This is a genomic window from Pseudomonas sp. MC6, assembly GCF_054790575.1.
This window is the reverse complement of sequence record NZ_CP186504.1, coordinates 572,501-1,495,246: the sequence shown is the minus strand read 5'-3', so window position 1 is coordinate 1,495,246 and position 922,746 is coordinate 572,501. Positions and strand designations below refer to the sequence as shown.

796 protein-coding genes, 7 tRNA genes, 2 rRNA genes, 14 pseudogenes and 2 riboswitches (2 of these 821 only partly in view) are annotated in these 922,746 nt (G+C 59.2%); of the genes and pseudogenes, 412 read left to right on the top strand and 407 right to left on the bottom strand.

Annotated features, from left to right (window positions below; translation table 11 throughout):
• The 4 genes in view from ACOYXE_RS06800 to ACOYXE_RS06785 are tightly spaced (at most 58 nt apart) and all read right to left on the bottom strand, a layout consistent with a single transcriptional unit that may run on beyond the window.
• Positions 1 to 732, bottom strand: the 5' portion of a protein-coding gene (locus tag ACOYXE_RS06800) for a polyamine ABC transporter substrate-binding protein (RefSeq protein WP_007914896.1). 354 nt of this gene lie to the left of the window's left edge; the window shows 732 of its 1,086 coding nt (coding positions 1-732); its start codon is at positions 730 to 732; the stop codon falls past the left edge of the window.
• A gap of 58 nt (positions 733 to 790) precedes the next feature.
• Entirely contained in the window at positions 791 to 1,135 is a 345-nt protein-coding gene (locus tag ACOYXE_RS06795; protein WP_160058010.1) for a cupin domain-containing protein, read from the bottom strand.
• 42 nt (positions 1,136 to 1,177) lie between these two features.
• Complete coding sequence (locus ACOYXE_RS06790; RefSeq protein WP_460928317.1) at positions 1,178 to 2,584, bottom strand: NAD(P)/FAD-dependent oxidoreductase; 1,407 nt, start codon at positions 2,582 to 2,584, stop codon at positions 1,178 to 1,180.
• Between the two features lie 52 nt (positions 2,585 to 2,636).
• Positions 2,637 to 3,452, bottom strand: coding sequence for a helix-turn-helix domain-containing protein (locus ACOYXE_RS06785; RefSeq protein ID WP_160058014.1), 816 nt, complete (start codon positions 3,450 to 3,452; stop codon positions 2,637 to 2,639).
• Positions 3,453 to 3,715: 263 nt separating this feature from the next.
• Between ACOYXE_RS06785 and ACOYXE_RS06780 the strand changes: the two genes are divergently transcribed.
• Positions 3,716 to 3,988 (top strand): DUF1652 domain-containing protein, encoded by a 273-nt coding sequence (locus ACOYXE_RS06780; RefSeq protein ID WP_038367758.1) that lies wholly within the window; start codon positions 3,716 to 3,718, stop codon positions 3,986 to 3,988.
• A 50-nt stretch (positions 3,989 to 4,038) separates the two neighbouring features.
• On the opposite strand, the gene ACOYXE_RS06775 is transcribed toward ACOYXE_RS06780, so the two are convergent.
• Entirely contained in the window at positions 4,039 to 6,513 is a 2,475-nt protein-coding gene (locus tag ACOYXE_RS06775; RefSeq protein WP_460928315.1) for a UvrD-helicase domain-containing protein, read from the bottom strand.
• 279 nt (positions 6,514 to 6,792) lie between these two features.
• On the opposite strand from ACOYXE_RS06775, the gene ACOYXE_RS06770 reads away from it, so the two are divergent.
• Positions 6,793 to 7,488 (top strand): pirin family protein, encoded by a 696-nt coding sequence (locus tag ACOYXE_RS06770; protein ID WP_160058018.1) that lies wholly within the window; start codon positions 6,793 to 6,795, stop codon positions 7,486 to 7,488.
• 70 nt (positions 7,489 to 7,558) lie between these two features.
• On the opposite strand, the gene pgm is transcribed toward ACOYXE_RS06770, so the two are convergent.
• From pgm to ACOYXE_RS06750, 4 genes are all read right to left on the bottom strand, one after another.
• Positions 7,559 to 9,205: a phosphoglucomutase (alpha-D-glucose-1,6-bisphosphate-dependent) gene (gene pgm, locus ACOYXE_RS06765; protein WP_160058020.1), complete on the bottom strand. Its 1,647-nt coding sequence runs from the start codon at positions 9,203 to 9,205 to the stop codon at positions 7,559 to 7,561.
• Between the two features lie 105 nt (positions 9,206 to 9,310).
• Positions 9,311 to 10,708, bottom strand: coding sequence for an aminotransferase-like domain-containing protein (locus tag ACOYXE_RS06760; RefSeq protein ID WP_460928312.1), 1,398 nt, complete (start codon positions 10,706 to 10,708; stop codon positions 9,311 to 9,313).
• 49 nt (positions 10,709 to 10,757) lie between these two features.
• Entirely contained in the window at positions 10,758 to 12,209 is a 1,452-nt protein-coding gene (locus tag ACOYXE_RS06755) for a hypothetical protein (protein ID WP_160058024.1), read from the bottom strand.
• A gap of 549 nt (positions 12,210 to 12,758) precedes the next feature.
• Positions 12,759 to 13,781: a zinc-dependent alcohol dehydrogenase family protein gene (locus ACOYXE_RS06750; RefSeq protein WP_016983050.1), complete on the bottom strand. Its 1,023-nt coding sequence runs from the start codon at positions 13,779 to 13,781 to the stop codon at positions 12,759 to 12,761.
• A 270-nt stretch (positions 13,782 to 14,051) separates the two neighbouring features.
• On the opposite strand from ACOYXE_RS06750, the gene ACOYXE_RS06745 reads away from it, so the two are divergent.
• The 3 genes from ACOYXE_RS06745 (at position 14,052) to ACOYXE_RS06735 (ending at position 17,256) form a co-directional block, all read left to right on the top strand.
• Positions 14,052 to 14,966 (top strand): LysR family transcriptional regulator, encoded by a 915-nt coding sequence (locus ACOYXE_RS06745; protein WP_016983049.1) that lies wholly within the window; start codon positions 14,052 to 14,054, stop codon positions 14,964 to 14,966.
• A gap of 488 nt (positions 14,967 to 15,454) precedes the next feature.
• Entirely contained in the window at positions 15,455 to 16,288 is an 834-nt protein-coding gene (locus tag ACOYXE_RS06740; RefSeq protein ID WP_058426034.1) for an oxidoreductase, read from the top strand.
• 26 nt (positions 16,289 to 16,314) lie between these two features.
• Positions 16,315 to 17,256, top strand: a complete 942-nt coding sequence (locus ACOYXE_RS06735; RefSeq protein ID WP_056859947.1) for an AraC family transcriptional regulator — start codon at positions 16,315 to 16,317, stop codon at positions 17,254 to 17,256.
• 154 nt (positions 17,257 to 17,410) lie between these two features.
• Here the strand turns inward: ACOYXE_RS06735 and ACOYXE_RS06730 are convergent, their stop codons facing one another.
• The 4 genes from ACOYXE_RS06730 to ACOYXE_RS06715 all read right to left on the bottom strand — a co-directional run bounded on the left by ACOYXE_RS06730 (position 17,411) and on the right by ACOYXE_RS06715 (position 20,824).
• The gene (locus ACOYXE_RS06730; protein WP_056860328.1) at positions 17,411 to 17,803 is read right to left on the bottom strand and encodes a RidA family protein; all 393 of its coding nucleotides are present in this window, start codon (positions 17,801 to 17,803) and stop codon (positions 17,411 to 17,413) included.
• A 951-nt stretch (positions 17,804 to 18,754) separates the two neighbouring features.
• Entirely contained in the window at positions 18,755 to 19,525 is a 771-nt protein-coding gene (locus ACOYXE_RS06725) for a molybdopterin-dependent oxidoreductase (protein ID WP_056859946.1), read from the bottom strand.
• Positions 19,518 to 20,078, bottom strand: coding sequence for a cytochrome b/b6 domain-containing protein (locus ACOYXE_RS06720; protein WP_460929787.1), 561 nt, complete (start codon positions 20,076 to 20,078; stop codon positions 19,518 to 19,520). The genes ACOYXE_RS06725 and ACOYXE_RS06720 overlap by 8 nt, the downstream gene beginning before the upstream one ends.
• 134 nt (positions 20,079 to 20,212) lie before the next feature.
• Complete coding sequence (locus ACOYXE_RS06715) at positions 20,213 to 20,824, bottom strand: hypothetical protein (protein ID WP_056859944.1); 612 nt, start codon at positions 20,822 to 20,824, stop codon at positions 20,213 to 20,215.
• A gap of 215 nt (positions 20,825 to 21,039) precedes the next feature.
• Here ACOYXE_RS06715 and ACOYXE_RS06710 point away from each other — a divergent pair, with 215 nt between their 5' ends.
• Together ACOYXE_RS06710 and ACOYXE_RS06705 are read left to right on the top strand one after the other, a co-directional pair.
• Positions 21,040 to 21,735 carry a heavy metal response regulator transcription factor gene (locus ACOYXE_RS06710; RefSeq protein WP_056859943.1) on the top strand — a complete coding sequence of 232 codons (696 nt, stop codon included), beginning with the start codon at positions 21,040 to 21,042 and terminating at the stop codon, positions 21,733 to 21,735.
• Complete coding sequence (locus tag ACOYXE_RS06705) at positions 21,708 to 23,102, top strand: heavy metal sensor histidine kinase (protein ID WP_056859942.1); 1,395 nt, start codon at positions 21,708 to 21,710, stop codon at positions 23,100 to 23,102. Before ACOYXE_RS06710 ends, ACOYXE_RS06705 begins: the two co-directional genes overlap by 28 nt.
• Before the next feature lie 60 nt (positions 23,103 to 23,162).
• On the opposite strand, the gene ACOYXE_RS06700 is transcribed toward ACOYXE_RS06705, so the two are convergent.
• Complete coding sequence (locus ACOYXE_RS06700) at positions 23,163 to 23,663, bottom strand: nuclear transport factor 2 family protein (protein WP_056860327.1); 501 nt, start codon at positions 23,661 to 23,663, stop codon at positions 23,163 to 23,165.
• An 85-nt stretch (positions 23,664 to 23,748) separates the two neighbouring features.
• Positions 23,749 to 24,606 carry an SDR family oxidoreductase gene (locus ACOYXE_RS06695; RefSeq protein ID WP_460928306.1) on the bottom strand — a complete coding sequence of 286 codons (858 nt, stop codon included), beginning with the start codon at positions 24,604 to 24,606 and terminating at the stop codon, positions 23,749 to 23,751.
• 123 nt (positions 24,607 to 24,729) lie between these two features.
• On the opposite strand from ACOYXE_RS06695, the gene ACOYXE_RS06690 reads away from it, so the two are divergent.
• Complete coding sequence (locus ACOYXE_RS06690; RefSeq protein ID WP_056859941.1) at positions 24,730 to 26,187, top strand: MFS transporter; 1,458 nt, start codon at positions 24,730 to 24,732, stop codon at positions 26,185 to 26,187.
• Position 26,188: 1 nt separating this feature from the next.
• Here ACOYXE_RS06690 and ACOYXE_RS06685 read toward each other — a convergent pair whose 3' ends face one another.
• A complete protein-coding gene (locus tag ACOYXE_RS06685; RefSeq protein WP_056859940.1) occupies positions 26,189 to 27,049 on the bottom strand; it encodes a LysR family transcriptional regulator in 861 nt (286 codons plus the stop codon).
• 119 nt (positions 27,050 to 27,168) lie between these two features.
• Between ACOYXE_RS06685 and ACOYXE_RS06680 the strand changes: the two genes are divergently transcribed.
• From ACOYXE_RS06680 to ACOYXE_RS06670, 3 genes are all read left to right on the top strand, one after another.
• Positions 27,169 to 29,031: an NAD(P)-binding domain-containing protein gene (locus tag ACOYXE_RS06680; RefSeq protein ID WP_223271419.1), complete on the top strand. Its 1,863-nt coding sequence runs from the start codon at positions 27,169 to 27,171 to the stop codon at positions 29,029 to 29,031.
• An 88-nt stretch (positions 29,032 to 29,119) separates the two neighbouring features.
• Entirely contained in the window at positions 29,120 to 29,467 is a 348-nt protein-coding gene (locus ACOYXE_RS06675) for a chorismate mutase (protein ID WP_058426038.1), read from the top strand.
• A 136-nt stretch (positions 29,468 to 29,603) separates the two neighbouring features.
• Positions 29,604 to 30,257, top strand: coding sequence for a hypothetical protein (locus tag ACOYXE_RS06670; RefSeq protein ID WP_127927330.1), 654 nt, complete (start codon positions 29,604 to 29,606; stop codon positions 30,255 to 30,257).
• A 390-nt stretch (positions 30,258 to 30,647) separates the two neighbouring features.
• On the opposite strand, the pseudogene ACOYXE_RS06665 reads toward ACOYXE_RS06670, so the two are convergent.
• The 4 genes and pseudogenes from ACOYXE_RS06665 to ACOYXE_RS06650 form a co-directional block, all read right to left on the bottom strand.
• A pseudogene (locus tag ACOYXE_RS06665) lies at positions 30,648 to 31,184 on the bottom strand (methyl-accepting chemotaxis protein); the annotation flags it as partial.
• A 372-nt stretch (positions 31,185 to 31,556) separates the two neighbouring features.
• A pseudogene (locus ACOYXE_RS06660) lies at positions 31,557 to 32,435 on the bottom strand (cache domain-containing protein); the annotation flags it as partial.
• A gap of 324 nt (positions 32,436 to 32,759) precedes the next feature.
• Positions 32,760 to 32,969: pseudogene (locus ACOYXE_RS06655) on the bottom strand (hypothetical protein); the annotation flags it as partial.
• Positions 32,970 to 33,008: 39 nt separating this feature from the next.
• Positions 33,009 to 34,259, bottom strand: a complete 1,251-nt coding sequence (locus ACOYXE_RS06650; RefSeq protein ID WP_460928302.1) for an MFS transporter — start codon at positions 34,257 to 34,259, stop codon at positions 33,009 to 33,011.
• 102 nt (positions 34,260 to 34,361) lie between these two features.
• Between ACOYXE_RS06650 and ACOYXE_RS06645 the strand changes: the two genes are divergently transcribed.
• Positions 34,362 to 35,330 carry an AraC family transcriptional regulator gene (locus ACOYXE_RS06645; RefSeq protein ID WP_460928300.1) on the top strand — a complete coding sequence of 323 codons (969 nt, stop codon included), beginning with the start codon at positions 34,362 to 34,364 and terminating at the stop codon, positions 35,328 to 35,330.
• Between the two features lie 21 nt (positions 35,331 to 35,351).
• Here ACOYXE_RS06645 and ACOYXE_RS06640 read toward each other — a convergent pair whose 3' ends face one another.
• From ACOYXE_RS06640 to gcvA, 3 genes are all read right to left on the bottom strand, one after another.
• Positions 35,352 to 36,113, bottom strand: coding sequence for an SDR family oxidoreductase (locus tag ACOYXE_RS06640; protein WP_460928298.1), 762 nt, complete (start codon positions 36,111 to 36,113; stop codon positions 35,352 to 35,354).
• 29 nt (positions 36,114 to 36,142) lie between these two features.
• On the bottom strand, positions 36,143 to 36,970 hold the full coding sequence (locus ACOYXE_RS06635) for an EamA family transporter (protein WP_460928296.1): 828 nt from the start codon (positions 36,968 to 36,970) through the stop codon (positions 36,143 to 36,145).
• A gap of 67 nt (positions 36,971 to 37,037) precedes the next feature.
• Positions 37,038 to 37,949 carry a transcriptional regulator GcvA gene (gene gcvA, locus ACOYXE_RS06630; protein WP_460929785.1) on the bottom strand — a complete coding sequence of 304 codons (912 nt, stop codon included), beginning with the start codon at positions 37,947 to 37,949 and terminating at the stop codon, positions 37,038 to 37,040.
• 227 nt (positions 37,950 to 38,176) lie between these two features.
• On the opposite strand from gcvA, the gene ACOYXE_RS06625 reads away from it, so the two are divergent.
• The 5 genes from ACOYXE_RS06625 (at position 38,177) to ACOYXE_RS06605 (ending at position 46,813) form a co-directional block, all read left to right on the top strand.
• Entirely contained in the window at positions 38,177 to 38,692 is a 516-nt protein-coding gene (locus ACOYXE_RS06625; RefSeq protein ID WP_460928294.1) for a hypothetical protein, read from the top strand.
• Between the two features lie 242 nt (positions 38,693 to 38,934).
• Complete coding sequence (locus ACOYXE_RS06620) at positions 38,935 to 40,674, top strand: dipeptidase (protein WP_460928292.1); 1,740 nt, start codon at positions 38,935 to 38,937, stop codon at positions 40,672 to 40,674.
• A gap of 272 nt (positions 40,675 to 40,946) precedes the next feature.
• Entirely contained in the window at positions 40,947 to 42,200 is a 1,254-nt protein-coding gene (gene mexE, locus ACOYXE_RS06615; RefSeq protein WP_077573018.1) for a multidrug efflux RND transporter periplasmic adaptor subunit MexE, read from the top strand.
• 15 nt (positions 42,201 to 42,215) lie between these two features.
• Positions 42,216 to 45,395, top strand: a complete 3,180-nt coding sequence (locus ACOYXE_RS06610; protein ID WP_160058041.1) for an efflux RND transporter permease subunit — start codon at positions 42,216 to 42,218, stop codon at positions 45,393 to 45,395.
• Positions 45,392 to 46,813 (top strand): efflux transporter outer membrane subunit, encoded by a 1,422-nt coding sequence (locus ACOYXE_RS06605; protein WP_123449714.1) that lies wholly within the window; start codon positions 45,392 to 45,394, stop codon positions 46,811 to 46,813. Before ACOYXE_RS06610 ends, ACOYXE_RS06605 begins: the two co-directional genes overlap by 4 nt.
• Positions 46,814 to 47,008: 195 nt before the next feature.
• Here ACOYXE_RS06605 and ACOYXE_RS06600 read toward each other — a convergent pair whose 3' ends face one another.
• The 3 genes from ACOYXE_RS06600 to ACOYXE_RS06590 are packed head-to-tail and all read right to left on the bottom strand — an operon-like array spanning position 47,009 to position 50,283.
• Positions 47,009 to 47,953 carry an HlyD family efflux transporter periplasmic adaptor subunit gene (locus ACOYXE_RS06600; RefSeq protein WP_460928290.1) on the bottom strand — a complete coding sequence of 315 codons (945 nt, stop codon included), beginning with the start codon at positions 47,951 to 47,953 and terminating at the stop codon, positions 47,009 to 47,011.
• 4 nt (positions 47,954 to 47,957) lie between these two features.
• A complete protein-coding gene (locus ACOYXE_RS06595) occupies positions 47,958 to 48,158 on the bottom strand; it encodes a DUF1656 domain-containing protein (protein WP_007914938.1) in 201 nt (66 codons plus the stop codon).
• Entirely contained in the window at positions 48,148 to 50,283 is a 2,136-nt protein-coding gene (locus ACOYXE_RS06590; protein WP_460928287.1) for an FUSC family protein, read from the bottom strand. Before ACOYXE_RS06590 ends, ACOYXE_RS06595 begins: the two co-directional genes overlap by 11 nt.
• 171 nt (positions 50,284 to 50,454) lie before the next feature.
• On the opposite strand from ACOYXE_RS06590, the gene ACOYXE_RS06585 reads away from it, so the two are divergent.
• From ACOYXE_RS06585 to ACOYXE_RS06575, 3 genes are all read left to right on the top strand, one after another.
• On the top strand, positions 50,455 to 51,510 hold the full coding sequence (locus ACOYXE_RS06585) for a tetratricopeptide repeat protein (RefSeq protein ID WP_160058045.1): 1,056 nt from the start codon (positions 50,455 to 50,457) through the stop codon (positions 51,508 to 51,510).
• A gap of 132 nt (positions 51,511 to 51,642) precedes the next feature.
• The gene (locus ACOYXE_RS06580; protein WP_405123582.1) at positions 51,643 to 53,145 is read left to right on the top strand and encodes an ATPase domain-containing protein; all 1,503 of its coding nucleotides are present in this window, start codon (positions 51,643 to 51,645) and stop codon (positions 53,143 to 53,145) included.
• A complete protein-coding gene (locus tag ACOYXE_RS06575) occupies positions 53,142 to 54,812 on the top strand; it encodes an ATP-binding protein (RefSeq protein ID WP_405123581.1) in 1,671 nt (556 codons plus the stop codon). The genes ACOYXE_RS06580 and ACOYXE_RS06575 overlap by 4 nt, the downstream gene beginning before the upstream one ends.
• A gap of 101 nt (positions 54,813 to 54,913) precedes the next feature.
• Here ACOYXE_RS06575 and ACOYXE_RS06570 read toward each other — a convergent pair whose 3' ends face one another.
• Genes ACOYXE_RS06570 through ACOYXE_RS06550 form a run of 5 tightly spaced genes read right to left on the bottom strand, consistent with a single transcriptional unit; the run spans position 54,914 to position 61,464 of the window.
• Positions 54,914 to 55,291, bottom strand: coding sequence for a response regulator (locus ACOYXE_RS06570; RefSeq protein WP_003225116.1), 378 nt, complete (start codon positions 55,289 to 55,291; stop codon positions 54,914 to 54,916).
• Between the two features lie 44 nt (positions 55,292 to 55,335).
• Positions 55,336 to 56,550, bottom strand: coding sequence for a hybrid sensor histidine kinase/response regulator (locus ACOYXE_RS06565; RefSeq protein ID WP_160058047.1), 1,215 nt, complete (start codon positions 56,548 to 56,550; stop codon positions 55,336 to 55,338).
• On the bottom strand, positions 56,544 to 57,137 hold the full coding sequence (locus tag ACOYXE_RS06560; RefSeq protein WP_160058048.1) for a chemotaxis protein CheB: 594 nt from the start codon (positions 57,135 to 57,137) through the stop codon (positions 56,544 to 56,546). The genes ACOYXE_RS06565 and ACOYXE_RS06560 overlap by 7 nt, the downstream gene beginning before the upstream one ends.
• Entirely contained in the window at positions 57,134 to 57,967 is an 834-nt protein-coding gene (locus tag ACOYXE_RS06555; protein ID WP_122600440.1) for a CheR family methyltransferase, read from the bottom strand. Before ACOYXE_RS06555 ends, ACOYXE_RS06560 begins: the two co-directional genes overlap by 4 nt.
• Positions 57,967 to 61,464 carry a response regulator gene (locus ACOYXE_RS06550; RefSeq protein ID WP_160058051.1) on the bottom strand — a complete coding sequence of 1,166 codons (3,498 nt, stop codon included), beginning with the start codon at positions 61,462 to 61,464 and terminating at the stop codon, positions 57,967 to 57,969. Before ACOYXE_RS06550 ends, ACOYXE_RS06555 begins: the two co-directional genes overlap by 1 nt.
• 263 nt (positions 61,465 to 61,727) lie before the next feature.
• On the opposite strand from ACOYXE_RS06550, the gene ACOYXE_RS06545 reads away from it, so the two are divergent.
• The 13 genes from ACOYXE_RS06545 (at position 61,728) to ACOYXE_RS06485 (ending at position 79,293) form a co-directional block, all read left to right on the top strand.
• The gene (locus ACOYXE_RS06545) at positions 61,728 to 62,087 is read left to right on the top strand and encodes a response regulator (RefSeq protein WP_460928281.1); all 360 of its coding nucleotides are present in this window, start codon (positions 61,728 to 61,730) and stop codon (positions 62,085 to 62,087) included.
• 158 nt (positions 62,088 to 62,245) lie between these two features.
• Positions 62,246 to 66,079: a M35 family metalloendopeptidase gene (locus ACOYXE_RS06540; RefSeq protein ID WP_460928280.1), complete on the top strand. Its 3,834-nt coding sequence runs from the start codon at positions 62,246 to 62,248 to the stop codon at positions 66,077 to 66,079.
• Between the two features lie 201 nt (positions 66,080 to 66,280).
• The gene (locus ACOYXE_RS06535) at positions 66,281 to 67,591 is read left to right on the top strand and encodes a glycosyltransferase (RefSeq protein ID WP_460928278.1); all 1,311 of its coding nucleotides are present in this window, start codon (positions 66,281 to 66,283) and stop codon (positions 67,589 to 67,591) included.
• A 169-nt stretch (positions 67,592 to 67,760) separates the two neighbouring features.
• On the top strand, positions 67,761 to 68,618 hold the full coding sequence (locus ACOYXE_RS06530) for a phosphatidylinositol-specific phospholipase C domain-containing protein (protein ID WP_460928276.1): 858 nt from the start codon (positions 67,761 to 67,763) through the stop codon (positions 68,616 to 68,618).
• A 78-nt stretch (positions 68,619 to 68,696) separates the two neighbouring features.
• On the top strand, positions 68,697 to 69,602 hold the full coding sequence (locus ACOYXE_RS06525) for a helix-turn-helix domain-containing protein (protein WP_460928275.1): 906 nt from the start codon (positions 68,697 to 68,699) through the stop codon (positions 69,600 to 69,602).
• A gap of 343 nt (positions 69,603 to 69,945) precedes the next feature.
• Positions 69,946 to 71,256 (top strand): ABC transporter substrate-binding protein, encoded by a 1,311-nt coding sequence (locus ACOYXE_RS06520; RefSeq protein ID WP_160058060.1) that lies wholly within the window; start codon positions 69,946 to 69,948, stop codon positions 71,254 to 71,256.
• A 154-nt stretch (positions 71,257 to 71,410) separates the two neighbouring features.
• Positions 71,411 to 72,337 carry a carbohydrate ABC transporter permease gene (locus ACOYXE_RS06515; RefSeq protein WP_160058062.1) on the top strand — a complete coding sequence of 309 codons (927 nt, stop codon included), beginning with the start codon at positions 71,411 to 71,413 and terminating at the stop codon, positions 72,335 to 72,337.
• Positions 72,338 to 72,345: 8 nt separating this feature from the next.
• Complete coding sequence (locus tag ACOYXE_RS06510; RefSeq protein ID WP_095120887.1) at positions 72,346 to 73,176, top strand: carbohydrate ABC transporter permease; 831 nt, start codon at positions 72,346 to 72,348, stop codon at positions 73,174 to 73,176.
• 163 nt (positions 73,177 to 73,339) lie between these two features.
• A complete protein-coding gene (locus tag ACOYXE_RS06505; protein ID WP_331695689.1) occupies positions 73,340 to 74,443 on the top strand; it encodes an ABC transporter ATP-binding protein in 1,104 nt (367 codons plus the stop codon).
• A gap of 15 nt (positions 74,444 to 74,458) precedes the next feature.
• On the top strand, positions 74,459 to 75,931 hold the full coding sequence (locus tag ACOYXE_RS06500) for a mannitol dehydrogenase family protein (protein ID WP_460928271.1): 1,473 nt from the start codon (positions 74,459 to 74,461) through the stop codon (positions 75,929 to 75,931).
• Between the two features lie 247 nt (positions 75,932 to 76,178).
• Positions 76,179 to 77,675, top strand: a complete 1,497-nt coding sequence (gene xylB, locus ACOYXE_RS06495) for a xylulokinase (protein ID WP_160058087.1) — start codon at positions 76,179 to 76,181, stop codon at positions 77,673 to 77,675.
• A 13-nt stretch (positions 77,676 to 77,688) separates the two neighbouring features.
• Positions 77,689 to 78,627 carry a carbohydrate kinase family protein gene (locus ACOYXE_RS06490; RefSeq protein ID WP_160058089.1) on the top strand — a complete coding sequence of 313 codons (939 nt, stop codon included), beginning with the start codon at positions 77,689 to 77,691 and terminating at the stop codon, positions 78,625 to 78,627.
• Positions 78,628 to 78,672: 45 nt separating this feature from the next.
• Positions 78,673 to 79,293 (top strand): transglycosylase SLT domain-containing protein, encoded by a 621-nt coding sequence (locus ACOYXE_RS06485; protein WP_007912129.1) that lies wholly within the window; start codon positions 78,673 to 78,675, stop codon positions 79,291 to 79,293.
• Between the two features lie 131 nt (positions 79,294 to 79,424).
• Here ACOYXE_RS06485 and ACOYXE_RS06480 read toward each other — a convergent pair whose 3' ends face one another.
• Positions 79,425 to 80,726, bottom strand: a complete 1,302-nt coding sequence (locus tag ACOYXE_RS06480; protein WP_460928268.1) for an OprD family porin — start codon at positions 80,724 to 80,726, stop codon at positions 79,425 to 79,427.
• A gap of 374 nt (positions 80,727 to 81,100) precedes the next feature.
• On the opposite strand from ACOYXE_RS06480, the gene ACOYXE_RS06475 reads away from it, so the two are divergent.
• The 4 genes from ACOYXE_RS06475 to ACOYXE_RS06460 are packed head-to-tail and all read left to right on the top strand — an operon-like array spanning position 81,101 to position 87,016.
• Positions 81,101 to 83,173, top strand: a complete 2,073-nt coding sequence (locus ACOYXE_RS06475; protein WP_460928266.1) for a type VI secretion system Vgr family protein — start codon at positions 81,101 to 81,103, stop codon at positions 83,171 to 83,173.
• Positions 83,170 to 84,021 carry a DUF4123 domain-containing protein gene (locus ACOYXE_RS06470; RefSeq protein ID WP_160058095.1) on the top strand — a complete coding sequence of 284 codons (852 nt, stop codon included), beginning with the start codon at positions 83,170 to 83,172 and terminating at the stop codon, positions 84,019 to 84,021. The genes ACOYXE_RS06475 and ACOYXE_RS06470 overlap by 4 nt, the downstream gene beginning before the upstream one ends.
• Positions 84,022 to 84,079: 58 nt before the next feature.
• Complete coding sequence (locus ACOYXE_RS06465) at positions 84,080 to 84,874, top strand: hypothetical protein (protein ID WP_160058097.1); 795 nt, start codon at positions 84,080 to 84,082, stop codon at positions 84,872 to 84,874.
• Positions 84,875 to 84,886: 12 nt separating this feature from the next.
• On the top strand, positions 84,887 to 87,016 hold the full coding sequence (locus ACOYXE_RS06460) for a lipase family protein (RefSeq protein ID WP_160058099.1): 2,130 nt from the start codon (positions 84,887 to 84,889) through the stop codon (positions 87,014 to 87,016).
• 243 nt (positions 87,017 to 87,259) lie between these two features.
• On the opposite strand, the gene ACOYXE_RS06455 is transcribed toward ACOYXE_RS06460, so the two are convergent.
• Positions 87,260 to 87,556 (bottom strand): hypothetical protein, encoded by a 297-nt coding sequence (locus tag ACOYXE_RS06455; protein ID WP_007912147.1) that lies wholly within the window; start codon positions 87,554 to 87,556, stop codon positions 87,260 to 87,262.
• 78 nt (positions 87,557 to 87,634) lie between these two features.
• A complete protein-coding gene (locus ACOYXE_RS06450) occupies positions 87,635 to 88,033 on the bottom strand; it encodes a hypothetical protein (RefSeq protein WP_460928263.1) in 399 nt (132 codons plus the stop codon).
• 14 nt (positions 88,034 to 88,047) lie between these two features.
• On the opposite strand from ACOYXE_RS06450, the gene ACOYXE_RS06445 reads away from it, so the two are divergent.
• Together ACOYXE_RS06445 and ACOYXE_RS06440 are read left to right on the top strand one after the other, a co-directional pair.
• The gene (locus tag ACOYXE_RS06445) at positions 88,048 to 88,317 is read left to right on the top strand and encodes a DUF2790 domain-containing protein (protein ID WP_460928261.1); all 270 of its coding nucleotides are present in this window, start codon (positions 88,048 to 88,050) and stop codon (positions 88,315 to 88,317) included.
• A gap of 89 nt (positions 88,318 to 88,406) precedes the next feature.
• Positions 88,407 to 88,805 carry a hypothetical protein gene (locus ACOYXE_RS06440; protein WP_460928259.1) on the top strand — a complete coding sequence of 133 codons (399 nt, stop codon included), beginning with the start codon at positions 88,407 to 88,409 and terminating at the stop codon, positions 88,803 to 88,805.
• Here the strand turns inward: ACOYXE_RS06440 and ACOYXE_RS06435 are convergent.
• Positions 88,802 to 89,071, bottom strand: a complete 270-nt coding sequence (locus tag ACOYXE_RS06435) for a DUF1652 domain-containing protein (RefSeq protein WP_007912157.1) — start codon at positions 89,069 to 89,071, stop codon at positions 88,802 to 88,804. The genes ACOYXE_RS06440 and ACOYXE_RS06435 overlap by 4 nt on opposite strands.
• A gap of 367 nt (positions 89,072 to 89,438) precedes the next feature.
• On the opposite strand from ACOYXE_RS06435, the gene eco reads away from it, so the two are divergent.
• Together eco and ACOYXE_RS06425 are read left to right on the top strand one after the other, a co-directional pair.
• Complete coding sequence (eco, locus tag ACOYXE_RS06430) at positions 89,439 to 89,924, top strand: serine protease inhibitor ecotin (RefSeq protein ID WP_460928257.1); 486 nt, start codon at positions 89,439 to 89,441, stop codon at positions 89,922 to 89,924.
• A 21-nt stretch (positions 89,925 to 89,945) separates the two neighbouring features.
• On the top strand, positions 89,946 to 90,251 hold the full coding sequence (locus tag ACOYXE_RS06425) for an NIPSNAP family protein (RefSeq protein ID WP_064362707.1): 306 nt from the start codon (positions 89,946 to 89,948) through the stop codon (positions 90,249 to 90,251).
• 30 nt (positions 90,252 to 90,281) lie between these two features.
• Here the strand turns inward: ACOYXE_RS06425 and ilvA are convergent.
• Positions 90,282 to 91,271: pseudogene (ilvA, locus tag ACOYXE_RS06420) on the bottom strand (threonine ammonia-lyase, biosynthetic); the annotation flags it as partial.
• 250 nt (positions 91,272 to 91,521) lie between these two features.
• On the opposite strand from ilvA, the gene ACOYXE_RS06415 reads away from it, so the two are divergent.
• Positions 91,522 to 91,860 (top strand): DUF2834 domain-containing protein, encoded by a 339-nt coding sequence (locus tag ACOYXE_RS06415; RefSeq protein ID WP_160058109.1) that lies wholly within the window; start codon positions 91,522 to 91,524, stop codon positions 91,858 to 91,860.
• Positions 91,861 to 91,916: 56 nt separating this feature from the next.
• Here the strand turns inward: ACOYXE_RS06415 and ACOYXE_RS06410 are convergent, their stop codons facing one another.
• Positions 91,917 to 92,690: a class I SAM-dependent methyltransferase gene (locus ACOYXE_RS06410; RefSeq protein ID WP_160058111.1), complete on the bottom strand. Its 774-nt coding sequence runs from the start codon at positions 92,688 to 92,690 to the stop codon at positions 91,917 to 91,919.
• Between the two features lie 159 nt (positions 92,691 to 92,849).
• Here ACOYXE_RS06410 and ACOYXE_RS06405 point away from each other — a divergent pair, with 159 nt between their 5' ends.
• The 3 genes from ACOYXE_RS06405 (at position 92,850) to ACOYXE_RS06395 (ending at position 94,690) form a co-directional block, all read left to right on the top strand.
• Positions 92,850 to 93,383 (top strand): tetratricopeptide repeat protein, encoded by a 534-nt coding sequence (locus ACOYXE_RS06405; RefSeq protein ID WP_160058113.1) that lies wholly within the window; start codon positions 92,850 to 92,852, stop codon positions 93,381 to 93,383.
• Positions 93,384 to 93,446: 63 nt separating this feature from the next.
• Entirely contained in the window at positions 93,447 to 93,929 is a 483-nt protein-coding gene (locus tag ACOYXE_RS06400; RefSeq protein WP_405124204.1) for a sigma-70 family RNA polymerase sigma factor, read from the top strand.
• Positions 93,929 to 94,690, top strand: a complete 762-nt coding sequence (locus ACOYXE_RS06395) for an anti-sigma factor (RefSeq protein WP_460928254.1) — start codon at positions 93,929 to 93,931, stop codon at positions 94,688 to 94,690. Before ACOYXE_RS06400 ends, ACOYXE_RS06395 begins: the two co-directional genes overlap by 1 nt.
• Before the next feature lie 118 nt (positions 94,691 to 94,808).
• Here the strand turns inward: ACOYXE_RS06395 and ACOYXE_RS06390 are convergent, their stop codons facing one another.
• Together ACOYXE_RS06390 and ACOYXE_RS06385 are read right to left on the bottom strand one after the other, a co-directional pair.
• The gene (locus ACOYXE_RS06390; RefSeq protein ID WP_460928252.1) at positions 94,809 to 96,110 is read right to left on the bottom strand and encodes an ATP-binding protein; all 1,302 of its coding nucleotides are present in this window, start codon (positions 96,108 to 96,110) and stop codon (positions 94,809 to 94,811) included.
• 4 nt (positions 96,111 to 96,114) lie between these two features.
• A complete protein-coding gene (locus tag ACOYXE_RS06385) occupies positions 96,115 to 96,816 on the bottom strand; it encodes a response regulator (protein ID WP_007912171.1) in 702 nt (233 codons plus the stop codon).
• Positions 96,817 to 97,082: 266 nt separating this feature from the next.
• Here ACOYXE_RS06385 and ACOYXE_RS06380 point away from each other — a divergent pair, with 266 nt between their 5' ends.
• The 3 genes from ACOYXE_RS06380 (at position 97,083) to ACOYXE_RS06370 (ending at position 102,137) form a co-directional block, all read left to right on the top strand.
• Positions 97,083 to 98,240, top strand: a complete 1,158-nt coding sequence (locus tag ACOYXE_RS06380; RefSeq protein WP_460928250.1) for an efflux RND transporter periplasmic adaptor subunit — start codon at positions 97,083 to 97,085, stop codon at positions 98,238 to 98,240.
• Positions 98,241 to 98,255: 15 nt separating this feature from the next.
• Positions 98,256 to 101,354 (top strand): efflux RND transporter permease subunit, encoded by a 3,099-nt coding sequence (locus tag ACOYXE_RS06375; protein ID WP_160058120.1) that lies wholly within the window; start codon positions 98,256 to 98,258, stop codon positions 101,352 to 101,354.
• Positions 101,355 to 101,495: 141 nt separating this feature from the next.
• On the top strand, positions 101,496 to 102,137 hold the full coding sequence (locus ACOYXE_RS06370) for a DUF1345 domain-containing protein (protein WP_016984456.1): 642 nt from the start codon (positions 101,496 to 101,498) through the stop codon (positions 102,135 to 102,137).
• 63 nt (positions 102,138 to 102,200) lie between these two features.
• On the opposite strand, the gene ACOYXE_RS06365 is transcribed toward ACOYXE_RS06370, so the two are convergent.
• Together ACOYXE_RS06365 and ACOYXE_RS06360 are read right to left on the bottom strand one after the other, a co-directional pair.
• On the bottom strand, positions 102,201 to 104,741 hold the full coding sequence (locus tag ACOYXE_RS06365; RefSeq protein WP_460928247.1) for an autotransporter outer membrane beta-barrel domain-containing protein: 2,541 nt from the start codon (positions 104,739 to 104,741) through the stop codon (positions 102,201 to 102,203).
• A 182-nt stretch (positions 104,742 to 104,923) separates the two neighbouring features.
• Entirely contained in the window at positions 104,924 to 107,773 is a 2,850-nt protein-coding gene (locus tag ACOYXE_RS06360; protein ID WP_460928245.1) for an Ig-like domain repeat protein, read from the bottom strand.
• A gap of 230 nt (positions 107,774 to 108,003) precedes the next feature.
• Here ACOYXE_RS06360 and ACOYXE_RS06355 point away from each other — a divergent pair, with 230 nt between their 5' ends.
• The 5 genes from ACOYXE_RS06355 (at position 108,004) to ACOYXE_RS06335 (ending at position 113,325) form a co-directional block, all read left to right on the top strand.
• Complete coding sequence (locus ACOYXE_RS06355) at positions 108,004 to 109,032, top strand: LacI family DNA-binding transcriptional regulator (protein ID WP_460928243.1); 1,029 nt, start codon at positions 108,004 to 108,006, stop codon at positions 109,030 to 109,032.
• A gap of 151 nt (positions 109,033 to 109,183) precedes the next feature.
• A complete protein-coding gene (locus ACOYXE_RS06350) occupies positions 109,184 to 109,966 on the top strand; it encodes a sugar phosphate isomerase/epimerase family protein (RefSeq protein WP_160058126.1) in 783 nt (260 codons plus the stop codon).
• On the top strand, positions 109,959 to 110,978 hold the full coding sequence (locus ACOYXE_RS06345) for a sugar kinase (RefSeq protein ID WP_160058128.1): 1,020 nt from the start codon (positions 109,959 to 109,961) through the stop codon (positions 110,976 to 110,978). The genes ACOYXE_RS06350 and ACOYXE_RS06345 overlap by 8 nt, the downstream gene beginning before the upstream one ends.
• A 57-nt stretch (positions 110,979 to 111,035) precedes the next feature.
• Positions 111,036 to 112,334 carry an MFS transporter gene (locus ACOYXE_RS06340; protein ID WP_405123569.1) on the top strand — a complete coding sequence of 433 codons (1,299 nt, stop codon included), beginning with the start codon at positions 111,036 to 111,038 and terminating at the stop codon, positions 112,332 to 112,334.
• Positions 112,335 to 112,347: 13 nt separating this feature from the next.
• A complete protein-coding gene (locus ACOYXE_RS06335; RefSeq protein ID WP_160058131.1) occupies positions 112,348 to 113,325 on the top strand; it encodes a 2-hydroxyacid dehydrogenase in 978 nt (325 codons plus the stop codon).
• Positions 113,326 to 113,442: 117 nt separating this feature from the next.
• Here ACOYXE_RS06335 and ACOYXE_RS06330 read toward each other — a convergent pair whose 3' ends face one another.
• From ACOYXE_RS06330 to ACOYXE_RS06315, 4 genes are all read right to left on the bottom strand, one after another.
• Positions 113,443 to 114,630, bottom strand: a complete 1,188-nt coding sequence (locus ACOYXE_RS06330; RefSeq protein ID WP_160058133.1) for a pyridoxal phosphate-dependent aminotransferase — start codon at positions 114,628 to 114,630, stop codon at positions 113,443 to 113,445.
• 41 nt (positions 114,631 to 114,671) lie between these two features.
• Positions 114,672 to 116,297: a methyl-accepting chemotaxis protein gene (locus tag ACOYXE_RS06325; RefSeq protein ID WP_405123567.1), complete on the bottom strand. Its 1,626-nt coding sequence runs from the start codon at positions 116,295 to 116,297 to the stop codon at positions 114,672 to 114,674.
• A 200-nt stretch (positions 116,298 to 116,497) separates the two neighbouring features.
• Positions 116,498 to 117,640, bottom strand: a complete 1,143-nt coding sequence (locus ACOYXE_RS06320) for a glycerate kinase (protein WP_460928239.1) — start codon at positions 117,638 to 117,640, stop codon at positions 116,498 to 116,500.
• Between the two features lie 217 nt (positions 117,641 to 117,857).
• Positions 117,858 to 118,976, bottom strand: coding sequence for a sugar diacid recognition domain-containing protein (locus ACOYXE_RS06315; RefSeq protein WP_160058139.1), 1,119 nt, complete (start codon positions 118,974 to 118,976; stop codon positions 117,858 to 117,860).
• A gap of 171 nt (positions 118,977 to 119,147) precedes the next feature.
• Between ACOYXE_RS06315 and ACOYXE_RS06310 the strand changes: the two genes are divergently transcribed.
• The 5 genes and pseudogenes from ACOYXE_RS06310 to rarD all read left to right on the top strand — a co-directional run bounded on the left by ACOYXE_RS06310 (position 119,148) and on the right by rarD (position 124,922).
• Positions 119,148 to 120,458, top strand: a complete 1,311-nt coding sequence (locus tag ACOYXE_RS06310; RefSeq protein WP_160058141.1) for an MFS transporter — start codon at positions 119,148 to 119,150, stop codon at positions 120,456 to 120,458.
• Positions 120,459 to 120,656: 198 nt separating this feature from the next.
• Complete coding sequence (locus ACOYXE_RS06305) at positions 120,657 to 121,670, top strand: aldo/keto reductase (RefSeq protein WP_160058142.1); 1,014 nt, start codon at positions 120,657 to 120,659, stop codon at positions 121,668 to 121,670.
• Positions 121,671 to 121,782: 112 nt separating this feature from the next.
• Positions 121,783 to 122,829 (top strand): annotated as a pseudogene (locus ACOYXE_RS06300) (acyltransferase family protein); the annotation flags it as partial.
• A 337-nt stretch (positions 122,830 to 123,166) separates the two neighbouring features.
• Positions 123,167 to 123,889, top strand: coding sequence for an SGNH hydrolase domain-containing protein (locus ACOYXE_RS06295; protein WP_460928236.1), 723 nt, complete (start codon positions 123,167 to 123,169; stop codon positions 123,887 to 123,889).
• 151 nt (positions 123,890 to 124,040) lie between these two features.
• Complete coding sequence (rarD, locus tag ACOYXE_RS06290; protein WP_405123565.1) at positions 124,041 to 124,922, top strand: EamA family transporter RarD; 882 nt, start codon at positions 124,041 to 124,043, stop codon at positions 124,920 to 124,922.
• A gap of 144 nt (positions 124,923 to 125,066) precedes the next feature.
• On the opposite strand, the gene hppD is transcribed toward rarD, so the two are convergent.
• The gene (gene hppD, locus ACOYXE_RS06285) at positions 125,067 to 126,143 is read right to left on the bottom strand and encodes a 4-hydroxyphenylpyruvate dioxygenase (protein ID WP_007912211.1); all 1,077 of its coding nucleotides are present in this window, start codon (positions 126,141 to 126,143) and stop codon (positions 125,067 to 125,069) included.
• Between the two features lie 245 nt (positions 126,144 to 126,388).
• Entirely contained in the window at positions 126,389 to 127,336 is a 948-nt protein-coding gene (locus ACOYXE_RS06280) for a DMT family transporter (RefSeq protein ID WP_460928234.1), read from the bottom strand.
• A gap of 78 nt (positions 127,337 to 127,414) precedes the next feature.
• Between ACOYXE_RS06280 and ACOYXE_RS06275 the strand changes: the two genes are divergently transcribed.
• The 3 genes from ACOYXE_RS06275 (at position 127,415) to ACOYXE_RS06265 (ending at position 130,533) form a co-directional block, all read left to right on the top strand.
• The gene (locus tag ACOYXE_RS06275; RefSeq protein WP_460928232.1) at positions 127,415 to 128,284 is read left to right on the top strand and encodes a LysR family transcriptional regulator; all 870 of its coding nucleotides are present in this window, start codon (positions 127,415 to 127,417) and stop codon (positions 128,282 to 128,284) included.
• Between the two features lie 112 nt (positions 128,285 to 128,396).
• Positions 128,397 to 129,932, top strand: coding sequence for an EAL domain-containing protein (locus ACOYXE_RS06270; RefSeq protein ID WP_460928231.1), 1,536 nt, complete (start codon positions 128,397 to 128,399; stop codon positions 129,930 to 129,932).
• Between the two features lie 235 nt (positions 129,933 to 130,167).
• Positions 130,168 to 130,533, top strand: a complete 366-nt coding sequence (locus ACOYXE_RS06265) for a histone-like nucleoid-structuring protein, MvaT/MvaU family (protein ID WP_160058154.1) — start codon at positions 130,168 to 130,170, stop codon at positions 130,531 to 130,533.
• Positions 130,534 to 130,751: 218 nt separating this feature from the next.
• Here the strand turns inward: ACOYXE_RS06265 and ACOYXE_RS06260 are convergent, their stop codons facing one another.
• A complete protein-coding gene (locus ACOYXE_RS06260; protein WP_160058156.1) occupies positions 130,752 to 131,270 on the bottom strand; it encodes a DUF4946 domain-containing protein in 519 nt (172 codons plus the stop codon).
• Positions 131,271 to 131,409: 139 nt separating this feature from the next.
• Here ACOYXE_RS06260 and gloA point away from each other — a divergent pair, with 139 nt between their 5' ends.
• Positions 131,410 to 131,931, top strand: a complete 522-nt coding sequence (gene gloA / locus ACOYXE_RS06255; protein ID WP_160058158.1) for a lactoylglutathione lyase — start codon at positions 131,410 to 131,412, stop codon at positions 131,929 to 131,931.
• 251 nt (positions 131,932 to 132,182) lie between these two features.
• Here the strand turns inward: gloA and ahpF are convergent, their stop codons facing one another.
• From ahpF to ACOYXE_RS06240, 3 genes are all read right to left on the bottom strand, one after another.
• Positions 132,183 to 133,745 (bottom strand): alkyl hydroperoxide reductase subunit F, encoded by a 1,563-nt coding sequence (gene ahpF / locus ACOYXE_RS06250; RefSeq protein ID WP_460928230.1) that lies wholly within the window; start codon positions 133,743 to 133,745, stop codon positions 132,183 to 132,185.
• A 124-nt stretch (positions 133,746 to 133,869) separates the two neighbouring features.
• Positions 133,870 to 134,433: an alkyl hydroperoxide reductase subunit C gene (gene ahpC, locus ACOYXE_RS06245; protein WP_007912224.1), complete on the bottom strand. Its 564-nt coding sequence runs from the start codon at positions 134,431 to 134,433 to the stop codon at positions 133,870 to 133,872.
• A 137-nt stretch (positions 134,434 to 134,570) separates the two neighbouring features.
• Positions 134,571 to 135,509, bottom strand: a complete 939-nt coding sequence (locus ACOYXE_RS06240; protein ID WP_460928229.1) for a site-specific integrase — start codon at positions 135,507 to 135,509, stop codon at positions 134,571 to 134,573.
• 177 nt (positions 135,510 to 135,686) lie between these two features.
• Here ACOYXE_RS06240 and ACOYXE_RS06235 point away from each other — a divergent pair, with 177 nt between their 5' ends.
• Positions 135,687 to 136,703: a DNA-binding protein gene (locus tag ACOYXE_RS06235; RefSeq protein ID WP_160058164.1), complete on the top strand. Its 1,017-nt coding sequence runs from the start codon at positions 135,687 to 135,689 to the stop codon at positions 136,701 to 136,703.
• Here ACOYXE_RS06235 and gorA read toward each other — a convergent pair.
• Positions 136,700 to 138,058 carry a glutathione-disulfide reductase gene (gene gorA / locus ACOYXE_RS06230; RefSeq protein ID WP_460928227.1) on the bottom strand — a complete coding sequence of 453 codons (1,359 nt, stop codon included), beginning with the start codon at positions 138,056 to 138,058 and terminating at the stop codon, positions 136,700 to 136,702. The two genes, ACOYXE_RS06235 and gorA, sit on opposite strands and share 4 nt — an antisense overlap.
• Before the next feature lie 128 nt (positions 138,059 to 138,186).
• Positions 138,187 to 139,026: a UTP--glucose-1-phosphate uridylyltransferase GalU gene (gene galU / locus ACOYXE_RS06225; protein ID WP_053120371.1), complete on the bottom strand. Its 840-nt coding sequence runs from the start codon at positions 139,024 to 139,026 to the stop codon at positions 138,187 to 138,189.
• Positions 139,027 to 139,284: 258 nt separating this feature from the next.
• Between galU (ACOYXE_RS06225) and ACOYXE_RS06220 the strand changes: the two genes are divergently transcribed.
• Together ACOYXE_RS06220 and ACOYXE_RS06215 are read left to right on the top strand one after the other, a co-directional pair.
• Positions 139,285 to 139,470, top strand: a complete 186-nt coding sequence (locus tag ACOYXE_RS06220; protein WP_160058168.1) for a hypothetical protein — start codon at positions 139,285 to 139,287, stop codon at positions 139,468 to 139,470.
• A gap of 130 nt (positions 139,471 to 139,600) precedes the next feature.
• Positions 139,601 to 139,894 carry a hypothetical protein gene (locus ACOYXE_RS06215; RefSeq protein WP_405123556.1) on the top strand — a complete coding sequence of 98 codons (294 nt, stop codon included), beginning with the start codon at positions 139,601 to 139,603 and terminating at the stop codon, positions 139,892 to 139,894.
• Positions 139,895 to 139,897: 3 nt separating this feature from the next.
• Here the strand turns inward: ACOYXE_RS06215 and ACOYXE_RS06210 are convergent, their stop codons facing one another.
• Together ACOYXE_RS06210 and ACOYXE_RS06205 are read right to left on the bottom strand one after the other, a co-directional pair.
• Positions 139,898 to 140,128 (bottom strand): hypothetical protein, encoded by a 231-nt coding sequence (locus tag ACOYXE_RS06210; RefSeq protein ID WP_007912247.1) that lies wholly within the window; start codon positions 140,126 to 140,128, stop codon positions 139,898 to 139,900.
• 71 nt (positions 140,129 to 140,199) lie between these two features.
• A complete protein-coding gene (locus ACOYXE_RS06205; protein ID WP_095120936.1) occupies positions 140,200 to 140,556 on the bottom strand; it encodes a hypothetical protein in 357 nt (118 codons plus the stop codon).
• Between the two features lie 210 nt (positions 140,557 to 140,766).
• Between ACOYXE_RS06205 and ACOYXE_RS06200 the strand changes: the two genes are divergently transcribed.
• The 5 genes from ACOYXE_RS06200 to ada all read left to right on the top strand — a co-directional run bounded on the left by ACOYXE_RS06200 (position 140,767) and on the right by ada (position 143,905).
• The gene (locus ACOYXE_RS06200) at positions 140,767 to 141,069 is read left to right on the top strand and encodes a DUF1883 domain-containing protein (protein WP_016984992.1); all 303 of its coding nucleotides are present in this window, start codon (positions 140,767 to 140,769) and stop codon (positions 141,067 to 141,069) included.
• Positions 141,070 to 141,097: 28 nt separating this feature from the next.
• Positions 141,098 to 141,274, top strand: a complete 177-nt coding sequence (locus tag ACOYXE_RS06195) for a hypothetical protein (RefSeq protein WP_160058170.1) — start codon at positions 141,098 to 141,100, stop codon at positions 141,272 to 141,274.
• A gap of 94 nt (positions 141,275 to 141,368) precedes the next feature.
• On the top strand, positions 141,369 to 142,079 hold the full coding sequence (locus ACOYXE_RS06190) for a 2OG-Fe(II) oxygenase (RefSeq protein WP_460928224.1): 711 nt from the start codon (positions 141,369 to 141,371) through the stop codon (positions 142,077 to 142,079).
• Between the two features lie 5 nt (positions 142,080 to 142,084).
• Complete coding sequence (gene alkB, locus ACOYXE_RS06185; protein WP_460928222.1) at positions 142,085 to 142,750, top strand: DNA oxidative demethylase AlkB; 666 nt, start codon at positions 142,085 to 142,087, stop codon at positions 142,748 to 142,750.
• Between the two features lie 87 nt (positions 142,751 to 142,837).
• The gene (ada, locus tag ACOYXE_RS06180) at positions 142,838 to 143,905 is read left to right on the top strand and encodes a bifunctional DNA-binding transcriptional regulator/O6-methylguanine-DNA methyltransferase Ada (protein ID WP_160058176.1); all 1,068 of its coding nucleotides are present in this window, start codon (positions 142,838 to 142,840) and stop codon (positions 143,903 to 143,905) included.
• 27 nt (positions 143,906 to 143,932) lie between these two features.
• Here the strand turns inward: ada and acuI are convergent, their stop codons facing one another.
• The gene (gene acuI, locus ACOYXE_RS06175; RefSeq protein ID WP_160058178.1) at positions 143,933 to 144,916 is read right to left on the bottom strand and encodes an acrylyl-CoA reductase (NADPH); all 984 of its coding nucleotides are present in this window, start codon (positions 144,914 to 144,916) and stop codon (positions 143,933 to 143,935) included.
• 187 nt (positions 144,917 to 145,103) lie between these two features.
• Here acuI and ACOYXE_RS06170 point away from each other — a divergent pair, with 187 nt between their 5' ends.
• From ACOYXE_RS06170 to ACOYXE_RS06120, 11 genes are all read left to right on the top strand, one after another.
• Positions 145,104 to 147,542 (top strand): autotransporter, encoded by a 2,439-nt coding sequence (locus ACOYXE_RS06170; protein WP_460928219.1) that lies wholly within the window; start codon positions 145,104 to 145,106, stop codon positions 147,540 to 147,542.
• 98 nt (positions 147,543 to 147,640) lie between these two features.
• Positions 147,641 to 148,705 carry an NAD(P)H-dependent flavin oxidoreductase gene (locus ACOYXE_RS06165; RefSeq protein WP_160058182.1) on the top strand — a complete coding sequence of 355 codons (1,065 nt, stop codon included), beginning with the start codon at positions 147,641 to 147,643 and terminating at the stop codon, positions 148,703 to 148,705.
• A 175-nt stretch (positions 148,706 to 148,880) separates the two neighbouring features.
• Entirely contained in the window at positions 148,881 to 149,648 is a 768-nt protein-coding gene (gene modA / locus ACOYXE_RS06160; protein ID WP_160058184.1) for a molybdate ABC transporter substrate-binding protein, read from the top strand.
• Position 149,649: 1 nt separating this feature from the next.
• Positions 149,650 to 150,330, top strand: coding sequence for a molybdate ABC transporter permease subunit (gene modB, locus ACOYXE_RS06155; protein ID WP_160058195.1), 681 nt, complete (start codon positions 149,650 to 149,652; stop codon positions 150,328 to 150,330).
• A 3-nt stretch (positions 150,331 to 150,333) separates the two neighbouring features.
• Positions 150,334 to 151,413 (top strand): molybdenum ABC transporter ATP-binding protein, encoded by a 1,080-nt coding sequence (gene modC / locus ACOYXE_RS06150; RefSeq protein WP_460928217.1) that lies wholly within the window; start codon positions 150,334 to 150,336, stop codon positions 151,411 to 151,413.
• A 72-nt stretch (positions 151,414 to 151,485) separates the two neighbouring features.
• Complete coding sequence (locus tag ACOYXE_RS06145; RefSeq protein WP_160058199.1) at positions 151,486 to 152,523, top strand: DNA topoisomerase IB; 1,038 nt, start codon at positions 151,486 to 151,488, stop codon at positions 152,521 to 152,523.
• Between the two features lie 144 nt (positions 152,524 to 152,667).
• Positions 152,668 to 154,305, top strand: coding sequence for an ATP-binding cassette domain-containing protein (locus tag ACOYXE_RS06140; protein ID WP_460928214.1), 1,638 nt, complete (start codon positions 152,668 to 152,670; stop codon positions 154,303 to 154,305).
• Between the two features lie 71 nt (positions 154,306 to 154,376).
• A complete protein-coding gene (locus tag ACOYXE_RS06135; RefSeq protein ID WP_160058203.1) occupies positions 154,377 to 154,607 on the top strand; it encodes a hypothetical protein in 231 nt (76 codons plus the stop codon).
• Positions 154,608 to 154,725: 118 nt separating this feature from the next.
• A complete protein-coding gene (locus tag ACOYXE_RS06130) occupies positions 154,726 to 154,956 on the top strand; it encodes a hypothetical protein (protein ID WP_007912278.1) in 231 nt (76 codons plus the stop codon).
• Between the two features lie 264 nt (positions 154,957 to 155,220).
• Positions 155,221 to 155,505: a hypothetical protein gene (locus tag ACOYXE_RS06125; protein ID WP_160058205.1), complete on the top strand. Its 285-nt coding sequence runs from the start codon at positions 155,221 to 155,223 to the stop codon at positions 155,503 to 155,505.
• A gap of 237 nt (positions 155,506 to 155,742) precedes the next feature.
• Positions 155,743 to 155,904, top strand: a complete 162-nt coding sequence (locus ACOYXE_RS06120) for a hypothetical protein (protein WP_174244458.1) — start codon at positions 155,743 to 155,745, stop codon at positions 155,902 to 155,904.
• A gap of 206 nt (positions 155,905 to 156,110) precedes the next feature.
• Here the strand turns inward: ACOYXE_RS06120 and ACOYXE_RS06115 are convergent.
• The 8 genes from ACOYXE_RS06115 to ACOYXE_RS06080 form a co-directional block, all read right to left on the bottom strand.
• Positions 156,111 to 156,197, bottom strand: a tRNA-Leu gene (locus tag ACOYXE_RS06115).
• A gap of 196 nt (positions 156,198 to 156,393) precedes the next feature.
• Positions 156,394 to 156,467, bottom strand: a tRNA-Cys gene (locus tag ACOYXE_RS06110).
• Positions 156,468 to 156,513: 46 nt separating this feature from the next.
• Positions 156,514 to 156,589 (bottom strand) — tRNA-Gly (locus tag ACOYXE_RS06105).
• 60 nt (positions 156,590 to 156,649) lie between these two features.
• Positions 156,650 to 157,210: a CDP-diacylglycerol--glycerol-3-phosphate 3-phosphatidyltransferase gene (gene pgsA, locus ACOYXE_RS06100; protein WP_007950102.1), complete on the bottom strand. Its 561-nt coding sequence runs from the start codon at positions 157,208 to 157,210 to the stop codon at positions 156,650 to 156,652.
• 32 nt (positions 157,211 to 157,242) lie between these two features.
• Complete coding sequence (gene uvrC, locus ACOYXE_RS06095) at positions 157,243 to 159,066, bottom strand: excinuclease ABC subunit UvrC (RefSeq protein ID WP_460928211.1); 1,824 nt, start codon at positions 159,064 to 159,066, stop codon at positions 157,243 to 157,245.
• A 2-nt stretch (positions 159,067 to 159,068) separates the two neighbouring features.
• On the bottom strand, positions 159,069 to 159,710 hold the full coding sequence (gacA, locus tag ACOYXE_RS06090; protein ID WP_016984198.1) for a response regulator transcription factor GacA: 642 nt from the start codon (positions 159,708 to 159,710) through the stop codon (positions 159,069 to 159,071).
• A gap of 127 nt (positions 159,711 to 159,837) precedes the next feature.
• A complete protein-coding gene (locus ACOYXE_RS06085; protein ID WP_460928208.1) occupies positions 159,838 to 160,281 on the bottom strand; it encodes a GNAT family N-acetyltransferase in 444 nt (147 codons plus the stop codon).
• Positions 160,278 to 161,039, bottom strand: coding sequence for a carbon-nitrogen hydrolase family protein (locus ACOYXE_RS06080; protein ID WP_460928206.1), 762 nt, complete (start codon positions 161,037 to 161,039; stop codon positions 160,278 to 160,280). The genes ACOYXE_RS06085 and ACOYXE_RS06080 overlap by 4 nt, the downstream gene beginning before the upstream one ends.
• A 615-nt stretch (positions 161,040 to 161,654) precedes the next feature.
• Here ACOYXE_RS06080 and ACOYXE_RS06075 point away from each other — a divergent pair.
• On the top strand, positions 161,655 to 162,731 hold the full coding sequence (locus ACOYXE_RS06075; protein ID WP_460928204.1) for a 3-deoxy-7-phosphoheptulonate synthase: 1,077 nt from the start codon (positions 161,655 to 161,657) through the stop codon (positions 162,729 to 162,731).
• Positions 162,732 to 162,784: 53 nt separating this feature from the next.
• Here the strand turns inward: ACOYXE_RS06075 and ACOYXE_RS06070 are convergent, their stop codons facing one another.
• On the bottom strand, positions 162,785 to 163,864 hold the full coding sequence (locus tag ACOYXE_RS06070) for a hypothetical protein (RefSeq protein ID WP_460928202.1): 1,080 nt from the start codon (positions 163,862 to 163,864) through the stop codon (positions 162,785 to 162,787).
• Positions 163,865 to 164,199: 335 nt separating this feature from the next.
• Between ACOYXE_RS06070 and ACOYXE_RS06065 the strand changes: the two genes are divergently transcribed.
• The 10 genes from ACOYXE_RS06065 to ACOYXE_RS06020 all read left to right on the top strand — a co-directional run bounded on the left by ACOYXE_RS06065 (position 164,200) and on the right by ACOYXE_RS06020 (position 177,267).
• Positions 164,200 to 165,069, top strand: coding sequence for a lipase family alpha/beta hydrolase (locus ACOYXE_RS06065; protein WP_160060105.1), 870 nt, complete (start codon positions 164,200 to 164,202; stop codon positions 165,067 to 165,069).
• A gap of 97 nt (positions 165,070 to 165,166) precedes the next feature.
• A complete protein-coding gene (locus ACOYXE_RS06060; protein ID WP_160058220.1) occupies positions 165,167 to 165,448 on the top strand; it encodes a peptidylprolyl isomerase in 282 nt (93 codons plus the stop codon).
• A gap of 133 nt (positions 165,449 to 165,581) precedes the next feature.
• Positions 165,582 to 167,450 carry an extracellular solute-binding protein gene (locus ACOYXE_RS06055; RefSeq protein WP_460928200.1) on the top strand — a complete coding sequence of 623 codons (1,869 nt, stop codon included), beginning with the start codon at positions 165,582 to 165,584 and terminating at the stop codon, positions 167,448 to 167,450.
• Positions 167,450 to 168,511: a microcin C ABC transporter permease YejB gene (locus ACOYXE_RS06050; RefSeq protein ID WP_160058224.1), complete on the top strand. Its 1,062-nt coding sequence runs from the start codon at positions 167,450 to 167,452 to the stop codon at positions 168,509 to 168,511. Before ACOYXE_RS06055 ends, ACOYXE_RS06050 begins: the two co-directional genes overlap by 1 nt.
• Positions 168,511 to 169,533 (top strand): ABC transporter permease, encoded by a 1,023-nt coding sequence (locus ACOYXE_RS06045; RefSeq protein WP_160058226.1) that lies wholly within the window; start codon positions 168,511 to 168,513, stop codon positions 169,531 to 169,533. Before ACOYXE_RS06050 ends, ACOYXE_RS06045 begins: the two co-directional genes overlap by 1 nt.
• 9 nt (positions 169,534 to 169,542) lie before the next feature.
• On the top strand, positions 169,543 to 171,117 hold the full coding sequence (locus ACOYXE_RS06040; RefSeq protein ID WP_460928198.1) for an ABC transporter ATP-binding protein: 1,575 nt from the start codon (positions 169,543 to 169,545) through the stop codon (positions 171,115 to 171,117).
• Between the two features lie 166 nt (positions 171,118 to 171,283).
• On the top strand, positions 171,284 to 172,690 hold the full coding sequence (locus ACOYXE_RS06035) for a sigma-54 interaction domain-containing protein (RefSeq protein WP_405123544.1): 1,407 nt from the start codon (positions 171,284 to 171,286) through the stop codon (positions 172,688 to 172,690).
• 294 nt (positions 172,691 to 172,984) lie between these two features.
• Entirely contained in the window at positions 172,985 to 174,376 is a 1,392-nt protein-coding gene (locus tag ACOYXE_RS06030) for a GntP family permease (protein WP_160058230.1), read from the top strand.
• Between the two features lie 7 nt (positions 174,377 to 174,383).
• On the top strand, positions 174,384 to 175,157 hold the full coding sequence (hbdH, locus tag ACOYXE_RS06025) for a 3-hydroxybutyrate dehydrogenase (protein WP_160058232.1): 774 nt from the start codon (positions 174,384 to 174,386) through the stop codon (positions 175,155 to 175,157).
• Positions 175,158 to 175,314: 157 nt separating this feature from the next.
• Complete coding sequence (locus ACOYXE_RS06020) at positions 175,315 to 177,267, top strand: acetoacetate--CoA ligase (RefSeq protein WP_460928195.1); 1,953 nt, start codon at positions 175,315 to 175,317, stop codon at positions 177,265 to 177,267.
• Between the two features lie 47 nt (positions 177,268 to 177,314).
• Here the strand turns inward: ACOYXE_RS06020 and ACOYXE_RS06015 are convergent, their stop codons facing one another.
• Together ACOYXE_RS06015 and ACOYXE_RS06010 are read right to left on the bottom strand one after the other, a co-directional pair.
• Positions 177,315 to 181,088, bottom strand: coding sequence for a hypothetical protein (locus tag ACOYXE_RS06015; protein WP_460928193.1), 3,774 nt, complete (start codon positions 181,086 to 181,088; stop codon positions 177,315 to 177,317).
• A 136-nt stretch (positions 181,089 to 181,224) separates the two neighbouring features.
• Complete coding sequence (locus ACOYXE_RS06010) at positions 181,225 to 182,334, bottom strand: PilT/PilU family type 4a pilus ATPase (RefSeq protein WP_460928191.1); 1,110 nt, start codon at positions 182,332 to 182,334, stop codon at positions 181,225 to 181,227.
• A gap of 113 nt (positions 182,335 to 182,447) precedes the next feature.
• Between ACOYXE_RS06010 and ACOYXE_RS06005 the strand changes: the two genes are divergently transcribed.
• Together ACOYXE_RS06005 and ACOYXE_RS06000 are read left to right on the top strand one after the other, a co-directional pair.
• The gene (locus tag ACOYXE_RS06005; protein WP_460928189.1) at positions 182,448 to 184,985 is read left to right on the top strand and encodes a hybrid sensor histidine kinase/response regulator; all 2,538 of its coding nucleotides are present in this window, start codon (positions 182,448 to 182,450) and stop codon (positions 184,983 to 184,985) included.
• A gap of 51 nt (positions 184,986 to 185,036) precedes the next feature.
• Positions 185,037 to 185,312: a peptidylprolyl isomerase gene (locus tag ACOYXE_RS06000; protein ID WP_007912322.1), complete on the top strand. Its 276-nt coding sequence runs from the start codon at positions 185,037 to 185,039 to the stop codon at positions 185,310 to 185,312.
• Between the two features lie 113 nt (positions 185,313 to 185,425).
• On the opposite strand, the gene kdgK is transcribed toward ACOYXE_RS06000, so the two are convergent.
• The 8 genes from kdgK to ACOYXE_RS05960 form a co-directional block, all read right to left on the bottom strand.
• Positions 185,426 to 186,358 (bottom strand): 2-dehydro-3-deoxygluconokinase, encoded by a 933-nt coding sequence (gene kdgK, locus ACOYXE_RS05995; protein WP_460928187.1) that lies wholly within the window; start codon positions 186,356 to 186,358, stop codon positions 185,426 to 185,428.
• Between the two features lie 131 nt (positions 186,359 to 186,489).
• Entirely contained in the window at positions 186,490 to 187,704 is a 1,215-nt protein-coding gene (locus ACOYXE_RS05990) for an amino acid deaminase (RefSeq protein WP_405123541.1), read from the bottom strand.
• 39 nt (positions 187,705 to 187,743) lie between these two features.
• Positions 187,744 to 188,508: an IclR family transcriptional regulator gene (locus ACOYXE_RS05985; RefSeq protein ID WP_007912327.1), complete on the bottom strand. Its 765-nt coding sequence runs from the start codon at positions 188,506 to 188,508 to the stop codon at positions 187,744 to 187,746.
• A gap of 164 nt (positions 188,509 to 188,672) precedes the next feature.
• Positions 188,673 to 189,062: a RidA family protein gene (locus tag ACOYXE_RS05980; protein WP_460928184.1), complete on the bottom strand. Its 390-nt coding sequence runs from the start codon at positions 189,060 to 189,062 to the stop codon at positions 188,673 to 188,675.
• 31 nt (positions 189,063 to 189,093) lie between these two features.
• On the bottom strand, positions 189,094 to 189,885 hold the full coding sequence (locus ACOYXE_RS05975) for an amino acid ABC transporter ATP-binding protein (RefSeq protein WP_160058250.1): 792 nt from the start codon (positions 189,883 to 189,885) through the stop codon (positions 189,094 to 189,096).
• Entirely contained in the window at positions 189,882 to 190,544 is a 663-nt protein-coding gene (locus tag ACOYXE_RS05970; protein WP_095047813.1) for an amino acid ABC transporter permease, read from the bottom strand. Before ACOYXE_RS05970 ends, ACOYXE_RS05975 begins: the two co-directional genes overlap by 4 nt.
• A gap of 9 nt (positions 190,545 to 190,553) precedes the next feature.
• Positions 190,554 to 191,216 (bottom strand): amino acid ABC transporter permease, encoded by a 663-nt coding sequence (locus ACOYXE_RS05965; RefSeq protein ID WP_003225455.1) that lies wholly within the window; start codon positions 191,214 to 191,216, stop codon positions 190,554 to 190,556.
• A gap of 52 nt (positions 191,217 to 191,268) precedes the next feature.
• Positions 191,269 to 192,117, bottom strand: coding sequence for a transporter substrate-binding domain-containing protein (locus tag ACOYXE_RS05960; protein WP_160058252.1), 849 nt, complete (start codon positions 192,115 to 192,117; stop codon positions 191,269 to 191,271).
• 337 nt (positions 192,118 to 192,454) lie between these two features.
• On the opposite strand from ACOYXE_RS05960, the gene ACOYXE_RS05955 reads away from it, so the two are divergent.
• Positions 192,455 to 192,892 (top strand): thioredoxin family protein, encoded by a 438-nt coding sequence (locus ACOYXE_RS05955; protein WP_160058254.1) that lies wholly within the window; start codon positions 192,455 to 192,457, stop codon positions 192,890 to 192,892.
• Positions 192,893 to 193,137: 245 nt separating this feature from the next.
• Here the strand turns inward: ACOYXE_RS05955 and ACOYXE_RS05950 are convergent, their stop codons facing one another.
• From ACOYXE_RS05950 to cobW, 6 genes are all read right to left on the bottom strand, one after another.
• A complete protein-coding gene (locus ACOYXE_RS05950) occupies positions 193,138 to 194,697 on the bottom strand; it encodes a TerC family protein (RefSeq protein WP_160058256.1) in 1,560 nt (519 codons plus the stop codon).
• Between the two features lie 346 nt (positions 194,698 to 195,043).
• Positions 195,044 to 196,690 carry a phospholipase D-like domain-containing protein gene (locus ACOYXE_RS05945; protein ID WP_405123496.1) on the bottom strand — a complete coding sequence of 549 codons (1,647 nt, stop codon included), beginning with the start codon at positions 196,688 to 196,690 and terminating at the stop codon, positions 195,044 to 195,046.
• Positions 196,691 to 196,865: 175 nt separating this feature from the next.
• Entirely contained in the window at positions 196,866 to 197,528 is a 663-nt protein-coding gene (locus tag ACOYXE_RS05940) for a vWA domain-containing protein (RefSeq protein ID WP_460929782.1), read from the bottom strand.
• A 2-nt stretch (positions 197,529 to 197,530) separates the two neighbouring features.
• Positions 197,531 to 198,532 (bottom strand): ATP-binding protein, encoded by a 1,002-nt coding sequence (locus ACOYXE_RS05935; protein ID WP_460928179.1) that lies wholly within the window; start codon positions 198,530 to 198,532, stop codon positions 197,531 to 197,533.
• 238 nt (positions 198,533 to 198,770) lie between these two features.
• Positions 198,771 to 202,619 (bottom strand): cobaltochelatase subunit CobN, encoded by a 3,849-nt coding sequence (cobN, locus tag ACOYXE_RS05930; protein WP_405123495.1) that lies wholly within the window; start codon positions 202,617 to 202,619, stop codon positions 198,771 to 198,773.
• 3 nt (positions 202,620 to 202,622) lie between these two features.
• Positions 202,623 to 203,696 carry a cobalamin biosynthesis protein CobW gene (gene cobW, locus ACOYXE_RS05925; protein WP_034154301.1) on the bottom strand — a complete coding sequence of 358 codons (1,074 nt, stop codon included), beginning with the start codon at positions 203,694 to 203,696 and terminating at the stop codon, positions 202,623 to 202,625.
• 99 nt (positions 203,697 to 203,795) lie between these two features.
• A riboswitch (cobalamin riboswitch) is annotated at positions 203,796 to 204,007 on the bottom strand.
• A gap of 1,005 nt (positions 204,008 to 205,012) precedes the next feature.
• Positions 205,013 to 205,234, top strand: a riboswitch (cobalamin riboswitch).
• Between the two features lie 124 nt (positions 205,235 to 205,358).
• On the opposite strand from cobW, the gene ACOYXE_RS05920 reads away from it, so the two are divergent.
• The 4 genes from ACOYXE_RS05920 to cobM all read left to right on the top strand — a co-directional run bounded on the left by ACOYXE_RS05920 (position 205,359) and on the right by cobM (position 207,507).
• The gene (locus tag ACOYXE_RS05920) at positions 205,359 to 205,556 is read left to right on the top strand and encodes a CbtB domain-containing protein (protein ID WP_160058263.1); all 198 of its coding nucleotides are present in this window, start codon (positions 205,359 to 205,361) and stop codon (positions 205,554 to 205,556) included.
• Positions 205,557 to 205,567: 11 nt separating this feature from the next.
• Positions 205,568 to 206,269 carry a CbtA family protein gene (locus ACOYXE_RS05915; RefSeq protein WP_460928174.1) on the top strand — a complete coding sequence of 234 codons (702 nt, stop codon included), beginning with the start codon at positions 205,568 to 205,570 and terminating at the stop codon, positions 206,267 to 206,269.
• Positions 206,266 to 206,679: a cobalamin biosynthesis protein gene (locus ACOYXE_RS05910; protein ID WP_137219332.1), complete on the top strand. Its 414-nt coding sequence runs from the start codon at positions 206,266 to 206,268 to the stop codon at positions 206,677 to 206,679. Before ACOYXE_RS05915 ends, ACOYXE_RS05910 begins: the two co-directional genes overlap by 4 nt.
• Before the next feature lie 81 nt (positions 206,680 to 206,760).
• Positions 206,761 to 207,507 carry a precorrin-4 C(11)-methyltransferase gene (gene cobM / locus ACOYXE_RS05905; RefSeq protein ID WP_460928172.1) on the top strand — a complete coding sequence of 249 codons (747 nt, stop codon included), beginning with the start codon at positions 206,761 to 206,763 and terminating at the stop codon, positions 207,505 to 207,507.
• 119 nt (positions 207,508 to 207,626) lie between these two features.
• Here cobM and nfuA read toward each other — a convergent pair whose 3' ends face one another.
• The 3 genes from nfuA to ACOYXE_RS05890 all read right to left on the bottom strand — a co-directional run bounded on the left by nfuA (position 207,627) and on the right by ACOYXE_RS05890 (position 211,783).
• Positions 207,627 to 208,211 carry a Fe-S biogenesis protein NfuA gene (nfuA, locus tag ACOYXE_RS05900; RefSeq protein ID WP_007912592.1) on the bottom strand — a complete coding sequence of 195 codons (585 nt, stop codon included), beginning with the start codon at positions 208,209 to 208,211 and terminating at the stop codon, positions 207,627 to 207,629.
• Between the two features lie 57 nt (positions 208,212 to 208,268).
• A complete protein-coding gene (locus ACOYXE_RS05895; RefSeq protein WP_460928170.1) occupies positions 208,269 to 209,291 on the bottom strand; it encodes an acyltransferase family protein in 1,023 nt (340 codons plus the stop codon).
• A gap of 185 nt (positions 209,292 to 209,476) precedes the next feature.
• A complete protein-coding gene (locus ACOYXE_RS05890) occupies positions 209,477 to 211,783 on the bottom strand; it encodes a fatty acid cis/trans isomerase (RefSeq protein ID WP_460928168.1) in 2,307 nt (768 codons plus the stop codon).
• 154 nt (positions 211,784 to 211,937) lie between these two features.
• Here ACOYXE_RS05890 and metH point away from each other — a divergent pair, with 154 nt between their 5' ends.
• Positions 211,938 to 215,648, top strand: coding sequence for a methionine synthase (gene metH, locus ACOYXE_RS05885; protein ID WP_460928166.1), 3,711 nt, complete (start codon positions 211,938 to 211,940; stop codon positions 215,646 to 215,648).
• A gap of 53 nt (positions 215,649 to 215,701) precedes the next feature.
• Here the strand turns inward: metH and ACOYXE_RS05880 are convergent, their stop codons facing one another.
• The 3 genes from ACOYXE_RS05880 to ACOYXE_RS05870 form a co-directional block, all read right to left on the bottom strand.
• On the bottom strand, positions 215,702 to 223,078 hold the full coding sequence (locus ACOYXE_RS05880; protein WP_460928164.1) for an NEL-type E3 ubiquitin ligase domain-containing protein: 7,377 nt from the start codon (positions 223,076 to 223,078) through the stop codon (positions 215,702 to 215,704).
• A 145-nt stretch (positions 223,079 to 223,223) separates the two neighbouring features.
• A complete protein-coding gene (locus tag ACOYXE_RS05875) occupies positions 223,224 to 226,367 on the bottom strand; it encodes an NEL-type E3 ubiquitin ligase domain-containing protein (RefSeq protein WP_460928162.1) in 3,144 nt (1,047 codons plus the stop codon).
• Between the two features lie 81 nt (positions 226,368 to 226,448).
• A complete protein-coding gene (locus ACOYXE_RS05870) occupies positions 226,449 to 230,462 on the bottom strand; it encodes a dermonecrotic toxin domain-containing protein (RefSeq protein ID WP_460928160.1) in 4,014 nt (1,337 codons plus the stop codon).
• Positions 230,463 to 230,630: 168 nt separating this feature from the next.
• Between ACOYXE_RS05870 and ACOYXE_RS05865 the strand changes: the two genes are divergently transcribed.
• Positions 230,631 to 230,849: a DUF2970 domain-containing protein gene (locus tag ACOYXE_RS05865; protein WP_016983294.1), complete on the top strand. Its 219-nt coding sequence runs from the start codon at positions 230,631 to 230,633 to the stop codon at positions 230,847 to 230,849.
• Between the two features lie 5 nt (positions 230,850 to 230,854).
• On the opposite strand, the gene ACOYXE_RS05860 is transcribed toward ACOYXE_RS05865, so the two are convergent.
• Positions 230,855 to 231,928 carry an ABC transporter substrate-binding protein gene (locus tag ACOYXE_RS05860; RefSeq protein WP_460928159.1) on the bottom strand — a complete coding sequence of 358 codons (1,074 nt, stop codon included), beginning with the start codon at positions 231,926 to 231,928 and terminating at the stop codon, positions 230,855 to 230,857.
• 524 nt (positions 231,929 to 232,452) lie between these two features.
• On the opposite strand from ACOYXE_RS05860, the gene ACOYXE_RS05855 reads away from it, so the two are divergent.
• Together ACOYXE_RS05855 and ACOYXE_RS05850 are read left to right on the top strand one after the other, a co-directional pair.
• On the top strand, positions 232,453 to 234,111 hold the full coding sequence (locus ACOYXE_RS05855) for a nitrite/sulfite reductase (protein WP_034152311.1): 1,659 nt from the start codon (positions 232,453 to 232,455) through the stop codon (positions 234,109 to 234,111).
• Complete coding sequence (locus ACOYXE_RS05850; protein ID WP_160058279.1) at positions 234,095 to 234,589, top strand: DUF934 domain-containing protein; 495 nt, start codon at positions 234,095 to 234,097, stop codon at positions 234,587 to 234,589. The genes ACOYXE_RS05855 and ACOYXE_RS05850 overlap by 17 nt, the downstream gene beginning before the upstream one ends.
• A 68-nt stretch (positions 234,590 to 234,657) precedes the next feature.
• On the opposite strand, the gene sohB is transcribed toward ACOYXE_RS05850, so the two are convergent.
• Positions 234,658 to 235,689, bottom strand: a complete 1,032-nt coding sequence (sohB, locus tag ACOYXE_RS05845; RefSeq protein WP_160058281.1) for a protease SohB — start codon at positions 235,687 to 235,689, stop codon at positions 234,658 to 234,660.
• Positions 235,690 to 235,893: 204 nt separating this feature from the next.
• Here sohB and ACOYXE_RS05840 point away from each other — a divergent pair, with 204 nt between their 5' ends.
• Together ACOYXE_RS05840 and ACOYXE_RS05835 are read left to right on the top strand one after the other, a co-directional pair.
• Positions 235,894 to 236,604: a histidine phosphatase family protein gene (locus tag ACOYXE_RS05840; RefSeq protein ID WP_160058282.1), complete on the top strand. Its 711-nt coding sequence runs from the start codon at positions 235,894 to 235,896 to the stop codon at positions 236,602 to 236,604.
• Positions 236,605 to 236,654: 50 nt separating this feature from the next.
• On the top strand, positions 236,655 to 236,972 hold the full coding sequence (locus tag ACOYXE_RS05835; protein ID WP_053120860.1) for an SCP2 sterol-binding domain-containing protein: 318 nt from the start codon (positions 236,655 to 236,657) through the stop codon (positions 236,970 to 236,972).
• An 81-nt stretch (positions 236,973 to 237,053) separates the two neighbouring features.
• On the opposite strand, the gene ACOYXE_RS05830 is transcribed toward ACOYXE_RS05835, so the two are convergent.
• From ACOYXE_RS05830 to ACOYXE_RS05780, 11 genes and pseudogenes are all read right to left on the bottom strand, one after another.
• Positions 237,054 to 238,049: an IS110 family RNA-guided transposase gene (locus ACOYXE_RS05830; RefSeq protein ID WP_460926376.1), complete on the bottom strand. Its 996-nt coding sequence runs from the start codon at positions 238,047 to 238,049 to the stop codon at positions 237,054 to 237,056.
• A gap of 364 nt (positions 238,050 to 238,413) precedes the next feature.
• On the bottom strand, positions 238,414 to 239,988 hold the full coding sequence (locus ACOYXE_RS05825) for an ABC transporter ATP-binding protein (protein WP_460928155.1): 1,575 nt from the start codon (positions 239,986 to 239,988) through the stop codon (positions 238,414 to 238,416).
• A gap of 1 nt (position 239,989) precedes the next feature.
• Positions 239,990 to 241,012, bottom strand: a complete 1,023-nt coding sequence (locus tag ACOYXE_RS05820; RefSeq protein WP_160058286.1) for an ABC transporter permease — start codon at positions 241,010 to 241,012, stop codon at positions 239,990 to 239,992.
• Positions 241,012 to 242,076, bottom strand: coding sequence for a microcin C ABC transporter permease YejB (locus ACOYXE_RS05815; RefSeq protein WP_160058288.1), 1,065 nt, complete (start codon positions 242,074 to 242,076; stop codon positions 241,012 to 241,014). The genes ACOYXE_RS05820 and ACOYXE_RS05815 overlap by 1 nt, the downstream gene beginning before the upstream one ends.
• A complete protein-coding gene (locus ACOYXE_RS05810) occupies positions 242,063 to 243,904 on the bottom strand; it encodes an extracellular solute-binding protein (RefSeq protein WP_460928152.1) in 1,842 nt (613 codons plus the stop codon). The genes ACOYXE_RS05815 and ACOYXE_RS05810 overlap by 14 nt, the downstream gene beginning before the upstream one ends.
• 225 nt (positions 243,905 to 244,129) lie before the next feature.
• Positions 244,130 to 246,786: pseudogene (locus ACOYXE_RS05805) on the bottom strand (TonB-dependent receptor).
• Positions 246,787 to 246,904: 118 nt separating this feature from the next.
• Positions 246,905 to 247,408 carry an RES family NAD+ phosphorylase gene (locus ACOYXE_RS05800; protein ID WP_160058294.1) on the bottom strand — a complete coding sequence of 168 codons (504 nt, stop codon included), beginning with the start codon at positions 247,406 to 247,408 and terminating at the stop codon, positions 246,905 to 246,907.
• Positions 247,405 to 247,881, bottom strand: coding sequence for an antitoxin Xre/MbcA/ParS toxin-binding domain-containing protein (locus ACOYXE_RS05795; RefSeq protein ID WP_174244514.1), 477 nt, complete (start codon positions 247,879 to 247,881; stop codon positions 247,405 to 247,407). Before ACOYXE_RS05795 ends, ACOYXE_RS05800 begins: the two co-directional genes overlap by 4 nt.
• A gap of 270 nt (positions 247,882 to 248,151) precedes the next feature.
• A complete protein-coding gene (locus ACOYXE_RS05790) occupies positions 248,152 to 251,061 on the bottom strand; it encodes a TonB-dependent receptor domain-containing protein (protein WP_405123481.1) in 2,910 nt (969 codons plus the stop codon).
• Between the two features lie 91 nt (positions 251,062 to 251,152).
• Positions 251,153 to 252,100 (bottom strand): FecR domain-containing protein, encoded by a 948-nt coding sequence (locus ACOYXE_RS05785; protein WP_160058298.1) that lies wholly within the window; start codon positions 252,098 to 252,100, stop codon positions 251,153 to 251,155.
• On the bottom strand, positions 252,097 to 252,603 hold the full coding sequence (locus tag ACOYXE_RS05780; RefSeq protein WP_034152323.1) for a sigma-70 family RNA polymerase sigma factor: 507 nt from the start codon (positions 252,601 to 252,603) through the stop codon (positions 252,097 to 252,099). Before ACOYXE_RS05780 ends, ACOYXE_RS05785 begins: the two co-directional genes overlap by 4 nt.
• A 297-nt stretch (positions 252,604 to 252,900) precedes the next feature.
• On the opposite strand from ACOYXE_RS05780, the gene ACOYXE_RS05775 reads away from it, so the two are divergent.
• From ACOYXE_RS05775 to ACOYXE_RS05760, 4 genes are all read left to right on the top strand, one after another.
• Positions 252,901 to 254,619, top strand: coding sequence for a hydrogenase maturation protein (locus ACOYXE_RS05775; protein WP_460928149.1), 1,719 nt, complete (start codon positions 252,901 to 252,903; stop codon positions 254,617 to 254,619).
• A 239-nt stretch (positions 254,620 to 254,858) separates the two neighbouring features.
• Positions 254,859 to 255,722, top strand: coding sequence for a LysR family transcriptional regulator (locus ACOYXE_RS05770; protein ID WP_077573167.1), 864 nt, complete (start codon positions 254,859 to 254,861; stop codon positions 255,720 to 255,722).
• Between the two features lie 111 nt (positions 255,723 to 255,833).
• Entirely contained in the window at positions 255,834 to 256,979 is a 1,146-nt protein-coding gene (locus ACOYXE_RS05765) for a sterol desaturase/SRPBCC family protein (RefSeq protein ID WP_160058301.1), read from the top strand.
• Entirely contained in the window at positions 256,976 to 258,052 is a 1,077-nt protein-coding gene (locus ACOYXE_RS05760; RefSeq protein WP_160058303.1) for an SMP-30/gluconolactonase/LRE family protein, read from the top strand. The genes ACOYXE_RS05765 and ACOYXE_RS05760 overlap by 4 nt, the downstream gene beginning before the upstream one ends.
• Before the next feature lie 149 nt (positions 258,053 to 258,201).
• On the opposite strand, the gene ACOYXE_RS05755 is transcribed toward ACOYXE_RS05760, so the two are convergent.
• Positions 258,202 to 258,366, bottom strand: coding sequence for a hypothetical protein (locus tag ACOYXE_RS05755; RefSeq protein WP_007912545.1), 165 nt, complete (start codon positions 258,364 to 258,366; stop codon positions 258,202 to 258,204).
• Positions 258,367 to 258,475: 109 nt separating this feature from the next.
• Complete coding sequence (locus ACOYXE_RS05750; protein WP_038368920.1) at positions 258,476 to 258,718, bottom strand: DUF465 domain-containing protein; 243 nt, start codon at positions 258,716 to 258,718, stop codon at positions 258,476 to 258,478.
• A gap of 205 nt (positions 258,719 to 258,923) precedes the next feature.
• Between ACOYXE_RS05750 and ACOYXE_RS05745 the strand changes: the two genes are divergently transcribed.
• A complete protein-coding gene (locus tag ACOYXE_RS05745) occupies positions 258,924 to 259,445 on the top strand; it encodes a DUF4142 domain-containing protein (RefSeq protein WP_460928145.1) in 522 nt (173 codons plus the stop codon).
• 265 nt (positions 259,446 to 259,710) lie between these two features.
• On the opposite strand, the gene ACOYXE_RS05740 is transcribed toward ACOYXE_RS05745, so the two are convergent.
• On the bottom strand, positions 259,711 to 259,974 hold the full coding sequence (locus ACOYXE_RS05740; RefSeq protein WP_160058305.1) for a hypothetical protein: 264 nt from the start codon (positions 259,972 to 259,974) through the stop codon (positions 259,711 to 259,713).
• 249 nt (positions 259,975 to 260,223) lie between these two features.
• Here ACOYXE_RS05740 and ACOYXE_RS05735 point away from each other — a divergent pair, with 249 nt between their 5' ends.
• The 6 genes from ACOYXE_RS05735 to ACOYXE_RS05710 are packed head-to-tail and all read left to right on the top strand — an operon-like array spanning position 260,224 to position 265,649.
• Entirely contained in the window at positions 260,224 to 261,075 is an 852-nt protein-coding gene (locus ACOYXE_RS05735) for an STAS domain-containing protein (RefSeq protein WP_160058307.1), read from the top strand.
• A gap of 2 nt (positions 261,076 to 261,077) precedes the next feature.
• On the top strand, positions 261,078 to 261,440 hold the full coding sequence (locus tag ACOYXE_RS05730; RefSeq protein WP_160058309.1) for an STAS domain-containing protein: 363 nt from the start codon (positions 261,078 to 261,080) through the stop codon (positions 261,438 to 261,440).
• Entirely contained in the window at positions 261,437 to 261,841 is a 405-nt protein-coding gene (locus ACOYXE_RS05725) for an anti-sigma regulatory factor (protein ID WP_008084828.1), read from the top strand. The genes ACOYXE_RS05730 and ACOYXE_RS05725 overlap by 4 nt, the downstream gene beginning before the upstream one ends.
• On the top strand, positions 261,838 to 262,848 hold the full coding sequence (locus ACOYXE_RS05720) for an ATP-binding protein (protein ID WP_160060108.1): 1,011 nt from the start codon (positions 261,838 to 261,840) through the stop codon (positions 262,846 to 262,848). Before ACOYXE_RS05725 ends, ACOYXE_RS05720 begins: the two co-directional genes overlap by 4 nt.
• A complete protein-coding gene (locus ACOYXE_RS05715; RefSeq protein ID WP_160058311.1) occupies positions 262,841 to 263,716 on the top strand; it encodes a sensor histidine kinase in 876 nt (291 codons plus the stop codon). The genes ACOYXE_RS05720 and ACOYXE_RS05715 overlap by 8 nt, the downstream gene beginning before the upstream one ends.
• Entirely contained in the window at positions 263,706 to 265,649 is a 1,944-nt protein-coding gene (locus ACOYXE_RS05710) for a response regulator (protein WP_460928142.1), read from the top strand. Before ACOYXE_RS05715 ends, ACOYXE_RS05710 begins: the two co-directional genes overlap by 11 nt.
• 229 nt (positions 265,650 to 265,878) lie before the next feature.
• Here the strand turns inward: ACOYXE_RS05710 and ACOYXE_RS05705 are convergent, their stop codons facing one another.
• The 3 genes from ACOYXE_RS05705 to ACOYXE_RS05695 all read right to left on the bottom strand — a co-directional run bounded on the left by ACOYXE_RS05705 (position 265,879) and on the right by ACOYXE_RS05695 (position 271,479).
• Complete coding sequence (locus tag ACOYXE_RS05705; RefSeq protein ID WP_160058315.1) at positions 265,879 to 268,512, bottom strand: excinuclease ABC subunit UvrA; 2,634 nt, start codon at positions 268,510 to 268,512, stop codon at positions 265,879 to 265,881.
• Between the two features lie 31 nt (positions 268,513 to 268,543).
• Positions 268,544 to 270,655, bottom strand: coding sequence for a hybrid sensor histidine kinase/response regulator (locus ACOYXE_RS05700; protein ID WP_160058317.1), 2,112 nt, complete (start codon positions 270,653 to 270,655; stop codon positions 268,544 to 268,546).
• A gap of 134 nt (positions 270,656 to 270,789) precedes the next feature.
• A complete protein-coding gene (locus ACOYXE_RS05695; RefSeq protein ID WP_160058319.1) occupies positions 270,790 to 271,479 on the bottom strand; it encodes a GntR family transcriptional regulator in 690 nt (229 codons plus the stop codon).
• A gap of 129 nt (positions 271,480 to 271,608) precedes the next feature.
• On the opposite strand from ACOYXE_RS05695, the pseudogene ACOYXE_RS05690 reads away from it, so the two are divergent.
• A pseudogene (locus ACOYXE_RS05690) lies at positions 271,609 to 271,764 on the top strand (flavin reductase family protein); the annotation flags it as partial.
• A 94-nt stretch (positions 271,765 to 271,858) separates the two neighbouring features.
• On the opposite strand, the gene ACOYXE_RS05685 reads toward ACOYXE_RS05690, so the two are convergent.
• From ACOYXE_RS05685 to ACOYXE_RS05650, 8 genes are all read right to left on the bottom strand, one after another.
• On the bottom strand, positions 271,859 to 272,518 hold the full coding sequence (locus ACOYXE_RS05685) for a DUF799 domain-containing protein (protein WP_160058321.1): 660 nt from the start codon (positions 272,516 to 272,518) through the stop codon (positions 271,859 to 271,861).
• Entirely contained in the window at positions 272,515 to 272,883 is a 369-nt protein-coding gene (locus tag ACOYXE_RS05680) for a DUF4810 domain-containing protein (protein ID WP_160058323.1), read from the bottom strand. Before ACOYXE_RS05680 ends, ACOYXE_RS05685 begins: the two co-directional genes overlap by 4 nt.
• Positions 272,884 to 272,911: 28 nt before the next feature.
• The gene (locus ACOYXE_RS05675; RefSeq protein WP_161986630.1) at positions 272,912 to 273,598 is read right to left on the bottom strand and encodes a CsgG/HfaB family protein; all 687 of its coding nucleotides are present in this window, start codon (positions 273,596 to 273,598) and stop codon (positions 272,912 to 272,914) included.
• A 268-nt stretch (positions 273,599 to 273,866) separates the two neighbouring features.
• On the bottom strand, positions 273,867 to 276,965 hold the full coding sequence (locus ACOYXE_RS05670; protein ID WP_460928138.1) for an error-prone DNA polymerase: 3,099 nt from the start codon (positions 276,963 to 276,965) through the stop codon (positions 273,867 to 273,869).
• Complete coding sequence (locus ACOYXE_RS05665; protein WP_460928136.1) at positions 276,941 to 278,356, bottom strand: Y-family DNA polymerase; 1,416 nt, start codon at positions 278,354 to 278,356, stop codon at positions 276,941 to 276,943. The genes ACOYXE_RS05670 and ACOYXE_RS05665 overlap by 25 nt, the downstream gene beginning before the upstream one ends.
• 7 nt (positions 278,357 to 278,363) lie before the next feature.
• Positions 278,364 to 278,981, bottom strand: coding sequence for a translesion DNA synthesis-associated protein ImuA (imuA, locus tag ACOYXE_RS05660; protein WP_160058329.1), 618 nt, complete (start codon positions 278,979 to 278,981; stop codon positions 278,364 to 278,366).
• Positions 278,981 to 279,598, bottom strand: a complete 618-nt coding sequence (lexA, locus tag ACOYXE_RS05655; RefSeq protein WP_064120653.1) for a transcriptional repressor LexA — start codon at positions 279,596 to 279,598, stop codon at positions 278,981 to 278,983. The genes imuA and lexA (ACOYXE_RS05655) overlap by 1 nt, the downstream gene beginning before the upstream one ends.
• Positions 279,599 to 279,761: 163 nt before the next feature.
• Positions 279,762 to 280,679, bottom strand: a complete 918-nt coding sequence (locus ACOYXE_RS05650; RefSeq protein ID WP_460928133.1) for a LysR family transcriptional regulator — start codon at positions 280,677 to 280,679, stop codon at positions 279,762 to 279,764.
• Positions 280,680 to 280,782: 103 nt separating this feature from the next.
• Between ACOYXE_RS05650 and ACOYXE_RS05645 the strand changes: the two genes are divergently transcribed.
• From ACOYXE_RS05645 to ACOYXE_RS05635, 3 genes are all read left to right on the top strand, one after another.
• Positions 280,783 to 282,525, top strand: a complete 1,743-nt coding sequence (locus ACOYXE_RS05645; protein ID WP_160058332.1) for an amidohydrolase — start codon at positions 280,783 to 280,785, stop codon at positions 282,523 to 282,525.
• A gap of 151 nt (positions 282,526 to 282,676) precedes the next feature.
• Positions 282,677 to 283,414 carry a TorF family putative porin gene (locus tag ACOYXE_RS05640; protein WP_460928131.1) on the top strand — a complete coding sequence of 246 codons (738 nt, stop codon included), beginning with the start codon at positions 282,677 to 282,679 and terminating at the stop codon, positions 283,412 to 283,414.
• Positions 283,415 to 283,625: 211 nt separating this feature from the next.
• Positions 283,626 to 285,284 (top strand): phosphoethanolamine transferase, encoded by a 1,659-nt coding sequence (locus ACOYXE_RS05635; protein WP_460928129.1) that lies wholly within the window; start codon positions 283,626 to 283,628, stop codon positions 285,282 to 285,284.
• Between the two features lie 129 nt (positions 285,285 to 285,413).
• On the opposite strand, the gene ACOYXE_RS05630 is transcribed toward ACOYXE_RS05635, so the two are convergent.
• The 11 genes and pseudogenes from ACOYXE_RS05630 to ACOYXE_RS05580 all read right to left on the bottom strand — a co-directional run bounded on the left by ACOYXE_RS05630 (position 285,414) and on the right by ACOYXE_RS05580 (position 296,188).
• Complete coding sequence (locus tag ACOYXE_RS05630; RefSeq protein ID WP_160058338.1) at positions 285,414 to 285,692, bottom strand: DUF971 domain-containing protein; 279 nt, start codon at positions 285,690 to 285,692, stop codon at positions 285,414 to 285,416.
• Entirely contained in the window at positions 285,689 to 286,651 is a 963-nt protein-coding gene (locus ACOYXE_RS05625) for a HEAT repeat domain-containing protein (protein ID WP_160058340.1), read from the bottom strand. Before ACOYXE_RS05625 ends, ACOYXE_RS05630 begins: the two co-directional genes overlap by 4 nt.
• Positions 286,648 to 287,496, bottom strand: coding sequence for an ABC transporter ATP-binding protein (locus tag ACOYXE_RS05620; protein ID WP_160058342.1), 849 nt, complete (start codon positions 287,494 to 287,496; stop codon positions 286,648 to 286,650). The genes ACOYXE_RS05625 and ACOYXE_RS05620 overlap by 4 nt, the downstream gene beginning before the upstream one ends.
• Positions 287,496 to 288,275, bottom strand: coding sequence for an ABC transporter permease (locus tag ACOYXE_RS05615; protein ID WP_160058344.1), 780 nt, complete (start codon positions 288,273 to 288,275; stop codon positions 287,496 to 287,498). The genes ACOYXE_RS05620 and ACOYXE_RS05615 overlap by 1 nt, the downstream gene beginning before the upstream one ends.
• A 266-nt stretch (positions 288,276 to 288,541) precedes the next feature.
• Positions 288,542 to 289,954 (bottom strand): ABC transporter substrate-binding protein, encoded by a 1,413-nt coding sequence (locus ACOYXE_RS05610; protein WP_460928126.1) that lies wholly within the window; start codon positions 289,952 to 289,954, stop codon positions 288,542 to 288,544.
• Between the two features lie 209 nt (positions 289,955 to 290,163).
• Positions 290,164 to 290,409 carry a 4Fe-4S dicluster domain-containing protein gene (locus ACOYXE_RS05605; RefSeq protein ID WP_003225615.1) on the bottom strand — a complete coding sequence of 82 codons (246 nt, stop codon included), beginning with the start codon at positions 290,407 to 290,409 and terminating at the stop codon, positions 290,164 to 290,166.
• 27 nt (positions 290,410 to 290,436) lie between these two features.
• Positions 290,437 to 292,168, bottom strand: a pseudogene (locus ACOYXE_RS05600) (fumarate reductase/succinate dehydrogenase flavoprotein subunit).
• On the bottom strand, positions 292,165 to 292,917 hold the full coding sequence (locus ACOYXE_RS05595; protein WP_405123466.1) for a GntR family transcriptional regulator: 753 nt from the start codon (positions 292,915 to 292,917) through the stop codon (positions 292,165 to 292,167). Before ACOYXE_RS05595 ends, ACOYXE_RS05600 begins: the two are co-directional and overlap by 4 nt.
• 221 nt (positions 292,918 to 293,138) lie before the next feature.
• Positions 293,139 to 294,107, bottom strand: a complete 969-nt coding sequence (locus tag ACOYXE_RS05590) for a Gfo/Idh/MocA family protein (RefSeq protein ID WP_405123465.1) — start codon at positions 294,105 to 294,107, stop codon at positions 293,139 to 293,141.
• 10 nt (positions 294,108 to 294,117) lie between these two features.
• Positions 294,118 to 295,005, bottom strand: a complete 888-nt coding sequence (locus ACOYXE_RS05585; RefSeq protein ID WP_160058352.1) for a Dyp-type peroxidase — start codon at positions 295,003 to 295,005, stop codon at positions 294,118 to 294,120.
• A 142-nt stretch (positions 295,006 to 295,147) separates the two neighbouring features.
• Complete coding sequence (locus ACOYXE_RS05580) at positions 295,148 to 296,188, bottom strand: AraC family transcriptional regulator (RefSeq protein ID WP_160058354.1); 1,041 nt, start codon at positions 296,186 to 296,188, stop codon at positions 295,148 to 295,150.
• Between the two features lie 211 nt (positions 296,189 to 296,399).
• Between ACOYXE_RS05580 and ACOYXE_RS05575 the strand changes: the two genes are divergently transcribed.
• From ACOYXE_RS05575 to ACOYXE_RS05565, 3 genes are all read left to right on the top strand, one after another.
• A complete protein-coding gene (locus ACOYXE_RS05575; protein WP_160058356.1) occupies positions 296,400 to 297,347 on the top strand; it encodes a SphA family protein in 948 nt (315 codons plus the stop codon).
• Positions 297,348 to 297,601: 254 nt separating this feature from the next.
• Complete coding sequence (relB, locus tag ACOYXE_RS05570; RefSeq protein ID WP_160058358.1) at positions 297,602 to 297,796, top strand: type II toxin-antitoxin system RelB family antitoxin; 195 nt, start codon at positions 297,602 to 297,604, stop codon at positions 297,794 to 297,796.
• On the top strand, positions 297,777 to 298,070 hold the full coding sequence (locus ACOYXE_RS05565; RefSeq protein WP_405124203.1) for a type II toxin-antitoxin system RelE/ParE family toxin: 294 nt from the start codon (positions 297,777 to 297,779) through the stop codon (positions 298,068 to 298,070). Before relB ends, ACOYXE_RS05565 begins: the two co-directional genes overlap by 20 nt.
• Positions 298,071 to 298,117: 47 nt before the next feature.
• Here ACOYXE_RS05565 and ACOYXE_RS05560 read toward each other — a convergent pair whose 3' ends face one another.
• From ACOYXE_RS05560 to gspG, 9 genes are all read right to left on the bottom strand, one after another.
• Positions 298,118 to 310,630 carry a filamentous haemagglutinin family protein gene (locus ACOYXE_RS05560; protein WP_460928121.1) on the bottom strand — a complete coding sequence of 4,171 codons (12,513 nt, stop codon included), beginning with the start codon at positions 310,628 to 310,630 and terminating at the stop codon, positions 298,118 to 298,120.
• Between the two features lie 189 nt (positions 310,631 to 310,819).
• On the bottom strand, positions 310,820 to 311,929 hold the full coding sequence (locus tag ACOYXE_RS05555) for a substrate-binding domain-containing protein (RefSeq protein WP_460928119.1): 1,110 nt from the start codon (positions 311,927 to 311,929) through the stop codon (positions 310,820 to 310,822).
• Positions 311,930 to 312,382: 453 nt separating this feature from the next.
• Positions 312,383 to 313,594, bottom strand: coding sequence for a type II secretion system inner membrane protein GspF (gene gspF, locus ACOYXE_RS05550; protein ID WP_160057184.1), 1,212 nt, complete (start codon positions 313,592 to 313,594; stop codon positions 312,383 to 312,385).
• A complete protein-coding gene (gene gspE, locus ACOYXE_RS05545; protein WP_460928117.1) occupies positions 313,594 to 315,000 on the bottom strand; it encodes a type II secretion system ATPase GspE in 1,407 nt (468 codons plus the stop codon). Before gspE ends, gspF begins: the two co-directional genes overlap by 1 nt.
• Positions 314,997 to 317,366 carry a type II secretion system secretin GspD gene (gspD, locus tag ACOYXE_RS05540; protein WP_460928115.1) on the bottom strand — a complete coding sequence of 790 codons (2,370 nt, stop codon included), beginning with the start codon at positions 317,364 to 317,366 and terminating at the stop codon, positions 314,997 to 314,999. Before gspD ends, gspE begins: the two co-directional genes overlap by 4 nt.
• Positions 317,363 to 317,908 carry a type II secretion system protein GspM gene (gspM, locus tag ACOYXE_RS05535; RefSeq protein WP_460928113.1) on the bottom strand — a complete coding sequence of 182 codons (546 nt, stop codon included), beginning with the start codon at positions 317,906 to 317,908 and terminating at the stop codon, positions 317,363 to 317,365. Before gspM ends, gspD begins: the two co-directional genes overlap by 4 nt.
• On the bottom strand, positions 317,901 to 319,079 hold the full coding sequence (gspL, locus tag ACOYXE_RS05530) for a type II secretion system protein GspL (protein WP_460928111.1): 1,179 nt from the start codon (positions 319,077 to 319,079) through the stop codon (positions 317,901 to 317,903). Before gspL ends, gspM begins: the two co-directional genes overlap by 8 nt.
• Entirely contained in the window at positions 319,076 to 320,035 is a 960-nt protein-coding gene (gene gspK, locus ACOYXE_RS05525) for a type II secretion system minor pseudopilin GspK (protein ID WP_460928109.1), read from the bottom strand. Before gspK ends, gspL begins: the two co-directional genes overlap by 4 nt.
• 8 nt (positions 320,036 to 320,043) lie before the next feature.
• Positions 320,044 to 320,502: a type II secretion system major pseudopilin GspG gene (gspG, locus tag ACOYXE_RS05520; RefSeq protein WP_150602716.1), complete on the bottom strand. Its 459-nt coding sequence runs from the start codon at positions 320,500 to 320,502 to the stop codon at positions 320,044 to 320,046.
• 147 nt (positions 320,503 to 320,649) lie between these two features.
• Between gspG and gspI the strand changes: the two genes are divergently transcribed.
• The 3 genes from gspI to ACOYXE_RS05505 all read left to right on the top strand — a co-directional run bounded on the left by gspI (position 320,650) and on the right by ACOYXE_RS05505 (position 323,355).
• Entirely contained in the window at positions 320,650 to 321,036 is a 387-nt protein-coding gene (gene gspI / locus ACOYXE_RS05515) for a type II secretion system minor pseudopilin GspI (protein ID WP_460928107.1), read from the top strand.
• Positions 321,037 to 321,717: 681 nt separating this feature from the next.
• A complete protein-coding gene (locus ACOYXE_RS05510) occupies positions 321,718 to 322,782 on the top strand; it encodes a hypothetical protein (protein ID WP_405123454.1) in 1,065 nt (354 codons plus the stop codon).
• A gap of 3 nt (positions 322,783 to 322,785) precedes the next feature.
• A complete protein-coding gene (locus ACOYXE_RS05505; protein WP_160058373.1) occupies positions 322,786 to 323,355 on the top strand; it encodes a LemA family protein in 570 nt (189 codons plus the stop codon).
• A gap of 111 nt (positions 323,356 to 323,466) precedes the next feature.
• On the opposite strand, the gene ACOYXE_RS05500 is transcribed toward ACOYXE_RS05505, so the two are convergent.
• Positions 323,467 to 323,925, bottom strand: a complete 459-nt coding sequence (locus ACOYXE_RS05500) for a winged helix-turn-helix transcriptional regulator (protein ID WP_095122810.1) — start codon at positions 323,923 to 323,925, stop codon at positions 323,467 to 323,469.
• Between the two features lie 96 nt (positions 323,926 to 324,021).
• On the opposite strand from ACOYXE_RS05500, the gene ACOYXE_RS05495 reads away from it, so the two are divergent.
• Positions 324,022 to 324,963, top strand: coding sequence for an aromatic alcohol reductase (locus tag ACOYXE_RS05495; RefSeq protein WP_460928104.1), 942 nt, complete (start codon positions 324,022 to 324,024; stop codon positions 324,961 to 324,963).
• A 176-nt stretch (positions 324,964 to 325,139) separates the two neighbouring features.
• Here the strand turns inward: ACOYXE_RS05495 and ACOYXE_RS05490 are convergent, their stop codons facing one another.
• Positions 325,140 to 325,499 (bottom strand): DUF6124 family protein, encoded by a 360-nt coding sequence (locus ACOYXE_RS05490; protein ID WP_460928102.1) that lies wholly within the window; start codon positions 325,497 to 325,499, stop codon positions 325,140 to 325,142.
• A 593-nt stretch (positions 325,500 to 326,092) separates the two neighbouring features.
• Between ACOYXE_RS05490 and ACOYXE_RS05485 the strand changes: the two genes are divergently transcribed.
• Positions 326,093 to 326,434, top strand: a complete 342-nt coding sequence (locus ACOYXE_RS05485; protein WP_460928100.1) for a hypothetical protein — start codon at positions 326,093 to 326,095, stop codon at positions 326,432 to 326,434.
• Positions 326,435 to 326,562: 128 nt separating this feature from the next.
• Here ACOYXE_RS05485 and ACOYXE_RS05480 read toward each other — a convergent pair whose 3' ends face one another.
• Both ACOYXE_RS05480 and ACOYXE_RS05475 read right to left on the bottom strand, forming a co-directional pair.
• A complete protein-coding gene (locus ACOYXE_RS05480; RefSeq protein ID WP_460928098.1) occupies positions 326,563 to 326,949 on the bottom strand; it encodes a hypothetical protein in 387 nt (128 codons plus the stop codon).
• Positions 326,946 to 328,094 carry a hypothetical protein gene (locus tag ACOYXE_RS05475; RefSeq protein ID WP_460928096.1) on the bottom strand — a complete coding sequence of 383 codons (1,149 nt, stop codon included), beginning with the start codon at positions 328,092 to 328,094 and terminating at the stop codon, positions 326,946 to 326,948. The genes ACOYXE_RS05480 and ACOYXE_RS05475 overlap by 4 nt, the downstream gene beginning before the upstream one ends.
• A gap of 283 nt (positions 328,095 to 328,377) precedes the next feature.
• Here ACOYXE_RS05475 and ACOYXE_RS05470 point away from each other — a divergent pair, with 283 nt between their 5' ends.
• The gene (locus ACOYXE_RS05470) at positions 328,378 to 328,767 is read left to right on the top strand and encodes a hypothetical protein (protein WP_460928095.1); all 390 of its coding nucleotides are present in this window, start codon (positions 328,378 to 328,380) and stop codon (positions 328,765 to 328,767) included.
• A 157-nt stretch (positions 328,768 to 328,924) separates the two neighbouring features.
• Here ACOYXE_RS05470 and ACOYXE_RS05465 read toward each other — a convergent pair whose 3' ends face one another.
• A complete protein-coding gene (locus tag ACOYXE_RS05465) occupies positions 328,925 to 329,284 on the bottom strand; it encodes a DUF6124 family protein (RefSeq protein WP_460928094.1) in 360 nt (119 codons plus the stop codon).
• A gap of 745 nt (positions 329,285 to 330,029) precedes the next feature.
• Between ACOYXE_RS05465 and ACOYXE_RS05460 the strand changes: the two genes are divergently transcribed.
• The gene (locus ACOYXE_RS05460; RefSeq protein WP_457464399.1) at positions 330,030 to 330,965 is read left to right on the top strand and encodes a hypothetical protein; all 936 of its coding nucleotides are present in this window, start codon (positions 330,030 to 330,032) and stop codon (positions 330,963 to 330,965) included.
• A 69-nt stretch (positions 330,966 to 331,034) separates the two neighbouring features.
• Complete coding sequence (locus ACOYXE_RS05455; protein ID WP_460928091.1) at positions 331,035 to 332,207, top strand: DUF1508 domain-containing protein; 1,173 nt, start codon at positions 331,035 to 331,037, stop codon at positions 332,205 to 332,207.
• A 314-nt stretch (positions 332,208 to 332,521) separates the two neighbouring features.
• Here the strand turns inward: ACOYXE_RS05455 and ACOYXE_RS05450 are convergent, their stop codons facing one another.
• Complete coding sequence (locus ACOYXE_RS05450) at positions 332,522 to 333,505, bottom strand: DUF4062 domain-containing protein (protein ID WP_460928089.1); 984 nt, start codon at positions 333,503 to 333,505, stop codon at positions 332,522 to 332,524.
• 317 nt (positions 333,506 to 333,822) lie between these two features.
• Positions 333,823 to 334,254, bottom strand: a complete 432-nt coding sequence (locus tag ACOYXE_RS05445; protein ID WP_460928088.1) for a type II secretion system protein N — start codon at positions 334,252 to 334,254, stop codon at positions 333,823 to 333,825.
• 120 nt (positions 334,255 to 334,374) lie between these two features.
• On the opposite strand from ACOYXE_RS05445, the gene gspH reads away from it, so the two are divergent.
• Together gspH and ACOYXE_RS05435 are read left to right on the top strand one after the other, a co-directional pair.
• Positions 334,375 to 334,821 (top strand): type II secretion system minor pseudopilin GspH, encoded by a 447-nt coding sequence (gene gspH, locus ACOYXE_RS05440; RefSeq protein WP_460928086.1) that lies wholly within the window; start codon positions 334,375 to 334,377, stop codon positions 334,819 to 334,821.
• Positions 334,818 to 335,426: a prepilin-type N-terminal cleavage/methylation domain-containing protein gene (locus tag ACOYXE_RS05435; protein WP_460928084.1), complete on the top strand. Its 609-nt coding sequence runs from the start codon at positions 334,818 to 334,820 to the stop codon at positions 335,424 to 335,426. The genes gspH and ACOYXE_RS05435 overlap by 4 nt, the downstream gene beginning before the upstream one ends.
• Positions 335,427 to 336,196: 770 nt before the next feature.
• Here ACOYXE_RS05435 and ACOYXE_RS05430 read toward each other — a convergent pair.
• Genes ACOYXE_RS05430 through ACOYXE_RS05420 form a run of 3 tightly spaced genes read right to left on the bottom strand, consistent with a single transcriptional unit; the run spans position 336,197 to position 338,380 of the window.
• Positions 336,197 to 337,135, bottom strand: a complete 939-nt coding sequence (locus ACOYXE_RS05430) for a FecR family protein (protein WP_460928082.1) — start codon at positions 337,133 to 337,135, stop codon at positions 336,197 to 336,199.
• Positions 337,136 to 337,166: 31 nt separating this feature from the next.
• Positions 337,167 to 337,718, bottom strand: coding sequence for an RNA polymerase sigma factor (locus tag ACOYXE_RS05425; protein WP_007913935.1), 552 nt, complete (start codon positions 337,716 to 337,718; stop codon positions 337,167 to 337,169).
• Positions 337,715 to 338,380 (bottom strand): secretin and TonB N-terminal domain-containing protein, encoded by a 666-nt coding sequence (locus ACOYXE_RS05420; RefSeq protein WP_095122850.1) that lies wholly within the window; start codon positions 338,378 to 338,380, stop codon positions 337,715 to 337,717. The genes ACOYXE_RS05425 and ACOYXE_RS05420 overlap by 4 nt, the downstream gene beginning before the upstream one ends.
• Before the next feature lie 207 nt (positions 338,381 to 338,587).
• Between ACOYXE_RS05420 and ACOYXE_RS05415 the strand changes: the two genes are divergently transcribed.
• Positions 338,588 to 338,902 carry a hypothetical protein gene (locus ACOYXE_RS05415; RefSeq protein ID WP_460928080.1) on the top strand — a complete coding sequence of 105 codons (315 nt, stop codon included), beginning with the start codon at positions 338,588 to 338,590 and terminating at the stop codon, positions 338,900 to 338,902.
• A 100-nt stretch (positions 338,903 to 339,002) separates the two neighbouring features.
• On the opposite strand, the gene ACOYXE_RS05410 is transcribed toward ACOYXE_RS05415, so the two are convergent.
• On the bottom strand, positions 339,003 to 339,443 hold the full coding sequence (locus ACOYXE_RS05410) for a carboxymuconolactone decarboxylase family protein (RefSeq protein ID WP_460928078.1): 441 nt from the start codon (positions 339,441 to 339,443) through the stop codon (positions 339,003 to 339,005).
• 312 nt (positions 339,444 to 339,755) lie between these two features.
• Between ACOYXE_RS05410 and pdxR the strand changes: the two genes are divergently transcribed.
• Together pdxR and ACOYXE_RS05400 are read left to right on the top strand one after the other, a co-directional pair.
• Positions 339,756 to 341,189 carry a MocR-like pyridoxine biosynthesis transcription factor PdxR gene (pdxR, locus tag ACOYXE_RS05405; protein ID WP_460928076.1) on the top strand — a complete coding sequence of 478 codons (1,434 nt, stop codon included), beginning with the start codon at positions 339,756 to 339,758 and terminating at the stop codon, positions 341,187 to 341,189.
• 123 nt (positions 341,190 to 341,312) lie between these two features.
• Positions 341,313 to 341,606 carry a putative quinol monooxygenase gene (locus ACOYXE_RS05400; RefSeq protein WP_160058411.1) on the top strand — a complete coding sequence of 98 codons (294 nt, stop codon included), beginning with the start codon at positions 341,313 to 341,315 and terminating at the stop codon, positions 341,604 to 341,606.
• 52 nt (positions 341,607 to 341,658) lie between these two features.
• On the opposite strand, the gene ACOYXE_RS05395 is transcribed toward ACOYXE_RS05400, so the two are convergent.
• Genes ACOYXE_RS05395 through ACOYXE_RS05380 form a run of 4 tightly spaced genes read right to left on the bottom strand, consistent with a single transcriptional unit; the run spans position 341,659 to position 345,897 of the window.
• Complete coding sequence (locus ACOYXE_RS05395; RefSeq protein WP_160058413.1) at positions 341,659 to 342,624, bottom strand: sensor domain-containing diguanylate cyclase; 966 nt, start codon at positions 342,622 to 342,624, stop codon at positions 341,659 to 341,661.
• Between the two features lie 55 nt (positions 342,625 to 342,679).
• A complete protein-coding gene (locus ACOYXE_RS05390; protein ID WP_160058415.1) occupies positions 342,680 to 343,258 on the bottom strand; it encodes a hypothetical protein in 579 nt (192 codons plus the stop codon).
• A 1-nt stretch (position 343,259) separates the two neighbouring features.
• A complete protein-coding gene (locus ACOYXE_RS05385; protein ID WP_460928073.1) occupies positions 343,260 to 345,422 on the bottom strand; it encodes a xanthine dehydrogenase family protein molybdopterin-binding subunit in 2,163 nt (720 codons plus the stop codon).
• Positions 345,423 to 345,441: 19 nt separating this feature from the next.
• A complete protein-coding gene (locus ACOYXE_RS05380) occupies positions 345,442 to 345,897 on the bottom strand; it encodes a (2Fe-2S)-binding protein (RefSeq protein WP_003224136.1) in 456 nt (151 codons plus the stop codon).
• 266 nt (positions 345,898 to 346,163) lie between these two features.
• Here ACOYXE_RS05380 and ACOYXE_RS05375 point away from each other — a divergent pair, with 266 nt between their 5' ends.
• A complete protein-coding gene (locus ACOYXE_RS05375; RefSeq protein WP_160058421.1) occupies positions 346,164 to 346,994 on the top strand; it encodes an alpha/beta fold hydrolase in 831 nt (276 codons plus the stop codon).
• Positions 346,995 to 347,137: 143 nt separating this feature from the next.
• Here ACOYXE_RS05375 and ACOYXE_RS05370 read toward each other — a convergent pair whose 3' ends face one another.
• Complete coding sequence (locus ACOYXE_RS05370; RefSeq protein WP_460928071.1) at positions 347,138 to 347,530, bottom strand: GFA family protein; 393 nt, start codon at positions 347,528 to 347,530, stop codon at positions 347,138 to 347,140.
• A 620-nt stretch (positions 347,531 to 348,150) separates the two neighbouring features.
• Here ACOYXE_RS05370 and ACOYXE_RS05365 point away from each other — a divergent pair.
• Positions 348,151 to 348,516 (top strand): DUF6124 family protein, encoded by a 366-nt coding sequence (locus tag ACOYXE_RS05365; RefSeq protein ID WP_405123440.1) that lies wholly within the window; start codon positions 348,151 to 348,153, stop codon positions 348,514 to 348,516.
• A 228-nt stretch (positions 348,517 to 348,744) separates the two neighbouring features.
• Entirely contained in the window at positions 348,745 to 349,413 is a 669-nt protein-coding gene (locus ACOYXE_RS05360) for a class I SAM-dependent methyltransferase (protein ID WP_405123439.1), read from the top strand.
• A 153-nt stretch (positions 349,414 to 349,566) separates the two neighbouring features.
• Here ACOYXE_RS05360 and ACOYXE_RS05355 read toward each other — a convergent pair whose 3' ends face one another.
• The gene (locus tag ACOYXE_RS05355; RefSeq protein ID WP_405123438.1) at positions 349,567 to 349,818 is read right to left on the bottom strand and encodes a transmembrane sensor/regulator PpyR; all 252 of its coding nucleotides are present in this window, start codon (positions 349,816 to 349,818) and stop codon (positions 349,567 to 349,569) included.
• 313 nt (positions 349,819 to 350,131) lie between these two features.
• On the opposite strand from ACOYXE_RS05355, the gene ACOYXE_RS05350 reads away from it, so the two are divergent.
• The 5 genes from ACOYXE_RS05350 to ACOYXE_RS05330 all read left to right on the top strand — a co-directional run bounded on the left by ACOYXE_RS05350 (position 350,132) and on the right by ACOYXE_RS05330 (position 353,381).
• Entirely contained in the window at positions 350,132 to 350,635 is a 504-nt protein-coding gene (locus tag ACOYXE_RS05350; RefSeq protein WP_095047919.1) for a VOC family protein, read from the top strand.
• A gap of 35 nt (positions 350,636 to 350,670) precedes the next feature.
• Positions 350,671 to 351,504 carry a helix-turn-helix domain-containing protein gene (locus ACOYXE_RS05345; RefSeq protein ID WP_405123437.1) on the top strand — a complete coding sequence of 278 codons (834 nt, stop codon included), beginning with the start codon at positions 350,671 to 350,673 and terminating at the stop codon, positions 351,502 to 351,504.
• A 198-nt stretch (positions 351,505 to 351,702) separates the two neighbouring features.
• Positions 351,703 to 352,005 (top strand): ArsR/SmtB family transcription factor, encoded by a 303-nt coding sequence (locus ACOYXE_RS05340; RefSeq protein WP_007910618.1) that lies wholly within the window; start codon positions 351,703 to 351,705, stop codon positions 352,003 to 352,005.
• 61 nt (positions 352,006 to 352,066) lie between these two features.
• The gene (locus ACOYXE_RS05335) at positions 352,067 to 353,050 is read left to right on the top strand and encodes a zinc-dependent alcohol dehydrogenase family protein (protein WP_405123436.1); all 984 of its coding nucleotides are present in this window, start codon (positions 352,067 to 352,069) and stop codon (positions 353,048 to 353,050) included.
• 22 nt (positions 353,051 to 353,072) lie between these two features.
• Positions 353,073 to 353,381, top strand: coding sequence for an antibiotic biosynthesis monooxygenase family protein (locus tag ACOYXE_RS05330; protein ID WP_405123435.1), 309 nt, complete (start codon positions 353,073 to 353,075; stop codon positions 353,379 to 353,381).
• 116 nt (positions 353,382 to 353,497) lie between these two features.
• Here the strand turns inward: ACOYXE_RS05330 and ACOYXE_RS05325 are convergent, their stop codons facing one another.
• From ACOYXE_RS05325 to ACOYXE_RS05315, 3 genes are all read right to left on the bottom strand, one after another.
• On the bottom strand, positions 353,498 to 354,085 hold the full coding sequence (locus tag ACOYXE_RS05325) for a LysE family translocator (RefSeq protein WP_405123434.1): 588 nt from the start codon (positions 354,083 to 354,085) through the stop codon (positions 353,498 to 353,500).
• A gap of 197 nt (positions 354,086 to 354,282) precedes the next feature.
• Positions 354,283 to 356,520: an ATP-binding protein gene (locus ACOYXE_RS05320; protein ID WP_405123433.1), complete on the bottom strand. Its 2,238-nt coding sequence runs from the start codon at positions 356,518 to 356,520 to the stop codon at positions 354,283 to 354,285.
• Positions 356,517 to 357,131, bottom strand: a complete 615-nt coding sequence (locus ACOYXE_RS05315) for a biliverdin-producing heme oxygenase (RefSeq protein ID WP_460928065.1) — start codon at positions 357,129 to 357,131, stop codon at positions 356,517 to 356,519. The genes ACOYXE_RS05320 and ACOYXE_RS05315 overlap by 4 nt, the downstream gene beginning before the upstream one ends.
• Before the next feature lie 275 nt (positions 357,132 to 357,406).
• On the opposite strand from ACOYXE_RS05315, the gene ACOYXE_RS05310 reads away from it, so the two are divergent.
• Complete coding sequence (locus ACOYXE_RS05310; RefSeq protein WP_460928063.1) at positions 357,407 to 358,027, top strand: LysE family translocator; 621 nt, start codon at positions 357,407 to 357,409, stop codon at positions 358,025 to 358,027.
• Here ACOYXE_RS05310 and ACOYXE_RS05305 read toward each other — a convergent pair.
• A complete protein-coding gene (locus ACOYXE_RS05305; protein ID WP_160058450.1) occupies positions 358,024 to 358,437 on the bottom strand; it encodes a VOC family protein in 414 nt (137 codons plus the stop codon). The genes ACOYXE_RS05310 and ACOYXE_RS05305 overlap by 4 nt on opposite strands.
• A 181-nt stretch (positions 358,438 to 358,618) precedes the next feature.
• Between ACOYXE_RS05305 and ACOYXE_RS05300 the strand changes: the two genes are divergently transcribed.
• The 4 genes from ACOYXE_RS05300 (at position 358,619) to ACOYXE_RS05285 (ending at position 362,152) form a co-directional block, all read left to right on the top strand.
• Positions 358,619 to 359,701 carry a bifunctional transcriptional activator/DNA repair enzyme AdaA gene (locus tag ACOYXE_RS05300; protein ID WP_460928061.1) on the top strand — a complete coding sequence of 361 codons (1,083 nt, stop codon included), beginning with the start codon at positions 358,619 to 358,621 and terminating at the stop codon, positions 359,699 to 359,701.
• A 32-nt stretch (positions 359,702 to 359,733) separates the two neighbouring features.
• Positions 359,734 to 360,531 (top strand): isocitrate lyase/PEP mutase family protein, encoded by a 798-nt coding sequence (locus ACOYXE_RS05295; protein ID WP_405123429.1) that lies wholly within the window; start codon positions 359,734 to 359,736, stop codon positions 360,529 to 360,531.
• 1 nt (position 360,532) lies between these two features.
• A complete protein-coding gene (locus ACOYXE_RS05290) occupies positions 360,533 to 361,162 on the top strand; it encodes a DNA-3-methyladenine glycosylase family protein (protein WP_405123428.1) in 630 nt (209 codons plus the stop codon).
• A gap of 474 nt (positions 361,163 to 361,636) precedes the next feature.
• Complete coding sequence (locus ACOYXE_RS05285; protein WP_160058458.1) at positions 361,637 to 362,152, top strand: HvfX family Cu-binding RiPP maturation protein; 516 nt, start codon at positions 361,637 to 361,639, stop codon at positions 362,150 to 362,152.
• A gap of 3 nt (positions 362,153 to 362,155) precedes the next feature.
• Here the strand turns inward: ACOYXE_RS05285 and ACOYXE_RS05280 are convergent, their stop codons facing one another.
• Positions 362,156 to 363,772 (bottom strand): L,D-transpeptidase family protein, encoded by a 1,617-nt coding sequence (locus ACOYXE_RS05280; protein WP_405123427.1) that lies wholly within the window; start codon positions 363,770 to 363,772, stop codon positions 362,156 to 362,158.
• A 151-nt stretch (positions 363,773 to 363,923) separates the two neighbouring features.
• On the opposite strand from ACOYXE_RS05280, the gene ACOYXE_RS05275 reads away from it, so the two are divergent.
• The 4 genes from ACOYXE_RS05275 to ACOYXE_RS05260 all read left to right on the top strand — a co-directional run bounded on the left by ACOYXE_RS05275 (position 363,924) and on the right by ACOYXE_RS05260 (position 367,217).
• Entirely contained in the window at positions 363,924 to 364,637 is a 714-nt protein-coding gene (locus ACOYXE_RS05275) for a murein L,D-transpeptidase catalytic domain family protein (RefSeq protein ID WP_160058461.1), read from the top strand.
• Positions 364,638 to 364,878: 241 nt separating this feature from the next.
• Positions 364,879 to 365,136 carry a DUF2790 domain-containing protein gene (locus ACOYXE_RS05270; protein WP_160058463.1) on the top strand — a complete coding sequence of 86 codons (258 nt, stop codon included), beginning with the start codon at positions 364,879 to 364,881 and terminating at the stop codon, positions 365,134 to 365,136.
• A 9-nt stretch (positions 365,137 to 365,145) separates the two neighbouring features.
• Positions 365,146 to 365,817 carry a heavy metal response regulator transcription factor gene (locus ACOYXE_RS05265; protein WP_150750873.1) on the top strand — a complete coding sequence of 224 codons (672 nt, stop codon included), beginning with the start codon at positions 365,146 to 365,148 and terminating at the stop codon, positions 365,815 to 365,817.
• A complete protein-coding gene (locus tag ACOYXE_RS05260; protein WP_460928056.1) occupies positions 365,814 to 367,217 on the top strand; it encodes a heavy metal sensor histidine kinase in 1,404 nt (467 codons plus the stop codon). The genes ACOYXE_RS05265 and ACOYXE_RS05260 overlap by 4 nt, the downstream gene beginning before the upstream one ends.
• A gap of 56 nt (positions 367,218 to 367,273) precedes the next feature.
• On the opposite strand, the gene ACOYXE_RS05255 is transcribed toward ACOYXE_RS05260, so the two are convergent.
• A complete protein-coding gene (locus ACOYXE_RS05255; protein ID WP_460928055.1) occupies positions 367,274 to 368,686 on the bottom strand; it encodes an MFS transporter in 1,413 nt (470 codons plus the stop codon).
• A 103-nt stretch (positions 368,687 to 368,789) separates the two neighbouring features.
• Between ACOYXE_RS05255 and ACOYXE_RS05250 the strand changes: the two genes are divergently transcribed.
• Complete coding sequence (locus ACOYXE_RS05250) at positions 368,790 to 369,677, top strand: LysR family transcriptional regulator (RefSeq protein ID WP_160058469.1); 888 nt, start codon at positions 368,790 to 368,792, stop codon at positions 369,675 to 369,677.
• On the opposite strand, the gene ACOYXE_RS05245 is transcribed toward ACOYXE_RS05250, so the two are convergent.
• Positions 369,674 to 370,294 carry a cell wall hydrolase gene (locus ACOYXE_RS05245; RefSeq protein ID WP_460928052.1) on the bottom strand — a complete coding sequence of 207 codons (621 nt, stop codon included), beginning with the start codon at positions 370,292 to 370,294 and terminating at the stop codon, positions 369,674 to 369,676. The two genes, ACOYXE_RS05250 and ACOYXE_RS05245, sit on opposite strands and share 4 nt — an antisense overlap.
• Positions 370,295 to 370,493: 199 nt before the next feature.
• On the opposite strand from ACOYXE_RS05245, the gene ACOYXE_RS05240 reads away from it, so the two are divergent.
• Positions 370,494 to 371,345 carry a CAP domain-containing protein gene (locus ACOYXE_RS05240; RefSeq protein WP_160058473.1) on the top strand — a complete coding sequence of 284 codons (852 nt, stop codon included), beginning with the start codon at positions 370,494 to 370,496 and terminating at the stop codon, positions 371,343 to 371,345.
• Between the two features lie 184 nt (positions 371,346 to 371,529).
• Here ACOYXE_RS05240 and ACOYXE_RS05235 read toward each other — a convergent pair whose 3' ends face one another.
• From ACOYXE_RS05235 to ACOYXE_RS05220, 4 genes are all read right to left on the bottom strand, one after another.
• Positions 371,530 to 371,685 carry a DUF2474 domain-containing protein gene (locus ACOYXE_RS05235; RefSeq protein ID WP_081265204.1) on the bottom strand — a complete coding sequence of 52 codons (156 nt, stop codon included), beginning with the start codon at positions 371,683 to 371,685 and terminating at the stop codon, positions 371,530 to 371,532.
• Positions 371,672 to 372,688 (bottom strand): cytochrome d ubiquinol oxidase subunit II, encoded by a 1,017-nt coding sequence (gene cydB, locus ACOYXE_RS05230; protein ID WP_460928050.1) that lies wholly within the window; start codon positions 372,686 to 372,688, stop codon positions 371,672 to 371,674. The genes ACOYXE_RS05235 and cydB overlap by 14 nt, the downstream gene beginning before the upstream one ends.
• A gap of 3 nt (positions 372,689 to 372,691) precedes the next feature.
• Positions 372,692 to 374,095 carry a cytochrome ubiquinol oxidase subunit I gene (locus ACOYXE_RS05225; protein WP_405123421.1) on the bottom strand — a complete coding sequence of 468 codons (1,404 nt, stop codon included), beginning with the start codon at positions 374,093 to 374,095 and terminating at the stop codon, positions 372,692 to 372,694.
• Positions 374,096 to 374,201: 106 nt separating this feature from the next.
• Positions 374,202 to 376,526 (bottom strand): FdhF/YdeP family oxidoreductase, encoded by a 2,325-nt coding sequence (locus ACOYXE_RS05220; protein ID WP_460928048.1) that lies wholly within the window; start codon positions 376,524 to 376,526, stop codon positions 374,202 to 374,204.
• 355 nt (positions 376,527 to 376,881) lie between these two features.
• Here ACOYXE_RS05220 and moaA point away from each other — a divergent pair, with 355 nt between their 5' ends.
• Positions 376,882 to 377,880, top strand: a complete 999-nt coding sequence (moaA, locus tag ACOYXE_RS05215; RefSeq protein WP_460928046.1) for a GTP 3',8-cyclase MoaA — start codon at positions 376,882 to 376,884, stop codon at positions 377,878 to 377,880.
• A 35-nt stretch (positions 377,881 to 377,915) separates the two neighbouring features.
• Positions 377,916 to 378,812 carry a bestrophin family protein gene (locus ACOYXE_RS05210; protein ID WP_460928044.1) on the top strand — a complete coding sequence of 299 codons (897 nt, stop codon included), beginning with the start codon at positions 377,916 to 377,918 and terminating at the stop codon, positions 378,810 to 378,812.
• A 407-nt stretch (positions 378,813 to 379,219) separates the two neighbouring features.
• Here ACOYXE_RS05210 and ACOYXE_RS05205 read toward each other — a convergent pair whose 3' ends face one another.
• A complete protein-coding gene (locus tag ACOYXE_RS05205) occupies positions 379,220 to 380,425 on the bottom strand; it encodes a molybdopterin molybdotransferase MoeA (RefSeq protein WP_460928042.1) in 1,206 nt (401 codons plus the stop codon).
• Positions 380,422 to 380,961, bottom strand: coding sequence for a molybdenum cofactor biosynthesis protein B (gene moaB / locus ACOYXE_RS05200; protein ID WP_405123416.1), 540 nt, complete (start codon positions 380,959 to 380,961; stop codon positions 380,422 to 380,424). Before moaB ends, ACOYXE_RS05205 begins: the two co-directional genes overlap by 4 nt.
• Before the next feature lie 289 nt (positions 380,962 to 381,250).
• Here moaB and ACOYXE_RS05195 point away from each other — a divergent pair, with 289 nt between their 5' ends.
• From ACOYXE_RS05195 to ACOYXE_RS05160, 8 genes are all read left to right on the top strand, one after another.
• Positions 381,251 to 382,150 carry a LysR family transcriptional regulator gene (locus ACOYXE_RS05195; protein ID WP_405123415.1) on the top strand — a complete coding sequence of 300 codons (900 nt, stop codon included), beginning with the start codon at positions 381,251 to 381,253 and terminating at the stop codon, positions 382,148 to 382,150.
• A gap of 216 nt (positions 382,151 to 382,366) precedes the next feature.
• A complete protein-coding gene (fdhD, locus tag ACOYXE_RS05190) occupies positions 382,367 to 383,212 on the top strand; it encodes a formate dehydrogenase accessory sulfurtransferase FdhD (RefSeq protein WP_460928039.1) in 846 nt (281 codons plus the stop codon).
• Positions 383,209 to 383,694 carry a cyclic pyranopterin monophosphate synthase MoaC gene (gene moaC, locus ACOYXE_RS05185; RefSeq protein ID WP_160058492.1) on the top strand — a complete coding sequence of 162 codons (486 nt, stop codon included), beginning with the start codon at positions 383,209 to 383,211 and terminating at the stop codon, positions 383,692 to 383,694. Before fdhD ends, moaC begins: the two co-directional genes overlap by 4 nt.
• The gene (locus tag ACOYXE_RS05180; RefSeq protein WP_160058493.1) at positions 383,691 to 383,942 is read left to right on the top strand and encodes a MoaD/ThiS family protein; all 252 of its coding nucleotides are present in this window, start codon (positions 383,691 to 383,693) and stop codon (positions 383,940 to 383,942) included. Before moaC ends, ACOYXE_RS05180 begins: the two co-directional genes overlap by 4 nt.
• A 3-nt stretch (positions 383,943 to 383,945) precedes the next feature.
• Entirely contained in the window at positions 383,946 to 384,407 is a 462-nt protein-coding gene (moaE, locus tag ACOYXE_RS05175; protein WP_160058494.1) for a molybdopterin synthase catalytic subunit MoaE, read from the top strand.
• A gap of 240 nt (positions 384,408 to 384,647) precedes the next feature.
• Positions 384,648 to 385,991, top strand: coding sequence for a chromate efflux transporter (chrA, locus tag ACOYXE_RS05170; protein WP_160058495.1), 1,344 nt, complete (start codon positions 384,648 to 384,650; stop codon positions 385,989 to 385,991).
• A gap of 408 nt (positions 385,992 to 386,399) precedes the next feature.
• Entirely contained in the window at positions 386,400 to 387,764 is a 1,365-nt protein-coding gene (locus ACOYXE_RS05165) for a glutamine synthetase family protein (RefSeq protein WP_160058496.1), read from the top strand.
• Between the two features lie 147 nt (positions 387,765 to 387,911).
• Positions 387,912 to 389,195: an NAD(P)/FAD-dependent oxidoreductase gene (locus tag ACOYXE_RS05160; RefSeq protein ID WP_460928035.1), complete on the top strand. Its 1,284-nt coding sequence runs from the start codon at positions 387,912 to 387,914 to the stop codon at positions 389,193 to 389,195.
• A gap of 131 nt (positions 389,196 to 389,326) precedes the next feature.
• Here the strand turns inward: ACOYXE_RS05160 and ACOYXE_RS05155 are convergent, their stop codons facing one another.
• Positions 389,327 to 390,112, bottom strand: a complete 786-nt coding sequence (locus ACOYXE_RS05155) for a DeoR/GlpR family DNA-binding transcription regulator (protein WP_460928033.1) — start codon at positions 390,110 to 390,112, stop codon at positions 389,327 to 389,329.
• A gap of 255 nt (positions 390,113 to 390,367) precedes the next feature.
• A complete protein-coding gene (locus ACOYXE_RS05150; protein WP_460928030.1) occupies positions 390,368 to 391,261 on the bottom strand; it encodes a LysR family transcriptional regulator in 894 nt (297 codons plus the stop codon).
• Positions 391,262 to 391,346: 85 nt separating this feature from the next.
• Between ACOYXE_RS05150 and ACOYXE_RS05145 the strand changes: the two genes are divergently transcribed.
• Positions 391,347 to 392,123 (top strand): NAD(P)H-dependent oxidoreductase, encoded by a 777-nt coding sequence (locus tag ACOYXE_RS05145; protein WP_460928028.1) that lies wholly within the window; start codon positions 391,347 to 391,349, stop codon positions 392,121 to 392,123.
• Positions 392,124 to 392,338: 215 nt separating this feature from the next.
• Here the strand turns inward: ACOYXE_RS05145 and ACOYXE_RS05140 are convergent, their stop codons facing one another.
• The 3 genes from ACOYXE_RS05140 to ACOYXE_RS05130 form a co-directional block, all read right to left on the bottom strand.
• Positions 392,339 to 393,361, bottom strand: a complete 1,023-nt coding sequence (locus ACOYXE_RS05140) for an AbrB family transcriptional regulator (RefSeq protein WP_460928026.1) — start codon at positions 393,359 to 393,361, stop codon at positions 392,339 to 392,341.
• A 142-nt stretch (positions 393,362 to 393,503) separates the two neighbouring features.
• Positions 393,504 to 393,926, bottom strand: coding sequence for an HD domain-containing protein (locus ACOYXE_RS05135; protein ID WP_460928024.1), 423 nt, complete (start codon positions 393,924 to 393,926; stop codon positions 393,504 to 393,506).
• Positions 393,927 to 393,941: 15 nt separating this feature from the next.
• Positions 393,942 to 394,331 (bottom strand): hypothetical protein, encoded by a 390-nt coding sequence (locus tag ACOYXE_RS05130; RefSeq protein WP_007919303.1) that lies wholly within the window; start codon positions 394,329 to 394,331, stop codon positions 393,942 to 393,944.
• A gap of 166 nt (positions 394,332 to 394,497) precedes the next feature.
• Here ACOYXE_RS05130 and ACOYXE_RS05125 point away from each other — a divergent pair, with 166 nt between their 5' ends.
• Positions 394,498 to 394,929 (top strand): hypothetical protein, encoded by a 432-nt coding sequence (locus ACOYXE_RS05125; RefSeq protein WP_405123403.1) that lies wholly within the window; start codon positions 394,498 to 394,500, stop codon positions 394,927 to 394,929.
• Between the two features lie 78 nt (positions 394,930 to 395,007).
• On the opposite strand, the gene ACOYXE_RS05120 is transcribed toward ACOYXE_RS05125, so the two are convergent.
• Positions 395,008 to 395,292 carry a hypothetical protein gene (locus ACOYXE_RS05120; RefSeq protein ID WP_160058505.1) on the bottom strand — a complete coding sequence of 95 codons (285 nt, stop codon included), beginning with the start codon at positions 395,290 to 395,292 and terminating at the stop codon, positions 395,008 to 395,010.
• Between the two features lie 385 nt (positions 395,293 to 395,677).
• On the opposite strand from ACOYXE_RS05120, the pseudogene ACOYXE_RS05115 reads away from it, so the two are divergent.
• The 3 genes and pseudogenes from ACOYXE_RS05115 to ACOYXE_RS05105 all read left to right on the top strand — a co-directional run.
• Positions 395,678 to 395,868 (top strand): annotated as a pseudogene (locus tag ACOYXE_RS05115) (fructose-bisphosphate aldolase); the annotation flags it as partial.
• A gap of 187 nt (positions 395,869 to 396,055) precedes the next feature.
• Complete coding sequence (locus ACOYXE_RS05110; protein ID WP_460928021.1) at positions 396,056 to 396,496, top strand: pyruvate kinase; 441 nt, start codon at positions 396,056 to 396,058, stop codon at positions 396,494 to 396,496.
• A 438-nt stretch (positions 396,497 to 396,934) separates the two neighbouring features.
• The gene (locus ACOYXE_RS05105; RefSeq protein WP_160058507.1) at positions 396,935 to 397,615 is read left to right on the top strand and encodes a hypothetical protein; all 681 of its coding nucleotides are present in this window, start codon (positions 396,935 to 396,937) and stop codon (positions 397,613 to 397,615) included.
• Between the two features lie 89 nt (positions 397,616 to 397,704).
• Here ACOYXE_RS05105 and ACOYXE_RS05100 read toward each other — a convergent pair whose 3' ends face one another.
• The 4 genes from ACOYXE_RS05100 to ACOYXE_RS05085 form a co-directional block, all read right to left on the bottom strand.
• Positions 397,705 to 398,253, bottom strand: coding sequence for a cupin domain-containing protein (locus ACOYXE_RS05100; RefSeq protein ID WP_007950154.1), 549 nt, complete (start codon positions 398,251 to 398,253; stop codon positions 397,705 to 397,707).
• A gap of 581 nt (positions 398,254 to 398,834) precedes the next feature.
• A complete protein-coding gene (locus ACOYXE_RS05095) occupies positions 398,835 to 400,118 on the bottom strand; it encodes an NAD(P)/FAD-dependent oxidoreductase (RefSeq protein ID WP_460928020.1) in 1,284 nt (427 codons plus the stop codon).
• Positions 400,119 to 400,167: 49 nt separating this feature from the next.
• On the bottom strand, positions 400,168 to 401,658 hold the full coding sequence (locus ACOYXE_RS05090; protein ID WP_034155535.1) for an aldehyde dehydrogenase: 1,491 nt from the start codon (positions 401,656 to 401,658) through the stop codon (positions 400,168 to 400,170).
• Positions 401,659 to 401,925: 267 nt separating this feature from the next.
• A complete protein-coding gene (locus ACOYXE_RS05085) occupies positions 401,926 to 403,302 on the bottom strand; it encodes a glutamine synthetase family protein (protein ID WP_007918694.1) in 1,377 nt (458 codons plus the stop codon).
• Between the two features lie 282 nt (positions 403,303 to 403,584).
• Between ACOYXE_RS05085 and ACOYXE_RS05080 the strand changes: the two genes are divergently transcribed.
• The 5 genes from ACOYXE_RS05080 (at position 403,585) to ACOYXE_RS05060 (ending at position 408,918) form a co-directional block, all read left to right on the top strand.
• Positions 403,585 to 404,346, top strand: coding sequence for a gamma-glutamyl-gamma-aminobutyrate hydrolase family protein (locus tag ACOYXE_RS05080; RefSeq protein WP_236431759.1), 762 nt, complete (start codon positions 403,585 to 403,587; stop codon positions 404,344 to 404,346).
• 365 nt (positions 404,347 to 404,711) lie between these two features.
• Positions 404,712 to 405,854: an ABC transporter ATP-binding protein gene (locus tag ACOYXE_RS05075; protein ID WP_160058510.1), complete on the top strand. Its 1,143-nt coding sequence runs from the start codon at positions 404,712 to 404,714 to the stop codon at positions 405,852 to 405,854.
• Complete coding sequence (locus ACOYXE_RS05070; protein ID WP_034155532.1) at positions 405,851 to 406,765, top strand: ABC transporter permease subunit; 915 nt, start codon at positions 405,851 to 405,853, stop codon at positions 406,763 to 406,765. The genes ACOYXE_RS05075 and ACOYXE_RS05070 overlap by 4 nt, the downstream gene beginning before the upstream one ends.
• Positions 406,762 to 407,637, top strand: a complete 876-nt coding sequence (locus ACOYXE_RS05065) for an ABC transporter permease subunit (RefSeq protein WP_034155531.1) — start codon at positions 406,762 to 406,764, stop codon at positions 407,635 to 407,637. Before ACOYXE_RS05070 ends, ACOYXE_RS05065 begins: the two co-directional genes overlap by 4 nt.
• A 183-nt stretch (positions 407,638 to 407,820) precedes the next feature.
• Positions 407,821 to 408,918, top strand: a complete 1,098-nt coding sequence (locus tag ACOYXE_RS05060) for a polyamine ABC transporter substrate-binding protein (protein WP_460928016.1) — start codon at positions 407,821 to 407,823, stop codon at positions 408,916 to 408,918.
• A 253-nt stretch (positions 408,919 to 409,171) separates the two neighbouring features.
• Here ACOYXE_RS05060 and thpR read toward each other — a convergent pair whose 3' ends face one another.
• Positions 409,172 to 409,693 (bottom strand): RNA 2',3'-cyclic phosphodiesterase, encoded by a 522-nt coding sequence (gene thpR / locus ACOYXE_RS05055; RefSeq protein ID WP_160058511.1) that lies wholly within the window; start codon positions 409,691 to 409,693, stop codon positions 409,172 to 409,174.
• 107 nt (positions 409,694 to 409,800) lie between these two features.
• On the opposite strand from thpR, the gene ACOYXE_RS05050 reads away from it, so the two are divergent.
• Positions 409,801 to 409,995, top strand: a complete 195-nt coding sequence (locus tag ACOYXE_RS05050) for a hypothetical protein (RefSeq protein ID WP_160058512.1) — start codon at positions 409,801 to 409,803, stop codon at positions 409,993 to 409,995.
• A 116-nt stretch (positions 409,996 to 410,111) separates the two neighbouring features.
• Here ACOYXE_RS05050 and ACOYXE_RS05045 read toward each other — a convergent pair whose 3' ends face one another.
• On the bottom strand, positions 410,112 to 410,465 hold the full coding sequence (locus ACOYXE_RS05045) for a DUF1428 domain-containing protein (RefSeq protein WP_095118352.1): 354 nt from the start codon (positions 410,463 to 410,465) through the stop codon (positions 410,112 to 410,114).
• 2 nt (positions 410,466 to 410,467) lie between these two features.
• Entirely contained in the window at positions 410,468 to 411,550 is a 1,083-nt protein-coding gene (locus ACOYXE_RS05040; protein ID WP_460928013.1) for a hypothetical protein, read from the bottom strand.
• A 285-nt stretch (positions 411,551 to 411,835) separates the two neighbouring features.
• Here ACOYXE_RS05040 and ACOYXE_RS05035 point away from each other — a divergent pair, with 285 nt between their 5' ends.
• The gene (locus ACOYXE_RS05035; protein ID WP_150750841.1) at positions 411,836 to 412,111 is read left to right on the top strand and encodes a hypothetical protein; all 276 of its coding nucleotides are present in this window, start codon (positions 411,836 to 411,838) and stop codon (positions 412,109 to 412,111) included.
• A 56-nt stretch (positions 412,112 to 412,167) separates the two neighbouring features.
• Here ACOYXE_RS05035 and ACOYXE_RS05030 read toward each other — a convergent pair whose 3' ends face one another.
• On the bottom strand, positions 412,168 to 412,371 hold the full coding sequence (locus ACOYXE_RS05030) for a hypothetical protein (protein ID WP_007918829.1): 204 nt from the start codon (positions 412,369 to 412,371) through the stop codon (positions 412,168 to 412,170).
• Between the two features lie 243 nt (positions 412,372 to 412,614).
• Between ACOYXE_RS05030 and ACOYXE_RS05025 the strand changes: the two genes are divergently transcribed.
• The 4 genes from ACOYXE_RS05025 to paoC all read left to right on the top strand — a co-directional run bounded on the left by ACOYXE_RS05025 (position 412,615) and on the right by paoC (position 418,501).
• Complete coding sequence (locus ACOYXE_RS05025) at positions 412,615 to 414,369, top strand: L-lactate permease (protein WP_007950206.1); 1,755 nt, start codon at positions 412,615 to 412,617, stop codon at positions 414,367 to 414,369.
• A gap of 360 nt (positions 414,370 to 414,729) precedes the next feature.
• On the top strand, positions 414,730 to 415,353 hold the full coding sequence (gene paoA, locus ACOYXE_RS05020; protein ID WP_160058515.1) for an aldehyde dehydrogenase iron-sulfur subunit PaoA: 624 nt from the start codon (positions 414,730 to 414,732) through the stop codon (positions 415,351 to 415,353).
• Positions 415,350 to 416,306, top strand: a complete 957-nt coding sequence (locus ACOYXE_RS05015) for an FAD binding domain-containing protein (RefSeq protein WP_460928009.1) — start codon at positions 415,350 to 415,352, stop codon at positions 416,304 to 416,306. The genes paoA and ACOYXE_RS05015 overlap by 4 nt, the downstream gene beginning before the upstream one ends.
• Positions 416,303 to 418,501: an aldehyde oxidoreductase molybdenum-binding subunit PaoC gene (paoC, locus tag ACOYXE_RS05010; RefSeq protein WP_460928007.1), complete on the top strand. Its 2,199-nt coding sequence runs from the start codon at positions 416,303 to 416,305 to the stop codon at positions 418,499 to 418,501. The genes ACOYXE_RS05015 and paoC overlap by 4 nt, the downstream gene beginning before the upstream one ends.
• A gap of 345 nt (positions 418,502 to 418,846) precedes the next feature.
• On the opposite strand, the gene ACOYXE_RS05005 is transcribed toward paoC, so the two are convergent.
• Entirely contained in the window at positions 418,847 to 419,323 is a 477-nt protein-coding gene (locus tag ACOYXE_RS05005) for a (R)-mandelonitrile lyase (RefSeq protein ID WP_460928005.1), read from the bottom strand.
• Between the two features lie 97 nt (positions 419,324 to 419,420).
• On the opposite strand from ACOYXE_RS05005, the gene ACOYXE_RS05000 reads away from it, so the two are divergent.
• Positions 419,421 to 420,314 carry a LysR family transcriptional regulator gene (locus ACOYXE_RS05000; protein WP_405123394.1) on the top strand — a complete coding sequence of 298 codons (894 nt, stop codon included), beginning with the start codon at positions 419,421 to 419,423 and terminating at the stop codon, positions 420,312 to 420,314.
• 19 nt (positions 420,315 to 420,333) lie between these two features.
• Here the strand turns inward: ACOYXE_RS05000 and ACOYXE_RS04995 are convergent, their stop codons facing one another.
• The gene (locus ACOYXE_RS04995) at positions 420,334 to 421,278 is read right to left on the bottom strand and encodes an aldo/keto reductase (protein WP_460928003.1); all 945 of its coding nucleotides are present in this window, start codon (positions 421,276 to 421,278) and stop codon (positions 420,334 to 420,336) included.
• Positions 421,279 to 421,389: 111 nt separating this feature from the next.
• Here ACOYXE_RS04995 and ACOYXE_RS04990 point away from each other — a divergent pair, with 111 nt between their 5' ends.
• Together ACOYXE_RS04990 and ACOYXE_RS04985 are read left to right on the top strand one after the other, a co-directional pair.
• Positions 421,390 to 422,160, top strand: a complete 771-nt coding sequence (locus ACOYXE_RS04990; RefSeq protein ID WP_405123392.1) for an alpha/beta hydrolase — start codon at positions 421,390 to 421,392, stop codon at positions 422,158 to 422,160.
• An 88-nt stretch (positions 422,161 to 422,248) separates the two neighbouring features.
• The gene (locus ACOYXE_RS04985) at positions 422,249 to 423,115 is read left to right on the top strand and encodes a CAP domain-containing protein (protein ID WP_460928001.1); all 867 of its coding nucleotides are present in this window, start codon (positions 422,249 to 422,251) and stop codon (positions 423,113 to 423,115) included.
• A gap of 179 nt (positions 423,116 to 423,294) precedes the next feature.
• Here the strand turns inward: ACOYXE_RS04985 and ACOYXE_RS04980 are convergent, their stop codons facing one another.
• Both ACOYXE_RS04980 and ACOYXE_RS04975 read right to left on the bottom strand, forming a co-directional pair.
• Positions 423,295 to 424,578 carry a Zn-dependent hydrolase gene (locus tag ACOYXE_RS04980; protein WP_460927999.1) on the bottom strand — a complete coding sequence of 428 codons (1,284 nt, stop codon included), beginning with the start codon at positions 424,576 to 424,578 and terminating at the stop codon, positions 423,295 to 423,297.
• A 136-nt stretch (positions 424,579 to 424,714) separates the two neighbouring features.
• On the bottom strand, positions 424,715 to 426,199 hold the full coding sequence (locus ACOYXE_RS04975; protein ID WP_460927997.1) for an NCS1 family nucleobase:cation symporter-1: 1,485 nt from the start codon (positions 426,197 to 426,199) through the stop codon (positions 424,715 to 424,717).
• A 625-nt stretch (positions 426,200 to 426,824) separates the two neighbouring features.
• On the opposite strand from ACOYXE_RS04975, the gene hydA reads away from it, so the two are divergent.
• From hydA to preA, 3 genes are all read left to right on the top strand, one after another.
• The gene (gene hydA, locus ACOYXE_RS04970) at positions 426,825 to 428,264 is read left to right on the top strand and encodes a dihydropyrimidinase (protein WP_460927995.1); all 1,440 of its coding nucleotides are present in this window, start codon (positions 426,825 to 426,827) and stop codon (positions 428,262 to 428,264) included.
• Positions 428,265 to 428,422: 158 nt separating this feature from the next.
• Complete coding sequence (locus ACOYXE_RS04965) at positions 428,423 to 429,790, top strand: NAD(P)-dependent oxidoreductase (protein WP_460927993.1); 1,368 nt, start codon at positions 428,423 to 428,425, stop codon at positions 429,788 to 429,790.
• Entirely contained in the window at positions 429,791 to 431,065 is a 1,275-nt protein-coding gene (gene preA / locus ACOYXE_RS04960) for an NAD-dependent dihydropyrimidine dehydrogenase subunit PreA (RefSeq protein WP_077573438.1), read from the top strand.
• A gap of 211 nt (positions 431,066 to 431,276) precedes the next feature.
• Here the strand turns inward: preA and ACOYXE_RS04955 are convergent, their stop codons facing one another.
• Positions 431,277 to 431,897 (bottom strand): TetR/AcrR family transcriptional regulator, encoded by a 621-nt coding sequence (locus tag ACOYXE_RS04955; RefSeq protein WP_038365564.1) that lies wholly within the window; start codon positions 431,895 to 431,897, stop codon positions 431,277 to 431,279.
• Between the two features lie 139 nt (positions 431,898 to 432,036).
• Between ACOYXE_RS04955 and copC the strand changes: the two genes are divergently transcribed.
• Positions 432,037 to 432,399, top strand: a complete 363-nt coding sequence (gene copC, locus ACOYXE_RS04950) for a copper homeostasis periplasmic binding protein CopC (protein ID WP_160058524.1) — start codon at positions 432,037 to 432,039, stop codon at positions 432,397 to 432,399.
• Between the two features lie 3 nt (positions 432,400 to 432,402).
• Positions 432,403 to 433,260 carry a copper homeostasis membrane protein CopD gene (gene copD / locus ACOYXE_RS04945; RefSeq protein ID WP_460927990.1) on the top strand — a complete coding sequence of 286 codons (858 nt, stop codon included), beginning with the start codon at positions 432,403 to 432,405 and terminating at the stop codon, positions 433,258 to 433,260.
• Between the two features lie 116 nt (positions 433,261 to 433,376).
• On the opposite strand, the gene ACOYXE_RS04940 is transcribed toward copD, so the two are convergent.
• Both ACOYXE_RS04940 and ACOYXE_RS04935 read right to left on the bottom strand, forming a co-directional pair.
• A complete protein-coding gene (locus ACOYXE_RS04940) occupies positions 433,377 to 434,519 on the bottom strand; it encodes an HlyD family secretion protein (RefSeq protein WP_123594265.1) in 1,143 nt (380 codons plus the stop codon).
• A complete protein-coding gene (locus ACOYXE_RS04935; RefSeq protein ID WP_460927988.1) occupies positions 434,516 to 436,171 on the bottom strand; it encodes an MFS transporter in 1,656 nt (551 codons plus the stop codon). The genes ACOYXE_RS04940 and ACOYXE_RS04935 overlap by 4 nt, the downstream gene beginning before the upstream one ends.
• 308 nt (positions 436,172 to 436,479) lie before the next feature.
• On the opposite strand from ACOYXE_RS04935, the gene ACOYXE_RS04930 reads away from it, so the two are divergent.
• The 6 genes from ACOYXE_RS04930 (at position 436,480) to ACOYXE_RS04905 (ending at position 442,720) form a co-directional block, all read left to right on the top strand.
• Positions 436,480 to 437,775 (top strand): OprD family porin, encoded by a 1,296-nt coding sequence (locus ACOYXE_RS04930; RefSeq protein WP_160058528.1) that lies wholly within the window; start codon positions 436,480 to 436,482, stop codon positions 437,773 to 437,775.
• Positions 437,776 to 438,051: 276 nt separating this feature from the next.
• Entirely contained in the window at positions 438,052 to 438,876 is an 825-nt protein-coding gene (locus ACOYXE_RS04925) for an NAD-dependent epimerase/dehydratase family protein (RefSeq protein WP_212621615.1), read from the top strand.
• Positions 438,877 to 438,906: 30 nt separating this feature from the next.
• On the top strand, positions 438,907 to 439,800 hold the full coding sequence (locus tag ACOYXE_RS04920; RefSeq protein ID WP_460927985.1) for an SMP-30/gluconolactonase/LRE family protein: 894 nt from the start codon (positions 438,907 to 438,909) through the stop codon (positions 439,798 to 439,800).
• A 64-nt stretch (positions 439,801 to 439,864) separates the two neighbouring features.
• Entirely contained in the window at positions 439,865 to 440,836 is a 972-nt protein-coding gene (locus ACOYXE_RS04915) for a TRAP transporter substrate-binding protein (RefSeq protein WP_460927983.1), read from the top strand.
• Positions 440,837 to 440,912: 76 nt separating this feature from the next.
• The gene (locus ACOYXE_RS04910; protein WP_102899272.1) at positions 440,913 to 441,440 is read left to right on the top strand and encodes a TRAP transporter small permease; all 528 of its coding nucleotides are present in this window, start codon (positions 440,913 to 440,915) and stop codon (positions 441,438 to 441,440) included.
• Positions 441,440 to 442,720 carry a TRAP transporter large permease gene (locus ACOYXE_RS04905; protein ID WP_141127172.1) on the top strand — a complete coding sequence of 427 codons (1,281 nt, stop codon included), beginning with the start codon at positions 441,440 to 441,442 and terminating at the stop codon, positions 442,718 to 442,720. Before ACOYXE_RS04910 ends, ACOYXE_RS04905 begins: the two co-directional genes overlap by 1 nt.
• 49 nt (positions 442,721 to 442,769) lie before the next feature.
• On the opposite strand, the gene ACOYXE_RS04900 is transcribed toward ACOYXE_RS04905, so the two are convergent.
• The 3 genes from ACOYXE_RS04900 to ACOYXE_RS04890 form a co-directional block, all read right to left on the bottom strand.
• Entirely contained in the window at positions 442,770 to 443,570 is an 801-nt protein-coding gene (locus ACOYXE_RS04900) for a sulfite exporter TauE/SafE family protein (protein ID WP_460927980.1), read from the bottom strand.
• Between the two features lie 9 nt (positions 443,571 to 443,579).
• Positions 443,580 to 444,824 carry an NAD(P)/FAD-dependent oxidoreductase gene (locus tag ACOYXE_RS04895; protein ID WP_460927978.1) on the bottom strand — a complete coding sequence of 415 codons (1,245 nt, stop codon included), beginning with the start codon at positions 444,822 to 444,824 and terminating at the stop codon, positions 443,580 to 443,582.
• Between the two features lie 165 nt (positions 444,825 to 444,989).
• Complete coding sequence (locus ACOYXE_RS04890) at positions 444,990 to 445,331, bottom strand: ArsR/SmtB family transcription factor (protein WP_007915092.1); 342 nt, start codon at positions 445,329 to 445,331, stop codon at positions 444,990 to 444,992.
• Between the two features lie 91 nt (positions 445,332 to 445,422).
• Here ACOYXE_RS04890 and ACOYXE_RS04885 point away from each other — a divergent pair, with 91 nt between their 5' ends.
• On the top strand, positions 445,423 to 446,286 hold the full coding sequence (locus ACOYXE_RS04885; RefSeq protein WP_460927976.1) for an MBL fold metallo-hydrolase: 864 nt from the start codon (positions 445,423 to 445,425) through the stop codon (positions 446,284 to 446,286).
• Positions 446,287 to 446,411: 125 nt separating this feature from the next.
• The gene (locus ACOYXE_RS04880) at positions 446,412 to 447,311 is read left to right on the top strand and encodes a tyrosinase family protein (protein WP_460927974.1); all 900 of its coding nucleotides are present in this window, start codon (positions 446,412 to 446,414) and stop codon (positions 447,309 to 447,311) included.
• Here the strand turns inward: ACOYXE_RS04880 and bkdR are convergent.
• Entirely contained in the window at positions 447,286 to 447,774 is a 489-nt protein-coding gene (gene bkdR / locus ACOYXE_RS04875; RefSeq protein ID WP_160058536.1) for a Bkd operon transcriptional regulator BkdR, read from the bottom strand. The two genes, ACOYXE_RS04880 and bkdR, sit on opposite strands and share 26 nt — an antisense overlap.
• A 185-nt stretch (positions 447,775 to 447,959) precedes the next feature.
• Between bkdR and ACOYXE_RS04870 the strand changes: the two genes are divergently transcribed.
• From ACOYXE_RS04870 to ACOYXE_RS04850, 5 genes are all read left to right on the top strand, one after another.
• The gene (locus ACOYXE_RS04870; protein WP_160058537.1) at positions 447,960 to 449,195 is read left to right on the top strand and encodes a 3-methyl-2-oxobutanoate dehydrogenase (2-methylpropanoyl-transferring) subunit alpha; all 1,236 of its coding nucleotides are present in this window, start codon (positions 447,960 to 447,962) and stop codon (positions 449,193 to 449,195) included.
• A gap of 1 nt (position 449,196) precedes the next feature.
• Entirely contained in the window at positions 449,197 to 450,255 is a 1,059-nt protein-coding gene (locus ACOYXE_RS04865; protein ID WP_003224000.1) for an alpha-ketoacid dehydrogenase subunit beta, read from the top strand.
• Positions 450,256 to 451,527: a dihydrolipoamide acetyltransferase family protein gene (locus ACOYXE_RS04860; RefSeq protein WP_160058538.1), complete on the top strand. Its 1,272-nt coding sequence runs from the start codon at positions 450,256 to 450,258 to the stop codon at positions 451,525 to 451,527.
• A gap of 7 nt (positions 451,528 to 451,534) precedes the next feature.
• Positions 451,535 to 452,908 (top strand): dihydrolipoyl dehydrogenase, encoded by a 1,374-nt coding sequence (gene lpdA / locus ACOYXE_RS04855; protein ID WP_460927970.1) that lies wholly within the window; start codon positions 451,535 to 451,537, stop codon positions 452,906 to 452,908.
• A 241-nt stretch (positions 452,909 to 453,149) separates the two neighbouring features.
• The gene (locus ACOYXE_RS04850) at positions 453,150 to 454,169 is read left to right on the top strand and encodes a branched-chain amino acid aminotransferase (RefSeq protein WP_053121443.1); all 1,020 of its coding nucleotides are present in this window, start codon (positions 453,150 to 453,152) and stop codon (positions 454,167 to 454,169) included.
• 189 nt (positions 454,170 to 454,358) lie between these two features.
• On the opposite strand, the gene ACOYXE_RS04845 is transcribed toward ACOYXE_RS04850, so the two are convergent.
• The 3 genes from ACOYXE_RS04845 to ACOYXE_RS04835 all read right to left on the bottom strand — a co-directional run bounded on the left by ACOYXE_RS04845 (position 454,359) and on the right by ACOYXE_RS04835 (position 457,399).
• Positions 454,359 to 455,276 (bottom strand): TIGR03915 family putative DNA repair protein, encoded by a 918-nt coding sequence (locus ACOYXE_RS04845; RefSeq protein ID WP_405123376.1) that lies wholly within the window; start codon positions 455,274 to 455,276, stop codon positions 454,359 to 454,361.
• Positions 455,273 to 456,493 carry a putative DNA modification/repair radical SAM protein gene (locus tag ACOYXE_RS04840; RefSeq protein ID WP_160058540.1) on the bottom strand — a complete coding sequence of 407 codons (1,221 nt, stop codon included), beginning with the start codon at positions 456,491 to 456,493 and terminating at the stop codon, positions 455,273 to 455,275. The genes ACOYXE_RS04845 and ACOYXE_RS04840 overlap by 4 nt, the downstream gene beginning before the upstream one ends.
• A 147-nt stretch (positions 456,494 to 456,640) precedes the next feature.
• Positions 456,641 to 457,399 carry an ArsR/SmtB family transcription factor gene (locus tag ACOYXE_RS04835; protein WP_405123375.1) on the bottom strand — a complete coding sequence of 253 codons (759 nt, stop codon included), beginning with the start codon at positions 457,397 to 457,399 and terminating at the stop codon, positions 456,641 to 456,643.
• Between the two features lie 79 nt (positions 457,400 to 457,478).
• On the opposite strand from ACOYXE_RS04835, the gene ACOYXE_RS04830 reads away from it, so the two are divergent.
• Positions 457,479 to 458,582: a cytochrome P450 gene (locus ACOYXE_RS04830; RefSeq protein ID WP_460927967.1), complete on the top strand. Its 1,104-nt coding sequence runs from the start codon at positions 457,479 to 457,481 to the stop codon at positions 458,580 to 458,582.
• 130 nt (positions 458,583 to 458,712) lie between these two features.
• On the opposite strand, the gene ACOYXE_RS04825 is transcribed toward ACOYXE_RS04830, so the two are convergent.
• Both ACOYXE_RS04825 and ACOYXE_RS04820 read right to left on the bottom strand, forming a co-directional pair.
• Entirely contained in the window at positions 458,713 to 459,981 is a 1,269-nt protein-coding gene (locus tag ACOYXE_RS04825; protein WP_460929777.1) for an Nramp family divalent metal transporter, read from the bottom strand.
• 123 nt (positions 459,982 to 460,104) lie between these two features.
• On the bottom strand, positions 460,105 to 460,641 hold the full coding sequence (locus ACOYXE_RS04820; protein ID WP_123594251.1) for a chalcone isomerase family protein: 537 nt from the start codon (positions 460,639 to 460,641) through the stop codon (positions 460,105 to 460,107).
• A gap of 147 nt (positions 460,642 to 460,788) precedes the next feature.
• On the opposite strand from ACOYXE_RS04820, the gene ACOYXE_RS04815 reads away from it, so the two are divergent.
• Positions 460,789 to 461,562 carry a hypothetical protein gene (locus ACOYXE_RS04815; RefSeq protein ID WP_460927964.1) on the top strand — a complete coding sequence of 258 codons (774 nt, stop codon included), beginning with the start codon at positions 460,789 to 460,791 and terminating at the stop codon, positions 461,560 to 461,562.
• Positions 461,563 to 461,646: 84 nt separating this feature from the next.
• Positions 461,647 to 462,204: a DcrB/PsbP domain-containing protein gene (locus ACOYXE_RS04810; RefSeq protein ID WP_160058545.1), complete on the top strand. Its 558-nt coding sequence runs from the start codon at positions 461,647 to 461,649 to the stop codon at positions 462,202 to 462,204.
• Here the strand turns inward: ACOYXE_RS04810 and ACOYXE_RS04805 are convergent.
• The 4 genes from ACOYXE_RS04805 to ACOYXE_RS04790 all read right to left on the bottom strand — a co-directional run bounded on the left by ACOYXE_RS04805 (position 462,194) and on the right by ACOYXE_RS04790 (position 465,858).
• A complete protein-coding gene (locus ACOYXE_RS04805) occupies positions 462,194 to 462,910 on the bottom strand; it encodes an alpha/beta hydrolase (RefSeq protein ID WP_460927963.1) in 717 nt (238 codons plus the stop codon). The genes ACOYXE_RS04810 and ACOYXE_RS04805 overlap by 11 nt on opposite strands.
• Before the next feature lie 181 nt (positions 462,911 to 463,091).
• The gene (locus ACOYXE_RS04800) at positions 463,092 to 464,204 is read right to left on the bottom strand and encodes a M14 family metallopeptidase (RefSeq protein ID WP_160058547.1); all 1,113 of its coding nucleotides are present in this window, start codon (positions 464,202 to 464,204) and stop codon (positions 463,092 to 463,094) included.
• Between the two features lie 198 nt (positions 464,205 to 464,402).
• Complete coding sequence (locus ACOYXE_RS04795; RefSeq protein ID WP_016775210.1) at positions 464,403 to 465,182, bottom strand: ABC transporter substrate-binding protein; 780 nt, start codon at positions 465,180 to 465,182, stop codon at positions 464,403 to 464,405.
• Between the two features lie 247 nt (positions 465,183 to 465,429).
• A complete protein-coding gene (locus ACOYXE_RS04790) occupies positions 465,430 to 465,858 on the bottom strand; it encodes a rhodanese-like domain-containing protein (RefSeq protein ID WP_460927960.1) in 429 nt (142 codons plus the stop codon).
• Between the two features lie 101 nt (positions 465,859 to 465,959).
• Here ACOYXE_RS04790 and ftrA point away from each other — a divergent pair, with 101 nt between their 5' ends.
• From ftrA to ACOYXE_RS04765, 5 genes are all read left to right on the top strand, one after another.
• Positions 465,960 to 466,934, top strand: a complete 975-nt coding sequence (ftrA, locus tag ACOYXE_RS04785) for a transcriptional regulator FtrA (protein WP_160058549.1) — start codon at positions 465,960 to 465,962, stop codon at positions 466,932 to 466,934.
• Positions 466,935 to 467,368: 434 nt separating this feature from the next.
• On the top strand, positions 467,369 to 467,749 hold the full coding sequence (locus tag ACOYXE_RS04780) for a DUF6124 family protein (RefSeq protein WP_460927957.1): 381 nt from the start codon (positions 467,369 to 467,371) through the stop codon (positions 467,747 to 467,749).
• A 2-nt stretch (positions 467,750 to 467,751) separates the two neighbouring features.
• The gene (locus ACOYXE_RS04775) at positions 467,752 to 468,021 is read left to right on the top strand and encodes a hypothetical protein (RefSeq protein ID WP_160058551.1); all 270 of its coding nucleotides are present in this window, start codon (positions 467,752 to 467,754) and stop codon (positions 468,019 to 468,021) included.
• A gap of 278 nt (positions 468,022 to 468,299) precedes the next feature.
• Complete coding sequence (locus ACOYXE_RS04770; RefSeq protein ID WP_160058552.1) at positions 468,300 to 468,623, top strand: type II toxin-antitoxin system RelE/ParE family toxin; 324 nt, start codon at positions 468,300 to 468,302, stop codon at positions 468,621 to 468,623.
• 3 nt (positions 468,624 to 468,626) lie between these two features.
• Entirely contained in the window at positions 468,627 to 468,938 is a 312-nt protein-coding gene (locus ACOYXE_RS04765) for a helix-turn-helix domain-containing protein (RefSeq protein ID WP_405123365.1), read from the top strand.
• 88 nt (positions 468,939 to 469,026) lie between these two features.
• Here the strand turns inward: ACOYXE_RS04765 and ACOYXE_RS04760 are convergent, their stop codons facing one another.
• The gene (locus ACOYXE_RS04760) at positions 469,027 to 469,365 is read right to left on the bottom strand and encodes an FKBP-type peptidyl-prolyl cis-trans isomerase (RefSeq protein ID WP_160058554.1); all 339 of its coding nucleotides are present in this window, start codon (positions 469,363 to 469,365) and stop codon (positions 469,027 to 469,029) included.
• Between the two features lie 142 nt (positions 469,366 to 469,507).
• On the opposite strand from ACOYXE_RS04760, the gene ACOYXE_RS04755 reads away from it, so the two are divergent.
• Together ACOYXE_RS04755 and ACOYXE_RS04750 are read left to right on the top strand one after the other, a co-directional pair.
• Positions 469,508 to 470,569: a M4 family metallopeptidase gene (locus tag ACOYXE_RS04755; protein ID WP_160058555.1), complete on the top strand. Its 1,062-nt coding sequence runs from the start codon at positions 469,508 to 469,510 to the stop codon at positions 470,567 to 470,569.
• Positions 470,566 to 470,877, top strand: coding sequence for a protealysin inhibitor emfourin (locus ACOYXE_RS04750; RefSeq protein ID WP_160058556.1), 312 nt, complete (start codon positions 470,566 to 470,568; stop codon positions 470,875 to 470,877). Before ACOYXE_RS04755 ends, ACOYXE_RS04750 begins: the two co-directional genes overlap by 4 nt.
• Before the next feature lie 49 nt (positions 470,878 to 470,926).
• On the opposite strand, the gene ACOYXE_RS04745 is transcribed toward ACOYXE_RS04750, so the two are convergent.
• Complete coding sequence (locus ACOYXE_RS04745; RefSeq protein ID WP_160058557.1) at positions 470,927 to 471,235, bottom strand: RcnB family protein; 309 nt, start codon at positions 471,233 to 471,235, stop codon at positions 470,927 to 470,929.
• 429 nt (positions 471,236 to 471,664) lie between these two features.
• On the opposite strand from ACOYXE_RS04745, the gene tcuC (ACOYXE_RS04740) reads away from it, so the two are divergent.
• Both tcuC (ACOYXE_RS04740) and ACOYXE_RS04735 read left to right on the top strand, forming a co-directional pair.
• Complete coding sequence (gene tcuC, locus ACOYXE_RS04740) at positions 471,665 to 472,957, top strand: MFS transporter (RefSeq protein ID WP_160058558.1); 1,293 nt, start codon at positions 471,665 to 471,667, stop codon at positions 472,955 to 472,957.
• A gap of 12 nt (positions 472,958 to 472,969) precedes the next feature.
• A complete protein-coding gene (locus tag ACOYXE_RS04735; RefSeq protein WP_160058559.1) occupies positions 472,970 to 473,740 on the top strand; it encodes a substrate-binding domain-containing protein in 771 nt (256 codons plus the stop codon).
• On the opposite strand, the gene ACOYXE_RS04730 is transcribed toward ACOYXE_RS04735, so the two are convergent.
• The gene (locus ACOYXE_RS04730) at positions 473,730 to 474,644 is read right to left on the bottom strand and encodes a LysR family transcriptional regulator (RefSeq protein ID WP_160058560.1); all 915 of its coding nucleotides are present in this window, start codon (positions 474,642 to 474,644) and stop codon (positions 473,730 to 473,732) included. The genes ACOYXE_RS04735 and ACOYXE_RS04730 overlap by 11 nt on opposite strands.
• A gap of 250 nt (positions 474,645 to 474,894) precedes the next feature.
• On the opposite strand from ACOYXE_RS04730, the gene ACOYXE_RS04725 reads away from it, so the two are divergent.
• Complete coding sequence (locus ACOYXE_RS04725; RefSeq protein ID WP_160058561.1) at positions 474,895 to 476,703, top strand: monovalent cation:proton antiporter-2 (CPA2) family protein; 1,809 nt, start codon at positions 474,895 to 474,897, stop codon at positions 476,701 to 476,703.
• Positions 476,704 to 476,818: 115 nt separating this feature from the next.
• Here ACOYXE_RS04725 and hcnC read toward each other — a convergent pair whose 3' ends face one another.
• The 5 genes from hcnC to ACOYXE_RS04700 form a co-directional block, all read right to left on the bottom strand.
• Positions 476,819 to 478,078 carry a cyanide-forming glycine dehydrogenase subunit HcnC gene (gene hcnC / locus ACOYXE_RS04720; protein ID WP_160058562.1) on the bottom strand — a complete coding sequence of 420 codons (1,260 nt, stop codon included), beginning with the start codon at positions 478,076 to 478,078 and terminating at the stop codon, positions 476,819 to 476,821.
• Entirely contained in the window at positions 478,071 to 479,480 is a 1,410-nt protein-coding gene (gene hcnB / locus ACOYXE_RS04715; RefSeq protein WP_460927951.1) for a cyanide-forming glycine dehydrogenase subunit HcnB, read from the bottom strand. Before hcnB ends, hcnC begins: the two co-directional genes overlap by 8 nt.
• On the bottom strand, positions 479,477 to 479,794 hold the full coding sequence (hcnA, locus tag ACOYXE_RS04710; RefSeq protein ID WP_405123359.1) for a cyanide-forming glycine dehydrogenase subunit HcnA: 318 nt from the start codon (positions 479,792 to 479,794) through the stop codon (positions 479,477 to 479,479). The genes hcnB and hcnA overlap by 4 nt, the downstream gene beginning before the upstream one ends.
• Positions 479,795 to 480,035: 241 nt before the next feature.
• Positions 480,036 to 480,575 (bottom strand): hypothetical protein, encoded by a 540-nt coding sequence (locus tag ACOYXE_RS04705; protein WP_405123358.1) that lies wholly within the window; start codon positions 480,573 to 480,575, stop codon positions 480,036 to 480,038.
• 226 nt (positions 480,576 to 480,801) lie between these two features.
• Positions 480,802 to 481,731 carry a membrane protein gene (locus ACOYXE_RS04700; protein WP_007914999.1) on the bottom strand — a complete coding sequence of 310 codons (930 nt, stop codon included), beginning with the start codon at positions 481,729 to 481,731 and terminating at the stop codon, positions 480,802 to 480,804.
• Between the two features lie 307 nt (positions 481,732 to 482,038).
• Between ACOYXE_RS04700 and ACOYXE_RS04695 the strand changes: the two genes are divergently transcribed.
• Positions 482,039 to 482,722: a response regulator transcription factor gene (locus ACOYXE_RS04695; RefSeq protein ID WP_123594222.1), complete on the top strand. Its 684-nt coding sequence runs from the start codon at positions 482,039 to 482,041 to the stop codon at positions 482,720 to 482,722.
• On the top strand, positions 482,700 to 484,094 hold the full coding sequence (locus ACOYXE_RS04690) for a sensor histidine kinase (protein WP_160058565.1): 1,395 nt from the start codon (positions 482,700 to 482,702) through the stop codon (positions 484,092 to 484,094). The genes ACOYXE_RS04695 and ACOYXE_RS04690 overlap by 23 nt, the downstream gene beginning before the upstream one ends.
• Positions 484,095 to 484,223: 129 nt before the next feature.
• On the opposite strand, the gene ACOYXE_RS04685 is transcribed toward ACOYXE_RS04690, so the two are convergent.
• From ACOYXE_RS04685 to ACOYXE_RS04675, 3 genes are read right to left on the bottom strand one after another with little or no spacing between them, the layout of a single operon-like run.
• Complete coding sequence (locus ACOYXE_RS04685) at positions 484,224 to 484,634, bottom strand: SRPBCC family protein (protein WP_460927947.1); 411 nt, start codon at positions 484,632 to 484,634, stop codon at positions 484,224 to 484,226.
• Between the two features lie 23 nt (positions 484,635 to 484,657).
• Positions 484,658 to 485,455, bottom strand: a complete 798-nt coding sequence (locus ACOYXE_RS04680; protein ID WP_460927945.1) for an SDR family NAD(P)-dependent oxidoreductase — start codon at positions 485,453 to 485,455, stop codon at positions 484,658 to 484,660.
• Entirely contained in the window at positions 485,452 to 486,474 is a 1,023-nt protein-coding gene (locus ACOYXE_RS04675) for an aldo/keto reductase (RefSeq protein WP_160058568.1), read from the bottom strand. The genes ACOYXE_RS04680 and ACOYXE_RS04675 overlap by 4 nt, the downstream gene beginning before the upstream one ends.
• A gap of 113 nt (positions 486,475 to 486,587) precedes the next feature.
• Here ACOYXE_RS04675 and ACOYXE_RS04670 point away from each other — a divergent pair, with 113 nt between their 5' ends.
• The gene (locus ACOYXE_RS04670; RefSeq protein WP_160058569.1) at positions 486,588 to 487,484 is read left to right on the top strand and encodes a LysR substrate-binding domain-containing protein; all 897 of its coding nucleotides are present in this window, start codon (positions 486,588 to 486,590) and stop codon (positions 487,482 to 487,484) included.
• 85 nt (positions 487,485 to 487,569) lie between these two features.
• Complete coding sequence (locus ACOYXE_RS04665) at positions 487,570 to 488,229, top strand: methyltransferase family protein (RefSeq protein ID WP_460927942.1); 660 nt, start codon at positions 487,570 to 487,572, stop codon at positions 488,227 to 488,229.
• Positions 488,230 to 488,352: 123 nt separating this feature from the next.
• On the opposite strand, the gene ACOYXE_RS04660 is transcribed toward ACOYXE_RS04665, so the two are convergent.
• Entirely contained in the window at positions 488,353 to 489,018 is a 666-nt protein-coding gene (locus ACOYXE_RS04660) for an HAD family hydrolase (protein ID WP_460927940.1), read from the bottom strand.
• Positions 489,019 to 489,085: 67 nt separating this feature from the next.
• Complete coding sequence (locus ACOYXE_RS04655; protein ID WP_160058572.1) at positions 489,086 to 489,499, bottom strand: response regulator; 414 nt, start codon at positions 489,497 to 489,499, stop codon at positions 489,086 to 489,088.
• A 199-nt stretch (positions 489,500 to 489,698) separates the two neighbouring features.
• Here ACOYXE_RS04655 and ACOYXE_RS04650 point away from each other — a divergent pair, with 199 nt between their 5' ends.
• Positions 489,699 to 490,640: a class I SAM-dependent methyltransferase gene (locus tag ACOYXE_RS04650; protein WP_405123354.1), complete on the top strand. Its 942-nt coding sequence runs from the start codon at positions 489,699 to 489,701 to the stop codon at positions 490,638 to 490,640.
• Positions 490,641 to 490,763: 123 nt separating this feature from the next.
• Here ACOYXE_RS04650 and ACOYXE_RS04645 read toward each other — a convergent pair whose 3' ends face one another.
• Positions 490,764 to 491,543, bottom strand: coding sequence for a helix-turn-helix transcriptional regulator (locus tag ACOYXE_RS04645; RefSeq protein WP_160058574.1), 780 nt, complete (start codon positions 491,541 to 491,543; stop codon positions 490,764 to 490,766).
• Between the two features lie 110 nt (positions 491,544 to 491,653).
• Between ACOYXE_RS04645 and ACOYXE_RS04640 the strand changes: the two genes are divergently transcribed.
• Together ACOYXE_RS04640 and ACOYXE_RS04635 are read left to right on the top strand one after the other, a co-directional pair.
• Positions 491,654 to 492,769 carry a polyamine ABC transporter substrate-binding protein gene (locus ACOYXE_RS04640; RefSeq protein WP_460927937.1) on the top strand — a complete coding sequence of 372 codons (1,116 nt, stop codon included), beginning with the start codon at positions 491,654 to 491,656 and terminating at the stop codon, positions 492,767 to 492,769.
• Between the two features lie 159 nt (positions 492,770 to 492,928).
• Entirely contained in the window at positions 492,929 to 494,047 is a 1,119-nt protein-coding gene (locus tag ACOYXE_RS04635; protein WP_405123352.1) for a DmpA family aminopeptidase, read from the top strand.
• 349 nt (positions 494,048 to 494,396) lie between these two features.
• Here ACOYXE_RS04635 and ACOYXE_RS04630 read toward each other — a convergent pair whose 3' ends face one another.
• Positions 494,397 to 495,029: a TetR/AcrR family transcriptional regulator gene (locus ACOYXE_RS04630; RefSeq protein ID WP_460927934.1), complete on the bottom strand. Its 633-nt coding sequence runs from the start codon at positions 495,027 to 495,029 to the stop codon at positions 494,397 to 494,399.
• A gap of 165 nt (positions 495,030 to 495,194) precedes the next feature.
• On the opposite strand from ACOYXE_RS04630, the gene ACOYXE_RS04625 reads away from it, so the two are divergent.
• On the top strand, positions 495,195 to 495,635 hold the full coding sequence (locus ACOYXE_RS04625) for a hotdog fold domain-containing protein (RefSeq protein ID WP_160058577.1): 441 nt from the start codon (positions 495,195 to 495,197) through the stop codon (positions 495,633 to 495,635).
• Between the two features lie 64 nt (positions 495,636 to 495,699).
• On the opposite strand, the gene ACOYXE_RS04620 is transcribed toward ACOYXE_RS04625, so the two are convergent.
• Positions 495,700 to 496,386, bottom strand: a complete 687-nt coding sequence (locus ACOYXE_RS04620; RefSeq protein WP_405123351.1) for a GNAT family N-acetyltransferase — start codon at positions 496,384 to 496,386, stop codon at positions 495,700 to 495,702.
• Between the two features lie 151 nt (positions 496,387 to 496,537).
• Here ACOYXE_RS04620 and ACOYXE_RS04615 point away from each other — a divergent pair, with 151 nt between their 5' ends.
• Entirely contained in the window at positions 496,538 to 497,023 is a 486-nt protein-coding gene (locus tag ACOYXE_RS04615; protein WP_160058579.1) for a DUF3592 domain-containing protein, read from the top strand.
• A gap of 9 nt (positions 497,024 to 497,032) precedes the next feature.
• Here the strand turns inward: ACOYXE_RS04615 and ACOYXE_RS04610 are convergent, their stop codons facing one another.
• Together ACOYXE_RS04610 and ACOYXE_RS04605 are read right to left on the bottom strand one after the other, a co-directional pair.
• Complete coding sequence (locus ACOYXE_RS04610; protein WP_160058580.1) at positions 497,033 to 497,590, bottom strand: YceI family protein; 558 nt, start codon at positions 497,588 to 497,590, stop codon at positions 497,033 to 497,035.
• Between the two features lie 74 nt (positions 497,591 to 497,664).
• Entirely contained in the window at positions 497,665 to 499,020 is a 1,356-nt protein-coding gene (locus ACOYXE_RS04605) for an MATE family efflux transporter (protein WP_160058581.1), read from the bottom strand.
• Between the two features lie 200 nt (positions 499,021 to 499,220).
• On the opposite strand from ACOYXE_RS04605, the gene ACOYXE_RS04600 reads away from it, so the two are divergent.
• The 3 genes from ACOYXE_RS04600 to ACOYXE_RS04590 all read left to right on the top strand — a co-directional run bounded on the left by ACOYXE_RS04600 (position 499,221) and on the right by ACOYXE_RS04590 (position 502,143).
• Positions 499,221 to 499,796 carry a chorismate mutase gene (locus ACOYXE_RS04600; protein ID WP_460927931.1) on the top strand — a complete coding sequence of 192 codons (576 nt, stop codon included), beginning with the start codon at positions 499,221 to 499,223 and terminating at the stop codon, positions 499,794 to 499,796.
• A 157-nt stretch (positions 499,797 to 499,953) separates the two neighbouring features.
• Positions 499,954 to 500,355, top strand: a complete 402-nt coding sequence (locus ACOYXE_RS04595; protein WP_460927929.1) for a hypothetical protein — start codon at positions 499,954 to 499,956, stop codon at positions 500,353 to 500,355.
• A gap of 144 nt (positions 500,356 to 500,499) precedes the next feature.
• Positions 500,500 to 502,143, top strand: coding sequence for a sensor domain-containing diguanylate cyclase (locus ACOYXE_RS04590; protein ID WP_160058584.1), 1,644 nt, complete (start codon positions 500,500 to 500,502; stop codon positions 502,141 to 502,143).
• On the opposite strand, the gene ACOYXE_RS04585 is transcribed toward ACOYXE_RS04590, so the two are convergent.
• The 3 genes from ACOYXE_RS04585 to ACOYXE_RS04575 all read right to left on the bottom strand — a co-directional run bounded on the left by ACOYXE_RS04585 (position 502,144) and on the right by ACOYXE_RS04575 (position 504,289).
• Complete coding sequence (locus ACOYXE_RS04585) at positions 502,144 to 502,437, bottom strand: hypothetical protein (protein ID WP_160058585.1); 294 nt, start codon at positions 502,435 to 502,437, stop codon at positions 502,144 to 502,146. It abuts the gene before it with no gap.
• An 81-nt stretch (positions 502,438 to 502,518) separates the two neighbouring features.
• Positions 502,519 to 502,905: a c-type cytochrome gene (locus tag ACOYXE_RS04580; RefSeq protein ID WP_460927927.1), complete on the bottom strand. Its 387-nt coding sequence runs from the start codon at positions 502,903 to 502,905 to the stop codon at positions 502,519 to 502,521.
• A 52-nt stretch (positions 502,906 to 502,957) separates the two neighbouring features.
• Positions 502,958 to 504,289: an aminotransferase-like domain-containing protein gene (locus tag ACOYXE_RS04575; RefSeq protein WP_460927925.1), complete on the bottom strand. Its 1,332-nt coding sequence runs from the start codon at positions 504,287 to 504,289 to the stop codon at positions 502,958 to 502,960.
• A 90-nt stretch (positions 504,290 to 504,379) separates the two neighbouring features.
• On the opposite strand from ACOYXE_RS04575, the gene ACOYXE_RS04570 reads away from it, so the two are divergent.
• Positions 504,380 to 505,273, top strand: a complete 894-nt coding sequence (locus tag ACOYXE_RS04570) for a DMT family transporter (protein ID WP_460927923.1) — start codon at positions 504,380 to 504,382, stop codon at positions 505,271 to 505,273.
• Between the two features lie 3 nt (positions 505,274 to 505,276).
• On the opposite strand, the gene ACOYXE_RS04565 is transcribed toward ACOYXE_RS04570, so the two are convergent.
• Complete coding sequence (locus ACOYXE_RS04565; protein WP_460927921.1) at positions 505,277 to 506,092, bottom strand: cupin domain-containing protein; 816 nt, start codon at positions 506,090 to 506,092, stop codon at positions 505,277 to 505,279.
• Positions 506,093 to 506,223: 131 nt separating this feature from the next.
• Here ACOYXE_RS04565 and ACOYXE_RS04560 point away from each other — a divergent pair, with 131 nt between their 5' ends.
• A complete protein-coding gene (locus ACOYXE_RS04560) occupies positions 506,224 to 506,736 on the top strand; it encodes a carboxymuconolactone decarboxylase family protein (RefSeq protein WP_405123343.1) in 513 nt (170 codons plus the stop codon).
• A 980-nt stretch (positions 506,737 to 507,716) separates the two neighbouring features.
• Here ACOYXE_RS04560 and ACOYXE_RS04555 read toward each other — a convergent pair.
• A complete protein-coding gene (locus ACOYXE_RS04555) occupies positions 507,717 to 509,162 on the bottom strand; it encodes a SulP family inorganic anion transporter (protein WP_405123342.1) in 1,446 nt (481 codons plus the stop codon).
• A gap of 156 nt (positions 509,163 to 509,318) precedes the next feature.
• On the opposite strand from ACOYXE_RS04555, the gene ACOYXE_RS04550 reads away from it, so the two are divergent.
• Complete coding sequence (locus ACOYXE_RS04550) at positions 509,319 to 509,627, top strand: DUF7693 family protein (protein ID WP_460927919.1); 309 nt, start codon at positions 509,319 to 509,321, stop codon at positions 509,625 to 509,627.
• Here the strand turns inward: ACOYXE_RS04550 and ACOYXE_RS04545 are convergent.
• Positions 509,618 to 510,076, bottom strand: coding sequence for a GNAT family N-acetyltransferase (locus ACOYXE_RS04545; protein WP_460927917.1), 459 nt, complete (start codon positions 510,074 to 510,076; stop codon positions 509,618 to 509,620). The genes ACOYXE_RS04550 and ACOYXE_RS04545 overlap by 10 nt on opposite strands.
• A gap of 143 nt (positions 510,077 to 510,219) precedes the next feature.
• On the opposite strand from ACOYXE_RS04545, the gene ACOYXE_RS04540 reads away from it, so the two are divergent.
• Complete coding sequence (locus tag ACOYXE_RS04540) at positions 510,220 to 510,864, top strand: TetR/AcrR family transcriptional regulator (protein WP_405123341.1); 645 nt, start codon at positions 510,220 to 510,222, stop codon at positions 510,862 to 510,864.
• Between the two features lie 48 nt (positions 510,865 to 510,912).
• On the opposite strand, the gene ACOYXE_RS04535 is transcribed toward ACOYXE_RS04540, so the two are convergent.
• The 3 genes from ACOYXE_RS04535 to ggt all read right to left on the bottom strand — a co-directional run bounded on the left by ACOYXE_RS04535 (position 510,913) and on the right by ggt (position 514,458).
• Positions 510,913 to 511,932: a lysozyme inhibitor LprI family protein gene (locus ACOYXE_RS04535; RefSeq protein WP_460927914.1), complete on the bottom strand. Its 1,020-nt coding sequence runs from the start codon at positions 511,930 to 511,932 to the stop codon at positions 510,913 to 510,915.
• Between the two features lie 198 nt (positions 511,933 to 512,130).
• Positions 512,131 to 512,664, bottom strand: coding sequence for a cysteine hydrolase family protein (locus ACOYXE_RS04530; protein ID WP_460927913.1), 534 nt, complete (start codon positions 512,662 to 512,664; stop codon positions 512,131 to 512,133).
• 66 nt (positions 512,665 to 512,730) lie between these two features.
• The gene (ggt, locus tag ACOYXE_RS04525) at positions 512,731 to 514,458 is read right to left on the bottom strand and encodes a gamma-glutamyltransferase (protein ID WP_405123340.1); all 1,728 of its coding nucleotides are present in this window, start codon (positions 514,456 to 514,458) and stop codon (positions 512,731 to 512,733) included.
• Positions 514,459 to 514,613: 155 nt separating this feature from the next.
• Here ggt and ACOYXE_RS04520 point away from each other — a divergent pair, with 155 nt between their 5' ends.
• Complete coding sequence (locus ACOYXE_RS04520) at positions 514,614 to 515,129, top strand: methylated-DNA--[protein]-cysteine S-methyltransferase (protein ID WP_405123339.1); 516 nt, start codon at positions 514,614 to 514,616, stop codon at positions 515,127 to 515,129.
• 94 nt (positions 515,130 to 515,223) lie between these two features.
• Here the strand turns inward: ACOYXE_RS04520 and ACOYXE_RS04515 are convergent, their stop codons facing one another.
• From ACOYXE_RS04515 to ACOYXE_RS04500, 4 genes are all read right to left on the bottom strand, one after another.
• A complete protein-coding gene (locus ACOYXE_RS04515; RefSeq protein ID WP_397481357.1) occupies positions 515,224 to 515,814 on the bottom strand; it encodes an NUDIX domain-containing protein in 591 nt (196 codons plus the stop codon).
• A gap of 95 nt (positions 515,815 to 515,909) precedes the next feature.
• Positions 515,910 to 516,968 carry a chitinase gene (locus ACOYXE_RS04510; RefSeq protein ID WP_460927910.1) on the bottom strand — a complete coding sequence of 353 codons (1,059 nt, stop codon included), beginning with the start codon at positions 516,966 to 516,968 and terminating at the stop codon, positions 515,910 to 515,912.
• A 43-nt stretch (positions 516,969 to 517,011) separates the two neighbouring features.
• Positions 517,012 to 517,647 (bottom strand): lytic polysaccharide monooxygenase auxiliary activity family 9 protein, encoded by a 636-nt coding sequence (locus ACOYXE_RS04505; protein WP_405123335.1) that lies wholly within the window; start codon positions 517,645 to 517,647, stop codon positions 517,012 to 517,014.
• 221 nt (positions 517,648 to 517,868) lie between these two features.
• On the bottom strand, positions 517,869 to 518,306 hold the full coding sequence (locus ACOYXE_RS04500; protein WP_160058602.1) for a hemerythrin domain-containing protein: 438 nt from the start codon (positions 518,304 to 518,306) through the stop codon (positions 517,869 to 517,871).
• Positions 518,307 to 518,454: 148 nt separating this feature from the next.
• Between ACOYXE_RS04500 and ACOYXE_RS04495 the strand changes: the two genes are divergently transcribed.
• Entirely contained in the window at positions 518,455 to 518,880 is a 426-nt protein-coding gene (locus tag ACOYXE_RS04495; RefSeq protein WP_160058603.1) for a GNAT family N-acetyltransferase, read from the top strand.
• Between the two features lie 116 nt (positions 518,881 to 518,996).
• Here the strand turns inward: ACOYXE_RS04495 and ACOYXE_RS04490 are convergent, their stop codons facing one another.
• On the bottom strand, positions 518,997 to 519,347 hold the full coding sequence (locus ACOYXE_RS04490) for a hypothetical protein (protein ID WP_160058604.1): 351 nt from the start codon (positions 519,345 to 519,347) through the stop codon (positions 518,997 to 518,999).
• A 134-nt stretch (positions 519,348 to 519,481) separates the two neighbouring features.
• Between ACOYXE_RS04490 and ACOYXE_RS04485 the strand changes: the two genes are divergently transcribed.
• The 8 genes from ACOYXE_RS04485 to ACOYXE_RS04450 all read left to right on the top strand — a co-directional run bounded on the left by ACOYXE_RS04485 (position 519,482) and on the right by ACOYXE_RS04450 (position 524,180).
• Positions 519,482 to 519,811 carry a DUF6388 family protein gene (locus ACOYXE_RS04485; protein ID WP_460927906.1) on the top strand — a complete coding sequence of 110 codons (330 nt, stop codon included), beginning with the start codon at positions 519,482 to 519,484 and terminating at the stop codon, positions 519,809 to 519,811.
• A 25-nt stretch (positions 519,812 to 519,836) separates the two neighbouring features.
• Positions 519,837 to 520,541, top strand: coding sequence for a YoaK family protein (locus tag ACOYXE_RS04480; protein ID WP_160058606.1), 705 nt, complete (start codon positions 519,837 to 519,839; stop codon positions 520,539 to 520,541).
• Positions 520,542 to 520,713: 172 nt separating this feature from the next.
• Positions 520,714 to 521,106, top strand: coding sequence for a sulfurtransferase complex subunit TusD (gene tusD / locus ACOYXE_RS04475; protein ID WP_460927904.1), 393 nt, complete (start codon positions 520,714 to 520,716; stop codon positions 521,104 to 521,106).
• A gap of 1 nt (position 521,107) precedes the next feature.
• Positions 521,108 to 521,464, top strand: a complete 357-nt coding sequence (gene tusC, locus ACOYXE_RS04470; protein ID WP_160058608.1) for a sulfurtransferase complex subunit TusC — start codon at positions 521,108 to 521,110, stop codon at positions 521,462 to 521,464.
• The gene (gene tusB / locus ACOYXE_RS04465) at positions 521,464 to 521,757 is read left to right on the top strand and encodes a sulfurtransferase complex subunit TusB (protein ID WP_160058609.1); all 294 of its coding nucleotides are present in this window, start codon (positions 521,464 to 521,466) and stop codon (positions 521,755 to 521,757) included. The genes tusC and tusB overlap by 1 nt, the downstream gene beginning before the upstream one ends.
• Positions 521,754 to 522,089 (top strand): TusE/DsrC/DsvC family sulfur relay protein, encoded by a 336-nt coding sequence (locus tag ACOYXE_RS04460; protein WP_160058610.1) that lies wholly within the window; start codon positions 521,754 to 521,756, stop codon positions 522,087 to 522,089. The genes tusB and ACOYXE_RS04460 overlap by 4 nt, the downstream gene beginning before the upstream one ends.
• Complete coding sequence (locus ACOYXE_RS04455; protein WP_460927901.1) at positions 522,086 to 523,087, top strand: glycosyl transferase family protein; 1,002 nt, start codon at positions 522,086 to 522,088, stop codon at positions 523,085 to 523,087. Before ACOYXE_RS04460 ends, ACOYXE_RS04455 begins: the two co-directional genes overlap by 4 nt.
• Positions 523,088 to 523,178: 91 nt before the next feature.
• Entirely contained in the window at positions 523,179 to 524,180 is a 1,002-nt protein-coding gene (locus ACOYXE_RS04450) for a glutathione S-transferase family protein (RefSeq protein WP_460927899.1), read from the top strand.
• A gap of 117 nt (positions 524,181 to 524,297) precedes the next feature.
• Here ACOYXE_RS04450 and cysG read toward each other — a convergent pair whose 3' ends face one another.
• From cysG to ACOYXE_RS04420, 6 genes are all read right to left on the bottom strand, one after another.
• On the bottom strand, positions 524,298 to 525,692 hold the full coding sequence (gene cysG / locus ACOYXE_RS04445; RefSeq protein ID WP_160058613.1) for a siroheme synthase CysG: 1,395 nt from the start codon (positions 525,690 to 525,692) through the stop codon (positions 524,298 to 524,300).
• Positions 525,693 to 526,973 (bottom strand): serine--tRNA ligase, encoded by a 1,281-nt coding sequence (gene serS / locus ACOYXE_RS04440; RefSeq protein ID WP_007908080.1) that lies wholly within the window; start codon positions 526,971 to 526,973, stop codon positions 525,693 to 525,695.
• A gap of 15 nt (positions 526,974 to 526,988) precedes the next feature.
• Positions 526,989 to 527,363 (bottom strand): fluoride efflux transporter CrcB, encoded by a 375-nt coding sequence (crcB, locus tag ACOYXE_RS04435; RefSeq protein ID WP_160058614.1) that lies wholly within the window; start codon positions 527,361 to 527,363, stop codon positions 526,989 to 526,991.
• On the bottom strand, positions 527,363 to 528,685 hold the full coding sequence (locus ACOYXE_RS04430; RefSeq protein ID WP_034155144.1) for a replication-associated recombination protein A: 1,323 nt from the start codon (positions 528,683 to 528,685) through the stop codon (positions 527,363 to 527,365). Before ACOYXE_RS04430 ends, crcB begins: the two co-directional genes overlap by 1 nt.
• Before the next feature lie 137 nt (positions 528,686 to 528,822).
• Positions 528,823 to 529,443: an outer membrane lipoprotein chaperone LolA gene (lolA, locus tag ACOYXE_RS04425; protein WP_405123331.1), complete on the bottom strand. Its 621-nt coding sequence runs from the start codon at positions 529,441 to 529,443 to the stop codon at positions 528,823 to 528,825.
• Between the two features lie 67 nt (positions 529,444 to 529,510).
• Complete coding sequence (locus ACOYXE_RS04420) at positions 529,511 to 531,919, bottom strand: DNA translocase FtsK (RefSeq protein ID WP_123594191.1); 2,409 nt, start codon at positions 531,917 to 531,919, stop codon at positions 529,511 to 529,513.
• Positions 531,920 to 532,216: 297 nt separating this feature from the next.
• On the opposite strand from ACOYXE_RS04420, the gene trxB reads away from it, so the two are divergent.
• From trxB to infA, 4 genes are all read left to right on the top strand, one after another.
• Positions 532,217 to 533,176: a thioredoxin-disulfide reductase gene (gene trxB, locus ACOYXE_RS04415; RefSeq protein ID WP_460927895.1), complete on the top strand. Its 960-nt coding sequence runs from the start codon at positions 532,217 to 532,219 to the stop codon at positions 533,174 to 533,176.
• Between the two features lie 63 nt (positions 533,177 to 533,239).
• Positions 533,240 to 533,920 carry a leucyl/phenylalanyl-tRNA--protein transferase gene (gene aat, locus ACOYXE_RS04410; RefSeq protein ID WP_160058617.1) on the top strand — a complete coding sequence of 227 codons (681 nt, stop codon included), beginning with the start codon at positions 533,240 to 533,242 and terminating at the stop codon, positions 533,918 to 533,920.
• A 57-nt stretch (positions 533,921 to 533,977) separates the two neighbouring features.
• Positions 533,978 to 534,685, top strand: a complete 708-nt coding sequence (locus tag ACOYXE_RS04405) for an arginyltransferase (protein WP_016987044.1) — start codon at positions 533,978 to 533,980, stop codon at positions 534,683 to 534,685.
• 112 nt (positions 534,686 to 534,797) lie between these two features.
• Complete coding sequence (gene infA / locus ACOYXE_RS04400) at positions 534,798 to 535,016, top strand: translation initiation factor IF-1 (protein ID WP_002553999.1); 219 nt, start codon at positions 534,798 to 534,800, stop codon at positions 535,014 to 535,016.
• Between the two features lie 978 nt (positions 535,017 to 535,994).
• Here the strand turns inward: infA and clpA are convergent.
• The gene (gene clpA, locus ACOYXE_RS04395; protein WP_007920210.1) at positions 535,995 to 538,265 is read right to left on the bottom strand and encodes an ATP-dependent Clp protease ATP-binding subunit ClpA; all 2,271 of its coding nucleotides are present in this window, start codon (positions 538,263 to 538,265) and stop codon (positions 535,995 to 535,997) included.
• A gap of 30 nt (positions 538,266 to 538,295) precedes the next feature.
• Entirely contained in the window at positions 538,296 to 538,679 is a 384-nt protein-coding gene (gene clpS / locus ACOYXE_RS04390; RefSeq protein ID WP_016987405.1) for an ATP-dependent Clp protease adapter ClpS, read from the bottom strand.
• Positions 538,680 to 538,903: 224 nt separating this feature from the next.
• Here clpS and ACOYXE_RS04385 point away from each other — a divergent pair, with 224 nt between their 5' ends.
• Entirely contained in the window at positions 538,904 to 539,209 is a 306-nt protein-coding gene (locus ACOYXE_RS04385; protein WP_460927891.1) for a cold shock domain-containing protein, read from the top strand.
• A gap of 87 nt (positions 539,210 to 539,296) precedes the next feature.
• On the opposite strand, the gene icd is transcribed toward ACOYXE_RS04385, so the two are convergent.
• Positions 539,297 to 540,553 carry an NADP-dependent isocitrate dehydrogenase gene (gene icd, locus ACOYXE_RS04380; RefSeq protein ID WP_460927889.1) on the bottom strand — a complete coding sequence of 419 codons (1,257 nt, stop codon included), beginning with the start codon at positions 540,551 to 540,553 and terminating at the stop codon, positions 539,297 to 539,299.
• Between the two features lie 481 nt (positions 540,554 to 541,034).
• Here icd and ACOYXE_RS04375 point away from each other — a divergent pair, with 481 nt between their 5' ends.
• The 25 genes from ACOYXE_RS04375 to ACOYXE_RS04255 all read left to right on the top strand — a co-directional run bounded on the left by ACOYXE_RS04375 (position 541,035) and on the right by ACOYXE_RS04255 (position 569,771).
• On the top strand, positions 541,035 to 543,260 hold the full coding sequence (locus ACOYXE_RS04375) for an NADP-dependent isocitrate dehydrogenase (protein WP_460927887.1): 2,226 nt from the start codon (positions 541,035 to 541,037) through the stop codon (positions 543,258 to 543,260).
• A 137-nt stretch (positions 543,261 to 543,397) separates the two neighbouring features.
• A complete protein-coding gene (locus tag ACOYXE_RS04370; RefSeq protein WP_160058620.1) occupies positions 543,398 to 543,844 on the top strand; it encodes an NUDIX hydrolase in 447 nt (148 codons plus the stop codon).
• Between the two features lie 59 nt (positions 543,845 to 543,903).
• Positions 543,904 to 545,028 carry a tRNA 2-thiouridine(34) synthase MnmA gene (gene mnmA, locus ACOYXE_RS04365; protein WP_405123327.1) on the top strand — a complete coding sequence of 375 codons (1,125 nt, stop codon included), beginning with the start codon at positions 543,904 to 543,906 and terminating at the stop codon, positions 545,026 to 545,028.
• Entirely contained in the window at positions 545,025 to 545,648 is a 624-nt protein-coding gene (gene hflD, locus ACOYXE_RS04360) for a high frequency lysogenization protein HflD (protein WP_038362633.1), read from the top strand. Before mnmA ends, hflD begins: the two co-directional genes overlap by 4 nt.
• 127 nt (positions 545,649 to 545,775) lie before the next feature.
• Positions 545,776 to 547,146, top strand: coding sequence for an adenylosuccinate lyase (gene purB / locus ACOYXE_RS04355; RefSeq protein WP_016987412.1), 1,371 nt, complete (start codon positions 545,776 to 545,778; stop codon positions 547,144 to 547,146).
• 86 nt (positions 547,147 to 547,232) lie between these two features.
• Complete coding sequence (locus ACOYXE_RS04350; protein ID WP_160058623.1) at positions 547,233 to 548,402, top strand: ribosomal protein uL16 3-hydroxylase; 1,170 nt, start codon at positions 547,233 to 547,235, stop codon at positions 548,400 to 548,402.
• Positions 548,395 to 548,820, top strand: coding sequence for a GNAT family N-acetyltransferase (locus ACOYXE_RS04345; protein WP_034155132.1), 426 nt, complete (start codon positions 548,395 to 548,397; stop codon positions 548,818 to 548,820). The genes ACOYXE_RS04350 and ACOYXE_RS04345 overlap by 8 nt, the downstream gene beginning before the upstream one ends.
• 243 nt (positions 548,821 to 549,063) lie before the next feature.
• Positions 549,064 to 549,825: a secretin N-terminal domain-containing protein gene (locus tag ACOYXE_RS04340; protein WP_460927883.1), complete on the top strand. Its 762-nt coding sequence runs from the start codon at positions 549,064 to 549,066 to the stop codon at positions 549,823 to 549,825.
• Positions 549,826 to 550,299: 474 nt separating this feature from the next.
• Complete coding sequence (gene aceA / locus ACOYXE_RS04335; protein WP_007920195.1) at positions 550,300 to 551,625, top strand: isocitrate lyase; 1,326 nt, start codon at positions 550,300 to 550,302, stop codon at positions 551,623 to 551,625.
• Positions 551,626 to 552,262: 637 nt separating this feature from the next.
• Positions 552,263 to 552,676 carry an NADH-quinone oxidoreductase subunit A gene (locus tag ACOYXE_RS04330; RefSeq protein ID WP_003223812.1) on the top strand — a complete coding sequence of 138 codons (414 nt, stop codon included), beginning with the start codon at positions 552,263 to 552,265 and terminating at the stop codon, positions 552,674 to 552,676.
• 10 nt (positions 552,677 to 552,686) lie between these two features.
• Positions 552,687 to 553,361, top strand: coding sequence for a NuoB/complex I 20 kDa subunit family protein (locus ACOYXE_RS04325; protein WP_053121628.1), 675 nt, complete (start codon positions 552,687 to 552,689; stop codon positions 553,359 to 553,361).
• A 73-nt stretch (positions 553,362 to 553,434) separates the two neighbouring features.
• Positions 553,435 to 555,219, top strand: coding sequence for an NADH-quinone oxidoreductase subunit C/D (nuoC, locus tag ACOYXE_RS04320; RefSeq protein WP_160058625.1), 1,785 nt, complete (start codon positions 553,435 to 553,437; stop codon positions 555,217 to 555,219).
• Positions 555,220 to 555,221: 2 nt separating this feature from the next.
• Entirely contained in the window at positions 555,222 to 555,719 is a 498-nt protein-coding gene (gene nuoE / locus ACOYXE_RS04315; RefSeq protein WP_007920186.1) for an NADH-quinone oxidoreductase subunit NuoE, read from the top strand.
• Positions 555,716 to 557,071, top strand: coding sequence for an NADH-quinone oxidoreductase subunit NuoF (gene nuoF, locus ACOYXE_RS04310; protein ID WP_007920184.1), 1,356 nt, complete (start codon positions 555,716 to 555,718; stop codon positions 557,069 to 557,071). The genes nuoE and nuoF overlap by 4 nt, the downstream gene beginning before the upstream one ends.
• Before the next feature lie 136 nt (positions 557,072 to 557,207).
• Complete coding sequence (gene nuoG / locus ACOYXE_RS04305) at positions 557,208 to 559,922, top strand: NADH-quinone oxidoreductase subunit NuoG (RefSeq protein WP_160058626.1); 2,715 nt, start codon at positions 557,208 to 557,210, stop codon at positions 559,920 to 559,922.
• Positions 559,919 to 560,926, top strand: a complete 1,008-nt coding sequence (nuoH, locus tag ACOYXE_RS04300) for an NADH-quinone oxidoreductase subunit NuoH (RefSeq protein ID WP_007920179.1) — start codon at positions 559,919 to 559,921, stop codon at positions 560,924 to 560,926. The genes nuoG and nuoH overlap by 4 nt, the downstream gene beginning before the upstream one ends.
• Positions 560,927 to 560,937: 11 nt before the next feature.
• Complete coding sequence (gene nuoI, locus ACOYXE_RS04295) at positions 560,938 to 561,486, top strand: NADH-quinone oxidoreductase subunit NuoI (RefSeq protein WP_007920177.1); 549 nt, start codon at positions 560,938 to 560,940, stop codon at positions 561,484 to 561,486.
• 9 nt (positions 561,487 to 561,495) lie between these two features.
• Positions 561,496 to 561,996, top strand: a complete 501-nt coding sequence (gene nuoJ / locus ACOYXE_RS04290) for an NADH-quinone oxidoreductase subunit J (RefSeq protein WP_007920176.1) — start codon at positions 561,496 to 561,498, stop codon at positions 561,994 to 561,996.
• A gap of 3 nt (positions 561,997 to 561,999) precedes the next feature.
• Entirely contained in the window at positions 562,000 to 562,308 is a 309-nt protein-coding gene (nuoK, locus tag ACOYXE_RS04285) for an NADH-quinone oxidoreductase subunit NuoK (RefSeq protein ID WP_003223790.1), read from the top strand.
• A complete protein-coding gene (gene nuoL / locus ACOYXE_RS04280) occupies positions 562,305 to 564,158 on the top strand; it encodes an NADH-quinone oxidoreductase subunit L (RefSeq protein ID WP_038362640.1) in 1,854 nt (617 codons plus the stop codon). Before nuoK ends, nuoL begins: the two co-directional genes overlap by 4 nt.
• Positions 564,159 to 564,197: 39 nt before the next feature.
• Complete coding sequence (gene nuoM / locus ACOYXE_RS04275) at positions 564,198 to 565,730, top strand: NADH-quinone oxidoreductase subunit M (protein WP_160058627.1); 1,533 nt, start codon at positions 564,198 to 564,200, stop codon at positions 565,728 to 565,730.
• Between the two features lie 7 nt (positions 565,731 to 565,737).
• On the top strand, positions 565,738 to 567,201 hold the full coding sequence (gene nuoN, locus ACOYXE_RS04270) for an NADH-quinone oxidoreductase subunit NuoN (protein ID WP_007920173.1): 1,464 nt from the start codon (positions 565,738 to 565,740) through the stop codon (positions 567,199 to 567,201).
• Positions 567,202 to 567,617: 416 nt separating this feature from the next.
• Complete coding sequence (locus ACOYXE_RS04265) at positions 567,618 to 567,968, top strand: type II toxin-antitoxin system RelE/ParE family toxin (RefSeq protein ID WP_093434372.1); 351 nt, start codon at positions 567,618 to 567,620, stop codon at positions 567,966 to 567,968.
• Positions 567,958 to 568,272: a helix-turn-helix domain-containing protein gene (locus ACOYXE_RS04260; RefSeq protein WP_027614657.1), complete on the top strand. Its 315-nt coding sequence runs from the start codon at positions 567,958 to 567,960 to the stop codon at positions 568,270 to 568,272. The genes ACOYXE_RS04265 and ACOYXE_RS04260 overlap by 11 nt, the downstream gene beginning before the upstream one ends.
• Before the next feature lie 173 nt (positions 568,273 to 568,445).
• Positions 568,446 to 569,771 (top strand): OprD family porin, encoded by a 1,326-nt coding sequence (locus tag ACOYXE_RS04255; RefSeq protein ID WP_460927875.1) that lies wholly within the window; start codon positions 568,446 to 568,448, stop codon positions 569,769 to 569,771.
• Positions 569,772 to 569,927: 156 nt separating this feature from the next.
• On the opposite strand, the gene ACOYXE_RS04250 is transcribed toward ACOYXE_RS04255, so the two are convergent.
• The 8 genes from ACOYXE_RS04250 to ACOYXE_RS04215 form a co-directional block, all read right to left on the bottom strand.
• Positions 569,928 to 570,449, bottom strand: coding sequence for a hypothetical protein (locus ACOYXE_RS04250; protein WP_460927873.1), 522 nt, complete (start codon positions 570,447 to 570,449; stop codon positions 569,928 to 569,930).
• Positions 570,407 to 570,697 (bottom strand): type II toxin-antitoxin system TacA family antitoxin, encoded by a 291-nt coding sequence (locus ACOYXE_RS04245; RefSeq protein WP_041073246.1) that lies wholly within the window; start codon positions 570,695 to 570,697, stop codon positions 570,407 to 570,409. The genes ACOYXE_RS04250 and ACOYXE_RS04245 overlap by 43 nt, the downstream gene beginning before the upstream one ends.
• Positions 570,698 to 570,986: 289 nt before the next feature.
• Complete coding sequence (locus tag ACOYXE_RS04240) at positions 570,987 to 571,367, bottom strand: DUF6124 family protein (protein ID WP_160058630.1); 381 nt, start codon at positions 571,365 to 571,367, stop codon at positions 570,987 to 570,989.
• Between the two features lie 475 nt (positions 571,368 to 571,842).
• Complete coding sequence (locus tag ACOYXE_RS04235; protein WP_160058631.1) at positions 571,843 to 572,175, bottom strand: DUF2790 domain-containing protein; 333 nt, start codon at positions 572,173 to 572,175, stop codon at positions 571,843 to 571,845.
• 80 nt (positions 572,176 to 572,255) lie between these two features.
• Positions 572,256 to 572,459 carry a co-regulatory protein PtrA N-terminal domain-containing protein gene (locus tag ACOYXE_RS04230; protein ID WP_160058632.1) on the bottom strand — a complete coding sequence of 68 codons (204 nt, stop codon included), beginning with the start codon at positions 572,457 to 572,459 and terminating at the stop codon, positions 572,256 to 572,258.
• Between the two features lie 223 nt (positions 572,460 to 572,682).
• The gene (locus tag ACOYXE_RS04225) at positions 572,683 to 575,832 is read right to left on the bottom strand and encodes a CusA/CzcA family heavy metal efflux RND transporter (RefSeq protein WP_460927870.1); all 3,150 of its coding nucleotides are present in this window, start codon (positions 575,830 to 575,832) and stop codon (positions 572,683 to 572,685) included.
• A gap of 14 nt (positions 575,833 to 575,846) precedes the next feature.
• Positions 575,847 to 577,034 (bottom strand): efflux RND transporter periplasmic adaptor subunit, encoded by a 1,188-nt coding sequence (locus ACOYXE_RS04220; protein ID WP_460927868.1) that lies wholly within the window; start codon positions 577,032 to 577,034, stop codon positions 575,847 to 575,849.
• Between the two features lie 49 nt (positions 577,035 to 577,083).
• A complete protein-coding gene (locus ACOYXE_RS04215; protein ID WP_460927866.1) occupies positions 577,084 to 578,331 on the bottom strand; it encodes a TolC family protein in 1,248 nt (415 codons plus the stop codon).
• A gap of 535 nt (positions 578,332 to 578,866) precedes the next feature.
• Here ACOYXE_RS04215 and ACOYXE_RS04210 point away from each other — a divergent pair.
• The 4 genes from ACOYXE_RS04210 (at position 578,867) to ACOYXE_RS04195 (ending at position 581,916) form a co-directional block, all read left to right on the top strand.
• Positions 578,867 to 579,541, top strand: coding sequence for a heavy metal response regulator transcription factor (locus tag ACOYXE_RS04210; protein ID WP_460927864.1), 675 nt, complete (start codon positions 578,867 to 578,869; stop codon positions 579,539 to 579,541).
• Positions 579,538 to 580,971: a heavy metal sensor histidine kinase gene (locus ACOYXE_RS04205; protein WP_460927862.1), complete on the top strand. Its 1,434-nt coding sequence runs from the start codon at positions 579,538 to 579,540 to the stop codon at positions 580,969 to 580,971. The genes ACOYXE_RS04210 and ACOYXE_RS04205 overlap by 4 nt, the downstream gene beginning before the upstream one ends.
• Before the next feature lie 232 nt (positions 580,972 to 581,203).
• The gene (locus ACOYXE_RS04200) at positions 581,204 to 581,542 is read left to right on the top strand and encodes a type II toxin-antitoxin system Phd/YefM family antitoxin (RefSeq protein ID WP_224790125.1); all 339 of its coding nucleotides are present in this window, start codon (positions 581,204 to 581,206) and stop codon (positions 581,540 to 581,542) included.
• Positions 581,539 to 581,916, top strand: coding sequence for a type II toxin-antitoxin system VapC family toxin (locus tag ACOYXE_RS04195; RefSeq protein ID WP_102901289.1), 378 nt, complete (start codon positions 581,539 to 581,541; stop codon positions 581,914 to 581,916). Before ACOYXE_RS04200 ends, ACOYXE_RS04195 begins: the two co-directional genes overlap by 4 nt.
• A 234-nt stretch (positions 581,917 to 582,150) precedes the next feature.
• Here the strand turns inward: ACOYXE_RS04195 and ACOYXE_RS04190 are convergent, their stop codons facing one another.
• Genes ACOYXE_RS04190 through ACOYXE_RS04165 form a run of 6 tightly spaced genes read right to left on the bottom strand, consistent with a single transcriptional unit; the run spans position 582,151 to position 588,100 of the window.
• Positions 582,151 to 583,893 (bottom strand): ABC transporter substrate-binding protein, encoded by a 1,743-nt coding sequence (locus tag ACOYXE_RS04190; protein WP_110719365.1) that lies wholly within the window; start codon positions 583,891 to 583,893, stop codon positions 582,151 to 582,153.
• Positions 583,894 to 583,940: 47 nt separating this feature from the next.
• Positions 583,941 to 584,213 carry a DUF2160 domain-containing protein gene (locus tag ACOYXE_RS04185; RefSeq protein WP_007912485.1) on the bottom strand — a complete coding sequence of 91 codons (273 nt, stop codon included), beginning with the start codon at positions 584,211 to 584,213 and terminating at the stop codon, positions 583,941 to 583,943.
• Positions 584,214 to 584,223: 10 nt separating this feature from the next.
• Positions 584,224 to 585,024, bottom strand: a complete 801-nt coding sequence (locus tag ACOYXE_RS04180; RefSeq protein WP_090284391.1) for a carbohydrate ABC transporter permease — start codon at positions 585,022 to 585,024, stop codon at positions 584,224 to 584,226.
• A 9-nt stretch (positions 585,025 to 585,033) separates the two neighbouring features.
• Positions 585,034 to 585,900, bottom strand: coding sequence for a carbohydrate ABC transporter permease (locus tag ACOYXE_RS04175; protein ID WP_007912484.1), 867 nt, complete (start codon positions 585,898 to 585,900; stop codon positions 585,034 to 585,036).
• A complete protein-coding gene (locus ACOYXE_RS04170; protein WP_137219214.1) occupies positions 585,897 to 587,006 on the bottom strand; it encodes an ABC transporter ATP-binding protein in 1,110 nt (369 codons plus the stop codon). Before ACOYXE_RS04170 ends, ACOYXE_RS04175 begins: the two co-directional genes overlap by 4 nt.
• Positions 587,006 to 588,100, bottom strand: coding sequence for an ABC transporter ATP-binding protein (locus ACOYXE_RS04165; protein WP_007912480.1), 1,095 nt, complete (start codon positions 588,098 to 588,100; stop codon positions 587,006 to 587,008). The genes ACOYXE_RS04170 and ACOYXE_RS04165 overlap by 1 nt, the downstream gene beginning before the upstream one ends.
• A 381-nt stretch (positions 588,101 to 588,481) precedes the next feature.
• On the opposite strand from ACOYXE_RS04165, the gene ACOYXE_RS04160 reads away from it, so the two are divergent.
• Positions 588,482 to 590,320 (top strand): sigma-54-dependent Fis family transcriptional regulator, encoded by a 1,839-nt coding sequence (locus tag ACOYXE_RS04160; protein WP_460927855.1) that lies wholly within the window; start codon positions 588,482 to 588,484, stop codon positions 590,318 to 590,320.
• Positions 590,321 to 590,495: 175 nt separating this feature from the next.
• On the opposite strand, the gene ACOYXE_RS04155 is transcribed toward ACOYXE_RS04160, so the two are convergent.
• From ACOYXE_RS04155 to ACOYXE_RS04145, 3 genes are all read right to left on the bottom strand, one after another.
• Entirely contained in the window at positions 590,496 to 591,713 is a 1,218-nt protein-coding gene (locus ACOYXE_RS04155) for an MFS transporter (protein WP_460927853.1), read from the bottom strand.
• Between the two features lie 495 nt (positions 591,714 to 592,208).
• Positions 592,209 to 593,591, bottom strand: coding sequence for a cysteine--tRNA ligase (gene cysS, locus ACOYXE_RS04150; RefSeq protein WP_405123317.1), 1,383 nt, complete (start codon positions 593,589 to 593,591; stop codon positions 592,209 to 592,211).
• 21 nt (positions 593,592 to 593,612) lie between these two features.
• Positions 593,613 to 595,310, bottom strand: a complete 1,698-nt coding sequence (locus tag ACOYXE_RS04145; RefSeq protein ID WP_122590321.1) for a glutamine--tRNA ligase/YqeY domain fusion protein — start codon at positions 595,308 to 595,310, stop codon at positions 593,613 to 593,615.
• Between the two features lie 250 nt (positions 595,311 to 595,560).
• On the opposite strand from ACOYXE_RS04145, the gene ACOYXE_RS04140 reads away from it, so the two are divergent.
• On the top strand, positions 595,561 to 596,067 hold the full coding sequence (locus ACOYXE_RS04140; RefSeq protein ID WP_095118204.1) for a peptidylprolyl isomerase: 507 nt from the start codon (positions 595,561 to 595,563) through the stop codon (positions 596,065 to 596,067).
• Positions 596,064 to 596,810 carry a UDP-2,3-diacylglucosamine diphosphatase gene (gene lpxH, locus ACOYXE_RS04135; RefSeq protein WP_460927851.1) on the top strand — a complete coding sequence of 249 codons (747 nt, stop codon included), beginning with the start codon at positions 596,064 to 596,066 and terminating at the stop codon, positions 596,808 to 596,810. Before ACOYXE_RS04140 ends, lpxH begins: the two co-directional genes overlap by 4 nt.
• 179 nt (positions 596,811 to 596,989) lie before the next feature.
• Here lpxH and ACOYXE_RS04130 read toward each other — a convergent pair whose 3' ends face one another.
• The 5 genes from ACOYXE_RS04130 to ACOYXE_RS04110 all read right to left on the bottom strand — a co-directional run bounded on the left by ACOYXE_RS04130 (position 596,990) and on the right by ACOYXE_RS04110 (position 603,367).
• Positions 596,990 to 598,519, bottom strand: coding sequence for a DHA2 family efflux MFS transporter permease subunit (locus ACOYXE_RS04130; RefSeq protein ID WP_016986555.1), 1,530 nt, complete (start codon positions 598,517 to 598,519; stop codon positions 596,990 to 596,992).
• Positions 598,520 to 598,658: 139 nt separating this feature from the next.
• Positions 598,659 to 599,861 (bottom strand): HlyD family secretion protein, encoded by a 1,203-nt coding sequence (locus ACOYXE_RS04125; protein WP_095118202.1) that lies wholly within the window; start codon positions 599,859 to 599,861, stop codon positions 598,659 to 598,661.
• Between the two features lie 15 nt (positions 599,862 to 599,876).
• Positions 599,877 to 601,346: an efflux transporter outer membrane subunit gene (locus tag ACOYXE_RS04120; protein WP_460927848.1), complete on the bottom strand. Its 1,470-nt coding sequence runs from the start codon at positions 601,344 to 601,346 to the stop codon at positions 599,877 to 599,879.
• Complete coding sequence (locus tag ACOYXE_RS04115) at positions 601,336 to 601,818, bottom strand: MarR family winged helix-turn-helix transcriptional regulator (protein ID WP_095189882.1); 483 nt, start codon at positions 601,816 to 601,818, stop codon at positions 601,336 to 601,338. The genes ACOYXE_RS04120 and ACOYXE_RS04115 overlap by 11 nt, the downstream gene beginning before the upstream one ends.
• A 229-nt stretch (positions 601,819 to 602,047) precedes the next feature.
• Entirely contained in the window at positions 602,048 to 603,367 is a 1,320-nt protein-coding gene (locus ACOYXE_RS04110; RefSeq protein ID WP_460927846.1) for a hypothetical protein, read from the bottom strand.
• A gap of 178 nt (positions 603,368 to 603,545) precedes the next feature.
• On the opposite strand from ACOYXE_RS04110, the gene ACOYXE_RS04105 reads away from it, so the two are divergent.
• From ACOYXE_RS04105 to ACOYXE_RS04070, 8 genes are all read left to right on the top strand, one after another.
• Positions 603,546 to 604,517 (top strand): fimbrial protein, encoded by a 972-nt coding sequence (locus tag ACOYXE_RS04105; RefSeq protein WP_405123312.1) that lies wholly within the window; start codon positions 603,546 to 603,548, stop codon positions 604,515 to 604,517.
• A gap of 54 nt (positions 604,518 to 604,571) precedes the next feature.
• Positions 604,572 to 607,373 carry an ATP-binding protein gene (locus ACOYXE_RS04100; RefSeq protein ID WP_460927844.1) on the top strand — a complete coding sequence of 934 codons (2,802 nt, stop codon included), beginning with the start codon at positions 604,572 to 604,574 and terminating at the stop codon, positions 607,371 to 607,373.
• On the top strand, positions 607,360 to 608,547 hold the full coding sequence (pvrR, locus tag ACOYXE_RS04095; protein WP_405123310.1) for a response regulator cyclic di-GMP phosphodiesterase PvrR: 1,188 nt from the start codon (positions 607,360 to 607,362) through the stop codon (positions 608,545 to 608,547). The genes ACOYXE_RS04100 and pvrR overlap by 14 nt, the downstream gene beginning before the upstream one ends.
• A gap of 86 nt (positions 608,548 to 608,633) precedes the next feature.
• Positions 608,634 to 611,798, top strand: coding sequence for a hybrid sensor histidine kinase/response regulator (locus tag ACOYXE_RS04090; protein WP_460927841.1), 3,165 nt, complete (start codon positions 608,634 to 608,636; stop codon positions 611,796 to 611,798).
• Positions 611,799 to 611,820: 22 nt separating this feature from the next.
• Positions 611,821 to 612,468, top strand: coding sequence for a response regulator (locus ACOYXE_RS04085; protein WP_405123308.1), 648 nt, complete (start codon positions 611,821 to 611,823; stop codon positions 612,466 to 612,468).
• Positions 612,469 to 612,578: 110 nt separating this feature from the next.
• On the top strand, positions 612,579 to 613,172 hold the full coding sequence (locus ACOYXE_RS04080) for a fimbrial protein (RefSeq protein WP_095189889.1): 594 nt from the start codon (positions 612,579 to 612,581) through the stop codon (positions 613,170 to 613,172).
• A 72-nt stretch (positions 613,173 to 613,244) separates the two neighbouring features.
• Positions 613,245 to 613,994 (top strand): fimbrial biogenesis chaperone, encoded by a 750-nt coding sequence (locus tag ACOYXE_RS04075; RefSeq protein WP_405123307.1) that lies wholly within the window; start codon positions 613,245 to 613,247, stop codon positions 613,992 to 613,994.
• Positions 613,995 to 614,078: 84 nt separating this feature from the next.
• A complete protein-coding gene (locus ACOYXE_RS04070; protein WP_460927838.1) occupies positions 614,079 to 616,571 on the top strand; it encodes a fimbria/pilus outer membrane usher protein in 2,493 nt (830 codons plus the stop codon).
• A 130-nt stretch (positions 616,572 to 616,701) separates the two neighbouring features.
• Here the strand turns inward: ACOYXE_RS04070 and ACOYXE_RS04065 are convergent, their stop codons facing one another.
• The 3 genes from ACOYXE_RS04065 to ACOYXE_RS04055 all read right to left on the bottom strand — a co-directional run bounded on the left by ACOYXE_RS04065 (position 616,702) and on the right by ACOYXE_RS04055 (position 622,817).
• A complete protein-coding gene (locus ACOYXE_RS04065) occupies positions 616,702 to 620,376 on the bottom strand; it encodes a translocation/assembly module TamB domain-containing protein (protein ID WP_460927836.1) in 3,675 nt (1,224 codons plus the stop codon).
• Entirely contained in the window at positions 620,373 to 622,100 is a 1,728-nt protein-coding gene (locus ACOYXE_RS04060) for an autotransporter assembly complex protein TamA (protein ID WP_460927834.1), read from the bottom strand. Before ACOYXE_RS04060 ends, ACOYXE_RS04065 begins: the two co-directional genes overlap by 4 nt.
• A gap of 66 nt (positions 622,101 to 622,166) precedes the next feature.
• Entirely contained in the window at positions 622,167 to 622,817 is a 651-nt protein-coding gene (locus ACOYXE_RS04055) for a GNAT family N-acetyltransferase (protein ID WP_460927832.1), read from the bottom strand.
• 296 nt (positions 622,818 to 623,113) lie between these two features.
• Here ACOYXE_RS04055 and xthA point away from each other — a divergent pair, with 296 nt between their 5' ends.
• A complete protein-coding gene (gene xthA / locus ACOYXE_RS04050) occupies positions 623,114 to 623,926 on the top strand; it encodes an exodeoxyribonuclease III (protein ID WP_160058649.1) in 813 nt (270 codons plus the stop codon).
• 187 nt (positions 623,927 to 624,113) lie between these two features.
• The gene (locus ACOYXE_RS04045) at positions 624,114 to 625,448 is read left to right on the top strand and encodes a substrate-binding domain-containing protein (RefSeq protein WP_405123302.1); all 1,335 of its coding nucleotides are present in this window, start codon (positions 624,114 to 624,116) and stop codon (positions 625,446 to 625,448) included.
• A 130-nt stretch (positions 625,449 to 625,578) separates the two neighbouring features.
• On the opposite strand, the gene ACOYXE_RS04040 is transcribed toward ACOYXE_RS04045, so the two are convergent.
• The gene (locus ACOYXE_RS04040) at positions 625,579 to 626,808 is read right to left on the bottom strand and encodes an acyl-CoA dehydrogenase (RefSeq protein WP_405123301.1); all 1,230 of its coding nucleotides are present in this window, start codon (positions 626,806 to 626,808) and stop codon (positions 625,579 to 625,581) included.
• Positions 626,809 to 626,979: 171 nt separating this feature from the next.
• On the opposite strand from ACOYXE_RS04040, the gene ACOYXE_RS04035 reads away from it, so the two are divergent.
• From ACOYXE_RS04035 to ACOYXE_RS04025, 3 genes are all read left to right on the top strand, one after another.
• Positions 626,980 to 627,915 carry a LysR family transcriptional regulator gene (locus ACOYXE_RS04035; protein WP_405123300.1) on the top strand — a complete coding sequence of 312 codons (936 nt, stop codon included), beginning with the start codon at positions 626,980 to 626,982 and terminating at the stop codon, positions 627,913 to 627,915.
• A 142-nt stretch (positions 627,916 to 628,057) separates the two neighbouring features.
• Positions 628,058 to 628,459 carry a MerR family transcriptional regulator gene (locus tag ACOYXE_RS04030; protein WP_160058652.1) on the top strand — a complete coding sequence of 134 codons (402 nt, stop codon included), beginning with the start codon at positions 628,058 to 628,060 and terminating at the stop codon, positions 628,457 to 628,459.
• Positions 628,460 to 628,514: 55 nt separating this feature from the next.
• Positions 628,515 to 629,414, top strand: a complete 900-nt coding sequence (locus ACOYXE_RS04025) for a hydroxymethylglutaryl-CoA lyase (RefSeq protein ID WP_460927828.1) — start codon at positions 628,515 to 628,517, stop codon at positions 629,412 to 629,414.
• A 686-nt stretch (positions 629,415 to 630,100) separates the two neighbouring features.
• Here ACOYXE_RS04025 and ACOYXE_RS04020 read toward each other — a convergent pair.
• The gene (locus tag ACOYXE_RS04020) at positions 630,101 to 631,795 is read right to left on the bottom strand and encodes an AMP-binding protein (RefSeq protein WP_460927826.1); all 1,695 of its coding nucleotides are present in this window, start codon (positions 631,793 to 631,795) and stop codon (positions 630,101 to 630,103) included.
• Positions 631,796 to 632,091: 296 nt separating this feature from the next.
• On the opposite strand from ACOYXE_RS04020, the gene ACOYXE_RS04015 reads away from it, so the two are divergent.
• From ACOYXE_RS04015 to ACOYXE_RS04000, 4 genes are all read left to right on the top strand, one after another.
• Positions 632,092 to 633,255, top strand: coding sequence for an isovaleryl-CoA dehydrogenase (locus ACOYXE_RS04015; RefSeq protein ID WP_460927824.1), 1,164 nt, complete (start codon positions 632,092 to 632,094; stop codon positions 633,253 to 633,255).
• 97 nt (positions 633,256 to 633,352) lie between these two features.
• Positions 633,353 to 634,957, top strand: coding sequence for a carboxyl transferase domain-containing protein (locus ACOYXE_RS04010; RefSeq protein WP_160058656.1), 1,605 nt, complete (start codon positions 633,353 to 633,355; stop codon positions 634,955 to 634,957).
• Between the two features lie 13 nt (positions 634,958 to 634,970).
• Positions 634,971 to 635,786 carry a gamma-carboxygeranoyl-CoA hydratase gene (locus ACOYXE_RS04005; protein ID WP_160058657.1) on the top strand — a complete coding sequence of 272 codons (816 nt, stop codon included), beginning with the start codon at positions 634,971 to 634,973 and terminating at the stop codon, positions 635,784 to 635,786.
• Entirely contained in the window at positions 635,786 to 637,735 is a 1,950-nt protein-coding gene (locus ACOYXE_RS04000) for an acetyl/propionyl/methylcrotonyl-CoA carboxylase subunit alpha (RefSeq protein ID WP_160058658.1), read from the top strand. The genes ACOYXE_RS04005 and ACOYXE_RS04000 overlap by 1 nt, the downstream gene beginning before the upstream one ends.
• A gap of 39 nt (positions 637,736 to 637,774) precedes the next feature.
• Here ACOYXE_RS04000 and ACOYXE_RS03995 read toward each other — a convergent pair whose 3' ends face one another.
• Positions 637,775 to 638,434: a LexA family protein gene (locus tag ACOYXE_RS03995; protein WP_160058659.1), complete on the bottom strand. Its 660-nt coding sequence runs from the start codon at positions 638,432 to 638,434 to the stop codon at positions 637,775 to 637,777.
• Positions 638,435 to 638,564: 130 nt separating this feature from the next.
• Between ACOYXE_RS03995 and ACOYXE_RS03990 the strand changes: the two genes are divergently transcribed.
• The gene (locus ACOYXE_RS03990; protein WP_160058660.1) at positions 638,565 to 638,903 is read left to right on the top strand and encodes a DUF6124 family protein; all 339 of its coding nucleotides are present in this window, start codon (positions 638,565 to 638,567) and stop codon (positions 638,901 to 638,903) included.
• Positions 638,904 to 639,073: 170 nt separating this feature from the next.
• Here ACOYXE_RS03990 and ACOYXE_RS03985 read toward each other — a convergent pair whose 3' ends face one another.
• A complete protein-coding gene (locus ACOYXE_RS03985) occupies positions 639,074 to 639,292 on the bottom strand; it encodes a hypothetical protein (RefSeq protein WP_160058661.1) in 219 nt (72 codons plus the stop codon).
• Positions 639,293 to 639,388: 96 nt separating this feature from the next.
• Here ACOYXE_RS03985 and ACOYXE_RS03980 point away from each other — a divergent pair, with 96 nt between their 5' ends.
• Both ACOYXE_RS03980 and ACOYXE_RS03975 read left to right on the top strand, forming a co-directional pair.
• Positions 639,389 to 640,540 (top strand): M14 family metallopeptidase, encoded by a 1,152-nt coding sequence (locus tag ACOYXE_RS03980; protein WP_160058662.1) that lies wholly within the window; start codon positions 639,389 to 639,391, stop codon positions 640,538 to 640,540.
• A 148-nt stretch (positions 640,541 to 640,688) separates the two neighbouring features.
• Positions 640,689 to 641,882, top strand: a complete 1,194-nt coding sequence (locus ACOYXE_RS03975) for an MFS transporter (RefSeq protein ID WP_160058663.1) — start codon at positions 640,689 to 640,691, stop codon at positions 641,880 to 641,882.
• Here the strand turns inward: ACOYXE_RS03975 and ACOYXE_RS03970 are convergent.
• Together ACOYXE_RS03970 and ACOYXE_RS03965 are read right to left on the bottom strand one after the other, a co-directional pair.
• Positions 641,879 to 642,424 (bottom strand): cytochrome b, encoded by a 546-nt coding sequence (locus tag ACOYXE_RS03970; protein ID WP_160058664.1) that lies wholly within the window; start codon positions 642,422 to 642,424, stop codon positions 641,879 to 641,881. The genes ACOYXE_RS03975 and ACOYXE_RS03970 overlap by 4 nt on opposite strands.
• Positions 642,421 to 643,527, bottom strand: a complete 1,107-nt coding sequence (locus tag ACOYXE_RS03965) for a catalase family peroxidase (protein ID WP_160058665.1) — start codon at positions 643,525 to 643,527, stop codon at positions 642,421 to 642,423. Before ACOYXE_RS03965 ends, ACOYXE_RS03970 begins: the two co-directional genes overlap by 4 nt.
• A 157-nt stretch (positions 643,528 to 643,684) precedes the next feature.
• Here ACOYXE_RS03965 and ACOYXE_RS03960 point away from each other — a divergent pair, with 157 nt between their 5' ends.
• Positions 643,685 to 644,191 carry a sigma-70 family RNA polymerase sigma factor gene (locus tag ACOYXE_RS03960; protein WP_038362727.1) on the top strand — a complete coding sequence of 169 codons (507 nt, stop codon included), beginning with the start codon at positions 643,685 to 643,687 and terminating at the stop codon, positions 644,189 to 644,191.
• Positions 644,188 to 644,943 (top strand): anti-sigma factor family protein, encoded by a 756-nt coding sequence (locus ACOYXE_RS03955; protein WP_160058666.1) that lies wholly within the window; start codon positions 644,188 to 644,190, stop codon positions 644,941 to 644,943. The genes ACOYXE_RS03960 and ACOYXE_RS03955 overlap by 4 nt, the downstream gene beginning before the upstream one ends.
• A 123-nt stretch (positions 644,944 to 645,066) precedes the next feature.
• On the opposite strand, the gene ACOYXE_RS03950 is transcribed toward ACOYXE_RS03955, so the two are convergent.
• The 7 genes from ACOYXE_RS03950 to ACOYXE_RS03920 all read right to left on the bottom strand — a co-directional run bounded on the left by ACOYXE_RS03950 (position 645,067) and on the right by ACOYXE_RS03920 (position 651,492).
• A complete protein-coding gene (locus ACOYXE_RS03950) occupies positions 645,067 to 646,038 on the bottom strand; it encodes a Csu type fimbrial protein (RefSeq protein ID WP_460927818.1) in 972 nt (323 codons plus the stop codon).
• The gene (locus ACOYXE_RS03945; protein WP_460927816.1) at positions 646,035 to 648,392 is read right to left on the bottom strand and encodes a fimbria/pilus outer membrane usher protein; all 2,358 of its coding nucleotides are present in this window, start codon (positions 648,390 to 648,392) and stop codon (positions 646,035 to 646,037) included. The genes ACOYXE_RS03950 and ACOYXE_RS03945 overlap by 4 nt, the downstream gene beginning before the upstream one ends.
• A 79-nt stretch (positions 648,393 to 648,471) precedes the next feature.
• The gene (locus ACOYXE_RS03940; RefSeq protein ID WP_160058669.1) at positions 648,472 to 649,260 is read right to left on the bottom strand and encodes a fimbrial biogenesis chaperone; all 789 of its coding nucleotides are present in this window, start codon (positions 649,258 to 649,260) and stop codon (positions 648,472 to 648,474) included.
• Positions 649,261 to 649,293: 33 nt separating this feature from the next.
• Positions 649,294 to 649,794, bottom strand: coding sequence for a Csu type fimbrial protein (locus tag ACOYXE_RS03935; protein WP_160058670.1), 501 nt, complete (start codon positions 649,792 to 649,794; stop codon positions 649,294 to 649,296).
• 4 nt (positions 649,795 to 649,798) lie between these two features.
• A complete protein-coding gene (locus tag ACOYXE_RS03930) occupies positions 649,799 to 650,335 on the bottom strand; it encodes a Csu type fimbrial protein (RefSeq protein ID WP_160058671.1) in 537 nt (178 codons plus the stop codon).
• A gap of 20 nt (positions 650,336 to 650,355) precedes the next feature.
• Positions 650,356 to 650,889, bottom strand: a complete 534-nt coding sequence (locus ACOYXE_RS03925; RefSeq protein WP_160058672.1) for a Csu type fimbrial protein — start codon at positions 650,887 to 650,889, stop codon at positions 650,356 to 650,358.
• A gap of 99 nt (positions 650,890 to 650,988) precedes the next feature.
• Positions 650,989 to 651,492, bottom strand: a complete 504-nt coding sequence (locus tag ACOYXE_RS03920; RefSeq protein ID WP_405124202.1) for a Csu type fimbrial protein — start codon at positions 651,490 to 651,492, stop codon at positions 650,989 to 650,991.
• Positions 651,493 to 651,797: 305 nt separating this feature from the next.
• Between ACOYXE_RS03920 and zapE the strand changes: the two genes are divergently transcribed.
• Positions 651,798 to 652,928: a cell division protein ZapE gene (gene zapE / locus ACOYXE_RS03915; RefSeq protein ID WP_460927813.1), complete on the top strand. Its 1,131-nt coding sequence runs from the start codon at positions 651,798 to 651,800 to the stop codon at positions 652,926 to 652,928.
• Between the two features lie 125 nt (positions 652,929 to 653,053).
• Positions 653,054 to 654,368: pseudogene (locus tag ACOYXE_RS03910) on the top strand (leucine-rich repeat-containing protein kinase family protein).
• A gap of 112 nt (positions 654,369 to 654,480) precedes the next feature.
• On the opposite strand, the gene ACOYXE_RS03905 reads toward ACOYXE_RS03910, so the two are convergent.
• Positions 654,481 to 655,185 (bottom strand): YebC/PmpR family DNA-binding transcriptional regulator, encoded by a 705-nt coding sequence (locus ACOYXE_RS03905; protein WP_160058676.1) that lies wholly within the window; start codon positions 655,183 to 655,185, stop codon positions 654,481 to 654,483.
• Between the two features lie 221 nt (positions 655,186 to 655,406).
• Between ACOYXE_RS03905 and ACOYXE_RS03900 the strand changes: the two genes are divergently transcribed.
• Positions 655,407 to 656,804, top strand: a complete 1,398-nt coding sequence (locus tag ACOYXE_RS03900) for a type VI secretion system Vgr family protein (RefSeq protein WP_160058677.1) — start codon at positions 655,407 to 655,409, stop codon at positions 656,802 to 656,804.
• 26 nt (positions 656,805 to 656,830) lie between these two features.
• Here ACOYXE_RS03900 and ACOYXE_RS03895 read toward each other — a convergent pair whose 3' ends face one another.
• Both ACOYXE_RS03895 and ACOYXE_RS03890 read right to left on the bottom strand, forming a co-directional pair.
• The gene (locus ACOYXE_RS03895; RefSeq protein ID WP_160058678.1) at positions 656,831 to 658,222 is read right to left on the bottom strand and encodes an FAD-dependent oxidoreductase; all 1,392 of its coding nucleotides are present in this window, start codon (positions 658,220 to 658,222) and stop codon (positions 656,831 to 656,833) included.
• A gap of 73 nt (positions 658,223 to 658,295) precedes the next feature.
• Positions 658,296 to 659,621, bottom strand: coding sequence for an MFS transporter (locus ACOYXE_RS03890; protein ID WP_460927810.1), 1,326 nt, complete (start codon positions 659,619 to 659,621; stop codon positions 658,296 to 658,298).
• A 281-nt stretch (positions 659,622 to 659,902) separates the two neighbouring features.
• Between ACOYXE_RS03890 and ACOYXE_RS03885 the strand changes: the two genes are divergently transcribed.
• On the top strand, positions 659,903 to 660,775 hold the full coding sequence (locus ACOYXE_RS03885) for a LysR family transcriptional regulator (protein ID WP_160058679.1): 873 nt from the start codon (positions 659,903 to 659,905) through the stop codon (positions 660,773 to 660,775).
• Between the two features lie 97 nt (positions 660,776 to 660,872).
• Here the strand turns inward: ACOYXE_RS03885 and ACOYXE_RS03880 are convergent, their stop codons facing one another.
• Positions 660,873 to 661,733, bottom strand: a complete 861-nt coding sequence (locus ACOYXE_RS03880; protein WP_460927808.1) for a LysR substrate-binding domain-containing protein — start codon at positions 661,731 to 661,733, stop codon at positions 660,873 to 660,875.
• Positions 661,734 to 661,845: 112 nt separating this feature from the next.
• On the opposite strand from ACOYXE_RS03880, the gene ACOYXE_RS03875 reads away from it, so the two are divergent.
• From ACOYXE_RS03875 to ACOYXE_RS03865, 3 genes are all read left to right on the top strand, one after another.
• The gene (locus ACOYXE_RS03875) at positions 661,846 to 662,955 is read left to right on the top strand and encodes a 2-aminoethylphosphonate--pyruvate transaminase (protein WP_460927806.1); all 1,110 of its coding nucleotides are present in this window, start codon (positions 661,846 to 661,848) and stop codon (positions 662,953 to 662,955) included.
• Positions 662,956 to 663,099: 144 nt separating this feature from the next.
• A complete protein-coding gene (gene phnX / locus ACOYXE_RS03870) occupies positions 663,100 to 663,927 on the top strand; it encodes a phosphonoacetaldehyde hydrolase (protein WP_160058682.1) in 828 nt (275 codons plus the stop codon).
• A gap of 189 nt (positions 663,928 to 664,116) precedes the next feature.
• Entirely contained in the window at positions 664,117 to 664,665 is a 549-nt protein-coding gene (locus tag ACOYXE_RS03865) for a cytochrome b (protein WP_038362764.1), read from the top strand.
• Between the two features lie 3 nt (positions 664,666 to 664,668).
• Here ACOYXE_RS03865 and ACOYXE_RS03860 read toward each other — a convergent pair whose 3' ends face one another.
• Together ACOYXE_RS03860 and ACOYXE_RS03855 are read right to left on the bottom strand one after the other, a co-directional pair.
• Complete coding sequence (locus ACOYXE_RS03860) at positions 664,669 to 665,595, bottom strand: 1-aminocyclopropane-1-carboxylate deaminase/D-cysteine desulfhydrase (protein WP_160058683.1); 927 nt, start codon at positions 665,593 to 665,595, stop codon at positions 664,669 to 664,671.
• Between the two features lie 225 nt (positions 665,596 to 665,820).
• Positions 665,821 to 667,860 (bottom strand): oxidoreductase, encoded by a 2,040-nt coding sequence (locus tag ACOYXE_RS03855; protein WP_405123284.1) that lies wholly within the window; start codon positions 667,858 to 667,860, stop codon positions 665,821 to 665,823.
• A gap of 208 nt (positions 667,861 to 668,068) precedes the next feature.
• Here ACOYXE_RS03855 and ACOYXE_RS03850 point away from each other — a divergent pair, with 208 nt between their 5' ends.
• The gene (locus ACOYXE_RS03850; protein WP_160058685.1) at positions 668,069 to 669,199 is read left to right on the top strand and encodes a carbon-nitrogen hydrolase family protein; all 1,131 of its coding nucleotides are present in this window, start codon (positions 668,069 to 668,071) and stop codon (positions 669,197 to 669,199) included.
• A gap of 3 nt (positions 669,200 to 669,202) precedes the next feature.
• Entirely contained in the window at positions 669,203 to 670,243 is a 1,041-nt protein-coding gene (locus ACOYXE_RS03845) for an AraC family transcriptional regulator (RefSeq protein ID WP_160058686.1), read from the top strand.
• A 386-nt stretch (positions 670,244 to 670,629) separates the two neighbouring features.
• Here the strand turns inward: ACOYXE_RS03845 and ACOYXE_RS03840 are convergent, their stop codons facing one another.
• Both ACOYXE_RS03840 and ACOYXE_RS03835 read right to left on the bottom strand, forming a co-directional pair.
• A complete protein-coding gene (locus ACOYXE_RS03840; protein ID WP_016983898.1) occupies positions 670,630 to 671,484 on the bottom strand; it encodes a DUF2242 domain-containing protein in 855 nt (284 codons plus the stop codon).
• Between the two features lie 92 nt (positions 671,485 to 671,576).
• Positions 671,577 to 672,476 carry a LysR family transcriptional regulator gene (locus ACOYXE_RS03835; protein WP_160058687.1) on the bottom strand — a complete coding sequence of 300 codons (900 nt, stop codon included), beginning with the start codon at positions 672,474 to 672,476 and terminating at the stop codon, positions 671,577 to 671,579.
• A gap of 118 nt (positions 672,477 to 672,594) precedes the next feature.
• On the opposite strand from ACOYXE_RS03835, the gene ACOYXE_RS03830 reads away from it, so the two are divergent.
• Complete coding sequence (locus ACOYXE_RS03830) at positions 672,595 to 673,800, top strand: MFS transporter (protein WP_460927801.1); 1,206 nt, start codon at positions 672,595 to 672,597, stop codon at positions 673,798 to 673,800.
• 632 nt (positions 673,801 to 674,432) lie between these two features.
• Here ACOYXE_RS03830 and ACOYXE_RS03825 read toward each other — a convergent pair.
• The 10 genes from ACOYXE_RS03825 to ACOYXE_RS03780 form a co-directional block, all read right to left on the bottom strand.
• Positions 674,433 to 676,304, bottom strand: a complete 1,872-nt coding sequence (locus tag ACOYXE_RS03825; protein WP_160058689.1) for a SurA N-terminal domain-containing protein — start codon at positions 676,302 to 676,304, stop codon at positions 674,433 to 674,435.
• 228 nt (positions 676,305 to 676,532) lie between these two features.
• Positions 676,533 to 676,805, bottom strand: coding sequence for an HU family DNA-binding protein (locus ACOYXE_RS03820; RefSeq protein ID WP_003183171.1), 273 nt, complete (start codon positions 676,803 to 676,805; stop codon positions 676,533 to 676,535).
• Between the two features lie 148 nt (positions 676,806 to 676,953).
• Positions 676,954 to 679,350: an endopeptidase La gene (gene lon / locus ACOYXE_RS03815; RefSeq protein ID WP_460927798.1), complete on the bottom strand. Its 2,397-nt coding sequence runs from the start codon at positions 679,348 to 679,350 to the stop codon at positions 676,954 to 676,956.
• A 163-nt stretch (positions 679,351 to 679,513) separates the two neighbouring features.
• A complete protein-coding gene (clpX, locus tag ACOYXE_RS03810) occupies positions 679,514 to 680,797 on the bottom strand; it encodes an ATP-dependent Clp protease ATP-binding subunit ClpX (protein ID WP_003223632.1) in 1,284 nt (427 codons plus the stop codon).
• 112 nt (positions 680,798 to 680,909) lie between these two features.
• Positions 680,910 to 681,545, bottom strand: coding sequence for an ATP-dependent Clp endopeptidase proteolytic subunit ClpP (gene clpP, locus ACOYXE_RS03805; RefSeq protein WP_007951559.1), 636 nt, complete (start codon positions 681,543 to 681,545; stop codon positions 680,910 to 680,912).
• 93 nt (positions 681,546 to 681,638) lie between these two features.
• Positions 681,639 to 682,949 (bottom strand): trigger factor, encoded by a 1,311-nt coding sequence (tig, locus tag ACOYXE_RS03800; protein WP_460927796.1) that lies wholly within the window; start codon positions 682,947 to 682,949, stop codon positions 681,639 to 681,641.
• 400 nt (positions 682,950 to 683,349) lie between these two features.
• A tRNA-His gene (locus ACOYXE_RS03795) sits at positions 683,350 to 683,425 on the bottom strand.
• A gap of 77 nt (positions 683,426 to 683,502) precedes the next feature.
• Positions 683,503 to 683,587 (bottom strand) — tRNA-Leu (locus ACOYXE_RS03790).
• A 56-nt stretch (positions 683,588 to 683,643) separates the two neighbouring features.
• A tRNA-His gene (locus ACOYXE_RS03785) sits at positions 683,644 to 683,719 on the bottom strand.
• A 32-nt stretch (positions 683,720 to 683,751) separates the two neighbouring features.
• Positions 683,752 to 683,828, bottom strand: a tRNA-Arg gene (locus ACOYXE_RS03780).
• Positions 683,829 to 684,103: 275 nt separating this feature from the next.
• Here ACOYXE_RS03780 and folD point away from each other — a divergent pair.
• On the top strand, positions 684,104 to 684,958 hold the full coding sequence (gene folD, locus ACOYXE_RS03775; RefSeq protein ID WP_038362797.1) for a bifunctional methylenetetrahydrofolate dehydrogenase/methenyltetrahydrofolate cyclohydrolase FolD: 855 nt from the start codon (positions 684,104 to 684,106) through the stop codon (positions 684,956 to 684,958).
• Between the two features lie 230 nt (positions 684,959 to 685,188).
• Entirely contained in the window at positions 685,189 to 686,127 is a 939-nt protein-coding gene (pbpG, locus tag ACOYXE_RS03770; RefSeq protein ID WP_150693856.1) for a D-alanyl-D-alanine endopeptidase, read from the top strand.
• Positions 686,128 to 686,180: 53 nt separating this feature from the next.
• Here pbpG and ACOYXE_RS03765 read toward each other — a convergent pair whose 3' ends face one another.
• The 3 genes from ACOYXE_RS03765 to ACOYXE_RS03755 all read right to left on the bottom strand — a co-directional run bounded on the left by ACOYXE_RS03765 (position 686,181) and on the right by ACOYXE_RS03755 (position 687,368).
• A complete protein-coding gene (locus ACOYXE_RS03765) occupies positions 686,181 to 686,387 on the bottom strand; it encodes a hypothetical protein (protein ID WP_460927793.1) in 207 nt (68 codons plus the stop codon).
• Between the two features lie 12 nt (positions 686,388 to 686,399).
• On the bottom strand, positions 686,400 to 686,606 hold the full coding sequence (locus ACOYXE_RS03760) for a DUF6021 family protein (protein WP_077573693.1): 207 nt from the start codon (positions 686,604 to 686,606) through the stop codon (positions 686,400 to 686,402).
• Positions 686,607 to 686,696: 90 nt separating this feature from the next.
• Positions 686,697 to 687,368, bottom strand: a complete 672-nt coding sequence (locus tag ACOYXE_RS03755) for a peptidase C39 family protein (RefSeq protein ID WP_460927791.1) — start codon at positions 687,366 to 687,368, stop codon at positions 686,697 to 686,699.
• 234 nt (positions 687,369 to 687,602) lie between these two features.
• Between ACOYXE_RS03755 and ACOYXE_RS03750 the strand changes: the two genes are divergently transcribed.
• Positions 687,603 to 687,779 carry a hypothetical protein gene (locus ACOYXE_RS03750; protein ID WP_460927789.1) on the top strand — a complete coding sequence of 59 codons (177 nt, stop codon included), beginning with the start codon at positions 687,603 to 687,605 and terminating at the stop codon, positions 687,777 to 687,779.
• 254 nt (positions 687,780 to 688,033) lie between these two features.
• Here ACOYXE_RS03750 and ACOYXE_RS03745 read toward each other — a convergent pair whose 3' ends face one another.
• Together ACOYXE_RS03745 and ACOYXE_RS03740 are read right to left on the bottom strand one after the other, a co-directional pair.
• A complete protein-coding gene (locus ACOYXE_RS03745) occupies positions 688,034 to 688,783 on the bottom strand; it encodes a TerC family protein (protein ID WP_016986876.1) in 750 nt (249 codons plus the stop codon).
• Between the two features lie 29 nt (positions 688,784 to 688,812).
• Positions 688,813 to 689,055 carry a hypothetical protein gene (locus tag ACOYXE_RS03740; RefSeq protein ID WP_122597351.1) on the bottom strand — a complete coding sequence of 81 codons (243 nt, stop codon included), beginning with the start codon at positions 689,053 to 689,055 and terminating at the stop codon, positions 688,813 to 688,815.
• 133 nt (positions 689,056 to 689,188) lie between these two features.
• Here ACOYXE_RS03740 and nhaR point away from each other — a divergent pair, with 133 nt between their 5' ends.
• Complete coding sequence (nhaR, locus tag ACOYXE_RS03735) at positions 689,189 to 690,088, top strand: transcriptional activator NhaR (RefSeq protein WP_160058694.1); 900 nt, start codon at positions 689,189 to 689,191, stop codon at positions 690,086 to 690,088.
• On the opposite strand, the gene ACOYXE_RS03730 is transcribed toward nhaR, so the two are convergent.
• Positions 690,083 to 691,246 (bottom strand): MFS transporter, encoded by a 1,164-nt coding sequence (locus tag ACOYXE_RS03730; protein ID WP_460927786.1) that lies wholly within the window; start codon positions 691,244 to 691,246, stop codon positions 690,083 to 690,085. The two genes, nhaR and ACOYXE_RS03730, sit on opposite strands and share 6 nt — an antisense overlap.
• Positions 691,247 to 691,584: 338 nt before the next feature.
• On the opposite strand from ACOYXE_RS03730, the gene sstT reads away from it, so the two are divergent.
• Positions 691,585 to 692,817, top strand: coding sequence for a serine/threonine transporter SstT (gene sstT / locus ACOYXE_RS03725; protein ID WP_160058695.1), 1,233 nt, complete (start codon positions 691,585 to 691,587; stop codon positions 692,815 to 692,817).
• 241 nt (positions 692,818 to 693,058) lie between these two features.
• On the opposite strand, the gene ACOYXE_RS03720 is transcribed toward sstT, so the two are convergent.
• Positions 693,059 to 693,568 (bottom strand): DUF1993 domain-containing protein, encoded by a 510-nt coding sequence (locus ACOYXE_RS03720; protein ID WP_034154670.1) that lies wholly within the window; start codon positions 693,566 to 693,568, stop codon positions 693,059 to 693,061.
• Positions 693,569 to 693,693: 125 nt separating this feature from the next.
• On the opposite strand from ACOYXE_RS03720, the gene ACOYXE_RS03715 reads away from it, so the two are divergent.
• Positions 693,694 to 694,341 (top strand): YceH family protein, encoded by a 648-nt coding sequence (locus tag ACOYXE_RS03715; protein ID WP_160058696.1) that lies wholly within the window; start codon positions 693,694 to 693,696, stop codon positions 694,339 to 694,341.
• A 135-nt stretch (positions 694,342 to 694,476) separates the two neighbouring features.
• Here ACOYXE_RS03715 and ACOYXE_RS03710 read toward each other — a convergent pair whose 3' ends face one another.
• Entirely contained in the window at positions 694,477 to 694,995 is a 519-nt protein-coding gene (locus tag ACOYXE_RS03710; protein ID WP_460927783.1) for a cupin domain-containing protein, read from the bottom strand.
• A gap of 222 nt (positions 694,996 to 695,217) precedes the next feature.
• On the bottom strand, positions 695,218 to 696,036 hold the full coding sequence (locus ACOYXE_RS03705; RefSeq protein WP_405123279.1) for a shikimate 5-dehydrogenase: 819 nt from the start codon (positions 696,034 to 696,036) through the stop codon (positions 695,218 to 695,220).
• Positions 696,037 to 696,292: 256 nt separating this feature from the next.
• Here ACOYXE_RS03705 and ACOYXE_RS03700 point away from each other — a divergent pair, with 256 nt between their 5' ends.
• The 3 genes from ACOYXE_RS03700 (at position 696,293) to ACOYXE_RS03690 (ending at position 697,358) form a co-directional block, all read left to right on the top strand.
• Positions 696,293 to 696,652: a hypothetical protein gene (locus tag ACOYXE_RS03700; protein ID WP_007917357.1), complete on the top strand. Its 360-nt coding sequence runs from the start codon at positions 696,293 to 696,295 to the stop codon at positions 696,650 to 696,652.
• Positions 696,653 to 696,882: 230 nt separating this feature from the next.
• A complete protein-coding gene (locus ACOYXE_RS03695) occupies positions 696,883 to 697,077 on the top strand; it encodes a hypothetical protein (protein ID WP_016984641.1) in 195 nt (64 codons plus the stop codon).
• A gap of 98 nt (positions 697,078 to 697,175) precedes the next feature.
• Positions 697,176 to 697,358 (top strand): hypothetical protein, encoded by a 183-nt coding sequence (locus tag ACOYXE_RS03690; RefSeq protein ID WP_123450964.1) that lies wholly within the window; start codon positions 697,176 to 697,178, stop codon positions 697,356 to 697,358.
• Here the strand turns inward: ACOYXE_RS03690 and ACOYXE_RS03685 are convergent.
• Complete coding sequence (locus ACOYXE_RS03685) at positions 697,355 to 698,416, bottom strand: AI-2E family transporter (RefSeq protein WP_160058699.1); 1,062 nt, start codon at positions 698,414 to 698,416, stop codon at positions 697,355 to 697,357. The genes ACOYXE_RS03690 and ACOYXE_RS03685 overlap by 4 nt on opposite strands.
• Positions 698,417 to 698,571: 155 nt before the next feature.
• On the opposite strand from ACOYXE_RS03685, the gene trhP reads away from it, so the two are divergent.
• Entirely contained in the window at positions 698,572 to 699,903 is a 1,332-nt protein-coding gene (gene trhP / locus ACOYXE_RS03680; RefSeq protein ID WP_460927779.1) for a prephenate-dependent tRNA uridine(34) hydroxylase TrhP, read from the top strand.
• A gap of 282 nt (positions 699,904 to 700,185) precedes the next feature.
• Here the strand turns inward: trhP and ACOYXE_RS03675 are convergent, their stop codons facing one another.
• Positions 700,186 to 701,052 carry a LysR family transcriptional regulator gene (locus ACOYXE_RS03675; protein WP_460927777.1) on the bottom strand — a complete coding sequence of 289 codons (867 nt, stop codon included), beginning with the start codon at positions 701,050 to 701,052 and terminating at the stop codon, positions 700,186 to 700,188.
• Positions 701,053 to 701,153: 101 nt separating this feature from the next.
• Here ACOYXE_RS03675 and ACOYXE_RS03670 point away from each other — a divergent pair, with 101 nt between their 5' ends.
• Positions 701,154 to 702,050 (top strand): DMT family transporter, encoded by an 897-nt coding sequence (locus ACOYXE_RS03670; RefSeq protein ID WP_405123277.1) that lies wholly within the window; start codon positions 701,154 to 701,156, stop codon positions 702,048 to 702,050.
• Positions 702,051 to 702,175: 125 nt separating this feature from the next.
• Here the strand turns inward: ACOYXE_RS03670 and ACOYXE_RS03665 are convergent, their stop codons facing one another.
• Together ACOYXE_RS03665 and ACOYXE_RS03660 are read right to left on the bottom strand one after the other, a co-directional pair.
• Positions 702,176 to 702,406 carry a hypothetical protein gene (locus tag ACOYXE_RS03665; protein WP_160058703.1) on the bottom strand — a complete coding sequence of 77 codons (231 nt, stop codon included), beginning with the start codon at positions 702,404 to 702,406 and terminating at the stop codon, positions 702,176 to 702,178.
• A 92-nt stretch (positions 702,407 to 702,498) separates the two neighbouring features.
• A complete protein-coding gene (locus ACOYXE_RS03660; protein ID WP_460927774.1) occupies positions 702,499 to 703,212 on the bottom strand; it encodes a FadR/GntR family transcriptional regulator in 714 nt (237 codons plus the stop codon).
• 345 nt (positions 703,213 to 703,557) lie between these two features.
• Between ACOYXE_RS03660 and ACOYXE_RS03655 the strand changes: the two genes are divergently transcribed.
• Complete coding sequence (locus tag ACOYXE_RS03655) at positions 703,558 to 704,904, top strand: MFS transporter (RefSeq protein WP_160058705.1); 1,347 nt, start codon at positions 703,558 to 703,560, stop codon at positions 704,902 to 704,904.
• A 40-nt stretch (positions 704,905 to 704,944) separates the two neighbouring features.
• The gene (gudD, locus tag ACOYXE_RS03650; RefSeq protein WP_460927772.1) at positions 704,945 to 706,288 is read left to right on the top strand and encodes a glucarate dehydratase; all 1,344 of its coding nucleotides are present in this window, start codon (positions 704,945 to 704,947) and stop codon (positions 706,286 to 706,288) included.
• A 128-nt stretch (positions 706,289 to 706,416) separates the two neighbouring features.
• On the opposite strand, the gene ACOYXE_RS03645 is transcribed toward gudD, so the two are convergent.
• On the bottom strand, positions 706,417 to 707,289 hold the full coding sequence (locus tag ACOYXE_RS03645) for a LysR family transcriptional regulator (RefSeq protein WP_460927770.1): 873 nt from the start codon (positions 707,287 to 707,289) through the stop codon (positions 706,417 to 706,419).
• A gap of 160 nt (positions 707,290 to 707,449) precedes the next feature.
• On the opposite strand from ACOYXE_RS03645, the gene ampC reads away from it, so the two are divergent.
• Positions 707,450 to 708,616: a class C beta-lactamase gene (ampC, locus tag ACOYXE_RS03640; protein ID WP_160058708.1), complete on the top strand. Its 1,167-nt coding sequence runs from the start codon at positions 707,450 to 707,452 to the stop codon at positions 708,614 to 708,616.
• 92 nt (positions 708,617 to 708,708) lie between these two features.
• Here ampC and ACOYXE_RS03635 read toward each other — a convergent pair whose 3' ends face one another.
• On the bottom strand, positions 708,709 to 708,975 hold the full coding sequence (locus ACOYXE_RS03635; protein ID WP_160058709.1) for a hypothetical protein: 267 nt from the start codon (positions 708,973 to 708,975) through the stop codon (positions 708,709 to 708,711).
• Positions 708,976 to 708,991: 16 nt separating this feature from the next.
• Positions 708,992 to 709,282 (bottom strand): DUF6124 family protein, encoded by a 291-nt coding sequence (locus tag ACOYXE_RS03630; protein ID WP_460927767.1) that lies wholly within the window; start codon positions 709,280 to 709,282, stop codon positions 708,992 to 708,994.
• Positions 709,283 to 709,806: 524 nt separating this feature from the next.
• Here ACOYXE_RS03630 and ACOYXE_RS03625 point away from each other — a divergent pair.
• A complete protein-coding gene (locus tag ACOYXE_RS03625) occupies positions 709,807 to 711,168 on the top strand; it encodes an AAA family ATPase (RefSeq protein WP_460927765.1) in 1,362 nt (453 codons plus the stop codon).
• A complete protein-coding gene (locus ACOYXE_RS03620) occupies positions 711,161 to 711,790 on the top strand; it encodes a retron system putative HNH endonuclease (protein ID WP_460927763.1) in 630 nt (209 codons plus the stop codon). Before ACOYXE_RS03625 ends, ACOYXE_RS03620 begins: the two co-directional genes overlap by 8 nt.
• A 64-nt stretch (positions 711,791 to 711,854) precedes the next feature.
• Here ACOYXE_RS03620 and ACOYXE_RS03615 read toward each other — a convergent pair whose 3' ends face one another.
• Positions 711,855 to 712,418, bottom strand: a complete 564-nt coding sequence (locus ACOYXE_RS03615; RefSeq protein WP_460927760.1) for a DUF4174 domain-containing protein — start codon at positions 712,416 to 712,418, stop codon at positions 711,855 to 711,857.
• Positions 712,419 to 712,626: 208 nt separating this feature from the next.
• Here ACOYXE_RS03615 and ACOYXE_RS03610 point away from each other — a divergent pair, with 208 nt between their 5' ends.
• Entirely contained in the window at positions 712,627 to 713,091 is a 465-nt protein-coding gene (locus ACOYXE_RS03610; RefSeq protein ID WP_460927758.1) for a GNAT family N-acetyltransferase, read from the top strand.
• A gap of 67 nt (positions 713,092 to 713,158) precedes the next feature.
• Here the strand turns inward: ACOYXE_RS03610 and ACOYXE_RS03605 are convergent, their stop codons facing one another.
• The 3 genes from ACOYXE_RS03605 to ACOYXE_RS03595 form a co-directional block, all read right to left on the bottom strand.
• Positions 713,159 to 713,944, bottom strand: a complete 786-nt coding sequence (locus tag ACOYXE_RS03605; protein ID WP_077573721.1) for a sulfite exporter TauE/SafE family protein — start codon at positions 713,942 to 713,944, stop codon at positions 713,159 to 713,161.
• Between the two features lie 229 nt (positions 713,945 to 714,173).
• Positions 714,174 to 715,388 (bottom strand): MFS transporter, encoded by a 1,215-nt coding sequence (locus tag ACOYXE_RS03600; protein WP_160058712.1) that lies wholly within the window; start codon positions 715,386 to 715,388, stop codon positions 714,174 to 714,176.
• A 215-nt stretch (positions 715,389 to 715,603) separates the two neighbouring features.
• Positions 715,604 to 716,353 carry a hypothetical protein gene (locus ACOYXE_RS03595; RefSeq protein ID WP_460927755.1) on the bottom strand — a complete coding sequence of 250 codons (750 nt, stop codon included), beginning with the start codon at positions 716,351 to 716,353 and terminating at the stop codon, positions 715,604 to 715,606.
• A gap of 356 nt (positions 716,354 to 716,709) precedes the next feature.
• Between ACOYXE_RS03595 and ACOYXE_RS03590 the strand changes: the two genes are divergently transcribed.
• From ACOYXE_RS03590 to ACOYXE_RS03580, 3 genes are all read left to right on the top strand, one after another.
• On the top strand, positions 716,710 to 717,858 hold the full coding sequence (locus ACOYXE_RS03590; protein WP_460927753.1) for an aldose epimerase family protein: 1,149 nt from the start codon (positions 716,710 to 716,712) through the stop codon (positions 717,856 to 717,858).
• A gap of 152 nt (positions 717,859 to 718,010) precedes the next feature.
• Positions 718,011 to 718,832 carry an aldo/keto reductase gene (locus tag ACOYXE_RS03585; protein ID WP_460927751.1) on the top strand — a complete coding sequence of 274 codons (822 nt, stop codon included), beginning with the start codon at positions 718,011 to 718,013 and terminating at the stop codon, positions 718,830 to 718,832.
• 25 nt (positions 718,833 to 718,857) lie between these two features.
• Positions 718,858 to 719,328, top strand: a complete 471-nt coding sequence (locus tag ACOYXE_RS03580) for a DUF1810 domain-containing protein (protein ID WP_460927749.1) — start codon at positions 718,858 to 718,860, stop codon at positions 719,326 to 719,328.
• Here the strand turns inward: ACOYXE_RS03580 and ACOYXE_RS03575 are convergent.
• The gene (locus tag ACOYXE_RS03575) at positions 719,293 to 721,653 is read right to left on the bottom strand and encodes a DNA polymerase II (protein WP_460927747.1); all 2,361 of its coding nucleotides are present in this window, start codon (positions 721,651 to 721,653) and stop codon (positions 719,293 to 719,295) included. The two genes, ACOYXE_RS03580 and ACOYXE_RS03575, sit on opposite strands and share 36 nt — an antisense overlap.
• 198 nt (positions 721,654 to 721,851) lie before the next feature.
• Here ACOYXE_RS03575 and ACOYXE_RS03570 point away from each other — a divergent pair, with 198 nt between their 5' ends.
• Positions 721,852 to 722,292: a CBS domain-containing protein gene (locus ACOYXE_RS03570; protein ID WP_008084932.1), complete on the top strand. Its 441-nt coding sequence runs from the start codon at positions 721,852 to 721,854 to the stop codon at positions 722,290 to 722,292.
• Positions 722,293 to 722,424: 132 nt separating this feature from the next.
• On the opposite strand, the gene ACOYXE_RS03565 is transcribed toward ACOYXE_RS03570, so the two are convergent.
• A complete protein-coding gene (locus ACOYXE_RS03565) occupies positions 722,425 to 723,048 on the bottom strand; it encodes a glutathione S-transferase N-terminal domain-containing protein (RefSeq protein ID WP_160058718.1) in 624 nt (207 codons plus the stop codon).
• 1,111 nt (positions 723,049 to 724,159) lie between these two features.
• On the opposite strand from ACOYXE_RS03565, the gene ACOYXE_RS03560 reads away from it, so the two are divergent.
• The 12 genes from ACOYXE_RS03560 to ACOYXE_RS03505 all read left to right on the top strand — a co-directional run bounded on the left by ACOYXE_RS03560 (position 724,160) and on the right by ACOYXE_RS03505 (position 737,447).
• Positions 724,160 to 724,984 (top strand): energy transducer TonB, encoded by an 825-nt coding sequence (locus tag ACOYXE_RS03560; protein ID WP_160058719.1) that lies wholly within the window; start codon positions 724,160 to 724,162, stop codon positions 724,982 to 724,984.
• A 67-nt stretch (positions 724,985 to 725,051) separates the two neighbouring features.
• Positions 725,052 to 725,738, top strand: a complete 687-nt coding sequence (locus ACOYXE_RS03555) for a MotA/TolQ/ExbB proton channel family protein (protein ID WP_371857975.1) — start codon at positions 725,052 to 725,054, stop codon at positions 725,736 to 725,738.
• A complete protein-coding gene (locus ACOYXE_RS03550; RefSeq protein WP_007918272.1) occupies positions 725,738 to 726,139 on the top strand; it encodes an ExbD/TolR family protein in 402 nt (133 codons plus the stop codon). The genes ACOYXE_RS03555 and ACOYXE_RS03550 overlap by 1 nt, the downstream gene beginning before the upstream one ends.
• Before the next feature lie 207 nt (positions 726,140 to 726,346).
• Positions 726,347 to 729,058, top strand: coding sequence for a TonB-dependent receptor (locus ACOYXE_RS03545; protein ID WP_460927744.1), 2,712 nt, complete (start codon positions 726,347 to 726,349; stop codon positions 729,056 to 729,058).
• A 148-nt stretch (positions 729,059 to 729,206) separates the two neighbouring features.
• Positions 729,207 to 731,072, top strand: coding sequence for an extracellular solute-binding protein (locus ACOYXE_RS03540; protein WP_460927742.1), 1,866 nt, complete (start codon positions 729,207 to 729,209; stop codon positions 731,070 to 731,072).
• Position 731,073: 1 nt separating this feature from the next.
• Positions 731,074 to 732,138: a microcin C ABC transporter permease YejB gene (locus tag ACOYXE_RS03535; RefSeq protein ID WP_460927740.1), complete on the top strand. Its 1,065-nt coding sequence runs from the start codon at positions 731,074 to 731,076 to the stop codon at positions 732,136 to 732,138.
• Entirely contained in the window at positions 732,138 to 733,160 is a 1,023-nt protein-coding gene (locus tag ACOYXE_RS03530) for an ABC transporter permease (RefSeq protein ID WP_460927738.1), read from the top strand. Before ACOYXE_RS03535 ends, ACOYXE_RS03530 begins: the two co-directional genes overlap by 1 nt.
• A gap of 1 nt (position 733,161) precedes the next feature.
• Positions 733,162 to 734,796 (top strand): ABC transporter ATP-binding protein, encoded by a 1,635-nt coding sequence (locus tag ACOYXE_RS03525; RefSeq protein ID WP_460927736.1) that lies wholly within the window; start codon positions 733,162 to 733,164, stop codon positions 734,794 to 734,796.
• 170 nt (positions 734,797 to 734,966) lie between these two features.
• Positions 734,967 to 735,488 (top strand): DUF3455 domain-containing protein, encoded by a 522-nt coding sequence (locus tag ACOYXE_RS03520; RefSeq protein WP_160058724.1) that lies wholly within the window; start codon positions 734,967 to 734,969, stop codon positions 735,486 to 735,488.
• Between the two features lie 163 nt (positions 735,489 to 735,651).
• Positions 735,652 to 736,185 carry a sigma-70 family RNA polymerase sigma factor gene (locus tag ACOYXE_RS03515; RefSeq protein WP_160058725.1) on the top strand — a complete coding sequence of 178 codons (534 nt, stop codon included), beginning with the start codon at positions 735,652 to 735,654 and terminating at the stop codon, positions 736,183 to 736,185.
• Positions 736,182 to 736,874, top strand: coding sequence for an anti-sigma factor (locus ACOYXE_RS03510; RefSeq protein ID WP_460927733.1), 693 nt, complete (start codon positions 736,182 to 736,184; stop codon positions 736,872 to 736,874). Before ACOYXE_RS03515 ends, ACOYXE_RS03510 begins: the two co-directional genes overlap by 4 nt.
• Positions 736,875 to 737,006: 132 nt before the next feature.
• Entirely contained in the window at positions 737,007 to 737,447 is a 441-nt protein-coding gene (locus ACOYXE_RS03505; protein ID WP_160058727.1) for a phage infection protein, read from the top strand.
• Positions 737,448 to 737,517: 70 nt separating this feature from the next.
• Here the strand turns inward: ACOYXE_RS03505 and ACOYXE_RS03500 are convergent, their stop codons facing one another.
• On the bottom strand, positions 737,518 to 738,609 hold the full coding sequence (locus tag ACOYXE_RS03500; protein ID WP_405123257.1) for a DUF1615 domain-containing protein: 1,092 nt from the start codon (positions 738,607 to 738,609) through the stop codon (positions 737,518 to 737,520).
• A gap of 274 nt (positions 738,610 to 738,883) precedes the next feature.
• Between ACOYXE_RS03500 and ACOYXE_RS03495 the strand changes: the two genes are divergently transcribed.
• From ACOYXE_RS03495 to ACOYXE_RS03475, 5 genes are all read left to right on the top strand, one after another.
• Entirely contained in the window at positions 738,884 to 741,088 is a 2,205-nt protein-coding gene (locus ACOYXE_RS03495; protein ID WP_460927730.1) for a TonB-dependent receptor, read from the top strand.
• A 345-nt stretch (positions 741,089 to 741,433) separates the two neighbouring features.
• Positions 741,434 to 742,963: an FAD-dependent oxidoreductase gene (locus ACOYXE_RS03490; RefSeq protein WP_160058730.1), complete on the top strand. Its 1,530-nt coding sequence runs from the start codon at positions 741,434 to 741,436 to the stop codon at positions 742,961 to 742,963.
• 132 nt (positions 742,964 to 743,095) lie between these two features.
• Positions 743,096 to 744,826, top strand: coding sequence for an NUDIX hydrolase (locus tag ACOYXE_RS03485; RefSeq protein ID WP_460927728.1), 1,731 nt, complete (start codon positions 743,096 to 743,098; stop codon positions 744,824 to 744,826).
• Positions 744,823 to 745,542, top strand: a complete 720-nt coding sequence (locus tag ACOYXE_RS03480) for an amino acid kinase family protein (RefSeq protein WP_160058732.1) — start codon at positions 744,823 to 744,825, stop codon at positions 745,540 to 745,542. Before ACOYXE_RS03485 ends, ACOYXE_RS03480 begins: the two co-directional genes overlap by 4 nt.
• Positions 745,539 to 746,102: a dCTP deaminase gene (locus tag ACOYXE_RS03475; RefSeq protein WP_160058733.1), complete on the top strand. Its 564-nt coding sequence runs from the start codon at positions 745,539 to 745,541 to the stop codon at positions 746,100 to 746,102. The genes ACOYXE_RS03480 and ACOYXE_RS03475 overlap by 4 nt, the downstream gene beginning before the upstream one ends.
• Before the next feature lie 18 nt (positions 746,103 to 746,120).
• On the opposite strand, the gene hemB is transcribed toward ACOYXE_RS03475, so the two are convergent.
• Together hemB and ACOYXE_RS03465 are read right to left on the bottom strand one after the other, a co-directional pair.
• On the bottom strand, positions 746,121 to 747,095 hold the full coding sequence (hemB, locus tag ACOYXE_RS03470) for a porphobilinogen synthase (protein ID WP_160058734.1): 975 nt from the start codon (positions 747,093 to 747,095) through the stop codon (positions 746,121 to 746,123).
• A gap of 242 nt (positions 747,096 to 747,337) precedes the next feature.
• The gene (locus tag ACOYXE_RS03465; RefSeq protein WP_160058735.1) at positions 747,338 to 748,036 is read right to left on the bottom strand and encodes a glutathione binding-like protein; all 699 of its coding nucleotides are present in this window, start codon (positions 748,034 to 748,036) and stop codon (positions 747,338 to 747,340) included.
• A gap of 316 nt (positions 748,037 to 748,352) precedes the next feature.
• Here ACOYXE_RS03465 and ACOYXE_RS03460 point away from each other — a divergent pair, with 316 nt between their 5' ends.
• Positions 748,353 to 749,027 (top strand): hypothetical protein, encoded by a 675-nt coding sequence (locus tag ACOYXE_RS03460; protein WP_016985322.1) that lies wholly within the window; start codon positions 748,353 to 748,355, stop codon positions 749,025 to 749,027.
• A 119-nt stretch (positions 749,028 to 749,146) separates the two neighbouring features.
• On the opposite strand, the gene mnmH is transcribed toward ACOYXE_RS03460, so the two are convergent.
• Both mnmH and selD read right to left on the bottom strand, forming a co-directional pair.
• The gene (gene mnmH, locus ACOYXE_RS03455) at positions 749,147 to 750,250 is read right to left on the bottom strand and encodes a tRNA 2-selenouridine(34) synthase MnmH (protein WP_160058736.1); all 1,104 of its coding nucleotides are present in this window, start codon (positions 750,248 to 750,250) and stop codon (positions 749,147 to 749,149) included.
• Entirely contained in the window at positions 750,250 to 751,284 is a 1,035-nt protein-coding gene (selD, locus tag ACOYXE_RS03450) for a selenide, water dikinase SelD (RefSeq protein WP_150795782.1), read from the bottom strand. The genes mnmH and selD overlap by 1 nt, the downstream gene beginning before the upstream one ends.
• Before the next feature lie 305 nt (positions 751,285 to 751,589).
• Between selD and ACOYXE_RS03445 the strand changes: the two genes are divergently transcribed.
• Entirely contained in the window at positions 751,590 to 752,531 is a 942-nt protein-coding gene (locus ACOYXE_RS03445) for an IS110 family transposase (RefSeq protein WP_405124250.1), read from the top strand.
• Between the two features lie 166 nt (positions 752,532 to 752,697).
• Here ACOYXE_RS03445 and ACOYXE_RS03440 read toward each other — a convergent pair whose 3' ends face one another.
• A complete protein-coding gene (locus tag ACOYXE_RS03440) occupies positions 752,698 to 763,221 on the bottom strand; it encodes an autotransporter-associated beta strand repeat-containing protein (RefSeq protein WP_460927723.1) in 10,524 nt (3,507 codons plus the stop codon).
• Positions 763,222 to 763,734: 513 nt separating this feature from the next.
• Here ACOYXE_RS03440 and ACOYXE_RS03435 point away from each other — a divergent pair.
• Positions 763,735 to 764,694, top strand: coding sequence for a nucleoside-specific channel-forming protein Tsx (locus ACOYXE_RS03435; RefSeq protein WP_460927721.1), 960 nt, complete (start codon positions 763,735 to 763,737; stop codon positions 764,692 to 764,694).
• A gap of 15 nt (positions 764,695 to 764,709) precedes the next feature.
• A complete protein-coding gene (locus tag ACOYXE_RS03430; RefSeq protein ID WP_460927719.1) occupies positions 764,710 to 765,732 on the top strand; it encodes a purine-nucleoside phosphorylase in 1,023 nt (340 codons plus the stop codon).
• A gap of 121 nt (positions 765,733 to 765,853) precedes the next feature.
• Here the strand turns inward: ACOYXE_RS03430 and ACOYXE_RS03425 are convergent, their stop codons facing one another.
• The 3 genes from ACOYXE_RS03425 to ACOYXE_RS03415 form a co-directional block, all read right to left on the bottom strand.
• A complete protein-coding gene (locus tag ACOYXE_RS03425; RefSeq protein WP_460927717.1) occupies positions 765,854 to 766,810 on the bottom strand; it encodes a quinone oxidoreductase family protein in 957 nt (318 codons plus the stop codon).
• 30 nt (positions 766,811 to 766,840) lie between these two features.
• On the bottom strand, positions 766,841 to 767,014 hold the full coding sequence (locus ACOYXE_RS03420) for a DUF1427 family protein (RefSeq protein ID WP_007969534.1): 174 nt from the start codon (positions 767,012 to 767,014) through the stop codon (positions 766,841 to 766,843).
• A 221-nt stretch (positions 767,015 to 767,235) separates the two neighbouring features.
• Positions 767,236 to 768,018, bottom strand: coding sequence for an AraC family transcriptional regulator (locus ACOYXE_RS03415; RefSeq protein WP_405123250.1), 783 nt, complete (start codon positions 768,016 to 768,018; stop codon positions 767,236 to 767,238).
• A gap of 136 nt (positions 768,019 to 768,154) precedes the next feature.
• On the opposite strand from ACOYXE_RS03415, the gene ACOYXE_RS03410 reads away from it, so the two are divergent.
• Positions 768,155 to 768,382, top strand: coding sequence for a DUF6555 family protein (locus ACOYXE_RS03410; protein WP_034154602.1), 228 nt, complete (start codon positions 768,155 to 768,157; stop codon positions 768,380 to 768,382).
• 39 nt (positions 768,383 to 768,421) lie between these two features.
• The gene (locus ACOYXE_RS03405) at positions 768,422 to 768,694 is read left to right on the top strand and encodes a hypothetical protein (protein WP_460927714.1); all 273 of its coding nucleotides are present in this window, start codon (positions 768,422 to 768,424) and stop codon (positions 768,692 to 768,694) included.
• 25 nt (positions 768,695 to 768,719) lie between these two features.
• Here the strand turns inward: ACOYXE_RS03405 and ACOYXE_RS03400 are convergent, their stop codons facing one another.
• From ACOYXE_RS03400 to ACOYXE_RS03390, 3 genes are all read right to left on the bottom strand, one after another.
• Positions 768,720 to 768,878 carry a metallothionein gene (locus tag ACOYXE_RS03400; RefSeq protein ID WP_160058743.1) on the bottom strand — a complete coding sequence of 53 codons (159 nt, stop codon included), beginning with the start codon at positions 768,876 to 768,878 and terminating at the stop codon, positions 768,720 to 768,722.
• A 951-nt stretch (positions 768,879 to 769,829) separates the two neighbouring features.
• On the bottom strand, positions 769,830 to 770,282 hold the full coding sequence (locus ACOYXE_RS03395) for a DMT family transporter (RefSeq protein WP_095114263.1): 453 nt from the start codon (positions 770,280 to 770,282) through the stop codon (positions 769,830 to 769,832).
• 3 nt (positions 770,283 to 770,285) lie between these two features.
• The gene (locus tag ACOYXE_RS03390) at positions 770,286 to 770,771 is read right to left on the bottom strand and encodes a DMT family transporter (RefSeq protein WP_016987941.1); all 486 of its coding nucleotides are present in this window, start codon (positions 770,769 to 770,771) and stop codon (positions 770,286 to 770,288) included.
• 113 nt (positions 770,772 to 770,884) lie between these two features.
• Here ACOYXE_RS03390 and ACOYXE_RS03385 point away from each other — a divergent pair, with 113 nt between their 5' ends.
• Positions 770,885 to 771,820 (top strand): LysR family transcriptional regulator, encoded by a 936-nt coding sequence (locus ACOYXE_RS03385; protein ID WP_405123249.1) that lies wholly within the window; start codon positions 770,885 to 770,887, stop codon positions 771,818 to 771,820.
• A gap of 207 nt (positions 771,821 to 772,027) precedes the next feature.
• On the opposite strand, the pseudogene ACOYXE_RS03380 reads toward ACOYXE_RS03385, so the two are convergent.
• From ACOYXE_RS03380 to ACOYXE_RS03370, 3 genes and pseudogenes are all read right to left on the bottom strand, one after another.
• A pseudogene (locus ACOYXE_RS03380) lies at positions 772,028 to 772,621 on the bottom strand (methyl-accepting chemotaxis protein); the annotation flags it as partial.
• Positions 772,622 to 772,933: 312 nt separating this feature from the next.
• Positions 772,934 to 773,710: pseudogene (locus ACOYXE_RS03375) on the bottom strand (cache domain-containing protein); the annotation flags it as partial.
• Positions 773,711 to 773,907: 197 nt separating this feature from the next.
• Positions 773,908 to 775,224, bottom strand: coding sequence for a Na+/H+ antiporter family protein (locus tag ACOYXE_RS03370; protein WP_160058746.1), 1,317 nt, complete (start codon positions 775,222 to 775,224; stop codon positions 773,908 to 773,910).
• A 257-nt stretch (positions 775,225 to 775,481) separates the two neighbouring features.
• Here ACOYXE_RS03370 and ACOYXE_RS03365 point away from each other — a divergent pair.
• Positions 775,482 to 776,723, top strand: a pseudogene (locus ACOYXE_RS03365) (cache domain-containing protein); the annotation flags it as partial.
• Between the two features lie 150 nt (positions 776,724 to 776,873).
• Positions 776,874 to 777,629 (top strand): methyl-accepting chemotaxis protein, encoded by a 756-nt coding sequence (locus ACOYXE_RS03360; protein ID WP_405124201.1) that lies wholly within the window; start codon positions 776,874 to 776,876, stop codon positions 777,627 to 777,629.
• 251 nt (positions 777,630 to 777,880) lie between these two features.
• Here ACOYXE_RS03360 and ACOYXE_RS03355 read toward each other — a convergent pair whose 3' ends face one another.
• Genes ACOYXE_RS03355 through ACOYXE_RS03340 form a run of 4 tightly spaced genes read right to left on the bottom strand, consistent with a single transcriptional unit; the run spans position 777,881 to position 780,482 of the window.
• Positions 777,881 to 779,194, bottom strand: a complete 1,314-nt coding sequence (locus ACOYXE_RS03355; protein ID WP_460927711.1) for a sensor histidine kinase — start codon at positions 779,192 to 779,194, stop codon at positions 777,881 to 777,883.
• Positions 779,191 to 779,859, bottom strand: coding sequence for a response regulator transcription factor (locus ACOYXE_RS03350; RefSeq protein ID WP_160058750.1), 669 nt, complete (start codon positions 779,857 to 779,859; stop codon positions 779,191 to 779,193). The genes ACOYXE_RS03355 and ACOYXE_RS03350 overlap by 4 nt, the downstream gene beginning before the upstream one ends.
• A 3-nt stretch (positions 779,860 to 779,862) precedes the next feature.
• A complete protein-coding gene (locus ACOYXE_RS03345) occupies positions 779,863 to 780,174 on the bottom strand; it encodes a PepSY domain-containing protein (RefSeq protein WP_160058751.1) in 312 nt (103 codons plus the stop codon).
• The gene (locus tag ACOYXE_RS03340; RefSeq protein ID WP_160058752.1) at positions 780,174 to 780,482 is read right to left on the bottom strand and encodes a PepSY domain-containing protein; all 309 of its coding nucleotides are present in this window, start codon (positions 780,480 to 780,482) and stop codon (positions 780,174 to 780,176) included. The genes ACOYXE_RS03345 and ACOYXE_RS03340 overlap by 1 nt, the downstream gene beginning before the upstream one ends.
• A gap of 247 nt (positions 780,483 to 780,729) precedes the next feature.
• On the opposite strand from ACOYXE_RS03340, the gene ACOYXE_RS03335 reads away from it, so the two are divergent.
• The 7 genes from ACOYXE_RS03335 (at position 780,730) to ACOYXE_RS03305 (ending at position 788,064) form a co-directional block, all read left to right on the top strand.
• A complete protein-coding gene (locus ACOYXE_RS03335) occupies positions 780,730 to 781,809 on the top strand; it encodes a patatin-like phospholipase family protein (protein WP_460927707.1) in 1,080 nt (359 codons plus the stop codon).
• Between the two features lie 85 nt (positions 781,810 to 781,894).
• Positions 781,895 to 782,251, top strand: coding sequence for a 6-carboxytetrahydropterin synthase QueD (gene queD / locus ACOYXE_RS03330; protein WP_007915588.1), 357 nt, complete (start codon positions 781,895 to 781,897; stop codon positions 782,249 to 782,251).
• 158 nt (positions 782,252 to 782,409) lie between these two features.
• Entirely contained in the window at positions 782,410 to 783,222 is an 813-nt protein-coding gene (locus tag ACOYXE_RS03325) for an alpha/beta fold hydrolase (RefSeq protein WP_405123248.1), read from the top strand.
• A gap of 241 nt (positions 783,223 to 783,463) precedes the next feature.
• Positions 783,464 to 784,735 (top strand): cytosine permease, encoded by a 1,272-nt coding sequence (gene codB, locus ACOYXE_RS03320; RefSeq protein ID WP_160058754.1) that lies wholly within the window; start codon positions 783,464 to 783,466, stop codon positions 784,733 to 784,735.
• A gap of 15 nt (positions 784,736 to 784,750) precedes the next feature.
• Positions 784,751 to 785,986 carry a cytosine deaminase gene (gene codA, locus ACOYXE_RS03315; protein WP_460927704.1) on the top strand — a complete coding sequence of 412 codons (1,236 nt, stop codon included), beginning with the start codon at positions 784,751 to 784,753 and terminating at the stop codon, positions 785,984 to 785,986.
• 196 nt (positions 785,987 to 786,182) lie between these two features.
• Positions 786,183 to 787,754 (top strand): glucan 1,4-alpha-maltotetraohydrolase domain-containing protein, encoded by a 1,572-nt coding sequence (locus tag ACOYXE_RS03310; RefSeq protein ID WP_460927702.1) that lies wholly within the window; start codon positions 786,183 to 786,185, stop codon positions 787,752 to 787,754.
• Between the two features lie 157 nt (positions 787,755 to 787,911).
• Positions 787,912 to 788,064 carry a hypothetical protein gene (locus ACOYXE_RS03305; RefSeq protein WP_405123245.1) on the top strand — a complete coding sequence of 51 codons (153 nt, stop codon included), beginning with the start codon at positions 787,912 to 787,914 and terminating at the stop codon, positions 788,062 to 788,064.
• A 227-nt stretch (positions 788,065 to 788,291) separates the two neighbouring features.
• On the opposite strand, the gene ACOYXE_RS03300 is transcribed toward ACOYXE_RS03305, so the two are convergent.
• Positions 788,292 to 789,272 (bottom strand): diaminopimelate epimerase, encoded by a 981-nt coding sequence (locus ACOYXE_RS03300; RefSeq protein WP_460927699.1) that lies wholly within the window; start codon positions 789,270 to 789,272, stop codon positions 788,292 to 788,294.
• Between the two features lie 283 nt (positions 789,273 to 789,555).
• Between ACOYXE_RS03300 and ACOYXE_RS03295 the strand changes: the two genes are divergently transcribed.
• Positions 789,556 to 790,707: an MFS transporter gene (locus ACOYXE_RS03295; protein ID WP_160058760.1), complete on the top strand. Its 1,152-nt coding sequence runs from the start codon at positions 789,556 to 789,558 to the stop codon at positions 790,705 to 790,707.
• A gap of 85 nt (positions 790,708 to 790,792) precedes the next feature.
• On the opposite strand, the gene ACOYXE_RS03290 is transcribed toward ACOYXE_RS03295, so the two are convergent.
• The 7 genes from ACOYXE_RS03290 to ACOYXE_RS03260 form a co-directional block, all read right to left on the bottom strand.
• Positions 790,793 to 793,219, bottom strand: a complete 2,427-nt coding sequence (locus ACOYXE_RS03290; RefSeq protein ID WP_460927697.1) for a TonB-dependent siderophore receptor — start codon at positions 793,217 to 793,219, stop codon at positions 790,793 to 790,795.
• 98 nt (positions 793,220 to 793,317) lie between these two features.
• On the bottom strand, positions 793,318 to 794,301 hold the full coding sequence (locus ACOYXE_RS03285) for a FecR family protein (RefSeq protein ID WP_460927695.1): 984 nt from the start codon (positions 794,299 to 794,301) through the stop codon (positions 793,318 to 793,320).
• Between the two features lie 88 nt (positions 794,302 to 794,389).
• Positions 794,390 to 794,881, bottom strand: a complete 492-nt coding sequence (locus ACOYXE_RS03280; RefSeq protein ID WP_460927693.1) for a sigma-70 family RNA polymerase sigma factor — start codon at positions 794,879 to 794,881, stop codon at positions 794,390 to 794,392.
• Between the two features lie 104 nt (positions 794,882 to 794,985).
• The gene (locus ACOYXE_RS03275; protein WP_460927691.1) at positions 794,986 to 795,363 is read right to left on the bottom strand and encodes a c-type cytochrome; all 378 of its coding nucleotides are present in this window, start codon (positions 795,361 to 795,363) and stop codon (positions 794,986 to 794,988) included.
• A gap of 207 nt (positions 795,364 to 795,570) precedes the next feature.
• Positions 795,571 to 800,040, bottom strand: coding sequence for a hemagglutinin repeat-containing protein (locus tag ACOYXE_RS03270; RefSeq protein ID WP_460927689.1), 4,470 nt, complete (start codon positions 800,038 to 800,040; stop codon positions 795,571 to 795,573).
• Between the two features lie 97 nt (positions 800,041 to 800,137).
• The gene (locus ACOYXE_RS03265; RefSeq protein WP_460927687.1) at positions 800,138 to 801,865 is read right to left on the bottom strand and encodes a ShlB/FhaC/HecB family hemolysin secretion/activation protein; all 1,728 of its coding nucleotides are present in this window, start codon (positions 801,863 to 801,865) and stop codon (positions 800,138 to 800,140) included.
• 108 nt (positions 801,866 to 801,973) lie between these two features.
• Positions 801,974 to 803,107, bottom strand: coding sequence for an MFS transporter (locus ACOYXE_RS03260; protein WP_460927685.1), 1,134 nt, complete (start codon positions 803,105 to 803,107; stop codon positions 801,974 to 801,976).
• Positions 803,108 to 803,205: 98 nt separating this feature from the next.
• Here ACOYXE_RS03260 and ACOYXE_RS03255 point away from each other — a divergent pair, with 98 nt between their 5' ends.
• The 3 genes from ACOYXE_RS03255 to ACOYXE_RS03245 all read left to right on the top strand — a co-directional run bounded on the left by ACOYXE_RS03255 (position 803,206) and on the right by ACOYXE_RS03245 (position 806,765).
• On the top strand, positions 803,206 to 803,970 hold the full coding sequence (locus ACOYXE_RS03255) for an AraC family transcriptional regulator (RefSeq protein WP_460927683.1): 765 nt from the start codon (positions 803,206 to 803,208) through the stop codon (positions 803,968 to 803,970).
• 96 nt (positions 803,971 to 804,066) lie between these two features.
• Entirely contained in the window at positions 804,067 to 805,176 is a 1,110-nt protein-coding gene (locus tag ACOYXE_RS03250; RefSeq protein ID WP_460927681.1) for an HlyD family secretion protein, read from the top strand.
• Positions 805,173 to 806,765, top strand: coding sequence for a DHA2 family efflux MFS transporter permease subunit (locus tag ACOYXE_RS03245; protein ID WP_160058769.1), 1,593 nt, complete (start codon positions 805,173 to 805,175; stop codon positions 806,763 to 806,765). The genes ACOYXE_RS03250 and ACOYXE_RS03245 overlap by 4 nt, the downstream gene beginning before the upstream one ends.
• Positions 806,766 to 806,903: 138 nt before the next feature.
• Here ACOYXE_RS03245 and ACOYXE_RS03240 read toward each other — a convergent pair whose 3' ends face one another.
• On the bottom strand, positions 806,904 to 807,344 hold the full coding sequence (locus ACOYXE_RS03240) for a carboxymuconolactone decarboxylase family protein (RefSeq protein ID WP_160058770.1): 441 nt from the start codon (positions 807,342 to 807,344) through the stop codon (positions 806,904 to 806,906).
• 188 nt (positions 807,345 to 807,532) lie between these two features.
• Here ACOYXE_RS03240 and ACOYXE_RS03235 point away from each other — a divergent pair, with 188 nt between their 5' ends.
• The gene (locus ACOYXE_RS03235; protein ID WP_077573787.1) at positions 807,533 to 807,832 is read left to right on the top strand and encodes a hypothetical protein; all 300 of its coding nucleotides are present in this window, start codon (positions 807,533 to 807,535) and stop codon (positions 807,830 to 807,832) included.
• A 186-nt stretch (positions 807,833 to 808,018) separates the two neighbouring features.
• On the opposite strand, the gene ACOYXE_RS03230 is transcribed toward ACOYXE_RS03235, so the two are convergent.
• From ACOYXE_RS03230 to ACOYXE_RS03220, 3 genes are all read right to left on the bottom strand, one after another.
• Positions 808,019 to 809,590 carry a sensor domain-containing diguanylate cyclase gene (locus ACOYXE_RS03230; RefSeq protein WP_405123237.1) on the bottom strand — a complete coding sequence of 524 codons (1,572 nt, stop codon included), beginning with the start codon at positions 809,588 to 809,590 and terminating at the stop codon, positions 808,019 to 808,021.
• Between the two features lie 177 nt (positions 809,591 to 809,767).
• On the bottom strand, positions 809,768 to 810,541 hold the full coding sequence (locus ACOYXE_RS03225) for an aldolase (protein WP_460927677.1): 774 nt from the start codon (positions 810,539 to 810,541) through the stop codon (positions 809,768 to 809,770).
• Between the two features lie 12 nt (positions 810,542 to 810,553).
• On the bottom strand, positions 810,554 to 811,258 hold the full coding sequence (locus tag ACOYXE_RS03220; RefSeq protein ID WP_460927675.1) for a haloacid dehalogenase type II: 705 nt from the start codon (positions 811,256 to 811,258) through the stop codon (positions 810,554 to 810,556).
• A 109-nt stretch (positions 811,259 to 811,367) separates the two neighbouring features.
• On the opposite strand from ACOYXE_RS03220, the gene ACOYXE_RS03215 reads away from it, so the two are divergent.
• Entirely contained in the window at positions 811,368 to 812,225 is an 858-nt protein-coding gene (locus ACOYXE_RS03215) for a LysR substrate-binding domain-containing protein (protein ID WP_405123234.1), read from the top strand.
• 17 nt (positions 812,226 to 812,242) lie between these two features.
• Here ACOYXE_RS03215 and ACOYXE_RS03210 read toward each other — a convergent pair whose 3' ends face one another.
• The 4 genes from ACOYXE_RS03210 to ACOYXE_RS03195 form a co-directional block, all read right to left on the bottom strand.
• The gene (locus ACOYXE_RS03210; protein ID WP_160058775.1) at positions 812,243 to 812,767 is read right to left on the bottom strand and encodes a hypothetical protein; all 525 of its coding nucleotides are present in this window, start codon (positions 812,765 to 812,767) and stop codon (positions 812,243 to 812,245) included.
• On the bottom strand, positions 812,760 to 813,494 hold the full coding sequence (locus tag ACOYXE_RS03205; RefSeq protein ID WP_160058776.1) for an alpha/beta fold hydrolase: 735 nt from the start codon (positions 813,492 to 813,494) through the stop codon (positions 812,760 to 812,762). Before ACOYXE_RS03205 ends, ACOYXE_RS03210 begins: the two co-directional genes overlap by 8 nt.
• Positions 813,495 to 813,497: 3 nt before the next feature.
• The gene (locus ACOYXE_RS03200; protein ID WP_150811783.1) at positions 813,498 to 813,995 is read right to left on the bottom strand and encodes a PAAR domain-containing protein; all 498 of its coding nucleotides are present in this window, start codon (positions 813,993 to 813,995) and stop codon (positions 813,498 to 813,500) included.
• A gap of 135 nt (positions 813,996 to 814,130) precedes the next feature.
• Complete coding sequence (locus ACOYXE_RS03195) at positions 814,131 to 814,796, bottom strand: ribonuclease T2 (RefSeq protein ID WP_460927671.1); 666 nt, start codon at positions 814,794 to 814,796, stop codon at positions 814,131 to 814,133.
• Between the two features lie 165 nt (positions 814,797 to 814,961).
• Here ACOYXE_RS03195 and ACOYXE_RS03190 point away from each other — a divergent pair, with 165 nt between their 5' ends.
• Complete coding sequence (locus tag ACOYXE_RS03190) at positions 814,962 to 815,432, top strand: hypothetical protein (protein WP_160058778.1); 471 nt, start codon at positions 814,962 to 814,964, stop codon at positions 815,430 to 815,432.
• A 6-nt stretch (positions 815,433 to 815,438) separates the two neighbouring features.
• Here ACOYXE_RS03190 and ACOYXE_RS03185 read toward each other — a convergent pair whose 3' ends face one another.
• On the bottom strand, positions 815,439 to 816,293 hold the full coding sequence (locus ACOYXE_RS03185; protein WP_460927669.1) for a LysR family transcriptional regulator: 855 nt from the start codon (positions 816,291 to 816,293) through the stop codon (positions 815,439 to 815,441).
• Positions 816,294 to 816,392: 99 nt separating this feature from the next.
• On the opposite strand from ACOYXE_RS03185, the gene ACOYXE_RS03180 reads away from it, so the two are divergent.
• Positions 816,393 to 817,040, top strand: a complete 648-nt coding sequence (locus ACOYXE_RS03180; RefSeq protein WP_160058780.1) for an FMN-dependent NADH-azoreductase — start codon at positions 816,393 to 816,395, stop codon at positions 817,038 to 817,040.
• Positions 817,041 to 817,098: 58 nt separating this feature from the next.
• Complete coding sequence (locus ACOYXE_RS03175; protein WP_460927667.1) at positions 817,099 to 817,890, top strand: transporter substrate-binding domain-containing protein; 792 nt, start codon at positions 817,099 to 817,101, stop codon at positions 817,888 to 817,890.
• 3 nt (positions 817,891 to 817,893) lie between these two features.
• Here ACOYXE_RS03175 and ACOYXE_RS03170 read toward each other — a convergent pair whose 3' ends face one another.
• Positions 817,894 to 818,106, bottom strand: a complete 213-nt coding sequence (locus tag ACOYXE_RS03170) for a hypothetical protein (protein ID WP_460927665.1) — start codon at positions 818,104 to 818,106, stop codon at positions 817,894 to 817,896.
• A 134-nt stretch (positions 818,107 to 818,240) separates the two neighbouring features.
• On the opposite strand from ACOYXE_RS03170, the gene pseH reads away from it, so the two are divergent.
• Positions 818,241 to 818,792, top strand: a complete 552-nt coding sequence (gene pseH, locus ACOYXE_RS03165; RefSeq protein WP_460927663.1) for a UDP-4-amino-4,6-dideoxy-N-acetyl-beta-L-altrosamine N-acetyltransferase — start codon at positions 818,241 to 818,243, stop codon at positions 818,790 to 818,792.
• Between the two features lie 6 nt (positions 818,793 to 818,798).
• On the opposite strand, the gene rimA is transcribed toward pseH, so the two are convergent.
• The 4 genes and pseudogenes from rimA to ACOYXE_RS03145 all read right to left on the bottom strand — a co-directional run bounded on the left by rimA (position 818,799) and on the right by ACOYXE_RS03145 (position 822,571).
• Complete coding sequence (gene rimA / locus ACOYXE_RS03160; RefSeq protein WP_160058784.1) at positions 818,799 to 819,578, bottom strand: S6 modification regulatory phosphodiesterase RimA; 780 nt, start codon at positions 819,576 to 819,578, stop codon at positions 818,799 to 818,801.
• A gap of 144 nt (positions 819,579 to 819,722) precedes the next feature.
• On the bottom strand, positions 819,723 to 820,427 hold the full coding sequence (locus ACOYXE_RS03155; RefSeq protein WP_460929773.1) for a methyl-accepting chemotaxis protein: 705 nt from the start codon (positions 820,425 to 820,427) through the stop codon (positions 819,723 to 819,725).
• Positions 820,428 to 820,628: 201 nt separating this feature from the next.
• Positions 820,629 to 821,657: pseudogene (locus ACOYXE_RS03150) on the bottom strand (methyl-accepting chemotaxis protein); the annotation flags it as partial.
• Between the two features lie 413 nt (positions 821,658 to 822,070).
• The gene (locus ACOYXE_RS03145) at positions 822,071 to 822,571 is read right to left on the bottom strand and encodes an Lrp/AsnC family transcriptional regulator (RefSeq protein ID WP_460927660.1); all 501 of its coding nucleotides are present in this window, start codon (positions 822,569 to 822,571) and stop codon (positions 822,071 to 822,073) included.
• 119 nt (positions 822,572 to 822,690) lie between these two features.
• Between ACOYXE_RS03145 and ACOYXE_RS03140 the strand changes: the two genes are divergently transcribed.
• The 3 genes from ACOYXE_RS03140 (at position 822,691) to ACOYXE_RS03130 (ending at position 826,371) form a co-directional block, all read left to right on the top strand.
• Positions 822,691 to 823,725 carry a histone deacetylase family protein gene (locus ACOYXE_RS03140; RefSeq protein WP_460927658.1) on the top strand — a complete coding sequence of 345 codons (1,035 nt, stop codon included), beginning with the start codon at positions 822,691 to 822,693 and terminating at the stop codon, positions 823,723 to 823,725.
• Positions 823,726 to 823,775: 50 nt separating this feature from the next.
• Positions 823,776 to 824,828 carry an ornithine cyclodeaminase gene (locus ACOYXE_RS03135; protein ID WP_460927656.1) on the top strand — a complete coding sequence of 351 codons (1,053 nt, stop codon included), beginning with the start codon at positions 823,776 to 823,778 and terminating at the stop codon, positions 824,826 to 824,828.
• A 127-nt stretch (positions 824,829 to 824,955) separates the two neighbouring features.
• Positions 824,956 to 826,371 carry an amino acid permease gene (locus tag ACOYXE_RS03130; protein WP_460927654.1) on the top strand — a complete coding sequence of 472 codons (1,416 nt, stop codon included), beginning with the start codon at positions 824,956 to 824,958 and terminating at the stop codon, positions 826,369 to 826,371.
• Positions 826,372 to 826,457: 86 nt separating this feature from the next.
• Here the strand turns inward: ACOYXE_RS03130 and ACOYXE_RS03125 are convergent, their stop codons facing one another.
• Positions 826,458 to 826,820, bottom strand: coding sequence for a DUF6124 family protein (locus ACOYXE_RS03125; protein WP_186615807.1), 363 nt, complete (start codon positions 826,818 to 826,820; stop codon positions 826,458 to 826,460).
• 720 nt (positions 826,821 to 827,540) lie between these two features.
• Between ACOYXE_RS03125 and ACOYXE_RS03120 the strand changes: the two genes are divergently transcribed.
• The 4 genes from ACOYXE_RS03120 (at position 827,541) to ACOYXE_RS03105 (ending at position 831,971) form a co-directional block, all read left to right on the top strand.
• A complete protein-coding gene (locus ACOYXE_RS03120; protein ID WP_460927652.1) occupies positions 827,541 to 829,262 on the top strand; it encodes a DUF6119 family protein in 1,722 nt (573 codons plus the stop codon).
• A 158-nt stretch (positions 829,263 to 829,420) separates the two neighbouring features.
• Positions 829,421 to 830,095, top strand: coding sequence for a hypothetical protein (locus ACOYXE_RS03115; RefSeq protein ID WP_405123224.1), 675 nt, complete (start codon positions 829,421 to 829,423; stop codon positions 830,093 to 830,095).
• Between the two features lie 442 nt (positions 830,096 to 830,537).
• Positions 830,538 to 831,524: a tRNA dihydrouridine(20/20a) synthase DusA gene (gene dusA, locus ACOYXE_RS03110; RefSeq protein ID WP_122597000.1), complete on the top strand. Its 987-nt coding sequence runs from the start codon at positions 830,538 to 830,540 to the stop codon at positions 831,522 to 831,524.
• Between the two features lie 75 nt (positions 831,525 to 831,599).
• Entirely contained in the window at positions 831,600 to 831,971 is a 372-nt protein-coding gene (locus tag ACOYXE_RS03105) for a DUF2388 domain-containing protein (RefSeq protein WP_460927650.1), read from the top strand.
• Here ACOYXE_RS03105 and ACOYXE_RS03100 read toward each other — a convergent pair whose 3' ends face one another.
• Positions 831,972 to 832,805: an undecaprenyl-diphosphate phosphatase gene (locus tag ACOYXE_RS03100; RefSeq protein WP_110720582.1), complete on the bottom strand. Its 834-nt coding sequence runs from the start codon at positions 832,803 to 832,805 to the stop codon at positions 831,972 to 831,974. It lies immediately after the preceding gene.
• A gap of 505 nt (positions 832,806 to 833,310) precedes the next feature.
• Here ACOYXE_RS03100 and ACOYXE_RS03095 point away from each other — a divergent pair.
• The 3 genes from ACOYXE_RS03095 (at position 833,311) to ACOYXE_RS03085 (ending at position 836,748) form a co-directional block, all read left to right on the top strand.
• A complete protein-coding gene (locus tag ACOYXE_RS03095) occupies positions 833,311 to 834,051 on the top strand; it encodes a winged helix-turn-helix domain-containing protein (RefSeq protein WP_460927647.1) in 741 nt (246 codons plus the stop codon).
• A gap of 279 nt (positions 834,052 to 834,330) precedes the next feature.
• Positions 834,331 to 834,963, top strand: coding sequence for a winged helix-turn-helix domain-containing protein (locus ACOYXE_RS03090; protein ID WP_460927645.1), 633 nt, complete (start codon positions 834,331 to 834,333; stop codon positions 834,961 to 834,963).
• 390 nt (positions 834,964 to 835,353) lie between these two features.
• On the top strand, positions 835,354 to 836,748 hold the full coding sequence (locus tag ACOYXE_RS03085) for an undecaprenyl-phosphate glucose phosphotransferase (protein WP_160058795.1): 1,395 nt from the start codon (positions 835,354 to 835,356) through the stop codon (positions 836,746 to 836,748).
• A gap of 482 nt (positions 836,749 to 837,230) precedes the next feature.
• Here the strand turns inward: ACOYXE_RS03085 and ACOYXE_RS03080 are convergent, their stop codons facing one another.
• From ACOYXE_RS03080 to galE, 6 genes are all read right to left on the bottom strand, one after another.
• Positions 837,231 to 839,309 carry a YjbH domain-containing protein gene (locus ACOYXE_RS03080; RefSeq protein ID WP_460927643.1) on the bottom strand — a complete coding sequence of 693 codons (2,079 nt, stop codon included), beginning with the start codon at positions 839,307 to 839,309 and terminating at the stop codon, positions 837,231 to 837,233.
• On the bottom strand, positions 839,306 to 840,064 hold the full coding sequence (locus tag ACOYXE_RS03075) for a capsule biosynthesis GfcC family protein (protein WP_160060118.1): 759 nt from the start codon (positions 840,062 to 840,064) through the stop codon (positions 839,306 to 839,308). The genes ACOYXE_RS03080 and ACOYXE_RS03075 overlap by 4 nt, the downstream gene beginning before the upstream one ends.
• Positions 840,064 to 840,729, bottom strand: coding sequence for a YjbF family lipoprotein (locus ACOYXE_RS03070; protein WP_405123192.1), 666 nt, complete (start codon positions 840,727 to 840,729; stop codon positions 840,064 to 840,066). Before ACOYXE_RS03070 ends, ACOYXE_RS03075 begins: the two co-directional genes overlap by 1 nt.
• Positions 840,730 to 840,740: 11 nt before the next feature.
• Positions 840,741 to 841,856: a polysaccharide biosynthesis/export family protein gene (locus tag ACOYXE_RS03065; protein WP_174244467.1), complete on the bottom strand. Its 1,116-nt coding sequence runs from the start codon at positions 841,854 to 841,856 to the stop codon at positions 840,741 to 840,743.
• A 90-nt stretch (positions 841,857 to 841,946) separates the two neighbouring features.
• Entirely contained in the window at positions 841,947 to 842,183 is a 237-nt protein-coding gene (locus ACOYXE_RS03060) for a hypothetical protein (protein ID WP_007910552.1), read from the bottom strand.
• 230 nt (positions 842,184 to 842,413) lie between these two features.
• Positions 842,414 to 843,430 carry a UDP-glucose 4-epimerase GalE gene (galE, locus tag ACOYXE_RS03055; protein WP_160058798.1) on the bottom strand — a complete coding sequence of 339 codons (1,017 nt, stop codon included), beginning with the start codon at positions 843,428 to 843,430 and terminating at the stop codon, positions 842,414 to 842,416.
• Between the two features lie 391 nt (positions 843,431 to 843,821).
• On the opposite strand from galE, the gene galU (ACOYXE_RS03050) reads away from it, so the two are divergent.
• Positions 843,822 to 844,655 carry a UTP--glucose-1-phosphate uridylyltransferase GalU gene (gene galU, locus ACOYXE_RS03050; RefSeq protein ID WP_007910549.1) on the top strand — a complete coding sequence of 278 codons (834 nt, stop codon included), beginning with the start codon at positions 843,822 to 843,824 and terminating at the stop codon, positions 844,653 to 844,655.
• A gap of 29 nt (positions 844,656 to 844,684) precedes the next feature.
• The gene (locus ACOYXE_RS03045) at positions 844,685 to 845,089 is read left to right on the top strand and encodes a phosphohexomutase domain-containing protein (protein ID WP_405123191.1); all 405 of its coding nucleotides are present in this window, start codon (positions 844,685 to 844,687) and stop codon (positions 845,087 to 845,089) included.
• Between the two features lie 109 nt (positions 845,090 to 845,198).
• Here the strand turns inward: ACOYXE_RS03045 and ACOYXE_RS03040 are convergent, their stop codons facing one another.
• The 8 genes from ACOYXE_RS03040 to ACOYXE_RS03005 form a co-directional block, all read right to left on the bottom strand.
• Positions 845,199 to 846,329, bottom strand: coding sequence for an SGNH/GDSL hydrolase family protein (locus tag ACOYXE_RS03040; RefSeq protein ID WP_460927638.1), 1,131 nt, complete (start codon positions 846,327 to 846,329; stop codon positions 845,199 to 845,201).
• A gap of 219 nt (positions 846,330 to 846,548) precedes the next feature.
• Positions 846,549 to 847,595, bottom strand: a complete 1,047-nt coding sequence (locus ACOYXE_RS03035) for an acyltransferase family protein (protein ID WP_160058801.1) — start codon at positions 847,593 to 847,595, stop codon at positions 846,549 to 846,551.
• A 12-nt stretch (positions 847,596 to 847,607) separates the two neighbouring features.
• Positions 847,608 to 848,711: a hypothetical protein gene (locus ACOYXE_RS03030; protein ID WP_160058802.1), complete on the bottom strand. Its 1,104-nt coding sequence runs from the start codon at positions 848,709 to 848,711 to the stop codon at positions 847,608 to 847,610.
• A complete protein-coding gene (locus ACOYXE_RS03025; RefSeq protein WP_460927636.1) occupies positions 848,702 to 849,934 on the bottom strand; it encodes an MATE family efflux transporter in 1,233 nt (410 codons plus the stop codon). The genes ACOYXE_RS03030 and ACOYXE_RS03025 overlap by 10 nt, the downstream gene beginning before the upstream one ends.
• The gene (locus ACOYXE_RS03020; RefSeq protein ID WP_095121071.1) at positions 849,931 to 851,043 is read right to left on the bottom strand and encodes a polysaccharide pyruvyl transferase family protein; all 1,113 of its coding nucleotides are present in this window, start codon (positions 851,041 to 851,043) and stop codon (positions 849,931 to 849,933) included. Before ACOYXE_RS03020 ends, ACOYXE_RS03025 begins: the two co-directional genes overlap by 4 nt.
• A 15-nt stretch (positions 851,044 to 851,058) precedes the next feature.
• Positions 851,059 to 852,141 (bottom strand): glycosyltransferase, encoded by a 1,083-nt coding sequence (locus tag ACOYXE_RS03015; protein ID WP_405123187.1) that lies wholly within the window; start codon positions 852,139 to 852,141, stop codon positions 851,059 to 851,061.
• Between the two features lie 40 nt (positions 852,142 to 852,181).
• Positions 852,182 to 854,410, bottom strand: coding sequence for a polysaccharide biosynthesis tyrosine autokinase (locus tag ACOYXE_RS03010; protein WP_460927633.1), 2,229 nt, complete (start codon positions 854,408 to 854,410; stop codon positions 852,182 to 852,184).
• A gap of 39 nt (positions 854,411 to 854,449) precedes the next feature.
• Complete coding sequence (locus ACOYXE_RS03005) at positions 854,450 to 854,890, bottom strand: low molecular weight protein-tyrosine-phosphatase (RefSeq protein WP_064117874.1); 441 nt, start codon at positions 854,888 to 854,890, stop codon at positions 854,450 to 854,452.
• 293 nt (positions 854,891 to 855,183) lie between these two features.
• Between ACOYXE_RS03005 and ACOYXE_RS03000 the strand changes: the two genes are divergently transcribed.
• Positions 855,184 to 856,140 (top strand): cellulase family glycosylhydrolase, encoded by a 957-nt coding sequence (locus tag ACOYXE_RS03000; RefSeq protein ID WP_460927630.1) that lies wholly within the window; start codon positions 855,184 to 855,186, stop codon positions 856,138 to 856,140.
• A gap of 202 nt (positions 856,141 to 856,342) precedes the next feature.
• Positions 856,343 to 857,269: a transaldolase gene (gene tal / locus ACOYXE_RS02995; protein WP_160058807.1), complete on the top strand. Its 927-nt coding sequence runs from the start codon at positions 856,343 to 856,345 to the stop codon at positions 857,267 to 857,269.
• Between the two features lie 202 nt (positions 857,270 to 857,471).
• Here tal and rssC read toward each other — a convergent pair whose 3' ends face one another.
• Together rssC and rssB are read right to left on the bottom strand one after the other, a co-directional pair.
• Positions 857,472 to 857,954: an anti-sigma factor antagonist RssC gene (gene rssC / locus ACOYXE_RS02990; protein WP_003226553.1), complete on the bottom strand. Its 483-nt coding sequence runs from the start codon at positions 857,952 to 857,954 to the stop codon at positions 857,472 to 857,474.
• The gene (gene rssB / locus ACOYXE_RS02985) at positions 857,954 to 859,135 is read right to left on the bottom strand and encodes a two-component system response regulator RssB (RefSeq protein ID WP_150651528.1); all 1,182 of its coding nucleotides are present in this window, start codon (positions 859,133 to 859,135) and stop codon (positions 857,954 to 857,956) included. The genes rssC and rssB overlap by 1 nt, the downstream gene beginning before the upstream one ends.
• Before the next feature lie 275 nt (positions 859,136 to 859,410).
• On the opposite strand from rssB, the gene ACOYXE_RS02980 reads away from it, so the two are divergent.
• Positions 859,411 to 859,710 (top strand): PilZ domain-containing protein, encoded by a 300-nt coding sequence (locus ACOYXE_RS02980; RefSeq protein WP_160058808.1) that lies wholly within the window; start codon positions 859,411 to 859,413, stop codon positions 859,708 to 859,710.
• A gap of 54 nt (positions 859,711 to 859,764) precedes the next feature.
• Here the strand turns inward: ACOYXE_RS02980 and ACOYXE_RS02975 are convergent, their stop codons facing one another.
• Complete coding sequence (locus ACOYXE_RS02975) at positions 859,765 to 860,454, bottom strand: MlaA family lipoprotein (protein ID WP_038362262.1); 690 nt, start codon at positions 860,452 to 860,454, stop codon at positions 859,765 to 859,767.
• 198 nt (positions 860,455 to 860,652) lie between these two features.
• Here ACOYXE_RS02975 and ACOYXE_RS02970 point away from each other — a divergent pair, with 198 nt between their 5' ends.
• A complete protein-coding gene (locus ACOYXE_RS02970) occupies positions 860,653 to 861,273 on the top strand; it encodes an HAD family phosphatase (RefSeq protein ID WP_160058809.1) in 621 nt (206 codons plus the stop codon).
• 108 nt (positions 861,274 to 861,381) lie between these two features.
• On the top strand, positions 861,382 to 861,645 hold the full coding sequence (locus tag ACOYXE_RS02965) for a DUF4404 family protein (protein WP_122596978.1): 264 nt from the start codon (positions 861,382 to 861,384) through the stop codon (positions 861,643 to 861,645).
• Between the two features lie 189 nt (positions 861,646 to 861,834).
• Here ACOYXE_RS02965 and queF read toward each other — a convergent pair whose 3' ends face one another.
• Positions 861,835 to 862,665, bottom strand: a complete 831-nt coding sequence (gene queF, locus ACOYXE_RS02960; protein ID WP_460927626.1) for an NADPH-dependent 7-cyano-7-deazaguanine reductase QueF — start codon at positions 862,663 to 862,665, stop codon at positions 861,835 to 861,837.
• Between the two features lie 61 nt (positions 862,666 to 862,726).
• Complete coding sequence (gene copI / locus ACOYXE_RS02955) at positions 862,727 to 863,260, bottom strand: copper-resistant cuproprotein CopI (RefSeq protein WP_460927624.1); 534 nt, start codon at positions 863,258 to 863,260, stop codon at positions 862,727 to 862,729.
• 163 nt (positions 863,261 to 863,423) lie between these two features.
• Between copI and ACOYXE_RS02950 the strand changes: the two genes are divergently transcribed.
• Both ACOYXE_RS02950 and ACOYXE_RS02945 read left to right on the top strand, forming a co-directional pair.
• Positions 863,424 to 864,104, top strand: a complete 681-nt coding sequence (locus tag ACOYXE_RS02950; RefSeq protein ID WP_160058812.1) for a heavy metal response regulator transcription factor — start codon at positions 863,424 to 863,426, stop codon at positions 864,102 to 864,104.
• On the top strand, positions 864,104 to 865,453 hold the full coding sequence (locus ACOYXE_RS02945; RefSeq protein ID WP_460927622.1) for a heavy metal sensor histidine kinase: 1,350 nt from the start codon (positions 864,104 to 864,106) through the stop codon (positions 865,451 to 865,453). Before ACOYXE_RS02950 ends, ACOYXE_RS02945 begins: the two co-directional genes overlap by 1 nt.
• Positions 865,454 to 865,561: 108 nt before the next feature.
• Here the strand turns inward: ACOYXE_RS02945 and ACOYXE_RS02940 are convergent, their stop codons facing one another.
• The 3 genes from ACOYXE_RS02940 to ACOYXE_RS02930 all read right to left on the bottom strand — a co-directional run bounded on the left by ACOYXE_RS02940 (position 865,562) and on the right by ACOYXE_RS02930 (position 868,811).
• Positions 865,562 to 866,806 (bottom strand): lipoprotein-releasing ABC transporter permease subunit, encoded by a 1,245-nt coding sequence (locus ACOYXE_RS02940; protein ID WP_102902248.1) that lies wholly within the window; start codon positions 866,804 to 866,806, stop codon positions 865,562 to 865,564.
• Positions 866,807 to 866,869: 63 nt separating this feature from the next.
• Positions 866,870 to 867,553 carry a lipoprotein-releasing ABC transporter ATP-binding protein LolD gene (gene lolD / locus ACOYXE_RS02935; protein ID WP_405123178.1) on the bottom strand — a complete coding sequence of 228 codons (684 nt, stop codon included), beginning with the start codon at positions 867,551 to 867,553 and terminating at the stop codon, positions 866,870 to 866,872.
• Between the two features lie 7 nt (positions 867,554 to 867,560).
• Positions 867,561 to 868,811 (bottom strand): lipoprotein-releasing ABC transporter permease subunit, encoded by a 1,251-nt coding sequence (locus tag ACOYXE_RS02930; protein ID WP_460927620.1) that lies wholly within the window; start codon positions 868,809 to 868,811, stop codon positions 867,561 to 867,563.
• Positions 868,812 to 868,905: 94 nt separating this feature from the next.
• Between ACOYXE_RS02930 and ACOYXE_RS02925 the strand changes: the two genes are divergently transcribed.
• Together ACOYXE_RS02925 and ACOYXE_RS02920 are read left to right on the top strand one after the other, a co-directional pair.
• On the top strand, positions 868,906 to 869,487 hold the full coding sequence (locus tag ACOYXE_RS02925; RefSeq protein WP_016986736.1) for a PilZ domain-containing protein: 582 nt from the start codon (positions 868,906 to 868,908) through the stop codon (positions 869,485 to 869,487).
• A 14-nt stretch (positions 869,488 to 869,501) separates the two neighbouring features.
• Entirely contained in the window at positions 869,502 to 870,224 is a 723-nt protein-coding gene (locus ACOYXE_RS02920) for a glycerophosphodiester phosphodiesterase (RefSeq protein WP_016986737.1), read from the top strand.
• Positions 870,225 to 870,266: 42 nt separating this feature from the next.
• On the opposite strand, the gene sthA is transcribed toward ACOYXE_RS02920, so the two are convergent.
• Together sthA and ACOYXE_RS02910 are read right to left on the bottom strand one after the other, a co-directional pair.
• Complete coding sequence (gene sthA / locus ACOYXE_RS02915) at positions 870,267 to 871,661, bottom strand: Si-specific NAD(P)(+) transhydrogenase (RefSeq protein ID WP_007984277.1); 1,395 nt, start codon at positions 871,659 to 871,661, stop codon at positions 870,267 to 870,269.
• Positions 871,662 to 871,858: 197 nt separating this feature from the next.
• Positions 871,859 to 872,875, bottom strand: a complete 1,017-nt coding sequence (locus ACOYXE_RS02910) for an FAD:protein FMN transferase (RefSeq protein ID WP_405123177.1) — start codon at positions 872,873 to 872,875, stop codon at positions 871,859 to 871,861.
• 90 nt (positions 872,876 to 872,965) lie between these two features.
• On the opposite strand from ACOYXE_RS02910, the gene tcuC (ACOYXE_RS02905) reads away from it, so the two are divergent.
• Positions 872,966 to 874,267 carry an MFS transporter gene (gene tcuC, locus ACOYXE_RS02905; protein WP_102902244.1) on the top strand — a complete coding sequence of 434 codons (1,302 nt, stop codon included), beginning with the start codon at positions 872,966 to 872,968 and terminating at the stop codon, positions 874,265 to 874,267.
• A gap of 170 nt (positions 874,268 to 874,437) precedes the next feature.
• Here tcuC (ACOYXE_RS02905) and ACOYXE_RS02900 read toward each other — a convergent pair whose 3' ends face one another.
• Positions 874,438 to 875,901 (bottom strand): glyceraldehyde-3-phosphate dehydrogenase, encoded by a 1,464-nt coding sequence (locus tag ACOYXE_RS02900; protein ID WP_160041205.1) that lies wholly within the window; start codon positions 875,899 to 875,901, stop codon positions 874,438 to 874,440.
• 354 nt (positions 875,902 to 876,255) lie between these two features.
• Here ACOYXE_RS02900 and mfd point away from each other — a divergent pair, with 354 nt between their 5' ends.
• The 3 genes from mfd to ACOYXE_RS02885 are packed head-to-tail and all read left to right on the top strand — an operon-like array spanning position 876,256 to position 882,984.
• Entirely contained in the window at positions 876,256 to 879,705 is a 3,450-nt protein-coding gene (gene mfd / locus ACOYXE_RS02895; RefSeq protein WP_460927615.1) for a transcription-repair coupling factor, read from the top strand.
• Positions 879,706 to 879,715: 10 nt separating this feature from the next.
• On the top strand, positions 879,716 to 880,282 hold the full coding sequence (locus ACOYXE_RS02890) for a CsiV family protein (RefSeq protein WP_460927613.1): 567 nt from the start codon (positions 879,716 to 879,718) through the stop codon (positions 880,280 to 880,282).
• Between the two features lie 11 nt (positions 880,283 to 880,293).
• Complete coding sequence (locus ACOYXE_RS02885) at positions 880,294 to 882,984, top strand: DEAD/DEAH box helicase (RefSeq protein WP_405123175.1); 2,691 nt, start codon at positions 880,294 to 880,296, stop codon at positions 882,982 to 882,984.
• Positions 882,985 to 883,108: 124 nt separating this feature from the next.
• Here ACOYXE_RS02885 and ACOYXE_RS02880 read toward each other — a convergent pair whose 3' ends face one another.
• The 4 genes from ACOYXE_RS02880 to ACOYXE_RS02865 form a co-directional block, all read right to left on the bottom strand.
• Positions 883,109 to 886,402, bottom strand: a complete 3,294-nt coding sequence (locus ACOYXE_RS02880; RefSeq protein ID WP_460927611.1) for a DEAD/DEAH box helicase — start codon at positions 886,400 to 886,402, stop codon at positions 883,109 to 883,111.
• Between the two features lie 9 nt (positions 886,403 to 886,411).
• Complete coding sequence (locus ACOYXE_RS02875) at positions 886,412 to 887,149, bottom strand: S-methyl-5'-thioinosine phosphorylase (protein ID WP_460927609.1); 738 nt, start codon at positions 887,147 to 887,149, stop codon at positions 886,412 to 886,414.
• A gap of 12 nt (positions 887,150 to 887,161) precedes the next feature.
• A complete protein-coding gene (gene nagZ / locus ACOYXE_RS02870) occupies positions 887,162 to 888,172 on the bottom strand; it encodes a beta-N-acetylhexosaminidase (protein WP_460927607.1) in 1,011 nt (336 codons plus the stop codon).
• Positions 888,173 to 888,330: 158 nt separating this feature from the next.
• Positions 888,331 to 889,038, bottom strand: coding sequence for a TetR/AcrR family transcriptional regulator (locus ACOYXE_RS02865; protein WP_160058821.1), 708 nt, complete (start codon positions 889,036 to 889,038; stop codon positions 888,331 to 888,333).
• A gap of 229 nt (positions 889,039 to 889,267) precedes the next feature.
• Between ACOYXE_RS02865 and lexA (ACOYXE_RS02860) the strand changes: the two genes are divergently transcribed.
• On the top strand, positions 889,268 to 889,876 hold the full coding sequence (gene lexA / locus ACOYXE_RS02860; RefSeq protein ID WP_003226590.1) for a transcriptional repressor LexA: 609 nt from the start codon (positions 889,268 to 889,270) through the stop codon (positions 889,874 to 889,876).
• A gap of 10 nt (positions 889,877 to 889,886) precedes the next feature.
• Complete coding sequence (sulA, locus tag ACOYXE_RS02855) at positions 889,887 to 890,360, top strand: SOS-induced cell division inhibitor SulA (RefSeq protein WP_116030904.1); 474 nt, start codon at positions 889,887 to 889,889, stop codon at positions 890,358 to 890,360.
• 94 nt (positions 890,361 to 890,454) lie between these two features.
• Here the strand turns inward: sulA and ACOYXE_RS02850 are convergent, their stop codons facing one another.
• From ACOYXE_RS02850 to ACOYXE_RS02820, 7 genes are all read right to left on the bottom strand, one after another.
• Entirely contained in the window at positions 890,455 to 890,688 is a 234-nt protein-coding gene (locus tag ACOYXE_RS02850) for a hypothetical protein (protein WP_003226592.1), read from the bottom strand.
• Positions 890,689 to 890,794: 106 nt separating this feature from the next.
• Positions 890,795 to 891,319 carry a DUF6586 family protein gene (locus ACOYXE_RS02845; protein ID WP_007910470.1) on the bottom strand — a complete coding sequence of 175 codons (525 nt, stop codon included), beginning with the start codon at positions 891,317 to 891,319 and terminating at the stop codon, positions 890,795 to 890,797.
• Between the two features lie 143 nt (positions 891,320 to 891,462).
• Complete coding sequence (gene topA / locus ACOYXE_RS02840; RefSeq protein ID WP_460927603.1) at positions 891,463 to 894,093, bottom strand: type I DNA topoisomerase; 2,631 nt, start codon at positions 894,091 to 894,093, stop codon at positions 891,463 to 891,465.
• Positions 894,094 to 894,207: 114 nt separating this feature from the next.
• On the bottom strand, positions 894,208 to 894,444 hold the full coding sequence (locus ACOYXE_RS02835) for a DUF1653 domain-containing protein (RefSeq protein WP_150651510.1): 237 nt from the start codon (positions 894,442 to 894,444) through the stop codon (positions 894,208 to 894,210).
• Positions 894,445 to 894,542: 98 nt separating this feature from the next.
• Positions 894,543 to 895,718, bottom strand: coding sequence for an acetyl-CoA C-acyltransferase FadA (gene fadA, locus ACOYXE_RS02830; RefSeq protein WP_007910465.1), 1,176 nt, complete (start codon positions 895,716 to 895,718; stop codon positions 894,543 to 894,545).
• A gap of 32 nt (positions 895,719 to 895,750) precedes the next feature.
• Positions 895,751 to 897,898: a fatty acid oxidation complex subunit alpha FadB gene (gene fadB, locus ACOYXE_RS02825; protein WP_034156439.1), complete on the bottom strand. Its 2,148-nt coding sequence runs from the start codon at positions 897,896 to 897,898 to the stop codon at positions 895,751 to 895,753.
• A 518-nt stretch (positions 897,899 to 898,416) separates the two neighbouring features.
• Complete coding sequence (locus tag ACOYXE_RS02820) at positions 898,417 to 898,854, bottom strand: hypothetical protein (RefSeq protein WP_077573838.1); 438 nt, start codon at positions 898,852 to 898,854, stop codon at positions 898,417 to 898,419.
• A gap of 103 nt (positions 898,855 to 898,957) precedes the next feature.
• Between ACOYXE_RS02820 and ACOYXE_RS02815 the strand changes: the two genes are divergently transcribed.
• Entirely contained in the window at positions 898,958 to 899,395 is a 438-nt protein-coding gene (locus ACOYXE_RS02815; RefSeq protein WP_077573839.1) for a universal stress protein, read from the top strand.
• 172 nt (positions 899,396 to 899,567) lie between these two features.
• Here the strand turns inward: ACOYXE_RS02815 and ACOYXE_RS02810 are convergent, their stop codons facing one another.
• Positions 899,568 to 901,490, bottom strand: a complete 1,923-nt coding sequence (locus ACOYXE_RS02810; protein WP_160058823.1) for an ATP-binding cassette domain-containing protein — start codon at positions 901,488 to 901,490, stop codon at positions 899,568 to 899,570.
• Between the two features lie 214 nt (positions 901,491 to 901,704).
• On the opposite strand from ACOYXE_RS02810, the gene ACOYXE_RS02805 reads away from it, so the two are divergent.
• Complete coding sequence (locus ACOYXE_RS02805) at positions 901,705 to 903,633, top strand: transglycosylase SLT domain-containing protein (RefSeq protein WP_460927599.1); 1,929 nt, start codon at positions 901,705 to 901,707, stop codon at positions 903,631 to 903,633.
• A gap of 82 nt (positions 903,634 to 903,715) precedes the next feature.
• Here the strand turns inward: ACOYXE_RS02805 and ACOYXE_RS02800 are convergent, their stop codons facing one another.
• Positions 903,716 to 905,521, bottom strand: a complete 1,806-nt coding sequence (locus ACOYXE_RS02800) for an ABC transporter transmembrane domain-containing protein (RefSeq protein ID WP_405123172.1) — start codon at positions 905,519 to 905,521, stop codon at positions 903,716 to 903,718.
• A 254-nt stretch (positions 905,522 to 905,775) separates the two neighbouring features.
• Here ACOYXE_RS02800 and ACOYXE_RS02795 point away from each other — a divergent pair, with 254 nt between their 5' ends.
• Positions 905,776 to 905,955, top strand: coding sequence for a PA1571 family protein (locus ACOYXE_RS02795; RefSeq protein ID WP_093433652.1), 180 nt, complete (start codon positions 905,776 to 905,778; stop codon positions 905,953 to 905,955).
• A gap of 167 nt (positions 905,956 to 906,122) precedes the next feature.
• Here the strand turns inward: ACOYXE_RS02795 and pdxB are convergent, their stop codons facing one another.
• Positions 906,123 to 907,265: a 4-phosphoerythronate dehydrogenase PdxB gene (gene pdxB / locus ACOYXE_RS02790; protein ID WP_160058827.1), complete on the bottom strand. Its 1,143-nt coding sequence runs from the start codon at positions 907,263 to 907,265 to the stop codon at positions 906,123 to 906,125.
• Between the two features lie 159 nt (positions 907,266 to 907,424).
• On the opposite strand from pdxB, the gene ACOYXE_RS02785 reads away from it, so the two are divergent.
• The gene (locus ACOYXE_RS02785) at positions 907,425 to 908,834 is read left to right on the top strand and encodes an MATE family efflux transporter (RefSeq protein ID WP_108225807.1); all 1,410 of its coding nucleotides are present in this window, start codon (positions 907,425 to 907,427) and stop codon (positions 908,832 to 908,834) included.
• A 135-nt stretch (positions 908,835 to 908,969) separates the two neighbouring features.
• Here ACOYXE_RS02785 and tusA read toward each other — a convergent pair whose 3' ends face one another.
• Entirely contained in the window at positions 908,970 to 909,221 is a 252-nt protein-coding gene (tusA, locus tag ACOYXE_RS02780; RefSeq protein ID WP_460927596.1) for a sulfurtransferase TusA, read from the bottom strand.
• 165 nt (positions 909,222 to 909,386) lie between these two features.
• Complete coding sequence (gene rlmM, locus ACOYXE_RS02775; protein WP_160058829.1) at positions 909,387 to 910,460, bottom strand: 23S rRNA (cytidine(2498)-2'-O)-methyltransferase RlmM; 1,074 nt, start codon at positions 910,458 to 910,460, stop codon at positions 909,387 to 909,389.
• Between the two features lie 222 nt (positions 910,461 to 910,682).
• Between rlmM and acnA the strand changes: the two genes are divergently transcribed.
• On the top strand, positions 910,683 to 913,424 hold the full coding sequence (gene acnA / locus ACOYXE_RS02770; RefSeq protein ID WP_160058830.1) for an aconitate hydratase AcnA: 2,742 nt from the start codon (positions 910,683 to 910,685) through the stop codon (positions 913,422 to 913,424).
• 325 nt (positions 913,425 to 913,749) lie between these two features.
• Here acnA and ACOYXE_RS02765 read toward each other — a convergent pair whose 3' ends face one another.
• Positions 913,750 to 914,565, bottom strand: a complete 816-nt coding sequence (locus ACOYXE_RS02765; RefSeq protein WP_405123167.1) for an aminoglycoside phosphotransferase family protein — start codon at positions 914,563 to 914,565, stop codon at positions 913,750 to 913,752.
• Complete coding sequence (locus tag ACOYXE_RS02760; protein ID WP_160058831.1) at positions 914,552 to 915,040, bottom strand: SRPBCC family protein; 489 nt, start codon at positions 915,038 to 915,040, stop codon at positions 914,552 to 914,554. The genes ACOYXE_RS02765 and ACOYXE_RS02760 overlap by 14 nt, the downstream gene beginning before the upstream one ends.
• 195 nt (positions 915,041 to 915,235) lie before the next feature.
• On the opposite strand from ACOYXE_RS02760, the gene ACOYXE_RS02755 reads away from it, so the two are divergent.
• A complete protein-coding gene (locus tag ACOYXE_RS02755) occupies positions 915,236 to 916,156 on the top strand; it encodes an ADP-ribosylglycohydrolase family protein (RefSeq protein WP_160058832.1) in 921 nt (306 codons plus the stop codon).
• A 56-nt stretch (positions 916,157 to 916,212) separates the two neighbouring features.
• On the top strand, positions 916,213 to 916,617 hold the full coding sequence (locus ACOYXE_RS02750) for a lysozyme inhibitor LprI family protein (protein ID WP_160058833.1): 405 nt from the start codon (positions 916,213 to 916,215) through the stop codon (positions 916,615 to 916,617).
• A 63-nt stretch (positions 916,618 to 916,680) separates the two neighbouring features.
• On the opposite strand, the gene ACOYXE_RS02745 is transcribed toward ACOYXE_RS02750, so the two are convergent.
• Entirely contained in the window at positions 916,681 to 917,133 is a 453-nt protein-coding gene (locus tag ACOYXE_RS02745) for a MerR family transcriptional regulator (RefSeq protein WP_460927592.1), read from the bottom strand.
• A gap of 112 nt (positions 917,134 to 917,245) precedes the next feature.
• Here ACOYXE_RS02745 and ACOYXE_RS02740 point away from each other — a divergent pair, with 112 nt between their 5' ends.
• From ACOYXE_RS02740 to ACOYXE_RS02725, 4 genes are all read left to right on the top strand, one after another.
• On the top strand, positions 917,246 to 917,884 hold the full coding sequence (locus tag ACOYXE_RS02740) for an NAD(P)H-dependent oxidoreductase (protein WP_160058835.1): 639 nt from the start codon (positions 917,246 to 917,248) through the stop codon (positions 917,882 to 917,884).
• Positions 917,885 to 918,190: 306 nt separating this feature from the next.
• Positions 918,191 to 918,796, top strand: coding sequence for a hypothetical protein (locus ACOYXE_RS02735; protein ID WP_160058836.1), 606 nt, complete (start codon positions 918,191 to 918,193; stop codon positions 918,794 to 918,796).
• Positions 918,797 to 918,805: 9 nt separating this feature from the next.
• Positions 918,806 to 919,012, top strand: coding sequence for a helix-turn-helix domain-containing protein (locus ACOYXE_RS02730; RefSeq protein ID WP_007910409.1), 207 nt, complete (start codon positions 918,806 to 918,808; stop codon positions 919,010 to 919,012).
• An 85-nt stretch (positions 919,013 to 919,097) separates the two neighbouring features.
• Positions 919,098 to 919,769 carry a hypothetical protein gene (locus ACOYXE_RS02725; RefSeq protein ID WP_460927589.1) on the top strand — a complete coding sequence of 224 codons (672 nt, stop codon included), beginning with the start codon at positions 919,098 to 919,100 and terminating at the stop codon, positions 919,767 to 919,769.
• A gap of 66 nt (positions 919,770 to 919,835) precedes the next feature.
• Here ACOYXE_RS02725 and mrdA read toward each other — a convergent pair whose 3' ends face one another.
• From mrdA to ACOYXE_RS02710, 3 genes are all read right to left on the bottom strand, one after another.
• A complete protein-coding gene (mrdA, locus tag ACOYXE_RS02720) occupies positions 919,836 to 921,728 on the bottom strand; it encodes a penicillin-binding protein 2 (protein ID WP_460927587.1) in 1,893 nt (630 codons plus the stop codon).
• A gap of 222 nt (positions 921,729 to 921,950) precedes the next feature.
• Positions 921,951 to 922,066, bottom strand: a 5S ribosomal RNA gene (gene rrf / locus ACOYXE_RS02715).
• Positions 922,067 to 922,222: 156 nt separating this feature from the next.
• Positions 922,223 to 922,746: ribosomal RNA gene (locus tag ACOYXE_RS02710) — 23S ribosomal RNA — on the bottom strand; it runs 2,370 nt beyond the window's last position.

Below are 922,746 nucleotides of genomic sequence, written 5' to 3'. Positions count from 1 at the left end.
GTTCTCGGCCTGCAGGATGTCGCCGGAGAAACCGACTGCCACGCAGATGTCGCCGTTGGCCAGGTCGCTGGTGTATTTCGACGAGTGGAAGTAACTGACGTAAGGCCGCACTTTCATCAGCAGCGCTTCAGCCTTTTTATAGTCCTCGGGATTTTTGCTGTGGTGCGGCAGGCCCAGGTAGTTTAGCGCCGCGGGCAGTAATTCCGGGCCGTTGTCGAGGATCGCCACGCCGCACTTCTGCAGCTTTTCCATGTACTCGGGCTTGAAGATCAGGTCCCAGGAGTCCACCGGCGCGTTGTCGCCGAGCACGGCTTTGACTTTGGCGATGTTGTAGCCGATGCCGGTGCTGCCCCACAGATACGGAAAGCCGTGTTCGTTGTTCGGGTCGTTGGTCTGCAGGGCTTTGAGCAGCACCGGATTGAGGTTTTTCCAGTTCGGCAACTGACTCTTGTCGAGTTTCTTCAGAGCCCCGCCCTGAATCTGCCGGGCCATGAAGTGGTTGGACGGGAACACCACGTCGTAACCGGATTTGCCGGTCATCAACTTGCCGTCGAGGGTTTCGTTGCTGTCGTAGACGTCATAGGTGACACCGACGCCGGTCTCTTTCTCGAAGTTCTTGGTGGTGTCCGGCGCGATGTAGTCGGACCAGTTGTAAACCTTGACCGTTTCCGCTGCCTGAGCAAGGGAAACGGCGAGCATCAGCGGTGCCAGAGCGAGGGTCTTGCGGATCATGGATCGATTCCTGTGTGGGTTTTCTTTTTTGTTGGCAGGCAATCAAAGGATCAAACAATCAGAAAATCAGCACGTAGCTCTTGCGCACGGTTTCCTGGATATCCCAGACACCGAGCGTGTTGGCCGGCAACATCAGTGCGTCGCCACCTTGTATGTGCAGGGTTTCGCCGCCACCGTCGGGGGTGAACGTGCAGCGCCCGGAAATGAAATGGCAGAACTCCTGTGCGGTGATCTGCCGGCGCCAGCGCCCGGGCGTGCATTCCCAGACGCCGGTTTCGACGCCGTCGTCGCGCTCGACGCTGGTGGTCGAGGCAACCGCGATCGGCTCGCCGAGGGGCACGGCCACCGGGCTGGACTCATCCAGTTGCAGGGTTGCAGTGTTTTTAAACTGGGTAATGCTCATGGTCTGACCTGTCTTTTGGGCTTTCTTCAAGTAAATCGGCGCTTAGTGCATGAAACCTTCCATGAAACCGGCGACCTGGCTGGCAAGTTTGCGCCGCCATGGCGCAGTCGCCGGGTTGGCCAGGGTCTGGTCTTCGTGGACGAAACTTTTGATGATCGCGTTGTAACCGAGCCAGCGGCACGGCTCCGGTTCCCACGCACGCAGTGCATGAATGCCGCCGTCCGGCAGCACCCACGGCTGCTGAGTCAATTCGGTGTCGCGCTCAAGAATCAGATCGGCCAGCGTGCGCCCGCCGAGATTGCTGGCGCCGACGCCCTCCCCGCCATAACCGCCGGACAGCGCGACGCCATTGGCGCGATCACAGAGCATGTGCGGTTTGAAGTGCCGCGACATGCCGAGATTGCCGCCCCAGGCGTGGGTGATCTGCACGTTTTTCAGTTGCGGGAACAGTTCGCCGAACAGATAACGGCGCAGCTCGACTTCATCGCGGGTCAGATCGAAGTTGTGGCGCAACTTGCCGGCAAACTGATAACCGCCGCGTGCGCCGAAGATCAGGCGGTTGTCGGCGCTGCGCTGGCCATAAGTGACCTGACGACTGAATTCGCTGAACGCTTGGCCACGATTGAGGCCGATCTCATCCCAGGTCGCGGCAGACAAGGGTTCGGTGGCGACGATCAGACTCTGTACCGGCAATTGATAACGGCCCAGCGGCGGCAAGGTCACCGAATAGCCTTCGACGGCCGGCACGATCCAGCGACTGCGCACGCTGGCTTTCGCGGTGCGCAAACTGCCCGACTGCCAATGGATGACGGGGCTGTTTTCGTAGATCTTCACGCCCATGTTCTGCACGGTGCGCGCCAGACCGCGGACCAGTTTCGCCGGATGAATGGTCGCCACGTGCGGCGCGTAAATCCCACCATAAGGCTTGGCCACGCGGATCTGCTGCGCCAGTTGCTCGGGGCTGAGCCAGCGGTAATCGTCGTCGGTCAGGCCCTGGGCGTGCAGTTTGGCCAGATATTCACGCAGCGTGGCTTCCTGTTCTGGATAGCGAGCGGCGCAATACAGCACCCCGCCCTTGCGGTAATCACAGTCAATGCCTTCGCGTTCGAGGACAATCTCCACTTCATCGGGAATGCTGTGCAGCAGATCAAAAGAAGCGCGGCGCTGCTGCGGCGACAGCCCGGCCAGCAGACGGTCCTCGCCAAGCAGATTGCCCATCAACCAGCCGCCATTACGCCCAGAGGCGCCAAATCCGGCGGTCTGCGCTTCGACAATCGCAATGTCGAGGCCCGGCGCGAGTTTTTTCAGGTAGTACGCCGTCCACAGCCCGGTGTAACCGGCGCCGATGATCGCCACATCGACGTCCAGATCCCGCTCAAGCTCGGGCCGCGCGGTCAGCGGCTCATCGAGTTGATCCATCCACAAACTGATAGTGCGCCACGCCGGCATGCAAGACTCCGCCACTGAAATTCTTCGATGGCGTCGATCCTAGTGCTCGGGCTCAGGAGAAGTCTTGCGCGCGTGTCCGCAAAGAAATTTGTTTAACGTAAGCCTTCGGTGACTGGCCAGTGTGCTGTCGAAAACAGCTGTAGAACGCCGACAACGAGTTGAAACCGGCAGCGAACGCCAGTTCATCGATGCGCACCGGCGGCGTGGCGTTGTCGAGGGAGCGCAGCAGATGTTGCAGGCGTGCCTGATTGACATAGCGGTAGAAGCTTTGCCCGAGCACCTGATTGAGCAGATAGGAAATCTGATTGCGGCTGTAACCGCACTCCTTCGCCACTCGCTGCAAGTCGAGTTCGGGATCGAGGTACGGCTGCTGCTTTTCGAAGTACTGTTGCAGGTCTTCAGCCATGAAACTCAACTGGCGCGGCGACAGACCCAGGCGGCTGACCGCCGGGCGCTGACTTGACGAGGCCGTGCCGGCAGTTTGCGTGCGCACCAGCGAGGCATATTCGTTGACCCGCCAAATCAAGCCGTCCCTGACCGTGATCGCCTCGCTGGAGCGAAACGACACCAGCCCGTCGCCGCCGCGCAAGGTCACTTCGTATTGAATGAACGCGGTGTTGCCGTCGACGCGAATGCGGTCGCAATGCTCAAGCAGTTCGTCGGATTCGCGCGGCATGCTGACGCGCACGTATTCGCGTAACTCGTCGAGGCCGAGCACGCGGTTCTGGAAGAAATCGTTGTACTGGATGTCCGGGTGGTACAGCGCCATGACGCTGTCGAGGTCACGGTGCTTCCAGCTCAGGTGATAGCGCATGACCGTGGCGGCCGTGGCCTGGGTCTGTTCTGGGCCGTCGTCGTCGGCGTACATAAAGGGCTCGGCGCAAAAGAATCGAGCTTGCCGAAGTTCGGCGCGGGCTTCAATGACTAATCCGTAGTGGCCATTTGGCGACGATTGCGTAGGCCGTGACTTACATCAAAAAATGCGAAGCAATCGCAAAATGAACTGAAAAATCTCACAGGAATTTCACATCCGGATGCTACTTTTAATGTCAGTCACCGGTTGAGCCAATGAAGGCTCTTCCCACCTAACATGAGCAAACGGAAGCGCTCGATGAAGAAGGCGGGCAACACATGAATAAAGGGTCAAGCAAAGTCACGTTCCCCAATGCATGCCAACTGATGCGCTGGCATTTTCATCCCATGGGTTTCGAGGCGACGATGGACGCGCCGGGCAGCATGATCGCCCGTCTGTTTGATCGCGCCAGTGGCGAAACCATGATCGCCATCGCCGGCATCCCGTGCGCGACGGTGATGAATGCAGCGGATGTCGAGCGAATCATCGAGGCTGTGGAGGATGAGCTGGAAGCTTTCGTACCTCCGGAGTCTCTCAGGAGTTACGCTTAAACTTATGATTTAAAACAAAAAAGCCCACATTTCTGTGGGCTTTTTTGTGCCTATGCGGTTTGTTTGGTGATGCGGTGATCAACGAAGAACGGCTTACCCTTGGCCACCCGGTCAGACGCCCTGGGCATATTCACCGTTTGCGCTTCCTGCGGTTCGACATACCAGTAGCAATGGCTGACAGCCCGTGTAATACCGACGTAGGCCAGGCGCAGGATCTCGTCCTTTTGCGCACTGTCGTACGGTTCGCTGTCACCCGATTTACCCAAACCTGCCATGCGATAAACCTGGTTCTTGTAGGGCGAGCTGGTCAGGTGCTGACAGTCACCGAGCAAGAACACTGCATCTGCCTGCAGGCCTTTGGCGCTGTGGTAGGTCAGTTGTTTCAGGCGCCGCGCCGCGTATGGCAAGCTCGAATCTACATTAACTACGGACTGAATATGCTGTTCAATCAATAACTTATCGCTGCTTTTTCGATACAACATCAAGATTGAATGACCTTGACGATAGTGTTCGGCGAGGCGCTGACCCAAAGCCTGATCGTCGCGCTCCAGCACATTGACCGGCTGCAGCGGCTTGGGTGCGCCGCTGGCCTTGGCCTTTTTGCCGGGGATCGCTGGGGCGGCGCGGACGATATGTTCAGCGGCATCAATGATGTGCTGGTGGCTGCGGTAGTTATCGCTGAGCATCACCCGCGTGGTGCTCGGCGACGGGAATTCCTTGTCGAACGCCATGAAGTAGCTCGGCGAACTGCCGCGCCAGCCGTAAATCGACTGCCAGTCATCACCGACGCACAGCAACGACGAACGCTGCGCGCCCCGCCCGACGTGCATGGCCGGGCCACGACTGCGGATTTCCGTCAGACTTGCGCGAATCCACGAGACGATCTGTGGCGAAACGTCCTGAAATTCGTCGATCATCAAGTGCGACAACGGCCTGAGTAACTCGTCGCTCAACAGCTTGAGGTTCTCCGGCGAATGCTCGCTGAACAGCGCGAACATGCGGTTGTAAGTCATGACCGGCGGTTTCTGATCGAGCAGATGATCTTCAAAAGTCCGCCAGAACAGACTCAGGGCCTCAAAGAAAAACCGGTCCGGGTCATCCTTGGCAAAGCTCATGCGGCTGACGGCGTCAGGCACATCCAGGCCCAGGTTCTCGATGAAGCCTGCCGCTGCGACAAAACAGTCGAGCAAAGGAGCGGAAGCCAACTCGCCCTTGACCTTGTAATCGAAGCCCGGCCCGGCACTCGCATCGCCCGCCAAGGTTGCTAGAACACGCCTTGAAGACTCATAACTATCAAGCCAAATCAACGGCTTACGACAGAAAGCTTGGAACAGGGTGCGCTTCACCGCCCATTCTGCGCGTATGCCGAGCTTGGCATTTGGCCGGCTCACCTGCGGGTTTTCCCGCGGGTCGAAACCTAACACTACCCACGCATCCAGACTCGGAATGTAGCCGTGGCAATGGAATTTTGCGCCGTTGATGTCGAAACTCTGCCGGTTCGGCTCAATGCCCTTGATCGGCCAGGCACCGGCACGGAACCACAGATCTTCGATGGCATCGCACAGTTCTTCGTCGCGCTGGGAGGCCAGCTGCGTTACCGCTACGCGCTTCTGCACGTCCGGGTGATCACGCTCCAGCTCCTTGAGCTGCAAACCGGCGCGAGACAATGGCTGAATCAATTGGCGAAAACGCTCGTCCTGGTTGAACAAGCGGTGATAGCAGGCGTTGAGTTGCTGGCGTTGCGCATCGTTGATGCGCAGGTCGAATGGGTTACTGTCGACCTCCTCGTCAGCACCTTGCGCTCGATGACTGAGGTTTTCAAAGGCCTGCAAGCGCTCAAATCCCGGCAAGCTGCGCACCATCGGCAGAATGCGCGAGTGGAATGTACGCACCAGTTCGCGCGCCTGGCGCAGATTCAGCGCCTGGCCCCAGAGCGCGAACAGCTCAATCAATTTGTTGATGAAATCCTTGCGCGACTCGCGGGTGAAGGTCACCACGGTCATCGAATCCAGCTCAAAGCCCAGATAGTGGTTGAGCAGCAGGATGCGCAGCACCAGCGTGGTGGACTTGCCCGCGCCAGCGCCGGCGACCACGGATGTCGAGGGGGTTTCGCTGAAAATCATCTTCCATTGCGCGACGCTTGGCTGAGCATGCTCAGGCAATAAACGCGCGACATCGGCCTTCATGCGCTTTTTCAGCTCGGCCGTTAGCGGCAGGCGCCAATCGTCAAACAGATGATTATCAACGCTCGGCGGGCGATGCTCAGTGTTGCGGCTGTCACGGATCAGCAGTACCTGCCGGCCTTCTTCCAGCCCCTCCAGCTTGCCTTCCTTAAAGCCATATTCGACGCCAGCGGTGTGGCCGCTGCGGAAACCATCGGCCTGGCCGTGCAGCCACGATGCCCGGTGCTGCGCGCGCAGACGCGTCAAACCATGGCCGAAGAAGCGTGCAGCCAGGCGTTTGAACCAGGGCATCTCGGCCAAGGGGCGAAGTTCGGGAGGAAGATCGGGGGTGTGTTGCGTCACGCTGACGGGCTCCAGTGTGTGAGGCTGTTGCGGCTATGGTGTCTGTATTTGCCGTTCAGTTCTAGCGAAATGCTTACAGGTCATTGGTTTAGGCGATGAACTGAAGGTGAGATGAGACGCTTTCGAGCTGCTTTCTTATCTGGAATTTCGATCATAACGCCGCACTTTTTACGCTTTTTATCGATCATTAACTGATAGATGATGGCCGTCATAAACCACCGGTGTCGCGTCGGGTGTCAACCATTCACACCCCATGACGAACCTTTTGAGGAGACGATCATGCTTGAACTCAGACCTTTCAGCTCGCTAGGCGGCGCCCATCACGGCTGGTTGGATGCCCATCACCACTTTTCGTTCGCCGAGTACTACGACCCACAGCGCATGAACTGGGGCAACCTGCGGGTGTGGAACGATGACGTGATCGCTGCCGGCACTGGCTTCCCGCAGCATCCGCACCGCGACATGGAAATCATCACCTATGTCCGTGAAGGTGCGATTACTCACCAAGACAACCTGGGCAACAAGGGCCGCACCGAGGCTGGCGATGTGCAAGTGATGAGCGCCGGCACCGGCATCGCTCACAGCGAATACAACCTGGAAGCGAAAGACAGCAAGATCTTCCAGATCTGGATTCTGCCGACGGAAACCGGCGCCCCGCCATCTTGGGGTGCCAAACCCTTTCCGAAAGGCCAGCGTGAAGGCTTTGTCACACTGGCCAGCGGCAAGGATGGCGATGACCAAAGTCTGCGGATTCGCGCCGATGCCAGGTTGGTCGCGGCCAATCTCAAGGCGGGTGAAACCGCGGAATATCACCTGGACGAGGGCCGTCGCGCCTATCTGGTACCGGCCACAGGCGTGATTGAAGTCAACGGCTTGCGTGCACAAGCTCGAGACGGTGTGGCAGTGGCGCATGAGCAAGTGCTGAGCGTCACGGCCATTGAGGACAGTGAAATCGTCTTGGTGGATTTGGCTTGATCGCCTGAAGGGCAGACAAAAAAAAGGGGCAACCATCACGGTTGCCCCTTTTATCATGCGCTTGCGAGCATCACTTGCTGGAGATGGCGCCATCCACCAGCGTCTGCGCTTCAACGACCAATTGCTTGAGGTGGTCGTCACTGATGAAGCTTTCAGCGTAGATCTTGTAGATGTCTTCGGTGCCCGACGGACGCGCGGCGAACCAGCCGTTTTCAGTCATCACTTTCAGACCGCCGATCGCCTGATCGTTGCCCGGCGCATGGCTGAGAATGCTTTGAATTTTCTCACCGGCCAGTTCGGTCGAGGTGACCTGGTCAGGTGACAGCTTGCTTAGCAGTGCTTTCTGCTCCGGATTGGCCTTGGCGTCGACGCGCACCGAGAACGGTTCGCCCAGCTCATCGGTCAATGCCTTGTAGGCCTGGCTCGGATCGCGACCGGTGCGCGCGGTCATTTCGGCGGCGAGCAATGCCGGGATCAGACCGTCCTTGTCGGTGCTCCACACGCCGCCGTCCTTGCGCAGGAACGATGCACCCGCGCTCTCTTCGCCACCGAAACCCAACGAGCCATCGAACAAGCCGTCGGCGAACCACTTGAAACCGACCGGAACTTCGTACAAACGACGCCCCAGACGCTTGGCCACGCGATCGATCAGACCGCTGCTGACCACGGTTTTACCCACGCCAGCGTCCGCGCGCCATTGTGGGCGGTTCTGGAACAGGTAATCGATCGAGACGGCGAGATAGTTGTTCGGCGCGAGCAAACCACCGGACGGCGTCACGATTCCATGACGGTCGTGATCAGGGTCGCAAGCGAAGGCAACGTCGAAACGCTCTTTCAAGCCGATCAGGCCTTGCATCGCATGGCTGGACGACGGGTCCATACGAATCTGGCCATCCCAGTCGACGGTCATGAAACGGAACGTCGCGTCGACTTCCTTGTTAACCACTTGCAGATCGAGGCGGTAATGCTCGGCAATCGCCGACCAGTAGCGCACCCCTGCTCCGCCCAGCGGATCAACGCCCAGACGCAGTTTGGCGTCACGAATGGCGTCGAAGTCGATCACGTTGATCAGGTCGGCTACGTAGCTGTTCAGGTAATCGTGACGATGCGTGGTGCTGGCCTTGAGCGCCTGCTCGTAACTGATGCGCTTCACACCGGTCAGTTTGGCAGCCAGCAGTTCATTGGCCTTGGCTTCGATCCATTTGGTGATGTGGGTGTCAGCCGGCCCGCCGTTGGTTGGGTTGTATTTGTAACCACCGCTTTGTGGCGGGTTGTGCGACGGCGTGATGACGATGCCGTCCGCCAGGCCCGAGGTGCGGCCACGGTTGTAGCAGAGAATGGCGTGGGAAATGGCCGGTGTCGGCGTGTATTCATCACCTTCGGCGATCATCACCGTCACACCGTTGGCGGCCAGAACTTCCAGCGCACTGGCCCCGGCCGGGGTCGACAGTGCGTGAGTGTCGATGCCGACAAACAGCGGCCCGGTGATGCCCTGGGCTTCGCGGTACAGGCAGATCGCCTGGCTGATGGCCAGAACGTGCCATTCGTTGAAACTCAAGTCGAACGAGCTGCCCCGGTGTCCGGATGTACCGAACGCCACACGCTGGGTGGAAATCGAGGCGTCGGGCTGTCCGGTGTAGTAAGCCGTTACCAGTCGCGGGATATCGACCAACAATTCTGCCGGTGCCGGTTTGCCCGCAAAAGGACTGAGTGTCATGCAAAACCTCTGAAATAGAGTGGTTCAGGAATAGAGCGCAGTTTACTGGCAGTTTGACCGCAGTGCGATGGGATCTATCCGGGACGCTCTCGATGTTTTTTAACGTTATTCACCGGGTGCCAGGCGCAAGGCGTCACCGAGCAGGCCGACCACGCGGGTCAGGTCATGATCGCCGTGGCTCAGCGGACTCAACCGCACATGCTGCGCATGCAGGCCTTGCAGGCTGAACAGTTCGCCCGGCGCAATAATGATCTGCTGCCTCAACAGGCACTGGAACACCTGCGCCATGTTGACCGGCCGCAGAGAACGCACCCACACGGTCGCGCCACCTTGGGGCTCGACAACCTGCAACGCATCGCCGAGGCGTTCGCGCAGCAGCTCAATCAATTGCGTGCGACGCTCCTTGAGCATTCGTCTCAAGATCAACAAATGCTGATCCAGCCGACCACCCGCCAACAGCCTGGCAACGGCCTTCTGACGGATCGGCGACAAGCGAAACGCGCGCAACAGAAAATGCCGCTGCAACTCGTTGCGCCACTGCCGTGAGAGCAATATGCCGAAAGGTGCCTCGGCACCGATGAACTTCTCGAACGTGGAAAACACCAGCAGACGATCAGGGTCCAGCCAGTCGCGCAATCGTTGGGCGCTCCCTCCTTCGTGGAGTTCGCTGTAACAATCGTTTTCCAGCACCCAAGTGCCATGGCGCCCGAGCAAATGCGCGACTGCCTGTTGGTTGCTCAGCGGTATCAGGCTGCCCCGTGGCATGCTCAACGCCGAAGACAACAGGATCAAACGCACCGGCTCACTCTTGAGTACCGACTCCAGCCGCTGCAGATCAATCGCGCCAGCGGCAAACGGCAGTTCGATCACACGCACCTCGGCGGCTTCCAGCAGACGCAGGATCACCCAGTCACAGGGCGACTCGACGACCACGGTGGCGCGACGTAACTCAAGCACGGAAATCAGAATGTCCAGGACACCGCGCAGATCTGCGCCGATGTAGACGTCATCCGCACGCCAGTAATTGGCGGTGGACGAGGTATAACGCGCGGCCATTACCGTACGCAGTTCAAGTTCTCCGCAAGGTTGCACCAGCGCTTGCGGCTGCCGCGGATATTGACGCAGCAGTTCCCGCTCCAGCATCAATAATGGACTGTCCAGCGGTTGCAGAGAGGCCGGCTCATCGGCGCTCAGCACGCACATGCCCGGGCGCCTGGCATTGACGTAAACGGTTTCCAGCAAATCACTGCCGCTATCGGGTGAGTCCGTTACGTGTAGCGCTTGCGCGTAGTATCCGGATTTGGCGATTGAATAGACCCGGCCTTCCTTTTCCAGCAGCGAATATGCGTACTGGACCGTCGAGATCGACACATTGAGCCGATCCGCCAATTGTCGCAGTGATGGCAAACGCACCGCCGAGCCACTTCCCGCCTCGTCTATCAGCAGCGTGAGGTATCGATATACCGCCTGATAAACAAAGTCATTCTGCCTCGCCGCTTTCACAAGCTCGCATCCGTTGGCATGGCTCCATCTCCCTGCACGAAGCTCACGTTCACCCCTCCGCTGATCGATCATCTGCCGATTCAACGACCGGGTCCTGCGAGGCCGTTTCAGCGGCAGCAGGCATATGAACAGGTCCCATCGCATACAGCCGCACAATCAACCTGACCGGCAGTCCACTGACATCCGTCATCCATTTCATGACCTGTTCCGGCGCATGCAGGCCCTGCATCGCCCGGTGCAGATCCGGCAACGCCACCAACATGCCAGGGTGACAATTGCGCAAGAAGCGCTCGAGTCCGGCGCCAGCATTGATGAACGGTGAAAACAGCAGGCACGTCAGCTGGATTTCATTCAGTTCAAAATTGGCAAGCAAGGCGCTTTCTGCCTGCTTGCGCAGATACTCGGGCTCCTGCAGATTGCCGAAACTCGCCAGCAACTGTTCGCAAACAGGTTCGGGAACCTGTTTCTCTCGCATGGATATCAGGCAGTTTTTCAGGTAATCGGCGACGCCAGCCTCGTAGGTCTGTCCCTCGATGAAGTGCGCCTGCAAGCCTCGAAGATGCGCGGCTACCAGAGGCTCCACATGTTCGTTGTCAACTTGATAAAGCGTCAGTTCATCAGCCTGGAAACCGAGAAAATCGCTCAACAAAGGCCAGCGTTCTTCGAGCTTGCCGACAATCATGTCGTTGATACTGATGAAACTGGTGCGCCGACAGGCCTCGAATTGACCTTCGGGACGCCAGGCTACCCGCTCTTCTTCGGGATAAAACTCGCGGTAATAATCGCCGCCCAGTCCATCGAGAAGCGGGAACAGCATGTCAAAGCCGACAGGACTCACTTGCGGCCCGGCAATTGCGGCTTTCTGCGCGGCGCGCCCCAATCCCTCAAGGAAGTGCCCCTGACGGCGCACGGATTCACTGCCAATCATCGCATCGACGCCATTGTTCCAGCGGGCCACCTGACCGTAGAACTCGGCAGTGGCCAGATAAGCGTCATCCCATAGTTCGAGCGTTTCGTTCCAGGTTCGACGATGTCCGATCAGCAGCAAATTGATGCGGTTGGCCTCACGCCCCGCCTCGCCAATGGGTGCCTGATGGTCAAACGGCAGAACCTCGCGGTGATCCACCATCACCAGTTCGACTCGAGGATCGTCATACAGAAACAGCGCGCTGTAGCTGCGGTGCATGTTTTGCAGGGACGCCTGGCTGCTGCCGTTCCAGCGCAGGTTGGCGACCCGCAACTGAAAGGTCGCGGGCGAGCGGCCAGCGATGGTCAGTTGTGCGGCCCGTAACAGGGCCAGCGTATAACAACTGTCGCGCGACCCTGACTGGCTCACCAGAACCTTGAAATGACCGATGTTCTCCATACCGCCGGCAGCCACTGCCAGTCGCTGGATCAGCAACTGCAACGCCGTGCGTTCTGCGCGAGAAAAGAAACTCAGCAAACGCTGCAATACTTGCTGGTAGACATAGTTCATTGCCTGATCATGGATCGTGCTCATCGGTATTTACCCGGTATCGAAAGTTTCATGCCGCGCGGACTGAAAAATCAGTCAGGCGACAATTCATCAATAAGTAATAGACGTTCGAATGCTAACACTTACAAGTTTGTAGTTATTTGAAACACTTGAGCTGATTAAACCCCTGCCGTCGCCGAGACGCAGCCTCAAACCCCTGTAATTGTTGAGATATTTTTTTTGGGACGCGATCCTAGGAAACTTCCCACAATGTCCCACGACAAGTGAGTACAAGAAAAAGAGAAGCAGTTTCCGAATAGCCCTACAACAATTAAACAGAAGTTGGCGCAACCAACGGATTTAGCCGATTGATATAGCGCAGGACAAATTGAATGCACAGCCATGGCTCATTCCTTGAGATGAAAGTAATCATTCAATTATCAGGGCTTACATTGTGATTAGAAGATACAGATCGAGAGCAAAAACCAGTTCAGTTGCTGAACGGTCCCGGGCATAGCGCCAGGGAGCTCTGTTTTTCAGGAGGGAAGGTAAACGCACGAGAGTCCGTGGGGCCACGGACTCTGATGACAGGGCTTACGCCGGTTCGACCTGCAGCGCGACCCGTTCGCGGCATGGGCATTCGTCCATGTAGCGATGCGCTTCGACGAACTCGTTGAACGGGAATACACGCGTCTTCAGCGGCAGCAACACGCGGTCGGCGGTCAACTGGTTGATGTCACGCAAGGCACGTTGCAAGGCGACGTGATCCTGAGTGATGCCCAGTTCCGGCTTGCCGGTGAAGTTGCCGATGCAATGCACGAAAAACTGGATGTTCTTCTGGAACGCTGCACAGGCCGGGAACGGCGTCTGATTGCCGCCCTGCAAGCCATACAACACCAGGCTGCCACGCGGCGCCAGCACATCGCCAAGCAACGACATCTGCGGGCCGCCGAGGCCGTCGAACACCACGTCGACACCGCGGTTGTCGGTGATCTTGTTGATTCGCATCAACAGATCTTCCTCTTCGGTGACAATGACCTTTTCCGCACCAAGGGACAGCAGGTACTCGCGCTCTTCGGCTTCTTTGGTCGCGGCAATCACCCGCACACCCATTGCCTTGCCCAACTGGACAAACGAAGGACCGGCGCAATGGCTGGCGTCCGTGACCAGAGCGAACTGCCCTGGCTTGACCCGCGCCAGATCGGCGTAGGCAAAATAGGCGATCAGTAGCGGCGTGTAGTGCACGCTGGCTTCGATCGGGCTGAGCACATCCGGATAACGGGTCAGCGCAGTACGCGGCAGCACGATTGATTCGCCGTAGACCGGGTAGTCGTTCGCACTCTCGGCCGGAAAGCTGGCGACCTTGTCACCCACTGCCAGATCATCGACACCGTCGCCGACAGCGGTGATCACACCGGCCATCTCGTGACCAAGACCCGCAGGCAGTCGCGCCTGAGACGAGGCCAGGTTCTGACGCCAGAGGGTGTCGTACCAGCTGATGCCGATCGCCTCGACGCGCACCTGCACTTCGCCAGGACCTGGCTGAGCGGCCGCATGCTCTTCGCATTTGAGCACCTCGGCCGGACCAAACTTGTGAAAACGGATCGTGCGGGACATCGCAAACCTCGTCAAAGTAACCTCTAATGCCATGAACTCTATCTGGGCTTTTGACCCAAGACCATCAGTGGCTATTAATAGTCGACATGCCTGTCATTGATTCCGCAGCAGGGGCGGCATTGGCAAAATCCATGAAAAAACTGCTGCCACCGTCTCAGTTAAGCTGAATTTTCCGGTGCAGAGTACCAGCCTTTCCCCGTAAGATTCATGCCGGCCATTGTTCTCATATGGCCGCTCTCGTCAAGCTTGATGACTCTGCCAGGACTCCAGATGAATCGTAATGACCTGCGTCGTGTCGACCTGAACCTGTTGATCGTATTCGAAACATTGATGCACGAACGCAGTGTGACCCGGGCGGCAGAAAAACTGTTTCTCGGTCAACCGGCGATCAGTGCGGCGCTCTCGCGCCTGCGCAGCCTGTTCGATGACCCGCTATTCGTGCGCACCGGTCGCAGCATGGAACCGTCCGCCCGCGCGGTGGAAATCTTCGCCCTGCTCTCGCCGGCCCTCGATTCGATTTCAACCGCTGTCAGCCGCGCGGCCGAATTCGACCCGGCGACCAGCACCTCGGTTTTCCGTATTGGCTTGTCCGACGACGTTGAATTCGCCCTGCTGCCGATGCTGCTCAAACGCCTGCGCGCCGAATCCCCGGGGATCGTGCTGGTGATCCGTCGCGTCAACTACATATTGATGCCGGGCCTGTTGGCCTCCGGCGAGATATCCATTGGAGTCAGCTACACCACCGACCTGCCGGCCAACGCCAAGCGCAAGGTCCTGCGTCGCAGCGCACCAAAACTGCTGCGTGCCGACACCGTGCCGGGGCCGCTGAGCCTGGATGACTACTGCGCGCGTCCGCATGCACTGGTGTCGTTCGCCGGCGACCTCAGTGGTTTCATTGATGAAGAGCTTGAGAAACTCGGGCGCAAGCGGCACGTGGTGCTGGCCGTGCCGCAGTTCAATGGTTTGAGTACGTTGCTGGCGGGCACCGACATCGTGGCGACTGTACCGGATTACACGGCGGAGGCGCTGACGGCGGCTGGTGGCGTTCGGGCGGAAGATCCGCCGTTGCCGACGCGCACGTTTGAGCTGCATATGGCGTGGCGGGGGTCGCAGGATAATGACCCGGGTGAGCGGTGGTTACGGTCGCGGATTCAGATGTTTTTTGGCGACCCTGAGAGCCTTTAGGCTTCGTCTGGCAGGCTGTTTAGCTGAGCATTTCTGGCTTTTCATGGGCATGGAGATCCATTCATTTGCAAGCCCGCCAGTCCCGTTGCCTCACCGAAATCGCCATCAATTTATTCTGGCCCAGCAAATACAACCGCGCCCCGTCAATAAATGGTTCAGGCACCTGATGTTCGATCTGTTCGGCGATTAACTGCGCGCGCAGCCTTTACTGCCAATGCGAAAACCTTGGAGCGCAGGTGCGACACCTTCGGCCAGACCGCATGCACATCAGCGTTACCGAAAAACGACTTGCGACACGAAGCAGACATTAGAGCAGGTAAATAAGCCCGTCGTTTTTCTTCCTTTGGCCTCGTTTTTTGCCAGCAGATTTCAGGTTGCTCACCGAGCACTCCGATAGAATCAGGCAATACTAAAATCGAATCAGGCATAGTTCCCACCCACTCTCCGCCCTAGCATAGCCTGACCTTATATATTCAGGAGTGCGCCCCATGCGTGCAGAAAAAACCATTTTTATCACGGGCGTTAGTAGCGGCTTTGGCCAGGCCCTGGCTAAGGAAGCTCTCGCTCAGGGCCATCGAGTGATCGGCACTGTTCGCAGCGAATCCTCTCTGGCAACGTTCCAGGCGCTCTTGCCTGAGAGAGCCCATGGCGTGGTGCTGGACGTTACCCACTTTAATGCCATCGACGCCGTCGTCGCCGCTATTGAGGGTCAGTATGGCCCGGTGGACGTGCTGGTTAACAACGCGGGTTATGGCCACGAAGGGGTTTTCGAGGAGTCGTCGCTGGAGGAAATGCGCCGTCAGTTCGACGTCAATGTATTCGGCGCGGTGGCGATGACCAAGGCGTTTGTGCCATTTTTTCGCCAGCGGCGGGCGGGACGTATCCTTAATATCACGTCCATGGGTGGCTATATCACCATGCCAGGTATTGCTTACTACTGCGGCAGCAAATTTGCCCTGGAGGGCATCTCTGATACGTTGAACAAAGAGCTTGCGCCCTTCAATATTTTTGTAACGGCCGTGGCGCCGGGGTCTTTCCGAACGGACTGGGCAGGTCGTTCGATGCAGCGTACGCCGCGCAGCATCAGTGACTACGATGCGACTTTCGACCCGGTGCGAAAAGCCCGTGAGGAAAAAAGCGGCCTTCAACTGGGCGACCCGCAGAAAGCCGCACGCGCCATGATGACTATTATCACCAGCCCTAATCCGCCGGCTCAACTGCTGCTGGGCAGCGACGCCCTGGCTCTGGTGCGTGACAAGCTGCAGCGGACGGCGGAGAGTATTGAGCAATGGGAAGCGCTGAGCTGTTCCACGGACGGCTGAGCATAAAAGTGGAGAACGTACAATCGATGCCGAAATCCAAGGACCCGAGCACTGCGCGTATGGTGCAGTTGATGGGCCAGCTTGCACCGCTGGAGGGTTACAACCTGAGTCCGCTGGATGATGTGCGTTTTCTGCGTTCCAACCGGCCGCTGAAGCGCACCCCGGTTCTATATGAGCCGGGCATCGTCATCCTCTGTCAGGGGCAGAAACGCGGCTATCTGGGTGATGAAATTTACATCTATGACGCCCAGCATTATCTGGTGGTGTCAGTGCCAGTGCCTTTTACAATGGAGACCGACGCTAGCGAGGCGGAGCCAATGCTGGCGGTGTACATACGTCTGGATTTCAATCTGGCCGGCGAGCTGATTCAGCAGGTAGATGAGGTATGGAACATCCGCGTGGCTCAGCCTATGGGTATGTACGCCTCGCCCATGGACGAACCGCTGCGCCAGTCGACCCTGCGTTTTCTGGAAGTCATGGGCGACTGCACCGACGCGCAAATCCTCGGACCAGCGATGTTGCGCGAACTCTACTACCGCATTCTCACTGGCGAACAAGGCGGTACCCTACGCGCGGCTATCGCCCAGCAGGGTCAGTTCGGCAAGGTGACGCGCGCCATTCACAAAATCCACCGCTGTTACCACGAGCATCTGGATGTAGAAATCCTCGCCCAGGAAGCGCAGATGAGCGTGCCTAACTTTCATCTGCATTTTCGCAAGGTGACCGATTCCTCGCCTATGCAGTACCTCAAGTCGACGCGGTTGCATCAAGCGCGATTACTGATGCTGCGTAACGACCTGACAGCGGCCAAGTCGGCATTTCTGGTGGGTTATGAAAGTGCTTCGCAATTTAGCCGCGATTTCAAGCGCCTCTTCGGACGCACGCCAATAGCGGAGGTGGCGCGGATGAAGCAGGCTTATACGTTGCCGGCACCGACAACCCCGTCGCCCTTCGTGTCATCACACTGAGTTTCAAACAATCCTGTCTTGCCCGTCGCCAGTAGGCGTGGGAACGTGCGGATGGCGTGCCTGCCGACACAACGGGCGAGTGAAGTGTCACATCTGCTGCCGCATAGATAAACACCCATCCAGGATTTGTATATTCAGGGGCCTATCAGAAAAGCTATCGCTCTACGGCGATGCATTTGATCTCCACGAGAAGGCCGGGGCGAGCCAGTTCACCGACACCTATGCATGTCCATGCACAAGTACTCCGAGGAAAGACTTTATCCTTCACGCGTCTAAAAATTGGCATGTGGCGGTGCATATCGACGTGATAAGTTGTCATTTCGACGACATCTTCAAATTCGCACCCGCCGGCTTCCAAGACGAGCCGGAGATTGTCCCAAGCTGCCAAAAACTGCTGCTCTGGGTCTTCGATAACTGATAATTCCGGCGTCCGGCCTACCTGACCAGCGCAGTAAAGAGTCTTTCCTACCTTTACAGCTGGTGCATAACCAGCATGCTCGCAGAGCAATCTCATGCCATCTGGAACAATGATCTGACGATCAGTCATGGTTGTGGAGCCCAAAATATAAACGGATACGAAAGCTAACTCACGTGCCAGAACGGCGTCCAATCGGGTCACTGGGACTCAGCCTCATAAAACCGCATTCGCCACTCTAGAAACCCCGGCCAGTAAGCGAACGACAGACCACTAATAAATAAAGACGCGCATTGGCGTAGCTGCTTTCTCGATAGAAATACTAGCCCCGCGGCGAAAGAGCTATCGAGATCCGCCCGTTTAACGCCCTTACTCTGAAATTGACTTGTCGAGAAGGTGGCTCTCGACTGAAGAGGACTTGCGACGGCGAAAAATCCGTACGCCAGGCGACCGTAGCGGTGCTCTAACAATCTCAATCGGTAACCAGGTGAGGGTTATCGGGGAAAGAGCCACTGCGGTAGCGAACGCATTCAATCCCTCTTTGCAGATCACATCAGAAGAGAATTCGCTTTCCTCGCCATTGAAAGTACACACGATTCGCTCATCAAAGGACTTTGAGTAGGGCCGTCTACCCTCCTCATTTCCGCAGGTGTGTTTGATAATCTCACTGCTATCCAGAATGTTTCGATCAGGGAAGTTGAAGTCCGCAATATCCAAGCCACTGGCTCGCGTACCTGGCACTGATCGGCCCGGTCTGCTGAAAGAACCGTCGGCGTTCCTTCGCCATGGCAACAATTGAAGCAGCGCTCGCATCTCCGGCCGGCATGACAGGTTTGTGGTCGATTCCGATAACAGATGAGCGCGGGTTGTATCCGGCTCCTGCACAGGTGATCTGGACTGAGCCTGCAATTGGGATTGGAAATCTGCACTATGGGTCGTTGCCCGCTTCTTGTTTTCTGAAGTCGGTAACACTGATGAAGCTGGCGGTACCGCAGATATATAGGTCATGGGGACGCCTCATATCAGGTCTGGTGTCATGAGTCTCGCCAGCATTCCTGGCGTGGCTGTTCAGTTTTTGCGCCATCAGATCCCGCTGAACCAGTTGTATCCCTGGTCTTCCCAATACCCGCCCGGGTTGTCGTTGCTCACGAAAATCTCGACAACATGCTTGGGGTTTTTGAAGCCCAATTTGGTGGGTACTCGAACCCGCAGCGGATAGCCGTACTCGGGCGGCAACGCGACATCAGCGTAATCCAGCGCCAGCAGTGTCTGTGGGTGCAAGGCCGTCGGCATGTCCAGACTGGAGTAATAGCGATCAGCACATTTGAAACCGACGAATTTCGCTGTGGTATCGGCACCGATGTGTTCCAGAAAGGTTTTGAGCGGTACACCTCCCCATTGTCCTATGGCGCTCCAACCTTCAACACAGATCAAACGGGTGATATCGCTACGTTGCGGCAGTTTGCGCAAGCTTTCGAGTGTCCATGGAGCCTTGTCCCTGACCCGGCCGGAGACGGCGAGCGAGTAACTGGCGAGGTCCACTTCAGGGATATCGTCCTGGCCATAGAATGCGTTGAACGGAAATGGCGTAGTGATCTGCGCGCGGGTGAAGGTCGGCGCCAGTTTCTGTCCGCTGAACAGCCATGCCTGGACCCTATCGTTCCAGCGCGACATGGCCCAAAGGACCTTGTCAACCTGATCGCCGTCCTGCAGGTTGCAGCCGGTCAGCATCGACATCGCACCCACGGTCAAGCCGGCACGAAGGAAATGCCGGCGCTGGATATTCTCCAACTCAAGCTGTTGCGCAGGTTCAAGCCTGACGCGCTGAACAGTTCCTTTTCTGGATTCAGTCATGGCCATTTCTCCTGATATCAAGCGACCGCACCCCACCTGAAATCATTGGCAGCAGGGTTTTGGGTACCAGCATTACCAACCCAAGATGAATCACGACGAATGCAGCAATTACCGCCATCGCCGCAAAATGTACGTAGCGAGCGACGTCATAGCCGCCCAGTAGCGCGACCAGCTCTTGAAGTTGAATGGGTTTCCAGATCGCCACACCCGAAATGACGACGAGTGCGCCTGCTGCCAGCACCATCCAGTACATCAGGCGCTGCACAGCGTTATAGACACCCTTTTCATGCACGAGCCGGAAGCGCAAAGCGTCCGTAAAATCACGCTTCAATGCGACAAGCCCAATGGGCAGCAACTCACGTTTGAAATGGCGACTGACGACGCCATACAGCACATAGATTGCGCCGTTGATCAGCAGCAGCCACATGAATGCAAAGTGCCAGGCCAGCGCCCCACCCAACCACCCGCCCACGGTTACCGACACTGGAAACCTGAAGCCGAACAGTGGCGAGGCGTTGTAAATGGCCCAACCGCTCATGAACATGCAGACCATGCAGGCGGCGTTGAGCCAGTGGGTGAGGCGAACCGGCCAGGGATGAAGCTTTTTCTGTCTCACGTGTTTCCCCCTCGAAACCAGCCATGTAGCGGAGCGTTGCCAAGCGGCAGCGCCCCTGCCTTTTCAGGTGATTACATCGGTGGCTGGAAGCCATCCTTGCCAACTGCAATGCCGCGCGCGGTGGTTCCATCTGCGGCGGGGAACACGACAATTTTCGTACCTTTGACCAGTTCATCGGCTTTGCCTGGCTCGACGTAGGCAATTGGCACATCGTCCGGTACGACGATTTGTTTCTCGCCACCCTTGTAGTTGACGGTCAATGTGCGGCCGTCAGCTTTGGACAGTTTCCCCACTGTACCGTTGGTCATGGTGCCTGTGCTGCCATCCGCGTTCTGCCAGCCATAATGACCTTCGCCGCTGCCCTTCAGGCTGGCGTCAAAAACCGTCACCTCCAGCGCCTTCAATGTTCCGTTGGCCTGCGGGATGGCCGCCGAGCCAATGAAGCTGTCGGATTTGATCGATTCGATATTGGCCTTCGATACCCGGTTGATACCGGTCTTGTCAGTCAGTCCGATAGTCTGCTGGGCGCCGGAGCGGACAGTGAATGTCAGCGTATTGTTGCTGACGCTTTCCACCGTGCCACGCAGCGGTTTGATCACCGGCATGTCAGCCGCGGTAGCAATGACGGCAGCACTGAGCATCAACAAACCGAATGTGGTAGACAAGGCGTTTTTTAGTTGCATGGTGACGATTCCTCATGGGGTGATGTGCCGCCATCCTCGACCGCAGACCGGGACGTCACGATGACCGCCGAATGACATTTTTGTCATTCGTCAGCCCTGCCCATGAATGACAGAAATGTAACCGACTGCGCCCGCTCATCCCGTTACACTGCACAGCCGAGATACCGATGTCGCGGGCTGAATCCTGTCATGAAGAGACCCGAGCGCGCCTCACGATGCATATCCTGCTAATCGAAGATGACACCAAAACAGGTGAGTACCTCAAAAAGGGGCTCGGCGAGTCCGGTTACAACGTCGACTGGACCCAGCACGGCGCCGACGGCCTGCACATGGCCTTGCATACGACCTACGATCTGATCGTGCTGGACGTGATGTTGCCCGGGATTGACGGGTTTCAGATCATCGAGCTTTTGCGCGCCAGACAAGACGTCCCCGTGCTGTTCCTGACCGCGCGCGACCAGTTGCAGGACCGCATTCGCGGCCTGGAACTGGGCGCCGATGACTACTTGGTCAAACCTTTTTCGTTTACTGAACTGCTGTTACGCATCCGCACCATCTTGCGTCGTGGTGTCGTGCGCGAAGCCGACCATTTCCACCTCGCCGACCTCGAGCTGGATCTGGTCCGGCGCCGCGTTACACGCCAGCAGCAGGTGATCGTGCTGACCAACAAGGAGTTCGCCCTGCTGCATCTATTTCTGCGCCGGGCAGGCGATGTGCTGTCCAGGACACAGATCGCTTCGGAAGTCTGGGACATGAATTTTGACAGCGATACCAACGTGGTGGACGTAGCGGTCAAGCGCCTGCGCAGCAAGGTCGATCAGCCCTACCCTATCAAGCTGATCCATACCATTCGCGGTATCGGCTATGTCTGCGAGGTGAGGCCATGCGGTCCCGACGCCAACCCTCTCTGACCCTGCGATCGACCGTGGCGTTTTCCATGGTAGCGATGCTGGCCGTGGCCGGTGCAGGCGTTTATCTGTATCAGACGATGAAAGCCTCGGTATTGGTGTACAGCGATCATGCGGTCATGGGCCGCCTGGAACATTTTCGCAAGCTGCTGCACTACGAGCTCGCCATCGAAAAGCTGCGCGACAGCCCGCAGATTTTCAAGAACATGCTCGACAGCGAAGACGACATCTTCATCATTGAAGAGCCCGGACAGCAACCGGTAATCCAGGTAAATCCACTGAACGTCACGTTGCCTGAACTGCCCGTGATCGGCCAGGATACAAAGCTGAGCGTCAGTGACCTGCGTAGCGGCGTGACCGACTCGGGAACAATGCTGCGCGCCGCCTCCGTCGTCACGACGTCGGGGGGACGTGAAGTGCGCCTGACCGCCGCGCACCTCATGGGCAAGGAAATGGCTATGCTCGCGGCGTATCGCGAACGTATCTACCTGGCCGTTGCCCTTGCGTTTCTGGCCACCGCGTTGCTGGGTTACCTGGTACTGCGTCGAGGGCTGCGTCCGTTACGCAAGATGGCCGCGCATGCGGCAGCGATAACACCCGAGCGTCTGCACAGCCGTATGGACAGCTCCGATACGCCGGTTGAACTGCAACAGCTGAGTGACGCCTATAACGCGATGCTCGATCGTCTTGCCCGGGGTTATCAACGATTGACGCAATTTTCCGCTGACCTTGCCCATGAAATCCGCACGCCGGTGGGGTCGCTGATGGGGCATTGCCAGGTCGCCCTTCGCCAGCGCCGCAGCGAGGATGACTATCAGGCACTGATCGCTTCGAACCTTGAAGAGCTCGAACGGATCTCGCGCATCGTCGAAAGCATTCTGTTCCTTGCGCGCGCCGATGAAGCGCACGCACTGGTGGAGCGCCAGCAACTATCGCTGCATGACGAATCGCAGCGCATTGCCGACTATTTTGAAGGCTTGGCTGAAGAGCGGCGAATGACCGTACAGATAACAGGCGATGGAAACGTGCTCGCTGACCCTTTGCTGCTGCGCAGAGCCTTGAGCAACCTGGTGGCAAACGCCGTTCGCTATGCCTACGAGGGCACCGAGATTCAGATCCGGGTGATGGAAACCCCCGGCGGAGCCCGCATTGAAGTGAAGAACCAAGGGCCTGTGCTGAGTGATGAAACCGTGGGCAAACTCTTCGACCGCTTTTACCGCGGCGATGCGTCTCGCCACCAGAACTCTGACTCCTACGGCCTTGGCCTCGCCATCGTCGTGGCAATCATGCAACTGCATGAAGGTCACGTGCGTGTCGAACAGCCAAAGCCCGGGGTTATCTGTTTTTCGCTGTCATTCCCTGGAGCTTGAACGACGTCGGCGGACAGTGCTTGTCGTTCGCTGCCCCCAACTGAAACTCATGCGCGCAGGTCAACTGTCTGAGGGCTTGCCCAGGCTCTGGTGCTCGACCGGCGCATACTTTTCTTCGCCAGCAACGGGTACCCAGTCCTTCAAAGGTGTAAGAAAGTGCAGTTCAAAACGACGTGACAAGAACGCCCATCTTCCGTCCCGACGTTCAAACCTGTCGTGGTACAGCCCGCTGACTTGCACCGGGCCTTTTTCAATGTCGTGAAACAGGCAATCCGCAGCCACCGTACCCACCGCGCTGTCACCCTTAATATCGATCAGCGGGTTGGCCATCCAGTGATGCATATGTGGCATCTGGCGCCAGCTGTTTTGCGCCATCGCGAGGATTTCGTCACGGTTTCCGGCTTGGCCAAAACCCGGTAGATCCAGTGTTGATTCTTCGTGCCAGATACCGCTCAGGAGCGAGGCGTCGATGCGGTCGAAGGCATTGGCGTAGGCGTTTATCAGCGACTCGATGGCGGCGCGACTTTCCAGGGCGTCCAGTCGGGCGGTCAGTTGTTCCATGTTCATGATGGGGTTTCCTGCTGAGGCTTCGCATAAGCGACGAAGGCAGCCCTCCGCGAGGGCTGCGCTACGGTTGAGCACGTGTTCAGATCTGCGACAGGCCGCCGTCGACCATCAGCTCCACACCGTTGACATATTTCGCATCGGCAGATGCAAGGAACAGCGCCGACGAGGCGATTTCTTCAGGTTGGGCCATATACCCCAGCGGAGTGATCTGCTCGACGTGTTGGCGCAGCGCGGCAATGTCGCTTTCGCTCATCTTCAAGCCGTTATCCATCAGAGGCGTGCGGGTGAAGCCAGGGCTCAGGACATTCGCTCGAATCTTGCGACCTTTGAGTTCGTTGGCCCAAGTCCTGGCGAAGGACCTTACTGCGGCCTTGGATGCGTTGTAGAGGCTCAGTCCTTCCATCCCATTGCTGGAACAGATAGAGGCCGTCAACACGATCGACGCACCGTTTTTCAACAATGGCATCAACGTTTGAACGGTAAAAAAAACCCCCTTCACGTTAATGTCGAACATGTTGAAATAAGCCGCCTCGGTGGTCTCGCCCAGCGGGTTCTTTTCGCAAATACCCGCGTTGGCAAACACTGAGTCCAGCTGATCGTCGCGCGCCTCAATTGTAGCTTTGAGTTTATCGAGATCAGCCAGGCTGGCGACATCGGAAATGACCGCTACGACTCTGTCGCCTAGCTTCGCCACCGCCGCCTCCAGCGTGGCTGCAGAACGACCCGTGATGTAAACACGCTTGGCTCCCTCGGCAATCAAACCTTGCGCAATTGCAAACCCGATCCCTGTGGATGCCCCGGTGACGACTGCAACCTGATTAGCGAATTTGCCTGACATATCTGACTCCTCAGTCTCGATTGTGTGGCTCGACTGGAACCACAGTGCGGCCATTTTGAGAGGAGTCAGGGGCTGAGCGGCACTGCCATAAATGAACATTGGCCGTTCATTTATGTGAGGCGTAAGGGAAGGTTTGATCGTTTAGATTGGAGTCAGCTGATTCAGAGCATGACCTGCAATCGAGAATATTCTGGAACCGAAGGGTTCCAGGAAGGAGACCTTATGCCTAAGACAAAAGTCGCCCCCCCGGAACCGCGGCGTTGGTTGATGTTCACCATCTTGTTGGTCGGTGCATTTTTACCGCCGCTGGATTTTTTCATCGTCAACGTAGCGCTGCCTTCAATTCAGCAATCGCTAGGCACGGCCTCCTCCGCCGAACAGTTGATCATCTCCTCGTATGCGGCGCTTTATGCCGTGACACTGATTACCGGTGGACGGCTGGGTGACATCTATGGCCGCATGAGAATGTTCTTCGTTGGTCTGGTTGGCTTTGCCGTTGCCTCACTGATCTGCGGTGTAGCCGAGTCACCCTGGGTGTTGATCGCCGGACGTTCGCTGCAAGGCGTGACGGCAGCCATCATGGCACCTCAGGCACTCGCATCAGTGCAGGCGATATTCCCCGACTCCGAAAAGCCCTTGGCACTGAGCCTGTATGGCGCGGTCTTTGGTCTGGCTTCGGTAGTCGGCCAGGCACTTGGCGGAATATTGATATCGCTCAACCTGATGAACCTGGGCTGGCGGGCGATATTTCTGGTGAATTTACCGATTGCGTTACTGGTCATCCTTGTCGCCATTCCAGTGGTCAAGGAAACCCACGCACCACAGACAAGCAAGCTGGATCTGGGCGGAACGCTATTGTCGATGGTGACGCTTGCGGCTCTGATCATTCCTCTGATCGAGGGGCGTGAATCGGGTTGGCCTTTGTGGGCCTGGCTGTCGCTTGCAGCGGTGCCGCTGCTGGCCTGGCTGTTCTGGCGCTACGAAGCCCGCCTGCATCAAGCGCAAGGTGCTCCGTTGCTGAATCCTGCCGCACTGCGCGCGCCCGGTCTTGCCCGGGCACTGCTCGTCGCCCTCACCTTTTACGCGATCGGCGTGTTTTTCCTGCTGCTTTCCATTTATCTACAGGGAGCGCTGCACACGAGCCCACTCAATGCAGGCCTCGTCTTCCTTCCTTTCGGCGCGGGATTTTTGCTGGGACCGCTTTCCACCCCTCAGTTCAGGCGTTTTCTGGGGGCATACGTCAATCCCGTCGGAATGGGGCTTGAAGTGTTGGGATTTGTGCTCTTGGCCTGGCTCGTGGCGCACACGCCTATGTCCGCCAGCCCCGCTGCGCTGCCCCTTGCCGTCATTCTGTTTCTGATCGGTTTCGGACAAGGATTAGCCCTTCCGACATTGATGCGCATGATCACAGGACGTGTGGCACCCGCATACTCCGGCATGATTGCAGGCATTACCAGCTCCACCCTGCAAATCAGCACGTCACTGAGCGTGGCAATAATAGGCGGCATTTTCTACACCCTTCTAGGCACGGATACGGACGCGGCTGCCATCACCCACGCTTTCACCGTCTCCATACTCTGCATCGCAGCATGCCTGGCGGTAGGCGCGGGATTGAGCCTTACCCTGACGCGCCAACCTGCTACTGATCCGCAAACGGCGGCCATGCACCCAGCAGAGTGAGTCAACCGCATGCCTGATTGCCGATCATGATGGAAGCAAGATCGGCAAGAGCACGAAGGCTGTCCATCTGGCGCATGTCCTGGTGGTAGCCCATCCATATGTCGCGACCCGGTGGCGGCTCGTGCGGATCAATCAACCGCAGCGCCGTTAATTGGTCACCCAAGGCGCGGGGCAATACGGCAACGCCCTGCCCCTGCGTGCACATTTGCGCCTGGACTGTGCGGCTGCTACTGGTGAACAAGGTACGCGCCAGAGGGTAACGCTGCTGCAGCCACTGCACATCGGGATAATGAGACTGGGCAACACTCATGGTAATCAAACCAACCCCCTCGCCCTGTGGCTCGGGATCAGCAGATCCGACGGCCGTGTATAACCCATAGCTCAGGGAGATCAGCTTGCGGTGAACAATATCGGGTTCGGTGAAAGGGACGATTCGAAACGCGATATCGGCGTCGCGACGAGCCAGGTCAAACAATCGATGCCCGGCGATAACCTCAGGCACAATCAGAGGGTAACGTCGCCCCAGTTCACTGAGGACGGGGGCCAGCACATAACAGGCAAACCAGTCAGCGCAAGAAATGCGCAACACACCTTCTGGCTGGGCGCTGTCGCCCGCCAGGCGCCTTTCGATGGCCAACGCACTCTGCTCCATTTCCTGCGCTAGGCTGAGCAGCTTCTCTCCGCTGTCGGTCAGTACCAAACCTTGGGTGGTACGCAGGAAAATGGGCTGGCCACTGGACTGCTCAAGCACCTGCAAGCGCCGCCCCACGGTCGGATGGCTAACACCCAACAGCTTGGCAGCAGCGCCCAATGACCCACTGCGGGCAATCGCGAGAAAGATCCGCACATCACTCCAGTCCATACTCTACCCCGTACAAAAATGAACAGTGAGAGTGCAGTAATGGCAGTGCCGTAGCAATCCCAGGCTCGACATACTTCTCTGCATACACCTTCGTCGAAACACCAACCGAGGGACTGCAAATGAAGATTGGCTTTATCGGTGTGGGAAGCATGACCAGAGCGATCATTCCGTTGCTCATCCGGGCCGGCCATCACGTATCGGCATGGAACCGTAGTCACGCTGCGATTATGGATCTCGAAGGAGTAAGCGTTCTCGAATCCCCGTCCTCGGCCTTTCAGCAAGAGGTCGTCATCAGCCTGCTGGCCGATGATGCCGCCGTCAGGGAAGTGCTGCTGTCCAGCGCTGCTCTGGAAAATGCAGACAAGGCCTGCGTGCATGTCGTGATGTCGACTTTGTCGCCTTCACTCATGGTCGAGTTGCAGGGCATGCATGATGCAATCGGCATGGCATTGGTCGCGGCACCGGTTTTCGGCGTGCCCGCCGTGGCCGCGAGCGGCGAGTTGAACATCCTGGCGGCCGGATCGCAGCTAGCTGTCTCGACGGTTCAACCGCTGTTTGACCTGCTCGGGAAAAAAACCTGGTATCTGGGCGATCAGCCTGAACACGCGTGTATCGCGAAAATCGCCGGCAACATGATGATCACTCAAGCCATCCAGTCGCTGGGCGAAGCAAGCGGACTCGTTCAACGCCACGGACTGACACCTTCGATTTTCGTCAACCTCATGACCCAGACCCTGTTCGCCTGCCCCAGTTATCAACGGTATGGGCAGAACATCGCCAACAACAGCTTTGAACCGGGTTTCAAACTGTCTCTTGGCCTCAAGGATATAAATCTGGCTATTGATGCGGGCCGTCTCAAGGACCTGGAACTGCCTGCTGCGGATGCAGTGCGATCGAAAATGACGTCGGCAGTTGCCCGGGGAGACGGGCACAAGGACTGGTCGGTCTTCGCTACGCAGACACTTACCCAATCAGCCGATCATGCCCAGCAACCCTGGCGAAGCGCACCGATAAAACGTACGCGGCGTGGCAACTTCTGGGTGACCGGCGCCCGTGTTACCCAGAACGGTAAAAATTTCCAGAAGGGTCCGATGTACGTAGCCTGGGAATCCCCTGAGCACATCACTCAAGCCTATCCCGTGGTGCTGGTGCACGGCGGCACGCTGCAGGGCACCGAATGGCTGGATACACCCGATGGTCGCCCGGGATGGGCGCAGCGGTTCCTCGAAGCGGGCTTCGTAGTCTTTCGCGTCGACAGACCCGGCCACGGGCGATCGCCGTATCACCCCGACATCATGGGACCGATGGGGCCAGCGTTCTCCTATGAACGCGCCCGCGAAGTTTACTTTCCAGAGGGAGGTGGAGAAACGCAGTGGCCGTTTGAGTCGGATGACGAAGCAGCGTTTGACGCCTTCATTGCAGCTTACGGCCCCATGCCGGCTGACCTTGCGGCCTCGCAGACCCTGGACGCGGACCGACTGGCCGAACTGCTCGACAGAATCGGTAAGGCCATCATCGTTACGCATTCCGCTTCCGGGCCCAGTGGCTGGTTGGTCGCCGATCGTCGACCCGACCTGATCGCAGGGATTGTGGCAGTGGAGCCTATGGGGCCGGTATTTGGCCATACGCCGGGTATAGGCAGCCTCGAATGGGGACTGACCGCCGCCCCTTTGACCTTTGATCCGCCTCGCGAGACGGCGGAGCAAGTCCGCACAGCAGAACCATCAACCCTGAAAATTCCCGGATTGCAGGGCGTTCCGGTAGCGCTGATGACAGGTGAGACATCAGCGTTTGCTTCTTACGCATCCAGCATTGTCCCTTTCCTGCGAAATGCCGGTGCCAACATTCACCACCTTGATCTACCGGCACTGGGTATTCACGGCAACGGCCACGGATTGATCTATGAACGCAATTCAGACTCGGCTTTCAAGGTAGTCATGCAGTGGCTGGAGGAATCGTTGAACATGCCCGATCCCGCGTAAAGCGCCTGCTCAGGTTCTCCGTCCAATCATGGAAGGACCAAGGAAGGGTACAGACAAGCCCCTTAGAACAACTGCCACGAGGTTATCCATGGACAATTCCGACATCACGCGTCAACTCTCGGCATTCAGACAAACCATCGACAATATCGACGCCGCGCTCATCCACATGCTTGCTGAACGGTTCCGCTGTACTGATGAGGTCGGCTTGCTTAAAGCCCGACATCAATTGCCAGCGGTGGACAAGAAGAGAGAGCAGCATCAATACGAACGTCTGACAGCCCTCGCCCAGGAGGCCAACCTCGATACGGCCTTCGTCCAGAAGCTGATGCAGTTTGTCATCGGTGAAGTGGTCGACCGCCACAGACAATTTGCGGCCAGGCATAACCCAGGACTCTGCGAGGGCGCTGTCCTCAAACCTGAAAACACCGCCGTCTAACCCGCCGCCTCCCCTCACTAGACGCCCGGGAATTGCTGATAGATCGCAGACAACTCGATAGAGAAGCGACTGAATAAGCCCCTTTCTCCGACCGATTCCTGAAAGGCAATTAGACTATCAAGACGAGCAGAACCGCATGAAATGGCCAATGATCGATCAGATTCGCAGTTTCACTGTTTTACCCTCTGGCTACACATGGGATTACCTGAAACGCGAGGAGATCGATGTAGCGATAATTTTTTTCCAGACGTGGTTTCCCTCCATTACGGTGGGGTTAGGGAGCCCTTTTCTGAACCAGCAATTTTATGAAGACAACGTGGTGCTCGAAGACGATCTGGAGCGGGCGATGTTCGCTATAGTGGTCCGCCGAAATCATGAAATCGTCGCGATAGCAACGTGGGAAAAAATTGACGGCGCTGATGTCATCTTCGGGCGAGTGGGCGCGGTAGCCAAACATCATAGACAAACCAAACTGGCCGTAGCTGCCCAAGACCTCGGAGAAAAAATGGGAAGGTTCATGGGAGCGGGCTTGATCTATGGTATGGCGACAACCAGCGCTCCGTATATGCAACAAGCACTGGAGCATGCGGGTTACAAAGCCGTAGGAATAATGCCTGGCTTCGACCAAGAGGAAACAGAGCCAGGAATCGTTCGCAGGGTTTACGAAGTCATCTACGCAAAACGACTCGCCCCCAACTCAAATTTTCTGATTCCTTCAGTACACAACCTCACACCGACCGTCGCTCGGCTTTATGCAGAAATATTTCACGAAACAATCAGGGCTGAATGAGAGGCAAGCATAAAACCAGTGTGTTTCGGATCAAATAAAGATCCTCGCTCACGCTGATTGCGTTGCTCGGGAGCGCCGCTTTAGCTTGCGTGCACCGAATACCAGGTACTGCCATACTGGAGTCAGTCGCAGGTCACCATTCAAGATCACTCGCACACTCAATGCGATTGGGGGCAAAAGGGGGGGCAAATAACAGCATTATCGACCTGAAAACGCCTTCCTAGAGCCTAGTCAAAATGTTTTTTGGGGATCCGGATAGTCTCTAGGGGTATTCTCCGCTATTCGATAGACCGGCCTGAGGCTTTCAGCGGAACAGTGGAAGCAATAAAACTGCGTATGTCGGCCGAATGAAAACGGTGAGCGCTCACCGTTTTCATTCGGGTCGGGATACTAATATTTGAAACGACCCACCAGGCCTTTGAGCTGACCGGAAATGTCTATCAATCGACCCGAGCCAGCCTGTGACGACTGAGCAAAGCCTTCGACCAGTTGGGCATCGGCATGGATCTGCGCGATGTGGCGATTGATCTCTTCGGCCACTTGGTGCTGCTCCTCAGCGGCTGTGGCGATCTGGGTATTCTGGTCGCGGATCGAGTCCACCGAGCCACGGATCTTGTCGAAGCTGTCACGCGCCTGCTGAATGCGTTCCACACTGGCGTGGGACACTTGCAGGCTGCCTTGCATCTGCTGCGTGACCTCTTGGGTGCGGCGGGCGAGATTGCCCAGCAAGCTGTCGATTTCGCCGGTGGAGTCGGCTGTCCTGCGAGCCAGGGCGCGGACTTCGTCGGCGACTACGGCGAAACCTCGGCCTTGGTCACCGGCGCGCGCCGCTTCAATCGCCGCGTTGAGCGCCAGCAAGTTGGTCTGCTCGGCAATCGAGCGGATGGTGTCGAGAATGGTGTTGATGTTCTGGCTGTCCTGCTCCAGCATCTGCATGGTCTGGGTCGACTTCTGCAGGTCTTCGCTGAGCTTGAGCACGCTGCCGGTGGCTTCGCCGATGTGCTGCTGGCCGTCATGTACGTCGCGGTAGCCTTCGTCGGCACTCGTCGCGGCAGCACTGCACGAACGTGCGACTTCGTTGGCAGTAGCGACCATTTCGTTGAACGCAGTGCTCACCAGCTCCACGGCTTCACGCTGGCGACCTGCAGCCTGGTTCATATTGTTGGCCACGTCGCTAGTCTCGGCGGCGGCGGTCTGCAGGTCAGATGAGGCGTTGCCGATGCGCTGCACCAATTGTGCGATCATGCCCAGGAACTGGTTGAACCAGCCCGCCAGGCTGGCGGTTTCGTCCTTGCCCTGCACCTGGAGTTGGCGCGTCAGGTCGCCTTCTCCTTCGGCGATTTCTTGCAGGCCGTCGGCCACGCCGCGAATCGGACGCACGATGACGCTGGCAAAGCTGGCGCCTACTATCGCGAACACCAACGCCAATGCCGCGGCAATGGCGGCGATCAACCAGGTCAGGCGGGTGACGTCGGCCATCACTTCATCACGCTTGATCAGGCCGATAAAGCGCCAGCCCAGGCCTTTGGAGCTGACCACGTTGGCCATGTACGCCACGCCATCAATCTCGATTTGGGTCACGCCGTCGCCTCCTTTGGCTAGTTCGGCGTAGTTGGGCCCCAGGTCGGCCAGAGGTTTGAAGTTGTGCTTCGCGTCGCTGGCGTCTACCAGCACGTTACCGTTGTCTTCCACCAGCATCAGGTAGCCGCTATCGCCCAGCTTGATGTTGCGCACCAGCTCGGTGAGTTGCTTGAGCGACACGTCCAGACCAACCACTCCCAGGATATTCCCGACGGCGTCGGCGACAGTACGCACAGTGCCGATCAGCGTCACATCGTCCGGCGCCCAATAGTAGGCCCCCGTGCGCACAGTGGCGCCTGGAGTGGCGATGGCCGCTTTATACCAGGGACGGACGCGCGGATCGTAGTTGTTCAGCTTGGTGTCGTCCGGCCAACTGGCGTAGCCGCCGTCACTCAGACCCAGGGACAGGTAAGCAGTACTCGGATGACTTTTGGCGAACTGGTCAAATATCGCCAGCAGCTCTTTGTTGGCCTGAGTAAGTGGAATTTGCGCGGCTTCGGCACCCGCGTAGCTCTTGAGGTCTTTGGCCGCGACAACGCGCGGGTCCTTGGCTACATAGTCGACGTTTTGGCTTATGCCGTCGAAAAACTGCTTCATCCCATTGTCGATCTGGCGGATCTCACGACCGCTGCTGTCGAGAAAATTGGCCAGGGCCCCCTCTCGCAAATTCAGCACTACCAAAACGGCGACCAAGATGACCGGGACGCACGCGATAGCTGCGAACGCCCAGGTCAGCTTCTGCTTGATATTCATGACTTCACCTGCGGATATTTATAGTTTTGGCAAGGGGAAACGCTAGAAGTGAACGTCGCATGTGTTGTTATGAGGAGATAGAGCCCATGCGTACTCTGAGTTATCGACCGCGACGGTGCGCACTTTAGAACGGCGAACATCGGCAAACTCAGGGCAATCTATCTGCGATTAAAGAAAGGCTTCCCTGCCATTGAAAACCTTCCATAACGTCGCATCGATTTTCCTGGCCGCTGCTTCACTGACCCAACCCTGCCAGATTTCGGGATCCGGCTTCTGCGCCAGTTAGACCCAATCCAATTGGCCCATTAGCGGCGTGGGAGTTTAGTAGCAGAACAGGATCGGTTCGCCCCGCTTGCAGCTCGATAGCACGGCTGCGTCCCTGGTTACGGACGGATTTAGGCGGCTTGGCAAACCGGATCAAAGGTGCAGCGCGGGCTTGGACTGGCGAACGCCATGAACAGAAGGGACGCGGACACGCAGGGCAATCAGCAACGCGGCCAGCAGCATCAGCACGGCTGCCGCTACGAATACGCCTGCGCTGCCACTGAGGCTGAACATTGCACCGCCAGCGGCGGCGCCAGTGGCGATGGCTGACTGCACAGAGGCCACTACCATGCCTCCGGCGCTTTCCGCCTGATCAGGTACCGCGCTGGCGACCCAGTTCGACCACGCCACCGGCACACCACCAAAGGCCATGCCCCAGACCGCCAGCAGTAGCGCCTGTCCCGGCACCGAGGCCGGCAACAGCACCAACGCCAGTGCTGCAACGCCGACCAGCGCGGGCATCAGCACCAGAGTGGCCAGCGGGTGGCGCTCCAGCAGCCTACCGGCCAACAGCGTGCCGACGAAGTTCGCCACACCGAACCCCAGCAGCATCAGTGACAGCCCTTGCGGACCGATACCGGTAGTTCCTTCAAGGAAGGGTCGAACATAGGTAAACATCGCGAAGTGCCCACTGTGTACCAGCACACAACCGAACATTCCCATGGCGATGCCTGGGCGCTGCAACACCTCGAGCACAGTGCGCAAACGTGCCGGCCGGCGCGGCGCAAGACGCGGGAGAGTGAACGACTGGAAAGCCAGGGTCACCATGCCTACCGCCGCCGCTGCGAAGAACGCGCTGCGCCAGCCATACAGCCCGCCCAGATAGCTGCCCAGCGGCACTGCCACTACCGTGCCGATGGCGATGCCGCTGAAAATGATCGACAGCGCCCGGGGCAACAAGGCACTCGGCACCAAGCGCATCGCTACCGCCGCCGCCATGCTCCAGAACCCGCCAAGGGCAATGCCCAGCAAGATACGCATCAACAACAGCACCGCGAAGCTGGAGGAAACGGCGACCAACAGATTGGAGGCGACCATCAACGTCGAAAAACCCAACAACACCCAGCGTCGGTCGATACCACGGGTCAGACCTGGCACCAACAAGCCGGCGAACAGCGCCACCACGGCAGTTACCGTTACCGCCTGGCCAGCCAGCGCTTCGGACACTCCCAGGTCAGTAGCCATCAGCGTCAACAAACTGGCCGGAAGGTACTCAGCGGTCAGTAATCCGAACACACCCATTGCCAACGAAAATACTGCCATCCACGCCGGGGTTGCAGGTTCTACGTCCGCGCCGACGCCGCAATGGCGGTCGGATACGGTGTTACATACACAGTCAGTCATTGCACGGATCTCCCAATCTTCATTAAGAGCCGAAGTCTAGGCGCCGAAATCGGGATGATCTATGATCCAAAGTCTCTACTTTTTGACCAAAACACCTGAACGATGCCTGCAGATCAGTTTGCTCTTTCCTCGGACCTCATCAACGAGCTGTTGCGCGGCATGCGCCTGCGTGGTGTTGAATACCGGCGCATCCAGACGGGTCCAACTTTCGGTTTGGGCTTCGCGGAAAAACCTGGGCACGCCTGGTTCCACTTCATGGCCGTCGGCAATGCGGTGTTGCGGATGGAGGACGGGACCACGTACGCGCTGTCTGCCGGCAACGCCGTGTTTATTTCCCATGGCGCAGCCCATCAACTGTTTTCCCATCAGGGCGCGCCTGTTCAGGACATCGATCATCTAGACGGTGCGCCCTTGGGTGAAACCGTCAGCGCGGTGAATACCGGAACCGATGCCAGCGCCACTCCGAGCACTATTCTGTTCAGTGCTTGTATGGAGTTTGAACTGGGCAGTATCCATGGCCTTGGCCGGCTGATGCCGGGACTGATGCTGATTGATGCCGGCGGCCAGCGTTACCCCGGGCTGGTGCCGATCCTGACCACCATGGAACGCGAGGTCAGCGCCGCACGCGTCGGCTTCGCCGGTATCCTCGCGCGGTTGGCCGACGTGGTGGCGGCCATGGTCGTTCGCGGCTGGGTCGAGTGCGCCTGCGGCAATGCCTCTGGTCTGGTCGCCGCCTTGCGCGATCCCCGCTTGGCCAGTGCACTGCTTGCGCTCCATCAACAACCGGGCCGCGACTGGACTGTTGCGCAGTTGGCAGAGCACTGCAATACCTCACGCTCGGTCTTCGCGGACCGCTTTCAGGCTACGATTGGCATGGCCCCGCTACGCTATGTCACCGAACTGCGGATGCGGCTTGCAAGCCAGTGGCTGACCCTCGAAAGGCTACCGATTGAAGAGGTGGCGCAGCGTTTGGGCTATACCTCCCAGGCCGCTTTCAGTCGTGCATTCAAGCGCATTACGGGCAAGACGCCTGGGTTGAGTCGCAAGGTGAGGCAAGCCGAATGCGGCTAGTCGATGATCCCTGCCGCCGACTCATTTACCTCCCGTTACATCGAGGAATGTACCGGTAACGAATGATGCCTCCGCGCTCGCCAACCATAGAATTGCGCGTGCCACTTCCTCAGGCTGTCCGCCCCGCCCCATCGGGATCGAGTCCTTGACACGATCGACCCGCCCCGGCTCACCGCCACTGGCATGCATTTCGGTATAGATATGTCCGGGGCGAATACAGTTGACGCGTATACCTTCCCGTGCGACCTCCTTCGCAAAGCCAATGGTGAACGTCTCCAACGCGCCCTTTGACGCCGCATAGTCGACGTACTCGTTGGGGCTGCCAAGGCGCGCCGAGGCCGATGAGACATTGATCACCACACCGCCCGGGCCGTTGTGGCGGTAAGACATGCGCTTCACCGCCTGTTGGGCACAGAGAATTGGGCCAATGGCGTTGACCGCAAAGATGCGCTGCATCCGCTCGAAGCCGAGGTCCTCCAGGCGTGACTGCGGCGCCAGCATCCCGGCGTTATTGACCAGGACGTCGATGCGTCCGAACGAGTGGTCGATCGCCGCGAACAAATCGACCACCTGTTGCGGATCCGCACTGTCCGCGCGCACCGCCAACGCCCGCTGCCCCAATGCTTCCACATCCGCAGCCACAGCCAGCGCTGCGGGTTCGTTGGCAACGTAGCTGATCGCCACGTCATAACCTCTTGCGGCGGCCAGCCGGGCAGTTGCTGCCCCTACTCCACGACTTCCGCCCGTAATCAGAATCAGCGGTGCCTGCGATACGTTGACCATGAAACTTAACTCCTGAGCCGTTGGCTGTATCAGCCGATGATGAGAGTGCCGCTGGCGATCACTACGCATGCCAGTATCCGGCGCGCGGTGAGCTTCTCGCCGAGAAACACATAGCCGATCAACGCCGCAAACAGCACGCTGGTTTCGCGCAATGCGGATACCGCGCCCAGGGGCGCTTCGTTCATGGCGTAGATGACCATTGCATAGGCGAGCAAAGAGACCAGCCCGCCGACCAGCGCGGTCACTGTTCCGGGCCGGACGGAGAACAAGCTGCGGGTATCGCGCAGGCCGATATAGACCATTGGCATCAGTACGCCCCACAGGGCACACATCCACACCGTGTAGGCTAGCGGCGCGCCCGAGAGCCTGGCGCCGATGCCGTCAACCACGCTGTAGGCCGCGATAAAGCCGCCCGTTCCCAGCGCATAAGGCAGGCTGGGAACCGACAGACTGCGCCCTCTGAAAGCCAGCGACATAATCCCGCCTGACACCAGCGCAATACCGAGTAACACGTCAGGCGTGATGCTTTCTCCGGCAAACACGGCGGCCCCCAGAGTGATCAACACCGGCGATGATCCACGCGAAATCGGATAGATCTGCCCCAGGTCGCCGACCCGGTAACTGCGCACCAGAAACAGGTTGTAGCCGACATGCAGCAACCCTGAAAGCACCGCGTAGCCCCAGCTCTCAATCGCGGGGGGCACCATGAACGCTGCGGCGACGACACTGGTGATGGCGATGGCAATGCACATCACTGTCATCGACCACAGCCGATCGGCGCCGCTACGCAGCAGCGCATTCCAGCTGGCATGCAGGAGCGCGGCGAAAAGCACGAGGAAGATGATATGAATAGGCATGCGCCACTTTAGGCAATGCGGCAACGGGACTAAAGCGAAGCTTCCTCATCACAGCATGAACGTATACTCATGACTCACCCATCCGGTCGTTGGACTTCAGCGCCTCACTGACCAACCATTGGCGAAAGCTGGCGATATGCGGTTGCGCTTCGATGCCCTTGGGGCAGACGAAGTAGTACGCCAGCGGTGAAGGGAATGGCACATCAAACAACCGCACCAAACGGCCATCGCTGATTTCGTTCTCGACATGCCCGCTGCGCACCAATGCAACGCCCTGGCCGAGCAAGGCGGCCTCGACCGTCATGTTGGTATCGCCAAATCTGACACACTCCTTTAGCGGCAAATAGGCCAGCCCGACGGCTTGAAACCACACCTCCCATTTTGGCACCAATTCAGCACCATCGCGCGTGAGTAGCGGGAAATGCAACAGTTCTGCGGGGCTCAGCGGCGTACCGACGCGTCGCAACAGTTCGGGGCTGGCCACCGGAAATACCTGCTCCCCAAACAGGAACTCAGAATGCAGACCGGGGTAATCGCCCTTGCCCAGCCTGATCGCAACATCAGCCTGGCCGTGAGAGAAGTGGATGATTTTATCCGTGGTGTCCAGCGAGACCAGCAGCTCGGGGTGCTGACGAGCGAGACGCGGCAAGCGCGGCAGCAACCATTTGAGCGCGAAGGAATAGGTGGTGCTGACGCCGAGTCGAACTCTGCCTTTTTGCTCGCGCAAGTCCCCCAAAGTCGCCTCCAGGCTGATGAAAAACTCGCGTACGATGGGCGCCAGCGCAGCCCCCGCTGCCGTGAGACGTAACGCCTTGCCACGTTCAAACAACTGCACTCCCCAAAGGGCCTCAAGATGCTTGAGCTGATGACTGACCGCGCTTTGAGTTACATGCAGCTCTTGTGCGGCCGACGTAAAGGTCAAGTGCCGGGTGGCAGCTTCAAATGCGCGCAAGGTCGCGGTAGGCGGCAGGTCTCTCATTAGGACAGCATCCAGTGAGTTATCAGAAAAGTGCTTACATGAACGCCAGCTCATGATAGAACCAAACTCACTCGAAACGTCACTTCGAATATCGAGGCAGATCCGACCATCAACAAGACCATTGATAAGCACCATGCTTCTGCTGACTGGATGTTTATAGAACCCGTGCAAGGGACGAAGTCCACCTGCGATCTGATTTTTGACTCAATCAACGGTATTTTCGGCCAATGAACAGCTTCCGCGCGGTCATATACCTGGGCGTTCTACTCTGCACCGGCTGCGTAAAAACGGCCAGCATTCCGCCCGCCGACCTCACGCTATCATCGTTTGAGCTCGGCCCCGCCAATCTGTTCACGGCACACTTCAACTCCACTGTGGATTTGCAGAACGCATTCAATGATTACGAAAACTCCAACCAACTCAGCCCTACCCTGATCTGCTCTCTCAATCGCGACATGGAGTTCTCATCCGAGCATTCAATCGCGGTAAAAGCCGAAGGGCGAGTGAACGCAAGCGGTCAAGCCAGGCCCAATTACAAGTTTTCCTCCGACCTGATCTTCTACTACACCAATCCGGATGGTACGCAACGCGACTTGAATGACTACGACGCCATCAAACCGTTGCTGACGTCGCAAGCTTCAATCCCGTGCAAAGTTCGCATAACCGCCTATGGGTATGAGGCCTATTACACGAATACGTTATTCATCCCCTCCAGGATCATGATTGAACATATCTTCAGATAGCCGCGCTTTGCTGAACCTGGCGCAAGGATTTGGAGAAGCGCTGGTCGTCAGGTGAGCCCCCATAAAAAAGCCCGGAAACCTTCCCCGAGCTTTTTCATTTCTGCGCCTCTTTTGCATTTTTGTGCGACAGATCCCCTTTCAGGACTCCCGCAAGGCTCTGGCACGGTGTTAGTTTGTAAGTGTATATGTCTCAACCTTGAGACACGCCTAACTCACTGCCCTGCAAAGGAATGCCCTTCGTAATGAATGTCCCTTTCAAAAAACTGGCTGCCACCACCTTGATGCTGGCCGGTCTTGCCGTGTTCACGGCGCCCGCACAAGCCAATATCACTCCGCAGCAGAGCGCTGAAATCCTCAATACTTATAGCGCAGACAAAGCCACTGATTTCCGCCAATTCCTCGGTAATCTGGGGAAAAGCGATCTGGCGAAAACCGCCGACATCGACCCGGCCATTGGTGCTTACCTCGACAACAAGGCATTGAGCGCCGAGCAGCAGAACGAAATCTATCGTCTGCTGGGTCTCTACACGCGAGCGAAATACAGCGCCGCCGCTACCGAAACCCTGCGCGAACTGGTCGAGATCCCGACCTTTCGCAAGGATGGCGTCGAACAGCACGACAACCCGGAATTCACCAAGATCGCGGCGAAGATTCAGAGCCTTGCCGAGTCGTTCAATCTGAAATTCCGCAACATCGACAACCGCGTGTACGAGATCTCTCTCGACGGCAGCGGCGATGAAGTGGTTGGCATTCATGCGCATGCCGACGTGGTGCCGGTGACGCCGGAAAACTGGGTGCTCAAGGATGGCACCCGCCTCGACCCGTTCAAGATCACCTTGATCGGCGATCGCATGTATGGTCGCGGCACCGAGGATGACAAGAACGGCATCGTGGTTACGCTCTATGCCATGAAAGTCATCAAGGAAGAAAAACTGCCGCTGGTGCGCAACTTCAAGTTGCTGGTCGACACCACCGAAGAAACCACGGGCGACGCGATCCCTTACTACTTCGAACGCAATCCGACACCGAACTACAACCTCGCGCTGGATGGTGGCTACCCGGTGGTGATTGCCGAGAAAGGCTACGGCACCGTCATGGCCAACTTTGCCAAGCGCAAAGGCGAAGGCAAAGGTACCGAAATCGTCTCGATGACCGGTGGCCTGGCGACCAACCAGATTCCATCGGCGTCGGTCGCCACCCTGATCACCGACAAACCTGCTGAACTGGCTGCCAGTCTGCAAAAGGCCGGTGATGAGTTTGCCAAGCGCAATGGCGGCGATTTCCAGGTCAGCGCCAAGGTCGACGGCAAAGACGTCAAACTGACCGTGACTGGCGTATCTGCGCACTCCTCCGAGCCAGAATCCGGGGTCAACCCGGTCGCGCGGATGCTGGTCTTTATCAATAGCCTTGATGGCAAAGTCGCGTTCAAGCACAACCACATCACCGATGCCGCGCGTTATGCCGCCGACAACTGGGGGCTGGATTACCTGGGCAACAAGCTGAATGTCGGTTTCTCCGATGCCTTCATGGGGCCGCTGACAACGTCGCTGACCTACGTCGGCATGGATGACAAAGCCTTCAAACTCGCGGTCAACCTGCGCGTGCCGAAGGGCAAGTCGCCGGAGAAGCTCAAGGCTGAAATCGCCGATAAACTGGCGGCGTGGGACAAGAAAAGCCACGTAGCCGTAACCTTCGATTATTCGATCGCCGAGCCGATGTACCGTAATCCTGAGGGTGAGTGGGTCAAGGCGCTGCTGGCGGTATCGACTGAAAACCTCGGCATGAAACACGAGTTCGGCACCTCCGCCGGCGCTACCTCGGTGCATGAACTGCCGAATGGCGTGCAATTCGGTCTGGCCATGCCGAACGTGAAATACACCGGTCACACTGACGGCGAATTCAAGACTGTGGAGCAATTCCAGCTGGATCTGCAGATCGTGACTGAAATGATCGGACGCATCGGCCAGTTGCCGAAACTCTGACCGCATTGTCGAACCCGCCGCCATGGCGGGTTCGGCATTTTTAATCCCCGCATAATCCCCGCCGCGCAGCCTCGCTCCTGACTTTTACACGTCGGGCAACACTGAATTGTCCTGAGAGAGATTGATAGCCACCTAACGAAAGGTGCATGCTAGAGGGCTCGTTCGGGTCTTATATCATTCCGAATGATAGTTACCTTTGCTTCATTCGATTCGTGCCATCACACCCCGCCGAGCATCATCCGCCCATCTTCAATACATTGGCGGATGCATCCATGGAACAGTCACTCAAACATTTGCGCTTCCCGTTGGCCATGTTGGCCGTACTGGTGATGAGCGCCTGCGGCAAGACTCCCGAGACTGCCGCCACCATGCCTGCTGCGAAAGTCAGCGTTGCCAAGGTGCTGGAACAACCGGTCAACGAGTGGGACGAATTCACCGGGCGCCTCGAGGCGCCGGAAACCGTTGAAATCCGTCCACGGGTCTCCGGCCAGATCGACGACGTCGCTTTCACTGAAGGCGCACTCGTCAAGAAAGGCGACCTGCTGTTCCAGATCGACCCGCGTCCGTTCCAGGCTGAGGTGCGCCGCCTCGAAGCCTTGGTCGCCCAGTCCCGCGCCAACGCCACCCGCAGTGAAAACGAAGCCGGTCGTGGCGAACGTCTGCGTGCCAGCAACGCCATTTCCGCCGAACTGGCCGACTCGCGCACCAGCGCCGCTCAAGAAGCCCGCGCTGCCGTCGGTGCCCTGCAAGCGCAACTGGACCTGGCCAAACTGAACCTCAGCTTCACCCGCGTCACCGCACCGATCAGCGGCCGCGTCAGCCGTGCCGAAATCACCGCCGGCAACCTGGTGACCGCCGACACTACGCCGCTGACCAGCGTAGTTTCCACCGACCGCGTTTATGCCTACTTCGACGCCGATGAGCGTGTATTCCTCAAATACACCCAACTCGCTCGTAACGGTCAGCGCGGTGCCACCACTCCGGTGTACATGGGCCTGTCCAACGAAGACGGCAACCCACACCTCGGCCAGATGAACTTCGTCGACAACCAGGTCAACCCGAAAACCGGCACCATCCGTGGTCGCGCGGTGTTCGACAACAGCGACGGCACCTACACCCCGGGCCTCTACGCACGCTTGAAGCTGGTTGGCAGCGGCACCTACAACGCCATGTTGATCAACGACGAAGCGGTCGGTACCGACCTCGGCAAGAAGTTCGTACTGGTCATGGATGCGGACAACAAAACCGCGTACCGCGCCGTCGAACTGGGTCCGAAAATCGAAGGCCTGCGCATCGTCCGTAATGGCCTGAACAAGGACGACACGATCATCGTCAAGGGTCTGCAACGGGTTCGTCCTGGCTCACCGGTCACGCCTGAAGTGGTGCCAATGGCCAGCGAACAGACCATCGCGGCACTCGCTCAACAACGTCAAGCGCTGGAAGCCAGCAACCTGCCCAAAGTCGCCCCTGCCAAAGGTGCGTCCGGTTCGGTTGTGAAGCTGGCTGCTACGACCCCACGCGGTTAAGGGACGACAACTCCGATGAATTTTTCCCAATTCTTCATTTCACGGCCGATCTTCGCAGCAGTGCTCTCGCTGTTGATCCTGATCGCCGGTGCGATCTCGCTGTTCCAGCTGCCGATCAGCGAATACCCGGAAGTCGTGCCACCGACCGTGGTGGTACGTGCCAACTTCCCGGGCGCCAACCCTAAAGTCATCGGTGAAACCGTGGCGGCTCCGCTGGAGCAAGCCATCACCGGCGTCGAGAACATGCTGTACATGTCCTCGCAATCGACCGCCGACGGCAAGATCACCCTGACCATCACCTTCGCCCTGGGCACTGACCTGGACAACGCGCAAGTGCAGGTGCAAAACCGGGTAACCCGTACCGAGCCGAAACTTCCCGAGGAAGTGACGCGCATCGGTATCACCGTCGACAAGGCTTCGCCCGATCTGACCATGGTTGTGCACTTGACCTCGCCGGACAAGCGCTACGACATGCTCTACCTGTCCAACTACGCGATCCTCAACATCAAGGATGAGCTCGCTCGTCTGAACGGTGTCGGTGATGTGCAGTTGTTTGGTATGGGCGATTACTCGCTGCGGGTCTGGCTCGATCCGAACAAGACCGCTTCGCGCAATCTGACCGCGACCGATGTGGTCACTGCTATTCGTGAGCAGAACCGTCAGGTCGCGGCCGGTCAATTGGGCGCGCCCCCTGCCCCGAATGCCCAAAGCTTCCAGCTGTCGGTCAACACTCAGGGCCGACTGGTCAGCGAGGAAGAGTTCGAGAACATCATCATTCGCGCAGGCGACAATGGTGAAATCACTCGCCTCAAAGACATCGCTCGCGTTGAACTCGGTTCCAGCCAATACGCCCTGCGCTCGTTGCTGGACAACCAACCAGCCGTAGCCATCCCGATCTTTCAGCGTCCAGGCTCCAATGCCATCGACATCTCGAACGAAGTTCGCGGAAAGATGGACGAGCTGAAGAAAGGCTTCCCGCAAGGCATGGATTACAGCATCGTCTATGACCCGACAATCTTCGTGCGCGGTTCGATTGAAGCGGTGGTTCACACCCTCTTCGAAGCACTGATCCTCGTGGTACTGGTGGTGATCCTGTTCCTGCAAACCTGGCGCGCCTCGATCATTCCGTTGGTGGCGGTGCCGGTATCGTTGATCGGTACGTTTGCGGTGATGCACCTGTTCGGCTTCTCGCTGAACGCGCTCTCGCTATTCGGTCTGGTACTGGCCATCGGTATCGTGGTGGACGACGCCATCGTGGTGGTGGAAAACGTCGAGCGCAATATCGAGCTCGGATTGAATCCGGTCGAAGCCACCAAGCGGGCCATGCGTGAAGTGACCGGTCCGATCGTTGCCACGGCTCTGGTGCTGTGTGCGGTGTTCATTCCGGCGGCGTTCATCTCCGGCCTCACCGGGCAGTTCTACAAACAGTTTGCACTGACCATCGCGATCTCAACCGTGATCTCGGCGTTCAACTCGCTGACCTTGTCGCCAGCATTGGCCGCGGTATTGCTGAAGAGCCACGACGCGCCGAAAGACCGCTTCTCCAAAGTGCTCGACAAGATCTTCGGTGGCTGGCTGTTCCGTCCGTTCAACCGCTTCTTCGATCGTGCCAGCCATGGTTACGTCGGCACCGTGCGCCGGGTTATCCGGAGCAGCGGCATCGCCCTGCTGTTGTACGCAGGCCTGATGGTGCTGACCTTCTTCGGTTTCTCCAGCACGCCGACCGGCTTCGTACCGGGCCAGGACAAGCAATACCTGGTGGCCTTCGCGCAACTGCCGGACGCTTCGAGCCTGGATCGCACCGAAGAAGTCATCAAGCGCATGTCCGACATGGCGCTGAAACAGCCAGGCGTGGAAAGCGCCGTAGCGTTCCCGGGCCTGTCGATCAACGGCTTCACCAACAGTCCGAACGCCGGCATCGTCTTCGTGACCCTGAAACCGTTCGACGAACGTAAAGACCCGAGCATGTCCGCCGGTGCAATTGCCGGGGCCTTGAACGGCCAGTACGCGAACATTCAAGAGGCGTACATGGCGATCTTCCCGCCACCGCCGGTACAAGGTCTGGGCACCATTGGTGGTTTCCGTCTGCAAATCGAAGACCGGGGCAACCTGGGCTACGACGAGCTGTACAAAGAAACCATGAACATCATCAACAAGAGCCACAGCGTTCCGGAACTGGCGGGCCTGTTCACCAGCTACACAGTGAACGTGCCTCAGGTCGATGCCGCCATCGACCGTGAAAAAGCCAAGACCCACGGCGTGGCCGTCAGCGACATCTTCGACACCCTGCAGATCTACCTGGGGTCGCTGTATGCCAACGACTTCAACCGCTTCGGGCGCACCTATCAGGTCAACGTTCAGGCCGAACAACAGTTCCGCCTCGAATCCGACCAGATCGGCCAGCTGAAAGTACGTAACAACAAAGGCGAAATGATCCCGCTGGCGACCTTCATCAAGGTCAGCGACACCTCGGGCCCGGATCGCGTGATGCACTACAACGGCTTCATCACCGCAGAAATCAACGGTGCGGCTGCCCCGGGCTACAGCTCCGGCCAGGCGGAAAAAGCCATCGAGAAACTGCTGAAGGATGAACTGCCGAACGGCATGACCTACGAGTGGACCGACCTGACCTACCAGCAGATTCTGTCCGGCAACACCGCGCTGTTCGTATTCCCGCTCTGCGTATTGCTGGCGTTCCTGGTACTGGCCGCTCAATACGAAAGCTGGAGCCTGCCACTGGCGGTGATCCTGATCGTACCGATGACCCTGCTGTCGGCCATCACCGGTGTGATCATCTCGGGCGGTGACAACAACATCTTCACCCAGATCGGTCTGATCGTACTGGTGGGACTTGCCTGTAAGAACGCGATTCTGATCGTCGAGTTCGCCAAGGACAAACAGGAAGAAGGCCTCGACCCGCTCGCTGCGGTACTCGAAGCTTGCCGTCTGCGTCTGCGGCCGATCCTGATGACCTCCTTCGCGTTCATCATGGGTGTGGTGCCACTGGTGTTCTCCAGCGGTGCCGGTGCCGAGATGCGTCACGCCATGGGTGTGGCGGTGTTCTCCGGGATGCTCGGGGTGACCTTCTTCGGTCTGTTGCTGACCCCAGTGTTCTACGTACTGATCCGTAACTTTGTTGAACGCGGCGAAGCCCGCAAAGCGGCCAAAGCTCTGAAACTGGAGGCGCAACAATGAGTCTGAAAGTCTTCCTGCCGAGTCTGCTGGTGCTGGCTCTCAGCGCCTGCGCTGTCGGCCCCGACTACAAGACCCCAGCCACGGAGGCGGCCAATATCACGGCCGCCACCGACGGCGCCGCCGGGCAAAAGAACTTCGACCGTTCTAAATTCGAAGGCATCTGGTGGCAGCAATTCGACGATCCGACCCTCAACCAGTTGGTGACCCAATCGCTGCAAGGCAACCGTGAACTGCGCGTGGCGTTCGCGCGCTGGAAAGCCGCCCGGGCGATCCGCGACGACGCCAGCAACGATGCGATGCCGACCATCACCAGCCGCGCCAGCAGTGATCTGGCCAAGGGGCAAATCCCCGGCCAAACCACCAACCGGGTCAATAGCGAACGCTATGACCTCGGTCTGGACATGGCCTGGGAGCTAGACCTGTTCGGGCGCATCCAGCGCAATCTGGAAGCCAGCGACGCCGACCAGCAGGCAGCCGAAGCCGATCTGTACCAACTGCAAGTCACCATGATTGCCGAACTGGTCGACGCTTACGGTCAACTGCGCGGTGCACAACTGCGCGAAAAGATTGCCGTGGCCAACCTGAACAACCAGCAGGAGTCGCGCAAGATCACCATCAGCCTGCGTGACGCCGGCGTGGGCGATCAGCTCGACGTCGAACGTGCCGATGCACGTCTGGCTTCGGTCGAAGCCAGCGTGCCGCAATTGCAGGCAGAACAGGTTCGGCAGAAAAACCGTATTGCTACCCTCTTGGGCGAGCGTCCGGACAAGCTGACTGTCGATCTGAGTCCAAAAGACCTGCCAGCGATTGCCAAAGCCTTGCCGATCGGTGACCCGGGCGAACTGCTGCAGCGTCGTCCGGACATTCTCAGCGCCGAACGCCAACTGGCCTCGGCCACGGCACGTATCGGCGTGGCGAAAGCCGATCTGTTCCCACGGGTCAGCCTTAGCGGCTTCCTCGGCTGGACGGCCGGGCGTGGCTCGCAGATCGGTTCCTCGGCGGCCAACGCCTGGGCACTGGGCCCAAGCATTACTTGGGCGGCGTTCGACCTTGGCAGCGTGCGCGCCCGTTTGCGTGGCGCCGATGCTGATGCCGAAGGTGCACTGGCGACTTACGAGCAACAAGTGCTGCTGGCCCTGGAAGAGTCGGAAAACGCCTTCAGCGATTACGGCAAGCGTCAGCAACGCCTGATCTCGCTGATTCGTCAGAGCGAATCGAGCCGCAAGGCTGCCGACCTGGCTGAAATTCGCTATCGCGAAGGCACGACAGACTTCCTCGTGCTGCTCGACGCGCAGCGCGAACGGTTGAACGCCGAAGACAGTCAGGCCCAGGCTGAAGTCGACCTGTATCGCGGCATTGTCGCGATCTACAAGGCCCTTGGCGGCGGCTGGCAACCGGAGACTGTTGCCAGCAAGTAATCGATTGTTAAAGAGCTCCTTTGGTTGGCCGCAACCAACCAAATTTTTTGCCCCGCGTATCATTCGGTCGCGGGGTTTTTTTATGCCTCGAAAATCACACCCTCTTCTGTAGGAGCTGCCGCAGGCTGCGATCTTTTGACTTTGCTTTAAAAGAGCAGATCAAAAGATCGCAGCCTGCGGCAGCTCCTACAGGGATCAGTTTTCCAGCACGGTGACGGTCGCTGTGGTGCCAGCACGCAGGCGGTTCTTGCCGGCATAGTCGCCATCAATGTCGATCCGCACCGGTACCCGCTGTGCCAGTTTTACCCACGTGTAACTCGGGTTGATGTTGGCCAGTAACCGGCTGCCCGGCGCGTTCTCCCGGTCGGCGATGGCGAAGGCGATGCTTTGCACCCTGCCGCCGAAGGTCTCTCCGCTCATCAATTGCACCCGCACCCGATCGCCCTCTGTAATTCGCGGCAGTTTGGTTTCTTCGAAATAACCACTGATGTAGAACGAATCACTGTCGACCAGTGCCAATAAAGCGCCGCCGCTCACCGCGTAGTCACCTTCACGGGTCAGCAGGTTGGTGACATAACCGCTCGCCGGGGACTCGACGCGGGTGCGCTGCAAGTCCAGTTCGGCCTGGGTCAGCGCGGCAATCGCCAACTGCACGTTCGCCTCGGCCAGACCGAGATTGGCCTGATTGCGTAGAAGATCCGCTTGGGCCACCGCGACATCGGTACTGGATTTTTCCCACTCTTCTCCGGAAATCGCAAAACCCTGCTTGAGCGTACGCCGCCGGCGTTCTTCGCTTTGCCGCTGCTTGAGCAAGGCCTCACTGGCTACAATTGCCGCTTGCGACTGACCCAGCGTTGCCTTCGACACTTCCACCGAACGCCGCGAGTGTTCCACCGCGAGGCGGTAGCGCGCCGGGTCGATCTCCATCAACAATTGCCCCTTGTCGACATGCTGATTGTCCTGCACGGCCAGACTGACAATGCGCCCCGAGACATCCGCCGACAGCGTCACCACATCGGCTCTGACCCGGGCATCGCGAGTCCACGGCGCGCGGGTGTAATGCTCCCAGGCAAACCAGCCGAGCACGATCGCCAACAGCACCACTGCCAACGTGATCAATCGCGTGAATAACACTTTCAAGGCATCAGGCTCCCATCAGCAAAATCAGCGTGGCACAGACGCAGGCATACAAAGCGCCTTCGAACAGCGCCTCATGCCAGACCAGACGCAGTACGCCAAGTCGCCGCAAACCCCAGTCCAGCAACATGAAAATCGGTATGGCCAACAGTAACGCCTGGGCAATGGGCGGCAGGTAGACGCCGCCAATTTCGAAATCAATGGGCAAGGGCTGCTTCTCCTTCCGGAACAGAGTGCTGGATAGCGTCACCGTGGCGTTGCAGAAATGACACGACGATCAATAGGGCCACACGCATACGAAACAGCGACCAGACATGCTCATGACTGGCGACGTGCAGTTCATCCAGTTCATCGCCCAGTGTGTGCAGCGTGGTCAGCAGTGGCGCCAATTGCACATCCTGTCGCCCGGCGACATAGCGCCCGGTCTTGCGCACGGCCGATGCCAGACGCTGAGTAAAGACATCTGTCAGCAGCGCATTGTTGTGCGCTTGCTGCCGCAACTGGTGCATGGCCACACCCAGTGCCACGCACGCCAGGCTGATTTCATAGAGTTGCTGCATGGCCCGGTTGTTCACCGCTGGCAGCAGGCCGAGCATGCTGGTCAGGCGATCGACCATGCGGCTTTCAAAGGCAAACTGTTGTTCATCGGTCGCCGGGGTTTTGCTCAGTGCATACACCTGCTCGCGCGCTTCGTTATACAAACGGCGAAGGCGCCACGCCGGGCGAAACGGGAAAATCCACGCGTAAACGATCAGGGCAAGCATGGCCGCACTGACATAGGCGCCGGCAAATTCGAACCATTGAATCGCCGTGTTCTGTCCGGTACCGACATTCTGCGGGCCGAGCATCAGAAAACTCGACAACCCCAACCCCATACCGATACCCGCCGTCGCCGGACTGGCCAGACCGATTGCGATCACATACAGCAGCGGTGCCAGCAACAACGCCAACAGCTCGAAATCACTGATCGCCGGCACCAGCATGAATTGATAGAACGCCGAGACCACCAGCGCCAGCCCCAAGCCTCGCGCATAACTCTGCGCGGCTATCAGTGGACGCGGGAAAGTAGCCATCAGCGAGCAGAGGATTCCCACCAGAATCATTCCGCCTCGCGCACCGTCCCACGCGGTTTCGATCCAGATCAACCCGGCCACCAGCAACGCAGTGAAGGCGCGGATCGCATTCATCGACGCCAAAGTGAAGTCCAGATGCAGAGGGCTGACCTGGCCACGATAGAGACAACTGGCCTCGCGCCCTTCCTGAATGGCATCACTCAACTCGAGAATCTGCTCGAGTTGCTGCAACAGCCGCGCCTGCTCCCAGCGCAACGCCCAGGCCAGCGAGCGCAAGGTGGCGCTCATGTCTTCGGTCAACTGCTCGGCTTGATACGCCAACGCCTCGAACTGTTGCTGCAGCTTGATGAATTGCTGGCGTGTGGGCTCGGGCAGCGATCGCCCCTGCTCCGCCAACTGATCGAGAAGCGCCAGTTCGTCCGCACGCAGTCGCTGGATGTCCAGCGGCAGATCACCCTCCCAGCGCTCGGTGAGCAGTTCGCGCTGATGGCGTAGCGCGGTCAATCGCGAGGTCAACAACATCAGCTGGTTGCCCAACAGCAGTACCAGATGGTTGGCGCTGCGCAACCGTGGCGCATCGAAATACAAGTGCCGGCGCAGGCCTTCGAGGACACTGATCTCACCGAGCAATTGCATTTGCCGGCGCTGGAAATCGGCCTCGCTTTCTTCCGTGCGAAGCACCGCCGCAGCGTGACTGGCGGCCAGTTTGATGACCTGATCGACCTTGGCGAAATACCCCTTGGCCACCGCTTGCGGGCGTGCCGTCAACAGGCTGACCACACACACGCAGGCCACGGCCAGCAAGGTTTCGGTAACGCGGGTGACGGCCAATAAAAAGGTGCCGTCCTGATCCGGAATCGCCAGCAACGCCACCACCACGGCGGTGTAACCACTGAGCACAAAGGCTTGCGAACTGGTGTAGCGCAGCAACGTACCGCCCGCCGTGCACAGCGCCAGCCACAGGGCCAGAGTGGTAATGAATGGCAGCGGTGCCTGTGGAAAGATGGCCATGATCAATACCGCCACCGCCGCCCCGAGGGTCGTGCCGATCACCTGACCGAAGCTGCGTGCCAGCGCCATCCCGGCCAACGGCTGGCTGACAATGACCACTGCCATGATCGACCACTTCGGCTGATCGAGATCGAACAAGAACGCCAGGTACAGCGTCAGCAAGCCCGCCGCAATGGTTCGCAGGGCAAACAGCAGTGCAGCCTGACCGGGGTGGATCACGGCTCGGAAATAATTGAACAGGGCTTGCATGGGCACACTCATCGAAACGACTTCTGCAAGCGTAGACACTGCATCGAAAGCCTGACGGGTAACTGAGTCGACGCAGCTTGTAGGGCGATTCGCATGCACAGGGTTTGACTCGTGGCCCGCGCTGACCGAAGCTTGCCGCTCTGCTCAAGAACGCCTGTTTCGGAAACCTGCATGCCTCAGTCTCGCCGCTACCTGCTTATCAGCCTGGGCCTTGTGCTTATCGTCGTCGTAGCCTGGTTGTCGGTGCGCAGCACCGTCCCGGTCATACCCGATGCAATCAAGCACGGTTATAGCGAAGCGCTCGATGCTGCCCGTAAGGGTCAACCGGGCGCAGCGCGTCAGTTGTATCAGCAACTGGGCCGCCCGGACATATCGGTGAAACGTCGCGTGTGGCTGCACGGTGAGCTGGCCAATTACCCCAGCCCGCAAGCGTTGAAACTGGCCGACACCGACCTGCAGAACGAAGCCCCCGCCGTGCGGCTGGCGGCAATCAAAAGCGTGGTGGGACTGGTGCCGGGCGGGCAACGCAGCCTGTTGCTCGGGCCGATGCTCGAAGATGAAGATCAAACCGTGCGCTTTGCCGCGATCAACGCCCTCCTCGGTTTGACCCCCGATGAACTGGGCCTTTACTTCGCGCCACTACAACAAGCGATCGACGGCTGGGAACAAACGCTCAAGGCGCTGCCGGAAAGCGCTGCCAACTATGCGCAACTGGCCCGGCTGCATATCCACAACGCAGAACTCAAAGAGGCGCAGGTCGCGCTCGACAATACGCTGCGCCTGGAGCCCGGCAATCTGCAGGCGCTGGTGATGCAGATCGATGTCCTCGACCGCCAGGGCCAAACCGACGCCGCTCGGCAACTGCTGGTCAAACAGCTCAAAGCGCAACCTGATTCTGCCTACCTGCAACATGCCTTGGGTCTTTGGCTGTTGCACCACGATCAGCGCGAATACGCTCTGCTCGGTTTGTCCAAAGCCGTTGAGCTGGAACCCGATAACAAGGATTACCGCTACGACCTCGCGACCACCCTGCACAGCGCCGAAGAACTGGAAGCGGCGCAAAACCAGTTGCAGGAAATCGTTCAGCGTCACCCCGCTGACCGCAAGGCGCGGGTTTTGCTGATCAATTACTGGAAAGAAAGCGGGCAATTGCAGAACGTGCAGATTCTGTTGGCGCAGCTGGAACAGCTCAACCCGGATGATCCGGCCTTGCAGCAGGGTCTCTGAGCCACTTTCGACAGCTCGATCGACACATCTCGCAAGGAATTTCGGAACTGCCATCACGCCAAAGGGTCAAGTTAATCAGGCCGCTCGATTCTCCCGACGGCCTCGCTTCCCCTAGTCATGAGAGGGCATTTTTTGTCTACTTCTAACGAGTTGATCAGTGCGAAAGCCGCTACCGGCATTGTGGGTCTGGATGACATCCTCGCCGGTGGTCTGTCTCGCGGTCATGTTTTTTTGCTGGAGGGTGAACCCGGTACCGGCAAAACCACGGTCGCTTTGCATTTTCTCCTGGCCGGCGCGAAAGCCGGCGAACGCTCGTTGTACATCACGCTCTCGGAAACCGAGCGCGAACTAAGGCAAGGGGCGTTGTCCCATGGCTGGACGCTGGATGACAACATCAAGATCTTCGAGCTGACACCCCCGGAAAGCCTGCTCAATGCTGAACACCAGCAGAGCCTGCTGTATTCCTCCGACCTGGAACTGGGCGAAGCCACCAAGCAGATTTTCGAAGCAGTCGAACGCTTCAAACCTACGCGTTTGGTGCTCGACAGCCTGTCGGAGATCCGCTTGCTGGCGCAGAGCTCTTTGCGTTATCGCCGGCAGATTCTGGCGATCAAGCATTACTTCGTGCGCTACAACGCGACCGTGTTGCTGCTCGATGACCTGACCACCGAGTCCCTCGACAAAACCGTGCACAGCGTGGCCCACGGGGTGATTCGTCTTGAAGAACTGACACCCAACTACGGCGCCGAGCGGCGACGCGTGCGGGTGGTCAAGTACCGTGGCCAGAAGTATCGCGGTGGTTTTCACGACTTCACCATCATGGGCGATGGCGTGCATGTGTTCCCGCGGCTGGTGGCGGCTGAACACCGCGGCGAGTATGCGCGCTTGCAGTTGACCAGCGGCATTCCGGAAATGGACGCTCTGCTCGGCGGCGGCATCGAAACCGGCTCCAGTACGCTGATTCTCGGCCCTGCCGGTACCGGTAAGTCGCTGATTTCGATGATCTTCGCCGCCGCTGCCGTATTACGCGGGGAAAAAGCCGCGCTGTTTATCTTCGATGAAGAACTCGGCCTGCTGTTCGAACGGATGAAAAACATCGGCATCGACCTCAAGGCGCTGCAAGCCACCGGCAATTTGTTGATCGAACAGGTCGACGCCGCGGAACTGTCGCCGGGTGAGTTCTCTCATCGCGTACGCCGCTGCGTCGATGAAGGTCAAATCAAAACCGTGGTTATCGACAGCATCAACGGCTATCAGGCGGCAATGCCAGAAGAAAACGCGCTGGTGCTGCACATGCACGAGCTGCTGCTGTACCTCAACCGCAAAGGCGCGGCGACCTTCATGACAGTTGCCCAGCATGGTCTGGTCGGCGACATGCAAGCGCCGGTCGACATTACTTATCTGGCTGACACGGTGATTCTGTTGCGCTACTTCGAAGCACTGGGCAAAGTCCGCCGCGCGATCTCGATCATCAAGAAACGCACCGGCAGCCACGAATCGACCATTCGTGAATACCGCATTTCCACGCAAGGCATGACCATCGGTGAACCGCTGGAAGCCTTTCAGGGCGTACTACGCGGCGTCCCCACCTACCTCGGCGCGAGTAATCCGTTGCTGCAGGAAGAGCACTTGTGACGGTCCAGGTGCCGCTGGCCGAACGGGCGCTGATTCTGGCGCCCGTGGGTCGCGACAGCCAGATTGCGCTGATGATCCTCAAAGAGGCCGGCTACGGCGGAGTCGTCACACCCGGTCTGGGTTCGCTGTGCACGGAGCTCGAGCAGGGCGCCGGTTTGTTGCTGGTCGCCGCCGAAGCCTTGCGCGGGCCGGAACTGGAAGCTTTGTTCCTGCATCTGGAGCAGCAGCCGGCCTGGTCGGATCTGCCTATTGTGCTCTTGACCCATCACGGCGGCCAGGAACAAGGCCCCTCCTCACGCCTTAGCGATCTGCTGGGCAACGTGACATTTCTTGAGCGTCCGTTTCATCCGGCAACACTGGTCAGTATGGTTTCTGCCGCATTGCGCGGCCGACGACGACAGTACGAGGCCCGCGATCGGCTGATTGACCTGAGTGAAAGCGAACGGCGCCTGCAATCGACGCTGGAAACCCTTGAGCAACAGGTCGAGGAGCGCACCGCACAGCTGCGCCACAATGAAGAAGCGCTGCGCCAGTCACAGAAAATGGAAGCGGTCGGCCAACTCACCGGCGGCATCGCCCACGACTTCAACAACATGCTCACCGGTATTATCGGCAGCCTTGAGTTGCTGCGCCGGCGCTTGGCCCGTGGGCGTCTGGACGACCTCGACAGCCTGATCGATCTGGGCGTGACCTCGGCCAACCGTGCCGCCAGTCTGACCCACCGCCTGCTGGCGTTTTCACGCCGACAATCGCTCGATTCAAAAGCCGTGCAGATGAACACCCTGGTGCTGTCCATGGGTGAGCTGCTGCAACGCAGCCTCAACGAAAGCATTCAGCTGGACATGCGCCTCAACGACAAGCTGTGGGTGGCCGAGGCCGACCCCAATCAACTGGAAAGTGCCCTGCTCAACCTGGTGATCAATGCCCGCGACGCCATGCCCGACGGCGGAAAATTGGTGGTCGAGACCAGCAATCAGGTGCTCAAGCGCGAATTCACCGAGGCCTACAGCAACCTTGAACCCGGTGATTACGTGATGCTCAGTGTGACCGACAACGGCAGCGGCATGCCGCAAAGTGTCATCAACCGTGCATTCGATCCTTTTTTCACAACCAAGCCGATTGGCCAGGGCACCGGGCTGGGCCTGTCGATGATTTACGGGTTCAGCAAGCAGTCACGCGGACATGTCTCGATCGACAGCGAAATTGATGAAGGCACCACGGTCCGGCTTTATCTGCCGCGTTTTCGCGGCGAAGAACTGTCCAGTCCGGACTCCGCTATTCAACAAGCCCCGGATGCGCTGGATGGCGAAACCGTGCTGATCGTTGAAGACGACCCGGCCGTGCGCGTGTTGGTCTGCGCGGTACTTGGGGAGTTGGGTTATGCCTTCGTCGAAGCCTGGGATGCCGACAGCGCCGTGCCGATTCTGAACTCGACGCAACGCATCGACCTGCTGATCAGCGACGTCGGACTGCCGGGTATGAACGGCCGGCAACTGGCAGAAGTCGGCCGTCAGTATCGGCCGGGGCTGAAGGTTTTGTTCATCACCGGATACGCCGAGCACGCAGCGGTGCGTGGCGGGTTCCTCGATTCGGGAATGCAAATGATCACCAAACCGTTCACCTTCGATCTGCTGACCGCCAAGGTACGGGAGATGATCAAAAGCTGAAACGCTGAAACTGTAGGAGCTGCCGCAGGCTGCGATCTTTTGATCTTGTTCTTGATCATCAACATCAAAAGATCGCAGCCTTCGGCAGCTCCTACAGGGCTTCAGGCGAGCAATTCCTGAATTTTTTCCTGCAACACATCCAGGTCGAACGGCTTTTCCAGGATCGGCGCCTTGCGCGTGATCGGGCTGCCGGTTTCGCGGATTTCCTGCGGGTAACCGCTGATGAAAATTACCTTCAGGTCCGGGCGCAATTTGACCGCCGGTTCAGCGATCTGCACGCCGGAGATCCCGCCCGGCAAGCGGAAATCGGTGATCAACATGTCCAGATGCGGCTTGCTCGCAAGAATCTCGAACGCCTGCTCGCCGTTTTCCGCCTGCAACACGCGATACCCCTGCCCCGACAAGTAATCCGTCAGGACCATCAAGATAACCGGTTCGTCCTCGACGACGAGTACTACATCTTGTGCATCTACGCTCATGGGAAGCCTTTGTTCGGTCAATAGCTGCTGATACGACCGTACGGTCAATCAGAGGTTGCGTCGGATGTGCCGTTTTCCTGAATTGGCAGACAAACGCGAAACAGGGCGCCTTCGTTGATTTCACTCTCGACGACGATGGAGCCGCCATGGGCGGCGATGATCTGTTCGGAAATGAACAGACCCAGCCCGAGCCCGGCCACTACCGTCTTGGCGGAAACCCGTTCGAACTGTTGGAAAATACGCTTCTGGTTCTCCTGGCTGATGCCAATGCCGCGATCCTGCACCTCGACCCGCGCCTCATCGCCTTCACGGTAAACGCGCACCTGAATCGGGCTGCGACCGCCATAGCGCAGGGCATTGGTGAGCAAATTGGTCACCACCTGCTCGATACGGAACTCGTCCCAATTGCCTTCCACCGGCGCTGGCGCGGTAAACGACACTTCAGTTTCGGCAGCTTCAATCTGTTGCGCGAAGTTTTGCAGCAGGTTGCTGACCAATTGCACCAGATCGAAACGGCTCGGGCGGATCGACAGTTTGCCGGTGCGAATGCGCGACACGTCGAGCATGTCTTCGATCAGGCGGATCAGGCTTTTGATCTGCCGTTCATCGCGGTCGACCATGGCGTGCATCTTGTCCAGGGTGAATGCCGCTGCGTTGTCCCGAGCCAGGTGCATCTTGCGCAACTGGGTTTCGAGAATCAGGCCGTTTAGCGGCGTACGCACTTCGTGAGCGACGATGGACATGAAGTCATCACGCATACGCACCGCCTGCTCCAGCTCCAGCTGGGTGCTTTGCAGCTGTTGCAGCAGCGCTTCCTGCTCGCGTCGAGCCTGTTCCAGCGCTTCGAGCTGTTGCTTCATCGCCTTGCTCTGGCGGTACAGATCGACGAAGACATTGACCTTGCTCTTCACCGCATGGATATCCAGCGGTTTGTGCAGAAAGTCCACCGCCCCGCTCTCGTAACCCTTGAACGCATAATTGAGTTCACGGCCGGCGGCGCTGACGAAAATGATCGGGATGTTCTTGGTTTTCTCGGTGCCGCGCATCAACTCGGCGAGTTCGAAGCCGTTCATGCCCGGCATCTGCACGTCGAGGATGGCCATGGCGAACTCGTGTTGCAGCAGCAACGACAGCGCCTCATCCGCCGACAACGCTTTATAGACGGTACGGTCTTCACGCTTGATCAGCGCTTCGAGTGCCAGCAGGTTCTCCGGCAGATCGTCGACGATCAGCAGTTTGGCTTGGATATTACTCAGCATGCGATTCGTTCCAGCTCGACAAGCAGACGGCCGATGCCGTGAATGGGTAGGACATGATCCGGCTGCTGAATGTTCAGTGCAGCCTGGGGCATGGTGGCGACTTGCGCCTCTTCGGGATCCTGGACAATGGTCAATCCGCCACAGCGTTTGACCTGCGCCAGCCCGCGCGCGCCATCGTGATTGGCGCCGGTGAGCAGGACAGCGGCCAGTGATGAACCGTACGCGTCGGCGGCCGACTCAAACAGGTAGTCGATCGAAGGCCGGGAATAATGCACGCGGTCCTCAAGACTCAGCGACAGGCTGCGATCCTGCTCCACCGAAAGGTGATAACCCGGTGTGGCGAAATAAACCGTGCCGGGGGTGATGTCCTGCTTGTCCGTCGCCTCTTCGACCGGCAGCATCAGGCGCCGGGCGAACACCTCAGCCAACTGGCTGCGGCGCTCTTCAGGCAGGTGCAGCACAACAATGATCGGCAGCACGAAGCCTTGGCGCAGCGGCCCGAGCAGCGCGAGCAAGGCCTCAACGCCACCGGCGGAAGCACCGACCACTATCGCCTCGACGCGAGGTAAAGCCACGGCCTCGTTCATGTTTTGCGGTAGATCCGTTCTTGTTTCACCAATGCTTCGAACTGGTTGGCGTAACTGGAAAAATCCAGCGTCTCTTTGCTGCCGAGCACCAGAAAGCCGCGATGGCAAAGCGATTCATGGAACAAGCCAAACGCCCGATCCTGCAGCTTCTTGTTGAAGTAGATCAGCACGTTGCGGCAGGAAATCAATTGGGTTTCGGAGAACACGCTGTCCGTCGCCAGACTGTGGTCGGCGAAGGTCACGTTCTCGCACAGACTCTTGTCGAAAATCGCGTAACCGTACGCTGCCGTGTAGTAGTCGGCAAACGATCGCTGACCGCCGGCCTGCTGATAGTTGGCCGTGTACGCGCGAACATTCTCCATCGAGAAAATCCCCTGCTTGGCCTTGTCCAGCGAACGCGGGTTGATATCAGTGGCATAGATGATCGTGCGATCGAGCAGGCCTTCTTCGCGCAACAAAATCGCCATCGAATAGACCTCCTCGCCCGTGCTGCACCCGGCGATCCAGATCTTGATCGACGGATAGGTGCGCAGCAACGGCACCACTTCCCTGCGGATCGCGAGGAAGTGCGAAGGGTCGCGAAACATCTCGCTGACCGGGATCGTCAGCAATTGCAGCAGCTGCATGAAGGCCGTCGGATCGTGCAGAACCTTTTCCTGCAATGCCGAAATCGTCGCGCACTCGAACTGGCTCAGCGCGTGCTGTACCCGGCGCTTGATTGAAGCACCGGAATAATCGCGAAAATCGTAGCTGTACTTGAGATAAATCGCCTCAATCAACAAGCGCAGTTCGATTTCACTGTTTCGTTCGGCTGGTGTACTGCGTTCCACTAAATGCGTTCCATCTTCGGTAACCACACGCGAATCAACGAGAACAGCCGATCCAAATCGATGGGCTTGGCCAGGTAATCATTGGCGCCCGCCTGCAGGCAGCGCTCCTGATCGTCCTTCATGGCCTTGGCCGTTACCGCGATGATCGGCAGCTTGCGCCAGCGCGGATCCTTTCGGATTTCAATGGTGGCTTCGAAACCGTCCATTTCCGGCATCATCACGTCCATCAACACTAGATCGATGTCCTCGACTTCATTGAGTCTTTCAATCGCCTCACGGCCGTTCCGGCCGATCACCACGACTGCACCTTTGGTCTCCAGCGCGCTGGTCAGGGCGAAAATGTTGCGCACATCGTCGTCCACCAACAGCACTTTGCGACCCTCGAAGACCTTGTCGCGGCTGCGCGCAGTCTTGAGCATCTTCTGCCGTTCATGGGACAACTGCGATTCGACTTTGTGCAGAAAGAGTGTGACCTCGTCCAGCAGACGTTCTGGCGAACGTGCACCCTTGATGATGATCGAACGCGAATACTTGCGCAGTTCGGCTTCTTCATCGCGGGTCAGGTTGCGCCCGGTATAGACAATCACTGGCGGGAACGAGCATATGTCCTCGGTCGACATGCGCTTGAGCAGGTCATTGCCGAGCATGTCCGGCAGCTTCAAATCGATAACCATGCAGTCGTAGATCGTCGTGCGCAACAGCTCCAAAGCATCTTGCGCGAGGCCGACAGCGGTGATTTCGATGTCTTCGTCGCCGATTAGCCGCGCAATGCTTTCGCGCTGCAAATCGTCGTCCTCGACCAACAGCACACGTTTGACCTTCTGGGTCAGCTTGGCTTCGAGGCGGGCGAACACGTCCTTGAGCTCTTCGCGAGTGGTCGGCTTGACCGCGTAACCGATCGCGCCCATGTGCATGGCCGCTTCGACACGGTCTTCGACGGAAATCACATGCACTGGAATATGGCGGGTTTCGGCGTGTTCTTTCAGACGCTGCAACACGGTGAGGCCAGAGTGATCGGGCAGGCGCATATCAAGCAGGATCGCGTCAGGCACGAACTCTTTCGCCAGGTCGTAACCTTCGTCCGCACCGTGCGCTACCAGGCACTGATAACCGAGTTCATGCGCCAGATCGTAGAGGATGTGCGCAAAGTTCGGCTCGTCTTCCACCACCAGAATGCAGCGCGTGGCGAACGGTGCCTTGTCGCGGTCGTCGGCGAAGCGCGGAATGTGCACCGGCGCCAATGGCGAAACCGCGACGGCAGGCGCGATACTCGGTGTTATGGACTGCGTCGGCGGGGTGAAGGTCAACGGCGCGGACGAGACTTCACTGGATTCGTCGTACTGCTGCGGCAGCACCAACGTGAACACACTGCCCTGCCCCGGCGCGCTGCTGACGCTGATCGAACCGCCGAGCAGGGTCGCCAGATCTCGCGAAATCGACAGCCCCAGCCCCGTGCCGCCGTATTTGCGGTTGGTGGTGCCGTCAGCCTGGCGGAACGCTTCGAAAATGCTTTCCTGCTGATCGGCGGCAATGCCGATACCCGAATCGCGCACGATGAACGCAATCCGATCATCAGGCTGGCCAGCGATCGTCAAACTGACGGTGCCCTTTTCGGTGAACTTCACAGCGTTGGACAGCAGGTTCTTGATCACCTGTTCCAGACGCTGACGGTCGGTGAACAACATCGCCGGCGTGCCGGGTTGCAAATCGACACTGAAGGTCAGCTGTTTGTCTGCCGCCAAGGGCTCGAACACATTGCGCAGGCCTTCGGCCAGACGCGCGACGCTGGTGTTCTCGGGAATCACTTCGAGCTTGCCCGCCTCGACTTTGGAGATGTCCAGAATGTCGTTGATCAGGTTGAGCAGATCATTACCGGCCGAGTAAATCGACTCGGCAAACTTGACCTGCTCGGCGCTGAGGTTGTCCTGCGGATTCTCCGCCAGCAACTTGGCCAGAATCAGCGAACTGTTCAGCGGCGTGCGCAGTTCGTGGGACATGTTGGCGAGGAATTCGGACTTGTACTTGCTCGAGCGCTGCAACTCTTCGGCGCGTTCTTCGAGCTGGACCTGGGCCTGATTGAGTTCGGTGTTCTTCAGGTCCATGGCGTCGCGCTGCTCGGCCAGGGTCTGCGCCTGTTCGGCAAGTTGCTCGTTGGTCTGCTCCAGTTCGACTTGCTGGGTTTCCAGATGCGCCTGGGATTCCTTTAGAATCCGTGATTGTTCTTCCAGTTCTTCGTTGGCGGTTTTCAGCTCTTCCTGCTGCACCTGCAACTCTTCGTTGAGCTGTTGGGTTTCGGCCAGCACTTCCTGCAAGCGTTGACGGTAGCGCGCAGCTTCGATGGAGGTGCCGATGTTGCCGGCAATCAGCTCCAGCAGTTCGATATCGCGATCATTGAGCGGACGCAGGAAACCCAGTTCGATCACGCCATTGACCCGATCGTCATCACTGGTGGGCACCACCAGCACGCTGTGCGGCAAACCTTCGCCCAGCCCTGAGCTGACTTTGAAGTAGTCCGACGGCACGGAGTCCAGACGAATCAGCCGCGCCTGTTGCGCCACCTGACCGACGATGCCTTCGCCGCTGTAGATCGACTGGTCTTGCTCTTCCTGCTCGCGGGAGAACCCGTAAGTGGCCACACGCTTGAGGCCGCCATGTTCTTCACGCACATACAGCGCAGCGACGGCGGTGCCGAGGTATTGCGCGCAAAATTGCAAAATGTTGCGCCCCAACAGATTCAGCGTCAGTTGCCCCAGCACCTGCTCGGCCAGTTCGGTCTGACCATTGCGCAACCACGCCTGTTGCTCCAGACGCACGGCACTGGCTTGCTGTGCGGCCAGGTTGGCGCTGTAGTTGGTCGAAAGGTTGACCAGATCACGTCGGCCAATATAAGCCAGCAAACCACTGATACCCGCGATGAACACGAGGTAGAGGCTGATGCTCCAGATCGTGGTGCGGCGCACCTCTTCATTGCGCGTCGTGCGCAGGACCTGTTCGGTTTCGATGACGTCTTCGAATTGCTTGCGGATCTCGTCGGTCAGGCGCTTGCCGCGACCGGCCTTGACCGCGCCCCGGTAATCGCCGCTGGATCGCTGCAGATCGATCATCGATTGCGCGTAATTGGCCCACTCGGTCTGCAACGCCTGCAGGCGGCGCAGACGATCGGTTTGCACCGGGTTATCGGCCGTCAGTTCGAGCAACGTATCGAGCGCCACGGTAATGCGCGGCTTGGCCGTTTCGTACGGGTCGAGGAAGTGCTCATCACCGCTCAGCAGAAAACCACGCATGCCGGTTTCCAGGTCCACGGTGAGCTTCACCGCTTCATTGGCGTTATTGATCACCCGGTCGGTGTGCTCCACCCACTGGATCACCGACAGCAGGTAAGTAATCAGCGATACGAAAAACACGGCGCTGAGCACACCGACGCCCAAGGGCAGACTGATGTTGCGGCTCAGGAGTTTGCGAAACCGTTGCTCATCAACCGTAGACGGAGAGGACATGGGGCAGCCTTGTCGAACTGTTGAAAAACAGGGAGTTTGCCCCAAAACGGCGGTGTGGATCCATTTTTCTCACACCTTTCGCCGCAAATTCCTACACTCACCGGCATGTTCGCGCCTCTGAACAGTTATCCTTGCGCCCCCATCTGCGGCTATGCTTTTTTTGCGTCGGGCGGGGAACTTGTGGCACTGCGCCACTTACTCATGAAGAAGCCCGGCACTTTTGATCGACCGGCGACCCTGAACTGACTTTTGAGAGCCTTATTATGTCTACCCCCGCCTCCATCATCCTTGTCGTAGAAGACGACAACATCGTGCGCATGCTGATTGTCGATGTGCTGGAGGAGTTGGAGTTCGCGGTGCTCGAAGCGGATGGCAGCGAACAGGCACTGGAAAAGCTTAAAGACTCAACTCAGCAGATTGATCTGATGATGACCGATGTCGGCCTGCCGGGCATGGACGGCCGTGAGCTGGCGACCGAAGCACGCAAACTGCGCCCCACCCTGCCGATTCTGTTTGCCAGCGGTTATGCCGAATCCATTGAAGTGCCTAAAGATATGCATGTCATCGGCAAGCCGTTTTCGATTGATCAACTTCGCGACAAAGTCAGAAGCATCATTAATTAGATACAACTCTTCATTTGAATGATGGGATTGCTTTATGCAGCCCCATCAAAAAACTTGCTAAAAACATTAACTGAAAAAACAACTTACACACAAAACATTGATAGTCATCAACTAACAAAAGAGGATCAAGCAACACTAAAACCGAAAATGGATTGACCATGAAGTTTCAACACACCTGCTTTTCTCTACAGCGATATTCTTCCAAACCTGATTCTAGCAACGAATCCCAAGCTGATCGTGTTAATAGCGATCTCCGAGAGAAAATTGAAGTTATCCAAAAACTGAAAGACCGTACTCATAACCTTTCCTCATCTGAACCTATCATTCTTGAACGGGCAATGGTCTCTCTTGAGTCCGGCTCGACACTTGAAGATACTCTTGAACCCGGCAGAGACCTGTTGCGAAAAATTCAGGATGAAGTGTCCTTCAAAAAAATGCGTTTGACGCTCGGACTTCCCGATCACTCGAACTTTGAAATAACTTCCTCTGGAACGATTAATGCCTTTTACTCAGGAAAAACATTAAGTTTTTCTAACGCATTCAAACTCGCACCCAATCTCAAGGACGAATTTGATACGTTAACGCAAATAGCCCACTTGACCGGCGGCGCTGTGTCTCTCATGGATCAGATCGAGGTAAAGCAATGGTTGATGTTCCACCAGCACATCATTCCTCAGACAGTTGCTGAAGGGCGAAAACTCATTGCTTTTATGGAGCTTGCACAACCGGTCAGTCCGCTGCACGGTAGCTATTGGGAAATGATCAAAGACGAGAAAAACTCGCTCGTTCTATCCAATCTTCAACGCGCCCAATTACGCAGACTCACTCGCGAGTACATTCAGGACCAGTCGTTACTGGAACTCCTTTCTTACAGCATATTCGGCGCCAGCACAGCGCCATTCAAGCGCTCGGAAGCGGCCGATATACTTGAAAAGATGGTTGCCAGTCCCATCGCCTTGACCTGGGCCAACGCCTATGTCCGCGACTTGGGTTGGTATGGTGCTCAGGACAATGAACCGCAAACTGACGAGTCACTTCAACTGGTCATACTGACGTCGCTTCTGCTAAACCTGCATTCGAAGGCCGGTGAACAGGAAGCGCGTAATCATGTGGCTGGATTCAACTTGTATGCGCTTGAACACAGTGAAAAGACATTCGCCGAAGTTCATACGGCTTTTGAAAACCATTTGATCGAAAACACCCGGATCACTCAGCGAAATGCAGCACTGGCAGCGCACTTGTTGCTGGCAGAGGCGGCACCGGCATTTCTTGTCAGAGAGTTACCTCCCGCCCTGTTGCTGGGGACAGCGCAATGGGTCGAATTCTGCCGGATCGTGGCGGCGCAGGAAGTCATTGCGCCGGGATCCACGCGCACAATGACCTATGTGGAACTGCACCGCCGCTCAAGCTTTGACGCAATGACCGAACCGCAAAAGACACTCGATGCCCTCGCAGCTATGGACCCGGTACTGGACTGGGCACTGTTCAACAGAATTGTCACGCCGGACACCGTGGAAAATTCCCCCAAGGACGCGCTTGAAACCGCGATAAATGCGTACGCCCGATATGCTCGGACAGCGGCCGATACTGCCGAAACGTTGTCGCGCCCCTTGCCGACCCGAAAAAGCATCTCGCGGGATATTCTCAAGCAAGTTGCCAAAGGATGTACCTATCTCGACGACGAGGTCTTGCATCAGAAAACCAATAGGTCGCTGGAGGACGCTTACGCTGACTCGTTCCTCATTTCGCCTGTCGAACTGCATATGTCCAACGACTTGATAACCGGTGACTGGGATTTGAAGAAAGGCGAAAGTATCTATAGCGCTTTTCCACGCATGCAAGCCAACCTGATCTCGCCGGATGGCGAGTTTTACCGTCAGTTCAACCGCGAGTACGTCAGCCATTCGCGTGCACTGCACATGCACTTGAAATTGGCGCTCACCGCATTGCCACTGGCTGATCGGACGCGTTTGCTCAAAGGCCAGGTGACGTTGTTCAGCGTCCGGGCTTCGGTCGCAAAGCTACAATCGCTCCAGCCACTGCCCGCCAACGTATTGGCGCAAACCGTTGATCTTTTCCTGAAGGCGCCCAATCGAAAGCCGACTGAAAGTCACAAGGAGATAGAGGCAGCGATTGGCCGCTACGGCGTAGTCATCTGTTCACGCTTCGAAGGTAGCGTCACTTGCTACGAGTTATTCACTCTGCACGGTGTCTGTCGTGAGAACCCCGAACTGGCAGCGCTCATCCAACGCGAAAACCTGTTGGATACAAGTTTGCGCAGCAATCTGAAGGCATTCTCGCTGCCAGCGCCCATATTCCAATTACCCACTAACATCGAGGCTTATACCCACGGGGTTACACCTGGATTGGTCGACAGCAGTTTGGGGGTGATCGAGAAAGTGGGTGGGTTGCCGGCGCCGATATTGGCTCATGACGTCATGGTGAACGGTTACTACCAGAGTTTATATTCCACAGAGTTGGACCCTCTGGTGAACTATGTGCTCAAGCACTGCCCTATTGCCAGTTACGACGAACTGGTCAGGGAATGTTGGGGTCAGACCAGGCTCGAGGCCCTGCGCGCAAAGCGGGAAAAGGATCTGGACACGTTTCTGAACTTTGTCGTGCCTTTCAAATCATGTATCGAGGATCTGAACTCGGATGATCTGGATCGCCAGCTTCAAGGGGCGGCGACATGTGCGTTGGAAATCGCTATGACTGTCCTGTTGGTCGTCGGCGCCGTGGCCCAGATAGCGAGCATTGCTGCAAGAAATATCAGCGTGGCCACCAAAGCCAGCGCAATGGCTACAACCGGGCTGGGGCTGGTGAGTAATCTGCTCAACCCGCTCGACGGAGCAACGGACCTTCTTTTGCAGGGCGAAAAACTCTTGCGCAGAGGTTTGAGCAAAAGTTTTGTCTCCGTGGAAAACGCTATCTCCGACATGCGTAACTGGTCGGGAGTGACGCCCCGGGCGCAGCTGAAAAGTATTATCGACACTGATGCCATTCGACTTGGCACCTGGCGCCCTGCGCAATCATCCCAAGACCTCTTTCAAGTATGGGGCATACGCCATAGTGACGAATGGTACGCTTTGAACAGGCTGGGCGAGCCGTGGGGAGCAAAACTGCAAAATTTCGATTACAAGTTCAGACTACCGACCCTGAACTGGCGACGAATCATGCCCAAAGGCTACACCCACGGTTACATGAAAAAAGCCGTTCCAGCTGCGAAAACAAAACTCGATAACGCGCTTGGCTTATTGGTCGACCCAGATTGGAAAGAGGAAGTTCGCCAAGTGTTCAAATATTTGTTCGGAACTGACTCTGACGAAGCCATCCAACATATTGAACGCAAGTTGCGAGAAATGCGCAAGGATCTAGACTCTTTCACCTTGGCTAACGTGTCATTCAAAAAAGCCAATATCAAAGCCGTTGCGGCACTGAATGTCCCCGATTACAAACTCTGGAAACAGACGGTGAACAATAAGACGGTGAATAACGGTTCAATCAAGAGGTTCGTCAATATCTATTCTGATCACTTGGACGATTTTTATCGTACAACGAAATACGATGAATCCAGAGTCGCAGATGTTCTCATCCATGAGATGTCACACGGTGCACCTGGCACATTAGACCTTTACTACGGTAAGACTCTCGATCGTGTGGAGTACGACGCCGCACCATTGATTGATCTCGCGCGCAAGCCTGAAATGGTTGATCCTTCCTTTGCGAACCCCTACAGAACAGCAGACACGGACAGCTTTACTCATTTACATCAATTCCAGTCAATTCGAGCCAGCCTTCCGAACATGATCCAGCGTAATCCTGCCTTATACAACGCAGATTCTTATGAAGTAGCGGTTTCCTTGATGGATCAAATAAAATCGAATCCCGCCGGATTTGGTATCAACATGATCACCATCGATAGGGCATTAAACAATCTTGCCGCTGACAAATTCCTCGGGACGCTGGAGATCAATCTCGGTAAGTTTTAGGTCTGCCCGCCCCCTATGACTCGATTGTCGAACACGTCAATGCCAGTCCCGATCGGGGACTGGCATTTTTCCTCTGCAAACGCTTTGCCGATTTGCCAGAATGTTCCTGCAAAGTAAGTCTCCCGTCTCTCGCGATCTCCCACCATGGTTTAATCGCGCTTTTTACTGCGTCCACTCGTTTGCTGAATAGGAAAATTTTGCATGATTCTGCCTCTCGCTACCAAAGTCCTGGTCATCGGTTACGTCTGGCCAGAACCACGCTCCTCAGCGGCGAGCGGGCACGTCATGCAGATCCTCGAAACATTCCTGCAACAGGGTTGGGACATCACCTTCAGCAGCCCGGCCGGCCCAGGCGAGCACAAGGCGGATCTTGCCGCACTCGGCATCCGCGAAGTCGCCATCGAACTCAACAACAGCAGCTTTGATCACTTCATCAGCGAACTGGCGCCGGACATCGTTTTGTTTGACCAGTTCATGATGGAGGAGCAGTTCGGCTGGCGGGTGGAAAAATACTGCCCTCAGGCCCTGCGAGTGCTGGAAACGTCGGACCTGCAAAGCCTGCGACATGCGCGTCATCAGCGTCTGAAGTCTCGTCTCAAGGTCAATCCGGACCAGAATGATTTCAGTGATGTATTTGCTCCAGACCTGCGCGACGAATTCGGGCTGATGGCCGAGACCGATCTGGCCAAACGCGAAATCGCTGCGCTGTATCGCTGCGATCTGAACCTGATGATCTCCGAAGTGGAAATCCAGCTGTTGATCGAACAGTTCGGTTTGCCTCGACAGTTGCTGCACTGGTGCCCGTTAATGATCGACCCGCCTGCGGCCACCTCTGCAAACTTTGCAGATCGGGCGAACTTCCTGAGCATCGGCAACTTCCGTCATGCGCCCAACTGGGATGCCGTGCTATGGATGAAAACCACGATCTGGCCGCTGATTCGCCAGCAATTGCCCCAGGCACAACTGCACATCTACGGCGCTTATACGCCGCCAAAAGCCACCGCGCTGCATAACGCCAGCGACGGTTTCCACATCATGAACTGGGCCGAAGATGCATTGCAGGTCATGTCTGCCGCCCGCGTCTGTTTGGCGCCGCTGCGCTTTGGGGCCGGGATCAAGGGCAAACTGGTCGATGCCATGCTGTGCGGCACGCCTAGCGTCACCACACCGGTTGGCGCCGAGGGCATGCACGGCGATCAGACCTGGCCAGGCTGTGTCACGAGCAGTGCAATCGAATTCGCCAACAATGCCGTTGCGCTTTACCAGAACGAGGCGCGTTGGCAGGAAGCCCGTCTGGCAGGATATACGCTATTGAAACAACGCTACCCACAGTCAGTACATGGTTTGGCGCTGATAGAGAAACTGCGTTATTGCCAACTAAACTTGCAGGAACTCAGAGCCAAGAACTTTACGGGCAGCATGCTTCGCCATCACTCACATAAAAGCACTCAATATATGTCGCAATGGATCGAAGCAAAGAATCGTCATACCACAAAAGATAAACTTCTATAAAAAAACAACAGCCGAACCAACATTAAATCAATATCAAAACAACAAAAACAACCAGCATCAATTTTAATATTGCCAACATACAACTCCTGCCCTTATAAAAACCTGCAAGCGCTACTTATCTAAATCATGACGGTAGCGCGCCTCTAAACAAGTTAATGCAGGTAAAACAATGAACACTCAATACAGCAATAATCAATGGATGACGGCGACACCCGCTATCGACACCCTGTCGCTTTTCGAACTGACCTTGCCGGGCACACACAACGCTGGCACTGACTGGAAAGCCTCTTACCCTTTTTTCGGCCCGCCGCGCCACTGGCTGGCGTGTCAGCACGATACGTTCTACAGCCAGCTTCGAAACGGTTCCAGAGTTCTCGACATACGTTTGACCTACGATCAAAACGCCGAGGGTCTCGGTAAATTCCCCATGCATCACGGTGGACACCGCAACTCCCGGACGCTAGGACATCTGGTAACCGACATCAACGATTTTCTCGCTAAAAACCCTGACGAGTTCATCATTGTCGACTTCCATGATTTGGCAGGCAGCAACTTCGACTTCAAATACTTCAACGAAATAATCATTCGTTTTCTGGGTGAACGACTGATACCGAGAGGCAACCGCTCGCTTAGTCTGGAACAACTAAAACGCATCAGCCCCATGCAGCGGGTTTTGGTTGCGGCGCGCTCTCATCAGGCTCTTCACAGCGGTGTCTTTATCGATTCGATCAATCACCAATGGTCCGGAAAAGACATTACCACTGCGAAAGAGTTACAACAGTTCATCGGCAACGTACTGGAGAATTCTTTCAGCGTCTGGGCCCCTTGGTCTTTATCAGCAACCAGCTACAGTATCGCCGGCGGGCCGGTGGATATTCATAGCGATCTTGACGTCTGGTTTGACCCTGCGAAAAGTGACTGGGCGCAACAGTGCAATATCATCAATGTTGATTTCATCGAAGAATCGCGCATTGTCGAGTTTTGCCGCGCAGCCAACCTGAACAAGGTGCGTCAGCGTAACGCCTGATCGGCCAACTTTACCTACTGGCACAAACGGACCGGAAAGAGGCATGATCGGCGGCGAGAACAAAAAAAGCGCCCCGCCATGACCCGAACCGCCCGCGTGACCGACCCTTCATACGAGTTGATGGATGACCATAACGGGTTGTCCATCATCTACCGCCAGCACGGTTTTCCATGCCCGCTGGTGCGCTGGCATTTCCACAAGGAATACGAGCTGCACCTGATCGTCGCCAGCTCCGGCAAGGTGTTCATCGGCGACTACATCGGCAATTTTTACCCCGAAACCCTGTTTCTCACCGGCCCTAACTTGCCGCACAACTGGATCAGCCAGGTGGCCGAGGACGAGGTCGTTGAGAAGCGCGACATGCTGGTCAACTTCACCGACGAGCTGTTCGAGAGTGGCCATCAGGTGTTTGCCGAACTGAAAACCCTGGCGCCCCTGCTGGAACGTGCGCAGTACGGCATCGAGTTTCGCTGCAAGCGTACCATCCGCCAGGCCATGACGCTCATGCAGCGAATCGCCGACAGCAAGGGCATCACCCGCCTCGGGCACTTTTTCATCCTGATGGAGTTGCTTGCCGCCAGCGATGATTTCCAGTTGTTGTCCGGCGCCACCACCCCGCAACTCGCCGATGAGCACAACATCGATCGCACCAACCGGGCGGTCGATTACATCTTCAGCCACTACGCCCGGGATATTTCGCTGGAAGAAGTCGCCGACCATCTGGGCATGACGCCGACTTATTTCAGTCGTGTATTCAAGCAGACCACGGGGCGCAATTTCATCGAGTTCGTCAATCGCCTGCGCATCAGCAAATCCTGCGAGCTGCTGGCTGATGGTGACAAACCGGTGACCGAGGTGTGTTTCGAATCCGGCTTCAACAATATTTCCAATTTCAATCGGCGCTTTCAGCAGCTCAAAGGTATGACGCCGTCGCATTACCGCCGGCTCGCGGTGCAGCGCCTGACTGAACAGAACCACCACTGACAACCCGATTCCCCTGTAGGAGTGAGCCTGCTCGCGATAGCGGTGTGACAGCTTGCAGAAATGCTGGCTGACATTCCGCTATCGCGAGCAGGCTCACTCCTACAAGGGGCTGTGTCGGCATCAGAAACCTGTACGCATTCGATAACACCTCGACGCTGGAAAGCCCTGCCTTGCATTCACCACACCAAAGCCCAGTGCAAAAAAGTATCGACAAAAGTGCTAGGGATGATTTGTCAGTCCTGCAATTGAAGGCTGTAATCAGCGCACATTCTTCCTGCACAGGAAGACACAAAAACAATAACTGTCCTTCTGTAACCCGCTGGGTGCAGAAAAGGAGTGCACGATGCAACCGACTGCAAAAGCTCTGCTTGCCCTCACCTGCATGACCCTCAGCAGCGTCAGCCTTGGCGCCCAGACCCTGACCATCGCCACCGTCAACAACAGCGACATGATCCGCATGCAAAAGCTCTCGAAAACCTTCGAGACCGAGCATCCGGACATCAAACTCAATTGGGTCGTGCTGGAAGAAAACGTCCTGCGCCAACGCCTGACCACCGACATCGCCACTCAGGGCGGGCAGTTCGACGTGTTGACCATCGGCATGTACGAAGCGGCACTGTGGGGCGCCAAAGGCTGGCTGGAACCGATGAAGGATCTGCCGGCCAGTTACGCCCTCGACGACGTGTTCCCGTCGGTGCGTGAAGGCCTGTCAGTCAAGGGTTCGCTGTACGCCTTGCCGTTCTACGCGGAAAGCTCGATCACCTATTACCGCACCGACCTGTTCAAGGATGCCGGGCTGACCATGCCCGAGCGTCCGACCTGGGAACAGATCGCCGGCTTCGCCGAAAAACTCACCAATAAAGACAAAGAGCAGTACGGCATCTGCCTGCGCGGCAAGGCCGGTTGGGGCGAGAACATGGCGCTGATCACCACCGTCGCTAACGCCTATGGCGCGCGCTGGTTCGATGAGCAGTGGAAACCGGAATTCAGCGGCCCTGAGTGGAAAAACGCGCTGAACTTCTACGTCGACACCATGAAGAAATCTGGCCCGCCGGGCGCTTCCAGCAACGGTTTCAACGAAAACCTTGCACTGTTCAACAGCGGCAAATGCGCAATGTGGGTCGATGCCAGCGTCGCCGGTTCGTTCGTTACCGACAAAACTCAAAGCAAAGTCGCCGATCACGTCGGCTTCACCTTCGCCCCGCATCAAGTGACTGACAAAGGTTCGGCCTGGCTGTACTCCTGGGCGCTGGCGATTCCGACCAGTTCCAAAGCCAAGGATGCAGCGAAAGAGTTCAGCGCCTGGGCAACTTCCAAGGAATACGGTGAGTTGGTGGCCAAAACTGACGGCATCGCCAACGTTCCGCCGGGCACCCGCGCCTCGACCTACAGCGACGCTTACATGAGCGCCGCGCCGTTCGCCAAGGTCACGCTGGAATCGTTGAAAGCGGCTGACCCGAGCAAACCGACGCTGAAACCGGTGCCGTACATTGGCATTCAACTGGTGACCATTCCTGAGTTCCAGGCCGTGGGCACCCAGGTTGGCAAGCTGTTCTCGGCAGCGCTGATCGGCCAGACCACGGTGGATCAAGCTCTGACCGCCGCGCAGCAAACCACTGAACGCGAGATGAAGCGCGCCGGTTATCCCAAGTAACCGCAACAGCTCGCTCCTGCCTTTTGTAGGAGTGAGCCTGCTCGCGATAGCGGTGTATCAGTCACCGACGGTGTTGGATGGAAAACCGCTATCGCGAGCAGGCTCACTCCTACATTAGATCTTCATAGGTCTGTATGACTCGGTTGTGATCGCCATGAATACTTCAACTGCCAAAGCCCACCTCGACCTGTCGCCACCTGCGCGCAAGGTCCGCGTACGCAATCCCGGCTGGTTTCTGGTCAGCCCTTCGGTGGCCCTGTTGCTGCTGTGGATGATCGTGCCGCTGGGCATGACCATCTACTTCTCGATGATCCGCTACAACCTGCTCTACCCCGGCGAAAACGAGTTCGTCGGGCTTGAGAACTTCACCTACTTTCTGACCGACTCGGGCTTCATGCCCGGTGCCACCAACACGCTGTTGCTGGTCGGTAGCGTTTTGCTGATCAGTGTGGTGTTGGGCGTATTGATCAGTGCATTGCTGGAGGCCAGTGAATTCCTTGGTCGCGGCATCGTCCGGGTCATGCTGATCTCGCCGTTCTTCATCATGCCCACGGTCGGTGCGCTGATCTGGAAGAACCTGATCTTCCATCCGGTCTCGGGGATTCTCGCCTACGTCTGGAAACTGTTCGGCGCGCAACCGGTGGACTGGCTGGCGCACTACCCGCTGCTGTCGATCATCATCATTGTTTCGTGGCAGTGGCTGCCCTTCGCCATCCTGATCCTGATGACCGCGATGCAGTCCCTCGACCAGGAACAAAAAGAAGCCGCGCGCCTCGACGGTGCCGGGCCGATCGCGATCTTCTGGCACCTGACCCTGCCGCATCTGGCGCGGCCGATTGCTGTGGTGGTGATGATCGAAACGATCTTCCTGCTGTCGGTGTTCGCCGAGATTTTCACCACCACCAACGGCGGCCCCGGCTACGCCTCGACCAACCTCGCCTACCTGATCTACAACCAGGCGCTGGTGCAGTTCGACGTCGGCATGGCCTCGGCGGGCGGCTTGATTGCCGTGGTCATCGCCAACATCGCCGCGATCATTCTGGTGCGGATGATCGGCAAAAACCTGACTGACAAAGCCTGAGGCCTGCCATGACTCTTCAACAATCCCGCCGGCTGCAAAGCCTGCTGCTCGGCACCCTGGCCTGGGCCATCGCGATCGTGATTTTCTTCCCGATCTTGTGGATGGTGATGACCAGTTTCAAAACCGAAATCGACGCGTTCGCCACGCCGCCGCAGTTCATCTTCACGCCGACGCTGGAGAACTACCTGCACATCAATGAGCGCAGCGACTACTTCAGTTTCGCCTGGAACTCGGTGGTGATTTCCTTTAGCGCCACCGCGTTGTGCCTGCTGATCGCGGTGCCCGCCGCTTACTCGATGGCGTTCTACGAAACCCAGCGCACCAAAGGCACGCTGCTGTGGATGCTCTCGACCAAGATGCTGCCGCCGGTGGGCGTGCTGATGCCGATCTACCTGCTGGCGAAGAGTTTCGGCCTGCTCGATACACGCATCGCGCTGATCGTGATCTACACGCTGATCAACCTGCCGATCGTGGTCTGGATGGTTTACACCTACTTCAAGGACATCCCCAAAGACATCCTCGAAGCCGCCCGCCTCGACGGCGCCACGCTGTGGCAGGAAATGGTCCGCGTGCTGTTGCCGATTGCCAAGGGCGGCCTCGCCTCGACCGTGCTGCTTTCGCTGATTCTGTGCTGGAACGAGGCGTTCTGGTCGCTGAACCTGACCTCGTCGAAAGCCGCGCCACTGACCGCGTTGATCGCCTCGTATTCAAGTCCGGAAGGCTTGTTCTGGGCCAAGTTGTCGGCAGTCTCGACCCTGGCGTGTGCGCCGATCCTGATCTTCGGCTGGATCAGCCAGAAGCAACTGGTGCGCGGCCTCTCCTTCGGTGCCGTGAAATGAAGATCCCGAACCCGACACATCCCCCTGTAGGAGTGAGCCTGCTCGCGATGAGGCCGTGTCAGTCGCCATCATTGTTGAATGACACTCCGCTATCGCGAGCAGGCTCGCTCCTACAAAAACGCGTTCGATTCAACTGAATAATAAATTGCGGAGGCCCATCCTCATGGCCAACCTGAAAATCAAGAATCTGCAAAAAGGCTTCGAAGGTTTCTCCATCATCAAAGGCATCGACCTTGAGGTGAACGACAAGGAATTCGTGGTCTTCGTCGGCCCGTCGGGCTGCGGTAAATCCACCCTGCTGCGGCTGATCGCCGGTCTGGAAGAAGTCAGCGACGGCACCATCGAACTCGATGGCCGCGACATCACCGAAGTCAGCCCGGCCAAGCGCGATCTGGCGATGGTGTTCCAGACCTACGCGCTGTACCCGCACATGACCGTGAAAAAGAACATGTCGTTCGCTCTCGACCTCGCAGGCGTACCGAAAGCCGAAGTCGAGAAGAAAGTCGGTGAAGCGGCGCGCATTCTCGAACTCGGGCCGATGCTTGAGCGCAAGCCGAAACAGCTTTCCGGTGGCCAGCGCCAGCGCGTGGCGATTGGCCGTGCCATCGTACGCAATCCGAAAATCTTCCTCTTCGACGAACCGTTGTCCAACCTCGACGCCGCGCTGCGCGTGCAGATGCGCCTTGAGCTGCTGCGCCTGCACAAAGACCTGCAAGCGACGATGATCTACGTGACCCACGATCAGGTCGAAGCGATGACCATGGCCGATAAAGTCGTGGTACTCAATGGCGGCAAGATCGAACAGGTCGGCTCGCCGCTGGACCTGTATCACAACCCGGCGAACCTCTTCGTCGCCGGGTTCCTCGGCACGCCGAAAATGGGCTTCCTCAAAGGCAAGATTGCCCGCGTCGACGGCCAGAGCTGCGAAGTCTCGCTGGACGCTGGTACGCGCATCACCCTGCCCTTCAACACCGCCAATTTGAGTGTCGGCAGCGCCGTGACCCTCGGCATTCGCCCGGAACATCTGGAACTCGCACAACCGGGCGACTGCACCCTGCAAGTCACCGCTGACGTCAGCGAACGCCTGGGCAGCGACACCTTCTGCCACGTCACCACCAACGCCGGCGAAGCCCTGACCATGCGCGTGCGCGGTGATCTGGCCAGCCGTTACGGCGAACAATTGAGCCTGCACCTGGACGCGGCTCAGTGCCATTTATTCGATGCCGAAGGTATCGCGTTGACCCGTCCGCTGCGCGCTGCGGCCTGATTTCGAGAACTCCCGATGAAACTCAATCAACAAAATCTCCATCGTCTGGCCAGCGAAGTGCAACTGCCGGCCTACAGCCTCAACGACACGCGCCAAGGCATCGCCCACATCGGCGTCGGCGGCTTTCATCGCGCACATCAGGCGTATTACACCGATGCGCTAATGAACACCGGCGAAGCCCTCGACTGGGCGATTTGCGGCGTCGGCCTGCGCACTGAGGACCGCCGCGCCCGCGACGATCTCAAGGAGCAGGATTACCTGTTCACGCTGTTCGAACTCGGTGACAGCGACGACACCGAAGTCCGCGTGATCGGTGCGATTCGCGACATGCTGCTGGCCGAGGACGGCGCTCAGGCGTTGATCGACAAGCTCGCCGATCCGCAAATCCGCATCGTCTCGCTGACCATCACCGAGGGTGGTTATTGCATCGACGACAGCAACGGCGAGTTCATGGCGCACCTGCCGCAGATCCAACACGATCTGGCCCATCCCGAGTCACCGAAAACCGTGTTCGGTTTTTTATGTGCAGCCTTGGAAAAACGCCGCGCGGCGGGTATCCCGGCGTTTACCGTGATGTCTTGCGATAACCTGCCGCACAACGGCGCCGTGACGCGCAAGGCGTTGCTGGCGTTTGCCACACTGCGTAACAGCAATCTGTGCAGCTGGATCGACGCCAACGTCAGTTTCCCCAACGCCATGGTCGACCGCATCACACCGATGACCAGCACCGCGCATCGCCTGCAACTGGCCGACAAACACGGCGTCGACGATGCCTGGCCGGTGGTCTGCGAGCCGTTCGTGCAATGGGTGCTGGAAGACAAATTCGTCAATGGTCGCCCGGCCTGGGAAAAGGTTGGCGTGCAGTTCACCGACGATGTTTCGCCCTATGAAGAGATGAAAATCAAACTGCTCAACGGCAGCCACTTGGCGCTGACCTATCTGGGCTTTTTGAAGGGCTACCGGTTTGTGCACGAGACCATGAACGACCCGCTGTTCGTGCGTTACATGCGTGCTTACATGGATCTGGACGTGACCCCGCAACTGGCGCCGGTGCCGGGCATTGATCTGACGGATTACAAAAATACGCTGGTGGCGCGCTTTTCCAATCAAGCGATTGCCGATCAATTGGAGCGGGTGTGTTCGGACGGCTCGTCGAAGTTTCCCAAGTTCACTATTCCGACGATCAATCGCTTGATTGCCGATGGGCAGGAGACCAAGCGTGCGGCTCTGGTGGTCGCTGCGTGGGCGTTGTATTTGAAGGGGGTCGATGAGAATGGTGATACCTATTCGATCCCGGATCCGCGCGCGGCGTTTTGTCAGGCGTTGGTGGAGGATGATGCTTTAATCACGCAGCGGTTGTTGGCGGTTGAGGAGATTTTTGGCACGGTGATTCCGCGTTCGGCGGAGTTTGTCGCGGCGTTTGAGTGGTGCTGCAACAGTTTGCGCGAAGAAGGTGTGACGCGGACTTTGCAGCGGATTCTGGATTGAAAAGCCCCTCACCCTAGCCCTCTCCCGGAGGGAGAGGGGACTGACCGAGGCGTTCTTGCGGAATACATCGACCTGAAAGTCCGGAGTCGAACTCAGGTTTTGAACAGCCCCGGTTGAGAGAACCGGAGTCGAACTCAGCTTTTGAACAGCCCCCCGATCGGCTCCCTTTCCCCCTCGCCCCCTTGGGGGAGAGGGCTGGGGTGAGGGGGTAAGCTCTTGATCTTCACCACACCCGAGTGGTTCACACATGACAACACAACAACTGTTCCTAGGCATCGACTGCGGCACCCAAGGCACCAAAGCCATCATCCTCGACGCCATCAGCGGCCAAGTCCTCGGCCAAGGCGCCGCCGCACACACAATGATCAGCGGCGCCAACGGCCGCCGCGAGCAAGACACCCAGCAATGGCTCGAAGCCTTCGCCCTCGCTACCCGCCAGGCATTGCTGGCGGCGAATGTCGACGGCCAGGCGATCCTCGGCATCGGCGTCTCCGGCCAGCAACACGGTCTGGTCCTGCTCGATGATCAAGGCGAAGTCCTGCGCCCCGCCAAGCTCTGGTGCGACACCGAAACCAGCGCCGAAAACGACCGTCTGCTCACTCATCTGGGCGGTGAAAAAGGCTCGCTGGAACGCCTCGGCGTGGTCATCGCGCCGGGCTACACGGTGTCGAAACTGCTCTGGACCAAAGAACAGCACCCCGTGGTGTTCTCACGCATCGCACGCATTCTGCTGCCGCACGACTACCTGAACTTCTGGCTCACCGGCCGCGCCTGCAGCGAATACGGTGACGCTTCCGGCACCGGCTATTTCAACGTGCGCACTCGCCAATGGGACTTGCAACTGCTGCGCGACATCGACGCCAGCGGACGCCTGCAAGCGGCGCTACCTGAGCTGATCGATGCGCACCAAAGCGTCGGCACCCTCCTCCCGGCCATCGCCGAACACCTCGGCATCAACCCCGACGCATTGGTATCAAGCGGTGGCGGCGACAACATGATGGGCGCCATCGGCACCGGCAATATCCAGCCCGGCGCGATCACCATGAGCCTTGGTTCCTCTGGCACGGTGTACGCCTATTCCGAGGTGCCGAAAGTCAGCCCGGACGCCTCGGTCGCGACGTTCTGCTCGTCCAGTGGCGGTTGGTTGCCGCTGATCTGCACGATGAACCTGACCAACGCCACCGGCGCGATTCGCGAGTTGTTCGACCTCGATCTGCAGCAGTTCAACGACCTCGTCGCCCAGGCTCCCATCGGCGCCGACGGCGTGAGCATGCTGCCATTCCTCAACGGTGAACGGGTGCCCGCCCTGCCCCACGCCACCGGCAGCCTGCACGGCTTGACGCTGGATAACCTGACCCAGGCCAATCTGTGCCGCGCCGCCGTCGAAGGCACCACCTTCGGTCTACGTTACGGACTGGATTTGCTCCGCCAGAATGGTTTACAAAGCCGCAGCATTTGCCTGATCGGCGGCGGCTCGAAAAGCGCGGTGTGGCGGCAGATCGTCGCCGACATCATGAACACCCCGGTGATCTGCACCGAACAAAGCGAAGCCGCCGCCCTCGGCGCAGCGATTCAAGCGGCGTGGTGCAAATCCTGGTCGAACGGCCACGAAGACACCCTCGCCGATCTGTGCCAGCGCTGCGTGAAACTCGATTCAAGCAGTGAAACCCTGCCGATCGCCGCCAACGTCGCGGCGTTCCAGCATGCCTATGAACGCTATCAACAGCATGTCGCAACCCTATAAAGAGCAAACAATTATGTATTTGGTGTGTGGCGAAGCCCTGTTTGATTTTTTCAGTGAAGACGACGCCAGCGGTCTGGCCTCGAAAGTGAATTTCAACGCGATTGCCGGCGGTTCGCCGTTCAACGTCGCCGTCGGTTTGCGCCGTCTGGGCGTGGACTCGGCCTTGTTCGGCGGGCTGTCCACCGACTACCTCGGCCGCCGCTTGCAGCGAGTGCTGCAGGATGAAGGTGTGCGCCCGGACTATCTGGTGGATTTCGCCGCGCCGACCACGCTGGCCATGGTCGCCGTCGGTGCCAATGGCTCCCCGCATTACAGCTTTCGCGGTGAAGGCTGTGCCGATCGGCAACTGAGTCTTGCGCATCTGCCAGAGCTGAGCGCTGAGGTGCGCGGCTTGCACATTGGCTCATTCTCGCTGGTGGTGCAGCCGATCGGCGACACCTTGCTGACGCTGGTACAGCGCGAAAGCGGCAAACGCCTGATCACCCTCGACCCCAACGTGCGCCTTAATCCCGAGCCGAATATCGACCTGTGGCGCGAGCGCATCGCGACGCTGGTACCACTCGCCGACCTGATCAAGGTCAGCGACGAAGACCTGAGCCTGCTCTACCCCGAACAGGACCCGCAACGGGTGATCGAAGGCTGGCTCGAACATCGCTGCCAGATCGTTTTCCTCACCCGGGGCGGCGACGGCGCCAGTGTGTTCAGCCGCCAGCATGGCAACTGGTCGGTGCCGGCGGCCTCAGTGAAGATCGCCGATACCGTTGGCGCCGGTGACACCTTCCAGGCCGCGCTGATCACCTGGCTGACCGAGCACGGTCTGGATTCGGTCGAAGGCGTGCAGCAACTCGCTCGCGAGCAGATCGACGCCATGCTCAAGTTCGCCGTACAAGCCGCCGCACTGACCTGCAGCAAGACTGGCCCGGATCTGCCCTATCGTCATCAATTGAGCTGAGCGCGTAGACTGTCGGCCTTTTTGCGCACGACGGGATAACGGCTTTTGAATTACAGGCAGACGCTTGGACTACTGACACTGGCAACGCTACTGAGCGGGTGCGGCACCTCGCCGCCCCGCTCGCCGGAAGACATTTGCGAAATCTTCCGCGAAAAAAGCGACTGGTACGACGCTGCGCAAGTCACGCAAAAACGCTGGGGCGTGCCGATTCAGGTGCCCTTCGCGATCATGTATCAGGAATCCGGCTACCGCTACGACGCCAAGACTCCGCGCAAATACTTGCTCTGGGTGATCCCGTGGGGCCGCGTTTCGACCGCCTCGGGTTATGCGCAAGCCAAAGATGAAGTCTGGGCCGACTACCAGAAAAGCACCGGCCGCAGCGGCGCCGACCGCGAAGACTTCGACGACGCCATCGACTTTGTCGGCTGGTACATGGACAAGACCTATTCGATCAATGGCGTCTACAAGTACGACGCCTACAACCAATACCTCAACTACCACGAAGGCTGGGGCGGCTTCCGCAACAAGACTTACGCGAGCAAAGCCTGGCTGATGCCGACGGCGCGCAAAGTGCAGAACCGTTCGGACGTGTATGCGCGGCAATATGCCGGGTGCAAAGAGGATTTGAATCGGGGGTTCTGGAGCCGGTTCTGGCATTGGTTGTAAGGACGCCTTCGCGAGCAGGCTCGCTCCCACAATAGATCTTCAGTGAACACAGATGTTGTGTCCGGCATTGAACCCATGTGGGAGCGAGCCTGCTCGCGAAAGCAATCGATCAGACGCTACGCCGCCACGCCTTACAACACCGAAAAGCTATAACTCACAATCAACCGTGTCTCATCCACATCCCGGGCAAACTTCTCATAATTGGTGCGATACGTAGCATTCCTCAAACGCAGACTCACATCCTTGAACGTGCCCGTCTGAATCACATACTTCAACTCGCTATCGCGTTCCCACTCCTTGCCTTCCTGATCACTGCCCAACACCTTGATGTGATCACCGTTCACATAACGGGTCAGGAAGCTCAAACCATTAATGCCAATGGCCTTGAAGTCATAGTCATAACGCAACTGCCACGAGCGTTCCTGCGCGGCGGCGAAGTCGTTGACCTGCACATAGTTGACCAGATACGGGTTGCTGCCATCGAGGTACGGCATCGAGTTGTCGCCGTTCATGCGCTGCCAACCGGCGCTGAACGTGTGACCGCTGTGCGCGTACGACAGCATGCCGCTCAACGCACGGTTATCGATGGAACCGGCCTTGGCATCACCGCTGTCGGCACTTTTCAGCACGCGCAGATCCGCTTTAAGTACACCGCCACCTAACGGTTGATTACCCAACAGCCCGACAAAGTGCTGACGATAAATGTCTTCCAGTTCGGCGTAGTGATACTGCGCAGTCAGACGATCGCTGATCTTGTAGTCGAAGCCGTACATGTCGAAATGATCGGCAGTGGTGTTGCAGGCGTAGCGCTTGTTTTTGCAATGCACACGGATGTCTTGCGAATCGGTGGAATCGCGCGCGGTGTACTTGTCCAGGCGTGCGGCCATGAAGGTCAGGTCTTTCAGCTCTTTAGAGGTCAACATGGCGCCGTTGAACATGGTCGGCAGCAAACGGCCATCGTTGTATTTCAGCAACGGCAGATCCGGTAGCAGTGCGCCGTACTTCAGCACCGTGTCCGAGACCTTCACTTTGGCGGTCAGGCCCATTTTCGCGTACTGACCTTTCGAGCCGCGCGGGTCGTTGCCGCTCGATGGCAACAAGCCGCTGTTGCTGCGGTCCGGGCTGGAATCGAGTTGAAAGCCAAGCATGCCCAGCGCATCAATACCAAAACCCACGGTACCTTCGGTGTAGCCCGATTGCAGGTTGAGAATAAAGCCCTGTGCCGACTCTTCACGCTTGGAGGCGCCCTGATCGTTCGTGGTGTGCCCATCACGGAAATCGCGGTTGAAGTACACCGTGCGCGACTCGATTTTCGCCGTGGTGTCTTCAAAAAATCCGCTGGCCTGAACCTGTGCGGTAAAACCTGCGCACAGCACAAAGGCTCCGAAGCCAAACGACTGGCGCGGGGTGATGATGGAAAATGGGGGACGCATGAAAAACTCCAACAATGCAGCGTTTGCGCAAGCGCGCAACAAGCCAGAAAAATAGCTCCCGTCCCGGGTCAGATTGAACCAGGAGAAAGTGAACACGCAGGGGTGAGCGGCAATGATGGCAGATGGCTTTGACGTGCTACAGGCGACTTTAGTCTGAATCTGACTGAGGATTCTTCAACCCCGGGTCGTGGGAAAAGTTGCCGGCAATCAACGCCAATTCGCACGAAACGCCCGGTTTCACTGGGCGAAACACCTCATCTAAGGGTTTTCCCTATACCGCAAACCTGCCAGACCTACGGCTTTTGTGCCTTGAACGAGGCGGCTGAATCCTCCATCATCCGTCACCTGCTTATTCAACGGACGGAATTCAAGGCATGCTGGACGCCAACGCAACCCACATTACCCTCACGCTTGAAGGCGCCAACGCCGACCTGCAAGTCCTCAGCTTCACCGGTCGCGAAGCCCTCAACGAACCGTTCCGTTTCGACCTCGAACTCGTCAGCGCCCGCCCGGACCTCAAACTCGAAGAGCTGCTGCACAAGCCCGGCGTCCTGACTTTCGGCCCGACCGGCGAAGGCAAGATCCACGGTCTGGTCTATCGCATCGAGCAAGGCGACTCCGGCAAGACCCTGACCCGTTACAGCCTCAGCCTGGTGCCACAACTGGCCTACCTGCGGCACAACCACGATCAGCAGATCTTCCAGCAACTGACCGTGCCGAAAATCATCGCCCAGGTCCTGGAAGATCGCGGCATCCTCGCCGACGCCTACAGCTTCCAGCTCAACGCCGAATACCCGGAACGCGAGTACTGCGTGCAGTACGACGAATCCGACCTGCATTTCATCCAGCGCCTGTGCGAGGAAGAAGGCATTCACTTCCACTTCCAGCACAGCAGCAGCGGCCACAAACTGGTGTTCGGCGACGACCAGACCGTGTTCCGTAAGCTGAAACCGGTGAGCTACCAGCAAGACTCCGGCATGGCCGCCGACAAACCGGTGATCAAGCGTTTCAACCTGCGTCTGGAAACCCGCACCACCCGCGTCAGCCGCCGCGACTACGACTTCGAAAAACCGCAGATCCTCCCCGAAGGCACGGCGAAAAGCACCTTTGCCCCGGACCTCGAAGACTACGACTACCCCGGCCGCTTCACCACCCGCGAGCGCGGCAAGTTCCTTTCCACCCGCGCCCTCGAACGCCATCGCAGCGACTACAAACTCGCCGAAGGCAAAGGTGACGAACCGACGCTGACCAGCGGCCATTTCCTCACGCTCGCCGAACACCCGCGCGCCGAATGGAATGAGCTGTGGCTGCTGCTGGAAGTCTTCCACGAAGGCAAACAACCGCAAGTGCTCGGCGAAAACGTCACCAGCGACGTCACCGAGAACAAAAGCGATTTCCACCAGGGCTACCGCAACAGCTTCCTCGCCACCCCGTGGGATGCGCACTACCGCCCTGCCCTTGAACACCCGAAACCAAAAGTCCTCGGCAGCCAGACCGCGGTCGTCACCGGCCCGGCCGGCGAAGAAATCCACTGCGACCAGTACGGCCGCATCAAAGTGCAATTCCACTGGGACCGCGACGGTCAGTCCAACGACAAAACCACCTGCTGGATGCGCGTCGCCAGCGGCTGGGCCGGCGCAGCGTACGGCGGCATCGCCATCCCGCGCATCGGCATGGAAGTCCTCGTTACCTTCCTCGAAGGCGATCCCGACCAGCCGCTGGTCACCGGTTGCCTGTACCACAAGGAAAACGTCGTCCCCTACGACCTGCCGGCAAACAAGACCCGCAGCACCTTCAAAACCCTGAGCTCACCGGGCGGCAAGGGCTACAACGAGTTCCGTATCGAAGACAAGAAAGGCGTCGAGCAGATCTACATCCACGCCCAACGCGACTGGGACGAAAACATTGAGCACGATCAGAAGATTCGTGTCGGGAATGAACGGCACGACACCGTTGAAGCCAATACGCTGAGTGAGTTCAAGGTTGAAGAGCACCGGATTACGCATCTGGATCGTATCAGTGAGATGCGCGCGGATGATCACCTGACCGTGGGCGTGACTCAGCATGTGAAAGTAGGTACGGCGCAGTTTGTCGAGGCCGGGACAGAGATTCACTATCACGCGGGTGAGAAAGTGGTGATCGAGGGCGGCATGGAGCTGACCGCCAAGGCGGGCGGGAGCTTTGTGAAGGTGGATGCCGGTGGTGTGACCATCAGCGGGGCTGAGGTGAAGGTGAATACCGGTGGTGCGCCTGGGGTGGGAACCGGGATCGGGATTCTGGAACCTGTCATACCGTGGGCCGCAGCGAAAGACAAAGCAGGTGCCCTGCTCGTCCCGGTCGCCGCACAGATGGCCTTGGCCAAAGCCGCTCGCGCTGCCGGCGACATACGTTGCCCGATCTGCGAAGCCTGCCGCGAAGGCAAATGCGATCTGGGAGCTACAGCATGAGCGAAGCACTCAACAACTGGCTAGGCGAACAGGCCAGACTCAATCGCGTGCTGATTCTGGCACTGGACAGCCTCGCCGAACCCAATCCGGTCACCTCGCTGTATAGCGCCGGCGTCATGCAACGCTCGGTACAACTTTACCGCCGTACCGAATACGCGCAGTTCGCCGCCATCAGTCCATGGCTGACCGAATTACAGAACCCGGGCAACGATGCGTTCCGCAAACTACTCGATGACCCACAGCGCAACTGGGGCTGGATCGGCAGCATGGACAAGGCTGATCTCGACAGCCTGACCCAGCACTGGATCGCTCGCATGGTCATCGACGAAGACGGCGAGCGCTCGCTGTTCCGTTTTCAAGACAACCGGGTTCTGGCCCGCTGCCTGGGCAACATGAAGGAAATCGAATGGCCGCTGCTGCTGGGTCCGATCAGCAGTGTGCTGTATTGGGAGGAGAATCAGTGGAGAAGTGCGGATAACGGCAAACCAGGCATGTATGCCGTACCTAACCCGGCACCATGGCTTCAAGCCCCTACGCCGCCAGAGCGAACCCGCGAAATCTTGCGTGCGAACCTCAAGCGCTGGTTGCTGGTGTATCACGCCGAAACCGCCGCAAAACTCTCAGAAACCCGCCCGATCCTCGAATGGCTGGAAGAGCAGATGGACCTGCTCCAGGCCTGGCAATGGAACACGCCAGAGCAGCGGGAGTTCATGTTGACCCTGCGCCTCGACCCCAGGAATGCCGAGGACCTGGCTTGGCAGCCCTTACCTGGAGAAACGCCGGAGAAGCATTTTGAGCGGTGTGAACGGTTTTTTGCTAAACACAGCGACGACTACGCACTGAATTAATATCGAAACTTTGGGTGTCGCTCGCTCGAAACGATCGCCCGAGTCAAAGGACAATCAAATGCGTCATCGCAATATTTCCAATGGGTTTGTTCGCAGCATCATGATCGGGTTGGGTGCGATTGGGGCTACTGGCTGTTCGGTTGCTCAGCAAGACAGTTTTACTTTAGTGACTGAGCTTCCCCCCGGGTTTCAGATATTGGTTGAAGCGCAATATGTGCCTCGGATGGGTGAGACGTGTTCTGTTCCAGTGAAGAAAGGCCGTGAACATCCGGGTTTCAAGTTCTTCGAACAGAAACGCAGTGAGAAAGCTCAAACTGCGAACTTTCAGGTTGCCCTTACAAGTGTGGAGGGCGGATGTCCGCTGGTTTTGGATAATCTCGACTATGAGATTTACGCCAAATACGCTGCTGGTCCGGTAGACGTAGGCAAAGACTATTCGGGAATCCAGTTTGAGGACGGCCCGACTGATGGGACTCATCCACCGTCTCCACTTAAGTTGCAACGGGAGTGCGAGTGGCTATTCCGCACTGTCGGGTCCAATCGCGTTATCGCAAAAATCCTTAAATGCGCTCCGGTGGCGACGCAAGAAGAAAAAAATGGTGCTATCGCCGAAGGGCCCTTGAAGCGTCCGCAGTTAGTGGGGAAGACATTGAGAGTCACCTTCACTGTGTCCAATGATGAGAGGCCGGCCGTAGGTGACAATTGGGTGAAATTTCCGAAAGGATGGAAGCGTTGCATGGGCAAGAGTCTGGAAGATCCCTATGCGTTCTGTCGCGGTAACACTACCGATTTCAAACCTTTCAAAATGCCGGACGGGCGAGATTGCACGATCTACCCGACGTGTACGGAATAAGGACATTCATCAATGACGGTCAAAAAAGCAGCACAACCACTACTAAAAGATGCCAAAGAGCCCTGCCCACTCAGAGGCACCAAAGTTCGATTTCGGCTAGTTGACGAGTCCGGGAATGGCAAGCCCTATGCCGGGCTTAAATATGTGGTCACCGACAGCGTTGGACAGCGATATGAAGGTACGCTAGACGCCACCGGTTTTGGTGAAGTTCTAAACCACTACGAAGGGCCTGTCGTGCTGACCGTGGATCAGCCTTACACCGGTAGCGAAGAAGACTATAACTGGTTGATGAGCCGGCCAAACTACCCGCTGAAAGTCAGCGAGCTGCAGGTTCGAGCCGAAAAAACGCGATTCATCCGTAAAGATGGCCAAAGAGTTGACAACAACCCAGCAAAATCTGAAGCGGATCAATTTTTTCATGTCGAAGTACGCCACCTCGTTGAAAAAAGCTCGCATCTCCCTCCGGAGTCAAAAGCCAAATACCCTCCCAATCAGAATCTGCTAAAAGTACTGGGCGACATCGGTTTCGGTCCGGAGCAACCAGATCTTTGGGGTGTTGCCCTGGTACCGAACACACTCACAGTTCTGGAAGTGCGCCCGCTGCGGGCTTTCCGCCCAATGCTCTCGAGAGACAACAAGTTTAGTGCATTGAATTTGTATCAACTCTCATTGTTTGCGGCATTGAGCTATTGTGACTTCGGACAGTCACCGGCGGAGCAGCCTACTGATACGGTGAGTTTCCCCCTCGAGCCCAGCGTAGGAAATATGTTTGGAGAGGGTATGGCTTGTTATAAGGAGTCTTGGAAGATTAACGCGCAGCAGTCTGCTGCGTACTATCCGCTTTATGAAGACGTCCCATACTCCAAGCGTTTCGAAATTTTGCCATTCGATCCGACTTTGTATGAACAAAACAAACCGCAACAGGGGGGCAAGCAGGAACACCCTGCAAAGTGGCATTTCTTTGATGACAGTAAAGCTGATGGTGGAACTAACACCCAAGCGTTCATGACACATCATGACGAGGTTGTTCTTATTTCCATACGTGGAACATTAGAACTCGTCGACTTTGTTCGAGATACCGATGCGGAGCAAATTCCTGTAAATCCTGGCGTAGGCAAAGCTCACCAAGGCTTTTACCAGGCCTATCAAGCAATGAGGGAATTCGTCCAAGCTTACCTCGACAGTTTCCATGTTGATCAAAAAGTAATTATCTGTGGCCACAGCCTTGGAGGAGCCATTGCGACATTACTCGCAGAGGCGCTCAGGCAAAGCGCAAAAAATTACGACATTTTGCTTTATACATATGGTTCGCCCCGAGCAGGGGACGCAGATTTTGTTCAGGGTGCAACGGCCTTGGCGCACCACCGCATGGTCAACGACAACGACCCGATCCCAAGCGTACCGGCACCGTGGATGAACACTCGTAAGAGAATCTGGGTCCCAGGTGTGGTGCTCAGCTTTATCACGGCGCCACTGGGCGCGTTGATTTTTGCCTTGGGTTTAAGTCGAACAGGTGGTTCGGCTTACGAGCATCAGGGCGACCTGCATCACTTTATGCCTGTGCACTTCAAAGGCCGTGAGCAATCTTCGGTGCTGTGGAACCCGGGTTGCGAATCCATCGAGGAAGCCGCGTGCACCCGGGCAGTGAAAAAGTTCGGTGACTTGCCCGACCGGGCTCTATTCATCCAGCAACTATTCCAGATGCCTCACCACTACATGCTGCCATCCTACATTCCAAACGCATGGGCAACGTTGCGCCGCTGGCAGCAGACCCAGGAAGGCGGCGGAACGGTGGTAACAAAGACTGAATACGATCAGATCTACTTCCAACTGCAGGAAATGCAGGAACGCTTGAAAACCAAAGAGGCGGAGTTGAATAGCCCTTTCCAATCGGATCGCCGAGCCGCCATGCAGCAAGCAAGTGTGTTGCGGGCGGAAATCGGTCGATTGGACACCTCCCGCCAGCGCCTTCATACCCTGAGCTATCTCAAGCTCACACCTGAGGATATCTACGGTTCTGCCACTCAGGCGCCTGAACATGACCAGAACCTGCAACGCTGGCTAGCAAAGAAAGAGAACAATGTCGACGTTCAACTCGCGATGATTCCTCACGCGGGCAGCGCTCAACTAAGGACTGCATGATTTCGGTATGAACATGCTCCAAGCGAAAATTTCTTGCCGTGACGGCTCACGCACTTGCTATTGGAGTCGTCACATTGGGAATGGGTTGATGAACTTCAGCCTGTATAAGACACGAAGGATAATTCGCGTCTCCCGATTACCGACGACGTACAAAGAGAGTGAATGGTGATTCCGTACACTGAGACCTGAATGAATCACATGGCCAAGGGGAGTCCAGACAGACTCCCCTGCTTTCGCGTTTTGTTAAACCGGCGCCTTCCAACTCAACATCTGCTGCTGCGCGACCTGCAGCAAATCATTGCCATCCTGCGTCAGCAGGTAAAGCGCATGGGTGATGTGTGGAATGTCTTGCACGTCGGCGTGTTTGAAGCACAGGCAATGCAGGGTTTCGAGCAAGTCGGCGGCGGCGCGGATGCGCTGGACGGCGGCTTCGAGGATGTCTTTCGGGTTGGCTTGGGTGTCGATGAGCAGTGTCGGGGTTTCGGTGACATTGCTGCTGAGGGGGAGATAGCGGTTTTGTAGCAGTTTGATTATTGGCATATTGATTACTCGATTGTTTCAAAAGTAACCGCCGACACCGTGACCAAACGATGGGAGGCGGACCGTGTACAGGCTTGGTCAACCGAGAACAATCAACTCAGCTCGCCCGAAGGCGTCCTGCACACGGCCGCCACAGCTATGCACTTCACGGTCAAAGAACTCCGCGGTGCAAATGATGGCACATATGCAATCGATTATTCCCGGGTGACCAAACCCGAACCACTGATTTTGCAGCGGCAACCGACAATACCCGCCCCGCTCCAGCCGCCGAAAGCAGACAAGGCACCAGCCTTTGTAGGAATTCGCCAAACCTTCCTGAGAAAACCGCCCCACTCCCTGACAGCCGGCGTTCAGCTCGGTTAACCATCGCTTAACGCCGTGGTCAAAAACTCTACTGAACCGCACGCCCTCAGCCATTCTGGCTGTTGCCCAGTGCGGCAGGTTCGGGTGCATCACGCCGAACTCTAGAACCGTCACTCGGGAGTCCTTTCATGAACATTCGTCCTTTATTGCTCACTGCCGCCCTCGCCTGCACCGAGTTTGCCGGGCTGGCCCAGGCCAATGACACCTCTGCCACTTCCAAAGCCGTGCCGTATGAGTACGGCATGCCGCTGCATGTGGCCAAAGTGGTGTCGTTGACCGAGCCGCCAACGCAACTGTGCAAAGTGGTCACGGCCGATATGAAGTACATCGACAACGCCGGTAAGCCTGAGGAAATCAGCTATACGAAATTGTCTGACGCGTGCAACTTCCAGAACTGACAGAAACGTCTGATTTGCGGGTTTGCGGTAGGCGTGGGGAGTTTCGGCGGTTATGCTCGGAGCCCTCCTCACTGCCGCAAGGATTCGCCATGCAGTTGTCGTTTCGCACGTTGTCGGGCTTCACGTGTTCGTTGTGTTTTTTGCTGGCGCTGGCCTGGGGCGTTTTCCCGGAGAGGCTGCTGGCGATCTGGAGCATCGAGTATTCCGACGCTGCCGGGTTTGTCGCGCGGCGCAGTGCGGTGCTGTTTGCTGCGTTGGGGATGATGTTTTATCTGGTGCGCAATGCACCGCCGTCGCTGGGGCGCAATGCGCTGAGCAACGGGTTTATCGTCGGTTGTTTTGGTTTGGCGGTGTTGGGTTTTGCGGAATGGCTCAACGGTCACGCCGGCCCCGGGATTTTGCTCGCGGTGCTGGTCGAGTTCGCGCTGGGCCTTGGTTTTGTGCAGGCCCGGCGCGTGACGGTCGAACTGGGTGAAACGGTGCGTTAAACGACTCTGGAGCGTGGGCTGTAGTGATGTTGCACAGTTTGCTGGTTCAGATCCGAGCGCAGCCCGGCGATCAGTTCATTGATTTCACGACAGCCATTGAGGTGGCTGGCGTCGATGCCACTGACCAGCAGATCGACCTGATCGGTCTGGTGATCGCCGAAAACCTTGACGGTCATCGACAAGTCCGGCGACAGCGTGCACTGGCAGCGTTTCGGCAGAAAACTGCTTTCAATGATATTGCGTAGTTCCAAGGCAGACAGAAACATGGCGAAACCCTCTCCTTACTGTGAGATGCCAATCAAGTATTCACGCTGACCGTTGCTGCCCCTACACGGGTGTGTCCCCGCTGTTTCCCTGGTGCGACAAGCGGTGGTACTGCGAAATGCCCATTGGAGTGTAGGCGCCCAAGGCCGGTGCGCCGCACTGAAAAGACGCATAAAGCGTGCCTTTCATCGGTTCATTTTCACCCTCATGAAATCAAGCACTTGGCGGCGGTGCCAGTATTTGGCTACTTGCAATTTGCAAGAATGGCCTTGGCGGGTACTGCAATTTGCAACTCGACGCTGGTTTGCAATCACGGCCCATGACGGTAAGAATGCCCGTCATCCACCCTACACCCGCACGGAGGCTTCCATGGGTTCTTTACGCGTCTACGCGACCACCGGTTTGTTCATCGCCAGCCTGTCCACCCTCGCCCACGCCGCCAAGCTTGAAGACGTCGCGCCGTACCCGAAGGCAGAAGCCGGGTTCACCCGTCAGGTCATTCACTTGCCCAAACAGGAGCAGGAAGAGAGCTTTCAGGTGGAAATCCTCGCCGGCAAAACCCTGGAAGTGGACTGCAATCGCCAGCGTTTGGGCGGTGTTCTCGATGAGAAGAATCTTGAAGGTTGGGGTTATCCGTTCTATCGCCTGGAAAAAGTCATCGGCCCGATGAGCACGATGATGGCCTGCCCGCCCGGCAGCCAGAAGAAGCGCGCATTCGTGCCGGTCGTCGGTGACGGTTTCATGCTGCGGTACAACAGCAAGTTGCCAGTCGTGGTGTATGCGCCGTCAGACGTCGAAGTGCGTTATCGCATCTGGTCGGCGTCGGACAAAGTCGGTACAGCCCTGCAGGAATAACCCGAACAAGGAGTGCGTCGTTTGATTACCTGCCACGTCCGATATGTCATTGATCCGTACCAACTGCCTGAGTTCGAGGCCTACGCCAAGGCCTGGCTCGGCATCGTCGAGCGCTTGGGCGGCACGCATCACGGCTACTTTTTGCCGTCCGAAGGGGCGAGTAACATCGCTTATTGCCTGTTCAGTTTTCCGTCACTGGCGGATTACGAGAGCTATCGGCACATCGCGATGACTGATCCGGAAAGCACCGCACTGGTCGCCAGCCTGGTCGAGAAGAAGTTCATCGTCAGCTACGAGCGCAGCTTCCTGCGCCCTTTGCTGCCGTAAGCTTCATCACGCCGAGACGCTGCAGACTGCGGCGCGCTCGGCGACATGGCGCAGGCTGTCGAAGTTGATATTGGCGCCCGAGTCGATCGCTACAAATGTCTGCTCGCGCACCCCGGTTCGCGCTACGTATTGCTTGATCCCCGCAACGGCCAGTGCGCCGGACGGTTCGGTGATCGAGCGGGTATCGTCGTAGATATTCTTGATCGCTGCGCAGAGGTCGTCGTTGCTGACGGTGATTACCTCGTCGACGCAAAAGCGGCAGACCTCAAACCCGAACGCGCCGATCTGCGCTACCGCCACGCCATCGGCGAACGTCCCGACATTGGGCAGCACGACGCGCTGATCGGCTTCGAGAGCAGCCTTCAGGCACGCTGAATGTTCCGATTCGACGCCGATGATCCGTACTTCCGGGCGCAGGTATTTGACGTAGGCGGCGATGCCGGCGATCAGACCGCCACCACCTACCGGGATAAAAATCGCATCCAGCGAACCTTGATGTTGGCGGAGGATTTCCATCGCCACGGTGCCCTGCCCGGCGATTACCTCCGGGTCATCGAACGGTGACACGAAGGTGCGCCCGGTCTGTTCCGCCAGTTGCAGCGCATGGGCCAGCGCGAACGGGAAACTCTCGCCGTGCAGCAACGCTTCAGCGCCGCGACTGCGCACACCCAGCACTTTCAGTTCCGGCGTTGTCGCTGGCATGACGATGGTCGCCGCAATCCCGAGTTCGCGCGCTGCCAACGCCACGCCTTGCGCGTGATTGCCGGCCGAGGCGGTGATCACTCCGCGCGCCTTCTGTTCTTCACTGAGTTGTACCAGTTTGTTGTAAGCGCCACGGATCTTGAAGGAGAACGTCGGTTGCAGGTCTTCACGCTTGAGCAGAATCCGGTTGCCCAACGCCTCCGACAGCGCCGGCGCCGCTTGCAAAGGCGTGCGCACCGCAAGGTCGTACACCGGCGCGGCGAGGATCTTTTTCACATAGTGTTCAAGCAGGGTTTGCTGGTCGGGGCTGTGCGGCATGGTCGTCTCCTGACATTTTTTCAAAACCCCGGAGACAGAAAGTAAAAACCCGCCTCTAGGGCGGGTTGGGTGCTGCAGTCGTGAGCTAGCCCGCCAAATGAGGAATGGCGGTAATAATCATTGGCTGGCAGCGCGATACAGTCGAAGTCATGGGCTGGAAATTAGCCTGTGCGCTATTGGCGAGTCAATGGCCAATTTTGCGCGGCGGCGTTAGTCTGGCGACTCTCTCATCACACCACGGAAGGAATGCATGATGTCGATCGCCCTGCCCCTCACGGCTTTGCTCGCTTTTAGCGGTTACACCGTTTCGGTGATGCTCCAGGCTGAACAGTCGTTGATCGATTTTGGCATCAGCCTGATGTCGCGGCCCGATACGGCGCAGGTGGTGATTGATCTGTATCTGCTGGCCACGCTGGCGGGTATCTGGATGGTCAAGGATGCGCGGTCGCGTGGGCAGTCGGTTTGGTCGGTGCTGCCGTATTTGTTGTTGACGGCGGTTTTTGTCTCGGTTGGGCCGTTGTTGTATCTGGTGGTGCGTGGGGTTCGCGAACGACGCAAGGCGGTGGAAAAGTGCAGCCAGATACTATGAACACCTGAAACCCCTGTAGGAGTGAGCCTGCTCGCGATAGCGGAGTGTCGTGGGATTCAGCCCTTTTTCACGGCGACGAACGCGGCGGTTTCGTAAGGCACTGTCACCACGTCCCTGCCGCGTAACTCAGGCTCGGCGGCAATCAACGCGCGAATCTGCTCATCAACCTGCGCCCGCTGCGCCTCCGGCAGCGCGGCAATGAAACTGGTCGAGCGCACGCGGTTGAAGATCACATCTTCCGGTGAGCCGGTATGGCCATGGTGAAACCGTTCAACCTGCAGCGGCGCGAATGCCGGGTGCGGAAACGCTGTGCGCCACGCGCCGGTGTAATAGCGCGGCGTGTCCCCTTCCAGCGCATTGACGATGGCGTCCAGTTTCGGCACCCAACTGACCTGGGTGTCGCGCAGGTTCCAGATCAACCCCAACTTGCCACCGGGTTTAAGCACCCGGGCGATTTCGCTCAGTGCCTCGGTGCTGGCGAACCAGTGAAACGCTTGCGCGCAAATCACCACATCCACGGAAGCGTCGGGCAACGGCAAGTCAGTCGCCGTGCCGCTCACGGCCAGGACTTCAGGCCAGGCGTCCGAGAGCTTTTCCAGCATTTGCGCCACTGGCTCAACCGCGATCACTTGCGCACCGGTCGCTACCAGACGCCCGGTGAATTTTCCGGTGCCGGCGCCCAGATCGATCACGGTCTTGTGCCCATCCAGACCCAGCGTCGCGGCCAACCACTGACTAACCTGCGGCGGATAGTCCGGCCGCCCTTTGACGTAGCTGTCGGCAGCGGTTTTGTAGCCGGCAGCGGCTGAGTGATGGACGTGGTCGGTCATGGCAACGCTCCTTACGGCAAAACATCGGATCGACGGCAGACGCTCCCGAGCATAGCGCTTGAATTTACGCTGAACTTGAACAGTCACTGATAAAGCAATGAATAAAAATTCACGCTGTGGTGTTCAAAGTGAAACATAACCCCCTGTGGAGCCTTGCCCATGACTATCCGTTCCGTTATGTTCGCCGCCCCGTTGTTACTGGCCGCCGCGATGTCCAGCCAATTGGCCTTCGCCAACGGTGATGAAGAAGCTCCGGTACAGAAACCCGAATGCCCGAAAGGCCAGGTCTGGGACAGCAAAACGCAGAAGTGCGTGATGCAAGTCAGCAAAGCACTTTCAGATGCCGACCGTACCGATTATGCCTATCGCCTCGCCAAGGTCGGTCGCTACGAAGAAGCCCTGGCGCTGCTCGATACGCTCAAGCAACCGAAAACCGCCAAGGCCCTCAACTATCGCGGTTATGCCACGCGCAAACTGGGGCGCACTGATGAGGGCATCGGTTATTACCTGCAATCGGTGAAGCTTGATCCGCAGTATGCGCAAGTGCGCGAATACCTCGGCGAGGCCTATGTGATCAAGGGTCGCGTCGATCTGGCGCAGGAACAGTTGCAGCAGATCCAATCGATTTGCGGTACGTCCTGCGAGGAATACCAGGATCTGGCCGAAGCCATCAACGATTCATCGAAAACCTGAGCACTTATAAGGGCCGCCATCATCGTCAACGATCAGGCATTCAGAGCAGAACTCGGACAGCATCTGGCGCGATTGTGGCGCTACGGTTTGCTGCTGTCGCGCAATCGGCATTTGGCCGAGGATCTGGTGCAGGCCACGTGTGTGCGAGCGCTGGAGCGCGCCGGTCAATACGCCGCCGGCACGCGCATGGATCGCTGGTTATTGAGCATTCTGCATTCGATCTGGCTCAATGAAGTGCGCGCTCGACGCGTGCGTCAGGGTGCGGGTCAGGTCGATGCCGATGGGCAGCTGGCGTTCGATGGGGAGTATGCGGCGCAGACTCACGTGATGGCCGCGCAGGTGATTCGTCGCGTTGATGCCTTGCCGGAAACCCAGCGTGAAACCGTGTATCTGGCCTATGTCGAAGGCTTGTCTTACCGCGAAGTCGCCGAGATCCTGCAAGTGCCGATCGGCACGGTCATGAGTCGTCTGGCCACCGCACGGCTGAAACTCGCCGAATACCCGCCGTTGCAGGCTGTGCCGAAATCCACCGAAGGAGACCGTTGATGAACACACCTTCGGATGAGCAACTGGTCGCCTACCTCGACGGAGAACTTGAACGCGAATATCGCGATCAGCTCGACGATGCGATTGCCGAAGATTCGCTGCTGAGTCTGCGCGTGCAATGGCTCAGTCGCAGCAACCTGCCGTACAAGAACGCCTATGACGAACTGGCGCAACAGGCGCCGCTGGAACGCCTGCAAGCGCGGCTGGATGCGATTCCTTCACCGCAGCGTCCGGGCTTCAACCGACGCTGGTTTATCGGTGGCGCAGCCGCAGCGCTAGTGGCCGGTGGTGTGCTGGCTGACCGCTTGTTCCTCGGTTGGCATGCCGCGCAATCGAACAACTGGCGCGCACTGGTGGGCGATTACATGGCGCTGTACGTGCCGCAGACGCTTGATCATCTGGCCACGGACGACGCCTCCCAACGCGCGCAACTGCGCACGATTGACGCACGCCTTGGCCTGAGCCTTTCGCCAGCCACTTTGAAGCTACCGGGTGCCGAATTCAAACGGGCACAAATGCTTGAGTACGACGGCGTGCCGATTGCACAGATTGTTTATCTGGATGCGAAACACGGGCCACTGGCGCTGTGTGTGACCCGCTCGAACAGCGGAAGTCAGCCGCTGGCCCATGAGCGTCGGCATGAGATGAATGTGGTGTATTGGACTGAACGTGAGCATGCGTGGATGTTGATTGGCCGTAATTCGTCGGCGGAGCTGGAGCAGCATGCGGAACTGCTGCGCGCGCAACTGCTGAAAGTGTAAGAAAGCTGTAGGCCTGCGCCGTCTCTAAATCGCGGACAACCAGCGCTAAGATGGCGACTGATTCGGCGCCTTCGCGAGCAGGCTCGCTCCCACAGGTATATGTGTAGAGGCATGAAGCTCAGGCGGTAGTGGGCAGCCACAACCGGAAGCGCGCACCACCCAACGGCGAAGACTCAACCGTCAACGTCCCACCCTGCGCTTCCAGTGCCCGACGGCTGATCGCCAGACCAAGACCAAACCCGCCCGTAGCCCGATCCCGACTGCGATCAAGCCGATAAAACGGTTCGAAAATCCGCTCACGTTCGTCATCGGGAATGCCGATGCCGTCGTCATCGACCCAGATCTCGCAGCCCTCGGCATTGACCTGCACGCCAATCTGAATGCGCTTCTCGCAATAGCGCATGGCGTTGCGCAGCAGGTTCTGGATCGCGCGCGCGGTCAGGCGCGGATCGAGCGAGAAGCGTTCGAGCTGGCCGTGCAGCAAGACATCGATGACGATTTCCGGTGATTCCAGTTCTTCATCGACACTGCCCAGAATGCTGTCGATGAACTCGTCCAGCGACACCTCGACCTGTTCCGGCAGTTGCGCCGGATTCTGCAAACGGCTGTAAGAAAGCAACTCCAGCACCAGCTCATCCAGCTCGCGAATGTGCGCGACCAGCCCCAGCAAACGCTCGCGGCTGGCGGTCGGCAAGTCATCGGACAGCGCCAGCGCCAGGCCAAAGTCCAGACGCGTCAACGGCGTGCGCAGTTCATGGGACACGGCGTTAAGCAGATCACGTTGTTGGTTGAGCAGGTTTTCGATGTCGCCGGCCATGGTGTCGAAGACATTGGCAAGGCTGCCGATGTTAGAGCTTGGGGCGATTTCCGTACGCTCGCTCAAATGGCCCTTGCCGAAGCGTTCGGCGGTGCCTTTGAGGCGTTCCAGATCACGCCAGTGCGGGCGCAGCCACATCAGCAGACAGGCGAGCAGGCTCGCGCCGATCAGCACGTTGATGCTCCAGTACAACAGATTGACGTCCAGCGGATCCGGCGGCACAACCATTTGCACGGCGGTGGTGTCGTCCAGCGGCGTTACCGCCAGCGTGCGCCAGCCCCAATCGCCGATACGCACAACGTTTTCACCGCGACGCAGGCGCTCCTGCTCGATAGCGGTGAAATCGGCATCGTCGATGCGCGCCAGGACGATGTGCAGCGGCTGGAAATCCTTGTCCATCGACGCCGCCAGCGCCGGCCACTGCTCATGCGGCACCGCATGAAACTGGCGGGTGATCAACGATTGCAGTCCGCGCGAATAGTCGAGGTTATAAGTAACGAAGCGATCCCTGAACGCCATGACCACCAGATCTGGCACCAGGTAAATCGCCGCGCTATACGAGATGATCGTCACCAGATAAAGGCGAAACAGGATGCGAAACATCAGCTCAGCATTCCCACTCGGAACGGCTGAACAGATAGCCCTTGCCCCACACGGTCTTGATCTTGCGCGCCTCGCCGGCGTGGTCGTCGAACTTGCGGCGCAGCTTGGAAATCGCCACGTCCACCGAGCGGTCGGTGCCGTTGAATTCGATACCGCGCAGGCGCTGCAGAATCTGGTCGCGGCTCAACACTTCGCCGGCGTGTCGGGCCAGCACCACCAGCAGGTTGTATTCGCCGCTGGACAGTTCGACCGGTTGATCACGCCAGGTCACGGTGCGTTCAGACAGATCGATACACAGATTGCCCATGAGGATGCGGTCATTGGCGGTCAGCGGTTCGCCCAGGCTGCTGCGGCGCAACAGCGTGCGTACCCGCGCCAGCAACACCCGTGGCTCGCACGGTTTGGTGACGTAATCGTCGGCGCCCATTTCCAAGCCCAGCACTTGATCGTGGCTGTCATCGCGGGCGGTGAGCATCAGGATTGGCAGCGTCGCCGAATCGGCGCGCAATAAACGGCAGACTTGCAGGCCATCAAGGCCCGGCAGCATCAGGTCGAGGATCACCAGATCGGGCGGATTGACCCGCGCTCGTTCACGCACGTGGTCGCCACGGCCGATCACGCTGACGGAATAACCGTTGCGCTCCAGGTAGCTGGAGATCAGTTCGGCGAGGGCGGTGTCGTCTTCGACCAGGAGGATGTTGGGCATGGGGTGATCCAGAAAGTGCTGTGGCGACTGATAAGGCCCATTCGCGAGCAGGCTCCCTCCCACACTTGGAATGCGATTCCTTGTGGGAGCGAGCCTGCTCGCGAAAGCTATTTATCTGTCGCAATAAATTTCAAGACCTGAAGGATATACGCCCTCGCCCGTCCCTGAGCAAAACCCTTACACAATTTCACACAGCGCCTACAAAGCTTCACCGCTAATCTCGGCGTCTGCCCGTAGGATGCGGGCATCAATATTGGGGGTTGTACATGTCGAACAAACTGCTGGCCGGGCTCGGCCTGATCGCGATGGCGCTGACACTGAGCGCCTGTGATTCATCCTCGAAGGCAGAGGATCAGGCGCCACCGGCCACGGTGCGTATCGAGACGATCGAAGCGCATCCCCTGACGATCAGCAGCGAACTCAGCGGCCGCATCGCCGCGCCCCGCATCGCCGAAGTGCGCGCACGGGTGGCCGGTGTGGTCTTGCAGCGCACCTTCCGTGAAGGCAGCGACGTGAAAAAGGGCGACGTGCTGTTCCGCATCGACCCGGCGCCGTTCAAGGCTGACCTCGACAGCGCCGAAGCCGCGCTGCGCAAGGCCGAAGCCAATGCGTTCCAGGCAAAACTGCAAGAGCAGCGTTACGCCCAGTTGATCGACGACCAAGCCATCAGCGGCCAGGACTACGACAACGCCCGTGCGAACGCCCGGCAGACTGCCGCTGACGTTGCGGCCAACAAGGCTGCCGTCGAACGCGCCAAGCTCAACCTTGGTTACGCCACCGTCACCGCGCCGATTTCCGGCCGTATCGGTCGTGCACTGGTGACCGAAGGCGCACTGGTCGGCCAGAACGAAACCACGCCACTGGCACTGATCCAGCAGCTCAATCCGATTCACGCCGACCTCACCCAGTCGACCCGTGAACTCAACGAACTGCGCCGCGCGTTTCGCTCCGGGCAGTTGCAGGAAGTCGGCCAGGATCAGGTCAAAGCCACGCTGATTCAGGATGACGGCAGCCTGTATCCGTTGCCGGGCAAGCTGCTGTTCAGCGACATCACCGTCGACCCGGGCACCGGCCAGATCATCCTGCGCAGCGAATTCCCCAATCCGGACCTCGATTTGTTGCCGGGCAGTTTCATCCGCGTGCGTCTGGAGCAGGCAACCATCCAGAACGGCATCACCGTGCCGCAACGGGCCGTGCAGCGTGACAGCGCCGGTATTGCCCAGGTGCTGACCGTTGATGAGCAAATGCGCGTCGCCGAGCAACCGGTGCAACTCGGCGCGGTGCAGAACAATCGCTGGATCGTTACCGGCGGCCTCAAGCCCGGCGACCGTATCGTCATCGAAGGCCTGCAACACGCCCGTCCCGGCGAAAAAGTGCAGATCGACGACACCCCTCTTCCACTTGCCCAGACCTCTGGTCAGTAAGCAGGACGCTTTTCTATGCCGCAGTTCTTTATCGACCGTCCGGTGTTTGCCTGGGTCGTCGCGCTGTTCATCCTGTTGGCCGGTGCGCTGGCCATCCCGCAGTTGCCGGTGGCGCAATACCCCGATGTCGCCCCGCCGCAGATCGAAATCTACGCCGTGTATCCCGGCGCCTCGGCGCAGACCGTCGATGAAAGCGTGGTCAGCCTGATCGAGGAAGAGCTCAACGGCGCCGATCACCTGCTGTACTTCGAGTCGCAGAGCAGCCTCGGCAGCGCGACGATCAAAGCCACGTTCCAGCCGGGCACCAACCCGGAACTGGCGCAGGTTGACGTGCAAAACCGCCTTAAGGTGGTCGAGTCGCGCCTGCCGCAAGCAGTGAACCAGCAAGGTTTGCAGGTCGAAAAAGTCTCGTCCGGTTTCCTCTTGCTGATCACCCTGACGTCCAGTGACGGCAAGCTCGATGACGTGGCGCTCAGCGATTATCTGGCGCGTAACGTGATGAACGAGATAAAGCGTCTGGATGGCGTCGGCAAGGCACAGTTGTATGGCGCTGAGCGGGCCATGCGCATCTGGATCGATCCACAGAAACTGATCGCGTTCAACCTGACTCCGGCTGACGTCAATGAAGCCATTGTGGCGCAGAACGCCCAGGTGTCTGCCGGCAGCATCGGCGATCTGCCGAATCCGTCCAGTCAGGAAATCACCGCGACCATTCTGGTGAAGGGGCAGTTGTCGACGCCGCAAGAGTTCGCCGACATCGTGCTCAAGGCCAATCGCGACGGTTCAACTGTGCGCATCGGCGATGTCGCACGCGTGGAAATCGGCAGTCAGGAATACCAGTTCGGCACGCGTCTCAACGGCAAGCCGTCGACCGCTGTCGGCGTGCAACTGTCGCCGGGGGCCAACGCGCTGAACACCGCGACGCTGGTGCGGGCGAAGATGGATGAGCTGGCGCGCTACTTCCCGGCGGGCGTGGAATACAAGATCCCGTACGACACTTCGCCGTTCGTCAAAGTCTCGATCACCAAAGTGGTTTACACCTTGGGCGAAGCGATGCTGCTGGTGTTCGCGGTGATGTTCCTGTTTCTGCAGAACGTGCGTTACACGCTGATCCCGACACTGGTGGTGCCGGTGGCGTTGATGGGTACGTTCGCGACCATGCTCGCGCTGGGTTTCTCGATCAACGTGCTGACCATGTTCGGCATGGTGCTGGCCATCGGTATTCTGGTGGACGACGCCATCGTGGTGGTGGAGAACGTCGAACGGATCATGGCCACCGAAGGCCTGTCGCCCAAGGAAGCCACGCGCAAAGCCATGACGCAGATTACCGGTGCGATCATCGGCATCACGCTGGTGCTGGTGGCGGTGTTCATTCCGATGGCGTTCATGCAAGGTTCGGTCGGGGTGATTTACCAGCAGTTCTCGCTGTCGATGGCCACGTCCATTCTGTTTTCGGCGTTCCTCGCCCTGACCCTGACACCAGCACTTTGCGCGACGCTGCTCAAGCCGATTGCCAAAGGTGAGCATCATGAAAAGTCCGGGTTCTTCGGCTGGTTCAACCGCCGCTTCGAGCGCCTGACCGATCGTTATCAGGGCTGGGTCGGCTATGCGCTGAAACGCAGTGGCCGTTATCTGCTGATTTACGTCGTGTTGCTGGTCGGGCTGGGCCTGTGCTTCGCGCGCCTGCCCTCCTCGTTCCTCCCGGTGGAAGATCAGGGTTACACCATCACTGACATTCAGCTGCCGCCCGGCGCCACCAAGAATCGTACGGTGGCTGTGGCGGAACAGTTCGAAGCGCATAACGCCGGCGAGCCGGGGATCAGCGACAGTGTGGTGATTCTCGGTTTCAGCTTCTCCGGCAGCGGCCAGAACGCAGCGCTGGCGTTTTCTACGCTAAAGGACTGGTCGCAGCGCGGCAGTGATGACTCCGCCAGCTCGATTGCCGATCGCGCCAACATTGCGCTGAGCGAGATCAAGGACGCCATGGCATTCTCGGTACTGCCACCGCCCGTGGATGGCCTCGGCACGTCGAGCGGTTTCGAGTTCCGCTTGCAGGATCGCGGCGGCCTCGGCCATGCGATTTTGATGCAGGCGCGTACTGAGTTGCTGGCTGCCGCCGAAAAAAGCCCGGTGCTGATGAATGTGCGCGAAAGCGCGCTGGCCGAAGCGCCGCAAGTGCAATTGGTGGTCGACCGCAAGCAGGCGAATGCCTTGGGCGTCTCGTTTGCCGACATCGGCAATGTGCTGTCCACCGCCGTCGGTTCCAGCTACATCAACGATTTCCCCAATCAGGGGCGCATGCAGCGTGTTGTCGTGCAAGCCGAAGGCGATCAACGCAGCCAGGTCGCCGATCTGCTGAAAATGCATGTGCGTAACAACGCGGGGCATATGGTGCCGCTGTCGGCGTTCGTGCAGGCCAACTGGATTCAGGGCCCGGCGCAATTGACCCGTTACAACGGCTATCCGGCGATTGCGATTTCCGGCGAACCGTCACCGGGGCACAGTACCGGTGAGGCCATGGCGGAAATCGAACGTCTGGTGGCGCAGGGGCCGAAAGGTCTGGGCCAGGAATGGACAGGGCTGTCGTTGCAGGAACGCTTGTCCGGCAACCAGGCGCCGATCCTGCTTGGGCTGTCGTTGCTGGTGGTGTTCCTGTGTCTGGCGGCGCTGTACGAGAGCTGGTCGATTCCGACCTCGGTGTTGCTGGTAGTGCCGCTGGGTGTGCTCGGCGCGGTGTTGGCCGTGACGTTGCGCGGCATGCCCAACGACGTGTTCTTCAAGGTCGGGCTGATCACCATCATCGGTCTGTCGGCGAAGAATGCGATCCTGATCATCGAGTTCGCCAAGAGCCTGTATGACGAAGGTCACGACCTGATCGACGCGACGTTGCAGGCCGCGCGTTTGCGCCTGCGGCCGATCGTGATGACTTCTTTGGCGTTCATTCTCGGTGTGGTGCCGTTGGCCATCGCCACCGGTGCCAGTTCGGCGAGTCAACAGGCAATCGGCACCGGAGTGATCGGCGGGATGATCACTGCGACGCTGGCGGTGATCTTTGTGCCTGTCTTTTTCGTCGTCGTCATCAAACTCGTCCAACGATTCACCAAACCCCACTGACCCAAACTGTAGGAGCTGCCGAAGGCTGCGATCTTTTGATCTTCTAAAAGCAAAGTCAAAAGATCGCAGCCTTCGGCAGCTCCTACAAAAGCCAGGTGGCGTGCGCTATGGTGCAGAGACAATTCACCAACGTGAGTCCCCATGCGCTTCCTCGCCCGCACCCACCCTCGCCTGTCCGCCGCTGCCCTGTTCGGCCTCGCTACTGGCCTGTTAGCGCCCGCTGATTCCATCGTCAGCAAAATCCTCATCGGCTGGAACGCCGGTGTCTGGACCTACCTGATCCTGATGTTCTGGCTGACCGTGCGCGCCAAGGCCCCGGACGTCAAACGCATCGCTGAAGTCGAAGACGAAAATGCCGGGCTGGTGCTGTTTGTGGTGTGCATTGCCGCGCTGGCCAGTTTGGCAACCATCACCTTCGAACTGGCGGGCAGCAAAGATCTGGAAACCACGCGTAAGCTCATGCATTACGGGTTCACCGCGCTGACGGTGATCGGTTCGTGGCTGCTGATCGGGGTGATTTTCTGCGTGCACTATGCGAGGTTGTATTACACATGGGACGGCAAGGAACCGGCGTTGCGCTTTGCCGAAGGGCTGACCACGCCCAACTACTGGGACTTCTTGTACTTCTCGTTCACCATCGGTGTGGCAGTGCAGACTGCCGATGTCGGGGTGGCAACGCGGGATATCCGTAAAATCGTGCTGGCGCAGTCGTTGATCGGGTTTGTTTTCAACACAGCGATACTCGGATTTTCAATCAATATCGCCGCAGGACTGTTTGGCTGAACAAGCTCCGAACAAAAAAATGCCCTGACACTGTCAGGGCATTTTCAATTCACTGGTAACCGATCAGAAGAAGTAGCTGACTCGCAGGCTACCGCTCCAGTCCTGGCTCACGGTTGTCCCTTTGCTGCCACCGACCTGGCCGGAAACCTGCCATCTACGCTGAGCCGGTGTCCACTTGAGACCTGCGCCATACTCCACAGAGCTGCTGGCACGATCATCATCGAAGCTGTCGTCGTTGACTTTGACCTCGTTGGATTTGACGAACTCGTGATTGAACGCGGTCGACAGGCTTGGTTCCAGCAGACTGCCATTATCCAGCGTGATGACGCGCCCGCCGCGAACACCCACTTTGCCCTGAACAGACCGCATGGTATCGGCTTTGACTTGCAGGCCGTTGTCGAGCCTGTATTCATCGCTTTGCGCAACGCCCGTCGATATCTGCACCTGCGGCTCGACAAAATAATCATCCTTGAGACGCATATGTTTACCGATTGCTGCAGAACCACTTAATCCCAGAGACTTGTAGTCACCCTTCGTGCGGGTGCCGTCGCTCATGGTCACTTTGGCTTTGTTATCGAACTGATTGACTTTGGCCATGAGATTGACGAACACACCGCTGTCGACATCGAAGGTGCTGCCGTAAATACCCGCGTTCACACTGTCGACAATGGCGCTGGAACCGTATTTCAGATCGATGTCTGTTCGACTCGTGCCGACGAATCCACCGAGTACCCATGCACGCCCGGCAATATCGACGACCGTGTCGGCACCACCAGTAATACCGGTCTGATTCTGGGTGTAACCGTCGCCATACGCGTTGTCGACGTTGTACTGGTTACCGTAAGTGCGAACCCAAACGCTTTTGCTCAGTTTCACCGAGCTGTCATCCATGGCGCGCATCGAGGCCTCAGGGCGGATACTGAGACTGCGGTCACCCAACTGATCGCTGAGCATGGTGGCCTCGGCATTCAGGACACTGCGAGCACTGCCCGCCAAGGCCAGCGCGGTGTTACTCGAAGTACTCACGGTTTCCTTGTCCGGATTCAGGTACAGACCCTGACCTTCTTTGGCCAACCGATACACGAACGTACCCGCGTCAACCGTCTCACGTCCTCCCAGCGAAAAACTCGCATCGCCCGCAGCGATATTGCCGACCTTCACAGCTTCGGCCGTGACAGGCGTCGTGCCGGTAGCAGCGATTTGCAGTTGATGTTGCCCAGTGGCGTTGCCGGTGACATTCAGGAAATCGGTTTGCCCGGTAACCAGGTTAGTGCCCATTTCGACGGTGCCGTTACCGGACAGATTCACCACGTTCAATTGCAGGTATTGATCATGGGTGCCCATCCGCACCACACCATTGCTCAATTCCAGTTGCTGCACGGTGCTGTCAGCCGACATCGTCCATTGCGCGCCGCTATTAATGGCGACGCGTGCAGAATCAAAAATCCCACCTTGCAGAACAGCCTGATTGCTTAACTGGATGACGGCCCCTGCCCCAGGCAAAGCGTGCACATCACCGGTAAGGGTGCTGCCATCTACGCTGACATTCGCGACGTTTTGCAGATTGCCGTTCAGCGAAGAACCGTTTGCCAGTTGCACCGAAGCAGGGTTGCCAGTGTCTGCAAGGACATCGCCTGTCATTGACCCTGCGTTGAGATTGACCTGCGCGACGTTTTGCAAGTTACCGTTCAGCGTCGCGCCATTCTTCAAGGTAACGGCTGCCGAACTACCGGACTCGACGACGACATTACCCACAAGGTCGCTACGATCCGCCGAAAAGTTGGCCGCGGCACCGTCATTGACCTCAAGGCTCGTGCCGTTGGCCCCAATCAATCGGCTGCCATTGAGCAAATCGATATTTGCTGTAATCCCGCTCCGGTCCTGGAAGCCAACAACAATCGCGGAACCGGACTTGCCTTCAACGGTAGTGCTGTCCAGTGTCACCGTGGAGGTTCTGGCCCCGTTGATTTCCCGGCCTATCTGCAGACCGTTCAGCCCACCGGTAATCCGACTGTCCACTGCCTTGAGATCGGCATTGGAGATTCGGGCCCCGTAACTCGTTGCACTGGTGCCAGTGATCGATGAACTGGAAAGATTGATCTCGCTGAAGCCTGTCGCGAGAGCGCCGCCGTTTAGCGCGGAAACGGAGCTTGCATTCGTCAGAAAGACTTTCGAACCTATCTGCCCCGATACATTTCTGATCAGGTTCAGCCCGATATCGTCGCTGGTCACTTGAGTGTTCGAAAGGTTGGCAACGCTATCGCTTATCGAGATGGCACGGCCACCTCCAAGAAGGCTTATAGCTGCATTTGTGATATTGAACGTGGAGTTACGCTGGCCCTCGAGCCGCTCAATGTTTGCACCCGTAGCGTTGAACGTTGCCGTGTCGGCGACTACCGCCAGTGTATCTGCACCATTGGAAATGAGCGTGGAGCCTGGCTGTAACGTCCAGCTTTCAGAAGGCAAGGAGTTGTCAATTGTGTGAGTGCTACCACCTGGAACCACGGCACCGTAGACCGGAGCGCCGAAAAGCATCATTGAGGACAGTGCAGGCAAAGCACATCCTTTGACGAATCCATAGGAAAGATATGAGGTATTGGGCATAAATACGGCTCTTACATTGAGTTAAGGGCATTCTCGAGCTGCGGAAGACTACAGGGCCACTTACTCCCTTTATGTAGGATAAGTCTCTATTTGATGATGAAAATTGCTTCGTCACTGCAGGAACAACCACAACCTGACTCGCTAAACAAATAGAAAGCCAGGTTGGGTTATCAGGTCATCGGTTATGCCGGTTCATCACAGAACTTGCTGCTGGTGTTACGTACGTTGACTCTGTATTGACGCTTCGGTGAGTCATAAGTCGTTCCTGCAATCACCGTTGAGTACCATACCTGTATGTAGTTGTAGTCGGCAGGAGTGCCTGGCGGAGTAATCGGCCCTTGCAGGGTTTTCAGATACGTGAGAGTCACATCAAAAACGGTATCTGCCGTTGCGACCGCAGCCGGTTTGGTTTCCGTATGTGGCACACCAATCGGCGTGCTCAGACCTACATCTTCATAGCCGTGAACATGAACAGTTATATCCTGACCCGCAGGCAATGCTGCTTGCCCTTTCTCTACCGCCACTCGCCAGAGATGCGCACCTGCTACTACATCAAGCGCAGGGCAACTGACAACGGGATCTGTCGCATTAAACTCCCGAGCTATGTGCGGACGGAGATTAATCTCCGTTGCTTCAAACCTGACCGTAGTCGGAGTCTTCTGTTCTACGGTAGCGTCAACATCCGGATATTTGATATCACAGTAAGCCGGCCTTGTGCCGATACCATGAAATGCGACTCGGGCAAAAGGCACAGTAATGGAGGTAGAGAGATCTCCAACATCAATAAACTCATCCCCCATAAACTCATTATTGTAATAAAAACTCACGACTGCCTGGCGCTCCAGTGGCTCGCCCAGGTCCAACTCCCATAATTTGAAGGTAAATGTGACAAGCCCATTGAAATCCGCAGGCGTAATATGGTTCAGCTGATCAGTGACCCCCGTCACTTCGACCGGTGGCAAGTTATCATTGACAAGATCCGGAGCTGGAATTAACCCGATCGGCGGATAATCACCATTCAGGTATACCGTAGTCACCTGATTTGAATCTTCCGTGGGGGCACTTCCATCCTTATAGGTATACGTCAGCTTCGCAGGCAGTTCGCCCTTGGTCACACCGTAAACGGCATCGAACACATCATAGGTCAAGTCGAATTCCAGACCACCCGTAGCACCTAACTTCTTGCTGCCCAGGCTTTCGCCTTCCAACTTGACTTCGATGTCCGCGTTCGCCACTGCGTTGGTGGGCCGTCGCAAGATTACCCGGATATTCCGCACCACCGGATTGAAGTGCTTAAGTGTCAACGTAGTACTTAAATCAGTACCCGCGTCCGGCACTTCAAGAGGAAAGAACACCAAAGGCGGTGGCAAACTTACAGACAGCAAACGCCTCGCGGCCGAAAAAACACTAGGATATCCTGCCAGGTCAACAATGTTATTGGCATCCCAAAGTGCTGTAGTGCCAAACGCTCTTAGTTTGTCGGCCGGAATAATCAGTTCATCATTGGCATCCAGCTTACCCGAAATGATTGGGGTGTCTGAGGTAGTAATGGATCTCGGCCCCATATATATATTTTTAACATCATCCGCATGCTTGAAAGCATACGTATCGAGAAACTTGCAACGCAAACCACCCGGATTTGCATTGAACCACGCCGAATCCAGTACGTTACTGGCGGGAGCATTCGTAAAACTCACAGCGGGCACTGTACCCCTGCTATTAGGGGTTTTGGTCGCGTACGGCCCTCGAGTCCGTACTTGAATATCGGTCGGCGCACTCGAATGGTCATCGTTACCATCCGCGTCAAAAATCTTGAATTGAAACTTATAAGGAGTGGGATCCTCCGGAGTGGTGCGTTCAGCAATATTTGCGATAAGCACTCTGAACGTTAAAGGTTGATTGATACCGTCCAGTGATTTGGTTTCACCTGCAACCACCGAACCATCGGGCAGGATCACTTCTATTTGCGCTGTGCCACCGCCGCCTGCGTTCGTCAGACCATCAAGGTCAACTTCGATGTAACCTCTGTCGGCATCTTCCTTTTTAATTCGCGTATTCACCGTAAGATTCTTAACAACTGGCGGTAGAGAGAGAACACCACCTCCGAATTCCACACGTTCAGCATCACCCGTAACTTTTTCTTCGATAGTCATTTCATACACTCCATTATGAGACAAGAAACCGCTACTACTTATCACCCCGTCGTCCTGGGACGACTTTGACGCGCCCGGAATGAGCAGATCAATCTTGACCAAGGCTGGCGATGACTCTCCGACCAGCCGTCCGTTATTAAAAAAACGATATACAACCAAAGCCGAGCCCAGCCCCCCCAGCGGCTGTATATACCGGGCGAACGGGATCGGTGTTTCGAATCCAGTTTTAATATCATTGTCATTAAGAGTTTTTTCAAAGCGACCAAATGCAGCTGCCACTTCGGCACCACTAGCATTCAGACTATTATATACCCGCCATTCTAATTCACCCGCATCAACAGGACGGCTCACTGTCTGAGCGGGAACGAAAACAACACCACCATTATTTATTTGAGTTTTGGAAAGGTTCCAATACCCATTTAGCGTGGCATCTAGAAACTCCGCCTCGGCAAGTTCCTGAACCGGTACCTGGGTATGATCAATCGTCAGCTGTCTACGCGGTGCGCGATCCGGATTTCCATCAAAGTCAGTCAATTCATAGTAAATCTCGGCCACTCCATCCTTGCTCAGCAGTGCAGGGCTCAAGACAACTTCTATTTCTTCAATAGCAACGGGAACATAATAAGCGTCATGAATTTTCGTGGTAATACGATCCTGTTCAAAAAAAACAACTAAATGATCAGGCCTGGCTGGATCGATGGAATACTCTTTCCATCTTGGTATTCGAGCAATGGTGCCGTTGGTCAGTTTTTCAAGAGGGATATAGCCTGCTGGGTCAGCAGGATCCACACCATCGACTTCAATAATCACCGCCAGCACATTTTTATCCGCAGAGACGGTTGATTTTGCAGGCAATAAATTTGATTTGATGCTGCTCATGGCAAGTGCCCGCGTTGTTTTATGAACAGGCTTCAAAGATTTGAATTGTTACCCTTTGAGAAAATTAGACGCCTAATACAACTCCTTGCCTACTGTCAGATCTGACAGGTTAGGCGACCGCTGGTCGGAAAAGTCAGTATTTTCCGCGGTACCTAGCGCCTTACTACTTGACACGACCAAACAAATCACTATCGTCTGAAACCGGTTTCACACAATAAGAAGACGATGCCTTGAACACTTTTTCCATTGCCCAGCGCGCCCGTATCACCATGCTGGACGTCGCCAATCATGCCGGGGTCTCCAAGGCCAGTGTCTCGCGCTTTATCGGCGATGATCGCGCCCTGCTCTCCGACGCCATTGCCCTGCGCATCGAACAGGCCATCAGCGAACTTGGCTACCGCCCCAACCAAATGGCTCGCGGCCTGAAGCGCGGGCGCACACGCCTGATCGGCATGCTGGTGGCCGATATCCGTAACCCTTATTCGATTGCCGTGATGCACGGGGTGGAAACCGCCTGCCGTGCGCACGGCTACAGCCTGGTGGTGTGCAACACCGACCGCGATGACGAGCAGGAACGCCAGCACCTGGCGCTGCTGCGTTCGTACAACATCGAAGGGCTGATCGTGAACACCCTGGGCCATCACCGTGACGAATTGCACGAGTTGCGCCGCGAGATGCCGATGGTGCTGGTGGATCGCAAGGTCGACGGGCTAGACAGCGACATGGTCGGGCTCAACAACCCACTGGCTGTAGAGATGGCGCTCACGCATCTGGAGCAGCGTGGTTATCGGGATCTGGTACTGGTGACTGAACCCTATGACGGCACCAGTTCAAGGATCGAGCGGGTCAGCAGTTTTCAGGCGCGGATCGCGCAGTGCTCGGGATTGACCGGTGCGGTGCTGGAAACCGGCGATGATCTGAGCGCGCAACTTCAAACCTTTTTAAACACACCCGCTGCCGGGCCGAAGGCGTTGCTTTGCGCCAATGGTGTGGCAGCGCTGACGGCGACAACTGCGTTGCGCCAGATTGGCTGCCGGCTGTTTGAGGATGTCGGGCTGATTGCCCTGGATGATCTGGATTGGTATCCGTTGGTGGGCAGCGGGATTACCGCGCTGGCTCAGCCGACGCAGGAGATTGGTGCGCGGGCGTTTGAGTGTTTGCTCAAGCGCTTGCGTGGGGATGGCGAGGCGGCGCGGGTGGTGGATTTTGCGCCGATGCTGGTTGAGCGTGGGTCGACCATTGGGATTTCAGGTGTTTGAGCTGACGCCTTCGCGAGCAGGCTCGCTCCCGCAGGTTGATCGCATTCCATTGTGGGAGCGAGCCAGCTCGCGAAGGCGTCCGAAAGGACAACACAGAAACACCTGATATTTTTTTGAACAAAAATGAAACCGGTTTCAGAGGTCGATAACAATGAATAAACCCGACGTTTCCATCAGCCTGTCCAGCTACGGCGCCGAGCTTGTGCGTCAGCGCGGGCAGGATTCTTTTATCGATGTGCTGGCTGCGGCCGGGGCCAATCGCATCGAGTGGCGCGAAGAGTTGCTGACCCGCGAAGAACCGGCGCAACTGGCGCACGCCACCCAGGCGCTGGGCCTGCAAAGCATCTATTCGTCGCCGACCGAGCTGTGGCTCGCCGGTCAGGCACAACCCAATCCAGAACTGATCACCGCCCTGCAACAGGCCGAAGCCTTTGGGTCGAAATGGCTGAAAGTGTCGCTGGGCTATTTCACCGACACCAATGACCTGCAAGCCCTGGCCGAACGTTTGAAACACAGTCCGGTGCAGTTGCTGGTGGAAAACGACCAGACCTTGCACGGCGGCCGCATCGAGCCGTTTCAGCGCTTCTTCGCCGCTGTTGAACAGCACAATCTGCCGATCAAAATGACTTTCGACATCGGCAACTGGCAGTGGCAGGACCAGTCCGCCACCAGCGCTGCGCGCCTGCTTGGCCGCCATGTCGGTTATGTGCACTGCAAAGCCGTGGCCCGTCGCGCCGACGGCAAACTGGTGGCGGTGCCGCCGGCCGTCAGTGATCTGCATCTGTGGGAACAACTGTTGCGGCACATGGCCCAAGGCGTTATGCGCGCGGCCGAGTATCCGTTGCAGGGCGATGATCTGGTGCAACTGACCACCGAGCACGTCGCCGCCCTCGCCCGCCTCGGCCAATCCCGTCTGGAGCCTGCTCATGTCTGAGATCGATATTCTTTCGTTCGGCGAAACCATGGCGATGCTGGTCGCTGAGCAGACCGGTGATCTGGCGGCGGTCGAGCACTTCCACAAGCGCATTGCCGGGGCCGATAGCAACGTGGCGATCGGGCTATCGCGCCTGGGTTTCAACGTCGCCTGGCTGAGTCGGGTTGGCAATGATTCGCTTGGGCGCTTTGTGGTCGAGACCTTGATCAAGGAAGGTCTGGATTGCAGCCACGTCGATGTCGATAAACAGCACCCGACCGGTTTCCAGTTCAAATCGCGCAACGACGATGGCAGCGACCCGCAGGTCGAGTATTTCCGGCGCGGTTCGGCGGCCAGTCATCTGTCGCCGCAGTCGATCAACGCCAGCCTGCTAAGCGCCCGCCATTTGCACGCCACTGGGATTCCTCCGGCGTTGTCGGCCTCGGCGCGGGAGATGTCTTTCGAACTGATGACGCGTATGCGCAATGCCGGGCGCAGCGTGTCGTTCGACCCCAATCTGCGCCCGAGCCTGTGGGCCAGCGAGGGCGAAATGATCACCGAAATCAACCGCCTCGCCGCCCTTGCCCATTGGGTGCTGCCGGGGCTGAGTGAAGGTCGTTTGCTGACTGGTTTTGACGATCCGGCAGACATTGCCGCGTTTTATCTCGATCAGGGCGCTGAGGCGGTGGCGATCAAACTCGGGCCGGAGGGTGCTTATTACCGAACGCATCTGGCGTCGGGATTTGTTGCTGGTGTGCCGGTGGCCAATGTCGTCGATACGGTCGGTGCCGGTGACGGCTTTGCAGTGGGGATGATCAGTGCCCTGCTCGAACATCAGAGTATTGCCGAGGCGGTGCAGCGGGCGAACTGGATTGGCAGTCGCGCGGTGCAGAGTCGCGGGGATATGGAAGGGTTGCCGACCCGCCTGGAGTTATCGGTTGAATTTGAGGCCGCCTTCGCGAGCAGGCTCGCTCCCACATTTGGAATGCATTCCCCTGTGGGAGCGAGCCTGCTCGCGAAGAGGCCCGCCTAGTCACTGCAAATAATTGAACCTGCTGCGACAAAAACAACAAGCTCAGGAGCAAGACCCATGAAAACCGCAACCCTTGCCACCCGCCGCTGGTGGTACATCATGCCCATCGTGTTCATCACCTACAGCCTGGCGTATCTCGATCGCGCCAACTACGGCTTCGCCGCCGCGTCGGGCATGGCCGAAGACCTGATGATCACCCCGGGCCTGTCTTCGCTGCTCGGCGCGCTGTTCTTTCTCGGTTACTTTTTCTTCCAGGTGCCGGGTGCGATCTACGCGCAAAAGCACAGCGTGAAGAAACTGATTTTCGTCAGCCTGATTCTCTGGGGCGGTCTCGCGACGTTGACCGGCGTGGTTTCCAACGCCTATTGGCTGATCGTCATCCGCTTCATGCTCGGCGTGGTTGAAGCGGCGGTAATGCCGGCGATGCTGGTCTATCTGTGCCACTGGTTCACCCGTGCCGAACGCTCGCGGGCCAACACGTTTCTGATCCTCGGCAACCCGGTGACCATGCTGTGGATGTCGGTGGTTTCGGGGTATCTGGTGCAGCATTTCAGCTGGCGCTGGATGTTCATCATCGAAGGCCTGCCGGCGGTGCTCTGGGCATTTATCTGGTGGCGCCTGGCCGATGATCGTCCGTCCGAGGCCAAGTGGCTCAACGACCAGGAAAAGCAGGACCTGGAAAGTGCACTGGCCGCCGAACAGGTCGGTATCAAAGCGGTGAAGAACTACGCCGAGGCCTTCCGTTCGCCGAAGGTGATCATTCTCGCGCTGCAGTTTTTCTGCTGGAGCATCGGCGTTTACGGCTTTGTGCTGTGGCTGCCATCGATCCTCAAGGCTGGCGCGCAAATGGACATGATCGAGGCCGGCTGGCTGTCGGCGCTGCCGTATCTGGCGGCGGTGATCGGCATGCTTGTGGTGTCGTGGGGTTCGGACAAGTTGCAGAAGCGCAAACGCTTTGTCTGGCCGCCGCTGCTGATCGCATCCATTGCGTTCTACGGTTCTTACGCGTTGGGCGCGGAACATTTCTGGTGGTCGTACACGCTGCTGGTGATTGCCGGCGCCTGCATGTACGCGCCTTACGGACCGTTCTTTGCCATCGTTCCGGAGATTCTTCCGGCCAACGTTGCCGGCGGTGCGATGGCGCTGATCAACAGCATGGGCGCGCTCGGTTCGTTCGGCGGTTCGTATCTGGTCGGTTATCTGAACAGCTCCACCGGCTCGCCCGGCGCTTCCTACCTGCTGATGAGCGGCGCGTTGCTGCTGTCGGTGGTGCTGACGATTTTTCTCAAGCCCGGCGCCAGTGATCGCGTCGTTGCCAAAGTCGTCGCCACGCCTGCCGTGCCGGCGCATTCCTGAAGAGACTTCTGCCATGAAAAAACAGGTCGTGTTGTACAAGAAACTTTCGCCCGCGCTGATGGCGCGTCTGCAGGAACAGTGCGAAGTCACGCTGATCAACAGCCTCGACGCCGACGGTCTGATGCAACTGCGCGACGCCCTGCCCCGTGCCCACGGCTTGCTCGGCGCCAGCCTGAAACTCGATGCGGCGTTGCTTGATCTGGCACCGCAACTCGAAGCTATCGCTAGCGTTTCGGTAGGTGTCGACAACTACGACATCGCTTACCTGAGCCAACGCAAGATCCTGCTCAGCAACACCCCGGACGTACTCACCGAAACCACCGCCGACACTGGTTTCGCCTTGATCCTCGCCGCTGCCCGGCGCGTGGTTGAACTGGCGAACATGGTGCGCAGCGGCCAATGGAATCGCAACATCGGCCCGGCGCATTTCGGCACTGATGTGCATGGCAAGACGCTGGGAATTATTGGCATGGGTCGCATCGGCGAAGCATTGGCGCAGCGTGGGCATTTTGGTTTTGGCATGCCGGTGATCTATCACAGTCAGTCGCGTAAACCGGCAGTCGAAGCGCGATTCGATGCGCAATATCGTAGCCTTGAAGATCTGCTCCAGCAGGCTGATTTCATTTGCCTGACCTTGCCATTGACGGCGCAGACCGAAGGTTTGATCGGCGCTGAGCAGTTTGCGCTAATGCGCCCGGAAAGCATCTTCATCAATATCTCGCGGGGCAAAGTGGTGGATGAGGCGGCGATGATCGAGGCGCTGCGTCATCAGCGGATTCGTGCGGCGGGGCTAGATGTGTTTGAGCGCGAGCCGTTGCAGCATGATTCGCCGTTGTTGCAGCTTAGTAATGTGGTGGCGACGCCGCACATGGGTTCGGCGACGCATGAGACGCGCGAGGCGATGGCGCGGTGTGCGGTGGAGAATCTGTTGGCTGCGTTGAAGGGAGAGAGGCCGGAGAATCTGGTGAATCCATCGGCTTGGCAGGGCTGAATTAATCGGTGGCTGTAATGCCGCCTTCGCGAGCAGGCTCGCTCCCACAGGGGAATGCATATCCAATGTGGGAGCGAGCCTGCTCGCGAAGAGGCCGGGACAGGCAACCCAAAACCATCAGGCACTGCGCGCCTGTAACAACTGCGCCGCACAAAGCGCAATCCGCGCACAGGCATCCGCCAGTTTCACCCGATCCAACACCAAACCAATGCGGATATGCCCCGCCGCACTCGGCCCGAACGCTTCACCGGCGAGGACCGAAACCCCATAGCCTTCCAGCAATTGCTCGGCAAACGCCTGGGCTCCCAGCCCGGTCTGGCGAACATCGACCATCACGAACATGCCGCCATCCGGACGAATCGGGTACAGCCCGGGGCAGCCCTGCAAACGCTCACACACCAGATCCCGGCGCAGGCGATACTCCTCGCGCATCTGCGTCACTTCCGGCAGGTCTGAGTGCAACGCAATCTCTGCAGCCTTCTGCACAAAATCCGGCAGGCCAAACAACATGCTCAGCGACAAATTGACCAAGTGCTCGGCCAGCGATGTCGGCCCGATCATCCAGCCGATGCGCCAGCCGGTCATGGCGTGGGATTTCGACAGGCTGTTGATTGTCGCCGTGCGCTCAGCCATGCCCGGCAGACTCGCCGGACTGACGTGCTGCCCCTCGTACAGCAAATCGCTGTAGACCTCGTCGCTGATCAGCCACAAGTCATGCCGCACACACAGCGCCGCCAGCTCCTGCCAGATCAGCAGTGACAGACTCGCGCCGCTGGGGTTGTTCGGACTGTTCAACAGCATCGCGCGGGTTTTCGGCGTGATGCGCGCAGCGACATCAACCGGGTCGACACGAAAGCCGTTTTCCGGGCGCACCGGCACCGGCACTACCGTCGCGCCGCAAGCGCCAAACACGCCTTCGTAGGTGACATACATCGGTTCTGCAACAATTACTTCATCGCCCGGATCCAGCAAGCATTGCGCCACCGAATACACCGCACATTGCGCGCCGGGCATGACGATCACGTGGTCGGCATCCACCGCTTGCCCGCTGCGCTGACGATGGCGTTCGGCAATCAGCGTGCGCAGCGCCGAACGGCCACGCACATCGGAATAATGTGTATCGCCGGCCAACAAGCTGTCGATTGCGCCGTGGACAATTGGCAGAGGCGTGTCGAAATCCGGATCGCCGATGCTCAGCAGCAGGATATCGACACCCTCGGCGCGCAACTCCAGCGCTCGGTCGTGAATCTGCCAGGCCGCTGCTCCCTCGCCGGCGATTCGTTGGGTCAAGGCTGAATAGCGCATGTACGTCTCCTGATTGCGCGGTCTCCAGCCTTCACCGTATCTCAAATCACGAAACGCGCCACCATCGCATTCAAATCCACCGCCAGACGCGACAATTCGTGGGTCGCGGCGCTGGTCTGATTGGCCCCGGCAGCCGATTGCGTGGCCAGATCGCGGATGTTGACCAGGTTGCGGTCGACCTCGCGCGAGACTTGCGCCTGCTCTTCCGAGGCGCTGGCGATGACCAGGTTGCGCTCGTTGATCTGGTGAATCGACTGGGTGATCTGCTCCAGCGCCACGCCGGCCGCGCGAGCCATTTCCAGCGTTGACTGGGTGCGCTGGTTGCTTTGCTGCATCGACGAGACCGCTTCGCCGGTGCCGTTCTGAATGCCGGCGACCATTTTTTCGATTTCCTGAGTCGACTGCGCCGTGCGATGGGCCAATGCCCGCACTTCGTCCGCGACCACGGCAAAACCACGTCCGGCTTCCCCGGCGCGCGCCGCTTCGATGGCCGCGTTGAGTGCCAGCAAGTTGGTCTGTTCGGCAATGGCGCGGATCACGTCGAGCACTTTGCCGATGTCGCGGCCCTGCGCGGCGAGGCCTTCGATCATGTGCGCGGTGTTCTGCACGTCGTGGGTCATGGTCTGGATCGCGTCGACGGTTTTCACCACTTGATCGCGGCCTTCGCGGGCGGCGTGGGTCGACTGGTTCGAGGCTTCGGAGGTCGACACGGCGTTGCGCGCGACTTCTTCGACGGCGGCGGTCATCTCGTTGACGGCGGTGGCGGCCTGCTCGATTTCGTTGTTCTGCTGCTGCAGGCCACGGGACGCTTCTTCAGTCACCGCGCTGAGTTCTTCGGCAGCGGCGCCCAGTTGCGTGGCAGAACCGGCGATCTGCTCGATGGTTTTACGCAGGTTGGTTTGCATGGTGGCCAGCGCCTGCAACAACTGCGTCGCTTCATCCTTGCCGTCGATTTCGATGACTTTGGTGAGGTTGCCGTCAGCGATGGTTTGCGCGGCCTGCACGGCGCGGTTCAGCGGTGTGACGATGCTGCGGGTAAGCAACCAGGCCAGCAGCACAGTGGCAATAGCCGCGAACACGGCGACGATAATGATCCCCGTGATCGCGCTGTCATAGTATTGACCCGCCTGAACTGATGCTGCTTTGGCGTCGGAAGCATTCATGGCGATCAGTTTGTTGAGCTGCTCGCCCATCTGGTCGGTGCCGTCCTTGATCCGCGTGTTGATCAGGGCACGCATCTCGTCGACCTTGTCCTGACGCGACAGCTCCATCATCTGGTTCTGCGCTTGCAGGTAGTTGTCGAGCGTGGTCGCGAAGCTCTGGTACAACGCCCGTTCTTCCGGGCCAGCCGGCAGTGCCGCGTAACTGGCCTGCGCGGCGCGAACCTTGTCGACCAGGACGCCGATGCGGGTCTGCGCTTCCTGCAACCCGGCCGCTTCGCGGTTGACCAGCACGCGGAACGACAGAATGCGCAAACGCAGGACGTTTTCTGTCACTACGGCAAGTTGCGTCACGCTGGGCAGTTGCGTCGAATCCATCTCGACGGACGCCTGACGGATGATCGACATGCGGTTGACGGCGAACACGCCGAGCACGATCACCAACAGGGCGATAAAGGCAAAACCGAGGAAGGCACGGGGCGCGATGTTCAGGTTACGCAGGGACATAGTTGAGCTCTCGGAAGATAGAAACTACGAGCGTCCATGCGTCATCACTGGCCCGTGGGGGCGGGCTCAGTCCGGCGTCACTGTTTTAGGAAGTTATGTGCGCGCCTGATAGCTGTATCGGCCAGGCTTTAGGAAGATTGCGGGTCAGGGGTAACTATTTTTCAGGGTGTTACAAGATTGAAACACCCTGTGGACCTGTTTCACACGTTGTGTTTCGCCATCTGCCAGACGCGGGCAATATCGGTAGCGCGTTCGCGCAACAAACGCGGAGCCTCGGCGCAGGCCTGCTCCAGCGTCATCGGGCCACTGGTCACGGCGAAGGCCGCATCGATGCCGTGATCGTAAAGTTCTTGGTAACCCTCGCCCAAGGTGCCGGCGATGACGATCACCGGCACGGCGTGCTGTTTGGCAATCCGTGCGACACCGAACGGTGTCTTGCCGCGCAAGGTCTGGGCATCGAAGCGCCCTTCCCCGGTAATCACCAGGTCGGCGCCTTTAACGGCTTCGGCGAGGCCGACCAGTTCGGCAACCACTTCAACCCCGGCTTGAAATTGCGCGCCGAGAAAGGCCTTGGCGGCAAACCCCAAACCACCCGCCGCGCCGCTACCCGGTTCGTCACGTACGTCTTTGCCCAATGCTTGCGCGCACAGTTCGGCGAAGTGCCCCAACGCCTGATCGAGTTGCTGCACCTGCGCAGGTGACGCGCCTTTCTGCGGGCCGAAAATCGCCGAAGCACCGTGCGGGCCGCACAGCGGGTTGTTGACGTCTGCGGCGATATCGAAGCGCACCTGCGCCAGACGCGGGTCGAGTTCACTCAAGTCCAGCTGCGCCAGTTGCGCCAGTGCCAAGCCGCCGGGCACCAGCGACTGATGCTGCGCATCGAGCAACTTCACGCCCAGCGCCTGCATGGCCCCGGCGCCGCCATCGTTGGTCGCACTACCACCAATCGCCAGAATCACCCGTTGCGCGCCGGCATCCAGCGCGGCACGGATCAGTTCGCCGGTGCCGAAAGTGCTGCTGATGCAGGCATCGCGTTGGCCGAGCGGCACCAATTGCAGGCCGCTGGCCTCGGCCATTTCGATGATTGCGGTGTGATTGTGTGGCAACCAGCCCCACGCCGCGTCAACCGACGCGCCCAACGGGCCACGCACACGAGTGCGGCGCAGTTCGCCTTCGCAGGCAGCCAGAATCGATTCGACCGTGCCTTCGCCGCCATCGGCCATCGGGCATTTGACCAGTGTGGCCTGCGGCCAGACCTGGGCCAGGCCAAGGGCAATGGCTTCAGCGACGCCTTGGGCACTCAGGCTGTCCTTGAACGAGTCGGGGGCGATGACGATCTTCATGCGAATTCTCCGGTTGCAATGCCCCTCATGCTGCCAGTCGGCCCGCGCCTTGACGCCTGTCCGCTGCACAAGTGGCGGGGGCGTTTATTGTTCATTTTCACAAAAGGCTCTGCGGTGAATGTACCGCCGCCATCGCGAGCAGGCTCACTCCTACAGGGGAATGCATTCCAAATGTAGGAGTGAGCCTGCTCGCGATGGCGTCTTTGAAGGCGCCCAATCAGTTCGGATCAGTCTGCGGCAGCAACTGCACCCCAAGATACAGCGCCAACATCCCATCCAGCCTGAGCGGATCAACCCCGCTCAACTCGGCAATCCGCTCCATCCGATAACGCAGGCTGTTGCGATGAATCCCCAATGCATCGGCACACGCCTGACTCTGGCCATCGTGCTCACACCAACTGCGCAGCGTCGCCAGCAACTGCCCGTTGGCGTCCTTGGCGATCACTTTGCGCAAGGGTTTGAGCAGTTCGTCCAGCGCATCATCGTTACGATGCCGCCACAGCATTACCGGCAATCGATAGCGGTTCAGCGTCAGCAACCGCGAGTGCGGCAACACTTCCCGGCCATAGGCGAGCAAGTCGCCGACCCGTCGATAACAACGGCGCAATCCGGTGAGCCCATCAGCCTGTCCGCCCACGGCAATGCGCAGCACCTTCCAGCCCAGACCATCGAGTTTTTCCAGCAAGCGGTCATGCTCGACGTGCTGAGTCGCCGGGCGACACCACAGCAGCGATGACTTCGCCGAACTCACACACCAGCTATCGGGATAACGCGACATCAGCCAGGCACTCAGCGCCTCGACGGTTTGCCCCGGCCCATGTTCAAGGCCCAGCTCAAAAAGATACGGCACCCGCGTCAATTGCGGTTTGAGTCCAAGCTGTTGCGCTTCATCGACCAGACGCGGCGAGTCCCCCGCCTCGCTCAACAACAACGCCAGCAAGTCATCACAGCGCTGGCGCCGCCATTGCTGTTCGGCCTGTTGGTTGCGCTGGCCGACGAGCATCTCGGCGGTCATGCGCACCAGTTCTGCGTACGTACGCAGTTGCTCTGGTTCGCCGGTAATCCCGAGCACGCCGATCAAGCGTTGGTCGAGCAACAGCGGCAGATTGATACCCGGTTGCACGCCTTTGAGATGCACAGCGGTCTGCGCATCGATCTCCACCACGCGACCATTGGCCAGCACCAGTTGCGCGCCTTCGTGACGGGTATTGATGCGCTCCGGTTCGCCGCTGCCGAGGATCAGCCCCTGGCTGTCCATGACGTTGACGTTGTAGGGCAAAATGGCCATGGCCCGGTCGACGATGTCCTGGGCGAGGTCGTGATCGAGTTCAAACATGATGGGCAAGATCCTTGAAAAACGCGGCAGTCGGTTGTTCACCCGCACAGGGTCTGGCGGCAAACCCTGTGCTCAGGCACAAAGACAATCCGGCCAAAGGTGACCGAGACTCTCGGGGCGATCAACGTTACCCTTTGCATCGCAAAAAATCATAATAAAGAGAGAGCCGCTATGTCGCAGAGCGCCGCAGCTACCCAGACCATCGATGACGATAAAAACGCCGTCTACAAACGCATCACCCTGCGTTTGATCCCCTTCATTTTCATCTGCTACCTGTTCAACTACCTCGACCGGGTCAACGTTGGATTTGCCAAACTGCAGATGCTCGACGCACTGAAATTCAGCGAAACCGTGTACGGCCTCGGTGCCGGTATCTTCTTCATCGGCTACGTGCTCTGCGGCGTGCCGAGCAACCTGGCCCTGACCAGATTCGGCCCACGGCGCTGGATTGCCGTGATGATGATCACTTGGGGCACGCTGTCGACCTGCCTGCTGTTCGTCACCACCCCGACCGAGTTCTACACGCTGCGCCTGTTCACCGGTGCGGCCGAAGCCGGGTTCTTCCCGGGCGTCGTGTTGTACCTCTCGCAATGGTTCCCGACCTTCCGCCGTGGCCGGATCATGGCGCTGTTCATGTCGGCGATCCCGGTTTCCGGTCTGCTCGGCAGCCCGTTCTCTGGCTGGATTCTCAATCACTTCGCCGCAGGGCAAGGTGGTTTGGCCGGCTGGCAGTGGATGTTTCTGCTGCAAGGCATTCCTACCGTCATCCTCGGCGCCCTCGCCTATTTCCTCCTGAGCGACAGCTTCGCCAACGCCAAATGGCTGAGCCCGCATGAGCGTGCGGTGCTTGAGGCGGATCAAGCTGAAGACTTGGCGAACAAACCAAAAACCACCTCCGACTCGCTGTTGGCGGTGTTCAAGAACCCGGCGATCTGGGCGTTCGGCCTGATTTACTTCTGCATCCAGAGCGGCGTGTACGCGATCAACTTCTGGTTGCCGTCGATCATCAAGAACCTCGGTTTCAGCGATAACCTGGTGATCGGTTGGCTGAGTGCGATTCCGTATCTGCTGGCGGCGGTGTTCATGCTGGTGGTCGGGCGGTCGGCGGATTTGCGCAAGGAACGCCGCTGGCATTTGGTGGTGCCGATGCTGATGGGCGCGATCGGTCTGGTGATCGCGGTGAATTTCGCGGCCAATCCGGCGATTGCGATTCTCGGCCTGACCATTGCCACCATGGGCGCACTGACCGGCCTGCCGATGTTCTGGCCGGTGCCGACGGCGATGTTGAGCGCCGGTGCCGCGGCCGGTGGTCTGGCGTTGATCAACTCGATGGGGCAGATGGCTGGGTTCCTTAGCCCGTACCTGGTGGGTTGGGTCAAGGACAGCACGGGGTCGACCGATGCTGCGTTGTATCTGCTGGCGGCGGTGATTGTCGGCGGGAGTTTGCTGGCGTTGCGCATGACGCGGACGTTGCGGGCTTAAGGTTTTGATGAAAGAAAGAACGGCCCTTTTCAGGGTCGTTTTTCGTTGGGTATCTGGCTTGGTTTTTGTGGTGGTCTGTAGATCTTTTCCCCCTCACCCCAGCCCTCCCGAAACGTCGGATGAGCCAATATTCACTTTGCCGCATCGCACGCTTCTGGTATTTGATTAACCCTTTCCCACCGACAAAAGGATTTCGGCATGAGCTTTCGCATACTCGGGCACTCGGGGTTGCAGGTGTCCACCCTCACCCTCGGTACGATGATGTTTGGCGAGCAGACCAGCGCTGAGGATTCACTGCGTATCATCGATAAGGCCTGGGATCAGGGGATCAATTTCATCGACACCGCTGACGTCTACACCAACGGTCGCTCCGAAGAGATCGTCGGTGAAGCGATTGCCCGACATCGGCATGAGTGGGTGCTGGCAACCAAGGTCGGTTTCGGCCCGGTGGACGGTGTGCCGAATCGTAGCGGTTTGAGCCGCAAACACATTTTCAATGGCATCGATGCCAGCCTGACCCGGCTCGGCACGGACTATCTCGACATCTATTACCTGCACCGTGAAGACCACAACACGCCTCTGGAGGTCAGCGTTTCGGCGATTGGTGATCTGATTCGCCAGGGAAAAATTCGCTACTGGGGCCTGTCGAACTATCGCGGCTGGCGGATTGCCGAGGTGATTCGTATCGCCGACAAACTCGGCGTTGATCGCCCGGTGATCAGCCAGCCGTTGTACAACATCGTCAACCGTCAGGCCGAGACCGAGCAGATCACCGCGGCGCAAACCTATGGCCTGGGCGTGGTGCCTTACAGTCCGCTGGCCCGTGGCGTGCTCAGCGGCAAATACGCGCCGGACGCTACACCGGATGCCAACAGCCGTGCCGGGCGTCAGGACAAGCGCATTCTGGAAACCGAGTGGCGCGTGGAATCGCTGCGCATCGCCCAGCAGATTCAGCAGTACACCGAGCAGCGCGGCGTCGGCATGGTCGAGTTTGCGATTGCCTGGGTGTTGAACAACAGTGCGGTGACGTCGGCGATTGTCGGGCCGCGAACTGAAGCGCAATGGGATGCATACACCAAGGCGCAGACCGTGAAGATCACCGCAGCAGATGAGGCGTTTATCGATTCTCTGGTGACGCCGGGCCATGCATCGACGCCGGGATTCAACGATGTCAGTCATTTTGTGTCGGGGCGTAAACCGCAATTGGTTTAAGCATTTTCCCTTGTTCAGCAACAGCCGATACAATCGGCTGTTTTTCGTTGAAGCAAGCGCGATCAAACGGATGATTTGATTGAGCGTTCAGAAATAACCAAGGATTTAATACATGCTCAATCGCCCCGTTGAGGTATCCAGGAAGCCTTTGCGCGGGCTGCTGTTCAAACTGTTTGCCGATAAGTTTCCTGAGCCGGCAGCAACCGCAACTGTCGGGGATCGCAAACCCTCGATTGATTACCGTGCGGATATCGACGGCCTGCGCGCAATCGCGGTGTTGCTGGTGCTGATTTTCCACGGCGGCCTGACGTTCTTCCCGTCCGGGTTTATCGGCGTCGATATCTTCTTCGTGATCTCCGGTTATTTGACCACCGCAATCATCATGAAGTCGCTGAACAACGGCACGTTCACTTTCTCGGGGTTCTACACGCGGCGCATCTGGCGCCTGCAACCGGCCGTTATTGCGTTGCTGGGCGCAACGCTGATAGTCACAACGTTGCTTTACTTGCCCGATGACTATGTCGACTTTCTCAAAAGCGAGAAATACACCTCGTTAATCATCTCCAACCAGTACTTTTCCAAAGTAACCACGGGTTACGCCACGCCCGATGCGGCCAGTCTGCCGCTCTTGCACACCTGGTCGCTGGCCATTGAATGGCAGTGGTATCTGGCGCTGCCACTGGGCCTCTGGTTGCTCAACCGTTATCTGGCGAAAAGCCTGTTCAAAGCGGCGGTGCTCGGTTTGACCCTGGCGGCCATGGCGCTCGCGCTGTATCTGTCTTACTCGGCTCCTGAAAAGAACTACTACTTCTTCACTGCGCGAATCTTCGAATTGATGATTGGCTCCTGTGCGGTCATCTTCAGCACGCACACGTTCAGGCTCAATCGCCTGAGCGCCACGCTGGTCTGCGCGCTTTCGCTGGCGACAATCATCTACTGCGCCACCCTGGAAGATATCCTGCCGGGCTTTCCGCGATACCACGCCATTGCCGTGTGCCTCGCTACGGCGGCCTTACTGTTTAAGGGTGTTGGCGATGCGAGCGTCACCTCGAAACTGCTGGCGTTCAAACCCTTGGTGTTTATTGGCACGCTTTCGTACTCCTTGTACTTGTGGCACTGGCCGATCCTCGCAGTGATGAGTTACATGGGCATCGCGCTCACCCCGCCGATGACGATTGTTTACTTCGTCTGCACTTTCGCCACGGCCTGGCTCTGCTATGTGCTGATCGAAAACCGCTTTCGAAAGGCCCGGCTCGGCTTTACCAAAACCCTGGTCGTGCTGATGATCGTGCCGGCGATCGGCCTGTCTCTGCTCCACGCTGCCAGCGTCAGACAAGAAGGCTGGTCCGAACCGCTTCAACCAAGGCTACAACGACGTGTTCAACGGCTTGAAAGCGTCTGTTCCGGCCAGTCGCGAGGGATGCCTGGGGGTCAGCGATGGCGCCGACCCTGGCTGTATATCGGGCGCCACACAGGCTGCACCGCAAATATTGCTGATGGGCGATTCGTTTTCGAATCATTACTGGGGCTTTGTGGAAACACTGGCCAAAGACGCCAATCTTGCCGTGCTCACACAGGGCTACCCGGCGTGCCTGGCCTTGCCCGATATCTACCTCTATGACGTGAATAAATACACGAACGGGCTGTATCAAAAATGCCACAACGCCGCTCAACGCTATTACGACATGATCGCGAAGCGGCATTTCAGGTATGTGATCGTGGGTCAGTTCTGGGAGGCCTATCTCGACGATGACATCGTCACCCAACTCGATGACCCGCGCAGCCCGGAACTGTCAAGACAACGCCTCGGCACAGCGATCCGCAAGGCCCTCGATATCATTGTCGAATCCGGTGCGACGCCGGTTTTTCTGGAAAATACGTTGCCCATGCCTGCGGGGATCAACACCTGCCTGCTGCAACAGGTCAAGCTGCGCGGCTTGATGGGCAGTGCCGAGCAAAGCAGCCTCTGCGCTACGGCGCCATGGTCTGGCGCAAAAGAGCCGGTGCTGGAACAACTGTTCAATGACCTGAAGACCGAATATCCCGGTTTGATCGTCATTGACCCGAAAATCGTGCAATGCAAAGACGACGCGTGTATGACCACCGTCGACGGTTTGCCGGTCTATCGTGATATTGGTCATATCACCGATTACGCCTCCTACAAGTTCGGCGAGATGTACTTGATGCGCTTCGGCAATCCGTTGAAGGTTGCGCAGTGACGTCGACTTTTAAGTCAAGGTCAAAAGATCGCAGCCTGCGGCAGCTCCCACAAGGAATGCGTGTGAATAATATTGAGCATCCGGCCAATATTCAGCACAAAAACCACGTATCCTTCGCGCCCGTTTGACCATCAACTCCCGCGAGGACAGTTTGTCTAAAGGTATCGCTCTATCGGTTTCAGCCTCGGTGCTGTTTGCCGTCATGTATTACTACACTTCGCTGCTCACACCGTTGAGTGGCGTAGAGATTTTCGGCTGGCGGATGCTGCTGACCGTGCCATGCATGACCGTGTTCATGCTGGTGTCCGGGGAATGGCGGCGGGTGCTGGAACTGGTTCGTGTGGTCGCGGCAAAACCAAAACTGGTCGCCGGGTTGATCGTCTCGGCTGCCCTGCTCGGTGTGCAACTGTGGCTGTTCATGTGGGCGCCGCTCAACGGCTACAGTCTCGATGTTTCGCTGGGTTACTTCCTGCTGCCACTGGCGATGGTCCTGACCGGAAGGATTGCCTACGGCGAAAGCCTGTCGTACCTGCAAAAAGTCGCGGTGTTCTTCGCATCCCTGGGTGTTGTGAACGAGCTGTACCAGGTCGGCGGATTTTCCTGGGCGACACTGGTGGTCGTGGTTGGCTACCCGCTGTACTTCGTGCTGCGCAAATACCTGAAGACTGACAATCTTGGCGGCTTGTGGGTCGACATGACGCTGATGCTCCCCGTCGCCTGGTGGTTTGTGCACGGTGGCGAGCAAGGCTTTGGCGTGTTTGATCAGTACCCGGGGCTGATGTGGCTGATCCCCTTGCTCGGCCTGATCAGTGCGTCGGCGTTGGTGGTGTACATCATCGCCAGCCGCTTGCTGCCGTTCAGCCTGTTTGGCTTGTTGAGTTATGTTGAGCCGGTGTTGCTGCTCGGTGTGGCGTTGCTGCTCGGTGAGAGCATCAAGTCCGGTGAATGGCTGACGTATATTCCGATCTGGCTGGCGGTGATTGTGCTGGTGTTTGAAGGCTTTAAACACTTGATGCGCCAAAGCCGTCCTTAAAGCAAAAGATCGCAGCCTGCGGCAGCTCCTACATTTGGAATGCGTATTTCCTGTAGGAGCTGCCGCAGGCTGCGATCTTTTGATCTTGAAAGAAATCCCGGCCCTGCATCGCTGCAGGCCGGGATTTTTCATTTCAGTGGTCGATTACTCAGTGGCAAGCACACCACGTCGCACCTGATCACGCTCGATCGATTCGAACAGTGCCTTGAAGTTACCTTCACCGAAACCATCATCGCCCTTGCGCTGGATGAATTCGAAGAACACCGGGCCCATCAGGGTTTCCGAGAAGATCTGCAGCAGCAGACGCTTGTCGCCCTGTTCCGAGGCGCCGTCGAGCAGGATGCCGCGCGATTGCAGCTGATCAACCGGTTCGCCGTGGTTAGGCAGACGGCCTTCGAGCATTTCGTAGTAGGTGTCCGGCGGCGCGGTCATGAAGCGCATGCCGATCTTCTTCAACTGATCCCAGGTCTTGATCAGGTCGTCGGTGAGGAACGCCACGTGCTGAATGCCCTCGCCGTTGAACTGCATCAGGAACTCTTCGATCTGACCCGCGCCTTTGGACGATTCTTCGTTCAGCGGGATGCGGATCATGCCGTCCGGTGCGGTCATCGCTTTCGAAGTCAGGCCGGTGTATTCGCCCTTGATGTCGAAGTAACGGATCTCGCGGAAGTTGAACAGCTTCTCGTAGAAGTTCGCCCAGTAAGCCATGCGACCGCGATACACGTTGTGGGTCAGGTGGTCGATGATCTTCAGGCCAGCACCGACCGGGTTGCGGTCAACGCCTTCGATAAACACGAAGTCGATGTCATAGATCGAGCTGCCTTCGCCGAAACGGTCGATCAGGTACAGCGGCGCGCCGCCGATGCCTTTGATCGCCGGCAGGTTCAGCTCCATCGGGCCGGTTTCGATGTGGATCGGCTGAGCGCCGAGTTCGAGTGCGCGGTTGTAGGCTTTCTGCGAATCCTTGACGCGGAACGCCATGCCGCAAACGGACGGGCCGTGCTCGGCAGCGAAGTACGAAGCAACGCTGTTGGGTTCGTTGTTGAGGATCAGGTTGATCGCGCCCTGACGGTACAGGTGCACGTTCTTCGAGCGGTGGGTCGCGACTTTGGTGAAGCCCATGATCTCGAAGATCGGTTCCAGGGTGCCCGGCACCGGCGATGCGAGCTCGATGAATTCAAAGCCCATCAGGCCCATAGGGTTTTCGTATAAATCTGCCATGGTGGCACCTCATCATTTCTTATCAATTAACCAGGGTTATTTGTCAGTCATGTGAGGTCGGTGGGTGGCGCGCAGGAGATGCCACGCACACTGCGGGCGAGGAAGTCACCGTAGATCAGTTGAAACCCGAATATCTTCATTGTCGACCCAAGGCTCTTGCGGGCGAGGCTTCTGCTGCCAGAAGACGATTATTATTGTATGCGTAACCCGATTCTACACAGCGTAAATAGGCTTGTCTGCTCTCTCTATAAAATCCGCTTTCTGGCGCCCGGTGCAAGGGGTTTGTTGCAGAGGTAAATGCCCGTCAGGATCAGTACGCCACCCCCATACATGGCCAATGTCAGTTGCTCGCCCAGCAACACAGCGCCGAAGACTACGGCCGTCAACGGGTTCAGCGCGATAAACACCCCGCTGCGCGTCGCGCCGATTTTACGGATGCCGTCGTAGTAACCGATGTAGGCGAGCGCCGAGCCGAGGATGCCGAGGTACAGCAGGCTCAGCCATTGCGGCAGCCCCAGATCATCCAGCGCCTCCCAGCTCAGTTCGCCGCGCACAGCCGCCAGAACCCACAACATGAACGTGCCGATCAGGATCGAGTACGTCACGGTCTGCACCGGCCCCAGCGTCTGATTCAGCTCACGGGAAAACAACGAGTAAACACCCCAACCCAGCACGCAGCCAAGGATCAACAGATCACCGATCCATGCGTCAGGCGTTGCAGCCAGTAATTGTGGATTACGGCTGACGATCACCAGGCCGGCGCCAACAATACAGGTCGCGATGCCAGCAACTTTCACCCGGCCCAAGCGTTCTTTGAACAGCCACCACGAGGCAAGACCGATCACCGCCGGGTTCAACGCGACAATCAACGAGGTCCGCGACGCGTTGATGTATTGCAGGCCGTAAAAAAAGCACAGGTTATAGAAGAAGATCCCGAAGAACCCTAGCAACGCCAGTTGCAACCATTGCCTTGGCGCCGGACGCGCCAAGGGGATCCGCGCTAGCCACAAGAAGCCGAGCAGCGCCGCACTGGCGAGCAAGAAGCGCAGGCTGGCCGCGAGGATCGGACTCAGACCTCCGGCCAGAAAACGCCCGGCGACAAAGGTCCCGCCCCAGATCATGGTCACCGCCGCCAGTGTCAGATAAACCGCGATGTCGGACGATGTTATGTGCAGTTGCTCGACGTTGCGCATGAGGCTCCAGACCAAAGAACTTTAGGAATGCCGTATCATTCCCTTCATTTCTTGTCATCGTAAAATGAGCAAACACTCATGACCCTCACTCAACTGGAAATCTTCTCGCTGGTTGCCGAGTTGCGCGGGTTTACTCTCGCGGCCCATCGGCTGGGGATTTCGCAGTCGGCAGTATCCCACGCGATGAAGTCGTTGGAGCAGGAACTCGGCGTCGAGTTGCTGCGTCGGCACTCTTCTTCAGTGGAACTCAGTGACATCGGAGAACAATTACTGCTGCGCGCCCGCGCCATGCTCGGGCTGGCCAACACCTTGCGCCAGGAAGCCGCCGATGCTCGCGGCATGAAAACCGGCACCCTGCGCATCGGCTCGTTCGGGCCAACCTCGTCGATCAAACTGTTACCCAGGATTCTGCGGCAATATCGACAGGCGCATCCGGGCATCGAAGTGCACATCGATGAAGGGCCGGATCGACAAGTGATTCAATGGCTGGAAGAACGACGGATCGACATCGGTTTTGTGGTGCTGCCCGAGGAGCGCTTCGACACCTTTGCCTTGATCGAAGACCAACTGGTTGCCCTGCTTCCAGTCAGCCATCCGCTGGCAACACGCTCGGCGTTGAGCCTCAAGGAGTTGTGCGACGCGCCGTTTGTGCTGACCGAGGCTGGTTCTGCGGAACTGGTGTCGCGGCTGTTCATGGCCGCGCGTTTACAACCAAACATCCGCTATCGCTGCTCGCAACTGCTCAGCACCCTCGACACGGTCAGCCGTGGTGACGCCATTACGATTGTTGCCGAAGGCTCATTGCCGGAGGAGGCAACGCCTCGCTATGTGAAGAAGCCATTATTGCCGGCCGTACAGCGTCAGGTTGGCCTTGCTGTCCTTGATCAGCGCCAGGCGTCCCCCGCTACGCTGGCCTTTATCGAGCTGGCGACGCGAATGAAGCACTGATGAGCGGCGCAAGCGCCTTCGGCCATCTATCCTCCCCCATGGCTGATGTGATTTGCGCGCCGTTATCCGGCCTGCCTTCGCGAGCCTCAATTCATCGCGACAGGATGCGCCCATGCCGTTAACCCTCAGACCCCGCCGCATGCGCGGCACGCGCATCGTTGTGACACTGCTCAGCGGTCTGCTTCCAGTGCTGGTGGGCAGCGCGATCCTTTACATGCAGGCTGAACGCACGCTGGAACAAAGTTCACGAGAGACTGCAGAAGAGGCGTTGGGCCAGTTCGAGTTGATGCTCGATAACACCGCCCAGGCAGCCCGTGAATTGTTGCCATTGGCCGGCCAGACCTGCGAAAACGTCAAACTCGCCCTGCGCGAACAAGTGACCCGCCGTCCATTTGTACGCTCGACCAATCTGGTGTGGGACGACAACCTCTATTGCAGCTCGCTGTTTGGCGACTTCAAGGAAGCCGTCAACGCGGGTGACTACAACCAGGGCAAATTGTGGCTGATGAATGGCAACCCGGTGACACCCGACACCGCCCTGTTGGTCTATCGGCTCAGCGAAGGTCGCGGCGGCGCTCTGACGACACTGGATGGTTACCATCTAAGCAATATCTTGCGTCTGATCGGACGGCACATGCTGTTGGTGTTGCAAGTGGGCGATAACTGGCTGTCGGCTGACGGCAAAGTCCACACTGGCGCCCTGCCCGCGTTGCCGATAGCGCAAAACACCCTGGAATCTTCCCGCTATGCGTTCAGCGTTTCTGCCGGTTTTCCCGAGGGCGAAACCTGGCGCTACATGGCCGATGAATATCCGCCATTGTTTAGTTTGTTGATCTTTTTTGGCGTGGTATCGGGTGCCATCGGCCATGTTTTGCAGAAGCGCTCCACGTCACCCAGCCACGAAATGCTCCGCGCGCTTGAGGCCGGCGAGTTCATTCCTTACTTTCAGCCCGTGGTGCACGGCGACAGCAAGAAATGGTCGGGAGCCGAAGTCTTGATGCGCTGGACTCACCCCAAAGAAGGGCTGGTGCGCCCAGATCTGTTTATTCCATTCGCCGAACATTCGGGGTTGATCGTGCCGATGACTCGCGCCTTGATGCAACAGACCGCCGCAGTGCTGGGACCGCTATCATCAACGTTCGCCCCGCCATTTCACATCGGCATCAATATCACCGCTAGCCATTGCAAGGACCTGGAACTGGTGGAGGACTGCCGGGAGTTTCTCGCCGCGTTCGTGCCCGACAGCATCAGCCTGGTGCTGGAGTTGACCGAGCGTGAATTGATCGAGCCGACTGACATCACCCGGCAACTGTTCGAGCAACTGCATGCACTGGGCGTGAAAATCGCGATTGACGACTTCGGCACCGGTCACTCAAGCCTCGGCTACTTGCGCAAATTCAACGTCGACTTCCTGAAGATAGATCAGAGTTTCGTCGCCATGATCGGCATCGATGCGCTGTCCCGACACATTCTCGATACGATTATCGAACTGTCGGCCAAGCTTGATTTGGGTATTGTTGCCGAAGGTGTCGAAACTCAGGCGCAAGCCGATTATCTGACGGCACATCATGTCAACTTTCTGCAAGGCTACCTGTTCGGCAAACCGATGCCTGCTGCGGACTTCATCAGCGCATTAACTCACCATTAACTAAGCCGGATTAAGACGAGCGTCCCGATCAGACGCACCAAATTGATACAAAAGACCGCTGTTGTTACATGAAGACAACATCAGGATTTACTCTTGGCGCATTAACTACTACAATTTTTTCACCCTGAGCAAGATTGGCAGGTGAGCCATTTATCACCGAGTCGCTTCAAGGCTCTTGGCTTATTAGCTTTGTTTGCGGTTGGTATCAGCCAAACACACTATTGGAGTAAAGATATTGTCCAGACTCGCTGAATTTCGTGCAGCTGAAAAGGCCCTTCAGGAACAGCTCAAGCAGCTGGAATCGCTGAAGAACGATGCCGGGCTCAAGAAAGAAATCGAATTCGAAGAAAAGCTCCAGGGGCTGATGAAAACCTACGGCAAAGGCCTGAAAGAAATCATCGCCATCCTCGATCCGAACCCGGCAAAATCCGGTCTGCAGACCTCTGCAGCACCTAAAACCCGTCGCGCTCGCGTGATCAAGGTTTATCAGAACCCGCACACCGGTGAATTGATCGAAACCAAAGGCGGCAACCACCGCGGCCTGAAAGCCTGGAAAGAACAATACGGTGCTTCCACCGTTGATTCCTGGTTGCGCGGTTAATCCCTGCCAACAAAAAAGCCCTGCATCATGCAGGGCTTTTTTATTGACAATATCTAACAAATGAAATGAATTTCATCGAACAAGTTACGAGTTTTCTGTAACGTTGCTGAGTCAGACCGCTAAACATTTTGCTGCGCGATGTTACGATCAGGGTCAGCGTTAAACTTTGTGCTTAATCCGTTCGGGTATCTAACCTTCGCCGTGAAGAGTGCAGCGGATTAAAGTTTCAAGCTGTTTCTCACCGTCACTATCTCTTCTGCGCTCGCCTTATAAACCTCAGCTTGTCCGGCGTAGGAAAGAACATAAGCCTTGTCCGCCTCGACCGCCGCCACCAAGGTTTGCGACAACACATGTCGACCGTTTTCGGTGATCGTGCAAGTGGTTTCCAGTGCCGGCAAAGTACCCAGCTTGGCCGGATGCACTTTGTTGCAGACACTTTGATAGCCACCCTGGAAGAAGTCCTTCTGTATCGACTTGCGCATCTCCAGCAGCACGCCCTGCAAATTGACCTGATGGTCCTTCTCAACCTGAGTCATGGTCAATTCCATCACCATGACCTGATTGCCATCGGCGTCATTCTTCACCGCACGCTGACGGGAAACCTGTGCACTTGTCTCAGGCAGTGCCTCGACTTCCCAGCCGGCCGGCCAGGTAATGCGCGGTTCGTCCGCCGATGCGCAGACAGCCACAAGCGACAACACAGAAAAAACAAACAGGGATTTGAACAGTCGGATCATTTCCGGGCGCACTCGCAGATTGAGCGGTAAAGTCTGAGGCCCGTCTGCACGCAGGGCAAGTCTGCCCTTTCATTTGGCGATGCTGGCAGGCATGCGTATCATTGCGTCCATTCACTCGCCCATAGTTATTGGAGGGCCCATGAGCCTGCACGAACTCAACACTTTCCCAGGCGTCACCGCCACCCCAGACAGCGCAACCCGCAACTTCGTCTTCAACCACACCATGTTGCGCGTCAAAGACATCACCAAATCTCTGGACTTCTACACCCGCGTACTGGGTTTCTCGCTGGTCGAGAAGCGTGACTTCGCCGAGGCCGAGTTCAGCCTGTACTTCCTCGCACTGGTCGACAAAGCACAGATCCCGGCCGACGCCGCTTCTCGCACCGAGTGGATGAAGTCGATTCCGGGCATCCTCGAACTGACCCATAACCATGGCACCGAGAACGACGCGGATTTCGCTTACCACAACGGCAATACCGATCCGCGTGGTTTTGGCCATATCTGCATTTCGGTGCCGGATATTGTGGCGGCGTGTGCACGCTTCGAAGAGTTGGGCTGCGATTTCCAGAAGCGCTTGACCGATGGGCGCATGAAGAGCCTTGCGTTCATCAAGGATCCGGATGGTTACTGGGTTGAGATCATCCAGCCAGCGCCACTGTAAAAGCTGAAAAGCCCCTACCTAGCCCTCTCCCGGGGGGAGAGGGAAATGATTGGGGGATATTGGAGCATTACGTCGACTTGAACGATTGGCGCTGAATTCATAATCGACTGGATCGTTCAGGTCGACGGACAACGCCAGACACCTCGGTCGGCTCCCTCTCCCTCGGGAGAGGGCTGGGGTGAGGGGCCGCTTTTTACGCGCAATAAAAAACCCGTGATCGCTCACGGGTTTTTTCATTTCTGGCCTGGCCGTTATGCCGGGGCCGAAGTGCGGATCAGGTGATCAAAAGCACTCAGCGAAGCCTTGGCACCCTCGCCCACCGCAATCACGATCTGCTTGTACGGCACAGTCGTCACGTCGCCGGCAGCGAAGATGCCCGGAATCGACGTTTCACCACGGTTATCGACAATGATCTCGCCACGCGGCGACAGTTCGATGGTGCCCTTCAGCCAATCAGTGTTCGGCAGCAAACCGATCTGCACGAAGATCCCTTCCAGTTCCACAGTGCGCAACTCATCAGTGTTGCGATCTTTGTAACGCAGGCCGTTGACCTTCTCACCATTACCGGTGACTTCAGTGGTTTGCGCACTGGTGATCACGGTAACGTTCGGCAGGCTGTGCAGTTTGCGCTGCAGGACGGCGTCAGCGCGCAGTTGTACGTCGAACTCCAGCAGGGTTACGTGCGACACGATCCCGGCCAGGTCGATGGCTGCTTCAACGCCGGAGTTACCGCCGCCGATCACCGCCACGCGCTTGCCTTTGAACAGCGGACCGTCGCAGTGCGGGCAGTACGCCACGCCTTTGTTGCGGTATTCCTGCTCGCCCGGCACGTTCATTTCACGCCAGCGCGCACCGGTCGCCAGAATCACGCTTTTGGCTTTCAGGGTCGCGCCACTGGCGAAACGGACCTCATGCAGCTCGCCGTTTTTGCCCGGGATCAGCTTATCGGCGCGTTGCAGGTTCATGATGTCGACGTCGTACTGCTTGACGTGTTCTTCCAGCGCCGTGGCCAGTTTCGGCCCTTCGGTTTCCTGTACGGAAATGAAGTTCTCGATGGCCATGGTGTCGAGCACCTGTCCGCCAAAGCGTTCAGCGGCGACGCCAGTGCGAATGCCTTTACGTGCAGCGTAAATCGCTGCTGACGCACCGGCCGGGCCACCGCCGACAACGAGCACATCAAAGGCGTCCTTGGCGCTGATTTTCTCGGCCTGACGCTCGATGGCGCCGGTGTCGAGTTTGGCGAGAATCTCTTCCAGGCCCATGCGGCCCTGACCGAAGTTCTCACCGTTCAAGTAGATGCTCGGCACGGCCATGATCTTGCGATCGTTGACTTCGTCCTGGAACAACGCACCATCGATAGCGACGTGACGGATGTTCGGGTTAAGCACGGCCATCAGGTTCAGTGCCTGGACCACATCCGGGCAGTTCTGGCAGGACAGCGAGAAGTAAGTCTCGAAGCTGAACTGGCCTTTGAGCGAACGGATCTGCTCGATCACTTCAACACTGGCTTTCGATGGGTGGCCGCCGACTTGCAGCAAGGCCAACACCAGCGAAGTGAACTCGTGGTCCATCGGGATGCCGGCGAAACGCAGACTGATGTCAGCGCCCGGGCGGTTGATCGAGAACGATGGCTTGCGTGCATCGCTACCGCTGTCGATCAACGTAATTTGGCTCGAAAGACTGGCAACGTCTTTCAGCAGTTCCAGCATTTCACGGGATTTCGCACCGTCGTCGAGGGAGGCAACGATCTCGATCGGCTGGGTGACCCGTTCCAGGTACGATTTCAACTGGGCTTTAAGATTGGCGTCCAACATACGGGCGATTTCCTTTATTTGAGGCGAAAAAAAGCCCGAGCGAATCTCGCCCGGGCATTTTTATTGGGCGGTGCAGCGTACTTAAGAAGGTGCGGCGTACCGCCCTGAATTGCGTGTCACAGACTTAGATCTTGCCGACCAGGTCCAGGGACGGCGCCAGAGTGGCCTCGCCTTCTTTCCACTTGGCTGGGCAAACTTCGCCTGGGTGAGCAGCCACGTACTGAGCAGCCTTGATCTTGCGCAGCAGCTCGGAAGCGTCACGGCCAACGCCGCCATCGTTCAGTTCAACGATTTTGATCTGGCCTTCAGGGTTGATCACGAAGGTGCCACGGTCAGCCAGACCAACTTCTTCGATCAGCACGTCGAAGTTGCGGGAGATAGCGTGGGTCGGGTCGCCGATCATGGTGTATTCGATTTTGCCGATGGCTGGCGAAGTGTTGTGCCAGGCAGCGTGAGCAAAGTGGGTGTCGGTGGAAACGCTGTAGATCTCTACGCCCAGTTTCTGGAAGGCAGCGTAGTTGTCAGCCAGGTCTTCCAGCTCGGTTGGGCAAACGAAGGTGAAGTCGGCTGGGTAGAAGAACACGACCGACCACTTGCCTTTCAGGTCAGCGTCCGAGACTTGAACGAAGTCGCCGTTTTTGAACGCGGTAGCTTTGAACGGTTTTACTTGGCTGTTGATGATAGGCATTGATGACTCTCCGTCAGGGGTTATGAAGTTGATGGGTGAATCCTACCCACTCACTCGACGGATGGCTCATTGGCAAACCTGATGCTGCTGATTTGTTTTCGCTATTAGCTGACTGTATTAATAGAAGAAAACGATCTCTACGACGTAGCCGGTTTATCCGTAATCCGAGCCATCCCCTGGAATGGGCTGGCTTCAACATAGCGCATTGCGGACTTCATATCCTTCCAGCCAACGTAACTCATCAGGGATTTCAGATCCCAGCCGCTTTGATGGGCCCAGGTTGCGAAGCCTCGGCGCAGGGAGTGGCTGGTGTAGTTTTCGGCGGCAATGCCCGCGCGCTGCAACGCCTGGCGCAGCAGCGGGATGATGCTGTTGGCGTGCAGCCCCTCCTCGTTCAGATTGCCCCAGCGGTCGATGCTGCGGAAAACCGGGCCGCGCACCAAGGCTGCTTCGGTGATCCAGTCGATGTAGGCCTGCACCGGGCAGAGCTTGAGCAGCGCCGGGGCTTGATAGGTCTGGCCGAGGTTTTCCCGATCGCCCTTGCTGCGCGGCAAATACAAGGTGATGCCTTTGCCTGCGTGCGCCTGCACGTGTTCGATTTGCAAGCGACACAACTCATCACTGCGAAAGCCGCGCCAGAAGCCCAGCAGAATCAGTGCACGATCACGATAAGCCTTGAGGAGTAAGGGCCGATCCTGCTGTTCTCTCGCGGTTTGCACTTCATGTTCGAGCCAATCGATCACTCGCTGCAGATCCTGTAAGTGCAGCGGCTCGGCCTGTTTCTCCTGCGCCGGGTGCAACGCTCGAATCCCTTTGAAGACCTTGCGCACCACCGGCGCCTTGGTCGGATCGGCAAAACCCTGACTGTTGTGCCACTGCGCCAGCGCCGACAGACGCAGCTTCAGCGTATTAATCGACAGCTCTTCGGCGTGCGCCACCAGATAACGCGCGACGCTATCAGCCGTCGCTGGCAGAAACCCACCCCACTTCACTTCGAAATGCTCGATGGCCGCGCGATAGCTGCGGCGGGTGTTATCGCGGGTGGCGGCTTGCAGATAGCGATCCAGATCGCTCATGGGCTGTTTTCTCGCTGGCGTACTGAGACAGGAATGCAGAAACGCATTTTGCCGTCTGACACTGGGTAATACCAGTATATCCCGCGTCTTTATTATCAAAGGTTTACCTTTATTTTTCGGATGGTACACTGCGGACTTTAGTGGCATGTACCACAGTACGTAACCGTAGGAGTTCACATGGCCCGTGGCGGCATTACCAAAGCCCTGGTGCAGATCGCGCGCACCGCGATCCTCGCTCGTGGCGAACACCCGAGCATCGATGCAGTACGCATTGAAATGGGCAACACCGGCTCAAAAACCACGATCCATCGCTATCTGAAAGAGCTGGATGACGGCGCGCAGCCGGTTGAAGCCTCGGCAGAGCCGATCGATGATGAGCTGACTGCCCTCGTCTCGCGCCTCGCCCAACGCCTCAAAGAACAGGCGCAAGAGCCTATCGAGCAAGCCCGCGAGCAGTTCGAGGAACAGCGCGAAGCACTGGAGTCGGAGCTGAAACAAACGCGCCAGGCCCTGGAAAAGCTCGAACACGATCACGACATTCAAGGGGCTGCGCTAGAGCGTGAGTCTGAAGCGCTTGGCAACACCCGTTCGATGCTGCAAACCGAACAGACTCGTAATGCCGGACTGAATCAGGCATTGGCCGATTTTGAATTGCGTTTGCAGGACAAGGACGAGCAAATCCGCTCGCTGGAAGAAAAACACCTGCATGCCCGTGATGCGCTGGAGCATTACCGCAACGCCACCAAAGAGCAGCGCGAGCAGGAACAGAGCCGTCACGAAGCGCAAGTGCAGCAGATTCAGGCCGAGTTGCGTCAGGCGCAGCAAAGCGCGATGGTTCGTCAGGACGAGATCACGCAACTGCACCGCGACAACGAACGCCTGCTCACTGAAAACCGTGGCACGCAGCGCGAACTGAGCCTGATGCAGGATCAGCTCAAGCAAAGCAATCAGCGTCAGGATCAACTGCTCGAACAAGCGACCCGCGTCGACAGCGAGCGCACCCTCCTCCAGGAACGCTTGCGCGTAGCCACCCTGGAAAGCCAGACACTCAAACAGAGCATTGAGGAGCAGACGCTGCTCAACCAATCACTGGAAAAGGAATTGAACAAGGCTCAGGCAAGCCTGGAAGAAAGCCAGCGTCTGGCGGCTACCGTTGCGGCAGCGCCAGACTCTGCCAAACCGAAAGACGCTTAAGCGCCGACCGGCGTACGCATGGTGACAAACTCTTCGGCGGCCGTCGGGTGTACCCCGATCGTGTCGTCGAAGTCGCGCTTGGTTGCGCCAGCCTTCAACGCAATCGCCAAACCCTGAACGATCTCGCCAGCGTCCGGGCCGACCATGTGGCAGCCGAGGACTTTGTCGGTCTTGCCGTCGACTACCAGCTTCATCAGCGTCTTTTCCTGACACTCGGTCAAGGTCAGCTTCATCGGGCGGAAGCGGCTCTCGAAAATCACCACGTCGTGACCAGCCTCGCGTGCCTCTTCTTCGGTCAAACCGACTGTACCGATGTTCGGCAGGCTGAATACCGCCGTCGGGATCATCTTGTAATCCACTGGGCGGTATTGCTCAGGCTTGAACAGACGCCGCGCTACGGCCATACCTTCTGCCAGAGCCACAGGCGTCAGCTGCACGCGACCGATGACATCGCCCAGCGCCAGAATCGATGGCTCGCCGGTCTGGTACTGCTCGTCGACCTTGATGAAGCCTTTTTCGGTGAGCTGCACATCGGTGTTTTCCAGACCCAGATTGTCGAGCATCGGACGCCGGCCGGTTGCATAGAAAATGCAATCCGCTTCCAGCTCACGACCGTCCTTGAGGGTGGCTTTCAGGCTGCCGTCCGTCTGCTTATCGATGCGCGCAATATCGGCGTTGAATTGCAGATCCAGACCACGCTTGGTCAGCTCTTCCTGCAAATGCTTGCGCACCGAACCATCAAAGCCGCGCAGGAACAGATCACCGCGATACAGCAGCGTGGTGTTTGCACCGAGGCCGTGGAAAATTCCGGCGAATTCGACCGCGATGTAACCGCCGCCAACCACCAGCACACGCTTTGGCAGCTCTTTCAGGAAGAACGCCTCATTGGAACCGATCGCGTGCTCGCGCCCCGGAATCTCCGGAATCTGCGGCCAGCCACCGGTAGCAATCAGAATATTCTTCGCGGTAAAGCGCTCGCCATTCACCTCAACCTCATGCGGGCCGACAATCTTCGCGTGCGCTTCATGCAAGGTCACGCCGCTGTTGACCAGCAGATTGCGATAAATGCCGTTGAGGCGATTGATCTCGCGATCCTTGTTGGCAATCAGCGTCGCCCAATCGAAATTCGCTTCACCCAGACTCCAGCCAAAACCGGACGCCTGCTCGAAGTCTTCGGCGAAATGCGCGCCGTACACCAGCAACTTTTTCGGCACACAGCCAACGTTGACGCAGGTTCCACCCAGATAACGGCTCTCCGCCACCGCCACTTTCGCGCCGAACCCGGCCGCAAAACGCGCAGCGCGCACACCGCCGGAACCGGCACCAATCACATAAAGGTCAAAATCGTAGGCCATTTCTATCTCCTCGGCAGGGGATCAGCATACCTGCAGTCACCCATTGGGCAAGCGCTGCCAGTCATATGGGGGCGTAAAATGAAAAAACCCGCCGAAGCGGGTTTTTCTTGCAAACCAATCAAGCGCTCTTAGTAAGCCTTGCCAGTCTTGTAGAAGTTCTCGAAGCAGAAGTTGGTTGCTTCGATGTAGCCTTCAGCACCACCGCAGTCGAAACGCTTGCCTTTGAACTTGTAGGCCATGACGCAGCCGTTCTGGGCTTGTTTCATCAGGGCGTCGGTGATCTGGATTTCGCCGCCCTTGCCTGGCTCGGTCTGTTCGATCAGGTCGAAGATGTCCGGGGTCAGGATGTAACGGCCGATGATGGCCAGGTTCGACGGCGCGTCTTCCGGCTTTGGTTTCTCGACCATGCTGTGAACGCGGTAGATGTCGTCGCGGATCATCTCGCCGGCGATCACGCCGTACTTGCTGGTTTCCTGCGGGTCGACTTCCTGGATGGCGATAATCGAGCAGCGGAACTGCTTGTACAGTTTGACCATCTGGGTCAGTACGCCGTCGCCGTCGAGGTTAACGCACAGGTCGTCCGCCAGTACCACGGCGAATGGTTCGTCACCGATCAGCGGGCGACCGGTCAGGATCGCGTGGCCCAGACCTTTCATTTCAGTTTGACGGGTGTAGGAGAACGAGCACTCGTCGAGCAGTTTGCGGATACCGACCAGGTATTTCTCTTTGTCGGTGCCTTTGATCTGGTTTTCCAGCTCGTAGCTGATGTCGAAGTGGTCTTCCAGAGCGCGCTTGCCACGACCGGTGACGATGGAGATTTCCGTCAGGCCGGCATCCAGAGCTTCTTCAACGCCGTACTGGATCAGTGGCTTGTTTACCACCGGCAGCATTTCTTTAGGCATGGCTTTAGTCGCTGGCAGGAAGCGAGTACCGTAACCGGCTGCTGGGAACAAGCATTTCTTGATCATATAAGTCCTTGAAAGGGCTGTGTGTACGAGTTTCGGCGCAGTCTAATCAGGCGGCGTGCACCTTACAATGCCCCGCACTGGCTAACCGATGTCAACATAGAGAAATATTCTTGCCGATAGTTCCATCGGCATACGGACGCAGCCAGATGAGCGTAGCTCAAAGCTGCCGGCAAACTGAATCACCATACGCTCATCGCCCCCCAATGCGAGCATTTGCCGGTATCATGGCGCCTTTGAACCAGCGAACGAGACAGATAGATGGCCGCGGTAAAAATCATCAACGGGTATGTGATCGACAAGAAAGACGGCAAGTGGACCCTGACCACCACCAATGGCGAGCACATCGCCGGGCCTTTCGACAGCGAGCAAATGGCGACCGATGTAGCGGCAGTGTTCACCGACACTCCGGCATCGGCCAAGCGCCGTGGCAAAGATCAGGACTGATCAGCCCCGACACGCCCCAGCCCTGCCCTTGTGCAGGGCTTTTTTGTGCCAGCCTACAAACAAGTGGCCAAACGCTATAACCTTTTCACACCGGCGCTGTCAGAGCGTCTAGTCCCCCTCGCTGAAGACCATGCACATGACCTTGAAAAAATTCCTGCCACTGATTGCGGTATTGGCACTGGCCGGCTGTGCCACCTCTCAACCCACGTACCTGAACAACGGCGAACAGGGGCTGTCGATCGATTGCTCCGGCGAAGCCAACTCCTGGGCGACCTGCTATGAAAAAGCCGATGCATCCTGCGCAGGCACTGGTTACCGCATCGTTGGCACTGACGGCACGCCCCAGCCCAAAGAGAGCGACAAAACCCTGGGCGTCGATGTCGGCAACTACAAGAACCGCAGCGTCGTCGTGGTCTGCAAATAGACCTTACATATGAATTTCGGCGAATTTGATCCCGAGTCCGCGTACGACTTCGATCAGATCGTCGAGGCGGTTGAACGACTCGACTTCGTCGTTTTCGTCGACCAGGAAGTAACTGCGTCCGGCGCTCTTCTTGAAAAACACGATCCACTCCCCCGGATTCGCCGGGTTCTGGATGACATGGGTGGCAGAGATCAGGCCCTCTACGTGGCGCTCCCGTACTTGCTCTCGCTTCATCGCGACTCCAGAAATGAAAATGCCGTCACAGCATGACTGCGACGGCATCGGTGCTGATGACTATCAGTCTATCAGCCGGAAATACATGCATTGGCAGCGTTTCGCACGTCACGCGGACGCACTGGCACATTCGACATGCGCTCATGCAACTTGATGCTGCTGCCGCCGGAGCGATCTTCGATATCAAATACCGCTGCCGCGCCGGTGGAAAATTTCCCCGGGACGATGACCCGAACCCCGTCCTTGTGTGGCTGCATTTGCAGCGCGCCGCGGCTGTCCGCCAGCTTCTCGGCTAGGCATTGGGCATATTCATGGGGTTTCTTACCGGAGATTACGCTCACGGTCGGCAGCGTTTCATTGATTTCGGAAACACTCGCACAACCACCCACAGCCAGAACCAACGGCAGACACACCACACCCCACTTCATACAAAACCTCCGTTAAAGACCGTCCGACAGCACAAATGCCGTTTTTCTCCGGGGCCTTCTGCATTTAACCCGCATCCGATTGCGAATATCTGTTCAAAATTGTCAAACCAACGCCCGACGGCCAGATAATAACCCGTGCGGGCTGATAAACTGCGCGCAATTACAAGCTATCGTTTTGATTTTGTAGAAAAAGCCCTTCTGGAGGCGCCCATGAAATTCATTCACCAGCGCGAACACCTTAATGAAGACGACATCGTCGTCATCCAATGCTCGCAAATGTGCAACATCCGTCTGATGAACGACGCCAACTTCCGCAGCTTCAAGAACGGCGGCCGTCACACCTATCACGGCGGCGCCTTCGACACGTTCCCGGCCCGTATCACCGCGCCGAGCACCGGTTTCTGGAACATCACCATCGACACCGTCAACCGTCGGCCGATCAGCGTCACGCGCAAGCCGACCCTGACCCACTCGATCAAGATCATCCGTCGTTCCAGCACCAAACTCAGCTGAGACACGCCGTCCAACCAGAAAGGAATGCATGACCGTGGCCCAAACGACCAAATACGTCATCAAGTACAAACTCAACGGCGAGCGCCGCTTCGACTTTGCGCAACTGGAAAACGGCACTGAAGAAGAAGCCAAGGCTGCTCTGGATGCCCTTCACGGCCAGAGCGACGACGTGATCAGCGACATCGCCGTCAGCAAAGCGCTGTAAGCATCGTCAGCGAATTCGACCGCAAGCGGCGGAGTGTTCTGCCGCGAGGCCCTGCCTAGACTGACTTTCTTCGACCAAGCGTCAAGGAGTCAGCATGTCGATGTCACCTTCCCGGCTGGATTCGCTCGACTGGGCAAGTCTTGAGCAGCAACTGGATCAGCACGGCTACGCGATCATCCGTTCGCTGCTGCGGGCCGAAACCTGTGATCACTTGAGTGCGCTGTATCCGCAGACCGAACCGTTTCGCTCGCAGGTCATCATGGCCCGCCACGGTTTCGGTCGCGGCGAATACAAGTACTTTCGTTATCCCCTGCCGACAGCGGTAGAACGCCTTCGCGGCGCGCTGTACCCGCGCCTGGTTACGCTGGCCAATCGCTGGTACGAACGCATGAACCTGGCCGAGCGCTTTCCGGCGAGCCACGCCGAATTTCTTCAGCGCTGCCATGCCGCCGGTCAACTACGCCCTACCCCTCTCTTGTTGCAGTACGGTCCGCAGGACTACAACTGCCTGCATCAGGACCTGTACGGCGAAGCGGTTTTTCCGCTGCAAGTGGCGATTCTTCTGTCAGAACCCGGGCAAGACTTTATTGGAGGAGAATTCGTGCTCACCGAGCAGCGCCCGCGCATGCAATCTCGCCCGCACGTGCTGGACCTGACGAAAGGTGACGCAGTGATCTTTGCCGTCAACCAGCGCCCGGTCAAAGGTGTACGCGGTGATTATCGGGTGACCATGCGTCACGGCGTCAGTCGCCTGCACAGTGGAAAAAGGCATACCCTAGGCGTCATCTTTCACGACGCCACCTGACCGCCATGCCCCCGAACACTTTCGATCTGTTCGCCGATCATGAACCCGAGCAACGCCCCCGCACCGAACAGATTGGCGAGCAATCGTGGGTGCTGCACGGTTTTGCCCAGCCGCTGGTCGACCAGCTCCTCCCGGCGCTGGATGCGATTCTTTCCGCAGCGCCGTTGCGTCACATGGTCACACCGGGAGGTTTCAGCATGTCGGTCGGCACCAGCAGCTGCGGCGCCTTGGGCTGGATCACCGATCGCCACGGGTATCGTTACTCCAGCGTCGACCCGCTCAGTGATTTGCCATGGCCCGCGATGCCGGAAGTATTTTCGGCGCTGGCAAACTCGGCAGCTGCGCAAGCCGGATTTGCTGACTTCAACGCCGATTCCTGCCTGATCAACCGCTATGTCCCCGGTGCCAAGATGTCATTACACCAGGACAAAGACGAAAACGCCTACAGCGCACCGATCGTTTCGCTGTCACTGGGCTTGCCGGCAATGTTCCTGTTCGGCGGCTTCAATCGCAGCGACAAGAGCCAGCGCATTGCCTTGCTGCATGGCGACATGGTGATCTGGGGCGGCGTTGATCGCTTGCGCTATCACGGGGTGTTGCCGATCAAGCAGGGTCGGCATCCACGCCTGGGTGAACAGCGGATCAATCTGACCTTTCGCGTCGCCGGATAACCTGCAAAAGTTTGACCGCAAGGCCCGGAGTGTTGTGCCTTGCGACGCTGGTTAACCTGAATCAAACAGGTCAACGGATAACCCCTCATGAAAACGCTTTCGCCCCCCGTCAAGATTGAAAACGATCCACGCTGGGCCGCAGTGGTTGCGCGAGATTCACGGGCGGACGGGCAATTTGTCTACGCGGTGAAAACCACAGGCATTTACTGCCGCCCGAGCAGCCTCTCACGTTTGCCGAAACCACAGAACGTGGTGTTTTTCGATACGGCTGAACAGGCCGAAGCCGCAGGCTATCGCCCGAGCAAGCGTGCCAGCAAAGATCAGAGTGATGTGGCCGCGCAGCATGCCGCCACCGTCGCCATTGCCTGCCGCCAAATCGAATCCGCCGAGACGTTGCCGACGCTCAACGAACTGGCGCAAACCGCCGGCCTGAGTCCGTTTCATTTCCATCGCGTATTCAAAGCCGCGACGGGGTTGACGCCCAAGGGCTACGCGTCGGCCCATCGCTCGCGCAAAGTCCGTGAGCGCTTGGCGGTCGGAGGTTCGGTAACCGATGCGCTGTACGAAGCCGGTTTCAATTCCAATAGCCGTTTCTATGAATCAGCGGATCATTTGTTGGGGATGAAACCCGGCGACTATCGCGCGGCCGGGAAGAACAACGACATCCGCTTCGCCGTCGGCCAATGTTCGCTCGGAGCGATTCTGGTGGCGCAAAGCGAGCGTGGTGTGTGCGCGATTCTGTTGGGAGACGATCCGCATCAATTGGTGTGCGATCTGCAGGACCAGTTCCGCAAAGCCAACCTGATTGGCGCCGATACCGGATTCGAGCAACTGATCGCCAAGGTGGTGGGGTTTATCGAAGCTCCGGAGATTGGCCTGGATCTGCCGCTGGACGTGCGTGGCACGGCGTTTCAGGAACGCGTGTGGCAGGCGCTGCGGGAGATCCCGGCGGGCCAGACGGCCAGCTACGCCGAGATTGCCCAGCGCATCGGCGCACCGACATCCATGCGCGCGGTGGCCCAGGCTTGCGGGGCTAACCGTCTGGCGGTGGCGATTCCTTGCCACCGCGTGGTGCGCAGCGATGGCAATCTTTCGGGCTATCGCTGGGGCGTCGAGCGCAAGCGTCAGTTGCTGGAGCGCGAGACAACGTCTTGAGCGGACGTCCCTCCCCGTCGGCGGCAGTCAGCGATTGACGTCAACTACAACCCGTCCGCGAAGTTGCCCGGCGAGCAGTTTTGGCGCTGCATCGATGGCTTCAGTCAGGCCTATTTCATGGCTGATCAAGGCCAGCAAGGAGAAATCCAGATCCTTGGCCAGACGATCCCACGCCTTCAGACGGCGCGCCTTGGGCTGGGTGACGCTGTTGATACCGGCCAGGGTCACGCCGCGCAGAATGAACGGGGCGACCGAAGCCGGGAAATCCATACCTTGCGCCAGACCACATGCCGCGACCGTGCCTTCAGAGCGAGTACTGGCGCAGGCATTGGCCAAAGTATGACTACCGACCGAATCGATCACCGCCGCCCAGCGCTCTTTCGCCAACGGTTTGCCGGGCGCTGACAACGTTGCCCGGTCGATGATTTCGGCAGCGCCCAACTGCTTCAGATATTCATGTTCGGAGACCCGGCCAGTGGAGGCGACGACGCGATAGCCAAGCTTGCTCAGCAGCGCGATGGCAAAACTGCCGACGCCGCCATTGGCGCCCGTCACCAGCACTTCGCCCTGATCCGGCGTCACACCATTACGCTCAAGCGCCAGAATGCACAGCATCGCCGTATAGCCCGCCGTACCGATGGCCATGGCTTGCGCCGCGGTAAAGGCTTTGGGCAAAGGAATCAGCCAGTCGCCATTGAGCCGCGCCTTCTGCGCCAGACCGCCCCAATGATTCTCACCGACACCCCAGCCATTGAGCACCACCTGATCACCCACCTTATAGTCGGGGTGCGAACTGGCTTCTACGGTGCCCGCCAGGTCGATCCCCGGCACCATCGGAAACTTGCGCACCACCGGACTGCTGCCGGTAATCGCCAGACCATCCTTGAAGTTCAGCGTGCTGTACGCAACAGCCACGGTGACATCGCCTTCGGGCAATTGCTCTTCGTTGACTTGCTGCAGGTTGGCGCGGTAACCGCTGTCGTCTTTGTCGATCACAATGGCGTTGAACATGACTGCCTCGCAGAACTGTTTTCAGAATGTCGTGCCTTGAAATACCACATCGCAACACCCTGCCACATTCGACTTTGCGCCAATCGGCGAATCCACCGAGTATTTCCATGGCGGGCGACTATGCTTTTTCGACGGTCGTGGTTTCGCCGTTATTTCTTCAGAAACCGCTTTGTCGATGGAGCTGACAATGTCTTACCCGCGCTCGTTCTTCGCGATGTTGATGCTGTGCCTGCTGACATTCGGCAGTGCCTGGGCGGCGCCAGCCAGCGAGGCTCCGAGCGAGCCGGCCTGGCCGCAAGTCATCACTAGCGGCAAGGCGAAACTGACGGTGTACCAACCGCAACTCGACAGCTGGGACGGCTACACCCTCAATGCTCGCGCAGCCGTCGAAGCCACCGCTGCCGATGGCAAATCGACCTACGGGATCGTGCAATTCAGCGCGCATACGCTGGTCGACAAGACCACACGCTGGGTCGCGCTGGATCAGTACAAGATCATCAAAGCCGACTTCCCGGCCGATGCCAGTCAAGCCAACACATGGGTCGCGGCACTGCAAAAAGATGCCGGGAACCGCAAGAAAACCATCTCGCTGGATCAACTCGAAGCGGCCGTCGGTGTACTGTCCGCCGAGCAGAAAGCTGACAGCGCCCCCCTGGAAAACACACCGCCGACCATCATCAGTTCCGACGTGCCCGCCCTGCTCGTCTATATCGATGGCGATGCGGCCTACCGACCGGTAGAGGGTACTGCGCTGCAGCGGGTGATCAACACGCGACCGCTATTGTTGAAGGACGCGCAAGGCAAACATTATCTGCACGTCTTCGATGGCTGGATGGTCGCCGACCAGCTCGATGGTGCCTACACGCGCCTGGCCTCACCGCCGACAGAACTGGAGAAAGCCAAGCAGACCGCCATTCAGAGCCGGCAAGCGGATCTGCTGACCGGACAAAGCGACCCGAAAGACAAGGTCCCCAGCCTTGCCAAGCCACCACAGCCAAAGATTTTCGTCGCGACCACGCCGACTGAATTGCTGGTCACTGACGGCGCGGTGCAATGGTCGCCGATTCAGGGCACAGGCTTGTTGTATGTCAGCAATACCACCGGGCACATCTTCAAGGAAATCGGTGACCAGAACAGCTATGTGCTGATCTCCGGGCGCTGGTTTCGCGCCACCGATATGAATGGCCCGTGGACGTTCACCCCTGCAGACAAGCTTCCGGCAGATTTCGCCAAAATCCCCGACGACAGCCCGAAAGAAAACGTCAAAGCCTCGGTTGCCGGCACCCCGCAAGCCAAGGAAGCGGCGATTGCCGCGACCATTCCACAGACGTCGGCGATCAAAAAAAGCGCGGTGAAAATGACCACGCCACAATTCGATGGCGAACCGCAGCTCAAGGCTATCAACACGACAACCCTGCAATATGTGGTCAACAGCGCCACGCCCATCATCCGTGTCGACAACGACAGTTGGTACGCGGTGGAAAACGGTATCTGGTTCACTGCCACTACCGTGACCGGCCCCTGGGTTGTGGCCAGCTCGGTGCCGGCGGTGATCTATTCGATCCCACCGAGTTCGCCCATGCATTACCTCACCTACGTCAAAGTCTACGAGTCCAGCGGCGATACCGTGGTGGTCGGCTACACGCCGGGTTATCAGGGTTCAAATCTGGATCCGGCCACGGGCGTCGTGGTGTATGGCACCGGTTATCCCTACACGCCTTGGGTGGGCGGCGTCTGGTATGGCGCGCCGGTGACTTACGGTTTCGGCGTCGCCATTCGCTACACGCCGTGGACGGGCTGGACCTTCGGTTTCGGTTTCGGCTGGAGCTGGGGCGGCAGCACCGTGGCGATGGGCTGGGGTTGGGGCGCGTACCCGTGGTGGGGCAATTACGGTTGGGGTTACGCCTGGGGACCGCACCTGTATCCGGCGCCACTGGCCTGGGGTGGCGCCGCTTACGGTTATCGCGGTGGCGCGGTGGCCTGGGGTCCGGGTGGCTGGGCCGGTACCACCGGTAATATCTACCATCAGTGGGGTAATCTCGCGACGGTCAGTCGCTCGGGCGCTGGGTACAACGCCTGGACCGGGAATCGCTGGGCCGGTCAGGTGGGTTCTTCCTATAACTCACGCACTGGCGTCGCGGCTGCCGGTCAACGCGGTGCCGTGCATAACGTCTACACCGGCAACTACGCAGCAGGGCGCAGTGGCGTGGCAGTCGGGCCAAACGGCGACGCCATTGCCGGCGAACGCGTTACCGCCGGCAATGCGCGTAACGGCACGCAGGTCACCGCCAATCGTGGTGCCGTGTACAACCCCAACACCGGCAACACCACTCAATATGGCGGTGTTCGCGGGCGCAATGGCGGTGCGGCACGCGTGGGCGACAACGTCTACGCGGGACACGACGGCAACGTGTACAAGAAGACCGACAACGGCTGGCAATCGATGGTCGGGGGCGGCGCGACTCGCACGGCACCGGTCAATAACAATGCGCAGTTGCAGAACCTCAACCGTGAATCCGCCGCACGCAATTTCGGCAACCAGCGCACCAACAATTTTCACAACTCCTCGCAATTCATGAATCACTCGTTTGGCGGCGGAGGCGGTGGTGGATTTCATCGACGCTGAAAAACTGCACGGGTTGTTCTGAATTTCGAACTGGCTGCGGATCCGCTTTTACTGCTAAAAAACCGGCTTTGCCTTTCATAGTTTGGAGTACCGCCTTCATGAGCCAATGGCCAGACACGCGCATTCTTGACCTGCTCGGCATTGAACTGCCGATCATCCAGGGCCCGATGGCCGGCGCGACAAATTCGTCCATGGTAATCGCCGTGTGCAATGCCGGTGGCCTGGGCTCGATGCCGGCAGCGATGCTGAGCCTCGAGCAATTGCGCGAAGAGCTGAACACCATTCGCCAGCACACCGACAAGCCCTTCAACGTCAACTTCTTCTGCCATCAGCCACCGCCGGCCGATGAGCAACGTGCAAGTGACTGGAAGCATTTGCTGGAACCGTATTACCGCGAACTGGGCGTGGATTTCACTGCACCGACTCCGGTGTCCAATCGGGCACCGTTTGATGCGGCAGCCTGTGAAGTGCTGGAAGAGTTTCGACCTGAAGTCGTGAGCTTCCATTTCGGTCTGCCAGAGAAATCCTTGCTCGAGCGGGTCAAGGCAACCGGGGCGAAAATTCTCTCATCGGCCACGACGGTCGATGAAGCGATCTGGCTGGAACAGAACGGCTGCGACGCGATTATCGCCATGGGCTACGAGGCCGGCGGGCATCGCGGCATGTTTCTCAGTGATGATCTGAGCAGTCAGGTCGGCACGTTTGCCCTGGTGCCTCAGGTGGTTGATGCGGTGAAAGTGCCGGTGATCGCTGCCGGGGCGATTGCCGATGCTCGCGGTGTGGCGGCGGCGTTCTTGCTGGGCGCTTCGGCAGTACAGGTCGGCTCAGCCTATCTGTTCACGCCGGAAGCGAAAGTCAGCGCAGCTCACCACAAAGCGCTGCGCACCGCCAAAGAGAGCGAAACGGCGATCACCAATATTTTTACCGGGCGACCAGCGCGGGGTATTCTCAACCGCGTCATGCGTGAGCTGGGTCCGATGTCGCCGACGGCACCTGCATTTCCCTTGGCCGGTGGTGCACTGATGCCATTGCGAGCGATCAACGAAGCCGAATTTGCCAACCTCTGGGCGGGTCAGGCATTCACTCTCGGCCAAGACATCGGCAGCGCTGAACTGACCCGGCAATTGGCCGAAGGTGCATTGGCAAAACTCACTCGCCAGTGACGCTAAACGGAGTGAGGATTCAAGCATCCTCACTTTGGCTTTAACCAACACTTCCTGTTTGGCGGTATTTCGCTATATATTTCTCTATATAGCGAATACACCCTCGCATCGGCGCAGTCCACCTCCACCTCCAACAACAACTGCCCTCTGCACCCGCCAACAACGGAGCTGTTACATGACCACTCGCGCATCACGTTTTGCCCCTACCTGCCTGGCCTCATTGCTCGCCGTCTTCGCCATCGGCACTGTTCAGGCTGATGAAGTACAGGTGGCGGTGGCAGCCAACTTTACCGCGCCGATCCAGGCCATCGCCGCCGATTTCGAGAAAGACACCGGGCACAAACTGGTCGCCGCCTACGGCGCCACCGGCCAGTTCTACACCCAGATCAAGAACGGCGCGCCATTTGAAGTGTTCCTCTCCGCTGACGACACCACCCCGGAGAAACTGGAAAAAGAAGGCGACACCGTCAAAGGTTCGCGCTTCACCTACGCCATTGGCACCCTGGCGTTGTGGTCGGCGAAAGAAGGTTATGTCGATGCCAAAGGCGAGGTGCTGAAAAACAACGAGTATCAGCACCTGTCCATCGCCAACCCGAAAGCGGCGCCGTACGGCCTGGCCGCCACGCAAGTGCTGGAAAAACTCAAACTGGCCGAAGCCACCAAAGCCAAGATCGTTGAAGGCCAGAACATCACGCAGGCTTACCAGTTCGTCTCCACCGGCAACGCCGAACTGGGGTTTGTCGCCCTGTCGCAGATCTACAAGGACGGCAAAGTCAGCAGCGGTTCGGCATGGATCGTCCCTGCGAGCATGCACGACCCGATCAAACAGGACGCGGTCATTCTGAATAAAGGCAAAGACAACGCCGCTGCAAAGGCACTGGTTGAATACCTCAAAGGCCCGAAAGCCGCTGCGGTGATCAAGTCCTACGGTTACCAGCTCTAAAATGTCGCTGACGAGTGCCGATTTCGCGGCGATCTGGCTTACCCTGAAACTGGCGTCCCTGACCACCGCGATCCTGCTGGTTATCGGCACTCCGATTGCCCTGTGGTTGTCGCGTACCCGCTCGTGGTTGCGCGGCCCGATTGGGGCGATCGTCGCCCTGCCCCTCGTACTGCCACCGACCGTAATAGGTTTCTATCTGTTACTGATGATGGGGCCGCACGGTTTTCTCGGCCAGTTCACCCAATGGCTGGGCCTGGGCACCCTGACTTTCAGCTTTACCGGGCTAGTGATCGGCTCGGTGATCTATTCCATGCCGTTCGTGGTGCAACCGTTGCAAAACGCGTTCTCGGCGATCGGCACCCGTCCTCTGGAAGTGGCCGCGACCTTGCGCGCCAATCCCTGGGACACATTTTTCAGCGTGATTGTGCCACTGGCGCGCCCCGGATTTATCACCGCAGCTATTCTTGGCTTCGCACATACGGTTGGTGAATTTGGCGTGGTACTGATGATTGGCGGCAACATTCCCGACAAGACCCGCGTGGTTTCCGTACAGATCTACGACCACGTCGAAGCGATGGAATATGCCCAGGCGCACTGGTTGGCCGGGGCGATGCTGGTGTTCTCGTTTCTGGTGTTGCTGGCGTTGTACTCCAGCCGCAAGACCCGCGCAGGCTGGAGCTGATTGATGATTGATGTACGTCTGAACATTGCTTATTCGGGTTTCAACCTCGACGTCGACCTGAACTTGCCGGGACGCGGCGTGACCGCGCTTTATGGGCATTCCGGCTCAGGTAAAACCACCTGCCTGCGTTGCATCGCCGGGCTAGAACGCGCCGAACAGGGCTTTATCCAGATCAACGACGAAGTCTGGCAGGACAGCGGCAACGGCATTTTCGTCCCGCCACATAAACGCGCGCTCGGCTATGTATTTCAGGAAGCCAGCCTGTTTCCTCACCTGTCGGTGTTGGCCAATCTGCAATTCGGCCTCAAGCGCATCGCCAAGTCCCAGCGTCGGGTCGACATGGCGCAGGCCACCGAACTCTTGGGCATCGGTCATTTGCTAGAGCGCCATCCTCAGCATCTGTCAGGTGGCGAACGCCAGCGCGTCGGCATCGCCCGCGCGCTGCTGACCAGCCCGAAACTGCTGTTGATGGACGAACCATTGGCCGCTCTCGACAGCCAGCGCAAAAGTGAAATCCTGCCGTATCTGCAACGTCTGCATGACGAGTTGGAAATTCCGCTGTTGTACGTCAGCCATGCGCAGGACGAAGTTGCGCGGCTGGCGGACCATCTGGTGTTACTCAGCGAAGGTAAAGCGCTGGCCAGCGGCCCGATCGGTGAAACCCTCGCGCGCCTCGACCTGCCGATGGCGATGGGCGATGACGCGGGTGTGATCATTGAAGGCCAGGTCAGTGCTTACGATGCGCAATATCAGCTCCTGAGCCTGCAACTGCCGGCCACCGAGATGAGCATTCGCGTAACACATGCACCGATGAAGGTCGGCCAGACACTGCGTTGCAAAGTACACGCCCGGGATATCAGCCTGACCCTGCAGAACAGCGAGTTCAGCAGCATTCTTAATCGACTGCCGGTGACAGTGATCAGTGAACAATCAGCCGACAACGCCGCGCACGTGCTGATTCGTCTCGATGCGGGCGGCACCCCGCTGCTCGCGCGCATCACGCGTTATTCCAGAGATCAATTGTGCGTGCACGCGGGCCAGCGATTGTGGGCGCAGATCAAAGCGGTCGCGGTCCTCGCCTGAATCATTCGGCACGACGGCGATGGCGTGCGGTCAATCGTTTTACAGACCGCCGCGCCATCGAAGGAAACCGCCATGCCCGACACCGAGTTGATCGCCGAATTGCCATCCGACCTGCATTACGTCGATGACACCCAGCCCGGTATCACCCGCAAAAAATTGCGTGGCAAGTTCAGCTATTTCGAACCTTCGGGCCAACGCATCAACGATCCGGACGAAATCAAACGCATCAATGCCCTCGCGGTGCCGCCAGCCTATACCGACGTGTGGATCTGCCCCGACCCGCGCGGTCATCTGCAAGCCACCGGGCGTGATGCCCGTGGCCGCAAGCAATATCGCTATCACGCGCGCTGGCGCGAAGTGCGCGATGCCGACAAGTATTCGCGGCTACGCGAGTTCGGTCTGGCGTTACCTAAATTGCGCAAGCAACTGGAAGCGCTGCTGGCGGCGCCCGGCTTCAGTCGCGACAAGGTCATGGCTACGGTGATCACCCTGCTCGATGCCACGCTGATCCGCGTTGGCAACACGCAATACGCCCGCGACAACCGCTCCTACGGCCTGACCACCCTGCGTAGCCGACATGTCGAGGTCAACGGTAGCGCGATCCTGTTCCAGTTTCGCGGCAAGAGCGGCATTGAGCATCAGATCACCGTCAAGGATCGACGCCTGGCCCGGATTATCAAGCGTTGCCTGGAGATTCCGGGACAGAACCTGTTTCAGTACCTGGATGAAAACGGCGAGCGACACTCTGTCAGCTCCTCTGACGTCAACGCCTACCTGCAAACCCTGACCGGCGCCGATTTCACCGCCAAGGATTACCGCACCTGGGCCGGTAGCGCTTTGGCTCTGGCGGTGTTGCGCGAGTTGCAATGGGAGTCGGAGACCGAAGCCAAACGGCATGTGGTAGAGATGGTCAAAGGCGTCGCCAAGCAGTTGGGCAACACCCCGGCGGTCTGCCGAAAATGCTACATCCACCCCGCCGTGGTAGAAAAATTCATGCTCGGCGCCCTCGCTGAACTGCCACGTCCGCGCGTGCGCAAGGGCTTGCGTGCCGAGGAAGTGGCGTTGGCGATGTTTCTTGAGCGAATGAGCGAAATGACCGACGTGCCTTGATCTGCTGCGCCGCGCCATCTAGGCTAGCCACCTTCCCCTCTTTCGGACGACCGCAGAAGTGAACAACTCAGCCTTCTAAAAATGTAATCGCGACACGCCGCCTCAGGCGCTTGTCAGTTTTCACGACATTTTTTCGAGGTGCCGATGACTCACGTCTCGCGTACAACCACACTCGTTTCCCTGAATCAACTGGGTTTTCAGTTCGCCAACGGCGCAACACTGTTCGAAGCCCTGAACCTCAATTTCGATGGTCAACCGACCGCTATCGTCGGGCGCAATGGTGTTGGCAAAAGTGTGCTCGCACGCTTGATCGCCGGGCATTTGCAACCCACTTCCGGCAGCGTGATACGTTCGACTTCTGCACACTACGTTGCACAAACCTTCATCACCACATCTGGGCAAACCGTAGCCGACGCGACAGGGACGGCCACAGTTTTCAGCGCGCTGGAACGACTGAAACTCGGCTGTGCCATAACCGAAGATTTCGACTTGATCGGCGAACGCTGGGATCTGGCGGAGCGCTTGCGGCAGATGCTCGATGATGCCGGGTTGGCCGACATCAATGCTGCGGATCTGACGGAACACCTCAGCGGTGGTCAGCAAGCCAGAATTGCCCTGATCGGTGCGCTGTTGAGGCAGGCGCAATTGCTGGTGCTCGACGAGCCCACCAATCACCTCGACACCGCCGGTCGACAATGGCTGATGAGCTCGCTTGATCGCTGGCATGGCGGGCTGATTGTCGTCAGCCATGACCGGCAACTGCTGGAACACATGCAGCGAATCGTCGAACTTACGCCTCTGGGGGCAACCATTTTCAGCGGCAGGTTTTCGGAATTCGCCGAGCATCGCCGAGTACATCAACAAGCGGCGCAGGCGCAACTTGATCAGGCTCGCAGCGAGCGTCAGCGCGAACGTACGCGACTGCAGCGCGAGCACGATACGATTCAGCGCCACGCGGCTGGCAGCCGGCGCAATGCGCAAACTGCCAACGCTTCTGGCTTCGAACGGGCGACGATGAAAGCGGCCGCGCGGGACATCGTGGGACACGTAAAGGTCGGCCATCAGGCACGTAAATCCGATCTGGATGAGCGCGTTCGTGAGGCGTACGCCAATGTCCTGACGGACGACAGCGTGCTGATCAATCTACCGGGCAGTGTGGTTCCGAATAACCGCCGGGTGAGCACGCTGATCAACGCCTGCTTGCCATGGTTGCCGGCAGATGCGCTCAGCACTCGACTTGATCTCGCCATTCAAGGGCCGATGCGCATCGTTGTCAGCGGTCCTAACGGTTGCGGCAAATCAACGCTGTTGAGATTGCTGGCTGGCGAGTGGGCACCCATGAGCGGCGAGTGCATCACGCATGTGCCTTTTGCCTTTCTCGATCAACAGCTGAAACTGCTGGATCCCGATACATCCATTGTTGATCAATTGCTGGCACAGCAAACGCCTCTGAGCGAAGGCACGTTGCGCACCTTCCTCGCTCAACTGCAACTGGATGCGCAACGTGCCACCCGGCCTTGCGCTGCCCTCAGTGGTGGTGAACGACTGAAAGCTGCACTTGCGTTGGCGCTGTGGCGCCAGACGCCTGCGCAATTACTGCTGCTGGATGAACCCACCAATCATCTTGATCTGGCTTCAGTGGAAGCTTTCGAACAAGCCTTGCGGACATTTCCTGGAGCGATTGTCGTGGTTTCCCACGATCAGGCATTTCTACGGGCGTTAAACCCAAGCCATGATTTGACCTGGCACCGCGAAGGCTGGCGCTGGAAACCGATGAGCTGAGCTGTCTATTTTTTGCACGTTTGCCAAGGGCTTCTATAGTTGATCTGACACGAATCAGCTGCGGTGACGCCATGGAAGACATTTTCGTCGTGAAGCGTTGCAAGAAGATCACCATTTATGGTCGACGCGCCGGAGACAGTCGGCATGATCCAGCCGATGCGTGTAGCTGGTTTCGCATCTGCGATACACGCACTGGCGGTTTCATCGGCGATGGCTTTGACGCGGAAGAGGACGCTCGACGTGAATGCAAACGCCTCAACGCAGCCAGCTCCCCATCACCGGCCCGCCAGTCTTCCGTCTGATGCCGATCAGAAGCGGGTCTATACTGAAATCAGCTGAAGGAGCAGCGCCCCACGGCAGAAGGCTCGCAACACGCGGGCTGTTTGCTGCAGCTCAGGTTTCATAGAACGGAGGTGTTCCATGTCCGAAAAAGAGTCCATCACCACCCTCCTCACCTTGCTCGACGCTCGGCAAGCGCGCCTCGCGGCCGCCTGCAAAGAGATCGCCGACTGGGTCGATCACCAAGGCGGACACCCTACCGCCCTACGCATACGTGACCGGCTGAACGACATCGAAAAAGATGCTCCGCTGATTCGCAATACGCTATCTGCGCTCAAACCCCTTGATCGGCCACTGCCTAGGTTCAGATAACTTCTGACTTCGCCACGATCTCAGGAACTTGCCTCCAAGCGGTGACACGTCGGTCACCGCGCGCACGTGCGCCTGTTCTGGTTACTTCTCCAGCGATTGCATTTTTGACCTGACGACCGCATCTGCACGCCTACAGTGAAATCACTTCTATGGACAGCAATCCTCCCACCCGCCCGCATGCGGGTGTTTTTTGCCTGAGTCCAAGCGCCGAACGGCGCTGTGCATGAGTTGTCAAAACTCATACATGTCGCAAAGGAGACAGTGATGGTTATCCATTTCAACGTCGACGGGCATCTGGCCTGTGGGCACCAAGGCAAACAACTTTCGGCAAGCCGCGAACTCAATCGTGTGAAATGCCGCAGTTGCCGCAATACCGATGCCTACAAACAGGCACGAAAGGATCAGCGCAACGCCACTCGCCGAATGGCTCGTCAGGCCAAAGCCTCGCACGGCGCCGCGAACTGGCGCGCAGAATGGATCGACCGCCTGACAACAATGGCCGGTCTTCAGCGCTTGCCTCGTGGATTCAGCGGGCAAGCATTCGTCTAGCAGTGCGTATTTGCAAGGCACGAAAAAGGCCTGCATGAGAAAACTCATGCAGGCCTTTGATATTCATGGCGCAACGCGGCACTGTCCGAACATTCTCGTGGACTGAATCCCGCCGATCTGCTGAGCCTCGCTGTAGCACAGATGAGGCACGGAAGGATGAACATACGTTCATCGAAAACATGGCTCGATGCGTCTAGGCTGCGGGTTCCGACATAGTGACTACAGGAGTAACCCACCATGTTCTCGCACGAAAGCATCCCGCTTGTTGCCATCTTCATCATCATGCTCATCGGCGTGCTTGCCGCCTTCCTGCACCCGATGCACGCGTTCTTCAGCTGGCTTAAGAGACGAAGTGAACGATCTTCATCTCGCTCTTCGAAAGAAGTGGACTCGCGCTGAATTTTTCCATACAAGCCCGGCTACGTCCGGGCATCTTTTCGGAACGCCCTGCAACCTGCCGATTGTAGCCACCGGATTCCCTTTCCTTTACCTAAAGCCCAAGGAGTGTGGGTGCGCCAATTCCGGCGCGCTTATGACCTGGATTGCTAACCCAGAAACAAACAAGGGCTTGCATCAGCTTTCGCCCGCAAACCCTTGATTCAAGATGGTGCCCGAAGCCGGAATCGAACCGGCACGCCCTTACGAGCGGGGGATTTTAAGTCCCATGCGTCTACCAGTTTCGCCATTCGGGCGGTAGCGCGGTGTTGCTGTCTTCTGCTGCACGGTAGCGATCCTGAAAGGATCCAACCTTGAACAGCAGTGCGGGAAATATATACATCACTTCCCGGTGAAGCAAGTTCGCAATGGCCGTTTTTCAAGACTAAATCTTGCAGCGCAGTGCAAATAAAAAAGCTCCGTAAATCATGGATCTACGGAGCTTGTTTATAGTGGAGGCCGAGGTCGGAATCGAACCGGCGTAGGTGGATTTGCAATCCACTGCATAACCATTTTGCTACTCGGCCTCAAAGCATCTGCTGTCAGTAGCACAACAACAAACACTGTACAAATTGGAGCGGGAAACGAGACTCGAACTCGCGACCCCGACCTTGGCAAGGTCGTGCTCTACCAACTGAGCTATTCCCGCTTGGTGATGCGCATTCTATAGAATTAAGAAGCTCCGTCAACCCCTTGATTCAAAAAAGTTTTATTTCTTTTCAACATCGGTCTTCAGGTGCGGCCAAGCTGCGCGAAGGTATTGAACCATCGACCACAATGTCAGCCCAGCAGAGACCATCAGCAACGCGTAACCCAGGATAACCCAGAAACTGAAGTCCTTCGGATTGGCCAGCAGGATCACCAACGCGAGCATCTGCGCGGCGGTTTTCCATTTACCGAGATTCGAAACGGCTACGTGGGCACGGGCACCGAGTTCGGCCATCCATTCACGCAAGGCCGACACCACAATCTCGCGACCGATGATGACAGCAGCCGGCAGAGTGAGCCAGAGATTGCCGTGTTCCTGGACCAGAAGCACCAGTGCCACTGCGACCATGAGTTTGTCGGCGACCGGATCGAGAAACGCACCGAACGGCGTGCTTTGCTCCAGACGGCGGGCCAGATAACCGTCCAGCCAATCCGTCGCTGCCGCAAAGGCAAACACCGAGGCGGACGCCATGTAACTCCACTGGTAAGGCAGATAAAACAGCAAAATGAAGATCGGGATGAGCAGGACGCGTAGAACGGTAATCAGATTAGGGATATTCATCGGCACAACTGGCTACGAGGTGAAGGGGCATTCTACTCGCTATGCAGGTTTGCATAAATCGACTCTGCGAGCTTTTTACTGATCCCCGGGGCTTTGGCGATCTCTTCGATGCTTGCACGAGACAGCTCCTGCAATCCACCAAAATGTTTCAACAAATCACGACGCCGGGTCGGCCCGACGCCCGCAACGCCTTCCAGCGTTGACGTACGGCGGGTTTTGCCACGACGTGCGCGGTGTCCTGTAATAGCGAAGCGGTGCGCCTCATCGCGGATCTGTTGAATCAAGTGCAGCGCCGGCGAGTCGCCACGCAAGGTGAACTCGTGCGCCGCATCATTTAGATACAACGTTTCGAAGCCCGCCTTGCGAGTAGCGCCTTTGGCGACGCCGAGCAGAATCAGATCCGGCACGGCCAGCTCGTTGAGAACATCGCGAGCCATCGACAACTGACCCTTGCCACCGTCCACCAGCAAGATGTCCGGCAACTTGCCCTCGCCTTCCTTGAGTTTGCTGAAACGTCGCGTCAGGGCTTGGTGCATGGCGGCATAGTCGTCACCCGCCGTGACACCTTCGATGTTGTAGCGCCGATAGTCCGACTTGATCGCGCCTTCCGGGCCAAACACCACACAGGAAGCAACCGTGGCCTCACCACTGGAATGACTGATGTCGTAGCATTCCAGACGCTGCGGCGGCTCATCCAGGTTCAACACTTCGGCCAAGGCTTCAAACCGCGCGGCCGTGTGCTGACGATTGGCCAAACGTGCGCCCAACGCCTGTTCTGCGTTGGTCACCGCCAGTTGCTGCCAGCGCGCACGCGTACCACGCACGCGATGACTGATGGTCAATTCGCGGCCACGCAGTTCATGGATCGCTTCGATCAGCGTCGGAAAATCTTCATGCACAACGTTGACGATCAGTTCGCTGGGCAAATCGCGCTCAGGGCTGCTGATGAAATATTGGCCAAGAAACGCGGCCATGACTTCCGACACATCCTCTTCGATTCCAACTTGCGGGAAGAAATTCTTGCTGCCCAGCACGCGCCCGCCACGGACACTGATCAAATGCACGCAGGCGCCGCCCGGATTGACGAATGCCGCAATGACGTCGATGTCCCCCGTGCCGCCTTCCATGCTCTGCTGATCCTGAACCCGGCGCAGTAACGCTATCTGATCCCGCAACTCGGCGGCTCGCTCGAACTCCAGGTTGATCGCAGCCTCTTCCATCGCCGTCGACAGTTCGTTGGTCAGCGCGTGACTACGCCCCTCAAGAAACATGACCGAGTGGCGCACGTCTTCGGCGTAAATCTCGGGCTCGACCAGCCCGACGCAAGGCGCTTTACAGCGTTTGATCTGATATTGCAGACATGGACGGGTACGGTTCTTGTAGTAGCTGTCTTCACACTGGCGAACGAAGAAGGTCTTTTGCAGCAGACTCAAGCTTTCGCGTATGGCGCCGGCGCTCGGATAGGGGCCGAAATATTTGCCTTTGGCTTTTTTCGCCCCGCGATGAATGCTCAGGCGCGGGAATTGGCCGTCGGACAGAAACACATAGGGATAGGATTTGTCGTCGCGCAACAGAATGTTGTACGGCGGCCGCCACTCCTTGATCAGCGTTTGCTCAAGCAGCAGCGCTTCGGTTTCGTTGGCGGTGATGGTCGTTTCGACCTGCGCAATGCGCCCGACCAACGCGGCGGTCTTGGGTGCCAGACCGGTTTTGCGAAAGTAGCTGGCCAAGCGTTTTTTCAGGTTCTTGGCTTTGCCCACGTACAGCAGGCGCGCATCGCTGTCGAACATGCGATAGACGCCCGGGCGCCCACTGACTGTCGACAGAAAAGCGCCGGAATCGAATGTTTCAGTCATGGTCAGAGGCTGGCATCAACCATGCCGTGACGAACCGCCAACAGTGTCAACTCGACATCGCTGCTGATCGAAAGCTTCTCGAAAATACGGTAGCGATAGGTGTTCACGGTTTTCGGCGACAGACATAACTTGTCGGAAATGATCTGTACCTTCTGACAGCCGACAATCATCAAGGCGATTTGAATTTCCCGCTCGGACAAGGCATCGAAGGGAGAGTCGTTGGACGGCTGGAAGGACTTGATCGCCAATTGCTGGGCAATCTGCGGACTGATATAGCGTTGGCCGGCAAATACCAGGCGAATGGCCTGGACCATTTCCGGCAAGCCCGCGCCTTTGGTCAGATAACCCGCAGCACCAGCCTGCAGCAAGCGTGTCGGGAACGGGTCCTCTTCACACACCGTTACTGCGACCACCTTTATATCCGGATGACTGCGCAACAGTTTGCGCGTGGCTTCCAGGCCGCCGATGCCAGGCATCTTGACGTCCATCAGCACCACATCGGGCTTCAACTCTCGGGCCTTGATCAGGGACTCTTCCCCGGATTCGGCCTGGCCAACCACTTGCAAGCCATCGATATCGGCCAGCATACGTGTAATGCCTGTGCGAACGAGATCATGGTCATCGACCACTAGCACCCTAATCAAGCAGACACCTCGCGATATGGTCATATTGGGATGCCGGACACCTTAGCAAAAAGTCCCCCACAGACCTAGCGGAAAGCGTCATTTAAAAAGTTTCAATTCGTCATTGAGGGCTTGCCGGCCGTGGGTTTCAGAGCACACATGTACTTATATCAAGCTGCATTCGCAGAAAACACTCATCCGTGCCCCGAACCTGTAGGCCTTTTCTTTCATACAAGTTTCTCGCCGGATTATTGTCGAATACGGTCAGGCGTAAAGCGGGGCGTCTTTCTTTGCGGGCCATGCCGATAACCTGATCAATCGCCCAGGAACCCGCACCTCGCCCCTGAAACGCTTCAGCAATCTGCAATTCACGAATGTACAGCGCGCGCATGTCCCGGCTGAGGCTGAGAAAACCCACCGGCACATCACCTTGCACTATCAGCCAGTTCTGCCGCCCCGGCCACGCTACGTCAAACGCTTCGTCCTGCCATAACAAGTCATGGTGAATGTAATAGCGCAGCATGTTCTGACAGGTGAGATCGCGGGCAAAAGGCAGATCTTCCAGAACCGCAAGCCGTAACTGGAATGTCATTGGGCTTGCGCAACAGGAGCAACTCCCCCTTGCCAAACACCTTCGTTACGTCGGGCGACAACCAAAAGATCCCCAGCCCCCGTTGCTGCGACAATCAATGAACCATCCTCAGACCAGATGCAACTGCGCCCCGCAGATTGCCACCCGCCCGTCAGCCCACCGTGATTGGCCATCAGCACAGCCATCGAGTGTTGCCGAGCGTAGCCTTGAAGTATCGCCGTGTCGGCCGCATAGCCTTTCTCGCTGATCAAAACACCGGCGGCGTACAAGCCAGCGCCCTTATCTGCGGCCGTCGCAGCATGACTGGAATGCGTGAAATCCGCGCACACCGCCAACGCCACGACGCTCCCGGCGATATTCAGGGTCGGGCCACCGAAACCAGGTGCAAAAACAAGCTCCTCGCCCGTGTGCAAATGCTGCTTGCTGTAAACACCGAGAGAGCCGTCAGCGCCCAGCACCAGGGCACCGATCAGCACCGACAAACTGCCCTCCAACCGGATAGGCATACCGACAACGGCAGTCACCCCACGCTCTCGGGCCAAATCCCTCAGGCGACGCAGCACAGCATCTTGCGGGGCAATCGCCAATGCCGCCGCGTCCTGTCCTTCATAGCCTGTCAGCGACAATTCGGGAAAAACCAGCAACTCAACACCCTGCTCCGCTGCTGCCTCAATGAAGCGGCAATGTCGGACAATGTTCCCGGGAAGGTCACCGGCAATGGAAATCATCTGGGCAGCAGCAATGGTCAGTGTCGACACGGTTCATCCTTGGTAATCAGGCAAAACCCAGAGTGTCGCCACTCTTGCGTGCGCCTGGCAATAGGCGTTTTGTTGATTACGCGATAGCAATTTCTGATTGCTGAGGCGTATCGGCCTCTAGTAAGCTCGGCGCATTCATCGGAGACAGACCATGTTCAACGCCCTCTCACAGCTTCGTACCGCCAGCGCCCTGCGCTCGGTTGCGGCTGCCCGGGTGAATGGCGTTTGTGCTCCGGTCAGCTTTTATTTTGGGTATTGGTTTAGCCACTGGCGCGCCTGATACCCAAACGGCGCCCATAACAACGGGTCGCCTACCAGAGAATTCTCAACCCCCGGTCGGCCTCCCGACCGGGGGTTTTGTTTTTTCAGCCCCTGATTTTTCAGCAACACACCAGACACTTTGAGGATTCACGAAATGAACTACGCCACTTATTACCGTTACGACAGCTTTAGCGCCTGGCGATTTACCAGCTTCCGCTCGGGACAGCCTGCCGCCTCCGATCGGTCACCTACAGGTGGCAAGCACACACATATAGCCAATACGGCCAACTGTCGAACACCCCAATAGGGCCGAGCGCGCGGGACGAACCCGCCGCCAGCCCAGGAAGACCGAATATGAACTCGTCCGTTTCTGCTCTGCCACTGTCCACCCTGAACCCTGCCAACGAAGCATTGACTCTGCATCTACCCAGCTCGTTGCAACTCAAACAGCAATTGCCCCTGAGCAATGCCCTGAGCAAGCAAGTCGCCGCCCATCGCCAAGCGGTCCGCGCCATTCTCAATGGCCAGGATCAGCGTCTGCTGATCATCGTCGGTCCCTGCTCTATCCACGACCCCCAATCCGCACTTGAGTACGCCGGCAAGCTCGCTCGACTGGCTGAAGAAGTCAGCGGCGAAATGCTCTTGGTGATGCGCGCCTATGTCGAAAAACCGCGTACCACGGTCGGCTGGAAGGGCCTGGCCTACGATCCGCATCTGGACGGCAGTGATGACATGGCTGGCGGTCTCACCCTGTCGCGGGAACTCATGCTGGAAATGATCCGCCTCGGCTTGCCGGTGGCCACAGAACTGCTGCAACCGATGGCCGCCGGTTACTTCGATGACCTGTTGAGCTGGGTGGCCATTGGCGCGCGCACCACTGAATCGCAGATCCACCGTGAAATGGCCAGTGGACTGAGCATGCCGGTCGGCTTCAAGAACGGCACCGACGGCGGCGGCGCCATTGCGGTTGACGCCATGCGTTCGGCCGCCCATCCGCACCGGCATTTCGGCGTCGACAGCCAAGGTCATCCGGCCATCATTCAAACGTCAGGTAACCCCGATACTCATCTGGTACTGCGCGGGGGCCACAAAGGGCCGAACCATGATCGCGAGAGCGTGGCAAAAATCCACGCTGATCTGGACAGACTGAAGATTCCGAGCCGAATCATGGTCGACTGCAGCCACGCCAACAGTGGCAAGGATCCATTGCGTCAGCCAGGCGTCTTCAACGAAGTGCTTGAGCAGCGCTTGCAAGGTGACCGCGCGCTGATCGGCATGATGATTGAATCTCACCTGTTCGAAGGCTGCCAACCGCTGACCGAATCCTTGCGCTACGGGGTTTCAATCACCGATGGCTGCCTCGGTTTCAGCGCAACAGAACACTTGCTGCGTGCCGCCGCCCAGCGCCTCGCCGAACACGCCAAAGATTGACTTCCAGACCAACCCTCCGGACTCATGGCAAACCGGAGGGCTGGTCGATCCCGCTACGCCTCTACTCGCACCGGTGTGGCAGCCGAGTCCTGACTGACATCGTCCAGACGCTCAACTGTGTAGGCTACCCGCACGGTCGTGCCATCGTGCTCACGCCAGAATCGGTGCGGCACGATAAAGATCAGCGGCTTTCCCGCCGTTTCCCGTGTAATTTCACGGTCATCCCGATGATTGAAAAGATCGCCGTCGCACTTGAGATAAACCAGCTCACCTTCCTGCGTCCGGGCATTACCGATCACGACGGTGACACCATCGACTGAGTCTTCTTTCAGCAACACGCCATCTTCAGCCTCCAGCACGTCGGGAGTCTCCAGCTCACCACGAAGGAACGGAGTGACGAGGATTATTGCCGACTCGGATTCTCGAACCGCGCCATCGGACTGTTCCACTCGATAGCGCACCGACACCTCACCACCGAGATGTGCAGCGATATGCGCCCCGTCAACCCAGAATGACAGCACGTCAGCGACAGCAAAGGATTCGACTTTCAGGCTGTCGCTGAACGTCGCCGGCAATGCGTCGGCGCCCCACAGCAATGTGACACGATCCCCCACCGCCATGCGGGCGTAAGGCTGGAGCACGATAAGCGTGCCTTCTGTCACCCGCTGCGGATCCAGTGTTCCCGCTATCGCCCCCTCGACAATTGGCGCAAGCAGCTGCGGCCGTGTATCTCCCACAGACAATTGCACGCGTGCAGATGACGCTGGGACTGATGAGCTTGCACTGAGCAGTTTCCAGTGAACCTCCAGCGAACCGCCATCCAGTGCGGCGATGTGCATGCCTTTGATAACGAATACGACATCCTTGCCGACCTGGGCTTCGCTGACATAGCGCACCATTTCATGCTGATAAGCGAAGCCCTCTATATCCAGACCGTCCCAACTCAACAGCAACTGATCGCCACAGGCCATGTTTGCATAAGGGGCAATACGGGCAACGACTCTGCCAAGAGAAGGGTCAAGCACCGCCCCCTCCAGACAATCGAGGATCGCTGCTGGCAGCAGTTCGCTCGCCACACAGGGACTGACGGGGTGGCGCATCCGGTAGCAAAACTCGACTTCATGCGTGTGCATTAGTGGCTCCATTCCTTGGAAAAAACGCCGTATCGGTGGACGGCGTCGACAGCCAACATTTAACGCGCGCTCTCACATTTTCGATGTCAGCCCGATCCGCCGCAGGCCCCCGGCAAAAGCCTCCAGCTGGGTAGGCAAACTGCACAGAACTGCTATCAACCAGGTGAAAGACGGCCGCAACTTCCGATTCGGATTTCATAAGTATCTGAAAATTCTTACAACCCCTAGTCCATATTCAACGGCCAATAGAAGCCTCTTCTTACTTCGTCAACGGGATGAGTGTTTTAGAGTGGCCCCCGGACTCCCCGATGAACTTCTGCGAAAAAGGTAAGAACATGCAACGGAATGCTTCAACTCGTTATCCCGTCCTGTTGGTACACGGCCTGTTCGGATTTGAGCGCATCGGTCATTTCGAGCTGTTCCATGACGTAAAGAACGCGCTGAAAGCCGGCGGCAGCCGAGTGTTTGTTCCGCACCTCTCTGCCACCCATAAAAACGAAATACGAGGTGAACAACTGCTCGCACAGATTGATCGTGTCTTGCGGGGCACAGGTGCTGACAAAGTCAATCTCATTGGACACAGCCAGGGCGCATTGGCTGCTCGCTACGCTGCCGCGCTCGCACCACACGCCGTCGCCTCGGTGACCTCCGTCAGTGGCCCAAACCATGGCTCGGAGCTGGCTGACTTTCTGCGCAAGGCGCTAGTGCCTGGGCGACTGCCCGAGGCGGTCGCACAGAATGTGGCGACCCTGTTTGGCAACTTTCTTTCGTTGCTCAGCGGCAATGCGAGATTGCCGCAAAACGCACTGGCAGCACTCCATGCCCTGACGACAGAAGGAGTGGGCGATTTCAACGACAAGTTTCCTCAGGGGTTGCCCGGGAGCTGGGGCGGCCAAGGCGCGGCGCTAGTCAATGGTGTGCGTTATTACTCATGGAGCGGCGTGCTGCCGGCTCACAGTCCTTCAACACTCGATCCGACACGGAACATTTGCCATGCGCTATCGCAATACTTCATGACCGAGACGCAGCAGAATGACGGTTTCGTCGGCCGCTTCAGTTCTCATCTGGGGCAGGTTATCCGCTCCGACTATCCGCTGGACCATCTGGGCAGCCTGCGCCGCACAGACAGCACCATCACTACCCTGCCCGACCCGATTGAACTGTACGTTGAACACGCCGAACGTCTGCACGCCGCGAATCTCTGAGCAAAGCCACGGACAATCGAACGGAACTTTGCCGAGAATTCGCCCACTGAATCCGGTAGGCTCCACACTTTACTGAAATAGATTGGAGAGTTTCCCCATGGCTAAAGCCACTGCCCGCCACATCCTGGTTTCCAGCGAAGACAAGTGCAACGAACTCAAGGCCCAGATCGAAGGCGGCGCTGATTTCGCCGATGTCGCCAAAGCCAACTCCACCTGCCCGTCCAGCCGTCAGGGCGGTGATCTGGGTTCGTTCGGTCCTGGCCAGATGGTCAAGGAATTCGACACCGTGGTCTTCAGCGCGCCAATCAACGTCGTGCAAGGTCCGGTGAAAACCCAGTTCGGTTATCACCTGCTGGAAGTCACCAGCCGTCAGGACTGATCCGTCGCCTGATTGCCTACCAACGGCCCGCCTTCTGGTGGGCCGTTGTGTTTCAGTTACATATACGGCTGGCGACTGGCGCGCCTCTCGCGTACAACTTGCGCTTATCGATTTCCCGGTTCCAAGGCTGACAATGCGACTGGTTTTCCCCACATTGATGCTCACCGCCCTCGCCCTGCTGACGGGCGCCACCGGCGCGAACGCTGCACCGCAACACGCGCTGACTGTTTATGGCGAACCCGCCAAGTACCCTGCCGGCTTCAGTCACTTCGACTACACCAACCTGCAAGCGCCCAAGGGCGGAACTATGCGCCGCTCGGCCATCGAGATCGGCCACTTCGATCATGTTCTTCCTTATATAGACAAAGGCATCGGCGTCACGCAGATTGATGGTTTGCTCTATTCGCCGTTGGCTCAGCGTTCGCTGGACGAGCCTTACACGGTTTACGGACTGGTCGCGCAAAAGATGGAGCGCTCGGACGATGGTCTGTCACTGCGGTTCTTCATCAATCCCAAGGCACGTTTTGCTGATGGCAAGCCGATTACCGCCGAAGACGTACGCTACACCTACGATTTATTGATGACCCAGGGCAGCCTGCGTTATCGCACCCAGTTTGCTGACGTCAAAGGCGTCGAAGTGGAAGGCCCGTTGACCGTGCGTTTCGACTTCAAGAGCAATGAAAACCGCACCCTGCCACTGGATATCGCGACCTTGCCGGTGTTCCCCGAGCATTGGTGGAAGAGCCGCGATTTCGCCGGGGGTGGCGGCTATGAACCACCTCTGGGCAGCGGCCCCTATCGAGTCGGTAAAGTCGATTCAGGGCGCAGCATCACCTTTGAGCGCAACGCCGACTGGTGGGGCAAGGATTTGCCGGTCAGTCGTGGCCTGTACAACTTCGATCATTTCAGCATCGAGTACTTTGGTGATACCGACGTCGCCCGGCAAGTGCTGCGTGGCGGCGCCTATGACTACAACCGCGAGTTCTCGGCCACCGGCTACTCGATCGGCTACGACAGCCCCGCACTGAGTGACGGCCGCCTGCAAAAAGCGCATCTGGCCACCGAGGCGCCCCAGTCGGCCCAGGGATTTGTGTTCAATCTGCAGAAACCGATGTTCGCCGATCGCCGCGTGCGCCAGGCTCTGGCCATGCTCTGGGACTTCGAGTGGAGCAACCGGCAGATGATGCGCGGCATGTATATCCGCCAGCAGAGCTACTTCTCCAACACGCCACTGGCGGCGAGCGAGCTGCCCGATGCGCAGGAACTGAAAATCCTCGAACCGCTGCGCGGTCAGGTTCCCGACGAAGTCTTCAGCAAAGTCTTTGAAGCGCCGAAAACCGATGGCAGCGGCCTGATCCGCGACAAGCAGCTGCAAGCACTCGAATTGCTCGAACAGGCGGGCTGGAAACCGGATGGCGATCAGCTGGTGAATGCCCAGGGCGAACCGCTGAGCTTCACCTTCCTGGTCAGCCAGAACGGTATGGATCGCTTGCTGCTGCCGTACAAACGCACGCTGAAACAGATCGGCATCGACCTGAACATTCGCCGTATCGACTCCTCGCAATACGTCAATCGCCTGATGAGTCGTGACTACGACATGATCGTCACCGGCTACCCGGTCAGCACTTCGCCGGGGGGCGAGTTGCTCAATTACTTCGCCTCGGCGTCGGCCAACGACCCGGGCGCGAACAACTACATGGTGTTGAAAAACCCGGCAGTGGATACGCTCATCAACGGTCTGATCCGCGCGTCCACGCAGTCCGACATGCTGCACTACGCGCATGCTCTGGACCGTGTGCTGCAATGGAATTACTACTGGATTCCCAACTACTATCCGCCGGGCACGTCGACGGTGTGGTGGAATCGTTTCGGCATACCCTCAGTACAAGCCAGCAATGACGAAGCCATCGAGAGCTGGTGGGAAATCAGCAGCACGCCACTGACCAATCAACAGATGACGGCCGAGAAAATCGCTCGTGGCAGACCCGGAGGGCCGCACTGATGTGGGGTTACATACTGCGGCGCCTGCTGCTGATCATCCCGACGCTGGTGATCATTCTGCTGGTCAACTTCGTGATCATCCAGGCCGCGCCCGGCGGTCCGGTAGAACAGGCCATCGCCCACCTGCAAGGGATCGGCGGCGCCAGTGTTGGTGGCGGCGCCAGCGAAACCATGAGTGGCACATCACGTGCCAGTCGCGGTCTAGATCCGCAACTGATCAAGGACATCGAAAAACAGTACGGCTTCGACAAACCGGCCCATGAACGCTTGTGGCTGATGTTGAAGAACTACGCGCAACTGGATTTCGGCAAAAGCTTTTTCCGTGGCGCGACGGTCACCGACCTGATCCTGGAAAAAATGCCGGTGACCATTTCCCTCGGGTTGTGGGCGACGCTGATAACCTATCTGGTGTCGATCCCGTTGGGGATCCGCAAGGCTGTGCACCATGGCAGTCATTTCGATATCTGGAGCAGCACGGCGATTATCATCGGTTACGCGATGCCAGCGTTTCTCTTTGCGATGTTCCTGATCGTATTGTTTGCCGGCGGCACGTCGCTGAACTGGTTTCCGGTTCGCGGCCTGGTGTCGGACAACTTCGAATCGCTGTCGAACCTCGGCAAAATCGCCGATTATTTCTGGCACTTGGTGCTGCCAGTGACGGCGCTGGTGATTGGTGGTTTCGCCACGCTGACGATCCTGACCAAAAACTCGTTTCTCAATGAAATCACTCGCCAGTACGTGGTCACCGCGCGCGCCAAAGGCCTGAGCGAGCGCCGCGTGCTATATGGCCATGTGTTTCGCAATGCGATGTTGCTGGTGGTGTCGGGCATCCCGCAGGCATTCATCAGTGTGTTCTTCGCCGGTTCCTTGCTGATCGAAGTGATTTTCTCCCTCGACGGTCTCGGACGCATGAGCTACGAAGCCGCGGTTTCCCGGGATTACCCGGTGGTGTTTGGTTCATTGTTCATCTTTACCCTCTTCGGCCTGCTGATAAAACTGGTCGGTGACCTGTGTTACACGCTGGTCGATCCGCGTATTGACTTCGCCGCGAGGAACGCCTGATGTTCAAGCTCTCGCCTCTGGGTCGTCGGCGCTTCGAGCGCTTCAAGAAAAACCGCCGTGGCTGGTGGTCGCTGTGGCTGTTTATCGGTCTGTTTGTGGTCACACTGGGCGGTGAGTTGATCGCCAATGACAAGCCGCTGGTCGTCAGCTATCAGGACCAATGGTACTTTCCGGTATTCAAGCGCCACACCGAGCAGGAGTTCGGCGGACAACTGCCGTTTCAGGCCGATTACCGTAGCGATTATGTGCAGAACCTGATTCGCAAGGACGGTGGCTGGCTGCTGTTCCCGCCGATTCCGTTCAGTGACGATACGCCGAACTACGACCTCAACAAACCGGCTCCCAGCCCGCCGACATCGGTCAATTGGCTGGGCACGGACGATCAATCGCGAGATGTGTTGGCGCGGGTGATTTTCGGCGCGCGGGTGTCGATTCTGTTTGCCTTGATGCTGACCTTTGTCAGTGCCCTGATCGGCATCGCCGCCGGGGCATTGCAGGGTTACTACGGCGGCTGGGTCGATCTGCTCGGGCAACGTTTGCTGGAAGTCTGGTCGGGGCTGCCGGTGCTGTACCTGCTGATCATTCTCTCCGGTTTCGTCGAGCCGAATTTCTGGTGGCTGTTGGGGATCATGGCGCTGTTTTCATGGCTGGCACTGGTGGATGTCGTGCGCGCCGAGTTCCTGCGCGGACGCAATCTGGAGTACGTCAAAGCCGCCCGCGCGCTGGGCCTGAGCGACCGCAAGGTGATCTTCCGGCACATTCTGCCCAACGCCATGAATGCGACACTGAGCTACCTGCCGTTCATTCTGACCGGGGCGATTTCCACCCTTACTGCGCTGGATTTTCTCGGTTTCGGCATGCCTGCCGGCAGTGCCTCGCTGGGTGAGTTGATCGGTCAGGGCAAACAGAACCTGCAAGCACCGTGGCTTGGGTTGACAGCGTTTTTCACCTTGGCGCTGATCCTTTCTTTATTGGTGTTCATCGGCGAAGCGTTACGCGACGCGTTCGACCCTCGATCATGAAGCGTGGCCATGACTGACAACCTGATTGAAATCCGTAACCTCAACGTCGCCTTCCATGGCCAGAACGTGGTGCGCGACCTGTGTCTGGACATCCGCCCCGGCGAATGTCTGGCGCTGGTGGGCGAATCGGGCTCGGGCAAATCGGTGACCGCCCATTCGATTCTGCAATTGCTGCCCGAAAGCGAAGCGCAAACCACTGGCAGCATTCGCTATCGCGGACAGCAACTGATCGGCGCCGATCCCAAGGTCTTGCGCGAGTTGCGCGGCAACCGCATCGCGATGATCTTTCAGGAGCCGATGACCTCGCTGAATCCGCTGCACACCATTGAAAAGCAGATCGGCGAAACCTTACTGCTGCACCGTGGCCTCGGCGGCAAAGCGGCGCAGGCACGGATCCTCGAACTGCTCGGTCTGGTGGGCATCCAGAAACCCAAGGAACGCCTCAAGGCCTATCCACATCAACTCTCTGGCGGGCAACGGCAACGGGTGATGATCGCCATGGCGCTGGCCTGCGAACCGGAGCTGTTGATCGCCGACGAACCGACCACGGCGCTCGACGTGACGGTGCAGCGCAAGATCCTGCTGCTGCTCAAATCCCTGCAACAACGCTTGGGCATGTCGCTGCTGCTGATCAGCCACGACCTCAATCTGGTGCGCAGTATTGCCCAGCGCGTGTGCGTGATGAAAGCCGGGGAAATCGTCGAACAGGCGCCCTGCGAAACCCTGTTTACCGAACCGAAGCATCCTTACAGCTGCGTGCTGCTCAACGCCGAACCCGAAGGCGAAGCCCTGCCCCGGGATGAGCGCGAAAACGTGCTTGAGGTCGAGGATCTTAAGGTTGAGTTTGTCGTCGGTGGCGGGCTGTTCCAGCGCAAGCAATACCTGCGGGCGGTGGACGGCATCAGTCTGAGCATCCAGCGTGGCAAGACCCTCGGCATCGTCGGCGAATCCGGTTCCGGCAAGTCGACATTGGGCCAGGCGATCCTGCGTTTGCTCGACTCCGAGGGCGGTATCCGCTTTCAGGGCCAGGCGCTCGACGGCCTCAATCAGAAACAGATGCGGCCGTGGCGTCGACAGATGCAGGTGGTATTTCAGGATCCGTTCGGCAGCCTCAGCCCGCGCATGTCGGTGGCGCAAATCATCAGCGAGGGCCTCGAAGTGCACTGCGAGTCGACGGCCGATGAATGCGACGAGCAAGTCATCCGTGTGCTTAAAGAGGTCGGTCTCGATCCCGAGAGTCGCCATCGCTATCCCCACGAGTTCTCCGGTGGTCAGCGCCAGCGCATTGCCATCGCGCGGGCGCTGGTGCTGAAACCGGCGCTGATCCTGCTCGACGAGCCGACGTCGGCACTCGATCGCACGGTGCAGAAACAAGTGGTCGCCCTGCTCCGCCAGCTTCAGGAAAAACACGGCTTGACCTATCTGTTCATCAGCCACGACCTGGCGGTGGTGCGCGCCCTGGCCCACGACATGATCGTGATCAAGGACGGCAAAGTGGTCGAGCGTGGCGCCAGTCATGAGGTGTTTGATACGCCGCAGCATCCGTATACCAAAGAGCTGTTGGCGGCGGCGCATCCGGGGTAGGCGTCATATGTGTTCGGCGTGAAACCGGGTCGAGGCTTTCGCGAGCAGGCTCGCTCCCACAAGGTTCACGCCGGACACAAAATTTGGGAAAGACCCAATCTACTGTGGGAGCGAGCCCGCTCGCGAAGGGGCCGGCACAGGCCATACACAATCAGGATCAGCCTCCATGAACACCACCGAAAGCCTCAAGGACTACCAACGGGTTCGCTCCCTGGCGATCCGCTCGCTGTTCGAGATCATTGAGCAGTCCAGCGAAGGTACGGTGATCGTCGATCGCGATGCGAATATCGTCTGGATGAACGAACGTTACGCCCGACGTTTCGGTCTCGAATCGGCTGAAGGTGCCATCGGCAAGCCTTGTGAAAGTGTGATCCCGGGCAGTCTGTTGCGCGAAGTCGTGCGCACCGGGCGCCCTATCCTTCTGGACATGCAGGACACCCCGAAAGAGCCGTTGGTGGTCATGCGCCTGCCCATCCATGACGACGTCGGCACGGTGATCGGCGCGATCGGATTTGCCCTGTTCGACGAGTTACGCACCCTGTCGCCGATGCTCAAACGGTATTTGAGCATGCAGGAAGAACTGGCTTCGACCCGCTCCCTGCTGCGCGCCCGGCAGACCAAATACAACTTCGCCCACTTTATCGGCACCAGCGCCGCCAGCCTCGAAGTCAAACGCCGTGCCCGACGCAGTGCCAGCGCCGAGTCGCCGGTGTTGCTGCTCGGCGAAACCGGCACCGGCAAAGAGCTGCTGGCCCAAGCCATACACAGCGCATCACCACGAGCACACAAAGCCTTTGTCAGCATCAACAGCGCAGCAATTCCCGAGGCGTTGCTGGAAGCGGAGTTTTTCGGCACCGCGCCCGGCGCGTTCACCGGTGCCGACCGCAAGGGCCGCACCGGCAAGTTGCAGATCGCCCAGGGCGGCACGCTGTTTCTCGATGAGATTGGTGACATGCCGCTGCCCCTGCAAAGCAAACTGCTGCGCGTGTTGCAGGAAAAGGAATTCGAACCGGTCGGTTCCAACGACGTCATTCAGAGTGACGTGCGCGTGATTGCCGCCACCTCGACCGATCTGCAAGTGGCGATCAAACGCGGTGAATTCCGCGCCGATTTGTACTATCGCCTCAATGTGCTGCCAATCCAGGTACCGCCATTACGTGAACGTCTTGATGATCTGCCTGCACTCAGCGAAGCGATCCTTGAAGAGCTGCGCAGTCAGCACGAGTTGCATCGGGATGCATTGGAACTGCTCGGGCAACATGCCTGGCCGGGGAACATTCGCGAACTGCGTAATGTGCTGGAGCGGGCAGCATTGCTCAGTGATGACTTGATGCTGAGCGAGCAGGATATTCGTGCGGCGATTGGCACACTGACGCCGGTTGAGCGTGGTTCTGGCCCACTGGCTGAGGTGGTGCCAGAGGAAACATTCGCCCAGGCACGCGAGCGGTTTGATCGGCAGTTGATTCAGTCTGCCCTCGCGCAATGCAACGGAAATGTACCGGAAGCATCTGCTCGGCTGGGGCTTGGTCGGTCGACGCTGTACAAGAAGATGGTGGCGCTGGGGATTGCTTGAGTCTCTATAAAGAGACGCGGATCTCATTAATTAGAAACTTCGTCAAGATCGAAAGATCGCAGCCTTCGGCAGCTCCTACAGGGGAATATCGGGTCCGCACTGTAGGAGCTGCCGAAGGCTGCGATCTTTTCGACTTAATGCCGTCTCTATAGTGAGACAAAAACTTTGAAGCCTGCCCTACCCGCACGACAATATCTTTATATTTCAACGTGTTAGATAACTGGCACAGATCTCGCTAAAGCCTCTCCCACACCCGTTCCACCCACAAAAATAACAATTCTGGAGAGACACACCATGAGTGTGATCATTGCCTTGGCAGCCCTTACGCTGCTGATGCTGGCTGCCTACCGTGGCTACAGCGTTATCCTCTTCGCCCCGATTGCCGCCCTCGGCGCTGTCCTGCTCACCGATCCGTCTGCCGTTGCCCCTGCGTTCACCGGGGTGTTTATGGAGAAAATGGTCGGTTTCATCAAACTGTATTTCCCTGTGTTCCTGCTCGGTGCGGTGTTCGGCAAGTTGATCGAACTGTCGGGGTTCTCCCGCTCGATCGTTGCTGCCGCCATTCGCTTGCTCGGCACCAAACAGGCGATGCTGGTAATCGTTCTGGTCTGCGCCCTGCTCACTTACGGTGGCGTGTCGTTGTTCGTCGTGGTGTTTGCGGTGTATCCGTTTGCCGCCGAGATGTTTCGCCAGAGCAATATTCCCAAACGGCTGATCCCGGCGACCATCGCCCTCGGCGCGTTTTCGTTCACCATGGACGCCCTGCCCGGCACGCCGCAGATCCAGAACATCATCCCCAGCACGTTCTTCAATACCACCGCGTGGGCGGCGCCGTGGCTGGGCGTGATCGGCACGATTTTCGTGTTCTGCGCCGGCATGCTGTTTCTCCAGCGTCAACGCAACAAGGCGCAGCGCGCCGGTGAAGGCTACGGCACTGAACTGCGCAACGAGCCGGAAACCGCTGAAGACCTGAAACTGCCAAACCCATGGATTGCGCTGTCGCCGCTGCTGGCAGTGGGCATCATGAACCTGCTGTTCACCCAATGGATTCCGCAGTGGTACGGCAAGACCCACAGCCTCGCACTGCCGGGCATGGCCACGCCAGTCACCACCGAGATCGCCAAACTGACGGCAATCTGGGCGGTGCAGGCGGCGTTGCTGGTCGGCATTGTGATGGTGCTCGCGTTCGGCTTTCAGGCCATTCGCAGCAAGCTCGCCGAAGGCAGCAAAAGCGCGGTCAGCGGTGCCTTGCTGGCAGCGATGAACACCGCTTCCGAGTACGGTTTCGGCGCGGTGATCGCGTCGCTGCCGGGCTTCCTGGTATTGGCGGACTGGCTCAAGCAGATTCCCAATCCGCTGGTCAACGAAGCTATCACCGTGACGCTGCTGGCCGGCATCACCGGCTCCGCATCGGGTGGCATGAGCATTGCGTTGGCGGCGATGTCCGAGCAGTTCATCAGCGCTGCCCACGCCGCAAACATTCCGCTGGAAGTGCTGCACCGCGTCGCCGCGATGGCCAGCGGCGGCATGGACACACTGCCGCACAACGGCGCGGTCATCACCCTGTTGGCCGTCACTGGCCTGACCCACCGCGAAGCCTATAAAGACATTTTCTGTATTACGCTGATCAAGACCCTGGCGGTTTTCGTAGTGATCGGCACTTTCTACGCCACTGGCATTGTGTGAGGTATTCATGACCACTCTTTCCGGCAAGACTGCACTGGTAACCGGTTCCACCAGCGGCATCGGCCTGGGCATCGCGCTGAGCCTGGCCAAGGCTGGGGCGAATCTGATTCTCAACGGTTTTGGTGATGCATCGACAGTCATCGCCGAGGTCGCCCGGTTTGGCGGCAAGGTCGGTCATCATCCGGCCGATGTCAGTGACCCGGCGCAAATTGCCGACATGATTGCGTATGCCGAGCGTGAGTTCGGCGGTGTCGATATTCTGGTCAACAACGCGGGCATCCAGCATGTGGCGGCAGTGGAAGAATTCCCCGTCGAGCGCTGGGATTCGATCATCGCGATCAACCTGTCTTCGGTGTTTCACAGCACACGTTTGAGCCTGCCGGGGATGCGCGCCAAAGGTTGGGGGCGGATCATCAATATCGCCTCGGTGCATGGCCAGGTCGGTTCGACCGGCAAAGCGGCCTACGTAGCCGCCAAGCATGGTGTGATCGGTTTGACCAAAGTGGTCGGCCTGGAAACCGCCACCAGCAACGTCACTTGCAACGCGATCTGCCCGGGTTGGGTGCTGACGCCGCTGGTGCAGAAGCAGATCGATGACCGAGCGGCCAAGGGTGTCGATCCGCAGCAGGCGCAGCATGATCTGCTCGCCGAGAAACAGCCGTCGCTGGAGTTCGTCACACCGCAGCATCTGGGCGAACTTGTGCTGTTCCTGTGCAGCGAGGCTGGCAGCCAAGTGCGCGGGGCGGCGTGGAATATTGATGGTGGCTGGCTGGCCCAATAGCACGGCCATCCCCCTCTGTGGGAGCGAGCCTGCTCGCGAAAGCGCTGGGTCAGCCAAAGAAGTCGTTGAGTGCACGGACGTCTTCGCGAGCAGGCTCGCTCCCACAGGTGTCATGTGTGCGCTCGACCTTGTGCATGAATAAAACAAGAGGCAAACAATGTCCGACATCCTCTGGCAACCCGACGCCAACCGTATCGCCCAATCGCGCATGGACACCTTCCGCCGCGCGGTCAATCAACGTCATCATCTGAAACTCGACGACTACCCTGCCCTGCACCAATGGAGCGTCGATCAGCGCGCGGAGTTCTGGCAGGCAATCGTCGATACCTTCGATATCCGCTTTCACACCCAGCCCGACGCCGTACTGCGCGAAGGCTCACAAATGCCCGACGCTGAGTGGTTTCCAGGCGCCACGCTGAACTTCGCTGAACACCTGCTGCGTCGTCGCGACGATGCCGTGGCAGTAGTAAGCGTGGCGGAGAATGGCCAGCGCGAGCAGTTGACCTGGGCCGAACTCGCCGAACACGTCGCCGGGTTTCAAGCCAGCCTGCAAGCCGCCGGCGTTGGCCTCGGCGATCGCGTCGCGGCGTGCATGCCGAATACCTGGCAGACACTGGTGGCGATGCTCGCTACCACCAGCCTCGGTGCAATCTGGTCATGCTCCTCGCCGGACTTTGGCACCCACGGCGTAATCGACCGCTTCGGTCAGATCGAGCCGAAGGTGTTGATCACCTGCGCCGCTTATCGCTATGCCGGCAAGACCATCGACCAGACCGACAAGATCAACGGAATACTCAAACAACTGCCAACGTTAAGGCAGTTGATCATCGTGCCTTATGCCCACCACGCCCATGTCGAGGCTTACAAGACTCACGCCGAAGTGACTTTGTGGGATGACTTTTATCAAATCGGCGGCGAACCGGACTTTGTCGCGGTACCCTTCAACCATCCGCTTTACGTGCTGTATTCCAGCGGCACCACTGGCGTGCCGAAATGCATCATTCACAGCACCGGCGGCGTACTGCTGCAACACGTCAAGGAACACGGCCTGCATTGCGATCTTGGTCCTGGTGATCGACTGTTTTACTACACGACGTGCGGCTGGATGATGTGGAACTGGCTGGTCTCGGCGCTCGCGGTTGGCAGTGCCGTGGTGCTGTACGACGGCTCACCGTTCCACCCGGACAATCAGCGCTTGCTCGACTTGATCGACGATGAACGTATCAGCGTGTTCGGCACCAGCCCCAAGTTCCTCGCGACCCTGGAGAGCAGCGGTGCCAAACCCCGCGAAAGTCATGATCTGGGCACCCTGAAGACGCTGCTGTGCACCGGTTCGGCGCTGTCGCCGCAGAGCTACGATTTCGTCTATCGTGACGTCAAACCGGATGTGTGCCTGGCGTCGATGTCTGGCGGCACCGATATCGTCTCGTGTTTCGTCAATGGCAACCCGATGAACGCCGTGCGACGCGGTGAGAACATGGGCAAGAGTCTGGGCATGGCGGTTGAAGTCTGGAACGACGCCGGTCAGCCGGTGGTTGGCGGAAAAGGCGAACTGGTCTGCACCCGGCATTTTCCGGCGATGCCGATCGGTCTGTGGAATGATCCGGACGGAACAAAACTGCGGCAGTCGTATTTCAGTCTGTTTCCCGGTGTCTGGGCACAGGGTGATTACGCCGAACAACGGCCGCATGGGGGGATGCTGATACACGGGCGTTCGGACGCCGTGCTCAATCCCGGCGGCGTGCGCATTGGCACGGCAGAAATATATCGTCAGGTCGAGAAAGTCGCTGAAGTGCTGGACAGCGTCGCTATCGGCCAGCAGTGGCAGGACGATGTGCGGGTTGTGCTGTTTGTCAGATTGCGTGAAGGATTGGTGCTGGATGACCCGCTCGAGCAGCGTATCCGACAAGTGATCCGCGCCAATACCACCCCAAGGCATGTACCGGCGAGGATCGTGGCGGTGACGGACATTCCACGCACCATCAGCGGCAAGGTGGTGGAACTGGCCGTGCGCGATGTCGTGCACGGCCGGCCGGTGAAAAACACCGATGCGCTGGCCAATCCCGAAGCGTTGGAGCAGTTCCGGGATCGGCTGGAGCTGAGCATTTGAGCCCGACGCTGACGCTCTGATAACAAACGCAGGCGGCAGCGCCTGCGTTAGCGGGGCTTGTTTAGCGTAATGACGACCGGCTGAACAATCGCTTTACCGCCACTGGCGTCGAGTGCGCTGCGAATGATCGTCATGTTGCGATCGAAGGTGTCTTTGTCCGTCGCCCTCTGGCTCAGTAACGAGGTCGCCAGTGCAAGCGTGTCGGCATTCTCAAAGGCTTCGGATACCTCATGAAAACTGTAGCTTGAGACAGCGCCCGCCAAAGCCAGGGAACCAGATGCAAGATTCAACAACGGCGCCACATCCAGTCGCTGTCCAGTGGTGCTGGTGTACTCCGTATCGGTGGCGTAGCCGACATCCACGGTCTGCGCACTGCCGTGGAACAGTTCATGGATCAGGTCATCTGCCACCACATCATGGTTGAACCCCAGATTGACGAAATGCTTGTTCAGGTTTCGAGTATGGATTTCAACGAACGCAATATCTTTTGCGTCGCTGGAACTCGCGTTCTTCCAACGCTTGTAGCTGTTCACATCGAACGAGGCGATGGATTCATTATTTTTAAAAGCATCAAGAATGGTATTGCTCATCGAGAAGCCAGCGAAATCAAAGCGAATCAACCGTAGATAATTCACCAGTCGATCAGTAGCCACTTGGGAGGTGTTACCAAACAAGGCTTTCATCAGCAGATCGCCATCTCGCTTGAACTCATGGCGACTGATCACATCGATGGCGTTGTCGATCTTTTCCCGAGCGCGGGGCAGACTTTTCTCGATGAAATTGCGTGTGTAACTCACTGGTAGGGTCTTGGGTGAGTACGGTAACTGTAGGGGGGCTTGATACGTGAAGCCTTTCAACGGGTTGCCCCACAAATTGCCGCGGCGATTCAAGGCATACCATTTGTTGCCACTGCGTGCTGCCAGAACAGCAACGACGTTGCCAGTGGTGCCATGTGGCTTCCAGTTACCCAACCCCAAATGCACATTATCGGATGCACTGATCAGATCATAGGATTGACGGCGACCACTGAGTCTGTGCAACTGGCTGTTGGCCTTGGCAACGAGTTCATGGCTGTTTTTGTTAAAACGCAACAAGCCCTTATGCACCAGTTTGCCGCCTGCCTGTATCCCGGAAGGCACTCCGTCAAGCGGATTGAAAAGTGAAACGGCCGAGGTAAATGCCAACTTGGTAAAACGCGCAGCCTTGGATGTCGTTGAGATAGCCTTGGCAGAAATGCTCAGCACTTTTGAGCTGGCGCCCGCCACCGTTCCCACTAGACCGATACCATCCATCAAACACCCGTAAAACCCATCAACCATCTTGTCGTGCTCACCCGAGGCGATGTCCTCGATGCATTTTTTGAAAGGCACCAACAAGTCGATGAAATAAGTCAGCAATCGCTCGCCCTCCTCCTTGGAGAGCTCGAGTGGGGTGGGTAGACGAACTATTTCCCTCAATTCCCTTTTGTTCAGATAGGGCCGGTTTTCTACCAGAAACTCGGCAATACGTGCGATATCCGGATCGTTGAATTTTTGATAGAACCCTTGCTTTGGCGTCGAAGTGGTTTCTGGCTCTTTCAGCCTGCCAAAGTAATCGAGGATGGCCATACTGCTGGTAATCGAAGAATCTTCAGCAGACGCATGGGTATAGCGTTTTACATCGAGCGGAAGGCTTTGCGTCGCGGTGATGCTCAGTGGGAACGTTGCATCCCCGCTGGCACTCATTCTCGAACGTTGTTGCAGTTTTCGCTCGCGCTTGATGAAAGCGGCCAAGGCGTCATTTTTTCGAGACTCTGCGCGCGATGTGAACAGCTCGTAGCAGGTGACAGCATTCTCGTAAGTTGCATACATCACAATGCCAAAACGTCCCGTCGCCGCGTCTCTGCTTTGTCGTGTTTCTTGATCGAGATCGATTTTCAAGGGGCCACTCAGCCGACGCGACTTAGAATAGACTGCGGACTCGCGTACCGTGAAAAAATGGATATCGGCATTCATGAATACTTGCAGATCCGCCTCCGGCATCTGCGCCAGAGCCAGCTTCACGGTGGTCAACATGGCACTCTTCAGTTCATTGAAATGCACAGCCAGTTGACGATCCATCTCCACGTCACAGGAGCCCAGTTTCAACAAGTTCGGATAGCGCGTGTATAGGCTGACACCGGACGGATTGTAGTTGATGGCCGGCTTGGGCACCCCGTTAGTCACCAGGCGCACTGTACGCCTATCCCATTGGCCGGTGACCAGATCACCCGACTGATGCAGGTCGACCATGGACATGACCTGCTGCCCACCTTTCTCGGAAAGTGCTTTTTCGTCCAAAGTGTCACAACCCGGTGCGGCGATTTTCAACGCCGCACGGGCAATCTCTGCTCTGTCAGGTAACGGTGTCGAAAATGCCTTGGCGATTTGCGCGAATTGTTCCGAGTGCTGGTCAAATGCATCAATCGCACGTCGAGTGCAGGCTTCCTCCGTCTGTTCGAGCTCAGCGATCGTCACAATCTGATTGATCAGCGCCCAGTCGACAATCGGGTCGATCAAGGCTAGATCACGTTTATGCTTCTGCTCGTCACTGACCGGTTCAAGTTCGCCGTAAGCCATGATCTGCGCATAGGACATGACGCGCGTCGCGCCGTTTTTTACAGTCTCGATCAGCATCACGGCACGACACAAATTGATCCAGCCAATCGAGCCCAGGGTAATCGACGATGGAATCTCCCGGACCAGAAACTCGGGTGCATTACGTGCCAATAGCAGGTGAGCCGCCAACGGCTCCAAGCCAACGTCAACCCATTTTCTGGTTCGCAGAGAAGCCGTGACCTCCTCAAGCATCTGCGAGGGATGACGATCAACATTTTTTGGCGCATACAGATCAATCCCGGCGACGCAATTGCGCCGCACGCCATGACCTATGGACGGATCCAGATCAAGCAATATTGCCGTCATCAGCAATTGCCGGAGGATGTCATCGGAGACCTTCTGCCCTGTGTTCACACCGAACCAGCCGAGTTCCTTCAGATAGTCGCCTGCAAGAATCAGCGCAACCGGATAATTGACAAATTCGCTGATTCGTTGGGCCGCGCTTTCATGCGTGACAGCCGCACGACCGGTCACATTGTGTAGAGCCGTCAGGAGTTTTTTCCTTGGCATCAACTTGGCAGTGGCATTGCGGATGGCCGAAAACTGTTCCTCGGATAACGCTATTAATTCTTTATTATCGGTTTCAAAGTGTTCCCAGTAGCTGCCAGGCTCATAGGCTTGAGGATCAAACTTGAACAAGGCGATAAGTTCCCTGACCTTTAACGTGTTCTCGGGCAGGCTAATATCATGAAATCGAAACCATTGATCGAGTGTTATATCGTTATCAGGCCATATGTAACCACCGGCCACGCCTGCTATATCCGCAATCAACTTCAATGCTGACCGAGTGGGAACGCTGTGTTCAAAATGCCGCGCCGCCACTAGATCCACCCAGCCTCTGACGGCACGGACTTCCATCTTGCCTTCAGAGGTAACGCGTAACAGCCCATCATGTTCGCGCGCTTCTTCCCGGGCAAGCGCCCCCCTCACCGGGCCGGTATTCAGCAACTCATCGAGCAGAAGCCGGCCAGGGTTATATATCTCGTACAACGACGATCCCGCCTGCAACTCCAGCTCATGCGCATACCAATTGATCTTTTGATTCTCTGTGTATTTGATCAACGCATTCTCAAGATGGGCTAGAACCAATTCACGCTCGATGCCATCGGCTTCAGCCTTGTGTTTCCATTCAGAAAGAGCAACAGCCGAAGACCAGAATATTTTATTTTTAACTTTCCCACTCACAACCAGAACCTCATCAAATAAACCAACTGAAATTTTCAGCCCGATGACGTTCTACTTTCTTTGATACAGCCAAGCCACCTTAAAAACATTAGCCACTGTTTCCAACAATACAACGACATCCTTGATTAACCATCAATCAGTCCATTAATCCCCAGCCTTCTGGCGTTGAACCACGGCTACTACTTTCCTCTCCGGACAGTTTCATCCGCAACTTCAAGTTATTAACCGAATCTGCATTCTTCAAAGCTTCCTGCGCACTGATTACACCTTCAGCGACCAATGCGAACAGGGCTCCGTCAAACGTCTGCATACCCAGACCGGTGGATTTTTCCATTATTGGTTTCAGTTCCTCGAACTGACCGCGCCGAACCAGATCGGCGATGGTTGGCGTACCCAACAGCACCTCCACTGCGGCCCTTCGTTGCCCATCGACAGTGCGCACCAAGCGCTGCGAAATAAAGGCTCTCAGATTATTGCCCAGCTCCTGCAACAACTGCGGCCGCCGCTCTTCCGCAAACATATTGATAATCCGCTCCAACGCCTTGTTGGCATTCGTGGCATGCAACGTCGACAACACAAGATGCCCGGTATCGGCAAACGCCAAAGCATGTTCCATGGTTTCGCGATCACGGATTTCACCGATCAGCACCACATCCGGCGCCTGGCGCAAAGTGTTCTTCAACGCCGCATGAAAGCTGCGCGTATCGACCCCGACTTCACGTTGATTGATGATCGAACGCTGGTGCCGATGGATGTACTCGATCGGATCCTCGATGGTGATGATGTGCCCGCTGCTGTGGCGGTTGCGGTGATCGATCAGCGCGGCGAGCGAGGTTGATTTCCCCGAGTCGGTGGCGCCAACAAACAGAATCAACCCTTGCTTGAGCATGACAGTGTCGAGCAGTACCGCTGGCAGCTTCAGATCGGCGAAACGCGGGATGTCGAGTTTGACGTTACGAATGACGATCGATATATCGTTGCGCTGCTTGAAGATGTTTACGCGAAAGCGACCAATGCCCGCTCGCGAAATCGCCAGGTTCATTTCCAGATCCCGGTCGAACTCCCGCCGCTGCTCGGCGTCCATCAGGGAGGCGGCGATGGCGGCGGTCTCACCGTTCTTGAAAGGACGCTCGCTCAGCGCCGTGAGCACGCCGTCGAAACGCGCACTGGGCGGAGCACCCGTGGAAAGGAACAAGTCCGAACCATTTTTATTGGACAAAATTGACAACAGTGCATCGATTTCCATGGCAAAAAGCACCCGCGAAGCATTCAATGAACAGAAAATGGCCTGCGCCTGGCGCAGATCAACTGCAACAATGATAGACGTCGCCTCACCGAACCACGCTCAGGACTGATGTAATGAATGCTGTACCGAACACCGACGACGCTCAGTCACTGATCGCCCGCACCGACTGGAGTCGCGGACCGCTGGGTGCTGCCTGCAACTGGCCGCAGAGCCTGCGTACCGCGGTGGACATCGTGATTCACTCGCCCATGCCGATGCTGTTGCTGTGGGGGCCACAGCTCACGCAGATCTACAACAACGGTTTCGCTCTGCTCGCCGGCCACAAGCATCCGCACGCTTTCGGCCAGCCTGCACACCAGATCTGGCCGGAGCTGCGCGACTTTACCGACCCGATTTACAGCGCCGTCCTACAAGGCCAGGTACGTACCTACAGCGAAAGACGTTTCACCCTGCAACGGGACGGCAAAGAGTCCGACTTCTGGCTGGATCTGACCTACAGCCCGATCCGTGATGAAACCGCGCAAGTCGCCGGCATCCTCGTCACCGCCATCGAAACCAACGAGCGCCGGCGCATCGCCCTGGAGCTGCAACGACGCTCCGAAGAAAGCCTCAAGGCGCAACGCGAAACCGAGGAACGTCTGCAACTGGCCCTGGCCGCGACCGATGCCGTCGGCACCTGGGATTGGGACATCGGCGAAGATCGCTTTATCGCTGACGCGCATTTCGCCCAACTGCATGGCGTTGATCCCGGCCTGTCTGGCCGATTGCCGATCAGCGATTACCTGCAAGGCGTGCACCCTGAAGACCGCGCAATGGTCGCGCGCAGCATCAAACACTGCATCACCTACGGCACCGAATACGCTGAGGAATATCGCTTGCTGCAAGCCGATGGCGAGGTGCGCTGGGTGTTCGCTCGCGGGCGTTGCTACAAGGATCACCATGGCCGGCCCATGCGATTCCTCGGGGCGGCGCTGGATCTGACCGAGCGCAAACACACCGAACAGGCGTTGCGCCAGAGCCAGACCGAACTGCAGTTGATCATCAACGCCATGCCGATCCTGATCAGTTATGTCGACCGTGAAGAATGCTTCCGTCTGAACAACGCGGCTTATCTCGACTGGTATGGCCTCACGCCACAGGAACTCTACGGACGCACGATTCGCGACGTCATTGGCGAAGAAGCCTATTTCCTCCGTCTGCCTTACATTGCCGAGGCGCTGGCCGGCAGGCCGTGTTCGTTCAGCCTGTATACCCCGCATCGCGATGGCAGCAGTCGTCACGCGCTGATGAATTACCTGCCACGCTACGGGGCGGACGGCGCCGTCAACGGCTTCTATATCTTTGTGATCGACGAGACCGAGCGCAAGAAAACCGAAGAGGCCTTGCGCAATCTCAACGAAACCCTCGAAGAACGGGTCAGCGCCCGCACCGAACAATTGGCCCAGGCCAACCAGCGTTTGCAGAACGAGATGTTCGAACGCGAGCGCGCCGAAGATGCCTTGCGCCACGCGCAAAAAATGGAAGCTGTCGGTCAGCTCACCGGTGGTATCGCCCATGACTTCAACAACATGCTCACCGGGATCATCGGCAGCCTCGATTTGATGCAGCGCTACATTGCCAATGGCCGGGCGGACGAGATCGGTCGTTTTACCGAAGCAGCGGTATCATCGGCCAACCGTGCGGCAGCGTTGACCCATCGTCTGCTGGCGTTTTCGCGGCGACAGTCGCTGGATCGCAAAACCCTGAACGTCAATGAACTGGTGCATTCGCTGGAGGACCTGATCCGTCGGACCAAAGGCGATCCGATCGAGCTCACTCTGCGCCTGGCCGAGCATGTATGGCCGGTCAGCACCGACGTCAGCCAACTGGAAAACGCCCTGCTTAATCTGGTCATCAATGCCCGCGATGCCATGCCCGATGGCGGTGAATTGTTGATCGAGACGGCCAACGTCTATCTCGACGGCAGCGATATCACCACGCTCGAACCGGTCAAGGCCGGCGATTACCTGATGCTGGCGGTCAGCGACAACGGCACCGGCATGACGCCGTCCGTGCGTTCCAAGGCCTTCGATCCGTTCTTCACCACCAAGCCGATTGGCCAGGGCACCGGGTTGGGGCTGTCGATGATTTATGGTTTTGCCCAGCAGTCAGGTGGCCACGTCAGCCTCGACAGCCTGCCGGGCCAAGGCACTTGCGTGCGGTTGTACTTGCCGCGCTTGTACGGCGTCGAGGCGGAACGGCCGGCGATCGCGCCCATTGAACAAGCGCCGGCGACGGCGACTGGCGAAACCGTGATGGTCGTTGAAGATGATCCGGCGGTGCGCATGCTGGTACTCGATCTGCTCCGGGAGTTGGGTTACCAAGCCTACGAAGCCGAAGATGCCAAGACCGCCCTGCCGCTGCTGGAGTCCGATCTGCGGGTGGATCTGCTGGTCACCGACGTCGGGCTGCCCGGCATGAACGGCCGGCAACTGGCGGAAATCGCCCGTCAGCATCGGCCGGGTCTCAAGGTGCTGTTCATGACCGGTTATGCGCAGAAAGCCGCCGAGCGTCAGGGGTTTCTCGAGGATGGCATGGACATGGTCGCCAAACCGTTTGCCATTGAGCTGCTGGCCAGCAAGATCCGCACGATGATCAGCCAAACTCCGTGACTTGAGGCATAATCCGCGCCCCGCCGTCACCCCGTTATCAGGTACCGCACGATGAAAGCCCAAGCCCGCCACATTCTGGTGAAAACCGCCGAAGAGGCCGAACAGCTCAAACAACGCATCGCCAAGGGTGAAGCGTTCGATGTGCTGGCGAAGAAATTTTCGACCTGCCCGTCCGGCAAGCGCGGCGGCGATCTGGGTGAAGTGCGGCCGGGGCAGATGGTCGGCGCGATAGATGCGGTGATTTTCAAAAAGCCGTTGCGTACCGTGCATGGGCCGATCAAGAGCAAGTTCGGGTATCACCTGGTGCAGGTGTTTTATCGGGATTAGTGTTTGGCTTTAAGACCCTATCGCGAGCAGGCTCACTCCTACAGGGGAACGCATTTCAATTGTAGGAGTGAGCCTGCTCGCGATCGATTGCGCAGCAAGCGGCCACACAAAACCTATTTCGGAATCAATGCCCCCGGCACCTGAATCACCTTGCTGGCCAGCAAGTGCCCGGCCTGCGCAGCCTCTGCCGGACTACCACCCGATAGTCGACTGGCCAGATACGCCGCACTGAACGAATCCCCCGCCGCCGTGGTGTCCACCACCTTCTCGACCTTCTGCGCCGGCACTTCAAATGACTCGCCATCACAACGAATCAGACACGCCTCGGCGCCACGCTTGAGCACGACTTCCGGCGTGCCGAACTGCGCATAAGCGGCAAACATCTGCTCGCAATCGGCGAAACCGAACAGCGCCTGTTCGTCATCCACCGTCAATAACGCCAGATCAACGTAGGGCAATACGCTGCGATACGCCGCCCGCGCGTCTTCGACAGTGGCCCACAGGCGTGGCCGGTAATTGTTGTCGAAAACAATGCGCGCATCACGCTGCCGCGCCTCGATGAGGGTCTGGATCAGTTTTTCCCGGCCCGATGCGCCGAGCACAGCGAGGGTAATGCCGCTGAAATACAGCACATCGTAATCCGGCAAAGCCGCCAGAATCGGTTCGGCTGCCGGGGTGGTGAAACAGTCGCGAACCGCTGCTTCGTTGCGCCAATAGAGAAAACGCCGCTCGCCATTGGCATCGGTCTGAATGCAATACAGACCCGGCAGGCGACCCGGTAGACGTTGTACCAGATCGAGGCCAATGCCCTCGTCGGACCAGATCTGGCACATGGCATCGCTGAAGCTGTCGTCACCCAATGCGGTGACATAGTCGACCTGGGCCTTGTCACCCATCGCGCGGGACAGGTACACCGCGGTGTTCAGGGTGTCGCCGCCGAAGCTTTGCTGCAGACTGCCGTCGGCACGCTGCTGCAGTTCGATCATGCACTCGCCGATCAGGGCGATGCGCGGGGTGTTCGGGCCCAAGGGGCTAAGGGTGTTCATCTTGTGCTGTCTCTAGTTGATCGATGGTGTCTGGACTGGCGCCTTCGCGAGCAAGCTCGCTCCCACAGGGGAATGCATTCCAAGTGTGGGAGCGAGCCTGCTCGCGAATGGCCGCGACTCGGTCTCAAGCTTTAGAAACAAGTTTCCATGCTCTCGATCACCGACAACTGCTCATCCACCAACAACCCCACGCGCCACTTGTCGAACGTCAGGCACGGGTGCGACGTACCAAAGGAAATGATGTCGCCAACGCGTAATTCAACGTCCGGCGCCACCGTCATGAACGCGTGCTGATCCATCACTGCCGTGACCTTGCACGCACCGACGTCATCGCCCAGCGCCGGCACCACACCCGCCTTGTAGCGCAGCAACGGCACAGGCAACCCGGCATCGTACGCCACGTCGCGTTTGCCCAAGGCGATCACCGCAAAGCCTGGCTCGGGCAACGACTGCACGTGCGCCCAGACTTCCAGCGCAGGGCGCAATCCTTCGTGCAAATCGCTGCGACGGTCGAGCACGCAGCACTGCGCCTCTTTGTAGATACCGTGGTCATGCGCTACGTAACTGCCCGGACGCAACACGCTAAGGAAGCGCCCAGCCGCATTCTGCGCTTCGAACGATTCGGCAATCAGGTCGTACCACGCCGAACCCGAGGCGGTGATGATCGGCTTGGCGATCGCGAACGCGCCGCTGTTCTGCAACTGCACCGCCAGACGCACCAGCGACGCGGCGAATTCACGAATGCCGCTGACCGCGTGATCGCCGTGAATCACCCCTTCGTAGCCTTCGATACCGGTCAGGGCCAGCGCCGGTTGCGCGTTGATCGCCTTGGCCAGCTCGATGACTTCCTGCTCGCTGCGGCAACCGCAACGCCCGCCGATCACGCCGTATTCGATCATCACGTTCAGCTTCACCCCACGCGAGGCGAAGTAGGCGCCGAGGTCAGCGACGTTGTCCGGGTGATCGACCATGCAATAGAAATCGAACAACGGATCGGCCAGCAGATCGGCAATCAGTGCCATGTTCGGCGTCCCGACCAATTGGTTGGCCATCAGCACGCGGCGCACACCATGGGCGTAAGCGGCGCGGGTCTGGGTCGCGCTGGCGAGGGTGATGCCCCAGGCGCCAGCGTCGAGCTGGCGCTTGAACAGCGCCGGCGTCATGCTGGTTTTACCGTGAGGCGCGAGTTCCGCGCCGCTGTCGCTGACGAACTTCTGCATCCAGCGGATGTTGTGCTCCAGCGCTTCGCGATGCAGCACCAGCGCCGGCAGGCTGACGTCACGCGTCAGGTGCGCACCGATGGCGGCGTCGCCCTTGTCCCCGGCAGTATTGATGGCAGTGGTCATGGTCGAACTCCTCACTTTCGCGGCCGCAGGCAGCCGCGGTTATTCGTTGATGCGCCGGGCGAGGCTGTTGGCGCTCTCGATCAGCACCCGGCGATAGTCGTTGTAATTGTTCTTCGCATCGGCCCGAGGGGCGACGATGCACAAGGTGCAAATGGCCACGCCTTGCGGATCTTTTACCGGCGCGGCGAAGCAATGGGTAAAGGTGTCGGCAACGCTGTCGAAGGAGAAAAATCCATCGATGCCGGCCTGACGGATCTCCGCCAGAAAACGTTCCAGCGGCAGGCGTTCGCCATCGGGCAGGATGAAGTCGTCTTCGTCGATCAGGTCGATGATCTGTTGATCGCTCAAGTGCGCGAGCAGCAGGCGTCCGGAAGCCGTCCACGGGATTGGCGCGTTTTCGCCGATGTCGGAGGAAATACGGAAATGCCGCTCGCCCTCCTTCATCAATGCCACCGTGTATTTGCGCCCGTTGAGCAGGCACATCTGCGCGGTTTCATGGGTCTGGCTGACGATCTCCTGCAAGGCGTGATCGGCCTCGCGGCTGAGGTCGAAATGTCGCAGGTGCGCCTGACCGAGAAAGTACAACTGCCGGCCGAGATAGACGTGACCGTCCTTGCCCACCGGTTCCAGAATCCGTCGTTCCAGCAGCGAAGCGACCAGCTCGTAGACCGTGGATTTCGGGCTGCCGATGCCGTTGGCGATATCATTAGGGCGCAGCGGCTGGCCGATCTCCTTGAGGAAATCGAGGATATCGAACGCCCGGTCCAGACCGCGGGCCCGGCGTTTGATGGTGTCTTCGGTCATGTCATTACTCACTCAATATTCCCTGTAGGAGCTGCCGCAGGCTGCGATCTTTTGATCTTGCCTTTCTGGCGCTTCCAAAAATGCCAAAAGATCGCAGCCTTCGGCAGCTCCTACAAGGGTCATCGTCAGTCAGGTAACCGTTTACGCGCAAAACGCGCGAATGATCAGGGCTTTTTCTTGTAGGCGATGCAGTCGATCTCGACCTTGCAGTCGACCATCATGCTCGCCTGCACACAGGCCCGCGCCGGGGCGTACTCGGGTTTGAAGTACTCGCCGAAAACCTTGTTGAAACTGCTGAAATCCCGCGGATCGTCCAGCCACACGCCGGCACGCACCACATCTTCCAGGCCGTAACCGGCCTCTTCGAGAATCGCGATCAGGTTTTTCATGGTCTGGTGAGTCTGCTCGACGATGCCGCCGACAATGATCTCGCCATCCACCGCCGGCACCTGGCCGGACACATGCAGCCAGCCATCCGCTTCAACGGCGCGGGCGAATGGGCGTGGCTGACCGCCAGCGGCGGTGCTGCCGGTGCCGTAACGCGTAATGCTCATGGGTGTTTCTCCTGATTGAAAAAGTGAAAAATTAAAACCGCGTGCTTTTGAGGAACTCAGCCAGACGCGGCGATTGCGGGCGTTCGAACAGCTCCTTGGGAGCCCCCTGCTCTTCGATTCGCCCCTGATTCATGAAAACGATCTTGTCCGAGACCTCGAAGGCGAAACGCATTTCGTGGGTCACCAGCAACATGGTCATGCCGTCTTCGGCCAGGCCCTTGATGACGTTGAGCACTTCGCCGACCAGTTCCGGGTCGAGGGCTGAAGTGACTTCGTCGAACAGCATCAGACTCGGGTTCATCGCAATGGCCCGGGCGATCGCCACGCGCTGTTGCTGACCGCCGGACAACTGACCGGGAAAGTGATTGCGCCGCTCCAGCAGGCCGACGCGTTCCAGCCATTTTTCCGCGAGGACGACGGCTTCGTCCTTGTGCATTTTCTTCACTTTGAGCAAGCCCAGGGTGACGTTCTGCAAAGCGGTCAAATGCGGGAACAGGTTGAACTGCTGGAACGCCATGCCGGTCATTGCACGATGGCGGGCGATGACTTTTTCCGCATGCCGCACACGCTTGCCGTTGACCTCGTCATAGCCGATGGATTCACCGTCGAGCAGGATCTGCCCGCCCTGGAATTCTTCGAGCATGTTCACGCAACGCAGCAGCGTGGTTTTGCCTGAACCGCTGGAGCCGATCAGCGTCACGACGTTGCCGCGCTGCATGCTCAGGTCGACGCCCTTGAGCACTTCGACCGCGCCGTACTGTTTGTGCAGGCCACGGATGTCCAGCAACGCCTGATTCTGAGGGGAAACTTGAGCTTGAGTCATGGCAGGGCCACCCGCTTTTCAATGTGCCGGCCGAGTAATTCGATGCCGTAGTTGATGACGAAAAACAGAAAACCGGCGAACAGGTAGAACTCCAGGGTCATGAAGTTCCGGGCGATGATCTGTTGGGTGCTGAGGAGCAATTCGGCGACGCCGATCACCGACAACAAGGTCGAAGCCTTGACGATTTCGGTGGACGAATTGACCCAGGTCGGCAGGATCTGCCGCAATGCCTGAGGCAACAGCACGTAGCCGAGGGATTGGTAGAACGTCAGACCGATGGCTTTGCTCGCTTCCATTTGCCCGCGCGGCAACGCTTGCAGCGCACCGCGAACAATCTCGGCGACGTGAGAGCCGCAAAACAGCGTCAGGCCCAAGGCCCCGGCCTGAAATGCGCTGATCTGCCAACCGAGTGCCGGCGCCATATAGAAGCAGGCCAGCACCAATACAAACACCGGTGTGCCGCGAATCAGATCGACGTAAAAACGGAACGGCGCGCGCATCCAGAACTTGCCGTAGGTCAGCACCAGCCCGGTAACCACGCCGAGCATCGTGCCGAGCAGAATCGCCAGCGCCGACACTTGCACACTGGTCAAAAAACCCTGCCACAGCGGTTCGCGCGCGACCCACAATTCATGTAACCAACTTGGAGATTCGTACATCGCAGCCTCCTATCGGCGGATCGCCAGACGCTGCTCGAGGTAACGCAGCAGCATGGCAATGAGGTAACAGGCCGCGACATACAACGCCGTGGTCACCAGCCAGGTTTCAATCACCCGGTAGCTTTCGACGTTGATCTTGCGCGCGTAATAGGTCAGCTCCGGCACTGCAATTGCGGCGGCCAGCGAGGTGTCCTTGAACAGCGAGATGAAGTTGTTCGACAGTGCTGGCAAGACATTGCGCAGCATCACCGGAACGGTGACGTACGCCTTGACCTGCCACTCGCCGAGACCGATGGCCAACCCGGCTTCGCGCTGGCCCTTGGGGATGCTCAGCAAACCACCACGGAACACTTCGGTCAGGTACGCCCCGGCATACAACGAGAGCGTGATGATGAACGAGGGAATCTTGTCCAGACGAATGCCAAGACTCGGCAAGGCAAAGTAGATCAACAGAATCAACACCAGAATCGGCGTGTTACGCACCACCGTGACGTACACCGAAGCCAGCACCCGCAAGGCGCGATGCTTGGAGAGCAAGGCAAACGCCATCAGCAGGCCGATCACGCAGCCGATGGCGATCGACACCAAGGCCAGCTCAAGCCCCAGACCGAGCCCCGCCAGCAAGGTGTCGAAATCGCGCCACACGGCGGCAAAGTTCAACTGATAGTTCATGGTCAGCAGTACCTTGGGCGGGGCGATGTGAGGTCGCCCCACCCTCACGGGATCATTTGAATTCGACTGGGAAACCGATCGCTGGCGAAGGCAGATCTACACCGAACCATTGCTTGAACGACGCCGCGTAGGTCGGGAACTCAACGCCCGTCATGGCTTCATGCAATGCGGTGTTGACGAAGTTGAGCCAGTCCTGATCGCCGCGTTTCACCGCACACGCGTAGGTCTGCGGGCTCCACGCATAGCTTGGGCTGCGGTAGCGGCCGGGGTTCTGCACCATCAGGTATTTGACCGAAGACTGGTCGGTGGCGGCGGCATCGGCGCGGCCGGAGTTAACAGCCTGATACATCAGGTCGACGCTGTCGTACTGATCGACCTTGGCTTTTGGCAGTGCCTGATGCACCAGCTCTTCGGCATAGACGTTTTGCAGCACCGCCACGGTGACGCTGTCGCCGCCGGCTTGCAGGTCTTCGATTTCCTTGTACTTGCTGTTGTTCGGCAACAGCAGGCCAACGCCTTCGCGGTAGTACGGCAAGGTGAACGCGACTTGCTGCGCGCGGCTGGCGGTAACGGTGATGAACTGGCAGCTCATGTCGACTTTGTCGGTGAGCAGATTGGGAATCCGCGCATCGGACGACTGCACCACGAACTCGACCTTGCTCGGGTCGTTGAACAGACCCTTGGCGACGATTCTGGCGATGTCGATATCAAAGCCCTGCAACTTGCCGTCCGCGCCCTGAAAGTGCCACGGCGCATTGGTGCTGCCGGTGCCGACAATCAATTTGCCACGGGCCAGAACACTGTCGAGCTTGCTGTCGGCGGCCTGGGCCATACCCATGACAGCGGACGAAGCCGCAAGAACAAAAACACATGCTTTGAACAACGAAGGACGGCGATGCATGGCAAGCACTCCAGAATTGTGTTTATTCCGCTATACCGGAACACGGTTTGTTACTACGGAATAGACAGCAGAAAGTGTGCCACAGGATTGTTGGAGAATCTGTAGTGCAATGAAATGTTTTCGAAATCAAAGAGATGCAGAAACAGACAGCGCCGCTGCTTCCAGAGACGCCAAGTAGACTCGCTACCGTAGGCTACACACGCCGGGTATTCGCGCCACATTTCGAGGCGCCCTGCACAAAACAAGGCGCGTTGCACCTGTCAGGTCTGACAGTAGGCGGACGCCTCGCGCTGGATTACCGTCAAGAGATACAGCTACACCTGAAACGGAGATTCTGATGAGCGCGAATATCCCTCTCGCTACTTTGCCGCCCACCTACCGCAAAGCCCTGAAAACCTGGCGCCCGGTAATCCTGTATTTCGCCAACGAACATTGCCCCGCCTGCGAATGGGCCGGGCCGATTTTTCGCCAGACGGCCGAGCCATACCGGCATCGCGCCAATATCTACATGCTCAATACCAGCGAGTCCCCGCGCCATCCGCTGGTCACCGGCACGCCCACCGTGCTGTTTTACAAGAACGGTAGACTGGTGAAAAAACTCAAAGGCATCGGCACCGAAGAAACCCTCGCACGGGATTTCGCCGAGCATATCGGCAAGACCAAAGCGCCCGTTGCGCCTCGCAAACAGCTGCATGACCTGCCTTGGCTGCGTCAGACACTTCGTACTCTGCGCACTGTTGCACGTGCTCGCTTGCGGAAATTCCTCGACCGGTGACCACCAGTATCGGTGAGACCCGGGTCGAGGATTGCGATTCGCTGAATCAGGCGGCGCTCAAGGCGTAAGGGGCGTTGTTTGCGTCAAAGCATATCGGGAAGGATCGCTACACTTTTCATCAGTGAATACTGCGGTGCCTGAACCCAAGCATTCGCGAGCAGGCTCGCCCCCCTTTGAAACGCATTCCATTGTGGGAGCGAGCCTGCTCGCGAAGAGGCCGGGACAGTCAGTAGAGAACTCAAGTATTACGCGGCAGCACGCACCAACAACACCCGAGTCACCCGCCGCTCTTCCACGGCTTTGACCGTCATCTGCCAGCCCTCCAGCTCCAGACGGTCACCGATCACCGGCAATCGATCCAGCAGGCTCATCACCAACCCGGCCATGGTCTGATAGTCCTCGGTCGGCTGCGCACCAAACCCGGTGCGCTGGCGCACGCGCGACAGGTTCAATGCACCACTGACGATAAACCCGCCCTGCTCCTCGACCACGTCCGGGCCTTCGACTTCGCTGGCATCCGGCAACTCACCGGCAATCGATTCGAGGATGTCGGTCATGGTCAACACGCCGACAAAATCACCGAATTCGTTGACCACAAAGGCAATGTGCGTCGAGGCTGCGCGCATCTGCTCCAGTGCGTTGAGGATCGAATAACTGTCGAGCAGGTTGATGGTCTTGCGCGCCAGATGTTCCAGGTTCGGCTCGGTGCCGGCCAGGTATTCCTTGAGCAGTTCCTTCTTGTGCACGAAGCCCAACGGCTCATCCACCGCACCATTACGAATCAACGGCAGACGCGAGTAGGACGAGTGCATCAAGCGGGTACGAAGCGCCTCGCGGTCATCGGCCAGATCAAGCGTGTCGACATCGGCGCGCACGGTCATCAGCCCGCGAATCGGGCGCTCGGCCAGTTGCAGCACGCCGCTGATCATCACCCGTTCGCGACGGTCGAACAGTTCGGCACTTGGCGCGTCACCGTCGTCGAGCAGGTCGGAGATCTCCTCGCCCAACTCTTCCGCCGCCAGTTTGCGCCCGCCCAGCAAGCGCATGACCGCATGAGCCGTGCGCTCGCGTATCGGTCGCAAGCCTTGCATCGAACGCTTGCGTCGGGCCCGGGCGATCTGGTTGAACACCTCGATCAGGATCGAGAAACCAATGGCGGCGTACAGATAACCTTTCGGAATGTGGAAGCCCAGACCTTCGGCGGTCAGGGCAAAACCGATCATCATCAGGAAGCCCAGGCACAACATGATCACCGTCGGGTGCGCGTTGACGAAGCGCGTCAGCGGCTTGCTCGCGACGATCATCAAGCCAATCGAGATGATCACCGCGATCATCATCACTGCCAGTTCATCGACCATGCCCACGGCCGTGATCACCGCATCCAGCGAGAACACCGCGTCGAGTACCACGATCTGCGCAACGATCGGCCAGAACATCGCATAAGCGGCGTTGGTCGTGCGTTCGCCGACATGGCCTTCAAGGCGTTCGTGCAATTCCATGGTCGCCTTGAACAACAGGAACACACCACCGAACAGCATGATCAGGTCACGGCCGGAGAAGCTCTTGTCGAATACCTCGAACAACGGCTGCGTGAGGGTCACCAGCCAGGAAATACTCGCCAACAGGCCAAGGCGCATGATCAGCGCCAGCGACAGGCCGATAATCCGCGCGCGGTCACGCTGATGCGGCGGCAGTTTGTCCGCGAGGATTGCGATGAACACCAGGTTGTCGATACCCAGCACCAGTTCCAGCACGATCAAAGTCAACAAGCCTAACCAGGCCGTGGGATCCGCTAACCATTCCATAAAACGTCTCTATCTCTCTCGGTTGATTCAGGCTGCCGGACACGGCAAAGCGCAACGCGAAGGCTCTAGGGCCGCGTTAGCAACGATAGTCGGATGTCGGAAAACCGGATGCTGCGAGTGCGTCAAGACCGCGCCATGGCGCGAGGGGAAGGTGCGACTGGGAGGCTCCGAGAGGGTGTTCATGCAAATCCTGAATGAAAAATGGCCTTGGAGCGTACAGGCTTTGGGAACATTTCCTACAGCGGCAAATCATTTCAAAATCTGTACAGTCTGGAGAGATGTGTTGATTGTGCTGGCCTCATCGCGAGCAGGCTCACTCCTACGGGGGGCGTATTGCAACTTCGTGTCAACGGCCGGCAAAACGCAAACGCGACAACTGCCGTAAATCCCCTTCGACGTAGTAATCGTTAGTCCAACTGTCATCCACCGCCAATGGATTCACCTGCTTCAACGCCAGTTTTTTTGCGAAATAACGAAAGCGGTAATGCTCGTAAAATCGCAACAGCTCCAGGCCGTAACGATCCGCCAGATCGGTGTCGCCACGAATGATCAGGTAATTTTCGTCGTTGCCGTTGCTCGCTGAGGCACTGAGGTTGTGGCTGCCGCTGATGATCGTCGGCGTGTCGGTGGTGAAGTCGGTGACTACCGCTTTAGTGTGCACCAGCAGATTGCCTTTCTGGCCTTTCATGTTCTCGCGCAGCCAGCCTTCCAGACCGGTGTTGAGCAACGCGGTGGCAGCGAATTCGGCGCTGCGGTCGGCGTGGAACCCGGTGATGCGGCTGGCAGTGTTCTGCAGGCCATAACGCAAAATGTCGTCGTGGGGCTGGCCGAGTAACGCGTTAAGAATCGCGTCCGGCAGCGAGAACGCGGTGACGAACAGCACGTCCTTTTTCGCCGCGCTGATGATCTGCACGAACGCCTGCAGATCAGCCCCGCCGGTGCGCGGCGAGAACCCGGCAAACAAAGGTTGCTGCGGATTCATCGGGTTGTGTTCAGTAATCCAGTCACGGGTAACGCCGATATCATCCGGCTGCGCCCAGATCTGCTCGAACGTCTGCAGATAACTGGCGGCAATCGATGCATCGTCCAGCACATGCACCACGTTAGCCTGACGATAAACTCCGTTGGCGGTGAAATTGGTGCTGCCACATAAAACCGCTTCAGGCTGATGAGTGCCGCTGGCATCAACGCGGCTGAGGACCATGAATTTGTTGTGAAAGATATTGTGGGTCACTCGCCCGCGTTTGCTCGCGAGAGGCAGTGCCGCCAGGCTCGCTTCGTTGATCCTGGTGTCTTCATCATCGGGCCGGGCGTGATACAGCACCCGCACCTTTACGCCACGCATGAACGCCGCGTTCACCGCATCGACGATTGCCTGCAACTGATACTCGTAAATCGCGATATCCAGCGCCCACTGACCATCGACCGCACGCTCGATAAACCCGCGCAATCGTGCGAGCAAGCCGTTTTCCAACCATTGCCGCGGCGCATCGGGCCAGGCTTCGATGGGCATGTTTTTGTTGGCGCTGATCTGCGCGTCGAGATCGGGAAACTTGCGCTGGAACGCCTGACTGGCGGCGACCGCACGGTTGAATATCACGCTTTGATTGCTCGGGTGACCGTCATCGGGGGTGATCGTCAGTTCCAACGACTCTCCCAAGTACACGGCATCCGCGGTGCCGTAGGCCAGATGCACGCGATAGTGAAGGGTCATGCCCGGATTGACCGCATAATCGGCCCAGCGAAATTTCTGCAGCGGGGCTTTATCGCTTGGGGTGGCGTGGAACTGGGGGAAGGTATGCGCCTTGCCAGGGAAGGTGAGGCTGTTGAACAGGAACAACCAGGGTTTGCCGCCCTGCTGCTTTTCGATGGCGAAACCCAACAGGCCTTTGCGCCGGGATTCGGCCAGATCCATGGCCAGCAGCACGCCGTTGGTGCCGGCGTAGGCCTTTACACGGAAATCGTCCTGAGGGTTTTTGACCACAACGCGCATCGCTCACTCCTTGTGATTAGGGCTGGGTGCAGCATAGAGCAGTGATTCGGGTTTTGAGTGTTCGGCTCTAGACCGAGTCGATGCAATCGCGAGCAGGCTCACTCCTACATTTGGAATGCGTTCCCCTGTAGGAGTGAGCCTGCTCGCGATGAGGCCCGACCAGACACAGAAAGTATCAGAGGGAAATCAGTTCATCGATATGTCGATACTGCGCATCCAATGCCGTCGCCAGATCCTTGGTCCGGCCCAACCGGATCGGCCCACGCTCGATATCGATCAACAACCCCGGGCACGCCAGCGCCGGTAATCCCGCCCACTGTTTCAGACGCCCATCGGTCACCACCAGCAAGCGTTGCTGCTCGGCAGGAAAGCGCTTGCGCCGCACCGTCAGCCACTGCCCGGCCTGCTCCAGCGCCGCCAGCAACGGCGTGCCACCGCCTGCACCTAAAGCTTCCAGCCACACCCGCAAGCCGCTGGACGCCTTCAATCCCTGCACCTGCCATTTCGGCACCGAGCCACTGGCCGTCAACAATGCGAGTCGCGCCCGTTGCCGGTAAGCATCATCGAACAATTGCGCGAGCAAACCTTTGGCATCGCTCAAGGCCTGATGGCGGCGGGTCGAGGCGGAGGCATCGACGATCACCAGCCACAATTCATGCGGTGAGCGCGTGCGCAGTTGAAACAGCAGATCTTCGCGCGTTCGAGGCCGCCCGTTGAGTAACGAACCCGGCCAATTCACCGTACCGCTGCGCGCCTTATGGCGCTTGCCTTGGCGTCCGTTGTCCAGCTGTCCGGCGCGGGGTCTGGCATTCGCCCCCGCGTCGGATCGGGGGCGAATGCCTAAGGCTTTTTTGGCCAGCTCGGCACTTCACGGCGAGCGCCGGTGGCAAGAGCAGGCGCCGGCAGGTCGCCCCACTGGCCCTGCCCTTCGCTCGACGAGGCCTGGGTTTCGGCAGGCGACTGGGCAGGTTGTTGCGGACTCGATGGCGCTTGCTCACGCCGACGATGGCGCAGGGCAAACTCGGCCACAGCGTCGATATCCTCTTCGCCAATCACCTCAGCCCCGCGCCATGCCGCGTGGGCACGAGCGGCGCGTAACCAGACGAGGTCGGCACGCAAGCCATCGACGCCGGCAGCGAAGCAACGCTCGGTGATCTGCGCCAGTGCGGCATCGTCCAGCGCAATATTGGCCAAGATAGCGCGAGCATTTTCGCAACGCACACGCAGGGCTTGTTGCTCGGCTTCCCACTGTGCGCAGAACGCTTGCGGGTCGCTGTCGAAATCCAGTCGCCGACGGATGATCTGTCCGCGTTCGGTCGGTGCCGTGAGGCCACTGAGGGCGACGTTCAGGCCAAAGCGGTCGAGCAGTTGCGGACGCAACTCGCCCTCTTCCGGGTTCATCGTGCCGATCAGCACGAACCTCGCCGAATGCCGATGGGAAATGCCGTCGCGCTCGATCAGATTGGTGCCGCTGGCGGCAACGTCGAGCAGCAGATCAACGAGGTGATCGGGCAGCAGATTGACTTCATCGACGTAGAGTACGCCGCCGTCAGCCTTGGCCAGCACACCTGGTGAGAATTGTGCGCGGCCCTCGCTGAGGGCAGCGTCAAGGTCGAGGGTACCGACCAGACGTTCTTCGGTGGCGCCCAGCGGCAAGGTGACGAATTGACCACTGGCGAGCAGATCAGCCAGGCCACGGGCCAGGGTGGACTTGGCCATGCCGCGCGGGCCTTCGATCAGCACGCCGCCGATTTTTGGGTCGATGGCGGTGAGGCACAGGGCAAGCTTGAGGTCATCGGCGCCGACCACGGCGGAGAGCGGGAAATGTGGGGTGTCGGTCATTTGGGTTTTCTCTGTCGTGGTCGTGGGTGTGCTTGGCGTTGTGGTGTGTCAGTTGGGGTGGCCCTCACCCTAGCCCTCTCCCAGAGGGAGAGGGAACTGATCTGGGTGTTCTTGCAAGTTGCGCCGACCTGAATTATCGAGTTGACTTCGATTCTGAACAGCACACAAATCGGCTCCCTTTCCCCCTCGCCCCCTTGGGGGAGAGGGCTGGGGTGAGGGGGTGACTTTCCTGAGGACTCTACATATCTTCCTCAATATCCAGCAGCAGATTCTCCAGCGCCTCTTTATAAGCCCCCGGTTCCTGCCACATCCCCCGCTGCTGCGCCTCAAGCATCCGCTCGGTCATATCCCGCAGCGCGTGCGGATTATGCTCACGAACAAACTCCCGGGTCGCCGGATCCAGCAGATAAGCATCGGCCAGCAAAGCGTACTGGTGGTCATCGATCAACTGCGTGGTGGCGTCAAACGCAAACAGGTTATCAACCGTCGCCGCCATTTCGAACGCGCCTTTATAGCCGTGGCGCTTAACCCCGTCGATCCATTTCGGATTGGCCGCCCGCGAGCGGATCACCCGGTTCAGCTCTTCTTTGAGCGTGCGAATCTTCGGCAGATCCGGTTGGCTGTGATCGCCGTGATAACTGGCCGTTGCTTCACCGCGCAGGCTTTCCACGGCGGCGAGCATGCCGCCCTGGAACTGGTAATAGTCGTTGGAATCGAGCAGGTCGTGCTCGCGATTGTCCTGATTCTGCAGCACCGCTTGCACTTGACTCAGACGCTGAACGAATTGCTCGCGGGCGGCGGTGCCTTCGTCGGAACCGCCGTAAGCGTAGGCGCCCCAATTCAGATAAACCTCGGCCAGATCGTCGCGGCTCTGCCACAAACGCCCGTCGATAGCGCCCTGCACGCCCGCACCGTAGGCACCGGGCTTGGCCCCGAAGATTCGCCAACCGGCCTGACGCCGCGCCGTTTCTTCATCAAGACCCGATTGCAGCAGAGACTCACGCTCGGCGCGCACTTTTGCCGCCAGCGGATTGAGATCGTCCGGTTCATCCAGTGCCGCTACTGCCTGCACCGCCGCGTCGAACAGACGAATCAGGTTGGCAAACGCATCGCGGAAAAACCCGGAAACTCGCAGCGTGACATCGACGCGCGGGCGGTCGAGCAGACTCAGCGGCAGGATCTCGAAATCGTCGACACGCTGACTGCCGGTAGCCCACACCGGCCGCACGCCCATCAGCGCCATCGCCTGAGCGATATCGTCGCCACCGGTGCGCATGGTTGCCGTGCCCCAGACCGACAAACCGAGCTGGCGCAGGTGATCGCCGTGATCTTGCAGGTGTCGCTCAAGAATCAACGTGGCTGACTGGAAACCGATGCGCCATGCGGTGGTGGTCGGCAGGTTGCGCACGTCCACGGAATAGAAATTGCGGCCAGTCGGTAGCACGTCGAGGCGACCACGGCTGGGCGCACCGCTCGGGCCGGCGGGAACGAATCGGCCGCTGAGGGCGTCGAGCAGGCCGCGCATTTCGGCGGGGCCGCAGGCATCCAGGCGTGGGGCGACGACTTCGCGCAGGTGGTCGATGATTGCGCCGACTTCAGCCCAACGCGGTCCCTGTAGGAGTGAGCCTGCTCGCGATAGCGGTGTGTCAGGCAAATCTGTATCGCATGACACTCCGCTATCGCGAGCAGGCTCACTCCTACAAGGGGATTGCAGCGTCTGGAAAATCAGTTCAGTGGCAAACAGTTCGAGGCGTTCGCGGGTATCGCCAGCGGTGCGCCAGACTTCGTCGCTTTGCGATTGCAGGTGCTCGGGGCGTGGGCCTGCCCATGGATCGGCTAGTGCGCAATCGAGCGGATCGAATCCGAGTTCGAATGCTTTGGCCAGTGCGCGCAGCAGGCTCGATTGCGCGCCCTTCCCGTCTCCGCGTGGAATGCGCAGCAACGCCAGCAACGTATCAATCCGCAAACGCCCCGTCGGTGACTCACCGAAGACGTGCAAGCCATCGCGAATCTGCGATTCCTTCAAATCACACAAATACGTATCGAGACGCGGTAGCCAGATCGCCGCATCAGCATCGCTGTCCAGCCCGGCATCGAGTTGCAGTTCGCGGTCGATCTGCGTTTCGCGCACCAGTTGCAGAATGTCGCGTTGCAACTCGCGGGCACGGCGCGGATCAAGCAGTTGCGCTTCGTAATACTCGTCGGCCAGCAGCTCCAGATTGCGCAGCGGGCCGTAGGTTTCGGCGCGGGTCAGCGGCGGCATCAGGTGGTCGATGATCACCGCTTGCGTGCGCCGCTTGGCCTGGGCGCCCTCGCCCGGGTCGTTGACGATAAACGGATAGATGTTCGGCAGCGGCCCGAGCAACGCATCCGGCCAGCAGTTTTCCGAAAGCCCGACGCCTTTGCCCGGCAGCCATTCAAGGTTGCCGTGCTTGCCGACGTGGATCACGCCGTGCGCGCCGTAGGTATTGCGCAGCCAGAAATAGAACGCCAGATACGCGTGCGGCGGCACCAGATCCGGGTCGTGATAGACCGCACTCGGGTCAACCTGATAACCGCGCGCCGGTTGAATGCCGACGAAGGTCAGGCCGAAGCGCAGACCGGCAATCATCATCCGCCCGTCGCGGCACATTGGATCGTTTTGCGGCGCGCCCCAGCGCTCGATCACTGCGGTTCGATTGGCCTCGGGCAGCGCGTTGAACATCGTCAGGTAAGCGTCCATCGCCAAGCTTTGCTGGCAGGGCCGCAGGTCAATCGTGTCGAGATCGTTGCTGACGCCGCCGAGCAATTGCTGGATCAACTCGGTGCCGCTATTCGGCAGCTCTGCCGTGATCGGATAACCCTCAGCCTGCAACGCGCGAAGAATATTCAGCGCCGCCGCCGGCGTGTCGAGGCCGACGCCGTTGCCGATGCGTCCGTCACGGGTCGGGTAATTGGCGAGAATCAGCGCGATGCGTTTTTCGCCATTCGGCACCCGCGCCAGATCGATCCAGCGCCGCGCCAGTTCGGCGACAAAATCCATGCGTTCGGGTTGCGCACGATAGCAGACCACATCGGACTGACTGCGCTCACTGCGCCAGGCCAGATCCTTGAAGCTGATCGGCCGGCTGATGATGCGCCCGTCGAGTTCCGGCAAGGCAATGTGCATGGCCAGATCGCGCGGGCCGAGGCCTTGCTCGCTGTCGCGCCAGCCGGGCTCGTTGTCCTGCGCGCAGATCGCCTGGATCACCGGAATATTGCGGCGAAACGGCCGCAGATGCGGCGCTTCGGGGCTGGACTGAGCGAATCCGGTGGTGTTGAGAATCACCCCCGCCTCGACTTCATCCAGCCAATCCTCGACCACCGCCAGGCAGCCGGGTTCTTTCAGACTGGCCACGGCGATCGGCAGCGGATTCAACCCCGCTGCCTGCAAGCGCTGGCAGAACACATCGATGAACGCGGTGTTCGCCGCTTGCAAATGCGAGCGGTAAAACAGCACCGCCGCCACCGGGTTTTCCGGCAGCCATTCGGCTTGCCAGTCACTCAGTGCGGCGCTGGTTTTATTCGGGTGGTAAATCGCCGTGCGCGGCAGGGTCTGCGGTTCTTCCCAGGCGTAATCGCGGGAGAGCCAACGGCTGGCCAGACAGCGGAAGAAATCCAGCGCATTGCCCATGCCGCCCTGACGCAGGAATTGCCAGAGCCGGTCGCGTTCCTCGGCGTTGACGGTGCTCAAGTCGCTGAGTTCCGGATCGGGACGGTCATCGCCCGGTACCAGAATCAACTGCACACCACGCTCGGACAGCTCGACCAGCCGCTCGACACCATAGCGCCAATAGGCAATGCCGCCATGCAGCGAAATCAGAATCACCTTGGCGTGGCGCAGCACTTCATCGACGTACAGATCGACCGAGGCGTGATTCTGCACCTGCATCGGATTGGCCAGACGCAGGCTCGGATAATCTTCCGGCAACTGCTGCGCGGCTTCGGCGAGCAGCGCCAGGCTGGAGTCGCCGCTGCACAGGATCACCAGCTCGGCGGGGGTTTGTCCAAGGTCGGCAATGTTGTCATCCGAGACGAATCCGCCGGGCTGAGTCCTGAGCAGGTGCATGGTTTAAACGCTGAGCGCAGCGCGCAGTTGCGCTTCGAGTTGGGCGGCGTCGAGTTCCTGACCGATCAACACCAGACGCGTGACGCGCGCTTCATCGGCGCCCCACTGACGGTCGAAGTGCTTGTCGAAACGCGTGCCGACGCCTTGAATCAGCAAGCGCATTGGCTTGTTCGGGATGGCGGCGAAACCTTTGACACGGAGGATGCCGTGCTTGACCACCAGTTGCGTCAGGGCGTCGAGCAGCAGGCTTTCATCGGCTTGCGGCAGTTCGATGGAGATCGAATCGAAGGCGTCGTGATCGTGGTCATCGTGGTCGTCATCGCCTTCACCGTGGTGATGATCATGGTGGCTGTGGCGACTGTCGATGTGTTCTTCGGAACCGGCGCCAAGGCCGATCAGCACGTCCAGCGGCAGACGGCCGTTGCTGGCTTCGATGATTTTCACCGCCGGTGGCAGCTCTTCGGCGACTTCAGCGCGCACGCGAGCGAGATCTTCCGGACTGGTCTGGTCGGCCTTGTTGAGAATGACGAGGTCGGCGCTGGCCAGTTGGTCAGCGAACAGTTCGTGCAGCGGCGATTCGTGATCGAGATTCGGATCGAGTTTGCGCTGGGCGTCGACCTGATCCGGGAACGCGGCGAAGGTGCCAGCGGCTACGGCCGGGCTGTCGACCACGGTGATCACCGCGTCAACGGTGCAGGCGCTGCGGATTTCCGGCCACTGGAACGCTTGCACCAGTGGTTTTGGCAGGGCCAGGCCCGAGGTTTCGATGAGGATGTGGTCGAGGTCGCCGCGACGCGCGACCAGTTCGCGCATCACCGGGAAGAATTCTTCCTGAACGGTGCAGCACAGGCAGCCGTTGGCCAGTTCGTAAACGCGGCCGGTGGCTTCTTCTTCGGTGCAGCCGATGGTGCATTGCTTGAGGATTTCACCGTCGATGCCCAACTCGCCAAACTCATTGACGATCACCGCGATACGACGGCCCTGCGCGTTGTCGAGCATGTGCCGCAGCAATGTGGTCTTGCCCGAGCCGAGGAAGCCGGTGACGATGGTGACGGGAAGTTTGGCCAGTGTTTTCATCGGTATGCCCTTTGGCAAGCGGCGGGCATACGGGACGAGAACCGGCAACGCACGTGCGCGCCCGGAGAGTTCGCCACCGGATCACCCCGCCCGGTTGAATTGAGAATCTGTGACGAGGCAGGTCTCCTGGCTGACGGCGTTCAGGCGCTGGGCCTGGCGTTGGCTGCGCCTTCCCGCGGGCTCATCGATTGAGCTGGCAGTGGCGTGGCAGCGAACATCACCGTTCACAGTTGCGGGGGCAGCCGCGGCATTGACCGCGTTCCCTTCTTAGCTTCGGCAACGGCCGAAGAACCTCGAATGCGCAAGGCTACGCATGGCTTGCTTATGGGTCAATGTTTGGATTGGGGGCATATCCGTTGCTGCGGTTTTGGCTGCTGGCGGTTTCGCTCTTACAGCGAGTCCCTTTTTCAAACGCCAAAAAGGAACCAAAAGGCTTTGCCCCGGCGTACGGCACTTCGCTGAGGCTCAGTGTTCCCTCGCTACGGTGTCCATCCGGGGGCATCGCCTACGGTTTGCTTCGCTGCACCTCCTCTCGATGTGTTCGACTTCGTCGAACGGCGCTGCGCGCCTAACCCCGGATGAACACCTTCGCTCGGCCTTCCGAAGGGGTAAAAGATCAAAAACCAAAGCCAAAGCAAGATCACAAGCCAAATCAAAAGCCCCTCACCCTAGCCCTCTCCCAAAGGGAGAGGGGACTGATCGTGGTGTTTGGGAGAGATGCGCCGACTTGAAATACCGAGTCGAACTCAGATTCTGAAACAGATCAAAAGCCCCTCACCCTAGCCCTCTCCCGGAGGGAGAGGGGACTGATTGCGTGGAATGGAAGAGGTACACCGACGTGGAATACCGAGTGGAACGCACATTTTGAAGCACCTACCAATCGGCTCCCTCTCCCTCGGGAGAGGGCTGGGGTGAGGGGCAGCAACAACGCAAATCAAAAGCCGAACGCGCCCCGCTCCTCACCACTCAATAGGCCGAGTGTCAGCTCGCCTGCTCTTGATCTTGATCCACGGGCGACATCGGAAGGCTGAGTGGAGGGATTGATCCGGGCGTGGGAGCGCAGCGACCGTTTGGCGCAGCCAAACACAGCGAGAGGAGGTGCAGCGAAGCAAACCGTAGGCGCTGCGCCCGGATCGATCCCGGAGCGAAGGAACCCCGAGCCCCAGCGAGCGGGCCGAACGTCAGGGCAAGCCTTTTTGGTTACTTTTTCGGCGTCTGGAAAAAGTGACCCGCCGTAAGGGCGGAACCCTAATCAGCAACACCCGCAGCAACGGATATACACCCAAAAATTGACCAAAACCCCACCCCCATGCTCTCCTACACAACTTGTTACGGGTGCCCTTCACAGGGTGAAACGGGAAACCGGTGAATCATGTGCTTTACTCAAGCCCATGTCAGTCCGGTGCTGCCCCCGCAACGGTAAGCGAGCGAAGCGTCAAAACCACTGTGCCCGTGCGGCATGGGAAGGAGACGCTTGCAGGTCGGCCTGACACCAACCCCTCGTGAGCCCGGAGACCGGCCCGCAACACACAGCCCGCACCTTGTGCGTCGCTGAACATAACAAACCCGCGGTGGGCGGGCGCTGTTCGAACCTCTGCGAGCCCGACCCGCAGGGGTTTTCATGCGCTCGATTCACCCACTGACATTCCAGAGGGAAGCGCCATGTCGATCATCAGCAGCACCGGCAGCAACACGGACAAAATCACCAGCACCACGACTCTGAGCCAACGCCTGACCGCCGCCGTCTTCGCGTCGATCCTCGGCGCCTGCCTGGTTTATTTCGCCGGCTTCTCGCACATCGAAGCGGTGCACAACGCCGCCCACGATACCCGCCACAGCGCCGCGTTCCCGTGCCACTGAGACCTGCCGACATGATCAAGCGAATTGCGCAAACCGCAGGTTTCACCGGACTGCTGGCCGCTCTGCTCCTCACTCTGCTGCAAAGTTTCTGGGTATCGCCACTGATTCTTCAGGCCGAGACGTTCGAGAAAGCCGAACCGGTTGCCGAAGTTCACGAGCACGCCGCCGGCACCGCTGCGCACACCCACGACACTGAAGCCTGGGAGCCGGAAGACGGCTGGCAACGTGTGGTCTCGACCACGGGCGGCAATCTGGTGGTGGCTGTCGGCTTCGCCCTGATGCTCGCAGGTCTCTACACCCTGCGCGCGCCGACCAAAACCTCGCAAGGCCTGCTCTGGGGCCTGGCCGGTTACGCGACATTCGTACTGGCACCGACGATGGGCCTGCCACCTGAATTGCCGGGCACTGCCGCTGCTGATCTGGCCTCACGCCAGACGTGGTGGATCGGCACCGCCGCTTCGACCGCTGTCGGCCTGTCGTTGATCGCGTTCAGTCGTCACTGGCTGATGAAGATCCTCGGCGTGGCCATCCTCGCCGTGCCGCACGTGATCGGCGCGCCGCAACCGGAAGTGCATTCGATGCTCGCCCCCGAGGCATTGGAAGCTCAGTTCAAAATCGCTTCGCAGTTGACCAACGTGGCGTTCTGGCTGGCCTTGGGCCTGATCAGCGCCTGGTTGTTCCGCCGCAAAAGCGCTGGCCAATACCACGCATGACCGATGACAGCGCAGCGCCGACCTTTGTAGTCGGCCTGGGCTGCCAGCGCGGCTGCCCGGCCAGCACGCTGCGCGCGTTACTCGACCAAGCCTTACAGGCGCACCGCATAGAGCTTGAAACGGTCAAGGCGTTGGCCAGCATCGACCTGAAGCGCGACGAGCCGGGGCTGCAAGAACTTGCTACGCAACTCGCCCTGCCCTTGCTGTACTTCAGCAGCGAAGAACTGGCCAGTTATCAACAACGACTCAGCCACCATTCGCAAATTGCCTACGAACGCACCGGTTGCTACGGCGTGGCGGAAAGTGCAGCGTTGGCACTCGCCGAACAGCTGATTCAGGCCCCGGCAAAACTGCTGATTTCCCGGCAGAAATACGCTCAGGCCACGTTGGCATTGGCCGGCGCGGCGTAAATTCCCGATAATCCCCACCATTGATCATGAGCGTTGTTCATCTGCAACGCGGTCGTGCCCTCTTTTACTCAGGATTTAACGATGACCGTTTACTTCATCGGCGCCGGCCCCGGCGACCCGGAACTGATCACCGTCAAAGGCCAGCGGCTGATCCGCAGTTGCCCGGTGATTATCTACGCAGGTTCCCTGGTGCCCGCGGCGGTGCTCGCCGGCCATCAAGCCGAAACGGTGGTCAACAGCGCTGAATTGCATCTGGAACAGATCATCGAATTGATCAAAACCGCGCATGCCCAAGGTCAGGATGTGGCGCGGGTGCACTCCGGCGACCCGAGTCTGTACGGTGCGATTGGTGAGCAGATTCGTTACCTGCGTGAGCTGAATATTCCGTTCGAGATCATTCCCGGCGTGACCGCGACCGCCGCGTGTGCGGCGTTGCTGGGTGCGGAACTGACCCTGCCGGACGTGTCGCAAAGCGTGATTCTGACCCGTTACGCCGACAAGACCGCCATGCCGGCAGGCGAAGAACTCGGCAGTCTGGCGCAGCACGGCGCGACCATGGCGATTCATCTGGGGGTCAACCATCTGGAGAAGATTCTGGCGGAGCTGTTGCCGCATTACGGCGCGGATTGCCCGATCGCGGTGATTCACCGGGCGACGTGGCCGGATCAGGATTGGGTGGTCGGGACGCTGGCGGATATCGCCGGAAAGGTCGAGGCCAAAGGGTTTCGGCGTACGGCGTTGATTCTGGTTGGGCGCGTTTTGGGCAGTGAGGTGTTTAGCGAGTCATCGCTGTATCGCGCTGGGCATGCGCATTTGTACAGACCGTGAAATGGAACGCGGAGCGTCCCGGGCTGCATTCCCACGCAGAGCGTGGGAACGATCTTTTGCTTCACCCATAAAAAAACGGCGCTCACGGGGCGCCGTTTTTCATGTCCGCAGCGAACACCTTAGTAGTAGGCGTTTTCTTTCTGCGTGTGGTCGGTCACGTCGCGAACACCCTTCAGCTCAGGGATGCGCTCGAGCAAGGTGCGCTCGATGCCTTCCTTCAAGGTCACGTCCGCCTGGCCGCAGCCCTGGCAACCGCCACCGAACTGCAGAACGGCGATGCCGTCTTCAACCACATCGATCAGGCTGACCTGACCGCCGTGGCTGGCCAGCCCCGGGTTGATTTCGGTTTGCAGGTAGTAGTTGATGCGCTCGTTGACCGGGCTGTCGGCGTTGACCATCGGTACTTTGGCGTTTGGCGCCTTGATGGTCAGTTGGCCGCCCATGCGGTCGGTGGCGTAGTCGACAACGGCGTCGTCGAGAAACGCTTCGCTGAAGTGGTCGATATAGGCGGTGAAGCTTTTCAGCCCCAGCGCGGTGTCTTCAGGTTTTTCTTCGCCCGGCTTGCAGTAGGCAATGCAGGTTTCGGCGTACTGGGTGCCAGGCTGGGTGATGAAGACGCGGATGCCGATGCCCGGGGTGTTCTGCTTGGAGAGCAGATCAGCCAGGTAATCGTGGGCGGCGTCGGTAATGGTAATAGCGGTCATGGAAACTCCTCGCAGGCTTGGGCGCAGTTTACGCCAATCGTTGCGCCGGACAAAGTCCTAGTATTTTTGTCGGGAAAGATTTTCGTCCGCCCCGCCGTCGATCCGCGTCTTGAGCCAGCGATAGCTGCGTTTTTCCACCCATTCGTAGCTCAACCAGGAGCCGACAGCGATGGCCAGCGCGCACACGACAAACATCAAATACGGGTTGATGCCGTAGCGGCGGGCCAGATAACCGCCTGCCGACAACACCAGAACGTGCATCAGATACACCGAATACGAGCAATCGCCGAGCAGTTTGAGGACACGACTACGTTCGACATAACGCTCCAGTGAGATACACGCCATCACCAGCACCGCACTCGGCACCCCCCAGTTGAGCAGCCTCGGCGCCGGTGCCCAATGATAAATCGCCAGCAACGCCGCGACGATGGCCGCCAGCGGCAACCACAGTCCCGCACCGATCCAGCCCCGGCGATAAAGCATGCCGATGCCGATCCCCAGCAGAAACTCATAGACGATGTCCGACCGATAGAACTCGCTGATCCAGCCAAACCCGGTCCATGCCTGACTCACTGCAAACAGCAACGCCGCGACTACCAGCAGGCGCACCTGCAAGCGAAACAGCAGCGCCCAGGCGAACAGCACGTAAAAAAGGATTTCGTAATTAAGCGTCCAGCCGACATTCAGCGTCGGATAAATGCCGTAGCCGCCGGGGTTCTCAGTCGGAATGAACAGCAACGACAACAACACATGACCCCAATCCACGGTTTGGTCCGGCAGCAACGGCTGGGCAAACACCACCAGCAGCGCCATCAGCAGCGTATACAGCCAATACGCCGGGACGATGCGAAACAGCCGATACAACAGAAAGCGCGCGGGCGGCAGCGGTTTGTTTTCGGTCGAGAGGAAAATCACCAGACCGCTGATGACGAAGAAGATATCGACGCCTACCGCGCCCTTGTCGATGAACAGCTGCCCGATTGGCCCGCGTGCTTTGAAGTCAAAGAAAATCTGCATGAAGTGGTGGCAGACCACCGTCCACGCGGCCAGCGCACGCAGGGCTTGCACTGAAATCAACATCGGCCGCTCCCGATCACAATTCCTGAAACCACCGCAGACCCCTTGTAGGAGTGAGCCTGCTCGCGATGGCGGCGGCACATTCAACATCTCCAGTGCCTGATTCTCCGCTATCGCGAGCAGGCTCACTCCTACAAGGGGTTTTGCGGTGTCGCTTGAAGTTGGGACAGCAGCCTCGCTTCAAACGATCAAAGATTCTCGTAGCGGTTCATGTCCAGCACGCCCTCTTCCACCGGATCGGTTTCGTGAATGTACTGACTCAAATCGTGGAAATAGAACCAGAATTGCGGATGACTGCGGCGGATCCCCCAACGTTCGACGATTTTCTCGAAGCGGTTGGCATCCTTGGCGTTTTCCATTGCATCGACAAACGCCGGCACCTGATCGGCCGGGACATTAAAGATGAAGTTCGGATAGCTGCTGAGCACGCCCGGGTAAATGGTCAGCGTATCCAGCCCGGGCTGATAACGCCGTGACTCGCCGAGCAGGAACGCCACGTTACTGTGCGCGCGGTTGCGCAACAGGCTGTACACCTCGCGTTTGCCACCGGCGGTTTCGACACGCAGCATGGTCGCTTCCGGAAGTTGGTCGATGACCTGCAATCCGGCCGCCGGGCGCGATGTCAGGCGACTCAATGCCTGTTCGGCATTTTGCAGCGCCGGGTCGATATTTGGCCGTGAGCAGTAAGCGCCGGCGCAACGATTGATCGGATCCGGCCGCGCATTGAGATCACCGTAACGCGCGAGCAATTGCATGGCGAAATCGTATTTCGGGTCTTTCTCGTCGAGTTTCAGCGCAGTCGGCTTGTCATCGTCAATCGCCTCGTAATCGAGCCACATCTTGAACTGGCCGCCGCTCTGGTACCAATCGTCGAGGAAATCCTCACGAGAGTCGGCGGGCATCAGGCGCAAGAAATTCTGCTCAGCGCCGTTGCGGATCAGGTCAAAATACAGGCGGGTCTGCGCCTGATGCGAGACATTGCCGAACACATCGAAATTGACCGCCAACTGATAATAAGTGCGCTCGAGCAAGGGGTAGTCGAATAGCCACATTGTCTGCGGCACCTCGCCAATCAGGCCTTTGGTCACCGAGGCGCTGTCGAAGTGGCGAAAAATGCTCAGCAGCGCGTTGTCGTTGCCGGCCCACAGGGTCGACCAGCTCGGCGCGGGGAGATCGGCGTAGCTGTCGCGGCGCAGAGCCTCATATTCATTGCGCTTGTCGCGGTAGTTGCGCCACAGGCTCAACACGCTGCCGACATCGTCGTTCTGCCCGGGCATGGCCAACAGCGGCGTGGCCTGGCCGCGATAATTCGGGTCGGTGATATAGAGGTCGTGTTCCGGGGCCTGGAACAGCGCCCAGAAGTTGTCGCGGATCACGTCGGTCGCAATCTGCCCACGGCACACCGGGCCGCGAATAAAGGTGCGGACAAAGTACTCGGCGTTGTCGAGCATGAATTGGTAACGCGCCTGCGCCGGAATCGCCTCGAATGTCGCGAAGGGATTCGCGCGGCTCTGCGGGCCGTAACCCGGCAAGGCATTGACCTGCCAGTTGCCGCTGTAAAACAGGCTTTTCACCCGCGCCATCTTCGCCGCGCTCAGCAGATAGGTGATATGGGTTTTGTGCACGATCACCCCTTGCACCGGCCACAAGCGGTAATACACCTGGGTGCCCGGATCGTCGTTGGGACGACGGGTGGCGATCAGGTCGATCGGCTGCCCGCTCGGTGTGCGCGAACGCACCCACTGGAAGTAATGCCCCGGCTCGCCATCCTTGAAATAGATGTGCGCGAGGTACAAGTGCTCGTAAAGCCACCGTCCGACCAGACTCTGCCGGGCGCCGGGAGTATTAAGCAGATTTTCCCACTGGACGATTTGCAGCGCCTCTTTCGCGCTCGGCGCCAGGCCTTGTTCGTCAATCGGGGCACCCGAGGCCAGCCAGCGCTGCAGCGTCTGATATTGCTGATCGGTCAGCCCGGTCACCGCCAGCGGCATGCCTTCTTTCGGATGGGCGCCGGCGTAGCCCTCAAACTCGGCGGGCAGCGAGCACATGTTCTCGCGGTTCAGGCCCAGCACAATCTCTTCCGGGAGTTTGGCGTTGGGCGTCAGCGGCGTCTTGTGCCCGAGCTCGAGCATGCGCGCCATCAGCGCCGCCTGACTGCCCTGCGCATCGAGCACCGAATAGAAGTCTTTCTGCTGCCAGGCACGTTTACCGAAGGCGTCGTAAAACAGTCGCGTGGTCGGTGCCGCTTGTGTGCGCTCGCCGTCATAGACCGGCATTTTGCTCGCGCCACGGGCCGCACCCTCGCCACTGCCCAGATTCAACTGGCAGGCCGAGTCGTAGCAGGCATGGCAGGCCACGCACTTCTCGGTGAAGATTGGCTGGATGTCGCGGACGTACGAAATCGACTGAGAAATGGCCGGCACAGTCGCTGGCTCTTGCGCCACGGCGCCCCAGCTGAGAAACAGCAACACAAAACCAATGACGCGGTAAGACATGCTGCTGATCCCGATTGTTAAAAAACGCCGCGATTCTACAGTATGACGCCCGTACCAACATGAGCGATATTCATGCAAAAGCCCAACATGCTCTAAAAGCGCACAGGTTTGCTATGATCCCGCTCCTTCGTAATGGTCTTTCCGAGTAGTCCAAATGTCCGATCGCAGCGTCCGCCTTCAAGCTCTCAAGCAAGCTCTCAAAGAGCGCATCCTGATACTCGACGGCGGCATGGGCACGATGATCCAGAGCTACAAGCTCGAAGAACAGGACTATCGCGGCAAACGCTTCGCCGACTGGCCGAGTGACGTCAAGGGCAACAACGACCTGTTGGTGCTCACCCGTCCCGATGTGATCGGCGGCATCGAAAAAGCCTACCTGGATGCCGGCGCCGACATCCTCGAAACCAACACCTTCAACGCCACGCGCATTTCCATGGCCGACTACGGCATGGAAGAACTGGCCTACGAACTAAACGTAGAAGGCGCACGTCTGGCGCGCAAGGTCGCCGACGCCAAGACCGCCGAGAACCCGGGCAAGCCGCGTTTCGTCGCCGGCGTGCTGGGCCCGACCAGCCGCACCTGCTCGCTGTCACCGGACGTCAACAACCCGGGCTATCGCAACGTCACCTTTGATGAGCTGGTGGAAAACTACACCGAAGCCACCAAAGGCCTGATCGAGGGCGGCGCCGACCTGATCCTGATCGAAACCATTTTCGACACCCTCAACGCCAAAGCGGCGATCTTCGCCGTGCAAGGCGTGTTCGAAGAGCTGCACATCGAACTGCCGATCATGATTTCCGGGACCATCACCGACGCCTCCGGCCGTACCCTGTCGGGCCAGACCACCGAAGCGTTCTGGAACTCGGTGGCACACGCCAAGCCAATCTCGGTCGGCCTCAACTGCGCCCTCGGCGCCAGCGAGTTGCGTCCGTACCTGGAAGAGCTGTCGAACAAGGCCAGCACCCACGTTTCCGCGCACCCGAACGCCGGCCTGCCGAACGAATTCGGCGAGTACGACGAACTGCCGTCGGAAACCGCCAAGGTCATCGAAGAATTCGCCCAGAGCGGCTTCCTCAACATCGTCGGCGGCTGCTGCGGCACCACGCCGGGGCACATCGAAGCCATCGCCAAAGCTGTTGCCGGTTACGCGCCGCGTCAGATTCCGGACATTCCCAAGGCTTGCCGCCTCTCGGGTCTGGAACCCTTCACCATCGATCGCAGCTCGCTGTTCGTCAACGTCGGTGAGCGCACCAACATCACCGGCTCGGCGAAATTCGCCCGCCTGATCCGTGAAGACAACTACACCGAAGCGCTGGAAGTCGCCCTGCAGCAGGTCGAAGCCGGCGCGCAGGTGATCGACATCAACATGGACGAAGGCATGCTCGATTCGAAGAAGGCCATGGTGACCTTCCTCAATCTGATCGCCGGTGAACCGGACATCTCGCGCGTACCGATCATGATCGACTCCTCCAAATGGGAAGTGATCGAAGCCGGCCTCAAGTGCATTCAGGGCAAGGGCATCGTCAACTCGATCAGCATGAAAGAAGGCGTCGAGCAGTTCATCCATCACGCCAAACTGTGCAAGCGCTACGGCGCCGCGGTGGTGGTGATGGCCTTCGACGAAGCCGGCCAGGCCGACACCGAAGCGCGCAAGAAAGAAATCTGCAAACGCTCCTACGACATTCTGGTCAACGAAGTCGGCTTCCCGCCGGAAGACATCATTTTCGACCCGAACATCTTCGCCGTCGCCACCGGTATCGAAGAACACAACAACTACGCGGTCGACTTCATCAACGCCTGCGCCTACATCCGCGACGAACTGCCGTATGCGCTGACTTCGGGCGGCGTGTCCAACGTGTCGTTCTCGTTCCGGGGCAACAACCCGGTGCGCGAGGCGATTCACTCGGTGTTCTTGCTGTACGCGATCCGTGCGGGCCTGACCATGGGCATCGTCAACGCCGGTCAACTGGAGATCTACGACCAGATCCCGCAAGAACTGCGCGACGCCGTCGAAGACGTGGTACTCAACCGCACGCCAAACGGCACCGACGCCCTCCTCGCCATTGCCGACAAGTACAAGGGCGACGGCAGCGTCAAGGAAGCCGAGACCGAAGAGTGGCGTAGCTGGGAGGTCAACAAGCGTTTGGAACATGCGCTGGTCAAAGGCATCACCACGCACATCGTTGAAGACACCGAAGAATCCCGTCAGTCGTTCGCCCGCCCGATCGAAGTGATCGAAGGCCCGCTGATGTCCGGCATGAACATCGTTGGCGACCTGTTCGGTGCCGGCAAAATGTTCCTGCCGCAGGTGGTGAAATCCGCCCGCGTAATGAAGCAGGCCGTGGCGCACTTGATCCCGTTCATCGAACTGGAAAAGGGCGACAAGCCAGAAGCCAAGGGCAAGATCCTCATGGCTACGGTGAAAGGCGACGTCCACGACATCGGCAAGAACATCGTCGGCGTGGTGCTCGGTTGCAACGGCTATGACATCGTCGACCTCGGCGTGATGGTGCCGGCCGAGAAGATTCTGCAGGTGGCCAAAGAGCAGAAGTGCGACATCATCGGCCTCTCCGGCCTGATCACACCGTCGCTGGATGAAATGGTCCACGTTGCCCGTGAGATGCAGCGTCAGGATTTCCACCTGCCGCTGATGATCGGTGGCGCGACCACCTCCAAAGCGCACACCGCGGTGAAGATCGAGCCGAAGTACAGCAACGATGCCGTGGTTTACGTAACCGACGCCTCCCGCGCGGTCGGCGTGGCGACGCAGCTGCTGTCGAAAGAATTGAAAGCCGGTTTTGTTGAAAGAACCCGCGCCGAATACGTTGAAGTCCGTGAACGCACCGCCAACCGCAGCGCCCGCACCGAGCGCCTGAGCTACGCCGCCGCGATCGCCAAGAAGCCGCAGTTCGACTGGGCGAATTACCAGCCGGTCAAACCGAGCTTCACCGGCAGCAAGGTGCTGGACAACATCGACCTCAAGGTTCTGGCCGAATACATCGACTGGACGCCGTTCTTCATCTCTTGGGATCTGGCCGGCAAGTTCCCGCGCATCCTCGAAGATGAAGTAGTCGGTGAAGCCGCTACCGCGCTCTATAAGGACGCGCAGGAAATGCTCGCCAAGCTGATCGACGAGAAGTTGATCAGCGCCCGCGCAGTGTTCGGTTTCTGGCCGGCCAATCAGGTGCATGACGACGATATCGAGCTGTACGGCGATGACGGCCAGCCATTGGCCAAACTGCATCACTTGCGCCAGCAGATCATCAAGACCGACGGCAAGCCGAACTTTTCGCTGGCCGACTTCGTCGCACCGAAAGACAGCGAAGTGACCGACTACGTCGGGGGTTTCATCACCACCGCTGGCATCGGCGCCGAAGAAGTCGCCAAGGCTTATCAGGACGCGGGCGACGATTACAACTCGATCATGGTCAAAGCCTTGGCCGACCGTCTGGCCGAAGCTTGCGCCGAATGGCTGCACCAGCAGGTCCGTAAAGAACATTGGGGTTATGCCAAGGACGAAACCCTCGACAACGACGCGCTGATCAAAGAGCAATACAGCGGCATCCGCCCTGCCCCGGGTTACCCGGCGTGCCCGGATCACACCGAGAAGGCCGCGCTGTTTGCGCTGCTTGATCCGCAAGCCGAAGAGATGCGCGCAGGCCGCAGCGGCGTGTTCCTCACCGAGCACTACGCGATGTTCCCGGCCGCAGCGGTCAGCGGCTGGTACTTCGCCCATCCGCAGGCGCAGTACTTTGCCGTGGGCAAGGTCGACAAGGATCAGGTCGCCAGCTACACCTCGCGCAAAGGCCAGGAATTGAGCGTGACCGAGCGCTGGCTGGCGCCGAATCTGGGTTACGACAACTGAGTCTGGCCAAGGGCCTGGGAACCTTCTGCTCCCAGGCCCGCCCCATCACTGCGTCACGGCCGCCACGAGGGCCCCGGTTGCGGTGACGAAGGGCCCGGCTGCGGCCCCTCTTCATGCGCTCCTGCCAATTTCTGCATTTCCTGGCGGGTCAGCGCCTGCAGCGTCGCGGAACGCGCATCGGCCAGTTCGATCCTTAACGCTTGCATCGCATCGAGATACGTCTGGAGCGATTCTGCACTGTCGTTTCTGTCGGGATGTGCATCCTCAACCTCTTCCATGCGCCTTGCGGCGTTCTGTTCAAGCGCCTGGAACTCGGCGGGATATTGTTCTTGCAGATAGACACCCCAGTAATCACGCGCACTAAGATCCTCCACGAATATGTTCGACGCCTCATCCGCCAGTACAGAGGCGCGTGCGTTGATCAATCGCCGCCCCCGGATGGGCGTGCCGTACAGCATATGCTCCGGTTGTGCCGGTAATTCCAGCCCGTCCGGCCAACCGCGGATCATGCCGATGCGATACTGCAGTCGCACTTCCGCTCTGTCCTGGTTAACGGCAACGGCTTCAGCCAGCCTGTCGACCCTGTCAAGTCGAAACAGGCGTCGGGTCATATCCAACAGGGCTCTGCCTCGCAGATCCGCACGATGACGAGGTATATCGCGTAAAGCGGTGTACACATAAACCCGTGTTTCCAGTTCGCTGAAAGAAAGAATGCGGCCATCAGGACAGGTGCCATGGGTCTCGGCGTTGGCAAATAACAGCTCGCGCAATTCGGTATTTTCACTCGCTGCCTGAATGACTTGCCATACCCGGTGAGTCAGATCGCCACCCGCCAGCCTGAACTCGGCGGTATCGTGCAGCGTCGAGAGCAAATGAAAGAACGACTCATGATTGGCTTCTTGCGCCAATTGCTGCCACATCTTTTGCCGAGCGGAGCGCGCATCGACGGGTGTGTAAGTCAGCCAGGTTTCCATGGCCGGCGCAGCCACGTCGTGTTGCGGGTTGGCAATAACCTCAAGTGCCTCGACACCCGCATGCACATCTGCACCCGGCACAACCGCTGCGCCGCCACCGCCCCCCCCGCCATCACTGTCATCGCTGTCATCGCTGTCATCGCTCCCGGACCCCGATTCATAGTCAAAATCGGACTCGCTGTCGGCATGTAACTGGCGCTGCACGATTTCATGATCCAGAGTGGCTCGCGACAGTCCCATCACAGGGCGGCCATCGTTGGCCACGCTGTAATCCCTGAGCTGTTCCAGACTATTGAGAAGCAGTGGATTTTCGGACAGGTCAGTGCCGGCAACCAGTGGTTGATGCGCGCCGCCCAACAACCAGCCAGGTATGTTCATGATGCGGTTGAGCGTCAGGTTCAACGTTTGCAGATGTTCCAGCTCCATTATTCCGTCTGGCCAATGCTGCAGACCATTGTTGGCGAGATTGAGGGTTTCCAGTCGGCTGAACGCGCTGGCGTTGAAGTCGTCCAGACGGTTGTGACTGAGGTCCAGCCATCGCAGGCGATCCCCTCCGACCTGGGAATAAAGGCTTTGCGCATCCCCAAAGCGATTGCCGCTCAACTCCAGCCGCGACAACTGGCTCAGGTTGCCGACGCCCCCCGGCAGCACCTCCAGCGCATTGCCATTGAGCGTCAGCGTGGTCACCTCAGGGAAAGCGCGGCAAAACCCGCTGAAACTTTGCAACGTGAATCGGGTACCGGTCAGATTGAGCGTGCGGACATGGGAAAGCACTGTCGACAGTGGCGGTAAATCGCCTGTGTGCACCCCGGTAAGATTCAGTGTCTGCCCTGCGCCATCGGCATGACCGGTCACGCCATCCTGCCAGCATTCACGGATTTTCAGCGCAGCCATTTCTCGACTGTACGCCGAGACCAGACTGCCGTAGACATTGGCCTCACGGGCAAAGATCCAGCCATTCAATTCGCGGGTCATTGATACGGCGGTTTCTTGCCATTCGCGCAACCGGGCATCGATCCCTGCATCAGTCAGCCCCTCCAGACGTAATCGGGCCACGCATTGCTGCGCCTCTTCCGGAGAAATGATCGGGTTCAGATCCTGCACCCGCTGTGCAAAACCTGTGGGACCTTCAACCACGGTGGTCTCGAGAAGCGGCGGCAACAGGCGTTCAACGAGAGAAAACGCTGTCTCGGCCGGCATCTCGCCCGGAGGCATCAGCAGCGGTACAGGTTGCAAGTCAAATTGCCCCAAGGCACCGATGGGCAGACCTCTGGCGCTTTCGATACGCCCTTGCGCCGCCGTCAAGGCCGCCGCCCCTTCAACACTGAAAGGATTGTTGGTCATCAGGCTGGTGCGCAGCAGCATGTCTGCGTGGCCGAGCACGGATTTCGGCAGTGCAGCGATGTTGTTGTAGCGCAGGTCCAGCCATTTCAATTGTGGAAGGTTTTCAGCGCCCCTTGGCCACGCACCGAGTGCATTCGAGCTGAGGTTCAATGTCTTGAGGCGGGTCAGGCCCGACACATCCAGTTCGGTCAGCCGATTGAGGCGCATGCTCAGATGTTCAAGGTTTACCAGACCATTGATCCGGCTCTGCAGCGCAGGGGTGGATTCGATCTGGTTAAAGGAGAGGTCCAGTCGCGTCAGTTGCGCCAGGTCGCCCGGCCTGAACGGCACCTCAGTCAAAACGCTCGAAGTGATTTCCAGGTTACGCACGCCACTGAAGGCCATGAGAAAATCGCGAACCTGCTCGACCGGCGCAACCATACGGTCAAGGCGCACGGTCCGCACGTGGGAAAATGTGCCGGCCGGTAACCGGGGTAGCTCGCTGACGGTGATTTCGTTCTGCGTCCAGGTCGAGTCATACAGCTCGAATACGCCGGCATCGTCGCGGTTCACGGGAAGTTCCCGCTCCAGTGGGCCAGGCGGTTGCACATTGGAGTCCAGGCTATAGCGCTTGCGTATGGCAGCACGCCAGTTTTTTTCGAGTGCGCGCAGCACCCGGACATTGGGTTGCGTCTGCCAGCGCGGCAATAGCATGGTCGTTCTCAGTCCATCGGACGCCGTGGGGTGATAAAACTGCCGGAAGATCCCGGCGTGCTCTGCACGTAAAGCCTCGACGGCGTTGAGTCTGGTTTCGGGGGTGTTCCACAGGTTCATGATGCGCGCAGGCAACGGATTGATATGCCCGGCCTCCCCCGTGAGAAACTCCAGCTCGCCGGCACAGTAGCGGCGAACCATCAAGTCGAGATCAACCAGATGTCCGAATTCCCCCATGTACTTTTTGACGTACTCATAAGCGGGCTTGAACGCCTCATGGGAAAACCTCGACCAGTCCAGCGATAGCCCCGCCCAGAGTCGTTCATGTCCGGTGTAGAGCGAGTCAGGAATGGAACTGATGGCGGTGCGCGACAGGTCCAGACGCTGCAGTGCAGGAAGCCCTTGCACATAGGCAGGCCACTGCACCAGGCTCAAGCCTTCGATCTTGATTTTTTCCAGGTGTGTGAGTGGTGCCAGGTCAAGCACCGGGGCGGGAGTGAACAATCCCGCGTAGTTGAGGTGAAGCTCTTCAAGCCCGGTCAATGCTCGCAATCTGGCTGGAAAAGAGATCGCCAATGCAGGCGCCGCTGTTCTGAACTTCAGACTTTTCAGCGAGGCCATTCTGGTCACCGCCTCGGGCAAGGTGGTCAATGCCATTTGTTGCAGCGCATAGATGCCATAGTGATTGCTCCGCTGCCCCAGCGAAAATTTCTCGACATTGGGCAGCAGAGCCAGAAACGCTTCGGCATTGCCGTCGGTCATACCGTTGCCACCAATGGTCAGTTCGCGCACATGGGTAAAATCCGCCGCAAGTGCCGGCAAAGGATCGTAGGTGATGAACGCGAGCTGGTCTGCCCCGGGCATCTCGGCGGCTAACGGTGCCTTGCGCCAGCACGCCTTCAGCGCTTGCGCAGCCCGCAACCGGTGGCCCTGCTCGCCGCGCGCAGCCGTCGAATGCTCCACCCATTGATCAAGTGTCGTCTCAAGGTTGTTCCATTCAAGCAGGCGGTCCTGCAACATCTGAGCGATCTGGCTCTCGTTATCGCCCGCCCGCACTCGTCCCAGAATGAAGTCGTCAGCCTGCCTTTCGGTGAGATCGGGATAGATATCGCGCGCCCGTGCACTCAGCGCCGGATTGAGCCTGGGCCCCCTTCCGCTGGCGGCGTAACCGGTCAAGGTTTCGCTGACCCGCACAGGTGCCTTGAACCACTTGCCCTGCGGCTCCAGAAAGGCCAGCGTGGTGCTGTAATGCTGATCGGCGTATTCGATGATCTTTTTTTGCAGTTCGGGCCACTGACTGACCTCCGGCATGCCCAGGCTACGGCGCGCATCATCGGGCAAGGCGTGCATGATCGATGCGTAAAAGTTGCCTGCGCTTCGAGGCAGGCTATTGAGTTCTTCACCGCGATCATTGAATGCCTGGAATTGCGGGCCCTTTTTGATCAGGTATTTTTTTTCGCGGGCCGTCTCGCTGCCAATGCTGTCGAGCAACGTGCCACTGTCCTTGCCTTCGCGGACTTCCAGCCGCACGTTGTCTGGCCAGCCCGGCAGACGTTCCAGGGTGCGCAGCGCCAGGTGGCGGCTGTCCGCCGAGGCGATGTTTTCGCTGCGCAAGCCGGCATAGGCCGTGACTTGCCGACTTCGCCGCGCGTACCAACGAGCGTCCTCCAGCATCCGCAACGGGACTCGATGGGGAGAGCCCAGCCGCGCAAGATCATCGGTGTGACTGTGTGCAAGGATCTCTTGCGCAGCCGCGTCGCTGAGCCCCGGACAGGCGTTCTGCAAGAGCGTGACCCTGGCGTCGACGGGTTCGGTGCCCTTGTAAATACTGTCGTGAATCGCTGGTTGACGGGTTTGCGCGTGAGCGGCCATTTGCTTGCCAAATTCTGCCGGCCTCGCGTCATGCACGCGCGCGCCTTCCCCGCCTAGCAGTCGAGTGATTTCGGACTCGTCGAGCTGCGCCAGAATTCGCGCTGGCATATCCCCGCTCAGGATCTCGGGCCGGGTGACCTGGATCGGTACCTTGACGCTCACACCCCGAACCCGGCGTTCGGATCCGTACTTGACGGATTTACCGGACATCTGCGGCCCTTCGAAGACCTCCAGCACCCGGTTCGCCGGCCAGCGCGGCATTTCAGTCACCAGCGGTAACGCATAAAAGTACATTTCGTCGATCGGTTGCGTCCCCTGCAACTGCTCCATGACGCGCGCCGTATCCGCATCAGCCTTGAACAGTTGCATGGCCTGAGTCAGCTCTGGCGGCGGCGCGGCTTTATCCAGATGCATCTTGCGCAACGCATTGTCACTGACGCCGCTGATATCGCCAGCCTTGATCAGTTCGGCGTCGGAAAATACGTCGGTGACATGCCCCATGCGCCGTAACAGGGTGAGGCGATCCCACGCCAGAGGCCGTTCCAGTGAATGACGCCAGGCCCCCCGGCCATTGCTTTCGAGCACAGGCTGATAGGCGCTGGCGTCAGTGGGATGCCTGATGCGCCACTTGCTGATCGATTCGTCATAAAACTGCTCGTAAACCTTACCGTCCTGACGAATAAAGGTTTTGCCATCGATCACGTACTGTCCCTGCGTGTTCGGGCCAGGACTGGCCTCCAGCGTCACCGTGGATTCGTACGCGCCGAGATCGGGCTTCCACAGTCGCGTCTGGCCATTGGGCAGCTTCACCGGGCTGAGTTGTTCGATGACCGGAACCGCACTGGCGGCTGAGAATTTGCGCACACCCACGCCCACCCCCGCCATCACCACGATCTGGGCCAGGTTCTCGGCGACGTCGATCAGATGATCCTTGGCCGCCCTGCGATCGCCTTCACTCCACTCGATCGCGCCCTCCAGGGTCTCGTACAACAATTGCCCGGCCATCACCACCATCATGACTTCGCCCAACACCGGCACAAACATCGACACCATGTTCAATCCCAGCATGCCGATTTGCATCAAGTGCGCCAGCTTGGCCTCACGCGCTTTCACATCGACGTCAGCCGTCGGCACGGCGTGACTTCGGGCGTCGGCCAGGACCTTCTTGCAGTTCTGTTTATACAGGTACTCCCAAAGATCCTCGTTGGGCGCCCAGATACCCCGCCCCTCGCGACTTACCGTCGACGCGGCGATGTACGGATCAGGCTCAGGCACAAGCTTGACATTGCGCTCCGGCGGCAGCTCCCGGATTCGCGAAAACACCGAACCGGGGGTGATCGATTCAATAAATGCCAGCCATGGATTGCGCTTCAGGCGCCAGGCATCGTTCGGAGAGTCGTCGGCCTTCTTCGTGAACTGACTGAAATAGTATGGGCGCTGGTCATAGGGCAGGAACTGACTGAGGAAGCGCTGGTAGGACGTCGGCTGCGCACTCGAAGCCTGTGCAGCATCGCGCGCTGTGAGCAAGCGCTTGAACTCGTCGCGCATTTGCGCACTGCTGTAGCGCTTTAGCGGATGCTCCGGATCGTGGGGGATGTACACGATCACCTCATCGCTGTAGCGGTATTTTTCACAAATATCGAAAACCACACAGCCGGTCATTCTTTTTTTCATCACCCCCAGATCGGCAAACCAGACCGGTTTTTCGCCAATCCACGGATGCATCTGGCCATCGATCACTGACACAATCATGGCGTGATCCGCCGGTTCGATGTCCTTCTGCAACAGTGCCTGTTCGGCCGCGGCGCGCAGGGTCGCCTTCTGGCTGCTGATGAATCGCTCGCGCAGTTCGGCTTCAGCCGCCGCGTCCGTCGGATGAAAGAAGCCCTGCAGATAGGTCTGGTATTGCTTGCCGATATCCAGGCGGCGGCACAAGCCCAGAAACTGGCTGACGGTCAAGCCGGGGCTCACGGACTCGTAGGTGTCCGGCGTGGTCGTCGCGACAACGAAACCGGAGGTGCTGTGAAACGCGTCTGCCGCGCATTCGTAGGCTTCAAAGTTATGCAGCGCGGCGTCCAGCAGCGAAAGTTTGAAGAGCTCGAACGATGCCAGTTCAATCTTCAGAACACCCATTTCTACCGGACGTTTAAGGCACAAGAGTGTCTTTTCGACATCCACTTGCACCTGGTACTGGTCTTTCAAGGCCTTGATCAGCAGGGGTTTGGCGAACGCTTCAACCGGCTGGAACGTCGACATGCGCTTGTCCAGGCGGTTCTGCGCATCGACACTGGCCTTGAAGCTGTCACTCAACGCCGTTCGCTGAGCGGGCGTGGCGTCTTGATACCAGGACGGCAGCACCGTCGAGACGTTCTTGAGCGCATCGCGTCGTTGCGTCGTTGCGTCGGTCAACCATTGTGGTGCGTTTTTTTCGAGGAAGACGCCGTGAAGGCTGCGCGTCGCAGCCAGCTTCACGGGCCGGTTTTCGTTTGCGGGCGGAGTCGGCGAAACAGGCTGCGCCGATACCGGGTCGGGTGGGATAGCGATCATGATCACTCCTTGGTTGATGGAGTGAAAAGCAGACCACTCAGGAGCATCCCGACTGCGGTATCCCTGTATCGCCCGACCCGCAGTTGGTAACCGCGTATGTAAGTTGCAGCGGGGCCGGGTACGCTGCCCCGCTGCCAAAACGCGGTTACGGGCGCCGGGAAGGCCCGGGCATGGGTGGAAGAGTGCCCGGACGTTCCGACTCATCGGCCAGGCTGCGCAGATCGTTGATCTCTCGACGAGTCAACTCGACCACCTTCTGCACGCGCTGGGTATCAATCGCCTTGCTCACTTCAATCAGCTCCAGATTGTATTGATCGGTATCGATTTCCCCGGCTGACCGAAGATCCTCAAGTTCGCTCAAACGTTGATGGCGTTGCTCGGTGACGGCGGTGCTGATCGCGTTCATGTCTTGCGGGTGACGCGTTTGCAGATATTCGTTCCAGTAATCGCGCGACGCCATGCTCACCAGCAGTGCGTCGGTTTGCTCCGCCTCCAGAATCGACGCCCGGGCTTGCACCAGCATGTCATCACTGATCGGCGTGCCGTAAAGCATGTACGCCGGTTGGCCGGGCAGATCCAGACCATCGCCCCAGCCACTGGTCAGACCGATCCGGTAACGCAAGCGTATTTCCGCGCGATCATGGCCCTGCGCTGCGGCTTCGGCGAGAATCTCTACCCGTTCCAGACGAAACAACTGTCGGGACAACCTCAACAGCGCCCGTCCCCTGACCAACACTCGATTCGGTGGAATATCGCGCAGGGCCTGATACACCGCTACATGCACTTCGAGTTCACTGAACGTCAGAATGCGTCCATCAGTGCAGGTGCCGTGGGTTTCAGCGTTCTGGAACAGCAACTCCCGCAGTTCGGTGTTTTCGCTCGCGGCATCCATGACACCCCAAACCCTGCGCGTCAGATCGGCCTGCGCCAGTCGGTAATCGCGGGTATCGCGCAACAGTCGAATCAACTGGAAAAACCGTTCATGGTCCGGCTCGTGCGCCAATTGCGTCCAGCGCACTCTTCGCGCTTCGGCCAATGCCGGTGAAGCCCCTTCGAGCCAGGGATTCAGTGCCCTCGGCGAGACATCATTGGCCGGATCCAAAATGCTTTCGGCAGGCAGCACGGCTGCATGGGGGTCAAACCCAGTGGCATGGCCACCTTCACCGCCTGCGGCGCCTTCGTTTACTTCCCCGGCATGTTCGGCGACAGGGTTGACGTCGGCGCCAAAAAGCTGAGCGCGAATCATCTCGTCAATGTTTGCGCGTGAAATGCCTATAACGTGAGAGGCCGCATGCACGCGGCTGTAGTACCTGAGCCGCTGCAGTGCGGAGAGTGTCAGGTCATGGTTTGCGGACAAATCAGTGCCTGCAACCAGCCGCGCGTGATTGCCATCGAAAAGAGACTCGGGAAGTCGCGTGATGTTGTTGCTGCGCAAGTCGAGCCGGCGCAGGTATCGGCTCTGCAAAACGCCGGCGGGCCAATCGTTCAATGCGTTGTAGCGCAGGTCCAGGGTTTCGAGGGTGCCGAAATCTGGCGGGTTGAAGGACTGCAGCGTGTTGTAGCCCAGATCGAGTCTGCGCAGACGATTGCGGCCCAGCAAAGGGTAAACACTCGTGGCGCTGGAGAGGTTGCAGTGCTGCATTTCCAGTTGTTGCAATTCAGGCAGGTGCAGCACCGCGCCTGGAACGCTGGTCAGGTCATTGCCACTGATGATCAATGTACTGAGGTCGGGAAATGCCCGCAGAAAATCGTTCGAGCCTTGTGCGGTCATTCGCACACCGCGCAGATTCAATGTCGTCACCCTTGCCAGCGGCGCATTCAGGGGCGGCAGATCGCCGGTCTGCAACCCTTGCAACCTGAGCTCCAGGCCTTCGCCAGCGGGGCCTCGCGTCTGCCCCTCAAGCCAGGCTTCACAGATACGCAATGCTGCGAGCGAGCGACTTTGCGCCGATATGTGCGTCCTGACAATGCGTACTTCCCGGGTATACAGCCAGTCATTCAACGGGCGAATCAGTGCCTCACTGGTTTGATGCCATTGGCTTATTTGCGCGTCTATCTGCGCATCGCTTTGCCCCGCTGCACGCAGCCTGCGCAATGCCAGCCGGGCGCGCTCAGGGGTCATGCTGGGGGTCAGTCGCTGCAAGTGCGCCAGTCTCCCCGCCTCGTCCGGGATCAAGGCGCCCCGCTCAGGCAGGGGTAGCAACAGGTGCGCCAGGGACGTCCCCGTTTCCGTCGGCGGAAACTGCGCGGGCACCGGCTCAGCGGCGAATCGCGCCAGTGTGCCTTGCCCCAGCCCTTTGGCTGCTTCGATGCGGCGCAACGCCGTGTTCAGCGCGGTCTCACCTTCAGCGCTGAAAGCATTGCCTGTCAGATTGACTTTCAACAGCGCATCGGGATCGGACAGTACCTGGGGCGAGAGCGAGGCGATTTGATTGTCACGCAAGTCGAGCCAGGACAACTGCGGCAGGCTTTCGGCTCCGGCGGGCCAGGATTGCAGCTGCGTCGATCTGAGGTTCAGCGCCTGCAGCCCGGTCATCGCGCTGACATCCAGATGGTGCAACGGGTTCTGCCCCAGATTGAGCTTCTCGATGCGCTGCAACGCATTGAATTGCGCTTGCACTGGCGGTGTGACGACGAGCTGATTACTGGACACGTCGAGTTCGGTCAACGCCGGCAGCTCCTCGGCGGCAAACGGCAATTCGGAGAACGCATTGCCGCTGATATCGAGAACTTCGGCACCGCTGAAAGCCCTGATAAATCCGCGGGCCTGTGCGGCGGGAACATCCAGCAAGCTCAGACGCAACGTGTGAACGTGGGGAAAACTGCCCGCCGGCAATGGCGGCAGCGTAAGGATTTTCTCGACCGATGCCGATCCTCCGAGGTCGAGTCCCGACTCAGGCAGGGCAAGCGTGGAGAGGTCTGCCGCCACGCCGTAACGCTGACGAAGCGCGCCATTCCAGTTGTTCTTGAGGGCCCTCAAGATGCCGGCGCTGCGCCCCGTCGCCCATTGCCACCGGAGCGCGGGGTTGCGCGGTCCACCCTGCTGGGACGGGGCGTAGAACTGGGCAAAGATTTCATCGTGTTCGGCCCTGACCTGATCAATCGCCATCAGTCTCGCTTCGGGCGTTGTCCAGACCTCATTGAATCGCTGCGGCAGCGGATCGCTGAAGTTCGGCATCAGCGCCATGAAGTCCAGTTCTGCGTGGCAATACTCGCTCACCATTTGATTCAGATCGACCAGATGACCAAAGGCGCCTGAGGCGTTTTGGATGTATTCGAAGGTGCGCATGAACGCCGCCCGGTTCAGTTTCGACCAGTCCAGCGACAGCCCGGCCCAGAGCCGTTCGTGTCCGCTGTAGAGGGAATCGGGCTATGTGTCTATCGAAGTGTGTGTCAAATCCAGACGTTCAAGCTGTTCAAGCCGCTCGACGAACGCCGGCCATTGCCGCATAGCGTAGGGGGCGTTGATTCGCAGCGTGCGCAAACCACTCAACCCCGACAGGTCCAGCGCATGCAGGGTGGTCGAGTCGAATCCCGAATAGTCGATGCGCAGCGCCTGCAGAGACGTCAGCGCACCGAGCCTGCGCGCAAAACTCTCCGCCAGAGCAGGCGCATGGGTCGAGAACCGCAGATGGGTCAGCCCGGACAACCGGCTGACCGACTCTGGCAATGAGGTGAGTGGTTGAGGCCTGACGGACAGTTGGCCGTAGCTGTGCCCCCGATCTCCCAGGGTCAGCCAGGTGACATTGGGGAACAGTTCCAGGAGCGCATCAGCATCGGCGTCGGTGATGCCGTTGCCCATCACCGAAAGCTCGCGCACATGGGGAAAACGGCTGGTGATCACCGGTAAAGGCGTCTCACAAACCAGCGACAGCCGCGTCGCCTCGGCGTAGTGCTCCGCCAGCGGGCCATTGCGCCAAGCCTCCCTGAGCGCTTGGGAAAGTTGCCCGCGATGCTGTCCTTCCTGGCTGTTTGTCGGGCTGTCCTGCCATCGCTCCAGTGTGGCGTTGAGCACCTCCCAGTCCTGCCGACGCTTGCCCAGTTCGGTGAAAATCTGTCTGTCGGTCTGACCCCGCTGCTGACGCAGAAATGCCTCGGCCTGTTGCGGGTTTGGGTACAGCTCCGTGACGCTCGCTACGATGGAAGCATGCAGGTTCGTGCCACGCCCGCTCGCGTAGTAGCCCTTCAGCGTCGCGCTGATTCGTACCGGAGGCTTGTACCATTTGGGTTGCGGCGCCAACAGTTGTGCGGCCTCACGACGATGAATATGGGCGTATTCGATGATTTTCGCTTGTAGTTCACGGCTGCGACTGACGTCGGGCAAACCGATCGCCGAACGTGCGTCATCCGGCAGCGCATGCATGAGCGAGCGGTAGAAGTTGTCGCCCGGGCCGGAGGTAAAATTGAGCATTTCCCCGCGCTCATTGAATGCCCGATAAAAAGCCCCGTTCTTGACCAGGTAGCTTTTTTCGGGCGCGGTGTGTTCACCGATGCTGTCGAGCAGTGCGCCGCGGATGCTGCCTTCGCGAACTTCCAGACGCAGCGTAGACGGCCAGCCCGGCAGTTGCTGCAAGGCGTGCAAGGCCAGTCGTCGACTGTCCGCCGTGGCCAGGTTGGCACTGCGCAACCCGGCGAAGGCGCGTGTCTGGCGTCCCTGACGGGCATGCCAGCGAGCCTCTTCGAGCATCTTCAAGGGCGAACGCCGCGTATGATCGAGACGGGCCAGCTCAGCCGCTGTGGCATGATCCAGCACATCCTGCGCAGCCGCATCGCTGAGGTCGGGACACTCGCCCTGCAGAATGCGCACGCGCGCATTGGCCGGGTCAGTGCCCGCGTAGAGGCTGGCAAAGATCTCTGGCTGGCGCGTATCGGCAAACTCGGCCAGTTGCTGCCGGAATGCGTCAGTCCTCGCTGAAGCCGTTCGCGCGGCGTCCCTGCCGAGCAAATAGTTGATTTCGATTTCGTCCAGTGCCGCCAGAATCCGCGCCGGCATTTCCCCGTTCAACACCTGGGCCCGATTGAGCTGGATGACCGGTCTGGTGAGAGTGCCAGGCAGCTGTTTCCCGGCGCCATACTGGATGGACGGCCCCGACAGCTCGACACCTTCGAACACTTCCAGCACCCGCCCACGCGGCCAGCGTGGCATCTCGGTGACCAACGCAAGCGCGAACAGGTAGCGCTCATCAATTCGCGCCGTCCCCCGCAGTTGCTCGATTACCTGCCCTGCCGCCGCGTCCGCCTTGAACAGACGCAAGGCGTCGCGCCATTCGGGCGGTGGTGGCAAATGGTCCATGTGCATCTTGCGCAAGGTGCTGTCACTGAGGTCGCTGATCTCGGCCAGCATCAGCAACGTCTCATCCGAGAGGCCGTCGGTTGTATGGCCCATGCGCCGCAGGAGCGTCAGGGTGTCCCAGGACATGGGGCGTTCCAGCGTGTGGCGCCAGGCACCCTGACCGTTGTGTTCAAGCACAGGCTGGTAAGCATCGGGGTCAGTGGGATGCCGAAGGCGCCATTGCGACGTCGCTGGATCAAGAATCTGCTCGTAAACCTTGCCCCCGAGGCGGATGCAGGTTTTGCCATCGACCTGGTGCTGCCCCAGAGCATTCGGTCCGGTCGACTCGCTCAGCGTGACAGCCTGCTCATAGCCGCGCAGATCGGCATTCCACAAGCGTGTTTCGCCGTTGGGCAATGTCACTGGGTGCAGATTTTCGATCACCGGCTCCGGCTTGACGGCAGCAAGGCGGTTGAACACCGCGCCCGCACCGACCATCGCGCCGATCAGCGCAAGGTTTTCTGCCACATCCACCAGATGCGCCCTCGCCGCGTGCTTGTCCCCTTCGCTCCACTCCTTCACGCCCTCGAAGGTCTCGTATAACAGTTGCCCGGCCATGATCACCATCATGACCTCGCCCAGCACCGGAACGAACATCGACACCATATTCAGCGCCAGCAGCCCGACTTGCAGCAGGGCCGCCAGTTTGGCATCGCGGGTCTTGATGTTGACGTCGGCAGTCGGCACCGCATGGCTGCGGGCATCCGCCAGCACCCGGTCACGATGCTGTTCATAAAGATAGACCCACAGGTCGGTGTTGTCGGCCCAGGGGTCATTGCCCTCGTGAAGCATCAGCGAGGCGCCGAGGTAAGGGTCAGGGTCCGGCTGCATTTTCGTGCGCTTGGGTGGCAGTTCCCGAATCTCGATAAACGGAAAAGCCGGGGTGATGACCTCGATGATCCGGCGCCACGGCGACCACAGCACATCCGCAGGTGCGTCGTCTGCTTCCTTGACGAACTGGCTGAAGTAATAGGGCCGTTTGTCATAAGGCATGAACTGGCTGAAAAACCGTTGGTAAGGCGTCGGCTCGGCGCTCTGTGCCTGTCGTGCATCGCGGGCGGTAAACAGGCGCTTGAACGTGTCGTTGACTTGCTTGCCGGTGTAGCGCTTGAGCGGATGTTCAGGATCATTGGGCACATAGAGAATCACCGCCTCGAACGAACGACGCTTTTCAGCAATCGTGAAGACGACGCAGCCGACCAGTCTTTCCCGCATCAGCCCCAAGTCACGAAACCAGACCGGTTTCCCTTCCACTCTGGGACGTTTTTCACCCTTGATGACCGAGAGGATCATTGCGTGATCTTCCGGCTCGATATCCTTGGCCAGCAATGCTCGTTCGGCGGCGGCCCTCAGGGCGGCTTTCTGGCTGGCAATGAAATGCTCGCGCAAGGTCGTTTCAGTCGCCGTGTCCTCCGGGTGGAAAAACGACTTGAGATATGCCTGGTATTTCGCCCCGATGTCGAGATCTCTGCACAGGCTCAGAAAGCCTCTGACCGACACGTTAACGGGCACTGACGTGTAAGTGCCGGGGGTTGCGGTTTCCACGATAAACCCGGAACTGCGGTGAAAGGCACCGTACTCGCATTCCCGACTTTCGAAGTTGTGCAGCGCAGCCTGCAGCATCGGCAACTTCAAGACTTCGAAAGAACCGATTTCCACCGCAAGAACCCCCATGGACAAAGGGCGCTTCAGGCATATAAAGGTCTTGTCGACGTCGACATCGACCTGATGCCGGCTTTTCAACGCCTCAATCAGTAAAGGCCGGGCAAAGGCGTCGATGTCTTTGAACGTGGACATGGTTTTGTCCAGTTGAATCTGCGCCGTGACACTGTCCTTGAAACGGGCATCGAGATGCTGCCGTTGTTGCACCGACGCACTCGTGTACCAGCCCGGTCTGGTCGTCCCGGCGCGTTTGATCGCGGCTTTTCTCGGGCCGCTGGCATCGATCAGCCATTGCGGCACAGAGGCTTCAAGGAACTGCGCATGAAGACTGTCCGTGGCCAGAGGTTTGCTCGGCGCATCGACCTGGGAAGTAAGGGAATTGGGGGACATAGATCGCTCCTGTAAATGGAGCGACAGGACACCATCTCAGTCCCTCGGTACTGCGATACATAGTTATAGCGGCCACGGAACAGTTGTAACGACTCATCTGGTCGAGAAAAGTCAGGCACTGCCGGCCGCGTTGACTATGCTTTAAGGCACGATTTCGAAGGGGGATTTATGGACGATCCAGTCGACAACAAACCACCGACCTTCTGGCAGATGCTGCACAGCGTGATGGCAGCGGCGTTCGGAGTGCAGAGCGGCAAGAACCGGGCAAGGGACTTCACCCATGGCAAGCCCAGCCATTTCGTGATGCTGGGCATTCTGTTCACCGCGGTGTTTGCATTGACGCTGTTTGCCATCGTCAAACTGGTGCTGCATTTCGCCGGTGTCTGACGCGGTCAGCGCATCAGCGTTTGCAAGGTAAACGGATAGCGATAGGACTCCGGCTGCCCCTTGGCCGAGAGCTTGCGGAAATTCACCCCGTAGTCCGGCGACGCGCCCATGGCCAGCATTTGCCGGGCATGCGCTTTGTCGATCAATGGCAACAAGGGAATCTGCCGGTCACGGCCGCCGTAGCGATTCAAATCGACGCCCTGCTCAACGTCATGCAACTCGACCAGCGCCCAACCGCCCAGGGTGAAGTGTCCGCCGACCAATGCGCTCAGGCGCCCGTCAACCAACGCCTGCAAGGCCGCCGGTGAGGTATTGATCGCACTGAACAAGGCATCTTTGCCGGGGACTTTGCCCGTTTCGGCGTACGCGCGCATCGCGCCGAAGGCCATTTCATCATTGGCCGACCACACCAGCGACACCTTCGGGTAGCGGGCGAACAGCTGTTTGGCCTGTTCATAAGCGCGTTCCTGCATCCAGCCGCTGTACACCAGTTGCCGCAGGCGGATCTGTGGATGTTCGGCCAGCGCCCGCTGCATGCCGCGTTCGCGCAACTGCGCCGAGGGCGTGACCTTCAGGCCGGAGAACGCCAACACTTCAATCGGCTCAGCGTTTGTCGACGACGGATGCAGACGGATCAGTTCCTTCATCATCAAGTAACCGCCCTCCTCGTCGTTCGGCACCAGGCTGCCGATGCGGTCGTCACGCTCGCCGACCAACGCTTGCTGGTCAGGTGTCAGCGCCGCGTTGACCATAAACAGCTTCACGCCGCTGTTTTCAGCCAGGCGCAATATTTGCGGCGCGACATATTGTTCGTTGACGAACACCAGGTACTCAGGCCGATTCGGCCCCTGCAACGCGATGCGCGCCTGAGCCAGGGTCAGTTCGGGCTGGCGCTGGGAATAGAGAATCTGCAGGTCGATTCCCAGATCATGGGCGGCCGCCTGCATGAATTGCGAATAGCTGACCCAGAAGGCTTCCTGCGTCGAACCCGGATTCAAAAACAGCACAGACTCGGCCCGTGCGCCGCTCTGGAACAGCGCGCCGAACAACAGAAGACTGAGGTGGAAAAACTTGAACATGAAACATCCGGGCCCAAGGAAAAATGGCCGCGCATTATAGCCATCCATCCCCGGCTATTGATGCCTGATCCCGCTTTTTGTCCGACAATTCGTCGGGCGCGGGCCCGGACGGGTCGTTTACTGATGGCTGACCCAGAACACCGCTGTCCCTACTACGAGAATGATCAGGAACAGAATGGCCCACGCATCGACACTGCTGTCGCTTTTTCTTGCCTTGGTCGGGTTGCTCATTGCATCGCCTCTTGTCGGTTTTATCGGTGATTGCAGAAAGACTCGACCACAGTTAAGACGATGATTGTCCGCACGACAAATGTGGGTTAGTTGACAGCCATTCTCGTTAGGCGATTTGGTTCTTTACATATACTCAAACATCACTTTTGCGCATAACTGCAAACGGGTATATTGCCCCGGCTCCTCTAGGGAGTGCGCGGCCGTGCGCGCAGAATTGCAGAGGCAAAATCGGACTCCAGCACGCGAAAACGCAGCGTTTTCCGAGTAGCCCAAAGCCTGAGAACAGGACTTATATGTACGTATATGACGAGTACGATCAGCGGATCATCGAGGACCGCGTCAAGCAGTTCCGTGATCAGACCCGACGCTATCTGGCAGGTGAGCTGAGCGAAGAAGAATTCCGCCCCCTGCGCCTGCAAAATGGCCTGTACATCCAGCGCTTCGCGCCGATGTTGCGGGTGGCGGTGCCTTACGGCCAGCTGACTTCGCGTCAGACGCGCATGATGGCCAAGATTGCCCGCGACTACGACAAGGGCTACGCCCACATCAGTACGCGGCAGAACGTGCAGTTCAACTGGCCGGCGGTGGAAGACATCCCGGACATTCTGGCTGAACTGGCCACCGTGCAGATGCACGCGATCCAGACCAGCGGTAACTGCCTGCGCAACGTCACCACCGACCAGTTCGCCGGTGTCGCGGCCGACGAAGTGATCGATCCGCGCCCATGGTGCGAGATCGTCCGTCAGTGGACCACGTTCCACCCGGAATTCGCTTACCTGCCACGCAAGTTCAAAATCGCCGTCAACGGTTCGACCGCTGACCGCGCCGCCATTGAAGTCCACGACATCGGCCTTGAGCCGGTGCACAACGCCGCTGGCGAACTGGGTTTCCGTGTCTTGGTCGGCGGTGGCCTTGGCCGTACCCCGGTAGTCGGCGCGTTCATCAACGAGTTCCTGCCATGGCAGGACCTGTTGAGCTACCTCGACGCCATCCTGCGCGTATACAACCGCTACGGCCGTCGCGACAACAAATACAAGGCGCGGATCAAGATCCTCGTCAAAGCCCTCACGCCGGAAGTGTTCGCGCAGAAAGTCGATGCGGAAATGGAACACCTGCGCGGTGGCCAGACCACATTGACCGACGCTGAGCTGCAGCGTGTGGCCAAGCACTTCGTCGATCCGGACTACAAGGCGCTGGACAACCAGACCGCGCAATTGGCCGATCTCGACAAGGAACATCCGGGTTTCGCCCGCTGGCGCACCCGCAACACTCTGGCGCACAAGAAGCCGGGTTATGTGGCCGTGACCCTGTCGCTGAAGCCGACCGGCGTTGCCCCGGGCGACATCACCGACAAGCAGCTCGATGCCGTCGCCGATCTGGCCGACCGCTACAGCTTCGGCCAACTGCGCACCTCGCACGAACAGAACATCATTCTCGCCGACGTCGAGCAAAGCCAGCTGTTTACCCTGTGGGGCGAACTGCGTGAAGGCGGTTTCGCCACGCCGAACATCGGCTTGCTGACCGACATCATCTGCTGCCCTGGCGGTGACTTCTGCTCGCTGGCCAACGCCAAGTCGATCCCGATTGCCGAATCGATCCAGCGCCGCTTCGACGACCTCGATTACCTGTTCGACATCGGCGAGCTGGATCTGAATATCTCCGGTTGCATGAACGCCTGCGGTCACCACCATGTCGGCCACATCGGTATCCTTGGCGTCGACAAGAAAGGCGAAGAGTTCTATCAGGTCTCCCTCGGCGGCAGCGCCAGCCGTGATGCGAGCCTGGGCAAGATCCTCGGCCCATCCTTCGCTCAGGAAGCCATGCCTGACGTGATCTCGAAGCTGATCGACGTGTACGTTGAACAACGTACCGAAGACGAGCGCTTCATCGACACCTACCAGCGTATTGGCATCGACCTCTTCAAGGAACGCGTCTATGCAGCGAATCATTAAAAACAACGAGGTCGTCGACGAAACCTGGCACTTGCTGCCCAAGGATTTCAACATCGACGAGATCAGCAACTGCGACGATCTGATCGTGCCACTGCAACTGTGGCGCGAACACAGCCGCATGCTCAAGGCCCGCGACGGTGGTCTGGGCATCTGGCTGGATGCCGACGAAGAAGCCGAAGAAATCGGTGAAGACGTCGCCGAGTTTCAGGTGATTGCGCTGAATTTCCCGGCGTTCACCGACGGCCGCAACTATTCCAACGCCCGTCTGCTGCGTGACCGTTACGGTTTCAAAGGCGAACTGCGGGCGATTGGCGATGTACTGCGCGATCAGCTGTTTTATATGCATCGCTGCGGTTTCGACGCCTTTGCCATTCGCGCGGACAAAGACCCGTACGAAGCGCTGGAAGGCCTCAAGGACTTCTCGGTGACCTATCAGGCCGCCACTGACGAGCCGCTGCCGCTGTTCCGTCGCCGCTAAGCCTTCAGGTTTAGCGCGGACAAAAAAACGCCGGTCATGTGACCGGCGTTTTTTTATGCCTGCTCGAGTTACCAGAAGCGCTGCTGAGTCAGACGACTCCACCAGCTCAGCAGTACGCGGTCAACCGAACCGCTGGCGGCCATGCCAATGCGCTCCTGCAAGCTTTTGCGCTCGGCGTAGTGCAGGTGATAGACCTCGGCTTTTTTTGCCCGGTCCGCCAGGTATTCATCACTGGTCTTCAGTTCATCAACCAGTTGTTTATCCAGCGCCGCGACGCCGAGCCAGACTTCACCGGTGGCGACATCGTCAATCGCCAGTTGCGGGCGATAACGGGCGACGAAGTTCTTGAACAGTTGATGAGTGATGTCGAGGTCTTCCTGGAACTTCTCCCGGCCCTTTTCGGTGTTTTCGCCGAACACCGTCAGAGTGCGTTTGTATTCGCCAGCCGTCAGCACTTCGAAGTCGATATCGTGCTTCTTCAGCAAGCGATTGACGTTAGGCAACTGCGCCACAACACCGATCGAACCGAGGATCGCGAACGGCGCACTGATGATCTTCTCGCCGATGCACGCCATCATGTAGCCGCCGCTGGCCGCGACCTTGTCGATGCAAACGGTCAACGGCACACCGGCCTCGCGAATACGCGCCAGTTGCGACGACGCCAGGCCGTAGCTGTGGACCATGCCGCCGCCACTTTCCAGACGCAGGACCACTTCGTCCTTGGCTGTAGCGAGGGTCAGCAGCGCGGTGATTTCATGGCGCAGGCTTTCGGTGGCCGAGGCCTTGATGTCGCCGTCGAAATCCAGCACGAACACACGAGGTTTGGCCTCGGGCTTGTTCTTCTGCTTCTTCTCGCTTTTCTCGGACTTGGCTTCGCCCTTGCGCAAAGCCTTGAGCTGATCCTTGTCGAGCAAGGTCTGCTCCAGGCGCTCACGCAGGCCCTTGTAGAAATCATTGAGCTTGCTGACCTGCAACTGACCGGCCGACTTGCGCCGGCCCTTGCTGCGCAATGCGGCAAAACTGGCGAGCACCACCAGAATGGCGATCACCAGAGTGACGGTCTTGGCCAGGAAGCTGGCGTATTCGGTGAAAAACTCCACAGAGACTCCTTAGAACAGTGCGTGGATGTGAAACACACGCGGGATGGCTCCAGCATACCCATGCGCCGGCTCATCGGCCAGCCGTGAAACCTCTGGCAACACCCCTGTAACGGGCATTTCAAACAAGCGTATGTTTTTTCATTGACAGCTACCCGTCATCCTCATAACCTCGCCAAACCTTCAACGTACCGGGATGACGCGGACGTGGGCAGTATCTACTTGATTCGACATGGCCAGGCCTCCTTTGGTGCAGACGACTATGACGTCCTGTCGCCGACCGGTGTGCGCCAGGCAGAAATCCTCGGTCAGCACCTCGCTGAACTGGGTATCAGCTTCGATCGCTGCCTCGCCGGTGACCTGCGTCGCCAACAGCACACGGCCACCAGCGCGCTGGCGCAGTACGCCGCCAAAGGCCTGCCGGTGCCGACGCTGGAAACCGATTCTGCGTTCAACGAATTCGATGCCGACGCGGTCATTCGCGCGCTGCTCCCGGACATGCTGGCAGACGAGCCGGAAGCCCTCGACATCCTGCGCAACGCCGCGCAGAACCGTGGCGAATTCCAACGCATTTTCGCCCTGATCATCGAGCGCTGGCTGGCCGGCACTTACGACACACCGGGGCTGGAAAGCTGGCTGGGTTTCGTCGAACGCGTCCAGGCCGGGCTGCACCGCATTCTTGATCTGGCCGATAAAAACCAGAAAATCGCCGTGTTCACCTCCGGCGGCACCATCACCGCCCTGCTCCACCTCATTACGCAAATGCCTGCCAGACAGGCCTTTGAATTGAACTGGCAAATCGTTAACACCTCGCTCAACCAGCTGAAGTTCCGCGGTCGCGAGGTGGCTTTGGCCTCCTTCAACAGTCATGCACATTTGCAGTTGTTGAAGGCTCCGGAACTCATCACTTTCCGTTGAGTCCGGTTAACTGTGAACCTTGCTGTAATCAACCTCATAAGGATCGAACCATGACCTCCGTAGCCGATGCCGTAAAAGCAATGCAAGCCAAGTTCAACCCAGCCGCTGCTGCCGGTCTGGATCTGGTTTTCGGTTTCAACATCACCGACGAAGACAAGCAGTACTCGCTGATTGTCAAAGACGGCACCTGCGACATCCAGGAAGGCGAAAACCCGGACGCCAACTGCACGCTGGTACTGGATAGCGAAACCCTGAAAGGTATCGTCAGCGGCGAAACCGACGGCATGCAGGCTTTCATGGGCGGCAAGCTGCGCGTTGAAGGCGACATGATGCTGTCGATGAAACTGTCCGAGCTGTTCCCGGCGTAATAGCGACGTTCAGTGACACAAGAATCCCGCCCCCAGTGGCGGGATTTTTGCGTTTCGGCCCTGTAGATACTCTGTTCACGGTCAAGCTTTTGCGAGATCTTTTGCGCAAAAAAGCTTGGCCGTATTGAAATCTTCGCCGGCTCGCATGCAGGCCCACAAGCCGGTCAGGTATTTGCGCATGACGGCGACGATAGCCTGCATCTTTCTCTTCCCTCGCCCGATCAACGCTTCGTAAAAGGCTTTCACGTTGCTGTCGCAACGTATGGCAGTCAGCGCTGGCATGTACATCGCTGAACGTAGGTAGGCGTTTCCGCCCTTACTTATCCGCCCAGGTTTATCGATGCTGGTACCTGATTGCGTAAGCCGCACATCGAGTCCTGCATGTCGGCTGACCTGCGCGGACTTAAGTGTCACTGGCAAGGTCGTCAATTCAGCCAGTGCCGCAAATACTGAAATTTCGCCCATGCCCGGCGCTGCGATCATGTGCCCAAACTGGGCGCTTAGCGTCGGGCAGTTGTCGATCAGCGCCCGACCTGCGAGCCTGAAACGCTCGATTCGCTTGTCAAAAGCTTCAATGGCTTCTTCTTCGTCTTCAATCAGCATTTTCACGGTTGTTTGAGTAGCTTTCAGCGCATGCAGCTCGTTCTTGGCTCGGGTGCGATGACACGTCAAACGATTGATATGCCTTCCGATAGCCCGCAGTTCCAACTGTATGGTCGTGGGCGGCGTCCACAATTTTGGGCTCATGCGTTCGCCGTATTCGGCTAGCAACTGGGCATCGATCGCATCGGTTTTGCTGTTTTTCAGCATCAGCTTGGCAAAGTTATGAAAGCTCTTCGGGTTGATAACCGAAACGGGCAAACCCGCCGCGGTGAGCTCCATGGCCAAATCCAGGTAATAGATGCCGGTGGCCTCCATCACTACGGATAAAGGCTTGAGCTCGAGCAACCTGTTGACCGCTGCTTTGCGCCCGGCGGGTGTTTGGTCGATGTTGCAGGCCCCTGCAAAACGGCCGTCGTTGCGCCAGCCCATGGCGGTCGTGCGAGACCCCACATCCAAACCGACATGCATGCTCATGCTTTCAACTCCGAGTGAACTGGGTTAGAAATGCATCCTGGTTCCCCTGACCTCGAACTTCATGCCACTGCAACCTTGTAATGCGAAGTCCGACTTGTCGGCTTCTCGATACTCTTCGTGGTGGGCAATGAGGCGGGGGGACCTCTCTACAGACAAGGTCAGGAGCAAGTCCTGCCTTTAGGAGCGATCGGTCTCCCCCAGAAACACATCTTCGTATGTCCGCACCAGCGAGCTTAGATCTCAATTGACTGGTGTGAGGGCAACATACAAGGAGCTGCGGCACGCTGCGATCTTTTGATCTGTTTTTTTTAGAACGCAAAGTCAAAAGATCGCAGCCTCGTTTCACTCGACAGTTCCTACAGGGTTACCCAGTGAACGAAGCCGCCAGCAACTCTCGGGTATACGGATGCTGCGCCGCATCAAACAGCGCATTCGTCTCGCCACGCTCCACCACCTCGCCGTCCTTCATCACAATCAAGTCATGCGCCAACGCGCGCACCACCGCCAGATCGTGGCTGATAAACAGGTAAGTCAGGCCGTGTTCTGCCTGCAAACGCCGCAACAACGCGACGATCTGCTTTTGCACCGTGCGATCCAGCGCCGAGGTCGGCTCATCCAGCAGGATCAAGTCAGGCTTGAGCACCAGCGCCCGGGCAATGGCGATGCGTTGGCGCTGACCACCGGAAAACTCGTGGGGATAACGATGGCGAGTAGCCGGATCAAGACCGACTTCGCGCAGCACATCAATCACCGCCCTCTCGCGCTCGCTGGCGTTCAAATCGCTGTGCACCTGTAGACCTTCGGCGATGATCTGCTCCACGCACAGGCGCGGACTGAGGCTGCCGAACGGATCCTGAAACACCACTTGCAGGCGTTTTCGCAGCGGCCGGAGTTGTTTGCCGCTCAAGTGCTCCAGCGCCTCGCCTTGAAAGCGAATACTGCCTCGGGCATCGAGCAAACGCAGAATCGCCTGGCCCAGCGTCGATTTTCCGGAACCGGACTCGCCGACGATCCCCAGGGTTTTGCCGCGCTGGAGATTCAAGTCAATGCCGTTCACCGCGTGCAACCAGGATTTCGCGCGCAGCCATCCGCCGCCCAAACGGAAGCGCACATTGAGATCACGCACCTCCAGCAAATCCTCAGCGGGTTCCCGGCACAATGCCTCGCCACCCGGCTCGGCGTTGAGCAACTCGACGCTATAAGGATGCTGCGGCGCGCTGAACAACTGTTCGCACGACGCCTGTTCGACAATCACCCCGCCACGCATCACCGCCACCCGCTGAGCGATATTGCGCACCAGATTCAGGTCGTGGCTGATGATCAGCAACGCCATGCCCAGCCGCTCCTGCAGTTCTTTGAGCAGCAACAGAATCTTGCGTTGCACGGTTACGTCCAGCGCTGTAGTCGGTTCGTCGGCAATCAGTAACTGCGGCTCGCAGGCCAGCGCCATGGCGATCATCACCCGTTGCCGTTGTCCGCCCGACAGCTGATGTGGATAGGCCTTGAGCCGATCGCGCGGATGTTGAATGTCGACCAATTCCAGGAGCTCCAAAATCCGTTGGCGCGCCGCCGCCCCGGCCAGCCCCTTGTGCAGCGCAAGGCTTTCACCCAGTTGTCGCTCAATCGTGTGCAATGGATTCAGCGAACTCATCGGCTCCTGAAAAATCATCGCGATGCGGTTGCCGCGCAATTGCCGCAAGTAGCGTTCATGCACGCCGAGCAGCTCCTCGCCGGCATAACGGATGCTGCCGTCGATCCGCGCGATGGCCGGGTCCAGCAATTGCAGAATGCTGTGCGCCGTCACCGATTTGCCGGAGCCGGATTCCCCAACCAGCGCCACGCACTCCCCGGGACGAATATCGAGGTCGATGCCGTGCACCACAGATTGGCCATTGAAGGCGACACGCAGGTCGCGTATTTCGATCAGATGTTCAGGCATATCAAGTCCTCGGATCAAACGCATCGCGGCAGGCTTCGCCGATGAATACCAGCAGCGAAAGAATCAGCGCCAAAGCAAAGAACGCGGTCAAACCGAGCCACGGCGCTTGCAGGTTGCTCTTGCCCTGGCCGATCAACTCACCCAGCGAAGCGCTGCCGGCCGGCATGCCGAAACCGAGAAAATCCAGCGCCGACAAGGTCGCGATCGCTCCGGTGAGAATGAACGGCAGATAAGTCAGCGTCGCGCTCATGGCATTGGGCAGGATGTGCCGAAAGATCACTTGCGCATCGCCAACCCCCAGTGCCCGGGCGGCTTTCACGTACTCCAGACCGCGACTGCGCAGGAACTCGGCCCGCACCACATCGACCAGGCTCAACCAGGAAAACAGCGCCATGATCCCCAGCAACCACCAGAAATTCGGCTCGACAAACCCGGACAGAATGATCAGCAGGTACAACACCGGCAGTCCCGACCAGACCTCCAGCACGCGCTGACCGATCAGGTCGACCCAACCGCCGTAGTAACCCTGCAATGCGCCGGCGGCGATGCCGATCAGCGCACTCGCCGCCGTCAGCGCCAAGGCAAACAGCAGCGAAACGCGCGTGCCGAAAATCACCCGTGCCAGCACGTCGCGTGCCTGATCATCGGTGCCCAGCCAGTTGTCGCCACTGGGCGGACTCGGTGCCGGCTCCGTGAGGTCGTAATTGACCGTGTCGAAAGCGAACGGAATCGGCGCAAACCACAGCCGCCCGCCCTGCCCCTCGATCAACTGCCGCACCTGCGCGCTGCGATAGTCCGGTTGAAACGGCAACTCGCCGCCGAAGTCCTGCTCGGTGTAGCGCTTGAACGCCGGGAAATACCAGTCGCCCTGATACGTCACCAGCAGCGGTTTGTCATTGGCTACCAACTCACCGCCGAGGCTCGCGCCAAACAACAAGAGAAACAGCCACAGCGACCACCAGCCGCGCCGATGTGCCTTGAAGCGCGCCCAGCGGCGCTGGCCGATTGGAGATAACGTCAGCATCAGGCAGCCCTCGCGGTGAAGTCGATGCGCGGGTCGACCAGTGTGTAGCAAAGGTCGCCGAGCAGTTTTATCAGCAGGCCGAACAAGGTGAAGATGAACAGCGAACCGAACACCACCGGATAGTCGCGCGCCACCGCCGCTTCATAACTGAGGCGGCCGAGGCCATCCAGCGAGAAGATCACTTCGATCAGCAGCGAACCGCCGAAGAACACCGTCACCAATGCTTGCGGCAATCCGGCGACGACCAGCAGCATCGCATTGCGAAACACATGGCCGTACAACACCTGTTTTTCACTCAGGCCCTTGGCGCGCGCCGTCACCACATACAGGCGCGAGATCTCGTTGAGAAAGCTGTTCTTGGTCAGGATGGTCAATGTGGCAAAACCGCCAATGACCAAGGCGATCACCGGCAGCACCAAGTGCCAGAAATAGTCGGCCACCTTGCCCCATGGTGACAGTTCGGCGAAGTTGTCCGAGACCAGCCCGCGCACCGGAAACCAGTCCAGCGCCATGCCACCGGCAAACACCACGATCAGCAGCAGCGCAAAGAGAAATCCCGGCAGCGCATAACCGATGATGATCGCCACGCTGCTCCAGACATCGAACGCCGAGCCGTTGTGCACCGCTTTGCGAATGCCCAGCGGAATCGACACCAGATAGGTGATCAGTGTCGCCCACAGGCCCAGCGACAAGGTCACCGGCAGTTTCTGCCAGATCAATTCGGTGACGCTGGCACCGCGAAAGAAACTCTGGCCAAAGTCCAGTTGCGCATACCTTTTGAGCATCAGCCACAAGCGCTCGCTGGCCGGTTTATCGAAGCCGTACTGGCGCTCGATATCGGCCACCAGTTTCGGGTCCAGCCCTCGGGTCGCGCGGGACTCACCTCCAACGGTTTCGACATGGCTGGAACCCACCGCCGCGCCCACGCCAATCCCCTGCAAGCGCGCGATGGCCTGCTCGACCGGGCCACCGGGCGCGGCTTGCACGATAACGAAATTGACCAGCAGGATCGCCAGCAACGTCGGCACGATCAGCAGCAGGCGGCGCAGGCTATAACCCCACATGGCTGTAGTCCTTGGGCTTCTGAGTTGTGGTCAGTGCGGTCGGGCTGATTTCCCACCAGGTGTCGAGGCCAGCGTCGTATAACGGCGCAATCGCCGGTCGGCCGAAGCGGTTCCACCACACCGTGGAAATCCCCGGCGGGTAATAGTTGGGCACCCAGTAATAGCCCCACTGCAACACCCGATCCAACGCATGAGCATGACGCAGCAGACTCTGGCGATTGTCGGCCTGCACCAGCCCTTCGAGCAGTGCATCGACAGCCGGATCACGCAGGACCATGTAATTGTTCGAGCCGGGATCAGCGGCGCCGTCGGAGCCAAAGTAATTGAACATCTCGCGCCCCGGGGCCTGACTCACCGGGTAACCGGCGACGATCATGTCGTAGTCGCGATTGCGCACGCGGTTGGTGTATTGCGCGGTGTCGACCTGGCGAATATCGAAGCCGATGCCGATCTGCGCCAGGTTGCGTTTGAACGGTAACAACAGCCGTTCGAAACCTTTCTGGCCATTGAGAAACGTGAAGTGCAGCAGCTCGCCACCGGCATTCACCAACTGATCGCCCTGAGGTTTCCAGCCAGCGGCTTCGAGCAGTTTCAGTGCCTGCAATTGTTCGGCGCGGATGTTGCCACTGCCGTCGGTTTTCGGTGGTTCAAACACCGTAGTGAACACTTCCTCGGGAATCTGCCCGCGCAACGGCTCAAGAATCTTCAGCTCTTCGGCATCCGGCAACGCAGTGGCCGCCAGTGCGCTGTGGGAGAAGTAGCTGCGCTGACGCAGGTACATGCTGCGCATCATCTGCCGGTTGCTCCATTCGAAATCCCAAAGCATGGCGATCGCCTGACGCACGCGACGATCCTGAAACAGTGGTTTTTGCAGGTTGAACACAAAACCCTGCGCACCTTGCGCAGCACCGGGCGCGAGGTGCTCACGGAGCAATTTGCCTTGCTCGAGTGCAGCGCCCGCGTAGCCGATGGTGAAACTGGTGGCGGAGAACTCGCGGTTGTAATCGAAGCCGCCGGCCTTGAGCACCTGCCGCGACACGTCGGTGTCGGCGAAGAACTCCACGCTCAGTTGATCGAAGTTGTAGAGGCCGCGCGTGATCGGCAGGTCCTTGGCCCACCAGTCCTGCACCCGTTGAAATTGAACGCTACGCCCGGCATCCACCGCGCTGATGCGGTACGGGCCGCTGCCCGGCGGAATCTCGAAACCGCCGCCCTCGGCGAAGTCCCGCGTACGCCACCAATGTTCGGGCAGCACCGGCAGTGTCGCCAGGTCCAGCGGCAAGGTGCGGCTGTCGTTGTTCTTGAAGAGAAAGCGCACCTGCGTCGGCGACTCGACGACGACCTCGGCGACATCGCGAAACTGCTGGCGGTATTTGAGACTGCCCTGAGTGGTGAACAGGTTGAAGGTGTAGCGCACGTCTTCGGCGGTGATCGGCGTGCCATCGTCGAAACGCGCCTTCGGGTTCAGGTAGAAGCGTATCCAGCGACGATCCGGATCCAGCTCCATCTGCTGCGCCACCAGACCGTAGACGCTATAGGGTTCGTCCTTGCTGCGATAGGCCAGTGGCGCGTAGAGCCAGCCATCGATATCGGCCACGCCGGTGCCTTTGTCGGTGTAGGGAATCAGGTGGTCGAACGGGCCGCTTTCCAGCGAAGAACGGCGCAGGCTGCCGCCCTTCGGCGCGTCGGGGTTGGCGTAGGCCAGATGCTGGAAGTCGGGAGCGTATTTGGCGGGTTCGCCGTAAACCGTTAACGCCGGTTGCGGGGCGGCCCAACTGAGCGGTGTTAGAAGCGCGAAAGCGCTGAATAAAATGAGCCTTGAGAACATGGGCAGATCCTTTTACACGGTGCTGCTACTGGCCTCTTCGCGAGCAGGCTCACTCCTACCGGGACTGCGGTGAACACAAATCCAATGTAGGAGTGAGCCTGCTCGCGATAACGCCGGGCCAGTCACCACACATCCTGCCTACCTGTGATGTGCAACAGGCCGGCGATTTTTATAGGGCGTGCTTTAGATCAATAGGTGACTAAAACCCGCCATCTCTGAGCATTTTCAAAACTTGTAACTGACCCGCGTGTACAGCGTCCGCCCGAACGGATCGCCATATTTCGGGTCGTAGCCGCTCTGGAACGTGTAGGTCTGGTTGCTGAACGGCGGTTCGCGGTCGAACAGGTTTTTTGCGCCGAGGGTCACGCTCAGGGTCTTGCGCCAGGTGTAGGTGCCGGCCAGATCCCAGACGTTGTACGAGCCGACGTAATCGTGGGTGTCGCGATCGGAGTCGTGGTAACCGCTGGTGTAGCGGTTGGTGAGCGCGGCGCCGAACGGGCCGTAATTCCAGCTGCCAGTCAGGCTGTGGCGCCAGCGCGCCACGGCACCCGCCGACGCAAAATCACCGCCACGGAAATCGCCGAGCTTGTCGATGTAGTCGCCCTTGAGCTGTTGCTGGTAGTCATAACGAGTGACGTAGGTGCCTTGCAGGCCGATGCCGAAGTTGCCGTACGGTGTGCTCGGCAAACGGTAATCGAAGCTGACGTCGACGCCATTGGTCTTGATCTTGCCGAGGTTGGCGCCAACCCGGTGACGATGTGATCGATGGAGCCATCCGGCTTGCGGATCAGGCGATCCGGGTACAGCTCAGGATTCTCGAACACCGCCGATTCGGGGAACTCGGCAATCTGGTTGGCGATGTCGATCCACCAGAAATCCAGCCCGGCGCTCAGGCGCTCGAACGGCTGATAAACAAACCCGAGGGTGACGTTGCGCGCGGTTTCCGGGCTCAGGTCAGTATTGCCGCCGCTGGTGCGATTGAACTGCTGCGCGCAATCGCGGTTGGCGATGCCGCCATTGCTCGGATTACCGCCTGCGCACAAACGCGGGTCGTTGTAGTTGGCGTTGGTGAAACTGCTGAACGTCGGGTTGTACAACTCATACAACGACGGCGCACGGAATCCTTCGCTGTAGGCGCCGCGCACCACCAGTTCCTTGAATGGCTGGAAGCGGAACGAGTATTTCGGGTTAGTGGTGCTGCCGAAGTCGCTGTACTTGTCGTGGCGTACGGCGGCGGACAGTTCGAGGCTGTCGAGCACCGGCACATTGACCTCGGCGTATTCGGCCGAGACGCTGCGATCCCCGGCAACACTGCCGTTCGGATCAACACCGAGGCTTTGCACGTCTCCGGCAAATGCGGCGAAATCCTGATGGAAGTCTTCCTTGCGATACTCGCCGCCCAGTGCCAATGCTGAAGGGCCGGCGCCGAACCAGTCGCCGATTTCACGACTGATGCGCCCGTCGATGGCCTTCACCCGCCCGACCGCCGTGGCGTAATCACCGTCCACCGCGTTGGCCGCCAACAGCGCGGAACCGGCAGCCGTCTGCGGACCGAACGGGTTGATCACACCGTTGGCAATGCCGGCGCTGACCGCACGATCGTTGACGTAGCCGTCCTGAATGCTGTTGATCACTTTGTTCTGGTTGTACGAAGCGCCGAGGTTGTAATCCCAGCCGGCGAGCGTGCCATCGAAACTCAAGAGCAAGCGCTGACTGGTGTTGTCGTCCTCATGCTGCCGCGCACCGACGGCGGTTTCACGCCAGTTGACGTCAACCGCTTGCGTCGGGTCGAGGGCGAAGCCGTTCGGCCCTGGCGTGATGCCGTTACCCGGATAGAACGCCGTGCCGGGATTGACCTGATTGCCCATCAATGTGCCGGGGCCGATTTGCGTGCGGTTTTCGTTGCGTGCCCAAAAGTATTCGAGGCTGACGTTGTGCTCGTCCGACAGCTTGCCGGTGGCTTTGGCGAAGGCCGAGGTCTTTTCGGTTTCCGGCACCAGATCAAGGTAGTTCCACAGGCTCTGCCGGCAGATGCCGTTGCGTGCCAGCAAACCCGGTGCGTTGCAGCCGGAACCGGCCAAAGGGTTGGTGGCGTTGCTGCCCTGACTCCAGTTGGCCGGCGAGGCGGTGCCGGAGGTGTAATCGAGTCCGCGGTTCGGCTGATAGTTGTAGGTGTAGCCGCGATCTTCGGCGGCCAGGCGTTGCTGCTTGTCGTAGCTGACCACGCCGAACACGTTGAAGCGATCCTCCTGCAAATCACCGAAACCCCAACTGCCGCTGAAGTTACGGCTTTCACCGCCACCCGAATGCGTCGGCGTGTCGTAACTCGTGCTGATCTGCCCTTCGGTGAGACTGGTTTTGGTGATGAAGTTGATCACCCCGCCAATCGCATCGGTGCCGTACAGCGCCGAGGCGCCATCGCGCAGCACCTCCACACGATCGATGGCCGCGAACGGGATGGTGTTGAGGTCGACACCGGAGCCGTTGATCGCATTGGTGGCGTTGTTACTCAGGCGCCGACCATTGAGAAGCACCAAGGTTTTGTTGGCGCCGATGCCGCGCAGATCCGCATAAGACGCACCGCCACTGCTCGAGCCCACCGAACGCCCGGAGCCAACCGAAGACTGGTTAGCGGAAATACGGCTGACCAGCTCCTCGGTGGTAGTAACACCCTGCTCGCGCAGCTCTTCGACGCGCAGGATGGTGACCGGCACTGCGGTTTCCGCATCGACCCGGCGGATTGCCGTCCCCGTGACTTCGACACGCTGCAGTTGAGTGGTCGGTTCGGTTGCCGTGCTATCGGCGGCGATCGCCGGCAGTGTGTTGATTGCCAGCAGCAAGGCCAGGCTCAAAGGTGATTTGACGGGTGAAAACTGAATCATGAACAGCCATCCCTGCGTTTTGGTTTATGCAGGGATGTGCGATGACGAATCAGGATTTATAGAGGCCGATTTAGACTGTTGGGTGCTGAGGTTATGCAAAAAAATCCATGCCTCGATATCAACCCGATGCCATCTCCCTCAGCAACCTTGTATCCAGGCCAAAACGTTCTTGAGAAACCATTTTGAACTGCCCCTGTGCCAGGTCGCAGCTCACCAGCAGATTCCACGAGTGGCGGGTTGCCGCCGAGGGGATCAGGACAAACGGATGCTCATCCAGTAAAGCGTCGGCAAACCGCTGTTGATTGGGCGACGGCCAAGCGGGACTCAACCAGTAAGGATTCGGGACCTCTTCGGGCTGAACGACTTTGACCCGTGCATCGCCGATGACCTCAAAGCACGTCAGCACATAAGGTTCTCTGTCCAGTACATCGAAACTATTATTGGCGGCCACCTCCAGAATGGCCGAGGACGGGTCGACAGATGCATAGACGACTCGCCGGCCAGGCGCATTCCATCGACCGCCCTTCAGTTTTGGACCCATCCCGCTGTCCCACGTATCTCCGTAGGCCTCCTGATCCAGGCGCCAGCCATACCAGTGTCCTTCCCAGGGCAAGGGATTCATGGGTAACCCCCGTACAGGAGCCGACACAAGTATTGCTCGACCATCTGGAAGCCCAGTGGATGACGGGTCAATTCCAACGGTACGTAGCCGTTCAGGTAAGGGGTGGACTTCTGCATCCATATTTCCGCCTGTGGCAGCCCCCCGAACGCCCGAGTGGCCATCTCCAGCACCAGCGCATATTGGTAGGCGACGACACTCTGTTGCGAGTCAAGCCGCACCGATTTGCCTTCCTTCAACAGCCGCTGCACGGTTCTGACAGATTTGCCGGTGATGCGTTTGACCATGTCCTCGCACAGGTACATTTCGGAAGTTGAAAGCATGTTGACGACGTCGCTCAGCTCAAAGCCCTCCTCGGTAAGGCGGACAATCAGCATGGCGTCGTCACCGAGGTCCTGGCCATGCACGAGCAAATCGACAGGCTTGCCCGCGACCTTCTTCAGCCCCGTCAGCCGGGGCACTTTTGCTGTGGGCATCGCGACATCCTCCATGGGGCATCTGGCGCGATCGTCGATCCAGAAGTTGCGCAGGGAATAAACAGAGGTTTCATGCTCGATGTGTGGGGTACGCATAATCGATCCTTTATCTGGGAGCCTGAGCGTTCAAGCCACTCAGCGACTTCAATGTCAGGTCCGATGCTATAGATCGCGCTTCCGACGACCAACCTGAAAAAGTCGTCGGAAATATCCGCTGCTTGCCGCAAAACCTGCCATTTTCCGTAGGACGTAAACGCGAGATTCCTGCCCTCAGCCGCCGAAGTGATAACTCACATCCAGCCACCACTGCCGTCCGTACGGGTCATAGTTGCCGGTCGGGTAATACGGCCACCCCGCCGAGTCATCGTGTTTGACCTGATTGAGCACGTTGTTCACGGTCAGCCCGACACTCGCCCGGTCATTGAGCTTGTAACGCGCGCTGGCGTTGAACACCGTCCACGGTGACAGGCGACCGTCCCCCGCGCCGTTGGTGACCGAACCGTAACGAATGCCCACCAGAGTCGCCGTGGCTTTCTGGTAATCCCAGGTCAGGCTGGCGTTGACCTTGCTGCGCCAGTCGTAGTTGGTGCGTGAGGTGCGCCAGTCTTGCGTGGGTGCCTCTTCCGACTCCTTGTAGTAATGCGACAACACCAGGGTGTAACCCAGCGCAGAACTGAACGCGCCGTATTGCCCGGCGCCCCAGCGGATATTGCTCTTGAAATCCAGACCACTGACCCGCTCGCTGGCGGCGTTGATCGCATTGACCCGCACGCGCTGCAACTGGTTGGGGTCGACCGCGGCATTGCCGGCGTTGCGATCGATGCGTGCCAGGGTCGCTTGGCAGTTGGCCGAATTGATGTCCTGCGTGCCGTTGCGGCATTCGTTTTCCTGTTGCAGCAAACGGTTTTCATCGACAGTGGTCAGCAAATCATCGATCTCGACGCGCCAGAAATCCGTGGAGAAATCGAAGTTGCGCGACGGCGACCAGACAAACCCGTACGTCCACGATTTGCCACGTTCGGACTCCAGATTCGCTGTACCGCTCTGGGTGTAATCGACCCGCCCACGATCACAGGCACCCTCCACGCCCTGGCTGCAACCGTAGTAATCGATCTGCGCCGGGTAGTAGCCGTTGCTGTCGGACTGATAGATGTAATTCAGATCCGGCGCGCGGAAACTGGTGCCGTAACTGCCGCGCAGCAACAGGCTGGTGACCGGGCGCCATTCCAGTCCCAGGTTGTAGGTTTTCTGCTGTTCGGTGCGGCCGCTGAATTTGTATTGATCCCAGCGTCCGGCGGCGGTCGCCAGCAGCGTGTCAGTCAGCGGAATGCTGAACTCGCCACCCGCCGCGTAGCGTTTGCGCGAGCCACCGGAACTCTGCTGTGGGCTCACGCCGTAAAAAATGCCGTCATTGAGGCCATCGTCCGGGTCAACGCGGTATTCCTGCTTGCCCGCTTCCAGCACCCCGGCGAAGCCCACCGGACCCGCCGGCAAGTCGAACAGGTCACCATTGACCGAGGCGTTGTAACTGGTCGACACCGACTTGCTGCTCTGGGTGAGGTTGCCGCGAAACTGCTGCCACTCCTGCGGCGTCAGCGGCCGGTCGAGCCGTGAAGCATCCGGGGCGAATACTGGATAACCGCCGCTGACACCGAGTTGCGGGCCAAGGTAGAAATCCTGAATCGATGACAGTGGCGTGTAGCGCGTGGTCCTGACGCTGCGATATTCCGAGCGATTGGCTGCCAGATCGTAACTCCAGCCGGTGTCGGCGATCTTGTCCGAGAGCCCCAGGGTGCCGGTCCATGAGGTGTCGCGCCACTTGCTGTTGTTGCTGGTGCGACCACCGATTTCCTCTTCGCCGAAGCGTCGATACCAGCGCTCCAGATTGCCGCTGTTCTGGTTGATGAAATCCGGTGAGGTGAAGGTCGGCCCGCGCGTGTTGTTCTGGATATGGTCGAGGCCGTACATCAAATCGGCGAAGACCTGGCCGCTGTCGCTGAAATGCCAGGTGCCACGGGTATAGCCGTCGTAGTTTTCCTTCTGGGTCTGCACGGTCCAGTAATCGTTGTACATCTGATCGGTGCGGCAGCGCCCGCCGCTGTTGACCAGTTTGTTGTCGAAGGTGCCCTGATAAGCACCGCAACCCGGTCCCCGATAACGATTGTTGCTCAGGTCGCGGCGGTAACCGACATCTGCCAGCGGGCCGTTTTGCATAAAGCCACGGTCATCGGCCCAGATCGGATCGCGGTTAGTCAGCTCCAGACCGAACAAGCCGTCAAAATCCCCCCAACTGCCGCCGCCGCTGATCTGCAAGCGCTGGTTGTCACCGCCGCCGCGCTCGCTGGTGCCGCCCTTGAGATTGACGTCGACACCGTTGATCTTGTCCTTGAGGATGATGTTGACCACCCCGGCGATCGCGTCCGAGCCGTAAATCGCCGAGGCGCCGCTGCTGAGGATTTCGATGCGTTCGATGACCGCCGACGGAATGTTCGCCAGGTTGGTGAAATTGACCTTGCCGTCGTACGGCGTTGGGTAGTCGGCGACGCGACGGCCATTGATCAACACCAGCGTATGGTTCGGGCCGAGGCCGCGCAGGTTGAGTGCGCTGGCCGCCGGTTGCCAGGTGTTGCCGTAATCTTCGCCTTGGGTCATTCCGGTGTTTTGCGTCTGCGTCGCCAGGGCGTCGTAGACGTTTTTGTAGCCGCGCGCTTCCATTTCTTCGTGGGTAATGACGTTGACCGGTGTGGCGCCATCGCTCTGCGCGCGGGCAATGCGCGAACCGGTCACGGTGACTTTTTCCATACGGTAATCGGCGCTGGTGACCGGCGCCACAGCGGTGACTTTCGCCGGCACATCAGCCGCGCGAACCGTTAAACCCTGGGTGCTTTGTTCGACTTGCAGACCGCTGCCAAGCAAGGCCTTTTCCACCGCCTGACGACCGCCCAATGCCCCACGCACCGCCGCGCTGTGTTTGCCTTTCACCAGTTCTTGGCTGAAAGAAATCGGTACACCGCTCTGCCGCGAGATGTCCAGCAACACTTCGTCGAGCGGTCCGCTGGCGATGTCGAAGGTGAACACCGCCGCTGCCGATTCCTGGGCCACCGCCGCCCATGGACTGATGCCCATCGCCAATGCAGCAGCAAGAGTCAATCGAGGTAATTTTTGTTTGATTGAGAACATCGAAGGGTTTCCCTGTTGGAGGCATCTGCAGGGAATGAGCAGCGGGCCAGCGCTTTTTATAGGGCGGCGATTAGGCCAAGAAGTTATGGGTTTATAACCGCGCGTCGATGCTGACCCAGTACGGGTTGTGCCAGGTGATGCGGATCGGCAGCGAGCGTTCCAGCAGTTGCAACGTGCGATCGCTGTCGTCAAGCGGATAGAGGCCGCTGAGGCGCAGGTCGGCGACTTCCGGGCTTAGATGCAAGATGCCGCGACGGTAGCGGCGCAAGCTGTCGATGACTTCGTACAAAGGCCGGTCGCGGACTTCCAGGCGACCTTGCACCCATGCACTTTCCTGGCCGTTGCTACGTTCCAGCGACAGCACTCCAGCGCCGTTGAACAACAGACTTTCGCCGGCCTGCACCACTTGCCGCGCACCGCCGGCGGTGACCACTTCGACCTGCGAATGGAGCATCACCAAACGCGTCGCCTCCTCGCGGTACTGCACGAGAAACTTCGTCCCCAGCGCGCGCAGGCGACCGTGCTCGGTCTCGACCACAAAGGGCCGCGCCGGCTCTTTCGCCACATCCACCAACAACTCACCGCTGCGCAAGGCGAGCAGGCGCTGTTGGCTATCGAACAAAGGCACCACACGACTGCGCGCGTTGAGGGTCAGCGCACTGCCGTCGGCCAGGGTGAAGTCACGTCGCTCGCCGGTCCCGGTCGACAACTCCCCCGCCTCCGGCAGCCAGCCGTAACGCCGCCCGAGCAGCCCGGCCAACAGCCCGATGCCGAGCACACTCAGACTGCCGCTGATAAAGCGTCGCCGACTCGATGGCGCGTTAAGGCTGTGCAGCAGACTGCTGCGCGGCAAGGTGCGCAGGGTCGGGTTGCGTAGCAGATTGAGGCCGCCGCCCATTTGCTCGATGACCTGCTGATGCCGTGGGTCGGCAACGCGCCAAGCCTCGAATGCGGCCCGCTCAGCCATGCCCGCCTCGCCCGACTGCAACAACGCCAGCCATTGCGCGGCCTCATCGATCACCGCTTCGTCCGGCCTCATGCCTGCATCGCCTGATAGCAACGCTTGAACGCTTCGACCATGTATTGCTGCACGCGGCTGGTGGACACCCCGAGGCGCTCGCCGATCTCGCTGTAGGTCAAGCCGTCGAGCTGGTGGTAGAGAAACGCCGCTTTGGCTTTGGCCGACAACCCGTTGAGCAAACGATCGACCGCCAGCAGCGCTTCGATCACCAGCGCCCGCTCTTCCGGAGACGGATGCACCGGTTCTGGCGCCAGCGCCAGGCTTTCCAGATAGGCGCGTTCCAGGTCCTGGCGACGCCAGCCTTCATAGACCAGCCGCCGGGCGATGGTAGTGAGCAGCGCGCGTGGCTCGCGAATGGCCGTCGGGTCCGGCAATGCCAGCACCCGCAGAAAGGTTTCCGAGGCGATGTCCTGCGCACTGTGCGGGCAACCCAGCGTGCGGCCAACGGCAGCGCACAGCCAGCGATAGTCCTTTTGGAACATCTGCCCAATGATCTGGTAATGCGGGTTGTACCCACCCATGTCTTGCTCCCTGAAACGGGTCCCACCCGCTGCGAAAAACCATCGTTCTGCCGGGATCGTCCGGCTCTGATCAGGCGCGACTGTGCAATAGCCTCGAAGACATTTGAAGTAATAAAAAATCAGCATATGCAAACCATTGAGCATAAGCCGCTTCGTCGCCGCAGAAACATTGGCTGACAGAACGTTGACCTCGGTCACTGGCGCGTGGGCGGTCACTGATTAATCTCGCGGCTCCATCGAAGGCCAGGGACGGCTCACCGAGAGCCCACGGCTAAACCCACTCAAGGAAGAGCAAGCATGCGACCACTCAACATCATCCTGCTGTCGTCAGCGTTCAATGGCCTGACCCAACGCGCCTGGCTGGAACTGCGTGAGGCCGGGCACTCGCCGAGCGTCATGTTGTTTACCGATGAACAAGTGGTGTGCGAGCAGATCGAACACAGCGGCGCCGATCTGGTGATCTGCCCGTTCCTCAAGGACCGTGTGCCCGAAGCACTGTGGAGCAATACCCAGCGTCCGGTGGTGATCATTCATCCCGGCATCGTCGGCGATCGCGGCGCCAGTGCCCTCGACTGGGCGATTACCAATGAGTTGCCGAGTTGGGGCGTTACCGCGTTGCAGGCCGTTGAGGAGATGGACGCCGGCCCGGTGTGGGCCACCTGCGAATTCAACCTGCCGGCGGGCCTGCGCAAATCCGAGCTGTACAACGGCCGGGTCAGTGACGCGGCAATTCGTTGCATACGCGAAGTGGTAGAGAAATTCATCGAAGGTTTTGAGCCGGTTACCCTCGACTATGCCGATGCGAAAGTGCGCGGGCGCTTACAGCCGAACATGAAACAGGTCGACCGCAGTTTCAGCTGGCACGACTGCGCGCGCTTCATCAAACGCTGCATCGATGCCGCCGATGGCCAGCCCGGCGTGCTGGCGAGCCTGGCCGGCGGTCAGTATTACGTGTACGACGCGCACCTCGATTCGCGCAGCGGCATGCCCGGCGAGATTCTCGCGGTGCATGACGATGCGGTGCTGGTCGCGGCTGGTGATCAGAGTTTGTGGCTTGGTTCGTTGCGACGCAAACCGCAACCCGGCGAAGAAACCTTCAAGCAACCGGCGCGGCACCTGTTGGCCGAGCAATTGGCCGACGTGCCGGTGCTCGACTGGTCGATCGCTACACAGCCGTTCAGTGACGAAGCCTATCAACCGCTGCGTTATCGCGAATCCGGCATCGTCGGTGAGCTGACCTTTGAGTTTTACAACGGCGCCATGAGCACCGAGCAATGCCAGCGCATGGTCGCCGCGCTGCGCTGGGCCAAATCCCGTGATACGCAGGTGTTGCTGATCAAGGGCGGGCGCGGCAGCTTTTCCAACGGCGTGCATTTGAACGTGATTCAAGCCGCGCAGGATCCGGGCGCCGAAGCCTGGGCGAATATTCAGGCGATCGACGATGTCTGCGCAGAACTGCTGACCGCCCGGCAACTGGTGGTCAGCGGCGTTACTGGTAACGCCGGCGCCGGTGGCGTGATGCTCGCACTGGCGGCCGATATTGTGTTTGCCCGCGCCGATATCGTGCTCAACCCGCATTACAAGAGCATGGGTTTGTATGGTTCCGAATACTGGACCTACAGCCTGCCCCGCGCCGTCGGCCCGGCGATGGCCGAACAATTGACTCAGGCGTGTCTGCCGGTGAGCGCGGTGCAGGCGTGGCAACTGGGCATGGTCCAGGAAATCGGCCCGCGCTGCCCGGACGAGTTTTCGTTGTGGTTACTGCAACGGGCCAACGGTGCGGTGAGCGATCCGACCTATGCTGCGGTGCGCGAGCGCAAGGCGCGGGTTGATCAGGTGTTGATCCAGCAGTGCCGCGAAACCGAGCTGCAGGAGATGCAGGAGGACATGCTTTACAACCGCAATCAGTTTGCCGAGAAGTGCCGGAACTTTGTGTTCAAGCGCAAAGTGTGTGGCACGCCGGCGCGGTTGATCGAGGCGTGGGCGCGGGTATGTTTGACCGAGTTGGCCAGTTGATTTTGCGGTGACTGCTTTCCCCTCACCCTAGCCCTCTCCCCAAGGAGAGGGAACTGACCGAGGTGTCTGGCGCCCTGCATCGACCTGAAAAAACGTGTCGATTATGGATTCAACGCTGATCGTTCAAGTCAGTGCATTTCTTCAATATCCCCCAATCAGTCCCCTCTCCCTCCGGGAGAGGGTTAGGGTGAGGGGCTTTTGCCTTTACAATGCCCGACACCTCAAACACCGGCCCGCCCATGGACATCGATCTCGCTCGCACCTTTCTGGAAATCGTCCGTCACGGCAGCCTCGCCGCTGCCGCGCAGAAGTTGTTCGTCACACAAACGGCGATCACCGCCCGGGTGCAGAAGCTCGAAAGCCAACTGGGCAGCACACTGTTCGTGCGCAACCGTGCCGGGGCAAAGCTGACGCCCAATGGCGAGGCCTTTGTGATCTACGCCAATCAACTGGTGCAGACCTGGGAAGCCGCGCGCCGTGATCTGCCGCTGCCCGAGGGCTATCACAACGTGCTGCACATCGGCGGCGAAGTCAGCCTGTGCAACCCGTTGATGCTGAGTTGGGCGGCGGAGCTGCGCGAGAAGATTCCCGGGCACGCCCTGCGCATGGAAATCCGCGATGGCGAAAACCTGCTGCGCCAACTGGAACTCGGCGTGCTCGACGCGGCGCTGGTCTATCAGCCGGAATACTGGCCGGGCTTGCAGGTCGAGCAAGTGCTGGAAGAAAAACTGATTCTGGTGCGTGCGCCCGAGCGCCCCGATCCCTACGTCTACATCGACTGGGGCCCGGACTTTCGCCGCCAGCATGACGCCGCCCTGCCGGAAAAAGCCAAAGCGGCGCTGAGTTTCAACCTCGGCCCGCTAGCCCTGCAATACATCCTCGAACACGGCGGCAGCGGCTACTTCCGCACCCGTGTGGTACGCACGTATCTGGAAAGCGGCGCCCTGGAAGCAGTGACCAAAGCCCCGGAATTCGGCTACCCGACTTATCTTGTCTACTCACGCGACCGCGATTCGGCAACGCTGCAACAAGCCTTCCATCTGCTGCGCGAAGTGATCCGCACCGATGACGACTGGTCGCAACGCTGGAACCCGCTGAGCTGAAGCGGCGGCTTTGCACCGGAGCATGGCGCAAGTGACACCGAGGTCCGGCCTGCACAAACGGCCGGATCGGCTAATCTGCCGGGTATAACAACAATCCCCGCAGGTGATGCAGTGAGGCAGACCACCGAGGCATTCCGCAGTCGCTACCGTGCGGCCATTCACCCGTTGTACAACCCATGGCTGCACGGTGCCTTCGTGCTGCTGTTCGGTGTGCTGGCCATCGCTGCGTTCTCGGCCAGCGTGCAGCAGGTCAGTCTGCTGGAATGGCTGACGGTGCCGTTGACCCTGCTGTTGTTCAATTTCGGTGTGTACATGGTCCATCGCCATCTCGGCCACCACAAAAAAACCTTCGCGAAAATGTTCTACGCCCGGCACGCGGGCGATCATCACAGCTTCTTCACTCCCGGCCATATGACCTACGACAGTGCGCGTGACTGGCGGGTGATTCTGTTCCCCGCCTGGCTGATTGTGCTGCATACGCTGGTGATCACCGTACCGTTGTGGTGGCTGTTGGCACCCGTAAACGCCAACGTTGCCGGGTTGTTCGGCGGTTGCATGGTGCTGGGTTATCTGACTTACGAAGTGTTTCATGCCTGCGAGCATTTGCCGGCAGACAACCCTTTGGCACGCCTGCCATGGATCCGCCAGATGCGCCGTTTGCATGAGCTGCATCACCGCCGCGAACGCATGCAGGAGCGCAATTTCAACATCGTCCTGCCGCTGATGGACTACCTGTTCGGCACCCTGTACTGGGAGCCGGAAACCACCCCTTTGAGCTATTCGAAAATGCCCATGACCCGCATGCAGCACAGCATCGATATCGCTGGCGATCCCATTGCCGTACTGGCCTACGCCGCCAGTGTCGGTCGCTGGCCTGAGTGGCACCCCTCGTCGCTGAAAATCGACGGCCCACACGGCCCGCTGCATGCGGGCGCGCGCTTTGAAGAGGACATTCATGCCGGCGGCCGTGAAGGCCACTTGAGCTGGGAAGTCACCGAGTACTTGCCCGGCCGGCGCTGGTGCGCCCGGGCGCAAGGTGATCATGGATTGTCGTTGCTACTGACCTATGAATGCAGCGCCGAAGGCAGCGGCGCGCGATTTGTGCGCACACTGGATTATCGCTTCGCCGGTCTGGGCATGCGCATCGCCAATCACCTGCTGCTCAAGCGCCGCATCGAGCGCGAATCTGCCGCGTCGATGCTGGCGCTGCGCGACATGGCCGCCCAGTACCTGTCATCGGCGAGGGCCAGCGCGTGAAGCTACGGCATCTGTTGTTGCTGCTGATCCTTATCGTCATCGCGTTCTTATTGTTGATGCCAACCAAAGTCGAACCCGTGGCCTGGACGCCGTCGCCTGCGCCATCGCTGAAAGAAGGCATTTACGCCGAGAATCAGAAACTCAAAGGCGCAGCGCAGGTCGGGCCGAGCGACATCGAAGGGCCGGAAGCGTTGCTGCTGGAAAGTGACTTCTTGATCACCGGACTGCACGACGGCCGACTGATCCGTACCAGCCTCGACGGCCAGCAACGCAAAGTACTCGCCGACACCGGTGGCCGTCCGCTCGGATTGGCCCGACATCCGAACGGCATGCTGGTGATCGCTGATGGGGTCAAGGGCTTGCTGTCCCTTGATGCGCAAGGTCAGTTGATTCCTTTGACCACGGAGGCCAATGGTCTGGGCTTCGGTTTCACCGATGATGTGGCCATCGACAAGTCCGGGCATTACGCCTATTTCAGCGATGCATCCAGTCGCTGGGGTTATGGCCATGACGGCGAGGCAATCATCGAGCACGGCGGCGACGGACGTCTGCTGCGCTATGACTTCCAGAGCGGTAAAACCAGTGTGCTGCTGGACAGACTGGAGTTCGCCAACGGCGTGACCCTCGGCCCCGATGACGCCTATGTGCTGGTCAACGAAACCGGCGCTTATCGCATCAGCCGTTACTGGCTGACCGGTCCGAAAGCCGGCACTCACGACCTGTTCATCGACAATCTGCCTGGGCTGCCGGACAACCTGGCATTCAATGGCAGCAACCGGTTCTGGGTGGCGTTGTATGCGCCGCGCAATGCTCTGCTGGATGGCACTGCGGGGCATCCGTTCGTGCGCAAGATGATCGTGCGGGCGCTGAGGGTTTTACCGAAACCGGTGGAGAAACGCGGGTTTGTGCTGGGCCTGGACCTGGATGGCAAGGTGATTGCCAATCTGCAGGATGCGAGCAGTGGCAATTACTCGCCGATTACCACGGTGCGCGAGTATGGGCCGTGGTTGTATTTTGGCTCGTTGAAGGCCACACATATGGCGCGGATGCCGTTGGATGCGGCCCTGAAGTGAGCCTGATGTTTTTTGTGTTGCATGGACTTACGCCTTCGTCGGAACGCCGCCCGGAGCAGGCTCGCTCCCACAGGGGTTCTTTGCTGACCACAGCATTAGTGGTCAACACAATCCACTGTGGGAGCGAGCCTGCTCGCGAAGACGGTCTGTCAGTTGCTGGACTTGTCGAACTTGTCCGGATCTTCGTCTTCAGGCAGATCCTCATCCGGCTCTTCGGGGTTAGCGGTGGTATGCGCCGGGCTGTTGGGTTCAGGATGGGTGGGAACCGGGTCGAATGCGCCCTGCTCTTCACTGGGGAATTTCGGATCGTTCATAAGGCACCTCGCAAAGAGTCGCTGATGGAAGACTCTGTACATTCGAGGTGCCGGTCGTGGCTGTCGTTCCCGTCAATCCGCAACCGCAGGTCGGCGGATCATTGTCGAGTCAGGACGGGGCCTGCAAATGGCTGACGATTTCGTCTTTGACCTTCAAGCGCTTTTCTTTGAGCTTTTTCAATGCGTCGTCGGTGGGAGCATCTGAAGTGGCCGTTTCGGCCTTGACCACTTCGGCGTCGGCTTGGGAATACTTGTTGATCAGTGAATCCAGTCGTGGATCCTGGGTGCGTTTTTGCTGGATCTCTTCCTTCGTGCAACTCAAGTCCTGAAACAGGTCATGGGGAACCGGCATGGAACACCTCCGTCAGTTGATCGGCTGGCCAACGCGACCGATTGCGCTGGCCAGTTATCAGAATGGCCTTGGTTGCACGGTTCTGTCGACCACCTGTCAGACCAGCGGTGCCCGTTCGTCGCCCTGTCGCAAATGCGATAAAACCTTTACTCGCCGCGTTGCCTCCATTGGATAACCCCAACAAAAACTGCGTGGAGATACACCAATGGACGGATTCAACCTGCGTCATCTGGTTTTGGCTGTCGCTTTGAGCAGCGGCATGGGCAGTGCTTTCGCCGCGACGGACAATGACTTCGTCGATAACGCCGCAGCCGGTGGCATCGCCGAAATCGAAACCAGCCGTCTGGCCCTGGAAAAAAGCCAATCGGCAGACATCAAGGCATTTGCCAACATGATGATCACCGATCACGGCAAGGCCAATGACGAACTGGCGACTATTGCCAAAGCCAACGACATCGAAGTCCCGGACAACACGACCCTGGTCAAACAGGCCAAGGAAAAAATCCTCGAAGTGCGCGATGAGTCCTTTGATGCCGCTTACGCCAATAATCAGGTGAAGGCGCATGAAGAGACCATCGAGCTGTTCAAGAAACAAGCCAATACTGTGACGGATGACAAGGTCAAAGGCGCGACTGAACTGAAAGCGTTTGCGCAGAAAATGCTGCCGGGGCTGGAAAAACATTTGGCCGCCGCAAAAGAATTGCAGGCCAAGCATCCGAGCAAGTAAAAAGCCTTACCCTCACCCCAGCCCTCCCGAAACGTCGGACCGCCCCGAGGGAGTGGGAGCCGACCGAGGTGGATGTTCGAGTTACGCCGACCTGACAGTCTCGAGTTGAACGCAGGTTTTGAACATTCCCCAATCGGCTCCCTTTCCCCTCGCCCCCTTGGGGGAGAGGGCTGGGGTGAGGGGGATCGATATCAGCCACACCACCAGACTCAAGCGTAAAAAAGGCCGCATCCAAATAGATGCGGCCTTGTCATATCCGCCGAAATCAACCGCCATCGGTATCAATATCGGCATCCGTCTCCTCCCCCGGCTTCGCCCGATCCGGCTGCGGTTTGAAGCCCGGGCTGAACTCGTTGTCGTTGTCCGTATGCTGGTTCTTCTGATCCACCGCCGGATCGGCACTCTGCGCCTGATCATCCTCGCCCTGCTGCTGCGTCGGAGCCGGTTGCCCCGGCACCTGCGGGTCAATGGCCGGATCATTGCGATTGATCGGTTCGCCAGATTGGCTCTGCTTCGTTTGCTCGTTCATGGCCACCTCGTTGGTCAAACACCCCCGGCACACATCCGCCGGGTGTCAAAGATTCGAAGCCTGCCCTGCGTCAACGTTCAAAACTTCACCGCACCCGGCCACGCCGACTAGAGTTACCGGGACGTTCCTTGCGCCAGATCAAAAATATACGTGCGTGAACGAACAACTATTTCGAACGGCAAATGTCGATCATTCCGCGGCGTTCATTTATAGCGATCGCCCCCCAATTCGCGACGGAGCAACAGGCACATGGCAGCACTGCAGAACAGCACACTCGATGCGATGAAAAACAAACAAGCACAACTGCTGAGTGAATGGGTCAACGGACTGGAAACCAGCGGTGCCACGCGTAATCTGAAAGGCCACGACATACAGCAACAAACCGGCGAATTCCTGCAACTGGTGATCAATGGTCTGCAAAACGACAACGGCACCAATGTGGCCGCGCCGGGTTGGGAAACCACCCGCCAGTTCCTCGAAAAGCTCTCCCACAGCCGCGCCCTGCTCGGCCAGGACTCGCAGCAGACCGCGAGTTTCATCTTCGCCCTCAAAGGCCCGCTGTTTAACCTGCTCCAAAGTCATTACAAAGACCAACCGGCGCTGCTGGCCGAACAACTCTGGGAAGTGTCCGAGCTGCTCGACGCGTTCGGCATGCACACCATCCGCACCTTTCAGAAATCCCGCGAAGCGGTGATCAAGCGTCAACAGGAAGAACTGCTGGAGCTGTCGACCCCGGTGGTCAAGCTGTGGGACGGCGTGCTGGCGCTACCGATGATCGGCACCCTCGACTCGCAACGCACGCAAGTGGTGATGGAATCGCTGCTGCAACGCATCGTCGACACCGGTTCGGAAATCGCCATCATCGACATCACCGGCGTGCCGACCGTCGACACTCTGGTTGCCCAGCACCTGCTGAAGACTGTCACCGCGATCCGCCTGATGGGCGCCGACTGCATCATCAGCGGCGTACGTCCGCAAATCGCACAAACCATCGTCCACCTCGGCCTCGACCTGCAAGGCGTGGTGACCAAAGCCAATCTGGCCGATGCATTGAAACTGGCCCTGACCCGTCTGGGTGTCAGCCTCGTCAAGACGGTTTAAACATGGAACGTATCCCGATTCTGCAAATGGGCGAATTTCTGCTGGTGACCATTCAGGTCGACATGCATGACCAACTCGCCCTCACCCTGCAAGATGACTTGTCCGAGCGCATCAGCAAGACCTCGGCGCGGGGCGTGCTGATCGACATCTCCGCGCTGGACATGGTCGACTCGTTCATTGGCCGGATGATCGGCACGATTTCCGGCCTGTCGAAAATCATGGACGCCGAAACTGTACTGGTGGGCATGCAACCGGCAGTGGCGATTACTTTGGTGGAACTTGGCATGACGTTGCCCGGCGTCAGTACCGCACTGAATGTCGAGCGCGGGATGAAGCTGCTCCGGGAACGAGTAGCGCTGCAATGACCGTACGCAGCAGCGGTACTCAACCCATCCACATCGAGCAGGATGTCGTGCTCGCGCGCCAGACCGCGCGCAAGTTGGCGACGGAGTGCGGCATGCGTCTGATCGACCTGACCAAAATGGTCACGGCGGTCAGCGAACTGGCGCGCAACACCATGGTTTACGGTGGCGGCGGCGACATGGACTGGCAGATTCTCGATGAGGATCACAAAGTCGGTCTGCGCTTGACCTTTCGCGACGAAGGCCCGGGCATTCCCGACCTGAAACTGGCGATGACCGACGGCTGGACCTCGGGCAGCGGCATGGGCCTGGGCTTGACCGGCGCCAAACGTCTGGTCGAAGAGTTCGAACTGGACACCGAGCCCGGCAAAGGCACGCGCATAACGATTACCCGATGGACATGAATATCGTCGGGTCGCTGACCCAGGTTCTGTTGGTCGAGGACAGCAGTCAGATCGGTCATGCCCGGCGCACCGCGCAGCAACTCGCTGAACAGCATGGCTTTGATGAGCGCGATGCCGGGCGGGTCGCTCTGGTTGCCACGGAATTGGCCAGTAATGTGCTCAAGCACGCTACGCACGGCGAATTGCATCTGCGGGTATTACCTCGGCCTGCGGGTTTCGGTATTGAAATGCTCGCGGTGGATCGCGCTCAGGGTTTTGATCTGGAGGCCTGCGTGGCCGACGGATTCTCCACCGGTGGCACGCAAGGTATCGGCCTCGGCGCAGTTTCGCGGCAGACCGAGGTATTTGACGTCTATGCCGACGGCCGTGGCGCGGTACTGTTGGCGCGTCTTTACCCGCGTACCGACCGCGATCCGGATATCCGTTATGGCGTCAGCCAGCACTCGTTGCACAACGATCCGGCCTGCGGTGACGTTTGGCACCTGAAGTATGAAGGCGCCAGCATCAGCGCACTGGTGATCGATGGCCTCGGGCATGGCGAGGAAGCCGAACGCGCCGGGCGTGCGGGGGCTCAAGCCTTTGCCCTGACACCGTTTGCCGATCCGGTGATGCTGATGGAGGACATGCACCGCGACATGATCGGCACGCGTGGCGGCGCTGTCGCGTTTAGCCAGTTCGACGGCAGGCGCGACAACCTGACCTTCGCTGGCGTGGGCAATATTGGCGCCAGTCTGATCGCCGCAGACAAATCGCGAGGTCTGGCCTCGCACCCGGGTATCGTCGGCGTGCAATACCGAAAAGCCCGGCCTTTTGACTATGCTCACGTGAACGGACATCTATTGATCATGTACAGCGACGGCTTGCAGTCCCGTTGGAATCTACAAGACTACCCCGGCCTGGTGCATCGCCACCCCGCTGTGATAGCCAGCGTCCTGCACCGCGACTTCAGTCGCGGGCGTGACGATGCAACAGTATTGGTCGTTGCCCTGGAGGCCGCCCATGGCTGAGTCACCGATGTTGAGCAATGCCGAACAGGCCGCGCTCATCGCGCAGTTGCAGAGCGAAACAGTGGCTTTGCGCGAAGAGCTCGACGAAACCAATCAGGGCGTGCTGGCGCTGTATGCCGAACTCGACGAACAAGCTGAAGAATTACGCCAGGCCTCAGATCTGAAAAGTCGCTTTCTGTCATACATGAGCCATGAATTCCGCACGCCACTGGGCTCGATCCTCAGCATCAACAGCCTGCTCGCCGACGAACTCGACGGCCCGCTCAGCCCTGAACAACACAAGCAGGTCGCGTTCGTCAGCACCGCTGCCCGCGAGTTGAGCGACATGGTCGATGACCTGCTCGACCTGGCGAAGATCGAGGCCGGGCGCATCACGATTTCCCCGGCGTGGTTCGACATGTTCGACCTGTTCTCCGCGCTGCGCGGGATGTTCCGGCCGATTGTCGATGCCTCCGCCGTCGATCTGATCTTCGAAGAACCGGTCGGTTTGCCTCGCCTGTACACCGACGACAAGAAACTCGGGCAAATCCTGCGCAACTTCATTTCCAATTCGCTGAAGTTCACTACCCGTGGCGAAGTGCGGGTGTCCGCGCGCCTCGAAGGCGTGGACAAGGTGCGTTTTGCCGTCAGCGACACTGGAATCGGTATCGCTGCGGAGCTGCATGGTGCATTGTTCGAGGACTTTTCCCAGGTCGACTCGCCACTGCAGAAACGTCTGCGCGGCACCGGGCTAGGCCTGTCACTGTGCAAACGCTTCGCGGCCCTGCTCGGCGGTGAAGTCGGGCTGGAAAGCACGCCGGGGGTCGGTTCGACCTTCTTCGTGATCATCCCGTTGGCGATCGCTCTGGAGAATGTCGATGAAACGTGACATCCGTCTGTTGATCGTCGATGACAACGTCGCCACCCGCTACGCCCTGCGGCGACGGCTGGAGCGCCACGGTTACGAAGTCCTCGAGGCCGGTACCGGCGGCGACGGGCTGGCGCTGATCGACAGTGAAGCGCTCGATGCGTTGATTCTCGACGTCAATCTGCCGGACATGAGCGGTTTCGACATTGTGCGGATTCTGCGCGCCGACAGCCGCACTGCACTGCTGCCGGTGATCCATGTGTCCGCCGCGTCGATCCAGACCGGCGACATCATCACCGGCCTCGACGCTGGCGCCGATGCCTACCTGATTCACCCGGTCGATCCGGACGTGCTGCTGGCCACCCTGCGCACGCTGTTGCGGGTGCGCGACACGGAAAATGCCCTGCGCGAAAGTGAAGCGCGATTCCGCGAAATTTTTGCCAATGTGTCCGCACCGATTGCAGTGCTCGATGCCAGCCTCAAGGTGCATGAGTGCAACCAGGCCTTCGCGCAACTGATTCTCGACAATCGGGATCCGCAAGCGCTGCGTGAATGCTTTGCCGATGATCAGAGCGCCATCCTCAATGAGCTGCGCCTGCGCCTGATCGATGGCGAGCGCTGGAAAGGCACGCTGAACATGCGCGTGCAGGGCGAGATTCGCGAAACCGAATGGCAGATTTCGCCGTACCGCACGCCAGAGTTGAGCCTGGTGTTTGTCGAAGACGTCACCGAACATCGCCATCGCGAGCGCTCGCATCTGGCGCGCCTGGATGACACCACCACGCAACTGGCCAAGGAAGTCGCCGAACGTGCGCGCGCCGAGGCGCAGTTGCTGCAAGTGCAGAAGATGGATGCCCTGGGCAAGCTCACGGGCGGTATTGCTCACGACTTCAACAACCTGCTGACCGGGATCATCACTAGCCTGGAGTTGATCCAGAAGCGTGTCGCCGATGAGCGCCTGGACAAGGTGCAGTTCTATAGCGAAGCAGCGCTGAACTCGGCGATGAGCGCCGCGTCCCTGACCCATCGCTTGCTGGCCTTCGCACGGCAACAGCCGCTGGATACACGGCCGGTGGACATCAACGACCAAGTCCGCTCGCTGGAAGAACTGCTGATGCGCACCATCGGTGAGCGGATCAACCTCAAGCTGGAGCTGACCAGCAAACCGGCGATCGCGTTGGTTGATCCGGTACAACTGGAAAGCGCGGTGTTGAATCTGGTGATCAACGCCCGTGATGCCCTGCCGGCGGGCGGTAATATCTGGGTCAACACCTACGCCGCGTACTCCCACGGCGACCCGAATCTGGCCGATGGCGCTTACGTGGCGTTGTCGGTGCGTGACGATGGCACAGGGATCGAGCACAACGTCATCGACAAGGTCTTCGATCCGTTTTTCACCACCAAACCGTTGGGTCAGGGCACCGGGCTGGGGCTCTCGACCATCTACGGTTTTGCCCGTCAGTCAGGCGGCGATGCGCACATCCGCAGTGTCGCGCGGCGTGGCACCGAAGTGACCATCATGTTGCCGGCCACCACTGACCCGACAGGCGCCGACATCCCCGCGCCAGTGGTCGATCCGCAAGGCAGTGGTGAGCATGTACTGATTGTCGAAGACATGCCGTCGGTGCGCATGTTTGTCACTGAAGTGCTGGAGGACGCGGGTTATCGCTGCACCCAGGCGGCGGATATCGAAACGGCGCTGGAGCGGTTGCAAAATGATCCCTCGATCAACCTGCTGCTGACCGACGTCGGCCTGCCGCGCATGAGCGGTCGGGAATTGGCAGATGTTGCGCGAGGCTGGCGTGACGGATTGCCGATTCTGTTCATGACCGGGTATGCGGAAACGGCAATCAATCGTCAGGTGTTTCTCGGCAGTGGCATGGACATGCTGGTCAAGCCGTTTCAGATCAGTGAACTGCTCGACAAGGTCCGCCGAACCCTCGATGGTGCCTGACCACAGCTTCACAGGGATTAATGTCGAACATAGATCCAATGTAGGAGTGAGCCTGCTCGCGATAGCGGAGTGTCAGCCACAGATGAATTGACTGACCTGGCGCCATCGCGAGCAGGCTCACTCCTACAGGGGTTCTGTGTGGACAGATAACGTGTCACACCACAAAACCTGCGGGAGCGAGCCTGCTCCGGGCGGCGTTCCGACGAAGACGTCAGCCCTGCCAACACCCCTATCGGCTCAAAGCCCGAGCCAGAAACGGCGCAGTCTTGCTCTTCTTGCTCGCCGCCACTTTCTGCGGCGTGCCCGCGACGACAATCCTGCCGCCCTGATCTCCCGCCCCCGGCCCGATGTCGATCACCCAGTCACTCTGCGCCACCACGCGCATTTCGTGCTCGACCACAATCACCGTGTGCCCCGCCGTGACCAGCGTATCCAGCTGTTCCAGCAGCCGGTCGACATCACGCGGATGCAACCCGGTGGTCGGTTCATCGAGCACATACAAGGTCGCGCCGCGCTGGTTGCGCTGCAACTCGGTGGCCAGTTTGATCCGCTGTGCTTCGCCACCGGACAACTCCGTGGCCGGTTGCCCGAGGCGCAGATAACCCAGGCCAATATCACGCAGCACTTCCAGTGACCGACGAATCCCCGGTTGCCCGGCAAACACCGTCACTGCTTCCTCGACGGTCAATTGCAGCACCTGCGCAATGCTCAGACCCTCCCAGAGAATCGCCAGCGTCTGCGGGTTATAGCGTGCGCCATGGCAGGTCGGGCACGGCGCATACACACTGGGCATGAACAACAATTCAACACTGACAAACCCCTCACCTTCGCAGGTGGCGCAACGGCCCTTGGCGACGTTGAAGGAAAACTGCCCGGCGTCATAACCTGCGGCCCGAGCAGCATCTGTCGCGGCGTACAGCTTACGGACGTTATCGAACAACCCGGTGTAGGTCGCCAGATTTGAGCGTGGCGTGCGGCCAATGGGTTTCTGGTCGACCTGCACCAGGCGCTTGATCGACTCCAGCCCGGACGTGACCTGGCCGCTGCTGAGTGGCGGTGCGTCGTCTTCGAGGCTGAGTTCCTCTGGCTCGCTTTCCTGCGCGGGACGGCCCAACTGCGCGCCGACCAGTTCCAGCAACGCCTGACTGACCAGACTCGACTTGCCAGAGCCGGACACGCCCGTCACCGAGGTGAAGCAGCCCAAGGGAAATTCGGCACTCAGCTTGTTCAGGTTGTTGCGGGTAATGCCGTCGAGTTTCAGCCACGCCGTCGGTTTACGCGCGGCGCGTGTCTGACCCTGCGATTCGGCAAACAGATAAGCGCGCGTCTGCGATTGCTCGATCTCGGCCAGACCTGCCGGCGGGCCGCTGTACAGCACCTGACCACCCTGCTCGCCCGCCGCCGGACCGACGTCGATCAGCCAGTCGGCGCGACGCATGGTTTCCAGATCATGCTCGACCACAAACAGCGTGTTGCCGTCAGCTTTCAAGCGTTGCAAGGCCTCGAACAATGCCTCGCCATCGGCCGGGTGCAAACCGGCGGATGGCTCGTCGAGCACATAAATCACCCCAAACAATTGCGAGCCCAACTGCGTCGCCAAACGCAAGCGCTGCAACTCACCCGACGACAGCGTCGGTGTGCTGCGCTCCAGCGCCAGATAACCGAGGCCCAGATCGGTCAGCGTGCTGACCCGCTCCAGCAGATCCTCGGCAATGCGCTGCGCCGCCAGACGTTTCTCCAGCGACAGGTTTGGCGTGTGGCGCACGTCTGGCGCACTGCCGTGCCCGCTGGCGCCGTGGGCCACGCGCTGCTGGCGGGCCTCGCGGGTTTGCGCGTGGCTTAAGGTCTCGCCGGTTTCCTCTGCGTGTTCGAGGTAGCTGGCCGCCGCCACCGGCCGCAGCACCTCGGCCACTTGCAGCAATGGCATCTGCGATAGCTCACCGATGTCATACCCGGCAAACGTCACCGACAACGCCTCGCGCTTCAGGCGTTTGCCGTCGCATAACGGGCAAGGGCTGCCGAGCATGAACTGTGAAACGCGCTTCTTCATCAGCGCACTTTGCGAATGGGTGAAGGTGTGCAGGATGTAGCGCCGGGCGCCGGTGAAGGTGCCCTGATAACTCGGTTCCATCTTGCGTTTGAGGGCGACGCGGGTTTCTTCCGGGGTCAGCCCGGCGTACACCGGCACGGTCGGGGTTTCTTCGGTGAAGAGAATCCACTCGCGCTGCTTTTTCGGCAGTTTTTTCCATGGAATATCGACATCGATGCCCATGGTCACGAGGATGTCGCGCAGGTTCTGCCCCTGCCACGCCAGCGGCCAGGACGCCACCGCGCGCTGGCGGATGGTCAGGTTCGGATCGGGCACCATCAGCGCCTCGGTGACTTCATACACCCGCCCAAGACCATGGCACTCCGGACACGCGCCTTGCGGCGTGTTCGGCGAAAAGTCCTCGGCGTACAACATCGGCTGCCCCGGCGGATAACTGCCGGCGCGCGAATAGAGCATGCGGATCAAGCTCGACAGCGTAGTCACGCTGCCCACCGACGAACGCGTACTCGGCGTACCGCGCTGCTGTTGCAGAGCCACGGCCGGTGGCAAGCCTTCGATGGAGTCGACATCCGGCACGCCGACCTGATCGATCAGTCGTCGCGCATACGGCGCCACCGACTCAAAGTAACGGCGCTGGGCTTCGGCATACAAGGTCGAGAAGGCCAACGAGGATTTGCCCGAACCGGACACGCCGGTGAACACCACCAGTGCATCGCGGGGGATGTCGACGTCGACGTTTTTCAGGTTGTGTTCACGGGCGCCGCGCACCCGGACCATGCCGGCGGGCGCTTTGGAGGTGCGTTTGGAAGTCATCGACCTGCCTTGGTGAAGGAATGTTCAACGCTCAGCTACCGAGCACCACCCGAATCATCTGCAACATGGCTTCCGGGCTGTACGGTTTGCTCAGCAAATGGGTGTCGGGGCTTAACTGGTGATTGCGCGAAATGATGTCGCGGGTGTGCCCGGAGGTGAACAGCACCGCCACCGGCGGCGTCTGCACCTTGGCCCAGGCGAACAGGTCGGAGCTTTTGATCAGTCCCGGCATGACCACGTCGGTGAAGATCAGGTCGACCTCGACACCTTCGAGAAGCATTTGCATGGCCGCATCGCCGTGACCGGCGGTCAACACGCGATAGCCCTCCTCGCGCAACAGCTCGACCGCCGAAGTGCGTACGGCGTCGTTGTCCTCGACCACCAGAATCGTCTCGTGGCCGCCGCTCTGCTGCCTTTGCAGATTGGGCGCCTCATCAAGGATCGGGCGCAGGCTGCGCGGGAAGTACAACTGCACCCGCGTGCCCTCGCCCAAAGCGCTGGTGATCTCGACATGCCCGCCGCTCTGCTTGACGAAGCCGAACACCATGCTCAGGCCCAGCCCAGTGCCCTGACCATCAGCCTTGGTGGTGAAAAACGGCTCAAACACTTGCTCGAGAATCTCTGGCGGGATACCGGCGCCGGTGTCACTGACCGCGACGCGGACAAACTCGCCGGGGACGATGCCTTTACCGGCACAGGACTCGCGTTCGAGTCGCACATTGGCAGCGCTGAGCGCAATGGTGCCCTCGCCCTTCATCGCATCCCGGGCGTTGATCGCCAGATTGAGAATCGCGTTTTCCAGTTGATTGCGGTCGACGTTGATGTGCCACGGCGCGGTCGGCAACTGCACGTCGATCTGGATGGTTTCGCCCAGCGCCCGTTGCAGCAATTCGCCAACGCCTTCGAAAATCTGCTGCGGGTTACACACCGCCGGCGACAACGGCTGGCGCCGGGCAAACGCGAGCAACTGCGAGGACAGCTTGGCACCGCGCTCGACCGCCGCCAGCGACGCGCTGACCCGACGCTGCACGTTGGCGTTGTTCGGTTCGTGGCGGGCGAGCAGATGCAGATTGCCGGCGATCACTTGCAGCAGATTATTGAAGTCATGAGCCACGCCACCGGTCAAACCGCCAATGGCTTCGAGCTTCTGTGATTGGCGCAACTGCTCTTCAGCCGCCAGCCGCGCCTCGACTTCTTCGCCGACGCGCTGTTCGAGGTTGCGGGTAAATTTGAGCAGGGATTCTTCGGCAATCTTGCGTTCATGAATGTCGATCAGTACGCCGGGAAAGCGCAGCGGTTTACCGTGTTCGTCAAACTCGCAACCGCCACTGGCCAACACCCACAGATAACTGCCGTCACTACGCTGCACGCGATATTCGGCGTTATACGGCTCGCCGGTCTGCACGGAATGGGCGACGCGCTCTTGGACCCAAGCGTGGTCATCGGGATGGATACGCGACTCGGCAATGTCCTGGGCCAGATTGCTCAGGTCATGATCCGGCGGATAAGAAAACGTGCGGGCGAACCGTTCGTCTGCCGACAGCGTGTTGTTTTTCACGTCCCAGACAAACGAGCCAAGCAAAGCGCCGGCATTCAGCGCCAGACGTACCCGCTCGTTGTCGGCGCGGTAAGCCTTTTCAGCGGCCTGACGGCGGCGTTCGGAATGCATGAATTCGGTGGTTTCCACCACCATCGCCATCACCCCGGCCGGCTTGCCGTCATCATTGGCCACCGGGCTGTAATACAGGTCCATCCAGACGTCTTCGGGGACGCCATCGCGCAACAGCACCAACTCTTTATTGCGAAACGACAAGGTGCCGCCGGCCAGGCAGGTATCGACCACATGCCGGTTGAAATCGGCGACCTCCGGCCAGCCTAGCTCCACCGGTGCACCGAGTAGATACGGATGCCGACCACCGGCAAATTTCGAATAGGCATCGTTGTAGATCATGTACCCGGCGCGGCCCCAGAGCATGACCATCGGCAGTGGCGAGGCCAGCATCAATTGCACCGCGCTGCACAGGCTGGCAGGCCAGCTGTTCAGCGGGCCAAGTTCGGTGTGGCTCCAGTCGAACGCACTGATGCGCCCGGCCATTTCGCCTTTCCAGCCGTCACAACCATGGCTATCGGATAAAAACTGCATCGACTGACTCAGTGTCCTTAGGTGGTTGCCCGATAAATCGCGACGCCATAACGACGCGACGCCCGTCTGTTTCGAGCGTCTGCAGTCGTATTGGTTTCATATGAGGTATAGCCGATTTAATTCCCGCGCGGAGACTAGACCCCGATCAGGTGCTTGAGCGGATGGTAGCCAGTTTTCATCTTCGCGGCGACGTCGAGAATAGCCTTCTCGATACCGTTGAGATGCGTGCAGGTCAGCTCGATGGCAGCGCTTTGATTGCCGGCCTCGATGTATTCGAGCAAACGCAGGTGTTCGTCGTCACGGCAGACTTCGTGACTGTCATCGTCCAGTGCAGCGGCATACAGCGAAGCGCGGGAAATCAGTTTCTGGAACCAGTCGAGCAGCACCGGATTGTTCAGGCTGCGCGCCAGTTTGATGTGGAACTCGCCAAGCAGGTGAATCAAGCGTTCATGATCGCCCGCCGCATGGGCTTCATCTTCGAGCAGCAGGTGTTCGCGCAGATCCTGCATCGCTGCGCTGTCCTTGCGTCGGCACAGTTCGGTGACGATGCCGATCTCGATCAGCCGCCGGGTTTCGAACAGCGAACGGATCTCTTCATTGCTCGGCAACGACACCGATGCACCTTTATTGGGCTCGGTGGTGACCAGTCCATCGGCCTCCAGTTGCTTCAATGCGGCGCGCACCGACGTGCGGCTGACATTGAACAACTCGGCCAGCGAGGCCTCGCCCAGCTTCATCCCCGGGCGCAACGAACGCTTGCTGATCGCCTCGTAAACCCCTTGGTAGACGCGGTCGACCGTGGTTTCCGGTTTCTTTTCGGTCATTCGAACACTCCTTTAGCGTCAGGCAACCAGCCCCGGCGATGCCTGACCATGGAAGAAGGGCGGCAGACGCAGGTTAATCCGGGCCTTGGCAAATTGCATTCATATATTGCATACCGACGGAGGATGGCGCTGAACATCGGTCAATTGGGGCTGGATGCGATCGGGCGCATGGGTGGCCATGGCTATGCGCGAACCCGCGATTACTCCGATCTGCCGACCCGCTCGTTGCAAGCGTGGACGGAAGCACCGGGCGGTGGTGAGCGGTTTTGGCAGGCCGCGAAATAAGCGCCAACAGCAAAAGATCGCAGCCTTCGGCAGCTCCTACATTTGGGATGCATTCCCCTGTAGGAGCTGCCGAAGGCTGCGATCTTTTGATCTATCAGTCCGTGCCGTATTTCGGCGAGCGCGGGCCGTACAGCAGGCCTGCCGGGTGCCCGGCCGAGAGCAGGCGATTGCTTGCCACACCGGCAATCGGGTAGCCGGCATCGGTGGAGCTGTTGATGATCTGTTTCACTGCCGCCGTGATCAGCATGCCGATCAGACCGCCACCGCCGTTATTGCCGCCCTCTTCGCTCGACGCCCGCGCCGAACCGGTCCACAGCGTGGTGCCGCTTTTCAGGTCGACCAGTTTCGCCGTCGCGGTCACTGCCGTTTCGCTGCTGATCACCATGTAACGCGTACCGTATTCGGTCACGGTGATGTACAGCGCAGCGTCCGCACCGAAGATTTCCTTCAGTTTGCTCGGCGGTGCCTGATGGATGTCGTCCGGAGTGGTCAGGCCGTTCTGGCGGAACGTCTCGTCAACCAGCGTGATCGGCAGTACGTAATAACCGGCCTCGGCCAGCGGGAACGTCACCTGCGACAACAGGCTATACGACGCCTTCACATCCGGCGAGGTGTTCAGCGGAGGCAGCACCAGAATGGTTTTTGGCCGCGCCTGTTTGTAGGCCGAGTAATCCACGGTCTTGGGGGCAACGCAGCCACCCAGCACGGTCAGGGCCAGACCGGCGGCCAGCAGTTTCAAGGTGCGCGCGATCATTTCGCGTCTCCGCTCTTGGCGTTTTTGAGCAGGAAATCCATGTACGTCCCGGACTCAGGGAACAGGGTTTTCTCGGTTTTGAACTGCTGCACCATCTGGTCGTCCTTGCCCATGCTCAAATAGAGCAGGCCAAGGTGCGCGTGGTAACCCGGCGGTACAGCCTTGCCGGTGGAGCGGATTTTCTGCAGGTCACGTTCCAGCGCTTCGGCTTGGGCTTCCTTCGGCTCTTCGCCTTTGAAGTATTCGTAGACCTGGGGCTCGTAGCCTTCCCACTGATACAGGGTTTTCGGGCTGCTGCAACCGGTCAGCAAGGCGCTGGCGGCCAGCGTCAGCGCCATCAGCGAGCGCGACAAAGTCAGATTCATGGGTGTTGCTCCTTGCAATGGGCGTCGATCAGTTGCCCGGTTTCCAGGCACCGGCGTTCATGCCATCGACCAGACGATTGATCGCCTCGCGCATGGCCAGATCCAGTACTTTGCCGTTGAGGGTGGAGTCGTAGGCAGCGGTGCCACCGAAGCCGATGATTTCGCGGTTGGACAAGGCGTATTCGCCGGCGCCCTGGGTCGAATACACCACTTCGGAGGTGCTGATGTTGACGATGTTCAGGTTGACCTTGGCGTAGGCGACTTGAGTTTTGCCACGGCCAAGAATGCCGAACAGTTGATGATCGCCAGTCTCTTTGCGGCCGAACTCAGTGACGTCACCGGTGACCACGTAATCAGCACCTTTGAGACGCTGGGCCTGGCCCTTGATCGCGGCTTCCTGCTGGATTTCACCCATGTTGTCGCGATCCAGCACGCTGAAGCGATTGGTCTGCTGCAAGTGGGTGATGAGGATGGTCTTGGCCTGACCGCCGAGACGGTCGACGCCGTCGGAGAAGATTCCGCGCATGTAGCTGGAGCGGTTGTCGAACTTGCCCACGGCCATTGGCACGCGAACGCCGGTCCAGACTTGTGTGGCGCTTTCAACCTTGGCCACCGGCAGCGCGCGGGAGCTTTCGGTGGCGCAACCGGCGAGTGTGCCGGCAATCGTGCCGAGCACAGCAATCGCGACGCCTGAAACCAGCATCCGGGAGATCATTCTCACTGAGTATTCCTTTTGAAAAACGGGGATGTCCCGGCACGGCAATGCGCGGCGGGAGTTGAAAAGGGCCGGTATTATGACAAAGTGCCATCATTCGTGACAGATTTTTTTGACGCCAGTGAATTGGCCTTCTTGAGCACACACACAAAACCCTGTAGGAGTGAGCCTGCTCGCGATAGCGGTGTGTCATTCACGGTGATGTTGTCTGACACACCTCTATCGCGAGCAGGCTCACTCCTACAGGGGTTTTGTGTTTGGCTTGGGATCAGTGGAAATCGCGGCTCTGCACGCGGATGCCATTGAGCAGTGGGCTGAGATCGCTCAGGCGGCCGGCAATCAGATGGCGCACTTCGCCTTCGCGCTCCCAGCGGCCATCGACCTTGAGCAATTGCGAGCCAACCAGCACTTGCCGCTGACGCTCGGCCAGATCGCGCCAGACCACCACGTTGACGTTGCCGAATTCGTCTTCCAGGGTCACGAAGGTCACGCCACTGGCGGTGCCAGGTCGTTGCCGTCCCGTCACCAGCCCGGCGACGCTCACCTGCCGACCGTGCTCGACGTCGAGCAATTCCCGCGAACTGCGGCAACGCCGGGCTTTGAGTTCAGCGCGCAACAGCGCCAATGGATGCGGCCCCAACGTGGTGCCGACGGTGCTGTAATCGGCGTGAAGATCCTCGCCAACACTGGGTTTGGGCAGCACCACCTCGGCCTCCTCCTGACTCGGCAACCCGGCAAACAGGCCCAGCTGTTTCTGCACCCCAGCGACTTCCCAGCGCGCCCGATGCCGATGCCCGGCCAAGCCGCGCAACGCCCCGGCATCGGCGAGCAACGCCTGCGCCCGACTGTCGAGCGCCGCTCGCTCACCCAGGTCGGCAACATCGGCAAACGCCCCACGCGCACGCGCCGCTTCGATGCGCCGGGCATCCTCCTCGCGAAAGCCCTTGATCATGCGCAGGCCCATGCGGATCGCCGGTTGTGCCGTCGTGGTGGTTTCCAGGCTGCAATCCCAGTCACTGGCGCGCACGTCGACCGGGCGGATCTGCAACTGATGCCGACGCGCGTCCTGGAGAATCTGGTCCGGACTGTAGAAACCCATCGGCCAACTGTTGATCAACGCACAGGCGAAGGCCGCCGGTTCGTGGCACTTGAGCCAGCAACTGGCATAGGTCAGCAAAGCAAAACTGGCGGCGTGGGACTCGGGAAAACCGTAGCTGCCAAAGCCTTTGATCTGCTCGAAGATCTGCGCGGCGAACTCCGGCGTGTAGCCGTTCTTTTTCATGCCGGCGGCGAGACGCTCCTTGTGCGGCTCAAGTCCACCGTGACGTTTCCACGCGGCCATCGAGCGACGCAACTGATCAGCCTCACCGGGGCTGTAATCAGCAGCGACAATGGCGATCTGCATCACCTGCTCCTGAAACAGCGGCACGCCGAGGGTTCTTTCCAGGACGACCTTGAGTTCTGGCGACGGATAGGTTTCCTCTTCCTCTTTGTTCCGGCGACGCAGATACGGATGGACCATCCCGCCCTGAATCGGCCCCGGGCGGACGATGGCCACTTCGATCACCAAGTCATAGAACTTCGCCGGTTTCAGACGTGGCAGCATCGACATTTGTGCGCGGGACTCGATCTGGAACACGCCAATGGTGTCGGCGCGACTGATCATCTCGTAAGTCGGTTTGTCTTCAGGCGGAATCGTCGCCAGGCTCAGATCCAGATTGCGATGGTGGCGCAGCAGGTCGAAGCAGCGGCGAATCGCGCTGAGCATGCCGAGGGCGAGAATATCCACCTTGAGCAGGCCGACCGCATCGAGGTCGTCCTTGTCCCACTGAATGATCGTGCGCTCGGCCATCGCCGCGTTCTCCACCGGCACCAGCGTGTCCAGCGGTTGCTCGGAAATCACGAAACCGCCGGGATGCTGCGACAGGTGGCGGGGGAAACCGATCAGTTGCCCGGTCAGGCTCAGCACCCGGCGCAGTACCGGGCTTTCCGGGTCGAAACCACCTTCGAGCAAACGCGCGACCGGCGGGGTTTCATCGCTCCAGTGGCCGCAGCAATCGGCCAGTGCGTTGATCTGATCCGGCGGCAGACCCAAGGCCTTGGCCACATCACGCACCGCGCCGGCAGCGTGGTAAGTGCTGACCACTGCGGTCAGCGCCGCACGACCACGGCCGTAACGGCGGAACACGTATTGCAGGACTTCTTCGCGGCGCTCGTGTTCGAAGTCGACGTCGATGTCCGGCGGTTCATTGCGCTCCTTGGACATGAAACGCTCGAACAGCAGCGTGGTGCGATCCGGGTCGATCTCGGTGATGCCCAAGGCAAAACACACCGCCGAGTTGGCTGCCGAGCCACGGCCCTGACACAGAATCTTCTGCTCGCGGGCGAAGCGCACCACGTCATGCACGGTGAGGAAGTAGCTTTCATAGCCGAGTTCGGCGATCAGCTTCAGCTCCTTGTTGATCTGCCTCAGCACCTTGAAGGGCGCGCCCTTCTTCCAACGCCAGGCGATGCCTTCCTTGGTCAGTTGCCGTAGCCAGGAACTGGCGCTGTGCCCCTCGGGGACCAGCTCTTTCGGGTATTGATAACGCAACTCGCCCAGATCGAAGGTGCAACGCCGGGCCAGCTTCACCGACTCATCCAGCAAGGCCTGCGGATACAACTCGCGCAACACCTCGACGCTGCGCAAATGTCGCTCGCCATTGGGGTGCAAACGCAATCCAGCCTCGGCCACCGGCACGTGATGACGGATCGCCGTGATGGTGTCCTGCAAGGCGCGGCGGCCACGGGCGTGCATGTGCACATCGCCGCTGGCCACTGCCGGAATCTGCAACTCGGCGGCCAGACTCAACAAGCTCGCCAGCCGTTGCTGATCGTCTTGACCGCGATGCAACTGCACGGCCAGCCACAGGCGTTCGCCGAAGGTCTGCTGCAACCAACGGCCCTCTTCCATATCATCGAGTGAATCCGGCACCCACAACACTAGCAACCCCGGCAACGGCTCGGCGAAGTCCTCGCGCAGCATCTGATACTGGCCTTTTTGCGTGCGCCGCCGCGCGCGGGTGATCAAGCCGCACAGCGTTTGATAACCCGCCAGGTTCTCCACCAACAGGACCAGTTTCGGGCCGTTTTCAATACGTACTTCACTGCCGATGATCAGCGGTAGTTCAACCGATTTCGCCGCTTGCCAGGCGCGAACGATCCCGGCCAGCGTGCATTCATCGGTGATCGCCAGTGCCTGATAGCCGTGCTTTTTTGCGCGCTGAAACAGTTCCAGCGCACTGGACGCACCACGCTGAAAACTGAAGTTCGACAGACAGTGCAGTTCGGCATAACCGTCGTTCATGCAAACCAGCCCTGCAGCCACAACGGACCGCCCTCACCCACCGTGCGATAAGCCCAGCCCTGTTGACCGGCGCGGTTCTGGATCAGGTAATAATCGCGGCGCACATCGTCACCGTCCCACCAGCCGGATTCGATGCGCTCCGGGCCCATGAGAATCCGCGCCGAACCCTCCGCCACGCTTTGCGGCTCGCCGAGCAACCAGCCCGGACGGTGCACACTCGGCAAGCCTGCGCAGCGCTGTTTGTCGACGCCGTGCTGCCACGCGCACTCCGGCCGATGATCGGCCTGAAAGCGCAGCCCCTGCACGGCGTCATCGCCCAAGCGTGCACGCAGGCGTTCGCGCAACTGCTCCCAGGGCAAGGTCTGTTGCGGACGGTCATCGAACAGTTCCTGAAATTGCGGCACGAAGCTCGGCAGATCCTCGGCACGCAGACGAAAGCCGCGTACCGGTGCCTCGACCTGTACCTGCTCCAGCCGTCCGCGCGCCAGTTCGAAGAGCATCGCCGGATCGCGTTCGGCGCTGAGCAAACCGACCTTGATCACGCTGTCCGGCAGCCCGGCGTGCTCCAGATGCAGGTCGAAACGCTGCACGCCGCTGTCACGCCCACAGAGGAACGCCGACAGGTCACCGGTCAAACGGCGTAACGGGAACAGCAATGCCTGATGGGATTGCACGTCGAAATTCAGTTCGATGCGTACGTCGAAACGATCCGGCGGCAGGTAGAACGCCAGCGCCAAGGGTCGCGCACCGAACAAGGTGTCGAGATGCTTGAGCATCTGTGCTTCGAAGCGCCGCGCCAGTGCCTGACGCGGCAGGCTCTGCACCTGATTGAGGGTGCGCAGGCCCATGCGCGACAACGCCGTGGCCACACTTGGCTCCAGGCCGACACGGTCGACCGGTAACTGGCCGAGGTGGTGCTGCAAGGCTTCGCCGTCCGGCACCACCAAGCCGTCGTAAGCATTGGCCAGCACCCGCGCAGCCACCGGATTGGGCGCGGCAACGATGCGATGGCGGAAGCCCAGATCGGTCAGTTCCTGGCGCAGTCGTGCTTCGAACTGCGCCCACGAACCGAACAGACCCAGGCTCGATTCGATCTCGAACACCACGGTGCGCGGGTAATGCACGCTGACCTGCGAACTGAAACGGTAGGCCCACGCAGCGAGAAATTGCTGCCAGTGTTCGACCTCGGCGGCCTCGTAATCGGCTGTGGCGAAACCTTTGCTCATCGCCTGCGCAGCGGTCATCGACTGGCCGGCACGCAAACCGAGTTTGCGCGCCGCCGGGTTGACCGCTTGCAACACCCGACGCTGGGCCGGGCCGTTGAGCAGCACCAATGGCTCATCGGGGTCGGGACGCTGACGCAGCACGGCGTCGAGGGCCAATTGCGGAAACAGAATACACACCCAGCGCATGGCGACCTCAGTGACCCACGGCAAAGGCAATCGGCGCCGCACGCGCCAGTCCGCCACGGCACTTGAGCACGCGCAACTGCGCAGGTTTGGCATCGATGGCAATGCGCAACGCCGCCGGTGACGGGTTGACCGCTTCGCTCAACGGCCGCCAGGCAAACGCCAGGGTCTGGCCGGTTTCCGCCGCCACCTGCAAACGCCGCAACGCGCGGTCATCGGCCTTGTGCGGCCAGCACAGTACGGCGCCGCAACTGCCCGAACGCAAACACTGTTCCGCTGCCCACAAGGCATCGCGTTCACTGGCCTGAATCACCGACAACTGGCGCAGATCGACCCCGGCGTTTGCCCACGCCTGCGGGTACGGCACGAACGGCGGCGCCACCAGCACGATACGCTCGCCCGCCGCCGCCAACCGCGCCAGCGTCGGCCAGACCAGTTGCAACTCGCCGACACCGGGGCCGGCCAGAAGAATTTCACTCAGCGCCGCTTCCGGCCAGCCACCGCTGGGCAGTGCCGCGTCCAGCGCCGCATGCCCGGTCGGTTGCGGGCTGGCGGCCGGTGGCGCAGGCCGGCCTTTCCAGACCTGGCCGCCATTGAACAGCGTATCCAACGCAACGACGGCGCCCATCAGCCTTGCCTCACCAGACCGCAGAACACCCCTTCGATGGCCAGATCCTGATCGTCACGCACGACAATCGGCCGATACGCCGGGTTGCGCGGCAACAGGCGCACTTCATCGCCGAGCCGTTCGAAGCGTTTGATGGTGACTTCACCGTCGAGCCGCGCCACGACGATCTGGCCGTTGAGTGCCTCGGGATTGCGTCGAACGCCGACCAGATCGCCGTCGAGGATGCCGTCCTCGATCATCGAATCGCCTTGCACCCGCAGCATGTAATCGGGTGTGCGGGAGAACAGCGCCGGATCGAGCAGCAAGCGGCTATGAATGTCGGCATCGGCGCCAATCGGCGCACCGGCAGCGACGCGGCCGAGCACGGGGATGTCGAGCAGTTCCGGACGCGGCGGCTGCCCGAGCAGGCGAATGCCGCGGGCCTGATGCGGATTGACCTCGATAAAACCGGCTTCGGTCAGCGCGAGCACGTGCTTGCGCGCCACGCTGCGCGAGGCAAAACCAAAAGCCTCGCTGATTTCAGCGAGGCTTGGGGGCTGACCGTGTTCGGCGATTCGATCGCGGATAAAGGTCAGGATGGCGGTACGGCGGGGAGTCAGATTGGTCATGGAGTACATTTGTACTCCTGTAGGATTTTCCTGACAAGCGCCGCCAGTCGGCCTAGGCCGACGTAGGAGCTGCCGAAGGCTCGGGCCGCGATCGGACGATCTTTTGATGTTGTTTTTTAAGGGCAAGATCAAAAGATCGCAGCCTTCGGCAGCTCCTACAGGGGTTGTGGCGTTAGCTCAGGCCGCGTTCGGCGAGAAATGCCGAGATGTAATCGATGAAGGCGACAACCTTCGCCGTGGCCCGCCGATGGCTCGGATACACCGCCAGAATGTGCGGGCCGAAAGTATCCGGATCGATCTCGTAATCCGCCATGACCCGCACCAGTCGCCCGTCGGCAATGTACGGCGCGGCGCTCCACAGCGGCGTGTGCAGCAAACCACGCCCGGCCAAAGCACTGGCCAGCAACAAATCGTAATTATCACTGCGCAATCGCGGCGCCGTCGGTTGCGCCAGGCTCAGGCGCTGCCCGTCGCGCTCGGCCCACCAGAACTCGCGACTGAGCAGCGGATGCTGGTAAAGCAGCCATTCATGTTGTTCGAGGGTTTGCGGGTTCACCGGCAAATCCTTGCGCGCCAAGTACTCCGGGCTGCCGCACAACGCCAGGCGATTGCTGCCGACCACCCGCGCAATCAGCCCCGGCAAGTCATCGTGACCTTCGCGCAACGCTAGGTCATAACCACTTTCCAGCAGATTGACGAACGCATCGCACAGGTCCACTTGCAGGCTGATCTGCGGGTATTGCTGCAAAAAGCCGTCACACACCTGATCGAGAAACGCCCGCCCATACGCCAGCGGTGCGGTGATTTTCAGGCTGCCGCGCAAGCCGTGCTGCAACTGCTCGATTTCCTCGCTGGCCTCATCGAGCCGCTGCAACACCAGCCGCGCAGTTTCCAGGTACACCCGGCCAATTTCGGTGAGCAGAATCCGCCGCGTGCTGCGCTCGAACAGCCGTGCGCCCAGCTCCGACTCCAGGTGATTGACCGCTTTGGTCAGCGCCGACGGGGTTTTGCCCAACTGCTCGGCGGCACGGCTGAAACTGCCGAGCTGCGCAGTAACCACGAACATTTTCAATGCGCCCAACTTGTCCATACTTTTTCCATTCAGGCAAAAACGTTTTTCGTGAGGGAGGCGTTCTGTCCGCCGTTGCCAACCACTAATCTCGCCATCAGACGCAATAACAAGGAAATCTTCAATGAAAAGATTCATCCCGAGTCTGCTGGTAGCCGCTGTTAGTTTTGCCTCGATGGAAGCCATGGCCACCACCGATCTGGTGCTGCTCAACGGCAAGATTTTCACCGCCGACCGCACGCAACCCAAGGTGCAAGCCCTCGCCGTAGAAAACGGCAAAGTGCTGAAAGTCGGCACCGACGCACAGATCAAAGCCTTGATCGAACCCGGCACCCAAGTCATCGACCTCAAGGGCAAAGCGCTGATGCCCGGCCTGATCGACAGCCATTCCCACGCGATTTTCGGCGGACTGGAAATGGTCTCGGCGAACATGGAAGACGAAGTCGTCGCCCTCGACGAACTGCAAAAGCGTCTGCGCGACTGGCGTGCAGACGGCAAGGCCAAACACGGCGATGTGCTGAGCATTGCCGGCATGAGTTCGGTTTATTGGGCGCAAGCCGAGGCCTTGGGCGAAACCTTCAACAGCGGCGAATGGGCCAATGTGCCAGTGGTGTTTATCGGCAGCGACCACCACACCGCATGGGCCAACAACGTCATGCTCAAGCGCGCCGGGATTGATGCGACCCTGCTGAAAACCCTGCCCGACGCGGAAAAAGACACCATCGGTAAACTGGCGAGCGGAGAGCCCAACGGCTTTGTGGTCGACGCCGGTTGGGATCGAGTCGCCTCGAAAATGCCGGTGCCGAGCCCCGCCGACATGTTGAACGCCGCGAAATCCGCAGTGCGCTACAACAACAGCCTCGGCATCACCGCGTGGATGGACCCGGCCGCCAACGCCGCACCTGGCGAAGCAGTATTCGCGCTCAAACCGACCGAGAAAACCGTCGGCGTGCTACCGGCTTATAAAGCGCTGTCGGAAAGCGGCGACATGAGCGTCCACGTCGCCGCGCTGCTGGTGGCCAACCCGAAAAGTGTGCCCGCCGACCTTGATACGCTGGACAAGGTGCGTCAGCAATTTCAGGGCATCCCCAACCTGAGCCTGCCCGGCATCAAGATCTTCGCCGATGGCGTGATCGAGTTCCCGGCGCAGAGCGCGGCGATGATTGATCCGTACAGCAACTCGCACAAACAAGGCGAACTGCTGATCGATCCGCAGCATTTCGGCGAACTGGTCAGCGCCATTGATCAGCGCGGCTGGCTAGTGCATATCCATGCGATCGGAGACCGCGCCGTGCGTGAAGCGCTGAACGGCATCGCTCAGGCGCGCAAGGATCGCCAGAGTGGCGTGACCCATTCGATCACTCACCTGCAAATGGTCAATCCGAAAGAGTTCGCCCGTTTCAAACCGCTCAACGTCATCGCCTCGATGCAACTGCTGTGGGCCAGCGCCGACGACTACACCACCGACATGATCAAGCCCTACGTCAGCGCCCTCGCCTTTCGCTACCAGTACCCGGCGCATTCGCTGCTCAAACAAGGCGCGACGATTGCCGGCGCCAGTGACTGGCCGGTATCGACGCCAAATCCGTTCAACGCCATGGCCCAGGCGATTACTCGGGTCGGCCCGTTGGGTGTGCTCAACGCCGATGAGCGTCTGGACCGCGACACGATGTTCTATGCCTATACCGTCAACGCGGCGCGCACGATTGGCCTGGAGAAACAGATCGGCTCGCTGACGCCGGGCAAGCAGGCTGATTTTATCGTGCTCGATCGCGACGTGTTCAGCGTCGACAACAAAGCCCTGCATGACACCCAAGTCCTGCAAACCTGGTTCGGCGGCCGTCAGGTCTATACCGCCACCCAATAACAACACAATCTTTCCTTTGTAGGAGTGAGCCTGCTCGCGATAGCGGTGTGTCAGATAACACATCGACACCTGACACACCGCTATCGCGAGCAGGCTCACTCCTACAAGGTTTTCGTACCGCCCAAAAATAATCACAACATCGGGACTTCACATGAAAGCCTTGCCCCTGTTCGCCCTGAGTTTTTTCAGTCTGCTGCCGTTGAGCAGCCAAGCGATCCCCTTGAACGATGACTTTGCGCTGTTGGTCGACCTGACCCTGGCCAGCGACTACCGCACCCGGGGCATCTCGCAAACCCAGAATGACCCCGCCGTACAGGCCGGTCTGACCCTCGCCCACAGCAGCGGTCTGTACCTCGGCGCCTGGAGTTCCAACGTCGATTTCGGCGACGGCCTGAAAACCCGGCAGGAAGTCGATTACTACGGCGGCTGGTTATGGCAGGCGACCGACGAGGTCAGCCTCGATCTGGGCTACATCAAGTATGCCTACCCCAAGGAAAGCCAGTTCAACCAGAGCGAGGTCTACGGGATTCTCGTGGTTTATGGGGTGAAACTGGCGGCGTATTACTCCAGTGATGCGCCGGGGATCGATAGCAAGCAGAGTTCGCTGTACAGCTACATCGGTTATGAAACCGAGTTGCCTTACGACTCGGGGTTGAAATTGCGTTACGGCAATATGGATTTCAAGGATGCGCATTTGTACTCGGCGTCCGACAGCGCCGAAGAGTCGTACCGAGAATGGGAAGTCAAACTCACCCACAATCTGGCCGGCGTGGTGATGGGGTTGAGCTATATCGACACCGACCTGTCGCAGAGCCAGTGCCTGAGTAACTGGGGCTTCAAAGACGTCTGCACCGCCACCGTTGTCGCCAGCGTCAGCAAATCCTTCTGACCCACCGAAATCCCACTGTAGGAGCTGCCGAAGGCTGCGATCTTTTGATTTTGTTTTTTAAAGGCAAGATCAAAAGATCGCAGCCTGCGGCTGCTCCTACAGCAATGGCACTCGGTAGTTGTTACAGGATGTTTACGAATTTTTTACTAACGTTCTTCTACAGTTACCCGCGCAACAGCGTGGTTTTCATTCATGTAGAGGAATGTCTGACATGGCTTTGGGCAACGGACTGCGTTTACCGTCCATCACTCCTACCCGGCTGGTGCTGCTGTTTTCCCTGGCGCTGGTGGCGTTGTACAACCTGGCGACCTGGAAGGCGCTGGGCACACTGATCACCCTGCAAGGCGCGCACAAAGTGGCGTTTTTCGCCTCATTCGGGCTGTTTCTGTGGGCAGCGATCACCCTGCTGCTGACCCTGGTGTCGTTCCGCTGGACACTGAAACCGGTGCTCACCGTGATCGCCCTGCTCTCGGCGTGTGCCGCGTATTTCATGAACGAATACGGCATCGCCATCGACACGGTGATGATGCAGAACGTCTTCGAAACCAACCCCGCCGAAGCCACTGCGCTGTTCAACGGCAAGCTGCTGGCTTACCTGCTGGTGCTCGGTGTGTTGCCGGCCGCGTTGATCTGGCGTTGGCCGGTGAGTTATCGGCCGTTCTTTCGCGGCTTGCTCAACAAGATTCTGGTGATCATCGCCTGTGTGCTGGTGATCGCCGCGTCAGTGGGCGCGTTCTATTCGACCTACGCGCCGATCTTTCGCGAAGAAGACAAGCTCACCCACTTCATCAACCCGACCAACTACATTTACGCGATCAGCAAATACACCAAGCAACGCTTGGGCATCAAAAAGCACCTTGTCGTGCAGGCCATCGGCGAAGACGCGGTGATGAGCGCCAAGGCTGCGAGCCGCGAGAAGAAATCGCTGATGGTGTTTGTGGTCGGGGAAACCGCCCGCGCCGATCACTTTTCGCTGAACGGCTATGCGCGCGAGACCAATCCGGAACTGAGCAAACTCGACATCCTCAATTTCACCCAGGTGCACTCCTGCGGCACGTCGACGGCGGTGTCGGTGCCGTGCATGTTCTCGATGTTCCCGCGTAAGGATTACAGCGACAAGAAAGGCAAAACCTACGAGGGCCTGCTCGACATCCTCCAGCGTGCAGGCGTGCAAGTGCTGTGGCTGGACAACAACAGCGACTGCAAAGGCACCTGCCTGCGCGTACCGCATCGCGATATTTCGAAGAACCAGCCGGGGCCGTTCTGCGATGGCAACAACTGCCTCGACGAAGCGCTGCTGGCCGATCTGCAAAGCTACATCGACAGCCTCAAGGGCCACGCGATCATCGTCCTGCATGCGGATGGCAGCCACGGCCCGGAATACTACGAGCGCTACCCGAAAGACAGGGAGCACTTCAAACCGATCTGCCACACCAACCAGTTGGGCAGTTGCAGCCGTGATGAACTGGTGAACGTGTACGACAACACGATTCTGTACACCGACCATTTCCTCGCCAAGGTCATCGAGCTGCTCAAGCGTAATCAGGACTCGCTGGACACCTCGATGGTGTACGTCTCCGATCACGGTGAATCGCTGGGTGAGAACGGCTTGTATCTGCACGCTGCGCCGTATGCGCTGGCACCTGAAGCGCAGACCCATGTGCCAATGGTGATGTGGTTCGGCGACGGCACGCTCGCCAGTGAGGGGATTGATCGCGGCTGCCTGCAAGGCAAGACCGGGCAGGCGGATCTGAGCCACGACAACCTGTTTCATTCGGTGCTGGGGTTGTTTGAGGTGAAGACCTCGTTGTATCAGCCGGGGCTGGATATTTTTCATGGCTGCCGGCCTTCGATGACAGCTGCGCAATAACCCCAGGAACTGCACAAATCCCCTTGTAGGAGTGAGCCTGCTCGCGATAGCGGTGGATCAGCCAACATCATTGTTGAATGACATACCGCTATCGCGAGCAGGCTCACTCCTACAGGGGGAGGTGGTGGATCAGGGGTTGAGGTTTGCCAGATAGGCCCACGGGTAGATGCCGCGCTGGTGACCATCGCTGAACACCAGTTGCACGCCATAGCCCTGCGGGTTGAGTTCAATCAGGCGTATGCGGTCATCGACCAGCGGCGTCAGCCCTTTCAGGCGAAACGCGCGGCACTGCGAGCACGGGCACTGGCGGCGCAGTTCGGCGTGGTTGAGCTGTTGCTCGCGGCCGTCCGGCCAGCTCAATCGTAGCGTCCCTTCGCTCTGCGAATTCGCCACCGACAGCGGGTTCATTGCAACTGACTCAAGGCAATGCGCACGGCTTTGCGCACTTCCGGGTCGCCATCGTCCTGCGCGGCCTGCAACGCGGCCACGGCGCCGCGATCATTCAGTTCGCCCAAGGCCAGCGCGGCTTCTTTGCGCAGGTTGCTGATGCGATGGCCGAGGGTTTCAATCAGCGCGTCCAGTGCCGGGGCAAATTGCAAACGGCCGAGACTGCGGGTAGCGCGCAGGCGCACTTGCCAGTAGTCATCGCTCAGCGCTTCGACCAACGCCGGGCCGGCATCGCGGTGGCCAACTTTGCCCAACGTCGTGGCGGCTTCCTCGCGCACTTGCCAGGCGTTGTCCTGCAAGGCCTGGCGCAGGGCCGGGAGGACTTCGGCGCTGGAGGCCAGGCCCAAAGCGCCGGTGGCGGCGCGGCGCACTTCGGTGTCGGGGTCAGCGCTGGCCAACCGCGCCAATGCCGGTAATGCGTCGAGCTGCTTGAGCCAGCCGAGCACGCCCACGGCTTCACGACGAACACTGGCGTCGGCATCGTTCAGCGCGGAAAACGCAGCCGGTGCGGCGTCGGCGAAACGCAATTCGCGCAAGGCGCGGAACGCCGCGATGCGCACGCTGACGTCGGCATGATCGGTCCACGGCAGAATCACCCGCCCCGCTGCTTGCGTCTTGAGCAGACTCAAGCTCTGCGCAGCAGCGGATTGCACGGTGGGCGACGAGTCGGTCAGCGCCTCGCACAACGCTTGCACGACGTCCTCATCTTCCCAAGCCTCCAGCAACCGCGCGGCTTCGGCGCGGACGTCTTCAGCGGGATCCTGGCCGAGGCGATCGACCAGCCAGAGCAAGCCATCGGGCTCCTCCAGATCTGCCAGATCAATCAGCGCAATACGCCGCACGCCAGCATCTTCAGCAGTCAGGCGCGGTTGCAGATCGAGAATGTCTTGGTTATCGGTCACAGCAAAAATAGAGGTCATAGGGCAAATCGCGGCAAAGGGTTTTCGGGAGGCAGGCCGAGCGGATTGAGACGCGGCAGCGGTCGGTCGTTGTCGTGGCGCAGCAGGTCGAGGCAGTGGCGTTTGAGCCGGGAGAATTCAGGACTGGTGACCAGTTCGCTGGCGCGTGGCCGGGCGAAATCCAGGCGCAAGTCTTCGATGATTCGCCCCGGTCGTGCGCTCATCACCAGCAAGCGGTCGGCGAGGAACAGCGCCTCGTCGATGTCGTGGGTGACGAAGACCACGGTGGTGCGGATGCGCGTCCAGATGTCCAGCAGCAGTTCCTGCATGTTCAAACGGGTAAGCGCATCCAGTGCGCCGAACGGCTCGTCCATCAGCAACAGGCGCGGGCGATTGACCAGCACTCGGGCGATCTCGACGCGTTGCTGCATGCCGCCGGACAGCTGATCGGGCCAGCGTTCGGCGAAACCTTCGAGGCCGACCAGTTTGAGGATTTCGTCGGCGGCGCGATGACGTTCGGCCTTGCCGATGCCGCGCATCTTCAGGCCGAACGCAACGTTGTCACGCACCGTGCGCCACGGGAACAGCGTGTGATGCTGGAACACCATGCCGCGCTGCGGTGACGGGCCGGACACCGCAGCGCCATCGACTTTCAGACTCCCGGCATGCGCGTTCAGATGCCCGGCCAAGGCGCCGAGCAAGGTCGATTTACCGCAACCGGACGGGCCAAGAATGCACACGAACTGGCCCGGTTCAATCTGGCAATCGAGTTCCCGTACCGCCTCGAACGCCTCACGCCCAGCGCCGAGGACGATGGATAACTGGCGGATGTCGATCCGCCCTTCCGGGGTTTGCATCACGCTCATCAGGCTTTTCCTCGCGGTCGATGCCAGGGCGTGAACAACCCGCCCAGACGTTTGATCAGCAGACTGCTGCCCATGCCCAGCACGCCGATCAGCAACATGCCGACGACGATGTCGGCGTAGTTCTGGATCGTGTAGGACTCCCAGGTGTAGTAACCGATGCCGAACTGGCCGGAGATCATTTCCGCCGTGACCAGACAGAACCACGAAGTGCCCATGCCGATTGCCAGGCCGGTGATGATGCTTGGCGCTGCGCCGGGCAAGATCACTTCCAGCAGGATCGCGCGGCGCCCTGCCCCGAGGCTTTTCGCTGAGGCGATCAGCCGTGGATCGACACCTTCGACACCGTGCACGGTGTTGAGCAGGATCGGGAACAGCGCGCCGGTGAAGGTGATGAAGACCATCGACAGTTCCGAGGACGGGAACATCAGGATCGCCAGTGGGATCCATGCCACGGCGGGGATTGGGCGCAGGACTTCCAGTGGGGGCAGCAGCAGGTCTTCGGCCCATTTTGAACGGCCGATGGCCAGACCGAGGGCGATGCCGATGACTAGCGCAGCGAGGTAGCCGGCGAAGACGCGGCTGAGGCTGGCGGTCAGGTGTTGAAGGAGCTTGCCGGAATCGCCCAGGCCCAATGCTGCCTCGATAACCGCGACAGGTGTCGGCACGTTGGCGAAGGTGACCAGGCCGAGGTTCCAGTGGTGGCTGGCGGCGAGTTGCCAGAACAGCAGGCAGAGCAGCAAGGATGTGGCTCTTGATGTCCAGCGGATGGGTGTTTTCATCGAGCGGGTTTCCGGTTCTGGATCTGTGTGATGGCTGAGATTTACCCCCCTCACCCCAGCCCTCTCCCCCCAAGGGGGGCGAGGGGGAAAGGGAGCCGATCTTCATGCCTTTCAAACCTGAGTTCGGCTCAAGAAGGAGCCGATCTTCATGCTTTTCAGAACCTGAGTTCGGCTCGGTATTTCAGGTCGGCGTACCTTGCCAAAACACCGCGGTCAGTCCCCTCTCCCTCCGGGAGAGGGCTAGGGTGAGGGGCTTTTGATCTTCATCAGCGAGCAGCAACAGCCTGGGCAGTGGCATCGGTGAAATCGAAAACCTTGCCACCCTGTGCCGAGGCATATTGCTGAGCCTGCCCCTTAAGCAAAAACGCACTCAACCGTCCCTTCGCATCGCTGGCAAACCACGCCTGCTCCGCGAGCAACTTGATCCCGCTGTCACTGGCCTGCGCATACACCGCGCGAATGGTTTTGCCTTCCTGCTTCAATGCGGCGAGTGCAGCGAACGCCTCTTGCGCAGACGCGTACTGCCGCACCTTGCTCTCACCGCGCACCCAGATTTCGGCAACGTGGCTGAAGTCAGTGATCGCTTTACCGGTAGTCTTCAACGGCGTCTGCGCGTAATTGGCCAACTGCGCCGTGTAATCCAGGTTCGACGCCTTGAACGCCGCACGGATGTACTGATCGTCAATAAACGTATTCAGATCGAGCCCGCGATCAGCCTTCTTCAGCAGCTTCAACGTATCGATAGCCGTGCCGACCGCCTGGCGATATTCCGGCTTCCAGCTCAGGTCGCGGGTCTGCACGCCGAGCGGGCCGTGGAACAGGTAATTGACCTCGGCATCGACGCCGGTGACTTTGGCGATCAGCTCGCTGTACTTCTCAGGCTCGGCAGTGAGCAACTGATTGGCCTCGATACTCGCCCGCAGGTAAGCGACAACGATCTCCGGGTACTTCTTGGCGTAAGCCTGATCCACCAGCGCACCATGGAAAGTCGGCGCATTGGCCTGGGCGCCGTCATAAATCTTGCGCGCGAAACCTCGGCTCGGGAACAGTTCGGCGAACGGCACGAAATCGGCGTGGGCGTCGATCTTGCCGGCCTGCAACGCCGAGCCGGCGACTTCCGGCGGCTGGGCGATGATGTTGACATCCTTGAGCGGATCCCAGCCCTGTGCCGCCACCGCACGCAGCAACATGCCGTGGGCGGTGGAGGCGAACGGCACAGAAATCGTCTTGCCCTTGAGCTCGCTCAGCGACTGCACACCCGATGCGCTCGGCACGACAATGCCGTTGCCGCTGCCCTTGATGCTGCCCGACAACACGCTGATGAACAGGCTGTGTTTGCCGGCGGTTTCGAACGCGACGCCGTTGAATGCGCCGGGGAAATCAGCCATGGCGCCGAAGTCGAGTTTGCCGGCGACCATCTCGTTGGTCAGCGGTGCGCCGCTGGTGAAGTTCTTCCACTGCACGTCGTACTTGGCGTCTTTGTAGGCGCCGTCGTGGGGCAGGTACTTGTCGAGCAGACCGAGTTCACGAATCAACAAGCCGCCGGCGGCGCAGTTGATGGTGGTGTCCTGGGTGCCGATGGCGATGCGGATGGTTTCGGCCGAGGCCGACAAAGTGAACGAAGCCAGTACCAGACCGGCGATTGCTGCACGCAACATGGTTGTTTCCCCTCGAATCATTTATTTGAGTTCGTCTCCGCCGCGATCAGGGCGCGGTGGGAAACGAGGGGTGTTTTTCAATTCAGCGTCCGGGGTTTGCCGGATGGCTTTGGGTTGTCACAGTTCAAATGTAGGAGTGAGCCTGCTCGCGATAGCGGTTTTCCAGATGTTGATGTGCTGACTGACACACCGCTATCGCGAGCAGGCTCACTCCTACAGGGGATCGGGTTTCAACGCAGGAGATAGGGGATGTCGACTTTGACGGCACCCGTCGGGCAATCCTTTTCGCACGGCATGCAGTACCAGCATTCATCGAACGCCATATAAGCCTTCTGCGTCGCCGGGTTGATCGCCAGCAAATCCATCGGGCAAACGTCGACACACACGGTGCAGCCCTTTTCTGCAATGCATTTGTCCTCGTCCACGGTGACGGGGGCGTTGGAGCGGAAGAAGATTTCCTGAGCTTGATAGGCCATGGTCCGGACTCTCTTTTTAGGGGTGCATCAAGCGGCGAAAGCGCCGACCCGCAAACGGTCGTAAGCCTGCATTTCTTCAGCATCGAGCGGGATAATGTAAGGCTCGACGGCTTTCTTGAAACTGGTCATCTGGCCGTCCTCGCCCTTCTTCAAATGGCAATGACAGAACCACTCGCTGTCGTTGCGCTGTGGGTGATCGACGCGATAGTGGTACAGGCCCCAACGGCTTTCAGCGCGGAACAATGAAGCGCGGGCGGCCATTTCGGCACAGTCGCGAATCACGCTGGTTTCCATGGCGCGCATCAGTTCGTGGGCGTTGTTGGCCTTCATCTGCTCGAGATCACGTTCGATGTCGCTGAAGCGTTGCAGGCCGATCTGCATCTTCTTGGTGACTTTCGGCGGTTGCAGGTAATCGTTGACGAAGCGCCGCAGCTTGTACTCGACCTGCGCCGGCGGCAGGCCGTGTTCGCGATCCAGCGGTGCGTAGACCCGGGCTTTTTCCTTTTCGATCTGCTCGGCATCCAGCGCGGAAAACTCGCGGCCGGCGACAAAATCCGCCGCGTTGTGCCCGGCGAACCAGCCGTAGGTGAAGGCACCGAGCATGTAATTGTGCGGCACAGCGGCCATGTCGCCCGCCGAATACAAGCCTTTCACCGAAGTCTCGGCACGTTCGTTGACCCACACACCGGACGCCGAGTGGCCGCTGCAAAAACCGATTTCGGAAATGTGCATTTCGACCATTTGCGTGCGGTAATCGGTGCCGCGATTGGCGTGGAACTGGCCACGACTCGGGCGCTCGTTGCTGTGCAGGATTTCCTCGATGTTCTGGATGGTTTCCTCGGCGAGGTGATCGAGTTTGAGAAACACAGGACCGTTGCCGCTCTCCAGTTCCTGGTGGAATTCCCACATCATCTGCCCGCTCCAGTAGTCGCACTCGATGAAGCGTTCGCCCTTGTTGTTGGCGGTGTAGCCACCCAGCGGGCCGGTGACGTAGGCGCAGGACCGGGCCGTTATAGTCCTTGATCAGCGGGTTGATCTGGAAGCACTCGAGGTTAGCCAGTTCAGCGCCGGCGTGATAGGCCATCGCGTAACCGTCGCCAGCGTTGGTCGGGTTCTCGTAGGTGCCCATCAGATAACCGGAGGACGGCAAGCCGAGGCGCCCGGCAGCACCGCAGGCAAGAATCACCGCTTTGGCCTTGATCACATGGAAATCAGCGGTGCGGCAATCGAAGCCCATCACACCGTTGACGGTGCCCTCCTCGTCAGTCAGCAACCGCGTGCAGACAAGGCGATTGGTGATGCTCACCCGGGCGCGTTTCAACTGGCGATAAAGGACCTTTTTGATGTCGTGCCCTTCCGGCATCGGCAGCACGTAGGCGCCCATGTGGTGGACTTTTTTCACCGCGTAATCGCCGGTTTCGTCCTTTTCGAACTTCACGCCCCAGCGATCAAGCTGTTCGATGGTTTCGAAGCTGTGCGTCGCGTAGGCGTAAACGGCGGCCTGATTGACGATGCCGTCGTTGGCGATGGTGATTTCCTTGGTGTACTGCTCAGGCGTCGAGTGGCCGGGAATGATCGCGTTGTTCAGGCCGTCCATGCCCATGCTGATCGCGCCGCTGCGTTTGACATTGGCCTTGTCCACCAGCAACACGCGCAGATCGCGGTTCTTTTCTTTGGCCTTGATCGCGGCCATCGGGCCGGCAGTGCCGCCGCCAATGACGACGATGTCGTATTCCTGTTCGAGAACGTTGCGGGTCATGCCTGCTCCCCTTTTTGCCGGTCGATCCGCAGGCGGTACTGGAACGCATCGCCACGGTAGTAAAGGTGTTCGAAGTCCAGCGGCTGGCCTTGCGCGTCGTGGGTCAGCCGCTCGATACGCATGATCGGCGAGCCGGCTTCGACGTTCAGCGCCTGGGTCAGGTCGCTGTCGGCGAGCACCGCGTCGATGGCCAGATCAGCGTGACCGAGGGCGATGCCGCAGTCGTTTTCGAGGATCAGGAAGATGTCGCGGGTGACCAGATCGGCCTTCTCCAGTCGCTCGCCGACGGCTTTGGGCAGGTAGGTGATTTCCAGCGAGATCGGTTCACGATTGATCAGGCGCACGCGTTTGATCTGCGTAACGATCTCGCCCTCGGCGATTTGCAAACGCTCGGCGACGCGCTTGTCAGCCGGGATGAATTTGAAGCTGCGCAGGCGGTTGATCACCTCGTAGCCGCGTCCGGTCATGGACTCGGCGAGGCCTTGCAGGCTGCTGACGTTTTGAAAGGTTTTCGGTTTGGCGACGAAGGTGCCTTTGCCGTGGATCTTGAAGATCAGCCCTTCCTTTTGCAGATCGCCGAGCGCCTGGCGCACAGTGATGCGGCTGACTTTGAACAGCGCACCGAGCTCGCTTTCGGAGGGCATCTGGCTGTCTTGCGGGTATTCGCCGTCGAGAATGCGCGCACGGAGGACGTCGCGCAGTTGGGTGTGCAACGGGACGCTACTGAGGGAGAGAACGTTATCGGTCATCACGGGATCACTTGTTATAACGAGTTATGACGTGATCTTAGAGTTGTTATGACGAGGTTGAGAAATATTGTTTGGGCATAACCTTAGACGCGACGAGGCACTGCCCAATGTGGGAGCGAGCCTGCTCGCGAAAGCGGTGTTTCTTTCAGCAATGATGGTGACTGACACGCCGCCTTCGCGAGCAGGCTCGCTCCCACAGGGGATTTGTGTGGTCGGTAAGGTCAGTGGCGCTTGAGGATCTGGTCCATGACCCAGTCGGTTTTCAGGGCCTGTTCGGCGATTGCGGGATGTTGTGAATCGCCACGAATATGCGCATTCATGCCCAGCACGTGATGCCATTGAATGTGTTCGTGATGGGGAATCTCCAGGCTGATGTGTTCATCGGCATGCAATTGCACGGGATGCTCATCAAACACCGAAAAACCGATTCGCCCGACGCTGCCGATGATCTCGACCCGATCCTCGCGCCGATCCGCGACAAAACTCCAGCAGCCCATGCCTAGCGCACCTGAAGCGAACCGCCAACTGGCGCTGACGGCATCTTCGGCGGCATACAAACAGGCCTGACGTGCGGTGAATCCGGCCACTTCAACGATGTCGCCGAGCAGGTACTGGAACAGGTCAAAGCCATGACTGGCCAGATCAGCGAAATAACCGCCACCGGCCACCGCCGGATCGGTACGCCAGTTATCGCGCCCATCGAGATCCGCCGGCGACGGCGCCTTGGTCAGCGTCCAGCTCAGGTGCCGAACCTCACCAATGCGCCCCTCCTCCAACCATTGCCGCACCTGCGCAAAACGCGGCAACGATCGGCGGTAGTAGGAAACGAACAGGTGCAAACCAGCCTCGGCAAACACCTGCTGCATCTCGCGGCTTTGCCCGGCATTCAGCGCCATGGGTTTTTCCACGCAGCAATGTTTGCCGGCAGCAGCAACTTTGAGGCTGTAGGCGTGGTGGCTGTCGGGTGGCGTGGCGATGTACACCGCGTCGACCTCGGGATCGTTGATCAGCGCATCGATGTCGGTGTAAACCCGCTCGATGCCGTGGCGCGCGGCGTAGTCGGTCACGGCTTCCAGGCGTCGGCCCATCACCGCCACCAACGCCGAACCGGGCGCCTTGTAGAAGGCCGGCCCGCTCTTGCGTTCAGCGACGCTGCCACACCCAATCATGCCCCAGCGCACCACGTTCATTTCTCTTCCTTTAGCCGATGCGCAAGGCGCGCAGATCGAGGTGACCATCCTTCAGCGGCGGGCACCAGTAGTAGCCGCCAGTGATCGGCCGGCTGATGCGATAGAGGCCATCGGTGATGCCGTCTTCCAGGCCGCTCATACGGCGCAGTTGCGCTTCGAAAGCATCCAGCGAGAAGCCGAACGCGAGGAACATCAAACCAGCGCGATCACCTTCGATCCACGGCATCGAGCGGCGCACGACGAACGCTTCAGGGGCAAAGCTTTCCTGCGCGGTGCGTTTGACGTGGGCGGAGACCGGCGCGTCGTCGATCTCTTCGTTGTCGCTGAGGCGACGGCCCATGATGTTGTCTTTGTCGTCGGCGGACAGTTTGTGGAAACCCTTGAGGTCGTGCTGCCACTGCTGGATCGCGGCGAAGCTGCCGCCGACCATGCCGTCAGTGCCTGAGCTTTGCAGGGCGGCGGCGATGGCGGCTTCGTCGTGCGGGTTTTCGGTGCCGTCTTCGTAGCCGGTCAGGTCGTGGCCGTCCTTGTGGCGGAAGGCTTCCTGCATTTCTACCAGGCGCAGGGCCGGGGCCAATGCGGCTTCGAGGGCGTTGCAACGGTTGAGCAGTTCACCACGGTCGACGCCGTGCAGCCACACCCACAGCGCGTGTTGGGTCGACGGGTTTTCTACGCCAACGCCGGTCATGGCCGGGAAGCTGCGCAGGCCGTCAATCTGCACGTTGAGGGCCTTGACCAGGGATTCGCCGAAACCGACCACCGCCGACTTGCCGTCCACCTGGTTCAGCAGATTGTCGATCGCCTGCGGCAGGGCTTCAACCGACTCAAGGGCGAAAAACAGGTGACGTGCTTGCGCAGGAACTGGGGTGGCGAGAATGCCCGGCTGGTAGTAACTCATGTGAACTCCTTGAAAAAGTGCGCGGAGTTTACCTGTAGCCAGACAGTTTGTGGGGTTGAAGCAAGATCAAAAGATCGCAGCCTTCGGCAGCTCCTACAGGGATCAGGGTAGGAGCTGCCGAAGGCTGCGATCTTTTGATCTTTTAAATAGCTGTAACGCTTTCCTGGCGCCACGCACTCGGGCTCAACCCTGTCCAGCGCTTGAACGCCCGACGAAAACTGCGCACATCGCTGTACCCGACTTCCTCGGTAATCCGCTCGATCGGCATATCCGGATTAGCCAGCAGACTCAGGGTCCGCGCCTGCCGCACCTGCTCCAGCAACGCCTCAAACGTCAGCGCATGCTCAGTCAAACGCCGGCGCAACGTACGGCTGCTCATGTTCAAATCACCGGCAATCTTTTCGATGTGACTGCCGCTACTCAGATCCCGGGCAATCGCCCGCTCCACAGCCTGAATCAGATCAAGTTTCTGATGCACCTGCGCCGCTTCCAGCTCCAGCAATGCAACGGCCTGACGCAACGCCAGCGAATGATGATTGGGCAGATTCACATCCAGCCACTGCGCATCGATCAGCATGCGATTGTGCAGGCAGCCGAAGCGCACCTCCGGCCCGAGCAGGCGGTGGTATTCGCTCAGGTAATCCGGCGCGGCATGCACGAATTCCACGGCAATCGCCTTGAACTCCGCTCCGACCAGCGCGCGGCCATACACCAGCAAACTGGCGAAAAACTCCTCGACCGCGAACACCTGCACATCGGCGAACGGCAAGCGACATTCGGCATCGAGATGCACGCACCCGCCGACCACATCGACACTGGACACCACAATCCCGCCCGAGGTGTGTTGATGACGAATGCCCAGCGCAAAGGCATCACGCAAGGTCTTGCACAGCGACAACACATGCCCGAGCAAACCCAAAGTACCAAGCACGTTTTGCGCGCCGACCCACAGCCCCAGACCTTGATTGGGCAACACTTTGAGCGCGCGCTGAATCATCGCCACCGCCTGACGATAGGAAATCCGCTGCGCCGGATCCTGAAGATCCTCAAGGGTAAAACCCAGCCCACGGCACAGACTTTCAGGCTCGACGCCCTTGTTATGCGCGACTTCGGCGAGGGTTTGCAAAAGAAATGGCGAGACCAGCGCCAGTTCGAAGGTCGGGTCTTGGACTTTTACGTTCATGGGGGCTGACATTCCGGATCACGCTTGATTGTTATTTTTGTAACCGGTTATGTCGAAAGAAGTTAGCACAAGGTTTACGGACTGTCCGCAGATGCCCCCCTCGGTGTCCGCCAATACCCTGCCCCAACGTACGCCAAACGCTTATTTCTAGCGTACCGGCGCTCCGAGCGACCGGTACCAGGTCCCAATCACAATAATAATGAGGACAGTCATGAGCCAGAACCGTGCAACATCCTTCTTGCCGCTCGCCCTTTTCATCGCGGGTTGCACCCTGACGTTGCCCGCCCTCGCCACCGAAGCCGGCGTCGACAACATCGGCACAGGCACCGACGGTTTCTTCATGTTGCCGCTGGAAGTCGACAGCCTTCCGGAGAACATGGTCGCGTTCAACCTCTACTACAACCACTACAAGGCGCGAAAGCTCAACATCAGCTCGTTCGGCGGCAAGGTGCCGAATGTCGAAATCGAATCCACGGCCGTGATTCCGCGTCTCGATTATTTAAGCCCGGTGCGTGTGTTCGGCGGGCGTCTGGCCGGTTACATCGCCCAGCCGTGGTTGAAGCAGGAAGTCTCGGTGTTTGGCTTGAGCGACACCCGCGAAGGCATGGGCGATACAACGTTCGCACCGATCATTCTGTGGGACATGGGCAAAAAACTGACCCTCGGCGCCGCCGTAGAGGTCACTGTGCCCACCGGCGAATACAGCGTCGATCGGCTGGCCAACACCAGCAACAATTTCTACACCTACAAACCGCTGTTCTCGTTCACCTGGCTGCCGACTGAACGCACCGAAGTCTCGATGAAGACCACCTACAGCTTCAACGAGAAGAACAAAGACACCGACTACAAGTCCGGGCAGATCTTCCATTTCGATTATTCGGCCAGCTACAAGATCACCGACGACCTGATGCTCGGCGTCAACGGCTACTACCTCAAGCAAACCACCGACGACAAACAGTTCGGCCACACCGTGCAGTTTACCGGGCAGGACGTCGATGACGGCGTGCGTGGCAAGGTTTTCGCGATTGGCCCGGCGCTGCACTTCACCTTTCTCAAGTACGCCAGTGCAGAGATTCGCTGGGCCAAGGAATTTGATGTGGAGAACCGGCCCGAAGGTGAAATGCTTTGGGCGAAGGTGAGCATTCCGTACGCGTTCTGAGTGCATTTGTAGGAAAGCGCACCTGGATTTGTAGCCTGAAAACCTGAAAAACGCATGGGTGGAATACGCCTACAGCGGCGGTCGAGATTACCGGACAACGGGGGGAAACGTCTGGCAGATTTAAAGGGGGCACTTGCAGATACTGGGCTACGTTATCCCATGGTTGCTCAAGGGCTCATGGGGTGCATCGTCTGCCAGTGACGACAATGGCCTATTCCCCCCTTAGACTGCTTGAAATTGATCACGGAGGTCATATGAGCATATTGCTTTCCCCGTTTTATTCTGAGTTCGAATCCGAAGAAGAGGCAGAGAGCTACGATCGCTGGTTTCGTGCCAAGGTGCAGGCTGCACTGGATGATCCTCGCCCGGCCATTCCCCATGAGGAAGCCATGGTGCGGCTCGACCAATTATTAGAAGAGAAACGCAAGAATCGACGCACTGCCGCTTGAATGGAGCGATCAGGCTCTGGACGATCTGGCTGACATTATCGATTACATTGAACAACACAATTCCAACGCTTCAGCGGCTTTGCAGCGCAAGGTGGGTGCAGCAACGCAAAGGCTTTCATCAATTCCCTTTGGTTACAGATCCGGTCGAGTACCAGGCACTCGGGAAATGGTGGTCAATCCAAACTATCTACTGGTCTATCGAGTCAACGGGCGCATCAAAATCCTGACGTTAGTCCACACCCGACAACAATACCCACGAACGTCATCAACATAAAAAAAGGGCGACCAACCGGCCGCCCAAACGTACTGCACGAGAGTCTTTTACAGCGTCAGTTGCCCACGCTCCTCCTCGGTCAACTGCTGCTTCGCCTGTTCATCCAGCGCCCCGGCGCCCAACACCTGCACCGGGCTGTTCGGGTTGTAACCCGGGGCCGGCGCACGGCTGGCACCATCGCGGGACGGCGCGAGTTGTTCATTGCCGAAGCTCAACACCTGCACGGTAAACACCGAAGCCTGATTCTGTCGCGACGCCGCTTGCTGCTGGCGCGCCACGTCTTCCGCCGCTTGCGTGGCCGAGGATGCAGCGGAACTGGCCGACGTGATCGCACCAGTGTTCACTGCCGAGACCACCGGTACGCCGGTCGCCTTGCCCTGCACCGAAATGTTCGCGGCGTTGACCACCGTCAGCGCGGCGATGTTGACGTTGCCCGACACGCGAATCCCCGCCTCGCCGGCATCGATGGTGCCCAGCGGCGCGATCAGGTCGATGTCGCCCGGCGCCACTTCGGCGATCGGGTTGAGCGTGGCGATACCGGCACCGGTGCTCGGCACCGACGGCGACAGGGTCACATTGCCCCAAGTGTCGTAAACCCGTTTCGGCGGGGTGTAGACCACGGTGGTTTTCGAGCCGCGACCGGCGTTGATATCGCCCTCGGTCGACCAGCCGAGAATCGAGCCGCCGAACGTGGTCATGATCCGGCTCTGGCCGAGCAAAATGCTGCCCTGTGAATAGAGCTGAATGTTGCCCGAACCCTGGGTGATGATCCCCGCCGTCGACGGTGGCGCCGCGCCTTCGATGCCGAATACCTGACCGCCGCCCGGTGTGAGCATCTGGATATCGCCGCCGAACAGAGTCTTGACCCCGGCGCCGCCGTACAGCGTGATGTCGCCGTCGTAGCGGATCGGATTGCCGGCCACATCAGTGGTCGGGAACAACGCAGCGATAGCGCTGCGACCGCGCAGGTAACTGCCTTTGCGCGGGCCATCGACATCGTTGTATTCCAGACCACCGGCACGCAATTCAGCGAAGTACACCTGCCGCGCGAAGATCGCCTGCTCGGAACCTGGCAGCGCCGCGAAGAAGGCTTGCGCCTGCTCGGCATTGCCGCTGAAGCCATAGCCGAGGGTCAGCCAGCTCTGCAGTTCGTCGAGGTAGGTTTTGACTACTTTGCCCGGTTGCACGCTCAAGGCCTTATCCGGATCGGCGAGGTTCTGGCGATTCAGATAACGCGCGATGAAATCCGCATAACCTGGCCCCTGCGCGCCCACTCCCGCCTGCATCACGACACTCGCACCAGGGCGGTTGTCACCCGCGACCACCGGCCCGATGCTGGTAATACTGGCGCGGTCCTCCATCAGGATATTGCGCCCGGCATTGATGTCGAGAACGCCGGGACCGGCGATATCGAAGCTGCTGTAGAGGATGTCGCGGCCTGCGGATACCCGCGAAATATCTCGCGGATCGTTATGCACGAACAGGTTGCCGGTCGACGCAATGCTTTCGGTACTCGGGGAGCCCATTTCGGCGTTGGGCACGATCGTTGGCTGGCCCAGGAAGGTACCGGACGCAACGATGTCGCGGCCGGCCAGCATCCACACCGGAGCCGCCGCTTCGTACCAGGTGCGTCTGGACAGGTTGAACGTCAGCGTTTCACCGCTGCGCACGCCCACCAGATCACCGGTCAGGGCATAGAAGCGTGCCGGTGCCTGCACATCACTCAGCCCTGAGTAACTGTTGGCACCGAAGGCGAACAGCGGATATCGCAGGTTTTTATCCGGGGCGACACCATCGCTGCCACGGTTGGTCATGACCGGTCTCACCGAGGAGCTGCTGTCGTAGCCATTGAACGCCGGGGCGAAAGGTGTAGCGATGGCCAGCGGGCTGGCGCCCGACTGGTTGATCGCATAACCGCCGGCATAGATCGAATCCTGCGCCAGCAATTCCAGTTGCCCTGCATTCGACGGCGCCAGCAGCAATGAATAACTCGTTGCCGGCACTACGCCGCTGCCTTGGCTGTACACCGCTGACGGCCCGGCATAAATCGAGCCTTGCGCAGCCACTGCCCGCAAGATCGACGGATAGACAAAGCGCCCGTCGGTCGGCGAGGTATTACGCGCAGTAACGGGACCTTGCCCGGTGGTTTCGCCCAGTTGGGTGCTCGGCGTCAGATTGCCGCCCGCTGAAAACAGGTCGATCGCGGTGTGATCGGTCCACAACGAGAAACCGCTCAAGCCGCCGCCGTCGTGTACGACACCGTCCTCGGTGGTGAACGACGTCGAGTTCTGCAAGCGCACCCGGCCCGGATCCGCGGCCCCACCCAGCACCAGATCGCCACGGGTGTTCAGGCTCATGGCCGAATCGCCCGGGATCAACACCAGGCCGCCGGAAGCGCTGCCCAGCGTGGCCGTAAACGGATCATACGGGCGGATTTCACGCACGTCCTGAACGGGAGCGGCAGCGCCATATTGAAGATTGATACCACCCAGCGCCCCCCCCGTCAGTTGTGCGGCACCGCGCAGGTTGATCAACGCACCTTGCAGATCATGTTGCGCAATACCGATGCCATTTTGTCCCGCCCGGGCCTGCAGCGATGGGTTGACCGAGCCACCTACGTGGATGTCCATGTCGCCGCCGCCGGTCAATTGCAGAGTACCGTCGTTGCCCACACGTCCGGTGCTGCCGACTGCCACGATCAAGCCCTGCCCGCGAGGATAAAGGTTGCTGTTGCCGCTGCCGCCCATGGCCTTGAGCATGCCGGCGTCAGCACCGGCGCGCAGGCTGATGTTGCCGCCACCCAACGTCCCGAAGCCGGTGAACCCCACCAGGAAGGGGCCAGTGTCGACGCTTTGATCCGGCAACGGCTGAGTCGCATAGCTGCCGAAGTTGATCCACCACGCCGTCGGCACATCGCTGTTGCCGGTGCCCTGACGCCAGAGCCAATTGCCCACGGCCACACTCGGCACCTGTTCCGGGGTATCCATGTTTTGCGAGTACCCGCGACGACCCAGCACATCGCCGGAAATCGAACCGCCGGCATTGATCGTCAGGTTGCCACCCATTTGCGGGTACCAGGCCTGGTACAGGCTGTCGTTGCCGCTGACCCACTTCTCGTAATCGCTGCCGCCACTGCCCAGCACCGAGCCGTTATCCGACAGGCGTCCGCGCGGCTGGTTGTACAGCGGATCGACGTCCTGCGACTGCGTGCCGGCGGTGTAGACGCCGAACGGTGAGTCCATGCTCAGATCGCCCGCAGCGAGCACGTCCAGATCGCCGGTGCCGGTGCGCAACACACTGAACATTTGCGTGCGGGTTTTGACGGTGATGCCCGGTTTGTTTTCCACGCACAGTTCCGGGAAGGCACTGCACCAGGCCGCCACGTCATCGTCGCTCATCGGTGAGCCGGCAGGCATGCCCAGCCAGTTGTCCGGCGCCCACGCCCAACGCGGCGCCGGCACGCAAGAGTTCGGCGCCCAGTCACACCAGTCTTTCAGGTCGTCAGGCACTGGCTCACCGGGGGTAAAACCACCCAGGTTGCCGTCGCCCCAGACCAGCGTCGGCGGTTTTTCCGTCACCTTCAAGCCGTAGTGGGTGTCGGCCAGACGCAAGTGTCCGTCGCTGGAAAGCGGCTTGATCGCGCGGCTGTCCGCCGCACTCAGATCCGCACCCGCCACCACGCGCATCGACCACGACGCACTGCCGGCCGGCAACATGCTTGCGACTGCCCAGTTGCGCCCCTGTTGCGTGCCGTTCAACGGGCGCAACTCAATGAATGCGGTGCCGTCGGCCAACACGACATCCGTCATCGACGGGATCAGCGAGCCACGCAACAGGGCGAGCGAACCGCTCAGGCGCATGCCCTTGATCGCATTGGTGCCCGCCTCGACGTTGCCTGGCAACGGCACGCCTTTGGGCCAGCGCACGGCGCTGATCGCCGTTACCTTGTTCAAGCGGATGCCAGCGCCAAGGCGACTGCCCGCCGGCAAGGTCACGCTGTCGGCAAGCAGCGTACCGGCGGCGTACAGCAACTGGCCCGTCGCATCGCGTACGGCAGCGGCCAGCACTGTTCCTGCGCCCAAGGTATACGGTCCGGCCAGGGTCGCCTCGGTGGGCAACAGGGTCCCGGCGGGCAGCGTCGCGGCTTGCAGCGGCACGTCGTAGTTCAAGGTGACTCCGGCCGGGAACAGCGTGCCTTCGGCCAGGGTCACGCCCGCCGTCGGTACGATCAGGTCGCCACCAAACGGTTGAATGCCCGGCAAGAGTTTCCAGCCGGCATCGTCGACGGTTTCCGGCGGCGGCGCGAAACCGTCGTTGAGGCTGCCATGAATATCGAGGTTGCCGCCGGCACGCATCACCAGACTGCCCGCCTCGCCCGAGCCGTACACGGCGGTTTTCTGCGTATGCGGATTGAGGCTGGCATAGCGGTAGCCGGACAAGTCCACATCGCCCTGCACCACCAGATCGCCGTCGGCGGTTTTACTGGCGATTTCCACGCCCGGCCGCAAATGAAACGCATCGGCGTAAGTGGCATTGTTCAGCCCCGCCAGTTTGTTCTGCAGCAGGTTGCGGTTGGCCAGCGCCGCGTCGATAAACGCACTGCTGTCAGTATGGATGCGGTCGAAGTAAGCCTGATCGATCACCTGATACGGCCGTCCGCTGGCCGCCGGGTCGACGCCATCGGTGGCGTCGGTATAACGCCGCGTGGCGTTAAGGCCAATCGACCGCGCGCCCTGAATGCTTAGCGCACCGCTGGCATCAATGCCGATGTCATCGGCACCGAGGCGCGGCGCGTTCAACTCCAGCGTACCGCGCAACAGCCCGTCGGACTGCCCGGGCAACGTGCCGCTCACGGCGTCGGTGCCATGGCGCAGATCGATCCGCGCTCCGGCGCCAAGGGTCAACAGACCCGCAGCGGAATTGAGCTCAACCGTCGCCCGGTTGGGCGCGTCGATGATCTTGCCGTAGCTGTCGACCCGCAGCACACGACCATGGGCGTCGAGCACGGCGTTGCCGGCCAGGGTCAGGCCGTGTTGCGCCGACAGGCGAATGTTGCCGACCCGCTCGCCGCTGGCATCGATCAAACCCGCGACGGTCAGGCTGCCGTTGTCCACCGAGACGTTCACTTCGCCAGCCTTGAGTCCGTCGCCAATCAGCAGATCACCTTGCTTGAGTTGCAAACTGCGACTGCCGAAGACCTGACCGGCATTCAAGCGCTGGTTGAGGGCGGCAAACTGCTGACTGGCATCACCGTTCAGGTGCTGGGCGCGGATGTCCACGCCTGCGGATTTGTAAGGCACCCACGTGCCACCGGCATCGTAATGGCCGCTGCTGGTTCCGAGGATCTGGCCTTGCAGATCAACCATGCCCGCATCGCTGGCCAGCGCACCGGCACTGAGGGTGCCGGCCTGATTGTTCTGCGCCGAGAGGTCGATGCGCGAACCGGCGGCCTGACGAATATTGCCGTGGCTGCTGTACAGCGCCACATCGCCGCCCCAGCTGTACTTGCTGACATCATTGAACGGCAAGGTGCGCCCGGCCATGTCCACAGACGCGCCATTGGCGAGGGTCAGATCGCCTTCGGATTTCACCAGCAGTTTGCCGCTGGCCAGGGTGATACGGCTGTCCAGCACGACGCTGCGGGCATCGAGCGTCAGTTCCGCGCCCAAGGCATTGGCGGCCGCTGGCGTGCCGGCGCCGCTGAGCGTCAGGTTGTTGCCGGCCTTGAGCAGGTTGACCGACGCGGCCTCGCCCGTCAGCAGTGGCGTGCGCAGGTTGAGATTGCCGCCGCTGTAGGCGTAGCCCTTGACTGGATCGTAAGCGCCCTGTTCCTGATACACCGCCAGGCTGCCCTTGTGATTGGCGGTGATGCGCTCACTGGCGCTGAGGTTGACGTTGGCAAAACCCAGTGCCAGCCGATTGTTCTGCTCCAGACCGCTGGCCTGCGGATTGGGGCCGTAACCGAATTCGATACGCTGCGCCTGAATATCGAGGGTGCCGCGGCCCGTGCCGGCGCCGCCCGAGATGACGGCGCCGGGATCCTGGCTGGCGCCGTTCCAGATCAGATTGGCGGTGCGAATGGACGCCACGTCAGCGCTTTCACCTAAGCCGTAAATGCCTGGCGTGGTGATTATCAGGTTGTGCAATTGACTCACGCCCGTCTGCGCGTCCAGCGTATCGAGGCTGACGTTGCCGTAGAAGTTGAACGCATCGCGGCTGGTCAGGCTCAAGGTTTCCAGCGCGGGCGCAGCAAATTGCGTATCGCCGCGCAACAGGCGATCGAGCACGCTCTGGTTCAGGGTCAGACCGGTCGGCACGCGGTTGCCGGCAGCGCTCAAGGCTTCGGCGCTGCCAGCGTTGACAGCGCCGACAGCCAGGGCCAGATGGCGGGTGCCGAAGCGTACCGACTCATCGAGTTCAAACTGCTTGTCGGTGGCGGCGGTAATGCTGCCGTTGGAATAGAGCAGCGTCGGGTTGTTGCAGACGGTCGTCGGGCACTTGCCAATACGAATGTCGCCCGCACCGGAAGTACCTTCCGCTACTGCTGGCGCCAGGACGTTGGTCCAACCGTTCGACACCATCAGCAGCGCGGCAGCCCCCGGCTGGTAGATGAAACCACTGCTGGAGTCGTAAGGCGCGTTGCCACGGCCCAGGGTGTTGATCCCCGAGCCGGCTTCGAGCGTAATGCCGCCATCGCTGCGGGCAGTGCGCAGCAGCACTTCGGGCGCCGACAACATCGCCCCTTCGCGCAGGGTGATCGACGTCGTGTAGCCAGTGAACGAGATGATATTGCCCGCGCCGCTGTAATCGATCAGCGGTTGCGCGCCGAGGGTCAGGCGCCCGGCATTCAGACCGTTGAGACTGTCGGCATACAGCGACACGCCAGTGAAACCGTCGGTACGCGAATGCCCGGCGCCGAGAACTTCAAAGTCCATCGCCCCGCGTACCGTGGCCGTTCCGAGCACCCCGCCGGCGGCCGGTGCAAACACCGCGCGGCCGTTGAAATCCAGGGCAATGTCCTGCTCGGCGCCTGGCATCAAATACAGATTCAGCGATTTGCCATCCATCGGCGCCAATGCCCGAGGCACGCCACGCCGTGTCGCGTCACTCTGGATGAATTGGCTGAAACCGGTCTCGTTGTACTGCGAATAACGGCGCAGGACATCCGCAGACGTCAGAATGACCTGACTGGCCAGACTGTTACGCAACCCGGTGTTGGCAATCGACATCTGCCCCGAACCGGTCCACGAACCATTGCGCATCTGCAACGCGCCGTTGCTGACGCCCGGCGTGGCCTGACCATTGACTTCGACCCGGAACGCCCCGGGCAGCAAGGCAAAGGTCGAGGGCAGTAACGTGTAGGTGCCCGCCGCCAGACCCGGCACGCCGGCACCTAGGGTTATTTGTTGACCGATGCGCGGATCGACCGCCCCGGCCTCAGCGAGCATCGGCGCGTAGGCACTCTGATTGCCCGGCACGATGGCGTACACCGGATTGCTGGCAAGGCCCGGCAGGCTGAAGGTGCCGTCATTGGCATTGCGCACCAGCGGGTTGTAGCGGGCATCGGTGGAACCGCCGCGCCCGGAGACAAACCCGGCGCCGCGCAGATCACCGCCACCGGACAGGTCGATCAGCGCGCCGCTCTGCACGTCGACATAGCGCGAGGTCAACGTCACGCCGGCCGTGTCGGCGCTGATGCCCTTGAGCTGAACGGATTTGCCAGCGTAGCGATAGTCGATGCCGTCGGTGGTTCCGCCATAAGGCATGACCAACCCGGCGGCGCTGACCGAAGTCACGCTGCCCGGCAGCAGGTGCAGTTCGCGGGTATTGACCACCGTCTCGCCGCCAAGGCTGATCATGCCCAGCGGTGCGCGAATCACCCCGCCTTGTTCAATGCGCCCGGCCGCCAGTGTCAGGTTGCCAAACACCGAATACGGCAACGCCGCCGGTGCGGCCCCGCTGCTGCTGATGCGCAAGGTGCGAGCCGGATCGGCACCGGGGATCACGCTTTGGTAGCCCACCCGCACCTCGGCGGTGACATCACTGGCAGGATAGATCTGCGCGGCGCGCAGGTTGAGGTCGCCCGGTGTCCACAGTTCGGTTTTCTCGACATAACCGGTCGGCGCCAGAAAGCGCAGGTCACCACGGCTTTGCAGGGTGACCTGATCAAAGCCACGACGCGTCACCTGCACGTCCGGGCCCGTGAGCTGGACAATATTGCCCGCGGTACCGAACGACAGGCTGTTGCTCAGATCCAGTTGATCGGCACTGGCATTGAATTGCCCCGTCGACACACGCGTAGTCGGCGTGTTCATTACCCGAGGCCGAAGGTTGCCCGGCGCCTCGAAATACTTGCCCGTACCCGACAGGCGCAGGTAGGGCGCGGACAGGTCGATACGCGCATTGTCTTGCGCGCCTTCGGCCAGCGATATCGCGCCGGCATACAGGCTCAGGCTTTGCTGCATGTGCAGATTGACGTCGCCGTCGAACGACAGCAGGCCGTTGCTCAGCACACTCAGATTATCGAACCCGCCAGCCATCAACCGGTCGGCACTCAGGCGGGCACGCCCGTATTGCAACGCGGGCGCCGCTTCGCCCGGTTGCACATCAGCCGGCAACAGGGCGTCAGCGGTTTTCTGACTGATGATGATTTCGCGCGGCACGCGCACCTCATTGCTGGCGTCACTGCGCAGATAACTCGGCGTCTCAAGGGCGATCTCCAGGCGCCCACCCGCCGCACCGACGCCACCGGCCGCCGCACGCAGGTCGCCGTCAATGAACAGGCCGTTGTAGGAACTCAAGGAAATTCGCCCGCCGTCCGTAGCGACCGCAGTCGGCCCCTGCCCAGCGATATCCAGCAGCGCCTGCGCACCGGAAGCGTCAAGCCGCGCGCCATTACGCACGACGACGTAGGCATCGGCCGCCGTAGCGGTGGCCTTCTTCGCATCGGTTTCACCGCCAATGATGATGCTGCCGCCCTTGCCCACCAGCCCATACACCCGGCCCAGCGCATCCACGCCCGTGGCGGCGCGCCCGGCGACATCAAGCACTGCGTGGTCGCCAATCCAGATCGAGCGGTTGTGGGCATTTTTGTCGGCGACTTGCGAGGCCTCGGCGACATTCATCGAGCCGAACTGCTGCTGGCGAATGTCGATGATGCCGCCCCAGGCGTGCAACTCACCGTCGACAGTAATCTGTCCGGCGCCGCGCACGTTGATGCTTTGCCCCGGGTCGACACTGATGCGCGAGCCCTGGCCGAGAGTCAGCGCATTACGCGCAGGATCGCTCAACGCTACCTCGCTGGAGCCGGCCTGCAAGCTCAGGCTGGTACCCGCGCGTTGCGTCAGTTGCGCCTTGCCTGGATTTTCCTGATAGAGCGTCGGCGTCCACAGTTCCAGCGCCTGTTGCGGGGCCACACCGCTGCCCTGACTGGCTGCCGCGTCAGCAAACCGGTAAACCGGCATCAGCACGTCGATCAACGTGTTGTCCGCAACGTCCAGGCGGTTCAGCCCGATCAGGTTGTAGGCCGAAAAGCCCTTGTCGAACAGATCCGCTTGCAGCTGCAAGGTATTGTCGGCGAGGCCTTTGTCGGTCTGGCCGATCAGCACGTTGCCGGCCTGAATCAACAGGCTGCCGCCGCCCGTCACACCATAGCCACGCAACTGGCCAGCGAGGCGCAGATGACTGTCACCCGGCGCTGACAACGCACTGGACTCCAGCGTCATGTCACCGCCCTTGCCCCCCTGAGTCTTGCCGTTGGCCAGGATCGCGCCGCCGGAGGACACGTCGAGCAGGCTACCCGTGCCGATTTCGATGTCGCCGCTGCTGCGGATCGAAATCACGCCACCGTCCAGATACGCAAGACTGCTGGCGTCATCCGGGTCAGTGCGCAAGTTGCTCCACAGTCCCCGGGTGTCCAGTTGCACTTTTTCCGCCACGCGAACACCCGTGGTCGTGCCCGCAGGCGCAACAATGCGGGTATCGGTGACACGGTCGGTATTGAGCTGATTGAGTACGTTGCCCACCTGCAGGCTGCCGCCCCGCGCGATCAGGTCGGCATTGACCTGCACGTGCGGCGCGTAGAGGGTGATATCGCCACCGTTGCCGACCGTCACGGCGCCGTCCACGTCGATGCGCTCTGTGGCGGCGACTTTCAGTGCGCCCAGTTGCCAGTCACTCAGTTGTGCGGCATCGAGAAACAGCTTGCCATTGCGCGCCTCGGACACTACGCCGGTCAAGCCCGCGTCGTTGTCGCCGAGCGGACGCTCAATGCCGATCTGCACCTGATCGAGCAACGGATTGAGGCCATAGAGCACGCCACCCGCCGCCGCAACATAGGCGGCATCGTAACCACCGACGATCAACTGCCCGCGCCGCGCGAGTGCGGTCTGACGCTGCGCGTAGCCATCAAGCACGGCACGCGGCGCCTGAGTCTGGCGCTCGCCCTGATAAACCTCCCCCAGCAGTTGCCCGTCAAGCACCGCGTTACGGGTGCCGATCACCAATTGCCCGGCATCGCGACCCACGGTGTAGCCGGCCTCCAGGCGCTTGGTCGGTGCGATCAGCGGGTTGTAGTAATAGCTCGTCTGACCCCAGCGTTCGCTGCTGTCTTCATAACCGTTGTACAGACCGCTGTAGAGCAGATCGCCCGGTGCCTTGGACAATTCGTAGAGATGCCCGTCGGCACCGCGCAACCAACTCTGGCGAATCTCGCCACTTTGCACATCGAGCGTGCCGCCAGACAGGTTGATCAACGAGCCCTTTTCGGTCACCACGTCATTGCCGGCGAAGTTCACCGTCCCGCCCTGGGCCATCCATTCACCGATGCTGTGGCCCTGGGTGCCAAGGTAACCACCGACTTCGAGCAAACCACCTGCCGTGTACCAGCGATCCGTGGCGTAACCGTTGGTGCCGGCGGGCACGTAGACCAGTTCACGCACGTCAACCCAGACGTCGTTGCTGTTCAGCGCAGCTTTGTCGCGGTTGCCCGAAGCGTCGCGCTGTTCGTTGCCCTGCACGTTGATCTTGATGCTGTTGGATTCCATCGCGACTTTCACGCCGATGGCGCCGGAAACGTCGATCAGCGCACCGTCGCGCACCAGGCTGCGACGCTGCGCGGCCACCGCGATTTGTCCGCCCGTGGCCAGGGTAATCGAACCGTTCTGGAACTCGACGCTGCCACCACTCTGGATGTCGATGCGCGACTGGTCGCTGCGAATCGAATTGGTCGGGGTAACGGCGGTCAGTGCGGCCTGATGCTGGCTGTCGAGGGCCGTGAGGTCACTGCTGTCGAGCATGATCGCCGTGGCACTGCCCTGCCCCAGCGTCACGCTGCCTTGCGTGTCCGTCGCCGGGTTGAGCAGATGAATCGTGCCGCGCGTGGCGACCGATGTGCTGGCGAGTAATACGCCGTTTTGCACGACCTCATGGCCGGTCAGGGTGATGTCGCCGGTCGCGGCCTGAATCAGTCCGTTGTTGCTGACCTTGTCGGCAACGCTGGCGGCTTTGAAGCCCGGCGTGACTTCGTTGCCGAACGTCGTGGAGAAGCCGTTGCCTTCGGTGCCCGAACCCTTGCGAATGTAAAAGCGATCCCCCGCGCCCAGCACGGTCTGGCCCTTGGCGGTGTTGATGCTGCCGTCGTTCTGCACTTCGCTGCCCAACAACAAGGCATAACCGCCGGCGTCGGTGGACTTCGCCGGTCGCGCGGTTTCGATGGACGCACCGCGTTCCACCAGCACTTTGCCCGCCGCGTCGGTGAACGTCGGCTGGCTGGCGCTGCTGTCGAAATACAGGCCGCGATCGCGGAACTGGATATCGGTGATGTTGGCGGCGGCCGCCACCAGGTTGCGCACGTTGACCTGACTGGTGCCACTGAAGACGATGCCGTTGCGGTTGATCAGCATCACCGTGCCGTCGCCCTTGATCTGCCCCTGAATCTGACTGGCCCGTGCACTCGGATCGTTGACCCGATTGAGCACCGCCCAATTCGCTTGTTGGGCGAATTCAACGCTGGTGTTACGCCCGACGTTGAAGGTTTCCCAGTTGAGAATGGCTTTGTCGGCGGTCTGCTCGATCTTCACCGTGGTCTTGCCGTCGGCCTGAGTCTGTTGCGGGCCTTTCGCGTTCTGCCAGCCCTGGGTGAGGCTGTTGTCGACCTTCAGACCACCCTCAGCCAAACCGTCCGGAACAACCTGCACCGACCCCAATGCCGCCGCGCGTCCGGCAGCTTGCGCCGCTTGCTGTGCAGCAATCGCGGCGACGGTGTTGTTCAAGGTCTGAATCGAACGCTGCAGCTGTTGATTGGCCTTCTGCTGTTGCGCCAGCGGCGGCGTCATCCCCGGCAAACCGCCGGTACCGGGCCGTGCAGCGCTCGCCTGCTGCGCCGCGCCCTTGGCGGCAAACCATCCCGAACTGAAGGCGGTGGCCGCCTCGGCGCTGCCCGCCACCAGACACAAGGCAATCGCCTGCGCCAACGGCTTGAGCAACCACAGCGCCGGATCGACGGCGAGACGCTGTTGAGGCTGGACACGGGTACTGCGACGGGATGGGCGAGCGAGCATCACTACGAGATCCTTTTGGGTTGCCACACGAGGCCGCAGGTCGGGTCGACCCTGCTGTTATGACATAGGCGGTTGGCGAAGGCTGCGACCGAACGGATGTCACACAAACTTCATGATTGAGGAGTAGATCGGCAAAAAAAAAGCAGCAGCCCGAAGGCTGCTGCGATTGCATTGCGGCTGAAGCGAAGCTTACAAAGGACGACCGATAGCGTTGCAGACGCTGGCGTTGTTGATGTCCAGGTTGTTGCCCGAAGTGTTGGTGACGAAGTTGGCGGTCACAGCGGCTTTCCAGTTGGTTGGAACCGGAGTGAAGCTGTGCGCGATGGTGGCAGCGTTGTTGCCCGGGTTGCCGTAGTGAGTGGTCAGGAAGCTGCGCACATCGTTGGCCACGGCTGCATCCTTGTAGCACTGACCGAAGATGAAGTTGGTGTAAGCGACGATCGGGTAGCCGCTCGCCGGGTTAGGCACAACCGGTACCCACTGCGCCGGGTTGGCAGGCGCGGCTGGCAGAGCGGCCGAACCCAATGCCAGAGAAACGTTGGCAGTGGTTGGCTGCACGCCGTTGACACGGGCAACAACAGCGTTGCTCGCGGCGTTCACACCGTCCGGACCAACATAACCGATCGAACCGTCAACGGCGTTGACCTGGGTGGCGACGTCAGACGTACCGGCAACACCCACCCAGTTCGCTGGCAATGCGGAGCCGGCTGGCAGGCGAGCGTTGGTGAAGGTGGAGTTGGTGGCGAACTTGGTCGGGCAGATCGAGTTCAGGTGGCGAGTGAGGATTTCCGAGGTGCCGCTGGAAACGTTGCGATAAACAACGCGAATCGGCGTGGTGTCGGCAGTACCCAACAGTGCACCCCAAGTGGTTTTGGCGCCCGAGAAGGCATCACACAGCTGAGTGCTGGTCAGGTTCAGCGCGGTCTGGCCAGACTTTTTGTAAGGAATGGCAACCGAAGTGGCCACCGAAGGCAGTTGGATCAGCGGGCCGTACGAAGCGCCGTAGGTGCTGTTGTAGGTGCTGATTTCCGTAGCGCTGAGGATCGAGTCGCTACCGGCGAAGTGCACCGAACCGGTGGTGCTGAACAGCGCGGAGTTGTTGGTCAGGAAAGCCGTTTTGCCAGTACCGCTACCGGTGCCCAGGTAGCTGAAGTTGGCTGGCAGGATGCTGTTGGCAGAACCTTTGTACAGAGCGGCAGGCAGAGTCGCGCCACCACCGGTAACGTTGGCGGCCATGGCCTGGGCGGAAGCCAGAGCGGCGACAGTCAGTGAGGCGGCGATCAGAGTGCGCTTGAACATGAAGAATCTCCTTTTCAACTAGGTTTGGGAACACAGGTTTCGGAAAGCTTGCATGACACTGGGAGGACTCACCCAAGCCCTCGCTAGCGTTGGCCTTGGTTAAGTCGCACTGAGAAATTCGCAGTTTCCGGTGACAGATAAAGGAAAAAACCTCGGGAGGTGAGCGGTGTTTCTGAAGGGATTTTCTCGGGTGTTTGTCGGGTGTCGTGCAGCGTCTGGATCGGGGGTTTGGCGGAATCGGGCTGGAGGCGTTGGCGGGTGGTTGCAGATGACAGAAAGGAGAACCCGAGGATGGTTCTTTTGAGGGTCGGGTGATGCTGAAGTCCTGGGAAAAAGATTGGATTTTTTGTTGCCCTGATTGGCCCCTTCGCGAGCAAGCTCGCTCCCACATTTGAAATGCGTACCCCTGTAGGAGTGAGCCTGCTCGCGATGAGGCCCTGCGCAACAACACCACTACTGGACCAGTTGATTGATCTCAATGATCGGCAGCAACACCGCCATCACAATCACCAGCACTACCCCACCCATCACCACAATCATCAGCGGCTCCAGCAACGCGGTCATGCCCATCGCTCGCCGCTCGATATCGCGCGACAGGGTTTGTGCCGCACGCTCAAGCATCGGCGGCAGCGAGCCGGTTTTCTCGCCACTGGCGATCAGATGAATCAGCACTGGCGGGAATACGTTCTCCACGCGCAATGCAGCGGCGAGGTTGACCCCTTCGCGCACTTTGGCCGTTGCTTCAGTGACGCTCAAACTCAAGCGGTCGTTGGACAGGGTCTGCCGCGCCGCCTCCAGTGCGCGCAACAACGGCACCCCGGCGCCGCCGAGAATCGCCAGCGTCGAGGCGAAACGTGCGGTGTTCAGGCCCAAGATGAAGCGCCCGAACAGCGGCAACTTCAGCACCCGATGATGCCAACTCAAACGTGCCGCCGGATTGCGCAGGTACAAACGCCAGCTCCAGAAACTTGCGGCCATGATCCCAGCGCACAGCCAGCCCCAACTGCGGATGAAATCACTCGCGTTGAGCATCGCCAAGGTCAGCCCGGGCAAATCCTGCCGCGCCTGGGAAAACGCGCTGACCACCTGCGGCACCACGTAACTGAGCAGGAAAATCACGATGCCGATCGACACCAGACCGACCACGCCCGGATAGATAAACGCCGTGAGAATCTTGCCGCGCAGGTTGTTGCGTTCCTCGATGTAATCCGCGAGGCGTTCCATGACCTGCGCCAAATCACCGGACTCCTCACCCGCCGCAATCAGCGCACGGTAGATCTCAGGAAAGTCTCGCGGTCGCGCGGCGAGGGATTCCGCCAGACGCATGCCGCTGCGCACATCCGCACGAACAGCGCTGAGGGTGTGGGCGATGTGCTTTTTCTCGGCCTGCTCCACCGTGGCGCTCAACGCGGCCTCCAGCGGCAGACTGGCGCCGAGCAGACTCGCCAGCTGCCGCGTGGCCCAGGCCAGATCGTTATCGGAAAGTTTGGCGCGGAACAATCCACCGCCGCCGTGACTGGCGACGTTGCTTTCTTTGTGCACCGACAACGCGGTCAACCCGCGCGCGCGTAACGTTGTAAACGCGGCAGCCTGGCTGTCCGCCTCAAGGTGCCCGGATTCGATCTTGCCGGTCGCATCGGCAGCTTCAAAACGATAGCGATTCATCAGGCGTCCCGTGTCACACGGAGGATTTCTTCAGGGGCGGTGGCGCCGCTGCGGATCCATCGCTCACCGTCCTCGCGCAGGCTGAACATCCCGGCTTTCGCGGCTGATGCGCGCAAGGCCTGCTCCCCTGCCCCTTGGTGAATCAGGGTGCGAATGTCGTCGTCGATGCAGAACAACTCGTGGATGCCGGTGCGGCCGCTGTAGCCGGTCTGATTGCACGCCGGGCAGCCGACCGGTCGCCAAGTGCCCGGTGTCGCCGGGTCTTCCTGCTTGCACTGATTGCACAGCCGTCGCACCAGTCGTTGTGCGAGCACGCCGAGCATCGACGAGGCCAGCAGAAACGGTTCGACGCCCATGTCGATCAAGCGGTTGACCGCCGACACCGCGTCGTTGGTGTGCAATGTCGCCAGCACCAAGTGCCCGGTCAACGAAGCCTGCACGGCGATTTGTGCAGTTTCGAGATCGCGGATCTCGCCGATCATGATGATGTCCGGGTCTTGCCGCAGGATTGCTCGCAGCGCCAGGGCAAAAGTCATGTCGATCTTGGCATTGACCTGGATCTGGCTGATGCCCGGCAGGTCGTATTCCACCGGATCCTCGACGGTGAGAATGTTGCTGGTACTCGCATCCAGCCGTGCCAATGCGGCGTAGAGGCTGGTGGTTTTGCCGCTGCCGGTCGGCCCGGTGACCAAAACGATGCCGTGGGGCTGGCGGATCAGGTGATCGAGTTTGGCCAGCACCTGCGCGTCCATGCCCAGTGTTTCCAGATGCAGACGCCCGGCCTGTTTGTCGAGCAGACGCATCACCACCCTTTCGCCATGACCGGTGGGCACGGTTGAAACACGAATATCAATCGGCCGCCCGGCCACGCGCAAAGCGATGCGTCCATCTTGCGGCAGGCGTTTTTCGGCGATGTCGAGCTGGGCCATGATCTTGATCCGCGACACCAGCGCACCGTGCAAAGCCTTGCGCGGTGAGACCACGTCACGCAGCGTGCCGTCAACGCGATAGCGCACCACTGAATGGGTTTCGAACGGTTCGATATGAATGTCGCTGGCCTCGTCGCGCGCCGCTTGCGTGAGCAAGGCGTTGATCATGCGGATCACCGGCGCGCCGTCCTGGGTGTCGAGCAGGTCGGTGATTTCCGGCATGTCCTGCATCAGCCGATCCAGATCAACTTCGTTTTCCGCTGCCCCGACCACCGCCGCCGCACTGCCTGTATCCGCATAGGCACTGGCGAGCAAGCCATCCAGTTCATCATCGCGCACCCGCTGAATCGTGGTCGCGCCAAACTGCCGCCGCGCCTCGCTGATCGACCAGCCCGGCGTTGACGGGCACACCGTCAGCACGCCATCGCACAACAGAATGCGCTGCGCCTTGGCCCAGGCGTAAGGCAGCGAACTCATTGGATGGGCACCGCTTTGATCGTCGCTCGCGGCCCTGAGGCGGGCATAACCGCCGGAACCCCTTGCGCCGCCGTCGGCAACTGTGGTGCCTGCATGTCCGGCATCGCCCAGCTGCGTTCCGGCTGCAAACCACCTTGCGCCCGGCGCATGAAGTCGTAGCGGTTGAGGGTAATGCTGCGCCCCGCTTCGCTGTCGCGGATGATGTACGGACGCAGGAACACCATCAGGTTGGTCTTGGTAATCGCCCGGCGTTCATTGCGAAACAGCGCGCCGATTCCCGGCAGACTGCCCAGCCAAGGCACCGCCTCATTGCTCTGGCTGTAACCGTCCTGCAGCAACCCGCCAAGGACCATGATCTGCCCGTCGTCGAGCAAAATACTGGTGTCGATTGCACGTTTGTTGGTGACGATGCCCGTCGATGTCGCGCTGTTGGAAGCGCGTTCGTCGATGCTGCTGACCTCCTGATAGATATCGAGCTTGACCGTACCGCCCTCGGAAATCTGCGGACGCACGTTGAGCTTCAAACCGACCTCTTCCCGGGTCACGGTTTGGAACGGGTTGTTGCTGGTGCCGCCACCGCCAGTCACGTAACTGCCACTGACAAACGGAATAGTCTGGCCAACAAAAATACTCGCCGCTTCGTTGTCCAGCGTCAGCAGGTTCGGCGTCGACAGCACGTTGGTGCCGCCCTTGCTCTTCAACGCCCGGGCCAGCACTTTCAGGTCAAGAATCTTGCCGATCCCGGGGATATCGACGGTGCCGTTGACGTAGCCCAGATTCAACCCCTGAGGCAGCACATCGATGCTGGTTTTGCCGTTGGTGTTGAGCCCCGAACCACCGAGATTCGCGCCACCGATCACGCCGTTGCCACCGAGATTGCCGGTCTGCCACTGCACACCGAACTCACTGGCATCGTCCTCGCCGACTTCGACGATCAGGCTCTCGATCACCACTTGCGCGCGGCGCTGGTCAAGCAGATCGATCACCTCGCGCAAGTTGCGATACAAAGGCTCCGGCGCGGAAATCAGCAAGGTGTTGGTGGTGGCGTCCGCCTGAATGGTCACGCCGCCGGCACTGAAAGCGACGTTCTGCTCGCTGCTTTGCGCGCCGCCGCTACCAGTTGTGCCGCCACTGCTGCCCTGGGCGTAACTGCCGCCCGTGCTGACGCTGCTATTAGTCGATGTAGTGCCGCTGCTTTGCGTACTACTTTGGCCATTTTGCCCAGCGCTATCGCCAGTACTTGCGCCCATGGCACTGAGCACCGAACGCGCACTGTCGCTGCTGCCGCTGTCACTTTCACCCGTGAGCAACCCGCGCAAGGCCTGCGCCAGTTTCGCCGCCTGCGCGTTACGCAGATAAACCACATGCAGATTGCTCGGATTGCTCTGCGCGTTATCCAGTTTGTAAATCAGATTACGCGCCAGCTCCGTACGCTCCGGGCTGCCGGCGCGAATGATGATGGTGTTGGAACGCGGATCACCAATCACCGCGATTTTCTGCGTCGGATCATTGCCCGGCGCATCCAGCAGATCCGCGACCATCGGCGCAATGTCGGCAGCGATGCCGTTCTGGATCTGCACCACATCGGTGTCGATCGCACTCGGCGAATCAATGCTCGCGATCAACTGCGCAACGCGGGTCAGGTTCTCGGCGTAATCGGTGATGACGATGGTGTTATTGCCCGGATAGGCGTTGATCGGATTGTTCGGCGAAACGATCGGCCGCAGCACCGGAATCAGGTTCACCGCGTTCTCGTATTGCAAACGAAACGTGCGCGTGAGCATGCCGTTGCCGGCCGGTTTGTCGGCACTGTAAATCGGCCCGCCGAGCAACTTCGCATCCGCCTCCGGCACCACCTGCGCCACACCGCCCACATCAACCACGCTGAAACCCTGCATGCGCAGCGCCGCCAACAACATGTCGTAAGCCTGCCGCGCCGGCACCTGACCTTCCGAGACCAGCGTCAACGTGCCCTTGACCCGAGGGTCGACCAGAAACTGCTGCCCGGTCGAACGCGCCAACGCGCGCACCACCGCTTGAATATCCGCGTCGACAAAATTCAGCGTCACCGGTTGATCGCCCAAAGGATTACTCGGCAAGGCAATGCCCGAAGCCGCCGCCCCACTGCGCGCACTCTTGCTGATGTTGTGCAACTGCTTCGGCACAGGTCGCGCTTGGGCCTGCGCACGTTCGCGATCGAGCACCGCGTCGCCGCTGCGCTGGGTGTTGGCCAGCGGCCGGCCCAGCTCGCTGTCGACCAGCAACGGCGGCTGATTCTGCGGCGTGCTGGTGTTGCTGCACGCGCTCAACGCCATCAGCAGCATCGGCAACGCCAGACGTGCCGGTTTGGATCCTGACCCCTTCATGAAGCTTCCTTAGCGCCCAGCGCCTGATCCATGCGAACGGTGCCTGACAAAGTGCCGGCGGTGACTTCGGTCGAGGGGTTGTCTGCGCGTTGCAAACGGGCCTCGACCACTTGCAGAGAAAGTTGTGCCGGGTTGCTCAACAGCCAGTCGAGCACGGCGTCGGCCGGCGCCGCATCGAAGGTCAACTGCCAGGCGCCCTGTGCCTCCTGTAATTGGTAATGCCCCGCCAAGCCACTGGCCTGAAGGGTTTGCTCCAAAGACTGAGCGACGCTTTGCCCGTCCGGGCGCACGCTGACTTCGCGCAACAGCACTTCCAGCGCTTCGGTCTGGGCGCGCAGCTTTGGCGTTTCGGTTTGCCAATAGGCGATTTTCTTCAGCGGCGGCTGGATCAGCGCGACCCACAGCAGCAGGCCGATCAGCGCTATGGCCATGCCGCCGACCATGCGTTTTTCGCGCAACGCCAACGGCTGCCAACGCGCCTGCACCTGAGCGTTAAAGCGTTGCCACTTGGCGCGATAGAGCGCGAGCGAGGCCTTATTCATCTTCTTCTGCTCCGCCGCTGTCATCGCTGTCGCTTGGGCTGGCTTCAGTGGCCGGACGCAACGTCCAGCCCTCGTCATCTGCCGTCACGCTGATACCAGCCTGGGCCAAGGTGCTTTGCCACTCCTGATCATTGCCGCCGCGACGGGCTTCACTCAGCAGACTCAGTTGCAAGGTGCCCTCGACAAACGCCAGCCGCTCGACACTGCCAGCCATCGACGGCATGCCGCTGCCGGCCTGCAACACCAGACGATTGAAGGTCTGCGCCGGATCATCCGCCGCGCCCTTCTGCCGCGCCGCCAATTGCTGACGCGCCTGTTGCAACGGGTTGAGGATCACCGGCAACTCAGGGAAGGCCTGCTTTACCCGCAGGTTCATCTGGGTTTTCAGTTGCTGGCCCTGCCCGGCTTCGCGGGCGGCATACAGGTTCAAACCGATCACCCACACCGCCACGGCCAACGCCGACAGACCAATGGCTCGGCCCCAACCGCGATGCTCGGTTTGTTGCTGCTGGACCGCGCCATGCAGTCCCCAACCGGGCAACGGCCCAGTCCAGCGCTGCGCATCCGCCATCGGCAGTTCAGCGCCCGGCGGTGGTTGATCCCCGATCCAGTGCAACGTGCTGCCCGGTTCCCACATAACACAGTCGAAACCGTCATCGAACAACGGCTGCACCCGCGCCGCTTGTACGCTATCGCGCAGCAACAAATGCCCGTCCTGCACGCAAGCAACGGTCCCCGGCAACACCGGCAAACGATACGGCGCCGGGTAGAGACCACGCAGGTTCAGCCCAGCACTTTTCAGCAACTGGCCAAAACGCAACAAAAGCTGTCGAGGCGCCCAGGCGATCTGCACCTGCCCGGCCTCGTCCCGCGCGCTGTGCGCAATGTGCATCTCGCTGCTGTCGCCCAGCATCAAGGCCTGCGCCGCACACTGCACCGCCGCGACAATCTTGTTGGCGGGCAACGGCGGTAAATCGAGACTCGCCAACAGGCTGTCAGCCGGGTGCAGAAAACACACCAGCGGCGGCAGTTTCGACTGCTGGCTCAACTGGCGCAGACTGAGGCGTTCTTCCCGCGTGACCTGGCCCTGACGATCCAGCCAGGCGCAGTGCAATTCACTGTGCAGATCCAGCTCCGCCAAGGGCGGCAACGCCACTTTCAACTGGCTCATACGCCCACCCGCGACCAGATCACCTGCGGCAAGCGGTCCTGGCTGCGATGCAGCAACGCCTCCAGACTGACCCGCCGCTGATCACGCCGCGCCTCACCGCGCAGGCGAAACCAGTCACTGGTGATGCCGACCTTGACGCTGGTCAGCTCCAGTTGCGGCATGCGCAAACGGTTAACAAAATCGCCACGGTTGATAAACCAGCGCCCGGCATCGCGCTCGGCAATCAACGCATTCGCGCGCTCCAGCGACAGCCCCGGCACATACGCAGCCAAAACCGGCGCGGTGGCGGTGTTGCCGTTGAGCCAAGTGGTCGCGGGGATCACAGTCAGGTACGGCGCCAGTTTGCCGATCAGCGCCTCATTCACGCCGTCGACACTGCGCAAATCATCGATGCTGCGCAGCATCGGCAACGTCGGCTTCTGCGGTTTGTGTGACGCATTTGGCGAGGTCGCGCGGCCACTGTCGAAACCACTTTTCGGCGCCTCGGCCATCTGCGCATTCAGCAGTCGCGGGTACGAAGCGATCACCCGCTGACTGATGCGCTGACTCAACCCGGCACTGACCCCGATCAACTCACACAAGCGCTGAAACGCCGCGACCTGCGCCTCATCAACCCGCTCATTGGCCACCAGATTGCGCAGGTTGAACTTGCCCTGCTCATCCTCCAGTCGCCCTTCAAAACCTTGCGCGGAGAGACGCTGCGTCCACGGCTGATCGAGCCGGGTCAACGGATCGCGCTGACGTGCGTCCCACAACAATTGACGACTGATCTCCAACCCACCCAGCACCAGCCAACGCCCCTGCACACGCTGCTGATCCGCCTCCAGCGCCCGGGTCGAAACGCTCTGGCGCGTCAACATGCCCGCCGCAATCACCGCCACCACGGCCGCAATCAACAACGCGCTGATAATCGCCATGCCCTGTTGCTTCGCCCCCTCAGGCGAACGGCTGTTCATGGCCGGCCTTACAACTGCCAGGAACCGATATCGGCATTCACGCCGTCGCCGTCCGGCTGACCGTCGGCACCGAGGGAAAAAATGTCGATCTCGCCATTCGCGCCGGGGTTGAGGTACTGATAAGGCCGCCCCCACGGATCGTTCGGCAAGCGCTCCAGGTACGAGCGCCAATTGCTGTTCTTCGCATCCGCCGGCCGCTCCACCAACACCTTCAGCCCCTGATTCATGCTCGGGTAAGTGCCGTGATCGAGGCGATACAACTTCAACGCCTGCATCAACCCACCAATATCCTGCTTCGCCGCCGTCGCCCGCGCCTGATCCGGCCGGTCGAGCACCTTGGGCACCACCATCGCCGCCAAAATCCCCAGAATCACCACGACCACCATGATCTCGATCAGGGTAAAACCCTGCTGCCCACGCGGCTTGCGCAACGGTTGCTGAAGCGATTTGAAAGGTGCGATATCCATCTCGACATACCCTGGCTTGATTCGATTCGACGCGCAGTGTTGCAAGAAGATATGTCAGTGATGTTGAAAATCCTCGGGTGTTTTCGTCGTCAAGCCGTCAAGCACGCGGGTTAGCGTCGAGGGCTGGGTTTTGGCTTTGGGCGGTTTATGCGTGCGCGTTCGCGGGAAGAGGGTTTCACGTTGATTGAGGTGCTGGTGGCGCTGGCGATTATTGCCGTGGCGATGTCGGCGGCTGTGCGCGTGGCGGGGTTGTTGACGCAAAGTAGCGGGGTTTTAAGGGATCGGTCGGTGGCGATGATTGCAGCGCAGAGTCGGATGGCGGAGTTGCGGCTGGAAGGCAGGTTACCGATGGGTATGAAAGCGCTGGATTGTGATCAGGGGCGGTTGTTGCTGCGCTGTGAACAGGTGATCAGCGCAGCCGAGAACGGCCGCTTGCTCAAGGTTGGGATTCAGGTGTTTGACCGCAACCAGGACGCGCCACCGTTGGCCAGGCTTGAGACTTTAATGTCCCGAACCGAAAGCCCCTCACCCTAGCCCTCTCCCAGAGGTAGAGGGGACCGATTCGGGGATATTCGAGAGTTACACCGACTTGAACGTCTTTCGTTGAATCCAAAATCGCCAAGCTCACAAAGCCAAATCGAAGGCCCTTCACCAAAGCCATAATCGCTAAGTTCCTTCACCGAACCATAATCGCCAAAATCTTCCAGGTCGACGTACCCCGCAAGACACCTCGGTCGGCCCCCTCTCCCTCCGGGAGAGGGCTGGGGTGAGGGCTGCTTCTACTCGCAACCCCCAGAATCACCAAAGCCATAATCCCCACGATCTTTCAGGTCGACGTACCCCGCAAGACACCTCGATCGGCCCCCTCTCCCCCCGGGAGAGGGCTGGGGTGAGGGTAGCTTTTGCCCCCCATCCCGGAAGAATCATCTACAGAAACTGAGACCGGCCAGAAGCCATCATTGCCATGACAATGGTATCGTCCCCTCCTTTTCCAAATTTCTGACAGATTATGAATAGAACCAAATCCACAATCTGGGCCATTGCTCCCGCACCAGCCATCCCTGAATCACCCGCTCTTCCAATTGAGTCTGCAAACCTTCGACCCGCTTGCTTCGAGCCGCCCTATGCTGTCATGAGTATTCTCCCGTGCTCTCGTTGATGGATGTCTACAGGCCCAACACATCGCAGAACGCGCGACTGAATGAGTTGCTGACTGTGAGCGAAGCCAATATTGACAGTGCTGAATCCACAGCCGACCTATTGAAGGTGATCCACGAGTTCGCCTCCTACGATGGCCCGCTCAAATTCAATTGCACACGCGCATGGTGTTTTTTCGGTACTGGCCTGCTATTGATTGCGGGCGCTGTAGTCCTTTTTGGGTATATGAATACCTATTCCGTCGTTTCTTTCTTTCAACGTCTGCAAATTGAGCCTGGCTTGGTCGGCGCAGTCACTGGTGTGCTAGGCATCGGGTTCGCCGTTGGGAGCATGAAATGGATGACATCCAAAGCTGATCGCTTGCCATCGCTCAGCCGAAGAATTGCTGAACTGTCCTCCTACTTCCACAACGGGTTGATGTTCCTGGAAGAAGACTCGGACTGGACCCTCGACGAACTGGATGCGCAATTTGGTGACTACACTCGAGGCAACTACAGCCGAGAGTTTGTCGAATCGATAGAGGGAGTATTTACCGGCACACTGCGTGAGCTTCCTTACAATTACCGCCAACTGCACTACGTCAACAAACGAACGGTGCAAGTCACGGTGACCGACAAAGACGGCAAAACCAAAACGGAGACGCGAGTGGTGTATGACCACTACGACCGGTACAGTTTGGTCATCGACTTTCCCTGGGTCACCGGGATATCGGTCAGATCTGATGACCAATCAGAGAACGACTACTCATGGCCGATGGACACGGCATCTCCGGACTTTAATAAAGCGTTCTGTTTGACTGGGCAGAGCGAGATACTCTGCGCGAAATTCATCAAACCTTCGACAGTGCTGCACTTGTTGAAGCTATTCGACATCCTCCATCGTCCGAACCTGGAGTTCTCCGACAATGGCAAGCTGTGCCTCAGCTTCGCGAGCAGCGACCTGCTCGCGTTCGGCACTGAGCATACGCTGGCTTCACCCAACGAGTTTTACGCAGAAATTTCTGCGGGTGTCGCACTGCCCCGCCTGATGTCTGTGCTCCAATGGAGCCATGCACTCACTGAACTGCACGATGACAACTTTGCCTTGACCGCCACTCCCCCAAAAAAACGCAAAGAGAAGTAAGCCATGGACATTGCACTCATCCTCTCCGCTGTGATCGCCGTCATCATCATCTTAGTGGGCTTGGGCATCTACAACGACATCATCGGGGGACACAACGCAGTACAACGTGCCTGGTCGGACGTCCTCGTTTACGAACGCCAAAAGACCAAGGTGCTCGATCAGCTTCAAAAGGTGCTCGCCGACTTCATGGTCTTTGAGGCCAGCCTCCTCGAAAAAATCACCGGCCTGCGCAGCGCGGTCCACGCCCTGCCTGCTGGAGCGGACGGCCATGCCCTCACCAAAGTTGAAACCGCCTCGAGAGAGCTGATGGGTGGCTTGCGCATCGCTTTCGAGGCCTACCCTGACCTGAAAGCATCAGAAGCGGCGAACAACATGATGCGTGAAATTGCCGAACAACAAGAGAACGTCGGAGCGGCCATCACCATCTACAACCGCAACGTCGAACTGTTCAACAACACCATCGAGATGTTCCCGGGCTCGGTCGTCAATGGCCTGTTCAACAAGAAAACTCGCGTTACGCCATTCACCGATACCGAAGCTTCGCAGAGCTTCTCTTACACCCCGAATATCTAACCTGCGTTAAGCATCAAACCATCACCTGTGAGGGTGGTGGTCGATCACCTGTCCCCTTGAATAGATTCGCCGCTGATTTCTCGGGCGCGAACCATTCAATGACACGAGCGTTCAATCGGCCCCTTCTGAATCAACCAGCCCCACCACCGGAACCTGCCAAGCAGGCTTTTTCCCGCTCTGACCATCAAACACACGACGCGCCTCGCGAAAATCATCCACGTGCTCCACAACCCAAGTCCAAATCGGCGACATGCGAACCAACAACTCCATACCCAACGCCGTCAGCTCGTACTCAACATGGGGCGGCACTTGATCCAACTCCCGCCGTATCAGCAGACCATCACGTTCCAGCGCCCGCAGCGTCTTGGTCAACATGCGCTGAGTCACGCCCGTCATTTGCCGTTTGATCTCGGCATGACGCATCGTGCCGTACACACCCAGGGCATGCAGGATGCCCAGTGACCAGCGGCTGCCGGCGTGCGCCAGGACTTCGCGCCGCACGCCATCATCGTCTCGTCTTAGCGTCTGGCAGATCGCTTCTGCCTGGCTAAGGGTTTCCTCATCGGTCATGTGTCCCCCTGGTATCACGCGTGTGCCTTCTTCTGAGCGCTGCGCAATCGTGCCAGCATCGCCAAATCATACAGACGACGGATCTCAGGAGACATCATGACCGCAGCGACCCACCCTTCCCCCCAATCCATTCTCGTACTCGGCGCCGGCGAGCTAGGCCTGCCGGTGCTGCGCAATCTTGCGCGGGTAGCCAAGCGCTCGCCCGGCAGCACCATCAGCGTCCTGCTCAGGGATTCGACCATCAACACGCAAGTCCCTGAGAAAAAGCGGGAAGTCGATGAACTGCGCAGTCTGGGTATCGAGATGGTCGCTGCAGACCTGGTTAACGATTCCATCGATCAACTGGCCGAAGTGTTCGCAGCATTCGACACCGTCATAGGCTGCGCCGGCATGGTCGCCGGCCGCGAAACGCCGATGAAACTGGCGACAGCTGCGCTCAGGTCCGGCGTGAAGCGCTATTTCCCTTGGCAGTTTGGCGTAGATTTCGAAGTGATTGGTCGGGGCAGCCCACAGGATTTGTTCGATGCGCAACTCGACGTGCGCGAGTTGCTCCGCGCCCAGGATAAAACCGAGTGGGTGATCATCTCGACCGGCATGTTCACCAGTTTTCTGTTCGAGCCGGTATTTGAAGTCGTCGATTTTGAGAACGACACCGTCAACGCCTTGGGCAGCCTGGAAACCAGTGTGACGCTCACGACACCGGAGGACATCGGTAAGCTGACAGCGGACATCGTTTTCTACGAACCGCGCTTTCGCAATGAGATCGTGTACCTGTCTGGCGACACGGTGACGTACGGGCAGGTGGCGAGCCTGCTTGAACGGGTGCTGGGGCGGCCGTTCAAGCGTAACGTCTGGACGATTCCGTACCTGATGCAGGAACTGGAAAAAGACCCCACTCACCACATCAAAAAATACCGCGCCGTATTTGCCCAAGGCAGAGGCGTGTCGTGGCCTAAAGCGGGGACTTTCAACGAACAGCAGTCGATTCAGGTCACCACGGCTGAACAGTGGGCTCGGGATAACCTGACAGTCGATTGACGTAAAGAAAGCCCCCCAATCGCAGGTACAGAGACTAGTAGGTCTCTCGACATTTATCGCGGCTGAAGAGCCAGCACACTCCCACCTTGGAACACACTCAAAGGTGGGAGCGAGCCTGCTCGCGAAGGCGCCAGAATGAACACCCGATTAATCACCAAGTGATCCCGCCCCCCGCATCAGTCCGGCAATTGCAAATTATCCAACGCCCGATTCACCGCCAACTCCCCCAGCATGATCAACTGCGCAATCCCCGCCAGCGCCTGGCGCTGCGATGCCGGCAACAGGCTGGAGACGTTCTGGGCGATGGTTTTGGTCGAAGCGAGTGTTGCACTGGCATCGACCAGCAGTTCTTCGGTTTTGTTGTCCGCCGTCACGGCGTACATCCCACGGTTTTTACGTGGGGGCGGCGTGGAACCGGGCGGACAGAGGTAATGGTCGAGCGCGCGGTCGGCGGCTTCGTGGAGTTTTTTGGAATCGATGGATTCGTAGGGGGAAACCGAGACGGTTTCGGGCGGGTTGGGTGTTGGTTTGATCATGGTGAAGCTCCTTGATTGTTGGAGCCGCCACATTTCGCTGCGAAACGAAGGGAGGTGGCAGCTGTACGCAGGTTCGCAGACCGGGAATCAAGGAACCCGGCATACCCGAAGGTATCCCGCGCACAGCCGCCATAAAGCATCGCTACCAACATTTTTGATGGCAACGTTGCAGCGCTGTGCGCCTTGATTGATCCGGGCTGCGAAACCCGATCGCTGATTCGTCAGCGACCGCACCACAATAGAACCCGCCCCCTAGGCGCACAAGCCGGCGGATTCTGGCGTAGCTGTAGGCAAAGGCGCAAGGGTATGTAGCCTGAGAGAGTGTCTGGAGATGTCTTTTTAAACGTTGGTGTTTATCGAGACCTTACTGCGGCACCTTCCCACTCAAACAAATCTGCCCCATTACCGGCAATTTCCCTCGCGCTCAAAGCGTAAACCCAGTCGGGGCGTAAAGGCATTGCGAGCGACTCGACAGAAGCCACTCACCAACAGTCAATCAAAGGACTGTAAGAAATGTTGAGCGCAACTTTTGCCTCAGGCATTCTGAGCGACGCAAATGTACATGGACGGTAGATTTTTGGCGGTACTGTTAAATGAAACTAAAAATATTAGCCATCAAGCTTTTATGTTGCTTCAGTTTATTTTCTAGCGCAGCGGACCTTCCTATCAAAGAGGGAATGCCATTTTCGAATGCCCGAAAAGCTTTGATCAAAAATGGCTGGAAACCGAATCCGTCCTACTCAGGTGAGTTCGGGGTCGAGAACGTCATCCAAAGAAAAGGCTTCAATGAAATCGAGTCTTGCACGGAGGGCGTCCGTTTCTGCAGCTTCAACTACATCAAGAACGGAGATTGTTTAGGTGTAGGAACTGTCGGCGAAGAAGTCAAAGACATGAAAATTTATACCTGGAACTTCAAATGCCCTGAAAAGGATTGAAACCAGAAATCGACAACAAAGTGATAACAAAGGGACTGATTTACTTTATGGAAATAAATCAGTCCCTTTTTTTGGTGTCGGAGGTGGAAGCAGATTTTTTGGCTTTGATGACTCAGTGTTCAGCACCGCTAAACAAAACCTGACTTAACAGCGATCCCAAAGCTGATCATGACCAACAACAGAGAAATGACGCTCCATTGCAGCACCACTAGCTTCCGTTTGAGGGAGGCTGGGAAACTGGCCAAATCTTCAGAGCTCAGCTCACCCCTTTTCAAATAGAACTGAGGAAAGGTCACAATTCCCGAAATACCACCTACGAGCAAAAGCTTCCCCCAAGGCCCTCCATGCCGAAGCGGAGCCCGAGTCATGATCGCTGAGCAATTCTTCAGGTGCTCCAACATAAAATCCATCTTCGTATAGGCCAAGTGCAAACAGACGCCTATCCAAAGAATTAGCCCTGCCAGATCAACGATGGCAATGGACAGAAGTACCTTATCAACGACGTTCAAACTCATTTGCTTGCCTCATAGATCTTCTCACCGGCCCATTCGCCTGTAGCTCCACCAAGAGCTCCACCAGCGTATGAGCCCGCCGCTACGACGATGACACCACATGCCAAGGTTGCCATGCCGCCTGTGGGTACACCCAAGCCAACACAGATAATCCCCGCTGTGGAACCAGTCAAAAACGCACCGGTAGCAGCACCGCCGGCCACTCCTCCGACGAAGTTACCACCCTCGGTATATTTGATCTTTTCGCAGGCATCCTTATTACCTGCCGCACAGACTTCTTGAACCTTCATGTAAGACGCCCCTCCCCCGACCGCTGTACCAATCCAGCCACCGTACTTCACAACCTTGGCCGCTCTGGCGACACCTTCTGCGTGAGTGCCGTAACCGGGAATCTGTCCCGGAGCACCGGCCAGGGTCCAGTGGTGCACCAAGCTTTTGCTTGAGATGCCGAGGGCTGATTTCAGACTTGGGTGATCAGGGAAACCAATGCCCTTTCTGGTTAACCCGGTGAGCTGTCTATCAAGCTTGGCAAACAGTCGCGCGCGCTCATCAAAGAACTCCGAACTACGCAAGTGACCGTCACGCTGAAAACTTTTCTGGTGCAGCGTTTCGATTTCCTTCAGCGAGGTTGTCACGTCTCCCAGGTTCTTAGCGAAGATCGATTCACCCACACCGATTGATGTTGAGCCTTGCGAAAGAATGGACTCAATCTGGCTCTGATAGCGAACCATGAAGCTCGCCTCTTCGTCGCTCATGGGTTTGAGCGCCGCGTCCACTTTCTGCGCCGCTTCCATGAGCAACGCTTCTTCACGTGTGCACTGAGGATTGTTCGGATCACTCAACACGATGAGCTGCCCGGGCTTGGCGTACCCGGTGACGTGAGGGTTGAGGCGCGTGAATTTCTCAAGCGTTGCACCATCCGGCTTATCGAACAATGCTGCTTCCAGCGCAGAGCGCGGCATGACTTGCTGAACGATATAGAAACCGGGTTCCGCTGGCGGCTTCGCAGCAACCGGTTTCTCTGGTAGAGCCTCAGGGTATTCTGCCCAGTGCTTGGCGTGCAGATCAGTCGGTTCTACGCCACGGTAGACCTGTTTTCTTGGCGGGTTAGGTAGTGCGGGCCTTGGTACGTTTCCATATTCACTCATGCATCATCCTTGTTCACTTCAGGAATCCCGACTTGAGGTTCTGACAGCCCGACGCTATCGAAAAAACCAAGTGCTGGCTGTAGGACATAACCTAAAAAGCTGTGCCCAAACGGCTGATTCCTGTCATTCGCGGGGTGCGCAGGATAACTGGTGAGGGAAAATGGTTGTATGGCAGCAGATGGCCACACATAGAATAATCGCAGGATTTGCCTGACCACCCGCGAACTTGTGCCGAGTACTCGGAGTTTTTGTCGAGCTACAAATCGGCTGGAGGAACAACCAAATGAAGGCTTCACCCCTCGTACTCGTCGCACTTTATTGCATGGGTATCAGCTCAACGTTTGCCGATGCCTCACAGGCGCCAAACGACCAGCGAGGGCCAGCAGACATCGTCGTCGGTGAGCGTTTGGCAGCGGCCAAGTCCAAGCTACTCAAGCAAGGATGGAAGCCGACGCGGATGCATATCAACGACGGCTATGAGTACAGCGGCGTGGAGAAGGAGCTGGCTACACGCAAGTTCTTCGAACTGGACACCTGCTCGTTTGATAGCTCGCGCTGCATCTTGTACTACGCGAAGAAAGGAACTTGCCTACGCGTCGATACCATCGGTGAGCAATTCAATGACATGACCGTGACGCGATGGACCCGTGAATGTCCTGAAGCGCCTCAATAACCACACGAAGACGGCACGGTAATAATCAACTGCTCCCACAGGTTTCAGCGTCGTACGCAACATCTGCAATCAGCATAAAACCCTGTGGGAGCGAGCTTGCTCGCGAAAGCGCCAGAATGAACACCCGATCAATCACCAGGTGATCCCGACACCCGTATCACTCCGGCAATTGCAAATTATCCAACGCCCGATTCACCGCCAACTCACCGAGCATGATCAACTGCGCAATCCCCGACAGCGCATGGCGTTGCGATGCTGGCAACAGGCTGGAGACGTTCTGGGCGATGGTTTTGGTCGAAGCGAGTGTTGCACTGGCATCGACCAGCAGTTCTTCGGTTTTGTTGTCCGCCGTCACGGCGTACATCCCACGGTTTTTACGTGGGGGCGGCGTGGAACCGGGTGGACAGAGGTAATGGTCGAGCGCGCGGTCGGCGGCTTCGTGGAGTTTTTTGGAATCGATGGATTCATAGGGGGAAACCGAGACGGTTTCGGGCGGGTTGGGTGTTGGTTTGATCATGAGTGAATCTCCAAATCATAGAAAAGGAGCCATCATCTTTCGCTACCAAACGAAGGGGTGGTGGCCATACGAAGGTTGGTAGACCGGTGACTTGGAGAACCGGCGCGCCCGAAGACGCCCTGCGCATGGCCACCATAAATACACAGCCCCAAAAAGGCCTGTATCGGGTGACGCTATGCGCCAAGTCTAAGCCGGGATACCAAACCCGATCGCTGATTCGTCAGCGACTGGACCACAATAGAATCCGACCCAAAAGCGCACAAGCCGGCGGATTCTGGCGTAGCTGTAGGCAAAGGCGCAAGGATGTGTAGCCTGGGAGAGTGTTTGGAGATGTCTTTTTAAACGTTGGTGTTTATCGAGACCTCATTGCATCACATCTCATTGAATAGATCCGTCCCCTTATCCCTTTGACTTTTGTTCTACGACTACCCTTCTTCCCGTGCAATAGCTTTCAGGATGAGTACCCCACGGACGTTGTCATCACTGCACGAAACCTACCGATGATTACATTTCAGGTGCTTGATCGTTTTTAGCGCCTGGAATCGGCATTCGATAGATGTACGCCCAAGATGCCTCCACGAAAAGCAACCGGTAGACAAGATGATGGCAATTGGGTAGCTTCTTGCCATCCACATACAAAGTACAAGGCTGAAGTAAAAAGCGTGACCGTTGAAATTAATAAAATTAAAACTTGGCGCCTGAAGACATACCGCGCTAGTTCTTTTAACTTATAAGGATATATACCATGAAAAAGCGCCGTATCGATCAATTCAATTTGTGGCCACAGACATTGACGTCTGATGCTGAAGAAAAATTTAAGATCCGGCTCGGCAACACAGAGCTATCGGAGTTATTTTTCCCATATGAACTTCCCAACACGAGCGATAAACACCTACATATTTGTGTTTCCTACATGCTGGATGCTTTAGATAGTTTACCGCTCAGACCGGATCACGCATTCGATTGGATTTGGCGAAGCTTTGAATATTTGACGTCGCAGGCGATTGGAGGCCAAGGCAACATTACCAATGAGCTCAGAAATATTGTTTGCCCCGCTATCGACGGACTATTCTTATTGGAGAAAGATGTTTCAGATGCCTTTTTTGAATTGACTGAAAACATTCCTTTTCAAACATGCGAGTATCTACTGAAGAGAATATGTGAGTCTGGCCCATACAGCTACACGACCAGCAATCAAATTCAATTATCTAGCTACGCTAAACGTCTGCTTTTTTCGAATGGTAATCCACCAGTTATCAGCACCTCACTCCAGACCATTTTGGAGTTTTTATCGACGAATTATGATTACAAAAACATGAAAGACCGCCGTAATGGAGCATCCCTAATACGCAGAATCATCAGACTTGAGAGAGTGTCATTGCAATCCTCATTCGTTCAATTAACTAAATCCGAGGTTCTGTTTTTTTTAGTTAGCGGCCTCGGCTATGCGTTTCGAAACGATCGCGCCCATGCAAAATCCATCGCGCCTTTTCGAAGTAGTGCTGCGTCGATCACTACCTACGCGCACTGTTGGTTTATGTTTTTATTGTTCTATAAGATAACCTTTGCCCTGCTCCACACGCCGAACTCACCAATAGTTTTAACTGGCCCCCTAGCAGTCAACTTCAGAAAAAACAACACCGCCTACTCTCGCCTATTTGGCGACCACCTTAACAACTAAAACATGTAGCATTAATATCCCCCTCACAGACGACGCTTCACTAAAAAAATCAAAAATAAAGGAGAACACATGGGCAGGTACGAGATAAAAAAATCCAGCAACGGCAATTATTACTACACCTTGAAGGCGCCAAACCACGAAACAGTCGTAGTTGGCGAACAACTAACAAATTATAATGACGTAAAGTCAGCAATCAAACAATCCATGTCCAGTTCCAGCCGAGCGGATAAAATTATAAAAAGACTATCAAGTAGTGGTAAGCCATATTTTAATTTAGTGGCTGAAAATGGAGCCATTCTTGGTTCCAGCCAGTTATATTCAAGCGATGCTTCTTTAGAGCGTGGAATCGAATCTATTAGGAAGTACGGAACCTCCGATGCGCTTGTCGTAGATGTGTTGGGGGGTTCAAGAGTTGCACAGAAAATCGGTAGTGTAAGAACCTATATAACTGCTATCGAATCTCTACCTCAAGATTCAGGGGCAGTGATTTTTTTCAGAGGTCATGGTGATGCCTCGTACAAACTGCTACCAAGCTTATATAGAAATTCTGGATGGATTAGAAATGAGCATGTGATATTTCAGGAGCTAGTTTTACGCTGCCCGAGTGATTTTCAACTTTCCGGCCCGACATTCAACACTTTAGTAAAAATGCAACATTACGCACTCCCAACGCGATTACTGGACATTACAACAAACCCACTAATCGCGTTATATTTTTCATGCGTTGATGGCGGCTCCACTGATGCCGAGGTCGTCGTATTTAAAATTCCAAAAAAAGAGATAAGATATTATGACAGCGACCGAGTTAGTTTAATCTCGAACATTGGTCGCCTTCCGCAGCATACTCGTTTTCCTTTAGGTCTTAACCAAAATGATTTCAACTCTGACGACGACGTAATAAAGCTCGTTAGAGAAATACAAAGAGAGAAACCTTATTTTGTGGCAAGAGTCAACCCCATAGATATCTCTTCAGTAGTCTGCGTTAAACCAGTACTTGATAACCCCAGGATAATAAAACAGGATGGAGCCTTTCTTCTCTTTGGAGTTGATGGAGAGAAAAGCAAGCCCTCTGCAGTACCTGAGGAATATTTGCTAACAAGCGATGAGTTCAGAATAATTATTCGGGGAGGCGACAAAATTAAGATCCTAGAACAACTTGAATCCCTAGGAATAACCAGATCTACTATTTACCCAGAAATCGAACATGTAGCAGGATATCTAAAAGACAGATACAAAGATTAAATACGTCTTAAAAACCAACACTCTTCACTCTTATTATTGAAAAGAGTTATCATTCAGCCCATACCATCCAATACGAGATTTTTTGCTCCTAGAATTTTCCGAAAAGCATCTAACCTCATTCAGAAACACTTCAAACAGGCTGCACTCCCCATCAGCTACTGAGTATTTCTCCAACTCATACTTCTGTTTAAATTGTCCGCTTTGTACTTGTCTACCGGACGGAGAGGCAGCAGACACTCAGGACGATCTACTTCTAGCTGAAAGCAAACACAAACTCCAAAAAAAGGAGAAAGAATTATTTTTCAGAAAACAGATCAGCCCCCTTCATTCGTAACGCTCTTTAGTTTTGATTTTTCAAGATACGCCAAGAACTTTAACCCCAAGGGAGTTACGTAGCAACGGCGATACTGAACCCCTGCAACTTTCTCGTTATCAACCAGTCCGTGAATTTGCAGCTTCGGGCTTATATTGAAAAAAACAAAGCGATGATAGTCGGACATTCCCGCTCTATTAGTAACGCCTGTTATAAGAGCATCTTTCGCTACATCTAATGCTTTCAGCAAGGTAATTTCAACATCTTCACCTCCCTCCACAAGATCTTTTGGTAAATTGATATTTGTTTTTGACAAGGCATCTTTCAGCTCGTCAAATTTAGGGAAGTCTTCTTTGTTGGGGGCCGGAATGGTAGCCAAGCGATGTTCAAGCTGACTAATCTTCTCTTTTAGATCGGTATTCTCGCTAGATAGTTTGTTTATCTCTTCCATCAATGGCTTGGAATCCACTATTTCATTTCCAGACACCCAGCCTGATAGCTCTCTATTTGTTGAGTAATCCGCAAGTGTCTCATGCACACAAAGCTTAATATCTTTCACATCCTCAAAAAATGAAGAGATACGACTAAGAACCTTTGTACGAAAAAGCGTTAGCTCTTTTGGATTTACCTTCTCGGAAAACCCGGTACCATAAGCGCGTATTTTGGCCTCAAGAGCATCATCTTTAATGACAACCGCAAACATCGGTTTATTCTGAGATGCCGCGTAATCGAACTCAAGCTCTGTATAGCTAACATTTGATATAGGTTCTACGGCACCATATCTTCCCCCGAGAATGAGCATGTACACATCAGATTCATCAATCCATGAATTAATAGTATCTAGCTGTGATCGATCGCCCGCTGTAAAAAGCTCCATCCCTGCTGGGATATGCCCAGCTTTTAAAATAGCACTCACCGCCGCTTGACGCTCTTCAATTAAATCGAGATAAGTGCTAGATATAAAAACTTGTAATTTGCGTTTCATTCAGCCACCAAAAGGCATTTCCTTGAGCGCTGAAAATATCCAAACAGCACTCTAATGTCCATCAGTATTTACCTTTATAGACTGGTCTGAGAACAGGCCTTTGACTCGTTTTCACATTGAAATTAGTGGAGGACTTTGGCCAGGAGCACCCCTTAGGTAAACGTCAGCATCTGGCCCGATATCGGGCATTTACGCGATTACCTGCTTCGGGCCTTATGCAACAACGAGACCCCCTTGCTTGTCCGCTTCCTTTTTTGCAGCGGCGCTTGAACTGGTCTCGATTAAACAGCAGAAATAACCAATTTCGACCTTCCAAATCACGGCCTCACCAACCTAGGCAACTCCACCCCCTCCACCACCCTCTCCACCCCCAACCTTACCCGCTCCCCACCCTGCTCAATCACCACCCCATCCCCCTCCACCGCCACCAACTTCACCCCAGGCCCCACCTTCTCCCCCTGCAAAAAACTCCTCGGTGGCCCATCGTTCAGACTCAATATCGCCACTGCCCCCCGACTCCCCGCCATCACCCCGCTCACCTTGATATCCACCGGCGCCGTTTGATTGGAAAACCACTGCAACGCCGGGCTATCGCTGCGCGCTGCCAGCAACTGCGGGGCCGCTGCCGGGGTGTGGGATTCGGCGGAAGTCAGTAGCAGCGACGACCATGTCGCCACGCCGACCAGCGCGGCGAGCAGTGCGAGGGCCTGGACCATTTGTGGTGGGGAAACGCGTGCGGTGAAGGTCATGGGTTGAATCTCCTTTTTATCCCTGCTGTCAGCCTACGCGGCAATTCTCTCCGTTTTATTTCACATGCCTTACATGTTGGCCGTGCACGATGGCGCAGGACGCAAAGGAGCGCGCGCGCGATGAACAGGCAAGAGGGTTTTACGCTGATCGAGTTGATGGTGGTGCTGGTGATCATCGGCATCGCCAGTGCGGCGATCAGCCTGAGTATCAAGCCCGATCCGTTGCAGTTGCTGCGCAAGGATGCCGAGCGTGTGGCGCAGTTGCTGCAGGTGGCGCAGGCGGAGGCGCGCGCGGATGGTCGGCCGATTGTGTGGGTGAGTGATGCCAAGGGGTTTCGCTTTAGTCGGCGCAGTGACAGTGGCAAGTGGTTTGATCATTTCGCGCAGGATCCGCAGTTGCGGCCGCGTACCTGGCAGAGTCCGAAGATGGAGGTGCGGGTGGAGCCGAAACAGAGGGTTGTGCTGAACGCTGAGTGGATTAATCCGCCGCTGCAGTTGACGTTGTCGGATGGGGTGAATCGCTTGAGTGTGCTGCGTGATGGTAGCGGAAGGATCAGCCTGCAATGAAGCGCCAGCAAGGGTTTACGTTGATTGAGGTGATGGTCGCGATTTTGTTGATGGCGGTGGTGAGTCTGATTGCCTGGCGGGGGCTGGACAGTGTGACGCGGGCGGACAGTCATTTGCAGGCGAGCAGTGAGCAGAGTGACGGTTTGTTGCGGGCGCTGAATCAGTTGCAGCGGGATGTGGATATGCGGGCGGGGATTGAGTTGACCGAGCCGAAGAAGGTTGGAGTGGATGATGAGCCGCCGAGCGCCCCACCCGCTCTGACTGTGCGCAGTAGCGACAGTAAGGGTTTTCGGCTGGACATTATTCGCACGGCGGCGGATCAGCCGGGGGCGTTGCAGCGGGTGCGGTGGTGGGTCAAGGGCGACACTTTGTATCGGGCGGCGGCTGAGGCGCGGAGTCGGTATCCGTTGCCGGCGCCTGGGAATGGGGTTGCTGTTTTGAGTGCAGTCAGTGATGTGCAGGTGCGGGTTTGGGAGGTGGATAAGGGGTGGCGGCAGTTGAGCGGGAATCGGCGGGAGGATCCGTTGGGGTTGGAGATTCGGTTGAGTCGGGGGACGGCGCAGGGGGTGGAGAAGTATCGGCAGGTGATTGGGCCGTTGGAGTGACATATATCCCTTCTGATCGGATATTCCTGCAGGAGCTGCCGAAGGCTGCGATCTTTTGACTTTGATTTTGAAGATCAAAAGATCGCAGCCTTCGGCAGCTCCTACATTTGGATTGGGGGTAGTCAGTTGGGGGGTGGTTGGCTGTGAGGGCGTCATCGCGAGCAGGCTCACTCCTACAGTTGGATCGGGTCATCCGCAAGAGATTGGTTGGCTGGTGGGCCGTCTTCGCGAGCAGGCTCGCTCCCACAATTGGATTGGGGGCAGTCAGTTGGGATTGGTTGGCTGACAGGCCGTCTTCGCGAGCAGGCTCGCTCCTACAGTTGGATTGGGTGGAGTCAGTTGGGGATTGGTCGGCTGGCAGGCCGTCTTCGCGAGCAGGCTCGCTCCCACCGTTTTAATTTGCGTACAGCCCGAGCGGCAAAGCCGCCCCACTCAACAGGATGAGCGTTAGCTCGGCTGCAGCTTTTGATCTTGTTCCACGGGCGACGTCGGAAGGCTGAGTGGAGGGATTCATCCGGGGGTGGGAGCGCAGCGACCGTTTGGCGCAGCCAAATGCATCGAGAGGAGGTGCAGCGAAGCAAACCGTAGGCGATGCGCCCGGATGGATCCCGGAGCGAAGGAACCCCGAGCCCCAGCGAGCGGGCCGCACGTAGGAGCAAGCGTTTTTTTGCTTACTTTTTTTAGGCGTTTGTAAAAAAAGTGAGTCGCCGTCAGGGCGAAACCCTAAGCCGCCGTTACCGCAACAACGGATATGTACCCAATCAAACCCACTAACTCAAAACGACAACGCCACCCGGCAACTCAGTGCACTTGACGCCATAAGCATCGCGAATCAGCAATGCAACGCCAGCAAGTTGGTCAAGGCTAAAGCGCGCCTGCACCCGCCGCTGCCCAAGCTCACGATTAAGCAGCAACAACATCCCCGGCCGATACCGGTTGATCTCGTCGATCATCTGACTCAGCGTAGCGCCATTAAACACCAACACTTGCTGACGCCAATTCATCACCGCCGCCGTGTCGACACTCTGCACACTGCCAACCTGCCGCGCGTCATAGATCACCTGCTGCCCCGGTTCAAGACGCAGGCTACGCCCCTCAACATCCACTTCAACCGCACCATCAAGACAAGTCACACACACCTGCTGATCGGTATTACGCAAATTGAACCGCCCCTGACTCGCGCGCAACCACCCTCCCCCAGCCTGCATCGCCAACGGCAACCGCGCGGTCTGCACTTCAACCTCACCACTGACCAGTTCAAACCCCTGCACACCGTCAGACACTGCACGCTGATTGATCCGCGTCTGAGTATTCAGCTCCAGGCTCACACCCTGCACCGGTTCGAAACGACGCTGCTGGCCAACTTCAGTGATGTAGTCCGCGCCCAGCCCTTCAAAACCACCAGGAATCGTCCCGCGCACCAGCAAAAACGCCGCCGACGCAGCAATCGCCCCACCGAGAAAAGCACGTCGACCAAACCCGCGCGGTGCCTGCAAGCCTTGCGCGGCAGGTTGCAGGTTGTGCCACAACCGCTTGGCCTCTTCGAACGCGCGGGCATGTTCGGCACTCTGCGCGCACCATTCGCGCAGAGCGCGGGCGTCGGCCACGGTGGCGCGGCCGGAGGTCAGCAGGACCAGCCAGTCGCGGGCTTCGCTGTGCAGATGGTCGGCCGCCGATGGCTCGGCAGATGTCAGTCGAAAGATGTTCAAACGCGCAGATTCTCAACGAATTGATCGGGCACTATTCAGAAGACGGTTTTCCGGCCCCGCGACCGAACCGCTGAAACACTTTTCTTTCCAGTTTCGCCGCGCAAAAGCCCAACGCCGCTTTGATTTCCTTCTCGACCATGCGCGTGGAAATGCCGAAACGCTGGGAGATTTCCAGGTGCGGCGCCTCTTCCAGGCGCGCCGCGATGAAGATCTTCCGGCGCCGTGCGGGCAGCTCGTACAACGCACTGAGCAGCGACTGGATTTCCTTCTGCCCGCCCACCACCCGCGCCGGGTCCAGCGCTTCGTCGCCGATTTGCAGCAGCTCTTCGACTTCCTCGCCGGTGAGCAGGCGCGCGTCGGCCTGGCGGCGGTCGGCGGCGATGTTCAGGGCCATGCGATAGAGGTAGGCATTGGGCCGCAGGACGTTCGGCGGCGTCTCCATGCGGTCGACGCGCAGGTAGGTTTCGTGCAGCACGTCGTTGGCCAGATCTTCCGAACCGAGACGCCTGCGCAGGCGCACCCGAAAGTCCTCGTAGGACGTCAGGAACAGTTGGACCATCGAACCTTGTCCGGTGTCTTTCATCCCCCGGAAACTCCTTCCCATTTGGTGCATTCCATGCGTTTCCCTGACGACTCCGGTAACAACAGCAACGTGACCGGCTGACGCAAGGCGCTGGGCGTCGGCCGGTCGATCTTGAGATTGCGAAAACTTTCCACCAGCGCGTTGTCGCGCCGTACATCACCGGTCGAAGTGACCAACCGGTTGTGCTGCACCAAGCCGTCGCGGCCAACCCAGACCTGCAACACCGCGCGATAACTGCCCGGACGGGTCAGCGGCGAGCGGCACAGGTTGCGTTCGATCGCCGCCTGCACCGCCGTGGCGTAACTGCGGTTGACCGCGACGCTTTCCGGCGTCTGTTTTTGCGGCGGTGCCGGCACGTCTTCGACCTGCGCCACTTGCAAGGTAAACGCATCGTCGCGGGCATAGCGCGCCATCAAACCACTGCCGCCGAGCAATCGACGCAGGGCATCGGCGGCGGTGTATTCGCCGTCCACCGCGAGCGAACGTCGGCCGCGACTCAACTGACTGTCGACCAGCACCGCAACGCCAGTGGCGTGGCTGTACTGATCCAGCGCGTGCGCCAGATCCTGTGCCGGAATGTGCAGCGTCATTCGCAAGTCCGCCGGCACCGCGTCAGCCATGGCGTGGCCCGCCGCACAGCCAAGCAGCCACCCCAGACACATCCGGCGCACAAGCCTCGTTGAACGCTGAAAACCGTCCGTGGAATTGCCTCGCTGCACGGCTGACGAATCCTTGGAAATCGTCATCCTGAGGGCTGTTTATGAATCTGGTGTGACGGGCGGTGCAAAAAAACCATCACGGGAATTGCGCAAGGCTTGCACTAGACTCAAGCCATAGCGCGGCTCCTTCGGGCCGGCCAGGAGGCGAGCATGAAAACACTGTGGCGAATCAGCCTTGGCGGGCTGTTGTTGATGGCTCTGTCGAGCGCTTATGCGGAGCAGCCGTTGGGCTGTGTGGAAGTGACGGTCGGCGGTTACAAGGCGCCGAATTATGACTGTCTGAGCCAGCAGATGGGCAACAACCCGGAAGGCGCTGCGGCGGCGGAGAAGAATCAAGAGGCGCTGAATGTGCCGGTGAACAAGCGGCCGCCGAACCAAGTTGGGCTGGCGACCCCGGCGGCGACCAGTACGCGGATGGGCAACAGCTTCGGCACCTCGGTGAAACCGCAACGTCCGGCGAATTAGGGCAACGTCAAAATCAAAAGATCGCAGCCTTCGGCAGCTCCTACATGGGATTTTGATCGTTTCCCTGTAGGAGCTGCCGAAGGCTGCGATCGTTTGATCTTCAATCGCTAGGCGTTTGGCGGAAGCTCACCGCGAGGCGGTTCCAGCTGTTGATGGTGGTCACGGCCATGGTCAGGTCGACCAATTCCCCTTCGTTGAATTGCTCGCGCGCCTGCTGATACACCTCATCAGGCACACGGCTCTCCGCCAACAACGTCACCGCCTCGGCCCAGGCCAGCGCCGCACGCTCGCGCGGGTTGAAGAAGTTGCTGTCGCGCCACACCGCGATCGCATACAAACGCCGATCACTCTCCCCGGCCCGTCGCGCATCCACCGAGTGCATGTCGGTGCAGAATGCGCAGCCATTGAGTTGCGAGGCTCGGATGCGGATCAATTGCAGCAGCGGCTGTTCGATGCTGAGGTTGGCGGTCAGCGCCTCCATGGCAATCATCGCTTTCATCGCTTTGGGCGAAGCGTTGCAGTAATCCAGGCGCGGGGACATGGGCAGGTCTCGTTAGACGGAATAATGAGTTCACCGTAAACGCCGACAGCGATGCATTACAGCCCCAATTGCACGGAAAACCGCTACACCAATCACCATCAGCAGAGCACAAATCCCTGTAGGAGTGAGCCTGCTCGCGATAGCGGTGTGTCAGGCAACATTGATGTCGGATGTGCCACCGTCATCGCGAGCAGGCTCACTCCTACAGGGGATCTAGGCCAATTTCGGGTTTTTCGGGTAGGCAACTATTGCCGATCCCGCAGCAGCGGTAATCTGGCGGACACGCCAAATAGCCCCGGGAGCCTCGTCGGTATGGAACTTCACGTCGTGATCAACGGCCGCAAGGATCTCGCCGGTCAGTTGTATCAGCAGCTGCGCGGTGCAATCGAATCCGGGCGCTTGGCCGCTGGCACGCAGTTGCCGCCCAGCCGTCTGCTCGCCGAGCAACTGGGCATCTCACGCAAGACCATTTCCGACACCTATGCGCAGCTGACTTACGAAAACTTCCTCACTGGGGTGATCGGCAAAGGCACCTACGTCAACGCGCGCCCGGCGCAGATCCAGCGCAAGCAAAGCCACAGCGAACTGGCCAGTGCCGAAGTGATCGAGAGCTGGCGCAATCTGCCGGTGTTCTTGCGTCACCCAACGCTGGAAGGCTCGCTGCGTTACGACTTTATCGGCGGCGCCACCAGCAAGGGCCAGTTTCCGCAGGATGACTGGCGCCGCTGCGTCGCCCATGCGATGCGTCAGATGGGCCAGTCCAAGGGCTTCTACAGTGTCGCCGAGGGCTTGCCGGCGCTGCGCAATGCGATTGCCCGGCACATCGCGTTTTCCCGGGGGATCAACTGTCAGGATGAAGACATCGTCGTGTGCAACGGCGCGCAACAGGCGCTGGACCTGATCACCCGAGTGTTGATTCGCCCCGGCAGTCTGGTGGCAATGGAAGACCCCGGTTATCCGCCGGCACGCCTGTTGTTCGGCACCCATGGCGCCGAGGTGGTCGGGATTCCGGTGGATGCCGAGGGCATTCAGGTCGAGCACATTCCCGATGGCACGCGCCTCATCTATGTCACGCCGTCGCATCAGTTTCCGCTGGGCATGCCAATGAGTCAGGCGCGCCGCGAAGCTTTGCTGGCTCGCGCTCATGAGCTGGGCGCGATCATCATCGAGGACGACTATGACAGCGAGTTTCGCTACGAAGGTCGGCCGACCGATTCGCTGTACAACCTCGATCAGCGTGGCATCGTCGCTTACGTCGGCACCTTCTCGAAGACCCTGCTGCCGGAATTGCGCCTGGGTTATGCGATCCTGCCGCCGGCCATTCTCGAAGCGGTGATCCGCGCCAAGCAACTGACCGATCTGCATGCCTCGACCCTGCCGCAGTGGGCATTGGCCAAGTTCATCGCCGAAGGTTGCCTGCTCAAGCATATCCGCCGCTGTCATGCGATTTATGCGCAGCGCCGTGAGCGGATTCTGGCGCGCATGGCGGATGATTTGTCGCCATGGCTTGAGGCGGTGCCGGCCTGCGCCGGGTTTCATATGGCGGTGTTCTGCAAGGTGCCGATCAACTTGCCGCTGGTGATCGAACTGGCGAAAAAGGTCGAAGTCGGGCTGTACTCGATCAACGGTTTCTATCATCAGCAACCGGCGAAGAACGGCCTGTATTTCGGCTTCGGCGCCATCGAAACGCTGGACATCGATATCGCTCTGGATCGCCTGCGTGACATCCTCGAACAGCTGTCATGAGCCTTTGGTATAACGCATTTACTGCCGATTGGTTATTGGTGATTCACGACGGCAGGCCTATCCTGCACAGGCGTTATCCCTCAATGAGCAGGATTCGTCCGGCCTGATTCAGGAGTGTGAGCAATGTCCAATGAAGTGATCAACACGGTCCAAGTGCAGGCTGCCGCCGGCCGCTCGGATGAACTCGGCAAGCAACTGCAGAAGATCGTCGACACCCTGCGCGAAACGCCGGGCTGCGATTCCTACCTGGTCGACCGCTGCCCCGAGGACAGCCACCGCTGGACGGTCAGTGCTCGTTGGCAGTCAGAAGCGGCGATGCAGGCGCATTTCAACCGGCCCGAGGCGCAGGGGTTTATCGATTTGATCGATAGCCGGTTGGCCAATAGCGTGGATTTCAACAGCTTTCCCATCGTTTGACCTGACGCCTTCGCGAGCAGGCTCACTCCTACAGGGATCTGCGGTGCATTCCCTAGCAGCGCTTCAGGGCCTGCTTGTGCACATACATCGCGCTATCGGCATCCGCCAGCAACCGGTCCACGGTCTCATGGCGTTTGGCGTCGTATTCAATCTGGCCGACGCTGAAGCGAATCGCATACCCTCGATGCAGTGTGGCGTTGCGCTCTTCAAGGATGTCCTTGAGCCGCGCCATGATCGTCGTGGTTTCAACATGGCTGGAACCGGTCAGCAACGCTACAAACTCATCTCCGCCCAGCCGGCCGACCACATCGCTCTCGCGAAAGGCAATGCGCAGCACATCAGCAAAGGTCTTCAGCGCACTGTCACCCTCGGCATGGCCATACAGATCGTTGATCTGCTTGAAGTCATTGAGGTCGAAAAACAGCAACGTCGCCGGCCGCTCCAGCCGTGCGCAGGCATCCAGCGCATGCTGGGCCAGTTGCTTGAAGCCCCGTCGATTGGACAGCAGCGTCAGCTCGTCCATGCTCGCCATCTGCACGGCCGTCAGCTCTTGCTCGGCCATCTCGGCCAGATCGCGCAACAATGCGCGCTCTTCCTCGTCGAGGTCGCGGGGCTTGGTGTCGATCAAGCACAGCGTGCCCATTTTATTGCCGTTGGGCACAGTCAGCGGGTAGCCGGCGTAGAAGCGGATGTTCGGCGCGCCAGTCACCAGCGGATTGTCATGGAAGCGCACATCCTCGCGGGCGTCGGGCACCAACAGCAGATCGTTCTGCAAAATCGCGTGTCCGCAGAATGAAATATCCCTGGGCGTTTCAGTGGCATCCAGGCCCACACAGGACTTGAACCACTGCCGATTGGTGTCGACCAGCGTCACCAGTGCAATCGGCACATTGAACAGGCGTTTCGCCAGCCGTGTCAGTCGGTCGAAACGCTCTTCAGGGGCGGAATCGAGCAGTTCGAGACCGTGCAGCGCTTGAACTCGCGCCGTTTCATTCGCAGGTTTTCCTGGAACCAGCATCAGCACACTCCATTGGCAACAATGCTTTCAAGCGTAGCGCTAATTTGGCAATGGCTCACATTTGCGCCACCGGACAAGGCCCGCCCGCATCGGCCCAGAGCTTGAATTGCGTAACGAAAATATCGTGCGGCACTGGCACGGGCGCACGCCCTGCCCCAGGATTCCAGCCCCACAGCACCAGTTTGTCTTCGCTGACATGTTTGATCAGCGCGGCAAAGTCGCGATCGCCGTTGCTCGAACGATCCTTGATCATCGCGCAAAGCTTGTCCGGCGGCAGGCCGATCCAGGCCATTTTGTGCGCCGCCGGCGGCAGGCTCCAGTGCGGCGCGCCCGGTGGCGCATGGGGGCCGTAACTGGCCGGCGGATTGTTTTCCGCGTGGCAGGTCGCGCACGGCAAACCGGCGGCGCCCTTGCCGTCCATGCCGCGCACCACGTTCATCGCGTGGGGGATGCCAGCGTCGAACTGCAGCGGCGAATCACCGGGGATGTGGCAGTTCTGGCAACGCGGACTCTGGAAGACTTTCTGCACCGTGGTGAACGCCTTCAGCGCCTCTTGATCATCGGCAAACAAGTCCGATGCATAACCGCCAAGCCCCAGCAGGATCACCGTGCCCAACACTAGATGTCGTTTCATCTCACACCCCCGACAGTTGCAGCGGCAACTCGCGCAGGCGCTGCCCGGTCAGGGCGAACACCGCGTTGGCCACGGCTGGGGCGGTCGGCGGCACACCGGCCTCGCCGATGCCGCCGGGTTTGTCGCTGCTGGGCACGATGTGCACCTCGACCACCGGCATCTCGTTAAGCCGCAGCACCTGATAATCGTGATAGTTGGACTGTACGACCGCGCCGTCCTTGAGCGTCAGTTTGCTGTGCAACGCCATGCCCAGACCGAAAGTGATGCACGATTCCATTTGCGCCGCGATGCTCTGCGGATTCACCGCGATCCCGCAGTCCACCGCACAGACCACGCGATGCACGTGAATCGCCAGATTGTCCTGCGACACCTCCGCCACCTGCGCCACATAACTGCCGAACGACTCATGCACCGAAACCCCCAGCGCATGGCCGTCCGGCAACGGCGCTTTCCAGTTGGCCTTTTCCACCGCCAGATTGAGCACGCCGAGATGCCGAGGATGATCCTTGAGCAAGGTTCGTCGGTACTCTACCGGATCCTTGCCCGCCGCCGTCGCCATTTCATCGATCAGCGACTCCATGACAAACGCCGTGTGGCTGTGGCCAACGGAGCGCAACCACAGCACATTGATCCCGGTTTGCGGCGAATGCAGATCGACCTGATGATTGGCCAGGCCTTTGACGTAAGGGCTGTCGGCCACACCCTCGACCGAGGTCGGGTCGATACCGTTCTTGACCATCATCGCTTCCATCAGCGTGCCGGTCATGATCGACTGGCCGACCAACACGTGCTGCCAGCTCGACGGTAAACCATCGACGCCCAAACCGATCTTGGCTTGATGCAGGAACATCGAACGATAATAACCGCCACGAATGTCATCCTCGCGCGACCACACGGTTTTCACCGGCATGGCGGCGGCTTTCGCCACTTGCACCGCTTCGGCGACAAAGTCTGATGTTGGGTTGGCCCGGCGGCCAAAACCGCCACCGAGGAATTCGGTGTGGATTTCCACCTGCTCCGGTTTCAGCCCGGTGATCTTGCCGGCGACCATTTGATCGAGCGTCTGAAACTGCGTACCGGTCCAGATCTCGCATTTCTCGGCGCTGATCTTCACCGTGCAATTGAGCGGTTCCATCGGCGCATGGGCCAGATACGGCACGCTGTATTCGACGTCGATTTTCTTCGCCGCCTTGCCGAAACTGCCCTTGGCATCCCCAGCCTGACTGGCTGACGTGCCTTGCGTGGCGGCCAATTTGCGGAAACTTTCCAGCAATTTTTCGCTGCTCAGGTCTGCATTCGGCCCCAGATCCCAATCGACCTTCAGCGCATCCCGTCCCAGCTTCGCCGCCCAATAATGCTCGGCAATCACCGCGACACCGGTCGGCACTTGCAGCACTTTGTGCACGCCCGGCACCGCCAGCGCTTCAGCACCTTCGAAGGATTTAACGCTGGCTCCGAATACCGGTGGGCGCGCGACCATTGCTGTCATCAAGCCTTCAAACTGCACGTCCATGCCGAACTTGGCGCGGCCGGTGATTTTCTCCGGCGTATCGAGGCGCTTGGTCGGTTTGCCAATGACTTTCCAGTCCTTGGCTTCCTTGAACGTAATCGACTTCGGATCCGGTACCGGCAGTTGTCCGGCGGCATCCGCCAACTCGCCGTAGGTGGCGCGTTTATCGCCAGCGATGACCACGCCCGATTCGGTGCGAATCGCCGATGGCGCCACTTCAAAGCGCTTCGCCGCCGCCTCGACCAACATCTGCCGCGCGGTCGCGCCGGCCAGGCGATAACGGTCAAACTCCATCCACGTCGACGTCGAGCCGCCGGTAATCTGCATGCCGCCAAACCCCGGCATGCCGTAATCCGCCGCTGACGCCGGCGAGTGTTCGACGCGGATCTTCGACCAATCGGCATCCAGCTCCTCGGCAATCAACATCGTCAGGCCGGTCCAGATGCCCTGGCCCATCTCTGAATGCCCGAGCAACACGGTGACGCTGTTGTCCGCCGCGATCCGCAAAAACGCATTGGGCGCGAACACCTTGCCTTCATTTTCGGCTGCATAGGCAAACTTGTGGCCGCCGGGGACGACAAACGCCACCACCAGCCCGCCGCCCAACACGGCGCTGCCTTTGAGAAAACCCCGACGCGATACAGGACTGTTCATCGTCTATCTCCCCACAAAATCAGCCGATTTCCGAAGCACGCTTCACCGCTGCGCGAATGCGCGGATAGGTGCCGCAACGGCAAATATTGCCGGAGAGCGCCTGATCGATATCGCTGTCGGTGGGCTTGGGGATCTTCGCCAGCAGTGCCGCCGCAGACATGATCTGCCCCGATTGGCAATAACCACACTGCACCACGTCGAGTTCGGCCCAGGCTTGCTGCACCGGGTGCGAGCCGTCGGTGGACAGGCCTTCGATGGTGAGGATTTTCTGGCCGTGGGCCACAGCTGTTGCGGGGGTGATGCAGGCGCGCAATGGCGCGCCGTCAACGTGCACGGTGCAGGCCCCGCACTGGGCCATGCCACAGCCGAATTTGGTACCGGTCAGGTGCGCGACATCGCGCAGGACCCAGAGCAACGGCATGTCCGCAGGGACATCGAGCTCCTGATCCTTGCCATTGATATTCAAGGTCAGCATCGGGGAAATTCCTCAGACTCACGGTGTTCTGAAGGGGCGTCGCTACGGCCATCAATGCCTGTGCGCGCCTCGGCTTATCCCTTTCAGCAAAGCCTAATTTGCGCGTGAAGCCAGACGTTGCGACCACCGGTCATGCAGATGTCGACTTTAATCCTACAGTTGATAACGGCTCGCACTGAGCCTGCACTGTAGAAAACTCGTCATGAGCGAAACCGGTCCGCGATCACCGCGCGGGTTATCCATCAGATTGGTCTGGAGTTGCGAACATGGGATTTGTCACCACAAAAGACGGCGTCGAGATTTTCTACAAAGACTGGGGCCCGAAAGACGCGCCAGTGATCCACTTCCACCACGGCTGGCCGCTCAGCTCGGACGATTGGGATGCGCAGATGCTTTTTTTCCTCGGCAAAGGCTTCCGGGTGGTTGCCCATGATCGGCGTGGGCATGGGCGTTCGAGCCAGGTCTGGGATGGCCACGATATGGATCATTACGCCGACGACACGCTGGCAGTGGTCAATCATCTGGGTCTGAAGAACGTCGTACATGTCGGTCACTCGACCGGTGGTGGTGAGGTGATTCATTACATCGCCCGGCATGGTCAGGCCAACGTCGCCAAAGGCGTCCTGATCAGTGCGGTGCCGCCGTTGATGGTGCAGACCGAAAGCAATCCGGGTGGGCTGCCGAAAGCGGTGTTCGATGATTTTCAGGCGCAGTTGGCGGCGAATCGCGCGCAGTTTTATCGCGATATCCCGACCGGGCCGTTTTATGGCTACAACCGGCCGGGCGCCACGCCTTCGGAGGGGATTATTGCCAACTGGTGGCGGCAAGGGATGATTGGCGGAGCGAAGGCGCATTACGACGGGATCGTCGCGTTTTCGCAGACGGATTTTACTGAGGATTTGAAGAAGGTCACCGTGCCGGTGCTGGTGATGCATGGTGAGGATGATCAGATTGTGCCGTATGCGGATTCTGGGCCGTTGTCGGCGAAGTTGCTGCCCAATGGCACGCTGAAGTCGTATCCGGGGTTTCCGCACGGGATGCCGACGACGGAGGCCGAAACGATCAACGCGGATCTGCTGGCGTTTATTCGCAGCTGAGATCATTGGCAGCCATACACTTCCTCCCTGTGGGAGCGAGCCTGCTCGCGAATGCGATCTGTCAGTTGAACTTGAGCTGAATGACCCACCGCTTTCGCGAGCAGGCTCGCTCCCACAAGGGGATGTGATTGGGCTCACGTCCATTATTCCTCTGTGCGACTTGTACTCTCGCGATCACGCTCGTAGTGGTGAGCCAGTGGAAGCGCCGGTAGCCATGACTCGCGGCGAATGGTCCAGAGTTCGTAGGTGGGTTTGAACTGATTTGGCTCATCCAGCGATCCGACGTTGACCTCTACTTCATCTTCGGAACGCGTAAATACCGGTGAGCCGCAGCGCGGGCAGAAAAAGCGCCCGTTGTAGTCGCGGGTTTCGCCGGTGACTTTCAGCGCATCCTCGGGAAATATGGCCGAGGTGTGAAAGAGCGTGCCGTGGCGTTTGCGGCAGTCGAGGCAGTGGCAGATGCCGACGCGATAGGGCTGACCCGTCACTTCGAAACGAACATCGCCGCATAGGCAGCCGCCGGTCAATAGATTCATGTCGCACCTCCTCTTCAGAATTTGAAATTACCAACAGCCCTCACCCTAACCCTCTCCCAGAGGTAGAGGGAACTGACCGCGCTGAATGTGCAAGTTGCACCGACTTGAGATACCGAGTCGAACGCAGGTTTGAAGAGCACAAAGATCGGCTCCCTTTCCCCCTCGCCCCCTTGGGGGAGAGGGCTGGGGTGAGGGGGAAAAATCTCACAGACTCACGCAAAACCGAAAGCCGCCACCAACCGGCAATTCCCATGCGTAAACGTCATCCGGTTATCGCGTTTAAAGCACACAAACCGTTACGCCATCCTCCCTACAACACCTTGCGTCGTTACCTACGCGTACGCCAGAATCCGCCGGCTTACACGGCTATGGGCCGGGCTATATCGTTTGCCTGTCACTGCAAAACAGTGATCGGGTTTGGTAGCCCGTCTGTAATAGCCGTGTGACAACACCCAGTGCTGTGTCTTTGTGGAGGCTCAGTTCAATGGTAGTCATGCGTGGGGCTCACTCGTGAGCGCCGGGTTCCTATTGCAGCCGGTCTACCAACCCGCGTATGGCCACCACCCACTCGTTTGGTAGCGAGAGTGATGGCTCCTTAAACTGCGATAGGAGTTTCATCCATGTTCAAGATCACGCCAAATCCACCGCCCACCGATCCAATCCCTCACGACCCCGCGCTTGACCCGCAAAAGGTCAAAGAGGCAACCGACCGCGCCCTCGACTACTACCTGCGACCCGAAGCACTGGGCGCTCCACCAGGTTCGCCACCGTTTCGCCCGGTCTATCTGGTCGACCCCACACTGGATGAAGAAACCCTTTTGGTCGAAGCTTGCGAATCACTTTCCTACGCCCACTCCATGGCCGGTAACATCGCCAACTCAATAGGCGGCGCGGAGCGCAAACCGCTGCTGGCGCTGCAACAGGTCATCATGCTGAACGAACTGTTGGTCAATCGACTGCTGGACAAGCTGCGCGTACCGCTGTAGTCAGCAGAGCGAATGAGTGAGGGGTTCCCTGCCCCTCACTTTCGCTTCGCTCCTGCGTCGATTGATGAGCAAAAACCATGAAGCCATCGCGCTTATCCGCCCAGCCACCTTTTTTACTATCCAAATCGCCGTGAGCATTCGTCAGCGTTTGAGGATGTGGTTGGTGCGCGTAAGGCTCGCATGGCGATCAGCGTCCATACTGTGGTTTTTGATACTGCGGACGCCGTCATGCCCTCCCCCGAATCGCCCCTTTTGCAAAGCTGGCACAACAACGCTGAAGCGTGGATCGAAGTGATCCGCAGCGGCGCCATCGAAAGCCGTCGGCAGGTCACCGATCAGGCAATTCTGTTGGCGATCATGGGCCGCCAGCCTGTGCGCGTGCTCGATCTTGGTTGCGGCGAAGGCTGGTTGTTGCGGGCGCTGGCGGATCGGGGGATTGAAGCTGTCGGGGTGGATGGCGATGCGCGGCTGGTCGAAGCGGCGCGTTTGGCGGGGGTGGCGCAGGTGCATGTCGCCAGTTATGACGCGTTGGTCGATGGGACGGTCGACATCGGTCGCGACTACGATCTGGTTTGCGCCAACTTCTCGCTGCTGCATCAGGACATTATTCCGCTGCTTGCGGCGATGCATACATTGCTGGTTCCCGGCGGCGCGCTGGTCATTCAGACCTTGCATCCGTGGGCCGTGGCGGCAGGCGATTATCAGGATGGCTGGCGCGAAGAATCCTTCGCCGGGTTCAAAGGCCAGTGGCAGCCGATGCCGTGGTATTTCCGCACGTTGTCGAGCTGGTTGAATGCGCTCGATATGGCCGGGTTCCAACTGGCCAGCCTGCAAGAGCCACAACACCCGCAAAGTCCGCTGCCGCAGTCGTTGCTGATGGTTGCCGAGCGCCGCTGAGCCCCAGAACACCGCTGATCATTGTAGGAGTGAGCCTGCTCGCGATAGCGGTATTTCAGGCAATACAAGTGCAGACTGTGCCGACGCCATCGCGAGCAGGCTCACTCCTACAGGGTTTTGCGTTGACAACATATCCAAGTAATCCCACAGGAATTATGCGGTTTGCGGGATCATCCGCGGAGCACGGATGCGGTACTGCGCCAACAGGCGCATGACGTAGCCAATCTTGATCAGAGTCGGGCCGAGGATGGTCAGCGAATGCATCGCCACCAGCAGCGCAATCGGCATGTGGCCGTTGTAGAGATACGCGCCGTAGATGCCGGCCAGCAGCATGAGCAGACCAGCGACGAGGATTTTGCTCGACAGGTGCAGAACGTTCAGCGGGCTTTCGAAGAAAGTGAGCATGGTGGCGTACTCCTGAGCGGTTCGTTTAGGTCAGTTGAGTACATCAAGTCTCGTGCCAGATTATCAATTCAATAGAATCAGTTAGTTGCACGATAACAAGTCAATTTGACACAACGCGGCCTTAGTCAATTCGACCTGAAACCTTGTCATTACGACTACAGAAAGACACGCTAAGAAAATCCGGTCTGCGGCTCGGTGTCTCCGTCGTCAGAATTTCCAATGCTCGGCAATTGTCGATCTACGGCACCGGCAATCGACCAGGGACTGACTACGCTGTAAATCCTGCGCGTCTAACCTGCCGAGGATGACTGCCATGCAACGCTTTCAAAAGCTCACGCCCTGCCTGTGGTTCGACGATCAGGCCGAAGCCGCCGCGAAGTTCTACTGCTCGATCTTCGATCACTCGAAAATCACCGGCCTGACCCACTACAGCAAGGTCGGCCAGGAATTTCACGGCAAGCCGGAAGGTGCGGTGATGACCGTCAGTTTCGAACTCGACGGTCAGACTTTCACCGGGCTCAACGGTGGGCCGATGTTCAAATTCAGCGAGGCGATTTCGTTTCAGGTCAATTGTCAGAATCAGGAAGAAGTCGACCATTTCTGGGGCCATCTGTCCGAGGGCGGCCCCGTCGAGGCCCAGCAATGCGGCTGGCTCAAGGACAAGTTCGGCGTGTCGTGGCAGATCGTGCCAGTGGCCTTTATGCACATGATGCTGGACCCGGACACCGCCAAGTCGCAGCGAGCGATGCAGGCCATGTTCACAATGAAAAAACTCGACATTGCCGAACTCGAACGGGCCTTTGCCGGCCAGAGCTAATACACTGGCGCACTGGCCTGCCGGGAATAACAACGATGAAACACGCTGCCGCCAAAAACCCTGAAAAAGCCCCGCGCTTCTGGCGCGACGCGGCGCTGCCATTCATTGAAGCACGGGCCATCGCCGATGGCCGCGAGGTCTGCTACGCACGACATTCCCACGCGCACTTTTCCATTGGCGCAATCACTGCCGGGCGCAGCACCTATGTGCATGAGCAGGCACGGTTCGAGGTCGCGGCGGGCACCGTGGTGCTGATGAACCCCGGCGATGTGCATGCGTGCAATCCGATTGATGACCAGCCGTGGTCGTATGTGATGCTGTATGTCGAGACGCCATGGCTGACGGATTTGCAGCATCAGTTGGGCTTCGCCAGTGATCTTGAGTTTCGGCGTTTTTCCACCACACACCTTGATGACTCTGCGCTGTTCAACGAACTGAACGGGCTGTATCAAACGTTAGTCGATCCGCAACAGGATGTGCTGCGCAAACAGAGCGCGGCGGTGGAGTTTTTCAGCGACCTGCAACTGCGTTTGAACCCCGCTGGCCCCTCTCTGCGCGAGCCGAATTTCAAACTGGAACGCGCTGCCGATTTCATCCGCGAGCACTGCACCGAAGTGCTCAACCTCGACGACATCTGCGCAGCGGCACAACTGTCACCGTCATACCTGATCCGCGCCTTCAAACAGCATTACGGCATGACGCCCCACGCGTTTGTGGTCAACCAGCGCATCCAGTTCGCCCGCGAGCGTTTGCGCGGCGGGCAGTTGATTGCGGATGTGGCGCTTGAGGCCGGGTTTGCCGATCAGGCGCATTTTCAGCGAGCGTTCAAGCAGCATCTGGCGGCGACGCCTGGCCAATATCGCGGTTGACACTTCATCTGAAACTCAACACTGCCCCCTGTGGGAGCGAGCCTGCTCGCGAAAGCGGTGTATCAGTCACGGGGATATTGACTGTGCCATCGCTTTCGCGAGCAGGCTCGCTCCCACAAGGTGAAGTGCCAGCATCATCGGCTGATGACCTTCGAATTGAGATATTGACATATCGGTAAATTCCGATATCTTCACGGCATGGACCTACTCGAAATCTTCAAAGCTCTCTCGAATCGCACACGCTTGGAAATCCTCAAAGGCTTGAAGGATCCCGAGAAACACTTTCCTCCCCAGGATGAAGGTGACGTGCACACGGTGGGCGTTTGCGTCAGCAGTATTCAGGAAGGCGTCGGGCTGTCGCAGTCGACGGTGTCTGATTATCTGGCGACCCTGCAACGCGCGGGCCTGGTTGAAGTCAGGCGCATCGGCCAGTGGACTTATTACAAACGCAACGAAGCAGCGATCAGTGCGCTGGCCGAGATCATCGGCAGCGAGCTGTAATTTTTTGCCACATGATATCGAGAATTCCCGATATCCCTTTTTACCGAAACGAGGAAATGCAATGAAAGCGATGATCCTTACTTCATTTGGCGGCGCGCAATCGTTCGAACTGTGCGACGTACCCAAGCCAGTGCCACAAGCGGGCGAAGTGCTGGTGCGGGTGCACGCCACCTCCATCAACCCGCTGGACTATCAGGTGCGTCGTGGCGACTATGCCGATCTGGTGCCCCTTCCCGCCATCACCGGTCACGACGTGTCTGGCGTCGTCGAAGCCATCGGTTCCGGGGTGACAGCTTTCGGGCCGGGTGACGAAGTCTGGTACACCCCGCAGATTTTCGACGGGCCGGGCAGTTATGCCGAGTACCACGTTGCGGCGCAAAGCATTGTCGGCAAAAAGCCGCCCGCGCTGAGTCACCTCGAAGCGGCCAGCCTGAGCCTGGTCGGCGGAACCGCGTGGGAAGCATTGGTCGTGCGAGCCGCGCTCAGAGTCGGCGAAAGCATCCTGATCCACGGCGGCGCAGGCGGCGTCGGCCATGTGGCGATCCAACTGGCCAAAGCCATCGGCGCGAAGGTCTTCACCACCGTGCGTGAAGGCAATTTCGAGTTCGCCCAGCGCATGGGCGCCGATGTGCTGATCGACTACGAAAAGGAAGATTACGTCGATGCGATCCTGCGCGAAACCGAGGGACGCGGCGTCGATGTGGTGTTCGACACCATTGGCGGCAATACGCTGACACGCAGCCCGGACGCCCTCGCACAGCTTGGCCGCGTGGTATCGATCGTCGACCTTGCCCAGCCACAGAACCTGATTCAGGCCTGGGGCAAGAACGCCAGTTACCACTTCGTTTTCACCCGACAGAACCGCGGCAAGCTCGATGAGCTAAACACATTGATCGCCAACGGTCAGTTGCGTCCACACGTTGGCGCGGTCTATCCGCTGGCCGACGTCGGTCTCGCCCATGCCTTGCTGGAAACGCCCAACAACGGCGTTCAAGGGAAGATCGCGATTGCTGTTGCGCCATCGTCCGAACTCGCCAATCGCTGAACTCAGTCCCGAGGAGAACATCATGGTTTACGAGATCGCTCTGCTACCCGTTCACAAAGCACAAACTGCAGCGTTTCGGAGTGCGTTTGCCGAGGTCGAGCCGTTGCTCAAACGGGCAAAGGGTTACAGCGGACATCTGCTCGCACAAGGCATCGAAACGCCCGAAGTCTTCAACCTGATCGTGCACTGGCAATCCCTCGAGGACCACTCGCCCGGGTTTGAAGCGAGTGAGGACCATCGGTTATTCATGCTGGGTCTGGAGGAATATTTTTCGGACGAGCCGACGGTCTGGCACATTGAGGGGGGCGATTTTGCGCAGCCGTTCAACTAGTCTCTGGCAGTGACGCCGATCAATGTGGGAGCGAGCCTGCTCGCGAAAGCGGTGGTTCAGCCGGCATATTCAGTGACTGACAAACAGCATTCGCGAGCAGGCTCGCTCCCACAGGGTCAAGTGAACAACAAGTAGATAGCGCTCAGTGCCAACAACCCTGCCATGCTCCGATTGAACCAGCGCATCCCCGCCGCATTGCTCAGGTACCCACGCAAAAACGTCCCGGCATACGCCCAGCAGCCCACCGACAGATAACAGATCACCAGATACACCGCTGCAAACTGCCAGACCAGCCGCGCCTCGCCATCGGCGACAAACGCGCCCATACCGGCCACACACGCCAGCCAGGCTTTCGGGTTGAGCCATTGCATCACCGCGCCGTACAGCATCGATGGCGCCCGCCCTGACTCACCGGCATTCAACTGCCCGTCATCCATGGCCAGTTTCCACGCCATGAACAGCAGAAACACGACACCGGCCAGTTGCACCACACGGGTCATGAACGGCCAGAGCTTCAGCACCTCGTGCAAACCCAGGCCCATCAACACCAGTAACAGCACAAACCCCAGCGTGGCCCCGGCGACATGCCGTTGACTGGCACGAAAGCCGAACTGCGCCCCGGAACTCAACGCCACAATATTCACCGGCCCCGGCGTGATCGACGCCGCCAGCGCAAACGCCGCCATGGAAACAATCAGACTCATCGCACACCTGCTTCAAATCGAGGAACAAGGTGCACACCCTAGCCAGCGCTCGGTTCCGCGTATTGAAGAAAACTACCCTTGATGTACATCCAACCCGTGTAGGAGCTGCCGCAGGCTGCGATCTTTTGCCTTTGTTTTCAAGATCAAAAGATCGCAGCCTGCGGCAGCTCCTACAAGAAGTGAGTCGTGACTGATATTCAGTCCAGACGCGGCACGGTGAAGCGGAACTCGCTGCCCTGCCCCGGCTCGCTCTCGGCGAAGATCCGCCCGCCATGAGCTTCGACGATGCCTTGAGTGATATACAAACCCAGACCCGTGCCGGTCGGGTTGCCCTCTTTCACCGTCCAGTAACGATCGAACACGTGCGGCAGATGCTCCTTGGGAATGCCTTCGCCACTGTCGCGAACGGTGAAGACAATATCATCACCGACCGACGTGGCATGCACGCCCACCCTGCCCAGTCGCGGAGTGAATTTGATCGCGTTGCCGACCAGATTCGACAGCACCTGAAACAGCCGTTCAGGGTCGGCATGAATGCGCAGATCAGGATCGGCGTCGAAGGAAATGCTGATGTCCTTGTCCAGCGCCAGCGGCGCGAGCAGCGCCTGCGCTTCCTCGAACATCTGCCCGACATCGAGTTTCTGCGGGGTGATGGAGTAGCGCCCGGCGTCGATTTTCGAGGTATCGAGCAAATCCTCCAGCAGCGTGTTCATGCGTCCGGCAGCCTGTTGCATGGTGTCGATGGCCGTGGAAATGCGCCGCGAAGTGTGCGGGCCGTCGGAGCTGAAGGCCTTCTGCATCATGCCGCAGAGCATCGAAATCACGGTCATCGGATTGCGCAAATCGTGCGACACCACCGCCACCAACTCATCACGGGCGCGCACCGCTTCCTGCTCGCGGCGAACCTGGCGGGCCAGATCGTTTTCCAGTGCAGAACGCCGCAGGTCGTTGGCGGCAAACAGATCACCGTGGCTCCACTTGGTGGAGATCCCGGCCATCTCGACTTTCCAGATTTCAAACGAGGTGCGCGGACGCAAACGCAGGCCGGCGTCGGAGTTTTCCAGGTCCAGCGGCTTGCGCGGATCGCCGCTCCAATTGATGTTTTCCTTGACCTCGGGGCGAAACCAGAACACGCCATTGTCCACCGGTTTCGGCAGGCTCATGGCAAGTACGCCGCTGGCCACTTGCTGATACTGCGCGGCCGGCGGGTAGACGCTGGCCAGGTGATGACTGGCAAACACCGCCTCGCCACTGTCCTGCAACCACTTGTGCAAGGCGCGGATCTCTTCCGGTTCCGGGCAGTTGCCGTAACGGTGGAGTTGCTTGTCTTCGATGATCGCGATACCCCCGGCATTGGTCAGCGCCATCAGGGTTTGCGGCTGGTTGGCCAGACCGTCGAAGACGTTCTGCGGTGAATCGATCATTGCTTGATTGAGCAACGCCAAGGCTTCGACTTTCTCTTCACGCTGACGGCTGATCTCCAGCGCTTCCATGGCGCTGATCTGCAGCGACAGCACTTGGCCGATGGTCTGACACGCGGCGCGCAATTCGTGCGGCACGTGCAGTGGCTGGCGATTGCCGCAACTGATCAAACCCCAGAGCTTGTCGCCCTTGAGCAGGGAAATGCTCATCGAGGACAGCACGCCCATGTTCTTCATGTATTGGCAGTGGATCGGCGACACGCTGCGCAGCGTGGCGAAACTCAGGTCCAGCGGCGTGTCGGTGTCCGGGCGCAACTTCGGCAACAGCGGCACCGGTTGGTAGTCGGCATTCGGGATGATCCGCAACCAGTTGGTGCGATACAGCTCGCGCGCCTGTTCAGGGATGTCCGACGCCGGGAAAAACAGGCCATTGAACACTTCCATCGACGGATCGGAGGCTTCGGCTATGACCTGACCGTGGCCTTCCTCCTCGAAACGATAGATCAGCACCCGGTCGTAACCGGTCATGGCCTGGATTTCCTTGACGCTGATGTCATACAGCGCCTGCAAGGTGGTGGCCGCTTGCAGACGCTGAAGCATGCGCCCCAGATGAGTCTGGTTGCCGGCGACGTTGCGTGGCTGGAAGTTCTCGACGTGGATTTCCAGTTCGAGGATCAGCACGCCCTGATGACGATGCAGCAGGCCCTCGAACGCCGTGCCGTTGAGCCTGAAGCGCAGCGGCGCTAAGTCAGACAGCGAAGGTTGCAGCAAGGCTTCGCGCACTTGCGCCGCTTCGGCATCGCCGATCAGGCTTTCCAGTGGCTGACCGATCAGGCTTTGTGGCGCGCGGGCCAGCAGGGTTTCGACGTTGGCGCTGACCTGAATGATCGCCAGGTCAGGCTCACTCAAAGTCAGCAACAAACCGTGGGGCTGGATCGCCCCGGGGAAACGAATCGGCTCGTCGGCACAGTTGGCCAGCAGTTCTTCAAAGGCTTCTTTGTCTTGCGCAGTCATGCCAGTACCTCCCGGCTTTCGAGCCAGTGCTCGAAGCTGCTGAATGTGGTTTGTGCTGCCGTGACGACAGCGGCACGCTCGGCGACGCTCATTGGCCGACTGCCGAGGTATTCAATGAAGTCGCGCCAGCGCCGGCCCGTGGCGGCGCCGTAGATATCGAGAAAAGCCGCGCCGTTATCGGCTTCCAGGCCTAATCGTGAAGAGATTTCCCGGCGCAGAATCTGTCCGCCGAGCGTTGCGCCCTCGAGAACGTAGAGCACGCCAAGGCAGGCAGAGCTTGAGTCGATCACCGGCAACTGCTCGCACTGCGGCAGACCTTGCAGCGCTTCGGCAGATACGCCCAGCGCGTGCAGATCAGTGCGCAAGGTTGACGCTTTGAGTCGAGGCGTCAGATCAAAACCGGCAGGAATTGCATCACTGCGGAGCAAGGCGTTTTCCAGCGGCAGATAGAAGCCGTAATAGGCCTGCACCAGCCGGACAAAGGCCTGCGTATCGAGGGTATCGGAGAAAAAAGGAAGGCGTTTTTCCAGCGCGATGTGCAGCTCGGCAGTGCCGGCCCGCAGATCTTGCAGCACCGGTGGCACATAAACTTCACGGGCCTTTGCTTGCATGTAGATCGCTCTTGGTGGGGCCGCCAGGGGCCAAACGGGGTGAGTGCAACGTCGGCGAAATTTTACACGGCTATCGCGGTTTCTGACCGGATGGATAGTTATTTCTGCCGAAACCATCACCCTCTGAGTCATTCAGAGTGAAGGCATCTGCAAAAAGTTCGACCGCGTTGCCCAACGGCGCCGGGCGCTGTACCGCGACAGCGCCGCGTGACTGTATGGGTCTGGGCGCCCGGAGGCTGTGATAAAAATATCGCTCTCTTTTCTGGAGTGCTGTCATGGATCTCGCCACGCTCATCCTGTTTCTCCCGGCCTGTTTCGCCCTGAACATGGCCCCCGGGCCGAACAACCTGCTATCGGTCAGCAATGCTACGCGCTATGGCTTTCGCCGCGCCTGCACGGCGGGCATCGGGCGGATTCTGGCGTTCACCGGGATGATTGCGCTGGCTGGGGCGGGTCTGTCGGTGGTGCTGCAGACCTCGGAATGGCTGTTCCATGCGATCAAGATCATTGGCGCGGCGTATCTGTTGTACCTGGCCTGGCAGTTGTGGCGGGCCAATCCCGAGGCCGAACAGCAAGCAACAGGCGCGAGCGTTGGCTTCTTCGCGTTGGCGCGGCAGGAATTTCTGGTAGCGGCGGGCAACCCGAAAGCGATCCTGTTGTTTACCGCGTTTCTGCCGCAGTTCGTCGACCCGGCGCGCCCGGTGCCGGAGCAATTCGCGATGCTGGGCGTGCTGTTTCTGCTGCTGGAGTGGATCGCCATCAGCGCCTACGCGTGGATGGGCCTGCACATGCGCCGCTGGTTCGCCGAGCCGCGCGGCAAGCGGATCTTCAATCGTTGCTGCGCGGGCCTGCTGTCGGCGGCGGCGTCGGTGCTGCTGATGGCGAAACGTGCTTAAGCCTCGGACGGACCTTTGAGTTCGACCTGATTGCCGTCCGGGTCGAAGCAATACAGCGACAGACCTTTGCCCTCGGCGCCGAAGCGTGATTCAGCTTTTGCCACAGTCAGACCGAAGGTTTGCAGATGTGCAATCAGCACCGCTTCGTCGAACGGTTCGATGCGCAGGCAGAAGTGATCGACGTTGCGCCGCTCGGCCCCGGCCGCCCCGCCGCCCTTGCGGCCAAGTTCGCCTTGCAGGTCGACGAGGTCGATCATCGAAGTGCCAGCGCGCAGATGTATCAAGCCCAGCGGTTCGTTGCGTTTGACCACTTCGGCGCCGAATACCTGGCCGTAGAATTCGATGCTGCGTCGCAGATCGGCGACGCGCAGGACGATGTGATCGATATGTTGGATGGAAAACGGATGCATCGGGCACACCTCAACAAACGGTAGGAGCTGCCGCAGGCTGCGATCTTTTGATCTTGTTTTTGAGGATCAACGTCAAAAGATCGCAGCCTGCGGCAGCTCCTACACGGTAGTTCAGGGGATTTGAAAATTCACTGTCGATTTTTCGGTGGAGCCATCGAGAATCTGGTTTTACTCTCGGACCATGAACATACAAACCGCTGTCCTGCCGCCCCACGCCGAAATGGTTCGCGCCATGCTTGAACGCGACACTGCCTATGAAGGCGTGTTCTTCACGGCTGTGAAAACCACCGGGATCTTTTGCCGCCCCAGTTGCACGGCGCGCAAGCCGAAACCGGAGAACGTAGAGTTCTTCGCCCATGCCGACGAATGCATGTCGGCCGGCTATCGCGCTTGCTTGCGCTGCAAGCCGCTGGACGCCGCCGCCATCGCGCCGGACTGGGTGCAGCGCCTGCTCAAAGCCGTGGAGGCCGACCCGGAGCTGCGCTGGAGCGATGCGCAACTGCTCGCCGAAGGTATCGAGCCGCTGAAGCTGCGGCGCTGGTTCAAGCAGCATTTCGGCATGACCTTCCACGCGTGGCTGCGAACGCGCCGGCTGGGCATGGCGCTGGGCGGGATCAGGCAAGGCACCTCGATTGATCACGCCGCGTTTGATTCGGGTTATGAATCGCTCAGCGGCTTTCGTGATGCTTTCCAGAAGTCCTTCCACATCACCCCGGGCCGCGCCGAACAGAGCGAGCCACTGCTGTTCACCCGGCTGACCACGCCGCTGGGGCCGATGATCGCCATGGCCGAACGGCGTGGACTGGTGTTACTGGAGTTTCTCGATCGCCCGGCGCTGACCCGCGAAGTCGAGGAGCTGCAAAATCGCTATGGCTACGCAGTCGCGCCGGGGCACAACGCCCACTTGCAACAGATCGAGCAGCAACTGGCGCAATATTTCGCCGGCCAACTGAACACCTTTACTGTGCCGCTGCACTTGCCCGGCAGCGAGTTTGCCCGGCAGGTCTGGTCAGCGTTGCTGCAAATCCCTTACGGCCACACTAGTACATACGGCGCCATCGCCGCCAGTTTGGGCAAACCCGGCGCCAGTCGCGCAGTAGGCCTGGCCAACGGGCACAATCGGCTGTCGATTGTGGTGCCCTGCCATCGGGTGATCGGCGCGGATGGCTCGCTGACCGGCTATGGTGGTGGGCAGCCGCGCAAGGCGTTTCTGCTGAGGCTGGAAAACGCCGCCGTGCAGCTCACCCAATCCCTGGCATTCTGACCACCCCCATCAACTGACAAGAAGGATTTTTGATGAACGCGCTCGCTACGCAGTTTCACCAGTTGCACCAGCAAGGCCTGTTGATTCTGACCAATGTCGCCGACGCCACCGGTGCGCGACTGGTCGAGCACCTGGGCGGTAAAGCCGTGGCCACCAGCAGTGCGGCGGTGGCCTGGGCCCACGGTTACCCGGACGGCAACACCCTGCCTCTTGAACGTCTGGTGTCGACCGTGGAATCGATCGCACGGGTCATCAGTATTCCATTGACCGTGGATGTCGAGGCCGGCTATTCCGATGACCTCGGGCGCGTGGCAGAAGTGCTGGATGCGGTGATCGCCGCAGGTGCCGTGGGAATCAATATCGAGGACGGTTCCGCCGATCCTGAGTTGCTCGCGCGCAAGATCGAAGTGGCGCGACAGGTCGCCGGCAAGCGCGATGTCCAGTTGTTCATCAATGCGCGCACCGATGTCTATCTGAAAAGCCTGGTGCCGGCCGAGGATCGCGTCGCCGAGACCCTGCGCCGCGCGGCGCTCTATCAAGCGGCCGGCGCCGATGGCTTGTTCGCGGCAGGCGTGACGTCGGCCTATGAAATCGAGGCCATCTGCAAAGGCACTGCGCTGCCGGTCAACGTGCTTGGTTTCGCTTGCCTGCCTTCGCCTGAAGAACTGCAAGCGCTGGGCGTGCGCCGCTTGAGCGCGGGTTCCGGCATTGCCGAATTCCTCTATGGCGCAATGGGTGGGCTGGTGAAAAGCTTTCTCGCCAGCGGCAAACTCGATACCCATGACCTCAAGGCGTTCAGCTACGGCGAAGTCAACGGCCTGCTGAAATAACATGCCCGACGCTTATCAGGAGGCCAGCGCGTTTCTGGCCGCGCTCGATCCGCACTGGCAGCGCCATATCGCAGCGGTCGGCCCGTGTCTGCATCAACCTCATCCTGCGCGTGATCCGTATGAGTCGCTGGTGCGGGCGATTGCTTATCAGCAACTGCATGCCAAGGCTGGCGATGCGATTGTCGGGCGGCTGGTGGGGTTGTTTTCCGGGCAATCCTTTCCGCGACCGGAGCAGATTCTTGCGACGGATTTTGATCGAATGCGCAGTTGCGGGTTTTCGGCGGGCAAGATTGCGACGATTCAGGGGATTGCTCAGGCAACGCTGGATGGCGTGGTGCCGGATTACGCTACGGCGCTGGCGATGGATGATGAAGCGTTGATTGAGCGCCTGATCAGCCTGCGCGGAGTGGGTCGCTGGACGGTGGAGATGTTGCTGATTTACAGCCTGGAGCGCATGGATATTCTGCCGGCGGATGACTTTGGCGTGCGTGAGGGATATCGGCGGATGAAGGGACTGGAGGTGCAGCCAACGCGTAGGGAGATGGTTGAGATTGGGGTGGCTTGGAGTCCTTTTCGGACGGTGGCGGCTTGGTATTTGTGGCGGGTGCCTAAACCGTTGCCCTCACCCTAGCCCTCCCGAAACGTCGGACCGCCCAAAGGGAGAGGGAACTGATTGGGGGATATTGGAGATTTACGCCGACTTGAAATAGTGCCTCTGAATCCATGATCGCCAAGACTTCTCAATTCCATAATCGACTGCCCTCACCCTAGCCCTCCCGAAACGTCGGACCGCCCAGAGGTAGAGGGAGCCGACCGAGGTGTCTGGCGTCATCCATCGACCTGAAAGACTGAGTCGATTATGGATTCAGAAGAAAACTCTCACGTCGGCGTACCTCTTCAATATCCCACGGTCAGTCCCCTCTCCCTCTGGGCGGTCCGACGTTTCGGGAGGGTTAGGGTGATCGGCCTTTGACTGTATCGCACTGTATACCCCGAAGCCGCAGACACACCAAAAGCACAATCCGCCACCCCGCCGACACATCCCCGATACACCCCGACGCTGAAATGCCCCGGTCGATTTCATTCAATTCACCGGAGCTGCACCATGACCACCACTCTTTCAACCGCCGTCAAACACCTGCACCTGAACCTCGACCGCGCCGGCACCTGGCTCGCCCCGCTGACACTGCGCCTGTTCATCGCCTGGGAGTTCTTCGAATCCGGGCTGGAGAAATTCAACGGGCAGAACTGGTTCGAAGACATTCAGGACAGATTCCCCTTCCCGTTCGATCAACTGCCGGCAACGCTGAACTGGGAACTGTCGATGTGGGCCGAGCTGATCGGTGCGCTAGCGATTCTGGTGGGGTTCGGCACGCGCATCTCAGCGATTTCGCTGATCGTGGTCACTGTCGTCGCCACCGCCGCCGTGCACTGGCCCGCTGACTGGTCGTCACTGAGTGAATTGGCACAGGGTTATGCGATCACTAACAAAGGCTTCGGCAACTTCAAGCTGCCGGCGATTTACCTCGCCGCGTTGCTACCGTTGGTATTCGCCGGAGCGGGCAAGTTGAGTGTCGATGCGTGGTTGGCGCGGGTGTTCTGGAACAGAAGCACCCGCTGAGGCTTAGTGCGCCCGGTCGAGTCCGGCGAGCAACGCGCTGTCACGGCTGTAAATGTCTGGCGAGTAACGCACACGGCCGCTGCTGTCGACCTGTGCGGTCCAGTAAGTCATCAGGATGGGCACCGGCGCCGACAGACGGAATTCGTGGGTGGTGCCGGTGGCCAGCAGGGTTTCGGTGCGGGCCTTTTCCGCCGGGGTGAGCAGCAGATCGCGCAGTTGCATCGGATGCTCGACCCGCACACAGCCCGAACTGAAAGCACGCGGGCCTTTTTCGAACAGCGCCTTGCTCGGCGTGTCGTGCAGGTACACCGAAAACGGGTTGGGGAAGCGGATGACCATTTGCCCCAGCGGATTACGCGGCCCGGCGTCCTGACGCAGCATGATGTTACCGGGGTTGTCCCAGTCGATATCCGCTGCCGCCAGCGGCTGACCGTTAGCGTCGAGCACTTGCAGGTTCTGGCGGCTGAGGAAGGTCTGGTCCTTGCGGATCTCCGGCAGTTTGTCCTCCTTCCAGATGGTCGGCGGCACGGTCCAGGTCGGGTTCAAGGTCAGGCGTGTCACCCGGGATTTCAGCAACGGCGTCTGGCGCTCGGCGCGACCCACCTGAGTGCGCGTCTGCCACACCGGCACGCCGCCCTGATACAACGTCAGTTCAGCAGCGGCGACGTTGACCAGCAGGCCATTGGGTTCCATGTCCTGGGCCATCCAGCGGAAACGTTCGAGGTTGACCCGCAGCTGTTCACGACGAATTAGCGGACTGATGTTGAGTTCGGCAATCGTGCCCGGCCCGACCACACCGTCAGCCTGTAGGGAATGGTTGGCCTGAAAACTCTTCACCGCATCAACCAGCACGTCGTCATAAGCATTGTCAGGCGTGCCAACGACGTGAGCCAGGTAGCCTTCGCTGTACAGCCGCTGAGCCAGTTCCGGCACACGTTTGTCTTCCATGGCCGGGCGCAACAGCGGCCCGTTGCCCACCGCTTGCCATTGCGGCAAAGCCGTGAGCCGTTGCGCCGCATAGAGCTGACGCAAGTCCTGATATTGCGCCAGACGCGGACGGGCCAGATCGAACGCGACGGCAATGTCGTGCATGCCCGGTACGGCGATCGCCAACAATTCCGCCTGACGGTCACGCCGGCTGTCATCGGCATGCCACAGCGGTTCGAAGTGCGATTGCAGCAGGCGACCGTAGTGCAAATCCTGCAGGGCCTGCAGGTAGTTGCGACTGATGTCGATGTCGGCGCACAACTCGCCATCCTGCGGCGCCGTGGTCGCGATCGGGTAACGTTTTGGATTGAGACCATCATCGGCCAACAGCTGCAATTGCGAGCGCAACACCGGCAATTGTGCCGACTCACTGGCCCACACCGGCATCCAGTCCTGCTGCTGGTAGAAGGCTTGCAATTGACTCAGCGCCGGGCCGTTGAGCTGTGCCGCAATCGCCGGGCATGACTGCGCCAGACTGATCAAAACCGCCTGCAACGGACTTTGCGGCTCGACCGGCATTTCCGCCGGTGGCGTTGGCAATGTCTCCAGCGGCGGCAACGGCTCATCGGCACAAGCGACAAACGGCGCAGCGAGCAAACAAATGCTCAAGTAGCATGCGTACTTTTTGAACAACTGCTTTACTCCAATCCATGGCCGTCTAGATGATGGCCAACCTTACATCAGGTGCGCTGAACAGTCAGGCTCGATCGACGGGCTTTCGGGTATTGACTGGGAGTCAGGAGCCAAAGTGCCAAATAAGTAGCAATTGAGGACACTTTATAAAATGTTGACGTTTTTGCGCCGACTTCTGTTGACCACCGCGACCCTTGTCGTGGTGTCCAGTCCCGTTTTTGCCGCCGGCAAACCATCGCCGGTTCTCTTTACCAGCCTCGCGCACGCCGCGCCAGAACTCAATCCCCAAGCGCTGAAAGGTGCGTTGAACGCCATGCAATGCGCGGTCAACAACGGTGCGAAACCGTCCCGCCACCTGGCGATCATCGACTATTCGCAACCGTCCACCGAACGCCGACTGTGGATCTTCGACCTCAGCAAAAAGAAATTGGTGCTGCGCGATCTGGTTGCTCACGGCTCCAATTCCGGGGAAAACTTCGCCACGCAGTTTTCCAATGTCGAAGGCAGCTACCAGTCCAGCCTTGGCCTGTTCCGCACGCAGGAAAGCTACAGCGGCACCCACGGTTATTCGCTGCGCATGGACGGTCTGGAGCCAGGCTTCAATGACATGGCTCGCGATCGCGCGATCGTCATTCACGCCGCCAGTTATGTAAATCCGTTGTGGAGCAAGAAACAGGGGCGCATCGGCCGCAGCCAGGGTTGCCCAGCGGTTCGGCCACAGATCGCCAAGCAGGTGATCGACCGGTTGAAGAATGGCCAGTTCATGTTTTCGTGGTACCCGGATCAGCGCTGGCTGAAGTCGTCGCCGTATCTGAACTGCCAGCCGCAGCAGGTGGCGAGCATCCTCAATACTCACGCGAGCTAACCGACCACCCCAAATCCCCTGTAGGAGTGAGCCTGCTCGCGATAGCGGTGTGTCAGCCAACACAGATGGTGCCTGACACACCGCTATCGCGAGCAGGCTCACTCCTACATTTGATCTCTGTCAGCCCCATGTTTCATTACAACTTTGTCATTCAGCTGTCGGTTTGCCGTGCGGATCGCTCGGTAGCCTGAAGTTGTCCCGGCACCAATGCCGATCAACCATGACCACTGAGTGACTGACCATGAAAACCCTCCTGCTCGCCCTCACCGCCCTCCTTGCCACCGGCAGCGTGTTCGCCGCGAACATGCCCGACAGCGCCGTGATTCATGACAAATCCGGCTTCTATGTCAATCTGGATGTCGACAAAGTCCTGTCCAGCACCGATATTTCACAAGCGTGTGGCGTGGTCCCGGCGCAATTGAATTACCTCGACCATCAGGGCCGCGAACATGTGCTGGACTATCAGGTACAAGGCAGCGGCTGCATCAATGACCACTGAGACTGATCGATGAATATTCTGGTTGTCGAAGACGAACCCAAGGCGGGCAACTACCTGCTCAACGGTCTGCAGGAACTGGGTTACAGCGTCAGTCTCGCCCGCGACGGTGCCGACGGGCTGCACCTGGCGCTGGAACACAGTTTCGATGTGATCGTGCTCGATGTGATGATGCCGAAAATGGATGGCTGGGAAGTCCTGCGCCGGTTGCGCAAGGAAGCCGACACACCGGTGCTGTTCCTCACCGCCCGCGATGACATCGCTGACCGCGTCAAAGGCCTCGAACTGGGCGCCGACGATTACCTGATCAAGCCGTTTTCCTTCGCCGAACTGGTGGCGCGCCTGCGCACTCTGACCCGGCGCGGGCCGATTCATGAAGACGAACAACTGCAAGTCGCCGACCTGCAGATTGACGTGCTCAAACGCCGCGTGAGCCGTGCTGGGGTGCGCATCACCCTGACCAACAAGGAGTTCGCCTTGTTGCAGTTGTTCGCCAGCCATACCGGGCAGGTTCTCGCCCGTTCGCTGATTGCCTCACGGGTGTGGGACATGAATTTCGACAGCGACACCAATGTGGTCGATGTCGCGGTGCGCCGCTTGCGGGCGAAGATCGATGATCCGTTCCAGCTCAAGCTGATCCACAGCGTGCGCGGCATCGGCTATCGCTTCGATACGCAGCCATGAGCGGCCATCGCCCTTATTCGCTGACCTTGCGCCTGGCGCTGGTGTTCGCCCTGCTAGCGTTCGCTTCGCTGGCCGGTCTCGGTGCCGCGCTGTACAACGAACTGGAGCAACAGTTGATCCGCCGTGATGACACCGCGCTGGTCAGCCGTGTCGATCAACTGCGCACCTTTCTCAACGACAGCAACGCCCTGGAGCTGATCAAGAACAAACCGGCGCTGTTCCAGAACATGCTCGGTAACCGCGAAGCGCTGCTGACCATTGGCACGCCGGGGCAAACGCCGTTGCTGGTGGTCAACCCGGGTAATCTGAAGCCGCCGACGTTGCCGGCGGTGCCCATCGACCAGGCGATGACGCTCAAGGACGTGCAGCATCTGCCGAGTGTCGACGGCGTGCCGTTTTCGGCAGTGGCAGCGAGTATCGATTCCGGCGAACTGGGCAATCTGCAAGTCACCACCGGGCGCCTGATGAGCGAGCGCACCGCGATGCTCGCCAATTACCGCTTGAGTGTTTATGGCCTCGCCTCGCTGGCGGCGCTGTTGCTGGCGGTGGTCGGTTGTTTGCTGGTGTATCGCGGTTTGCTGCCGTTGCGGCGACTGGCGAAGCACGCTCACGGTATCGGCGTCGGCAATCTTGGCGAACGGCTTGCCAGCAGCGGTGCGCCGCGAGAATTGCAGCCAATGATCGAAGCCTTTAATGCCATGCTTGATCGACTCGCCAAGGGCTTTGCACAGTTGAGTCAGGTGTCCACCGACATGGCCCACGAGTTGCGCACGCCGATCAACAATCTGCTTGGCGAAACCCAGGTTGCGCTGCAGCAGAACCGCAGCATCGAGGCCTATCAGCAATTGCTCGCTTCCAATGTTGAAGAGCTCGAACGTTTGACGCGGATGCTCGACAACATGCTGTTTCTCGCCCGTACCGATCCGGCCAGTGCCCTGAGCCAGCGCCAGGAGCTGGACGCGGCGGATGAAATGCAGCGCATTGCCGATTACTTTGAAGGGCTGGCAGCGGATGTCGGTGTATGTATCGAGGCGCGCGGCAGCGGTGTGATCTGGGCCGAGCCGATGCTGTTAAGGCGCGCGTTGGCCAATCTGTGCGCCAATGCGATCAAGTACGGCGCGGCGAATTCGACGGTGCAGGTGGAAGCGACTGCCGAAGCGGATGGCAGTTATTTACGGGTAAGAAACCACGGCGCGACCATTGCGCCGGAACATCTGGCGCGACTGTTCGAACGCTTCTACCGCGTTGATCAATCCCGTGAGCGCTCGGCGCAATCGAATGGGCTGGGCTTGTCGATTGTCGCGACCATCATGCAGTTGCATCAGGGCCGCTACAGCGCCAGCAGTGCCGATGGCATCACCTGCTTCGAACTGTTCTTCCCCGCCCGGCAATCAACATAAATCGCCAACACACCACAACCCCCTGTGGGAGCGAGCCTGCTCGCGAAAGCGCAGTGTCAGTCACCGGAGATATTGGCTGTGCCGGCCTCTTCGCGAGCAGGCTCGCTCCTACAGTTGAACTGCGCTCGGTTGATGATCAGCGCCATGAGCATCAACGCCACCGCGACGCCAAAAGTGATGTGCAATCCGCTGGCAATCGCCGTAGCCGGCGCCTGTGTCGGATCCCCCGCCGCCAGCGCAAACACCGCGCCCATCACCGCTGCCCCCGTGATCAAGCCGAGGTTGCGCGCCAGCCCGAGCATCGCCGAGACTACACCGCGTCGCTCCTGACGAACTCCGGCCATCAACCCGGTGTTGTTCGCCGCCTGAAACAGCGCATAACCGACGGCGACTACGGCAATCGGCAGCAAATAGGCGGGCAGCCCCAGACTCATCGGCAACAGCGCCAACAAGCTGCAACCGCAGGCAATCCCGAGCAACGCACCCGGCACGATCCGTCGCGCGCCGAAGCGATCCACCAAACGTCCCGCAGGTACACCACCAAACGCAGACAGCAATGGCCCGACCGATAACGCCAGGCCAACCGCAGCATTGCTCAGACCCAATCCACGGCTGAGGTAAAACGGTCCGACCACCAGCGTGGTCATCATCACCGTCGTCACCAGCAACGTCAGCGTCAGGCTACCGCTCAGTCGAGGATCGCTGAACAGTGACAAGCAAATCAGCGGCGACTTGGCCTTCATCTCGACCCCGATGAACAATCCTGCGCCGCACAGGCTGGCCAGCAGCAATGGCAACATCAAACCTTCAAGCGTCATTGCCAGCGCATAGGCCGCCAGCGTCAGCACCAACACTGCGCTGCCAGAATAATCGAACGCTGCGCGCGACCCTGTTACCCGATCCGCTGGCAAAAAGCGGTACACCAGCCAAATATTGAGCAAACCCAATGGCACGTTGAGTAAAAATATCGCCTGCCAGCCGACATGCGTCATCAACAGCCCGCCCAGCGACGGCCCGAGACTGGTGCCCGTCGCCGACATCGTCGCCAGCAACCCCATCGCGCTACCCGCCCGCGATTTGGGCACGGCTTCTGACACCAGCGCCACCGTCAAGGCGAACATGATCGCCGCGCCAACGCCTTGCACCGCCCGCGCGCCAATCAGCCAGCCCAGTCCCGGAGCCAATGCGCAAGCCAACGAGGCGCTGGTGAAAATGCCGATCCCGATCAACAGCAGTCGACGTCGACCGAAGCCATCGCCCAGACGTCCGACACTGACGATCAGCGTGGTGATCGCCAACAGGTAAGCCAGCACGATCCACTGCACCTGTTGAAATGTCGCTTCAAACGCCGTCGCCAGAATCGGCAGCCCAGCATTGGCGATGCTGGTGTCCAGCGACGGCATCAACATCGACAGAGCCAGACTGGTCAGTGCCCATCGGGCGGGAGTGCTCAAGGGTTCTCGGGGCATGGTCGGCTCGCAACGCAAAGGTGATTCGCCATAGCCTGAGCCTCGACAACACACGGCGCAAGACGCATGCTTTGCACTCGATACCTGCACAGAACGCCATATCATGAGCACTCCGGATCTGAACCTGCTGATCACCCTCGACGTCTTGCTGCGCGAAGGCAGCGTCGTCCGTGCCGCGAAATGCCTGCGATTGAGCCCTTCGGCCATGAGTCGCGCCCTCGCCCGTCTGCGCGAAACCACCGGCGATCCGTTGCTGGTGCGCGCGGGTCGGGGCCTGGTGCCAACGCCGCGCGCATTGGAGTTGCGCGAGCGAGTCAGTCTGTTGGTGCAGGACGCCGAAGCGGTTTTACGGCCAGCCGAAGTGCTCGACCCCAGCCGGTTGCAACGCACCTTCACCCTGCGCAACACCGACGGCTTTGTCGAAACCTTCGCCGCCGCCCTGCTCGCGCGTATCGCTGAAGAGGCGCCTGGTGTGCGTCTGCGTTTTGTGCAGAAAGCCGACAAGGACAGCACGCCGCTGCGCGAGGGCCGCGTCGATCTGGAAACCGGCGTGGTCGATGACAGCACCGACCCGACGCTGCACAGCCGCATCCTGTTTCAGGATCAGTGGATTGGTGTGGTGCGTGAGGGGCATCCCTTGAGCACGGGAAAAATCACCAGCAAGCGCTTTGCCGGCGGCGAGCACATTCTGATCTCCCGACGCGGGCGCAGCAGTGGCCCGGTCGACGAAGCCTTACTCGCGTTCGGACTGACGCGGGACATCGTCACTTCATTCGGTGGATTCTCGGCGGCGCTGACGCTGGTGCGGGAATCAGAGCTGATCGCCACGGTCCCGCAGCGTCATACCAGCAAACTGCGCACGGGCCTGCACAGTTTCGCCCTGCCCTTTGCGATGCCGGACATCAGCGTGTCGATGCTCTGGCATCCGCGCATGGATGCCGACCCGGCGCATCGCTGGTTGCGCGATTGTGTACGGCAGGTCTGCGCTTAACGCGCATCGCCACCTGCTGGTTTATAGAAGAGGAATTTTTTCGTTTCGGCGGTCTTGCGGTATTCCTTGGCCCAGCTCGGATGCACATTGCGGTCGTGGAAATACAGCGCGCCGTTGGTGCGATCCTTGAGCTGGCGGTTCAGCGCTTTGCGGGCGATATCCTTGGCCAGCGTGTATTCGGCATCTTCCTTGACCTGATCCGGCTTGCCGTCGCACCACCAGGAAAACTGGCAGCTCTTGGTTTCCGAGCCTTGTTTGACGACAGCGCAGACCGTGTCGGGAAAGCCTTCGTGGCCGAGACGATTCATCACCACACTGGCCACTGCTTCCATTTCCGGCGTGTCCTTGCCTTTGGCTTCCCAGTAGATACTGCGCGCCAGGCAAGTGATCGGATCGTCCAGCGGCGCCGCGCCGGCCGGATCGACCGCTTGCACTTCGGTCGGGGTGATCGCTTCGGTTTTCGGTGCCGGTGCGGCGCTGACTTTGTCCGCCGCTTTTTCTTCCAGCACTTGGGCTTTTTCTTCAGCCTTCGCTTTGATCGGGGCCTGATCGGTGGCCCATGCAGAGCCTGCCAACAGGGTGAATACGAGACAACCCGCCCAGCCTTTCAATCCCATGTCTGTTCTTCCGGCAGCGCCCGAGTCGGGCAAGGTATTACGTCGGGGAGACACCCGGTTTCCGGGGCCTTCGGTGAGTGTAGACGGCAAATCCAGAGGCAAAGTTGCGCAGGAAAACCGCTGAATGAAGAAAAAAGACATTGCACTCACCGGGGGCCTTTCGCGCATCATGGGCGCATTCAGCTCAAGGGAGATTTCCATGCGCTTCATGCCATCTGTTTTGCGTCTTGCCGCGTTGTCCGTGGGCGTTGTGTTTGCCATCCCGGCGCTGGCCGGCGATGAGTCGCAATTGATCGAGTCGATCAACAGCTACCGCAGCCAACCTCAGCGTTGCGGATCGCAGGCATCGAATGAACTGTCACCGCTGTCGGCTGATCCACGGCTGAGATTACGTGCCACCGGTGCTGTCGATCTTCAGCAAGCCATGGCCAGCGCCAGTTATCCGATGGTCAATGTGCAGGCGATCACGCTCAACGGCCCGCGTGATGCGGCGTCGGCGATGAAGGCGATTCAGGAAAGTTTCTGTCAGGTGGTGCTGGATCCGCAGTTTGTCGATGTCGGTGTCAGCCGCGACGACCGTGACTGGCGCATTGTCCTGGCGCGGCCGCTGCTGTCGGCCAAGCTCGGTGATGCGCAAAGTGAGGGGCAGAAATTGCTCAGTGAACTCAACGTCGCCCGCAGTCAGGCGCGTCAGTGTGGCGGTCAGGCGTTCGCCGCTGCCGCACCGCTGGCCTGGAACGCGACACTGGGCACGATCGCCCAGGATCACAGCCGCGATATGGCCAACAACAATTACTTCGATCACAAGGACCGTGACGGCCGCACCCCGGGCGATCGCGCGGAACTGGCCGGTTACAGCGGGCAACTGGTCGGCGAAAACATCGCCGCCGGCCAAGACACCGTGCACAAAGTCGTCGAAGGCTGGCTCACCAGCCCCGGCCACTGCGCCAACCTGATGAACCCGCAATACCAGGAACTCGGCGCCGCCTACGCGACCGACCCGAAAAGCAGTGCCGGCATCTACTGGACCGCGATGTTCGGCGCCCAGTAAGCCCAATCGCAAAAACACCACAACACCTGTGGGAGCGAGCCTGCTCGCGAAGAGGCCGTTACATTCAACACCAATGTTGTCTGACCTGCCGCCTTCGCGAGCAGGCGAAGGCCTACAGGGGGTAGTCAGTGACCTCAAGATCGGCGGCAATAAAAAACCGGAGCCATGCTCCGGTTTTTTATGGTCAATGGGTCCTCATCCCCGCCGCATACATCGCCAGTTTCAGCAGACTGGCGACCACCGCCAGCGACACCACACTGCCGAGCCAGATCAACAATAGCCACCCCAGCCGCTTGTACCAGCGACTGCTTTTCACTTCGCGCGAATCAATGGTAGCCATCGCCAATCCTCACTTTGCCGCGGAATACGTAGTAGCTCCAGAAGGTGTACATCAGGATCACCGGCAGGATGAACAGTGCGCCAATCAGCGCGAACAACTGGCTCGAAGGCGGTGACGCGGCGGCCCAGATGCTCACCGATGGCGGGATGATGTTCGGCCAGATGCTCAGTGCCAGGCCGATGTAACCGAGCAACATCAGCACCAGCGTAAACACGAACGGCCAATGCGTATGCCGCTGACGCAACGTGCGCAGCAACCCGAACAGCGCCAGCAACGCCAACACCACCAACCCGGCAAACACCTGCAGATGCCCGTGGGTTGACCAACGCGTTGCCAGTTCCGGATGCAGTTGCAGCGTCCACACGCCAATCACCAGCACCATCGCCATCAACAGCAAGGCCAGCGGCCGGGTGAACAGACGCATCCGCGACTCCAGCATCCCTTCGGTCTTGACCAGCAACCAGGTGCTGCCGAGCAACGCATACGCCACCACCAGCCCCACGCCACACACCAGCGGAAACGGCGCCAACCAGTCCAGACCGCCACCGGCAAACTGCCGATCAACCACCGGAATCCCGGACACGTACGCGCCAATCACCACGCCCTGGGAGAACGTCGCCAGCAACGAACCACCGATAAACGCCTTGTCCCACCAATGGCGTTTTTGCGGCGAGGATTTGAAGCGAAACTCAAACGCCACGCCGCGGAAAATCAACCCGCAAAGCATCAGGATCAGCGGCAGATACAACGCCTCGAGAATCACCCCGTACGCCAGCGGAAACGCGCCATACAACGCCGCGCCGCCGAGCACCAGCCACGTCTCGTTACCGTCCCACACCGGCGCCACGGTGTTCATCATCACATCGCGTTCCTGCTCATCCGGGATCAGTGGAAACAGGATTCCCAGGCCCAGATCGAAGCCGTCCATGATCACGTACATCATCACCCCGAAGGCGATGATCACTCCCCAGATCAACGAGAGATCGATACCTTGAATACCCATGACTCAATGCTCCTTCATAGGGGCGATAGCCGCTGAAATCGGTCGACGCGGCGTCTGCAATTCATCGCCCGCAGGCGGATGTTCGTGGTGCGGCTGCGGGCCTTTTTTCACCAGTTTCATCATGTAGCCGATGCCCACGCTGAACACCGTGAAATAGATCACCACGAACAACGCCAGCGAGGTGCTCATCTGCGCCACCGAGTGATGCGACGCCGCGTCGTGGGTGCGCAGCAAGCCATACACCACCCACGGCTGACGCCCGACTTCCGTGGTGATCCAACCGGCCAGCAGCGCAATCAAGCCGCTCGGCCCCATCAACAACACCAGACGCTGGAAGCCTCGATGCCGGTAAAGCTTGCCGCCCCGGCGCAACGCCAGACCGAGCAAACCCACGAGAATCATCAACATCCCCAACCCGGCCATGACGCGAAAGCTCCAGAAAATCACGGTCGAATTCGGCCGGTCTTCTTTCGGGAAGCTCTTCAGCGCCGGGATCTGCTTATCGAGGCTGTGGGTGAGGATCAGGCTGCCGAGACAGGGAATCTCCAACGCATATCTGGTCTTCTCCGCTTGCATATCAGGAATGCCGAACAGCACCAGCGGCGTCGGCCCGTTGTCGGCGTTTTCCCAGTGGCCTTCGATGGCGGCAATCTTCGCCGGTTGATGCTCCAGCGTGTTCAACCCGTGAGCGTCACCGACCACCGCCTGAATCGGCGCCACGATCAACGCCATCCACAACGCCATGGAAAACATCTTGCGCACTGGCGCGGTGTTGTTGCCGCGCAGTAAATGCCAGGCTGCCGACGCACCGACGAAGAACGACGTAGCGACGAACGCGGCAATCGCCATGTGCGCCAGACGGAACGGAAACGACGGGTTGAACACAATCGCCAGCCAGTCCAGTGGCATCACCCGACCATCGACAATCTCGAAGCCCTGTGGCGTCTGCATCCAGCTGTTCGACGCGAGAATCCAGAACGTCGAAATCAACGTACCGATCGCGACCATCACCGTGGCGAAGAAGTGCAAGCCACGGCCGACGCGATTCCAGCCAAACAGCATCACCCCGAGGAACCCGGCCTCAAGGAAGAATGCGGTCAGCACTTCATAGGTCAGTAACGGCCCGGTGATGCTCCCGGCAAAATCCGAGAAGCCGCTCCAGTTGGTGCCGAACTGGTACGCCATGACCAGCCCCGAAACCACGCCCATGCCAAAGTTGACCGCGAAAATCTTCGACCAGAAATGGTAGAGATCGCGGTACGTGTCGTTGCGGGTTTTCAGCCACAGGCCTTCGAGTACCGCGAGGAAACTCGCCAGGCCAATGGTGATCGCCGGGAAAATAATGTGGAACGAAACCGTGAACGCGAATTGGAGTCGCGCCAGGTCCAGTGCCTCTAGATTGAACATGATGATGTCCTCATCCAGGCTGAAAAGCGGCAGCACGAACCCGGGCCACCGCCAGACGCGAACGCCTGCAGCCAGTCAAATTGCCAATGTTTTTATGAGTGGCGGTTTACGCCACCGACGACGGGATCAGGTTGCTGACCTTCGCGGCTTCGAGGCGGATCGCCACGAATTTGGAAGTCGGCGTGTAGGTTCGGTCGCCGTAGCTTTCCAGCGGTACCAGAGGGTTAGTCTCCGGGTAATACGCCGCCGCTTGCCCTGCTGGAATGTCGTAGGCGATCAAGGTAAAACCGCTGACCCGACGTTCACGTTCGTCATCCCACAGCGCCACCAGATCGACCTTCTGCCCCGGTTCGAAGCCCAAGCGCTGGATGTCCTGCTCGTTGGCAAAGATCACGTCGCGCATGCCGTAAACCCCGCGATAACGGTCATCGAGGCCATACAGCGTGGTGTTGTACTGATCGTGGGAACGCATGGTTTGCAGGATCAGATGCGGCTTGACCGGCAGGTTGCGCACGCCCTCGCTGATCAAGTGCTCCGGTAGCACGCACGGGGTGAACTGGGCCTTGCCGCTAGCGGTGTTCCAGACCCGATCCGAGGCGTCGTTGCCGAGGTGGAAACCACCCGGAATCAGCAGTTTTTCATTGAAGTTCTCGAAGCCCGGGATCACGTCGGCAATCAGGTTGCGGATGCGCCCGTAGTCGCCCACCACCCACTCCCAATCGATCGGGTGCTTGCCCAACGTCGCGGCGGCGATCCCGGCAATAATCGCTGGCTCGGACTTCAAGTGCGCCGACTTCGGCTTCAACTGACCGAACGACAAATGCACCATGCTGAACGTGTCTTCGACGGTCACGCCTTGCGGGCCTTCAGCCTGGATATCGATGTCGGTACGCCCGAGGCACGGCAGAATCAGCGCGTCGCGACCCGTCACCAAGTGGCTGCGGTTGAGCTTGGTCGCAATGTGCACGGTCAGGTCGAGTTTGCGCATGGCCGCGTGGGTGCGTGGGGTGTCCGGCGTGGCTTGGGCGAAGTTGCCGCCCAGACCGATGAACACCTTGGCTTCGCCACGCTCCATGGCGCCGATCGCCATGACGGTGTTGTGCCCGTGCATGCGCGGCACGTCGAAGTTGAAACGCTTTTCCAGCGCGTCCATCAAGTCTTTCGGCGCCAGTTCGTTGATGCCCATGGTGCGGTCGCCCTGCACGTTACTGTGGCCGCGAACCGGCGACAGACCTGCGCCCGGACGGCCGACGTTGCCGCGCAGCAGTTGCAGGTTGATGACTTCCTGCAAGGTCGCCACCGAGTGCACGTGTTGGGTCAGGCCCATGGCCCAGCACATGATCACGCTCTTGGCGCGGCCATACATGCGCGCGGCCAGCTCGATGTCATGCAGCGGCACGCCGGACTGCTCGAGAATGTGCTCCCAGCTGGTTGCCTCGACTTCAGCCAGATAGCTGTCGAGGCCTGTGGTGTGCTCGGCGATGAACGCGTGATCGAACACCGGTTCGCCACCAGCGGCCTGAGCTTCGCGTTCCCACTGCAGGAGGAATTTGACCATGCCGCGAATCATCGCCATGTCGCCACCCAGCGCCGGGCGGAAATACGCGGTGTTGGTCGCTTCCCAGCCGTTGCTGAGCATTTCCAGCGGGTTCTGCGGGTTCTGGAAACGCTCCAGGCCACGCTCTTTCAGCGGATTGATACAGACCACTTGGGCGCCGCGCTTTACCGCTTCACGCAGCGGTTCGAGCATGCGCGGATGGTTGGTGCCGGGGTTCTGGCCGATCACAAAAATCGCATCGGCGTGATGCAGGTCCTCGTAAACCACGGTGCCTTTGCCGACGCCAAGGGTTTCGATCATGCTCACCGCACTCGCTTCGTGGCACATGTTCGAGCAGTCGGGGAAATTGTTGGTGCCGAATGCACGCACGAACAATTGATAGAGAAACGCCGCTTCGTTGCTCGCACGTCCGGAGGTGTAGAACTCGGCCTCATGCGGCGAATCAAGGTTTTTCAGGTGATCAGCGATCAGCGCAAAAGCGTCTGCCCAACTGATTTCCACATAGCGGTCGACCCGCGCGTCGTAGCGCATCGGGTGGGTCAGGCGGCCCTGATATTCCAGCCAGTAGTCGCTCTGCTCGGCCAGGCTCGACACCGTGTACTTGTTGAAGAACGCCGGGTCGACCAAACGCCCGGTCGCTTCCCAGTTCACCGCTTTCGCGCCGTTTTCGCAGAACTTCAACATGCTCGCGCCGGGCGCCTCGCCCCAGGCACAACCCGGGCAGTCGAAGCCGCCGTTCTGGTTAGTCTTGAGCATGGCCCGAATGTTTTTCAGGGCGTTTTCACTGCCCAGCCAGCTTTTTGTCAGGCTGATGACAGCGCCCCAACCGGCAGCGGCGCCTTTGTAGGGTTTGTAACGGTCGACTTGTGACATGGGACTTCTCCATGACGATGCACACAGGCATGAACCTGATTCGGTTAAACAGCGACGGCCGACTTTCAAGGTTGCAAAGTGGTCGTTGGGTTTGCCGGGGCAAGGATATTAACCGTTACAAAACATTGTCTAATCGCTATTAATGACTGCCTTATCGAAAGCATCTATCACGGCTAAAAACCCTTTATTTACGGGGCCTTGCGAAACTAACGGAGCAACTTTCGGCGAAAAATAATTCATCATCGACGGCATCAATCAGCTGTTCATTAACAGTGATTGGACAGCACTGAAAGTTGCTCATAATCTGCGCTGACCAAACCCCTTCCACAGTGGTTTTCATTCCTGCGAGGCTGTCATGTCTGAGCGTGTCTTGATCGATGGTTACAACCGCCGCGTCGACTATCTGCGCATGTCGGTGACCGACCGCTGCGACTTCCGCTGCGTCTATTGCATGGCCGAAGACATGCAGTTTCTGCCACGGCAAAAAATCCTCACGCTGGAAGAGATCTATCAACTGGCACAGAGCTTTGTGGCGCTCGGCACGCGCAAGATTCGCCTTACCGGTGGCGAGCCGCTGATCCGTCCGGGCGTGGTCAAGCTGTGCGAGCAGATCGCCGCCCTGCCCGGCCTGCGCGAGTTGTGCATGACCACCAACGGCTCACAACTGGGCAAACTCGCCGCGCCGCTGTTCGACGCCGGGGTCAAACGCCTGAACATCAGCCTCGACAGCCTCGATCCGCAGCGCTTCAAACAGATGACCCGCACGGGCGATCTGGCGCAGGTGATCAACGGCATCGATGCCGCGCGCAAGGCCGGTTTTACCCGCACTAAACTCAACGTGGTGGTGATGCAGGGCCGTAACGATGAGGAGATCAACGATCTGGTCAGCTTCGCCATTGATCGTCAGCTCGATGTCTCCTTCATCGAGGAAATGCCGCTGGGGATCATCAGCGAACACAGCCGCGCCGAGTCGTTTTTCTCCAGCGCCCAGGTGCGGGAAAAGATTGCCGAGCGCTATACCCTGATTGACTCTGCCGAGTCGACGCAAGGCCCGTCGCGCTACTGGCGGCTGGCCGAAGCGCCGGAGATTCGTCTGGGCTTTATCTCACCGCATAGCCACAACTTTTGCGGCACCTGCAACCGCGTGCGCCTCACCGTCGAAGGACGCCTGCTACTGTGTCTGGGTAACGAGCATTCGGTCGATCTCAAAGCGGTACTGCGTGCGCACCCGGGGCAACCGCAACGGCTGGAGAAAGCCATTATCGAGGCGATGAAACTGAAGCCGTATCGACATAATTTCGAAGTGAACGATGATGTTCAGGTCGTGCGCTTCATGAACATGACGGGCGGCTAGACCGCCCCTTCCAAGGGTTATCGGAACCGCACAGCATGATCATCAGACCCAAGGTCAATCAGTTCGCCATTCTCTTCACCCTCAAGGGTTCGATCGCCAAGCGCATTGCTATGCGCACGTTGATGGTCACCCTCCTGGCTTCGGCGATCGTGCTGGTGGAAATCCTCCATCCGAGCAACTTCACCAAGGTCAACGCCACGCCGTTTACGTTGTTGGGTTTGTCGCTGTCGATCTTCATGAATTTTCGCAACAACGCCTGTTATGACCGCTGGTACGAGGCGCGCAAGGCCTGGGGCGAAGTGATCGTGCACATTCGTTCGGTGATTCGCGAAACCCATGTGATTCGTGAATCGGCTGAGCGCAAACCGTTGCTGCTCAATCTTTGTGGTTTTGCTCATGCGATGAATGCGCGGCTGCGCAAGGAAAGCGAAGCGGACGCCAGCAGCCAATGGGTCATGCCGAAACCCGATCCGCAGACGCCGGATTACAGCGGGCGCATTTTGCAGACGGTCGGCCAGCAGTGTTCCGATCTGCATCAGAACGGTGAGCTGACTGAATGGCGCTACATGCTATTGGCCAATCACCTGACCAGCCTGACCCAGGCGCAAGCGGTGTGCGAACGGATCAAAACCACGCCGCTGCCGTTTCCTTACACACTGTTGTTGCACCGCACGATCTACCTGTTTTGCATCCTGCTGCCGTTTGCCATGGCCGAGCCGCTGGGCTGGCTGACACCGTTGTTCACGGCGATTGTCAGCTATACGTTTTTTGGCCTGGATGCGATAGCCGATGAACTGGAAGACCCCTTCGGCCGCGACGAAAACGACCTGCCCACCGATGCACTTGTGCGCACCATCGAACGTGACATCCTCGCCGAACTGGGCGCCGAAGTACCGCCGGCGCTGAAGCCGGTGGACTATGTGCTAAGTTGACCCTCAGCTCTGCAGACACCCCGAAAACCTGTGGGAGCGAGCTTGCTCGCGAAGAGGCCGTATAAGCCAACACCAATGTCGACTGACACTCCGCCTTCGCGAGCAAGCTCGCTCCCACAGGGTTCGCGTACACCGCGGATATTGATGACCACCACAAAACCAATGTGGGAGCGAGTCTGCTCGCGAAGGGGCCGGCCCAGTCAATATCTTCGTCGACTGACACTCCGCCTTCGCGAGCAGGCTCACTCCTACAGGTTTTGCATTTACACCCGGATATTGATGACCGCCATAAAGCCATTGTGGAAGCGAGCCTGCTCGCGAAGGGGCCCTGTCAGCCAACATCGATGTCAACTGACACTACGCCTTCGCGAGCAAGCTCGCCCAAAGTTTTGATTTGTGTTGTCGGTTTAGAAGAGTTCGTTGAACGGGATGAAGCGCAGCGGGTCGCCGAGGTTGTGCGTGCTGTTTTCGGGAATTTCCACCAGGCCGTCGCCCCAGGTTGCGCCGAGCAGCACGCCGGAGCTTTGATTGGGATAGAGCACCGCTCGCCCCGCCTCCAGTTTCACTCGCAGGTATTCACGGCGGCCGCCAGCCTTGTGCCAATCGAAGCCCGCGCTGACGGTAAAACTCAGCGGCATGACGTCTTCGACACCTTGTATACGCAGCAAATACGGCCGCGCCAATAAGCCAAACGTCACCAGCGCCGACGTCGGATTGCCCGGCAGGCCAATCACCGGCACCGTGCCGAAATGCCCGACCGTCAGCGGTTTTCCTGGCTTGATCGCCAGTTTCCACAACAGTGGTTTGCCGCTGTCGCGCAGCACTTGCCCCAGGCAATCGGCATCACCGGCAGATACGCCGCCCGTGGTCAGAATCAAATCAGCGCTCACTTGTAGTTGCTCAAGCTTAAGCCGCGTCTGCGCCGGGCGATCCGGGAGGATGCCGGCGTCGATCACTTCGCAGCCCAGCTCCCGCAACCAGTGGCCGAGCAACACGCGGTTGCTGTTGTAGATGCTGCCGGGGCGCAGTGGCTGGCCCGGTTCGACCAGTTCATCACCGGTCGACAGCAGTGCCACACGCGGGCGACGCACCACGTGCAGGTGCGCCAGCCCTTGCCCGGCGGCGACCGCCAGTTCGAACGGTCCAAGGCGTTTGCCGGCGCGCAGCAGGATATCGCCGACGCGATTTTCCTGACCTTGCGCGCGGATGTTCTGCCCCGCCTTCAGCGGCTGCAAGAAGCGCACGCGACCGTCCTCCAGCACTTCGACGTTCTCCTGCATCTCGACGCAGGTGGCGCCGGGCGGCAGCGGTGCGCCGGTAAAGATCCGTGCGCAGGTGCCAGGCAGCAAGGTGTCCGGCGCCAGCCCGGCGTAAACCTTTTGCGAGACCTTCAACGGCTGCCGGTGCAGATCGGCGAGATTGACCGCGTAACCGTCCATAGCGCTGTTCGGCCACGGTGGCAGGTCGAGTGTCGCCACAAGATCACTGGCCAGCACCCGCCCACGCGCATCGTCGAGCGCCAGCAGTTCGCTGTTAGCCAGACGTTGCTCATTGGCCATGCCGAGCAATTGGTCGAGAGCGTCTTCGACCGGCATCAGCGGTGCCTTGCTCATCCGCGTGGCCCGCAGGCTTGCACGGCTTTCAGGTGCGGAACGAAGTTGCACGGGCGATGACGGTTATCCAGCTGCTCGGCAAGAATGCCTTCCCACGCAGTCCGACAGGCGCCCGTTGAGCCCGGCAGGCAGCACACCAGCGTGCCGTTCGACAACCCGGCCAGCGCGCGGCTTTGCACGGTGGACGTGCCGATATCCAGAATCGAAATCGCCCGGAACAGTTCGCCAAAACCATCGATCTGCTTATCGAACAGGCAGGCCACCGCTTCCGGCGTGCTGTCACGACCGGTGAAACCCGTGCCGCCGGTGATCAGCACTACCTGAATGCCTTCGTCAGCAATCCAGTGAGCGACCTGCGCACGGATCTTGTACAGATCGTCCTTGAGCAGGTTGCGCTCGCTCAAGGTATGCCCTGCTTCCAGCAACCGACTGACCAGCAATTGGCCCGAGGTATCGCTGGCATAATCGCGGGTATCGCTGACCGTCAGTACGGCAATATTCAGGGGGACAAACAGGGCATCGGCTTTGGCGCTCATGGCAGTTCTCCGGCAGCAGTCAATCAACATTGCCGAGCAGCCTAAGTGCCACTTATGAGGACTGTCTAATCACTCTGGCCAACCACATTATCGAGCGGCTCTATCAGCGCTTTTTATACCGCAACAAGCCAGCAAAACCGTGGCTGATAGAGCCGATCGATAGCCCCTTAAACACTTCCGATTGGACGAATAACCGTTCAAGTGAGATCGTCGCACCCTGCGCTTTTCGTGCGTCTCGCGCATCCGCGTCAATACTCAATCAAAAAATCCCCATCGAGCAGGTGCCATCGTGGACATCAAACAACTCAAGTTCCTGATCGCGCTGGACGAAACCCGCCACTTCGGCCAGGCCGCCGCACGCTGCCACATCACCCAGCCGACGTTGTCGATGCGCCTGCGCAATCTCGAAGATGAGCTGGATCTGGTGCTGGTCAACCGTGGCCAGCGCTTTGAAGGTTTCACCCAGGCTGGCGAACGCGTGCTGGCCTGGGCGCGCACCTTGCTCGCGGCTCACGACGGTCTGTTCGCCGAAGCGGCGGCGTGTCGCGGGCAACTGGTGGGTAGTTTGCGTCTGGGTCTGGTGCCGCTGAGCAGCTTCAATCCGGTCAATTACATTCAGGGTTTATCGGGTACGTATCCGGAGCTGAAATTCAGCCTGTCGTCGCTGAGTTCCGACGAGATCATCGCCGGTTTGGGCAACAATCAGCTTGATCTGGGCGTGTGCTATCTGGACCACGTCAACCCGAACTATTTCGAGTTTTTCGAGATCGGTGAAACCCGCGTCGGCCTGCTCTACGACAACCGGCATTTCCATTTCGAAGGCACTGAAATGAGCTGGGAAGACGCCGCCGAACTGCCGCTGGGGATGATCACCGCCGGCATGCATTATCGTAAATCCATCGATTTGAGCTTCCGCAGTCGTGGCCTCAGCCCACAGCCGATCATGGAAAGCGACTCGACCTATCAGCTGTTGCAGGCGATTCACCAAGGCTTTTGCTGCGCGATCATGCCGCTGGACAGCGGGCTTGAGGAGCCGATCGAACACCTGTCGTTCATGCAGTTGCCGGATGCCAGTGTGCTCGCGCCGTTGGGGCTGGTGATGCGCAAGACCGAGCCGCGCTCGGCGATTGCCGAGAAGTGTTTTGCCGAGGCGCGGAAGTTGTTTGGGGTTGAGGTGACCGCCGAATAATTGATGTCGTATATCAGGCCCTCATCGCGAGCAGGCTCACTCCTACAGGGGAACGCATTCCAAATGTAGGAGTGAGCCTGCTCGCGATGGGGCCTGACCCGACAACACATATTTTGGTTGATCGAGCAAAGCAATCACCACATAAGAACAAGCGATTGGACGCACTTTTAACGCCCCCGTAGCCTGAACACTCTTCAGCGCCTCGGGACTTTTCAGATGCTCTGCCACGTCGAAACCCTCACAGAATCCACTACCGAACCCAACGCCCCAGCACCGCAACCAGCGCAGGTGGCGTTTCGCGAATACCTGCCCGACACCGCCATCTCCCACGCCGCGCTGGCCGCGGAAATCGCTCTCGCCATTAGCTACAACGGCCTGAGCCAGGCAGTGATGATGGTCTCGCCCGGCAACCTCGAAGACTTTATCCGTGGCTTCAGTTTGAGCAACGCGATCATCGACAGCGTCGACGAGATCTACGACATCCGCCTCACGCATTTCGATCAGGCCTGTCAGGCCGAAGTGCAGATTTCCAGCCGGGCGTTCTGGGCCTTGAAGGATCACCGGCGGCAAATGACGGGCACCAGCGGTTGCGGCATCTGTGGCGTTGAAGCACTGGAGCAGGCGCTGCCGCAACTGCAGATCCTGCAACCTTCACCGCTACCGCCGGCCGAGCATTTCGACGGCATCCGCCAATGCATCGAAGCCGCTCAACAACTGGCGCGCAGCAGCGGTGCTCTGCACGCCGCGCTGTATTTCGACGTCGACAGTGAAGCGCTGCTGTGCCGCGAAGACATCGGCCGCCACAACGCCCTCGACAAGCTGATCGGCGCGATGCAGATCGACGCCATCGATGCGGCTGAAGGCTTCGTCGTGGTCACCAGCCGTTGCAGCCTCGAACTGATTCACAAAGCCGTGCGTGCGCGCCTCGGCACCCTCGTCAGTCTGTCCGCGCCAACCGCTTTGACAGTGCGGTGGGCACTCAAGCATCGACTCAATCTGATCCATGTGCCGCACCGCAACGCCCCGCGAATTTACAGCCCGATCCAGGAGTATTCCGCATGAGCGACACCCTCACCCACCTCGACGATCAGGGCCGCGCCAACATGGTCGACGTCAGCGATAAAGCCGCGACCCGCCGCGAAGCCACGGCGCAAGCCTGGGTGCAGATGCGCCCGGAAACCTTAAAGATGATCCAGGCCAACGGGCACCCGAAAGGCGATGTCTTCGCGGTGGCGCGGATCGCCGGGATACAAGCTGCCAAGCGCACTCACGAACTGATTCCGCTGTGCCATGCGCTGTTGCTCAGTTCGATTCACGTCGAATTCAAGGCTTGTGAACCGGATCGCGTGCAGATCAACAGCACCTGCCGCCTGACCGGCCAGACCGGCGTCGAACTCGAAGCGTTGACCGCCGCCAGCGTCGCCGCGCTGACCATTTACGACATGTGCAAAGCGGTAGATCGGGCGATGGTCATTGGCGACATCCGCCTGCTCAGTAAACAGGGTGGCCGTTCCGGTCACTTTCAATGGGAGGACACGCAATGATCCTGATCAACTACTTCGCCAGCTACCGTGACCGGCTCAATCTGGGTGGTGAAAAAATTCCGCTGACTGATGCATTGGGCAGCGTTGAAGATGTGCGGCAAATGCTTATGCAGCGAGGCGATCTGTGGCGCGATGTGCTCGGTGCCGGGAATCTGATGTGCGCGCTGAATCAGGAGCTGTGTCAGCCGAGTCAGGCGATTGAAGATTTCGATGAGATCGCGTTTTTTCCGCCAGTGACCGGGGGTTGATCAATGGCTATTCGAGTCCAGCACAAAAGCTTCGACGTCGGCCAGTTGACGGCCGATCTGCACGCGCGCAATCCACGGGTGGGCGCGGTGGTGAATTTCATTGGTTATGTGCGTGATCTGAATATTGGTCAGAGCGTGAATGAAATGTTTCTTGAGCACTATCCGGGCATGACCGAAAAAGCCCTCGAGCAGATCGCGGAAGAAGCCCGTGAGCGCTGGCCGCTGTTGGGGGTGGAGATTGTGCATCGGGTCGGCGCGTTGGCGGTGAGTGAGCCGATCGTGTTTGTCGGGGTTAGCAGCAAGCATCGGCATATGGCGTTCGAGGCGTGCGCGTTCATCATGGACGTGCTCAAGACCCGTGCGCCGTTCTGGAAACGTGAGAGTACGCCTGAGGGTTCTCGCTGGGTCGAGGGCCGGGAAAGCGATCGGGATGCGGCGTTGCGTTGGAGTCTGGCACATGCCTGAAGAGCAAAAGCCCCTCACCCTAGCCCTCTCCCAGAGGGAGAGGGAACTGATTGGGGGATATCGGAGAGATTCATCGACTTGAAAGATTGGCTCTGAATCCATAATCGACTCGATCTTTCAGGTCGATGGATAACGCCAGACACCTCGGTCGGCTCCCTCTCCCTTTGGGAGAGGGCTGGGGTGAGGGTTGAAAGTCTGATTAGATAGCCACTCCGCCAGGACCCAACTCCGGAGTCTCGCTTGAGCACAGCGCCGAACAACCTGCCCCGCCCCGATCCCGTCACCCTGCGCCAGGCTTGGCGCTTCTGGCTAAAACTCGGCTGCATCGGTTTCGGCGGCCCGGCCGGGCAGATCGCGATCATGCATCAGGAGCTGGTCGAGCGCCGGCGCTGGATTTCCGAAAAACGTTTCCTGCACGCGCTCAACTACTGCATGTTGCTGCCCGGCCCCGAGGCTCAGCAACTGGCGACGTACATCGGCTGGCTGCTGCATCGCACCTGGGGCGGTGTCATCGCCGGTGCGCTGTTTGTGTTGCCGTCATTGTTCATTCTGATCGCGTTGTCCTGGCTGTACATCGCCTTCGGTGACGTGCCAGCAGTGGCCGGGGTGTTTTACGGGATCAAACCGGCGATCACCGCGATTGTCCTGCACGCCGCGCATCGCATCGGCTCGCGTGCATTGAAGAACGCCTGGCTATGGACGATTGCCGGCGCCTCGTTCGTGGCGATTTTCGCCTTCAACGTGCCCTTCCCCTTGATCGTCCTCGGGGCTGCGTTGATCGGCTATCTGGGAGGACGTTTCGCCCCTCAGCGGTTCAGCAACGGTGGTGCGCGCAACAGCGAGAAATCCTTCGGCCCGGCATTGATCGACGACGATACGCCGGCGCCGGAACACGCCCGTTTCAGCCTGCCGAAGCTGCTGCGCCTAGGGTTGATCGGTGCGGTGCTCTGGTGTTTACCGATGGCGTTGTTGACAGCATTGTTCGGCTGGGACGGCACCTTCACACAAATGGCCTGGTTCTTCACCAAAGCCGCGCTGCTTACCTTTGGTGGCGCTTACGCGGTGCTGCCTTACGTCTATCAGGGCGCCGTCGGGCATTACGGCTGGTTGACGCCGACGCAGATGATCGACGGCCTCGCCCTCGGTGAAACCACACCCGGCCCGCTGATCATGGTGGTGGCGTTCGTCGGTTTCGTTGGCGCCTATGTGCAACCGGCGTTCGGCCCCGAACATGCCTTTGCCGCCGGGGCGCTGGCGGCAACGTTGGTGACCTGGTTCACCTTCCTGCCCTCGTTTCTGTTCATCCTCGCCGGCGGGCCGTTGGTGGAATCGACGCACAACGAACTGAAGTTCACCGCACCGCTGACGGCGATCACCGCTGCCGTGGTCGGGGTGATTGTGAACCTGGCGTGTTTTTTCGCTTATCACGTGTTGTGGCCAAACGGGTTCGCCGGGGCGCTGGATGTGTTTTCGCTGATGTTGGCGGTTGCAGCGGCGCTGGCGCTGTTCGTTTTCAAACGCGGCGTGTTCAGTGTGTTGATCGTTTGCGCCCTCGCCGGGCTGGGCTTTCACCTGATGCGCTGAACCTGGCCTGTGAATCTCCCGTTTACACGCCCGCGAATTCCCCCTTACTATCCGGGCACACCGGTCGGCGGGGTCAGCCCGCCACCGACGTTTTCCGCCAACGGAAACACGCGTTATGAGTACGTCACCACAACAAGCAGAATCGTTGAACGTCTCTACCCTGCGCGCCCTCTCTCACAGGGGCGGCGTATGAATCGTATCGTCAATCTCCCCATGGCCCTGCGCCGTTCCAAGCTGCGTCACTCCGCACGCCCGCCGGATATCGCCCGGTCTGTCTGATCGCGCCCGTTAAAAAACCGCGACAGCCCCCTGCTTCTTGATATCCCGGCCAGGACAGCCACGCCTATTGCCGCGTCGTGTCCGGCCCGAATCTGCGCGCCTGTGCGGCGCCATCGTGAGTGATTGATTATGAAATTCGCAGCCATCGAAGACGCACGCCTGTTCCTTGAACAGAACCCCGATATCGACATGATCGAGTTGTTCATTCTCGACGCCAACGGCGTGCCACGCGGCAAGCTGTTGCACCGCGAAGAACTGCTCGCCGTGTACCAAAGCGGTCGGCCGCTACCCAGCACCATCCTCGGTCTGACCGTGCAGGGCGAAGACGTCGAAAACTCCGGTCTGGTCTGGGATGTCGGCGATATCGACTGCCGCGCCTATCCGCTGGAAGGCAGTCTGGTGCGCCTGCCGTGGCGCAAGATTCCGACCGCCGCCGTGCAGGTGAGCATGCACCCGACCGAGGGCATGCCCGCCAGCATCGCCGACCCCCGGCACTTGCTGATCAAAGTCATAGACGGCCTCAAGGCCGAGGGTTATTACCCGGTGATGGCCTGCGAACTGGAGTTCTACCTGCTCGACGCCAAACGCGATCACAACGGCCGCCCGCAACCGGCACTGGACGCGGACGGTGGTCGACCGCGACACACCCAGGTCTACGGTTTGCGTGAGCTGGAACAGATCGAACCGTTCCTCGCCGACCTCTACAACGCCTGCAAACTGCACGGTATTCCGGCGCGCACGGCGATCTCCGAGTACGCGCCGGGTCAGGTGGAAATTACCCTCGAACATGGCGATGCGCTGGAGGCGATGGATCAGGCGGTGCGCTACAAACGTCTGGTCAAGGCCATCGCCCACAAGCACGGCATGCAGGCGACGTTCATGGCCAAGCCGTTCGATGACCTGGCCGGCACCGGCATGCACATGCACGTGAGTCTGGCCGATGGCGCGGGGCATAATCTGTTCGCCTCGGAAGACCCGGCCGGCACACCGCTGCTGCGCACAGCAATTGGCGGCATGCTCGCCTCGCTACTCGATTCATTGCTGCTGTTCTGCCCGAACGCCAACTCGTATCGACGCTTCCAGGCCAACAGCTACGCGCCTCTGGCGCCGACCTGGGGCGTCGACAATCGCACCGTCAGCCTGCGCGTTCCGGGCGGCCCGGCCAATACCCGGCACATCGAACACCGCATCTGCGGCGCCGATGCCAACCCGTATCTGGCCGCGGCAGCGATCCTTGCCGGGATTCATCGCGGCATTCGTGAAGACCTTGATCCGGGTGCGCCGGTTGAAGGCAATGGTTATGCGCAGGCGAAGGAATTGTTGCCGACCGATTGGCTGACGTCGCTGCAGGCGCTGGAGAATTCGGTGTGGGCACGGGATGCGTTAGGACAGGAATTTCTCGGGGTGTATCTGGCGGTGAAGCGTGCCGAGTATCGGCAGTTCATGGCCGAGGTGGGTGAGCAGGATTGGCGCTGGTATCTCACCGAGGCCTGAAGACTCCCCCCTACCCCCTGTAGGAGTGAGCCTGCTCGCGATGAGGCCATGTCAGTCAAACCATCTGTGAATGACACACCGCTATCGCGAGCAGGCTCACTCCTACAAGGGACCGCGTACAACCTAAGAATTCGTGTGGACACTGACATGACCGAACGCTGCAATTCCTACTACACCGCCACCCTCAACCAGGACACCGACTACCCGACCCTGCAAGGCCGGCACAAGGTCGACGTGGTGATCATCGGCGGCGGTTTCACCGGCGTCGCCACTGCCGTCGAACTCGCCGAAAAAGGCCTGAAAGTCGCCATCGTCGAAAGCCACAAGATCGGCTGGGGCGCCACCGGGCGCAACGGCGGACAAGTTACCGGCAGCCTTTCCGGCGACGGCGCAATGCGCAAACAGATGCGTCCGAAACTCGGCGACGAGGTCGATGACTTCATCTGGCACCTGCGCTGGCGCGGGCATGAAATCATCCAGCAACGGGTCGAGAAATACGGCATTCAATGCGACCTCAAACACGGCCATTTACACGCGGCGTACAAGCCCAGTCACATGACTGACTTGCGCAAGGATTACGAAGAAGCCGTGCGGCGGGGATTGGGCGATGAGGTCAGTCTGCTCGACCGCAGTCAGGTGCGCGATCTGCTGCAAAGCGATCTCTACCACGGCGCAATCAAGAATACGCGCAACATGCATCTGCACCCGCTCAACCTGTGCATCGGTGAAGCGCGGGCGGCGGAAAGTCTTGGCGCGCTGATCTTTGAAAACAGCGAAGTGCTGGAGATCATTCACGGCGCTACGCCTGGGGTGAGAACGGCCCACGGGCAAATCGATGCCTATCAGGTGATGCTCGCTGGCGACGTCTATCACAAGCTCGAACCGGGGCAGCTCAAGGGCAAGATTTTTCCGGCCATGGGCGGCATCGTCACCACCGCGCCGCTCGGCGATCTGGCCAAGCAGATCAACCCGGAAGATCTGGCCGTCTACGACTGCCGCTTCGTCCTCGACTACTACCGCCTCACTGCCGATGGCCGCTTGTTGTTTGGTGGCGGCGCCAACTACAGCGGCAAGGATTCACGGGACATCGCCGCCGAACTGCGCCCGTGCATCGAGCAAACCTTTCCGGCGCTCAAAGGTGTGCAGATCGATTACCAGTGGAGCTGCGCGATGGGCATCGTCATCAACCGCATCCCGCAGCTGGGCAAGCTCTCGGATAACGTCTGGTATTGCCAGGGCTACTCGGGGCACGGCATCGCAACGACGCACATCATGGGCGAAATCATGAGCCGGGCGATTACCGGGCAGATGGAGCAGTTCGATACGTTTGCCGCGTGTCAGCACATTCGTGTGCCGATGGGGGATTTGCTCGGTAACCCGTTGTTGGCTGCCGGGATGTGGTACTACCAAATGCTTGAGCGCCTGCGCTGAAAGATGGGTTGAATGTACCGACCCCTTCGCGAGCAAGCTCGCTCCCACATTCGACCGCGTTCCCGAGATAGAACCCGGTCACCTGTGGGAGCGAGCTTGCTCGCGAAAGGGCCCTCAAATCCAGCAAAAATTCAATCCGGCAACTGCTCCACCACAATCCCCAACCGCCGATAATCCTCGACACTCCCCGACGCCACATGCCGCTCGGTAATCAGCGTATGCAGGCGCGTACATGGCGCCACCACAAACGGCTCAACCGCGCCCAACTTGTCCGCCGTGGTCACGGCAATCACCCGCGCGGCGCCATCGAGCATCGCCTGCTTCACCGGCACCTCGTCGAAATGCAGCGAGGTAATCCCCACTTCCGGATGAATCGCACAGACGCCAGTAATCGCCAGATCCGCCCTGATCCCGGCCAGCAGCCGCAGTGCCTCATGCCCACCCGCCGCCATCGTTCGCGGATTCAACTGGCCACCGGCGAGAATCACTTTCACACCCTTGAATTCCGAGAGTGCAATCGCCGTCATCGGTGAAGCGGTCACCGCCGTGATGCTGATATCTGCACTTAACGACCGCGCCACTTGCAGCGTGGTCGAGCCGGAGTCGAACAGTACAATCTGCCCGTCCTCGATCTCCTGCGCGGCCCGTTGCGCCAATCGAATTTTCACCTCATCCGTCTCGTCCAGCCGCGTGAAGTAGTCCTTGCCGGAGTCCTTCGGACGCGGCAGCGCCCCGCCGTGCACGCGCTGCACCAGCCCGGCGTTGTCCAGTTCCGCGAGGTCGCGGCGGATGGTGTCTTCGGAGACTGCGAAGTGCTGGCTCAACTCGGAGGCCATGACCTTGCCGTCACGTTCGAGGAGCAAAAGGATTTTCTGTCGGCGCAGGGATGGCAGTTCGGCCGCGGAGTGATCGTGCATGGTTATGCCTGTTTGTGCTTGTATTTGCAGGTTTCGCGAGAATAGCGAAAGGCTTCAACAAACACAAACTGGCGGGGTATCAATTGTTTCGATCATTGGAATCAACAAGGCGAATTTTTTCTTTGCTTTCAGCCTGTTCAGAATGGCCCCACTTCTAAAAGGCTCAGGATGAACACCTCATGAATCTCAATTTTGCGTTTGCGTGCATGATCGTCGTGTCGTTTGCGATTGCCCTCGGCCACGCCTGACAGCGCCTCAGACCGACGCCAGCAAATGCTCGCGCAGCCATTTGTGCGCCGGATCGCGATGCGAGCGTTCACCCCAGAACATCGCCATCTCGTAACCGGGTACTTCCAGCGGCGCGTCGACCGCTTGCAACGCCGGGTTGTCACGCACCAGGCGTGACGGCAGCATCGCCACCAGATCGGTGGCCGCCAGCACCGACATCGCCATCAGAAAGTGCGGCACCGACAACACCACTTTGCGCATCAGCCCGACATCGGCCAACGCCCGATCGGTCACCCCGAAAAAGCCTCCGCCCTCGCGCGACACCATGACGTGCTCCAGTGCGCAGAACTGTTCGCGGCTCGGCGCATGCATCAAATCTGGATGCCCGACTCTACCGGCCAGCACATAACGCTCGGTGAACAGTGGTCGACGGTGCAACTCAGGCGGCGCGTCTTCGCTGATGTGCAGCGCCAGATCGAACACCCCCTGCTCGGCCTGTTTAACCAAATGCGCCGGGGTCAGATCGATCACCGCCAGACGCGTGCCCGGCGCCTGTTCGCGCAAGTCGCTCAGCGCTGGCAACACCACCGTCGACTCGCCGTAATCGGTCGCGGCGATTTTCCAGGTGTGGGTCGCCAGCGCCGGGTCGAACGCGCTGGCCGGCGCCACCGCCCTCTCCAACGCCTCCAGCGCCTCGCGCAACGGCTCACGCAATTCATCAGCGCGCGCCGTCGGGCGCATTCCGCGCGGCCCAGGCAACAACAGCGGATCAGCAAAGATGTCGCGCAACTTGGCCAGATGCACGCTCACCGAGGGCTGCGACAGGTTCAGGCGCTGCGCCGCGCGTGTGACGTTGTGCTCCGCCAGCAGTACGTCGAGGGTCAGCAGCAGGTTGATATCCAGCCGTCTCAAATTATTCATGGCTATACCAGACATATCAGACATTCATTTCCAATATACCGGTTGAACGCCGATCCTGCAGTCACTCAGCTAACGGAGCTTCAACATGAACGTCTTACTCGTTTACGCCCATCCAGAACCGACCTCCCTCAACGGCTCGCTGCGCGACTTCAGCGTCCAGCGCCTGCAAGCCGCCGGTCACACCGTGCAGGTCTCCGACCTCTATGCAATGAACTGGAAAGCCAGCCTCGACGCCGACGACGCCCCGCAGCGCGATGCGACGAAACCGTTCCACGCCTCGCTCGACTCGAAAGTCGCCTACGCCGAAGGCACTCAGGCTGCCGACATCGCCCGTGAGCAGGAGAAACTGTTGTGGGCGGATGCGTTGATTCTGCAGTTTCCACTCTGGTGGTTCACCATGCCCGCCATTCTCAAAGGTTGGGTTGATCGGGTGTATGCCTACGGTTTTGCCTACGGCGTCGGCGAACATTCCGACAGTCGTTGGGGCGAGCGTTATGGCGAAGGGAAAATGAAAGGCAAACGGGCGATGTTGATGGTTACCACCGGCGGCTGGGAATCGCACTACGCACCGCGTGGGATCAACGGGCCGATTGATGATTTGTTGTTTCCGATTCAACACGGGATTTTGTACTACCCCGGTTTTGAAGTGGTGCCACCGTTTGTGGTGTATCGGACCAGTCGGATGGATGCGGCGCGGTATGCCGAGACTTGTGATGAGTTGGGGCGGCGGCTGGATGAGTTGTGGAGTGCCCGGCCGATCGGGTTTCGGCAGCAGAATGCCGGCGAATACGAAATCCCCGCTTTGACGTTGAAGAGCGATATCGCGCCGGATAGCGAAGGCTTCGACGCACACATCCGCTAGCGCCGCATTGCCCTCACCCCAGCCCTCTCCCGGAGGGAGAGGGAGCCGACCGCGTTGGATGTTCGAGTTACACCGACCTGATATCTCGAGCTGAACTCAGCTTTTGAAAGGCACCGAGATCGGCTCCCTTTCCCCTCGCCCCCTTTGGGGGAGAGGGCTGGGGTGAGGGGGTTGGATCTAACTGACACACCGCAACACATTGGCATCAGCTCGAGTCAGGTTTCCTCCCGCACCCGCCGCACCTGCACCAACAACGCCGGTGCAAAATGCAGCAACACCATCCGGCTCAAATGATGCGTCAGGATAAACACCACATTCAGCCCGCCACCAAACGCGACAATCGCAATCGTCTCAATCGCCCCGGGCATATACGCCAGCCACAGCGACAGCGGATCACTGCCCAACCAGCGTGCCGCGACTTCAGCAAATACTGCGGCGACCACGATCATCAAACCGACCGAGACCAACGCGGTGCGCCCGTGACGTCCCAGTTCCGCGAAGCCAAGCCCCTGAAACCTTGAGCCGATCCGCACGCCGAGAATCAGCGCCGCCAGATTCAAACTCCAATCCGGCATGTGAAAACCGTGCAACCATCCCACTTTCACAAATACCGCCGTGATGATGATCGCGGTGAGCATGAACGGCGCCGGTACGCCGATCACCAGCAGCAAGCGTCCGAGCAGTACGCTCAATGCGATTACCGAAAGCGCGGTCAGCGCCATGCCTGTCGTCAAAGGGTCGCCATCGGCAACCGCCACCGCAGCGGCTTGACCGGGAATCAGGAAACTCACCAACACCGTGATCAACAGCAAGCGCATCAAGTGCACGATGATGACTTTGCTCGAGGCCTTTTCCGACTCTAGTAAATCGAACACCGCTGCCAGTGCACCGGGATAAACCGCTAAGAGCGCATCCGTGCGATTCCAGCCTGCGCCGCGCGTCAGCCACCATCCGGCGAGGGCGATTTGCACCGTCAGGCAAATCAACAACATGCCGAGGCTCGGCAACATCGTCGAGGCTGTCTCGCTGTCCCACGCTTCGAACATCAGCCCGGTGGCGATGCCCAGCGTGACCTGGATGTAGCCAAGTCCATAAGGAGTTGCCGGGGCGATACCGGTTTTACTGGCGAACAATGCAGTGACGACAATCGAGCCCAACAACAAACCGTGGGGCACGCCTTCGAACTGCAACAGCGCGCCGAAACCGGCAGCAATCAACAAACAGAGAATGGATTTCATAGTCGCCTTCCTGGCTATTTACCTGACACACCACAACCCCATGTAGGAGCTGCCGAAGGCTGCGATCTTTTGCCTTTGTTTTTGAAGATCAAGATCAAAAGATCGCAGCCTTCGGCAGCTCCTACAGGGGATTTATTTGTTTTTACCCGCGCAACCGGCCAATCGCGCGGCGGTATTTTTCGATTCGTTCGAGATCTTCCCAACTTGGCGAAGCAATCCGCGACAGGTCGCTGTTCTCTTCCAGATCCGCCAGTTTCACCATCCGCCCGATCGGGTTCTGCGCGGCGCGGTCAACGAAGTCTTCATAGGATTCGCCCGGCACTTTGGTCACCGACTCGATCGCCGTCAGCACTTCTTCGCTGAAACCTTCCTTGCGCAAGTCATCGACGCTGACACCGCAATCCTCAACCACATCGTGCAGCACAGCGACGATGCGTTCTTCCAATGTGGTCATGCGCAACATGACTTTCAGCGGATGCAGAATGTACGGCGCACCGCCCTTGTCGACCTGCCCGGCGTGAGCCGTGGCGGCGATGACGATAGCGCGTTCGAGGGTCTGGGTCATGGGAGTCTCCGAGGGTTAGACGCCGTAGCGGCCGCCGACGTGGATGTTGCGTTTGAGCCAGTTGCCGATGGCCTTAAGACGCCCGACTGGCTTCGCTGACCCGCAATGCCGCTGAAGGATCAGCGACACCAAACCAGCCTGATCGGCTTTAGGATGGGCATCGATCAACTCGGCAACCCACGCGCAATCAGCCTTATTCAAATGCTCACGCCACTCTCCCGGCCAGGCGTCCAGCTCATCCAGCGCCAACCACCGCGCACCGCCATGCTCCATATGCCCGCCGGACATCGACTGCTCGAAACAGAAAGGCGTGTCTGGCTTTGCGGGGTCAATGTGGAACAGATAGATATCGTGGAATGGATGCTGCGAGGGGGGCGCGTTGTTGCGGCTGCCAATTTCGATCATGGGCAATGTTCCAATCCTTGGGCGCTGAATATTTCCGATTGTTTCGCAGTGTACGCCTCGGGAGCAAATCAAAAACCCGATGGAACCTCCCTCCTCCGCACAATCTCGAAACTGTATCAGCGCCAAATCTCCGATCAGACACGGCGCCATTGGAGAGGAAACCCCGATGAACATTCGCCTCCTGCTTCTGATCGCCACCTTCGCCATCATCCCCACTTGCGTCATGGCCGAAGGCTGCGACGTCCAGACGCAATCCTCCAGCGCCTCGGTGCCAGCGGTGGAAACCCACAGTTGTTATGAATACGAAGGCATGCCGGTGAACTCAATCGACTGGTCGTGCAGTAACGAAAGCAAAGACATGCTCAGCAGCACTAAAACCAAGGTCGAACACTGCGCAGACCACTATCAGGCAACGTGTATCGCCACGATCACCCAGGAATCCCTCGCCAACCCGCATTCAACCAGCAAAGACAAGAATGCGAAGGCATTGAACATCCCCGACAACGCGCAAGTGACCACGTATTACTACGACGTGGAGCATTTAGCTCAGGCGCGGATTGATTGTGAGAATGGTGGCGGGCATTGGAAGGCGAAGTGAACGCCTGATATCTGCGTTCGCGACAGGCAAAGAAAAGCCCGGCTCAAAAAGACCGGGCTTTTTAGTGCGCGAGTTCCATTAACCACCGCCATTACCACCACTGCTGCTACCGGACGGTTGACCCGCTGGGCTGGGCTTTGAGGCAGAAGGCACCGGCCCATTGTCGGTCTTGCCACCATCACCACCCTTGGGCAGCGAATCGGCATCCGGGTCGGCATTGGTGGCAGGGGACGCCGGGTCACGCGTCTGGCTGGTGCCGTCGTTTGCCGTTGGGGTGGACGTCTCGCCGGCCGCGATCGCGTACAGCGAACTTCCGGACAGCAACGCCGCGAGGGTTAACACCGCGATTTTATGGTTCAGCATGGTGGCTCTTCCTTTGCGTGGGGAGTTACAGCATTGGAAGAAGGTGTGCGGCGAACGTGCGGTGTGTCGGACGAATGGTTATCGCCCGGTAGATTCGCCCAATTTCGATATCTGAAAACTTCGTAGGAAAACACCCCATTTGGCGAAAGAGCGTGCTCCCGCGGGGTTGCGAAGCTGCCCCGAGACCGGATAGTCCCTTTCTCCCAGACATACCGCACGCCCCGGATTGCGACGACAGCGCCGCTAAGCGGGAGCAAGCCCCCTCGCCACTGGTACGGGTTTCACGTCCTACAGGTCAGTTGTGGCTGCCGGAATTGCTGCCCAAAGTGAGCCTGTCGCTGACCGTAGTCAGCAATGGGTTTCGCAGCCCTCAGAAGTGACACGCCACGCCTGCGCCGCCGAACGCCTCAACGCCGCCCTCAATACCTCGACCTCATCACCTGCATCCGCGCCCCCGATCATGCTTAACACGACATCAAAACCATCACCAATATCGCTAGAATCCTGGTACAGGATGTCAATGATGTGTTTCGGGTGATTGAACAGAGAGCGTTCGATGCGCCAATTGTGAAATAGGTTTTTTGCCCTCCAAAAATTCAATTCCTAATATTTACATAGTGACAAGCCGCGCGCAGGAGGCATCCGACTTTAGTCTCACCGCCCCTTTCAAGGAAGAGAACTTAATGGCACTCTGACACCGCGCAGCATGACCTCAATCATGCACATCATAAAAAACACCAAACGCTCAAAAAAGGATTTAAACATGAGCATCACATACTGGCATATGCAAATACATCCCAATGAAAAATCCTTCGCTGACGAGTACGTTTTTGAAATACTCGAGCATAAAAAAATAATAGGCCTCGGAAACTGGGACGACGGTAAAGGCACCATTCATGACTTTCGCACAAAAATGAATGTAAATGACATTATCGCAATTAAGAATGGCGCCAAACTGGTAGCGCTCGTGCAAGTTATCGGTGGTTGGTACGAAGTAAAAAAAGAAGAAACAGAATTTGGCTGGATTAAAAATCGCAGACCTATTCGAGTACTTGACTGGGAATTAGATGATCGAAGACTTCCTCAACCCCAAGGAACGCTCAACAGATGCGTCAAAGACGTAGAAACAACAAAAATAATAAAAGACTGGCATTCCCGGGTCATTACGTCATTTAAGAAAAGAAAACTAGAAATATTGGTATAAAACCTAAAATACCACCACTCCACGCGGCCCAAAAAAATGAACAGCATTCTATACACAACACTAACTACATTAGCTAGAACCAACCAACTCGCAGCCTATAGCGATGTATCTCCATTACTTGGCCTTTCAATGGACATATCAGAACACAGAGATGAAATTGCAACAATGTTAACTGCCATTGCTATCCACGAATATAAGTCCGGGCGCCCAATGCTTACGGCATTAATAGTGCACCGGGGGGATGACAATACCCCTGGAGAGGGTTTTTTCTCGATAGCTGAACAACTGGGCTTATATGACGGAAGTAGAAACCCTCTACAACGGCTGACATTTTGGGCCAATCAAGTAAGAAACATTTACAACCACTGGTCATGACCTAAACAACCCGATAACGCGAGAGACTCGATAATGCTGTCACTACCATTTCATGGAATAATATTGCTTGAGAAAACCGAAAAACTAGAAAGTAAAGATGGACTAATACATCTTATAATTTGTGCAATGATCACCGAGGCCTTTCTGCAAGACATTAAAAGCTTCTATGCAGCAATCAATAAGCCGAGATCATTCACCCAACCCAGCACACTATTCAAAAAAGATAACACAACTCAATCATTTAGAGGCGGGATTGCCTTGCAAGCGAACGCGCCAATGGAATTCATACAGGAAGACGAACTTAAGCTAATGACATTCCTCGAAGGTATCGAGAGAGAGTCGCCGACAAAAAAATATGAACACCTAATAAATTATCTGACACCAAATAAGTGGAATAAAGGGGAAGACGAAGCTTTCAAGGACCTTCAAAGGCTAATTCAACTTCGCAATGAAACAATCCACATCAAATCAGAAGAACTATTACTTAATGACGACAACAGTGTAAAAAAATTCCCCAAAGCAATCAATGAATTATTTGTCAAAAAAATTCTAACCAACGATACAATCGCATACACTTCTTGGATTTACATATTAGACCAGCAGAGCTTCATCGAATGGAGCAGAGAAACCGTAATATCCAACCTGCTAAAAATACTTGAAATCCTACCAAAACACCCAATTACAAACCACATCGCCACATCATATAAGCAATCACTCATGACATTCAGATTTAAAAAAACATAAAAACCAAAACAGTCAACAACAGATCTAAAAAAGGCAACTTAGATAGTCGCCTTTTTTATTACCGCCCGCTGCCCCCCCCCCCAACATCATCAAAAATTCGCCGGCGTATTCGCACTAATAATCTCAGCCTCATCCGCCCCGATATTCCGGAACTTATGTGGCAGCGTGGTCGGGAAGTAATACCCATCCCCCGCATTCAACACACTCACCGACCCATCCACGGTCAACTCCACCGTGCCACGCGTCACCAACCCGCACTCCTCGCCCTCAGCATGCACAATCGGCTCTTCCCCCGAACTAGCGCCCGGTGCGTATTGCTCACGCAGCAAGCGCATCTGCCGACTCGGCACCGAGGCGCCGATCAGCAGCAGTCGCAAGCCGTGGCGGCCAAGATCAGGCTGTTCGTTGGCGCGGAAGACGTATTGGTGTTCGCGCGGGGGTTGGTCGAAGGTGAAGAAGTCGGCCAGGGACATCGGTATGCCTTCGAGCAGCTTTTTCAGTGAGCTGACGGAGGGGCTGACGCGATTCTGTTCGATCAGGGAGATGGTGGCATTGGTCACGCCGCTACGCCGGGCCAGCTCGCGCTGGGAGAGTTTGTAGCTTTCGCGTACTAGTTTGAGTCGAGAACCCGTATCCATGACTGCCTTATGTGAGAAGTACTTAGGCTCTGCGCGAAAACTGCCTGCGCGACGATCATGCTGCGTTAAAAACAGGCTCAGAATGCTCATGTAGGGCTCTACACTCCGCTTCCTCGCCTGTTTTTGCCTTGCCTGATCGCCGCTCGGCGGTTCTCGCGCAGACCCACGGGTAATGGGGGTGGGTGGCGGGTGCCGCGCGAGGGGCGCGGATCACGTTGCTCCCGTGTCCCGGAACCGTGAAAGGCGGCTATTAAATCACGTTTGCCGGTGTTGCTCAGCAGGTTCGATGGACGGTGGGGTAAAAGTCCTTCTTGCCTTGGTAATGCGGACCTGTAGGAGTGAGCCTGCTCGCGATTGGGTGGCACATTCACCATTATTTTTGACTGGATGACCGCCTTCGCGAGCAAGCTCGCTCCCACAGGGTTTGTGGTGTTTCTGTGGAAGGGATGGTGGCTGGGCTGGCCTCATCGCGAGCAGGCTCACTCCTACAATTTGATCTTTGGTGTTCCAGTCGGATTGATGGTGCATGTACTGGCAGGTAAAAAAACCGGCGGGGTCTTGGGCCGCCGCCGGGGAGGTAACTAGAGGCCGAAGCGGTCGCGCAGCGAGTAATAGACGGCGCCGAGGGCGGTCAGTGGCGCGGAGAAGGTCCGGCCGCCGAGCATTGGCATGTGTGGCAAGGAGGCGAACGCGTCGAAGCGTTCGGCGTCGCCGCGGATCATTTCCGAGATCAGTTTGCCGGCCAGGTGCGAGCAGGTGACGCCGTGGCCGCTGTAGCCTTGCATGTAGTAAGCGTTTTTCTCGATACGGCCGAATTGCGGCATGCGGGACATGGTCAGCAGGAAGTTGCCGGTCCAGCGGTAGTCGATCTTGACGTCTTTGAGCTGCGGGAAGGTCTTGAGGATCTTCGGGCGGATCAGTTGTTCGATGTCGTCCGGTTCCCGCGCGCCGTAGACCACGCCGCCGCCGTAAAGCAGACGGTTGTCGGCAGTCAGACGGTAGTAATCCAGCAGGTAGTTGCAGTCTTCGACGCAGTAGTTGTTGGTGATCAGGCTGCGCGCCTGCTTCTCGGTCAGCGGTTCGGTGACGACGATCTGCGAGCCGCACGGCATGCTTTTCGCGGTCACGCGGTTGTCGAGACATTGCGGCAGGTAGGCGTTGCCGGCGATCAGCAGGTACTTGGCGCGGACCTGGCCTTTGGCGGTGCGCACGATGTTGGGTTCGCCGTATTTGATTTCCACGGCAGCCGACTGCTCGTAGATTTTGCCACCCAAACGCGTAATCGCCGCAGCTTCACCGAGCGCCAGGTTCAACGGATGAACGTGACCACCCTGCATATCCAGCAGGCCACCAACGTAAGCGTCGGAGCCGACTTCGCGACGGATGTCAGCCGCGTCGAGCATCTTCAGATTGCGGTTGCCGTAACGTTCCCAGCCACGCTTCTGCTCAGCCAGACTGTTGAGTTGTTTCTTGTTCATCGCTGCGAAAATGCCGCCCGGGCGGTAGTCGCATTGGATGTCGTATTCCTTGATGCGCGAACGGATGATGTCGGCGCCTTCGAAGATCATGCTGCCGAGGATTTCCGCGGTCTTGTCGCCGTAACGCTCTTCGATCACGTCGACGTCACGGCTGTACGAGTTGACCAGTTGACCGCCATTGCGACCGCTGGCGCCGTAGCCGACTTTCGCCGCTTCCAGCACCGTCACTTTGTAGCCGGCTTCGGTGAGGAACAGCGCCGAGGACAGGCCGGTGTAACCGGCGCCGATGATGCAGACATCGCACTCGACCGACTCTTCCAGAACCGGAAAGTCGATAACTTCGTTGCGGGTGGCGGCGTAGTAGCTGTTTACGTGTTGCTGTTTCATACGTTTCTCCGAGGGCCGCCAATCAAAGGCGACCACCGCTGTAATAGAGTCAGAGCTTGATCCAGGTCGCTTTCAGCTCGGTGTACTTGTCGAACGCGTGCAGCGATTTATCGCGACCGTTGCCCGACTGCTTGAAGCCACCGAACGGTGCGGTCATGTCGCCGCCGTCGTACTGGTTGACCCAGACGCTGCCGGCACGCAGGCCACGAGCGAAGGTGTGCGCCTTGCTCAGGTTGCTGGTCCAGACGCCGGCGGCGAGGCCGAAGATGCTGTCGTTGGCGATCTGCAGCGCTTCTTCGGCGGTGTCGAAGGTGATCAGCGACAGCACTGGGCCAAAGATTTCTTCCTGGGCGATGGTCATCGCATTGGTCACGCCGTCGAACAGCGCCGGTTGCACATAGAGGCCGCCGGTTTCTTCAAGGGTGCGCTGGCCGCCGGCAATCAGCTCGGCGCCCTGCTCACGACCGATGCTGATGTAGCGCAGCACGTTGTCGAGTTGACGCTGATCGACCACGGCACCGACGGTGGTTGCCGGATCGAGTGAGTGACCGGGTTTCCACGCTTGCAGCGCTTCCACCAGCAGTGGAATGAACTGCTCGCGGATCGAACGCTCAACCAGCAGACGTGAACCCGCAGTGCACACTTCGCCCTGGTTGAAGGCAATGGCGCCGGCCGCCGCTTGTGCTGCCGCGCGCAAGTCCGGTGCGTCGGCAAACACCACGTTCGGGCTCTTGCCCCCTGCTTCGAGCCAGACGCGTTTCATGTTGCTTTGGCCGGCATAAATCATCAGCTGTTTGGCAATCGCTGTGGAGCCGGTGAAGGCCAGCACGTCGACGTCCATGTGCAACGCCAGCGCCTTGCCGACGGTATGGCCGAAGCCTGGCAGAACGTTGAACACGCCTTTCGGAATGCCGGCATCCAGCGCAAGTTGAGCGATGCGGATTGCGGTCAGTGGCGATTTTTCCGAAGGTTTCAGAATGAACGAGTTGCCTGCTGCCAGCGCCGGGGCGAATTTCCAGCTGGCCATGATCAGCGGGAAGTTCCACGGCACGATGGCCGCGACCACGCCGGATGGCTCGCGGGTGACGAGGCCGAGTTGATCGTGCGGGGTGGCGGCGACTTCGTCGTAGATCTTGTCGATGGCTTCGGCGCTCCAGCGGATCGCGTTGGCGGTCGCCGGGATGTCGATGCTCATCGAATCGCTGATCGGTTTACCCATGTCGAGGGTTTCCAGCAGCGCCAGTTCTTCCTGGTTCTGCAGGATCAGATCGGCGAAGCGGATCAGGATGCGCTTGCGCTCGGCCGGGGCTTTTTTCGCCCAGATGCCGGATTCAAAAGACTGGCGCGCGACTTCAACGGCGAGGTTGGCGTCGGCTTCATCGGTGCTGGCCACGGAGGCGAGGAAACGGCCGTCGACGGGGCTCAGGCATTCGAAGGTGTCGCCACTGATGGCCGGGCGGTATTCACCGTTGATGAACGCGCGGGCTTCGATGGTCAGGGACTGGAAGCGTTGTTCCCAGTCGTTGCGGGTCGTCGTCATTGTTGTGGCTCGACAAGGGGAATTGGGGGTGTCGGGGTGTTGGGTCTGGCTTGAGATGGCGGCCCTCACCCTAGCCCTCTCCCAGGGGTAGAGGGGACCGATCGAGTTGTCTCGGGAGTTACACCGACCTGAACGACCGAGTCGATTATGGATTCGGTAAAGCAGGTTCAGGTCGCAGGATTTCCCAAGCATCCCCGGGTCAGTCCCCTCTCCCTCCGGGAGAGGGTTAGGGTGAGGGGCTCTTCGGCTTTTGAGGGCCTCAGCTAATCACACCGTATGCAGATACCAGTTGTACTCAAGGTCAGAAATCGAGTTCTCAAACTCGGCCAGCTCGCTCTCCTTACAAGCGACAAACACGTCGATGTACATCGGGTCGATGTAGCGGGCCATGACTTCGCTGTCGTCCAGCTCACGCAATGCGTCGCGCAGGTTGTTCGGCAGGCTCTGTTCGTTCTGCTCGTAGCTGTTGCCTTCAACCGGAGCGCCCGGCTCGATCTGATTGGTCAGACCGTGGTGAATACCGGCCAGCACCGACGCCATCAACAAGTACGGGTTGGCATCGGCACCGGCGACGCGATGCTCGATACGCACAGCGTCGGCCGAACCGGTTGGCACACGTACCGCCACGGTACGGTTGTCGATGCCCCAGCTCGGCGAGTTCGGTACGTAGAACTGCGCGCCGAAACGGCGGTACGAGTTGACGTTCGGGCAGAGGAACGCCATTTGCGCAGGCAGGGTCTCCAGCACACCGCCGATCGCGTGACGCAGTGCGGCGTTCTGCTCGGGATCCTCGCTGGCGAAGATGTTGTTGCCTTCTTTGTCCAGGATCGAAATGTGTACGTGCAGACCGTTGCCCGCCTGGCCCGGATACGGCTTGGCCATGAAGGTGGTGTCCATCTCATGGTCGTAGGCGATGTTCTTCACCAGACGCTTGAGCAGGACCGCGTAGTCGCAAGCCTTGATCGGGTCGGAGACGTGATGCAGGTTGACTTCGAACTGCGCCGGGGCGCTTTCCTTGACGATCGCGTCAGCCGGGATGCCCTGCTCTTTCGCGCCTTCGAGGATGTCTTGCAGGCAATCGACGTATTCGTCGAGATCGTCGATCAGGTACACCTGAGTCGACACCGGACGCTTGCCGGAGACTGGCGAGCGTGGCGATTGCGGACGGCCGTTCACGTTGTCCTGGTCGATCAGATAGAACTCGAGTTCGAATGCCGCGCAGATGGTCAAGCCGAGGTCGTCGAATTTGCGCACGACGTTGGCCAGCACTTCACGCGGGTCAGCGAAGAACGGCTGGCCTTCGATTTCGTGCATGGTCATTAGAAGTTGTGCGGTGGGACGCTTCTGCCACGGCTCGATGCTCAGCGTGCCGGGGATCGGATAGCAAATGCGGTCAGCGTCGCCGATGTCCAGACCCAGGCCGGTGCTTTCCACCGTGGAGCCATTGATGTCGAGGGCGAAAAGCGAGGCCGGCAGGTTGATGCCTTTCTCGTAAACCTTATGAAGACTGGTGCGTTCGATGCGCTTGCCGCGCACCACACCGTTCATATCCGCAATCAGAAGGTCGACGTACAAAACCTCAGGATATTTCTTAAGGAATGCGTTTGCTTCGTTGAGTTGAACGGTACGCAGAGGGACCGACATGATGCACCTATTTAGCTGTTAATTATTATGTTCACTGCTGTTTCGCCGAGCCAGTCAACCCGAACGGCAAAGTGAAGTCAATAGCGAACAGATAGCCGCCCAGGGTTTATTTTTCGGGCTTTTTTTAACACTTACGTGCCAATACAGGCGCCACAGCCCCGGGAATCATGAAGATATGATGAACGGCGTTTAGAATTTTTTACATGGCAGTTGTTAATTAAAATCAACGAGGCTAAGCTCCGGAAAAGCTCGTTCAAGTGTCAAACTTCGAGGTGAATAAAAATGGCATTCAAGCCATTGATCGGCGTTACTGCGTGCGTCAAACAGATTGGCCTGCACCCCTATCACATCAGCGGCGACAAGTACGTACGTGCTGTCAGCGTTGGCGCTAACGGGCTGCCAGTGGTCATTCCTTCCCTTGGCAAGCTGACCGAAATCGAAGACCTGCTCGGTCAACTCGACGGTCTGCTGCTGACCGGCTCGCCCTCGAACGTGGAACCTTTCCACTATCAAGGCCCGGCCAGCGAACCCGGCACGGATCACGATCCGGCGCGGGATGCCACCACCCTTCCTTTATTGCGTGCAGCCATCGCGGCGGGCGTTCCGGTGCTCGGCATCTGCCGTGGTTTCCAGGAAATGAACGTGGCGTTCGGCGGCAGCCTGCATCAGAAGGTGCATGAGCTGCCGGGCATGCTCGATCACCGTGAAGCCGACAGCCCTGATGTGGCCGTGCAATACGCACCGGCCCATGCGGTGACGGTTTTGAGCGGCGGCGTGTTTGAGGCGCTGGAGTTGCCGGGCGAGTTCCAGGTCAACTCGATTCACAGCCAGGGCATCGATCGCCTCGCCCCCGGCCTGCGGGCCGAAGCGGTGGCGCCGGACGGTTTGATCGAGGCGGTCTCGGTCGAGCACAGCCCGACCTTCGCCCTCGGCGTGCAATGGCACCCGGAATGGCAAGTGCTCGATAACCCGAACTACCTGAAGATTTTCCAGGCATTCGGCGCGGCTTGCCGGCAACGGGCGGCGCGGCGCAATCAGCGCTGATCCAACCCAAGCATACGTAACGATTTACTGCCCCCATGAATGTCGGGTGTGCCTGCGCACATCCGTCATTCGTGAACAGCAACACCCGTGATAACAACAAGTACGACCCAGGCAGCCAGGACGGCGGCGCCGACCAAGCCCTCGGCAGTGCAAGGTCAGTCAGGCATGCGCAATTCCCCTGTAGGAGTGAGCCTGCTCGCGATAGCAATAGACCAGTCAACAGAGATGTCGACTGACATGGCCTCATCGCGAGCAGGCTCACTCCTACAGGGGATGTGTAATGACTGAGATTGCGCTTGCAGGCTTGCAATCCACTTAAGCCCGGCCACATTGGCCAGGCGAACGAAACCTGTTGGGAGTTTCACATGGCAAACGCCTCCAGCACTTACAGGAAGGCACTTGAAGGTCATCAGCAACCGAAAAAGGTGCTGGTGAAAGTCGATCGTGTCACCAAGAAGTTCGACGAAACCGTGGCCGTGGACGATGTGTCCCTGGAGATCCATCAGGGCGAAATCTTCGCCCTGCTCGGTGGCTCCGGTTCGGGCAAATCGACCCTGCTGCGCATGCTCGCCGGTTTCGAGCGCCCGACTGAAGGGCGGATTCTGCTCGACGGCGTGGACATCACCGACATGCCGCCGTACGAGCGGCCGATCAACATGATGTTCCAGTCCTACGCGCTGTTCCCACACATGACCGTCGCGCAGAACATCGCCTTCGGCCTCAAGCAAGACCGTTTGCCCGCCAGCGAAATCGACGCCCGTGTCGATGAGATGCTGCGCTTGGTGCACATGACCCAATACGCCAAACGCCGTCCGCACCAGTTGTCCGGCGGCCAGCGTCAGCGCGTCGCCCTCGCCCGCTCGCTGGCCAAACGTCCGAAGCTGTTGCTGCTCGATGAACCGATGGGCGCGCTGGATAAAAAGCTGCGTTCGCAGATGCAACTGGAGCTGGTGCAGATCATCGAACGCGTCGGCGTGACGTGCGTAATGGTGACCCACGACCAGGAAGAGGCCATGACCATGGCCGAACGCATCGCAATCATGCACCTGGGTTGGATCGCGCAGATCGGCAGCCCGATCGACATTTATGAAGCGCCGGTCAGCCGCATGGTCTGCGAATTCATCGGCAACGTGAACGCCTTCGACGGCACCGTGGTGGAAGACCTTGAAGGTCACGCGATCATCCACAGCCCGGACCTGGAACAGAAGATCTACGTCGGTCACGGTGTCAGCACTTCGGTGCAGGACAAGTCGGTCACCTACGCGATCCGTCCGGAAAAAATGCTCGTCAGCACGACCAAGCCGGAATTTCGCTACAACTGGTCCGAAGGCAAGGTGCATGACATCGCCTACCTCGGCGGTCACTCGGTGTTCTACGTCGAATTGCCCGGCGGCAAAATCGTCCAGTCGTTCATGGCCAACGCCGAACGCCGTGGCGCGCGGCCGACCTGGGACGACAAAGTCTACGTCTGGTGGGAAGACGACAGCGGCGTGGTACTGCGCTCATGAGAACCTTCAATCAGCAATTCCTGCGCCTGGTGCCCAGCGGGCGAAAACTGGTGATCGGCATTCCGTTCATCTGGCTGTTCCTGTTCTTCATGCTGCCGTTCTTTCTGGTGATGAAGATCAGCTTCTCGGAAGCCGCGCTGTCGATCCCGCCCTACTCGGAGATCTACACCTACGCCGAACAGAAATTCCAGCTGATGCTCAACATCGGCAACTACACCATGCTCGGCGAAGACGAGCTGTACCTATCGGCCTACCTAGGCTCGCTGAAAGTCGCGGCGCTGAGCACGATGATGTGCCTGTTGATCGGTTTCCCGATGGCCTACGCGATCACCAAGACCGGCAAGGAAACGCAAAACGTCCTGCTGCTGTTGATCATGATGCCGACCTGGACCGCGATCCTGATCCGCGTTTACGCATGGATGGGCATCCTCAGCAACAACGGTTTGCTCAACGCGTTTCTGATGTGGACGGGGCTGACCGATCACCCGATCGAGATCCTCAACACCAACACGGCCGTGTATATCGGCGTGGTCTACGCCTACCTGCCATTCATGGTGTTGCCGCTGTACGCCAACCTCGTCAAGCACGATGGCAGCCTGCTGGAAGCCGCGCAGGATCTGGGTTCGAGCAACTTCAACAACTTCTGGAAAATCACCGTGCCACTGGCCAAGAACGGCATTATTGCCGGCTGCATGCTGGTGTTCATTCCGGTGGTCGGCGAGTTCGTGATTCCAGAACTGTTGGGTGGCCCGGAGACGCTGATGATCGGTCGCGTGCTGTGGCAAGAGTTCTTCAATAACCGCGACTGGCCGGTGGCGTCTGCGCTGGCGGTGGTGATGCTGTTGATCCTGATTGTGCCGATTCTGCTGTTCAACCGCAGCCAGGCCAAAGAGATGGAGGCACGGGGATGAAACGCTTCGGTTTTTCCAAGTTCATGCTGATCTTCGGCCTGATGTTCATTTATCTGCCGATGCTGATTCTGGTGATCTACTCGTTCAACGCCTCGAAACTAGTGACAGTCTGGGGCGGCTGGTCGGTGAAGTGGTATGTCGGCTTGCTCGACAACACGCAACTGATGGGCTCGGTGGTGCGCTCGCTGGAAATCGCCTGCTACACCGCGATTGCTGCAGTCGCGTTGGGCACCCTCGCCGCTTTCGTGCTGACGCGTGTGACACGCTTCAAGGGTCGCACGCTGTTTGGTGGTCTGGTCACTGCGCCGTTGGTGATGCCTGAGGTGATCACCGGTCTGTCGCTGTTGCTGCTGTTCGTGGCGATGGCGCAGTTGATCGGCTGGCCGCAGGAGCGTGGCATCGTCACGATCTGGATCGCCCACACCACGTTTTGTGCCGCTTATGTGGCGGTGGTAGTCTCCGCCCGCCTTCGTGAGCTGGATCTGTCGATCGAAGAAGCGGCGATGGATCTCGGTGCGAAGCCGTTCAAGGTGTTTTTCCTGATCACCATTCCAATGATCGCGCCGTCGCTGGCGGCGGGCGGGATGATGTCGTTCGCCTTGTCGCTGGATGACTTGGTGTTGGCCAGCTTCGTTTCCGGACCAGGTTCGACGACGTTGCCGATGGAAGTGTTCTCGGCGGTGCGTCTGGGCGTGAAGCCTGAGATCAACGCGGTGGCCAGCCTGATTCTGCTGGCGGTGTCGCTGGTGACGTTCCTGGTCTGGTACTTCGGCCGCAAGGCAGAAGCCAACCGCAAGCGGGCGATTCAGGAAGCGATGGATCAGACGGCGAATGAGTCGTGGCAACAACCGCAACAAGCCGCCACCGCTTGACCGGTAGGAGCTGCGGCACGCTGCGATCTTTTGATCTTGATGTGAAAGATCAAAAGATCGCAGCCTCGTTTCACTCGACAGCTCCTACACAAATGTAGTCAGCCCCTCGGTCAGTCCCCTCTCCCCCTGGGAGAGGGTGAGGGGGCTTTGCGCAACGTGAATAAAAACAATGGAGTTGTACCGATGAAAATGTTTGGCAGGACTCTGCTGACACTGTCCTTAATGGGCGCAATGGTCATGGGCGCTCAGGCCAACGACAAGGTGCTGCGGGTTTACAACTGGTCCGATTACATCGCGACGGACACCGTCAAGAAGTTCGAAGACGAGACCGGCATCCGCGTGACCTACGACGTCTTCGACAGCAACGAGACCCTTGAGGCGCGTTTGCTGGCGGGCAAATCCGGCTACGACCTGGTCGTCCCGTCGAACAGTTTCCTGGCCAAGCAGATCAAGGCCGGCGTCTATCAGACGCTGGACAAATCCAAGCTGCCGAACTGGAAGAATCTCAACCCGGTGCTGCTGAAAAACGCCGCCGCCAGTGATCCGGACAACGCCCACGCGTTCCCGTACATGTGGGGCTCGATCGGCATCGGGTTCAACCCGGCCAAGGTCAAGGAAGTGCTCGGCGCCAACGCCCCGACCAATTCCTGGGACTTGCTGTTCAAACCGGAAAACGCTGAAAAACTCAAAGCCTGCGGCATCAGTTTCCTCGACTCGCCGACCGAAATGATCCCGGCCGCCCTGCACTATCTGGGTTACCCGGTGAACGACAGGGACACCGCGCACATCAAGGAAGCCGAGGCGCTGTTCATGAAGATTCGTCCGAACGTGGCGTACTTCCATTCCTCGAAATACATCTCGGATCTGGCCAACGGCAACATCTGCGTGGCGGTCGGCTACTCCGGTGATGTGCTGCAAGCCAAGGCCCGCGCGGTGGAATCGGGCAACAACGTGGTGATCGACTACAGCATTCCCAAGGAGGGTGCCGGCAGCTTCTACGACATGGTCGCGATCCCGCGCGATGCCGCTAACGTCGAGAACGCTTACCTGTTCATGGATTTTCTGATGCGTCCGGACATCATCGCCGAGATCACCAACAGCAACGGCTACAGCAACGCCAACGCGGCGGCTACGCCATTGGTGGATGAAGCGATCCGCAACGACCCGGGTTCGTATCCGTCGCAAGCGGTGATGGCGACGCTGTATGCGGTGCCGGATCAGCCGATTGCCACACAGCGGATCATGACCCGCGGCTGGACCCGGGTGAAACTCGGTAAGTAAGCCCACCAAAGCTCCAAATGTAGGAGTGAGCCTGCTCGCGATGGCGGTGTGTCAGGCAGCGCTGATGCTGAGTGTACTGGCCTCATCGCGAGCAGGCTCACTCCTACAGTGGTTTGGTGTTGTGACAGAAAAATTTATGATTTCCCGTTCACGCAGCGCCTTACCACCGCTGCACCCTGCTATGAACGGCCTCACCTGGCTCCCTCGGTTCAGGTGAATTCTCAGGCGCCTTCGGGCGCCTTTTTTTGTGCGCTCAAATCAGCGGCCAGTCTTGCAGAATCCGATAGCGTCCCTTGTGTGATTCAAACAAGGCGAAGCGTTCGGCACGCAGAAAAAACTCCGGCGGCGTAGCGGATTCCGGCTCCGGAGCACGGTACTCACGGGCCAGCGTCAGGTGCGGGCGAAACTCGCGTGGCGTCTCTTCAAAGCCAAACGGCAACATCGCCTGCTCCAATGCGTAGACCAGCCGCAGCAACGCTTGTGGCGCCTGCTCGGGCGCCAGTGACAACACCCCGGCGCGGTGCCAGACCTGCAAGTGATCCAGCGAAATCTTCAACACCTCACCCGGTGTGCGCACTTGCCCGGCGGCTTCGCAGACTTCATTGATCTGCGCCAATGGCACCGCGCCGAGAAACAGCAACGTCAGATGAAAGTTGTCCGCCGGCACCGGCTTACCGGTGCGCAAACCCAACTCCCCTCGCCATTGAGCAATCGCCTTGCGTTGCGCAGACGGGCAATCGAGGGCGAAAAACAGTCGCTTTGTCTCATCGGTCATGGCCCTGCTCCCCTGTTCACCGTGATCCGCCGGATTCTACACAGCCTGATCTGACGACTCGCGACAGGCAGCTATAGTTCAAGGATTGCCATCAACCGGAGGCCGCCATGCGCGCGATCCTCAGCAAAGAACCGTGGTGGGCGCGACCACCGCATCCCGGGCAGGATGAAAGTGAACTGGAATGGGGCTGGCTGGTGCATTACAGCGAGGGTGAACCGCGTTTCGAATTCGTCCGCGAACGCCCGACTGACGAGCAGATTCGCAACCGCAAAAGCTGCCGCATCACCCCCTCTGCCGAGTGAACACCGTACCTGTAGGAGTGAGCCTGCTCGCGATGGCGTTTGCACATTCAATGCTTCATTGACAGACCCACCGCTATCGCGAGCAGGCTCACTCCTACAATAGATTTGCGGTGGCCTCAGGGCTCGATGAGGTATTGGAAGCCGCCGTAGATCATCCGCTGGCCATCGAACGGCATCGGGTTCACATCGGGCTGCATGCGCGGGTCTTCCATCATTTTGGCCATGCCGGCATCACGGGTGGCTTTGTCCGGCCAGATCAGCCAGCCCGAGGCGACGGTTTCGCCTTCCTTGAGCTTCACCGCCATCGGGAACGAGGTGAGCTTGCCGTCCGGCACGTCATCTCCCCAGCATTCAGCAACGCTCAGGGCGCCGTACTCCTTGAACAGTACGGCGGCAATTTCGGCGTGCTTTTTGTACTGCTCACGATTGGCAGTCGGCACCGGCGCTACGAAAATATCGATGTAAGCCATGATCACTCTCCTTGCACGTTGGGTTCGATCTGCTGATTGGTCGATTGCGGCGGCTGCCATTCGACACGGTTCACGCCCAGCCCGACCGACGGTTCATCGCCCGCACCCAGATTGCGCTCGACCTGTGCGGCCATGTGCAGCGTGCCGGCCATCACCCCGGTTGTCGGGTTCTGCACCAGTTTCAGCCAGGCCTTGTCGAAGGTGCTGCCCAGACTGCTGCGGATCAACGCTTCGCTGTCGGGGCGGTCATTGGCCTGGATAATCGCGCGAATACCCGCAACACCAACCGAGATCAGGCCACCGGCCAGTTTCCCGGCAGCAGCGGCCACCGCACTGGCAGCCCCGCGCGGGGCCATTTCCGCTTCCATCCGCTGACTGGCGCGTTTGGCCACCGGCGCCATGCCGGCATCCGTCGAGGCAATACCCTTGGCGCCGCCCTCGGTGTGGATCTTGTCGATCAGCGCGGCGTACGCCGGCAAGGTGTTCAACGGTTCCGTGCTGATCACTTGAAACAACGAAGCATCGCGCGCCGGTGGCGGGCCCAGCGCAATGGCCGGGACTTTCTGCAAATGCCCATTGAGCTGACCAACGGGCACACCATGGCGCTGGGCGATGAGCGGCATCTGCTGGGCCATCAGTTGCGCATAGAACGCCGTCGCCTGGCCGAGAATCGCGTCCGGATCGACCTCCACCGCCACTGGTGCCAGCACCCTTTTCTGATATTGCTCAAGCAGATACGCCGCCAACCGCTTGGCCGATGCGTCCTGTTCGCCACCGGCATTGATCGTGTACCAGCTGACCTTCATCGATAGCCATTCCTGGGTCCAGTAGCTGCTGAACCACGGGATGAAATTTTCTTCAGTTTGCTGATAGACCCGAGTGCGCCAATGTTCCATCGAACCACGGGCAAAGACTTTGACTTGTTCGGTGGATTGCTGCGAGGCGTTGACGATTTCCCGGTCGATCTGCTGCCAGGTGGCCGGCGAGACAAACACGGCCTGCGGCGCCAACACCGGCGCCCGCGCCGAGTTGGCGCAGCCGGCCAGCAACAACAGTGCGGCGACGAGCAACGCACGCGGGTTCACGGTGGCGGTTTCCTTTAAAAGGGCGGAAGCAGATTTGAGTATAGGTGCGTGCGCAGGGCCGTTTGTCCGGTTTTGGCTGGTCTGGCGCCTTCGCGAGCAGGCTCGCTCCCACAGGGGAATGCGTTTCAACGTGGGAGCGAGCCTGCTCGCGAAGGGGCCATCAGCAACACCCCAAATCCCCAACCATCACTGCCATCGATATTCACCATCGCCACGATTGCCTTCCGCCCACCGCCCATCAAAGGCACGATTAAGCCATCCGAAACACAACGAGGAGTTCACAACATGATTCACACCCACGTCACACTCTCCGTGAGTTTCCCGGTGTTCGGCAGCAACTATTACGACCAGCACGCCGTGTCGCACAAGGCTCAGGCACTGGTGTTCAACGAAGATTTCGAAGATCTGTTGATGCCCGCCGCCACTAATCATTTCAGTAATGAAGTGGTCGGCATCAACGATCAGTTCCGTTTTCTGAGCGACATTCTCGCCACCCATTTGCTGGACATCGAGGCCTCTGTGCCTGCGCGATCCAGCGTCCGGGCGAGCGCTCACTTTTAATTGAGGGCTAATGACAGAGGGTGTTCCTTTTTCGGGAACGCCCTCTTTTTGTTCAATCAGTCATCATCCCGATCACGGTAGTAACGACGCCCGTCGCGGCGATCGTCGCGATCATCCCAGCGCCGGTCATGGTCGTAATTGCGGCCATGATCGCGGTCGTAGTGCCGGCCATGACGGTGGTCATCATCAAAATCCGCCACACAGCCGCCGAGCAATACGGCGGCGGTCACGGTCAGCAGCATCGTTGTTGCGCGCTTCATTCAACACTTCCCTAAAACCAAGGTCTTGACGACGGAATCGGCCACGCTGCCCGCGCCTTCGGGACGCGGTGCGCGCAGCCGCAGATACGACCGGGCAAATCAGCGTTGATTCAGTGGCCACTAGCGACCGTTTGTCGCTCCGCCCGCGCTGCCCGAACGGCGGCGAAATGCCACCTATACTCCTTGCAACCTAGCCCCACGCAATGGATCTGCGCCCTCAATAACAACAAGCAGAGGTGGACCATGGTCTGGCAGCAAATTTACGACCCGTTCGGCAACCCGGTGATCTCCACGCTCATGGCCGCTGTACCGGTGGTGGTGATGCTCGCGGCGCTGGCGTTCTTTCACGTCAAGGCGCACTTGGCGGCGCTGCTTGCTCTGGCGTCCGCCCTGCTGATTTCGATTTTCGCCTTCGGCATGCCGGCAAGCATGGCTGGCTCAGCGGCGTTGTTTGGCGCGGCCAATGGCTTGTTGCCGATCGGCTGGATCGTCCTCAACATCATTTTTCTGCATCGTCTGACCACCGAGAACGGCTCGTTCAAAGTGCTGCAGGATTCCCTTGCGCGCATCACCGATGATCGCCGCTTGCAGTTGCTGCTGATCGCGTTCTGCTTCGGTGCGTTTTTCGAAGGCGCGGCCGGGTTCGGCACGCCGGTGGCGGTGACCGGGGCGATTCTGATCGGTCTCGGTTTTTCGCCGCTGGCCGCGTCCGGTCTGGCGCTGATCGCCAACACCGCGCCAGTCGCATTCGGCGCGCTAGGCACGCCGATCATCACGCTGGCCAAAGTCACCGGGCTGGATGAAATGGAACTGTCGATGATGGTCGGTCGGCAGTTGCCGTTTTTCTCGGTGCTGGTGCCGTTCTGGTTGATCTGGGCGTTTGCCGGGTGGCGCAAGATGCTCGAGATCTGGCCGGCGATTCTGGTAGCCGGCGTCAGCTTCGCGATCCCGCAATTTCTGGTATCGAACTACCACGGGCCAATGCTGGTGGACGTGATCGCCGCGCTGATTTCCATGGCCTGTCTGACGCTGTTCCTGAAGGTGTGGAAACCGGCGACCATTCACACCTCGGCAGCTCTTTCGGGGCGCGTAGACAACTCCAAGGTCGATGAAGAAAAAATCACTGCCAGCGCCGCGTTTAGTGATCAGGCGCGTCCGGCGGTGATGCGCGCGTGGATGCCGTGGATCATCCTCACCGTGTTCGTCTTCGCCTGGGGCACCCAGGGCTTCAAGAATATGTTCGACACCCGCCCGGCGATTGATCCCGTCACCCAGTCAGCCAAGCTTGATCCCGCAGGCAAACCGCTGCGCGAGGCCAACCCGATTTTCGCCCCGGCAGTGACCTTTACCACGCTGCACCTGCAAATCGAGAAAGTCCCGCCGGTGGTTGCCGCGCCGAAAGCGGAAGAAGCGGTGTACAAATTCACCTGGCTCACCGCCACCGGCAGCGGCATTCTGCTGGCGGCAATTGTCGGCGGCTTGCTGATGGGCTATTCCATTCCGCAACTGATCAAGCAGTACCTGCGCACGTTGTGGGTGGTGCGGTTTTCGCTGATCACCATTGCCGCGATGCTGGCGCTGGGGTTTCTCACGCGCTACTCGGGACTCGACGCGACCATGGGTCTGGCCTTTGCGGCGACGGGGATTTTTTATCCGATGTTCGGCACGTTGCTTGGTTGGCTGGGTGTGGCGTTGACCGGTTCGGATACCGCGTCGAACGTGTTGTTTGGCGGCTTGCAGCGGGTCACCTCGGAACAGCTCGGGATCAGTCCGGTACTGATGGCGGCAGCGAACAGCTCTGGCGGGGTGATGGGCAAAATGGTCGATGCGCAATCGATCGTCGTCGCCTCCACCGCGACCCGCTGGTACGGGCATGAAGGCGAGATTCTGCGCTATGTGTTCTTCCACTCGATTGTGCTGGCGATTCTGGTCGGCGGGCTGGTGACGTTGCAGGCGTATGTGGCGCCGTTTACCTCGATGGTGGTGGGCGGGCATTAGTCCGGCCGGACACATATCCAATGTGGGAGCGAGCCTGCTCGCTCCCACAGGGTTCAGGTTGTTAGTGAAATGGTGGTTACAGCGCAGATCCTTGTAGGAGTGAGCCTGCTCGCGATAGCGGTGTGTCAGTCACCACATCGCTCACTGGTCTATCGCTATCGCGAGCAGGCTCACTCCTACAGGGGATTGTGTCGTACCGTCAATTAATGAGCCACGCACATAACTCTATAGCGAAAATCCGCAAAAACCTTTTCCTCTTTCCGGCAGTCACTTCTTAACGAGACCGGCGATGACGCTGGCTGCCCGCTTGGGCCATCCACGACCCTGCTGCCCTGATGAAGAGAGAAAAGGAATCGAACCATGACGATTTCCCGACGCGGATTTCTGATCCTCGGCGCCGTGACCGCCACAGCCTTCGCGATGCCGCCGTTTATCAGCCTCAAGGCCTACGCGGCCAATCTGGAGCAACCGGCCATGAGCAAAGTGACAATCAACGTCAACGGCAAGCCGCGTGCGCTTGACGTCGACACCCGCACCACCCTGCTTGACGCCCTACGCGAGCACCTGCACCTGACCGGCAGCAAAAAAGGCTGCGACCACGGCCAGTGTGGCGCCTGCACGGTGATCGCTGATGGCCGACGCATCAACTCATGCCTGACCCTGGCGGTGATGCATGAAGGCAGCGAGATTACGACCATCGAAGGCCTCGGCATGCCGGACAATCTGCACCCGATGCAGGCCGCGTTCATCAAGCATGACGGCTATCAGTGCGGCTATTGCACACCGGGGCAGATCTGCTCGGCAGTGGCGGTGATCAAGGAAATCCGCGATGGCATCCCCAGCCACGTCAGTGAAAGCCTCACCGAGGCGCCGCAGTTGATCGCCAGCGAATTTCAGGAACGCATGAGCGGCAATATCTGCCGCTGCGGCGCTTACTCGAACATCATTGAAGCCATCACCGAAGTCGCGGAGGTGCCGGCATGAGACCGTTCAATTACAGCCGCGCCGACTCCCCCGCCGCTGCCGCTGCGCAAGCCGCACAGGTCGAAGGCGCACGCTTCATCGCTGGCGGCATCAACCTGCTGGACTTGATGAAACTCGACATCGAAACCCCAATGCACCTGATCGACGTCAATCACCTTGGCCTGGACCAGATCGAAGCCACGCCTGAAGGCGGCTTGCGCATCGGCGCGCTGGTGCGCAACACCGATCTGGCGGCCGACGCGCGCATCAGAAAAGACTACGCCCTGCTCTCCCGCGCTTTGCTCGCCGGGGCCTCCGGGCAGTTGCGCAACATGGCGAGCACCGCCGGCAACCTGCTGCAACGCACGCGCTGCCCGTACTTCTACGACACCAATCAGGCCTGCAACAAACGCCAACCCGGCAGCGGTTGTGCAGCGATTGCCGGGGTCAGTCGGCAACTGGGCATCATCGGCGTCAGCGACGCGTGCATCGCCACGCACCCGAGTGACATGGCAATTGCCATGCGTGCCCTCGATGCGCAGATTGAAACGGTGAAACCCGACGGCACGACCCGCAGCATTGCGATGGCCGACTTTCATCAGTTGCCCGGCACCACGCCGAACATTGAAACCAGCCTCACGCCTGGCGAGTTCATCACCTCGGTGACATTGCCCGCACCGCTCGGCGGAACTCACGTTTATCACAAAGTGCGTGATCGCTCCTCCTATGCGTTTGCGCTGGTATCGGTCGGTCTGATCCTGCAAAAGGACGGCAGCGGACGCATCGCCGTCGGCGGTATCGCGCCGAAACCATGGCGGGTTGAAGCCGCAGAAGCATTGCTGCCGCAAGGCGCCAAAGCCGTCAGCGCACGTCTGCTCGACGGTGCCACGCCGACCCACGACAACCAATTCAAACTGACCCTGGTCGAGCGCACGCTCGGTTCGGTGTTGGCGCAAGCGAGGGATGAAGCATGAAATTCGACACGCCCGCCACCACCAACCCGATCGACCAGTTGAAGGTCATCGGCCAGCCCACCGACCGCATCGAAGGCCCGTTGAAAACCAGCGGGCAGGCACCCTACGCCTACGAGCAACATGAGGCGGTGGCAAATCAGGCTTACGGTGTCATGGTCGGCTCGGCCATCGCCAAGGGCCGCATCAACAACATTGATCTTGAACAGGCGAAAGCCGCGCCCGGCGTGCTCGCCATTGTTACCGCTGCCAACGCCGGTAAGCTCGGCAAGGGCAAATACAACGCTGCGCATTTATTGGCCGGGCCGGAGATTCAGCACTATCACCAGGCGGTTGCGCTGGTGGTTGCCGAGACGTTCGAGCAAGCCCGGGCGGCTGCGCAAATGGTCAAAGTCGACTACGTCGCGGCCAAGGGCGAATTCGAGCTGGCCAGCGTGCGAGACCAAGGCGTCGAGCCGAAAGACGAATTGCCCGACGTCAGCCACGGTGATTTCGCCAAAGCGTTCGCCGCCGCGCCAGTGCAGTTCGACCAGACCTACACCACGCCGGATCAGTCCCACGCGATGATGGAACCGCACGCCACGCTGGCGGCGTGGAAAGGCGATCAACTGACCTTGTGGACCTCGAATCAGATGATCGCGTGGAGCGTCGGCGACATCGCCACCACCCTCGGTCTGCCCAAGGAAAAAGTCCGGCTGATGTCGCCGTACATTGGCGGTGGTTTCGGCGGCAAACTATTCGTGCGCGCCGATGCGATCCTCGCCGCCCTCGGTGCGCGCATGGCTGGCAGGCCGGTGAAGGTCGCCCTCGCCCGCCCGCAGATCGCCAACAACACCACTCACCGTCCGGCGACGATTCAGCGCATTCGCATGGGCGCGACAGCGGAGGGCAAACTCACCGCGATCGCCCACGAAGGCTGGTCGGGCAATCTGGCGGAAGGCAAAGTCGAAGTCGCGGCGCAACCAAGCCAGTTGCTGTACGCGGCTGAAAACCGCTTGGTCAGCATGCGCCTCGCGCCGCTGGATCTGCCCGAAGGCAACGCCATGCGCGCACCCGGTGAAACACCGGGGCTGATGGTCCTGGAAATTGCCATGGACGAAATGGCCGAGCAGCTCAAACTTGATCCGGTGCAGTTCCGCATTCTCAACGACACTCAGGTCGATCCGGTGAAAACCGAGCGACCGTTCTCGCAGCGGCGCCTGATCGAGTGCCTTCGGACCGGCGCCGACAAGTTCGGCTGGAGCCAGCGCAATGCGCAGCCGGGTACACGTCGCGAAGGTCGCTGGCTGATTGGCATGGGGGTCGCGGCGGCGATCCGCAACAACCTGCTGGTCAAGTCCGGTGCGCGGGTGCGGTTGGAGCGCGACGGCAAGATCACGGTGGAAACCGACATGACGGATATCGGCACCGGCAGTTACACGATCATCGCGCAGACGGCAGCCGAAATGATGGGCGTTGGCTTGAAGGATGTGAGCGTGCATCTGGGCGATTCGAGCTTTCCGGTGTCGGCAGGCTCCGGTGGGCAATTCGGCGCCAACTGCTCGACCGCCGGGGTATACGCCGCGTGCATGAAACTGCGTGAGGCGGTGGCTGGCAAACTGGGCATGGCGGCGGATCAGGCGGAGTTTGTCGACGGTCAGGTGCGGCTCGGCGACAAGAGCCTGCCGATGCGCAACGCTGCGCAGGACGGCGTTGTGGTGGCTGAGGACAGCATCGAATTTGCCGACCTGGCCGAGCAGTATCAGCAGTCGACCTTTGGTGCGCATTTCGTTGAGGTTGCGGTGGATGCGGCGACCGGTGAAGTGCGGGTGCGCCGCATGTTGGCGGTGTGCGCGGCCGGGCGGATTCTCAACCCGAAAGCGGCGCGCAGTCAGGTGATCGGCGCGATGACCATGGGCGTCGGTGCGGCGTTGATGGAAGAGTTGGCGGTGGACAAGACGCTAGGGTTTTTCGTCAATCATGATCTGGCCGGGTATGAGGTGCCGGTGCATGCCGACATACCGCATCAGGAGGTGATTTTCCTTGATGAGACCGATCCGGTGTCTTCGCCGATGAAGGCCAAGGGTGTTGGTGAACTGGGGATTTGCGGGGTTAGTGCGGCGGTGGCTAATGCGATTTACAACGCCACGGGGGCTAGGGTGCGGGAGTATCCGATTACGCTGGACAAGATCTTGTCGTCGTTGCCGGAGATGATGTGATGACCCGTTAAAAGCCCCTCACCCTAGCCCTCTCCCAGAGGGAGAGGGAACCGATTGGGGGATATTCAGGAGCTGCACCGACTTGAACGTCCTGCTGTGAATCCATAATCGATAGAGCACTTTCAGGTCGATGGATAACGCCAGACACCTCGGTCGGCTCCCTCTCCCTCTGGGAGAGGGCTGGGGTGAGGGAAACTGGAGAATTTCACCGACTTGAACGTCCTGCTGTGAATCCATAATCGACACAGCCATTTCAGGTCGATGTATGACGCAAGACACTGCGGTCGGCCCCCTTTCCCTACGGGCGGTCCGACGTTTCGGGAGGGCTGGGGTGAGGGAAGCGCTTCACTCGGATCGCGGATATTGCTCGGCACTCACCTGCTCCATCCAATCCACAACTTTGCCATCCAGCACTTCAGCAATCGCGATATGCGTCATCGCCGTGGTCGACGCCGCCCCATGCCAATGCTTGGCCCCCGGCGAAATCCACACCGTATCCCCAGGACGAATCTCACGCACCGGCTGCCCCCACTCCTGCACAAAACCGGAACCGGCCGTGACGATCAAGGTCTGTCCCAACGGATGCGTATGCCACGCGGTACGCGCGCCCGGCTCAAACGTCACCGTCGCACCACTGACCCGCGCCTCGTCTGTGCCTTTGAACGGCGCATCGACGCGGACCGTGCCCGTGAACCAGTCCGCCGGGCCTTTGGCCGAAGGTTGCGAGCCATTGGGCGTGACCGTCACACGTGGGTTTTCATTGGCCTGTACCTCACCCACCAACAGGGAAAGGGTCAACGCAGAAGCGGCAATCGGGTTCATGGCAATTCCTCCAGATAATCAATGCCACTACTTTACCCAGCCGCACTCTTCCGATAATCGACTAGAATTCGAAAAAACTTATGCAGGACACTCATCAATGCTTCGGGAAAACGCCACCGACCTGCTCGCCTTCCTCGCCGTCGCCCGCGAGCGCAGCTTCACCAAAGCCGCGGCCAAACTCGGCGTTTCGCAATCGGCACTGAGCCATACCATCCGCGCCCTCGAAGCGCGGTTGGGCTTGCGCCTGCTGACTCGCACTACCCGCAGCGTTTCGCCGACCGAGGCCGGCGAACACCTGCTGCAAACCATCGGCCCACGCTTCGAAGAGATCGAACTGGAACTCGCGGCGCTGAGCAACCTGCGCGACACCCCGGCAGGCAAGATCCGCCTCAACGCCACCGACCATTCGCTGGACTGGCTGCTGCGCCCGGTGCTCAAGGAGTTTCTGCCCAAGTATCCGGACATCAGCGTCGAAGTCAGCTGTGACTATGGTTTCGTCGACATCGCCGGGCAAGGTTTCGACGCCGGCGTGCGCCTGGGCGAAGACGTCGCGCAAGGCATGATCGCCACCCGCATCGGCCCCGACATGCGCATGGCGGTGGTCGGCTCACCTGCCTATTTCGCCAAACGAACCGCGCCGCAAACGCCACGGGATCTGACCGATCACGCCTGCAACAACCTGCGCCTGCCGACCAACGGCGGGTTGTACAGCTGGGAATTCGAGAAGGATGGCGAAAGCCTGAAAGTGCGGGTCTCCGGGCAGATCACCCTGAACGGCGTCTACCCGCTGCTCGATGCTGCGCTGGACGGTTTCGGCCTGAGTTACATCCCGGAAAACATCGTTGCACCCTATCTGGCCGACGGCCGTTTGCGACAAGTGCTGGAAGACTGGTGCCCGACGTTTGCCGGGTATCACCTGTATTACCCGAGCCGACGTCAGGCTGCGCCGGCGTTTGCGTTGTTGCTGGAGGCGTTGCGCTATCGCGGTTGAGCGCCGTCCACGAGATCGATTAACCCAGCAACGCAATCAACTGATGCCGCTGCGCATCGGTGAGCATCGGCCCGAACCCGGCCTTGGCGTTGTCGGCCATGTAACGTGGATTGCCTGTGCCCGGGATCACGCAAGTCACCGCCGAATGCGAGAGCAGAAACTTCAATGCCAGTTGCGGCCAACTGTTGACCTGCACATCCGACACCCAGCCAGGCAACGGTTTCCCTCTAAGCCGCGCCAGCAGTCCCCCGCCACCAAACGGCCGATTACAGATCACTGCGACGCCGCGTGCGCGGCACAAAGGCAAAATACGTTTTTCCACGCCACGGTCATCGAGGGCGTAATTGATTTGCAGAAAATCCAGTTGTTCGGCCTTCAGCACCGCTTCGACTTCCTCGTAGGCCGAGGGCGTGTAATGGGTGATACCGATGTAACGGATGCGCCCTTGGGCTTTCCATTCACGCAGGGTTGGCAGGTGGGTTTGCCAGTCGAGCAGGTTGTGGATCTGCATCAGATCGATGCGTTCGGTGCGCAGCAGGCTGAACGATTGCTCCATCTGTGCGATGCCCTCCTCGCGTCCGCGCGTCCACACCTTGGTGGCCAGAAACGCTGGCGAACGCGGTTCGTGGATCGACAGCAGTTCGCCGGTGGTCTGTTCGGCACGGCCATACATCGGTGAACTGTCGACCAGCGTGCCGCCCTTGGTGAACAGCTCATCGAGCACCGCCGGTAGTTGCCGATAGGCCGGATCACCGGGGGCGACATCGAAACCGCGATAGGTGCCCAAGCCCACGATGGGTAGCAATTCGGAGCTGGACGGGATGGCGCGGGTCTGCATGGCGTGGCCTCCGGTGGTCGCGGGCATTGTCGCGGTGGCTAACGCCCGATCAAAGGTGAAGACCGCCGAAACCCCGGCAGCCAGCGTGAGCAATCGGCGACGGGAGTAACCCTCAGTGTGGCTCATGCTGGTTCCCCTGCTGCGTGGATCTGTTGCCGGTTATGTGCATGAGCGGCCGATTGCAGGGCTGGACTACACTGCGACAGCGATCCTTCACACACCGTTAAAAGTAGCCGAATGTCCCGAACCCTGATGTCACTCGTCGCATTGATCGTTGCCGTGTACCTGGTGCTGTGCGCGGCGCTGTTCTTTTTTCAGCGCTCGCTGATCTATTTTCCGCAGCCCAATGCCGTCACCAGCGCCGATTCACAACTGACCCTGTCGATGCCGGATGCGCAGGTTTCAGTGATCACCCGCGAGAGGGTCGGGCCACGGGCGCTGATCTATTTCGGCGGCAATGCCGAGGATGTGTCACGCAATCTGCCGGAGTTTGCCGAGGCGTTTCCCGAATACGCGGTGTATCTGCTCAACTATCGCGGCTTTGGTGGCAGCAGTGGTTCACCGTCCGAAGCGGCGATTGCCGAGGATGCCCTGGCGCTGTTCGATCAGGTGTACGCCAGCCACCCGCAGGTTTCGCTCATTGGCCGCAGCCTGGGATCGGGCGTCGCCGTGCGTCTGGCCAGCCAACGGCCGGTGCAACAGCTGATTCTGGTGACGCCTTACAACAGCCTCGAAGAAATCGCGACACGGCAATACCCGTGGGTGCCGGTGCAGTGGTTGCTCAAGGATCGCTTTGAATCGGGCAAGTACGCCGCGCATATCCGCGTGCCGACGTTGCTGCTGGCGGCCAGTGACGATGAGGTGATCCCGCGCGCCAGCACGCAGCGTTTGCTGGAGAACTTCCCGCAAGGCGTGGCGGTGCTCAGGGTGGTGCCGGATTCGGGGCATAACTCGATCTCGGATCGTGCGCAGTATTTGCAGTGGATGGAGGATGTGTTGAATCGCTGAACCAAGTCCCGATTCTCCAGTCCTATCAGCGCCGCGTTCTGCGGTTCACGCAACTTTTGCGCTGTCCTCCTTCAGAGCTGCCCGTCTCATGCGCCACGCCGTTCGTTCGTCTCGCTTGGTTTCGCTGTGCCTGCTGATCTTTTCGCCGCTGTTCGCGGAAACCGCCCATGCCGGTGCCGAGCGGCAACTGGTGGCCGCCATCAACGACTATCGCGCCCATCCACAACGTTGCGACCGACGTCCGGCGCAACGCCTGGCGCCGTTGGCACTGAAGTCGAACCTGGCCTTGCCGATCGGATATCGCTACGCCGGTGGCATGCGTGAAGCGTTGAAATCGTCCGGCTATTCCGCCATCGCAGTGCGCAGTATTCGTGTGGTCGGGGCCGAGGACGCCGAAGAGGCTTTCGACCTGCTGCATGACCAGCACTGCGCCGCGCTGCTGGACGCGAGCTACGCCGACATCGGTGTCAGCCGTTCGCGCAATGAGTGGCAAGTAGTGTTGGCGCAACCGGTGCTAGACAGCCGTGTCGGCGATAACCGCAGCGTCGGCAAGGCGCTGCTCGCTGAGGTCAACGCCGCGCGCGCCCGGCCACGGATGTGTGGAGGCCAGCGCTTCGCCGCCGCCCGGCCACTGAGCTGGAACGCCGCGCTGGGCGCCGCCGCACAGGGACACAGCAAAGCCATGGCTTACGGCAACTATTTCGCCCACCGCGATCCGGACGGCGACCTGCCCGCCGATCGCGCCCGTGCAGCCGGCTATCGCGGTCGACAGATCGGCGAAAACATTGCCGCCGGGCAGAGTTCGCCGGGCAAGGCCATGGCCGGATGGCTGGCCAGCCCCGGGCACTGCGCCAATCTGATGAACCCGATGTTCACCCAGGTCGGCGCCGGGTTTGCCAGTGAGGCGCGCAGTGATGAAGGGGTTTACTGGACGATGGTGTTTGGTGCGCAGTGATTAGTCGCACAAGCCCCGGTTTCAACCATTCCTTGCGCAACATTGACGATACAAGGGCTATCGCGGCCAACCACATGTTCATGACGTTGTGGTGACAGCAAAAAGATCGCAGCCTCCGGCAGCTCAGAGGATTTATGGTTTCCCTGTAGGAGTTGCCGAAGGCTGCGATCTTTTGACCTTCAAGCCGCGCGCTGTCCTCCCGCGACCATCGCCGAAGCCGCCAGCATCGCCCGCAACAACACCGCACACCCCGCCGCCAGATCATCCGGCGCGGCGTTCTCGATTTCGTTGTGGCTGATGCCGCCTTCGCACGGCACGAAAATCATCCCGGCCGGGCCGAGTTCGGCGAGAAAAATCGCGTCATGGCCGGCGCCGCTGACGATGTCCATATTCGACAAGCCAAGCCCTTTTGCTGCGCTGCGCACCGCTTCCACACAGCCTTTTTCGAAGTACAGCGGCGGGAAGTCCGCGGTCGGGGTCAGTTCGTAAGTCAGACCGTGTTCTTCGCAAGTGGCGTCGATGACGTGCTTCACTTCGGCAATCATCGAGTCGAGGCGCGCCGGTTCCAGGTGACGGAAATCGAGAGTCATGCGCACTTCGCCGGGAATGACGTTGCGCGAACCGGGATAGGCCTGCAGACAACCGACGGTGCCGCAGGCGTGGGGTTGATGACCGAGGGCGGCGCGGTTGACGGCGCCGACGATCACTGAGGCGCCGACCAGTGCATCTTTGCGCAGGTGCATCGGTGTCGGGCCGGCATGCGCCTCGACGCCGCGCAGCTTGAGGTCGAACCACTTCTGCCCCAACGCGCCCAGCACGACGCCGATGGTTTTCTGTTCGTCTTCGAGGATCGGGCCTTGTTCGATGTGTGCTTCGAAATAGGCGCCGACTTTATGCCCGCTGACGTTGCGCGGACCGGCGTAACCAATGGCGTTCAGCGCTTCACCAACGGTGACACCGTCGGCATCGACTTTGGCGAGGGTTTCTTCGAGGGTGAATTTCTCCGCGAATACGCCGGAGCCCATCATGCACGGAGCGAAGCGCGAGCCTTCTTCGTTGGTCCAGACCACCACTTCCAGCGGTGCTTCGGTTTCCACGCCGAGGTCGTTGAGCGTGCGCAGCACTTCGACACCGGCGAGTACGCCGAAGCAGCCGTCGAACTTGCCGCCGGTGGGTTGGGTGTCAATGTGGCTGCCGGTCATCACCGGTGGCAGGTTGGGATTACGCCCGGGACGACGGGCGAAGATATTGCCGACAGCATCGACCGTGACGCTGCATCCGGCGTCCTTGCACCATTGCACAAACAGGTCGCGGGCCTGGCGGTCGAGATCGGTCAGGGCCAGGCGACAGACACCGCCCTTGACCGTCGCGCCGAGCTTGGCCAGCTCCATGAGCGAGGCCCACAGGCGATCGCGATTGATGTGCTGATGGCTCGATTGCAGAACGTCTACGGCTGCGTTCATGGGGATCTCCTCAGTGCTGATACCGATAGTTCCCACGCTCTGCGTGGGAAATTATCCATGGACGCTCCGCGTCCGCTGTTGGGACGCGGAGCGTCCCGGGCTGCATTCCCACGCAGAGCGTGGGAACGATCATGTGCTACACCGCCGTTTTAACGGCAGAAGGCTGCGCACGCATCACGCACAACCCGTAATAAATAATCCCGCCCAGCGCCGAGCCGGTGAACCAGCCATAGCTGTAAAACCAGCTGAATGCATCGCTGCCCAGCGACAGCAAGGTCAGCACCACCGGCACACCGAACGCGAGAAACCCCGCCCAATTCCACGCTGGGTAGACGTCATCGCGGTACAACCCGGCGAGGTCCAGTTGCTGTTTCTTGATCAGGAAATAGTCCACCACCATGATCCCGGCAATCGGCCCGAGCAGGCTCGAATAACCGAGCAGCCAATTGGAATACACGGTTTCCAGGCTGACATCGGAGACAATCAAACCGAGTTTTTTCAGCAGCTCATGGCCCATCAATAACAGCCCGACAAACCCGGTCAACAACACCGCTTTGGTGCGGTTGATGACCTTGGGCGCGATGTTCTGAAAGTCGTTGGTCGGCGAGACGATATTGGCAGCGGTGTTGGTCGACAGCGTGGCGATGATGATCAACGCCATGGCCACCGCGACCCACACCGGGCTCTGGATATGGCCGATCAGAGTGACCGGATCGGAGACGGTCACACCGACCAGTTTCACCGAGGCGGCCGTCATGATCACGCCAAGGGAGGCGAACAGAAACATGGTCAACGGCAGGCCGAAAATCTGCCCGAGGATCTGATCTTTCTGGCTCTTGGCGTAACGGCTGAAGTCGGGAATGTTCAGCGACAACGTCGCCCAGAAACCGACCATCGCGGTTAGCCCGGCCGCGAAGTAACTGACCACACTGGCGCCTTCCGGACGTTTCGCTGGAATCGCCAGCAGTTCGGTCATCGACACATTGGGCATCGCCCACACCAGCAGGCCAATGCCGACCGCTACCAGCAACGGCGCCGACAAGGTTTCCAGCCACTTGATCGACTCGGCGCCGCGAATCACCACCCACAGGTTCAGCGCCCAGAACACCATGAAACCGATCACCTCCCCCGTGCCGCCGAGGGATTTCCAGCCCTCGAACACCGAGCCGAGAAACAGGTGAATGGCCAACCCGCCAAACATCGTTTGAATACCGAACCAGCCACACGCCACCAGCGCGCGAATCAGACACGGCACGTTGGAACCGAGAATGCCGAATGATGAACGCAGCAACACCGGAAACGGGATGCCGTACTTGGTGCCGGGAAAGGCGTTGAGCGTGAGCGGAATCAGCACGATGACGTTGGCGAACAGAATCGCCAGCAACGCTTCGCCGACGGTCAAGCCAAAGTAAGCGGTGAGTACGCCACCGAGGGTGTAGGTCGGCACGCAGATCGACATGCCGACCCACAGCGCGGTGATGTGCCATTTGTTCCAGGTTCGTTCACGCACCTTGGTCGGTGCCATGTCGTGGTTGTATCGGGGACTGTCGAGGACGTCGCTGCCGGCTTCGAGTTCGAACAAGCCGTCGCGCTCGGTCACTTGCGATCTGTTCTGTTGCATGGCCGCTCCACTGTTCTTCTGATTATTTTTTTGCTCATCAGGCGGCTGTACCCGAGGGTACGAACCGGACGATGGCCGGAGGAACTGACAACTTTCGTGCACCGGCCATGATGTCAGCGGCGGCATCAATAAACGTGCCGGGTGCCCCGCTTACGCATCGGGCCGAGCGTTAAACGCTTTGCAACTTTCTGATATTCATCAGTTTTAATTATTAACCGGATGAGTTCACGGAAACTTGTCTGGGTGCTCAGGCTAAACACTTGCCAAGTTGTCCGAACAGACAGGACTCAATCTGGTGCACTGCATTTATTTTTATCGTGAGCGAGCAACCGCAGCTCAACTTCAAGCGGCTGATTTCACATAGGAAATCTTGCTCATATTTCCATCCTGTCAAGTGCGTCAAAATGGTGAGCAGCCTCACCATTTTGGTGATTTCACATTTTTATCGTTATTTTTCAAATAGTTAAAACAGTCATAAGCTTATAAAAAATAATCTTGCTCTATTGCAAATCTGCGACTAGTTTTTATTCCTGACAGCGCTGACAGGAATACACCCTGCAGCGCTGTCCATCAATAAAACATCTAGAACCGGCACAAGTCGGTCAATGCCTGCGAGGAACTCGGAATGTCTCTGTTGATCCGTGGCGCCACCGTTGTTACCCATGATGAAAGTTATCGCGCCGACGTCTATTGCGCCGACGGTGTGATCAAAGCCATTGGTGAAAACGTTGATATTCCCGCCGGCGCCGAAGTGCTCGACGGCAGCGGCCAATACCTGATGCCCGGCGGCATCGATCCGCACACGCATATGCAACTACCGTTCATGGGCACCGTGGCCAGTGAGGATTTCTACAGTGGTACGGCGGCCGGTCTGGCCGGCGGCACCACGTCGATCATCGATTTCGTGATTCCCAATCCGCAGCAGTCGTTGATGGAAGCCTTTCATCAGTGGCGCGGCTGGGCGGAAAATTCGGCTTCCGACTATGGCTTCCACGTCGCCATCACCTGGTGGAGTGAGCAGGTGCGCGAGGAAATGGCCGAGCTGGTCAGCCATCACGGCATCAACAGCTTCAAGCATTTCATGGCCTACAAGAACGCGATCATGGCGGCTGACGACACGCTGGTGGCGAGCTTTGAACGTTGCCTGGAACTCGGCGCGGTGCCGACCGTGCACGCGGAAAATGGCGAGCTGGTCTATCACCTGCAACGCAAATTGATGGCCCAGGGCATCACCGGGCCGGAGGCGCATCCGCTGTCGCGTCCGTCGCAGGTTGAAGGTGAGGCGGCGAGCCGGGCGATTCGGATCGCCGAAACCATTGGCACACCGTTGTATCTGGTGCACGTTTCGACCAAAGAAGCCCTCGACGAAATCACCTATGCGCGCAGCAAGGGCCAACCGGTGTACGGCGAAGTGCTCGCCGGGCATTTGCTGCTCGACGACAGCGTCTATCAACACCCGGACTGGCAGACCGCTGCCGGTTATGTGATGAGCCCGCCGTTCCGTCCGCGCGGTCATCAGGAAGCGCTGTGGCACGGATTGCAAAACGGCAATCTACACACCACCGCGACTGACCACTGCTGCTTCTGCGCCGAGCAGAAAGCCGCCGGGCGCGATGACTTCAGCAAGATTCCCAACGGCACCGCCGGTATCGAAGATCGCATGGCGGTGTTGTGGGACGAAGGTGTCAATAGTGGTCGTTTGTCGATGCAGGATTTCGTCGCCCTCACCTCCACCAACACCGCGAAGATTTTCAATCTCTATCCGCGCAAAGGCGCGATTCGCGTTGGCGCCGATGCCGATCTGGTGCTGTGGGATCCGCAAGGCACCCGGACCATTTCCGCCAAGACCCACCATCAGCAGGTGGACTTCAACATCTTCGAAGGCAAGACCGTACGCGGCGTGCCGAGCCATACCGTCAGCCAGGGCCGGGTGGTCTGGGCTGATGGCGACCTGCGCGCCGAGCGCGGTGCCGGGCGGTATATCGAACGGCCGGCGTATCCGGCGGTGTTTGATTTGCTGAGCAAGCGGGCTGAGCAACATCGCCCGACTGCCGTGAAGCGCTAAAGCGAGGCCTTCGGCCTCATCGCGAGCAGGCTCACTCCTACATTTGGAATGCGTACACCTGTAGGAGTGAGCCTGCTCGCGATGGCGTCAGTTCAAACAACACAAAAACCACTGCCCGATAGAGGCAGAGAACCTCAATAACCGTGAGGCACAAAACCGTGATCGAGACCCTGAACCATCTCCCCCACCCGCACGAAAGCGCGGCCGCCCTCGCCGGGCATTTCACCGATCTGGCGCCGCCGCTCAACGATCGCCAAGCGCATCTGGAAGCCTCGCGCTGCCTGTATTGCTATGACGCGCCGTGCGTGAATGCATGCCCGAGCGAGATCGACATCCCGTCGTTCATCCGCAACATTCATCAGGACAACGTCCCCGGTGCCGCGCAGAAAATTCTCTCGGCGAATATCCTTGGTGGCAGTTGCGCCCGAGTCTGTCCAACCGAAATCCTCTGCCAGCAAGCCTGCGTGCGCAACAACGCTCAGGAGTGCGCGCCGGTGCTGATCGGCCTGCTGCAACGCTACGCTGTGGACAATGCACACTTCACCGAACACCCGTTCCAGCGCGCCGCCGCCACCGGCAAACGAATTGCCGTAGTCGGCGCCGGTCCTGCCGGTTTGTCCTGTGCGCATCGCAGCGCAATGCACGGGCATGACGTGGTGATTTTCGAAGCACGGGAGAAGGCTGGCGGCCTCAATGAGTACGGGATCGCCAAATACAAACTGGTCGACGACTACGCACAAAAGGAACTGGATTTTCTCCTGCAGATAGGCGGCATCGAGATTCGTCATGGGCAGAAGCTGGGCGAGAATCTGACCCTCAGCGAACTGCATCTGCAGTTCGACGCGGTGTTCCTCGGCCTCGGTCTCAACGCCAGCAAGCAACTCGGCCTGCCTCACGAGGATGCGCCGGGCCTGCTCGCCGCCACCGATTACATCCGCGAACTGCGCCAGGCCGATGACCTCACGCAACTGCCACTGGCCGAACGCTGCATCGTCCTCGGCGCTGGCAACACGGCGATCGACATGGCCGTGCAAATGGCCCGCCTCGGCGCCCGTGATGTGAATCTGGTGTATCGCCGTGGCGCGGCGGACATGGGCGCCACCGGTCATGAACAAGACATTGCCAAAGCCAATCAGGTGCGTCTGCTGACCTGGGCGCAACCGGAAGAGGTGCTGCTCGACGCTCAGGGCCATGTGCGCGGCATGCGTTTCGCCCGCACCGATCTGGTCGACGGTCGCCTGCAAACCACCGGCGAGACCTTCGAACTGGTCGCCGACGCGATCTTCAAAGCCATCGGCCAATCATTCGACAGCAGCGCCCTCGCCGACCCGTTGGTCCGCGAACTCAAGCGCCAGGGCGAGCGCATTCAGGTCGACGAAAACCTGCGCACCAGCATCCCCGGCGTGTATGCCGGCGGCGACTGCACCAGCCTCGATCAGGACCTCACCGTGCAAGCCGTGCAGCATGGCAAACGCGCCGCCGAGGCGATCAACGCTCAACTGATGCTTAACGTGGAGGCTGCGTAAATGGCCGATCTGTCGATTGTCTTCGCTGGCATCAAAGCGCCGAATCCGTTCTGGCTGGCCTCCGCGCCACCGACCGACAAAGCCTACAACGTCGTCCGCGCTTTTGAAGCGGGCTGGGGCGGCGTGGTGTGGAAAACCCTCGGAGAGGACCCGGCGGCGGTCAACGTGTCGTCGCGTTACTCGGCGCATTACGGCAACAACCGTGAAGTGCTCGGCATCAACAACATCGAGCTGATCACCGACCGTTCGCTGGAAATCAACCTGCGCGAAATCACTCAGGTGAAGAAGGACTGGCCGGATCGCGCGCTGATCGTCTCGCTGATGGTGCCGTGCGTTGAGGAATCGTGGAAACACATCCTGCCGCTGGTGGAAGCCACTGGTGCTGACGGCATCGAGCTGAACTTCGGCTGCCCACACGGCATGCCTGAGCGCGGCATGGGTGCGGCGGTCGGTCAGGTGCCGGAGTATGTCGAGCAAGTCACGCGCTGGTGCAAGACCTATTGCTCGCTGCCGGTGATCGTCAAACTGACGCCGAACATCACTGACATCCGCGTGGCCGCCCGCGCGGCCCATCGTGGTGGCGCCGATGCGGTGTCGCTGATCAATACGATCAACTCGATCACCAGCGTCGACCTGGAACACATGGTCGCCCTGCCCACCGTCGGCAGCAAAAGCACCCATGGCGGTTATTGCGGTTCGGCGGTGAAGCCAATTGCGCTGAACATGGTCGCCGAGATTGCCCGCGATCCGCAGACCCAGGGCTTGCCGATCTGTGGCATTGGCGGCATCGGCAGTTGGCGCGATGCGGCGGAATTCATGGCGCTGGGCAGCGGCGCAGTGCAGGTGTGCACGGCGGCGATGCTGCATGGTTTTCGGATTGTCGAGGAGATGAAGGACGGGCTGTCGCGGTGGATGGACAGTCAGGGTTACGCCAACATTGCCGAGTTTTCCGGGCGTGCGGTGGGCAATACCACGGACTGGAAGTACCTCGATATCAACTATCAGGTGATCGCGAAAATTGACCAGGACGCATGCATTGGTTGCGGGCGTTGTCACATCGCTTGCGAGGACACGTCACATCAGGCGATTGGCAGTCTGAAGCAGGCGGACGGCACGCATAAATATGAAGTGATCGATGAGGAGTGTGTGGGTTGTAATTTGTGCCAGATCACTTGTCCGGTGGCGGATTGCATCGAGATGGTGCCGATGGAGACTGGCAAGCCGTTTCTCGATTGGAATCATGATCCGCGCAATCCGTATCACGTTGCGGTCTAGATCGCCGACTGATCCAACAGCCCCCTCACCCTAACCCTCTCCCAAAGGGAGAGGGGACTGATTGGGGGATGCTTCAGAAATCCACCGACGTGAACGATTTGCTTTGAATCCGCAATCGACTCGGTTCTTCAGGTCGATGTTACTCGCAAGACACCTCGGTCGGCCCCCTCTCCCTCCGGGAGAGGGCTGGGGTGAGGGTCAGCTTTTGCTTTTAGGGTTCCAACCCGATCCCACGCAAAATCACACTCGTCACCGTCTGCACCGCCCGCTCAAACTGCATGTCCGACAACGGCTGATGTTCATTCAGAATATTCACCTGATGATCAAAGTCAGCATAGTGCTGCGTCGACGCCCAGATCATGTACAGCAAACTCGACGGCTCCACCGGCAGAATCCGCTTGTCCTCGACCCACTGGCGAATTTTCGCTTCCTTCATCTTCGCCCAGTCATACAGGCTGACATCCAGCGCCTCACCCAAGGTTGGCGCGCCGTGGATGATTTCGTTGGCCCAGACTTTCGAGCCGTACGGGCGGCTGCGCGAGTGGTTCATCTTGGCGCGGATGTAGCTGCTCAGCACCACGCGCGGGTCATCGAACATCTCGAAGCACAGCGCGTCCTGCTTCCACACTTCCAGCAGGTCGAACAGCACTGCGCTGTACAGCTCGCTCTTGGTTGAGAAGTAGTAATGCAGATTGGAACGCGGCAGTTGCACTTCAGCGGCGATGTCGGCCATGGCCGTGCCGCCAAAGCCTTTTTCGGCGAAGACTTTTTCCGCCGCCAGGAGGATTTTCTCGACGTTACTGCGACGAATCTCGATCTTGTGATTGCCCATGAGGGCTCCCTGACAACAGCGTTGCCCAAGACTAGCATCCGCTCTGCTCCGCGGGCGACCGCTGCAAACAAAACTTCGTACTGGCGTCAGCGGATGGCTAAACTGACGCTTCTTCACTCCTGCCCCAAAGGTATTCGCGATGCTGTTCAAGAACGTCCTGACCACCACTGCCCTGCTCGCTTCGTTGTTCGCCGCATCCTCGGTATTCGCCCACGCCCACCTGAAAAGCCAGACCCCGGCCGCCGACAGCACCGTCGCCGCCCCGGCCGATTTGCGTCTGACCTTTTCCGAAGGTGTCGAGGCCACTTTCACCAAAGTCACCGTGACCAAGGATGGCGCACCGGTCGCGATCAAACCGCTGACCACCGAAGGCGACAAGAAAACCCTGATCGTCACCCCTGACGCTCCGCTGAGCGCCGGCGAGTACAAAGTCGAATGGCACGCGGTGTCGGTCGATACGCACAAAAGCGAAGGCGCCTATCAGTTCAAGGTGGGCCAGTAATTCATGAGTGAAACGCTGGTGCTGTGTCGCTTTGTGCATTTCATCGTGGTGTTGATGCTGTTCGGGGCCTGGCTCTTCAGGCCGTTGCTGCTCAAGGATGAAGCGCCGCAAGTGGATCGGCACCTGGCGCGACTGGCGCGTTGGCTGACGACTGTGGCGCTGGTCAGCGGGATTGTCTGGGCACTTTTGATTACTGCGAGCATGGCCGGCTCGGCTACGGCGGCGTTTGATCCGGACACGGTTGCGCTGGTGCTGGGCCATACGTTTTTTGGTCAGGTGTGGCGTTGGCATCTGCTGATCAATGCCGCGCTGTTGGCGCTGTTGTTCACGCCTTGGCGCTCAAGCATGCCGATGCGACTGGGCTTAAGCGCATTGTTGCTCGCGACCCTGGCCCCGGTCGGACACGGCGCGATGCTCGATGGTTTGAGCGGGCAATTGCTGATTCTCAACCAGATTGTGCATCTGACCTGCGTGGCCGCATGGCTCGGCGGGTTGTTGTTGCTGGTGATGATTTTGCGTCAGCCGACGGAGCCGATGCATGAGGTTTTGCGGCGCTTCAGCGGAGTCGGTTATGCCTTGGTCGCGGGGCTGCTGATCACCGGTTTGATCAATGTGCGCGTGCTGACTGGCCAGTGGTGGCCGACGCCATTGTTCAGCGGATTTGCGTTGATTCTGCTGGTCAAGGCGCTGCTGGTGTTGGCCATGCTCGGATTGGCGCTGTTCAATCGCTTGCGCATTGATGATTGCGAACAGCGGATGGGCGCGCTCAGGCGCAGTGTGATACTGGAATGGTTACTCGGCATTGGTGCCGTAGCCGCCGTATCCCTGCTCGGCACGCTACCGCCGATGATCACAACCTGAAACACGATCCCCCTGTGGGAGCTGGCTTGCCAGCGATGGCGGTGTGTCAGGAACAGATATTTCGGATATGCCGACGTCATCGCTGGCAAGCCAGCTCCCACAGGGTTATCTGTTGATCAGTGAGGTTGGGTGTCTCCAGCGGCGGTGTCGATGCTGACGACCACCGACATCCCCGGCCGCAACCGTTCCTCTTCCTGCTGATCCGGATCGATGGTGATCCGCACCGGCACGCGCTGGGCGATTTTCACAAAGTTGCCAGTCGCGTTATCCGCTTGCAACAGGGCAAATTCAGACCCCGTCCCCGGCGAAATATGCTGCACATGTCCGGTGAATTTGCGGTGGTTCAAGGCATCGACAGTGAAGCGCACCGGCTGCCCGACGCGGACGTTGTCCATCTGGGTTTCCTTCATGTTGGCGATCACCCATTTCTGGTTCGGCACCAACGCCATCAACTGCGCCCCGGAGTTGACGTAAGCACCGAGGCGCACGCCAATTTGCCCGAGCTGACCATCACGCGGTGCAACGATGCGCGTGTTCGACAGATCGATCCGCGCCAGTTGCACCGCCGCTTCGGCGCTGGCCACCGCTGCTTCCAGCGACCCGCGATTGACGATCACCGTTTGCAGATCCTGACGGGCGATTTCCAGATTGGCCTTGGCCTGCGCCACCCCCGCAACACTTTGCGCATTCGCCGCCAGTGCTACATCCATTTCACGCTTGGACACCGAACCGTCGCGCACCAATTCCTGATTCCGCCGCAGATCCGCCTCGCTCTTGCGCAACTGCGCTTCGCTGTCAGCCTGTACGGCCTGACGCAATTTGATCGTCGCCTCGGCGCTGTTGCGTTGCTGCACCACATTGGCCAACGCAGCTTTCTGCACCGCCAGTTGCGCCAACGATTGATCGAGGCGTTGCTGATAGATGCGGTCGTCGAGGCGCACCAGCAAATCCCCGGCCTTCACGTACTGGAAATCCTGCACCGGCACTTCATAGACATAACCGGCGAGCTGCGGGCCGATGATCGTCACCTGCCCACGAATCAGCGCGTTTTCGGTGGTCTCGACCGCACTGCTGAACGGCGGCAATTGCCAGGCATACAGCACGATCAACACACCAACGATGGCAATCGCCGCGAAGCCCAGCGAGGAAATAATCCGCACCCGCAGCGAGCGTGGCTCGGTGTTCGGCGATGACGGTGGCGCCACACCTTCGGGCGTGGCGGCAATGGCATTGGTGGTTGTGGTGGTCGGTTCGGTCATGAAGAAGTGGCACCGCTCAAAGGTGTGGATGGCGCTGGGGCGACGGCTTTGGTGGTGCTCATCAGCCACAGCGCACGAATGGACAGCCAGATCATGGTCAGCACCGCAATCACGGCGATCAGCATGAACACATCGTTATAGGCCAGCACGTTGGCCTCTCGGGTCGCGGCGTTGGACAGGCTGCGAATACCCGCAAGGTTGCGCAGACTCGGGTCGGCCAACAGCGATCCGTACGCCGAGCCGCCGCTCTGCACGCGTGCCGCCACCAAAGGGTCAGACAGCGTCAGGTGCTCAACGATTTGACTGGAATGAAATTTTTCCCGGACGATCTGAAACGTGCCCAGAAGTGCCGCACCGAGCAGGCCGCCGAGGTTGTTGCAGATCCCGAACAGCACCGAAAAGCTCACCAGATTGCGCGGATTGGTCAACACGTTACGGGTGCCGAAGACCATGGTCGGGCCAAGGAAAAACGTGCTGCCGAACGCCAGCAAAAACTGACTGAAATAGAGGTTTTCCGGACGGGTCAGGTTGTTGGAAAAGCTGTCCATCACCGACCCGGTGGCCATCAGACCCAGCGAGATAATCAACGGCATCAGCAGGTGTTTGGGGTCGATGGTCAGCGCGCTGGTCACCAAACCCGCGACGCTGCCGATCAGCATCACCACGTACAGGCTGTGCAACTGCTCGTAGCCCATGTTCAGGTTCTGCATGAAACCGACCGCACCGGTGGACTGCTCCGAGGTGACCATGCGAATCAGGGTCACCGCCAGCGCCAGGCGAATCATCGTCCCGCTGCCCAGCCAACGGGTCATCAGCAGCGGGTTACTGCGGTTATGTTCGATGGCCAGACCGGCGATGATCAAGGCAATCGAGGCGGCCAGCGCATAGCCGATCCAGTCGGCCTCCAGCCACCAATCGATCCGCCCCAGCGACAACACCGCACACAGCAACGCCACGCCAGTGGCGAGAATGGCGAAGGTGAGAAAGTCGAGTTTTTCGAAGGTTTTGAAACGGTCTCCGGGCGGTAATTTGAGCAGCAATACGCAGCCTAGCGACAGCAACGCCATGCCCAGTTCGAACAGGTACAAGCCGCGCCATTCGGCGATCTGCAGCAAATCTTCGGAAAATAATCGCGCCAATGGCAACGCCAGTTGCGAGGTGCCGAGGCCGAGCACCAGCGCCTTCAGCCGCCACTTCGCCGGGAACGCCTGAACCATGTAATACAGACCCAGCGAACTCAGTGCCGCGCCGACCATGCCGTGCGCCGCCCGCACCGCCACCGCCGAATTCAGGTCGTTGACGAACAGATGGCCGAAGGTCACCAGCGCGTACAGCACCAGAAACACTTCGGTGAACGCGCGCAAACCAAACTGCTGGCGAAACTTCACCAGCAGCAGGTTCATCGACACGTTGGTCATCACGTACGCCGCCGGTAACCAGGCCATTTCCGCCGTGGTCGCGCCGAGTGCACCTTGCAGATAAGGCAAGTTGGCAACCACCAGCGAGTTGCCCAAGCCACCGGTCACCGCCACCAGCAAACCGACCAGCGCATAGGCCAGACGCTTGGGATTGGAGTGCAACGGCGTCGAGGGGGAACCGGGCAGACTGGGCTTTTCGTGGGGCTGCCAGTTGCGCGGGGCGTATTGATCCATGGAAAAGCCTTGTGCGGAAGGTGGGTGAAGTTTGCCGCAAATTCACCTGCAACACACATCCCATGGACAACACAGATCCCTTGTAGGAGTGAGCCTGCTCGCGATCGCGTTGTATCAATGATGGAAATGTCGACTGATACACCGCTATCGCGAGCAGGCTCACTCCTACAAGGGTTCTGTGTGATGACCGAAGTCATCGCACAACTTGCTGTTGACATTCCCGGGAAACCTAGGAAATATCCGCACCCATGTTGTACGACGACGTATAACAAATAATAAAAACAACAAACGAAACAGGGAGCGTCACAGTGAGCACACTCGTCTGCAGTTCCGTCCGCCCTTCCCGTCTTTCCGTCACCCGCCCGCGTACCGCTTTAAGTCTGATCGGCTGCAGCAGCCTCGCCCTCGCCATACCGATGAGCGCCGAAGCCGAAGGTTTTCTCGACGACAGCAAAGCCACGCTGAACCTGCGCAACGCCTACTTCAACCGCAACTTCGTCAACCCGGCCAACCCGCAGGGCAAGGCTGAGGAGTGGACGCAGAACTTCATCCTTGATGCCAAATCCGGCTTCACTCAGGGCACCGTCGGTTTCGGCCTTGATCTGCTGGGGATGTATTCGCAGAAGCTCGATGGCGGCAAAGGCACGGGCGGCACGCAACTGTTGCCGATCCACGATGACGGGCGTCCGGCCGACAACTTCGGGCGCCTCGGCGTAGCGCTGAAAGCCAAGGTCTCGAAGACCGAACTGAAGGTCGGCGAATGGATGCCGGTGCTGCCGATCCTGCGCTCCGACGATGGCCGCTCCCTCCCGCAAACTTTTCGTGGCGGCCAGATCACTTCCACCGAGATCAATGGCCTGACCGTCTACGGCGGCCAGTTCCGTGGCAACAGCCCGCGCAACGACGCGAGCATGGAAGACATGTCAATGAACGGCCGTGGCGCGTTCACTTCCGACCGCTTCAACTTCGGCGGTGGCGAATACACCTTCAACGACAAACGCACCCTGGTCGGCGTTTGGTACGCCGAACTCACGGACATCTACCAGCAGCAGTATTTCAATCTCAGCCACAGCCAGCCGTTGGGCGACTGGACGCTGGGCGCCAACCTCGGTTTCTTCACCGGCAAGGAAGATGGCAGCGCCCAGGCCGGCGAACTCGACAACAAGACCGCGTTCGCCATGCTCTCGGCCAAATATGGCGGCAACACCTTCTACGTTGGCCTGCAAAAACTCAGCGGCGACGACGCCTGGATGCGGGTCAACGGCACCAGCGGCGGCACCCTCGCCAACGACAGCTACAACGCCAGTTATGACAACGCCAAGGAACGTTCCTGGCAGTTGCGCCACGACTACAACTTCGTCGCCCTCGGTGTTCCGGGCCTGACCCTGATGAACCGCTACATCAGCGGCGACAACGTGCACACCGCCACCACCAATGACGGCAAGGAATGGGGCCGCGAGTCGGAACTGGCCTACACCGTGCAGAGCGGCCCGCTGAAAAATCTCAACGTGAAATGGCGCAACGCGACGATTCGCCGGGACTTCAGCACCAACGAGTTTGACGAGAACCGGATCTTTATCAGTTATCCGATTTCGTTGTTGTAATTCGTCGGCAAGTACGCCCCCTGTAGGAGTGAGCCTGCTCGCGATAGCGATGTGTCAGACGACATCCTCTTCGACTGATACACCGCAATCGCGAGCAGGCTCACTCCTACAGGGGATTGCATTGCAAGGCGAGATCGCCCGGAGGAAAAAACTGTTTCACCTTCCGTCATCTACACCAAAAGTCGCGTTGACAAGTTCCGGAAACCCTACCGATACTTCAGCGCAGTCATACGACAACCTACAACAAACCTAATAACAATGTGTCCAGGGATTGCCATGACGTCTACCTCTACTCCCCGCGCTCCATTCAATCGCCTGCTGCTGACCGGCGCCGCCGGTGGCCTGGGCAAAGTCCTGCGCGAACGGATGCGCCCCTATGCCAATGTCCTGCGCCTGTCGGACATCGCCGCCCTCGCCCCAGCCGTCGATGATCGCGAAGAAATCGTGGTCTGCGACCTCGCCGACAAACACGCCGTACACCAACTGGTCGAGGGCGTCGACGCGATCCTGCATTTCGGCGGTGTCTCCGTGGAGCGGCCGTTCGAAGAAATCCTCGGCGCCAACATCAGCGGTGTCTTTCACATCTACGAAGCGGCGCGCCGGCATGGCGTCAAGCGAGTGATCTTCGCCAGCTCCAACCACGTCATCGGCTTCTACAAACAGGACGAACCGCTCGACGCCAGCTCCGCGCGCCGTCCCGATGGCTACTACGGACTGTCCAAGTCCTACGGCGAAGACATGGCCAGTTTCTACTTCGATCGCTACGGCATCGAAACCGTCAGCATCCGCATCGGCTCCTCGTTCCCCGAACCGCAAAACCGCCGAATGATGCACACCTGGCTGAGCTTCGACGACCTCACCCAACTGCTCGAACGCGCGCTGTACACGCCGAACGTCGGCCACACCGTGGTCTACGGCATGTCCGCCAACAAGGACGTCTGGTGGGACAACAAATTCGCCAGCCACCTCGGCTTCGAGGCGAAGGACAGCTCCGAAGTGTTCCGCGAAAAAGTCGAGGCGCAACCGATGCCGGCCGCCGATGACCCGGCGCGAATCTATCAGGGCGGCGCGTTTGTCGCCGCCGGACCGTTCGGCGACTGATCACCCTGACAACGACGCAAAGGAATGAGTATGCAAGCCGAATTGATCGTCGATGCCCGCAACGCCGTGGGCGAAAGCCCGGTCTGGGTGGCAGAGGAAAACGCGCTGTACTGGGTGGACATTCCCAACGGCGGCCTGCAACGCTGGAGCGCTGACACGGGCCATGTGCATGCCTGGAAAACCCCGGAAATGCTCGCCTGCATCGCCCGCCACAGCCGTGGCGGCTGGGTCGCCGGCATGGAGAGCGGCTTCTTTCATTTGCACCCGCACAGCGACGGCAGCCTCGACAACCAACTGCTCGCCAGCGTCGAGCACGGCCGCGACGACATGCGTCTCAACGATGGTCGCTGCGACCGTCAGGGCCGCTTCTGGGCCGGCAGCATGGTGCTGAACATGGGCCTGAATGCGCCCGAAGGCCGGCTCTACCGCTACGGTGCCGGACAGTCTGGCGTGATCGAAGCGCAACTCGACGGCTTCATCGTGCCCAACGGCCTCGGTTTCAGCCCCGACGGAAAAACCATGTACCTGTCCGATTCGCACCCCGACGTGCAACTGATCTGGACGTTCGATTACGACACCGAGACCGGCACGCCGTCGAACCGCCGTGTTTTCGTCGACATGAACCACTTCCCCGGTCGCCCCGATGGCGCTGCTGTGGACGCCGAAGGTTTCTACTGGATTTGCGCCAACGACGCCGGCCTGATTCACCGCTTCGCGCCGGACGGTCGACTCGACTTCTCACTGGCCGTGCCGGTGAAAAAACCGACCATGTGCGCCTTCGGCGGCAGCCGGATGGACACCTTGTTCGTCACCTCGATTCGCCCCGGTGACGACCACGATCCGCAATCCCTGGCCGGCGGCGTGTTCGCCCTGAATCCCAACGTCAAAGGCCTGCCGGAACCGCTGTTCGACGATTTGCTGTAACACCCGCCTCTGCTGCACCGCTGCGCATTGAACACAAAAATAACAAGACTGGAGACTCACCCCCATGAACTTCAAACGCACCTTGCTGGCCGCTGCACTCCCGCTGATGTTTAGCTTCACTGGCGCCGCTCAGGCACTGCAACTCAAATTCGCTGACATTCACCCCGCCGGTTATCCAACCGTGGTGGCCGAAGAAAACATGGGCAAGATGCTGACCAAGGAGACCAACGGCGAACTGACCTTCCAATACTTCCCCGGCGGTGTGCTGGGCTCCGAAAAAGAAGTCATCGAGCAGATGCAAGTCGGCGCCGTACAGCTGTCTCGCGTCAGCCTGGGTATCGTCGGCCCCGTGGTTCCGGACGTGAACGTGTTCAACATGCCGTTCATCTTCCGCGATCACCAACACATGCGTAACGTCATCGACGGCGCAGTGGGTGACGAGATCCTCGACAAGATCACCAACTCTGAATTCGGCCTGGTGGCCCTGGCCTGGATGGACGGCGGCACGCGCAACGTTTACACCAAAAAACCGGTGCGCAAGCTCGAAGACCTCAAGGGCATGAAAATCCGCGTGCAAGGCAACCCGATGTTCATCGACATGATGAACGCCATGGGCGGCAACGGCATCGCGATGGACACCGGTGAAATTTTCAGCGCCCTGCAGACCGGCGTGATCGACGGCGCGGAAAACAACCCGCCGACCCTGCTCGAACACAACCACTTCCAGAATGCGAAGTACTACAGCCTCACGGGTCACCTGATCCTGCCAGAGCCGATCGTGATGTCGAAAATCACCTGGGAAAAACTGACGCCGGATCAACAGGCGCTGGTCAAGACAGCCGCCAAGGCTGCCCAGGCCGAAGAGCGCGTGCTGTGGGACAAGAAGTCCGCTGCCAGTGAAGAAAAACTCAAGGCCGCCGGCGTCGAGTTCATCGAGGTCGACAAGAAGCCCTTCTACGACGCCACCGCCCCGGTACGGGAAAAGTACGGCGCGAAGTATGCCGACCTGATCAAGAAAATCGAAGCCGTTCAGTAACGCCTGCCGCTCCGTCCTCATGAACAAGGCCCGGTGCGCCCGATGACTGCGGCGCGCCCGGTTACGGTGGAACCCGATGAAGAATCTACTGCTGCGTATCAACGACAAGATCTACATGACGTGCATCTGGGTCGCCGGCCTTTCCGTCCTGGCGATTTCCCTGATGATTCCCTGGGGCGTGTTCGCCCGCTACGTGCTGGGCACCGGTTCGAGCTGGCCCGAGCCCACGGCGATTCTGCTGATGATGGTGTTTACCTTCATCGGCGCCGCCGCCAGTTACCGCGCCGGCGCGCACATGGCCGTGGCCATGCTCACCGATCGCATGCCGCCGCACGTGCGATCCGCAGCGGCGATTTTTTCCCAGCTGCTGATGGCGGCGATCTGCATCTTCATGACGATCTGGGGCGCCAAGCTGTGCATGTCCACCTGGAACCAGTTCATGGCGGCCCTGCCCGATCTGCGCGTTGGCGTGACCTATTTGCCGATTCCCGTGGGCGGCTTGCTGACGCTGATTTTCGTGCTGGAAAAACTCTTGCTCGGTGACCAGAGCAAACGGCGCGTCGTGCAGTTCGACCTGGTTGAAGAAAGTGAAGGTGCCGCCTAATGGACGCTCTGATACTGCTGGGCAGTTTTATCGCTTTGATCCTGATCGGCATGCCGGTCGCCTACGCGCTCGGCGCGGCCGCGCTGATCGGTGCATGGTGGATCGACATTCCGTTCCAGGCGGTGATGATTCAGGTCGCCTCGGGGGTGAACAAATTCTCGCTGCTGGCCATTCCGTTCTTCGTGCTGGCCGGTGCGATCATGGCCGAGGGCGGCATGTCCCGTCGATTGGTGGCGTGTGCCGGGGTGCTGGTGGGTTTTGTCCGCGGCGGTCTGTCACTGGTCAACATTGTCGCGTCGACGTTCTTCGGCGCGATCTCCGGTTCGTCGGTGGCGGACACCGCGTCGGTGGGTTCGGTGCTGATTCCGGAAATGGAACGCAAGGGCTATCCACGGGACTTCTCCACCGCGGTGACCGTCAGCGGTTCGGTGCAAGCCCTGCTGACCCCGCCAAGCCATAACTCGGTGCTCTACTCCCTGGCCGCCGGTGGCACGGTTTCAATTGCTTCGCTGTTCATGGCGGGCATCGTGCCGGGCTTGCTGATGAGCGCCTGCCTGATGGTGCTGTGTCTGATTTTCGCGAGAAAACGCAATTATCCCAAGGGTGAAGTGATCCCGATGCGCCAGGCGTTGAAAATCGTCGGCGAAGCCCTCTGGGGCCTGATGGCGATGGTGATCATCCTCGGCGGCATCCTGTCCGGCATCTTCACCGCGACCGAATCGGCGGCCATCGCTGTGCTCTGGTCGTTCTTCGTCACCATGTTCATCTACCGCGACTACAAATGGAGCGAACTGCCGAAACTGATGCACCGCACGGTGCGGACGATTTCGATCGTGATGATCCTGATCGGTTTCGCCGCGAGCTTCGGCTACATCATGACCCTGATGCAGATTCCGGCGAAGATCACCACGGCGTTTCTGACCCTGTCGGACAACCGCTACGTGATCCTGATGTGCATCAACGTCATGCTGCTGTTGCTCGGCACGGTGATGGACATGGCGCCGCTGATCCTGATTCTGACGCCGATCCTGATGCCGGTGATTCTCGGCATTGGTGTTGACCCGGTGCAGTTCGGCATGATCATGCTGGTGAATCTGGGGATCGGATTGATAACGCCGCCGGTGGGTGCGGTGTTGTTTGTCGGTTCGGCGGTGGGCAAGGTCAGCATCGAAAGCACTGTGAAGGCGCTGCTGCCGTTTTACGCGGTGCTGTTCCTGGTGTTGATGTTGGTGACTTACGTGCCGGCACTGTCGCTGTGGTTGCCCCATCTGGTGTTGTAAGCCGATAAAAAGATCGCAGCCCTTGATGGGCTGCGATTTCTTTTGAACCTCACGCCCGCAACAACATATACCCCGCCACCACGAGACACACACTGGCAAACCCCACCTGCAACGCCCGCGCCGGCACCCGCGCACAGAGCTTGCGCCCGATGATCATGCCGACAATGCTGGCGACGATAAACGCCGCGCCCTGCCCGTCAATCCGCACACCGGCATGAAACGAGCCGACCACCCCGATCGCCGAGATCAGACTGATCACCATCAACGACGTCGCGACAATCCCGCGCATCTGCACGTCGGTCAGTTGCTTGAACGCCGGCACGATCAGAAAACCGCCACCCACACCGAGCAATCCGGAGACCACCCCGGTAATCGCGCCCAAAGCAGCCAGGGTTGCGGTGCACTTGGCGGTCCAGTCAAACCGCCCGGTTTGTTCATTGAGCATGCAATTCTTCTGGCCCCAACTGGCATGCCCGTGATCGCTCGGCCCCTCCTGCTGACGCTCACGGCGCAACATGCGCCAGGCCACCATGACCATCAGCAGGCTGAACAGGACCATCAGGATTTTCTCCGACAACTGGTGCGCGAAGTAAATGCCCAACGGCGAAAACACTGCGCCCAACGCCGCAATCAACAGCGCCGCGCGATAGCGCACCAGGCCATGACGCAAACCGTCGATGGCACCGACCGCCGCCGCACTGCCGACCGCAAACAACGCCACCGGCGCTGCCTGCGTCATCGTCCAGCCAAGCCCGAGCACCAGCGCCGGCACCGCCAGAATGCCACCGCCGGCCCCGGTCAAACCGAGGACCACCCCCATCACCACGCCAAACAGACTTGCCAGCAACATAGGGTTTTCTCAGTCGACCTTGGACACACGTGTCAGCCACTCGCGGCCCTTGAGCATGCCGTTCCAGTAGAACCACGGCAGCAGCGTCGCCTTGAGAAACCATGCCGAACGCCGCGCCACCGTCGGGTCCAGTGGAAAGGTCGGCAGCAACTTGCCGGCGTATCCGAACTCGGCAAGGATCACCTTGCCCTTCTCCACCGTTAGCGGGCAGGAACCATAGCCGTCGTACTTCAGCGGCAGCGGTTGTTGCTTGCGCAGGGCCAGCAGGTTTTCCGCCACCACCACGACTTGCTTGCGCACCGCTGCGGCGGTTTTCGCGTTACTGGTGCCACAGATATCACCGAGTCCGAACACATCGGGAAAGCGCGGATGTTGCAGGCTGTGCGGGTTGACCTCGCACCAGCCGGCAGCGTCGGCCAACGGGCTCTGCGCGATGAAATCCGGCGCAACCTGCGGCGGCACGACGTGGAGCAGATCGAAGGTTTTCGCCACACGGGTGACGTTGCCTTCAGCGTCCTTGATCTCGAACCACGCGGTTTTCGCCGGGCCGTCAACCTTGACCAGATTCGAATTGAACGCCAACTGTGCGTTGTACTTTTCGATGTACTTCATCAACGGCGGCACGAACGTCGCCACGCCAAACAGTGCAGCGCCGGCGAGATTGAATTCGACCTTGATGTTGCTCAGCACGGCGGTTTTACGCCAGTGATCGCAGGACAGATACAACGCCTTTTGCGGTGCGCCGGCGCATTTGATCGGCATCGCCGGTTGAGTGAACAGCGCTTTGCCGCCGCGCAGTTTCTGCACCTGATCCCAGGTGTATTGCGCGTGCTGGTAGCTGTAGTTGGAGGTCACGCCGTGTTGACCGAGGCTGTCCTGCAAACCTTCGATTTTCTCCCAGGCCAGACGCAAGCCGGGGCAGACGATCAGGTTCTGGTAGCTGACCGTGCGTTGATCGTTGAGGGTGAGTTGGCGTTTGTCGGGGTCGATTGCGGTGACCGCCGCTTGCAGCCAGTTCGCTTGCTTTGGCATGACCTCGTTCATGGCCCGGGCCGTGTCTTTCACATCAAAGGCACCACCGCCGACCAGCGTCCACGCCGGTTGGTAGTAATGCTGGGCGCTGGGTTCGATCACGGTAACTTTCAGCGCCGGATCACGCTTGAGCAGGCTGGCGACAAAACCGATACCGGCCGTACCGCCGCCGATGACCACGATGTCCGCACTGATGGATGGGCCCCAGTGTTGATCGTTCATTGCTTGTTCCTTTTGCTGCACGCAAGGATTTCTCAGCCTTCACACAAATCCATTGTAGGAGTGAGCCTGCTCGCGATAGCAGTGTGTCAGTTAATGAATGTGTGGCTGACACACCGCAATCGCGAGCAGGCTCACTCCTACATGGGATAGCGTGTTGGCTGGCATTTATTGATGACCCAGACTTTTCAGCACGGCTCCGCAATACAACCCGGAGAGGGTTTTCATCACCTGGATGACCTCCGGACTGGCGAGGCCGTAGAAAATGTACTTGCCTTCACGACGGGTCGCGACCAGCCCTTCATCGCGCAGGATGCCCAATTGCTGGGACAGCGTCGGCTGGCGCACACCGGTCATTTTTTCCAGTTCGCCGACATTGCGTTCGCCTTGGGTCAGTTGACACAGGATCAGCAGGCGATCCTCATTGGCCATGGCCTTGAGCAGCGCACAGGCCTTGGAGGCCGAGGCGCGCAGCTGGGCGACTTCACATTCGGTCAGACTGGATTGCATTTGCACGATGCCTTCAAGGTCACTTAAGCTGCGAACATTATGTTTTTAGATAAAGTGTTGCAACCCATTTCCCTTGTTCAGGTTGGTGTCCATGCCCGCGCAGATTGAAGCTTTCCTCGACCCCGCCTCTTCGACCTACAGCTATGTGGTCTATGAAGTGGATGGCGGGCAGTGTGCGATCGTTGATCCGGTGCTCGATTACGACGGCGCTGCCGGACGCACCTGCACCGCCCAGGTCGACAAAATCATCGCCTTCGTTCGCGCCCACAATTTGCAGGTGCAGTGGCTGCTGGAAACCCATGCCCACGCCGATCACCTGTCCGCCGCGCCTTACCTGCGCCGGGAACTGGGTGGCAAAATCGCCATCGGTGAATCGATCAGCAAAGTGCAGAACGTGTTCAAGGCACTGTTCAATCTGGAGCCGGAGTTTTGCGTCGACGGCTCACAGTTCGATCATCTGCTTGCGCCGAACGAGTCATTTCGCATCGGCAACCTCAAGGCCACGGCCCTGCACGTCCCCGGCCACACCCCGGCGGACGTGGCTTATCTGATCGATGGCGAGCAGATTCTGGTCGGCGACACATTGTTCATGCCCGATGTCGGCACGGCGCGCTGCGACTTTCCCGGCGGCAACGCCCATCAGTTGTTCAATTCGATCCAAAAGCTGCTGGCCTTCCCGGCCAGTGTGAAACTCTACGTTTGCCACGATTATCCGCCCGAAGGTCGCGCCTCACAGTGCCAGACCACGGTCGGCGAACAACGCAAACACAATATTCATGTGCATGACGGGATTGATCAGGCAGCGTTCGTCGACATGCGCACCAAGCGCGATGCCGGGCTGGGCATGCCGACGCTGTTGCTGCCGGCGATTCAGGTAAATGTGCGAGCGGGGAATCTGCCAGCGGCGGAGGACAACGGTGTGGTTTACCTGAAGATTCCGCTCAATTCGCTATAGGAAAAAACCGCTAGGGCCGTTGCCGGATTATTTTTCCTACGAACGCTGTCGAGGGTGATGAACTGGTGAAAATCCCGTAAGCGAGCAGACTCCATTGGGCAAACATTCAATGGAGTTTTCGCAATATGGATATTCGTCGTAATCACCGTGACATGACCGTGGCACAGAAAAACGCGTTCATCAGGGCCATCCTGATCCTGAAAAATCAAACCCCCAGTATCCTGCGACCTGGTCAGCAGTATCGCTACGATGACTTTGTACAGATTCACAAGAACTCCATGGGACAGGGCAATCCGATTTTCCCCAACCCCCATCGCAATCCGCTGTTTTTCCCCTGGCACCGCATCCTGATTCGCCAATTCGAGCGGGAACTGCAAGCCGCAGCCAACGACCCCGGCATTACCCTACCGTACTGGAACTGGAGCATGAGCGGCGCGGACAACCCATTCGTCGATGATTTCATGGGCAGGGATGGCGATGCGCGGTTTGAACAGCGCGTAACCATCGGGCCATTTGCTTTCGAGGGGCAGGTCTTTGGCATCAAGGTCTGGGATGGTGACGAAGGGATTGCGGCGCTGAGGCGCAATTTCGGCGCAGCGGGTTCGCCACTGCCCACCGTGCAGGAAATCGAGTCAGTCATGAACCGCACACCCTACTGGTCCGAACCCGAAGGTTGGGAAAACCAGATGGAGCGGATGCACAACAACGTGCATTCGTGGGTCGGCGGCAACATGGGCACGGCCGCGTCACCAAACGACCCGATATTCTTCCTCCACCACTGTCATCTCGATTATCTGTGGGAAAGGTGGAAGCGCCAGCACCCTGCCGAAGAAGTCATATCATTTGCCGAAAACGCACCCAACGGCATGCTCGAGGCCACAATGATCTTTCATCCGGACATCGAACCTGCCCCTTGGCAACAGACCTGGAAGATTAACCAGGCCCTCGACACTGCGGCACTTGATTATCGGTATGACTTCAGTAGTGCTGGCACCGCGATCACGCCCCCAGAATCAAACCATTGATCGGCAACGGCAGCGCGGTCTTGTAGCGCACCTGCTTGAGCGCGAAGCTTGACCGAATGTTCGCCACACCCGGAACTTTGGTCAGGAAGTCCATCATGAAGCGTTCGAGCGACTGAATGGTCGGCACCAGGACCCGGATAAGGTAATCCGGGTCTCCGGCCATCAGGTAGCACTCCATCACCTCCGGGCGATCGGAGATGGCTTCCTCGAAATGCTGCAGCGCTTCCTCGACCTGTTTCTCCAGGCTGACGTGAATGAACACGTTCACGTGCAATCCCAGCAGATCAGCATCCAGCAGCGTGACCTGCTCGCGGATCAGGCCCAATTCTTCCATTGCCTTGACCCGATTGAAGCACGGCGTCGGCGACAGGTTTACCGAGCGCGCGAGGTCGGCGTTGGTGATGCGCGCGTTCTCCTGAAGGCTGTTGAGAATGCCGATGTCGGTACGGTCCAGTTTGCGCATGAGACAAAACCACCTGTTTTTTATGTTTATGCAGAATTTCTATCTGCAAATCGTCTCCAGCGCAACGAAACAGAGATAAATATTCTTCTTGCCCGGGCCTATGATTGTTGTAGGACAAGATTTCTTCTACCGAAGAATGACTGCCAGCTCACTACAAGAAATTCACAAGATCGAGCGTAGAAGCCATGACCCAAGCGTATGAACCGCTGCGTCTGCACGTCCCTGAACCCTCGGGCCGTCCAGGCTGCAAAACCGATTTTTCCTACCTGCATCTGACCGATGCCGGTACGGTGCGCAAACCTTCCATCGACGTCGAACCCGCCGACACCGCCGACCTGGCGCGTGGGCTGATTCGTGTGCTCGACGATCAGGGCAACGCCCTCGGCCCTTGGGCTGAAAACGTACCAGTCGAGATCCTGCGTAAAGGCATGCGCGCCATGCTCAAGACGCGCATCTACGACAACCGCATGGTGGTCGCCCAGCGTCAGAAAAAAATGTCGTTCTACATGCAAAGCCTCGGCGAAGAAGCCATCGGCAGTGCTCAGGCGCTGGCCTTGAACATCGACGACATGTGCTTTCCGACCTACCGCCAGCAAAGCATCCTGATGGCCCGCGAAGTGCCACTGGTCGACCTGATCTGCCAACTGCTGTCCAACGAGCGCGATCCGCTCAAAGGCCGCCAGTTACCGATCATGTACTCGGTCAAGGACGCCGGTTTCTTCACCATTTCCGGCAACCTCGCCACCCAGTTCATTCAGGGCGTGGGCTGGGGCATGGCCTCGGCGATCAAGGGCGACACCAAAATCGCCTCGGCGTGGATCGGTGACGGCGCCACCGCCGAATCGGACTTCCACACCGCCCTCACCTTCGCCCACGTTTATCGCGCGCCGGTGATCCTCAATGTGGTCAACAACCAATGGGCGATTTCGACCTTCCAGGCCATCGCCGGTGGTGAAGCCACCACCTTCGCCGGACGCGGTGTTGGTTGCGGCATCGCCTCGCTACGCGTGGATGGCAACGACTTCTACGCGGTCTACGCCGCTTCTGCCTGGGCTGCCGAACGCGCCCGCCGCAACCTTGGCCCGACCATGATCGAATGGGTCACCTACCGCGCCGGCCCGCACTCGACCTCCGACGATCCGTCGAAATACCGTCCTGCCGATGACTGGAGCCACTTCCCGCTCGGCGACCCGATTGCCCGTCTCAAACAGCACCTGATCAAGGTCGGCCACTGGTCGGACGAAGAGCACGCTGCCGTCAGCGCCGAGCTTGAAGCCGAAGTGATTGCCGCGCAAAAACAGGCCGAACAGTACGGCACCCTCGCCGGCGGCCAGATTCCAAGCGCCGCGACCATGTTCGAAGACGTCTACAAAGAGATGCCGGAGCACTTGAAGCGCCAGCGTCAGCAGTTGGGGATCTGACATGAACGACCACAACAACAATATTCAGTTGGAAACCGCCATGACCACGACCACCATGACCATGATCCAGGCCCTGCGCTCGGCCATGGATGTGATGCTTGAGCGTGATGACAATGTGGTGGTGTTCGGTCAGGACGTCGGTTACTTCGGCGGCGTGTTCCGTTGCACCGAAGGCCTGCAGACCAAGTACGGCACCTCGCGGGTATTCGACGCACCGATCTCGGAAAGCGGCATCGTCGGTGTGGCCGTCGGCATGGGCGCTTACGGTCTGCGTCCGGTCGCCGAGATTCAGTTCGCCGACTACGTCTACCCCGCTTCCGACCAGATCATTTCCGAAGCGGCACGCCTGCGTTATCGCTCGGCCGGCGAGTTCACCGCGCCGATGACCCTGCGCATGCCTTGCGGCGGCGGCATCTACGGTGGCCAGACCCACAGCCAGAGCATCGAGGCAATGTTCACTCAGGTTTGCGGTCTGCGCACGGTCATGCCATCCAACCCGTATGACGCCAAAGGCTTGCTGATCGCCTCCATCGAAAACGATGATCCGGTGATCTTTCTTGAGCCGAAACGCCTGTACAACGGCCCGTTCGACGGCCACCACGACCGCCCGGTGACCCCGTGGTCGAAACACCCGCAAGCCCAGGTTCCGGACGGTTACTACACCGTGCCACTGGACGTGGCCGCGATCACTCGTCCGGGCAAGGACGTGACCGTGCTGACTTACGGCACCACCGTTTACGTGTCGCAAGTCGCTGCCGAAGAAAGCGGCGTGGATGCTGAAGTCATCGACCTGCGCAGCCTGTGGCCGCTGGACCTGGAAACCATCGTCAAGTCGGTGAAGAAAACCGGCCGCTGCGTGGTTGTTCACGAAGCCACCCGCACCTGCGGTTTCGGCGCCGAACTGGTGTCGCTGGTGCAAGAGCATTGCTTCCATCACCTGGAAGCGCCGATCGAACGCGTCACCGGTTGGGACACCCCCTACCCGCACGCGCAGGAGTGGGCGTATTTCCCAGGGCCGTCCCGAGTGGGTGCGGCGTTGAAACGGGTCATGGAGGTCTGAATGGGCACGCACGTTATCAAGATGCCGGACATCGGCGAAGGCATCGCAGAAGTAGAACTGTCGCAGTGGCACGTCAAGGTTGGCGATCTGGTCGTTGAAGATCAGGTGCTGGCGGATGTGATGACCGACAAGGCGATGGTCGATATTCCCTCGCCCGTGCATGGCAAGGTGATTGCGCTTGGTGGTCAGCCGGGTGAAGTGATGGCGGTTGGCAGCGTGCTGATCAGCATTGAGGTTGAAGGTGCCGGTAACTTGAAAGAGTCCGCCGCACCTGCGCCTGTTAAAGAAGCACCGGTTGCGCCGAAAGTTGAAACCGTTGTTGAGAGCAAACCTGCTCCAGCCGCACCGCGTCCGGCTGCGGTTTGCCAAGGCCCGATGGTTGCCCGCGAAGCGGATGAGCGTCCGCTGGCCTCGCCGGCCGTACGCAAACATGCATTGGATTTGGGCATTCAATTGCGTCTGGTGCGCGGTTCCGGCCCGGCCGGTCGTGTGTTGCACGAAGACCTTGAGGCTTATCTCGCGCAAGGTCAGTCGAATGCCGCGGCGCCGGTTGCCGCCGCTTACGCCCAGCGCAACGACGAAGAACAGATTCAAGTCATTGGCATGCGCCGAAAGATCGCCCAGCGTATGCAGGACGCCACGCAGCGTGCCGCACACTTCAGCTATGTCGAAGAAATCGACGTCACTGCCATCGAAGAACTGCGCGCGCATTTGAATGAAAAACACGGCGCCAGCCGTGGCAAGTTGACCTTGCTGCCGTTCCTCGTCCGTGCGCTGGTCGTCGCCCTGCGCGACTTCCCGCAAATGAACGCCCGTTACGACGATGAAGCGCAGGTCATCACCCGCCTCGGTGCGGTGCATGTCGGCGTCGCCACGCAAAGCGACGTCGGCCTGATGGTGCCGGTGGTGCGTCACGCCGAGGCGCGCAGCCTGTGGGACAGCGCCACGGAAATCTCGCGTTTGGCCAACGCCGCGCGTAACGGCAAGGCCAGCCGCGATGAATTGTCCGGCTCGACCATCACCCTGACCAGCCTCGGTGCGCTGGGCGGCATCGTCAGCACGCCAGTGTTGAACCTGCCGGAAGTGGCGATCGTCGGTGTGAACAAAATCGTCGAACGGCCAATGGTCGTCAAAGGCCAGGTGGTGATCCGCAAGATGATGAACCTCTCCAGTTCCTTCGATCACCGCGTGGTCGACGGCATGGACGCGGCGCTCTTCATCCAGGCCATTCGTGGCTTGATCGAACAACCTGCCACTTTGTTTGTGGAGTAAGGCGCGCATGCAATCTCTGAACACTACGCTGTTGATCATCGGCGGCGGCCCCGGCGGTTATGTCACGGCGATCCGCGCCGGGCAACTGGGCATTTCGACGATTCTGGTCGAAGGCCAATCGCTCGGCGGCACCTGCCTGAACATTGGCTGCATCCCGTCGAAAGCGCTGATCCATGTGGCTGAGCAGTTTCACCAGACCCGGCATCACAGCCAGCATTCGGCGTTGGGCATCAGCGTTTCCGCGCCGAGCCTCGACATCAGCAAAAGCGTCGAGTGGAAGGACGGCATCGTTGATCGCCTGACCACCGGCGTCGCTGCTTTGCTGAAAAAGAACAAGGTTCAGGTCATCAATGGCTGGGCCAAAGTCATCGACGGCAAAACCGTTGACGTTGGCGACACGCGCATCCAGTGCGAGCACTTGGTGCTGGCCACCGGTTCGACCAGCGTCAATCTGCCGATCCTGCCGATTGGCGGGCCGATCATCTCTTCCACCGAAGCACTGGCGCCGAAATCCGTGCCGAAACGTCTGGTGGTGGTTGGCGGTGGGTACATTGGTCTGGAACTGGGCATTGCTTATCGCAAGCTTGGCGCTGAAGTCAGTGTGGTCGAGGCGCAGGATCGCATCCTGCCGGCCTACGACGCTGAACTGACGCAACCGGTGCATGACGCGCTGAAGCAACTGGGCGTGAAGCTGTACCTCAACCACAGCGTGCTGGGATTCGACGGTACTTTGCAGGTGCGCGATCCAGAAGGCGAAACCCTGAATCTGGAAACCGATCAGGTGCTGGTAGCCGTTGGTCGCAAACCGAATACCCAGGGCTGGAACCTCGAAGCGCTGAATCTGGACATGAATGGCTCGGCGATCAAGATCGACAGCCGCTGCCAGACCAGCATGCGCAACGTTTACGCGATTGGCGATTTGAGCGGCGAACCGATGCTGGCCCACCGCGCCATGGCTCAAGGCGAAATGGTTGCCGAGTTGATCAGCGGCAAGACCCGCGAGTTCAACCCGACTGCGATTGCTGCTGTGTGCTTCACCGACCCGGAACTGGTGGTGGTCGGCAAGACCCCGGACGAGGCCAAGGCTGCAGGGCTGGACTGCATTGTTTCCAGCTTCCCGTTCGCCGCCAATGGCCGGGCGATGACGCTGGAATCGAAAAGCGGCTTCGTGCGCGTGGTCGCTCGTCGCGATAACCATGTGATTGTTGGCTGGCAGGCTGTGGGCGTCGGGGTTTCCGAATTGTCGACGGCGTTTGCGCAAAGCCTGGAAATGGGCGCGCGGCTGGAAGACATCGGCGGCACCATTCATGCGCATCCGACCCTGGGTGAAGCGGTGCAGGAAGCGGCGTTGCGTGCTTTGGGGCATGCGTTGCACCTTTGAAGATCAAAAGATCGCAGCCTTCGGCAGCTCCTACAGAGGTTCGCCGATTCCGTAGGAGCTGCCGCAGGCTGCGATCTTTTCAGCGATGAAAGACGATTTTTCATAAGCAGGCTAATAAATCTGCTTATCCCCCCATCGTCCGGGCTGCGAAACCGCTCAAGAATGAAGTATTGTTGTGCCCATCCAAAAAACGTCAGAAGCCTTGAACCGTTTCGACGGTTGTTCAGTGATAGAGGGTGTCATGGGTAACGAAAGCATCAATTGGGACAAGCTGGGTTTTGACTACATCAAGACCGACAAACGCTATCTGTCGTACTTTCGCGATGGCGAGTGGGACAAAGGCACCCTGACCGAAGATAACGTGCTGCACATCAGCGAAGGCTCGACAGCCCTTCACTATGGCCAGCAGTGCTTCGAAGGAATGAAGGCCTATCGTTGCAAGGACGGATCGATCAACCTGTTCCGCCCCGACCAGAATGCCCTGCGCATGCAGCGCAGCTGCGCGCGTCTGCTGATGCCGACGGTCGACACCGAGCAGTTCATCGAAGCCTGTAAAGAAGTGGTTCGTGCCAACGAGCGTTTCATCCCGCCATACGGCACTGGCGGCGCGCTGTACCTGCGTCCGTTCGTGATCGGTGTCGGTGACAACATCGGCGTGCGCACTGCACCCGAGTTCATCTTCTCGATCTTCTGCATCCCGGTCGGCGCCTACTTCAAGGGCGGCCTGACCCCGCATAACTTCCAGATCTCCAGCTACGACCGCGCCGCCCCACAAGGGACCGGCGCTGCCAAGGTCGGTGGCAACTACGCTGCCAGCCTGATGCCGGGCTCGAAAGCGAAGAAAGCCAACTTTGCCGACGCGATCTACCTGGACCCGATGACCCACACCAAGATCGAAGAAGTCGGCTCGGCCAACTTCTTCGGGATCACCCACGACAACAAGTTCATCACCCCGAACTCGCCGTCCGTTCTGCCAGGCATCACCCGCCTGTCGCTGATCGAACTGGCGAAATCGCGTCTGGGCCTGGAAGTGGTTGAAGGCGACGTACTGATCGACAAACTGTCGGACTTCAAAGAAGCCGGCGCTTGCGGTACTGCTGCGGTGATCACCCCGATCGGTGGGATCAGCTACAACGACCATCTGCATGTGTTCCACAGTGAAACCGAAGTCGGCCCGGTGACCCAGAAGCTCTACAAAGAGCTGACTGGCGTACAGACCGGCGACATCGAAGCGCCAGCAGGCTGGATCGTCAAGGTTTGATCTGACGGCTGCTGATAGAGAAAAGCCCTCCACCGAGTGATTGGTGGGGGGCTTTTTTTATGGCGTTTGGCGCAGTATTTGTGGCGTGCTTGAGATTTTCCCCCCTCACCCCAGCCCTCTCCCCCAAGGGGGCGAGGGGGAAGGGAGCCGATCTTCGTGGAATTCGAAATCGAAGTTCGACGAGAACTTTCAGGTCGATGTCGTACGGGAGAACACCTCGGTCAGTCCCCTCTCCCTACGGGCGGTCCGACGTTTCGGGAGGGTTAGGGTGAGGGTAGGCTTTTCGCTCTTCAAGGCAATCCGTTTACCAAGTCGATCAGCAATCCCACTCGCCTGCCCATTCTGCTGCTTGCCCATCCGCGCCTGCGTAATCAACCCGGGAATCAACTCCCCCTCCGGCAGATTCTTCCAGAACCGCGCCGGCAAATGCCCCTGCATGACCTTCTCGTTCAACCGCGCTGGATTAAAGATGTGGCTGTAATAAGTCAGCCACAGATCACCATGAGGATCATCGACATTCTGCGCCAACTCCTGCCATTCCACCGGGCATTGCCGTTGATGGATCAGTTGCTCGCCATCGTAATAGACCCCGTCACGCGGGGTGGCGATCAACCAGCGATGGAGGCCCATTCGCCCGATGAAGTGCTCGCTGGCGCTGTGCAGAATGTCGTGGGCCGGCTCATGCCACGCCACATATTGCGGACCCGCGCTGGATAACGGGCGTTCGATGAAGCGCACAAATGCATGCAGATGATGGGCTTCGCGATTGACTTGTTTGATCCGTCGCTGCAACTCGCTGCCGAGTTTGTCCCCGGCCATCATCGCCGTGCGGTCGCCATGGCTGACGCGCCACAACACTTCATACAACAGGCTCCAGCGTTGATCGCCGCGATAGCGCGAGGCCTGTTCCAGCGTGTCGAGCAGCGCTCGCGGAATACGTGCCTGAAACGGCCCCTGCCCTTCAGGCACCGGCTCATCACTGGCAAACAGATCAGCCACGCCTTGCGTAGCCCAACTCACCAGACTCGGATCGACTTCGTGGCTCAGCAGCCAGCGCGCCTGCTGGCGCCAAGTGTCGAACAGATCATCGCAATCGAGATTGATCATCCCCACAGCCCCATCTGCTGCGGCGTTGGCCGGTCGCGCAGTTGCTGATAGAGCAAATGGCTGGTGACCTCGGCCTGCTGCGGGTGATAGTCGCTGGTGATGATGAACGGCTTGGCCTTGGCCAGCACACAGCGCATGCGCGCAACGTCTTCGTAACGGATGCGCCGCTGGCGGCGCAGCTCGACCAGACGCTCGGTGGTGCGCAGGCCGATACCGGGAATACGCGCAATCAGGGAAGCTTCGGCACGGTTCAGATCCAGCGGGAACACTTCACGATTCTGCAGCGCCCAGGCCAGTTTCGGGTCGATGTCCAGCGCCAGATTGCCCGGGCCCTTGAGCAACTCATCGGCGCTGTAGCCATAACTGCGCAAGAGAAAATCGGCCTGATACAAACGGTGCTCACGCATCAGCGGCGGCGCGGCCAGCGGCACGCTTTTCGGGCTGTCGGGGATCGGGCTGAAGGCCGAATAGTAGACCCGGCGCAAACGGAAATTGCCGTACAAGGCCTGGGCGCTGTGGAGGATGGTGCTGTCGTCGGTGTCGTCGGCGCCGACAATCAACTGTGTGCTCTGCCCGGCCGGGGCGAACTTCGCCGAGCGCGGTTCGTTCAACACGGTCTGCACGCCGGTGTAGATGGTGTTCATCGCCTGTTTGATCGAAGTGATGTCCTTCTCCGGCGCCAACACTTGCAGGCTGGCATCGGTCGGCAGCTCGATGTTGACGCTCAGGCGATCAGCGTAGCGCCCCGCCTCTTCGATCAATGCCGGATCGGCTTCGGGAATGGTCTTGAGATGGATGTAGCCGCGAAACTCATGTTCTTCGCGCAGCAGCTTCGCCACCCGCACCAGTTGCTCCATGGTGTAGTCCGCCGAGCGAATAATGCCAGAGCTGAGAAACAGCCCGCTGACGCAGTTGCGCCGGTAGAAATCCATGGTCAGCGCGACGACTTCCTCAGGAGTGAAGCGTGCGCGGGGTACATCGCTGGAGCGGCGGTTGACGCAGTACTGGCAGTCGTAAAGACAGAAGTTGGTCAGCAGAATCTTCAACAACGACACGCAACGGCCGTCCGGCGTGTAGCTGTGGCAGATGCCCATGCCATCGGTCGATCCCAACCCGCTCTTGCCCTCGGAGCTGCGCTTGGGCGCGCCGCTGCTCGCGCAGGAGGCGTCGTACTTGGCGGCGTCGGCGAGGATGCTCAGCTTGTCGATGATTTGCATGGCGCGGGCTCTATACTGTTTGCATATACAGTATAGGGTCGACTGCGGTGATACAAGGTGGCAAATGCGCCCCTCGTCGGTCAGAAGCTGAAAATCAAAAGATCGCAGCCTTCGGCAGTTCCTACATGGATTGGGTAGGGTCGAGGTTTATCGGGTGTACACGATTCCCGTAGGAGCTGCCGCAGGCTGCGATCTTTTGATCTGCCCGTCTACCGGCCACTCAACGCCAAACCGCGAACCGATCTCCTTGCGCCCCAGCGCCGTCAACGCCAACGCCCGACTGTCCAGATCCTGTGTCACCCACTTGCGCTTCAACGCGGTCTGCAACAGCGCCGCCCCCAGCGAACCACCGAGATGCGGCCGGCGCATGCTCCAGTCCAGGCACGGGCAGGCAAACTTGCGGCGCAGGGTCGTCAAATCCTGCACTTCGATGCCCAATCCAATAAACAACGCCTCGCCACTTTCACTCAAGCGATACGCCTGCTCGTCGGTCGCCACCAACCAACCGCCCTCGATCAAACGGTCATGCAACAACACCGCCAGGGTCCCGGCCATGTGGTCGTAGCAAGTGCGGGCGAATTGCAGGCGATCCGGCGTATGCGCCTTGAACCTCGGCGCGGCGTTCTGGCCAATCACCATCAACGCTTCCAGCGCCTGCGCCACGCGCTGATCGGCGAGGCTGTAATAACGATGACGGCCCTGCACATGCAGGCGCACCAAAGCCAGATCCTTGAGTTTCGCCAGGTGCACACTGGCGGTCGAGGCGCTGACTTCGGCGATCGTCGCCAGCTCCGTGCTGGTGCGGGCGTGGCCGTCCATCAGTGAACAGAGGATTTTCGTTCGCGCCGGTTCGGCTATGGCGGCGGCCACTTGGGAAACGCCGATGTCTTGATGTTCTGCGTGCATAGTTCGCTCCCGGACGAATCATCGTCGTTGCGCAGTGGAGATAGTAGCAACACTTTCCCCGCCGACAAGGATGCAAACCATGAACCCGATCAGCGCCGCAACGCATGCCGACCCTTATCCCTACTACGCGGAACTGCGCGCAGCAGGTGGACTGACGTTTTATCCGGATCTGAAACTGTGGGTCGCCAGCAGCGCCCGTGCGGTGTGTGCGGTGTTGGTCCACGCCGATTGCCGCGTGCGTCCGGCGCAAGAACCCGTACCCAAAGCGATTGCAAAAGGCATGGCCGGCAAAGTCTTTGGCCAACTGATGCGCATGAATGACGGTGAACGCCAGCGCTGTCCGCGTTCGGCCATCGAGCCTGAGCTGGCAGCGCTGGACCTTGAACCAATCAATGCTTTGGTCGCCGCGCGGCTGATCACAGCGGACGCCGACGGAGTGTACAAGGCAATGTTTCGTGGCCCGGTGTGCGTGGTCGCGGCGCTTTTGGGATTCACGCCGGCGCAGGCGCGGGTGGTCAGTGAACTGACGGCGGACTTCGTCGCCTGCCTGTCGCCGTTGAGCAATGACCTGCAACTGGCCGCAGCAGATGCGGCGGCCGAACACCTGCGCGGCTACTTCATCGAGCTGCTCGCCGAACCCGCCAGCGACTTGCTCAGCGCGATCCAGCAGCGCTTTGCCGGCGATGAAGACACCCTGATCGCCAACCTGATCGGCCTCTGCTCGCAGACGTTCGAAGCCTGCGCCGGCCTGATCGGTAACACGCTGTTGGCGCTACGTCGTCAGCCGGCGTTGCGCGGCGAATCCATTGAAGCGCTGCTCAACGAAGTCCAGCGCTTCGACCCGCCGGTGCAGAACACCCGACGCTTTGTCGCCGCGTCCTGTGAGATCGCCGGTGTGCGGGTCGAAGCAGGCGACGCGATTCTGGTGCTGCTGGCCTCGGCCAATCGTGATCCAGCGCTCAACGAACGGCCGGAGGAGTTTCTGCCGCAGCGCGAGGACCGCCGCAGTTTCAGTTTCGGCAGTGGTCGGCATCAGTGTCCGGGGCAAGCGTTGGCGATGAGTATTGCCGGAGCTACGGTGCGGGAAATACTCGCAAAGGGCATCGATCTGAATTGCCTGAACTGGCACTACAGGCCCTCGCTCAATGGGCGCATTCCAGTGTTCAGCGATATGTGCGCCTGACAGTCCGCCTTCGCGAGCAAGCTCGCTCCCACAGGGTTATCAGGTGTGCACACTATTGTGGTCACCCGATAGCTAATGTGGGAGCGAGCCTGCTCGCGAAGAGGCCGGCCCAGTCACTGCAAATGCTGGATCAAGCCGCCCACTGCAAAATCAACCAGCTGTTAGCGCCACTGATCACCACAAACAACCCCCAAGCCAGCACCCGAGTTGGCCAGCGATTCACAAACGGCCCCATCAACTTTTTATCATTGGTCATGCGGATCAATGGATACAGGGCAAACGGCAATTGCAGGCTCAACACCACCTGACTCAGCACCAGCAGCTTGCCAATCGCGTTATCGCCCATCAGCCACACGCCGATAAACGCTGGAATCAACGCCAGCCCGCGAGTGATCAAGCGCCGCTGCCAGCAGGGGATCCGCAGGTTCAGGTACCCCTCCATGATCACCTGGCCGGCGATGGTGCCAGTGAAGGTCGAACTCTGCCCCGATGCGAGCAACGCGACGCCGAACAACACGCTGGCCAGCGCGCCGCCGACCAGCGGATCGAGCAAGTGGTAAGCGTCCTGAATGTCCACCACGTCGGTGTGCCCGGACTGGTGAAACGCCGCTGCGGCGAGAATCAGGATCGCCGCGTTGACCAGCAACGCCAGCGCCAGCGAACCGATGGTGTCGATACGCGCCAGTTTCACCGCGTCCTGCTTGCTCGCCAGGTCCTTGCCGATCATCCGCGTCTGCACGATCGAGGTGTGCAGATAGAGGTTATGCGGCATCACCGTCGCACCGAGAATACCGATGGCCAAGTACAACGGCGCCGCCTCGCCAATTGCCGCCAGCGACGGTTTGAAACCTTGGGCGACGTCAGGCCAGTAGGGTTTGATCAGCAGCAGTTCAACGAAGAAACACACGCCGATGGTTGCGACCAACACCAGCATGATCGCCTCAAGCCTGCGGAAACCGCGATTTTGCAGCGCCAGCACCAGCAAGGTATCGAACGCCGTCAGGGCAATGCCGAAGGTCAGCGAACAGCCAAGCAGCAAGTGGAACGCCAATGCGCAGCCGAGCACTTCGGCCAGATCGGTGGCGATGATCGAGATTTCCGCCAGCACCCACTGCAGCCGTGCAGTCGGCGTGCTGTAGCGCTCGCGGGACAGTTGCGCCAGATCGCGCCCGGTGGCGATGCCCAGCCGCGAACACAGACATTGCACGACCATGCCCGCCAGACTCGCCAGCAACACCACAAACAACAGGCTGTAGCCAAAGCGTGAACCGGCCTCGATCGCGGTGGCCCAGTTGCCCGGATCCATGTAGCCGATCGACACCAGCAACCCGGGACCGGCAAAACGCAGCACGCGTTTGAAGAACGCGGCATTAGGGTCAACCGCAACACTACCAGCCACTTCCGGCGGGCAAAACGGCGCGGTGGCGATTTTGGGCAAACTGAATTTCACGCACACATCCAGAAACAAGTCGGAAAGACGCAGCTTAGAGGTTTCCGCCACAGCCTTGAAGCGCAAAAGAATCTATCGACTCACCCCCAACAACTGTTCGCGCAACTCCGGACTGCGCGTGCGCGGATCCAGCCAGATATCGAAAAACGCGCGGGCAAACAGCGGGTCATCAATCTCATGCTGCAACTGCTGACCGACAAAAAACCGCGCGCCCTGCCCCGGCAGATACACGCCGGTAATCCGCGTGCCGGCCTGCACATCGACGAACGATTGCTGCATCTGGATCTGCCAACCGGCCAATTGCGCCGGGCTGACGCGGCCATCGGCCAGGCGTTTGATTTCGTCGACGCTGGCCTTGACCAGGTCGTCGCGGGAAATGCTGCGGCGGTAGATCAACTCCAGCGCAAACGGCTGACCGTCGACCAAGGGCCGCGCAGCACTCCACAGGCGCGCGTTGTAGACATCGAAACCGAACACGCTGTAATCGCCGGTGCCAATGATCTGCGCGCCGGGCACGGCGTCCTGCCAATTGGCCCAGGTTGGCGTCAGCAATAGCGCCCACAAGCCGATGCCGCAGCATCCCCGCAACACCTTCGGTGTTCTGTTCATCGCGGCATCGACTCCGGCAAGCCCTGATAGTCAAAGCATAGCCGGGTATCGTCGCCGGCACTTTGTATACAAAAACAGCACACATAGGCAGCAATCGCCGATCGACAATGCTAACGTGGCGAACCTTCAACGGATGGAGACTCCTGCGTGCTGATCCTCAAACTGCTGCTGATTCCCGGTTTTCTGCTGCTGATTTCCCTGGCGGGCAAACGCTGGGGGCCGAGCGTGGCCGGGTGGCTGTCGGGATTGCCGGTGGTGGTCGGGCCGATTCTGTTTTTCCTCGCCATCGAACAGGGCTCAGCGTTTGCAGCGCAGTCGGCGGTGGCGGCGTTATCGGCGATGTTCGCGATGATTGCGTTCTGCATCACCTACGCGCAGGTCGCGCAGCGAGCGAACTGGCCGTTGGCGTTGGCGGCGTCGCTGTCGGTGTGGGCCGTGATCGCTGGGGTGTTGTCACTGATCCCGGCGTCGCTGCCGTTTTCGGTGGCGGCGGCGGCGGTTGCGCTGCTGGCATCGCCGTATCTGTTTCCCACGGTGCAACCGGTGCTCAGCGGCCCGGCGCCGAAGTCGGACAAACTGATCTGGCGGATGATCGCCGGCGCCGCGTTGACCCTGGTGGTGACGATGCTCGCCAGCACCGTCGGCGAGCGCTGGAGCGGATTGCTCGCGGTGTTTCCGGTGCTCGGCAGTGTGATGGCGGTGTTCTCGCAACAGACCCGCGGCCCGGCGTTTACCGCCGCATTGTTACGGGCGACGGCGACCGGCATGTATTCGTTCTCGGCATTTTGTCTGGTCTCGGCGCTGACCTTGCCAAGCATGGGGCTGGGTGGATTCGCCATCGGTGTGGCAGTGTCGGTGGCCATGCTCGGCGTGACCAAACGCCTGTTGGCCCGTCCGTTGGCGAAAGCGCAGGCGCAGTAACCGCTCGGATGATTCGCGCTGGAACGCCCGCCCCCCTCCGTGGGATGATCGCCCGCCTCGCGCGACCATCCACCGGAGATTCACATGTCATTGTTGAGCAAAAAAGCCGTCGTCCTGCTGGTGGCTGCCCTCGCCGGTTTCGGCGCCCTCCACGCGCAAGCGGCCAAGAAAAATGCCGGCACCGAGAAAGTCTCGATGCTCGAGGGCAAGTTCACCTTTGTGCTGCCAAAAGGTTTCGTCGCCGACCCGCTGCCGACCAGCCCGAGCGGGACCACGGGCACGATGTACACCAACGAGGCCACAAAAACCGTGGTCATTACCGCTGAAAACAAGATCCCCGAAGGCCAGCACGTCAAGGACAACGACGGCCAGTTCCTCGACGGCAGCGTGTCGAGCTTCATCGAAGATCAGCGCAAGGCCTTGCCGGATTTCAACAAACTCAGCGAAAAAAGCCTGACCCAGAAAGGCACCGGCCTTGGCCTTCGTCAGGTCGACAGCACTGCGACCCAGGGCGGTGGCCAGACCCTCAACACCACGCTAATGGCCGGCTCCGGCACGAAGATGGCGCTGGTGCAGGTGATCTCCCGCGCCAGCGACAAGAGGGGTCACGATGCCTTGGTGAAAACCATCCTCAAGGATTGAGCTGCTGCAACCAGCCGTTCAAGTCGCGCAGCTCGGCCGCACTGATACTGTGGCCGACGCCGGGATAGGCATGGAACTGCGGTTTGTAGCCCAGTTTCTGTAGTTGCGCATTTGCCTCAGTGCCGTTTTTATACGGCACCGGATCATCGGCCGTGCCGTGGCCGATGAAGATGCTCAGTGGCAACGGCTGCTGTTCGGCCTTGAGTTCACTCTTCAACACCGGCAACAAACGCCCGCTCAACGCGGCGATCCCGCCGACCGCCACTGGCGGCCGCAGCCCGACCTCGTAGGTCATCATCGCGCCCTGACTGAAGCCGATCAGGAACACCTTGCTCGGGGTGGTGTGATATTTCTGCGCCGCTTGCGCGATAAAGTCGCGAAGCTTCTGGCCACTGACCTTCAGATCATCGGTCTCGCCGTTGTAGGCGCCTTCACCTTTCTTGCGAAACCACTGGAAACGTCCTTCACCCAATGACAGCGGCGCCTGCACCGACAGGTAGTTGTATTGCGCCGGCAGCTGGAATTTCATGCCGATCAGATCGGCTTCGTTACTGCCGTAGCCGTGCAGGAAAATCACCAGCGGACGCGCCACGGCGTCGGCATGCACCTGTTCGATGTACTTGAGTGGCAGATCGGATTGCAGCGTGGTTTGCGCCTGCACGGCGCTGGACGCCAGCAGGGTCAAGAGAGCAAAGACCTTCAACATAGAGCCTTCCTTCACGGAGTGTCGGGTTCGGGGGGAGCCTAACATCCTCGGCCGAGGATCCAAATTCGGTGGTGTTGCTGATGCCGCCATCGCGAGCAGGCTCACTCCTACATTTGGAATGCGTTCCCCTGTAGGAGTGAGCCTGCTCGCGATGAGGCCATTAGCCCCAACGGAGATCCGGTCAGTCGTTGGTCAATTTTCCTGTACGAAACGCCACCCGCCCCGCCACTTTCGCCTGCCAGATCCCCGGCTCGGTGTAGCGCCCGCGATCCAGCGCAAACAACACGCCACTGGTGCCTGCACGCACGGTGGTCACGCGATCCTGCAACGGATCCACCACTTCAAACAGCGCATCGCCCTGCTCCACCCACTCACCAGCATTGCGCAGGAAACTCACCACGCCATGGTGCGGCGCAAACAGGTATTCAGTGCCCTCGAACGGCAGACCTTCACAGCACTCGCTCGGCGCCGCCGGCCACTCGCCGCTGATGAACCCCTGCTCCGCGAGAAAACCGAGAATCGCTTCACAATTGGCCTGCGCCTGATCGACCCGGGTGTCGCCCATGCTGCCCAGTTCCAGCGTGGTCGCCAGGTTCGCTGCTGGAATCGCGGCATTCGGGAACGCCCGCGCCAGACGCAGCCACGGCGTCGAGCAGGACTCATCGAACGAACTGCCGCCGGAATCTTCACACAGCAGCGCCACGCCAGCCTTCAAACGTGCCGCCAGCGATTGCCACTGAGGCCAGTGCTGCGGCAGCGCGTACAAGTGAATCGCCGCGTCGAAATCACAATGCAAATCGAGGGTGATGTCGGCATCGCAGGCATGGCGCAGCAACAAACGATGCAAGGCTTCCAGTTGCGAGGCCGGGGCCGGCAGCTCATCGAACACCTGGCCCATGGTTTGGCGGATCAGCGCAACGTTGGCCTCGGCGTCCGCGCCCAGACGTTCACCGATCAACGCCCCGACCGGTGCGCTGAGTTCGACGAAGGCACGGTTGAAGTTCTTGCCGCTGCCCAGTTCGAAGCGGCCCATGTGCGCGCCTTGCAGGTGTTGATCGAGGCCGATCGGGTTGGCCACCGGCACCAATTCGATCACGCCTTGCAAACGGCCTTGCTGCTCGAGTTCATTGAAGCGCTGCTTGAGCTCCCACGCGGTGCGCATGCCCGGCAGTTCATCGGCGTGCAGGCTGGCCTGGATGTACACCTTGCGGGTGCCCGCGCCATAGCGAAACACGCTGAGCGAGCGTTCGCTGCCCAAATGGCTCCAGGGCAGAACATGGTCGATGCGTTGCATGGGTAACTCCTCAATATCTGGATCACAAAGATCCCCTGTAGGAGTGAGCCTGCTCGCGATAGCGGTGGGTCAGCCAACACATTCATTGAATGACACACCGCTATCGCGAGCAGGCGAAGGCCTACAAGGGTCTCACCACAATTAGAGCGCAAAAAAAGTGGCCACCGCGCAAACGGGGCCACTTTTTTCTACGGCGTATTAATGGCCGTACACATCAAAGTCGAAGTATTTGTCCTGGACTTTCTTGTACTCGCCATTGGCGCGGATTTCGGTGATGGCTTTGTTGAATTGCTCGGCCAGCGCGGTATCGCCCTTGCGCACCGCAATGCCGGCGCCACCGCCGAAGTACTTGGCGTCTTCGTAGGTCGGGCCAACGAATTCGAAGCCTTTGCCGGCGTCGGTTTTCAGGAAACCGTCGCTGAGGTTGACCGAGTCGGCCAGCATCGCGTCGATACGCCCGGAAACCATGTCGAGGTTGGCTTCCTGCTGTGAGCCGTAACGCACCAGGTCGATCCCGGCTGGCACCAACACTTCGGTGGCGTAACGGTCGTGGGTGCTGGCACGCAGCACACCGACTTTCTTGCCTTTGAGCTCGGTCAGCGGGTCTTTCACGCCCGAGCCTTCCTTCATCACGAAGCGCGCCGGGGTGTGATAGTACTTGATGGTGAAATCGACGTTCTTCTTGCGATCATCAGTAATGGTCATCGACGACAGAATGGCGTCGATCTTCTTCACTTTCAGCGCCGGGATCAGGCCATCGAATTCCTGCTCGACCCAAGTGCATTTGACTTTCATCTGCGCGCACAGCGCATCGCCGATATCGACGTCGAAACCGGTGAGTTTGCCGTCAGGGGTTTTCATCGAGAATGGCGGGTAACCGGCTTCGATACCGATGCGGATCGGCTTGGCGTCTTCGGCCACAGCGGTCAGGGACAACATCGACAGTGCCAGGGCACCGAACATCACTAGCTTCTTCATTTATAACTCCTGTGTGCGGAGGCTTTTATTGGCAGCTTTCGATTCAGCGTTCGGTCATGGCCAATTGGCTACAAAAACCGAAGTGGCCGGCAGTCTATGGCGGCGCGCACAGGGTAAATTGTGTTTAAGCGACAAATACTTACGAAAGATCGGCGCACCGATTGACCGGGGTCAACGGGTGCGCCGTCGTGGTGCAAAGGCTGTAGGACAAGCGCTTTTTTTGCTCAGGAATTCTCTTAAACGGACGTCAGCATTCGCAGCCGATGGCGGTTTTGCCGACTTGCTCAACGCTCAGTTGAAAGCCTTCATCCAGCCATCCGGTAACGCCGCCGATCATCTCCTTGACCGGATACCCCAGCGCCGCCAGTTTCACCGCTGCCTTGTTCGCGCCGTTGCAGTGCGGGCCGGCGCAATAGACCACGAACAGCGTGGTTTTCGGGTAACTCGCCAGTTCCGCCGCCGTCAGCAAACGGTTGGGGATGTTGATCGCGCCCGGCACATGCCCGCGCTCATAGGCCAGTGGTCCACGGACGTCGACCAGGACAAAATCAATCTCGCCAGCCTCTTGGCTGCTGAAGACGTCAGAACAATCGGTCTCGAAGGTCAGACGATTGCTGAAGTGCATCAGGGCAATCGCCGACGTAGCGGCAGGGATGTCGCGAACCAGACTGACCATGGGTGTTGCTCCTTTATCTGAACGGGTGTGAACAGACTTTATCGAGCGGTCGCTTGCGGCTACAGTGGCGCACAAGACACTCACCGGGAATTTTCCGCCAAATGCCGACATCACCAGGTCTGGTCGCAATTCTGGCCTACGACGGCCTCTGCACATTCGAGTTCGGCATCGCCGTGGAGGTCTTCGGCCTGACCCGGCCGGAGTTCGATTTCCCGTGGTACACCCACGCCATTGCGGCGGTCGATCAAGGCCCGATGCGCGCCTTGGGCGGGATTCAGGTGCTGGCCGATGGCGGTCTGGAATTGTTGGCCGAAGCGCGCACCATCATCATTCCCGGCTGGCGCGATCGCAGTGCGCCGGTGCCTCCAGCATTGATCGACGCGCTGTGCCAGGCCCATGCCCGAGGTGCGCGATTACTGTCGATCTGTTCCGGTGTATTTGTGCTGGCGGCCACCGGCCTGCTCGACGGCCACGGCGCCACCACCCATTGGCGGTACACGGCGGAACTGGCGCAGCGCTTCCCGGCGATTGCTGTCGATGCCGATGTGCTTTACGTCGATTCCGGTCAGTTGATCACTTCGGCCGGCAGCGCGGCCGGGATCGATGCCTGCCTGCATCTGGTGGCACGGGACTTCGGCACGCAAGTCGCCAACTCGGTGGCGCGGCGTCTGGTGATGTCGCCGCAACGTACTGGCGGTCAGGCGCAGTTCATTCCGACACCAGTCAGCCCTACCCCGCGCAATGATCTGTCGCGGGTGATGCAATGGGCGCGCGAGCGTTTGCATGAACCGCTGGAGGTGCGCGATCTGGCCAGTGAAGCGGCGATGAGTGAGCGTACGTTTCTGCGGCGGTTTACCGAGGCTAGCGGGCAGTCGCCCAAGGCGTGGTTGCAACATGAACGGTTGGCGCGGGCGCGGGAGTTGCTGGAGAGTACGCCGGACAATACCGAGCAGATTGCCGAGCGTTGTGGTTATCGGTCGGTGGAGAGTTTTCGTGTGGCGTTTCGTGGGGTGGTGGGGGTGCCGCCGTCGGTGTATCGGGAGCGGTTTGGGCGGGGTGTGAGGGTTGAATCCTGAGGTGATTTTGAAGGCGCCTTCGCGAGCAAGCTCGCTCCCACAGGGGGTACGCATTTCAAAGGTGGGAGCGAGCCTGCTCGCGAAGTCGCCCAGTCAAACGCAGCATCATTTAGACATCAGCCACAAGGCTACAGCGCCTTGCGCCTTTGCCTACAACTACGCCAGAATCCGCCGGCTTGTGCGGCTTGGGGGCTGCCGGTAACTTGGTTCGCGTCACTGAATGTTCAGTGATCGGGTTTAGTCGCTCGGTGTCATCTCTAGCTAGCAAGCTGTTATTCAGTCTGGCATTTCCATGCCTGCACTCAATGGCGGCTATGCGCAGGGCGCTTTCGAGCGCGCCGGTTTAGCTAGGAGGCCGGTCGACTAACCTGCGTATAGCTGCCACCCAATGTTTAGTCGCAAACGGTGTCAGCCTCATTGAGGTTTCCTAGCATATGTTCAAAATAACGCCGAATCCGCCCGAAACAGAAGCGGAAGTCGATCCAAATCCAACGTCCCCCTATTCCACACCGGGCTCCAGAAAACTCCACGAAGCCGCCGAACGCGCCCTCGATCATTACCTGAAACCCACACCGCCATCACCACCGCGCAGACCCAGCACCATGTTCCTCGTCGACCCGAACACCGGCGCCGAAGACCTCATGGCCCACGCCTGCGAATCCATGGCCTCGGCCAGCATCATGCTCAGCGACTTCGCCGCCCTGCTCGACTCGCCCTACCGCAACACCGTGCTTGGCATCCAGCAAGTGGTCATGCTCGGCGAACTCGCGGTCAACCGCGCCCTCGACAAAATCGAACCCGCCCTGAGGCAATAAACATGTCCAACAAAACCGATGCACAAGTCGTCGCGGCACTGGTGGCCATGGGCTTCAATGAGCGGGACGGACGCTGGGCACAGAACGCCTGCCTGGTGCTGTTCGAAAGCGAACGCGAATCCATCGTCGCCTCCGCCGTCACCGCCCTTCCCCAACTCGATGAACTGGAAATCGACGCCGTGCTACCCGCATTGCGCCGCGTAACCCGCCGGTTCCCCTCACTGCAAAGAACCGTGGCCGACACACTGGCCGAGATGTCGCACGCGGCCTGATTGACCGCGTGATCGTTCTTCGCGAGCAGGCTCGCTCCCACACTAGATCTGCGGTGGCTCATGGTATTTGAGTACACCGCCGATCCAATGTGGGAGCGAGCCTGCTCTCGATGGCGTTCTTTCTGCCGACGGATATCTATAACTGCAATCCTCGCTTGATTTATATCCGTTCTGATATAACCTGTTATTAAAGTTCTTTCCGCCATTCCTTGCAACACAACGCTGCATCACGATTCCAACCGGGCGATTACGCTTTTCCTATCAACAAGGAGAAGTCGATGCCAAGACACAAGGATGTGAGGTTTGTCGGGAGTGCGCTTAAAGATCTGAAAGAATTCCCACCCGATGCCCGCAGAGCAGCGGGGTTTCAGTTGGATCTCTTGCAGCAGGGCGACGAACCGTTTGATTGGCGGCCAATGAAAACGGTCGGACGGGGCGTCAACGAAATCAGAATCACCGAGGACTCAGGGGCGTTTCGAGTGTTCTACGTGGTCAGCCGACCTGAAGCGATCTATGTGCTGCACGCCATGCACAAGACCACGCGCAAAACTGAAACGCGAGATATCGAACTGGCACGCGCCAGATACCAGGAAATAAGGTAGACCATGATGGATCATCAAAATCTTTCCCAGCGCTATTCAAGTGTCTGGGATGCACTGGAAGACACGCCGCAGGATGCCGCCAATATGCGTCTGCGGGCTAAACTGATGCGCACGCTTTGCGAGACCATTCGAGCTTGGGAGCTTCCTCAAAAAGAAGCAGCCAAACGCTTGGGAATTACCCAGCCACGGCTTAACGATGTGCTCAATGGAAAAATCGACAAGTTCTCTTTGGATGCGCTGGTCAATTTGTCAGCCGCAGCAAAGCTGGAGGTAGACATCTGTTTCCCTTTGGGTCAACCGCTGCAATGGGCCTGATACAAAGCTGACTCGTCGCCAACATTTTGTACAAAAAAATGATGAGGGGGCATCGCCCCTCTCACGGCCAAAGCAGACCCTGCTCAACTCAATCCTCCCGCGTAAGCACTTCCAACAACTCAATCTCAAACACCAGATTCGAATTCGGCGGGATCTTGCCCATCGTCCGCTCGCCATACCCCAGATGCGCCGGCACCAGCAATTTACGTTTGCCCCCCACCTGCATCCCCATCAAGCCCTGATCCCAACCCTTGATCACCCGCCCGGTGCCAATCACGCACTGAAAAGGTTTGCCACGGCTGTAGGAAGAATCGAACTCGCTGCCGTCTTCCAGCCAGCCCGTGTATTGGGTGGTGATCAGCGCGCCTTTGACGGCGGCTTTGCCTTCGCCGATCTGAAGATCGATTACCTGTAGTTCATTGGTCATGTTCGTGGACTCTTTACGGTTGGCCCGATCGGGCGCGGATGGCGTTTTTCGCAGAATCCGCTGCCGATGGCAATCCATGGAACCGAAACACGCGCCATCGCTCACATGTTTATCGACATCGTATTAAGCCAGGGAAGCTCTGATGACCGACTCACTACTGCGCAGTTTTATTCCACCCTACATCCTCAACCGCATCATCGCTCATGGTTCAACGCCGCAGCGTACGGCAGCGATGCTCACGCTCAACCATGTACGCAGCCTGTTGCCCAATCCAGGTGCTCCCGCGCAACCGCCGGCACGGGCGATCCTGCCCGAGAAGAGCAAGCCCGGTCTGGCCGAACGCAGCGTGCATGATGCGCAGAACAAAATGCTCCTGCCGGGCAAGATCGTGCGGCTTGAGGGTCAACCGCCGAGTGGCGATGCGGCGGTCGACGAGGCTTACGACGCGCTGGGCGCCAGCTATGATTTCTTCTGGAAAGTGTTCGGTCGCGACTCGATCGACAATCAGGGCTTTGCCCTGATCGGCAGCGTGCATTACGGCCAGGGTTACGAAAACGCTTTCTGGAATGGCGCCCAAATGGTGTTCGGCGACGGTGATGGCGAAATCTTCCAACGCTTTACGCGCTCGCTCGACGTCATCGGCCATGAACTGGCCCACGGTGTGACCGAAAGCGAGGCCGGGCTGATTTATGCTAACCAGTCCGGCGCGTTGAACGAGTCGCTCTCGGATGTGTTCGGCGTCTTGACCAAGCAATACACGCTCGGCCAGACAGCCGAACAGGCAGACTGGTTGATCGGTGCCGACCTGCTGATGCCGAAGATCCAGGGCAAGGGCCTGCGCTCGATGTCGCACCCCGGAACGGCGTATGACGACCCGTTGCTGGGCAAGGATCCGCAACCGGATCATATGCGCAAATTCGTCATCACCAGCGAAGACAATGGCGGCGTGCATATCAATTCCGGCATTCCCAACCGCGCATTTTATCTGGCAGCCCGAGCGTTTGGCGGCTTCGCTTGGGAAAAGGCCGGACGAATCTGGTACGACACGCTTTGCGATAACCGCTTGAGCCAGGACGCAACGTTTGCCGGGTTCGCCCAGTTGACGGTCGAACATGCAGGCCAGCGCTTTGGCGCCAACGAAGTCGGTGCAGTGCAACAAGCATGGGCGCAGGTTGGCGTGGAAATAACTGAGGAGGTTGTATGAAAACGCTGCCTGAACTGGACGACAAATCCGTAGTACGCGTATCCCGCCAGGGTGGCGTGGCGGCGATTCATAGCCTGACCCGACCGCGAGAAATCGAATTCGCGCAATGCGACATCAGCCAACGCTCAAGGATCTGCTCGGTGTTGGAGGGTTGCCTGCCCCTGGACAGCAGCGAATCCGGCCGTGGGGATGAGCGCTTTTATCAAATCGAAGTGAGTTATCACTCGAAGAAAATGCTGCTCAAAGTGCCCGAAGACCAGGCACCTGAGAATCTGGTAATGCTCTGGGACAAGGGAGAGTTGTTATAAAGGCGAACGGTGAACAGCCAGCCATCCATGGCTGGTGGAAAGACCGGATTTAACGCTCCACCGGTTGCATCTCGACAATTGTCCCGTTGGTAATCATCACCATCACGTACTTGTCGTTGATCTGCACCCACTGGGCCTGCTCGATCGGTGCTTTCAGGCCTTTGGCTTTCCAGTTTTGCAGGGCCTTTTCATTGCGCTGATACATTTCAGGCGCCCGGTCGTTGACCTTCAACTCGCGGTCGCTGGTCGGCGACTGCACGGCCTGTTCATTTGAGGTTTGCGCCGCTTGAACAAGTGGGCTGATCCCGGCGATGCCGGCGACGAGGGCCAGGCTGGCGATTAGGGTTTTGCTGTTCATCGGTGAACCTCCTGAGATGTGTGCTACCTGAACTCGGACTGCCGGGTTCGGGAATCATTCCTTGTTTTTTTGTTTGGACTGGTTGGGGATTGTAGATGTCTGTAAGGCCGCCATCGCTGGCAAACTAGCTCACACAAGATTTCAGGGCGTTGCCAAAATCAGAGAGCACGCCGCAGAACCTGTGGGAGCGAGCTTGCTCGCGAAGGGGCCGGCACATTCGACATCTTCATTGCCTGGACCACCGCTTTCGCGAGCAGGCTCGCTCCCACAGGTTTAGTCAGGGCGACTCTGGATTGATCCACTTTGCACATCAATCCATGCCAATAATGCAATTAACATCTCGTTACACCTGCGCCACCATCCGCCTCAATAAAAACCGTGCGCCGCCCTCCCGTCGCGCACGTCATAAAAGCGGTGGAGTACTTTTCTATGACAGCCTCAATCCCTCACAACGGCTCGCGGGCCGGTGCCATTTTCCGGGTGACCTCGGGCAACTTCCTCGAACAGTTCGATTTCTTTCTGTTCGGCTTCTACGCCACGCAGATCGCGGCGGTGTTTTTCCCGGCGAGCAGTGAATTCGCTTCTCTGATGATGACCTTTGCCGTATTCGGCGCAGGCTTTTTGATGCGTCCGCTGGGCGCCATCGTGCTCGGTGCGTACATCGATGATGTCGGCCGGCGCAAAGGTTTGATCGTCACGCTGTCGATCATGGCCAGCGGCACGATCCTGATTGTGCTGGTGCCCGGATACGAAAGCATCGGCCTGTTTGCACCGGCGTTGGTGTTGATCGGGCGCTTGCTGCAAGGCTTCTCGGCCGGGGCGGAATTGGGCGGTGTGTCGGTGTATCTCGCTGAGATCGCCACGCCGGGTCGCAAAGGTTTCTTCACCGCTTGGCAGTCGGCCAGTCAGCAGGTGGCGATCATTGTCGCCGCTGCTTTGGGCTATGCGCTGAACGCGTGGATGGCGCCGGAGGTGGTGGCCGATTGGGGCTGGCGGATTCCGTTTTTCGTCGGCTGCATGATCGTGCCGTTCATCTTTTTCCTGCGCCGTAACCTGGAGGAAACCGAAGAATTCGCCGCACGCAAACACCGCCCGAGCATGGGCGAAGTGTTCCGCACCCTCGGCCAGAACTGGGGCGTGGTACTCGGCGGCATGTTGATGGTCGCGCTGACCACCACCGCGTTTTACCTGATCACCGTGTACGCGCCGACCTTCGGCAAAACCGTGCTGCACCTGAGCACCTCCGATGCGCTGTTGGTGACGCTGCTGGTCGGTGTGTCGAACTTCTTCTGGCTGCCGATTGGCGGCCTGTTGTCCGACCGTATCGGCCGTCGTCCGGTGCTGATCGCCATGTCGCTGCTGGCTCTGGCTACCACCTACCCGGCGCTGTCGTATCTGGTGCAGTCGCCGAGTTTCAGCCACATGTTGCTGTCGCTGTTGTGGCTGTCGTTTATCTACGGCTTGTACAACGGCGCGATGATTCCGGCGCTCACCGAGATCATGCCGGTCGAGGTTCGCGTTGCCGGTTTCTCCCTCGCCTACAGCCTGGCCACCGCCATTTTCGGTGGTTTCACTCCGGCGATGTCGACCTTCCTGATTCAGTACACCGGCGACAAAGCCGCACCGGGTTACTGGATGAGCATCGGCGCGCTCTGCGCTTTGTGCGCCACTCTTTATCTGTACCGCCGTGCCGGTGGTCGTCTGCAACCTGTCGCGGCCTGAGGAAAACTCGCCATGAAAAAACTGTTTACTGTCACCGCCCTGCTCGCCGGTCTCGCGTTCAACCTCGCGGCCCAGGCCGAAGAATTGAGCGTGATGACTTCCGGCGGCTTCACCGCCGCCTACAAAATCCTCGGCCCGAAATTCGCCTCCGCCTCCGGCAACACACTGACCACCAGCCTCGGTCCGTCGATGGGCAAAGCACCCGAGGCGATCCCCAATCGCCTCGCGCGCGGTGAACACGCCGACGTGGTGATCATGGTCGGCTATGCCCTCGATGACCTGATCAAGCAAGGCAAAGTCGACCCGGCCTCGCGCGTTGAGCTGGCCGATTCGCGGATCGGCCTGGTGGTGCGCGAAGGCGCGCCGAAACCGGACATCAGCAGCGTCGACGGCCTGAAGAAAACCCTGCTCGACGCACAGTCGGTGGCCTACTCCGACAGCGCCAGCGGCGTGTACATCGAGCAGCAGTTGTTCAAGAAACTGGGCATCGAAGATCAGCTGAAGCCGAAGGCAAAAATGATCCCGAAAATTCCGGTCGGCTCGGTGGTTGCCAATGGCGACTATCAATTGGGCTTCCAGCAGGTCAGCGAATTGCTGCCGGTGCCAGGGGTGAGTTTCGTCGCGAAGATTCCGGAATCGGTACAGTCGGTGACGCGTTTTGCCGCCGGGATTCCGGTCGGCGCGCAGCATCCAGAAGAGGCGAAAGCCTTGCTCGCCTACCTCGCCGCGCCGGCCGCGCAAGCTGACGTGCAGGCCACCGGCCTGGATTCGGTCAAGCGCTGATCGTTGGCGGCTGGACTTTCATTTCCACCACCAGCCGCTCCAGTTCCAGTGCCGCCGGGGTCAGCGTACGACCCCGGCGCTTGATGATGCCGACACTGCGCATCACTTGCGGGTCGGTTAGCGGCACCCGCGTCAGGATCGGATGATCCGGCCCAGGCATCGCCATCAGCGGCACCGCCGCCACGCCCAACCCCGCCTCCACCAGACCGATCATCGTCGTCACATGCCGGGTTTCGCAGATGCTCGAACGCTGCGGCACCACCGTGCTCAACGCTTGATCGAGCAAAAAGCGGTTGCCGGAGGTCTTGTCGAGCGAGATGTAATCCTGCTGATAGAACTCATCCCAGCTCACACTGCTGCGTTCGGCCAACGGATGATCGCGGCGACAGGCGACGACGTAGCACTCCTGCACAAGCGGTTCGAACTCGACTTTGGCATCCTGCGTGCCGAGAAAACTCAAGCCGAAATCCGCCTCGCCATTGACCACCGCACTCAACACATCGTGCGCGCTGGAGTCGAGCACTTTGACTTTGATCCGTGGGAATTGCTGGTGATAGCGCGCGACCACGCGGGGCATGAAGTAGTAAGCCGCCGAGGGCACACAGGCGACGGTGACATGGCCCAGGCGCGTCGAAGCGACTTCGCTGATGCCCAGCAACGCGACATCCAGATCATCGAGCAAACGCTCGACACTGGGCATGAAGCCGCGTCCGGCCTGAGTCAGACTGACCTTGCGTGTGGTGCGTTCGAAGAGTTTGACGCCGAGGGCGTCTTCGAGCTTTTCGATGCGCCGGCTCAACGCCGGTTGCGAAAGACGCACGGTGTCGGCGGCCTTGCGGAAACTGCCCTGCTCGACCACCGCGCGGAAGGCTTGCAGATCGTTGAGGTCGAAGTTGATGGCCATGGCGGGACTCGGGAGATTAATTCGCTTAGGTTATAAATGTAACCAATTGATGCCAGATATTACAGAAATGATGAAGATCCCCTGTAGGAGTGAGCCTGCTCGCGATAGCGGTGGATCAGTCGACTCATGTGTGGCTGACACACCGCTATCGCGAGCAGGCTCACTCCTACAGGGATCTTCTGTGGATCTTGAATCGATTCAGCCCTTATCCTTGTCACCCCCGCCGTACCGTTGTCAGGAGTAACCCCCCATGCCCCATGAAGGCAATCTGTTGCAAGCCGCTGTCGTGTTTCTGTTCGCGGCCGTGCTCACCGTGCCTTTGGCCAAACGTCTGCAACTGGGCGCCGTGCTCGGTTATCTGTTTGCCGGGGTGATTATCGGCCCTTCGGTTTTGGGCCTGATCGGCAACCCGCAGAGCGTGGCGCACATTTCCGAGTTGGGTGTGGTGTTGCTGCTGTTCATCATTGGGCTTGAGCTGTCGCCGCGACGCTTGTGGGTGATGCGTAAATCGGTGTTCGGCGTCGGTCTGGCGCAGGTGCTGCTGACCGCTTCAGTGATCGGCGTGCTGGCGCTGTCGGTGTTTGGTCAACCACTGAACAGCGCGATTGTGCTGGGTCTTGGTCTGGCACTGTCCTCGACGGCATTCGGTCTGCAAAGTCTGGCCGAGCGCAAAGAACTAACCAGCCCCCATGGGCGACTGGCGTTCGCGATTCTGCTGTTTCAGGACATCGCCGCGATCCCGTTGATCGCACTGGTGCCGATGCTGGCGGGTGGTGCTCACGACACCAGTAACGCGGAAAGCCTGAACCATGCGTTGCAAGTGCTCGGCGGTATCGCCGTGGTCGTGGTCGGTGGGCGATATCTGTTGCGGCCAGTGTTCCGCGTGGTGGCGAAAACCGGTTTGCCGGAAGTGTCGACGGCTACGGCGTTGCTGGTGGTAATTGGCACGGCGTGGTTGATGGATCTGGTCGGTGTGTCGATGGCACTGGGGGCGTTTCTCGCCGGTCTGCTGTTGGCGGATTCGGAATATCGCCATGAACTGGAAGCGCAGATCGAACCGTTCAAAGGTCTGCTGCTCGGGCTGTTTTTCATCAGCGTCGGCATGGGCGCCAACCTCAGTTTGCTGCTGAGTGCGCCGATCACCGTGCTGGGGCTGACGCTGCTGTTGATCGGGTTGAAATTGCCGCTGCTGTTCGTCGTCGGGCGTCTGGCCGGTGGCTTGAACAAGGTCAGTGCGATCCGCCTCGGTATCGTATTGGCGGCCGGTGGTGAGTTCGCTTTTGTGGTGTTCAAGATCGGTCGTGATCAGGGCCTGTTTGAGCCGCGTCTGTATGACCTGCTGGTGCTGACCATCACCCTGTCGATGGCGGTGACGCCGTTGTTGCTGTTGATCTGTGCGCGGCTGGTCAGTCCAAAAGTGCAGCCGGTGGAAGTGCCGGAAAAATACCGTGAGATCGACACTGACACCCCGCGTGTAGTGATCGCTGGCATGGGCCGGATGGGCCAGATCGTCGCGCGGATTCTGCGGGCGCAGAACATCAAGTTCGTTGCGCTGGATACGTCGGTGGAAACCATCGAACTGTCGCGCAGTTTTGGCGGTGTGCCGGTGTTCTATGGCGACCCGATGCGTCCGGAAATCCTCAATGCGGCCAAGGTCGGCGAGGCGGAATATTTCGTGATTGCCACGGATGATCCGGAGACCAACATCAAGACCGCCGAGGTGGTGCGCAAGCTGTATCCGCACATGAAGATCATCGCTCGGGCGCGTAACCGTCAGCACGTGCACCGCTTGGTGGATGTTGGCGCGGAGGCGATTCGTGAGACGTATTACTCAAGTCTGGAGATGAGCCGGCGTACGTTGGTGGGACTTGGTCTGACCCAGGCCCAGGCCGATGCGCGGATCAAGCGCTTCAAGCATCACGACGAACAGGTGCTGGAGGCACAACACGCGATCTACGACGACGCGGCCAAAGTTCTGCAAACCGCCCAGGAAGCCCGTGCGGAACTGGCGCGGTTGTTCGAATCCGACCAACTCGAAGAAGAATCGCGCAAATCCTGAGCCCCGCACAAAACCTGTAGGAGTGAGCCTGCTCGCGATGGCGGTGTGTCAGTCGACTTATTCATTACTGACAGATTGCTATCGCGAGCAGGCTCACTCCTACAGGGGATCTGTGTCAAGCAGGTTCTAGCGTGCGCTCCTGCTTGACTGGGGCTGCTGCAAACCGATCCGCCAGAAACGGCGTGATGTCCAGCGGCAGCGGTTCATCGTTGACCAGTTTATCCAGCAACACACCAGTAATCGCCGAGGTCAAAATCCCGGTGCGGAAGTGCCCGCAGGCATTCAGATAACCCTCCACCCCACGCATCGGCCCGAGTATCGGCAACTCATCCGGCGAGCCCGGACGCAAACCTGCCCACGTGCGTTTCAGATTGACGTCTTTAAGTTCCGGCAGACAGCGTACTGCGCCCTGTACCAGCCCGGCGATTTCCGGGTAGGTGGTGGTGACGTCGAAGCCTTTGTCTTCGGTGGTACTGCCGATCAGTATCTCGCCGTTGTCTTTCTGTGCCACGTAGCAGTCGCTGGTGGTCAGGCAGCCGTTGAGAATTTTCGGCATGCGCTCGGTGAGCAGAATCTGGCCCTTCACTGGTTTCACCGGGATGCGAATCCCCGTCGCCCACTCGCTCAGATCCGCCGCCCAGGCACCGCCGGCGTTGATCAGCGTCTTGCAGTGGAACACGCCCTCCTCGGCCGTCTGCACACCGGTCACGCGGCTGCCATGGTGCAACACACCGGTGACGTTGGTGTTGACGAAGATGTCGATGCCGTTCTGCCGCGCGCCTTCCATGTAGGCGTCGGCGAGGCGGAACGGGCTGACCTGATGGTCGCAGAGAAACTCCAGCGCTCCGCGTGCTTCATGGCTGACGCCCGGTTCAGCCTCGCGCAGCGCCGCCTGATCGAGCCAGCGCACCTGATCGGCCAGGTGCGGAATGCAGCCGACGATGTGCTCAGCGTAGAGCCGGTCTTCGTCGTCATAGATGACAAATTTCAACCCGGTCTTTTCGAACTTGAAATCCATGCCGTGATTGTCTTTCAGCTCTCGGTGCAACGCCGGGTACAGGGCGTTGGACTGCAGGGCAAAATCGAAAAACGACTCCGGCAGAATATGCGGCGTGCTCGCGTCCACCGCCACCGCCGCGCCTTGGGTTTCGCGCTTGCGGTTGGCCGACATCATGCGGAAGAAAATCACCCCGCAGCCGAGGCCGACCGACTCACCGATCGCCCACAAACCACCGGCCGAGGCTCGGGTCGCGTTGCCCGGGCGTTTGGCATCGATCAGCGCCACTTTGAGGTTTTTGCGTTTGGACAATTGATAGGCGCAGGACGCCCCGATCACGCCGCCGCCGGCAATGATCACGTCATAGAACTTACTCATGGGCAGCGGTCTCCGTGCCGACGGACTGGAACGCGGAAAAAGGAATCGGATCGATCGGGAAACGCGGGCGCAGCCAACCGACGTCCTTGCGCCCGGTAGCCTGACGCAAGCGATCGCTGCAGTAGCCGACGCACATGCGCCCCTGGCAATCGCCCATGCTCACGCGGGTGCGCATTTTCAGGCTGGCGATGTCTTGCACGCCCTGCTCCAGCGCCAGGTCGATGTCGGCGCGGGTGGCGTGCTCGCAACGGCAGATCACCGTGTCGGCGGCGGGCAATGCGGTCTGGCCGACGCCGCGTTCGGTGTAGCGATCGACGGCGGCGCGAAAGCGCACGATGGCTTTGAGTTTGCTCAAGTAGCGGTCGCGGCGAACCCGCGCCAATTCCTCTTCGAGCACGCCGCGTTGCAGGAGAATCGAGGTCGCGGCGATCTTGCCGGCGAGCATCGCCGCTTCACCGCCGCGAATCCCGCCCATGTCACCGGCCAAATGCACGTGCGGTTCGTTGCTTTGCTGCCAGACATTCGCATTGGCGCGCAGATAACCGTCGTTGCTGAAGCCGTGGTCCAGGCCCATCTGCTGACTCAGTTGCGTGCGTGGAATAAAGCCGTAACCGACCGCCAGGGTCTTGGCTTCGAAGCGCTCGACGCGGCTCATGTCCGGTTCCCAAGTGGCCGAGTACGGCGCGACGCTGACGCTTTTCAGCTCGCCCTCGCCGTGGGCCTCGACCACGCCCCAGCCGTAGTTCATCGAGATGCCGTGCTGTTTCAGGTAGGCGAGCATGCTCAAACCGTCGAGAAACAACTGCGGCTTGTTCAGCAGCGCCAGACTTTCGCGGGCGATTTTGCCGAACGCGCAAGCTTCATACACGCCCGCGACGCTGACGCCTGCGGCATGCAGTTGTGTCGCCACCAGCGGCAGCAACGGCCCGGTGCCGGCGATGATCACCGGCCCTTGCGGCTTGACCACACCACTTTTGATCTGCAGTTGCAGACCGCCGAGCATGATCACCCCCGGCAAGGTCCAGCCCGGAAACGGCACGCTGCGTTCATGACAACCGGCAGCCAACAGCAACTGCGAATACTCGATCTCGTGCAGTTGCTCGTCGCCATCGAGCACCACCAAGGCGCGGGTGCCTTCGGCGCCGACCACACGATGATTGAGGCGCACGTCGATCAGCCCGGACTGTTCCTGAAAATCACCGTGCAGTTTGCCCAGCGCTTCGGAGTAGCGCGGGCCGAGATAATCCAGTTGCACGCCGTCCCGCAGCGGCCCGCGATAGACCACACCGCCGAGCCGCGAAGCTTCTTCGAGCAAGGTGCAGCGCACACCGTGGCGCGCCAGTTCGATGGCCGCCGCCATCCCCGCCGGGCCGCCGCCGACGATCACCGGTTGCAGGCTCATACGATCACCTCCTGCTCGGTGATGCGGTTGACCTGGGTTTCGATGTGCATGCCGTCACGCACCACGGTCTGGCAGGCACGACGTTTGTGCCGGCCATTGATTTTCACCAAACAGCACTGGCAAACGCCCATGCCGCAATAGGCGCCGGTAATCTGATCGTGATCGTTGCGGGCAATCTGGCGTACGCCGAGTGATTGAATAACGCTGAGTACGGTTTCGCCGATGGCGGCGGTGACCGCTTGACCGTTGATGTGGACGGTCATGTCCGCCTGCGCCAACGGCTGGATATCGAAAGTTCTTTCTTGGCAGTGCATTGCGATGTTCATCCGTGAAAGTTCGGTTGAGGTGGTGTCAGCTCCTTGCTGCACTACAGCGTGTCGACGCGTTTGTTGTTGCTGTGATTGGGGCGTCGACGCGTACTTCGTCAGCGCAACAGAGGTGCGCGAGAAGCACTGTAGTTCATACCTCAGCAAAGGCCGGGATCATTTACGTTAGGCGATCTCGCCGCAGTAAATATTGATCCAGGCCAGTGAAAACGATTGGATTGTCCAACGATCAGTTGGAGAAGACGAACTGCCCTTTGATCTTCTTCGCGCCAATGAAACCCAAGTCCGGGAACAGCAGGGATTTGATCCACGCGGCGTAGAACACAATGGCCAGGGTGATGCCGACGGCAATCACGGTCGACAGCGGATCTTCCTCATAGCCCTTGAACATGCGTGAAACCTGACTGATGGTGAGGAGGACATAAACGGTGTAAGCCGCCGCCACGTTCTTGTAGAAACCCCATGCAAACAACAGCGGAATGCCGCCTGCGATCAGCAGCATGGTCAGTGCCAGGCCGGCGCTGGCGTCATAGAACAGGAAGAAACCGAAGACTGCGCCGATCAATGCCTGAATGCAGGTCAACACAACCAGCAGGGTGACTTTGAGTGAATGCTTTTCTCTAAGGGCCGGATCCGGACGCCCGCCGATCCAGGCTGCCAACACGCGATCTTTGACCGCACCGCCCGACAACGCTTTGAACGTTTCGGTTTTCGAGCGCCCGGATTCGAGCATTTCCACCAACTGGCGTTTGATTTCCTTCTTGTCCAACGTGTTCATCCTTAAAGAGAGGTAAAAGCGGCCAATCCACTTCCGGCGGCGATTCTCGCCGTTGGCCCCGCAGAAAGCAAAAAGCCGCTTCCACCCGAAGGTGGAAGCGGCCGAGGCATGGGCCTCAATGGAGCAATCAGTGCACGAACAGGGCGATCAGGATGATGATCGGGATCGGTACGCCGAGGAAAAACAGCAGAAGTGAGCGCATGGTCATGCTCCTTGTTTAACGGACTGGAGTGGTCGTGGTGTAGGTGTCGACTTCTACGTACTCGACGGCATCCCGGCGACGACCGCCGTAAGTAGCCGCGAGGCTGGCGAAGAACGCACCGGCCAACAGCGAGATGAACATCCACAGCGAGGTCCAGGCAGCGACTTTCGCAGCGGTGTCGGCGGCTTGTTGAGCTTTCAGCTTGGCGTCGGCCAGGGCTTTCTGAGTGCGCGCGTAGATCTCATCGACGCGGCGCTCGGCATCGGCCTGAGTCAGGTTGGTCCGCTGTGCGACCAGCTGCGCCAGGTAGGTACGGTCTTCGGCACTCAACTGACCATTGGCCAGGCTTTGCGCGAAAATACGGGCCACCGCACCATGCGCTGCGTCATCGCTGACGGAGGCCGGACGGTCATCACGGAACAGGCTGTCGATGTAGTAACCGTACTGATTGCTGTCGGTGTTCGCTGCAGCAGAGCCGGCCGCTTGGGTCATCGCGCTGGCTGCACCGCCGGCCACACTGGCACCTGCCTGCACACCACCACTGATGACGCTGCTGACCGAGCCGACCACCAGCACTGCGGTAACCAATGTAGCCACACACCAGGCAAGGAAGCCGTGGGCGGTGTCGCGGAAATACACCTCGTCACCGTGCATGTTCGCCCACTTCACCCGCAGGCGACCGGCGATGTAGCCACCCATGCCGGAAGCGATGATTTGCGTCGCCGCCAGCCAGACTATCGTAGAAATGCCCAGGCCCTTGGCGCTAACGCCCTCTCCGGCCCACGGTGAAACGGCAGAGAAACCCAAACCGAACCCGAGCAAAACCAAAATCATCGACAGTGCAGCGGCAGCCGCAGCACCGGCGAAAATCGCGCCCCAGGACACGCCCGAAACGCTGCTCGACTCTTCAACGGCGGGATAAAACCCATCAGGGGATCTATTCATTGTTGTTCTGCTCCAGGCATGAAAAATGGTGTTACAACTCGTCATCAGAGGAATTGCAGTGACCGTGCCAGTCGCAGAAATTAAATAAATCTTCGGTTTTCAATCACTTAGAAAGAATGAACTTCCCAGGACCATGCAAATTGCAACAAGGCCCGAATAAGAGCGGGTTTTATGCATTGGCCTCGAATACCAATAGCGCTCGAAATTTGCGTTTGTGACAGGTCAACATGAAAGTTAATTTAAAGCGTCAGCGCAATTTCTTGGCAAAATGCTGCCATTCCGTTTGAACCGATCAGCAGGCCTGCCTATGACTCGTATCTTGACCATCGAAGACGACGCCGTGACTGCGCGGGAAATCGTCGCCGAACTGAGCAGCCACGGGCTGGAAGTCGACTGGGTCGACAATGGCCGCGAAGGCCTCGACCGCGCCGTGAGCGGCAACTACGACCTGATCACCCTCGACCGCATGCTGCCCGAACTCGATGGTCTGGCCATCGTCACCACCCTGCGCACCATGGGCGTGGCCACACCGATTCTGATGATCAGCGCCCTCTCCGATGTTGACGAACGCGTACGCGGCTTGCGCGCTGGCGGTGATGACTACCTGACCAAACCGTTCGCCACCGATGAAATGGCCGCACGGGTTGAAGTGTTGCTGCGTCGGCAGAACAGCGGCGCGACTCAGGCGACAACCTTGCAGGTGGCCGACCTCGAACTGGACTTGATCAGCCACGAAGCGCGCCGTGCCGAACAGGTGCTGACGCTATTGCCGACCGAATACAAGCTGCTCGAATTCCTTATGCGCAACAGCGGCCAGATCCTTTCGCGGATGATGATTTTCGAAGAGGTCTGGGGTTATCACTTCGACCCGGGCACCAACCTCATCGACGTGCATATCGGCCGTCTGCGCAAGAAGATCGACGCGGTGGGCAACGTTCCGTTGATCCGCACGGTACGGGGCTCGGGTTATGTCATTGCCGAACCCGTCTGACGGCTGGCGCTCCTCCAGCAGCCGCTTGCTGGCGCTTTACAGTTCGCTGTTCGTGGCCTGGAGCGCGATCCTCATGGGGGTCATGTATTACGAGGTTTCCGGCTACCTCGACAACCTCGCCAAACATTCGCTGATGCAACGTCAGCATCTGTTTTCGCACTTTCGCGGCGAGCAACTGGAAGACGCCCTCGCCGCCAGCATGACTTTCGATATTCGCGGCATCGACGCCTATGGCTTGTTCGATGCCGACGGCGTTTACCTCGGCGGTGCCTTGCAGCAGATCCCCGAGGGCCTACCGCTGGACGGCAAGATCCACATGCTCGCCGACTGCGCCGACTCCGATGACCCGACCCTGCCCAATGACAGCTGCGACGCGGTCGCCACGCAAACCCGCGACGGCCGCTGGCTGGTGTTGCTGCGCGACAACGGCTCGCTGTTCGCCGTCACGCGGATCATTTTGCATGCGTTGTTCTGGGGCGTGTCGCTGACGATTCTGCCCGGGATTGCCGGTTGGCATTTGCTACGGCGTCGACCGCTGCGGCGGATTCGCGCGATTCAGGACAGCGCCCAGGCGATTGTCGCCGGCGACCTGACCCATCGTTTGCCGCTGTCCAACCGCCGCGATGAACTGGACATGCTCGCCGCCATCGTCAACGCCATGCTCGAACGCATCGAGCGCTTGATGAATGAAGTCAAAGGCGTCTGCGACAACATCGCCCATGATTTACGCACCCCGCTGACGCGCCTGCGCGCGCAGTTGTATCGCATGCAGCAACAGGCCGGCGAAGGTTCGCAGGAGGCGGCGCAACTGGATCTGGTGCTGGCGGAAGCGGATACGCTGATGGCGCGGTTTCGCGGTTTGCTACGGATTTCCGAACTGGAAGATCGCCAGCGCCGCTCAGGCTTTGTCGAACTCGACCCGGTGCAATTGCTGGAAGAACTGCATGAGTTTTACCTGCCGCTGGCCGAGGAAGGCGAGCTGCGTTTCGATTTGAACATGCCGGAAACATTACCGGCGCTGAACGGTGATCGGGCATTGCTGTTCGAGGCGTTGGCGAATTTGCTGAGCAACTCGATCAAGTTCACGCCGCCGGGCGGCACGGTGATGTTGCGTGGGGTCAACGCGGGTGGACAGACGCGGATCGAGGTGCACGACTCAGGACCGGGGATTCCCGAGGCTGAGCGTGAGGCGGTGTTCCAGCGTTTCTATCGCGCCGAGGGTGGGCAGCCGCAGGGTGGCTTTGGTTTGGGGCTGTCGATTGTCGCGGCGATTGTCAGTTTGCATGGCTTCAGTCTTGAAGTCGGCAGCAGTGATCTGGGCGGGGCGAAACTGGTGCTCGATTGCCGGCAGAGCCTGATCGAAAATTCCTGATCCCCACCTTGGAATGCAACCCCTGTAGGAGTGAGCCTGCTCGCGATAGCGGTGTCTCAGTCAACAACTCATTGAATGACAAAACGCCATCGCGAGCAGGCTCACTCCTACATTGGATCGTGGTGTTCTTCAGGTTGGGTAATTGGCTCGGAGTGCTTCGAGTCCACCCTGGTAGATGCCGCTGAACAGCGCCACCACCTCCTCATCGCTCACGTCTTTGGCGTTGAAGCGCCCCGACCACGTCACCCGTGCGCCCTGCCCTTGGGCTTCGACCTTGATCGTCGCCAGATAATCAGTGGCCGGGAACGGCGCCTGTTCAATCGAATAGCTGTAGGTTTTCGCGGCATTGTCGAACGCTTGCAGACGCTCTACCACCACAGCGCCGTCAGCGGTTTGCAAGGTGCGCACGCGCCCACCGTCGCTCAGTTCACTGTTGGGAATAAAGGGCAGCCAATCGGGCAGCGTGTTGAAGCCGCCGATCAATTGCCAGACCTGATCGGCCGAGGCCGGGATATCGATGGTTGCTGATGCTGTAGGCATAAATAAACGTCTCTCTCGGAAATTCAGATCGTCAGGCTGTCGACCACGCCGCCATCGACGCGCAACGCGGCGCCAGTGGTGGCCGAGGACAGCGGCGAAGCAATGTAGGTCACCAGATGCGCGACCTCTTCAACATCCGCGACACGCTGGATAATCGAAGTCGGACGGGCCTTGAGCACGAAGGCGTCGGCTTCATCGCGCAGGTTGCGCCCGGATTCGGCGGCGGCATCCTTGAGCATGTCTTGCAGGCCATCGGTGAAGGTCGGCCCCGGCAGGATCGCATTGACCGTCACCCCGGTGCCAGCCAGACGTTTGGCCAGACCGTGGGACACCGCCAGATTGGCGCTTTTGGTCACGCCGTAATTGATCATGTCGGCCGGCGTGGCGACGCCGGATTCCGAGGACAGGAAAATCACTCGGCCCCAGCTTTGCTCGACCATCGCCGGCACGTAATGCCGCGCCAGGCGCACGCCGGAAATCACGTTGACCTCATAGAAACGCGTCCACTCGCTGTCCGGCGCTTCGAAGAAATCAACGGCGTCGAAGATACCGAGGTTGTTCACCAGAATGTCCGCGCGCGGTTCAGCGGCGAACAGCTTCTGCGCGCCCTCCGCGGTGCCCAGATCGGCAGCCAAACCACGCAACTGCGCACCCGGGACTTTCTCGCGAATACTCGCCAACGCCTGTTCAACTTTGGCCGTGTCGCGACCGATGACCACCACCGTGGCGCCGGATTCGGCCAGCGACTGGCTGATGCCCAGACCAATGCCGGCGGTGCTGCCGCTGACGATGGCCAGTTTCCCACTCAGATCAATCTTCATGCTTTCACCTCATCGATTGGCAATGGTGCACGTTCGGAAACCAGTTTGGCGTCGCGCATCGCCTGCCAGAAACCGGCAGGAATGATTGCCGACAACGCCGCGACATCTTCAGCAATTCGGCCGGGTTTGCTGGCGCCAGGAATGACCGCCGCAACAGCGGGATTGGCCAGCGAGAACTGTAGCGCAGCGGCTTTGATATCGACGTGGTAAGCGGCGGCGATGCGTTTGATCTGCTCCACTTTGGCGATGACCTCAGGGCTGGCCTGCTGGTATTCGAAGTGCGAGCCACCGGCCAGGATTCCCGAGCTATAAGGGCCACCGACAACGATTTCGACGTTCTGCGCTCGGGCCGAATCCATCAGGCGTTGCAACGGACGTTCGTGGTCGAGCAGCGTGTAGCGACCGGCCAACAAAAAACCATCCGGTTGCGCTTCGCTGAGGTCGAGGGTCAGTTCGCACGGTTCGACTTTGTTTACGCCCAGGCCCCAGCCCTTGATCACGCCTTCTTCGCGCAACCGGGTGAGGACTTTGAATGCGCCGGTGCGGGCCTGGTTGAAGTATTCCAGCCATTGATCGCCATAGAAGTCCTGCGCGATGTCGTGCACCCAGACGATGTCGAGGCGATCGGTTTGCAGGCGTTTGAGGCTATCTTCGATCGAACGCAAGGTTGCGTCGGCGCTGTAGTCGTTGACGATCTTGTTCGGCCGACCGTGTTCGAATACCCCGCTCTTCTCGCCGAGATCACGGGCGGCGGCGTCTTCAACTTCATCGAGAATCACCCTGCCGACCTTGCTGCTGAGCACATAGTCATCGCGTTTGTATTGCTTGAGCGCTTCACCGAGGCGGATCTCCGACAGACCGGAACCGTAGAACGGCGCGGTATCGAAGTAACGCACGCCGGCATCCCACGCAGCATGCACGGTGGCTTGCGCTTCGGCTTCCGGGATGGCGCGGAACATGTTGCCCAGTGGCGCGGTGCCGAAGCCCAGTTGGCCGGGGAGTTTGTCTTTTAAGCTCATGGGTTTTTCCTCAATAGGTTCTGGGTCTGGGTGACCGTTGAGCAGATCCTAGATTGCGACACCGAGACCGTCCAAGACATAATGCGCAGCACTTGAGTCCCTACAGGTCTGACATGATCGACATCCGCCAATTGCGCTACTTCGTTGTGGTCGCCGAGGAAGAACACGTCGGCCGCGCCGCCGAACGGCTGCATATTTCCCAGTCGCCGCTGAGCCGACAGATCGCCCAGCTTGAAGAACGATTGGGCCTGACCCTGTTCGAACGCAGCCAGCAACGCATTCGCCTGACACGCGACGGCCAGACCTTCCTCGCCGAAACCCGCGCCCTGCTGACCCACGCCAATCGCCTGGAATCCCTCGGCAAACGTCTGGGCCGTGGCGAAGAAGGCGGCTTGTGCATCGGCTATATCGAAAACGCCATGCACGCCGGCGTCCTGCCCAATGCCTTGCGCGTGTTGCGCGTGGATCGGCCCAGCGTCCACGTCGCGTTGTACAACCTCAGCTCCGCCGAGCAACTGGAGGGCCTGCGACAGCGTAGTCTCGATATCGCCTTGGTGAGTGAGCCGCCGACCGATGACGATCCGGATCTGCTGAGCTTTCAGGTGCTCGATGACCCGATGCTCTTGGCGTTGCCGGAGCATCATCCGCTGGCCCAGCAAGCGGCGTTGAGTCCCGAGGATCTGGCCGATCAGGAATGGATCGGCGTGCAGCCGCGACAGGATGCCAACGATCAGTTTGTCAGCGCCTGCATCCGTGCAGGATTTACTCCGGATGTGCGCATGCAGGCGACTGAACCGTTTACTGCGCTGGGGCTGGTGGCGTCGGGGTTGGGGATTGCGATGATTCAGAAAGGTTTGAGCCATAACGCACCGCCGGGTGTGGTGTTGCGTGAACTGCCATGGCTGACGTTGACCACGCCATTGTGGGCGGCGTGGCACCGGATCAATTTGCGGCCATTGGTGGAGACCTTCCGAAAAGTTCTGACTGACGGTGAGATAGCCGCTGACTGACAGGCCCCTTCGCGAGCAAGCTCGTTCCCACAGGTTTTGCGGTGGATCTACACTCAACGGATCAGCATCCAGCCGTGAGTTGACCATGAGAATGTCCGCACAAATGACCGTCGTTGCGGTACTCGCCACACTTGCCTACCTCGGCCTGGCGGTGTGGGGCATTGGTGGTGTGGCGATGTTCTTTTCCCACGGTTCGCTGGTGATCGTGGCATTGGCGACGGTGGCGATGGTGATTGCTTCGCTGTTCAGTGAGGTCAACCTGAGCGCTGGCGAGCGTGAAGATCGCGCCAATCGCTGGGTGATTCCGGCGTTCGGTGTGATCGGGCTGGTCAGTGGTTTTCTGCCGGCTTACTGCGACCGGGTGAATTTCTGGACGGTGGGCGGTGAAGGTGTGCGCTGGCTCGGCGCTTTGCTGTTTATCATCGGCGGCACACTGCGGTTGTGGCCGGTGTTTGTTCTGGGACGGCGTTTCAGCGGACTGGTGGCGATTCAACCGGGGCATCGTTTGGTGACGGATGGCATCTATCAACACCTGCGCAACCCGAGTTATCTGGGCTTGGTGGTCAATGCCGTGGGGTGGGCGCTGGCGTTTCGCTCGGTGGTCGGACTGATGCTGGCAGCGCTGACACTGATCCCGTTGATTGCCCGGATTCATTCGGAAGAAGCTCTGCTGCGGGCGCAGTTTGGGGCGGAGTACGAGGCTTATTGCGCGCGGAGTTGGCGTTTGGTGCCGGGGGTTTACTGATTTGCGAACACCGTCCCCCTGTAGGAGTGAGCCTGCTCGCGATAGCGGTGTGTCAGGCAACACTTATTTGACTGAAAGACCGCTATCGCGAGCAGGCTCACTCCTACAAGGGATTGGGGGGTGTCAGTTGCGTTGCAGGTGCAGGCCGTTGCTGTCGACTGCGACGCGGATGTCAGCATAACTGGCCAACGTCGCATGAACCGTTTCCAGCGGATGCTGATGCGTGGTGGTGATGATCATCAGCGGCGCACCGGCGGCTTCAGCCGCCTGAATACCGACGGTGGCGTCTTCGAAAATCAGGCAATCACGCGCGTCCAGGCCAAGACGTTGGGCCGCCAGTAAATAGCCGGCCGGGTCAGGCTTACCCGCCTTGACGTCTTCAGCCGTGATCATCACCGCCGGCTCTGGAATCCCCGCCGCCGCCATTCGCCGCAAGGCGAGATCCCGTGGCGCCGAGGTCACCATCGCCCAGCGATCTTTGGGCAGGCTGTTGAGAAATTTCGCCGCGCCGGGAATCTCGACAATGCCTTCAACATCTCCGATTTCCGCCTCGGTAATGAACGCCGCTTGCGCCTCGGCATCCACCCCCGGCAGGTTCAGACGGGTGATGGTATCGATGGCGCGCACGCCATGAATGGTCGGCAAAAAGGTCTCCACATCGACGCCATGGCGCACGGCCCAGGCTGACCAGATTCGCTCAGCGGCGGCAATCGAGTTGAGGACGGTGCCGTCCATGTCGAACAGAAACGCGCCGAACGCGCGATCAAATACAGCATCGTGAGCAGACAAAGGGTCGCATCCTCTGGCAAAAGACCGGGCGGGCAATGTAGCACTTGCCCGCCCGTTCCACCCAGCGTCAGTGCAGACGCGGCACCTTGGATTTGAAGGCGCTGTCGACGCAGTCGAGCAATTGACCAATGGCCCACGGCTTTTTGATGAACGCCACCGAATGCTTGACCCCGGAGGTCTCGGGCGTTTCATAACCGGACATGACCATCACCGGTTTTTCCGGCCAGCGGTCGCCAACCAGATTGGCCAGATCAGCACCATTGAGGGTGCCGGGCATGGTGATGTCGGTCAGTAGCAACGCCACGTTCGCGGCGTGTTTCTCAAGGTACAGTGATGCGGCGTCGGCACTGGTCTGCGGCTCGACCTTGAAACCTTCCTCCTGAAGAATTTCGCAGAGAAACTCCAGAATCAACGGATCATCCTCAACCACCAGAATCAATCCGTCAGGAAGGTGCGCGTCCGCCGTCGGTGTTGGGCACATGGAACTGCACTCCCTGAATTGCATTAACGATTTAGCGGCTTGAATCCGCTGCTTAACTGGTATGAGCAGCGGGCTCTGCAGAAATTCATTTTTGATACAGCTCTTTTGCGAAACGGTATTTTTGCCCGTCAGCGGCAATCGTTCGCAGCGGCGTATTTGTGGTTAAAATGCCGGCCCTTTTGCTTGCCGATCCTGACCGATGAACCCTGAAGCCCTCGCCACCCTCCACGCCCATCTGCTGCCGGCCCTCGCGGCAGCACCGAGCGAAACCCGCCGCCTGTTCCACGGGCGCGGACGCTGCTGGCCGGGGCTGGAGCAGTTGACCGTGGACTGGCTGCAAGGCGTGGTGCTGGTGTCGCTGTACAAGGAACCGGCACCTGAGCAACTGGACAATCTCAAGGCGTTGCTGCTGCAACTTACGGGTTCCGCCGAATGGAAACAGTCTGGCGCGCACACGCTGTTGATCCAGCATCGCTATTTGCCACAGAGCACTGCCGAATGGCTGCTGGGTGATGAGATCGATGAAATGAGCATCGTCGAAGGCGGTTTGCAGTATCGCGTCGATCTGGGTCGCAAACAGAACGCCGGGCTGTTTCTCGACATGCGTTACGGGCGCAACTGGGTGCGCGAACAGGCCAGCGGTAAACGCGTATTGAATCTGTTTGCCTACACCTGCGGTTTTTCCGTAGCGGCCATCGAGGGTGGCGCCAGTCATGTGGTCAATCTGGACATGTCCCGCGCCGCGCTGAGCCGGGGCCGCGACAACCATCGCTTGAACGGCCATGACTTGAGCAAAGTCAGTTTCCTCGGCCACGACCTGTTCAAGTCCTGGGGCAAGGTGATCAACAGCGGCCCGTATGACCTGGTGATCATCGATCCGCCGTCGTTCCAGAAAGGCAGTTTCCTGCTGACCAAGGATTACCAGCGCGTGCTGCGTCGTTTGCCAGAATTGCTTACGGCGCAAGGCACGGTGCTGGCGTGCATGAATGATCCGGCGTTCGGTTCGGACTTTCTGATTGAGGGCGTGACGCAGGAAGCGCCGAGTCTGCGTTTTGTAGAGCGGCTGGAAAATCCGCCGGAGTTTCCCGACATAGATCCTCAAAGCGGCCTCAAGGCCCTGGTCTTCCACCGCACTCCCTGACACCCCGAAGATCCCCTTGTAGGAGTGAGCCTGCTCGCGATAGCGGTCTGTCAGATAACACTTATTTGACTGACACACCGCTATCGCGAGCAGGCTCACTCCTACAGGGGGGATTGTGGTGAATCAGGGAGTTGGTGGGCGCAGCACCAGCGCAAACAACTCGCCATGCCCGGTGACATTGAGCTTGTGATACAGATTGCGCCGATGCACCTTGACCGTCTCCGGCGAGATGCCCATCTGCTGGGCCATCGCCTTGCTGGAGAAACCCTGCAAAATCAGCCGCGCCGTATCGACCTCGCGCACCGTAAGCCGCGCATCGAAGCGGTCGAGCAACGCCGCCAGATCACCAACCACCGCCTCCGCCACCGCGCCCTGCGGCGGCAGCAACTGCACATGCCGACGCATCGCCGCCAACACCCAGTCACGCACGCACAGAAGCCTGCCCTGCTCGGCCATATCGAACGGCGTCGAGCGGCCCAATGACAAACCGAGTACGCCGCCCCCGACGTTGACCATGAACTGCAACTCGTCTTCACCGACCACCGAGCGAAAGTAGCTCTGGTAGTACTCGCTGTGCAGAAACTGGTCCGGGGCCACCGAGGCCAGGCTGTGCAAGCCGTCGGCAATGCCGGTCGACGCGGTTTGGTAAAACGGATCGAGCAGGTACATCCCGGCGCTGTAGCCGGCCAATTCTTCCTGCTCGTCGGCGCGTCCGCTGCTGTCGAAGTCGATCAGCAACTGCGGCGCCTGCCCGGCTTTCATCAACGCCACCAGCGCATTGTCCAGCGGCACCAGCAATCGCAAGGTGTCCACCAGCGCACGCCAGAAACCAGCCTGACCGACACCGGCAAATACCCGCGCCAGGCTTTGATGCACTGGCAACTCCTGCAGCAACGCGTCCACGCACTACCCCTTTTGAGTAACCCATGATGGGAATGGGTCAGGTGTGACCGGCCGGATAGGCTGAGCACTCCTGTTCATCACCGGCCTGCACAGGCCAGGAGTGCCGCATCATGCGTGGTCACCGTGGCTGTATCAACCTCAGCATTAAACTGGGCCTGCTGGCCGGTATTGGCGCCGGCTCGATCACCATGGCCGCCGACGCGCCGAGCGTGCACGTCTACAACTGGTACGACTATATCGGCCCGAACACCCTCCACGACTTTCAGCGCGACAGCGGTATCCAGCCGGTCTACGACACCTTCGACAGTGCCGAAGTCCTTGAAGGCAAACTGATGACCAGCCGCAGCGGCTACGACGTGGTGGTGGCAAGCAACTTCAGCCTGCCGACCCTGATCAAGGCCGGCGCCCTGGCCCCGCTGCCACGCGAGCAACTGCCGGGCTGGAAGAATCTCGACAGCGACCTGCTGGCGAAGCTGGCCAACAACGATCCCGGCAATCAATACGCCGTGCCGTACCTGTGGGGCACCAACGGCATTGGCTACAACGTCGACAAGGTGCGCGCGGCGCTGGGCGACAAGGCGCCGGTGGATTCGTGGGATCTGGTGTTCAACGAAGCCAACCTCGCCAAACTAGGCCAGTGCGGCGTGGCGATGCTCGATTCGCCGTCGGAGATGCTGCCGGTCGCCCTGCACTATCTCGGCTTGCCACCGAACAGCACCGATCCTGAAGACTATAAAAAAGCCGAAGCGCTGCTGCTGAAATTGCGTCCGCATATCGCCTACTTCAACTCGTCGAAATTCATTAGCGACCTGTCCAACGGCAACATCTGCGTGGCAGTGGGCTGGTCGGGCGCGATGCTGGAGGCCAAGACCAATGCCGAGCAGGCCAACAACGGCGTGAAGATCGCCTACAGCCTGCCCAAGGAAGGCGCGCCGGTGTGGTTCGACACGCTGGTGCTGCTCAAGGACGCGCCGAATCGGCCCCAAGGGCTGGCCTTTATCGACTATCTGCTGCGGCCCGAAGTGATCGCGCCGGTCAGTGATCATCTGTCGTACCCCAATGGCAACCGCGCGGCGACTGCGCTAGTTGCAGAGGCCACGCGGGACAACCCGGCGGTTTATCCCTCCGCCGCAGCGATGGCCACGCTGTACACCCTTGAGCCGTTGCCGAAAGCCACCGAGCGCGTGCGTACGCGGGTGTGGAGCAAGGTCAAGAACGGCCAGTAATCCCTTTTTGAACATTCCACAAAACCCTGTGGGAGCGAGCCTGCTCGCGAAAGCGGTGGGTCAGGCACTGATGTGTTGAAAGTGCCGACGCATTCGCGAGCAGGCTCGCTCCCACAGGGGCGGTGAACAACCCTGCATTTTTTAGAGAGACAGAAATCAATGAAACCTCGTGCCCGTGACCTCAACATCCGCATCGGCCAGCTGCCGCCCGGCCCGTTCAACGCCATCACCGACGTGCCCGGCGTGCGCGTCGGCCACAGCAATGTGCGCGGGCGCAGCCGCACCGGGCGGGACATCTGCACCGGCGTCACGCTGATCGAACCGCGCCCGGGCTCGACCAATCAGCAACCGTGTTTTGCCGGCGTGCATGTGCTCAACGGCAATGGTGACGCCACCGGGCTTGAATGGATTCGCGAGGCGGGGCTGCTGACCAGCCCGATTGCCTTCACCAACACCCACAGCCTTGGCGTGGTGCGCGATGCATTGATTGCACTGGATCGCCAACAGCAACCCGACGACGGTCGCCTCTACTGGAACATGCCGGTGGTACTGGAAACCTTTGACGGCTTGCTCAACGACATCAACGGTTTTCATGTCCAGCCTGAACACGTCGCCGAAGCGTTGAGCGCGGCCGTCGCCGGTCCCGTGGCAGAGGGCGCGGTCGGCGGTGGCAGCGGCATGATCTGTCATGAATTCAAGGGTGGCATCGGCACCGCGTCGCGGCGTTTGAGCGATGCTCAGGGTGGCTGGACCGTCGGCGCGATCGTGCAGGCTAATCACGGTATTCGCAGTGAGTTGCGGGTCGATGGCTATCCGGTCGGGCGCTATATGGAACAGAAGGATTCGCCGTTCCTGCGCGCCTCATTGCCGCATCCGGGCATGGGTTCGATTGTCGTCTGCCTGGCCACCGACGCGCCGCTGTTGCCGCACCAGTGCACGCGGCTGGCGCAGCGTGCGAGCCTCGGTCTGGCGCGCACCGGCGGTGGCAACGAGGATCACAGCGGCGACATTTTCATCGCCTTCGCAACCGGCAACGCTCACGTGCCGCCCGCTGCCTACGAAGGCAAAGGCGCGCCGACCTGTGACGGCTTGCGCATGGTCAATAACGACCACATCAGCGAGCTGTTTCTGGCCGCGACCGAGGCGGTTGAAGAGGCGATCATCAATGCCTTGCTGGCCAGTGACAGCACCGAAGGTAATGGGCATTCGGTGCCGGGACTCGATGCCAACACCCTGCTCGCCGCGCTAGCCAAGGCAGGCTGGCCAGGATCGCGCTGACACCGCTGTTCCCCTGTAGGAGTGAGCCTGCTCGCGATGGCGGTTTGTCAGTTGAAGCTGATTTGACTGACCCACCGCCATCGCGAGCAGGCTCACTCCTACGCAGGATCACGTCAGTATTTGGGTGCCAGGTTCGCGCCGCCGCCCGGGCGACTGGCGGTACTTGAGCCGTCACTTGCACACTCCTAGGATGGAATCACGCAGTGGCTCCGCTCTTCGAGTGCTGCGTAGGCGCGGGTGCTCTGAACCCCAATCAAGCCCGTGCCTTGCTTCATGCGCATCTTGAGCCTCGAGGGCTCTACTTCCTCCCCATCAAAGAGCTTTGAGGCTCTTTTTTTGTCTGCGTAAATCAGCAGTCCGGCAGCGCATCGACGCGAATCGAGCGCCAGGCCGCTTGCGCCAGCAAGTCGCGATAGTCCGCCGGACTGCCCTTCACCCGCCCCGCCAACCAGGCACGGCAGTAACTGTCGGCCTGACCGATGATCAACGACGGCAACAGTTCGGCGGGCAAGGCCTTGAGTTCGGCAGCGCGCCCCGATTCGGCCAGCCAGTCGCGCAGACGCAGATTGCGCGTTTTGTTGCGCTCGGCCAGTTCGTCCTTGAATGGCCCTTTGGTCACGGCAAACCGCGCGTGGTACTGGAAACGCGCCCATTCGGGTTGACGCTCGACCCAATCGACGTAGCTGAACACCAGCGCCTGCACACCTTCCTCGGTGGTTTGCGCTGCATCCAGATACGCATCGCGCAGGCGCGCCTGATCCTCCAGCGCGGTGAAAAACAACGCGGCGACCAAGCCCTCCTTGTTGCCAAAATGGTGATAGATCGCCCCGACACTCGTGTCGCACTCGGCGCGAATCATCTCGATGGTGGTGGCTTCGATCCCCTGCTCGTTGAACAGGCTCAGCGCCTTGCGAAAGATATCGCGCTTGAGTTCGGCGCGGCGGCCGGGGTAGCTGCGTTCAAGTAGATCTGCGGTGTCCATGCGGCTCACTGCCTGAAAATCGGAATTGAAAGACACACGTCGTGCCCATGCAAAAAAACACGCACAGGTTGACAGATTTCCCGCAGACAGAATACCGTTCCGTTACAGAATATTTTTCTGTTACGGAACATAATTCTGCAAAATCACTTTCCGCGAGGCGTTTCCATGAGTCAGTTTCTCAGCATGTTCAATAGCGCAGGCCCGCAAGCGTTCAGCCAGATGGCCTGCCAGGTCGCGCCGTACTTCAGCACCATCAACCCGCTGGTGACCGAGCTGCGCGCGAACTCGGCGACGGTACAAGTGCCGTTTCGCCGTGAGATCACCAACCACCTCGGCACCGTACATGCGATTGCCATGTGCAACGCGGCAGAACTCGCCGCCGGGATGATGACCGATGTGTCGATCCCGGCCGGCGCACGCTGGATTCCCAAAGGCATGACCGTGGAATATCTGGCCAAGGCAAAAACCGATGTGACGGCGGTGGCCAGTGGTGAAGGCGTGGATTGGCAGAGCGAAGGCGACAAGATCGTCACCGTGGACATTCACGATACCGAGGGCAAAAAAGTGTTCACGGCGCGGATCACCATGAACGTCAAACTCGGCTGAATCGGGGACACAAAAAAGCCCTTGCTGCGGCATTCACAGCAAGGGCTTTTTCAGAGATGTGAGGTCAGTGCACGGTCAGGCGCTGGCGGACAAACTCCTCGACATGACGAGTAGTCTGATCGAGGTGTCGGTCACGCTGTTTCTCGGCGTCGAGCATCGCGCGCTTGCCGTTTTTCTGCAGCAGATAGGTGTGGATCTGCTGCACTTCCAGCGACCGGTAAATCGGTGTGGTGTCGATAAATCCGCGCAGACCGTTGCTGCGATAATGCCGGGTGCTCATCAATACCTGCGTTTCACGCTGGCCAATGACCTCAAAACCCAGCGCTTCGAAGTACGGGACTTTGCCGACCGTGCAGGCCAGTTCCGCGTGGGGATAACGCCCGACCATTTCGCCGATCAGCGCCCGCGCCACACCCTGACGCCGATGCCCTTCGCGCACCGCCATATAGGCGACGCTGCACGCCTCCCAATCGCCCTGCACTGGCAGGTACAACAGAAAACCAATGACTTGCTCCGGATCATCCTCGTCGGTGGCAACCAGCAACTCGACGTCGGTGCCCTTCTCGCCATTCAACGCTTCCAGATACAGATGCACCTCATAGCCGACTGCGTACTGATAGACGTTGTACAGCAGGTTGCTCGGGCCGAGGCCAACCGCGCTGATATCGGTCAGGTAGTCGACGACCAGTTGCAGAATCTGGCTGTTGACGTCTTCGGGGCATGGGGTTTTGTAGTGGGTGATGCGTGGCATGACGAACTCCGACGGTAAAAAGCGTTGCCGACAACCGCAGCGGTCGACGAACCGCGACATCATACCGTGACCGGCCCGGCGGACGTCTAAAGTTCCTTTTCCGAGCGCCGATGTAACGGTCTCCTACCAATGTCACCACCAGGGATCGGCCATGTATTACCCACGCGAAGCTGCCAAGGATCACCTCTACAACCGTATCGTCATGCTCACCGTTGCTTGCTGCGTGGTGCTGCTGCTCGCTGCAATGGCTCACAAGTCCGGCATGCTATATGGGGCGCTGAGTTTCAATGGTGTGGAAACCCGTGGCAGCGTCACGGCACTGGAACGGATTCCAATGAACGCCAATGGCAAGGTCATTCACTATCAATACACCGATGCCCAAGGCCAGACCCATGAAGGGCAACATGCCGACGAACGCTACGTCGAGCATACCCAGTATGAAGTCGATGGCCCGATCACCCTGCTGGTGTCGCCGTGGATGCCGGATAAAAGCTGCATCGCCAGCCAGTTGCAGGGTTACCGTACGAGCTTCTACATCATGACCGGCGGCGTGCTGCTCGCGCTGCTGTTTCTGCTGATCTCGGGCAGGACGTTCTGGCAGATTCAGGCAATGAAAGAACAGGATCGGTTTTATTGACTGGCGAGGTCACTGCTGCGGCGCCACCACTTTGAATTTGATGGCGATGTCCTTGGACACCACGGTGTCCGCCCACTCCCCCGCGCCGAGGCCGAACTCGTCGCGCTTGAGTATCAGCTCACCGTCGAAAATGCCGATGTCGCTGCCCGGTTTCAATTCCACCGGTACTTGCACTTCGCGGGTAATGCCCTTGAGGGTAAGCTGTCCGTCGATCAGGTAGCGGCGCTCGGCCACTTGGGTGAAACGCCGGGATTCGAACACCGCCACGGGGAATTTTTCGGTGTCGAACCACGCCGGTTTCACCAGTTCGGTGTTGGCGTCTTCGCTGCCGGCATCGATGCTGTTGAGGTCGATATGCAACGTGGCATGGGCGTTGGCGAGGTTGTCGGTGTCGAAGTCCAGCGTCGATTCGAACTTGCCGAAGGTGCCGTACATCGGCGAGCCCATCTGGTTGTAGGTAAAGCTGATCTGACTGGCGTTGGTATTGACCCGCGAGTATTCAACGGCCTGTGTGGCAGAGACGACGCACAGCGAACACGCGGCAGCCAGCAGCAATCGGATCGACATGGGATTCTCCGGGCGGGACCAGCCGTCGAGGGCCTCGATTGACTTAAGCAAACATCCGACTGTTACGCCAGCGCCTAGACCAGACGCTCGATCTTCTGATGCTGCCAGACCAGTTTGTAATACAAGGTCTGCAGCACCAGCATGCCCAGATACGCCACCGGAAACGCCATCCATACACCTTGTAAACCGTACTTTCCATCCAGCCAGTAAGCCGCTGGCAGTTGCACGCCGACCACGCAAATGATCGCAATCACCACCGGCACCAACACCGTGCCGCTGGCGCGCATGATCCCGCCGATGATTGCCTGGAAGCCGAACACCAACAGACTCCACAACATGATGTGCAGCAGATGCTCAGCCATCGCCCGGGTCGAGTCCTCGGTCAGGAACAGCCCCAGCAACCAGTGCGACAACAGGTAGCCGAGCACAATCAAACCGCCGGTCAGGCACACGTTGATCAGCAGCCCGGTGCGCAGAATCGGCCCCATGCGCTCCAGTCGCCCGGCGCCGATGGCCTGCGCACCGAGGATCGACGCGGTGATTGCAATCGACAGAGCCGGGAACTGCACATAGTTGACGATCTGCGTCACCGCGCCATAGGCCGCCGTCGCTTGCGATCCGTGCTGGTTGACCAGCGCCAGAATCACCAGCTCCGACAGCGACAGCACAATCATCTGCACGCCGGTCGGCAGACCGATCCGCAACACCTTGCCGAGAATCGCTCCGTCGAGGCGCAGCGCAGCGAAGAACTCGCGGTCCGGCGCCAGCGGATGACCCTTGCGAATCAAGCGCCACGCCAGCCATGCCATTGCCGCCAGGTTGCCGGCCAACCCCGCGTACGCCGCACTCTGAATGCCCAGTTGCGGCAGGCCGAACCAGCCGCGAATCAGCGCCGGGGTCAGGGCCAGCCCGACACAGGTCGAGACCATCAGCGCCAGCAACGGCGACAGCGTATCGCTGACCCCGCGCAACAGTTGCGTGAACAACACAAACACCAGCAGCGACGGCAAGATCCACATCATCACATGGGCATACGCCACTGCATCGTCGAGCACATCCGCCGGCGTCCCCAACCCCGCCAATGCCTGTCGCGCAAACACGCTGCCCAATACTGCGGCTACCAGGCCGATCAACACGCCCAGCAACAGCGTCGCCCCGGCAATCGCCTTGACCATGTGCGGTTCACGCGCGCCCCACGCCTGACCGATCAACACACCGGCGCCCGCGCCGAGGCCGATCACCAGTGCGATAAAGAAGAACACGATGGGAAACATCCCCGACACCGCCGCCAACGCCTGGGTGCCGAGCATCTGGCCGATGTAGATGCTGTTGACCGTGCCCGACATCGATTGCAGAAAGTTCGACAGTACCATCGGCGCGAGGAACAGCAGGTAGGTGTGCCAGAGGGGGCGTTGGGCGACGGCTTGCATTGAATAGAGGTCCATCTCGAACGGCGGGAGGGCTGATGAAGGATAGCTTCGGCGAGTTGCACGCGGGGCGCAATTAACATTTCAAATCGATGTTTATTGCCGGTGCCCACGCCTGTGTAATTGACACGGATCTGTAGGTGTCGGTTCAGAGCTGTGGTAAACAACTGGCCACTTTTATTGCTCTCATTGAGGCTCTGTCCATGCCGCACTTTGCCAATCTGTTGACCGCCAGCCTACTCGCCCTGCTCGCCACCAGCGCTCACGCTGCCGCTGCCGCTGCCGCGCCCGCGGAAACTTTGAAGCCGTTGCTGGAAACACTCAACGAGCGCCTGAACATCGGCGACCTCGTCGCGCTGACCAAATGGGACAGCGGCAAGCCGATTCAGGACAGCCCGCGTGAGGCGCAGGTCATCGCCAATGCCCGCGCGCTGGCCGCCGAGCACAAGCTCGACCCGGAAGAGGTGGCGCAACTGATTGCCGCGCAAATGGAGGCGAACAAACTGGTGCAGTACGGTTTGCTTTCGCAATGGCAGGCGGCGGGTGCCGCGCCGGACACTCCGCGCCCCGACCTGGGCAAGCAGATTCGCCCGCGTCTGGATGAGCTGCAAACCCGGCTGTTGCAGCAATACGCCGATTTCGCACCGTATCGCCATGATGCGAATTGCTCGGTGTGGCTGGCCAAGGCGCGCAGCGGGCTGAGCCACGACGCGCTGCATGAACTGGCTCTGACGCGGGCTACCGGTGAACTGTGTGTTCGGGCGGCGAAGTCGCTCTGAGAAAGATCAAAGGATCGCAGCCTGCGGCATCTCCTACAGGGGATTGGTGAACCATCATTGCGGTCGATGTTCACCATCACGGCAATGAAGTTCTCATAAAAAATCCACGGCGTAACATCGGCTCCAGACAAACAACTACCCCTTGGAGCACACGATCATGAAACGCCAGACCCTTCTCAGCATCGCTTTTTCGGTTTTCGCCATTAACGCTTTTGCCGCCACCCCGGCACACACCCAGGTCGCTGAAGGCGGCTCGGACAAGTTGATTGAAAGTCGTGTTGCTGAGGGTGGTTCCGATCGCCTGCTCGAACGCCGCGTTGCCGAAGGCGGTTCCGATCGCCTGATCGAACGCCGCGTTGCCGAAGGTGGTTCCGATCGCCTGCTCGAACGCCGCGTTGCCGAAGGTGGTTCCGATCGCCTGCTCGAACGCCGCGTTGCCGAAGGTGGCGCTGATCGCCTGATCGAACGCCGCGTCGCCGAAGGTGGTTCCGATCGTCTGATCGAACGCCGTGTTGCCGAAGGTGGTTCTGATCGCCTGATCGAACGCCGCGTCGCATAACTCAACGGCTTCATCGCAAACCCAAGAAAAAGCCCGGCCTGATCAGCCGGGCTTTTTCCTGCCCGCAACCCTCCATTCCCCGACTGGTCACCCACCGCCCATTGCGCATACCATGCGGCCACAACTCCAAAACAGACCTCGCCCATGCTCAAAGCCAGTCTGCGTAGCCACCTCACCCTTTGGTTTGCCGGTTTGTCCCTGCTGACGCTGCTCAGCGTGGGCTTCTACGTTGGCCACATCGCCACCGAACAGATGAAGCAGGCCAGCGGCAATGCCTTGCTCAACACCGCGCGTTCGGCCGCGTCGTTGTTGGGTGAACAACTACGCGAACGCCAGTTGGAGGTGTATCTGCTCAGCCGTGCGCCGCATCTGGAGCGTGGCGATCTGGACAACCCGGCCATTCTCAAATCGATGCAACTGCGCACCCAAGCGCGCACCGAGTATGCGTGGATGGGCGTCACCGATGCCGAGGGCAAGGTGCATCAAGCGGTGAACGACTTGCTGGTCGGCCTGTCGGTGCAACAACGGCCGTGGTTCCAGGCCGGGTTACGCAGTGAGTACACCGGCGACCCTCATGAAGCGGTGCTGCTGGCGAAAATGCTCCCGGCGCTGCCGAACGGTGAGCCGCTGCGTTTCATCGATTTCGCCGCGCCGATCCACAACGCCGACGGTCAGGTGATTGGTGTACTGGGCGCCCACGCACATTGGAGTTGGGTGACGCGCATTGTTGAGTCAGCGGCGTTTGCGCATAAAAACTCAATGCCGGATATTGAAGCGTTGATCATCGATCACGATGGCAAGATTCTCTATCCCGAAGCACTGATGGGCCAGCAACTGGCGGCGACGGATTCGAAATTGCAGGACTGGACGGCGGGTAACGGCTTCCTCACCAGCATGGTCACCGTACCGACGCCATCGAGTACGGCGCTGTCGTGGTCGATTGCCGTGCGCCAGCCATTGGAAACCGCGCTGCAACCGGCGCGCCTGCTGATGTACAAATTGCTGATCCTCGGTGTGGTCGCAGCGGTGCTGTTCGGGCTGGTGGCCTATTACCTGGCGCTGTACCTCAGCCGCCCGATCGAACAGCTCGCCCGTTCGGCCCGCAAGGTCCAGAACAAAGAGCCCGGCGCGCAATTCCCGCTGCAACACCCGGTGCGGGAAATTGCCCAACTCGGCCAGTCCATCGATGCGATGACGCAATCACTGCTCGGCAAGGAGCGTGAACTGCAAGAGGCCAATGCCTCGCTGGAAGCCACGGTGGCGCAACGCACCGCAGCGCTGACGCAGGCCAACGCCGAACTGTTGAGTCTGGCGACTCACGATGGCCTTACCGGCGTGTACAACCGGCGCCGTTTCGACGAGAAACTCACCGAATACACACTGCTGTTCCGCCGCACCGGACGCCCGTTTTCCCTGCTGCTGATCGATGCCGATCACTTCAAGCGAATCAATGACACGCACGGTCACGCGGTGGGCGATGAGGTGCTGCAACAGTTGGCGCAGTTGATTCAGAGCAGCCTGCGCACCACCGATTTCGTCGCCCGTTACGGCGGCGAAGAGTTCGCTGTGCTGTTGCCGGAAATCGCCCAACCCGACACCCCGGAAGTGGTCGCCGAGAAGATTCGCGCGGCGATAGCCAAGGCCGATTTCCCTGCGGTCGGAAATGTGACGGTGAGCATCGGCGTCGGCCTGGCGGATCCGGCCGACAACAGCCACAACGCACTGATCAAGCGCGCCGATCAACAGCTGTATCAGGCCAAGGCAGCGGGTCGCAATCAGGTGGCGTGATCAGCCCTTCTTCACTTCGCAAACCCCGTTGGCCCTGTTCTTTCCGGTGTATGAAACCGCCGGCGAACCATCAGGATTGATGCTCAGAGAAATGGTCACACCCGAGCCTTTGGCTTCGAAGTAGTTGTCGTTGAATTTCTTCAACTGGCCTTCCTTACCATTGATGTAGATCGGCCCGCCTTCATCGGCATGCACTTCGATCTTGCCAGGGCACGTGGCGTTGAACATAGGAATGCCGGCGTAGGCCAGTCCTGTGGCAAGCAACAGCGGTGTTACCAATAGCAAAAATTTCATGGTGGGATCCTTGAAAGCAGCAACAACGCCGAAGAGCTTTCTCATGTCATTTTCAATCAGGGACTTCGGCAGCTCCTGCCGTTATTGCGAGAAGGTCTGAAGATAAGCCAACAGGTTCTCGAGTTTTTCCTCATCACTCAGCCCCCAGAAAATCATCCGCGTACCGGGCACGACGCCTTTCGGATCCTTCAGATAAGCGATCAACGTTTCGCGATCCCAGGTCACGCCTGAGTTCTTCATCGCATCGGAATACACGTAATTCGCTGACGTCCCGGCGGGCCGGCCGATGATGCCATTGAGTTGCGGGCCAAACCCCGGGCGGGCCGATTCGCCGACCTGATGGCAGCCGCCACACAGGCGCGGGAAGATTTTCGCGCCGGCTTCGGGGTCGCCTGTGGCATGGCTGAACGTACTGAACAGGCTGGTGCCGAGAATCACGGCGAGGGACAGTGCAGCGGTGTTTTTCATCGAGGGTTCCGGGTCGGTCTGCATCGGGCGGCGCAAGGGTAGCATGTTGTTTTTACAGGTAAGCGCCGATGATCTTTCTGACTTTGATCAACGCCTGACGCAACACCTCTATGTCTACCGAACCCAACGCCAGGCGAATCGCATGCGGCACATGCCCCGACACCGAAAACGGCTCTGCCGTGGTGACGGAAATCTGTTCGTGCATCAACTCGACGACAATCTGATCGGCGCGCACGTCTTCCGGCAGCGGCAGCCACAGGAAATACGACGCCGGGTGGCCAATGCTCGACAGTCCTTTCAGTACTTTGGCCGCCAACGCTTGCCGTGCTTTGGCGTCGTTGCGTTTCTGTTCTTCAAGCAGCGTCACCGTGCCGTCGTCGAGCCAGCCGCAAGCGATGGCGGTCATGATGCCGGGGGTGTTCCAGGTTGTCGCGCGGATGATGCGTTCCAGTGCCGGAACCGTTTCTGGCGGGGCGGCAATGAAACCGACGCGCAGGCCGGTGGCGATGTTTTTCGACAGGCCCGAGACGTACACCGTGCGCTCCGGCGCCAGATCGATCAGCGCACGCGGTGGGTTTTCCACCAGAAATGCGTAGGCCGCGTCTTCGATGATCGTCAGATCATGGCGACGGGCAATCGCCACCCACTGCTCGCGCTGGGCCAGCGGCATCACCCAGCCCAGTGGATTGTGCATTGTCGGCATGCTGTACACGGCGCGCACCGAGCGGCTGCGGCAGAGTTTGTCCAGCGCGGCGAGATCCGGCCCCTGATCGCTGAACGGGATCGCCACGACCTCCAGATGCAGCGCTTCGGCCAAGACCTTGAACCCGGAATAAGTCAGCGCGTCGGCGGCAATCACATCGCCGGGTTTGAGCAGCGCCATCAGCGTCACCGCCAGACCTTGCTGGGCACCGTTGACGATCAGCACTTGCTCGGCATCGACTGTCACCCCACGCGTCAGCAGATGCCGAGCGACCGACGCGCGTTCGTGGGCGCGCCCGGCATGCGGCTGATAACGCAGCAACGCTTCCAGATCGCCGGACAGCGCCAACTGGCGCAATGCAGTGCGTAACAGGTCCGCCTGACCGGGCAACGACGGGTAATTGAAATTGAGGTCGATCATGCCGACCGCCACCTGTTTCTGATCGATGCCCTGCCCCGGCGCCAGCGAGGTTTCGCGGACAAACGTGCCGCGCCCGGTTTCGCCGCTGACCAGGCCCATGGCCTCCAGCTCTGCGTAGACCCGCGAAGCCGTGACCAGCGCCAGCCCTTCCTGTGCGGCCAGTTGCCGGTGGGTCGGCAACCGCGTGCCCGGCGGCAAAAGCCCGGAACGAATGTCCGTTGCATAGGCGTCAACGAGGGTCTTGTAGCGCGAGCGTGGCATGTCGAGATGTATCCATGACAATTCTTTGATTGTGCTGATTCTCGGCTCTAGCATCACGGCAATGCAACCCACTTCTGAGCGTGATCAGCAATGGAACGGATCTCGAATCCAAGCATCCCGGTGCTGGAAAAAACCAGCGGCTGGATCAACGGTTTTATCGGCGTCGTGATCTTCAGCGGCTCGCTGCCGGCCACGCGTCTGGCGGTGCTGGAGTTCGATCCGGTGTTTCTCACCGTGGTCCGCGCCGCCATCGCCGGGGTGTTGGCGGTGGCACTGCTGTGGCTGTTTCGCGAGCGGCGCCCGGCGCGTGATCAATGGCTGTCGCTGTTGATTGTCGCGCTGGGCGTGGTACTCGGTTTTCCTTTGTTGACCGCACTGGCGCTGCAACACGTGACGTCGGCGCATTCGATTGTGTTTGTCGGCTTGCTGCCACTGGCTACGGCGATTTTTGCCGTGCTGCGCGGCGGTGAGCGGCCGCGACCGGTGTTCTGGATTTTCTCGACTCTCGGCAGCGCGCTGGTGGTTGGCTTCGCGCTGGCACAAGGTCTGACTGCTTCGCCCACGGGCGATCTACTGATGCTCGCGGCGATTCTGGCCTGCGGTCTCGGTTATGCCGAAGGCGCGAAGCTGTCGCGAACCCTTGGCGGCTGGCAGGTGATTTGCTGGGCTCTGGTGCTGTCGTTGCCGGTGATGACGATGCTGAGTCTGTGGCTGGCGCCCGCCTCGTTCAACACGATCAGCCTGTCGGCGTGGCTGTGTCTGGGCTATGTGTCGCTGTTCAGCATGCTGATCGGCTTTGTCTTCTGGTATCGCGGTCTGGCTCAGGGCGGGATTGCGGCGGTCGGTCAATTGCAATTACTGCAGCCGTTTTTCGGCCTGGCGCTGGCGGCGACGCTGCTGCATGAACACGTCAGCCTCGGCATGCTCGCCGTGACGTTGGGCGTGATTCTGTGTGTGGCCGGGGCGAAGAAATTCGCCAAATGATCCTCAGGCGCCGGCCTTCCACTCACGGGGGCTGAGCCCGGTCTTGCGCCGAAACGCTCGGGCCAACGCCGACGGACTTTCGTAACCGACTTCCTCGGCAATCAGCGCAATCGCTTTGCCTTCACGCAGGCGCTTTTGCGCCAGACTGACGCGCCAGCTCAGCAGATAATCGGCCGGCGTCTGCCCGACCACCCGATGAAACTGCTCGGCAAAACTGGCGCGGGACAAGTTGGCGACAGCGGCCAGATCCGCCACGCTCCACGGCTTTTGCGGTTGCTCGTGCATCAGGTTCAAGGCGCGCGACAGACGTGGATCGGCCAGCCCGGCGATCATCCCCGGTTGCTGCTCGCGACTGCTGATCAGATGCCGCAACAGCAGAATCACCAGCAATTCGAACAGGCGATCCATTACCGCCACGCGTCCGCAATGCCCTTCGAACGCTTCCTTGAACAGCCACTCCACAGTGCTGGCCAATTCCGGGATTTGCGTCAGTTTGAGCACCAGATAATCCGGCAGTGACGCCGCCAGTGCATTGCCGGAGCCGCCATCAAACGTCAGCGTTGCGCAAACCACCTGAGTGTCCATGGCTTCGTCAGCAAACATGCGATGGGCGAAGGGTCTGGGGAAGAAGATCAGTGACGGTTCACTGAGGCGGACCTCGCGCTCGCTACCCGGCTTGAGCAGTAACTCGCCGGCCTGCAACAAATGCACATGGCCGACCGGTTCATTTTCATGAACCGCGACGCCGCAGAACGTGCCGCTGTGAAAAGTGCCGGCAGTCACACCGAAATGGCTGAGCAATGTTGAAAGGCGATCCATGGACGACTCCAAGGGCATATCTGGACGATCTGCCGCATATCCTCGACGATTTGCCGCCAACCCACCAGCCTCACTCAATAACATGACCTCCATCCCCGGCGCACTACGCACCGGACTCTCGGAGCATCACCATGAGCCGCATCCACGCAATCAGCCTCGAAACCGCCGCCGACGCCAGCCGCCCAGTACTGGAAGGCGTGAAAAAGAAAATCGGTTTCCTGCCCAACGTCTTCACCACCCTGGCCAAAGCGCCGGTGGCCCTCGAAACCTACGTACAAGCCTCGGCGATCCTCGGCAAAACCTCGCTGAGCGCCCAGGAAAAAGAAGCGGTGTACCTCGCCACCTCACAGGTCAACGGTTGCGACTACTGCCTGGCGGCACACACCTTGTTTGCCGGCAAGGCCGGGCTCTCGGCGCAAGACATCGTCGCCGCCCGCCAAGGCGAACTCAACGCCTACGCCACCCTCGCCCGTCAGCTGACCGAAAGTCGCGGCCATTTGACTGATGAACAGATCACCGCCGCCCGCGCTGCCGGCATCGACGACGTGAAGATCATTGAAGTGATTGCACTGGTGGCCGTGCAGAGCCTGACCAACTACCTGAACAACGCGGCGCTGACCGACATTGACTTCCCCGCCATCTGAATCCGGCCACACAAAACCTGTTGGAGCTGACCTGCTCGCAATAGCGGTGTGTCATTCAAAGCATCTTTGAGTGACACACCGCTATCGCGAGCAGGCTCACTCCTACAGTTGGATCGGGTACATCAGCAAGAAACAGGTCGGCTGTCAGGCCGCCTTCGCGAGCAGGCTCGCTCCCACAGTTGGATCGGGTACATCAGCAAGAAATTGGTCGGCTGGCAGGCCGCCTTCGCGAGCAGGCTCACTCCTACTGTTGGATCGGGTATATCAGCAAGAAATTGGTCGGCTGGCAGGCCGCCTTCGCGAGCAGGCTCACTCCTACTGTTGGATCGGGTATATCAGCAAGAAATTGGTCGGCTGGCAGGCCGCCTTCGCGAGCAGGCTCACTCCTACTGTTGGATCGGGTATATCAGCAAGAAATTGGTCGGCTGGCAGGCCGCCTTCGCGAGCAGGCTCACTCCTACAGTTGGATCGGGTACATCAGCAAGAAATTGGTCGGCTGGCAGGCCGCCTTCGCGAGCAGGCTCACTCCCACAGTTGGATCGGGTACATCAGCAAGAGATTGGTCGGCTGGCAGGCCGCCTTCGCGAGCAGGCTCACTCCCACAGTTTTAACGTGCGTACAACCCAAGCGGCAAAGCCGCCCCACTCAACAGGATGAGCGTTAGCTCGGCTGCAGCTCTTGATCTTGATCCACGGGCGACGTCGGAAGGCTGAGTGGAGGGATTCATCCGGGCGTGGGAGCGCAGCGACCGTTTGGCGAAGCCAAACACAGCGAGAGGAGGTGCAGCGAAGCAAACCGTAGGCGCTGCGCCCGGAGGGATCCCGGAGCGAAGGAACCCCGAGCCCCAGCGAGCGGGCCGCACGTAGGAGCAAGCCTTTTTGGTTACTTTTTCGGCGTCTGGAAAAAGTGACCCGCCGTAAGGGCGGAACCCTAATCAGCAACACCCGCAGCAACGGATATGCCCCCAGTAAGCCAGATAATCAGTGATGCACCTCACCCGCCCGCTTCAGCAATTTCTTGCACCGCTCGGACAAATGAAACACCTGCAAATGCTTCCCCGCCTTGGCATAACGCTCGCGCAAAGTCCTCAACGCCGCAATCGCCGAATAATCGACAAAACTCAAATGCCGACAATCCAAAGTCACCCGAGCCGGATCATTAGCCGGATCGAACTGATTGAGAAACGGCGCAGTCGAGGCAAAAAACAACGTGCCATGCAGACGATAAAGCTTACTGCCATCAGCCTCCAGATGCTCATCAGCGTACAACTCGCGGGCCTGCTGCCAGGCAAAGTTAAGCGCGGCAATGATAATTCCGCAGAGCACAGCGGTGGCCAGATCAGTGAACACCGTGATAGTGGTCACAGCAATGATCACCAGCACATCGTTAAGCGGCACTTTGTTCACCACCCGCAACGACGCCCAGGCAAAAGTCTGCTGCGACACCACAAACATCACACCCACCAGCGCCGCCAAAGGAATACGCTCAATCAGCGGCGACAGAAACAGGATAAACAACAGAATCAGCACGCCAGCGACCACGCCAGACAAACGCCCGCGCCCGCCAGAACTGAGGTTGATCACGGTCTGGCCGATCATCGCGCACCCGCCCATACCGCCGAACGCACCCGAGACCATATTGGCCGCACCGAGCGCCACACACTCGCGATCCGGATAGCCACGGGTTTCAGTGATTTCATCGGTGAGATTCAACGTCAACAGAGTTTCCAGCAGACCGACCAGCGCCATCAGAATCGCGTAAGGCGCGATGATGCGCAGGGTTTCAAGATTCCACGGGATGTCCGGCAATGCGAAAGTCGGCAAGCCACCGGCAATGTGCGCCATGTCGCCAAGGGTGCGGGTCGGCAGGCCGAACAGGTAGACCAACAGACCGACGCCGAGGATCGCCACCAGCGCCGGCGGCACCGCGCGGGTCAGGCGCGGCAGGATGTAGACGATGGCCATGGTCAGCGCCACCAGCCCGGTCATCAGGTACAGCGGCGTACCGCTGAGCCAGTCTTCACCGCTCTTGAAATGCTCCAGTTGCGCCAAAGCAATGATGATCGCCAGCCCGTTGACGAAGCCGAGCATCACCGGATGCGGCACCATGCGCACCAGTTTGCCCAGGCGCAGCAGCCCGAACGCCATCATGATCAAACCGCCAAGCAACACCGTCGCCAGCAAATACTGCACGCCGTGCTGCACCACCAGCGCGACGATGACCACGGCCATCGAACCCGCCGCGCCGGAGACCATGCCCGGCCGCCCGCCGAACAACGCCGTCAGCGTGCAGATAATGAAGGCGCCGTACAGGCCCATCAGCGGATTGAGGTGGGCCACCAGCGCGAACGCAATGCATTCGGGCAACAGGGCAAACGAGGTGGTGAGTCCGGCCAGGACATCAGCGCGCAGACGAATCGGTTTCATGGCTTACCTATCGAGCAGCCACCGAGCGCGGCTGCAGGTGTTCGGGAAAAAGAGGGTTGCGGATGTTACGGAATTGTCGCGGATCGGGCCAGTGAACGCTGACACTTGTGGGTTCGGGCTTTATGCTGGCGCGCTCCTGTATTCATCGAGTTCGACATGTCTGCATTTCTGAGCGCCCGCCAGGTGTGCCAGCGTTTGCGTGAAGCTGCGCTGGGTGTGCTCGCTTTCAAAGTCTGCGAGCGGCCTGCCGAGGCCGGGCTGGTCGCGGTCGATATTGAGGGCTGGCTGTTGCTGCTGGATTTTGAAGGTGGGCGGTTACACCACTGTGAATGCGCCCGCAACGGCGATGGACAAGAAGGCTCGCTAGAGCGCTGGCAGCGTTACGGCACCGATCCGGTGAGTTTGCTCAGTACCTGGGAATTGGCGCAGATCGAGCAAATGCTGATGGCGGCTGTTCAGCCCTGACGCAAATCGAGCAAATAGGAGTAGTAACCCGTATCGCGGACATACCCCAATGATTCATACAGCCCCTGCGCGGTAAAGTTGTCGGTTGCGGTTTCGAGCATCAGTCCTTTGGCGCCCGTCTCTGATGCAAAATCCCGCGCAGTGTTCATCAGCAGTCGACCAACCCCGCGTCCACGGGCGGCAGGTGCGGTGAACAGATCGCTGAGCAGCCACGTGCGGTGAGCATCGATGGACGAAAACATCGGGTATAACTGCACGAATCCCAGCGCTTCGCCGTTTTCATCCTGAGCGAGAAAAATCGCTGATTCGTCGCCGGCCATGCGCTCGGCGATGAAGGCGCGCGATTGCTCAAGGTTCGACGGCTGCTTGTAAAAGCCTCGGTAGGCGTCGAACAACTGCGCCACCGCATCCAGGTGAGTGACGTCGGCCCGCAGTACCTGAAGGGTCATGTCCCCGCTCCGTTTCCAATCAATGATCGAAACAGCATAGCGCTGTCCGTCAAGTGTGCTGGCTTCACCGCTATATAGTTTTGTATATTGCGAAACCAAAATCGCCAGAACCTTTTCATGCCGTCTATTCAGTCTCCGTTTCCATGAGCGCCATCCGCGTACGCAACGAGCAGTTGATCCTCGCCGCCGCCAGCGAAGAGTTCGCCGTCAACGGCTTCGACGCCACCCAGACCCGCGATATCGCCGCGCGTGCCGGCGTGCCCAAGGCCAATCTGTATTACTACTTTCAGACCAAGGAAAACCTCTACGGCAAAGTGCTGCTGGGGTTTGTCGAGCCACTGCTGGAGGCCTCGGCAGTGCTGCGGGAAAGCGATGATCCGCTGACGGGGCTGCGCGCTTACGTCGCGGCGCGGATCCGGATTGCCCGCGAGCATCCAGCGATTGCCAAGGTGTTCAGCGGCGAGCTGCTGCTCGGCGGTCGACAGTTGCCGGACGAGTGCCGCGATCTGCTGCATGCCGAAGCGCGGCGCAATGTTGAATGCCTGCGCAGCTGGATCGAGCGCGGTTTGTTGGCGCCAGTGGATCCTGAACATTTGATGTTGTTTATCTGGTCGGCGACGCGCACGTACACCAACATTGGCTGGCAGATGGGCCAGATCATGGGGCGCGAAGTGCCGCAGGATGAGGATTATCAAACAGCGGCGCAGACGATCACGCGGATGGTGCTGGAGGGCGTGGTCGTAGCGCCGCGCACAGGCGAGATTCGTGGGGTTTTGTTTGCGACTTGAGGGGCTGTGGTTTCACAGCCCCTCGGACGCCAGCAGGATTGATGCGGGTCAGAGCATGAAATCCAGAGGCATATAGCCTTCCCCGCCTTTACTTGCATACCAGGCTTGCAGGACGTCCGGCATGCGCCCTTTCCATTGCGCAACATTCGTGTAGTAACGCGCGAGGGTTTTACCCCCAGCCTGGGGCACCAGGACTATGATCCAGAACTGCTCATTCGGTGCACGCATGACAATCGCCGCGTTGCTCGACGGCAATCCCCGGACCCAATAGTTGCTGACCTCACTGTTCGGCACGTCTTCAGAGGACTCACCGTCCATCTTCAAGCCGCAGTTTTGCAGTAGCGTCTGATAGTCGCCCTTAAGCAGCGTGTGCAACACTTCGTTTTCCCGCTGCGTTTGTGCCACACCCAGCGTGAGCAAATCATAGTCGACCAGGACTGTTTGCTTCGATGAAACATACCGTCCACCGTAGTAAACGCCCATTCCGGCGCCGCAATCGAAATCAGCGCCATCCTGTGCCACATCCATCACCCCGTTCAGGGCCTTGAAGGTTAAAACACACTCTCCCTGCTCGTAACGGGCCTGCGTCCCCTCTATCGTTGCGACGCCTTCCAGTTCACCCGAGTGGGAACCGTTCGCTGCTAAAATGTCGAAGGCGATGTGAGAAGCATCCTGGCGCCTGGTGGTGATTTCTGCCCCTTCCGAAACTCCCCAGGGAATCAGCTGCCAAGTGGCGTCCCAGGAAAACGGTTTGACCATGTATTCAAGAGCAGTGAGACGCATCAGGTACTGCCGGCGTAAACAGGGAGCCAGATCGTCACATTGATTACGTTGCTTAAGCCACCCTCGCTGATCCGCTTTAAGCGCTTTCGGGTCCGCAGCCTTGTTCAGGGTGGAACGCCAGCGCACCGCGAGTTGCTCGTCGAGTCGCGAGAGATCCGGATCGGCGCAAATGGCTTTTTCAGTCTTGCTGGCAGCGCTGGCGCAATCGAAACTGCTGGCCTGGGTGACAGCGGCAAACGCAAGGGCGGTCAGCAGCAAGGCATGACGCAGGGAGAGAGCGAACATCGAGAGATTCCATTCTTCGGACGGCGCGCAGTATGCCAGTGCAGCCAGCGAAAATCCCTGATGTGCATCGCAATCAGGGTTTAGCAATCACTGTGGGAGCGAGCCTGCTCGCGAAAGCGGTGGATCAGCCACGATCAATGTCGACTGACACACTGCCTTCGCGAGCAGGCTCGCTCCCACAGGGTTTTGTGTGGGTGGTCAGAACGTGATGTCGGCTGCGGGTTTGACGTCGATGCGGCCAGTAGCGCCGGTCAGGTGCGCCAGATCCTTATTGTGTTCGGCAATGATGTCTTCGGCGCTCATGTTGCCGTTGTCGACAGTAGAATGGGCGTCGGCCACAAGCACCACGTCATAACCCAGTTGGTGAGCCTGACGCACGGTGGCGTTGACGCCGTAATCGGTTTGCAGGCCGCAGATGACCAGTTTTTCGAAATCTTCGCTCGGCAGCAGTTTGCGCAAGTCGGTCTGGTAGAACGAATCCGGGGTGGTCTTGCGCACACGAAGGTCTTCAGCCGATGTCTCAAGGCCTTCGGCCAGTTGCCAGCCTTCGGCGCCATGGGCCAACGGGCTTTCCTTCTCTTCATGCTGAATCAGCACCACCGGCACGCCAGCCTTGCGCGCCCGGACGCTTAAACCGTTAATGGTGTCGATCACCCGGTGAATGTCGTAGCACTGGTATTCGCCCGAGCAGAGGGCGCGCTGGACGTCGATGATCAATAACGCGGTGGTCATGATGAGCCTTCCTTGATCAGTCCTTGAGACAGGGGCGGACGTAAGCCCGCCCCCTTTTTACGCCCCTCAGTAACCCAGTGACAAGCCTGTGTTACGGCGCGGATCATTGGCGCCGTAGAAACGGTTTTTGCCGACCGGTTTACCCCCCAGCGACGGTGCGCCGACCAGAATTGCGGCGATGTGGTTGGCGTCCTGCGGCCCGGCAAACTTGTGTCCCCAGCTCTCGAGGATCTTGCGCGTGTCCGGGCTGGCGGCGAAGTCTTCGAGGTTGGTTTCCTCCGGCATCCACTGCTGGTGGAAGCGCGGTGCATCGACCGCTTCCTGAAGGCCCATGCCGTAGTCGATGACGTTGAGCATGGTCAGCAAAGTCGCCGTGATAATGCGGCTGCCACCCGGCGTACCGACCACCATCACCACTTTGCCATCCTTGGTGACGATGGTCGGGCTCATCGATGACAGCGGTGCCTTGCCCGGGGCGATGGCGTTGGCTTCGCCCTGCACCAGACCGTACATGTTCGGCACGCCGACCTTGGAGGTGAAGTCGTCCATTTCATCGTTGAGGATCACCCCGGTCTTGCTCGCCATCACGCCCGCACCGAACCAGTCGTTGAGGGTGTAGGTGACCGACACTGCATTGCCCCACTTGTCGACGATCGAATAGTGGGTGGTGTTGCTGCCTTCATGGGGCGCTACGCCGGGTTTCAGCTCAGCCGACACGCCAGCTTTTTGCGGCTGGATGGCATCGCGCAGTTTGGTCGCGTAGTTCTTGTCCAGCAGGTGCTCGATCGGGTTTTTGACGAAATCCGGATCGCCGAGGTAGCTGTTGCGATCGACATACGCGTGGCGCATGGCTTCGATCTGATAGTGCATGCCCTGAGCCGAATGAAAGCCCAGATCCTTCATCGGATAGCCTTCGAGGATGTTCATGATCTGGCAGATCACCACGCCGCCGGAGCTTGGCGGTGGCGCCGAGACCACGTGATAGCCACGGTAGTCGCATTCCACCGGCGCCAGTTCGCGGGTCTTGTATTTGTCGAGGTCGGCCTGGGTGATGATGCCTTTGTTGGCCTGACTCGAGGTGACGATCGCATCCGCGACCCAGCCTTTATAGAAGCCGTCGGCGCCTTTTTCGGAAATGCTCCGCAGGGTCTTGCCGAGGTCCTTCTGCACCAGTTTCTGCCCGACCTGCATCGGCTCGCCTTTGCTGAGGAAGATCGAGCCGGAATCGCGCATGTCCTTCTTGAACACGTCGGTGGCGTACTCCAGCAACTCGACGTCACCCTGCTCCAGTTCGAAACCGTCTTCCGCCAGTTTGATCGCCGGGGCAATCATCTCCTTGCGCGGTTTGGTCCCGTATTTACTCAGCGCCAGTTCCATGCCAGAGACAGTGCCCGGCACGCCCACCGCCAAATGCCCACGGGTGCTCAGGTCGGGAATGACGTTGCCTTCATTGTCGAGGTACATGTTGGCCGTCGCTGCCAACGGTGCTTTTTCACGAAAATCGAGGAAGGTCTTGCGCCCGTCCGCCAGTTGAATGGTCATAAAGCCGCCACCACCGAGGTTGCCGGCTGCGGGATAAACCACCGCCAGTGCGTAACCCACGGCGACCGCCGCATCGACGGCATTGCCGCCACTTTTCAATACGTCGACGCCCACATGGGTGGCCAGATGTTGCGCGGTGACCACCATGCCGTTTTCGGCGGCAACCGGTGCGACTGACGCCGCGTGAGCCATGAGACAGCTGAGTGCCAGTGAGGTCGCTATCAGCGATTTGGCCAAAGGTTCGTACTTCATGAGTCGATCTCTTTTTTTGTTTTCAGGGTCTGTGCAAAACAGAGGGGAGGAACGCGTCAAGAGCACCAAGCAGTATGGTCGGCTTTGCGTATTGCGCCTCCCCGATCAGGCAGTATGCTGGGCGCTGTTGCCGCCCTGATCCGGAGCCTGCCGTCATGCCTTACACGTTCATCACCCTGCCCTCGCCCGTCGGCGAGCTGAAGCTGGTCGCGAACGGCTCACGACTGGCGGCCATCCTCTGGGAAAACGACAAACCGAACCGCGTGCGCCTCGGGCCGATGAGTGAGGCACCCGACAATCCGATCCTGATTCGAACGGCTCGACAACTTGAAGAGTATTTTTCCGGGACGCGTGACTGTTTTGATCTGGAACTGGATTTCGCCGGCACGGATTTTCAGAAAAAGGTCTGGGCGGCGCTGCTGACCATTCCATTTGGCGAGACACGCACCTACAGCCAGATTGCCGAACTGATCGGCAATCCCAGCGCCGTGCGGGCAGTAGGCGCCGCCAACGGACGCAACCCGATTTCCATTGTGGCGCCGTGTCATCGGGTGATCGGCGCCTCGGGGAAACTCACCGGGTTTGCCGGTGGGCTCGAGGCGAAAGAGCGCTTACTGACACTTGAAGGTGGCGACTGGTCGCAAATTGGCAAAACCGGGGATCTGTTTTAGCCAGTCAATACAGATCAAGAAATCGCAGCCTTCGGCAGCTCCTACCTGGAATGCGTTTTCCTGTAGGAGCTGCCGAAGGCTGCGATCTTTTGATTTATTGGGCAAAAAGGTTATTCATCGCCGCATACTGCAACAGCATGATGGTCTTGGCGTCACAGATCTCACCGCGCTGAAACGCCGCCAACGCGTCATCGAATCGCCACTCCAGCACTTCCAGCTCTTCGGTCTCCTCTTCCAGACCACCACCGTCGCTGACCTTTGATGCGGCGTCGTATTCGGCAATGAAAAAGTGCAGCTTCTCGGTCACCGAACCGGGACTCATGTAAGCCTCAAACACTTTCTTCACGTCGTGCACGCGATAACCGGTTTCCTCTTCGGCTTCATCGCGAATCCGTTGCTCCGGCGCCGCGCCTTCGAGCAAGCCGGCAGCCACTTCGATCAACAACCCATCATGCCCATTGACGAACACCGGCAAACGAAACTGCCGGGTCAGCACCACCGTGCGCTGCTCGCGGTTGAACAGCAAAATCGCTGCACCGTTACCACGGTCGTAAACCTCACGGGTCTGACGCTGCCACTCGCCGTTGTTGCGGTGATAGTCGAAGGTGATTTTCTTCAGCAGATACCAATCATGGGACAACACCTGAGTGTCGACGATATTGACCCGCTCGGCTGTGTTGGACATGACGCCTGATCCTGTTTCCTGAGTAAGCAGCCATGGTCGAATAATTGCGCGAACAAAAAAAGCCCGGCAGCGCTACCGGGCTTCTTTATTTGCAACTACCGAGCGATGAGCGAACGCGTGTCATCGATAGCCTGCTCGGCGAAAGAGACCCCGTGAATCAACGGCCCATAACGCCGACTGAATTCCCAGTTGTACGGCACGCCATCCTTGCTGGTGCCGTTGTCCCAATTCACCGACCAGGTCATCAAGCCCTTGATCGGTATCCCCTTGATCGCTAGACACTTGAGGACATTCCCGATCACGGTTTTGTCGATCACATAACCGGTGGCCGCCGCATCGTTGTTGGCCGGCAGGCCGATGACGAACTTGTCCGCCGGAATTCTGGTAAAGCCGCGAGTACCGGTCACGAGGCTTTCGGTCAGGTAGAAAAGGAAATCCTCCTTCAGCGCATCGTTGTTCTGCGCAATCCATGCACCCGCGCCGTTGTTGGCTTCCGGCACCCAGACCCCGTCACCGCCCTGGTTGTAGAACTGCGGGGCGATGAAGTCGTAGTAGCCTTCCAGTGCCTGCAGGTAGCTCAGGTATTTTCCGGTGCTGGTCAGGTATGGAAACTCCGGGGCCATGCTGATGATGAAATGCTTGCCCTGGCCTGCGTAGTGATCCTTGACTCGTTTCAGCGCGGCCGGCAGGACGGTCTTGTTGGCAGCGAAATCAATCGCGCTCTGTTCAAGATCGATGTCCAGTCCGTCGAAGCCATAGGTTTCCACCAGACGGATGATTTCATTGGCCAGTGGCTGTTCCTGGCCGCTGCGCAACTCGATGTGCGCGTCGGCACCGCCGAGGGAAATCAGCACGGCCCGACCCTGACTGTTGAGCACGCCGACCTGGCGGCGGAACTCGGCATCGGACACGTTGAACGGCTTGAAGGTCGGAATGCCGCTGCCCTTCATGAAGGCTACTGCAACGACGTTGTACTCCTTGGGCACTTCCTCCAGCGAGAGGCTGGCAAAGCGACCCTGGCGATAACCATCGCTCGGCCCCGCTGGCCAGTTGTGCCAGAAGCCCATAAGGATTTTTTTGCCGGCAATGCTCGGCATCAGCGAGGCGGCATCGCTCGCCGGATTTTGCATTAAAGAAAAGTCGATGTTTGACATGTTCTAATCCTTCAGAACGTGTGGGTTTGACGACGCTGCGCCGTTATTTGAAGTCGACGTCGAAGGCCTGATAGAAGGCGTTGCCGGTGTTGGCGACGATCCACATCAGCACGATCACGTGATGGCCTTTTTTGTTGGCTGGCAGTTTCACCGCGTGATTGACCTTGGCCTTCAGCTCATTCGGGTAGCTGTAATAAGGCACCTGAGTGTAGAAGTCCTCGAAGAACGGTTGCGCTTCAAGTTGCGCGCGGCTGATGCGTTGTTTCGGGTCCCAGCCATCCTTGGTGATCAGCCAGCGGTAACCACGGGTGGTGTGCGGCGCGGTGTATTCCCATTTGATTTCGAGGGTCTGCCCCGGGGTGACATTGAGCAGCGGCCAGGTGAACGGACGAGCGAGTTTTTTGCTCATTTCGTCATTGGTGAAGTTAACGCAATCACGGGCATCGCTCTTGCCACCGCTAAGAATGTAGCCATCGGCCGGTGGCGTGACACTGTCCGAATCACTCTGGTAAGGCGCCGGAAACGGCCCCGCTGCCAGTGCCGGGAAATTCTTCCCGCCTTCCATTTCGTTGACCTGCCAAGCGCCGAGCAATCCTTGCTCGATCGCTACCGCACCGCGGCTTGCAGGGGAAATGACACGACCGTGTCGCAGTTGGGTTTGGGTTTGTGGTTGATTCATTTTTTTCACTCCGTTGATTTAAGAACTCTCCATTCCGAGGAGAGGCCTTCAAGCTAACGGAGACGGATTTTTTGTCCATCGGCGGTTTTGTCGCAGTCGGCGGCTTCAAAACGTGAAAACACCGCAAATACTGGATGGATATACAGTCAATTACGATAACGCCCACCCGAGACGACGCCAAAAGATTACACGCCAATGCTGCAAAAACTGCCATTCAGTACTCATGGCAACTGTGCCTGGAACTCCTTTTCGTATTGTCCGGCGAGTTGTACTTTCTGTTTTTCGTTGAGCAATTTGCCGGCCATCTGGAAGAACTTCTGCTCTTCTTCTTTCAAATGATGATGAACCTTGTCCGACAGCTTCTTCGCGGTTGCCAACCACGCCGGACTGGACATCTCGGTCTCGTCGAGTTCTTCCATCATCTCGTCCATTTCATGGTGTTCCGAGATGGCATGGCGGCTCAGATCGACACCGTCATCAAGCTCCATCAACGGAATGTAGAAGTGACGCTCTTCGGCCGTTTCGTGGGCCTGCAATTCGGCTTTCAACAACTTATAAGCCTCAACCCGCTCCGGGGTGTCACCGCTGGTCTTGATCAGGTTTTCGGCGTAAGTACGCTGGCGGTCATGGCTTTCGCGAAGGGCTTCGAAAATATTCATGGGGGATCCTCATCAACCGCGTGCTGGAATGACGCTGTAAAGGCTAGACCCCGACGTGAGAGCGGCAGTTCCACCGGGTTGAGGCAGGGCTTGGAAGACAGGCGTCGGGCAGGATAGGCTGCGGATTCAAACCACAAGGAAGTCCTGCATGAACTTGCGCATCGAGCTCTCGCAACATTCCACAGAAGAAGAACGCCAGGCCATTCTGGCGCCCCTGCATGCCTATAACGTGGCCAAGGCCGGGATCGCGGTATCAGAGCCGCTCACCCTGCTGGTGCGCGATGATCACGACAAGATTCTGGGCGGACTTTATGGCCGACTGGTCTGCCAGTGGTTGTTCATTGATTTACTGTCAGTGCCTGAAGCAGGCCGGGGCCAGGGAATTGGCTCGAAGCTGATGCACATGGCCGAAGAGCTGGCGCGGGAAAAAGGCTGCATTGGCGCATGGCTCGACACGTTCGACTTTCAGGCGCCAGAGTTCTACAAGAAGCTGGGGTATAGCCAGTTTGGGGAAATCGTCGATTATCCGCCGGGGCACAAACGGCATTTTTTCCAGAAGCGACTTTTAGGTTGAATGTACCGGCCCCTTCGCGAGCAGGCTCGCTCCCACATTTGGAATGCATTCCACTGTAGGAGTGTGCCTGCTCCGGGCGGCGTTCCGACGATGCCGACAGCCGCGTCAACACATGATCAGAGGCAGGTCGCCAACGCCGCCAACCGGCGCTTGGCGACAAAGTCATCCTTCTGCGCGTAGTAATTCAGCGTCGTGCCGGAAGCTTCAGTGATCACGTCGACAAACGACTCCGCCGAACGGGTATACACCGTCGTCCCGCCCGATTTGCGCGGTTCCAGATATGCTGCCGCATCCACGCCGAACACCGCTTCGTCCTGCCAGCCGAACTGCACACACTGGGCGACGACTTTCTCGGCTTTGTCCGAAGTCAGTACTTTATAGGGGGCTTTGGTGCGAGCATCGTCCATCACCGAACCGGCGCAACCGGCCAGCAGCATCGCTGCCAGCGCCACCATCAGAATTCGCATTGCATTCGCTCATTCAGAAAAAAGCAGACTGTATCACCGCAGCAGCAGAAATCGTTCTGCTTTACTGCATTTATAGCGCGACACGCGCAAGCCGCTGCGGCAACCTAAGGTCATCAGCCTCACAAGGAAAACCCATGGCGCCTACCGACCAGCGACATGAACATGCTCTGAAAATATTTCTCGACGCGCGTCCCGAACTGCGCGAAACCCTCGATCACCTCAACCCGTTGCTGGCTCAGGCCAAGGGTGAAACTCAAGCGCAGTATCGCGAAGAACGACTGCATGAAGCGTTTGAGGCCGAGGCAGAAAGTCTCGGGTTGTTCGCCTGGGAGTTGACCTTGCAACTGACCGCTGACTCACCTGAGGAGTATCAGGCGCAGCGCTTGGACGTACATCGTGAAGTCGCGGAGATGGCCGGAATGGATTGGCTGGAATATTGCGATCTGTATGGCATAGAACCGTAACCGCCGCGAAAGGACACCGCCACTCATGCTCCCATCCGCCTCGACTCACCGCGCCAGCCCCGGCCATCTGCACACGCAAAAGTGGCGTGGACGGGTGGGTCTGGCGCTGGTTGCCAGCCTCTCGGTACTGGCCGGGATGACCGACGCCATCGGCTTTATGGCCAGCGGCGACTTCGTCTCGTTCATGAGCGGCAATACCACCCGACTCGCCGTGGCGATCAGCGATGGCGACGTCGGGTTGACCGCACGTCTGTTGATCCTCGTCGCGACTTTTATCGTCGGTAATGCCCTGGGAGTCGTTGTCGCACGTTTCGGTGGAAGACGAGCGCTGCCGCTGCTGCTGTGTATCGCCACCCTGCTGTGCGCGGCGGCTGTCTGGCCATTCGACACACAACTGCCAGCGCTGATGGCGGCAATCATTGCGATGGGCATGCTCAACGCGGCGGTCGAAGAAGTGAATGGCTTGCCGGTCGGGCTGACTTACGTGACTGGCGCGTTGTCGCGGTTCGGCCGTGGATTGGGTCGCTGGATGCTCGGCGAGCGGCGCAGCGGCTGGCGAGTGCAACTGGTGCCCTGGAGCGGGATGTTTATCGGCGCGATTCTGGGGGCGGTGCTGGAACATCATTTGGGACTGAAGGCGATGTTTGTCAGCGGGTTTCTGGCGGCGATGATCGGGCTGCTCTCGCTGAAAATCCCGCGGCGCTGGCAACTGGGCTATATGCCGCGCTAACCGAGGACAACAAAAGTCTCTCAAGGAGCGAGCCTGCTCGCGAAGGCGCCGGCACATACTTCATCTTCACCAGCTGACAGACCGCTATCGCGAGCAGGCGAAGGCCTACAAGGTTTCGCGGCTGTCGCGATAAAGCTTTATCATGGCCGCAGTTTTGCTGATCGAGTCCGTCATGAAGTTCGCCATCGCGCTGTTTTCCGCCGCCCATGCGCCCTCCTCGCGCCGCGCCCTGCTGTTTGCGCAGGCTGCGCTGGCCGGCGGGCATGAGATTGTCCGGCTGTTTTTCTATCAGGATGGCGTTTATAACGCTTCCGATGCGGTGGTCACGCCGCAGGACGAACTCGACCTGCCCAAACAATGGCGCACCTTCATCAGCGAACAGAAGCTGGACGGTGTGGTGTGCATAGCTGCGGCCCTGCGCCGTGGTGCGCTGAATGCTGAAGAAGCCAAGCGCTATCAGCGTGACGCCGTCTCCGTCAGTGCGCCGTGGGAATTGTCCGGTCTCGGCCAGTTGCATGACGTAGTACAAGATGCCGATCGCCTGATCTGCTTCGGAGGTGCGTGAGATGGCTAAATCCCTGTTGCTCATCAGCCGCCAATCGCCATGGTCTGGCCCCGGTGCCCGCGAAGCACTGGACATTGTGCTGGCCGGCGGCGCGTTCGATCTACCGATCGGTTTGCTGTTTCTCGATGACGGCGTGCTGCAACTCAGCGCCGGGCAAAACGCCAAGGCCCTGCAGCAGAAAGACCTCAGCGCCAACCTGCAGGCGCTGCCGATGTTTGGGGTCGAAGAGCTGTTCTATTGCGCCGACAGCGCCAGCACTCGCGGACTGAACAATCTGTCGCTGGACGAAGCGCAGCCGCTCGCCGCCGAGCAAATCATCGCCCTTATCGACCGTTACGACCAGGTGATCACCCTCTGATGTCGACTTTGCATGTGTTGTCTCACTCCCCTTTTGGCGACGATCGTCTGACCAGTTGCCTGCGCCTGATCGGCAGTACTGATGCCTTGCTGCTGTCCGGCGACGCGGTCTATGCATTGCAAGCGGGCACCGCACCGTTTAGCGCTTTGCAAAGCCGCCAGATCAAATTGTTCGTTCTGGTCGAAGATGCACAGGCGCGCGCCATCGCAGTGCCGGACTGGGTCGAGGCCATTGATTATCCGGCCTTCGTCGAACTGTCGATCCACCACGACAAGGTCAACAGCTGGCTATGAACTCCATGACCGTCGGCGCCCGCGCCATCGAACTGGACAAGGACGGCTTTCTCGTCGATCTGAGTGACTGGTCGGCTGATGTCGCCAGCGCCCTCGCCGCCGCCGAAGGCATCGATTTGACGCCCGAACACTGGGAAGTCCTCGAACTGCTGCGCAGCTTCTACGCCGAATTCCAGTTGTCCCCGGCCACCCGCCCGTTGATCAAGTACACCGCGTTGAAACTCGGCCCGGACAAAGGCAACAGCCTGCACCTGAACCGACTGTTCAAAGGCACCCCTGCCAAACTCGCCGCGAAACTGGCGGGCCTGCCCAAACCGACGAATTGCTTATGACCGACTTTCCAGCGCTGACCCTCGAAACACCTGCTGAACACCCGTTCGCTCAATTCGTGCGCATTCTCGGCAAGGGCAAACGCGGCGCGCGCGACCTGACCCGCGAAGAGGCCCGCGAAGCCATGGGCCTGGTGCTCGACGACAAGGTTGAGGACACCCAGCTCGGCGCGTTCCTGATGTTGCTGCGGCACAAGGAAGAAAGTGCCGAGGAGATGGCCGGTTTCACCGAAGCGCTGCGCGAACGCTTGCAGGCACCGGCGCTGAACGTCGATCTGGACTGGCCGACCTATGCCGGCAAGAAGCGCCATCTACCGTGGTATCTGCTGGCAGCCAAATGCCTGGCGCAAAATGGCATGCGCATCTTCATGCACGGCGGCGGCGCACACACGGCCGGGCGTCTGTACAGCGAGCAATTGCTCGTCGAGTTGAACATTCCGTTGTGCCGCACCTGGCAACAGGTCGGCACGGCACTGGACAACGGCGGGCTGGCGTTCATGCCGCTGGTGGACTGGGCTCCGCAACTGCAAAAGATGATCGACCTGCGCAACACCCTCGGCCTGCGTTCGCCGATTCATTCGCTGGCACGGATTCTCAATCCATTGGGCGCGCGTTGTGGGCTGCAGAGCATTTTCCATCCTGGCTATCAGGCAGTGCATCGCGATGCCAGTGGTTTGCTTGGCGACACGGCGATTGTGGTCAAGGGCGACGGCGGCGAAATCGAGATCAACCCGGATGCCGACAGTCACCTCTACGGCACCACCGGTGGCGAGAGCTGGGACGAGGAATGGCCTCAGTTGTCGGCGCAGCGCCACGTCAAACCCGCGACCTTGAACGTTGAACATCTGAAAGCCGTGTGGCGTGGCGAGGTGGTTGACAGTTACCCGCAAATGGCCCTGATTGCGACCATGGCGCTGGCCTTGCGCGGCCTAGGTCAAAACCGTGAGCAAGCTTTCGCAACCGCCGAGCAGTACTGGGCCGCGCGGAACAAATCGATTTAACCGATCATTCACGCCCGATCTTTGCGCTTTTTGTTCGAACTCATCGGAATAGACTCGACTCCAAAGATTATTGGTTTACGGAGTCTTGATCATGGGTTTACTCGTCGATGGCCACTGGCAGGACAAGTGGTACGAAAGCAGCAAGGACGGCGCGTTCCAGCGTGAACAGGCAAAACGCCGCAACTGGGTCACCGCTGATGGCCAGCCTGGCCCGAGCGGTGAAGGCGGTTATGCCGCGGAAGCCGGACGCTATCACCTCTACGTTTCTCTCGCCTGTCCATGGGCGCATCGCACGCTGATCCTGCGCAAGCTCAAAGGTCTGGAAAATCTGATCGACGTTTCGGTGGTCAGTTGGTTGATGCTGGAGAACGGCTGGACCTTCGACAGAGCACTTGGCTCGACGGGCGACAAGCTTGATGGCTTTGAATTCATGCATCAGCGCTACACCGCCGACACTGCCGATTACACCGGGCGCGTCACCGTACCGGTGCTGTGGGACATAAAGCTCAAGCGCATCGTCAGCAATGAATCGGCGGAAATCATCCGCATGTTCAACAGTGCGTTCGATGAGTTGACCGGCAATGATCTGGATTTCTACCCGGCACCATTACGCAGTGAAATCGACGTGTTGAACGAGCGAATCTACCCGGCCGTGAACAACGGCGTGTACCGCGCCGGCTTTGCGACGTCGCAACAGGCTTATGAAGAAGCGTTCGATGAGGTGTTTGCCGAGCTAGATTATCTGGAGCGTCTTCTGGGTGCCAATCGCTGCTTGTCGGGGGAATACCTGACCGAAGCGGACATCCGCCTGTTCACCACGATGATTCGTTTCGACGCGGTGTATCACGGGCACTTCAAGTGCAACCTGCGGCGGATTGCCGATTACCCGAATCTGTCGAACTGGCTGCGTGAGGTGTATCAGTTCCCGGGAATTGCCGAGACGGTGGATTTCCAGCACATCAAGAACCACTACTACGGCAGTCACAAGACGATCAACCCGACGGGTGTTGTGCCGAAGGGGCCGGCGCAGGATTTCACTGTGGCCCATGATCGAGCGCGGTTGAGCGGCAAAGGGGTTTGGCGAAAAGGTTGAGAGTTATAGGGTTTTGGAAGGCCTCTTCGCGAGCAAGCTCGCTCCCACACTGGATATGTGTCGTTCACAAATCCCCTGTGGGAGCGAGCTTGCTCGCGAATGGGGCGACTCGGTTTTTCAGACCTGCGCCTGAGCCCCTTCGAACCACGCCAGTTTCTCGCGCAGTTGCACCACTTCTCCCACGATCACCAGTGTCGGCGCATGCACTTCGTGCTCCGCCACCAGTCGTGGCAGATCGGCCAGCGTGCCGGTAAAGACGCGCTGATTGACCGTGGTGCCCTGCTGAATCAACGCCGCCGGAGTATCCGCTGAACGACCGTGCTTGATCAGTTGCTCGCAAATGACCGGCAAGCCGACCAGGCCCATGTAGAACACCAGCGTCTGCGCCGGCGCGACAAGGTCGGCCCATGGCAGATCGGTGGAACCGTCCTTCAAATGCCCGGTGACAAACCGCACCGACTGCGCATGATCGCGATGGGTCAGCGGAATCCCGGCATACGCCGCGCAACCGCTGGCCGCCGTAATTCCCGGGACCACCTGAAACGGAATGCCGTGAGCGGCCAGTTCTTCGATCTCTTCGCCACCACGGCCGAAGATGAACGGATCACCGCCCTTCAACCGCACCACGCGCTTGCCGGCCTTGGCCAGATTAACCAGTTGCTGGTTGATCTGATCCTGCGGCACGGCGTGATCAGCACGACGTTTGCCGACGTAGACCCGCTCGGCATCACGACGGCACAGTTCAAGAATCGCTGGCGCGACCAAGCGGTCGTACAACACCACGTCGGCTTGCTGCATCAGACGCAACGCCTTGAAGGTCAGCAGATCCGGATCGCCCGGCCCTGCCCCGACCAGATAAACCTCACCAGTCGTGACCATGGCTTCGCCATCAATCTTGGCTTGCAGCAAACGCTCGGCCTCGGCGCCCTGCCCGGCCAGTTGCCGATCGGCGATCGGCCCCTGAAATACGTCTTCCCAGAAACCGCGACGCTGCTGCACATCCGGAAACAGGCTTTTCACCTGATTGCGGAAACGCGCGGCGAGTCCGGCCAACTGACCGTAAGTCGAGGGAATCCATGTTTCGATCTTGGCGCGGATCAAACGCGCCAGCACCGGCGCATCGCCGCCGCTGGACACCGCAATGATCAGCGGCGAGCGATCGACGATCGCCGGGAAGATCACGCTGCACAAGGCCGGCGCGTCGACCACGTTGACCGGCACGCAACGCTTGTGAGCATCGGTGGAGACTTGTGCGTTCAGCATCTCATCGTCGGTAGCGGCAATAATCAGCCCGCAACCGTCGAGATCCGCTTCAACGTAACCGCGTAACAGGCATTCGCCGCCAGAGGCGACGACCAGTTCACGCAGTTGCGATTCGATTTCAGGTGCGACCACCCGCAGCAGCGCACCGGCATCGGCCAGCAGGCGGGATTTGCGCAAGGCAATTTCCCCCCCACCGACGACCAACACACGACTGCCGCGCAGGTTGTGAAACAGCGGCAGATATTTCATTTAGCCGATGACCTCAAGGCCACCCATGTACGGTTTGAGCACGTCCGGCACCCGGATCGAGCCGTCAGCCTGCTGGTAGTTTTCCAGCACAGCAACCAGCGTACGGCCGACGGCCAGACCGGAACCGTTCAGGGTGTGCACCAGCTCAGGTTTACCGGTTTCCGGGTTACGGAAACGCGCTTGCATACGACGGGCCTGGAAGTCGCCACAGTTCGAGCACGACGAGATCTCGCGGTACTTGTCCTGGCTCGGGATCCACACTTCCAGATCGTAGGTCTTGACCGCGCTGAAGCCCATGTCGCCGGTGCACAGCGCCAGGGTGCGATAAGGCAGACCGAGCAGTTGCAGAACCTTTTCGGCGTTGGCGGTCAGACCTTCCAGCGCTTCCATCGAGGTCGACGGCTCGACGATCTGCACCATTTCAACTTTGTCGAACTGGTGCTGACGGATCATGCCGCGCGTGTCGCGACCCGACGCACCGGCTTCGCTGCGGAAGCACGGCGTGTGGGCGACGAACTTGATCGGCAGCAGTTTCGAATCGACGATTTCGCCAGCAACGATGTTGGTCAGCGACACTTCAGCGGTCGGGATCAGGTACAGATCGGCTTCGCCTTCGCGGGCGATCTTGAACAGGTCTTCTTCGAACTTCGGTAGTTGACCGGTGCCTTGCAGCGCCGGGGCCTGAACCAGATAAGGCGTGTACGCCTCTTCGTAGCCGTGCTCGTTGACGTGCAGATTGATCATGAACTGCGCCAGTGCGCGATGCAGACGCGCGATCGGGCCACGCAACAGGGCGAAACGCGCGCCGGAAAGTTTGGCGGCGGTTTCAAAGTCCAGCCAGCCGAACTTCTCGCCCAGCGCCACGTGGTCTTTCACTTCGAAGTCGAAAGCGGTCGGCGTGCCCCAGCGGCGCACTTCGACGTTGTCGTCTTCGTCTTTGCCGACCGGCACGGATTCGTGTGGCAGGTTCGGGATGCCGAGCAGGATCGAATCCAGTTCGGTCTGGATCGCATCCAGCTCGACTTTACCGGCACTCAGTTCGCCCGCCATGCGCTCGACGTCCGCCATCAACGGCGCGATGTCTTCGCCGCGCTGCTTGGCCTGACCGATGGATTTGGAACGCGCGTTACGCTCAGCCTGCAGTGCTTCGGTGCGGGTCTGGACGGTCTTGCGCTGTTCTTCCAGCGCTTCGATGCGCGCGGTATCCAGGGCAAAGCCACGGGAAGCCAGGCGGTCCGCTACGTCCTGAAGGTTGCTACGTAACAGTTTGGAATCGAGCATGTCGGTTTCTCGTTATCAAAGTTTGGTCAAAGACAGGCCAGCCCACGTCGCGAGCAGCCCGCCGAATACGCTGAGCGCCGCGTAGCCCAGGGCCAGCGGAACTTGCCCGCTTTCCAGCAGGCGCACCGTATCCAGTGAAAAGGATGAAAAAGTCGTCAGCCCCCCGAGGAAGCCAACCATCAACCCGGCACGTACCTCGATCGGCACCTCCGGGCGTATCAAAAACAGGCCGTACAACACGCCAATCAACAGACAGCCCACGATATTAACGGCCAGCGTCGCGGTATAGAAGTGCCGCGGCCAATTGGCGTTGATCCAATTGCCGGTGGCGAAGCGCAACAAGGTGCCGGCCATGCCGCCGACGGAGACCGCAATGATCAGTGGAACCATTATTTTCTCCGCTGCCGAGGGCTTAAACGGTCGAGTTGGGCGAGATGGTTGAGCTTCTCGCCGATCTTCAACTCCAGGCCGCGCGGCACCGGTTGGTAGAACGGGATTGGGTCGAGCTCTTCCGGGAAATAGTCTTCGCCGGCGGCGTAAGCGTCCGGCTCATCATGGGCGTAGCGGTACTCGTCGCCGTAGCCCAATTGTTTCATCAGTTTGGTCGGTGCGTTGCGCAAGTGCAGCGGTACTTCCAGCGAGCCGTTTTCTGCAGCGGCGCGCAAGGCGGTTTTGAAACCCATGTACACGGCGTTACTTTTCGGCGCGCAGGCCAGATAGGTGATGGCCTGCGCCACCGCCAGCTCGCCTTCCGGGCTGCCGAGACGTTCCTGCACTTCCCACGCCGCGAGGCACAGACTGAGGGCGCGCGGGTCGGCGTTGCCGATGTCTTCGCTGGCCATGCGTACCACGCGTCGGGCCAGGTACAGCGGATCGCAACCACCGTCGATCATCCGCGCAAACCAGTACAGCGCGCCGTCAGGGTTGGAGCCACGCACCGATTTGTGCAGTGCAGATATCTGGTCGTAAAACGCTTCGCCACCCTTGTCGAAACGTCGACGGGTATCGCCGAGCAGACTTTGCAGCAACTCGGTGCCGATTTCGCTGTTGTCTTCAGCCAGATCCGAGGCGTTTTCCAGCAGATTGAGCAGACGCCGGCCATCGCCATCGGCGGCGGACAGCAACATCTGGAAGCCTTCGTCGTTCAGCGTCAGGTTGCGCTTGCCCAAACCACGTTCTTCGGTGAGCGCACGGTGCACCAGCTTACGCAGCGCCGCTTCATCGAGGCTTTTCAGCACGTAGACGCGGGCACGCGACAACAAGGCGTTGTTGAGTTCGAACGAAGGGTTTTCGGTGGTGGCGCCGATGAAGATCAGCGTGCCGTCTTCAACGTACGGCAGAAACGCATCCTGCTGAGACTTATTGAAACGATGCACTTCATCGACGAACAGAATCGTGCGCTTGCCGTACTGGCCGGCCTGCTGCTTGGCGATTTCAACGGCCTGACGGATTTCCTTGACCCCGGCGAGCACCGCCGAGACCGTTTCGAAATGCGCATCGGAGACTTCCGCGAGTAACCGCGCGAGGGTGGTTTTACCCACGCCCGGCGGACCCCAGAAGATCATCGAATGCAGGGCACCCTGCTCCAGCGCCTCACGCAGAGGCTTGCCGCGAGCGAGCACGTGCTCCTGACCGACGTACTCATCCAGATTGGTCGCCCGCAAACGCGCGGCCAGTGGCTGGGCAATCGGTGCACTGCGAAACAGATCCATCACTACCTATGAAACCTCACTGGGGACAACAATCCCTGTGGGAGCGAGCCTGCTCGCGAATGCAATGGTCCATTCAACATTAATGGTGACTGATTCACCGCATTCGCGAGCAGGCTCGCTCCCACAGGTTATTGCGTTTATTCCTGGATCACGTCGGCACCCTTGGGGATGTCGAACTTGAACTTGGACGGCGATACCGGCTCGTTGGCCTTGACCCCGGTAAACAGGATGTTGGTGCGCTGGCCGACGCTGTCGATCAGTTGCATATCGTTAAGCAGACCGTTGCGGAACGACAGACGCAGGCTGTCGAACAAGGTGTCCTTGGTTTTCGGCTTGAGGGTGAAGTCGATCACACCGCCCGCCTCTTTCGCGCTGATGGCGAAGCTCTGGCTGATCTTCGATACATCACCGGACAGCAGCAGCGCCGGGGTCTGGGTCAGACGCTCGTCGAGTTTCTTGATCGTGGCCTGTTCCAGATCCGGGTCCCACAGGGTGACTTTCTTGCCATCGGAAACCATGGTCTGCTCGGCTGGCGCATTGGTGTGCCAGTAGAACAGGCCCGGACGCTGCAGGGTCATGTCGCCGGTGGTTTCCTGCAACTGTGTGCCGCCGCCGTCGAGGGTCAGCTGCGAGAAGTTCGCGCTCAGGGTCTTGGATGTTTCCAGCAATTGGGTCAGACGCGCCACGTCCTTGTCATCGGCGTGGGCCGTGAGAGTGGTCAGCGCCAGTACTGGCAGCAGCATGCGGATAAGACGCATGGGAGTCCTCTTGAATACTCGTTGGGAGAGCGGCGGCACATCATTGTCCCGCCTCTTGCGTTTGCAATCAGTCGCGTACCGGGCCCGGGGCCAGGACTTCACGGGAACCGTTGGTGTTCATCGAGGTGACGACCCCGGCCATTTCCATGGCTTCGATCATCCGTGCGGCGCGGTTGTAGCCGATTTTCAGCTTGCGCTGTACCGCAGAAATCGAGGCACGACGGCTTTCGAGTACGAACTGTACCGCTTCGTCATACAGCGCGTCGGCTTCCGGATCATCGCCGTCGCCGCCACCGCTGCTACCTTCAAAACCGCTGCCGGCTTCTTCGACACCGTTGAGGATGTCATCGTTGTATTCCGGAGCGCCGCGCAGTTTCCACGCTTCGACCACACGGTGTACTTCATCGTCGGATACGAACGCACCGTGAACCCGGATCGGCAGGCTGGTGCCCGGCGGCATGTAGAGCATGTCACCGTGGCCGAGCAGTTGTTCAGCGCCGCCCTGGTCGATGATGGTTCGCGAGTCGATCTTGCTCGACACCTGGAACGCCATACGCGTCGGGATGTTGGCCTTGATCAGACCGGTGATCACGTCCACCGACGGCCGCTGGGTCGCAAGGATCAAGTGAATACCCGCCGCACGCGCCTTCTGCGCAATACGGGCGATCAGCTCTTCAACTTTCTTGCCGACGATCATCATCATGTCGGCGAATTCGTCGACCACCACGACGATGGTCGGCAGCTTCTGCAGCAGCGGCGCTTCATCGTGAATGCTTTCGCGCTTGTACAGCGGATCGCTCAACGGCTCGCCGGCGTCCTGCGCCTCCTTGACCTTGGCGTTGAAGCCAGACAGGTTGCGCACGCCCATTTTCGCCATCAGCTTGTAGCGGCGCTCCATCTCGGCGACGCTCCAGCGCAGGGCGTTGGCGGCGTCCTTCATGTCGGTCACGACCGGGCACAGCAGGTGCGGAATGCCTTCGTAAATCGACAGTTCCAGCATCTTCGGGTCGATCATGATCAGCTTGGCGTCTTCCGGGCCGGACTTGAACAGGATCGACAGGATCATCGCGTTCACACCCACCGACTTACCGGAACCGGTCGTACCGGCCACCAGCAGGTGCGGCATCTTCGCCAGGTCAGTAATCACTGGCTTACCGCCGATGTCGTGACCGAGTGCCAGGGTGACCGGCGATTTGAAGTTGTCGTACTCGGGCGTCGACAGCACTTCGGAGAAGCGCACGATCTGCCGGTCTTCGTTGGGAATCTCTATACCGACGGTGGTCTTGCCCGGAATCACTTCTACCACCCGCACACTGGTCACGGCCAGCGAACGCGCGAGGTCTTTCGCCAGGTTGGCGATGCGGCTGACTTTGACGCCGGCGGCAGGCTGAATTTCGTAACGGGTAATCACCGGACCCGGGTGAATCGAATCCACCGTGACTTCGACGCCGAACTCCTTGAGCTTGATCTCCAGCAAATGGCCGACCGCCGCCAGGGATTCCGGTGAGTAATTGAGTTGTTTCTTTTCCGCAGGATCAAGAATCGAGATCGGCGGCAAGGTGCCTTCCACGGCGCTGTCGACGAACAACGGCACCTGCTTCTCTTTCTGCACGCGTTTGCTTGGCTCAGGCGCTTTGGCCGGTGCAGGAGCGATGACTGGCGGAACCTGTTTCTCGCGATCGGACATGTGCTTGCTCAGGGCTTGCTCACGTTCGATCAGGCGTTCTTTGACTTTGGCTTGCTCACGTTTGTCGGTGACCGTCGGCGCGACCACGTCATGCACGCGATCGTCGACTTCACGCAGTTGCGCAACCAGTTGCTTGCGCTCGGTACGCGCCGCCCACCAGCGATTGAGCGCGCCCTGGAACAGCTCGAACAGGTCGAGGGTGATCTTGCCGGTAATGTCCATCACCTTGAACCACGACAGGTCGGTGAACACCGTCAGGCCAAACAGGAACAGCGCGATGAACAAAAGCGTGCTGCCCTGAATGTTCAGCGCGTTCTTCGCCAGATTGCCGAGGCTCTCGCCCAGTGCACCACCGGCACCCGCCGGCAGACCCGAAGCCGCGTGAAAGTGCAGATGCGCCAGCGCAGCGCCGGACAGCACCAGAAACACCAGACCGATCAGGCGCCAGGAAAACAGCCAGCCGCTCCACTGCCACGGCTCATGACGCTGACGGAAGATCTGGTAGGCCTTGACCGCCAGCAACAACGGGAAGATGTAGGCGAAGTAACCCAGCACCATGAACAGGATGTCGGCGCTGTAGGAGCCCGCCGGGCCGCCGAAATTCTGTACGTCGTCGATCTTGCTGTTGTGGCTCCAGCCCGGATCGTCCTTGCCGTAGGTCAGCAAAGCCATCATCAGGAACAGGCACAAGGCGCCGATGGCGATCAGTGCACCTTCCTTGAGCCGGTAGTGCAATTGTTGACGCCAGAGCGGAACGACTGTTTTTGGTGCTTCGGTGGATTTCTTCAAAACGCTTCTTTTCCTGCGCCCGAGGCGCGTCCATCTATTGAATGACGATAAAAAACTGCCCAATCCAGGCAGGTAAAAAAGTGAACGAGCGCAACTGAGACTACTTTTAACACTGCGTCGCGCTTTTTATAAACACAGCGCACCGCGAATATTCTGTAACAGCCCGGCATTGTACGGGTTTGTGCGTCTGATGCCATGCTTCAAACCCGAAGACTGAGCATAGTCAAGCACACAGAACCCGCGACTCAATTTGAGCATGCATTACCTTTTGTGACAAAGGCTTATGAGGTGTATTTGATGAACGTAGCGAAGCATTCACGCCTGATCATCCTCGGCTCCGGTCCGGCCGGCTACAGTGCTGCCGTGTATGCCGCCCGCGCCAACCTCAAACCCGTGGTCATTACCGGCCTGCAGGCAGGTGGCCAGCTCACCACTACCGTTGAAGTCGACAACTGGCCCGGCGACGTCGAAGGCCTCACTGGCCCGGTGTTGATGGAGCGCATGCAGAAGCACGCCGAACGCTTTGCTACAGAGATCGTTTACGACCACATCCACACCGCCAAGTTGCAGCAGCGCCCGTTCGAGCTTGTCGGCGACAGCGGCACTTACACCTGCGATGCGCTGATCATTGCCACCGGCGCCTCGGCGCAATACCTGGGGCTGCCCTCGGAAGAAGCCTTCGCTGGGAAAGGTGTTTCCGCCTGCGCGACCTGTGACGGCTTTTTCTATCGCAATCAGGTGGTGGCGGTAGTCGGCGGCGGCAATACGGCGGTTGAGGAAGCTCTGTACCTGTCGAACATCGCCAAGGAGGTGCACCTGATCCACCGCCGCGACAAGCTGCGCTCGGAGAAAATCCTTCAGGACAAACTGTTCGAGAAAGCCGCCAACGGCAACGTGCGCCTGCACTGGAATCAGAATCTCGACGAAGTACTCGGCGATACCAGCGGCGTCACCGGTGCGCGACTGCGCGACAGCCACACCGGCGAAACCGCTGAACTGGCGCTGGCCGGCGTATTCATTGCCATTGGTCACAAGCCCAACACTGATCTGTTTCAAGGACAGTTGCCAATGCGCGATGGGTACTTGCTGGTCAAGGGTGGCAGCGACGGTGACGCTACGTCCACCGAGATTCCCGGGGTGTTCGCCGCCGGCGACGTGGCCGACCACGTTTACCGCCAGGCGGTGACGTCAGCAGGTGCCGGCTGCATGGCCGCGCTCGATGCCGAGAAGTATCTGGACGACATTCCTGTCATTTAACGGCACACTTTATCGCGGGCTAAAAAGCCCGCACCGCCCTCCCCTTCTGCAAGCCTGGATGCCATGCTGACTTGGTTACAACGTAATTCCCTGACTTTTCCGCCGCTGGAAAAGGCCATGCGCGACCCTAACGGATTACTCGCCGCCGGTGGCGACCTGTCGGCTGATCGTTTGATCCAGGCTTACCGCCATGGCTGCTTTCCGTGGTTTTCCGAGGGCCAACCGATTCTCTGGTGGTCTCCGGATCCGCGCACTGTGTTGTTTCCCGACGAACTGCATGTCTCGCGCAGCCTCGGCAAATTGCTGCGCCAGGAACGCTATCAAGTGACCTTCGATCAGGACTTCGACGCCGTGATCCGCGCCTGCGCCGCGCCCAGGGATTACGCCGACGGCACCTGGATCACCGAAGCCATGCAGGACGCCTACATTGAACTGCATCGTCGCGGCTTCGCCCATTCCGTGGAAGTCTGGGATCAGGGCGAACTGGTCGGCGGCCTGTACGGCCTGGCGATGGGCCAACTGTTTTTCGGCGAATCGATGTTCAGCCGCGCCGACAACGCCTCCAAATTCGGCTTTGCCACCCTGGTGCGCCATCTGCAAGACTCGGGATTCGTGCTGATCGATTGCCAGATGCCGACCGATCATCTGCACAGCCTCGGCGCGCGGGCGATTCCTCGTCAGCAATTCGCCGACTATCTGGCAAATCACCTGGATCAACCCAATCGTGCCACTTGGGTTTGCTGAGCGACTTTTGCGCGCGTGGCTTACACTTAATTCACCAGCTTATCCCGAGGGTTGATCATGACCGAGTTGGCGCGCTTGAAGTTCTATGCCACTCAGCCTCACTCTTGCAGTTATCTGCCCGAGGAGCAGGCCACGACCCTGTTTCTCGATCCGAGTCAGCCCATGGATGTGCATGTCTACGCAGACCTGTCGGAAATGGGCTTTCGCCGCAGTGGCGATCATCTGTATCGCCCGCATTGCCAGAACTGCAATGCGTGCGTGCCTGCGCGCATTCCGGTGGCGCAGTTCACACCTAATCGCCAGCAGAAGCGGATTTTCAAGCGCAACGCGGATTTGCAGGTGCGCCCGGCCAAACCGCAGTTCAGCGAAGAATATTTCGATCTGTACCAGCGCTACATCGAACAACGCCACGCTGACGGCGATATGTACCCGCCGAGTCGTGATCAATTCTCGACTTTTCTGGTACGCGATCTGCCCTTCTCGCGTTTTTACGAGTTCCGACTCGACGGACGGTTGCTCGCCGTGGCGGTGACCGATTTGCTGCCGAACGGTTTGTCGGCGGTTTACACCTTTTACGAACCCGACGAAGAGCGCCGCAGTCTTGGCCGATTTGCCATCCTCTGGCAAATCGCCGAGGCACAGCGTCTCGGGCTTGAGGCGGTGTACCTTGGTTATTGGATCAAGAACTGCAAAAAGATGAACTACAAGACGCAATATCGGCCCATCGAATTGCTGATTAATCAGCGCTGGGTCATCCTCAACTAAACCCAAGCCGTAAACCCCTTGGCGTAAACCCCATTTTTCGGGCACAATGCACGCCGCTTTTGCCTGGCGCAGTTGCACCGGGCCATTCATTGGATACCGAGGGCTTTACTGCATGTCGAAAGAAGACAGCTTCGAAATGGAAGGCACTGTCGTCGACACCCTGCCCAACACCATGTTTCGTGTGGAGTTGGAAAATGGGCACGTCGTAACCGCGCATATTTCCGGCAAGATGCGCAAGAACTACATTCGTATTCTTACCGGTGACAAAGTGCGCGTCGAGCTGACGCCCTATGACTTGAGCAAAGGGCGCATTACTTACCGCGCTCGTTAATCAAGTCAATACAGAACGCCCGGTTTATGCCGGGCGTTTTTGTATCTGCGTTTTGGGGTTTGGGTTTGGGTTTGGGATTTGGGATTTGGGATTTGGGGGCATATCCGTTGCTGCGGTTATGGCTGCTTAGGGTTCCGCCCTTACGGCGGGTCACTTTTTCCAAACGCCGAAAAAGTAACCAAAAAGGCTCGCCCCGGCGTACGGCACTTCGCTGAGGCTCAGTGTTCCCTCGCTACGGTGTCCATCCGGGGGCATCGCCTACGGTTTGCTTCGCTGCACCTCCTCTCGATGTATGCGGCTGCGCCGCACGGCGCTGCGCGCCTACCCCCGGATGAACACCTACGCTCGGCCTGCCGAAGGGGCAATAAATCAAAAGCCACGTCAAAAGCCAAAGCCAGATCAAGAGCCCCTCACCCTAGCCCTCTCCCGGAGGGAGAGGGGACTGACCGAAGTGTTTGAGAGATGTACGCCGACGTGAAATACCGAGTTGAACGCAAATTTTGAGATGCCCACCATCGGCTCCCTCTCCCTCGGGAGAGGGCTGGGGTGAGGGGCAGCTCCAACGCAAATCCAAAGCCGACCACGCTGTGCCCCTCACCACTCAACAGGATGAGCGTTAGCTCGGCTGCAGCTTTTGATCTTTAAGGCGACATCGGAAGGCTGAGTGGAGGGATTGATCCGGGCGTGGGAGCGCAGCGACCGTTTGGCGCAGCCAAACACAGCGAGAGGAGGTGCAGCGAAGCAAACCGTAGGCGCTGCGCCCGGATCAATCCCGCAGTGAAGGAACCCCGAGCCCCAGCGAGCGGGCCGCACGTAGGAGCAAGCGTTTTTTGCTTACTTTTTTTGGCGTTTGAAAAAAAGTGAGTCGCCGTAAGGGCGAAACCCTAAGCAGCCGTTACCGCAGCAACGGATATACACACAAAAACACCAGACAACAAAAAGGCGCCCGAAGGCGCCTTCCCAATCAACATCAAGCCGTCAGGCCATCTCAGCCGTGGTCTCGAAGTCAAACGTCAACTCACCATCCTTGATGTCGATGTGCACCACACCGCCATGCTCGGCCAGCTCGCCAAACAGAATCTCCTCCGCCAACGGACGCTTGATCTTGTCCTGGATCAGACGCGCCATCGGACGTGCGCCCATCGCCGAGTCATAACCACCCGCCGCCAGCCAACTGCGCGCCGCGTCGGTGACCTCAAGCAGCACACGCTTGTCTTCCAGCTGCGCCTGAAGCTCGGTAAGGAACTTGTCCACCACGCTTTTGATGACCTCATGACTGAGGCGACCAAACTGGATAATGGTGTCCAGACGGTTGCGGAACTCCGGCGTGAAGCTCTTCTTGATCACTTCCATCGCATCAGACGAGTGGTCCTGATGGGTGAAACCGATCGAAGCACGCGCCGCCGTTTCGGCACCAGCGTTGGTGGTCATGATCACAATCACGTTGCGGAAGTCCGCCTTGCGCCCGTTGTTGTCGGTCAGCGTACCGTGGTCCATCACCTGCAGCAGCAGGTTGAAGACTTCCGGATGCGCCTTCTCGATTTCATCGAGGAGCAATACGCAGTGCGGCTGTTTGGTGATCGCTTCGGTCAACAGACCGCCCTGATCGAAACCAACATACCCAGGAGGCGCACCGATCAGACGAGATACGGTGTGACGCTCCATGTACTCGGACATGTCGAAGCGAACCAGTTCGATCCCCAACGCCTTGGCCAGTTGCCGCGCGGCCTCGGTTTTACCGACACCGGTCGGACCTGCGAACAAGAACGAACCGACTGGTTTGTCAGGCGATTTCAGGCCGGCACGCGATAGTTTGATCGCAGTCGACAGCGAATCGATCGCCGCGTCCTGACCAAACACCGTCAGTTTCAGGTCACGCTCCAGGTTACGCAGCAGCTCTTTGTCGGAGCTGGTGACGTGCTTAGGCGGAATCCGCGCGATTTTCGCGACGATGTCTTCGACGTGCGGCACTTCGATACGCTTGGCGCGCTTCTCGACCGGTTGCAGGCGCTGATACGCGCCTGCCTCGTCAATAACGTCAATGGCTTTATCCGGCATGTGTCGGTCATTGATATAGCGCGATGCCAGTTCAGCAGCGGCACGCAGCGCTTCGTCGCTGTATTCGATGTTGTGGTGTTGTTCGAAACGCCCTTTCAGGCCGCGCAGGATACCAATGGTGTCTTCCACCGATGGCTCGACGACATCGACCTTCTGGAAGCGGCGCGCCAAGGCACGATCCTTCTCGAAGATGCCGCGAAACTCCTGGAACGTGGTCGAACCGATGCAACGAATGTCGCCAGACGACAGCAGCGGCTTAAGCAGATTCGAAGCGTCCATGACCCCGCCCGACGCAGCACCCGCACCAATAATGGTGTGGATCTCGTCGATGAACAGAATGGCTTGCGGACGCTTTTTCAGTTCATTGAGCAGCGCTTTGAAACGCTTCTCGAAATCACCGCGATACTTGGTACCCGCGAGCAGAGCACCGAGATCAAGCGAATAAACAACACTGCCGGCCAGCAGATCCGGAACCTGATTGTCGACAATGCGCTTGGCCAGACCTTCGGCAATCGCGGTTTTACCCACGCCTGCTTCACCGACCAGCAGCGGATTGTTTTTGCGCCGACGCGCGAGAATCTGCGCGACACGCTCGACTTCCGACTCACGGCCGACCAGCGGATCTATTCGACCCTGACGCGCGAGTTCGTTGAGGTTGCTGGCATAAGCATCCAGAGGATTGCCTGAAGAAGAAGACTCACCGCCCTCGTCGTCCTGCATATCTTGTTCACCTTCAGAGTGATCGCCATGCCCCGGCACTTTGGAAATGCCGTGAGCGATGTAGTTGACGACATCGATGCGCGCAACGCTCTGCTGTTTCAGCAGGAACACTGCCTGACTCTCTTGCTCACTGAAGATGGCAACCAGCACGTTGGCGCCGGTTACTTCGCGTTTGCCCGAGCTCTGTACGTGGAAAACAGCACGTTGCAGTACACGCTGGAAGCCCAGTGTTGGCTGGGTTTCGCGATCTTCGTCATGAACGGGGATCAATGGCGTGGTGGAGTCGATGAACTCCTGCAGGTCATGCTTGAGTTTGTCGAGGTTTGCGCCGCAGGCACGCAAAACGGTGGCGGCAGCCTCATTGTCCAATAGGGCCAGCAAAAGGTGTTCGACGGTCATGAATTCATGACGTTTCGAACGAGCCTCCTTGAAGGCTAGATTGAGGGTGACTTCGAGCTCGCGGTTTAACATAGCTTCACCTCATACCCAAGTGGTCGGCGATTAACCGTCCTTCTCGATTTCACAGAGTAGCGGATGCTGGCTTTCCCTGGCGTACTGGTTGACCTGCATGGCCTTTGTCTCGGCGATGTCGCGGGTAAACACTCCACATACTGCCCGTCCTTCTGTGTGAACGGCCAGCATGACCTTGGTCGCCAGCTCGCGATTCAGGTTAAAAAACACCTCGAGCACTTCGACGACGAAATCCATCGGTGTGTAGTCATCATTAAACAAAACCACCTTGTACATCGGCGGCGCCTGTAACGCAGGCTTTGCTTCCTGAACAGCAACGCCTGCCGAATCGTCGTCGTGCTCCTCTGGAAGATCCTTTTGGAGAAGCGGGCGATCCTGATTGAATGTTAGTCGAATCTGGCTGATTGCATGCATGGAAAGAAAGGTTCGTCAGTTGTGCAAATACAGTGGTGGGGGCGGTTGTCCACGTTTTCAACTCCGACTGCCCGGTCACCTTGACTATCGGGAAAACGGTGTTACAACCAATAGAACCCACAGTGGGTAAAAAAGATCCGCGGAGTCAATTCTTTTAACGAATAAGATTGCGGATGAATTGGATGATACTCCAGCGATGGAGTCTGTTGCAGAGGGATTTGAGCATGGCTGTCGGCAAGGTGAAATGGTTCAACAATGCCAAGGGATTCGGCTTTATCAATACCGACGCCCGCGAAGGCCGCGATGAGGATGACAAAGAGATCGATTTCTTTGCGCACTACTCCGCCATTGAGATGGACGGGTATAAAACCCTCAAGGCTGGACAAATGGTGAGTTTTGAGATTGTTCAAGGCCCCAAGGGGCTGCATGCCCTAAAAATCACAAACGTCATCATTGAACCATCCAGCCCCGCTGAGAGTGCTGCTTTTGGCGCTGCCGCTGCCGCTGCCGCCGCAACTGCCAAAGCGTGAGCTGACTGATCTTCACCTGAATATCCCAAGCAATAAAAAACCGCCTGACTCAATGAAGAATCAGGCGGTTTTTATGTGCCCGCGTTTTTACATATGCGAAATCAACGCATCCCCGAAGCCCGAAGACGAAACCAGCTTGGCCCCATCCATCAAACGTTCGAAGTCATAAGTCACGGTCTTGGCACCAATGGCGCCGCTGGTACCCTTGATAATAAGATCCGCCGCTTCGGTCCAGCCCATATGGCGGAGCATCATCTCAGCCGAGAGAATCAGCGAACCCGGGTTGACCTGATCCTTGCCGGCGTACTTCGGCGCCGTACCGTGGGTGGCTTCGAACATCGCCACGGTGTCGGACAGGTTGGCGCCCGGCGCGATACCGATACCGCCCACTTCCGCCGCCAGAGCATCGGAGAGGTAGTCGCCGTTCAGGTTCAGGGTCGCAATCACATCGTACTCGGCCGGGCGCAACAGGATCTGCTGGAGCATGGCGTCAGCGATAGCGTCCTTGACCACAACGTTCTTGCCGGTTTTCGGGTTCTTGAACTGCATCCACGGGCCGCCGTCGAGCAGGGTCGCGCCGAATTCTTCAGCGGCCACTTCGTAGGCCCACTCTTTGAAGGCACCTTCGGTGAACTTCATGATGTTGCCTTTGTGCACGATAGTCAGCGAATCGCGATCGTTATCCACTACATATTGCAGGGCCTTGCGCGCCAGACGCTTGGTGCCTTCCAGGGAAACCGGCTTGACGCCGATGCCGCAGTTTTCGTCGAAACGGATCTTGGTGACGCCCATTTCTTCTTTAAGGAATTTGATGACTTTGGTGGCTTCCGGCGAACCGGCCTTCCACTCGATGCCCGCGTAGATGTCTTCGGAGTTCTCGCGAAAAATGGTCATGTCCACATCGCCAGGCTTTTTCACCGGGCTCGGCACGCCTTCGAACCAGCGCACCGGGCGCAGGCAGACGTACAGGTCGAGTTGCTGACGCAGGGCCACGTTCAGCGAGCGGATGCCACCACCGACCGGGGTGGTCAGCGGGCCTTTGATGGAAACCACGTAATCCTTGACTGCATCGAGGGTTTCCTGAGGCAGCCAGGTGTCCTGATCGTAAACCTGAGTGGCTTTTTCCCCGGCGTAGACTTCCATCCAGGAAATCTTGCGTTTACCGCCGTATGCCTTTTGAACTGCAGCATCGACAACCTTGATCATCACCGGACTGATGTCGACACCAATGCCGTCACCTTCGATGAAGGGGATGATCGGGTTATCAGGAACATTGAGAGAATGGTCTGCATTGACGGTGATTTTGTCGCCGACGGCTGGAACCTGAATCTTCTTGTAACCCATGCTGAACTCCATTGTTTGGATTGAACATCTGGCTTGGTTCGAGCGTAACCCAGTTAAATCAACACGCAAACCCTCTGTTCGTGGCGCAGCTACATCTCGTTTCGTACAAGCCTGAAAGCAAAGGGAAAAGCGCCAAACTCAAGCATTCGCGACGACTCTACGCGCCACCCTGCCCTGCGACCTTTAGACCAATGGACGAGAATCGTTGCATATGAACCATCGGCAGATTGCCAGCTACCTATGTATAATGCCGCCCGCTGACCACAGGGTCACGACGGCTGGCCTCTCTAGAACGAGACTTTCCGCCTGATTGGTCGGGTTGTTACCGCAGCCTGACTGCTTGACGCTCTACTGATGCACCCAACATCACCGCGAAGAATCTCGACATTCGGTTCATGGATGACTTTGAACGAACGCGCTTACCCGGCGCCCCTCGAGTTTCTGCGCACGCTTTAGCAAAGAAGAGAGAGTTAATCCGAATATGCCCACCCGCTCGAAGATCATCTATACCTTCACCGACGAAGCTCCAGCCCTCGCCACCTATTCCCTGCTGCCGATCATCGAGGCGTACACCGCTTCGGCCGATATCGCCGTGGAAACCCGCGATATCTCTCTTGCAGCACGTATTCTGGCCAGCTTCCCCGAGCAACTGGGCGACAAAGCCGTAGCCGACCACCTCGCCGAACTGGGCGACCTGGCCGTTACGCCTGAAGCCAACATCATCAAGCTGCCGAACATCAGCGCTTCGGTGCCACAGCTGCAAGCCGCGATCAAAGAGCTGCAAGCTCAGGGTTACAACCTGCCGGACTACCCGGAAACCGTAACCAGCGACGCCGACAAAGACGCCAAGGCGCGTTACGACAAGGTCAAGGGCAGCGCCGTGAACCCGGTTCTGCGTGAAGGTAACTCCGACCGTCGCGCACCGCTGTCGGTGAAGAACTATGCGCGCAAGCACCCGCACAAAATGGGCGCCTGGGCCAAAGACTCCAAGTCCCACGTCGCTCACATGAGCACCGGCGATTTCTACGGCAGCGAAAAAGCTGCCCTGATCGACGCCGCTGACGCCGTGAAGATCGAGCTGATCGCCAAAGACGGCACCGCGACCGTTCTGAAAGAAAAAACCACCGTTCAGGCTGGCGAGATCCTCGACTGCGCCGTGATGAGCAAAAACGCCCTGCGCGCGTTCATCGCTGCTGAAATCGAAAGCGCCAAGGCGCAAGGCGTGCTGCTCTCGGTGCACCTGAAAGCGACCATGATGAAGGTCTCCGACCCGATCATGTTCGGCCAGATCGTTGCCGAGTTCTACAAAGACGCACTGACCAAGCACGCTGACGTGCTGGCCGAGATCGGCTTCAACCTGAACAACGGCATCGGCGATCTGTACGCGCGCATCAAAGCCTTGCCGGCTGAGCAGCAAGCACAGATCGAAGCTGACATGGCCGCCGTCTACGCTGCTCGCCCATCGCTGGCGATGGTCAACTCCGACAAAGGCATCACCAATCTGCACGTGCCGAGCGACGTTATCGTCGACGCCTCGATGCCAGCAATGATCCGTGACTCCGGCAAGATGTGGGGCACCGACGGTCAGCTGCACGACACCAAGGCTGTGATCCCGGATCGTTGCTACGCGACCATCTACCAGGCCGTGATCGAAGATTGCAAAGCCAATGGCGCTTTCGACCCGACCACCATGGGCAGCGTGCCAAACGTTGGCTTGATGGCGAAGAAAGCCGAAGAGTACGGCTCGCACGACAAGACTTTCCAGATCAAGGCTGATGGCGTGGTTCGCGTCACCGACAGCAAGGGCAACCTGCTGATGGAACAGGCTGTTGAAGCCGGCGACATCTTCCGCATGTGCCAGACCAAAGACGCGCCGATCCAGGACTGGGTCAAACTGGCCGTCAACCGTGCTCGCGCAAGCGCAACTCCAGCGATCTTCTGGCTGGACCCAATGCGCGCTCACGATGGCGTAGTGATCGAGAAGGTTCAGGCTTACCTGAAGGATCACGACACCACCGGTCTGGACATCCAGATCATGGCGCCAGTCGACGCGATGAAGTTCACCCTGCAGCGCACCCGCGAAGGCAAGGACACCATTTCGGTGACCGGCAACGTACTGCGCGACTACCTGACCGACCTGTTCCCGATCATGGAACTGGGCACCAGCGCCAAGATGCTGTCGATCGTGCCGCTGATGAACGGCGGTGGCCTGTTCGAAACCGGCGCCGGCGGTTCGGCTCCGAAGCACGTGCAGCAACTGGTTGAAGAGAACTTCCTGCGCTGGGATTCGCTGGGCGAGTTCCTCGCACTGGCAGCATCCCTCGAGCATCTGGGTGTGAACTACAACAACCCGAAAGCCCTGGTGCTGTCGAAAACCCTGGATCAGGCCACCGGCCAGTTCCTCGACAACAACAAGTCGCCATCGCGCAAAGTCGGCAACATCGACAACCGCGGCAGCCACTTCTATCTGGCGATGTACTGGGCTCAGGCCCTGGCTGCCCAGACTGAAGACGCTGCACTGCAAGCGCAGTTCGCGACTCTGGCAAAAACCCTGACCGAGAACGAAGCAACCATCGTTGCCGAACTCAACGCCGTTCAGGGCAAGCCAGTCGACATCGGCGGTTACTACCACGCCAATGCCGAGCTGATCAGCAAGGCCATGCGCCCAAGCGCAACCCTCAACGCGGCGATTGCTGCGCTGGTTTAAGGTTGTAGCGCTGTAAACGAACCCCGGCCCTGTGCCGGGGTTTGTGTTTCCAGAGCTCACACAATTCCCCTGTGGGAGCGAGCCTGCTCGCTCCCACAGGGGGGATTGGGTTTCAATTCTATATTTGAGGACATCCTATGGAATGGCTCCCCCACATCACCGTCGCCACTATCGTCGAGGACAACGGTCGCTTCCTGATGGTCGAGGAACACAAGGCCGGGCGCAATGTGCTCAACCAGCCCGCCGGACATCTCGACCCGGACGAAACCCTGATCGACGCCGCCGTACGCGAAACCCTCGAAGAAACCGGCTGGGACGTCGAACCCATCGGCGTTATCGGCATTTACCTGTACACCGCGCCGAGCAACGGCGTGACCTACCAACGCGTGTGTTTCAGCGCCAAAGCCATCAAACATCATCCGGATTACCAGCTCGACGACGGCATCGTCCGCGCCAAGTGGCTGACCCGTGACGAATTAATGACTCAGCGCGACAACTGGCGCAGTGAGCTGATCATCCGTTGCATCGACGATTATCTGGCCGGTCATCACTTCAGCCTCGAACTGATCCGCCCTTCTCTTTAGCCTTGAGGCCGCGAGCCTGCTAGAATCGCGTCCTTTTTCAAGACACTCATTGAATCCCTATGCGTGATCCAGCCCCTTCTGACACATCCAAGAAGCGCGTCATTGTCGGCATGTCCGGCGGCGTGGACTCTTCCGTTTCCGCTCTCCTGCTGATCGAGCAGGGCTATGAAGTGGAAGGCCTGTTCATGAAGAACTGGGAAGAAGACGACGGAACGGAATACTGCACCGCCATGGACGACCTGGCGGATGCCCAGGCTGTCTGCGACAAGATTGGCATCAAGCTGCACACCGCCAACTTCGCCGCCGAGTACTGGGACAACGTGTTCGAGCACTTCCTCGCCGAATACAAGGCCGGTCGTACACCGAACCCGGACATCCTGTGTAACCGCGAGATCAAGTTCAAGGCGTTCCTCGATTACGCCATGATGCTCGGCGCCGATCTGATCGCCACCGGTCACTACGTGCGCCGCCGCGACATTGATGGTCGTACCGAACTGCTCAAAGGCCTCGATCCGAACAAGGATCAGAGCTACTTCCTGCACGCCGTAGGCGGCGAACAGATCGCCAAGACCCTGTTCCCGGTCGGTGAACTGGAAAAGCCGGAAGTGCGCGCAATTGCCGAGAAATACGAGCTGGCCACCGCGAAGAAGAAGGATTCCACCGGGATCTGCTTCATCGGCGAGCGTCGCTTCAGCGACTTCCTCAAGCAATACCTGCCGGCGCAACCGGGCGAAATCAAGACCACCGAAGGCGAGGTCATCGGCCGTCACCACGGTTTGATGTATCACACCATCGGTCAGCGCCAGGGCCTCGGCATCGGCGGCTTGAAAGACGCCGGCGACGAGCCGTGGTACGTGCTGCGCAAGGATCTCGACACCAACGAGTTGATCGTCGGCCAGGGCAACAACCATCCGTGGCTGTTCTCCGGCGCCCTGCTCGCTTCGGAAATCTATTGGGTCAACCCGATCAACCTGAGCCAGCCGCTGCACCTGACCGCCAAAGTGCGTTATCGCCAGAGCGATCAGGCCTGCACCCTGGAAAAAACCGCCAACGGTTACCGCGCCGTGTTCGACGAACCGCAACGCGCGGTGACGCCGGGCCAGTCCGTGGTGTTCTACGACGGTGAAATCTGCCTCGGTGGCGGCGTGATCGAAGTCGCCGAGCCATGGAGCGGCCAGGCATGAGCCCGACTCAGGAGCAACTGACGGCGCTCGGCGGGGTGTTTCTCGCCGCCGTGCTGGTCGACCGGATCGCCAAAACCGGCCAGACCAGCGAGGCCGGTCTGACCTGCATGCTCGGCAGTCTGCTGGTGCGCGACCCGAAGGACACGCTGGACGTGTACGGCGGCGATGACCTTAATCTGCGCGAGGGCTACCGCGCACTGATCGGCGCCCTCGAACGCGACCCGAGCACGTTGCAGCGCGAGCCGTTGCGTTATGCGCTGTCGATGCTGGGTTTGGAGCGTCAACTGGCCAAGCGCAACGACATGCTCGACACCATCGGCAAGCGCTTGCCGCAGATTCAGTCGCAAGTCGAGCATTTCGGCCCGGCCCACGAAAACGTGGTCGCGGCTTGCGGCGCCCTGTATCAGGACACCCTGAGCACCCTGCGCCAACGCATTCAGGTGCATGGCGACATGCGCAATCTGCAGCAGCCGAGCAATGCCTCGAAGATCCGTGCCCTGCTGCTCGCCGGCATTCGTTCAGCGCGCCTGTGGCGACAGCTCGGCGGCCATCGCTGGCAGTTGGTGATCAGCCGGCGCAAGCTGCTCAAAGAGCTGTATCCGTTGATGCGCAGCGAGTAATTCGCCCTGCAATAAAAGCTTTGTAGTCTGTAACGCGTAATACGCCGGTCAGTTGGCAACGGACCGGCGGATTTTTTCATGTATGATACGCGCCCCATTTCGTTGCCCGACTGTCCGAGAACACCCCATGCAGCTTTCTTCGCTCACTGCGGTTTCCCCTGTTGACGGCCGCTACGCCGGCAAAACCCAGGCCCTGCGCCCGATTTTCAGCGAGTACGGTCTGATCCGTGCCCGCGTTCTGGTTGAAGTGCGCTGGCTCCAGCGCCTGGCCGCCCACGCTGGTATCCCTGAAGTGCCAGCCTTCTCCGCCGAGGCCAACGCCGTTCTCAATGAACTGGCTGAAAACTTCTCGCTGGAGCACGCCGAGCGCGTCAAAGAGATCGAGCGCACCACCAACCACGACGTCAAAGCGATCGAATACCTGCTCAAAGAGCAGGCGGCCAAGCTGCCGGAGCTGGCCAAGGTCAGCGAGTTCATCCACTTTGCCTGCACCAGCGAAGACATCAACAACCTGTCCCACGCCCTGATGCTGCGCGAAGGCCGTGACGACGTGATGCTGCCGCTGATGCGCCAGACCGCCAACGCGATCCGCGAACTGGCCATCCGTTTCGCTGACGTGCCAATGCTGTCGCGCACCCACGGTCAACCGGCCTCCCCGACTACTTTGGGTAAAGAGCTGGCGAACGTGGTTTACCGTCTCGAGCGTCAGATCGCTCAGGTCGCTGCCGTGCCGCTGCTGGGCAAGATCAACGGCGCCGTCGGCAACTACAACGCGCACCTGTCGGCCTACCCGCAGATCGACTGGGAAGCCAACGCCCGCGCCTTCATCGAAGACGAGCTGGGTCTGGGTTTCAACCCGTACACCACGCAGATCGAACCGCACGACTACATCGCCGAGCTGTTCGACGCGATCGCGCGCTTCAACACCATCCTGATCGACTTCGACCGTGATATCTGGGGCTACATCTCCCTGGGTTATTTCAAACAGCGCACCATCGCTGGCGAAATCGGTTCGTCGACCATGCCGCACAAGGTCAACCCGATCGACTTCGAAAACTCCGAAGGCAACCTCGGTATCGCCAACGCACTGTTCCAGCACCTGGCGAGCAAACTGCCGATCTCCCGCTGGCAGCGCGACCTGACCGACTCCACCGTCTTGCGCAACCTCGGTGTCGGCTTCGCCCACAGCGTGATCGCCTACGAAGCCAGCCTTAAAGGCATCAGCAAACTGGAGCTCAACGAGCAGAAGATTGCCGCTGACCTCGACGCTTGCTGGGAAGTGCTGGCTGAGCCGATCCAGACCGTGATGCGCCGCTACAACATCGAAAACCCGTACGAGAAGCTGAAAGAACTGACTCGCGGCAAGGGCATCAGCCCTGAAGCGTTGCAGACTTTCATCGACGGCCTGGACATGCCAGCGCAAGCGAAAGCCGAGCTCAAGCAACTGACCCCGGCCAACTACATCGGCAACGCTGTAGCGCAAGCCAAACGCATCTGATCGACCGCTTGATCCGTTTGAGACGCCCGGCCGCGCCGGGCGTTTTTATTCCCGTATGAAAAGTGCTTTTTTTCAATAGGTTACATATGAATCCCGATATTCCTCTTCAACTTCTGGGTGGCATCACGGCGCGCGAGTTCCTGCGCGACTACTGGCAGAAAAAGCCACTGCTGATCCGCCAGGCGATTCCTGACTTCGAAAGCCCGATCGACGCCGACGAACTGGCCGGCCTGGCCCTGGAAGAAGAAGTCGAGTCGCGCCTGGTGATCGAGCACGGCGAGCGTCCATGGGAACTGCGTCGCGGCCCGTTCGCTGAAGACGAATTCAGCAAGTTGCCGGAAAAAGAGTGGACCCTGCTGGTTCAAGCCGTCGACCAATTCGTACCGGAAGTCAGCGAGCTGCTGGAAAACTTCCGTTTCCTGCCGAGCTGGCGCGTCGACGACGTGATGATCAGCTTCGCCGCTCCGGGTGGCAGCGTCGGTCCGCACTTCGATAACTACGACGTGTTCCTGCTGCAAGGCCACGGCAAGCGCAACTGGAAAATCGGCCAGATGTGCGATTCCGAAAGCCCGCTGCTGCAACACGCCGATCTGCGCATCCTCGCTGAATTTCACGAGAGCGAAGAGTGGGTCCTGGAGCCGGGCGACATGCTCTACCTGCCGCCGCGTCTGGCCCATTGCGGTGTCGCGGTCGACAACTGCATGACTTACTCGGTTGGCTTCCGTGCGCCGAGCGCTTCCGAAGTACTGACCCACTTCACCGACTTCCTCAGCCAGTTCCTGACTGACGAAGAGCGCTACACCGATGCCGACGCACAACCAGCGGCTGATCCACATCAGATTCAACACGATGCACTGGATCGCCTGAAAGCCCTGCTCGCCGAGCACATGAGCGACGAGCGCCTGCTGCTGACCTGGTTCGGCCAGTACATGACCGAGCCGCGCTACCCGGAACTGGTGGCCGGCCCGGAAGAAATCGAAGAAGAAGACTTCCTCGCCGCCCTGCAGGATGGCGCCGTACTGATCCGCAACCCGAGCGCGCGCCTGGCCTGGTCGGAAGTCGATGACGACCTGCTGCTGTTCGCCAGCGGCCAGAGCCGTTATCTGCCGGGCAAGCTGCGCGAGCTGTTGAAGCTGATCTGCGCCGCCGACGCCCTGCACACCGACAACCTCGGTGAGTGGCTGAACGACGAAGACGCTTGCGGCCTGCTGTGCCAGCTGGTCAAGCAAGGGAGCCTGGGGTTCGCCGATGAATAAGATTCGCGTACGTGTCGCAGACTGGCAGAAGGACATCGCCGAGATCCGGCGCATTCGTGAAACGGTGTTCATCGCCGAACAATCGGTGCCACCTGAGTTGGAATGGGACGCGGACGACGCGACCGCCGTGCATTTTCTGGCGTTTGAAGGCGACTTTCCGATTGGTACTGCGCGCCTGTTGCCCGATGGGCACATTGGCCGGGTTTCAGTACTGAAAGACTGGCGCGGGATGAAGGTCGGTGATGCGCTGATGCAAGCGGTCATTGCTGAAGCTGAAGAACGTGGGTTGAAGCAGCAAATGCTCAGTGCTCAGGTGCAAGCCACGGCGTTTTATGAACGCTTGGGTTTCAGCCTGGTCAGCGAGGAATTCCTCGAAGCCGGGATTCCGCATGTCGATATGGTTCGGCATTCGGCATAAAACCGCGGCGCGGCCTTCGCGAGCAGGCTCGCTCCCACAGGGGATCTCCAGCGGACACGATATTTGTGTCAGACAGAGATTTAATGTGGGAGCGAGCCTGCTCGCGAAGAGGCCAGCAAGCACACCACAAAACGCCCCGACATCAACCGATGCCGGGGCGTTTTGCTGTCTACGATTCAACTTGCCCCACCCAAGGCCGACAAACTGGCAATATCAAGCCTTTCGAAAGCGGAGATAACGGACATGTCCCTACGCACCCTGCTCACCACCCTGCTGCTCGGTTGCAGTTTCTCGGTGATGGCAGCCACAGAAATCGTGCCTCTCAATTACCGCACCAGCGCCGACATGCTGCCGATGGCACAAGACTTCCTCGGCAAGGACGGCCAGGTCAGCGCCTACGGCAACCAACTGATCATCAAGGCCGAACCGGACAAGATTCAGGAACTCAAGGCACTGATTACCCAACTCGACACCGCGCCCAAGCGCCTGCTGATCAGCGTCGACACCAACGAAAACAATGGTCGGGGCGACGAGGGTTATTCGGTCAATGGCGCCCAGCCAAGTCAAACCCGCATCATCAGCCGCAGCACCACCAGCCGTGAAGGCGGCGTGCAACAGGTGCAAGCCACCGATGGCATGCCGGCGCTGATTCAAGTCGGGCAAAGTGTGCCAATCACCAATGTTCAGAGCGATTCCTACGGCGGTTACAACAGCCAGACGCAATACCGCAACGTCACCCAAGGTTTCTACGTCACCGCCAGCGTCACCGGCGACATCGTTCACCTGGCGATCAGTACCAACCGTGACCGCATGAGCCAGGAACGTCCCGATGTAGTGAACGTGCAAAGCACCGACACAACTGTCAGCGGGCGCCTCGGCGAGTGGATCACCCTCGCCGGCGTCAATCGCCAGACCCAGGCCGATAAACAGGGCCTGACCCGCAGCTACTCGACTCAAGGCCGGGATGACATGACCTTGCGAGTGAAAGTCGACGCATTGGACTAAAGCACCGAAAACTGACTGATTAGTCGTATTAGACGAAAGATGTAGTGCTTTAAAAAAAGCACTACAAAACGTTTGACGGGGTAAAAAAGCGAAGGCATGATGGCCTCGCTCCCGCTAATCAGAGGCCCTGGCAAGGGCCTTCGAAGCGATGTTCGCACCTACCCCGCGAACCGCTTCGTGTCTGTACCGCCCACAAGGTGTGTTTGACGAGGTTGCCGACTGGAACGAAGTTGTCCCGAGGGACGGAAGCGTATTTAGGTAACCCGGCTTCACACTGTAGAACGTATAGAGGCCCACGACGCCCGAATGCGCCCACAGTCCGCCACTACCTGCTCACTTCCCCTCGAGCCCATCGTTCATCCCGTCGCCTACCCCGCCGAATCCGACTTGACCACCTAAGCTTCTGGTCAGCGAGCGCAGGAATTTTCCACCGCAGAACAACTTTTCATAAAAGACGCGACGAGGTTTATCTCCATGGCACTGACACGCGAACAGCAAATTGCAGCCCTCGAAAAAGACTGGGCTGAAAACCCGCGCTGGAAAGGCGTGACACGCACTTACTCCGCTGCTGACGTCGTCCGTCTGCGTGGCTCGGTTCAACCTGAGCACACCTTTGCAAAAATGGGCGCCGACAAGCTGTGGAACCTGGTCACCCAGGGTGCCAAGCCGTCCTTCCGTCCTGAGAAAGATTTCGTCAACTGCATGGGCGCCCTGACTGGCGGCCAGGCTGTTCAGCAGGTTAAAGCCGGTATCCAGGCGATCTACCTGTCGGGCTGGCAAGTGGCTGCGGACAACAACTCCGCAGAATCCATGTACCCGGACCAGTCGCTGTACCCGGTGGATTCGGTTCCAACCGTGGTCAAGCGCATCAACAACTCGTTCCGTCGTGCTGACCAGATCCAGTGGAAAGCCGGCAAGAACCCGGGCGACGATGGCTACATCGACTACTTCGCGCCGATCGTGGCTGACGCCGAAGCCGGTTTCGGCGGCGTGCTGAACGCCTACGAGCTGATGAAGAGCATGATCGAAGCAGGCGCCGCCGGCGTTCACTTCGAAGACCAACTGGCTTCCGTGAAAAAATGCGGTCACATGGGCGGTAAAGTACTGGTTCCTACTCAGGAAGCCGTACAGAAGCTGACCGCTGCTCGTCTGGCTGCTGACGTTGCCGGTACCCCGACCATCATTCTGGCCCGTACCGACGCCAACGCTGCTGACCTGCTGACTTCCGATTGCGACCCGTACGACCAGCCGTTCGTGACTGGCGAGCGCACTCAGGAAGGTTTCTACAAGGTCCGCGCCGGCCTGGATCAAGCCATTGCTCGTGGCCTGGCTTACGCGCCATACGCCGACCTGATCTGGTGCGAAACCGCCAAGCCGGATCTGGACGAGGCTCGTCGTTTCGCCGAAGCGATCAAAAAGGAATACCCGGACCAACTGCTGTCGTACAACTGCTCGCCTTCCTTCAACTGGAAGAAAAACCTCGACGACGCGACCATCGCCAAGTTCCAGCGCGAACTGTCCGCCATGGGTTACAAGCACCAGTTCATCACCCTGGCCGGCATTCACAACATGTGGCACAGCATGTTCAACCTGGCGCATGACTACGCCCGCAACGACATGACTGCCTACGTGAAACTGCAGGAGCAGGAATTCGCTGACGCCGCCAAGGGTTACACCTTCGTGGCGCACCAGCAGGAAGTGGGCACCGGCTACTTCGACGACATGACCACCGTGATTCAAGGTGGCTCGTCCTCGGTAACCGCACTGACCGGTTCGACTGAAGAAGAACAGTTCCACTGATTCGGCTTCGCTGAGCAAACGGCCTCTGCGGATCGTATAGAAAGCTAACCGCAGAGCCGCAAAACTGACGCCCCGACTGGTTCGGGGCGTTTTTTTTGCCCCGATTTAATGAACACCAAAAATCCCTGTAGGAGTGAGCCTGCTCGCGATAGCCGTGGGTCAGTTTGCGCAGCGGTGACTGAACCACCGCTATCGCGAGCAGGCTCACTCCTACAGGGATCGGCGTCGTTCGGAGAAAACATTGATCCAGCGCGGTACATCCGTCAGAAAAATCCGCTAAAACGGGCGCCGTCGCTACTTGCAGTAACGCGCAAGTAAGACAACTTCCCAACTAACGACCCGCTCAACAGTTGCAAATACACTCCAAACGATATCAATTATCATTTAGCCACAACTATGTTCGTTACATTCCCTACAAAACATTATTTGCATAAACCCGCCTAATGCCCGCAACGCATGGGCTGCAGGGCATTGGAGATGCGCTATGTCCTTATTCCAATAAATAATTTCGCTATAGGAATTTTACTTGCAGGGTGTTTAGCCATAAAATCAGCGCGATTGATTGCTGCGACATATCGTCACTGCCTATTTCTTTATCAAGCTCAGAGACCTTTGCTCTCTGTTAAGGATTACCAGCATGCCCGAAGCGACAGGACTCATGGCCCACAACTGGGGCTTTGCCATTTTCCTTCTGGGTGTCGTCGGCCTGTGTGCCTTCATGCTTGGCGTCTCCAGCCTCCTCGGGTCAAAAGCCTGGGGTCGCAGCAAAAACGAACCGTTCGAGTCCGGCATGCTACCTACCGGTGGCGCCCGCTTGCGGCTCTCAGCCAAATTCTATCTGGTCGCGATGCTCTTCGTGATCTTCGATATCGAAGCCCTCTTTCTCTTTGCATGGTCTGTGTCCGTCCGCGAAAGCGGCTGGACCGGATTCGTCGAAGCTCTCGTTTTCATAGCAATTCTGTTGGCAGGTCTTGTCTACCTGTTCCGAGTGGGCGCCCTTGACTGGGCTCCGGAAGCTCGTCGCAAGCGGCAGGCGAAGCTGAAACAATGAGGCTTTGGCAATGCAATACAATCTCACCAGGATCGACCCCGATGCTCCTAACGAGCAGTATCCGATTGGCGAACGGGAAACCGTTTCCGATCCGTTAGAAGATCAAGTCCACAAAAACATTTTCATGGGCAAGCTGGAAGACGTGCTGAGTGGCGCGGTCAACTGGGGACGTAAGAACTCCCTGTGGCCGTACAACTTCGGCTTGTCGTGCTGCTACGTGGAAATGACCACCGCCTTCACGGCGCCCCACGACATCGCGCGCTTTGGCGCCGAAGTTATCCGGGCATCGCCGCGTCAGGCCGACTTCATGGTTATCGCCGGCACCTGCTTCATCAAGATGGCGCCGATCATCCAGCGTCTCTACGAGCAGATGCTCGAACCGAAGTGGGTTATCTCCATGGGTTCGTGCGCTAACTCCGGTGGCATGTACGACATCTACTCTGTGGTTCAAGGGGTGGACAAGTTCCTGCCCGTGGACGTCTACGTACCTGGCTGCCCTCCTCGTCCGGAAGCATTTCTGCAAGGCTTGATGCTGTTGCAGGAATCGATCGGCAAGGAGCGTCGTCCGCTTTCCTGGGTCGTTGGTGATCAAGGCGTTTATCGCGCCGACATGCCTTCGCAGAAGGAACAGCGCCGCGAACAGCGAATCGCAGTCACCAACCTGCGCAGCCCTGACGAAGTCTGATCCAGATCTGTTCTGAAAAAGAAACGAGAAGCTGGCTTCATTCTTTACGTTGACCGAAAGCGAAAAAATAACCATGACTACAGGCAGCGCTCTGTACATCCCGCCTTATAAGGCAGACGACCAGGATGTGGTCGTTGAATTGAACAACCGTTTTGGCGCCGAAGCGTTCACCGCTCAGCCGACCCGCACCGGCATGCCGGTGCTGTGGGTGGCGCGTGCCAGACTCGTCGAAGTCCTGACCTTCCTTCGTAACCTGCCCAAGCCGTACGTCATGCTCTATGACCTGCACGGCGTGGACGAGCGTCTGCGCACCAAGCGTCAAGGGCTGCCGAGCGACGCCGAGTTCACCGTGTTCTATCACCTCATGTCGCTGGAGCGTAATAGTGACGTGATGATCAAGGTCGCCTTGTCCGAGAGCGACCTCAGCTTGCCGACCGTCACCAGCATCTGGCCGAACGCCAACTGGTACGAGCGTGAAGTCTGGGACATGTTCGGTATCGACTTCAAAGGTCACCCGCACCTGTCGCGCATCATGATGCCGCCGACCTGGGAAGGTCACCCGCTGCGCAAGGACTTCCCGGCGCGCGCCACCGAATTCGATCCGTACAGCCTCAACCTCGCCAAGCAACAGCTCGAGGAAGAAGCCGCGCGTTTCCGTCCGGAAGACTGGGGCATGAAGCGTTCCGGCCCGAACGAGGACTACATGTTCCTCAACCTCGGCCCGAACCACCCTTCGGCGCACGGTGCATTCCGCATCATTCTGCAACTGGACGGTGAAGAGATCGTCGACTGCGTGCCGGACATCGGTTACCACCACCGTGGTGCCGAGAAGATGGCCGAGCGTCAGTCGTGGCACAGCTTCATCCCGTACACCGACCGTATCGATTACCTCGGCGGCGTGATGAACAACCTGCCGTACGTGCTCTCGGTCGAGAAGCTGGCCGGCATCAAGGTGCCTGAGAAGGTCGACGTCATCCGCATCATGATGGCCGAGTTCTTCCGAATCACCAGCCACCTGCTGTTCCTCGGGACTTACATCCAGGACGTTGGTGCGATGACCCCGGTGTTCTTCACCTTCACCGACCGCCAGAAGGCGTACACGGTGATTGAAGCCATTACCGGTTTCCGTCTGCACCCGGCCTGGTACCGCATCGGTGGTGTTGCCCACGACCTGCCGCGCGGCTGGGAAAAACTGGTGAAAGACTTCGTTGAATGGCTGCCAAAACGCCTCGACGAATACACCAAGGCTGCCCTGCAGAACAGCATCCTCAAGGGTCGTACCATTGGCGTCGCCCAGTACAACACCAAAGAAGCCCTGGAATGGGGCGTCACCGGTGCTGGCCTGCGTTCGACCGGTTGCGATTTCGACCTGCGTAAAGCGCGTCCGTACTCGGGCTACGAGAACTTCGAGTTCGAAGTACCGCTGGCTGCCAACGGCGATGCCTACGACCGCTGCATGGTTCGCGTTGAAGAGATGCGCCAAAGCATCAAGATCATTGACCAGTGCATGCGCAACATGCCGGAAGGCCCGTACAAGGCGGATCACCCGCTGACCACGCCGCCGCCGAAAGAGCGCACGCTGCAGCACATCGAAACCTTGATCACGCACTTCCTGCAAGTTTCGTGGGGCCCGGTGATGCCGGCCAACGAATCCTTCCAGATGATCGAAGCGACCAAGGGCATCAACAGTTATTACCTGACGAGCGACGGCGGCACCATGAGCTACCGTACCCGGATCCGCACTCCAAGCTTCCCGCATCTGCAACAGATCCCTTCGGTGATCAAAGGCAGCATGGTCGCGGACATGATTGCGTACCTGGGTAGTATCGATTTCGTTATGGCCGACGTGGACCGCTAAGCATGAACAGCACGCTTATCCAGACAGACCGTTTCACCCTCAGTGAAACCGAGCGCTCGGCCATCGAGCACGAGCTGCATCACTACGAAGACCCGCGCGCGGCGTCGATCGAAGCCCTGAAGATCGTTCAGAAAGAACGCGGCTGGGTGCCGGATGGCGCCTTGTACGCGATCGGCGAGATCCTTGGCATCCCGGCCAGCGACGTTGAAGGTGTGGCGACGTTCTATAGCCAGATTTTTCGTCAGCCGGTTGGCCGTCACATCATTCGCGTCTGCGACAGCATGGTCTGCTACATCGGCGGCCACGAGTCGGTGGTCAGCGAAATCCAGAACAATCTGGGCATCGGCCTGGGTCAGACCACCACCGACGGTCGTTTCACCCTGCTGCCTGTCTGCTGCCTCGGCAACTGCGACAAGGCACCGGCGCTGATGATCGACGACGACACCTTTGGTGATGTGCAGCCTGCTGGCGTCGCCAAACTGCTCGAGGGCTACGTATGACCCTGACATCTTTCGGTCCTGCCAACCGCATTCAGCGTTCGGCCGAGACTCACCCGCTGACCTGGCGTCTGCGCGATGACGGCGAAGCCGTGTGGCTCGACGAGTACCAGGCCAAGAACGGTTACGCTGCGGCGCGCAAAGCCTTCGCCGACATGGATCAGGACGCTATCGTCCAGACCGTGAAAGACGCCGGCCTCAAAGGTCGCGGCGGTGCAGGTTTCCCCACTGGCGTGAAGTGGGGCCTGATGCCCAAAGACGAATCCATCAACATCCGCTACCTGCTGTGCAACGCGGATGAAATGGAGCCGAACACCTGGAAAGACCGCATGCTGATGGAGCAACTGCCCCATCTGCTGATCGAAGGCATGCTGATCAGTGCTCGCGCGCTGAAAACCTACCGTGGCTACATATTCCTGCGTGGCGAATACACCACCGCCGCCAAGCACCTCAACCGTGCCGTGGAAGAAGCCAAGGCTGCTGGCCTGCTGGGCAAAAACATTCTGGGCAGCGGCTTCGATTTCGAGTTGTTCGTCCACACCGGCGCCGGGCGCTACATCTGCGGTGAAGAAACCGCGCTGATCAACTCCCTCGAAGGCCGCCGCGCCAACCCGCGCTCCAAGCCGCCCTTCCCTGCCGCCGTCGGCGTGTGGGGCAAGCCGACCTGCGTGAACAACGTCGAAACCCTGTGCAACGTGCCGGCGATCATTGCCGACGGTGTTGACTGGTACAAATCGTTGGCCCGCGAAGGCAGCGAAGACATGGGCACCAAGCTCATGGGCTTCTCCGGCAAAGTCAAAAACCCGGGCCTGTGGGAACTGCCATTCGGCGTCACCGGTCGCGAGTTGTTCGAAGACTACGCCGGCGGCATGCGCGACGGTTTCAAACTCAAGGCCTGGCAGCCAGGTGGCGCCGGTACCGGTTTCCTCCTGCCTGAACACCTCGACGCACAAATGTACGCCGGCGGCATCGCCAAAGTGGGCACCCGTATGGGTACCGGCCTGGCCATGGCGGTGGACGACAGCGTCAACATGGTCTCCTTGCTGCGCAACATGGAGCAGTTCTTCGCTCGCGAGTCGTGCGGTTTCTGCACCCCGTGCCGTGATGGTCTGCCATGGAGCGTCAAGCTCTTGATGGCCATCGAACAAGGCCGCGGTCAGCCAGGCGACATCGAGACCCTGCTGGGTCTGGTCAACTTCCTCGGCCCGGGCAAAACCTTCTGTGCTCACGCACCGGGTGCCGTGGAGCCGTTGGGCAGCGCCATCAAATACTTCCGTCCAGAGTTCGAAGCCGGTATCGCGCCAGTCAGCGCCGCCGTCCCGCCTCTGGCAAGGCCGATCGTAATCGGCGCGTAAACGCTTAAAAAGGCGAAGGGTCCGTGCCCTTCGCCTTTCGTCCGATGACGCCTTTCGGGGCTGACTGGATTCGGACGGATAACAAGATTCCATTAGCCACGCCCGCTGACACCGGGCCAACGAAGACCTTTGAACCATGGCCACTATCCACGTAGACGGCAAAGCGCTCGAAGTCGACGGGGCAGACAACCTGTTACAGGCATGTCTGTCGCTGGGCCTCGACATCCCTTATTTCTGCTGGCACCCCGCGCTTGGTAGCGTCGGGGCCTGCCGCCAGTGCGCGGTCAAGCAGTACACCGACGAGAACGACACCCGTGGTCGCATCGTCATGTCCTGCATGACCCCGGCCACCGACAACACCTGGATCTCCATCGAAGATGAAGAATCCAAAGCGTTCCGCGCCAGTGTTGTTGAATGGCTGATGACCAACCACCCGCACGACTGCCCTGTGTGCGAAGAAGGCGGTCATTGCCACCTGCAAGACATGACAGTGATGACCGGCCACAACGAGCGCCGTTATCGCTTCACCAAACGCACCCACCAGAACCAGCAACTGGGCCCGTTCATTTCCCACGAAATGAACCGCTGCATCGCTTGCTACCGCTGCGTGCGTTTCTACAAGGATTACGCCGGCGGCACCGACCTCGGTGTATTCGGCGCCCACGACAACGTGTACTTCGGTCGCGTTGAAGACGGCACCCTCGAAAGCGAGTTCTCCGGCAACCTCACCGAGGTCTGCCCAACCGGTGTGTTCACCGACAAGACTCACTCCGAGCGTTACAACCGCAAGTGGGACATGCAATTCGCGCCGAGCATCTGCCACGGCTGCTCGAGCGGTTGCAACATCTCCCCGGGCGAGCGTTACGGTGAGCTGCGTCGCATCGAAAACCGTTTCAACGGTTCGGTGAACCAGTACTTCCTGTGCGACCGTGGCCGTTTCGGTTATGGCTACGTCAACCGCACCGACCGTCCACGTCAGCCGCTGCTGGCCGACGGCACCAAGCTCGGTCTGGATGCCGCGCTGGATAAAGCCGCTGACCTGCTGCGCGGTCGCAACATCGTCGGTATCGGTTCGCCGCGCGCCAGCCTCGAAAGCAACTATGCGTTGCGCGAACTGGTTGGCGCCGAGCACTTCTACTCGGGTATCGAAGCGTCCGAACTGGAGCGCATCCGTCTGGTCCTGCAAGTGCTGAAAGACAGCCCGTTGCCAGTGCCGAACATGCGCGACATCGAAGACCACGACGCGATTTTCGTCCTCGGTGAAGACCTGACCCAGACCGCCGCCCGTGTGGCGCTGTCCCTGCGTCAGTCGGTCAAAGGTAAAGCTGAAGACATGGCCGAAGCCATGCGCGTTCAGCCTTGGCTCGACGCTGCGGTGAAGAACATCGGTCAGCACGCGCTGAACCCGCTGTTCATCGCCAGCCTGGCTGAAACCAAGCTCGACGACATCGCTGAAGAATGCGTACACGCTGCTCCGGATGACTTGGCACGCATCGGTTTCGCCGTTGCTCACGCACTGGACGCCAGCGCGCCGGCCGTTGAAGGTCTGGACGCCGAAGCACTGGAACTGGCTCAGCGTATTGCTGACGCCCTGCTCGCTGCCAAACGTCCGCTGATCATCGCCGGTACTTCGCTGGGCTCCAAAGCCTTGATCGAAGCCGCTGCCAACATCGCCAAGGCCCTAAAGCTGCGCGAGAAAAACGGTTCGATCAGCCTGATCGTGCCGGAAGCCAACAGCCTTGGTCTGGCCATGCTCGGTGGCGAATCGGTGGATGCGGCGCTGCAAGCCGTCATCGACGGTAAGGCTGACGCGATCGTTGTGCTGGAAAACGATCTGTACACCCGCACCGCCAAAGACAAGGTCGATGCTGCACTGAACGCTGCGCAAGTGGTGATCGTTGCTGACCATCAGAAGACGGCTACCAGCGACCGCGCGCACCTGGTGCTGCCAGCCGCAAGCTTCGCTGAAGGCGACGGTACTTTGGTCAGCCAGGAAGGTCGCGCCCAGCGCTTCTTCCAGGTTTTCGACCCACAATACATGGATGCGAGCATCCTGGTTCACGAAGGCTGGCGCTGGCTGCACGCCCTGCGCGCGACCCTGCTGAACCAACCGATCGACTGGACGCAACTCGACCACGTCACCGCTGCCGTTGCTTCAAGCACCGAGCAACTGGCGCGTATCGTCGACGCTGCACCATCGGCGGCGTTCCGCATCAAGGGTCTGAAACTGGCGCGTGAGCCGCTGCGTTATTCCGGTCGCACCGCGATGCGCGCCGACATCAGCGTTCACGAACCACGCACCCCGCAAGACAAAGACACCGCGTTCGCCTTCTCCATGGAAGGTTACTCGGGCTCTGCCGAACCGCGTCAGCAGGTGCCATTTGCATGGTCGCCGGGCTGGAACTCGCCACAAGCGTGGAACAAGTTCCAGGACGAAGTCGGCGGTCACATCCGTGCTGGCGACCCGGGCACCCGCCTGATCGAAAGCACTGGCGATTCGCTGAACTGGTTCGCTGCAGCACCGCGCGCATTCAACCCGGCGCCGGGCACCTGGCAAGCCGTGCCGTTCTTCCACCTGTTCGGCAGCGAAGAAAACTCTTCGAAAGCCGCACCGGTTCAAGAGCGCATTCCGGCTCCGTACGTGGCTCTGGCCAAGTCGGAAGCGGATCGTCTGGGCGTCAATGACGGTGCCCTGCTGAGCCTGAACGTGGCCGGTCAGACCCTGCGTCTGCCGCTGCGTATCAATGAAGAACTGGGCGCAGGTCTGGTGGCATTGCCTGCGGGCATCGCCGGCATTCCACCGGCATTCGCCGGCGTATCCGTCGACGGTCTGCAGGAGGCAGCGCAATGACCTGGTTCACCCCTGAAGTGATCGATGTGATCCTCTCGGTCGTCAAAGCCATCGTGATTTTGCTGGCCGTTGTGGTGGCAGGCGCGTTGCTCAGCTTTGTCGAACGTCGCCTGCTGGGCTGGTGGCAGGACCGTTACGGTCCGAACCGCGTTGGCCCGTTTGGTATGTTCCAGATCGCCGCCGACATGCTGAAGATGTTCTTCAAGGAAGACTGGACCCCGCCTTTTGCCGACAAAGTGATCTTCACTTTGGCGCCGGTGGTGGCCATGTCCGCCCTGCTGATCGCCTTTGCGATCATCCCGATCACCCCGACCTGGGGTGTCGCGGATCTGAACATCGGCCTGCTGTTCTTCTTCGCCATGGCCGGTCTGTCGGTCTACGCGGTGTTGTTCGCCGGCTGGTCGAGTAACAACAAGTTCGCCCTGCTCGGCAGCTTGCGTGCGTCGGCGCAGACCGTGTCCTACGAAGTGTTCATGGGCCTGGCCCTGATGGGCATCGTGGTGCAGGTCGGCTCGTTCAACATGCGCGACATCGTCGAGTACCAGGCGCAGAACCTGTGGTTCATCATTCCGCAGTTCTTCGGCTTCTGTACCTTCTTCATCGCTGGCGTCGCCGTGACTCACCGTCACCCGTTCGACCAGCCGGAAGCGGAACAGGAACTGGCCGACGGTTACCACATTGAATACGCCGGTATGAAATGGGGCATGTTCTTCGTCGGTGAATACATCGGCATCATCCTGATCTCGGCGCTGCTGGTCACCCTGTTCTTCGGTGGCTGGCACGGTCCGTTCGGCATCTTGCCGCAACTGGCGTTCGTCTGGTTCGCACTGAAGACCGCGTTCTTCATCATGCTGTTCATCCTGCTGCGCGCTTCCATCCCGCGTCCGCGTTATGACCAGGTGATGGATTTCAGCTGGAAATTCTGCCTGCCACTGACCCTGATCAATTTGCTGGTGACCGCTGCGGTCGTGTTGTGGAACACGCCTGCAGTCGCGGTTCAGTGAGGATTTGACCCATGTTCAAATATATTGGCGACATCGTTAAGGGTACTGGTACCCAGTTGCGCAGCCTGGTCATGGTCTTCGGCCATGGCTTTCGCAAGCGCGACACCCTGCAATACCCGGAAGAAGCGGTCTACCTGCCACCACGCTACCGCGGTCGCATCGTCCTGACCCGTGACCCCGATGGCGAAGAGCGTTGCGTAGCCTGCAACCTGTGCGCCGTGGCTTGCCCGGTGGGTTGCATCTCGCTGCAGAAAGCTGAAACCGAAGACGGTCGCTGGTACCCGGACTTCTTCCGTATCAACTTCTCGCGCTGCATTTTCTGCGGTCTCTGCGAGGAAGCCTGTCCGACCACCGCGATCCAGCTGACACCGGATTTCGAGATGGCCGAGTTCAAACGTCAGGACCTGGTGTACGAGAAAGAAGATCTGCTGATCTCCGGCCCCGGCAAAAACCCTGATTACAACTTCTATCGTGTTGCAGGTATGGCAATCGCTGGCAAGCCGAAAGGCTCCGCGCAGAACGAAGCCGAACCGATCAACGTGAAGAGCTTGCTGCCTTAAGGAAGAACGATGGAATTCGCTTTCTATTTCGCATCGGGTATCGCTGTTGTGTCCACGCTTCGCGTAGTCACCAACACCAACCCTGTGCACGCCCTGCTCTACCTGATCATCTCGTTGATCGCCGTGGCCATGACCTTCTTCGCACTCGGCGCACCGTTCGCCGGCGTGCTGGAAGTGATCGCTTACGCCGGCGCCATCATGGTGCTGTTCGTGTTCGTGGTGATGATGCTGAACCTGGGTCCCGCCTCGGTTCAGCAAGAACGCGTCTGGCTCAAGCCCGGCATCTGGGCCGGTCCGGTGATTCTCGCCGCGCTGCTGCTGGCCGAACTGCTGTATGTGCTGTTCGCTCACCAGAGCGGCCAGGCCATCGGCCACACCACCGTAGACGCGAAAGCCGTGGGCATCAGCCTGTTCGGTCCGTACCTGCTGGTGGTCGAACTCGCCTCGATGCTGCTGCTTGCCGCAGCCGTCACGGCGTTCCATTTGGGCCGTAACGAGGCGAAGGAGTAAGACATGCCTGCTATCCCTCTCGAACATGGTCTGGCAGTTGCCGGCATCCTGTTCTGCCTTGGTCTGGTCGGCCTGATGGTCCGCCGCAACATTTTGTTCGTGTTGATGAGTCTGGAAGTGATGATGAACGCCTCTGCATTGGCGTTCATCGTTGCTGGCGCCCGTTGGGGCCAGCCGGATGGACAGATCATGTTCATCCTGGTGATCAGCCTTGCAGCCGCCGAGGCCAGTATTGGTCTGGCGATCCTGCTGCAACTGTATCGCCGCTTCCACACGCTCGATATCGACGCTGCCAGTGAGATGCGCGGATGAATCTTATCTTTCTGACTTTCGTATTCCCTCTGATCGGTTTCCTGCTGCTGTCGTTCTCCCGTGGACGCTGGTCGGAAAACCTCTCGGCGCTGATCGGCGTGGGTTCCATTGGCTTGTCGGCGATTGTCGCCGCCTACGTCATCTGGCAATTCAACGTCGCACCTCCCGAAGGCGGTCACTACACCCTGGTGCTGTGGAAGTGGATGGCGGTCGAAGGCTTCAAGCCTGACTTCGCCCTCTACGTCGACGGTCTGTCGATCACCATGCTCGGCGTGGTCGTTGGCGTCGGTTTCCTGATCCACCTGTTCGCGTCCTGGTACATGCGCGGTGAAGCGGGCTACTCGCGCTTCTTCTCGTACACCAACCTGTTTATCGCCAGCATGCTGTTCCTGGTGCTCGGCGATAACCTGTTGTTCCTGTACTTCGGCTGGGAAGGCGTGGGCCTGTGCTCGTACCTGTTGATCGGTTTCTACTACAGCAACCGCAACAACGGTAACGCCGCACTCAAGGCTTTCATCGTGACCCGGATCGGCGACGTGTTCATGGCCATCGGCCTGTTCATCCTGTTCCAGCAAGTGGGCACGTTGAATATCCAGGAACTGCTGGTGCTGGCACCGCAGAAATTCCAGGTCGGCGACTTCTGGATCACCCTGGCAACGCTGATGCTGCTGGGTGGTGCGGTCGGTAAATCGGCACAACTGCCGCTGCAAACCTGGCTCGCGGACGCGATGGCCGGCCCGACCCCGGTGTCGGCACTGATCCACGCCGCAACCATGGTTACTGCCGGTGTTTACCTGATCGCCCGTACCCACGGTCTGTTCACCCTGGCGCCGGAAATCCTGCACTTGGTCGGCATCGTTGGTGGTGTGACGCTGGTGCTCGCTGGTTTCGCCGCTCTGGTTCAGACCGACATCAAACGTATCCTCGCCTACTCGACCATGAGCCAGATCGGCTACATGTTCCTGGCGCTGGGCGTTGGTGCATGGGATGGCGCGATTTTCCACCTGATGACCCACGCCTTCTTCAAGGCCTTGCTGTTCCTTGCTTCCGGTGCGGTGATCGTTGCCTGCCACCACGAGCAGAACATCTTCAAGATGGGCGGTCTGTGGAAAAAACTGCCACTGGCCTACGCCAGCTTCATCGTCGGCGGCGCGGCACTGGCTGCTCTGCCTCTGGTCACCGCCGGCTTCTACTCCAAGGACGAAATCCTCTGGGAAGCGTTCGCCAGCGGCAACCACGGTCTGCTTTACGCAGGTCTGGTCGGCGCGTTCATGACGTCGCTGTACACCTTCCGCCTGATCTTCATCACGTTCCACGGTGAAGCCAAGACCGAAGCCCACGCCGGTCACGGCATCGCTCACTGGCTGCCGTTGTCGGTGCTGATCGTATTGTCCACCGCCATTGGCGCGATGATCGTTCCGCCACTGCACGGCGTGCTGCCAGAAAGCGTTGGCCATGCCGGTGGCGAAGCCAAGCACAGTCTGGAAATCGCCTCGGGCGCCATCGCCCTGGCCGGTATCCTGCTGGCAGCGCTGCTGTTCCTCGGCAAGCGTCGCTTCGTCACGGCCATCGCCAACAGCGGCATCGGCCGTTTCCTTTCGGCCTGGTGGTTCGCTGCCTGGGGCTTCGACTGGATCTACGACAAACTGTTCGTCAAGCCTTACCTGGCGATCAGCCACGTACTGCGCAAAGACCCGCTCGACCAGACCATCGGTCTGATCCCGCGTATGGCCAAGGGTGGTCACACCGCCCTGAGCCGCACCGAGACCGGTCAACTGCGTTGGTACGCTGCTTCGATGGCTGCTGGTGCCGTGCTGGTCATTGGCGCCATCGTGCTGGTAGCGGTCTGATATGAACCTTGCGAATTTGCGAAAGGAAACGAGCCCGTCATGATTCTGCCTTGGCTAATCCTGATCCCCTTCATCGGCGGCCTGCTGTGCTGGATGGGTGAGCGCTTCGGCGCTACCCTCCCCCGCTGGATTGCGCTGTTGACCATGACCCTGGAACTCGCCCTCGGCCTCTGGCTGTGGGCCCACGGTGACTATTCATTTGCCCCGGCGCCTGGCGCCGATCCGACCTGGGCGCTTGAGTTCAAGCATGTCTGGATCCAGCGCTTCGGCATCAACGTGCACCTGGCCCTCGACGGCCTGTCGCTGTTGATGATCCTGCTGACCGGTCTGCTGGGTATCCTCTCGGTACTCTGCTCGTGGAAAGAGATTCAACGTCACGTTGGCTTCTTCCACCTGAACCTGATGTGGATCCTCGGCGGCGTGGTCGGCGTGTTCCTCGCCCTCGACCTGTTCATGTTCTTCTTCTTCTGGGAAATGATGCTGGTGCCGATGTACTTCCTCATCGCGCTCTGGGGTCACAGTTCTTCGGACGGCAAGAAAACCCGGATCTACGCAGCGACCAAGTTCTTCATCTTCACTCAGGCTTCCGGTCTGATCATGCTGGTGGCGATCCTCGGTCTGGTGCTGGTCAACTTCAACAACACTGGCGTGATTACCTTCAACTACGCCGACCTGTTGAAAACCAAGATGTCGATGACCACCGAGTACATCCTGATGCTCGGCTTCTTCATCGCCTTCGCGGTCAAGCTGCCGGTTGTACCGTTCCACTCGTGGTTGCCTGATGCCCACGCCCAGGCGCCGACTGCCGGTTCCGTCGACCTCGCCGGTATCTTGCTGAAAACCGCTGCCTACGGTCTGCTGCGTTTCGCCCTGCCATTGTTCCCGAACGCTTCGGCCGAGTTCGCGCCGATCGCCATGACCCTCGGTCTGGTCGGGATCTTCTACGGTGCGTTCCTCGCTTTCGCACAAACCGACATCAAGCGTCTGATCGCCTTCTCGTCCGTTTCCCACATGGGTTTCGTGTTGATCGGCATCTACTCCGGCAGCCAACTGGCCCTGCAAGGTGCAGTGATCCAGATGCTCGCGCACGGTGTGTCGGCGGCGGCACTGTTTATCCTCAGCGGTCAGTTGTACGAGCGTTTGCACACTCGTGACATGCGTGAGATGGGCGGTGTGTGGTCGCGTATCGCTTACCTGCCAGCAATCAGCCTGTTCTTTGCAGCCGCTTCGCTGGGTCTGCCAGGTACCGGTAACTTTGTCGGTGAGTTCCTGATCCTGATCGGCTCCTTCGCCAGCTGGCCATGGATCACTGCGATTGCCACCTCCGGTCTGGTGTTCGGTTCGGTCTACTCGCTGATCATGATCCACCGTGCCTACTTCGGTCCGGCGAAATCGGATTCGATCCTGCACGGTATGGACGCTCGCGAACTGATCATGGTGCTAGGCCTTGCGGTGTTGCTGATCTACATCGGCGTCTACCCGCAACCGTTCCTCGACACTTCTGCCGCCACGATGCATGGCGTTCAGCAGTGGCTCGGCACCGCCTTCACTCAACTCGCTTCGGCCCGGTAAGAGCGCTATGGAATTCACGATTCAACACTTTATTGCGCTTGCGCCACTGTTGATCACCAGCCTCACCATTATCGTGGTGATGCTGGCAATCGCCTGGCGCCGCAACCACTCGCAGACTTTCCTGATCTCGGTCGCCGGTCTGAACCTGGCCTTGCTGTCGATCCTCCCAGCCCTGAAAGTCGCGCCTCTGGCCGTGACTCCACTGCTGCAAATCGACACGTTCGCTTGCCTGTACATGGCGCTGATCCTGGTCGCCACCCTCGCCTGTGTCACCCTCGCCCACGCCTATCTGGGCGATGGCGGTTCGGGTTACCCGGGCAACCGTGAAGAACTCTACCTGCTGATCCTGATGGCCGCCGCCGGTGGTCTGGTTCTGGTCAGCGCGCAGCACCTGGCCGGTTTGTTCATCGGTCTGGAACTGCTCTCGGTACCGGTCTACGGTCTGGTGGCTTACGCCTTCTTCAACAAGCGTTCGCTGGAAGCCGGCATCAAATACATGGTGCTGTCGGCCGCTGGTTCCGCGTTCCTGTTGTTCGGTATGGCGCTGCTGTACGCCGACTCGGGTTCGCTGAGCTTCGTCGGTATCGGTCAGGCTCTGGCTGCGACTGGCCTGCCTAGCTCGCTGGCGCAACTGGGTCTGGGCATGATGCTGATCGGTCTGGCGTTCAAGCTCTCGCTGGTACCGTTCCACCTGTGGACGCCGGATGTCTACGAAGGTGCTCCGGCACCGGTGGCGGCGTTCCTCGCGACCGCTTCCAAGGTTGCGGTGTTTGCAGTGATGGTGCGTCTGTTCCAGATCTCCCCTGCCGCCAGCAGTGGCGTACTGAGCGACGTGCTGACCGTCATCGCCATCGCCTCGATCCTGTTCGGTAACCTGCTGGCCCTGACCCAGAGCAACCTCAAGCGTCTGCTCGGTTACTCGTCCATCGCGCACTTCGGCTACCTGCTGATCGCGCTGGTGGCGAGCAAGGGTCTGGCGGTGGAAGCCATCGGCGTGTACCTGGTGACTTATGTGATCACCAGCCTCGGCGCCTTCGGCGTGATCACCCTGATGTCCTCGCCGTACAACGGCCGTGACGCGGATGCCCTGTACGAATACCGCGGCCTGTTCTGGCGCCGTCCGTACCTGACCGCCGTGCTGACCGTGATGATGCTGTCGCTGGCCGGTATCCCGCTGACTGCAGGCTTCATCGGCAAGTTCTACATCATCGCTACCGGTGTTGAATCGCATCAATGGTGGCTGGTCGGTTCGCTGGTGCTGGGCAGCGCCATCGGCGTCTTCTACTACCTGCGCGTGATGGTCACCTTGTACCTGATCGAGCCAAACCTGCGTCGCCACGACGCCCAGCTGCACTGGGAACAGAAGGCAGGCGGCGTGATGCTGCTGGCCATCGCCCTGGTCGCGTTCTTCCTGGGTGTGTACCCGCAGCCATTGCTGACACTGGTTCAGCAGGCGGGTCTGGCGGGCTGATTGCTCCGTCGCTTTTAGCTACAAATAGAAACGGCACCTTCGGGTGCCGTTTTTGTTTTTGCGGGTAAGCCCGGCTCCCACAGGTTTCGATGGTGTTCACAAAGTCTGTAACCACCCTGGATCACTGTGGGAGCGAGCCTGCTCGCGAAGGCGTCGGCACATTCAACCTCTTCTTCGCCTGACACCCCGCCGCTATCACCATTCGGCGTTGGGCACTGCTTGCGGGATTGTTCCGACACGGCAGCTGCGAAGCCTCTTCATAGATCAATCGAACGTTCTCACCACACGCGGCGATTCGTCCTACAGGTGTTTTTACGAGCGGCGTCTACCGTTGAAAAAGGGACGAAAAGCAAGGCCAGGAGGCCTTGACCGATTCGATTATCGAGACAACACTATACGTAGGCAGCGTACAGAACATGGATGCTCTATTTATCGAATTGCCTGTATTTCAGAAGCACCGAGACGACTATCTGGATGACGATCTGTTTCGCAGCTTTCAACTGGAGCTGCTGAAAAATCCGGAAGCGGGCGATCTCATCGAGGACACAGGCGGGCTTCGTAAAATTCGCTTTGGCGACCAACGAAGAGGGAAAGGTAAGCGCAGCGGATTACGAGTGATTTATTACTGGTGGTCAGGCTTCGATCAGTTCTGGCTCTTTACCGTCTACAACAAAAACGAGCAGGACGATTTGACGCCTGCCCAGAAAAAACTTTTCAGAAAAACGCTGGATAGAGAACTCAACGCGAGAACCCACTATGAAACGTGACATTTTTTCCGAACTGATGGATGGACTGGAAGCACTGGCCGATGAACGCCAAGGCAAAATCACCTTGCGTACCCACAAAGTTCAACTGCCAAAACTGATGCCGATCACTGCTGAAGAAGTGATAGCCATCCGTCAGCAACTTAATCTTTCCCGGTCAGTATTCGCGATGTATCTACGCACCAACACGCGAACGCTCGAAAACTGGGAGCAAGGACGAGCAACGCCCAATGCTCAGGCCACAACCCTGATCCGTCTGGTCGAGCGTTTTCCACAGACAATCGAACAACTCGCAGCCCTGACCTGACACAGGGTTCTAATTCCAGCCACATGACGAAATTGTAATTCCCTCATCACCTTGGCGTTATCCGCAGCTTGCAACGATGTGACCCGGCGACCATGCCGGCGGGCCCTGCCCCGTCGAACAATAAAACCCACGCCGAAGCACGTTCCCGTTCTGCCGAACCCAAGGAGTGTTTGATGGTTAACCCTACAAAAATATCGATGGCCGCTTTAGCGGTGGTGGTCAGCGCCGGGCCGTCCATGGTGTTTGCAGAAGACAAGCCTGAAGGCTTTGTCGAAGGCAGCAGCCTGACACTGCTCAACCGCAACTTCTACTTCAATCGTGATCATCGCAATGGCCAGTCCAGCCCCACCGGCAAAGGTTATTCCGAAGCCTGGTCGCATGCGGTGATCAGCAAGTTCGAATCCGGTTTCACCCAAGGCACCGTCGGGGTCGGGGTTGATGCGTTTGCGATGATCGGACTGAAACTCGACACAGGTGACGGCCGTAATGGCGGGCGCAGTTCGTTTGATGTATTGCCGGTCAACAGCGACGGCGAAGCGCGGGACGAATACACCAAGGTCGGTGGCGCTGCGAAAATTCGGGCGTTCGATACGGTGGTGAGGATTGGCGATGTGTTCCCGGCCAATCCGGTGGTTGCGGCGGGTGACTCGCGCTTGTTGCCGGAGAGCTTTCGCGGGGTGACGGCGAGCAACACCAGCATTGAAGGTCTGTCGGTGCAGGGCGGTCGATTGCATGCGATGAGCCAGCCGGCGTCCAGCGACATGCGCGAGAACTTCGCCACGTTCTACGCTGGCCCGGTCAATTCGCCGTGGATCGCTTACGGTGGCGGCGATTACGCATTGAACAAGAACCTCAGTTTCAGTCTGTATTCCAGCCGTCTCAAGGATGCGTGGAATCAGTACTACGCTGGCACTGCCTGGACTTATCCGCTCTCGGACGACCTGTCGCTGTTCGGTGGCCTGAACTATTACAAAGCCGTCGATGAAGGCAAACAACTGCTAGGCGAGTTCGACAACAACATCTGGAGCGGCCGTGTCGGCGTAAAACTCGGCGCCCATTCGGTCGCCCTCTCCCACCAACGCAATAACGGCAATGACGACTTCGATTACCTGCGCCAGTCCGACTCGATCTTCCTCGACAACTCGATCCAGTACAGCGATTTCAACTCGCCGAAAGAACGCTCGTGGATGGTGCGTTATGACCTCGACATGAGCACTTATGGCGTACCCGGTTTGTCGTTCATGACCCGTTACGCGCGCGGCACCGACGCCGACTATTCCAACGCCAACGCCGTGTACATGCGCCGCGATGCCGAGGGCAATCCGCTGACCGATCAGAAACGTTGGGAGCGCGACATCGAAGTCAAATACGTGGTGCAAAGCGGTTCGATGAAAGACCTGTCACTGCGCTTGCGCCAGGCGACGACACGCGCCACGGCGTTCGAGTCGGATCTGGATGAAGTGCGGGTGATTGTCGAGTATCCGTTGGCGATTCTTTGATTGCGCGGTTGATGCAAATTCACCTTTAGAAGCTCCTTGCTCCTTTGGTAAGAGGTGAATCTTTTGGCGTCCTTCGGGGCGCCTTTTTTTGCGCTGCGGTCGCGACATAATCAACCCGCTATCAAGACAACCTAGCGGGTAGCTGAAAGCCAAGCTTTAGCGTAGAGGCAGCATCAGGGTTATAGGGGAAATGTCGGCGCACGGAATGAATCCCGCGTACTTGATATAAAAGCTCGACAGCCGATCATTCAAGGGATGAACAATTATTGCGCTGGATCCGATCGACTGAGACGCGTTGAGGGCTCTTTCAATCGCATCTTGCAGTAAATCGACAGCGAAACCTTGGCCCTGAGCTTCGCGCGTTACCCCCATACGCCCCAATAGAGTTACCGGATGGACACTGGGCGAATTGCGTTGACTGCTCTTCGGCATGACGCTGGCACGGGCGACTGATCCGCTGGAGAGAGTGTAATAGGCCATCACATTCGACGTGCCTTTGAGGCAACTGACGTACACAACAGCCTGCTTGGTGGATTGGGCTTTTCGCGCCTTCCTCTGCAGGTAATGGTCAATGGTCACCTCACCAGAATCGAAAGCATTGAGCTCGTGTAGGTCGTTGAGCTTCTCGGGGGCGGTCAACTCCAACGTTTTGGACGTGCGAGCAGTTGGTGCAGGCATTCGTTACCTCGAGCCGGATTGGCTTCAATAGCCTGTTCGAATGCGTCAAATGCGCTGTCGTCGAGAAGGAACAGTCGTTTATCCAGAATCACCTCTTCAGCTTTTTGGCAGGCAGCTTCCAGGATAAAACTTGTGCGATCACGACCAGACATGGCGGCTGCCAAATCGATCAGATTACGTTTCTTTTCGTCCGCTCTCATGTTGATTGGAACGGGTTTGGATTTTTCAACGCTTTCAGTTGTGGACATTTGTTCTGTTTCCCATCTGGGTAGGTGATGTTGGAACTGGAGCCTCCTTATGGCGTTAGCACATCAGCTTTTGTTTACTTTTCATTTTCTGACTCCTTGAGTGGCCCGGAGAGGTTTAGGCCATGCTCTTAACGTGAGATCTAACGTTTGAGGTGCGAAGCCATGTGAGCAGCTTCGGAGTCGATTCTATACCGACCGTGTAGCTAATGCATATACGCGTATAGCTTTCAGATACACGGTCATTTTATTTAGTCTGGCGAGAAAGAGATCCTCGCCAAAGGACCTTTGCCTACGTCGTGACCTCCACGTTATCCAGCGCTTTGTTCACCGCCAGTTCACCGAGCATGACCACCTGCGCGATACCCAGCAGGGTCTTGCGATGGGTGCCGCCCAGCAATGCGGCGAAGTCACCGAGCATCACCGTGGCCGAGGCCAGGGATTCGCTGGCGTTGGCCAGTAGTGATTCGGTGTCGGCTTTGGGATTGACCAGGAACATCTGGTTGGGGATGTACGGTGCGGACATGATGGCGGCTGAGGGTTTGAGGTAGAAGTCGAGGGCGCGGTCGGCGGCTTCGTGGAGTTTTCGGGTGTCGACGGAGGCGTAGGGGGATGTTGAGTTGGCGTCGGGGATTGCGTCTGCTTCGGGGGGATTTGGGGTTGGCTTTTTCATAATGTTTTACTCAGCTTGAAGGTGGAGCTGGCCCTTTCGGTTCCACGCGAAAGGGTGGCAGCTGTACGCAGGTTGGAACCCGGGCAACTGAGCAAACCCGACAGACTCGAAGTCTCCCGCGCACAGCCGCCATAACGGAGTGCACACATGAAAGTGCGCAAGCATACGTCATGAACAGTGCGTCTTGCTTCAGTTGAGCCACGGGGTTCCAATCCCGATCGCTGAATTGGCAGCGACCCACACAGGCTAGAGAGCGGACGTCCGACGGACAACCTGAAAACATTGTGGGAAGGTTCCGTATTTCCCACACAAGCTTTAAACATTACGAATTGAAATACGTATCGTGATATTGCAATTCGGCCCCTGTAGGAGCTGCCGAAGGCTGCGATCTTTTGATCTTGATCTTTAGAATCAAAGTCAAAAGATCGCAGCCTTCGGCAGCTCCTACACGGGGCCGCGTTCTGGCGTGGCGGATTCAGCTCCCGCCGTTTCGGCACACGCCCATCACGTTGTACTTGATGGTATTGATCTGACCTTTGGAGTCCTCGTAGGTCATCGCGGTGGGCACCACTTTGCACGCAGGCTGCGGCTTCACCACACTCACCACTTTGACCACGTCCAGCTTCATTCCGTATTCGTAATCCTTCACCGCCGGCGGCGCTTTGCCCTGGTTGGCGGCGTACTGTTCCATGGCTTTGCTGTTGGCGCTGAGCGCGCGTTCAAAGGTGCGGTCACCACCGCCTTCGGCCAGCACATTCGCAGACATCGCCATTACGCCGACGAACGCGATCCACTTGAGCATGTTCATATCCATTTCCTTCCCGTCCGGGCTTGAAAAAAAAGCCCGGCATCGATGCGCGATGAAGGGCTTGTTCAGGTGCAGCAGGCTTACAGATCGCGGGTTTTGTCGTCTTTCTTGTCGTTGACGACAACCGGGTTGCCAGCGGCTTTTTCCTTGGCGACGAACAACTCCATGGAGCGGTCGTTGCTGGTCATCATCCGTTCGAAAGTGCGGTCGCCACCGCCTTCGGCCAAGGCCACGGAAGAGATCGCCAACGCCACAACAAAAGTACCCATCTGTACGATTTTCATCTTTGATTCCTCGTTTAAGTAACTGACGGGATCAAGGTAACAATCCGAACCTATCGTCACGGTGGCGGGGAAATTACATATCCGTTATCTCCCGGACACACTTCTGAAGTCGAACACAAAACCTGTAGGAGTGAGCCTGCTCGCGATAGCGGTGGGTCAGTCAATGTAGATCTGCCTGATAGACCGCTATCGCGATCAGGCTCACTCCTACAGAGGGGATTACCTATTTAGTTGGAACGGTGTCTTCTTCCCGGCGATGGGCGAGTTGGTAGAGCGCCGGCAAGATCAGCAGCGTGAGGATCGTGGAGGACAGGATTCCGCCGATCACCACGGTTGCCAGTGGTCGCTGCACCTCCGCACCTGTGCCGGTCGCAAGCGCCATCGGAATAAAGCCCAGCGAAGCCACCAACGCCGTCATCAACACAGGTCGCAAACGCGTCAGCGCACCTTCGTGAATGGCATCCGAAAGCGACCGCCCCTCCTCGCGCAAATTACGAATAAACGCAATCATCACCAAGCCGTTCAACACCGCCACCCCGGACAACGCGATAAACCCGACCCCCGCCGAAATCGACAGCGGAATATCCCGCAACCACAACGCCATGACCCCACCGGTCAAGGCAAACGGAATCCCGGTAAACACCAGCAAGCCGTCCTTCAAGTTGTTGAACATCATGAACAACAAGCCGAACACCAGCAGTAACGCCACCGGCACGACAATCTGCAAACGCTTGGCCGCCGATTGCAGTTGTTCAAACTGGCCGCCCCAACTGGTCCAGTAACCGGCCGGGACTTGCACATCACGCTCGATCACCTCACCGGCCTCGCTGACAAACGAACCAATGTCACGCCCACGCACGTTGGCGCTGACGATCACCAGACGCTTGCCGTTCTCACGGCTGACCTGATTCGGGCCGAGCACCAGGTCGAGGCTGGCGACGTCTTGCAGCGCGATGAAGCCGATCTGATTCGCAGCGCCACTCAGTGCCGGCACCGGGATCAGCAGTGCCGACAAGCCGTCGATGTCCTTGCGCATGGCATCGGACAACCGCACAACCATATCGAAACGCCGGTCGCCCTCATACAACGTCCCGGCCTGACGCCCGCCCACTGCCACGGCAATGGTGTCCTGCACATCACCGACGTTGAGCCCGTAGCGCGCGGCTTTATCGCGATCAATGTTGATAGTCAGCACCGGCAGCCCGGTAGTTTGCTCGACCTTCACTTCGGATGCGCCGTTGACCTTTTGCATGGCAGCAGCGATTTTCGCAGCGGTGGCATTGAGCACGTCCATGTCATCACCGAACACCTTCACCGCGACATCACTGCGCACGCCGGAAATCAGTTCGTTGAAGCGCAGTTGAATCGGCTGCGACAGTTCATAGTTGCTGCCCGGCAACGTCGCGGCGGAAGCTTGCAGTTCGGCCATCAGGGTTTCGCGGGACTTGCCTGGATCCGGCCACTGTTCCTTGGGTTTGAGCATCACGTAGCTGTCGGAGATATTCGGCGGCATCGGGTCGGAGGCGATTTCGGCGGTGCCGGTGCGAGCAAAAACACGTTCGACTTCCGGCACTTTCGCCAAAATCAACGTCTCCAACCGCTGCTGCATATCCACCGATTGCGTCAGGCTGGTGCCCGGCACACGCAACGCTTGCAAAGCAAAATCACCTTCGCTGAGGCTCGGTACAAACTCGCTGCCCATGCGGCTAGTAAGCACGCCGCTAAGCACGATCACGCCCAACGCCGCGCCCACTGCGATTGCGCGATGGGACATGACCCAGGCCAGCGCCGGCGCATACACGCGACGTGCGCCACGCATCACCGCGCCCTCTTCTTCCTTGACCTTGCCCGTGACGAACAACGCAATCGCCGCTGGCACGAACGTGACGGAAAGCAACATCGCGCCAAGCAAAGCAATCACCACGGTAAACGCCATCGGGTGAAACATTTTCCCTTCGACGCCACTCAAGGCGAAAATCGGCAGGTACACGACCATGATGATCAACTGCCCGAAAATCAGTGGTCTCCGCGCCTCTTTCGCCGCGGCAAAGACTTCCTTGAAACGCTCGGCACGGGTCAGCAAACGGCCGTGATGCTGCTGCGCATGGGCCAGTCGACGCAGGGTGTTTTCAACGATCACCACCGCACCGTCGACGATGATGCCGAAGTCCAGCGCGCCGAGGCTCATCAAGTTGGCGCTGACCTTGTTGCTGAACATCCCGGTGAAGGTGAACAGCATCGACAGCGGAATCACCATCGCGGTAATCAGCGCCGCGCGGATGTTGCCGAGGAACAGAAACAGAATCGCGATCACCAGAATCGCGCCTTCGATGAGGTTCTTTTTCACCGTGGCAATGGCTTTGTCGACCAGGTGCGTGCGGTCGTACACAGGCACCGCGATCACGCCTTGCGGCAAGGATTTGTTGATCTGTTCGAGCTTGCTGGCGACCGCTTGCGAAACTGTGCGGCTGTTCTCGCCGATCAGCATGAACACCGTGCCGAGCACTACTTCGCGGCCGTTTTCCGTGGCCGCGCCACTGCGCAATTCGCGGCCGATTTCCACGCTGGCGACGTTCTTCACCCGGATCGGCGTGCCGTCAACGTTGGCCATGACAATGTTGGCGATGTCCTCGGTGCTCGCCACTTGGCCCGGCGCGCGAATCAGCAATTGCTCGCCGCTGCGCTCGATGTAACCGGCGCCGACGTTGGCGTTGTTGCGCTCCAGCGCGGTGACCAGATCGGTGAGGGTCAGCTTGTATCCGGCCAGGCGTTTCGGGTCCGGAGCGATCTGATATTCCTTGGCGAAACCGCCGATAGTGTTGATCTCGGCGACACCGGGCACGTTGCGCAATTGCGGCTTGATGATCCAGTCCTGAATCACCCGCAGGTCGGTCGGCGTGTAGGCTGTGCCGTCGTCCTTGAGTGCGCCCTCCTTGGCTTCCACTGTCCATAAAAAGATCTCGCCGAGGCCGGTGGAAATCGGCCCCATCACCGCTTCCGCGCCTTCGGGCAATTGCTCCTTGGCGATCTGCAAACGCTCGTTGACCAATTGGCGGGCGAAGAACAGGTCAGTGCCGTCCTTGAAGATCACCGTGACCTGCGACAGCCCCGAGCGCGACAGCGAACGGGTCTGCTCCAGTGCCGGCAAACCGGCCATCGCGGTTTCAATCGGAAAGGTGATGCGCTGCTCGGTTTCCAGCGGCGAGAACCCGGCGGCGCCGGTGTTGATTTGCACCTGGACGTTGGTGATGTCCGGCACGGCGTCGATCGGCAGTTTTTGATAACTGGCGATGCCGAGGCCGGCCATGAGCAGAACGGCGAGCAGCACAATGATGCGCTGCTCGATGGCAAACTGGATCAGGCGTTCGAACATGGGAGTCTTCCGGATCAGTGGCTGTGCTCGGCTGAGGCTTTGCCCAGTTCCGACTTGAGGACGAAGCTGCCGGCGCTGGCGACTTGCGCGCCCGGTTCCAGCCCTTGAGTGATTTCCACATGGCCGGCGGCGCGGCTGCCCAGCTCTACTGCCCGGGCTTCGAAACCGTCGTCGGTACGCACGAAAACCGTGGGTTTGTCCTCGACGGTCTGGATCGCGGATTCCGGTACGGCGACTCTCGCTTCGCGGCTGTCGGTAGCGACCAGCGCGGTGACGAACAGGCCGGGACGCCACGAGCCTTGCGGGTTTTCCAGGGTGACGCGGACGGTCGCGGTGCGGGTTTGTTCGCCGAGCAAGCTGCCGACGTAAGCCACGCTGCCGACCACTTCTGCGTTGAGTTCCGGGGCGCTGACGGTGACCGCTTTGCCTACTTGAACCTTGTTCAGATCCTTCGGTGAAACGCCGAACGTTACCCACACTCGCGACAGATCCGAGAGGGTGAACGCCGCTGTGCTTTCATCAACGACCTCGCCCGGCGTCAGGTGTTTTTCCACCACCACGCCATCGAACGGCGCGCGCAATTCGTAGCGATTGCCGCCGGTGGCGACCACGCTGCCGCTGAGTACGCTGATCTTTTGCCGCGCATTGGTTAGCGCAATTTCAGCCTCTTGCAGTGCCTGACGCGCCTGGAGGAAATCCTGCTCGGCGGAGATTTTGTCCTGCCAGAGTTTTTTCTCGCGTTCGTAGGTGGTGCGCGCCAAGGCCAAACGGCGCTGCGCGGCGGCCTGCTCGCTGCGTTGATCGGAGATCTGCTGACTGGCGATCACCGCCAGCAACTGGCCCTTCTTCACCGTTTGCCCGAGGTTGACCGCCACCGCCTCGACCACACCCGGCACGCGCGGCACGACGTGGGCGGTGCGGTCTTCGTCGAAGCGCACTTCGCCGGGGAATGGCAGACCAAGACTGATGTTTTGCGGCTTTGCTTCGGCAAGTTGAATGCCGGCGGCAGTGATTTGCTCGGCACTCAATTCGATGTGGCCTTCTTCGGCATGTTCAGCCGCTGCACCTTCTTCGGCGTGATCGGCATGCTCAGAAGTCTCGTCGGCATGCGCGTCGATGCTTGCGTTACCTGACCACTGCGAGCCGATACCAATGCCCAGCGCCAACGTCGCCACCGCGACAATCATCAATTTTTTATCCATGGAAACTCCTCTGCGCCGAGCCATCGCGCAGTTGTCTGAAAAGTGAAATTCAACGGCCGACGCTGAGGTCGCCGAAGATCCGTTCGATGCGTACGCGGGCGTCGGTGGCTTCGCTGACGGCCTGGATGTACTGGCTACGAGCGCTGATCAATGTTCGTTGCGCATCGAGCACATCGAGGAAGCCGAACTTGCCCATTTCGAACCCGCGCGTGGCGCTGTCGACCGCACTTTGCGCGGCGGGCAGGATGGTCTGGTTGAACGCGGTGACTTCGCCGTTGGCGGTCTGCCATTGCTCGAGACTGGTCTGGATTTCCGTGCGCAATCGCAGCTCGGTGGCGTTGCGCAGATCCCGCGCCTGATCAGTTCGGCGCGCTGCGGCGAGCACGTTGCCCTGATTGCGGTTGAACAGTGGAATCGGCATCGACAGGCCGACCACGTTGACCCGCTCGCGCTCGGTTTCGCTGTACTGACTGCCGATGCTCACGGTGAGGTCGGGGATGCGCTGGGACTTTTCCAGGCCCAACGACGCTTCGCGCTGGTCGATCTGCAACTTGGCCAGACGCAGTTCGGCGGTCTCGTTCAGACGCTCGAGCAATCTTGTAGGTGGTGGTACGGCCGGCATGTTTTGCGTGGGGGCCTGCACCTTGGTCGAGGTCGGCAACGGCGCGCCCATGACTTGCGCCAATTGTTGGTACGCGGTGGCCTGATCGCGTTCTGCCCGGCTCAATTCAAGGCGCACTTCCGAGAGCTGCACTTGCGCTCGCGTGCCTTCGACCGGTGATGATTTTCCTGCTTCGATGCGCCCTTGCGCCATGCGCACACCGTGCTCGGCCAATTGCAGCGACTGGCGGGACAGCTGCAAGCGTTGCTGCGCGGTTTGCGCGCTGTTGAACGCCTGAATCACATCGGCGCGCAATGCATTGCGTTTGCGCTCCAGTTCGATGCCGGCAGCATCCTGCGCACGGCTGGCGACATCGATGCGTGCGCCGCGTTTGCCGCCCAGTTCGATCGGCTGACTGAGCATGACCGTGGTGGTGCGTGAGTCACGGCGGGTGTCTTCGGCTTCCCACGACACTTCAGGGTTGGGGATCAGGCCGGCCTGTTGGCGGTCACCTTCGGCGATGCCGATTTCCCACTGCGCAGCGGCCAGTTCCGGGTTGCCGGTGAAGGCGCTTTGCAGGGCTTGGTCCAGCGTCAGGGTCGATGCGTTTGCAAGGCCGGCGCTGGCCAACAACACTAGGCCGCTGACTGTTTTTTTCAGGCGTGATTGCGCCGTCAGTTTTATTAAACCGGGCAATGGAAGACTTCCTTTATTCAAGAATCTCGGATGCCGCCACGGTAGGGTTTTGAACTTATCGACAAGGTGACTGGAACATTACAAATCCGTTATCCACGGTTTGCCGAAGTTGTTTTGTTCTAGGATGCGAAGTGCTGGCGGCGTTATCGAAATACATCGAAACAAATGCGCGTTAGTTATCTGCTGAATTGCACTTGTGTGAATCGAAGTCATGGGATTTTTGTGGCTCGCGCTGCGACCGACTGTCGCAGATCACTGGTTTAGAGCGTTTGATTGTTGACCCTGTAGCCGCTACAACCTTTATTGTGCCGCCTCCCCTCACCCCAGCCCTCTCCCGGAGGGAGAGGGAGCCGACCGAGGTGTCTGACACTTTCCATCGACCTGTTACATCAAATCGATTATGGATTCAGTGAGGTTTTTTCACGTCGGCGTAGTTCCGAAATATCCCACGCTCAGTCCCCTCTCCTTCTGGGAGAGGGTTAGGGTGAGGGGCCGCCTTAATTAAATACCCATTAAATAAAAGTGGTGAAAGATCATGCGAATCCTTGTCGTCGAGGACGAGCTTAAAGCTGCCGAATACTTGCATCAGGGTTTGACCGAAAGTGGCTATGTCGTTGACCACGCCGCCACCGGCGCCGATGGTTTGCACTTGGCGCAACAGCAGGCCTATGACCTGATTATTCTCGACGTGAACCTGCCGGAACTCGATGGTTGGGGCGTGCTGGAACAACTGCGTCGCACCCACTCCACACGGGTGATGATGCTCACCGCGCGCGGGCGTCTGGCCGACAAGATTCGTGGCCTCGATCTGGGCGCCGACGATTATCTGGTCAAGCCGTTCGAGTTTCCCGAACTGCTGGCGCGGGTGCGCACCTTGATGCGTCGTAGCGAAAACATCCCGGTGCCGCAGGTCCTGAAAGTCGCTGATCTGGAACTCGATCCGGGCCGCCATCGCGCGTTTCGCGGCGCGCAGCGTATTGACCTGACCACCAAGGAGTTCGCCCTGCTGCATTTGCTGATGCGCCAGTCCGGCGAAGTGCTGACGCGCACGCAGATCATCTCGCTGGTGTGGGACATGAATTTCGACTGCGACACCAATGTGGTCGAGGTGTCGATCCGCCGTTTGCGGGCGAAGATCGACGAGCCGTTCGACAGCAAACTGATTCACACCCTGCGCGGTGTCGGCTACGTGCTGGAGGCACGGGAATGAAGCCCTCCAGCCTGTCGATGCGTCTCGGTTTGACGGTGAGTATTCTCGGCGCGCTGCTGGTGGTGTTCCTGGCGATCCTTGCCTATTTCGCGTTGACCCATGAGCTCAATGCGCTGTCGCGCGACAGTCTCGAGAAGAAGATGGCGCAGGTCGAACACAGCTTGTCGCTGTACGTCGATGCCAATGAGATCAGCGGCAAGCCGCACATTTTGCTCGATCAGGTCATGGGCCATGACAACCTGACGTTGACGATTTATGACCGCTTGAACCTGCGCTCGCCGCTGCTTAAATCCGGCAGCGGTTTGACTGATCCACGGGTTGAATTGAAAGCAGTGCGGGCAACCACTGATCAATTGACCTACTCCGACAGCATCGATGCCGAAGGGGCGAAATTCCTCACCGTGTCCAAGCTGATTCGTCTCAAGGACGGCAACAGCGTGCCGGTGCTGCTGTCGATGGACAACGCCCATGATCAGGCGTTGCTCAGCGCGTATCTGCGCTCGACGCTGATTGCCTTGCCGTTGTTGCTGGTGTTTATCGGCCTGAGCGCGTGGGGCGCGGTGCAGCGTGGTTTGGCGCCGCTGCGCGAGTTTCGCAAAGTGGCGGCAATGGTCTCGACCCAGGACCTGGAACATCGTTTGTCCGTGGTGAACATGCCGCAGGAATTGAGCGAACTGGCGCAAGGTATCAATTTCATGCTGCATCGGCTGGATGCCGGGGTGCAGCAGTTGTCGCAGTTCTCTGATGACCTGGCGCATGAGCTGCGCACGCCGATCAACAATCTGATGGGCAAGGCGCAGGTGACCTTGTCCCGCGAGCGCACGACCGAGGAATACAAGGACGTGCTGGTGTCGTGCACCGAGGAACTGGAGCGCGTGGCGCGGATTGTCTCGGACATGTTGTTTCTGGCGCAGGTCAGTCATCCGTCGGCGCTGGCACCGTTTGAAGCGGTGGCGCTGGAGGTTGAAGTGGCGAAAGTCGCCGAAATGTTTTCGTTGTCGGCGCAGGATAAGGATATTCATTTGAATGTCATTGGCAGCGCACAGGTGATGGGCGATCGGTTGATGATTCAGCGGGCGATTTCCAATCTGTTGTCGAATGCGCTGCGCCACTGCCCGAACGGGAAAACCGTGACGCTGCTGATTGAACAGAGTGCGACGCAGGCATCCCTGCTGGTCAGCAACCCCGGCGCCGGGATCGAGGCGCAACACCTGCCACATCTGTTCGACCGATTCTACCGCGTCGACAGCAGCCGCTCGCGCTCGCAGGGCAGCACCGGGTTGGGACTGGCCATCGTCCGTTCGATCATGAGCCTGCATCAGGGCGTGGCGGAGGTGAAGAGTTTGCCGGGTGCGATGACCGTGTTCCGGCTTGGGTTTCCTGCGGTGCCGACAATGGCCCCTTCGCTTGCAGGCAAGCTCCCACAGTGATTTGCGGGGTACTCAGGTTTTGTGGGCACCACTGAAACCTGCAGGCCTTCGCCCGCTTGCGATGGCGGTGGGTCAGTCGACATTTTTGTACGATTTTTTACCGATTTGCTCCCGTCCCCACACAAACGCCGAAAGCTCTCGCCGCAACCTCCGTTTTGTCCTACAGCCAGTTTTGAGTAGATAGCTCTATGGTGGAGGCCTTGGCAGATGGAATACCGACGAGAGGCTAAAAATGAACAGGGATATCGTTTGCGAATGGGCTGAAGAAGTCTATGGTTTGGCAGCGTTGAAATATTCTGGCTATATTTGTCCAGAATACAGGGGTGAGCTGATGATCATCGTTCCGCTGGCTGAAGCCAAAAACAATTTATCCAAACTCGTCGATGATGCCGCTGCTGGCCAAGTCATCACGATTGCCAAGCATGGGCGGGCGATGGCTCGCCTCGTTCCCGTAGGAAAACCCAGCGCTCAGCGTATTGGCGCAATGAAAGGCAAACTGGTGTTGCCCGACGATTTCGACTCACCACTGCCCGATGACATGCTTGATACATTTGAGGGCACTCAAGCATGAGGCTTCTGCTCGACACGCACATTTTGCTCTGGACGCTCAGTGATGACGCCAGATTGTCCGGCAAAGCCAGAAAATTGATTGAGAACGCCGCCGAAATCTACATCAGCGCCGCCACTTTCTGGGAAATGGCAATCAAGGTCGGGCTCGGCAAGCTGAATGTTGATCTGGAAGAAGTCCGCCAATATTGTCTCGACAGTGGCTTTATCGAACTGCCAGTGACTGCAGAGCACGCCATCGCCGTGAAGGATCTTGAGCACCATCATCGCGATCCGTTTGACCGCATTATCATCGCCACAGCAATGACCGAGCCGATGAAGTTGCTCACGGCTGATGCTTTGGTTGCTCGTTACACAGATCTGGCTGTTCTGGTCTGATCAAGACACATCCAGTACCGGCACACATCAATGCTGGCGGCGGGTCGGTCGATATCTTTTTCGTCTGACACACCGCTATCGCGAGCAGGCGAAGGCCTACAGGTTTTTGTGTCGTTCACAGATGCGGTGTACGCCGCGAACCTCTGTGGGAGTGAGCCTGCTCGCGATAGCAATCGCAGCGGCACCAACAAAAACGGCACCTTCCGGTGCCGTTCGCCTTTCACAGTTCCCCTATCACTTACGCGCATCCGCCCAGGATTTCAGCAGTTCGTTGTAGCTCACGGTCTCGCCTTTCGGCTTCTCGTTGGCCAGTTTCGGTTTCGGTGCGCCCGGTTGATCGAACCAGTACTGCGCGTCGCGCTCCGGATTCATCTTCGGTGCACAAGTGGCCTGGGCCTTGGAGCGTTCGAGGCGCGTCATGATCGCGTCCTGATCCTTGGCCAGACCATCGAGCGCCTGTTGCGGGGTCTTCTCACCGCTCGCTGCTTCAGCGATATGGCTCCACCACAGTTGCGCCAGACGCGGATAGTCCGGCACGTTGGTGCCGGTCGGGGTCCATTGCACGCGGGCCGGGCTGCGGTAGAACTCCACCAGACCACCGAGCTTCGGCGCCAGATCGGTCATCGCTTGCGAGTTGATGTCCGACTCGCGAATCGGCGTCAGGCCGACGATGGTTTTCTTCAACGAGACAGTTTTCGAGGTCACAAACTGCGCATACAGCCACGCTGCCAGTTTCTGTTTCTCAGGCGTGGACTTCATAAACGTCCACGAACCCACGTCCTGATACCCAAGCTTCATGCCCTCTTCCCAATACGGCCCGCGCGGCGATGGCGCCATGCGCCATTTCGGTGTGCCGTCGGCGTTGACCACCGGCAGGCCCGGTTTGGTCATGTCGGCGGTGAACGCGGTGTACCAGAAGATTTGCTGCGCAATGTTGCCCTGCGACGGCACCGGGCCGGACTCGGAGAAGGTCATGCCCGCCGCTTCCGGTGGCGCGTACTTCTTCAACCAGTCGACATATTTGGTGGTGGCGAACACCGCCGCCGGGCCGTTGGTGTCACCGCCTCGGGTCACGCTGGAGCCGACCGGGTGGCAGTCCTCGACGCGAATCCCCCACTCGTCTACTGGCAAGCCGTTGGGTATGCCCTTGTCGCCGCCACCGGCCATGGAGAACCAGGCATCGGTGAAGCGCCAGCCCAGCGACGGGTCTTTCTTGCCGTAATCCATGTGCCCGTAAACGCGCTTGCCGTCGATTTCCTTGACGTCTTCGCTGAAGAATTTGGCGATGTCTTCATAGGCTGACCAGTTCACCGGCACGCCCAATTCGTAGCCGTACTTTTCCTTGAACTTGGCTTTTAGATCGGCACGTTCGAACCAGTCAGCGCGGAACCAGTACAGGTTGGCGAATTGCTGGTCAGGCAGCTGATAGATCTTGCCGTCCGGCGCGGTGGTGAAGGAGATGCCGATAAAGTCCTTGATGTCGAGCGTCGGCGAAGTGAAGTTCTTGCCCTCGTTGGCCATCAGGTCGGTGATCGATTCGGTCTTGCCGTAGCGAAAGTGCGTACCGATCAGGTCCGAGTCGTTGACCCAGCCGTCATAGATATTCTTGTCGGACTGCATTACCGTCTGCATTTTCTCGACCACGTCGCCTTCTTGCAGCAGGTCGTGGGTGAGCTTGATCCCGGTGATTTCGCTGAACGCCTTGGCCAGCACCTTCGACTCGTATTCGTGGGTGGTCAGGGTCTCGGAAACGACCTTGATGTCCATGCCGCGAAACGGCTCGGCCGCCTTGATGAACCACTTCAGTTCTTCGAGTTGCTGCTCGGCCGTCAGGGTCGACGGTTTGAATTCACTGCCGATCCATTTTTTCGCCGCGTCCTCGTAGGCATCGGCCCAGGCGGATGCGCTCAAACCGCTGAGTGCCAGCATGGCTGCCAATGAAATGCTATGTCGCAGCTTATTGTTTTTGTCGAACATAGAGACCTCCTGTTTAAGTTGTGGAGCCGCGTTGCCGAACGACTCGACTAGCCCCAACGCATCACAGCCAACAGCCACACCAGGGACAACGCGGACGCTACCCAGATGCTCCAGTCGGTGGCGCCGATCACCAGCAAATGCAGGTAGGCGCTGCCGAGAAGACCGATAAACAAACGATCGCCACGGGTGGTGGCAATCGGCAGAAAACCTCGCCGCAGGATGCTCGGCGAGCGCAATTCCCACGTCGTCATGCCGACCAGAATCAGGCCGATGACGATGAAGAATGCGGCTGTCGGGGTAGTCCAACTCATCCATTCCATCATCAGCTCCTCAGACCCGACCGAGGGCAAAGCCCTTGGCCACGTGGTTGCGAACAAACCAGATCACCAGCATGCCCGGCAGAATGGTCAACACCCCCGCCGCCGCCAGCACGCCCCAGTCGATACCCGATGCAGAAACCGTGCGCGTCATCACCGCCGCAATCGGCTTGGCGTTGACCGAGGTCAACGTGCGCGCGAGCAGCAGTTCGACCCAGGAAAACATGAAGCAGAAAAACGCCGTGACGCCGATACCCGAGCCGATCAGCGGGATGAAAATCTTCACGAAGAACTTGGGGAAACTGTAGCCGTCGATGTAGGCAGTTTCGTCGATTTCTTTCGGCACGCCGGACATAAATCCTTCGAGAATCCACACCGCTAGCGGCACGTTAAACAGGCAATGCGCCAAAGCCACGGCGATATGCGTGTCGAACAGGCCAATCGACGAATACAACTGAAAGAACGGCAGCAGAAACACCGCTGGCGGCGCCATGCGGTTGGTCAGCAGCCAGAAGAACAGGTGCTTGTCGCCGAGAAAGCGATAACGCGAAAACGCATAGGCCGCCGGCAGCGCCACGCTCAGCGAGATCACCGTGTTCAGGCTGACGTAATACAGCGAGTTCAGATAACCGGTGTACCAGCTCGGATCGGTAAAGATCACTTTGTAGTTCGCCAGCGTAAAGGCCTGTGGGAAAAGCGTCAGACCGCCGAGGATTTCGGTGTTGCTCTTGAACGACATGTTCAGCAGCCAGTAGATCGGCACCAGTAGGAAAAGGATGTACACCAGCAGCGGAATCAGCTTTCTTTTGCTCATGGCCGGGCCTCAGCGGTTGGCGTCGGAGTGCGTCATGGCGGTGTAGAACAGCCAGGACACCAACAGGATGATCAGGAAGTACACCAGCGAAAACGCCGCTGCCGGACCGAGGTCGAATTGCCCTACGGCCATCTGGGTCAACGTCTGACTCAAGAAGGTCGTGGCGTTACCCGGCCCGCCGCCGGTGAGCACGAACGGCTCGGTGTAGATCATGAAACTGTCCATGAAGCGCAGCATCACCGCGATCAGCAGCACGCTCTTCAGCTTGGGCAACTGAATGTGCCTGAACACCGCCCAGGCTGAGGCCCGATCGATGCGCGCCGCTTGGTAATACACGTCGGGAATCGCGCGCAAACCGGAGAAGCACAGCAGCGCCACCAATGAAGTCCAGTGCCAGACGTCCATCACCAGCACCGTCACCCAGGCGTCCATGGTGTTGGCCGCGTAGTTGTAGCTGATGCCCATTGCGTTAAGGCTGGAACCGAGCAGACCAATGTCGGCACGGCCGAAAATCTGCCAGATGGTGCCGACCACGTTCCATGGGATCAGCAGCGGAATCGCCAGAATGATCAGCACCACCGACGACCAGCGGCCCTTGGTCGGCATGGTCAGCGCGACGGCAATGCCCAAAGGAATTTCGATCAGCAACACGCAGGCCGAGTAGATGAACTGACGCAGCAATGAATCGTGCAGACGTGGATCGAGCAGCACTTGTTTGTACCAGTCAGCGCCGACAAAGTAGCGGCTGGACTGGTCGAAGATGTCCTGCACCGAATAGTTGACCACGGTCATCATCGGGATCACCGCACTGAACGCCACCAGCAGGAACACCGGCAACACCAGCCACCAGGCCTTGTTGTTCTGCACCTTGTTCATGGCTGCACCTCATCGTCGGCTTCGAGCAGAAACTCATCGGCATAGACCATCAGCCACTGCGCCGGGAAACTGATGTACGCGATGCCCTGTGGCACCGGTTTGTCTTCCGCCAAACGTACTTTCAACGGTGCGCCGTCGAGGTCGAGGGTCATGATCTTGTAGGTGCCGAGGTCTTCGACGTGTACGACCCTGGCCTGCATCGCGTCATCAAACGGCTCGTCCCACACATGAATAAACTCCGGGCGGATGCCGACCTTCAGATTCTTCCACTGACCGTGTTCGATATGGCGCTGCATGGCGTCGGACAGCGGCAGGTGCGTCGAGGCGAAACCGACGCCACCGGGTTGCGGCTGCACGTCGATCAGGTTCATCCCGGGGCTGCCGATGAAATAGCCGACAAAGGTGTGGCTCGGCCGCTCGAACAATTCCCGTGGCGTGCCGAACTGGACGATCTGGCCGCCGTACATCACCGCGATTTTGTCGGCGAAGGTCGAGGCCTCGAGTTGATCGTGGGTCACGTAGACCATGGTGATGTTGAACTGCTCGTGGATCTGCTTGAGCTTGCGCCGCAGTTTCCACTTCAGGTGCGGGTCGATCACCGTCAGCGGCTCGTCGAACAGAATCGCCGAAACATCGTCACGGACCAGACCACGGCCCATCGAGACTTTCTGTTTTTCATCGGCGGTGAGGTTGCGCGCCTTTTTGCTGAGGAGGTTTTGCAGGTCGAGGACTTCGGCAATTTCCTGCACCTTGCTGTGCACTTTCGCCTCGGCCATGCCCTGATTTCGCAGGGGGAAAGCGAGGTTGTCGAACACAGTCATGGTGTCGTACACCACCGGAAACTGGAAAACCTGGGCGATGTTGCGCTTCTCCGGCGTCAGGTCGTTGACCGCTTTGCCGTCGAACAACACGTGGCCCTGCGAGGGGCTGAGCAGGCCGGAAATGATGTTGAGCAAAGTCGACTTGCCACAACCCGACGGCCCGAGCAAGGCGTAGGCACCGCCCTGCTCCCAGACGTGATCCATCTCGCGAATCGCGTAATCCTCCGCGCCGCTCGGGGTTTTGCTGTAGCTGTGGGCGAGGTGCTGCAAACGGATTTCGGCCATCAGGCAACCCTCGCGACACGCCGGCCCGGTGCCTGCACCAGACGGCCCTGCGCATCGAAAACGAACAGTTTGTGGGTCGGGATGTAAATGCGGATCGGCGCATCGACGTCGTATTCGTGAACGCCGGGCAGGTGCAGCACCAACAGGAAATGCTCGTTGCGCACATGCAGGAAGGTTTCCGAACCGCTGATCTCGGCGACTTCGACGGTGACTGCCAACTCCAGATCGTCATCGTTGCTCGGCACCAGCGAGATATGGCTGGGGCGCACGCCAAAACGAAACTCGCCCTCACCCACCGGGCGCAGATCAACGTTCAACGGGAAGTGTACGAAGTTGGCAAAACTCACTTCGTTGCCGGCAATGCGCCCGGGCATCAGGTTGATCGGTGGCTCGGAGAATAATTCGGCAGCGAGCACGGTTTGCGGCTGGTGATACACCGAGGTCGACGGGCCACTTTGAATCACCCGGCCCTCGTGAAGAATCGTCGTGGTGCCGCCGAGTGCCAGCGCTTCGTTGGGTTCGGTGGTGGCGTAGATGGCGATGGTGTGGCGCGCCTTGAACAGCTCGCGCATTTCCTGGCGCAGCTCTTCGCGCAGTTTGTAATCGAGGTTGACCAGCGGCTCATCGAACAGGATCAGCTCGGCATCCTTGACCAGCGCGCGGGCCATGGCGGTGCGTTGCTGTTGGCCGCCGGACAGCTCCAGCGGATAGCGTTGCAGAAACTTCTCGATGCGCAGCATCTTCGCGGTTTCTTGCACTTTGCTGTGGATGATCTCTTTCGAGACACCGGCCTGACGCAGTGGCGAGGCGATGTTCTCGAACACGGTCATGGTCGGGTAATTGATGAACTGCTGATAGACCATCGACACGTTGCGCAACCGCACCGGGCGCTGGGTGACGTCGACGCCGTTCATCAGGATGCGGCCGCTGTCAGGCTTATCGAGCCCGGCCATTAATCGCATGAGACTGGTTTTGCCGGACAGGGTCCGCCCGAGCAAAACGTTGAACGAACCGGGTTCGAATTTCAGGCACGCATCGTCGATCCAGGTCTGGCCCTCGACGGTGCGGCTGACGTGCTCCAGGGTGAGTGACATGGCTCGGCCTTTTTATTATTGGAGTCAAGCGACCTGTGCACGGGAGCGAGTTTCGTGCCAGAAATGGCAAGTGGTTGATTTGGCGTGAAAATCGTTGAAACAGTGGGGAACAGGCGTTCATTGCTGAACACATTTGAACAGTCGGGCGATTGACAATGAACAATAGTGAACAACACTCTATGAACGCTTTTTGCCCGATCTCATGGACGCCGAAGATCCCTGTAGGAGTGAGCCTGCTCGCGATAGCGGTGTGTCAGTCAATGCAATTTTGTCTGATAGACCGCTATCGCGAGCAGGCTCACTCCTACAGGGGATCTGTGCAGGTTTCGAAGATCGGGTTCATAACAACAATAAAAATCGCTGCATCAGAGGCCCACTGCCATGGCCGCACCTGCCCCGCCGCTGTCCCACGACGCGATCGTCCAGACTTCCTGGCAACGTTGCCGCGCGTTCGGTCTCGACCACCAAAGCACGCCGGCCTTCGATCAACTGCCCCCCGCTAGCATCGCGCAGCTGCTCGACAGTCATCATTCGCTGGTGCAGACCACGCACCAGGAAGTCCTGCCCTATTACGAAAACATCCTCAGCAACTCCAACTGCCTGATCATGCTCGCCGACAATCAGGGCCAGGTCCTGACCTCGTGGGGCACGCAACGCTTTATCGAGCCGAATCTGGCGCGGGGGTTTCAGGCCGGTGCGAGTTGGGTCGAGCGCACCAGCGGCACCAACGCGATCGGCACGGCGCTGGCGTGTGAACAAGCGGTGCACATCGAACACGATGAACACTTTCTCAAGGCCAACCGTTTCATGACCGGTTCCGCCGCGCCGATTTTCGACGCCGAGCGCAAAGTCATCGCGGTGCTTGATGTATCCAGCGACAGCTATCTGCCGCCCTCGCACACTTTGGGCATGGTCAAGATGATGAGCCAGACCGTGGAGAACCGGCTGATCCTCAACCTGTTCCATGGCCAGCATTTTCAACTGACCTTCAACACCGGGTTGAACAACCTCGACAGTCAGTGGGCCGGGTTGTTGATTTTCGATGAGAGTGGGCAGGTGTTGTCGGCCGACCGCCGGGCGGACAATCTGCTCGGTGTGCGTTTGTCGCGGGTAAGCGTTGAGAGCCTGTTCAAAGTGTCGCTGCTGGAGTTGATCAACCAGCCGGACGGGTTGCCGTTTGCCTTGCAGACGTCCGGGCGTAACCGTTTTCAGTGTTTGTTGAAGCGGCCGAAGCAGGCGTCGGTTCAGCCGCGCGTTTTTGCTGCTGAACCTAAAACCGCCGCGCCCACTGCCATCAGTCTCAACACCCTGCACTTCGGCGACAGTCGCGTGGAAAAAGCCGTGCGTCAGGCTGAGCGGTTACTGGAGAAAGACATTCCGCTGCTGATCCATGGCGAAACCGGGGTCGGCAAGGAAGTTTTCGTCAAAGCCCTGCATCAGGCCAGTTCACGTAGCAAACAGGCGTTCATTGCCGTCAACTGCGCGGCGATCCCCGCCGAACTGGTCGAATCCGAGTTATTTGGCTACGAGAAAGGCGCGTTCACCGGCGCGAATCAGAAAGGCAGTATCGGGCTGATTCGCAAGGCGGATAAAGGCACGCTGTTTCTCGACGAGATTGGCGATATGCCATTGCCGACTCAGGCGCGGTTGTTGCGGGTGTTGCAGGAGCGTTGCGTGCAACCGGTGGGCAGTAGCGAGTTGTTCCCGGTGGATTTGCGGATTATCTCGGCGACTAACCGTTCCTTGCGCGAACAAGTGCAATTGGGACGGTTTCGTGAGGATTTGTATTACCGCATTGGTGGACTGACGCTGGAGCTGCCGCCGCTGCGGGAGCGCAGTGATAAGGAGGCGTTGTTCAAGCGGTTGTGGGAGCAGCATCGTGAACCGACGCAGTGGGCGGGGTTGAGCCAGGAGGTGCTGGAGTTGTTCAGCCGTCATCCTTGGCCGGGGAATTTGCGTCAGGTGAGTAGCGTGATGCAGGTGGCGTTGGCGATGGCTGAGGAGCAGCCGGTGAGGCTTGAGCATTTGCCGGATGATTTTTTTGTTGATCTGGAGATGGAGCCGGTGGAGAGCGCGGCGCCGTTGGCGGTTGATTTGAATGATGTGGAGGCGTTGAACCGGGAGTTGAAGGCTTCCGGGGGGAATATTTCGCATTTGGCTCGGCGGTTGGGGGTGAGTCGGAATACGCTTTATAAGCGGTTGCGGCAGATTGAAGGTTGAGTGAATCCCGTTCCCCTCACCCCAGCCCTCTCCCCCAGGAGAGGGAGCCGACCGAGGTGTCTGGCGCTGGACATCGACCTGAAAAAACCAGTCGATTATGGATTCAGAGCATCACGTTCAAGTCGGTGTATCTCTCGAACATCCCCCATTCAGTCCCCTCTCCTGGGGGAGAGGGCTAGGGTGAGGGCGAAAATTCCGGCTCAACATGCGCAACCGAAGCCGCCTCCAATGTGCGCAGCCCCACCAGTACAACAACCACCATCATGATCCCAGCGCCAATCGCCACACCGAACCCGGCCCGTGCACCCCAGCCATCAATGACCAACCCCGCGAGCATGCCGCCCAGCGCAACGCCGATGCTGATACCCGTGGTCATCCACGTCAGCCCTTCGGTGATCCGCGATGGCGGGATGATGATCGTTCCCAGCTTCATGACCACGACCATCGTTGGCGCAAACGAAATCCCGGCAATAAACAGCGTCGCTGACAGGACATAAACGTCCGCTGCAAAAATCGGCAACACGCCGGTGAACGCCGTGACCAGGATCCCGATCAGGAACTGTTTTTCGATCGCCAGCGAAACCCTCATCGCACCGAAGGTCAGGCCCGCGACCAGTGAGCCAAACGCATAGGCGGCGAGGATGAAGGTTGCGGAGGCTGGCCAGCCTTGCGCATTGGCGAACGCCACGACGGCGACATCGATTGCTCCGCCAATGCCCCCCATCGCCAACAACGCGAGGACAATGGTGCGAACGCCGGGAATCAGCAGAGTTGAACCACTGTGGCTGGCGTGGCCCACGACAACTTTAGGTTCAGTCTGGCGTTGCAGGAGAAACGCCGTCACCCCGAAGGCCAACAGCCCGACTGCAACCAGTGGCCCGGCTTCGGCAAAGAAACTCACGCTCAAACCGATCGCCAGTGGCGGGCCGACGATGTAGGCCATTTCGGTGAGGACCGTGTCCAGCGAGAACGCCGTGTGCAACTGCGGCTTGCCCCGGAACAATTGCGTCCATCGTGCGCGGATCATCGACGGCATGCTCGGCATCGTCCCCGCCAGTGCGGCCAGCACAAACAGCAGTGCGGCCGGTGCCCGCATGTAAACCGCAAGGATCAGGGCCAGCAACATGGCAATGCTGAACGCCGTGACGACGGGTAGCACGCGGCTCTGGCCATGTTGATCGACCAGTCTGGAGATGTACGGGCCGAGCAGTGCATTGGCCAGGGTGAACGTCCCGGCGACGGTGCCGGCCAGCCAGTACACACCGGTTTGCTGGACCAGCATGGTGATGATGCCGATGCCGATCATTGCTTGCGGTAATCGCGCGATAGAGCTCGCGAGCACTAACCCCGTGGCACCTGGGGTTGTCAGCAGTTCGCGATAGTGATTAGCCATGGTGTCTCCATTCCATAATCGTCGCCGCTCAGCATCCGGCTGAACGCGTTGCCGACATCAAGACCTACGCGAACGTCAAAAGCAACCCTCACCCCAGCCCTCTCCCGGAGGGAGAGGGAGCTGACCGAGGTGTCTGGCGTTGTGCATCGACCTGAAAAAACCAGTCGATTATGGATTCGAAGCAGGTTCAAGTCGGCGGATCTCTTTGACACGCACCCCTCACCCCAGCCCTCTCCCAGAGGGAGAGGGAGCTGACCGAGGTGTCTGGCGTTGTGCATCGACCTGAAAAACCGAGTTGATTATGGATTCGGCAAACATCGCTCAGGTCGGCGTATTTCTTGAGCATCCCCCATTTAGTCCCCTCTCCCTCTGGGAGAGGGTTAGGGTGAGGGGCTCTTCTTCGCAGCCAAACAAAAACCCGCACACGGCGGGTTTTGTTGATCGTTCCCACGCTCCGCGTGGGAATGCAGCCCGGGACGCTCCGCGTCCCTGATCTCAATCAGCCAGACGCCAGGTAGTCCCACCCTTGCCGTCTTCCAGCACAACGCCCATCGCCGTGAGCTGATCACGAATCCGATCCGACTCAGCCCAATCCTTCCCCGCCCGTGCCGCCAGACGCGCGGCAATCAGCGCATCAACCTCAGCCGCATCGACACGCCCTTCAGCGCCCGCCTGCAAAAAGTCATCGGCTTCGAGCTGCAAAACACCCAACACACTCGCCAGCTCTTTCAGACGTGCCGCCAGACCCGCCGCTGCATCGAGATCGCTCTCACGCAGACGGTTGATCTCACGCACCATCTCGAACAGCACAGCGCAGGCTTCCGGCGTGCCGAAGTCGTCGTTCATCACCGTGGTGAAACGCTCGACGAAGGCTTCGCCGCCCGCCGGCGCCACAGTCGGCAAACCTTTCAACGCGTGGTAGAAACGCTCGAGGGCGCCTTTGGCGTCCTTGAGGTTGTCTTCCGAGTAGTTGATCGCGCTGCGGTAGTGGCTCGACACCAGCAGGTAACGCACGACTTCCGGGTGGTACTTTTCCAGCACGTCGCGAATGGTGAAGAAGTTGTTCAAGGACTTGGACATCTTCTCGCCATTGATGCGAATCATGCCGCAATGCATCCACGCGTTGGCGTAGGTCTTGCCGGTGGCCGCTTCGCTCTGGGCGATTTCGTTTTCGTGGTGCGGGAACTCCAGATCGCTGCCGCCGCCATGAATGTCGAAAGTCTCGCCGAGGCAGCAGGTAGACATCACCGAGCATTCGATGTGCCAGCCCGGACGCCCGGCGCCCCATGGCGATGCCCAGCTCGGCTCACCCGGTTTGGCGGCTTTCCACAGCACGAAGTCGAGCGGGTCCTGTTTCGACTCGTCGACTTCGATCCGCGCGCCGATGCGCAGGTCTTCAATCTTCTTGCGCGACAGCTTGCCGTAGCCCATGAACTTGGCGACGCGGTAGTACACGTCGCCATTGCCCGGGGCGTAGGCGTAACCCTTGTCGATCAAGGTCTGGATCATCGCGTGCATACCCGGAATGTGATCCGTGGCGCGCGGTTCCATGTCCGGCTTCTTGATGTTCAGGCGCGCTTCGTCTTCGTGCATCGCGGCGATCATGCGTTCGGTCAACGCTTCGAACGACTCGCCGTTCTCGTTGGCCCGGTTGATGATCTTGTCGTCGATGTCGGTGATGTTGCGCACGTAAGTCAGGTCGTAACCGCTGAACCGCAACCAGCGGGTCACCAGGTCGAACGCGACCATGCTGCGGCCGTGGCCAAGGTGGCAGTAGTCGTACACGGTCATCCCGCAGACGTACATGCGCACCTTGTTGCCATCCAGCGGCTTGAAGACTTCTTTGCTCTTGGTGAGCGTGTTGTAGATCGTTAGCACGTTATTTCCTTTGACGCTGAATCACTGGCCCCACGAATCACGCAGGGTCACGGTACGGTTGAATACCGGCTGACCTGGTTTCGAGTCCTTCAAATCAGCGACGAAGTAGCCTTCGCGCTCGAACTGGAAACGGTCTTCCGGCTGTGCATTGCCAAGCGATGGCTCGGCACGACAACCGGTGAGTACCTGCAGCGAATCAGGGTTGATGTTGTCGAGGAAACTCGCGCTGTCTTCAGCTTTCTCAGGGTTGGCCGAACGGAACAGACGATCGTACAGACGCACTTCGCACTCGACGCTGGCGGCAGCCGGCACCCAGTGGATCACGCCTTTGACCTTGCGGCCTTCAGGGTTCTTGCCCAGGGTTTCCGGATCGTACGAGCAACGCAGTTCGACGATGTTGCCGTCGGCGTCCTTGATCGCTTCGTCGGCACGGATCACGTAGCTGCCGCGCAGACGCACTTCACCGGCCGGTTCCAGGCGCTTGTAGCCCTTCGGCGGCTCTTCCATGAAGTCGTCACGGTCGATGTAGATTTCCCGAGCGAATGGCAGCGCGCGCACGCCCATGTCTTCTTTCGGGTGGCGCGGCAGTTCGAGGTTTTCGACCTGGCCTTCCGGGTAGTTGGTGATGACGACTTTCAGCGGACGCAGCACGCACATGGCGCGCGGTGCGGTGTGGTCGAGGTCGTCACGGATGCTGAATTCGAGCATGCCGAAGTCGACCACGCCGTCGGAACGGTTGGTGCCGACCATTTCGCAGAAGTTGCGGATCGATTTCGGCGTGTAGCCACGGCGGCGGAAGCCCGACAGCGTGGACATGCGCGGATCGTCCCAGCCATGCACGTGCTTTTCATCGACCAGCTGTTTGAGCTTGCGCTTGCTGGTGATGGTGTAGTTGAGGTTCAGACGGCTGAACTCGTACTGACGCGGGTGCGCAGGCACTGGCAATGCGTCGAGGAACCACTCGTACAGCGGACGATGGCTTTCGAACTCGAGGGTGCAGATCGAGTGGGTGATGCCTTCGATGGCGTCCGACTGACCGTGGGTGAAGTCGTAGTTCGGATAGATGCACCACTTGTCGCCGGTCTGGTGGTGATGCGCGTGGCGAATGCGATACATGATCGGGTCGCGCAGGTTCATGTTCGGCGAAGCCATGTCGATCTTCGCGCGCAGCACGCGGGCGCCGTCCGGGAATTCACCGGCGCGCATCCGGGCGAACCAGTCGAGGTTCTCTTCAACCGAACGGTCGCGGAACGGGCTGTTCTTGCCCGGCTCGGTCAGGCTGCCACGGTATTCCTTGGCTTGCTCTGGGGTCAGGTCGTCAACGTAGGCCTTGCCGGCCTTGATCAGCTCGACGGCCCAGTCGTGCAACTGGTCAAAATACTGTGAGGCGTAGCGCACTTCGCCGGACCATTCGAAGCCCAGCCATTTGACGTCGCTTTCGATCGCGTCGATGTATTCCTGGTCTTCCTTGGCCGGGTTGGTGTCGTCGAAACGCAAGTGCGTAACGCCGCCGAACTCCTGGGCCAGGCCGAAGTTCACGCAGATCGACTTGGCGTGACCGATGTGCAGGTAGCCGTTGGGCTCAGGCGGGAAACGGGTAACGATCTGGGTGTGCTTGCCCGAGTCCAGGTCTGCCTGGATGATCGGCCGCAGGAAATTGACCGGCACGGCAGGGCCGGACTTGGCATTCGAGGTAGGGTCGACAGTGGGCTTGCTCATAGGATCCTTGACTTACATGTGCGCGGCCGCAGAGGGGGCCAGACAAAACAAAGCCGCTATCATAGCCGATGCTGTCAAGGGGCTGACAGAGCACGGCCTATAAAGGAGCGCATTTAATCGCAGGGATTTGGAAAAACAGCCTCGAAATTCGCGCCTGTCACGCTAAACTGCGCACCTTGGCCCACGGGCTGAACCGGTAACGGGCGCAAATGTCCCATTGCCCACGAATTCCTTATAAAGAGTAGCGATCATGACTCAAGTTAAATTGACCACCAATCATGGCGACATCGTCATCGAACTGAACGCTGAAAAGGCGCCGATCACCGTCGCCAACTTCATCGAGTACGTCAACGCCGGTCACTACGAAAACACCGTTTTCCACCGCGTCATCGGTAACTTCATGATCCAGGGCGGCGGTTTCGAGCCAGGCATGAAGGAAAAGAAAGACAAGCGTCCAAGCATCCAGAACGAAGCCGACAACGGTCTTTCCAACGAGAAATACACCGTTGCCATGGCCCGCACCATGGAGCCGCATTCGGCGTCCGCGCAGTTCTTCATCAACGTTGCCGACAACACTTTCCTTAACCACAGCGGCAAGAACGTGCAAGGCTGGGGCTACGCAGTATTCGGTAAAGTGACCGCCGGTACCGACGTTGTCGACAAGATCAAAGGCGTGTCGACCACTTCCAAGGCCGGCCACCAGGACGTACCAGCAGACGACGTGATCATCGAGAAAGCCGAGATCATCGAAGCGTGATATTGCTGATTTCAGACTTGCATCTGGAAGAGGAGCGCCCGGACATTACCCGGGCGTTTCTGGATTTGCTCGCCGGACGCGCCCGCTCGGCGAGTGCGTTGTACATCCTTGGCGACTTCTTCGAAGCGTGGATTGGCGACGACGCCATGACGCCCTTCCAGCGTTCCATCTGCCAGGCCCTGCGCGAATTGAGCGACAGCGGCACGGCGATTTTTCTGATGCACGGCAATCGCGACTTCATGCTCGGCAAGGCCTTCTGCAAGCAGGCCGGCTGTACGTTGTTGAAGGACCCGAGTGTCGTGCAGTTTTACGGCGAGCCGGTGCTGTTGATGCACGGCGACAGCCTGTGCACCCGCGATGTCGGCTATATGAAGCTGCGGCGTTATCTGCGCAATCCGGTCACGCTGTTTATCCTGCGGCATCTGCCACTGCGCACCCGCCATAAACTGGCGCGCAAGTTGCGCAGCGAGAGCAAGGCGCAGACGCGGATGAAGGCCAATGACATTGTCGATGTCACGCCGGAGGAGATTCCGCGGATCATGGAGGAATATGGGGTGAAAACCCTGATTCACGGCCACACTCATCGCCCGGCGATCCATAAGCTGCAGCTCGGTGAGCAAGCGGCGAAGCGGATTGTGCTCGGGGATTGGGATCGTCAAGGGTGGGCGTTGCAGGTGGATGAGAGCGGGTACGCTCTGGCGCCGTTCGACTTCGCCCCGCCGCTGGCTTTGCCGCACGGCTGAAGATCGTTACCCCCTCACCCCAGCCCTCTCCCCCAGGGGGGCGAGGGGGAAAGGGAGCTGACCGCATGCAGTTCAAAACCTGAGTTCAACTCGGTATCGCAAGTCGGTGTACCTCAAACAGTCAACTCGGTCAGTCCCCTCTCCCTCCGGGAGAGGGTTAGGGTGAGGGGCTTTTGACCTTAGTGCCCTGAAGCCGCAGGCCCCGCCTTGGCAGCAAACGGCGGCTTCGCCAGCCACACAATCAGAATCAACCCCATAAACCCCCAGCCCAACAACGTGAAGTAATCCACGGTGGAAAGCATGTACGCCTGACTGGTCAGAATCTGATCCATCTGCGCATAAGCCGATTGGCTCGCCCCGCCCAAATGATTCAAGGTTTCGCGAGTCGCCGGTTCAAAGGTGCTGATGCTCTCACTCATATACGCATGATGCTGATCCGCGCGACGAATCCAGATCCACGTGGTCAGCGATGCCGCAAAGCTACCGCCCAACGTCCGCAGGAAAGTCGCCAGACCGGCACCGTCGGCAATCTGACTCGGCGGCAGATCCGACATCAAAATGCTCAAAGTCGGCATAAAGAACAGCGCCACACCAATGCCCATGAACAACTGCACCAGCGCGATGTGCTGGAAGTCGACCTCATTGGTGAATCCGGCGCGCATAAAGCAGCTCAAGCCAATCGCCAGAAACGCCAGCCCGGCCAGTAACCGCAGGTCGAACTTGTTCGCGTACTTGCCGACAAACGGCGACAGCAGCACCGGCAGAATGCCGATCGGCGCAACGGCCAGACCGGCCCAGGTCGCGGTGTAGCCCATTTGCGTCTGCAACCACTGCGGCAGGATCAGGTTGATGCCGAAGAACCCGGCATAACCCAGCACCAACACCAACGTGCCGATGCGGAAGTTGCGATAGGCAAACAGCCGCAGATTCACCACCGGATGCTGGTCGGTCATTTCCCAGATGACGAACACCGCCAGCGCGATCACCGAAATCGCCGCGCCGATGATGATGAAGTTCGACTCGAACCAATCCAGATCATTGCCCTTGTCGAGGATCACCTGCAGCGCGCCGACACCGATGATCAGCGTGATCAGACCGACGTAATCCATCGGCTGACGGCTGGTTTCCACCGGACGTTTGGCCAGTTGCGAACGCACGACCATCACCGCAAAGATGCCGATCGGCACGTTGATGAAGAAGATCCACGGCCAGCTGTAACTGTCAGTAATCCAGCCGCCAAGAATCGGCCCGGCAATCGGCGCAACCACTGTGACCATCGCCAGCAACGCCAGGGCCATACCTCGCCTCGCCGGTGGATAGACCGCGATCAACAGGGTTTGCGTCATCGGGTACAACGGCCCGGCAACCAGACCTTGCAGGACGCGGAAGCCAATCAGTTCCGGCATGGACGTCGAGATACCGCAGAGAAACGAGGCCAGCACGAACAGAATCGTGGCCCAGAGAAACAGCTTCACCTCGCCGAAACGGCGGCTGAGCCATCCGGTCAGCGGCAGCGCAATCGCGTTGCTCACGGCGAACGAGGTGATCACCCAGGTGCCCTGCTCCGAACTCACCCCCAGGTTGCCGGAAATCGTCGGCAGGGCCACGTTGGCAATGGTGGTGTCGAGCACTTGCATGAACGTCGCCAGCGACAGGCCGATGGTGCTGAGCAACAGGCTGGGCGGCGTGAAAGAGGCGTTATTGCTCATTGTGAATCCTATGAAACCTGATTAGCGCCGGGCTCTTTGTAGGAGTGAGCCTGCTCGCGATAGCGGTGTATCAGTCGAGGAAACTGGGTCTGACACACCGTTATCGCGAGCAGGCTCACTCCTACAAGGTCAGTGCAGGTCAGCGTTGCGCGGTTTTGCTGAGCGCAGCGCTGTTGTCGTGGATCAGCTGCGCAATCATCGCGTCGGCTTCAGCCAGTTGGCGGTCGTAGACGTTGGTGCTGAACGAGGCTTTTTGCGGCGGCTGCTGCGCCAGCACCGGACCGCTCTGGTCGTGCAGGTTCACTTCAACATTGGTCGACAGACCGACGCGCAGCGGATGCTTGGCCAGCTCTTCGGCGTTGATGTGAATCCGCACCGGCACACGCTGAACGATCTTGATCCAGTTACCGGTGGCGTTCTGCGCTGGCAACAGGGCAAACGCGCTACCGGTACCGGCGCCGAGGCTGTCGACGGTGCCGCTGTACTTCACATCGCTGCCGTAGATATCGGATTCGATGTCGACCGGCTGACCGATGCGCATGTCACGCAGTTGGGTTTCCTTGAAGTTGGCGTCGATCCACAGTTGATCCAGCGGAATCACCGCCATCAACGCGGTGCCCGGCTGCACACGCTGACCGAGTTGCACGGTGCGCTTGGCCACGTAACCGGTGACCGGCGCGATCAAGGTGCTGCGGGCATTGGTCAGGTAGGCCTGACGCAGATCGGCAGCGGCCGACATCACGTCCGGATGCGACGAGACCACGGTGTCATCGACCAGCGCGCTGGTGGTTTTCAGCTGCTGCTTGGCGTTGGCCAGGGCGTTTTGAGCCGAGGTCAGGTCGTCGCGAGCGTGGGACAGTTCTTCCTGGGAAATCGCCCCGCCCTGCGCGAGGTTTTTCCGGCGGTTGTAGTTGTCCTGGGCTTTCTGCACTTCGGCCTGTTGCGCGTTGACCTGGGCTTTCATGCCATCAACGTTGCTGTACAAGCCACGCACCTGACGCACGGTGCGCGCCAGTTTCGCCTGGGCACTTTGCAGGCCGACTTCAGCGTCGTTCGGATCGAAGTTGATCAGCACCTGACCTTCGTGAACCAGATCACCATCGTCAGCGCCAATGCTGACCACGGTGCCGGTCACCAGCGGGGTGATTTCGACGACGTTACCGTTGACGTAGGCGTCGTCGGTGCTTTCGTTAAAGCGCCCGATGAATTCGTGATACGCCCAGACGCCGGCGCAGGCGAGTGCAACCACAACGGCCAGCACCAGCAGCATGACTTTGCGCTTGCGCGGGTTGCCGGTGTCCGGGGTGTTGCCTTGAGCTTGGGTGTTTTCGGCAGTGGCCATGACAATTACCTTGAATTAGTTGGGCGGCGTGGCTGGGCTGGCGTTGGCTGCGGTCAGGGTTTGCCCCTGGAAGCCGCCGCCCAGCGCTTGCATCAGTTGAATCGACAGGTCGATCTGCTCGGCATTGAGGGTGGCCAGTTGACGCTGGACCTGGAGCAATTGCTGCTCGATGCTGAGCACGTCCAGGTAGTTGCCGATGCCGGAACCGTAACGCTGGACGACGGTGTTGTAAGAATCCTGGGCAATGTCGGTGGCGTGTTGCTGCGCACCGATCTGCCGGCCGATGTCACGCAACTGGTTGATCGTGTCGCTGACGTCGCCCAGTGCCTTCACCAGACTTTTGTTGTACTGCGCCACCGCCAGGTCGTAATCGGCGTCGCGCGCATCGAGGTTGGCGCGCAGGCGTCCGCCGTCGAAGATCGGCACCGAAATGGTCGGGGCAATGTTGAAGAAGCGACTGGCCGAACCGAACATCGCATCACCCAACAAGGACTCGGCACCGGCCGAGGCCGACAGGTTCAAGTTGGGATAGAAGCGGGTTTTCGCCGAATCGATGTCTTTGCTCGCGGCTTCTACGCGCCAGCGCGCAGCGACCAGATCCGGGCGCCGACCGAGCAGTTCCGCCGGCAACACCGACGGCACAGCGACAGCGCTGGCTTGCAGGACTTTCGGTCGGGCGATTTCGTTGCCGCGATCCGGGCCTTTGCCGAGCAGTACGGCCAAGGCGATCTTGGCGCTGTTCAGGCGTTTTTCTGCGTCGATCAGGCTGGCTTCGGAACTGGCTTCCAGGCTCTGGGTTTGCTGGAACTGGTACTGGCTGTCGATCCCGGAACTGAGGCGACGCTGGCTCAGGTCGAGCATCTGCTTGGTGCGCTTGAGGTCTTCGTTGGCCAGGTCATAAACGATGTGTGCCTGACCGAGATCGCTGTAGGCACGTGCGACATCGGCAGCGAGGGTCAACTGTGCAGCCTGACGATCGACCTCAGCGGCGCGAGCCTGACCGAGCGCAGCTTCCCAGGCATCACGCTGACCGCCCCACAGGTCGAAGTTGTAATTGAACCCGGCGCTGACGTTACGCACGGTGGCGTAGGCATCGCCCTGCCCCAGCGGGTCCTGATCCTTGGCCAGGCGCGAACGGCTGATGCCGGCGCTGGCGTCGAGGGTCGGATAGCGCTCGGCGTCGGCGGCATAGGCAGCCGCACTAGCCTGATGGGCGCGCGCTTCGGCGATCTGCATGTCCGGGCTGTCGTGCAGCGCTTCGCGAATCAGACCGTCGAGTTGCGGGTCGCCGAGGCTGCTCCACCAATCGCTTTTCGGCCACGCGGCCGGCGACAGGGTCACGCCGTTGAGGGATTGGCTGGCGTTGAGGCTTTTCGCATCAAGGCTTTTGCCTTGAGTGTCGAGGCCGCTGTAGTTGGCGCAGCCAGCGAGGATCATCGCCGACAGCACCAGGGTCAGGCTGCTGCGCAAGGTTTTACCGCTCATTGTGTTCACCTAAGCGCTGGATGGTGATCGGGTCACCGGCTGCCAGCAGGATTTTCTTGAGGATGTATTCCAAGGTCTTCAACTCGTCCGGAGTGACGGCGCCGGCCAGTTCATTCATCGCATCGGCGCCGATGTGCGGCAGGCGATCGGCCAGTTGCTGGCCTTGCTCGGTCAGTTTCAACTGCACCTGACGGCGATCGCCTTCGCTGCGGTGGCGAGCCAGAAAGCCTTTCTGCTCCAGACGATCGAGCATGCGCGTCATCGAACCGCTGTCCAGCGACAGATGCCGGCACAGCTCGGCCGGGGTGTCGACGCCGAACTGAGCCATGATGATCAACACCTTGAACTGCGCGGCCGTGATGCCGTGGGGTTCCATGTGGGTGTCGATGATCCGGTCCTTGAGCAGCGCAGCACGGCCAAGCAACAGGCCGAGATGGCAGTGTTTGAATTCGTCCGGGGTGAAATGCTTCATTTGCTCACCTAATAACTGCCTAGGCAGTGAATGTATGTCGAGATGTTACTGCCTAGGCAGCGAATGTCAACGCAATAGTTAGGAGGCTTGGTAGTTAGTTGACCAGTGGAGTGGGTTTTTGTGTCGCACAGGCGGACGCCATCGCGAGCAGGCTCACTCCTACAAGGGAACGCATTTCAAATGTAGGAGTGAGCCTGCTCGCGATTGGAGCGACTCGGTGTGAAGTCGGTCAGGAATCGTCGCAAGGATGTACAGGCGGCGGCTGCACAGGATGCACCGCACGCCCCCGCAAGGCAGTGGCCACATACCCAAATGCCCGCTTGCTCACCGCATAAATGCTGTGCCAGCCCGGCGGTGCCGGTTCGATGGCAGCATGCAACGCTCGCGCGTAATCGAGCACCAGTCCGGGCGTCCAGGCCATCACTTCGGCGCGCTTGCGCACTTGCGCAGCGACCCAGAACTCGGGGCTGATGATGACTCGTGCGAAGTCGAGCATGCTCGAATGACCCCGGTTCATCGCCCCTTCCAGCGCCGCTTCGAGACTATGGGCGACGGCGCTGGAACAGTTGCGACTGGTCAGGTTGTACGTGCTGTTCTGCCGATACTCCGTCCAGAACGCATGCAGGCGCCGGGCGTCGTAATGGGCAAAACTGACCTGCACCGAAGACGGACACCAGTCAGCCACCTCCCCCGCATAATCCGGCAAAAACCTGCCGGCAACATCATTGTTCGGCGTCGCCCGCAGCAAGCGCACGAAATCCCCCGCCGAACGATCAATGTCGTCCTGCGGGTAATGGCTGATGTAAATGTCCGGGCCACATTCCAGTGCCGCATGGCCGGCGGAGATCACGCCGTTGATGTCGACCGCCGCGATGTAGCGGTTGAGCAGGCGATTGCGCACCAGAGTGTCGTCGACGGTGCCACTGGGGGTCCAGACGTGAATCACCATCGCGTCGCTGCTGGCCGGCGCACTCACTGCAGCAGGACTGGTCAGCGGCAACTGGTTTTTGAAACGCACGGCTTGCCGCAACAACGCGCAGCCCGAAAGAAACAGGCTCATGCCAATGCAAAACGGCACCGTGCCCTTGTACAGCGTCGGATACGGTTCGAGAATAAACACGCCAAAGCCGATTTCGAACAACCCCGCCAGCAGCGACACTTGCCAACCGACAAAGCGCACCACCAGCGCCGCCGCCAGCCGAAAACCGCCATCGAGCAGAAAAGCCCCGCCAAACAGCACAGCCAGAATCAGCCCGGCAGCGTGTTGCCGGTCGACGATCAGCAGCCCCAGCAAGAGAAAAGCCAGTCCGCGCGCTCTGCGCAGGGCCGCTGCGGTCCCGGCTTGCGGTGCCGGCACCAGCAGCAGGATCAGCGCTTCGAGCAGCAACAGATAGCCGAAGAGATGCAGCGGAAAATACAGAACACCGTCCAGCGCATCAATGAAGATGCCCACACCGGCCGCGCCCCAGACGATGCCGGTCAGCGCCAGCGCCGACCAACGCTTGCGGACAAAGTCGTGACCGAGCAAGACCATACTCAAGCGGACCATATGACCTCTCTGCTGCACCGGGGCCGCACAACCAGCACGGATTTCAGGCTGTGCTGAGTCTAATACATCGCCGCGTTTGCGCAGGCGCGGGAACGTGTTCTAAGAATCGCCTGATGTCCATCGGTATACAGCGTGTTTAACGTACGCCGCTCTTTGGCCGACACGTATAGCCCTTTTCATGAAGCGAATAACTCTGCAGCGCCCCCTGCTCACCCTTGTCGCGGCGACGTTGCTGGCCTGCGCAGCGGACGCGATGGCGGCGAATTGCAGCTTCAACAGTTCCCCTTCAACGCAAACGCTCAGCTACGGTGCCAGCCTGGCCAATGGTGGCCTGACCATCCCCGCCGACACACCGGATGGCACTGTGGTTTATCAGGAAACCGCGCAGCAATCGAACTCACACAGTTGGTCGTGCAATGCGAGCTCGTTCTATGGAATCGCTGTCAATCCCGCGTTTGGTACCCCGACCGGTACCGTAACGACCTTCCCGCTGGGCAAGACCGGGTTGTCGTTCCGTATCTGGATGGGCGTGCTGAATCGCTATGAGCCCTCTCTCTTCTCGACCGCCCCAAAAGGCTACGGCGTGGCGTCAGGCTCGATCCGCCTGGAAATCGTCAAGTCAGGCCCATTGGCGGCGCAGATCACGATACCGGCCGGCAACCTGGCCAGCCTGAAAGCCGGCGAGCTGATTCTGAATAACTTCAATCTGGCCAATGCGCTGGTGTTGAATGCGGCGTCCTGCCAGACCCCTTCCGTCCCGGTCGCCATGGGCGATGACTATCAACTCCTGGAGTTTAGCGACGCGGGCGCCAAACCCCGCACCGTGCGCTTCGACATTGCCCTGAATCAGTGCCAGACCGGCATCAAGAAAGTCACCTATTCATTCAAAGCCACCACGCCCGTCATCGACGCGACCAAGGGCATCGTCGCGCTCAATAGCACCTCCACCGCCAGCGGCATCGGCCTGCAATTGATGAACGATGTCGGGCAGCCGATCGCCTTCGATACCACCTACCCGTTCAACGCCTTCACCACCACCGGCACCGATTTCAAGATCCCGTTAACCGCCGCGTACTACCGTCTGCCCACGGGCGAACTCAAGGCCGGCAGCGCCAACACCGAAGTCACCTTCATCGTCAACTACCTCTAGCACTCTAAGGATCGTCTGATTCTCCCCGCTCCCGGCCCTCCCTAGAGTGCCGGGATGAGATTGAAGAACTACCTCCATCAGATCAGCCCGCTCCTGTCCTCGCCCGATGCGGCGCGGCGCCTGCTGCGCATTTTTGCCCTGGTGCTGCTGGTGGGCATTCTCGGCGGCGTCTACAGCTTCCTGCTGTTTACCTTCAACAATGAGATTTCTCAGCGGCGCAGCTACATGAGCAGCGCCATCGCCGAAGCGCATACGTTTTTCACCACCCGCGAAGCGCTGCTGGAAAGCCTGAGCCTGTCGGCCACACGCAAGGCGAAAATAAACGTGCCGGTGTCCGAGGAGGAAATCCGTCTGCTGCTGGGGCAAACGCCGGGCAAGCAATGGAGCATCTGGCTGACCCAACGCATGCGCGATTACCTGAAAGCCAAGCAGCTCAATCTGCTGTATGTCAGCAGCGGCGGTCATATATTGCGGCTATACAACGCGACACCGCTGGTCGTCGGTTTGCCACAGGCCACGCTGGATCAACTGGAGTCGCTCAATCTCACGGCGACATTATCGGAACTGTGGCTGACCCATGCCGCAGACGGGCACTCGCAGTTGTACATCTTCATTCGCCTGGATGAACGCGACGTCCACTCCGGCTGGCTTGGTCTGGAAATGGACGACCGTGAAGTCTCCAGAGCCTTGAACGACCACAGCGCCGGCGAGTTCACCATGTTCAACTCACAAGGCAAACCGCTGTTCAGCAACAGCCACAAACCACCGCCCGAACAGAACCTGCCATTGCTGCGACAACAGGATTTCTTCGGCTTCGTCGGCAATGGCTGGCTGCCCGAGCAATTGGTGTTGCGCAAGCAACTGAAATCGTCGGACTGGCAGCTCACCTACTCCATCGACTTGCTGGCGGTGCTGCGCGCCCTGTGGCCACAAATGCTCGGCGCGCTGCTGTTCTGCGGGTTGAGTATCAGCCTGGTGTGCCTGTTGGTCCGTCGTCTGGAGCATCGTTTCATCACCCCGGCGATCCAGCGCATTCAGGCGCTGGTGGAAAGCGAACTGTTCAGCCGCGACGTGATTCAGACTGCACCTGTGGCCCTGTGCGTGCTGCGCCGAAGTGACGGTCAAGTGGTGCTGGACAACACCCTCGCGCGGCAATGGCTGGGCCAGTGCAGCGAGCAACTGGGGGCTGGCTGGATCCGCGATGCGTTTGACGAAAACACGCCGTGCCTGACCGATTACTTCGAGACTGCCGACGGTCGTCACCTGTACCTGAGCTGTGCGCCGACCCGCTACAAAGGTGAAGACGTCTTGCTCTGTGCGTTCAGTGACATCAGCGCTCGGCGACAGATCGAAGCAGCGCTGGAACAGGCGCGCCAATCGGCCGATGCCGCCAACGAAGCCAAGACCCTGTTTCTGGCAACCATGAGCCATGAAATCCGCACCCCGCTCTACGGTGTGCTGGGCACGCTGGAACTGCTCGCGCGAACACAGTTGGACACTCAGCAGAAAAGTTACCTGCGGGCGATCGAGGGATCATCGGCGACGTTGCTGCAGTTGATTTGCGACGTGCTCGATGTATCGAAGATCGAGGCCGGGCAACTGGCGCTGGAGCTGAGCGAGTTTTCCGTCCCGGCACTGGTACACGAAGTGGTGCAGGGTTACGCCGCTGCCGCGCAAAGCAAAGGCCTGCAACTCTATGCCTGCCTCGATCCGCAACTGCCCGAGTGCCTAATGGGCGATGTCAGTCGAGTGCGGCAGATCCTCAACAACCTGCTCAGCAATGCCGTCAAGTTCACCGATTCCGGGCGCGTGGTGTTGCGGGTCAGACTGCTCGCTCGCGAAGGCGAACGCGTGTGTCTGCAATGGCAGGTTTCCGACACCGGCAAAGGCATCGCCCATGACGATCAGGCGTTCATTTTCGAGCCGTTCTACCAGACCGCCGGCAACACCAATGTGGTTGCCGGCACCGGCCTGGGGTTGCCGATCTGCCTGCGGCTAACGCACTTGATGAATGGCACCCTGCGCATGGTCAGCGAGCCGGGCCTGGGCAGCAGTTTTTCCCTCAGCGTGCCGTTGGAACAACGCGCCTGCAACACACCAACTGCCGCCTTACCGCCATTGGCAGCGGACCTCGTCTACGTCGTTTCGCCGGTCCGCGAACTAGCCGACAGCATCAGTGGCTGGTTGCGTCGTTGGGGCGCCCGCGCGCATATCGGCGCACCGGACGGCATCGAGCCTGATGCGACGGCGCTGCTGCTGGAGTTGTATCCCGCAGCCTTCGGACAGCGCCCGCACCTGGCATGGCGTGGACCGCGCGTATTGGCCAGCGGCGATGGCGCGCACGAGCCGCAATGTACCGGCGACGGCTGGCAGGTCAATCTGAATGATCTGCTGGCGATTCAACGGGCCGTTCGCCAGGCCCAGAGCGGCCAGATCATCCACCGTCCGCCAGACACTGAAGCCCATGCGCTGCGCCCGTTGCGCCTGCATATTCTGGTGGCCGAAGACAACGTCATCAATCAGTTGATCCTGCGCGATCAGCTCGAAGAACTGGGCTGCACGGTGGCGCTGGCCAGCGATGGCGAAGAGGCTTTGGCGCTGTGGCCCGACGCTGCGTTCGACATCGTCCTGACCGACGTCAACATGCCCCGCCTCAACGGTTACGAACTGGCCAAAGCGCTGCGGCGCCTCGGTTGCAGCATCCCGATCATCGGCGCGACCGCCAACGCCCTGCGTGGTGAGGATGCGCTGTGTCTGGCTGCGGGCATGAATCACTGCCTGGTCAAACCTTTTACGCTACGAGCCTTGTTCGCTGTCCTGGCTCCCTACGAACGAGTCGCCCATGAAGCCCTGTAGCATTCTGATTGTCGAAGACCATCCCTTCCAGCACCTGTACTTGCAGAACCTGTTCAGCGAGTTGGGCGACTTCGATCTGGCGTGCGCCAGGGACGGCGAAGAAGCACTGGACTGCCTGAAACAACGTGATTTCGATCTGGTGCTCACCGATTTGCTGATGCCGGGCATGGACGGCGTGCAATTCATTCAGGGCCTTGCCGCCCAACGCTCACGTCCGGCACTGGCGATCATGAGCGCCGCCTCACGACGGATGCTGATGGGCGCCAGTCTGGTCGCGAGCAACCTGCAAGTGAAAGTCATCGGACTGATTTCGAAACCGGTGAATGCGGCCGCCCTGCGCTGCCTGATCGATCAATTGCAGGCGCTGCGCCAGAGCGTCCCGGCGGCAACCCATCCCGGCATCGATCGCCAGAGTATCTGCAATGCCCTCGACAACGGTGAACTGCAAGCCTGGTTTCAACCGAAGAAGGCCTTGAACAATGGCCGGATCGTCGCCGCCGAAGCACTGGTGCGCTGGAATCATCCTGAACATGGCACGCTGTTGCCCGGAGTGTTTTTGCCGGCGTTGATTGCGTTCGGTCTCGAGGAACCGTTGCTCTGGTGCGTGCTGAAACAGGCGATCGCCGCCCAGGCTACGTGGCGCGAACAGGGCTATGACATTCCGGTTTCGGTCAACCTGCCCACGCACCTGCTCAACAGCCACGACCTGCCCGACCGCATCCTCGCTTTCGTGCTTGCCCATCAAGGCTTGCCCGCGCGGATCTGTTTCGAGTTGATGGAGTGCTCGGTGCCCGATGACATCAGCAATTTCTACGCCGGCGCGTGCCGTCTGCGGATCAAGGGTTTCGGTCTGTCGCAGGATGATTTCGGCAAGGGCTATAGCTCGTACATGAACCTGGTGTCGGCGCCGTTCACCGAACTGAAAATCGACCGCGCGCTGGTGCAAGGCTGCAACGCCAACGCCGAACTCGCGCAGGCGCTGACCAGCATTGTCAGCCTCGGTCGCCAGTTGGGCCTGACGGTGGTGGCCGAAGGTGTGGAAACCGCACAAGAACTTGCTCTGTTGCGTAAAATCGACTGCACTCAGGTTCAGGGTTTCCTGATCTCCCATGCCGTTTCAGCCGATCAGTTCCAGCACTTGCTGACCCACGACGGGCCGGCGACTGCCTATTGAGCGGCACATGGCTGTTGTTGAACGTCGCTCGCTACCGAGGTCACTGTGTCCCAAGGCTGCCCCATCACCGCTGGTCAGGCGCTGTAATGCCGCATACCAATGCATTTCTGGACAAACTGGCCAGCAGTTCGCTGCGTTTGAACAAAACTCTGCTGCTGCTCGGCGCACTGGTGTTGCTGCTGTTGGGCATCAGCTATGTGGGGGTGCTGCGCATGCTCGAAGAGCAGCGCGACACCTTGCAGTTTCACTTCGCCCGGTTGATGGAAAATATCCATGAGCAGGAAGTGTTTCTGCGCGATATCTCCCAGGTCAGTGCCAAGGGCCAATATTTTCCTTTGGTGGTGTTGCCCACTTATTCGCAAAAACCCCTGCCCGAGGAAGGCCCGAATGTCTATGAGGGCCGTGGCTTGCCGTTCTCACTGCCGTTCAGTGTAAAGATCGACCCGCAGAGAATCGCCGCCGACCAATACCCCAAGGTTTTCGCGCTGGGCAGTTATCTGGCCGCCTACTACAGCGCGTTCTGGGCGGCCTCGCACTATCAGTCGCCGCAAGTGATCCTGCTCAATGGCCCCGACAACTTCGACGTGGCCGTGCCCTCCGCCGGGCGCTTGCGCGGTGCAGGCCCGATGCAGATCGGCGCGTTTGCCCAAGTCATGAGCCAGGTGAACCAGCATGCACGCGAGCAGTCATCAGTCGCTGATCATCAAGTGCATTGGGTGCCCTACCCATCTACTCAGGACAACGAGGCAACACCGACGCTGCTGGCCTACGTCAGGATCAATCTGCTGCAGCAAACGCTGACCATCGAGGGCGCCGATTCCTGGGTGGTGCTCGGCACGTTGCTGAAACTGTCTCAGGTCAACAACATCGAGCGATTGATGGAGTGGTCGATTTACGATGACTTCACCTTGATCACCCCGGTCGGCGTGGTCTTGACCGGCGCACACAGGCCCGACCAGGTACTGGATGAGGGGATCAATTTCAGCCGCGACGGTCTGGTGTTCAAGCTCAGCAGCCCCGGCGCACAGCACTGGACCGCGATCTACGTCATCAGCCTGCGCAGTTTTCTCAGCTATGCGTTGTGGCCATTGCTGTGCCTCGTGGCGGTGGTGCTGGCGTTGCTTGGTTGCGGTCGGGTCATCAATCGCTGGTACACCGCGCGCGTGATCATCCCCGCGCAAAGTGCGCACGCGAGCATCGCCGAAAGCGAGGCGTTCAGCCGTGCGGTGATCGACACCGCACCGACCGGCCTCTGTGTGATTCGCCGCAGCGATCACCACGTGCTCCTGGAAAACCAGCGCGCCCAGCAATGGCACGACAGCAGTCGTTTGATGAGCCTGCTCAAGTCACACAGCAAGTCCGGCCATGCCGATCTCGAGATCGACGGGCGTCATCTGCATCTGGCTTTCGTCTCGACGCGTTATCAGGGCCAGGATGCCTGGTTGTGTGCGTTGCATGACGTGACCCGGCATATCGAAGACGCCGCCGCCCTGGAGGAAGCCCGTCAGGCCGCCGACTCGGCCAACCAGGCCAAGAGCCGCTTCCTCGCCACCATGAGCCATGAAATTCGTACCCCGCTCTACGGCGTGATGGGCACCCTCGAATTGCTCGGCCTGACGCCACTCGCCCCGCGCCAGCAGGATTATCTGGACACCATCCAGCGTTCCTCCGCCAGCCTGTTCAAGCTGATCAGCGATGTGCTGGATGTGTCGAAGATCGAGGCCGGGCAAATGACCCTTGAGCTTCAGGACTTCTGCCCGCTGGAGCTGACTGAAGATGTCGTGCGTACTTACAGCGCATTCGCCCGCGCCAAAGGCCTGCAACTGTATGCCTGCATCGATTCGACGTTGCCGGATCGACTGCGCGGTGACCCGCTGCGCATCCGCCAGATCCTCAACAACCTGCTGAGCAACGCGATCAAGTTCACCGACAACGGTCGCGTGGTGCTGCGCGTGCGCGTTGTGCAAAACATTGCTGGCAGCGCCGAGGTGCAATGGCAGGTCAGCGACTCGGGAGTGGGGATTTCCCCGGCGCAGCAACAGCAATTGTTCGACCCGTTCTATCAGGTTAACGATGCCGACAGTCAGGCCGGCGCGGGTCTGGGCCTGGCCATTTGCAAATGGCTGTGTGAGTTGATGCACGGTCAGTTGAACGTGGTCAGTGAACCGGGGTTGGGCAGCAGTTTTACCCTGCAACTCACGCTGGAGAACGTGCCGGGCGCATTGGCCGACTGCCCCGCCTTCGTGGCCGGCAGCCCCGCCGTTTATGTACGTGCCCCCGTCAGTGAACTGGCGCAGCACCTAATTGCCTGGCTCAAGCGTTTTGGTCTGGATTGCCGCTTGGTGACGACCGAGATGCCACCATCCTCGGCGCTGCTGGTGGACCTCACGCCTCTCGACAACGCTCCGCACTGGAGCGGGCCACGGATCGTCGCCATTGCGGGCGGCCCCAATCCGGCGCAGCCAAGCGGTGCAGACTGGGCGGTCGATGCCGACGATGTGCGCGCGATTGCCTGGGCTATTTATCTGGCACAACACGGCGCCAATGCGCAGCGCCCAGCCGCGTTGCAGGCAAAGACCCGACCGTTGAATCTGCAAGTGCTGGTGGCCGAAGACAACGTCATCAATGCGGCGATCATCAAGGAGCAACTGGAAGCCCTCGGCTGCTCGGTGATCGTCGCTGCGAATGGCGAACAAGCCCTGGCGCAGTGGGCGCCCGGCCGCTTCGATCTGCTGCTGACCGACGTCAACATGCCGGTCATGAATGGTTACCGACTCGCCGAGGCTGTACGCCAGCAGGACTCGACGCTGCCGATCATCGGCGTCACCGCCAACGCCCTGCGCGAAGAAGGCGAACGCTGCGCCGCCGTCGGCATGAACGCGTGGATGGTCAAGCCGCTGAACCTCGCTACCCTGCGCACGCAACTTGAGCAACATTGCAAAATCGCTGTGGCCCCCGTTATCGATGCCCCGCCGCCGCTATCAGCAAAAATGCGCGAGTTGTTTGTCACCACCCTGCGCCAGGATATTCAGACCACCCTGGCAGCACTGGATGCGGCCGACGCCAACAGCGTGGCGCAGCAACTGCACAGCATGGCGGGAGCGCTGGGTGCGGTGCAGATCAATGCCTTGGCCAGCGCGTTTGTCGAGCTGGAATACCGCTTGACCGGCATGGCAGTGACCCCCGCTCTGGCCGTGGCGGTGCGACAAAATCTGACGCGGCTGCAAGATCTGCTCGACTCCCTCGAATAACTTCACTCTGGATAAATCACTCATGGAAACCTTCAACGTTGTCATTGCCGATGATCATCCCATCGTGCTGCTGGGGGTACGGGAACTGGTCGAGCGCGACCAACGCTTTCGCGTGGTGGGCGAAGCCGTTGGCTCCGATGAGCTGATCCAGCTGCTGGAGACCAAGCCCGTAGATTTGTTGATCACCGACTTCAACATGCCTGCCGATTCGACCTATGGTGACGGCCTGAAACTGGTGGAATACCTGATAAGGCACTTTCCCAAGGTTCGAGTGCTGGTACTGACCATGATTTCCAATCCATTGATCCTGACGCGCCTGCAGGAACTGGGTGTGCTGGCAGTCATTCAGAAAAACCAGTTGCACGACGAAATCGAGACCGCCCTCAAAGCGATTGCCAAGGGCAGCCCGGTGCGCTGGCAGGCCCCCGCGCCGACATCGGTGGTGAACGACGGCGCCGATCTGGATGAACGTTTTTCCCGCCTGTCGCCCAAGGAACATGAAATCCTGCGTTTGTTCGTTCAGGGCCAAGGCGTCAACGACATTGCCCGGCACTTGAACAGAAGTGCTAAAACCATCAGTACGCAAAAAATATCGGCAATGCGCAAACTTGAAGTCGGCAGTGATCAGGAACTATTGACTTATTGCATAGAACGCAACTTGTTCAGCTGATAACACCGGACACTTTTCGGCAACTTCCGCACATCTAGGAATCGTCTGATGTTCCATCGGTAAAACGAGTTTTATTGTGTTGCTTTAACCCCACCAATGGAAAAAGCAACATGAAAAAGTTGTCCCGAACGCTTCTCGCCCTTTCAATCTTCGCTGCGGCCGGCAATGTCCTGGCAGCCGACCCACCGGTTACGCCAACCAAGGCGGGCAGCGGCACCATCAACTTCACCGGCACCATCAACAATGACGCCTGTTCGGTTGAAAGCGCCGGCAAGGACAAGACCATTTCGGTCGCCATGGGTGAAGTGTCGATCAAGGACATGGGCACCGCCACCGCACCTAAAGGCAACGGCACCTTGAGCGTCGAAAACTTCGACATGAAGATCAACTGCAACGCCGGCACCAAGGTTGCGATGCTCTTCGAACCGACCAAAGGCGCCGGTTCGGGCATCGAACCTGGCACTAAAGTGCTGCGACTGATCAGCGGCCTGGGGGCTGCAAAAGGCATCGGTATCGCCTTGCTCGACGCCAATGGCGCCGTGATCGACTTGAGCTCGCCAGCCACCGCGAAGATCGAAAACACCCTGCAGGACAGCAATACCACGCTGAAATTTTCGGCCGCCTATGTCACCACGGTTGACCCGAAACTGGCTGTTGCCGGTCGCGGCGACGCCACCCTGCCGTTCACCCTGCAATACGAATAACCCGCGCGAATACTCGAGCCCAGTGCGGGGCCGCCCGGCCCCGCGCTTTCAATCACTTGCGCGGTAACCATCATGTTTTATCGTCACTTACTGTCCTTTTGTGCAGGCCTGCTCGGCCTGTTCGTGGTCAATCAGGCCACGGCCGGCATTTCCCTGAGCAGCACCCGCCTGGTCTTCGACGGCCAGCACAAGGAAGCCGGCATCACCGTGCGTAACAGCGGTGCAGATGTCCTGGTCCAGTCGTGGATCGACACCGACGCCAGCGAATCCGCTTCCGTGCCGTTTGCGGTCACACCGCCGTTAGTGCGCGTCAGCGGCGACGAACAGCAAATACTGCGGGTCATCTACGAAGGCACCGGCATGCCGACCGACCGCGAATCGGTGGTCTGGTTGAACGTGCAGGAAATCCCCCAGACCGCGAAGACCCAGAACACCTTGCAGCTCGCCGTACGTCAGCGCATCAAGGTGTTCTTCCGCCCCGCGGGCCTGAAAAACAACGCCTACCTTGCACCCGGTGAGTTGACCTGGCGCCTGGCCGAGCGCGCCGGCAAAAGCGTGCTGGTGGTGAACAACCCCGGCCTGTATCACGTGTCGATTGCCGATATCACCCTGCAATCCGGTGCACTGAGCGAGCATCCGTTTGATTCGCTGATGATCGCGCCTGGCGAACACAAAGAGTTCGCGCTTAAACAACTTCACTCGACTAATGCAACAAGTTTGTTGTTCAGCAGCATTAATGACTACGGCGCACAAGATCGTTTTACCGCGCAACTTTCCAACAGCGCCGAAACCCGCGCTCGCCCAAAGAACGAATATCCATAACTCGCGAATCGCTCTGATCGCACACTTTCACTGTATTTCTCTTCGCTCCGTTAGTTCGTATCGGAGGTGATATAGGGTTCCTGCATGTTTTTACTCAAACGCGACGGTTTGACGTCGTTGTTGATCGCCTCGGCCATCAGCACGGCGTGCCAGGCTGACGGCGATGAACAGTTCAATACGTCGTTTCTGCAAGGTGCCGCGTCGACTGTCGATGTGCAATCGCTGCTCGCCAGCAACAGCGTGCTGCCCGGCAACTACCGGGTTGACCTCTACAGCAACGACACGCTGGTCGGTCGTCGCGACATCGACTTCCGCCGTCACCCCGGCAACGGCAAGATCCAGGCCTGCCTGACCCTGGAGATGGTCCAGCAATTGGGCGTCGATATCGCCAAACTGCAAGCGAGCGGCAAGCTCGACGCCAACGATCCGAACGCCTGCCTTGACCTGCCGGCATTGATCGAGCATGCCAGCGTGCGTTACGACGTGCCGCGCCTGCGCCTGTTGGTGAGCGTACCGCAAAGCGCCATGGAACGCGGTCGACGGGGTTATGTCGACCCGGCGCTGTGGGACGAAGGCGTGCCTGCGGCGTTTATCAACTATCAGCTGAGCAGCAGCCGTAACAGCACGCAGACCGCCGACACCATTTCCAATAACGTCGGCCTGCGCAACGGCATCAACCTCGGTGGCTGGCGCCTGCGCAACGAGTCCAACTTCAACAGCAGCACCGTCCAGCCGAGCACCTTCAAGAGCAACCGCAGCTATCTGCAACACGACCTGACCGCGTTAAAAGGCCAGTTCAGTGCCGGGGATATTTTCTCCGACGCCGACCTGTTCGACAGCGTGCGTTATCGCGGCCTGAAACTGGCCTCCGATGACGGCATGCGCGCCGACAGCGAGCGCGGCTATGCGCCAGTGATTCGCGGAATTGCTCAGTCCAGCGCGACCGTGGAAATTCGTCAGAACAATTACATGCTCTACAGCACCAACGTGCCGCCGGGCCCTTTCGAGATCAGCGATATCTATCCAAGCGGTTCCAACGGCGATCTGGAAATCACGATTATCGAGGCCGACGGTCAGCGCCGGGTGACAGTGCAGGCATTTTCCAGCCTGCCGATCATGGTGCGCCAGGGGCAGTTGAAGTACAGCGTCTCGGCCGGCCGCTACAACAGCAACAGCGATGATCAGCAATCGCCGCAGTTCGTCAGCAGCACACTGGCCTATGGCATCAGCAGCAACTTGTCCGGCATCGTCGGCGTGCAGGCGACCGAGAATTTTCAGGCGCTGTCCGTGGGCGCCGGGCGTAATACGCCGATCGGCGCCGTGTCACTGGACGTGACCCATTCCGCCAGTCACACCTTTGGCCAAGTGGTCAAGGGCAACAGCTTGCGGGCGCTGTACGCCAAGACATTCACCGGCACCGACACCAGCTTTACCCTCGCCGCCTATCGCTATTCGACCGAGGGCTATCGCACCCTCACCGACCACGTCGAGGAACTGAGCCACGAGGGCGAAAAACGCACGGGCAACTCGAAAACCCGCACCGACCTGACCGTCAACCAGAGCCTGGGACGTGATCAGCAATATGGCAGCATCTACCTCAACGCCAGTGACCAACGCTATTGGGGGCGCGGCGGTTCGCAAAGCCTGTCGGCGGGTTACAGCAACTATTGGGGCGAAGTCAGTTACAACCTGGGCGCCACCTACACCAAGGATATCGGCAACTATGGGCCGGCGAACAACGACACCCTGGTCAACCTGTCACTGTCTTTCCCGCTGGGTTCAAAACCGCGCGCGCCGAGGGCGTTCGTCTCCGCCAGTACACAGAAAGCCACCGATAGTGCTCAGGTCGGAATCAACGGTTACCTGACGGAAGACAGCGACACTTATTACTCGGTGCAAGGCGGCAACAGCAGCACTGGTGGCAGCAGCGGTTCGGCCAATATCAGCACGCGAACATCGGTGATGGACATCAGCGCCGGTTACAGTCAGGGCCGTGGATACAACTCGCAGAATCTCAATCTGGCCGGCTCGATCGTCGGCCACAGCGGCGGGATCAACCTCGGGCAAACCGTCGGTGAGACATTTGCGCTGGCGCAGGTCGAAGGCGTTTCCGGGGTGAAAATCGGCAGCTTCTCCGGGGCGAAAACCGGACGTAACGGCTATGCCGTGGTGCCCAATGCGCAACCCTATCGGGTCAACTGGATCAACCTCGACACCCGCGATCTGGGCGCCGATATCGAAATCGATAACGCGACCCGGCAAGTGGTGCCGCGCCGCGGTGCAGTGGTGCTGGCGCGCTACGCGAGCAAAACCGGACGCAGGGTGCAATTCGCCTTGTTCGATGCGCAGCACCAGCCGATTCCCTTCGGTGCGTCGCTGGAAGATGCCGCCGGCAAGCAGCTGGCGATTTCCGACCCGAGTGGCAAGGCACTGGCGCTGGTCGAGGACGACGCCGGTACCCTGACCATCAACTGGCAAGGCCAGCGCTGCGAGGCGTCGTATGCACTGCCCGAGCGGGACAAGGCGTTGAACTACGAGCGGGCCTCCCTGGTGTGCCGCGCGCCAGTGGCTGACTGAGAAGACGCCATCGCTGGCAAGCCAGCTCCCACAAAGTCCTTGGCGCACACAACAATCATGTACGCCACAGAAGCTTGTGGGAGCTGGCTTGCCAGCGATTGAAGCGACTCGGTTCAGGAGAAAGCGCGCTTTAGAAATCGCGCTTGTAGAAGATATCCAGCGAACTCGCCACACCACTGGCCGCTTCGACATAGACCTTCTTGCTCAGCTTGTAGCGCAGCGCAATGGTACTGGCCGGCTCAAACACGCCCACGCCATAACGCAAACTGAGCTTCTCGGTAATATTGCCGCTGGCCACCACGCTGGTGGCATCGCCGCTGCCCGCCGTGTCGAGCTGGAAGTCCTGAATCCCCAGATCCTTGGCCAGGCTGCTGGTGACCCCGGAACTGCCCATCAAGCCGAGACCCAACGCCGCTTGCGCGAGCATATTGTTGTCTTCGCCGTTGGTGCTCAGCGGACGACCCAAGACCAGATACGACAGCGCCTGCTCCTGGCTCATCGCCGGTTCCGAGAAGATCTGCGTGGTCGGCTGCTCGGCGCTGCCGCTCAGGCGAATACCGGCGATCACGTCGTCGGTCTGGCGGATCGCTTCGATGTCCAGATACGGCTGATCGAGGGGGCCGGCGAACAACAGACGCGCACGGCGCACTTGCAGGCGCTGGCCGTAGGCACTGTAGCGGCCGTCGTTGAGCCACAGTTCGCCACGGGTGTCCATGTTGTCGCCGATGTGCACATGGCCTTTCACGTTGGCGGTCAGGCCGAAACCGGCGAAAGCCAGTTTGTCTTCGCCGACCACCACGTCGATGTCCATTTTCATCGCCATCGGCGGTTTGCCCTCTTCGGTCTGCGCGCCGACGATGATCGTGTCATCGGAGACTTTCACCGTTGATGGCGGCAATTCGCGCACGGTGATTTCGCCTTTGGGCACCTGCACTTTGCCAGCGATTTTCAGCTCGTCGCCGGCCATGGAAATCTTCAGGTCCGGCGCCACTTCGAGCTTGGCATAGGGCTCGACGGTGACCGGCAATTGCGTGCCTTTGAGCGCCAGATCGACCATCAGTGCCTGACCCCAGGCGATGTTACCGTTCAAGCTGCCCTGCCCGCTCTTGCCACTTTTCCAGCCGCCGTCGAGGCGTACCGATTCGCCGGCAATCAGCGCGGTGAGTTGCAGGTTCTGCAGTTCCATCGGCAACTCGGCGCCGGACACTTCACCGTCGCTGAGTTGCACGGTGCCGTTGACCAGCGGCGCGAGCAATCCACCGGAAATCGTGCCGCTGCCATTCAGGCGCCCGGTGAGTTTTTCAACCATCGGCACAAACGGCCGTGCCACCGACAAGTCCAGCCCGGAGAGACGGAACGAGCCGCTCAGCGGTTTGTTTTTCGGCAGTGGATTGAGCTGTGCCTGCACCATCAACTCGCCGAGTTTACCGCCGACGAAATTCAGCTCGGTGTCGACGCGTTTTGGCGTGAGTTTGCTGGTGAGTTTCAGGGTCTGGTACGGGAAGTCCAGCCACTGTTCCTTTTCCTTCATGCGCAAGGTGCCGCCACTGGCGTCGATGCTGACCACGCCGTTCGGGCCGCTGGCCGGCAGATCCAGTTGCAGATCGGCATTGAGCTTACCCTTCCAGGCGAAATCTTTTGGCAGCCATTGCGCGAGGCTTTCGATCGGGAACTGCTTGAGGTGGTAGCGCAGTTTCGGCTCCGGCATCAGGCGCTGATCTTCACCGCACAGGCTGGCGTCGCCGGACATCCAGCAATGAGCGCCAAAGTTGATTTTGCCATCAGCCAGACGTTCTAGCTTGGCCGGGCTTTGCAGTTTCCAGTCCTGGCCGCCGGCCTGAATGTCGCCACTGGCCAAACGGCCGCGCCAGTTGCCCTTGTCCAGATTGCCATCCAGACCGAGGGCCAGTTTCAGTTTCGGCCCGATCAGGTCGAGGTTGAGTTTCTGGTTCTTGATGTCGCCTTGGGCGCTGGCGGTCAACACGCCCAGGTTGGTGTCGCCGGCCTGAATGCCGCTGCCCTTCAGATCGATCTTTGCCCGCTGCGCACTGTCGAGGGTGGCGTCGAGGTTGAGGCTTTGCAGGCGATTGTCCTGGAAAGCCAGTTGCGAACCTTGCAGGTCGAGTTTGCCCTGCGGTGCTTTCAACGTGCCGGCGACATTGACCTGCCCGTTGACCTGCCCGCGCAGTTGCGGCCAGAGCTTAGCCAGACGCGACAGCTTGATGTCGATCTGCCCGGTGAGTTTCTGTTGCAGACTGCCCTTGCCGCTGATGCTGTTGTCGCCGAGACGGATTTGCAGGGCATTCAGATTCCACTGTTCGCCCGCGCCGTCCGCCTTGGCCTGAAGAATCGCCGGTTGCCCGCGCAATTTGCCTTTCAAGTCGAGATCCGCAGTGAGGCTCAGGTGTTCGTTTTTCATTTCGCCTTGGCTTTTCAGCGGTCCAGCTAACGTGCCCGGCAATTCGGCGACCCAGTACGCCGGGTTGAGCGCCGACAGCTCCAGCGCGGTGTCCCAGGCGATACCGTCGGCGAACTGCACATTCACATGGCCTTCAGCCTTGCCCTGCCCGGCTTCCATTTTCAGTTGCGGCAAGGCGATCTGTTTCAGGCTGCCGCTGAACGGACTGCTCAGGGTAAACGCGCCCGCCGGGCCATCCAGTGCGGCGGCGAAGTTGCCGAGGTACTGACCATCGGTGTAGGAGACTTCGCCGGTGAAGGTACGCAAAGCGACCTCAGGTTCGTCAATTTCGTTGTAAAGCCGATGCCACGGAAAATCCTGCCAGTTGATATTGGCTTGCGCGCTGAGGCCTTTGCTCCAATCGACGCTGCCGGTGAGTTTCAGGCTTTGCTTGTCGTTGGCCGTCAGGTCGAGGCCGGCGATCTGCGCGCCACTGGCGTCGACTTTGCCTTTGAGCAGCAGCGCCACTGGGCCTTTGTCGGCGGGCAGCGTGGCGTTGCCGTTGAGCTGGTAACCGTTTTTCAGGTCGCCTTCGCCGGTCAGTACCAATTGATTGAGTTGCAGGGTGTCCGGCAGGTCGGCGCTCGGTTTGAACGCTTCGGAAGTGATGCGGACCTTGGCCGGCAGGTTTTCCGCCAGTGGTTGCAGTTCGCCGCTCAGCTGACCGTCGAGGTAACCACGACTGTCGGCGTGCAGGTTGAGGGTTTTCAACAGGTCGCCGTCGATCTTCAACGCCAGTGTCCACGGCCCAGTTCCCGGGGATGGCAATGTCAGGTCACCGGCGATGTTCAGCGGCCAGTTGCCGGTCGGCGTGAGTGTGCCGGACAGGTTCAGGCTGAGGTCGTCGCGCTGCAATTTCACGCTGTCGATCTGCATGCCCTGGGCGGTCCAGTGCGCCGCCAGTTGCAAGCCCTTGAGCTGTTCGCTGCCGTTGAACAACAGGCTGCCGACCTGTACGTCGCCCAGCTCGATGGCCACCGGCAATTGCAGATCCGGCAATTTGATCGGGCCGCTTTCGGTGGTTTCTTCGCTCGGCGGGAATTGCAGAATGACCTGATCAGCCTTGAGCTGTTCGATGCACAGGGTCATGCGCGTCAGGCACAGCGGCGACCAGGCGAAGATCGCTTTGTTCAGTTCGACGCGGCTGCTGTCCTGCTGCCACAACAAATGATCGGCGCTCCATTGCCCGCCGATGCGACCCTGGAAATTTTCCACGCTCAAGCCCGGTACTAGGCCCAGCACCCAGCGGCTGCCGGCCGCCGTGCCGAGTACGGCGGTGACACTCAATACAATCAACAACACCAGCGCCAACAGCGTCAGTGCCGTTATTTTCAAACCACGCTTCACAGCTCAGGCCCCATGGAAAAGTGCAGCCGGATGCCGCCATCGTCGTCGAGTGCGTGGGCCAGGTCGAGGCGGATCGGCCCGACCGGCGAAACCCAGCGCACACCAATACCGACCCCGGTCTTGAGGTTCGGCAGTTCGAGTTTGTTGAAAGAGTTGCCCTGATCGACGAAGGTCGCCACGCGCCATTTCTCGGCGACCGAGTATTGGTACTCGACGCTGCCGGCGACCATGTAGCGGCCGCCGATTCGGTCGCCATCGGAGTTTTTCGGCGACAGACTCTGATAGTCGTAACCGCGCACGCTCTGATCGCCACCGGCAAAGAAGCGCAGCGACGGCGGCACCGAGTTGTAGCCGTTGGTGGCGCTGCCGCCGACCTGCACGCGACCGAGCAAGCGGTGTTTGTCGAACACCGTGGTCAGGCCTTTGACCAGGGCGGTGCCATATAAAAGGTTGTTGTCGGAACCCAGGCCTTCCTTCGCCACTTTGCTTTCGAAGCTCAGGCGATAGCCATTGTGCGGGTCGATGCGGTTGTCGCTTTTCAGATACGAGTAACTGATGCCGGGCATCAGCAAGGTGCTCAGGCCGGAGTCATCGCCGAGTTCATATTCTTCGCGCTGCCACTTCAGCGAAATCACCCGCTGCCAGCCGCTCGGCAATTTGCTGTGCCATTCTGGGCCGAAGGTCAGCAGTTTGCTCAAGGTGTCGGAGCCGTCGATGTCTTCGAATTGATAGCCACCGGCCCAGCGCAGTTTGTCGGTCAGCGGTGGGTCGAGCGGGATGTCATAGAACAGCCCGACGTTTTGTCGAGGTGCCGAGAGTTCGGCTTCCCAGCCGTAGCTGTCGCCCTGCGGATTGACCCAATGGCGCGTCCAGTTGGCTTTGATGCGCGGGCCGACGTCGGTGGAATAACCGAGGCCCAGGCCCATGGTTCGTGGTTTGCGCGTGTCGAGTTTGACGTCGACCGGGATCACATCGTTCTTCGCGGCGGTCGGTGCGGCATCGACGCGTATGCCTTCGAAATAGCCGCTCGATTGCAAATCACGGTTCAGCTCGGCGATCAGCTCGGAGTCGTACGGTTCGCCTTCCTTGAACGGCACCATGCGTTGCAGCAGGTCTTCGTCGAACGGCGTGTCGCCTTCGAATTTGACTTTGCCCAAGGCATAACGCGGGCCGCTTGCGTAGATCAATTCGATGTCGGCCACCCCGGCGCGCGGGTCGACCATGAGTTTTTGGCTAGTAAAGTGGCCACTGAAAAAACCGAAGCGCGAGGCCTGATTCTGAATAAGTCTTTTGGCGTCTTCGTAACGCCCATGGTTGAGCACCGCGCCGGACTTGAGCGCGTCGCTTTTCGGCACTCGAAAGGATTTGAGGGAGGCAGCCGGGCCGTCGACACGAATGGTGACGTTGCGCAGATGAATCGGCTCGCCGGGATCGATGTTCAACACCAGGCGCGGCTTGTCGCCGCCCTTGACGTCACTTTCGATCTGCGGCTGGTAGTAGCCCAACGCCTGGGCCGCTTTGCGCGCCTGCTCTTCGGCACCGCGACTGAAGCGCTGCAGGGCTTCTTCGTCACGATCGCCGAGGCTGCCGATATAGCCTTCTATATTGGCCTTGAGTTCATCGTTGGACGGTTTGATCCGCACATCCAATTCACTTTGCGCCAGCGCCGCGCAGCTGGTTAACAGCACGAGCACGCCACTGGTAAATCTTCCTGGAAACTTCATAGGCGCGGATGCTATCACGGGCTTGGGAGCGTGATAGAACAGGAAATTTCCCAAGAAGTTCGATTGTCATGCTGTTGCAGTTTGTAACACCTGCGGATTGGCGTGGAAAAATACGTGTTCACGCACCGGCCCGACGGCAACCTCGCCGATCTCCTCGTAACCCTGCCTTTTATAGAATTCCAGGTAACGCGGGTTGCCGGTGTCGAGCACCACGCCCTGCGACGTTTCATCCACCGCGCACCAGTTGTGCACGGCAGTCAGCAGTTGCTCGCCAAAGTGCTTGCCCTGAAATTGTGGGTGGATGCCCAGCAGCGGCAGCATATGCACCGTATCGCTGGGTACGCAGGCAGCAACAGCATCGTGGTATTCCAGATAACGGCGGGTGCAGCGGAAACCGGTGCTGAGCACCATGCGCAAACGCCACGCCCAACTTTCGGTGATGCCCAGACGGCGTTGCGGCGGCGCGATCAGGGCGATGCCGATCAGACGGTCGTTGACCAGCAGGCCGATGGCGGGCAGATCCTGCAGAAAGTGTTGTTTGACCAGCTCCCGCACCGTCGCCCGCACGCGCTGTTCGTAGCCAGGGCGTTCGGCTTCGAACAGATAGCCGAAGGTCGGCTGGTGGCGATAGGCCTGATAGAGCAGCGAGCGGGCTTCGCGCGAGTAGCCGCGGTCGAGCATATGAATGTCGGCGATGGCGGTCTGGGTTTCAGGCATGACGGTGAATCTCCCCGGGGCGCGTTCAAATGGCGGCGCTCTTGTTGGTACGAACCTTTTGCGGGTGGCGTGGTTCCCCACAGGTATAGACCAACCTTGGATCTTCATCGATTTTGCCGACCTCTTCGCGAGCAAGCTCGCTCCCACATTTCGATCGCGTTCCCCTGTGGGAGCGAGCTTGCTCGCGAAGAGGCACTTACCCGCAACACAAATCCCACAGACCAAAATGATTTCTCCCACACTGGCCCATCTCCCCCATGTCAGCTAGCATCGCCCTTTTGCCAGGACTGCCGACCATGAAGATCGTTTCCTTCAACATCAACGGACTGCGCGCCCGTCCGCATCAGCTGGCAGCGCTGATCGAAAAACACCAGCCGGACGTGATCGGCCTGCAGGAAACCAAGGTCCACGACGACCAGTTCCCGCTCGAAGAAGTCCGCGCCCTCGGCTACCACGTGTATTTCCACGGCCAGAAAGGCCATTACGGCGTGGCCATGCTCTCGCGCAAGGCGCCCATCGCCATCCACAAAGGTTTCGCCACCGACGAAGAAGACGCTCAGCGTCGCTTTATCTGGGGCACCTTCGCCGACGCCAATGGTGTGCCGGTGACCATCATGAACGGCTATTTCCCCCAGGGCGAAAGCCGCGACCATCCAACCAAATTCCCCGCCAAGCAGCGTTTCTACAGCGATCTGCAAGCGCTGCTGGAAAGCCAGTTTCACAATGAACAGCCCGTGGTGGTGATGGGCGATGTGAACATTTCCCCGGAAGACTGTGACATTGGCATCGGCCCGGACAACATGAAGCGCTGGCTGAAAACCGGTAAATGCAGCTTCCTGCCGGAAGAGCGCGAGTGGATGGCACGCCTGAAGAACTGGGGTTTGACCGACAGTTATCGTCACCTGAACCCGGACGTGACCGACATGTTCAGTTGGTTCGATTACCGCAGCCGTGGGTTTGAGGATGAACCGAAGCGTGGCCTGCGCATTGATGTGATTCTGGCGTCACATGGTTTGTTGCCGCGGGTGAAAGCGGCGGGTGTCGACTATGAATTGCGCGGGATGGAAAAACCGTCCGATCATGCGCCGATCTGGCTTGAACTCAGCTGATCCCCAGTCTTACGCAATACCTGTAGGAGTGAGCCTGCTCGCGATAGCGGTGAATCAGTCAACGTAAATTTGACCGGTACACTGCTATCGCGAGCAGGCTCACTCCTACATTGGTTAGTTGTCATCTTTTGGTCATGCGCCTGACTTAATCTCCCCGGCAATCCCCTTGGCTTGATTCGGTGCCGGCATGACCCTGCGTGTTCTGTGCGTATTTCTCTTGAGTGCGTGGCTGACGGTTTCGGCCGCTGCCCTGCCCCTTCCTGAAAACGGCCCGGCGCTGCGTATTCAAGGCTCCAACACCATCGGCGCCGAACTCGGCCCGGCGCTGGTCGAAGGGTTGCTGCAAGAGCAGGGTTTGCTGAAAATCCACCGCGAAACCCCGGACACGGCCAACGAACTGCGCATCGTCGGCCAGACCGCCCAAGGCAAACGCGTGGTCGTGGAAGTGGCCGCGCACGGTTCCAGCACCGGTTTTACCGCGTTGAAAAACGCCAGCGCCGACCTGGCCGCGTCTTCCCGCGAGATCAAGGACAGTGAGTTGCAGACCCTGCAATCACTGGGCGATCTGAAAAGCCCCGCCGCCGAACAAGTCATCGCCATCGATGGCCTGGCGATCATTCTTCATCCCGACAATCCCCTCCAACAACTGGACACCGAGCAACTGGCGCGGATCTTCAGTGGCGAAGTGAAAACCTGGGAAGACCTTGGCGGGCGTGGCGGTGCGATTCATTTATATGCGCGCGATGATCAATCCGGCACCTACGACACGTTTAAAGAACTGGTCCTCAGCCGTCGTGGGAAAAGTCTGAGCAGCAACGCGAAAAGGTTTGAGTCCAGCGAGCAACTGTCCGACGCCGTCAGCGCGGATCCACAGGGCATCGGCTTCATCGGTTTGCCCTACGTGCGTCAGGCCAAAGCCGTGGCCATCGCCGATGGCGCATCGCAATCGATGTTGCCTCTGAACAGTCTGATCGCCACCGAGGACTATCCACTGTCGCGGCGCTTGTTCTTCTATCTGCCACCCGACAGTAACAATCCTTGGGCGAAGGCGTTGGTGACATTTGCGCAAAGTCGTCAGGGTCAGGCGATTGTCGCCGCCAACGGTTTTATCAGCCAGACCGTGCACGCTATGAGCGTCGCGCCGAACGCGTTGATGCCCGAGGGTTATCAATCACTCAGCCGCCACGCCCAGCGTCTGACGGTGAACTTCCGTTTTGAAGAAGGCAGCGCGAGTCTGGATAACAAAGCGCGTCAGGATCTGGCGCGGGTGATCGACTATATAAAGCGGCGAGACAAAACTGAACGCGCGGTGACATTGGTCGGGTTTGGTGATGCCAAGGATGACCCCGCACGCGCGGACCTGCTGTCGAAGCTGCGCGCGATGGCGGTGCGCCGGGAGCTGGTGAAGAACGGCGTGGTGCTGCGTGAGGTTCGCGGCTTTGGCGCGTTGATGCCGGTGGCGGCGAACAATGTGGATGAGGGCAGGATCAAGAATCGGCGGGTTGAGGTTTGGGTGTATTGAGCCTGATGGTTATGTACTGAATGGGCCGGCCCCTTCGCGAGCAAGCTCGCTCCCACAGGGATCGCATTCTTCCATTTGGAACGCGCTTTAATGTGGGAGCGAGCTTGCTCGCGAAGCAGGCGACGCGGTCTTAATGACCGCTACGCAGCATTTCCTTCGGCACATACTTGCCGATCTCGAACTTGCCGACCGCTGCGCGGTGCACCTCGTCCGGGCCGTCGGCCAGGCGCAGGGTGCGTTGCATGGCGTACATGTACGCCAGCGGGAAATCGTTCGATACCCCGGCGCCGCCATGCATCTGGATCGCCCGATCGATCACTCGCAGCGCGACGTTCGGCGCGACTACCTTGATCTGCGCAATCTCGCTTTTCGCCACTTTGTTACCGACGGTGTCCATCATGTATGCCGCTTTCAACGTCAGCAGGCGCGCCATGTCGATCTCCATCCGCGAGTCGGCGATCTTGTCGACGTTACCGCCCAGACGCGCCAGCGGTTTGCCGAATGCCGTGCGGCTCACCGAGCGTTTGCACATCAATTCCAATGCACGTTCGGCCATGCCGATCGAACGCATGCAGTGGTGAATCCGGCCTGGGCCAAGACGACCCTGGGCAATTTCAAAGCCGCGTCCTTCACCCAACAGGACGTTTTCATACGGCACGCGCACGTTGTCGAACAGTACTTCGGCGTGGCCGTGTGGCGCATCGTCGTAACCGAACACCGGCAACGGACGGACAATCTTCACGCCGGGGGTGTCGACTGGCACAAGGATCATCGAGTGCTGCGCATGACGCGGTGCATCGGGATTGCTCAGGCCCATGAAGATGAGGATCTTGCAGCGCGGATCGCAAGCACCGGAGGTCCACCATTTTTTGCCGTTGATCACCCACTCGTCACCATTGCGCTCGGCGCGAGCGGCCATGTTGGTGGCGTCGGACGAGGCTACGTCAGGTTCGGTCATGGCGAACGCCGAGCGGATCTCGCCGCGCAGCAGTGGTTCGAGCCAGCGTTGTTTCTGTTCTTCGTTGGCGTAGCGCACCAGCACTTCCATGTTGCCGGTGTCCGGCGCCGAGCAGTTGAACGGCTCGGGGCCGAGCAGCGAGCGGCCCATGATTTCCGCGAGCGGCGCGTATTCAAGGTTGGTCAGACCGGCACCGAGCTCCGATTCCGGCAGAAACAGATTCCACAGGCCTTCGGCCTTGGCCTTGGCTTTGAGCTCTTCCATGATCGCCGTCGGCTGCCACCGATCGCCTTCGGCAACCTGGCGCTCGAACACGGCTTCGGCCGGGTAAACGTAAGTGTCCATGAACGCGGTCACGCGCTCACGCAGTTCTTGCACCTTGGGCGAATAAGCGAAATCCATGATCAATTACCTTCTTGGGCAGAGGTTGTTTAAGTCATGCAATCGATGCTAGAACAGCGTTGATAATTTACCTAGCCTATTCTCGGCGTGTATAAACATTCATCACCGATATATGATCGGCTGATTGCCAGCCCCTAAAACACCGCCCTAAATAACAAGAGAAGCCGCGTTATGAATCTGAGTAAGGTCGACCTCAACCTTTTCATCGTCTTCGACGCGATCTATACCGAAGCCAACCTGACCCGCGCCGGGCAGATTGTCGGCATCACTCAGCCGGCGGTGTCCAACGCCTTGGCGCGGTTGCGCGAGACCTTCAACGACCCGCTGTTCGTGCGTACCGCTCAGGGCATGGTGCCGACGCCGATGGCGCAGAACATCATCGGCCCGGTGCGCAACGCTTTGTCGCTGCTGCGTGTGTCGGTTCAGGAAAGCCGCATTTTCAACCCGGCGCAGGCGGTCAAGACCTACCGCATCAGCATGACCGACCTCACCGAAGCGGTAATTCTGCCGCCGCTGTTCCAGCGCCTGCGCCGCTTGGCGCCGACCGTGATCATCGAAAGTTTTCTGTCAAAACGTCGGGAGACCACCAAGGAACTGGCGGCCGGGCGTCTGGATTTTGCCGTGGATGCGCCACTTAACACCGACCCGCAGGTGCGTCATGTCAAGCTGATGGAAGACCGTTACGTGTGTGCGATGCGCAAGGGTCATCCGATGGCGGGCAAGGAAAAGCTCTCGCTGGATGATTATTTGTCGCTGACGCATATCCACATTTCCAGCCGCCGCAGTGGTCTGGGTTATGTCGATCTGGCGCTGGGCAAAATGGGTATTCAGCGCAAGATTGCCCTGCGTTCGCAGCATTACTTGATGGCGTCACAGGTGATGCAGCAGACCGACATGGTCATGACCGTGCCGGAGCGCTTTGCCCGTCGACATGAGTTGCAGGCGTTTAATTTGCCGGTGAATGATGTGCCGCCCGTGGAGACGCACCTGTATTGGCATGAAAGCACTGACCAGGATCCGGCGAATCGCTGGATGCGCGAGCAAATGATCGAGTTGTGCCAGCAGGTGACGGCACAGGAGAAGAAGCTCGATAAGCAGGTGGAGTAAGGAAAGATCAAAAGATCGCAGCCTGCGGGAGCTCCTACAGAGATCGGTGTAGGAGCTGCCGCAGGCTACGATCTTTTTCTTGCTTGACGTAAACGTCAACCTGCCATTAGCTTAGCGCCAAGACCTTTTTCCGAGCGCTTCCATGAGCAGCCAGACTTACAGCATCTCCGACCTCGCCCGCGAGCTGGACATCACCACCCGGGCGATCCGCTTTTATGAAGAGCAAGGCCTGCTCAGTCCTGAGCGCCGTGGCCAGGAACGTATCTATTCGCCACGCGACAAGGTCAGCCTGAAGCTGATCCTGCGTGGCAAACGCATCGGCTTCTCGCTGGCCGAATGCCGCGAACTGATCGAGCTTTATGACCCGTCCAGCGGTAACACCAAGCAGCTCAACAGCATGCTGGCGAAAATCGCCGAGCGCCGCGAGCAGCTGGAGCAGCAGTTGCTGGATATCGAACAGATGAAGCTGGAACTCGATACCGCTGAAGAGCGCTGCGTGCAGGCGTTGGAGCAGACGCTCAAGAGCCAGCAGGCCATTCAGTAACAACCCCACAGGGGGATATCCGCAGATTTCAGATAACTACAACAGGTCAACCGCCATGTCCCTCCCCTCCCAAGTACGCCTGATCGAAGTCGGCCCGCGCGATGGTCTGCAGAACGAAGCCCAACCGATCAGCGTTGCCGACAAGGTGCAACTGGTCGACGCCCTCAGCGCCGCCGGTCTCGGCTATATAGAAGTCGGCAGTTTCGTTTCGCCGAAATGGGTACCGCAAATGGCCGGTTCTGCCGAGGTGTTCGCACAAATCCAGCGCAAACCCGGCGTGACCTACGGTGCACTGGCGCCAAACCTGCGCGGCTTCGAAGACGCCATAGCCGCTGGGGTCAGGGAAGTCGCGGTGTTCGCCGCGGCCTCCGAAGCCTTCTCGCAACGCAACATCAACTGCTCGATCAGCGAAAGCCTGGCGCGCTTTGCGCCGATCATGGAAGCGGCGAAACAGCACGGCGTTACCGTGCGCGGTTACGTGTCCTGCGTGCTCGGTTGCCCGTACGAAGGCACGGTCGCGCCGGAGCAAGTGGCGATGGTCGCGCGCGAGTTGTATGCGATGGGCTGCTATGAAGTCTCGCTGGGCGACACCATCGGCACTGGCACTGCGGGCGCGACTCGCCGCTTGTTTGAAGTGGTTTCGGCGCAGGTGCCACGGGACAAGCTCGCCGGGCATTTCCACGACACTTACGGCCAGGCCATGGCCAATATCTATGCCAGCCTGCTCGAAGGCATTTCGGTGTTCGACAGCTCTATCGCGGGCCTCGGCGGCTGCCCGTACGCCAAAGGCGCGAGCGGTAACGTTGCTACCGAAGATGTGGTGTACCTGCTCAACGGCCTCGGCATCGAGACCGGTATCGACCTGGACGCCTTGATTGCTGCGGGTCAGCAGATCAGCGCGGTGCTCGGCCGCCCGAGCGGTTCGCGCGTGGCCAAGGCTCGCAGCGCACAGTGAGGGAACAAGGTGTTACCGCTGTGTCCGGAATGTGGGTTTAAGCGAGTAACACGGAAACAAATTGTCTGGTTTCGCCGGAGTGAAAAAACGACTTAATTTTCAATCCGTTGATTTATAACGTATTTTCAAAGTTGGCACGGCTTCTGCTATCTCTATGGCATAACAAGAATAAAAAGCAGCAAACCAATAAAAATAAGACGTACCGACTCTGACATAACAAAAACAACACGGCAGAGACGCAGCTAACAGATTTTTTTGGAGAAGGTGTGCTTTTCAGGGTGCTCTCAGGAGTGACCCGCAACCGGGCAGAGAACAATAAAACTACCTTCAGGTAGCTCCCGAATCGGTTGGATCGCTTAGCGAGAAAGCAGATCAGCGCTCAAAAAAATACGTTTGCTCTTGACCCCGGATGGGGGTCGCCAAAAACAGCGGTAAAGGGCCACGGTTGCCAAAAACAACAACAGACCGACCCTCAATAATAAAAAAGAGCACGCGACGACAAAATTAAAGGGGAGCTTCGGCTCCCCTTTGTGCTTTCTGTGATTCCTCTTTCCAACACCGCTAATCCCTGTGGGAGCGAGCCTGCTCGCGAAAGCGGTGTATCAGACACATCTGCGCTGAATGACACACTGCATTCGCGAGCAGGCTCGCTCCCACATTAGATTGTCATCACATTAAGTTTTGTGTCAGGCCTGCTTTTCGCGCAGCTCTTCGATACTGATCTCACGCATCCTGAATTTCTGAATCTTGCCCGTGACCGTCATCGGAAACTCTTCAACGAATTTGAAGTGCCGTGGCGTCTTGAAGTGCGCGATGCGCTCCTTGCACCAGGTTTGCAGCTCCAGTTCGGAGGCGTTGTGACCAGGGTGGAATTTGATCCAGGCGACAATCTCCTCGCCGTAACGCGAGCACGGAATGCCAATCACCTGCACGTCCGCCACCGCCGGATGGGTGAAGAAAAACTCTTCCAGCTCACGCGGATAAATGTTCTCGCCACCACGGATGATCATGTCTTTGTTACGCCCGGCGATGTTGACGTAACCCTCCTCGTTCATGCTCGCCAGGTCGCCGGTGTGCATCCAGCCCGCCTCATCGATGGCTTCAGCGGTGGCCTGCGGATTGCTCCAGTAGCCGAGCATCACGCTGTAGCCACGGGTGCACAGTTCGCCGATGGTGCCGCGCAGCACGAGGTTGCCGGCCTCATCGATGATCTTGCTTTCCAGCTGTGGCTGGGTGCGGCCGACGGTGGTCACGCGTAACTCCAGCTCATCGTTCGGACCGGTTTGCAGCGACACCGGGCTGGTTTCGGTCATGCCGTAGGCGATCTGCACTTCGCTCATGTGCATCTCGCTGATGACCCGACGCATCACTTCGATCGGGCACGTAGCGCCCGCCATGATTCCGGTGCGCAGGCTCGACAGATCGAATTCGCCGCGTTGCGGCTGGTCGAGCATGGCGATGAACATGGTCGGTACGCCATAAAGGCCGGTGGCTTTTTCTTCGGCGACGGTTTGCAGGGTCAGCAATGGATCGAACGCGTCGTTGGGGTAAATCATCGTGCTGCCGTGGGTGATGCAGCCGAGGTTGCCCATGACCATGCCGAAGCAGTGGTACAGCGGCACCGGGATCACCAGACGATCGCGCGGGGTCAAGCCGATGCTTTCACCGACCATGTAGCCGTTATTGAGGATGTTGTAGTGGCTGAGGGTCGCGCCCTTGGGGAAACCGGTGGTGCCGGAGGTGTACTGGATGTTCACCGGTTGATCGAAGTGCAGGCTGTCGCTGCGTTCGCGCAGTTGATCGGGAGAGATGCTGGTGGCCAGATCGGCCAGTTGCGACCACGGCAGAAAACCTGACGGTGGTTGCGCGTCAAGGCTGATTACCCCACGCAGTTCGGGGAGGCGTTCGCTGCGCAATTGGCCGATGGGTTGCTCGGCCAGTTCCGGCACCAGTCCCTGCAACATGCCGTGGTAATTGGAGGACTTGAACGCCCCGGCGCAGACCAGCCATTGGCAGCCGGATTGTTTGAGTACGTATTCGAGTTCAGAGCTGCGATAGGCCGGGTTGACGTTAACCAGTATCACGCCGATTTTCGCCGTGGCGAATTGAGTGATGCACCACTGCGCGCAGTTCGGCGCCCAGATACCGAGGCGATCGCCGACCTGCAAACCCAAAGCCAGCAGCGCTCTGGCGTGCAGATCGACTGCGTCGGCCAGTTGTCGCCAGGAATAGCGCTGCTGATGGCGCACCACCAGCGCTTCACCGTCGGGGTATTGCGCGGCCGTGTGATCGAACTTCTGCCCGATGGTCATCGCCAGCAAAGCTTTGTCCTGTGAACCACGGGTGTAGCTGCGCTGCGGGTTTGCACTGGGTTGATCCATGACGACCCCTATTGTCTTTATTAGTGGGTTTTGCCGGATTTAACCCTGTGGGAACGAGCCTGCTCGCGAAGAGGCCAGCGGATTCAACATCCATGTTGCCTGATCTGACGCTTTCGCGAGCAGGCTCGCTCCCACAAGGCCTGCTCCGTTTCAATCTTGAACGGCCCCTACTCTCGCTCAAGTTGACGTTAACGTAAAGGGCGATTGACAGCCATCCGTCACAGGCTTACGTTAACGTAAAGGTGAGAGCCAAGTGACTGCCCTCCCCACCCTACAAAAAAGCCAAAAGGTGACCCATGAGCTACCCATCCCTGAACTTCGCCCTCGGTGAAACCATCGACATGCTGCGCGATCAGGTTCAGTCCTTTGTCGCCAAGGAGATCGCTCCGCGCGCCGCGCAGATCGACAGCGACAACCTGTTCCCTGCCGACATGTGGCGCAAGTTCGGTGACATGGGCCTGCTCGGCATCACCGTGCCGGAAGAGTACGGCGGCGCGGGCCTGGGTTACCTGGCGCACGTGGTGGCGATGGAAGAAATCAGTCGCGGTTCGGCTTCGGTGGCGCTGTCTTATGGCGCGCATTCCAACCTCTGCGTCAACCAGATCAACCGCAACGGTAACCACGAACAGAAAAGCAAATACCTGCCGAAGCTGATCAGCGGCGAGCACGTCGGCGCATTGGCGATGAGCGAACCGAATGCCGGTTCTGACGTGGTCTCGATGAAATTGCGCGCGGACAAACGCGGCGACCGTTACGTCCTTAATGGCAGCAAAACCTGGATCACCAACGGCCCAGACGCCAACACCTACGTGATCTACGCCAAGACCGATCTGGAAAAAGGCGCGCACGGCATCACCGCCTTCATCGTCGAGCGCGACTGGACAGGCTTCAGCCGCAGCAACAAGTTCGACAAACTCGGCATGCGCGGCTCCAACACCTGCGAACTGTTTTTCGATGACGTTGAAGTGCCGGAAGAAAACCTCCTCGGCGTGCTCAACGGCGGCGTGAAAGTGCTGATGAGCGGCCTCGATTACGAACGCGTCGTACTGTCCGGCGGCCCGACCGGGATCATGCAGTCGTGCATGGACCTGATCGTGCCGTACATCCACGACCGCAAACAGTTCGGCCAGAGCATCGGCGAATTCCAGCTGATCCAGGGCAAAGTCGCCGACATGTACACCCAACTCAACGCCAGCCGCGCCTACCTCTATGCAGTCGCCCAAGCTTGCGAACGCGGCGAAACCACCCGCAAGGATGCCGCCGGGGTGATCCTCTACACCGCCGAACGCGCCACACAAATGGCCCTCGACGCGATCCAGATTCTCGGCGGTAACGGTTACATCAATGAATTCCCGGCTGGCCGCTTGCTGCGTGACGCCAAGCTGTACGAAATCGGCGCCGGCACCAGTGAGATCCGTCGCATGCTGATCGGTCGCGAACTGTTCAACGAAACGAAATGAATTTCGTCAGCGGCGAGCTGCAAGTTTCAAGCTGCAAGAGAACAGCTTTAACTTGCCGCTCCAAGCTTGCAACTCGTAGCTGCTTACGGAGTAAGCCATGATTCTGCACACTCAGCTCAATCCCCGTTCAGCGGAGTTCGCTGCCAACAGCGCGGCGATGCTCAAACAGGTCGACGCCCTGCACACGCTGCTCGCCCAAGTGGCGCAGGGTGGCGGCGCGAAAGCTCAGGAACGTCACACCTCGCGCGGCAAATTGCTGCCGCGTGAGCGCATCAATCGCTTGCTCGATCCGGGCTCGCCGTTTCTCGAAATCAGCCAACTTGCCGCCCACGCCGTATATGGCGAAGACGTGCCGGCTGCCGGTGTGATTGCCGGGATCGGTCGGGTAGAAGGCGTCGAATGCATGATCGTCGCCAACGATGCGACGGTTAAGGGTGGTTCGTATTATCCGCTGACCGTGAAGAAACACCTGCGCGCACAAACCATCGCTCAGCAGAATCGTCTGCCATGTATTTATCTGGTGGACTCCGGCGGCGCCAACCTGCCGCGTCAGGACGAAGTGTTTCCGGATCGCGAGCATTTCGGGCGGATCTTCTTCAACCAGGCCAACATGAGCGCAATGGGCATTCCGCAGATTGCCGTGGTCATGGGCTCTTGCACTGCGGGTGGTGCTTATGTGCCGGCGATGGCCGACGAAGCAATCATGGTGCGCAATCAGGCGACGATTTTCCTCGCCGGCCCGCCGCTGGTGAAAGCTGCGACCGGCGAAGTGGTCAGCGCCGAAGATCTGGGCGGCGCCGATGTGCACTGCAAGATTTCCGGGGTCGCCGACCATTACGCCGAGAGCGACGAACATGCCCTCGCCCTCGCCCGCCGCAGCGTCGCCAACCTCAACTGGCGCAAGCTCGGTGAAGTGCAGCAACGTACGCCGATTGCGCCGCTGTACGCCGCTGACGAGTTATATGGCGTGGTTTCCGCCGATGCCAAGCAGCCGTTCGATGTGCGCGAAGTGATTGCGCGACTGGTCGACGGTTCGGTGTTCGATGAATTCAAGGCTTTGTTCGGCACCACGCTGGTGTGTGGCTTTGCGCATCTGCACGGTTACCCGATCGCGATTCTGGCGAACAACGGCATTCTCTTCGCCGAAGCCGCACAGAAAGGTGCGCACTTTATCGAACTGGCCTGCCAGCGCGGTATTCCGCTGCTGTTTTTGCAGAACATCACCGGTTTCATGGTCGGCCAGAAATACGAGGCCGGCGGTATCGCAAAACATGGCGCCAAACTGGTAACCGCCGTGGCTTGCGCGAAAGTGCCGAAATTCACCGTGATCATCGGCGGCAGCTTTGGTGCCGGGAACTACGGCATGTGCGGGCGCGCATACGATCCGCGTTTCCTGTGGATGTGGCCAAACGCGCGAATCGGCGTGATGGGTGCCGAACAGGCGGCGGGCGTGTTGGTGCAGGTCAAGCGTGAACAGGCTGAACGCAGTGGCCAAAACTTCAGTGCCGAGCAAGAAACAGAGATCAAACAACCGATCCTCGACCAGTACGAAGAGCAGGGTCACCCCTACTATTCCAGCGCTCGGCTGTGGGACGACGGCGTCATCGACCCGGCGCAGACCCGCGATGTGCTGGCCCTGGCCTTGTCCGCGTCGCTGAACGCGCCAATCGAACCGAGCCGCTTCGGCGTGTTCCGGATGTGATCGGGAGAATCTCATGAGTGATTTCAACACCCTCGAACTGCAAAACGACCCACGGGGTTTCGCGACGCTGTGGCTCAACCGCGCGGAAAAGAACAACGCGTTCAACGCCGAGATGATCCGCGAGCTGATCCTCGCACTCGACAAGGTCGCCAGTGATGCCAGCCTGCGTTTCCTGCTGGTGCGTGGCCGTGGCAAGCACTTCAGTGCCGGCGCCGATCTGGCGTGGATGCAGCAATCGGCCGAACTCGATTACCACACCAACCTCGACGACGCCCGCGAACTCGCGGAGCTGATGTACAACCTCGCCAAACTGAAAATCCCGACCGTGGCCGTCGTTCAAGGCGCAGCATTCGGTGGCGCGCTGGGGTTGATCAGTTGCTGCGACATGGCGATTGGCGCCGATGATGCGCAATTCTGCCTGTCGGAAGTGCGAATTGGTCTGGCGCCGGCAGTCATCAGTCCGTTTGTGGTGCAAGCGATTGGCGAGCGCGCTGCGCGGCGTTATGCGCTGACCGCCGAACGTTTTGGCGGTCAGCGTGCGCGGGAAATCGGTTTGTTGTCCGACAGCTATCCGGCCGCTGAACTGGATCAGCAAGTCGAACAGTGGACCAACAACCTGCTGCTCAACAGCCCCGCCGCGATGCGCGCCAGCAAGGATTTGCTGCGTGAAGTCGGCAACGGCGCGCTGACCCCGGCGCTGCGCCGCTACACCGAGAACGCCATCGCCCGCATCCGCGTCAGCCCGGAAGGCCAGGAAGGTCTGCGCGCTTTTCTGCAAAAACGTCCGCCGAGCTGGCAAGCCGCAACCACCACCAAGGAGCCGCGTTGATGAGCGCACCTGTTATCACCACTCTGCTGGTGGCCAACCGTGGCGAAATTGCTTGCCGCGTAATGCGCACCGCCAAAGCGCTGGGCCTGACCACGGTCGCCGTGCACAGCGCCACCGACCGTGAAGCGCGGCACAGCCGTGAAGCGGACGTTCGCGTCGATCTCGGTGGTAGCAAAGCGGCCGACAGTTATCTGCAAATCGACAAACTGATCGCGGCGGCCAAGGCCAGTGGCGCGCAGGCGATTCATCCGGGTTACGGGTTTCTCTCGGAAAATGCCGGATTCGCTCGCGCCATTGAAGCGGCCGGTTTGATTTTCCTCGGCCCGCCGGCCTCGGCCATTGATGCGATGGGCAGCAAGTCCGCCGCCAAAGCGCTGATGGAAACTGCCGGCGTGCCACTGGTGCCGGGTTATCACGGCGAAGCCCAGGATCTCGAGACCTTCCGCGATGCCTGCGAACGCATCGGTTATCCGGTGCTGCTCAAAGCCACGGCCGGCGGTGGCGGCAAGGGCATGAAAGTCGTCGAGGACGTCAGCCAATTGGCCGAAGCCCTCGCCTCGGCCCAGCGTGAAGCGCAGTCGTCGTTTGGCGATTCGCGGATGCTGGTGGAAAAATATCTGCTGAAACCGCGTCATGTGGAAATTCAGGTGTTCGCCGATCAGCATGGCAACTGCTTGTATCTGAATGAGCGTGACTGCTCGATTCAGCGCCGTCACCAGAAAGTCGTCGAAGAAGCGCCGGCACCGGGCCTGTCCCCGGAACTGCGTCGGGCGATGGGCGAAGCGGCGGTGCGTTCGGCGCAGGCAATCGGTTATGTCGGCGCCGGTACGGTGGAGTTTTTGCTGGATGCGCGGGGCGAATTCTTCTTTATGGAGATGAACACGCGCCTGCAGGTGGAGCACCCGGTGACCGAGGCCATCACCGGCCTGGATCTGGTTGCTTGGCAAATCCGCGTTGCCCGCGGTGAAGCGTTGCCGATCACTCAGGAACAGGTGCCGCTTAACGGCCATGCAATTGAAGTGCGCTTGTATGCCGAAGATCCTTCAAATGACTTTCTGCCGGCAACCGGACGTTTGGATTTGTATCGCGAGTCCGATGAAGGGCCCGGGCGTCGAGTCGATAGCGGGGTTGAGGAAGGCGATGAGATTTCGCCGTTCTACGACCCGATGCTCGGCAAGCTGATTGCCTGGGGCGAGGATCGCGAACAGGCCCGGTTGCGCTTGTTGAGCATGCTCGACGAGTTTGCGATTGGCGGATTGAAAACCAACATCAACTTCTTGCGGCGGATCATCGCGCACCCGGCGTTTGCGGCAGCGGAACTGGATACCGGGTTTATTCCGCGTTATCAGGAGCAATTGCTGCCTGCTCCGGGCACGTTGAGCGATGCGTTCTGGAACGCGGCGGCGCAGGCCGTGGCGCAGAGTCTGGCGCAATTGGCGCGTCAGGATGATCCTGCTTCACCATGGTCTGTCAACACCGGACTGCGTGCGGGTCTGCCACGAGAAATCACCCTGCATTTGAGCTGCGAGGGGCAGGATCGAGCGCTGACGCTGAGTACCGATGATCAGACCAGACTGTCCGGCGAAGCACTCATCGTCGAACACGACGGCGTTCGTCGTACGTTACGTGCCATCCGCCAGGGCGATTCTCTGTACCTGCAATGGGAAGGCGAGTTGCGGCGCATCGAAACGTACGACCCGATCAGCGCCGTCGAAGCCAGTCACAGCCATGAGGGCGGACTGACCGCGCCAATGAACGGCAGCATTGTCCGTGTGCTGGTCGAGGCTGGGCAATCGGTCGAGGCCGGTGCACAACTGGTGGTGCTGGAAGCAATGAAGATGGAACACAGCATCCGTGCGCCGCATGCCGGGGTGATCAAAGCGCTGTATTGCCAGGAAGGCGAAATGGTCGGCGAAGGCAGCGCTTTGGTTGAACTGGAAGCAGTGTGAACGGGAGATCGATCCTACGCCAGGCGAGGATCGATCTGACTAGTAACGCGCCGTTGCCTGAACCACAACACCGATGATTCGACACTCATCGGTCAGTAGGGCTTTCGGCCAGGTCGGATTGAGCGGCACCAGGTAACGCTGGCCGCCCTCTTCGTCGAGTTTGCGAAAAATCGCCTCAGCGCTGTCGGGCCACTGGGCGATCACCAGTTTGCCGGGCACCGCTTCGGCCGCCGGGTCGACCAGAATCAGCATGCCTTCGGCGATGCTCTGGCCACTGGGAGCGGTCATCGAATCGCCCGTCACCGTCAGCCAGAACGCCGGGCCTCGCGCGTGGTAATCCGTCAGTTCGAAACGCTGCTTGCCTGATGCCTTCGTGTAGGACGCCGGATCGCTTTCGCGAACCTCGCAGGTCGTTTGCCAATCGCTGACCGGGTAACGGAAGTACGGGTTGTACTTCTGCGCCAGCGGCATGTCGTCGTCAGGTGTTATTTGCGGTTCCCGGATCACCAACACCACTTCAAGGAAATCCATGCCCAGCGCCTGCAGCACGCGGTTCATTTCAGTGATGCCGGGTTCGCGACGCTTGTTCAGCCAATGGCCGATCCCGCCCTGGGACATGCCGACGCGCTCTCCGAGCTCTGTTTGAGTGATTTTGAGCTCACTCATCTTGGCCTTGACCAACTCAATCCATTTATCCATGTGCAGCACCTTACGTCGACGCCTTCGGCCAGCAAAACACATATTGTAGTATTTAAATTCTGGTCACAACTACACAGAGTACTATTCTGAAAGCACGGATTTTCAATCGCCCAAGGAGTGCTTCTTCATCATGAATATCAGCAGCAAAGACTTGCCCGACCTGCAAATGGACACCAACTTCACCTCTCCCCAGGGCAATGCGGCAGCGCAGCGAGCTCTGGACTATTACTTGAAACCAGCTGTGTCAGAACCGGAGGTCGACGAGCGTTTTTTCGATGTCAGGCGCCATCTCAGTGGCGAAGAAGCTCTGGTGCACGCCTCGGACCTGCTGCGCTGTGCGGCAGCCACTGCGTTCAAGGCAGCCGAAAACCTGCAAGGCGCGAGTCGCGATCTGGCATTTTCAGTGGTGCACATGGTGGATATGGCGCGGGCGATGGTTGACCATTCGCTCGATGGCAATGAAGCCTGAGAGGAACGCGAGCGCGGGCGGGCGGGCGGGAAAGAATTTCCCCATCGCGCAGATAAAAACATTTGACTTGCAAATGATAATGATTATTATTGCATGCAGCTGGTCGCGAGATCAGTCGATGGACCAGAGACCTTAGGTCGGTCTTCTGGACTATCTCCTCATCAGGCTAATCACGGTTTTTGACCCGGCTTTTTGCCGGGTCTTTTTTTGCCCGTTTTTCGGGCTTGTGTCTTCAGGCTAATGAAGTCTTTAAGTGCTGCAAATTCGATGGCGCGGATAATATCAAAAGAATATCGCTTGGCAAGCCGGGCCCCGCCACATTGGGGCAAACTAATGACAATTAGCACTTGAGAATCAATCGCACAGTCTCTAAGCTGCTTGCGCGTCATGGAGGACGCCCCCCGCCACACCCCGCAATTCCCCTCGGTTTCAGCCCTGCCTGCGTGTAAAGTAACGGCCATAAAAATCATATTCAGGAATCGATTATGACCGTGGCCAAATCTTCGTTCGACATCAGCGCCAACTTCGACAGCGGCAACATCCAAGTCATCGACATCAGCAACCCGCTCAATCCGGTCCTGGCCATTCGCCCGGACACCCGCAGCGCCCATTTTCAGTGGTTCCACTTCAAGGCCAGCGGTCTGCATGTTCATCAGGAGCACTGGTTTCGCCTGGTCAACGCGAGTCAATCTTCCTATAACAAAGCCTGGACTGGCTATCAGGCGGTCGCCTCCTACGACCACGTCAACTGGTTCCGCATTCCAACCAGCTTTGAAGGTGACAGCCTGCGCTTTTGCCTCGAAGCCGAGCAAACCCACGCCTGGTTCGCCTACTTCGAACCCTATAGCCGTGGCCGTCACGACTGGCTGATCGACCAGGCCCTGAGCAAGGCCGGCACCGAATTGCTGGCGACCGGCAAGAGTATCGAAGGTCGCGATATTCAGTTGCTGCGTAAAGGCAGCGGCGCCGAAGGCCAGCGCAAAGTCTGGATCATTGCTCAACAGCATCCGGGCGAACACATGGCCGAATGGTTTATGGAAGGCGTGATCGAACGCTTGGAAAGACACGACGATCCTGTGCTGAACAAACTGCTGGCAAGCGCTGATTTGTACCTGGTGCCGAACATGAATCCCGACGGTGCGTTCCATGGACACTTGCGCACCAACGCGATGGGCCAGGACTTGAATCGCGCCTGGCAGAACGCCAGTCAGGACATCAGCCCCGAGGTACTTTTCGTACAACAGCAGATGGAAAAGTATGGCGTCGATCTGTTCCTCGACGTACATGGTGACGAAGAAATCCCTCACGTGTTCACCGCCGGTTGCGAAGGCAATCCGGGTTACACGCCGCGTATCGAAAAGCTCGAAGAGCATTTCCGCAGCCACTTGAAACACACCACCAAAGACTTCCAGACCAAGCACGGCTACACCCGCGACGAACCGGGCCAGGCCAACATGACCCTGGCGTGCAACAGCGTCGGGCAGAAATACGACTGCCTGTCGTTGACTCTGGAGATGCCGTTCAAGGATCACGACGACCATCCCGACAAAGTAACCGGGTGGTCGGGCAAGCGCTCAAAACAGTTGGGCAAAGATGTGCTGACGACCATCGCTGACATGGTCGATACCCTGCGCTGATAACCTCCTCCCTCCCTGAAAAGATCGCAGCTTGTCTGCGATCTTTTGCTTTCTGCCATTCGTACTTTCGCGCAAACAGGTTGCAAAATAAAACCTGAATCAATACCGTGATCGAGGTTTTATTTTGAAACCTAAAAGGATGCGGGATATGAAACCTCTCAAAAGCAGCGCCGTTTTGCTTTTCTCTGTGGCCTGCGGTCTGGCCGTAGGCAATGTGTATTACGCACAGCCATTGCTGGACGCCATGGCCGAGGCGTTTGCGATGTCGCCGGCGACCATCGGCATCGTCATAACCCTGACGCAAATCGGCTACGGCATCGGCCTGGTGTTACTGGTGCCCCTCGGCGATCTGCTCAATCGACGCCGATTGATCGTCACTCAAACCCTGCTGTCGGCAGCGTCCTTGTTGATGATCGCGCTGGCGCCCAGCAGTGTCTGGCTGTTGCTCGGCATGACGTTGACGGGGCTGCTCGCCGTAGTGACGCAGGTGTTGGTGGCTTACGCCGCCACACTGGCGATCCCTACACAACGCGGGCGCGTGGTCGGTGTGGTCACCAGCGGTATCGTCGTCGGCATCTTGCTGGCACGCACGGTCGCCGGCGGCATGGCCGATCTGGCCGGATGGCGAGCGATCTACTTTCTATCAGCCGGGCTGACCCTGGTGATGGCGTTGCTGCTGTTTCGAGTTCTACCCAAGCATGAATCGCCACAACCGGCGACTGGCTACATTGCACTGATCGCCTCGGTTTTCAGTTTGTTCAAAGAAGAACCAGTGCTGCGCCATCGCGCAATCCTTGCCCTGCTGACCTTCGCCAGCGCGATGGTGCTGTGGACGCCGATGGTGTTGCCGCTGGCCGCGCCGCCACTGTCCTTGTCGCACAGTGAAATCGGACTGTTCGGGCTGGCCGGTGCCGCCGGTGCGCTGGCCGCCGCACGGGCCGGGCATCTGGCGGATCGCGGTCTCGGGCAATGGGTCAGCGGTCTTTCGCTGTTGCTGATGCTCGCCTCGTGGCTGCCGATCGCCCTCACTCAATCCTCGCTGTGGGCCTTGCTGCTCGGCGTGATAACCCTCGATCTGGGTTTGCAAGCCGTGCACGTCACCAGCCAGAGCATGATCTACAGCGTGCGTCCCGAAGCGCAAAGCCGTCTCACCGCCGGTTACATGCTGTTCTACTCGATCGGCAGCGCACTCGGCTCCATCGGCTCGACCGCGATTTACGCGTGGGCCGGCTGGATCGGCGTGTGTCTGCTCGGCGCCAGCATCAACGCAGTGGCGCTGGCGTACTGGTGGCTGACCCTGAAAAGCGGCGCACCGGCTCGATGCGCCACGCAAACGGGTTAGCCGCGATCGCGACCGCGCAACATGCTGTCGAGCACCTCGTCGCGGCGAATCCAGCCATGAAACAGCGCCGCCGCCAGATGCAACAGCACCGTCAGGAACAACAGATAGGCCAGATACCCGTGAGCCTTGCGCAGAAACGCGAATAGCTGCGCGTCGGCCGGAACGATCGATGGCAACTGCAACGATGTGCTGAGCATCACCGGTTCACCCGAAGCGCTGATCATCGCCCAGCCCAGCAACGGCAACACCAGCATCAACGCATACAACAGCAGATGCGAAGCCTTGGCCGCCAGCACCTGCCAGCCCGGGAGATCCGCTGGCAACGGTGGCTGGCGCGTGGTCAGCCGCACGAGCAAACGCACAATCACCAGCGCCAGTATCGCGATGCCCAGCGGTTTGTGTAGATGGATCAGCCATTCATGCCGCTCGGAAACCGAGGTGACCATGCCGGCACCGATAAACAGCATGGCAATGATCATCAGTGCCATCAGCCAATGCAGCAGCCGCGCCAACAGGGCGAAATGCGTCGGTTGGGTTCTCATGGACGAGCCTCCTGTTTGGCAGCGGGCAACTGGCTGACTTCGCTGGTGCGACGCAGATAGGAATCGGCGTAACCGGCGGAACGGGCCGCGAGTAACGGGTCGTCGGAGCCTTGAATCCCGGCCGGCAACACCAACGGGTCGTAGTTGATATCACGGCATTCGCCGCTCAGTTGCGGCTGGGTTTTCTCCAGCACCAGCGTGCCGGCGTTCAACACTCTGCGCCCGGCTGGCCAGGTCTTGCTGGCGTCGTTCACCGGATCCTCAGGGTTGGCCAGGGTGATATTCAACTGAAAACGCAGCGGCGCGGACGCCAATCGTTGCACCAGATCCTTCTCGAGAAAATCGCCGCCCTCAGGTGCACTGGCGCCCGCAGCGTCCCTTGCCAACGGCGTCATGCTCCAGCGTACGGCCTGTTTTTTACCGCTGGCGTCGACCAGATAAAACGCATTGACGCTGTTGTAAGTTTCAGTGGCATAACTGGCCGAGGGTTTGGCGGTTTTCACCCAGGTCAGAAACGGCACGGCTTCCGGGTGCGAGGCAAAGAATGCCGGGACCTTGCTCGGATCAGGTTTACCAGTGGCCGGATCCGGCGACTGCGCCTGCTGCAATTGATAAAACGCCTCAGGCGTACCGACCGGGAACACCGGCATGCTGTTCATCCCGGTGCGCCACTGCTGCCCATTGGCCTGGGTGAAACGCAGCGCCAGACTGCGAATCGGCACGCTGCTGTCCGGCGCATAGGGATTGCCCGCGGGCAGCGCAAAGCGCCCGACCACCGGAGTTTGCGGCTCGTTGAACACCTGCGCAGTGGAAAACACCCGCGCCTCACCACTGCTCTCGAAATGCCCGATCACGCACACGCCTTTGGCGTGGTTGCGGCGAAACCCGGGATGCACGCCGTTGTTCTTCTCCAGCACATCGACCAGCGCTTTTGGCGTCAGCCGTTGTGGGTCAAAGCTACCGTGAACGTAGGCAAACGCCCCGGCCACAGCAGCGACTACCACGGCAATGCCGCCCAGACGCAGAATCAGGCTCGCCGCACTCAGTGGCGGGCGCTGCGGCCCGCCGGGCGTTGCCGAATCGGGTGATGAACGATCAACCATGAAAAACTCCAGGGCCATCGGCCACAAGTAGGAAGAATCAGCAAGACGCGCCTCGTCCGGGTTTATTCCACACGACGGTATTTATTTTTCCGAACGTGGAATAACCTCCAACGGCGGGCGTCTCCCTAGTCCACAGCGTAGTGACTAGCAGAATTTCATGAGCGAATTCGACGAACAGTTGAGAGAAATCATTCCCAGATTGCGCCGCTTTGCCGTGTCACTGACACGCAACAGCAGCAGCGCCGACGATCTGGTGCAGGCCAGCCTTGAGCGGGCGCTGTCGAGTTGGGGTGATAAACGCGCCGACGGCGACTTGCGCGCCTGGCTGTTTGCGATCCTCTATCGACAGTTTCTCGACGCCCATCGCCGCTCGCGACGCTATGCGCGCATGCTCGAGTTTTTCACCGGTCGCGACGATGCCGAACCTTCGGTGGAGCGTACCGTCATCGCCCAGTCGACCCTGCAAGCCTTCGACCGTCTGCCCAGCGAACAGCGCGCCCTGCTGCTGATGGTTTCGGTGGAAGGCCTTTCCTATAAAGAGGTCGCCGAGATTCTCGGCGCCCCGATCGGCACCGTGATGTCGCGCCTGTCCCGTGCCCGTCAGGCCTTGCGCCAACTCAGCGACGGCGAAATCAGCAGCCCTTCTTTGCGGATACTCAAATGATCAGCCTGCCTCCCAACGAGCGTGACCTGCACGCCTATGTCGACCACCAGCTCAGCGACGCCGACCGGCGTGTGCTGGAGACCTGGTTGGCCAGTCACCCGGATGAAGCGGCGCAGGTTCGCGCCTGGCAACAGGATGCCCAGCAATTGCGCGCGGCACTAAGCGGCGCGTTGCAGCAACCGGCCAATCCAGCGCTTGATCCGGCGATGATCCGCCAGCGCCGCCAGCGTCAGTCACGTCGTCATCTGGCCAGCGCCGCGGTGTTGCTGATCGCGGTCAGCGTCGGCGGCTTCAGTGGCTGGCAGGTGCGGGAAATGACCCTCGTGCGCTCGACAATGCTGCCGATGACCGACGCCTTGCAGGCTTATCGCTTGATTGCTCAGCAAGGCATGCTGCCAGCGGATTACAAAGTCGACAGCGACGGCGACATGCAACGCTGGCTCGACCGCTATTTCACCCGGGCCAGTCGCTTGCCTGATCTGAAGGCGGCCGGGTATGAACCGGTCAGCGGCCGTCTGCTCAGCACTGACGAAGGTCCGGCGGCGATGGTCATGTATGAAGATGGCAGCGGGCATAAGGTGAGCTTTTACGTACGCCCGCCGGGACCGAAGAACACCTTTTTGCCCCGTGGAAGTCGCAGTGATGGCGACTTGCAGGCCGAATACTGGTCGGGCGGCGGGTACAACTACGCCATGGTCAGCCCGGTCGATACGCCGGCGGCGCAACAGCTCAAGCAATCGCTGCAATTCTGAAAACACCGCTGTTCTATGTAGGAGCTGCGGCACGCTGCGATCTTTTGATCTTGTTCTTAAGGGCAAGATCAAAAGATCGCAGCCTCGTTTCACTCGACAGCTCCTACAAAGGATAGTGTCAGCTCAGAAACCCACGTCGAGCACCACATTGTCCAGATAAGTGCCCGCCGGCGGCGTGGTCTGGTCGGTGTAGATTTTCGCGTTGTAGTTGAAAATCTGGCTGCCCGTGCCCAACCCGTTACCCGGATTGACCTCGGCATCGGTACTCGCCCGCCGTGCCGTGCCGACACTGCCCCAGCGCGTGGTACCGGCGCTTTTGAAAATATCGTAGGCCAGATAATTGCTCCCGGAAATCATCCGTCGCCGCCCGCCGACACTCACCGCGTTCTGCCCGTCGCTCAATCCCACGGTGTAAGCGCTGCCCTTGGTGCAGGCCAGATTGATCGTCTGTCCGGTCACCGGCGTAAAAGCGCTGACCACCGGCGCGCTGCCGAAGGCAATGTTCGGCGCGGTAATCGTGCAGTCGTTGGACACCGTCAGATTCACCGTCAGCGAGGTCGTGCCGTTGGCAATATCGCGCCCGAGGCAGATGGCACCGATGCCGATCCCCGAACAGTAATTCCAGCTCCAGAAAATGCTCAGGGTCTCGGTATACACCCCGGCGGCGACGTTGCTGCCAATGGTTGTACCGAGATAGAGCGGCGCGGTTTTCGGCGTCGTACCGTTGAGCAGGCCCAGAGCATCGATGATGCCGTTGCGCGCAAAGTCATAGGCCGTGCCGCGCGTCAGCGGGTAACTGGTGCTGTTATTGGCGTAGATCGTGTAATTGATGACATCGCCGGTCGGCCCGACCAAACCACTCTGGGTCGATGAAACGGTGCCCCAGAAGTGGTCGTTGCTGGTCAGCAGGGACAGCAACGAACCGGTGCAACTCAAACCGGCATTCAGTGTGGAACTGGGTTGCGAAGTCGTGCGCACGGCGATCGAACTGAGCATACCGAACGCCGCCGGCGTGGTGCTGACTACCGAACACGCAGCCTGCACCGCCGCCGGCAACATCAGCGCCAGCAACAGAAGCAAGCGCGCGCGGATCATTGACACACCAGCGGGCCAATCAACGGCACCTGATCCTGATTCAGATCGACACTGAACTGCGCCTGACAGGTTTTGCCGTCGGCCAGCGTCACTTGCAGCGAGTTCTGCGCCTGCAGGTTTTCCAGATAGACCAGCCCGTCCCAGCCAACCACCGTCCGCGCGCCACTTTGCTCGTGCAGCACGCCCGCGCCCAGTGGCAACTCGCGCTGCTGCGCATCGACCAGAACGATGCTCGCGGCAATCACCCGACTCAGCGGAAACTCCAGCAGATAACCGCTGCCTCGGCGCACGGCAATGCGTTGTTCGACGTTGGGGCTGCGCACGTTGGCCGGCAGATTAAGGGGATCGATTTCATACTTGCCGCGGTAATAAGCGCTGCTCCACGGCACCAGCAAATGCCCGTTCTTGTCGGTCTGGCCGACCTGCTGGTTTTCGTAGCGCACCGGAATGTCGGCAAAGCCATCGGTGCTGACTACCACAAAGGCGTCGTCGATGCGGTTGGCAGCAAACACCTGACGGTCCATCCACACCAGTGAACCACTGGCATCGGCCCAACGGGTTTCGGCGTCGGAAGTGCCGTAGACACCGGCCTGCAACTGGACGGATTGCAGACGCCAGGTGACGTCGGCCTGACGATAATCAGCGCCGTCACCCTTGGCGTAACCCAGATTGAAACCCACGCCGCCCTCGGTCGGCACCGCGCGGCTGTAGTTGACTCGCTGCTGGCTCTGCCCGGTTTTACCGCGATCACTGCTGATCGCCAGGCTGCCGCGCAAATCGAACGGAATCACCAGTTGCGCCTGCACCGCCCAGTTGCTGTCGCCGATCTCACGGTTGGCCGACAAGTAGAAACTGCTGTTGCGCCACAACGGTTTGCTCCAGCTGAGGTTGAGCAGCCGCGTGCGCGAATCGTCCGCCGCGCGCACATCGAAATAACCCGCGCCGAGACTGCCCCATCGTTCGAGGTTAAGGCTCAGGGTCGCTTGCTCGCTGCGCCGGCTAAGACTGATGTACGGGCTGTCGACCACGCTCAGATCGGCGTATTGATCATGACGTTGCAGCCGCTGATAGGAAAAGCTGAAACGCTGGTTGCTGTACTGATAGCCCAGGCTTAATTGCTGACCGCCCTCGCCGTCGAAACGGCTTTGACTCACAGCGCTGTTGAGTACACCGAAGTTACCGAGCTGCCAATTGCCGCCGAGGCCGCCCAGTGTCAGCGAATCGGCCGCTTCGGCATGGCTTTCCAGGGTGAAACTGTCGCTGAAGCCATAGCGCAGGCTGCCGGAGGTGACTCCCGGGCCGTAGTTGAAATCCTTCAAACCATAGTCGCGGCGCAGCGTACCGGCGGCCACGGAAAAATCGCTCAAGCCTTTTTGCAGCAAAGTGCTGGTGACATAGAACGGCACCGTGGTCGAGACCTGCCGACCGAGCGCATCAGTGGTCACTACGACGGCTTCGCCCGCACCGTTGATGAACGGAATATTGGTCAGCGTGTACGGTCCGGGCTGTAAATCTGCGCTGCTGGACTTGTAGCCATTGATAAACAGATCCACCGAGGACGGCACCGCCGCTTCACCGGCAAATTGCGGTAATGGATAGGTCACCAGATCCGGGCGTACGGCAAAGTCCCGAGAAAACTGCACGCCGCCCAGACGCACCGAACTGCTCCACGGCAAAGCACCGCTGATGACGTCACCGGCCTCGTAGGTGAGCATTCGCTCGTCGTCGGAGTAACGCCAGGTGGTGTCGTATCGCAAGTAGCCGTTGTCCAGCGTGTTGAGTGAATCACTGGACAAGGTTTGCCGGTATTGCCCGGTGTTGGACAGCGTGCCCCAACTGTCGAACAGCCGCACTTCGTTCCACGCCGCCAGATAAGTGCCGGCATCGTCGGTGTCATTGAGGTACAGGTCATAGTTGAACAGCGCGCCGAAACTGCTCAGCGCCGGGGTGCGCGGGTAAGCCTGACGATTGCCGATGAATTGTTTCGGCAGCCAGTCCGGCGGCACGTCCAGCAGCAAGCGTTGACCAACACTGTCGTAGTCACTGTGCAGCCCCGCCAGACTGTCGAGATCGACCTCGGCGCCGAGGCTGTCAGGCAGTTTCATGCCGGTTTCGCGCAACGCCGTCGCTGGCAAAAACAAGCGCCCGTCGCGCTGCTGCACCGCCACTACGCGCCCGGTATTCATCTGGTTGACCACCAGTTCCAGAAACAACTGTGCATCACTCACGGCCTCCATGCCGCTGGGTGGCGGCGGCAGATCACCGGCCCCGGATGGTTGAATGAACATCAGGCAACACGCGCCGGTGATGAGCCACAACGGACGCTGAATACGGCGAACCCGTCCTGGGTTCATACGCGTTTTACGTCCGTCAATGGACTGAATCCTCCTGATACCGCTTGCGTCGACGCCAGATGCCCGCGCTACGACTCACTCACTTGGCGGGCGTGATGCTCTGCACCTGTGCCGCGCCATTTACTCGTACCTGCAACGCCGAATCACCGGCCAACGGCCCCGGTGCCGGCCAGCGCATCACCGCGCCGGGCAGCACATAACCCAACAACCCTTCGGCCAATGGCTTGCTCTGCCCGGCCTGCTTGATCGCCACGTCGGTCAACCGCGCATGCACCGCGCCCTGATTGCGCACTTCGACATAAGGCTTGCCATCCACTGCCACCGTGCGCCAGCTCAACTGCGGCAGGCCAACGCCCTTGGGATCACGCGCACGGCTGCTGTCCTCTTTGCTCCATAACCCGGCGCCATAGGCAAACAGCGGCACCGAATAACGCATCTGGAAGCGGATCGCTGCGGCGGTTTTGCCGCCGTCAGCGGTCGCGGGTTGTGCGGAAGGAATTTCGTCGATGATGATCCGGTAGGCCAGTTCCTGGCCCGGCGGTACGTCCTTGGTGCGGGTCAGACGCACCAGTTGTTTCTGTCCCGGTTCGATTTTCGCCACCGGTGGGCTGCCGATCACGTCGCGCTGGTTCTGGTATTGCTCGGCGAAACCACTCTGGCTCCAGCCGAACACGCGGATCTGCAGATTGGCGGTTTCGCTGCCGCGGTTTTCCAGCCACAGCGCACTGGCCTGTTGATCAGCCTCCAGCACCGGATCGATCGGCCAGATCAGCACCGAACTCGCCGCGTGTGCCTGGCTTGCCCCAAGCATGACCATCGTCCACATCACACAGCGCACGAAAGAATGCCGTGACCTAACTGCCCCCATAAAACTGCTCCTTGTCGGCCATTCAACTTCGCCTTACCACGACAGTTGCACCTGCAACACGTCGCTGTACGTCCCCCCAGGCTGATTGCCCGGCAATTGCACCTGACCGTAAATCGGCAGGCTGATGTTGTTCGCATCGCTGTAAGCCACCGCCACACTCTGGCCAATGCCCAGGCTCTGGCTGTAAGCCGCATCACGAAACAGTGCATACGCTACCCGCGCGCTGCCGCTGTTGACCTGCATGTGCCGGCCGCTGCTGTTGTACTGGCCACCATCGACGCTCATACTCAGCGTTACGCCCGGCGTGCATTGCAATTGCACTCCACCGGTCAGCGCGACCTGCACGGTACCGGTGGCCAGCGCCGAACGTGAACCGAAGTTCAGCCCGCCATAATTCGACACCCCGCCCACCACCAGACACCCGGCAGTGACCGTGGCGCTGACCTGAAAGCTCTGGCTCGTCGCTGCGGTCAGCGGCAGCGGCGCACTGCCGGCACAGAGCAGGAGCAGCGCGGCACAGCCATGGCGGCGCATGGCATCAGAACGTCAGTTCAACAGCGACGGTGTCGGTGTAAGTCCCCGCCGGCAAACCGGCCTTGCCCACCGCCTGACCGTAGAGGTTCACCGTCTGCGCGACACCGGTGCTGGCGGCGAGATTGATCGTCCCGTCGATCGCCAGCAGTTGCGAGTGCCCGGCATCGGTGTACAAGTCGTACGGCACGTAATTGGCGACACCGTCGTACAACGCTCGCGTGCCGCCCGGCGACATGCCGTCATGGGAACCGGCGCGCACCTTGACCGTCGGCGTGGTGCCACTGGAACAGAGAATCGACAGTGCCCCGCCGCCACCGCCCAGCACTTGCCCGGTGGCCGTGGTGAACAGGCTGTTGGCGGTGCCGAAGTTCAACGCACCGAAGTTCAGCCCGGTGGAACCGCCAGCGCCGTTGACCTGACAACTGCTGATCAGAATCAGGCTGGAGGTGATCTGGCCAGTGACCGTGGTGGCGGCGTTGGCACTGGAAACCAGCGCCAGGCCAAGCAACGACAAACCTATCCTTGATGCAAACGTATGCATGGTGTCCGTCCTCTACGGGTTTACCAGTCGAGCGTCACCGTCAGGGTGTCGGTATAGACCCCTGCCGACACCGCGCGGGTATTCGCCACCACCGAGCCGAATACCGGAATGGGTATCTGCGCAGCGCTGGTGACAGCGAAATTGTGTTGCTGGCCGATGCTGTAGCTCCGAGCGCCGGAGGGATCGACAAACAGCTGATAGGGAATGGTCTGGCGGCCGTTGCTCAGGCGCCGGGTGTTGCCGTCACCGTGGGCGCCGCCGTCAATGGTGACGGTGAAGCCGGTGACCGAAGGGTTGCAGGCGACATTGAGTTTGCCGCTGCTGTCGCCATCCAGACTGGCCTTGATCGGCGCGTTCCAGGTGGGTCCCTGAAGGCCAAAATCGAGGGTGCCGAGGGCGCTGACCGGGCTGTCGGGGGTGCTGGTGTTGGTGACTTCGCAGCCTGCAATCAGGATCAGCCGCGCGTTGATCTGCCCACTGACCGCCGCTTGCGCCTCGTCTGCGAGCAATGCCAGCGTACCTGCCGCCACTACCATCCAGTGTTTGCCTGTCATTGCGCCCGTCCCTGCTCCTTCGCGTTGACTTGATCTCCGCGCTCATCATCGAACGCCTTCCTTGCACACCCGTGTCCATCGGCTGCCTTGAAACCACGATCACCAGGTGACCGTCACCTTGACCAGATCCGAATATCGGCTGACTCGCGGCACCTCAGCCAATCGCTCGATGCGCGCGTACAGCGGTAATTCCACCGTGCCGCTGTCCGGCACCCGCCCGCTGACCGGCACATCCACCACCAGCGGCACCCGGCGCGCCGCGTCCTGATACAAGCGATACGGAATCGGTTTGCTGCCGACCGAACCGGTCATGTAGCGGACTTCACCGACACCGCCATGCAAACCGCCATCAACACGCATCTGGTACGGCGTGTCGGGGTTGCACTCCAGCCGTGGCAGGCGCTGATTGGTCAACGCGGCAGCCAACGGCCCGGCGGGATCATCGAGGCGTGCGGTGCTGCCAAAGTCGAGCACACCCAGTTGCTCAATGCCGGCGCCACGCTGCTGGCCGATCAACTGGCAGCCGCGTTGCACATCGACGCGCACTTCGACTTGAAGATCTGCCGCATGAACAGGTGCAAAGAGTGCTCCCAGCAGGCCCATGACCACATGTACATTCACTGCGCCGTTCCTTGTCAGTGATCACTTACGACGTCGTTTCTGTGATTGAGGTTAGCAACGGTCGACGATTCCGCCAGTCGATTGGATCCAGGGATCGCCCGGGATATGTTTCGAAAGGTTGGCAAGTGGTCGGGCCAAGTCGCTAAAAATAGCTGTACGTGCCGTACGATTTTGTCCAATAACCGCCCACTGTCGAATCGTCACGGTGGCTGGCCAGGTCGGCGTCTGGTTACACTACTTCGCCGCGCTCCCGGGAGCCGGTCTTGACGAACACGGAGACCCCCACAGTGCCTGCCCACCTGCCGAAACGATCGCGACTGATCCAGCGCTGGCCGGCGTTGCGCCATTGGTTGGGCAAGGGTTTGCCGGCCAGGGTCGGGCATGACGCCAGCGCCCAGTCGATCCATGATTACTTCCGGCACAAGGCCAGCAGTCAGGGTTACACCCTCAGCCATAGCCAGCAGCGCGTCATCGATTGCATGGCGCAGCAGGCCAGCCTGTTGTTTGGCGCAAGCGGCCGAACAGCGCCGAGTCTGTATCTGTTCGGCGCCGTAGGGCGCGGCAAGAGCTGGTTGCTCGATGGTTTCTTTCAGGCCTTGCCGATCACCCAGAAGAGGCGTGTGCATTTCCACCAGTTCTTCGCGCAATTGCATCAAGGCATGTTCAACCATCGGGAGCAGGACGATGCCCTCGAAGTGACCCTCGACGAACTGCTGGAGGATTGTCGGGTGCTGTGTTTCGACGAGTTTCATGTGCATGACATCGGCGATGCCATGCTCATCACCCGGCTGTTCAAGGCATTGTTCAAGCGGCGGATTCTGCTGCTGGTGACCTCCAACTATGCGCCGGAAGGCCTGCTGCCCAATCCGCTCTATCACGCCCGTTTCAAACCGGTGATCGAGCTGATCAATACGCACATGCAGGTGATGGAAGTCGGCGGTCCACACGATTACCGCAGTCACACGCGACACTCTGCGCATCAGGTATTCACTCAGGGGCATTACGTGTGGCCGGCCACGCCAGCGCAACGCGCCGCTCTGGATCTGCCACCTGCGGATGCGCCAGCCGTTGCGCTAACCGTCGGCACCCGGCAGATTCGGGCTCGCTGGTGTAAAGAGCGAAGTGTCGGTTTTACCTTCAACGATCTGTGTGAACAGCCGACGGCGGTCATGGATTATCTGGAGCTGTGTCGACGTTTCGACCGCTGGATCATTGATGATCTCCCGGAACTGGGAAAATGCCCGATCGCCGCACAACAACGCTTCATCAACCTGATCGACGTGCTGTATGACCAAGACAAGCACCTGACGTTGCTGGGTCGACTGCCCTTGCGCGAAAGCCTCGACGGCCACGCCATTGACCTGGCGCGCACGCGCAGTCGGTTGGGGCAGTTGCAGGAGATGCACAACGACGACTGAGCACACTGACCCTGTGGGAGCGAGCTTGCAGCATTCCGCTCAAGCCCGGAACCCGCTTTGCCGTTATCATGTCGCCCATTCCCAGCGCCCCCGCGTCGCTCCACTGATCATTAGCGAACCCCAACATGCACACCCTTGCTCAATTACGCGCCGGCGAGTTGTCGGGCATTACGCGACTGGACCTGTCCTGCGGACTGACCGAGTTTCCGACCGAGATTTTCGAGCTGGCCGACACCCTGGAAATCCTCAACCTCAGCGGCAACGCTCTGAGCAGCCTACCGGATGACTTGCACCGTCTGACACGCCTGCGCGTGCTGTTCTGCTCCGACAACCCGTTCACCGAACTGCCGGCCTGCCTCGGCCAGTGCGCTGCCCTGACGATGATCGGCTTCAAGGCCAACCGCATCGTCAACGTACCCGGCAGCGCTCTGCCACCCGCGTTGCGCTGGCTGATCCTGACCGACAACTGCATCGAAAGCCTGCCGAGCGAACTCGGTGAGCGCCCGGCCCTGCAAAAGCTCATGCTCTCCGGCAATCGTCTGCAAGCGCTGCCGCCTTCACTGAGCAACTGCCATCGACTTGAGTTGCTGCGCATTTCCGCCAACCGCCTGACCGAACTGCCGCAGTGGCTGCTCGCGCTGCCGAGCCTGACCTGGCTGGCGCTACGCCGGTAACCCGCTGGAAACCGAGGCAGACGCCGCCGCGCTGGAGGCGACGCCGCAAATCCTTTGGTCGGCACTGCGTCTGGAACAGCGGTTGGGTGAAGGTGCCTCGGGAGTGATTTCCCGGGCGAGCTGGCAACGCGACGATGGCTCAGTGACGTCGGTTGCGGTGAAGTTGTACAAAGGTGAAATGACCAGCGATGGCTCGCCGCTGCACGAAATGAATGCCTGTATCACCGCCGGCCTGCATCCCAATCTGATCCGCATCGAGGGGCGCATCAGTGGCCATCCCGACGGCCAGCAAGGCTTGGTGATGCAACTGATCGATCCGTCCTTCCATAACCTCGCCGACCTGCCAAGCCTGGCGTCCTGCTCGCGCGATGTGTACGCCGATGATTGCCGATTCGGCGCCGAGGTTGCGCTGAACATTGCCAAAGGCATCGCTTCGGCAGCGGAGCATCTGCATCAGCAAGGCATCACCCACGGTGATCTCTACGGGCACAACATCCTGTTGAACGAGCGCGGCGATTGCCTGCTTGGGGATTTTGGCGGGGCTTCGTTCCATGCGATTGCCGACACGGCGCAAACGCGCGCGCTGCAACGTATCGAAGTACGTGCGTTCGGGATTCTGCTGGGTGAGTTGCTGGCGCGCATCGACTCGGGGTTGAGTGATGAACTGCGTGCGGTGCTTGAAGAGCTGGAGCGGCGTTGCTGCCAGGCGGAGGTGCTGGCGCGGCCGGGATTCGGAGAGGTCATGAAGCAACTTGAAGATCTGTGACCGCTGCGCGGTCAATCGCTAGCAGGCTAGCTCCCACACTGGATCTGTGGCGTTCACAAATCCCCTGTGGGATCTAGCCTGCTAGCAATGAGGCCATCACTGACGCAGCCGATCAGCCCGCCAGGCCGACAAACATGTCCTGCACGTCATCATGGTTGTCGAGGCCTTCGAGGAACGCTTCAACCTCAGCCATTTGCTCGTCGCTCAAACCGCTGACCGGGTTCTTCGGCTGGTAGCCGAGTTTCGCCGACAGCACGGTGAAGCCTTGCTCTGGCAGCGCTTTCTGCACCGCATCCAGATCGGTAGGATCGGTCAGGAACAGCGTTGCGCCGTCTTCGCCCGGCTCGAAATCCTGAGCACCGGCTTCGATGGCGGCCATTTCCGGATCGGCGGCCGGGGTGTCCGGCGAAGCTTCGATCATGCCGACGTGGTTGAAGTCCCAGGCCACGGAGCCGGAAGCCCCCAGTTGGCCTTTACGGAACGCCACGCGGATTTCGGCGACGGTACGGTTGATGTTGTCGGTCACGCACTCGACGATCAGCGGCACCTGGTGCGGGGCGAACCCTTCGTAGGTCACGCGATGGTATTGCACGGTTTCACCCAGCAGACCGGCGCCTTTCTTGATCGCGCGATCCAGGGTTTCTTTTGGCATCGAGGCTTTCTTGGCCTGTTCGACCACCAGACGCAGGTGTGCGTTGGTGGTGGTATCGGCACCGTTGCGGGCAGCGATGGTGATTTCCTTCACCAGTTTGCCGAAGATCTTGCCCTTGGCGTTGGCTGCCGCTTCTTTGTGTTTAACCTTCCACTGTGCGCCCATTACTCACTCTCTTGATCTGTGGCGCCGAGACATCTATTGGCCGACGCGTGGCGCCAAGTTTATACGGCCTAAAGTCGGCAATCGACCAAAAAAACACAATGCAGAATCGACATCTTCACCAGTGCTTGTAGGGGGATTCTGAAAAACACCTTTGACATGACCATTCAGCGCTGTGGTTTCGTACCCTCTCAGGCCCGTATTGCCTGACAGAGCCTGTTCGAATGCTCAATGACAAGGAAAGTCCTTTTACCCTGACCCTGACCGACAGCGGCCTGTGCCTGCCGGTGGTGCGTTTTCATGGCGAGGAAGCACTCAACCAGCCCTACCGTTTCGACATCGAACTGATCGGCCTGGCCCCCGCCGTGGCGCCGGGCACCTTCCTGCATCAACCGGCATTTCTTCGCCTGGACGACCAGCATGGGATTCACGGCGTGATCGACAGTGTCAGTTGCGAACATCGCGGCACGCATCGGATCGGCTATCGACTGACCGTAGTGCCACGTCTGCAAAAGCTCGCCCAGCCGAACAAGCGCCGCGTGTTTGTGCAACGCAGCGTGCCGCAGATTCTCCAGCAATTGCTCAAGGGAAATGCCCTGCCCGTTGATAGCTACCGGATTGAAATGAGCGTCGGGCAATACCCGATCCGGCCGTTTTGCATTCAGTACGAAGAAAGTGATCTGGCGCTGCTGCACAGGCTTTGCGAGGAGGAAGGCATCCACTATCACTTCGAACACCGAATGGACGGCCACGTTGTCGTGTTTGCCGATGACAGCCTGAGCCTGCCACAAGTGCCGGTGCTACTTGCGTTCAAGGCCGGCGAACAAACGCCCTCACCCAGCGTCAGTGCGCTGTACCAGCATCACCACGCAGCCCCCATCGCCACGCTGCATGCCGTGCGTAATCGAGGGCAACAGGCGATCAGCGTCGATGCCGCCAACCACATCACGGTAAATCCCCTGCCGCCAATACCTTCTCTCGAGCAACGTCACCACGAACAACGCAGCCGTCGGCATTTGGAACGGCAACGCTGCCAGCACCGCACGATAAATGGCCGCAGTGATCGGGTCGGTTTGCTCAGTGGCCATCTGCTGCAAGTGTCGGCGCATCCGATCAGCCACTTCAACGAACAATGGCGGCTCACGTCGATCCGCCATCACGGCGAGCATCCGTCGATTCTTGACCCGAACCCTGCCCTGCACCGCTACCACAACGATTTCACTGCCCAGCCCTGGTCAACCGATTTTCGTCCCGCGCTTAGACAAACCCGCCCCGGCATTGCCGGATATCACCTGGCGCAGGTGTTCGGGCCTGCCGGGCAACCGGCACAACTCGATGAGCAGGGTCGAGTCGCCGTCAGGCTGTGGCCTTCGGAACACCCGCAAACACTTGATGACGACGCGATCTGGTTACCCATCGCCATGACGCGAGCCAATGGTCGAATCGCACTGGATGAACTGCCCTGCGCCGGCAGCGAAGTGTGGGTGAGTTTCCTCGACAGCGACCCGGATCGACCGATCCTGTGTCTGGGCAACTCGCGCAACCCCACGCCTCGCGAACCACCGCCTGCACGCGATAGCAGCTTGTTGCTCGACTGGCTGCTCAACAGCGACGCCCGCTGATCCCTTTGTACATCAGCAAAAAGCGCTCAGGCTTTGTCGGCCTTACCCGCCGCGGCGGCGAATTTGGCCAGGCGCACGTCGAGATGCCGAGGTCGTCGCCCATGATCCTCGGCGCGCTCCTTGCGGCGGATAGCGTTGCGCACCATCAGTGAACCGAGGTAGCGGATCGGCTCCGGCGGGAAATAGCCCAGCGGCCCGTTGACCAGCGGCGAGCGCGTCCACGGGTTGTCCAGGCCTTGCACCAGTGAAGCGAGAATCTGCCCGCCCATGTGGCACGGGCCGACGCCGCTGCCCGAATAGCCGAAACCGTAAAACACATTGCCGGCGCTGCTCATCTGGCCAAAGAACGGCAAGCCGGTGACCGAACGATCCGACGGCCCGTTCCAGGTGGCATCGACTTTCACATCGGCAAACGCCGGAAAAAAGTCCGCGAGGCTGTTTTTCAGCAGGCCGGCATACGGCGATGGCTGATCGAACACCGGCAGCATGCGCCCGCCAAACGCGAAGGTATTGCCACCTTTTCCGAGCATGATCCGACCGTCCGGGGTGTTGTGGTAGTAGTGCACGAAAATCCGCGAATCGAGCACTGTCACGCCGCTGGTCAAACCGATTTCCTGCAACAGCTCCGGGCGCGGTTCGGTGATCAGCATGTCGCTGGAGACAATCGCCACGCTGCGTTCGAACTGCGGAAAAGCACGGGCCATCCAGGCATTCATCGCCAGCACCACGCGATCGGCGATCACCGTGCCAGTCGGCGTCTGCAAGCGTGCCGGACGCCCTTCTTCCAGCCCGGTCATCGCGGTGTTTTCGTGAATGTTCACACCCAGTTGCAGCGCCACCCGACGCAGGCCACGCACCAGTTTGCCCGGCTGCACACTCGCCGCTGCCGGCGAGAACCAGCCTTCCAGATGCTTGCTCGAACCAGCCATGCGCTGTACATCAGCGACTGGACGCTGAGTGAACGAGTTGATGCCATTACGTTCCAGTGCGGCAATCACCGCATCGGTCGAGCCGACTTGCGCGCGGTTGGTCGCGGTGTACAGCGTGCCGTCGAGGCGGTAGTCGGCGTCGACGCCGTACTGCTCACAGAACTCGCCGATCGCATGGATGCTGCGCTCCGACTCCTTGACCAGACGTACCGCTTCCTCGACGCCAAACAGGCGCTCAAGGGTGAAATACTTCGCCGACCACGACAGCGCACAACCACCGTTGCGCCCACTGGCGCCGGCGCCGCAGATGTCCGCCTCGATCAGCAACACATCAAGTTCGGGGTTCTGTTGCTTGAGCATGATTGCCGTCCACAACCCGGTGTAGCCGCCGCCAACGATGCACACGTCGGTGCGGATTTCGCCGTGCAGCGGCGGGCAGGTTTGCGAGTTGTCGGCCTGCAAGGCCTGCTCCAGCCAAAACGGTCTCATGGGGTTTCTCCAAGTCAGATGGCCACGACCCAGCCTGCCGCGAGCGCCGCAGCAGGCCGCGAGGCAAAGGGTTTCAGGAACGCAGGGGTTTGATCGTCAGCGGGCAATTGGGGATCGAGGCACGCGGTTCCATCACGCCAACCGGACGGCTGTTCCAGTGCGGAATCAGCACCAGCGCCGAGAACAGCGCGCAACCGGCGAAGACGATGAACACCGTCACCGAATCGAAGTAACCCGGCAGCAAACCACCGAGTACCGCGCCGACCGAGCCACAGCCGTTGACGAAACCAGCCGCCGTGGCACCGGCCTTGGCTTTGCCGAAGTCGATCGCGGCGGCACCGCTGATCATTGAATCCGGGCCGTACAGGGTCAGGCCCATGACAAACAACAATGCGACCACCAGCAACACACTGCCGCTCTGCAACGCCGCCATGAACAGCGCCAGCGTCACGGTCAGCGCCAACAGGCTCAATACGCAGGCCGGCATGCGCCGGGCACCGAAGAGTTTGTCCGAGGCCAGGCCAATCAGGATCGGCCCGAGCAACCCGGCCAGTTCGAAGGACGTGGGAATGATCGCCGCGCCGACCTTGCCGACACTCGGCATCTGTTCAAAGACAATCACCGGCCCCCACAACAGAATCGCGTAACGCGCCGGTTTCAACATGAAATACGCCAGGCCCAACACCAGCACCGTGCGGTTACGCAGGATTTCCTTCAAGGGCTCCCAGACGCTGAGCTTGCTGTTGGCTTCGGTTTCTTCCGCCGTCAATTCAGGTTCCGACTCGACCGCCGGCAAGCCGACGTCTTCCGGCTTGTTGCGCTGGAAGATAAAGAACAACACCGCGACCACGGCAACCACCACGGCGCTGGAAATGAACGCCGCGTGCCAGGTTCCCATCAAGGTATACGCCCACCAGCCGGCAAATGGCGACGCCACCAGACCACCAAACGCGTAGCAGGAACTCCATAGGCCAAGCACCCGCCCGCGCTGCTGGGAGGGGAAGAAACTGCCAAGGTTTTTGCACAATCCCGACCATCCGGTGGACTGCGCCAGGCCCTGAATCAACATGCACGTAGCGAAGATCGGCAACGTGGCGTAACTGCCCATCACCAACGCCGCGGCTGCGGAAATCAACAAACCACCGAGCACTACAACTCGCGGGCCAAAGCGGTCGGCAAGCATGCCCCAGGTGAATTGACCGAGGGCATAAGCCGCCAGATAGATCGCATCGAGGTTGGCCATGGCCATCTTGTCGAGCATGAAGGTGGGATCTTCGGCGATGCCCAGTTTAGCCACCGAAAACGCTTTGCGGGTGAAGTAGAAAGCGGCGTACGCCAGCCAGGTAATCGCGAAAATCTGCACGCGCCAACGCGCAATGGTGCCGATGTGCTTGTTCATGGTGGTTCTGACCTCAGGGTGTGAGTGTGCCGGCAGAATCGTTAAGCAAAACGCCTGTGTTTTTATTGTTGAGCACTGCGATATCACCCCGTCCCTACGGCGATATCGGTCAGATGAGTCCTGTTGTTGCACGCTCAGGCTCATGGCCACCGTGCTGCCCGAGCGGGCAGTCAGCGATGGCGTGAGCCGATCAAAGCAATTACTGTTTAATAAATAAAATCGATTTATCGTATTTCACACATAAGCTCAGCTTGTTACTGACTTATCGATCAGGTGACTTCATGTCGGTGTCTCACGCCCAACTCAAAGCCTTCCACGCCGTGGCCGTGCATGGAAGCTTCACCAAAGCCGCCGAGCGCCTTTTTCTCACGCAACCGGCGATATCCGACCAAGTGCGCAAACTCGAAGAGCGTTTCGGCGTTTTGCTGTTTCACCGCAATAAACGTTCCGTGCGCCTGACTGACTTGGGCGAGCGCTTGCTGGCGATCACCCAGCGTCTGTTTGTGATTGAAGCCGAAGCGCAGGAGTTGCTGCAGGAATCTCAGGCCTTGCAGACCGGCAGCCTGATTCTGGCAGTGGATGCGCCGGTGCACGTGCTGCCGCAGATCGCGCGGTTCTGCGAGCGCTATCCGGGGATCAGCGTGAAGATCGAAACCGGTAATACCGATGAATCGCTGTTTCGCCTGTTCAACTATCAGGCGGATTTGGCCCTGCTCGGGCGTGATGTCAGTGATGAACGCTTGCTCTGTGTGCCGCTGCGCAATGATCCGATGGTGGCGTTCGTTTCGCGCAATCATCCATGGGCCAAGCGTGAATCGATTTGCCTGCAAGACCTGGATGACACGCCGCTGGTGTTGCGTGAACACGGCTCGGTGACAAGGCAGACGCTGGAAGAGGAAATGGCCCGGGCCGGATTTCGCATTCGCCCGGCGATTCAGGTCGAGGGCCGGGAAGCGGCGCGTGAGGCGGTGGTGGTCGGGATTGGTGTCGGTGTTGTTTCGGCAGCAGAGTTTGGCGCGGATTCACGGGTGTGTGCGTTGCCGATTGTCGACTGCACACGACGGCTGACGGAGACGCTGGTGTGTTTGCGTGAACAGAGTTCGCGGCGGGTGGTGGCGACGTTTCTCGATATGGTTCGCCAGAGTCTTGTGTGAACCGTGATGGCCCCTTCGCGAGCAGGCTCGCTCCCACATTTGGAATGCATATCCCCTGTGGGAGCGAGCCTGCTCGCGAATGGAGCGCCACGGTGTATCAGACCGGCGCCAGGCCAAAGAATGCCTGAATCAAGCGCAACTCCCGACGCCGCTCCATGCAGCCGATCATGTGCCGATTGACCAACCCTGCCCCGGCGATCGGAATTGCCACCACCCGCGGGTCATGGCTGACCTCAACCGATGACACCACACCAACACCCAACTCGGCCGCGACGGCCTCGGTCACCGCCTCACGGCTGTCCAGTTCCAGCAACACGCGCGGATGGATCGACGCCTGCGCACAGGCGTCATCAAACGTACGCCGGGTGATCGAACTCGGCTCACGCAAGACCATGATCACTTGATCGAGCTCCTTGAGCTTCACTTCCCCGGCACGCACTGCCCAAGGGTGCCCCGCCGGCACCAACGCGCAGATCCGCGATTCGCTCAGTGCTTGCAGATGCAGGCCTTTGCGCGGCTCCACTTCGGTCAACACCGCCACATCCGCGTGTTCCGACAACAACGCCGCCAGGGTTTCCTGGGCATTGCCCAAGCGCAGATTCACCGTGATCCCCGGATACCGCACGCGCAGGCTGGCGAGCATCGGCATGACCATGTGCGGCCCGTCCGCCGCCACTTCCAGCCGTCCGGTCAACAGTTGCCGGTTGGCCTCGAGCATCGTCTGCGCCTCTTCCGCCAGGCCAAACATCGCGCGGGTGATCGCAGCGAGTCTGGTGCCCTCCTCGGTCAGTTCCACCCGTCGTGCGGTGCGCCGCAACAGGGTGATCTGGTAGTGCTCTTCCAACGACTTGATATGCCCGGTGACTGCCGGCTGACTGATGAACAAGCGCGCGGCGGCGCGGGTGAAGCTGCCTTCACGGGCCACGGCGTCGAACGCGCGGAGCTGAAACAGGTTCATGAATAACTCTCACTGATGGCTGGCATAACAACAAACAATTTGATTGATGCAACGGCGAATTGCAACGTATGCCTCGTAGCTTCATCCCACAGCGCAATCCGAGGACACACGAATGAGTATCGCCGAACCCATCCTGCTCACTCCCGGCCCGTTGACCACTTCGGCCCGCACCCGCCAGGCGATGATGGTCGACTGGGGGTCATGGGATGACCGTTTCAATCAACTGACCGCCAGCCTTTGCGAACAATTGCTGGCGATCCTCAACGGCGCCGCCACTCACCACTGCGTGCCATTGCAGGGCAGCGGCACCTTCGCCGTTGAAGCGGCGATCGGCACCTTGGTGCCACGTGACGGCAAAGTGCTGGTGCTGATCAACGGCGCCTACGGCAAGCGTCTGGCGAAGATCTGCGAAGTACTCGGCCGCTCGTTCAGCACCTTCGAAACCGCTGAAGACGAACCGACCACCGCCGCTGACGTCGATCGTTTGTTGCGCGCCGATAGCAACATTACCCACGTTGCGTTGATTCATTGCGAGACCAGCACCGGCATTCTTAACCCGCTGGCGGAGATTGCTCAGGTCGTTGAGCAACACGGAAAACGCTTGATCATCGACGCCATGAGTTCCTTCGGCGCCTTGCCAGTGGATGCGCAGAAAGTGCCGTTCGACGCACTGATCGCCGCTTCCGGCAAGTGTCTGGAAGGCGTACCGGGGATGGGCTTCGTGTTTGCTCGCAAAGAGTCATTGGCCGCTGCCGCCGGTAATTCGCATTCGTTGGCAATGGACCTGTTCGACCAGCACGCCTATATGATGAAAACCGGGCAATGGCGCTTCACCCCGCCGACGCACGTGGTCGCGGCGCTGCACGAAGCGCTGCTGCAATACAACGAAGAAGGTGGCCTGCCCGCGCGGCATGCGCGTTATGCCGCCAACTGTCAGGCGTTGATGGAAGAGATGGGCAAACTCGGGTTGCGCAGCTTCCTGCCGGCAGCGATTCAGGCACCGATCATTGCCACGTTCCATGCGCCGCAAGATCCGCGTTATCAGTTCAAGGATTTCTACGAACGGGTCAAGGCTAAGGGTTACATCCTCTATCCCGGCAAATTGACTCAGGTCGAAACCTTCCGTGTCGGCTGCATCGGCCATGTCAGCCCGGACGAAATGCGCCAGGCCGTGGCGGCGGTCGGCGAAGTGCTGCGCGAGATGGAAGTCCTCGAAATCTAAGCCCAAACACAAATCCCCTGTAGGAGTGAGCCTGCTCGCGATGAGGCCGTGCCAGTCAACAAAGATGTTGAATGATCAACCGCTATCGCGAGCAGGCTCACTCCTACAGTTTGAATTGCATTTCAACTCAGGAATTTGATTGCCATGAACTACATCAATCCAAACAAGCTGCAAGCCGCGATCCTCGACTGGGCCGGCACCGTGGTCGATTTCGGCTCGTTCGCGCCGACGCAGATTTTCGTCGAAGCCTTCGCCGAATTCGACGTGCAGGTCTCTATCGAAGAAGCCCGTGGCCCGATGGGCATGGGCAAGTGGGACCACATCCGCACCCTCTGCGATCAGCCACAAGTGGCCGAGCGTTATCGCAAGGCGTTCGGCCGCACGCCGACCGATGACGACGTCACCGCGATCTACAACCGCTTCATGCCGCTGCAGATCGAGAAGATCGCTGAGCATTCGGCGCTGATTCCCGGCGCCTTGGAAACCATCGCCAACCTGCGCCAGCAAGGGATCAAGATCGGTTCCTGCTCCGGTTATCCGAAACAGGTGATGGACAAGGTCGTCGAGCTGGCCGCCACCAACGGCTACGTCGCTGACCATGTGGTCGCCACCGACGAAGTGCCGAACGGCCGTCCATGGCCGGCCCAGGCATTGGCCAACGTGATCGCGCTGGGCATCGACGACGTCGGCGCCTGCGTGAAGATCGACGACACCGTGCCAGGCATCCTTGAAGGTCGCCGCGCCGGGATGTGGACGGTGGCGCTGATTTGCTCGGGCAATGCGCTGGGTCTGGATTACGCCGGTTTCCGCGCTTTGGGCAGCGATGAACTGGCCAGCGAGCGCAAGCGCATTCACGCACTGTTCGAAGGCTCGCGCCCGCACTACATGATCGACACCATCACCGATTTGCCGGAAGTGATCGCCGACATCAACAAGCGCTTGGCCAACGGTGAGATGCCGCAATCGAGCTGATCCCTGCCGCTTGCTGCCAACAAAAACGCCAGCGTCTGCACGACGCTGGCGTTTTTTATTGGCAAAGCCCTGATTCAGGGCATTGAAAATCCGATCAGCCTCAGGCAAATCTGCCAAAGCGGATTACAGTTAAAGCATGCCGTCGCACAAGAACGGCCGTTTTGACCCTGATCTGTGAGGAAACACCGTATGCCGTGGACAAGTTCCGAATCCCGCTACAGCACCGTGTCGGTCCTGTTGCACTGGCTGATGCTGGTCCTGCTGGTACTGGTCTACGCCAGCATGGAGTTGCGCGGCCTCTTTCCCAAAGGCAGTGGCGGGCGCACGCTGATCCGCGAAGTGCACTACATGCTCGGCCTGACCGTGTTTGTGCTGGTATGGTTTCGCCTGCTCGCGCGCAGCATTGGCCCGGCGCCGAAAATCTTTCCCGCCTCACCGCAATGGCAAACCGTACTGGCGCGGCTGATGCACTGGGCGTTGTACCTGTTCATGATCAGCATGCCGATTCTCGGCTGGCTGATTACCAGTGCCGAAGGGCATCAGGTGATGTTCTATGGCTTTGATCTGCCGCTGCTGGTTGCGGAGAACAAGGATTTCGCCAAACAGGTTGAGGGCTGGCATGTGCTCATTGCCACGATCGGCTACTGGTTGATCGGCCTGCATGCGCTGGCGGGGATCTATCACCATTATGTTGTGCGCGATAACACGCTGCTGCGGATGATGCCCAAGCGCGGTTGATCGTCAGGGGCTGGCGATAAAACCGCGTCGGCCCTGCAAGCCACCGGTATGAATGACGATCAGCCGCGTGCCGGATGTGAACTTGCCTGCCTCGACCTGCTGTTTGAGCGCCAGCAACGCTTTGCCGGTGTACAGCGGCTCCAGAGGAATGCCGCTGGTCTGCTCGGTTTGTTCGATGAATTCAAGCAACGTCGGATCAACCTTGGCAAAACCGCCACGGCTGGCGTCGATCAGCTCATAGTCGGCAGTGGCCAGTCCGGCTTCCTGAACAATCGACTCGACCTGCGTCGCCACGCCGTGATCCTCTGGTACCGCCAACGCGCCATAGACCGGATGCGCACCGGCCTCGGCGAGAACCAGCCCGGCGAGTGTCGTTCCGGTGCCACAAGCCAGCCACCATCCGTGATAGTCGCTCCAACCGAGCGTGGGCAATTGCGCTTGCACCTGTTCCTTGATCGCGGCACAACCGAGCGCACCCGGTAAACCACCACCGCCCTCGGGCACGGCATGCAGTTGCGGATACAACTCGTGCCATGGCTCCCAGAACCCCGGCTCGTTTCGCGCGCGATAACCGCCATAACCCAACCAGTGCAATTGCATGCCGAACGCCTGCAGATCCCGCACCGTCGGTGTGTCCAGCGCATGTCCGCGCAACAGGCCCACGGTTTTGAACCCCAACCGTTTCCCCGCTGCCGCCAACGCGTGCAGATGATTGGAATGCGCACCGCCGAGGCTGATGATGCCTTCGGCACCCGCACGATCGGCGGCTTTGAGGTGTTCGACGAGTTTGAACCATTTGTTGCCACTGATCAGCGGGTCGATCTGATCGAGGCGCAGGATGGCGACTTCAATACCGGCGGCGGTCAGCCAGTCCAGATGGAGGTATTCGAGGGGGGCCTGGGGTAGCCAATCGGAGGGAGACAAAAGCATGGGCGGCGATTCGATCTGGACAGAGCCAGCATTCTAGTCGCTCACAAGCCGCCATCGCGAGCAGGCTCACTCCTACATTGGTTTGTGGTGCTCACCGAATCTGTGAACAACACAACCCTTGTGGGAGCGAGCCTGCTCGCGAAGGCGTCGTGTCAGTCGACATGTGTATTGGCTGACACTGCGCTTTCGCGAGCAGGCTCGCTCCCACAGGTTAAGCGGCGTTTTTTATAGCTCAGCCGCCAAGCGCGAGCCTTGGTTGATCGCACGCTTGGCATCCAGTTCGGCCGCGACATCGGCACCACCGATCAGGTGCACATTCTGCCCCGCTTCAACCAGACCATCATGCAGTTCGCGCAGCGGATCCTGCCCCGCACAAATCACGATGTTGTCCACCACCAGCACTTGCGGCTCGCCGGTTTCGCCGATGCGGATGTGCAGGCCTTGGTCATCGATGCTCAGATATTCGACGCTGTTGAGCATCTGCACCTGCTTGTTCTTCAGACCGGTCCGATGAATCCAGCCGGTGGTTTTGCCCAAGCCATCGCCAACCTTGGTTTTCTTGCGCTGCAACAGGAATACTTCGCGGGCCGGTGCATGCGGTGCGGCTTTGATCCCGGCAACGCCACCGCGTGCTTCCAGTTGCGTATCGATGCCCCACTCTTTCCAGAACGCGGCACGATCCTGACTGGTCGCTACGCCTTGGTGAACGAGGAATTCCGAGACGTCGAAACCGATGCCGCCGGCGCCGATTACCGCCACGCGTTTGCCAACCGGTTTGCGCTCAAGGATCACGTCGATGTAGCTCAACACCTTGGCGTTCTCTACGCCCGGAATCGCCGGCAGACGCGGCGCAATGCCGGTGGCGAGGATGATTTCGTCGTAACCGCCGTCAACCAGTTTCGCCACATCGACGCGGGTGTTCAGGCACACCTCAACGTGAGTGGTCTGCAGTTTGCGTTTGAAGTAACGCAGGGTTTCGAAGAATTCTTCCTTGCCAGGCACGCGTTTGGCGATGTTGAACTGACCGCCGATTTCGCTGGCCGAATCGAACAACGTCACCTGATGGCCACGTTCGGCAGCCACGGTCGCAGCAGACAAACCGGCAGGGCCGGCGCCAACCACAGCGATTTTCTTGATCTGCTGCACCGGCAGATAATTGAGTTCGGTTTCGTGGCAGGCACGCGGGTTGACCAGGCAACTGGTCAGCTTGCCGCCGAAGGTGTGATCGAGGCACGCCTGATTGCAACCGATGCAGGTGTTGATTTCGTCAGCGCGACCTTCGGCAGCCTTGTTGACGAAGTCCGGGTCGGCGAGGAACGGCCGCGCCATCGAAACCATGTCGGCATCGCCTTCGGCAAGAATCTGCTCGGCGATTTCCGGGGTGTTGATGCGGTTGGTGGTGATCAACGGGATCTTCACCGAGCCACGCAACTTGGCCGTGACCTTGCTGAACGCCGCGCGCGGTACTTTGGTGGCGATGGTTGGAATTCGCGCTTCGTGCCAGCCGATACCGGTGTTGATGATAGTCGCACCGGCCTGCTCGATGGCTTTGGCCAGGGTGACGATCTCGTCCCAGGTGCTGCCGCCCTCGACCAGATCGAGCATCGACAGACGGAAAATGATGATGAAGTTCGGGCCGACCGCTTCGCGAACGCGACGAACGATTTCCACCGGCAGGCGCATGCGGTTTTCGTAGCTGCCGCCCCAACGGTCGGTGCGGTGGTTGGTGTGCGCAGCGAGGAACTGGTTAATGAAATAACCTTCCGACCCCATGATCTCGACGCCGTCATACTCGGCGGTCTGCGCCAGTACCGAACAGGTAACGAAATCGCTGATCTGCTTCTCGATGCCTTCCTCGTCCAGCTCTTTGGGCTTGAACGGATTGATCGGTGCCTGAATCGCACTCGGTGCGACCTGTTTCGGGCTGTAGGCATAACGCCCGGCGTGAAGGATCTGCATGCAAATCTTGCCGCCCGCCTCGTGCACCGCGCGGGTAACGATGCGGTGCTTGAGCGCCTCTTCCTCGGTGGTCAGCTTGGCCGCGCCAGAGTACACGCCACCCTCGTCATTCGGGCCGATACCGCCGGTGACCATCAGACCGACACCACCACGCGCACGTTCGGCGAAGTACGCCGCCATCCGCTCGAAACCGCCCGGTTTTTCTTCCAGGCCCGTGTGCATCGAGCCCATCAGGGTACGGTTGCGCAGCGTGGTGAAACCCAGGTCCAGCGGGGCCAACAGGTGCGGGTAATGAGCGGCGGTCATCGGTAACTCCACAACGAGCAATCACGGAAAAGTTGCGGGCGCTCTGCGGCCCCCGTCAGTCATGTGCCACAGACTAAGAGTCGCATCGCTGTCACTCAATGACCGTAACTGACAACTTATTGATCCAAATGCGCAGTGCCCCTTGGCAACCCGGTCCATGGGCCCTACCCTAGTCGCCATACCCTGTACCCGGTAGTTGTTGGTTTTCATGCGCAAACTTTTGTACCTGTTCTTTTCCATGGCCCTCGTCGCCGCCCTGACCACCTACGCCATGTGGGCGGCGGACCGGCCGGCGGGGCATTACCTGTCAGACTTACGTATAAACGTGGCAGTTGATCAGGGCACGCCCGGCGACCGTGGCAATCTGCTGGGCATCCAGCCCGAACTGTTCCCCACTGACTATCAAAGCCCCGAACGCTTGCACCGCAAACTCGCGGCGTATTTGCAGCAGGCCCAGGATCAAGGTCTGCTGAGTGAGAAAACCGTGGTGGTGTTGCCAGAGAACGTCGGCACCTGGTTGCTGCTCAGCGGCGAGAAAGACGAGTTGTACCAGGCGCCGTCCCTCGCCGAGGCGATGAACTGGCTGGCGGCGAGCAATCCGTTGTTGTTCGCCCGTGCCTGGCTCAGCGCCAACGGCAGCGACCGCCTCAACGACGCGTACCTGCGCATGAAATCCAAGGCGATGGCCAAGGATTACCAGACACTGTTCGGTGGTCTGGCCAAGGAGTTTCACGTGACGCTGGTGGCCGGCTCAATCGTGCTGCCGGAGCCGAGCATCCGCGATGGCCAACTCAAACCCGGCAGCGGTGCGCTGTTCAACAGCAGCGTGGTGTTTGGCCGTGACGGCGTGCCGCTTGGCCAGCCGCAGCGGCAGATGCACCCGGTGTTTGATCAGCGTGAAGTGATCGAAGGCGCGGATAAACACCAGATCAACGTGGTCGACACCCCGGCCGGACGCCTCGGCGTGCTGATTGGCAGTGACAGTTGGTATCCGGACAACTACCGCACACTCGACGAGCAAGACGCCCAATTGGTCGCGGTGCCGGCGCAAGTGTTCGGCCAGGGTGCGTGGAATCAACCGTGGCGCGGCTATAAAGGTTCAAGTACACCGGGCTCGATCAGCCTCAAACCCGGTGAAGTCACCGAAGGACAGGCCTGGCATCGGCTGACGCTGACTGCACAACCGCCGAGCAGTCGAGCGATTGCCGGCGTCAGTGTGTTCTTGCGCGGGCAGTTCTGGGACAAGGCCAGTTCCGGTCAGAGTTTCCTCAGCAGCAACGGTCAGCAGTTCGCCGATGGCGAGGCCCGTGGCGCGCGTTTGCTGAACATCTGGTTGTAAGCCATGAAGCCGCTGCCGATGCGCCTTGGGGATTTGTCGGTGGGCTTTGTGCACAGCCTCGCCGATGCGGTGCGCAGTCATGCCGCCGATCCGCAGCCACTGCTGGAGCAATATGGCCTGGACGCTGCACGGTTGGCTGAGGCCGGGGCACGCTTGTCGATTCCGCGCTACATGCGTCTGGGCCACGCGGCGATTCAGTTGACCGGCAATTCGGCGCTGGGCTTGCGCATGGGCCAGCTCAGCCGCCTGAGCCAGGCCGGGCTGGCCGGTGTCACTGCAGCACAAGCGCCGACCGTGCGCGAAGCCGCGCGCTGTCTGATCCGTTTCGAGGCGCTGTACGGCTCCAACTACCGTGGCCAGTCCAGTTTTCACGAAGATGCCAATGGCGCGTGGCTGCGGTTCTATTCGATCAGCCCGTACAACGCCTATAACCGCTTCGTCGTGGACTCGATCATCGCCGGGTGGCTGCATCAGCTCTCCAGTGTCAGCCGCGAGCCGTTGCGCGCCGAACGCATCGATATCGAATTCGAAGCGCCGGATTACCGTGAGGCTTACAGCGTACTGGGGGATTGCCCGATCCAGTTCGGCGCCGAACGCAATCAGCTGCGCCTGAACCTCGACAGCCTCGCACAGCGTAATCCCGAGCATTGCCCGAGTACCTGGCGGCATCTGCTGCAACTGTGTGAACGGGAGCTGGAACAATTGACCCGAACCCGCAGCCTGCGTGAACGCATCACTCAGCTGTTGGGGCCGTTGCTCAATGGTGGCCGGGAACCCGACCTGGAAGAAGTGGCGGCACGTCTGAAGCTGCCGACCTGGACGTTGCGGCGCAAACTGGCCGAGGAAGGCACGCAATTTCGCGCGATCCTCAACGACACGCGTCGGGACTTGGCGATGACCTACATCCGCGATACTGAACTGGCCTTCGGCGAAATCGCCTACTTGCTGGGCTTTGCTTCAGCCGAAGCGTTCCAGCGAGCCTTCAAACGCTGGAGCGGTCAGACGCCCGGCGAATTCCGTCGCAGCCATCGTAAATCCGCCTGACGCTTACAGCTCGGTGGCGTCTTCGGCGGGCTCCAGAGGATCCAGCTCAAAGGCCTGGTATTCGAGCAGCTCTTCTTGATATTCATCCATCGCGTAATCCCCCTGCTGCTCTCTTGAATGGGCCTGAGCAAATGCCCAGTGCCTCGAGCTTAACGTGCTCGTGTGAAGGAAAAGTGAAACCCGGCCTTCATGAATAAAACGTAGCAGACGGTCAGGAATTTATCGCGGGACTTTTGTCCGGGGAATGTAACGAAATTTGAGGCAACCCATAAACCACTGTGGGAGCGAGCCGGCTCGCGAAGGCGTCGGACCATTCAGCACACAGGTGGCTGAAAGTCCGTCTTCGCGAGCCGGCTCGCTCCCACAGGGGCGGCGTTGAGGCTGGTTTACTGGCCGGACGCTGGCATCGCCGGAATCGGCTCGGATGGCGGCGGGATGTCCGGATTGGCTGGTGGCGTGATGGTTTCGGTCGCGGGTGCAGGTTCTGCGCTCGGCGCCGGGGTGATCGGCGCGGCCTCTGCCGGTGGAGCGACCGGTTCCGACGTTACTGGCGCGGTCTCGGCAGGTGCTGGCGCCGGTTCTGCAGCCGGGGCCGGCGTTGCTGCAGGTTCGGCCGCCGGAGTCGGCGTTGGCGCCAGCGCTGCCGGCGCAGCCTTCACCTCAGGCACACCCAGGTCAGCTTTCGGTTTCTCTTCGATATGCGCGGCTTTCTTCGCATCTGCCGGCAGGAACTGCTCGACCAGGGTAAAGAAACGCTCATAGAACTTCTGCGCGGTCACCGTCTCGCTGGCCACCTTGACCATCGAATCGTCCGACGAGCCGATCGGCATCGACACCGAACCCAATACACCCACGCCGAGGCTGGCCGAGTTGTTGGTTTTCTTCAGCGCGTAACGATCCTGCAAGGCGTTGGCAAACATCGTCGCATGGTGCCCGGCGCTGCCGTCATCGGCGCAAACCACGTTGAAGCTGATCTCCATGTGGGTGTCGCCGGTTTGCTGGAAACTCTTGTGACCGCTGACCAGTTTCGGGTCGCTGCTGGTGATGATGTAGCCCTGGCTGAGCAACGCACGGCGAGCCGCTTCGCAACTGACCGAATCGGTCACCGGGTAATTGCGCGAAAACGTACCGGAGTCATCGAAGTTCTCATGCTCATACATCGGCTTGTCTTTCGAACAGCCGGCAACAGCGGTCAACAACAGCGCCAACCCGACTACACGCATGGGAGTGGAAATCAACATTGAACATCCTGAGAGAAAACAGTCCGGGGCGTATTGTGCAACAGATCGCTGCCGCGCTGCGCATGGATTAGTGTCTTAAAGCAGTTACAACTCTATCGACCGTCAGTTGCGGGAAAAAGTCGCAACGCCAGATGATCGATGAACACCCGCAATTTCGCCGTGGCGTGACGACTCGATGGCCATAGGACCCAGAACTGACCGGTGTGTTCAAGATGTGTATCAAGCACGCGACGCAAGCGGCCTTGCGCCTCGGCCTCACGGGTCATGAAATCCGGCAGACAGGCAATGCCCATGCCGGCCAGCGCCGCGTGGCTTACCGCCTCAATCGACGTACTGACCAACCGCGTCGGCAACGTCGGCTCTGCGGCACTCTCCGCGCGAATCAGCGGCCAGGTTTCCAGTTTGCCGGTGGCATGAAACGTATGCCGAAGGCACGCATGATCCGCCAGATCGGCGGGCGTCTGCGGCACACCGCGTTGCGCCAGATAAGCCGGACTGGCTACCAGCACCATGTGAAACTCGCCCAACGCTCGCGCCATCAGTCGCGAATCCCGTGGCTTGCCGGTGCGGATCACCGCGTCGAAACCTTCTTCAACCACGTCGACCATGCGATCGGTCAAATCCAGATCCAGCTCGATCTGCGGGTACAAGGCCATGAACTCGTTCATGACCGGCATCACCAGGCCATGCACCTGCGGCAGACTGATACGCAACTTACCATGGGGTTTCGCAGCCGCGTCACATAACTCGAACTCTGCCGCCTCGACCTCCGCGAGAATTTTGCGACAGCGCTCCAGAAACAGCGCCCCTTCACTGGTCAGCGTGACACTGCGAGTGGTGCGCTGAAACAGGCGCACGCCGAGTCGCGCTTCCAGCCGCGCAATACTTTTGCCCACCGCCGACGATGACACCCCTTGCAGTCGGCCAGCCTCAGTGAAACTGCGCGTCTCGGCCACCTGCACAAACACCGAAATACTGCCAAGGCTATCCATACCAACCTCCCATTGCTGACATCCGTGTCCGATATGTTCGGAACCTTAACCCGTTTTTCACCGATGTGCAGCGCCATATCCTGTGCTCTTCGTCAACATTGCACATGGATGCCGGCTCATGAATGACACACAACTCAGTTGCCTCACAGTTGAACACCCCGTCTCTCACCGCGAACAGTTACCCCTCGGTGCGCTGCTGGCACTGGCCACCGCCGGATTCATTACGGTCATGACCGAAGCCATGCCCGCCGGCCTGTTACCGCAGATGAGCAGCGGCCTGAATGTGTCCCAGGCACTGATCGGGCAATTGGTCACGCTGTATGCGATCGGCTCGATCCTCGCGGCGATACCGCTGACAATCGCCACTCGAGGCTGGCGACGCCGACCGCTGTTGCTTTCCGCTATCGGCGGCTTTGCCATCGCCAACAGCATCACCACCCTGTCGGAGTGGTACTGGCTCACCCTGATCGCACGCTTTATCGCCGGGATATTTGCTGGTTTGCTTTGGGCTCTGCTGGCGGGATACGCAAGCCGTATGGTCGCCCCGCACCTGCAGGGCCGCGCCATCACCGTAGCCATGCTCGGCGCGCCACTGGCGCTGTCGCTGGGAATCCCCGCAGGCACCCTGCTCGGCACCCTGGTCGGCTGGCGCCTGAGCTTCGCCATCATGACCGGACTGACCGTTGCGCTGGTGATCTGGGTGCGCTTGCAAGTACCGGACTTCGCCGGCGAACGCGTGGGAAACCGCATGCCGCTGCGTCAGGTATTGACCTTGCCCGGCGTGCGATCGGTATTGTTCGTCACCCTCACCTACGTCGTTGCGCACAACTTGCTGTACACCTACATCGCGCCGTTCCTGCAGCCTTCCGGACTTGATGCCAACGTCGACCGCGTGCTGCTGGTATTCGGCCTCGCTTCAGTGCTGAGCCTGTGGATCGTCGGCAGCCTGATTGACCGCTGGCTGCGCGAACTGGTGTTGATCAGTGCCGGACTGTTCCTGCTGTCCGCAATAGCACTGGGCCTGTGGCGCGAATCGCCGAGCGTGGTGTACATCGCCACCGCTGTGTGGGGACTCGCGTTTGGTGCAATGCCATCGCTGCTGCAAACCGCCTCGGCGAAAACCGCGAAAGAGGCTGCCGATACGGCGCAATCGATGTTGGTTACGCTGTGGAATGTCGGGATTGCAGGTGGTGGATTGGTGGGAGGTTTGTTGCTGGGGAACCTTGGGGTGGGAGCTTTTCCGTGGATTGTTGCAGGATTGCTGGGACTGACCCTGTCAGTAGCGATCAAAGCTCGGAGACATGGTTTTCCAAGAGCCGAATGAGACCGAGTGCGCTGTTGGATTGAGGCCAGACGGCTGGAAACCGGTCGATTGACAGGCCGCCATCGCGAGCAGGCTCGCTCCCACAATTGGATTGAGTACATCTGACAGAAGGTTGGTCGGCTGTCAGGCCGCCTTCGCGAGAAGGCTCGCTCCCACGTTTTAATTTGTGTGCGGCCCACGCGGCAAAGCCGCCCCACTCAACAGGATGAGCGTTAGCTCGGCTGCTGCTCTTGATCTTGATCTGAAGGCCCGTCGGCAGGCTGAGTGGAGGGATTGATCCGGGGGTGGGAGCGCAGCGACCGTTCGACGAAGTCGAACACATCGAGAGGAGGTGCAGCGAAGCAAACCGTAGGCGATGCCCCCCCGGATCAATCCCGGAGCGAAGGAACCCCGAGCCCCAGCGAGCGGGCCGAACGTCAGGGCAAGCCTTTTTGATTACTTTTTCGGCGTCTGGAAAAAGTGACCCGCCGTAAGGGTGGAACCCTGATCAGCAACACCCGCAGCAACGGATATCCCCCCAAAACCCCAAGCACATGGTCGGCCCAAAGGCCGCCACGCCCCGGCGCCCAACGCCAAAAAAAAAGCCCCGACCTATACAGGCCGGGGCTTTCACATGACAACTCAATCAGACATCAAAAACGCTTGATCTCAGCCTGAGCTTCCAACTGCTTGCGATACGCCGCAAAGTCCTGCTGCCCCTCACGCGAAGCAAGGAAGCGACGGTACTGAACCTTCTCTTCATCCGTCGGCGCAGCCGCTTCGTTAACGCCGTTCAGACGCACGATCATCAAACTACCGTCCGGCAGGGTCACGCTGGTGAACGTCGGCTTGTCCTTGGCAGCCGGCTTCGGCATACGGAACAACGCTTGCAGCACCGCCGGATCAACACCTTCCTGACCACGGGTGGCCGCTTCAGTGGTTTTCCAGTTCTGACCCTCAACTGCCTTGTCCAACGGCGCCTTGCCATCACGCAGATCAGCAATCAGCTTCTCCGCCTTGGTCTTGGCAGCCGCGCTGGCGTGCTCTTTGGTCAGCTGAGTGCGGATCGCCGCATTCACGCTTTCCAGCGGCAGTTGCGCAGGTTTCAGGTGCTCCTTGGAACGCAGCACGATCACGGTTTCCGGATCCAGCTCGATGGCGGTGCTGTTGGCACCTTCGTCGATCACTTCAGTGCTGAACGCAGCGGTCACTACGGCACGGTTGGCCGCGACACCTTCGCCACCTTCACGGCCGAACGGCTTGGAAGTGTGCACGGTCAGTTTCAGATCCGCCGCTGGCTGAGCCAGGTCAGACGCTTCGAACGCCGAGTCTTCCAGTTGCTTGGTCGCCTCGACAAAACGCTGCTCGACCTGCGCGGCTTTCAGCTCGCGGGTGAGCTTGTCTTTCAGGCTGGCCAGGGTCGGCACTTCAGGCGCTTCGACACCCAACAGCTTGATCAAGTGGTAACCGAAGTCAGTACGAATCGGCTCGGACACCTGGTCTTTCGACAGCGAGTACAGGGCTTTTTCGAACGCAGGGTCGTAAACGCCAGGACCTGCGTAACCGAGATCACCGCCATTGTTGGCCGAACCCGGATCCTGCGAGAACTCTTTGGCCAGCGCTTCGAACTTCTCGCCCTTGGCCAGACGCGCCTGGACTTCGTCGATCTTCGCTTTGGCCTGAGCCTCGGTGGTCTTGTCGTTCACTTCGATCAGAATGTGCGCGGCACGACGCTGTTCCGACAGATTGGCGATCTCTTTCTGATACGCCGCCTGCAGGTCTTCGTCTTTCACGGCAACCTGATCGAAGAACGAAGACTTCTTCAGCTCTACGTAATCGATGATCACTTGGTCCGGAGTCATGAACTCCTTGGCGTGTTCGTCGTAGTAAGCCTTGACCTCTTCGTCGGTCAGTTTGACCGCAGCCGGATCAGCCTTGACGTTCAAGGTGGCGAAATCGCGGGTCTGTTTTTCCAGACGGGCAAATGCCAGCACTTCGGCGTCGGTGACGAAACCGCTGCCCGCCACACCGGCGCGCAGTTGGCCGATGAGCATTTCCTGAACCAGCATCTGGCGGAATTGCATACGGCTGTAACCCAGTTGACGGATTACCTGGTCGAAACGCTCGGAGCTGAACTTGCCGTCCACCTGGAATTCAGGAGTCTGCAGGATCACTTGATCCAGTGCACCTTCGGAGAAAGCGAACTTCGCTTGTTCGGCGCCTTGCAGCAGCAGCTTGCGATCGATCAGACCCTTGAGGGCCGATTCGCGGAGCATTTTCTCGTCGAGCAAGGAAGCATCGAAGTCCTTGCCCAGCTGTTGCATCAGCTGACGGCGTTGCATGTCAACGGCCTGGCTCAGCTCGTTCTGGCTGATTTCATCACCGTTGACCTTGGCCGCCTCATTCTTGTGAGTCGTGGCCTGGAAAATGGCGTCGAAACCGGTCAGAGCCATCAGTGCAACGATGACCCCGATAATGGTCTTGGCAATCCAGCCTTGTGAATTGTCCCTGATATTCTGCAGCATGCGTCCCCCAGAAACGGTTGAACTTCAAAATTAGGCAACCGTGGAGCGTGGGTAGAATCCGGATAGAAGAAAGGCGCATCCGAGGATGCGCCTTCTCGTAACTGGCGGAGCGGACAGGGCTCGAACCCTCGATCCCGGCGTTACAGGCCACTGTTTCAGCGACCTGCTCTACCGCTCCGCTGCCAAGTCAGGCATGACCCCGACCCGGATGGGTAAAAACCTGAAAACTTAGTTAACAGCTTCTTTCAGTGCTTTACCGGCTTTGAAACCTGGCTTCTTGGCAGCCGGGATTTCCAGAGTCTTGCCGGTCTGCGGGTTACGACCAGTACGAGCCGGACGATCCGTCACGGAGAAAGTACCGAAACCAACCAGAACAACGGAGTCGCCAGCCTTCAGAGCGCCAGTGACGGATTCGATTACAGCGTCCAGCGCACGGCCAGCAGCAGCTTTCGGGATATCAGCGGATGCAGCGATAGCATCAATCAGTTCCGACTTGTTCACTCTAAGTCCCCTTATATCTATTTTGAGATGATTCTAAGTTTTTTGGTGAAAGCAAAAACGAGTGCTGAATGGCCTACAGACACTTAAGAGCCGCTTTATAACAAGGGCTCTAAAAAACTGTCAAGGAAGCCCCCCAGGCAAAAGCGTATTAATGCGTGCTAATTCTTTCCTTAGAGTCAGACTCACGTTTTTCTTCCTTGGCAACTATCTCCGGAGCCACATCCGGCAAGGGCTCCGGCGCGTATTGCAGCGCAATTTGCAGGACCTCGTCAATCCATTTAACCGGTTTAATCTGCAGATCCTGCTTGATATTGTCAGGAATCTCCTTCAGATCACGCACGTTCTCTTCCGGAATAATCACGATCTTGATTCCGCCGCGGTGAGCCGCCAGCAGTTTTTCCTTCAGACCACCAATCGCCAGCACCTGACCACGCAAAGTAATTTCGCCAGTCATGGCCACATCAGCGCGCACCGGAATACCGGTCAATGCCGACACTAGCGCCGTGCACATGCCCACACCAGCGCTAGGGCCGTCCTTCGGGGTCGCCCCTTCCGGCATGTGGATGTGCGTGTCGCGCTTCTCGTGGAAGTCCAGGGGAATACCCAGGCTCTTGGCACGACTGCGGACAACGGTCAGTGCGGCAGTGATCGATTCGACCATCACGTCGCCCAGCGAACCGGTCTTGATCAATTGCCCTTTGCCCGGCACAACCGCGGCTTCGATGGTCAGCAATTCACCACCAACCTGAGTCCAGGCAAGGCCGGTCACCTGACCGATCTGATCCTGTTGCTCGGCCAGACCGTAGCGGAATTTGCGCACACCGAGGAAGTGTTCCAGTAAGTCAGCTGTCACTTTCACCGAGAAGCGTTTTTCCAGCGCATGCTCTTTAACGGCCTTGCGGCAGACCTTGGCGATCTGACGTTCGAGGCCACGCACACCGGCTTCACGGGTGTAGTAACGGATGATGTCGCGGATCGCTTCAGCGTCGAATTCCAGCTCGCCTTTCTTCAGACCATTGGCGGCGATCTGCTTTGGCGAGAGGTATTTGACGGCGATGTTGATCTTCTCGTCTTCGGTGTAGCCCGGCAGACGGATGACTTCCATCCGGTCGAGCAGTGCCGGCGGAATGTTCATCGAGTTCGAGGTGCACAGGAACATCACATCGGAAAGGTCGTAATCGACTTCCAGATAGTGGTCGTTGAAGTTGTGGTTCTGCTCTGGATCGAGCACTTCCAGCAACGCCGACGCCGGGTCACCACGCATGTCGCTGCCCATTTTGTCGATTTCATCGAGCAGGAACAGCGGGTTGCGCACACCCACTTTTGTCATCTTTTGAATCAATCTTCCCGGCATCGAACCGATGTAAGTCCGACGGTGACCGCGAATTTCCGCTTCATCACGCACGCCACCGAGGGCCATGCGCACGAATTTGCGGTTGGTAGCATGTGCGATCGACTCTGCCAGCGAGGTTTTACCTACGCCCGGAGGACCGACCAGGCACAACACCGGGCCACGGATTTTCTTCACGCGTTTTTGCACGGCGAGGTATTCAAGGATACGTTCCTTGACCTCTTCGAGACCGTAGTGATCGGCATCGAGAATGTCTTCTGCACGCGCCAGGTCCAGACGTACCTTGCTCTGCGCCTTCCACGGCACCTGCACCAGCCAGTCGATGTACGAGCGCACCACGGTGGCCTCAGCGGACATCGGCGACATTTGCTTGAGCTTGTTCAGCTCGGCCGTGGCTTTGGTCAACGCGTCTTTCGGCAGACCGGCAGCGTCGATACGCTTTTTCAGGTCTTCGATTTCGTTGTGGCCTTCGTCGCTGTCGCCGAGTTCTTTCTGAATGGCCTTCATCTGCTCATTCAGGTAGTACTCGCGCTGACTGCGCTCCATTTGCTTTTTGACACGACCACGAATGCGTTTTTCAACTTGCAGCAGGTCGATCTCGGCATCCAGCAACGCCAGAACGTGCTCGACACGAGCCGACAGGTCGATGATTTCGAGAATTTCCTGCTTCTGCTCGATTTTCAGCGCCATGTGCGCCGCCATGGTGTCGACCAGGCGGCCCGGCTCATCGATGCTGTTGAGCGACGACAGGACTTCAGCCGGGACTTTTTTGCCCAGCTGTACATATTGTTCGAATTGCGACAGCAGTGTGCGCACGAACACTTCAGATTCGCGCTCGGCGGCATCGACTTCTTCGATCAGCGACACTTCGGCACGGCAGTGGCCGTCAACTTCGCTGAAGCGCTCGACGGTGCCGCGCTGCTCACCCTCGACCAGAACCTTGACGGTGCCGTCAGGCAGCTTCAGAAGCTGTAGAACAGTAGCGATGGTACCTACGCGATAGAGAGCGTCTTCACCGGGATCATCGTCAGCCGGGTTTCTCTGGGCCAGCAGCAAGATCTGCTTGTCGCCCGTCATCGCGGCCTCGAGGGCTTCGATGGATTTCTCGCGCCCCACGAACAGCGGGATAACCATGTGCGGATAAACCACGACATCACGCAATGGCAGGAGAGGCAATTCGATGGTTGTCTTCATGATTTCGCCTCTACGGCGGCCATATGGCCGTAATCAGATGGAATTGAGCTTGAAACCAAGATGGGGGCTGCCTTGAAAAAAAACAAGCGCAAAGCGGATGTAAAAAATGACATAAAAAAAAAGAGGCCCGAAGGCCCCTTCTTTATTCCAGCAGACTGGACACTTACGCGTCCGGCGCTGCCTTGGCTGTCGGCTCACTGTTTTCGTAGATATACAGTGGCTTGGACTTGCCTTCGATCACGCTTTCATCGATCACGACTTTGCTCACCTCGGACTGCGAGGGGATTTCATACATCGTATCGAGCAGCACACCTTCGAGAATCGAGCGCAGGCCACGGGCACCGGTTTTACGTTCCAGGGCACGCTTGGCGACCGATTTCAGCGCGTCTGTGCGGAACTCCAGATCCACGCCTTCCATCTCGAACAGCTTGGCATACTGTTTGGTCAGAGCATTTTTCGGCTCGGTGAGAATCTGCATCAGCGCAGCCTCATCCAGCTCATCCAGCGTCGCGAGGACCGGCAGACGACCGACGAACTCCGGGATCAGACCGAACTTGACCAGATCGTCAGGCTCGACTTCACGCAGGGATTCACCGACTTTCTTGCCTTCTTCCTTGCTGCGCACTTCTGCGTTGAAGCCGATGCCGCCCTTGGTGGAACGGTTTTGAATAACCTTTTCCAGACCGGAGAACGCACCACCGCAGATGAACAGGATGTTACGGGTGTCGACCTGCAGGAATTCCTGCTGCGGGTGCTTGCGACCACCTTGCGGCGGTACGGAAGCGACCGTGCCTTCGATCAACTTCAGCAAGGCCTGTTGCACGCCTTCACCGGAAACGTCCCGGGTGATCGACGGGTTGTCGGACTTGCGGGAAATCTTGTCGATTTCATCGATGTAGACAATACCCATCTGGGCTTTTTCTACGTCGTAATCGCACTTCTGCAGCAGCTTCTGAATGATGTTCTCGACATCTTCACCCACGTAACCTGCCTCGGTGAGGGTGGTTGCGTCGGCAATGGTGAACGGAACGTTCAGCAAGCGGGCCAGTGTTTCGGCCAGCAGGGTTTTACCGGAGCCTGTCGGGCCGATCAGCAGGATGTTGCTCTTGCCGAGTTCGACGTCGTCAGCCTTTTTGTCACGCTGGTTCAGGCGTTTGTAGTGGTTGTACACCGCTACGGCCAAAACCTTTTTCGCACGCTCCTGACCAATCACGTACTGGTCAAGGATGCCGCTGATTTCTTTAGGCGAAGGCAATTTATGCGCGCTGCTTTCGGCCTGGGCTTCCTGCACCTCCTCACGGATGATGTCATTGCACAGGTCGACGCACTCGTCGCAGATAAAGACCGAGGGGCCGGCAATCAATTTGCGCACTTCATGCTGGCTTTTGCCACAGAAGGAGCAATAGAGCAGCTTGCCGTTGTCCTCGCCGTTGCGGGTGTCAGTCATTCGTTCGATCCAAATCCGATAGGCTTGCAACACAAGATGAAGGCTATTGCGGGCTTTTTCAAGCCCGCCGCTGATCAGACAAGCCGACCAAGCCTATTTTGAGCTGCTTATTTTAAGCTGGGCGCTGGTTGATCACTTCGTCGATCAGGCCATATTCCTTCGCAGCTTCTGCACTCATGAAGTTGTCGCGATTGGTATCGCGCTCGATTTCTTCCAGAGTACGCCCGCTGTGCTTGGCCATCAGCGTGTTCAGACGCTCGCGAATGAAGAGGATTTCCTTGGCGTGGATTTCGATGTCCGACGCCTGACCCTGAAAACCGCCCAGTGGCTGGTGAATCATCACGCGCGAGTTCGGCAGGCAGAAACGCTTGCCCGGGGCACCTGCGGTCAGCAGGAATGCACCCATGCTGCAGGCCTGGCCGATGCAGGTGGTCGACACGTTCGGCTTGATGAACTGCATGGTGTCGTAGATCGACATGCCTGCAGTCACCGAACCGCCCGGAGAGTTGATATAGAGATGGATGTCCTTGTCCGGGTTTTCCGCTTCAAGGAACAGCAGTTGCGCGCAGATCAGGTTGGCCATGTAGTCCTCTACCGGACCAACCAGAAAGATCACTCGCTCCTTGAGCAGGCGCGAATAGATGTCATAGGCGCGTTCGCCACGAGCAGATTGCTCGACAACCATCGGGACCAGGCCGCCGGCGGCCTGGATATCAGAGTTCTGCTGAATATAAGAATTACGGAACATGCTCTGCAGTCGCTCCCAAATAGTTATGTCTTGAATACGCATAAGCCAGCTCGAGAGCTGGCTTATGGTGTGTACTTCTTAACGCAAAATCAATCAGTCGGCTGTTGGTGCTTCTACCGGCTTGACTGCTTCTTCGTAAGAGACCGCTTTGTCGGTCACACTAGCTTTCTGCAGAACAGTATCCACAACTTGTTCTTCCAGCACAACCGAACGCACTTCGTTCAGTTGCTGCTCGTTTTTGTAGTACCACGACACAACCTGCTCAGGCTCTTGATAAGCCGAAGCCATTTCCTGAATCATTTCGCGAACGCGAGCTTCGTCAGGCTTCAGGTCGAATTGCTTGACCACTTCAGCAACGATCAGACCCAGCACAACGCGGCGCTTGGCTTGCTCTTCGAACAGCTCGGCCGGCAGTTGATCAGGCTTGATGTTGCCGCCAAACTGTTGAACAGCCTGCACGCGCAGACGGTCAACTTCGTTGGCCAGCAGAGCCTTAGGCACTTCGATCGGGTTGGTGGCCAGCAGACCGTCCATTACCTGATTCTTGACCTTGGATTTGATCGCCTGACGCAGTTCACGCTCCATGTTCTTGCGAACTTCGGTGCGGAAACCGTCGATGCCGCTTTCCTTGATACCGAATTGAGCGAAGAACTCTTCGTTCAGCTCTGGCAGCTTAGGCTCGGAAACAGTGTTGACGGTCACGGTGAACTCAGCGGTTTTGCCAGCCAGGTCCAGGTTCTGATAGTCCTCTGGGAAGGTCAGGTTCAGAACGCGCTCTTCACCGGCTTTAGCGCCAACCAGGCCTTCTTCGAAGCCCGGGATCATGCGGCCGGAACCCAGTACCAGCTGAGTGCCTTTGGCGGAGCCGCCAGCGAATACTTCGCCGTCAACCTTGCCAACGAAATCGATGTTCAGTTGGTCTTCGTTCTGGGCAGCGCGATCGGCCACTTCAAAACGGGTGTTCTGCTTGCGCAGGATGTCGAGCATTTTATCCAGGTCAGCGTCAGCCACGTCAGCGCTCAGGCGCTCAACGGTGATGCCGTCGAAACCGGCAACGGTGAACTCAGGGAACACTTCGAATACGGCAACATATTCCAGGTCTTTGCCAGCTTCGAGCGACTTAGGCTCGATCGAAGGCGAACCAGCCGGGTTCAGCTTCTGCTCAACCACAGCTTCGTAGAAGGAGGACTGGATCACGTCGCCTACAGCTTCCTGACGAGCATCAGCACCGAAACGGCGCTTGATTTCGCTCATTGGCACTTTGCCTGGACGGAAGCCAGCAATCTTGGCCTTTTGGGCGGTCTGCTGCAGACGCTTGTTGACCTGAGTCTCGATGCGCTCAGCCGGCACGGTGACGCTCATGCGGCGCTCGAGAGCAGTAGTATTTTCAACAGAAACTTGCATGGATATTCCTCGTTGCACAGACGTTAGCCGGCCGTTTCCGACCCCAGAATCAAGGGCATGCATTCTAGTGGGTCAAACTCAAGAAGTCACCCTACTGAAAACGGGTAAAAAAACAGCAGGCATTTTATCGGGGCCGCTACACCAATGCAGCGCGCCCCACAGGCGAATACAACCAATCACGCCAGGGCTCTGCGCCAACCGCTTCTATATATAGAAGAGACTGCCAATCACTCCCTGACGGCCGTTCTTGCAAGCAAGCCCGGCGAGCAGTGCAGCATCATCGAGCAACATAAATACGACGAAGCGCCCTACTCCTGCGTCCGGAAACCGGCCATGCCGGTATTCAAAACCGCAAAACAAAAAAGGCGCCAGACTGTTAAATCTGGCGCCTTTCGAAATATGGGGTGGACGATGGGGATCGAACCCACGACAACGGGAGTCACAATCCCGTGCTCTACCAACTGAGCTACGCCCACCATATTGCGTAACAAAAAAGCCAAACAACTTCTTTGTTGAAACCTCACCAGCCCGAAGACATGAATGAAGCTTTAATTGGTGCGGATGAAGAGACTCGAACTCTTACGCCTCGCGGCGCTGGAACCTAAATCCAGTGTGTCTACCAATTCCACCACATCCGCAGGTGAAGCTTTAAAGCAAAGGCGCCAGACTGTTACATCTGGCGCCTTTCGAAATATGGGGTGGACGATGGGGATCGAACCCACGACAACGGGAGTCACAATCCCGTGCTCTACCAACTGAGCTACGCCCACCATATCGCGTTACTTGTGCCAAAGCTGCCTAATGGCGCACCCGGCAGGACTCGAACCTGCGACCATCCGCTTAGAAGGCGGATGCTCTATCCAGCTGAGCTACGGGCGCCTTATTAATCTGTACTCTTAAAGGACTACAAACTAAGTGCTTTCCAGTGTTGCAGAACCTTGATTCCGCTTCACCTTCTTAACCAGTGCTAGGCTGTGCCCGACAAGTGCGACGAATAGTATAGAGCGCTCCAAAGGTCGTCAAATCCTTTTTGAAAAAAATTCATTTAATTAAAGGAGTTAGAGGAATTTGCTGACCAAGCGCCTTTGCCCTCACCGCTCGACATGCGAGAATGCGTTCTCATTTTTTCCCCTCTCGATGGTTAATCACGCGCAATGACTGCACAACTAATCGACGGCAAATCGATCGCCGCCAGCCTGCGCCAGCAGATCGCCCAACGAGTTGCCGAGCGTCGCCAGCAAGGCCTGCGCACTCCCGGCCTCGCGGTGATCCTGGTCGGCAGCGATCCTGCCTCTCAGGTTTATGTCTCGCACAAGCGTAAAGACTGTGAAGAGGTTGGCTTCCTCTCTCAAGCCTACGACCTGCCCTCCGACACCACGCAAGACGCGCTGACCGATCTGATCGATCGCCTCAACGACGACCCTGCAATCGACGGCATCCTGCTTCAACTGCCGTTGCCCGAGCATCTGGACGCCTCCAAACTGCTGGAGCGTATCCGCCCGGACAAAGATGTCGACGGTTTCCACCCTTATAACGTCGGCCGCCTGGCCCAGCGCATTCCGCTACTGCGTCCATGCACCCCCAAAGGCATCATGACGCTGCTGGAAAGCACTGGCGCTGATCTTTACGGTATGGACGCAGTGGTTGTCGGCGCCTCCAACATCGTCGGTCGCCCGATGGCGATGGAACTGCTGCTGGCCGGTTGCACCGTGACCGTGACTCACCGCTTCACCAAGGATCTGGCCGGCCATGTCGGTCGTGCCGATCTGGTGGTGGTGGCCGCCGGCAAGCCGGGTCTGGTCAAAGGCGAGTGGATCAAGGAAGGCGCGATCGTGATCGACGTCGGTATCAACCGTCAGGACGACGGCAAACTGGTCGGTGACGTTGTTTATGAAACCGCCCTGCCCCGCGCCGGCTGGATCACTCCAGTGCCGGGTGGCGTCGGTCCGATGACCCGCGCTTGCCTGCTGGAAAACACCCTGTATGCGGCGGAAACCCTGCACGCCTGATCGGTACTTTCAGCAATAAGAAAAACCCGCCTTGCGCGGGTTTTTTCATGCCTGAGAAAAAACTGTAACCGTTCGCCGGAAACCCCTCTTTTTACAGGCCTTTTCACGAGATTTTCAGGTCACTCAAACAACCATCGACAGATCTTCAGCCATACTCCTAGAATGCGACGCTTTGAAGAAATAACCCGTTACAAACTAACGGAATATCCAACTTTTATGAGTTCGCCCGCGTGAAAATTCGTCTTTCGATTCTGAGCCTGTTTTTTGCAGTTTCAGGCACTTTCATCACGCCAACGATCAACGCTGCGGAAACCACCGCTGCCCCACGTGACGCTTCGAGCCTGAAGATCGCCTCCGGCAGCGCCCTGCTCATGGATATGCAGACCAACAAAGTCATCTACTCCAGCAACCCTGACGTGATCGTGCCGATCGCTTCTGTCAGCAAGTTGATGACCGGACTGGTAGTGGTTGAAGCCCGGCAGAACATGGACGAATGGATCAATGTCGATATCAGTAACACACCGGAAATGCGCGGTGTGTTCTCCCGAGTCAAACTGAAAAGTGAGCTGCCGCGCCGCGAGATGCTGCTGATCGCCCTGATGTCCTCGGAAAACCGCGCCGCCGCCAGCCTCGCGCATCACTATCCGGGTGGCTACGCAGCCTTTATCGCGGCGATGAACGCCAAGGCCAAAGCGCTGGGCATGACCAGCACGCACTTCGTCGAGCCGACAGGCCTCTCGGAGCGTAACGTTTCCACCGCCCGCGACCTGAGCAAGCTGCTGGTGGCCGCGCATAAGTATCCGCTTCTCAGCGAACTCACCACCACCAAGGAAAAGACCGTGTCGTTCCGCAAACCCAACTACACCCTGGGTTTCCGTAATACCGATCACTTGGTCAATAAAGCCGACTGGGACATCAAGATCACCAAAACCGGCTTCACCAACCCCGCCGGGCATTGCCTGGTGCTGGTGACGAAAATGGGCAATCGCCCGGTTGCTTTGGTGATTCTCGACGCGTTCGGCAAGTACACCCACTTTGCCGATGCCAGCCGTATTCGCAGCTGGGTGGAAACTGGCAGGAGTGCCAACGTTCCTGCAGTGGCTCAGCAATACAAGGCCGAGAAAAACCTCAAGTCGCGCCAGAGCGGCGTGGTTGAAGCCTCCAAGTAACCCGTCGCACAAGAAAAAGCCCCGAATCCTGGGGGCTTTTTTTCATCTGCGGATCAGTCATTGGGCAGCGGCATCTTGTCGTCATCGGGAATGCCATCGCCTGCACTCGGATCCCGTGCAGGCTCGGGTGTCAGCACATTAGGCCGAGCCATCGGGTCACGCAGCGGGCTGTCCGGGTCCAGCACCGGATCAACCTCTGGCTCCGCCGTCGTAGGTACGCTGTCCGGTTTTTGGTTATCGAAGCTTGAATCGGTACTCATACGCACCTCACATCAAGGTTTCAGATTGGCTAACGGGTCATACGGCTTGGCCGGTTGCTTGTCGTCTTCGCCGGGCTTCACGTCTTTGGGGGCTTTCGCAGGGCCGACGGGATCGACTTGCGGATCATCAAGATCCGGCGAATCCGGATCAAAGCCCAGATCATGACCCGAAGAGTGCTCGGAAGAATGTGGGCCTTTCGGGGATTGGGGATCTGTCATGTTCGCCTCCTGATTCACCCGCAAACGACGGGCTATAAAGGTAAGAGGCGTGCCGGGCGAAGTCGTGCCCGGCAAATGACGAACGGAGACTCAGTGGGCGGCCAGCGCTTTCTTCGCCTGCGCCGCTTCGTTTTCCTGACCGGCCTGGGCCAGTTCATCGGCCGCATTGAGCCAGCGTTGCCGGTCGACGGCAGCAGGAATCTGCGACGGTTTCTGAATCAGCACGGCCCAGCCACCAGACTTTTCCAGCGCCGACTCAAAGGAACTGAAACTCATCAATTCGCGGCGGTTCATGCCGGCGCGCAGCAGAACCTTCTGTTTGTTGCGGTCATAACCGGACAGGATCGCGTAACGCGGCTCGATCCAGAATGCCGAACCCTCGCTGAACCGCACCATCACCGGATAACCCGCCGCCACTTGGGTCAACAGCGCTGGCAGGTTGCTGTCCAGCGGATAAACCACCATGCCGTACTCGCGAGCAAGGTTCTGCAGGTTCTGCTGCAATTTGTCTTCGGCACCCGGCAGATGCAGTGGTTTTTCCAGCAAGCCCGGGGTGATCACGATGCCCTGCTGCGAAAGCAGGCTGGCCAGTACTTGCGGTCCGCTCTGGTTGGCTTCTCCGCGATAGAACGTGCCGCTGAGTTCGACCCGCTCCGGCAGACGCTTGACCTCAGGCGCGACACTGCCTGCACACCCGGCCAACATGGCCGCGCACCCGGCCACCAGCAGCGCCACACGAATTCGAGAAAATACCTGCACCATCGTTACTCTCTGTTCAGACGCCGGTCATCGTGTTCCGGCAACGCCTGCGATCATAGGGCCGCGCCAGGCTGCGGTATAGCCTTAAGCGGCAGACCCATCAATTGCATAGAGCAAACTGATTGGTCACCAGCGACCTTTGGTCAATAGCCTGAAACACCCCATTGTCTAGACTGTCACTGAAACAGAGCGAATTGAAAAAGTGGGCGCCCGATGCAGGGCGAAGAGGAGGCACTGATGAGCCTGACCATGACTATTGTGATGTTGATTGCCGGCTGGCTGGCCGTGGCTGCCGCCATGTTGTGGGGGGTGCTGCGGATTTCGCGGCGCCACCATCACCATTCGGTGCAGCCTGCTGCGGTTGAGAAAGCCGAGGAGCACCGGATACGCCACGCGACTGCGCATTCGCATTGAGGCTTAACGTCAAAAGCGAAAAGCCCCTCACCCTAGCCCTCTCCCAGAGGGAGAGGGGACTGATCAGGTTGTCTTTTCGAGTTACGCCGACCTGAAATATCGAGCCGAACTCAGGTTCGAAAACTACACAGATCGGCTCCCTCTCCCTCGGGAGAGGGCTGGGGTGAGGGGCTGGTTTTACCGGATATAGAAAACCCGAAATGAAAAAAGGCCGCCTGAACTCACTTCAAGCGGCCTTTTTGGCTTACTGGCGGTTACACCTGCTCAGCCAGCTTCTTCTGCTTCGCCCGACGCGACATCATGTTCAGGACTTCAATCGAAGCCGAGAACGCCATCGCCGCATACACATAACCTTTCGGTACGTGGGCGCCAAAGCCTTCAGCGATCAAGGTCATACCGATCATGATCAGGAAGCCCAGGGCCAGCATCACCACAGTCGGGTTGTCGTTGATGAACTTGGCGAGCGGCTCAGCAGCGAACAGCATCACCAGTACCGACACCACCACCGCGATGATCATGATCGGCAAGTGTTCAGTCATGCCGACCGCGGTAATGATGCTGTCGATCGAGAACACCATGTCGAGCATCAGGATCTGGCCAATGGCAGCGGCAAAACCGAGGGTAACCGTCGAGGTCGCCGACTTTGGATCTTCCGGTGCCGGATCCATGCTGTGATGGATCTCGGTCGTGGCTTTCCAGACCAGGAACAGACCACCGGCAATCAGGATCATGTCCTTCCAGGAGAACGCCTGACCCAGGATTTCGATCACCGGCGCAGTCAGTTGCACGATGAAGGCGATGGTGCTCAACAGCGCTAGACGCAGGATCAACGCCATGCCGATACCGATGCGGCGCGCCTTCTGCTGATATTGCTTAGGCAGCTTGTTGGTCAGGATCGAGATAAAGATCAGGTTATCGATGCCGAGCACGATTTCCATCACCACCAATGTGGCCAAAGCAACCCAAGCGGTGGGGCTGGCGGCGAGCTGTAACAGATATTCCATGGGTCAGTCCTGACTCTGTGTAAGACGAATTAGATGGTCTTGGAGGAAGATTCGGATTGTTCCGCGTCTTTTTCCGGTGTTTCTTTTTTCTCGATCAGTCCGCCAGTGGCATCACTCAGGGCTTGTTCGGCGGCCTTGTGCGTGTCGTCGATAGCTTGCTTGGCGCTTTCGGCCGCTTTGCCCATCAATTGCTGGGCGCTTTTCTCGGCCTGATCGCAACCGGCCAAAAGCAGTAAAGACGTAAACATCAATGCTGGGATTGTGTATTTCATAAGGTTTCCTTCGAATGAACAGACAGGCTCACAGACCGGCCGTCGATGGCTGGGCATTCTAGGGAGATCAACACTTCAGGAAAATTCGTATTTTTAGCGGCTATACTTCGGTTTTCACGAACTGTAGACCGTCATGCTCAATTACCGACAACTGCATTACTTCTGGGTCGTAGCCAAGACCGGCAGCATCGTGCGCGCCTGCGAGCAACTGAATCTGACCCCACAAACCATCAGCGGGCAGATTTCTCTGCTCGAACAGACGTATGGCATCGAGTTATTCAGACGAGTCGGCCGGCAACTGGAATTGACCGAGGCTGGCCGACAAGCCCTACCCTACGCCGAGCAGATGTTCCAGCTCGGCGGCGAACTGGAACTGATGCTGCGCGCACAACCCAATGAACAGCAGATCCTGTTCCGCGTCGGCGTCGCCGACGTAGTGCCGAAATCCATCGTCTATCGCCTGATCGCGCCGACCATGGAGCTGAATGAACCGCTGCGCATCACCTGCCGCGAAGACAAACTGGAACGGTTGCTCGCCGATCTGGCCATCCAGCGTCTGGACCTGGTGATCTCCGACAGCCCGATGCCCTCGCACCTCGACATCAAAGGCTACAGCCAGAAGCTCGGCGAATGCGGGATCAGTTTCTTCGCCACCCCGGAACTGGCAGCCAGATACGGTCAGGATTTCCCGCGCAGCCTGCACGGCGCGCCACTATTGATTCCCGGCGCGGAAACCGTGGTACGCAGTCGCTTGCAGCGCTGGTTTGCCGAACAGCAGATTCAGCCGCAAATCGTCGGCGAGTTTGATGACAGTGCGTTGATGCAGGCCTTCGGCCAATCCGGCAGCGGGATTTTTATTGGCCCGAGCGTGATTGCCGATGAAGTGAGGCGCCAGTACGGCGTCGAGCTGATTGGTCAGACCGATGCGGTGACCGAGTCGTTCTATGCCATTTCGGTGGAGCGCAAGGTCAAGCACCCCGGCATCGTTGCGATTACCGAAGGTGCCCGACGCGAGCTGTTTACCGCGTTATGAGGCCTCGGCGCACATTTCGCGCGGCTTGAGCGTCATCAGCACCATGGCGAGGAACACCGAGAGCAAGATGAATCCGGCGGCGGCAAAACCGAGGAAGCCCAGACCCGCGCTGTCGATGACCCGGCCTCCGACGATAGCGCCCAGACCGATGCCCAGATTGGCCCCAGCGATGTTCAACGAGGCGGCAAACGCCGGCGCTTCGGGCGCGGCTTTCATCAGCCGCACGTGGCTGACCAGGAACAACGCAGCCTGGGTAATGCCCCAGATCCCCATCGCCACTGCCAGCCCCAGCGGTGAGTGAATATTCGGTACCAGCGAGACCATGCCGGCAATCATGAACGCACAGAACAACACCGACGCCCCCAGCGGATGGCGGTCCACCGCACGACCGCCCAGCGAGTTGCCGATCAGCCCGACCGTACCGAAGGCCATCAGGCACCAACCCACCACAGTGCCGTTGAATCCGGCGAGGCGCTCAAGAATGTCGGCCAGATACGTGTAAGCGGTAAACATGCCGCTGAACACCAGGATCGACAGGACGATATGACCGATCATCAACGGGCTGCGCAGGATCTTGAACTGCGAGCGGAAGCTGACCTGATGCTGGTGCAGACTGGTTTTCGGCAGGTAAACAAATAGCAGCAAGGCTTTGGCAAAAGCGATGACCGCCAGAATGCCAAAGGCACTGCGCCAGCCGAAAGCGTCAGAAATCAGCGTGCCGACCGGGATGCCAAACACCGTCGCACAGACAATGCCGAAACCGATTTTGGCGATCGCGCGGCCGGCGAAATCCGGACCGACGATGTCCACTGCCGTTTCACTGGCCAAAGCCCAGAACACCGGCAGACCGAGCGCCGGGATCAACCGGGCAATCGCCATCACCCAGATGTTTGGCGCCAGCGCCGCCACGGTATTGGCCAGACCAAACATGATCAGGATGCTGATAAACAGCTTGCGCCGCTCGAAGCGGGCGAAATATGCGGTCAGGAAAGGCCCGAACATGGCCACGGTAAAAGCGAACAGCGTCACCAGCAACCCGGCCTGTGGGATGGTGACTTCAAGGTCTCGGGCAATCGCCGGCAACAGGCCGACGATGACGAATTCCGTGGTCAGCACCGTGAACCCGGCGGCGGACAACAGAAGAATGGGCAACAGCATGCGCAACTCCAGCAAAACGACGACACCAGCGTTGACCCGGAGGCCCGCTGGCGAAATTTGAAAATAAGGATGCGCAATCTTAACAGAGTGTGTCCGGGCTGACTTGCCCAAACCTGTCTATCTTGCCGACAACTCCGGTGGCAGATCGTCACAGGCCTGAAGGATAAGGCCTACGCTGTGATAAAGTCCGCGCCCTGAAAAACGTACAACCTGTTCAGCGGCCGGTTTAATGGCGTTGATGTCGCCTCAACACTTTCGGTGCGTGGCGGTGGTCTGCCCCCGTTTTGCCATCGCTATCACGCAACCCCTGCACCCTATAAAAAATCAGAGATGCCGCTATGACTGCTTCATCCCCTTCTCTACTGCACCGCCTCAAGAACCTGAGCCTGGTCACACAGATCCTCATCGGCCTGATCGCCGGTATTGCCTTGGCGATGTTTGCCCCGCAACTGGCAAAAGACACCGCGTTCATCGGCAAAGTGTTCGTGTCGGCGTTGAAAGCTGTCGCACCGATCCTGGTGTTCGTGCTGGTGATGGCTTCCATTGCCAACCACAAACACGGCCAGGAAACCCACATCCGCCCGATTCTGTTCCTCTATCTGCTGGGCACCTTCGCCGCAGCAGTGGTGGCCGTGGTCGCGAGCATGGCGTTCCCGTCGCATCTGGTGCTGTCCACCGATAACGTCGCGGTGACCGCGCCAGGTGGCATTGCCGAAGTGTTGCAGAGCCTGTTGCTGAGCGTCGTGGATAACCCGGTGAATGCACTCATCAACGCCAACTTCATTGGCATTCTGGCGTGGGCAATCGGCATGGGCGTCGCGATTCGCCATGCTGGCGACACCACCCGCGAAGTGCTCGGTGATCTGTCCAACGGCGTGACCTTGATCGTGCGTGTGGTGATTCGCTTTGCACCGCTGGGTATTTTCGGTCTGGTCGCTTCGACGCTGGCGACTTCGGGCTTCGGCGCGCTGATCGGTTATGCGCACCTGCTGGCCGTGCTGCTCGGTTGCATGCTGTTCGTGGCGCTGGTGATGAACCCGCTGATCGTGTTCTGGAAGCTGCGTCGCAACCCGTACCCGCTGACCCTCAAGTGCCTGCGTGAAAGCGGCATCACCGCGTTCTTCACCCGCAGTTCGGCAGCGAATATTCCGGTGAATCTGGAGTTGAGCAAACGCCTGGGTCTGCATGAAGACACCTATTCGGTGTCGATCCCGCTGGGCGCGACCATCAACATGGCCGGTGCGGCGATCACCATTACCGTATTGACGCTGGCTGCCGTGCACACATTGGGTATTGCCGTGGACATTCCTACCGCGATTCTGCTCAGCGTTGTCGCCGCGATTTGTGCCTGTGGCGCTTCGGGTGTGGCCGGTGGTTCGTTGCTGTTGATTCCGTTGGCGTGCAGCCTGTTTGGCATTCCGAGCGAGATTGCCATGCAGGTGGTGGCGGTCGGTTTCATTATTGGGGTGCTGCAGGATTCGGCAGAGACGGCGCTGAACTCGTCGACTGATGTGTTGTTTACCGCAGCGGCGTGCCTGGGGGAAGAAGCAAAAGCCCAGCGCACTGCGTAACAATTGCTGCAATGAAAAGCCCGCCGAGGTGTGAACCCGGGCGGGCTTTTTTGTGGCTGAGATCTTTCCCCCCTCACCCCAACCCTCTCCCCCCAAGGGGGGCGAGGGGGAAAGGGAGCCGATCTTCGTCGCCTTCAAGTCTTGAGTTCGACTCGATAGATCAGGTCAGCGTATCCCGAACCAACAACGCGGTCAGTCCCCTCTCCCTCTGGGAGAGGGCTAGGGTGAGGGCTTTGACTTTTTAGAACGCGCCCATGTAATCACGCTTGCCCACTTCAACACCGTTATGACGCAGCAACGCATAAGTGGTGGTGACGTGGAAGAAGAACTGCGGCAGACCGTAAGTCAGCAGGTAAGCCTGACCGCTGAAGCGTTTTTCCTTTGGGGTGCCCGGACGAGTAACGATTTCGATGCCTTCCTTGCCATCGATCTGCTCTGGCTTGATCTCGCCAATGTAGGCCAGCACCTTGGCAATCAGGGCTTGCAGCTCGGCGAAGGTGGTTTCGGTATCGTCGTACTTCGGCACTTCGACTTCAGCCAGACGCGAGGAAACGCCTTTGGCGAAGTCCACGGCGATCTGTACCTGACGGGTCAGCGGGAACATGTCCGGGTACAGACGAGCCTGCAGGAACGCGTTCGGGTCGATGTTTTTTTCGGTGGCGTGGGCTTCAGCCTTTTTCAGTACATCGCTCAAAGCGTTGAGCATTTGTTGAAAAACCGGGACGGATGCGGCGTACAGGGAAATGGTCATGGCAGTCTCGTGTGGTGGCTGGGTGGAACAAGGAGGCGATTATAGCCATGCTTGATGACCACACGGCTTGCCTTTTGTTTGGCAAGGATTAGGCTAGGCGCCTTCGACTGCAGAGGGAACGCGCGATGACCACAGAACCAGAATCCACCTTCGACGAGCCACGGCTCAACGCCGCGGAAATCCGCATCCTCGGCTCGTTGATCGAGAAACAGGCGACCAGCCCGGAAACCTATCCGCTGACCCTAAATGCACTGGTCACGGCGTGCAATCAGAAAACCAGCCGCGAACCGGTGATGAACCTGACTCAGGGTCAGGTCGGCCAGAGTTTGCGCGCGCTCGAAGGTCGCGGTTTCGCCAAGCTGGTGATGGGCAGTCGCGCCGACCGCTGGGAGCACAAGGTCGACAAGGCGCTGGAGCTGGTGCCGGCGCAAGTGATTCTCAGCGGATTGATGTTTCTGCGCGGCCCGCAAACCATCAATGAACTGCTGACCCGCAGTGGGCGCATGCATGAATTTGAAGACACCGAGCAGGTGGTGCATCAGCTTGAGCGTTTGATTGCGCGGGGGTTGGCCGTGTTGATTCCGCGCCAGGCCGGGCAACGTGAAGATCGTTACACCCATGCGCTGGGTGATCCGGCGGATATCGAGGTGATCATGGCGGCGCGGCAGAATCCTTCGGATCGCGGTGCAAGCAGTGGCGTTTCGGTTGAACGCATCGAAGAGCTGGAGGCGCGGATCGCGGCACTGGAAGAACGCCTGGCCCGTCTGGAATAGCCACCACCGTTTTATTGTGGGAGCGAGCTTGCTCGCGAATGCGGTGTGTCATCCAACGATGATGTAACTGACACGGCCTATTCGCGAGCAAGCTCGCTCCCACAGGGGTTATTCATCAGGTTTCAGATCCTGGGGTTATTCACCATCCCAGTAATCAACGCCATCCTTCTGCCGCGCCACAGCGACAAAGCCTGAAGTATTACCTTCGGCATCCACCTGAAAGTTATCCATCACCGCGTACTTGTTCGAATCCGGGTATTCGCAAATTTCCGGCTGCTGCTGTGTACTCACGGCCAGATATCGCAATTCGTCCGAGCTGGTATTGATGATCTGATGCGCCTGCTCCGGTCCACCCGGCGGACAGGCGATCACATCACCTTGGCGAATCGGAAAACGCTCGGCGCCAAGACGCACCTCGCCCTCCCCGGCCACCACGTAGAACATCTCCTCATTGACCCGATGGCTGTGAAACGGGCTGCCACGCATGCCCGGTGGTAGCGCATATAGGCGATAACCGAGTTTTTGCGATCCCAATTGCTGGCCGATACGGGCCATGCGCTGCTGATAGCGCCCGGCGGTTTCGCCTTCCGGGGCCAGGGCTTCGGGCAGGGGTTCGAGTTCGACCTGATGCAGGTTGAGAATAGGTGGGTGCATGGGGAGCCTCGGTCACGGTTTTTGTGGTGGGCAAGTCTGTGCTTGCTGGGGAGGCAGTATAGGCATTGATGGCCGGCGTGAAACCGCGTCGCATCCTTCGCGAGCAGGCTCGCTCCCACAGGGAATCTACAGCGAACACACAATCTGTGTATGACAAAAATTCAACTGTGGGAGCGAGCTTGCTCGCGAAGAGGCCCGCCAGATCAACGCAAAAACAAAGAATCAGCTCCGGGCAAACGCTACCGCCGCCGCAAATTGCTCTTCATTCGGCCGAACGCCTGTGTACAGCACAAACTGCTCCAGCGCCTGGATCGCGATGACTTCCAGCCCGGTAATCACCTTTTTACCTTCGGCCCGAGCGCGCACGATCAGCGGAGTTTCCGACGGAATCGCCACCACATCAAAAACCGTCTCGGCCGCTGCAATAACTTCAGGCGCAAACGCCAACTGCCCCGCCTCCGGCCCCCCGTCCATACCCACCGGCGTCACATTGATCAGCATCTGCGGGCGCTCCTCGCCCAGTTCCGCCTGCCAGCGATAACCCAGCGAATCCGCCAATGCACGCCCGGCGCGCTCGTTACGGGCGACGATCGAACCGTTTTTATAACCGCCATCGCGCAAGGCGCTAGCCACCGCTTTGGCCATGCCGCCGCTGCCACGCAGGGCGAAGGTCGACTCCTTGGGCACCGCGTGGGTTTTCAGCAACTGCTCGATGGCAATGTAATCGGTGTTGTAAGCCTTGAGATGGCCGTTGGTGTTGACGATGGTGTTGATCGACTGGATCGCCGCCGCCGACGCATCCAGTTCATCGACCAGCGCAATGCACGCTTCCTTGAACGGCATCGACACGCCGCAACCACGAATGCCCAAGGCGCGAATGCCGCCGACTGCGCCGGTCAGGTCCTGGCTGCTGAACGCCTTGTAGTAGAAATTCAGGCCCAACTGCTCATACAAATGGTTATGAAAACGCAGACCGAAATTGCCTGGCCGCCCTGACAGGGACATGCACAGCTGGGTGTCTTTGTTCGGGTTCATCTGCATGAAACTTCTCCTTCAAACGCACTTTCGGATAGACGGGATTAGCCAGCCCATCGGGTTCTGAACGATCATAGAGGCCTGTTTTAAACGTGTTCTGTGGCCCTTGCACGGCCCGGTAAAGAAGCCGGTACAGACCTTACACAAAATTTACCCAGCGGCTGTGCTGATTTTCAGAATTTCGCTGTCTTAGAAGTATCCCCGCGACAACTGTGGGCCTGGTGCAGGCCCTGCCGCCGGGTCGAAGAACCGAGGACTTATCATGATTCGTAAACTCCCCATTCTGGCCTTGTTGATTGGCGCACTCGCTGTCACAGGTCAGGCAGAAGCCGGTGGTGGCCACGGCTGGCAAGGCCCTGCGGTGTTTGGCGCGATCGTCGGCTCGGCCATCATCGGCTCGGCACTGATCAATCAGGATCGGCCGGTGTATGTGCAACAACAGCCGGTTTATGTTCAGCCGCAACCGGTCTACGTGCAGCAGCCGCCACCACCGGTCTACTACCAGCCGGCACCGGTGTATGTGCAGCAACCGGTTTACATTCAACAGGCCCCCGTCTACTACGGCCCGCCTCGCGGTTATTACGGCCGGCCACATGGCTACTACGGTGGCCCACGCTGGTAACCGAAACACAGAGCCCCGCTTTTATAGCGGGGCTTTTTTATGACCGTTGGTCGGCCAACGTCTGAAAAAATCTCGCCAAGGTCGCTGTGAGGACAGTTTCACCGGCTAAAGTCGGCATGATTGATTGACAGTAATGTACTTTTCCATAAAACGGTCATTTATTTGTCATGACGGAACCGCAATCTGAATCCGTCCGTAAACAACAGGTTGATAACAACAAGGACGACTGTATGCCAACACAAAACCCGCACCGCATTGTCGGTCTGTGCACCTCCAGCAAGGTGTACAGCGCGCTGACCGAACTCAAGCACCTGGAAGGCCATCGCTGCGCCAAGTTTCTTTCGCTGCTGGCGGAGAATCTGGTGCACAAAGGTTTGCTCAACGAACGCGAAGTCATGCACATGCTCGATCAAGTGGTCGACTGAAGCCTCAATGGCATCAATGACCACTATCGAAAGCGTTGATTGTCCGTAGAAGCGACGAATCTCTAAGGTAGCTCCATTGTTAGATGGAGGTACTCGTCATGGCTCAGGTTCAAATCATGTCCGTTATCGGTAGCGCTGTTCCCGCCTCGCTCAGGGCATCGGGCTTGCTCGCCTGCTGGTATCTGATGCGCGACGGCGAAGCCATCAGCGGCCCGCTGACCTCATTGCCCGCCGCGCAGGCACTGTCGCAAAAACTCGTCAGCGAGCCTTTTCACGCTTAAGGCAGTTGCACCTTGGGCTTGGTCTCGGCGAACAGCGCCCAACTCGACATGAACAGCGCGGCGATCAGCGGCCCGATCACAAAGCCATTCAGACCGAATACCGCCAGACCACCCAGGGTCGAGATCAGAATCAGGTAATCGGGCATTTTGGTGTCCTTGCCCACCAGAATCGGCCGTAGCACGTTGTCCACCAGCCCAATCACAAATACCCCGAACAGGCCCAGCACCACGCCTTGCCAGATCATCCCGCTGAGCAGGAAATACACCGCCACCGGCGCCCAGACGATCCCCGCGCCGACCGCTGGCAGCAACGACAGAAACCCCATCAAGACCGCCCACAGCAATGCGCTGGGGATGTCGAGAAACCAGAAAATCGCTCCGCCCAGCGCGCCTTGAGTCACCGCGACTACGAGATTGCCCTTCACCGTCGCCCGTACCACGCGGTTGAACTTCAACTGCAAGCGCCGCTTGTGACCTTCCTCCAGTGGCACGGCAGTGCGCACCTTGCGCGCCAGTTCGGCGCCGTCACGCAGAAAGAAAAACAGCAAATACAGCATGATGAAAAAACTCACCACGAATTCGAATGTGCCCTGACCAAAACTGAATGCCTGGCTGGCCAGCACCTGGCTGCCCTGCATTGCCGATTTGACGATTTTCTCGCGCAGGCCATTGAGTTCGCCCATGCCGAAGCGGTCAAGCAAGTGCTGAAAGTACGGCGGCAAGCTGTGCTTGAACTGCGCCAGGTACGCGGCAATGTCCAGCTCACCACTTTCGATATTCTTGTAAACCGTCGCCCCTTCCTGCACCAGCAACACGCTGACGATGATCACCGGCAGAATCGCGATGACCAGACAGATGCTCAACGTGCACAGCGAGGTCAGGTTGCGTTGCCAGCCGAATTTCGCCTGCAACTTGCGTTGCATCGGCGCAAACAGGATGCCAAGGATCACCGCCCAGAACACCGCACCGTAGAACGGCAACAGGATCCAGATGAAGGCCACCGTGACCAGCACCAGCAGCACGGTCAGGGATTTGAATTGAAGACTCTTTTCGTTCATGTCCGGTCCATGTCAGTCAGGCGTCATGCACGCCCCGCTCCTTAGTCAGCCGCGGCGTGCACGAGTGCCATCTTTATTCATGGAGCATAGATCCAGATCAACAAACCCTCGCCGCATCTGACTTACCTTGCCGCGCTTTTGCGACCGACACCGCCATGACCTTGATCCTCACCGCACCCGAATTGCTCGCCCCCGCCGGTACCCTGAAAAACATGCGCTACGCCTTCGCCTATGGCGCCGATGCGGTCTACGCGGGCCAGCCGCGTTATAGCCTGCGGGTGCGCAACAACGAGTTCGATCACGCCAACCTCGCGCTGGGCATTGGTGAGGCCCAGGCAAAGGGCAAGCGCTTCTACGTGGTGGTCAACATCGCGCCGCACAACGCCAAGCTGAAGACTTTCCTCAAGGATCTGGCGCCGGTCATCGGGATGGCGCCGGATGCGCTGATCATGTCCGACCCGGGGCTGATCATGCTGGTGCGTCGGCACTTTCCGCAGATGCCGATTCACCTCTCGGTGCAGGCCAATACGGTGAACTGGGCGAGTGTCGAGTTCTGGCAGCAGCAGGGTGTGAGCCGGATCATCCTGTCGCGGGAATTGTCGCTGGAAGAAATCGGCGAGATCCGCGAACAGGTGCCGGACATGGAGCTGGAAGTGTTCGTTCACGGCGCGCTGTGCATGGCCTATTCCGGGCGCTGTCTGCTCTCGGGCTATATGAACAAGCGCGATGCCAATCAGGGCACCTGCACCAACGCCTGTCGCTGGAAATACTCGGCGCAAGAGGCCACGGAAAATCAGCTAGGCGAAATCGTTCAGACCTTTCAGCCCGAGCCGACCCTGGGCCTCGGCGCGCCGACCGATCAGGTGTTCCTGTTACAGGAAGCCAACCGCCCCGATGAATTGATGCCCGCTTTCGAAGACGAGCACGGCACCTACATCATGAACGCCAAGGACCTGCGCGCGGTGCAACACGTCGAGCGCCTGACGCGCATGGGCGTGCATTCATTGAAGATCGAGGGCCGAACCAAATCGCACTTCTATTGCGCACGCACCACGCAGGTGTATCGAAGGGCGATAGATGATGCTGTGGCCGGGCGTGAGTTTGATCGCAGCCTGATGACGGACTTGGAGTCACTGGCGCAGCGTGGCTACACCGAGGGTTTTCTGCGTCGGCATGTGCATGACGAGTATCAGAATTATCAGAATGGCAGCTCGGTTTCGGAGCGTCAGCAGTTCGTGGGTGAGCTGACGGGGGAGCGACGGGATCGGCTGGCTGAGGTCAAGGTGAAGAATCGCTTTGCACTGGGTGATCATCTGGAATTGATGACGCCCGCAGGCAATTTTCATTTTGATTTGCATGAGTTGCAGAGCCTCAAGGGTGAGGCGATCGAGGTGGCGCCGGGGGATGGGCATACGGTTTATGTGCCGATTCCGGAGAGGGTGGATTTGCGGTTTGGGTTGTTGATGCGGGATCTGCGGGGTGCCTGAGAAGCCCCTCACCCTAGCCCTCTCCCAGAGGGAGAGGGGACTGATTGGGGGATATTGGAGAGATCCACCGACCTGAACGTACTGCGCCGAATCCATAATCAACTCTTCCGATCAAGCACACTGGACTTGGCTGAATCCATAATCGACTCGGTCGTACAGCTTGGCTGAATCCATAATCGACTCGATTGTTCAGGTCGGCGTATAACCCGAGACACCTCGGTCGGCCCCCTCTCCCTTTGGGAGAGGGCTGGGCGGGCGGCGTTCCGATGAGGGTAGCCTTTGTCAAGCAACAAACTCCTCCCGCAACATCGCCACAAACGCCTCCCGCGCCGGATGCACCCCGGCGTTTTCATGCCAGTAAAACAAGTTGTCGACGGCCGTCAGCTCCGGGAATTCATACCCCACACACCCGGCCCCTTTCGCGTACTGCTCAAACACGCCCTTGGGCACCAGTGCCACCCCCGCCCCGGCACTCACACACCCGACAATCGCGCCATAACTGGCCAGACTGACAATCGGCAACGCCTGGCCCTGACGCAACAACCAATGCTCCAGCGCCGCGCGATACGGACAACCCTGCGGCCACATGAACACGGTTTTGTCCTGCAGATCATCGATGCCGCGTACCGGCCCAAACGAGGTCGACGCGATCAACAACAGCTCTTCGCGATACATCGGCGTGCGCTTGAGCTGCGAACGCTCGACATCCACCGCGACAATCGCCCCGTCGAGACGATGGCTGACGGTGTCGTCGAGCAATTGCCCCCAAGTGCCCGTGGTGAGTTCCAGCGCCACCTGCGGATAGCGCTGGTGAAATTTCGCCAGCAAGCGCGGCAAGCGCCCGGTCGCCGAGGATTCGATCGCGCCGATACGCAACGGCCCGGACGGCTCGGCCGAAGGATCGACTGCGCGTTTGGCCTCGACGGTCAGCGCCAGAATCTTTTCCGCATAGACCAGAAACGTCTGCCCCGCCGGGCTGATGCGCAACCCGCGACCCTCACGCAGAAACAGTGCAACGCCCAACTCGGCCTCAAGTGCCTTGATCCGCGCGGTGATGTTCGACGGCACGCAGGACAGCTTTTCCGCCGCCCGGGCGATGCTGCCGACCTCGGCCACAGTCTTGAACATACGGATTTGTGCCAGTTCCATACCAATCACTCTGAGTGAGCATTCAGCGCAGTATAAGTCAGTTGTGGCGAATGATCGGGCACCTGGATACTCGGCGTATCGACACCACCGAGCGCCCGATCATGCCGCACCCTTCCCCGTTGAAAATCCTCCTGGCGATGGCATTTGTCGTCGGTTGCTGGGCCTATTCACCGACCGGCATTCACATTGGTCTGCAAGCCTACGTTCCCGGACATCTGGCGTTGCTGCGGTTTCTGTTGGCCTCGCTGTTCATGGCGCTGATTGCTGCCTTCAAAGGCGTTCGCCTGCCACACCTGCGTGATGTGCCGCTGTTGTTCGCTTTGGGTTTCTTCGCCGTGAGCCTGCATCATGTCGCGCTGAACATCGGCCAGCAAAGCGTCAGTGCCGGGGCTTCCAGTGTGTTGGCGCAATCGAGTCCGCTGTTCAGCACGCTGCTGGCGCGGTTCGTGTTCAAGGATCAGGTCAGCGCCTGGCGTTGGGGTTGTGTGTTGCTCGGTTTTGTTGGCGTGGTGATCGTAGTCAGCGGCGACAAGGGCTTGGGCGACATTGATGCGCATGCCCTGCTGATCCTGTTGGCGGCGGTGTCATGGAGCGTTTACTTCGCCCTGCAAAAACATCATGCGCGGCGATACGACGGCTTCAGCCTGGCCTGTTATGCGGTGTGGTCGGGGACGTTGATGCTGCTGATCTATCTGCCTGGGCTGGGTCAAGCTGTGCTGAATGCGCCGCTGCGGGCGCAAGGGGCGGTGTTGGCATTGGGCGTATTTCCCAGTGCGCTGGCCTATCTGGCCTGGGGCTTTGTGCTCAAGCATGTGGATCTGAGTCGGGCGACAATGACGTTGTATCTGATACCGCCGACGGCGATGGCGATTGCGTCGGTTGGTTTGGCTGAGCGGCCGACGTTACTGGTGCTGGTGGGCTCCGTGGTGGTGTTGATCAGTGTGTTGGCGTTGAATCTGGAGCGGCGGGTTGGGGTGGTTAGGGCTGCCGGGGTCTGATCTGAAATCTGTTCTGAAGCGTATGCCGTCTTCGCGAGCAGGCTCGCTCCCACAGGGAAATGCGTTCCAATGTGGGAGCGAGCCTGCTCGCGAAAGGGCCGGTAAATCCAGCGAAAAACCAAGGTTCAGCGCCGATCATCGGACAACGGCGTCGGCTCATCCGCCGGCGGTACATCGTCATCAGCCGCCGGATCCTGCCAGTCTTCGGGACGATCAGCATCGCTCAGCGGATCACGCCCGGGGGGCATTCCCATCGGTGCATCGTGATCGGCCAAGGTCGGTTCATCGGTACCAGGCAGCGGCCGGGTCGGATCGGTCGGCAGCACACCGCCCTGAAACAGCAAATCATTAGCCATGACACACCTCACCAAGGAGGTCCGGAAAACCCGGGCCGTACAACTTGGAATCAGGCCGGTTGGCGGCGTGCTATCGAACAGACGAGCGGCGCTCAACTCCGCGCGGAAAAGCGGTCGCGGCTGTTGGTCAGGTGCAGCCACATTGCAGCGCGCGCGGCATCCGCATCCTGACGCTTGATCGCGTTCAGAATCGCCTCGTGCTCCAGATGGGCCAGTTGCCCGAGCTTGCTCAAATCCGCCGCGCCACGTTCAGCAGCATTGATCCGGTTACGCGGGATCATCGCACTGCCCAGGTGCTGCATGATCTCGCTGAAACAGACGTTACCCGTGGCTTCTGCAATCAGCAGATGAAAGCGTCGATCCGCCTCGACACAACTGTCGTTGTTATCCAGCAGACTTTGATAGTCGTCGAGCGCCTGACGCATTTGCAGCAATTGCGGCTCCGTGCGACGTTGCGCTGCCAACGCCGCCGCTTGGGTTTCCAGGCCCAGACGCAATTCCAGAATGCTGCGCACGCCGAGCGCGGTATCGACATTCAGGCGCAAGCCCTGCTCCGGCGCGCGCTCGATGACGAACGTGCCGATGCCGTGGCGCGTCTCCACCAGTCCCGAAGCCTGCAATTTGGAAATCGCCTCACGCACCACCGTGCGGCTGACGCCGTGTTCCTGAACGATGGAATTTTCCGAGGGCAGTTTATCGCCGGGCGTCAGCTGACCGAGCAGGATGCTCTGGGTGAGCTTCTCCACCAAGTCATGGGCGAGGTTGTGCGCACGTTTGCGAGCAGGAGCGTCGATATCTTCTTGCATGGTCGGTTCCGGTGATCGGGGCTTGCCGATCGTAGCATTGCGAGGCTGGCTGACGGGATTGATTCTAGCGCCTCAACTTGTATGACAACATTCAAATAAATCGGAGAAGATCAGGATTCCTTGAAAATTACTCGTGCGCAGCAGGGGAAATTTATCGCGCTCCCCAAAGTATAAAACCCAATAAGCGCAAGGCTAGAATACCAAAAAGCATAAGAAACCGACCTTCCAGATAAAATTAATCGGCTCTCCCCACTTGTAGGACAAAAAATCTCAGTTGTATGATGTCTATCAACAACGCAGCACCCGCCCTACCCCGCATAAAAATAATCAGTGGGAGAAAACCAAGTGAAAACCTCCGTCTCCGGGATGAACGAGGGCGTCGATTCGACACTCGCGTCGGCCATCTCGAAAGTGAAACGCCACGTCCTGCCGCTCTTTGTGATCATGTTCATCGTCAATTACATTGACCGGGTGAACATCGGTTTCGTCCGCACCCACATGGAACACGACCTCGGCATCGGTGCCGCCGCATACGGCTTCGGCGCCGGTCTGTTCTTCATCGGTTACGCACTGTTCGAAGTACCCTCCAACATGCTGCTGCAGAAAGTCGGCGCACGCATCTGGCTGACCCGCATCATGTTCACCTGGGGCCTGGTCGCCGCCGGCATGGCGTTCATCCAGAACGAAACCCACTTCTACGTATTGCGCTTTTTGCTCGGCGTGGCCGAGGCCGGGTTCTTTCCCGGGGTGATCTACTACTTCACCCGTTGGCTGCCCGGCGCCGAACGCGGCAAAGCGATTGCGATCTTCCTCAGCGGCTCCGCCGTGGCTTCGTTGATCTCCGGCCCGTTGTCCGGCCTGCTCCTGCAGATCAACGGGCTGGGCATGCACGGCTGGCAATGGATGTACTTCATTGAAGGGATGTTCTCGGTGGGCCTGTGCGTGTTCGTCTGGTTCTGGCTCGACGCCAAACCCCACGACGCGAAATGGCTGAGCCGCGCCGAGCAGGACGCACTGGTCAATGCCATCGACGCGGAACAGAAAGCCCGCGAAGCCGCGACACCGATCCGGCCATCGATGGGCAAACTGCTCAAAGATCGCCAGATCATCCTGTTCTGCCTGATCTACTTCTTCATTCAACTGACCATCTACGCCGCTACATTCTGGCTGCCGAGCATCATCAAAAAAATGGGTGAGATGAGCGACTTCCAGGTCGGTTTGTTCAACTCGATTCCGTGGTTGCTGTCGATCATCGGCATGTACGCCTTCGCCTCGTTCTCGGCCAAGTGGAAACACCAGCAGGCGTGGGTCGCCACCGCCCTGTTGATCGCCGCTGCGGGGATGTTCATGTCCACCACCGGCGGGCCGATCTTCGCCTTCGTTGCGATCTGTTTTGCCGCGCTGGGCTTCAAATCCGCTTCGTCACTGTTCTGGCCGATTCCGCAGGCCTATCTGGATGCGCGCATCGCTGCGGCGGTGATCGCGCTGATCAACTCGGTGGGCAACCTAGGCGGCTTCGTCGCGCCGACCACGTTTGGTCTGCTCGAAGAACACACCGGCTCGATTCAGGGCGGCCTCTATGGCCTGGCCGCGACCTCAATCATCGCCGCGATCATCGTCTTCTTCGCACGCACCACACCGAAACCTGCTGCTGATATCGCCGTGGCCGATGCCGCGCCAAAGCACGCCTGACGTCCATTTTTAAAGATTGCGAATAAGAAGGATAAAAACCATGACTGCACACGACATCGCCAAAGCTCCGATCATCACCGATATGCAAGTCATCCCGGTGGCCGGTCACGACGGCATGCTGCTCAACCTGAGCGGCGCCCACGGGCCGTTTTTCACCCGCAACATCGTTATTCTCAAAGACAACGCCGGCCATACCGGCGTCGGTGAAGTGCCCGGTGGCGAACGTATTCGCCAGACGTTGGAAGATGCACGCAGCCTGGTGGTCGGCAGCCCGATCGGCACCTGGCAGAAGATTCTCAATCAAGTCCGCCAGACCTTCGCTGACCGCGATGCCGGCGGTCGTGGCCTGCAGACTTTTGACCTGCGCATCACCATTCACGCGGTCACCGGTCTTGAAGCCGCGCTGCTCGATCTGCTCGGTCAGCATCTCGATGTACCGGTGGCGGCGCTGCTTGGCGAAGGTCAGCAACGCGATGAAGTGAAGATGCTCGGCTATCTGTTTTACGTCGGTGATCAGCGCGAAACCGACCTCGCCTACCGCAGCGAACCAGACGCCGACAACGACTGGTTCCGCGTACGTCACGAGAAGGCCATGACCGCCGAAGCCGTGGTGCGCCTCGCCGAAGCGGCCCACACGAAATACGGTTTCAAGGACTTCAAACTCAAGGGCGGCGTGCTCAGCGGCGATGCCGAAATCGAAGCCGTCACAGCGCTGGCCGAGCGCTTTCCCGAGGCGCGCATCACCCTTGATCCGAACGGTGCGTGGTCACTCAAAGAAGCTATTCGTTTGTGCCGCGACCAGCATCAGGTGCTCGCCTACGCCGAAGACCCGTGTGGTGCGGAAAACGGTTATTCCGGTCGCGAAGTGATGGCTGAGTTCCGCCGCGCCACCGGGCTGAAAACCGCCACCAACATGATCGCCACGGACTGGCGCGAAATGGGTCATGCGATCCAGTTGCAGTCGGTGGACATTCCACTGGCCGACCCGCACTTCTGGACCATGCAGGGTTCGGTGCGCGTGGCGCAGATGTGCCATGAATGGGGCCTGACCTGGGGTTCGCATTCCAACAATCACTTCGATATTTCCTTGGCGATGTTCACCCATGTCGCCGCTGCTGCGCCGGGGGAGATCACCGCGATCGACACTCATTGGATCTGGCAGGACGGCCAGCGCCTGACCAAAGCACCGCTGCAAATTGTCGACGGTCTGGTCCAAGTGCCGAAGAAACCGGGGCTGGGTGTCGAACTGGATATGGATCAAGTGGCCAAGGCTCATGAGCTATATAAAGGCATGGGCCTCGGCGCACGCGATGACAGCGTGGCGATGCAGTTTCTGATTCCGGGGTGGAAGTTCGATAACAAGCGGCCGTGTCTGGTGCGCTGAACCTGATCTCCAATCCACCACGGTCCCTGTAGGAGTGAGCCTGCTCGCGATAGCGGTGTGTCAGTTGATGTAAATGTTGACTGACGCATCGCTATCGCGAGCAGGCTCACTCCTACAAGGGTTTTGCATTAACCAGAGATTTGCAGCAGCCAGGTTTTGAACGCTGTCATCGCCGTCGTTTCAGGGCGCGACTGCAACCGCGTCAACCAGTAACTCCCCGTCGTAATCTTAATCGCAAACGGCTGACATATCGCCTCTGCCGCCAGTTGCCGGGCGAACATCAGCGGCGGCGCCAATGCCACCCCGCTACCCTGCAAAGCGACCTCCATCATCGCCAGCGACGAATCAAAAACGATGCTCTGCGGCGGTGCAGCTTGAGTCGCCAGCCCTGCGGCCTGAAACCACTCCGGCCATTCATCGGTGCGATAGGAACGCAACAACGTCTGCTGCAACAAATCCCCCGGCGAATGCAATTGCCGAGCGATCTCCGGCACGCACAACACCGACAGCGGCGCCTCGAGCAACCGCGTCGCCTCGATCCCGTGCCACGCACCAGCACCGAAGCGAATCGCGTAATCCAGCCCTTCCGCCGCGACATCCACGCGATTGTTGTTGGTCGACAGCCGCAAATCTATAAGCGGATGTTTCGCCCGGAAGTCCGCCAGCCTCGGCAACAGCCAGCCCACGGCGAACGTACCCACCGCGCCAACGGTCAGCATTTCGCGATACTGTCCGCCAGCGAGGCGTTCGAGGATCTGCGCGATGTGATCGAACGAGGTGCTCAGCACCGGCAACAAAGTTTCGCCTTCACTGGTCAGCATCAGCCCACGGGGCAGGCGTTTGAACAGGGTCACGTTGAGTTGCGCTTCGAGGCTTTTGACCTGATGGCTGACCGCCGCTTGCGTGACGCACAGTTCCACGGCGGCGCGGGTGAAGCTCAAATGCCGCGCCGATGCTTCGAAGGCGCGCAGTGCGTTGAGCGGCAATTGCGGTCGAATCATGCCCAGTCCCAAATTTTTCTAATGGCTCGTGCGAGTTTTCGTCGTTTGTCGATTGGCATCGAGCTGACTAAATTGGCGGCGCTGATCAGTCGCCCAACACAGAAATCGCCCGTAGTGTAGCGGGATAACGCTATCAACACTCATGGAGAGTGGTTCATTCATGCCATCCATTCAATCGAGCAAAGTCATTTCCTGCGCCGCTTTCGGCCTGTTTTTCGGTGCCACATCCTGCCTAGCCGCTGCGCCCGACGCTGTGCAGCTGCAAGCATTGGTCAACAACGCGGTAACGCCCGTGATGCAGCAGCAGAACATTCCCGGCCTGAGCGTTGCGCTGACCATCAACGGCAAGGCGCATTACTTTAACTACGGCGTCGCCAGCCAAGACACCGGGCAAAAAGTCAGCGAAAACACCCTGTTCGAAATCGGCTCGGTGAGCAAAACCTTCACCGCTACCCTCGCCGGGTACGCCCAGGCGACTGGCAAACTCGATCTGTCGGCCAAGGCCAGCCAACTCTGGCCTGATCTGAAAGGCAGCGCCTTCGACAACATCAGCGTGCTGCAATTGGGCACCTACAGTGCCGGCGGTTTGCCGCTGCAATTCCCGGACGACTCGGATTCGTCTGACAAGATGCTCGGCTATTTCCAACAGTGGAAACTGGTATATCCCGCCGGCAGCCATCGCCAGTACTCCAACCCGAGTCTGGGCCTGTTCGGTTATCTGGCCGCGAAAAGCCTCGGCCAACCGTTTGATCAGGCGATGACACAAACTCTGCTGCCTAAACTCGGTTTGCAGCACACCTACCTCAGCGTGCCTGCCGCGCAAATGGAGCTGTATGCGCAGGGCTATGACAAAAACGGCAAACCGGTGCGCGTCACGCCCGGCGCGCTGGATGCACAAGCCTATGGCGTGAAAACCAGCGCGGTGGACATGCTGCGTTACGTACAGGCCAACCTGAAACCTGAAACGCTTGAAGCGTCCCTGCAAAAAACCATCGCCAACACCCACACCGGTTACTACACCGTCGGCGACATGACCCAAGGCCTGGGTTGGGAAATGTACCGCTACCCGATCAGCCTCGATCGTTTGCTGGCGGGCAACTCGACGGAAATGGCCATGCAGGCACACAAGGTGCAGTGGCTGAATCCGCCGCAACCGCAACCGCATGACGTGTTGATCAACAAGACTGGCTCTACCGGTGGTTTCGGGACTTACGTGGCGTTTGTGCCGAGCCAAGACATTGGCATCGTGATCATGGCCAACAAGAACTTCCCGATTCCTGAGCGGGTGAAGATCGCCCACAACATTCTTAGCGCTGTTGCTGACTGAAAATCAAAAGATCGCAGCCTGCGGCAGCTCCTACATTGACCGAGTGAAAACCCGATCCTGTAGGAGCTGCCGCAGGCTGCGATCTTTTGTCTTTAAAGCTGTGCCTGCAACTTCCAGCCGATGACATCCATCAAGTCGCAACTGTCACGCAACGGGATCGCCATCACCCGGGCGAAATCCTGTAGCAGCAAGGCATCATGTCCCTTGCCGTCACCCAACGTCAGTGTCTCCATCAACTGCGTCACACAGCGCAAACGGTAAGCCGCCGTGCCATGCAGCACATCCACCGGTGCTTCGCGGTCGATCAGCAGGCAGGGAATGGTGCAGTCGATGCCGGTTATGGGTATGTATCGAGCCATGTTTGAACCTCCCTGTTTAATGTTGCGTCGCCGCTGGTGGGTCGAGATTGTCCAGCGCGCGGTTGACCAGCAACTCGCCGAGGATTGCCAACTGCTGAATCGACAAGGCGAGACTGCGCGGCGAGCCTTGGAGCTCATCGGCCAGGTCAGTGGTCAGAACGTTCAGTGAAGCGAGGGTTTCACAAGCGTGGCAGAGCAGCGTGGGCGTATCGATATCGGGGAGGATGGTGAAGAGATGGCTGATGGGATCGGGGTGATGCGGATTGCGTAAGCGGGGGTTGTTGGCGTCGAAGGATCCTGAATCCATAGGGGATTCGGGAGGGTTTGGCGTTGGTTTTTTCATAAGTAAATGACCTCTAAACATGGGAGAAAAAACTGCCAAACTCACTTCCACGAGAGGGTGGCAGCTTTGCGCAGGGGTGGAAGTCCGGGGAGGTCGAGAGACCCGGTGCACTCGAGAGTGCTCCTGCGCATAGCTGCCATAAGCAAACAATGTTGGCATAAAAACCGCCAACATGTGTTCACAGGCGCACATGCGCTCACGACCAACACCGGACTTCCACACCCGACCACTGTGTTTTGCAGCGGCCAAAGAAGACTATCCCTCCTCCCCCAAACCCACCAGTTCACCACCGCCGCCGCGACTTGCAGGAAAAATCTGCGGGGTCTGAAGGAGCTTTGTGTAAGACATTTCGGCCGGCATATGCTGCAACGACTTTTAATTACTGACTGAATTCGTTGTATCTACACTGCATCGAATCAATCTGCCGGTGGGAATGACATAATGCGTGCCCGAGCGTTCAAACCGACTGACCCCCAAAGGGCGTTGTAATGGAAATTTTCAGTATTAGCCTTAAGAATGTTGGTCGATTCGCTGAATTGACTGTTCCTTTGGCACCGACCCCAAACCACTCTTCCAACGTAACCGTTTTGGTAGGGAACAATGGCGCCGGAAAAACCACCATCTTAAAAGCGTTAGCCATCTCACTCAGTTGGTTGGTTGCCAGAATTCGTACCGAAAAAGGTATTGGCAGTCATTTGACAGACGAGGACATAAGCAATGGTGGTGTTGCAGGTGCAATTTACATTGGGCTAGTTGATACGTCACAGCGCCCCTCAGTACCGCCCAAGAGTCAAGACGTCGTATTCTCGTGGGGAATCGCTCGCGGCAAGCACGGCCGGAAATTTTCTATCCAAAGTGAATTGCTGGACGCGACTCGTCTCGCAGATCATTACCGCACCCATCTAACCGCTAACGACAAAGCCTCCCTCCCTCTAATTGCTTACTACCCGGTTGAACGCTCCGTTATAGAAATCCCCTTAAAAATCAAGACGAAGCACACCTTCGATCAACTCGACGGCTACGACAACTCACTAAACCGTGGCGTCGACTTCCGTCGTTTCTTCGAATGGTTTCGCCAACGAGAAGACAGCGAAAACGAAACCGGCATTTCCGATATTGCATTAGCCGAAATATCCGTAAAGCTCGGCACCGACAGTGACGCGTGGAAAACTCTGTCCAAATTAAGAGCATCATCACGTGATCCCCAACTAACGGCAGTTCGCTCGGCGATTAGTGCTTTTATGCCCGGGTTTGCCAACCTTCGGGTCCAGCGCAAACCCCGTCTGCACATGGCAATCGACAAAAACGGCGTAACCCTTAACGTCGCCCAACTATCTCAGGGCGAGAAATTAATGATGGCACTGGTAGGCGACATTGCTCGCCGATTGGCCATGATGAACCAATCGCTGGAGAACCCACTGCACGGTGACGGCATTGTGCTGATCGACGAAGTAGATCTTCATCTGCATCCGAAATGGCAACGCAGCTTGATTCGTAACCTGAGCGAAACGTTTCCCAACTGCCAATTCGTCCTGACCACCCACTCACCGCTGGTCATCAGTGACGCCAAAGATGTGCTGGTTTATGTCCTTGATGACGGAGAACTTCACGAACACAACGGCCTGTACGGACTCGACGCCAATCAGGTACTTCTGGAAGTCATGGACACCGACATCCGCAACAGCGACGTGCAGAAGCGCCTGAACCGACTGCTTAACGAGGTGCAGGACGGTAATCTCGAGAAAGCCAAATCGCTTTTCGTCGAACTTTCTTCGGAACTCCCCGAAGGTCATATCGAGCTGGCAAAAGCCGCTCTACTGATCCGCAAACTGGAGTTGCGTCGTGCGTAAGATCATCAAAGGAACTGAGCCGGATTCGCTTGCAAAATGGAAGCTGAAAAACAAAACCGCCACTTATCCCGACTTGCCGCCCGAAGAGCGTCAATCCGTCCGCGCCGCCTGCATCGCCGAACAGTTCGGACTGTGCGCCTATTGCTGCCAGTCCATCACAATTAATGGCTCTCACAATGAGCATGTTGAGGCTCAGGATCGAGTACACAATCGCACACTGGATTTCAGCAACATCGTAGCCAGTTGCGAGAACCGTCCGCATTGCGGACATGGTCGAGGAACACAGCCGCTGCGGCTGACTCCTTTCATGGATGAGTGTGAAACCGAACTCAAGTTCTATCTTTCAGGGCTGGTCGCAGGAAAAACCGCGCGCGCAGAAGAAGCCATCGAGGCGTTGAATCTGGGTCACACCGAAGAGAGTAATCGAGCACTTATCGGCAGAAGAAGAACCTTGGTTGAAGCACTGATTTACAAGGTCGGGGTCCAACCTGGCGAATTGCCGGAGATCGAGGACAAGGAAATACTCGACCTGCTCCTGGATGATCTACTTCTTCCCAAAGCGCATAAACTCGACCCCTTCTCCCCCGTACTGGTGAACATCATTCGCCAAATGCCAGCATAAAAAAGGGGCGAGAAGATTGAATCCTCTCGCCCCTTTGACGTGAAATCGTCTCTACAAAAATCGATCAATCATCCGGCATTTCCGGCGGCTTGGTTGGTTTTGCAGGCTTGGCGGGTTTAGCGTTCTTCGCACCTTTCGCCGGTTCCGGCGTAGCAGCAACCGGCGCTTGAGCCGCAGCGGCCGCTTCTTTCTCAGCCATCGGCATGGCGTCGATGGTGTCGAAGATCTTCTTCAGATCCACCGACTTCGCCTCATCCCCGGAGGCCGTGAGTTTGGTCTCGCCGTCCTTGCCCACCAGGAACACTTTCGGATACGCCCCGGCACCGAGCTTCAGCGAGCGCAGCAGCGCCATGGTGTCTTGCTGACCCATGTCCTTGCCGTCGAGCTGGCCGGACATGTTGAGGATGGTGTAGACCTTGATGTTGCGGTCGGTGACGCCCTTTTTGTTGGCGGGATCCTCCAGCGACTTTTTCAAAGCCACCCACACGGGGTCGACCGTGCTTTGTGCGATCACGATCAGCGGTCGGGCGCGGCCCATGTCCCCGGCGATGGGCGAATCGTTGTCAGCGGCGAACAAGGGGCCGGCAATCGCCAGCAAGAGTGTCAGGGTCAATGACCTGATGAGCATGCGCATCTCCTTTTGATATCCACGCTCTAATGATTGCGCATCGTGGCGATTGTTCCGGGACAACCCGGCAAATATCTTCCGCCTAGTCAGAAGCTTAGGACAGGCGCGACATTGCGCAACATATCCGAGGTGATCGCAACGCGGATTTGATTACCTTTTATGACCGCATTAGGGTGGTGGTTCTGCCAATGGAATGGAGTTTCCTCGTATGCATATCGATTACCTGTGCGATCACCCCGAATTGATCGAGGAACTGGCCACACTCAACTTCGAGGAGTGGGGCGAGTTTCGTCCCGGGCAAACCGTCGAACACCGCATCGAACACATGCGTGAATCTTGTGGCAAAGGTGCAGTGCCCAGCGTGGTGGTGGCGCTTGAAGGTTCGCGTTTGCTGGGCGGTGCGCTGCTGATCGAAAATGATCTGAAGCTGCGACCGAACCTGACGCCATGGCTGGCAGGCGTTTATGTAAAAGCTGAGGAACGTGGGCGCGGGATTGCTTCGCAACTGGTCAATCGAGTGGTTGCAGAAGCGGCGGCGTTGGGGGTGCGGGAGTTGTATCTGTACACCGACACGTCGCAGTCGCTGTATGCACGACTGGGTTGGGAGGTGGTTGAAGAGCTGGTCTACGACGATTTGCCGGTGACGGTGATGAAATACACCTTCCAACGCTGACCCGTATGGCGAGGGCGCTTACTCCCTCGCCACAGCTTGATGTTCCGTTGCAGAAATTGAAGTCGGATCAGAACGCCAGTTTGTAACCGATCAGCACCAGCATCGTCGCCAGGCACGGGCGCAGCACTTCATCGGAGATGCGCCCGGTCAGGTGGCTGCCGAGCCAGATGCCTGGCAGCGAGCCGACCAGCAAGAAGCCCAAGACACCCCAATCCATGTTGCCCATGCTCGCGTGGCCAAGACCGGCGACCAGCGTCAGCGGCACGGCGTGGGCGATTTCGGTGCCGACCAGGCGACGGGTCGGCAGCAGCGGATAGAGGATGAACAGCGCGACGGTGCCGAGGGCGCCTGCACCGATCGAGGTCAGGGCAACCATGGTGCCGAGGACCAGACCGGTGATCACGGTCATCACGTTCAGCCGTGAACCGCTCGGGTTGTAGTTGCCGCCGGCGCGTTTGTGGGCGAACTCGAGCAAGCGTTTCTTGAAGAAGATCGCCAGCGCGGTGGCGAACAGGACGAAGCCCAGCGCCTGTTTGATGATGGCGTTCATCGCGTCCGGCGCGGTGTGCAGGGTGCTGAGGAACCACAGGGTCATGGCCACCGCCGGCACGCTGCCGAGGGTCAGCCAACCGGTGATGGCCCAGTCGATGTTTTTGTTCTTGCGGTGAACGAGGACGCCGCTGGATTTGGTAATGGCGGCGTACAACAGGTCAGTGCCCACCGCCGTTGCCGGGTTGATGCCGAACCACAGCAGGATCGGCGTCATCAACGAACCACCGCCGACACCGGTCATGCCGACAATAAAACCCACCACCAGCCCGGCAATCACCAGGCCGAAATTTGCCAATTCCATTAAACCGTCCAGAAAAACGACAGGAAAAATCTGGCCCGCAGCATAGCGATTTTTCTTATAACCACATATATCGATGCGGTCTATCGTTATGCCATATCGAACTCACCACCGCTTTACTGTAGGAGTGAGCCTGCTCGCGATAGCGGTGTTTCAGTCACTGAGTTCGTCACTGATAGACCGCTATCGCGAGCAGGCTCACTCCTACAGGGGATTTTTGGTGAGCCTTAGATCAATGCACTCGCCGGCCTGGCTTGAAGCTGTGGTTTTTGTTGATCCACACCGTGGCCAGGGCAATCAGCGACAGAATCAGCAGCGCCCACGGGAACGACATCGCCCCGGCCCGATCGAGCAACAAGCCACCAAACAACCCACCCCCGGCGATCGCCACGTTCCACGAAGTGGTGAGCATCGCCTGCACCACGTCAACGTGATCGCCAGCAGAGTCGGCCGCAGAGGTGAGCAATAAGGTTGCCGAGCCGCCAAACGACAAGCCCCACACCGCCATGCAGGCGTAAATGACCAGCGGCGACGGCGCTGCCAACGCCAACACCAGTGCGGTCAACGCAAACACCGCAAGGCTGATCAACGTCAGCCAGCGCAACCAGCGATCCACCAGCATGCCAATAATCCAGATTCCCACCAGCGAACACAGGCCAAACACCAGCAGCACCAGATCGACCCGGTCAGCCAGCCCGGCCTGCATCAGAAACGGTGCGATGTAGGTGTAGAGAATGTTGTGTCCGAGCATCCACGTCAGCACAACAAATAACACCGGCCGCACCCCCGGCAGGCGCAGCGATTCAAGCAGCGGCAGACGCTCCTCGCTGGTTTGCCCCGGACGATCCGGCACCGCAATGAAAATCCACGCCGCCAGCACCAGAGCCAGCGCCGACATGATCCCGAACGACGCACGCCAGCCGATCAGATTGCCCAGCCACGTCCCTGCCGGCGTGCCCAGTGACAGCGCCACCGGCGTACCGAGCATGGCAATCGCCAGCGCCCGCCCCTGTTGATGCACCGGCACGATGCCGCGCGCATAACCGGCCATGATCCCCCACGACAACCCCGCCGCCATCCCGGCGAGGAAGCGCGAGACCAGGGTCAGGCCGTAATGGCTGGAGAACGTGGTGACGGTGTTGAACAGCAGAAACCCGCCGACCGTCATCAATAAAACCCGGCGCCGAGGCCAGCCACGCGTGGCGACGGTCAGCGGAATCGCCGCGACAATCGAACCCAATGCATACAGCGTCACCAATTGCCCGGCGAGCACTTCGCTGACATTGAGGCCGGCACCTATTTGCGGCAGCAGCCCGGCGGGCAGGGTTTCGGTGAGGATGGCGATGAACCCGGTCATGGCAAACGCCAGCAACGCGGCATAGGGCAGTTTGTCCGCGCGGACGGTGCGGTCGACGCGGCTGAAATCGGCACTGGCGGGGTCGGTCATGACGGGGGCTGCTCCTTTTGACTCAACTATGGCGGATGATTGTATACAACTTATCCCCGTGCCACGCCACCCACACCGTAAGGACTGACACAACACCAAATCCCTGTGGAGCTGCCGAAGGCTGCGATCTTTTGACCTTATAAACAGCGAGATCAAAAGATCGCAGCCTTCGACAGCTCCTACAGGGGAAAGGTGTTTGCAGACCATCGCGGTGGTTATTGCACCGGCAAGAAATTCAGGAACAACAAACTCTGCGCGTAGTTAAGGCCGATCCGCCGGTAACGCTCATCAAGCATCTGCGTGATCAGGTCCAGTCGCGCAACGATTTTGCCGAACTCGGTGGCGAAGCTCAGGTTGCTGCCCTCCTCCGAGATCTCATTGGAAAACAGCAGCGGCTGACCTTCCTTGTTCTGTCGCTGGGACAAGATCCACGTGGCTTTTTCGATATTGCGTGCGGCGTTGTGAACGAACGTCGGGTTGATCGCGTCCGTCATATAGAACTCGGTGCGATTGCCATGGGCGGTGACCAGCATGCTGCCGATGGCATAGATGAACGCGCCGACGCGGTCACCGAGAAACTCCGGGCTCATCGCATAGCTCAGCGCCGCCAGATCCTTTCGACCACCCAACACCGGCAGCGGCTGTTGCTGCTCTACGGCCATCCGCACCTGCTTCACAGCGGCATGGATGTTGAGAAAGCCTGACTTGCGCAGCTCGTCCGGGTTGCGCAGGTACAGCTTGGCTTGCAAGCGATAGAGGCTGCTGAGGTTGTCGCGCATCGCCAGCGTGGCCATGCGGTCGACGCTGGTCTGCAGGAACTCCTGCGGCTTCCCTTCACGCATCTGATTGAAGAAGCCGTTGCCGTCCTGGTGGCTGCAACCGCTGAACAGCAGCGACGACAAACACGCCAGCAACAGGCACGGGCGGCGGAAAAAAGCAGTGATCAGGGCAAAAACTCTCGGCATAAATCTCGAACAGGCACATTCCTGTGCGGCGGGAGTCACCGCATCCTGGCCATGGATAGAGCCGCTGATTGCGAAAAAGTGCAGTGGTGCGCACGACCAGCCGACCTTCGGCAATGCCTGCCCAACCAATTAGTCTGTCTTTATTGTTGAAATAAACGATTAATCGACTATAAATCTTCACTGCGCATACAAATAGCATGACTAGTTATTCTGTAGGAGCTGCCGCAGGCTGCGATCTTTAGACTTTGTTTTTAGAGCCAAGATCAAAAGATCGTCCGAACGCGGCCCGAGCCTTCGGCAGCTCCTACACAGCATCAGCAGCAATTTGAAAACAACAATAAAAAGGAAGGTCAACCATGCTTCAATCCCGTCACCTGCTCTCCGGCCTCGGACTGTCCCTGATGATCGCCACCCTCTCCGCCAACGCGACCGGCCTCAGCGCCGAACACAAAGCCTTCGGCAAAACCAATGACGGCACGCCCGTCGAGCAATACATCCTGCGCAACAGCCACGGCATGCAAGCCACCGTCATCACCTACGGCGCGACCCTGCAATCGTTGAAAGTCGCGGACAAGCACGGCAAGTTCGACGACGTCGTGCTCGGCTTCGATGATGTGCAGGGCTACCAGAAAGGCACCGCCTATTTCGGCGCGACCATCGGCCGCTTCGGCAATCGCCTCGCCGAAGGCGCGTTCGAACTCGACGGCAAGCGCTATCAAGTGCCGCAGAACGACAAGACCAACGCGCTGCACGGCGGCACGCTGGGCTTCGACAAGAAAGTCTGGAAAGCCCAAGAAACCAAGGACAAGGATTCAGTCGGGGTGACCCTGACCTATCTCTCGGCCGACGGTGAAATGGGCTTCCCCGGCAACCTCACCACTGAGGTGACCTATCGCCTCACCGACAACAACGAACTGCGCATCGACTACAAGGCCAGCACCGACAAACCGACCGTGCTCAACCTGACCAACCACAGCTACTTCAACCTCGCCGGCGCCGGAAATGGCGACATCCTCAAACAGGTCGCCACCCTGCACGCCAGCCATTACACCCCGGTCACCGCCAAACTGATCCCGACCGGCGAACTGGCGCCCGTGGCCGGCACGCCGATGGACTTCAGCAAACCGACCGCGATCGGTACGCACATCAAGGCTGATCATCCGCAATTGAAATTCGCCGAGCCGAAACAGGGTGGGTTTGATTTCAACTGGGCGCTGGATACCAAGGGCGATATCGGCAAAGTAGCGACTGAGGTGAGTGACCCGCAGTCCGGTCGTGTGCTGCAGTTGTTCACCACGGAGCCCGGTGTGCAGTTCTATACCAGCAACTTCCTCGACGGCACGGTCAAGGGCAAGGGTGGCAAGGTGTATCCGCATTGGGGCGCGTTTACCCTGGAGACTCAGCACTATCCGGATTCGCCGAATCAGCCGGACTTCCCGAGTACTCGGCTTGATCCGGGGCAGACTTACAGCCACGCCGTGGTGTTGAAGTTCTCCGCCAAGTAAAAACGAAGATCAAAAGATCGCAGCGTGCCGCAGCTCCTACAGTTGATCGTTCCCCTGTAGCTGCGGCACGCGGCGATCTCTTTGCTTTTTGAACCCCTGAGCTATCCTGCTGCCCACTAAAAGGTATAGACACATTCAGCAAGGAGGTTTGCATGCGTACCCTCGAACTGGCCGGCGTCCAGGTTCCGATCATTGGCCAAGGCACTTGGCGCATGGGTGAAGATCGCTCGGCGCACAAGCGTGAAGTGGCGGCGCTGCGCACGGGGATAGAGCTGGGCATGACCCTGATCGACAGCGCCGAAATGTACGCCGAGGGCGGTGCCGAAACCGTGGTCGGCGAAGCCATTGCCGGCCTGCGCGATCAGGTATTTCTGGTGAGCAAGGTCTACCCGCACAACGCCAGCCGCAAAGGCATCCCGCAGGCCTGCGAGCGCAGTCTGCGGCGGCTCGACACCGATTACATCGACCTCTATCTGTTGCATTGGCGCGGCCAGTATCCGCTGGAAGAAACCGTCGAGGCCTTCGAACGTCTGCGCGAAGACGGCAAGATCGGCCGTTGGGGCGTGTCGAATTTCGATGTCGATGACCTCGAAGAACTCTCCAGTTCGGTCTGCGCGACCAATCAGGTGCTCTACAACCTCGAAGAGCGCGGTATCGAATTCGACCTGCTGCCGTGGTGCCAACACCAGCGCATGCCGCTGATGGCCTACTGTCCGATTGGCCAGGGCGGCGCGATGCTGGCTGAACCGGTGCTGAATGAAATTGCCGCTCGTCATGGCGTCACCCCCGCGCAGGTTTCGCTGGCGTGGATTCTGCGTCAGGATGGGGTGATTGCGATTCCCAAGGCTGTGCGACCGGAACACGTGCAACTCAATGCACAAGCCGCGCAACTGCAACTGGAGGCCGGGGATCTGGCGGCGCTGGACCAGGTGTTTCAAGCGCCACAACGCAAGCAGCGGCTGGCCATGGTCTGAGCCAGCGGCTGGCGAGGGCTTCGCGATGAGAAGCACTGATCAGTACGACCCGTTCAACCTGCAACGTTTTGTCCAGGCTCAGGATTCGGTATTCGAGCGCGTGCAACGCGAACTCGACGAGGGCCGCAAACGCAGCCACTGGATGTGGTTTGTCTTTCCGCAGTTTGCCGGCCTGGGCGGCAGCGAAATGTCCCGGCGCTACGCCATCGGTTCGGCCGAGGAAGTCCGGGCTTATCTGGCTCATGAACTGCTCGGCGCACGCCTGCGGACTTGCACGCAGTTAGTGTTGAAGGTGAAACAGCGCTCGATTGCGGAGATTTTCGGCCATCCCGATGACCTGAAATTCCATTCCTCAATGACTCTGTTCGCCCAGTTTGCCGCTGAAGACAGCGTGTTCAATCAGGCGCTGGAACGCTACTTCCACGGCATTCTCGACGAATGGACGCTGCAACTGCTCGACTCAAAACAGGCCCAGTTGCCCCCCGATCAGGGTTGAAAAATCGTCGTCGACAAACGGCAGAATCGCGTCCGCCACCGGTTGCAGTTGCCGGGTGATGTAGTGGTCGTAGTCGATGGCGGCGCGGCGCACTTCCAGCGGTTCGGGACCGGCCAGGGTGATGACGTAGCTGATCCAGCCGCCATTCTGGTATTGCCGTGGTCGCCCGTGCTGGGCGTTGTAGTCGTCGGCCAGCCGCGCCGCACGCACATGCGGCGGCACGTTGCGCTCGTAATCGTCGAGAGTGCGGCGCAGGCGTTTGCGGTAGACCAGGCGATCATCGAATTCACCGGCGAGGGTTTTGCGCACGTAGTCGCGCACATAATCCTGATAAGGCTTGCGCTGGAAAATCCGTTCGTAGAGTTCCTGCTGGAATTGCCGGGCCAACAGCGACCAATCGGTGCGTACGGTTTCCAGGCCTTTGTAGACCATTTCATCGCTGCCATCGGCACGGGTGACGAGCCCGGCATAACGTTTCTTGCTGCCCTCCTCCGCGCCGCGAATGGTCGGCATCAGAAAGCGTTTGTAGTGAATTTCGAACTGCAGTTCGAGGGCGCTCTCCAGGCCATATTCATCACGCACATGCGCGCGCCACCAATCGTTGACGTGTTGGACCAACGCATGACCAATGGCCGCCGCTTCTTCCTGCCCGTGCGGACGACGCAGCCACACGAAGGTCGAGTCGGTGTCGCCGTAGATCACCGCGTGGCCCTGCTCTTCGATCAGCTTGCGCGTGCGCAGCATGATCTCGTGACCGCGCAGGGTGATCGATGACGCCAGCCGCGTATCGAAGAAGCGGCAACCACTGGAACCGAGCACGCCGTAGAAGGCGTTCATGATGATTTTCAGCGCTTGCGACAAAGGTGCATTGTGTTCGCGCTTGGCGGTCTCACGACCCTCGGCAACGCGCGAGACAATCGACGGCAAACAATGGCGAGTGCGCGAGAACCGCGCGCCACGGAAGCCCGGCACCGAGTCAGCGTCATCAGGGTGCTGCAAACCTTCGATCAGGCCGACCGGGTCGATCAGAAAGGTGCGGATGATCGACGGATACAGACTCTTGTAATCGAGCACCAGCACCGACTCATACAGGCCCGGCTGCGAGTCCATGACGAAACCGCCGGGACTGGCCTGTGGCGGATTGGTGCCGAGGTTCGGCGCAACAAAACCCTGGCGATGCATCAACGGCATGTACAAATGTGTGAACGCGGCGACCGAGCCGCCGCTTCTGTCCGCTGGCAATCCGGTGACGCTGGCGCGCTCCAGCAGGAAGGTCAGCAATTGGGTCTTGGCGAAGATCCGCGTGACCAGTTCGCAGTCCTTGAGGTTGTACTTGGCCAGCGCCGGTTTGTCCTCGGCGAACATGCGGTTGATTTCGTCCATGCGCTGGTACGGGTTGTCGATGGCTTTGCCTTCGCCGAGCAGGGTCTGGGCGACGTTTTCCAGACTGAACGAGGGGAAACTCCAGGTCGCCGAACGCAGGGATTCGATGCCGTCGATGATCAGTCGCCCCGCCGCCGAGGCGAAGTAGTGATTGCGGCTGCCGTGTTCACGCCATTGCATTTCTTCCCCGCCACGGCCGATCTTCAGCGGCACGCCGAGGCGCCGTGCGTGTTCGTGGAGGATGCGCAAATCGAACTGCACGACGTTCCAGCCAATGATCGCGTCGGGGTCGTGGCGGGCGAACCAGTCGTTGAGTTTCTTCAGAATGACAGTGCGCGAGTCGCAGTATTCAAGGTCGAAGTCGACGATGCTGGCGTCGCCGTTCGGCGCACCGAGCATGTACACCTGACGCTCGCCGCAGCCTTCGAGGGCGATGGAGTACAGCTCGCCGGTTTCGGTGGTTTCGATGTCCAGCGAAACCAGCCGTAGTTTCGGTCGATAATCGGGGTCAGGTTTGAGCTGGGCGTTGAGCAATACGCCGTCGGCATCGGGCGTGCCACTGAACCGCACCGGCGCGGTGATAAAGCGCTCCATCAGGTAGCGCTCCGGCGGGCGCACGTCGGCTTCGAAGACGTCGATACTGTTGCGGTTGAGCGCGGTTTCCAGGCGCATCAATTGGCCGTGTTGCTGACAATACAGACCGAGCACCGGGCGATGCTCGAAATCCTGCAGGGCCAGCGGGCGCAGTTCGACGTTCTTTTCGTCGTGCAGCAGGCGTTCGGCCGCTGCGCGCTGCTCGGCGGGGATAAACGCCACCGACGGCTGATGCGGCAGGCGCACACGGCGCGGCCCGGCGTCGGTTGCCAGCCAGAACTCGACTTCGGTGCCGGCCGGGGTATCGCGCCAATGTCGGGTCAGGACGAAGCCCTGCGGTAAATCCACCACTGCAACCTCAGGAATTGAATCAGAGAGGCATTCTACGCGGCATTGCCCGGGATGACCCTGACGATAAATCGGCGCCAACCACGGAAAAAACCAGCAAATGACGTTTTTTGCGTGTTATCTGCCGCTTTGCCACCTTGCCCTGCGCGCTTGCGTCTACGATGCTTGGAGAACAACGACAACACCTGAGTAACCGCCATGAAGACCGTCGCCCAACTGCTCAAGCTCAAAGATCAGAAAAATCAGGAAGTGCACCAGATCAAACCTGATCACATGGTGCTCGAAGCGCTGATGAAGATGGCCGAGAAAAACGTCGGCGCCTTGCTGGTGGTCGAAGACGATAAAGTGGTCGGCATCATCAGCGAACGCGACTACGCGCGCAAACTGGTGCTGCATGGCCGCTCATCCGTGGGCACACCGGTGCGCGACATCATGGTGGCGAACGTGATCACCGTGGACACCCATCAAACCGTCGACACCTGCCTGGGCATCATGTCCGACAAACGCCTGCGGCACTTGCCGGTCGTGGAGAACGGCAAGCTGATCGGCTTGCTGTCGATCGGTGACTTGGTCAAGGAAGCGATTGCCGAACAGGCGGAGCTGATCAAACAGCTGGAGCAGTACATTCGCGGGGAATAAATCCCAAAGACACCACCGCCCCCCCTGTAGGAGTGAGCCTGCTCGCGATAGCGTTCTGTCAGCTAAAAACAAGGTGGCTGACAAACCGCTATCGCGAGCAGGCTCACTCCTACATTTGAATCTGTGGTGTGTTCAGGACGGCCAGTGCCGGGCAAACACCGGTGCCAGCACCGGATGCCGGTCAATCCGTTGCAACCACGCATAAAACCCCGGCCGCGTCTGGCGCAAATGCTCGCGGCTGCCCGCCCAGCGCGTCACCACCGCCGCCAGCACATCCAGCGCCCCCGGCGTTTCGTCATCCAGATACAACTCGGCGGAAAACTGGTCGGCAAACACCTCCCAATTCCAGTGCAAACGCTCACGCGCGCCGGCGACCAGATTCTGCCGCGAGGCGTCATCGGGCATCAGCAGCCAGCGCTCCGGATAATCGATGACGCCGATCGCCGCGTAACAGTTGCTGACGATGTAGACCAGACCGCGAATCGCCTGATCACGATCATTCGCCTTGGCTGGCAGCAGGCCGGACTTGGGAAACGTCAGGCCCAGATGAATCAGGATTGCCGCGCTTTCGGTGATGGCGCTGCCGTCGGGCAGTTGCAAGGTCGGTATCTGCTTGAGTGGATTGAGCTGGGCCAGCGCCTCGGCGGCTTCGCTGCTGGCTTCGATATCGATGAAACGGTAAGCGATCTGGCACAGCTCCAGCGCCGCTTCGATGGCGGCTGCGCCTGAATTCCTGTGCCCGTAGAGCTGGTACATATCCAATCCCCCCGAAAAGACCATTGCCACAGGGTAGATGGCTGTAGCGTGGGTGTAGAAAAAATCTGCCTGTGTATCGGTTTTGGCACGGTTTTCCCATGCACTCGCGACTTGCGAATTCAAACCTCGCAAAACAGCGCTTGCGGTGCCCATCCCGCACCAAGAGCAATCATCGAACGTTATCCGCGTTCTTGTAAGGTGCGATACCGAACCAAAAGTTCGCGTATCCGAGCTGGCAACAGGAGTTCACCGCGTGAATCTTCAAACGCTCTGCCGCATCACAGCCTCTTTGCATTTATCCGTTCGCCGCCGAGTTCATCCGAACAGTCCCGGCTGCCTTCACACTTACTTTATTACCTGACACCTAGACAGCGCACTGCGTTCGGCAATGAGTTATTGGCCGACGGCATCGTGCTATTTATTTTTTAAATAAGACTCGGACATTTACTACGCAAACGCAGTACGCATTGAGCGATAGCAGGATTGTCGAACAATAACTTTCAACGCCATTGCAAGTGCACCAAAACTGCTCCACGGGTTTGAACTATTCAGTACTTCAAACACTGATTTAATTTAATCAACAACAAGGAACATGCCCCGTGAGCCGCTAAAACATTGACCCGCACCAATTCAGTCCGCCGCGCACCAGCAAGTGCCCTGGCCGCAAGCCAAGCCGCCGCTCTATCCCGCCGATCAGCGTGATATGGCGCACAGCCTGACTCGCCTGTGAAAAAGCTCCCTCGACTGGAGTAACGGCAATCTGCGCGCCATGGAAAAACCACGACAAGGGTAAAACTTATATAAATGCGACATGGGTAACACTCATGAAATACGCACTCTACATTTCAGCAACATGTGGCACAGCGGTTGCTATGTGTAACAAGCATGAGACACCGAACGTTGTCTTAAGCAATAGAAGAACAACCAGGGAATGGCTAATGAACACTCGAAGTCGATGGCGCTAAGCCAGTAAGTTTGCAAAAGCCTTGTTACCGGATAGTTCAACTATCGGCTTCTGCTCACCTTGAAGAAAGTTGCACCCACCCACTCGAACATCTCCTGGATGTTCGGACGGCACCTTATTGCCCTTCATCAACCCGAGGGAGCTTTAATGAACGATGCGGTAAAGCACAGAACCCTGCCGGGGCCGTTGCGGGAAGCGCCAATTCCGCCGCCACCGGGCAGGCCGGCGTTTAAAGCCAATACGTCGCAACCTGGCGGGCTGAACAAACAGCAGATGGTGTTGCTGGTGGCTGTGTCGGCGCTGATACATGGCGGCGCTTGGTGGTTTCTCCAGCAATCCAAAACAGAGCCATTGCCAACGCCACCGCAGATTCCGGAAATGACCGTCGAGCTGACCAGCCCGACGCCACCGGCACCACCCACCCCAGAACCGCCACCACCGCCTCCCCCACCACCGCCTCCCGAACCGGAGCAACCGGTGGAAGACGAGGACGCGGTCAAGCCACCGCCGAAACCGGTGGAGAAACCCAAGCCGATCGAAAAACCAAAACCGGTCGAGAAGCCGAAACCGGTGAAAAAGGTCGAGCAGCCGAAAGCTCCACCCGCTCCGGCACAACCCGCCGCGCCTGCTGCCCCGGCCACCCCGAGCGCGCCACCGGCTCCTGCCGCCGCGCCGGGTCCGGTCAAGGAGTCGGCAGCGATTTCCGGTCTCGCCAGCCTTGGCAATCCGCCGCCGGAATACCCGTCGCTGGCGCTGCGGCGCAACTGGGAAGGCAGCGTGGTGCTGCGCATTCAGGTGCTGGCCAACGGTCGCGCCGGCTCGGTGACGGTGACCAAGTCCAGCGGCAAGCCGCAACTGGATGACGCCGCCGTCGCTGCGGTGAAGAACTGGAAATTCATTCCGGCCAAACGCGGTGACACGCCGATCGACGGCTTCGCCACGCAGACCATTGATTTCAAATTGCCGCAATAACCGAACGCTCAATCAACGCACAACCGAATAACGCAAGCGAGGTGTCACCATGAACGATTTGTCTTCGATGATTGTCCCCGGCGTGCTCTGGGGTCTGGTGCTGTTTTCCGTGGTCAGCTGGGCGATCCTGCTGGTCAAGTCGGCGCAGTACCTGCGGCAGAAAGCGCAGAACAAACAATTCACCAAAGCCTTCTGGGGCGCGCCGGATCTGCTCACTGCCGCCGAGCACGCCAGTCAATATCCGGGTTCGCTGGCGCGCATCGCCAGCAGCGGTTTCGAGGCGCTGCTGGTGGAAGATTCGCCGCGCACCACGCAGCAATTGGCGCACACCATCAACCGTTCGGATCGCCTCGAGCGCAACCTGCGCCAACAGATCCAGAAGGAACGCCGCTCGCTGGAAAACGGCCAGGCAATCCTCGCCAGTATCGGCAGCACCGCGCCGTTCATTGGCCTGTTCGGCACCGTGTGGGGAATCATGGAAGCGCTGAAAAGCATCGGCGAAACCGGTTCGGCCAGCCTTGAAGCGGTCGCCGGGCCGATCGGCCACGCGCTGATCGCCACCGGTGTCGGCATCGCCGTCGCGGTGCCGGCGGTGCTGATTTACAACTTCTTCCTGCGTCGCCTGAAACTCGCTTCGGCAGACATGGATGACTTCGCCCACGACTTCGACGCCCTCGCCTCGCGCAGTGCGTTTTCCATCAGCCGTCAGGCGATCGCCAGCAAAACCACAGCCGCCGTGCGGGAGGCCAGCTGATGTCTTTTTCTACTCAGGACAGCGATGAAGTGCTCAGCGAAATGAACGTCACGCCGCTGGTCGACGTGATGCTCGTGCTGCTGGTGGTGTTCATCGTCACCGCACCGCTGATGACCAACGCGATCAAGGTCAACCTGCCGAAAACCGACGCCGTCGCTCCCGCCGAAAAGAAGGATCCGGTGGTGGTCAGCGTCGATCAGGACGGCAAGTTCTATCTGGCCAAGACCGAGCTGGCCCCGGAATCGCTGGAGGCCAGCCTCAAGGAGGTCAAGGCCAAGGACGCCGAAGTCCGCGTGCAGTTGCAGGCCGACTCCGCCGTCAATTACGGCCAGGTGGCCAAGGCCATGGCGTCGATCGAACGCTCGGGCATCACCAAAATATCGGTGATGACCACCCACTGAGTGCGGTGCCGGGCGCGCCTTGAGAGACGCACCCGGCACCGCTCGCTGACTCCCGTCGCAATCAGCCGACCGAAAAAACGCCATGCGTCTTCGGAGGGGATCGGCTTGCTTGAAGAAAGTGGTTTTCCGCACGCGGTATCACCGATAGCGGAGCAATGAGGGGCTCACAAGGCCAATTCGATAACGTCTAAAAAGTCGGAAATAACCATGCTGATGAACACTCCACGCTTCACGCTCAAACCCTTGGTGGCAACGATTTCTCGCCACCGTTTTGTTCCGTTGTATCTGGTGGCCATGGGGATGGGCGCCGGGAATGTGCAGGCGGCCGAGGACGACAACACCGGCGTCCCGGCGGCTGCGGCGGTGGTTGCGCCGACCACGCAACTGCAACGGGTGGAAGTGACGGGTTCGGCGATTCGCCGGGTCGATGCGGAAACGGCGGTGCCGATCACCATTCTCAAGGCCGATGAGCTGCGCAAACAGGGCGTGACCACCACCGCCGAACTGGTCCAGCGCATCACCGGCAGCCAGTCGATCAACAACAGCGCAGGCTCCGTGGGCGCAGCGACTGGCGGCGCCTCGTTCGCCGACATGCGCGGCATCGGCGCGAACAAGACGCTGGTGCTGCTCAACGGTCGACGTCTGGCCAACAACGCCTTGTCGGGGACCAACTCCGCCGGCGGCGCGGTGGATCTGAACATGATCCCGTTTGCCGCCATCGAGCGCGTCGAAGTGCTGCGCGACGGCGCCTCGGCCCTGTACGGCACCGACGCCATCGGCGGCGTGATCAACTTCATCACCAAGAAATCCCTGACCGACGGCCAGTTGACCCTCGGCGGCGAAACCCCGACCCACAGCGGTGGCGGTGCAACCAAAGACATGAGTGCCAGTTGGGGCTACGGCGATCTGGAGGAGGACCGCTTCAACGTGCTCGGCGTGTTCAACTACAACAAGCAGCAGAACCTCGACGCCAACGACCGCTCGTTCGCCACCGACTACGCCCCCGGTCGCGGCCTCGATCAGACCTCCGGCACCGCGTTCCCCGGTAACTACAGCCAGAACGGCAACGCCACCAACCCGTTGGCCAACAGCAATTGCAACGGCCCCAACCTGATCGCCCGCGACGGTTTGTGCCGCTTCAGTACCCGTGAATTCATCGACCTGGTGCCGCAGACCGAGAAGACCTCTTTCTTCGGCAAGACCACCGGCAAGCTCGGCGACGATCACAACGTCAACCTCGAATACTTCTGGTCGCGCAACAACAACGCCGTCGCCGTCGGCCCTGCGCCGCTGACCGGGCTGAGTCTCGATTCCTCGTCACCCTACTACCCCGGCAACGGCATCACCCCGGCGCCGACCGATTTCGCCCTCGACCCGACGCAACCGGTCGATGTGAACTGGCGCGAAACCGCTGCCGGCCCGCGTGAATCGAAAGACCAGAATACCAGCCAGCGCTTCCTGCTCAGTTTCGATGGTCTGGTCGGCGGTTGGGATTACAACGTCGGGGCCTCGTACAACCAGAACAAAATCGTCTCCAGCGTCACCAGTGGCTATGTCAGCGATCAGGCAATGATCGACGGTCTGGCCAGCGGTTTGCTCAACCCGTTCGGCCCGCAGTCGGCCGCTGGTCAGCAGTACATCGACAACGCGGCATATCACGGCGCCTATTCGACTGCTGTGGGCCGTGTAGCCGGTTTCGATGGTCGTATCAGTCGTGAAATCGGCGACTGGTTCGGTGCCGGCCCGTCCGGTCTGGCGCTGGGTGGCGAGTACCGCAAGGAGAAATTCCATCAGGACTTCGAGTCGTTCGCCGGCGACATCCAGAGCCTCGGCATCGACCCGGCCGGCAGCGTCGAAGGCGACCGCAGCGTGAAAGCCGCCTACGCAGAAATCAACGTGCCGGTGCTCGACAGCCTCGAACTGTCCGCCGCCGTGCGTCACGACAAATACAGCGACTTCGGCAGCACCACCAACCCGAAATATTCGTTCCGTTATCAGCCATTGAAAGAGCTGGTGGTACGTGGCGCCTATAGCGAAGGTTTCCGTGCGCCGTCGCTGTACGAGCTGTATTCGCCGCGCAGCATCACCTTCACTCAGGGCTACTACAACGACCCGGTGCTATGTACCGGCGGTGTGGTGCAACCGGGCGGCAACGGCGGCCGCGATTGCGGTCAGCAGTTCCTCAACCAGATTGGCGGCAACGAAGACCTGGCCCCGGAGAAGGCACGCAACGTGACCCTCGGCTTCGTCTATCAGCCGATCAACAACCTGTCAGTAGGTCTGGATTTCTGGTGGATTCACATCTCCAACCAGATCCAGCCGTTCCCGGAGTCCACCGTGTTTGATCAGGCCGGTTCCTACCCGGACCGCTTCGTGCGCAATGCCGATGGCACGCTCAACTACATCGTCACCGGCAACGCCAACCTCGGCATCGTCGAAACCAACGGTGTCGACGTGTCGCTCGACTATCGCTTCCCGAACACGCCTTACGGTCAGTTCGGTCTGGGCCTGCAAGGCACTTACGTTGACGAGTACGACTTCCAGAGCACCATCAAAGGCCCATTCACCGACAAGGTCGGCGACTTTCAGGGTGACGGCGTGATCGCGCGCTGGAAGCACAACCTCACCGGCAGCTGGACCTTCGGCGCGGCGCGGGCGGCACTGACCAACCGCTTCACCACCGGCTACAACGACTACGACCGCGACACCCACGCGCGCGTGGCGTCGTATTCGGTGTGGGACCTGTCGGCCGGCTACACCTTCAACAAGGTGCTGGACGTCGATGCCGGGATGAAGAACGTGTTCGACCGCAACCCGCCGTTCTCCAACCAGGCTTACAACTTCCAGAGCGGCTATGACCCGCGTTACACCGACCCGCTGGGCCGCACCTTGTTTGCGCGCATGACTTACCACTTCTAACCAAGAGCACCGCAACTCCTGTAGGAGTGAGCCTGCTCGCGATAGCGTTTTTTCAGTCAACCTTGCAGGGTCTGACTTGGCCTCATCGCGAGCAGGCTCACTCCTACAGTTTTGATCTGTGTGCATTCAGGAATTGAGGAGTGATTGCATGAGTTTTTTGCGCAACATGGCGGGCCTGCTTTTGGGCAGCGCGCTGCTGTGCACCGGCACCTCGGCGCTGGCCGCTGGCAGTTATGCGCTGACGGTGTACGGCGAGGCACCGAAATATCCGGCGAACTTCCAGCATTTCGATTTTGTCGATCCCAAGGCACCCAAGGGCGGTTCGCTCAGCCGCGCGTCGATGGAGATCGGTCAGTACAACTACATCAGCCCGTATGCCGATCAGGGCATTTCCGTGGTGCAGGTCAACGACTGGGTGTATGCGCCGTTGGCGTTCCGTTCGCTCGACGAGCCCTACACCGTTTACGCGTTGGTCGCGCAACAGATCGAGCGCGATCCCGATGGACTCTGGGTGCGTTTCACCCTCAATCCAAAAGCACGTTTCGCTGACGGCACGCCGATCACCGCCGAAGACGTGCGCTACACCTTCAACCTGCTGATGAGCAAGGGCAGCCTGAGTTATCGCCAGCAATACGCCGACGTCCAGGACGTGCTGATCGAAGGCCCGCGACAAGTGCGTTTCACCTTCAAGAACAACCTCAACCGCACCCTCGCGCTGGACTTGGCGACGATGCGCATCGTCCCCGAGCACTGGTGGAAAACCCGCGACTTCGCCAATGGCGGCGGTTTCGAGCCGCCGCTGGGCAGCGGCCCGTACCGGGTGAGCAAAGTCGACGCCGGGCGCAGCATCAGTTTCCAGCGCGATCCGGACTGGTGGGGCAAGGACCTGCCGGTCAGTCGCGGGATGTACAACTTCGACACGCTCACGGTGAATTTCTACGGTGACACCGACGTCGCCCGGCAACTGCTGCAGGCCGGTGCGTTCGACTACAACCGCGAGTTCTCCTCATCCGGATACGTGGTCGGTTACGACAGCCCAGCGTTGCGCGACGGTCGCTTGCAACAGTCGATCCTCGCCCCGGACAAACCCACCGCCGCTCAGGGCTTCGTGTTCAACCTGCAGAACCCGATCTTCGAGGATCGCCGCGTGCGTCAGGCGATCAGCCTGCTGTGGGATTTCGAGTGGACCAACAAACAGATGATGCGCGGCTTCTACGTGCGTCAGAACAGCTTCTGGCCAAAGAGCGAAATGGCCGCCACCGCCCTGCCCGACGCCGAGGAATTGAAGATCCTCGAACCTTTGCGTGGGCAGATTCCCAACGAGGTCTTCACCGAGGTTTATCAGGCACCGAAAACCGATGGCAGCGGCTACATCCGCGACAAGCAACTACAAGCACTGAAGCTGCTCGCCGAAGCCGGCTGGACGCCGCAACACAATCGTCTGGTCAACGCTGCCGGTGAGCCGCTGGATTTCACTTTTCTCGACGGCCAAGGCGGTTTCGACCGCATGCTGTTGCCGTTCAAACGCACCCTCGCGCAGATCGGCATCACCCTCAATCTGCGGCGGATCGATTCGGCGCAATACGTCAACCGTCTCAACGCCCGCGACTACGACATGATCGTCACCAGTTTCCCGCGCAGCGGCGATCCGATCGTCTCCCCTGGCCGCGAGTTGTACAGCCTGTATGCCTCGCAAAGTGCCACGCAAGTCGGCAGCTCCAACTCGATGGTGCTGGCCAATCCGGCGGTCGATCAACTGATCGACGGGCTGGTCCAGGCCAACAGCCGCGAAGCCATGGTGCATTACGCCCGAGCCCTCGACCGGGTGCTGCAATGGGGTTACTACATGATTCCCAACTATTACTCCAAAGGCACGCCGACGGTGTATCAGAACCGCTTCGGCATGCCGCCGGTGCAACCGGCCTACGACGAAGGCCTCAACACCTGGTGGGAGGTATCGGCCAAGGCGTTGACCACCCAGCAGATGCACACTCAACTCGCGAGGGGCCAGTGACATGCTGCGTTATCTGAGTCGACGCTTGCTGCTGATCATCCCGACGCTGCTGTGCATTCTGGTGGTGAATTTTCTGATTGTGCAGGCCGCGCCAGGTGGGCCGGTGGAGCAAGCCATCGCCCGCTTGCAAGGCTTCGGCGGGCACAGCGTGGGCGGTGGTGGCGAGGTGGCCGCGATTGGTGGCGCAGGCCGTAGCAGCCGTGGCCTCGACCCAGCGCTGATCGAGGAAATCAAACACCATTACGGCTTCGACAAACCGCTGCACGAACGCCTGTGGCTGATGCTGAAAAACTACGCGCAGCTGGATCTGGGCAGCAGTTTCTTTCGCGGCGCCAAGGTCACCGATCTGATTGTGCAGAAGTTGCCGGTGTCGCTGTCGCTGGGCTTGTGGGCGACGTTGATCACTTACCTGATTTCCATTCCGCTGGGCATTCGCAAAGCGATCAAGAACGGCAGCGCGTTTGATGTCTGGAGCAGCACGGCGATCATCATCGGCTACGCAATGCCCGCTTTCCTTTTCGCGATTCTGTTGATCGTGGTGTTTGCCGGTGGCAGCTACGTTAACTGGTTTCCGGTGCAGGGGCTGGTGTCGGATAACTTCGACAGCCTGAGCACGCTGGGCAAGGTCGGCGACTACCTCTGGCACCTGGTGTTGCCGGTGACGGCGCTGGTGATCGGCGGCTTTGCCACGCTAACGATCCTGACCAAAAACAGCTTCCTCAACGAGATCAGCCGCCAGTACGTGATCACCGCCCGGGCCAAGGGTCTGACCGAGAGGCGCGTGCTCTACGGCCACGTGTTTCGCAACGCCATGTTGTTGGTGGTGGCCGGTGTGCCGTCGGCGCTGATCGAGGTGTTTTTTGCCGGTTCCCTGCTGATCGAAACCATCTTCAACCTCGATGGTTTGGGGCGCATGAGCTACGAAGCGGCGGTGTCGCGCGACTATCCGGTGGTATTCGGCGCGCTGTTTCTGTTCACCCTCTTCGGCCTGTTGATCAAGCTGATCGGCGACCTCTGCTACACCCTGCTCGACCCGCGCATCGACTTCTCGGCGAGGACTGCCTGATGTTCACTCTTTCTCCTCTCGGTCAGCGCCGTGTGGCGCAGTTCAAGGCCAATCGGCTTGGGCGCTGGTCGTTGTGGCTGTTTATCGGTCTGTGCCTGATTTGCCTTGGCGGTGAGTTGATCGCCAACGACAAGCCGCTGGTGATCCGTTATCACGACGCTTTCTACTTCCCGATCCTCAGCGATTACCTGGAAACCGATTTCGGCGGCGAGTTGCCGTTTCAACCGGATTACGCCAGCGGTTACGTGCACAAACTGATTGAGGATCAGGGCGGCTGGATGCTGTTTCCGCCGATCCCGTTCAGTTACGACACGGTCAATTACGACCTTGCGGAGCCGGCACCGAGCCCACCGTCCTCAAGCAATTGGCTGGGCACCGACGATCAGGCCCGCGACGTGTTGGCGCGGGTGATTTTCGGCACGCGGATTTCGATTCTGTTTGCACTGATTCTCACCGGCATCAGTGCGTTTATCGGCATCGTTGCCGGGGCGTTGCAGGGTTATTACGGCGGTTGGGTCGACCTGCTCGGGCAACGGGTGCTGGAGATCTGGTCGGGGCTGCCGGTGCTGTACCTGCTGATCATTCTGTCCGGGTTTGTCTCGCCGAGTTTCTGGTGGTTGTTGGGGATCATGGCGCTGTTTTCCTGGCTGGCGCTGGTCGATGTGGTGCGCGCCGAGTTTCTCCGTGGGCGCAATCTGGAATACGTCAAAGCCGCGCGGGCGCTGGGCCTGACCGACAACGAGCTGATGTGTCGGCACATCCTGCCCAACGCGATGACCTCCACCCTCACCTACCTGCCGTTCATTCTCACCGGCGCCATCGCCACCCTGACTGCGCTGGATTTTCTTGGTTTCGGCATGCCCGCAGGCACCGCATCGCTGGGCGAACTGATCGGTCAGGTCAAGCGCAATCTGCAAGCGCCGTGGCTGGGGCTGACGGCGTTTTTCGCCTTGGCGCTGATTTTGTCTTTGTTGGTTTTCATCGGTGAGGCTTGCCGTGATGCGTTTGATCCAAGGAGCTGAGATGAACGACAACCTGATTGAAATTCGCGATCTGCGCGTGGCCTTCGCCGGGCAGGAAGTGGTGCACGGTTTGAACCTCGATATTCGCCGTGGCGAATGTCTGGCACTGGTCGGTGAATCCGGCTCGGGCAAGTCGGTGACGGCGCATTCGATTCTGCGTTTGTTGCCGGGCAAGAACGTCAGCAGCAGCGGCACGATCCGCTACAACGGCGTCGACTTGCTGCACGCCAGCGAACAGCAAATGCGCGGCTTGCGTGGCAACCGCATTGCGATGATTTTTCAGGAGCCGATGACCTCGCTCAATCCGTTGCACACGGTGGAAAAGCAGGTCAGCGAAGTGTTGGAGATTCACAAAGGTCTGAAGGGCCGCGCTGCCCGCGAACGGACTTTGGAGTTGCTGGAGCTGGTCGGTATTCGCCAGCCATTGCAGCGTTTGAAAGCCTATCCGCATCAGCTCTCCGGCGGTCAGCGGCAACGGGTGATGATCGCCATGGCGCTGGCCAACGAGCCGGAACTGTTGATCGCCGATGAGCCGACCACGGCGCTGGATGTGACGGTTCAGCAGAAGATTCTTGAGCTGCTGATCGAGTTGCAGCAACGCCTTGGCATGTCGCTGTTGCTGATCAGCCATGACCTCAATCTGGTGCGACGTATCGCGCAACGGGTGTGCGTGATGCGTCAGGGCGAGATCGTCGAGGAGGCCGATTGCGAAGCGTTGTTTCGGACGCCGCAGCATCCTTACAGTCGTTTGTTGATCGAAGCGGAACCCAGCGGCGCGCCGGTGCCCAGTGAGTACGATCACAACCTGCTTGAAGTCGATGATTTAAAGGTGTGGTTCCCGTTGCCCAAGGCGTTGTTCAGTCGCCAGCAGGATTACATCAAAGCGGTGGACGGCGTGAGTTTCACCCTGCAACGGGGCAAGACTTTGGGGATTGTTGGCGAGTCGGGTTCGGGTAAATCGACGCTGGGTCAGGCGATCCTGCGGTTGGTCGAGTCTGAGGGCAATATCCGTTTTGGCAACAAGCAACTGAGCCTGCTCAATCAGCGCTTGATGCGCCCGTTGCGGCGGCAGATTCAAGTGGTGTTCCAGGATCCGTTCGGCAGCCTCAGCCCTCGGATGTCAGTGCAACAGATCATTGCCGAAGGTTTACTGACTCACGGTATCGGCACAGAGGCTGAGCGTGAGGCGGCGGTGATCCGGGTGCTGGAGGAAGTCGGCCTCGACCCGCAGAGCCGGCATCGTTATCCCCACGAGTTTTCCGGTGGCCAGCGCCAACGCATTTCCATCGCCCGCGCACTGGTGCTGGAACCGGCTCTGATTCTGCTTGATGAGCCGACCTCGGCGCTTGACCGTACGGTGCAGAAGCAGGTGGTGGAGTTGTTGCGGCAATTGCAGATCAAACATGGGCTGACGTATTTGTTCATCAGCCATGATCTGGCGGTAGTGCATGCGTTGGCGCATGACTTGATGGTGATCAAGGATGGCAAGGTGGTTGAACAGGGTTCGTCGCGGGAAATCTTTGCCGCGCCCAAACACCCATACACCCAGGAACTCCTGAACGCCTCCGGCCTCAAGCCCGACACAAAACCCTGTAGGAGTGAGCCTGCTCGCGATAGCGGTATTCCAGTGACATAAGTTTTGACTGACCCACCGCCATCGCGAGCAGGCTCACTCCTACAAGGGATTGGGGTGGGTCATTGAAATATTTTTCATAGGCACTGCATCCAAACGCCTCCGCCACGGGTAGTCCCTGTAACAGCCCGCTTCGGCTGCCAGCGATCTACCCTTTTCGGAGAAACATACTGATGAACATCACCCAGTTGATCTGCCTCACCGGTTTGCTCACCGCCAGCGCCTCAACCTTCGCCCAAAGCAGCTATCCCGACGCGATCAAAGTCCCGGACGGCCACAAGATCGCTATGGAGACCACCGGGGTCGGCGAGATCACCTACGAATGCCGTGACAAAGCCAATACTCCAGGACAGACCGAGTGGACCTTCGTCGGCCCGAAAGCGGTGCTCAATGATCGCAGCGGCAAACAGGTCGGCACTTACTTCGGCCCGCCGGCCACCTGGCAGGCCAAGGACGGTTCGAAGGTCACCGGCACACAATTGGCCGTCGCGCCGTCGACTCCGGGCAACCTGCCCTATCAACTGGTCAAGGCCAATCCGGCCGAGGGTAAAGGCGCTATGAGCGGCGTGAGCTACATCCAGCGCGTCGCACTCAAGGGCGGCGTGGCGCCGGGCAGCGAATGCACAGCGGCGAACAAGGGCAAGCAGGAAGTGGTGAAGTATCAGGCTGATTACATTTTCTGGGCGGCGAACTGATCTCCGGAACACCACAAATCCCCTGTAGGAGTGAGCCTGCTCGCGATAGCGGTGTATCAGTGAAGAATATGCTGCTGACACACCGCTATCGCGAGCAGGCTCACTCCTACAAGGGGAATTATGTGTTCTGGATGTTTGCGGAATGTAAGCTAGATTGCACGACATGCCTTTAGCCGAATCCACATTCGATTACGAAGCCCGCCTCGCTGCCTGTGCCCGTGGCGAGCGGTCGGCCCTGCGCGATTTGTATGTGCAGGAAGGCCCGCGTCTGCTCGGTGTGGCCAAGCGCCTGGTGCGCGACACGGCGCTGGCGGAGGACGTTGTCCATGAAGCATTTATCAAGATCTGGAACGGTGCGGCAGGGTTTGACCCTGCGCGCGGTTCGGCGCGTGGCTGGATATTCAGCGTGACCCGGCATCTGGCGCTGAATCTGCTGCGTGATCACCGTCGTGAAACGTCGCTCGGCGTTGAACACGAAACAGTCGGGGATGCTGACGAATTCGATGCCCATGCGCATTCGGCACGCATTCATCGTTGCCTCGAACAACTCGAGCCACAACGCCGCCACTGCATCCTGCATGCCTATGTCGACGGCTACAGCCACGCGCAAATTGCCGCGCGCCTCGACACGCCGCTGGGCACGGTCAAGGCGTGGATCAAGCGCAGCCTCAACGCCTTGCGGGAGTGCATGGGATGACCAGCGAATCAGCGCAAGACCGCGATGAATTGGCCGGCGAATATGTGCTCGGCACCCTGCCGACCGAGCAGCGCATCGAAGTGCAACGGCGCTTGCCGAATGACCCCGAATTGCGTGCAGCGGTGGATGCCTGGGAACGGCGTCTGCTGGAGTTGACCGATCTGGCGCCCGCGCAACAACCCTCGGCGCTGTTGTGGCCACGGATCGAACGCAGCCTCGAACGGCTCACGCTAAAAGCGCCGTCGACCTCATGGTGGAATCTGCTGCCGCTCTGGCGCGGGCTGAGTGCGGCTGGACTGGCCGCCACATTGATTTTGGGCTCGATCCTGCTGACCCAGACCACGCCGAAACCAAGCTTTCTGGTGGTGCTGGTCGCGCCGCAGGACAAGGCCCCGGGCTGGGTGATTCAGGCGAGCAATTCGCGGGAGATTCAGTTGATTCCGCTCGGTGTGGTCGAAGTACCGGCGGACAAGGCGCTGGAATTCTGGACCAAGGCTGAAGGCTGGCAGGGGCCGGTGTCGCTGGGGCTGGTCAAGCCAGGCGAGGCTTTATCGGTGCCGCTGGACAAGTTGCCGCCGCTGCAACCCAATCAGCTGTTCGAGCTGACACTTGAGGGCGCCAATGGCTCGCCGATTGGCAAACCGACCGGGCCGATTCAGGCGATCGGGCGCGCTGTGAAGGTGCTGTAAGGCTCTGCTCTGCGGCTCCTGGCTACCATCATCGGCATCGATGTTCACCATCACGGCAATGAAGTTCTCATAAAAAATCCCGGGCGTAACATCTGCTCCATACCAACCAACAACACCCCGGAGCACACCATCATGAAACGCCAGACTCTTCTCGGTATCGCTTTCTCGGTCTTCGCTATCAACGCTTTCGCCGCTACCCCGGCCCACACCATGATCGCCGAAGGCGGCTCGGACAAACTGATCGAAAGCCGTGTGGCTGAAGGTGGTTCGGATCGTCTGCTCGAACGTCGCGTTGCTGAAGGTGGTTCGGATCGTCTGATCGAACGTCGCGTTGCTGAAGGTGGTTCGGATCGTCTGATCGAACGTCGCGTTGCTGAAGGTGGTTCGGATCGTCTGATCGAACGTCGCGTGGCTGAAGGTGGTTCGGATCGTCTGCTGGAACGTCGCGTTGCTGAAGGTGGTTCGGATCGTCTGATCGAACGTCGCGTTGCCGAAGGTGGTTCGGATCGTCTGATCGAACGTCGCGTTGCCGAAGGTGGCTCGGATCGTCTGATCGAACGTCGCGTTGCCTGATGATTGGCTGTAAGCGCAACACCCCAGAGAAACCCGGCTCCCTCAGCCGGGTTTTTTATGTCTGTGTGTTTTATCCCGCCTTGGCCATGCAGCGTTTGTAGCGCTCGTCCACACGCTTGGCGAACCACGCTGTGGTGAGTTTGCGAGTGATCTTCGGACTCTGCAGCACGATCCCCGGCAACACCGCACGCGGCAGCTTCTTCCCCTCCGCTTGCTCTGCCAGTTCGAACACCCGCTGATAGAGCTTGGTCTCTTCGAACTCCAGGGTTTTGCCCTTCTCCAGTTGATCGCGAATGGTCGGGTTGCGCATGCCCAATGACTTGCCGAGGGTACGCACCGCCAGTTCCGTGCCGCCGGGCATGATCGAGTCGTAGCGGATCAGATCGCCATCCAGCGCCAGCGGAATGCCCGAGGCGCGACTCACGGCATTCTGAAACGCAGCATTGCGGCTCGCGTACCAACCGGCATTGAAATCAGCAAACCGATACAGCGGCTCGCGATAACTCACCGGATAACCGAGCAGATGCGCGATACCGAAATACATGCCACCACGGCGACTGAACACCTCACGGCGGATCGTGCCGTCCACCGGGTACGGATAATCTTTGGCGTGCTGTTCGGCAAATTCGATGCTGACCTGCATCGGCCCGCCGGTGTGCACCGGGTTGAAGCCGCCGAACAGCGTGCGACCCATCGGCACCCGGCCGATGAAGTCGTCGAAAATACCACTGAGTTCTTTTTCACTGCGCGCCGCATTCAGGCGTTCGCTGTAGGTCTTGCCGTTGGTTGAACGCACTTGCAATGCGCCGCTGACCAACAGGCTGGGGATATGCACTTTCGCGGCGCGACGGTCGATTTCGTCGCGGGCGATCTTGCCCAGGCCGGGCACGGTGGGGTCGGCCTGGAAGGTGGATTCCTGTTCGGCAACGGCCAGCACCGAGCACAGGTTTTGCGTGGTCGGGCTGATGCTCTGCGCGGCAAACGCGGCGTAGATATCGGTGGCCCAGCCTTGCCGGTCAGCAGTCTTGGCCGGCATCAGCCGCACGATCTCGGCCTTCACTTCAGCAGGCGCACGCGGCACCGGTTCCTGGCTGCGCTGCCCCGCGCAACCGGCGAGCACCAGCAATGCGGCGAGCGTGATCGGTAATCGAGGGTTGTGCATGTTGCTCCATCCAGTCCAATAAGCCAGAACCACCATACACAATCCGTGTAGGAGCTGCCGCAGGCTGCGATCTTTTGACTTTAAAAAACAAGATCAAAAGATCGCAGCCTCCGGCAGCTCCTACAGAGGAATATGGGTTTTGAAGAGGTGATGACAAACCGATTGCAAACCGTTACTGAGAAAACCTATCATTTGCACCTGGAGTCGCATTTGCGCAAGGAGTTCCCGCGCCGCCCTTATTTTTCTCACCGGCCGTGCGCCTCCAGGTACATACATGCCCGCTCCAGCTCGACTCGCCGTCCCGTTTCGCCCGACGTTTCTCGCCCTGCTGTGCTCCCTGACTGTCACCGCTCACGCCGCTGAAGGCGATGCCAAAGCGCTGGTGCTGGACGACGTCAACGTCAATGCTCAAGCCCCGACGCCCAACGCCTTGCCCCCGGTTTACGCGGGTGGTCAGGTTGCCCGGGGTGGCCAGCTCGGCGTGCTCGGCAATCAGGACATGATGGACGTACCATTCAGCGCCGCCTCTTATACCGAACAACTGATCCAGGATCAGCAGGCCGAAAACGTCGCCGACGTGCTGCTCAACGATTCGTCGGTACGTCAGGCCTCCGGTTTCTCCAACCAGGCGCAGGTCTTCATGATTCGCGGACTGCCGCTCAACGGCGACGATATTTCCTATAACGGTCTCTACGGTGTGCTGCCACGGCAGATCATTTCCACCGACGCCTTGGAGCGCGTGGAAGTGTTCAAAGGCCCGAACGCCTTTATCAACGGCGTGACCCCGACCGGCTCCGGCATCGGCGGCGGCGTCAACCTGCAACCGAAACGCGCCGGTGACGTGCCGCTGCGTCGTTACACCACCGACATCAATAGCGAAGGCCGCATCGGTCATCACTTCGACATCGGCCAGCGCTTCGGTGAAGACAACCGCTTCGGCGCACGGATCAACCTGTCCCAGCGTGAAGGCGACACCGGCATCGACCACGAAAACCAGCGTTCGAAACTGTTCGCCATCGGCCTCGACTATCGCGGTGACGCCCTGCGCATCTCCGGCGACTTCGCCTACCAGAAAGAGCGTGTCAACGGTGGTCGCAACTCGGTCAACCTCGGCACAGCCACGCACATTCCGGACGCGCCATCGGCCGACACCAACTACGCGCCGAAGTGGGGCTACACCGAGATTGAAGACACTTTCGGCATGCTCCGCGCCGAGTACGACCTGAACGACAACTGGACCGCCTATGCTGCTGGTGGCGCCAAGCACACCCGGGAAGTCGGTCGCTACAACTCGACCACCCTGGTCGGTAACAACGGCGCGTCGTTCACCACCGGCTCGTTCATTCCCCATGACGAAGACAACACCAGCGTGATGGCCGGCCTTAACGGTAAATTCAATACCGGCCCGGTCAGCCATCAGCTCAACTTCGGTCTGACCGGCATCTGGGCCGAACAGCGCAGCGCCTATGATTTCGACCTGACCAAGTACGCCAACAACATCTACCACCCGGTGCAAACGCCATCGCCGGTGGGCAACTTTGCCGGCGGTGATGTGAATGATCCAGGCATCGTCGGCAAGACCTTCAACCGCAGCCTGGCGATTTCCGACACCCTCGGTTTCTTCGATGATCGCCTGCTGGTCACCGCCGGCCTGCGTCGCCAGCAACTGGTGGTGCAAGGCTACAACTACGCCAGTTGGGGCAGCGGCGATCGCAAGTCGAGCTACGACGAGTCGATCACCACGCCGGTGTATGGCGTGGTGTTCAAGCCATGGGAACATGTGTCGTTCTACGCCAACCACATCGAAGGCCTGGCTCAGGGCCCGACCTCGCCGACCAGCACCGGCGGCTTCCGCGTGACCAACGGCAACGAAGTCTATGCACCGGCGCGTTCCAAACAGACCGAAGTCGGGGTGAAAGTCGACATGGGCACTTACGGCGCGAGCCTGGGTGTCTATCGCATCGAACAGCCAAGCGACGGTTACTGCGAAATCGACAGCGCCACCACCTGCACCTACGTGCGTGAAGGCGAGCAGGTCAACAAAGGCGTGGAAATGAACGTGTTCGGCGAGCCGGTTCAGGGCCTGCGCCTGATCAGCGGCCTGACCCTGATGGACACCGAACTGAAGAACACCCTCAACGGCGCCAACGACGGCAACCGTGCGATCGGCGTGCCGACCTTCCAGTTCAACGCTGGTGCGGATTGGGACGTGCCGGGCCTGCAAGGCGTAGCGCTGAATGCGCGGATGCTGCGCACCGGCGGTCAATACGCCGATGCGGCGAACAATCTGAGCCTGCCGACCTGGAACCGCTTCGATGCGGGTGCGCGTTATGCGTTCAAGGTGTCGGAGAAGAACGTGACCGTGCGGCTGGGTGTAGAGAATCTGGCGAACAAGAAGTATTGGGAATCGGCTCAGGGTGGGTATCTGACTCAGGGTGAGCCACGAGTGGCGAAGTTGTCCGGCACTATTGATTTCTAAGGCTGAAAAGCCCCTCATCGGAACGCCGCCCGCCTAACCCTCTCCCGGAGGGAGAGGGGACTGATTGCGGTGTTCTTTCGAAGTACACCGACGTGTGCCATCGAGTCGAACTCAGGTTCTGAAAAGCCCCCAAATCGGCTCCCTTTCCCCCTCGCCCCCTTGGGGGCGGTCCGACGTTTCGGGAGGGCTGGGGTGAGGGGGTAAATTTCACTACCGCCAAAACCTTCCCGCCGAACACCTGAAAACAGGCCTCACTACTACGGGGCCTTTTTCCGTCTGGCCGATCCACTGGCCACCCTCGCCTGCTGATCCATACTTGCTGCACAGCAAACGGAGGACAGGCCCATGAACCGCAGCGACGTCCTGATCATCGGCGCCGGCCCGACCGGGCTGGTACTGGCCCTGTGGCTGAGCAAACTCGGCGTGCGCGTGCGCATCATCGATAAAACCTCCGCACCCGGCACCACATCGCGGGCCCTGGCGGTGCAGGCGCGCACCCTCGAGTTGTACCGGCAACTGGACCTCGCCGACACAGTGGTGCGCAACGGCCATCGGGTCGCGGCGGCGACTTTCTGGGTCAACGGCAAACCGGTCGCGCAGTTGCCACTGAACCGCATCGGCGCAGGCCTGACGCCCTACGCGTTCGTCGAAATCTTCCCGCAGGATCAACACGAACGGCTGCTGATCGAGCGTCTCGAGGACTACGGCGTCACGGTCGAGCGCGACACCACACTGGAAAGCTTCGAAGAAACCGGCGACGGCCTCACCGCGCATTTGCGCCTGCCCGATGGCGAGCAGGAAATCTGCCAGGCCTGTTATCTGGCCGGCTGTGACGGCGCCCGCTCAGTCGTGCGCAAAACCCTCGACACCGGTTTCCCCGGCGGCACTTATCAGCAGATTTTCTACGTGGCCGACGTCAAGGCCAGCGGCCCGGCAATGAACGGCGAATTGCACCTGGATCTGGATGAAGCGGACTTTCTCGCCGTGTTTCCTCTCGCCGGCGAAGGCCGCGCAAGGCTAATCGGCACCGTGCGTGATGAACGTGCGGATCGCGCCGAAACCCTGGAATTTTCCGATGTCAGCAGCCGTGCCATCGATCACTTGAAAGTGCATATCGAAGATGTGCACTGGTTCTCGACCTACCGCGTGCATCACCGCGTGGCCGAGCATTTTCGCAGTGGTCGCGCGTTTCTGCTCGGCGATGCCGCGCATGTGCACAGCCCGGCGGGCGGTCAGGGCATGAACACCGGCATCGGCGACGCGATCAATCTGGCGTGGAAACTTGCCGCTGTGCTCAGCGGCGCCGCCGAGCCGAGCCTGCTCGACAGCTACGAAACCGAACGCATTGCCTTCGCCCGCCGATTAGTGTCGACCACCGATAAAGTCTTCAGCTTCGTCACCGCCGAGGGGCGCATGGCTGACTTGCTGCGCATGCGCGTGGCACCGTTTCTGATCCCGAAAATGGCCTCGTTCGAGGCCAGTCGCGAGTTCCTTTTTCGCACTGTGTCGCAAGTCACCCTCAACTATCGCGGTATGCCGCTGAGCCAGGGCGCAGCCGGCCACGTGCACGGCGGTGACCGTTTGCCGTGGGCGCATGATGGTGAGGGGGATAATTACGAATCGCTCAGACAGCCGTGCTGGCAGGTGCATGTCTACGGCGACACCAGCGACGAAATGATTGCCTGGTGCCACGAACATCACTTGCCGCTGCATGTGTTCGACTGGCGGCCGGCGTTTGACACGGCGGGGTTGGGGCGAAACGGTTTTTACCTGCTGCGCCCGGATACCTATGTGGCGATTGCCGATAACAGTGCGGATCCGAAGGTGATCGAACGCTACTTTCGGGAGCATGGTGTCCGACCTTACTTTCCTTGAACTCGATGGCGTATTCAGCATGACACTTCAGCATGCCAGCATTATGCTACCGTCTACCGCCGTTCACTCCCGCGATGTTGCCTGATTGAAAAATCGTAGAACCGCAAAATACATCCTTATAAGGACTGATACATGCTAGGGATTTTGGTATATCTCGTCGCTGCAGTATTGATTTTATTTTTCTACGTTCTGGTATTTCCAACACAGGACTTCTTCTATCAACTGATTGGCGCGTTGATTGTTAGTCTTCTGGTCTGGGACATGACCACCAAGCGATACCTGCTAAAAATCAGCAGAATCTTCGCCATCCAATGGGAACGGCAAACCGAGCAGTTTTTCTGCGCCCCCAGCGAAACGAAACTGACAAAGCTGAAGCTTTTTCGACGTAAAAGAAACGACGAAATCACACCTGCCTATATCGAGAAGCTCTCCGTTAAATCTTCTGCAGCCATGATAGTCACGCTGCAGGGTGAAAAGAACGTCAAGCAGGCCGCGACTCTTGGCTTTCAACATTTCAAAGTCCTCGCGCAAAAAGCCGCCAAATGGCAGGCTTATCGCAAGTATCTTCTCAGGGAGGCCACCGTGGACTTCCCACTAATACACAAAATTGCCGACACACTTGCTCCTCCCTCAGAATACGTGACCGGCGACGACCTTAAACTCACCTCCGACAACGATTTCCTCAAGAGACTGGCAACAACCAGTAAAGAGGTCGTGCACATATTCACCACAACGTCGCAGCTCTCCTCGGACTTCATCACCACCGTTGCCAATCACAAGAAAGATATAAAAACCCTGCACTTTTATATTTGCAGTCCTTATATCCAGAGTCATAAGTCTCTGCTCGACCTGACGCAAGAATATGAAAATCCTGCCTTCACCCGGCAGAAGGGACAATTCGTATGCAACGACGATGACAGCGTTCATGTCGAAGCCGATATGGTTCGCCGCATGATCAAGATTCTCGGCGCGATTCGCGAACTTGCCAGGCTGACGAACCAAGTCAACATCGAACTACACTTCTTCACTCAGCGTTATCCGGGCGTCAAGATCAAGGCACTGGAGCAAAAAGGCTACGCGCAGATACAACCAGGTCCTCTTTCCTACGCCAACAACCTTTATCGGTTTGCCGTTGATGTGAAGGAGTCTGAACATAACCAGTTACTGCAAAAAGACCTGGCAGCCTTCCGCCAGAGTGGCAAGATCGAGACCATTGAGTTGAAGGCTTCGTCAGGCAAACCCGTTGGCGAGCAAGCCGTCAAAGAAATGTGCCAATGGCTTTGCAGCCGGGGCATGACGGAGAAGAAACTGCAAGCAATGCATTCGCGAATCAAGGACATTGCCAAAGACGCTGACTCGGACAAGATCATCAACGACATCTTTCTCAGGCTTGAAAAGGTAACCGACGTTCTTGCGCAAGGTGATCAGGTCTGTGAAGTGCTTGCGCCCGATGGTTCGGTGACTCATTTCTCCACAGGATTGATCATTGAAAAAGACGACAAGTTGCTGCTGATAAAAAAGGCTGACCCCTTCTACAAAGAAAAATACAGCATTGTCGCCGGACACGTGAACCGCCATGAGACGCCTGTAGAAGCGATCAAACGGGAAGTTTATGAAGAGCTGGGATTAACCCTGAGTAACCCGCGACTGATCACGCCAGCCTTCGAACTCAACGATGCCTGCCGTCATAACGCGGACCGACACCTCTGGTTTGTCTTCAAGGCCGATTTACCGGATGGTGACTATCAACTCGACAGCAGCGAAATCAGCAAGACCAAACTTGTCCCTATAGCCGACCTCAAGGCAGACCTTCTGACCCCAGGTGCACTTGGCGTAATGAAGAAATTGAGTTATATGCCATGACGATCGTCATCAAATTGCCCGGTGCAGGCATGATCAAGAAGGGGCCGTCGACCTCGAGTATCGACTGGCTAAGCTACCGCGATTATCGGATCGACGCCGACTTTTACCGTGATCTTCTCAAACTGATTTCATCTCAGGATAACACTCAACAATGGGTGATCGTTTCCGGCGGAGTGGGCTCGCACCTGCAGACCAACTTCGCCAGAGAAATGCATGCCAGCGCTGACGAGCTGAAAGCGATTGGTACCGATCACGTGCGAACGCTGCAGAAAGTCTTCCTCTCGTACTGCAGCAGATCTGGCGCCAGCGTGCATGAAGTACTGGTGCCCGTCACCGAGCTGAATGCTGTTATGGCGGACAGCCGCGCAACGATCTTCTTTGTCGATCCAGACATTCGTTATGCCTCCACCGATACTTTGGCAGCCGCAGCAGCTCAAGCCATCGCGGCAGACAAGTTGATCGTCTTCAAAGCCAAGGTTCCGGTTTTCTCAGCCGGGTTCCCCACTCCGACTCGCATCGAAAAATGGCCGATAGCCGATCTCGGAGCGCGCGCAGAATCATTCGAAGCACAGAACCCTGGGCATTACATCATGGACAGCGCATCGGTGCAGATCATCCGCAGCGCTGGAATTTCGACCTGGCTGCTTGCCCCGGATAACTATATAGCCCTGTTTGATCCCGAGCAGTGCGAGAGTGCCACGGAGATAGTGCTATGAGTGTCTGGAGCGATACCGACATCCTCAACGGGCATAATGGTGAAGATTTGCAGATAGTTGACTTCAATCCTGATTGTCTGCGCTCTTCCAGCTATCTGTTGCGCTTGCACGACCGAATGCTGGTTCGACAATCGACCGCTGTCACCATCGATAGCCGTTCGACTGACACCGCCGCGTTATTCACCGAAGTCCAAATACCGCCAGAAGGGTATGTACTCGAGCCGGGGGTGCTTTACCTCGCCTCGTCCGTGGAAAGACTGCGGCTGGGGAACAACGTATGTGCCGAGATGGGTCTGTTGTCCTGCTATGCACGCATTGGCATGAATCTGAACTTTGGCTCCAACTTTATCGCCGCGACCTTCGGCGAGCGCGAGCCCTCGAGATTGACACTCGAGATCATTAATCTGTCGCGAGATAACATTCGCCTGTATCCCGGTGTCAAGCTCTGTCACCTGCGTGTGCATCAGCAACGCTCCCCCAGCCGCACTACCTACTCAGGGATTTATGCAGCCGGGGAGCAGACACTACCGACAAACTTCAACCTCAAGCCAGCCCGCTAGGTGCTGGCGGCGGGCTATCTAGATCCCGGCCAGCGCCAGATCCATCGCAAAGTAAGTGAAGATCAGATCTGCACCCGCGCGCTTGATCGCGCCGAGGCTTTCACGGACCACGCGATCCTCATCGATCGCCCCGGCCTGTGCGCCGAACTTGATCATCGCGTACTCACCACTGACCTGATACGCCGCCAGCGGCAGGTTCGAGGCTTCGCGGATGTCGCGGATGATGTCGAGGTACGCGCCAGCCGGTTTGACCATCAGCGCGTCGGCACCTTCTTGCTCGTCGAGCAGTGATTCGCGCAAGGCTTCGCGGCGGTTCATCGGGTTCATCTGATAGCTTTTGCGGTCGCCTTTCAGCGCGCTGCCACCGGCTTCGCGGAACGGGCCGTACAGTGCCGAAGCAAATTTGGTCGAGTAGGCCATGATCGGAATCTGGGTGAAGCCGGCCGCGTCCAGTGCCTGGCGAATCGCCCGCACCTGACCGTCCATCGCCGCCGACGGCGCGATCACATCAGCACCGGCACGCGCCGCTGCCACGGCTTGTTTGCCGAGGTTGATCAGGGTCTGGTCATTGTCGACTTCATGGTTGTGCATCACGCCGCAGTGGCCGTGATCGGTGTATTCGCAGAAGCAGGTGTCGGACATCACGATCATCTCCGGCACGGCATCCTTGGCAATGCGCGACATGCGCGAGACCAGACCATCGTCGCGCCAGGTGTCGCTGCCGTTGCTGTCCAGATGGTGGGACACGCCGAAGGTCATCACCGACTTGACGCCGGCACGGGCATAACGCTCGATTTCGCTGGCCAGTTTGCGCTCGGGAATACGCATTACCCCGGGCATGCTTTTGATCGGCACGAAGTCGTCGATTTCTTCTTCGACGAAAATCGGCAGCACCAGATCGTTCAGGCTGAATTCGGTTTCCTGGAACAGGCTGCGCAGGCTCGCATTGCGGCGCAGACGGCGTGGACGTGCTTCGGGGAACTGACTGGACATGAGGGCCTTTCCTGAAAACGGCAGATGAGACGAAAGTCGTAGGGGGCGAAGCTTATGCCTTGCGGGGGTTGGGGTACAAACCTGGATCAATCAAGAGTGCATTACTGGGGGTGTAATAATCGCTGTGACACAACAAATCCCCTGTAGGAGCTGCCGAAGGCTGCGATCTTTTGATCTTGCTTTTAAAAATCAACATCAAAAGATCGCAGCCTTCGGCAGCTCCTACAGGGGGATGTGTGGTGTCAGGAAGGGATGGTCAGGCCGCGAATGACCGCCGGACGCGCGAGGAATCGCTCAAGCACCCGGGTGACATTCGGGAAGTTGCTGATGCCAACCAGATCACCGGCCTCGTAAAACCCGATCAAATTACGCACCCATGGGAACGTGGCGATATCGGCGATGGTGTAGCGCTCGCCCATGATCCAGTCACGGCCCTCGAGCCGACCGTCGAGCACTTTGAGCAGACGTTTGCTTTCGTCGACATAACGATCACGCGGACGCTTGTCTTCGTAGTCCTTGCCGGCAAATTTGTTGAAGAAGCCGAGCTGGCCGAACATCGGGCCGATGCCGCCCATCTGGAACATCAACCACTGGATGGTTTCGTAACGCTGCGCGCCTTCCTGGGCGAGCAACTGGCCGCTTTTGTCGGCCAGGTAAATCAGGATCGCACCGGACTCGAACAGCGGCAGCGGCTTATCTTCGGGACCATGGGGATCGAGGATCGCCGGGATCTTGTTGTTCGGGTTCAGCGACAGGAACTCGGCGGACAGCTGATCATTGCTGTCGAAAGCAACCTTGTGCGGCTCGTACGGCAGGCCGATTTCTTCGAGCATGATCGAGACTTTGACGCCGTTGGGCGTCGGCAAGGAATAGAGCTGAATCCAGTCAGGGTACTGCGCCGGCCACTTCTGGGTGATCGGGAACGCGGACAGATCGGTCATGGGAAGCATCCAGTCACAAATTAAAGTCCTGAGCATAATCCAGGATCACACGCTCTAGCGCGGGTTCTTTTTGCCAGCGTCGTTGCACCTACTTAAATCCGCAACATCCTGTCGCTAACCTGCCACCAGGCCGCTAAACGTAGCCGTTAGAGTGCTGCGCACTCGGACGATCGAACCAAACGGCCCTCAGGGGACTCTGAGCTATGCCTTTGTTGCAGAGGAAGCCGTTCATGACAGGGAAAACACCCGGTGCTGGGAGCCCGTGGTGTAAAGGTTTGTCAGCCTTAATTGAATCTGCTGAAGAACTTTCTATTTCATGACGAACCTTATGCGATTCGCCAAACGCTTCAAACACCGTGCGTATGTGGCCCTGCCTTCCCTGCTGGCCGTCAGTGCGCTGTTTCTGTCGCTTGAGTCCAGCGAAAGCCGCGCGCAACCGGCGGATGGCACCCAGACCCTGGTGTTCCTGCGCCACGCAGAAAAACCCGAGGGCGGTCTCGGCCAGCTCAACTGCCAGGGCCTGAACCGCGCCATCGACCTGTCGACGCTGCTGCCGGAAAAATTCGGCAAGGCCGATTACGTGTTCGCCGCCAACCCGACACGCAATGTCGAGGAAGGTGAGCTGGACAACTCCTACAGCTACATTCGCCCGCTGATGACCATCAGCCCTGCCGCGATCAAGCTCGGTCTGCCGGTGAACATCGAGTTCTCGGCCAACGACACCAGCGATCTGGCCCGCGAGCTGCTGGAAGACAAGTATCACAACTCGACGATTTACACCGCGTGGTCCCACGGCTATCTGCCGGAGTTGATCAACAAGGTGGCTGGCAAAGCGGTCGGCGAGAAACAGAACATCACTGAGGACTGGGCGGGCAACGATTTTGACTCGCTGTATGTACTGACCCTGACCTGGCACAACGGCAAGGCCAGTCTGCAGAGCCACAGCTACAAGCAGGGGCTGGATCATGGCAAGGAAACCTGCCCGACCTGATTCTTGTGTGGTCTGACCCGGCCCCTTCGCGAGCAGGCTCGCTCCCACATTGGATCTGCGTGAAATACAAATCCCCTGTCGGAGCGAGCCTGCTCGCGAAGAGGCCAGCCGCTACAAACTCAACCTTTCTGGCTCAGCCGCTCACGCAAATACTCAAGCACCGCCCCACGCTCCCCGGCAAACTCGATCCGCCCGCCCTTCTTCTCGCGCTGAAACACATACATCGGGTCGTAATACTCACGCAGCAACCCTTCGATCCAGCCGCGATGCAAGTCCACCGCCCCGCTACGCCCCTGCGCCGCCAACGCGTCTTCCATCAAAATCAGCAAGCGTCGATGGCGCTCGCCACCCAAGCGCTTCTGCACGTTGTTGAGGCTTTCCAGCAGACGTTCAGAAAACAGCGTAAAGCCCTCCTCGCCATGCACCGTAGAGAACTCCGCCGACAGATCGACCACATAATCGCGCAGGATCCGCTCCACACGATCCTCAAAACTGTCTTCCAGCCAGACCATCGGGTACTGCTGCATGCCCTGATACAACGGCAGCGGCAAGGCGCAACTGCCGACCACCCGGCTCTCGTCCTCCAGCACAAACTGCGTGATACCCGCGTCGCGCTTCTTGAGAATGTCGATGGCCAGACGGTTTTCAAAGTCGATGTTCGACGGCTGCCCGGTGGCGCGCTTTCCGAAGCTGGAGCCGCGATGATTGGCGTGCCCTTCAAGGTCCAGGCCGTTTTGCAGTTGCACCAGCACTTCGGTCTTGCCGGTGCCCGTCATGCCGCCGAGCAGTACGAAATCACATTGCGCGATGGCCTGCTCAAGGGTGTCGATGAGGAAGTTGCGCATTGCCTTGTAGCCGCCGCCGACACGCGGATAGTCAATGCCGGCTTCGTCACGCAGCCACTGCTGGGTGATCTGCGAGCGCAGGCCACCCCGAAAACAATAGAGATAACCGTCAGGATGGGCGCGGGCAAAATCGGCCCAAGCCTCGATACGCTCGGCTTTCACCGCGCCCGACACCAATTGATGGCCCAACTCGATGGCAGCCTGCTGACCGTGCTGTTTATAGCAGGTGCCGATCTTCTGCCGTTCGACGTCGTTCATCAGCGGCAGGTTGATCACACCGGGGAACGCGCCCTTGTGAAACTCGACCGGCGCGCGGGCATCCATCAGCGGCCGGTCGTTGAGGAAAATGTCTCGGTAGTCAGTGCAGTCGCGGAGCATCAAATCACCTCGACTGCGTTCGTCTGTCGCTCAACCAGTTCGCCGATTGGCGCCAGGTTCAGACCCAGTTCGGCGGCGACGGCGAGGAATTCTTCATTGCCTTCAGGCGTCACCGCGATCAACAGACCACCGCTGGTTTGTGGGTCGCAGAGCACGCGCTTATGCAGCTCCTGCACGCGGCCGACCTTGCTGGCATAGCTGTCGAAATTACGCAGCGTACCGCCGGGCACACAGCCCTGATCGAGGTAGTACTCGACGCTGTCCAGACGCGGCACCCGGTCGTAGGCGATGCGCGCGGTGAGCTTGCTGCCATCGGCCATTTCCACCAAATGCCCGAGCAGACCAAAACCGGTGACGTCGGTCATCGCCGTAACGCCGGCGAGTTTGCCGAAGCGGCTGCCGGGTTTGTTCAGGGTGCACATCCAGTCGCGGGCCACGCCGACGTCGGCGGCGCGCAATTTGCCCTTTTTCTCGGCGGTGGTGAGGATGCCGATGCCCAGCGGTTTGGTCAGGTACAACAGGCAACCGGCGGTGGCGGTGTCGTTGCGCTTCATGTGGCGCTTCTCGACCAGACCGGTGACCGCGAGGCCGAAGATCGGCTCCGGCGCATCGATCGAATGCCCGCCCGCCAGTGGAATGCCCGCCGCGTCGCAAACCGCACGGCCACCGCGAATCACTTCACGCGCCACTTCCGGGGCCAGCACATTGACCGGCCAGCCGAGAATCGCGATGGCCATCAGCGGATCACCGCCCATCGCGTAGATATCGCTGATCGCGTTGGTCGCGGCGATGCGGCCGAAGTCGAACGGGTCATCGACGATCGGCATGAAAAAGTCCGTGGTCGAGACCACACCGCGCTCGGCATCGATCTCGTATACCGCCGCGTCATCCCGCGAGGCGTTGCCGACCCACAGTTTCGGATCAAGGTTCTGCGCACCGCTGCCGGCCAGAATCACTTCCAGCACCTGCGGGGAAATCTTGCAGCCGCAACCGGCGCCGTGGCTGTATTGGGTCAGACGAATCGGCTCGCTCATGGGGGAGTCTCAGGCTGTTGATGGGGCGGATTCTAGCAGAGCACGGCCCAGCAGTTTTTTGCACTGACTGAGCGGCCCCTTCGCGAGTAGGCTCGCTTGTATGGTAGGACTTGAAGGGAGGAGGAGGGACAAGGCTCGATTCTGGCTGTTGACGCAGCACAGACCGTGGGAGATTTCGCCCCTCCTCCTTTCACCCAAGCGCCGATAAAGAATGCATCTGGCTAGACCGACGATAGGAACAAGCCTGCGCCTCTGGGTGAGCCCTTCAAGTGCTCAAACCTTATCCCGGAGGAAATCCTGTGGCAATGCCAGTCGCTCTATCAAATCCGATCGTTGGCGTGGATGTCGCCAAAAATGAACTGGTGATTTATCAGGCCGATAGCGATCTGCTTGAAGCGATTCCCAACACCAAAACATCCATCAAGCAGTGGCTGAAGGCCTTGCTCGGCCCCGTGTCTATTGCCATTGAGGCAACCAACATCTACCACCTGGAATTCGCTGATTTGGCCTATGCGGCCGGTTGCACGATTTACATGGTGGGTGGCTATGAACTCAAACATTACCGCGAAGGCGTGAAGATCCGCGCCAAAACCGACGCCTTGGACGCCAAGCTGCTGGCCCGTTACCTGAAGAACGAAGCCGAGGAGTTGCGCCCCTGGACCCCGCCATCACCGCTGTACCGCCAGCTCCTGAGCCTTTTCCGCCGCCGCGCGGCTTTGGTCCAGGCAAGGGTCGGCCTGGTGCAGAGCTGGTCGAATGAGCCGCTGTTGAAGGCAGCTTTTGCTGAACAAATAAAATCCATGCAGCGGCTTGAAACGATGATCGAAAAGACGATCAACGATCAGCTCAAACAAGCCGGTTTGCTCTGCCAATTGAAGCGTTGCCTGAAAGTTGAGGGCATTGGATTTCTGACCGGAGCGCGCCTGCTCACGGCGTTTCAGCGGGGGGAATTTAGCAACGCGGATGCGTTTATCGCCTTCCTGGGCATGGATTTACGGGTATCGAAATCAGGGCAAAAGGACGGTCGCCGCAGCTTGACCAAGCGCGGAGACCCCGAGGCCCGCCGACTTTTGCACAACGCAGCGATGTCGGCTAGCCGTACGATAGCCTGGAAAGGGTTTTACGAAGCCCAAAGAGCACGGGGTTTCAGCACCACGCAGGCGTTGGTGATGCTGGCTCGCAAACTTGCTCGGGTGGTATTCGCCTTGCTGAAAGGGCAAAGCGAATATCAGACAAAAGTCAGTTGAGGGCTTCCCCTCAACCATAGAATCTCCCACATTTGCATCGCATTCCCCTGTGTGCGAGCCTGCTCGCGAAGGCAATCGAACAGTCACCACACGCATCGGGTTGCCAAAGAATTTGCAGGCAAAAAAAACCGCCCTTACGGGCGGCTAAAAGTGCTTCGACCCTAAATCAGAAGCCCAGGCTGAAGCTGATGGTCATCGCATGGTCATTGCTGTCGTTCGACAGTTGCCCCGAATAGCCAACCCCGAGTTTGCCGGTCGGGCTGATCTGGAAGTCGACTCCCGCTTCAACAATCGCGCTGTCCTTGGCGATCGGCACGCCTTGGGTGCTGAACGACGCGCCGCCGTCGATGAAGGTCAGATCAGCGTCAGGCTTGGTGTCACCAAAGGCATGGCGCCAGCCGATGGCCGTGCGCGGGGTGAATTGCCCGCCGTTGGCCAGAGTGATGACTTTGCCGGCGCGTACACCGAGGGTCGAGAAGGTGATGTCTTGATCGGCATCCGCTTCCAGGCGCCCTACTCCGCCTTTCTCCTTGGCTTTGTCAGTGTCGTAGTTGACGTAGGCGAGCCCTGCGAACGGCTCAAGGGCAATGCCGCCCGCGTCGATGGCGTAACCGACTTCACCGAACACCTGGGCGCTGCGTGCGTCGTAGTTGGCTTTCAGACGATCGTTGTAGCTGCCGACGCTGACGTTGCGTTTGGTTTCGATGTCGTGCCAGCTGTAAGCCGCGCCGAGGCGCACCGCCAGGGCATCGAACTGCGAGTTGAGGTACGCCGCCAGGTGGTAGCTTTCGACGGTGGCATCCGAGCGACGATCATGCGCATCGAGATCGCTGCGGGTGTAACCGGCGGCCATACCCACGCGCCACTGGTCATCGAGTTGCTTGTCGGTGCCGAGCATGAAGCCGCTGAGGTTGCGATCAAGTTTCGCCGCATTGCTGTCGCCATCCGACTCGCCCCAGGCGCCGAGTGCCCGCGCCCAGCCGACCATTTCGCCGTGGCAACCGTTGCTGCTCAATTGGTTGTCACTTGGCGCCAGGGCTCGGCGTGGATCATCCGCCGCGCTGCATGACGGTTGGCGCATGCGATCGTTGACCGCGTCACGCACATAACGCGAATCCTCGAGGATCGCACTGGCGGTGCTGGCGTGGATCTCACCCGACAGACTGTCGAAGGCATTACGCGCACCGGCGACACTGAGGTTGACGATCTCGTTCTGCAACGCCGCGCCCGCCGGGCCGTTGTTCGACAGCGCGGTGGCGGTTCGGAACTGGTTGCCGGTGGCGGCGACATCGGCGAAGGAATTGCCGTTGCGGCTGACCACCAGGTTCACCGCATTAGCGTCATACACCAACGCGCTGTTAAGGAACGCGTATTGCGGCAGGTCCGCAGCGCTGAAGGTGCCGTTCACGCCACCGCCCGCCGTGATCAGCGAATACGTGGTGTTGCCGGTGAACGGTGCCAGCGAGTTGACTTGCAAGGCGCCGCCCAACGCCGCGGTGCCCCCGACTGCCAATGGTGTTGCGGTTGGCGAGCTGACCGTCAGTGCCAGCACACCGTCGGATGCGTTGGTCAGGTTACCGGCCACGCTCAGGGTTCCAGCCTCGGCGCCAGAAGCCACCACACCGTGGTTGACCACCGAGCCGACGCTGCCGTTACCGCTCAACCCCGCCCCATTGGCCACGGTGACTTGCCCGCCCAGCGAAGCCCGCGCCGCACGGCTGCCGACTTGCAGCACGCCTTGATCGACCGCGACCGTGCCGCTGAAGGGATTATCACCGGCCAACAGCAAGGTGCCAGTACCGCTTTTGAGCATCGCGCCAAGTCCGCTCAGCGATCCGTTGAACAGACCATTGACGTTCTGTTGGAACACCAGCGAAGCGTTGTTGAGAATGTTGCCCTGCAAGCTGGTGGTATTACCGATCAACGTACCGCCGCTGACGGTGGTGCCTCCGCTGTAAGTGTTGGCGCCGCTCAATACCAACGTGCCGGAATCAAGTTTCTCGATGCCGCCCGTGCCCACCAGTGGCGTAGAGATTTCCGCACTCCCACCGGCATTGACCCGCACTGGCGCGAGGCTGCCGTCCGTGCCGTTGACCGGCGTCAGCGTACCGCCAGCCCCCGGAACCAGGCTGTAGCCGCCGGAGAGAAATTGCAGACCGGTAAAGTTCTGATTGCCCTGCACGGTCACCGTACCGGCCTGGCCACCGAACACCGCGAACTGACCATTTGATGCCAGGGCCTGGGTACCGCTCGGATCGGTCCAGTTAGTGCCTGGGCCCCATACACCGCTACCGCCGCCGATGCTGCCATCGGGATTGGTGGTGCCACCGTTCCAGAACTGCACCTCACCCGGCGTGCCTTGCACCAGCAGATTGATCTGATTGGCGATGGCGGTTTGCAGGGTCAGATTGGCCGCCGACACCGGCAGGCTGCCATACACCAAACCGTTGTCGGTGAGGCTGCCGCCGTAGCTGAACAGTTGATAAACGCCGGTGCCGAAGCCGCCGGCATTGCTGATGTTCAGCGTACCGTCGAGGGTCAGGTTGCCAGCGACATTGACCACCGTGGTCGAGCTGGTCGCCGCGCCGAGGCTGAAGTCCAGATTGGTCCCCGAGGACAGCGCCAGCGAACCGACCGACAACGGCGTCGCCGTGCCACCGCCAGCCAGCGTCGCACCGCTGGCCAGTTGCACGGCGCCGCCGAGTTGGCCGCCACCGCCGATGCTCGCGCCGCTGGCAACGTTGACGCTGGCGCTGTTGAGCACACCGTTGACGATCAGGTTGCCAGCCTGCACCGAGGTGTTGCCAGTGAAGGTGTTGTTGCCAGTCAGCAGCAACTCTCCAGCCCCGGTTTTGTTCAGCGTACCGGCGCCGGTGAGATTGCCGGTGTAGCTGCCGTCGGCGTTTTGCTCGAAGGTCAGCGTTGCGTTGTTGACGATCGCCCCTTGCAGGCTGCTGGTGTCACCGCGCGTCGTGCCGCCGTTCAGCGTGGTTCCACCACTGTAGGTGTTGGCACCACTGAGGACGAGATCGCCAGCACCGTTTTTCAGCAGACTGCCGGTGCCGGTCACAGCACCGATCAGCGTGGTGTTCTGAGTGCCGGCCAGGGTCAGTTGCGCGCCAAGGTTGATGACGTTGGCCAGTTGCAGCGCCGAGGTGCTGTCGAGGGTGCCGTTGCCGGTCACGTTGAGCGCGGCGCTGCTGAGTGCACTGTTGTTGCCGAGGATCAGCGTACCGCCGGCGAATTGAGTACCACCGCTGTAAGTGTTGCTGCCGTTGAGGGTCAGGCTCGAAGCGCCGGCCTTGATCAGGCTACCGCTGCCGCTGACCACGCCGCCGAGGGTCAAGGCATTAGAGCCAGCGACATTCAAGCCACCGTTGAGCACAACATCGTTGCCCAGACTGACGGCCGCGTTGCTGTCCAGCGCTGTGCCGTCGGCAGCAGTCAACAGGCCAGTGCCGAGCGCCGCGTCGTTACCGACCACGATCTTGCCGCCGTTCAGCGCCGTGCCACCGGTGTAGCCGTTGGCCGCGTTGAGCACCAGCGTACCGCTGTCGTATTTGCCCAGCGTGCCGCTGCCGTTGAGCGCGACACCGATGGTTGCCGTGGCATTCGGGTCAACCCGCACCGTGGCATTGCCCAGTGAACCGTTGACCAGATTCAGCGAGCCCGCCGTGCCATTCACCAAGCTGTAGCCATCGGTGACGAACTGCATGCCGGTAATGGTTTGCGCGCCGTTGACGGTCACCGTGCCGGCCGCACCCTGGAACACCGCGAAGCTGTTGGTCCAGGCCTGGTTGGTAGTGCCGTTGACATCGGTCCAGTTGGTGGTGCCGGTGCCCCAGGTGCCGCTGCCGCCCTCCACCGAACCATTGGCCAGCAGTTGATTGCCGTCCCAGAACTGCACGGTGACGCCCGGTGCGGTGACCAGCAGGTTGATCTGATTGGCCAGTGCGGTTTGCAGTTGCAGATCGCCCGGGCTGACGCTACCCGGCAACGTGCCGAAGAGCATGCCGTTGTCGGTCAGGCCGCCGGTGTAGTCGATCAGGCGATAGACACCGCTGCCGAAACCACCGATGTCGCTGACATTGAGGGTGCCGTCGAGTGTCAGATTACCGCCGACGCTGACCAGCGCATTGCCGCCACCGGACACCGGGGTGCCGAGGCCGACGTCGAAGTTTGAATTGCCGTTGAACAGCAGCGAACTCACGTTCAGCGTACTGCCGGTGACGCCCGCCAGATGACCGCCATCGGCCACCGTCACGGCACCGCTCAAGGTGCCGCTACCACCGAGCGTGCCGCCGTTATTGACCAGCACGTTACCACTGGCCAGCGAACCGTTGACCTGCAGGGTGCCGGCGTTGACGTTGGTATCGCCGGTGAGGTCGCTGATGCCGCTGAGGGTCAGGGTGCCGCTGCCGAGTTTGCTCAGGCTGCCGTCACCGCTGAGGATGCCGGCGAAGGTGCTGCTGACATTGTTGCCGCCAAGGCTCAACGTATTGCCCGTGCCGATCAGCGCCGTGCCGCTGCCAGTGAGGCTGGCGAGGCTGGCCGATGCACCGAGATTGAGCGCCGCGCCGCCCGCGAGATTGACCGTGGCGTTGTTGCCCAGCGCCGCGCTACTCAGTGTGGTCAGGCTGCCGGACGCCACATCGAAGGTGCCGCTGAAAGTGTTGCTGCCACTCAGTGTCACGTCGGCCAGACCGCTTTTGCTCAGCGTACCGGCGCCGGCGATGACACCGCCGAGTGTCAGGTTGTTGTTGCCGGCCAGGGCCAGATTGGCATTGACGTTGAGGTTGTTGGCCAGCACCAGTGGCGCGGAATTGTCGAGGGTCGAAGCGCCGGCCACGGTCAGCGCGCCGCTGCCCAGAGAGCCGCCCGTACCAAGGGTCAGCGTGCCGGCATTCAGCGTGGTACCGCCGGAGTAAGTATTGATGCCGTTGAGTGTCAGATTCGACGCGCCGTTCTTGATCAAGCCACCCGCGCCGCTGACAACGCCGGCGAGGGTCAGGTTGTTGCTGCCGGTGTTGCTCAGGTTGGCGTTGAGCACCACGTTGTTGCCCAGGCTCAGCGCGCTGTTGCTGTCGAGCGCCGAGGCGCCAGCTACGGTGAGATTGCCCAGACCCAGTGCCGAGTTGCTGCCAGCGTTCAGGGTGCCGGCGTTCAGGGTGGTGCCGCCGAGGAAGTTGTTATTGCCGCTGAGGGTCAGGTTGGCTGCGCCGTTTTTGCTCAGGCTGCCAGCGCCGTTGACCGTGCCGGCCAGGGTCAGATCCGCCGTACCACCGATGCCGAGGTTGCCGGCCAGATTCACCGCATTGTTCAGCGAAACCGCTGTGCTCGCATCCAGCGTGGTGCCGCCCGCCGCGTTCAACGTGCCAGAACCCAGCGCCGAGTTCGACGCCAGAATCAGTCCGCCGGCGTTCAAGGCAACCGGGCCAAGGAAGGCATTGTTGCCGCCTAGGGTCAGGTTCGCCGTGCCGGTTTTGATCAGGCCACCCGTGCCGCCAATCACGCCGTTGAGGGTCAGTGCATTGCTGCCGACGATGGTCAGGTTGCCGTTCAGCGTCGCCGCGTTGGCCAGTGTCACCGCGGCGTTGCTGTCCAGTTGCGTGCCGGCATTCGCCGTCAACGTTCCGGTGCCGAGTGCGGTGTTGCTGCCGACGATGATCTTGCCGCCATCCAGTTGCGTGCCGCCGGTATAGGTGTTGGCACCGCCGAGCACCAGTGTGCCGGCGTCGAGTTTATTGAGGATGCCGCTGCCATCGATATTGGCATTGATGGTCGCCGTCACGCCCGGATCAACGCGCAACGAAGTAGTGCCGCCGGTGCCGTTGACCGCTGTGAGTTGTCCCGCTGCACCGTTGATTACGTTGTAGCCGTCGGTGAGGAACTGCATGCCAGTGAATGCCTGCGTGCCGTTTACCGTCACCGTGCCGGCGGTGCCCTGGAACACCGCGAAATCACCCGCCCACGGCTGGTTGACCAGACCGTTGGCATCGGTCCAGTTGGTGCCGACCGCATTCCACGTGCCGCTACCGCCATCGACCACACCGTTGGCGATGGTCTGGCTGCCGTCCCAGTAACGGATGTTGCTGTTCGGCGCGGAGACTTGAATGTTGATCTGATTGGCCACGCCGGTCTGTACCAGCAGATCGCCGAGACCATAACCGACCGGCACGCTGGCGACATCGAGGCCCAGATTGGTCAGGGCGCCGGTGTAGTTGAACAGGCGATACACGCCGACGCCAAAACCGCCGGCATCGGTGACGTTGAGATTGCCGTCGAGGGTGAGGTTGCCGCCGACGTTCATCAGCGAAGTGGTCGACGGCGTGCCCAACGCCACATCGACATTGCTGCCGGCTGCGAGGGTCAGCGCACCGGCGGACAGTTGATTGCCCGACGCCAACGCCAGATGCCCGCCGCTGTTGACGTTGACGCTACCAAGCGCCGAACCGGTGCCGGTCAGCGTACCGCCGGTATTGACGTTGACCTGTGCACTGGCCAGCGAACCGCTGAGATCCACGGTGCCGCCATTGATCGCGGTGTTGCCGGTAATGCCGTTGATGCCAGTGAGGTTCAAGGTGCCGGTGCCGACTTTGACCAGGCCGCCGCTGCCGCTGAGATCACCGTCAAAGGTACTGGTGACGTTGCCACCGCCGACGGTCAGGGTGTTGCTGCCGGTCAGTTGCACACTGCCGCTGCCGGTCAGCGCGCCGAGGCTGGCGTCGCTGCCCAGATTGAGCCCGGCGCCGGCGCTGATGTTGACCCCGGAAGTGCTGCCCAGCGCATTGCTGTTGAGGGTGGTGACGCTGCCCGAGATGATGTTCAGTGCGCCGGTAAAAGTGTTATTGCCGGCGAGGGTCAGATCCGACAGACCGTTTTTGGTCAGGCTGCCAGCGCCGTCGATGATGCCGTTCAAGCTCAGATCGTTGTTGCCGGCGACGGTCAGTCCGGCATTCAGCGTAATGGCGTTGCCGATGCCGAACGAGGCGCTGTTATCCAGCGTCGCCGCACCGCCGACGATCAATCCGCCACTGCCGAGGCCGGTGGCATTGCCCAAGGTCAGCGTACCGGCATTGAGCGTGGTGCCGCCGCTGAAGGTGTTGTTGCCATTGAGGGTGAGATTGGCAGCGCCGTTCTTGATCAACTGGCCGGTGCCGCTGGTGACGCCGCCGAGGGTGAGGTTCTGCGTGCCGCCAACGGTCAGTGCGGCATTCAGGGCGACCGCGTTGTTGAGGCTGACCAACGGCGAATTGCTGTCCAGCGTTGCGGCGCCAGCGACGGTCAATGCACCGGAACCGAGCGCCGAACTGTTGCCGACGGTCAGGGTGCCGGCGTTCAGCGTGGTGCCGCCGAGGTAATTGTTGGCCGCATTGAGAATCAGATTGGCCGCGCCGTCTTTCACCAGACTGCCGGCGCCGCTGACCAGACCGGTCAGGGTCATATTCGCCGTGCCGCCGATATTCAAGGCACCGGCGAGTGCCACGGCATTGTTCAGACTGACGGCGGTGTTGGCGTCCAGCGTGGTGTTGGCGGCCGCGTTCAACGTACCGGAACCCAGCGCGGTGTTGCTACCGACAATCAGTTTGCCGGTGTTCAACGCGGTGTTGCCAAAATAAGTGTTGGCGCCATTGAGGGTGAGGTCGGCAGCGCCGTTCTTGGTCAGCCCACCGATACCGGCGACCACGCCGCCCAAGGTCAGCGCATTGCTGCCGCCCAAGGTCAGGGTGCCGCCGAGGTTGACGTTGTTGGCCAGCGTTGCCGCAGTGCTGGCATCAAGGGTGGTGCCGTTCGAGGCGTTCAGTGTGCCGGTGCCGAGGGCCGTGCTGGAGCCGACCACCAGCGAACCGGCATTCAGCGCGGTGGTGCCGGTGTAGGTGTTGTTGCCGTTGAGGGTCAGGCTCGATGCGCCGGTCTTGATCAAACCGTTGCCGCCACTGATCACCCCGCCGAGGGTCAGTGCGTTGGCGCCGCCAGCGGTGAGGTTGGCGTTGAGAATCACGTTGTTGTTCAGGGTCACGGCCGAACTGCTGTTGAGCGTGCCCGCACCTTCCACCGACAACGCGCCAGTGCCCAGTGCGGCGCCGTTGCCGACGGTGAGGCTGCCAGCATTCAGCGTGGTGCCGCCGCTGTAGGTGTTGGTGCCGTTAAGAGTGAGATTGGCGGCGCCGTTTTTCACCAGTTGGCTGGCGCCACTGATCACCCCGCCGAGGGTCAGCGCGTTACTACCACCGATCCCCAGGCTGTTGTTGAGAATGACCGCGTTGTTCAGCGTCACCGCCGCATTGCTGTCGAGGGTGGCCACGCCGCCAACGGTGATATTGCCGCTGCCGAGCGCCGCGTTGGCACCCGCCGTAATCGTGCCCGCGTTCAACGCGACCGCACCGAGGAAGGTGTTGGCGCCGTTGAGAACCAGGTTGGCCGCGCCGTTCTTGGTCAGCCCGCCGCTGCCGCTGACAATTCCGCCCAGGGTCAGGTTGGCGCTGCCGCCGACATTGAGGTTGCCGCCGAGGGAGACCGCGTTGGTCAGCGCCACTGCCGTGCTGGCGTCGAGCGTAGTACCCGCCGCCGTGGCCAAGGCGCCAGTGCCCAGCGCAGTATTGGAACCGACAATCAACGTGCCGGCATTCAGCGCAGTACCGCCGGAGAAGGTGTTGTTGCCGCTGAGACTCAGGTTGGCGGTGCCGTTTTTGATTAGATTGCCGGCACCACTGACGACACCACTCAGGCCCAATGCTTGCGTGCCACCAACGGTCAGCCCCCCCGCGAGCGCGACGGCATTGGCCAGGGTCACCGCCGTGGTCGCATCCAGCGTGGTGCCCGCCGCCGCATTCAGCGCGCCGGTCCCCAGCGCGGTGTTGCTGCCCACCAACAGGCTGCCGGCATTGAGCAACGTGTTGCCGCTGTTGCTGTTGTTGCCGGTCAACGTCAGGCTGGCACTGCCGGACTTGGTGATGCCGCCGGTGCCGGACAATACGCCGCCAAGGGTCAGGGCATTGCTGCCGAGCACGTTGAGCGCGCCGGTCATGCCGATGTTATTCGCCAGCGTTACGTTGGCGGTGCTATCGAGACTGGTACCGGCGGCCGTGTTGAGCGCGCCGCTACCGAGCGAGTTGTTATTGGTCACCAGCAGGCTGCCGGCGCTGAGAGTGGTGGTGCCAGTGAAACCTGTATTGGCGCCACTGACGGTCAGGCTGCCAGTACCGGTTTTGGTCAGGCCGCTGCTGCCGCTGATCAAACCGCCGAGGGTCAGTGCGCCAGTGCCGCCGGCGGTCAAGGTGCCGCCGAGGCTGATGGCGTTGGCCAGGCTGATCGTGCCCGGTGCGCTCAGCGTTGTCGCGCCGGTCACATTGAGCGTGCCGGTGCTGAACGCCTGATTGTTGCCCAACTGCACCGTGCCGCCATTGAGCGTGGTGTTACCCAGATAGGTGTTGGCGGCGCTAAGGTTTAGCTGACCGGTACCGGCCTTGGTGAAACCGCCGCTGCCGGAAATCACCCCGCTCAGGGTGGTGGCGTTGCCGCCTTGTACCGTAACGCCGCCGGCACCGAGGGAAATCAGATTGCTGATGTTCAACCCGGCATTGCTGGCTTGCAGAATCCCGCCGTTGGAGGTGATGACGCCGCTGCCGAAGGTGGCGTTGTTGTTGAAATTCGCGATACCGCCATTGAGCGTGGTCGCGCCGCTGACCAATGGCCCCTGCAAGGTCCAGGTGCCGCTGTTGAGGGTCAGGTTGTTGAAGTTGATGTAGGTGGCGCTCGATGCCGTGCCAGTCCCGGTGATACCGCCGCCGACCCCAGCCGGGTTTTGCAGGATCAGGCTGTTGGTGCCGCCCGCACCGCCATCCACCGTACCGGTTGGGGCGAAGGTCAGGTTGATGCCGATCAAACCGCCAAGGCCGACGCTGATCTGTACACCGTCACCGACGTTGACGCTGGAGCCGGTCACCGCGGTGAAGGTGTTGGTGCTCGCCGCGCCCATCGACACGCCGCCGGTAATCGCACCGGCGTTGGTGAAGGTGTTGCCTGCCGCCGAGGTCTCGAAGGCGATCCGGCCATTGATGACACCGGTGCTGCTGTTGGTCATGTTGACCTGCGAGCCGCCGTAAACGCCGATCACCGGGGTGTCGGCCAGGGTGATGCCGCCGATCGAGAGTCCGGTCGAGGTGATGGTGCCGTTGTTGGTGATGCTGGTGGTGCCGGCCGCGGCGTTGTTCACGCCAATGGCCAGGCCGTCGATGCTGGTCAGGTTGAGCCCGAGCAGCATCCCCGTACCACGGATGATCCCGCTGGCGTTGTTGAGCACACTGACCGTGCTCGTCGCGCCAGTGCCGATGAATGCACCGCCGCTCAATACCGAGACCAGGCCGAGCAGCGCCGGGTCGATAGTGCCGGAGTTGTTCAGGGAGATGTTCACCCCGGTCAGGTCCATCACATGGCCGCCGAGGGTCGCGTTCATCTGCGCGCCGCTGTTGACGTTGACCGTCAAACCACTGGTGGCGCTGGAGAAGTTGTTGAGAAACAGCGGCAGGCTGGGCACGCCTGTACAGGTCACCGTTGAACCCGCCGTGGAGCACGTGGCCAGCGCAGGTGCGCTGACGCCGCCGAACAACAGTCCGGCGACGCTCAGATGCACAGCAAGGGAAAGAGGGGAAAAGCGCGAAACGAGGGCGACACCAAACCTTGCTTCCACGGGCTACTCCTTGTCGTGGCCAATTTCTTCCTTGAGCGCGCGAAGAGCCGTGCTTATTCCACACGCGAATCAAGACTGCGACGGTCATCACAAAACCGCGTTATTGGGGACAAAGCTAGTAGACGCCCGGCAATGGGGCACGGATTAAATGGTGTTAATACTTTAATACTAGAGGGGGTCTGGTATCAGCGTTTCAGCCCGCAGTCATTGACTGTGAAGAGGTTAAAAACTGTGGGAGCGAGCTTGCTCGCGAATGCGTTGTGTCAGCTTGCGGATACTTTTCTGAACCCCGCCTTCGCGAGCAAGCTCGCTCCCACAGGGAACTGTAGGGTCTGCAAACCCGCGCCTGACCGATCCATCAGGAAATACTGAAAAAGGACAGATTTTTCAGCCCATTGAAGGTTTTGGTACGCCTTATGCAAACGTTTGCGTAACGTCAATCCCAAGGTTTTCGTAACAAAACCGTACAAGCCCACGGAACACGGGCCTCGAATCCGCAAAAAAGGACTTTGAATGCACGCCGCCTCGCCTTTTCGCGCACCTTTTGCGCGCACGCTTGCTGTTTCCCTGCTACTGACCGGCGTTACCGGAGTTCTCAGCCACAGCGCTTTGGCGCAACCGCCGGCCAAGGAAGAATCCGCCCAGGGCGAAGCGCTCAGCCCGGAAGCCAGCCCGCCGAAAAAAGGTGCCTATCTGTCTGACTGGTACAACCAGGACTTGATGTTGATTGGCAGCAAAGACATCAGCTTCGGCCCGCAACCGGCCGATGACATCTATCTGGAATACGAGTACTTCGGCCGCAAAGGTCCGTTCGAACTGTACGGCTACATCGACATCCCGAAGATCTTCAATATCGGCAATAGCCACGACAAAGGCGTGTGGGATCACGGCTCACCGGTGTTCATGGAGCACGAACCGCGCATCTCCATCGATTACCTCGCCGGCCGCAGCCTGGCCATCGGCCCGTTCAAGGAATGGTATGTAGCGTTCGACTGGATCTACGACCACGGCAGCCGCAAAGAGAACCGCGCCAACACCCTCTACAGCGGTTTCGGCACCGACATCGATACGCACTCGCGGGTCAACCTTTCGGCCAACCTCTACGGTCGCTATCAGTGGGAAAACTACGGCGCCAGCAATGAATATTCCTGGGACGGCTACCGCGCGCAGCTCAAGTACATCGTGCCGATCGACAAATTCAGCAACGGTGCCTCACTGACCTACATCGGTTTCACCAACTTCGATTTCGGTTCGGACATCCACAAGGACAACCCCGCGCGTACGGCCAATGCGACGGTGGCGACCAACGTCCTGCTCTACTCGTTCACCCACTTGCGCTTCACCCTGGTCGGCCGTTATTTCCACAACGGCGGCAACTGGGAAGACGGCAGCGAGCTGAATTTTGGCGACGGCAATTTCCGTGCGCGTTCCAACGGCTGGGGTTACTACGCCGGCGTCGGTTATCAGTTCTGAATCAAGGAGTTTTCCATGCAAGCAATGATGCGTTTGACCCTGGCCGGCGCGGCCCTGCTCTCCTCTACCGCGTGGGCCGCCGAAGCACCGATTCAACCGAAAGTCATGCTGATCACCATGTTCGCCCCCGAGGCACAAAACTGGATTGATCGCCTGGAGTTGAAGCAGGAAATCCGCGTGCCGGGCCTGTCCGCCGAGTACCCGAGCATCCGCTGCAACGCGCAGCAGGTCTGCCTGTTGACCACCGGCATGGGTCAAACCAACGCCGCCGCTTCGACATTGGCGTTGGCGCTGTCGCCGAAATTCGACCTGCGCAAAAGTTACTTCCTGATCGCTGGCATTGCCGGGATCAGCCCGAAACACGGGACCATCGGCACCGCTGCGTGGGCGCATTATCTGGTGGAATTCGGCACGCAATGGGAGATCGATTCGCGCGATGCGCCATCGAGCTGGCCGACCGGGTATCTGGGCATCAACACCAAAGGGCCGAACGAAAAACCGCCGCTGGACTACAAGACCGAAGTCTTTGAACTCAACCCGAAACTGCAGGCCAAGGCCTTCGCCCTGAGCCATAAAGTCGAGCTGAGCGAGAGCAAGGAATCGGCGGCGTGGCGCCTGAAATATCCGTCGGCCCCGGCCAATCAACCACCGGTGGTGACGCGCTGCGACACGTTGGCCGGCAACACCTGGTTTTCCGGCACGCGCCTGAGCGAACGGGCCGAGGTCTGGACCAAACTGCTGACCGACAACAAGGGCGAATACTGCACGACACAGCAGGAAGACAACTCCACCTATGAGGCCCTGCTGCGTGCCAGTCGCGAAGGTCTGGTCGACGTGCAACGCCTCGCCGTGGTGCGCGCCGGCTCAGATTTCGACCGCCCGGAGCCGGGCGGCAGCGAAGTGGACAACCTGCTCAAGTACGCCGATCAGGGCGGTTTTGTGCCGGCGCTGGAGAACCTCTATCGCACGGGTAATCCGCTGGTGCAGGACATCCTGAAAAACTGGTCGGCGTGGGAAAACGGCGTCCCGCAATCCTGAGCCCGACACCCATCTAATGTAGGAGTGAGCCTGCTCGCGATAGCGGTGTGTCAGTTTAATCATGAGTGACTGATACACCGCTATCGCGAGCAGGCTCACTCCTACACGGGTTTGCGGTGGGTCAGGGAATTAGGATGACCTTGTCGCCGCTGCCCTGATTGACGTCGGCGTAGCGCGCCAAGCCTTCGGCCAACGGCGCCTCGACCAACCCTTGCGGCAACGGCAACAAGGCTTCATCAAAGAACCGCCCGAACTGCTCCAGCATCGCCGCACAGGCTGCAACGCCATACAGCAGCGAATTGATCCCGACCACCGAACCGCCCTTGCGATACAAGGCCAGCGCCGGTAATTGCACATGCCCATCCACCGGCGCGGCGATGATCGCGATCCGGCCGAAGGTGGCCAATGCCGCCACCGACGCCGGCAGCCAGAAACCAGTGGTGTCGAAGATCACATCGGCGCCTCCGCGATACACCGCGTTGACCTGTGCACCGAGGTCTTCCGGCTTATCCAACTGGATCGTCTGATAACCCTGAGCCTGCAAATCCGCCACCTGCTCCGGGCGCCGCGCCGCCGCCAGCAACTGCGCGCCACGCACTTTCGCCAGGGCCAATGCTGCGGTCGCTACCGCCCCACCGCCGATCACCAGCAAACGGGTTTCAGCCGTTACTAGACTGCGTTCCAAAGCATCCCACGCCGTCGTGTACGGCACGCCGAGGCTGGCGGCCTGGGTGAAACTCAGGTGCGAGGGTTTGTGTGCCACACCATTGGCCGGCAGTTTGACGAACTCGGCGTGCGAGCCATCGGCAAAAAAGCCCAGCTCACGGCCAGTGCCCCAGACTTCCTGACCGATCAACCCCTGCGGCCCTTCGACGACGACACCGGCGAAATCGCGGCCAGGAATCCGTGGCAGCGTGGTGTACGGAAAACGGCCGAGGACGTTTTTCACATCGCTGGGGTTGAGGCCAGCCGCCTTGATCTGCACCAGCACTTCGTCAGCGCCGGGCACCGGGGTCGGCACCTCGATATAGCGCAGGGCAGACAGGTCGCCGGTTTTATCGAATTGCAGTGCTTTCATGAGGACATCCACCGAAGGAAAAGAGGAAATTCAGGACAACCAACCCGCGACCAGTTGCCGGCCCATCGGCCACAACTGCTCACCGGCGAGCATGCCGAGCAAACCGACCAGGGCGATGGCCGGGGGCGCCGGAGAACGGAAATCCAGCGCGCCGTACAACAGGCCGACGCCCAGACCGATGGCCAGCGAAATCAGGTAGTTCATGGGAGTAACTCCGCCGCTTGAAGGGAATGGGCAGAGTTTAGGGAACCGGCGGGGATAGCATCGGCCAAGGACTTCTGAATTTCGGACAAGTATCGAATGCACACCACAGAACCCTGTGGGAGCGAGCCTGCTCGCGAAAGCGGTGTGTCAGTGAAGGATGAGTAAGCTGATCCACGGCACTCGCGAGCAGGCTCGCACACATTGGATCTGCGCTGGTTTGATTAATCCTGTTCCACTATGAATTGCGAGGGGGCGACACCCAATTCGCGACGAAACATGTCACTGAAACTGCTGGGCGAGTAGCCGAGCTCCCGGGCAATCACACTCACCGCCACGCCCTGAATCAGTTCCGCCACCGCCGTCGCCAGTTGCACCTGCCGCCGCCACTCGGCGAAGCCCATGCCGAGGCTGTCCTTGAACAACCGCGCCAGCGTGCGCACGCTGGCCCCGGCATTTTCCGCATGCTGCTCTAATGGAATCTCCAGCGACGGCGCCGCCATCACCGCCTGACACAGATTCATCAAGCGCCGGTCGGAGTCGTCCGGCATCGGGATCTTCAACTGCGAACGCCTTGCGCGTTTCAGCTCCAGCAACGCCAACCCGACCAGTGCCTCGTAATACGCCGGATCACCACTGTCGCCCTGCTCCACCAGCCCGACAATCAACTCGCGCAGCAACCCGCCGACCTCGATCACCTGCACCGTCTGATCCAGCGTCGCCGCCAGCGCCGGGCGCAGGTAGATATTGCGCATCTGCAAATCCGACACCACCCGAATCCCGTGCGGCACCCCCGGCGGCAACCACACCGCGCGCTGCGGCGGTACCACCAGCGCTTCGTGCGGCGTCTCGACCCACATCACCCCGCTCATCGCATACAGCAACTGTCCCCAGACATGCTCGTGCGGCTCGATAAACAGCCCACGCGGATACGTGCGTGCCAGCGGTTGCACGGGCACATCGGTATCGCTGAGATCGGGCGGTGCGGCAAGGGCCATGGCGAGCATTCATTGGGCTTGGTGGAAGCGCCATGGTAACCAGTGCGAAACGGCGTCGCCAAGGATAGATACCGTCGGACAATCCGAGTGAATTTTCCCGGTGCGCCGCGATCCCTCTATTACCACAGGGAGGAATACGGGCTTTATGAACAACGCAAAACTCTATGTCATCGACTACACCCTTCACGGCACGCCCAAGTCGTTCATTATCCGCTCGGACAAGATGGACAACGCCGAGGCGTGGCACTGGGCGAGCTGCGACGCCGGCGTCGGTCGCATCCCGCGCTTTGGCCGTGAGAAGGTGCAGAAGACCAGCAAGCCGATGGCAGAAAAATTCGGCGTGGAAAACGTCGTGTGGCGACCGACCAGCTAAGCTCAGCCTGGTGATCGGCATCATTCGGGGGAATGCACCATGAGCAACATCAACAGCCCGGCACATCTGGACTATGGCCTTGATACGTTGTTCGGGCGTATCACCAAAAGCGTGGATTGCCGCGTTGGGCTGGAGGCGGTCATAGATGATCCGTTTCGCTTCGCGTTGCGAGTGCCGGCACCGCTGCCGGAAGACCTTGATCAGGCGAAAACCGTGGTGGTCAGGGTTGAGGGGCGAAGGCTGCAGGGCACGGTGCGTCATACCGAACGGATGGACGATGAAAGTCTGAAACTGGAAGTGGAGCCTGATTAGGCTCCACTTTTTTATGCGTCGTTCGTCATCCGTGGGCGCATTTACAGCCCTTGGTTGAACATTCCGCACCGTTCTCATGATGATGGGCGCAAGCCTCGCAGCAAAAATGCTTGCCATGACGCACGACCGGATGCTCGCCGAGCTTGCAATTGCATTTAGGGCAGTCACAGGTTTTATCAGGCATGGGACAGACTCCTTGGGTGGTGGTTGTCTGGGGCTTGAAGGGCAAGCCGTAATACCCAGTGTAGGAGCTGCCGCAGGCGGCGATCTTTTGATTTTGTTGGGGATTGGGGATTGGGGATTGGGGGCATATCCGTTGCTGCGGGTGTTGCCACTGGCGGTTTCGCTCTTACAGCGACTCACTTTTCCAGACGCCGAAAAGTAAGCAAAAGGCTTTGCCCCTGGCGTACGGCACTTCGCTTAGGCTCAGTGTTCCCTCGCTACGGTGTCCATCCGGGGGCATCGCCTACGGTTTGCTTCGCTGCACCTCCTCTCGATGTGTGCGGCTGCGCCGCACGGCGCTGCGCGCCTAACCCCCGGGATGAACACCTCCGCTCGGCCTGCCGATGGGGCAAAAGATCAAAAGCCGAAGCAAGATCAAGAGCCAGATCAAGAGCCCCTCACCCTAGCCCTCTCCCAGAGGGAGAGGGGACTGATCGAGGTGTTTGGTAGAGGTACGCCGACGTGCAATACCGCGTTGAACTCAGGTTTTGAAACGCCCGAAAATCGGCTCCCTCTCCCTCGGGAGAGGGCTGGGGTGAGGGGCAAATCCACCACCAAACCCAAAGCCGACCACGCTGTGCTCTTCACCACTCAATAGGCCGAGTGTCAGCTCGCCTGCTCTTGATCTTGATCTGTAAGGCGACATCGGAAGGCTGAGTGGAGGGATTGATCCGGGCGTGGGAGCGCAGCGACCGTTTGGCGCAGCCAAACACAGCGGGAGTAGGTGCAGCGAAGCAAACCGGAGACGCTGCGCCCGGATCGATCCCGCAGCGAAGGAACCCCGAGCCCCAGCGAGCGGGCCGCACGTAGGAGCAAGCCTTTTTGGTTACTTTTTCGGCGTCTGGAAAAAGTGACCCGCCGTAAGGGCGGAACCCTAATCAGCAACACCCGCAGCAACGGATATGCACTCAACTCACCCAGCCTGACGCGAACTCCTGTACATAAACACCAAAGCCACCCCCAAACACACCATCGCCAAAATCCGCGAACCAGACAGCTCAATCGCCGGATTCCCCAACCAGCCAAAATTATCAATCAACATCCCCATCCCCAACTGCCCGACAATCACCGCCACCGTCGCCACAGCCGTCCCCACCACCGGCACCGCCCCGACCATCACCATCATGTACACCACGCCAAACAGCGCCCCGGTCAACTGCCACTTCGGCACATCCAACAAGCTCACCGCATGCGCCGGCTCAAAAAACAAAATCAACAACCCGGTCGAAACCGCACCGACAACGAATGTCAGCAGACTACTGCGCAACACCCCGACGCTCTCACCCAAACGCCCATTGATCGCCGCTTGTACACTCAACACCGCACCGGCCAACACCACCACCGCCAACAAAATAACCAGACTCATCACTCACCCCCGCGCAATCAAAACCAAAGCCACCACAATCAACCCCAACGCCAGCCACCGCTCGGCATTGACCTTCTTGCGCGTCGCCCCGAACCAGCCGAAATGGTCAATCAACACACTCTTGCCCACCTGACCCGACAGAATCGCGATCATGGTCATGGCAATGCCGATATGCGGTGTTGCAAGGGTCAACACCACCACATACATCGGCCCCAGAAACCCGCCAATCAACTGCCAGCGCGGCAGATCGGTCAGCGCCGGCCCCTTCTGCGGCCCCGCAAACAACAACAGCAAAAACAGAATCGCCGAGCCGACACCAAAGATGCTCAAGGTCGCCCACAGATGCCCGACCTGCACGCCCAACGGCCCGAGCAATCCCGCCTCCACCGACAAACCCATGCCCGCGAGAATCACCAGCGGCAGCAACAACAAGCGCAATCCGGATTTCGTCGCCGGCGCGCTAACGCTCACCTCATCCAACGTTTGCATAAACAACATTCCACTCAAGTAAACGATGGCGCGGATTATCGGCTGGCGAAGCTTTGCGATAAATGGGAGCATCCGGACAACACTTTTGCGCAATTCGCACAGCAGGACGCATCATGCACGGGCTCAACGAACTCGGATTCAAGGCACTCAGGCTATTTGTGGCCGTGCTCGATCACGGCAGTTTTTCCGAAGTCGCTCGCCGTGAGGGCGTGGCGCCCTCCTCTATCTCGCGGCAGATTCAATTGATGGAGCAGGCGCTGAACCAGCAATTGCTCTACCGCCACACTCGCGCAGTGACGCCCACCGAAGCCGGGCGCATGCTCGGTCACCACGCGCGGTTGGTACTGGTGCAACTGGAGGAAGCCGAACAGGCGTTGCAAGAACAGCAAAGCGAACCCACAGGCCTGGTGCGCATCAACGCCCCCGTGGTGTTCGGCCAGCGCCATCTGACGCCGTGGCTGGGCAAGTTATGTGCGCGTTATCCGAAGCTGCAACTGGATATCCAGCAGACTGACCGTTACGTCGACCCGCTTCAGGAGGGTGCGGATTTACTGTTCCGCATCGGCCCGCTGCACGACTCGAGCATGCAGGCGCGGATTCTGGCGCCGCATCGCTTTCAGGTCGCGGCCAGCCCGGCGTATCTCAAACTTCATGGCTCCCCGCAGAAACCTGAAGATCTCGCGCAACACCAGTGCCTGGCCTACAAAGGCGCGACCGGCCAGCAGCGCTGGTTTTTCCGCCGCGATGGTGAGGACTGGACGCCCTATTCGGTGAAAGGCCCGATCACCGGCAACCACGCCGACACCCTCACCCAGGCCTCTGAACAGGGTTTGGGGCTGGTGATGTTTCCGTCGTGGTTGATTGGTGAAGCGGTGCGCGATGGCACGCTGGTGCCGGTGCTGGGGGACTATCAGGTGTCGAACAGCCTGGAGCCGCAGCAGATTGCGGTGTTGTGGCCGGGGAGCCGGAGGTTGTCGGTGAAGGTGCGGACGGTGATTGATTTCTTTGTCGAATGCTTTGGTGAAGTGCCGTACTGGGATCGTCCCTGAAATCTGAAGATCAAGAGCCCCTCACCCTAGCCCTCTCCCGGGGGGAGAGGGGACTGACCGAGGTGTCTCGGGTCATCCATCGACCTGAAAGATTGAGTCGATTATGGATTCGGTAAAGCTGCTTCAGGTCGACGGAGTTCCACAGCATCCCCCAATCAGTCCCCTCTCCCTCCGGGAGAGGGCTAGGGTGAGGGGCTTTTCAGGCTGTCAGATCCGGAACTGGCCGACGAGTTTGCCAAGGCGCTGCCCCAGCTCCGCCAGACTGCGCGAAGTCTGCGCACCCAACTGCGTTTCATCGGCCACGCTGTCCACCGCCACCGCAATCTGATGCACGCTGCGGTTGATCTCTTCGGCCACCGCCGTCTGCTCTTCCGCCGCGCTGGCAATCTGCGCGTTCATCGAGTTGATCGTCGCAATCAACTCCGCCATCGCATCCAGCGAAGCCCCGGCCTGATTGGCTTGCTGTGAAGTGCCGTCACCGGCCTCGCTGGAACGCCGCATCGCTTCCACCGCTTGCTGCGTACCCGCCTGCAAACGATCGATCATCCCCTGAATTTCCTGAGTGCTGATCTGCGTGCGACTGGCCAATGCCCGCACCTCATCCGCCACCACGGCAAAGCCGCGTCCGGCCTCGCCAGCGCGCGCCGCTTCGATCGCCGCGTTCAGCGCCAGCAGGTTGGTCTGTTCGGCGATCGAACGAATCACCCCGAGCACGCCGACAATCGACGTCACGTCCTGCTGCAGGCTGTCGAGCGACACGCCGCTGCTGCGAATGTCATCGACCAACGCATGGATCTGCTTGATGCTGCCAGCCACCACACGCTTGGCGCTCTGGCCTTCTTCATCGGTCTGCTGAGCGGCGACGGCGGCGTTCTGTGCGCTCTTGGCGACTTCCTGCGCGGCGGCAGACATCTCGTTGATCGCCGTGGCGACCTGATCGGTCTCATGGCGCTGACGCTCCATCGCCTGATCGGAACGCTGGGCCTGATCGGATACCTGCGTCACCAGCCCGGTGAGTTGCGTGGTCATCTCGGTGATCTGTCGCACTAGGCCATGGATCTTGTCGACGAAGCGGTTGAACGAACCGGCCAGTTCACCCAGTTCATCCTGGCTGGTGATATTCAGTCGACGGGTCAGATCGCCCTCGCCTGCCGCGATGTCATCGAGGTTGGCTTTCATCAGGGTCAACGGACGCAAAATGGTATTGGCCAGCAGCATTCCCGCCACCGCGATCACCAACAGCACCACCACCGCCACGCCAACGATGCTCAGCACCACGCCTTGCATGCGTTCCTGCACCTGCGCTTCGACCAACGCGACTTGCGCTTCGATGCCGTCGAGGTTGACCGAGGTACCGACGGCCATGTCCCACTTCGCCAGGTATTCGGTGTAGCCGAGTTTCGGCACCAACACCTGCGCATTGCCCGGCAACGGCGAGCTGTATTGCAGATAATGCGTGCCGTCCTTCGCCACACTCACTAGGCCACGGTTGACGTAAACGCCGTTCGGGTCACGGTTGTCCTTGAAACTTTTGCCCACGCCTTCAGGGTCATTGGCCTTGAACAGGCGCACGGTCTCGGAGTCGTAGCCGAAGAAGTAGCCGTCCTTGCCATAGCGAATGCCCGACAGCAGTTTGATCGCCTGCGCCCGCGCATCAACGTCACCGGCAGCGGCGGCGTCGTACAACGGTTTGATCGTGGTCATGGCCACGGCGACATAACTTTGCAGGGTGGCTTTGGCATCGCCGAGCAGACGCTCGCGGGTCTGTTCGACCTCTTTGTGCGCCTGTTCCTGGAGGATGAACAGCGTGGTCAGGCTGATGACCAGCGCAAAGAGCAACACCGGAAGAACGGCGAGGGACAGGACTTTAGCCTTGAGGCTCAGGCGCATTGTGGGAGCTCACTCTTTTGGTTTTATTGGCGTGGTTAAAGGCTTTAACGGCACGCGCAAGCAAAAGTTGAGTCCGTGGTCACCCCATCCCCTGTAGGAGTGAGCCTGCTCGCGATAGCGGTGTATCTGTCAGTACATCTGCCAACTGATACACCGCTATCGCGAGCAGGCTCACTCCTACAGGGGAGACGTGGGGTTTAAAGAACCATCGCGGCCACCCAGCCGAACGCCAGCAAAGGCAGGTTGTAGTGCAGGAACGTCGGCACCACGGTGTCCCAGATGTGATGATGCTGACCGTCGATATTCAGGCCCGAGGTCGGGCCCAGCGTCGAATCCGAAGCCGGCGAACCGGCGTCACCCAATGCGCCAGCGGTGCCGACGATGCACACGATCGCAATCGGGCTGAAGCCCAGTTGCACGCACAGCGGCACGAAAATCGCCGCCAGAATCGGCACGGTGGAAAACGACGAACCGATGCCCATGGTCACCAGCAACCCGACCAGCAGCATCAATAGTGCACCGATGCCCTTGCTGTGATTGATCCACGACGCCGAGGATTCAACCAGCGTCTGCACCTCTCCGGTGGCCTTCATCACTTCAGCAAATCCGGACGCGGCGATCATGATGAAACCGATCATCGCCATCATCTTCATGCCCTCGGTGAAGAGGTCATCGGTCTCACGCCACTTGACGATGCCCGATGCCGAGAAGATCAGAAAACCGACCAGCGCCCCGATAATCATCGAGTCCAGCAGCAACTGCACAATGAACGCGGCGGCAATCGCCACACCGGCAATCATCAGACTCAGCGGGTTGTACTGCACCGCCACTTGCTCGACCTGCTCGATCTTCGCCAGGTCGTACACGCGCCGTTTGCGATAAGTGATGAACGCCATCGCCAGGCCGAAGACCATGCCCAGCGCCGGAATGCCCATGGCGTGGGTAACGTTGATGCCGCTGATGTCGACGCCGCTGCGCGCAACATTCGCCAGCAGAATTTCATTAAGGAAGATGTTACCGAAGCCCACCGGCAGGAACATGTACGGCGTGATCAGACCGAACGTCATCACGCAGGCGATCAAGCGGCGGTCGAGTTGCAGCTTGGTCAGTACATAAAGAAGCGGCGGCACCAGCAGCGGAATGAACGCAATGTGGATCGGCAGAATGTTCTGCGAGGCAATCGCCACCACCCACAACAGGCCGATCAGCAGCCATTTGACGCTGCCACCGCCGGTTGCGTGCTGACGGTCGACCATCGCCAACGCCTTGTCGGCCAGCGCATGGGCCAGGCCGGACTTGGCAATCGCCACAGCGAAAGCGCCGAGCAACGCGTAGGACAACGCCACCGTTGCGCCGCCGCCAAGGCCGCTGTTGAACGCCTTGAGCGTGGCCTCGATGCCCAGACCACCGGTCAGGCCGCCAACCAGCGCGCCAACGATCAAAGCGATCACCACATGCACGCGGGACAGGCTGAGCACCAGCATGACGCCGACTGCCGCTATGACTGCATTCATTTCACTTCCTCGAAAAACACTGCGGTGGAAAACCGACCGCCAGACAGAATGAGTCCGCCAAAGCTTAACCGGCGGATTTGCAAAGAGGGTCTTATTAGAAGGGCGCGCACTGTGAATGAAGCAGCGGCAAGCTGCAAGTCACAAGCGGCAAGCTTTTGCGTTTTTTCACTTGCAGCTTGCGGCTGGAAGCTCAAGAAAGCTGCTCTTGGGCCGTTACAGTGCAAAGTCTCAGATATTTATCGAATAAGGACGTCTCCATGTCGCTCAGACAACTTTCCATCCAATGGAAAATCACTTTGCTCGCCGGCCTCTGCCTGGCCGGTATCGTGACCCTGTTGGTCGGTCTTTCGCTGTATCGCATGGAGCACAGTTCTGCACTGGTGAAAGCTTCGAGCATGGAAATGCTCACCGAGTCGGCGCAAGCGCGCATCGAGTCGCAAGGTGAAGTGCAGGCTGCTGGCATTCGCCAGCAGTTCATGGACGCCTATCAATACGGCCACGGCTTCTCGCGGCAGGTGCTGTTCCTGCGCGAGCAGGCCGAGAAGCGTTTTCTTGATGCCTTCGACCTGCGCGAAGACATGACTCGCCAGGTCAAATCGGCGCTACAAGCCAACCCGGAGCTGCTCGGCCTGTCGCTGGTGTTCGAAGCCAACGCGCTGGACGGCAAGGATGAACTGTTCGCCGGTCAGGCTGAACTGGGCAGCAACGACAAGGGCCGTTTCGCCCTGTACTGGTCGCAACCAACGCCAGGCAAAGTCACCTCAATGGCCCTGCCGGAAAGCGACATGGCCGACACCAGCACCGGCCCCAGCGGTCAAGCCGCGAACGCCTGGTTCACCTGCCCGCGCGCTACGCTCAAACCGTGCGTGATCGAACCCTACTTCTATGTGATCGACGGCCAGAACGTGCTGATGACCAGCATCGTCTTCCCGCTGATGGTCAACGGTAAAGTCATCGCCTCGCTGTCGGTCGACATCAACCTCAACAGCCTGCAAGCGATCAGCCAGGGCGCGAGCAAAAAGCTCTATGACGGCCAGACCGCCGTGAGCATCATCAGCCCCGCCGGCCTGCTCGCCGGTTACAGCCCGGATGCCGGCAAACTCAGTCAGCGTCTGGATGCCGTCGACAAAATCAGCGGCGCCGAACTGCTGAGCAAACTTGCCTCCACCAGCAGCGTCAGCAGCCTGCACAGCAACGGCCAGTTGAAAGTGCTGTCACCGTTCCCGCCGATTCCCGGCGGCCCGGCGTGGGGCGTGTTGCTCGACGTACCGGAAAAGGTCCTGGTCAGCCGCGCCGAAGCGCTCAAGCAACAACTGGACGCGAGCAATAATTCCGGCACATTGATCGAACTGAGCCTTGGCGTGCTGGCGGCGTTGATCGGCTTGCTGCTGGTGTGGCTGATGGCGCGCAGCGTGACCAAACCGATCCTCGGCGTGGCACACATGCTCGAAGACATCGCCAGCGGCGAAGGCGACCTGACCCGCCGTCTGGCCTATGACAAAAAGGACGAACTCGGTCAGTTGGCCGGTTGGTTCAACAAGTTCCTCGACAAGTTGCAGCCGATCATCGCGGAAGTGAAACGCTCGGTGCAGGATGCGCGCAACACCGCCGATCAGTCCTCAGCGATTGCGACCCAGACCAGCGCCGGTATGGAACAGCAATACCGTCAGGTTGATCAGGTCGCCACTGCGTCCCACGAAATGAGCGCCACTGCGCAAGACGTCGCCCGCAGCGCTGCACAAGCTGCCGAAGCGGCCAAGGATGCTGATCGCGCTACCCGTCAGGGCCTGACGGTGATCGACCGCACTACCGCGAGCATCGACACCCTCGCCGCTGACATGAGCGCAGCGATGGTGCAGGTCGAAGGCCTTTCCGCCAACAGCGAGAAAATCGGCGCGGTGCTGGAAACAATCCGCGCCATCGCCGAGCAGACCAACCTGTTGGCGCTCAACGCCGCGATCGAAGCGGCCCGTGCCGGTGAGGCTGGCCGTGGTTTTGCCGTGGTCGCTGACGAGGTACGCAACCTCGCTCGCCGCACACAAGAATCCGTGGAAGAAACCCGTCAGGTCATCGAGCAGTTGCAGAGCGGTACACAGGATGTGGTCGGGGCGATGGGCAACAGCCATCGTCAGGCTCAGGGCAGTGTCGAACAGGTTGGCCAAGCCGTGACCGCGCTGCGCCAGATCGGCGATGCGGTGACGGTGATCAGCGACATGAACCTGCAGATTGCCAGTGCCGCTGAAGAGCAGAGTGCGGTGGCCGAGGAGATCAATAACAACGTGGCGACGATTCGTGACGTGACGGAGTCGTTGTCCGGGCAGGCGAATGAGTCGGCGCGGGTGAGTCAGTCGCTCAATAGCCTGGCGAATCAGCAGCAGAGTTTGATGGATCAGTTTCGGGTTTGATTTGAAGGTTGTGGGGTGTCAGCTGGATTACCCCCTCACCCCAGCCCTCTCCCCCAAGGGGGCGAGGGGGAACGGGAGCTGATCTTCATGTCATTCAAAACCTGAGTTCGACTCGATATTTTCAGGTCACGTTGATGCTTTCAAAAACCTGAGTTCGGCTCGGTGTTTAAGGTCGGTGTAACTCGAACATACACCTCGGTCAGTCCCCTCTCCCTCCGGGAGAGGGTTAGGGTGAGGGGCTTCTCAAAGACTCACCGCCGAGGCAACTCGATCACCACCTTCAACCCACCCCACTCACTCTCACCCAACACCAGCAACCCGCCCCAGGTCTCGACAATATCGCGGACAATCCCCAATCCCAGACCATGCCCGTGGGTCTGCTCATCCAGCCGCGTCCCCCGGCTGAACACCTGAGCGCGCTGCAATTCGGGAATCCCCGGGCCGTCATCTTCCACGCTCAGGGCAAAGCCATCCGTACGTTCGATCACACTCAAACGCACCTCGGCATCCGCCCACTTGCAGGCGTTGTCCAGCAGATTGCCGAGCAACTCGAGCAAATCCTCCCGATCCCACGGCAGTTGCAACCCCGCCGGCGCAACATAACTCAACGCCAAATGCTCGCCGTGAATCATGTTTAACGTCGCCAGCAGTCCGGGCAGCTCCGCATCGCAATCAAACAGTGCCCCCGGCAACGCATCACCGGACAGCCGTGCCCGGTTCAATTCACGATTGAGCCGCTGCTGCACCTGCTCCAGCTGTTCCTTGAGCACCTTGCGCAACTCGGGATGGGCATCGAGTTTTTCGCTGGAGGCCAGGCTCAACAACACCGCCAACGGCGTTTTCAACGCATGCCCTAGGTTGCCCAGGGCATTGCGTGAACGCTTGAGGCTGTCTTCGGTGTGCGCGAGCAAATGGTTGATCTGCGCCACCAGCGGTTCCAGCTCCACCGGCACCTGCTCATCGAGTTGTGAACGCTGGCCCTGCTGCAATTGCGCGATCTGCTCGCGAGCCTTCTCCAGCGGTTTCAAGGCGCGGCGCACGGTCAAGCGCTGCAAGAACAGAATCAGAAGCAACGCCGCCAGCCCCAAGCCCAGACCGATCTGGCGCATGCGCTGAAAACTCTCGCGTACCGGCGTGTAATCCTGCGCGACGCTGATCGAAATCGATTGGCCCAGGCGTCGATAATCTGAACGCAGCACCAGCAATTGCTGACCGTCCGGGCCCAGTTGCAGATTGCTGTGCAGACCGGGATGGTCGAGCAGCGGCAGATCCTGATCCCACAACGAGCGCGAACGCCAATGGCTGTCGGCAAAGTCGATCCGGAAATAATGCCCGGAAAACGGTCGCTGATAGGCCGGCGACAGATGCCGCTCATCCAGTTGCAGGCCTTGCGGGCCCCGCACCAATGCCACTAGCAGACTTTCGCTGTCGTTGCGCAGACCGGCTTCGAGATAACGCTGTAAACCCACTTCGAACAACCACAGGCTGGTTTGCGCGACCACCACACCGACGACCACCATTACGCTGATCAAACCCAGGCTCAAGCGGCGCTGGATCGACCTCACGAAGCTTTTCCGCCGAACAGGTAACCCTGACCGCGACGGGTTTCGATCACGCTTTTGCCGAGCTTGCGACGCAGGTGATTGACATGCACTTCGAGGACGTTGGAATCGCGCTCGGTTTCACCGTCGTAGAGGTGTTCGGCGAGGTGGCTTTTGGAAAGGATCTGTTCCGGGTGCAGCATGAAATAGCGCAGCAGGCGGAATTCGGCAGCGGTCAGTTGAATGTCGGCGCCGTCGCGCACCACGCATTGCCGACCCTCGTCCAGATGCAGACCGGCCGCCTGCAAGGTCGGCTGGTTGGCCTGGCCTTTGGAGCGGCGCAACAACGACTGAATGCGCAACTGCAGTTCTTCGGGGTGGAACGGTTTGGTCAGGTAATCGTCGGCACCGGCCTTCAGACCTTCGATGCGCTCGGCCCAGGAATCGCGCGCCGTGAGGATCAACACCGGTATCGCCAAACCACCGGCGCGCCACTGCGCCAGCACTTCAAGCCCCGGCACGCCTGGCAGGCCGAGGTCGAGAATGATCAGGTCATATGGCTCGCTGCTGCCCTGATACAGTGCATCACGACCGTCGGCCAGCCAATCCACCGCGTAACCTTGTCGCTGCAGGCTGGCGAGCAATTCGTCGGCCAACGGTACGTGGTCTTCCACCAATAGCAAACGCATCGATCAATCTTCCTTGTCTTTCACAAGTTCACCGGTATCGGCCTTCAAGTGCAGCTCACGGGCGACACCTTCGACGGTGAGCAACTCGACTTCATAAATGTAGACGTCGTGTTTTTCTTCCAGCTCGACTTCCAGCAGTTTGGCGCCGGGATAGCGATCCATCGCCTGCTGCAGCACTTGCTCCAGCGGCAGGATCACGCCCTGCTTGCGCAGATTCAGGGCTTCGTCCGGACCGAGGTCGCGGGCCATGGCCGTCGAGCAACACATCACCAGCGCCAACGCCGTGCGGCAGGTGGCGCGAACATTAACCTTCATTACGTATCCTGATGATCCTTGAGAACCTGCCCAGTCACCGCGTCTAATTCCAGATCCCACTCCAGCCCCTGCGGATCGCGCATTTCGATCTGGTAGATGTACTTGCCGTACTGCTCTTCCAGCTCAGTGTCGGTGATCGTCGAACCCGGGTGTTTGGCCAGCGCAGTGGCGTTGAGCTTCTCGAAGGAGACGATAGTACCAGCGTCACGCAGACGCAGGGCTTCGTCAGGGCCGAGATCGCGGGCGTGAACAGTGTTGGCAGTGAGGCCGATGATCGCGGCAATGGACAGGGCAGTCAGGGTTTTCATGGTGTCTCCGTATTTTTATGTGTTGCTTAACGGTGGGCACCTTAACGGGATGAACTTAACTGAAACTGAATTGCCATCATTGCTCCAGCTCAATACATATCCCCTTGTAGGAGTGAGCCTGCTCGCGATAGCGGTGTATCAGACAGATCATTATTCAATGACACACCGCTATCGCGAGCAGGCTCACTCCTACAAGGTTTTGTAACATGTGCTTATAATTGTTCGCTTGCTAACGATCGAGACCGGTATGACCGCCATCCACATCAAATTCCCCGCCCTCACCCTCAAGGCCGGCCCACGTGCCATGGCGCGTGTTCGTTCGCAAGGCCTGAACGCCGCCGATGTCGGTACCCTGCCCGGTGCCGCCGGTGGGCCGAAGGCGTTGGGCATTCAGGGGCTGGATCTGGCGTTGTTCGGCGAATGGCTGCCGAGCGCACCGCGTGAGCGTTCGCTGATCGGCGCCTCGGTCGGCTCTTGGCGTTTCGCCAGCGCTTGCCTGCCGGACGCCGCCGAAGGCATCCGCCGCCTCGGCCATCTGTATGCCGAGCAGAACTTCAACAAAGGCGTGACCATGGCCGAGATCAGTCAGAGCTCGCAGCGCATGCTCAATGACCTGCTCGACGGCCGCGACGCGAGCATCCTCGACAACGCGCATTACCGCTTGAACATCATGGTGGTGAAAAGTCAGGGACGTCTGGCCGATGACCATCGCGGTCGCCTCGGTCTGGCATTGGGCTCGGTGATCGCCGACAACTTGCGCGGCCGCGCGCGGCTGTCGCGACACTTCGAACGGCTGATCATCCACGACCCGCGCCTCGCCCCACCGGTGAATGCGCTGAACGACTTCCCGTCGCGCTTCGTCGCGCTGAATGCCGGTAATCTGCGCCAAGCGCTGCTGGCTTCGGGTTCGATCCCGATGGTCATGGAAGGCGTGCGCGATCTGCCCGGCGCCGGTGCCGGCACTTTCCGCGACGGCGGCCTGCTCGACTATCACCTCGACCTGCCCTACAGCGGTGACGGCATCGTCCTCTATCCGCACTTCACTGATCGGGTGATTCCCGGCTGGTTCGACAAGACCCTGCCGTGGCGCAAGGCCTCGGTGGAGCGCCTGCAGGACGTACTGTTGCTCGCACCCTCGAAGGAATATCTGGCGCGCCTGCCCTACGGCAAACTGCCCGACCGCAACGACTTCAAACGCTTTATGGGCGATGCGCCGAGCCGGCAGAAATACTGGCACGCGGCAATGGACGAAAGCCGCCGCCTCGGTGACGAATTCCTTGAACTGACTGCCAATGGTCGCCTCGCCGAGCGCTTGCTGACCCTTTAGTCAGCACGGCCAAAGACAAGCTGGTAAACTCGCCGCCTGCCCGAATCGCTGCGGCGAACGCCATCTGAACAGAGCCGAAAATACTGTGGAAATCTTCAAGGAATTTACTTTCGAATCCGCCCACCGCCTGCCGCACGTCCCGGACGGCCACAAGTGCGGGCGTCTGCACGGTCACTCGTTCAAAGTGGCGCTTCACCTCAGCGGCGACCTCGATCCGCACACTGGCTGGATTCGCGATTTCTCCGAGATAAAAGCAATCTTCAAGCCGCTGTACGAGCGTCTCGATCACAACTACCTGAACGACATTCCCGGTCTGGAAAACCCGACCAGTGAAGTGCTGGCCAAATTCATCTGGAATGAAATGAAGCCGTTGCTGCCGGAACTGAGCGCGATCCGTATTCACGAGACCTGCACCAGCGGTTGCATTTATCGCGGTGAGTAACCTGACGTAGATCTCCCTCGTAGGAGCTGCCGAAGGCTCGGGCCTTCGGCAGCTCCTACAGGGGGATTGGTGTTTTGTCTGGGAAATAGAGAACAGCCTTCGCGGCTGTTTTTTTACGCCTATGCTTTTTGGCTCCCACCCGCCAAGAGGACAGGCCCATGACGAACTGGCTGCTGGATCAGGTCTTTGACTTCAACGGCCGACAGGTGCGCTACGCCGTACACGGCGACGGCCCGCCGCTGGTGTTCGTGCATGGCACGCCGTTTTCGTCGTACGTGTGGCATCGGATTGCACCGCACTTTTTCACGACTCATCGCGTGTATTACTTCGATCTGCTCGGCTACGGGCGCTCCGAACAACCCGACGCCGACGTCTCCCTCGGTGTGCAAAATCAACTCTTGGCGCAGTTGCTCGACCACTGGAATCTGCAACGCCCGGATGTCGTGGCTCACGACTTCGGCGGCGCCACGGTGCTGCGCGCACATCTGCTCGACGGCAAGGATTACCGCAGCCTGACCCTTATTGATCCGGTCGCACTGACGCCATGGGGTTCGCCGTTCGTGCAACATGTCCGCCAGCATGAAGCAGCCTTCAGTGGCCTGCCCGATTACATCCAGCGCGCCATCGTACCGACCTATATTCGCGGGGCGATCCACCGAGAGATTGCCGATCACGAACTGGCACCCTACGTGCAACCGTGGTTCGGTGATCCGGGGCAGGCGGCGTTCTATCGGCAGATCGCGCAGATGGACGAACGCTACACGCTGGAAGCGCAACCGCTGTACCCGACGATCCGCTGCCCGGTGCAGATTCTCTGGGGTGAAGACGATCAGTGGATTCCCATCGAGCGTGGCCGCGCATTGCACCAAATGATCCCCGGCGCGCAATTCCACGCCATCGTCAACGCCGGCCACCTCGTGCAGGAAGACGCCCCCGAAGCCATCGTTGCCGCCCTGCTGCGCTTCCTCTGAGCCAACACCTATCCACCTGTAAGAGCTGCCGAAGGCTGCGATCTTTTGATTTTGCTTTTTAAAACAAGATCAAAAGATCGCAGCCTTCGGCAGCTCCTACATTGGGGCTCCGGTGTATTCAGGTGCACTGTTTTCGTGCCGAACGACGCGGCTCGTCTATACATAACCCGCGCCACCCGGCATTTGGCACGACCACTGCAACCCTCCCCCGCGTCTCCTCTCTTCCAGCAAGGACCGCCCCATGACGCAGAACGATCCCGGCAACGATTACCCCCTCAGCGAAGTGCCGATGCATGCACGTAAAGGCCTCGCCTCCACGGCGATGGTGTTACTGGGCTTCACGTTTTTCACCGCGACCATGTTCGCCGGCGGCAAGCTCGGTGTGGCGTTCAGTTTCGGCGAGATGATGGCGGTGATCGTCGTCGGCAACCTGCTGCTCGGCCTGTATGCAGCGGGCCTGGGTTATATCGCCTTCAAAAGCGGCCTCAACTCAGTGCTGATGGGCCGTTTCTGCTTCGGCGAAGTCGGCAGCAAGCTCAGCGACCTGATTCTCGGTTTCACCCAGATCGGCTGGTACGCCTGGGGCACGGCGACGGCTGCCGTCGTGATCGGTAAATATTTCGATCTCGACGAAGGCACGGTGCTCGGCTTGATGGTGCTGTTCGGCCTGATGTTCTGCGCCACCGCTTACGTCGGTTATCGCGGGCTGGAAATCCTTTCGTACATCGCCGTGCCAGCGATGATGTTGTTGCTCATGCTGTCGATGTGGGTGGCGACGGTGAAAGTTGGCGGTTTCGAGGGTTTGCTCAGCGTCGTACCAAGCGGTTCGCTGGACTGGTCGACGGCGATTACTCTGGTGTTCGGTACCTTCGTCAGCGGCGCAACGCAAGCGACCAACTGGACACGTTTCTCGCGTTCGGCGCGGGTCGCGGTGCTGGCCAGCCTGATCGGTTTTTTCATCGGCAACGGCCTGATGGTGCTGATCGGCGCGTACGGCGCGATCGTCTATCAGCAACCGGACGTGGTTGAAGTGCTGCTGTTGCAAGGTTTCGCCATGGCCGCGATGGCCATGCTGTTGCTGAACATCTGGAGCACCCAGGACAACACCATCTACAACTTCGCTGTCGCTGGTTGCAACCTGCTGCGCACCGGCCGACGCAAAACCGTGACCCTCGCCGGTGCAGTGATCGGCACCCTGCTCGCCCTGCTCGGTATGTACGACATGCTGGTGCCCTATCTGATTCTGCTCGGCACGGTGATCCCGCCGATTGGCGGGGTGATCATGGCGGACTTTTTCTACCGCTGGCGCGGGCACTATCCGCGTCTGGCCGACGCACGGTTGCCGGCGTTCAACTGGCCGGGGCTCGGGGCTTACGCGGTCGGCACCGTCGCCGCGTTCAGCTCGCCGTGGGTCGCGCCGCTGGTAGGCATCGCTGCTGCCGCGCTAACGTATGTCATCGTTACCGGCGTGCTCGGCGCTCGCAGCGCGACCGCGCCACTACAAGACCTATAAAAAAGGATTCGCCTGATGCACATCATCAACGCCCGTTTGCGCAACCAGGAAGGTTTGCACGAATTGCACCTTGAAGACGGTCTGATCCGCAGCATCGCCCGCCAGACCGAAGCGCCCACTCTCGGCCCGGACGACCTCGACGCCGGCGGCAATCTGGTGGTGCCGCCCTTCGTCGAACCGCACATTCATCTCGACGCCACTCTCACCGCCGGCGAGCCGCGCTGGAACATGAGCGGCACGCTGTTCGAAGGCATCGAATGCTGGGGCGAGCGCAAGGTCACCATCACCGAAGAAGACACCAAGACCCGCGCGAAGAAAACCATTCAGACCCTAGCCGCCCACGGCATCCAGCACGTGCGCACCCACGTCGATGTCACTGACCCGCAACTCACCGCGCTCAAAGCCATGCTCGAAGTGCGCGAGGAAAGCCGCCACCTCATCGATCTGCAAATCGTCGCGTTTCCGCAGGAGGGCATCGAGTCGTTCCGCAACGGTCGCGAGTTGATGGAAGAGGCGATTCGCATGGGCGCGGACGTGGTCGGCGGCATTCCGCATTTCGAGTACACCCGTGATCAGGGCGTCAGTTCGGTGAAGTTCCTGATGGACCTGGCCGAGCGCACCGGTTGCCTGGTCGACGTGCATTGCGACGAAACCGACGACCCGCATTCGCGCTTCCTCGAAGTGCTCGCCGAAGAAGCACGCAGCCGCGACATGGGCGCCCTCGTCACCGCCAGCCACACCACGGCGATGGGCTCTTACGACAACGCCTACTGCGCGAAACTGTTCCGCCTGCTCGGGCATTCCGGGATCAGTTTTGTCTCCTGCCCGACCGAAAGCATTCACCTGCAAGGACGCTTCGACAACTTCCCGAAACGCCGTGGCGTCACTCGTGTTAATGAGTTGCTCGAAGCGGGGATGAACGTGTGTTTCGGCCAGGATTCCATCGTCGATCCGTGGTATCCGCTGGGTAACGGCAACATCCTGCGCGTACTTGAGGCAGGACTGCATATCTGCCACATGCTCGGTTACCGCAACCTGCAAAGTGCGCTGGATCTGGTCACCGACAACAGCGCCAAAGCCATGCACCTGGGTGAGCGTTATGGCCTGGAACAGGGCCGCCCGGCGAATCTGTTGATTCTGTCGGCGGACAGCGATTACGAGGTGATCCGCAGTCAGGGCTTGCCGTTGTATTCGATTCGCGGCGGCAAGGTGTTGATGAAGCGGCAGATGCCGGTGGTGGAGTTCGTCTGAGGTCCCGACATCGGCGTCCCTGGGGCGCCGACTGGCACTCTTCAATAAAGAACACTTGATCGATCGTGTGCCAGGTTATGGTTGGCGAGACTTTTATCGCCAAATAATCGAGCAAACCTGTCAGATCTGACAGGCGACACACGCTACGAACAGACTCACAGTGTCCTCTGGAATCAACAGATTCAGGAGGACAACCATGAAGCGCCTTTTCCTGTTCACCCAGGTTTTATGGCTTTGCATGACGCTAAATGTGACCTTCGCGACGAACGCCACGATGCGAAATGGCAGCGGCGAAGAAATCATGCTCCAGGGCTTTCACTGGAATTCCAGCCGTAATGCCGTAGCGTGGTACTCCGTTCTTGCACAACACGCGTCCACGATCAGCGGCGACGGGTTCACGCTGATCTGGTTGCCACCCGTCTGGACTGACACCTCCAGCTGGAGAGAACCGACTGGCAAATCCGGTGGTGGCGAGGGCTATTTTTGGAGCGGCTTCGACAAAAACAGCCGTTATGGCAGCGATCAACAACTCAAACAGGCCGCGGCGGCACTCAACACAGCCGGTGTTAAAGTCGTGTACGACGTGGTGCCCAATCACATGAATGACGATAGGGTCAACCAGTCCATGTTTCCCCGAGGGCGCAATGAATGGCGCCATGATTGCCTCCAGTGTGATGAGGGCGATGCATTCATGGATGGCGCGGCAGACCTGAATACCGCCGACCCCAAGGTTTTCGATGCGTTCAAGAACGAATTCATCAATCTGCGTGACAACTATGGTGCCCAGGGCCTGCGCTTCGATTTCGTTCGAGGTTACGCCCCGGAGACAATCGACCGCTGGATGAACGCTTTTGGCAGCCAGCAGTTCTGCGTCGGGGAAAACTGGAAAGGCCCCGACGAATATCCGCAAGGTGACTGGCGCCGTTCCGCCAGTTGGCAGGATGTACTCAAGGACTGGTCTGATCGTTCGCACTGCGCGGTGTTCGATTTTGCTCTCAAGGAACGCATGCAAAATGGCTCAATCGCCCAATGGCGTCACGGCCTGAATGGCAATCCGGACCCTGCCTGGCGTGCGATTGCGGTAACGTTCGTTGACAATCATGACACCGGCTATTCGCCCGGCGCCAATGGCGGCCAACATCATTGGGCGCTGCCCGATCCGCTGGTCAATCTGGCTTACGCCTATATCCTCAGCAGCCCCGGAACGCCGACGGTCTATTGGCCGCATATGTACGATTGGCAGCGCGACCAGCTGATCCGTCAACTCATCAAACTTCGCAAACATGCTGCTATCCGGGCCGACTCGCCTATCCGCTTCAACACCCAGTATTCGGGGCTGGTGGGGACCACTTCAGGAGCGCGTGGCACGCTGGTGATAGCGCTCAAATCCGACCTGCAACGATTGCCCGAAGGCATGGGGGTACCGACGCTGACCTGGGACAACGGTGATATTCGCATCTGGAGCACACCCGTGCAGTCTGCAGCAGTCAACATTAGCCTTCATTGCGACAATGCTAACCCGCAATCCGGTGAAGGGGTTTACGCCGTTGGCTCATCACTGGAGCTGGGGGCGTGGGATCCGCTGCACGGGATTGCGCTGACTTCCGCCGGCAATCGCTGGAGCACGAACATCGAAGTACCAGGGCAGCAGGCGCTCGAATGGAAATGCGTTGTGCGCGGACAGAATGGTTCGCCGGTCTACTGGCAACCCGGCCCGAACAATTCGTTCACCAGCGGCGATGTCAGCGACACAGCCGGACGTTTTTGATTAAGACTTGTCGGCGCTCACCCGCACACGCTGGCAAGGTACTCGCCTCCGAATACTGATCGGGCATCGACACAGCTGGAGTCTTTGCGATTGAACTCCCCCTTTTAAGTGCAATTCGGGCATCCGTAAACTGTAAGAACTAGCGGTCAAACGCCAGTTGAAACATGCGGGGCGACTGGCGGTGCAGGCCAGTTCGGCGCAATCGGTGCTGGTTGAATGCTTTGAGGATGCACCGTCGCCACTGGCACTGCTACGGTTGACGGTACAGGGTGATCAGGTGATGTCGGTGACTTTGTTCAAGGCTCACTGACGGGCTAACTCTGAGGGCATCATCGCTGGCAAGCCAGGCTCCCACAGGGTTTTGTGTGAACACATTATTCGTGCCCACCTGAATCCAATGTGGGAGCGAGACTGCTCGCGAAGAGGCCGGCACATTCGGCATCATCGCGTCAGACAGACCGCTTTCGCGAGCAGGCTCACTCCTACAGGGTTATGTGTTTGAACATACTATTTGTGCCAGCGATGGCGGTTTTGAATTCAGTCCATCAACCGCGCCGTACCGAACAGTCTGACGCGCAGCAATTCTCCGTGCGCTTCTTCGAGCAAAATCGGCGCCGTGCCGCCGGGCATGACCACCTGCACTTGTCCCGCCACAACCCAACCCACTCGCCACGCCGCCGACGCCACAGCACTGGCGCTGGTGCCGGATGACGCCGTCGGCCCTTCGCCGCGTTCGAACACTCGGGCGAGGATTTTCTGTGGTGATTCCAGCACCGCCCATTGCAGATTGACGCCCGCCGGGCATGGATCTCCGGCTCCGACGGGTATGGCGTAGGCAATTGCGGTCAATCCCTCGTTCAAGGGTGATTCACGCATCTGCTCGTTGCTCGGTAACGCGGTTGCATCACCGAGCAGCGTCACGCAATGCGGATTGCCAATGCGCACGAATTGGCTGTGCGCCCAGTCGGGATCAAGTTGTGCCAAGGGCTGGACGTGGCTCACGTCCCGAGCATTGAACTCAATGCCTTGAACAGTCTGCGCAGCGACCGCATCCGGCCCGAAACCGGGTTGGCCGAGATCGAGCCAGAAACCTTGAACGCCTTCGACTTCAGCCGGTTTCACCGAGGTTTCCACCGCGTCCCCCTTGTCGTGATGCACGCGCAACAACGCGCCCTCCTCTGGCATCAAGCCTTGCTCGGTCAGCGCCTGCGAGAAAATCGTCAGGCCATTGCCACTGCGCTCGGCGAGAGTACCGTCGGTGTTGACGATCAATACGTCGAACGGCGCCGACGTCTGGAACGGGCCGATCAGCAGGCCGTCGCTGCGGTGGGATTTGCTGTTCGCCGGACGTTGATCTTCGGGCCAGTCACAGCAGAATGTGATCGCAGCCGTGCTCCACGACTGACGCGAAGAGGCGCATTCGGTGGCGCTGGCAGGCAAGGCAAGGCCCGCGTCGCGCAGTGCCTGCGGCGCAATCACCCCGTAAATATTGCCCCGTGCATCGTAAAACTGCGTCATCAGTGTTTGTCCCCTGTTGCCGAAGAAGGCCACTGTAAAACGCAATCCCTTGTGGGAGCGAGCCTGCTCGCGAATGCAGTGTGTCAGTCGATATATTTTTCGCCTGACACTCCGCCTTCGCGAGCAGGCTCGCTCCCACAGGGGATGTGCGTGACCGCTTAATGGTGAGTCTCCGTTCCCACAGGGTAGGATGTTGTCTGTACTTCCCCGAATGGCCGGCGATCGAACCTCGTCGCTGAATCACTGTCCTTCGGGGACGCGATGTTTTTTGCCAAGGATCGATATGACCAGCCTCAACCCCCAAGACACCTTCGTCCCCGGACGCCTGCAACAGATGTCCACGCGCATCGCCTTTTTCATCGCCGGGCTCGGCATCGCCGCGTGGGCACCCTTGGTGCCGTACGCCAAGGCCCGCGCCGGGCTTGATGAAGGCACGTTGGGGTTGTTGCTGTTGTGCCTCGGCGTCGGTTCGATTCTGGCGATGCCGCTGGCGGGGATTCTGGCCACGCGCTTCGGTTGTCGGCGCGTCGCCACCGGTGGCACGTTATTGATCTGCGCGGCGTTGCCGTTACTGGCGACGGTGTCGTCGATACCGGCGCTGATCGCCACGCTGTTCATGTTCGGTGCCGGCCTGGGCACGGTAGATTCGACCGTGAACCTGCAAGCGGTGATTGTCGAACGCGCCAGCGGCAAGAACATGATGTCGGGCTTCCACGGTTTGTTCAGTCTGGGCGGGATTGTCGGCGCGGCGGGTGTCAGTGCCTTGCTCGGCCTGGGTTTGACGCCACTGGCCGCCATGCTGGTGGTCGTCGTCGTGCTGATCGCGGCATTGTTCAAATGCGTGCCGCACATGTTGCCTTACGGCAGTGAAAGCTCGGGACCGGCATTCGCCATCCCTCATGGCATCGTGCTGTTTATCGGCGGGATGTGCTTCATCGTCTTCCTCACCGAAGGCGCGGCGCTGGACTGGAGTGCGGTGTTTCTGGCGCAGGAACGCGGGATCGACACCGCCTATGCGGGATTGGGGTACGCGGCGTTTGCCCTGACCATGACCGCCGGGCGCCTGATGGGTGACCGCATTGTGCGGATTGTCGGTGCCACGCGGATCATTCTGTTTGGCGGCCTGTTGGCTGCGGCTGGCCTTTTTCTGGCGACGTTCGCACCGAGCTGGGAAGCGGCGCTGGTGGGTTACGCGCTGGTCGGCGCGGGCTGCTCGAACATCGTGCCGGTGCTGTACACGGCGGTGGGCAAGCAGACGGTGATGCCGGAGAGCATCGCCGTGCCGGCGATTACCACGCTCGGTTATGCAGGGATTCTGGCCGGGCCGGCGGTGATCGGCTTTGTCGCCCATGCCAGTAGCTTGAGTTTTGCCTTTGGTTTGATGGCGGTTCTGCTGGTCGCCGTCGCCATCGGCGGCAAAGTTCTTAAAGTCTAAAAGCTTCGCGAGCAGGCTCGCTCCCACAGGATTTCAGTGCTCCATGTGGGAGCGAGCCTGCTCGCGAAGAAGCTAACGCGGTCTATCAGAAACCAACGCTGGCCTGCACAAAGAACGTGCGCGGCGCGCCAACATACATCCCCGAGTTGTTGTCGCTGGAGCGGGTGAAGTACTGCTTGTCGAAGACGTTCTTCACCCCCGCGCCGAGCTTCAGGTTCGACACCTGCGGCCCGAAGTCATAACCGCCACGCACGTTCCAGGTCACGTAACCCGGGATGTCGCCATACTGCCCATCTGCCGTGCCATCGGTGATGTAGTTGCCGTTGAAGCTGCCATCGGCATTCACACCGGTGCCCGGCGAGCGCTGTTTCGACTGGGCGAAGCCGTCGAGGTTGTAGGTCCAGCGGTTGATGTCATAACGCAAACCAACCGTCGCCACCTGCCGCGAATAGAACGGCAGATCACGGCCCTTGAAGCCCGGAATCTCACCTTCGTAAGTGGCGCGGGTGTAGGTGAAGCCAGCATTGGCGGTCAAGCCATCGAGACGCGGATCCAGCGCTGCCATGTCGTAATGCACCGAGGCTTCGATGCCCTGGTGCTTGGTCGCGCCGAGATTCGTCCAGCCGACATCGTTACTGATGTATTGCAGCTCGTCGTCGAAGTCGATGTAGAACAGCGTCACTTCACCGCCCCACACATCGTCGTTGTAGCGCGTGCCGATCTCGTAGGTCTTGGCCTTTTCCGGCTCCAGACCATTGGCGGTCTGATCACCCGAACCACCTTGGCCGAGCTGGAAATACTGCAGGCTGCCAAACGAGGTTTCGTAGTTGGCGAACAGTTTCCACGCGTCCGACAGGTGATACATCACGCTCAGCGCCGGCAACGGTTCATTGCTCTCGATGCTGCGGTTTTTCGCCTGCACCGGTTTGCCGGCCGTGTCGAGCACCGCGCGGTCATGCCAGTCGGTGCTGATGTGTTCGAAGCGAATGCCCGGGGTGATGGTCCAGTTGCCGACGTCGATTTTGTTGTCGATGTAGACCGAGTTGGCCTCGGTGCCACCCGTGCGGTCCTGGAACACATGGCCGTCGGAGGTCGGCGTGAGCACCGGCTGATTGTTGACCAGCGCCACTCGGCTCGACGATTCGTGCATCGCCTCTTTCAGATAGCGATAACCGACGCTGACTTCCTGCGTGGTCGGGCCGACATCGAATACCCGCGACACCCGTGGCTCGATGCCCAGGGTGTAGTAGGAACGCGGGTACGAGCTGAGGGTTTTCTGGTCGCGCGCGGCGATGGTGCTGCCACGGAAACTGTCGGTGTAATAAGTGAGGATTTCCGCTTGAGTGCGTTCGTCGATCTGGCGGATCCACTTGAACGACACGTCTTTGCGCCGCCCGGTGAACTGGTCGTAATCACGTACCGAGTCGTACGGTTTGGCGTCGTACTGCTTCTGGGTCAGACCGCCGGGCATGTCGGCCGTAGCGTCGTAGTAGTGGAAGTTGAGACTGAAATCATCCTGATCGGTCGGCGCCCAGTGGGTCTTGAGCAACACGTCGTCGATGTCGTTGCCGTTGTTGCGCTCGCGGTAGCCGTTACCGTTGACGCCGGAATACAACAACGCCACGCCCATGCCGTTGTCAGCGGTACCGCCGAGGAACGCGGTGTCGATGTGTTTCCAGCCACCGTACTGAGTGGTTTCCAGGGTGGTGCCGATTTCGCCGGTGGCTTTTTCCGGAATCGCCCGGGTGACGAAGTTGATCACCCCGCCGACGTTCTGCGGCCCATAACGCACCGAACCGGCGCCACGCACGACGTCGATGCTGTCGAGGTTGCCCGAGGAAATCGGCGCCATCGACAGTTGCGGCTGGCCGTAAGGGGCGAACGCCGCCGGCACGCCATCGATCAACACGGTAGAGCGGGGCGACAGGCGCGAAGTCAGACCACGCACACCGACGTTCAGGGAAATGTCACTGCCGCCGGTACCGTTGGAGTCCTGCACCTGCACGCCCGGCACACGCTTGAGCACGTCACTGACGTTCATCGCGCCCTGCTCGACCATCGCTTCGCGGCGGATCACCGTGCGTGCACCGGGGTGGTTCTGCACCACGGCGGCGTTGGCATCACCGAGCCAGTTACCGACCACTTTGATGTCGGTCACGCCCAATTCCAGCGGGCCGTTGCCGACGGCAGAAGTCGCGGCCGGTGACAGGGTCACCGAACCTTCGTTGATCTGATAATCCAGACCACTGCCCTGCAGCAATTGACGCAACGCCTGCTCCGGCGAGATATCACCGTCGACGGCCGGCGCCTGTTTGCCAGCGACTAGGTCCGGGCTGAAAAACACTTGCAGCGACGTCTGCTGGCCCAGCTCGCTCAGAGCCTGGCCCAGTGGCTGCGCACGGATATGAATGGCTTCGCCGGCAAACGCCAGCGGCATCGCCGCGTTGACCGCCAGCGCAAGGGCCAGCGGCAACCAAGGGGATTTTTTGTTGTTGGCAGGGGTGTTTTTCACGTCGTACGTATTCCTGTGGATCGCAAGAGTGTGCGGCTGTTAATGCAAACCAGTTGCAGTTGAACAGGAAGACGATGAACTCGAAAAAAACCTGAATTTTATTTTGCGATTATTTCCTGACTGCCATCGGCGAGGCTGCGAACGGCCACCGGCAGGATGCTCGGCAAGGCTTTGAGCAAGGCGTCGGTGTTGTCCGATTTGAACACGCTGGTCAGGCGCAGACTGGCCACGGCAGGGTTGGCAACGGTCAGCGGTTTATCGCGATAGCGCGACACTTCGGCTGCTACTTCACTGAGGCTGGCATTATTGAAGACCAGTTTGCCGCTGCGCCACGCCGTCAGTTCCGTCGGGTTGACTGCATAGGCTGCGGCGACTTTGCCTTGCGCATCGACATGAGTGCCGAGGCCCGCGGTCAGGCTGATGAACTGATTATCCGCTGCACCACGCCCCTGCACTTTCACTGTGCCCTGCTCAACTGCCACACGGGTTTGCATGACATCGCGGCGCACATCGAAACGCGTGCCGGTGACTGTGACTTTGCCGCTGCCCGCCTCGACCACGAACGGTCGCGCGGCATCGTGCGCGACGCTGAACATCGCCTCGCCTTCGCTCAACTCGATGAGCCGACGATCCTTTTCATAGCGCACCTGCAAACGGCTGCGGCTGTTCAGATCGATCACCGAACCGTCCGGCAGCGCCACATGTTTACGCTCGCCCAACGCTGTGGCGAATTCGGCACGGTAACCACCCGGATGATTCAAACCGCTGAACAGTCCCAGCCCGAGCGCCACCGCCAGCACACTGGCGGCCACGGCATAACGCAACATCGGACGGCGCTCGCGGCGGGTTGGCGGTGTTTCAACGAGGGCTTTGAGACGTGGCGTCGGGAGCAGATCGGCCGCCGACCACAAGCCTTGCAGCAACTGAAATTCGTCACGATGCTGCGGATGTTGATTCAGCCAGGCATCGAAGCGCTGCTGTTCGTCGGCATCAATGGCCGGCTCCTGCAAACGCACAAACCAGCGAGCCGCGTCATCGCGCACCGTTGTTTGCCCGCACGCGCAATCACGCGTATCCATCATGGAATGTCCTGTTTGGCCGGGAATATAAAGACACACAGCCCTCTGTAGGAGCTGCCGAAGGCTGCGATCTTTTTGCCATGCCGCACGTTCACGATTGCAACCCGTCGAGGCGATCGCGCAGATGCCGCAGGGTGCGGATCATATACTTTTCGACCATGTTCTTGGACAGGCCCAGGCGCTCGGCGATTTCGGCCTGGGTCAGGCCTTCGATTTTCTGCCAGACAAAAATCTTCCGGCAATTGACCGGCAGTTCGCTGAGCGCCCGTTCGATGGAGTCGGCCAACTGGATCGCCTGCATGTAATGCTCCGGGTCGCCGGACGACGACTCACTGTGATCAATGGCCTGCGACTCCATGGCGCCGCGCCGATCCTCTCGCCGATAACCGTCGACCGCAATATTGCGCGCGGTCTGGTGCAAATACGCCCGTGGCTGCTGCACCGCCGCCGAATCCGACTCAAGCACCCGCACAAAGGTGTCGTGCGCCAGATCCTCGGCCTGCGCGCGATTGCGCAGGCGACGAGTCCAGGTGCCGATCAACTCTTCGTAATGCTCGAAAAAGCCGGGTCTGCGGGGACGCATGGGGGTATGGGTGGCGTGCTGAGGAAAGGGGTGTGAATAGTAATGGTTACCATTAAGCCGAAGCAATGGATTCCTCGACCGACTGTCCGCGCAGCAACTGAAGATCAGCGTTTTAGCGCAATCACACCACTCATGTAGTCATGTAAATCGCGCAGATCCTTAACACTCCAGGCATGCGGCGGTATTTTTACCCCGTTCTCCTGCAACGTTTTCGGAATCAGGTTGCCGTTCGGCCGAAGGATGATCGACGACACAATCACGCCCGGATATTCATTCAGGCGTTTTTTGAACGCGGACGTTGTCAGGTCAGGTGTGGGCGGATTGCTTTTGTGCGCCAGTGGCCCGGTGCCCTTTATATCGGCGCCGTGGCATACAGCGCAGCGCTGCACATAGAGGTTTTTGCCGTTGCTGTTATCCGCGAAGGACACGGATGGTTGAGTGATCAACAAAGCACCGAGTACAGCGATGAATGTTGTTTTCATTGTTTGCCTCCCTGGCGTTTTTAAGGTCGCGCATGATGCGCGAGATTTAGCGCCTGGCGCAAAACAATGTGGGAGCGAGCCTGCTCGCGAAGGCGGTACATCAGTCACTTAATGCATTGACTGATCGGACGCTTTCGCGAGCAGGCTCGCTCCCACAGGGTTGGGTGGTGAATGCAGGTTCAAGTGCATCCACCACTGGCCATTGGATCAGCCTTTTTCGTCCATCCCGGCTTGCAGGGTCTGGGTGTCCAGATGCCCGCTCAGGGTGACAGGGCCGACTTTCAGGTTGCCGTTTTCCAGGGAAACCTTCGGTGCGTTTTCCTCGGCTTTATGCGGCAGATCAAGGCCCGCTTTCACGCCGTAGTCCCGGTTGCTCAAATCAGTGCTGCTGACCTTCGAACCACCCAGATCGACCTTCCCTTGTGTCGCCGAAATCCGCGCACCGGTCAGTTGTGTCGCGCCGCCAACGGTAAGGTTTACACCTTGGCTGGCACTGATCCCGGACGCCTGCGCAACGCTGTCCTTGTGTGCGTACTCACCCTGCGCTTTCAGTGTCGGTTTGTAATCAGTGCCGGCGAGCTTATCTTTGTCGTTCGGTGGATTCTTCTTAGCGGTCAGGCCCAGATCGACATCGACCTTGGCGTGGTTGCTCGAGTCCTGACGGCTCTCCACGGTCAGATCACCTGCGACTTTGCCGCTGACATCTTTAGCGTCGATCCGCGCGCCCGCCAGTTGTGCATCACCAGCGCTGTTCAACACCACACTGTCAGCCTTGATCTGGCTGTTCTGCTGCGTGCTGCCTTGCAAGTAATCCACACCGACTTTCGCCCCGGCGTTGAAACCGTGATCGCTGCTGGCCTTCTCATCAGCGGAGGTCGGGGTTTTGCTGCTCAGGTTGCCGCCGGCATTCAGCGCGACATTCCAGTTATTGCGGTTGTCAGTGGACTGCGCCGACTCCTGCACGTAACCGCCCTTCTGCGCATCAATGCTGACGTTCGGTGCGCTGACTTGCGTGCCTTGCAGATGAATCGAATCACCGCTCACGACAATGCCGCTCTGACCGTTGAGCTGGCCACCGCTGAGGGTTTTCGAATCCTCATTGACCCGACCGATATTGAAATTGCCGCTCAGATTGCCGCCCTGATCACGGCTCTTCTCGCTACTGGTTTTGCTGCCGCCGCCCTTCAAGCCGCCGCCGAGGTTGCTGCCGGTGGCGGTGTGGGTGTCTGTGGCGGCTTGCAGATCGAGCTTGCCGTCGGCGTGCAAATCGATGGCGCCAGCGCTGTCGATCTTCGTGCCTTGCTGCACTTGGTTGCCGCCGCTGCTCAACCGCACCGGACCATTACCAGTGATGCTCGCGACGTGGGCCTGCGTGTCAGTGCTTTGTTTGCCGGTGTGATCGAGTTGGAAACCGGCGCCGAGATCGACGTTGGTGCCATCGGTGCCCGGCAAGGTGCCAACCGTCAACGAGCCATTGCCGCGCAGGCTGCTGTCATTGCTGGTCTGCCGGTCGTTGGCCTGATTCAGCGCCAGATCACCACCCGTCTTGATGCTCACACCGCCCTGCCCGCCATCGAAACGACTGCCTGCGAACTGCGCATCGCCGCCGACCTTGATGTTCACACCCTGGCTGCCGGCATAGGCGCCGACCACGGCGGTGGAACTGTCCTTGCTCGAAGCACTGCTGCCTCCCGCGCCGCTGCCGGCAACGTTCACGTCTTCGCCGGTCTTGGTGTAGACGCGCACGTCGACCTTGGCATCCACCGCGTTAGCGCTGCTGTTGTGCGTGTTGCTCGCGGCATCGGCAAGCAGTTGGTCAGCGCTGATGTTCACTTGGCCGGCGCTGGCGCTGTATTGCGTGCCTTGGTCGTGCAGCGTGCCGGTGGTATTCACATCGACAGTGCCGCCATCAAAACGGCTGACCACAGCGTTGTTGTTTTGCTCGGTTTTGCTGGCACTGCCATGGCCGACTGCAACGTCGATACCGACATTCGGCTGACCGAGATTGGCCAGTGCGTCCTTGTCCGGCACCTTGCCGTTGAGCACGTCTTTGACCGCGCCCGCGATCGGCCGGGCGATATCCTTGTACTCGACGTTGGCGCCGATGTCCGCCGACCAGTTGCTCTCGCTATGCGTGCTGCTGTCAGTGTTGCTGGCCGCGCGATTGTCGACTTCGCTGGCGGCAATATTCAGGCCGGTGCCAGCCTTGAGTTGCGCGCCTTCAGTGGCGAGTTTGTCGGCATTGATCGTCAGGCTGCCGCTGCTCTGTACGTTGCTGGTTTGCGCGGTGGTTTTACTGGTCGAATCCTGCGCCGTGCTGTGGGCGAAATCGACGCCACTGCCGGCACGGTCGAGGCCGCCGGTGTAGTAGAAACCGCCGCCGGTGCCGGAGGTGTCGGTGGTGGTTTTGTGACTGTCAGCTTCGGCCAGCAACGACACGTTTTGGCCGCTCAACGTCGTGTCGCCAGCGGTGGATTTCACCTCTGCGCCTTTGAGCGTAACGTCACCGCCCGCCTTCACCTGCACACTGCCACCGCTGAGGCTGGAGCCCTGCTGGGTGACGTCGTTGCGAGTAACCGTTTGCTGTTTGTCCTCGTAATGAATCCCGGCACGATACTGCTCTGGCGTTTGCTCTTTGGCGTACGCATCGAAGCCACGGGTGTGCGTGGTGTCAGTACTGTCGTGAGTGTTCTGCGCCGAATGCACATTGACGTCGCCTGCCGCGTCGGCCGTCAGCGCACCGCCAGCCTTGACCGTCGAGCCCGCCACTTCGATATCCTTGGCGCTCTTGAGCTTGAGGTTGCTGTCGGACACCAGCTCACTGCGCACGGTGCTGCTGTCTTTGCTGTTCTGCCGCGACTCGTCCTTGCTGATGCCAAAGAACTTGCTGTCCTTGTCGTGGTTGTTGCTGTGCGAGGTGTCCTGCACACCGTCGATCACCAGCGAACCCTTGTCGCTGATCACGCTGGCGTCGGTACCGCCACGTACCTGACTGCCGCTGATGCGCACGTCGTCAGCCTTGACGATCAGTTTGCCGCTGGCGTTGACCTTGCTGCCCTGATGCTGGGTCTTGCCCTTGTCGGCATCGCCGGTCTTGCCGAAGAAACCACCGCCAACCAAATCACCGGAGTAACGGTTGTCGCTGCTGCGATTGGTCCGTGTGGCGGTGGTGATTTCCACCTGTTTGCCGGCCAGTTGCATGTCGCCGGCGCTGCTCAACTCTGCGCCTTCGGAGCGCAACAGCGCGGCGGTTTGCAGCGCAATGTTACCGGCCTTCAAATGGCTGGTGACGCTGCGCTGCTCTTCGCTGCTGCTGTTCCAATCGGCTTTCCACAGGTGTTTGCGGTGGTTGCCCTGATCGGTTTGCGTATGGCTTGCAGTGGCCGCAGTCAGACGCAGATCGCCGCCGCTTTGCACGTCGAGATTTTTCGCTGCTTCGACTTTGGCGGCTTTCAGTTCGGTGTCTTTGCCGGACGACAACCTGGCGTCGCGGCTGGCGATAATCTGGCTGCCGTGCTGGCGCGATTCACTGTCGGTCTGGGTGCGGTCGTAGGTTTCCCAGGTGATGCCGATGGTGCTGTTGTTCCAGTTTTCGCGCTTTTCCTGAAGCTTGCGGCTTTCGACTGTCGACAGGGTCAAGTTGCGTTTCGCATCAACGGCGACATCGCGAGCGCTGACATCGGTTGCGGCCAATGTCAGATCCTTGCCGCTGTGCAAACCGACATCGCCCTGACTGCTGCGAATACCGGCGCGGGTCACGTCGAGGCTGTTGGCCACGGCTTCACCGCTGACACTCAAATCACCGGCGGAACGAATCTGCACGCCGTCACGCCCGGCCACTTGTACGGCGCCCACCCGCACGCCTGCGCCTTCGGCGGTGCTGACAATATTGATGCGTCCGGCCTGCATCGCGCCGAACAGGCTGGCATCAATGCGTTGATCGCCGGTGTTGCCGGCGGGGTCGACGGTTTTCACCTGACCACTGGTGTAATCGACCTGATTGCGCCCGACCGTAAGGTTCAATTGATCGCGCGCATTGATCGCGCCCTGGCTGTCGATGCGCGGCGCAATCAGGTTGATCGAGCCCTCGCCGTTGCGCAGGCCACCGCTTTGAATCTGCAACTGACCACTGGCGTCGCGGGTATTCAGGCTTTGCAGTTTGCCGTCATTCAATTCCGGGCGACCGACCAGCAGATTGGCGTTCGGCGTGTTGATGAAACTGCCGCCATTGACCGAGATGCCGTTAGGGTTGGCCAGCACATAATCGGCGGACCGGCCGAAAATTTCCTGCGCGCCATTGATCGCGGAAGGATTGCGGCTGATCACTTCATTGAGGATCACGCTCGCCGCCTGGCCTTGCAGTTGCGGGTTGGCCGCCAGTTGCCCGGCCAGTTGCGATTGCCCGGCCTGCAAGGCATTGTTCAGCACCAGGCCCTGACGGTCGACGTTGTAGTCGAGGAACTGGTTGTGCGACAGGCCCGAACCGTTGGGCGCGACGATGTTGACGATGGGCACACCGGCCTGGGTCTGCAATTGCGCGGTGCCGCCGGGTCCCGGTGCGACCACTACACCACCGGCGAGCGCGCTCGGCAGGTGCACGGCGAAGAACAGGCTGGCAATCGCCCAGCGCAATTTGCCCCGAGGCGAAAGATGAAATGCAAAGGTGTGTGCTGGCATAAAAACGTCTCCATGTGAGTACGGCATCACGTTGCGCGTTTAGTCTTGGCCGTGGCTGACGCGCTCAGATCCGACGGCTGTTTGTTCACTGCGTTGCTCAGATTTGCAGGCCCACGCGCATCAGCCAGGTCTCTGGCTCGTGCTGCAGACCGTTCGGGGTGTTGAGGGCGCGCTGGTAATCGACGTCGACTTGCAGATTCTTCCAGCCCAGATTCAGGCCGACACTGGCGCCACTCAGGCGTTGGCCCTGCGCGCCGTGATCGGCCTTGATCCAGCCGTGGTCGAGGCCCACTCGCGGGGTGATCTGCAGCGGCCACTCACTGCGCAGCGGCAGGCGCAAGGTGTTGCGCCAGATCGCGCCGCTGGCGCCGGAGGCACTGCTGACGCGATAGCCACGCACCGCCGAATCGTCGGTGCCGAGCAATTGTTCGATGGCCGGCAACGGGTCCGGGCTGTACTGCAAATTGAGTTGGCTCTGCCACTGCCAGGCCTGCGCACCGAGTTGACCGTTGCGCCATTGGCTGAGGCCGGCGCGGTACTTGCGGAACTGCGCCTTGGGCAGATTGTTGATCTGCTGCTGAGAATCGTCGTCGGCGCCAAACCAGCGCAGGCCCTGGGCGTAATTGACGTCGAGGTTCCACACCGCGCGGTCGAGCCAGAACAGATTGAGCCCGGCCTCGGCCACCGTCAGGGTCGGGCTCTGAATACCGAGGCGAACGTCTTGCAGATAGCTGTCGACATCCTTGTGCGCCAGTTGCAGGTTGGCACTGAGCTGACGGCTCTGGTCGCGCCATAGCACACGGTCGGCGCGCAGGCTGACCTGGTCGGTGATGCCGGTGCTGTGCAAGGTCACGCTCGGCAGTTTGAATGGCGCGCGATATTCGGCGTGGCTGGCGAACACGCTGTAGGTCCAGTAGCCGTAGGGAATCGCGTAATACAGGCTGGCGTTGCGGCTGTAGCGGTCGCCCTGATTGAGGGTGTCGCTGGCACTGATGCTCAACAAATCGTTGAGTTGCAGCGGGCTGTCGAGACTCAGGCTGACGGTGTCGCGGTCGCGTCCGGTGCTGGCGCTGCCGAGGTTGTCGATCCCGGCGTTCAAGGCCCAGCGTGACGGCGCAGCGCTGCGCGAGCGCAGGATGATTCGCGAGGCGCCGGGCTGGCTGCCGGGGGCGATGTCGGCGGTGAGATCGATCGAGCGCAAGCGATTGAGTTGATCGAGGCCCTGCTCCAGATCACGCAGGTTCAACGGCTCGCCGAGCATTCCCGGGAAAGCGCCACCCAACGAAACCGGCAGACTTTGATCGGCCAGTTCAATCGACTCGATGTAGCCTTCGTCAACGCGGATATCCAGCGACTGCCCCGCTGCCGGTGCGCTGAGCAGATACGGGCGGCTGGCGATGTAGCCCTTGTCGACGTAGCTCGAAGTGATAGTCGCGAGCAGATGATTGATCTGGCCGACACCCATGCACGGCGCCAGCAGCGGTTTGATCCGTGCGTTGAGTGTGTCGCTGTCGATCAGCGTGACACCGCCGATGCGCGTGCCGCTCAGCGGCCAGCAACGTTCATCGGGGGCGACCGTTTGCGGGAGCGCCGGGGTGACCGGCGCCGGACCGAATGCGCCGCGCTCCAATTGCCGCTTTCTTTGCTCAAGCTGCAGTTGTTGCAGATCGCGCTGTTGCTGTTGTTGCTGGCGCAGCACTTCCTGACCCGGTGCAACAGGTTCGGCCGCTTCAGTCGAGGAGGCACAGACACTCAACACAAAGGCCGACAGCAGCGGGCAAAGCGCGGAACGACGACGAAAAACAGCGCGAAACGGATACGGCACGCAACATCCTTGCGATCATAAAATGGCGTAATGCCATGTCATCAATGATCGTGATAGTCGGAGCCCTCCTACACAAATGCAAGACGCTTCCTACAGCGCTTACATTTCTTAAACAATTGCTTTGCCTGGCTTTATTGTCAGCAGCAAGGCCACGGCGCTGCACACTATCAGGGTTTCCCCGAGAGCTTGAAACCAGCCCGCAAGCATCAGCCCTGTGCCGATCAGCAGGTAATACAGCAAGCCCAATAACGCCCCGGCGGTGCCCAATCGATCAGCGTAATCGGCCAGTGCCGAACCGAGAACATTGGGGATCGCCAAGCCAAACGCCAACACCACCAGCAACATCGGCAGGACGAACGCGACACTGTTCTGCAGCGACCACACGCCCACACCACCGAGCAACGCGATGCCACCCGCGAGGCGAATCAACTGCAATACCTTGAACCCTGCCGTCAATAAACGCCGGTTGAGCCATGCTCCAAAACCTGAGCCCAGCGCGAGGATCACGCCGCTGTAACCGAACACACTGGCGTCCACCCCCAGCCGCTGAAACATGAACGGAGCGAGGCTGTAATAGCTGAACAGCGCCACTTTGAACGACGCGATCCACAGCGCCGAACGCCAGATACCCAAGTCACGCAACATGCGCCCAAGGGTTTCGAACAAACCGACATGGCCGGTTGGCGCTGTCCGGGTTTCCACCAGGGTGTACCAACTCCACAGCCACAGCAGCGTTGCCAGCAACAGCAACGCGCCAAGCACACCGCGATAACCGAAAACCTGAACCAGACTGGCGCCGCTGAACAAACCAATCGCCGGACTGGCCGCCAGCGCGATGCCCACCAACGAAAACACCTGCGCAAGTTCGGCGCCTTTGAAGCGGTCGCGCAACACGGTTTGCGTGACCACCGAGCCCACCGCCGCACCGAACGCCGCCAACATCTGCGCCAGTAACAAGCCGTTGAAACTGCTGACCCGCAGGCCGAAAAGCGTGGCAATTGCATAGATTGCCAAGCCCGCGAGCATTGCCGGGCGCCGACCAATGCGATCACACAAACGCCCCCACACCACCACCCCGACGGCAAACGCGAGGAAATACACCGACAACGTCTGCGCCGCCGCTTGCGGGCCAACATTAAACACCCGCCCGATATCACCGAGCGCCGGGCTGTAAAGGGTTTGTGCGATCTGCGGAAACATCAGCAGCGCAATCGCTAGCCACAGGAAATGTCTGTTGTTCATTCTTCATCACTCCTCACATAAATCGCCGAGGAGTTTAAGAATCGGTGAGTGGCGTATTATCCGAACCCTGCCAACTAATCGCTGAAATCGGACAACCCATGGCCTGGCTCGACGCCCACGCAACCTTCGACGCTGATCGCTTTCAGGCACCGGTGATTGGCCTCGCCTCGACTTTGGGTGATCACGATTCCGGCCTGCACCGTCATCAACGCGGGCAACTGCTGTACACGCGACAAGGCTGCACGCGGATCACCCTGGCGCAGCAATTGTGTCTGCTGCCGCCGTCGCGGGCGGCGTGGATTCCGCCGGGTGTCAGCCATCGCGCGGTGATGCAGCAGAGTGTCGATTACCGCTCCATCTACTTGATCCCCGAACTGTGCGCTGCACTGCCGCAGCAGGTCTGCGTGATTGAAGTCAGCCCGTTGTTGCGTGCGGTGCTGGAACCGATGGCGCTGGCCGATTTCGCCAGCGATTGGCAGCAAGGCAAATTCGTCCATCTGCTCGGCCTGTGCCTGAGCGAAATCGCCGAAGCGGCGCAGCAACCGATGCTGTTACCGTTACCTCAGGACAAGCGCCTGGCGCCACTGCTGAAAACGCCCGAACAACTGCCTCCGGAGCTGCAAGTACTGGAGCAGCAGATCGGCGCCAGCAGTCGCACCATCGGGCGGATCTTCCAGCGCGAAACCGGCATGAGTTATCAGCAATGGCGCCAGCAGTGGCGCTTGATGCGCGCGATGGAATTGCTCGCCACAGGGCGCAGCCTGAGTTACTGCGCTTTCGAAACGGGTTTTGCCAGCGACAGCGCCTTCATCGCCTTCTTCAAATCCATGACCGGCAGTACACCGGGCCATTGGCTCAAGTGAGCAACTGACGATCGGCGCCAGAAATCATTTGCGACTAAATATTACCTGCGTCATATTACAGCCGTAATAACGGCCCGTTTGCGCAGGTAACCCGCCATGACCAGCATGCCCACCCTCGAACCTGTTGTGGTGAAGACCAAGCCGCCCCTGCTTAAACGCTTGCTGCTTCCCGGCGCCGGATTGCTCGCGTTGATCTTCGCCGGGGTCTACGCCGTGCATTGGTGGGGCGCCGGGCGTTTTCTCGAAGAAACCGACGATGCCTATATTGGTGGCGATGTCACGGTGATCGGGCCGAAAGTCGCCGGTTACATCGACGAAGTGCTGGTCAGCGACAATCAGCATGTGAAGGCCGGCGATGTGTTGATCCGCCTCGACGCCCTCGACTATCGCGCCAACCTCGCCAAAGCTGAAGGCGCCGTTGCCGCCGAAGAAGCGCTGCTGGCCAACCTCGACGCCACCGAACAACTGCAACAAGCGGTGATCGGCCAAGCCCGCGCCGGCATCGATGCCGCCGGTGCGGAAACCGCGCGCTCGCGGGATGACAACGCGCGCTACAAACGCTTGGTGACCACCAACGCCGTGTCCGTGGAAAGCGCACAACGTGCCGACGCCACCTTCAAAACTGCGCAAGCCCTCAGCGCCCGCGCGCAGGCCGAACTGCTGGCCGCGCAACGCCAACTGGCGGTGATCGACACCCAGAAACAACAGGCCCGCGCCGCCCTTCAACAAGCCCGCGCCGAACGTGATCTGGCGCAACTGAACCTCGGCTACACCGAACTGCGCGCACCGGTCGATGGGGTGATCGGCAATCGCCGCGCACGAGTCGGCGCCTATGCCCAGGCCGGTTCGCAACAATTGTCAGTGGTGCCGGCCAGCGGCTTGTGGGTCGATGCCAATTTCAAGGAAGACCAACTGGCGCGGATGAAACCCGGGCAGCGCGTAAGCATCCGTGCTGACGTGCTTTCCGGTCAGGAATTCCACGGTCGCCTCGACAGCCTCGCCCCGGCCACCGGTTCGCAATTCAGTGTGCTGCCACCGGAAAACGCCACCGGCAACTTCACCAAAATCGTCCAGCGCGTGCCAGTGCGCATCCTCCTTGATCCAGCTGACGGCGTGCTCGGTCACTTGCGCCCGGGCCTGTCGGTAACAGCGGAAGTCGACACCCGCGTGCAACCGGAAACCAGCGCCGTGGCCGTCGCGCCATGAGCACCACCGTTGCCGCCCCAGCGCAACCGTTCAACGCGGCGGACATGGCGACCGCGACCAAGGTATTCGCCTTCGCGACCATGTGCATCGGCATGTTCATCGCGTTGCTCGACATCCAGATCGTCTCGGCGTCGCTGCGCGATATCGGCGGCGGACTGTCTGCCGGCACCGACGAAACCGCGTGGGTGCAGACCAGTTACCTGATCGCCGAAATCATCGTGATTCCGCTGTCCGGCTGGCTGTCGCGAGTGTTCTCCACGCGCTGGTTGTTCTGCGCTTCGGCGGTCGGTTTTACCTTGGCGAGCTTACTCTGCGGCATTGCCTGGAATATCCAGAGCATGATTGCCTTTCGCGCGCTGCAAGGTTTTCTCGGTGGTTCGATGATCCCGCTGGTGTTCACCACGGCGTTCTTTTTCTTCACCGGCAAACAACGGGTAATCGCCGCCGCGACCATCGGCGCGGTCGCGTCATTGGCGCCGACACTGGGGCCGGTGATCGGTGGCTGGATCACTGATATTTCCTCGTGGCACTGGTTGTTCTACATCAACCTGGTACCGGGGATTTTCGTTGCCGTAGCGGTGCCGATGCTGGTGAAAATCGACCAGCCGGAATTGTCCCTGCTCAAAGGCGCGGACTATCTGAGCATGGTGTTTCTTGCGCTGTTTCTCGGCTGCCTGGAATACACCCTCGAAGAAGGTCCGCGCTGGAACTGGTTCAGCGACCAGACCATTCTGACCACCGCGTGGATCAGCGGTCTCGCCGGGTTAGCTTTCATTGGCCGCACCTTGCATGTGGCCAATCCGATCGTTGATCTGCGCGCACTCAAGGATCGCAATTTTGCCCTCGGCTGCTTCTTCTCGTTCGTCACTGGCATCGGCCTGTTCGCGACGATTTACCTGACGCCGCTGTTCCTCGGCCGCGTACGCGGCTACAGCGCGCTGGACATTGGTCTGGCGGTTTTCTCCACCGGCGTGTTCCAGATCATGGCGATTCCGCTGTATGCCTTTCTGGCCAATCGCATGGACCTGCGCTGGATCATGATGATCGGTCTGGGTCTGTTCGCGATATCGATGTGGGAGTTCAGCCCGATCACCCACGACTGGGGCGCCGGCGAGTTGATGCTGCCGCAAGCGTTGCGCGGGATTGCCCAGCAACTGGCGGTGCCGCCAGCGGTGACGTTGACCTTGGGAGGGTTGGCACCGGCACGCCTCAAGCATGCGTCGGGGCTGTTCAATCTGATGCGCAATCTCGGCGGGGCGATTGGTATTGCGGCGTGCGCGACCATTCTCAATGACCGCACCAATCTGCACTTCACCCGGTTGGCCGAGCATCTGAACAGCAGCAATGAGGCGATGAATCAGTGGCTGGCGCAGGTCGGTGGCAACCTTGCAACGCTGGGCCAGAGCGGCGACGTCGGCGTCACCGCCAGCCTGCGCCAGTTGTGGCTGCTCACTTACCGTGAGGCGCAGACGCAGACCTACGGCGACACCTTTCTGATGATCGGGGCGTGCTTCGTCATCGCCACCGCGATGGTGCCCTTGATGCGCAAGGTGCAACCACCGGCAGCGCCGAGCGCGGATGGGCATTGATGCCTATTTTTGCAGACATCCACTTCCTCCTGTAGGAGTGAGCCTGCTCGCGATAGCGGTGTGTTAGCGAAGCAAATGTCGACTGACACATCGCCATCGCGAGCAGGCTCACTCCTACAGGGATTTGTGTGTGTTTACTCAGGCTTGTGGGATTTTGCGGAAACCTACGGCCAAACGATTCCAGCTGTTGATGGTGCTGATCGCCACGGTCAAATCGACCATTTCTTTCGGGGTGAATTGCGCCGCGACCACGTCGTAATCCTCGTCCGGGGCATGGGTCAGGCTCAGTTGGGTCAGCGATTCGGTCCACAGCAACGCGGCGCGTTCACGGTCGCTGAAGAACGGCGCTTCACGCCAAGCGGTGACCGCGAACAAACGGCGCGGGGTTTCGCCGCCCTTGATCGCATCAGTGGTGTGCATGTCGATGCAGAACGCGCAGCCATTGATCTGCGAAGCGCGCAGTTTGACCAGCTCGATCAGGGTCTTTTCCAGCGGCAGCTTCGAAACCGCAGTCTCCAGGGCGATCATCGCTTTCAGTGCGTCTGGCGATGCGGTGTAGAAATCGGTACGAGGTTTCATGGTAGCTCCGGGCAGCAAGTGAATGTGTGGCTACGTTAGTCCCCGCACCCGGTTCGGCAAATAGCCAATATTCCAGAAGATCAGGAGGCCACTTCGGTTTTCACGGCTGACCACTCGTCAGTCAATCGGCACCAAGGGTTCTGCGCGTCAGACCAATATCAGGTACACGCCCTTTCTGGAGACGGATCATGATCACGCGCAAACTCACCTCGTTATTGCTCGCCGGCCTGCTGGCCACGGCATCGGCCGCCAGCTTCGCCGCCAATGATGGCGCTGACGCCACCGGCACCAAATCCGGTGGCCCGACCAGCACAACCACGCCGCCAGACAACACCCCGGGCGCGCCGTCGGGTGGTAGCGGTTCTTCGGGTATGGGATCCGGAACTGGCACCAATGGCGGGGCCAGCGGTTCCGGTTCCGGGGCTGGCGGCGGCACCGGTTCGGCGGGTGGCGGGACTGGCGGCGCGGGCGGTGGCACTGGCGGCTGAACGAACAAGAGCCATCCATGGTGAAAACCCTCGGTTGTATGGGTATTCACATAATCTTGGCTTAATGAAAATCCCTGTGGGAGCGAACTTGCTCGCGAAGGCGTTAGATCGGTCAACATCTTCATCGCCTGACACTGCGCTTTCGCGAGCAAGCTCGCTCCCACAGGGTTGGTGTCAGCGTTTGAGTTAGCGGTCCGAGCGCATCAACTCGGCCAGACCGCTGTCCAGTGACAACACCGCTGCGCGATTGCGCCCGGCATTTTTCGCCTGATACAACGCCGCATCGGCGCGCTGGATAAACACTTCCAGGCTGTCATTGCCGCTCGGAATAAACGAGTAACAGCCCAGACTCACCGTCAGATACCCGGTCGGCGAGCCGCTGTGGGTGATGTGCTTGTCGATCACGCTGCGGCGGATCTGCCCGGCAATTGCCAGCGCACCGTTGATATCGGTGTCCGGCAGCAGCACTGCAAATTCCTCACCGCCGTAGCGCACCGCCAGATCAGACTTGCGCTGGCAGCAGGCCCTCAGCACCTGAGCAACCTGAGTCAGGCAATGATCCCCCGCCACATGCCCATAAGCATCGTTGTAGCGCTTGAAAAAATCGATATCGAGCATGATCAGGCTGACTGGACTGACCTGCCGCGCGCCACGGGCAAATTCGACCTCCAGCGAACGCTCGAACAAGCGTCGATTGGCCAACCCGGTCAGGCTATCGTGGGTCGCAATCTGCTCCAGCGTGCGCTGGGCCTTGCGCAGGTTTTTCTCGATCCGTTCGCCGTCGCGCACCTGATGAATGAACACCCAGCCAAACAGGCCGATGCCGAGAATCACCAAGGCGACGATCACACTCGACTGGAATGCGCGTGCGTACCAGCCCTCGAGAATCGTGTCGCGCGAGGTCGCCGCCGACACCACTAACGGATACGCCGACAAACGTCGATAACCGTACAAACGCACGACGCCATCGACCACCGAATCGATCATTGCAGTGCCGGCCGCCGCCTCAGGCAGCAACGTGCGATAAATCCGCCCTTGCGCCAGCGACGTTCCGATCAGGTTTTCATCAAACGGACGGCGGGCGAGCAACGTGCCGTCGCTCAGGCCGAGAAACATGATGCCTTGGTCATCGAGACTGAAACTTTCGAAGAAGCGATCAAAGTACGACATCTTGATCCCGGCCAGCAGCACACCCTGGAAATTGCCGGCGTGATCATTGATGCGCTTGGAGATCGGGATGATCCACTCACCGTTCTCGCGGCTGCGAATCGCCGGGCCGATGTGCGCCAGCGTCGAGGCGTTCTGCTGGTGAAACTTGAAGTACTCGCGATCGGCCACGCCATGACCACGGGGCAGATCGGCGAACGAGGTAATCACCCACTGGCCCTGCGTGTCGAAGAGAAACATGCCGTGCAACTGATCAAGTTGCTGCACGCGCCGGGCGAAGGTTTTCTGCAGCCGTGGTTTTTGCGCTGCGCCGTAACCGTCGTCCTGAATCCAGTCAACCAGGCTGGTTATCACCAGGTCCGCCGCCAGAAAGGTGTCCTCGGCCTGCTGCGCCATGGCCCGGGTCAGGTTGCTCGACGCCACTTTCGCCACCGCCAGATCCTGCCGTCGCGACTGCTCCAGTTGCAGGTACAGCAAACCGGACAGACACAACCCCACCGCAACGATAAACAGCACCGCCGCTTTGCGCAGCGGCAGGCGTTTAAGGGTGCCTCCGGGGGCCTGATGCGGATCGTGAATAGGGATAGGCAAAAGCAAGTCCTGGGCAGGTACGACAAGGGCGCCAGCGGGGAAGCCCTTATGTTTGTGAGCGTAGCCCACCGGAATCTACGGGGCAAACGCCCCGGTCCCGCCCAGGTATATCGGCGCACAACGAGTTTGGATGATCGCTGTTCGCCGATTTATTTTCGATTGCCTCTTTAGGGTTAGTCAGTTGTGAAGGGCCAGGCGCCGCATCGCACTGTGCAAGTGGGCCTGCGCACTTTGCGCATCGCCCTCGCGCATCTGCTCATAGGCCAGTTGCGCGATGGCGTGGGGTACCGGTTTCAGCTCGCGTTGCGTGGCCATCGCAAGCAGTTGCACGTGGGCGGCGCGCTCCAGGTAATAGAGGTCGTCCCAGGCTTCGGCGATGGTCGGCGCGGCGACGATCACGCCGTGGTTTTTCAGGAACAGAATGTCGGCGTCGCCCATGACCCCGGCGATACGGTCGCCTTCGGACGCGTCCAACGCCAGGCCGTTGTAGTCCTCGTCCACCGCCGTGCGCCCGTAGAACTTCAGCGCGGTCTGCCCCAGCCACAACAGCGGCGGCCCTTGCAGCAGGCACAACGCCGTGGCGTGAGGCATGTGGGTGTGGAACGCGACTTTCACTCGCGGCAGTTGTTTGTGCAGGCGCGCGTGGATATAGAACGCCGTGGCTTCCGGATGGCCTTCGCCTTCAACCACATTGCCGTCGAAGTCGCAAACCAGCAGATTCTGCGCGGTGACTTCGGCGAAGGCGTAGCCATAGGGATTGACCAGAAACAGATCATCATGCCCCGGCAGCATCGCCGAAAAATGATTGCAGATGCCCTCCTCCAACCCATGCAGCGCGGCCAGTTGAAAGCACGCTGCGAGTTCGTTGCGCGCGGTGATGATCGCTTCGGTGTCGAGGTTCAGCGCTGTCGGGCGTGCGGCCGGCGCACTGGCAGTCAGGGTGTGAGCCATGACGATTCTCCGTTACCAACCAAGGGATTTGAACAGCGGCAACACTTGACCGAGGCGGTTGAGGATCGCGTCGGGGCGATAGTCCGCCAGCAACTGGCGGCCGGTGCCGCGATCGATCCACACGCAGCGAAAGCCCATGTCCCGCGCCGCCGTGTGGTCGAGCATCGGGCTGGCGCAGATGTGCACCACATCTGCGCGGCTGACGCCCAACTGCTCATGAGCGTAGTCGAACAGCCGTGGTGCCGGTTTGTAGGCGCCGGCCTGTTGCGCGGTGATCACCCGGTCGATGTGGCCGCCGAGTTGCGCGACGTTGCCGGCAATGATGTCGTCGTCGGTGTTGGAGACGATGCACAGTTTGAAACCCATGGCTTTCAATTCACGCAGGGTCTCGATCACCTCGGCAAACGGCGGCATTTTCGGGATCGCGGCGGCCAGACGCTGGCTGTCTTCGGGCAGGCTGGGCAAGCCCAATTCTTCCAGGGCCAATTGCAGGCCGAGGGTGCTTAGCTCGCGGAACGAACGGTGCGGTGGGGTCTGTTCGAGGCGATGTTCATGGCGGTCATAGACGTCAATCAGGTGCCCGACGTCGATCTGATGCTCGCCCTTCTCGCTGAGGATTTCGCCGACCACAGCTTTCAGGCCTTCGTCCCATTGAATCAACGTGCCGTAGCAATCGAAGGTCAGCCACTGCGGGCGCGGGGTGTGGATGAGTGTCATTGGTCGAATCCTCCGTCGTGAGGACTTCAGCTTATGAGCACCCGGTGATAGTGTGAAATTAAATAAATAGCCAATCGTCAGTTGAAAAACCACTATCGAGAGCATCGCCATGCTGGACCTGGAATTGCTGAAAACCTTTGTCTGCGTGGTCGACGAAGGCAGCTTCACCCGCGCCGCCGAGCGCGTGCACCGCACCCAATCGACGGTCAGCCAGCAGGTGCGCAAACTCGAGGAGCTGGTCGGCCATGCCCTGCTGCTGCGCGACCGTACCGGGCTGAATGTCGCCGTCACCGAGCACGGCGAATTGTTGATTCACTACGCGCGCCGTTTGCTCGCGCTGTCCGCCGAAGCCACTGAAGCCTTGGCCAGCGACCTCGACCTGGAAATCCTCCGTATCGGCATGCCGGAAGACTTCGACGCGCGGCGCATGGCGCTGATTCTCGCCGGCTTCACCCGCAGCCATCCGCAAGCGCGGCTGGAAACCCTCAGCGGCATGAGCCTCGATCTGCGCCAGCGCCTCGATGCCGGCGACATCGACATCGCCCTGATCAAACGCGAACCCGACAGCGGCCCGGCGTGGGCGACCTGGCCGGAACGACTGGTGTGGGTCAAAGGTGCGGAGTTTGATTCTTCCACTGGCGTGCTGCCGTTGGCGTTGTTTCCTCAGGGCTGCCTGTATCGGCAGCGCGCCATTCGTTTGCTCGATGTTGCTAAGCGACCTTGGCGGGTGGCGTTCGGCAGCCACAGCCTGACCGGGATTCAAGCGGCAGTGGCGTCGGGGTTGGGGGTGTCGGTGCTGCCAGTGTCGGCGGTGTTGCCTGAGCATCAGGTGTGTATGGATTTGCCGGAACTGGCGCCGACGGAATTGGCGTTGGTTAGCCGTGAGGGGGTTTTGAGCGGGTTGCAGCGCGGTCTGGTGGAGTTTTTGCGTGGGGAGTTGGGCGTGGATGCGGGGGGATTTGCCTGAAATCCCCCTTTGTTCTGTTATCGGGGTGTGTTGATTTCCCGCAGCAGATCCGCGACGGGTATGTTCATGGTGTTGGAGTAGTAGGGTTTGTAGCCGTAGGCGGTGACGACGACTTTGCAGGGGATTTGTTGTTTGTTGGATAGGAGCTGGTTTAGTTCTGACGCTGACAAGTCTCGCTGCGAACCCCCACCGTTTGAAAGTTCACTCATGAATGTACGGGTCAAGTAGGAGAACCCCATTTTACTGCTGACGTCTTTTTCGGGTTGTATTACACCAAATGCAGTAAATCGCATAAATTTCTTAATAGAAAAATCTTGGTCATCCGACAAAGCGCACTCGAGCATGCCTGAAGCCATACCCACCCTTTCTCCTCGATCAAAAAGATTAAGGACATCGACATCCGAGTGATACCGAATGACATACAAAAGCGAACTATCATCCCTCTCAACAGAACGGAAGACCAAGTTCGCAGGTGGTTTTATATGATCTTTAGCACACCCGGAACAAATACATAGAAATACGCAAAGTAAAAACTTATTCACCCGGAAACTCCTTCATGATGGATTCAAACAAGAAGTCGCTCGCCGATTTCCTGCCTGCTATGGGCGCATTGAATAGCCCGAATGCATTGGCATGGTTCGTATCAACACTGACATTCACCGAGGGACCGCATGAAACAAGCCATTTCTCGCCAAAGTCAGCCACCCCATCTGACGGGTCTCTCTGAGTGGGTGCAGCCTTGATATTTATCCAGTCATTGGTAATTGGCTCAGGTCGCTCGCGATAAATATCCGACCCCAGCCAAACCAAAGCCCCCTCTCCTACCGGATCAAGAGTGATCAGCATCTGAACCCGGTAGCCCCATTCCGACATGATTTTTGTCAGATGAGCGCCATTCCATCCACCGAGGCTATGTCCGACGATATAAACAGGACAACTCTTGTAAGGAATAAGGCTCAAGACATGACGCTGAATATCCTGTTTACCTCTGACCTCGTTGTAGCCCAACCAATCTGACTTATATCTACCCTGCTCTTGCAACTTTCGGGTGCGGTCATCAAATGTCACCCATGCCTCTCGGATATTTTTATACGGTCCGGAAAAGTAATAACTCTCTTTGTCGCCAGCCCCACCAACAAATAGAACAATCGCCTTGGTACTCTCCACCGGCACAGGCTTGTCACTGACATCCTTCTTGTCCGTCAGCGCATGTTCCTTGTGCAGCTTGTAATTGTTGCCCTTCGCGCACGTTACCGTTTCAGCAGCCATGCCTCACTCCTCCAAAAACAACTTGATGGTTTCAGGCAGATGCGAGCTGACTTGGTGAGTAAATCCGTTCGCGTCAGACACCCCATGTTCCAGACGCCCGTCAGCGCGCTGAATAACGTAAGGATGATCAGGCATGGGCTCACCGGTCACGTCATTGACCAGTTTCAACCTGTCAGTGAAATGCACCGGCATCGGCAGCAAACCACTGAAGGGAGCCGACGTCACCGTGTCACCGATGATGACCGTGCCTGAACCGCCGATGACGACGTTGCCGTGCCCACCGGTGCTGTCCAGTGTCGCGGCGTTCAAACCGTTGATGAACACCGTCGACGCAACAGCGCCGGTAATCGGGCTACCGCAGGCGGATTTGTCAGTCATCCGCGCAGCCGCCAAGCCGTCGAAATTCACATTCGGGGAGCCACTGACAATAGGATTGGTGCCATGTCCCGGCAATGGACAGGCGGTTGGATCGGTGACGCGGGCGGCGGGTTTTCCGCTCATGAACAGCTCCTTGCGATGTAACGTGGTCATCCTTTCGGGGGCGCAAGCATGCGGGAGTTCGCCGGGTACTTCAAACCTTCAGACCAAAAAAGGCGCCCGATCGGGCGCCTTTTTGATACGTGGAAACCGCTCAGGTTAGCGCGACGGCGGCACCCGGATATCCCCCGCGCGGCATTGGGTTTTCACGCCCTTGCCACAGGCGCCGAACTGCAAATCCTTGCCCATGCACACGCGCACTTCCGACAACTCCGGGCCGCTGCAAATGACCGCGATGCCATCGGCCGGAATCCCCGGGTTGGCCTTGCGGAACAGGTCGGCAATTTCCTGGGCTTCGAAGTAATAGGAACTGCTGAACGGTTGCAGCTCATCGGGGATTTTCACCGCCGCCACGGCTTTGTCCGCTTCATCCAGATAGCCCATTGCGCCGAGGCCGCTGCAGGTGCCGTGCTTGGACCATTCGTGGTCGAGCAGTTTTTTGGTCGGGAACAGCGTCAGGCCCTGGCTGGTTTGCGCCGCGTTCAGCGTGGTCAGCGGTGGGCAGGATTCCGGCCAGCCACCCTTGGCGTATTGCGGCCACAAACCGTGCAGCACGAAGCCATAGCCCTTGCCCGTGCACTGCGAGTCATCTTTATGCGTAAGGCAAAAGGTCGGCGACCAGGACATCGCCAGCAGGTAGTAATCGAACACCCCCGCCACCGATTCCGCCTGCGCTTTGCTCGACTGCGATTGGCGCGCCGAACTCAAACCGATGCTACCGACCGTCAGCGCAATCACTGCCAAAATTGTAAACAGCTTTTTCATCTACCCGCTCCTTGGGACGCCTGCGTCCGTGGTTTTCGATCCTGACCAGACTTGGCCAGCGCTGATTTCGACACGCTTGTGTTGCAAGCGCATGACGCAAGGCAACGCCGTACGCCGTTGAAAGGTCTACGATTAACAGGCAGACATCAAACCAAGGGATCCGAAATGAGTAAAGCAGACGAACTCGCCGCCAAACTCAAGCAAACCCGGCACACGCATGCGGATGCCGCGCTGGAGATCGATTGCTGGCCGAAGCAGGTAGACAGCCTGTTCCACCGTATCGAAGAGTGGCTGAAACCGGTGATCGAAGTCGGCCTGAAGATTCGCCGCAATCCGACCCACGTTTGCGAAACCTCACCCGATGGTGAATCCCACGATTACGCCATCGACCAACTGGTGATCGAAGCCAATCATCAAACCCTGACATTCGATCCCATTGCGCGGTTTACCGAGGATGGCGCCGGACGCGTGCAAATCATCCCGTCAGCCACGGACACCTATCTGCTGCGTACCGTGGATGAGCATGGTGAAAGCCATTGGTGGGTGCAGTCGATTGAAACAGGCCAGCAACTGGATGCCATCGCGCTGACCGAAAACAATCTTTTGCTCGCGGTGCAGGAAGGCCTCGGCCTCTAGCCGCGATTACCGCCGCCGCGCCGAGCAAAACTCGACGATCACCTGCGATAGCGCATCGATCATCTGCGGCTCAGCGTGAGGCGCGACAAACAAGCGGAACTGCGCATCCGGTAACACCGGCAAGCCCTGTTCCGCGCCGAGCGCCGTCAACCCCTGCCCCAACTGACTCGCCGGCACCGGCGCCACGGCAAATCCGGACAATGCCGCCGCGCGCAACCCGGCGGTGCTCGAACACAGCATCGCGGTACGCTGGGCAATGCCCGCCTGAGCCAAACGCGTCAGCGCCGCCTCACGATACGGACACGGCTCAGGAAACAGCGCCAGCGGCAATGGCGTCGGCAGTTGAATCACGGGTTGTGCGGCCCACGCCCACACCAGCGGTTCTTGCCAAAGTAAACGCCCCGATGCGCCGGTTTCGCACTGCGAGCCGATGACCATCTCCAGATCGCCCCGCTGCATCTGGCCCAGCAGCGTCCCCGGAATATTCACCTGCACATCGAGCTCCATGCCTGGATGCTGCGCCGCGCAATCCTGCAACGCGCGCAACAAACGCGCCTCGACAAAATCCTCGGACAGGCCAATCCGCATCCGCCCCTGAAACGGTGTGCCCGTGAGCTGCGCCCAGGCATCGCGATTCAACGCCAGAATCGTCCGCGCATAGGCGATCAGGCGTTCGCCATCAGCGGTGAGTTGCTGAGAACGAGTGGTGCGCTTGAGCAGTGGTTTGCCGACTTGTTCTTCGAGTCGGCGCAGATGACCGCTGACCGCCGACTGGGTCAGATGCAGTTTTTCCGCCGCACGACTGAAGCCGTCCTCATCGACAACGGTGACAAAGGTCTTGAGCAACAGGGCGTCAAACATAGTGAGATACGTGATCAATGGCCTATTTATTAACGATTTATAGTTTGAAGCGCGCTATGTTGCAATGCCTCGCATTCCCCCCGACTGCCGAGGCTTATCGTGACCACCCTTCTGCACATTGAATGCTCACCGCGCAAACAACGCTCCGCGTCACTGCAAGTGGCCCGCAGCTTTATCGATCGCTATCTGCAGCATCATCCGCAGACACACGTCGAAACCCTCGACCTGTGGGGCATGCCACTGCCGGAGTTCGGCGAAGAGGCGATGAACGCCAAGTACGCAGGACTCAACGGAATAGCGCGAACACCAGCCCAACAAACGGTCTGGGAAGAACTCGAGGCACTCGCCGCCCACCTGCACCGTGCCGACATTCTGGTGATGTCAGTACCGCTGTGGAATTACAGCATTCCTTACAAACTCAAGCACTACATCGACCTGGTGTCACAGAAGGACATCCTCTTCAGCTTCGACCCGCAGCTTGGCCCGCAAGGGTTGCTGCACGGAAAAACCGCTGTGGTTGCCTATGCCCGCGGCCTGGATTTTTCTGCGCAATCGACCACGCCCGCCGGGCGGTTCGACTTTCAGAAACCCTACATGCAAGCGTGGCTCGAATTTGTCGGGATCACTGATGTGCACGCGCTGATCGTCGAAAAGACCATTCTCGGGGAAGACCTCGACCGCAACTCGCGGCTGCTGGCCTCACAACAGGCGCGGGATCTGGCAGATCGCCTGGTGCGAGCTGGGTGACACCGACGAAAGCGTTTCACTACACTGGGCCACCTTCCTTGTCGGAAACCCGATCTCAATGACAATTCTAAAAAGCACGATGATCCTTTGCGGTGCGCTCACATTCGCCTCCGCCGTTCAGGCGCAGGAAAACACGTCGCACCTCGACCGCATCCAGCAACAAGCCCAGTTGCGCGTGTGCACCACCGGCGACTACAAGCCCTACACCTTCAAACGCCCCGACGGCGACTTCGAAGGCATCGACATCGCCATGGCCCGCTCGCTGGCCGACAGCCTCGGGGTCAAAGTGCAATGGGTGCAAACCACCTGGAAAACCCTGATGCCGGACATGCAGGCCGGCAAGTGCGACATCGGCATGGGCGGCATCTCGGTGACGCTCGAACGGCAGAAAAAAGCCTACTTCAGCAACACCCTCGACACCGACGGCAAGATCCCGCTGGTGCGCTGCGCTGATGTCAGCAAGTACCAGACGGTCGAACAGATCAACCAGCCCAACGTGCGCCTGGTCGAACCCGCCGGCGGCACCAACGAAGCCTTCGTCCACGCCTTCCTGCCCAAAGCGCAACTGGCCCTGCACGACAACGTGACGATCTTCCAGCAACTGCTCGACAACCAGGCCGACGTGATGATCACCGACGCCTCGGAAGCGCTGTATCAGCAGAAACTCAAACCGGGCTTGTGCGCGGTGAATCCGCATCAGTACATGCAATATGGCGAAAAGGCTTACTTGCTGCCGCGCGATGACATCAGCTGGAAACTGTATGTCGATCAGTGGCTGCACTTGAGCAAAGTCACCGGCAAATATCAGCAAACCCTGAGCGAGTGGATTGCCGTACCTGCCGCGCAGTAATCCTCAATCGTCATGCAACATTCCGGAGCTGTACTGATTGAGACTGCTGCCGATACTGTTGCCACCAAACTTCAACGTATTGGCGTTGCGCCCCTCCGGCGACTGACAGTCGCCGGAGAAACAACTGGTGGTGGTGGTCAAGCCACCCGCGCCCGAACAAGCACTCAACACCGACACAGCAACAATCAACAGCACTTTGACGACATTGGCGCTCATGGCACGATTCCCCTCAGGATGAACAGCGACGATCTTGTGCCAACATCCTAGGCCTGCACCGCACGCGGCAAGATGAAACTTTGCTGATCGACAGCGCCGGTTCAGAATCGCTACCCGCCGACAAGGACATCCCCATGCAATTCCTGCCCCTCACCGACGCCAGTCCCGCCATCCAGGCCCACGTGCGCACCCTGCGCAACCAGCCGGACGTGCGCAAATTCATGTACACCTCGCATGAAATCAGCGAAGCGGAACATGCCAACTGGCTGGACTCGTTGCAGGGCAACCCACGCCAGCAAGTGTTTGTGGTGATCAAGGATGAGCAGGCCGTCGGGGTTGTTTCGTTGAATGCGATCAACGTTTTGCACAAGAGCGCGGATTGGGCGTTTTATCTGGACGTCGGGTTGCAGGGTAAGGGCTTGGGCAGTGTGGTCGAGTTCTGGATGCTCGATTACGCGTTTGGCGTGGCGGGGCTGGAAAAGCTGAATTGCGAAGTGCTGGCGATGAATGCGGCGGTGGTGAAGATGCACCAGAAGTTCGGGTTTGAGATTGAAGGTGTTCGGCGGCAGAACGTGGTGAAGGATGGGGTTCGGGTCGATGTGGTGTTGTTGGGGATTACCAACGCTGAATGGCGCAACAAACGTCCAACGCTGGTCCCCGTTATCGAGCGGATCAGTGCGAGCTGAAAGCGATCATCTCTTCTGCCACGCACTTGTCGGGATCTGCGCCAGCGATTTGAAAGCGGGCTTGGCGAACCAGTACCCCTGCATCAAATAGATGCCGCAGTCGGCGAGAAAATCTCTTTCCTCGGCAACTTCTATGCCCTCGGCGATCACCTCCACGCCCAACTCGGTACACATGTTCACCACGTTACGCACAATGGTCTGGCGAACTCGGTCACGGTGAATATCGCGGATCAGCGCCATATCCAGCTTGATCAGATCTGGCTGAAAGTCCGCCAATAAGTTAAGGCCGGAATAGCCTGCGCCAAAGTCGTCGATCGCCGTCTTGAAACCAAACTCACGATATTCGCGCAAGATATTCATCAAATGCTTGTTGCTCTCAACGTGCTCGCCCTCCACCGCCTCGAAGATCAGCCGCTCCAGTGGGAAGCCGTGAGCACGCGCCGCTTCCAGCGTGCTGCGAATGCACATTTCCGGACGGTAAACGGCATTCGGCAAAAAGTTGATCGACAAGAACTGCGTCATCCCTAACTCAGCCGCCGTGGAAATCGCCCGTACTCGACACAGTTGATCAAATCGGTAACGGTTTTGATCGTCGACCTGCTCCAGCACTGACAAGGCGCCCTCGCCTTTCAGGCCGCGAACCAAGGCCTCATGGGCAAAAATCGTTTGATCACGCACATCCACAATGGGCTGAAAAGCGAAGGCGAAATCCATGTCCGGCACGCTTTTGTCCTTACAGCCCTCGCAGCCTCCGCGTGACGTGAATGATTCTGGAAATTCGGTCATGACACCCCCTGATAACGGGTTGTAACCTTCCCTGACTATAGGTAAAAAACTGCTGTTGAACCGAGTCACCTGCTCACCACGCCCCAACGCTAGCCCTGCGACGCTTGAATATTCGAAATCGCTGCAGATTCATCGTTCCAAAAATCAAGTGCGAAAATGCGCCGTCATTCGCTGCAAGTCCTGCCCCAGTGACGCCAACTCAACCGTCGCAGCTGCACTCTCTTCACTGGCAACCGCCGACTGGTCAGCCACATCCCGTACGCTGACGATGCTGCGATTGATTTCGTCGGCCACGGCACTTTGCTGCTCGGCAGCGGCCGAGATCTGCAGGCTCATCTCCTGGATCGTACCAATGGACTGATTGATCTCGGTAATCGCCAACTCGGCCTTCTGCGCCAACACCACCGTATCGAGGGTGCGCTCGCGGCTGGAGGCCATCAGGGTCGAGGCCGCTTGCGCGCCTTGTTGCAGGGTGACGATCAGCGCTTCGATTTCCTTGGTCGAGTCCTGCGTGCGTTGAGCCAGCGAGCGCACCTCGTCTGCCACCACAGCGAAACCACGCCCCTGCTCTCCCGCCCGTGCGGCTTCGATAGCGGCATTCAACGCGAGCAGATTGGTCTGCTCGGCGACGGCTTTGATGACATCGATCACTTTGCCGATCTGCTCGCTGTCCTGAGACAGCACGTTCATCGCGCCGCCCAGCTCTTCGATGGCCACAGCGAGTTCACTGATCTGCAACGTCGCCTGCTTAACCACCGTACTGCCGTGGCGAGCCTGTTGATCGACCAACGTCGCGGCGGCGGACGCATCGGTGGTGTTACGCGCAACTTCCTGCACCGTCGAAGCCATTTCGTGCATCGCCGTGGCGACTTGATCCACTTCGCTTTTTTGCTGACGCACACCGGCACTGGTCTGCTCGCTCATGGCCGAGAGCTTTTGCGCAGAAGTGGAAATATGCGTGACTCCGTTGCCGATACCTTGCACCAGCGTGTTCAGGTTCTGCGCCATGTCCTGCATCGCATTTTGCAGATCGCCCAACTCGTCTTTGCGGTTTGATTTGGCCTGTACCGTCAGGTCGCCCTTGGCAATACGTCGAGCCAGTTCAACCGTCAGCGCCAGTGGCGAAGTGATCTGGCGCGAGATGACCAGCGAAGCAAACAGCCCGATCACCAGCGCCAACACGGTCAATACGGAGATCTGAACAAAGGCTGAGTGTTGATCTTCACGCGCCAGGCGCTGCTGGGTGTCCATCAGGCCATTCATGATCTTGTCCATCGCCTTGCTTTCCTGGTCGACCTGCTCGCGCATGTTCTGCTTCTGCTCAAACAAACCGGCCACTTCCACCAATACTTCGCGATAACGACGCATGCCGGCATGCGCTTCTTCCAGTTGACTCGACAGGGTCGCCGGCAGGCTGGTACGCGCCTTGGCGATATCACTCAAGAAGGTATCGATGGTCTCCATCAGCAGGTTTTTGTTCGCCTCGTTAGGCACCGCAATGTAACGACGCAACATCAGGCGAAACGTGGTCATGCCATTGCGCAAATCGGCCACCGTGCGCAGATCCCGAACGCGTTCGCCATCGGCAGACGCCAGCGCACTGGTCGTGGTGCCTTCAAGCATGCCGGCAAAAGTTTGCGCGTACTTGTCCGACAGCGCACTCAAGGGCTTCAGAGCATCGGTGGTCGACTTATCGGCAGCGATCAACCGTTTGACCTTCTGGTCGTAGGCGACAATCGTCGTTTGCAAGGCCTTCAAGGCTTGCTGGTTTTCAGCGCGGGTCAACGTTTCCAGGGCCTTGCTGACAAGGCCCTGCAAGACATTCAACTGAGCGTTATAGGCGTCGGCGAACGCTGCATCAGCGGCGGCTTCGTACTGTTTCTCGGAAAGACGCATCTCTTGCGTCGCGTCATTCAACGTGCCGATCAGACGCGTCGTACTCAAGCGATCAACCAGCACGCTGTTGCTGTTATAGCCAATGAAGGCAACCGCCAAAACAGCCAGCAGAAGAATGCCGAAGCCGGTTCCCAGCTTGCGGGAAACTTTGATGTCACCCAGGAAATTCGATGCAACTGCCATATTCAGCCTCAACGCCGTGACGCGAAACGCCAGGCACAAAAAATTGATCTCCGGTAACCACAGTCACCGTCCAGACATTCGGGGGTCGTCATCCAAGGCGTAATACGGGACGCTCCAGCTGTCCCGAAAATGCAAAATGCAGATGCTGTCGAAGCGTCGAGAAGAAACCCGACGCGAGCATCGGCAGACAAACCCATGACGTCGCAAACAGAGGGTCTGCACGCTGGATTTATCGTTTCAGCAAAGGTGTCTGGAGGGATGCTAGTAATTTTGCGAAAACTTGTACAACTTTATATTTTTGTACAATCGTTGAACTTTTACAGCTGCATGATGACGCATTGCCATCACGCTTTGTGGCACATCGCTACTGATGTAAAACGGAGCTGAAAATGCTGATCCAGATGCCTGTCCGCTCAGTCCTTTGCCGGCTTGGGAATCGCAATCCGGCTACCGGTCTTGATCTCGCGCAACGCCAGGCTGGACTGGATCGACGCAATCCCCACCTGACGCCGGAGCACCTGCTCGATAAAGTCGCTGTAGCTATCAAGATCCTCCGCCAACACCTGCAATACATAGTCGGCATCGCCGGTGATCTTGTGACAGGCCACCACCTGCGGCAATTGCGCAATCACCGCCTCGAAAGCGTCCGGTGCATGGTCGGCATGGGTGGAAAAACGAATGTGCACGAACGCCATGATATCCAGCCCGAGCATTCGCCGATCAAGGTTGGCCTGATAGCCCTTGATGACCCCCGCCTCCTCCATGCGCTTGCGCCGCCGCCAGCACGGCGTAAGGCTCAGCGACAGCCGCTCACTGAGTTCAGCGTTGGAAATACTCGCGTCTTCCTGCAACAACTCAAGAATCGCCAGATCGGTCTCGTCGAGGCTGATGCGTTTGGATATTTTTTTCTGCATGACGCCATTCCTGAGTAAAAACGCCCGAATAATCGACTGAATCACGAACACAAAGCAAAGAAAGCGCAGCCAAGCCGGAACAGAATATTTGCACTGGCTCACAATAACGGATGCGCAGAATGTTTACAGTTTTCAGTGATTCCCACCGTTTGCACCACGGCACCGAATTGAAGGACGGCGTGCTCAAACCGTCGTTCGAACAACCGAGTCGCGCCGACACCGTGCATAACCGCGTCAAACAGGTCGGCCTCGGGCAGATCGTCGAACCGCGCGCGTTTGACCGCTCGTGCTACGTCAACGCACACAGCGAACGCTACGTCAGTTTTCTCGAAAGTGCCTGGGCCGAATGGCGCGCAACCGGTCGCACCCACGACGCCTTGCCGCTGGTGTGGCCGGTGCGCGATCTGGCCGGCGATCAAGTGCCAACCTTCATCGACGGCAAGCTCGGCTTCTATGCCATGGACGCCGGTTCGCCGATCACCGCGACGACCTGGCAAGCGGTGAAAACCAGCGCCGATATTGCCCTCACTGGTCTGGCCCTGCTCGATGAAGGCCACGACAGTGCCTTCGCCCTGTGCCGCCCGCCCGGCCATCACGCCGCGCGGGAATACATGGGCGGTTATTGCTACCTCAACAACGCCGCCATCGCCGCGCAACAAGCCATCACTCAGGGAGCCAAACGTGTCGCGGTGCTGGACGTCGACTTCCACCACGGCAACGGTACGCAGAACATTTTTTACCAGCGCAGTGACGTCATGTTCGTCTCGTTGCACGGCGAACCGGCGGTGTCCTATCCGTACTTCTCGGGGTACAGCCACGAAGTCGGCGCCGGTGTCGGCGAGGGTTACAACCTCAACTATCCACTGCCGAAAAACACCACCTGGGAGAGCTATCGCAACGCCCTGGTCCACGCCTGCAAAAAGCTCCAGCAGTTCGCGCCTGAAGTGCTGGTGATTTCCCTCGGTGTCGACACGTTCAAGGACGACCCCATCAGCCACTTCCTGCTGGAAAGCGAGGACTTCATCGGCATCGGTGAACTGATCGCCAGCGTCGGCTGCCCGACCCTGTTCGTCATGGAGGGCGGCTACATGGTCGATGAAATCGGTATCAATGCCGTCAACGTGCTGCACGGTTTCGAGAGCAAACGCAGCTGAGCCGCCCGCCGCTCTACAACCTTTCAATGACTGGATCGGAGAACAAGACCATGACGCTTTTTATTGATGTCGATGACGCTGCACGCCTGTTCACCCAAGTCGGTATCCGCCGCGCCCTTCGCGAAATGGCCGGCTACATCGAAGCGGATTACGCACGCTGGGCGCAGTTTGATAAATCGCCGCGCACGGCCAACCACTCGGCAGACGGCGTGATCGAGTTGATGCCCACCGACGACGGCCAGCAGTACTCATTCAAATACGTGAATGGCCACCCGAACAACGGCCAGCAGAACTTGCTGACGGTCATGGCCTTCGGGCTTCTGGCGGATGTGCAGAGTGGCTATCCGACCCTGCTCTGCGAACTGACCTTGACCACCGCCGTGCGCACCGCAGCAACCTCGGCGCTGGTGGCGAAATCGCTGGCTCGCCCGGGTGCGACCTCAATGGCCCTGATCGGCAACGGTGCGCAGAGTGAATTTCAGGCGCTGGCCTTCCATGAAATGTTGGGCATCACTGAAATCCGCATTTTCGATATCGATCACGAAGCGTCCCTCAAACTGAAGCACAACCTCGCGGCGTTCCCGGACATCGAAGTGATTCTGGCCAGCTCGGTGAAGGAAGCGGTCAAGGGCGCGGACATCGTCACCACGGTCACCGCCGACAAAGCCTACGCAACCATTCTGACGCCGGAGATGATCGAGCCCGGCATGCACATCAATGCGGTCGGCGGTGACTGCCCGGGTAAAACCGAACTGCACGCCGACATCCTGCGCAACGCCCGGGTCATCGTCGAATTTGAACCGCAAACGCGCATTGAAGGCGACATTCAGCAACTGGCAGCCGATTCCCCGGTGATCGAGTTCTTCCGCATTGTGCTGGGCGAAGTGGCCGGACGCGAAAACGATGCGCAGGTGACGGTGTTCGATTCGGTGGGTTTTGCCCTGGAAGACTTTTCCTCACTGCGTTACCTCAACGACCTGGCGCAGGCACAGCAAATCGGCCAGCGCATCCACTTGGTGCCGACGCCGGCCAACATCAAAAACCTCTTTCAACTGCTCGATACGCAACCGGCCAAAACCTCGCGTCTGCGCACCGTCAGTTGATCGGTAATGAGCGCCCCCAAGCCACAGGGGGCGATTCACCTTGTGATCAGCCGCTGCACCTCTAACAAGAACGCTCGACACCTACTTTCTGCCAAAACTCAAAAACATAAAATCAAGAGGTTTTGCAATGAAATCGACCCCTTCCGGGCTGCCTGAACAGCCCGCGCTGCAGCGCACGCTCAGCAATCGTCACATCCAGTTAATGGCCATGGGCGGCGCCATCGGTACCGGCCTGTTCATGGGCTCCGGGAAGATCATCGCCCTCTCCGGGACATCGATCATCCTCATCTACATGATCATCGGCCTGTTCGTGTTTTTCGTCATGCGCGCCATGGGCGAAATGCTCCTGTCCAACCTCAACTTCAAAACCTTCGCCGACTTCGCCGGTGCCTACCTCGGCCCGCGCGCGGCATTCTTTCTCGGCTGGTCGTACTGGCTGAGCTGGAGCGTGGCGGTGATCGGCGACGCCGTCGTGGTCGGCGGATTCTTCCAGTACTGGTTCCCCGACGTACCGGCGTGGATACCCGCCGTCGGCATGCTGGCAACCCTGTTCGCCCTCAACGTGCTGACCGTCAGACTATTCGGTGAGGTGGAATTCTGGTTCGCGATCATCAAGATCATTGCCGTCGTGACCCTGATCGGCGTCAGCACCGTGCTGATCGCCAGCTCCTTCGTCTCGCCCAGCGGCGTCACCGCGTCCCTGAGCCACCTGGTGGACAAACAGGCGGCGTCCCCCAACGGCTTGTTCGGCTTCTTCGCCGGATTTCAAATGGCGATCTTCTCCTTCGCCGGCACCGAACTGATTGGCACCGCCGCCGCCGAAACCCGCTCGCCGGAGAAAACCCTGCCCAAAGCGATCAACTCGATTCCGTTGCGGATCATCCTGTTCTACGTCCTCGCGCTGACCTGCATTATCGCCGTGACCTCGTGGCAACAGGTTTCCCCCGTCAAAAGCCCCTTTGTCGAACTGTTCCTCGTCGCCGGATTTCCCGCAGCCGCCGGCATCGTCAACTTCGTGGTTCTGACCTCGGCCGCCTCATCGGCCAACAGCGGCGTGTTTTCATCGAGCCGCATGCTCTTCGGGCTGGCCAATCAGAACAACGCCCCCGGCCTATTCCGCCGACTGTCGAGCAACAGCGTGCCGCTGCTGAGCCTGGCGTTCACCACGCTATTGATGCTGGTCGGCGTGCTGGTGCTGTTCATCGTGCCGGAAGTCATGACCGCGTTCACCATCGTCTCCACCGTGTCGGCGATTCTGGTGATTTTCACCTGGTCGACCATTCTTGCGTCTTACATCGCCTACCGGAAAAAACGTCCGGATCTGCATGCGAAGTCGGCTTACAAGATGCCCGGCGGTGTGCCGATGGCTTGGTTCTCGTTGGCGTTTTTGGGGTTTGTGCTGGGGTTGCTGGCGTTGCGGCCTGATACGCGGATTGCGTTGATGGTGATGCCGGGGTGGTTTGTTTGGCTGGCGATTGCTTATCAGCTGACGCGGTTGAGGAAGCCGAAAACTGCGGTTAAGTCGGCTAGTCAGTTTGGCTAGAGCTGCAAGTGAAAGCCGTCACCCTAAAGTGACGGCTTTTTGTTATCCGTGAACGAGCATTTCACCTGCCCATGGCGGGACAGGCTTTACGCCTTCACCTCAACGTTATCCAACGCCTGATTCACCGCCAACTCGCCCAACATCACTACCTGCGCGATGCCCAACGCGGTTTTGCGGTGCGAGGGGTCGAGTACTGCGGCGAAGTTGTTGAGCATTTCCGAGGCGGAACTCAGCGTTTCACTGGCGTTGGCCAGCAGGGATTCCGAGTCGTACTTCGGATTGGCGAGGTACATGCGCTCGGGTTCGTTGACGCTGGCCATGATGTGGCCGGCGGGAAGGAGGTAGTGATCGAGCGCGCGCTCGGCGGCTTCGTGGAGTTTTTTGGGGTTGAGGGATTCGTAGGGGGATGCGGGATCGGTTTCTGGTGGGTTGGGCGTTACTTTGAACATAGATGGAACTCCAGCACTTACAAAATGGGAGCCATCCACTCTCGCTACCAAACGAAGGGTGGTGACCATACACAGGTTGGTAGACCGGAGCACTGGAACCGGCGCTTCCGAAGAAGCCCTGAGCATGGCCACCATAATCCAGGCGCAAAAATGCGACTGCATGAGGTGACGCGATGCATCAGTGCTGCGGGTCTACCAAACCCGATCACTGGATTTCAGTGACCCAGGAACGATAGAACCCGCTAGCTAGACGCACAAGCCGGCGGATTCTGTCTTAGATGTAGGGGGTGGCGCAAGGGAGTGTAGGGCCAAAGGCGTATTAGATAGCTTCGTTTAAACACACGCAGACTTTTGCTGTTTAAATTGATGTGGCTAGGTAGATTCTGTGCAAAAAGTCGGGGCGGTTATGATCACCTTGCCCTGCAGCCCGTTTTATATGTAGAAGTACTTTCTTACAAAACCTAGCAACTGCAGGCTCAACCACCTCTTTCCGCTTATCCTCCTGAAAACCGATAGCCCCTCTCGTATCGTCAATAATCCGTCAACCAGCGCATCAGTTTGGTGGCAGCATCGGATCCACCCCTCTCCTGGAAAAAATACGTTTTCTGGCCCATAGTCATGCTGGCCCACTGGTGGCCTAACCCGTGCACGGGCCCGAGGATGAGCCTCGGGCGCATACCAGATCTCCTTCCATGATCAGCTTGCTTCAGGAGTGCTACCTTGCCCAATCCGGAGAAAGTTAGGACGCTTTCCGTACGGTTACTGCGTAGTGAGTTCGGAACCGACGAAGCTCTCAAGGAAGAATACGCAGCGGGAGGGCAGCGCAATCGGCTCATACGTAGTGACTGGACGGGGATCGACGGCGCAGAGTTTTTGATAGGCCAGATCTTCACCAGCAGGCCTGGCTGGATTTCCTTCGTAGAGGAACAAGCAGGTGCACAGCCTGACAACCTCATCGCTAGCGGCGCCGGTGCCGTGCTGTTTCTGCCAGTCCATGATCGGATCTTCGCGATCTGCTTTGGGCACATCCACATGGCGTTGGAAGATGAAGCGTTTGAGCGCCAGTTCGGCCTGAAAGTCACGCTGAACTCGGTGCCGCGCGATGGATTGCGCACTCTTGATCTAGCGACCCCTGACGCAGTGACGTTCCAGAAGCGTGTACAGGCCAGCAAGGACAGCGATATTCAAGACTTTGGGGTCGATGTGCTGAGGGATCTTGCACGCGTTGCTGGGGGCACCCCTAGCGACGCAAGTTTTGCGAAATTCGTTGCTGGTCGTGACAGCCTTTCTATCACCTGCAAGCTGGCTTCTGATGATCTGCTAAGCAAATGCGAACAGATTCTGCAGGTCTATCTCACCAACACCTACAAGCAGCGCTTTCCTTGGATCGACAATATGCAGGTTGTCAGGGACAGGGGCACCTTGAACGCCCTTGATCGCAGACTGTTCGCTGCGTTAAACGCGTTGCGTGATGGAGGGGACAGCGAGCTGCATATGGCGCCTCCAGAGATCGTGGATTACCAAGAAGGATGCCTACTTCACTACAACGGTTTCGGCAGCAGCGGGACTGATTTTCACAGTCTGTCGATCGAAGACTACGTTACCGAGCTCGATCGCTGCGACTTCGACGGCACCATTGATGACATCCGGGACCGTCATTACATCAAAGCCAAGGCGCCTGACTCAGAGCTCTTCAAAGTCCAGTGGCGTGTCTACCATTGCTTCACTTTTGAGACGAGCATCCGAAATGCGGGTGTCATCAACAGCTACGTCCTGTTCTCGGGACAATGGTACTGCGTCGAGCGCAATTTCAAGCGCCAGGTGGAGGCTCGTTTCCAAGCCATTCCGAGGGTGGCGATTATCGGGCCGACGCATTGCCGGAATGAGCGAGAGCTCATTGCTCATCTCGAGGAAAGTCGGGCTGACCTGCTGTGCCTGGATCAGGTGAAGATCAATCCTCAAGGGGTCCGGTACGCAAACATTGAGCCGTGTGACTTCCTGTCAAATGCCAGGCAGTTCATTCATTTGAAGGACGGACATTCGTCAGGCCCTATCAGCCATTTATGGTCGCAAGGCGTCGTCAGTGCTGAAGCGCTGGTCAGTGACGCGGATTTCCGCAAGAAGTTACGCAGAGTCGTGAGTACTCGCAGAAGGCCGGCCTTGGCGCTGTTGCCTGCCATCAATGGTCGCGTGGCTCGGGCTGATTACACCGTTGTGTATGGTGTGATGCGCAAACCCTATAGAAACGGCGATCTGGATCTTCCTTTTTTCAGTAAAGTCAGTCTGCAGGCTGCGGTGGATCGAATAGAGCAACTGGACATTCCTGTAGCGCTGGAAATCATCGCAAAACCTGCGCATGAGCAGGATGAGCCAGGCATAGCTGGCGAGGAGGAAGGCAACGAGGTTGAGAACACCAATGCAGAGCTCGGAGAGGAGGAGTAGGTAAAACCGCCGCAACTCTCCCTCACCATCATTCAGCAAGCCTAATAAGACAAAATGAGAAAAACATACAACAACGGGGACGTATCTACTAACTGCCACAACATGTAAAAAACAAAGTACATCATCAAAATAGGACATTAAAAAAAGGAAATACCAAATTGGACGACAGCTCAGACAAATTACGCCGCAACGTCATGCTTATCGGCGCCGTTATCATCTCCACAATTTTATTTGACTTTTCATTAAAAACATCAGGCTCAATCCTCGGCCTCATCGAAATTCGCGAAATCAGCCAGCTGAAAACATGGCTTTGCTTATCGATCCTCCTCATATATTTTTTTCTACGATACGTTTTCTCAGACCAAGTCACTGAGGACCGAAAAAAAATGAAAACAGGGATTACGAATTTACGCATAAAGGCAGCTTACAACTTATTGAACAAGCAAATAAGCATTTATCTGAAGAAAGATAAAAAACCTTCATGCATCACATCGCGCCTTCCCCCACTGGGCTTGAATGACAAATACCTCCGAACGACCCCACTTAAATTCAAGGTCACAATAGACGCGCTTGAAGAAAATTGCGGCACTGGCGTCATTACAATAAAACACCAGAGAACTGAAACCACGAAAACGAGCAGCTCCACAGTGGAACATAAGAACCTTATTTTCAAACTTACTAAATATCAAAAAATCAAAATACTGATCAGCACATTAATTCGCACACTGACACTTTCAAAAAGCGCAGTAGACTATATCGCCCCACTAACTATCTCTTTCGCCAGTTTATTAGCATGCACATATAAAATCGTAACACTCATAACCCCGACTTAACACACCAACTAGCACACACCTGAAGGAGCTAACAACATATGCCCTACGTCCAGTTCTCCGACGAAACACACCTTGAGATCATTAGTTCATTTGGCGGACCTCAAGCTCACCTTGCAAACACTGCCGAAATACCAACTTGGGATATTCGATGGAAATTATTTGCGGCGAAGTTTACAAACTCTTTAGTCCCCTTCGAATGTACCGAAAGGTGGGAAGATCAATCAGGTAAATTCCCAACAGAGTAACTATGAGCTTCCCAAGCTGATAACGACGTTTCGATCCACCTCCCACGCTCCACTACGCAATCATCCAATGATGATTTGGTCGATCCGTCTAGCCTCATCCGCGAGCAAGGGCACGTATTAACGACTTGTAAGCCTCCGTCCTATCCCAATCCTGATAAACTTCCCCAACCTTCACCCCTCTGATCCAGATCCCCCCAATGCCTCTACAACCCGCCCCACTCTCCCGCCGCTTCTCCGTCGCCCCGATGATGGATTGGACTGACCGCCACTGCCGTTTCTTCCTACGCCTCCTGTCGAAGAATGCCCTGCTCTACACCGAAATGGTCACCACCGGTGCGCTCCTAAATGGCGATCACGAACGTTTCCTCCGTCACAACGAAGCCGAGCACCCTCTCGCCTTGCAGTTAGGTGGTAGCGTTCCGTTGGATCTGGCCGCCTGCGCGCGCATGGCCCAGGAGCACGGCTACGACGAGGTAAACCTAAACGTGGGCTGCCCAAGCGATCGTGTGCAAAACAACATGATCGGCGCGTGCCTGATGGGGCATCCGCAACTGGTGGCGGATTGTGTGAAGGCGATGCAAGACGCTGTGTCGATTCCAGTAACGGTAAAGCATCGCATCGGCATCAACGGTCGGGACAGTTACGCGGAGCTGTGTGATTTCGTCGGCACCGTCCGTGATGCCGGGTGCACGAGTTTTACCGTGCATGCGCGGATTGCGATTCTGGAGGGGTTGTCGCCGAAGGAGAATCGTGACATTCCGCCGTTGCGCTATGACGTGGCGGCGCAACTGAAGGCGGATTTTCCGGAGTTGGAGATTGTGCTGAATGGCGGGATCAAGACGATGGAGGCTTGCCATGAGCATTTGCAGACATTTGACGGTGTGATGTTGGGGCGTGAGGCGTATCACAATCCGTATTTGCTGGCGGAGGTGGATCAGCAGTTGTTCGGCAGTTCGGCGCCGGTGATCAGTCGGGCTGAGGCGTTGGCGCAGTTGCGTCCTTATATAGCCGAGCATTTGCTGGCCGGTGGGGCGATGCATCACATCACGCGGCATGTGCTGGGCCTGGGCACGGGGTTCCCGGGGGCGCGGAAATTCCGTCAGTTGTTGTCGGTGGATATTCACAAGGCCAAGGATCCGCTGGCGTTGCTGGATCAGGCGGCTGAGTTGCTTGAAGGTCGTTGATTGATGGTTTGAGTGTGCGGGTGACGCATGAGCGTTGCCCGGTGTTTTGATGTACTGACAGGATGTCTTTCGTTTATGCCCGCGTTTAGTTTTTCTGCTTTCAAGCGTTTCACCCTCCTTGCCTTGTTCAGCTTCACTTCCGACGGTTATGCGCACTGCGATGGCTTTTGCATGGGCCGGACCGATACGCCGTGGGAGGTGACGCAGTTTTCCGGCTTCACTTTGGTGTCTTTATTCCTCGCACCTATTTCGTCTAGCCAGGAAACGACCGACAGCCATAAACGTGTTTACTCTGCCGAAGAGCAGGAAGACGCGCGACTCTATCTGGCCAGCGACGGCATGCTGCAGGCCGCGTATTTCACCTCGGCCTTGCAGCGCTATCGCCAGGAGTCGGCGGATTCGACGTTGAACGATCTCGCCGTTGCGGCGTTGATCAGCGCTCAGTGATCAGGCGGCCGCTGCTGCGGTCCAGTTGACCCAGCCAAACAGCCATGTTGCCAGAATCAACAAACCAAACGCGATCCGATACCAGGCGAACGCGGCGTAGCTGTGGTTGGCGATAAACTTGAGCAGGCCGCGTACGGCGATCATCGCGAAAATGAACGCGGTGACGAAGCCGAGGGCGAAGACTGGCAGGTCGTTGGGCTGGAACAGGTCGCGGTATTTGTAGCCGGAGTACACGGCGGCGCCGACCATGGTGGGCATGGCGAGGAAGAACGAGAACTCGGTGGCGGCTTTGCGCGACAGGCCGAAGAGCAGGCCGCCGATGATGGTCGAGCCGGAGCGTGAGGTGCCGGGAATCATCGCCAGGCATTGTACGAATCCGACTTTCAGTGCGTGAGACCAGCGCATGTCGTCGACGTGTTCGACGCTGATCACATGGCTGCGCTGTTCGGCCCACAGCATGATGATGCCGCCGACGACCAGTGCCACGGCGACAGTGATCGGGTTGAACAGGTATTCGTGGATGGCGTCGGCGAACAATACGCCCAAGACCACGGCGGGCAGAAAGGCGATCAGCAAATTGAGGGTGAAACGTTGTGCATTGCGTTGAGTTGGCAGGCCTTTGACGATTTCGAAGATCTTCGGTCGAAATTCCCAGACGACGGCAAGGATGGCACCCAGTTGAATAATGATGTTGAAGGCCATGGCGCGTTCACCGCCGAATTCCAGCAAATCGGCGACGATGATCTGGTGGCCGGTACTCGAGATCGGCAAGAACTCGGTCAGGCCTTCTACCGCACCTAATATCAACACCTGGAAAAGGGTCCAGAAATCCATTAATCCTCCGACAGAGCGCTCTTGGCGAGCGACCGGGTAATAACACTCAGGGGTTGAGTATCTGCAGTGAGACCATTGACATACATAAACGCAAAAGTTCATCAGCCACAAAGATTACGTCTTATTAAAAGACACACTCAAGCCATGTTAGTAATCGTCGGCTGACGAACTACGCAGAAAATATTTAGGCCTTTTTGCAGAAAAAAGTTGCTCTGACAATAAAGTGTGATCAATATCACATTATTCAGAGATGGCCAGACAGTGGCAATTAGACATGGACATGGCTATCGCAATAAGCTCAAAATAGTGGCACCATTGCATATCGCCACCATCTAAGCAGTAGTTCACCCCTTCGAGAAAATCAACTAAAAGCTTGAAAAGCTTAATTATTGTTAGAAAACTCGGGAGCCACGTCTAAAAATCGCGTGAATGTTACCAATTGTCAGTCACAGATGAGAACCGGTGCTTTAACATCCCGATGTCAGCACTTAATTCGAGTCAATGCATGATGCTCTCAGGGAACTTAGCGACTAGAAGTCCGCGCCCGACAAACGACGAACCTGGTGTTCTTACTCTGGGTCGTACCCGTGGCGTGGCTGAACATTTCAAAGCGCTAGTCGCCCAGCATTTACGCACTGATATGGCGCTCGAAGCCGATGCGTACACTAGTTCATATCAGTTGAATGAACAGTCTGGTTCGTATCGAGCCATCTTCCTGGTTATCGACAGCCCACAGACCCTCGAAGACAATCTGGCGCTGGTCGAGAACCTACGCAGCGACAACTTGAAGCCGATCATTTGCGCGGTCATCACCGGTCGCGGCGCCTTCAACAAGATCAAATATTATCTGGCTGGCGCGGATGTTTGTATCAAGCTCAATACCCTTTCCGACGATGGCGCCGAGTTGCTGGGCGAGTTCTTCAACAGTGAAGAATGGCAACGCGATATCGATCTGACGCTTGATCCGACCCGTATCTGCCTGATGGGCACCAGCAAGAAACTCGATATCTCGTTTGCCGAAATGAAGATCCTCGAAGCCTTTGCGCAAACCGGTAATCACATTCTGAGCCATGATGAAATCGCCAGCATCATGGGCCTCAATACCAATTTCTACGACCCTCGCGCACTGGAGAAATCAATCAGTCGCTTGCGTGGAAAAATCAAGGACATGTATGGTACAAACGCGATTCAGAGCATTCGCGGCTATGGCTATCGCCTGCTGCGGGGTCTGATATCGACTGCCTGACTCTCGGGCAGCCATCCCTTTTGCATACGTACGAAGGATCGTCTGATGCAACCATATCGTTCCAATTCTGCTTCACGCCTGTTTGAAATCAAGCAATTGAATGAGCGCGACAACACGACCCATAACAATAAAACTCCATAACATAGCAGCAGATCGAGTGGAATTTATCGAGGGCCATTCTTGGGCCCAGACCCTGCCTATCGATTACTTCCGAGGAAGTCATTGCTCGCCTGCCGATTTTTCTTTTAGCCAATTTTGGTGTGTATTTAGGAGAGAGACATGGAAACTAGTACAACCCTCCCAAGGAAATATTTTGTTGTCGTGACTCACAGTACAACGTCGCAACGTGAATTGGAGAGCATGCTGTCCAGTCAACGTTTCAATTCGTTTGAAGGGGTTGATTCGCCCTCTTCCGCTCCAATGGTGATGGAGTTCACATATCCAGGCATCAGTCGCAAAAATGCCCCGCGCAGTATCGAACATGATACTCAGCGGATATTGGCCACACTTGAGTCCGAATGGCGGGCAGCGCAATCGGCCAATCCCTTCCAGAATGTCCCGGCGATAAGCGCGGAAACCCGCAACATGCCGCCTGCCGTTGAAGGTGATATGCCCGGCAATGAAACCTGGCATCTCCACCCTGATCAGGGCGCACTGGTCAAAGAAGGTGTTGAAATCAGCCTGACTGGCCTGGAAACAGCATTGGTCAGGAAAATGCTCAGCCATGAAGAGCGTGTTGTCAGTCGTGACGAGCTGATCCTCAGCATCGGTCGAGAACCGGAACAATATCGCGGTCTGGAAATGTGCCTGAGTCGCCTGCAAGACAAATTCAAAAGCGCCAGTAATGGTGAGCGACTGTTTCGTGCCGTCAGAAACCGCGGTTATTGCCTGATCCAGGAAGTCGTCGCGTAACCCTCAAGACACTTACGAACAGAACAAACAGAAAAAGTGCGATTACAAAAACAACAAGAGCACTCTGTTTGGCTTCATTTCCCTCCTTGAATTAAAAACTCCCTGCCTCCACCCCTCCAACAGTAACAAATACAACATCATTTATTCACCCCTTCCTCTACGACCTTTTCTAACACCCTTCTATTTAATTATTAAAAAGTTGGCACTGTGCCATCTTGTTAGAACTCGTCAGACACCATTCCAGCCAATAACTTAGTCTATTGACTGACGACAGTTCGGCATATCGACGTTGTTACCTCAGGACACTCGCTAGAACAAAAACAATAAGTCTGCATAACAACTCGGATTTCAACTGTTGAAACCTGAATGGACGTCTTTTGGGGATACCGTATGGATCTTTCTTTAAGTATCAATCGAAGCACAGGCCTCAAGGGACTGACCTTTTGGGGCCAATGGGCGCTGGCACAAGGCTTTGTGGTGACGCTGTTGTTCATACTCGCCGAGCAGCACACCGGGACGGTCGCGTTCTACTACCGGATGTGTGCAACGCTGGCAGTACTGGCGTCGGTGCCGGCTTATACGTTTAGCGGTGTTTATCGCAAACGTGACAACTACCTGACCGGTCTCGGTCGACTGTTCATGGGTTGGTCGATGACCATGGCGGCGCTGGCGTGCATCGCCTTTGTCTGCCAGGCCGATGAGCTGTTTTCGCGGCAGGTGATTCTGAGCTGGGCGGTGTATGGCTTCCTCGGTCAGGCGTTTCTTTACGCTCCGCTGCATGCGTTTTCCAAGTACTACCAGCGTTCGCGTAAAAGCGAGCACAAGACGCTGATTGTCGGCACCGGCGAACTGGCGTTGGGTCTGGCGAAGAAGCTCAGCCAACTGGAAAACCTGCCATTGGTAGGTTTGGTCAGCAATGGCGATGTGTCTGTGCTGGGTTCGGATGCACCGCGCGTTGTTGGCGATCAGGAACAGTTGCTGGAGCTGATCGAAGCGCATGACATCCGTCGTTTGTACATCACCCTGCCGTTGTCTGAAGCCGCGAAAATCGAAGCGATTTATGGTGACTTGCTAGGGGCCAACGTTGATGTGGTGTGGGTGCCGGACTTGAACAGTCTGACGCTGCTCAATCACTCGGTGAAGGTTGTGGACGGTCTGCCGGCGATCTACTTGAACGAGAGCCCTCTGACCAGCCGCCCTACTGCTGCTTTGAGCAAGAGTCTGGTCGAGAAAACCGTGGCGTTTCTGGCGATCATCGCGCTGAGTCCGATCCTGCTGATCATTGCGTTGGCGGTGAAGATCAACTCGCCCGGCCCGGTGTTCTTTAAACAGGATCGCCATGGTTGGAATGGCAAGGTGATCAAGGTCTGGAAGTTCCGCTCGATGCGTGTTCACGATGACCGTGATGTAAAGCAGGCCAGCCGTAATGACTCGCGCATTACCGCAGTCGGCCGCTTTATCCGCCGCACTTCGCTGGATGAATTGCCGCAACTGTTCAACGTGTTGCAGGGGCACATGGCCCTGGTCGGCCCGCGCCCGCACGCTGTCGCGCACAACAACTACTACTCGGGGAAAATCCTCGCGTACATGGCGCGTCACCGGATTAAACCGGGGATCACCGGGCTGGCCCAGATCAGCGGCTGCCGCGGTGAGACAGACACCATCGACAAGATGCAGAAACGTGTCGAGATTGACCTGCAGTACATCAACAGCTGGTCGTTGTGGCTGGATCTGAAGATCCTGGTGAAGACGCCGTTTACGTTGCTGTCGAAGGATATTTACTGAGGTTCAACGCTGCATACCGCAAGGGGACGAAAGTCCCCTTTTTTGTGCGTGGGATTTGGGAACGGCGCTGGATTGCGGGTGAATGCAAAAACTGTGGGAGCGAACCTGCTCGCGAAAGCGGTGGGTCAGGTAACGGGGATGTCGACTGTGCTGACGCCTTCGCGAGCAGGCTCGCTCCCACAGGGGTTTATGGACGGCTCACGCTCTGTGGCGTAGCAAATATTCAATGTAGGAGTGAGCCTGCTCGCGATGGCGGTGGGTCAGGCAACAGGGATGTCGGCTGGTCGGACGCTATCGCGAGCAGGCTCACTCCTACAGGGGATTTGTGCTTGGCTCGGGATTTTTGGTGTGACAAATAGCCAATGTAGGAGCGAGCCTGCTCGCGATAGCGCTGGGTCAGGTAACGGGGATGTCGACTGTACGGACGCTATCGCGAGCAGGCTCGCTCCCACAGGTTTATGCGGTGTTTCGGAGATCTGCGCTTACTCGGTAATCTTCTCGAAATTCCGATAAAACATGTCCCCTTCCCGGCTATCGGTCATCGAGTGCAGTTGGTAGCTGCGACTCAGTCGCGCACCGCCGTCACGGGTCAGTGGGGCCCAGACCAGGTTGGCGCGGCGCATGGTCGACATACTCATCATTTCGTCGAACGGGATCGACAGGTAGATGCCTTTGTCGAAACTACCTTCGCCGTACTCCGCGCTACCCGCCGTGGTGATCGTCGCCCACGCACCAAAACGCACGCCATTGAAAAACTCGCGCGAGATGTCCAACGTGCCGCCCCAATCTCCGGCCAGATAACGCCCGACGCTCACCGCCGCCAACGTATCGAACGGCAAATCGGTATACGCCGTGACATGCCCGGTCACCACCGAGTAATCGCGCAGGGCAAAACCCTGATCAAAATCGCGCTGACGCACCCAGTTCAGGTCCGCGCCCACCGACCAGCGCTCACCGGTCGGGCGGAACAACACCTCACCGCCGACACCGGCAAACATCGACTCCAGATAACCGCCATACACCATGCCGTACCAGTCTTTATCCAACTGCTCGGCATGGCTGACCTGGAACAACGGCATGGTGGTGTTAGACGTGGTCAGGTACTGACGCAAATCCGTGCGCACGCGCGGCAAACCGCTCGGCGCGTCGTAGGTGAATTTGTCGAAGTTGTTGGCCAGGTTGGCGCTGAGCAAACCGCTCCACCAGGTGTTGCGGTTGAAGCGATATTCGGCGTCGGCATCGGCACTCAATTGATAGAGCAAGCCATCCGGACCACCAACGTTCTGCTTGAAGCCCAGCCCTACGCCATAGCTGAAATGCTGCGGTGCTTCGGTGTAGAGGGTTTTCTCGTTGTGCGGCATCGCCGGGTTGATCTCGGTGGTGCGGTGCAGCGATTCAAGTGGCTCTTCGTTGTTGATCACTTCGCGGAAGGTCTGGCGCGGCAAACTGGTTTCTTCCAGCGGCAAGTCGTAGCGCTTGTTGACCACGGTGAACCAGTCGATATCGTCGTTGACGCTGTTGTCGAGAATCCGGCTCGCCCGGCCCACAGCCTTGGACGAATGGAAATAACGCTGCTGCTCGCCATAGACGATCAGCTCGGAATCACGCTGGGTGATGCGCTCGACCTTGTAGCCGGCGTTCTGCTGCAAACGCTGCGAGACGTTGGCCCAGTTGACCTGGTCCATCGCTGTGTTCGGTGCCTTCGCCGGCAGCGGTTCCGGGGTCGGATCGTAAGTCTTCGCCGGTGCCTTGCGGCTGACGAAATTGGTGTGGAAAGTCACGCCGAACATCGCCGTATTACCGCGCTCCCACGCCGCACTGACATCGACCGAATCAGTCACCTTGAATACCGCGCCAAGGTTGATCGGCGAGTCCTGTTTGATCTCGTTGTCCTTCGGCTCGTGCTTGTAGTCGTTGCCTTCGAATTCGAGTTTCAGGCTGAGGCGATCCCACGGCGTCTGATAGCTCACGCCGCCGAAAAACGACGGCCGGCCACGAAAGTACGAACCCGAGTTGACATCACCGGTGCCTTCGAGCGCGGGACGGGTATCGAAGCGATCGCTGATGTAGCCCAACGGGTTGTCGATATCGCCGCGATTACCGAGGTAACCCCAGGCAATCCCGGCACTGAAATCGAAGTTGTCGTAGCGCTTGTTGGCGACGAAAAATTCACTGGAGAACAAACCGGTACCACCGATATCTCGGAAGCCCAGCGCCACATCGGGCAGCCAGTGACTTTCCTGCCACAGCCGGACTTTGACGTCGACCGCCTTGTCCTTATAGCTTTGACTACCGCTGAGGGCCTCCGAGCCGTATGGCCGGTTAGTGATCGCGGTGTAGCGAAACGAGCCTTCGAGCCAGTCCAGCGGCTGCAACGACACGCTGTAGCGGCTGTACGGATCGGTGCGGTTGGCGTTGACGCTCAACTCGCCGGCCGGGGCCATGCGCGCGGTCGGCGTCTGCAACAGACCGGTGCCACCGAAGTCATTCTGGGTGATGCGCGGCTCGGCATGGGCCAGACCGCAGGGCAATAACAACACAGCTGCAAAACGTAACTTCAACGAACCACCTCGGCCAGCTGCGTGGCAATGAATTCGGCCAACTGCTGATTCAGTTCAGGTAGAGGCGGATCAAGATCATCATTTTTCAACGGCACCAGAATCTTGCTGCCGGCCACGGGAAAGTGCCCGCTCTCGCGATTCCAATGGGCGATGCCGACACGTTGCGACGCGCCATTGGGCTGGATCAGCCACAGGTAATCGGCTTCGGCATCGTCCAGAATCGAACAGCCTTGCAGGTATTCACGGGCCTCCTGCAACGGCTGATACGGCAAGTGGCACGGCTCGGCGACGGCGCCCAGTACTTGCACTTCGTCGACGCGCTTCGGATAGACCAGACGATCGCCGTCATCGAGGCGAATGTTGCGCGCGAAGCCAACTTCCAGCGCCACCGGATCAAGATCGGCAATCTGCCGTCCGGTCACCGGCATCTGCCGCACTTGTTCGGCAATGCGCTGCGCCAGTGCCGCCCGACTCGGCAGATCGAACAGCATCGACATGCGTTGCAGCACATCGAGATCAAACAGCACACCGACCTTCAGCCGTGTCTGCTCTTCTATCAGCGACTGCCGCAGCAAGCCGCCCGCCAGCCAATAGCCTTCGGCATTCGGCACGGCTTCGCTGATGACATCGAGCAAGCGCCCGCCGGGTGGCAGCGGGATTGGTCCGGGATTAGCGACATCACCCGACACCGTGACGGCCGCCTGACTCACACTCGCGACCAGCATCAAGCCCGCCGACAACATTTTCAGGCGCATCACGGCAGGTGCCTGCGATCTGGGGTCAGTTGCACAACCTTGACGCGCAACTGCGACGTCAGTTGCTGCTCGCTCTGCAAGATGAAACCGTCACGCGGGTCGACCCAGTAACGATTGGTCGCGCTCAGGCCGATGGCCGGGGCGTCAATGTGCTCATCGACACGCAGCACGGTGTATTCCTTGTCGAGAATCTGCAGGGTCTGTTCCGAGCGGCGGGAGAAGCGGCTGTTGACGATCACCCCGACTTCCTGACCCTTGTAGAGGTCGATCCAGCGCCGCGTGGTGAAACCGTCCGCGACGTGGTGCAGGCCTTGCTTGAACGGCGAGTCATCGGCCAGCCGCGTGCCATCGAGATCGCCTTCCAGGCCCAGGCCAATGGTGCGCACGGCGAGGCCATTGCGCAGCAGCAGAACCTGTTTGCCGGAAGCGACCCAGAACTGCAGGTCTTCGCGCTCGCGCACCAGCGCCAGCACCCCGGAGCCGGACGGCGTGGTCAGTTTCATTTGCGGATAATTGACCCCGGCCACTTCAGCCGCCGACACGTCGACTTCATCCGGGCCGACGACCGCCGCTTTAAGGTTATTCAACGAAGCACTCATCAGCGGGTTACAGCCGCACAGCAACGAGGCCGCCATCAGGCACAGGCCAACTTTCAAAATGTTCAAAGTCGGCGACCTTATTTGCTGTTGTTACTGTATTCGCTCCAGTTCTTCGCAGCGGAAGCGCCAGTGCCGACAATCGATGCCGACGGCACCAACTGGCTGATCAAGCGATTCCAGCGAGTCACGTTGGCAGGCCCGACATACACCACGTCCTGCGGGCGGACTTCGAAGTGCGAAGCGAGCGCCATGGCGGTCGGCGATTCGGCTTCCAGCTGGTAGATCTTCGCCGGTTCGACATCGAGGTTTTCCACGCCACGAATGACGTACACCGCGTTGCCGTTGGAGGTGGTCTGGGCCAGGCCGCCGACCGAACCGAGCACGTCGGTGAGGTTCATCGTCGCGGTCTTGAAACTCAGTGCACGCGGTTGGTTGACCTCGCCCATCACGTAGATGCGCTTGTTGTCGTTGTACGGCAGATACAGCTGATCGCCACCCTTGAGGTAGACGTTCTGCAACTCGGAATCCTGCTGATTGAGCGAGTCGAGATTGAGCGGATAAGTGCGACCTTTGCGCGTCAGCAGCAGCCCGGACAAATCGGCGTTGTTGGTATCGATGCCGGCCGAACCGAGGGCTTCGACCACGCTCAGCGGATTGGTGGAAATCGCTTGCGGACCGGCCTTGGTTACCGCGCCGGTGACCACGACTTTCTGGCTGGCAAAACGCAACACCGCGACATCCACTTGCGGCTCGGCGATGAATGCCGACAGCCGTTGTTCAATGTCCGAGCGCAGTTGCTGGATGGTCCGGCCGGTGGCCTGGACTTCCTTGATGAACGGGTAATAGAGCGTGCCATCGGAGCGCACCAGACGGCCGTTGGCATCGATCTGTTGTTGCGCGCCGGACGGGGCCGTCAGCTCAGGGTGATCCCACACGGTGATGTACAGAACATCGTTGTTGCCGATGCGGTATTCGGCCGGGGTCGCCAACAGTTCCGGCGGCAGCGACTCACGCTTTTGCGTGGCGCGGTTCATGGCAATCAGCTTGGGCGTGATCGGGATCAGCTCGACCCGGCTGCTTTCGCTGGCACCCTGGCGGGTGATGTCACTGGTGCTGAGGTATTGACCGGGGGAAAACATGCAACCTTGCAGAGCGAGACTTGCCAACATTAAAAGATAAACACTACGAGTCATAATGGCACTACGCTATTCAAGGGCGAATCCAAAAACAAAGTCACCCGACTTGCGTCGGGCGACCCTGTACTGCACTAACAGAACTTCCTGTTAGTTATGCGTGCCGGTTGTACCGGTGGTACCCGTCGTACCGGTGGTACCGCCGTTGGCACTGCCACCGCTGTTAGACGCCGCTACAGCACTGGCAACCATTGCAGTACTGGCTGCGGGCGCTTGAGAAGCCGCCACGTTGCCACCTACATTGGTTACCGCTGTCAGCGGTGCTTCAGCGGCGGCAGCCCAGTTGCTCAACATCGTCAACAGGGCAACTGCCATCACTTTTTTCATATCAACTCCTTTCTAACATTCGACCTGTTAAAAAACCGGCCTGAGTTAGCGGTGGTGAGTTCAAGTCCGCAAAAAGCGCGAACAAGATCCGTTGTTCTTTCACAGTCTTACCCAACTGATAAAAGTCGAACGGCAGGTTTATATCTACGGACTTGCAAAAGGCATTGCCAGTGTAATTTCCCGACGTTATCTAACAACCTGACTGAAGATAACATTGGGTTAAATGGCCATCATCGCAAGTAACCTTTGGGATGGTTCGATTGCCAGCGCCAAGTGTCGGTGACCATGTCCTGCAAGTTGCGCGTGGCTTTCCAGCCAAGTTCCTTCGCAGCCTTGGAAGCATCGGCCCAGCTCTCGGCGATATCCCCGGAACGGCGCGGCATCATCCGATACGGCACCGGTTGCCCGCAGGCCTGTTCGAAGGCGTGGAGCACTTGCAGCACGCTGTAGCCATCGCCGGTGCCGAGGTTCCAGGTATGAATGCCGGTACGCTCTGAGATCGACTGCAGCGCCTTCAAGTGGCCGTCGGCCAGATCGACGACGTGGATGTAGTCGCGCACGCCAGTGCCATCGATGGTCGGGTAATCGTTGCCGAAGATCGACAGCTCTTGCAGGCTGCCGACCGCGACCTGGCTGATGTAAGGCACCAGATTATTCGGGATACCGTTGGGGTCTTCGCCCATATGGCCGCTATGGTGGGCGCCGATCGGGTTGAAGTAACGCAGCAAGGCGATGCTCCAGCGCGGCTCGGCCTGACTCAGGTCGCGCAGGACATTCTCGACGATCAGCTTGGATTGGCCGTAGGGATTGGTTGGATTGCCGGTGGGAAAATCCTCGCGGATCGGCATCTGCTCAGGCTCGCCGTACACCGTGGCCGACGAACTGAACACCAGCCGGAACACCCCCGCCGCCGCCATTGCCTGGCACAGATTGATGCTGCCGCTGACGTTGGTCTCGTAGTACTCGAGCGGCTTGCGCACGCTCTCGCCGACCGCTTTCAGGCCGGCAAAATGCAGCACCGCTTCGATGTTGTGCTCGCGGAAAATCCGGTCGAGCAGTGCCCGGTCACAGACATCACCACGGATCATCCAGGCACTCTTGCCGCAGATGCCCTCAACGGCGTGCAACGCGGCTTCACTGCTGTTGCAAAGATTATCCAGTACAACAACTTCATAACCTGCTTCAAGCAATGCAAGTGTGGTATGCGAGCCGATATAGCCGGCACCACCCGTTACCAGAATCTTCATAGTGCTATCCGTCTTTGGATGAGTGACAAGTAGCGTGTCAAGCCTGATTTATTGAAGATGTGTCACAATCCACACAAACAGGCGACAACAACCGAAAACAAAACTAGTTCAATGACTGGCAATAAATATTTTTGCAGGTCACACTGTATTGCTTGGTACTTATTAGCACTCCCTGTGCACTCATCACTATCAACAGATACCGACTAAAAATAACTAACAACGCACTTACCGACATCTCATAACATTGTCGTGTTTTACCGTCACTCGCATTTGCCATTAATAACCTGACTCAGGTATTAAAGTAAGCCTTCAATCCAACATTGAAACTTATACGCCCTTTATTAGTGCGCGCATCTGTCGCCTGTGTTCCATGACTGTCCAGGATACTTTTATGATTCGTAAATGTTTGTTCCCCGCTGCCGGCTATGGCACGCGTTTCCTGCCGGCCACCAAAGCCATGCCGAAAGAAATGCTGCCGATCGTCAACAAGCCGTTGATCGAGTACGCCGTTGAAGAAGCGCGGGACGCCGGCCTGCAACACATGGCCATCGTCACCGGTCGCGGCAAGCGTGCGCTGGAAGACCATTTCGACATCAGCTACGAGCTCGAACACCAGATCCGTGGTACCGAGAAAGAGAAATTCCTCGCCGGCACCCGCGAGCTGATCGACACCTGCACCTTCTCCTACACCCGTCAGGTGGAAATGAAAGGCTTGGGCCACGCAATTCTCAGCGGTCGCCCGTTGATCGGCGATGAGCCGTTTGCCGTGGTGCTGGCTGATGACCTGTGTCTGAACCTCGAAGGTGACGGCGTGCTCACCCAGATGATTGAGCTGTACAAGAAATTCCGCTGCTCGATCGTCGCCATCCAGGAAGTCCCGGCCGACCAGACCCACAAGTACGGGGTGATCGCCGGCGAACTGATGTCCGACGGCATCTACCGGGTCAACAACATGGTGGAAAAACCGGCCCCGCAAGACGCGCCGTCGAACCTGGCGATCATCGGTCGCTACATCCTCACTCCAGACATCTTCGACCTGATCGCCGACACCCAACCGGGCAAGGGCGGCGAAATCCAGATCACCGACGCGCTGATGAAACAGGCGCAGAACGGTTGCGTGCTGGCCTACAAATTCAAAGGCTTGCGGTTTGACTGCGGTGACGCCGAGGGTTACTTGCAGGCGACCAATTTCTGCTACGAAAACGTTTATCTCAAGGGCCGCTGAGACGACTCCCTTCACCCAACGAGGCCACCATGAACATTGCACAACATTCCGTAGAGATTGAACGCGAGGTGGGTAACCTCGGGGTGATGAGCTGGCTGTCGCGCCATCAACCGTTGCCCAGCGCCAACGAAACCTGGCTGGGCACGATTCTGCTGGTGGAGCGGATTGGCGTATTTCCGGCGTCCGGTGATATTCGCCGGCCGTTGCGCGATCCGTATCCGCTGCTCGCGCATTTGAAAAAGCTGTATGGCGAGCAGGCGTTGGAAATGGATGACCAGGATGGTCTGAAGGTGATCTTCAGCGACTGGCGCTTTCGCGTGCGGATTTGCTGCAACGATCCGGCGATCATCATTAACGTCGAAACCCGGTGCGATACGCGCTTGATGCCGCAGAAACTCTCGGAGCTGCTGAGCCAGATAGAACAATTCGAATAAACACACTTCCCTGTAGGAGCTGCCGCAGACTGCGATCTTTTGATGTTGCTGTTAAAAACAAGATCAAAAGATCGCAGCCTTCGGCAGCTCCTACATTTGGGTTTTGTGGTTATTTCGGGAGGCCGTCGCAACGGTCCTTGGCGCCGGTAATCCAGCCGTAAAAGTAATCAGCAATCACCTTCCCGCCCGTGGCCGGCACCGGATGAATCTTGTCCGGGCCGATCATCGCCGCCGCGTAGCGTTTGACGTCGGGCCCGAACGCGCATTGCAGATTGGCATATCCCAGATGCTGCTCCCGCGCCCACGGCTCAAGCACCTGCGCGTACGCCGACATCGGATACGCACTGGAGCGCGTGGTGTCCTGACGCATGATCAGGTTGATACTCGCCTGCGGCTGAATCTCGCGCAGCATGCCCACCAGCCCCTGAACGTTCTGCAAGTACTGTGCAGGCTTGACGCCGAACCCTTGATCGTTACCGCCGAGCATGATCAGGTAAACATCAGCGGGGATCTTCGACACCGCAGCTTTCCACTGCACCTGCCATTGCGGATCCTTGTGATAGAAGTCCGCAGAGGCCGCACCCGATGCCGCCAGTTTCGAGACCCGCACGCCGTTCTGCTCGTTGCTCATCCACAGGCCGAACAACGTCGGCGCGCCCTTCACCACTTCCAGTTTGAAGGACCAGTCTTTCGCTGCCGAAAGGCCTGTCAGCGCGACTTCCTGAACGCCCGAACCTTCAAGCTTCAGGGGTTGCCAGTCTTGCGCGGGAGACCAGCGATAGCGGAGCTCGCTGGATTCACCGTTGCCCAGATAAAGCAGTTTCGCCTGAGTGACCGCCGTATCAATGCGCGGCGAAGGACTGGCATCCACTTGCAACCATGCGCCGGGCCGGCCTGTTACCGTGCGACTGTCCGGACTCGCCTGGCCCAGGTCTGAAACCTTCCAGTCGCCGCCGAAGTACTTGTCACTGCTGCGGGTGTATTTGAAATGCGTGCCGCCCAGCGCCGCGCCGTGGTTGAAACCGACGTAACCCGGCCCGGCAAAACCCACCTCCCCGGCCACGCGCTGCACCAGCTTATTCAGGTAGAAATCCTGTCCGGCGCTGTAGCTGTCGCCGATCACCGAGACCGACAACACCTTGCCGGCCTTGCCTTCACGCCACTGCGCGAATCGCTCGCGGGCGTCGCCCACCTGAACCACCGAGGCCGCCACGGGTTGCGCATCATCTACTGCCAACATGCAAAATTTTCCTTCAGTCTGGAATGGCCCACTGAATGCTTGGGTGTACAGAGATCAACTGTAGGAGTGAGCCTGCTCGCGATAGCGGTCTATCCAATACAAATGCATTGACTGACACAACGCTATCGCGAGCAGGCTCACTCCTACATTTATCGCGGTCATCCGCTAAATCTGTGTACACCAAGAAAATTTGTGGGAGCGAGCTTGCTCGCGAAGCTTTTAGCTGTTTTGCGTCTGCACCACAGGGACGATGGGCGCCACCGGTTTCTTCTTCGCCACGCGCTCGCCGAGGAACAGCACCGAAGTGAAATTGAACCGACTGAAAACCATCGACAACACCACCGGCCCCAGCAAGCCAAAGCTCAGCCCACCGAGCACCAGCAAGCTCTCATCCTTCACCCCCAACCGTCCCAGCACAAATCGCGACGTCGCCGCGAACAACACATGAAACAGGAAAATCGCATAGGAATAACCGCCCAACCAGGTCAGCGCCTTCGACCGTACATCACTCGACAGCAGCGCGATGCAGGACACGCAACCCACGGTCAAACCAATCAGACTGCGACGATCAACAATCAACTCACGATCAATCGCCGCGACATACAACAACGTCAGCGAGATCAACACCAACACCAGCGGCCCGATCACTTTGAACGTCTGCTTCAACCGGTCGACATTCTCCTGGCCAATCATCCCTGCCACGAAAAACGGCAGCAGATAAATCGCGCCGTTGATCCCGAACGCATCGAACTTGAACGGCGGCAACAAAAACAACACTGCCGCAAACGCGAACAGCCCATACAACCGCGTCGCCGAACGCAGCATCCCGCGCCACTCCAGCAGCCCGACGAACATGAAAATGATGAACACCGCCTGCAGGAACCAGAAGTGGTTGATCGGCACCCAGAACGACAACAACGCGTCGATCACCCCGACGTCCTTGTTCACCCCCGGTCCCACTGCTTGCAGCACCGAGAACGGCACGCCGACGCAAAACAGCGGCACGATCAAGCGGCGCACCTTGCCGCTGAAGAACGCGGAAAAGTCATTGCCGCGAATCTTGTAGATCGAATAGATGTACCCGGAGATGAAGGTGAACAGCGGCATACGCACGTACACCATCGAATCGGCGATCACCCGGAACGGTGAGCCGATGTCGATTTTCAACCCGCCGCCCAACGGCCCGATGACGTGATAGAGCACCAGCAACAGGCACGCTAGGCCACGCAGGGTTTCAATCTCCAGGGACTTTTTCTTGCTCGACATAAAGCACCTGCCTCAATTCAGAATTCTTGATTCAACCTGCACCGGTTTGTTCGCCCGCAGCATCAAGCCCAGGCCGACAAACAACACCGGCACCACCATCGAGAAGTGCCGGGCGAAGGAACCGAAGTCCGGCTCGAACAGCCCTTGCACCAGCAGAAACGCCAGCGGAATCGCGATCAGTTCCTTGGGTTTGGTCTGGATCGGCGCGCCTTTGTAATCGGTCGAGGTGATGACTTTGAACAGCAGCAACGCGGTCATGATCATCAACGCGACGAAGATCACCTGACCCGGGCCGGACAGCAGAATCAGCTCCACCGGGAACGACAGGCGGAAGAAGATGATCATCGAGTCCAGCGCCTGCGAAACAAAATCGCTGCCCGTGAGCCACGAGACAATCAATGACTTCGAGCCCTCCTCGCCCGCCGTGCGCAACTCGTTGTTGCTGGCGCGAATCGACGACACCGGAAAGCCCAAAGCGAGCTGAATCGACATGGCCACCGCGAGGTAGAACAGGAACAACATCAGGAAGAAAGTCGTGCGTGACACGTACTTTTTCATCACACAGACGCCCACCCACGACAGCGAAAACAGAATCCAGTAAGGCCGGATCAGTACGCCGTAAATCACCGCCGAGAGGAAGAAACCGCCACGATACTTGCGCGTCAGCGAGCTGAGCAGAATGCTCAACACCGCCACCGACACAATGATTTCCTTGGTCAGGTTCTCCAGGAAAAACGAGCGCACGATGCCCCACAGACACAGGGTGCCGAAGATCGCCAACGGCATGCGCCGAAACACCACCACCGGTATCGCCGTGAGGAAAAAATTGCAGAACATGCCGTAGGCCCAGGCATTGGTCAGGTTGATCCCGGTGGGCCGCAGCAGGAACGCCGAGCACTCGTAAGATGAGCGATCCGGTGAGAACGGGTTCCAGAAATTGCAGTTGTCGGCACGGGCGTAGGACGACCACAAGGTCATCGCATCCGGGCCCGGATCACGCGGGATCAACAGCGGCATCGCCACCGACAGAAACAGCCCGGTGAACAGGATCAGGAATGAGATCGACGAATCGAGTCGCTTGCCACGAAACTCGATGCACGGCAGCTTCAGGCCCATGACAACGCGCCCTTTTTCCCGGCCGTTGCGCGGGTCAGCACGGCAATCACCAGCAGTTGCACGATGATCGCGAAGACGTTGCCCCACGCCGCGCCGTAGATCGAATAGTGCTTGATCAACACATAGCTGACCGGCACCGAAATCAACAAACAAATGGCAGCGCTGGCCAGTGACACTCGACTGTTTTTCGAGGCAATCAAACCACCCCAGACGATGTCGCCAATCGCGCGCAGGGCGAAGGAGAAAATCAGTACGCCGAGGATCGCATTGTCCGGACGCGGCACGCTGGTGGCGACGTAATCGAGCACCACGTTGAAAAACACATAGATCGCCACCGCCACCGCCGCCGATACCAGCAGCGAGCGCATCACCCACTTGTTGATGAACAGTTGCTTGACTGTGAACGCCTGTTGCTCGGCTTGGAAACGCTTGGCCAGCACCGGAATCCCGACTACCGCCACCACGGCGTACGACAGCGCCTGCAAAGTGTTCGCCGCCGACCACGCGTACACGTATTTACCGAGGCTGGCGTAGGGTTCCAGATCGATGATCAGAAAGCGCTCGGCGTACTGACTCAATGCGATCAATCCAGTGCCGAGGTAAAACGGCAATCCGGCCTTCCACACCGTGCCCGTGGCCAACGTCTCAGCGACCCGGCCCTTGTGCACGTTCACCACGATCAGGTAACCGGCGATGATCACCAGCACGTTCGCGGCGACCCACAGCCACAACACACTGGCGATGCCCGACACCCAGTCGAGCATCATCCCGCCCACCGCCAATACCGCCCACAGGCCGGTCTTGACGAAGAACAGCAACGCGCCCGCCGTGGCTTTCTGCGCGGAAAACACGAACGAGTTGATCTCGAACGACAGGTGTTCGGTGAGCAATACCAGCGTCACGCAAAGGATCAGCGCAGTCGTCGCTTCAACTGTCTGGAACAGTGAATAGATCAGCACCGTCGCTACCGACAACAACAGCCCCACCGCCAGATACAGCAGCAGGACTTTATCGACCACGCGGCGCGAACTGCCGCCGACGCTGATCAACCGATTGATCTCGGAACTGAAACCGACGCTGTAGAACTTCGACGCAATCAGCGATGCCGCGACCACCACGCCGTAAAAGCCCAGCGCCTCATATCCGAGGTAATGGGTGATCGCCAACACCAGCAAAAACTTCGCGCCTAACGCTCCGCCGCGAAGCAGCAGCCGAAATATCATCGAACGACACCCTTGATGATGTCATCCATGGCCACGGTTTTCGCTTCGATTTCACGGCAGGTATCCGTCAGGCGTTTGCCGAAGTTCGACAGCGCATTCGGCGCGTAAACCGTGTCGATGATGGTGTCGACATTGATGTCGCCGCCGTTGATCACCCAGTCTTCCACACCCATGTCCTGATAGGCGCCAAAGCCTTTGCGTTCATAGCTGATGTGGTACGCCGGCACGCCGGAAAGCAGCGACTCGATAGCCCCGTGCAAGCGTACGGAAATCACCAGATCCGGCTGATATTTGGCAATCGTCGCCTTCAGCGACAACAGGTCTTCAGTGATGCCCAGCTCGCGATAAAAAGCACCGTCATCGTTGCCGCGCACCGCGCTCTGTACGGCGCAGACCACTTTGCTTTTGTTCTTCAGGCGCTGCAGCAGCACTTTCAGATTGGCCACGTAAGCGACTTTCTTTTCCTTGCTCCACTCCGGCGGCTTGCGCAGCACTACGCAGACCGTGGCTGGCGAAGACGCGCAGCGGGTGAACTTCGCTTGCTGGAGGATTTTGCTCGCCAGCGACTGCACTGCCAGGTCCGGTGCGCGGTAGACGTTTGCACAGGCATCGAAAATCGCCGAGGAGCGATTGTCGCGCACGAACACCGCATCGGCGCTGGCGTAGTGTTCGACGATCTTGCTGCTCTCGCCATGGAACGGGCCGATGCTTTGCGGCAGGTACACCGACGGCACTTTGCTGAGGATCGCGGTTTCCAGTTGTTTGGCGTGGCCGAGTTTCAGCTTGATGTGTTCGAAAGCGCTTTTCGAGCGCATGTAGCCGCCGCCGACGCCGACGATCAGATCGGTTTTCTTCAGCAGATCCGCCAGCCCGGCGTAGGACTGATTAAGGAACACCGCTTGCTTGACCCGGCCCAAACCCTTGGCCGCCATCACTGGCGCGTCAAAACGCGGGTGCGGCAAGTAGCTGAAAGAATCCGGATCGGAAGCGACAACACTGATCGCGGTGTCTTCACCAAAGTTGCGTTGCACAAGGGCAATGGCCAGATCGACGAGCAAGCCGTCACCGGAGTTGGAGGCACTGTAGCCATGCAAAATCGTTACGTTCATATGCTTGAGTTCTACTTAAAAAGTGGGAGCGCGGTACAAGTCGTAGGTCTGGCGAATCATCAACGCGGCGCTGAAACGCTCGCGGACGATGCTCCGACCTTCATTGCCGAGGTCGAGCAGGCGCGGCTTCTGGATGATCGTCAGCACGTCGGTCAATGCCTGGTGATCACCGGACGGGAAGACATAACCGGAGACTTCGTTGGTGACCAGTTCAGGCAGCGACGTGCAGTTGCTGGCAATCACCGGTAAACCCATGGCCATGCCTTCCAGCGGCACCATGGCGAAACCTTCCCAGCGACTTGGCACAATTAGCGCATCGGCTTTCTGGTACAGCGCCTGCACTTCGCTCGGCGTTACCCATGGCAGGTATTCAACAGAGTCCATCGGTGGGCACTCCACCGCGTCCTCGTTCACCGCGCTGCCGACCACAGTCAGCTTCAAGTCTTTGCGCTGCACATTGGCGAAGGCCTTGAGCAGCACGTCGAAGCCTTTCTGATAATCGAGGCGACCAACGAAAAGCAGATGAATCGGCTCGGGACTCGCCGCTTTCGGCGCGTCATCCTTGCGATGAATGCCGTTGTAGATCAGCTTCATGCGCTTGCGCTCGATGCCGAAGCGCGCGGCTTTGTCGAGTTCGTACTGGCTGACGCAAATGATCACGTCGGTGACTTTCTGCAGCACCCGCTCGATCCACGCATAGACTTTCTGCTTGGTCGGCGAGCTTTCCATCAAGAACGAAAACGCGTGCGGGCAGTAGACGATTTTCGGCTTGCGCCACGGTCGCAACAGCACACAAACACATCGCCCGATCACGCCGGAAAAGGTGCTGTGCAAATGCACCACATCGGGTTTTTCCTTGAGCATCACCTGGGTCAGGCGCCAGGCAAAACGCAACAGCGACGGCACATTGCGCCCGGTACGCGGGAAGGTGCGGATCTGTTTCGCGCCGATGCCGTGCAACTCCTTGGCCTGATCATCCGGGACGAGATACACCAGCTCGTAGTTCGCCGCATCGCCTTCAGGCGAAGCCGAAATCGTCCGGATCACCGTCGCGACGCCACCTTTGATCGTCTCTGCCACGTGCAGTATTTTCTTCACAAATCACCCACTTCAAACAGGAAAAAACAGTCGCTGACAGTCAGGATTTGTCGGACGCGTATTCGTAGTTGTAATAACCGTTGCCGCCGTTGCCGTAGTAACTGGCGGCACGCTTCTCGACGCCGTTGAACACCGCGCCTTTCAACTCGATGCCGTTCTGCGCGAAGCGGCGGATGGTCAGTTCGATCTCTTTGGCCGGGTTCACCCCGAAGCGCGTGACGATCAGGCTGATCCCGGCTTCACGGCCGACGATGGCCGCATCAGTCACCGCCAGCAGCGGCGGCGTATCGATGATCACCAGGTCGTAGCGCTCGCTCAGTTCGGCGAGCAAATCGCGGAAGTTGCCGTGCATCAGCAGCTCGGAGGGATTGGGCGGTACCTGGCCGCGACTGATGAAGTGCAGGTTGTCGATTTCGACCTTGTTGATCGCCTGATCGATGCTGCAGCGCTTGACCAGCAGATCGGACAAGCCGTTGGTGATCGGTGTGTTGAGGGTTTTGTGCAGGTGACCTTTGCGCATGTCGGCATCGATCAGCACCACGCGCTGGCCGCTCAGGGCCATGACCGCGGCGAGGTTGGACGAGACAAAGGTCTTGCCGACCTGCGGGCTCGGCCCGGAAATCATGATGCGGTTGTTGGTCGAATCGAGCCCGGCGAAATGCAGGCAGGTACGCAGGCTGCGGATCGACTCAATGGAAAGATCGGTCGGGTTACGCAGGGCCAACAGGTACGCCGGTTTGTCGACACCGTCGCGGGCGCGGCCTTTTTTGTTGTCTTCTTCATCCTGCAAGGCGCTGTACGGGATCGACGCGTACACCGGCAAACCGAGTTGCTCGATGGCTTCCGGGCCTTCGAGGCCACGGCTCAGGGATTTGCGCAGCAACACCAGAGCTACACCGACAAAGGCACCGAGGAAGGTAGCAATCAGCACAATCAGGGCTTTTTTCGGTTTGACCGGGCTGGTCAGGTCGACATCCGCCGCGTCGACCAGACGCACGTTACCCACGGCACCGGCGCGGACGATGTCCAGCTCCTGGGATTTGTTCAGCAACTGCGTGTAGATCTGCGAGGCCACTTCGACATCGCGGGTCAGGTTGAGCAGCTCTTGTTGCGTGGCAGGCAGATCGCCGACCTTGCCTTCCAGCGACTTCTGTTGCTGGGTCAGTTCGCCGATCTGGCTCATCAGCGCGCGATAGGCCGGGTGCTGTTTGGTGAACTTGCGGTCCATCTCCGCCTGCTGCATTTTCAGCTCGGAGATCCGTGTTTCCAGCGCTACCGACTGACCGAGTACCGACTGGGTTTCCAGCGAGATGTTCACGGTCTTGCCGTGGGTCTGATAGGCGTTCAGCGCATCGCTGGCCTTGGCCAGATCACGTTTGACCTGCGGCAACTGGCTCTGCAGGAAAGCCAGACTCTGCGCCGCTTCCGCCGAGGTGCGACGCACGTTCTGATCGACATAAAGCGCGGCGATCTTGTTGAGAATCTTCACCGCCTCAGCGGCGTCGCTGCTGGCCAGTGCCAGTTTGATAATCCCCGATTCCTTGCCCTGCTCGGAGATATCCAGCGCGTCCTGATAACCCTGAATCGTCACGATCCGCGGGTTGCGCACTACTTCGAAACGCGTGCCAGGGTTGGCCAGCAACTGGCTGATCTGCCCTTCTACACCATCCTGCGCAAACGCTTCGCCGGCGATACCTTCTACCAGCAGGTTGTCGTTGTCATCGAGTAACCGGAAGTGCTTCTGTTCGCCGGCAATCAGGGTGAGCTTCTTGCCCAGCAGTTCTTTCGGCAGATTGAGCCGGGCGAACTCCAGACGCTCACCACCCCAGGCGTAACTGTTCAGGCCGAAACGCGGCGCAGCAACGCTGGTTTCGGTCTCACCGCGATAACGCCGGGCGAGAAAGCCGCCAATGATCGGGAAGGTGTTGGGGGTGACATCAATGTCCAGACGCAGGTCGTCGACGGTTTTGCCGATCACCGCGCGGGATTTGATGATGCCGATTTCGGTCACCGAAGGCGATTGCCCACCGAGCATGCTGTTGAGGTCGGAGAAACCGAGCATGTCGTTCTTTTTCGGCTCGACCTGCACCAGCGCATTCGCCAGGTACACGGGCGTGGCCAACACTGCGTAGGCCACACCGGTGACCATAAACGCGCCGGTGAGCGCGCCGATCAACCATTTCTGGTCAATCAAACTGCCGAATATGCCGAGAAGATCAATACTGTCTTGATCATTGTCGCGGGTGCCGATGACGGACGGTAACTGCATAAGTCTGTTCTTACCATTCATTGATCTGAAGAATATTCATCAACGCGCGAGGCGTTGTGCCCATGAGCTGACAGCATCTTCAATCAATGCATGGGCATGAATAAAAGCGGCCTTGCCTTGACGATACGGATCTTGTATTTCACGCTCGCTCTGCCACTTGCCGAGCAGAAATACTTTGCCCCTCGCATGAGAGGCAATCTTCAATACTTGATTAACATGCTGTTTTTCCATGACCAGAATCAGGTCTGATTCATTGACTATGTCCGCGGTCAATTGGCGTGCCGTGAAGCCTTCGGCGCTATGCCCATGGTCTTCGAGCACTTGCCGGGCGGACGCCTCTACGCCCTCGCCCACCCGCGCCGACAGGCCTGCGGAGGAGACAGTGATCGCTGAAGGAGCGAGCGCGTTACGCAGCATCAGTTCTGCCGTCGGACTACGGCATATATTGCCCACGCAAACGACAAGGATCTTTCTGAACAAGGTTTTACTTTCCTGTGTAATGTCAAACGGCCAACATCTCGAGAGCAATTTAATGAACCCTCAAGATCTTTCTTCACTCGGAAATAGATTCGCCCTGTTAGTACCGAAGCATTAAGTACCACAGCGTTTAAAAGCCCCCCAACCACAATTAGCGGACTAAAAATAACTGTGATTTTCGGCTGATTGTTTTCCGACAAAAAATAACATTCGCGCACTAAGTGCCATCACCTCACTCGAAAATCGAGTAACGAGAAAAACATTCGTAGTTGTCACTTCTCTTCGGGAGAGCAGACATGAAATCAACACATCTCAAAAGACTCAGCGCGCTGGCGCTGACAGTGCTGAGTGCAACGACTCAGGTGCACGCCAGCGAGACGTTTCCCAACCTTCCGGCCAAGAACATCGGTGTTCAGGTAAAGATCCAGAACTTCTCCGCCGCTGACGCCGCACAGATCAAATCCGCAGGCTTCGGTTTTGTCCGCTTCGGTGTGTGGAGCGACAGCCTGACGGCCAAGGCTTATCAGAAACAGGTCAGCGATGCCTTTGCGGCCGCCCAGTCTGCGGGCTTGCCGGTGTTGCTGACGGTCCGCGCGATCAAGGCGCTGCCCGCGACATCGAGCGCCGAGCTAACCACTGCCGGTGAACGCTTCGGCAACGCCGTGACCGGGCTGCAACAGTCATACGGCAAGCAACTGGTGGCGATCGAGCTATGGAATGAGCCGGACCTGGAAACCTATTGGCCGACGCGCAATTTCGACACGACGTTTGTGCCGTTTATGAGCGGCGTGTGCAAGGCGCTGCAGGATCAACCGCCATCAACGCCGGTGATCGGCTACGGCTTCGCCCGGCCGCCCAGCGCCGGTTCTGCTTCAACGGTGGCGCTGAACCGCATCGTCAGCGAATACCCGAAATGCCTGAGCGCGGTGTCCTATCACCCGTATGGCATGACGGCCACGCAGATCAGCAACGCGCAAAACTTCATTCAGCAGAACTTCCATCTGCCGGGGGTCATCAGTGAATGGGGCATCTCGGCGCTTGCCTCCAACGGCGGGCCTGAAGGCCAGGCGAGCAAGATCAACGCGTTTATCGGCGATGTTAAAAAACTCAAGATTCCACTGACATCCATCTATGAATGGAAAAACAGTGATTCCGGCAGTAACGATCGCGAGAAGAACTTCGGCCTGCTGACTTCCGACGGTCAGCCGAAACCGGCGCGAATGTCGGTCGAAGCCTTGTTGAACGCCGAGTAACCCCTGCGCGACCGACCTGCACGCAGGTCGGTTGCTTTGAACCTGTTGGCCGTTTTGGCATCGTATTCATCGATAGCCCGCCCCGCCTTTCAAACAATCGTTTTCAGGTTGTTGCCGCAGGGGCCATCGATACACATACACGCCCTTGAGTGACCGTCAGCGCTCGGGTAATGTCATCAGACCCATAGGATAGAGCACGCCCATGACTTCCAAGCTGGAACAACTCAAACAATTCACCACCGTTGTGGCCGATACCGGCGACTTCGAAGCGATCTCCCGGGTCAAACCGGTCGACGCCACCACCAACCCTTCCCTGCTGCTCAAAGCGGCGGCCATTCCGGCCTACGCCGAGCTGCTGAACGCTTGCGTCAGCGACTGCAAGGGCGATGTCGGCCTGGCCAGCGACCGTTTCGGCGTCGCGGTCGGCCAGGAAATTCTCAAAGTCATTCCGGGCCGTATCTCCACTGAAGTGGATGCGCGCCTGTCGTTCGACAAGGATGCCGTGCTGAAACGCGCGCATCGCTTGATCGAGCTGTACGACAAAGCCGGCATTGGCCGTGATCGCGTACTGATCAAGATCGCCTCGACCTGGGAAGGCATCCGCGCCGCGGAAGTGCTGGAGAAGGAAGGCATCCAGACCAACCTGACCCTGCTGTTCTCCTTCGCCCAGGCCGCCGCTTGCGCCGACGCTGGCGTGTTTCTGATTTCGCCATTCGTGGGCCGTATCTACGACTGGTACAAGAAAGCCAACGGCAACGACTACACCGGCGCCGATGATCCGGGCGTACAGTCGGTCACCCGCATCTACAACTACTACAAGTCCAATGACTACAAGACCGTGGTCATGGGCGCGAGCTTCCGTAACCTCAACCAGATCGAGCAACTGGCCGGCTGCGACCGTCTGACCATCAGCCCGGACCTGATCGACAAGCTGGCAGCCGATAACGGCAAGCTGGAGCGCAAACTGGCCCCGGGCAACGCCGGTGAAGCCCGTCTGAGCCTCAACGAAGCGCAATTCCGCTGGCTGTCCAACGAAGACGCAATGGCCACCGAGAAACTGGCTGAGGGCATCCGTCAGTTTGCTCGCGACCAGGAGAAGCTTGAGGCGCTGTTGCAGGCCAAGCTGTGATTTGAGTTAGGGAAATGCAAAAAGGGCGAACCCGTTAAGGTTCGCCCTTTTTTATTCAGTCAGCCATGGAAAATGTATCGTCTGATCTGACGCCTTCGCGAGCAAGCTCGCTCCCAAAAGGGGATTAATGAACGACGCTGATCCAGTGTGGGAGCGAGCTTGCTCGCGAAGAGGCCGGCCCAGACAACATCACTTCATCAGATCAGTGTCTTTCGAGGGCATTCACCAGGTCATGGAACGCTTCACGATTGGAATCGTTGAGGCCCATGAGGATCTTGTGCGCTTCGAGCACCTTGATCCGCACCACTTCTTCCGACTGGTCCTGATCCGGCAGGTCGTCCAGGCACTCCGGGCATGGCACCGGGTGGTTGACGATGTTGAACACCTGCTCGAACCCCATCGATTGCAGCAGACGGGTAATGTCTTCGTGGGTGGTGACGACAGTCGGCAGCAGGCCGACCTTCTGCCGCGACAGGATCGACAGTTTGGCCAACAGACCCAACGTCGTGCTGTCGATGCTGCGGGTTTCGGTCAAATCGATCACGATCGCGTTGAAATTCAGCGCGGTGAAGATTTTCTCAATAGTCGCATCCAACGCCGAACACAGGGTCAGGCGAACTTCACCGACGAACTTCAGGACGAAGGTGCCGTCCTGCTCGGCGAACTGGATTCTACCGGTACTCATTAAAGATTCCTGCTCAACACCAACAGGGCGATATCATCCGGCATCTCCCCTAGCGTGGCCAATCCAAACACTTGCCGCAGACCATCCAGGCTGCCGCCCGCCGACTTCACCCGTTGAGGCAAAGCGGCTTCTTTTTCTTTGAGCGTAGGTTCTGGCAAAAGATCCAGAATGCCATCGGACATCAGCGTCAGGCTGAACGTCGGCGGCAGCTCAAGCACGTGGTCTTCGTAGGTGGCTTCATTGAAGAGCCCCACCGGCAGACCACGCCCTTCGAGATAACGAACACTGTCAGGCGTGTACAACACAGGCAACGGCAGATGGCCGCCGATGCTATAGGTCAACAAACCGGTCTCCTCGTCGATGACTCCACCGACCATTGTGACGTGTTTACCCAGCTTACAACTGATCAGCCCCCGGTTGATATGACCAAGGACTTCGGAAGGCTTGAATTCCGGCAATGTGCCGTTGCGCTTGGATTCGAACAGCAGGCGCGTGGTCATGAACTTCAGCAGCACGGTGACAAAGGCTGAAGAGGCGCCATGACCGGAGACATCCGCCAGGTAAAACGCGACCCGGCGCTCGTCGACACGGAAATAGTCGACAAAATCACCCGACAGGTACAACGACGGGATGATCTGGTGGGCAAACCTGAACTCGTCGATGCTCCATGGGCTTTCCGGCAGCATGTTCATCTGCACCTGGCGACCGGCGTTCTGGTCTTCCTGGAGCAGGTTCAGGCTGGCCTCAAGCTCGCGGTTGGCCTTTTCCAGCTTCTCGCGGTAGCGCTGGTTTTCCAGCAGCAGGCGCGCACGATCCAGGGCCCGGCGCACAGAGTGCTCGAGCACAGCCAGATCTTCGAGAGGCTTGATCAGGTAGTCCGCGGCGCCCAGGCGCAAAGCCTCGACCGCGTCGTTCATCACGCCGGCACCCGAGACCACGATCACCGGCGTCTGCGGTGACCGCTCGGTGACCTGACGGATCAGTTCGAGACCGCCCATCTGCGGCATGCGCAGATCGCAGATGACCAGGTCGGGCGTGTCTTGCTCGAATACCTGAAGACCCTGTTGGCCGTTGCTGGCCTGCAGGACGCTGAAACCACTGTCTTCCAAATAGGCCGCGAGGCTCGCGCGCACTACTTCGTCATCATCGATTATCAGCAGCGTGGCACTGGTTTTTGGCATGTGGGCAAACGGCGCCAGAATTAGGTTGGCGTAGTTGGCGAGGCATTTGGCCCTGCGCAGACTACTGGATTCGCTTTCTAGCCTCTCTACTGCACCGCTTTCGAGCATTGGCTGCAAACGCGGTTACACCAGAGGTGCCCTTCTAAGGCGCAGACGGTACTCCCATCCGCAGAGCGTTTCAAGCATGCGCCGATGGTCGCTTGACGACTTTACTTGTCAAATCACCGAGAGTTATAAGAACAGCTCAAACCGTAACCCAATGGAAGGACGCACCTATGAGTCAAACCAGTCGGGACTACAGCGAAAAGCGCGATTTCATCCGCATGCGGGTCGATGCCGATGTCGTGTTGATTCATGAAGGAGATGAGGTTTCAGGGGTGTGCATCGACCTCTCCAGCAGTGGCATGCAGGTCGAAGCACCGCGCCTGTTCGCGGTCGGCGACCGCCTGAGCGTGCGCATCGACTCTGAACATGCCGCTCTCAGCGGCCTTGAAGCCGAGACCGAAGTGGTCTGGGTCAGGGCACAGGATGGCGGCGGCCAGAAGCTCGGTCTGACCATTCTGAAAATGAAATAGCTACACACAAAAAAGGCGACCCTGAGGTCGCCTTTGTTTTTTTACCGGTCGAGATTAAAAATCGTCTTCGACCTGGCCATCCTTCACCTTGAACTCGCGATTCTGCAAGTAAGCGTTGCGGATGAAGGTGTACTTGTCGCCACTGATCAACTTCTCGCTCGACAGCAGACTGGCGCGGGTGTCGACGATGTTCAGACCGAAGATCGAGTTACGCGTAGGCACGTGGTCGATGTAGCGGTACATACCGGTGTAGCTGTCGACGTACTTGGAAGGCGCATCACGCAAAGTGCTCGGCCCCATCAGCGGCAGCATCACGTACGGACCGCTGCCCACGCCCCAGTAACCGAGGGTCTGACCGAAGTCTTCGTCGCTGCGGTTCAGGCCCATTTTGGTGCCGACATCGAAGAAACCGAGCAGACCGAAAGTGGTGTTGAAGATCAGGCGAGCGGTGTCGACGCCCGCAGCAGCCGGTTTGGCTTGCAGGATGTTGTTGGCAAGGTTGGTGACGTCACCGACGTTGCGGAACATGTTGTGGATGCCGTCTTCAAGGAACTGCGGCGTGACGAACTCATAGCCCTGGGCCAGTGGCTTCAGCGCGTAAGTGTCAACAAAGTCGTTGAACTGGAAAATCGGGCGATTGACGCTTTCCCAAGGGTCTTCTTCCGTTGCGGCCTGAGTGGCGAACGGCGCCAGCAACAGGCCGGCACATACACTTAGCTGAGCGAGCGGATAGCTCCAGCGCATAGAAAAACTCCTTGGATGTGTACTGTCGCGGACATCGGGGCCCGGGCATTAAGGCCGCTAGTATAAGCGCAAAAGCCCGTTTGGGCAGTCGGCCAATTGTGCAAAGTTGTAGGACGCCTCCCACGCCGCGTTTCACATAGCCGTCACGCAACTGTCACCTGGAATGACTAGCCTTATCGCTATTTCAGGGACGTTGCCATGACACACGCCGAAACCTTGCCCGTCGCCGCGTCCAGCCTGACAGCCGTATTGTTTGGACTCAGCGGTTGTCTGGTGGATTTCGGTGCTCGCGCCCGCCAACAGGCGATCGCCCTGCCCGAGCATGCCGAAGCCACAACGGGCGCGCTCGACAGTCTGCACAGTTTGCAGCGCCAGCAGATTCCCTGCGCCTGGCTGGATGAACTGCCCCCTGCCCTCGCCCAATCGTTATCAACCTCGTTACCGGCCTGGATCAAACCCGCGCAATACTCGGCAACAATCAATCCATGGCCTGCGCCGAACGCTTGCTGGCAGGCCCTGATGGACCTGAACGTCAGCAGTCTGGATGGTTGCGTATTGGTCAGCGGTGAGCCGCGTTTGCTGCAATCGGGCCTTAACGCAGGGCTGTGGACCATCGGTCTCGCCTCCTGCGGCTCGCTGTGTGGCCTGGCGCCGGGTGAATGGCAAGCGCTGAGCCAGAAAGAACGCGAACAACTGCGTGGCAAGGCGACGATGCAGTTATTCGGCCTCGGCGTGCACTCGGTGATCGATCATCTGGGCGAACTCGACACTTGCCTCGCCGACATCAGCCTGCGCCGCCTCAAAGGCGAAAAGCCCTGATCGGGATCATGCAGATTTGCCGGGAGTGGATTAATCTAAAGGTCAGCCATAGACCTTTGGCGCGCGGCTGCGGTCAATGCCAGTGCCTATTGATAAAAGGAAACCACCATGCCCGCCCAAGAACTGCAAAAACAGCTGAATGCCCTGCGCGAGCAACTGGAGCAGAATCCGCCGCTGTCGGAAGTCGAACGTGAAGACCTGCGTGTGCTGATGGCGCAAATTGAGTCCGAAATTCAACTGGAAAATGCCACTCAAGACGCCAGCATCGCCGATGGCGTGAATCTGGCGGTTGAACGCTTCGAAGTCGAACACCCAGCGATTGCCGGCACCCTGCGCAACATCGTCAATGCGCTGGGCAGCATGGGGATCTGATTCCCACGCCATACAAAAAAGCCCTGCCATCACTGGCAGGGCTTTTTCATTTCTACAACTTGCAACACCGTCTCCTGTGGGAGCGAGCCTGCTCGCGAAGGCGTCGTGTCAGTCGACATCAACGTTGAATGACACACCGCATTCGCGAGCAGGCTCGCTCCCACATTGGATATCGCACATTCCGGATCTTTATTGACGCACCAGCCGGTGATTCGGCAACTGTACGCTTTCAGTGCTGCGATACGGGTTGATATCCAGACCGCCGCGACGCACGTAACGTGCGAATACGGTCAGTTTCTCGGGTTTCAACAAACGCTGCAGATCAAGGAAAATCCGCTCCACACACTGCTCATGGAAGTCCGAATGCTGACGGAAGCTGACGATGTATTCGAGCAGACTGGCATGATCCAGCGCCGAGCCACGATATTCCACCACCACAGTGCCCCAGTCCGGCTGACTGGTCACCGGGCAATTGGATTTGAGCAGATGGCTATACACCGTCTCTTCAACAACCCGCGATTCATCGCAGCGCAGCAGTTCCGGGCGCGGATGCTCATAGTTGCTGACGCTGATATCCAGATCATCGATGCACACGCCCGGCAACGCCACAACGCCTTCTGCTTCAACGTCCTTCAGACTGCGAACCCGCACGCCGACCGGTTTGCCGGCGGCGGCCGACAAATCCTTGACCAGCGTCGCTTCCAATGCGGCAACGTCGGCAAACGCCGTCTGGTTCAGCGAGTTCAGGTACAGCTTGAACGACTTCGACTCGATGATGTTCGGCGAATCCGCCGGAATGCTGAACTCGCCGATCGCCACCACCGGCTTACCCGACGGCAACAGCCACGACAGCTCGAAGCAGTTCCAGAAATCCACACCTTTATACGGCAGGGTGTCGGCGGTCAGACCCAGCTCGGCCCATTTCGCGGTGCGCGGAATCGGGAACAGCAGGGACGGCGTGTACGTGGCGATGTATTCGCTGGATTTGCCCAGCGGCGAATGTTCGGCTGCGGGATGCATGGCGGAAACCTGACTGAAGAATCAGCGGATTCTACCAGCCTTTGCCCGCGCCTTTGAGTGCTTACTGACTGACAGTCAGTTTGCCGACCATGCCCGCCTGATAATGCCCGGGAATATTGCAGGCAAATTCCAGACTGGTGGCCTTGCTGAAGGTCCAGGTCAGCTCGGCAGTCTTGCCCGGCTCGACCAGCACGCTGTTCGGGTCGTCGTGCTTCATGCCGTGGCCCATCGCGGCGTGATCCATGCCGGCCATATCGTGGGACACTTCCTTCATGCCGGTAGGCGTGAGCATGCCGCTTTGTTGCATCTGCAACATTTCCTGCTGGTGTCTGGCGTGCATCGCTGCATCGCCGAGGTTGAATTCGTGCAGCAGCTGGCCTTTATTCACCAGCACAAAACGAACCGTCTCACCGGCCTTGACCTGAATCGCCTTGGGGTCGAACGACATGTCGTTCAGCACCACCTCAATGCTGCGCGTGGCTTTGGCGGCAGGCGCTGGCTGGCCGAAGTCGTAGGTGTGCGCGGGTGCCGCCCATACCGGCGAACTCAGCGCCAGCAGACAGGCGGCCAATGTCACGGATTTACGTAAAAACATGGTCGTTCTCCAACAAGATAAGGTTCAGCCTGTGGGAAACTTTAGCCGGCCTGCGCTGGCATCTACCTGACAGGCAGATTACAACTTTGTCAGGTTGGCGTTTATCGCCTGCCCTCAAGGTATAACGCGTTCATTTCTACACCCCGAATCCACTGAGTCGCCCATGAAACTGTTGATCGTCGAAGACCAAGCGAAAACCGGCCAATACCTGCGCCAGGGCCTGACCGAGGCCGGGTTCAATACGGAACTGGTGGCCGATGGCAACAGCGGTCAGCAAATGGCTTTGAGCGGTGATTACGCGTTGCTGATCCTCGATGTGATGCTGCCGGGGTGCAGCGGCTGGCAGATTTTGCAAGCGGTGCGCAGCGCCGGGCTGGATACGCCGGTACTTTTTCTGACGGCCAAAGACGCCGTAGAGGACAGAGTGCATGGCCTCGAACTGGGTGCCGACGATTACCTGGTCAAACCGTTCGCCTTCTCCGAACTGCTCGCGCGGGTGCGCAGCCTGTTGCGTCGCGGCAGTGCCACAGCGCAGGAAACCAGTCTGCAACTGGCCGACCTGCGTCTGGATCTGATCCGCCGCCGCGTGGAGCGCAGCGGCCAGCGTATCGACCTGACCGCCAAGGAGTTTGCCCTTCTGGAAATGCTCCTTCGCCGTCAGGGTGAGGTGCTGCCAAAATCGCTGATCGCCTCACAGGTCTGGGACATGAATTTCGACAGCGACACCAATGTCATCGAAGTGGCGATCCGCCGATTGCGCCTGAAGATCGACGACGAATTCCCCAACAAACTGATCCACACCGTGCGCGGCATGGGTTATGTGCTCGAAGAGCGTGGCGCCTGATGCGCCGGTTGTCCCTCAGTTCGCGTCTGGCCTTGTTGTTTGCTGCGTGCACCGCCGTGGTTTCACTGTTCGCCGGCGTGTTGTTCGACCGCGCCAGCGAGGCGCACTTTATCGAACTCGACCAGCAACAACTGGACGGCAAGCTGATCGGCCTGCGCCGCGCCTTGCAGGATCTTCAACCCGGCCAACGTGAAGCACGACTGGCGGATGAACTGAGCCGTCAGGCCGATCTGTCGCTGCGCATCACTGGCAGTGACGGCCAACGCTGGTACGACAGTTCGACGCAGATCCCCAAGGACTTGACGGCACAACCCGGCCTGTCGACCGTGAGTCACGACGGTACGGACTATCGCGTACTCAACGCCCCGCTCTACCCGGAAAAACCCGATTCGCCGCAATTGACCTTGCTGCTGGACATCACCCATCACCAGCACTTCCTGCAGCGCATGCAACATCTGATCTGGCTGACCGTCGGCCTCTCGGCGCTTGCCACTGCTTTGCTCGGTGCCTGGGCCGCACGCAGCGGCTTGCGGCCATTGCGGCGCATGAGCGCCGTAGCCCGTGGGATTTCCGCACAATCGCTCAACGCCCGACTGCCAGAAGCGCAAATGCCGCCCGAGCTTGCGGAAATGGCCCACAGCTTCAACGCCATGCTCGCACGCCTCGACGACTCGTTTCAGCGGCTCTCGGCGTTTTCCGCCGACATCGCCCATGAACTGCGCACGCCGCTGTCGAACCTGCTCACTCACACCCAAGTCACCCTCACCCGCCCACGGCCGATCGAGGATTACCGCGAAGCGCTGCACAGCAATCTCGAAGAACTGCAATGGATGGCGCAACTGGTCAACGACATGTTGTATCTGGCCAAGGCTGATCACGGTTTGCTGATGCCCAAGCGCGAAGCGCTGGAACTGGCGGACGAGACCGATGTGTTGCTGGAGTTTTTTGCGCCGCTGGCGGAGGACGCCGGGGTCAGGCTGAGCCGTGAGGGCAATGCGCGGATCGCAGGTGATCGCAGTATGTTGCGCCGGGCCTTGTCGAATTTGCTGGATAACGCGCTGCGGTTTACCCCGGCTGAGGGCTATGTGAGCGTGCGGATAGTTGATCAAGCGAGCGCTGTGCGTATTTCAGTCGAAAACAGTGGCGAGGGGATTTCAGCGCAGTTGCTACCACGCTTGTTCGACCGCTTTTATCGGGCTGATCCGGCGCGGCAGGAAGGTAGCAGTGAGCATGCAGGGCTGGGGCTGGCGATTACTCAATCCATCGTCCGCGCCCATGGCGGGCAGATTCATTGCGAATCCGAAGCGGGATGGACGCGGTTTGTGATTGAGTTGCCAAAGGGAGATTGAGGCCAGCAGCTCCGGCCCCTTCGCGAGCAGGCTCGCTCCCACATTGGATCTGCGTCGTTCACAAATCCCCTGTGGGAGCGAGCCTGCTCGCGAAAGCGGTCTAAAGGATTACGAATATCTCAGCGCGTGAGCCGGTTCGATCTTCGCCGCTCGCCACGCCGGATAGACCGTCGCCAGGAAGCTCAGAATAAAGCCCGCCGAGCAGATCAAAAGCACGTCCCCACCCTGCAATTCCGATGGCAGATTGCTGACGAAATACACATCCGAACTGAAGATATGCTGCCCGCTGACTCGCTCGATCCAGCCCACGATCTGACTGACATTCAGCGCGGCGATCACACCCAACACGCCGCCAATGATCGTGCCGACAATGCCGATCACCGTGCCCTGCACCATGAAGATCGCCATGATCTGCCGTGGCGTGGCGCCGATGGTACGCAAAATCGCGATGTCCGCGCCCTTGTCGTTCACCACCATGATCAGCGTCGCGATGATGTTGAATGCCGCCACCGCGACGATCATCAGCAACAGCAGGCCGATCATGGTTTTTTCCATTTTCATCGCGCTGAACAGACTACCCTGGGTGTGGGTCCAGTCGTCAGCCTTGAACTCCGCGCCCAAACCAGCGGCGATGTCCGAGGAGACTTTCGGTGCGGCGTACAGGTCTTTGACCGCCAGACGCACGCTCTGCACCTGATTCGGCTCCCAGTGTTGCATGGTCGCGGCGTCAGCGACATGGATCAGGCCCATCGAGCCGTCCAGTTCAGCGCCAACCTTGAACACGCCGACCACGTTCAAGCGCTGCATGCGCGGTGTGATGCCGCCCGGTGCGGTGCTGACTTCCGGGACGATCAAAGTGATCTTGTCGCCGACGTTGAGGCGGAAACGGCGGGCGGTGATTTCACCGATCACCACACCGAACTCGCCCGGCTTCAAGGCATCGAGACGGCCCTGCACGATGTGCTGGGCAACGATCGATACCTTGCCTTCCTGCGCCGGATCGACGCCACTGATCTGGATCGGCTGCATCAGGCCCTTGTAGGAGAGCATGCCTTCCATCTCGGTGAACGGCACGGCGGCAGTCACTTCAGGATTCTTCATCGCGGCCGCAGCCACCGGCTGCCAGTCATCGATCGGCTTTACGCCAACGATGGTCGCGTGCGGCACCATGCCGAGGATGCGCGAGCTCATTTCGCGCTGGAAGCCGTTCATCACCGACAACACCACGATCATCGCCAGCACGCCGAGGGCGAGGCCGATCATCGAAGTCATCGAAATGAACGAAACAAAGCGATTGCGGCGCTTGGCGCGGGTATAGCGCGTGCCGATAAAGATCGATAACGGTCTGAACATTCGCTGGGGCACCGTATAAAAATAAAAGACCCGACGCCTTTTCAGGCGTCAGGTTTCAGCCAATCAGATGGGCGTGAGGCAACCTTCTTGCAGGTGCAGCACACGGTCCATCTGGCGCGCCAGGTTCATGTCGTGAGTCACCACCAGGAACGCCGTGCGCATCGAGGTGCTGAGCTCCAGCATCAAATCCTGAATGCCTTGCGCGGTGTGGGAGTCGAGGTTGCCGGTTGGCTCATCGAGCATCACCAGGCCTGGCTTGTTGACCAAGGCGCGGGCAATCGCCACACGCTGACGCTCACCACCGGAGAGTTCCGCCGGTTTGTGCTCCAGACGATGGCCGAGGCCGACGCGCTCCAGCAATGCCGTGGCGCGCTGACGGGCTTCCGGGATCGGCGTCTTGCCGATCAACAGCGGCATGCAGACGTTCTCCAGCGCGGTGAATTCCGGCAGCAAGTGGTGGAACTGGTAAACGAAACCGAGCGCACGGTTACGCAGCAGGCCCCGCTTCTTCTCGCTCAGTGCCGACAGCTCTTCGCCGTCGAGCCAGACGCTGCCCTTGGTCGGTGTGTCCAGACCACCGAGCAGGTTGAGCAAAGTACTTTTGCCCGAACCCGAGGTGCCGACAATCGCCACACGCTCGCCCGGAAGCAACTCCAGTTGCAGCCCGGCCAGCACTTCCACCGATTCCGGGCCTTCCTCGTAGGATTTGCCCAGGTTGCGGCAGCTCAAGATTGCTTTTTCACTCATGCCCGACTCACTCATAACGTAGCGCCTCCGCCGGCTGGGTGCGCGCGGCACGCCAGGCGGGATACAGGGTGGCGAGGAAACTCAGAACCAACGCCGCCGCGCAGACCATGACCACGTCCTGGCTCTGCACCTGCGACGGAAGATAATCAATGAAATACACGTCAGCATTAAGGAATTTGTGGCCGATCAGGCCTTCCAGTGCCGAGATCGCCGCGCTGACGTTCAGCGCCGCGAAAATGCCGACCACCGCACCAATCGCCGTGCCGACCACACCGATCACCGTGCCTTGCACCATGAACGTGCGCATGATCGTGCCCGGCGTCGCCCCCAAGGTGCGCAGAATGGCGATGTCGCCCTTCTTGTCGTTGACCACCATTACCAGCGTGGAAATGATGTTGAACGCCGCCACGGCGACAATCAGCAATAACAGCAGACCGATCATGGCTTTTTCCATGCGGATCGCCTGATACAGATTGCCGTGAGTGCGCGTCCAGTCGCGGGCGTAGTAATGGTCTTCGCCAAGCTGCTGGGCGATGTTCCATGCCACACGCGGTGCCTGGAACAGGTCGTCGAACTTCAGGCGGATGCCCTGCACCTGATCAGGCTTCCAGCGGTGCATCTTCGCCAGATCCTGCAGGTTGGTGATGCCCAGATAACCGTCGAGCTCACCGGCACCGACATGGAAAATGCCGACCACCATAAAGCGCTTCATGCGCGGGAACATCCCGGCCGGGGTCACGCTGACCTCGGGCGCGACGAAGGTGACTTTGTCACCGATGCCCACGCCCAGCTTGGTCGCAGCCTTGTCGCCGATGACGATGCCGAAGCTGCCCGGCGTCAGATCGTCGAGTTTGCCCTGCTTCATGAAGTTGTCGATGATCGACACATTGCGCTCGAGCGCAGGGTCGATGGCGTTGAGCAACACCTTGGACACCTGACCGTTATTGGTCAGCAGGCCCTGCATCTGCGTAAACGGCGCTACCGCCGTCACCTGCGGGTTCTGTTTGACCTGGGTCGCCAGGCTTTGCCAATCGTTGAGCGGCTCAGTGGATTCAATGGTCGCGTGGGGCACCATGCCCAGCACGCGGGTGCGCATCTCATGATCGAAGCCATTCATCACCGACAGCACGACGATCATCACGACCACGCCAAGGGCGAGCCCGATCATCGAAGTCAGGGAAATGAATGACACAAAATGATTGCGACGCTTTGCACGGGTATAACGCGTGCCGATAAATACGAAGAGAGGTCTGAACATGTCGGGGCTTGTTCGGAGGGAAAAGGAACGTCCTTGTGGCGGGGGTCGATAACCAGCTTTACACTCAGACCACCGCCGCTACCATGGGTTCGCCATGTCGACATTAGATGAAGAAGATCGCCGCGAATACTACCGTATCGAGGACACGATCGCACTGGAAATTCGGCCCCTGTCCGCTCCCGAAGCCGCAGGCCAGGAAGTGTTGCAGGATGCTTCCCCACTCTTCAACCTGCTCAGCGAACTGCACCTGAGCGAATTCGAGTCGCAGCACCTGTTGCGCCAGATCAGCGAGCGCGACCGGGCCATCGCTGCGTTCCTGAAATCCCAGAACAAGCGCATCGACCTGCTTAGCCAGGTGGTCGCCCTGACCGTGCTCGGCCATATCGGCGAGCCGCAACCGGTGATCATCTCCGAAGGCGGGATCGACTTTCAGTATCCGACGCCGATTGCCACCGGTGCACACCTGTCGGTGAAACTGGTGCTGATGCCGCAAGCGCTGGGCCTGCTGCTGCGCGCACGTGTCACCCATTGCGACCGCAAGGGCGAAGGTTATGACGTCGGCACCGAGTTCGAACACTTGACCGATGCCCAGCGCCAGTTGCTCGCCCGCTATATCTTGCAGAAGCAGGCACAGGAACGACGTCTGGCCCGCGAACAGAACGAATCAGGCATTTAATTTAAGGAAGAACCGTGACTCTCATCTACGGCCACCGCGGCGCCAAGGGCGAAGCACCGGAAAACACCCTGAGCAGTTTTCAGGAATGTCTCAAGCACGGCGTGCGCCGCTGCGAACTGGATCTGCACCTGTCCAAGGACGGTGAGTTGATGGTCATCCACGACCCGACCCTCAAGCGCACCACGGAGCGGCGCGGCAAAGTTGTCGAGCACAGCGCCGCCGAACTGGTCACTTACGACGCGCGCAAGGGTGGCCCGGGCTGGATCAAGCCGTGCCCGATTCCGACGCTGGAAGAGTTGTTCGAAAAGTGCGATTTCGAGCACTGGCAACTGGAAGTCAAAAGCGCTTCACGCACTCGCGCGGCAACCACGGTGCTGGCGATTCGTGAAATGGCCCAACGGCATGGCCTGCTCGACAAGGTGACGATCACCTCGAGTTCGCGGGAAGTGTTGAAAGCGGCGCTGGATCTGGTGCCGGATGTGTCGCGCGGACTGGTCGCCGAATACGCCTGGCTCGACCCGTTGAAGGTCGCGGCCAGTTATGGCTGTGAGATTCTTGCGCTGAACTGGACGCTGTGTACGCCGGAACGCTTGCAGAAGGCGCAGCGTCAGGGGCTGCATGTGTCGGTGTGGACCGTCAACGAGCCTGCACTGATGCGCAGACTCGCCGACTTCGGCGTTGACAGCCTGATTACAGACTTTCCCGGTTTGGCCACTGCCACCCTCGAGAATTGCTGAAATCGGTCTCCCCGGCCGGCTCAGGCCACCGGCCGGAGCCCGTCAAAAAAGCCGGTTGAGGCCATCGTACGCGGCTACCCGATAGGCTTCGGCCATGGTCGGGTAGTTGAACGTGGTGTTGACGAAGTACTTCAAGGTGTTCAGTTCGCCCGGCTGGTTCATGATCGCCTGACCGATGTGAACAATCTCCGACGCCTGATAACCGAAGCAGTGAACGCCCAGCACTTCCAGGGTTTCACGGTGGAACAGGATCTTCAGCATGCCTTGCGGCTCGCCGGCGATCTGCGCACGCGCCATGCTCTTGAAGAAAGCCTTGCCGACTTCGTACGGCACTTTGGCCTGGGTCAGCTCCTGCTCGTTCTTGCCGATCGAGCTGATCTCCGGAATGGTGTAGATGCCGGTCGGCACGTCATTCACAAAGCGCCAGCTACCGTTATCAACGATGCTGCCAGCAGCCGAACGACCCTGGTCGTGGGCGGCACTGGCCAGGCTCGGCCAGCCAATCACGTCACCGGCGCCGTAGATGTTCGGCACGCAGGTGCGGTAAGCCTCGTCGACTTCGATCTGGCCACGGCTGTTGACCTTGACGCCGATGTTTTCCAGACCGAGCTGGTCGGTGTTACCGGTACGGCCGTTGCACCAGAGCAAGGCGTCGGCCTTGATCTTCTTGCCGGATTTCAGGTGCAGGATCACGCCGTTATCGACGCCTTCAACGCGATCGTAATCTTCGTTGTGGCGCACGGTGATGTTGTTGTTGCTGAAGTGATAGCTCAACGCCTGGGAGATTTCCGAGTCGAGGAAGCTCAGCAACTGACCACGGTTATCGACCAGCTCAACCAGTACACCCAGACCACTGAAGATCGACGCGTATTCGCAACCGATCACGCCGGCGCCGTAAACGATCAGTTTACGCGGGGTGTGGCCGAGGCTGAGGATGGTGTCGCTATCGTAGATACGCGGGTGGTGGAAATCGATGTCCGCCGGGCGATAAGGACGCGAGCCGGTGGCGATGATGATGTGCTTGGCCACCAGTTTTTCGACCACACCGTTGGCGCAGACCACTTCGATGGTTTGCTCGTCGGCGAAGCTGCCGGTGCCGAAGAACACGTCGACGCGGTTACGGGCGTAGTAGCCAGTACGCGAAGCGACTTGTTTGGAAATAACCTTTTCGGCACTTTTCAACACGTCCGGGAAGGAGAACCAGCGTGGCTCGCCGATCGCCCGAAACATGGGATTGGTGTTGAACTGCATGATCTGCCGCACCGAGTGACGCAGTGCCTTGGAAGGGATGGTACCGAGGTGGGTGCAGTTGCCGCCGACCTGGCGACGGCTGTCGACCATCGCGACCTTGCGCCCTGCTTTGGCGGCGTTCATTGCCGCGCCTTCTCCCGCCGGGCCGGAACCCAGCACCACCACGTCGTAGTTGTAGACAGCCATGCGTACTCCTCAGAACAGGCCGCGGTGCCAGCAGCACCGGCGGCTAAATCACGCCGAACGGCGGCGCGAAGGAACAATTGGGGGTCAATCAAGAACCCGGACACAGTCTATAGAAGCGTCAACGCCGCGCACATTAACCCTTGGTCGCGTCGTAGGCTACTTTTGCCTGCACTACAACGCCAGCTTTCGTATTGTTCTCAGTCAGTTTTCTTGCCACTGAGGCGTTCGAAAGCCGTGTTGGTGCGGACGACAAAACCTGTATCGGCACGAATCACAAAGAATGCACCAATGTCATGTTTTTCGGCATAGTCCCAAGCCCTTTCGGGGCCGAGAATCAGCAACAGCGTCGATAGTCCATCGGCCATCAACGCTGAAGGATGAATCACCGTGACTGACGCCAGGTCGTGTAGGACCGGTGCACCAGTGCGCGCATCGAAGGTGTGGGAATAACGCCGGCCGCCCTGCAGGAAATAGTTACGGTAGTCGCCGGAGGTGGAAACGCCGTAGCCGTCGACATCAATGATGCGCTCGGCGACCTGTTGATCGTCACGGGGCTCTTCCAAGGCGATGCGCCAGGGTGAGCCATCGAGCTTTCGACCCTTTGCCTTTAACTCACCCGTGGCTTCAGCGAGGTAGTCGTGGATGCCCATGGCATCGAGCCTTACCGCGATGGTGTCGACGGCATAACCGGCGGCGATGCTGTTGAAATCGACTTCGACGGCGGCGTCCTTGCACAACTGATCGCCATTGATATGCAGATGATGGTGGCCAACCCGTTGCATTACTTCAGCCAGCGCAGCGACATCAGGGACTTTCTCTTCGCGGCCTTGTGGGCCAAAGCCCCAGAGGTTCATCAGCGGTTCAACGGTCAGGTCGTAGGAGCCTTCGCTTTGCGCTGAGAGCTGTTCGCCTGTGCGGACCAATTCGAGTATCGACCCAGGCATTTTCTGGCAGCTGTTGGCGGGCAAAGCGTTGAAGCGCTCGATGTCCGAGTCATTGCGATAGGTGGACAACTGCCGGTCGACTTCGCGGAGGATGCCCTCCACTTCACTGCGAACCTGCGTCGCGTCAGGCATGCCAGCGTGACGCACGTACTTGATCGAATACGTGCTGCCCATGGTCGGCCCGCCGAAGCGTTCCATGGACTCGCCATTACCGCAGCCAGCCAATACGCCAGCCAGAATCACAAGCCCAAACAAGCGTCCAGTGAACAATTATTCATCTCTCCGTAAAACCGCGGCGGCCATTATGAATTAAAGGATCTGCAACATCTTTATACAAAATCCAATAGTGAGTACCTGAACATGTCCTCCACCACGGGCAAAGGCAAAGCGATCTTTCGCGTTGTCAGCGGCAACTTTCTCGAAATGTTCGACTTCATGGTCTACGGCTTCTACGCCACGGCCATCGCCAAAACCTTCTTCCCCACCGACAGTGCCTTCGCTTCGCTGATGCTTTCACTGGCCACTTTTGGTGCCGGTTTCCTGATGCGTCCGCTCGGAGCTATTTTCCTCGGCGCCTACATTGACCGTCATGGTCGTCGCCAAGGTCTGATTATCACGCTGGCACTGATGGCGGCCGGTACGGTGCTGATTGCCTGCGTGCCGGGCTACGCGACTCTCGGCGTCGCTGCGCCGCTGCTCGTACTGTTTGGCCGCTTGTTGCAAGGTTTCTCAGCCGGCGTGGAACTGGGTGGTGTGTCTGTCTATTTGGCCGAGATTGCCACACCGGGCCGCAAGGGCTTCTTCGTCAGTTGGCAGTCTGCGAGTCAGCAAGCGGCGGTGGTCTTCGCCGGCTTGCTCGGCGTCGGCCTCAACCACTGGCTGAGTCCGGAACAAATGGGTGACTGGGGCTGGCGCGTGCCGTTTCTGATCGGTTGCATGATTGTGCCGGTGATCTTCGTCATTCGTCGCTCGTTGGAGGAAACCCCAGAGTTCCAGGCCAGAAAACACCGCCCTACCCTGCGGGAAATCGTCCGCTCGATCGGTCAGAACTTTGGCATCGTCATCGCCGGCATGGCGTTGGTGGTGATGACCACGGTTTCTTTCTACCTGATCACCGCGTACACCCCGACGTTCGGCAAGGCTGAGCTGCACCTGTCGGACTTCGACGCGTTACTGGTGACGGTATGTATCGGTCTGTCGAACTTCTTCTGGTTGCCGGTGATGGGTTCAGTGTCCGACAGGATCGGACGTAAACCCCTACTGCTGGCGGCGACGATTCTGGCAATTCTGACGGCCTACCCTGCCCTGTCGTGGCTGGTGGCGAACCCGAGCTTCAGCCATTTGCTGATCGTCGAGTTGTGGTTGTCGTTCCTGTACGGCTCGTACAACGGTGCGATGGTGGTGGCGCTGACCGAGATCATGCCGGTGGAAGTGCGTACGACCGGGTTCTCGCTGGCTTACAGCCTGGCAACGGCGACGTTCGGCGGGTTTACGCCGGCGGCGTGTACGTATCTGATTCATGTGCTGGATAACAAGGCTGCGCCGGGGATCTGGCTCAGTGGTGCGGCGGTGTTGGGGTTGATTGCGACGCTGGTGTTGTTTCGTGGCAATAAGCATGAGTTACGCACCGCGCAAGCGGCCATACCCGGCGGCGCTCGTTAAATAGCTATCGCGAGCAGGCTCACTCCTACATTGGATCTGTGTCGTTCACAAATCCCCATGTAGGAGTGAGCCTGCTCGCGATGAGGCCGGTACTGACAACACACTTCTAAAAGGCACACAAACAAAAACGCCCCGATCAAAGTCGGGGCGTTTTCATGTGCAGCTATCGCTTAGCGCGGGAACGCTGGCGGATTCACATCAGCCATGTCTTCCATCACGCGGATAACCTGGCAGCTGTAACCGAACTCGTTGTCGTACCAGACGTACAGAACAACGCGGTTGTCCTGAACGATGGTCGCTTCAGCATCGACTACACCGGCGTGGCGCGAGCCCACGAAGTCGGTCGAAACCACTTCCTGCGAATTGACGAAGTCGATTTGCTTGTGCAGATCGGAGTGCAGCGCCATGTAGCGCAGGTACTCGTTCATCTCTTCACGGGTGGCGGCTTTCTCAAGGTTGAGGTTGAGAATGGCCATCGACACGTTTGGCGTCGGAACACGGATCGCGTTACCGGTCAGCTTGCCGGCCAGCTCAGGCAGGGCCTTGGCAGCAGCGGTGGCAGCACCGGTCTCGGTGATGACCATGTTCAGCGCGGCGCTACGACCACGGCGATCGCCCTTGTGGAAGTTGTCGATCAGGTTCTGGTCGTTGGTGTACGAGTGAACGGTTTCGACGTGACCGTTGATGATGCCGAACTTGTCGTTTACTGCTTTCAGCACCGGCACGATGGCGTTGGTGGTGCAGGAAGCGGCGGACACGATCTTGTCTTCAGCGGTGATTTCACCGTGGTTAATACCGTGCACGATGTTCTTCAGCTTGCCTTTGCCTGGCGCAGTCAGAACAACGCGGTCGATACCCGGGCACTGCAAGTGCTGACCCAGGCCATCGGCGTCACGCCATACACCGGTGTTGTCCACCAGCAGCGCGTCTTTGATGCCGTACTGGGTGTAATCCACTTCAGTCGGGTTCTTCGCGTAGATCACCTGGATCAGGTTACCGTTGGCGGTGATGGTGTTGTTTTCTTCGTCGATGGTGATGGTGCCGTTGAACGAACCGTGTACCGAGTCGCGACGCAGCAGGCTGGCGCGTTTGGTCAGATCGTTTTCGGCGCCTTTGCGCACGACGATGGCACGCAGACGCAGGCCGTCGCCACCACCGGTTTTTTCGATCAGGATGCGCGCCAGCAGACGGCCGATACGACCGAAGCCGTACAGCACAACGTCGGTGCCTTTACGTGCGGAAGCGTTTTGCTGGCCAACCACGTCAGCCATCTCTTCACGAACGAATTGCTCGGCGCTGCGGCCATTGCCTTCGTTGCGGAATTTGAACGCCAACTTGCCCAGATCTACCGAAGCCGCGCCGAGCTTGAGCTCGCTCATGGCTTTGAGCAGCGGGAATGTTTCGTGGACGGAGAGTTCGCTGTCGTCGGAAGAACGGTGGCGCGCAAAGCGGTGAGCTTTGAGAATCGCGATGACAGACTGGTTGATCAGGCTGCGGCCATAGATCGAGCTCACCACGTTGTTATTGCGGTAGAGCTGACCGATAAGCGGAATCATCGCTTCTGCGAGTGCTTCACGGTCGATCCATTCACCAAGACACTGGTCGGGCTTCTGAGTCACGGTAACCTTCCACATGTAGGGGCAGAAAAAAGGGGCTACATTATGCCGCCGACAACCTCATTCAGCAATGCGCGCTTGTCGCGAAATCGGTAACAACATTCCGTTCAAAAAAATTACGCCCCTCTAAAGCCCAGTAAAACCGGGGCTTCCAGCGCAGTCAATTTTTCGACGACTGTTAGACGATGTCTGTAACCCTCCGTAACACCACCCGGTTTCGGCACTACATAATCGCTAAAAAACGGCTGGTTTTTATGGTTACCACTACATTTCGTCCAAACAACGAAGATAGACGTAGTCTGCAACTGACAGGCGGCACCGGACGCCGCTACAATTACCGACTTTGTCGCAAAGCCTGGAGCTCAACCTTCCGTGCCCGTTCTGCGTCTACCGCTACTCCCTGCCGAGGCAGGTAAACAGCATTGGGGCAATCTGCCCGGTGCTGCCCTCAGCCTGGCGATTGCCGAGGCTGCCAGCGCTGCCAAGCGCTTCACCCTGCTACTGACCGCCGACAGCCAGAGTGCTGAACGACTGGAACAGGAGCTGAGTTTCTTCGCCCCGGATTTGCCCGTGCTGCATTTCCCCGACTGGGAAACCCTGCCGTACGACCTGTTCTCGCCGCACCAGGACATCATTTCCCAGCGCATCGCCAGCTTATACAGGCTGCCGGAGCTGGCGCATGGCGTACTGGTGGTGCCGATTACCACGGCGTTGCACCGCTTGGCGCCGACCAAGTTCCTGCTCGGCAGCAGTCTGGTACTGGATGTCGGCCAGAAGCTCGACGTTGAACAGATGCGTGCGCGCCTCGAAGCCAGTGGCTATCGCTACGTCGACACCGTTTATGAGCACGGCGAGTTCACCGTACGCGGCGCGCTGATCGATCTGTTCCCGATGGGCAGTAAACTGCCCTACCGCATCGACCTGTTCGATGACGAAATCGAGACCCTGCGCACCTTCGACCCGGAAAACCAGCGTTCCATCGACAAGGTCGATTCGGTCAAGCTGCTGCCGGCTCGTGAGTTTCCGCTGCAGAAAGATGCGGTCACCCGTTTCAAGGCGCGCTTCCGCGAGCGTTTCGACGTCGATTTCCGTCGCTGCCCGATCTTTCAGGATCTGAGCAGCGGGATTACCCCGGCCGGTATCGAGTACTACCTGCCGCTGTTCTTCGACGAAACCTCGACGCTGTTCGATTACCTGCCGCAAGACACCCAGGTGTTCTCGCTACCGGGCATCGAGCAAGCGGCGGAGAATTTCTGGAACGACGTGCGCAATCGTTATGAAGAGCGCCGCGTAGATCCTTCGCGTCCTTTATTGCCACCCGCCGAATTGTTCCTGCCGGTGGAAGACTGCTTCGCCCGCCTGAAGAGCTGGCCACGCGTGGTCGCCAGCCAGCAAGACGTGGAAACCGGCGTCGGCCGCGAGCGCTTCCCCGCGCAGGCTCTGCCGAATCTGGCGATTGAAGCCAAAGCCACGCAACCGCTGGCAGCGCTGTCGGCATTTCTCGATGAATTCCCCGGTCGCGTGCTGTTCACCGCCGAATCCGCCGGCCGTCGCGAAGTGCTGCTGGAGTTGCTCGAACGTCTGAAGCTGCGCCCGAAAACCGTCGATAGCTGGCCGGACTTTGTCGCGAGCAAGGATCGTCTGGCGATCACCATTGCCCCGCTCGACGAAGGCCTGATGCTCGATGACCCGGCGCTGGCACTGGTCGCGGAAAGTCCGCTGTTCGGCCAACGGGTGATGCAACGTCGTCGCCGCGAGAAACGCAGCGACGTCAGCAATGATGCGGTGATCAAGAACCTCACCGAGCTGCGCGAAGGTGCGCCGGTGGTGCACATCGACCACGGCGTCGGCCGCTATCTGGGCCTGACGATTCTGGAAATCGACAATCAGGCGGCCGAATTCCTCACCCTCGAATACGCCGAGAACGCCAAGCTTTACGTGCCGGTGGCCAACCTGCATTTGATTGCGCGCTACACCGGCAGCGACGATGCCCTGGCCCCGCTGCACCGCCTCGGCTCCGAGGTTTGGCAGAAAGCCAAACGCAAAGCCGCCGAACAGGTGCGCGACGTTGCCGCTGAATTGCTCGACATCTATGCCCGCCGCGCTGCTCGCGAAGGCTACGCATTTGCCGACCCGAAAGCCGATTACGCGACGTTCAGCGCCGGTTTCCCGTTCGAAGAAACCCCGGATCAACAGTCGACCATCGAAGCCGTGCGCGAGGACATGCTCGCGCCGAAACCGATGGATCGACTGGTCTGCGGCGACGTCGGTTTCGGCAAGACCGAAGTGGCCATGCGTGCAGCGTTCATCGCCGTACACGGTGGCCGTCAAGTGGCGATTCTGGTGCCGACCACCCTCCTCGCCCAGCAGCATTACAACAGCTTCCGCGACCGCTTCGCCGATTGGCCGGTGACCGTCGAAGTGATGAGCCGCTTCAAGTCGGCCAAGGAAGTGAACGCGGCGATCGCCGATCTGGCCGAAGGCAAGATCGACATCGTCATCGGCACGCACAAGCTGCTGTCCGACGACGTCAAAATCAAAAACCTCGGGCTGGTGATCATCGACGAGGAGCACCGTTTCGGTGTCCGTCAGAAAGAACAGCTCAAGGCCCTGCGCAGTGAAGTCGACATTCTCACGCTGACCGCCACGCCGATTCCGCGCACGCTGAACATGGCGGTGTCGGGTATGCGCGACCTGTCGATCATCGCCACGCCGCCGGCGCGACGTCTGTCAGTGCGCACCTTCGTCATGGAGCAGAACAAGAGCACGGTCAAAGAGGCGTTGCTCCGCGAACTGCTACGCGGCGGCCAGGTTTACTACCTGCACAACGATGTGAAAACCATCGAGAAATGCGCTGCCGACCTCGCCGAGCTGGTACCGGAAGCACGCATCGGCATCGGTCACGGACAGATGCGCGAGCGCGAACTCGAACAGGTGATGAGCGACTTCTATCACAAGCGTTTCAACGTGCTGATCGCCTCGACCATCATCGAGACCGGTATCGACGTGCCGAGCGCCAACACCATCATCATCGAACGCGCTGACAAGTTCGGTCTGGCGCAACTGCACCAGTTGCGTGGTCGTGTCGGCCGAAGTCACCACCAGGCTTACGCTTACCTGCTGACGCCGCCGCGCCAGCAAATCACTTCGGACGCGGAAAAGCGTCTGGAGGCGATCGCCAACACTCAGGATCTCGGTGCCGGTTTCGTCCTGGCGACCAACGACCTGGAAATCCGTGGCGCTGGCGAACTGCTCGGCGATGGTCAGAGCGGACAGATTCAGGCCGTGGGCTTCACGCTGTATATGGAAATGCTCGAGCGCGCGGTCAAGTCGATCCGCAAAGGCGAGCAACCTAACCTCGATCAACCGCTGGGCGGTGGCCCGGAAGTCAACCTGCGGGTGCCGGCGCTGATTCCGGAAGACTATCTGCCGGACGTTCACGCTCGCCTGATCCTGTACAAGCGCATCGCTTCGGCTACCGACGAGGAAGGCCTGAAGGACTTGCAAGTCGAGATGATCGACCGCTTCGGTCTGCTGCCGGAACCGACGAAAAATCTGGTGCGCATCACGGCGCTGAAGTTGCAGGCCGAGCAGTTGGGCATCAAGAAGGTCGACGGCGGGCCGCAAGGTGGGCGCATCGAGTTCGAAGCGCAGACGCCGGTCGATCCGATGACGCTGATCAAACTGATCCAGAGCCAGCCAAAACGCTACAAATTCGAAGGCGCGACGATGTTCAAGTTCCAGGTACCAATGGAACGCCCGGAAGAGCGCTTTAATACTGTAGAGGCGCTGTTTGAGCGCCTCCTCCCGAAATCTGTTTGAAGGACGCCCAATGCGCCTGTTTCGTTCGCTGACTTTGCTACTGACCTTCGTAGCACCTATGGCGTTTGCCGATGACCTGTATCAGGTCGAAATGATTCTGGTGCGCCAGAACGCCGTGCCGGCGATCGTCAGCCGTGCCGCGCCGGAAGACTGGGCCGCTGGCGCTCAGCGCCTGGGCGAGGACAGCAAACGCACACCTGCGCTGAATGACGTGGTGACCAAACTCACCGCCAGCGGCGATTACAGCGTGCTGATGCACAAGGCCTGGCAGCAAACCCTCGGCGAAGCGCCGGCGAAAGTCGCGGTCAGCGACGGCCAGGAGCAGTTCGGCCAGTTCCCGATCGAAGGCACGCTGGAGATGAAGCTCGGGCGCTTCACCGACGTGACTGCCGACTTCTGGGTCAATCAGATCGACGCCAATGGCCTGGTCACTGCCAGCGAGCGCCTGAAACAGGACAGCCACACCAAGAATGGCCAGCTCAACTATCTCGACAACGGCCATCTGGCCCTGCTGATCAAGATCACTTCTCTGACCGCGCCTGCGCCACGGGAAGCACCTGAAGCGATTCCGGACTGATCGAAGTCCTTATGAACCCGCCGCTGAGTAAACCGTTGGCGCCCTCCTGGGTCAGCCGATTCAAGGAACAGAGCCTGGAGCGTGGCCGTCGCTACGCCCTGGAAAACCGGGTACGCATCGCCCAAGTCGGCGATGCAACGATCACCGCCAGTTGCGAAGGCTCTGGCGGTAACGTGTACCGTCAGACCATTCACCTGCGCGAGTCAGCCAAAGGCACCTTGCTGCTGGTCGATGCCGGCTGTACCTGCCCGGTTCGCAGCAACTGCAAACATTGCGCAGCGGTGCTGCTGAAAGTGCAGGAAACACTCGATTACCCCGCCGCAGCCAAAGACGCCGAGCTGTTGGAGAAACTTCAAGCCGTGCTGGAAAACCGTGGCCCGAAAGCGCCGCCGCAAGTGCTGGTCGATAACGTGCAGCCGTTGCCACGCCTGTGGCTGGCCAGTGTCGAGTTCAGCGCTTTCGAACCGCGCAACGGCAAGATGCAGCGCTACATTCAGCATCGCGCGGCGCTGTCATTCAGCTATCTGGATGAATATGTCAGCGGACAAAAGAACAGCGATATCCTGATTCGTCAGGAAAGTCAGACGCTACGTGTCAAACGTCACCCGGATGTCGAGCAGTCCTACCGCGAACAGTTGCGCATCCTCGGCTTTCGCATCGCCACCCGCCAGAGTAAAGCCCTGCCGGAAAGCGCCGGCGAGCTATACGAGATGGTCAACGACAGCGCCTGGTTGACCTTCACCCTCAACGACCTGCCGAAACTGCGCAGCCAAGGTTGGGAGCTGCAGATCGATGAGGAATTCGGCTTCGATCTGACCGCCGTGGATGATTGGTATGCCACCGTAGAGCAGGTGCCGGATCGCGACTGGTTTGATCTGGAACTGGGGATCATCGTCAACGGTGAGCGCCTGAGCCTGCTGCCGATTTTGCTCAACCTGATGCGCTCGCACGCGGAAATCCTCAACCCGGAACGCCTCGCGCGCCGTCGCGATGACGAGCTGATTCTGGTCAACGTCCCGCAACGCAATATTGAGCACGGGCCACTGCAGGTGGCGTTGCCTCTGGGCCGGTTGAAACCAGTGCTGATGACGCTCGGCGAGTTTTATTTGCAGGAGCCGGGCGAAACCACCCTGCGCCTGAGCAAGGCCGACGCCACTCGCCTCAACTCTCTGGAAGGCCTGCCGCTGCTGTGGGAGGGTGGCGAGCAGATCCGCACGTTCGCGCAACGCCTGCGCGATATTCGTGATTTCAGCGTTGAAGCGCCGCAAGGCCTGAATGCGACACTGCGCCCGTATCAACTTGAAGGCTTGAGCTGGATGCAGTCGCTGCGGCAACTGGAGGTCGGCGGGATTCTTGCGGATGATATGGGGTTGGGTAAAACCCTACAGACCCTGGCGCATATTCTCAGCGAGAAAAACGCCGGGCGTCTGGATCGGCCGTGCATGGTGGTGATGCCAACCAGCCTGATTCCGAACTGGCTCGATGAGGCGGCGCACTTTACGCCACAACTGAAAGTGGTCGCGCTGTACGGCGCCACGCGCAAGAAGCACTTCGACAATCTGGGCGATTTTGACCTGATCCTCACCACTTACGCACTACTGCCCAAAGACGTCGAACGTCTGGCCAGGCAGCCGCTGCATGTGTTGGTGCTGGATGAAGCGCAGTACATCAAGAATCCCAACAGCAAAGCCGCACAGGCCGCCCGAGAGCTGAACGCACGCCAGCGCCTGTGCCTGAGCGGTACGCCGTTGGAAAACCACTTGGGCGAGTTGTGGTCACTGTTCCATTTCCTGCTGCCGGGCTGGCTCGGCGACGTGAAAAGCTTCAACGCCGATTACCGCGTGCCGATTGAAAAGCGCGGTAGCGAAGTCAGACTTCAGCACTTGAACGGTAGGATAAAACCGTTTCTGCTGCGCCGGACCAAGGAACAGGTTGCCACCGAGTTACCGCCGAAAACCGAGATCATCCATTGGGTCGACCTCAACGAAGCGCAACGCGATGTGTATGAAACCATGCGCCTGGCGATGGACAAGAAAGTCCGCGACGAGATCACCCGCAAAGGCGTGGCGCGCAGCCAGATCATCATTCTTGAGGCGCTGCTCAAATTGCGCCAGGTCTGCTGTGATCTGCGTCTGGTCAACGACGCCACCCTGCCCGCTCGCGGCAGCACCTCGGGCAAGCTCGACAGCCTGATGGAAATGCTCGATGAGTTGTTCGAAGAAGGACGTCGGATTCTACTGTTCTCGCAATTCACCTCGATGCTGTCCTTGATCGAGGAAGAGCTGAAAAAACGCAACGTGTCCTACGCGCTACTGACCGGCCAGACCCGTGATCGACGTACGCCGGTGAAAGAATTCCAGAGCGGTAAGCGTCAGATTTTTCTGATCAGTCTGAAGGCTGGTGGCGTGGGCTTGAACCTGACGGAAGCGGATACGGTGATTCACTACGACCCGTGGTGGAACCCGGCGACCGAAAATCAGGCGACGGATCGGGCGTACCGGATTGGTCAGGAGAAACCGGTGTTCGTTTACAAGATGATTGCCCGGGGCACTGTGGAAGAGAAGATTCAGCACCTGCAAAAGGAAAAATCCGACTTGGCGGCAGGCGTGCTGGATGGGCGCAAGGCCGGGGACTGGAAGTTGCAGAGTGATGATATCGAAGCGCTGTTTGCGCCGTTGCCGGATAAGGCCGACAAGCGTTGATATCTGCAGTGCTGGTTAAATAGCTTTCGCGAGCAGGCTCGCTCCCACAGTTGGAACGCATCTACCTTGTGGGAGCGAGCCTGCTCGCGAACGGGTCACCTCGGTTTAAGGTTAAAACCGAAGCTCACCGCTTGGAATCGGGCAACGGCGCAAACAGCGCCTCAATGTCACTCTGCTCCAGCTTCCAGCCACCCGTCGTTCCACCTTCAAGCACCGCCCCGGCCAACGCGGCTTTCTCCTGCTGCAACGCCTGTATTTTTTCCTCTACAGTGCCGCGAGCGATCAGCTTGTAAACAAACACCGGATTATTTTGCCCGATTCGATAGGCACGATCGGTTGCCTGATTCTCCACCGCCGGGTTCCACCAAGGGTCGAAGTGGATCACCGTGTCCGCAGCGGTCAGGTTCAAACCGGTACCCCCGGCCTTCAGACTGATCAGAAACAGCGGCACCTTGCCGCCCTGAAAATCCTTCACCGGCGTGCGCCGATCCGTGGTATCACCGGTCAGCAGCGAATAGGCAATGTCACGTTGCTGCAATTCTTCCTCGATCAAGGCGAGCATCGAGGTGAACTGCGAAAAGAGCAGGATTCTGCGACCTTCACCGAGCAGTTCTTCGAGCATCTCCATCAAGCTGACCAGCTTGCCACTGCCGGAGCGCAGTGCCTTTGCTGTTATCGGCATGTTGATCAGGCGCAAGTCGCAACAGACCTGCCGCAGCTTGAGCAATGCATCAAGAATGATGATCTGACTGCGCGCCACGCCACTGCGGGCAATTTCGTCGCGCACTTTTTTGTCCATAGCCACGCGAACCGTTTCATAGACATCACGCTGGCCGTCGCTGAGATCCACCCAATGAACAATCTCGGTTTTCGGCGGCAACTCGGTGGCGACCTGATCCTTTTTGCGGCGCAGTAAAAACGGCTTGATGCGCGCTGTCAGATGTTGCATGCGCTGAACATTGCCGTGCTTTTCGATTGGCGTGCGGTAATCGCGATTGAAGGACTTGCTATCGCCAAGCCAACCCGGCATGAGGAAATGAAACTGCGACCAAAGCTCGCCCAAGTGGTTTTCCAAAGGCGTGCCGCTCAGGCACAAGCGCTGGCGGGCCTGCAGGTCACGGGCCGCTTGCGCCGCTTTGCTGAGCGGGTTCTTGATGTTCTGCGCTTCGTCGAGAATCAGTACGCTCCACAGCTGCGGCTGCAAGGTCTCCAAATCCCTTGGCAGCAACGCGTAAGTGGTCAGCACCAGATCGTACTCAGCCAGATTAGCGAAATCCTTTTGCCGCCCCGTGCCGTGCAGCGCCAATACTTTCAACTGGGGGGTGAAACGCTCGGCCTCGTCGAGCCAGTTGGGAATCAGGCTGGTCGGCATCACCGCCAGAGCCGGACAATCAAGACGACCGGCGTGTTTTTCCGTGAGCAGATGCGCCAAGGTTTGCAGCGTTTTGCCCAGCCCCATGTCATCGCCCAGAATGCCGCCGACCTCAAGCTCGCGCAGGGTCTGCATCCAGTTCAGGCCTTCGAGCTGATAGGGGCGCAGTTGCGCGTTAAGGCCGGCCGGTGCAGCGACCTGGGTGTGACTGGAATTCTGCAAGCGCTTGGCGAAGGTGCGCAGCCGCTCGCCACCCTGCCAATCCAGCGGTACGCCATCGAGCATACTCAAGCGCGCGGCATCCGGGACACTCAAGCGCAGTGCATCGCCCTGATGACCGCCCAGGTACAACTCGCCCAGCGTGGCCATCAGCGGCTTGACGCGACTCAGCGGCAGCGCGACCTTGGCGCCTGAAGGGTCGCCAAAACCGCTGGGTTTCAGTTCGATCAGGAGTTTTTCGTCATCGCTGCGTTGTGCCAGATTGACCGGGTCAAGCAAGCGCGGCTGGGTGCGCAACAAGTGCAGAAGGATTGGTAGCAAACTATAGCGCTGGCCATTGACGACGATACCCAACTGCAAATCAAACCACTGATGCCCAGCCTCTTCTTCGACCTCGGCGTACCAATGCTCAACCGGATGCACATTGAAATGAAAGCCGGGACTCATCTCCACTTCCCAGTTCGAGGCGCGCAACGTGGCAAGCCCTTCGTGCATAAACCCGAGCCAGGCGGAATCATCCGGCAACGTGAACATCTCGCCGGGACGATCCAGCGAGCTCTTGCGCGTGGCTTTCTTGAAGCCGAGCCTTTGCAGGATCTGGCGCAGTTTCTTTTCCACCGCAGGCTGGCGTTGGATGCGCTGGGTTTCGGTACCGTTGAGGATCATCACTTCCGGGTTGCGATCCACCGTCGGCTGGCCGTTGTAGGTAAACACCAGAGCGGCGCGGTGCTCAAGAATGTATTCCCAGCGCGAGCGCTCCCGACCGCTGACGAGGGTGAGTTGCGGCTGCGGAAGTACGTCGTCGATGACTCGTTCGGTCAGTTGGTGGGGCGGCGGGATTCTCGTCGCGGCGCTCATGCGATGGCTGAACTGCATGGCCTGACGCGCCGGAATGTCCGGCGCCAGAGTCAAATGACTGGCCAGCTTTTCTTCCAGTTCATTGAACAGAGGGCCAATCTGCCGCTGTTCACGATCCAGGTAATAAAGCGGCTCCAGCGCCAGCACAGTTTCCTGCGCAGCCTCGGCACTGCTCCACTGCGCACGGAAACCGCCGTCGGCCTGCTCGGCCCAGGCGAACTGGCCGATGCGTTTCGCGCCAGACTCCAACGGTTGCAGATCCTCGAAATCGAGGAACAGCCGCGAGGTGCGCAGGAGCATTTCCAGCAATTCGGCGCCGCTGCTGCCTTCCAGCGGATAACCGCTGTAATAGGCGTGGTGGGAGTGCATGGCAACCAGCAGCCTGGCGACGCGCAGATCCAGCTCGGACAGGTAGCCGGGCTGACGCATGAGCATTTCCGCCAGCGAATACATCGGTTTGACTTCGCGTAACTCGCCGCTCTTGAGCTGGGAAACCTTGAAAATATCGAGCAGCCACTTGCCGCTCACTGACGTTGGCTTGAGCTTGTAAAACAGGCGCGCGCCTGCGGTTTGCGCGCCTTCTTCGGCGGGCTTGGCCGGCACGGGAATGGTCGAAAGCCAATGCTCCAGCGCCCGCCCCAAAGGGATCTGTGCGTCACTTTCAGACGCATCATCTGCACTGCCCTGCAGGTGATAGAGCACCGCAGCGCAGTGCTTGCAGTCGATTACGACAGGACAGCTGCACAGACAACGCAAGTTGACGGAACCCAGCCGATCTTCGGACAAGTAAATGCTTTGTTCATACGCCTGACTTTCCGAACCGACGCAGAACGCCTCGATCTTTTTGTCATTGATCTCGATGATCTCTACCCGGTCATCGGCAGCATAAGCGCGAGCCTTGGCCAGCGCCTTGCTACTGAATGCCTGAGTCCAGGCCAACGACTTGAGCCGTTCGATGAGAATACTCATGAACAGCCCTTAGCCGGCCAACACCCGCGCCAATGCCGACTTAACCTTGCCCATGCCGTCATGCAAGGCCTGCTCGATCTCGGCCATGGTGATTACTTCGGTGGTTTTTCCCGCTGCCGGGTTAACCACCAGCGCCAGACAGGCGTAATCCAGATCCAGCTCCCGGGCCAGTGCAGCTTCCGGCATGCCGGTCATACCGACGATGTCGCAGCCATCGCGCTCAAGACGCACGATCTCGGCGACCGTTTCCAGACGCGGGCCCTGGGTGCAGGCGTAAACGCCTTGATCACTGTATTCGCAACCTTCGGCAGCCACGGCGGCGATCAATTGCTGACGCAACGGCTCGCTGTAGGGAAAGCTGAAGTCGATGTGGGTGACGTGCTCCAGATCATCGGCGAAAAAGGTGTGCTCGCGGCCGCTGGTGTAGTCGACGATCTGATGGGGCACGCAGAAATGACCCGTGCCCATCGCTGGATGAATACCACCCACCGCGTTAACGGCAATGATCGCTTCGGCACCGGCCTGCTTCAACGCCCACAGGTTGGCGCGGTAGTTGACCTTGTGCGGCGGGAAGCGATGCGGGTGGCCATGACGGGCGAGGAACAACACTTCCTTGCCAGCGTATTCGCCAATTTGCACGTCGGCCGATGGCGCGCCGTAGGGCGTGTCTACCGCCAGCGATTGGCGAATGGTCAGGCCTTCGAGTTGGGTCAGGTCGGTGCCACCGATGATTGCGTAAACCGTCATAGCGAAAAATCCTTAATCGATCAGTTGAGCGTCTTTGAGCGCGCCGATGGCGGTGAGCCAGCGCGGATCCTGACGGTAATCGGTGCTGGCGAATGCCTGACCGCGCATGCGGGCGATGCGCGCAGACGGCTTGACCTTCATGCGTTGTGCGGCGCTCAGGGCCAGTTCGGCAGCGGCGCGGTCGTTGCACACCAGGCCCATGTCGCAACCGGCTGTCAAAGCGGCTTCGATGCGGCTGGCGGCGTCGCCAACCACGTGAGCACCGGCCATCGACAGGTCATCGCTGAAGATCACGCCGTCAAACTGCAATTCGCCGCGCAGGATGTCCTGTAACCAGCGGCGGGAGAAGCCGGCAGGCTGCGAATCGACTTGCGGATAGATGACGTGCGCCGGCATGATCGCGGCCAATTGTTTGCTGAGTTTTGCGAAGGATACGAGATCGTTGGCGCGGATCTCGTCGAGGCTGCGCTCGTCGTTCGGGATCGCGACATGAGAGTCGGCTTCGGCCCAGCCGTGACCGGGGAAATGCTTGCCGGTGGCGGCCATGCCTGCGCTGTTCATGCCACGAATGAATGCACCGGCGAGTAGTGCCGCGCGCTCGGGATCACCTTCGAACGAACGGGTGCCAACGACGGCGCTGCGCTGGTAATCCAGATCGAGCACCGGGGCGAAGCTCAGGTCGAGCCCGACCGCCAGCACTTCGGTGGCCATGATCCAGCCGCATTGCTCGGCCAGGTATTCAGCATTCGGGTTGTCGGCGATGGCACGCATGGCCGGCAGACGCACGAAGCCCTGACGCAGACGCTGCACGCGACCGCCCTCTTGATCCACCGCCAGCAGCAGATCCGGACGAATCGCGCGAATCGATGCGCTGAGTTCACGCACCTGGCGTGGATGCTCGATGTTGCGCGCGAAAATGATCAGGCCGCCCACTTCGGGCTGACGCAACAATTGGCGATCTTCAGCCGTCAGCCAGGTACCGGCGACGTCCACCATCAACGAGCCTTGCAGGCCAGCAGTCATAGAGATTCCTTGAAAACGAAAAACCCGATCTGCAGGAAATCGCTACCGTGAGCAATGCTCGGCAGGTCGGCAATTTCTATGAGGATCGGGTTCAGAACGAGAGTCGGCATGGGCGGCTAGCTTAGCGGATACAAGCTGCCGCGCCCACCCGTGCGCGGTTAAACCTTGGCGGCGACCGGCGTTGATTTGCTGCGTGGACGCAGCTGTGCAGTGGCCATTGCCGCGTCGGTGACACCGGTTTCGGCACGCATGCCTGCTGCGAGGAACGGCACCATCAGGCGCATGACTTGCTCAATGGAGGTATTGACGCCGAAATCAGTCTCGGCGATCGCGCGCAAAGCCTTGATGCCGGACATGCTGAACGCGGCAGCACCGAGCATGAAGTGCACGCGCCAGAACAGCTCAATCGGCGGAATGCGTGGCGCTGCTTCGTTGACCAGCATCATGTAGCGGCGGAACACCTTGCCGTACATGTCTTCCAGATAACGGCGCAAGTGGCCTTGGCTTTGGCTGAATGCCAGGCCGAGCAAACGCATGAAGATCGACAGGTCGTTGCCGCTGCGCGGCTGAACCACGAGGGCTTGCTCGACGAGGATTTCCAGCAGTTCTTCGAGCGTCGGCTTGTTTTCAGGCTTGGCCTGACGCCGCTCCAGCTCTTTATCGAGGCTGATGCAGAACGGCCCGAGGAAGCGCGAAAAAACCGCCTGGATCAGGGCTTTTTTCGAACCGAAGTGATAGTTCACCGCTGCCAGATTGACGCCAGCCTTGCTGGTGATCAAACGCAATGAGGTTTCAGCGAAACCTTTCTCCGCGAACAACTGCTCGGCAGCATCAAGAATGCGTTCAACGGTTTCCGACTGGGCCATGGCTACTCCGCCTGACAAACACTTGTTTGAAACATACGTTTCAGCCTGTGCCTTGTCAAGCCTGCCGGTTCGTTTTGGGAATGGTCGGTCAGTTATTTAACCACACAAGCCCAACTCATTAATAAGCACGAATGCCGACCGTCTGGCGGCCTGCAAAAAAACGGGCATTGCCAAGGGCGCTTCACTGTATATAATCCCAGTCACTGTATAAAAAGACAGAGCGATCAATATGCTAAAGCTGACGCCACGCCAAGCCGAGATTCTGGCCTTTATCAAACGCTGCCTCGAAGACAACGGCTACCCGCCAACCCGCGCGGAAATCGCTCAGGAACTGGGCTTCAAGTCGCCAAACGCGGCTGAAGAGCATCTCAAGGCACTGGCCCGAAAAGGTGCCATCGAGATGACTCCCGGCGCTTCTCGCGGTATTCGCATTCCCGGCTTCGAAGCCAAGGCCGACGACTCTACCCTGCCGATCATTGGCCGGGTCGCTGCCGGCGCGCCGATCCTCGCCCAGCAGCACATCGAAGAATCCTGCAACATCAATCCGGCCTTCTTTCATCCGCGCGCCGACTATCTGCTGCGCGTACACGGCATGAGCATGAAGGACATCGGCATTTTCGACGGTGACCTCCTCGCCGTGCACACCACCCGCGAGGCGCGTAATGGCCAGGTTGTCGTCGCCCGCATCGGCGATGAAGTGACCGTCAAACGCTTCAAGCGTGAAGGCAGCAAGGTCTGGCTGATTGCCGAAAACCCTGAGTTCGCCCCTATCGAAGTCGACCTGAAAGATCAGGAACTGGTGATCGAAGGCTTGAGTGTCGGCGTGATTCGCCGCTAAAGGAGGCTTTATGCAGTTCCCACACACCCCTCAGCAAACACAACTGCCTTTATTCGAAGCGTTTCTGGCACAACCGATGGCGCCGATCCTCAAAGAGGTCGTCGAGCGCCCGTGGATTGCCGAACCTGAAGTATTCAGCGAGCTGTCACTGCGCGGTGCTACCGGGAACTGCCTGAACCTGCTTGCCCCGATCCTTCGCGAACTCAGTGAAGATCAGGACGCGCGCTGGCTGACACTGATCGCACCACCTGCCAGCCTTACCCAAACCTGGCTGCGGGATGCCGGGCTGAATCGCGAACGCATTCTGCTGCTGCAACCAAGGGGCGCTCAAAGCGCTCAACAACTGGCGTGCGAAGCTCTGAAGCTGGGTCGCAGTCACACCGTAGTCACTTGGCTCAACCCGCTGAACGCAAATTCACGGCAACAACTGATCAACGCCGCACGCACGGGCGATGCTCAGAGCCTGAATATTCGTTTGGGTTAATTGGTGGTTATACGCGCTGTGTGAAGCGCAGGGCTTCTCCAGGGACAGAGAAGCCGATCTGAAGCGGTAACGTCAAAAAGTAAAAAGACGGGGATCAATGAAGAACCCGCGGCCCTTCTTCCTTATCAAATTCGCCTTCGACCATTCGACCGGCCATTTGCACGCCGACGCTTAACATCGCCTTGGCGATCTCCACATGCTGACCTTGCAGGAACGCCTTGGCATCCTCGGAGAAATCCAGCGTCACCAGAGAACCCTCGTCCTCGGCCCTGCGCAGCTCGATTCGGCCGTCGGGTAACTCGACAATTTCTAGAAAGGACGTTGGCATATAGGTCTGTTCTCCACGAAAGGCAGGGATTATATAGACATCATTCAGGCTTCGCTCGGGATCTTGACCAGCAGCATGTTTCAGATTGCCACCGTGTCAATCGCCCTCAGCACTCGTTCAAGCCTTCGCGGAAACGTATCGCCAGACCTTTCAAGTTCTGCCGCCAGCTCTCCAGCTCCTCTCGACTCAACTCTTCTGGCGCTTCTTCTTCGTCCAGATTAATCGCCTGAATCAACGGTTGCGTCACATCACCCTTCGGCTTGTGCGGCACTCGTGGCGGTTGAAACAGCGCCGAATGCGCTGCCAGCAGTTTTGCCAACCAGGTTTCCGAATTGCCCGCCAACTCAACCATTTCGGCCAGTTCGGGAATTGCGATCGACTCCAGCACTTCACGCGTCAGCAGCATCTCGGCCCGCGGCGCATTGGCCTGCGGCAGACGATAGAAACCTGCGATCTCATGACAGAGCCCCAGTAAGGCGCCGTACAGGTGAAACAACGCCGATTCACGCCCAGCCTGAATCAACGCCAGAGAATTCATCGCCCGCCCTTCTTCAGCGCGAGCCAAGGCTTCCAGCGACAAGCCGGCGAAATAAATCTTCTGGTTGGTGCGGGTATAGAGTTCGTGGGCCATGAAGGCAGTCTCCACTACGAAATAATTGCGTCACACAGGCCGGACAGTGTCGTGGATCAGCCGATCCCACCGCAAGCACAAAACAAAAAGGCCGCCTGAAAACCCGAGGGTTCTCATGCGGCCTTTCAGTATCAGGCTAACGCTTACTCGGCTTTGGCCTTTGTACGCTTGTCTTCAACCGTCCACTTACCACCGTCGAAGTACGCCTTCCAACCGGTAGGTTTGCCATCGACCTCGGTCTGCACGTATTGCTCCTTGGTCTTGCGGCTATAGCGGATCACCGCCGGCAGACCATCAGGATCCTTCTGCGGAGCGTCGCACAGGAAGTGGTATTTAGGATCAATCTCGTCCTTGTGCGGCAGAATCTCGATCACCAGCGGAGCACGGGTTTCGCGGTTTTTCGGGAACTGACTGGCGGCCAGGAACAGGCCGGACGCACCGTCGCGCAGGATGTAGGTGTCGTTGACCTTTTCGCATTTCAGCTCAGGCATCTTCACCGGATCCATCTTCGGCGGCGCCGCGTCACCGCTTTTCAGCAGTTTGCGGGTGTTCTTGCACTCAGGGTTGGTGCAACCGAAGAACTTGCCGAAACGGCCGGTCTTGAGCTGCATCTCGCTGCCGCACTTGTCGCATTCCAGGCTCGGACCTTCGTAGCCCTTGATGCGATAGCTGCCCTCTTCGATTTCGTAGCCGGCGCAATCCGGGTTGTTACCGCAGATGTGCAGCTTGCGCTTCTCGTCGAGCAGATAAGCGTCCATCGCCGTGCTGCAAATCGGGCACCGATGCTTGCCGCGCAGAACCAGCGATTCCGACTCACCTTCGTCGTCCGCAGCGATCTCGTCGCCCGGCACCAGGTTGACGGTGGCCTTGCAGCGTTCTTTCGGCGGCAGGCTGTAGCCCGAGCAACCGAGGAACACGCCGGTGGACGCAGTACGAATCTGCATCGGACGACCACAGGTCGTGCACGGGATGTCGGTCATGACCGGCTGGTTGGCGCGCATGCCGCCTTCAGGGTTTTCGGCTACTTCGAGTTTCTTTTTGAAATCGCCGTAGAACTCGTCCAGCACGCTTTTCCAGTCACGCTCGCCCTGCGCCACGTCATCGAGGTTCTCTTCCATGCCGGCAGTGAAGCCGTAGTCCATGAGGTTGGAGAAGCTTTCCGACAGACGCTCGGTGACGATGTCGCCCATCTTTTCCGAGTAGAAACGACGGTTGTGCAGGGTCACGTAGCCGCGATCCTGAATGGTCGAAATGATCGCAGCGTAAGTCGAAGGACGACCGATGCCACGTTTTTCCATTTCTTTAACCAGGCTGGCTTCCGAGTAACGCGCCGGCGGCTTGGTGAAGTGCTGCGATGGATCAAGCTTGATCAGCTTCATAACGTCGCCCTGCGCCATATCAGGCAGAACGTCATCGTCGCCTGGCTTGGCAATCTGCGGCATGACGCGGGTGTAACCGTCGAATTTGAGGATACGGCCCTTGGCGCGCAGCTCGAAATCGCCAGCGCCGACGCTGACAGTGGTCGACAGGTATTGAGCTGGCAGCATCTGGCAAGCGAGGAACTGGCGCCAGATCAGCTCGTAGAGGCGTTCAGCGTCACGCTCCATGCCTGCGAGCTTGCTCGGCGTGGTGTTTGCGTCGGAAGGACGGATCGCTTCGTGAGCCTCTTGCGCGCCTTCTTTGCTGCTGTAGACGTTTGGCGTTTCCGGCAGGTACTTCTTGCCGAACTCGTCTTCAATGTAAGTGCGCGCCATGGCCACGGCATCGGCCGAGAGGTTGGTCGAGTCGGTACGCATGTAAGTGATGTAGCCAGCTTCGTACAGACGCTGGGCCATCATCATGGTTTTCTTCACGCCGAAGCCCAGACGGTTACTCGCAGCCTGTTGCAAAGTGGACGTGATGAATGGCGCCGAAGGCTTGCTGCTGGTCGGCTTGTCTTCGCGTTTGACGATGCTGTAGCTGGAAGACTTGAGTTTCTCCAGCGCGGCCATGGCCTGAGCTTCGTTGAGCGGCTTGAAGGCTTCGCCTTTCTCGCGAGCTACTTCGAAACGCACGGTCGAGCCTTTGGCGGTGCCGAGGTCGGCATGCACTTCCCAGTACTCTTCCGGGTTGAACGCACGAATTTCGCGCTCACGCTCGACCACCAGCTTCACGGCAACCGATTGCACACGGCCAGCGGACAGGCCACGGGCAATCTTTGCCCACAACAGCGGCGAGACCATGTAACCCACAACGCGGTCGAGGAAACGACGCGCCTGTTGAGCGTTGACACGATCGATGTCCAGCTCGCCAGGTTCCGAGAAGGCTTCCTGAATCGCCTTCTTGGTGATTTCGTTGAACACCACGCGCTTGTAGCGGCTGTCGTCACCACCGATGGCTTCGCGCAGGTGCCAGGCAATGGCTTCCCCCTCGCGATCCAAGTCGGTTGCGAGATAGATGGTGTCAGCATCTTTGGCGAGCCGGCGCAGCTCTTCGATGACCTTCTCTTTACCCGGGAGGATCTCGTACTTGGCTTTCCAGCCATGATCGGGATCGACACCCATACGCGAGACCAGCTGCTTGCGCGCTTTCTCTTTCGGCGAGAGCACCGGACCTTCGCCCGCAGCAGCCTTGCCGCGCTTGGCGGCTGGCTCTTTGCTGGCGCTAGCCGAACCGCTGGTGGGCAGGTCTCGGATATGGCCGATACTCGACTTCACCACGTATTGGTTACCCAGATACTTGTTGATGGTCTTGGCCTTAGCCGGGGATTCCACAATGACCAGCGATTTGCCCATGGATCAGAAAATTCCTGAATTCTAGAAGTGAAAGGCGGTTGGCGCCTGACGCGGCACCGCTATATATAGTTGATACAAGGTGAGGTCAAGCACAGGGTTCTGTGCGCGCTCGCCTTATACCTTGGAAAAAAGGCTTGGTTCGGCTTGCACCAAAGCAAAGCGTGGCACCTGCTCGCCGTCAACCTCGACTGACTCGAGAAACATGCTCAGAGGGCGCACCCAAAAGCCGTAATCGCCATACAGGGCTTGGTAAAAGACCACTTCTTCTTCGGTCTCGGAATGCCGCGCAACACTGAATACGCGGTACTGCGGACCTTTGTAATGTTGGTAGAGCCCAGGTTGTATCGGCATGGTTTGGCCCTCACTCAAATTTTTTCAAAATAAAAACAAAATAAACCCACAAAAACAAAAACCGGGGCACTTGGCCCCGGCTTCCATCGACGAGACGCTTAAACGCGTTCGAAGACGGTAGAGATACCTTGGCCGAGACCAATGCACATAGTGGCCACCCCGAAGGTGCCGCTATTCTGCTTCATCACGTTCAGCAAGGTGCCGGAAATACGGGCACCGGAGCAACCGAACGGGTGACCCAAGGCGATCGCGCCGCCGTGCAGGTTAACCTTCTCGTTCATCTTGTCGAGCACTTTCAGATCTTTCAGCACTGGCAGGGCCTGTGCGGCGAAAGCTTCGTTGAGCTCGAAGAAGTCGATATCGTTGATGCCAAGGCCCGCACGTTTCAGGGCTTTTTGTGTCGCCGGAACGGGACCATAGCCCATGATCGCCGGATCCACACCCGCCACTGCCATCGAACGGATAACCGCCATTGGCTGGATACCCAAGTCTTGAGCGCGCTGCGCCGACATCACGATCATGCAGGAAGCACCATCGGTGATCTGCGACGAAGTACCGGCAGTCACGGTGCCGCCCTTTGGATTGAAGGCAGGCTTGAGGGCCGCCAGACTTTCCAGGGTGGTTTCCGGACGAATGGTTTCGTCGTAGTCGAACAGTTTCAGGAAACCGTTCTCGTCGTAGCCCTGCATCGGGATGATTTCGTCTTTGAACTTGCCTTCCACGGTTGCCTTGTGGGCCAACTGGTGGGAACGCACGCCGAAGGCGTCTTGCTGCTCGCGAGTGATGCCGTGCATTTTGCCGAGCATTTCCGCGGTCAGGCCCATCATGCCCGAGGCTTTCGCCGCGTACAGCGACATGTGCGGGTTCGGATCGACACCGTGCATCATGCTCACGTGGCCCATATGCTCGACGCCGCCAACCACGAACACGTCACCGTTGCCGGTCATGATCGCTTGCGCAGCGGTGTGCAGCGCGCTCATCGACGAGCCACACAGACGGCTGACAGTCTGGCCGGCCGAGGTGTGCGGGATCTGGGTCATCAGCGACGCCATGCGCGCGATGTTCCAGCCCTGCTCCAGGGTCTGGTTGACGCAGCCCCAGATCACGTCCTCGACTTCAGCAGGATCGACCTTGGCGTTGCGTTCCAGCAGTTTGCTGATCAGGTGCGCCGACATGTCTTCGGCGCGGGTGTTGCGGTGCATGCCGCCCTTGGAGCGGCCCATCGGAGTACGACCGAAGTCGACAATCACGACGTCTCTTGGATTCAAGCTCATAAAATTTCACTCTCGCTCAAAAGTTGGGACGCTTAACCGAAGAACCGTTGGCCGGTTTTGGCCATTTCACGCAGTTTCGCGGTCGGGTGGTACAGCGCGCCCAAATCAGCGTACTGGTCAGCCAGGGCAACGAACTCGGCAACACCGATCGAATCGATGTAGCGCAGCGCACCGCCACGGAATGGAGGGAAACCGATACCGTAGACCAGACCCATGTCGGCTTCGGCGGCAGTTTCAACGATGCCGTCTTCCAGGCAACGCACGGTTTCCAGGCACAGCGGGATCATCATCCAGTTGATGATGTCTTCGTCAGTGACTTCGCGCTGCTCGTAAACGATCGGCTTGAGCACTTCCAGTACCGATGGATCGGCGACTTTCTTCTGCTTGCCTTTCTTGTCGGCCTCGTAGGCGTAGAAGCCCTTGCCGTTTTTCTGACCCAGGCGCTTGGCTTCGTACAGCACGTCGATGGCCGAACGACGGTCATCCTTCATGCGATCCGGGAAACCTTCAGCCATGACGTCACGACCGTGGTGACCGGTGTCGATGCCGACCACGTCCATCAGGTACGCCGGGCCCATCGGCCAGCCGAATTTTTCCATGACCTTGTCGATACGGACGAAGTCCACACCGGCACTGACCAGCTTGGCGAAACCGCCGAAGTACGGGAACAGCACGCGGTTGACCAGGAAGCCCGGGCAGTCGTTGACGACGATCGGGTTCTTGCCCATTTTCTTGGCGTAGGCAACGGTGGTGGCAACCGCCAGCTCACTCGACTTCTCGCCACGGATGACTTCCACTAGCGGCATCATGTGCACCGGGTTGAAGAAGTGCATGCCGACGAAGTTTTCCGGACGCTTGAGGGCCTTGGCCAGCAGGCTGATGGAAATGGTCGAGGTGTTGGACGCGAGGATGGTGTCCTCTTTGACCTGGCCTTCGACTTCAGCCAGTACGGCTTGCTTGACCTTCGGGTTCTCGACCACAGCTTCGACGACCAGATCGACGTGACCGAAGTCGCCGTAGGACAGGGTCGGACGAATGGCGTTGAGCACTTCAGCCATTTTCGCAGCCGTCATGCGACCTTTATCAACGCGGCCAACCAGCAGCTTGGCGGCTTCAGCCAGACCTTGCTCGATGCCGTGCTCGTTGATGTCCTTCATCAGGATCGGCGTACCTTTGGAGGCCGACTGATAAGCGATACCGCCACCCATGATGCCGGCGCCGAGTACAGCGGCCTGCTTCACGTCTTTGGCGATTTCGTCGTAGGCCTTGGCCTTTTTCTTGAGTTCCTGATCGTTCAGGAACAGACCGATCAAGCTCTGCGCGGCAGAGGTCTTGGCCAGTTTGACGAAACCGGCGGCTTCGACTTCCAGCGCTTTGTCACGACCGAAGTTCGCGGCTTTCTGGATGGTTTTGATTGCTTCAACCGGCGCCGGGTAGTTCGGGCCAGCCTGGCCTGCCACGAAACCCTTGGCGGTTTCGAAAGCCATCATTTGTTCAATGGCGTTCAGCTTGAGTTTTTCAAGTTTCGGCTGACGCTTGGCCTTGAAGTCGAACTCGCCGGAAATGGCGCGCTTGATCAGTTCAAGAGCCGCTTCCTGCAGCTTCTCCGGTGCAACCACGGCGTCGACGGCGCTGACTTTCAGGGCGTCTTCAGGACGGTTTTCCTTACCGGAGGCAATCCATTCGATGGCGTTGTCGACACCGATCAGGCGCGGCAGACGCACGGTACCGCCGAAGCCCGGATAGATGCCCAGCTTGACTTCCGGCAGACCGATCTTGGCCTTGGTCGACATGACGCGATAGTCAGCCGCCAGGCACATTTCCAGACCGCCGCCCAGTGCGATGCCATTAATGGCCACTACGGTTGGGACGTTGAGGTCTTCGAAATCGCTGAAGATCTTGTTGGCTTCGAGATTGCCAGCAACCAGCTCGGCATCCGGCAGCTTGAAGTTGTCGACAAATTCGGTGATGTCGGCGCCGACGATGAACACGTCCTTGCCACTGCTGACGATCACGCCCTTGATCGAAGCATCTGCCTTGATGGTGTCCACCGCCTGACGCAGTTCGTTCAGGGTTAGACGGTTGAACTTGTTGACGGACTCACCCTTGAGGTCGAATTTCAATTCGACGATGCCACTTTCAAGAGCTTTAACCGTGATGGCTTTACCTTCGTAAATCATCAACTGATCTCCACGATATGGAAGCTGAACAGTACACGTCGGACGCAGGCGAATGGCTCGGCAGGACGCTTTTTCGTCGATGCTAACGCCAATCCACCCGGCACACCCGCCAACGCGATAGTCGGGATTCTGTAGGAGCAGTCTGTAAGACAAACGCTCAATTCATACGCCCGTTTGATTTGGGTACATCACCTTCACGGAATTTCCGACAATTGTCAATCGCCCAAAATACGGGTTGAAAAGCGACTTTGCGGTCATTTCTGTAAGACGAAGACCCGCAACACGCATCTGCATGTGAAGTCATTCATAGAATCAATAGTTAGAAAAGTCGCCCTAATTCGCCGCAGCCATTGTTTAAAGGGCTACGCTGGAGTGACTGCACGGAGATGTCGCTGACCGAGTCAACATCAAAAGAGTTTCCGGCCTGCCTGGCCAACCCCGCCCGATGAATCATGTCGGGCTTTTTATTGCTCGTCTGCCGGACGCTCCCCACCGTTGCAGTGGGAAAAGTCCGCGCGTCACGCCAGCGCTTTCAGAGTGGCATCGATATCCAGCAAAACCGTGGCGTCGCCCTTCTCGCCCCAATACAAGGCGATCATCTGCTTGTCTGCCTCGACTTTGAAAACATTGCCCGGCAACTTTTCGAAATGATTGAGCAGCGCGCGATCTTCGCAGACTTCCTGCCACTGATTAACCCAGATACCCGGCGTTTTCTGCCAGTAAGTCCAGCAGGCAGGCGACTTGCCACGGCGCGGCCGATGATACTGCGCGCACGGGTTTGGTGGCTCTTGCGCCAGCCAGTGCGGCCATTCCTGAGGCGCCAGCTGCATGGCCAGGCCAATGCGCCGCGCCTCCATGCGCAGGGCGATGCGACCGCTTTGCGCGCGCGATGGGCGCAACCACGCCAGCGGACTTAAAACCACCAGCAGGATTGACACCACCAACCAGACCGTCATATCTCTATTCCCAATTCTCGGTGAGCGCATTGTGTCACTTTGGAACCAATGCGCTTGAAACCAGCCATACTTAACAATATTGAAACCTCACGAGGAGCACCTCATGCCCTACCACCATATCCTGGTCGCCGTAGATCTGACCGAAGAGTGCGACCCTGTGATTCACCGCGCCCGAGAGCTATCGGTGAGCAATGGCGCCAAGCTTTCGCTGGTGCATATCGTCGAGCCGATGGCCATGGCATTCGGCGGCGACGTGCCGATGGATCTGTCACAACTGCAACAACAGCAGTTCGATCAGGCCAAGGAACGCCTGGAGCGTCTGAAAGCCAAATACTCAGAGCTTGAGGGCGCCAACTGCCACCTGACCTATGGCCAGCCACGCCAGGAAATCCATCATTTCGCCAAAGAACAAACGTGCGATCTGATCGTGGTCGGCAGTCATGGCCGACATGGTCTGGCGCTGTTGCTCGGCTCGACCGCGAATGACGTGCTGCACGGCGCGCCATGCGACGTCCTCGCCGTCCACCTGGTCAAACGCTGAAACACTGATCATTGTGGGAGCGAGCCTGCTCGCGAAGGCGTCGGCACACAGCATTAATGCCGCCTGACACACCGCATTCGCGAGCAGGCTCGCTCCCACATTGGGTCTCCACCCGAATATGAAAAGCCCGGCGTTCATCACTGAACGCCGGGCTTTTTCACATCCGGATCAATCAGGCATCCAGCTCGGCCCAACGTTCCATCAACGCATCCAGCTCAGCCTGCAACTGCTCCAGCGAAGCAATCACCTTGGCTGTTTCAGCCGGTGGACGCTGATAGAAACCGCCGTCAGCCATCTCGGCCTCCACTGCGGCAATCTGCTGTTCCTTGGCGTCGATATCGCCCGGCAACGCTTCCAGCTCACGCTGCAGTTTGTAGCTCAGCTTTTTCTTCGCCGCCGGAGCAGCTGCCGCAGGCGCTGCGACCACTGCGGGCTCTGCAGTAACCACCGCCGAATTCAGATCAGCCTTACCCGACTTGCTTTCAGTCACGCCCAACAGACGCGGCGAACCACCCTGACGGATCCAGTCCTGATAGCCGCCGACGTATTCACGCACCTTGCCTTCACCTTCGAAGACCAAGGTACTGGTGACCACGTTGTCGAGGAATGCCCGGTCGTGGCTGACCATCAGCACGGTGCCGTTGAAAGTCAGCAGCACTTCTTCGAGCAGCTCGAGGGTTTCCACATCAAGGTCGTTGGTCGGTTCGTCGAGCACCAGCAGGTTCGCCGGTTTACTGAACAGTTTGGCCAGCAACAGACGCGCACGCTCACCACCCGACAGCGCCTTGACCGGCGTGCGGGCACGCTGCGGGCTGAACAGGAAGTCGCCGAGGTAGCTCAGCACGTGACGGCTCTGACCGTCGATATCGATAAAGTCGCGACCTTCGGCGACGTTGTCGATCACGGTCTTTTCCAGATCCAGCTGATGACGCAACTGGTCGAAGTAGGCCACGTCGATCCGCGTGCCCTCTTCCACTTTGCCGCTGGTCGGCTGCAGACCACTGAGCATCAGTTTCAGCAGAGTGGTCTTGCCGGTACCGTTGGCGCCGAGCAGACCGATACGGTCGCCGCGCGTCAGCACCATCGAGAAGTCCTTGATCAGGAACGGGCCGCCCGGGTGAGCGAAACTCACGTTCTCGAGGACCATCACCTGCTTGCCGGACTTGTCGGCAGTGTCCAGCTGAATGTTGGCCTTGCCAGTGCGCTCGCGACGCTCGCTGCGCTCAACGCGCAGGGCTTTCAGGGCGCGGACGCGGCCTTCGTTACGGGTGCGGCGCGCCTTGATGCCCTGACGGATCCAGACCTCTTCCTGGGCCAGTTTCTTGTCGAACAGCGCGTTGGCGGTCTCTTCAGCGGCCAGCGCGGCTTCTTTGTGCACGAGGAAACTGGCGTAGTCGCCGTTCCAGTCGATCAGGCCGCCGCGATCCAGTTCGAGGATGCGCGTGGCGAGGTTTTGCAGGAAGGAACGGTCGTGCGTGATGAACAGCACGGCGCCCTGGAAATCTTTCAGCGCTTCTTCGAGCCAGGCAATCGCACCGATGTCCAGGTGGTTGGTCGGTTCGTCGAGCAGCAGCAGATCCGGCTCGGACACCAGCGCCTGCGCCAGCAGCACGCGACGACGCCAGCCGCCGGACAACTGGGCGAGGGTCTTGTCGGCCGGCAGTTGCAGACGGCTCAAGGTGCTTTCGACCAGAGTCTGCAAACGCCAGCCATCACGGGCTTCGAGGTCCTGCTGAACGTGCATCAGCTTGTTCAGGTCATCTTCAGTGACGCAGTTCTGCGCGAGGTGATGGTACTCGGCGAGCAACGCACCCACGCCATCAAGGCCTTCAGCGACCACGTCGAACACCGTCCGATCGTCGGCCACCGGAAGTTCTTGCGGCAATTCGCCGATTTTCAGACCGGGGGCACGCCACACCGAGCCTTCATCGGGCTTCTGGTCGCCCTTGACCAGTTTCATCATGCTGGACTTGCCAGTGCCGTTGCGGCCGATGATGCACACCCGCTCACCACGGGCGATCTGCCAGGACACCTTGTCCAACAACGGCATAGCGCCGAACGCAAGGGACACATCGCTGAATTTGAGCAGGGTCATGAGCTTCTCCAAAAACCGGGCGCGCATTCTACCTGAGTTAGGACCTCAGCAGGCCGGCAATTTGTCTGTCGAAGCACTCTGCACAACATTTGTTGCGAACTTGTGCTGCGAGGCCCGCAAAGCTTTCGCCGCTTGCTGGCAAAAGGCTAAGCTACAGACAATTCAGTGCTGATTCGTGTCGGCACTTGTCATGATTTCTCTGCCCGGATGTCTCATGCGCAGTCGCCTTTTCAGTGTCTTGTCCTGCTTGCTACTTACCGCCGCTGCCGCTCAATCCGCCCAGGCGGTGGACCTGTCCACCCAACGCCAGTATTACGATGAAGCCAAGCGCGCTTTGGCCAAGGGCGATACCGGCCCGTATTTCCGTTACAGCCAGGCACTGGCCGATTATCCGCTGGAACCATATCTGGCTTACGACGAACTGACCGCGCGCCTGAAGACCGCGAGCAACGCCGAGATCGAGAAGTTTCTCGCCGAGCACGGTGACCTGCCCCAGGCCAACTGGATGAAGCTGCGCTGGTTGCGTTGGCTCGCCGACCGTGGCGACTGGGCAACCTTCGTCAAGTATTACGACCCGAAACTCAACTTCACCGAGCTGGATTGCCTCAATGCGCAATACCAGATCACTCACGACAAGAAAGCCGAGGGTTACGCCAACGCCGACAAGCTGTGGCTGACGGGCAAATCGCAACCCGCCGCCTGTGACGCGCTGTTCGGGATTTGGGCCGCCGATGGTCAGCTCACTGAGCAGAAACGCTGGGAGCGCACCAAACTCGCCGCTCAGACGCGTAACTATCCACTGGCCAACAGCCTGGTCAACGGCCTGACCACCCTCGCACCGCGTGGTCGTCTGCTGGTGGATGTGGCGCAAAAGCCGGAACTGCTCAATCAGCCTTCGCGCTTCACCCCGGCCGATGAACCGATGTCCGACGTAGTCAGCCTCGGCCTGCGCCGCCTCGCCCGTCAGGATCCGGACAAGGCCATGGCGCTGCTCGACGGTTATGCCAGCAGCATGCATTTTTCTCGCGATGAAAAAGTCGCAATCGCCCGGGAAATCGGCCTGACCCTCGCCCGTCGTTTCGACAGCCGCGCGCTGGACGTGATGACCAAGTACGACCCGGAGCTGCGCGACAACACCGTTTCAGAATGGCGCCTGCGCTTGCTGTTGCGTCTGGCCCGTTGGGACGATGCGTATCAGTTGACCCGCCGCCTGCCGCAGGATCTGGCCACCACCAACCGCTGGCGCTACTGGCAGGCGCGCAGTCTGGAACTGGCCCAGCCGCAGAACCCGGAAGCGCAGACCCTGTACAAAAACCTTGCGCGCGAACGTGATTTCTACGGTTTCCTCGCCGCCGACCGCTCGCAATCGCCGTACTCGCTGAACAACAAGCCTTTGGTCCTCAGCCAGGCGCTGATCAACAAGGTGCGCAACACCCCGGGCGTACGCCGCGCGCTGGAATTCCATGCTCGTGGTCAGATCGTCGACGGTCGTCGCGAGTGGTATCACGTCAGCCGCCATTTCAACCGCGATGAGATGGTTGCCCAAGCGAAACTGGCTTACGACCTGAAATGGTACTTTCCGGCGATCCGCACCATCAGTCAGGCGCAGTACTGGGACGATCTGGATATCCGCTTCCCGATGGCCCACCGCGAAACGCTCGTGCGTGAAGCCAAGGTGCGTGGTCTGCATTCGAGCTGGGTGTTTGCCATCACCCGCCAGGAAAGCGCCTTCATGGACGACGCGCGCTCCGGCGTCGGCGCCAGCGGCCTGATGCAACTGATGCCCGGCACCGCCAAGGAAACCGCGCGCAAGTTCAGCATCCCGCTGGCCTCTCCGCAGCAGGTGCTGGATCCGGACAAAAACATCCAGCTCGGCGCCGCTTACCTGAGCCAGGTGCACAGCCAGTTCAACGGCAACCGCGTCCTCGCCTCCGCCGCCTACAACGCCGGACCGGGTCGCGTACGCCAATGGCTGCGCGGCGCCGATCACTTGAGTTTCGACGTCTGGGTCGAAAGCATCCCGTTCGACGAAACCCGTCAATACGTGCAGAACGTGCTGTCGTACTCGGTGATCTACGGCCAGAAGCTCAACTCACCGCAGCCGCTGGTGGATTGGCATGAGCGCTACTTCGACGATCAGTGATCACCTGACTGACGCCGACTAACGAAAAATGCCCCTATCGCGAGATACGGGCATTTTTTATGGGCACAACCTGAGCGGCTATTTAGTGAATGGCAGGATCGGTGACAGGATTCGTTGACGCGCTCTTGCCATCATTGAACTGCAACGCTGCCAACCGCGCATACAGCGGATTGCTGGCAATCAGCTCCTGATGAGTACCAATAGCCACAAGTTTGCCCTGATCCATCACTGCAATCCGGTCAGCGTTTTTCACCGTGGCCAGTCGATGCGCAATCACCAGCGTGGTGCGGTTCTGCATCAGACTCGGCAGGGCTTCCTGAATCAGGTGTTCGCTCTGCGCATCGAGGGCGCTGGTGGCTTCGTCCAGCAGCAGGATTGGCGCGTCGACCAGTAACGCCCGGGCGATCGCCAGACGCTGACGCTGGCCACCGGAGAGGCCGAGGCCACCATCGCCGAGATGAGTCTGGTAACCGTTGGGCATTTTCTCGATGAAGTCGTGGGCGTGTGCGATTTTCGCCGCTTCCTTCACCTGCTCCAGCGTCGCCCCCGGATTGCCATAACGAATATTCTCTTCAACGCTGCCGAAAAACAGCGCCGGCGACTGCGAGACCAAGGCGAAGTGGCGGCGCAGGTCCAGCGGATCGAGGCTGGTCAGCGGTACGCCATCAATCAGGATCCGACCTTCCACAGGGTCATAAAAGCGCAATAGCAAATCGTATACCGTGGACTTGCCGGCGCCGGATGGCCCCACCAGCGCCAGCGTCTCACCGGCCCGAATGGTCAGGTTCAAGCCGTTGACGGCATAGCTGTCAGGACGCGACGGATAGGAAAAACGTACTTCCTGTAATTGCAGTTCACCCCGGACGCGCTGCGGCAAGGTCACCAGCCCGGTGGTGGGCGGCTGGATGATGTTTTCTGACCCCAGCAGTTCGGCGATGCGCTCGGCGGCACCTGCCGCGCGTTGCAATTCGCCAATCACCTCACTCAGGGTGCCGATCGCGCTGCCGACAATCAGACTGTAGAAAACAAACGCCGCCAGTTCACCACCGGTGATGCGCCCGGCAATCACGTCCATGCCGCCGACCCACAACATCACCGCCACCGCGCCGAGCACCAGCACGATCACCATGGTGATCATCCATGAGCGCTGAAAGATGCGTTTGCGCGCCGTGTCGAACGCGTCCTCGACGGTTGTCGCAAAACGGCGCTCATCCTGCACCTGATGGTTGTAGGCCTGCACGGTTTTGATCTGGCCGAGGGTTTCCGACACATAGCTGCCGATATCGGCCACCCGGTCCTGGCTCAATCGCGACAGATTGCGCACGCGCCGGCCGAAGATCAGGATCGGTGCCACCACGAACGGCAAGGCAATCACCACGATGCTGGTGAGTTTCGCGTTGGTCACGAACAACAGAATGACACCGCCGATGACCATCAGCAGGTTACGCAGGAACATCGACAGCGATGAGCCGATCACAGACTGCAGCAGCGTTGTATCGGCGGTCAGCCGCGACTGGATCTCCGAACTGCGGTTGTTCTCATAGAAGCCGGGGTGCAGATAAACCAGATGGTTGAACACCTCGCGGCGAATATCGGCCACGCAACGCTCGCCGATCCACGACACCCAGTAAAACCGCGCGAACGTGCCGACAGCCAGCCCCAGTACCATCAGCATGAAGATGCCGATGCTCTGGTTGAGCTGATGCGGCGACTGGGTCATGAAGCCGCGGTCGACCAACAGTTTGATTCCCTGCCCCATCGACAGCGTGACGGCAGCGGTAACGATCAACGCCAGCAGCGCACCGATGACCTGCCAGCGATAAGGGGCCAGAAATCGGCTGGTCAGACGCAGGGCGCGCCGGTGCCGGGAAGAAAGCTTCGGGGTCATTCAGGTACACATCCGTGTTGATGAAAGGGCTAGCCTAAACCTTCTTGGGGCGGAACTCTGTAAATCACAATGAGTCAGGTTAAATATGCCCCCAAAGACTAGGCCATAGTTACTATTGGTCTAAAGTCCCGGTTGAGACGAGCGGTCGTTTCTGTTTGAGTGGAGATGCCCCACTGACAGACCGCAGGGAGTTGTCACAGCCCGGTCACGTGGCGGTTTTACCCTAGGCACACAACCTGATGAGGAGACAGGCCATGTCCTTGCAACACAGCAGCGATGACAAGATTGAAGTGATCCGCACCAAGCCCGGCCAACCTCTGGGTTGCTCGATTATCGATAAGGATGGGCGTGAAGTACCGATCACCGAAGACATGATCCAGGACGCGTGCCGCGAACTGGACAAGCGATTGGTCAAGCCTGCCAAACAAAAGTGATATAGCCACCGTCTTCATGACCCGGTCCTTTTGACCGGGTTTTTTCTGTCTGCAGATCCGGCATTTGTGGCGCCCCCTTCGCGAGCAGGCTCGCTCCCACATGGACCTCTATTCGCTGAAGATCTCCTGTGGGAGCGAGCCTGCTCGCGAAAGGGCCGACTCGGCTTCTAGACAGCCACCGCCCCCAGCGCCGCGACGATCTTCGCCAACGCCGGCGATACCCCTTCAATCCGCACCTTCAGCCCTTCAATCTCGCGCCGCACCGGATACTGCTTGCGCAACACATCGAACGCCGCACGCTGCTCGCCGACATTGCCTACCAGGCTGCGGCGAAAATCCGCGTCATCGCGGCGCGGGTCGTACACCCCACGGCATAACATCGCCAGCGCCCAGGCCGGATCGCTGTCAGCATTCAGGGTCACTTCAGACAACCACGGTGCGGGCAAAAGATCACTGAGTTGAATAATTGCCGGTTGGCCGCTGAATGCGCAATACGCCTGATAAATCTGCGCCGTTCCGCGCTGTTTGCCGTCGAGGCTGTAACCGGCAATGTGCGGGGTCGCCAGCACGCAGAGTTCGGCCAACGCCACATCAACCTCCGGTTCGGCCTCCCAGACGTCGAGAACGGCTTGCAGGTCTTCACGCTCCAGCAACACTTCGCGCAGGGCAAGGTTATCCACCACGGGACCACGGGCCGCGTTGATCAGCCATGCGCCGGGCTTGAGCTGCTGCAAACGTTGCTGATCGAACAGATGCCAGGTCGCGCCGTCACCGCTGCGGGTCAACGGCGTGTGCAGACTGATCACGTCGCACTGTTCGATGATCGCTTCAAGGCTGACGTAATCGCCGCCCTCGGCAGCCTGACGCGGCGGATCGCAGACTTTGACATTCCAGCCAAAGCCCTTCAGGACCTTGATCAGACGCCCGCCCACTTCACCGGCACCGACGACACCATAGGTCCGTTGAGCAAGATCGACGCCTTCGATTTCGGCAAGCGTCATCAGGCTACCCAGCACGTAATCAACCACGCCACGGGCATTGCAGCCAGGCGCACTCGACCAGGTGATGCCGACCTCATTGAAGTAATCGAGATCCAGATGATCCGTACCGATGGTGCAAGTGCCGACAAAACGTACCTTGCTGCCTTCAAGCAACGCACGGTTGACGTTGGTCACCGAACGTACGAGCAACACGTCGGCCTGCTCGACCGTCGCACGGTCGATGGAACGGCCCGGCACCCGGCGGATCTCGCCGAAACCGGCAAAAAAGGCATCGAGCAGCGGGATATTTTCGTCGGCAACAATCAGCATGGCGAGCTCCTTTGGCGGATCGGCAGTTTAGGTGCAGATCGGTCGCCGGGCCAGCAGGCTTTGCGCTTACAAATCCGCAACAGAGGATTTTTCCTGACCAAGGCGTCAGCGGCGTAGAATGCGGCGCCTTGCGCATCAACACCTGTGGACGCTTTGCCTGTGAATTCTGTAACTGACCAACCTGTCGCCGTCTCCCTGACCCGCCCCGCGCGGATTCGCCTGGAGTTCAAGAACCTTCTCGCCCTGGCGTTGCCGATCATCATCGCGCAACTGGCGACCACAGCCATGGGCTTCGTCGATGCAGTGATGGCCGGGCGCGTCGGGCCGAAAGATCTGGCGGCGGTGGCGCTGGGCAACTCGATCTGGGTGCCGGTGTTTCTGCTGATGACCGGCACTCTGCTGGCAACCACGCCGAAAGTCGCCCAGCGTTTTGGGGCTGGCACCCATAGCGAAATCGGCCCGCTCGTGCGTCAGGCGCTGTGGCTGGCGCTGGTGGTCGGACTGATCGCGACCGCGATGCTGGTTGCCGCCGAGCCGGTACTGCACCTGATGAAAGTCGATCCCGAGCTGATCGGCCCATGCATGCAATACCTGCACGGCATCGCCAGCGGTCTGCCGGCGGTGGCGTTCTATCACGTACTGCGTTGCACCAGTGACGGCATCGGCCGTACCCGTCCGGCGATGGTGCTGGGTCTGTGCGGTCTGGCGTTGAACATTCCGCTGAACTACATCTTCATTTATGGCCACTTCGGCGTGCCGGCCATGGGTGGCGTTGGTTGCGGCTGGGCCACGGCGATTGTGATGTGGGTGATGGCATTGGGGCTGGCCGGGTATGAGCGCTGGGCGCCGGCTTATCGTTCCAGTGAAATTTTCAGCCGTTTCGACTGGCCGCAATGGGTGGTGATCAAACGCCTGCTGGCGATTGGTCTGCCGATCGGCATCGCCGTGTTTGCCGAGTCGAGCATTTTTGCCGTGATTGCGCTGTTGATCGGCAGCCTCGGTGCCACGGTTGTGGCCGGGCATCAGATTGCGCTGAACGTCAGCTCTTTGGTGTTCATGATTCCGTATTCGCTGGGCATGGCCGTGACCGTGCGCGTCGGTCAGGCACTCGGTCGCGAAGAACCGCGCGAGGCGCGCTTTGCAGCTGGCGTCGGCATGGGCACCGCGCTGGCTTACGCCTGCCTGTCGGCGAGCATGATGCTGTTGCTGCGCGAACCGATTGCGGCGATCTACACCGCTGACCCGACGGTGATTCACATCGCGGCGATGCTCATCGTGTACTCGGCGCTGTTCCAGTTTTCCGATGCGATTCAGGTGACCGCTGCCGGCGCGCTGCGTGGTTATCAGGACACTCGGGTGACGATGATCCTGACGCTGTTCGCTTATTGGGGGATTGGCTTGCCGGTGGGCTATGCCCTCGGCCTGACCGACTGGCTCGGCGAGCCACGCGGCCCTAGCGGCTTGTGGCAAGGTTTGATCGTTGGCTTGAGCTGTGCAGCTTTGATGCTGTCGATTCGGTTGACGCGTAGCGCGCGCAAGCGGATTCGGATCAGTCGTTCGGCGGGTTAAATCCGTTACGCCAGACAAAAATGTGGGAGCGAGCCTGCTCGCGAATGCGCTGTATCAGTCGCCATCAATAGTGACTGAGATACCGCTTTCGCGAGCAGGCTCGCTCCCACATTTGGTTTTGTGTTCGCCTAGTATTCAGGCGTGTTTCTTGCGGATCCAGTACAGGTAAGTACCGGCCTCTTCGTGCTGGTCCACCAGTTCGTGGTCGAGAAACACACAGAACTTGGGAATGTCGCGTCGAGTCGATGGATCGGTGGCAATCACCTTGAGCAGGCCGCCGGGTACCAGGTCACGGATGTGCTGGTGCAGCATCATCACCGGTTCCGGGCAATTGAGGCCGGTGGCGTCGAGGGTGCCGTCGACCGGGGTATCGATCATTTCACTCATGATTCACTCCTGAAACTGGCCGGCATTGTCGCGCATTGCCGGGTATTCGGTCATCTGTGGTGTTACGCCACACCCTATGTAGGCGCTGCCGAAGGCTGCGATCTTTGCTTTTTAAGATCAAAAGATCGCAGCCTGCGGCAGCTCCTACAGGGGTTTTGCGGTGTTTCAGCGAGCTTTGGTTTTCTTCACGTCATGCCTGCGCAGGTGGCAGGTCACTTCCTCACGATCGTGATACAGCTGTTTACAGCCGATATCGACCTTGATCCCGCGCGCTTTGAAACCATCGGCAATGCGTTCGAGCAAGCGCTTCACTTCGGCGTAACGCTGCTTCATCGGCAACTTCAGGTTGACCACCGCCTCGCGGCAATGCCCTTCGCCGATCCACTCTTCAAGCATCGCGGCGTTGCGCGCCGGTTTCTCGACGATGTCGCAGACCATCCAGTCCACCGGTTGCTTGGGCTTGAAGGTGAAACCGTCGGCCATCAAATGCTGGACCAGACCGGTGTCCATCAGGCTCTCAGCCATCGGGCCGTTGTCGATGGCAGTCACCAACATGCCGCGATTGACCAGTTGCCAGGTCCAGCCGCCTGGCGCGGCACCGAGGTCGACGCCGGTCATATCGCTGTGCAGACGATCTTCCCACTGATCACGCGGGATGAAGTGGTGCCAGGCCTCTTCCAGCTTCAGCGTCGAACGGCTTGGCGCCTCACGCGGGAACTTCAGGCGCGGAATACCCATCGGCCACATCGCCGAGTTACCGGCATCGGCCATCCCCAGAAACACTTCACGACCGCTCTTGAAGGTCAGCAACAGACGCGGCTTGCTGGCGTCCTCCACCAGTTTGCCGGCGCCGGTCAGCGCCTTGCGCAACGGGCCTTCAAATTTTTTGCAAAAGTTCGACAGTTCCTTGCCGTCGTTGGTGTCGACGACTTCCAGCCACAGGCTGCCGCAAACCGGGAATTCGGCCACGTGCGCGAGAATCACGCTGATGCGGTCGGTTTCCGGCAGATCGATGAATACCCCGCGCGCCCATTGGCGCGGGAAGATCAATTCGGCGAAACGCTGGCCGCGCATCAGGCGCTCGGCGCCGTCTTCTTCGGTGCAGACAAACTCGGCGAAGGCGGTGGCCGCTTTGGCCTTGGCGTAGCCGGCCACGTTGAGTTGCGCGGCGAGGTCGGAAATCTCCGAACAGACTTCGCCTTCGAAGCCTGGCCGGCAATGCATGAATAGGGTGTTCATTCTTACTCCTGGGCAGTGGGCGTTCATTCGGCCACTGCGCGATGTCCAGACCTTGCGTTGCAGCAAAGCCTGTCACGAAAACCGGCGCATGATAGCCGATGTCGGAACCTTGGTTCCGCTCATAGAGTCCAGTTATTAGCCAGCTAATGAAAACAGGGCTACGTTGATAGCTCTGCCCGTCCCCTCAATCCGTAGCCGTGCGGATTCAAAGGAGTGATCGTAATGCCGTCCCTCGATAGCCTGAAGACCCTTAAAACACTGCAAATCGACGACAAGACCTACCACTATTTCAGCTTGCCGGATGCCGCCAAAAGCCTGGGCGATCTCGACAAGTTACCGATGTCACTGAAAGTCCTGCTGGAAAACCTGCTGCGCTGGGAAGATGAAAAAACTGTCACCGGCGCCGACCTCAAGGCGATTGCGGCGTGGCTCAAGGAGCGTCGCTCCGATCTTGAAATCCAGTACCGCCCGGCCCGCGTCTTGATGCAGGATTTTACCGGCGTACCCGCCGTGGTTGATCTCGCCGCGATGCGTGCGGCGATGGCCAAGGCCGGTGGCGATCCACAGCGAATCAATCCGCTGTCGCCGGTGGATCTGGTGATCGACCACTCGGTGATGGTCGACAAATTCGCCACGCCTAGCGCGTTCGAGCAGAACGTCGACATCGAAATGCAGCGCAACGGCGAACGTTATGCCTTCCTGCGTTGGGGCCAGAGCGCTTTTGACAACTTCAGCGTGGTGCCGCCGGGCACCGGCATCTGCCATCAGGTCAATCTCGAATACCTCGGCCGCACCGTGTGGACCAAGGATGAAGACGGCCGCACCTACGCGTTCCCCGACACGCTGGTCGGTACCGACTCGCACACCACCATGATCAACGGCCTCGGCGTACTCGGCTGGGGCGTCGGCGGGATCGAAGCGGAAGCGGCGATGCTCGGGCAACCGGTGTCGATGCTGATTCCGGAAGTGATCGGTTTCAAACTGACCGGCAAACTCAAGGAAGGCATCACGGCCACCGACCTGGTGCTGACGGTGACGCAGATGCTGCGCAAGAAAGGTGTAGTGGGCAAGTTCGTCGAGTTCTACGGTGACGGCCTCGTTGATCTGCCGCTCGCCGACCGCGCGACCATCGCCAACATGGCCCCGGAATACGGCGCGACGTGCGGTTTTTTCCCTGTCGACGACGTGACGCTTGAATACCTGCGCCTGTCGGGTCGGCCGCCAGAAACGGTGAAACTGGTCGAGGCGTACACCAAGGCTCAGGGGTTGTGGCGTCTGCCCGGTCAGGAGCCGGTGTTCACCGACAGCTTGGCGCTGGACATGGGCAGCGTCGAAGCGAGCCTGGCCGGACCGAAACGTCCACAGGATCGCGTCTCGCTGCCGAATGTACCGCAAGCCTTCAGCGACTTCATCGACCTGCAATTCAAACCCACCAGCAAGGAAGAAGGACGTCTGGAGAGTGAGGGCGGTGGTGGCGTCGCCGTGGGCAATGCAGATCTGGTCGGCGAAACCGATTACGAATACGAAGGCCACACCTATCGCCTGAAAAACGGTGCGGTGGTCATCGCCGCAATTACCTCCTGCACCAACACCTCCAACCCGAGCGTGATGATGGCCGCCGGGTTGTTGGCGAAGAAAGCCGTGGAGAAAGGCCTGACCCGCAAACCGTGGGTGAAGAGTTCGCTGGCGCCGGGTTCGAAAGTGGTCACCGACTACTACAAGGCGGCGGGGCTAACGCAGTATCTCGACCGGCTCGGGTTTTCCCTGGTCGGCTATGGCTGCACCACCTGCATCGGCAACTCCGGACCGCTGCCGGAACCGATCGAGAATGCCATCCAGAAAGCCGACCTCACCGTGGCATCCGTGCTGTCCGGTAACCGCAACTTCGAAGGCCGCGTGCATCCACTGGTAAAAACCAACTGGCTGGCCTCGCCACCGCTGGTGGTCGCCTATGCCTTGGCCGGCAGTGTGCGCAGCGATATCAGCAGCGAACCGCTGGGCGAGGACCAGCAAGGCAATCCGGTGTACCTGCGCGATATCTGGCCATCGAGTAAAGAGATCGCCGATGCGGTCAATCAGGTCAACACGGCGATGTTCCATAAGGAATACGCCGAAGTGTTTGCCGGTGATGAGCAGTGGCAGGCCATCGAGGTTCCGCAAGCGGCGACTTACGTGTGGCAGGACGATTCGACCTACATCCAGCACCCGCCTTTCTTCGACGATATCTCCGGCCCACTGCCGGACATCAAGGACGTCAAAGGTGCACGAGTATTGGCCCTGCTCGGCGACTCGGTAACCACCGATCATATTTCCCCCGCCGGCAACATCAAGGCTGACAGCCCGGCCGGGCGTTATCTGCGCGAAAAAGGCGTGGAGCCACGGGACTTCAACTCTTACGGCTCACGGCGCGGCAATCATGAAGTGATGATGCGCGGCACCTTCGCCAACATCCGTATTCGCAATGAAATGCTCGGCGGTGAAGAAGGTGGCAACACGATCTACATTCCGACCGGCGAGAAACTGGCGATCTACGATGCGGCGATGAAGTACCAGGCTTCGGGCACACCGCTGGTGGTGATTGCCGGGCAAGAGTACGGCACCGGTTCCAGCCGTGACTGGGCGGCCAAGGGCACCAATTTGCTCGGCGTGAAAGCGGTGATCGCGGAAAGCTTCGAGCGGATCCACCGTTCCAATCTGGTGGGCATGGGTGTGCTGCCGCTGCAGTTCAAGCTTGATCAGAACCGCAAGAGCCTAAACCTGACCGGCAAGGAAACCTTCGAGATTCTGGGCCTCACCGGCGTCGAGCTGACACCGCGAATGAATCTGCCGCTGGTGATTACCCGTGAGGACGGGCGCCAAGAGAAGATCGAGGTGTTGTGCCGGATCGATACGTTGAATGAGGTGGAATACTTCAAATCGGGCGGGATTTTGCATTACGTCCTGCGCCAATTGATCGCCTCGTAACGCACAAACCAAAGTAGGAGCTGCCGCAGGCTGCGATCTTTTGACTTTGGCTTTCAAAAGCCAAAGTCAAAAGATCGCAGCCTGCGGCAGCTCCTACATACAGGCGAAAAAAAACCCGCCGAAGCGGGTTTTCCCAAGACCATTATCGACTCCCTGTCGGCAGCGATCCTTGCAAATGGTCGATCATCCGTGATCCTGAAACACTCCCTGTGTCTCAGTTGATGTGTGTAGATTACGCAGTGGATCCAATCAGCAATAGTCGTAAAAGCTACCAGTGCGTGTAAGACATTCGCCATAGCAACCCTTCCGAAAACCCCTAGCTGTGTCAGGCATCAAGCATGGAAGCCGCGATCTGCGCGACTTTCAGCTGCCCAGAGGCTTGCCCCAACGCGTCATCCTCCAAAAACCAGGCTGCCGACAAACCGGCGAACGCCAGCACCCATTGCAGCAGCCTGCGGCGATCAAGCATGGCAGCTTGGACAATCACATCCAGCTGCCGGCGAAAGCGCTGGCGATCGGTGGCCGTTGGCAAGTCCGGGTTGCAAATCAGGTTGGCGTAATCAAAACCACGCTCGCCTCTGACCCGTTTCGGATCGATTGCCAGCCAGCCACGCGATTGGAAATCCAGCACATTGTCGTGATGCATGTCGCCGTGCAGCACCACCACTTCCTGTGGGTCGGCGAGCAGGGCTTCGGCGGTTTGCAGGCTCAGGGCGTAGAGACCGCCATGTTGTGCAGCCGCGATGCGCAGCGAAGCAAACCATGGCCCTAACTCCACCAGCGGCGGAGACGGCGTTTCACGCGGTGCATGCAATCGCGCCAGCGCCGAACAGAGAATCCGGCTCGCCTCGTCGTCTTCGCCATTCATTGCCATGTGCATCAGCGAGCGGCTGCCCATGGCGCGCTCCATCAACAGGCCATCCTCGTGATGCGCCAAGACTTGCGCAGCGCCGTCACCGTCCCACCAGGTCATCAGCCGATTGCCGTACTTCTCGTCGACATCCAGCGCTACCTTGAGCATGGCCGGAATGTCGTTCAGGCGTACCGGCAACAAACGGCTGCCTTGCGTGATGATCGGCACGCCGTCCGTGACCAATCCCCAGCGCTTGAGCCAAGGTTGGAAAATATCAGCCACTGTCACGCTCGCGGGCCTTGGCGCTCTCGGCAAGAAACTGTTCGAGGCGGCTCAACTGCTCCTCCCAGCCACGGCTGTCCATGTAATACGCCTCTTTCTGGCGAATGTCGGGAATGTGCGCGAAGCCCGATTCGGACACTTTCAGCAACGTGCCACTCTCGAAGTCTTCCAGCTCGAACCTGACCAGCGTTGTCGGCTCCTGGGAATAGTCGATCTTCGGATTGACCGCATACGGATGCCAGCGAAACGAAAACAACTGCTGCGGCTCGACCCGTTCGATCAGCACATTCCACAACACGTGTTCATAACCCGGATACGTGACCTGCCCTTGCGTCCACTCACCGGCAATAAACCGCCGGCCCTCAAGCGCCACCCCAAACCACTGGCCAAACGCCTCGGCATCGACCAATGCACGCCAGACATGCGAACGCGGCGCCTTGAGCGTGATTTTGCGTTCGAAACTATTGGGTACTGGTTTCATACGTCACCTCCTGTTCTGAACACTAGGCTTGTATGACCACATGTCCAATGTGAAGTTGTATCAGAGCGGTGCAGTCATTCACCTGCAAGGACACATCAAGCTGCACTTTTTGACCGGTGCTGTGATGAATCCAGGCACCCTCCGCCTAACGAAACTGTTACCTTTTCCAGCGAATTTGAATCTACAAGGACGCTCATGCCGCCATCCCTCGCTGAACGTTACCGCGGTGCCCTGCTCGGTCTGGCGTGCGGCGACGCTGTCGGTACTACGGTTGAGTTCAAACCACGGGGATCATTCCAACCGTTGACCGATATGGTTGGTGCTGGCCCATTCCACCTCAAGCCCGGGCAATGGACCGATGACACCTCGATGGCGCTGTGTCTGGCGGAAAGCTTGCTGAACAAAAATGGATTCAATGCCGCTGATCAGATGGGCCGCTACCTCAACTGGTGGCAATGGGGCTATCTCAGCTCGACCGGTGAGTGTTTCGATATAGGCATGACCGTCAGTCAGGCGCTGGCGCAATATCAACAAACCGCTGATCCCTTCGCCGGCTCGACCGACCCGTACAGCGCCGGCAACGGTTCGCTGATGCGTCTGGTGCCAGTGGTGCTGTTCTACTTTCCCGACGCCCGGAAAATCCAGAGCTTCGCCGCCGACAGTTCCCGAACCACCCACGCAGCACCTGAAGCCATCGAATGCTGCCAATTGCTGGCCGGGTTGATCGCCTGCGCGCTTGAAGGCGCGAGCAAAGCCGAACTGCGTCAGCTGCCACTCGCCAGCTTCTCGCAACCCAAGGTTGCTTCCATTGGGCGTGGCGATTTCCTCGGTCTGTCCGAGGCAGACATCAAAGGTAGTGGCTACAGCGTGCAGTCGCTGGAAGCGGCGTTGTGGTGCTTTCACCACACGGACAGCTTCGAAGCGGCCATTTTGCGGGCGGCCAACCTGGGCGATGACGCCGATACCACTGCCGCGATCACCGGCCAATTGGCCGGCGCCTATTACGGCGTGCGGGGGATTCCTGAACACTGGCTGGAAAAGCTGCACGACGGTGAAGAGATTGCGGCGACCGCCGACCGTTTGCTCGCGGCTTCCCGAATGCGCGCACCTGAATAAGCGCGACGCAGCCGCTACACTGCTCGGCACTTACTTTGATACAGCGAGATTTGACTATGTCCCCACGCCTGCTTCTGGCCTTGACGCCCTTCCTGTTCACCCCCCTCGCTCACGCTGCGGTCGACTGCGCCAACGCCAGCGATCAGGCGACGATGAATCAGTGCGCCGGGCAGGACTTCAAAGCGGCGGACAAAGAACTGAACACGGTGTACCAGCAGATCACCGGGCGTTTGAAGGACAACCCGGATGGCAAGAAGCTGTTGGTCAGTGCGCAACGGGCGTGGCTCGGGTTTCGGGATGCCGAGTGCAAGTTTTCATCGTCCGGGGTAACTGGCGGGAGCGTTTATCCGTGGGTTTACAGCAGTTGCCTGACCGGCGTGACCAAGGTCCGGGTTGAGGCGCTGAAACAGTATTTGAAGTGTGAAGAAGGTGACATGAGCTGCCCGGTGCCCGGGGCCTGATTTTTTTCCGGCGGTTTTGAGGGATCTTTCGCGAGCAGGCTCGCTCCCACATTGGAACGCATTTCAAATGTGGGTCAACGCCCGTGCAATGCGTTGCGCGTGATCATGTTCTGCTCGAGGCCGATACGACTCGGCCCTGTGCACACTCGCGCACACGACAGGAGCACCACTGCGCAAACTTTCCTCAAGCACATGCCGCAGCCGCAACAATCCCTCACGTTGCATCGCCAGGTTGGCCTCGATCTGGCGTATCTCATCCATACGGATATCGATTTGCTCGATGGTCAGCGATTTCGAACAACTGCCATCCTGCAAGAACAGACCGCGAATGGTCTCAAGAGAAAAACCAAGCCGTTGCGCATCGCGCACCAGTATCAATCGCGCAACAGCCGCCTCGGCGTAGTGGCGATATCCATTGGCGTCACGGGTAGAAGGCTCCAGTAACCCTTGCTCCTCGTAATAGCGAATGGCCGAAGCGGCAACACCAGTGCGCTTGGAAACCTCTCCAATCTTCATAAAAACTGCTTGACCTTCAAGTTGGCTTTAATCGTTAGCATAAGCCCAGGTTCAGCACGACAGCCAGTCGTTATGACCGACCTGAACATCTTTCACCTTTATGGAATTTGAGATGAGCACACTGACAGACCTGCTGAAATGGCGCTATGCAACGAAAAAGTACGACCCTTCCCGGACGGTGCCCGATGAAAAAATCGAGCGCATTCTGGAAGCGGTGCGTTTAACGCCGACATCAAGCGGACTGCAGCCTTTCGAATTGCTCGTAGTGACCAATGCAGAGATTCGCGAAAAGATCAAAGCCGTCAGTTGGAACCAGCAGCAGGTTACCGACTGCTCTCACTTGTTGGTGTTCGCCGCATGGGACGACATCACTGCGGAGCGGGTCAACATGATGTTCGACCTGACCAACGAAGTTCGCGGGACCGTTAACGAAGGATGGGAAAATTACCGCCAGATGCTCTTGGGCATCGTTGCTGGACGTGGCAAAGAGGCTAATTATCAAGCGGCCGCACGGCAGGCTTATATTGGTCTTGGCTCGGCTCTGATCGCTGCGGCATTTGAAGAAGTCGACGCGACACCGATGGAAGGTTTCGACCCGGCAGCCATCGATGAAATCCTCGGACTCTCGGCTCGCAACTTGCGCAGTGTGGTGATTCTGCCGTTGGGCCATCGAGCTGCTGAGGGAGACTGGTTGGTTAACTTGAAAAAGGTTCGCCGATCGCGGGAAAACTTCGTTACCGAGATCAAGTAAGCGCTACAGGAGCGGGCGACTGAGCATGCCTGTGGCGTGTGTCCCCGCTCTAATCAATCCCTGCCCCCATCATCGATACCAGCGGCCACCGAGTGGATCGCGTCCCTCCCCTGCTCTCGACTTGATTCGAATTCGAGAGCCTATCGACATTGAAATCCCCCCAAAAGCGAATGAAATGAAGATGATGCCGTGGTCTGGCATCCCGTTTCAAAAGCGCTCTTAACAAAACAAGAACAATTTATTATTGCCATTCGATAATTTAACATCGAGAATTAGTCATTCCCAATGACACCGCAAGGATTTTTCATGAGTAATCGTAACAACGGATTGGCACTGCAGCGTATGCATTGGGTCGGACTACTGGCAGCGATTCTTGTCTGGGTTTTAGGGATGACCGAGGTCGGTGGCAACGCTTCGATCTGGTTGTTTAAAACAGATGAAATGCTCGCGGCTTTGCTCTACGCCTTCGCCGAAAACTCGCCGCAATTACTTGATCCATTTGTCGAAGGTGCGTTGCTTGCCCCCGACACATGGCTCTCACCATTGGTTACGGCGCTGCTCGTCGTTTTGGATTTTCTGCCCGTTCTGCTTTCAACTTACGTGCTCTGGCTGACAGGGTTGTTTTTCCTGCGCTTGTCCCGCGGCGAAACCTGGACCGAGCGTAATATCAAGGTGCTGTGGCGAGTGGGGATTCTGTGCATCATTTCTCCGGCCGCCTACCCGCTGATAGAGACCTTGCAAGGTTTGGCACTGTCTATTGATCTGCCTCCTGGGGATCGCATCTTTCAATTCTCGATTGGCCTGTCTTCCTCTTCTGCCTATGAGATTGTCAAAGGCGTATTGCTCTGTTTATTTTCAATTATCATGCGCGATGCAAAAGTACTCAGCGATGAGCAAAGTCAATACATATAGAACAATACAATGACCATTATCGTCCGCCTTGACGTTGTCATGGCCACGCAAAAAATTCGCTCGAAAGAGTTGGCCAGCCTGCTGGGCATCACCGAGGCCAATCTGTCATTACTGAAGAATGGCAAGGTCAAGGGCGTGAAGATGGCCACCCTGGACAAGCTGTGCGCAGCACTCGATTGCCAGCCAGGCGACTTGCTGGAATACCAGAAAGACTGAGCCTTGCGCAGGCGCGCCAGTTAATTTTCGCCAGTCCACACCGTTTAACTCTTATTCAATCCTTAGTTTGTAAGGCGGCTTTGTCATGACCCGGTTTTTACTTTGCGCGCTGTTTTTACTGACAGCGTTGATCAGCGGCTGCGCCACGCAAATGGACGTAGCGCTAAATGCCACACCTGATCCGGAGTATCATTTTGACCGAAAGGCGGCTGTGCTGGTGACGTCTGCGAGTGGCAGCGACGAAAACGCTCTTAATGCCCGCTATTATCTTCGCGACATGGTTAACGCGCTGAAAGACAGGGGTTTTCAGGAGGTCTATACCGACGCCAGTCTGCCAAAGAACCACGCGCCGATAAAAATGACTGTCAGCCTCGATATTGGCAGTCGACAGGTGACTTACCGCTATACCGCCACCGACTATGGGCAAGTGCCGACCAGCACCTCTACCGTGTGCAAGAACAGCAAGAAAAAAGACGACCGAATGACCTGCACGAGTAAACCAAACACCACCTACGGCCCGATAGGTACTTCTGAGCGCACCGGTTACACCACGCTTAGTACCTTTATTGCCACCGCACGCGATGAAGTCAGTAAGCGACCGGTCTACCTGCTTCGCGCTTCGTCTTACAACGAAGACTGCCAATCCTCCAAGGTCGAAGACTTTCTAGTGGAGCAAGGCTTGCAGAACCTGAACTTCGAGGACCGTGTGCAGCGCAACTACTCCGTCACGATGCCCGAGGGTTACCGCTGCAAATAGGCTTTGCAGGGGACGCTCACAACATCGGCTCAGCTTGCGTGAACCGGTGCTGTGAGCTGTTGAAGGTTAAACGTGCGGGTCACCCGGCGCTTTCGTCGGCGCGGCGTATTGCGGCTTGAGATGGCCGTCCTGATCGAGTAACCAGGCGTCCATGATCTGCCGCACTACAGGGCCTGCGACACGACCACCGGCCTCGCCGTTTTCGATCATCACCGAAATCGCGATCTTCGGATGCTCGGCCGGGGCGAAGCCAACGAACAAGGCGTTGTCGCGGTGGCGTTCGAGGGTTTTCTCACGGTTGTAGCGTTCGCCCTGCTTGATAGCCACCACTTGCGCCGTACCACTCTTGCCAGCGATGCGGTATTGCGCGCCTGCCGCCGCCGCACGCGCGATTCCGCGGGCATCATGCATCACCATCTGCATACCGTGGTTGACCTGTTCCCAGTCACGCGGATCCTTTAGCAGGATGTTCGGCATCGGATGCTCGTCGACCGGAGCGACACCATCGACGGTCTTGGCCAGGTGCGGACGATTCCATACCCCTTTGTTGGCGATCAACGCCGTGGCTTGAGCCAGCTGTAGCGGCGTCACCTGCATGTAGCCCTGGCCAATGCCGAGGATGACGGTTTCGCCAGGGAACCAGGCTTGCCGGCGGGTCGCGCGCTTCCAGGCCTGCGACGGCATCAAACCGGGCGACTCTTCAAACATGTCCAGCGAGACTTTCTCACCGAGGCCGAACATGGCCATGTAATCGTGCAGACGATCGATGCCGAGCTTATGCGCGAGGTCGTAGAAATAGGTGTCATTGGAACGCATGATCGCCGCGTCCATGTCCACCCAGCCGTCGCCGCTGTGGTTCCAGTTGCGGTACTTGTGATCGAAGTCCGGGAGTTGGTAATAACCGGGGTCGAAGACGCGGGTCTGCGGCGTCACAACACCAGCGTCAAGTCCGGCGATGGCCACCTCTGGCTTGATCGTCGAGCCCGGCGCGTAGAGCCCGCGCAGTACGCGGTTGAACAGCGGACGGTCGATCGAATCTCGCAGCGCCGAGTATTCCTTGGAACTGATACCGGTGACGAACAGATTCGGATCGAAGCTGGGATTGCTGACCATGGCCAACACTTCGCCGGTCGACGGATCGAGCGCTACCACGGAACCACGACGATCACCCAGCGCGGCTTCGGCAGCTTCCTGAAGTTTGATGTCGAGGCTCAGGACGATGTTCTGGCCGGGAACCGGGTCGGTGTGTTTGAGCACACGGAGTACGCGCCCCTGGGCGTTGGTTTCCACCTCTTCATAACCGACATGGCCGTGCAACTGCGCTTCGTAGAAACGCTCGATACCCGTTTTGCCAATGGATTGGGTACCACGGTATTCAACCGAGTCGAGGCTTTTGGATTCTTTTTCGTTGATCCGGCCAACGTAACCGATCGAGTGGGCGAAATGTGCGCCGAGTGGGTAGTGGCGGACAAACTGCGGCTCGACATCGAGGCCGGGAAGACGGAACTCGTTGACGGCCAGTACGGCAATTTGCTCTTCCGTCAGCTCATAGAACAGCGTCACCGGCGTGAACGGGTGGCGGGACTGCTTCATGGTCTTGTCGAAGACGGTGCGATCTTCTGCTGGCAGGTGCAGAAGATTGATGACCTCGTCCAGTTCTTGATTGACGTCATTGGCGCGTTCGCGGGTGATGGTCAGGTTGAAACTAGGGCGGTTATCGGCAAGCAGCACGCCATTGCGGTCGTAGATCAAACCGCGCGTCGGCGGGATCGGCAAGACGTGGACGCGGTTGTTTTCGGAGATGGTCGAGTGGTAGTCGAACTCCACCACTTGCAGAATGTACAGGCGCACGACCAAGGCGCAGCTGATGGCAAAGACAAACAAGGCGCAGGCGATCAACCGTTTGTTGACCAGGCGCGTCTCTTTTTCGTGATCCTTGATCGGGATGGGTTCAGGCATTTCTACAGCAACTCTTTGACATAAATGAGTGCCGATCCGTGGGCATGACATCAGTCCGTTAAAAAACGAGCTGCACCATACCAAAAACTGTCCGGTCACTTCAGAAGGAATTTCCCCAATGGCCACTCTTGCGACGGTTGGGGCGGCTCAGTGCGTTGGAAAACTTTTCTGCAGGCAAAACAAAACCCCAACTGCTTTCGCAATTGGGGTTTTGGAATTTAATCTTGACGATGACCTACTCTCACATGGGGAAACCCCACACTACCATCGGCGATGCATCGTTTCACTGCTGAGTTCGGGATGGGATCAGGTGGTTCCAACGCTCTATGGTCGTCAAGAAATTCGGGTACTGAATCGTGGCCTTGTGGCCTCGCTTCAGCAAATTGGGTATGTGACAGCTTTCGGTGTTTTGTGAACATCGAACTTTCGGTTCGTTTCGTCTTCACACACCGCAATCTGGTCTCTCTCGAGTTCGCAAATTGCTTGGGTGTTATATGGTCAAGCCTCACGGGCAATTAGTATTGGTTAGCTCAACGCCTCACAGCGCTTACACACCCAACCTATCAACGTCGTAGTCTTCGACGGCCCTTCAGGGAACTCAAGGTTCCAGTGAGATCTCATCTTGAGGCAAGTTTCCCGCTTAGATGCTTTCAGCGGTTATCTTTCCCGAACATAGCTACCCGGCAATGCCACTGGCGTGACAACCGGAACACCAGAGGTTCGTCCACTCCGGTCCTCTCGTACTAGGAGCAGCCCCTCTCAAATCTCAAACGTCCACGGCAGATAGGGACCGAACTGTCTCACGACGTTCTAAACCCAGCTCGCGTACCACTTTAAATGGCGAACAGCCATACCCTTGGGACCGGCTTCAGCCCCAGGATGTGATGAGCCGACATCGAGGTGCCAAACACCGCCGTCGATATGAACTCTTGGGCGGTATCAGCCTGTTATCCCCGGAGTACCTTTTATCCGTTGAGCGATGGCCCTTCCATACAGAACCACCGGATCACTAAGACCT

Coding starts and splice junctions, on each gene's coding strand:
- ACOYXE_RS06270 (WP_460928231.1), top strand. CDS start 128,397: ATGCCGTTAACCCTCAGACCCCGCCGCATGCGCGGCACGCGCATCGTT.
- ACOYXE_RS06315 (WP_160058139.1), bottom strand. CDS start 118,976: ATGTTTGAACTCGATCACGACCTCGCCCAGGACATCGTCGACCGGGCC.
- ACOYXE_RS03485 (WP_460927728.1), top strand. CDS start 743,096: ATGCTAGGGATTTTGGTATATCTCGTCGCTGCAGTATTGATTTTATTT.
- nhaR (WP_160058694.1), top strand. CDS start 689,189: ATGCTCAATTACCGACAACTGCATTACTTCTGGGTCGTAGCCAAGACC.
- ACOYXE_RS05225 (WP_405123421.1), bottom strand. CDS start 374,095: ATGTTCAATCTAGAGGCACTGGACCTGGCGCGACTCCAATTCGCGTTC.
- ACOYXE_RS05450 (WP_460928089.1), bottom strand. CDS start 333,505: ATGAAACGCAAATTACAAGTTTTTATATCTAGCACTTATCTCGATTTA.
- ACOYXE_RS06415 (WP_160058109.1), top strand. CDS start 91,522: ATGATGTCGATCGCCCTGCCCCTCACGGCTTTGCTCGCTTTTAGCGGT.
- ACOYXE_RS05575 (WP_160058356.1), top strand. CDS start 296,400: ATGAGCCAGAACCGTGCAACATCCTTCTTGCCGCTCGCCCTTTTCATC.
- ACOYXE_RS05260 (WP_460928056.1), top strand. CDS start 365,814: ATGAGCGGCCATCGCCCTTATTCGCTGACCTTGCGCCTGGCGCTGGTG.
- ACOYXE_RS04130 (WP_016986555.1), bottom strand. CDS start 598,519: ATGAGCAATAACGCCTCTTTCACGCCGCCCAGCCTGTTGCTCAGCACC.
- ACOYXE_RS03030 (WP_160058802.1), bottom strand. CDS start 848,711: ATGGGCCTGAAGCTGCCGTGCATCGAGTTTCGTGGCAAGCGACTCGAT.
- ACOYXE_RS06205 (WP_095120936.1), bottom strand. CDS start 140,556: ATGAAGTGGGGTGTGGTGTGTCTGCCGTTGGTTCTGGCTGTGGGTGGT.
- ACOYXE_RS03190 (WP_160058778.1), top strand. CDS start 814,962: ATGAGTAAAGCAGACGAACTCGCCGCCAAACTCAAGCAAACCCGGCAC.
- xylB (WP_160058087.1), top strand. CDS start 76,179: ATGACAACACAACAACTGTTCCTAGGCATCGACTGCGGCACCCAAGGC.
- ACOYXE_RS03830 (WP_460927801.1), top strand. CDS start 672,595: ATGAATGACACACAACTCAGTTGCCTCACAGTTGAACACCCCGTCTCT.
- ACOYXE_RS06440 (WP_460928259.1), top strand. CDS start 88,407: ATGCAGTTGTCGTTTCGCACGTTGTCGGGCTTCACGTGTTCGTTGTGT.
- ACOYXE_RS05390 (WP_160058415.1), bottom strand. CDS start 343,258: ATGAAACGACATCTAGTGTTGGGCACGGTGATCCTGCTGGGGCTTGGC.
- ACOYXE_RS06475 (WP_460928266.1), top strand. CDS start 81,101: ATGCTGGACGCCAACGCAACCCACATTACCCTCACGCTTGAAGGCGCC.
- ACOYXE_RS05235 (WP_081265204.1), bottom strand. CDS start 371,685: ATGGCTACCATTGATTCGCGCGAAGTGAAAAGCAGTCGCTGGTACAAG.
- ACOYXE_RS03105 (WP_460927650.1), top strand. CDS start 831,600: ATGCCCGCGTTTAGTTTTTCTGCTTTCAAGCGTTTCACCCTCCTTGCC.
- ACOYXE_RS04890 (WP_007915092.1), bottom strand. CDS start 445,331: ATGCAATCCAGTCTGACCGAATGTGAAGTCGCCCAGCTGCGCGCCTCG.
- ACOYXE_RS04190 (WP_110719365.1), bottom strand. CDS start 583,893: ATGTTCGACAAAAACAATAAGCTGCGACATAGCATTTCATTGGCAGCC.
- ACOYXE_RS06410 (WP_160058111.1), bottom strand. CDS start 92,690: ATGACCGACCACGTCCATCACTCAGCCGCTGCCGGCTACAAAACCGCT.
- ACOYXE_RS03600 (WP_160058712.1), bottom strand. CDS start 715,388: ATGACCGACCCCGCCAGTGCCGATTTCAGCCGCGTCGACCGCACCGTC.
- ACOYXE_RS05300 (WP_460928061.1), top strand. CDS start 358,619: ATGAACATACAAACCGCTGTCCTGCCGCCCCACGCCGAAATGGTTCGC.
- ACOYXE_RS06240 (WP_460928229.1), bottom strand. CDS start 135,509: ATGAGCGATCTGGATCGCTATCTGCAAGCCGCCACCCGCGATAACACC.
- ACOYXE_RS04980 (WP_460927999.1), bottom strand. CDS start 424,578: ATGAACGCAGCCGTAGACGTTCTGCAATCGAGCCATCAGCACATCAAT.
- ACOYXE_RS04030 (WP_160058652.1), top strand. CDS start 628,058: ATGAGCAGCCAGACTTACAGCATCTCCGACCTCGCCCGCGAGCTGGAC.
- ACOYXE_RS05075 (WP_160058510.1), top strand. CDS start 404,712: ATGGCAAACGCCTCCAGCACTTACAGGAAGGCACTTGAAGGTCATCAG.
- ACOYXE_RS06585 (WP_160058045.1), top strand. CDS start 50,455: ATGCCTCAGTCTCGCCGCTACCTGCTTATCAGCCTGGGCCTTGTGCTT.
- ACOYXE_RS05420 (WP_095122850.1), bottom strand. CDS start 338,380: ATGTGTCTGGGGTGGCTGCTTGGCTGTGCGGCGGGCCACGCCATGGCT.
- ACOYXE_RS06330 (WP_160058133.1), bottom strand. CDS start 114,630: ATGCGCTATTCAGCCTTGACCCAACGAATCGCCGGCGAGGGAGCAGCG.
- ACOYXE_RS06610 (WP_160058041.1), top strand. CDS start 42,216: ATGAATTTTTCCCAATTCTTCATTTCACGGCCGATCTTCGCAGCAGTG.
- ACOYXE_RS05480 (WP_460928098.1), bottom strand. CDS start 326,949: ATGAGTTTGAACGTCGTTGATAAGGTACTTCTGTCCATTGCCATCGTT.
- gspH (WP_460928086.1), top strand. CDS start 334,375: ATGAACAGGCAAGAGGGTTTTACGCTGATCGAGTTGATGGTGGTGCTG.
- ACOYXE_RS06515 (WP_160058062.1), top strand. CDS start 71,411: ATGAATACTTCAACTGCCAAAGCCCACCTCGACCTGTCGCCACCTGCG.
- ACOYXE_RS03325 (WP_405123248.1), top strand. CDS start 782,410: ATGACGAACTGGCTGCTGGATCAGGTCTTTGACTTCAACGGCCGACAG.
- ACOYXE_RS04430 (WP_034155144.1), bottom strand. CDS start 528,685: ATGGATCTGTTTCGCAGTGCACCGATTGCCCAGCCACTGGCCGCGCGT.
- ACOYXE_RS05110 (WP_460928021.1), top strand. CDS start 396,056: ATGAGCATCACATACTGGCATATGCAAATACATCCCAATGAAAAATCC.
- ACOYXE_RS05455 (WP_460928091.1), top strand. CDS start 331,035: ATGGGCAGGTACGAGATAAAAAAATCCAGCAACGGCAATTATTACTAC.
- ACOYXE_RS04120 (WP_460927848.1), bottom strand. CDS start 601,346: ATGAGCGGTAAAACCTTGCGCAGCAGCCTGACCCTGGTGCTGTCGGCG.
- ACOYXE_RS04185 (WP_007912485.1), bottom strand. CDS start 584,213: ATGGAATGGATGAGTTGGACTACCCCGACAGCCGCATTCTTCATCGTC.
- ACOYXE_RS03690 (WP_123450964.1), top strand. CDS start 697,176: ATGGCTCAGGTTCAAATCATGTCCGTTATCGGTAGCGCTGTTCCCGCC.
- ACOYXE_RS03300 (WP_460927699.1), bottom strand. CDS start 789,272: ATGACGCAGTTTTACGATGCACGGGGCAATATTTACGGGGTGATTGCG.
- cydB (WP_460928050.1), bottom strand. CDS start 372,688: ATGGGTATTCAAGGTATCGATCTCTCGTTGATCTGGGGAGTGATCATC.
- lexA (WP_003226590.1), top strand. CDS start 889,268: ATGCTAAAGCTGACGCCACGCCAAGCCGAGATTCTGGCCTTTATCAAA.
- ACOYXE_RS05980 (WP_460928184.1), bottom strand. CDS start 189,062: ATGAGCATTACGCGTTACGGCACCGGCAGCACCGCCGCTGGCGGTCAG.
- ACOYXE_RS03430 (WP_460927719.1), top strand. CDS start 764,710: ATGCAAGCAATGATGCGTTTGACCCTGGCCGGCGCGGCCCTGCTCTCC.
- ACOYXE_RS04670 (WP_160058569.1), top strand. CDS start 486,588: ATGATCGACATCCGCCAATTGCGCTACTTCGTTGTGGTCGCCGAGGAA.
- ACOYXE_RS04375 (WP_460927887.1), top strand. CDS start 541,035: ATGCCCACCCGCTCGAAGATCATCTATACCTTCACCGACGAAGCTCCA.
- moaC (WP_160058492.1), top strand. CDS start 383,209: ATGAGCGACACCCTCACCCACCTCGACGATCAGGGCCGCGCCAACATG.
- ACOYXE_RS06220 (WP_160058168.1), top strand. CDS start 139,285: ATGGCCGCGGTAAAAATCATCAACGGGTATGTGATCGACAAGAAAGAC.
- nuoL (WP_038362640.1), top strand. CDS start 562,305: ATGAATCTTATCTTTCTGACTTTCGTATTCCCTCTGATCGGTTTCCTG.
- mexE (WP_077573018.1), top strand. CDS start 40,947: ATGGAACAGTCACTCAAACATTTGCGCTTCCCGTTGGCCATGTTGGCC.
- ACOYXE_RS03885 (WP_160058679.1), top strand. CDS start 659,903: ATGTCGGTGTCTCACGCCCAACTCAAAGCCTTCCACGCCGTGGCCGTG.
- ACOYXE_RS04990 (WP_405123392.1), top strand. CDS start 421,390: ATGTCCCGAACCCTGATGTCACTCGTCGCATTGATCGTTGCCGTGTAC.
- ACOYXE_RS03975 (WP_160058663.1), top strand. CDS start 640,689: ATGAAACCTCTCAAAAGCAGCGCCGTTTTGCTTTTCTCTGTGGCCTGC.
- ACOYXE_RS02865 (WP_160058821.1), bottom strand. CDS start 889,038: ATGGCCCAGTCGGAAACCGTTGAACGCATTCTTGATGCTGCCGAGCAG.
- galU (WP_053120371.1), bottom strand. CDS start 139,026: ATGATCAAGAAATGCTTGTTCCCAGCAGCCGGTTACGGTACTCGCTTC.
- xthA (WP_160058649.1), top strand. CDS start 623,114: ATGAAGATCGTTTCCTTCAACATCAACGGACTGCGCGCCCGTCCGCAT.
- ACOYXE_RS04530 (WP_460927913.1), bottom strand. CDS start 512,664: ATGACCACCGCGTTATTGATCATCGACGTCCAGCGCGCCCTCTGCTCG.
- ACOYXE_RS03065 (WP_174244467.1), bottom strand. CDS start 841,856: ATGACTCGTAGTGTTTATCTTTTAATGTTGGCAAGTCTCGCTCTGCAA.
- ACOYXE_RS04515 (WP_397481357.1), bottom strand. CDS start 515,814: ATGTCCAACACAGCCGAGCGGGTCAATATCGTCGACACTCAGGTGTTG.
- tcuC (WP_160058558.1), top strand. CDS start 471,665: ATGACAGCCTCAATCCCTCACAACGGCTCGCGGGCCGGTGCCATTTTC.
- ACOYXE_RS03175 (WP_460927667.1), top strand. CDS start 817,099: ATGACAATTCTAAAAAGCACGATGATCCTTTGCGGTGCGCTCACATTC.
- ACOYXE_RS05935 (WP_460928179.1), bottom strand. CDS start 198,532: ATGACCGACACCCCACATTTCCCGCTCTCCGCCGTGGTCGGCGCCGAT.
- ACOYXE_RS05155 (WP_460928033.1), bottom strand. CDS start 390,112: ATGCACGATCACTCCGCGGCCGAACTGCCATCCCTGCGCCGACAGAAA.
- ACOYXE_RS05345 (WP_405123437.1), top strand. CDS start 350,671: ATGAAACACGCTGCCGCCAAAAACCCTGAAAAAGCCCCGCGCTTCTGG.
- tusC (WP_160058608.1), top strand. CDS start 521,108: ATGGCTAAATCCCTGTTGCTCATCAGCCGCCAATCGCCATGGTCTGGC.
- ACOYXE_RS03385 (WP_405123249.1), top strand. CDS start 770,885: ATGCACGGGCTCAACGAACTCGGATTCAAGGCACTCAGGCTATTTGTG.
- ACOYXE_RS06550 (WP_160058051.1), bottom strand. CDS start 61,464: ATGTCCTCTCCGTCTACGGTTGATGAGCAACGGTTTCGCAAACTCCTG.
- gloA (WP_160058158.1), top strand. CDS start 131,410: ATGAGCCTGCACGAACTCAACACTTTCCCAGGCGTCACCGCCACCCCA.
- ACOYXE_RS05060 (WP_460928016.1), top strand. CDS start 407,821: ATGAAAATGTTTGGCAGGACTCTGCTGACACTGTCCTTAATGGGCGCA.
- ACOYXE_RS02950 (WP_160058812.1), top strand. CDS start 863,424: ATGAAACTGTTGATCGTCGAAGACCAAGCGAAAACCGGCCAATACCTG.
- ACOYXE_RS03000 (WP_460927630.1), top strand. CDS start 855,184: ATGAAATCAACACATCTCAAAAGACTCAGCGCGCTGGCGCTGACAGTG.
- ACOYXE_RS04585 (WP_160058585.1), bottom strand. CDS start 502,437: ATGAAATTTTTGCTATTGGTAACACCGCTGTTGCTTGCCACAGGACTG.
- ACOYXE_RS04630 (WP_460927934.1), bottom strand. CDS start 495,029: ATGGACACCGCAGATCTACTTGAACGCAGCTACCCCGGCCGCCGCGCC.
- ACOYXE_RS04555 (WP_405123342.1), bottom strand. CDS start 509,162: ATGAAACCGATTCGTCTGCGCGCTGATGTCCTGGCCGGACTCACCACC.
- ACOYXE_RS03615 (WP_460927760.1), bottom strand. CDS start 712,418: ATGCTCATCAGGTCATTGACCCTGACACTCTTGCTGGCGATTGCCGGC.
- ACOYXE_RS06295 (WP_460928236.1), top strand. CDS start 123,167: ATGGGCGATTCGTTTTCGAATCATTACTGGGGCTTTGTGGAAACACTG.
- ACOYXE_RS05240 (WP_160058473.1), top strand. CDS start 370,494: ATGCGCTTCATGCCATCTGTTTTGCGTCTTGCCGCGTTGTCCGTGGGC.
- ACOYXE_RS05465 (WP_460928094.1), bottom strand. CDS start 329,284: ATGATCAAACCAACACCCAACCCGCCCGAAACCGTCTCGGTTTCCCCC.
- sthA (WP_007984277.1), bottom strand. CDS start 871,661: ATGGCTGTCTACAACTACGACGTGGTGGTGCTGGGTTCCGGCCCGGCG.
- ACOYXE_RS05685 (WP_160058321.1), bottom strand. CDS start 272,518: ATGATCGCGCGCACCTTGAAACTGCTGGCCGCCGGTCTGGCCCTGACC.
- ACOYXE_RS05505 (WP_160058373.1), top strand. CDS start 322,786: ATGGACATTGCACTCATCCTCTCCGCTGTGATCGCCGTCATCATCATC.
- ACOYXE_RS06620 (WP_460928292.1), top strand. CDS start 38,935: ATGAATGTCCCTTTCAAAAAACTGGCTGCCACCACCTTGATGCTGGCC.
- ACOYXE_RS06050 (WP_160058224.1), top strand. CDS start 167,450: ATGTGGGGTTACATACTGCGGCGCCTGCTGCTGATCATCCCGACGCTG.
- cysG (WP_160058613.1), bottom strand. CDS start 525,692: ATGAAATATCTGCCGCTGTTTCACAACCTGCGCGGCAGTCGTGTGTTG.
- ACOYXE_RS06720 (WP_460929787.1), bottom strand. CDS start 20,078: ATGGTCTGCATGTTCATGAGCGGTTGGGCCATTTACAACGCCTCGCCA.
- ACOYXE_RS03295 (WP_160058760.1), top strand. CDS start 789,556: ATGACCAGCCTCAACCCCCAAGACACCTTCGTCCCCGGACGCCTGCAA.
- hcnB (WP_460927951.1), bottom strand. CDS start 479,480: ATGAGCCTGCAACCGGTGATCGTCGGCGGCGGCCCGGCGGGGATGGCG.
- ACOYXE_RS05725 (WP_008084828.1), top strand. CDS start 261,437: ATGACCGTACGCAGCAGCGGTACTCAACCCATCCACATCGAGCAGGAT.
- ACOYXE_RS04450 (WP_460927899.1), top strand. CDS start 523,179: ATGGGTTTACTCGTCGATGGCCACTGGCAGGACAAGTGGTACGAAAGC.
- gspD (WP_460928115.1), bottom strand. CDS start 317,366: ATGAAGGGGTCAGGATCCAAACCGGCACGTCTGGCGTTGCCGATGCTG.
- ACOYXE_RS05385 (WP_460928073.1), bottom strand. CDS start 345,422: ATGAACAGTCCTGTATCGCGTCGGGGTTTTCTCAAAGGCAGCGCCGTG.
- ACOYXE_RS05990 (WP_405123541.1), bottom strand. CDS start 187,704: ATGACCACTGCCATCAATACTGCCGGGGACAAGGGCGACGCCGCCATC.
- ACOYXE_RS03900 (WP_160058677.1), top strand. CDS start 655,407: ATGCTCAATGACAAGGAAAGTCCTTTTACCCTGACCCTGACCGACAGC.
- pgsA (WP_007950102.1), bottom strand. CDS start 157,210: ATGAATATCCCTAATCTGATTACCGTTCTACGCGTCCTGCTCATCCCG.
- queF (WP_460927626.1), bottom strand. CDS start 862,665: ATGCATCCCGCAGCCGAACATTCGCCGCTGGGCAAATCCAGCGAATAC.
- ACOYXE_RS05695 (WP_160058319.1), bottom strand. CDS start 271,479: ATGACCGAAAAGAAACCGGAAACCACGGTCGACCGCGTCTACCAAGGG.
- ACOYXE_RS06460 (WP_160058099.1), top strand. CDS start 84,887: ATGACGGTCAAAAAAGCAGCACAACCACTACTAAAAGATGCCAAAGAG.
- ACOYXE_RS05085 (WP_007918694.1), bottom strand. CDS start 403,302: ATGTCGGTCCCTCTGCGTACCGTTCAACTCAACGAAGCAAACGCATTC.
- ACOYXE_RS02965 (WP_122596978.1), top strand. CDS start 861,382: ATGCCCGCCCAAGAACTGCAAAAACAGCTGAATGCCCTGCGCGAGCAA.
- ACOYXE_RS06055 (WP_460928200.1), top strand. CDS start 165,582: ATGCGACTGGTTTTCCCCACATTGATGCTCACCGCCCTCGCCCTGCTG.
- ACOYXE_RS03695 (WP_016984641.1), top strand. CDS start 696,883: ATGCCAACACAAAACCCGCACCGCATTGTCGGTCTGTGCACCTCCAGC.
- ACOYXE_RS03405 (WP_460927714.1), top strand. CDS start 768,422: ATGAGCAACATCAACAGCCCGGCACATCTGGACTATGGCCTTGATACG.
- ACOYXE_RS04620 (WP_405123351.1), bottom strand. CDS start 496,386: ATGCCACGCATCACCCACTACAAAACCCCATGCCCCGAAGACGTCAAC.
- ACOYXE_RS04880 (WP_460927974.1), top strand. CDS start 446,412: ATGGATATTCGTCGTAATCACCGTGACATGACCGTGGCACAGAAAAAC.
- ACOYXE_RS03625 (WP_460927765.1), top strand. CDS start 709,807: ATGGAAATTTTCAGTATTAGCCTTAAGAATGTTGGTCGATTCGCTGAA.
- ACOYXE_RS05770 (WP_077573167.1), top strand. CDS start 254,859: ATGGACATCGATCTCGCTCGCACCTTTCTGGAAATCGTCCGTCACGGC.
- ACOYXE_RS06780 (WP_038367758.1), top strand. CDS start 3,716: ATGAATAAAGGGTCAAGCAAAGTCACGTTCCCCAATGCATGCCAACTG.
- tusD (WP_460927904.1), top strand. CDS start 520,714: ATGAAGTTCGCCATCGCGCTGTTTTCCGCCGCCCATGCGCCCTCCTCG.
- ACOYXE_RS06455 (WP_007912147.1), bottom strand. CDS start 87,556: ATGCCAATAATCAAACTGCTACAAAACCGCTATCTCCCCCTCAGCAGC.
- ACOYXE_RS04730 (WP_160058560.1), bottom strand. CDS start 474,644: ATGGCCATCAACTTCGACCTCAACGATCTGCAAGCCTTCCGCGCGGTG.
- ACOYXE_RS03700 (WP_007917357.1), top strand. CDS start 696,293: ATGATTCGTAAACTCCCCATTCTGGCCTTGTTGATTGGCGCACTCGCT.
- ACOYXE_RS05220 (WP_460928048.1), bottom strand. CDS start 376,526: ATGTCACAAGTCGACCGTTACAAACCCTACAAAGGCGCCGCTGCCGGT.
- ACOYXE_RS04840 (WP_160058540.1), bottom strand. CDS start 456,493: ATGCAAATCATCGACAAGCTGAGCATCCTCGCCGACGCCGCCAAGTAC.
- ACOYXE_RS04265 (WP_093434372.1), top strand. CDS start 567,618: ATGGATGCTCTATTTATCGAATTGCCTGTATTTCAGAAGCACCGAGAC.
- ahpC (WP_007912224.1), bottom strand. CDS start 134,433: ATGCCTATCATCAACAGCCAAGTAAAACCGTTCAAAGCTACCGCGTTC.
- ACOYXE_RS03435 (WP_460927721.1), top strand. CDS start 763,735: ATGCACGCCGCCTCGCCTTTTCGCGCACCTTTTGCGCGCACGCTTGCT.
- ACOYXE_RS03560 (WP_160058719.1), top strand. CDS start 724,160: ATGAACGATGCGGTAAAGCACAGAACCCTGCCGGGGCCGTTGCGGGAA.
- ACOYXE_RS06360 (WP_460928245.1), bottom strand. CDS start 107,773: ATGAGCAGCATCAAATCAAATTTATTGCCTGCAAAATCAACCGTCTCT.
- ACOYXE_RS06465 (WP_160058097.1), top strand. CDS start 84,080: ATGCGTCATCGCAATATTTCCAATGGGTTTGTTCGCAGCATCATGATC.
- ACOYXE_RS04075 (WP_405123307.1), top strand. CDS start 613,245: ATGTTTTATCGTCACTTACTGTCCTTTTGTGCAGGCCTGCTCGGCCTG.
- copC (WP_160058524.1), top strand. CDS start 432,037: ATGCTGTTCAAGAACGTCCTGACCACCACTGCCCTGCTCGCTTCGTTG.
- ACOYXE_RS04015 (WP_460927824.1), top strand. CDS start 632,092: ATGAGCTACCCATCCCTGAACTTCGCCCTCGGTGAAACCATCGACATG.
- ACOYXE_RS04110 (WP_460927846.1), bottom strand. CDS start 603,367: ATGGTCCGCTTGAGTATGGTCTTGCTCGGTCACGACTTTGTCCGCAAG.
- ACOYXE_RS05945 (WP_405123496.1), bottom strand. CDS start 196,690: ATGCGCGTTGTGGTCAAAAACCCTCAGGACGATTTCCGTGTAAAGGCC.
- ACOYXE_RS06275 (WP_460928232.1), top strand. CDS start 127,415: ATGACCCTCACTCAACTGGAAATCTTCTCGCTGGTTGCCGAGTTGCGC.
- ACOYXE_RS02900 (WP_160041205.1), bottom strand. CDS start 875,901: ATGTGGAAGGTTACCGTGACTCAGAAGCCCGACCAGTGTCTTGGTGAA.
- ACOYXE_RS06000 (WP_007912322.1), top strand. CDS start 185,037: ATGAAAGCCCAAGCCCGCCACATTCTGGTGAAAACCGCCGAAGAGGCC.
- ACOYXE_RS06560 (WP_160058048.1), bottom strand. CDS start 57,137: ATGAACGAGGCCGTGGCTTTACCTCGCGTCGAGGCGATAGTGGTCGGT.
- ACOYXE_RS06740 (WP_058426034.1), top strand. CDS start 15,455: ATGCGTGCAGAAAAAACCATTTTTATCACGGGCGTTAGTAGCGGCTTT.
- ACOYXE_RS04115 (WP_095189882.1), bottom strand. CDS start 601,818: ATGAAGCATTTCACCCCGGACGAATTCAAACACTGCCATCTCGGCCTG.
- ACOYXE_RS03520 (WP_160058724.1), top strand. CDS start 734,967: ATGAACATCACCCAGTTGATCTGCCTCACCGGTTTGCTCACCGCCAGC.
- ACOYXE_RS04800 (WP_160058547.1), bottom strand. CDS start 464,204: ATGCAACGCATCGACCATGTTCTGCCCTGGAGCCATTTGGGCAGCGAA.
- ACOYXE_RS06710 (WP_056859943.1), top strand. CDS start 21,040: ATGCATATCCTGCTAATCGAAGATGACACCAAAACAGGTGAGTACCTC.
- ACOYXE_RS06635 (WP_460928296.1), bottom strand. CDS start 36,970: ATGCCTATTCATATCATCTTCCTCGTGCTTTTCGCCGCGCTCCTGCAT.
- ACOYXE_RS05500 (WP_095122810.1), bottom strand. CDS start 323,925: ATGACCGATGAGGAAACCCTTAGCCAGGCAGAAGCGATCTGCCAGACG.
- nuoH (WP_007920179.1), top strand. CDS start 559,919: ATGACCTGGTTCACCCCTGAAGTGATCGATGTGATCCTCTCGGTCGTC.
- moaB (WP_405123416.1), bottom strand. CDS start 380,961: ATGAGCGCCAAAGCCGATGCCCTGTTTGTCCCCCTGAATATTGCCGTA.
- ACOYXE_RS06260 (WP_160058156.1), bottom strand. CDS start 131,270: ATGATCCGACTGTTCAAATCCCTGTTTGTTTTTTCTGTGTTGTCGCTT.
- ACOYXE_RS05975 (WP_160058250.1), bottom strand. CDS start 189,885: ATGACTCAAGCTCAAGTTTCCCCTCAGAATCAGGCGTTGCTGGACATC.
- ACOYXE_RS02980 (WP_160058808.1), top strand. CDS start 859,411: ATGAGTCAAACCAGTCGGGACTACAGCGAAAAGCGCGATTTCATCCGC.
- rimA (WP_160058784.1), bottom strand. CDS start 819,578: ATGACCGAATTTCCAGAATCATTCACGTCACGCGGAGGCTGCGAGGGC.
- ACOYXE_RS06085 (WP_460928208.1), bottom strand. CDS start 160,281: ATGACATTCCAGTTACGGCTTGCGGTTCTGGAAGATCTGCCTTTTGCC.
- ACOYXE_RS03195 (WP_460927671.1), bottom strand. CDS start 814,796: ATGAAAAAGCTGTTTACAATTTTGGCAGTGATTGCGCTGACGGTCGGT.
- cobM (WP_460928172.1), top strand. CDS start 206,761: ATGACCGTTTACTTCATCGGCGCCGGCCCCGGCGACCCGGAACTGATC.
- ACOYXE_RS03935 (WP_160058670.1), bottom strand. CDS start 649,794: ATGCGCCGCCATGGCTGTGCCGCGCTGCTCCTGCTCTGTGCCGGCAGT.
- ACOYXE_RS04650 (WP_405123354.1), top strand. CDS start 489,699: ATGAACCCTGAAGCCCTCGCCACCCTCCACGCCCATCTGCTGCCGGCC.
- ACOYXE_RS05855 (WP_034152311.1), top strand. CDS start 232,453: ATGTACGTATATGACGAGTACGATCAGCGGATCATCGAGGACCGCGTC.
- aceA (WP_007920195.1), top strand. CDS start 550,300: ATGGCACTGACACGCGAACAGCAAATTGCAGCCCTCGAAAAAGACTGG.
- ACOYXE_RS06395 (WP_460928254.1), top strand. CDS start 93,929: ATGAACACACCTTCGGATGAGCAACTGGTCGCCTACCTCGACGGAGAA.
- icd (WP_460927889.1), bottom strand. CDS start 540,553: ATGGGTTACAAGAAGATTCAGGTTCCAGCCGTCGGCGACAAAATCACC.
- moaA (WP_460928046.1), top strand. CDS start 376,882: ATGTCTGAGCGTGTCTTGATCGATGGTTACAACCGCCGCGTCGACTAT.
- ACOYXE_RS06135 (WP_160058203.1), top strand. CDS start 154,377: ATGGAAGACATTTTCGTCGTGAAGCGTTGCAAGAAGATCACCATTTAT.
- ACOYXE_RS04245 (WP_041073246.1), bottom strand. CDS start 570,697: ATGTCCACAACTGAAAGCGTTGAAAAATCCAAACCCGTTCCAATCAAC.
- ACOYXE_RS02885 (WP_405123175.1), top strand. CDS start 880,294: ATGAACCCGCCGCTGAGTAAACCGTTGGCGCCCTCCTGGGTCAGCCGA.
- ACOYXE_RS03665 (WP_160058703.1), bottom strand. CDS start 702,406: ATGGCTAATGATTTGCTGTTTCAGGGCGGTGTGCTGCCGACCGATCCG.
- ACOYXE_RS05305 (WP_160058450.1), bottom strand. CDS start 358,437: ATGCATCCGTTTTCCATCCAACATATCGATCACATCGTCCTGCGCGTC.
- ACOYXE_RS03025 (WP_460927636.1), bottom strand. CDS start 849,934: ATGATATTTCGGCTGCTGCTTCGCGGCGGAGCGTTAGGCGCGAAGTTT.
- ACOYXE_RS03460 (WP_016985322.1), top strand. CDS start 748,353: ATGACGAACCTTATGCGATTCGCCAAACGCTTCAAACACCGTGCGTAT.
- ACOYXE_RS04490 (WP_160058604.1), bottom strand. CDS start 519,347: ATGCGAATTCTGATGGTGGCGCTGGCAGCGATGCTGCTGGCCGGTTGC.
- ACOYXE_RS04045 (WP_405123302.1), top strand. CDS start 624,114: ATGACCCTGCGTGTTCTGTGCGTATTTCTCTTGAGTGCGTGGCTGACG.
- pdxR (WP_460928076.1), top strand. CDS start 339,756: ATGGAACTTCACGTCGTGATCAACGGCCGCAAGGATCTCGCCGGTCAG.
- crcB (WP_160058614.1), bottom strand. CDS start 527,363: ATGGTTCCACTGATCATTGCGGTCTCCGTCGGCGGCATGGCCGGCACC.
- gspL (WP_460928111.1), bottom strand. CDS start 319,079: ATGAGCCAGTTGAAAGTGGCGTTGCCGCCCTTGGCGGAGCTGGATCTG.
- ACOYXE_RS03420 (WP_007969534.1), bottom strand. CDS start 767,014: ATGAACTACCTGATTTCGCTGGCCATCGGTCTGGGCGTCGGCCTGTTG.
- ACOYXE_RS03530 (WP_460927738.1), top strand. CDS start 732,138: ATGTTCACTCTTTCTCCTCTCGGTCAGCGCCGTGTGGCGCAGTTCAAG.
- ACOYXE_RS05035 (WP_150750841.1), top strand. CDS start 411,836: ATGATTCACACCCACGTCACACTCTCCGTGAGTTTCCCGGTGTTCGGC.
- lon (WP_460927798.1), bottom strand. CDS start 679,350: ATGAAGACAACCATCGAATTGCCTCTCCTGCCATTGCGTGATGTCGTG.
- nuoJ (WP_007920176.1), top strand. CDS start 561,496: ATGGAATTCGCTTTCTATTTCGCATCGGGTATCGCTGTTGTGTCCACG.
- ACOYXE_RS05250 (WP_160058469.1), top strand. CDS start 368,790: ATGAGCACTCCGGATCTGAACCTGCTGATCACCCTCGACGTCTTGCTG.
- ACOYXE_RS04510 (WP_460927910.1), bottom strand. CDS start 516,968: ATGTCAAACATCGACTTTTCTTTAATGCAAAATCCGGCGAGCGATGCC.
- ACOYXE_RS04480 (WP_160058606.1), top strand. CDS start 519,837: ATGCTCCCATCCGCCTCGACTCACCGCGCCAGCCCCGGCCATCTGCAC.
- ACOYXE_RS03760 (WP_077573693.1), bottom strand. CDS start 686,606: ATGACAGATCCCCAATCCCCGAAAGGCCCACATTCTTCCGAGCACTCT.
- ACOYXE_RS05790 (WP_405123481.1), bottom strand. CDS start 251,061: ATGTTCTCAATCAAACAAAAATTACCTCGATTGACTCTTGCTGCTGCA.
- ACOYXE_RS05585 (WP_160058352.1), bottom strand. CDS start 295,005: ATGAGTTACTACCAGCCGGGCATTCTCGCCACCCCAGTTCCTGCGCAA.
- ACOYXE_RS05620 (WP_160058342.1), bottom strand. CDS start 287,496: ATGAGCGTGATGCAAACCCCGGAAGGGCGGATCGACATCCGCCAGTTA.
- ACOYXE_RS02745 (WP_460927592.1), bottom strand. CDS start 917,133: ATGAAGATTGGAGAGGTTTCCAAGCGCACTGGTGTTGCCGCTTCGGCC.
- ACOYXE_RS04140 (WP_095118204.1), top strand. CDS start 595,561: ATGACTCAAGTTAAATTGACCACCAATCATGGCGACATCGTCATCGAA.
- topA (WP_460927603.1), bottom strand. CDS start 894,093: ATGGGCAAATCGCTGGTCATTGTGGAATCCCCGGCTAAGGCCAAGACC.
- mnmA (WP_405123327.1), top strand. CDS start 543,904: ATGCGTGATCCAGCCCCTTCTGACACATCCAAGAAGCGCGTCATTGTC.
- ACOYXE_RS05490 (WP_460928102.1), bottom strand. CDS start 325,499: ATGATCAAACCAACACCCAACCCGCCCGAAACCGTCTCGGTTTCCCCC.
- ACOYXE_RS04605 (WP_160058581.1), bottom strand. CDS start 499,020: ATGCAAGCCGTCGCCCAACGCCCCCTCTGGCACACCTACCTGCTGTTC.
- ACOYXE_RS05555 (WP_460928119.1), bottom strand. CDS start 311,929: ATGTTCAAGCGCACTCTGATCGCCGCCTCACTGACTGTCGCCGCTCTG.
- ACOYXE_RS06605 (WP_123449714.1), top strand. CDS start 45,392: ATGAGTCTGAAAGTCTTCCTGCCGAGTCTGCTGGTGCTGGCTCTCAGC.
- ACOYXE_RS05875 (WP_460928162.1), bottom strand. CDS start 226,367: ATGCGCACCTTCGAATACATCCAAAACGCCTCAGGCGCCTTTGGTCAT.
- ACOYXE_RS03880 (WP_460927808.1), bottom strand. CDS start 661,733: ATGAACCTGTTTCAGCTCCGCGCGTTCGACGCCGTGGCCCGTGAAGGC.
- ACOYXE_RS04160 (WP_460927855.1), top strand. CDS start 588,482: ATGGCCGCACCTGCCCCGCCGCTGTCCCACGACGCGATCGTCCAGACT.
- ACOYXE_RS02750 (WP_160058833.1), top strand. CDS start 916,213: ATGTCCCCACGCCTGCTTCTGGCCTTGACGCCCTTCCTGTTCACCCCC.
- ACOYXE_RS03965 (WP_160058665.1), bottom strand. CDS start 643,527: ATGGTTGATCGTTCATCACCCGATTCGGCAACGCCCGGCGGGCCGCAG.
- ACOYXE_RS04835 (WP_405123375.1), bottom strand. CDS start 457,399: ATGCACGCAGAACATCAAGACATCGGCGTTTCCCAAGTGGCCGCCGCC.
- ACOYXE_RS04735 (WP_160058559.1), top strand. CDS start 472,970: ATGAAAAAACTGTTTACTGTCACCGCCCTGCTCGCCGGTCTCGCGTTC.
- ACOYXE_RS05050 (WP_160058512.1), top strand. CDS start 409,801: ATGCGCGCGATCCTCAGCAAAGAACCGTGGTGGGCGCGACCACCGCAT.
- paoC (WP_460928007.1), top strand. CDS start 416,303: ATGAAATTCGACACGCCCGCCACCACCAACCCGATCGACCAGTTGAAG.
- ACOYXE_RS04830 (WP_460927967.1), top strand. CDS start 457,479: ATGAACCCGATCAGCGCCGCAACGCATGCCGACCCTTATCCCTACTAC.
- ACOYXE_RS05485 (WP_460928100.1), top strand. CDS start 326,093: ATGAAACTAAAAATATTAGCCATCAAGCTTTTATGTTGCTTCAGTTTA.
- ACOYXE_RS06700 (WP_056860327.1), bottom strand. CDS start 23,663: ATGGAACAACTGACCGCCCGACTGGACGCCCTGGAAAGTCGCGCCGCC.
- ACOYXE_RS06535 (WP_460928278.1), top strand. CDS start 66,281: ATGATTCTGCCTCTCGCTACCAAAGTCCTGGTCATCGGTTACGTCTGG.
- ACOYXE_RS05915 (WP_460928174.1), top strand. CDS start 205,568: ATGATCAAGCGAATTGCGCAAACCGCAGGTTTCACCGGACTGCTGGCC.
- ACOYXE_RS05815 (WP_160058288.1), bottom strand. CDS start 242,076: ATGTGGGGTTATAGCCTGCGCCGCCTGCTGCTGATCGTGCCGACGTTG.
- ACOYXE_RS02735 (WP_160058836.1), top strand. CDS start 918,191: ATGAGTAATCGTAACAACGGATTGGCACTGCAGCGTATGCATTGGGTC.
- hcnA (WP_405123359.1), bottom strand. CDS start 479,794: ATGCACTGCCAAGAAAGAACTTTCGATATCCAGCCGTTGGCGCAGGCG.
- ACOYXE_RS05340 (WP_007910618.1), top strand. CDS start 351,703: ATGGACCTACTCGAAATCTTCAAAGCTCTCTCGAATCGCACACGCTTG.
- ACOYXE_RS04870 (WP_160058537.1), top strand. CDS start 447,960: ATGACCCAAGCGTATGAACCGCTGCGTCTGCACGTCCCTGAACCCTCG.
- ACOYXE_RS03730 (WP_460927786.1), bottom strand. CDS start 691,246: ATGCTGTTGCCCATTCTTCTGTTGTCCGCCGCCGGGTTCACGGTGCTG.
- ACOYXE_RS04260 (WP_027614657.1), top strand. CDS start 567,958: ATGAAACGTGACATTTTTTCCGAACTGATGGATGGACTGGAAGCACTG.
- tal (WP_160058807.1), top strand. CDS start 856,343: ATGACTTCCAAGCTGGAACAACTCAAACAATTCACCACCGTTGTGGCC.
- ACOYXE_RS06030 (WP_160058230.1), top strand. CDS start 172,985: ATGAGTGTGATCATTGCCTTGGCAGCCCTTACGCTGCTGATGCTGGCT.
- ACOYXE_RS03075 (WP_160060118.1), bottom strand. CDS start 840,064: ATGCGCCTGAAAATGTTGTCGGCGGGCTTGATGCTGGTCGCGAGTGTG.
- ACOYXE_RS03545 (WP_460927744.1), top strand. CDS start 726,347: ATGCTGATGAACACTCCACGCTTCACGCTCAAACCCTTGGTGGCAACG.
- ACOYXE_RS03765 (WP_460927793.1), bottom strand. CDS start 686,387: ATGAGTACCGATTCAAGCTTCGATAACCAAAAACCGGACAGCGTACCT.
- ACOYXE_RS04100 (WP_460927844.1), top strand. CDS start 604,572: ATGAGATTGAAGAACTACCTCCATCAGATCAGCCCGCTCCTGTCCTCG.
- ACOYXE_RS05595 (WP_405123466.1), bottom strand. CDS start 292,917: ATGACCGATAACGTTCTCTCCCTCAGTAGCGTCCCGTTGCACACCCAA.
- ACOYXE_RS05065 (WP_034155531.1), top strand. CDS start 406,762: ATGAAACGCTTCGGTTTTTCCAAGTTCATGCTGATCTTCGGCCTGATG.
- ACOYXE_RS05210 (WP_460928044.1), top strand. CDS start 377,916: ATGATCATCAGACCCAAGGTCAATCAGTTCGCCATTCTCTTCACCCTC.
- ACOYXE_RS03865 (WP_038362764.1), top strand. CDS start 664,117: ATGCCGTGGACAAGTTCCGAATCCCGCTACAGCACCGTGTCGGTCCTG.
- ACOYXE_RS05810 (WP_460928152.1), bottom strand. CDS start 243,904: ATGTTCTCAAGGCTCATTTTATTCAGCGCTTTCGCGCTTCTAACACCG.
- ACOYXE_RS04560 (WP_405123343.1), top strand. CDS start 506,224: ATGAGCCGCATCCACGCAATCAGCCTCGAAACCGCCGCCGACGCCAGC.
- ACOYXE_RS04860 (WP_160058538.1), top strand. CDS start 450,256: ATGGGCACGCACGTTATCAAGATGCCGGACATCGGCGAAGGCATCGCA.
- ACOYXE_RS04370 (WP_160058620.1), top strand. CDS start 543,398: ATGGAATGGCTCCCCCACATCACCGTCGCCACTATCGTCGAGGACAAC.
- ACOYXE_RS02945 (WP_460927622.1), top strand. CDS start 864,104: ATGCGCCGGTTGTCCCTCAGTTCGCGTCTGGCCTTGTTGTTTGCTGCG.
- ACOYXE_RS06470 (WP_160058095.1), top strand. CDS start 83,170: ATGAGCGAAGCACTCAACAACTGGCTAGGCGAACAGGCCAGACTCAAT.
- ACOYXE_RS05100 (WP_007950154.1), bottom strand. CDS start 398,253: ATGGATACGGGTTCTCGACTCAAACTAGTACGCGAAAGCTACAAACTC.
- ACOYXE_RS05330 (WP_405123435.1), top strand. CDS start 353,073: ATGGTTTACGAGATCGCTCTGCTACCCGTTCACAAAGCACAAACTGCA.
- ACOYXE_RS06340 (WP_405123569.1), top strand. CDS start 111,036: ATGAAAACCGCAACCCTTGCCACCCGCCGCTGGTGGTACATCATGCCC.
- ACOYXE_RS03755 (WP_460927791.1), bottom strand. CDS start 687,368: ATGGTGCAGGTATTTTCTCGAATTCGTGTGGCGCTGCTGGTGGCCGGG.
- ACOYXE_RS05045 (WP_095118352.1), bottom strand. CDS start 410,465: ATGGCTTACATCGATATTTTCGTAGCGCCGGTGCCGACTGCCAATCGT.
- ACOYXE_RS05295 (WP_405123429.1), top strand. CDS start 359,734: ATGAACGCGCTCGCTACGCAGTTTCACCAGTTGCACCAGCAAGGCCTG.
- ACOYXE_RS04810 (WP_160058545.1), top strand. CDS start 461,647: ATGTCATTGTTGAGCAAAAAAGCCGTCGTCCTGCTGGTGGCTGCCCTC.
- ACOYXE_RS03535 (WP_460927740.1), top strand. CDS start 731,074: ATGCTGCGTTATCTGAGTCGACGCTTGCTGCTGATCATCCCGACGCTG.
- ACOYXE_RS04090 (WP_460927841.1), top strand. CDS start 608,634: ATGCCGCATACCAATGCATTTCTGGACAAACTGGCCAGCAGTTCGCTG.
- ggt (WP_405123340.1), bottom strand. CDS start 514,458: ATGAAGTACGAACCTTTGGCCAAATCGCTGATAGCGACCTCACTGGCA.
- ACOYXE_RS06770 (WP_160058018.1), top strand. CDS start 6,793: ATGCTTGAACTCAGACCTTTCAGCTCGCTAGGCGGCGCCCATCACGGC.
- ACOYXE_RS04820 (WP_123594251.1), bottom strand. CDS start 460,641: ATGAACAGAACACCGAAGGTGTTGCGGGGATGCTGCGGCATCGGCTTG.
- ACOYXE_RS03225 (WP_460927677.1), bottom strand. CDS start 810,541: ATGGCTCACACCCTGACTGCCAGTGCGCCGGCCGCACGCCCGACAGCG.
- ACOYXE_RS06640 (WP_460928298.1), bottom strand. CDS start 36,113: ATGGTCAACGTATCGCAGGCACCGCTGATTCTGATTACGGGCGGAAGT.
- ACOYXE_RS05960 (WP_160058252.1), bottom strand. CDS start 192,117: ATGCATCGCCGTCCTTCGTTGTTCAAAGCATGTGTTTTTGTTCTTGCG.
- ACOYXE_RS04125 (WP_095118202.1), bottom strand. CDS start 599,861: ATGGCCACTGCCGAAAACACCCAAGCTCAAGGCAACACCCCGGACACC.
- ACOYXE_RS06695 (WP_460928306.1), bottom strand. CDS start 24,606: ATGTTCATTTATGGCAGTGCCGCTCAGCCCCTGACTCCTCTCAAAATG.
- gspE (WP_460928117.1), bottom strand. CDS start 315,000: ATGAGTTCGCTGCCTTACGCCTGGGCCAAGGCGCAGCGCATTCTGTTG.
- paoA (WP_160058515.1), top strand. CDS start 414,730: ATGACGATTTCCCGACGCGGATTTCTGATCCTCGGCGCCGTGACCGCC.
- nuoM (WP_160058627.1), top strand. CDS start 564,198: ATGATTCTGCCTTGGCTAATCCTGATCCCCTTCATCGGCGGCCTGCTG.
- ACOYXE_RS05830 (WP_460926376.1), bottom strand. CDS start 238,049: ATGAGCATGCATGTCGGTTTGGATGTGGGGTCTCGCACGACCGCCATG.
- ACOYXE_RS05950 (WP_160058256.1), bottom strand. CDS start 194,697: ATGGAATGGTTAGCGGATCCCACGGCCTGGTTAGGCTTGTTGACTTTG.
- ACOYXE_RS06005 (WP_460928189.1), top strand. CDS start 182,448: ATGAATGCTGTACCGAACACCGACGACGCTCAGTCACTGATCGCCCGC.
- clpX (WP_003223632.1), bottom strand. CDS start 680,797: ATGACTGACACCCGCAACGGCGAGGACAACGGCAAGCTGCTCTATTGC.
- ACOYXE_RS05365 (WP_405123440.1), top strand. CDS start 348,151: ATGTTCAAGATCACGCCAAATCCACCGCCCACCGATCCAATCCCTCAC.
- ACOYXE_RS04975 (WP_460927997.1), bottom strand. CDS start 426,199: ATGCAACAGAACAGATCGCAAGTGACCGAGCGCGACGGCTTGTTCGAA.
- nuoG (WP_160058626.1), top strand. CDS start 557,208: ATGGCCACTATCCACGTAGACGGCAAAGCGCTCGAAGTCGACGGGGCA.
- hbdH (WP_160058232.1), top strand. CDS start 174,384: ATGACCACTCTTTCCGGCAAGACTGCACTGGTAACCGGTTCCACCAGC.
- ACOYXE_RS05680 (WP_160058323.1), bottom strand. CDS start 272,883: ATGAATCTGACTTTGTCGCGCTCGCTGATGGCGCTGACGCTGGCCGCC.
- preA (WP_077573438.1), top strand. CDS start 429,791: ATGGCCGATCTGTCGATTGTCTTCGCTGGCATCAAAGCGCCGAATCCG.
- ACOYXE_RS03670 (WP_405123277.1), top strand. CDS start 701,154: ATGCCGCACCCTTCCCCGTTGAAAATCCTCCTGGCGATGGCATTTGTC.
- ACOYXE_RS05165 (WP_160058496.1), top strand. CDS start 386,400: ATGAAATTCGCAGCCATCGAAGACGCACGCCTGTTCCTTGAACAGAAC.
- clpS (WP_016987405.1), bottom strand. CDS start 538,679: ATGCATGCAATCAGCCAGATTCGACTAACATTCAATCAGGATCGCCCG.
- ACOYXE_RS04255 (WP_460927875.1), top strand. CDS start 568,446: ATGGTTAACCCTACAAAAATATCGATGGCCGCTTTAGCGGTGGTGGTC.
- ACOYXE_RS03020 (WP_095121071.1), bottom strand. CDS start 851,043: ATGAACGTAACGATTTTGCATGGCTACAGTGCCTCCAACTCCGGTGAC.
- ACOYXE_RS05395 (WP_160058413.1), bottom strand. CDS start 342,624: ATGCTGGTTCCAGGAAAACCTGCGAATGAAACGGCGCGAGTTCAAGCG.
- ACOYXE_RS04500 (WP_160058602.1), bottom strand. CDS start 518,306: ATGAATATTTTCGAAGCCCTTCGCGAAAGCCATGACCGCCAGCGTACT.
- ACOYXE_RS03835 (WP_160058687.1), bottom strand. CDS start 672,476: ATGGATAGCCTTGGCAGTATTTCGGTGTTTGTGCAGGTGGCCGAGACG.
- ACOYXE_RS05475 (WP_460928096.1), bottom strand. CDS start 328,094: ATGAGTGAATATGGAAACGTACCAAGGCCCGCACTACCTAACCCGCCA.
- ACOYXE_RS04070 (WP_460927838.1), top strand. CDS start 614,079: ATGTTTTTACTCAAACGCGACGGTTTGACGTCGTTGTTGATCGCCTCG.
- ACOYXE_RS03980 (WP_160058662.1), top strand. CDS start 639,389: ATGACCGTGGCCAAATCTTCGTTCGACATCAGCGCCAACTTCGACAGC.
- ACOYXE_RS06190 (WP_460928224.1), top strand. CDS start 141,369: ATGTCGATGTCACCTTCCCGGCTGGATTCGCTCGACTGGGCAAGTCTT.
- ACOYXE_RS05285 (WP_160058458.1), top strand. CDS start 361,637: ATGACCACCACTCTTTCAACCGCCGTCAAACACCTGCACCTGAACCTC.
- fadA (WP_007910465.1), bottom strand. CDS start 895,718: ATGAGCTTGAATCCAAGAGACGTCGTGATTGTCGACTTCGGTCGTACT.
- ACOYXE_RS06345 (WP_160058128.1), top strand. CDS start 109,959: ATGTCTGAGATCGATATTCTTTCGTTCGGCGAAACCATGGCGATGCTG.
- ACOYXE_RS04920 (WP_460927985.1), top strand. CDS start 438,907: ATGCAAGCCGAATTGATCGTCGATGCCCGCAACGCCGTGGGCGAAAGC.
- ACOYXE_RS03040 (WP_460927638.1), bottom strand. CDS start 846,329: ATGTTGGCAGTAGATGATGCGCAACCCGTGGCGGCCTCGGTGGTTCAG.
- ACOYXE_RS02850 (WP_003226592.1), bottom strand. CDS start 890,688: ATGCCAACGTCCTTTCTAGAAATTGTCGAGTTACCCGACGGCCGAATC.
- ACOYXE_RS04250 (WP_460927873.1), bottom strand. CDS start 570,449: ATGCCTGCACCAACTGCTCGCACGTCCAAAACGTTGGAGTTGACCGCC.
- nuoI (WP_007920177.1), top strand. CDS start 560,938: ATGTTCAAATATATTGGCGACATCGTTAAGGGTACTGGTACCCAGTTG.
- ACOYXE_RS04915 (WP_460927983.1), top strand. CDS start 439,865: ATGAACTTCAAACGCACCTTGCTGGCCGCTGCACTCCCGCTGATGTTT.
- phnX (WP_160058682.1), top strand. CDS start 663,100: ATGAACTACATCAATCCAAACAAGCTGCAAGCCGCGATCCTCGACTGG.
- ACOYXE_RS05910 (WP_137219332.1), top strand. CDS start 206,266: ATGACCGATGACAGCGCAGCGCCGACCTTTGTAGTCGGCCTGGGCTGC.
- ACOYXE_RS03370 (WP_160058746.1), bottom strand. CDS start 775,224: ATGAATGCAGTCATAGCGGCAGTCGGCGTCATGCTGGTGCTCAGCCTG.
- ACOYXE_RS03860 (WP_160058683.1), bottom strand. CDS start 665,595: ATGCTTTTGTCTCCCTCCGATTGGCTACCCCAGGCCCCCCTCGAATAC.
- ACOYXE_RS04900 (WP_460927980.1), bottom strand. CDS start 443,570: ATGTTGCTGGCAAGTCTGTTTGGCGTGGTGATGGGGGTGGTCCTCGGT.
- ACOYXE_RS04925 (WP_212621615.1), top strand. CDS start 438,052: ATGACGTCTACCTCTACTCCCCGCGCTCCATTCAATCGCCTGCTGCTG.
- ACOYXE_RS06690 (WP_056859941.1), top strand. CDS start 24,730: ATGCCTAAGACAAAAGTCGCCCCCCCGGAACCGCGGCGTTGGTTGATG.
- ACOYXE_RS02815 (WP_077573839.1), top strand. CDS start 898,958: ATGCCCTACCACCATATCCTGGTCGCCGTAGATCTGACCGAAGAGTGC.
- clpP (WP_007951559.1), bottom strand. CDS start 681,545: ATGTTCCGTAATTCTTATATTCAGCAGAACTCTGATATCCAGGCCGCC.
- ACOYXE_RS03740 (WP_122597351.1), bottom strand. CDS start 689,055: ATGAAATACACAATCCCAGCATTGATGTTTACGTCTTTACTGCTTTTG.
- cobW (WP_034154301.1), bottom strand. CDS start 203,696: ATGAAAACACTGGCCAAACTTCCCGTCACCATCGTCACCGGCTTCCTC.
- ACOYXE_RS06745 (WP_016983049.1), top strand. CDS start 14,052: ATGAATCGTAATGACCTGCGTCGTGTCGACCTGAACCTGTTGATCGTA.
- ACOYXE_RS03205 (WP_160058776.1), bottom strand. CDS start 813,494: ATGGCTGCTGAAACGGTAACGTGCGCGAAGGGCAACAATTACAAGCTG.
- ACOYXE_RS06725 (WP_056859946.1), bottom strand. CDS start 19,525: ATGACTGAATCCAGAAAAGGAACTGTTCAGCGCGTCAGGCTTGAACCT.
- ACOYXE_RS05985 (WP_007912327.1), bottom strand. CDS start 188,508: ATGACCGAAGACACCATCAAACGCCGGGCCCGCGGTCTGGACCGGGCG.
- ACOYXE_RS05970 (WP_095047813.1), bottom strand. CDS start 190,544: ATGTACGAATCTCCAAGTTGGTTACATGAATTGTGGGTCGCGCGCGAA.
- ACOYXE_RS03340 (WP_160058752.1), bottom strand. CDS start 780,482: ATGAAAACCCTGACTGCCCTGTCCATTGCCGCGATCATCGGCCTCACT.
- ACOYXE_RS05920 (WP_160058263.1), top strand. CDS start 205,359: ATGTCGATCATCAGCAGCACCGGCAGCAACACGGACAAAATCACCAGC.
- ACOYXE_RS06070 (WP_460928202.1), bottom strand. CDS start 163,864: ATGCACACGCATGAAGTCGAGTTTTGCTACCGGATGCGCCACCCCGTC.
- ACOYXE_RS04195 (WP_102901289.1), top strand. CDS start 581,539: ATGAGGCTTCTGCTCGACACGCACATTTTGCTCTGGACGCTCAGTGAT.
- ACOYXE_RS03090 (WP_460927645.1), top strand. CDS start 834,331: ATGGAAACTAGTACAACCCTCCCAAGGAAATATTTTGTTGTCGTGACT.
- pdxB (WP_160058827.1), bottom strand. CDS start 907,265: ATGCTGATTGTTGCCGACGAAAATATCCCGCTGCTCGATGCCTTTTTT.
- ACOYXE_RS03940 (WP_160058669.1), bottom strand. CDS start 649,260: ATGGGGGCAGTTAGGTCACGGCATTCTTTCGTGCGCTGTGTGATGTGG.
- ACOYXE_RS04985 (WP_460928001.1), top strand. CDS start 422,249: ATGCGCCACGCCGTTCGTTCGTCTCGCTTGGTTTCGCTGTGCCTGCTG.
- ACOYXE_RS03675 (WP_460927777.1), bottom strand. CDS start 701,052: ATGGAACTGGCACAAATCCGTATGTTCAAGACTGTGGCCGAGGTCGGC.
- ACOYXE_RS03390 (WP_016987941.1), bottom strand. CDS start 770,771: ATGCAAACGTTGGATGAGGTGAGCGTTAGCGCGCCGGCGACGAAATCC.
- ACOYXE_RS06675 (WP_058426038.1), top strand. CDS start 29,120: ATGGACAATTCCGACATCACGCGTCAACTCTCGGCATTCAGACAAACC.
- ACOYXE_RS04570 (WP_460927923.1), top strand. CDS start 504,380: ATGGAACGGATCTCGAATCCAAGCATCCCGGTGCTGGAAAAAACCAGC.
- ACOYXE_RS06385 (WP_007912171.1), bottom strand. CDS start 96,816: ATGCCCAACATCCTCCTGGTCGAAGACGACACCGCCCTCGCCGAACTG.
- ACOYXE_RS05095 (WP_460928020.1), bottom strand. CDS start 400,118: ATGAAACAGCAACACGTAAACAGCTACTACGCCGCCACCCGCAACGAA.
- ACOYXE_RS05460 (WP_457464399.1), top strand. CDS start 330,030: ATGAAAAAGCGCCGTATCGATCAATTCAATTTGTGGCCACAGACATTG.
- ACOYXE_RS05640 (WP_460928131.1), top strand. CDS start 282,677: ATGAAAGCCTTGCCCCTGTTCGCCCTGAGTTTTTTCAGTCTGCTGCCG.
- thpR (WP_160058511.1), bottom strand. CDS start 409,693: ATGACCGATGAGACAAAGCGACTGTTTTTCGCCCTCGATTGCCCGTCT.
- ACOYXE_RS05145 (WP_460928028.1), top strand. CDS start 391,347: ATGAACGTCTTACTCGTTTACGCCCATCCAGAACCGACCTCCCTCAAC.
- ACOYXE_RS04170 (WP_137219214.1), bottom strand. CDS start 587,006: ATGGCCGAAATCCGTTTGCAGCACCTCGCCCACAGCTACAGCAAAACC.
- ACOYXE_RS04760 (WP_160058554.1), bottom strand. CDS start 469,365: ATGACCAATGAACTACAGGTAATCGATCTTCAGATCGGCGAAGGCAAA.
- cobN (WP_405123495.1), bottom strand. CDS start 202,619: ATGCACCTGCTCAGGACTCAGCCCGGCGGATTCGTCTCGGATGACAAC.
- ACOYXE_RS05310 (WP_460928063.1), top strand. CDS start 357,407: ATGGATCTCGCCACGCTCATCCTGTTTCTCCCGGCCTGTTTCGCCCTG.
- ACOYXE_RS05730 (WP_160058309.1), top strand. CDS start 261,078: ATGGAACGTATCCCGATTCTGCAAATGGGCGAATTTCTGCTGGTGACC.
- ACOYXE_RS06125 (WP_160058205.1), top strand. CDS start 155,221: ATGGTTATCCATTTCAACGTCGACGGGCATCTGGCCTGTGGGCACCAA.
- ACOYXE_RS03270 (WP_460927689.1), bottom strand. CDS start 800,040: ATGCCAGCACACACCTTTGCATTTCATCTTTCGCCTCGGGGCAAATTG.
- ACOYXE_RS03045 (WP_405123191.1), top strand. CDS start 844,685: ATGAACATTGCACAACATTCCGTAGAGATTGAACGCGAGGTGGGTAAC.
- ada (WP_160058176.1), top strand. CDS start 142,838: ATGAAAACGCTTTCGCCCCCCGTCAAGATTGAAAACGATCCACGCTGG.
- ACOYXE_RS04635 (WP_405123352.1), top strand. CDS start 492,929: ATGAAACCTCGTGCCCGTGACCTCAACATCCGCATCGGCCAGCTGCCG.
- ACOYXE_RS03410 (WP_034154602.1), top strand. CDS start 768,155: ATGAACAACGCAAAACTCTATGTCATCGACTACACCCTTCACGGCACG.
- ACOYXE_RS02970 (WP_160058809.1), top strand. CDS start 860,653: ATGACACACGCCGAAACCTTGCCCGTCGCCGCGTCCAGCCTGACAGCC.
- ACOYXE_RS06280 (WP_460928234.1), bottom strand. CDS start 127,336: ATGCGCAACGTCGAGCAACTGCACATAACATCGTCCGACATCGCGGTT.
- ACOYXE_RS05000 (WP_405123394.1), top strand. CDS start 419,421: ATGCTTCGGGAAAACGCCACCGACCTGCTCGCCTTCCTCGCCGTCGCC.
- ACOYXE_RS04850 (WP_053121443.1), top strand. CDS start 453,150: ATGGGTAACGAAAGCATCAATTGGGACAAGCTGGGTTTTGACTACATC.
- ACOYXE_RS06790 (WP_460928317.1), bottom strand. CDS start 2,584: ATGCCGGCGTGGCGCACTATCAGTTTGTGGATGGATCAACTCGATGAG.
- ACOYXE_RS04385 (WP_460927891.1), top strand. CDS start 538,904: ATGGCTGTCGGCAAGGTGAAATGGTTCAACAATGCCAAGGGATTCGGC.
- ACOYXE_RS04200 (WP_224790125.1), top strand. CDS start 581,204: ATGAACAGGGATATCGTTTGCGAATGGGCTGAAGAAGTCTATGGTTTG.
- ACOYXE_RS04665 (WP_460927942.1), top strand. CDS start 487,570: ATGAGAATGTCCGCACAAATGACCGTCGTTGCGGTACTCGCCACACTT.
- ACOYXE_RS06445 (WP_460928261.1), top strand. CDS start 88,048: ATGAACATTCGTCCTTTATTGCTCACTGCCGCCCTCGCCTGCACCGAG.
- ACOYXE_RS05360 (WP_405123439.1), top strand. CDS start 348,745: ATGCCCTCCCCCGAATCGCCCCTTTTGCAAAGCTGGCACAACAACGCT.
- ACOYXE_RS06750 (WP_016983050.1), bottom strand. CDS start 13,781: ATGTCCCGCACGATCCGTTTTCACAAGTTTGGTCCGGCCGAGGTGCTC.
- ACOYXE_RS03240 (WP_160058770.1), bottom strand. CDS start 807,344: ATGAAACCTCGTACCGATTTCTACACCGCATCGCCAGACGCACTGAAA.
- ACOYXE_RS04565 (WP_460927921.1), bottom strand. CDS start 506,092: ATGGATCGCCTTTCAACATTGCTCAGCCATTTCGGTGTGACTGCCGGC.
- hflD (WP_038362633.1), top strand. CDS start 545,025: ATGAGCCCGACTCAGGAGCAACTGACGGCGCTCGGCGGGGTGTTTCTC.
- ACOYXE_RS05720 (WP_160060108.1), top strand. CDS start 261,838: ATGAATATCGTCGGGTCGCTGACCCAGGTTCTGTTGGTCGAGGACAGC.
- ACOYXE_RS02795 (WP_093433652.1), top strand. CDS start 905,776: ATGTCCTTGCAACACAGCAGCGATGACAAGATTGAAGTGATCCGCACC.
- ACOYXE_RS04680 (WP_460927945.1), bottom strand. CDS start 485,455: ATGAAGATTGATCTGAGTGGGAAACTGGCCATCGTCAGCGGCAGCACC.
- ACOYXE_RS03570 (WP_008084932.1), top strand. CDS start 721,852: ATGAAGACCGTCGCCCAACTGCTCAAGCTCAAAGATCAGAAAAATCAG.
- ACOYXE_RS05775 (WP_460928149.1), top strand. CDS start 252,901: ATGCGACCACTCAACATCATCCTGCTGTCGTCAGCGTTCAATGGCCTG.
- ACOYXE_RS06500 (WP_460928271.1), top strand. CDS start 74,459: ATGAAACTCAATCAACAAAATCTCCATCGTCTGGCCAGCGAAGTGCAA.
- ACOYXE_RS04035 (WP_405123300.1), top strand. CDS start 626,980: ATGAATCTGAGTAAGGTCGACCTCAACCTTTTCATCGTCTTCGACGCG.
- kdgK (WP_460928187.1), bottom strand. CDS start 186,358: ATGAACACCCTTAGCCCCTTGGGCCCGAACACCCCGCGCATCGCCCTG.
- copI (WP_460927624.1), bottom strand. CDS start 863,260: ATGTTTTTACGTAAATCCGTGACATTGGCCGCCTGTCTGCTGGCGCTG.
- ACOYXE_RS04055 (WP_460927832.1), bottom strand. CDS start 622,817: ATGCCTGAAACCCAGACCGCCATCGCCGACATTCATATGCTCGACCGC.
- ACOYXE_RS06365 (WP_460928247.1), bottom strand. CDS start 104,741: ATGCCCAATACCTCATATCTTTCCTATGGATTCGTCAAAGGATGTGCT.
- trhP (WP_460927779.1), top strand. CDS start 698,572: ATGACCTTGATCCTCACCGCACCCGAATTGCTCGCCCCCGCCGGTACC.
- ACOYXE_RS05400 (WP_160058411.1), top strand. CDS start 341,313: ATGTCCAATGAAGTGATCAACACGGTCCAAGTGCAGGCTGCCGCCGGC.
- rlmM (WP_160058829.1), bottom strand. CDS start 910,460: ATGAACACCCTATTCATGCATTGCCGGCCAGGCTTCGAAGGCGAAGTC.
- acnA (WP_160058830.1), top strand. CDS start 910,683: ATGCCGTCCCTCGATAGCCTGAAGACCCTTAAAACACTGCAAATCGAC.
- ACOYXE_RS03445 (WP_405124250.1), top strand. CDS start 751,590: ATGCCAGTCGCTCTATCAAATCCGATCGTTGGCGTGGATGTCGCCAAA.
- ACOYXE_RS04235 (WP_160058631.1), bottom strand. CDS start 572,175: ATGAACATGCTCAAGTGGATCGCGTTCGTCGGCGTAATGGCGATGTCT.
- ACOYXE_RS05715 (WP_160058311.1), top strand. CDS start 262,841: ATGGCTGAGTCACCGATGTTGAGCAATGCCGAACAGGCCGCGCTCATC.
- ACOYXE_RS02800 (WP_405123172.1), bottom strand. CDS start 905,521: ATGACCCCGAAGCTTTCTTCCCGGCACCGGCGCGCCCTGCGTCTGACC.
- ACOYXE_RS05825 (WP_460928155.1), bottom strand. CDS start 239,988: ATGCCTGAACATCTGATCGAAATACGCGACCTGCGTGTCGCCTTCAAT.
- ACOYXE_RS03705 (WP_405123279.1), bottom strand. CDS start 696,036: ATGCAGATGAACCCGAACAAAGACACCCAGCTGTGCATGTCCCTGTCA.
- ACOYXE_RS03990 (WP_160058660.1), top strand. CDS start 638,565: ATGAATATCAGCAGCAAAGACTTGCCCGACCTGCAAATGGACACCAAC.
- ACOYXE_RS04210 (WP_460927864.1), top strand. CDS start 578,867: ATGCGAATCCTTGTCGTCGAGGACGAGCTTAAAGCTGCCGAATACTTG.
- ACOYXE_RS05030 (WP_007918829.1), bottom strand. CDS start 412,371: ATGAAGCGCGCAACAACGATGCTGCTGACCGTGACCGCCGCCGTATTG.
- ACOYXE_RS05495 (WP_460928104.1), top strand. CDS start 324,022: ATGACCGCAGCGACCCACCCTTCCCCCCAATCCATTCTCGTACTCGGC.
- ACOYXE_RS03950 (WP_460927818.1), bottom strand. CDS start 646,038: ATGATCCGCGCGCGCTTGCTTCTGTTGCTGGCGCTGATGTTGCCGGCG.
- ACOYXE_RS06735 (WP_056859947.1), top strand. CDS start 16,315: ATGCCGAAATCCAAGGACCCGAGCACTGCGCGTATGGTGCAGTTGATG.
- ACOYXE_RS03125 (WP_186615807.1), bottom strand. CDS start 826,820: ATGTTCAAAGTAACGCCCAACCCACCAGAAACCGATCCCGCATCCCCC.
- ACOYXE_RS06010 (WP_460928191.1), bottom strand. CDS start 182,334: ATGGAAATCGATGCACTGTTGTCAATTTTGTCCAATAAAAATGGTTCG.
- ACOYXE_RS05850 (WP_160058279.1), top strand. CDS start 234,095: ATGCAGCGAATCATTAAAAACAACGAGGTCGTCGACGAAACCTGGCAC.
- ACOYXE_RS03840 (WP_016983898.1), bottom strand. CDS start 671,484: ATGTTGATTTCCACTCCCATGCGTGTAGTCGGGTTGGCGCTGTTGTTG.
- ACOYXE_RS04725 (WP_160058561.1), top strand. CDS start 474,895: ATGCCCCATGAAGGCAATCTGTTGCAAGCCGCTGTCGTGTTTCTGTTC.
- ACOYXE_RS06165 (WP_160058182.1), top strand. CDS start 147,641: ATGAGCCAATGGCCAGACACGCGCATTCTTGACCTGCTCGGCATTGAA.
- ACOYXE_RS06480 (WP_460928268.1), bottom strand. CDS start 80,726: ATGCGTCCCCCATTTTCCATCATCACCCCGCGCCAGTCGTTTGGCTTC.
- ACOYXE_RS04750 (WP_160058556.1), top strand. CDS start 470,566: ATGAAAACGCTGCCTGAACTGGACGACAAATCCGTAGTACGCGTATCC.
- ACOYXE_RS06380 (WP_460928250.1), top strand. CDS start 97,083: ATGTCGAACAAACTGCTGGCCGGGCTCGGCCTGATCGCGATGGCGCTG.
- ACOYXE_RS04805 (WP_460927963.1), bottom strand. CDS start 462,910: ATGTTGAAGGTCTTTGCTCTCTTGACCCTGCTGGCGTCCAGCGCCGTG.
- gspF (WP_160057184.1), bottom strand. CDS start 313,594: ATGAATCGCTATCGTTTTGAAGCTGCCGATGCGACCGGCAAGATCGAA.
- ACOYXE_RS04545 (WP_460927917.1), bottom strand. CDS start 510,076: ATGACCCTTCAGGTACTGCGGGCCGACGTCACTCACCTGGATGCGGTG.
- ACOYXE_RS05125 (WP_405123403.1), top strand. CDS start 394,498: ATGAACATTCGCCTCCTGCTTCTGATCGCCACCTTCGCCATCATCCCC.
- ACOYXE_RS05870 (WP_460928160.1), bottom strand. CDS start 230,462: ATGTCCCCCAATTCCCTTACTTCCCAGGTCGATGCGCCGAGCAAACCT.
- pgm (WP_160058020.1), bottom strand. CDS start 9,205: ATGACACTCAGTCCTTTTGCGGGCAAACCGGCACCGGCAGAATTGTTG.
- ACOYXE_RS05355 (WP_405123438.1), bottom strand. CDS start 349,818: ATGCTCACTTTCTTCGAAAGCCCGCTGAACGTTCTGCACCTGTCGAGC.
- ACOYXE_RS06645 (WP_460928300.1), top strand. CDS start 34,362: ATGCCTGCAGATCAGTTTGCTCTTTCCTCGGACCTCATCAACGAGCTG.
- ACOYXE_RS03525 (WP_460927736.1), top strand. CDS start 733,162: ATGAACGACAACCTGATTGAAATTCGCGATCTGCGCGTGGCCTTCGCC.
- ACOYXE_RS04700 (WP_007914999.1), bottom strand. CDS start 481,731: ATGAATAGATCCCCTGATGGGTTTTATCCCGCCGTTGAAGAGTCGAGC.
- ACOYXE_RS04040 (WP_405123301.1), bottom strand. CDS start 626,808: ATGGATTTCGCTTATTCGCCCAAGGTGCAAGAACTGCGTGAGCGCGTG.
- ACOYXE_RS05895 (WP_460928170.1), bottom strand. CDS start 209,291: ATGTTGATTTCAGTGCAAGCCCTGCGTGCGCTGGCCGCGTGGACGGTG.
- ACOYXE_RS04105 (WP_405123312.1), top strand. CDS start 603,546: ATGAAGCGAATAACTCTGCAGCGCCCCCTGCTCACCCTTGTCGCGGCG.
- bkdR (WP_160058536.1), bottom strand. CDS start 447,774: ATGCGCAAACTGGACCGTACCGACATCGGCATTCTCAACAGCCTTCAG.
- ACOYXE_RS04625 (WP_160058577.1), top strand. CDS start 495,195: ATGAGTCAGTTTCTCAGCATGTTCAATAGCGCAGGCCCGCAAGCGTTC.
- hppD (WP_007912211.1), bottom strand. CDS start 126,143: ATGGCAGATTTATACGAAAACCCTATGGGCCTGATGGGCTTTGAATTC.
- ACOYXE_RS06075 (WP_460928204.1), top strand. CDS start 161,655: ATGAACTCGTCCGTTTCTGCTCTGCCACTGTCCACCCTGAACCCTGCC.
- fadB (WP_034156439.1), bottom strand. CDS start 897,898: ATGATTTACGAAGGTAAAGCCATCACGGTTAAAGCTCTTGAAAGTGGC.
- ACOYXE_RS03130 (WP_460927654.1), top strand. CDS start 824,956: ATGAAATCGACCCCTTCCGGGCTGCCTGAACAGCCCGCGCTGCAGCGC.
- ACOYXE_RS05625 (WP_160058340.1), bottom strand. CDS start 286,651: ATGACCTCTATTTTTGCTGTGACCGATAACCAAGACATTCTCGATCTG.
- relB (WP_160058358.1), top strand. CDS start 297,602: ATGAGCATATTGCTTTCCCCGTTTTATTCTGAGTTCGAATCCGAAGAA.
- ACOYXE_RS06520 (WP_160058060.1), top strand. CDS start 69,946: ATGCAACCGACTGCAAAAGCTCTGCTTGCCCTCACCTGCATGACCCTC.
- ACOYXE_RS03710 (WP_460927783.1), bottom strand. CDS start 694,995: ATGCACCCACCTATTCTCAACCTGCATCAGGTCGAACTCGAACCCCTG.
- ACOYXE_RS03255 (WP_460927683.1), top strand. CDS start 803,206: ATGGCCTGGCTCGACGCCCACGCAACCTTCGACGCTGATCGCTTTCAG.
- ACOYXE_RS02730 (WP_007910409.1), top strand. CDS start 918,806: ATGACCATTATCGTCCGCCTTGACGTTGTCATGGCCACGCAAAAAATT.
- ACOYXE_RS06045 (WP_160058226.1), top strand. CDS start 168,511: ATGTTCAAGCTCTCGCCTCTGGGTCGTCGGCGCTTCGAGCGCTTCAAG.
- ACOYXE_RS04765 (WP_405123365.1), top strand. CDS start 468,627: ATGATGGATCATCAAAATCTTTCCCAGCGCTATTCAAGTGTCTGGGAT.
- ACOYXE_RS05410 (WP_460928078.1), bottom strand. CDS start 339,443: ATGTCCCCGCGCCTGGATTACTGCAACGCTTCGCCCAAAGCGATGAAA.
- ACOYXE_RS06530 (WP_460928276.1), top strand. CDS start 67,761: ATGAACACTCAATACAGCAATAATCAATGGATGACGGCGACACCCGCT.
- ACOYXE_RS02890 (WP_460927613.1), top strand. CDS start 879,716: ATGCGCCTGTTTCGTTCGCTGACTTTGCTACTGACCTTCGTAGCACCT.
- ACOYXE_RS03540 (WP_460927742.1), top strand. CDS start 729,207: ATGAGTTTTTTGCGCAACATGGCGGGCCTGCTTTTGGGCAGCGCGCTG.
- ACOYXE_RS06540 (WP_460928280.1), top strand. CDS start 62,246: ATGAAGTTTCAACACACCTGCTTTTCTCTACAGCGATATTCTTCCAAA.
- ACOYXE_RS02740 (WP_160058835.1), top strand. CDS start 917,246: ATGAGCACACTGACAGACCTGCTGAAATGGCGCTATGCAACGAAAAAG.
- pseH (WP_460927663.1), top strand. CDS start 818,241: ATGCAATTCCTGCCCCTCACCGACGCCAGTCCCGCCATCCAGGCCCAC.
- ACOYXE_RS04655 (WP_160058572.1), bottom strand. CDS start 489,499: ATGTGCCCAACACCGACGGCGGACGCGCACCTTCCTGACGGATTGATT.
- ACOYXE_RS06755 (WP_160058024.1), bottom strand. CDS start 12,209: ATGAGCACGATCCATGATCAGGCAATGAACTATGTCTACCAGCAAGTA.
- ACOYXE_RS03610 (WP_460927758.1), top strand. CDS start 712,627: ATGCATATCGATTACCTGTGCGATCACCCCGAATTGATCGAGGAACTG.
- ACOYXE_RS06685 (WP_056859940.1), bottom strand. CDS start 27,049: ATGGACTGGAGTGATGTGCGGATCTTTCTCGCGATTGCCCGCAGTGGG.
- gspK (WP_460928109.1), bottom strand. CDS start 320,035: ATGAACAGCCGTTCGCCTGAGGGGGCGAAGCAACAGGGCATGGCGATT.
- ACOYXE_RS05635 (WP_460928129.1), top strand. CDS start 283,626: ATGGCTTTGGGCAACGGACTGCGTTTACCGTCCATCACTCCTACCCGG.
- ACOYXE_RS05750 (WP_038368920.1), bottom strand. CDS start 258,718: ATGCCGGTTCCCCATGACCTGTTTCAGGACTTGAGTTGCACGAAGGAA.
- ACOYXE_RS04180 (WP_090284391.1), bottom strand. CDS start 585,024: ATGAGCAAAAGAAAGCTGATTCCGCTGCTGGTGTACATCCTTTTCCTA.
- ACOYXE_RS06170 (WP_460928219.1), top strand. CDS start 145,104: ATGTCTTACCCGCGCTCGTTCTTCGCGATGTTGATGCTGTGCCTGCTG.
- ACOYXE_RS06065 (WP_160060105.1), top strand. CDS start 164,200: ATGCAACGGAATGCTTCAACTCGTTATCCCGTCCTGTTGGTACACGGC.
- ACOYXE_RS05780 (WP_034152323.1), bottom strand. CDS start 252,603: ATGGGTGGGTACAACCCGCATTACCAGATCATTGGGCAGATGTTCCAA.
- ACOYXE_RS06200 (WP_016984992.1), top strand. CDS start 140,767: ATGAAATTCATTCACCAGCGCGAACACCTTAATGAAGACGACATCGTC.
- ACOYXE_RS05890 (WP_460928168.1), bottom strand. CDS start 211,783: ATGTCTTACCGCGTCATTGGTTTTGTGTTGCTGTTTCTCAGCTGGGGC.
- ACOYXE_RS04895 (WP_460927978.1), bottom strand. CDS start 444,824: ATGAACGATCAACACTGGGGCCCATCCATCAGTGCGGACATCGTGGTC.
- ACOYXE_RS04905 (WP_141127172.1), top strand. CDS start 441,440: ATGGACGCTCTGATACTGCTGGGCAGTTTTATCGCTTTGATCCTGATC.
- ACOYXE_RS03135 (WP_460927656.1), top strand. CDS start 823,776: ATGACGCTTTTTATTGATGTCGATGACGCTGCACGCCTGTTCACCCAA.
- ACOYXE_RS04220 (WP_460927868.1), bottom strand. CDS start 577,034: ATGGATAAAAAATTGATGATTGTCGCGGTGGCGACGTTGGCGCTGGGC.
- ACOYXE_RS05615 (WP_160058344.1), bottom strand. CDS start 288,275: ATGAAAACACCCATCCGCTGGACATCAAGAGCCACATCCTTGCTGCTC.
- nuoE (WP_007920186.1), top strand. CDS start 555,222: ATGAACAGCACGCTTATCCAGACAGACCGTTTCACCCTCAGTGAAACC.
- rssC (WP_003226553.1), bottom strand. CDS start 857,954: ATGAGTACCGGTAGAATCCAGTTCGCCGAGCAGGACGGCACCTTCGTC.
- ftrA (WP_160058549.1), top strand. CDS start 465,960: ATGCCGACATCACCAGGTCTGGTCGCAATTCTGGCCTACGACGGCCTC.
- ACOYXE_RS04175 (WP_007912484.1), bottom strand. CDS start 585,900: ATGAACAAGGTGCAGAACAACAAGGCCTGGTGGCTGGTGTTGCCGGTG.
- ACOYXE_RS03515 (WP_160058725.1), top strand. CDS start 735,652: ATGCCTTTAGCCGAATCCACATTCGATTACGAAGCCCGCCTCGCTGCC.
- ACOYXE_RS06670 (WP_127927330.1), top strand. CDS start 29,604: ATGAAATGGCCAATGATCGATCAGATTCGCAGTTTCACTGTTTTACCC.
- nuoN (WP_007920173.1), top strand. CDS start 565,738: ATGGAATTCACGATTCAACACTTTATTGCGCTTGCGCCACTGTTGATC.
- ACOYXE_RS04675 (WP_160058568.1), bottom strand. CDS start 486,474: ATGAGCTTAAAAGACAAACTCCCCGGCCAACTGGGCTTCGGCACCGCG.
- nuoC (WP_160058625.1), top strand. CDS start 553,435: ATGACTACAGGCAGCGCTCTGTACATCCCGCCTTATAAGGCAGACGAC.
- tig (WP_460927796.1), bottom strand. CDS start 682,949: ATGCAAGTTTCTGTTGAAAATACTACTGCTCTCGAGCGCCGCATGAGC.
- ACOYXE_RS04865 (WP_003224000.1), top strand. CDS start 449,197: ATGAACGACCACAACAACAATATTCAGTTGGAAACCGCCATGACCACG.
- ACOYXE_RS03905 (WP_160058676.1), bottom strand. CDS start 655,185: ATGGGCGCACAGTGGAAGGTTAAACACAAAGAAGCGGCAGCCAACGCC.
- ACOYXE_RS05255 (WP_460928055.1), bottom strand. CDS start 368,686: ATGCCCCGAGAACCCTTGAGCACTCCCGCCCGATGGGCACTGACCAGT.
- ACOYXE_RS06305 (WP_160058142.1), top strand. CDS start 120,657: ATGAGCTTTCGCATACTCGGGCACTCGGGGTTGCAGGTGTCCACCCTC.
- ACOYXE_RS04060 (WP_460927834.1), bottom strand. CDS start 622,100: ATGAAGTTTCCAGGAAGATTTACCAGTGGCGTGCTCGTGCTGTTAACC.
- ampC (WP_160058708.1), top strand. CDS start 707,450: ATGCCATCCATTCAATCGAGCAAAGTCATTTCCTGCGCCGCTTTCGGC.
- ACOYXE_RS05435 (WP_460928084.1), top strand. CDS start 334,818: ATGAAGCGCCAGCAAGGGTTTACGTTGATTGAGGTGATGGTCGCGATT.
- ACOYXE_RS05370 (WP_460928071.1), bottom strand. CDS start 347,530: ATGAATCTATTGACCGGCGGCTGCCTATGCGGCGATGTTCGTTTCGAA.
- ACOYXE_RS04790 (WP_460927960.1), bottom strand. CDS start 465,858: ATGGTCAGTCTGGTTCGCGACATCCCTGCCGCTACGTCGGCGATTGCC.
- acuI (WP_160058178.1), bottom strand. CDS start 144,916: ATGTTCAACGCCATTGTGATCGACAAAGACGACAGCGGTTACCGCGCC.
- ACOYXE_RS06215 (WP_405123556.1), top strand. CDS start 139,601: ATGCACATGACCTTGAAAAAATTCCTGCCACTGATTGCGGTATTGGCA.
- ACOYXE_RS03095 (WP_460927647.1), top strand. CDS start 833,311: ATGATGCTCTCAGGGAACTTAGCGACTAGAAGTCCGCGCCCGACAAAC.
- ACOYXE_RS06020 (WP_460928195.1), top strand. CDS start 175,315: ATGTCCGACATCCTCTGGCAACCCGACGCCAACCGTATCGCCCAATCG.
- ACOYXE_RS06060 (WP_160058220.1), top strand. CDS start 165,167: ATGGCTAAAGCCACTGCCCGCCACATCCTGGTTTCCAGCGAAGACAAG.
- ACOYXE_RS03750 (WP_460927789.1), top strand. CDS start 687,603: ATGAGCCTGACCATGACTATTGTGATGTTGATTGCCGGCTGGCTGGCC.
- pvrR (WP_405123310.1), top strand. CDS start 607,360: ATGAAGCCCTGTAGCATTCTGATTGTCGAAGACCATCCCTTCCAGCAC.
- ACOYXE_RS06040 (WP_460928198.1), top strand. CDS start 169,543: ATGACTGACAACCTGATTGAAATCCGTAACCTCAACGTCGCCTTCCAT.
- ACOYXE_RS05265 (WP_150750873.1), top strand. CDS start 365,146: ATGAATATTCTGGTTGTCGAAGACGAACCCAAGGCGGGCAACTACCTG.
- lexA (WP_064120653.1), bottom strand. CDS start 279,598: ATGTACTCCATGACCAATCTGACTCCCCGCCGTACCGCCATCCTGACC.
- ACOYXE_RS03550 (WP_007918272.1), top strand. CDS start 725,738: ATGTCTTTTTCTACTCAGGACAGCGATGAAGTGCTCAGCGAAATGAAC.
- ACOYXE_RS06195 (WP_160058170.1), top strand. CDS start 141,098: ATGACCGTGGCCCAAACGACCAAATACGTCATCAAGTACAAACTCAAC.
- ACOYXE_RS05180 (WP_160058493.1), top strand. CDS start 383,691: ATGATCCTGATCAACTACTTCGCCAGCTACCGTGACCGGCTCAATCTG.
- ACOYXE_RS05090 (WP_034155535.1), bottom strand. CDS start 401,658: ATGACGACGACCCGCAACGACTGGGAACAACGCTTCCAGTCCCTGACC.
- ACOYXE_RS05335 (WP_405123436.1), top strand. CDS start 352,067: ATGAAAGCGATGATCCTTACTTCATTTGGCGGCGCGCAATCGTTCGAA.
- ACOYXE_RS04575 (WP_460927925.1), bottom strand. CDS start 504,289: ATGCCACGCTCGCGCTACAAGACCCTCGTTGACGCCTATGCAACGGAC.
- fdhD (WP_460928039.1), top strand. CDS start 382,367: ATGCTCTGCCACGTCGAAACCCTCACAGAATCCACTACCGAACCCAAC.
- eco (WP_460928257.1), top strand. CDS start 89,439: ATGGGTTCTTTACGCGTCTACGCGACCACCGGTTTGTTCATCGCCAGC.
- tusB (WP_160058609.1), top strand. CDS start 521,464: ATGTCGACTTTGCATGTGTTGTCTCACTCCCCTTTTGGCGACGATCGT.
- ACOYXE_RS06785 (WP_160058014.1), bottom strand. CDS start 3,452: ATGTACGCCGACGACGACGGCCCAGAACAGACCCAGGCCACGGCCGCC.
- ACOYXE_RS03895 (WP_160058678.1), bottom strand. CDS start 658,222: ATGAGACCGTTTTGGCTGGAGCAGGCCTTGCAGGCCGACAACTCGCAA.
- ACOYXE_RS03855 (WP_405123284.1), bottom strand. CDS start 667,860: ATGACCGCCGCTCATTACCCGCACCTGTTGGCCCCGCTGGACCTGGGT.
- ACOYXE_RS05710 (WP_460928142.1), top strand. CDS start 263,706: ATGAAACGTGACATCCGTCTGTTGATCGTCGATGACAACGTCGCCACC.
- codA (WP_460927704.1), top strand. CDS start 784,751: ATGCACATCATCAACGCCCGTTTGCGCAACCAGGAAGGTTTGCACGAA.
- ACOYXE_RS04995 (WP_460928003.1), bottom strand. CDS start 421,278: ATGAGCCACACTGAGGGTTACTCCCGTCGCCGATTGCTCACGCTGGCT.
- ACOYXE_RS02880 (WP_460927611.1), bottom strand. CDS start 886,402: ATGAGTATTCTCATCGAACGGCTCAAGTCGTTGGCCTGGACTCAGGCA.
- ACOYXE_RS04540 (WP_405123341.1), top strand. CDS start 510,220: ATGAGCGCCATCCGCGTACGCAACGAGCAGTTGATCCTCGCCGCCGCC.
- ACOYXE_RS06715 (WP_056859944.1), bottom strand. CDS start 20,824: ATGCAACTAAAAAACGCCTTGTCTACCACATTCGGTTTGTTGATGCTC.
- ACOYXE_RS03335 (WP_460927707.1), top strand. CDS start 780,730: ATGACCGCCATCCACATCAAATTCCCCGCCCTCACCCTCAAGGCCGGC.
- lolD (WP_405123178.1), bottom strand. CDS start 867,553: ATGAGTGAAAAAGCAATCTTGAGCTGCCGCAACCTGGGCAAATCCTAC.
- ACOYXE_RS02805 (WP_460927599.1), top strand. CDS start 901,705: ATGCGCAGTCGCCTTTTCAGTGTCTTGTCCTGCTTGCTACTTACCGCC.
- ACOYXE_RS03285 (WP_460927695.1), bottom strand. CDS start 794,301: ATGATGGATACGCGTGATTGCGCGTGCGGGCAAACAACGGTGCGCGAT.
- ACOYXE_RS05610 (WP_460928126.1), bottom strand. CDS start 289,954: ATGATTCGAGGGGAAACAACCATGTTGCGTGCAGCAATCGCCGGTCTG.
- ACOYXE_RS06505 (WP_331695689.1), top strand. CDS start 73,340: ATGGCCAACCTGAAAATCAAGAATCTGCAAAAAGGCTTCGAAGGTTTC.
- ACOYXE_RS04610 (WP_160058580.1), bottom strand. CDS start 497,590: ATGTCGATCCGATTGCTGCTGGCTGCCGCGTGTTCGCTGTGCGTCGTC.
- ACOYXE_RS05800 (WP_160058294.1), bottom strand. CDS start 247,408: ATGAATCCCTTGCCCTGGGAAGGACACTGGTATGGCTGGCGCCTGGAT.
- ACOYXE_RS05135 (WP_460928024.1), bottom strand. CDS start 393,926: ATGACCCAGACCCTCGAACGCGCTATCGTCATCGCCGCCACGGCTCAC.
- clpA (WP_007920210.1), bottom strand. CDS start 538,265: ATGTTAAACCGCGAGCTCGAAGTCACCCTCAATCTAGCCTTCAAGGAG.
- uvrC (WP_460928211.1), bottom strand. CDS start 159,066: ATGACTGAAACATTCGATTCCGGCGCTTTTCTGTCGACAGTCAGTGGG.
- ACOYXE_RS02820 (WP_077573838.1), bottom strand. CDS start 898,854: ATGACGGTCTGGTTGGTGGTGTCAATCCTGCTGGTGGTTTTAAGTCCG.
- ACOYXE_RS03845 (WP_160058686.1), top strand. CDS start 669,203: ATGAAGCCGCTGCCGATGCGCCTTGGGGATTTGTCGGTGGGCTTTGTG.
- galU (WP_007910549.1), top strand. CDS start 843,822: ATGATTCGTAAATGTTTGTTCCCCGCTGCCGGCTATGGCACGCGTTTC.
- ACOYXE_RS06545 (WP_460928281.1), top strand. CDS start 61,728: ATGTCTACCCCCGCCTCCATCATCCTTGTCGTAGAAGACGACAACATC.
- folD (WP_038362797.1), top strand. CDS start 684,104: ATGACTGCACAACTAATCGACGGCAAATCGATCGCCGCCAGCCTGCGC.
- ACOYXE_RS04230 (WP_160058632.1), bottom strand. CDS start 572,459: ATGAAAATCGTACAGATGGGTACTTTTGTTGTGGCGTTGGCGATCTCT.
- ACOYXE_RS03510 (WP_460927733.1), top strand. CDS start 736,182: ATGACCAGCGAATCAGCGCAAGACCGCGATGAATTGGCCGGCGAATAT.
- ACOYXE_RS06370 (WP_016984456.1), top strand. CDS start 101,496: ATGCGCTTCCTCGCCCGCACCCACCCTCGCCTGTCCGCCGCTGCCCTG.
- ACOYXE_RS05245 (WP_460928052.1), bottom strand. CDS start 370,294: ATGGGATTGAAAGGCTGGGCGGGTTGTCTCGTATTCACCCTGTTGGCA.
- ACOYXE_RS06325 (WP_405123567.1), bottom strand. CDS start 116,297: ATGTCCCTGCGTAACCTGAACATCGCGCCCCGTGCCTTCCTCGGTTTT.
- ACOYXE_RS06570 (WP_003225116.1), bottom strand. CDS start 55,291: ATGAGCGTAGATGCACAAGATGTAGTACTCGTCGTCGAGGACGAACCG.
- ACOYXE_RS03310 (WP_460927702.1), top strand. CDS start 786,183: ATGAAGCGCCTTTTCCTGTTCACCCAGGTTTTATGGCTTTGCATGACG.
- ACOYXE_RS06625 (WP_460928294.1), top strand. CDS start 38,177: ATGAACAGCTTCCGCGCGGTCATATACCTGGGCGTTCTACTCTGCACC.
- ACOYXE_RS04240 (WP_160058630.1), bottom strand. CDS start 571,367: ATGAAAAAGCCAACCCCAAATCCCCCCGAAGCAGACGCAATCCCCGAC.
- gorA (WP_460928227.1), bottom strand. CDS start 138,058: ATGGCCTACGATTTTGACCTTTATGTGATTGGTGCCGGTTCCGGCGGT.
- gspM (WP_460928113.1), bottom strand. CDS start 317,908: ATGAATAAGGCCTCGCTCGCGCTCTATCGCGCCAAGTGGCAACGCTTT.
- tusA (WP_460927596.1), bottom strand. CDS start 909,221: ATGAGTGAAATGATCGATACCCCGGTCGACGGCACCCTCGACGCCACC.
- ACOYXE_RS05560 (WP_460928121.1), bottom strand. CDS start 310,630: ATGCTCGCTCGCCCATCCCGTCGCAGTACCCGTGTCCAGCCTCAACAG.
- ACOYXE_RS06390 (WP_460928252.1), bottom strand. CDS start 96,110: ATGTTTCGCATCCTGTTTCGCCTTTATCTGGTGACGATCATCTCGTAT.
- ACOYXE_RS02810 (WP_160058823.1), bottom strand. CDS start 901,490: ATGACCCTGCTCAAATTCAGCGATGTGTCCCTTGCGTTCGGCGCTATG.
- ACOYXE_RS03100 (WP_110720582.1), bottom strand. CDS start 832,805: ATGGATTTCTGGACCCTTTTCCAGGTGTTGATATTAGGTGCGGTAGAA.
- ACOYXE_RS03060 (WP_007910552.1), bottom strand. CDS start 842,183: ATGAAAAAAGTGATGGCAGTTGCCCTGTTGACGATGTTGAGCAACTGG.
- alkB (WP_460928222.1), top strand. CDS start 142,085: ATGCCCCCGAACACTTTCGATCTGTTCGCCGATCATGAACCCGAGCAA.
- ACOYXE_RS04955 (WP_038365564.1), bottom strand. CDS start 431,897: ATGGGCAATCACAAGATCGAGATTCGTCGCAGTAACGTCGAGAAAATC.
- moaE (WP_160058494.1), top strand. CDS start 383,946: ATGGCTATTCGAGTCCAGCACAAAAGCTTCGACGTCGGCCAGTTGACG.
- ACOYXE_RS06120 (WP_174244458.1), top strand. CDS start 155,743: ATGTTCTCGCACGAAAGCATCCCGCTTGTTGCCATCTTCATCATCATG.
- ACOYXE_RS03595 (WP_460927755.1), bottom strand. CDS start 716,353: ATGCCGAGAGTTTTTGCCCTGATCACTGCTTTTTTCCGCCGCCCGTGC.
- ACOYXE_RS03825 (WP_160058689.1), bottom strand. CDS start 676,304: ATGCTGCAGAATATCAGGGACAATTCACAAGGCTGGATTGCCAAGACC.
- metH (WP_460928166.1), top strand. CDS start 211,938: ATGTCCGATCGCAGCGTCCGCCTTCAAGCTCTCAAGCAAGCTCTCAAA.
- ACOYXE_RS03250 (WP_460927681.1), top strand. CDS start 804,067: ATGACCAGCATGCCCACCCTCGAACCTGTTGTGGTGAAGACCAAGCCG.
- ACOYXE_RS05580 (WP_160058354.1), bottom strand. CDS start 296,188: ATGAACGTAAAAGTCCAAGACCCGACCTTCGAACTGGCGCTGGTCTCG.
- ACOYXE_RS06210 (WP_007912247.1), bottom strand. CDS start 140,128: ATGAAGCGAGAGCAAGTACGGGAGCGCCACGTAGAGGGCCTGATCTCT.
- mrdA (WP_460927587.1), bottom strand. CDS start 921,728: ATGCCTGAACCCATCCCGATCAAGGATCACGAAAAAGAGACGCGCCTG.
- ACOYXE_RS04940 (WP_123594265.1), bottom strand. CDS start 434,519: ATGACCGAACCGACCACCACAACCACCAATGCCATTGCCGCCACGCCC.
- ACOYXE_RS02930 (WP_460927620.1), bottom strand. CDS start 868,811: ATGTTCAGACCTCTCTTCGTATTTATCGGCACGCGTTATACCCGTGCA.
- ACOYXE_RS02835 (WP_150651510.1), bottom strand. CDS start 894,444: ATGCCGATACAACCTGGGCTCTACCAACATTACAAAGGTCCGCAGTAC.
- ACOYXE_RS03245 (WP_160058769.1), top strand. CDS start 805,173: ATGAGCACCACCGTTGCCGCCCCAGCGCAACCGTTCAACGCGGCGGAC.
- ACOYXE_RS03140 (WP_460927658.1), top strand. CDS start 822,691: ATGTTTACAGTTTTCAGTGATTCCCACCGTTTGCACCACGGCACCGAA.
- ACOYXE_RS04085 (WP_405123308.1), top strand. CDS start 611,821: ATGGAAACCTTCAACGTTGTCATTGCCGATGATCATCCCATCGTGCTG.
- purB (WP_016987412.1), top strand. CDS start 545,776: ATGCAGCTTTCTTCGCTCACTGCGGTTTCCCCTGTTGACGGCCGCTAC.
- ACOYXE_RS04885 (WP_460927976.1), top strand. CDS start 445,423: ATGCCCGCGCAGATTGAAGCTTTCCTCGACCCCGCCTCTTCGACCTAC.
- imuA (WP_160058329.1), bottom strand. CDS start 278,981: ATGGGCGCCGTCGTTGCGTTGGATACGCTGTTCAATGGCGGCCAGGTC.
- ACOYXE_RS05835 (WP_053120860.1), top strand. CDS start 236,655: ATGACCTCCGTAGCCGATGCCGTAAAAGCAATGCAAGCCAAGTTCAAC.
- ACOYXE_RS05665 (WP_460928136.1), bottom strand. CDS start 278,356: ATGCGCTGGGTGTGTATTCTGTTTCCGCAATTGGCCCTCGACGCCGTG.
- ACOYXE_RS05290 (WP_405123428.1), top strand. CDS start 360,533: ATGCCCGACGCTTATCAGGAGGCCAGCGCGTTTCTGGCCGCGCTCGAT.
- rssB (WP_150651528.1), bottom strand. CDS start 859,135: ATGCCAAAAACCAGTGCCACGCTGCTGATAATCGATGATGACGAAGTA.
- ACOYXE_RS03085 (WP_160058795.1), top strand. CDS start 835,354: ATGGATCTTTCTTTAAGTATCAATCGAAGCACAGGCCTCAAGGGACTG.
- ACOYXE_RS06435 (WP_007912157.1), bottom strand. CDS start 89,071: ATGTTTCTGTCTGCCTTGGAACTACGCAATATCATTGAAAGCAGTTTT.
- ACOYXE_RS02925 (WP_016986736.1), top strand. CDS start 868,906: ATGTCGACATTAGATGAAGAAGATCGCCGCGAATACTACCGTATCGAG.
- ACOYXE_RS03395 (WP_095114263.1), bottom strand. CDS start 770,282: ATGAGTCTGGTTATTTTGTTGGCGGTGGTGGTGTTGGCCGGTGCGGTG.
- ACOYXE_RS04600 (WP_460927931.1), top strand. CDS start 499,221: ATGCCGCACTTTGCCAATCTGTTGACCGCCAGCCTACTCGCCCTGCTC.
- ACOYXE_RS05445 (WP_460928088.1), bottom strand. CDS start 334,254: ATGACCTTCACCGCACGCGTTTCCCCACCACAAATGGTCCAGGCCCTC.
- ACOYXE_RS03490 (WP_160058730.1), top strand. CDS start 741,434: ATGAACCGCAGCGACGTCCTGATCATCGGCGCCGGCCCGACCGGGCTG.
- ACOYXE_RS04685 (WP_460927947.1), bottom strand. CDS start 484,634: ATGCCTACAGCATCAGCAACCATCGATATCCCGGCCTCGGCCGATCAG.
- ACOYXE_RS05325 (WP_405123434.1), bottom strand. CDS start 354,085: ATGAGTCTGATTGTTTCCATGGCGGCGTTTGCGCTGGCGGCGTCGATC.
- galE (WP_160058798.1), bottom strand. CDS start 843,430: ATGAAGATTCTGGTAACGGGTGGTGCCGGCTATATCGGCTCGCATACC.
- ACOYXE_RS05740 (WP_160058305.1), bottom strand. CDS start 259,974: ATGAACGAGCAAACGAAGCAGAGCCAATCTGGCGAACCGATCAATCGC.
- modA (WP_160058184.1), top strand. CDS start 148,881: ATGACCACTCGCGCATCACGTTTTGCCCCTACCTGCCTGGCCTCATTG.
- ACOYXE_RS03235 (WP_077573787.1), top strand. CDS start 807,533: ATGATCACGCGCAAACTCACCTCGTTATTGCTCGCCGGCCTGCTGGCC.
- ACOYXE_RS04590 (WP_160058584.1), top strand. CDS start 500,500: ATGCTCAAAGCCAGTCTGCGTAGCCACCTCACCCTTTGGTTTGCCGGT.
- ACOYXE_RS05650 (WP_460928133.1), bottom strand. CDS start 280,679: ATGGACAAGTTGGGCGCATTGAAAATGTTCGTGGTTACTGCGCAGCTC.
- ACOYXE_RS03745 (WP_016986876.1), bottom strand. CDS start 688,783: ATGGAATATCTGTTACAGCTCGCCGCCAGCCCCACCGCTTGGGTTGCT.
- ACOYXE_RS06525 (WP_460928275.1), top strand. CDS start 68,697: ATGACCCGAACCGCCCGCGTGACCGACCCTTCATACGAGTTGATGGAT.
- ACOYXE_RS04145 (WP_122590321.1), bottom strand. CDS start 595,310: ATGAGCAAGCCCACTGTCGACCCTACCTCGAATGCCAAGTCCGGCCCT.
- gudD (WP_460927772.1), top strand. CDS start 704,945: ATGACTGCACACGACATCGCCAAAGCTCCGATCATCACCGATATGCAA.
- ACOYXE_RS04935 (WP_460927988.1), bottom strand. CDS start 436,171: ATGGATCAATACGCCCCGCGCAACTGGCAGCCCCACGAAAAGCCCAGT.
- ACOYXE_RS04795 (WP_016775210.1), bottom strand. CDS start 465,182: ATGAAGAAGCTAGTGATGTTCGGTGCCCTGGCACTGTCGATGTTGTCC.
- ACOYXE_RS05955 (WP_160058254.1), top strand. CDS start 192,455: ATGAGCGCGAATATCCCTCTCGCTACTTTGCCGCCCACCTACCGCAAA.
- ACOYXE_RS05675 (WP_161986630.1), bottom strand. CDS start 273,598: ATGATCTCCCGGATGCTGGTTTCAGGCGTCGCGATTGCTGTGCTCGGC.
- ACOYXE_RS02875 (WP_460927609.1), bottom strand. CDS start 887,149: ATGACGGTTTACGCAATCATCGGTGGCACCGACCTGACCCAACTCGAA.
- sstT (WP_160058695.1), top strand. CDS start 691,585: ATGACTGCTTCATCCCCTTCTCTACTGCACCGCCTCAAGAACCTGAGC.
- gspG (WP_150602716.1), bottom strand. CDS start 320,502: ATGGATATCGCACCTTTCAAATCGCTTCAGCAACCGTTGCGCAAGCCG.
- ACOYXE_RS04615 (WP_160058579.1), top strand. CDS start 496,538: ATGTATTACCCACGCGAAGCTGCCAAGGATCACCTCTACAACCGTATC.
- ACOYXE_RS05755 (WP_007912545.1), bottom strand. CDS start 258,366: ATGAACGATCCGAAATTCCCCAGTGAAGAGCAGGGCGCATTCGACCCG.
- ACOYXE_RS05080 (WP_236431759.1), top strand. CDS start 403,585: ATGGCATTCAAGCCATTGATCGGCGTTACTGCGTGCGTCAAACAGATT.
- ACOYXE_RS05130 (WP_007919303.1), bottom strand. CDS start 394,331: ATGATCGAAATTGGCAGCCGCAACAACGCGCCCCCCTCGCAGCATCCA.
- ACOYXE_RS03875 (WP_460927806.1), top strand. CDS start 661,846: ATGAGTATCGCCGAACCCATCCTGCTCACTCCCGGCCCGTTGACCACT.
- infA (WP_002553999.1), top strand. CDS start 534,798: ATGTCGAAAGAAGACAGCTTCGAAATGGAAGGCACTGTCGTCGACACC.
- ACOYXE_RS06145 (WP_160058199.1), top strand. CDS start 151,486: ATGCCCGACACCGAGTTGATCGCCGAATTGCCATCCGACCTGCATTAC.
- ACOYXE_RS03495 (WP_460927730.1), top strand. CDS start 738,884: ATGCCCGCTCCAGCTCGACTCGCCGTCCCGTTTCGCCCGACGTTTCTC.
- aat (WP_160058617.1), top strand. CDS start 533,240: ATGCTGACTTGGTTACAACGTAATTCCCTGACTTTTCCGCCGCTGGAA.
- ACOYXE_RS03590 (WP_460927753.1), top strand. CDS start 716,710: ATGCTTCAATCCCGTCACCTGCTCTCCGGCCTCGGACTGTCCCTGATG.
- hydA (WP_460927995.1), top strand. CDS start 426,825: ATGTCTCTGTTGATCCGTGGCGCCACCGTTGTTACCCATGATGAAAGT.
- ACOYXE_RS04745 (WP_160058557.1), bottom strand. CDS start 471,235: ATGAACAGCAAAACCCTAATCGCCAGCCTGGCCCTCGTCGCCGGCATC.
- ACOYXE_RS04345 (WP_034155132.1), top strand. CDS start 548,395: ATGAATAAGATTCGCGTACGTGTCGCAGACTGGCAGAAGGACATCGCC.
- ACOYXE_RS06590 (WP_460928287.1), bottom strand. CDS start 50,283: ATGCAAGCCCTGTTCAATTATTTCCGAGCCGTGATCCACCCCGGTCAG.
- nfuA (WP_007912592.1), bottom strand. CDS start 208,211: ATGACCGCTATTACCATTACCGACGCCGCCCACGATTACCTGGCTGAT.
- ACOYXE_RS04350 (WP_160058623.1), top strand. CDS start 547,233: ATGAATCCCGATATTCCTCTTCAACTTCTGGGTGGCATCACGGCGCGC.
- ACOYXE_RS05120 (WP_160058505.1), bottom strand. CDS start 395,292: ATGCTGAACCATAAAATCGCGGTGTTAACCCTCGCGGCGTTGCTGTCC.
- nagZ (WP_460927607.1), bottom strand. CDS start 888,172: ATGACTGCTGGCCTGCAAGGCTCGTTGATGGTGGACGTCGCCGGTACC.
- ACOYXE_RS04770 (WP_160058552.1), top strand. CDS start 468,300: ATGCCAAGACACAAGGATGTGAGGTTTGTCGGGAGTGCGCTTAAAGAT.
- ACOYXE_RS05860 (WP_460928159.1), bottom strand. CDS start 231,928: ATGTTCAAGTTTTTCCACCTCAGTCTTCTGTTGTTCGGCGCGCTGTTC.
- ACOYXE_RS05965 (WP_003225455.1), bottom strand. CDS start 191,216: ATGAACTATCAGTTGAACTTTGCCGCCGTGTGGCGCGATTTCGACACC.
- ACOYXE_RS05275 (WP_160058461.1), top strand. CDS start 363,924: ATGTTGACGTTTTTGCGCCGACTTCTGTTGACCACCGCGACCCTTGTC.
- ACOYXE_RS06320 (WP_460928239.1), bottom strand. CDS start 117,640: ATGAAGATCGTCATCGCCCCCGACTCGTTCAAGGACAGCCTGAGTGCC.
- ACOYXE_RS03475 (WP_160058733.1), top strand. CDS start 745,539: ATGAGTGTCTGGAGCGATACCGACATCCTCAACGGGCATAATGGTGAA.
- ACOYXE_RS03275 (WP_460927691.1), bottom strand. CDS start 795,363: ATGAAAACAACATTCATCGCTGTACTCGGTGCTTTGTTGATCACTCAA.
- ACOYXE_RS05350 (WP_095047919.1), top strand. CDS start 350,132: ATGCAACGCTTTCAAAAGCTCACGCCCTGCCTGTGGTTCGACGATCAG.
- ACOYXE_RS03930 (WP_160058671.1), bottom strand. CDS start 650,335: ATGCATACGTTTGCATCAAGGATAGGTTTGTCGTTGCTTGGCCTGGCG.
- ACOYXE_RS03635 (WP_160058709.1), bottom strand. CDS start 708,975: ATGGCTCGATACATACCCATAACCGGCATCGACTGCACCATTCCCTGC.
- gcvA (WP_460929785.1), bottom strand. CDS start 37,949: ATGAGAGACCTGCCGCCTACCGCGACCTTGCGCGCATTTGAAGCTGCC.
- ACOYXE_RS05785 (WP_160058298.1), bottom strand. CDS start 252,100: ATGAGGCCGGACGAAGCGGTGATCGATGAGGCCGCGCAATGGCTGGCG.
- ACOYXE_RS06310 (WP_160058141.1), top strand. CDS start 119,148: ATGTCGCAGAGCGCCGCAGCTACCCAGACCATCGATGACGATAAAAAC.
- ACOYXE_RS05735 (WP_160058307.1), top strand. CDS start 260,224: ATGGCAGCACTGCAGAACAGCACACTCGATGCGATGAAAAACAAACAA.
- ACOYXE_RS03280 (WP_460927693.1), bottom strand. CDS start 794,881: ATGCGTCCCCGCAGACCCGGCTTTTTCGAGCATTACGAAGAGTTGATC.
- nuoK (WP_003223790.1), top strand. CDS start 562,000: ATGCCTGCTATCCCTCTCGAACATGGTCTGGCAGTTGCCGGCATCCTG.
- ACOYXE_RS05205 (WP_460928042.1), bottom strand. CDS start 380,425: ATGAGCAAGGCACCGCTGATGCCGGTCGAAGACGCTCTCGACCAATTG.
- ACOYXE_RS05375 (WP_160058421.1), top strand. CDS start 346,164: ATGGGATTTGTCACCACAAAAGACGGCGTCGAGATTTTCTACAAAGAC.
- ACOYXE_RS04340 (WP_460927883.1), top strand. CDS start 549,064: ATGTCCCTACGCACCCTGCTCACCACCCTGCTGCTCGGTTGCAGTTTC.
- ACOYXE_RS04330 (WP_003223812.1), top strand. CDS start 552,263: ATGCCCGAAGCGACAGGACTCATGGCCCACAACTGGGGCTTTGCCATT.
- dusA (WP_122597000.1), top strand. CDS start 830,538: ATGCCTCTACAACCCGCCCCACTCTCCCGCCGCTTCTCCGTCGCCCCG.
- ACOYXE_RS06335 (WP_160058131.1), top strand. CDS start 112,348: ATGAAAAAACAGGTCGTGTTGTACAAGAAACTTTCGCCCGCGCTGATG.
- modB (WP_160058195.1), top strand. CDS start 149,650: ATGTCGCTGACGAGTGCCGATTTCGCGGCGATCTGGCTTACCCTGAAA.
- ACOYXE_RS06405 (WP_160058113.1), top strand. CDS start 92,850: ATGACTATCCGTTCCGTTATGTTCGCCGCCCCGTTGTTACTGGCCGCC.
- ACOYXE_RS06510 (WP_095120887.1), top strand. CDS start 72,346: ATGACTCTTCAACAATCCCGCCGGCTGCAAAGCCTGCTGCTCGGCACC.
- ACOYXE_RS03260 (WP_460927685.1), bottom strand. CDS start 803,107: ATGAACAACAGACATTTCCTGTGGCTAGCGATTGCGCTGCTGATGTTT.
- ACOYXE_RS03350 (WP_160058750.1), bottom strand. CDS start 779,859: ATGCGTTTGCTATTGGTGGAAGACCACGTACCGTTGGCCGACGAATTG.
- ACOYXE_RS03985 (WP_160058661.1), bottom strand. CDS start 639,292: ATGACGCGCAAGCAGCTTAGAGACTGTGCGATTGATTCTCAAGTGCTA.
- ACOYXE_RS03010 (WP_460927633.1), bottom strand. CDS start 854,410: ATGCAGTTACCGTCCGTCATCGGCACCCGCGACAATGATCAAGACAGT.
- codB (WP_160058754.1), top strand. CDS start 783,464: ATGACGCAGAACGATCCCGGCAACGATTACCCCCTCAGCGAAGTGCCG.
- ACOYXE_RS05005 (WP_460928005.1), bottom strand. CDS start 419,323: ATGAACCCGATTGCCGCTTCTGCGTTGACCCTTTCCCTGTTGGTGGGT.
- ACOYXE_RS04005 (WP_160058657.1), top strand. CDS start 634,971: ATGAGTGATTTCAACACCCTCGAACTGCAAAACGACCCACGGGGTTTC.
- ACOYXE_RS03955 (WP_160058666.1), top strand. CDS start 644,188: ATGATCAGCCTGCCTCCCAACGAGCGTGACCTGCACGCCTATGTCGAC.
- ACOYXE_RS06730 (WP_056860328.1), bottom strand. CDS start 17,803: ATGACTGATCGTCAGATCATTGTTCCAGATGGCATGAGATTGCTCTGC.
- ACOYXE_RS05150 (WP_460928030.1), bottom strand. CDS start 391,261: ATGAATAATTTGAGACGGCTGGATATCAACCTGCTGCTGACCCTCGAC.
- ACOYXE_RS03500 (WP_405123257.1), bottom strand. CDS start 738,609: ATGCACAACCCTCGATTACCGATCACGCTCGCCGCATTGCTGGTGCTC.
- ACOYXE_RS06795 (WP_160058010.1), bottom strand. CDS start 1,135: ATGAGCATTACCCAGTTTAAAAACACTGCAACCCTGCAACTGGATGAG.
- ACOYXE_RS04405 (WP_016987044.1), top strand. CDS start 533,978: ATGACCGAGTTGGCGCGCTTGAAGTTCTATGCCACTCAGCCTCACTCT.
- ACOYXE_RS05425 (WP_007913935.1), bottom strand. CDS start 337,718: ATGAAAGACACCGGACAAGGTTCGATGGTCCAACTGTTCCTGACGTCC.
- ACOYXE_RS04595 (WP_460927929.1), top strand. CDS start 499,954: ATGAAACGCCAGACCCTTCTCAGCATCGCTTTTTCGGTTTTCGCCATT.
- ACOYXE_RS04155 (WP_460927853.1), bottom strand. CDS start 591,713: ATGGCTAATCACTATCGCGAACTGCTGACAACCCCAGGTGCCACGGGG.
- ACOYXE_RS03360 (WP_405124201.1), top strand. CDS start 776,874: ATGGAACAGCAATACCGTCAGGTTGATCAGGTCGCCACTGCGTCCCAC.
- ACOYXE_RS03715 (WP_160058696.1), top strand. CDS start 693,694: ATGACCACAGAACCAGAATCCACCTTCGACGAGCCACGGCTCAACGCC.
- ACOYXE_RS03465 (WP_160058735.1), bottom strand. CDS start 748,036: ATGACCGATCTGTCCGCGTTCCCGATCACCCAGAAGTGGCCGGCGCAG.
- ACOYXE_RS03585 (WP_460927751.1), top strand. CDS start 718,011: ATGCGTACCCTCGAACTGGCCGGCGTCCAGGTTCCGATCATTGGCCAA.
- trxB (WP_460927895.1), top strand. CDS start 532,217: ATGAACGTAGCGAAGCATTCACGCCTGATCATCCTCGGCTCCGGTCCG.
- ACOYXE_RS05820 (WP_160058286.1), bottom strand. CDS start 241,012: ATGCTGACGTTATCTCCAATCGGCCAGCGCCGCTGGGCGCGCTTCAAG.
- ACOYXE_RS05865 (WP_016983294.1), top strand. CDS start 230,631: ATGGACGATCCAGTCGACAACAAACCACCGACCTTCTGGCAGATGCTG.
- ACOYXE_RS03155 (WP_460929773.1), bottom strand. CDS start 820,427: ATGGCTTCGACGGTGCAGGAAGTTGCGCGTAACACCACCGATGCGTCC.
- gspI (WP_460928107.1), top strand. CDS start 320,650: ATGCGTGCGCGTTCGCGGGAAGAGGGTTTCACGTTGATTGAGGTGCTG.
- ACOYXE_RS05315 (WP_460928065.1), bottom strand. CDS start 357,131: ATGCAAGCAAAGGCCCGTGAAGTTTATGTGCCACCGGTGCTGCAAGAT.
- ACOYXE_RS04580 (WP_460927927.1), bottom strand. CDS start 502,905: ATGAAAAACACCGCTGCACTGTCCCTCGCCGTGATTCTCGGCACCAGC.
- ACOYXE_RS06680 (WP_223271419.1), top strand. CDS start 27,169: ATGAAGATTGGCTTTATCGGTGTGGGAAGCATGACCAGAGCGATCATT.
- ACOYXE_RS04025 (WP_460927828.1), top strand. CDS start 628,515: ATGTCCCTCCCCTCCCAAGTACGCCTGATCGAAGTCGGCCCGCGCGAT.
- ahpF (WP_460928230.1), bottom strand. CDS start 133,745: ATGTTGGACGCCAATCTTAAAGCCCAGTTGAAATCGTACCTGGAACGG.
- ACOYXE_RS05380 (WP_003224136.1), bottom strand. CDS start 345,897: ATGCTGACCTTGAATATCAATGGCAAGGATCAGGAGCTCGATGTCCCT.
- ACOYXE_RS04775 (WP_160058551.1), top strand. CDS start 467,752: ATGTCCAACAAAACCGATGCACAAGTCGTCGCGGCACTGGTGGCCATG.
- ACOYXE_RS03220 (WP_460927675.1), bottom strand. CDS start 811,258: ATGACACTCATCCACACCCCGCGCCCGCAGTGGCTGACCTTCGATTGC.
- ACOYXE_RS03970 (WP_160058664.1), bottom strand. CDS start 642,424: ATGAGAACCCAACCGACGCATTTCGCCCTGTTGGCGCGGCTGCTGCAT.
- ACOYXE_RS05645 (WP_160058332.1), top strand. CDS start 280,783: ATGAAAAGATTCATCCCGAGTCTGCTGGTAGCCGCTGTTAGTTTTGCC.
- ACOYXE_RS05160 (WP_460928035.1), top strand. CDS start 387,912: ATGACCGAACGCTGCAATTCCTACTACACCGCCACCCTCAACCAGGAC.
- ACOYXE_RS06140 (WP_460928214.1), top strand. CDS start 152,668: ATGACTCACGTCTCGCGTACAACCACACTCGTTTCCCTGAATCAACTG.
- ACOYXE_RS04535 (WP_460927914.1), bottom strand. CDS start 511,932: ATGTTCGCTCTCTCCCTGCGTCATGCCTTGCTGCTGACCGCCCTTGCG.
- ACOYXE_RS03505 (WP_160058727.1), top strand. CDS start 737,007: ATGAAACGCCAGACTCTTCTCGGTATCGCTTTCTCGGTCTTCGCTATC.
- ACOYXE_RS06650 (WP_460928302.1), bottom strand. CDS start 34,259: ATGACTGACTGTGTATGTAACACCGTATCCGACCGCCATTGCGGCGTC.
- ACOYXE_RS04205 (WP_460927862.1), top strand. CDS start 579,538: ATGAAGCCCTCCAGCCTGTCGATGCGTCTCGGTTTGACGGTGAGTATT.
- ACOYXE_RS03995 (WP_160058659.1), bottom strand. CDS start 638,434: ATGGATAAATGGATTGAGTTGGTCAAGGCCAAGATGAGTGAGCTCAAA.
- sulA (WP_116030904.1), top strand. CDS start 889,887: ATGCAGTTCCCACACACCCCTCAGCAAACACAACTGCCTTTATTCGAA.
- ACOYXE_RS03425 (WP_460927717.1), bottom strand. CDS start 766,810: ATGAAAGCACTGCAATTCGATAAAACCGGCGACCTGTCTGCCCTGCGC.
- ACOYXE_RS03850 (WP_160058685.1), top strand. CDS start 668,069: ATGCGCAAACTTTTGTACCTGTTCTTTTCCATGGCCCTCGTCGCCGCC.
- ACOYXE_RS03685 (WP_160058699.1), bottom strand. CDS start 698,416: ATGAACGAAAAGAGTCTTCAATTCAAATCCCTGACCGTGCTGCTGGTG.
- ACOYXE_RS04325 (WP_053121628.1), top strand. CDS start 552,687: ATGCAATACAATCTCACCAGGATCGACCCCGATGCTCCTAACGAGCAG.
- ACOYXE_RS03960 (WP_038362727.1), top strand. CDS start 643,685: ATGAGCGAATTCGACGAACAGTTGAGAGAAATCATTCCCAGATTGCGC.
- ACOYXE_RS03185 (WP_460927669.1), bottom strand. CDS start 816,293: ATGTTTGACGCCCTGTTGCTCAAGACCTTTGTCACCGTTGTCGATGAG.
- ACOYXE_RS03345 (WP_160058751.1), bottom strand. CDS start 780,174: ATGAAGGTTAATGTTCGCGCCACCTGCCGCACGGCGTTGGCGCTGGTG.
- ACOYXE_RS02975 (WP_038362262.1), bottom strand. CDS start 860,454: ATGCGCTGGAGCTATCCGCTCGCTCAGCTAAGTGTATGTGCCGGCCTG.
- ACOYXE_RS04520 (WP_405123339.1), top strand. CDS start 514,614: ATGCCTTACACGTTCATCACCCTGCCCTCGCCCGTCGGCGAGCTGAAG.
- ACOYXE_RS02725 (WP_460927589.1), top strand. CDS start 919,098: ATGACCCGGTTTTTACTTTGCGCGCTGTTTTTACTGACAGCGTTGATC.
- ACOYXE_RS04640 (WP_460927937.1), top strand. CDS start 491,654: ATGCGTGGTCACCGTGGCTGTATCAACCTCAGCATTAAACTGGGCCTG.
- mnmH (WP_160058736.1), bottom strand. CDS start 750,250: ATGCTCCGCGACTGCACTGACTACCGAGACATTTTCCTCAACGACCGG.
- ACOYXE_RS06035 (WP_405123544.1), top strand. CDS start 171,284: ATGAACACCACCGAAAGCCTCAAGGACTACCAACGGGTTCGCTCCCTG.
- ACOYXE_RS04910 (WP_102899272.1), top strand. CDS start 440,913: ATGAAGAATCTACTGCTGCGTATCAACGACAAGATCTACATGACGTGC.
- ACOYXE_RS05470 (WP_460928095.1), top strand. CDS start 328,378: ATGAAGGCTTCACCCCTCGTACTCGTCGCACTTTATTGCATGGGTATC.
- ACOYXE_RS06375 (WP_160058120.1), top strand. CDS start 98,256: ATGCCGCAGTTCTTTATCGACCGTCCGGTGTTTGCCTGGGTCGTCGCG.
- ACOYXE_RS05070 (WP_034155532.1), top strand. CDS start 405,851: ATGAGAACCTTCAATCAGCAATTCCTGCGCCTGGTGCCCAGCGGGCGA.
- ACOYXE_RS03945 (WP_460927816.1), bottom strand. CDS start 648,392: ATGAACCCAGGACGGGTTCGCCGTATTCAGCGTCCGTTGTGGCTCATC.
- ACOYXE_RS03630 (WP_460927767.1), bottom strand. CDS start 709,282: ATGGATTCAGGATCCTTCGACGCCAACAACCCCCGCTTACGCAATCCG.
- ACOYXE_RS04165 (WP_007912480.1), bottom strand. CDS start 588,100: ATGTCACTCACCCTGGAGCACGTCAGCCGCACCGTCGAGGGCCAGACC.
- ACOYXE_RS04845 (WP_405123376.1), bottom strand. CDS start 455,276: ATGATCAATCTCGATTGCGATGATCTGTTCGACACTTGGCGCCAGCAG.
- ACOYXE_RS05015 (WP_460928009.1), top strand. CDS start 415,350: ATGAGACCGTTCAATTACAGCCGCGCCGACTCCCCCGCCGCTGCCGCT.
- ACOYXE_RS03580 (WP_460927749.1), top strand. CDS start 718,858: ATGAGAAGCACTGATCAGTACGACCCGTTCAACCTGCAACGTTTTGTC.
- ACOYXE_RS06130 (WP_007912278.1), top strand. CDS start 154,726: ATGTCCGAAAAAGAGTCCATCACCACCCTCCTCACCTTGCTCGACGCT.
- ACOYXE_RS03035 (WP_160058801.1), bottom strand. CDS start 847,595: ATGTCGAGCAAGAAAAAGTCCCTGGAGATTGAAACCCTGCGTGGCCTA.
- ACOYXE_RS03555 (WP_371857975.1), top strand. CDS start 725,052: ATGATTGTCCCCGGCGTGCTCTGGGGTCTGGTGCTGTTTTCCGTGGTC.
- ACOYXE_RS05140 (WP_460928026.1), bottom strand. CDS start 393,361: ATGAAATCCATTCTCTGTTTGTTGATTGCTGCCGGTTTCGGCGCGCTG.
- ACOYXE_RS04690 (WP_160058565.1), top strand. CDS start 482,700: ATGTCATTGCCGAACCCGTCTGACGGCTGGCGCTCCTCCAGCAGCCGC.
- ACOYXE_RS06350 (WP_160058126.1), top strand. CDS start 109,184: ATGAATAAACCCGACGTTTCCATCAGCCTGTCCAGCTACGGCGCCGAG.
- ACOYXE_RS03145 (WP_460927660.1), bottom strand. CDS start 822,571: ATGCAGAAAAAAATATCCAAACGCATCAGCCTCGACGAGACCGATCTG.
- ACOYXE_RS02755 (WP_160058832.1), top strand. CDS start 915,236: ATGCCGCCATCCCTCGCTGAACGTTACCGCGGTGCCCTGCTCGGTCTG.
- tcuC (WP_102902244.1), top strand. CDS start 872,966: ATGTCCTCCACCACGGGCAAAGGCAAAGCGATCTTTCGCGTTGTCAGC.
- ACOYXE_RS04020 (WP_460927826.1), bottom strand. CDS start 631,795: ATGGATCAACCCAGTGCAAACCCGCAGCGCAGCTACACCCGTGGTTCA.
- ACOYXE_RS03400 (WP_160058743.1), bottom strand. CDS start 768,878: ATGCCTGATAAAACCTGTGACTGCCCTAAATGCAATTGCAAGCTCGGC.
- hemB (WP_160058734.1), bottom strand. CDS start 747,095: ATGTCCAGTCAGTTCCCCGAAGCACGTCCACGCCGTCTGCGCCGCAAT.
- ACOYXE_RS04225 (WP_460927870.1), bottom strand. CDS start 575,832: ATGTTCGAACGCCTGATCCAGTTTGCCATCGAGCAGCGCATCATTGTG.
- ACOYXE_RS02760 (WP_160058831.1), bottom strand. CDS start 915,040: ATGAAACCAGTACCCAATAGTTTCGAACGCAAAATCACGCTCAAGGCG.
- ACOYXE_RS04755 (WP_160058555.1), top strand. CDS start 469,508: ATGACCGACTCACTACTGCGCAGTTTTATTCCACCCTACATCCTCAAC.
- ACOYXE_RS03645 (WP_460927770.1), bottom strand. CDS start 707,289: ATGATTCGACCGCAATTGCCGCTCAACGCACTGCGCGCCTTCGAAGCA.
- ACOYXE_RS05320 (WP_405123433.1), bottom strand. CDS start 356,520: ATGACTGCGCAAGACAAAGAAGCCTTTGAAGAACTGCTGGCCAACTGT.
- ACOYXE_RS05745 (WP_460928145.1), top strand. CDS start 258,924: ATGGACGGATTCAACCTGCGTCATCTGGTTTTGGCTGTCGCTTTGAGC.
- ACOYXE_RS03480 (WP_160058732.1), top strand. CDS start 744,823: ATGACGATCGTCATCAAATTGCCCGGTGCAGGCATGATCAAGAAGGGG.
- nuoF (WP_007920184.1), top strand. CDS start 555,716: ATGACCCTGACATCTTTCGGTCCTGCCAACCGCATTCAGCGTTCGGCC.
- ACOYXE_RS03605 (WP_077573721.1), bottom strand. CDS start 713,944: ATGGAATTGGCAAATTTCGGCCTGGTGATTGCCGGGCTGGTGGTGGGT.
- ACOYXE_RS04080 (WP_095189889.1), top strand. CDS start 612,579: ATGAAAAAGTTGTCCCGAACGCTTCTCGCCCTTTCAATCTTCGCTGCG.
- ACOYXE_RS04460 (WP_160058610.1), top strand. CDS start 521,754: ATGAACTCCATGACCGTCGGCGCCCGCGCCATCGAACTGGACAAGGAC.
- ACOYXE_RS04695 (WP_123594222.1), top strand. CDS start 482,039: ATGACTCGTATCTTGACCATCGAAGACGACGCCGTGACTGCGCGGGAA.
- ACOYXE_RS06705 (WP_056859942.1), top strand. CDS start 21,708: ATGCGGTCCCGACGCCAACCCTCTCTGACCCTGCGATCGACCGTGGCG.
- ACOYXE_RS05795 (WP_174244514.1), bottom strand. CDS start 247,881: ATGCCCACAGCAAAAGTGCCCCGGCTGACGGGGCTGAAGAAGGTCGCG.
- ACOYXE_RS04495 (WP_160058603.1), top strand. CDS start 518,455: ATGAACTTGCGCATCGAGCTCTCGCAACATTCCACAGAAGAAGAACGC.
- ACOYXE_RS03215 (WP_405123234.1), top strand. CDS start 811,368: ATGCTGGACCTGGAATTGCTGAAAACCTTTGTCTGCGTGGTCGACGAA.
- ACOYXE_RS03415 (WP_405123250.1), bottom strand. CDS start 768,018: ATGCTCGCCATGGCCCTTGCCGCACCGCCCGATCTCAGCGATACCGAT.
- ACOYXE_RS02845 (WP_007910470.1), bottom strand. CDS start 891,319: ATGGCCCACGAACTCTATACCCGCACCAACCAGAAGATTTATTTCGCC.
- ACOYXE_RS05590 (WP_405123465.1), bottom strand. CDS start 294,107: ATGAACGTGGTGCGCTGGGGCATGATTGGGTGTGGCAGCGTCGCTGAA.
- ACOYXE_RS05270 (WP_160058463.1), top strand. CDS start 364,879: ATGAAAACCCTCCTGCTCGCCCTCACCGCCCTCCTTGCCACCGGCAGC.
- ACOYXE_RS06235 (WP_160058164.1), top strand. CDS start 135,687: ATGGCCCGTGGCGGCATTACCAAAGCCCTGGTGCAGATCGCGCGCACC.
- ACOYXE_RS04550 (WP_460927919.1), top strand. CDS start 509,319: ATGTCTGCATTTCTGAGCGCCCGCCAGGTGTGCCAGCGTTTGCGTGAA.
- ACOYXE_RS05415 (WP_460928080.1), top strand. CDS start 338,588: ATGAAAACACTGTGGCGAATCAGCCTTGGCGGGCTGTTGTTGATGGCT.
- ACOYXE_RS05705 (WP_160058315.1), bottom strand. CDS start 268,512: ATGACTTCCAAACGCACCTCCAAAGCGCCCGCCGGCATGGTCCGGGTG.
- ACOYXE_RS04010 (WP_160058656.1), top strand. CDS start 633,353: ATGATTCTGCACACTCAGCTCAATCCCCGTTCAGCGGAGTTCGCTGCC.
- ACOYXE_RS05025 (WP_007950206.1), top strand. CDS start 412,615: ATGGTCTGGCAGCAAATTTACGACCCGTTCGGCAACCCGGTGATCTCC.
- ACOYXE_RS06490 (WP_160058089.1), top strand. CDS start 77,689: ATGTATTTGGTGTGTGGCGAAGCCCTGTTTGATTTTTTCAGTGAAGAC.
- ACOYXE_RS03925 (WP_160058672.1), bottom strand. CDS start 650,889: ATGACAGGCAAACACTGGATGGTAGTGGCGGCAGGTACGCTGGCATTG.
- ACOYXE_RS03200 (WP_150811783.1), bottom strand. CDS start 813,995: ATGAGCGGAAAACCCGCCGCCCGCGTCACCGATCCAACCGCCTGTCCA.
- ACOYXE_RS04505 (WP_405123335.1), bottom strand. CDS start 517,647: ATGAATCAACCACAAACCCAAACCCAACTGCGACACGGTCGTGTCATT.
- serS (WP_007908080.1), bottom strand. CDS start 526,973: ATGCTCGATTCCAAACTGTTACGTAGCAACCTTCAGGACGTAGCGGAC.
- lpdA (WP_460927970.1), top strand. CDS start 451,535: ATGCAATCTCTGAACACTACGCTGTTGATCATCGGCGGCGGCCCCGGC.
- ACOYXE_RS06565 (WP_160058047.1), bottom strand. CDS start 56,550: ATGCTGAGTAATATCCAAGCCAAACTGCTGATCGTCGACGATCTGCCG.
- ACOYXE_RS03170 (WP_460927665.1), bottom strand. CDS start 818,106: ATGAGCGCCAATGTCGTCAAAGTGCTGTTGATTGTTGCTGTGTCGGTG.
- ACOYXE_RS05630 (WP_160058338.1), bottom strand. CDS start 285,692: ATGAACCCGCTGTCGGTGGCGAATTCGCAGAGCGAAGGGACGCTACGA.
- ACOYXE_RS04455 (WP_460927901.1), top strand. CDS start 522,086: ATGACCGACTTTCCAGCGCTGACCCTCGAAACACCTGCTGAACACCCG.
- ACOYXE_RS03920 (WP_405124202.1), bottom strand. CDS start 651,492: ATGGGCCTGCTGGGAGCACTCTTTGCACCTGTTCATGCGGCAGATCTT.
- selD (WP_150795782.1), bottom strand. CDS start 751,284: ATGAGCGAGCCGATTCGTCTGACCCAATACAGCCACGGCGCCGGTTGC.
- ACOYXE_RS03565 (WP_160058718.1), bottom strand. CDS start 723,048: ATGTACCAGCTCTACGGGCACAGGAATTCAGGCGCAGCCGCCATCGAA.
- ACOYXE_RS03720 (WP_034154670.1), bottom strand. CDS start 693,568: ATGACCATTTCCCTGTACGCCGCATCCGTCCCGGTTTTTCAACAAATG.
- ACOYXE_RS04485 (WP_460927906.1), top strand. CDS start 519,482: ATGGCGCCTACCGACCAGCGACATGAACATGCTCTGAAAATATTTCTC.
- ACOYXE_RS05880 (WP_460928164.1), bottom strand. CDS start 223,078: ATGATCGCTATCCCACCCGACCCGGTATCGGCGCAGCCTGTTTCGCCG.
- hcnC (WP_160058562.1), bottom strand. CDS start 478,078: ATGAGTAAGTTCTATGACGTGATCATTGCCGGCGGCGGCGTGATCGGG.
- lolA (WP_405123331.1), bottom strand. CDS start 529,443: ATGCGTCTTATCCGCATGCTGCTGCCAGTACTGGCGCTGACCACTCTC.
- ACOYXE_RS02940 (WP_102902248.1), bottom strand. CDS start 866,806: ATGTTCAGACCGTTATCGATCTTTATCGGCACGCGCTATACCCGCGCC.
- modC (WP_460928217.1), top strand. CDS start 150,334: ATGATTGATGTACGTCTGAACATTGCTTATTCGGGTTTCAACCTCGAC.
- copD (WP_460927990.1), top strand. CDS start 432,403: ATGAGTGAAACGCTGGTGCTGTGTCGCTTTGTGCATTTCATCGTGGTG.
- ACOYXE_RS04000 (WP_160058658.1), top strand. CDS start 635,786: ATGAGCGCACCTGTTATCACCACTCTGCTGGTGGCCAACCGTGGCGAA.
- ACOYXE_RS05700 (WP_160058317.1), bottom strand. CDS start 270,655: ATGCAGTTTTTATCCGATAGCCATGGTTGTGACGGCTGGAAAGGCGAA.
- ACOYXE_RS03890 (WP_460927810.1), bottom strand. CDS start 659,621: ATGAACAAGCACATCGGCACCATTGCGCGTTGGCGCGTGCAGATTTTC.
- ACOYXE_RS04780 (WP_460927957.1), top strand. CDS start 467,369: ATGTTCAAAATAACGCCGAATCCGCCCGAAACAGAAGCGGAAGTCGAT.
- ACOYXE_RS03660 (WP_460927774.1), bottom strand. CDS start 703,212: ATGCAAGAAGATATCGACGCTCCTGCTCGCAAACGTGCGCACAACCTC.
- ACOYXE_RS05605 (WP_003225615.1), bottom strand. CDS start 290,409: ATGGCCTATCAAGCTCAGGAAATCTTCTTCCGCTCCAACGCCCCCGTC.